Annotated in this window: 808 protein-coding genes, 7 tRNA genes, 6 rRNA genes, 2 other RNA genes, 7 pseudogenes, 11 riboswitches and 5 other annotated features (2 of these 846 only partly in view); of the genes and pseudogenes, 146 read left to right on the top strand and 684 right to left on the bottom strand. The window is 31.2% G+C overall.

What is annotated here, in order from left to right; all coding sequences use genetic code 11:
* From CLJU_RS05720 to CLJU_RS05670, 11 genes are all read right to left on the bottom strand, one after another.
* A protein-coding gene (locus CLJU_RS05720; protein ID WP_013237831.1) for an ATP phosphoribosyltransferase regulatory subunit crosses the window boundary here: on the bottom strand, window positions 1-451 show its 5' end (the start). The gene continues 728 nt to the left of window position 1, outside the view; the window shows 451 of its 1,179 coding nt (coding positions 1-451); the start codon lies at window positions 449-451; its stop codon lies off the left edge, out of view.
* A 182-nt stretch (window positions 452-633) separates the two neighbouring features.
* The gene (locus tag CLJU_RS05715) at window positions 634-1,509 is read right to left on the bottom strand and encodes a DegV family protein (RefSeq protein WP_029702440.1); all 876 of its coding nucleotides are present in this window, start codon (window positions 1,507-1,509) and stop codon (window positions 634-636) included.
* 192 nt (window positions 1,510-1,701) lie between these two features.
* The gene (locus CLJU_RS05710) at window positions 1,702-3,864 is read right to left on the bottom strand and encodes a DctP family TRAP transporter solute-binding subunit (protein ID WP_013237829.1); all 2,163 of its coding nucleotides are present in this window, start codon (window positions 3,862-3,864) and stop codon (window positions 1,702-1,704) included.
* Window positions 3,865-4,022: 158 nt separating this feature from the next.
* Window positions 4,023-4,688 carry a bifunctional 4-hydroxy-2-oxoglutarate aldolase/2-dehydro-3-deoxy-phosphogluconate aldolase gene (locus tag CLJU_RS05705; RefSeq protein WP_041705054.1) on the bottom strand — a complete coding sequence of 222 codons (666 nt, stop codon included), beginning with the start codon at window positions 4,686-4,688 and terminating at the stop codon, window positions 4,023-4,025.
* Window positions 4,689-4,711: 23 nt separating this feature from the next.
* Window positions 4,712-5,635 carry a phosphoglycerate dehydrogenase gene (locus CLJU_RS05700; RefSeq protein WP_013237827.1) on the bottom strand — a complete coding sequence of 308 codons (924 nt, stop codon included), beginning with the start codon at window positions 5,633-5,635 and terminating at the stop codon, window positions 4,712-4,714.
* A gap of 31 nt (window positions 5,636-5,666) precedes the next feature.
* Entirely contained in the window at window positions 5,667-7,187 is a 1,521-nt protein-coding gene (locus tag CLJU_RS05695; protein WP_013237826.1) for a gluconokinase, read from the bottom strand.
* Window positions 7,188-7,349: 162 nt separating this feature from the next.
* Window positions 7,350-8,675, bottom strand: coding sequence for a gluconate:H+ symporter (locus CLJU_RS05690; protein ID WP_013237825.1), 1,326 nt, complete (start codon window positions 8,673-8,675; stop codon window positions 7,350-7,352).
* Between the two features lie 479 nt (window positions 8,676-9,154).
* Window positions 9,155-10,051 (bottom strand): phosphogluconate dehydrogenase (NAD(+)-dependent, decarboxylating), encoded by an 897-nt coding sequence (gene gnd / locus CLJU_RS05685; protein ID WP_013237824.1) that lies wholly within the window; start codon window positions 10,049-10,051, stop codon window positions 9,155-9,157.
* Between the two features lie 59 nt (window positions 10,052-10,110).
* Complete coding sequence (locus CLJU_RS05680; RefSeq protein WP_013237823.1) at window positions 10,111-11,142, bottom strand: 2-hydroxyacid dehydrogenase; 1,032 nt, start codon at window positions 11,140-11,142, stop codon at window positions 10,111-10,113.
* 36 nt (window positions 11,143-11,178) lie between these two features.
* A complete protein-coding gene (locus CLJU_RS05675; RefSeq protein WP_013237822.1) occupies window positions 11,179-12,717 on the bottom strand; it encodes an FGGY-family carbohydrate kinase in 1,539 nt (512 codons plus the stop codon).
* A gap of 58 nt (window positions 12,718-12,775) precedes the next feature.
* A complete protein-coding gene (locus CLJU_RS05670; protein ID WP_013237821.1) occupies window positions 12,776-13,870 on the bottom strand; it encodes a zinc-dependent dehydrogenase in 1,095 nt (364 codons plus the stop codon).
* Between the two features lie 313 nt (window positions 13,871-14,183).
* Between CLJU_RS05670 and CLJU_RS05665 the strand changes: the two genes are divergently transcribed.
* Window positions 14,184-15,041, top strand: a complete 858-nt coding sequence (locus CLJU_RS05665; protein WP_013237820.1) for a MurR/RpiR family transcriptional regulator — start codon at window positions 14,184-14,186, stop codon at window positions 15,039-15,041.
* Window positions 15,042-15,144: 103 nt separating this feature from the next.
* On the opposite strand, the gene CLJU_RS05660 is transcribed toward CLJU_RS05665, so the two are convergent.
* Window positions 15,145-18,915, bottom strand: a complete 3,771-nt coding sequence (locus CLJU_RS05660) for a phosphoribosylformylglycinamidine synthase (protein ID WP_013237819.1) — start codon at window positions 18,913-18,915, stop codon at window positions 15,145-15,147.
* Between the two features lie 172 nt (window positions 18,916-19,087).
* A complete protein-coding gene (locus CLJU_RS05655) occupies window positions 19,088-19,330 on the bottom strand; it encodes a hypothetical protein (protein ID WP_013237818.1) in 243 nt (80 codons plus the stop codon).
* Between the two features lie 145 nt (window positions 19,331-19,475).
* Between CLJU_RS05655 and CLJU_RS05650 the strand changes: the two genes are divergently transcribed.
* Window positions 19,476-19,877, top strand: coding sequence for a MerR family transcriptional regulator (locus CLJU_RS05650; protein WP_013237817.1), 402 nt, complete (start codon window positions 19,476-19,478; stop codon window positions 19,875-19,877).
* Between the two features lie 50 nt (window positions 19,878-19,927).
* Window positions 19,928-20,713 carry an amidohydrolase family protein gene (locus CLJU_RS05645; RefSeq protein WP_242825699.1) on the top strand — a complete coding sequence of 262 codons (786 nt, stop codon included), beginning with the start codon at window positions 19,928-19,930 and terminating at the stop codon, window positions 20,711-20,713.
* Window positions 20,714-20,922: 209 nt separating this feature from the next.
* On the opposite strand, the gene glyA is transcribed toward CLJU_RS05645, so the two are convergent.
* Window positions 20,923-22,167 carry a serine hydroxymethyltransferase gene (gene glyA / locus CLJU_RS05640; RefSeq protein WP_013237815.1) on the bottom strand — a complete coding sequence of 415 codons (1,245 nt, stop codon included), beginning with the start codon at window positions 22,165-22,167 and terminating at the stop codon, window positions 20,923-20,925.
* Window positions 22,168-22,504: 337 nt separating this feature from the next.
* On the opposite strand from glyA, the gene CLJU_RS05635 reads away from it, so the two are divergent.
* Entirely contained in the window at window positions 22,505-23,275 is a 771-nt protein-coding gene (locus tag CLJU_RS05635) for a threonine/serine exporter family protein (protein ID WP_013237814.1), read from the top strand.
* Entirely contained in the window at window positions 23,272-23,748 is a 477-nt protein-coding gene (locus CLJU_RS05630) for a threonine/serine exporter family protein (RefSeq protein WP_013237813.1), read from the top strand. The genes CLJU_RS05635 and CLJU_RS05630 overlap by 4 nt, the downstream gene beginning before the upstream one ends.
* Before the next feature lie 12 nt (window positions 23,749-23,760).
* Here CLJU_RS05630 and CLJU_RS05625 read toward each other — a convergent pair whose 3' ends face one another.
* Complete coding sequence (locus CLJU_RS05625; RefSeq protein WP_049781880.1) at window positions 23,761-24,060, bottom strand: metal-sensitive transcriptional regulator; 300 nt, start codon at window positions 24,058-24,060, stop codon at window positions 23,761-23,763.
* 18 nt (window positions 24,061-24,078) lie between these two features.
* Window positions 24,079-24,900, bottom strand: coding sequence for a Cof-type HAD-IIB family hydrolase (locus tag CLJU_RS05620; protein ID WP_013237811.1), 822 nt, complete (start codon window positions 24,898-24,900; stop codon window positions 24,079-24,081).
* Between the two features lie 320 nt (window positions 24,901-25,220).
* On the opposite strand from CLJU_RS05620, the gene CLJU_RS05615 reads away from it, so the two are divergent.
* The 4 genes from CLJU_RS05615 (at window position 25,221) to CLJU_RS05600 (ending at window position 27,570) form a co-directional block, all read left to right on the top strand.
* Window positions 25,221-25,700 (top strand): DUF4883 family protein, encoded by a 480-nt coding sequence (locus CLJU_RS05615; protein WP_013237810.1) that lies wholly within the window; start codon window positions 25,221-25,223, stop codon window positions 25,698-25,700.
* A 77-nt stretch (window positions 25,701-25,777) separates the two neighbouring features.
* Window positions 25,778-26,434, top strand: coding sequence for a DUF4397 domain-containing protein (locus CLJU_RS05610; protein WP_013237809.1), 657 nt, complete (start codon window positions 25,778-25,780; stop codon window positions 26,432-26,434).
* 205 nt (window positions 26,435-26,639) lie between these two features.
* Entirely contained in the window at window positions 26,640-27,023 is a 384-nt protein-coding gene (locus CLJU_RS05605) for a NusG domain II-containing protein (RefSeq protein ID WP_013237808.1), read from the top strand.
* 28 nt (window positions 27,024-27,051) lie between these two features.
* Complete coding sequence (locus CLJU_RS05600; RefSeq protein WP_013237807.1) at window positions 27,052-27,570, top strand: Gx transporter family protein; 519 nt, start codon at window positions 27,052-27,054, stop codon at window positions 27,568-27,570.
* 254 nt (window positions 27,571-27,824) lie between these two features.
* On the opposite strand, the gene rnfB is transcribed toward CLJU_RS05600, so the two are convergent.
* The 7 genes from rnfB to CLJU_RS05565 all read right to left on the bottom strand — a co-directional run bounded on the left by rnfB (window position 27,825) and on the right by CLJU_RS05565 (window position 33,501).
* Window positions 27,825-28,679 (bottom strand): RnfABCDGE type electron transport complex subunit B, encoded by an 855-nt coding sequence (gene rnfB, locus CLJU_RS05595; RefSeq protein WP_013237806.1) that lies wholly within the window; start codon window positions 28,677-28,679, stop codon window positions 27,825-27,827.
* Window positions 28,680-28,694: 15 nt separating this feature from the next.
* A complete protein-coding gene (locus tag CLJU_RS05590; protein WP_013237805.1) occupies window positions 28,695-29,276 on the bottom strand; it encodes an electron transport complex protein RnfA in 582 nt (193 codons plus the stop codon).
* Window positions 29,276-29,917, bottom strand: a complete 642-nt coding sequence (gene rsxE, locus CLJU_RS05585) for an electron transport complex subunit RsxE (protein WP_013237804.1) — start codon at window positions 29,915-29,917, stop codon at window positions 29,276-29,278. Before rsxE ends, CLJU_RS05590 begins: the two co-directional genes overlap by 1 nt.
* Before the next feature lie 2 nt (window positions 29,918-29,919).
* Complete coding sequence (locus CLJU_RS05580; protein WP_013237803.1) at window positions 29,920-30,477, bottom strand: RnfABCDGE type electron transport complex subunit G; 558 nt, start codon at window positions 30,475-30,477, stop codon at window positions 29,920-29,922.
* A 6-nt stretch (window positions 30,478-30,483) separates the two neighbouring features.
* The gene (locus CLJU_RS05575; protein WP_013237802.1) at window positions 30,484-31,479 is read right to left on the bottom strand and encodes an RnfABCDGE type electron transport complex subunit D; all 996 of its coding nucleotides are present in this window, start codon (window positions 31,477-31,479) and stop codon (window positions 30,484-30,486) included.
* A gap of 18 nt (window positions 31,480-31,497) precedes the next feature.
* The gene (rsxC, locus tag CLJU_RS05570) at window positions 31,498-32,871 is read right to left on the bottom strand and encodes an electron transport complex subunit RsxC (protein WP_013237801.1); all 1,374 of its coding nucleotides are present in this window, start codon (window positions 32,869-32,871) and stop codon (window positions 31,498-31,500) included.
* A 213-nt stretch (window positions 32,872-33,084) separates the two neighbouring features.
* Window positions 33,085-33,501: a SoxR reducing system RseC family protein gene (locus CLJU_RS05565; RefSeq protein ID WP_013237800.1), complete on the bottom strand. Its 417-nt coding sequence runs from the start codon at window positions 33,499-33,501 to the stop codon at window positions 33,085-33,087.
* A gap of 579 nt (window positions 33,502-34,080) precedes the next feature.
* Between CLJU_RS05565 and CLJU_RS05560 the strand changes: the two genes are divergently transcribed.
* Complete coding sequence (locus tag CLJU_RS05560; protein WP_023163064.1) at window positions 34,081-34,560, top strand: hypothetical protein; 480 nt, start codon at window positions 34,081-34,083, stop codon at window positions 34,558-34,560.
* A 581-nt stretch (window positions 34,561-35,141) separates the two neighbouring features.
* Here CLJU_RS05560 and CLJU_RS05555 read toward each other — a convergent pair.
* A complete protein-coding gene (locus CLJU_RS05555; protein ID WP_013237798.1) occupies window positions 35,142-36,245 on the bottom strand; it encodes a D-alanyl-D-alanine carboxypeptidase family protein in 1,104 nt (367 codons plus the stop codon).
* A 291-nt stretch (window positions 36,246-36,536) separates the two neighbouring features.
* Here CLJU_RS05555 and CLJU_RS05550 point away from each other — a divergent pair, with 291 nt between their 5' ends.
* Together CLJU_RS05550 and ytfJ are read left to right on the top strand one after the other, a co-directional pair.
* Entirely contained in the window at window positions 36,537-37,037 is a 501-nt protein-coding gene (locus CLJU_RS05550) for a DUF2953 domain-containing protein (protein WP_013237797.1), read from the top strand.
* A gap of 67 nt (window positions 37,038-37,104) precedes the next feature.
* Window positions 37,105-37,545, top strand: a complete 441-nt coding sequence (gene ytfJ, locus CLJU_RS05545; protein ID WP_013237796.1) for a GerW family sporulation protein — start codon at window positions 37,105-37,107, stop codon at window positions 37,543-37,545.
* A gap of 54 nt (window positions 37,546-37,599) precedes the next feature.
* On the opposite strand, the gene scpB is transcribed toward ytfJ, so the two are convergent.
* The 41 genes from scpB to CLJU_RS05340 all read right to left on the bottom strand — a co-directional run bounded on the left by scpB (window position 37,600) and on the right by CLJU_RS05340 (window position 70,889).
* A complete protein-coding gene (gene scpB / locus CLJU_RS05540) occupies window positions 37,600-38,175 on the bottom strand; it encodes an SMC-Scp complex subunit ScpB (RefSeq protein ID WP_013237795.1) in 576 nt (191 codons plus the stop codon).
* Entirely contained in the window at window positions 38,165-38,920 is a 756-nt protein-coding gene (locus CLJU_RS05535) for a segregation/condensation protein A (RefSeq protein ID WP_013237794.1), read from the bottom strand. The genes scpB and CLJU_RS05535 overlap by 11 nt, the downstream gene beginning before the upstream one ends.
* Complete coding sequence (locus tag CLJU_RS05530) at window positions 38,921-40,087, bottom strand: tRNA nucleotidyltransferase/poly(A) polymerase family protein (protein WP_013237793.1); 1,167 nt, start codon at window positions 40,085-40,087, stop codon at window positions 38,921-38,923. It lies immediately after the preceding gene.
* Window positions 40,088-40,245: 158 nt separating this feature from the next.
* Entirely contained in the window at window positions 40,246-41,457 is a 1,212-nt protein-coding gene (locus CLJU_RS05525) for a D-alanyl-D-alanine carboxypeptidase family protein (protein WP_029170125.1), read from the bottom strand.
* A gap of 134 nt (window positions 41,458-41,591) precedes the next feature.
* Window positions 41,592-42,470: a site-specific tyrosine recombinase gene (locus CLJU_RS05520; RefSeq protein ID WP_013237791.1), complete on the bottom strand. Its 879-nt coding sequence runs from the start codon at window positions 42,468-42,470 to the stop codon at window positions 41,592-41,594.
* A gap of 258 nt (window positions 42,471-42,728) precedes the next feature.
* On the bottom strand, window positions 42,729-43,379 hold the full coding sequence (gene spoIIM, locus CLJU_RS05510) for a stage II sporulation protein M (protein ID WP_013237790.1): 651 nt from the start codon (window positions 43,377-43,379) through the stop codon (window positions 42,729-42,731).
* A gap of 68 nt (window positions 43,380-43,447) precedes the next feature.
* Window positions 43,448-43,969: an NUDIX hydrolase gene (locus CLJU_RS05505; RefSeq protein WP_013237789.1), complete on the bottom strand. Its 522-nt coding sequence runs from the start codon at window positions 43,967-43,969 to the stop codon at window positions 43,448-43,450.
* 109 nt (window positions 43,970-44,078) lie between these two features.
* Window positions 44,079-44,249, bottom strand: coding sequence for a hypothetical protein (locus CLJU_RS22550; RefSeq protein WP_013237788.1), 171 nt, complete (start codon window positions 44,247-44,249; stop codon window positions 44,079-44,081).
* Between the two features lie 68 nt (window positions 44,250-44,317).
* The gene (spo0A, locus tag CLJU_RS05500; RefSeq protein ID WP_013237787.1) at window positions 44,318-45,133 is read right to left on the bottom strand and encodes a sporulation transcription factor Spo0A; all 816 of its coding nucleotides are present in this window, start codon (window positions 45,131-45,133) and stop codon (window positions 44,318-44,320) included.
* 217 nt (window positions 45,134-45,350) lie between these two features.
* A complete protein-coding gene (gene spoIVB / locus CLJU_RS05495) occupies window positions 45,351-46,457 on the bottom strand; it encodes a SpoIVB peptidase (RefSeq protein ID WP_013237786.1) in 1,107 nt (368 codons plus the stop codon).
* Between the two features lie 172 nt (window positions 46,458-46,629).
* Window positions 46,630-48,327, bottom strand: a complete 1,698-nt coding sequence (gene recN, locus CLJU_RS05490; protein ID WP_013237785.1) for a DNA repair protein RecN — start codon at window positions 48,325-48,327, stop codon at window positions 46,630-46,632.
* Window positions 48,328-48,338: 11 nt separating this feature from the next.
* Window positions 48,339-48,791, bottom strand: coding sequence for an arginine repressor (locus CLJU_RS05485; protein ID WP_013237784.1), 453 nt, complete (start codon window positions 48,789-48,791; stop codon window positions 48,339-48,341).
* Complete coding sequence (locus CLJU_RS05480; protein WP_013237783.1) at window positions 48,778-49,635, bottom strand: NAD(+)/NADH kinase; 858 nt, start codon at window positions 49,633-49,635, stop codon at window positions 48,778-48,780. Before CLJU_RS05480 ends, CLJU_RS05485 begins: the two co-directional genes overlap by 14 nt.
* On the bottom strand, window positions 49,632-50,456 hold the full coding sequence (locus tag CLJU_RS05475) for a TlyA family RNA methyltransferase (protein WP_013237782.1): 825 nt from the start codon (window positions 50,454-50,456) through the stop codon (window positions 49,632-49,634). The genes CLJU_RS05480 and CLJU_RS05475 overlap by 4 nt, the downstream gene beginning before the upstream one ends.
* 17 nt (window positions 50,457-50,473) lie before the next feature.
* The gene (gene dxs, locus CLJU_RS05470; RefSeq protein WP_013237781.1) at window positions 50,474-52,348 is read right to left on the bottom strand and encodes a 1-deoxy-D-xylulose-5-phosphate synthase; all 1,875 of its coding nucleotides are present in this window, start codon (window positions 52,346-52,348) and stop codon (window positions 50,474-50,476) included.
* 54 nt (window positions 52,349-52,402) lie between these two features.
* Window positions 52,403-53,284 (bottom strand): polyprenyl synthetase family protein, encoded by an 882-nt coding sequence (locus CLJU_RS05465; protein WP_013237780.1) that lies wholly within the window; start codon window positions 53,282-53,284, stop codon window positions 52,403-52,405.
* Window positions 53,285-53,329: 45 nt separating this feature from the next.
* On the bottom strand, window positions 53,330-53,554 hold the full coding sequence (locus tag CLJU_RS05460; protein WP_013237779.1) for an exodeoxyribonuclease VII small subunit: 225 nt from the start codon (window positions 53,552-53,554) through the stop codon (window positions 53,330-53,332).
* A 15-nt stretch (window positions 53,555-53,569) separates the two neighbouring features.
* Window positions 53,570-54,766: an exodeoxyribonuclease VII large subunit gene (gene xseA / locus CLJU_RS05455; RefSeq protein ID WP_013237778.1), complete on the bottom strand. Its 1,197-nt coding sequence runs from the start codon at window positions 54,764-54,766 to the stop codon at window positions 53,570-53,572.
* Between the two features lie 30 nt (window positions 54,767-54,796).
* Window positions 54,797-55,273, bottom strand: coding sequence for a transcription antitermination factor NusB (nusB, locus tag CLJU_RS05450; RefSeq protein WP_013237777.1), 477 nt, complete (start codon window positions 55,271-55,273; stop codon window positions 54,797-54,799).
* A 141-nt stretch (window positions 55,274-55,414) separates the two neighbouring features.
* The gene (locus CLJU_RS05445; RefSeq protein WP_013237776.1) at window positions 55,415-55,813 is read right to left on the bottom strand and encodes an Asp23/Gls24 family envelope stress response protein; all 399 of its coding nucleotides are present in this window, start codon (window positions 55,811-55,813) and stop codon (window positions 55,415-55,417) included.
* A 110-nt stretch (window positions 55,814-55,923) separates the two neighbouring features.
* A complete protein-coding gene (locus CLJU_RS05440; protein ID WP_013237775.1) occupies window positions 55,924-56,484 on the bottom strand; it encodes a SpoIIIAH-like family protein in 561 nt (186 codons plus the stop codon).
* 57 nt (window positions 56,485-56,541) lie between these two features.
* Complete coding sequence (gene spoIIIAG / locus CLJU_RS05435; RefSeq protein ID WP_013237774.1) at window positions 56,542-57,177, bottom strand: stage III sporulation protein AG; 636 nt, start codon at window positions 57,175-57,177, stop codon at window positions 56,542-56,544.
* Window positions 57,178-57,194: 17 nt separating this feature from the next.
* The gene (gene spoIIIAF, locus CLJU_RS05430; protein ID WP_013237773.1) at window positions 57,195-57,791 is read right to left on the bottom strand and encodes a stage III sporulation protein AF; all 597 of its coding nucleotides are present in this window, start codon (window positions 57,789-57,791) and stop codon (window positions 57,195-57,197) included.
* Between the two features lie 16 nt (window positions 57,792-57,807).
* Entirely contained in the window at window positions 57,808-59,040 is a 1,233-nt protein-coding gene (spoIIIAE, locus tag CLJU_RS05425; protein WP_013237772.1) for a stage III sporulation protein AE, read from the bottom strand.
* A gap of 8 nt (window positions 59,041-59,048) precedes the next feature.
* Window positions 59,049-59,432 carry a stage III sporulation protein AD gene (gene spoIIIAD / locus CLJU_RS05420; protein WP_013237771.1) on the bottom strand — a complete coding sequence of 128 codons (384 nt, stop codon included), beginning with the start codon at window positions 59,430-59,432 and terminating at the stop codon, window positions 59,049-59,051.
* Window positions 59,433-59,441: 9 nt separating this feature from the next.
* Window positions 59,442-59,639, bottom strand: coding sequence for a stage III sporulation protein AC (spoIIIAC, locus tag CLJU_RS05415; RefSeq protein WP_013237770.1), 198 nt, complete (start codon window positions 59,637-59,639; stop codon window positions 59,442-59,444).
* A gap of 57 nt (window positions 59,640-59,696) precedes the next feature.
* Window positions 59,697-60,215 (bottom strand): stage III sporulation protein SpoIIIAB, encoded by a 519-nt coding sequence (gene spoIIIAB, locus CLJU_RS05410; protein WP_013237769.1) that lies wholly within the window; start codon window positions 60,213-60,215, stop codon window positions 59,697-59,699.
* 1 nt (window position 60,216) lies between these two features.
* Complete coding sequence (spoIIIAA, locus tag CLJU_RS05405) at window positions 60,217-61,134, bottom strand: stage III sporulation protein AA (protein WP_029170127.1); 918 nt, start codon at window positions 61,132-61,134, stop codon at window positions 60,217-60,219.
* A gap of 127 nt (window positions 61,135-61,261) precedes the next feature.
* Window positions 61,262-61,663, bottom strand: a complete 402-nt coding sequence (locus tag CLJU_RS05400) for a CD1247 N-terminal domain-containing protein (protein ID WP_013237767.1) — start codon at window positions 61,661-61,663, stop codon at window positions 61,262-61,264.
* Between the two features lie 39 nt (window positions 61,664-61,702).
* On the bottom strand, window positions 61,703-62,260 hold the full coding sequence (efp, locus tag CLJU_RS05395; RefSeq protein WP_029170128.1) for an elongation factor P: 558 nt from the start codon (window positions 62,258-62,260) through the stop codon (window positions 61,703-61,705).
* Window positions 62,261-62,588: 328 nt separating this feature from the next.
* Complete coding sequence (locus CLJU_RS05390) at window positions 62,589-63,665, bottom strand: M24 family metallopeptidase (RefSeq protein WP_013237765.1); 1,077 nt, start codon at window positions 63,663-63,665, stop codon at window positions 62,589-62,591.
* A gap of 307 nt (window positions 63,666-63,972) precedes the next feature.
* Window positions 63,973-64,392, bottom strand: coding sequence for a hypothetical protein (locus tag CLJU_RS05385; protein WP_013237764.1), 420 nt, complete (start codon window positions 64,390-64,392; stop codon window positions 63,973-63,975).
* 110 nt (window positions 64,393-64,502) lie between these two features.
* The gene (locus CLJU_RS05380) at window positions 64,503-64,946 is read right to left on the bottom strand and encodes a hypothetical protein (protein WP_013237763.1); all 444 of its coding nucleotides are present in this window, start codon (window positions 64,944-64,946) and stop codon (window positions 64,503-64,505) included.
* A 67-nt stretch (window positions 64,947-65,013) separates the two neighbouring features.
* Window positions 65,014-65,748 carry a hypothetical protein gene (locus tag CLJU_RS05375; RefSeq protein WP_013237762.1) on the bottom strand — a complete coding sequence of 245 codons (735 nt, stop codon included), beginning with the start codon at window positions 65,746-65,748 and terminating at the stop codon, window positions 65,014-65,016.
* On the bottom strand, window positions 65,745-66,098 hold the full coding sequence (locus CLJU_RS05370; RefSeq protein WP_144289753.1) for a hypothetical protein: 354 nt from the start codon (window positions 66,096-66,098) through the stop codon (window positions 65,745-65,747). The genes CLJU_RS05375 and CLJU_RS05370 overlap by 4 nt, the downstream gene beginning before the upstream one ends.
* A gap of 56 nt (window positions 66,099-66,154) precedes the next feature.
* Window positions 66,155-66,652, bottom strand: a complete 498-nt coding sequence (locus CLJU_RS05365) for a ComGF family competence protein (RefSeq protein WP_023163057.1) — start codon at window positions 66,650-66,652, stop codon at window positions 66,155-66,157.
* Entirely contained in the window at window positions 66,621-67,157 is a 537-nt protein-coding gene (locus CLJU_RS05360; protein ID WP_023163056.1) for a type II secretion system protein, read from the bottom strand. Before CLJU_RS05360 ends, CLJU_RS05365 begins: the two co-directional genes overlap by 32 nt.
* A complete protein-coding gene (locus CLJU_RS05355; protein ID WP_013237758.1) occupies window positions 67,109-67,561 on the bottom strand; it encodes a type II secretion system protein in 453 nt (150 codons plus the stop codon). The genes CLJU_RS05360 and CLJU_RS05355 overlap by 49 nt, the downstream gene beginning before the upstream one ends.
* Before the next feature lie 63 nt (window positions 67,562-67,624).
* Complete coding sequence (locus CLJU_RS05350; RefSeq protein ID WP_023163055.1) at window positions 67,625-68,017, bottom strand: type II secretion system protein; 393 nt, start codon at window positions 68,015-68,017, stop codon at window positions 67,625-67,627.
* 27 nt (window positions 68,018-68,044) lie between these two features.
* Entirely contained in the window at window positions 68,045-69,067 is a 1,023-nt protein-coding gene (locus CLJU_RS05345) for a type II secretion system F family protein (protein WP_013237756.1), read from the bottom strand.
* A gap of 307 nt (window positions 69,068-69,374) precedes the next feature.
* On the bottom strand, window positions 69,375-70,889 hold the full coding sequence (locus CLJU_RS05340; protein WP_013237755.1) for a GspE/PulE family protein: 1,515 nt from the start codon (window positions 70,887-70,889) through the stop codon (window positions 69,375-69,377).
* A 238-nt stretch (window positions 70,890-71,127) separates the two neighbouring features.
* On the opposite strand from CLJU_RS05340, the gene CLJU_RS05335 reads away from it, so the two are divergent.
* Window positions 71,128-71,367 carry an ImmA/IrrE family metallo-endopeptidase gene (locus CLJU_RS05335; protein ID WP_013237754.1) on the top strand — a complete coding sequence of 80 codons (240 nt, stop codon included), beginning with the start codon at window positions 71,128-71,130 and terminating at the stop codon, window positions 71,365-71,367.
* A 32-nt stretch (window positions 71,368-71,399) separates the two neighbouring features.
* The gene (locus CLJU_RS22545) at window positions 71,400-71,558 is read left to right on the top strand and encodes a glycine zipper domain-containing protein (protein WP_013237753.1); all 159 of its coding nucleotides are present in this window, start codon (window positions 71,400-71,402) and stop codon (window positions 71,556-71,558) included.
* A 149-nt stretch (window positions 71,559-71,707) separates the two neighbouring features.
* On the opposite strand, the gene CLJU_RS05330 is transcribed toward CLJU_RS22545, so the two are convergent.
* Together CLJU_RS05330 and CLJU_RS21560 are read right to left on the bottom strand one after the other, a co-directional pair.
* Entirely contained in the window at window positions 71,708-73,030 is a 1,323-nt protein-coding gene (locus tag CLJU_RS05330) for a sensor histidine kinase (protein ID WP_013237752.1), read from the bottom strand.
* Between the two features lie 114 nt (window positions 73,031-73,144).
* Window positions 73,145-73,288, bottom strand: a complete 144-nt coding sequence (locus tag CLJU_RS21560; RefSeq protein ID WP_023163052.1) for a cyclic lactone autoinducer peptide — start codon at window positions 73,286-73,288, stop codon at window positions 73,145-73,147.
* A gap of 628 nt (window positions 73,289-73,916) precedes the next feature.
* On the opposite strand from CLJU_RS21560, the gene CLJU_RS05325 reads away from it, so the two are divergent.
* On the top strand, window positions 73,917-74,363 hold the full coding sequence (locus tag CLJU_RS05325) for a hypothetical protein (RefSeq protein WP_013237751.1): 447 nt from the start codon (window positions 73,917-73,919) through the stop codon (window positions 74,361-74,363).
* A 38-nt stretch (window positions 74,364-74,401) separates the two neighbouring features.
* On the opposite strand, the gene CLJU_RS05320 is transcribed toward CLJU_RS05325, so the two are convergent.
* Window positions 74,402-74,812 carry a GNAT family N-acetyltransferase gene (locus CLJU_RS05320; RefSeq protein ID WP_013237750.1) on the bottom strand — a complete coding sequence of 137 codons (411 nt, stop codon included), beginning with the start codon at window positions 74,810-74,812 and terminating at the stop codon, window positions 74,402-74,404.
* Between the two features lie 328 nt (window positions 74,813-75,140).
* Window positions 75,141-75,905, bottom strand: coding sequence for a class I SAM-dependent methyltransferase (locus tag CLJU_RS05315; protein WP_013237749.1), 765 nt, complete (start codon window positions 75,903-75,905; stop codon window positions 75,141-75,143).
* A gap of 110 nt (window positions 75,906-76,015) precedes the next feature.
* On the opposite strand from CLJU_RS05315, the gene CLJU_RS05310 reads away from it, so the two are divergent.
* Window positions 76,016-76,666 (top strand): Crp/Fnr family transcriptional regulator, encoded by a 651-nt coding sequence (locus CLJU_RS05310; RefSeq protein WP_013237748.1) that lies wholly within the window; start codon window positions 76,016-76,018, stop codon window positions 76,664-76,666.
* Window positions 76,667-76,989: 323 nt separating this feature from the next.
* Here the strand turns inward: CLJU_RS05310 and CLJU_RS05305 are convergent, their stop codons facing one another.
* A complete protein-coding gene (locus tag CLJU_RS05305) occupies window positions 76,990-77,508 on the bottom strand; it encodes a methyltransferase family protein (RefSeq protein ID WP_013237747.1) in 519 nt (172 codons plus the stop codon).
* Window positions 77,509-78,170: 662 nt separating this feature from the next.
* On the opposite strand from CLJU_RS05305, the gene CLJU_RS05300 reads away from it, so the two are divergent.
* Both CLJU_RS05300 and CLJU_RS05295 read left to right on the top strand, forming a co-directional pair.
* Window positions 78,171-78,800 (top strand): VanZ family protein, encoded by a 630-nt coding sequence (locus CLJU_RS05300; RefSeq protein ID WP_013237745.1) that lies wholly within the window; start codon window positions 78,171-78,173, stop codon window positions 78,798-78,800.
* A gap of 469 nt (window positions 78,801-79,269) precedes the next feature.
* Entirely contained in the window at window positions 79,270-79,869 is a 600-nt protein-coding gene (locus CLJU_RS05295) for a nitroreductase family protein (RefSeq protein ID WP_013237743.1), read from the top strand.
* Between the two features lie 279 nt (window positions 79,870-80,148).
* Here CLJU_RS05295 and CLJU_RS05290 read toward each other — a convergent pair whose 3' ends face one another.
* Window positions 80,149-81,228: a hypothetical protein gene (locus CLJU_RS05290; RefSeq protein WP_013237742.1), complete on the bottom strand. Its 1,080-nt coding sequence runs from the start codon at window positions 81,226-81,228 to the stop codon at window positions 80,149-80,151.
* Entirely contained in the window at window positions 81,228-82,049 is an 822-nt protein-coding gene (gene dapF / locus CLJU_RS05285; RefSeq protein ID WP_013237741.1) for a diaminopimelate epimerase, read from the bottom strand. The genes CLJU_RS05290 and dapF overlap by 1 nt, the downstream gene beginning before the upstream one ends.
* Window positions 82,050-82,203: 154 nt before the next feature.
* Here dapF and CLJU_RS05280 point away from each other — a divergent pair, with 154 nt between their 5' ends.
* The 3 genes from CLJU_RS05280 to uraA all read left to right on the top strand — a co-directional run bounded on the left by CLJU_RS05280 (window position 82,204) and on the right by uraA (window position 86,130).
* Complete coding sequence (locus CLJU_RS05280) at window positions 82,204-83,940, top strand: Rqc2 family fibronectin-binding protein (protein WP_013237740.1); 1,737 nt, start codon at window positions 82,204-82,206, stop codon at window positions 83,938-83,940.
* Between the two features lie 314 nt (window positions 83,941-84,254).
* A complete protein-coding gene (gene pyrR, locus CLJU_RS05275; RefSeq protein WP_013237739.1) occupies window positions 84,255-84,788 on the top strand; it encodes a bifunctional pyr operon transcriptional regulator/uracil phosphoribosyltransferase PyrR in 534 nt (177 codons plus the stop codon).
* Window positions 84,789-84,831: 43 nt separating this feature from the next.
* Window positions 84,832-86,130: a uracil permease gene (gene uraA / locus CLJU_RS05270; RefSeq protein WP_013237738.1), complete on the top strand. Its 1,299-nt coding sequence runs from the start codon at window positions 84,832-84,834 to the stop codon at window positions 86,128-86,130.
* A 57-nt stretch (window positions 86,131-86,187) separates the two neighbouring features.
* On the opposite strand, the gene CLJU_RS05265 is transcribed toward uraA, so the two are convergent.
* From CLJU_RS05265 to mraZ, 20 genes and pseudogenes are all read right to left on the bottom strand, one after another.
* Window positions 86,188-87,096 (bottom strand): RluA family pseudouridine synthase, encoded by a 909-nt coding sequence (locus CLJU_RS05265; protein WP_013237737.1) that lies wholly within the window; start codon window positions 87,094-87,096, stop codon window positions 86,188-86,190.
* Entirely contained in the window at window positions 87,086-87,541 is a 456-nt protein-coding gene (gene lspA, locus CLJU_RS05260; RefSeq protein WP_013237736.1) for a signal peptidase II, read from the bottom strand. Before lspA ends, CLJU_RS05265 begins: the two co-directional genes overlap by 11 nt.
* Before the next feature lie 31 nt (window positions 87,542-87,572).
* Entirely contained in the window at window positions 87,573-88,265 is a 693-nt protein-coding gene (locus tag CLJU_RS05255) for a 5'-methylthioadenosine/adenosylhomocysteine nucleosidase (protein WP_013237735.1), read from the bottom strand.
* A gap of 125 nt (window positions 88,266-88,390) precedes the next feature.
* Window positions 88,391-89,074 (bottom strand): DivIVA domain-containing protein, encoded by a 684-nt coding sequence (locus CLJU_RS05250; RefSeq protein WP_013237734.1) that lies wholly within the window; start codon window positions 89,072-89,074, stop codon window positions 88,391-88,393.
* 17 nt (window positions 89,075-89,091) lie between these two features.
* Complete coding sequence (locus CLJU_RS05245) at window positions 89,092-89,865, bottom strand: YlmH family RNA-binding protein (RefSeq protein ID WP_013237733.1); 774 nt, start codon at window positions 89,863-89,865, stop codon at window positions 89,092-89,094.
* Window positions 89,866-89,901: 36 nt separating this feature from the next.
* Window positions 89,902-90,168 carry a YggT family protein gene (locus CLJU_RS05240; RefSeq protein WP_013237732.1) on the bottom strand — a complete coding sequence of 89 codons (267 nt, stop codon included), beginning with the start codon at window positions 90,166-90,168 and terminating at the stop codon, window positions 89,902-89,904.
* A 32-nt stretch (window positions 90,169-90,200) separates the two neighbouring features.
* Entirely contained in the window at window positions 90,201-90,665 is a 465-nt protein-coding gene (locus tag CLJU_RS05235) for a cell division protein SepF (RefSeq protein ID WP_013237731.1), read from the bottom strand.
* A gap of 12 nt (window positions 90,666-90,677) precedes the next feature.
* Window positions 90,678-91,346 carry a YggS family pyridoxal phosphate-dependent enzyme gene (locus CLJU_RS05230; protein ID WP_041705052.1) on the bottom strand — a complete coding sequence of 223 codons (669 nt, stop codon included), beginning with the start codon at window positions 91,344-91,346 and terminating at the stop codon, window positions 90,678-90,680.
* 123 nt (window positions 91,347-91,469) lie between these two features.
* A complete protein-coding gene (locus CLJU_RS05225) occupies window positions 91,470-92,195 on the bottom strand; it encodes a DUF881 domain-containing protein (protein WP_013237729.1) in 726 nt (241 codons plus the stop codon).
* A 10-nt stretch (window positions 92,196-92,205) separates the two neighbouring features.
* Complete coding sequence (locus CLJU_RS05220) at window positions 92,206-92,547, bottom strand: small basic family protein (protein WP_013237728.1); 342 nt, start codon at window positions 92,545-92,547, stop codon at window positions 92,206-92,208.
* Between the two features lie 17 nt (window positions 92,548-92,564).
* Window positions 92,565-93,278, bottom strand: coding sequence for a DUF881 domain-containing protein (locus tag CLJU_RS05215; RefSeq protein WP_013237727.1), 714 nt, complete (start codon window positions 93,276-93,278; stop codon window positions 92,565-92,567).
* A gap of 14 nt (window positions 93,279-93,292) precedes the next feature.
* The gene (locus CLJU_RS05210; protein WP_013237726.1) at window positions 93,293-94,063 is read right to left on the bottom strand and encodes a cell division protein FtsQ/DivIB; all 771 of its coding nucleotides are present in this window, start codon (window positions 94,061-94,063) and stop codon (window positions 93,293-93,295) included.
* 407 nt (window positions 94,064-94,470) lie between these two features.
* Entirely contained in the window at window positions 94,471-95,583 is a 1,113-nt protein-coding gene (spoVE, locus tag CLJU_RS05205; RefSeq protein ID WP_029170093.1) for a stage V sporulation protein E, read from the bottom strand.
* 92 nt (window positions 95,584-95,675) lie between these two features.
* Window positions 95,676-96,629, bottom strand: coding sequence for a phospho-N-acetylmuramoyl-pentapeptide-transferase (gene mraY / locus CLJU_RS05200; protein ID WP_029170094.1), 954 nt, complete (start codon window positions 96,627-96,629; stop codon window positions 95,676-95,678).
* Window positions 96,630-96,663: 34 nt separating this feature from the next.
* Window positions 96,664-98,058: a UDP-N-acetylmuramoyl-tripeptide--D-alanyl-D-alanine ligase gene (locus CLJU_RS05195; RefSeq protein ID WP_013237723.1), complete on the bottom strand. Its 1,395-nt coding sequence runs from the start codon at window positions 98,056-98,058 to the stop codon at window positions 96,664-96,666.
* Between the two features lie 352 nt (window positions 98,059-98,410).
* Window positions 98,411-99,859 carry a UDP-N-acetylmuramoyl-L-alanyl-D-glutamate--2,6-diaminopimelate ligase gene (locus tag CLJU_RS05190; protein WP_013237722.1) on the bottom strand — a complete coding sequence of 483 codons (1,449 nt, stop codon included), beginning with the start codon at window positions 99,857-99,859 and terminating at the stop codon, window positions 98,411-98,413.
* Window positions 99,860-100,073: 214 nt separating this feature from the next.
* Window positions 100,074-101,849 (bottom strand): annotated as a pseudogene (locus tag CLJU_RS05185) (stage V sporulation protein D); the annotation flags it as partial.
* 6 nt (window positions 101,850-101,855) lie between these two features.
* On the bottom strand, window positions 101,856-102,326 hold the full coding sequence (locus CLJU_RS05180) for a hypothetical protein (RefSeq protein ID WP_013237720.1): 471 nt from the start codon (window positions 102,324-102,326) through the stop codon (window positions 101,856-101,858).
* A gap of 36 nt (window positions 102,327-102,362) precedes the next feature.
* Window positions 102,363-103,292 (bottom strand): 16S rRNA (cytosine(1402)-N(4))-methyltransferase RsmH, encoded by a 930-nt coding sequence (gene rsmH / locus CLJU_RS05175; protein ID WP_013237719.1) that lies wholly within the window; start codon window positions 103,290-103,292, stop codon window positions 102,363-102,365.
* 80 nt (window positions 103,293-103,372) lie between these two features.
* Window positions 103,373-103,801: a division/cell wall cluster transcriptional repressor MraZ gene (gene mraZ / locus CLJU_RS05170; RefSeq protein ID WP_013237718.1), complete on the bottom strand. Its 429-nt coding sequence runs from the start codon at window positions 103,799-103,801 to the stop codon at window positions 103,373-103,375.
* Window positions 103,802-104,081: 280 nt separating this feature from the next.
* Between mraZ and ychF the strand changes: the two genes are divergently transcribed.
* Window positions 104,082-105,179 (top strand): redox-regulated ATPase YchF, encoded by a 1,098-nt coding sequence (gene ychF / locus CLJU_RS05165; protein WP_013237717.1) that lies wholly within the window; start codon window positions 104,082-104,084, stop codon window positions 105,177-105,179.
* Window positions 105,180-105,339: 160 nt separating this feature from the next.
* Here ychF and CLJU_RS05160 read toward each other — a convergent pair whose 3' ends face one another.
* Complete coding sequence (locus tag CLJU_RS05160) at window positions 105,340-105,948, bottom strand: TetR/AcrR family transcriptional regulator (protein ID WP_013237716.1); 609 nt, start codon at window positions 105,946-105,948, stop codon at window positions 105,340-105,342.
* 686 nt (window positions 105,949-106,634) lie between these two features.
* Window positions 106,635-108,956: an AAA family ATPase gene (locus CLJU_RS05150; protein WP_013237715.1), complete on the bottom strand. Its 2,322-nt coding sequence runs from the start codon at window positions 108,954-108,956 to the stop codon at window positions 106,635-106,637.
* Between the two features lie 225 nt (window positions 108,957-109,181).
* Between CLJU_RS05150 and CLJU_RS05145 the strand changes: the two genes are divergently transcribed.
* Entirely contained in the window at window positions 109,182-109,586 is a 405-nt protein-coding gene (locus tag CLJU_RS05145) for a hypothetical protein (RefSeq protein WP_013237714.1), read from the top strand.
* 37 nt (window positions 109,587-109,623) lie between these two features.
* On the opposite strand, the gene CLJU_RS05140 is transcribed toward CLJU_RS05145, so the two are convergent.
* Window positions 109,624-112,164, bottom strand: coding sequence for a calcium-translocating P-type ATPase, PMCA-type (locus CLJU_RS05140; protein ID WP_013237713.1), 2,541 nt, complete (start codon window positions 112,162-112,164; stop codon window positions 109,624-109,626).
* A 330-nt stretch (window positions 112,165-112,494) separates the two neighbouring features.
* Here CLJU_RS05140 and CLJU_RS05135 point away from each other — a divergent pair, with 330 nt between their 5' ends.
* Complete coding sequence (locus CLJU_RS05135) at window positions 112,495-114,126, top strand: putative manganese-dependent inorganic diphosphatase (RefSeq protein WP_013237712.1); 1,632 nt, start codon at window positions 112,495-112,497, stop codon at window positions 114,124-114,126.
* Between the two features lie 65 nt (window positions 114,127-114,191).
* Here CLJU_RS05135 and CLJU_RS22540 read toward each other — a convergent pair whose 3' ends face one another.
* The 35 genes from CLJU_RS22540 to CLJU_RS04960 form a co-directional block, all read right to left on the bottom strand.
* Window positions 114,192-114,590 (bottom strand): hypothetical protein, encoded by a 399-nt coding sequence (locus tag CLJU_RS22540; RefSeq protein WP_013237711.1) that lies wholly within the window; start codon window positions 114,588-114,590, stop codon window positions 114,192-114,194.
* A 442-nt stretch (window positions 114,591-115,032) separates the two neighbouring features.
* Window positions 115,033-115,821 (bottom strand): flagellar basal-body rod protein FlgG, encoded by a 789-nt coding sequence (locus tag CLJU_RS05125; protein WP_013237710.1) that lies wholly within the window; start codon window positions 115,819-115,821, stop codon window positions 115,033-115,035.
* Window positions 115,822-115,845: 24 nt separating this feature from the next.
* The gene (locus CLJU_RS05120; RefSeq protein WP_013237709.1) at window positions 115,846-116,613 is read right to left on the bottom strand and encodes a flagellar basal-body rod protein FlgG; all 768 of its coding nucleotides are present in this window, start codon (window positions 116,611-116,613) and stop codon (window positions 115,846-115,848) included.
* Window positions 116,614-116,806: 193 nt separating this feature from the next.
* Entirely contained in the window at window positions 116,807-117,289 is a 483-nt protein-coding gene (locus CLJU_RS05115) for a hypothetical protein (RefSeq protein ID WP_013237707.1), read from the bottom strand.
* A gap of 27 nt (window positions 117,290-117,316) precedes the next feature.
* Window positions 117,317-118,042: a FliA/WhiG family RNA polymerase sigma factor gene (locus tag CLJU_RS05110; RefSeq protein ID WP_013237706.1), complete on the bottom strand. Its 726-nt coding sequence runs from the start codon at window positions 118,040-118,042 to the stop codon at window positions 117,317-117,319.
* 3 nt (window positions 118,043-118,045) lie between these two features.
* Window positions 118,046-118,717 carry a flagellar brake protein gene (locus CLJU_RS05105; protein WP_013237705.1) on the bottom strand — a complete coding sequence of 224 codons (672 nt, stop codon included), beginning with the start codon at window positions 118,715-118,717 and terminating at the stop codon, window positions 118,046-118,048.
* Window positions 118,718-118,731: 14 nt separating this feature from the next.
* Window positions 118,732-119,610: a MinD/ParA family protein gene (locus tag CLJU_RS05100; RefSeq protein ID WP_013237704.1), complete on the bottom strand. Its 879-nt coding sequence runs from the start codon at window positions 119,608-119,610 to the stop codon at window positions 118,732-118,734.
* Window positions 119,604-120,797, bottom strand: a complete 1,194-nt coding sequence (gene flhF / locus CLJU_RS05095; protein WP_013237703.1) for a flagellar biosynthesis GTPase FlhF — start codon at window positions 120,795-120,797, stop codon at window positions 119,604-119,606. Before flhF ends, CLJU_RS05100 begins: the two co-directional genes overlap by 7 nt.
* Window positions 120,797-122,812 (bottom strand): flagellar biosynthesis protein FlhA, encoded by a 2,016-nt coding sequence (flhA, locus tag CLJU_RS05090; RefSeq protein ID WP_406541100.1) that lies wholly within the window; start codon window positions 122,810-122,812, stop codon window positions 120,797-120,799. The genes flhF and flhA overlap by 1 nt, the downstream gene beginning before the upstream one ends.
* Window positions 122,813-122,867: 55 nt before the next feature.
* Window positions 122,868-124,688, bottom strand: coding sequence for a fused FliR family export protein/FlhB family type III secretion system protein (locus tag CLJU_RS05085; RefSeq protein ID WP_013237701.1), 1,821 nt, complete (start codon window positions 124,686-124,688; stop codon window positions 122,868-122,870).
* A 34-nt stretch (window positions 124,689-124,722) separates the two neighbouring features.
* Entirely contained in the window at window positions 124,723-124,992 is a 270-nt protein-coding gene (gene fliQ, locus CLJU_RS05080; protein WP_013237700.1) for a flagellar biosynthesis protein FliQ, read from the bottom strand.
* 10 nt (window positions 124,993-125,002) lie between these two features.
* Window positions 125,003-125,800 carry a flagellar type III secretion system pore protein FliP gene (gene fliP, locus CLJU_RS05075; RefSeq protein ID WP_041705048.1) on the bottom strand — a complete coding sequence of 266 codons (798 nt, stop codon included), beginning with the start codon at window positions 125,798-125,800 and terminating at the stop codon, window positions 125,003-125,005.
* Window positions 125,800-126,204 (bottom strand): flagellar biosynthetic protein FliO, encoded by a 405-nt coding sequence (locus tag CLJU_RS05070; protein ID WP_013237698.1) that lies wholly within the window; start codon window positions 126,202-126,204, stop codon window positions 125,800-125,802. The genes fliP and CLJU_RS05070 overlap by 1 nt, the downstream gene beginning before the upstream one ends.
* A 36-nt stretch (window positions 126,205-126,240) precedes the next feature.
* Window positions 126,241-126,780, bottom strand: a complete 540-nt coding sequence (locus CLJU_RS05065) for a flagellar basal body-associated FliL family protein (RefSeq protein ID WP_013237697.1) — start codon at window positions 126,778-126,780, stop codon at window positions 126,241-126,243.
* A gap of 58 nt (window positions 126,781-126,838) precedes the next feature.
* Window positions 126,839-127,033 (bottom strand): flagellar FlbD family protein, encoded by a 195-nt coding sequence (locus CLJU_RS05060; RefSeq protein ID WP_013237696.1) that lies wholly within the window; start codon window positions 127,031-127,033, stop codon window positions 126,839-126,841.
* A gap of 282 nt (window positions 127,034-127,315) precedes the next feature.
* Window positions 127,316-128,287 (bottom strand): flagellar hook-basal body protein, encoded by a 972-nt coding sequence (locus CLJU_RS05055; protein ID WP_013237695.1) that lies wholly within the window; start codon window positions 128,285-128,287, stop codon window positions 127,316-127,318.
* 89 nt (window positions 128,288-128,376) lie between these two features.
* Entirely contained in the window at window positions 128,377-128,781 is a 405-nt protein-coding gene (locus tag CLJU_RS05050) for a TIGR02530 family flagellar biosynthesis protein (protein WP_013237694.1), read from the bottom strand.
* Between the two features lie 18 nt (window positions 128,782-128,799).
* Complete coding sequence (locus CLJU_RS05045) at window positions 128,800-129,519, bottom strand: flagellar hook assembly protein FlgD (protein ID WP_013237693.1); 720 nt, start codon at window positions 129,517-129,519, stop codon at window positions 128,800-128,802.
* 29 nt (window positions 129,520-129,548) lie between these two features.
* Window positions 129,549-131,090 carry a flagellar hook-length control protein FliK gene (locus CLJU_RS05040; RefSeq protein ID WP_013237692.1) on the bottom strand — a complete coding sequence of 514 codons (1,542 nt, stop codon included), beginning with the start codon at window positions 131,088-131,090 and terminating at the stop codon, window positions 129,549-129,551.
* A 28-nt stretch (window positions 131,091-131,118) separates the two neighbouring features.
* A complete protein-coding gene (fliJ, locus tag CLJU_RS05035) occupies window positions 131,119-131,556 on the bottom strand; it encodes a flagellar export protein FliJ (RefSeq protein ID WP_013237691.1) in 438 nt (145 codons plus the stop codon).
* Between the two features lie 56 nt (window positions 131,557-131,612).
* On the bottom strand, window positions 131,613-132,920 hold the full coding sequence (fliI, locus tag CLJU_RS05030; RefSeq protein ID WP_013237690.1) for a flagellar protein export ATPase FliI: 1,308 nt from the start codon (window positions 132,918-132,920) through the stop codon (window positions 131,613-131,615).
* Between the two features lie 26 nt (window positions 132,921-132,946).
* On the bottom strand, window positions 132,947-133,720 hold the full coding sequence (locus CLJU_RS05025; protein WP_013237689.1) for a FliH/SctL family protein: 774 nt from the start codon (window positions 133,718-133,720) through the stop codon (window positions 132,947-132,949).
* Window positions 133,704-134,720 carry a flagellar motor switch protein FliG gene (fliG, locus tag CLJU_RS05020; protein WP_013237688.1) on the bottom strand — a complete coding sequence of 339 codons (1,017 nt, stop codon included), beginning with the start codon at window positions 134,718-134,720 and terminating at the stop codon, window positions 133,704-133,706. Before fliG ends, CLJU_RS05025 begins: the two co-directional genes overlap by 17 nt.
* A 4-nt stretch (window positions 134,721-134,724) precedes the next feature.
* A complete protein-coding gene (fliF, locus tag CLJU_RS05015; protein WP_013237687.1) occupies window positions 134,725-136,323 on the bottom strand; it encodes a flagellar basal-body MS-ring/collar protein FliF in 1,599 nt (532 codons plus the stop codon).
* A gap of 17 nt (window positions 136,324-136,340) precedes the next feature.
* Entirely contained in the window at window positions 136,341-136,679 is a 339-nt protein-coding gene (fliE, locus tag CLJU_RS05010) for a flagellar hook-basal body complex protein FliE (protein ID WP_013237686.1), read from the bottom strand.
* Between the two features lie 11 nt (window positions 136,680-136,690).
* Window positions 136,691-137,122 carry a flagellar basal body rod protein FlgC gene (gene flgC / locus CLJU_RS05005; RefSeq protein WP_013237685.1) on the bottom strand — a complete coding sequence of 144 codons (432 nt, stop codon included), beginning with the start codon at window positions 137,120-137,122 and terminating at the stop codon, window positions 136,691-136,693.
* Between the two features lie 11 nt (window positions 137,123-137,133).
* Complete coding sequence (flgB, locus tag CLJU_RS05000; protein ID WP_013237684.1) at window positions 137,134-137,535, bottom strand: flagellar basal body rod protein FlgB; 402 nt, start codon at window positions 137,533-137,535, stop codon at window positions 137,134-137,136.
* Window positions 137,536-137,858: 323 nt separating this feature from the next.
* A complete protein-coding gene (locus CLJU_RS04995) occupies window positions 137,859-138,707 on the bottom strand; it encodes a flagellin (RefSeq protein WP_013237683.1) in 849 nt (282 codons plus the stop codon).
* Window positions 138,708-138,903: 196 nt separating this feature from the next.
* Window positions 138,904-139,242, bottom strand: coding sequence for a hypothetical protein (locus CLJU_RS04990; protein WP_013237682.1), 339 nt, complete (start codon window positions 139,240-139,242; stop codon window positions 138,904-138,906).
* 145 nt (window positions 139,243-139,387) lie between these two features.
* The gene (locus CLJU_RS04985) at window positions 139,388-141,397 is read right to left on the bottom strand and encodes a methyl-accepting chemotaxis protein (protein ID WP_013237681.1); all 2,010 of its coding nucleotides are present in this window, start codon (window positions 141,395-141,397) and stop codon (window positions 139,388-139,390) included.
* Window positions 141,398-141,674: 277 nt separating this feature from the next.
* Window positions 141,675-142,007: a single-stranded DNA-binding protein gene (locus tag CLJU_RS04980; RefSeq protein WP_013237680.1), complete on the bottom strand. Its 333-nt coding sequence runs from the start codon at window positions 142,005-142,007 to the stop codon at window positions 141,675-141,677.
* A gap of 213 nt (window positions 142,008-142,220) precedes the next feature.
* Entirely contained in the window at window positions 142,221-142,652 is a 432-nt protein-coding gene (dut, locus tag CLJU_RS04975; protein ID WP_013237679.1) for a dUTP diphosphatase, read from the bottom strand.
* 117 nt (window positions 142,653-142,769) lie between these two features.
* Window positions 142,770-143,144 (bottom strand): carbonic anhydrase, encoded by a 375-nt coding sequence (locus CLJU_RS04970; protein WP_013237678.1) that lies wholly within the window; start codon window positions 143,142-143,144, stop codon window positions 142,770-142,772.
* Between the two features lie 126 nt (window positions 143,145-143,270).
* Entirely contained in the window at window positions 143,271-143,633 is a 363-nt protein-coding gene (locus tag CLJU_RS04965; RefSeq protein ID WP_013237677.1) for a YopX family protein, read from the bottom strand.
* 72 nt (window positions 143,634-143,705) lie between these two features.
* On the bottom strand, window positions 143,706-144,269 hold the full coding sequence (locus tag CLJU_RS04960; RefSeq protein ID WP_013237676.1) for a DUF3867 domain-containing protein: 564 nt from the start codon (window positions 144,267-144,269) through the stop codon (window positions 143,706-143,708).
* Window positions 144,270-144,534: 265 nt separating this feature from the next.
* Between CLJU_RS04960 and CLJU_RS04955 the strand changes: the two genes are divergently transcribed.
* Complete coding sequence (locus tag CLJU_RS04955; RefSeq protein WP_013237675.1) at window positions 144,535-144,999, top strand: DUF441 domain-containing protein; 465 nt, start codon at window positions 144,535-144,537, stop codon at window positions 144,997-144,999.
* Between the two features lie 68 nt (window positions 145,000-145,067).
* Here CLJU_RS04955 and CLJU_RS04950 read toward each other — a convergent pair whose 3' ends face one another.
* From CLJU_RS04950 to CLJU_RS21245, 24 genes and pseudogenes are all read right to left on the bottom strand, one after another.
* The gene (locus tag CLJU_RS04950; RefSeq protein WP_023163007.1) at window positions 145,068-146,366 is read right to left on the bottom strand and encodes a homoserine dehydrogenase; all 1,299 of its coding nucleotides are present in this window, start codon (window positions 146,364-146,366) and stop codon (window positions 145,068-145,070) included.
* 157 nt (window positions 146,367-146,523) lie between these two features.
* Window positions 146,524-147,276, bottom strand: coding sequence for an Ig-like domain-containing domain (locus CLJU_RS04945; protein WP_013237673.1), 753 nt, complete (start codon window positions 147,274-147,276; stop codon window positions 146,524-146,526).
* Between the two features lie 135 nt (window positions 147,277-147,411).
* Window positions 147,412-152,205, bottom strand: coding sequence for a DUF5050 domain-containing protein (locus tag CLJU_RS04940; protein ID WP_013237672.1), 4,794 nt, complete (start codon window positions 152,203-152,205; stop codon window positions 147,412-147,414).
* A 208-nt stretch (window positions 152,206-152,413) separates the two neighbouring features.
* Window positions 152,414-154,699 carry a cell wall-binding repeat-containing protein gene (locus tag CLJU_RS04935; RefSeq protein WP_013237671.1) on the bottom strand — a complete coding sequence of 762 codons (2,286 nt, stop codon included), beginning with the start codon at window positions 154,697-154,699 and terminating at the stop codon, window positions 152,414-152,416.
* Between the two features lie 199 nt (window positions 154,700-154,898).
* Window positions 154,899-155,630: a FlxA-like family protein gene (locus CLJU_RS21265; RefSeq protein WP_013237670.1), complete on the bottom strand. Its 732-nt coding sequence runs from the start codon at window positions 155,628-155,630 to the stop codon at window positions 154,899-154,901.
* Window positions 155,631-155,829: 199 nt separating this feature from the next.
* Window positions 155,830-156,081: a hypothetical protein gene (locus tag CLJU_RS04925; protein ID WP_013237669.1), complete on the bottom strand. Its 252-nt coding sequence runs from the start codon at window positions 156,079-156,081 to the stop codon at window positions 155,830-155,832.
* Between the two features lie 24 nt (window positions 156,082-156,105).
* Window positions 156,106-156,285, bottom strand: a complete 180-nt coding sequence (locus CLJU_RS04920; RefSeq protein WP_013237668.1) for a YjfB family protein — start codon at window positions 156,283-156,285, stop codon at window positions 156,106-156,108.
* Window positions 156,286-156,450: 165 nt separating this feature from the next.
* The gene (locus CLJU_RS04915) at window positions 156,451-157,920 is read right to left on the bottom strand and encodes a zinc ribbon domain-containing protein (RefSeq protein ID WP_013237667.1); all 1,470 of its coding nucleotides are present in this window, start codon (window positions 157,918-157,920) and stop codon (window positions 156,451-156,453) included.
* A gap of 246 nt (window positions 157,921-158,166) precedes the next feature.
* Entirely contained in the window at window positions 158,167-159,060 is an 894-nt protein-coding gene (locus CLJU_RS04910; RefSeq protein WP_013237666.1) for a hypothetical protein, read from the bottom strand.
* Window positions 159,061-159,284: 224 nt separating this feature from the next.
* Window positions 159,285-160,292: a dTDP-glucose 4,6-dehydratase gene (locus tag CLJU_RS04905; protein WP_029170100.1), complete on the bottom strand. Its 1,008-nt coding sequence runs from the start codon at window positions 160,290-160,292 to the stop codon at window positions 159,285-159,287.
* A 105-nt stretch (window positions 160,293-160,397) separates the two neighbouring features.
* Complete coding sequence (locus tag CLJU_RS22860; protein ID WP_023163000.1) at window positions 160,398-160,754, bottom strand: ATP-grasp domain-containing protein; 357 nt, start codon at window positions 160,752-160,754, stop codon at window positions 160,398-160,400.
* A gap of 56 nt (window positions 160,755-160,810) precedes the next feature.
* Window positions 160,811-161,083 (bottom strand): ATP-grasp domain-containing protein, encoded by a 273-nt coding sequence (locus CLJU_RS22855; protein WP_023162999.1) that lies wholly within the window; start codon window positions 161,081-161,083, stop codon window positions 160,811-160,813.
* Between the two features lie 44 nt (window positions 161,084-161,127).
* Window positions 161,128-161,532 carry a type VII toxin-antitoxin system HepT family RNase toxin gene (hepT, locus tag CLJU_RS04895; RefSeq protein WP_013237662.1) on the bottom strand — a complete coding sequence of 135 codons (405 nt, stop codon included), beginning with the start codon at window positions 161,530-161,532 and terminating at the stop codon, window positions 161,128-161,130.
* Complete coding sequence (mntA, locus tag CLJU_RS04890; RefSeq protein WP_013237661.1) at window positions 161,525-161,932, bottom strand: type VII toxin-antitoxin system MntA family adenylyltransferase antitoxin; 408 nt, start codon at window positions 161,930-161,932, stop codon at window positions 161,525-161,527. Before mntA ends, hepT begins: the two co-directional genes overlap by 8 nt.
* A gap of 128 nt (window positions 161,933-162,060) precedes the next feature.
* On the bottom strand, window positions 162,061-163,653 hold the full coding sequence (locus CLJU_RS04885) for a P-loop NTPase family protein (protein WP_013237660.1): 1,593 nt from the start codon (window positions 163,651-163,653) through the stop codon (window positions 162,061-162,063).
* Window positions 163,654-163,885: 232 nt separating this feature from the next.
* Window positions 163,886-164,935 carry a glycosyltransferase gene (locus CLJU_RS04880; protein ID WP_013237659.1) on the bottom strand — a complete coding sequence of 350 codons (1,050 nt, stop codon included), beginning with the start codon at window positions 164,933-164,935 and terminating at the stop codon, window positions 163,886-163,888.
* Between the two features lie 106 nt (window positions 164,936-165,041).
* Window positions 165,042-165,278: pseudogene (locus tag CLJU_RS04875) on the bottom strand (AAA family ATPase); the annotation flags it as partial.
* A 182-nt stretch (window positions 165,279-165,460) separates the two neighbouring features.
* Window positions 165,461-165,847, bottom strand: a complete 387-nt coding sequence (locus CLJU_RS04870; protein WP_013237657.1) for a nucleotidyltransferase substrate binding protein — start codon at window positions 165,845-165,847, stop codon at window positions 165,461-165,463.
* Complete coding sequence (locus CLJU_RS04865; protein ID WP_013237656.1) at window positions 165,831-166,133, bottom strand: nucleotidyltransferase family protein; 303 nt, start codon at window positions 166,131-166,133, stop codon at window positions 165,831-165,833. Before CLJU_RS04865 ends, CLJU_RS04870 begins: the two co-directional genes overlap by 17 nt.
* A 99-nt stretch (window positions 166,134-166,232) precedes the next feature.
* Window positions 166,233-167,616, bottom strand: a pseudogene (locus tag CLJU_RS04860) (AAA-like domain-containing protein).
* Between the two features lie 292 nt (window positions 167,617-167,908).
* Window positions 167,909-168,343: an ATP-binding protein gene (locus CLJU_RS04855; protein WP_250613044.1), complete on the bottom strand. Its 435-nt coding sequence runs from the start codon at window positions 168,341-168,343 to the stop codon at window positions 167,909-167,911.
* 17 nt (window positions 168,344-168,360) lie between these two features.
* The gene (locus tag CLJU_RS23125; protein WP_013237652.1) at window positions 168,361-168,531 is read right to left on the bottom strand and encodes a hypothetical protein; all 171 of its coding nucleotides are present in this window, start codon (window positions 168,529-168,531) and stop codon (window positions 168,361-168,363) included.
* Between the two features lie 115 nt (window positions 168,532-168,646).
* Complete coding sequence (locus CLJU_RS21250) at window positions 168,647-169,486, bottom strand: Mu transposase domain-containing protein (protein WP_023162993.1); 840 nt, start codon at window positions 169,484-169,486, stop codon at window positions 168,647-168,649.
* Window positions 169,411-169,752, bottom strand: a complete 342-nt coding sequence (locus CLJU_RS21245; RefSeq protein ID WP_013237650.1) for a hypothetical protein — start codon at window positions 169,750-169,752, stop codon at window positions 169,411-169,413. Before CLJU_RS21245 ends, CLJU_RS21250 begins: the two co-directional genes overlap by 76 nt.
* Window positions 169,753-169,930: 178 nt before the next feature.
* Between CLJU_RS21245 and tnpA (CLJU_RS04845) the strand changes: the two genes are divergently transcribed.
* From tnpA (CLJU_RS04845) to tnpC (CLJU_RS04815), 9 genes and pseudogenes are all read left to right on the top strand, one after another.
* Window positions 169,931-170,311, top strand: coding sequence for an IS66 family insertion sequence element accessory protein TnpA (gene tnpA / locus CLJU_RS04845; protein WP_013237649.1), 381 nt, complete (start codon window positions 169,931-169,933; stop codon window positions 170,309-170,311).
* On the top strand, window positions 170,301-170,558 hold the full coding sequence (tnpB, locus tag CLJU_RS04840; RefSeq protein ID WP_013237648.1) for an IS66 family insertion sequence element accessory protein TnpB: 258 nt from the start codon (window positions 170,301-170,303) through the stop codon (window positions 170,556-170,558). The genes tnpA (CLJU_RS04845) and tnpB (CLJU_RS04840) overlap by 11 nt, the downstream gene beginning before the upstream one ends.
* A gap of 185 nt (window positions 170,559-170,743) precedes the next feature.
* Window positions 170,744-171,490: pseudogene (locus CLJU_RS04835) on the top strand (transposase); the annotation flags it as partial.
* Window positions 171,491-171,627: 137 nt separating this feature from the next.
* Entirely contained in the window at window positions 171,628-171,990 is a 363-nt protein-coding gene (locus CLJU_RS21240; protein WP_013237646.1) for a site-specific integrase, read from the top strand.
* Window positions 171,951-172,529 (top strand): tyrosine-type recombinase/integrase, encoded by a 579-nt coding sequence (locus tag CLJU_RS21550; RefSeq protein ID WP_081442036.1) that lies wholly within the window; start codon window positions 171,951-171,953, stop codon window positions 172,527-172,529. Before CLJU_RS21240 ends, CLJU_RS21550 begins: the two co-directional genes overlap by 40 nt.
* Entirely contained in the window at window positions 172,516-173,274 is a 759-nt protein-coding gene (locus CLJU_RS04825; RefSeq protein ID WP_013237644.1) for a tyrosine-type recombinase/integrase, read from the top strand. The genes CLJU_RS21550 and CLJU_RS04825 overlap by 14 nt, the downstream gene beginning before the upstream one ends.
* Window positions 173,267-173,482 (top strand): site-specific integrase, encoded by a 216-nt coding sequence (locus CLJU_RS22765; protein WP_013237643.1) that lies wholly within the window; start codon window positions 173,267-173,269, stop codon window positions 173,480-173,482. The genes CLJU_RS04825 and CLJU_RS22765 overlap by 8 nt, the downstream gene beginning before the upstream one ends.
* Before the next feature lie 2 nt (window positions 173,483-173,484).
* A complete protein-coding gene (locus tag CLJU_RS04820) occupies window positions 173,485-174,495 on the top strand; it encodes a tyrosine-type recombinase/integrase (RefSeq protein WP_013237642.1) in 1,011 nt (336 codons plus the stop codon).
* An 86-nt stretch (window positions 174,496-174,581) separates the two neighbouring features.
* A pseudogene (tnpC, locus tag CLJU_RS04815) lies at window positions 174,582-175,403 on the top strand (IS66 family transposase); the annotation flags it as partial.
* 470 nt (window positions 175,404-175,873) lie between these two features.
* On the opposite strand, the gene CLJU_RS21225 reads toward tnpC (CLJU_RS04815), so the two are convergent.
* From CLJU_RS21225 to CLJU_RS04620, 39 genes are all read right to left on the bottom strand, one after another.
* Complete coding sequence (locus CLJU_RS21225) at window positions 175,874-178,054, bottom strand: glycosyltransferase (RefSeq protein ID WP_013237640.1); 2,181 nt, start codon at window positions 178,052-178,054, stop codon at window positions 175,874-175,876.
* On the bottom strand, window positions 178,051-179,403 hold the full coding sequence (locus tag CLJU_RS04805; RefSeq protein WP_013237639.1) for a glycosyltransferase: 1,353 nt from the start codon (window positions 179,401-179,403) through the stop codon (window positions 178,051-178,053). The genes CLJU_RS21225 and CLJU_RS04805 overlap by 4 nt, the downstream gene beginning before the upstream one ends.
* 184 nt (window positions 179,404-179,587) lie before the next feature.
* Window positions 179,588-181,663 (bottom strand): tetratricopeptide repeat-containing glycosyltransferase family 2 protein, encoded by a 2,076-nt coding sequence (locus CLJU_RS04800; RefSeq protein ID WP_013237638.1) that lies wholly within the window; start codon window positions 181,661-181,663, stop codon window positions 179,588-179,590.
* Window positions 181,664-181,679: 16 nt separating this feature from the next.
* On the bottom strand, window positions 181,680-183,758 hold the full coding sequence (locus tag CLJU_RS04795) for a glycosyltransferase (protein WP_013237637.1): 2,079 nt from the start codon (window positions 183,756-183,758) through the stop codon (window positions 181,680-181,682).
* Window positions 183,759-183,878: 120 nt separating this feature from the next.
* Window positions 183,879-185,522 (bottom strand): flagellin N-terminal helical domain-containing protein, encoded by a 1,644-nt coding sequence (locus CLJU_RS23120; protein WP_013237636.1) that lies wholly within the window; start codon window positions 185,520-185,522, stop codon window positions 183,879-183,881.
* A gap of 249 nt (window positions 185,523-185,771) precedes the next feature.
* On the bottom strand, window positions 185,772-186,128 hold the full coding sequence (locus CLJU_RS04785) for a four helix bundle protein (RefSeq protein WP_013237635.1): 357 nt from the start codon (window positions 186,126-186,128) through the stop codon (window positions 185,772-185,774).
* Window positions 186,129-186,483: 355 nt separating this feature from the next.
* Window positions 186,484-186,660, bottom strand: coding sequence for a carbon storage regulator (locus CLJU_RS04780; RefSeq protein ID WP_013237634.1), 177 nt, complete (start codon window positions 186,658-186,660; stop codon window positions 186,484-186,486).
* Window positions 186,661-187,225: 565 nt separating this feature from the next.
* Window positions 187,226-188,311, bottom strand: coding sequence for a hypothetical protein (locus tag CLJU_RS04775; protein ID WP_013237633.1), 1,086 nt, complete (start codon window positions 188,309-188,311; stop codon window positions 187,226-187,228).
* An 83-nt stretch (window positions 188,312-188,394) separates the two neighbouring features.
* Complete coding sequence (gene fliB, locus CLJU_RS04770; protein WP_013237632.1) at window positions 188,395-189,642, bottom strand: flagellin lysine-N-methylase; 1,248 nt, start codon at window positions 189,640-189,642, stop codon at window positions 188,395-188,397.
* Window positions 189,643-189,755: 113 nt separating this feature from the next.
* Entirely contained in the window at window positions 189,756-190,898 is a 1,143-nt protein-coding gene (locus tag CLJU_RS04765; protein ID WP_013237631.1) for a DUF2920 family protein, read from the bottom strand.
* Between the two features lie 17 nt (window positions 190,899-190,915).
* Window positions 190,916-192,487, bottom strand: coding sequence for a methyltransferase domain-containing protein (locus CLJU_RS22840; RefSeq protein ID WP_013237630.1), 1,572 nt, complete (start codon window positions 192,485-192,487; stop codon window positions 190,916-190,918).
* Between the two features lie 16 nt (window positions 192,488-192,503).
* Entirely contained in the window at window positions 192,504-194,390 is a 1,887-nt protein-coding gene (locus CLJU_RS04755; RefSeq protein ID WP_013237629.1) for a tetratricopeptide repeat-containing glycosyltransferase family 2 protein, read from the bottom strand.
* 158 nt (window positions 194,391-194,548) lie between these two features.
* A complete protein-coding gene (locus CLJU_RS23115; protein WP_013237628.1) occupies window positions 194,549-196,261 on the bottom strand; it encodes a flagellin N-terminal helical domain-containing protein in 1,713 nt (570 codons plus the stop codon).
* 280 nt (window positions 196,262-196,541) lie between these two features.
* Window positions 196,542-196,880 (bottom strand): hypothetical protein, encoded by a 339-nt coding sequence (locus CLJU_RS04745; RefSeq protein ID WP_023162980.1) that lies wholly within the window; start codon window positions 196,878-196,880, stop codon window positions 196,542-196,544.
* A gap of 27 nt (window positions 196,881-196,907) precedes the next feature.
* Window positions 196,908-198,752 (bottom strand): flagellar filament capping protein FliD, encoded by a 1,845-nt coding sequence (gene fliD / locus CLJU_RS04740; RefSeq protein ID WP_013237626.1) that lies wholly within the window; start codon window positions 198,750-198,752, stop codon window positions 196,908-196,910.
* Window positions 198,742-198,963, bottom strand: coding sequence for a flagellin N-terminal helical domain-containing protein (locus CLJU_RS04735; protein WP_013237625.1), 222 nt, complete (start codon window positions 198,961-198,963; stop codon window positions 198,742-198,744). Before CLJU_RS04735 ends, fliD (CLJU_RS04740) begins: the two co-directional genes overlap by 11 nt.
* 646 nt (window positions 198,964-199,609) lie before the next feature.
* The gene (locus tag CLJU_RS04730; RefSeq protein WP_013237624.1) at window positions 199,610-199,954 is read right to left on the bottom strand and encodes a flagellar protein FliT; all 345 of its coding nucleotides are present in this window, start codon (window positions 199,952-199,954) and stop codon (window positions 199,610-199,612) included.
* Between the two features lie 56 nt (window positions 199,955-200,010).
* The gene (fliD, locus tag CLJU_RS04725; RefSeq protein ID WP_013237623.1) at window positions 200,011-202,368 is read right to left on the bottom strand and encodes a flagellar filament capping protein FliD; all 2,358 of its coding nucleotides are present in this window, start codon (window positions 202,366-202,368) and stop codon (window positions 200,011-200,013) included.
* 309 nt (window positions 202,369-202,677) lie between these two features.
* Window positions 202,678-203,064: a flagellar export chaperone FliS gene (fliS, locus tag CLJU_RS04720; protein WP_013237622.1), complete on the bottom strand. Its 387-nt coding sequence runs from the start codon at window positions 203,062-203,064 to the stop codon at window positions 202,678-202,680.
* 78 nt (window positions 203,065-203,142) lie between these two features.
* The gene (locus CLJU_RS04715; RefSeq protein ID WP_013237621.1) at window positions 203,143-203,445 is read right to left on the bottom strand and encodes a hypothetical protein; all 303 of its coding nucleotides are present in this window, start codon (window positions 203,443-203,445) and stop codon (window positions 203,143-203,145) included.
* A 30-nt stretch (window positions 203,446-203,475) separates the two neighbouring features.
* Complete coding sequence (locus CLJU_RS04710; RefSeq protein ID WP_013237620.1) at window positions 203,476-203,835, bottom strand: flagellar protein FlaG; 360 nt, start codon at window positions 203,833-203,835, stop codon at window positions 203,476-203,478.
* Between the two features lie 33 nt (window positions 203,836-203,868).
* Window positions 203,869-204,084: a carbon storage regulator CsrA gene (gene csrA / locus CLJU_RS04705; RefSeq protein ID WP_013237619.1), complete on the bottom strand. Its 216-nt coding sequence runs from the start codon at window positions 204,082-204,084 to the stop codon at window positions 203,869-203,871.
* Window positions 204,085-204,516, bottom strand: coding sequence for a flagellar assembly protein FliW (fliW, locus tag CLJU_RS04700; protein ID WP_013237618.1), 432 nt, complete (start codon window positions 204,514-204,516; stop codon window positions 204,085-204,087).
* 50 nt (window positions 204,517-204,566) lie between these two features.
* Window positions 204,567-205,973 carry a flagellar hook-associated protein FlgL gene (gene flgL, locus CLJU_RS04695; protein ID WP_013237617.1) on the bottom strand — a complete coding sequence of 469 codons (1,407 nt, stop codon included), beginning with the start codon at window positions 205,971-205,973 and terminating at the stop codon, window positions 204,567-204,569.
* An 80-nt stretch (window positions 205,974-206,053) separates the two neighbouring features.
* On the bottom strand, window positions 206,054-207,970 hold the full coding sequence (flgK, locus tag CLJU_RS04690) for a flagellar hook-associated protein FlgK (protein ID WP_013237616.1): 1,917 nt from the start codon (window positions 207,968-207,970) through the stop codon (window positions 206,054-206,056).
* Between the two features lie 24 nt (window positions 207,971-207,994).
* Entirely contained in the window at window positions 207,995-208,402 is a 408-nt protein-coding gene (flgN, locus tag CLJU_RS04685) for a flagellar export chaperone FlgN (protein ID WP_013237615.1), read from the bottom strand.
* Window positions 208,403-208,429: 27 nt separating this feature from the next.
* A complete protein-coding gene (flgM, locus tag CLJU_RS04680) occupies window positions 208,430-208,702 on the bottom strand; it encodes a flagellar biosynthesis anti-sigma factor FlgM (protein ID WP_013237614.1) in 273 nt (90 codons plus the stop codon).
* A 245-nt stretch (window positions 208,703-208,947) separates the two neighbouring features.
* Window positions 208,948-210,153, bottom strand: a complete 1,206-nt coding sequence (fliY, locus tag CLJU_RS04675) for a flagellar motor switch phosphatase FliY (RefSeq protein WP_013237613.1) — start codon at window positions 210,151-210,153, stop codon at window positions 208,948-208,950.
* Window positions 210,146-211,141 (bottom strand): flagellar motor switch protein FliM, encoded by a 996-nt coding sequence (gene fliM / locus CLJU_RS04670; RefSeq protein WP_013237612.1) that lies wholly within the window; start codon window positions 211,139-211,141, stop codon window positions 210,146-210,148. Before fliM ends, fliY begins: the two co-directional genes overlap by 8 nt.
* 27 nt (window positions 211,142-211,168) lie before the next feature.
* Window positions 211,169-211,570, bottom strand: coding sequence for a chemotaxis protein CheW (locus CLJU_RS04665; RefSeq protein WP_013237611.1), 402 nt, complete (start codon window positions 211,568-211,570; stop codon window positions 211,169-211,171).
* A gap of 259 nt (window positions 211,571-211,829) precedes the next feature.
* Window positions 211,830-212,192: a response regulator gene (locus CLJU_RS04660; protein WP_013237610.1), complete on the bottom strand. Its 363-nt coding sequence runs from the start codon at window positions 212,190-212,192 to the stop codon at window positions 211,830-211,832.
* Window positions 212,193-212,225: 33 nt separating this feature from the next.
* Window positions 212,226-212,825, bottom strand: a complete 600-nt coding sequence (locus CLJU_RS04655; protein ID WP_013237609.1) for a chemotaxis protein CheC — start codon at window positions 212,823-212,825, stop codon at window positions 212,226-212,228.
* Between the two features lie 11 nt (window positions 212,826-212,836).
* Complete coding sequence (locus CLJU_RS04650; protein WP_013237608.1) at window positions 212,837-214,909, bottom strand: chemotaxis protein CheA; 2,073 nt, start codon at window positions 214,907-214,909, stop codon at window positions 212,837-212,839.
* Window positions 214,910-214,921: 12 nt separating this feature from the next.
* Window positions 214,922-215,689, bottom strand: a complete 768-nt coding sequence (locus CLJU_RS04645; protein ID WP_013237607.1) for a CheR family methyltransferase — start codon at window positions 215,687-215,689, stop codon at window positions 214,922-214,924.
* 4 nt (window positions 215,690-215,693) lie between these two features.
* Window positions 215,694-216,797 (bottom strand): protein-glutamate methylesterase/protein-glutamine glutaminase, encoded by a 1,104-nt coding sequence (locus CLJU_RS04640; RefSeq protein WP_013237606.1) that lies wholly within the window; start codon window positions 216,795-216,797, stop codon window positions 215,694-215,696.
* Between the two features lie 22 nt (window positions 216,798-216,819).
* Window positions 216,820-217,308, bottom strand: a complete 489-nt coding sequence (locus CLJU_RS04635; protein ID WP_013237605.1) for a chemotaxis protein CheD — start codon at window positions 217,306-217,308, stop codon at window positions 216,820-216,822.
* Between the two features lie 24 nt (window positions 217,309-217,332).
* Window positions 217,333-217,779, bottom strand: coding sequence for a chemotaxis protein CheW (locus CLJU_RS04630; RefSeq protein ID WP_013237604.1), 447 nt, complete (start codon window positions 217,777-217,779; stop codon window positions 217,333-217,335).
* A 124-nt stretch (window positions 217,780-217,903) separates the two neighbouring features.
* On the bottom strand, window positions 217,904-219,856 hold the full coding sequence (locus tag CLJU_RS04625) for a DUF342 domain-containing protein (protein ID WP_013237603.1): 1,953 nt from the start codon (window positions 219,854-219,856) through the stop codon (window positions 217,904-217,906).
* A gap of 238 nt (window positions 219,857-220,094) precedes the next feature.
* Complete coding sequence (locus tag CLJU_RS04620; protein WP_013237602.1) at window positions 220,095-220,922, bottom strand: aminotransferase class IV; 828 nt, start codon at window positions 220,920-220,922, stop codon at window positions 220,095-220,097.
* Window positions 220,923-221,171: 249 nt separating this feature from the next.
* Here CLJU_RS04620 and CLJU_RS04615 point away from each other — a divergent pair, with 249 nt between their 5' ends.
* Window positions 221,172-221,816, top strand: a complete 645-nt coding sequence (locus tag CLJU_RS04615) for an HAD-IB family hydrolase (RefSeq protein WP_013237601.1) — start codon at window positions 221,172-221,174, stop codon at window positions 221,814-221,816.
* Window positions 221,817-221,873: 57 nt separating this feature from the next.
* Here CLJU_RS04615 and CLJU_RS04610 read toward each other — a convergent pair whose 3' ends face one another.
* The 3 genes from CLJU_RS04610 to CLJU_RS04600 form a co-directional block, all read right to left on the bottom strand.
* Window positions 221,874-222,221, bottom strand: a complete 348-nt coding sequence (locus CLJU_RS04610; RefSeq protein ID WP_013237600.1) for a DUF1292 domain-containing protein — start codon at window positions 222,219-222,221, stop codon at window positions 221,874-221,876.
* Between the two features lie 369 nt (window positions 222,222-222,590).
* A complete protein-coding gene (gene nifJ, locus CLJU_RS04605) occupies window positions 222,591-226,103 on the bottom strand; it encodes a pyruvate:ferredoxin (flavodoxin) oxidoreductase (protein WP_013237599.1) in 3,513 nt (1,170 codons plus the stop codon).
* A gap of 608 nt (window positions 226,104-226,711) precedes the next feature.
* Window positions 226,712-227,776 (bottom strand): undecaprenyldiphospho-muramoylpentapeptide beta-N-acetylglucosaminyltransferase, encoded by a 1,065-nt coding sequence (locus CLJU_RS04600; RefSeq protein WP_013237598.1) that lies wholly within the window; start codon window positions 227,774-227,776, stop codon window positions 226,712-226,714.
* 257 nt (window positions 227,777-228,033) lie between these two features.
* Between CLJU_RS04600 and CLJU_RS04595 the strand changes: the two genes are divergently transcribed.
* A complete protein-coding gene (locus tag CLJU_RS04595) occupies window positions 228,034-228,837 on the top strand; it encodes a TrmB family transcriptional regulator (RefSeq protein ID WP_013237597.1) in 804 nt (267 codons plus the stop codon).
* Window positions 228,838-228,948: 111 nt separating this feature from the next.
* On the opposite strand, the gene CLJU_RS04590 is transcribed toward CLJU_RS04595, so the two are convergent.
* From CLJU_RS04590 to CLJU_RS04495, 20 genes are all read right to left on the bottom strand, one after another.
* Window positions 228,949-230,958, bottom strand: a complete 2,010-nt coding sequence (locus CLJU_RS04590) for a methyl-accepting chemotaxis protein (protein WP_013237596.1) — start codon at window positions 230,956-230,958, stop codon at window positions 228,949-228,951.
* A gap of 254 nt (window positions 230,959-231,212) precedes the next feature.
* Window positions 231,213-232,178 carry a carbamate kinase gene (gene arcC, locus CLJU_RS04585; protein ID WP_013237595.1) on the bottom strand — a complete coding sequence of 322 codons (966 nt, stop codon included), beginning with the start codon at window positions 232,176-232,178 and terminating at the stop codon, window positions 231,213-231,215.
* A gap of 50 nt (window positions 232,179-232,228) precedes the next feature.
* On the bottom strand, window positions 232,229-233,692 hold the full coding sequence (arcD, locus tag CLJU_RS04580) for an arginine-ornithine antiporter (protein ID WP_013237594.1): 1,464 nt from the start codon (window positions 233,690-233,692) through the stop codon (window positions 232,229-232,231).
* 72 nt (window positions 233,693-233,764) lie between these two features.
* Complete coding sequence (gene argF, locus CLJU_RS04575; RefSeq protein ID WP_013237593.1) at window positions 233,765-234,766, bottom strand: ornithine carbamoyltransferase; 1,002 nt, start codon at window positions 234,764-234,766, stop codon at window positions 233,765-233,767.
* 88 nt (window positions 234,767-234,854) lie between these two features.
* Window positions 234,855-236,135, bottom strand: a complete 1,281-nt coding sequence (gene arcA, locus CLJU_RS04570; protein WP_013237592.1) for an arginine deiminase — start codon at window positions 236,133-236,135, stop codon at window positions 234,855-234,857.
* A gap of 374 nt (window positions 236,136-236,509) precedes the next feature.
* The gene (locus CLJU_RS04565; protein WP_041705311.1) at window positions 236,510-237,883 is read right to left on the bottom strand and encodes an APC family permease; all 1,374 of its coding nucleotides are present in this window, start codon (window positions 237,881-237,883) and stop codon (window positions 236,510-236,512) included.
* Window positions 237,884-238,197: 314 nt separating this feature from the next.
* Window positions 238,198-238,653: an arginine repressor gene (locus tag CLJU_RS04560; protein ID WP_013237590.1), complete on the bottom strand. Its 456-nt coding sequence runs from the start codon at window positions 238,651-238,653 to the stop codon at window positions 238,198-238,200.
* Window positions 238,654-238,708: 55 nt separating this feature from the next.
* Window positions 238,709-240,484 (bottom strand): single-stranded-DNA-specific exonuclease RecJ, encoded by a 1,776-nt coding sequence (gene recJ, locus CLJU_RS04555; RefSeq protein WP_013237589.1) that lies wholly within the window; start codon window positions 240,482-240,484, stop codon window positions 238,709-238,711.
* Between the two features lie 48 nt (window positions 240,485-240,532).
* Window positions 240,533-241,765, bottom strand: coding sequence for a M16 family metallopeptidase (locus tag CLJU_RS04550; protein ID WP_013237588.1), 1,233 nt, complete (start codon window positions 241,763-241,765; stop codon window positions 240,533-240,535).
* A 49-nt stretch (window positions 241,766-241,814) separates the two neighbouring features.
* A complete protein-coding gene (locus CLJU_RS04545; RefSeq protein WP_013237587.1) occupies window positions 241,815-242,369 on the bottom strand; it encodes a DJ-1 family glyoxalase III in 555 nt (184 codons plus the stop codon).
* Window positions 242,370-242,557: 188 nt separating this feature from the next.
* Complete coding sequence (gene lplA, locus CLJU_RS04540; protein WP_013237586.1) at window positions 242,558-243,547, bottom strand: lipoate--protein ligase; 990 nt, start codon at window positions 243,545-243,547, stop codon at window positions 242,558-242,560.
* A gap of 554 nt (window positions 243,548-244,101) precedes the next feature.
* Entirely contained in the window at window positions 244,102-246,966 is a 2,865-nt protein-coding gene (locus CLJU_RS04535; protein ID WP_013237585.1) for a DNA topoisomerase IV subunit A, read from the bottom strand.
* 78 nt (window positions 246,967-247,044) lie between these two features.
* On the bottom strand, window positions 247,045-248,994 hold the full coding sequence (locus CLJU_RS04530) for a DNA gyrase/topoisomerase IV subunit B (protein WP_013237584.1): 1,950 nt from the start codon (window positions 248,992-248,994) through the stop codon (window positions 247,045-247,047).
* Window positions 248,995-249,159: 165 nt separating this feature from the next.
* Entirely contained in the window at window positions 249,160-250,533 is a 1,374-nt protein-coding gene (locus CLJU_RS04525; RefSeq protein WP_023162965.1) for a sensor histidine kinase, read from the bottom strand.
* Window positions 250,524-251,183, bottom strand: a complete 660-nt coding sequence (locus CLJU_RS04520; protein ID WP_013237582.1) for a response regulator transcription factor — start codon at window positions 251,181-251,183, stop codon at window positions 250,524-250,526. Before CLJU_RS04520 ends, CLJU_RS04525 begins: the two co-directional genes overlap by 10 nt.
* A gap of 234 nt (window positions 251,184-251,417) precedes the next feature.
* Window positions 251,418-252,191 (bottom strand): lantibiotic immunity ABC transporter MutG family permease subunit, encoded by a 774-nt coding sequence (locus CLJU_RS04515; RefSeq protein WP_013237581.1) that lies wholly within the window; start codon window positions 252,189-252,191, stop codon window positions 251,418-251,420.
* Between the two features lies 1 nt (window position 252,192).
* Entirely contained in the window at window positions 252,193-252,957 is a 765-nt protein-coding gene (locus tag CLJU_RS04510) for a lantibiotic immunity ABC transporter MutE/EpiE family permease subunit (RefSeq protein ID WP_013237580.1), read from the bottom strand.
* 5 nt (window positions 252,958-252,962) lie between these two features.
* On the bottom strand, window positions 252,963-253,670 hold the full coding sequence (locus tag CLJU_RS04505) for a lantibiotic protection ABC transporter ATP-binding protein (RefSeq protein WP_013237579.1): 708 nt from the start codon (window positions 253,668-253,670) through the stop codon (window positions 252,963-252,965).
* Between the two features lie 120 nt (window positions 253,671-253,790).
* Window positions 253,791-254,738 carry a magnesium/cobalt transporter CorA gene (gene corA / locus CLJU_RS04500; RefSeq protein WP_013237578.1) on the bottom strand — a complete coding sequence of 316 codons (948 nt, stop codon included), beginning with the start codon at window positions 254,736-254,738 and terminating at the stop codon, window positions 253,791-253,793.
* A gap of 31 nt (window positions 254,739-254,769) precedes the next feature.
* Complete coding sequence (locus CLJU_RS04495) at window positions 254,770-255,918, bottom strand: DEAD/DEAH box helicase (RefSeq protein WP_013237577.1); 1,149 nt, start codon at window positions 255,916-255,918, stop codon at window positions 254,770-254,772.
* Window positions 255,919-256,329: 411 nt separating this feature from the next.
* On the opposite strand from CLJU_RS04495, the gene cooS reads away from it, so the two are divergent.
* Genes cooS through CLJU_RS04480 form a run of 3 tightly spaced genes read left to right on the top strand, consistent with a single transcriptional unit; the run spans window position 256,330 to window position 259,943 of the window.
* Entirely contained in the window at window positions 256,330-258,210 is a 1,881-nt protein-coding gene (gene cooS, locus CLJU_RS04490; RefSeq protein ID WP_013237576.1) for an anaerobic carbon-monoxide dehydrogenase catalytic subunit, read from the top strand.
* A gap of 18 nt (window positions 258,211-258,228) precedes the next feature.
* The gene (locus CLJU_RS04485; protein WP_013237575.1) at window positions 258,229-258,684 is read left to right on the top strand and encodes a 4Fe-4S dicluster domain-containing protein; all 456 of its coding nucleotides are present in this window, start codon (window positions 258,229-258,231) and stop codon (window positions 258,682-258,684) included.
* Entirely contained in the window at window positions 258,681-259,943 is a 1,263-nt protein-coding gene (locus tag CLJU_RS04480; RefSeq protein WP_013237574.1) for an NAD(P)/FAD-dependent oxidoreductase, read from the top strand. Before CLJU_RS04485 ends, CLJU_RS04480 begins: the two co-directional genes overlap by 4 nt.
* Window positions 259,944-260,724: 781 nt before the next feature.
* On the opposite strand, the gene leuB is transcribed toward CLJU_RS04480, so the two are convergent.
* From leuB to CLJU_RS04455, 5 genes are all read right to left on the bottom strand, one after another.
* Window positions 260,725-261,789 (bottom strand): 3-isopropylmalate dehydrogenase, encoded by a 1,065-nt coding sequence (gene leuB, locus CLJU_RS04475; RefSeq protein WP_013237573.1) that lies wholly within the window; start codon window positions 261,787-261,789, stop codon window positions 260,725-260,727.
* Window positions 261,786-262,280 (bottom strand): 3-isopropylmalate dehydratase small subunit, encoded by a 495-nt coding sequence (gene leuD, locus CLJU_RS04470; protein WP_013237572.1) that lies wholly within the window; start codon window positions 262,278-262,280, stop codon window positions 261,786-261,788. The genes leuB and leuD overlap by 4 nt, the downstream gene beginning before the upstream one ends.
* A complete protein-coding gene (gene leuC, locus CLJU_RS04465; RefSeq protein ID WP_479723105.1) occupies window positions 262,280-263,551 on the bottom strand; it encodes a 3-isopropylmalate dehydratase large subunit in 1,272 nt (423 codons plus the stop codon). Before leuC ends, leuD begins: the two co-directional genes overlap by 1 nt.
* Before the next feature lie 28 nt (window positions 263,552-263,579).
* Window positions 263,580-265,115: a 2-isopropylmalate synthase gene (locus CLJU_RS04460; RefSeq protein WP_087943148.1), complete on the bottom strand. Its 1,536-nt coding sequence runs from the start codon at window positions 265,113-265,115 to the stop codon at window positions 263,580-263,582.
* Between the two features lie 103 nt (window positions 265,116-265,218).
* Window positions 265,219-265,416: a binding site (T-box leader), on the bottom strand.
* A gap of 50 nt (window positions 265,417-265,466) precedes the next feature.
* Window positions 265,467-265,660: a binding site (T-box leader), on the bottom strand.
* Window positions 265,661-265,868: 208 nt separating this feature from the next.
* Complete coding sequence (locus tag CLJU_RS04455; RefSeq protein WP_013237569.1) at window positions 265,869-266,804, bottom strand: 4Fe-4S dicluster-binding protein; 936 nt, start codon at window positions 266,802-266,804, stop codon at window positions 265,869-265,871.
* 437 nt (window positions 266,805-267,241) lie between these two features.
* On the opposite strand from CLJU_RS04455, the gene CLJU_RS21220 reads away from it, so the two are divergent.
* Window positions 267,242-269,356 carry a methyl-accepting chemotaxis protein gene (locus tag CLJU_RS21220; RefSeq protein ID WP_013237568.1) on the top strand — a complete coding sequence of 705 codons (2,115 nt, stop codon included), beginning with the start codon at window positions 267,242-267,244 and terminating at the stop codon, window positions 269,354-269,356.
* 41 nt (window positions 269,357-269,397) lie between these two features.
* Here CLJU_RS21220 and cutA read toward each other — a convergent pair whose 3' ends face one another.
* From cutA to CLJU_RS04395, 11 genes are all read right to left on the bottom strand, one after another.
* Window positions 269,398-269,733 carry a divalent cation tolerance protein CutA gene (cutA, locus tag CLJU_RS04445; RefSeq protein ID WP_013237567.1) on the bottom strand — a complete coding sequence of 112 codons (336 nt, stop codon included), beginning with the start codon at window positions 269,731-269,733 and terminating at the stop codon, window positions 269,398-269,400.
* 258 nt (window positions 269,734-269,991) lie between these two features.
* Window positions 269,992-270,861, bottom strand: coding sequence for a DUF1002 domain-containing protein (locus CLJU_RS04440; RefSeq protein WP_013237566.1), 870 nt, complete (start codon window positions 270,859-270,861; stop codon window positions 269,992-269,994).
* Between the two features lie 402 nt (window positions 270,862-271,263).
* Window positions 271,264-271,788: an FmdE family protein gene (locus tag CLJU_RS04435; RefSeq protein WP_013237565.1), complete on the bottom strand. Its 525-nt coding sequence runs from the start codon at window positions 271,786-271,788 to the stop codon at window positions 271,264-271,266.
* Between the two features lie 364 nt (window positions 271,789-272,152).
* Window positions 272,153-273,580 (bottom strand): transglutaminase domain-containing protein, encoded by a 1,428-nt coding sequence (locus CLJU_RS04430; RefSeq protein WP_013237564.1) that lies wholly within the window; start codon window positions 273,578-273,580, stop codon window positions 272,153-272,155.
* Between the two features lie 21 nt (window positions 273,581-273,601).
* Complete coding sequence (locus CLJU_RS04425; RefSeq protein ID WP_013237563.1) at window positions 273,602-274,045, bottom strand: GNAT family N-acetyltransferase; 444 nt, start codon at window positions 274,043-274,045, stop codon at window positions 273,602-273,604.
* A gap of 44 nt (window positions 274,046-274,089) precedes the next feature.
* Window positions 274,090-275,280, bottom strand: coding sequence for a cation:proton antiporter (locus tag CLJU_RS04420; protein ID WP_013237562.1), 1,191 nt, complete (start codon window positions 275,278-275,280; stop codon window positions 274,090-274,092).
* A gap of 46 nt (window positions 275,281-275,326) precedes the next feature.
* Window positions 275,327-275,385: a sequence feature (sodium ion sensor (DUF1646 type); this cis-regulatory element may regulate processes involved in with the transportation of sodium ions), on the bottom strand.
* Window positions 275,386-275,463: 78 nt separating this feature from the next.
* Window positions 275,464-277,167, bottom strand: coding sequence for a methyl-accepting chemotaxis protein (locus CLJU_RS21215; RefSeq protein ID WP_049781879.1), 1,704 nt, complete (start codon window positions 277,165-277,167; stop codon window positions 275,464-275,466).
* Window positions 277,168-277,190: 23 nt separating this feature from the next.
* A complete protein-coding gene (locus CLJU_RS04410; protein ID WP_041705044.1) occupies window positions 277,191-278,201 on the bottom strand; it encodes a galactose ABC transporter substrate-binding protein in 1,011 nt (336 codons plus the stop codon).
* Between the two features lie 69 nt (window positions 278,202-278,270).
* Window positions 278,271-278,354, bottom strand: a riboswitch (cyclic di-GMP riboswitch).
* Between the two features lie 351 nt (window positions 278,355-278,705).
* Window positions 278,706-280,850 (bottom strand): formate dehydrogenase subunit alpha, encoded by a 2,145-nt coding sequence (fdhF, locus tag CLJU_RS04405; protein ID WP_013237558.1) that lies wholly within the window; start codon window positions 280,848-280,850, stop codon window positions 278,706-278,708.
* Window positions 280,851-280,975: 125 nt separating this feature from the next.
* Window positions 280,976-282,817 (bottom strand): ABC transporter ATP-binding protein, encoded by a 1,842-nt coding sequence (locus CLJU_RS04400; RefSeq protein WP_013237557.1) that lies wholly within the window; start codon window positions 282,815-282,817, stop codon window positions 280,976-280,978.
* A 5-nt stretch (window positions 282,818-282,822) separates the two neighbouring features.
* Window positions 282,823-284,532: an ABC transporter ATP-binding protein gene (locus CLJU_RS04395; protein ID WP_242825710.1), complete on the bottom strand. Its 1,710-nt coding sequence runs from the start codon at window positions 284,530-284,532 to the stop codon at window positions 282,823-282,825.
* Window positions 284,533-284,735: 203 nt separating this feature from the next.
* Between CLJU_RS04395 and CLJU_RS04390 the strand changes: the two genes are divergently transcribed.
* Complete coding sequence (locus CLJU_RS04390; protein ID WP_013237555.1) at window positions 284,736-285,122, top strand: zinc finger containing protein; 387 nt, start codon at window positions 284,736-284,738, stop codon at window positions 285,120-285,122.
* A gap of 62 nt (window positions 285,123-285,184) precedes the next feature.
* A complete protein-coding gene (gene cls, locus CLJU_RS04385; RefSeq protein ID WP_041705042.1) occupies window positions 285,185-286,708 on the top strand; it encodes a cardiolipin synthase in 1,524 nt (507 codons plus the stop codon).
* A 61-nt stretch (window positions 286,709-286,769) separates the two neighbouring features.
* On the opposite strand, the gene CLJU_RS04380 is transcribed toward cls, so the two are convergent.
* The 3 genes from CLJU_RS04380 to CLJU_RS04370 form a co-directional block, all read right to left on the bottom strand.
* Window positions 286,770-288,131 carry a Na+/H+ antiporter NhaC family protein gene (locus tag CLJU_RS04380; RefSeq protein WP_013237553.1) on the bottom strand — a complete coding sequence of 454 codons (1,362 nt, stop codon included), beginning with the start codon at window positions 288,129-288,131 and terminating at the stop codon, window positions 286,770-286,772.
* 180 nt (window positions 288,132-288,311) lie between these two features.
* On the bottom strand, window positions 288,312-288,500 hold the full coding sequence (locus CLJU_RS04375) for a hypothetical protein (protein ID WP_013237552.1): 189 nt from the start codon (window positions 288,498-288,500) through the stop codon (window positions 288,312-288,314).
* Window positions 288,501-288,546: 46 nt separating this feature from the next.
* Window positions 288,547-289,728 carry an MFS transporter gene (locus tag CLJU_RS04370; RefSeq protein ID WP_013237551.1) on the bottom strand — a complete coding sequence of 394 codons (1,182 nt, stop codon included), beginning with the start codon at window positions 289,726-289,728 and terminating at the stop codon, window positions 288,547-288,549.
* 112 nt (window positions 289,729-289,840) lie between these two features.
* Between CLJU_RS04370 and CLJU_RS04365 the strand changes: the two genes are divergently transcribed.
* Both CLJU_RS04365 and CLJU_RS04360 read left to right on the top strand, forming a co-directional pair.
* Entirely contained in the window at window positions 289,841-291,166 is a 1,326-nt protein-coding gene (locus CLJU_RS04365) for an aminotransferase-like domain-containing protein (protein WP_013237550.1), read from the top strand.
* 176 nt (window positions 291,167-291,342) lie between these two features.
* On the top strand, window positions 291,343-293,160 hold the full coding sequence (locus CLJU_RS04360) for a serine hydrolase (RefSeq protein ID WP_013237549.1): 1,818 nt from the start codon (window positions 291,343-291,345) through the stop codon (window positions 293,158-293,160).
* Window positions 293,161-293,561: 401 nt separating this feature from the next.
* Here CLJU_RS04360 and CLJU_RS04355 read toward each other — a convergent pair whose 3' ends face one another.
* Window positions 293,562-294,242: a response regulator transcription factor gene (locus CLJU_RS04355; protein WP_013237548.1), complete on the bottom strand. Its 681-nt coding sequence runs from the start codon at window positions 294,240-294,242 to the stop codon at window positions 293,562-293,564.
* Window positions 294,243-294,474: 232 nt separating this feature from the next.
* Here CLJU_RS04355 and CLJU_RS04350 point away from each other — a divergent pair, with 232 nt between their 5' ends.
* Window positions 294,475-294,963, top strand: a complete 489-nt coding sequence (locus tag CLJU_RS04350; RefSeq protein ID WP_013237547.1) for a DUF6803 family protein — start codon at window positions 294,475-294,477, stop codon at window positions 294,961-294,963.
* 84 nt (window positions 294,964-295,047) lie between these two features.
* Here CLJU_RS04350 and CLJU_RS04345 read toward each other — a convergent pair whose 3' ends face one another.
* From CLJU_RS04345 to CLJU_RS04325, 5 genes are all read right to left on the bottom strand, one after another.
* A complete protein-coding gene (locus CLJU_RS04345; protein WP_013237546.1) occupies window positions 295,048-295,785 on the bottom strand; it encodes an ABC transporter ATP-binding protein in 738 nt (245 codons plus the stop codon).
* Entirely contained in the window at window positions 295,766-296,770 is a 1,005-nt protein-coding gene (locus CLJU_RS04340; protein WP_013237545.1) for an ABC transporter substrate-binding protein, read from the bottom strand. Before CLJU_RS04340 ends, CLJU_RS04345 begins: the two co-directional genes overlap by 20 nt.
* A gap of 11 nt (window positions 296,771-296,781) precedes the next feature.
* Window positions 296,782-297,534 carry an ABC transporter permease gene (locus CLJU_RS04335; RefSeq protein WP_013237544.1) on the bottom strand — a complete coding sequence of 251 codons (753 nt, stop codon included), beginning with the start codon at window positions 297,532-297,534 and terminating at the stop codon, window positions 296,782-296,784.
* A 17-nt stretch (window positions 297,535-297,551) separates the two neighbouring features.
* Complete coding sequence (locus CLJU_RS04330; RefSeq protein ID WP_013237543.1) at window positions 297,552-298,286, bottom strand: TatD family hydrolase; 735 nt, start codon at window positions 298,284-298,286, stop codon at window positions 297,552-297,554.
* Window positions 298,287-298,349: 63 nt separating this feature from the next.
* A riboswitch (TPP riboswitch) is annotated at window positions 298,350-298,451 on the bottom strand.
* 58 nt (window positions 298,452-298,509) lie between these two features.
* Window positions 298,510-300,360: an LTA synthase family protein gene (locus CLJU_RS04325; protein ID WP_013237542.1), complete on the bottom strand. Its 1,851-nt coding sequence runs from the start codon at window positions 300,358-300,360 to the stop codon at window positions 298,510-298,512.
* Window positions 300,361-300,539: 179 nt separating this feature from the next.
* On the opposite strand from CLJU_RS04325, the gene CLJU_RS04320 reads away from it, so the two are divergent.
* Both CLJU_RS04320 and rlmD read left to right on the top strand, forming a co-directional pair.
* Window positions 300,540-301,109 (top strand): hypothetical protein, encoded by a 570-nt coding sequence (locus CLJU_RS04320; protein ID WP_013237541.1) that lies wholly within the window; start codon window positions 300,540-300,542, stop codon window positions 301,107-301,109.
* Between the two features lie 3 nt (window positions 301,110-301,112).
* Entirely contained in the window at window positions 301,113-302,465 is a 1,353-nt protein-coding gene (gene rlmD, locus CLJU_RS04315; RefSeq protein WP_013237540.1) for a 23S rRNA (uracil(1939)-C(5))-methyltransferase RlmD, read from the top strand.
* 80 nt (window positions 302,466-302,545) lie between these two features.
* Here rlmD and CLJU_RS04310 read toward each other — a convergent pair whose 3' ends face one another.
* From CLJU_RS04310 to CLJU_RS04290, 5 genes are all read right to left on the bottom strand, one after another.
* Window positions 302,546-303,625, bottom strand: coding sequence for a branched-chain amino acid aminotransferase (locus CLJU_RS04310; protein WP_041705041.1), 1,080 nt, complete (start codon window positions 303,623-303,625; stop codon window positions 302,546-302,548).
* A gap of 17 nt (window positions 303,626-303,642) precedes the next feature.
* Complete coding sequence (locus CLJU_RS04305; protein ID WP_013237538.1) at window positions 303,643-305,055, bottom strand: APC family permease; 1,413 nt, start codon at window positions 305,053-305,055, stop codon at window positions 303,643-303,645.
* Between the two features lie 51 nt (window positions 305,056-305,106).
* Entirely contained in the window at window positions 305,107-306,033 is a 927-nt protein-coding gene (locus CLJU_RS04300; protein ID WP_013237537.1) for a ketopantoate reductase family protein, read from the bottom strand.
* A gap of 43 nt (window positions 306,034-306,076) precedes the next feature.
* Window positions 306,077-306,823 (bottom strand): cyclase family protein, encoded by a 747-nt coding sequence (locus tag CLJU_RS04295; protein ID WP_013237536.1) that lies wholly within the window; start codon window positions 306,821-306,823, stop codon window positions 306,077-306,079.
* Window positions 306,824-307,064: 241 nt separating this feature from the next.
* A complete protein-coding gene (locus tag CLJU_RS04290; RefSeq protein ID WP_013237535.1) occupies window positions 307,065-307,904 on the bottom strand; it encodes a MerR family transcriptional regulator in 840 nt (279 codons plus the stop codon).
* 187 nt (window positions 307,905-308,091) lie between these two features.
* Between CLJU_RS04290 and CLJU_RS04285 the strand changes: the two genes are divergently transcribed.
* The 5 genes from CLJU_RS04285 (at window position 308,092) to CLJU_RS04260 (ending at window position 315,525) form a co-directional block, all read left to right on the top strand.
* The gene (locus tag CLJU_RS04285; protein ID WP_013237534.1) at window positions 308,092-310,206 is read left to right on the top strand and encodes an FAD-dependent oxidoreductase; all 2,115 of its coding nucleotides are present in this window, start codon (window positions 308,092-308,094) and stop codon (window positions 310,204-310,206) included.
* Window positions 310,207-310,222: 16 nt separating this feature from the next.
* Window positions 310,223-310,912: an NADH-ubiquinone oxidoreductase-F iron-sulfur binding region domain-containing protein gene (locus CLJU_RS04280; protein ID WP_013237533.1), complete on the top strand. Its 690-nt coding sequence runs from the start codon at window positions 310,223-310,225 to the stop codon at window positions 310,910-310,912.
* Between the two features lie 51 nt (window positions 310,913-310,963).
* Window positions 310,964-312,424 carry an FAD-dependent oxidoreductase gene (locus tag CLJU_RS04275; RefSeq protein ID WP_013237532.1) on the top strand — a complete coding sequence of 487 codons (1,461 nt, stop codon included), beginning with the start codon at window positions 310,964-310,966 and terminating at the stop codon, window positions 312,422-312,424.
* Between the two features lie 228 nt (window positions 312,425-312,652).
* The gene (locus CLJU_RS21210; protein WP_013237531.1) at window positions 312,653-314,866 is read left to right on the top strand and encodes a cell wall-binding repeat-containing protein; all 2,214 of its coding nucleotides are present in this window, start codon (window positions 312,653-312,655) and stop codon (window positions 314,864-314,866) included.
* Window positions 314,867-314,889: 23 nt separating this feature from the next.
* On the top strand, window positions 314,890-315,525 hold the full coding sequence (locus CLJU_RS04260; protein ID WP_013237530.1) for a 5-methyltetrahydrofolate--homocysteine methyltransferase: 636 nt from the start codon (window positions 314,890-314,892) through the stop codon (window positions 315,523-315,525).
* A gap of 49 nt (window positions 315,526-315,574) precedes the next feature.
* On the opposite strand, the gene CLJU_RS04255 is transcribed toward CLJU_RS04260, so the two are convergent.
* Window positions 315,575-315,898, bottom strand: coding sequence for a hypothetical protein (locus tag CLJU_RS04255; protein WP_013237529.1), 324 nt, complete (start codon window positions 315,896-315,898; stop codon window positions 315,575-315,577).
* 181 nt (window positions 315,899-316,079) lie between these two features.
* Here CLJU_RS04255 and CLJU_RS04250 point away from each other — a divergent pair, with 181 nt between their 5' ends.
* Window positions 316,080-316,973: an MBL fold metallo-hydrolase gene (locus tag CLJU_RS04250; RefSeq protein ID WP_013237528.1), complete on the top strand. Its 894-nt coding sequence runs from the start codon at window positions 316,080-316,082 to the stop codon at window positions 316,971-316,973.
* A gap of 52 nt (window positions 316,974-317,025) precedes the next feature.
* Here CLJU_RS04250 and CLJU_RS04245 read toward each other — a convergent pair whose 3' ends face one another.
* From CLJU_RS04245 to purE, 9 genes are all read right to left on the bottom strand, one after another.
* The gene (locus CLJU_RS04245; protein WP_013237527.1) at window positions 317,026-318,078 is read right to left on the bottom strand and encodes a hypothetical protein; all 1,053 of its coding nucleotides are present in this window, start codon (window positions 318,076-318,078) and stop codon (window positions 317,026-317,028) included.
* Window positions 318,079-318,093: 15 nt separating this feature from the next.
* Window positions 318,094-319,110 carry a phosphodiester glycosidase family protein gene (locus tag CLJU_RS04240; RefSeq protein WP_013237526.1) on the bottom strand — a complete coding sequence of 339 codons (1,017 nt, stop codon included), beginning with the start codon at window positions 319,108-319,110 and terminating at the stop codon, window positions 318,094-318,096.
* Between the two features lie 156 nt (window positions 319,111-319,266).
* Window positions 319,267-320,508 (bottom strand): phosphoribosylamine--glycine ligase, encoded by a 1,242-nt coding sequence (gene purD, locus CLJU_RS04235; protein WP_013237525.1) that lies wholly within the window; start codon window positions 320,506-320,508, stop codon window positions 319,267-319,269.
* Window positions 320,509-320,593: 85 nt separating this feature from the next.
* Window positions 320,594-322,093: a bifunctional phosphoribosylaminoimidazolecarboxamide formyltransferase/IMP cyclohydrolase gene (purH, locus tag CLJU_RS04230; RefSeq protein ID WP_013237524.1), complete on the bottom strand. Its 1,500-nt coding sequence runs from the start codon at window positions 322,091-322,093 to the stop codon at window positions 320,594-320,596.
* Between the two features lie 20 nt (window positions 322,094-322,113).
* Entirely contained in the window at window positions 322,114-322,728 is a 615-nt protein-coding gene (gene purN, locus CLJU_RS04225; RefSeq protein WP_013237523.1) for a phosphoribosylglycinamide formyltransferase, read from the bottom strand.
* Window positions 322,716-323,711: a phosphoribosylformylglycinamidine cyclo-ligase gene (purM, locus tag CLJU_RS04220; protein WP_013237522.1), complete on the bottom strand. Its 996-nt coding sequence runs from the start codon at window positions 323,709-323,711 to the stop codon at window positions 322,716-322,718. Before purM ends, purN begins: the two co-directional genes overlap by 13 nt.
* Before the next feature lie 13 nt (window positions 323,712-323,724).
* Window positions 323,725-325,170: an amidophosphoribosyltransferase gene (gene purF / locus CLJU_RS04215; protein ID WP_013237521.1), complete on the bottom strand. Its 1,446-nt coding sequence runs from the start codon at window positions 325,168-325,170 to the stop codon at window positions 323,725-323,727.
* A 40-nt stretch (window positions 325,171-325,210) separates the two neighbouring features.
* Window positions 325,211-325,918 (bottom strand): phosphoribosylaminoimidazolesuccinocarboxamide synthase, encoded by a 708-nt coding sequence (gene purC, locus CLJU_RS04210; protein WP_013237520.1) that lies wholly within the window; start codon window positions 325,916-325,918, stop codon window positions 325,211-325,213.
* Window position 325,919: 1 nt separating this feature from the next.
* Window positions 325,920-326,399: a 5-(carboxyamino)imidazole ribonucleotide mutase gene (gene purE / locus CLJU_RS04205; RefSeq protein WP_013237519.1), complete on the bottom strand. Its 480-nt coding sequence runs from the start codon at window positions 326,397-326,399 to the stop codon at window positions 325,920-325,922.
* A 138-nt stretch (window positions 326,400-326,537) separates the two neighbouring features.
* Window positions 326,538-326,640, bottom strand: a riboswitch (purine riboswitch).
* 166 nt (window positions 326,641-326,806) lie between these two features.
* Here purE and CLJU_RS04200 point away from each other — a divergent pair.
* Window positions 326,807-327,439, top strand: a complete 633-nt coding sequence (locus CLJU_RS04200; RefSeq protein WP_013237518.1) for a GDSL-type esterase/lipase family protein — start codon at window positions 326,807-326,809, stop codon at window positions 327,437-327,439.
* A gap of 145 nt (window positions 327,440-327,584) precedes the next feature.
* On the top strand, window positions 327,585-327,776 hold the full coding sequence (locus CLJU_RS04195) for a hypothetical protein (protein WP_013237517.1): 192 nt from the start codon (window positions 327,585-327,587) through the stop codon (window positions 327,774-327,776).
* 100 nt (window positions 327,777-327,876) lie between these two features.
* Here CLJU_RS04195 and CLJU_RS04190 read toward each other — a convergent pair whose 3' ends face one another.
* The 8 genes from CLJU_RS04190 to CLJU_RS04150 form a co-directional block, all read right to left on the bottom strand.
* Entirely contained in the window at window positions 327,877-328,977 is a 1,101-nt protein-coding gene (locus CLJU_RS04190; RefSeq protein ID WP_023162920.1) for a GerAB/ArcD/ProY family transporter, read from the bottom strand.
* Between the two features lie 243 nt (window positions 328,978-329,220).
* Window positions 329,221-330,381: a Ger(x)C family spore germination protein gene (locus tag CLJU_RS04180; protein ID WP_013237515.1), complete on the bottom strand. Its 1,161-nt coding sequence runs from the start codon at window positions 330,379-330,381 to the stop codon at window positions 329,221-329,223.
* On the bottom strand, window positions 330,378-331,910 hold the full coding sequence (locus CLJU_RS04175; protein ID WP_013237514.1) for a spore germination protein: 1,533 nt from the start codon (window positions 331,908-331,910) through the stop codon (window positions 330,378-330,380). Before CLJU_RS04175 ends, CLJU_RS04180 begins: the two co-directional genes overlap by 4 nt.
* A 239-nt stretch (window positions 331,911-332,149) precedes the next feature.
* Window positions 332,150-333,586, bottom strand: coding sequence for an NCS2 family permease (locus tag CLJU_RS04170; RefSeq protein WP_013237513.1), 1,437 nt, complete (start codon window positions 333,584-333,586; stop codon window positions 332,150-332,152).
* A 78-nt stretch (window positions 333,587-333,664) separates the two neighbouring features.
* Window positions 333,665-333,765: riboswitch (purine riboswitch) on the bottom strand.
* Window positions 333,766-333,822: 57 nt separating this feature from the next.
* The gene (locus CLJU_RS04165; RefSeq protein ID WP_013237512.1) at window positions 333,823-334,032 is read right to left on the bottom strand and encodes a hypothetical protein; all 210 of its coding nucleotides are present in this window, start codon (window positions 334,030-334,032) and stop codon (window positions 333,823-333,825) included.
* Between the two features lie 278 nt (window positions 334,033-334,310).
* Entirely contained in the window at window positions 334,311-335,984 is a 1,674-nt protein-coding gene (locus CLJU_RS04160; protein WP_013237511.1) for a TaqI-like C-terminal specificity domain-containing protein, read from the bottom strand.
* Window positions 335,985-336,039: 55 nt separating this feature from the next.
* Window positions 336,040-337,428, bottom strand: a complete 1,389-nt coding sequence (locus CLJU_RS04155) for an MATE family efflux transporter (protein WP_013237510.1) — start codon at window positions 337,426-337,428, stop codon at window positions 336,040-336,042.
* A gap of 50 nt (window positions 337,429-337,478) precedes the next feature.
* Complete coding sequence (locus tag CLJU_RS04150; RefSeq protein ID WP_013237509.1) at window positions 337,479-337,919, bottom strand: MarR family winged helix-turn-helix transcriptional regulator; 441 nt, start codon at window positions 337,917-337,919, stop codon at window positions 337,479-337,481.
* Window positions 337,920-338,105: 186 nt separating this feature from the next.
* Here CLJU_RS04150 and CLJU_RS04145 point away from each other — a divergent pair, with 186 nt between their 5' ends.
* Window positions 338,106-339,344, top strand: a complete 1,239-nt coding sequence (locus tag CLJU_RS04145) for a S1C family serine protease (protein ID WP_013237508.1) — start codon at window positions 338,106-338,108, stop codon at window positions 339,342-339,344.
* A gap of 323 nt (window positions 339,345-339,667) precedes the next feature.
* Here CLJU_RS04145 and CLJU_RS04140 read toward each other — a convergent pair whose 3' ends face one another.
* On the bottom strand, window positions 339,668-340,126 hold the full coding sequence (locus CLJU_RS04140; protein WP_013237507.1) for a hypothetical protein: 459 nt from the start codon (window positions 340,124-340,126) through the stop codon (window positions 339,668-339,670).
* Between the two features lie 568 nt (window positions 340,127-340,694).
* The gene (gene lgt, locus CLJU_RS04135; protein WP_013237506.1) at window positions 340,695-341,465 is read right to left on the bottom strand and encodes a prolipoprotein diacylglyceryl transferase; all 771 of its coding nucleotides are present in this window, start codon (window positions 341,463-341,465) and stop codon (window positions 340,695-340,697) included.
* A 360-nt stretch (window positions 341,466-341,825) separates the two neighbouring features.
* Here lgt and CLJU_RS04130 point away from each other — a divergent pair, with 360 nt between their 5' ends.
* Window positions 341,826-342,599, top strand: coding sequence for a GDSL-type esterase/lipase family protein (locus CLJU_RS04130; protein WP_013237505.1), 774 nt, complete (start codon window positions 341,826-341,828; stop codon window positions 342,597-342,599).
* A 103-nt stretch (window positions 342,600-342,702) separates the two neighbouring features.
* Window positions 342,703-344,610, top strand: coding sequence for an ABC-F family ATP-binding cassette domain-containing protein (locus CLJU_RS04125; protein ID WP_013237504.1), 1,908 nt, complete (start codon window positions 342,703-342,705; stop codon window positions 344,608-344,610).
* 43 nt (window positions 344,611-344,653) lie between these two features.
* Here CLJU_RS04125 and budA read toward each other — a convergent pair whose 3' ends face one another.
* A complete protein-coding gene (gene budA, locus CLJU_RS04120) occupies window positions 344,654-345,373 on the bottom strand; it encodes an acetolactate decarboxylase (protein ID WP_013237503.1) in 720 nt (239 codons plus the stop codon).
* A gap of 160 nt (window positions 345,374-345,533) precedes the next feature.
* Window positions 345,534-345,893 carry a hypothetical protein gene (locus CLJU_RS04115; protein ID WP_013237502.1) on the bottom strand — a complete coding sequence of 120 codons (360 nt, stop codon included), beginning with the start codon at window positions 345,891-345,893 and terminating at the stop codon, window positions 345,534-345,536.
* A 241-nt stretch (window positions 345,894-346,134) separates the two neighbouring features.
* Between CLJU_RS04115 and CLJU_RS22825 the strand changes: the two genes are divergently transcribed.
* Window positions 346,135-346,341, top strand: a complete 207-nt coding sequence (locus CLJU_RS22825; RefSeq protein WP_013237501.1) for a GyrI-like domain-containing protein — start codon at window positions 346,135-346,137, stop codon at window positions 346,339-346,341.
* A 44-nt stretch (window positions 346,342-346,385) separates the two neighbouring features.
* Window positions 346,386-346,565 (top strand): hypothetical protein, encoded by a 180-nt coding sequence (locus CLJU_RS04105; protein ID WP_013237500.1) that lies wholly within the window; start codon window positions 346,386-346,388, stop codon window positions 346,563-346,565.
* A gap of 397 nt (window positions 346,566-346,962) precedes the next feature.
* On the opposite strand, the gene CLJU_RS04100 is transcribed toward CLJU_RS04105, so the two are convergent.
* From CLJU_RS04100 to CLJU_RS04090, 3 genes are all read right to left on the bottom strand, one after another.
* On the bottom strand, window positions 346,963-348,345 hold the full coding sequence (locus CLJU_RS04100; RefSeq protein ID WP_013237498.1) for an amino acid permease: 1,383 nt from the start codon (window positions 348,343-348,345) through the stop codon (window positions 346,963-346,965).
* 174 nt (window positions 348,346-348,519) lie between these two features.
* Window positions 348,520-348,717, bottom strand: a complete 198-nt coding sequence (locus CLJU_RS04095; protein WP_013237497.1) for a transcriptional regulator — start codon at window positions 348,715-348,717, stop codon at window positions 348,520-348,522.
* A 138-nt stretch (window positions 348,718-348,855) separates the two neighbouring features.
* Window positions 348,856-348,942: riboswitch (glycine riboswitch) on the bottom strand.
* Between the two features lie 261 nt (window positions 348,943-349,203).
* Window positions 349,204-349,458 carry a DUF1653 domain-containing protein gene (locus CLJU_RS04090; RefSeq protein WP_148222368.1) on the bottom strand — a complete coding sequence of 85 codons (255 nt, stop codon included), beginning with the start codon at window positions 349,456-349,458 and terminating at the stop codon, window positions 349,204-349,206.
* Between the two features lie 443 nt (window positions 349,459-349,901).
* Between CLJU_RS04090 and CLJU_RS04085 the strand changes: the two genes are divergently transcribed.
* The gene (locus tag CLJU_RS04085) at window positions 349,902-350,237 is read left to right on the top strand and encodes a hypothetical protein (protein WP_013237494.1); all 336 of its coding nucleotides are present in this window, start codon (window positions 349,902-349,904) and stop codon (window positions 350,235-350,237) included.
* A 54-nt stretch (window positions 350,238-350,291) separates the two neighbouring features.
* Here CLJU_RS04085 and CLJU_RS04080 read toward each other — a convergent pair whose 3' ends face one another.
* On the bottom strand, window positions 350,292-351,053 hold the full coding sequence (locus CLJU_RS04080; RefSeq protein WP_013237493.1) for a sulfite exporter TauE/SafE family protein: 762 nt from the start codon (window positions 351,051-351,053) through the stop codon (window positions 350,292-350,294).
* A 215-nt stretch (window positions 351,054-351,268) separates the two neighbouring features.
* Between CLJU_RS04080 and CLJU_RS04075 the strand changes: the two genes are divergently transcribed.
* Window positions 351,269-352,756, top strand: coding sequence for a pyridoxal-phosphate dependent enzyme (locus CLJU_RS04075; protein ID WP_013237492.1), 1,488 nt, complete (start codon window positions 351,269-351,271; stop codon window positions 352,754-352,756).
* 165 nt (window positions 352,757-352,921) lie between these two features.
* On the opposite strand, the gene rnpB is transcribed toward CLJU_RS04075, so the two are convergent.
* The 7 genes from rnpB to dnaG form a co-directional block, all read right to left on the bottom strand.
* Window positions 352,922-353,266, bottom strand: an RNA gene (gene rnpB, locus CLJU_RS21520) — RNase P RNA component class A.
* Between the two features lie 63 nt (window positions 353,267-353,329).
* Window positions 353,330-354,043 (bottom strand): zinc ribbon domain-containing protein, encoded by a 714-nt coding sequence (locus tag CLJU_RS04070; protein ID WP_013237491.1) that lies wholly within the window; start codon window positions 354,041-354,043, stop codon window positions 353,330-353,332.
* Between the two features lie 121 nt (window positions 354,044-354,164).
* A complete protein-coding gene (locus CLJU_RS04065; RefSeq protein ID WP_013237490.1) occupies window positions 354,165-354,980 on the bottom strand; it encodes a Nif3-like dinuclear metal center hexameric protein in 816 nt (271 codons plus the stop codon).
* Window positions 354,971-355,660 (bottom strand): tRNA (adenine(22)-N(1))-methyltransferase, encoded by a 690-nt coding sequence (locus tag CLJU_RS04060; protein ID WP_013237489.1) that lies wholly within the window; start codon window positions 355,658-355,660, stop codon window positions 354,971-354,973. Before CLJU_RS04060 ends, CLJU_RS04065 begins: the two co-directional genes overlap by 10 nt.
* Before the next feature lie 24 nt (window positions 355,661-355,684).
* Window positions 355,685-356,575 carry a PH domain-containing protein gene (locus tag CLJU_RS04055; protein ID WP_013237488.1) on the bottom strand — a complete coding sequence of 297 codons (891 nt, stop codon included), beginning with the start codon at window positions 356,573-356,575 and terminating at the stop codon, window positions 355,685-355,687.
* A gap of 111 nt (window positions 356,576-356,686) precedes the next feature.
* Entirely contained in the window at window positions 356,687-357,772 is a 1,086-nt protein-coding gene (gene rpoD / locus CLJU_RS04050; protein WP_029170021.1) for an RNA polymerase sigma factor RpoD, read from the bottom strand.
* Window positions 357,772-359,544 (bottom strand): DNA primase, encoded by a 1,773-nt coding sequence (gene dnaG / locus CLJU_RS04045; RefSeq protein WP_013237486.1) that lies wholly within the window; start codon window positions 359,542-359,544, stop codon window positions 357,772-357,774. The genes rpoD and dnaG overlap by 1 nt, the downstream gene beginning before the upstream one ends.
* A 402-nt stretch (window positions 359,545-359,946) precedes the next feature.
* Here dnaG and CLJU_RS04040 point away from each other — a divergent pair, with 402 nt between their 5' ends.
* From CLJU_RS04040 to CLJU_RS04035, 3 genes are all read left to right on the top strand, one after another.
* On the top strand, window positions 359,947-360,984 hold the full coding sequence (locus CLJU_RS04040) for a CotS family spore coat protein (protein WP_013237485.1): 1,038 nt from the start codon (window positions 359,947-359,949) through the stop codon (window positions 360,982-360,984).
* Window positions 360,985-361,369: 385 nt separating this feature from the next.
* Complete coding sequence (locus tag CLJU_RS23320) at window positions 361,370-361,483, top strand: hypothetical protein (protein ID WP_122059781.1); 114 nt, start codon at window positions 361,370-361,372, stop codon at window positions 361,481-361,483.
* The gene (locus CLJU_RS04035; RefSeq protein ID WP_013237484.1) at window positions 361,473-361,715 is read left to right on the top strand and encodes a hypothetical protein; all 243 of its coding nucleotides are present in this window, start codon (window positions 361,473-361,475) and stop codon (window positions 361,713-361,715) included. Before CLJU_RS23320 ends, CLJU_RS04035 begins: the two co-directional genes overlap by 11 nt.
* A 192-nt stretch (window positions 361,716-361,907) precedes the next feature.
* Here CLJU_RS04035 and CLJU_RS04030 read toward each other — a convergent pair whose 3' ends face one another.
* The 3 genes from CLJU_RS04030 to CLJU_RS04020 all read right to left on the bottom strand — a co-directional run bounded on the left by CLJU_RS04030 (window position 361,908) and on the right by CLJU_RS04020 (window position 364,375).
* Window positions 361,908-362,240, bottom strand: coding sequence for an NAD(P)/FAD-dependent oxidoreductase (locus CLJU_RS04030; protein WP_013237483.1), 333 nt, complete (start codon window positions 362,238-362,240; stop codon window positions 361,908-361,910).
* A gap of 257 nt (window positions 362,241-362,497) precedes the next feature.
* Complete coding sequence (locus CLJU_RS04025; RefSeq protein WP_013237482.1) at window positions 362,498-363,094, bottom strand: isochorismatase family protein; 597 nt, start codon at window positions 363,092-363,094, stop codon at window positions 362,498-362,500.
* A gap of 90 nt (window positions 363,095-363,184) precedes the next feature.
* Window positions 363,185-364,375, bottom strand: a complete 1,191-nt coding sequence (locus CLJU_RS04020; protein ID WP_013237481.1) for a multidrug efflux MFS transporter — start codon at window positions 364,373-364,375, stop codon at window positions 363,185-363,187.
* 309 nt (window positions 364,376-364,684) lie between these two features.
* Between CLJU_RS04020 and CLJU_RS04015 the strand changes: the two genes are divergently transcribed.
* Window positions 364,685-365,248: a TetR/AcrR family transcriptional regulator gene (locus CLJU_RS04015; RefSeq protein WP_013237480.1), complete on the top strand. Its 564-nt coding sequence runs from the start codon at window positions 364,685-364,687 to the stop codon at window positions 365,246-365,248.
* A gap of 137 nt (window positions 365,249-365,385) precedes the next feature.
* Here the strand turns inward: CLJU_RS04015 and ppdK are convergent, their stop codons facing one another.
* The 25 genes from ppdK to gpr all read right to left on the bottom strand — a co-directional run bounded on the left by ppdK (window position 365,386) and on the right by gpr (window position 392,446).
* A complete protein-coding gene (ppdK, locus tag CLJU_RS04010) occupies window positions 365,386-368,025 on the bottom strand; it encodes a pyruvate, phosphate dikinase (protein WP_013237479.1) in 2,640 nt (879 codons plus the stop codon).
* 67 nt (window positions 368,026-368,092) lie between these two features.
* Complete coding sequence (gene ccpN, locus CLJU_RS04005) at window positions 368,093-368,737, bottom strand: transcriptional regulator CcpN (RefSeq protein WP_013237478.1); 645 nt, start codon at window positions 368,735-368,737, stop codon at window positions 368,093-368,095.
* A gap of 208 nt (window positions 368,738-368,945) precedes the next feature.
* A complete protein-coding gene (locus CLJU_RS04000) occupies window positions 368,946-369,551 on the bottom strand; it encodes a DUF4342 domain-containing protein (RefSeq protein WP_013237477.1) in 606 nt (201 codons plus the stop codon).
* A 15-nt stretch (window positions 369,552-369,566) separates the two neighbouring features.
* Entirely contained in the window at window positions 369,567-370,340 is a 774-nt protein-coding gene (gene recO, locus CLJU_RS03995; RefSeq protein ID WP_013237476.1) for a DNA repair protein RecO, read from the bottom strand.
* A gap of 47 nt (window positions 370,341-370,387) precedes the next feature.
* Window positions 370,388-371,269, bottom strand: coding sequence for a GTPase Era (gene era, locus CLJU_RS03990; protein ID WP_013237475.1), 882 nt, complete (start codon window positions 371,267-371,269; stop codon window positions 370,388-370,390).
* A 197-nt stretch (window positions 371,270-371,466) separates the two neighbouring features.
* Entirely contained in the window at window positions 371,467-372,165 is a 699-nt protein-coding gene (locus CLJU_RS03985; protein ID WP_013237474.1) for a diacylglycerol kinase, read from the bottom strand.
* A gap of 41 nt (window positions 372,166-372,206) precedes the next feature.
* Window positions 372,207-372,701: an rRNA maturation RNase YbeY gene (gene ybeY / locus CLJU_RS03980; protein WP_013237473.1), complete on the bottom strand. Its 495-nt coding sequence runs from the start codon at window positions 372,699-372,701 to the stop codon at window positions 372,207-372,209.
* Window positions 372,702-372,737: 36 nt separating this feature from the next.
* Window positions 372,738-374,843: an HD family phosphohydrolase gene (locus tag CLJU_RS03975; protein ID WP_013237472.1), complete on the bottom strand. Its 2,106-nt coding sequence runs from the start codon at window positions 374,841-374,843 to the stop codon at window positions 372,738-372,740.
* Between the two features lie 67 nt (window positions 374,844-374,910).
* Entirely contained in the window at window positions 374,911-376,065 is a 1,155-nt protein-coding gene (gene yqfD / locus CLJU_RS03970; RefSeq protein ID WP_029170142.1) for a sporulation protein YqfD, read from the bottom strand.
* Window positions 376,049-376,333 (bottom strand): sporulation protein YqfC, encoded by a 285-nt coding sequence (gene yqfC / locus CLJU_RS03965; RefSeq protein ID WP_013237471.1) that lies wholly within the window; start codon window positions 376,331-376,333, stop codon window positions 376,049-376,051. The genes yqfD and yqfC overlap by 17 nt, the downstream gene beginning before the upstream one ends.
* A 231-nt stretch (window positions 376,334-376,564) precedes the next feature.
* On the bottom strand, window positions 376,565-377,008 hold the full coding sequence (locus CLJU_RS03960; RefSeq protein WP_013237470.1) for a GatB/YqeY domain-containing protein: 444 nt from the start codon (window positions 377,006-377,008) through the stop codon (window positions 376,565-376,567).
* A 29-nt stretch (window positions 377,009-377,037) separates the two neighbouring features.
* Window positions 377,038-377,214: a 30S ribosomal protein S21 gene (gene rpsU, locus CLJU_RS03955; RefSeq protein ID WP_007061146.1), complete on the bottom strand. Its 177-nt coding sequence runs from the start codon at window positions 377,212-377,214 to the stop codon at window positions 377,038-377,040.
* Window positions 377,215-377,354: 140 nt separating this feature from the next.
* Window positions 377,355-377,699: a histidine triad nucleotide-binding protein gene (locus tag CLJU_RS03950; RefSeq protein WP_013237469.1), complete on the bottom strand. Its 345-nt coding sequence runs from the start codon at window positions 377,697-377,699 to the stop codon at window positions 377,355-377,357.
* A gap of 59 nt (window positions 377,700-377,758) precedes the next feature.
* Window positions 377,759-379,063 (bottom strand): tRNA (N(6)-L-threonylcarbamoyladenosine(37)-C(2))-methylthiotransferase MtaB, encoded by a 1,305-nt coding sequence (mtaB, locus tag CLJU_RS03945; protein ID WP_041705292.1) that lies wholly within the window; start codon window positions 379,061-379,063, stop codon window positions 377,759-377,761.
* 87 nt (window positions 379,064-379,150) lie between these two features.
* On the bottom strand, window positions 379,151-379,906 hold the full coding sequence (locus CLJU_RS03940; protein WP_013237467.1) for a 16S rRNA (uracil(1498)-N(3))-methyltransferase: 756 nt from the start codon (window positions 379,904-379,906) through the stop codon (window positions 379,151-379,153).
* A 10-nt stretch (window positions 379,907-379,916) separates the two neighbouring features.
* Window positions 379,917-380,858, bottom strand: a complete 942-nt coding sequence (gene prmA, locus CLJU_RS03935; protein WP_013237466.1) for a 50S ribosomal protein L11 methyltransferase — start codon at window positions 380,856-380,858, stop codon at window positions 379,917-379,919.
* 555 nt (window positions 380,859-381,413) lie between these two features.
* Window positions 381,414-382,562 (bottom strand): molecular chaperone DnaJ, encoded by a 1,149-nt coding sequence (gene dnaJ, locus CLJU_RS03930; protein WP_013237465.1) that lies wholly within the window; start codon window positions 382,560-382,562, stop codon window positions 381,414-381,416.
* A gap of 281 nt (window positions 382,563-382,843) precedes the next feature.
* Complete coding sequence (gene dnaK, locus CLJU_RS03925) at window positions 382,844-384,721, bottom strand: molecular chaperone DnaK (protein WP_013237464.1); 1,878 nt, start codon at window positions 384,719-384,721, stop codon at window positions 382,844-382,846.
* A gap of 84 nt (window positions 384,722-384,805) precedes the next feature.
* A complete protein-coding gene (gene grpE, locus CLJU_RS03920; RefSeq protein ID WP_013237463.1) occupies window positions 384,806-385,465 on the bottom strand; it encodes a nucleotide exchange factor GrpE in 660 nt (219 codons plus the stop codon).
* A gap of 50 nt (window positions 385,466-385,515) precedes the next feature.
* Window positions 385,516-386,556 (bottom strand): heat-inducible transcriptional repressor HrcA, encoded by a 1,041-nt coding sequence (hrcA, locus tag CLJU_RS03915; RefSeq protein ID WP_013237462.1) that lies wholly within the window; start codon window positions 386,554-386,556, stop codon window positions 385,516-385,518.
* A gap of 189 nt (window positions 386,557-386,745) precedes the next feature.
* Complete coding sequence (gene hemW, locus CLJU_RS03910; RefSeq protein WP_013237461.1) at window positions 386,746-387,894, bottom strand: radical SAM family heme chaperone HemW; 1,149 nt, start codon at window positions 387,892-387,894, stop codon at window positions 386,746-386,748.
* Window positions 387,895-387,942: 48 nt separating this feature from the next.
* A complete protein-coding gene (gene lepA, locus CLJU_RS03905; RefSeq protein ID WP_013237460.1) occupies window positions 387,943-389,751 on the bottom strand; it encodes a translation elongation factor 4 in 1,809 nt (602 codons plus the stop codon).
* Between the two features lie 121 nt (window positions 389,752-389,872).
* Entirely contained in the window at window positions 389,873-390,196 is a 324-nt protein-coding gene (locus tag CLJU_RS03900; protein ID WP_013237459.1) for a hypothetical protein, read from the bottom strand.
* A 98-nt stretch (window positions 390,197-390,294) separates the two neighbouring features.
* Window positions 390,295-391,368 carry a stage II sporulation protein P gene (locus tag CLJU_RS03895; protein ID WP_023162896.1) on the bottom strand — a complete coding sequence of 358 codons (1,074 nt, stop codon included), beginning with the start codon at window positions 391,366-391,368 and terminating at the stop codon, window positions 390,295-390,297.
* Between the two features lie 103 nt (window positions 391,369-391,471).
* Complete coding sequence (gene gpr, locus CLJU_RS03890; protein WP_013237457.1) at window positions 391,472-392,446, bottom strand: GPR endopeptidase; 975 nt, start codon at window positions 392,444-392,446, stop codon at window positions 391,472-391,474.
* Between the two features lie 260 nt (window positions 392,447-392,706).
* Here gpr and rpsT point away from each other — a divergent pair, with 260 nt between their 5' ends.
* The gene (gene rpsT, locus CLJU_RS03885) at window positions 392,707-392,973 is read left to right on the top strand and encodes a 30S ribosomal protein S20 (protein WP_013237456.1); all 267 of its coding nucleotides are present in this window, start codon (window positions 392,707-392,709) and stop codon (window positions 392,971-392,973) included.
* Window positions 392,974-393,002: 29 nt separating this feature from the next.
* Here the strand turns inward: rpsT and holA are convergent, their stop codons facing one another.
* From holA to CLJU_RS03870, 3 genes are all read right to left on the bottom strand, one after another.
* Window positions 393,003-394,028: a DNA polymerase III subunit delta gene (gene holA / locus CLJU_RS03880; protein WP_023162895.1), complete on the bottom strand. Its 1,026-nt coding sequence runs from the start codon at window positions 394,026-394,028 to the stop codon at window positions 393,003-393,005.
* Window positions 394,029-394,045: 17 nt separating this feature from the next.
* The gene (locus CLJU_RS03875) at window positions 394,046-395,824 is read right to left on the bottom strand and encodes a ComEC/Rec2 family competence protein (protein ID WP_013237454.1); all 1,779 of its coding nucleotides are present in this window, start codon (window positions 395,822-395,824) and stop codon (window positions 394,046-394,048) included.
* A 91-nt stretch (window positions 395,825-395,915) separates the two neighbouring features.
* Window positions 395,916-398,504 (bottom strand): cation-translocating P-type ATPase, encoded by a 2,589-nt coding sequence (locus CLJU_RS03870; protein WP_013237453.1) that lies wholly within the window; start codon window positions 398,502-398,504, stop codon window positions 395,916-395,918.
* A 178-nt stretch (window positions 398,505-398,682) separates the two neighbouring features.
* Between CLJU_RS03870 and CLJU_RS03865 the strand changes: the two genes are divergently transcribed.
* Complete coding sequence (locus CLJU_RS03865; protein WP_013237452.1) at window positions 398,683-399,441, top strand: sulfite exporter TauE/SafE family protein; 759 nt, start codon at window positions 398,683-398,685, stop codon at window positions 399,439-399,441.
* 64 nt (window positions 399,442-399,505) lie between these two features.
* Here CLJU_RS03865 and CLJU_RS03860 read toward each other — a convergent pair whose 3' ends face one another.
* The 4 genes from CLJU_RS03860 to CLJU_RS03845 all read right to left on the bottom strand — a co-directional run bounded on the left by CLJU_RS03860 (window position 399,506) and on the right by CLJU_RS03845 (window position 403,341).
* Entirely contained in the window at window positions 399,506-400,612 is a 1,107-nt protein-coding gene (locus CLJU_RS03860) for a LolA family protein (protein WP_013237451.1), read from the bottom strand.
* A 26-nt stretch (window positions 400,613-400,638) separates the two neighbouring features.
* A complete protein-coding gene (locus CLJU_RS03855) occupies window positions 400,639-402,087 on the bottom strand; it encodes a HAMP domain-containing sensor histidine kinase (protein WP_013237450.1) in 1,449 nt (482 codons plus the stop codon).
* Between the two features lie 227 nt (window positions 402,088-402,314).
* A complete protein-coding gene (locus tag CLJU_RS03850) occupies window positions 402,315-402,614 on the bottom strand; it encodes a ribosomal protein L7/L12 (RefSeq protein ID WP_013237449.1) in 300 nt (99 codons plus the stop codon).
* 16 nt (window positions 402,615-402,630) lie between these two features.
* Window positions 402,631-403,341: a response regulator transcription factor gene (locus CLJU_RS03845; RefSeq protein WP_013237448.1), complete on the bottom strand. Its 711-nt coding sequence runs from the start codon at window positions 403,339-403,341 to the stop codon at window positions 402,631-402,633.
* Between the two features lie 257 nt (window positions 403,342-403,598).
* Here CLJU_RS03845 and CLJU_RS03840 point away from each other — a divergent pair, with 257 nt between their 5' ends.
* On the top strand, window positions 403,599-404,525 hold the full coding sequence (locus CLJU_RS03840; RefSeq protein WP_013237447.1) for a DUF475 domain-containing protein: 927 nt from the start codon (window positions 403,599-403,601) through the stop codon (window positions 404,523-404,525).
* Between the two features lie 445 nt (window positions 404,526-404,970).
* Here the strand turns inward: CLJU_RS03840 and CLJU_RS03835 are convergent, their stop codons facing one another.
* The 7 genes from CLJU_RS03835 to hcp form a co-directional block, all read right to left on the bottom strand.
* Window positions 404,971-405,882: a sensor histidine kinase gene (locus CLJU_RS03835; RefSeq protein WP_013237446.1), complete on the bottom strand. Its 912-nt coding sequence runs from the start codon at window positions 405,880-405,882 to the stop codon at window positions 404,971-404,973.
* 47 nt (window positions 405,883-405,929) lie between these two features.
* Window positions 405,930-408,548 (bottom strand): ABC transporter permease, encoded by a 2,619-nt coding sequence (locus CLJU_RS03830; RefSeq protein ID WP_013237445.1) that lies wholly within the window; start codon window positions 408,546-408,548, stop codon window positions 405,930-405,932.
* Between the two features lie 5 nt (window positions 408,549-408,553).
* Complete coding sequence (locus tag CLJU_RS03825; RefSeq protein ID WP_013237444.1) at window positions 408,554-409,237, bottom strand: ABC transporter ATP-binding protein; 684 nt, start codon at window positions 409,235-409,237, stop codon at window positions 408,554-408,556.
* An 82-nt stretch (window positions 409,238-409,319) separates the two neighbouring features.
* The gene (locus tag CLJU_RS03820) at window positions 409,320-410,054 is read right to left on the bottom strand and encodes an ABC transporter permease (protein WP_013237443.1); all 735 of its coding nucleotides are present in this window, start codon (window positions 410,052-410,054) and stop codon (window positions 409,320-409,322) included.
* Window positions 410,054-410,959 (bottom strand): ABC transporter ATP-binding protein, encoded by a 906-nt coding sequence (locus CLJU_RS03815; RefSeq protein ID WP_013237442.1) that lies wholly within the window; start codon window positions 410,957-410,959, stop codon window positions 410,054-410,056. The genes CLJU_RS03820 and CLJU_RS03815 overlap by 1 nt, the downstream gene beginning before the upstream one ends.
* Window positions 410,960-411,076: 117 nt before the next feature.
* On the bottom strand, window positions 411,077-411,754 hold the full coding sequence (locus CLJU_RS03810; RefSeq protein WP_013237441.1) for a response regulator transcription factor: 678 nt from the start codon (window positions 411,752-411,754) through the stop codon (window positions 411,077-411,079).
* Window positions 411,755-412,560: 806 nt separating this feature from the next.
* Window positions 412,561-414,126, bottom strand: coding sequence for a hydroxylamine reductase (gene hcp, locus CLJU_RS03805; protein ID WP_013237439.1), 1,566 nt, complete (start codon window positions 414,124-414,126; stop codon window positions 412,561-412,563).
* Between the two features lie 107 nt (window positions 414,127-414,233).
* On the opposite strand from hcp, the gene CLJU_RS03800 reads away from it, so the two are divergent.
* The gene (locus CLJU_RS03800) at window positions 414,234-414,926 is read left to right on the top strand and encodes a Crp/Fnr family transcriptional regulator (protein ID WP_013237438.1); all 693 of its coding nucleotides are present in this window, start codon (window positions 414,234-414,236) and stop codon (window positions 414,924-414,926) included.
* 73 nt (window positions 414,927-414,999) lie between these two features.
* Here CLJU_RS03800 and CLJU_RS03795 read toward each other — a convergent pair whose 3' ends face one another.
* The 12 genes from CLJU_RS03795 to CLJU_RS03740 form a co-directional block, all read right to left on the bottom strand.
* Window positions 415,000-416,247 carry a sensor histidine kinase gene (locus CLJU_RS03795; RefSeq protein ID WP_013237437.1) on the bottom strand — a complete coding sequence of 416 codons (1,248 nt, stop codon included), beginning with the start codon at window positions 416,245-416,247 and terminating at the stop codon, window positions 415,000-415,002.
* A gap of 3 nt (window positions 416,248-416,250) precedes the next feature.
* Window positions 416,251-416,949 carry a response regulator transcription factor gene (locus CLJU_RS03790; RefSeq protein WP_013237436.1) on the bottom strand — a complete coding sequence of 233 codons (699 nt, stop codon included), beginning with the start codon at window positions 416,947-416,949 and terminating at the stop codon, window positions 416,251-416,253.
* 393 nt (window positions 416,950-417,342) lie between these two features.
* Entirely contained in the window at window positions 417,343-419,889 is a 2,547-nt protein-coding gene (locus tag CLJU_RS03785; protein ID WP_013237435.1) for an ABC transporter permease, read from the bottom strand.
* 19 nt (window positions 419,890-419,908) lie between these two features.
* Window positions 419,909-420,589, bottom strand: coding sequence for an ABC transporter ATP-binding protein (locus tag CLJU_RS03780; protein ID WP_013237434.1), 681 nt, complete (start codon window positions 420,587-420,589; stop codon window positions 419,909-419,911).
* 246 nt (window positions 420,590-420,835) lie between these two features.
* A complete protein-coding gene (locus tag CLJU_RS03775; RefSeq protein WP_013237433.1) occupies window positions 420,836-421,540 on the bottom strand; it encodes a hypothetical protein in 705 nt (234 codons plus the stop codon).
* An 82-nt stretch (window positions 421,541-421,622) separates the two neighbouring features.
* Window positions 421,623-421,856, bottom strand: a complete 234-nt coding sequence (locus CLJU_RS22820) for a hypothetical protein (protein WP_013237432.1) — start codon at window positions 421,854-421,856, stop codon at window positions 421,623-421,625.
* On the bottom strand, window positions 421,840-422,055 hold the full coding sequence (locus CLJU_RS22815) for a hypothetical protein (RefSeq protein ID WP_013237431.1): 216 nt from the start codon (window positions 422,053-422,055) through the stop codon (window positions 421,840-421,842). Before CLJU_RS22815 ends, CLJU_RS22820 begins: the two co-directional genes overlap by 17 nt.
* A gap of 41 nt (window positions 422,056-422,096) precedes the next feature.
* Entirely contained in the window at window positions 422,097-422,297 is a 201-nt protein-coding gene (locus tag CLJU_RS22810; RefSeq protein ID WP_023162887.1) for an MCP four helix bundle domain-containing protein, read from the bottom strand.
* A 606-nt stretch (window positions 422,298-422,903) separates the two neighbouring features.
* Window positions 422,904-423,770: a YitT family protein gene (locus CLJU_RS03755; protein ID WP_013237430.1), complete on the bottom strand. Its 867-nt coding sequence runs from the start codon at window positions 423,768-423,770 to the stop codon at window positions 422,904-422,906.
* 196 nt (window positions 423,771-423,966) lie between these two features.
* Window positions 423,967-424,380 carry an OsmC family protein gene (locus CLJU_RS21205; RefSeq protein WP_013237429.1) on the bottom strand — a complete coding sequence of 138 codons (414 nt, stop codon included), beginning with the start codon at window positions 424,378-424,380 and terminating at the stop codon, window positions 423,967-423,969.
* Between the two features lie 106 nt (window positions 424,381-424,486).
* Window positions 424,487-427,528, bottom strand: coding sequence for an efflux RND transporter permease subunit (locus CLJU_RS03745; RefSeq protein ID WP_013237428.1), 3,042 nt, complete (start codon window positions 427,526-427,528; stop codon window positions 424,487-424,489).
* A gap of 19 nt (window positions 427,529-427,547) precedes the next feature.
* Complete coding sequence (locus CLJU_RS03740; protein ID WP_013237427.1) at window positions 427,548-428,828, bottom strand: efflux RND transporter periplasmic adaptor subunit; 1,281 nt, start codon at window positions 428,826-428,828, stop codon at window positions 427,548-427,550.
* 273 nt (window positions 428,829-429,101) lie between these two features.
* On the opposite strand from CLJU_RS03740, the gene CLJU_RS03735 reads away from it, so the two are divergent.
* Window positions 429,102-429,644 carry a TetR/AcrR family transcriptional regulator gene (locus tag CLJU_RS03735; protein WP_013237426.1) on the top strand — a complete coding sequence of 181 codons (543 nt, stop codon included), beginning with the start codon at window positions 429,102-429,104 and terminating at the stop codon, window positions 429,642-429,644.
* 137 nt (window positions 429,645-429,781) lie between these two features.
* On the opposite strand, the gene CLJU_RS03730 is transcribed toward CLJU_RS03735, so the two are convergent.
* From CLJU_RS03730 to CLJU_RS03720, 3 genes are read right to left on the bottom strand one after another with little or no spacing between them, the layout of a single operon-like run.
* Window positions 429,782-430,759 (bottom strand): uroporphyrinogen decarboxylase family protein, encoded by a 978-nt coding sequence (locus CLJU_RS03730; protein WP_013237425.1) that lies wholly within the window; start codon window positions 430,757-430,759, stop codon window positions 429,782-429,784.
* A gap of 34 nt (window positions 430,760-430,793) precedes the next feature.
* Window positions 430,794-431,426, bottom strand: coding sequence for a corrinoid protein (locus CLJU_RS03725; protein ID WP_013237421.1), 633 nt, complete (start codon window positions 431,424-431,426; stop codon window positions 430,794-430,796).
* 53 nt (window positions 431,427-431,479) lie between these two features.
* Window positions 431,480-432,283 (bottom strand): methyltetrahydrofolate cobalamin methyltransferase, encoded by an 804-nt coding sequence (locus tag CLJU_RS03720; RefSeq protein ID WP_013237420.1) that lies wholly within the window; start codon window positions 432,281-432,283, stop codon window positions 431,480-431,482.
* Window positions 432,284-432,987: 704 nt separating this feature from the next.
* Here CLJU_RS03720 and CLJU_RS03715 point away from each other — a divergent pair.
* Window positions 432,988-434,553 carry a PucR family transcriptional regulator gene (locus CLJU_RS03715; RefSeq protein WP_013237424.1) on the top strand — a complete coding sequence of 522 codons (1,566 nt, stop codon included), beginning with the start codon at window positions 432,988-432,990 and terminating at the stop codon, window positions 434,551-434,553.
* A gap of 334 nt (window positions 434,554-434,887) precedes the next feature.
* On the opposite strand, the gene CLJU_RS03710 is transcribed toward CLJU_RS03715, so the two are convergent.
* The 10 genes from CLJU_RS03710 to CLJU_RS03670 form a co-directional block, all read right to left on the bottom strand.
* Complete coding sequence (locus CLJU_RS03710) at window positions 434,888-436,711, bottom strand: ASKHA domain-containing protein (RefSeq protein WP_013237423.1); 1,824 nt, start codon at window positions 436,709-436,711, stop codon at window positions 434,888-434,890.
* A 367-nt stretch (window positions 436,712-437,078) separates the two neighbouring features.
* Window positions 437,079-438,056 (bottom strand): uroporphyrinogen decarboxylase family protein, encoded by a 978-nt coding sequence (locus CLJU_RS03705; RefSeq protein ID WP_013237422.1) that lies wholly within the window; start codon window positions 438,054-438,056, stop codon window positions 437,079-437,081.
* Between the two features lie 34 nt (window positions 438,057-438,090).
* Complete coding sequence (locus tag CLJU_RS03700) at window positions 438,091-438,723, bottom strand: corrinoid protein (RefSeq protein ID WP_013237421.1); 633 nt, start codon at window positions 438,721-438,723, stop codon at window positions 438,091-438,093.
* Window positions 438,724-438,776: 53 nt separating this feature from the next.
* On the bottom strand, window positions 438,777-439,580 hold the full coding sequence (locus CLJU_RS03695) for a methyltetrahydrofolate cobalamin methyltransferase (RefSeq protein ID WP_013237420.1): 804 nt from the start codon (window positions 439,578-439,580) through the stop codon (window positions 438,777-438,779).
* Between the two features lie 64 nt (window positions 439,581-439,644).
* Window positions 439,645-439,902 carry a hypothetical protein gene (locus tag CLJU_RS03690; RefSeq protein WP_029170134.1) on the bottom strand — a complete coding sequence of 86 codons (258 nt, stop codon included), beginning with the start codon at window positions 439,900-439,902 and terminating at the stop codon, window positions 439,645-439,647.
* A gap of 879 nt (window positions 439,903-440,781) precedes the next feature.
* A tRNA-Sec gene (locus tag CLJU_RS22145) sits at window positions 440,782-440,878 on the bottom strand.
* 64 nt (window positions 440,879-440,942) lie between these two features.
* Window positions 440,943-442,850, bottom strand: a complete 1,908-nt coding sequence (selB, locus tag CLJU_RS03685; protein WP_013237418.1) for a selenocysteine-specific translation elongation factor — start codon at window positions 442,848-442,850, stop codon at window positions 440,943-440,945.
* A 59-nt stretch (window positions 442,851-442,909) separates the two neighbouring features.
* Window positions 442,910-444,292, bottom strand: coding sequence for an L-seryl-tRNA(Sec) selenium transferase (gene selA / locus CLJU_RS03680; RefSeq protein WP_013237417.1), 1,383 nt, complete (start codon window positions 444,290-444,292; stop codon window positions 442,910-442,912).
* Window positions 444,293-444,318: 26 nt separating this feature from the next.
* Entirely contained in the window at window positions 444,319-445,353 is a 1,035-nt protein-coding gene (selD, locus tag CLJU_RS03675; protein ID WP_087943146.1) for a selenide, water dikinase SelD, read from the bottom strand.
* Window positions 445,354-445,427: 74 nt separating this feature from the next.
* Window positions 445,428-446,045 (bottom strand): helix-hairpin-helix domain-containing protein, encoded by a 618-nt coding sequence (locus tag CLJU_RS03670; RefSeq protein ID WP_013237415.1) that lies wholly within the window; start codon window positions 446,043-446,045, stop codon window positions 445,428-445,430.
* Between the two features lie 307 nt (window positions 446,046-446,352).
* On the opposite strand from CLJU_RS03670, the gene CLJU_RS03665 reads away from it, so the two are divergent.
* A complete protein-coding gene (locus CLJU_RS03665; protein ID WP_013237414.1) occupies window positions 446,353-447,579 on the top strand; it encodes a D-alanyl-D-alanine carboxypeptidase family protein in 1,227 nt (408 codons plus the stop codon).
* A 39-nt stretch (window positions 447,580-447,618) separates the two neighbouring features.
* On the opposite strand, the gene CLJU_RS03660 is transcribed toward CLJU_RS03665, so the two are convergent.
* The 53 genes from CLJU_RS03660 to CLJU_RS03400 all read right to left on the bottom strand — a co-directional run bounded on the left by CLJU_RS03660 (window position 447,619) and on the right by CLJU_RS03400 (window position 503,206).
* A complete protein-coding gene (locus tag CLJU_RS03660; protein ID WP_013237413.1) occupies window positions 447,619-448,518 on the bottom strand; it encodes an RluA family pseudouridine synthase in 900 nt (299 codons plus the stop codon).
* A 324-nt stretch (window positions 448,519-448,842) separates the two neighbouring features.
* On the bottom strand, window positions 448,843-449,223 hold the full coding sequence (locus CLJU_RS03655) for a RidA family protein (protein ID WP_013237412.1): 381 nt from the start codon (window positions 449,221-449,223) through the stop codon (window positions 448,843-448,845).
* Between the two features lie 77 nt (window positions 449,224-449,300).
* On the bottom strand, window positions 449,301-449,876 hold the full coding sequence (gene yqeK / locus CLJU_RS03650) for a bis(5'-nucleosyl)-tetraphosphatase (symmetrical) YqeK (RefSeq protein WP_013237411.1): 576 nt from the start codon (window positions 449,874-449,876) through the stop codon (window positions 449,301-449,303).
* A 29-nt stretch (window positions 449,877-449,905) separates the two neighbouring features.
* Window positions 449,906-450,517 (bottom strand): nicotinate-nucleotide adenylyltransferase, encoded by a 612-nt coding sequence (gene nadD, locus CLJU_RS03645; protein WP_013237410.1) that lies wholly within the window; start codon window positions 450,515-450,517, stop codon window positions 449,906-449,908.
* Between the two features lie 26 nt (window positions 450,518-450,543).
* Window positions 450,544-451,818, bottom strand: coding sequence for a GTPase ObgE (gene obgE, locus CLJU_RS03640; protein WP_013237409.1), 1,275 nt, complete (start codon window positions 451,816-451,818; stop codon window positions 450,544-450,546).
* A gap of 170 nt (window positions 451,819-451,988) precedes the next feature.
* On the bottom strand, window positions 451,989-452,291 hold the full coding sequence (gene rpmA, locus CLJU_RS03635) for a 50S ribosomal protein L27 (protein WP_013237408.1): 303 nt from the start codon (window positions 452,289-452,291) through the stop codon (window positions 451,989-451,991).
* Window positions 452,292-452,295: 4 nt separating this feature from the next.
* Window positions 452,296-452,622, bottom strand: coding sequence for a ribosomal-processing cysteine protease Prp (locus CLJU_RS03630; protein WP_013237407.1), 327 nt, complete (start codon window positions 452,620-452,622; stop codon window positions 452,296-452,298).
* Between the two features lie 2 nt (window positions 452,623-452,624).
* Complete coding sequence (gene rplU / locus CLJU_RS03625) at window positions 452,625-452,939, bottom strand: 50S ribosomal protein L21 (protein WP_013237406.1); 315 nt, start codon at window positions 452,937-452,939, stop codon at window positions 452,625-452,627.
* A gap of 132 nt (window positions 452,940-453,071) precedes the next feature.
* On the bottom strand, window positions 453,072-454,511 hold the full coding sequence (locus CLJU_RS03620; protein WP_013237405.1) for a ribonuclease E/G: 1,440 nt from the start codon (window positions 454,509-454,511) through the stop codon (window positions 453,072-453,074).
* A gap of 24 nt (window positions 454,512-454,535) precedes the next feature.
* Window positions 454,536-455,252 (bottom strand): TIGR03936 family radical SAM-associated protein, encoded by a 717-nt coding sequence (locus CLJU_RS03615; RefSeq protein WP_041705035.1) that lies wholly within the window; start codon window positions 455,250-455,252, stop codon window positions 454,536-454,538.
* On the bottom strand, window positions 455,221-457,074 hold the full coding sequence (locus CLJU_RS03610; RefSeq protein WP_013237403.1) for a TIGR03960 family B12-binding radical SAM protein: 1,854 nt from the start codon (window positions 457,072-457,074) through the stop codon (window positions 455,221-455,223). Before CLJU_RS03610 ends, CLJU_RS03615 begins: the two co-directional genes overlap by 32 nt.
* Window positions 457,075-457,197: 123 nt before the next feature.
* On the bottom strand, window positions 457,198-458,049 hold the full coding sequence (locus CLJU_RS03605) for a M50 family metallopeptidase (protein ID WP_013237402.1): 852 nt from the start codon (window positions 458,047-458,049) through the stop codon (window positions 457,198-457,200).
* A gap of 18 nt (window positions 458,050-458,067) precedes the next feature.
* Window positions 458,068-458,430, bottom strand: coding sequence for a hypothetical protein (locus CLJU_RS03600; protein WP_013237401.1), 363 nt, complete (start codon window positions 458,428-458,430; stop codon window positions 458,068-458,070).
* 435 nt (window positions 458,431-458,865) lie between these two features.
* Window positions 458,866-459,237 (bottom strand): methylglyoxal synthase, encoded by a 372-nt coding sequence (mgsA, locus tag CLJU_RS03595; RefSeq protein WP_013237400.1) that lies wholly within the window; start codon window positions 459,235-459,237, stop codon window positions 458,866-458,868.
* Between the two features lie 13 nt (window positions 459,238-459,250).
* The gene (gene rodA / locus CLJU_RS03590; protein WP_013237399.1) at window positions 459,251-460,372 is read right to left on the bottom strand and encodes a rod shape-determining protein RodA; all 1,122 of its coding nucleotides are present in this window, start codon (window positions 460,370-460,372) and stop codon (window positions 459,251-459,253) included.
* A 77-nt stretch (window positions 460,373-460,449) separates the two neighbouring features.
* Window positions 460,450-460,716 (bottom strand): cell division topological specificity factor MinE, encoded by a 267-nt coding sequence (minE, locus tag CLJU_RS03585; RefSeq protein ID WP_013237398.1) that lies wholly within the window; start codon window positions 460,714-460,716, stop codon window positions 460,450-460,452.
* A gap of 15 nt (window positions 460,717-460,731) precedes the next feature.
* Window positions 460,732-461,529: a septum site-determining protein MinD gene (gene minD, locus CLJU_RS03580; protein ID WP_013237397.1), complete on the bottom strand. Its 798-nt coding sequence runs from the start codon at window positions 461,527-461,529 to the stop codon at window positions 460,732-460,734.
* 234 nt (window positions 461,530-461,763) lie between these two features.
* A complete protein-coding gene (gene minC / locus CLJU_RS03575; protein WP_013237396.1) occupies window positions 461,764-462,396 on the bottom strand; it encodes a septum site-determining protein MinC in 633 nt (210 codons plus the stop codon).
* Between the two features lie 249 nt (window positions 462,397-462,645).
* Complete coding sequence (locus CLJU_RS03570; protein ID WP_013237395.1) at window positions 462,646-465,333, bottom strand: penicillin-binding transpeptidase domain-containing protein; 2,688 nt, start codon at window positions 465,331-465,333, stop codon at window positions 462,646-462,648.
* An 18-nt stretch (window positions 465,334-465,351) separates the two neighbouring features.
* On the bottom strand, window positions 465,352-465,843 hold the full coding sequence (gene mreD, locus CLJU_RS03565; RefSeq protein WP_013237394.1) for a rod shape-determining protein MreD: 492 nt from the start codon (window positions 465,841-465,843) through the stop codon (window positions 465,352-465,354).
* A gap of 12 nt (window positions 465,844-465,855) precedes the next feature.
* Window positions 465,856-466,719, bottom strand: a complete 864-nt coding sequence (gene mreC / locus CLJU_RS03560; protein WP_013237393.1) for a rod shape-determining protein MreC — start codon at window positions 466,717-466,719, stop codon at window positions 465,856-465,858.
* A 9-nt stretch (window positions 466,720-466,728) separates the two neighbouring features.
* Window positions 466,729-467,739: a rod shape-determining protein gene (locus tag CLJU_RS03555; RefSeq protein WP_013237392.1), complete on the bottom strand. Its 1,011-nt coding sequence runs from the start codon at window positions 467,737-467,739 to the stop codon at window positions 466,729-466,731.
* A gap of 14 nt (window positions 467,740-467,753) precedes the next feature.
* The gene (gene radC, locus CLJU_RS03550) at window positions 467,754-468,446 is read right to left on the bottom strand and encodes a RadC family protein (RefSeq protein ID WP_013237391.1); all 693 of its coding nucleotides are present in this window, start codon (window positions 468,444-468,446) and stop codon (window positions 467,754-467,756) included.
* 14 nt (window positions 468,447-468,460) lie between these two features.
* Entirely contained in the window at window positions 468,461-469,039 is a 579-nt protein-coding gene (locus tag CLJU_RS03545; RefSeq protein WP_013237390.1) for a Maf-like protein, read from the bottom strand.
* 11 nt (window positions 469,040-469,050) lie between these two features.
* A complete protein-coding gene (locus tag CLJU_RS03540; RefSeq protein WP_013237389.1) occupies window positions 469,051-469,311 on the bottom strand; it encodes a DUF4321 domain-containing protein in 261 nt (86 codons plus the stop codon).
* A gap of 179 nt (window positions 469,312-469,490) precedes the next feature.
* Window positions 469,491-470,213, bottom strand: a complete 723-nt coding sequence (locus CLJU_RS03535; protein ID WP_013237388.1) for a hypothetical protein — start codon at window positions 470,211-470,213, stop codon at window positions 469,491-469,493.
* A gap of 72 nt (window positions 470,214-470,285) precedes the next feature.
* Window positions 470,286-470,783, bottom strand: coding sequence for a GNAT family N-acetyltransferase (locus CLJU_RS03530; protein WP_013237387.1), 498 nt, complete (start codon window positions 470,781-470,783; stop codon window positions 470,286-470,288).
* 168 nt (window positions 470,784-470,951) lie between these two features.
* The gene (gene thrB / locus CLJU_RS03525) at window positions 470,952-471,851 is read right to left on the bottom strand and encodes a homoserine kinase (RefSeq protein WP_013237386.1); all 900 of its coding nucleotides are present in this window, start codon (window positions 471,849-471,851) and stop codon (window positions 470,952-470,954) included.
* Window positions 471,852-471,902: 51 nt separating this feature from the next.
* Window positions 471,903-473,147 carry a homoserine dehydrogenase gene (locus CLJU_RS03520; protein ID WP_013237385.1) on the bottom strand — a complete coding sequence of 415 codons (1,245 nt, stop codon included), beginning with the start codon at window positions 473,145-473,147 and terminating at the stop codon, window positions 471,903-471,905.
* A 101-nt stretch (window positions 473,148-473,248) separates the two neighbouring features.
* Window positions 473,249-473,535 (bottom strand) — a binding site (T-box leader).
* 25 nt (window positions 473,536-473,560) lie between these two features.
* Complete coding sequence (locus CLJU_RS03515; RefSeq protein ID WP_013237384.1) at window positions 473,561-473,998, bottom strand: ACT domain-containing protein; 438 nt, start codon at window positions 473,996-473,998, stop codon at window positions 473,561-473,563.
* Window positions 473,999-474,265: 267 nt separating this feature from the next.
* Window positions 474,266-474,463 carry a hypothetical protein gene (locus tag CLJU_RS03510; RefSeq protein WP_013237383.1) on the bottom strand — a complete coding sequence of 66 codons (198 nt, stop codon included), beginning with the start codon at window positions 474,461-474,463 and terminating at the stop codon, window positions 474,266-474,268.
* A 339-nt stretch (window positions 474,464-474,802) separates the two neighbouring features.
* Window positions 474,803-476,644, bottom strand: a complete 1,842-nt coding sequence (locus CLJU_RS03505; protein ID WP_013237382.1) for an APC family permease — start codon at window positions 476,642-476,644, stop codon at window positions 474,803-474,805.
* Window positions 476,645-477,020: 376 nt separating this feature from the next.
* A complete protein-coding gene (locus CLJU_RS03500) occupies window positions 477,021-478,061 on the bottom strand; it encodes a PocR ligand-binding domain-containing protein (RefSeq protein WP_013237381.1) in 1,041 nt (346 codons plus the stop codon).
* Window positions 478,062-478,396: 335 nt separating this feature from the next.
* Window positions 478,397-478,672 (bottom strand): EutN/CcmL family microcompartment protein, encoded by a 276-nt coding sequence (locus tag CLJU_RS03495; RefSeq protein ID WP_013237380.1) that lies wholly within the window; start codon window positions 478,670-478,672, stop codon window positions 478,397-478,399.
* Window positions 478,673-478,816: 144 nt separating this feature from the next.
* Entirely contained in the window at window positions 478,817-480,196 is a 1,380-nt protein-coding gene (locus tag CLJU_RS03490; RefSeq protein WP_242825709.1) for a sigma-54 interaction domain-containing protein, read from the bottom strand.
* A gap of 682 nt (window positions 480,197-480,878) precedes the next feature.
* Window positions 480,879-481,445 (bottom strand): 4Fe-4S dicluster domain-containing protein, encoded by a 567-nt coding sequence (locus tag CLJU_RS03485; RefSeq protein ID WP_013237378.1) that lies wholly within the window; start codon window positions 481,443-481,445, stop codon window positions 480,879-480,881.
* Between the two features lie 4 nt (window positions 481,446-481,449).
* Window positions 481,450-482,838 carry a [FeFe] hydrogenase, group A gene (locus tag CLJU_RS03480; RefSeq protein ID WP_013237377.1) on the bottom strand — a complete coding sequence of 463 codons (1,389 nt, stop codon included), beginning with the start codon at window positions 482,836-482,838 and terminating at the stop codon, window positions 481,450-481,452.
* Between the two features lie 42 nt (window positions 482,839-482,880).
* The gene (locus tag CLJU_RS03475; RefSeq protein ID WP_013237376.1) at window positions 482,881-483,435 is read right to left on the bottom strand and encodes a 4Fe-4S dicluster domain-containing protein; all 555 of its coding nucleotides are present in this window, start codon (window positions 483,433-483,435) and stop codon (window positions 482,881-482,883) included.
* 26 nt (window positions 483,436-483,461) lie between these two features.
* Complete coding sequence (locus CLJU_RS03470) at window positions 483,462-484,217, bottom strand: 2Fe-2S iron-sulfur cluster-binding protein (RefSeq protein WP_013237375.1); 756 nt, start codon at window positions 484,215-484,217, stop codon at window positions 483,462-483,464.
* 16 nt (window positions 484,218-484,233) lie between these two features.
* Window positions 484,234-486,033, bottom strand: a complete 1,800-nt coding sequence (locus CLJU_RS03465; protein WP_013237374.1) for an NADH-ubiquinone oxidoreductase-F iron-sulfur binding region domain-containing protein — start codon at window positions 486,031-486,033, stop codon at window positions 484,234-484,236.
* Entirely contained in the window at window positions 486,026-486,511 is a 486-nt protein-coding gene (gene nuoE / locus CLJU_RS03460; RefSeq protein WP_013237373.1) for an NADH-quinone oxidoreductase subunit NuoE, read from the bottom strand. Before nuoE ends, CLJU_RS03465 begins: the two co-directional genes overlap by 8 nt.
* A gap of 295 nt (window positions 486,512-486,806) precedes the next feature.
* Complete coding sequence (gene fdhD / locus CLJU_RS03455; RefSeq protein ID WP_041705033.1) at window positions 486,807-487,595, bottom strand: formate dehydrogenase accessory sulfurtransferase FdhD; 789 nt, start codon at window positions 487,593-487,595, stop codon at window positions 486,807-486,809.
* On the bottom strand, window positions 487,558-488,127 hold the full coding sequence (mobB, locus tag CLJU_RS03450; protein WP_013237371.1) for a molybdopterin-guanine dinucleotide biosynthesis protein B: 570 nt from the start codon (window positions 488,125-488,127) through the stop codon (window positions 487,558-487,560). The genes fdhD and mobB overlap by 38 nt, the downstream gene beginning before the upstream one ends.
* Window positions 488,105-489,304: a molybdopterin molybdotransferase MoeA gene (locus CLJU_RS03445; protein WP_013237370.1), complete on the bottom strand. Its 1,200-nt coding sequence runs from the start codon at window positions 489,302-489,304 to the stop codon at window positions 488,105-488,107. Before CLJU_RS03445 ends, mobB begins: the two co-directional genes overlap by 23 nt.
* An 84-nt stretch (window positions 489,305-489,388) precedes the next feature.
* Complete coding sequence (locus CLJU_RS03440) at window positions 489,389-491,518, bottom strand: formate dehydrogenase H subunit alpha, selenocysteine-containing (protein WP_013237369.1); 2,130 nt, start codon at window positions 491,516-491,518, stop codon at window positions 489,389-489,391.
* Between the two features lie 300 nt (window positions 491,519-491,818).
* Window positions 491,819-492,010: non-coding RNA, 6S RNA (gene ssrS / locus CLJU_RS21535), on the bottom strand.
* Between the two features lie 216 nt (window positions 492,011-492,226).
* Window positions 492,227-495,679 (bottom strand): helicase-exonuclease AddAB subunit AddB, encoded by a 3,453-nt coding sequence (gene addB / locus CLJU_RS03430; protein WP_013237368.1) that lies wholly within the window; start codon window positions 495,677-495,679, stop codon window positions 492,227-492,229.
* 21 nt (window positions 495,680-495,700) lie between these two features.
* Window positions 495,701-497,155 (bottom strand): hypothetical protein, encoded by a 1,455-nt coding sequence (locus CLJU_RS03425; protein ID WP_242825697.1) that lies wholly within the window; start codon window positions 497,153-497,155, stop codon window positions 495,701-495,703.
* Between the two features lie 13 nt (window positions 497,156-497,168).
* The gene (locus CLJU_RS03420) at window positions 497,169-498,563 is read right to left on the bottom strand and encodes a sensor histidine kinase (RefSeq protein ID WP_041705031.1); all 1,395 of its coding nucleotides are present in this window, start codon (window positions 498,561-498,563) and stop codon (window positions 497,169-497,171) included.
* Between the two features lies 1 nt (window position 498,564).
* Window positions 498,565-499,251: a response regulator transcription factor gene (locus CLJU_RS03415; RefSeq protein WP_013237365.1), complete on the bottom strand. Its 687-nt coding sequence runs from the start codon at window positions 499,249-499,251 to the stop codon at window positions 498,565-498,567.
* Window positions 499,252-499,821: 570 nt separating this feature from the next.
* A complete protein-coding gene (locus tag CLJU_RS03410; protein ID WP_013237364.1) occupies window positions 499,822-500,760 on the bottom strand; it encodes an SPFH domain-containing protein in 939 nt (312 codons plus the stop codon).
* Window positions 500,761-500,764: 4 nt separating this feature from the next.
* Entirely contained in the window at window positions 500,765-501,190 is a 426-nt protein-coding gene (locus tag CLJU_RS03405; RefSeq protein WP_013237363.1) for an NfeD family protein, read from the bottom strand.
* A 99-nt stretch (window positions 501,191-501,289) separates the two neighbouring features.
* Entirely contained in the window at window positions 501,290-503,206 is a 1,917-nt protein-coding gene (locus tag CLJU_RS03400; protein WP_193351969.1) for an NAD(+) synthase, read from the bottom strand.
* A gap of 170 nt (window positions 503,207-503,376) precedes the next feature.
* On the opposite strand from CLJU_RS03400, the gene CLJU_RS03395 reads away from it, so the two are divergent.
* Together CLJU_RS03395 and CLJU_RS03390 are read left to right on the top strand one after the other, a co-directional pair.
* Window positions 503,377-504,513, top strand: a complete 1,137-nt coding sequence (locus tag CLJU_RS03395; RefSeq protein WP_013237361.1) for an acyltransferase — start codon at window positions 503,377-503,379, stop codon at window positions 504,511-504,513.
* 431 nt (window positions 504,514-504,944) lie between these two features.
* A complete protein-coding gene (locus tag CLJU_RS03390; protein ID WP_013237360.1) occupies window positions 504,945-505,817 on the top strand; it encodes a CvfB family protein in 873 nt (290 codons plus the stop codon).
* Between the two features lie 357 nt (window positions 505,818-506,174).
* Here the strand turns inward: CLJU_RS03390 and CLJU_RS03385 are convergent, their stop codons facing one another.
* On the bottom strand, window positions 506,175-508,802 hold the full coding sequence (locus CLJU_RS03385) for a calcium-translocating P-type ATPase, PMCA-type (RefSeq protein ID WP_013237359.1): 2,628 nt from the start codon (window positions 508,800-508,802) through the stop codon (window positions 506,175-506,177).
* Window positions 508,803-509,060: 258 nt separating this feature from the next.
* On the opposite strand from CLJU_RS03385, the gene CLJU_RS03380 reads away from it, so the two are divergent.
* Entirely contained in the window at window positions 509,061-509,483 is a 423-nt protein-coding gene (locus CLJU_RS03380; protein WP_013237357.1) for a YaaR family protein, read from the top strand.
* An 8-nt stretch (window positions 509,484-509,491) separates the two neighbouring features.
* Here the strand turns inward: CLJU_RS03380 and CLJU_RS03375 are convergent, their stop codons facing one another.
* Window positions 509,492-510,763: a M14 family metallopeptidase gene (locus CLJU_RS03375; protein WP_013237356.1), complete on the bottom strand. Its 1,272-nt coding sequence runs from the start codon at window positions 510,761-510,763 to the stop codon at window positions 509,492-509,494.
* Window positions 510,764-510,837: 74 nt separating this feature from the next.
* Complete coding sequence (locus tag CLJU_RS03370; protein ID WP_013237355.1) at window positions 510,838-511,344, bottom strand: gamma carbonic anhydrase family protein; 507 nt, start codon at window positions 511,342-511,344, stop codon at window positions 510,838-510,840.
* A 310-nt stretch (window positions 511,345-511,654) separates the two neighbouring features.
* Here CLJU_RS03370 and CLJU_RS03365 point away from each other — a divergent pair, with 310 nt between their 5' ends.
* Together CLJU_RS03365 and CLJU_RS03360 are read left to right on the top strand one after the other, a co-directional pair.
* Window positions 511,655-514,696, top strand: a complete 3,042-nt coding sequence (locus CLJU_RS03365; protein ID WP_013237354.1) for a vitamin B12-dependent ribonucleotide reductase — start codon at window positions 511,655-511,657, stop codon at window positions 514,694-514,696.
* 89 nt (window positions 514,697-514,785) lie between these two features.
* Window positions 514,786-516,015: a glycosyltransferase family 4 protein gene (locus tag CLJU_RS03360; RefSeq protein ID WP_242825696.1), complete on the top strand. Its 1,230-nt coding sequence runs from the start codon at window positions 514,786-514,788 to the stop codon at window positions 516,013-516,015.
* 242 nt (window positions 516,016-516,257) lie between these two features.
* Here the strand turns inward: CLJU_RS03360 and CLJU_RS03355 are convergent, their stop codons facing one another.
* Window positions 516,258-516,650: a FadR/GntR family transcriptional regulator gene (locus CLJU_RS03355; RefSeq protein ID WP_013237352.1), complete on the bottom strand. Its 393-nt coding sequence runs from the start codon at window positions 516,648-516,650 to the stop codon at window positions 516,258-516,260.
* Between the two features lie 89 nt (window positions 516,651-516,739).
* Between CLJU_RS03355 and CLJU_RS03350 the strand changes: the two genes are divergently transcribed.
* Both CLJU_RS03350 and CLJU_RS03345 read left to right on the top strand, forming a co-directional pair.
* Window positions 516,740-517,303 (top strand): sigma-70 family RNA polymerase sigma factor, encoded by a 564-nt coding sequence (locus tag CLJU_RS03350; protein WP_013237351.1) that lies wholly within the window; start codon window positions 516,740-516,742, stop codon window positions 517,301-517,303.
* Window positions 517,300-518,733, top strand: coding sequence for a hypothetical protein (locus CLJU_RS03345; RefSeq protein WP_013237350.1), 1,434 nt, complete (start codon window positions 517,300-517,302; stop codon window positions 518,731-518,733). Before CLJU_RS03350 ends, CLJU_RS03345 begins: the two co-directional genes overlap by 4 nt.
* Before the next feature lie 85 nt (window positions 518,734-518,818).
* Here CLJU_RS03345 and CLJU_RS03340 read toward each other — a convergent pair whose 3' ends face one another.
* The 6 genes from CLJU_RS03340 to CLJU_RS03315 all read right to left on the bottom strand — a co-directional run bounded on the left by CLJU_RS03340 (window position 518,819) and on the right by CLJU_RS03315 (window position 525,856).
* Window positions 518,819-520,990, bottom strand: coding sequence for a M56 family metallopeptidase (locus CLJU_RS03340; RefSeq protein ID WP_013237349.1), 2,172 nt, complete (start codon window positions 520,988-520,990; stop codon window positions 518,819-518,821).
* 40 nt (window positions 520,991-521,030) lie between these two features.
* Window positions 521,031-521,411, bottom strand: a complete 381-nt coding sequence (locus CLJU_RS03335) for a BlaI/MecI/CopY family transcriptional regulator (RefSeq protein ID WP_013237348.1) — start codon at window positions 521,409-521,411, stop codon at window positions 521,031-521,033.
* Window positions 521,412-521,606: 195 nt separating this feature from the next.
* A complete protein-coding gene (locus tag CLJU_RS03330) occupies window positions 521,607-522,716 on the bottom strand; it encodes an XdhC family aldehyde oxidoreductase maturation factor (protein ID WP_013237347.1) in 1,110 nt (369 codons plus the stop codon).
* Between the two features lie 261 nt (window positions 522,717-522,977).
* Window positions 522,978-523,676 carry a GntR family transcriptional regulator gene (locus tag CLJU_RS03325; protein ID WP_013237346.1) on the bottom strand — a complete coding sequence of 233 codons (699 nt, stop codon included), beginning with the start codon at window positions 523,674-523,676 and terminating at the stop codon, window positions 522,978-522,980.
* Between the two features lie 697 nt (window positions 523,677-524,373).
* The gene (locus tag CLJU_RS03320) at window positions 524,374-524,736 is read right to left on the bottom strand and encodes a hypothetical protein (RefSeq protein ID WP_013237345.1); all 363 of its coding nucleotides are present in this window, start codon (window positions 524,734-524,736) and stop codon (window positions 524,374-524,376) included.
* A 151-nt stretch (window positions 524,737-524,887) separates the two neighbouring features.
* Window positions 524,888-525,856: an asparagine synthetase A gene (locus CLJU_RS03315; protein ID WP_013237344.1), complete on the bottom strand. Its 969-nt coding sequence runs from the start codon at window positions 525,854-525,856 to the stop codon at window positions 524,888-524,890.
* A gap of 294 nt (window positions 525,857-526,150) precedes the next feature.
* On the opposite strand from CLJU_RS03315, the gene CLJU_RS03310 reads away from it, so the two are divergent.
* Window positions 526,151-526,630 (top strand): Lrp/AsnC ligand binding domain-containing protein, encoded by a 480-nt coding sequence (locus tag CLJU_RS03310; RefSeq protein WP_013237343.1) that lies wholly within the window; start codon window positions 526,151-526,153, stop codon window positions 526,628-526,630.
* A 110-nt stretch (window positions 526,631-526,740) separates the two neighbouring features.
* On the top strand, window positions 526,741-526,959 hold the full coding sequence (locus CLJU_RS03305) for a DUF378 domain-containing protein (protein WP_013237342.1): 219 nt from the start codon (window positions 526,741-526,743) through the stop codon (window positions 526,957-526,959).
* A gap of 60 nt (window positions 526,960-527,019) precedes the next feature.
* On the opposite strand, the gene argH is transcribed toward CLJU_RS03305, so the two are convergent.
* The 7 genes from argH to CLJU_RS03270 all read right to left on the bottom strand — a co-directional run bounded on the left by argH (window position 527,020) and on the right by CLJU_RS03270 (window position 535,456).
* On the bottom strand, window positions 527,020-528,336 hold the full coding sequence (gene argH, locus CLJU_RS03300) for an argininosuccinate lyase (RefSeq protein ID WP_013237341.1): 1,317 nt from the start codon (window positions 528,334-528,336) through the stop codon (window positions 527,020-527,022).
* Window position 528,337: 1 nt separating this feature from the next.
* A complete protein-coding gene (locus CLJU_RS03295; protein ID WP_013237340.1) occupies window positions 528,338-529,543 on the bottom strand; it encodes an argininosuccinate synthase in 1,206 nt (401 codons plus the stop codon).
* 74 nt (window positions 529,544-529,617) lie between these two features.
* Complete coding sequence (locus CLJU_RS03290; RefSeq protein WP_013237339.1) at window positions 529,618-530,397, bottom strand: amino acid ABC transporter ATP-binding protein; 780 nt, start codon at window positions 530,395-530,397, stop codon at window positions 529,618-529,620.
* A 33-nt stretch (window positions 530,398-530,430) separates the two neighbouring features.
* Entirely contained in the window at window positions 530,431-531,081 is a 651-nt protein-coding gene (ehuC, locus tag CLJU_RS03285) for an ectoine/hydroxyectoine ABC transporter permease subunit EhuC (protein WP_023162835.1), read from the bottom strand.
* Window positions 531,082-531,110: 29 nt separating this feature from the next.
* Window positions 531,111-531,935, bottom strand: a complete 825-nt coding sequence (locus CLJU_RS03280) for an ABC transporter substrate-binding protein (RefSeq protein ID WP_013237337.1) — start codon at window positions 531,933-531,935, stop codon at window positions 531,111-531,113.
* Window positions 531,936-532,148: 213 nt separating this feature from the next.
* Window positions 532,149-532,835: a beta/alpha barrel domain-containing protein gene (locus CLJU_RS03275; RefSeq protein ID WP_013237336.1), complete on the bottom strand. Its 687-nt coding sequence runs from the start codon at window positions 532,833-532,835 to the stop codon at window positions 532,149-532,151.
* Between the two features lie 221 nt (window positions 532,836-533,056).
* Window positions 533,057-535,456: a homocysteine S-methyltransferase family protein gene (locus tag CLJU_RS03270; RefSeq protein ID WP_013237335.1), complete on the bottom strand. Its 2,400-nt coding sequence runs from the start codon at window positions 535,454-535,456 to the stop codon at window positions 533,057-533,059.
* A 265-nt stretch (window positions 535,457-535,721) separates the two neighbouring features.
* A riboswitch (SAM riboswitch) is annotated at window positions 535,722-535,829 on the bottom strand.
* Window positions 535,830-536,090: 261 nt separating this feature from the next.
* A riboswitch (SAM riboswitch) is annotated at window positions 536,091-536,199 on the top strand.
* 109 nt (window positions 536,200-536,308) lie between these two features.
* On the opposite strand from CLJU_RS03270, the gene CLJU_RS03265 reads away from it, so the two are divergent.
* Entirely contained in the window at window positions 536,309-537,592 is a 1,284-nt protein-coding gene (locus CLJU_RS03265) for an O-acetylhomoserine aminocarboxypropyltransferase/cysteine synthase family protein (RefSeq protein WP_013237334.1), read from the top strand.
* Between the two features lie 162 nt (window positions 537,593-537,754).
* On the opposite strand, the gene CLJU_RS03260 is transcribed toward CLJU_RS03265, so the two are convergent.
* The 3 genes from CLJU_RS03260 to CLJU_RS03250 form a co-directional block, all read right to left on the bottom strand.
* Complete coding sequence (locus tag CLJU_RS03260) at window positions 537,755-538,765, bottom strand: isocitrate/isopropylmalate dehydrogenase family protein (protein ID WP_013237333.1); 1,011 nt, start codon at window positions 538,763-538,765, stop codon at window positions 537,755-537,757.
* A gap of 17 nt (window positions 538,766-538,782) precedes the next feature.
* A complete protein-coding gene (locus CLJU_RS03255; RefSeq protein WP_013237332.1) occupies window positions 538,783-540,708 on the bottom strand; it encodes an aconitate hydratase in 1,926 nt (641 codons plus the stop codon).
* 80 nt (window positions 540,709-540,788) lie between these two features.
* On the bottom strand, window positions 540,789-542,150 hold the full coding sequence (locus CLJU_RS03250) for a beta/alpha barrel domain-containing protein (protein ID WP_013237331.1): 1,362 nt from the start codon (window positions 542,148-542,150) through the stop codon (window positions 540,789-540,791).
* A 398-nt stretch (window positions 542,151-542,548) separates the two neighbouring features.
* Here CLJU_RS03250 and CLJU_RS03245 point away from each other — a divergent pair, with 398 nt between their 5' ends.
* The 3 genes from CLJU_RS03245 to CLJU_RS03235 are packed head-to-tail and all read left to right on the top strand — an operon-like array spanning window position 542,549 to window position 545,098.
* A complete protein-coding gene (locus tag CLJU_RS03245) occupies window positions 542,549-543,274 on the top strand; it encodes a lysophospholipid acyltransferase family protein (protein WP_013237330.1) in 726 nt (241 codons plus the stop codon).
* Window positions 543,275-543,301: 27 nt separating this feature from the next.
* Complete coding sequence (locus tag CLJU_RS03240; protein WP_013237329.1) at window positions 543,302-544,162, top strand: ComEC/Rec2 family competence protein; 861 nt, start codon at window positions 543,302-543,304, stop codon at window positions 544,160-544,162.
* Between the two features lie 21 nt (window positions 544,163-544,183).
* The gene (locus CLJU_RS03235) at window positions 544,184-545,098 is read left to right on the top strand and encodes a DMT family transporter (RefSeq protein ID WP_013237328.1); all 915 of its coding nucleotides are present in this window, start codon (window positions 544,184-544,186) and stop codon (window positions 545,096-545,098) included.
* Window positions 545,099-545,451: 353 nt separating this feature from the next.
* Here CLJU_RS03235 and CLJU_RS03230 read toward each other — a convergent pair.
* The 6 genes from CLJU_RS03230 to CLJU_RS03205 form a co-directional block, all read right to left on the bottom strand.
* Window positions 545,452-545,526: transfer RNA gene (locus CLJU_RS03230), tRNA-Asn, on the bottom strand.
* A gap of 14 nt (window positions 545,527-545,540) precedes the next feature.
* A 5S ribosomal RNA gene (gene rrf / locus CLJU_RS03225) occupies window positions 545,541-545,657 on the bottom strand.
* 115 nt (window positions 545,658-545,772) lie between these two features.
* Window positions 545,773-548,662 (bottom strand): 23S ribosomal RNA (locus CLJU_RS03220).
* Between the two features lie 160 nt (window positions 548,663-548,822).
* Window positions 548,823-548,899, bottom strand: a tRNA-Ile gene (locus CLJU_RS03215).
* Between the two features lie 4 nt (window positions 548,900-548,903).
* Window positions 548,904-548,979, bottom strand: a tRNA-Ala gene (locus CLJU_RS03210).
* Window positions 548,980-549,102: 123 nt separating this feature from the next.
* A 16S ribosomal RNA gene (locus CLJU_RS03205) occupies window positions 549,103-550,612 on the bottom strand.
* The 16S, 23S and 5S rRNA genes sit together here with 3 tRNA genes alongside, the layout of an rRNA operon.
* A gap of 926 nt (window positions 550,613-551,538) precedes the next feature.
* Between CLJU_RS03205 and CLJU_RS03200 the strand changes: the two genes are divergently transcribed.
* The 6 genes from CLJU_RS03200 (at window position 551,539) to CLJU_RS03175 (ending at window position 556,932) form a co-directional block, all read left to right on the top strand.
* Window positions 551,539-552,228 (top strand): response regulator transcription factor, encoded by a 690-nt coding sequence (locus CLJU_RS03200; protein ID WP_013237327.1) that lies wholly within the window; start codon window positions 551,539-551,541, stop codon window positions 552,226-552,228.
* Between the two features lies 1 nt (window position 552,229).
* The gene (locus CLJU_RS03195; protein ID WP_013237326.1) at window positions 552,230-553,159 is read left to right on the top strand and encodes a sensor histidine kinase; all 930 of its coding nucleotides are present in this window, start codon (window positions 552,230-552,232) and stop codon (window positions 553,157-553,159) included.
* An 83-nt stretch (window positions 553,160-553,242) separates the two neighbouring features.
* Entirely contained in the window at window positions 553,243-554,148 is a 906-nt protein-coding gene (locus CLJU_RS03190; protein ID WP_013237325.1) for an ABC transporter ATP-binding protein, read from the top strand.
* Entirely contained in the window at window positions 554,149-554,898 is a 750-nt protein-coding gene (locus CLJU_RS03185) for an ABC transporter permease (RefSeq protein WP_013237324.1), read from the top strand.
* A 21-nt stretch (window positions 554,899-554,919) separates the two neighbouring features.
* On the top strand, window positions 554,920-555,669 hold the full coding sequence (locus tag CLJU_RS03180; protein ID WP_013237323.1) for an ABC transporter permease: 750 nt from the start codon (window positions 554,920-554,922) through the stop codon (window positions 555,667-555,669).
* 12 nt (window positions 555,670-555,681) lie between these two features.
* Window positions 555,682-556,932, top strand: a complete 1,251-nt coding sequence (locus CLJU_RS03175) for a S41 family peptidase (protein ID WP_013237322.1) — start codon at window positions 555,682-555,684, stop codon at window positions 556,930-556,932.
* Between the two features lie 77 nt (window positions 556,933-557,009).
* On the opposite strand, the gene CLJU_RS03170 is transcribed toward CLJU_RS03175, so the two are convergent.
* The 26 genes and pseudogenes from CLJU_RS03170 to pckA form a co-directional block, all read right to left on the bottom strand.
* Entirely contained in the window at window positions 557,010-560,579 is a 3,570-nt protein-coding gene (locus tag CLJU_RS03170; RefSeq protein ID WP_013237321.1) for a DUF4132 domain-containing protein, read from the bottom strand.
* A gap of 11 nt (window positions 560,580-560,590) precedes the next feature.
* A complete protein-coding gene (locus tag CLJU_RS03165; protein ID WP_013237320.1) occupies window positions 560,591-560,911 on the bottom strand; it encodes a hypothetical protein in 321 nt (106 codons plus the stop codon).
* 22 nt (window positions 560,912-560,933) lie between these two features.
* Window positions 560,934-562,610 carry an SWIM zinc finger family protein gene (locus CLJU_RS03160; RefSeq protein ID WP_041705028.1) on the bottom strand — a complete coding sequence of 559 codons (1,677 nt, stop codon included), beginning with the start codon at window positions 562,608-562,610 and terminating at the stop codon, window positions 560,934-560,936.
* Window positions 562,586-563,722: a VWA domain-containing protein gene (locus tag CLJU_RS03155; RefSeq protein ID WP_013237318.1), complete on the bottom strand. Its 1,137-nt coding sequence runs from the start codon at window positions 563,720-563,722 to the stop codon at window positions 562,586-562,588. The genes CLJU_RS03160 and CLJU_RS03155 overlap by 25 nt, the downstream gene beginning before the upstream one ends.
* 129 nt (window positions 563,723-563,851) lie before the next feature.
* Window positions 563,852-564,058, bottom strand: a complete 207-nt coding sequence (locus CLJU_RS03150; protein WP_013237317.1) for a hypothetical protein — start codon at window positions 564,056-564,058, stop codon at window positions 563,852-563,854.
* Window positions 564,059-564,122: 64 nt separating this feature from the next.
* Window positions 564,123-564,241 (bottom strand): annotated as a pseudogene (locus CLJU_RS23270) (YwqG family protein); the annotation flags it as partial.
* Window positions 564,242-564,287: 46 nt separating this feature from the next.
* Window positions 564,288-564,776, bottom strand: a complete 489-nt coding sequence (locus tag CLJU_RS03145) for a GNAT family N-acetyltransferase (RefSeq protein WP_013237316.1) — start codon at window positions 564,774-564,776, stop codon at window positions 564,288-564,290.
* A gap of 54 nt (window positions 564,777-564,830) precedes the next feature.
* On the bottom strand, window positions 564,831-567,242 hold the full coding sequence (locus CLJU_RS03140; RefSeq protein WP_041705027.1) for a DUF5682 family protein: 2,412 nt from the start codon (window positions 567,240-567,242) through the stop codon (window positions 564,831-564,833).
* Entirely contained in the window at window positions 567,203-568,318 is a 1,116-nt protein-coding gene (locus CLJU_RS03135) for an ATP-binding protein (RefSeq protein ID WP_013237314.1), read from the bottom strand. Before CLJU_RS03135 ends, CLJU_RS03140 begins: the two co-directional genes overlap by 40 nt.
* Before the next feature lie 146 nt (window positions 568,319-568,464).
* Window positions 568,465-569,292, bottom strand: a complete 828-nt coding sequence (gene folK / locus CLJU_RS03130; RefSeq protein WP_013237313.1) for a 2-amino-4-hydroxy-6-hydroxymethyldihydropteridine diphosphokinase — start codon at window positions 569,290-569,292, stop codon at window positions 568,465-568,467.
* Between the two features lie 26 nt (window positions 569,293-569,318).
* On the bottom strand, window positions 569,319-569,795 hold the full coding sequence (locus tag CLJU_RS03125) for an HD domain-containing protein (protein ID WP_013237312.1): 477 nt from the start codon (window positions 569,793-569,795) through the stop codon (window positions 569,319-569,321).
* A 15-nt stretch (window positions 569,796-569,810) separates the two neighbouring features.
* On the bottom strand, window positions 569,811-570,368 hold the full coding sequence (gene folE, locus CLJU_RS03120) for a GTP cyclohydrolase I FolE (RefSeq protein ID WP_013237311.1): 558 nt from the start codon (window positions 570,366-570,368) through the stop codon (window positions 569,811-569,813).
* Between the two features lie 133 nt (window positions 570,369-570,501).
* Window positions 570,502-571,320, bottom strand: coding sequence for a dihydropteroate synthase (gene folP / locus CLJU_RS03115; RefSeq protein WP_013237310.1), 819 nt, complete (start codon window positions 571,318-571,320; stop codon window positions 570,502-570,504).
* Between the two features lie 130 nt (window positions 571,321-571,450).
* Entirely contained in the window at window positions 571,451-572,365 is a 915-nt protein-coding gene (locus CLJU_RS03110) for a DMT family transporter (protein ID WP_013237309.1), read from the bottom strand.
* Window positions 572,366-572,465: 100 nt separating this feature from the next.
* Window positions 572,466-572,541: transfer RNA gene (locus tag CLJU_RS03105), tRNA-Phe, on the bottom strand.
* A 9-nt stretch (window positions 572,542-572,550) separates the two neighbouring features.
* Window positions 572,551-572,667 (bottom strand): 5S ribosomal RNA (rrf, locus tag CLJU_RS03100).
* 223 nt (window positions 572,668-572,890) lie between these two features.
* Complete coding sequence (locus CLJU_RS03095) at window positions 572,891-573,730, bottom strand: MetQ/NlpA family ABC transporter substrate-binding protein (protein ID WP_013237308.1); 840 nt, start codon at window positions 573,728-573,730, stop codon at window positions 572,891-572,893.
* A 22-nt stretch (window positions 573,731-573,752) separates the two neighbouring features.
* On the bottom strand, window positions 573,753-574,406 hold the full coding sequence (locus CLJU_RS03090; RefSeq protein WP_013237307.1) for a methionine ABC transporter permease: 654 nt from the start codon (window positions 574,404-574,406) through the stop codon (window positions 573,753-573,755).
* A gap of 1 nt (window position 574,407) precedes the next feature.
* The gene (locus CLJU_RS03085) at window positions 574,408-575,436 is read right to left on the bottom strand and encodes a methionine ABC transporter ATP-binding protein (RefSeq protein WP_013237306.1); all 1,029 of its coding nucleotides are present in this window, start codon (window positions 575,434-575,436) and stop codon (window positions 574,408-574,410) included.
* 25 nt (window positions 575,437-575,461) lie between these two features.
* Window positions 575,462-576,646: an amidohydrolase gene (locus CLJU_RS03080; RefSeq protein WP_013237305.1), complete on the bottom strand. Its 1,185-nt coding sequence runs from the start codon at window positions 576,644-576,646 to the stop codon at window positions 575,462-575,464.
* Window positions 576,647-576,715: 69 nt separating this feature from the next.
* Window positions 576,716-576,961: a binding site (T-box leader), on the bottom strand.
* A 111-nt stretch (window positions 576,962-577,072) separates the two neighbouring features.
* Window positions 577,073-579,962: ribosomal RNA gene (locus tag CLJU_RS03075) — 23S ribosomal RNA — on the bottom strand.
* Between the two features lie 160 nt (window positions 579,963-580,122).
* Window positions 580,123-580,199 (bottom strand) — tRNA-Ile (locus CLJU_RS03070).
* A 4-nt stretch (window positions 580,200-580,203) separates the two neighbouring features.
* Window positions 580,204-580,279, bottom strand: a tRNA-Ala gene (locus CLJU_RS03065).
* A 123-nt stretch (window positions 580,280-580,402) separates the two neighbouring features.
* Window positions 580,403-581,912 (bottom strand): 16S ribosomal RNA (locus CLJU_RS03060).
* Window positions 581,913-582,297: 385 nt separating this feature from the next.
* Window positions 582,298-583,131 carry an undecaprenyl-diphosphate phosphatase gene (locus tag CLJU_RS03055; protein WP_013237304.1) on the bottom strand — a complete coding sequence of 278 codons (834 nt, stop codon included), beginning with the start codon at window positions 583,129-583,131 and terminating at the stop codon, window positions 582,298-582,300.
* Window positions 583,132-583,346: 215 nt separating this feature from the next.
* A complete protein-coding gene (gene pckA / locus CLJU_RS03050) occupies window positions 583,347-584,915 on the bottom strand; it encodes a phosphoenolpyruvate carboxykinase (ATP) (protein WP_013237303.1) in 1,569 nt (522 codons plus the stop codon).
* 568 nt (window positions 584,916-585,483) lie between these two features.
* On the opposite strand from pckA, the pseudogene CLJU_RS03045 reads away from it, so the two are divergent.
* Window positions 585,484-586,841: pseudogene (locus CLJU_RS03045) on the top strand (MurT ligase domain-containing protein).
* Window positions 586,842-586,871: 30 nt separating this feature from the next.
* On the top strand, window positions 586,872-587,606 hold the full coding sequence (locus CLJU_RS03040; protein WP_013237301.1) for a type 1 glutamine amidotransferase: 735 nt from the start codon (window positions 586,872-586,874) through the stop codon (window positions 587,604-587,606).
* A gap of 276 nt (window positions 587,607-587,882) precedes the next feature.
* Here CLJU_RS03040 and CLJU_RS03035 read toward each other — a convergent pair whose 3' ends face one another.
* The 7 genes from CLJU_RS03035 to CLJU_RS03010 form a co-directional block, all read right to left on the bottom strand.
* Complete coding sequence (locus tag CLJU_RS03035; RefSeq protein WP_013237300.1) at window positions 587,883-588,689, bottom strand: polysaccharide deacetylase family protein; 807 nt, start codon at window positions 588,687-588,689, stop codon at window positions 587,883-587,885.
* A gap of 60 nt (window positions 588,690-588,749) precedes the next feature.
* A complete protein-coding gene (clpB, locus tag CLJU_RS03030; protein ID WP_013237299.1) occupies window positions 588,750-591,347 on the bottom strand; it encodes an ATP-dependent chaperone ClpB in 2,598 nt (865 codons plus the stop codon).
* A 250-nt stretch (window positions 591,348-591,597) separates the two neighbouring features.
* Window positions 591,598-592,860 carry a helix-turn-helix domain-containing protein gene (locus tag CLJU_RS03025; RefSeq protein ID WP_013237298.1) on the bottom strand — a complete coding sequence of 421 codons (1,263 nt, stop codon included), beginning with the start codon at window positions 592,858-592,860 and terminating at the stop codon, window positions 591,598-591,600.
* An 18-nt stretch (window positions 592,861-592,878) separates the two neighbouring features.
* On the bottom strand, window positions 592,879-594,183 hold the full coding sequence (locus CLJU_RS03020) for a helix-turn-helix transcriptional regulator (RefSeq protein WP_041705024.1): 1,305 nt from the start codon (window positions 594,181-594,183) through the stop codon (window positions 592,879-592,881).
* A gap of 369 nt (window positions 594,184-594,552) precedes the next feature.
* Window positions 594,553-594,717: a YtxH domain-containing protein gene (locus tag CLJU_RS21980; protein WP_013237296.1), complete on the bottom strand. Its 165-nt coding sequence runs from the start codon at window positions 594,715-594,717 to the stop codon at window positions 594,553-594,555.
* A gap of 116 nt (window positions 594,718-594,833) precedes the next feature.
* The gene (locus tag CLJU_RS03015; protein WP_013237295.1) at window positions 594,834-595,592 is read right to left on the bottom strand and encodes a ribonuclease H family protein; all 759 of its coding nucleotides are present in this window, start codon (window positions 595,590-595,592) and stop codon (window positions 594,834-594,836) included.
* Window positions 595,593-595,618: 26 nt separating this feature from the next.
* On the bottom strand, window positions 595,619-596,575 hold the full coding sequence (locus CLJU_RS03010; RefSeq protein ID WP_013237294.1) for a YkvA family protein: 957 nt from the start codon (window positions 596,573-596,575) through the stop codon (window positions 595,619-595,621).
* 281 nt (window positions 596,576-596,856) lie between these two features.
* On the opposite strand from CLJU_RS03010, the gene CLJU_RS03005 reads away from it, so the two are divergent.
* The gene (locus tag CLJU_RS03005) at window positions 596,857-598,602 is read left to right on the top strand and encodes an ATP-dependent metallopeptidase FtsH/Yme1/Tma family protein (protein ID WP_013237293.1); all 1,746 of its coding nucleotides are present in this window, start codon (window positions 596,857-596,859) and stop codon (window positions 598,600-598,602) included.
* 8 nt (window positions 598,603-598,610) lie between these two features.
* On the opposite strand, the gene CLJU_RS03000 is transcribed toward CLJU_RS03005, so the two are convergent.
* The gene (locus CLJU_RS03000; RefSeq protein WP_013237292.1) at window positions 598,611-599,624 is read right to left on the bottom strand and encodes a rhomboid family intramembrane serine protease; all 1,014 of its coding nucleotides are present in this window, start codon (window positions 599,622-599,624) and stop codon (window positions 598,611-598,613) included.
* Window positions 599,625-599,722: 98 nt separating this feature from the next.
* Window positions 599,723-600,781: an HD-GYP domain-containing protein gene (locus CLJU_RS02995; RefSeq protein WP_013237291.1), complete on the bottom strand. Its 1,059-nt coding sequence runs from the start codon at window positions 600,779-600,781 to the stop codon at window positions 599,723-599,725.
* Window positions 600,782-601,004: 223 nt separating this feature from the next.
* Between CLJU_RS02995 and CLJU_RS02990 the strand changes: the two genes are divergently transcribed.
* On the top strand, window positions 601,005-601,328 hold the full coding sequence (locus tag CLJU_RS02990; RefSeq protein ID WP_013237290.1) for a hypothetical protein: 324 nt from the start codon (window positions 601,005-601,007) through the stop codon (window positions 601,326-601,328).
* A gap of 6 nt (window positions 601,329-601,334) precedes the next feature.
* Here CLJU_RS02990 and CLJU_RS02985 read toward each other — a convergent pair whose 3' ends face one another.
* From CLJU_RS02985 to lepB, 10 genes are all read right to left on the bottom strand, one after another.
* Complete coding sequence (locus CLJU_RS02985; RefSeq protein ID WP_013237289.1) at window positions 601,335-601,766, bottom strand: Fur family transcriptional regulator; 432 nt, start codon at window positions 601,764-601,766, stop codon at window positions 601,335-601,337.
* A gap of 17 nt (window positions 601,767-601,783) precedes the next feature.
* On the bottom strand, window positions 601,784-602,338 hold the full coding sequence (locus CLJU_RS02980) for a manganese efflux pump MntP (protein ID WP_013237288.1): 555 nt from the start codon (window positions 602,336-602,338) through the stop codon (window positions 601,784-601,786).
* Window positions 602,339-602,418: 80 nt separating this feature from the next.
* Window positions 602,419-603,147, bottom strand: a complete 729-nt coding sequence (locus CLJU_RS02975; RefSeq protein WP_013237287.1) for a M48 family metallopeptidase — start codon at window positions 603,145-603,147, stop codon at window positions 602,419-602,421.
* A 13-nt stretch (window positions 603,148-603,160) separates the two neighbouring features.
* Entirely contained in the window at window positions 603,161-604,765 is a 1,605-nt protein-coding gene (locus CLJU_RS02970) for a S41 family peptidase (RefSeq protein WP_013237286.1), read from the bottom strand.
* A 649-nt stretch (window positions 604,766-605,414) separates the two neighbouring features.
* Window positions 605,415-607,118, bottom strand: coding sequence for a methyl-accepting chemotaxis protein (locus tag CLJU_RS02965; RefSeq protein ID WP_013237285.1), 1,704 nt, complete (start codon window positions 607,116-607,118; stop codon window positions 605,415-605,417).
* 451 nt (window positions 607,119-607,569) lie between these two features.
* On the bottom strand, window positions 607,570-609,585 hold the full coding sequence (locus tag CLJU_RS02960) for a penicillin-binding transpeptidase domain-containing protein (RefSeq protein ID WP_013237284.1): 2,016 nt from the start codon (window positions 609,583-609,585) through the stop codon (window positions 607,570-607,572).
* 12 nt (window positions 609,586-609,597) lie between these two features.
* A complete protein-coding gene (locus CLJU_RS02955; protein ID WP_013237283.1) occupies window positions 609,598-609,822 on the bottom strand; it encodes a YdbC family protein in 225 nt (74 codons plus the stop codon).
* 190 nt (window positions 609,823-610,012) lie between these two features.
* Window positions 610,013-611,269, bottom strand: a complete 1,257-nt coding sequence (locus tag CLJU_RS02950) for a glutamate-5-semialdehyde dehydrogenase (RefSeq protein WP_013237282.1) — start codon at window positions 611,267-611,269, stop codon at window positions 610,013-610,015.
* A gap of 16 nt (window positions 611,270-611,285) precedes the next feature.
* Entirely contained in the window at window positions 611,286-612,086 is an 801-nt protein-coding gene (gene proB / locus CLJU_RS02945) for a glutamate 5-kinase (protein ID WP_013237281.1), read from the bottom strand.
* 147 nt (window positions 612,087-612,233) lie between these two features.
* Entirely contained in the window at window positions 612,234-612,764 is a 531-nt protein-coding gene (lepB, locus tag CLJU_RS02940) for a signal peptidase I (protein ID WP_013237280.1), read from the bottom strand.
* A 155-nt stretch (window positions 612,765-612,919) separates the two neighbouring features.
* On the opposite strand from lepB, the gene CLJU_RS02935 reads away from it, so the two are divergent.
* Entirely contained in the window at window positions 612,920-614,074 is a 1,155-nt protein-coding gene (locus CLJU_RS02935) for a purple acid phosphatase family protein (protein ID WP_013237279.1), read from the top strand.
* 159 nt (window positions 614,075-614,233) lie between these two features.
* On the opposite strand, the gene CLJU_RS02930 is transcribed toward CLJU_RS02935, so the two are convergent.
* A complete protein-coding gene (locus tag CLJU_RS02930; RefSeq protein ID WP_013237278.1) occupies window positions 614,234-614,905 on the bottom strand; it encodes an HlyD family secretion protein in 672 nt (223 codons plus the stop codon).
* A 19-nt stretch (window positions 614,906-614,924) separates the two neighbouring features.
* Complete coding sequence (locus CLJU_RS02925) at window positions 614,925-615,719, bottom strand: efflux RND transporter periplasmic adaptor subunit (protein ID WP_013237277.1); 795 nt, start codon at window positions 615,717-615,719, stop codon at window positions 614,925-614,927.
* Between the two features lie 315 nt (window positions 615,720-616,034).
* Here CLJU_RS02925 and CLJU_RS02920 point away from each other — a divergent pair, with 315 nt between their 5' ends.
* Window positions 616,035-616,577, top strand: a complete 543-nt coding sequence (locus CLJU_RS02920) for a macro domain-containing protein (RefSeq protein WP_013237276.1) — start codon at window positions 616,035-616,037, stop codon at window positions 616,575-616,577.
* Here CLJU_RS02920 and CLJU_RS02915 read toward each other — a convergent pair.
* On the bottom strand, window positions 616,554-617,126 hold the full coding sequence (locus CLJU_RS02915) for a VanZ family protein (RefSeq protein ID WP_041705280.1): 573 nt from the start codon (window positions 617,124-617,126) through the stop codon (window positions 616,554-616,556). The genes CLJU_RS02920 and CLJU_RS02915 overlap by 24 nt on opposite strands.
* 144 nt (window positions 617,127-617,270) lie before the next feature.
* Between CLJU_RS02915 and CLJU_RS02910 the strand changes: the two genes are divergently transcribed.
* Both CLJU_RS02910 and CLJU_RS02905 read left to right on the top strand, forming a co-directional pair.
* Complete coding sequence (locus tag CLJU_RS02910; protein WP_013237274.1) at window positions 617,271-618,368, top strand: Ldh family oxidoreductase; 1,098 nt, start codon at window positions 617,271-617,273, stop codon at window positions 618,366-618,368.
* Between the two features lie 30 nt (window positions 618,369-618,398).
* The gene (locus CLJU_RS02905; protein WP_013237273.1) at window positions 618,399-619,781 is read left to right on the top strand and encodes an FAD-binding oxidoreductase; all 1,383 of its coding nucleotides are present in this window, start codon (window positions 618,399-618,401) and stop codon (window positions 619,779-619,781) included.
* A gap of 80 nt (window positions 619,782-619,861) precedes the next feature.
* Here the strand turns inward: CLJU_RS02905 and CLJU_RS21200 are convergent, their stop codons facing one another.
* The 6 genes from CLJU_RS21200 to CLJU_RS02875 all read right to left on the bottom strand — a co-directional run bounded on the left by CLJU_RS21200 (window position 619,862) and on the right by CLJU_RS02875 (window position 628,996).
* Window positions 619,862-623,197, bottom strand: coding sequence for a cell wall-binding repeat-containing protein (locus CLJU_RS21200; protein ID WP_013237272.1), 3,336 nt, complete (start codon window positions 623,195-623,197; stop codon window positions 619,862-619,864).
* Between the two features lie 81 nt (window positions 623,198-623,278).
* Window positions 623,279-623,470, bottom strand: a complete 192-nt coding sequence (locus CLJU_RS02895) for a DUF2442 domain-containing protein (protein ID WP_087943144.1) — start codon at window positions 623,468-623,470, stop codon at window positions 623,279-623,281.
* A 226-nt stretch (window positions 623,471-623,696) separates the two neighbouring features.
* Window positions 623,697-624,488, bottom strand: coding sequence for a potassium channel family protein (locus tag CLJU_RS02890; RefSeq protein WP_013237271.1), 792 nt, complete (start codon window positions 624,486-624,488; stop codon window positions 623,697-623,699).
* A gap of 270 nt (window positions 624,489-624,758) precedes the next feature.
* Entirely contained in the window at window positions 624,759-625,811 is a 1,053-nt protein-coding gene (locus tag CLJU_RS02885) for a glycoside hydrolase family 130 protein (protein WP_013237270.1), read from the bottom strand.
* 8 nt (window positions 625,812-625,819) lie between these two features.
* Window positions 625,820-626,770 carry an MTP-1 family protein gene (locus CLJU_RS02880; protein ID WP_013237269.1) on the bottom strand — a complete coding sequence of 317 codons (951 nt, stop codon included), beginning with the start codon at window positions 626,768-626,770 and terminating at the stop codon, window positions 625,820-625,822.
* A 705-nt stretch (window positions 626,771-627,475) separates the two neighbouring features.
* Complete coding sequence (locus CLJU_RS02875; RefSeq protein WP_013237268.1) at window positions 627,476-628,996, bottom strand: Ig-like domain-containing protein; 1,521 nt, start codon at window positions 628,994-628,996, stop codon at window positions 627,476-627,478.
* Between the two features lie 258 nt (window positions 628,997-629,254).
* Here CLJU_RS02875 and ytaF point away from each other — a divergent pair, with 258 nt between their 5' ends.
* Complete coding sequence (gene ytaF, locus CLJU_RS02870) at window positions 629,255-629,878, top strand: sporulation membrane protein YtaF (protein ID WP_013237267.1); 624 nt, start codon at window positions 629,255-629,257, stop codon at window positions 629,876-629,878.
* On the opposite strand, the gene CLJU_RS02865 is transcribed toward ytaF, so the two are convergent.
* The 42 genes from CLJU_RS02865 to CLJU_RS02660 all read right to left on the bottom strand — a co-directional run bounded on the left by CLJU_RS02865 (window position 629,867) and on the right by CLJU_RS02660 (window position 682,980).
* On the bottom strand, window positions 629,867-630,697 hold the full coding sequence (locus CLJU_RS02865) for a heme ABC transporter ATP-binding protein (protein ID WP_013237266.1): 831 nt from the start codon (window positions 630,695-630,697) through the stop codon (window positions 629,867-629,869). The two genes, ytaF and CLJU_RS02865, sit on opposite strands and share 12 nt — an antisense overlap.
* A complete protein-coding gene (locus tag CLJU_RS02860) occupies window positions 630,697-631,746 on the bottom strand; it encodes a FecCD family ABC transporter permease (protein WP_013237265.1) in 1,050 nt (349 codons plus the stop codon). The genes CLJU_RS02865 and CLJU_RS02860 overlap by 1 nt, the downstream gene beginning before the upstream one ends.
* A gap of 25 nt (window positions 631,747-631,771) precedes the next feature.
* Window positions 631,772-632,722: an ABC transporter substrate-binding protein gene (locus CLJU_RS02855; RefSeq protein ID WP_013237264.1), complete on the bottom strand. Its 951-nt coding sequence runs from the start codon at window positions 632,720-632,722 to the stop codon at window positions 631,772-631,774.
* Between the two features lie 104 nt (window positions 632,723-632,826).
* A riboswitch (cobalamin riboswitch) is annotated at window positions 632,827-633,005 on the bottom strand.
* Between the two features lie 93 nt (window positions 633,006-633,098).
* Window positions 633,099-633,881, bottom strand: a complete 783-nt coding sequence (locus CLJU_RS02850) for a YARHG domain-containing protein (protein WP_013237262.1) — start codon at window positions 633,879-633,881, stop codon at window positions 633,099-633,101.
* A gap of 13 nt (window positions 633,882-633,894) precedes the next feature.
* The gene (locus CLJU_RS02845) at window positions 633,895-634,950 is read right to left on the bottom strand and encodes a GAP1-N2 domain-containing protein (RefSeq protein ID WP_013237261.1); all 1,056 of its coding nucleotides are present in this window, start codon (window positions 634,948-634,950) and stop codon (window positions 633,895-633,897) included.
* Window positions 634,951-634,952: 2 nt separating this feature from the next.
* Entirely contained in the window at window positions 634,953-636,227 is a 1,275-nt protein-coding gene (locus CLJU_RS02840; protein ID WP_013237260.1) for a TRAFAC clade GTPase domain-containing protein, read from the bottom strand.
* 24 nt (window positions 636,228-636,251) lie between these two features.
* Complete coding sequence (locus tag CLJU_RS02835; protein ID WP_013237259.1) at window positions 636,252-636,626, bottom strand: hypothetical protein; 375 nt, start codon at window positions 636,624-636,626, stop codon at window positions 636,252-636,254.
* A 440-nt stretch (window positions 636,627-637,066) separates the two neighbouring features.
* Complete coding sequence (locus CLJU_RS02830) at window positions 637,067-637,417, bottom strand: hypothetical protein (RefSeq protein ID WP_013237258.1); 351 nt, start codon at window positions 637,415-637,417, stop codon at window positions 637,067-637,069.
* A gap of 305 nt (window positions 637,418-637,722) precedes the next feature.
* Window positions 637,723-638,235, bottom strand: a complete 513-nt coding sequence (locus tag CLJU_RS02825; RefSeq protein WP_013237257.1) for a hypothetical protein — start codon at window positions 638,233-638,235, stop codon at window positions 637,723-637,725.
* Between the two features lie 548 nt (window positions 638,236-638,783).
* Window positions 638,784-639,431 (bottom strand): hypothetical protein, encoded by a 648-nt coding sequence (locus CLJU_RS02820; RefSeq protein ID WP_013237256.1) that lies wholly within the window; start codon window positions 639,429-639,431, stop codon window positions 638,784-638,786.
* Window positions 639,432-639,458: 27 nt separating this feature from the next.
* Window positions 639,459-640,718: a vWA domain-containing protein gene (locus tag CLJU_RS02815; protein ID WP_013237255.1), complete on the bottom strand. Its 1,260-nt coding sequence runs from the start codon at window positions 640,716-640,718 to the stop codon at window positions 639,459-639,461.
* Window positions 640,719-641,264: 546 nt separating this feature from the next.
* A complete protein-coding gene (locus CLJU_RS02810) occupies window positions 641,265-643,610 on the bottom strand; it encodes a hypothetical protein (protein ID WP_013237254.1) in 2,346 nt (781 codons plus the stop codon).
* 32 nt (window positions 643,611-643,642) lie between these two features.
* Complete coding sequence (locus CLJU_RS02805) at window positions 643,643-647,050, bottom strand: tubulin-like doman-containing protein (RefSeq protein ID WP_013237253.1); 3,408 nt, start codon at window positions 647,048-647,050, stop codon at window positions 643,643-643,645.
* Between the two features lie 19 nt (window positions 647,051-647,069).
* The gene (locus CLJU_RS02800; RefSeq protein ID WP_013237252.1) at window positions 647,070-648,524 is read right to left on the bottom strand and encodes a vWA domain-containing protein; all 1,455 of its coding nucleotides are present in this window, start codon (window positions 648,522-648,524) and stop codon (window positions 647,070-647,072) included.
* A 21-nt stretch (window positions 648,525-648,545) separates the two neighbouring features.
* Window positions 648,546-651,152, bottom strand: a complete 2,607-nt coding sequence (locus CLJU_RS02795; protein WP_013237251.1) for a GAP1-N2 domain-containing protein — start codon at window positions 651,150-651,152, stop codon at window positions 648,546-648,548.
* A gap of 6 nt (window positions 651,153-651,158) precedes the next feature.
* A complete protein-coding gene (locus CLJU_RS02790; protein ID WP_013237250.1) occupies window positions 651,159-652,337 on the bottom strand; it encodes a zinc ribbon domain-containing protein in 1,179 nt (392 codons plus the stop codon).
* A gap of 17 nt (window positions 652,338-652,354) precedes the next feature.
* A complete protein-coding gene (locus CLJU_RS02785; protein WP_013237249.1) occupies window positions 652,355-653,398 on the bottom strand; it encodes a hypothetical protein in 1,044 nt (347 codons plus the stop codon).
* Window positions 653,399-653,487: 89 nt separating this feature from the next.
* A complete protein-coding gene (locus CLJU_RS02780) occupies window positions 653,488-654,162 on the bottom strand; it encodes an ABC transporter ATP-binding protein (RefSeq protein ID WP_013237248.1) in 675 nt (224 codons plus the stop codon).
* Entirely contained in the window at window positions 654,155-655,309 is a 1,155-nt protein-coding gene (locus CLJU_RS02775; protein ID WP_013237247.1) for an ABC transporter permease, read from the bottom strand. Before CLJU_RS02775 ends, CLJU_RS02780 begins: the two co-directional genes overlap by 8 nt.
* Window positions 655,310-655,400: 91 nt before the next feature.
* Window positions 655,401-656,327 carry an MBL fold metallo-hydrolase gene (locus tag CLJU_RS02770; RefSeq protein WP_013237246.1) on the bottom strand — a complete coding sequence of 309 codons (927 nt, stop codon included), beginning with the start codon at window positions 656,325-656,327 and terminating at the stop codon, window positions 655,401-655,403.
* A 304-nt stretch (window positions 656,328-656,631) separates the two neighbouring features.
* Entirely contained in the window at window positions 656,632-658,023 is a 1,392-nt protein-coding gene (locus CLJU_RS02765) for a cell wall-binding repeat-containing protein (protein ID WP_013237245.1), read from the bottom strand.
* An 81-nt stretch (window positions 658,024-658,104) separates the two neighbouring features.
* Complete coding sequence (locus tag CLJU_RS02760) at window positions 658,105-658,767, bottom strand: MgtC/SapB family protein (RefSeq protein ID WP_013237244.1); 663 nt, start codon at window positions 658,765-658,767, stop codon at window positions 658,105-658,107.
* Between the two features lie 777 nt (window positions 658,768-659,544).
* Window positions 659,545-660,294: a prepilin peptidase gene (locus CLJU_RS02755; protein WP_013237243.1), complete on the bottom strand. Its 750-nt coding sequence runs from the start codon at window positions 660,292-660,294 to the stop codon at window positions 659,545-659,547.
* A 38-nt stretch (window positions 660,295-660,332) separates the two neighbouring features.
* Window positions 660,333-661,646, bottom strand: a complete 1,314-nt coding sequence (locus CLJU_RS02750; protein WP_013237242.1) for a putative bifunctional diguanylate cyclase/phosphodiesterase — start codon at window positions 661,644-661,646, stop codon at window positions 660,333-660,335.
* A gap of 694 nt (window positions 661,647-662,340) precedes the next feature.
* Window positions 662,341-662,907 carry a dTDP-4-dehydrorhamnose 3,5-epimerase gene (gene rfbC, locus CLJU_RS02745; RefSeq protein WP_029170085.1) on the bottom strand — a complete coding sequence of 189 codons (567 nt, stop codon included), beginning with the start codon at window positions 662,905-662,907 and terminating at the stop codon, window positions 662,341-662,343.
* Window positions 662,908-663,094: 187 nt separating this feature from the next.
* On the bottom strand, window positions 663,095-663,979 hold the full coding sequence (gene rfbD / locus CLJU_RS02740; RefSeq protein WP_013237239.1) for a dTDP-4-dehydrorhamnose reductase: 885 nt from the start codon (window positions 663,977-663,979) through the stop codon (window positions 663,095-663,097).
* On the bottom strand, window positions 663,976-664,878 hold the full coding sequence (gene rfbA, locus CLJU_RS02735; RefSeq protein WP_013237238.1) for a glucose-1-phosphate thymidylyltransferase RfbA: 903 nt from the start codon (window positions 664,876-664,878) through the stop codon (window positions 663,976-663,978). The genes rfbD (CLJU_RS02740) and rfbA (CLJU_RS02735) overlap by 4 nt, the downstream gene beginning before the upstream one ends.
* 422 nt (window positions 664,879-665,300) lie before the next feature.
* Entirely contained in the window at window positions 665,301-666,356 is a 1,056-nt protein-coding gene (gene rfbB / locus CLJU_RS02730; protein WP_013237237.1) for a dTDP-glucose 4,6-dehydratase, read from the bottom strand.
* Window positions 666,357-666,409: 53 nt separating this feature from the next.
* On the bottom strand, window positions 666,410-667,777 hold the full coding sequence (locus CLJU_RS02725; RefSeq protein WP_013237236.1) for a mannose-1-phosphate guanylyltransferase/mannose-6-phosphate isomerase: 1,368 nt from the start codon (window positions 667,775-667,777) through the stop codon (window positions 666,410-666,412).
* Between the two features lie 52 nt (window positions 667,778-667,829).
* Window positions 667,830-669,260, bottom strand: coding sequence for an oligosaccharide flippase family protein (locus CLJU_RS02720; RefSeq protein WP_013237235.1), 1,431 nt, complete (start codon window positions 669,258-669,260; stop codon window positions 667,830-667,832).
* A 25-nt stretch (window positions 669,261-669,285) separates the two neighbouring features.
* Window positions 669,286-670,290 (bottom strand): UDP-2,4-diacetamido-2,4,6-trideoxy-beta-L-altropyranose hydrolase, encoded by a 1,005-nt coding sequence (gene pseG, locus CLJU_RS02715; protein WP_013237234.1) that lies wholly within the window; start codon window positions 670,288-670,290, stop codon window positions 669,286-669,288.
* Between the two features lie 9 nt (window positions 670,291-670,299).
* Window positions 670,300-671,352: a pseudaminic acid synthase gene (gene pseI, locus CLJU_RS02710; protein ID WP_013237233.1), complete on the bottom strand. Its 1,053-nt coding sequence runs from the start codon at window positions 671,350-671,352 to the stop codon at window positions 670,300-670,302.
* A gap of 7 nt (window positions 671,353-671,359) precedes the next feature.
* Window positions 671,360-672,544 carry a GNAT family N-acetyltransferase gene (locus tag CLJU_RS23265; RefSeq protein WP_013237232.1) on the bottom strand — a complete coding sequence of 395 codons (1,185 nt, stop codon included), beginning with the start codon at window positions 672,542-672,544 and terminating at the stop codon, window positions 671,360-671,362.
* Window positions 672,545-672,552: 8 nt separating this feature from the next.
* Entirely contained in the window at window positions 672,553-673,743 is a 1,191-nt protein-coding gene (pseC, locus tag CLJU_RS02700; protein ID WP_013237231.1) for a UDP-4-amino-4,6-dideoxy-N-acetyl-beta-L-altrosamine transaminase, read from the bottom strand.
* A 16-nt stretch (window positions 673,744-673,759) separates the two neighbouring features.
* A complete protein-coding gene (gene pseB / locus CLJU_RS02695; RefSeq protein ID WP_013237230.1) occupies window positions 673,760-674,818 on the bottom strand; it encodes a UDP-N-acetylglucosamine 4,6-dehydratase (inverting) in 1,059 nt (352 codons plus the stop codon).
* Complete coding sequence (locus CLJU_RS02690; protein WP_013237229.1) at window positions 674,819-676,273, bottom strand: capsular polysaccharide export protein, LipB/KpsS family; 1,455 nt, start codon at window positions 676,271-676,273, stop codon at window positions 674,819-674,821.
* 15 nt (window positions 676,274-676,288) lie between these two features.
* The gene (locus CLJU_RS02685) at window positions 676,289-678,085 is read right to left on the bottom strand and encodes an asparagine synthase-related protein (RefSeq protein WP_013237228.1); all 1,797 of its coding nucleotides are present in this window, start codon (window positions 678,083-678,085) and stop codon (window positions 676,289-676,291) included.
* 13 nt (window positions 678,086-678,098) lie between these two features.
* Complete coding sequence (locus CLJU_RS02680; RefSeq protein ID WP_013237227.1) at window positions 678,099-678,827, bottom strand: acyltransferase; 729 nt, start codon at window positions 678,825-678,827, stop codon at window positions 678,099-678,101.
* A complete protein-coding gene (locus CLJU_RS02675; RefSeq protein WP_023162742.1) occupies window positions 678,827-679,975 on the bottom strand; it encodes an O-antigen polymerase in 1,149 nt (382 codons plus the stop codon). Before CLJU_RS02675 ends, CLJU_RS02680 begins: the two co-directional genes overlap by 1 nt.
* On the bottom strand, window positions 679,959-681,074 hold the full coding sequence (locus CLJU_RS02670; RefSeq protein WP_013237225.1) for a glycosyltransferase family 4 protein: 1,116 nt from the start codon (window positions 681,072-681,074) through the stop codon (window positions 679,959-679,961). The genes CLJU_RS02675 and CLJU_RS02670 overlap by 17 nt, the downstream gene beginning before the upstream one ends.
* A 70-nt stretch (window positions 681,075-681,144) precedes the next feature.
* Window positions 681,145-682,299, bottom strand: coding sequence for a beta 1-4 rhamnosyltransferase Cps2T (cps2T, locus tag CLJU_RS02665; RefSeq protein ID WP_013237224.1), 1,155 nt, complete (start codon window positions 682,297-682,299; stop codon window positions 681,145-681,147).
* 45 nt (window positions 682,300-682,344) lie between these two features.
* On the bottom strand, window positions 682,345-682,980 hold the full coding sequence (locus CLJU_RS02660) for a sugar transferase (RefSeq protein ID WP_049781906.1): 636 nt from the start codon (window positions 682,978-682,980) through the stop codon (window positions 682,345-682,347).
* Window positions 682,981-683,453: 473 nt separating this feature from the next.
* Here CLJU_RS02660 and tnpA (CLJU_RS02655) point away from each other — a divergent pair, with 473 nt between their 5' ends.
* From tnpA (CLJU_RS02655) to tnpC (CLJU_RS02645), 3 genes are all read left to right on the top strand, one after another.
* Window positions 683,454-683,834, top strand: a complete 381-nt coding sequence (gene tnpA, locus CLJU_RS02655; RefSeq protein ID WP_013237222.1) for an IS66 family insertion sequence element accessory protein TnpA — start codon at window positions 683,454-683,456, stop codon at window positions 683,832-683,834.
* Window positions 683,824-684,180 (top strand): IS66 family insertion sequence element accessory protein TnpB, encoded by a 357-nt coding sequence (gene tnpB / locus CLJU_RS02650; RefSeq protein ID WP_013237221.1) that lies wholly within the window; start codon window positions 683,824-683,826, stop codon window positions 684,178-684,180. The genes tnpA (CLJU_RS02655) and tnpB (CLJU_RS02650) overlap by 11 nt, the downstream gene beginning before the upstream one ends.
* An 87-nt stretch (window positions 684,181-684,267) precedes the next feature.
* Window positions 684,268-685,809, top strand: coding sequence for an IS66 family transposase (gene tnpC, locus CLJU_RS02645; RefSeq protein WP_013237220.1), 1,542 nt, complete (start codon window positions 684,268-684,270; stop codon window positions 685,807-685,809).
* A gap of 43 nt (window positions 685,810-685,852) precedes the next feature.
* On the opposite strand, the gene CLJU_RS02640 is transcribed toward tnpC (CLJU_RS02645), so the two are convergent.
* Window positions 685,853-686,545 carry an ATP-binding protein gene (locus tag CLJU_RS02640; RefSeq protein WP_013237219.1) on the bottom strand — a complete coding sequence of 231 codons (693 nt, stop codon included), beginning with the start codon at window positions 686,543-686,545 and terminating at the stop codon, window positions 685,853-685,855.
* Window positions 686,546-686,735: 190 nt separating this feature from the next.
* Here CLJU_RS02640 and CLJU_RS02635 point away from each other — a divergent pair, with 190 nt between their 5' ends.
* A complete protein-coding gene (locus CLJU_RS02635; protein WP_013237218.1) occupies window positions 686,736-686,939 on the top strand; it encodes a hypothetical protein in 204 nt (67 codons plus the stop codon).
* 186 nt (window positions 686,940-687,125) lie between these two features.
* Here the strand turns inward: CLJU_RS02635 and rfbC (CLJU_RS02630) are convergent, their stop codons facing one another.
* The 26 genes from rfbC (CLJU_RS02630) to CLJU_RS02500 all read right to left on the bottom strand — a co-directional run bounded on the left by rfbC (CLJU_RS02630) (window position 687,126) and on the right by CLJU_RS02500 (window position 715,141).
* Window positions 687,126-687,674 carry a dTDP-4-dehydrorhamnose 3,5-epimerase gene (gene rfbC / locus CLJU_RS02630; RefSeq protein ID WP_041705260.1) on the bottom strand — a complete coding sequence of 183 codons (549 nt, stop codon included), beginning with the start codon at window positions 687,672-687,674 and terminating at the stop codon, window positions 687,126-687,128.
* A 185-nt stretch (window positions 687,675-687,859) separates the two neighbouring features.
* The gene (gene rfbD, locus CLJU_RS02625) at window positions 687,860-688,747 is read right to left on the bottom strand and encodes a dTDP-4-dehydrorhamnose reductase (protein WP_013237216.1); all 888 of its coding nucleotides are present in this window, start codon (window positions 688,745-688,747) and stop codon (window positions 687,860-687,862) included.
* A 20-nt stretch (window positions 688,748-688,767) separates the two neighbouring features.
* Window positions 688,768-689,646: a glucose-1-phosphate thymidylyltransferase RfbA gene (gene rfbA / locus CLJU_RS02620; RefSeq protein WP_013237215.1), complete on the bottom strand. Its 879-nt coding sequence runs from the start codon at window positions 689,644-689,646 to the stop codon at window positions 688,768-688,770.
* A 138-nt stretch (window positions 689,647-689,784) separates the two neighbouring features.
* Window positions 689,785-690,840, bottom strand: coding sequence for a dTDP-glucose 4,6-dehydratase (gene rfbB / locus CLJU_RS02615; RefSeq protein ID WP_013237214.1), 1,056 nt, complete (start codon window positions 690,838-690,840; stop codon window positions 689,785-689,787).
* A gap of 59 nt (window positions 690,841-690,899) precedes the next feature.
* Entirely contained in the window at window positions 690,900-692,279 is a 1,380-nt protein-coding gene (locus tag CLJU_RS02610; protein WP_013237213.1) for a mannose-1-phosphate guanylyltransferase/mannose-6-phosphate isomerase, read from the bottom strand.
* Between the two features lie 267 nt (window positions 692,280-692,546).
* Window positions 692,547-693,461, bottom strand: coding sequence for a glycosyltransferase family 2 protein (locus CLJU_RS02605; protein ID WP_013237212.1), 915 nt, complete (start codon window positions 693,459-693,461; stop codon window positions 692,547-692,549).
* Between the two features lie 9 nt (window positions 693,462-693,470).
* The gene (locus tag CLJU_RS02600) at window positions 693,471-694,577 is read right to left on the bottom strand and encodes a glycosyltransferase (protein ID WP_013237211.1); all 1,107 of its coding nucleotides are present in this window, start codon (window positions 694,575-694,577) and stop codon (window positions 693,471-693,473) included.
* The gene (locus CLJU_RS02595; protein ID WP_013237210.1) at window positions 694,574-695,998 is read right to left on the bottom strand and encodes a flippase; all 1,425 of its coding nucleotides are present in this window, start codon (window positions 695,996-695,998) and stop codon (window positions 694,574-694,576) included. Before CLJU_RS02595 ends, CLJU_RS02600 begins: the two co-directional genes overlap by 4 nt.
* The gene (locus tag CLJU_RS02590; RefSeq protein WP_041705017.1) at window positions 695,995-697,158 is read right to left on the bottom strand and encodes a glycosyltransferase; all 1,164 of its coding nucleotides are present in this window, start codon (window positions 697,156-697,158) and stop codon (window positions 695,995-695,997) included. The genes CLJU_RS02595 and CLJU_RS02590 overlap by 4 nt, the downstream gene beginning before the upstream one ends.
* Window positions 697,159-697,471: 313 nt before the next feature.
* Window positions 697,472-697,993, bottom strand: coding sequence for a glycosyltransferase family 2 protein (locus CLJU_RS02580; protein WP_013237208.1), 522 nt, complete (start codon window positions 697,991-697,993; stop codon window positions 697,472-697,474).
* A 31-nt stretch (window positions 697,994-698,024) separates the two neighbouring features.
* Window positions 698,025-698,915 carry a glycosyltransferase family 2 protein gene (locus CLJU_RS02575; RefSeq protein ID WP_013237207.1) on the bottom strand — a complete coding sequence of 297 codons (891 nt, stop codon included), beginning with the start codon at window positions 698,913-698,915 and terminating at the stop codon, window positions 698,025-698,027.
* Between the two features lie 110 nt (window positions 698,916-699,025).
* A complete protein-coding gene (locus tag CLJU_RS02570; protein WP_041705013.1) occupies window positions 699,026-700,351 on the bottom strand; it encodes an O-antigen ligase family protein in 1,326 nt (441 codons plus the stop codon).
* A 716-nt stretch (window positions 700,352-701,067) separates the two neighbouring features.
* Complete coding sequence (locus CLJU_RS02565; protein WP_013237205.1) at window positions 701,068-702,177, bottom strand: glycosyltransferase family 4 protein; 1,110 nt, start codon at window positions 702,175-702,177, stop codon at window positions 701,068-701,070.
* Window positions 702,178-703,296, bottom strand: coding sequence for a glycosyltransferase family 4 protein (locus CLJU_RS02560; RefSeq protein WP_013237204.1), 1,119 nt, complete (start codon window positions 703,294-703,296; stop codon window positions 702,178-702,180).
* Window positions 703,297-703,414: 118 nt separating this feature from the next.
* Window positions 703,415-704,083 (bottom strand): sugar transferase, encoded by a 669-nt coding sequence (locus CLJU_RS02555; protein WP_013237203.1) that lies wholly within the window; start codon window positions 704,081-704,083, stop codon window positions 703,415-703,417.
* Between the two features lie 808 nt (window positions 704,084-704,891).
* A complete protein-coding gene (locus tag CLJU_RS02550) occupies window positions 704,892-705,458 on the bottom strand; it encodes a sigma-70 family RNA polymerase sigma factor (protein WP_013237202.1) in 567 nt (188 codons plus the stop codon).
* A gap of 18 nt (window positions 705,459-705,476) precedes the next feature.
* Complete coding sequence (locus CLJU_RS02545) at window positions 705,477-706,100, bottom strand: sigma-70 RNA polymerase sigma factor region 4 domain-containing protein (protein ID WP_013237201.1); 624 nt, start codon at window positions 706,098-706,100, stop codon at window positions 705,477-705,479.
* Window positions 706,101-706,651: 551 nt separating this feature from the next.
* A complete protein-coding gene (locus tag CLJU_RS02540) occupies window positions 706,652-706,870 on the bottom strand; it encodes a DUF2922 domain-containing protein (RefSeq protein ID WP_013237200.1) in 219 nt (72 codons plus the stop codon).
* A gap of 38 nt (window positions 706,871-706,908) precedes the next feature.
* Window positions 706,909-707,136 carry a DUF1659 domain-containing protein gene (locus CLJU_RS02535; RefSeq protein WP_013237199.1) on the bottom strand — a complete coding sequence of 76 codons (228 nt, stop codon included), beginning with the start codon at window positions 707,134-707,136 and terminating at the stop codon, window positions 706,909-706,911.
* Between the two features lie 121 nt (window positions 707,137-707,257).
* On the bottom strand, window positions 707,258-707,977 hold the full coding sequence (locus tag CLJU_RS02530; RefSeq protein ID WP_013237198.1) for a CpsD/CapB family tyrosine-protein kinase: 720 nt from the start codon (window positions 707,975-707,977) through the stop codon (window positions 707,258-707,260).
* Between the two features lie 38 nt (window positions 707,978-708,015).
* Window positions 708,016-708,783 (bottom strand): tyrosine-protein phosphatase, encoded by a 768-nt coding sequence (locus CLJU_RS02525; protein WP_013237197.1) that lies wholly within the window; start codon window positions 708,781-708,783, stop codon window positions 708,016-708,018.
* Window positions 708,784-708,850: 67 nt separating this feature from the next.
* Complete coding sequence (locus tag CLJU_RS02520) at window positions 708,851-709,534, bottom strand: YveK family protein (RefSeq protein ID WP_013237196.1); 684 nt, start codon at window positions 709,532-709,534, stop codon at window positions 708,851-708,853.
* 30 nt (window positions 709,535-709,564) lie between these two features.
* On the bottom strand, window positions 709,565-710,611 hold the full coding sequence (locus CLJU_RS02515; protein ID WP_013237195.1) for a hypothetical protein: 1,047 nt from the start codon (window positions 710,609-710,611) through the stop codon (window positions 709,565-709,567).
* A gap of 143 nt (window positions 710,612-710,754) precedes the next feature.
* Complete coding sequence (locus CLJU_RS02510) at window positions 710,755-712,083, bottom strand: cell wall-binding repeat-containing protein (protein ID WP_013237194.1); 1,329 nt, start codon at window positions 712,081-712,083, stop codon at window positions 710,755-710,757.
* A gap of 183 nt (window positions 712,084-712,266) precedes the next feature.
* Complete coding sequence (locus tag CLJU_RS02505) at window positions 712,267-714,081, bottom strand: cell wall-binding repeat-containing protein (protein ID WP_013237193.1); 1,815 nt, start codon at window positions 714,079-714,081, stop codon at window positions 712,267-712,269.
* Between the two features lie 187 nt (window positions 714,082-714,268).
* Window positions 714,269-715,141: an SLAP domain-containing protein gene (locus CLJU_RS02500; RefSeq protein WP_013237192.1), complete on the bottom strand. Its 873-nt coding sequence runs from the start codon at window positions 715,139-715,141 to the stop codon at window positions 714,269-714,271.
* 236 nt (window positions 715,142-715,377) lie between these two features.
* On the opposite strand from CLJU_RS02500, the gene CLJU_RS02495 reads away from it, so the two are divergent.
* Window positions 715,378-717,135, top strand: a complete 1,758-nt coding sequence (locus CLJU_RS02495; protein WP_013237191.1) for a WG repeat-containing protein — start codon at window positions 715,378-715,380, stop codon at window positions 717,133-717,135.
* A gap of 316 nt (window positions 717,136-717,451) precedes the next feature.
* Here CLJU_RS02495 and CLJU_RS02490 read toward each other — a convergent pair whose 3' ends face one another.
* The 3 genes from CLJU_RS02490 to CLJU_RS02480 form a co-directional block, all read right to left on the bottom strand.
* Window positions 717,452-717,859, bottom strand: a complete 408-nt coding sequence (locus tag CLJU_RS02490; protein WP_013237190.1) for a hypothetical protein — start codon at window positions 717,857-717,859, stop codon at window positions 717,452-717,454.
* 156 nt (window positions 717,860-718,015) lie between these two features.
* Window positions 718,016-719,158, bottom strand: a complete 1,143-nt coding sequence (locus tag CLJU_RS02485; RefSeq protein WP_013237189.1) for a TolC family protein — start codon at window positions 719,156-719,158, stop codon at window positions 718,016-718,018.
* Window positions 719,159-719,191: 33 nt separating this feature from the next.
* On the bottom strand, window positions 719,192-720,328 hold the full coding sequence (locus CLJU_RS02480; RefSeq protein ID WP_013237188.1) for a TolC family protein: 1,137 nt from the start codon (window positions 720,326-720,328) through the stop codon (window positions 719,192-719,194).
* A gap of 461 nt (window positions 720,329-720,789) precedes the next feature.
* Between CLJU_RS02480 and CLJU_RS02475 the strand changes: the two genes are divergently transcribed.
* The 6 genes from CLJU_RS02475 (at window position 720,790) to CLJU_RS02450 (ending at window position 727,145) form a co-directional block, all read left to right on the top strand.
* Window positions 720,790-722,043 carry a hypothetical protein gene (locus tag CLJU_RS02475; RefSeq protein ID WP_013237187.1) on the top strand — a complete coding sequence of 418 codons (1,254 nt, stop codon included), beginning with the start codon at window positions 720,790-720,792 and terminating at the stop codon, window positions 722,041-722,043.
* Window positions 722,044-722,139: 96 nt separating this feature from the next.
* Window positions 722,140-722,865, top strand: coding sequence for an ABC transporter ATP-binding protein (locus CLJU_RS02470; RefSeq protein ID WP_013237186.1), 726 nt, complete (start codon window positions 722,140-722,142; stop codon window positions 722,863-722,865).
* Complete coding sequence (locus CLJU_RS22795) at window positions 722,852-723,604, top strand: ABC transporter permease (RefSeq protein WP_023162709.1); 753 nt, start codon at window positions 722,852-722,854, stop codon at window positions 723,602-723,604. Before CLJU_RS02470 ends, CLJU_RS22795 begins: the two co-directional genes overlap by 14 nt.
* Window positions 723,605-723,613: 9 nt before the next feature.
* Entirely contained in the window at window positions 723,614-724,744 is a 1,131-nt protein-coding gene (locus tag CLJU_RS22790; RefSeq protein ID WP_013237184.1) for a sensor histidine kinase, read from the top strand.
* Entirely contained in the window at window positions 724,722-725,414 is a 693-nt protein-coding gene (locus tag CLJU_RS02455; RefSeq protein ID WP_029170157.1) for a response regulator transcription factor, read from the top strand. Before CLJU_RS22790 ends, CLJU_RS02455 begins: the two co-directional genes overlap by 23 nt.
* A gap of 171 nt (window positions 725,415-725,585) precedes the next feature.
* A complete protein-coding gene (locus CLJU_RS02450) occupies window positions 725,586-727,145 on the top strand; it encodes a cell wall-binding repeat-containing protein (RefSeq protein WP_013237182.1) in 1,560 nt (519 codons plus the stop codon).
* Between the two features lie 52 nt (window positions 727,146-727,197).
* Here CLJU_RS02450 and CLJU_RS02445 read toward each other — a convergent pair whose 3' ends face one another.
* The 10 genes from CLJU_RS02445 to nifH form a co-directional block, all read right to left on the bottom strand.
* Window positions 727,198-730,530: a cell wall-binding repeat-containing protein gene (locus tag CLJU_RS02445; protein WP_013237181.1), complete on the bottom strand. Its 3,333-nt coding sequence runs from the start codon at window positions 730,528-730,530 to the stop codon at window positions 727,198-727,200.
* Window positions 730,531-730,706: 176 nt separating this feature from the next.
* The gene (locus CLJU_RS02440) at window positions 730,707-731,507 is read right to left on the bottom strand and encodes a beta/alpha barrel domain-containing protein (RefSeq protein ID WP_013237180.1); all 801 of its coding nucleotides are present in this window, start codon (window positions 731,505-731,507) and stop codon (window positions 730,707-730,709) included.
* 49 nt (window positions 731,508-731,556) lie between these two features.
* Window positions 731,557-732,594 carry a homocitrate synthase/isopropylmalate synthase family protein gene (locus tag CLJU_RS02435; RefSeq protein ID WP_013237179.1) on the bottom strand — a complete coding sequence of 346 codons (1,038 nt, stop codon included), beginning with the start codon at window positions 732,592-732,594 and terminating at the stop codon, window positions 731,557-731,559.
* A 187-nt stretch (window positions 732,595-732,781) separates the two neighbouring features.
* Window positions 732,782-735,463, bottom strand: a complete 2,682-nt coding sequence (gene nifB, locus CLJU_RS02430) for a nitrogenase cofactor biosynthesis protein NifB (protein ID WP_023162707.1) — start codon at window positions 735,461-735,463, stop codon at window positions 732,782-732,784.
* A gap of 22 nt (window positions 735,464-735,485) precedes the next feature.
* The gene (nifE, locus tag CLJU_RS02425; protein ID WP_029702505.1) at window positions 735,486-736,823 is read right to left on the bottom strand and encodes a nitrogenase iron-molybdenum cofactor biosynthesis protein NifE; all 1,338 of its coding nucleotides are present in this window, start codon (window positions 736,821-736,823) and stop codon (window positions 735,486-735,488) included.
* Between the two features lie 613 nt (window positions 736,824-737,436).
* Window positions 737,437-738,798: a nitrogenase molybdenum-iron protein subunit beta gene (gene nifK, locus CLJU_RS02420; protein WP_013237176.1), complete on the bottom strand. Its 1,362-nt coding sequence runs from the start codon at window positions 738,796-738,798 to the stop codon at window positions 737,437-737,439.
* Window positions 738,798-740,408, bottom strand: a complete 1,611-nt coding sequence (nifD, locus tag CLJU_RS02415; protein ID WP_013237175.1) for a nitrogenase molybdenum-iron protein alpha chain — start codon at window positions 740,406-740,408, stop codon at window positions 738,798-738,800. The genes nifK and nifD overlap by 1 nt, the downstream gene beginning before the upstream one ends.
* Window positions 740,409-740,431: 23 nt before the next feature.
* Window positions 740,432-740,824: a P-II family nitrogen regulator gene (locus tag CLJU_RS02410; protein ID WP_013237174.1), complete on the bottom strand. Its 393-nt coding sequence runs from the start codon at window positions 740,822-740,824 to the stop codon at window positions 740,432-740,434.
* A gap of 13 nt (window positions 740,825-740,837) precedes the next feature.
* Entirely contained in the window at window positions 740,838-741,164 is a 327-nt protein-coding gene (locus CLJU_RS02405) for a P-II family nitrogen regulator (RefSeq protein WP_013237173.1), read from the bottom strand.
* A gap of 147 nt (window positions 741,165-741,311) precedes the next feature.
* Window positions 741,312-742,130, bottom strand: coding sequence for a nitrogenase iron protein (gene nifH, locus CLJU_RS02400; protein WP_013237172.1), 819 nt, complete (start codon window positions 742,128-742,130; stop codon window positions 741,312-741,314).
* A gap of 371 nt (window positions 742,131-742,501) precedes the next feature.
* Here nifH and CLJU_RS02395 point away from each other — a divergent pair, with 371 nt between their 5' ends.
* Both CLJU_RS02395 and CLJU_RS02390 read left to right on the top strand, forming a co-directional pair.
* Window positions 742,502-743,461 (top strand): helix-turn-helix transcriptional regulator, encoded by a 960-nt coding sequence (locus CLJU_RS02395; RefSeq protein ID WP_013237171.1) that lies wholly within the window; start codon window positions 742,502-742,504, stop codon window positions 743,459-743,461.
* 205 nt (window positions 743,462-743,666) lie between these two features.
* Complete coding sequence (locus tag CLJU_RS02390) at window positions 743,667-746,729, top strand: insulinase family protein (protein WP_013237170.1); 3,063 nt, start codon at window positions 743,667-743,669, stop codon at window positions 746,727-746,729.
* A gap of 59 nt (window positions 746,730-746,788) precedes the next feature.
* Here the strand turns inward: CLJU_RS02390 and CLJU_RS02385 are convergent, their stop codons facing one another.
* Complete coding sequence (locus tag CLJU_RS02385; RefSeq protein WP_013237169.1) at window positions 746,789-747,481, bottom strand: metallophosphoesterase family protein; 693 nt, start codon at window positions 747,479-747,481, stop codon at window positions 746,789-746,791.
* Window positions 747,482-747,604: 123 nt separating this feature from the next.
* Between CLJU_RS02385 and safA the strand changes: the two genes are divergently transcribed.
* On the top strand, window positions 747,605-748,216 hold the full coding sequence (gene safA / locus CLJU_RS02380; RefSeq protein ID WP_013237168.1) for a SafA/ExsA family spore coat assembly protein: 612 nt from the start codon (window positions 747,605-747,607) through the stop codon (window positions 748,214-748,216).
* A 33-nt stretch (window positions 748,217-748,249) separates the two neighbouring features.
* Here the strand turns inward: safA and CLJU_RS02375 are convergent, their stop codons facing one another.
* The 3 genes from CLJU_RS02375 to CLJU_RS02365 all read right to left on the bottom strand — a co-directional run bounded on the left by CLJU_RS02375 (window position 748,250) and on the right by CLJU_RS02365 (window position 754,702).
* Window positions 748,250-748,675, bottom strand: coding sequence for a hypothetical protein (locus CLJU_RS02375; RefSeq protein ID WP_013237167.1), 426 nt, complete (start codon window positions 748,673-748,675; stop codon window positions 748,250-748,252).
* Between the two features lie 669 nt (window positions 748,676-749,344).
* On the bottom strand, window positions 749,345-752,932 hold the full coding sequence (locus CLJU_RS02370) for a cell wall-binding repeat-containing protein (protein ID WP_013237166.1): 3,588 nt from the start codon (window positions 752,930-752,932) through the stop codon (window positions 749,345-749,347).
* A gap of 714 nt (window positions 752,933-753,646) precedes the next feature.
* Window positions 753,647-754,702 carry a cell wall-binding repeat-containing protein gene (locus CLJU_RS02365; RefSeq protein WP_013237165.1) on the bottom strand — a complete coding sequence of 352 codons (1,056 nt, stop codon included), beginning with the start codon at window positions 754,700-754,702 and terminating at the stop codon, window positions 753,647-753,649.
* Between the two features lie 184 nt (window positions 754,703-754,886).
* Here CLJU_RS02365 and CLJU_RS02360 point away from each other — a divergent pair, with 184 nt between their 5' ends.
* Window positions 754,887-755,327 (top strand): cell wall hydrolase, encoded by a 441-nt coding sequence (locus tag CLJU_RS02360; protein WP_013237164.1) that lies wholly within the window; start codon window positions 754,887-754,889, stop codon window positions 755,325-755,327.
* 26 nt (window positions 755,328-755,353) lie between these two features.
* Entirely contained in the window at window positions 755,354-755,734 is a 381-nt protein-coding gene (locus CLJU_RS02355) for a hypothetical protein (RefSeq protein WP_013237163.1), read from the top strand.
* A 69-nt stretch (window positions 755,735-755,803) separates the two neighbouring features.
* Here CLJU_RS02355 and CLJU_RS02350 read toward each other — a convergent pair whose 3' ends face one another.
* From CLJU_RS02350 to CLJU_RS02300, 11 genes are all read right to left on the bottom strand, one after another.
* Window positions 755,804-756,073: a hypothetical protein gene (locus CLJU_RS02350; RefSeq protein ID WP_013237162.1), complete on the bottom strand. Its 270-nt coding sequence runs from the start codon at window positions 756,071-756,073 to the stop codon at window positions 755,804-755,806.
* Window positions 756,074-756,146: 73 nt separating this feature from the next.
* Window positions 756,147-757,019 (bottom strand): tRNA 2-thiocytidine(32) synthetase TtcA, encoded by an 873-nt coding sequence (locus CLJU_RS02345; RefSeq protein WP_013237161.1) that lies wholly within the window; start codon window positions 757,017-757,019, stop codon window positions 756,147-756,149.
* An 88-nt stretch (window positions 757,020-757,107) separates the two neighbouring features.
* On the bottom strand, window positions 757,108-758,046 hold the full coding sequence (locus CLJU_RS02340) for a sensor histidine kinase (protein WP_013237160.1): 939 nt from the start codon (window positions 758,044-758,046) through the stop codon (window positions 757,108-757,110).
* Between the two features lie 310 nt (window positions 758,047-758,356).
* Complete coding sequence (locus tag CLJU_RS02335) at window positions 758,357-760,069, bottom strand: methyl-accepting chemotaxis protein (protein WP_013237159.1); 1,713 nt, start codon at window positions 760,067-760,069, stop codon at window positions 758,357-758,359.
* A 227-nt stretch (window positions 760,070-760,296) separates the two neighbouring features.
* Window positions 760,297-761,706: an amino acid permease gene (locus CLJU_RS02330; protein WP_013237158.1), complete on the bottom strand. Its 1,410-nt coding sequence runs from the start codon at window positions 761,704-761,706 to the stop codon at window positions 760,297-760,299.
* Window positions 761,707-761,762: 56 nt separating this feature from the next.
* Window positions 761,763-763,166 carry an amino acid permease gene (locus CLJU_RS02325; protein ID WP_013237157.1) on the bottom strand — a complete coding sequence of 468 codons (1,404 nt, stop codon included), beginning with the start codon at window positions 763,164-763,166 and terminating at the stop codon, window positions 761,763-761,765.
* A 461-nt stretch (window positions 763,167-763,627) separates the two neighbouring features.
* The gene (locus CLJU_RS02320; RefSeq protein WP_013237156.1) at window positions 763,628-764,176 is read right to left on the bottom strand and encodes a protein kinase; all 549 of its coding nucleotides are present in this window, start codon (window positions 764,174-764,176) and stop codon (window positions 763,628-763,630) included.
* Window positions 764,177-764,289: 113 nt separating this feature from the next.
* Window positions 764,290-765,561, bottom strand: coding sequence for an MFS transporter (locus tag CLJU_RS02315; RefSeq protein ID WP_013237155.1), 1,272 nt, complete (start codon window positions 765,559-765,561; stop codon window positions 764,290-764,292).
* Window positions 765,562-765,611: 50 nt separating this feature from the next.
* Window positions 765,612-765,863 carry a hypothetical protein gene (locus CLJU_RS02310; RefSeq protein ID WP_013237154.1) on the bottom strand — a complete coding sequence of 84 codons (252 nt, stop codon included), beginning with the start codon at window positions 765,861-765,863 and terminating at the stop codon, window positions 765,612-765,614.
* A 12-nt stretch (window positions 765,864-765,875) separates the two neighbouring features.
* Window positions 765,876-766,265 (bottom strand): SHOCT-like domain-containing protein, encoded by a 390-nt coding sequence (locus tag CLJU_RS02305; RefSeq protein WP_013237153.1) that lies wholly within the window; start codon window positions 766,263-766,265, stop codon window positions 765,876-765,878.
* 25 nt (window positions 766,266-766,290) lie between these two features.
* Entirely contained in the window at window positions 766,291-766,653 is a 363-nt protein-coding gene (locus CLJU_RS02300) for a DUF2089 domain-containing protein (protein ID WP_013237152.1), read from the bottom strand.
* Window positions 766,654-766,973: 320 nt separating this feature from the next.
* Between CLJU_RS02300 and CLJU_RS02295 the strand changes: the two genes are divergently transcribed.
* On the top strand, window positions 766,974-767,423 hold the full coding sequence (locus tag CLJU_RS02295) for a MarR family winged helix-turn-helix transcriptional regulator (RefSeq protein ID WP_013237151.1): 450 nt from the start codon (window positions 766,974-766,976) through the stop codon (window positions 767,421-767,423).
* Between the two features lie 162 nt (window positions 767,424-767,585).
* Complete coding sequence (locus tag CLJU_RS02290) at window positions 767,586-769,043, top strand: MDR family MFS transporter (protein ID WP_013237150.1); 1,458 nt, start codon at window positions 767,586-767,588, stop codon at window positions 769,041-769,043.
* 19 nt (window positions 769,044-769,062) lie between these two features.
* Here CLJU_RS02290 and CLJU_RS02285 read toward each other — a convergent pair whose 3' ends face one another.
* Window positions 769,063-770,226, bottom strand: a complete 1,164-nt coding sequence (locus tag CLJU_RS02285; protein WP_013237149.1) for a DUF116 domain-containing protein — start codon at window positions 770,224-770,226, stop codon at window positions 769,063-769,065.
* A gap of 455 nt (window positions 770,227-770,681) precedes the next feature.
* A riboswitch (cyclic di-AMP (ydaO/yuaA leader) is annotated at window positions 770,682-770,817 on the top strand.
* Between the two features lie 7 nt (window positions 770,818-770,824).
* Between CLJU_RS02285 and CLJU_RS02280 the strand changes: the two genes are divergently transcribed.
* Window positions 770,825-771,586 carry a LysM peptidoglycan-binding domain-containing protein gene (locus CLJU_RS02280; RefSeq protein ID WP_013237148.1) on the top strand — a complete coding sequence of 254 codons (762 nt, stop codon included), beginning with the start codon at window positions 770,825-770,827 and terminating at the stop codon, window positions 771,584-771,586.
* Window positions 771,587-772,303: 717 nt separating this feature from the next.
* Here the strand turns inward: CLJU_RS02280 and CLJU_RS02275 are convergent.
* The 6 genes from CLJU_RS02275 to CLJU_RS02250 all read right to left on the bottom strand — a co-directional run bounded on the left by CLJU_RS02275 (window position 772,304) and on the right by CLJU_RS02250 (window position 778,727).
* Entirely contained in the window at window positions 772,304-773,488 is a 1,185-nt protein-coding gene (locus CLJU_RS02275) for a pyridoxal phosphate-dependent aminotransferase (protein ID WP_013237147.1), read from the bottom strand.
* Window positions 773,489-774,034: 546 nt separating this feature from the next.
* Entirely contained in the window at window positions 774,035-775,171 is a 1,137-nt protein-coding gene (locus tag CLJU_RS02270) for a DUF1648 domain-containing protein (protein WP_013237146.1), read from the bottom strand.
* 22 nt (window positions 775,172-775,193) lie between these two features.
* A complete protein-coding gene (locus tag CLJU_RS02265) occupies window positions 775,194-775,580 on the bottom strand; it encodes a GntR family transcriptional regulator (protein ID WP_013237145.1) in 387 nt (128 codons plus the stop codon).
* Window positions 775,581-775,755: 175 nt separating this feature from the next.
* Window positions 775,756-777,030, bottom strand: coding sequence for a nickel-dependent lactate racemase (larA, locus tag CLJU_RS02260; RefSeq protein WP_013237144.1), 1,275 nt, complete (start codon window positions 777,028-777,030; stop codon window positions 775,756-775,758).
* An 81-nt stretch (window positions 777,031-777,111) separates the two neighbouring features.
* Window positions 777,112-777,768, bottom strand: a complete 657-nt coding sequence (locus tag CLJU_RS02255) for a methionine ABC transporter permease (protein ID WP_013237143.1) — start codon at window positions 777,766-777,768, stop codon at window positions 777,112-777,114.
* Between the two features lie 2 nt (window positions 777,769-777,770).
* The gene (locus CLJU_RS02250) at window positions 777,771-778,727 is read right to left on the bottom strand and encodes a methionine ABC transporter ATP-binding protein (protein WP_013237142.1); all 957 of its coding nucleotides are present in this window, start codon (window positions 778,725-778,727) and stop codon (window positions 777,771-777,773) included.
* A gap of 78 nt (window positions 778,728-778,805) precedes the next feature.
* A riboswitch (SAM riboswitch) is annotated at window positions 778,806-778,906 on the bottom strand.
* 114 nt (window positions 778,907-779,020) lie between these two features.
* On the opposite strand from CLJU_RS02250, the gene CLJU_RS02245 reads away from it, so the two are divergent.
* The 4 genes from CLJU_RS02245 (at window position 779,021) to CLJU_RS02230 (ending at window position 782,435) form a co-directional block, all read left to right on the top strand.
* On the top strand, window positions 779,021-779,716 hold the full coding sequence (locus CLJU_RS02245; protein ID WP_013237141.1) for a response regulator transcription factor: 696 nt from the start codon (window positions 779,021-779,023) through the stop codon (window positions 779,714-779,716).
* Window positions 779,717-779,802: 86 nt separating this feature from the next.
* Window positions 779,803-780,726 (top strand): ATP-binding cassette domain-containing protein, encoded by a 924-nt coding sequence (locus CLJU_RS02240; RefSeq protein WP_013237140.1) that lies wholly within the window; start codon window positions 779,803-779,805, stop codon window positions 780,724-780,726.
* On the top strand, window positions 780,719-781,459 hold the full coding sequence (locus CLJU_RS02235; RefSeq protein ID WP_013237139.1) for an ABC transporter permease: 741 nt from the start codon (window positions 780,719-780,721) through the stop codon (window positions 781,457-781,459). Before CLJU_RS02240 ends, CLJU_RS02235 begins: the two co-directional genes overlap by 8 nt.
* Before the next feature lie 73 nt (window positions 781,460-781,532).
* The gene (locus CLJU_RS02230) at window positions 781,533-782,435 is read left to right on the top strand and encodes a sensor histidine kinase (protein ID WP_013237138.1); all 903 of its coding nucleotides are present in this window, start codon (window positions 781,533-781,535) and stop codon (window positions 782,433-782,435) included.
* Between the two features lie 30 nt (window positions 782,436-782,465).
* Here CLJU_RS02230 and CLJU_RS02225 read toward each other — a convergent pair whose 3' ends face one another.
* From CLJU_RS02225 to CLJU_RS02215, 3 genes are all read right to left on the bottom strand, one after another.
* Window positions 782,466-784,268 carry a tetratricopeptide repeat-containing glycosyltransferase family 2 protein gene (locus CLJU_RS02225; protein WP_013237137.1) on the bottom strand — a complete coding sequence of 601 codons (1,803 nt, stop codon included), beginning with the start codon at window positions 784,266-784,268 and terminating at the stop codon, window positions 782,466-782,468.
* 127 nt (window positions 784,269-784,395) lie between these two features.
* Window positions 784,396-785,292, bottom strand: coding sequence for a DUF6385 domain-containing protein (locus tag CLJU_RS02220; RefSeq protein WP_013237136.1), 897 nt, complete (start codon window positions 785,290-785,292; stop codon window positions 784,396-784,398).
* Window positions 785,293-785,443: 151 nt separating this feature from the next.
* Entirely contained in the window at window positions 785,444-786,283 is an 840-nt protein-coding gene (locus CLJU_RS02215; RefSeq protein ID WP_013237135.1) for a DNRLRE domain-containing protein, read from the bottom strand.
* A gap of 129 nt (window positions 786,284-786,412) precedes the next feature.
* On the opposite strand from CLJU_RS02215, the gene CLJU_RS02210 reads away from it, so the two are divergent.
* The 3 genes from CLJU_RS02210 (at window position 786,413) to CLJU_RS02200 (ending at window position 790,069) form a co-directional block, all read left to right on the top strand.
* A complete protein-coding gene (locus CLJU_RS02210) occupies window positions 786,413-788,062 on the top strand; it encodes a glycosyltransferase 87 family protein (RefSeq protein WP_013237134.1) in 1,650 nt (549 codons plus the stop codon).
* Window positions 788,052-788,921 carry a UTP--glucose-1-phosphate uridylyltransferase GalU gene (galU, locus tag CLJU_RS02205; protein ID WP_013237133.1) on the top strand — a complete coding sequence of 290 codons (870 nt, stop codon included), beginning with the start codon at window positions 788,052-788,054 and terminating at the stop codon, window positions 788,919-788,921. The genes CLJU_RS02210 and galU overlap by 11 nt, the downstream gene beginning before the upstream one ends.
* A gap of 344 nt (window positions 788,922-789,265) precedes the next feature.
* A complete protein-coding gene (locus tag CLJU_RS02200) occupies window positions 789,266-790,069 on the top strand; it encodes a lipid II flippase Amj family protein (protein ID WP_013237132.1) in 804 nt (267 codons plus the stop codon).
* A 292-nt stretch (window positions 790,070-790,361) separates the two neighbouring features.
* On the opposite strand, the gene hemL is transcribed toward CLJU_RS02200, so the two are convergent.
* From hemL to CLJU_RS02175, 5 genes are all read right to left on the bottom strand, one after another.
* On the bottom strand, window positions 790,362-791,636 hold the full coding sequence (hemL, locus tag CLJU_RS02195) for a glutamate-1-semialdehyde 2,1-aminomutase (RefSeq protein WP_013237131.1): 1,275 nt from the start codon (window positions 791,634-791,636) through the stop codon (window positions 790,362-790,364).
* Window positions 791,637-791,664: 28 nt separating this feature from the next.
* Window positions 791,665-792,861, bottom strand: a complete 1,197-nt coding sequence (gene hemA / locus CLJU_RS02190) for a glutamyl-tRNA reductase (protein WP_013237130.1) — start codon at window positions 792,859-792,861, stop codon at window positions 791,665-791,667.
* Between the two features lie 158 nt (window positions 792,862-793,019).
* Window positions 793,020-793,198: riboswitch (cobalamin riboswitch) on the bottom strand.
* 583 nt (window positions 793,199-793,781) lie between these two features.
* Window positions 793,782-795,989: a glycosyltransferase family 39 protein gene (locus CLJU_RS02185; RefSeq protein WP_013237129.1), complete on the bottom strand. Its 2,208-nt coding sequence runs from the start codon at window positions 795,987-795,989 to the stop codon at window positions 793,782-793,784.
* Between the two features lie 12 nt (window positions 795,990-796,001).
* Complete coding sequence (locus CLJU_RS02180) at window positions 796,002-796,421, bottom strand: GtrA family protein (RefSeq protein WP_013237128.1); 420 nt, start codon at window positions 796,419-796,421, stop codon at window positions 796,002-796,004.
* Between the two features lie 162 nt (window positions 796,422-796,583).
* A complete protein-coding gene (locus tag CLJU_RS02175) occupies window positions 796,584-797,534 on the bottom strand; it encodes a glycosyltransferase family 2 protein (RefSeq protein ID WP_013237127.1) in 951 nt (316 codons plus the stop codon).
* Window positions 797,535-797,802: 268 nt separating this feature from the next.
* Here CLJU_RS02175 and CLJU_RS02170 point away from each other — a divergent pair, with 268 nt between their 5' ends.
* A complete protein-coding gene (locus CLJU_RS02170) occupies window positions 797,803-798,480 on the top strand; it encodes a response regulator transcription factor (protein ID WP_013237126.1) in 678 nt (225 codons plus the stop codon).
* Between the two features lie 3 nt (window positions 798,481-798,483).
* Complete coding sequence (locus tag CLJU_RS02165; RefSeq protein WP_013237125.1) at window positions 798,484-799,698, top strand: sensor histidine kinase; 1,215 nt, start codon at window positions 798,484-798,486, stop codon at window positions 799,696-799,698.
* 643 nt (window positions 799,699-800,341) lie between these two features.
* On the opposite strand, the gene CLJU_RS02160 is transcribed toward CLJU_RS02165, so the two are convergent.
* The 3 genes from CLJU_RS02160 to CLJU_RS02150 all read right to left on the bottom strand — a co-directional run bounded on the left by CLJU_RS02160 (window position 800,342) and on the right by CLJU_RS02150 (window position 805,947).
* Entirely contained in the window at window positions 800,342-801,514 is a 1,173-nt protein-coding gene (locus tag CLJU_RS02160) for a M20 metallopeptidase family protein (protein WP_013237124.1), read from the bottom strand.
* A 132-nt stretch (window positions 801,515-801,646) separates the two neighbouring features.
* Window positions 801,647-804,853, bottom strand: a complete 3,207-nt coding sequence (gene carB / locus CLJU_RS02155) for a carbamoyl-phosphate synthase large subunit (RefSeq protein WP_013237123.1) — start codon at window positions 804,851-804,853, stop codon at window positions 801,647-801,649.
* A 44-nt stretch (window positions 804,854-804,897) separates the two neighbouring features.
* Window positions 804,898-805,947 (bottom strand): carbamoyl phosphate synthase small subunit, encoded by a 1,050-nt coding sequence (locus CLJU_RS02150; protein WP_013237122.1) that lies wholly within the window; start codon window positions 805,945-805,947, stop codon window positions 804,898-804,900.
* 457 nt (window positions 805,948-806,404) lie between these two features.
* Here CLJU_RS02150 and CLJU_RS02145 point away from each other — a divergent pair, with 457 nt between their 5' ends.
* From CLJU_RS02145 to CLJU_RS02115, 7 genes are all read left to right on the top strand, one after another.
* Window positions 806,405-807,373 carry an HlyD family secretion protein gene (locus tag CLJU_RS02145; protein ID WP_013237121.1) on the top strand — a complete coding sequence of 323 codons (969 nt, stop codon included), beginning with the start codon at window positions 806,405-806,407 and terminating at the stop codon, window positions 807,371-807,373.
* Between the two features lie 20 nt (window positions 807,374-807,393).
* Window positions 807,394-808,047 (top strand): HlyD family secretion protein, encoded by a 654-nt coding sequence (locus tag CLJU_RS02140; protein ID WP_013237120.1) that lies wholly within the window; start codon window positions 807,394-807,396, stop codon window positions 808,045-808,047.
* Window positions 808,048-808,059: 12 nt separating this feature from the next.
* A complete protein-coding gene (locus CLJU_RS02135; protein ID WP_013237119.1) occupies window positions 808,060-809,637 on the top strand; it encodes a DHA2 family efflux MFS transporter permease subunit in 1,578 nt (525 codons plus the stop codon).
* On the top strand, window positions 809,594-810,085 hold the full coding sequence (locus tag CLJU_RS02130) for a MarR family winged helix-turn-helix transcriptional regulator (RefSeq protein ID WP_013237118.1): 492 nt from the start codon (window positions 809,594-809,596) through the stop codon (window positions 810,083-810,085). Before CLJU_RS02135 ends, CLJU_RS02130 begins: the two co-directional genes overlap by 44 nt.
* A 217-nt stretch (window positions 810,086-810,302) precedes the next feature.
* Window positions 810,303-812,225: a PrkA family serine protein kinase gene (locus tag CLJU_RS02125; protein WP_013237117.1), complete on the top strand. Its 1,923-nt coding sequence runs from the start codon at window positions 810,303-810,305 to the stop codon at window positions 812,223-812,225.
* Window positions 812,226-812,229: 4 nt separating this feature from the next.
* Entirely contained in the window at window positions 812,230-813,426 is a 1,197-nt protein-coding gene (yhbH, locus tag CLJU_RS02120; RefSeq protein ID WP_013237116.1) for a sporulation protein YhbH, read from the top strand.
* Window positions 813,427-813,431: 5 nt separating this feature from the next.
* Window positions 813,432-814,703, top strand: coding sequence for a SpoVR family protein (locus CLJU_RS02115; protein ID WP_029170207.1), 1,272 nt, complete (start codon window positions 813,432-813,434; stop codon window positions 814,701-814,703).
* Window positions 814,704-815,368: 665 nt separating this feature from the next.
* Here CLJU_RS02115 and CLJU_RS02110 read toward each other — a convergent pair.
* The 3 genes from CLJU_RS02110 to dapA (CLJU_RS02100) form a co-directional block, all read right to left on the bottom strand.
* Window positions 815,369-815,614: a hypothetical protein gene (locus CLJU_RS02110; RefSeq protein WP_013237114.1), complete on the bottom strand. Its 246-nt coding sequence runs from the start codon at window positions 815,612-815,614 to the stop codon at window positions 815,369-815,371.
* A 268-nt stretch (window positions 815,615-815,882) separates the two neighbouring features.
* Entirely contained in the window at window positions 815,883-817,151 is a 1,269-nt protein-coding gene (locus CLJU_RS02105; RefSeq protein WP_013237113.1) for a dicarboxylate/amino acid:cation symporter, read from the bottom strand.
* A 33-nt stretch (window positions 817,152-817,184) separates the two neighbouring features.
* On the bottom strand, window positions 817,185-818,066 hold the full coding sequence (gene dapA, locus CLJU_RS02100; RefSeq protein ID WP_013237112.1) for a 4-hydroxy-tetrahydrodipicolinate synthase: 882 nt from the start codon (window positions 818,064-818,066) through the stop codon (window positions 817,185-817,187).
* A gap of 136 nt (window positions 818,067-818,202) precedes the next feature.
* On the opposite strand from dapA (CLJU_RS02100), the gene CLJU_RS02095 reads away from it, so the two are divergent.
* The 4 genes from CLJU_RS02095 to CLJU_RS21195 all read left to right on the top strand — a co-directional run bounded on the left by CLJU_RS02095 (window position 818,203) and on the right by CLJU_RS21195 (window position 823,196).
* Window positions 818,203-819,054 carry an AraC family transcriptional regulator gene (locus tag CLJU_RS02095; RefSeq protein WP_013237111.1) on the top strand — a complete coding sequence of 284 codons (852 nt, stop codon included), beginning with the start codon at window positions 818,203-818,205 and terminating at the stop codon, window positions 819,052-819,054.
* Between the two features lie 361 nt (window positions 819,055-819,415).
* On the top strand, window positions 819,416-820,789 hold the full coding sequence (locus CLJU_RS02090; RefSeq protein ID WP_013237110.1) for a hypothetical protein: 1,374 nt from the start codon (window positions 819,416-819,418) through the stop codon (window positions 820,787-820,789).
* A 96-nt stretch (window positions 820,790-820,885) separates the two neighbouring features.
* Window positions 820,886-822,265, top strand: a complete 1,380-nt coding sequence (locus tag CLJU_RS02085; RefSeq protein WP_013237109.1) for a COG1361 family protein — start codon at window positions 820,886-820,888, stop codon at window positions 822,263-822,265.
* Between the two features lie 223 nt (window positions 822,266-822,488).
* Window positions 822,489-823,196 carry a collagen-like domain-containing protein gene (locus tag CLJU_RS21195; RefSeq protein WP_013237108.1) on the top strand — a complete coding sequence of 236 codons (708 nt, stop codon included), beginning with the start codon at window positions 822,489-822,491 and terminating at the stop codon, window positions 823,194-823,196.
* 149 nt (window positions 823,197-823,345) lie between these two features.
* Here CLJU_RS21195 and CLJU_RS02075 read toward each other — a convergent pair whose 3' ends face one another.
* From CLJU_RS02075 to CLJU_RS02040, 8 genes are all read right to left on the bottom strand, one after another.
* A complete protein-coding gene (locus CLJU_RS02075; RefSeq protein WP_013237107.1) occupies window positions 823,346-823,996 on the bottom strand; it encodes an HAD-IA family hydrolase in 651 nt (216 codons plus the stop codon).
* 32 nt (window positions 823,997-824,028) lie between these two features.
* The gene (locus CLJU_RS02070; RefSeq protein WP_013237106.1) at window positions 824,029-825,300 is read right to left on the bottom strand and encodes a WS/DGAT domain-containing protein; all 1,272 of its coding nucleotides are present in this window, start codon (window positions 825,298-825,300) and stop codon (window positions 824,029-824,031) included.
* 109 nt (window positions 825,301-825,409) lie between these two features.
* Window positions 825,410-825,715 (bottom strand): LiaI-LiaF-like domain-containing protein, encoded by a 306-nt coding sequence (locus CLJU_RS02065; RefSeq protein ID WP_023162645.1) that lies wholly within the window; start codon window positions 825,713-825,715, stop codon window positions 825,410-825,412.
* Window positions 825,708-826,232 (bottom strand): hypothetical protein, encoded by a 525-nt coding sequence (locus CLJU_RS02060; RefSeq protein ID WP_013237104.1) that lies wholly within the window; start codon window positions 826,230-826,232, stop codon window positions 825,708-825,710. The genes CLJU_RS02065 and CLJU_RS02060 overlap by 8 nt, the downstream gene beginning before the upstream one ends.
* Window positions 826,213-826,662 carry a hypothetical protein gene (locus CLJU_RS02055; RefSeq protein WP_013237103.1) on the bottom strand — a complete coding sequence of 150 codons (450 nt, stop codon included), beginning with the start codon at window positions 826,660-826,662 and terminating at the stop codon, window positions 826,213-826,215. Before CLJU_RS02055 ends, CLJU_RS02060 begins: the two co-directional genes overlap by 20 nt.
* Complete coding sequence (locus CLJU_RS02050) at window positions 826,659-827,171, bottom strand: RNA polymerase sigma factor (protein ID WP_148222364.1); 513 nt, start codon at window positions 827,169-827,171, stop codon at window positions 826,659-826,661. The genes CLJU_RS02055 and CLJU_RS02050 overlap by 4 nt, the downstream gene beginning before the upstream one ends.
* Window positions 827,172-827,577: 406 nt before the next feature.
* On the bottom strand, window positions 827,578-828,726 hold the full coding sequence (locus tag CLJU_RS02045; RefSeq protein ID WP_013237101.1) for a methyl-accepting chemotaxis protein: 1,149 nt from the start codon (window positions 828,724-828,726) through the stop codon (window positions 827,578-827,580).
* A gap of 370 nt (window positions 828,727-829,096) precedes the next feature.
* On the bottom strand, window positions 829,097-830,524 hold the full coding sequence (locus CLJU_RS02040) for an amino acid permease (RefSeq protein WP_013237100.1): 1,428 nt from the start codon (window positions 830,522-830,524) through the stop codon (window positions 829,097-829,099).
* 259 nt (window positions 830,525-830,783) lie between these two features.
* Between CLJU_RS02040 and CLJU_RS02035 the strand changes: the two genes are divergently transcribed.
* Together CLJU_RS02035 and CLJU_RS02030 are read left to right on the top strand one after the other, a co-directional pair.
* Window positions 830,784-832,193 carry an aspartate ammonia-lyase gene (locus tag CLJU_RS02035; RefSeq protein ID WP_013237099.1) on the top strand — a complete coding sequence of 470 codons (1,410 nt, stop codon included), beginning with the start codon at window positions 830,784-830,786 and terminating at the stop codon, window positions 832,191-832,193.
* A 105-nt stretch (window positions 832,194-832,298) separates the two neighbouring features.
* Window positions 832,299-833,528: an NAD(P)-dependent malic enzyme gene (locus tag CLJU_RS02030; protein WP_013237098.1), complete on the top strand. Its 1,230-nt coding sequence runs from the start codon at window positions 832,299-832,301 to the stop codon at window positions 833,526-833,528.
* Window positions 833,529-833,579: 51 nt separating this feature from the next.
* Here CLJU_RS02030 and CLJU_RS02025 read toward each other — a convergent pair whose 3' ends face one another.
* From CLJU_RS02025 to CLJU_RS02015, 3 genes are all read right to left on the bottom strand, one after another.
* Window positions 833,580-834,008, bottom strand: a complete 429-nt coding sequence (locus tag CLJU_RS02025) for an Lrp/AsnC family transcriptional regulator (protein ID WP_013237097.1) — start codon at window positions 834,006-834,008, stop codon at window positions 833,580-833,582.
* 272 nt (window positions 834,009-834,280) lie between these two features.
* Window positions 834,281-835,282 carry a sodium:calcium antiporter gene (locus tag CLJU_RS02020; RefSeq protein ID WP_013237095.1) on the bottom strand — a complete coding sequence of 334 codons (1,002 nt, stop codon included), beginning with the start codon at window positions 835,280-835,282 and terminating at the stop codon, window positions 834,281-834,283.
* A gap of 201 nt (window positions 835,283-835,483) precedes the next feature.
* Window positions 835,484-836,701 (bottom strand): deoxyguanosinetriphosphate triphosphohydrolase family protein, encoded by a 1,218-nt coding sequence (locus CLJU_RS02015; protein WP_013237094.1) that lies wholly within the window; start codon window positions 836,699-836,701, stop codon window positions 835,484-835,486.
* 130 nt (window positions 836,702-836,831) lie between these two features.
* On the opposite strand from CLJU_RS02015, the gene CLJU_RS02010 reads away from it, so the two are divergent.
* Complete coding sequence (locus CLJU_RS02010; protein WP_041705253.1) at window positions 836,832-838,277, top strand: DEAD/DEAH box helicase; 1,446 nt, start codon at window positions 836,832-836,834, stop codon at window positions 838,275-838,277.
* Between the two features lie 272 nt (window positions 838,278-838,549).
* Here the strand turns inward: CLJU_RS02010 and CLJU_RS02005 are convergent, their stop codons facing one another.
* The 3 genes from CLJU_RS02005 to CLJU_RS01995 form a co-directional block, all read right to left on the bottom strand.
* The gene (locus CLJU_RS02005) at window positions 838,550-839,044 is read right to left on the bottom strand and encodes a methyltransferase domain-containing protein (RefSeq protein ID WP_013237092.1); all 495 of its coding nucleotides are present in this window, start codon (window positions 839,042-839,044) and stop codon (window positions 838,550-838,552) included.
* 402 nt (window positions 839,045-839,446) lie between these two features.
* On the bottom strand, window positions 839,447-842,503 hold the full coding sequence (locus tag CLJU_RS02000) for an efflux RND transporter permease subunit (protein ID WP_013237091.1): 3,057 nt from the start codon (window positions 842,501-842,503) through the stop codon (window positions 839,447-839,449).
* 14 nt (window positions 842,504-842,517) lie between these two features.
* Window positions 842,518-843,792, bottom strand: coding sequence for an efflux RND transporter periplasmic adaptor subunit (locus tag CLJU_RS01995; protein ID WP_013237090.1), 1,275 nt, complete (start codon window positions 843,790-843,792; stop codon window positions 842,518-842,520).
* Between the two features lie 189 nt (window positions 843,793-843,981).
* On the opposite strand from CLJU_RS01995, the gene CLJU_RS01990 reads away from it, so the two are divergent.
* Window positions 843,982-844,620 carry a TetR/AcrR family transcriptional regulator gene (locus tag CLJU_RS01990; RefSeq protein ID WP_013237089.1) on the top strand — a complete coding sequence of 213 codons (639 nt, stop codon included), beginning with the start codon at window positions 843,982-843,984 and terminating at the stop codon, window positions 844,618-844,620.
* A 38-nt stretch (window positions 844,621-844,658) separates the two neighbouring features.
* Here CLJU_RS01990 and CLJU_RS01985 read toward each other — a convergent pair whose 3' ends face one another.
* From CLJU_RS01985 to CLJU_RS01975, 3 genes are all read right to left on the bottom strand, one after another.
* On the bottom strand, window positions 844,659-845,789 hold the full coding sequence (locus tag CLJU_RS01985; protein ID WP_013237088.1) for a THUMP domain-containing class I SAM-dependent RNA methyltransferase: 1,131 nt from the start codon (window positions 845,787-845,789) through the stop codon (window positions 844,659-844,661).
* A 188-nt stretch (window positions 845,790-845,977) separates the two neighbouring features.
* Window positions 845,978-846,352, bottom strand: a complete 375-nt coding sequence (locus tag CLJU_RS01980) for a P-II family nitrogen regulator (RefSeq protein WP_013237087.1) — start codon at window positions 846,350-846,352, stop codon at window positions 845,978-845,980.
* Window positions 846,353-846,480: 128 nt separating this feature from the next.
* The gene (locus CLJU_RS01975) at window positions 846,481-847,710 is read right to left on the bottom strand and encodes an ammonium transporter (RefSeq protein WP_013237086.1); all 1,230 of its coding nucleotides are present in this window, start codon (window positions 847,708-847,710) and stop codon (window positions 846,481-846,483) included.
* Between the two features lie 336 nt (window positions 847,711-848,046).
* Here CLJU_RS01975 and CLJU_RS01970 point away from each other — a divergent pair, with 336 nt between their 5' ends.
* Window positions 848,047-848,361, top strand: a complete 315-nt coding sequence (locus CLJU_RS01970; protein WP_041705006.1) for a hypothetical protein — start codon at window positions 848,047-848,049, stop codon at window positions 848,359-848,361.
* Window positions 848,362-848,403: 42 nt separating this feature from the next.
* Here CLJU_RS01970 and CLJU_RS01965 read toward each other — a convergent pair whose 3' ends face one another.
* The 21 genes from CLJU_RS01965 to CLJU_RS01865 form a co-directional block, all read right to left on the bottom strand.
* On the bottom strand, window positions 848,404-848,895 hold the full coding sequence (locus CLJU_RS01965; protein WP_013237084.1) for a 6-carboxytetrahydropterin synthase: 492 nt from the start codon (window positions 848,893-848,895) through the stop codon (window positions 848,404-848,406).
* A 41-nt stretch (window positions 848,896-848,936) separates the two neighbouring features.
* On the bottom strand, window positions 848,937-850,160 hold the full coding sequence (locus CLJU_RS01960) for a GGDEF domain-containing protein (protein WP_013237083.1): 1,224 nt from the start codon (window positions 850,158-850,160) through the stop codon (window positions 848,937-848,939).
* 56 nt (window positions 850,161-850,216) lie between these two features.
* Window positions 850,217-851,587, bottom strand: coding sequence for a TIGR03111 family XrtG-associated glycosyltransferase (locus tag CLJU_RS01955; RefSeq protein ID WP_013237082.1), 1,371 nt, complete (start codon window positions 851,585-851,587; stop codon window positions 850,217-850,219).
* Window positions 851,568-852,164 carry an exosortase family protein XrtG gene (gene xrtG / locus CLJU_RS01950; protein WP_013237081.1) on the bottom strand — a complete coding sequence of 199 codons (597 nt, stop codon included), beginning with the start codon at window positions 852,162-852,164 and terminating at the stop codon, window positions 851,568-851,570. Before xrtG ends, CLJU_RS01955 begins: the two co-directional genes overlap by 20 nt.
* The gene (locus CLJU_RS01945) at window positions 852,161-852,784 is read right to left on the bottom strand and encodes a Firmicu-CTERM sorting domain-containing protein (protein ID WP_013237080.1); all 624 of its coding nucleotides are present in this window, start codon (window positions 852,782-852,784) and stop codon (window positions 852,161-852,163) included. Before CLJU_RS01945 ends, xrtG begins: the two co-directional genes overlap by 4 nt.
* A gap of 1 nt (window position 852,785) precedes the next feature.
* On the bottom strand, window positions 852,786-855,842 hold the full coding sequence (locus CLJU_RS01940; protein ID WP_013237079.1) for a 6-pyruvoyl-tetrahydropterin synthase-related protein: 3,057 nt from the start codon (window positions 855,840-855,842) through the stop codon (window positions 852,786-852,788).
* Window positions 855,843-855,865: 23 nt separating this feature from the next.
* Window positions 855,866-856,804: a glycosyltransferase family 2 protein gene (locus tag CLJU_RS01935; RefSeq protein ID WP_013237078.1), complete on the bottom strand. Its 939-nt coding sequence runs from the start codon at window positions 856,802-856,804 to the stop codon at window positions 855,866-855,868.
* A gap of 87 nt (window positions 856,805-856,891) precedes the next feature.
* Window positions 856,892-858,604: a methyl-accepting chemotaxis protein gene (locus CLJU_RS01930; RefSeq protein ID WP_013237077.1), complete on the bottom strand. Its 1,713-nt coding sequence runs from the start codon at window positions 858,602-858,604 to the stop codon at window positions 856,892-856,894.
* A 331-nt stretch (window positions 858,605-858,935) separates the two neighbouring features.
* Entirely contained in the window at window positions 858,936-859,874 is a 939-nt protein-coding gene (locus tag CLJU_RS01925) for a DMT family transporter (protein WP_013237076.1), read from the bottom strand.
* Between the two features lie 226 nt (window positions 859,875-860,100).
* On the bottom strand, window positions 860,101-860,430 hold the full coding sequence (locus CLJU_RS01920; RefSeq protein WP_013237075.1) for a DUF3870 domain-containing protein: 330 nt from the start codon (window positions 860,428-860,430) through the stop codon (window positions 860,101-860,103).
* Between the two features lie 106 nt (window positions 860,431-860,536).
* Window positions 860,537-862,249 carry a methyl-accepting chemotaxis protein gene (locus tag CLJU_RS01915; protein WP_013237074.1) on the bottom strand — a complete coding sequence of 571 codons (1,713 nt, stop codon included), beginning with the start codon at window positions 862,247-862,249 and terminating at the stop codon, window positions 860,537-860,539.
* 201 nt (window positions 862,250-862,450) lie between these two features.
* Window positions 862,451-862,849, bottom strand: a complete 399-nt coding sequence (locus CLJU_RS01910; protein ID WP_013237073.1) for a peptidase dimerization domain-containing protein — start codon at window positions 862,847-862,849, stop codon at window positions 862,451-862,453.
* A gap of 176 nt (window positions 862,850-863,025) precedes the next feature.
* On the bottom strand, window positions 863,026-863,229 hold the full coding sequence (locus CLJU_RS01905; RefSeq protein ID WP_013237072.1) for a hypothetical protein: 204 nt from the start codon (window positions 863,227-863,229) through the stop codon (window positions 863,026-863,028).
* Between the two features lie 265 nt (window positions 863,230-863,494).
* A complete protein-coding gene (locus tag CLJU_RS01900; RefSeq protein WP_013237071.1) occupies window positions 863,495-863,755 on the bottom strand; it encodes a YkuS family protein in 261 nt (86 codons plus the stop codon).
* Between the two features lie 135 nt (window positions 863,756-863,890).
* Window positions 863,891-864,304 carry an MFS transporter gene (locus CLJU_RS01895; protein ID WP_275507166.1) on the bottom strand — a complete coding sequence of 138 codons (414 nt, stop codon included), beginning with the start codon at window positions 864,302-864,304 and terminating at the stop codon, window positions 863,891-863,893.
* A gap of 425 nt (window positions 864,305-864,729) precedes the next feature.
* A complete protein-coding gene (locus CLJU_RS01890; protein WP_013237069.1) occupies window positions 864,730-866,043 on the bottom strand; it encodes an MFS transporter in 1,314 nt (437 codons plus the stop codon).
* A 35-nt stretch (window positions 866,044-866,078) separates the two neighbouring features.
* Window positions 866,079-867,029, bottom strand: a complete 951-nt coding sequence (locus CLJU_RS01885; RefSeq protein ID WP_013237068.1) for a phosphoglycerate dehydrogenase — start codon at window positions 867,027-867,029, stop codon at window positions 866,079-866,081.
* A gap of 97 nt (window positions 867,030-867,126) precedes the next feature.
* Window positions 867,127-868,128 (bottom strand): 4-hydroxythreonine-4-phosphate dehydrogenase PdxA, encoded by a 1,002-nt coding sequence (pdxA, locus tag CLJU_RS01880; RefSeq protein ID WP_013237067.1) that lies wholly within the window; start codon window positions 868,126-868,128, stop codon window positions 867,127-867,129.
* 23 nt (window positions 868,129-868,151) lie between these two features.
* Window positions 868,152-869,051 (bottom strand): 4-hydroxy-tetrahydrodipicolinate synthase, encoded by a 900-nt coding sequence (gene dapA / locus CLJU_RS01875; protein WP_013237066.1) that lies wholly within the window; start codon window positions 869,049-869,051, stop codon window positions 868,152-868,154.
* 49 nt (window positions 869,052-869,100) lie between these two features.
* Window positions 869,101-870,261: an iron-containing alcohol dehydrogenase gene (locus CLJU_RS01870; RefSeq protein WP_013237065.1), complete on the bottom strand. Its 1,161-nt coding sequence runs from the start codon at window positions 870,259-870,261 to the stop codon at window positions 869,101-869,103.
* A gap of 1 nt (window position 870,262) precedes the next feature.
* On the bottom strand, window positions 870,263-871,534 hold the full coding sequence (locus CLJU_RS01865; RefSeq protein ID WP_013237064.1) for a four-carbon acid sugar kinase family protein: 1,272 nt from the start codon (window positions 871,532-871,534) through the stop codon (window positions 870,263-870,265).
* A gap of 261 nt (window positions 871,535-871,795) precedes the next feature.
* Here CLJU_RS01865 and CLJU_RS01860 point away from each other — a divergent pair, with 261 nt between their 5' ends.
* On the top strand, window positions 871,796-873,583 hold the full coding sequence (locus CLJU_RS01860) for a sigma-54-dependent transcriptional regulator (protein ID WP_013237063.1): 1,788 nt from the start codon (window positions 871,796-871,798) through the stop codon (window positions 873,581-873,583).
* A gap of 231 nt (window positions 873,584-873,814) precedes the next feature.
* Here CLJU_RS01860 and CLJU_RS01855 read toward each other — a convergent pair whose 3' ends face one another.
* The 49 genes from CLJU_RS01855 to CLJU_RS01620 form a co-directional block, all read right to left on the bottom strand.
* The gene (locus CLJU_RS01855) at window positions 873,815-875,140 is read right to left on the bottom strand and encodes a hypothetical protein (RefSeq protein ID WP_013237062.1); all 1,326 of its coding nucleotides are present in this window, start codon (window positions 875,138-875,140) and stop codon (window positions 873,815-873,817) included.
* Window positions 875,141-875,425: 285 nt separating this feature from the next.
* Entirely contained in the window at window positions 875,426-877,423 is a 1,998-nt protein-coding gene (locus tag CLJU_RS01850; RefSeq protein WP_013237061.1) for an RCC1 domain-containing protein, read from the bottom strand.
* An 11-nt stretch (window positions 877,424-877,434) separates the two neighbouring features.
* A complete protein-coding gene (locus CLJU_RS01845) occupies window positions 877,435-878,388 on the bottom strand; it encodes a patatin-like phospholipase family protein (RefSeq protein WP_013237060.1) in 954 nt (317 codons plus the stop codon).
* A gap of 225 nt (window positions 878,389-878,613) precedes the next feature.
* Entirely contained in the window at window positions 878,614-880,215 is a 1,602-nt protein-coding gene (locus tag CLJU_RS01840) for a recombinase family protein (protein ID WP_013237059.1), read from the bottom strand.
* Between the two features lie 15 nt (window positions 880,216-880,230).
* Entirely contained in the window at window positions 880,231-881,862 is a 1,632-nt protein-coding gene (locus tag CLJU_RS01835) for a recombinase family protein (RefSeq protein WP_049781877.1), read from the bottom strand.
* A gap of 133 nt (window positions 881,863-881,995) precedes the next feature.
* Window positions 881,996-882,133, bottom strand: a complete 138-nt coding sequence (locus CLJU_RS22535) for an SHOCT domain-containing protein (RefSeq protein ID WP_167317020.1) — start codon at window positions 882,131-882,133, stop codon at window positions 881,996-881,998.
* 12 nt (window positions 882,134-882,145) lie between these two features.
* The gene (locus CLJU_RS21530; RefSeq protein WP_013237057.1) at window positions 882,146-882,406 is read right to left on the bottom strand and encodes a phage holin; all 261 of its coding nucleotides are present in this window, start codon (window positions 882,404-882,406) and stop codon (window positions 882,146-882,148) included.
* A gap of 15 nt (window positions 882,407-882,421) precedes the next feature.
* Window positions 882,422-883,111, bottom strand: a complete 690-nt coding sequence (locus CLJU_RS01825) for an N-acetylmuramoyl-L-alanine amidase (protein WP_013237056.1) — start codon at window positions 883,109-883,111, stop codon at window positions 882,422-882,424.
* 14 nt (window positions 883,112-883,125) lie between these two features.
* A complete protein-coding gene (locus CLJU_RS01820; protein ID WP_013237055.1) occupies window positions 883,126-883,554 on the bottom strand; it encodes a hypothetical protein in 429 nt (142 codons plus the stop codon).
* Window positions 883,555-883,618: 64 nt separating this feature from the next.
* Complete coding sequence (locus CLJU_RS01815) at window positions 883,619-884,971, bottom strand: hypothetical protein (protein ID WP_013237054.1); 1,353 nt, start codon at window positions 884,969-884,971, stop codon at window positions 883,619-883,621.
* 125 nt (window positions 884,972-885,096) lie between these two features.
* Entirely contained in the window at window positions 885,097-886,023 is a 927-nt protein-coding gene (locus CLJU_RS01810) for a DUF475 domain-containing protein (RefSeq protein WP_013237053.1), read from the bottom strand.
* A gap of 182 nt (window positions 886,024-886,205) precedes the next feature.
* Window positions 886,206-887,333, bottom strand: coding sequence for a hypothetical protein (locus tag CLJU_RS01805; protein ID WP_013237052.1), 1,128 nt, complete (start codon window positions 887,331-887,333; stop codon window positions 886,206-886,208).
* 1 nt (window position 887,334) lies between these two features.
* Window positions 887,335-889,188, bottom strand: coding sequence for a phage tail spike protein (locus tag CLJU_RS01800; protein ID WP_013237051.1), 1,854 nt, complete (start codon window positions 889,186-889,188; stop codon window positions 887,335-887,337).
* Between the two features lie 108 nt (window positions 889,189-889,296).
* Window positions 889,297-890,124 carry an RpnC/YadD family protein gene (locus CLJU_RS01795; protein ID WP_013237050.1) on the bottom strand — a complete coding sequence of 276 codons (828 nt, stop codon included), beginning with the start codon at window positions 890,122-890,124 and terminating at the stop codon, window positions 889,297-889,299.
* A 78-nt stretch (window positions 890,125-890,202) separates the two neighbouring features.
* On the bottom strand, window positions 890,203-890,910 hold the full coding sequence (locus tag CLJU_RS01790) for a distal tail protein Dit (RefSeq protein WP_013237049.1): 708 nt from the start codon (window positions 890,908-890,910) through the stop codon (window positions 890,203-890,205).
* A 1-nt stretch (window position 890,911) separates the two neighbouring features.
* A complete protein-coding gene (locus CLJU_RS01785) occupies window positions 890,912-893,677 on the bottom strand; it encodes a phage tail tape measure protein (RefSeq protein WP_013237048.1) in 2,766 nt (921 codons plus the stop codon).
* A 201-nt stretch (window positions 893,678-893,878) separates the two neighbouring features.
* Entirely contained in the window at window positions 893,879-894,163 is a 285-nt protein-coding gene (gene gpG / locus CLJU_RS01780) for a phage tail assembly chaperone G (RefSeq protein WP_013237047.1), read from the bottom strand.
* 46 nt (window positions 894,164-894,209) lie between these two features.
* On the bottom strand, window positions 894,210-895,040 hold the full coding sequence (locus CLJU_RS01775; RefSeq protein WP_013237046.1) for a major tail protein: 831 nt from the start codon (window positions 895,038-895,040) through the stop codon (window positions 894,210-894,212).
* Between the two features lie 17 nt (window positions 895,041-895,057).
* Complete coding sequence (locus CLJU_RS01770; RefSeq protein WP_013237045.1) at window positions 895,058-895,381, bottom strand: hypothetical protein; 324 nt, start codon at window positions 895,379-895,381, stop codon at window positions 895,058-895,060.
* Window positions 895,378-895,758, bottom strand: coding sequence for an HK97-gp10 family putative phage morphogenesis protein (locus CLJU_RS01765; protein ID WP_013237044.1), 381 nt, complete (start codon window positions 895,756-895,758; stop codon window positions 895,378-895,380). The genes CLJU_RS01770 and CLJU_RS01765 overlap by 4 nt, the downstream gene beginning before the upstream one ends.
* Entirely contained in the window at window positions 895,751-896,077 is a 327-nt protein-coding gene (locus CLJU_RS01760; protein ID WP_013237043.1) for a phage head closure protein, read from the bottom strand. Before CLJU_RS01760 ends, CLJU_RS01765 begins: the two co-directional genes overlap by 8 nt.
* Window positions 896,074-896,646 carry a head-tail connector protein gene (locus CLJU_RS01755; RefSeq protein WP_013237042.1) on the bottom strand — a complete coding sequence of 191 codons (573 nt, stop codon included), beginning with the start codon at window positions 896,644-896,646 and terminating at the stop codon, window positions 896,074-896,076. Before CLJU_RS01755 ends, CLJU_RS01760 begins: the two co-directional genes overlap by 4 nt.
* 67 nt (window positions 896,647-896,713) lie before the next feature.
* Window positions 896,714-897,166 (bottom strand): hypothetical protein, encoded by a 453-nt coding sequence (locus tag CLJU_RS01750; RefSeq protein WP_013237041.1) that lies wholly within the window; start codon window positions 897,164-897,166, stop codon window positions 896,714-896,716.
* Window positions 897,167-897,285: 119 nt separating this feature from the next.
* Entirely contained in the window at window positions 897,286-897,768 is a 483-nt protein-coding gene (locus CLJU_RS01745; protein WP_013237039.1) for a PDDEXK-like family protein, read from the bottom strand.
* A gap of 165 nt (window positions 897,769-897,933) precedes the next feature.
* Entirely contained in the window at window positions 897,934-899,217 is a 1,284-nt protein-coding gene (locus CLJU_RS01740; RefSeq protein WP_013237038.1) for a phage major capsid protein, read from the bottom strand.
* Entirely contained in the window at window positions 899,214-900,053 is an 840-nt protein-coding gene (locus CLJU_RS01735) for a head maturation protease, ClpP-related (RefSeq protein ID WP_013237037.1), read from the bottom strand. Before CLJU_RS01735 ends, CLJU_RS01740 begins: the two co-directional genes overlap by 4 nt.
* Window positions 900,046-901,326 carry a phage portal protein gene (locus CLJU_RS01730; protein WP_013237036.1) on the bottom strand — a complete coding sequence of 427 codons (1,281 nt, stop codon included), beginning with the start codon at window positions 901,324-901,326 and terminating at the stop codon, window positions 900,046-900,048. The genes CLJU_RS01735 and CLJU_RS01730 overlap by 8 nt, the downstream gene beginning before the upstream one ends.
* Window positions 901,327-901,337: 11 nt before the next feature.
* The gene (locus tag CLJU_RS01725; RefSeq protein WP_013237035.1) at window positions 901,338-902,888 is read right to left on the bottom strand and encodes a terminase large subunit; all 1,551 of its coding nucleotides are present in this window, start codon (window positions 902,886-902,888) and stop codon (window positions 901,338-901,340) included.
* A gap of 2 nt (window positions 902,889-902,890) precedes the next feature.
* Complete coding sequence (locus CLJU_RS01720; protein WP_013237034.1) at window positions 902,891-903,361, bottom strand: phage terminase small subunit P27 family; 471 nt, start codon at window positions 903,359-903,361, stop codon at window positions 902,891-902,893.
* 47 nt (window positions 903,362-903,408) lie between these two features.
* Complete coding sequence (locus CLJU_RS01715) at window positions 903,409-903,675, bottom strand: hypothetical protein (protein WP_013237033.1); 267 nt, start codon at window positions 903,673-903,675, stop codon at window positions 903,409-903,411.
* A gap of 158 nt (window positions 903,676-903,833) precedes the next feature.
* Window positions 903,834-904,550, bottom strand: a complete 717-nt coding sequence (locus tag CLJU_RS01710) for a hypothetical protein (protein WP_013237032.1) — start codon at window positions 904,548-904,550, stop codon at window positions 903,834-903,836.
* Window positions 904,551-904,789: 239 nt separating this feature from the next.
* Window positions 904,790-905,101, bottom strand: a complete 312-nt coding sequence (locus CLJU_RS01705) for a DUF6329 domain-containing protein (protein ID WP_013237031.1) — start codon at window positions 905,099-905,101, stop codon at window positions 904,790-904,792.
* A gap of 68 nt (window positions 905,102-905,169) precedes the next feature.
* Complete coding sequence (locus CLJU_RS01700) at window positions 905,170-906,414, bottom strand: site-specific DNA-methyltransferase (RefSeq protein ID WP_013237030.1); 1,245 nt, start codon at window positions 906,412-906,414, stop codon at window positions 905,170-905,172.
* A 276-nt stretch (window positions 906,415-906,690) separates the two neighbouring features.
* The gene (locus tag CLJU_RS01695; protein ID WP_013237029.1) at window positions 906,691-907,068 is read right to left on the bottom strand and encodes an HNH endonuclease; all 378 of its coding nucleotides are present in this window, start codon (window positions 907,066-907,068) and stop codon (window positions 906,691-906,693) included.
* 114 nt (window positions 907,069-907,182) lie between these two features.
* Window positions 907,183-907,611, bottom strand: a complete 429-nt coding sequence (locus CLJU_RS01690) for a hypothetical protein (protein ID WP_013237028.1) — start codon at window positions 907,609-907,611, stop codon at window positions 907,183-907,185.
* A gap of 1 nt (window position 907,612) precedes the next feature.
* Window positions 907,613-907,834 (bottom strand): hypothetical protein, encoded by a 222-nt coding sequence (locus CLJU_RS01685; protein ID WP_013237027.1) that lies wholly within the window; start codon window positions 907,832-907,834, stop codon window positions 907,613-907,615.
* Complete coding sequence (locus CLJU_RS01680) at window positions 907,827-909,188, bottom strand: DEAD/DEAH box helicase (RefSeq protein ID WP_013237026.1); 1,362 nt, start codon at window positions 909,186-909,188, stop codon at window positions 907,827-907,829. Before CLJU_RS01680 ends, CLJU_RS01685 begins: the two co-directional genes overlap by 8 nt.
* The gene (locus CLJU_RS01675; RefSeq protein ID WP_013237025.1) at window positions 909,169-909,450 is read right to left on the bottom strand and encodes a VRR-NUC domain-containing protein; all 282 of its coding nucleotides are present in this window, start codon (window positions 909,448-909,450) and stop codon (window positions 909,169-909,171) included. The genes CLJU_RS01680 and CLJU_RS01675 overlap by 20 nt, the downstream gene beginning before the upstream one ends.
* Before the next feature lie 220 nt (window positions 909,451-909,670).
* Entirely contained in the window at window positions 909,671-912,034 is a 2,364-nt protein-coding gene (locus CLJU_RS01670; RefSeq protein ID WP_013237024.1) for a virulence-associated E family protein, read from the bottom strand.
* On the bottom strand, window positions 912,031-912,465 hold the full coding sequence (locus tag CLJU_RS01665; RefSeq protein ID WP_013237023.1) for a DUF7768 domain-containing protein: 435 nt from the start codon (window positions 912,463-912,465) through the stop codon (window positions 912,031-912,033). Before CLJU_RS01665 ends, CLJU_RS01670 begins: the two co-directional genes overlap by 4 nt.
* 1 nt (window position 912,466) lies before the next feature.
* Window positions 912,467-913,240, bottom strand: a complete 774-nt coding sequence (locus CLJU_RS01660) for a phage repressor protein/antirepressor Ant (protein WP_013237022.1) — start codon at window positions 913,238-913,240, stop codon at window positions 912,467-912,469.
* A 115-nt stretch (window positions 913,241-913,355) separates the two neighbouring features.
* The gene (locus CLJU_RS01655) at window positions 913,356-915,305 is read right to left on the bottom strand and encodes a DNA polymerase (protein WP_013237021.1); all 1,950 of its coding nucleotides are present in this window, start codon (window positions 915,303-915,305) and stop codon (window positions 913,356-913,358) included.
* Between the two features lie 77 nt (window positions 915,306-915,382).
* Window positions 915,383-915,931, bottom strand: a complete 549-nt coding sequence (locus CLJU_RS01650; protein ID WP_013237020.1) for a DUF2815 family protein — start codon at window positions 915,929-915,931, stop codon at window positions 915,383-915,385.
* Window positions 915,909-917,072, bottom strand: coding sequence for a DUF2800 domain-containing protein (locus CLJU_RS01645; protein WP_013237019.1), 1,164 nt, complete (start codon window positions 917,070-917,072; stop codon window positions 915,909-915,911). Before CLJU_RS01645 ends, CLJU_RS01650 begins: the two co-directional genes overlap by 23 nt.
* Complete coding sequence (locus CLJU_RS01640; RefSeq protein WP_041705000.1) at window positions 917,065-917,406, bottom strand: hypothetical protein; 342 nt, start codon at window positions 917,404-917,406, stop codon at window positions 917,065-917,067. The genes CLJU_RS01645 and CLJU_RS01640 overlap by 8 nt, the downstream gene beginning before the upstream one ends.
* Window positions 917,399-917,605, bottom strand: a complete 207-nt coding sequence (locus CLJU_RS01635) for a hypothetical protein (protein WP_013237017.1) — start codon at window positions 917,603-917,605, stop codon at window positions 917,399-917,401. Before CLJU_RS01635 ends, CLJU_RS01640 begins: the two co-directional genes overlap by 8 nt.
* 115 nt (window positions 917,606-917,720) lie before the next feature.
* On the bottom strand, window positions 917,721-918,209 hold the full coding sequence (locus CLJU_RS01630; protein ID WP_013237016.1) for a sigma-70 family RNA polymerase sigma factor: 489 nt from the start codon (window positions 918,207-918,209) through the stop codon (window positions 917,721-917,723).
* 409 nt (window positions 918,210-918,618) lie between these two features.
* The gene (locus tag CLJU_RS01625) at window positions 918,619-922,575 is read right to left on the bottom strand and encodes a type I restriction endonuclease subunit R (protein ID WP_013237015.1); all 3,957 of its coding nucleotides are present in this window, start codon (window positions 922,573-922,575) and stop codon (window positions 918,619-918,621) included.
* A gap of 11 nt (window positions 922,576-922,586) precedes the next feature.
* A protein-coding gene (locus tag CLJU_RS01620) for a restriction endonuclease subunit S (RefSeq protein WP_013237014.1) crosses the window boundary here: on the bottom strand, window positions 922,587-922,746 show its final stretch. Its footprint extends 1,094 nt past the window's final position; the window shows 160 of its 1,254 coding nt (coding positions 1,095-1,254); its start codon lies off the right edge, out of view; it ends in the stop codon at window positions 922,587-922,589.

Genomic DNA, 922,746 nt, shown 5'->3' with positions numbered 1-922,746 from the left:
AAAGTGCCTTTATTCCTGTTACTATAACTTCAGCGTCTCCTCCGATACCTTCTATGCCTATTATTTCAATACCAGATTGAGTTATCTCACTATTTTTTCCATTTAAACTTTCGCTGACTCTATACACATTGGAAGTATAACAAAGTCTTAGAGGATGAACTACTTCCTTCAATTTTGTACCTGCGATTCTAGCAATAGGGGTAGTCATATCTGCCCTCAAAGCTAAAATTCTTCCCTGGTTATCAATCAATTTATATATTTTTTCCTGCGGTAAAGTTGCATTTTCCCCATTAAACACATCATAGAATTCTAATGTTGGTGACTTTACTTCCATAAATCCACTTTGTATATAGATTTTTTTTAATATATTTTCTATCTTCACTTTTTCCGCACATTCATTAAACAAAATATCCTTTGTTCCCTCAGGTATATATTTTTTCCAATTAGTCACAAGTATCACTTCCTTATTTTATTACAGTATCGCTTTAATTCGATGTAGTGATAAATTAAACGTTATTGATATAATAACAGTTAATTTATAAAATTTCAATATGTTTTGCAAAAAAAAATTACTGCTGAATTTAAATACAGTAGTAATTTCTTATATTTACCATATTCATTTAATCAATACAATCATCTTTTATTTCCCAAAAAACAAAGTGAAAGCATTCCGCTGCCGCAGTGAGTAGCCATACCCATACCCAACGTGTTTATGATAAATTTATTATTTGGAAATTCTCTCTCTATTATATTTTTTAAAAGCTTGGCGTCTTCTATACAATTTCCATGAGATATACCTATAACCTGATTTTTATCATCTAAGGCTCTTTCTCTAAATCTTTCTACCAGGTATTTTATAGCTTTTTTTCTTCCCCTAACATTGGTTACATTTTTAAGTTCTCCTTGATTTTCAATATATATAATAGGCTTTACATCCAAAAGAGTACCTATAACAGCTTTAGATGAAGATATTCTGCCACCTCTCTTTAAATGCTTTAAATCCTCTACCACAAACCAATAATTCATCTTTAGCCTATTATTGTTTACCCAATTTACAATCTCATCTTTACTTAAACCTTGCTGTGCCATTTTACAAGCATAGTATACTAAAATTCCAAGTCCAATAGAAGAACCTTTACTATCTATCAATGTTATATCTGCATCTTCAAATTCGCTTAAAATTGCATCCTTTGCTAGTTTTGAGCTGTTAAAAGTTCCACTTATTCCAGATGACATTCCTATGTATATGATAGGTCTTTTCTGTTTCAGCAATTCTCTAAATTTTTCAGTAAACCTGTATTCATTTATCTGTGATGTATATGGCATTTCTCCATTTTCAAGGCCCTTATAAAATTCCTCATAGCTTAAGGATTTACCAAAATCATCCTCATAATCTTTGCTTTTAAAGTGACACATCAACCCCAAAAATGGTATATTATTTTTTTCCATAAAACTTCCTGGCAAATCACAGGATGCATCCGTCATGATTATAGGTACTGTCACCAACATCTCCCCCAATATAATATGTTATTTACATTATAGTCCTTTTACATATGTTTCCATATAATATTATATCAAAAATACAGTATATTGACCACACTAACATATGTGAATTTGCCAGTTATAGAATTTCTTTAAAGTTAAAGGCTATATTTTAATATAGTGTTTAAGTATAATCTAAAAATTAATAGAAACTACTTTCTATATTCCTTCAGCTTTTTCAATCTCATCAAATAGCTCTTTTACTAATTCTTTACCGATTTCATTTTTGTATTTATCAACAACAGGTTTGACAGCATCCTTAATTTTAACCATTTCATCCCGACTTATAGAATCAACTTTCATTCCTCTGGATTTTAACTCCGATAAACATCTGTCAACTCTCTTTCTATTAGCCTCTGTAGTATAAAGTGCTCCTTCTTTGGCACATTCTATAATGATTTTTTTGTCGTTTTCCGGAACCGTATCCCACAATTTTTTTGAATACATAAGTACGAATGGTGAATATACATGATGGGTCAATGTCAAGTATTTTTGAACCTCGTCAAATCTATCACCGTAAATTGCCGTAACAGGATTCTCTTGTCCATCTATTTCCTTTTTACGCATTGCATTATATAATTTTGCATAAGGAAGTGGTACAGGTTCTGCACCTAAATACTTCCATGTATCAATATGCAAATCATTTTCCATTGTCCTGATTCTTAAACCTTTAATATCTTCTAACTTTGTTATGGGACGTACAGAATTGGTAGTATCCCTGAAACCATTTTCAGCAAATGCAAGTCCATAAAATCCATACTCCTCAAGCATATCTAATAACTTTCTTGCAAAAGTACCATTAAGTACTTTGTCTGCTATATGCTCATTTTTGAATATAAAAGGAAAATCAAATATCATAAATCTCTTGTCAAAGCAAGCCAATGTTGAAAACGACGGATATGTCATTTCAAGAGTACCTTTACCTAACATCTCTATCATATCCATACCTGTTCCAAGTTGTGCACTATGGTAAATCTTAAGTTTATACCGGCCATTGGTATGTTTTTCCAGTTCCTGTCCAAATCTCTCCATACCGGCATAACATATAGAATTGTTCGTCATTTCAAAGCCGACTCTGAGAGTTCTCACATTTGAAAACTTAAATTTGAAAAGTGCCTGCTCCAAATTGCCGGCCATATTTGAAAGTTTCTTTGCATTTCCAGCTATTGAAGCGACTGATTTAGAAATTTGTTCACTATTTTCAGATACAGTTTGCGTGGAAGCTGAAGATTCTTCCGCAATAGCAGCTACATTATGCACTGTAGACATCAAATCATTGGTAGCTTTTGATTGATTATTCGCATGAGTAACCACTTGCTGTAGTTTTTCCCTTGATTTTTCAATGCTGCTTATAATACTTTCAAAATTACACTTTGCTTTATTTATAGTATCTACACCCGAGACAGTACTTTTACTCATAATTTCAAATGCCTTAACTACTTGTGACGTATCTAAAAGCATGCCTTCTATTATTTTATTTATTCTTTTTGCTGCCTGCTGTGACTGATTGGATAATTGGCGAACTTCCTCAGCTACAACTGCAAATCCCTTGCCGTGTTCTCCCGCTCTTGCTGCCTCAATCGCAGCATTTAACGCCAACAAATTAGTTTGATCTGAAATGCTATTTATTAGATCAACAATTCCACTTACCTCAGTTGATTTACCTTTTAATTCATTACCAAGTTTTGTATTATTGTCGGTAACACTGGATATATCATTTATTACTGATACTGATTTTTCAATTAACATTTGTCCTTCTTTTGCCGATTGAAGAACATTTCGCGTACTTTCAAGTACTTTTTTCGACTCTTCTGCAGTATTCTCGGCCAGTTCAAAAACTTGACTATTCTTATTTGCAGCTTCAACTGCCATCCCACCAGTTTCTTGAGACCCTGCAGCAATTTCAGATATTGTGGCTGAAATTACTTTTATGCCGCGGTTTGTTTCATCAGATACTGATGCAAATTCCACACTTTTTTTAGACATTTCTTCTGCCTCATCGTTGATCAAACTCAACAGGTTACGTAAATTTTCAAGCATAATATTAATTGAATTTCCTATCATACCCAGCTCATCATTTGACCTGGACTCAATCGCAACCGTCAAATCTCCTCCTTTTATATTTGAAACTTGTTTACAGACATTCTTTAGAGATTTAGCAATACGATGTAATTTAATGAAACTGATAAAGTACAGAACCAAAACAAAAAATGCAATAATTATATTACACAAATTAAAATCAAAGATAATCATGCGAATCAACAATACAATTAGTAATATAACTGATATTGCTGAAAAAATTTTTAAGTAATTTTTTTGCATAAGACATCAACACCCCGAATCATTTATATATAATTATTAACTATTATTGTAAATTATATTTATTAAAAGTCGATTTATGTCTTAACATGTACTGTCAGCAACACCCCTAACATATTTACAAAATAAATATGTTAGGGGTGATAAATACCTATAATTTATTATAGGAAATTATTATTGTATTTACCTTCCTTTGCTTCTTTCACTGCCTGTACAAATTTCTTTGCAGTTTCAGTTACCAATTCATAGTCACCTGTTTTAGCGCCTTTTGTCAAATCTCCACCCGTTCCTACAGCTATAGCTCCTGATTTTATCCATTCCTTTACATTACCTAAATTCACTCCACCTGTAGGCATGAAATTACCCTGTGGAATAGGTCCTTTAAAAGCTTTAATTATTTGAGGTCCGAAAACACTTCCCGGAAAGATCTTTATTATTTCCGCTCCTGCTTCCAAACCTTCAACTGCCTCTTTTACAGTCATGGCACCAGGCATTACTAAAATACGATATCTATTGCATAACTTAATAACATCTGCATTAAAGCTTGGACTAACTATATATTTTGCTCCTGCAAGTATACAAGCCCTTGCAGTTTCTGCATCAAGTACGGTTCCAGCACCTATCACTACATCTTCATTTTTATAATGCTCAGCAAGTTCTTTTATTATGTCTATTGCACCCGGCACAGTCATTGTAATTTCAAGCATCTTGATGCCACCTTTTTTTACAGCATCAACTATTTTGAGTCCCTGTTCTTTCGAATCTGCTCTTATTACTGCTACAACTCCTTGCTGCGCCAGTTTCATTATTGTCCTAACCCTATTCATTGTCTAATTCCCCTTTATAATCTTTATTTTATATTTTCAATAATATTGTTTGCTGCCATAATTCCCATATTGTCAACTGCCTCAAAGGTTGATGCTGCACAATGTGAACCTACAACTATATTGTTCAAATCAAGTAGTTCTTTATTTTTAGGTGGCTCCTGTTCAAAAACATCTATACCTGCACCCCAAATTCTATTATTTTTCAATGCATCATATAGTGCATTTTCATCTATTAATCCACCTCTCGCAGTATTTACTATCACCGCATTTTCTTTCATCATGTTTAACTCTTTTTCTCCAATTATATATTTGGTTTCTTTAGTAAGTGGAAGATGAATACTAATAAAATCAGCTTCCTTTAATATTTTTTCAATAGTTACGTACTGTACATTATTTCTAGAAGCAAAATTCATATCTTTGTACACGTCATAAGCTAAAACTTTCATGTCAAAACCCTTAGCTCTCTTTGCGACTCCTTTACCTATATTTCCAAGTCCAATTAATCCAAGTGTTTTTCCATACATGCCAATACTTGTAACTTTACTCCAATCAAGTTTTCTGCAGCCTCTGTCTATCGTTACAATTTTTCTTGCAACTGAAATCATAAGTGCAAATGCATAATCAGCAACTGCATCTGAATTTGCTCCTTTTGTTATAGTTATAGTTATATTGTTGTTTTTTGCATAATTAAGATCAATATTATCAGTTCCAACACCATATTTTGATATTACTTTCAATTTTTTTGCATGTTTTAAAACTTCAGCATTTAATGGATCTACTCCTATAATAATCCCATCTACATCCGCAACTTCTTTAATCATTTCATCTTGAGTCAAAATTCTCCCATATGGATTTACAACAAGTTCAAATCCTCTTTGCTTAAGTAATTCAAAAGGCTTCTTACTATGCTTACCGAATGACCTTGGCGTAATTAATATCTTTCCCATATTTACTACCTCTTTTCCAATACTTACACAATTAAAATAATTGTTTTCCCAAAATAGCTGTATAGTAATTTAAAAATCTTTTATACATATCCTTGTAGACTTCAACATTTTTACTATTTGGTTTTATCACTTTAACAGGTTTCATCTTAGGTATGGGATCCTTCAAACTTTTTATGTCTCCCACAGCCACCATTCCGGTATACGCTGCTCCAAAAACAGAAGCTTCTGTTATTCCTGCAACTGCTATTTCTTTATTAAAAATATCTGCCTGAATTTGCAACCATATATCTGAATTTGCATATCCGCCATTTGCAATTATCTGCTGGACATTACCATCAATTTTTTCTATCATCCTGTATATTGAATACATATTATAAATAACGCCTTCCATAGATGCTCTTATAATATGTCTTTTATCATGCATAAACCTTAATCCAACTAATGACCCAGTTGCATCTGCATTCCAACCAGGTGCTCTCTCTCCTGTTATAAATGGTAAAAAGGTCAATCCATTGCTCCCAGGATCTATCTGTGAAGCATAGTAATCAAAAAGGTGATAAATATTATCATATTTAGCTTCAGAAGCTTCTTTTTCAAACTGCTGTCTAAATTGGTTTCTAAAATACTTGAGAACTATTCCTCCATTATTTATTGCTCCACCGGCTACCCATGTATCTTTAGTAAAACAGTAACACCACGTCCTCTGTTCTTCATCAAAAAGTGGTTTATTTACAGCAATCCTCAAAGCTCCACTGGTGCCAATTGTACATGACATTGATGTATCATCAAAGCCCCCGCATCCTATATTTGCCATTATTCCATCGCCTGATCCTATTACTAACGGCGTATCAATTTTTATTCCCATTTGCCGTGCATATTCACTTTTAATGCCTGGCACTACATAGGTGCATTCCTTGACTTCACCAAATCTATCTGAATCTATTTGCAATATATTTTTTAAAATATATTCATCCCACTGAAAATTATTTATATTCAGACAACCCATTGCTGAAGCATCCGTAACATCAATTACAAATTTACCACTCAGTTTAAAAATAATATATTCTTTGATAGTGACAAATTTATAAGTATTTTTAAAAACTTGCGGCATTTTATTTTTAACCCATAGTATATTGCTCAGAGGATACATTGGATGTTGTACCCTGCAGCCAGTTTTTCTGTACAATTTATTGCAATCATAATTTTTTTCTATAAATCTTGCTTCATCTATAGACCTTGTATCACCCCATGTAATAACGTTTGTAAGATTATTTCCATTTCTATCTACTGCAAGAAAGCTGTGCATCTGAGAACTCATACCAATAGATCTTATATCATTAAATGATAAATTGCATTTATCAATAGAATTCTTAACTACTTCTATAAGTGATTTAAATACAACATCAGGATCGAGTTCTAACATTCCTCGTTCAGTACAAATAGTCGGATATTCTTTATAATCAAAACCTATTTGATTACCTTTTATATCAAATACATTTGATCTTATCCCACTAGTTCCAATATCGATTCCCAAATAAACCCTTTCACTCAAGTTACTACACCTTCTTAATTTTATAAAATTCTATATCTTACTGAATTAAATATGATATTTTAAACCGATTCTAATTGATATAACCTATCTTTAAATTAAATAAGAATCATTGGAATAAACATAAGAATTATCTATTTCTAGAATTCTACGGATTGTCCTATTTTATCCGACAACCATATTTAATAGTAAAACACCTATCAAACCACAAACCGAAAGGATTGTTTCCGCTACTGACCACGTTTTCAAAGTCTCAGGAACCGTTAACCCAAAGTATTCCTTAACCATCCAGAATCCAGCATCATTCAAGTGTGAGCAAAACAAGCTTCCTGCTCCAGTTGCAAGAACCATAAGTTCAGGGCTTGCATGTGTTGCTGTTATAATCGGTAATACCATTCCTGCTGCAGTCATTCCAGCAACCGTAGCTGATCCTACTGCAAGCCTTATTACAACAGCTATGAGCCATGCCATAAGTATTGGTGAAATAGTACTTCCACTCATTAAAACCTTTATATAACCAGCTACACCACTATCTATTAGTATCTGTTTAAATGCTCCACCACCTGCTATTACAAACATTATTACAGCTATAGTCTTTACTGATTCCTCGGAAGTTTTCATAATATCAGTTATCTTCCTGCCCCTAGCTAAACCAAAAGTATATATTGCAATTAATACTGACAATAAAAGTGCAATTGTTGGTTCTCCAATAAAACCAGTAAATTTAGCAAAAACAGTATCTTTAAGTGAAGTAAGCTTTACAATAGCATTCAATGCCATGAAAATTACTGGAGTTAAAGCTGTAAATACACTTATTCCAAAACCAGGCATGTCCTCTTCTTTAAATATCTTTGCAGTAAACAAACCTTTTGGCAAATCGCTTACTTTTTTATCACATTTTATAAACTTCGTAAAAAGAGGACCGGCAATTATTACTGTTGGTATTGCCACAATAATACCATATATAAGAGTCTTACCCAGATCTGCCTTGTAAACACTAGCTATAGCTGTTGGTCCAGGATGCGGCGGTAAAAATCCATGAGTAACAGAAAGTGCTATTGCCATAGGAATTCCTACATAAAGAACAGGAAGATCAGCTTCTAATGCTACAGTAAATACCAATGGTATCAGCAAAACGAAACCAACTTCATAAAACATTGCAAGACCAACTATAAAACCAGTTAATACAACAGCAGCTTGTATTCTTTTCTTGCCAAACTTATTTATAAGTGTCATTGCTATTCTTTGTGCTCCACCACAATCAGTCATGAGTTTTCCAAGTATAGCACCAAATCCCAGTAATAATGCAAGACTACCTAATGTAGATCCAACTCCCTTCTCAATTGAAGTAGCTACCGTTGGTAAAGGCATTCCTTCCATTATACCAACAGCAATTGAAACAACTATCAATGAAATGATTGCATTTACTTTAAATTTCATCATAAGAATTAGCAATAATAATATTCCTAAGGCAACTATTAATAAAGGCATAATTCAACTCCCCTTTTGCATAATATTTTTCTTTTAAACCGTTTACACAATTTTTAAATATATAATGCTTGTCTATACAATGTTGTCTTTGATCCTTAATTCAATAACTTGATTTAAAACATAGATCATCCTCCTTAAAAAAATTTTTTTCATAATCACTTTAAATATACGTTTACATATAAAATACATGAAGAATGTTTCTTTTATAAACAGTATATCATTCATATATTTTTTTTCAATATAAAAAAACATTTTTGTAAAAAATTTTTTTCTTGTTTGCTAAATTTATATTTCTATGTAGCAAATTTAATAATATATTTTCAAATATACAAAAAACGATAAATACAATTAGAAATGCTCTTAGAAAGATTTAAAGCATAGTAGCTTTAAATACTCTACAATAAGATAAGCCCTAATAAATTAAGGGCTATTTTAAAAATCATATAGATAGCCCTTAATTTATAATAATTAAATTCAAACTATTCTTTTTCTACATCATGTCCACCAAATTCATTTCTCAGTGCAGCTATTACTTTACCTGTAAATGTATCATCTTCTTCTGAACGAAATCTTGTGAATAAGGACTCAGTTATAACCGGTGCAGAAACCTTGAGCTCCAATGCCTCCTGTACTGTCCACAGTCCCTCACCATTAGAATGAATTATTCCTTTTATTGAACTAAGTTTCGGATCATTTTTGAATGCATCTTCCATTAACTGCATAAGCCAACCGCGAATAACTGATCCATAATTCCATACTCGAGCTATCTCTTTAAAATCAAAGTTGAACTGACTTTTTTCAAGAACTTCAAATCCCTCTCCAATTGCTTCAAGCATTCCATATTCTATCCCATTATGAACCATTTTTACAAAATGTCCCGATCCATTTTCACCTGTATGCAAATAGCCATTTTCTACACTTATATCTTTGATTAACGGCTCAATATACTCAAAAACCTCATCTTGTGCACCTATCATTGTACATGCACCATACCTTGCGCCTTCAATACCTCCACTTGTTCCAACATCTACAAAATCTATTCCTTTTAACTTAATCTTTTCATATCTTCTCAAGGTATCTTTATAATGAGAGTTACCTCCATCAATTATTATGTCATGTTTATTAAGGAGAGGCAAAAGATCATCTATTAAAGTATCCACTGGTTTTCCTGCGGGTACCATAAGCCAAACAACTTTTCTTCCTTTAAGCTTGGAAACCAATTCTTCAACACTATATGCACCAGTTAATCCATCCTTTTCAGCTTCTTTGACATTTTGTTCATTACAATCATATGCAGTAACATCATGCCCATGCTCCTTCATATTTAATGCAAGATTATACCCCATCTTTCCAAGTCCAATCAATCCAACATCCATTAAGTTCCCTCCAAAATTCATTATCACTAAATTAATTCCATATCTATAAAAATTACTTCTTATTTAACCAACCAGCTTGATTCTTCATGGGTTTCTAAATATTTTTTAAATTCTCTTAATAACAAGTATGGAGTCTTGTTAAAAGTATCATTTGTTGCACCAGCAAGGTGTGGTGTAATTGTTACATTCTCCAATTTGTGTAATGGATGGTCTTTTTGTAATGGTTCAGTCCAAAATACATCAAGTGCTGCTCCACCAATCTTATGCTGCTGCAATGCATCAATTAATGCAGCCTCATCAATTAAACCTGCTCGGGCTGTATTAATTAAATATGCAGTAGATTTCATTAATGAAAGTTCCTTTTCACCAATAAGTCCTTTAGTTTCCTCGCTAAGTCTTGCATGAACACTAATTATATCTGATTGCTTGCATAACTCTTCCAATGAAACTGCTTTTACATTATATTTTTCTAATACATCTTCTTTTACAAAAGGATCGTAAACAACGATACTCACATCAAATCCCGATAATTTTTGGGCAACTAGTTTTCCAATATAACCAAATCCAACTAATCCTATTGTCTTATCGGCCATATCGCCCATAAAACTTGAATTAGCATATTTCTTCTTCCATTCTCCTTTAATAAGTGCTTCATGGCCTTTTGCTATATTACGAAGTTGTGCCAACATAAGAGCTATAGTAAAATCAGAAACAGCTTGTGCATTACGTCCCATAGTTCTCATTACCTTGATACCCTTTGCCTTTGCTGCTTTAACATCTACGTTTTCAACTCCGCCCCTGCAAACACCTATATAAGATGCATTACTTGCATTTATCAATTTTTCACTTATAGGTGTATGATGAGTAATAATTACATCTACATCCTTAACTGCTTCGTCTAATTCCTTAGGCGGTTTTCCTGCACTTGGTCCAAGTTTTTCTACTTGGCTTCTCAAATACCAGAACTCATCGTCGCTTGCTGGCTTCCAATCTACTTCCTTTACCTCTGTATCACTGCCAAAAATATCGTGTACAGCACCACTCAATGTTTTTGAAGATAACATAGGATCTCCTACAACTAAAAATTTCATTTTCTATTCCTCCCCTATTCCTTTATTTTTTACTGATTAAGCATCTTTCATTAAGCATTCTTTATTAAGTATTTCTGAAATACGATTTATTCTATAATTTGTTTCCTTTAAAGCAGGATAAATGTGCTTATAAATTTCATTCATAAGCATATGATATTTTTCATGGCATTCCGCATCTGGTTTATATACTGTCTCATTTTTACGGGTTTTCTGTATTGCATCAGATGGGCTACTATACACTCCACTACCTATACCAGCAATCATAGCTGCACCTAGTGTAACTTCTTCTGGTACATCTAGACAAATAATAGTTTTACCTAATATATCAGCTTTTAGCTGCATCCAGAAAGGTGAATTTACAGCACCTCCTACTACGTGCACACAACTTATTTCTTTATTAGTTACTTCTTGCAAATTTTCTATTATAACAGTAGATTCATAACAAAGTCCTTCCAAAATAGCTCTCACTACATCACCGCGTGTATGTGATGTGGTTAATCCAAGAAATGCGCCTTTAGAAAGTGGATCTGCCCCTGGTACATACTTTCCACGAAAATGTGGAAGCATCATAACTCCATGTGCACCTATAGGTGATTTTTCAGCTTCAGAAACCAACTCTGAAACGTTCTTTTTACCTATTTCATTACAGAACCAGTCTAAAATTACACCTGATGAAATAACTTGTCCTCCAATATAATATTTATCATTTACTACATAATTGACACATGTAAAATTTGTTTTAATATTCTTTATATCATTAGCAGGCTCATCGGTTACCATCAGGATTTGCTCACTTGTTCCAACTGCACTCAGTACTTCACCACTTTCGCATAAGCCAGAAGCAAATGCGCCACATACATAATCCATTCCTCCTGCATATACAGGAGTTCCTTCTTTAATCCCTGTCAGTAAAGATGATTTATTGCTTACTCTTCCTACTAATTCCCCAGATCTCTTTAAATTTGAACATATATCAACAGGAATGTTAGCATGATTAAGAATTTCCTTTGACCAACATTTATTTTTTAAATCCATTGCCATTGTACGACAAGCTATTGAATAATCTACTCCAGCTTTTCCTGTAAGTCGATATGCAATATAATCCTGCATAGACAACCAGTGTTTTACCTTATTAAATTTTTCAGGCATTTTATTTTTAATCCACTGTATTTTAGTTATTCCAGCCATAGGATTTGGAACAAAACCCGTAATAGAATATACTTTCTCATCCCCAAGTGTTTTTCTCCACCAATCAGCTATTTGTTTAGTTCGTGTATCAAACCAGGTTATTGAACGATGAATCCAGTTATCGTTTTCATCTAAAAGTACACCAGCAGCCCCCATACTAGCAATTGCAATCCCATCAATACTTTCACCTTTTAATTGGTTAGAAAGGTCCTTTAATATCGTTTGAACTGACTCCCATAATTGTCCAGGATCAAATTCAGTCCAATTATCTTCCAAATAATAAGTAACCGTTTTATGCTTTGCAATAGCTTTTATAGACCCATCTATATCATAAGCTACTGCCTTACAATTTGTCGTTCCAACATCTATTCCCACTAAACAAGGCATATGTTTTCCCCCCACGAAAATACATTAATCTTTAATCTTTTTTAACTTTTAACTTATACTACTTAACAATCTTTACACCTGGGAGTTTATTAAATTCATCATTTATTTCATCTATACAAGGCGCTACACTAACACGTAATGCTTCTCTATTCTTTACTAATTTCATACCATCAATTATTTTATCAAGTGTTACAACATGAGTTAATATATCCTTAGCAGAAACTTTTCCACTGCGTATCATTTCTAATGCAAGTGCATTATGACGCGGTGCCGAAGAAAATGTTCCAAAAACAGTAATCTGTCTATAATGCAAAAGATTGGAATCCAGATTAACTGTTGGCTGATCTTTAGGCAATCCTGCAAAGAAACAAACTTTACCCATTTTACTTGCCATATTAAGTCCCATTATTTCAGCTTCAGGTGAGCCGGCAGTAACAATTACTATATTAGCCCCAAGTCCATTCGTTAAATCCATAACAGCTTTCACTGCATCTTCTTTTCCTGAACATATATATTCATCAAAGCCAAATTTTTTTGTTGCTTGCAAACGGCCTTCACTACGATTTATTAAGAAAACTTTACCTGCTCCTTTTGCCCTGGCAACTTCTGCATGCATACATCCTATTGGGCCAGCACCTATTACAGCTACTGTATCTCCTAATCCAACGTTTATAACTTCCTGTGCATTTAAAACACATGCCAGTGGTTCTGCAAGAGATGCTTCCAAATATGTTACTTCATCTGGAATATAATTAATATTGCCTGCTTTGATTGCAGCTGCAGGTATAAGCATATATTCTTCAAAGCCTCCATTATAATGATGGGCAATAGTAGTACGATGATAACACATATTCTGCCATCCTGATAAACAATACGAACATGATCCACATCCTATAGCTGGTGCAACAATTACACGATCACCAACCTTATATTTTTCTATATCAGATGCAGTTTCAACAATTTCTCCTGCAATTTCATGTCCCAAAACAATAGGTGGTTTTATAGATTTATGTCCAAAATTAAAAGTTCTTAAATCTCCACCACAAATTGCACATGCTTTAACTTTAATTAATACTGTTCCCTTTTCAACCTTAGGTTTTGCTATTTCCTCAAGTTCTATTTTCCCAATTCCTTTATATATAGCTGCTTTCATATACGTTCATTCCCTTCTTTCTAGCCGACTTCTAGCTAGATCTTTATTTTATTATATAATTTAATAAATTGCGAAAATTATTTTCATATTTAGTATATCATACGCTATAAAATAATCAAGTATAAAAAATATTTTTTTCATATTGTATTAATGTTTGTTATTCAAAATATTGAGAAATCATGATTCACAGTATAAAATTCTATTACACTATTCCGCTAACGTTTTATAAACACTGCATTAATGTTTGTGTTATAATTACCTATGTGTTAAGAATTTTACATCTAAATTAAATAATAATTATAAGGAGGCAATTATGGATAATATAGAAGCTGGTGATTGTTTAGCAAGAATTAGAGCAATCTATAGTAATTTAAAAACTGCGGAAAAAAAAGCGGCTCACTATATTCTAGAAAATCCTGAAAGTATTATCCATTTTTCTATTACCGAGTTTGCTTATGTAAGTAAGGTAAGTGAAACAACAATCTTCAGGCTTTGCAACAAGTTGGGCTATACAGGCTATCAGGATCTTAAAATTAACCTAGCTAGTACAATAGTCAAGCCAGTTGAAAATATCTTTGAGGGTATTAAAGAAAATGACGATATGTATATAATAATGCAAAAGGTCATGAGTTCAAGTATACATAGTATTCAAAAAGCCATAAGCATGAATGAAAGTACGGAAATGGAAAAAGCGGTAAAGTTAATATTAAATGCAAAAAAGCTAATGTTTTTTGGAATGGGAGGTTCTTGGATAGTTGCTCTGGATGCATATCATGAGTTTATAAGAACAGGTATACCTTGTGTTTGCAATTCTGATTCTCATTGGCAAGTTATGTATGCTGCTATGGCTGAAAGAAATGATGTAATATTTGCCTTTTCTACTTCAGGAAGCAATAAAGACTTAATCGATTCTATAAAAGTAGGAAAGAAAAATGGTGCTAAAATCATTTCTATAACAAGCAACCAAAAATCTCCTCTTCAGAAGATTTCGGATATATTATTAACATCATATGGCAAAGAATCAATGGTAAGAAGTGAAGCTATGGAATCAAGAATTACATCATTAGTATTAATTAATAGTCTATTTGTGAGTGTTGCTTTAAAAAGACTGGATATAACCTTAAATAATCTTGACAAAATAAGAGCTGGCATAGCAGTAAAGAGATATTAAAACTATAATTAATTAACAAATTAGAAATGCCTACGGCTGATGTTAAAAGTACCGTAGGCTTCTTAATTATATTAAAATTAGTCTATATGTCCATAACTATACTTTATAATTTAAAGTAATTTACACCTGCTTCAAATAACTTTTGGTCTTTTACTCCCGGAACATTTTTTGTAACACTTTTTCCAATTCTTTCTGAATGTCCCATCTTTCCTAGTATTCTTCCATCAGGACTTGTTATACCTTCTACAGCAAAACATGATCCATTTGGATTAAACTTTATGTCATAACTTGGATTTCCTTGAAAATCTACATACTGTGTAGCTATTTGACCTTTATCTTTTAAATTTTTAATTACGGAATCACTTGCTATAAACCTTCCTTCTCCATGGGAAACAGGTATTGAATGTACATCCCCTACAGATACATTGCTAAACCATGGAGACAAATTTGAAACAATTCTAGTATTTACCATACAGGATACATGTCTTCCTATTTTATTATACGTAAGTGTAGGACATGACTCATCTATATCCCTTATTTCTCCAAAAGGTAACAGTCCCAATTTTATAAGTGCCTGAAAGCCATTGCATATTCCAAGTATAAGTCCGTCTCTCTTATTTAAAAGTTCCATTACAGCTTCTGCTATTTTAGGATTTCTAAAAAAAGTAGCAATAAACTTTCCTGATCCATCTGGTTCATCTCCTGCACTAAATCCACCTGGAAGCATTATAATCTGAGATGAATTTATTCCGCTCACTATTCGATCTACTGATTCTTCTATCTGATTTCCAGTTAAGTTTTTAATTACAACAGTATCAACTTCTGCTCCTGCATTTTTAAAAGCCTTTCCCAAATCATACTCACAATTAGTTCCAGGAAATACAGGTATAATAACTTTAGGTACAGAAGCTTTTACAACTGGAAAACTTTTATGGTTGCTTTCAAAACGCTCAAACTTTATCTTTTTATCTTCAACTTCAGTATGTGTAGGGAATACACTTTCCAAAGTTTTTCCCCAATATTCTATCATATCTAAAATATTCATTTTAATTCCGTTTACACTAATATTTTTTTCCTTTTGGGTAACACCAAGAATCTTATAAGAAAGACCTTTAAAGCTCTTTTCAAAGTCTACAGATGGATCCATTTCTACAACTATGGAACCATAATCTGGTGCAAAAATTTCTTCACCTTTCATAGGTTCTGTAAATTTCATTCCTATCCTATTTCCAAAACTCATTTTACTTACAGCCTCACATATTCCTCCTGTTTTAACAGTAGAAGCTGCTAATATTTCGCCTTTTCTTATCATAGAACTTACAACACTATACATTTTTTTAAGTTCTTCAAAATATGGTAACTCAAATTCATCTTTAGAGGCTTTCAAAAGTATTACATTATTTCTGTATCCTTTAAATTCAGGAGACTCAAGTTTATCTGCCTCCCCAAGTGCTGCAGCAAAAGATACTAAAGTAGGTGGTACATCCATATCTTTAAAACTTCCAGACATACTGTCTTTGCCACCTATCGCTGCTATTTCAAAACCTCGCTGAGCATGTAATGCTCCTAAAAGGGCAGAAAGTGGCTTTCCCCATCTAATAGGTTCTTTACCTAGTCTTTCAAAGTACTCCTGAAACGTTAGCTTTATACTGTTAACATCTCCACCCGAAACTGCAATTTTAGCTACAGATTCAACTACCGCATACAAAGCTCCATGGAATGGACTCCACTTAGCTATATCCGGATTATATCCAAAACTCATTAAAGTAGCAGTATTTGTTTTACCATCTAATACCGGCAATTTTGCGGCCATAGCTTCTATTGGTGTATCTTGATACTTTCCTCCAAAAGGCATAAATACAGTAGAAGCACCTATAGTACTATCAAATCTCTCTGCAAGTCCTTTTTGGCTACATACATTTAAATCTTTTAGTGTTTCAATCCACTTATTTAAAATCTCGCCGTCATTCATATTCTTGTACTTCTTGCTGCTCTCAAAATAACCACTTTCCTCCGGTGCCTTTACAACAACTTCTGTAGTTGCTCTAACCCCATTAGTATCTAAGAATTTTCTGCTTAAATCTAAAATAAGTTTTCCCTTCCAATACATTTTAAGTTTCTCGTCATCTGTAACTTCTGCTACTGTAGTAGCTTCAAGATTTTCTTCTGATGCATATTCTATAAATTTCTTTTCATCTTTCTTTGATACAACTACAGCCATACGTTCTTGAGACTCCGATATTGCAAGTTCTGTTCCATCCAATCCTTCATATTTTTTAGGAACTAAATCTAGATTTATTTTAAGTCCGCTTGTAAGTTCTCCTATAGCTACAGAAACTCCACCTGCACCAAAATCATTACATCTTTTTATCATCTTGCTTACTTTTGATTTTCTAAAAAGTCTTTGAATTTTTCTTTCTGTAACAGGGTTACCTTTTTGCACTTCAGCTCCTGAGGTAATAAGTGATGTTTCTGTATGCTTCTTAGAAGATCCAGTTGCTCCTCCACATCCGTCTCTTCCAGTTCTTCCTCCTAACAGTATTACCACATCAGAAGATTTTGGCTCTTCCCTTTTTACATTTTCAAACGGAGCTGCACCTATTACAGCACCTATTTCCATTCTCTTTGCCCTATACCCTTCATCATATATTTCAGAAACCATACCTGTTGCAAGACCTATTTGATTCCCATAAGAACTATATCCTGAAGCTGCTCCTAAAGTTATTTTTTTCTGAGGAAGCCTTCCTTTTATGGTATCTTCTATTTTAGTTCTAGGATCACCACTTCCGGTAACTCTCATAGCTTGATACACATAGGATCTTCCAGAAAGGGGATCTCGAATCGCTCCTCCAAGACAAGTTGCCGCTCCTCCAAAAGGTTCTATCTCTGTAGGATGATTATGAGTTTCATTTTTAAACATTACGAGCCATTTTTCAGTTTTTCCATTTATATCAGCGTCTACAACTACGCTGCAGGCATTTATTTCATCTGATTCGTCTAGATCATTTAATTTACCATCTTTTCTGAGCTTTTTCATTCCAATAATAGCCAGATCCATAAGACATTCAGTTTTTTTGTTTTCCCCATATATCTCATCTCTTAAATTTAAGTAATTTTCATAGGATTTCTTTATAGGTTTGGAAAACTTTCCGTCTTCTATGGATACTTTACTTAATTCAGTAGTAAAAGTTGTATGTCTGCAGTGATCTGACCAATATGTGTCTATAACTTTAATTTCAGTTATAGTAGGATTTCTCTTTTCTTCTTTGAAATAATTTTTGCAAAAAATTAAATCTTCCAAACTCATAGCAAGACCAAGTGAATTTAAAATTTTCTTTAAATCATCATCACTTTTTTCTATGAATCCATCCAAAACTTTTACAGAAGAAGGTGCATCTAATTTTTCACTTAAATGATCTATTTTTTCCAAAGAAGCTTCTCTGGAATCTACTGGATTTATACAATAATTTTTTATTTTCATAAATTGTTCTTTAGATATGTTTCCATAAAGTAAGTACACTTTTGAAGATTTAACCTGAGTTTTCTCACTCTGGGTTAATATTTGAATACATTGAGATGCAGAGTCAGCTCTTTGGTCATACTGACCTGGAAGATATTCTACGGCAAAAATTTTAGCATTCGTTTCAGCTTGTAATTCTTCTTCATATATTTCATCTACAGTTTTTTCTGAAAATATTATATACTTTGATCTTTCATATTCACTATCATCAATATTTTCTATATCATAACGATTTATTACTCTTATATTTTCTAAATCATGAATATTAAGGCTTTCTCTAATATCTTTCATAAGGCCTTGAGCTTCTATGTCAAATCCTTTTTTCTTCTCTACAAATAGTCTTTTAATACTCATTGTACTCTCTCCTCATTACTTATTTTTCGAACGTTTTTTGTATTTTTGTCATAATAGTTCGTACATATTATATCATATATATATACCATTGTGAATAATATAGTTATAAGTTATTATATTTTACATTAATCATATTAAAAAATAACTAGCTGCTATGCTAGTTTATTTATCTTTAATGAACCTTAATTGATAATACTTCCTTTACATTTTTACCTAAGTTATAATGTCTATTATAAAAGCATTTGTTTGGGGAAACTATGCCCTTAACTACATGTCCTGTAAAAGTAATGATTTCTGCCTGTTCTCCCATCTCACAGTCTCTTAAACATGCACCTCTTGAAAATACTTTAATTATTTGCCCATCATCATAATATTTTGTATTTTCCACTTCAATTAAACTTCCCCTTTTTATCATAATAATATCCTCCCCACTATACTTCCTTTAATATAAATTGTATGTACAAACATAATAAAATATTATTTTAATTTTAAACAATATGCTAGTTGAGTATTTAACAAACTATTATATAATTGAAATATCAGAAAGGTTGGTAATTATAGTGAAATATTATTCTATAAAAGATGTTTCAAATGCAACAGGTCTCACCTCTTATACCATAAGATATTATGAAAAGATAGGATTTTTACCATGGTTAAAAAGAGACAAAAACGGAGTTAGAATCTTTACAGAATCAGATATAAAGTATCTAGAGTGTTTAATATTTTTCAAAAAAATAGGAATGTCACTTGATGATATCAAAGAGATCATTAAAGAAGGCTGTATGATAAAAGATTTTAAAAATGGTTTAAATGTACATGATATAATTCAGAAAAGATTAAATATATTGGACACTCACATACAAAAGCTAAAAAGGGAAAGAGAAGAATTAGATAAACTAATCGAAGTTTCTATAGACAGGAGAAACATTTATAAAAAAATTTTAAAATCACCATTGACTTAGAGTCAACTCTAAGGTTTATCCTCTTTATATAAAATATATAGAAGGGATAGATGAAAATGATTATAGATAGTCACGAACATGTAATGCTACCTACTGAAAAACAAATTGAAATGATGGATGAGACAAAAGTTGATTTAACAATTTTATTTGCCACATCAATACACCCAGAAGGTGCTAAAACAGTAGGTGAAGTTAAAAATGGCATATTAGCTTTAAACAATATCTTAGTTGGTAATACAAATTCTTTAGAATCAAGGAAAATTATAAATAAGGAATTAGCTTTAGTTGTAAAAAACAATCCTAAAAGGTTCAAGGGATTTGGAAGTGTTCCAGTTGGTATTTCAGAAGATGAAACCAGCCACTTTATTGAAGATCAAATTATAAGAAACAACTTTATAGGTATTGGTGAATTTACTCTTGCTTCTGGATGTACAAACTTACTTAAAACTGTATTCAACTCAATGAACAATTTTAAGCCAATGCCTATATGGATTCACACCTTTAGTCCTTTAACTTTAAGTGACATAAAAAGTATATCAAATTTAGCTAAAGCAAATCCAAATATACCTGTAATACTTGGCCATATGGGAGGACTCAACTGGCTTGATACTATTGAAATTGCCAAGGAAATAAATAATATATATTTAGATACATCTGCAGTTTATGCAACTATTGCATTAAAATTAGCTGTGGAAGAACTTCCAAAAAGAGTTCTATTTAGTTCAGATGCTCCCTGGGGAAATCCACTATCATCAAGAACTATGATAGAGGCAGTAATTAAGGATAATCATAAAAAGCAATTAGTGCTAGGTGAAAATATATTAAGCCTTATGTAATATTTACTATATATAAAATTAACTACACAAATCAATTATTATACACTTTTCGACTTATTAAGACTGTAAAAAAGCAGTAATTTTTCAATAGTGTATGACAGAAGAATTAAGTAACTAAAAATATCATGTCAAAAATATCTTTTTTAAAGGTATTCTTGACATGACTATAATTAGTTATTACATTGTTCTAAAGATATGATAGCTTTTGTTTATAAATTCATATTATATAGTGGAAACTTATGACATAGTTCAACTACTTCTTCCTTAATTTTAGAAAGATCCCCATCTTTGTTCTCTACAGCACTGTTTATAAAATAAGCTATTTTCTTCATTTCCTCTTCTTTAAAGCCTCTTGTAGTTGCCGCTGGAGTTCCTATTCTAATTCCACTTGTAATATTTGCCCCCAATTTATCAAAAGGAACTGCATTTTTATTTACTGTTATGCCTACTTTCTCCAGGACTTCCTCAGTATCCTTTCCTGTTATTTTTTTATTGGTGAGATCTACTAAAAGAAGATGATTGTCGGTTCCACCGCTTACAAGTCTAAATCCATACTTTGTAAGCTCCTCTCCCAAAATTTTTGCATTTTTAACAACCTGGTCTATGTATTCCTTATATTCAGTTTTTAATGCTTCACCAAAACAAACTGCTTTAGCTGCTATAATATGCATTAAGGGTCCCCCTTGTATGCCAGGAAATATAGTTTTATCAAGGTCTTTACCATATTTTTCTTTACAAATTATAGCTCCTCCCCTAGGTCCTCTAAGTGTCTTATGTGTAGTCGTGGTGACAAAGTCTGCATAAGGTACTGGTGACATATGCTTTCCTGCTGCAACTAATCCTGCAATATGAGCCATATCTACCATCATATAAGCTCCAACTTCATCACATATATCTTTTATTGTCTTAAAATCTATCTCTCTTGAATAAGCACTTGCTCCAGAAACTATCATCTTAGGTCTATGTTTAAGTGCCAGTTCTCTTATCATATCATAGTCAATTCTCTCTGTTTCCTTGCTTAACCCATAAGAAACAAAATTATATAATTTTCCTGAAAAACTAACTTTACTTCCATGAGTTAAATGGCCGCCGTGGCTTAAATCCATTCCCATAACTGTATCTCCTGGTTTCAAAACTGACATATAAACTGCCATGTTAGCCTGTGACCCTGAGTGAGGCTGAACGTTAAAGTGTTCTCCTCCAAATAGTTCTTTCATCCTCTCCTTAGCTAAATTTTCAACTTTATCAACTACAAAGCATCCTCCATAATATCTTTTTCCAGGATACCCTTCAGCATATTTATTCGTAAGAAAAGAACCCATTGCTTCCATTACAGCTTTACTAGTAAAATTTTCTGATGCAATAAGTTCTATACCATTTTCCTGTCTTCCATACTCTTCTTTGATTATTTCATAAACAGCATTGTCACCATTTTTAAGGCTACTAAAATCCATTTTTTTCTCTCCTTTTTTAAAAAATTTTCAGTATTATTACCTATAATAAAGAATTATACTGTCTAGTGCTTAACTTTATTAATATATTACTTTATAAGCTGCTTTTACACAAGTATAGTTTTAAATAATTTGCAATTCGTAATTTTAGAACCCATTGTTAAAAAAACTTTAAAAAGTTTAAACTTCAAATATCAAAGTTCAAATAATAATGACTTTCTTCGTACCTCAGAAAATCTATAATTTTTTAATATTCCAGTGTTGCCATTATTGTTATAAGATGATAGAATTTTTATGCTGTATAAATGCATAGTTTATTTTTTGTATGAGGAGATTGAGCATGGATATAAATAGAATAATAAATTTGGCTGCTTATGCGGGAAAAATAATGCTAAAAAGTGGAGCTGAAATATATAGGGTAGAAGAAACTATAACCAGAATATGTAAAAGCTATAACATATGTGATGTAGATGCTTTTGTAACCTTGAATGTAATTATAGTTTCAGCATCAGATGAATATGATCAGACTATATCCATTGTAAAAAGAGTAAAACAAAGAACCTTAAACTTAGAAAAAATATCTCAAGTAAACAACGTTTCCAGACATATTAAAGATCAATGCTATACTCTAGATGCAATTGAGAACAAGTTGTCTAAAATAGATTCAGTAAAACCTTATCCTTTTAAAACAAATGTTCTATTTTCTGGAGTTGCTGTAAGTTTTCTTTGTCTAGCCTATGGAGGTAATATAGTAGACTTCATAATATCCTTTATTATAGGCTGCCTTATAAGCTTGATTTCTACAGGACTTAACTCTCTTCAGACAAATGAATTTTTCATAAACATAATATGTGGAGCTACTGCTACCTTAATAGCACTTATGTGTACTAAACTTCATGCAGCATCCCATACCAATACCATAATAATAAGTTCTATTATGCTATTAGTCCCTGGTCTTGCAATAACTAATGCTATAAGAGATACAATATCAGGAGATTTAATCTCGGGAATTTCAAGGGGATTAGAAGCCTTTTTAGTTGCAGTAGCAATTGCAGCAGGTACTGGTGTTATATTGCGATTGTGGATTATTTTAGGAGGATTTAAATTATGATAACAAGTATAATAATAAATTCTGTATATACTTTAATTGCCACCCTTGGTTTTAATATACTAGAGAATGTACGAGGTAAAAACTTAATATTTACTTCCCTAGGAGGTGGATTAACCTGGTTTGTATATTTAATTAGTTCCTCCCACATAAATTTTTCAAGTGCAGTTTGCTTTTTCATAGCTTCAGTATTTGCATCTACTTATTCTGAAATAATGGCTCGTATACTAAAAACACCTGTAACAACTTTCGTCATAGGAGCAATTATTCCTCTAGTACCTGGAGGAGGTATGTATAACACAATGCTTCAATCTATACAGGGCAATATAAATGCTTCCCTTTCAACTGGTCTTAAAACACTAGCTACTGCAGGAACTATAGCTGTAGGTGTATTTTTTGTATCCTCTGTCTTTAAAGCTTCTTCACTTTTTAAAAAGAGATTGTTTAAGAACAAAAAATTTAAATTGCATTGTTAAATATAGATACCTCTATTTTAAAAACATAGTGAGAGTTGATACTAAAGATTCTATTTTATCATTTTTACATCTCGTGTCCCCTTCTTCAAAAAGACAAGTTTTTGCATAGTTTTGTATCATCAACCCTCCCACTTTGTTTACTGCTGCTCTCACTGCTGCAATTTGTATTAAAACATCCTTACAACACATATCATTTTCAATCATTTTTTCAATACCCTTTATCTGTCCCTCTATCTTCTTCAATCTAGTTTGAATTTGTTTTTTTTGTTCCAAAAATATCACTCCCAATATAATCCAGCATAATAAACCCATACAATTATATTATAACTTTCAGATAAACTTTTTTATAATTTCCCCTATTGCTCCATTATTATTATCCTTTTCTGTCACATAATCTGCAGACTTTTTCAAAAATTCCCTTGCATTGGCCACAGCAATTCCAAGACCTGCTTCTTTTATCATACTTTCATCATTTTCATCATTTCCCACAGCTATACATTCATTTAGAGGTATGTGGTAATAGTCTGCCAAGAACTTCAATCCACTCCCCTTAGAAACGCCTTTACTGATTATTTCAATGTTATGTATATCTGATTTTGTAGTATCAATTTTAGATACCTTATTTATCTTTTCCCTCAACTCATTTAAATAATCTATATCCTTATCTATTACTACTATTTTATTTATACACGAACCATTATTTTGTATAAACTCTTTAGAATCTTTTATAATCTTTATCTCCAGTCTAAAATCTTTATCCATATTCTCATTAAATTTATAAAACTTTCTTGTAGCATGACTAACTCTTTCACTATATAGTATATTATCACTGTAAAAATGATAATATGTATCTTTTTTTTCTCTTAAAATGTCTATAACTTTTAAAATAGCTTCTTTGTCTAATAAATTGGATTTTATAATATTTTTATTTTCATCCAGTACTATAGACCCATTACAGCATATTACAGGCTGATTTTTAAATACTGTATCTATATAAAATCCTAATGTTACAGGAAGTCTGCCAGAGGATATAACCACCTTCACACCTGATCTCATCGCTTTATGTATCATTTCTTCATTATATTTCGATATAGATTTATCATCATTTAAAAGAGTACCATCCATATCCATTGCAATTATTTTATAATTCATTGGTATCCCATCTCTCCTTTTAACTATCAAAATTTTTTATCCGATCGCTACCATTGCTACCCCCCATCTTCTACGAAAGTGGGAGATAAGCACTGCTACACGCCTGGATAAGCTCTTCCCCTAAAGGATAACCTATTCTAAGTGCTAAAGACACTAAGAATACTGTTAATAAGGTTCAGCTGGAGAAAGTCATCCTTATAAGCAAACTTCATCTGAACCTAAGAATCACTTTATATAATTCTTTAATTTTTATCTTATATGGTATAAACTGCAAAACACAAACATAACTTTATCTAGAATACTTTTGTCAGGTGATATAAATGAAAAAATTTTTTATGTTTTTAAGTACACTTTTAATTATAATTATTGCATTTTCAGGATGCAGTTATAAATTAGGTAATTACATGTTTTCTACAAAAAAACCTAACAACTTTTATTATACCAATTTACTTGCTAAAAATCTTACCATGTCTTCCTCCTTAAAATGCATTATAGAAGAAAATAATTTTCACAACGAAACAGAACTAAAGAATGAAAATATTTCAGATATAAAAAACATGTTAAAGTATCTAAATAAGACCTGTTTTATAAATAAGCCAAAAGACCTTCCACAAAAAGCTGCCTACATAATTTATTTTACTTTTAATAAAGAAAAACTGGTGATAAACGTATATAACGAAAAATATCTATCAATATATCCCTGGGATGGAAATTATCCTGTAGATTATATAGATATGAGCAAAGTACCTGCTTCATTAAATTTATATTATTTGGGAAAATATATTTTCAATGAGTATTAAAGTACTTTATTATTGTATCACAGATACTAAAATACACATATATTATTAGTGTATCAATTTAATGAAAGGTGACTGTAATGTTTATTTGCCCTTATTACAGCTATGAAAGTTTTTACAGAATGCCTGAAATAGATCCTATTTCTTATATAAGGTTTCTAAATGCCAGTCCTAATTCTCCTGCAATAGATGTGTATTTAAACGATAGGCGTATCTTCAAAAATTTAACCTATAAATCTTTCTCTGACTATGTAAGTGTACCTTCAGGGGTATACAACATAAAAATTTTCCCATCAGGAAATAATTTAAATCCTATTTTGGATAAAAGGCTGCCTATATCTGCTGGGAAAATATTCACTATGTCTTCTATAGGCAATTATCCAAATATGGGTTTACTATCTATAGAAGATGTAAGACGTCCTAAGATACCAGGTAAGGCTTTTATAAGATTTGTTCATCTTTCCCCAGACGCACCTAGTGTAGATGTAAAATTGCCTAATGGAAATGTATTGTTTCCAAACGTATCTTATAAAGGAGTTACCAGATATCTTCCTGTAAGCCCTGGCAAATACACGTTAGAAGTATTTACCTCCGATTCTGGTAAAAAAGTTCTTTATATTCCAAATATCAGAATTATTCCAAATAGATTTTACAGCGTATATGCCGTAGGTAATGTATCACGTGATCCTAAGCTTCAAGTTCTAATTCCCCTGGATGGCAATAGCTATTTGCACTAAAAAAGGCTGTCTCCCTAGAGACGGTCTTTTTTTATCGGAATTAATATTCTAATTATTTAAATTGGTAGAAATACTCTAATAGTTTATCACACTAAAATTCAAGTTTTTATTACAGTAACATTGTAAATGACCTTTTGTTATAGTAAAATCATAGATAGGTCATCACTTAATTTTCTGTAATTATACAAAGCATGGGAGTGTTAATATGAAAAAAGGGGATAAAATTGCTGCAGTATTAATTTTAATACTAATAATTGCAAGTTGTGCTGGAGTATTTATATACCGTTCATATGTAAAGGGTTCACATAAAATAGCTGTAATAAAGCAAGATGGTAAAATTATAGATACAATAGACTTAACTAAAGTAAAAAACACAAAAGAACTTACAGTAAAATACAATAAATCTCACTATAATTTGATAGAAATAGAAAATGGTAAAATACGCATAAAAGACGCAGATTGCCCTGATAAAATTTGTGTAAAAACCGGATGGATATCCGAACCAGGTCAAAGTATTATATGTCTTCCCCATAAATTAATAATTAAACTAGAGGGAAATAATTCTAAATACGATGATATATCCAGTTAAAATTATATTAAAAATCAAGGTGTGATTAATGAATAAAACAAGGAAAATGGTTTTTTTAAGCTTTCTAACAAGTATGGCTTTAGTCATATACATAATAGAAACTCAAGTTCCGGTTTTATTTCCCGGAATAAAATTAGGACTTGCAAATACAATTTCCCTAGCTGCACTTATACTTATAGGATGGAAAGAAGCCTTACTAATTATGTTTTTAAGGACGCTTCTAGGATCTATGTTTGGTGGGACAATGTCTACCTTTATGTTCAGCATAGCCGGAGGAATTTTAAGTAACATTGTTATGATCCTTCTATACAAATATTTTAAAAATTCCTTAAGTCTATGGACTATAAGCATATGCGGGGCAATATTTCACAACATAGGCCAACTTTTAGTAGCTTCTATAGTAATTCAAGATTTTAGGATATACATATATCTACCGGTGCTTTTAATCTCTGCTATAATCACAGGATACTTTATAGGTTGGTGCGTGAAATTCCTAACTAATAACTTATATAAAATTCCTATGTTTAAAGAATTAAAAAATAAGTAACTCCACCATAGGTATAAAAAAATGTGCTGCAAAATCGCAGCACATTTTTTATCCGATTGCTACCATTGCTAACACCCCCTATCTTCTTCAAAATGGGGGATAAGCACTGCTACGCACCTGGATAAGTTCTTCTAAGGTTCATATGGAGGAAAGTGTATTCCTTATAAGCAAACTCCACCTGAACCTAAGAATCACTTGATATTACTCTAATTATATTATTAATATCAGCAAATTTAAGCTTTGCTCCACTGCCATTATGAATTTGCAGCAGCTTCATTCTTGCTCTGCTGTTGTAAGTCTGTACCACTTACAATAGCCTTAATAGCTCCTGTAGGACATTTAGCAAGACAGGTAGCTTCACTGCATGATGCACAAATACTTTGATCTACTACTGCCAAATTATTCTCTACTTTAATGGCATCATTTGGACAATTTTTAGCGCACAATCCGCATCCAAGACATCCTACACTGCACGCCTTACGTACAGCTCCACCTTTATTTTTAGAATTACAATTAACCATTACTTTAGAACCTACAGGTCTAAATCCAAGTACCTGTTTTGGACACGCACTTACACAGGTACCACAACCTGTACATATATCTGTATCAATTATTGGAAGTCCATTTGAGCCCATTGCCATAGCTCCAAAAGGACAGCTCTTTACACATGTTCCAAATCCCAGGCATCCATATTTGCAAGCTTTAGGTCCACCTTCAAGTAAATTTGCAGCTACACAATCATGTATACCTTCATATTCAAAATTTTTAACTGCCTTTGTACAGTCTCCACCGCATCTTACATGTGCAACTCTAGGTTCAATAGGTGGAGCAGATTTACCTGTTAACTTTGCTACCTGTTCTGCAACTGCTGCTTTTCCAGGTACACAAAGATTTGGAGGTACACTCTCGTCTAAAACAACAGCTTCTGCATAAGCTTTACATCCTGCAAATCCACACCCTCCACATTGGCCTTTTGGAAGTACATCTTCTACTAAGTCTACAAGTGGATTCACTTCCATTGCAAATCTTTTATTTACATAGGCTAAAACAAGTCCAAATATAAGACCTATAATAGTCATTACAACTAAAATCATAATCACGGTATTCATTTTATTAGCTCCTTTCTATATAGAAATCATACCTGAAAAACCAAGGAAAGCCAGAGCTAACATTCCTGCTAAAATAAAAGCTACTCCAAGACCTTCTAACGGTTTAGGTACATCTGCTAATCTCAATTTTTCTCTAAGGCTTGCCATCAAAATTATAGCCATAGCAAAGCCCAGCCCAGATCCTATCGCATTAACAACACTCTGTAAAAAATTAAAGTTAGAATCAGCATTTAGTATAGGTACAGCAAGTACGATACAGTTTGTAGCTATTAAAAGAAGGTATATTCCCCACATATTATATAGGGCTGGTGCCTGCTTTTTAATAATAGTCTCCAAAAGCTGCACAAAACTGGCAATAAGAAGTACAAAAACTACCGTTTTCAAGAAAGTTAAATTAAATGGTATAAGTACAAAATGATATACTACCCAGGCCAATATTGAACTCATCGTAATAACAGAAGTAACAGCCATACCCATACCTACAGATGCATTTAAATTTTTAGAAACTCCAAAGAATATACACAGTCCTAAAAACCTTGTCAGCACATAGTTATTTACAACTACTGCACTTATAAAAAGAGTAAGGTAAGATGCCATTATGCTTCACCTCCATTTGCTTTTTCTAATTTTTGCATTTTAATTTTCTCCATATGTTGATTATAAACTTTTACTATAGCAACTAAATATCCTATGAGTATGAATCCTCCAGGTGGAAGTATCATAATCAAAGCTGGATTATATGAAGCCCCAAATACATTAACACCGAATATAGCTCCAGATCCAAATAATTCACGTATCATTCCTATTATAGTAAGTGCTAAAGTAAATCCGCATCCCATTCCAAGTCCATCAAAGAAAGAAGGAACTACAGGATTTTTAGATGCAAACGTCTCTGCACGGGCAAGTATTATAGCAAATACAACTACCAATGCTAAATAAATTCCCAATTGTTTATATAATAGAGGCGCATAAGCCTGCATAACAAGTTCCACTACTGTAACAATAGTTGCTATACAAGTAATATATACAGGGACACGTACCTTAGGATTTACAACATTCTTAATTATAGAAACCACAGTATTATTACAAGTTATAACAAATAGCACACAAATCCCCATTGTAAATCCATTTACAGCTGTACTTGTAGTTGCCAGTGCTGGACACAAACTAAGCGCAAGCACGAATATGGGGTTTTCTGCAATCAATCCTTTTTTAAATATATTCCACAAATTCTTCATAATTACTTACCTCCCGTAAACGTAGTAACTTGCTCAACAGCTTCTTTAACTCCTTTAGTTACAGCTTTTGACGTAATTGTAGCTCCTGTCATGGCTTGAATGTTCTTAGTGTTAGACTTATCTTTTACAACCGTTAAGGCATCTGCCTTTTTATCCTTAAACTGTCCCCTAAAAGAATCCTTTGAAGCATTTGCTCCAAGTCCCGGAGTTTCATTATGAGATACAATACTGAAATCTATTACTTTTCCATCTGGAGTAACAGCTACCAATAGCTCTATAGCCCCACCGTAACCTTTACTCTCTGCAGGTACAACATATGCAATGGTCTTATTCCCTTTTTGAGCTGCGTACCAATCTTTTTTACCATTCACTTTATTAAACTTGTCAGCATCATTGACTAAAACTCTCATGGTATCATTTTGTATTTGAACCTGTTTTTGCGCTGCTACTGGTGATGTTATATAATAAACTGCAGCTATTATAATTCCAGATATAAAACATGTAATGGTTAAGTTCTTAGTAATTGCAAAAATACTATTTTGATCTTTATCTTTAGCCATTAAAGCTTACCTCCTTGTCCCAAATTTAACTGGCTGTGTAAACTTATCTATTAGAGGAGTAACTGCATTCATAAGTAATATTGAATAACATACGCCTTCTGGATAACCACCTTTTAATCTTATAAGCGATGTTAATGCACCTGCACCTAATGCAAAAATAATCTGTCCTTTAATAGTCATAGGAATTGTTACCATATCAGTAGCCATGAAGAAAGCACCTATTACAAGTCCACCTGCCATCATATGAAATACAGGATCTCCTGTAAAAATTCCCGTAGTTCCTCCAAAAGCCCAAGTAAGTATTCCTACAGTACCAATCATTACTACTGGAATCTGCCAGTTAATATATTTTTTATATATAAGATAAAGTCCACCTAAAACAAGTAATATTGTAGAAGTTTCTCCTATACTTCCATTTCTAGTACCTAAGAACATTGCCTTGTAAAGTGCACCCTGTCCTCCAAAGGTTTCAAGTAATTTTGAATAACCTTGAAGTTTTAAAATTCCAAGAGGAGTTGCTGTTGTTACAGCATCTACACCACTGGCACTTAATTTTGACCATGTTGTCATTGCTACAGGCCAGGAAACCATTAGCGCAGCCCTTCCAATATGAGCTGGATTAAATATGTTCTGACCAAGTCCTCCCATAGAATGTTTAGCTATTGCTATTGCTATAAAAGATCCTATAGCTACCATATAAGGTGGAATATCAGGAGGTAAACACATAGAAAGCAAAAGTCCTGTTAAAAAAGCACTTCCATCTGTAATAGTTATAGGTTTATTTCTAACTTTTTCTACAAAGTACTCCGTAACTACAGCAGCTATAATTCCTGTTATAATTACTTCTAAAGCATGAATGCCAAAATTAAATACACCAAAAACCGCAGCTGGAGTTAGTGCTAAACAGACACTCCACATTATCTTAGAAACAGATTCATCACAACGAACATGAGGTGATGACGAAATAGTAAAAATATTTTTCTTTATCTGTGCTTCCGCCATTTTATTATCACTCCTTTATTATTTTAAGACCTCTTCTTTTTCTTTCTTTTCTTTAGCCTTAGCTGCTTTAGCTTTTTCTCTTTCACCTGCAGCTCTATTTTCTGATTTTAAATATCTAATATACTGTACAATTTTTCGTTTAGCAGGACATGTATACACACAGCTACCGCATTCTACACAGTCCAAAAGATTATACTCTTCCTTAGCCTCTTGATATAAATCTTTTTGTCCAAGGATACTTAACATACTTGGATTTAAGTGCATAGGACAAGCTTTTAGACATCTGCCACATCTAATGCAAGAAGATTCTTTTCCATCATTTACATCATTTTTAGTTAAACCAAGTATTCCTGATGAACCCTTCATTATTGGAATATCCAAATTTGATTGGGCAAATCCCATCATAGGTCCACCTGAAATTATTTTAACTGGTTCCTCCTTAAATCCTCCACAAAAATCAATAGCATCTTTAAATGTAGTTCCAATTCTAACTAATATATTCTTAGGCTCTTTAATAGCACCTCCACTTATAGTTGTAACCCTCTGTATAAGTGGAATTCCTCTCTCCACTGCATCACTTATTGCTATGCATGTGCCTACATTTTGAACAACCGCACCTACATCTGCAGGCAATCCACCTGATGGAACTTCTCTACCTGTCAAAACATTTATAAGCATTTTTTCAGCACCCTGAGGATACTTTGTAGGAAGGCCTACTACTTGCACTTTTGTACCTTCAAAAGCCTTTTTCATAGCTTCTATAGCTTTTGGTTTATTATCTTCAATACCTACAAATGCCTTTTCCACATTGAGGATTTTCATAATTATTTGAACTCCAGCAACTACCTTGTCTGAATTTTCCAACATTGACCTATAATCTGCAGTTAAATAAGGTTCACACTCAGCACCATTCAAAATAAAAACATCTACTTTTTTATCTGGTGGTGGTGCAAGCTTAACATGAACAGGAAAAGTTGCGCCTCCCATTCCTACAATGCCTGCCTCTCTTATTATTCCAAGCATTTCTTTTACACTTAGCTCTTTCCAATTACGTGAAGTTGGTATTCCTTCTACCCACTCATCTTTTCCATCCTTTTCAATAACTATAGCTTGACATTTTCCAAAACCAGGATGTGGGTAATCTCCTATATCTACAACCTTTCCAGAAGTAGATGCATATATATTGGCTGAAACAAAAGCATCACTTTTCGCAATAAGTTGTCCCTTTTTTACCTCATCTCCTTTTTGTACTACAGGAGATGTAGGAGCACCTATATGCTGTCTAACGGGAATAAACACCTTATCTGGTATAGGTGCTATTTCTATAGGTTTATTAGCTGTGTACTTTTTGCTATCATCCGGGTGTACTCCACCTCGAAAACTTTTTAACACTCTTAAACACCTCTTTCAATAATTTTTACAGCATGTATATAAACGAAACTGCAAAATAAATATAAACATAATTTTTATAACAAATTACGGAGTTTTCCATAATTTGTTATAAAATTATATACTATAGCAAATAATATATAATGACAATTTATCTATTAAATGTAAGTTAGTTTTAAAAGTCTCTCCATTAATTAAAGTTTGTACACAAATTACTCAATACAATATCTTTGTGATTACTGGCTTTTTACTCTCATTTTTGCTTGTAGATCTATCAAATATTTTTATATATATCAATGATAAAATGAAAAATAATACTCCCCCACCTATTTGAAACTCTCTTAAAGAATGACCTAATTTTCCACCTATCCATGTTCCTATTAATGCACCTATAAGGATTCCAATAAGCGGTAGTATATATACAATAAAGGCTGCCCATAACATATTTGCATCCTTTATTTCAAAAACAACATGTTGACCAGGTTTTGCTCCAACCGGATTTTTTGCATCTACAACTATAGCATTATCACCAGGACAAGCACCACAACTTTTACAATCTCCGTGTCTACTAGCTCTTACTTTTGCAATACTTTCACTTGTTTCAATTACAATACCCTCCGATTCTCTTTTCATATAATACACCTCCTATTATTTGTTAGCGTTTTCACGAGGTTTAAACTTAAATTACTATACTTTATATTATACCACAAATTTATAATTTTTTCTTCTGTATTATATATTTTTTTTATCTGTATCGATATTGAACAGTATTACCTTCAATATTGATACTATGTGTTATAATAGTTTTTTAATTTTGTATACATGTTTTTCTACCTAAGTAAGTACATTAGAATATCTATCTTACTTTTAATTATACATGTGAAAAATTTAATTAAAATAATATAACAAAAATTATTGACACAAAAAATTAACAGTTTTTGTTACATTTATGCCTATTTTTTTACTTTATACTTAAAACAAAGTATTTTTTTTAATATAATATTGAATATATGTAATAATTATTCATAATTATTACATGCTAATTTTGTTGACTTAATGTATGCTAAAAGAATAACTATTGCGTTAACTATTGATTTCAAGCCGTTTTATGCAAATACCTTTTTCAAAATTGCATAAAAACTTATTTATTTACATATGAAAATATGATTTAATAGATATATTAGATTTCAAAATTAGGAGATGATAATAGATATGAACATTTCTGAAAAAACTTTTTTAAAAAATGTATGCAAATATTGCATTAATAAATATACTATTTCAAATAACGGTCCCTTAATAGCCTCCCTTATATACCAAATTTGTAAGCATGAAGATATGGATGTTCCTGCTATGCAAGGCATATTGCGTATTTACATAAATAAAAACTATAGTAGGAGTTTTGCCCATTGTTTTAATGTATACCGAGGTGTTATTGTCGATGCTTCACTATATCAATATGCACTTGTAAACAAGCCTATAGAAAATCTTTTTCCGGTTTATATAGTAGATGCTACCCCTCCTCATATAGAATATACTATATATAATGAAATTAAAAAAGATTCACAAGTTAAGTTTAGTGATAAGTTTCTAGAAAATACTTTAAAAAATATAAAAGGGAATAGTACTTATCCTATAAAAAGATTCACTTTACTAGAAGACTCCAAAAAAGAAGAACTTTTTTTCTGCCATTAACATATACTTCAATGAGGTTTTCAAACGAAAAATTAACTTATGCTTCGGATATTTTTACAACCTTCAGCTCGTTAAATATTTTGATAAGGCTAAGCAAAAAATTTTTAAAGAGCTTCATTATTGTAAAAATATGCTTGCATATAACTTGATTTTTAAGTTAGAAAAACTATATAAATTGTAAGGTAACTATCTATAGTGATTTTAATTGAAATTTTAACTTATATATAAAATATACTAACAAAATTGAAATCACACTTAAAAACTTTTTTTATAAGTCTTAGTGAAGCATTTTAGAAAATCTTAGAAGATTATATATGTTTCAGGTACGAGTTTATCCGATGACTATCTGCTCTAATATTCCCACTTATCCAAGTGGGAATAAACAGCAGATACGTCCCTAGATAACGATTTCTAAGCATCAGACGGAGCAAAACTCCACCCGATACCAAGAACTCTGTTTATATAAGCTTCTTTAGATTTTCTAAATACTGAACTTTTTTAGACTTATAAAAAGTTTTTAGTGTGATGATTTTTGTTAGTATAAGTAAACTTTCTACTTAGAAACTCTATAGAATTTCTAATTAAAATATCCATTTGATGAATTTTTTCACTTTTATGCTATTGGAAGCTCTAAGGGACGTACTATATATCTTTTTATCCCCTTCATATATACAAAGCATTCCTATTCTATCACCCTTGTTAACCGAATATTTTATTCTTTGAGGTTTTATAATTTTAACACTGCACTTGAATCCATTTTTTATAGGCACTATAACATCATCTTCACATTCTAACTTTAAATCCTTTTTGTTTACTCTTAACTCAAGAGCTTTATCTCCTTTAGAAAATAACTTGTTAAACTTAAAATTTTTATCAACATATTTATATATTTTTTCTGTTTCTTCCCATCTTCTAGGGCAATTTAAAACTACTATTATAACATCATTTCCTTGAACTTTTGTAGATGTAACTAAACATTTTCCTGCCTTACCCGTATAACCTGTCTTAACACCATTTGCATCTGGAATTTTCCAAAGAATTTTATTGATATTGTGATAGCTTCTTGTAAATCCATTTTGTGGTCCATCCACATCTTTCGAACTAACGATTTCATTAAATAGTGTGTTGTTTTTAGCTATAGATGTAAGTACTGCAAGGTCATACGCCGTGGTGTAATGTTCTTCTTTGTCGAGTCCATGAGGTGTCTTAAAATGAGTGTTTATTACACCTATTTCACTAGCATATTCATTCATAAGTTTCACAAATTCTTCTACACTTCCACTTACACCTTCTGAAATAGCTATAGCTGCATCATTTCCTGACCTCAACATAAGTCCATATAAAAGTTCCTTTAAAGTTATGCTTTCTCCTTTTTTATAGCCTACCACAGACCCCCTTATCCCTGCTGATCTAGATGATATTTGTACTTTTTCATCTAATTTTCCATATTTTATTGCAACTAGTACTGTCATTATTTTAGTCGTACTTGCCATCGGTACTAATTCAGAAGCATTTTTTTGATACATAATTACTTTTGATTTACTATCCATAGCTATAGCACAGCGTGCATTTATATTAGGTTCTCGAAAAGATGAATTTTTATCATCTGCAAACACAGTATAGCTGCAAATATTAAAAAGTATAAATGTTATTACTATATATGATAAACTCTTTTTAAATTTCATAATTTATATAGTTTATCTCCTTCCTCTCAATAGATTATTAAGTGAAAAGTGGATAATGGAGAGTAGATAGTGAATGAGGATTTTTTTCTCTACAGTACAAAAATCTTAAATTTAGAACTTAAGAAAATCATCCATAACTCTCAGCTCTCGCTTCTTAACTCTTAGCTATACTAAATACTTTTCCCTAAAACAAATATATTACTAGTAAAACTCATTCTAAATTAGTATATAATTCACTATTAAGGTAATAATTATTAATAATAAAACCTTTTAAATGGGGGGATTTAAATATTGATTAAATTACTTATTTTATTTATCTTAATATTATTTGTTTTGGTATTTATTCCTATACCTCTTAAAATAAAAATAAACTATATCAATAAAGCCTTCTCACTAAAAATTTATAATTTAAATGTTATAAACAAATTTAATTTAAAAGATAATAAACCCCCTCTTGAAAGAAAGAAAAAGTCCTCATTCCTCATAAATAATTTCAAAGTAAATTTGAAATCCCTTAAAAAATTAAAATTTAAACCCCATATAAAAATTAAGGTAAAACTCATTTATGGGTTAGATGATGCAGCCTATACTGCCATAACCTATGGGCTTATACCAACATTAAGCACTTTTATATTTGCTCTAATCAAAAATATTTTTGTAGTGAAGAAAAAAGAATTACACGTAAAACCTGTTTTTAACAGTTTTTATTTTAATTTAGAAATATCAAGTATAATTTACATTAGTTTAGCTAAAATTATTTATATGTATATAAAACTATTTAAGCACAGCTAAAAGTGTAAAAAAACTATAATCTATGCATATTTTTAAGTTAAGAATGAATAGTAAAGGAGGAATTTTTATGGATAACCATCCTATAGAAAATTTATTAAAAAGCACTATGGAAAATTTAAAAGATATGATAGATGTAAATACCATAGTAGGCGATGCTGTAGAATCAAAAGACGGTTCTCTTATAATACCAATTTCAAGGGTATCCTTTGGATTTGCATCTGGAGGAAGCGAATTCGACGTAAGCCATGAAGAATCACCTAATCCAGAATATCCTTTTGGTGGTGGGTCAGGAGCTGGAGTTACGGTAAAACCTGTGGCTTTTTTAGTCACAAAAGGTGACTCTATAAGACTTTTATCTTTAGATCAAAATAACACCTATGATAAGATAGTAGATTCAATTCCACAGGTAATGGATGTAATAAGAGGAATGATGAATTCTAAGTCTCCAAAATCCAAACATAACTCTGATAAAAAGAAAGAAGAAGAAAAAAAGGAAGAAGAAGAATAGTCATTCCTCTTCTTCACTTACATAATACACTATAATTTTTTGAATATACCTAAATTAATCAAGATGAAATTCCTCAATACTCGGAATTTCATTTATATTTTCAAGCCCAAAATATTTTAAGAACTCTTCCGTAGTACCATATAATATGGGTCTCCCAGGCACACTCAATCTTCCATTTTCTTTTATCAGTTTTCTTTCAACCAAAGTTGATATTGCCCTATCACTTTTTACTCCCCTTATTTCATCTATATCTATTCTAGTTATAGGCTGTTTATAAGCAATAATAGCTAAGGTTTCCAATGATGCTTGAGATAGGGATTGTCTTGAGTTATTCCCAAGTAATTCTTCAACGTAATAACTATTTTCCGTTTTAGTAACTAAACTGTACTTATCCTCATTGTTTAAAATTTTTATTCCTCTAGATTTCTGTCTGTACTTAACTGTCATATCCTTAAGTAAATCCTTTGTACGTTTACTACTGAGTTTTATTATTGAAGCAATTTGCTTAAGAGTAAGAGGTTCGCCAGATACAAACAATAATGATTCTATTATGGAAAAATATTCATCTTTTGTTAAATCCTTTTCTTGAGCAATTTCGCTGTTAGTACTTTTCTCATTATTATTTCTCATTTTCAATTATCCTTTCCACATAGATTTCATCAAAATTTTCATACTGCATTACGGATACTATTTTAAGTTTTATAAGTTCTAAAAGTGCAATAAAAGTTACGACCTTCTCTATTTTAAAAGAACATTTTTTTAAAACAACAGAAAACCTAATTTGAGGCTTAGTTTGAATAATTTCTCGTATATATAACATCTTATCCTGTAATTTAAACTTATCTAAGGATATTTCCCTGCCCATGACATTTCCGTTGTTAAGTTTATTTACATAGCTATCCATAAGATGACTGTAAACCCGATACAAATCTAACATAGTAATTCCCTTTAAAAATTGTTCAGGACTTGTACCCATATTCACTTGTTCAATTATCTCTGGTTTTTTTCCAAACATTTTTTCTAAGCCTATTTCTCTCTTTTTCAAAAATGCAGCTACTGCTTTAAATTTTTTATATTGAAGAAGCTTGTCTACTAATTCTTTTCTAGGATCTTTTTCATCCTCATTATCATCTTCATTTAACTGAGTTTTAGGTAAAAGCATTTTTGATTTTATTTCTATAAGTGATGCTGCTATAACTATAAACTCAGAGGCCACATCTAAGTCCATGTCTCTCATATTATTTACGTACTGAAGATATTGTTCCGTAATCTCATATATTTTTATATCATATATGTTCATTTTATTTTTTTTTATAAGGTGAAGAAGCAGATCAAAAGGACCCTCAAAATTTTCTATTTTTATATTTAAAGACATCTAAATAATCTCTCCTAAATTTTTTACTAAATATTTTTTTCCATACTTTATCATAGAATTTAATTCAATCTTTGTCATGTAATTTAAAACTTCTCCTATAGCTTTTCCATTTTGTATTCCAATAGAACTTATGAATTTTCCATTTAAAGACGATTTATAATGATACATATTATGAACATAATTATAAATCTTATACTTAAGTTTGTCATTCCATTTTAAAAGTATAAGCCCATAATCATTTATGCCCTTTAATATTTTATACAATTCATAATTATCCATAGCATTTAGAATTAGGCTGGCTATTTTTTGATAATTTTCTGTAAAATTTTTTATCGAAACTTTTAGCTTGCTATCCAAGACTGAATTTTCACCTAATATATGAGCGCACTTTTTGTCTTCAAGCGCATAAAATAATCTTAAAATTCTTTTATCTGTATTATTGTAGTTTTCGTTTCCTATTTCTAATTTTTCTCTGTTAACATTAAAAATCTTCAAATTACCACACATTAAAATATTTTTTATCCACATTTTTTCCTCACATAAGTGGTATATTTCTTTTACTATTCTATCATTGCTTATCAAATTAAACACGCCTTCATTCACACAATTAATTATTTCATCCTTATCTTTTAAATCAAAGCCATACCTTACTGCATACTTTACTGCTCTGAATATTCTAGTAGGATCTTCTCTATAACTATTTAAATGTATCTTTTGTAGGCTTTTATTTTTTATATCTTCCAATCCACCATAAATATCTATTAAACTTCCTGTTACTATATCATAAGCCAATGCATTAGCCGTAAAATCTCTTCTTCTCAAATCATTGTATATGTTAGACGGATCAATTATAGGAAGTTCACCATCTCTAGCATAGTATTCTTTTCTACACCTTATTAAGTCTATATTTACCTCATTTTGAAATAACAAAGAAGCTGTTTGGAATTTATCATAATACTGAAAGCATTTAATTCCATTCAATTTGCCTATAATAAAATTAGGATTTTTGTCTATACATATATCAATATCTTTTACTTTATTTCCAAGGAACGCATCTCTAACGGCCCCTCCTACTATATAAGCCTTTATACCATTACTTTTACATATAGCTTTTATTAAATTTATAATTTGTATTTGCTCTATAGTAAACGCCTTTAAAATATTCATGTCTTTCTTTCCTTTCCTGCGCTTTAGGCATCTTTGGCTTGTTATTTTCCTTCAAATGCCTTAAACAAATCAACAGGAAATTCAACGAGTTTTAAAAATCCAATAACCCAATCGAATTTCCTGTTTTCATTATACATTATATATTAAAAATATATAAACTATTGCCCTTTCTGTAAAATATTTTTTAAACTATCTTTAAAGTTCCCAAATATGCCTAACTTTTTTACATCCCTGTCGCTATATAAGTTAACTTTTCCTAAAGCCTCTCCATTTACATATACATCACAATACCCAACTTTTTCGCCTTTTTTGTATTGCTTTTTATTTTTATCTATTACACACTTATAAGTAATTTTACTTTCTTTTCCCTTTTCAACTACCACCTTTAAATCTTCTGAAGCTTTAGCAATAAAAAATCTATCTCCTGCTTTATTTAGAGGAATCTTTTCTACATCAGCTCCCTTTTTTAAAATATTCTTTCCAAAGTACTTGGAAAATCCATAATTCATCATCATAGATGCATCTTTATTCCTCACCTTATATGTAGGAGAGCCCATTATTACAGCCAACATTCTTGCACCATCTCTAGTTGCAGTTGCAGATATACAGTACTTAGCAGAACTGGTAAACCCAGTTTTTAATCCATCACACCCTTTAAAAAATCTTACTAATTTATTATGGTTTACTAACTCTATAGGACTTTTTCTGCCTTCTGATATTGTCTCCATATATGTTCCTGTATATTTCAGTATCCTTGTATGCTTAAGTAACTCTCTAGACATTAATGCTATATCATAGGCTGTAGTTAAATGTCCATCTTCACTAAGTCCTGTGCAATTTTTAAAACTTGTATCTTTCATTCCAAGTTCTGCTGCTCTTTTATTCATAAGCTGTACAAATTGATCTTCACTTCCTCCTAAATATTCTGCCATAGCAACTGCTGCATCGTTTCCTGAAGCTATTCCTATTCCCTTTATTAAATCTTCCACACTTCTAACTTCTCCAGTATCTAATAACATCGAACTTCCGCCCATCTTTTTTGCATTTTCACTTACGGTTACCTTATCTGACAATGATATTCTTCCTGAGTCCACTGCTTCCATAGTTAAAAGCATAGTCATTATTTTCGTAACTGAAGCAGGTTCTAATTTTTCATGAGAACTCTTCTCAAAAATTACTTTTCCACTTGCAGGTTCCATAAGCAATGCCGACCTAGCATTTATATTTAAACCTGATTCTGTACTATTCATCTCTTTTTTATTTGATTCACTTAAAGGTTCTGCATTAACAACTGGTAACCACAACACTGTAATAAAAAATAAAATTAATATATTGCTTACTATTTTAAAAGCTCCTTGCTTTTTCCTCATTTTATTTCTCTCCTCCTTTGAGATGTATTCTTTCCTTAAGTCAAGAAAATTATCACATAAAAATAAAGGATTTGATGTTAAAATTGACTTTAACATCAAATCCTTTATTTTTTTCATTAACTTTTAAATATTTTCTATGCCCTGGGATGAGACTTTTTATATACTTGTGCAATTTTATTTCTTTTTATTACTGAAGAGTATATCTGAGTAGCAGATAACTCCTTATGTCCCAAAAGTTCCTGTACAGATTTAATATCCGCTCCATTTTGAAGTAAATGCACTGCAAAAGAATGCCTCAACGTAAAAGCATTTATGTTTTTATCTATATTTGCCTCTTTTGCATAATATTTTACTATTTTCCAAAACCCCTGACGGCTCATTTGCACTCCCCTTAAATTGAGAAACAAAACATCTAAATTATATATATTTAATTTATGCCTTATATTCAAATAATTTTTCAAATACTTTACAGCCACAGAACCTATAGGCACTATTCGTTCCTCTTCTTTTAAGCTTCTACACCTTACATAAGAAAGCTTTAAATCTATATCATATATAGTTAAGCTTAAAAGCTCCATTACCTTCATTCCTGCAGCATACATAACCTCTAGCATAGCCTTATCTCTTATTCCTTTATTAGTATCTAAATTTGGTGCTTCTAAAAGCTTGTCTACTTCTTCTATAGTTAATATCTTAGGAACTTTATGTTCAACCTTTGGAATTTGATAATACAAAACGGGATTTTCATTTAAAACACCTTTCAGCATCAAATACTTATAAAAGTTTCTCAAGGATACTATATTTCTTACTATAGATGAGATAGCTCTCCCTTCTTTTTGAAGATATTGTACATATGCCATTATAGATACAACTTCTACATTTTCTAGATTCTCTTCCCTATCTTTTATAAAATTATAAAATCTGGTTATGTCCCTTACATAGGCATCCATTGTATTTTTACTCATGTGTTTCTTCTCTAAGGTTTCTTCATAACCTAATAAAAGTCCATCCAAAATTACCACCTACTCTTCGAGAGTTACAATTTTAAAATTTAAGAAATTCGTTAAAAATAATAGTGTAATTATATATTACTTTGATATTTTTACCAAATATACTATAGACAAATATACTATTGTCGTAAGAATGAGGTTTAACAACAAAGTTATATATAACAAAGTCTATACATCTAGGTAAAAATACGCCAAAAAATACAAGTATAAAAAAACATTTCAACGTTACTATAATAAATGCTGCTTTTTTTTCATTCAAAATCATACTATCATCATCCCAAAACTTGCTGCAATAAGTTTAATCATATTTGGGGTTAAATATGCTTCCATAAAAAAGCCTATAAACATGACAGTAGTTACCAGTAAAAAACAAACAGAGTAGGATGTAAACCTAACCAAAACATTGGATTTCCATTTAAGTCCAGATCTATCTTTAAATATCATAAGTGAAAATTCCATAGCAAGCACTGATGAAAATATTATACATGGTATATATATTATATTTTGTGGAAGTATACCTAAAAGTGAAATCCACATGCCCTTTATTCCCATTCCACTTATTATAAAACTCATAGCAAATCCAATGGTAAATCCCTTTATTATATCTATTATAAGTATTACTGGTATTCCTATCATTGTAAGACCCAAAAACCAAACAGCTAAAATTATTGGAATATTATTTTTTAACGTTTCTAAAAAAATAGATTTGTAATTTACACTTCCTGATCCTATTGTAGTCGTAAAATTTTTAAGGTAGCTCAAAAGATCACTTTTCTCAAATCCACCCATGTATCTAACGCTATATATACCTAGTACTACCCCTGTAAATACACATAATATACTTATAACATATAACCAAAAATTATTTTTAATGTGCCCATTTATTAAACTTGATAGTTTATTTTCCAACATAACTTTATCCCCCTTTTGTTCATCATCTTTTTATAATTTATGATTTACAAAAGAGTTATATGACTATGTTATACCATCATAAACGCACAAATGGTCTTTGCATCTATTATTTCTCCCTTTTTTATCATTTCCTTAATTTTATTCAATTTAACTTCCCGCACATTTATGAATTCATCTTCATCGCAAATATCATTTCTTCCCTTATATAAATCTTCAGCTTTGAAAATATATATATATTCATCACAAAAACCAGGGCTCGTAACTACCTTACCCAGATATTCAAATTTTTTAGCCTTATATCCTATCTCCTCTTCCAGTTCTCTTCTTCCGCAGCTTTCCATATCTTCATTTTGCTCAATTTTACCTGCTGGTATTTCAAGAAGCACATGTTCTATAGGTTTTCTAAACTGTTCCACCATAAACAACGTATTACTGTCTTTATATGCCAGTATTGCTACTCCACCACAGTGATTTACTATTTCCCTTTTAGATTCTCTACCATTAGGAAGTTTTACAGTATGGACATTAACATCAATAATTTTTCCTTTGTATATGTTTTCTTGCTTTATAGTTTTTTCAGTAAAATCCATATTTATGCACCTCTTTATCTATTTTGTAAAATTACTACTTAAAATTTCATAAAATTAATTATTTTAATTAATTTTATACTTTACCAATCTCATTGTCAATTAAATGAAGTTAAAGTTGTTTTTCTATATTTTTTGCTAATGTTTTATAATATCTTATAATTTGTCTTAGCTCCTCTTCCCTATCTGAATCGTTTGACATTTTTTCTCTAAGTTCATTTATTCTACTTTTAATTAAATTTTGTATATTCTTTATATCTTCTAATTCTAATTCTATTTTCATGGGTTATATGCTCCTTTTAAAAAACTTCCATTCTTTAAATTAAAATGAATGGAAGATATTTTAACTTTTTAGCTTACCTTATTTTTTAATCTTAATTTATCAGCAACCATGGCTATAAACTCTGAATTTGTGGGCTTACCCTTATCATTATGTATAGTATAACCAAAAATTTTATTTATAGTTTCCACCTGGCCTCTAGACCAAGCTACTTCTATAGCATGCCTTATAGCCCTTTCTACCCTGCTGGCAGTGGTATTATATTTTTTAGCTATAGATGGATATAGCTCTTTTGTAACTGCCGATAATAGTTCCATATCGTTTACTACCATGGTTATTGCCTCTCTCAAGTACATATATCCTTTTATATGTGCTGGAACACCTATTTCGTGTATTATATTAGTTATTTCCTGTTCCAAATTAGTAGGATCATCTCTTGAAAACTTTATTTCTTCATTATCCATAATGGATACTGTTTTCTTTACTTCATCTCCACTACTTATAACATTATTAAACATCTGCCTTATTCTTTTCGTAAACACTTCCATATTAAAAGGCTTTACTACATAATAATCTGCACCTAATGTTATAGCCCTTTGAGTTATTTTATCCTGTCCTACTGCAGACAAAACTATTACTCTTGGCATTGGACTCATATTCATATTATTTAATCGCTCTAAAACACCAAGTCCGTCAAGGTGAGGCATTATTATATCCAGTACTACTAAGTCTGGCTTTTTCTCTTCGATTAATTTAAGAGCCTCTATCCCATCCTTTGCAACTCCTGTAACTAATATATCCCTCTGATTTAAAAGATAATCGTTGAGAATACTGCAAAATTCAGCATTATCATCTGCGATAATTACACTTATTTTTGATTCCTCCATACTATTTACTCCCCCTCTTTTTAGCTAATTGCCATATCTTAACAAATAATAAATTCGACAAAGGAATTTTAATTCCTTCTTTTTATATAAATTACATGAAAATTTTATTACGAAAAAAATTAAAAGATAGCATATTAAATGCTATCTTTAGTATCATATACTATACTATTCTTATTTTACCATATTTTTTATAATTATTTAAAACATTTTGTACTCTTTATTTTGACATTATATTTGCATCTTTGAGCATCCAGTCTATATAAATTCCATATCCTACCTGAGGCTTATTTATAAGCACATGAGTGACAGCCCCAACTAATTTGTTATTTTGTATTATAGGACTTCCGCTCATTCCCTGAACTATTCCACCAGTTTTGGCTAAAAGTCTAGGATCCGTTACTTTTATAACCATGCTCTTAGGTCCAGGTGAATTTTGTGATAATAGTTTTTCTATTTGTATATCATAATATTCTGGCTTTTCCCCAGATATAGTTGTAAAAATCTTAGCAGGACCTTCCTTAATATCTTTTTTTAGGCATATTTTTATGCTTTTAGAACTCTTACATTTAAAATTTGTATTTACCTTTCCAAAAACTCCACATTCTGTATTCTTTGTTATATCTCCTAATTTCACATCTTCATTTACAAATATACCTTTTAATTCTCCAGGATTTCCCTCAAGACCTTTCTTAATTGATACAATAGAGGCACTTACTATTTCTCCTGAATTTATATTTAGTTTTGTTCCTGTATCTATATCAGTTATAGGATGCCCTAATGCTGCAAACATACCACTTTTTTCATCATAAAAAGTCAAAGTACCTATTCCTGCCGTAGAATCTCTTATCCAAAGCCCTATCTTATAATTATTACCTTCTAATGCACTTACAGGCTTTACTGTTTTTTCCATACTTTTTCCATTTCTCTCTACTAATATTTTTATGCTTTTTTCCTTTGCTTTATTTATTTCAGTTTGAGTTTGTTCGGCATTTTTTACATAAACATCATTTACCTTAATTATATTATCTCCTACTTGTATTCCTGCCAATGCAGCAGGACTTGTAACTTTTCCCCTTGAAGTTTCTATATCTGAAAGCGCTACTACCAATACTCCTTTAGTATTTAGTTTTACCCCAATAGGTTCTCCGCCTAAGTATACATTAACATTACTGGCTGCAGCTGTATTAAATGCTGATTTAGCGTGAGAAACTTGAACTAAATTGGATCTTTTTCCATCATCATACAATCCATAATAGGCAACTAACATCATAAACAGGATAGGAATGGACATCCAGCATAATCTGTGTTTAATTTTTTTACCCATGCTTTTACCTCCTGTGTTACACTGTTTTCTACATTTAAGTTGCCCTTTTAAATATCTTATTATGCTATCATATAGATGCATTTAAAGTTAATGTATTCTTCAAAAATATAAATTTTATTCAAAAAGTTAAAAGTCACCTCCTGACTTTTGGAGATAACTTCTTTAGTTTCTACTATTTAATTTTACACTTTTTAGAATCTGCCATTCTAACAAGTTCTTTCGCATGTTCTAAAGTAAGCTTTGTAACTTTTTCCCCTCCTATCATTCTAGCTATTTCACATTCTTTTTCTGTTTTTTTCATCTTTTTAACTTTCGTATAGGTTTTATTGTTGCTAATATTTTTTGAAACCCAATAATGGGTATCAGACATACATGCTATTTGAGGTAGGTGTGTAACACAAAAAACCTGATGTTTTTTAGATATAGTATACATTTTTTCCGCTACACTCTGTGCTATTCTTCCACTTATTCCTGTATCTATTTCATCAAATATAACAGATGGAATATGATCCTTATCTACAAATACAGTTTTTAATGCTAACATTATTCTTGAAAGCTCTCCTCCTGAAACTACATTTTCCAAAGGTTTTAGAGGTTCACCTAGATTAGTAGATATACAAAACTTTACCTTATCCATTCCTTTTGAAGTAAATTTATCTTCAAAATTAACTTCTATTTTAAAGATACTGTGTTCAAGTCCTATGAAATTCAACTCATTTTTTATATTTTTTTCTAAAACATGAGCTGTTTTACATCGCATTTCATGAAGTTTTTCACTTTTAATTTTAAGTAAATTTTCTAACTTTATTTTTTCCGAATTTAAATTTTTTATTACATCAGAGGCATTTTTCATTTCCTCATATTGAGTTTTTATCTTATCTCTATAATCTAATATGTCCTTTATAGTATTACCATATTTTTTTTTTAAACCATTTATCTGATATATTCTGCTATTTATATATTCCAATTCGTTTTTATCACAATAAACACTATCTTTCATACTTCTTATTTCATCTATATTACCTTCCATGGCATAATATATATTTTCAAGTGAAGTGCACATATCTCCTATTTTAGGCATAATATTCTTTATGGAATTCAACTGTTTTAAAACTATTCCGAAATTATCATATATGGAGTTTTTTCCCTCTTCCCCACTATAAAGGGCTATATAGCATTTGTTTATTACATTGTTTATTTTTTCAGCATTAGATAAAACATTAAATTTTTTATCCAGTTCTTTTTCTTCCGTTTCTTTTAAATCTGCTGAATTTATTTCATTTATCTGATACTTTAAAAAATCTATTAGCTTTTCTCTATCTTCACTTTTGCCCGAAAGTTCATATATTTTATCTTTTATATTATTTAAATGCTGATAATTTTTTTTATATTCTTTCATTGTCTCAGAAATAAAATTTTCACCATAATAGTCCAAGTAATCTATATGGTTTTGTTCTGAAAGTAAATTTTGATTATCATGTTGGCCATGTATATCAAGCAGTGTACTACTTATATCTCTTAAATCAGACAATAAAATAGATTTACCATTTATCTTTGCTACAGTTCTTCCTGATTGAAAAGATTCTCTGCTTATTATTACTAAATCTTCTTCTGATTTCATATCTTTTTCTTCTAAAATCTCAAAAGTTTTTGGGTTCTCTATAGTAAAAACTGCTTCTACAAAAGTCTTATTTTCTCCTGTCCTTATCAAATTCTTATTAAATTTCCCTCCAAGTACATAGTTTATTGCATCAATCAATATAGATTTACCTGCTCCAGTTTCACCAGAAAATACATTAAAACCTGATTCAAAGGATATAGTCAACTTTTCTATAAGTGCAAAATTTTTTATATTCAATTGAAGCAGCATAAAATAGCCTCCTACTGAGAAATCATTTTTTTCATTTTTTGAGTTATTATGTGAGCACTTTCTCCATCTCTAGTCATTACAAATATAGTGTTATCACCAGCTATACTTCCAGCTATTCCAACAAAATTTAAAGAATCTATGGCTTCAGCTGCCGCAGAAGCAGACCCTGAAATTGTTTTTACTATTATGAAATTTTCTATATTTTCCACACTTGTTACAGTCTGAGAAAATATATTTACAAGTTTATTGGATAAGAAATTTTTCGTATGTGAAATAGTTGCATATTTATATTTTCCACTATCAGATAATACTTTTATAAGTTTTAATTCTTTTATATCCCTTGAAACCGTGGCTTGTGTTACATTCATACCGCTTTTTTTTAGTCTATCCGCTAATTCTTCCTGAGTTTCAATATCATTTGAATTTATAATTTCAAGTATCTTAGCATGTCTAGTTACCTTCATATACTTCACCTTCTTTTGCCTTAAAATTAATTTTATCTTTTAATGTATCAAAATAATTATTATCATCAAATTTTATAAACTTTCTTTTATTTTTAGATCTTCTTACTTCTATAGTATTTGGTCCATTTACTTCAATCCATTCCTGGCCATCTATTGATAAAAATATATTTTTAAAATTTTTTCTAACTGCTATAGTTATACAACATCTATTGTCCAGTACAATGGTTCTAGATGTTAAAAACTGCGAATACATAGGAGTAAGACATAATATATCTAAAGATGGATATATTATAGGTCCCCCTGCAGAAAGATTATATCCTGTAGATCCTGTAGACGTAGATACAATAATACCATCACCACTAAATGTATTGTAAAAGTTCTCATTTATATAAACATCATATCTCTGTATCCTTGACTTAATACCCTTGTATAATACTACATCATTTAATCCATCATATGTCTTTGGTCCATTTCCATCATCATAGATGCATTGAATCATATTCCTCTCTTCAATTACATAATTTCCATTAAATAATTTTTTGAGTGCGTTCTCTATACTGTTTACCTCCACCTGTGCTAAGAATCCTAAATGCCCTATGTTTACTCCCAGTATAGGTGTATTTGAATCAAGTATATGTTTTGATGTATTTAATATAGTACCATCCCCTCCTAATACTATAATTACATCTAACTTAGCGCTTTCATCCTTATCTAATCCATCACAATTTTCATATACTTTTACTTTTACACTTTTATCTATGCTATGTATTGTTTTTTTTATGAAATTTAACATTTTTTTATCTGGATCTTTTGTTGTATTAACGTTAATTCCTATATTTTTCATAGTTCCTCCCCATTTAGTTCACAATGAGATGAGTTTACTATGTTTATTATATCTTCATCTATGAACGACTCCTTAAAATCACTTTTCTTAGTAAAATATACTAAATACTCTATATTTCCTTCCGGACCCTTTACAGGAGAATAACTCAATGAAATTATTTTTAAATTATTTTCTCTCAAAAAAGTTATAATTTCGTTTATCACATCTATGTGAGTAGATTTTTCCCTTACTACACCCTTTTTTCCTACCCTTTCTCTTCCAGCTTCAAACTGTGGCTTTATAAGTGCCATTATACTACCATTTTCTTTCAGTAAGTTACTAACTACAGGTACAACTTTTTTTAGAGATATAAAGGAAACATCTATACTTGCAAAATCTGCATATTCACCTATATCCTCAGGCGTTACATATCTTATATTTGTCCTTTCCATACAAACCACTCTATCATCTATCCTGAGTTTCCACGCAAATTGCCCATATCCCACATCTATTGAAAATACTTTTTTAGCTCCATTTTGAAGCATGCAATCTGTAAACCCACCTGTAGATGCACCTATATCCATGCATACTTTATCATTTAAGTTAATATTAAATTCTTTTACAGCTTTTTGTAATTTCAATCCTCCCCTACTTACAAAAGGAAGTTTTTCTCCTCTAAATTCTATATTGGAACTTTTTTTTATCTTCTGTCCACATTTATCTACTCTCTGTCCATCAATAAATACTTCTCCAGCCATAATACTGGCTTTAGCCCTTTCTCTAGATTGAAAAATGCCTTTTTCTACTAAAAGTACGTCCAATCTTTCTTTTGGTTCTGACATAATAAACTACCTCACTATTAAAATATATGACTTACCTCTGCTGCTTCAAGTACACTATTTACGATACCTTTAGGATCCAAACCATACAGCTTATACAAAATATCGGATTTTCCATGCTGTACAAACTTATCATCAAACCCTAAGTTTATTATTTTTACTTTTTTATTTAATTTATTTACATATTCTAATATATAGGATCCTAATCCTCCTCTTATTACATTGTCTTCAACAGTAACGATAGTTACACTTTCTTCAACTAACCTGTTTAACATTTCCTTGTCCAGCGGCTTAATAAAACATGCACTTATAATCCTTACATCTATACCCTTTTCTTTAAGTTTTTTTCCTGCTAACACTGCATTTTGTACCATTTTACCCTGAGCAATTATTGCTACACTGCCTTCATTTGAAATACAGTCCCACTTTCCAAGTTTAAAATTTTCTACGGGATTGAGACATACACTATCTCCTCCCCTTGGATACCTTATAGCTACAGGAAAACTCTGGCCTAATGCCCATTTTAACATATATGGAAGTTCATCTATACATTTAGGAGACATAAGCGTCATATGTGGCATTTCCGTTAAGTAAGATAAATCAAATATTCCCTGATGTGTTTCACCATCTTCTCCTACAATGCCGGCCCTATCTACAGCAAAAACTACTGGAAGTTTTTGCATACATACATCATGAATAAGTTGATCATAAGCTCTTTGAAGAAAAGTAGAGTAAACTGCAAATACAGGTTTTAAATTTGCCTGTGCCATTCCAGCTGCCAGGGTTACAGCATGCTGTTCTGCTATTCCCACATCAAAAAACCTTTCAGGAAACTTTTGAGAAAAACTTTTAAGACCTGTTCCATCCCTCATGGCTGCAGTTATAGCCACTATTCTATCGTCTTTTTCTGCTAGCTTTACCATTTCATTTCCAAAGGCCTTGGAATAAGTATTTGAAGATCCAGCATCCAGTTCACCATTGGCGCAATTAAAAGGCCCTATTCCATGGAATTTACCTGGATTTTTTTCTGCAAATTCATATCCTTTTCCTTTCTTAGTTATTATATGTATAATAACTGGACCTTGTATGTCTTTTGCAGAAGCGAGTACGTCTGTAAGTTCTTTTATATTATGACCATCTATTGGTCCTAAATATTTAATTCCCATATCTTCAAAAAACATTCCAGGAACTACCATTTGTTTTATTCCATTTTTTACCTTTTCAAGATATTTTGCCATTCCTTTTCCTATATTAGGTATCTTTTTTAATTTAGCTTCTACATCCGCTTTAAATTTATTATACTTAGGGTCCACTCTAAGTTTATTTAAATATTTAGATACTCCACCTACATTTTTTCCTATAGACATTTGATTATCATTTAATATTATTATAAGCTTAGTTTTTCTATAACCTACATCATTTAGGGCCTCTAGTGCCATACCTCCAGTAAGTGCTCCATCTCCTATAACTGCAACAACATTATATTTCTCATGCTTTAAATCTCTAGCCCTAGCCATTCCAAGTGCTGCAGATATTGAAGTACTACTATGCCCTGTTTCGAAAAAATCATATATACTTTCGCACCTTTTAGGAAATCCACTTAATCCTCCAAATTGCCTTAAAGTATCAAATTTATCCTTTCTTCCCGTGAGGATTTTATGCACATAAGCCTGATGTCCCACATCCCATATAAGTTTATCATAATTTAGATCAAATACACTAAATAAACTCAAAGTGAGCTCCACAACCCCTAAGTTAGACGCCAAATGACCTCCTGTCTTAGATACTTTGTCTATTAAAAATTTTCTAATTTCTCTAGCTAGCTTTTTTTTATCATTTAACGACATCTTCTTTACGTCATTTATATCTTTATAATTATCTAATAAATTACTCATCCTTATCTATCCCTTTAATAAAGTAGTTTTAAAATTTTTATCACAGCTTAAACTTCACTTTTCTCTATTTAATAAAAATGATGTTAAATCTTTTAGATAAGAAGTATCTACACTCATCCCATTCAGTACTCCTATACATTCACTTGTAATTGAATTGCACATTTCTTTGCATTTATTTATTCCATAAGTACTTATAAATGTAGTTTTGTTATTATTTAGATCACTTTTTATATTTTTACCTAAAAGAGCAGTATCTCCTGTTAAATCCAATATATCATCCTTTATTTGAAATGCCAATCCTAACTTTTCTCCATAATAGCTTAATTTATCTATTTCAGCTTTACTTGCTCCCGCATATACTGCTGCAGATATTATAGATCCTTTTATGAGCGCTCCCGTTTTTTTACTGTGCATGTAATAGAGCTGATCTATAGGTATCTTAGTGTTTTCACTTAAAATATCCACTGTCTGTCCGCCAACCATCCCATCAGCTCCTGCACTTTCAGAAATAATGCTACAAGCCCTTATAGCGTTATCCTTTTTCCCAATACAGTGTCTAAACATCAGACTCATTGCTTCATTTAAAAGTCCATCTCCCGCAAGTACAGCAATAGCTTCTCCAAATACCTTATGATTTGTAGGTTTGCCCCTTCTTAAATCATCATTGTCCATAGCAGGTAAATCATCATGAATTAAGGAATAAGTGTGTATCATTTCTATAGCTGCTGCTATATCCATAACCTCATTGCAATCTGTCTTATAAAGTTTATATGTCAAAAGAAATAGTAGAGGTCTTATTCTCTTTCCTCCTGCATCTAAGCTATACTGCATAGCTTCATATACTCTCTTATTATAAGATCCTTTTCCCTCCATATAGTCATAGAGGTATTTATTCAATTCCTCTCTTAATGTTTCAATTACACCTTTAATTTCCATAATACATTCTCCATTCTATGTAAATAGCCTTATTAATCCAGCATATTATTCTCGAGATTTAATATTAAAGTCTTCTTCTCCTTCTTCAGTAAGAATTTTTATTTTTCCTTCCGCGTCATTTAATATCTTATATAATTTATTGCACAATTTTACTCCTTCTTCATAACTCTTCATACTGTCTTGTAGCGATAATTCTCCATTATCCATAGAATTGACTATACTTTCTAATTTTTCCATTATATTTTCATAACTTTCCGTTTTTCTAGGCATACGAGCACCTCTTTTCTAATAATGAATTAGCTTAAATTTAGAAGTTCCATCTTTCATAATTACTTTAATCTTATCTTTTTTATTTAGTTCTTCAATGGAACTTATTCCATTATTCTCATCATCTTCTATTATAGAATATCCCCTATTTAAAATATTTAATGGGTTATGGGCAGAAAGCAGTGCATTTATCTTTGCTAATTTTTCTTTTTTCTCATTGATTTTAACATTTAATTTGAAATTTAAGAGTTCTTTGAGTTTATCCACATTACTATACTGATTTGCTATATATATAAGGGGACTGTTTAAATCTAATGTTTTTTTCAAAAAATTAAGTCTATTCTTTTCATCTTTTATTTTATCCTTAGCATAAGTGTAAAGTCTATTTTTATAGCTATTGAGTTTTTGTAAGGCTTCTTCCAAGTTAAAAACTGCAATCTCTGCTGCCGCAGAAGGTGTAGGTGCTCTTCTATCAGATACAAAATCCACTATAGTATAGTCAATCTCATGTCCAACTCCTGTTATTATGGGCTTCTTTGAGCTATAAATTGCCTCTGCTAACTTTTCATCATTAAAACACCAAAGTTCTTCTATGGAACCTCCTCCTCTTGCTATAATTATAAGTTCTACATCTTCTATAGAATTTAATACTTCAATTCCTTTTATCACATCACTGCTAGCATTTGCACCCTGAACTAGTGATGGATAAATTAAAAGTTCTACCTTTTTGTTTCTTCTTTTAGTTACATTTATTATATCCTTAAGCGCAGCTCCTGTAGAAGAAGTAATTACACCTATTTTCTTGGCATAAGTAGGTATTTTTCTTTTATGTGATTCATCAAACAATCCCTTTTGTTCTAACTTTACCTTCAATTTTTCAAAAGCTAAATACAATTCCCCCATACCATCTGGTTTCATTTCATTACAATAAAGCTGATATAACCCTTCCTTTTCATATAAGGACACCCTTCCTTTAACTATTACTTTCATACCATCCTCAGGTATAAAATTTAAATTTTGAGCATCTGATTTAAACATAATGCAGTTTATCTTACTAAACTTATCTTTTAGGGAAAAATATATATGTCCACTTGTATGTAATTTCAAATTAGATACTTCTCCTTTAATAGAACAGTTAGCAAGTATAAAGTCATTATCTAAAGTCTTCTTTATATAATTGTTAATATCAGACACAGTTAATGTTTTAATATACATATTATTTAACCCCTCATATTTAATTCATAATTACTGTTTACTTATGCTCTTATCTTTTATCATATTTCCAAGCACACCATTTATGAATGGCGCAGATTTCTCGGAAGAATATTTTTTAGCAAGTTCTATAGCTTCATTTATAGATACCTTTTCGGGAATATCCTGTTCATATAAAAATTCATATGTACAAATTCTTAATATTGCAGCATCAACTTTTGGAAGTCTGTTTAATGTCCAATTTCTAAGATATTTTTCAATTTCCTTATCCAAACTATCCTTATTCTCTTCTATTCCCTTTACAACCCTTTTTACATATTCCATATCAACATTTTTTAGTTTGTCAATATTTTCACTGTAAACTTCCTCGGCACCATCAGTTTCTTTGCTCTCAATTTTTTTTTCTAAATTATCTTCTAAGTTCGCCAAAACACTTCTAAAATCTTCTCTATTTATACTCATTTCAAATAATAATTTCATTATCAACTCTCTGGATTTTTTTCTATTCATGTTTTCCTCCTACTTGGATATATACTCTTCTAAAAATAATTATTGTCATTTCAGATATAATTATACTTAAACTAATACACTAGTTCAAGTATACAAACATATCTTTAAATAGAAACACCCTCTGAATCCAGAGGGTGCATACTATTGCTCTTCTTCTATATTATCATTGCTCTCTTCTGTTTTAGGAATCATAACATTTTGCACATGTATGTTTATAGCTGAAACATCTAAGCCTGTCATAGATTGAACTGCTCTCTTTACATTTTCCTGAACTTTAAGTGCTACATCAGGAATTCTTACTCCGTATTCTACTACTACATATAAATCTATTGCTGCACTATTTTCTCCTACACTCACTTTAACACCTTTAGATAAGTTTTTCTTTCCTGTAAGTATTTGAGTAATTCCACCTACAAGACTAGCACTCATCCCAACTATACCTTTTATTTCAGTAGTAGCAAGACCTGCAATTACACCTACAACCTCATCAGATATTTTTACAATACCCATATCAATTTCGTTATTCGTATTTTCCTCCATTGTTTCACCTCCTAGATTTTTACATCATCGAAAGACCCACATTACATACATTATATCAAATGGATATTTCTTTTACAATTAATTTATTTATGTAATTGCTCCACTTTGTTTTAACCTTGTTTTACCTCGATTTCAACTTCTTGAATATTTGAGATACTCATAACTACATCTTTTATCTGTCTTGTATCCTTGTCTTCCAATTTATTCTTGCCTTTAACTATTACCCTTGCCTTGTTGTCTTCTATAGAACATATAGCATCTTCATATCCCTTGCTTTTTAGAGTATTTTCTATTTTCAATTCATAATTCGTATTCATAGCTAATGCAGTATACTTTTTTTCCGCATCAGAACGATTTGGATCAGAAACATTTTTGTCATCTATAAGGCTTTTTAAAGTTTGAAGAGTTTCCGCATTTTTTTGATCCCTTGTAAGCCGTGTCTCCTCAAAGAATTGGGACTGCTCACTTTTAGATTGGGTACTTTTTGCTTGAGTACTCTTATCCTGTGAACTATTATTATCGCTGCTATTAAAAGATACTGCACTTTTACCGCTTCCATTATCCACACCATTTACATAATTTATAGGACTGTTTAACTTTGTAGCAACTACTCCCACACAAACAATTAAAGCTAAAAGAGTCACAATAATTACAGCTTGTTTTTTATTCATTTTAACTCCCCCCATTTATCTTCTAAAGAATTATATGCTAAAAAATATACTTATATACTATTTTTTCATAGGATATACATTTACCTTATCCTCTGATATTCCAAACAAATCCGTTATAGCTTTTGATATTCTGAGTTCGGTTATTTTGTTCTCAGCTCCTTCAGCTACAACACACACACCTGAAACTTTAGGATTGTATGTCTTAACTATAAGCGGCTGTGATTTGCTCCCATCATTTGTAACAACCACCGTACTTCCATTGTTTTTTTGGGTAGTATTTCTTGTACCACCCTCAGTATCCTTTTCTTCTGTATTATTTGTCGAATCAGTTATGTTCACTGCCGGTACACTCTCTTCCCCACTTTCAAAGTTTATCATTACTTCCACTTTGCCTACTCCATCCATTTTTTCTAAAGTATTTTTCAAATTCTCCTGCATTGATTTTTCATAATTCTCAGTCTTACTTTGTTCGGAAGAAGTAGAACTCTGCTGATTATTACTCTTACTACTGTCATCATTTAAATTTTTAGAAGTATTTACACTGCTTTCATTATTGTAGTTTTTAAAAAAACTTATTGTAACAATTATAAGTACTCCTACCAAAAATAATATAGTCAAATTAAAAATACTTTTTTTGTCATTAGATACCTTTTTATTATTAAAAAGTTCCTTTAACCACTTTTTTAAATTCATAATATTAACTCCTCCAACTAAGAATTTACATGTATTATATCTTTAGATACATTTAATTCCTGGCTTAAATAAGTTTTTAATTTTACATTTTTATCGTCATCTCCAGAATCCAAATTGCTGACAGAAGCACTTTTAGTATTTATATCAACCTTTTTTATTTTTTCCACACTTCCATCTCTAACTTGAACATTTACATTTTTTATACATACACTATTATTTTGTTCATCATAATTTGCATCTATTTTTACTTTATAATTTTCATCTGGATATTTTTCTTTAAGACTTTTTTCACACTTAGTTTCAAGATTCATTTTAAAAGTTTCAATAGTATCTTCCATGCTCTTTTTCTTGTAATCATTAAATTCATCTAATTGATTTTTACTGTTAAATCCCTTTTCAAAGCTCTCTATAGCCTTTTCAGTATACTGATTTATATCAAAATCTTTATTGAATATTTTCACTACTGGATTAATGAAAACTGTAATCAAAATGAGACCCAACACAAATTTGCAATACTTCTTCATGCTATTATCTGGTAATATCATTTCTATAGCTGTAATAAAAAATAGTGCAGTGCATATATTTATCAGCCACTCCTTTAAAGATTGAAGCATATTGTATTCCTCTCTTTCACATTGTAATTTTTCCTGCTGCAGCTATTATACATATCATTATGAAAAACATAACAGATACGCATATGAGGCACGCCATTATAAGTACAATGGAGCTTCCTGCAGAGTTTATACAGTTTACAAGTCTTCCATCGCTTATAGGTTCTATTAGAGCTGCAGTAAGCTTATATGCTACTACAATAATCAAAAGTTTTATTACTGGAAACAGCAGTATTGCTACAATAATTACAAGTCCCAAGCTGCTTAACGCATTTTTTAGTAAAATAGAATATCCTGCTACAGTAGATATGGCATCTGAGAGACTTTTCCCAACTATGGGCACAAAATTGTCCACTGCAAATTTAGCAGTTTTTGCTGTAACTTCATCAATAGTCTTAGAGGTTATCCCTCTTACAGTTATAATTCCTATAAATACAGTCATTATAATTCCCTGTGCCCAAAGTGCTACCTGATTTAGGAGCTTGGTAAGTTTATCTATTTTATATTCAGAAGATAAGTTATTTACAAACTGAAGTACAAAAGACATGGATATTATAGGAATTATTACATCCATAAACAAATTAGCACTTATAGTTATAGCACCTATTACAATAGGATCCATAATTGATGCTTCTACAAATCCTCCAACTGCAGCCACCAAAGTTATAAGTATAGGTATTAAAGCAACCATAAAATCAGTCATTTCTTTTATAGTAGATCTAGCAATATCCACACTTATGTAAAAACTTCTGGCCATTATTATTATTATTAGTGAGTAACATGCAAAATAGGCTATATTAGATAACTGTTCTCCATTAAAAGCTCTCTGCAAATTAGTAAGTAATGCACATATAAGTGAAATTACTATCAAAAGTACTAAAAGTTTTAATGAGGCTGCTACTTCCCTCACCCCATACATTGCAAGTGCACGTATAATTTTCTTTAAAGATGTATTTCCTGACCCAGTTTTTAGAAAACTTTTCACATAATCTCTTACATCTATGTCATTAAGAACTTCATTTTTTGTCTTCATATTAGATATATAATCATAAAATTTTTCTATCTGCTCTTTTTCAGATTCGCTTTGTTTATTTTGAATCTTATTATATTTGTCATTCTGTGAACTACCGTCATTACTATTTTCTATTTTAATTTGATTCTGCACATTTGTTTCTCCATTGCTGGTGTCAAAAGCTTGTACATTAAAGCCTATTAATAAAACCATAACTAAACCCAATATAATCTTTTTCATATTAACACCTACATAATCTTTAAAATTGACTGAAGGACAGCCATAAGTATAGGAATTGCAAGTACTAAAATTAATATTTTACCTGCAAATTCAACCTTTGCTCCTAAATTTCCTTGTCCAGCATCTTTACATATTTCACTGCAAAAAGAAGCTAAATATGCAATAGCAATTATTTTAAATACAGTGGTTAAATAAATGAAATCTATATTTGCCTTAGCAGCTAACTGCTGAATAAACTGAAGTACTGCTGTTATCTTTGCTATCATAAATAGGAATATAATTATTCCTGCAGCTATACTTATATAAACTGCTATGTCATCTCTTTTTCCTTTAAACAGAAGTACTAAAAACAGTGCTATAAAAGCAAACGCTACTACCTTAATTATCTCCATAACTTTCTCCTAAAGTTGGAACATAGTTCTGACTGTAGTAAATAATTTATTTACTAAATTAATTACCATCATGAGGACAATTAAAATTCCTGCTAAATTGGTCACCACTGCATAATCACCTTTCCCACTGGCTTCTAAAACTTTGTTTATGAGTATAACAATCATACCCACTCCTGCTATTTTAAAAATTAAGCTTATGTCCATCATTTAATTATCTCTCCCTTTCATTCCTTATAAGAAATTTAATTAATGTGTACCTGCAGTTTAGACTAAAATTATCACCACCACTGCACCTAAAGAAAATCCCAGACATCTGTACATTTTCAAATTTTTATTCATTGAAATTTCTGAAATTTCAATTTGTTTTTTTATATTTTCTAGGGCTAGAGAAAACATTCTTTTCTGTCCTTCTATATCTGATTCTCCAAGTGTTTTAGATAAATCTATTAGTGCATCTATGTCTTCATTTTTCAAATTTAGAACATCTTTTTTCTTTTCAAATATCACATTAAAAGCCTCATATACACTGTCAACAGAATTTTCCTTTAACATATGAGATATTTCTTCAAGCACATCTTTAATAGGATTTACACTTTTAGATGCTGTATTTAAAATAGCTTCTGGCAGTGGAGTATGTGTGTATATTATTTCATTTTGAAGTTGATTGATGCATCTTTGTAATTCCCTCAATTGCTTAACTCTGCCTTTTAAATTTTCTCCCCATATAAATCCAATTCCAGTAGAAGCACATATTGTAATAATGCATCCTAAAAACTTTAACATTTTATCCCCTCCATATTATTGAATTTTTCGGGAAGTCATATATATATTCTACTGTTCCTGCACCTTTTCTATTACTAAGTACTACAGCCCTATTAAATACCTTATTTTCAACTATTTCTTTAAAAACAGGCCTGTTATATAAATCCTCTATTCCATAACCGTGAATAGTTATAATTAGACTTATTCCTGAATTTAAAGCAGTCACAATACTATCCATATCCCTGTAAGTTCCTATTTCATCACAAACTATAACTTCTGGTGACATACTTCTTATGGCCATTATTATTCCCTGACTTTTAGGACATCCATCTAATATATCTGTTCTGACACCAACATTTAACTGGGGAACTCCATTAAAACAAGCTCCTATTTCACTTCTTTCGTCTATAACAGATACTTTCTTTCCCGTAAGTCCTATGTTTTTAACACCTTGGGAAATATTTCTTACAATATCTCTTACTAAAGTGGTTTTTCCACACTTAGGAGGTGAAATTATTATAGTGTTTATTATTTCATTTCCTTTTGAAATGAATTTCATAATTGAATCCGAACAATTAACTACTTCCCTACATATTCTGATATTTAAGGATGCGATATCTTTTATAGTCTTAACTTCATCTTTCTCCATAACACATCTTCCGCATATTCCCACTCTATGTCCACCTTTAATAGTTATATATCCTTGCTTAATTTCTTCTTCAAAAGCATATATGGAATAATTACTCATCCTTTTAATTATTGTTCTTATATCTTCCAACTTAGGAATATACTTGCATACAACTTCCCTTTCACCTAACTGAAGTATCAAAGACCTATCCACCCTTATCCTTATTTCTTGTAAATTAGGGGATTCTATTAAATCACCTAGGGCAACTTTTAAATTTTCAGGTATAATGTTTAAAATTTCTTTAGTATCTATCTCTCTCATCTCCTTTATTTCTTTATATTAATTCCTATTTTGATTATGTAAAAATTATTCCACATAAATAGAAATAAAATAAAAAAATCCTATTGAAGCTACAAACTTCAATAGGATTTAAAACTATTTATTTACTTTTTTTAAGTTCATCCTTAATAGGAATACTACTATGGCAATTTGGACACGTTAATTCTTCTCGTTGTTCTAATATATCCTTATCTACATATACGGTATCATTGCAATTTGGACACTGTATTTCAGTAAAGTTTTCTCCTTCATCCTTACACTTACAGATTTCATAATCATCATCATATAAGTTGTCTTGTAAATCCGCTAAATCTTCATCCATGGCATCCACATAATCTTCCATGTCTTTTTGAGCTCTGGACATATCATCAATTTCTTCTGCCATGCTTTTAAGTACATTAACAATTTCTATTAGCATTTTTCCTTCATTAGTACTTTTATCAATTTTTAGTCCATCTACTAGACCATTTAGATAGGATACTTTAGATATAATAGAATTCACAATACCACATCCTTAAAGTTATTTTACCATTAGTATTGGCTAAACTCTTTCCATATATTCTCCGGTTCTAGTGTCAATTCTTATAGTTTCTCCCTCATTTACAAATATAGGGACTTGAACAACAGCCCCTGTCTCAAGAGTAGCTGGTTTTAATACGTTAGTGGCAGTATTTCCCTTAACTCCTGGTTCAGTATGAGTTATCTGAAGTTCAACAAAATTTGGAGCTTCAACGGAAAATGCTTCACCTTTATAAAACTTAATTATAGCAAACATATTTTCCTTTAAAAACTTTATTGCATCCTCTACCTTTTCATATTCCAATGGAATTTGCTCAAATGTTTCCTGATCCATAAAATAATACAATTCTCCATCTGAATATAAATACTGCATTTCTTTTCTTTCTATAACTGCCTCCTGCAATTTTGCAGTTGGATTAAAAGTAGTATCAGTAACTGATCCTGTTATAACATTTCTAAGTTTTGTCCTTACAAATGCTGCCCCTTTTCCTGGTTTTACATGAAGGAAATCCAGTACTGTGTACACTTGTCCATCTTGTTCAAAAGTAGTTCCCTTTCTTAAATCTCCTGCTGATATCATTATATACATACCGTTATGTAAACTCTTCTCTTAATTAAATATGTCTAAGATTTTAAGCTTACTTTCCCATTCATAGTGCCCGATTTTGCTATAAGCTACTTTCGCTTGGTCACACACTCCAGGGACGTAAATTCGGATATAACTAACCCTATATTTCAACACTTTTAAAAGCAGTGTTGGATTAACGGTTTTAACCCCTTTCTTATTCTTATTCGACCTAGTTTTGATTTTTATCTAATTTTTCATAGAACTTTCTTTTATATATTTAATATTATACAACATAATATGTTATATAAATATGTTATCTAAATAAAGTAATACTAAGAACTTAATTTATGCATATTAAACTCTTAGGTGATTTGGATAAAGTTTCTCCTCCATTTTCAGTTACCATTACCAAATCCTCTATTCTTACTCCACCAAAATCAGGTATATATATACCTGGCTCATCACTTACTACCATTCCTGATTTTAATTTAGAATTATTTCTATATCCAATTACAGGAGCCTCATGAATTTCTCTTCCTACTCCATGACCCAAACTATGCCCAAAACACTGGCCATATCCTTTATTAGTTATATAATCTCTAGCAACTGCATCTACTTTTGATGCTGGCATTTCTGGTTTATATTCCTTTAAGGCAAGTTCTTCAGCTTCTAACACTATATTGTATATCTCTAGCATTTTCTGTGATGGTTCACCTATAACAACTGTTCTTGTCATATCAGAACAATATTCTTCATAAATGCAACCAAAATCCAAAGTTAAAAATTCTCCTTTTTTTATAACTTTTTCTGTAGCCTGACCATGTGGCAGACTTGATCTCTCTCCAGAAGCAACTATGGATGGAAAAGATAAATCCTTAGCTCCTAACTTTTTCATGTAAAACTCCAGTTCTAATCCGACTTCTCTCTCTGTCATACCAGATTTTATGAATTTCACCATGTGGTCAAAAGCTTTATCCGCAATTTTTGCAGCATTTTTTATTGAATTTATTTCTTCTTTATCTTTCACAATTCTTATTTTTTCCACCATTCCATTCATTGGTACAAGTTCACAATCTAAATTACTATGGTAAAGCTCATACTGGCTGTAAGAAACTATATTTTCCTCAAATCCAAGCCTATGTACTTTAAGTTTACCTATCAAATCTGATAAAAATTTTACAAAAGAACCGCTTTTACCATATTCTAAAACTTCATAATCCTTAACTTGCTGTTTAGCCTGTTCAGTAAACCTGGAATCAGTTATAAAAAATGCTTTGTCTAAAGTTATAAGTGAAAAACTTTCATCTCCCGTAAACCCACTTAAATAATTTCTATTAGGATCTCCAACTAACAGAACAGCCTCTAACTGTTGGCTATCCATAGCCTCTCTCAATTTTTCAATTCTTTTTTTAAACATTTAAATTACCCCCCTAAATTTTAGCAGGGCATAATATGTTTATAATTACTTTAATTTGTGGCAGATTACTCCCTGCTAAATTTGAAATCAAATTTAGCTAATAATTTAAATAATAAAATTGTTATTTTAATAAATAAAATTTAAAATAATATTATTCTATCATCATAGTGAACAATGTTATTTTATCAAAACTTGTGATTATTTGCAAATATTAATGTGTGCTTGCTTCAATACACAATATGAAACTTTCACTTAATATAAAAAAATTACAACGTAATTTTTTTAGTTAATAGTTAAGAATGAAGAATTAATAGTTTCGGATAAAATTTACATCTGCCTTCGTTTTTATACCTTGAATTTTATCCTGTTCAATTTTAATATTATCTATGTTACTAAAATATTTGATTTTTTTAACTTTTTCCAGAATACTTTTGATTTCAGCTTGATTTCCTATTACTTCAAACTGTACGGTTAGCTTCCCATCATTATTGCTTGCAACATTAATTACCTGCATACCTTCTATACACTTTAATTTTCTCAAAATATCAGTATAACTCACTTGTTCCTTATCTTTTATTTGGGTTTTTGAGTTTTTTTCTACAAATTGAAGCTTAACATTTTCACTATGTATGCTTTTGAGCACATTATAATTTTTTATTAAAAGTACAGTGCAACTGCACACTAAAAATATTATAATAATTCTATATATATTATTTACCATATTCATTATTAATATTCCACCTTCATTAAATTTATAATGTACAATTTTAATAGATTTTTCTCCGCTAACACTTTAAAAGACCTAAAGACTAAACCATTGGATAAAACAAATTCCTTTTATTTTAATTTTAGATTGACTTTCCACAGTTTCTTTCCTCCTTCATCATTTCCTATGAGCTTAAAATTTTTAATTATAAACTTATTTGATTTTTCTGCATCTCTAATTAGTGAAAAACATTCTTTTTCATTTCCCTCAAAATCTAAATCTAGACTTTTATTTTCTATATTTACATTTTTAAAGCTTCTTCCTAAATATATGTAATTATAAAAATCTAAATAATTTTCAAAAGTACTACTTTTATCATGTGATAACTTTTTTACAGAACTATGTTCTTTCAACCTAGTTTCTACATCATTTAATTGATTTCTATTTATCATAAGTATATCTAAAAATATTATGTTTACTATTAAAATAATCAAAATAAGTAACTTAAGACTTTTATTCTTTTTAGTTTTTCCTTTTTCTATACACCACTGTGGTAAAAAATATAAGTTTTTCATGTACCAAACTACCTCTTAATTTCATTATTTTAATTTCATAACACCCTATGACAACAACTCAGGTAAACTATCTTAAATCCCCTAAGTCTCTACATTTATAACTTGTAGAAAGACTTTCTATTATATCTTTGTAAATAAAATTCACAAAGATTATAGTGGCAAAGTTAAAATTGGGCATTAAAATATTTAATTTAAATCTAAATTGTTCTAAAATTTCTGAAAAATCATCTTTAAATATATCTTTATATACATTATTCAATATAATCTTATCTCTATAGCAAGCCATGAAATATATAATATCATTCATATTTAGAATGAATATATAATTTTCATCTTTTATCTTGCTTTTATACTTTGACCACATATAAAACTGAATTGGTACTATTTGTTTAATATCAGCACCGCTGTCACTACACATCTTTGCTATATCCATGCCATGCCAGTTCATACAAGAAACCATTACCTCTAAATTATATTTACTAGATTGAACTATTTCATAAGAAAACATTATATTATCTAAATTTTTAAATTTATTTTTCAATTCATCTCTTATGACTTTGTAGAGGAGTTTACTTTTCAATTTAGGTAATTTCATAACAGTTACATATATCTCTTCTCCATGTACTAATATAAACAATCTTTTATTTTTCAGATCAATTCTTATGTTCTCGATATTATTTACAGGAATAACATTCTCATCTATTTTATTTTTCTTAAATAAATTGAATATAGAATGTTTTTTCGCCATTCTTCTATATGTTATACTTTTATTATTAATTTCTAAAATAGCTTTTTCATTCACTTTTCTAAGCCACCTTTCTTAAAAGAATAATCTATGCAGCTATACAGTATATCTTTATTTTTAACTTCATACTCATAAGTTTCTTCTTTATAAAATTCACCATTAAAAATATACTCCACTTTAAAGCAATCTATATTCTTGTCATAGAAAATATAACATTCTTCAAAATATATTTTAAAATTGTCTAAAGAAGATATATACTGCTTTATTCCATTATCATCACAAGATGGATTTTTACTTATATACTCATTTAGCTCCGTAAAAAGGTATTCCCTGTATTTTTCAGTTACATCCACCTGAATAGACTTTTTATGGCTGTTTAAATTGTTTGATCTAATGTGCATTTCCATGCTGTAGCATCCAAGAGAAATTAAAATACACATACACCCTATAAAAAGCACATATATCAATATAAATCCTTTTTTAACTTTTCTTTTTCCATAGCAAAACATCTTCTATACAAATTACCTTTCTTTGTATTTATAGATATATAGAATACTTTTCCCTGCCTTTCCACATAAAAGTTCTCAACATTTTTTAACACATTATTTACAGTAGAAGAATCAGGACTACCATAAGAAATTATGATATTAGATTTTCTGTCCTTTTTTATATAATCATATTCTTTATCATCATATCTCCTTAAAATTATCATATTGTTTTTTATATCTATGTATTTTGCGGCTTTTATCTGATATTCAATTATTATAAAAGCTTCATTTACACAAAAGTTTTCCCTACTATAATTTATTTCTTCTCTGTGTAATTTCATATATTTCGATATAACAATTATTTGTGTGGTAGTTATTGCCGTTACCAAAGCTATGACCATAAGCATTTCTATAATTGTAAATCCTTTTTTTACATCTAATCTACTTTTTATAATTTCCTTTATAAAAATCACATTCCTCAACCTTTATATTTCCATACATTTTAGCATGGAGCTGCAAATTTACCCTTAGCACTTTTTCACCCGTTACCTTTAAAATTATGTAAGGTTCTTTTAAAGGTTTTTCATCTGAAAACAGAGTAGTTACATTTATGTTCTTGATATGTTGAAACTTTAAATTGCTGCAGTCTATATATGTTCTTTCTTTCATCCTTAAATTCAACAAACTATCATAGCTGCAATTATACATAATACTATTTTTCACATATTCCATAACTAAAGTACAATTATTCATCTCTTCGTTATATGTTTTTACTTTAAGTGCATCTACCTGAATAAACAGTGCAGTCATAAATAATACCGAGAAAACAGTTATGCTGCACAACACTTCAATTAATGTGAATCCTCTTTTGACCAGTATCTTTTGCCTATGAGGTAACATCTTTACCACAAAGTTTTTTAGTTTACAAATTAATACTTTATATCTACGTAAGCTGTCCCCACGCACATAGTAATGCAATGCATTTCTCCCTTCCTGTCTTTAAATTTTATACTGCAGGCATCCTCTGTAATTCCCATGTTATCTATTTTTATTCTGTTATCCTCCCTTACACGGTTTAATACAAATCCTTCTGGTAACTTTAATTTAAATATTTCACTCGATGCTACATTAAAAGTTATTTCATTGTTTTTTGTGTCAAAATAAATGTATCCTCCTTCTTCTTCCTTGTCTCTACAGTAGGTTTTAGATTTATTTATAAAATCTAAAATATTGTTATTAGTAAGATCAACATCTATCTTATTCTTAAGATTACCAAAAGTACCTAAGTTAACCAGGCTAAAGCTTAAAAGTATTGAAAATATGCTGAGTACTAAGAGAAGTTCTATAACAGTAAATCCCTTTTTTTTTATTTTATCAGCCATAAAATTATTCTCCTCATTCAACAATTTTTACAAGTACAATTAAATATTAAATTATGGATTTTCTCATTTTGGAAATACCTGCTTATCTCCATCTTTAACTTTATAGGAACTTTCCTGAGCATTTATTTCTAAAGTATAATCTTTATCATCACTTTTATAGCTTATAGTTATAAATTGATCACTGTCCCCAGCTGAAACTTGCGGGTTTTCTGCAGAAGTAAGCTTTGATAAACATTCCTGCACATCAGCTGTATCAAATTTTCCATCACTATTTCCATAGCTGGCCATAGCAGCTGTTTCTAGCTGTTTAGCCGTATTTATGGCTTTAGCAGTTTTTACCTTACTTTGATATCCAGAAAATTTAGGAACCAAAAATCCTAAAAGAACTAATATTATAGCAACTACAAGCATAAGTTCTATAAGGGTAAATCCTTTTTTCTTTTTATGTACCTTCATAATTTATAACCCAGCTTTCTTTTTAATTTATAGAGTAGAATCCATTATAGTAAAAATAGGCATAAGTGCAGATATAATAAATATTCCAACAAATAAGGAAAGAATGATTATTATCATTGGCTCTATAACTTTAGTTGATTTTTCGAAATACCTATCTAGTTCACTGCCAAACAGTTTTTCTAATTTAGCAAACATTAAATCAATCTGTCCCGTTTCCTCTCCTGTTTGAACAAGGGATATGAATAATTTATCATTTATTTTTGCCTTATTTAAGGCATCGCTCATACTTTCTCCTTGTTCTATATATTTTATTGAGTTTTCTAATCTTTCAGCCATAATTTCACTTCCAATTAAATTCCTAATTATTTTTAAAGCCTTCAATATGTTAACTCCTGATTCACTAAGTACAGTCATAGCTGAACATATTTTAAAAATAAACATTTTATTATACACCTTGTTAAAATAAGGTAATTTAAGCTTTATACTCTCTCTAATTTTTCTTCCCCTACCGCTTTTACTAAATTTATAGCTCAATAATAGAATTAAACTTATAATTACAGTCCCTTGCAAATAGTACAACTCTAAAAATTGACATATGTACATTACCACTCTGGTCAAAGTTGGTATCTCACCTCCATTTGACTGTATAATATCTGTAAATTGTGGTATTATTTTAATCATCAAAAACATTACAATGAATATAGAAGTTATAAAAGTTACTACTGGATATATAAGGGAAGCTTTTATGGTGGAAATTATATTGTTTTTCTTTTCATAATATTCAGATAATTTTATCAGTACTTCATCTAGTTTTCCACTAGTCTCGCCCACTCTTATCATTTCAATCATAAAATTAGGAAATATATTTTTAAACTTTGCCATACTACTATGTATACTTTGCCCTTTAATTACATCTTCTTTTATAGATTTTAATGCTAATCTTAAGGAACTTTTATTGCACTGAGTTTCCAAATTATCAAGTACTCTTGATATGTTTATTCCAGCCCCAAGCATAACACTTAATTGACTGCATAATACGCTTATATCCATTGGCCCTGGATTTTTTAAAAAAATTTTCTTATAACTTTGTAAAGAAATAGTTTGATATATAAAATATTCCTTTTTCCTTAAAGTATATTTTAACCTTGTAAATGCGGAATCTTCACATTTACCTTTAATTTTTTTACCTTTTGTATCAATTGCCCAGTATTTTATTATATTCCATCACCTAACCTTAATATCGCAATCAAATAAACAGAGTTCTTGATATCAGATGGAGTTTAACTCCATCTGATACTTAGAAATCGTTATCCAGGGACATAGCCGCTCTTTATTCCCACTTGAAAAAGTGGGAATATTAGTGCGGGTAGTCATCGGATAAGTTTAGCCTTAGTAGTTCTTCATAAGTTGTAATTCCTGATTTAATAAGCTCTATACATTTTTGTCTCAAAGAAATAGTATTTGATTTTTTTATACCATCCTTAAAATTAATTTTATCATTTTTTCTATACTGTCTTCTAATATCTTTCTTGCTAACTATCTGGTATACTACTGTTCTTCCTTTATATCCTGTATGACTGCATTTGGAACACCCTTTTCCTCTATACAAATAACAATTAGAAGATAAATTTAGTTCTTTAATCTCTTGAAGTGAAGGTACATATCTGCTTTTACAATGGGTACATATTTTTCTAACCAGTCTCTGGCATATTACACCTACCAAAGCGTCTTCTATAAAATATTCTGGCACTCCCATATCTTGAAGCCTTATGACAGATTCAAGAGGATTATTAGTATGCAGCGTACTTAAAACCAAGTGTCCCGTTACTGCTGCCCTTATTGCTATATGAGCTGTTTCTTCATCTCTTATTTCACCTACCATTATTACATCTGGATCTTGCCTTAGTATACTTCTCAATCCTTCTGCAAAATTAAACCCTATCTTGGTATTTACATTTACTTGATTTATACCTTCTAATGTATATTCCACAGGATCTTCTATACTCACTATATTTTTTTCACACCTATTTATATTATTTAATAGGGAATATAATGTGGTGGATTTCCCGGAACCGGTTGGCCCGACAGCTAGAAGAAGTCCGTGATCGCAACATAGCATTCTTTCTATTTTATCTTCACTTTCTTTTGAAAATCCAAGTGCAGTCATGTCTTTTATGTTTTCATCTCTATATAAAATTCTTAAAACTACTTTTTCGCCATATATAGTAGGAAGCGTAGATACCCTTAAATCATAGTTTAGATTTTGTTTAACATACTTTATCTTTCCATCTTGGGGTATCCTCTTTTCTGCTATATCAAGCTCTGCCATTATCTTTATTCTAGTACACAGAAGAGGATAGATAGACTTTGGTATTTTAATATACTCCCTCATAATTCCATCCACTCTCATTCTTATGGTAACACCATTTTCAAATGGTTCTATATGCAAATCACTGGCTCTTTCATCTATGGCCTTGTCAATTATGTAATTAGCTGCCTTTATAACTGGAGAACCTTGAAATTTATATTTATCTTTAAGTGGATTAGCAATTAATTCTGGAATACTCTCTTTTAACTTTATGTCTTTCAATGCATGATCTAAATTTTGTTTGCAGTAGTACTTATTTATTAGCTTAAATATAACTTCCCTACTAGTCCTAAAAAATTTAAGTTCTTTTCCCAATATAAATTTTAGTTCCTCAATTAAATTAAAACTTGGTACTTTATCTACGGCTATAAATAATTTATTTTCTTCCATCTTTAAAGCTATTAAACAATTATCCCTAGCTATTTCTTCAGGTATTTTTTTTATCACATCTATTTCTATAGAAATATCTTCTATATTTATATTCTTTAATTCTACAGGAAACACTTTACTTTCCCCTTTTCATTATTATTTACATATCTAAATTATAGCCACCTTTTTTATCTTTAAACAATGATGATAAAATATAATTAAGACAACTTTTGCACATATGAAATTTTAACTTAATATGAAAATATTGTGAAACAATTTAGTTGACATTGGTAGGAAAAAGGGAAAATACTAAGGGATTTTACATTAGTCTAATAATAAACTTTAACTTGAACGAGTTGAAAAAGTTATTGTATTGGCGCATGAATTAGGACATGCTTTACTCCTCTACCATAGATCCACTTGCTTTATAAGAGAATATACGTTATTCCCCAGGGGGAGAATTGAAAATGAAGCAAACAAGTTTGCAGCTGAACTTTTAATTGACGAAAAAAACATTGACAAATATTCTTTAGAAAATATGTGTAAAGGCCAAATTGCATCATATTTTGGAGTTAATAAGAAATTATTAGTTAAATATAAATTTAATAAATAAGGCAATTTATTTATTGAGAAAGGAATTTATTTATGGAACAGAATAAAAAGGCAAATAAAAAAAGCTATGATTATTTAGCTATTGGAATAAGTTTGGGTATTTCATTTGGAGTATCATTCAATAATCTTGCTTTAGGAATATCAATTGGCGCTGCTTTAGGAATAGCTTTGAGTAACAATAAAACAAAATAGTACATAAGTTTTAGGTACTAACCTACACCCTCGAATATATAAAAACAGAGCTATATTGGGTTACAGCTCTGTTTTTAGTTTTAGATTAGAAAATTGTGGGCCTACTTCAAAAACTTTTTACTTTAGAGCCTATAAATTCATTCTCTTATCTATCCTTCTATCTTAAATTTCACTAAAAATTTAGTAATTTCAGGACTGCTTTCCACGTATATTCTTCCATTGTTTTCTTCAACTAATTGTTTAATAATATACAATCCAAAACCGTGGCCACTCTTCTTAGTTGTTTTTGTGGAAAATCCTCTATCAAAAATCTTTTTTATCATGTCTTCTGGAATGACATCCCCATTATCAGCTACTTCAATACAAAAATCTTCATGCTCTCTAAAAGTGCTGACAGCTATCTCCTTATCATCAGTATATAACTTAGATTGAAACGCTTCAAATGCATTATCTACCAGGTTGCTTATTATACTTATCAATTCATCCTGTCTGACTTTTATCAAATCAAACGGTTCATCAATCATTACTTCAAAATTTATGTTATTTTTCACAGCATAGTTGTTTTTGATAGATAATAATCCATCTATGTAATCATTTCCTGTATCTAAATACTTAAAGGAAGACTGCATGGTATCTGAAATTTTCAACACATAATTATTTATTCTTTCAACAGTGTTAGGCTTGTTTAATAAACATAATCCCTGTATAACATTTATGTGGTTGGCAAAATCGTGCTTTTCCTGCCTTATTATACTAATTATTTCTTCCATATTTTTAATTTGGCTTTCTTGAACTTTATACTTAGTATTTATATTTACAAGTGTTTGTTTTTCCTTTAAGTTTTTAAATTTTAAAATTAGAAATATGAAATACACAGTAAAAATTAAAATATTATACATTTGTATATTTTTTATATCAAGTAGGCTAAAATTAACGCAAAATACTAAGATAGTAACCACTACTGATTCAATTATTAAACTAGCAAAAACAGCCCCTTCTTTTTCAAATAATTTAAGTTTAACAAAATAATAATTAAATTTAAAAATCATAGCTACAATAAAAATTTGTAATGCTTTAGAAATTAATGTAGCAGCCCATGCACCTATAGAATTTAAAAAAACTTGATTCAAATCCAGATCAAATATAAACATTTCAATGATTTGAACAAAAAATTCTGTACTAAAAATTATTGTAAAAAATAAAGAAACTATAACTATAGAATCAAAAATCTTTATTTTCATAATCCAAGCAATTAATAAAACATCGTACACTAGAAGGAACAATGTGTGGTCAACTAGTACCATATGTAATGTACACCAATAAGTTCCAAAAATATACAATACACAAAATAATCCTGTTCTAATTTTATTCTGTATTATAAATTTTTTCTTATCATACAGTGCTTCAAAAATACCTAAAAGAAGTAATGCTTCTATAGTATCCATAATTATTTCTCTTATAACAGCAACCACAATATTCCCCCTTTGATTCTAAAGTTTTTTATAAATACTATAGATAAAAACCAATAATTTTGTATTTTTCATTATTAAAATCTTTAACCTAAGTATTTGTAAAAGACTAAGTAATTATTTCAAAAGTTCATCAGGACATTTTGGCTGATGGTAACAACCTGCTGATGCTGGGACTATAACTAAAGCTTCTAGAAATAAAGACAAACAACCTACCACTTTCATACTTTTCTTTAAAACACTCTCTTTTAAATTTTTCATTTTTCATATACCTCCTATAATGTTTTAATTTATAAATTCTACAATAAATTAGATTTTCCTGCTATATATTACAAAAAAAATAGAAATAAGAAAATTAATTTTGTAAATATTTGGTATACGAATTCCATAATAAAATAAATCTCAGGACAAAATTTTTATACATGAAATTAAACATATATTGACAATAAGTTATGTGCATAAGATAGGCATGAACGTACATAGAGCAATCTGCTAATACTGTGGCAAATAAGTTGTATAATGGTCAGAATATCATAAAAGGAGCTATATTTAAGCTATAGCCCCTTTTCTTATTTTTCATTTCTATTTTAATAAATCATTAATATTCTTCATATTCATGTATTATGGGTACTCTTATATATTTATATTGTAGATATATGGTAATAAGTTGAAATTGCTAATTGTATCTCATAATATGGGTTTTTATTCAATATGTTCTATAAATTTACCTAATTTACATACGATATATAAATTGTAAAATAAAATTAAAACTTGGAATTGAAGTTTTGTGTGAAGGGGATTTATGTGGAGGCCCAAATGATTGTAGGATAGACAGCTATAATAAACTTTCCGACAAGATTACCATTAATGTAGAATAGGAGAATTATACATGAAAATCAATTCAAAAAATATCTATACTAAAAATTCTAATTATATTTCTAATACAAACACAACTAATAACATATCAACTTTTAAATCAAGCATGGATGAGGCTAAAAACAAATTATCTGGTTCAGATATACTAAGAAATGCCCCTGACAGTGTAGTTAAATCTTGGGACAATGTTGTAAATAGCCTTTCTAAAGAAGACAGACTTGATGCAGGAATAGCTATGTTTAAACTTAACGAACTTAATATGGCTAATCCTAATTTCAATTCAAAAAGCGCAAACTCTTTTAGCTATGGTAACTTTAATAACTTATTAAACTCGTTAGTAAATGACATGCAAAGACAATCTAATCTACTTTGCATAGATGAAAATACTAGAATTGCTAATAGTAAAGAGCTTTATATTTTGAATAAATTTAAACAGGAACTAGCTAAGTATAATTTATAAAGAAAAAGTTGTGAATATTCCGTCACAACGGTATTTAATTAAGGTCTATTAAACATAAATTTATAAAAACCTTCTTCTTTAAATCCACATTTCAAATATAATCTTTCAGCATATTTTGTCCAAAGAACTTTACTTGTATCTTTTATACTTGGATAGTTGTTTATAAATTCAATTAGTTTTTTTCCTAAGCCATTACCCCTATATTTTTCATCAATAATTACATCTAATATTAGACTGTAGACAGCATAATCACTTATAACTCTTGCAAATCCAATTTGTATATCATTGTGATAAATTGCAAAACAAAGTGAAGTTTCAATTGTTTTAGCAATGATTTCAGCAGGTCGATTTTTAGCCCAATGAGATTGCCTTAACAGGCTGCAAACCTCACCTAATTTAATCCGAGTAGCATCGTCTGTAAATATGTATTCACCTTCAATTATTTCCATTATAAAAACTCCTCTAAAGCGTGATTAAAATAGTTTTATTGCTCATTTTACCTTGTGATTGTAACTCAATAAATTACAACTGTGAATTTCTCTTTAATCCATTGTCTTTATATAAATAACAGGATTGACTACAAATTTACATCTAAAATATATTATATCATAGGGCTTGGACATGCAGTATATGTATAGAATGGATTTGTGGTAGATGAGTTATATAATGGTCAAGGATCATAAATGGAGCTATGTTGGTTATAGCTCCATTTATGATCTATATTTATTTCGTATAATAAGAACATTCCGAACTAAAAAATATAATTACCTATTATGTTCATTTGGTACGATTGTTTTTATTTTTAACTGCAATAATTTGAATACGCCTGTAATCCGCTACCCATTGGTTGTTTTTCCATATGCTATTTTTGCAAAGTTTTTCTGTTTCAAGTAATATTTGCTCCTTTTGTTCGTCTGAAAATTCTAGTAAATCACTTGTAAAGAATTGACAAATCCAGTTACGTAGTCCTTTTTCCTCATCAGCAAGTGGTGTTGGTCTATCATATTCAATGATATGTTTTACTTCAAAACCAGCTTGATCTAATAATAACTTATATTCTTCCTTTGAAGGAAAAAAGAATGGTGAACAATAAGAATATCCCTTTTGTTCTATTACCTTTTCAAAAGCAGTTTGTATTTGACTTATATTATTTTGTGCTCCAAATTCACAAATCAACGTCCCATTATCTTTTAAACAAGTATAAACAGAATGCAACAATTTTTCTTGATTTGATATCCAATGAAAAACCGCATTAGAAAAAACAGTATCAAACTCATTTTTAAAAGGCAAACTTGTTGCATCCTCCACTTGAAAGATTAAGTTAGGATAATTAGATTTTGCCTTACCAATCATATTTTTTGATAAATCTATTCCAATAACAGTTGCACCGTTTTTTGCCAGCTCATTTGTTAATACCCCTGTACCACATCCTAAATCCAAAATTTTTTGCTCTTTTCCCACATTCACAAAATTAATCATAGGCTTACCATATTCTGCTACAAAAGAATGTTTATTATCATATAGATTACTATTCCATTTCATTTTTTTGCTACCTCCATAAATTGTTTTATTATATTATCACATAAAACTTTTATGAATAATGTAAACTATGATACAATCAAAAAATAATTACTAAATGGAGGTGTTTTTTCTTGAATACATGGGATTTGTTTTTAGTCCATAAAATAGGTATTCCTACTAGATTGTTTGAAACTTTTAAGACAAAACCTGCACAGATGCTTAAAGATAATCAAATAATTTATCGTCAAGGAGAAATTGCTAAAAATTTTTATTACCTAAAAGAAGGAAGAGTTCAAGCTTTTGTAAATTCCACAGATGGCTTAGAAAAAATTTTAGCAATTTATAAAAAGGGAGAAATTTTTGGAGAAGCTTCTTTTTTTGATGGCTTTCCAAGAATGTCATCGGCAAAAACTTTTTCAGATTCAGAAATCATCAATATTAATAAATCTGACATTATGTTATATTTTCAAAAAGAGCCACTTCTTGCTTTGAATTTTATAGAGCTTCTATCGAAAAAGGTAAGAATGTTATCAAATGAAATTGACAATATTTCATTTTTACCAGCAGAGAAAAGAATTGCCCAATATCTACTAAATGTGAGTCTATCTACTAATTGTTCTATTGATCGTACCCATGAGGATATTGGAAAGGCTGTAGGTGTAAGTAGAGTTACGGTAAGCAGAACTTTAAACAAATTCTCTCAATATCAATGGATTAATACTAAATATAAAAAAATTCTCGTATTAAATAAAAATGCTCTTTTGAAGTTTTTAGAAACATAATCCATTAATTATAAAGAAAAATAGAGATTCTATAAATGGTCTCATATTATACGATTATGACGCATAAATTTACAACTGTGAATTTCTATTTAATCCATTGTCTTTATATAAATATCATCATGAAATACAAATTTACATCTAAAATACATTATATCATAGGGTTAGATATGCAGTATATGTATAAGAATAGAATTGTGGTAGATGAGTTATATAATGTTCAGGGATCATAAATGGAGCCATGTTGGTTATGGCCCCATTTTATATATTTTTTTATATAATAAAAAAATGTGAATTATGGGTGAAATAAAATTTTATTATACCTATCAAATATAACGTCTTACTCTATTCATATATTTTAAATATTCTTCTCCAAATTCCTTAATACACCATCTTTCTTCTGAAAGAATAATCCAATGCGCTGATATTTGAAAACATATTAATAGCACAAGCAATATCCTTGATTGAGTTAGAAATACACATCCTAAGAAAGAAAGAAAATATGCAATGTACATAGGATTTCGGGATACTCGATATAACCCATTTAAATTTATTCCACTCATTTTAGGATTAGCATAATTTATTATAGATACCACATATAAAATAATCCCCAAACTATAGATTATTAGACCTATATAAAACCACTCAGAGTCTTCCCTGATTTTAAGTAATAACAAATATAGTAAAATAAAGGTAGTTGAAATTTGATAAACCCAATATGCTACTTTTTCTCTTCCGATTACTGGAGCAAATAAACCCGCACGTTTAAGTGCTTCTTTGTTTACTATACTTAAAAGTCCATACCTAATAAGTATAATTGGTATTACTGTCAAAACTGCGTTCATTTTATCCCACCTTCTATATCCTTAATTTATAACTACTTTCTACCATTACATGTGGTCATCCGATAATACTTATATCAATTTAACCTTTTTATGTTTAATAATTGTGACGTAATAATTTACAACTGTGAACTAAATAATAAGTAAATTATATCATTATCTATACAATTACTCATTTTTTGTCTTAGTGTGGGTTTTGTCGGAAATGTTGGTGATATCCCATATACTATAGATATTATGAAAATATTTTTATTAACATTTAAATATCAACTAATAATATATGGTAAAAATCATCAAAATAATGAGATATGTAAAAGTAAATTAATATAATATATAGTCAATACTAATTTGAAAATTGCTTAAAAATTTTTCCCATAGTATGCTTGTAATATACTATATATTGTATTTTAAAATATTTCCTTTTTTAAAACAATTAGATATTGTTTACAACTTTCTTAGAGAATATCTAAATTTTATACGATTTTACAAATTATATTTTTAATATTGGTTATTATATAAAATATTAAAAATAAATAAGTCTATAGTAGTGATGTAACAATCCTACAAAGAATAATAAGAAAAATGCAAAAATAATAGCTAAATTGATATATCAACGACAATATCTCACATGCATGTTTGATGTGTATAAGGAAAGGCGAGCTATAATGAGTGATATACGTAATTGGGTTTTGATTGGATATGAAATGCTTTCTGTTTTAATTCCGTTTTTTATCACATATGTGATTCTACATGTAGTATTTAGAAAAGATAAAATGAGAAATAAAAAAAGATTTTTAATTTGGAATTTTATTTTTGCACTTTATATTTTTGGAGTTCTACATTTTACGGGTGCTGGAACATTATATAATATTAAAATGTATGGATTCAAAATAAACCCAAATGAGATTAATTTGATACCCTTTTCTGGAAATATAGATATAATAGAGTATGTTTTAAATATCATATTGTTTATTCCTCTTGGATTTTTAATTCCACTAATTTGGACAAGTTGGAACAAATGGAAGTCCATAATTATTGGAAGTTCTTTTTCTATATTAATAGAATTAAGTCAGCTTTTCAATACTCGATGTACAGATATTGATGATTTCATACTGAATACTTTGGGAGCAATAGTAGGTTATTGTTTATATAAGATGCTTAATAGAGTGAAAAAGAAAGATATAAAGACAAGTTATTTGGAAATAGAACCTTTTATATTTATTTGTGCTATGTTTTTAGGACGTTTCTTTATATTTAATGAATTTGGTTTGGCTAAAATTGTTTATAAATTTTAATCAATGTTAAAATGAACGTTTATATGTATAAAAATAGATCACATGCTGGAATTAACATCCTGATGTGGCCTTAGTTAGTAAACAATATAAGAAACTACGTATCAATTTTTATTTTCTTTTTCATCCTCTTTATTGCTTATATAACCTAAAATTATCATTAAAATGCCGCCTAAAGTTCCTATTACAAGTGGAGCTATATCTGAATCCATAAGAAGTAACCTCCTTTTTAGTTTCTTATACAATAAATTACAACTGTGAATTTCTCTTTAATCCATTGTCTTTATATAAATAACATCATGAACTACAAATTTACATCTAAAGTATATTATATCATAGAGATAGCTATACAGTATACATATATAGAGAAATCTGCTGATGTTGCAGCAGCTAATATTAAATAAGAATATACTGACTTCTATTTACAAATAATAAAAAAGAAAAATTTCATATAAGTTGGAGGAATGATTAAATGTCAAAAGATTTTTTAACTGCTGTTGCAGACAGACGTACATTCTATGGAATTGGCAAGGAAGCTGTAGTTTCAGATGATAGAATTAAAGAAATCATAGACCATACTGTTAAACATACCCCATCCGCATTTAACTCGCAAAGTGCAAGGGTAGTTTTATTATTAGGAAATCATCATGATAAATTATGGAACATTACAAAAGAAGCATTGAGAAAGGTTGTATCAGCCGATCAATTTAGTGATACTGAAAATAAAATAAATTCATTTAAAAGTGGATATGGTACAGTTTTATTCTTTGAAGATACTAGTGTAATAGAGTCTCTTCAGCAACAATTTGCTCGCTATAAAGATAACTTCCCAATTTGGTCTCAACAAGCAAGTGGAATGCACCAATTTGTTATTTGGACTGCATTAGAAGTCGAAGGATTTGGAGTATCACTACAACACTATAACGAACTTATTGAAGATGATGTAGAAAAAGAATGGAGTATACCAAGCAATTGGAAGTTAATTGCGCAAATGCCATTCGGAAAGCCAACGGCACAACCAGATGAAAAACAGTTTCAACCATTAGAAGACCGTGTTAAGGTATTTAAATAGACTGTACTTTAATAAGTTATAAACTCTTAATATTATTTCAATAAAAGCCCATACAGTCATTACATGAGCTTTTATTGAAATTAAATTTCAGTACTCCCATATTCCTCTTCTTATTATTTATGCAATGACACTGCACAATAATTTACAGCCTAGATAGTCCAAGAAAATGTCCACACCCCGACTCAAAAAAATCCACATTAACTATTAATTCTTCATTCTTAACTATTAATTAAAAAAGATACTATAAAAACTACTTTAACTGTAATTTTCATAGTACCCTTACATTTCATTATTTTTATAAATTTTATACTTGCCAGCATGCTCAGATATAACATTTATAGATTTTTCATCTGCATTATACATAAATACATCCAAATTATCCTGCTGACCTGAATTTCCTATACCTGTAAAATATACATTACCACTTTCATCTTCAGCTATTCCTGAAGAAATACCAAGAGTTTGTGGAAAGTCATAGGTAATCCTGTTTACTGTACCACTTTCCTCTTTAAACTCATAAAGTGCAGTGTTATTGTCCTTTTGATTTCCAATAAAAAATACACTTTTTCTGTTTTTATCTGATACTGAACTATATATTTCCGTAAATCCATCACTTAAAAGTGTAAACTGTTTACTTTCATTATTATAAAAATATAAATATAACTCATTGTAACTTCTCGATAAAAATAATATATCATTTCCTAAAGGAATAAAATATATACAGTACCCTTTAATGTCATTTAAATATATTTGTTCTCTGTCTGTATTAAAATCATATATATATACTCTATTAGAATTTGCTTTTCCTTCTATGCTTCCATAATAAATTATTCTATGATCGTCTAGCCACTCATATAAATCTCCAGAAACTAGAACCTTCGATTTAATATCTAAATACTTTTTATTTTTTATATCGTATACTTTCATTCCCTCAGCACTATATACCGAGCTGTTTTTAAAAGTCCTAAAGGCAATCTTATCTCCTGTAGAATCCATTTTAATATCTCGTGCATTATAAAAATCTTTAACTTCATCTACAGAATCCTTAGTAATTATATCTATTTTATTTTTATTAGAATCTTTTTCCTTATTTAAATAAATAAAAGTGGTTTTCTTTGTGTCATATAGCATTTCCTCTATATTATTTATATTGTTATTCGTTAAGTTTTGAGATAACTTATAATTATCCACATTAAATATCTTCGTATCAGTTTCTTTAGCTTCAACCGCTATAACATTAGAATAATGAATATTTGCTCCACTTTTACCTTTGTTTACATCTCTAGGTGTACAACTACTTAATATGAGAAATGTAAAAGACATGAAAACAAAAAAAATTATCATTCTAAAGTTTTTCATTAAATATCATATTCCCCTTTAAACGAAACCTCTGCAGGACCTGTCATAAAAACTTTATTGTCTTTCACTTCTATAAAAAGAATTCCTCCTGGAACGTGAGCTTTAACTTTTCCCTCTGTAAAGCCAAGCTTATTTGAAGCTACAGCACAGGCACAAGTTCCCGTACCACAGGCTAAAGTTGGACCTGCTCCTCTTTCCCAAGTTTTTATTTTAATTTCGTCCTTATTTAAAACTTCACAAAAGTTTACATTAGTTCCTTCGGGGAAAATAGAATATTTTTCAATAGCCTTTCCTTCTTTCACATCATACTTTTCAAGATCACCAAATATAACTGTATGAGGTACTCCCATAAACATTGAAGTAATACTATAAGTTTTTTCATTAATTTTTAATTCCTTTTTTACAACTTCATCACAGGAGTTTACCGGAATTTTCTTTGGATCAAAAGAAGGTGTTCCCATATCAATAGTGACTTCCTTCACTTTACCATTTTCTATATTCAAAAATGCTTCCTTTATACCATCCCCCGTTTCTATCTTTATAGGAGACTCTTTTACTAAATTTTCTTCCCATACATATTTTGCAAAACATCTTATTCCATTTCCACACATAGATGCATAAGAACCATCTGAGTTTATTATTATCATTTTGATCTGTGCAATTTCACTCTGGCGAACTATCAATATCCCATCTCCGCCTATTCCAAAATGTCTATTACAAAGCTTTAATCCAAGTTCTTTTTCTTTTCCTAAAAATCTATTATCTCTGTCATCTATTACTACGAAATCATTTCCAGTACCTTGCATTTTAATAAATTTCATATTAAATTTTTCACCCTTCCATAAAGATGCTGTATATTTCAAATTAAGTTTACTACTGTAATAATCTTTTATCAATAAAATTTTTACAACTTTATTTTAAAAATTCTAGATGATATAATTTATTAAATACATAACTTACGAGAGGATGAACAATATGGCTTTAGACGGTATTTTCATACACAGCGTTTTAAAAGAATTGAAAGAAAAAATACTAGGAGGAAAAGTTGAAAAAATAAATCAACCTGAAAAGGATGAAATAGTATTAAGCATTAAAAATGGGAGAAAAAATTATAAGCTTTTATTAAGTGCAAGTCCAGTATATCCTAAAATGCATATTACAGTTAAAAGCAAACAAAATCCGCTTCAGCCCCCTATGTTTTGCATGGTTTTGAGGAAGCACCTAAGCCCATCAAAATTAGTTGACATAAGGCAATTGGACACAGATAGAATTGTTTTTTTAGATTTCGAAAGCTCAGATGAATTGGGTTTTAACAGTATATATACATTAGTAATAGAAATAATGGGAAGACATAGTAATATAACTTTAGTTCGAAAAAGAGATAATTTGATCATGGATAGTATAAAACATATAACACCTGAAATAAACACCGTGAGATCCCTATTTCCCGGAATAAAATACGTATTTCCACCAACTTCAAATAAACTAAATCCCCTTTCCTTTACAAAAGAGGATTTTGTAAAGTTTTTAACAACTACCTCAACAAAAATTGATAAAAGTTTTTTTTCAAAAGTGTTTACTGGCATAAGTAGCTCCTTTTCGAAGGAATTATCCTACAAATTAAATAGTGAAAAAGATTTTTCAGAAAATAACAATTTAGACTTTCTATACGACTCTTGCAGGAAAATTTTTGATGAAGTGATAAATGATAATTTTTACTTTGCATCCTACATAGAAAATGAAAAAGTAAAAGATTTCTACTGTTATAAATTAACCTATTTAAATAAATGCAAAGAAAAATGCTATACTACACCTTCCCAATTAATAGAAGAATTTTACTATGAAAAGGACAAATGTGATAGGTTAAGCAACAAAAGCTCTGACCTTTCTAAACTTATAAATATAAACTTAGAAAGATGCACTAAGAAAATAAAAATTCTAATAGATAGCATTAAAGAGGCTAAAAATAAAGATACTTTTAGAATATATGGTGAACTCTTAACTTCACAGATCTACAATATAAAAAAGGGTGACAGCCATATAGGAATTCAAAATTACTATAGTGAAAAAATGGAGTATTTAGATATAAAACTTGATAAAAATAAAACTCCTTCCGAAAATATACAACGTTATTTTAAAAAATACAATAAATTAAAGAAAACAGAACAAGCTGCAAATGAACAATTAAAAATAGCAAAAGAGGAAATGGAGTATTTGACTTCTGTAATGACCAACATAAAGAATTGTGAAAACTACGATGATATTGAAGAAATAAAAAGAGAACTTATGGAAAGCGGGTATATAAAATTTAAAAAATCAAATACTAAAAAAAAGGGTAGAGATTCCAAGCCAATGAAATTTGTATCCAGTGATGGAATAGACATATATGTAGGTAAAAATAATCTTCAAAACGATTACCTTACTCTCAAATTTGGAGATAAAAGGGATATATGGCTTCATACTAAAGAGATTCCTGGATCTCACGTAATAATAAAAAATTTTGGCAAAGTTCCAGATAAAACTTTGGAAGAAGCTGCAAATCTTGCGGCATATTACAGTAAAGCTAAAAATTCCTCCAAAGTAGCCGTAGATTATACAGAAATTAAAAATGTCCATAAACCAAATGGGGCCAAACCGGGAATGGTAATATATTATACTAATCAAACCATTTATACAGAACCTACAAAACCGGATATAAAACAGCTTCAATAAAAACTTTCAAGTAGATTTTTGAATACTACTAGCTTTTTAAAAAATAATCTTTTGAGACAAAATAGACCATATTTATTCCGTAAAGCCAATGTAGTGCTAAAAAAACTTGCAATATTAAAAAAACTATCTTATAATAGGTTGTGAATTTAATATCTTTTAAAATGATCCAGTGAGGTCAATAAAGTATTTTTATATCCGTATGACTATTATGTCCTTCACTGCGTGAAGGACATTTTTTATAATGCTTATAGTGTAAATTAAATTGAAATAAGCACAATTATAATTGTAAATTAAAAAGAAGGGAGGGTCATATATTGAAATTAAAAGCACTTATTTTAGATGAAAAGGCTATGAATAGAACTTTAAAAAGAATATCCCACGAAATATTAGAAAAGAATAGAGGTACAGAGGATATAATACTTGTAGGCATAAAGAGAAGAGGATACCCCTTAGCAAAAAGAATAGCCGAAAACATTTATAACATTGAAGGAATAAAATTAAAAGTAGAAGATGTAGATATTGGCCTCTATAGAGATGATTTAAGCAGTCTTGCAGGACAACCTATACTAAAAGGATCTAATGTAATAGATGTGGAAAACAAAAAAGTTATATTAGTAGATGATGTTATCTATACAGGCAGAACTGCAAGAGCAGCAATTGATGCTATTATACATTCTGGAAGGCCAAAATTAATTCAGCTGGCCGTTTTAGTTGATAGAGGGCATAGGGAACTTCCTATAAGAGCCGACTATGTAGGTAAAAACATTCCTACCTCTAGAAATGAAATGATATCAGTTGAAATTGCAGAAATAGACAAAAATGACTCAGTAAAAATATATGAATTATAAACTTTTAAAATAGTCCTTGAGAGACTAGAAAAGGAGCACATAAATGAAAAATATTGTTGATGTAGAAGAAAAATTACCTATAGGAGTTACCATACCTCTTAGTTTTCAGCATTTATTTGCAATGGTAGGTTCAACTATACTTGTTCCAATTTTAACAGGAATGAGTCCATCCATAGCATTATTTTGCAGCGGTATTGGAACCCTTATTTATATCTTATGTACCAAGGCCAAGCTTCCAGCTTACTTAGGTTCTTCCTTTGCTTTTATAAGTCCAATCCTTATAGCATCTAAAAGCTATGGTCCAGCAGCTATGCTTTCTGGTGTAATAGCAGCAGGTTGTGTATATTTAATTGTAGCTGGCATAATAAAGCTTTGCGGTGTAAACTGGCTTAACAGAGCCCTTCCACCTGTAGTTGTTGGTTCCATAGTAATAGTAATAGGCCTAGGTCTTGCAGCTACAGCTATAAACTGGGCAGGATTCAACCCTACTTACACAACTGATCAGATGCAAAGTATACCAAGATGGGCATGGATGACAGTGTCTGCAATTACAGTTGCCGTAGCTGTTATTGGAACCATGTATTTTAAAGGATTTTTAGGAATAATACCTATACTAATAGCCATAATAGTTGGATATATATCTGCCTTAATTTTAGGTGTAGTACCAAAGCAAGCACTAGATACTATTGTAAGTACTAAACTCTTCAAATTACCTCCATTTATGTTTCCTAGATTCAACATAAATGCCGTCATGCTTATGGCTCCTATTTCTTTTGTAACCTTAGCAGAGCATATAGGTCACATTTACGTAACAAACAATGTAGTAGGAAGAGATTTTACCAAAAATCCAGGACTTCATAGATCTATATTAGGAGATGGATTAGCCACTATATTTGCAGGTTTTGCAGGTGGACCTCCAACTACAACTTATGGAGAAAATATAGGAGTTATGGCTATAACCAAAGTTTACAGTGTGTGGGTTATAGGCGGTGCTGGAGTAATAGCTATACTGCTTTCATTTATAGGCCCTGTAGCTGCTGTAATTGAAAATATGCCTATGCCTGTAATAGGTGGTGTAAGCATAGTGCTATTTGGAATAATAGCTTCCTCAGGTTTTAGAATATTTGTAGAGGATAAAATAGATTTTAGTAAAAATAGAAACTTAATATTGACGTCTGTCATAATAGTAATAGGAATTGGCGGCGCTTCCATAAACTTTTCTGTAGGTGGATCACCAGTTCAAATATCCGGTGTAGCTCTTGCAACTATTGTTGGAATAATACTTAATTTAATATTACCAGAAGAAAGTGCTTCTGAAAAATCAAATGAAGAAGCTGTTTAAAAATTGCTCTAAAAAGCAGTCTAAAATTATATAGACTGCTTTTTTAATTCATATTATCTAATTATCTAAAACCTTTATCACTTTTTTAAAATAATCTGGTATTTCTGTTTCAAATTCTATATACTTTCCTGTAGCTGGATGAATAAAGCCAAGCTTTTCAGCATGGAGGAGCTGACCGCCTAGTTTAAACCTCTGCTTTTTATATCCATATACTGGATCTCCTACAAGAGGGTGCCCTATATATGCCATATGTACCCTTATCTGATGTGTTCTTCCTGTTTCAAGTATACATTTTATCAAAGTATTATTTTTAAATCTTTTAATAACCTTATAATGGGTAATGGCCCTTTTTCCATTCACACAAACTGCCATCTTTATTTTATCTTTAGGATGTCTTGCAATAGGCTCATCTACAGTTCCCTCATCTAACTTTACGACTCCCTCTACTAAGGCTATGTATTCTCTAGTCATAGAATGATCCTTAAGCTGTTTCGCTAATTTATTATGAGAATTATCATTTTTAGCTACTACGAGTATTCCTGAAGTATCTTTGTCTATTCTATGTACTATACCCGGTCTTGTTACTCCATTTATACCAGATAAATCACGACAGTGATTTAAAAGAGCATTTACTAAAGTACCTTCATATACTCCTGGTGCAGGATGCACTATCATCCCTTGAGGCTTATTTACTACAATAACATCCTTATCTTCATATAATATATCAAGAGGTATATCTTCCGACTGTATATTTAAATTCACAGGGTCAGGTATAGTAATTTCTATATTATCCCCTGACTTAATCTTATAATTGGACTTTTTTGCTTTTCCATTTACTTCTACTAACTTATATTCTATTACATTTTGAATATATGATCTTGATTTATCTTGGAAGCATTTAGACAGAAATACATCAAGCCTCATATTTTCTTCTTCACTACAAACCAAAAATTTTTTACTTTCCATACTTTTCTTCCTTTAATAAATAGAATGCCAAAAGTGCAGTTCCTACTACCACCATCACATCTGCTATATTGAATACAGGAAAATAATAAATGTCTTTATAATGGACAGAAATAAAGTCAACTACATATTTATACACCATTCTATCCATCAAATTTCCCAAAGCTCCACTTATTATAAGTGAAAAACTTATTCTTATAAGCTTTTCACTAGGTTTATATTTTATAATATAAAATATCATTCCTCCAACTACAATTATTGTAATTATAGTTAAAAAGTAAAGCTTACCCTGTAAAATTCCAAAAGCAGCTCCCTTATTTTGCAAATACAGTAATGAAAACAAATCTTTTATTACTATTACCTGAGAAACTTTAGATAAAACTTCAATGGCCCATATTTTCGTAACCCTATCTATTAAAATTCCAAGTAATATTATAAATATTTCCACTATTTTCCTCCCAAAACGCAATGCATAAAAATTACAAGCTCATAATCATACTTTTAATTATTTGTGTAGAATTTTTTATGGCAATAGGTGCAAATTTTTTATAGTCCATGCTAGCACCATTGTTTGCATTATCTGATATAGATCTTATTATTACAAAAGGTATATTGTTCAAATAGGCTACCTGTGCAATACTTCCACCTTCCATTTCACAAGCCAGTGCTCCAAACTCCTTGTTCAAATATCTAACCTTTTCTGTACTTGAAATAAATTGATCTCCTGTAACTATTCTTCCTACAAAACTATTTATATTTCCTAATTTATTACAGGCATCCTTAGCTTTTTCTACAAGTCTTCTATTACATTTAAAATCATATGTATCCAACCTAGGTATCTGTCCTACTTTATCTCCAAAAGCAGACGTATCCATATCATGCTGTACCAAATTGTCTGCTATTACTATATCTCCTGGATATACATTTTCTCCTGCACCCCCTGCAATGCCTACATTTATTATATAATCTGCATTAAAATCATCTACAAGTATTTGGGCACATACTGCTGCATTTACCTTACCTATACCGCTCCTTACTACCACTATATCTTTATTATAAAGTTTTCCTAAATTAAATTTCATATTAGCTTTTTCTTCAACTTTCTCCAGTTCTAATTCAGATAAAAGTATTTCTACTTCTTCATCCATAGCTCCTATAATTCCAATAACCATGTTTGTATGTCCTCCTCATTTTTATTTCTATAATTACTAGCATATATTAAATCAACATTGATTGTCAAATATGCGCTGTAAACAGAGCATACTAAAAAACCACTCTACTTTTAGAGTGGCTTTTTCTATCCTTTAATAAAAAAGTTTTTAATTTCTTCGAGTTCATCCTTATCTTCAAAAATTTCCTTTTCTGTATGATTTGAATCTTCTTTATTATCTTCATCAAATTCTTTGCTGCGCTTTTCAGCTAAAGAAACATCTTCTTTTTCTGGCTCTACTACTTCTATTTCCTTTTCCTTAACAGTACTATCTTCTACTTCATTTTCATTTGATTCATACCCAATGTTATAATTCTTTACAAAGTCTTTTTCCATATCATCAAACATTTCCATTTGAGTTTTCATAAAGTTTCTAAACTTAGTTCTAAACTTAGAAAATTCCTGTTTTACATTTTCAAACTCATCTGTAATTTGAATAACATCACTATGGGCTTTATCTATTATCTTTTGTGCAGCATCATTTGCATTTTTTACTACAAATTGACTTTCTTTTTTAGCATTTTCTTTAGCCTGTTCAGAAGCATTTTGAGCTAATAAAAGCGTATCTTTTATAGTATTTTCCATTTTAGTATAATGACTTATCTTCTCATCCAAAGACTGCATTTTTTCCTTTAAAAGAGAATTTTCCTTATATATAGACTCATAATCTTCTGCTATTTTGTCTAAAAATTCATCTACTTCATCTATATTATAACCTCTAAGTCCTTTTTTAAATTCCTTATTTGTTATCTCTGCAGCAGTAATAAACATCACGAGCACCTCACAAATTAACTAAATTTTTTTATAAGAAGTTTGCATCGACCGCTTCCCGTCCAACCCGTTTCTCCCACAATTTTAAACTTTCCACAGCCTCTTACAGTTATTATACAATTATCTTCTATAGATTTATCTTTTCTTGTTTCTGGTAAATAATCCAGAAGGACTTTACCTCTCTTAATCATTTCTTGAGATTTATTTCTTGATACATTGCATAGAGAACTAACTAAACAATCAATTCTCAAGGAAGAAACATTTAAAACAGAAGTTTTAAAATTATATAGGGGAATTTCCGCAGAACTAATATCTAAAACATTTGCTTTGCAGCTGCTCTTTCCTACACTATTTAAATTCATCTCTATGTAATCACTTACATCTTCACAAACAGCTAAATAACATTGCTTATCTTCCTTTAGTATTAAATCTCCAAATTTCTCTCTTTTAAGTCCAAGAGCCATAAGAGCCCCTAGATAATCCTTGTGTTGTAATTTAACAAATTTAGACTTACATTTTATTTCCATTAATTTTATTGGATAATTCCTTATATCAAACTTTGAAAATGCTATAAGTTTTCTTTCTGCATCTTCAAATATGCCACAGCTACATATATTTAAGCCAATTTCTTTCTTTAGATTCTCTAAAGTATTCCATACATTGGGAGTATAAAATGTTGAGGTATATACTGTATTATTAGTTTTTTTTGCTAAACTTATTTTATCATATATAGGTAAGATTTCACTTTCATCACAAAAATGAAATCTCTTTATAAAACTCTTTTTATCCATAATTATCCCTTAATTTGCTATGCATTATTTCATATACTAGAGTATTGAAAATACAATTCCTCTTAATATATCTATTATAAAAAAGGCCACTATAGGTGAAAAATCTATCATTAACCCTGGCATAAGTTTTTCCTGAATTTTTCTTCCAGGTATCATAAGGGGTTCCGTAAATATATGTAAAAAATCCACAAATGCGTTACTTCTCCCCTGCATAACCCAAGATAGAATTACATCCAATATTATAGCACCTTCAAGAAATCTAAACAGTAATGATATTGCAACAGCTAAAGTACTACTTATCATTTTTGCCTCCAATTATTTATCAGTAAATATACTTACTTCCATCCAAATATTCCTTTTCCAGATAGTTCATTTTTCAAATCACTGTTTACTTCTACACTAGATGGTGAAAGTATGTATATTCCTTTTTCTATTTCTTCCAAATTTCCTCCTAATGCATAACTTGCACCGCCCATAAAATCCAGTAATCTTTGAGCTATTCTAATCTCAAGTCCTGTAGTATTTATAACTATTATTTTTCTATTTTTAAGTTCATCACATATATCAGCTGCTTCCTCATAAGTAGTTGGCTTAACTATCCTTACCTTAGCTGCTATTGTAGTATGTATGCTTACAACTTTATTTTGTCTTTTACTATTTACAATAGGGTCCACCTCTGCAAAATCATTTACGATTTTTTCATTTTCTCCTTTCTTTGTTTCTTCTTCCTCTATATCTTCCTCCAAGTCATCTTCCAATCCTAAAAATCCCATCATTTTGTTTATCATTTTACCTGCCATAAAAAATACCTCCTATTTATTATTGTAATTTCTCTTTCCAAATATACCTTCGCCAATTCTCACCAGTGTTGCCCCTTCTTTAATTGCTATTTTATAATCATGAGTCATTCCCATAGATAGTATATTCATACTTATATTATTAAACTCTCTTTTCTTCAAGCCATCAAAAATACTTTTTAGCTTTTGAAAATAGTTTTTACAACTTTCTTCATCCCCTTTAGGAATTACAGCCATAAGACCTTTTACTTTTACATTGGTACAATTCTCACAGGCTTTTAGTAAATCTTCTAATTCCTCTAGAGGTAAACCTGTCTTACTTTCTTCCAACCCTATATTTATTTGTATCAGTGTATTTGCAATTAACTTTTGATCTTTATAATGTTTTTCTAATTCATTAAGAAGTCTTATACTGTCCAAAGAATGGATAAGATAAACCTTACCAACTATATATTTTACCTTGTTTCTTTGAAGATGACCTATTAAATGCCACCTTATATCCTGTGGAAGGTTTGGTATTTTATTTGTGAGCTCCTGTACTTTGTTTTCTCCAAAATCTCTAATACCTGCATCATAAGCTTTTTGTATATCTTCAATAGGTTTAGTTTTTGAAACTGCCACTAAGGTTACATTTTTATCTTTTAACTCTTCTTCTATCCTACTCAAGTTTTGTTCAATTGACAATACTACCGTCTCCTTTATTGTTAAGCACAAACATATACAATTATTAGTATTCTTCATAGACATCAAAATTCCTGCAAAAATTAATTATTTTTTTAATCATTTTCAACAAATTTATAAAATAATCTACTGTATCTCTTTCATAAATTCTGTTTTATACTCTCCTTTATAGGCAGGTATTTTTATATTATCTGATTTTTGTACCTCTACCACAATCTTTCTAGTTATCATTATTTTTAAGTAGTTTTCATTTGACATCATATAAGTATAGAGTACTTCCTTATTTCCTATAGCATTAATTAAAAAAGGAGAAGCTATTTTTACTCCATTTACTCTTAAAAATGGACCGCTGCAATAAATTTCGGAAACCCCTACTATTCTGTGACCATTTATAGAAATTGCCTCTGACCCTGCATTTTTCAAATCATTGATAACCTGTATTATGTCTGTATTATGTACAAGCTTCATCTGATACTGAAAACTATCAAGTCCATCATTCATAGGTGCATCATTCAAATATATATTTATTCCTTGACCTTTTACAGCTACTTTCCCAAGCACCATATTGTTTTGATTTAATTCCTGATTTATTCCAGCTACAACTTGAGCCTCATTCTTCTCACTGCTTCTATATTTTTTTAACTTGTTATAGGTATCATTATATTGTTTTAACAATCCCGATATCTCACTGTGAAGCTGATTTTTATAATTATATGCATCTTGATACTGCTTTGCATTTAAAAACACTCTCTTATTAGTCTTACCTTTTGTAAAACTTATATTGGTGGATATTAATACACCTATTATTATAGAAGCTATAAAAACAAAAGTATTAGCTTCACTATTCTTCATTTATTTCACCTCATTGATGTGATTTAGCTTTTTCAATCAATACTCTTCTTATTATTGCAAAATTATTAAATATTCTTCCTCCAAAAACTATAACCACTGCCAAATATATAGGTACTCCAAGCTTATCCCCTAAATAAGCAAATGCTGCAGCAAGCACTGCATTTCCAAAAAATCCAGATATAAAAATATCTGTTTTAAAACTTTTAGACAAATTAGCTCTTATAGCTCCAAACACCGAGTCAAGACAAGCTAATATAGCCACAGACATATAAGGTGAAAATTTATCTGGAATATTCACATTCCAAACTACACCTATAATTATTCCCAATATAAGTCCAACAAATCCTATCATTTTTTACCACCCCTAATTTATTCCTTCACAGGCTCTGCATACTCAAATTTATATGGTTTGTTATATTTCTTTATAGTTATACTATCAGATTTTTCAAACTTAACGTCACATATCGTTTTTAAATCTGAAAATACTTCTGGGAAACTCATAGCACTGTATAACAAATTTTTATCACCTATAGCTTGTATAACTATTCTTTTTGATGGTGATATTTTTTCATCATTTATAAGTATATAATTTCCTGCCGTCCTTATACCTGTTTTTGAAACAATCCTTATGTCATTTATAGATATAGCTTCAGCGCCTGCAAATCTCAATTCGTTTACGAGATACACTAAATCTTTATCAGTTATGTGATTGTTAATGCTATTTCCAAATAGATTGCCATTAGGATTAAGATATATAGTGACACCTTGTCCCTTTACATCTACCTCTCCTGTAAGTATTCTAGAACTTTCTAATTCATCCAGAAGGTTTTTTGTAGAATCACTCTTGCTTGCTGCAGCATCTTCGTAGCCCTTTACTTTATTTTGAAGATCATTTACCTTCGTTTCTAGTGCAGCTTTTTCCTTTTTATACTGCTCTATTTCCACAGTAACATCAGAACTATTTTGATTATTTAAATTTAATGTATTATCCTGTTTCATAAGTACTCTAAATTGGTAGGTAAGCATGAATCCAAGTATACAGCACACCAAAGCAACACTAATTTGTGAAGCAACTTTACGCATTTTATTTTATCCTCCTAATTTTCAATGTGAAATACAGGATTTCCATCAAATCTTACATCTATGTATCCCCTAGCACTGCCCAATTTTTCATTTAACATTATATTTAAAGCCCTGTTTACCTTTTTCCCTAAATTATCTCCTTGTCCAAGTTCCACACACATATCTTTAAAGTAAACTTTAATGTCCACAGAATTACTTACATCCATATAAGTAATTTCAAAAGGTAACTTATTATTTTGAATTATACTTCCTAGGGTAGTTACAGCCTTAATTTTATTATCATCTTTATTTAAAATACATTCTCCCAATTTAACTTTACTACAATCAATTCCATTTAACTTAACTAACTTCATATTACTTATGTTGTCTCTCTTTTCAAGTAAAACTCCATTTTTATCTATAATGAAATATTTTTTGCTGCTTTCTATATAAAAGGTCGCTTCTCTTTCCTTTACATTAATATTAATGGTTCCGGGAAGCTTTCTGCCTATATCAACATCTTCTATATATGGATTTTTTAATATATTTTCTGATGCATCTCTTAGATTAATATAAAAGATATTATTTCCACCATATACTTTTGAATCCTCAATAATGCTATTACTTGAAATACTTTTATTTCCATACACTTTAATATATTTTATATTAAAATACGGCAATTTTAAGCAAAGTGTAAAAAATAATGCTATTAAAAATACCATAAGCATAAGAACTCGTTTTACTTTTACTTTTTTTCGTCTTTTCAAAATCAATTCATTATCTGTTTTCGTAATAATATGACTCATTTCCTATCCTTTCACTTATAATATAAACAGAGTTCTTGGCACTAGAGGAAAGTTTTGACTCTACCTGATGCTTATTAACAGGATTCTTAGTGCTTTAGCACTTAGAAGGCGTTATCCTTTAGGGTGAATCGTTATCCAGGGACGTAGCTGCTCTTTGCTCCCACTTAGAGAAGAAGTGGGAGCATTAGAGCAGGTAGTCATCGGATAAAATAACATAAGATACATATATATTAACACTTAATAACAGTAATTTCATTAAAATAACCCTTAAATTTATATTAAATATTTACATACTCTATTTCATTAAAATTGCCAAAGTTCAAAGTTCAAATATCAAATAAGGATAATTTTCTTTCTAAGTTCTTAAAAGTCCACAATAGCATTACAAAAAATTTGCAATGCTATTCTTAACCACTTTCTGTTTGCCTTGATATGTTCAAAAGTATTCCAACTGCTATCATATTGATTGTGAGGGCCGAACCTCCATAACTTATAAAAGGTAATGGTACTCCTGTTACAGGCATGGCACCAGTTACAACTGCAATATTTATTATTGCCTGAACTGCAATAACCGAAGTTATTCCAGTAGCTAAAATAGTTCCATAAGTATCCTTTGCCCTTATAGCAATAACAATTCCTCTCCACACAAAAACTATAAATAATATAACAATTACAGTACATCCTATAAGTCCTAATTCTTCTCCTATAATAGAAAATATAAAATCATTGTGAGGTTCTGGTATGTAATAACACTTTTGCCTTGATCTACCGAGTCCCATTCCCCATATTCCTCCTGATCCCATTGCTAAAAGAGATTGAATCAATTGATATCCCTTTCCTTTAGGATCAGACCAAGGATTTAGAAAGCTTGTAAATCTAGCCATCCTATAAGGTTCAAATATTATACCTGCTATTCCTCCAAGGACTACAAGTCCAACTACACCAAGTACATGGGTTATTTTAGCTCCCGATACATATAAAATTATGAGGGTAACTATCATTATTACAGCTGCTATACTTAAATTCTTTTCTGCAAATACAAGTCCTGCATAAAATGCAGAAACCAAAAGATATGGAAGCACACCATACAGCATGGTTTCTATCTTTCTTCCCCCTTTAAGCTCTATACTTTTTGCCATATATAAAACTACAATGTATTTTGCTATTTCAGAAGGTTGAAATCCAACAGAACCTAATGTTATCCATCTTTGTGCACCTTTTCTAGATTCAAAGGCAAAAACTGCAAGTAAAAATATTACAGATACTATCATAAGTAATTTAGTATACTTCTTTATTCTCTTATAATCAAATTTTACTGTAAAAAACATAAGGAATGTTCCAATTATTGCCCATAACCCCTGCCTTTTTAAATAAAACATGCTATCTCTTGTACTTTTATCAAAAAATGCTTTGTAAGAACTGGCACTATAGACCATGACAACTCCAATAGCTACCAATAACATTATAGTTGCGAAGAGCAAAAAGTCTATAGATCCCATTTTAGTATTTGGTTTACTAATTCTCATAAAAATCCTCCTAGATTATTACTATATGAGGCTGACAAAAGCATTTAAAAATTACTATATTTAAAGATAACCTTCTTCTTTTCATTTTACAAAGATAGAAATCCTAACAGACACAATATTACTGTAATTATACAAAATATAGAAACTACTTTAGTCTCATGCCAACCTGAAAGTTCAAAGTGGTGATGGATTGGAGCCATTTTAAATATCCTCTTTCCTGTAAGTTTAAAGGAAGCCACTTGAAGTATAACAGATGCTGCCTCTATTACGTATATTCCTCCAATTATTGGAACAAGCAGTGGGAGTTTTAATATCATTGCAACTGCCCCTACTGCACCTCCCAGTGCCAGAGATCCTGTATCTCCCATAAATATTTGAGCTGGAAAAGCATTGTATTTCAAAAATCCTAAAAGTGCTCCAGCAAGAACTGCACAGAAAATAGCCAAAGTAATATGCCCCATGGCAAAACTTACAAGAGCTAAAAAAGTCATTACTAAAAGTGTAACTGACGTTGCCAATCCATCAAGTCCATCTGTTAAATTCACTGCATTTGTCGTGGCTGCAAAATATATTATTATACATGGAATATAAAATACTCCTAAATTCCAACTTCTATGTGCAAAAGGAACTATTATAGATGTCCCTATATATGGATTATTGGCAGAATAGTAGGCAAATATTCCAGATACAATTAATAATAATATCATTTTTTGATAAGCTCTTAGTCCCAAATTTTGCTTTCTCAATATCTTTAAGATATCATCAATAGCACCTATTACTCCAAAAGCCACAAAAGCATAAAGGGCTATCATAGCCTCATCTGATGGTTTTTTTACTATAATTGCCATAGTTATAAAAGTTGCTAGTATAAATAGTACTCCTCCCATAGTTGGAGTACCTGCTTTTTTCAAATGACTCTTTGGGCCATCCTCTCTTATATTCTGGCCAAATTTAAATTTATGAAGAAGAGGGATCAAAATAGGTCCTTCTAAAATAGCTATAAAAAATGCAATTAGTACAGAATAAATTAATCTATACATGTCATATTGCCCTAAGCTAAAGGGCATTCACCTCCTAATTATTGCTGTTCTTCTTTAGTTCTTCTGCTATAGTTTCAAATTTCATTACTCTAGAAGCTTTTATAAGCACTGTGTCTCCCTCTACAATGCACTTCTTTAAAAGAAACTCCAAAGTTTCTGCATAGGTATCAAAACTAATACACTTTCCATTTTTATTTGTGACCTGGAATCCCCTTTTAAAATCTTCTGCATATTCTCCAAGAGCTATCAATATATCTATGCCATTTTCTCCTGCATACTTTCCTACTTCCTCATGCATCCTGCAGGATTCATCTCCCAATTCCCCCATGGTACCTAATACAGCTACTCTCCTTTTTGATTTAAAATTTTTCAAAACATCAATAGCTGCTTTCATTGACTCAGGATTGGCATTATAACTATCATTAATTACATTGAACTTTTTTCCTTTACATATCTCCATTCTCATTGCAGTAGTCTCTATATTTTTTAAGCCTTCTCTTATTTCTCCATAAGTCATATTTAAAATTCTCCCACAAGCAACTGCAAGTAGAGAATTCAATACATTGTACTTTCCAGGTACATTTACCTTAAACCTCTCTTCCATCTTAACATTGTTTTCACATATGTTAAAACTTATAAAATCTTCTTTTACCTCTATATCATAAGCCGATATATCTGAATTTTCTTCTAATCCAACTCTTCTTATGTTAAATCTATCTTCTTTTAAATTGCTTAACATATCATTATCTGAATTTATTACTAAAGTATTATCCTTTGAAAAAAAATCTGTTATTTCAAGTTTTGCTGCAAGTATGTTTTCTCTTGTTCCTAAATTTCCTATATGTGCCCTAAGTACATTGGTTATTACTGCAATATCTGGTCTAGCAGCTTTAGCCATACTATGTATTTCTCCTCTATTATTCATTCCCATTTCAAGCACTGCCACATCATAACTATTATTCAATCTAAATATCATATGTGGAAGTCCTATCTGATTGTTAAGATTGCCTTCTGTTTTAAACACTTTGAACTTAGCACTTAATACAGATGTTATTAAATCCTTTGTTGTTGTTTTACCTGCAGAACCTGTAATTCCTATTACTTTTACACTAAGTTTACTTTTATAGAATTCTGCTAAATCAAGCAGTGCCTGATTTCCATCCTTAACTTGAATTACACTAGTACACTCATTTATTTCACTTTTTTTAAAATATACTTCATCCACAATACATATAGAAGCACCTTTATCACTTGCAACTGCAGCATATTTATTTCCATTAAATCTTTCTCCTTTAAGGGCAATAAATATATCTTTTTCTTCAATTTTTCTAGTATCCGTACTTACATTTCTATATCCACTATATTTCCCAGAAATTATTACTTGTCCAGATACAGCATTTACTATTTCGTCAAAACTCATGTATTCCAAATTTTTATTCTCCCCTCTTTTAGGCAATTATCTTAAAGTTAAAAGTTCAAATATCAGAGTTCAAATAAATGATAACTTTTTAAAGTCTTAGAATATTTTAGCCTAATACTTTCTTATACTAGAAAGTACTCCATCATTATCTGATATTTGTTCTTTGCTATCTGTTATTTATTTTTCAAACTCTATAGGCTTTCTAATTGAAATTTGAACTTATACATAACATATAATAACAAAATTGAAGGCACTTTTAAAAACTTTAGACTTATTAAAGTTTTTAAGGTGATGCAATTTGTCATTATATGCTCTAGTATAAGTTAACTTTCAAACTAGAAACTCTATAATTGTGAATTGGTCACTGTGCATTGTCTAAAATTTCAGCTATTATCTCTCTTTCATCAAAATGTATGGTCTTATCTTTTAATATCTGATAATCTTCATGCCCCTTTCCTGCAACCACAATTACATCACCTTTTTGTGCCATATGTATAGCTTCCTTTATAGCTTCTTTCCTATTTTCAACTACCTTGTAATCATCTTTTTCAACACCATTTACTATTTCATCAATTATTGCCCTAGGCTCTTCTCCTCTTGGATTATCTGAAGTTATAACTGCAAAATCAGATAACTCTGTACCTATCTTACCCATTATAGGCCTTTTAGTATTATCCCTGTCTCCCCCACATCCAAAGACAGCTATAAGTCTTCCTGTAGTAAATTCTCTAGCAGTTTTTAATATGTTCTCCAACCCATCTGGAGTATGGGCATAGTCTACTATAACTTCATATCCAAGGTTATACCCTTTAGTAACTATTTCACATCTTCCAGGTACAGCATTCATAGATTCAAGTCCCTTTTTCACAACTTCTAAACTTATACCTTCGCAAAGACATGCCCCTATACTTCCAAGAGCATTCATCACATTATATTTACCTGGTATATTTAAATTTATATGCGCTGTCTGCCCCCTATATGTTATATTAAAATTAGCTCCTCTGGAATGTATATTTAAATCATTAGCTTTTAAATCAGCTTCCTTATTTATAGCATAGGTTATCTTGGTTCCTAATGCATCTTCATATACTTTATCTCCATATTTGTCGTCTATATTTATAACAGAATTAATAGTATTTTTAAATAATATTAATTTAGCCTTATAATAATTTTCAAAGGTCTTGTGAAAATCTAAGTGATCCCTCGTTAGATTTGTAAATATTGCCTCTGAAAATCTCACTCCGTATGCTCTATCTAAGTACAGTGAATGAGAAGATACTTCCATAACACAATACTGAACTCCTTCATCCACCATCTGTTTAAATAACTTCTGAAGTTCTAAAGATTCAGGAGTAGTCCTATGAGAAGGTATTTTCTTTTCTCCTATATAATTTGCTATAGTACCTACAAGTCCTACTTTATAACCTGCTGTTTCTAGTATGGATTTCATCATAAATGTAGATGTAGTTTTACCGTTAGTTCCCGTTATTCCTATTATTTTCATCTTTTTAGAAGGATTATCATAGTAATTTGATGAAATAATAGCAAGTGCTTTTCTTGTATCCTTTACCTTTATCACAGTACAATCGGGTACATTTTCTACTTCTTCGCTTATTACAATGGCTGCTGCACCATTTTTATAAGCCTTATCTATGTATTTATGTCCATCCGTAACATACCCCTTTATACATACAAAAACATCTCCAGATTTGACTTCTCTAGAATCATATTGAATTTCTCCTATATTTAAATCATCATTTCCCTTAACAACTTCATATGTAAGTCCGTTCATCACTTTCTTCAATTTCATGGTATACACTCCCTAAATTTAAAATTATCCGATATGTGCATAATCTACACATAGCATTGGCATGCAGACTTAACAAATAATAGTACTGCATGCCTTAAAGTAATTTCTATCAAATCTTTCACTATTTTATTATAATTTTCTAATCACTTCATGTAAAGAACAAGTTAATTATTTTTATCAATGAATCCATGAGATAAATATTTTAAGGTGATGTATCTCCTTTCACTGCAAGATAATTAAGTACATCTTCAAAAACCTGCTTTGCTGTAGGTACCGCAGTTTGACTTGCATAATAAGTGGATGGATCTGGTTCATCTATAGAAATTAACATTGTTATTTTAGGATCATTCGAAGGTGCCATACCTGCAAATGAAGAAACATATTTTCCTGTCTGATATCCTCCAACTCCAGCTTTCTGGGCTGTACCTGTTTTTCCTGCTATGTGATAACCTTCTATAAAAGTGCCTTTTCCACTGCCTTCCGTAACTACCCTTTCTAGGTATGATCTAAGCTTTGCAGTTTTACTACTATCCAAAAGTTTTTTACTATTACCAGCCAGGTCATATTTTTTATCTATAACTTCTTTGCTGCTATTTTCATCATAATGTTCTATTTCTTTCATAACATGAGGAGTAATTAAAGTTCCTCCATTTGCCACTGCATTAAAAGCTCTAAGATACTGAACTGCTGACAATGTATCTGTCTGTCCAAAAGCAATAGTTGCCAAATCCACATCGCTTATATTTTCCGTCTTTTTAACTATTCCTTTAGCTTCTCCTGGTAAATCTACTCCAGTTTTTTGACCAAATCCAAATTTGTGTATGTAATCATTTAATTTTTCTTTTCCTATTTTTTTACCAAGTTCTGCAAAACCTATATTACAGGAATTTTTAATTATGTCTGGAAAGCCTTGTACACCATGTCCAGCAGATACCCAGCAATGTATAACTCTATTGCCTATACTTATACTTCCATTACATGTAAATTTATCACTATCACTAACTGAATTTGTTTCAAGCGCAGTTTGTGCAGTTATAACTTTAAATATGGAACCTGGTTCAAAAGTATCGCTTACTGCTCTATTTCTCCATAAATTTTGAAGTTCTGAGTAAGATTTATTATCTACCCAAGGAGAATTTGGGTTGTAATCAGGTTTATTTGCCATAGCCAGTATTTCTCCATTTTTAGGATTCATAATTGTTATAGAAACTGCTTTTGCATTATAATCTTTTAGTGCCTGCTCTGCAGATTTTTCTGCAAAATGTTGTATCATTTCATCTATGGTAAGTACTATATCCTTTCCATCTACAGGTTTTGTAAATTCTGAAATAGTATATGGAAGTTCTTTACTCTTTCTATCTAATTCTGCAATTCTACGACCTGGAGTGCCTGATAAATCCTTATTATAATAAAGTTCCACTCCTGTAAGTCCAAATCCATCTGAATTAGTATGTCCAATTACCTGTGCTAAAAAATTGTTATTTGGATAATATCTCTTAGTATCTGCCGATACAAGTACTCCATTTAAATTCAAATTTCTAACTTTATCCGCTTCGGCCTTTTCCACTCTTCTTTTGAGATTAGCAGATGCAATAGGAAGGCCTCCTGGAAGAGTTTTTTTCATTATTTTTGACACTTCTTTCTTGTCCATAGAAAGAGCTTCTGCTAACTCTCCTGATATTTTATCTTCCGATATCTTCTTCTCCTCCATAGTGTCTCTTAACGTATTCATATCCAAATCAATTCTGTACACATTAGCACTTACTGCTAATTCATTTCCACTTCTATCTAAAATTCTTCCTCTTTTCGCATCAATTTTGACATCACTTGTCCATTGAGCTATTGCCATGGATTTAAGCTGTGGTGATCTGTATATCATTACATAACACATTCTCCCTACTAGTAAAAAGAAAACCATAAATAGAAAACTAAAAATAATTACCATTCTCTTTCTGATAATTACTCTATCTCTGTATTCCCTTTTAGCCAAAATTATTTACCTCCATATCAATTGCTTCAACTCATTTAATATCCCCCTGTGCATTTCTGATTCATCTGAATTTTCTTCTACTTTAATAACTTTCTTATCTAAATTTGTATATACTGCATTTCCTTTATCTGGTACTTTCATCTGTAATTTATTTATTGCATTATCCTCTATGTATCCCAAATTATTGTATTTTACAAGTTCTACCCTCAAGTTTTCATTTTGTTTGTTAATTTCGCTTATATCATTTTCTATAGAATTTAGCTCCGTCTGTGAATTGTATATTGCACAATATCTATAGACCAGAATAACACCTACAATAAAAACCACACATATGTTTCTAATTACTTTTAGTTTCTTTTTTACCTTTAACGCCCTATTTGGATCCTTAGTTTTAATCTTTTTTTCTTCTGTCTCTTTGTAAGGCTTGTACTCTGGCTGCAGGACAGTATTTCCATTTACCATACTCTCTTTGTTCATTAATATCACTTTATTCACCTCTTTTAAATTTTAGAACTAAATTTTCTCTGCTGTCCTAAGCTTAGAACTTTTACTTCTTGAATTTTTCTCTTTTTCCTCTTTTGTAGGTATTATAGGCTTTTTATTTATTATTTTTACAATAGGTTTTTTGCCGCACACACATAGGGGAAAATCCGGTGGACAAGTACATGGATTTTCTAATTTCTTAAATTTAGTTTTTATAATTCTATCTTCTAAAGAATGAAAAGTTATAATTGATATTCTTCCACCTGTATTCAGTCTTTTTACGCTATCTTCTACTGCTTTGTTCAATATTTTAAGTTCTCCGTTTACTTCTATACGTATAGCTTGAAAAGTTCTTTTTGCAGGATGACCCTCTTTTTGAAACCTTGCAGGTATTGCATTTCTTATTATATCTACAAGCTGTAATGTTGTTTGTATAGGAGCCTTTTCCCTTTCAGCTACTATAAATTTTGCTATTCTCTTTGAAAAGTTCTCCTCTCCATAATCTCTTATAACGTTATAAAGATTTTCCTCACTATAATTGTTAATCACCTCATAAGCAGATAACGAACTATCCCTATTCATTCTCATATCAAGGGGAGCGTCCTTCATATAGCTAAATCCCCTTTCTGATTCATCTAGTTGATAAGAAGAAACTCCAAGATCCATAAGTATACCATCAACTTTATCTATTTTAAGTTCTTCTAAAATTTCATCTATATAATAAAAGTTATTGTGAACATAAGTAATATTCTTAAATTCATTTAGTCTCTCTCTTGTTGCATTTATAGCAGACGTATCCTCATCTATTCCTATTAACCTTCCCTTGTCGGATAACCTCTTTAAGATTTCAAAGGAATGCCCTCCTCCTCCTAAAGTGCAGTCTACATATATTCCATCTTCTTTAATATTTAAACTATTTATAGTCTCGTTAAGTAGTACAGGTACATGTTTAAATTTCATATAATACGTCCTCCAATTTTGCTATGGCATCTGAAAAAAATAACAATTCAAAGATATGACGGATATTTTTTTGAAGATGCTTATATTCCAAGTTCATTCATTTGTTCCGCTATATTGTCAAAATTTATATTTAAATTATTGTATTCTATCCAATTTTCTTTACTCCATATCTCTATTCTGCTAGATACTCCTATGCTTACTATTTCCTTATTTATAGCTGCATATTCTAGGAGTGTCTGAGGTATTAAAATTCTCCCTTGCTTATCAGGTTCCATTTCATTTGCCCCGGAGAAAAAAAATCTTACAAAAACTCTGGCATTTTTATTAGTAAGTGGAAGTTTCTTTAACTTTTCTTCAAGTAAATGCCATTCGCAAAGTGGGAAAGCATAAAGACAACTATCTAAACCTTTAGTCAAAATAAATTTGTTTCCTAATTCTTCTCTAAATTTAGAAGGTATAATTATTCTATTTTTACTATCTAGTGAATGTTCATACTCACCTAAAAACATCATTACACCTCTTACTGCTATTACGCTCCACTTTTAACCACTTTAATCCACCAAATTACTTATTCTATATTAACATAAAATTTCCTCTTTTTTAATAGACTTTTAATATTTTTTTTAAGTCTATTAAATTTATTTTTTCATCAATTTTTTTCATCTCCTTCTACCGACCATCAGAATTAGTTTATATTCACTACATTTATTGAAATAATATGCTCTGTAGAGTATAATTTAGATGAATTTTACGCCAGTTAATTATATTTTAAGAAGGGAATGTACATAGATGAAACTTGGAATTGTGGGTTTGCCAAACGTTGGCAAAAGCACCCTATTTAATGCAATAACAAAGGCAGGTGCAGAATCTGCCAATTATCCATTCTGTACTATAGAACCAAATGTAGGAGTGGTTAGTGTACCAGATAAAAGATTAGATGTACTTGAAAAAATGTACAATTCAAAGAAAAAGGTATATACAGCTATTGAATTTTACGATATAGCAGGACTTGTAAAAGGTGCTAGCAAAGGAGAAGGCCTTGGAAATAAGTTTTTATCTCATATAAGAGAAGTAGAAGCTATAGTACATGTGGTTAGATGTTTTGAAGATGATAATATTGTCCATGTAGATGGCAGTGTGGATCCTATTCGTGATATTGAAACCATAAACTTAGAGCTTATATTTTCAGATTTAGAAGTAATGGACAGAAGAATTGAAAAAGTGTCGAAACTTGCGAAAAGTGGAGATAAAGAATCAAAAGTTGAATATGAAATTATGTTAAAAGTAAAAAAACATCTGGAGGAAGGTAATCCTGTAAGAACTCTAGATCTAAATGAAGATGAAGCCGAACTTGTTAAAAGCTTCTTTTTGCTTACAACTAAACCTGTACTCTATGTAGCCAATATTTCTGAAGATGACTTAACTTCTGGAAATTTGGAAAATGATTTTGTAAAGAAAGTACAAGAATATGCAAAAGTAGAAGGCTCAGAAGTAGTAATAATTTCTGCCAAAATAGAAGAAGAACTTTCTTCTCTAGAAGATGATGAAAGACTCGAGATGCTAAAGGAATATGGTTTAAATGAAGCTGGCCTGGATAAATTGATAAACAGCAGCTATAAGCTGCTTGGTCTTATGAGCTTTTTAACTGCTGGAGAAAAAGAAGTAAGAGCATGGACCATAAAGAAAGGCACTAAAGCTCCGGAAGCTGCAGGCAAAATACACACTGATATACAAAAGGGATTCATACGAGCTGAAATTGTATCCTACGACAAGCTTGTGGAATGCGGCTCCGAGACTTCTGCAAAAGAAAAGGGATGCTATAGATTGGAAGGAAAAGACTACATTATGCAGGATGGAGATGTAGTTAACTTTAGGTTCAATGTTTAGGCAATAAATAATTTCACAGTGCAAAACTTATAATGCATAGTTAATAATTTAGGAACAAAATGTTAAAACATTTTGTTCTTTTTTTATATATTACAATACAAATTTCTAGCAGAGAATAGGAACTTAATACAATTGTGAATTGTGCATCGTGAATCTTACATTATATACTGTTGCCTTGAAGTGACTTAATTAACACATCTATATATTTATGCCTTACATTTTTATCCTTATAATTTAAATTAGAAAATTTTCTTGTTTGGTTATCAGATATTACAGGAAAAATTAAACTAGCAATTCCCTGCAGTACCATCATAGATAATTTTTCTTCATCTTTAATTCCCGTAACTTCGGATAAAATATCTTTTATCTTAAAGACTCTTTCATCTTCAATAAATTTAATATAATCAAATTTCAAGTCATCCTTATATATAATAAGTTGATTGACAAAATTTCTAAATACATCTGGATACTCAACGCTAGCATCAGAGTAACTCCTAAGGAAATTCCTAAGTCTATCTATTGGTGTAATCTGCTTATTTTCGAGAATTTCAAAAGAACTCATAAATTTACTGGTAAGACATTTTAACGCCTCGTTAATTACACCTTCCTTTGAACCAAAATAATAATTAATTGACGCTACATTAACATCAGCTGCCGCTGCTATTTTTCTTATAGTAACATTTTGAAATCCTTCTTTTCCAATAATATAAAGAGTAGAATTCAATATTCGGTCCTTAGCATTTGGAATATCTTTTGAATTATATTTCATTTAATGCCCTCCTAAAATAACTATGTATTATCAAACATTGTTTAAAACATATATCTCTATAATACATAATTTTTAATTTAAGGAGGATAAAAATGAAAAAGCTAATATTAATATTATTAATATGTCCTTTATTACTTATTGGATGCTCTTCTCACAATGGCAGTTTAGATTCGTCTAACAAAAAAATTCTACTTCATCATCCCAAGACATATACCTCTTTGGTGGAAAAATTGCAGCAAATACCTCTTCTAATGTATCTGCTAAAATCAATGCAAAAATATCTCAAATCAAAGTAGCAGAAATATATTACCATAAGCTTTCAGAACAAATAACTCCTTTTAACAATACAGCTTTAAATCTTTTAAGCCAAATTCAGCAAAGGCTTTCACAGATTGGACTATCTACAGTAGATAAGCAGGTCCAAGCTAAAAGTACCCTTGTAAAACTAGTAAGTCGTCAGGCATACTCAGATGCTTTTGATTATACACTGATGCTGTGTACTTTATTTGTAATCATCGCTTTAATAGCAACTCTATTTATAAGAAATAGAAATCAACTTTCTTCTTCTAATGAGGAAATAAAATCATAAGCATAATTCTTGGCATCAGATGGAATTTTAACTTCATCTGATGCTTATTAACAAGCTTCTTAGTGCTTCAAGAAGTCGTTATCTTTTAGGAATTTTCCTATTGTTCTTTATTTTTATAATATTTTTTTAGCTCCTTCCTAGCTTCATGAATTACATTATCATAATTTTCTCCCATAAGAATTTCCACTGCATCTTTTAAATTAGACATAATATAAATATGAAAATTGCCATCTGTTATTTCCTTTTCCACTTCACTTTTTAATGCTAAGCTGCTTGCATTAGACTTTGGAATGAGTACACCCTTCCCTTTTGTAGTATCTAATACTTTACATATTTTAAAGAAGCCCTCTATTTTTTCATTTACTCCTCCTATAGGTTGTATTTCTCCAAACTGATTTATGGAACCTGTTACAGCTATATTTTGTTTTATACTTATTTTCGTAAGTGCAGATATAATACTAACTAACTCTGCTACGGAAGCACTATCTCCATCTACTCTTCCATATATTTGTTCAAAGCTTAAATAAAAATCCACAGGTACTCTATTATAACCACCGCTTAAATTTTTAACATGTCCCTTTAATATATTTATTGCCTTGTTATGAATTTTTCCACTTAAATCACTCTCTTTCTGGATATCTATAATATTTCCATTACCCTTGTAACACGAGCAAGTTATTCTTATGGGCTTTCCAAAATTAAAGTACCCTGTATCGATTATCGACAGGGCATTTACCTGTCCCACCGTTTTACCCTTTACGTCTATAAATATCTGACCTTCTGTGTAAGAATCCACTACCTGACCCTCTATAATTTCTTCTTTATAAGCCGTATTTGTGATATCTTCTTCATTTATAAAATCTCTATGATCCTCACAGACTCTTTTGTCTGAAATTATTAAAATTCTTTCTAGATCATAGTCATCCATAAATAATTTATCTCTATTTTCAGCTTTTCTGGATAAAAATTTTGCTAGCTCCTTTACAGCTCCCTCATCCGCAGGATGCAATTTATTGTTTTTACATATAGAAAGCACTTTATATAAGAAAGCTTTTTTTGCATCCCTATCCATCTGTAAAATAGATTTGGACTCAGCTCTTATTCTAAAAATCTTTTTAAAATCTTCATCATAAGTATAAAGTAAATCATAGGTATGGTAATCTCCTATAAGTATTATTTTTTCATTAAACTCTATAGGTTCTGGTTTTAATCCACTTAACGACAATAACTCTAAATATCCTCTATTATAATTCAAGTCAACTTTACCACTTATAATAGACTTTTTTAAATAGTAATATGCTCCTTTATTACTTAAAAGACTACTAACTCGAAGTACTAATATCCCACCATTTGCCTTTAAAAGTGATCCTGGCCTAATGAGGCTTGGATCAGTAACATAAGTCCCATTTTTATTTTCATATTCTATGCTTCCAAGTAAATTATTTATAGACGGGTCTTCTTCAAACACTATAGGTAATTTGTCGTTATCACTATTATCTACGAGTACATTCACAGAATACCTATATATTATATTCCGTATATTATCTACATCATCTTCATAGTTTATAGAATATATCTCTTTAATTTCACTTTCTATATTGTTACATATATTGCTTAAAAATTCTAAGGCCTTATTATCCTTACTAAATACGTTAAAATATTCTTCCTTTAACTTCTTTGTATCTTTTTTATAATGTTCATCTATAAGGATTTTAATCTTTTCCATTTCATAGGATTCCATATCTTTTAATTTATCTAATATCCTCTCTGCATGAATCTTAAGTGTATTTACTTTGTTCACCATTTGTTCCTTTTTTTCTAAATCTAAAGACTCATACTCTATCTCATTCATCATTTTCCCATTTTCTTTTAAAGGAACAAAACTAAAACCACTTTCCGTAATTTTTAATGAAAAGCCTTCATTTTTAGACATTTCTACAATTTTATTTATTAAATAACTTCGTTTTTTTTGAATGTTTTGCACCAATAATTTTTTTTGTTTGTCCTCGTATCCATTGTAAAATTCATAAGTAGAATTAGCATATATATTTTGTATTTTCTTTAGCATATTTTTTAGCTTTTTACCTTTTCCGGATCTTAAAAACAACACTTTAGGATTTTTAATATCTTTCATAACTATATAGCATATATCCTGAAGTTCTATTTTATCTTTCATAGTTTCATTTATAAATTTCTTAATATTTTTAAGTTTATCTTTTGAAAATTCATCTATAAGATAAACATTATATCCTTGTTTATCTATTGTTAATGCATCTCTCATATTTTCATATACTCTACTATACTCAGGCATATAATTAACATTTCTATTTAAATCATCTCTATCATCTTCGCTAAAATCAATATCATCCAACTTAAAATCATATATGATTTGGTCTTTAGGTAATTCCCTATAATTCATATTTCATTCTCCTTGTATACTTAGTCTAATATAATAGTATTCTTAAAAAGTTTATTTAGGAACGAAAATAAAAAAATAAGTATATCAACCTCATATAAAAAACATACTAAAAATTATAGGTATGTTTCAAAAATAAATATACTATGGTATAATATAATCAAATTTTGTCTGTTATTTCTAATAATCGTATAAACAAAATAAAGTAACAAAGGAGTTAGTATATACATGAGTTTTAAGGAGAAAATTGCTCAATATTACACAAAATCTTATTTAAAAAAGTATGGTGACAGGTTAACTCAGGTTCAAGGTACTGTTGTATCTGTCAAAATTAGTAAAAAAGCTATATTATGGATATTTAATAAATTAACAGTAACACTTTTAGTAAGACCTGATAGAAGCAGAAACATAGTAAAATGCTCTTATATTAAAAAAAGGTGGTTTAAGAAGCCTGATTTTATATCTATACATCAAGGCAATCTGGTTTTAGTTCAAGGACTCAAAGGAAAAAGAGGAAAAGAGAATAGAGAAAGCGTAGAACTTATAAATATACGAAATATGACCACAAAAAAGGACTTAATTCCTATAGAAGGGAAAATACCTAAAGTTCAAAAAGTTCAAAGATTTAAATAAAAAAAAAATAGAATTGCTTAAAAGCAATTCTATTTTTTTATTTAAAGTATAAGTAAAGACTGTTTAAAAATGCAATTATCCCAGAGAAAAACAAAACTATTGCCCACTGTGAAATTCTAAGTGCAGATGTATGAAAAACTCCACGTAAAAATGGCAAGTAAAGTATGCATAAAACCATAGTAATAGATGTAGCAACTGCTGCTAAAAGATAAACATTTGTAAATAAATTTATCTCAAACAGTGAATGATTTTCTGATCTACATTCAAACACATGTATAAGTTGTGACATTATTAGAGTACAAAGTGCTATAGTTCTGGATGTTTTAAGTCCAAAGCCTAGATATAATCCTATTACAAAAGCAAGCACTGTGCACACTCCAATAAGTGCTCCCCTCACAATAATTTTTTCACTTAATCCTCGTGCAAATATACTTTCATTTTTAGCTCTAGGCTTGCCCCTCATTATATCTCCTTGAGCTGGGTCAACTCCAAGAGCTATAGCAGGAAGACCATCAGTAGCTAAATTTACCATTAGTATTTGTATCGGCAAAAGTGGAGTATCTAAATAAAAAATAGAAGTAAGAAACATGGTTAGAACCTCTCCTAAATTGCAAGATAAAAGATACCTTATAAACTTTCTTATATTATCATATATGACTCTTCCTTCCTCTACAGCAGATACTATAGTAGCAAAATTATCGTCAAGTAGTATCATAGAAGAAGCCTCCTTTGTTACATCTGTACCTGCAATTCCCATGCAAATTCCTATATCCGCTTCTTTTACTGCAGGTGCATCATTTACTCCATCTCCAGTCATAGCTACAATATTACCTTTAGCTTTAAAGGCTTTTACTATTCTAAGTTTATGACCTGGATTAACTCTTGCAAATATGGATATATCTTGTATTTTAACTGCAAGCTGTCTATCACTCAGCTTGTCTAATTCTTCTCCAGTTATAACCTCTGATTCATGTTTACATATGTCCAGTTCTTTTCCGATAGCAAAAGCTGTATTCTTGTGATCTCCAGTTATCATAATTGGCCTTATACCTGCTAATTTACATTTTAATACTGCTTCTTTTGCTTCCTTTCTAGGTGGATCTATAATTCCCGCTACACCTATGAATATTAAATTCTCCTCCAAAGACTTACCTGGCACTACTTCTTTGTCTTTGTAGGCACCTGCTATACACCTTAAGGCATCAAAAGACATTTTTTCCACTGCTTTCAGAGCCTTATTTTTATCATTTGAAGTAAAAATTCGTACTTCACTTCCATCTAATATATATTTACACCTTCTTATAACTCTCTCCGGTGCTCCTTTCACATAACCTATCTTTCTTGAACCTTCTTTCATTATAACAGACATCATTTTTCTATCAGAATCAAAAGGTATATCATAAGTTCTCCTGGCCTTTCCTAAAAAGGTTTTTAAAGTTTTAATATCTTTGAAAAAAGCCTTTATAAGTGCTACTTCCGTAGGATCTCCAATAACCGCCCCTGAAATATCTGCTCTTTTCATATCAAAATCACAATCGTTACAATATGTAAAAGCTTTTTTCATAAAAATATTCTCTGGTAAAATATCCTTTCCTATCCTGTGTACCCTTCCATTAAAATAAAGAGCCTTTACAGTCATCCTATTTTCAGTAAGAGTTCCTGTCTTATCACTGCAAATGACTGAAGTACATCCAAGTGTTTCCACTGCAGGTAATTTTCTTATTAATGCATTTCTCTTTAACATTCTAGATACTCCAAGAGCCAGTGCTACTGTTACTATAGCTGCAAGACCTTCTGGAATAGCAGCTACAGCTAAACTAACTCCTACTAAAAACATCTCATATTTGTCTTGACCTCTCCATACTCCAGTCAATGTAACTATAATACATATAGCAATACACATGACTACAAGTACTTTTCCAAGTGAAGCAAGCTTTTCTTTAAGAGGAGACCTTTCCTTTTCAATGTCCTGAAGCATACCTGCTATTTTTCCCATTTCCGTCTTCATACCTGTCTCTACAACTTTTGCTCTTCCCTTACCTTTTACCACTATAGTCCCCATGTATAGTGAATTATTCTTGTCTCCACTATCTTTTTCCACTCCTACAGATTCACCAGTCAAAAGGGATTCGTCTACCATGAAATTTCCAATAGAAAGTAAAATGCAATCTGCTGGAACCTTATCCCCTGTTTCCAGAAGTATCACATCACCTATTACTAGTTCTCCTGAATTTATAACCTTCACTTTTCCATCCCTTATAACCTTTGAAGTAGGGGATGCCATTTCTTTCAATGCTTCTAAAGATTTTTCTGTCTTAAATTCCTGTACAAAACCTAGTATAGAATTCATAATTACAATAATTAGTATAGTTATTGCATCTGCCTTTTCTCCCATAAATCCGGATATAATTGTAGCTACTATAAGTATCCAGGTTATAAAATCATTAAACTGCGAAATAAATATTTTTATAGGAGACACCCTTTTTTTCTTTTTAAGTACATTGGCTCCATATTTTTTAAGCCTTCTCTCTGCCTCAACTTGAGTTAAACCACTTTCTAACTCCCTTTCATTAATCAATCTTATCCCTCCAAGGCATTTATTTTCTCTACGTTAATTAAATATATGCCCCCTTTATATTCTATTATGACAGTTAATTCATTGCTCACTATGTATTTGCATGTTAATTTTAATGATATTTGGATATAATCAATATAGAGTTTTTATTTGAATTTTAAATTTATACATAAAATATACTGACAAAATTTCATGACCTGTATAAGTTAATTTTGATTATAACCCTATATATAGATAATTAAGTGATTTTTTGCTATAATATTATGTGTATTGGTAACATTACTTTTGTAAATAGATATATTATTCATATATATACACTTAGGAGGAAAAATTATGAACGATGTTGTATATATTACAGGACATAAGAATCCAGATACAGATTCTATATGTTCTGCAATAGCTTATTCTGAATTTAAAAATAAAATAGGAGTTACAACAATTCCTATACGGTTAGGAGAACTAAATAAAGAAACTCAATTTGTACTTGATTACTTTAAAGTTACCCCACCAAAACTAATGGAAAATGTTAAACCTCAGATTTCTGATTTAGATATTGATAATGTAAATCCTATATCACCTGAAACCTCCATAAAAACAGCTTGGTCAATGATAAGTAAAAATAATGTTAAAACTCTCCCTGTAGTAGATGGAGATGATAAATTAATAGGTGTTGCATCTCAATCCAATATAACTTCCTGTTATATGGACATATGGGATTCTAACGTAATTCAAAAAAGCGGCACTACCCTTGAAAATATACTGGATACATTATCAGCCAAGTGTGCTTATGCTTCCAATGAAAACATCAAATTTACAGGAAAAGTTATAATTGCTGCAATGCAGCCAGAAAGTATCTGTGAATTCATAGAAGAAGGGGACATAGTTATATGTGGTGACAGGGTAGACGCACAGGATATTATACTTGATTCCAAAGCTTCACTTATGATAATAACAGGAAATCATACAGTAAATGATGATATACTGGAAAAAGCAAAAAAAGTTAATTGTTCCATTATAGTTACCCCTTATGACACTTTTACAACTGCTAGGCTAATACCTCAAAGTATTCCTATAGGATATGTGATGAAAAAAGATAACTTAGTTTGCTTCAAGACAAATGACTTAATAGAAGACGTACGAGAAGTTATGCTTCAAACCAGATACAGGAGTTATCCTGTAGTAAACTTAGAAAATAAAGTTATTGGAAGTATGTCTAGATATCATTTAATATCACAAAACAAAAAGAAAGTAATACTTGTAGATCACAATGAAAAATCCCAATCTGTTTTAGGATTGGAGGATGCAGAAATACTTGAAATATTAGACCATCACAAGGTAGGAGATATCCAAACTGGTTCACCTATATATTTTAGGAATGAGCCAGTAGGTTGTACAGCAACTATAGTTGCATCCAAATTTTTTGAAAATGGTATAAGACCATCTCAAAAAGTTGCGGGACTTTTATGTTCTGCTATAATTTCAGATACCCTTTTGTTTAAATCACCTACTTCCACAGATTTAGACAAAATGATACTTAGAAGATTAGCAGCTATAGCTGAAATAGATCCTGAAACCTTCTCTAATGATATGTTTAAAGCAGGTTCTTCTCTTGAAGGAGAAACTCCTGAAGAATTGTTAAATCAAGATTTCAAAGCATTTAATATTTCAGAAGTAAAAGTAGGTGTTGGACAGATCTCAACTATGGATACCGAAGGGTTTAAATCCATTAGAAAAGACATTATAAAGGTTATGGAATCAAAATGTAAAGAAGAAAATTATGGGCTTATAGTTCTTATGGTAACAGATATATTAAAAGGTGGATCTGAATTAATTGCCATAGGTGAAAAACAGGATGTAGTTTCTAAAGCCTTTAACATAACTTTAACTGATAATGGTGCTTATGTTCCTGGTATTCTATCAAGGAAAAAGCAGGTTATACCACCTCTTACTGCTGCCATGTCTTAATACAAATAAAAGGGCTACTGCAATAGCAATTTTTTAAAATTGCTTTGAGTAGTCCATTTTTCTTTTTAATCCTGAATATCCGATATATCTACAGTTCTAATTCTTGTACCACCATAACTGTCATCTACAGTCTCCTGTTCGTCTTCCGTATCTTTTTCTTCTGTTTCTTCTGTATCTTCTTCCTTTCGTTCTGTTTCTTCTTCCAAATCTTCATATTTTTCATCAAAAGGTACATATTCCGTTTTTTCTTCAGAATCATAATATGGATATGTTGGTGCTGGTGTCTGCATATAATTTGTAGGGTACATGCACCTCATATATGCATTCTTCCTAGCATTTAAAAACATAGGGCACATTCTATAAAAGTCAGGGGAGTACATATTTTGAGGATAGTCCATATCCCCATCATACATATAATCTTCTTCCATATATTCATCTTGGTCCATAAAAGGACATCTATACATAACACTGATCCTCCTGAAAATATTACATCTGTACATTATATGTATGTACCTTGCATATGTTTCATAAAATTATAGAGTTTCTCAGTTGAAAGTTGACTTATACAGATCATATAATAACAAATTTCAAACTAGAATATCTTGCACAGTGTTATTCTTGAAAATAAATGTATATAGAGTGATATTTTATGAGACTTTCTAACTAAAAAATCAACTTATACGCAGGCATATTTTTACAATAATGAAGCTCTTTTAAATATTTTGTATATAAGACTTAGTGAAAAATTTTTAAAAAATCTAGAACTTTTGAATTGTTTGAGGTACGAGTTTTCAAAAGTTCTCAGCATTTTTTAAAATTTTTTGCTTAGCCTTATCAAAATATTTAACGAGCTGAAGGTTGTAAAAAATATCCGGAGTATAAGTTGACTTTATGATTAGAAACTCTCTATCTCTTCATACTGTTTATGAGTCCCCACATTTCATCTGAAGTAGTAAGCCCTTTTGATGCAAGTTCAAAAGATCTCTGTGCCATTATCATATCTGTCATTTCTCTTCCCAAATCTACATTAGACTGCTCCAGAGAACCTTGGATAATATGTGCTTTGGTATTTATGTTCATTTGCACATTGTTTGCTGGCTGATATAAATTATCTCCTATAGATTTCATGGCATCCTGTCCTACTGCATTATATATGTTTATCTTTCCATAAAGTACACTTTGATTACCAACATTCATGTATATTTGTCCAGTTTTTTCATCTACTTTAAAATTATTATCTTTAAATACCGTCCCTGAATTGAACAAACTACTTCCCTCTGCTGTAAGGTTGACTTCAAGCTTATTTCCATTACTATCAACCAAATTGCCATTTCTGTCTACAGTAAAATTTCCTGCTCTCTCATAAGCTGCCGTTCCATTCCCTAGAGTTACTTTAAAATATCCATCTCCGTCTATAGCCATATCTGTCTTTAGCCCTGTTTGTTGAATTGGACCCTGAGCATTATCTCTAATCCATTCTGTAGCCTTTACCCCTGTACCATTTATCGTATTTGTTCCATTAGAATTAGTAGGATATCCCTTTCTGTTTAAAGTTTCATACACTAGATCATTAAATTCTACATTTTCTTTTTTATATCCTACAGTATCTGAATTTGCTAAATTATTGGATATACTATTTAACTTATCCTGCTGTGCATTCATAGCACTTACACTATTCCATATAGCTCTAAGCATACAAAATCATCCCTTTTATATTAATCATACTTTACCACCTTCATTTATTAGCTTCTCCAAAGTTTCATCTATTGATTGAACTGCTTTCTGATCAGTTTCGAAAGACCTCATAGTAGTCATCAACTGTGACATTGTATTTACTATATTTACATTAGATTTTTCAAGTGACTTCTGCCTTACAACAACATTTGTCTCTGCAGCATTTGTTCCTGTATATAGATTGTCTCCCACTTTTGTCAAAGTATTATAATCATTAAAATCCACAGTATAGAGCTTATAACTTGGGGTTCCATCTATATTTATATTTCCGTGGTCATCTGAGGTCATATTCCCGTTTCCCACATTCATTTCACCCAAAGCACCTGTCCTAGTATTTCTTGCCAAAACACTGTCTCCAGCATCATTTACCAGTACTCCATTTGTATTTACGTGAAAATGTCCATCTCTCGTATAATATTCTTTTCCATCCTGTCCCCTAACAGTAAAAAATCCTCTTCCATCAATAGCAAAATCAGTAGACACACCTGTAGAATCTATTGATCCTTGGGTAAAGCCTGTTTTAACTGAATCAATTCCACTTCCAAGACTTATAGATCCTATTATATTTCTAACACTTCTATTTCCTTCTGTTTTGTCATAATTTTGTAAAAGCATGTCATTAAAGCTTTTCACCCTAAGGTCATCCTGCTTAAATCCTACAGTATTTGCATTTGCCAGGTTATTTGTTATAACATCCTGTTTTGCCTCTTGAGTTATCATCCCAGATACTGCAGAGTAAAAACTTCTAATCATTTGCTTCCTCCTTTATCCATAACTTTCATTTCATCAGGATAATGCATTCCCATTGATCTTGCCTTATCCTCAATTTGACTTTTACTCATTTGATATTGGATCTTAACACCACTCATTATAAAAGTAGTTATTAAAATACCTATGCCTATACCTATAAGTATCTTTCTATCACTAAAAAAATCAAAAAATATTTTTATTTTGTATACAATTCTTTTATTAATAGAACTTCCCCCTTACCAATACCAGTTTTCTCAGAGATATCACTTACAGAAATATTATCTTTCAATAGTCCTCTTATTTCATCAATTTTAATATTATTTGCATCCTCTTCAACAGCCTCATCTAAATTTTCACTTTTTTCTGATTCCTCTTCATTATTGTCTTTGATTTCTTCTTCTACTAATTTTTCCTCTGAACCTTCAAATGCCTCTTCAGATAAAATAACTTCATGAAAATCCTGATTACCCTGTTTTTTTAAATCTTCAATTTCTTTTTGCAGTTCAAGTATAGTTTCTGCAAATTCCTTTCTTATTTTGCCAATTTCCAGTTCACAGTTTCCCATTTCATTTTGCTTTACATTTAATTTGTCTTGAAAAGATTTTTTCTCTTTACGTACTGCATTAAAATTCAATACTACTAAAAGTATTCCTGCTATAATCAATATGATTGGAACCATAAAATTTTCTCCTTCTTAAAAACATTTCTATACATACTTCAATTTAGTCATGTTTTTTCTTAAATGTAAAATTGCTCTGCTGTGAAGTTGACATACCCTAGACTCGGATACATTTAATATATGACCTATTTCCTTTAAAGTCAACTTTTCATAATAGTATAGAGTAATAACTAAATTATCTTTTTCATTTAAAAGATCTAATGCTTTGGCTAAATATTCTAGCATTTCTTTTTTCTCCAGACTTTTTTCTGGACTTGGACTTTTAGTATCTTCTACAGTTCCCATAAGTGGAATATCATCATCTTCAGAAAATATCAAATCTTCTAGAGATACTATAGATATATAGTTTATATAATTTTCAATTTCCATCATTTTTTTCAAGGGCATACCTAGTTCATTTGCTATTTCTTCACTTGATGGCTCTCTTCCTAGTTTAGTACGAAGGGAATCCATAGCTGCATTGTATTTATTAAGCTTGTCCATGGCGCCTTTAGAAATAGGGCTATTTCTCCTAAGTTCATCTATCATAGAACCTTTTATTCTTATTGACGCATAAGTAGAAAATTTCATTCCCCTGTCTTTATCAAACTTGTTTATTGCATCAATAAGCCCTAACATTCCATAACTAACTAAATCCTCATATTCAATGTATTTGGTCTTTCCTATTATAACCCTAGAAGCAATGTATTTTACTAGAGGAAGATATTTTTTTACCAATTCTTCTTTTATATCTAATTTATCCGCCAAAGCCATATTTTAATCCTCCTTTGCTCCTTTATTTATGTGCTGTCTCATAATTTGAAATAATACCCTTATTATTCTTTCTCTACTGTTCTTGTCCATATCTATAAAAGATAATCCACAGGTCAATTTACTTTCATCCTTGTTGTTACTAATTCTAACTAGTTTTCCTTTTAAAGTTAAACTGTCATTTTCCATTGGAATCGTCACTATAATAATATCTCCACGTTTTAATTTATCTTTCATTTTTACATCTACTACTATTTTCATTCCGCCGCCACTCATGTCTACAGAACACGCTTTAAACACTTCAACTTGATCATTTAAGTGATATAAGTCCTTTTCTAAAGGAAACATGGCACACAGCACATCTAAGATCAAAGGTACTCTTACAAAATTCCGCCTTTGGCAAATTTGAACTTTCTCAGGTTTCTTCAACATAATCATAAGTATTCTCTCTATTTTACGCCCTACAACCACAGTACTAAATTTGTATACATTTTTCCCATCATAATATATAACATGCACCTTTTCACCTTTTGAAAGAGGCATATACTTATGATTGTTTACGGGTATGCTTATACTTATACAATCCTCTGACACATCCTGAATATTACTTTTATATATTTCATTGTCCACGTCTATTTCAATTCTGCTATTAACTGTAAACTCAATATTGGAATTCATCTTATTCCTTCTCCTTATGAAAAAGTATTAAAAATCTTTTTAAACAAATCCTGTATACTACTTTTCCTGCTGTCTATTTCAGTTCCTGACAACTTGCTAGCTATTAAATTTATATCCTTAGAAGCTTGAGAGTTGGGGTAATTTATCAAAAATGGTACTTGATTTCTAACTGCCTGAACAAGTTTTTTGTCTTCTAATATGCAGCCGAGATATTTTATTTCCACATTTAAAAATTTATCTACTACACTCTTAAATTTATTAAAGGTTTTCTGCCCTTCTTCAACATTAGAAGCTTTGTTTATAATTACTTGTACAAAATCATTTAATTTAAAATAACTTACAGCTTTTGCTAAACTATATGCATCCGTAAGCGATGTAGGTTCTGGTGTAGTAATTATAATAAGTTCCTGACAACAGGCAATAAATCCTAGCACATCTCTATTTATTCCAGCACCTGTATCTAATATTATATAATCCAAATCTTCTAGCAAAGATACCTTTTTTATAAATTCTTTTTTCTGGGATTTTGTTATATCTGCAATTTTTGAAATTCCTCTTCCACCTGGAAGTAATTTTACTCCAAAAGGTCCTTGTATGATAACCTCTTCTATATTTTTATTCTTACATATGGCATCATATACACTATATTTAGGTAAGCATCCCATTAAAACATCGTCATTACCCATTCCCATATCTGCATCAAATATAAGTACATTTTTTTTCATCTTCTGTAGTGCTATAGATACATTTACTACAAAATTACTCTTTCCAACTCCCCCTTTTCCAGAAGTAACAGTTATTATCCTAGGCTTTTTACTGCTAGGTACTTTTTCTTTTCTTGCCTTTTTGTCCTCTTGAGCTAATTTTCTAAGCTCTTCAGCTTGGTCTAGCATATAATATCCTCCCCAAGTACAAGTTTAACTAATTCCTCTGTATTCATAACCTTTATATCTTCTGGAACATTTTGTCCTGTAGTAACAAAACTTATAGGTTTTTTTGCGGCTTGTAAAATATTTAATATAGATCCATAAGTAGATGTTTCATCTAATTTAGTTATTATCACATTATTATAATTAAGCTCCTTGTATCCCTCTACTATCACATCTATATCTCTATTTTTAGTAGTACAACTTATAACTAAATGTATATTGTCCGTATTTACCTTATCTATAAATGCCCTAAGTTCTGATATCTGCATCTTATTTTTACTGCTTCTTCCTGTAGTATCTATTAAAATCACATCACAGTCTGACATATTCTCTATAGCTTTTCCCATGTCCTTTATAGTAAATACTACTTGAAAAGGTATATTCATTATATCTGCATAAGTTTTAAGTTGTTCCACTGCACCTATTCTATAAGTATCTATAGTTATAAGTCCTACTTTTTTCTTTTCAATAAGAGAAAGCTTACCTGCAAGTTTAGCAATAGTAGTAGTTTTTCCGACACCAGTAGGTCCCACTAATACTACTATATTTTCAAGTACTTTATCTTCTACTTTTATCATACTTGTAACTACTTCTTTTAACTTTTCCTCTTCAGCTCTATCATCTTCTATTATATTTACTCTATTTAAAATTGTGTTAACTACTTTACTGTTGAAATCACTATTTTCAAGCTTTATCTGAAACGCACTTTTTCCTACATTACCGTAAGAACCCTTCATCATTTCATTTAACATGCCTTTCATCTGCTGCATTTCTTTTATAATAGAGTCATTATTTTTATCCACTATATTATTTTCATAATTACACTCCGATGTATTGTAATTTTCTTTAGCATCATTATCTATAATTTTATCACCTTTTACGTCATTACATAAGGTGTTATTTTTCATTTTATCATTTACAAGTTTTTTTATTGCTACAATACTATCCTGCATATCTGCTTCACGATTGCTTTCTTTTTTCTTATTGTCTACGGCTGCAGTTACCTCTAAAATTTTTCTGGAGAAAAAACCTAATATGCCAGGTTTTCTTATTTTTCTCTGGCTTATTATTACAGCTTCCTTTCCAAGTTCATACCTAATTCTCGTAATAGCTTCATTCATATTATTGACTTTGTATCTTTTAATGATCATTATATTGAAACCACTCCTTCGGTTTTTATCTCTACATCATTTGGTATTTCATTTAATGATAATACATTTACCGATGGAAATACCATTTCAATTAATCTCCTAAAAGGTGCCCTTATATTAGGTGAAACTAAAATTATAGGTTGATTTTCATAAAAATAAACTGATTCTAGTAAACTTTTAATTGAATTTAATATCTTACTCGTAGTATCCGGATCTACTGCCGGGAAAGAACCCTGCATTGACTTTTGAATATTGCTCCCTATCAAATCCTCTAATTGTTTAGATAAAGTAACTACTGTTATAACTCCATTTTCATCTATAAGTGAATTGCATATACTTCTTCCTAATGCAAATCTAACATACTCTGTAAGTACTTCTATATCTTTTGTATTTCTTGAATTGTCCGCAAGAGATTCCATAATAGTTACCATATCCTTTATAGAAACCCTTTCTCTTAAAAGATTTTGCAGCACCTTTTGAAGTTCTCCTATAGTAAGAAGGTCTGGTATGAGTTCCTCCACTACAGTAGGATATTTTTCCTTCACAGAATCCACAATAAGCTTAACTTCCTGTCTCCCAAGTAATTCATAAGAATGATTTTTAATTGACTCTGTAAGATGAGTTACCATAACCGTAGTAGGATCCACTACCGTAAGTCCTTTTATTTCTGCTTCTTCTCTTTGATCTTTATTTATCCATATAGCAGGTAGTCCAAAAGATGGTTCTGTAGTGCTTATTCCTTGAATATCACTGTTTGAATTAGTAGGATCCATACATAGAAGCATATTTGGCATAAGCTCTCCTTTTGCAATTACTGTACCTCTTATTTTTATTACATAACTATTAGTATTTAACTGCAAATTATCCCTAATTCTAATCGGTTGAACTACTATCCCCATTTCAATAGCACACTGCCTTCTTACAGAGGTTATCCTCTGAAGTAGATCTCCTCCTGAACTCTCATCTGCCAGTGGTATTAATCCATAACCTATTTCCACTTCCATAGGTTCCACAGATATTAAGTTCATTACATTTTCTGGCTCTTTATTTTCTATTTGAGTTATTTCCTGTTGTTTTATTTCCTGCTGCTGCATATTATGCTGAACTTCATCTTTGTAAAGCATATACGCAGCTATCATACAAGCTACTGATAAAATTAAGAACGCTATATGTGGAAGACCAGGCACTATAGCTAGAAACAGCAGCACTGCACCTGCAATAGCTATTACTTTAGGAAATCCCGTCAACTGCTTAATAGCAAGAGTACCAAAACCTTCAGCACTCCCTGAACGTGTGACAAGTATACCTGAAGCTGTGGATATAAGCAGCGCTGGGACCTGAGATACAAGTCCATCACCTATACTAAGCTTTGCATAAGTTTGGGCAGCTTCAGAAGCTCCAAGTCCTTTAATTACTATACCTATTACAATACCTGCTATTATATTTATTACTACAATTAAAAGCGATGCCACAGCATCTCCTTTTACAAATTTGGATGCACCATCCATAGCTCCATAAAAGCTTGCTTCTTCTTGAAGTTTTTCTCTCTTATCTTTAGCACCTTTTTCATCAATTAAACCAGAGTTTAAATCTGCATCTATACTCATTTGCTTTCCTGGCATTGCATCTAAAGTAAATCTTGCAGAAACTTCCGCAACTCTGCCAGAACCATTTGTTATTACAACAAACTGTATGATAATTATAATCAAAAATATTATTACTCCTACTATATAATTGTCTCCTACTACAAAGCTGCCAAAAGCATTTATAACTTCCCCTGCATATCCATCTCTAAGTATAAGTCTTGTAGAGGATATATTTAAAGCCAATCTAAAAATTGTAGTTATTAAAAGTAAAGTAGGAAATATAGAAAATTGTAATACTTCCGTAGTAAACAAGGTTAAAAGTATAATTATTATAGATAATGTTATATTAAATGAAATCAATACATCTAAAAGTCCTGCGGGCATTGGAATTATAATCATAAACACTACTGTAATAACTACTAATGCCATTATTATATCTAAGTTATCTTTTAGTCTAAACTTTTTTTTACTTCTTTCCAAAATATCACCTCATCTTGTAAACCAACGCAAGTATTTCCGCCACTGCCTGATACATCTCAGCTGGTATTTCCATATCAATTTCAACTTCTTTGTATATAAGCCTTGCAAGTGGCCTGTTTTCAATTATTGGCACATCATTGTCCTTTGCTATTTCTTTTATCTTAAGGGCTACAGCATCTAATCCCTTTGCCACAAGGACAGGTGCATTCTGCCCCTCTTCATATTTTAAAGCTACAGCAACATGAGTAGGATTTGTAACTACTACAGTAGCCTTTGGAACTTCCTGCATCATTCTTCGCATAGCTAATTCTCTCTGTTTTTGTCTTCTCTTGCCCTTTATTTGTGGATCTCCTTCATCTTGTTTAAATTCTTCTTTAATTTCCTGCTTTGACATCCTAAGGTCTTTATTATATTGATATCTTTGAAACATATAATCAAGAATTGCAATTATAAGCATAATTAAAGTTATTCTAAAAAATATACCCACAGCTAAGCTTCCTATAGCCTTTGCTACAGCCCTAGAGTCCAATTGACCTAAGTTCAATATATACATATAATTGTCTTTTATAAATTTGTACCCTACGTATCCTACTATAGACACTATAGCGGTATCCTTCAAAAGTTCCATGACAGACCTAGCAGAAAACATTCTTTTAAATCCACTTATAGGATTTAATTTTGAAAAGTCTGGTTTTAAAGTTTCAAAAGTTATAAGCCCTCTTGTTTGAACCATATTTGCCAATACTCCTATCGCAAGTATTGGAACCGCTATAGGTAGAAAAACTATAGCTATTCTCCATATGGTTATAAACATTATTTTATTTACACTACTGTAATTAAGCGATGTATTTATATAGTCATTTAAAAAAGCTACCATTGTGGAACCAAGAGATGTTCCAACATATCCTCCTAGAACTGCTATAACTAAAGTTGATGCAAGCAGTGTCATAGTAAGTCCTATTTCCTTACTTCTAGCTATCTGACCTTTTTTCCTAGAATCACTTTTCTTTTTAGGAGTAGCCTCTTCTGTCTTATCATCTTTTGCAAATATCAAAAGCAACGGCAATGCCTTATAAAAACCATCTATGGAATTAGGTATAGCTGTAAATAAGTGTTCTATTAATTTAAGAAAAATTGGAAGTGCAAAACAAAATGATGCAAACCCTATCAGTACTTTAACAGGCAATCCTAATATCATTATATTTAACTGTGGAACTGTCCTTGCTATAAGTGACATTGTTAAATCTGTAAATAGGAGTATTAAAACTATAGGTATTCCTATTTGAATTGCAATGCCAAAATACTCTATGAAGGCTTTAAAAATTATATTAATTGAAGCTTGATTTAAAAAGAAACTTCCAAGTTTTATTACACTAAAACTTTGAATTAAAGATTTTATAAGCATATGGTGTCCATCTACTATAAAGAAAATAACCAAACTAAACCAATAAAGTAAACGCTCAATTAAAGTCGTATTACTATTTGAAGTAGGATCAAACATACTAACCATAGCAAATCCCATTTGCATATCCATAAGATTTCCCGCTATTCTCACCATAGAAAAACATAAGCTAGTTAAAAATCCAAGGGTAAGGCCCGCTGCTACCTCATTCAAGCAATTCATTACAAAAAACATTGTATTATCTATACTGCTTATGGAAGCATAATCTATACCTGGCATCAATATATATGCCATAACTACTGTTAGTCCCACTTTAACTACATTTGGAATTCCACTTGGGAAAAATATTGGAACCAATATGAAAAAAGAAAAAATTCTTATTGATACTAAAATTAAGGCGGTAAAATATAATGTATTTATCAATTTATTCCTCTCCAATTATACTTTGCAGCAATGTTCATTGTGTTATATGGGCTATATACGTAAAAATTCTCTCAGTAAAAGCTACAACCTGCTGTAACATCCAGCTTCCTGTAATAAGTCCTATTACAGCCACTGCAATAAGCTTAGGGACAAAAGTAAGTGTTTGCTCCTGTATCTGAGTAGTTGCCTGAAATATACTTATTATAAGACCTACCACCACTGAAACTATAAGTATGGGAGCTCCTACTATAAGTCCCGTTTGTACTGCATCTTTTATAATACCAATTACCATGTTTTCACTCATTCAATTCACCTCATGAAAAACTTACAATTAAAGATTTTACAAGTAAATACCATCCATCTACCATTACAAATAAAAGTAGTTTAAATGCCAGAGATATCATAGTTGGTGGGAGCATGAACATTCCCATGGCCATAAGTACACTTGATACCACCATATCTATTACCATAAACGGTATATAAATTAAGAATCCTATTTCAAAGGCAGTTTTAAGCTCACTTATCATATAGGCCGGAACTACTACATAGAGTGGTGCATTTTGTCCATCTGCAGTAACCTTGTAATTTAATTTAGCTTGGTCTATGAATAACTGTAAATCCTTTTTATATGTCTGCTTAAGCATGAAACTCCTAATTGGTTTAGCCCCTTCATCTATTGCCTGCTGCTGGGTTATTTTATTTTGCATGTAGGGCTCAATGGCATTTGTATTCATTTTTGAATAAACAGGATACATAATAAAAACTGTCATGAATAGTGCAAGTCCAATCAAAATTGAATTTGGGGGGGACTGCTGTGTTCCCATAGCACTTCTTAAAAAACCAAATACCACTATAATTCTTACAAAACTCGTCATCATCATTACAAAAGATGGAAGCAATGTTATAACTGTCAGAAATATAAGCAATTTTATATTTTGTACATACTGCTGTGGAGTAGAAGTACCTGCATTATCCATAGATACATTTATATTTGGTATAGGCATCGTCTGTGATGCATCTGGAGCTGCATATACACTATGTGCTTTGAAAACAAGAATGACAAATATTAAAATTGAAATAGTTATAAAAATCTTTTTATCTCTTCTGTTCATCATTTATCTTCCTTTTTATCTATAAGTTTTTTTAAAGTTAACTTGCCACTTGCTCTTTTAACTAATTGCTCCATTCCTGATCTTGTATAAAAATCTTTTAAATTTTTATATTCTGGTATAGTACTTCTATTTTTGAACTCCGAAACTTCTTCTTCATTCAATTCATATATTATTTCAATTTTTCCTGATGCAGAAGATACAACATGCATTTTTTCTCCTATTTTTACTACAAGTAAACTATTTTCTTTTGACAGTTGCTCTCTTTCCATTATTCTTATAAATTTACCCTTTTGAACATTCTTAAGTTTTTCTCCACCATATTTTGCAGAAATATATATTAAAAAAATTACAAATAGAAGAGCTATTACTGTTCTAAAAATCATCCACATAAATTGTAAATCCATTTATATTCTCCTTTTTAGGATAAACTCATAAAAGTACTATTGAATTATAATGTCTGTGAAATATACATTGTTTAGCTGTCCCTTTTCCAGCATAGGATTTATTTTTTGAATTATTTCCAATTTTATATTGTTCATATTTTTAGCACTTATATCTGCTGCTTTCTTTGTTCTTAAGATTTCAATAACTGCATCAGTTACAATTGGTTTTTTGGCAGTCAATTCAGCTGTAAGTTTTTTATCATTAAATCCTAGGTAAACTGCAACCTTTAAATATCTGTTTCCACCTTCATCTGCCAAGTTTACTGTAACCTCGTCAAGTTGAAAAGTTTGGGAAGATACAACCTGATCTAACGAATTTGCAACTGTTCCAGCAGTTTGTCCATTGTTTACAACCTGCTGAGTATTAACCTGCTGAGTATTAACCTGTTGTACAGCATTTTTAGCAGTGTTTTTTTTGTCTTTTATGAAATTATTATATCCAAAAAAGGCCCCTCCTGCTACCACCGCCAATATTAATATACCTATAGCAATAATTTTGATTTTAGATGAACCTTTTTTTTCTGCTTTATTTTCCATAGTGTATCCCCCTTACTTAATAGTTAATAATTAATAGTTAATAATTATTAATTATTAATTAGTCAAAATTTCCTGTGTATATTTTTCTTTTATATTTTATAACTTTTTCTACTATTTCCTCATTAGATTCTTTTACTAAATATTTTTTACCATTAGTTAAAGTTATTAAGCTTTCAGGTATAGCTTCTAATTTTTCTATAGCATCTGCATTTATAATAAATTCTTTATTATCGAGTCCAGTTAATCTTATCATAAAAATCCTCCTAAATGTACTGTTATATATTATATTATAATTCCAATTTGAGCTGATATGTACAATTTTTTCATTTAACAAGGATTTAAAACGTCTGTATTATTCTAAAATGTAATTTTTTAGTGATAAGTGACATTTTTTCACTAACTTTGTCACTTATCACCTATTACTAAATACCAAAGAATAAATAACAGATAATGATAATTTTCTTTCTAATGTCACAAAATACTACACTAATCATTATTTGAACTTTGATATTTGAACTTTAAGCTTTAATTATGTCTATCTCTTCAAATTAACCAAATCCTCTAGTATAGTATCATCCGTAGTTATTATCTTTCCATTGGCTTGAAAAGCTCTGGTAGCTACTATCATATCTGTAAATTGTTGTGCTAAATCTACATTTGACATTTCAAGAGCTCCTTGATTAAGAGAACCATAATTTGTACCAGGGGTTCCATAAGCTGCATCACCTGAGTTTGGAGATGATTCATACAAATTTCCTCCATCCTTTACAAGGCCCCCTTCATTTTGAAAAGAAGCTAGTGCTATTCGTCCCACCTGATGTGAACCAAGCGCAGTTTTTACAGTTATAATTCCTGTTGATGGCCCCACAGACCAAGAAGTAACCTTTTCATTATCTGCAGTAGTCTGATCTTGAGGAGCAGTATCAACTGCACCATCCTTAGTATAATACTGAGCAATTTGAAGACATTTGGGGGGTACAATATTACTAGTATCTGTTCCAGAAGCAGTATCTGTAATTGCACCAGTTTTATCATCTACATTATATCCCATAACGTGGTAACCATCTTGGGTCAAAAGATTACCTGCTTCATCTAAAGTAAAAGCTCCATCTCTTGTATAATAATAACTTTTACTAGTAGTATCACTAGCATTGCCGCCATTAGCATTGCTGACATCTCCGTCAGGGCTAACTACAAAATAGCTTCCTCCCTTATTCGCCATAAAATCCAAACTTCTATTTGTAGTTTGACTACTTCCTGCAGTAAAATCCGTATTTATCCCTGCTACTTTAACTCCAAGGCCACTTTGTCTCGCATTTATTCCTCCAAGACCGCCATCTACTGGTGCACTTGGATCAGAAAGATTTTGACTCAGCATATCTTCAAAAATCATATTTTTAGATTTAAAACCCGTAGTAGATGAATTTGCTATGTTATCTGATGTTACATTTAACTTTTGCTGATTTACTCTAAGTCCGCTAATTGCTGTATATAATGATGGTAACATATTTTTTCCTCCAATTTTTTTATTAATGTATTGTTGTTCTGCTTCTTTCACTCCACAGAACATGGCTTCCATTTGGGTCCAGCCACTTTTTATACTATTACTAAACTATCTATGTTAGTAAATACATTGTCGCTATTTGAATTCTTATCCAGTGCTGTAATTACTGTTCTATTTTTTATAGATATAATAAATATTGAATTTTTATAAAGCAATGCAGATTCACTACATCCTTTATTTTCTGCCTTATTTATGGCAGAATTTATATTTTTCATATCATTTTCATTTAAGTTTATATTTCTACTTCTTAGCCTTTCTGCAGCATGATTTGATATAGTAAAACTTGTATCTTTATTAATCTCACTAGTTAAAGTATCCTTAAAGGATATTTTATCTTTAGAATCATTCAAATTATTTTTTATACTATTTTTCTCGTTACATACTGCTTTTAAATTTGCTGCAAAATACAACTTGCCATTAATAACCCTATAGCCCATAGATATTCACCTTCTTATCTATGAATTTTCTACATCTGAAACATCCTTAAAATCAAAATCCTTTGTACTTCCGTCTGAAAGTTTTACTTTTACTGTTATTCCACCAAATAGTCTTGATACTGATTGTACAACCCCACTGTAATTATTTCCACTGGAATCTTTATCATCCAAATTAACCTTTTTTCCTATAAGTGAAGTTGCATTTAACAACATATTACTACTAACAGTGAAATTAGTTGTATCTCCTAAATCAACAATCTTTTCTGCATCATCTATATTGAACTTTTCATATTTATCAACCATATTTCCATCTTTGTCTTTTTCCTGCCCCATAAGCACATTAAGCTCTATATCATCTCCATCTTTAATAACTCCAACTACCTGTCCACTTACATTATTTCCCTGCTCATCTGTATCACTAAAGGTCACATATTTATTCATAAGTGAGTTTGCAGTCCCCATCTTAGTTGAACTATTTAAGTTTGCCATCTGTTCTAGAGATGAAAATTGTGCCAACTGACTTATATACTGAGTTGAACTTTGAGAATCGCTGCTAGTTGGATCTTGATTTGCAAGTTCTGCAGATAGTATTTTTAAAAACATATTTTTATCTATATCATTATTCTTCTTAACTATTTTAGTTCCATTTGAAGTAGTATCTGAACTACTATTGGTATCAATGGGATAAGAATAACTTTTCTGATTAGTGCTATTATTACCTGCACCCGTAATATCCATTTCGTTTTCCTCCTTTACTAAATTTAGAACTATGCCAGCATATTTACGTTGCTGTCACTGTAATAGTCAATTTCCTCTTGAGCATCTTCCTCCTGTATGCTATTTACAGTTAAAGTTTTATTTCTTTTTTCATTATCTTGATTCTGACTTCCATTATCTCCATTTTTGAAGAAAGTTGTGTCTTCATGATATAAGTTCAATGAAAAGCTTTGGACTTTTATGTCATTATTCTGAAGCTTATTTGACAAATCCTGCATATTTGAATTTAAGAGATTATAGGCATCTTTGTTTGAAGCTGTGAGAACTGCTTTCATCTTTCCCTCTTCCATAACAAGATTTATAGTTATATCTCCCAATTCCTTAGGATTAATTTTAACAGTTAACTGTTTCACATCATTTAAATCCATATACTTGAGTGTTTTTATCATATCTGAATTAAAAGTAGCTTTATTTAAATTAAGACTTTGAGCATCAGTAGCATTTACAAGTATATTTCCTCCCTTGACGTTATTAAATTGCGTCATAAAGTTAACTGCTTTAGAAATTTTATTGTCCTTAGTATCTTCTCCATCACTGCTTAGTATTTTATTCAATATATCAGTGTTTTTACTGTTACCACCTGTAGAATTTTTATTACCATTTGAAGAATTTTGAAGAGAACTACCTGTTGTATCTAAATTCTCTATCATTTGTCTATTTTGGCTTATAATTTGAAATAAATTATTTGTTGATACATTCTTTCCCGAATTTAAATTGTCTGCTAGTTTTGGATTTAACTTTTGTAAAAGTTCAGTGTATATTTGAGATTTTAAATCACTTATATCATTTTCAGATGAATTTGACATAACATTAGATAACTTGGACATAATATTATCTGCTATTTTTTTAGAAAGCTTTTGAGTAAGTTGTCCACTTTTATCAAATTTATTTAGAATATCCACTAGGAAATCAAGTTTCTTATCTAATGCCTTATTTAAGACATCTTTAACGTTACCTGATACATCTTTATTTGAAGTATCACTAAGACTTTTGGATATTTCCTGATTTAAAATAGATTGTAGAGAATCTCCATTTGTTGAAACTTTTGAAATTTCACTGCTTAATTCTTTGGTTACCATATTTAGAAAGTCATTGGATTTACTTTGAATACCCTGATTATTTCCAAATAGCAGACTTAAAAGTGAAAGTACACTGTTCTTATCTATACTGCCATCTTTAATCTTCTGTTTAATATCTGCTATCTCCTCATCTGTAAATCCAGCTTTCTTTAAATAAGTTTCAATTTTAGAATCATCACTTTGTTCATTATCTACAGCATTTTTATTTTCGCTATTGGAATTTGATGATTGTACCTTTGTTGTATTTTTATCCACACTTACGTTATTATTTTTATCTATAGATTCATTAGATGGTTTATACGTAGTATCTCTAGTGTCCACCTTACTGTTATTATCATTACTACCGGATTTAACAAAAGAATCAAAAGTACTATTTTGACTTGAAGAACTTGATTGAACTTTTGGTGTTTGTACATTCATAGAAGACATTAAATTTAACATATTTACATTCATTTATTTCACCTCCTTTCAAAATAAAAAACTATGTATTTTGAACATTTCTAATAAATCCATAAAGGGCAAATTCATCATTTGCCTTCTGTTCTATTCTATTTTGCTCTTTTATAAAGGCAGTTTCTTGTTTTTCCTTTATAATATCAACTGTTTTTCTATCTATTTGCCTCTTTCGAAGTTCATTTCTCTTCATTTCAACCACTTTTTCTTTATCCTTTAGTTCAATTTTAGCCTTATCTATACTATAAACTAAAGCTTTTAAATACTTATGAGTTATTTTTTGTTCGATGACGCTTTTAAAGTTGGACATATTATTATACTTCTCATAGTTGGCTTTTAATAAATCTAGTTTTTCTTTTACATTCAAGCTTTCCCGTTTAGCCTGTTGAAATTCTCTTTTGCTTTCTTCTTCTTTGTCTATTCTTATATCGAGCAATTTCTGAAGTCTAAATCTATATTTACCCATATATCCTCCTCTGTTCAATTTATAATTCACAGTTCACAATACACAATTTAAAGCTACTATTGAAATATTTTTTTCAAATCTTCAACACTTTCTTCAAATGACGAATTTTCATTAACATCCTGCCTAAGATAGGCAATTATTTTATCATAACAAGCTACAGCCTTATCTATTTTTTCACTGCTTCCTTTTACATAAGCACCTATATTTATTAAGTCCTCGGAATTTTTATAAGTTGAAAGCATATCCCTTGCAAAAGAAGCATTTTTTTTATGATCACTTTCAGCTATTTCAGACATAAGCCTGCTTATACTTGCAAGTACATCTATAGCAGGATAATGATTTTTATTGGCCAAGGTACGTGATAAAACTATATGTCCATCAAGTATACCTCTTACTGCATCTGCAATAGGTTCATTTAAATCGTCTCCATCTACCAGTACAGTATAAAAAGCTGTAATAGATCCTATATCTGATGTTCCTGCTCTTTCCATAAGTCTCGGAAGTTTGGCAAATACGGAAGGTGTATATCCCTTAGTTGCCGGAGGCTCCCCAATAGCAAGTCCTATTTCTCTTTGGGCCATAGCAAATCTAGTTACGGAATCCATCATCAAAATTACTTTCTTACCCTTGTCCCTAAAATACTCTGCAATAGCTGTAGCTGTAAAAGCTCCTTTTAATCTAACCAAAGCCGGCTTATCTGAAGTAGCACACACTATGATTGATTTTTTCATTCCTTCTTCTCCCAGGTCCTTTTCTATAAAATCCTTAACTTCTCTGCCTCTTTCACCTATTAAAGCTATTACATTTACATCTGCTTCAGCATATTTTGCAATCATACCAAGAGTAGTACTCTTTCCAACACCGCTTCCTGCAAATATTCCTATTCTCTGTCCTTGACCGCAGGTTAGAAAACCATCTATTGCCCTTACTCCTGTAGCAATGACTTCAGTTATTCTCCTTCTCTTTAATGGATCTGGAGGCTCTGTATCAAGTGGATAAGGTACCCCACTTGATATATACGCACCATCTAGAGGATTACCTAATCCATCAAGTACTTTTCCAAAAAGCTCATCTGAGCATCTCACATTTAAAGGCATCCTTTCTGGTACTACTCTACAACCTGGTGAAATTCCAATAAGTTCCCCAAGAGGCATTAAAATTACATTGCTTTCATTAAATCCAACAACTTCACAGGAAATCTTACTATTTTCCTCATTATAAATATGACATACTTCTCCCACAAAGGCTCTAATACCCTCTACCTCTACAGTTAAGCCAATAACTTTTTTCACAATTCCTTCTTGATAATTATAAGTAGCTTCCTTTACTTTTCTATTAAGCCTATCAAAGTTTATAGTTATCATAAAATATCACCTCTAACTGCAGAAACTTAACTTTCATCCTGAATTATCTTCTTTATTTTCTCATAGGCAATATCTATACCTAGAACCATTTTTCCATTATCTCTTTCTATAACTACACTACCTTCCTCTAAAGATTCATCTGGTATTATAAAAATATCACCTTTAAAAGGCAGCTGTTCCTTCCATATTGTTACTTGCTTTTTGAATTCACTACAGTACTTTTCTTTACCTTTTATTATAAAAGTGCTGGTCTTTTTCATTTGATTCAAAGCATCAAATACTTGAGCATTTAAACTATCTGCATCCCTTACCTCACGTTTTAATATACTTTCTACAGAATTTAATATAAATTCTTTTATTTCCTCTTCCTTTTCCTCCAGATACCTTTCCTTTTCTTCTACAGCTTTATTTAAGACATCATTTGCATTCTTTTTTATCTGTTCTCCCTCTACTTTTGCTTTATCAAGGTTTTTCTTATAACCTTCCTCATAAGCAGTACTATAACCTTCCTCTTGACCTTTGGCATAGCCTTTTTCATAGGCTTCATCATAGGCTTTTTTGGAGATTTCAGACGCTCTTTCATAAGCCATAGAAAGAATTTTTTCTTTTTTTATACTAGCATCTTGTAAAATAGTTCTTCCTAAATTTTCGTAGCTTTTTAGAATAGAATCATCTTTAATATTTTTTTCATTGAATGCTCCTCTGGATGCTTCTTGCTTTTTAAATTCTGTGTGTATTTTCTGTGTTCCGCAATTGTTTATGCTGTCACCTTTTAATATAGATTTATACGATGATTGCATCTTCTCCTCCTCTTGCCAGAACTATCTCTCCTGATTCATCCAGTCTTCTTATTATGCCCACAATTTTTTGCTGAGCCTTTTCTACATCCATAAGTCTAACAGGTCCTAAGAATTCTATGTCTTCCTTTAATGCAGCAGAAGCTCTCTTTGATTGATTTCTAAATATTGCATCTGCAACTTCCTCAGAGCATCCTTTAAGAGCAAGAGAAAGTTCTTTTGTATCCACCTCTCTGAGTACTCGTTGTATAGATACATCATCAAGAGTAATGATATCTTCAAATACAAACATAGATCCTTTGATTTTTTCAGCCAATTCTGCATCTTCTTTTTCAAGACCCTCAGTAATATTTTTCTCTGTAGTTCTATCTACTTGATTTAATATGTCTACAATAGTTTGAACACCACCAATTACCTTCATATCTGACTTAACTATAGATGATAGCTTGTCATCCAATACTTTTTCTATTTCTTTTACAACCATTTGTGAAGTATTACTCATTGTGGCTATTCTAAATGCTACCTCAGCCTGTACATTTTCAGGAAGTGCTGAAAGAATTTGTCCAGCCTTGTCCGCTTGAAGATAACACAGTACAAGTGCAATAGTCTGCGGATGTTCATCTGATATTATATTTAAAAGTTGAGGAGCATCTGCTTTTCTTGCTATGGCAAAAGGCCTAAACTGCTGAGTTGCCTCTGTAACTTTATCCAATATTTCAATAGCTCTTTGACTTCCAAGTGCCTTTGATAAAAGATCTTTAGCGTACTCTATTCCACCTTCAAGCAAATAATCCTTAGCCTTATTCATCTCTATAAATTCCTGAAGTATTTCCTTTTTTTGATCAGATTTTACAGAGTTTATATTAGCTATTTCATAAGTTATTTTTTGTATTTCTGCTTCTGGCAATTTTTTGATTATTCCTGCAGCAGCTTCTGGTCCAAGAGTTATAAATAGTATGGCCGCTTTTTGCACTCCTGTTAATTTTTTTATGTCCTTAGCCATTTTATCACCTCTCATCCTCTGCTATCCATGCTTTGATTATGTCTGCAACTTGATCTGGCTTATCCTTAGCATATTTCTTTATTTCGTTCTCTACATGTGTATCTTCCGTTTCATGTTCAAATTCTACAGGCTTAAATTTAAGCTTATTCTGTTCTTTGGTTAAATCATCGTCTCCTATAACAGCGTCTATGCCCTGGGTATTACCAAGTTCTTCATCAAATAATTCTTCTTCATCTTCTGCATGTTTTCTTCTCCACAATATAAATCCAACGATAGCAGCTATTAATAACGCTCCTGCTATAGATGCACCTATAATGATCTTATTACGATTTGCCTGGGCTTCAGCCTTTTGCATAGCATCTAAATCCTTCTTTGCACTATCTTGAGCCGTAGTATCAAAAGGAATTGCTTCAACATTTATGGTATCTCCCCTTGTTTGATTATATCCTATAGCAGACACCGCAAGATTCCTTATAGAAGTTTTAGTGGCATCATCAACAGTCCCATCTAGTGCCACTGATGCTGTAAGCCTTTTTACACTACCTGGAGCTTTTATAGTTTTTTGTTCTACTTTAGATACATCATAATTTCTTGTAACCTCATTTTGAGTTGAATTACCACCATTCGCATTATTTACAGATGTGTTACTCATATTATTATCTACAGGGCTTGTACTTGCGTTATTTGTAGCACCTGTATTTGTATTATTTACTGTATGCTCACTTACTACCACATTTTTGGGATCATACGTAGTTGAATCCTGTTGTACTGCATCAAAATCTAAATCTGCATTTATCTGTACTTTTACCTTGTTTTTGCCATATATAGGCTCCAACATAGCAAGAAGTCTCTTTTCCATATCATCTTCATATTTTTGCTGCAATTCCTGCTGTTTGTCTGCAGGAATGGTGGAACTACTACTGTCACCACTCTTATTTTGATATAGATCCCTTGAAAGAAGGTTTAATTTATCATCTATAACTTCAACATTTTCTTTAGGTATATTTTTCACACTTCCAGATACTAATGCTACCAAAGCTTTTGTCTGATCTTGAGATAAAGTCTGTCCTGGTTTTAACTTTATAGTTACAGAAGCGCTCCCTGGTTGAGTATCTTTAACAAATTCAGTATTATCCGGAAGCACTAAATGAACTCTCGCATTTTCAATTTGTGGAAGTGATTTTATAGTTCTCTCAATTTCACCTTGAAGAGCCCTTTGATAATTTATATTCATCTGTTGATCTGTTTGCCCAAAATTGCTTTTATCTAAAAGTTCAAACCCTTGACTTCCATTTGTAAGCTGTACTTCTGAAAGGGTCTGCATTCTAATTTTGTCCACTTGATCTTTAGGCACCAATATAGAACTTCCCTGCACTTTTGCATCTACTTTATCACTTTGAAGCTGCTTATAAATTGTAGCTGAATCCGTAGCATCTAGGTTAGAAAATAATACCGCATATTTCGTTTTTCCTAAAGTTAATCCTCCAAATATCAAAGCTGCGACAATTCCTACAGCTATAACACTAAAAGCTATCTTTTTATTTCTGCTTAAATCTTTCCATTTGCCTATTAAATTTTTAAAAATCTGCGATATTTTACCCATTTAATCCGGTTCTCCTTCTATAACTGTGTTCTATTTATCTCCTGATATGCTTCAACAAATTTATTTCTAATTTGTACAGCAAGTTCTAATGACATCTTAGCCTGTTCAGCATCAAGCATAACATTGGCTACATCATTTCTATCTCCTGATACAAATTCATTGATACTATTGTTTGCCTGTATTTGCTGATTGTTGACTTCATCTAACTTGTTTTGTAATAAACTCGAAAAAGAAGATACAGCATCTTCATTATTTACTATATTATCCTTAGAAGCATTTGATACATTTTGACTTTGTGTGTTTCCACTTATTTTATCAAACACAGTAGTATCTGGAGTAAATTCATTTATTTTCATAATGTTCCCCCTTATTTACCTATTTCCAAAGCTTTTGAAAACATACTTTTTTCAGAATTAATAGCACTTAGGTTTGCTTCGTAAGCTCTAGTCGCTACCATCATATCAGCCATTTCATTCAATATATTCACATTTGGCATAGAAACATATCCTGAGGCATCAGCATCTGGATTGGTAGGGTCATACTCTCTCTTAAAAGGTGAAGTATCATCCTTTATTGCTACAACTTTTACCCCTTCAGGAACATCTCCATAATTTCCATTACTATCTAAAGCCTTACTTAAATTTTCTCCAAAAACTGCAACTTTTCTCCTATAAGGTTGTCCGTCTGCACCACGTGTTGTCTCTGCATTTGCCATATTGGAAGCTATTGTATCCATGCTAAGTCTTTCTGCCGAAAGTCCACTGGCACTTATTCTCATAGTATTAAATGCTTGAATCATAAATATCACTCCTAATTTCCATTTATAACAGATTTTTGCATACTTAACCTATTATTTTCAAGGGTTATAAGTGCATTATACATAAGTTCATTTGCAGCTTGATTCACAGTTTCTACTTCAATGTCCACATTGTTTCCATCTGATCTCATACTGGTTGAACTGTCGGTATTTGTAGTTATTGCTCCATAATCATTACCCATCTTTATGTGTTTTGCATCATCCGTTTTTAATTCCAAATTATCTACACTATTCTTAAGGTTTTCTTCAAATGTAACATATTTCCTCTTATATCCCGCAGTATTAATATTTGATATATTACTAGATATTGCCTGACTTCTAGCTTCAGCTGCATCTAACCCTCTTGCAAGTAAATAATTTACTGATTTATCATTTGACATATTATTTATATTCAACCCAAATCCCCCCCTTTTTTTTAAACATTAAACATATTATAATTTTTGTTAAACAATTTAATTTTAAATTGTACTTTACTTTTGATTAAAATTATTTTCTATATAGATAGATTAACACAATTATAAATTATATTCTATATTTTTGTAACATTTTTATAAGTTTATTATCTTTTAATAGAAATATATTGCATATTGTAAATAAACCCGTACTTATAAGGTATTTTATCATTCCTTATCCATTAGTGGATAATTTTAGGATCAAAACTACAAGAAAGATACCTTAAACCATAAAAGTAAGGTACCTTAACTTAATTTCAAATATATTACTTTCTAAAATTCTGTATTATCTGTAAAACATCCTGGGGCAATTTATTAGCTTGAGCTATCATTGCAGTAGAAGCCTGTATTACTATACTTTCTTTTGAATAATTCATAATTTCCTCTGCCATGTCTGAATCTCTTATACTGCTGTTCGCATCAGTCATTTTTTCATTTAACTCCTGCATATTATCATAACTACTAGTAAATCTATTTTCAAAAGCCCCATATTTACTTCTCAAAGACAATATTTTATCTAAAGTACTATCTATAGCATTTAAAGCACTATCATTACCTCCACTTAATATGTCTTTTCCTCCACCAGTCTTAATTTTATATAAGTCTGAAATAACACTATTTGCTCCATTACTCAAATCTATCTGAGGTATATTTACGTTATCTCCAGCATTAGTTCCTATAGTCATACTAATAGTTTGGTTTTGACCTAATAACTTAAATCCATTAAATTCTGTGTTTTGTGCCGTTTCGTTTATTCCATTCAGCATCTCATCTATTTCACCTTGTATTAGTTGTTTGTCACCTGGATTATTAGAACCATCTCCAGCTTGTACAGTAAGTTGTCTAATCCTCTGAACCATACTTGTGATTTCATTTAATCCACCTTCTGCACTTTGAAGCATACTTACACCATCCTGAACATTTCTAGTTACGGTCTCAAGGCTCTTAACTTGAATATTTATGTTCTCGCTTTGTACAAGTCCTGTTGGATTATCTGCAGCACTATTTATTTTACATCCACTGGATATTCTGTTTAAATCTCCACTTTGTCTATCTAATGCTTGATTTTGGATCATATTAATTATCAAAGCTGGCATATTGTAATTCAATCTCATAAAATTCACTCCTTTCTACATACGGTAAGCACTTATTCGATAATAAAATCATAAGGGTTAACCCTTATGATTTTATTATCGAAATCTCCTGTAGGATGCTTTATAGCAAAACACTTATTCAATGAATAAAATCATATGCCATGTACATGACATATGAACTAAAAATTAATAATACCTAAACTTTCTATTTACTAAATTATAGTATAGTTTTATTATAGGGCTCTATCTTAACATACATTTGAAATAATTCAAGTGCCTGCTCTTCAGTAATCTGGCCACTGTCTAAATTACGATATAGTATATACAGATTAGCATTTAAGTTAGGATCTACTCCTTTGCTTTCCTTCATCTTTTCCAATATTTGTTCTTTAAGAGGAATATTTTTTTGACTCAAATCTTGTTGTAATAAATCTAGGAGTTTACCTACTTCTTTCCGTGTAGCTTTCTCTCTAGTAGTAATTCTTATACTTTTTAACCCTGAAACCAATTTATCTATAGACTCTTTAGGTATAAATACCTTTTCGTGTTCACTCAAGTTAAATCCCCCTCTTTTATTCCGTACTTTTTATATCTATTAATTTATTTTTTAATTTGATTAAGTTATATATTATATATTATCAATGCAACAAGCATACTGTCAAATACTAATTATCTTAACTGAATTCGTAATTTATACACTTTTATTCTACTTTAAATTTATTTACAACATTTATTAAGTTCTTTGATGTAGAATTTAAGTTTTCAGCAGATGATGCAACTTCTTGTATAGATGCACTTACTTCCTCTGTAGATGCTGCTATTTCTTCCGTAGATGTAGTGGTGTTTTTTATTAAATTTCCAAACTGATTCATACTGTCCATAAATTCTTTCCTAGATTGTACTGTGCTATTTACTGAAGTAAAAGTTTTATCAACTAAAGGTTCAATCTCTTCAATTGAATTTACTATCATTTCAAAAGATTTTACCATATTTTCTGCCACTACATTCTGTTCATTTATAGATTCTTCAGCCTTTTTAGAATTTACAATAACCTCATTTGAATCACTATTTATATAATTAATTAAATCACTTATTTTTTTTGCTGAATCCTGAGACTCTTCAGCTAAATTTCTTATTTCCTCTGCTACTACTGAAAATCCCTTTCCAGCTTCGCCTGCCCTTGCAGATTCAATAGCTGCATTTAAAGCTAAAAGATCTGTTTGCTCCGCTATTTGTGCTATAACATCAGTTATTTCTCTTACTTTCATTATAGATTCATTAAGCTTATAAACTTTATCAGAAACTACTGTAAAAGAAGAATCTACAGCATCTATTGCCTTTTTCAATGAATTCACTTCATTTTTTCCTAAGTTTACTTTATTCACTGCACTACCCGTACTTACCTTTACAGAATTTAATTTATCATTTATGTTTTGCATGTGTTTGTTTACATTTTCTAACAAATTAAACATATTATCTATATACTTTTGCTGTCCTTCAGCACCTTTAGCTAAATCTTGAACTACTGCAGATACTTCTTGGGAAGAAGCTGATATCTCTTCAGAAATTGCATTTAAACCTTCAGCTTGTTGTTCAACATTTGAAGAATTTTTCTTAACATCTTCAACTAATTTCTTTATATTTATATTCATACTTTGTACGTAATTGCTTATTCTTCCAAACTCATCATTTCTATTTAAAAACTTTTCAGGAATACTGTAGGTAAAATCCCCTTCACCTACTTTACCAACTATTACTTTTAACTTTTTTAATATCTTATATGCTGAGTTACCAATTAAAATGGATACTACTATAGATATTATTATCCCTATAACAACTAAACAGAAAATAAATTTTCTTATACCACTTGTATCGCCTATAAATTCAGCATTTTTAGCTGTGCCTACAACTTTCCAGGAATTTTTCTCATTTGTAGTATAAGCGTATAGCTTCTCTATTCCATTATATGTATTCTTAAAATAACTAGATTTATTTGAGCTAATATAGTCCCAATTACTTTTTTTAAGTTCACTGTCTTTCCCTACCTGGTTAAAATCGGGATCTACTATTATTTTACCTTCTTTATTAGTAATATAAACATATCCTGTGTTTCCTACTTTTATAGAAGCTATATCTTTAGATAAATTTTTCAGAGAAACATCAATAGCAGCTACTCCTACTACATTACCATCTTTCTCCACAGTTTTTGCTACTGTAATCATAATCTGTGATGTATTTACATCTTTGTATGGATCTGTCCATACAACTTGTCCTTTTTTATTCATAGCATCTTTATACCACGTTCTTTGTCTAGCATCGTATTCTTTAGATGGCTGACGTATGTTTCCAGTCATATTTATTCTCATACCACTGAGATCAGCAAAATATACGCTGACCATATTTTCATTGCTGTCTTTAGTATTTTTAAGCAATTCTACTGCACTGTTTCTACTCCCATCATTATTAATATCCAAGTTTTTTAAAGTAGAACTATTAGCAATAACCTGAGTCTGACTTTCCATACCATTTAAAAATTTATTTATAGAACCATTTACATTTATGACAATTTGCTCAGAACTGTTTTGAAACTTTTCATACAATATCCCATAAGATTTTTCATAAATTGATATTCCAAGTATACATAATAATACTGCTGTTGTTGCAGAAATTATCAGTATTAACTTAGTTTTAATACTTTTAAAATTAAACATAAAATATTTTTCCCCCTTAAGTTAACGCAAAATTGCAAATATTAATTTCAGTCTTTACATTTTCCTATTTTTTTAAGTAACTATGACCAAATTTATACATTAAAAATTAAAATATGATTAAAAGTTCTAGAAACGCACCTTTTCACTATATTTTCCTATTATATCATACTCTAGAATAATATAAAAAACAATGAATAATATACCTTCAATAAGCAATTAAAAATTGGGGTAATCTTTTAATTTTACCCCAATCTATCCTATACCTGTATTTTTTTAATTATGCTAAAGCTTCCTTCTCACTGTCTAAAAACTGAACCTTATCTGCTTCTACAGTAGTAAAATATTTTCTTATATCATCTTTAGTATAGCTTTTAGTAATTATTTTACCATTTACGCCTATAAGTCTCCCTTTTTTTAAATAAGGAAGCAATTTACTTCCATAATTACTCCAGTAAGAAACAGGAATAAAATCCGCTTCTCTTTCTCCAGTTTTACTTGCAAAATCTCTACCTACTGCCAAAATGAATTTAACTACACTTCTATTATAATTTTCGAGCTGAACCAATTCTGCATCCTTAGTTAACCTTCCAATAAGAGTGACACTATTCACTAACTTTCGCCTCCTAGTTATTTTTCTATAATTATATCCAGGAGGAAAGCTTTTATTCAGCTAATTAAAGTGGTAATTTGTTTTATTAACACTTATGCTATAATATACATAATTTAAAATATAAAACTTAGCACTATTGGAGCAAAGCTTCAAATTTAAAATTTTTCGCAGCACAGTGAAGAAAAATTCTTCTTTACTCTTCACTATTAATTCTTACCTGCTTCCCGTAGAACCAAACCCTCCTTCACCTCTTTCAGTGTCACTTAGCTCTTCTACTTCTTGTACATATACTCTTTCCACAGGCTTCACTACCATTTGAGCAATTTTCATACTTTTTTCAACTAAAAAGGGTTCCTGCCCTAAATTTATCATAAGCACTTTTATCTCACCCCTGTATCCTTCATCCACAGTACCAGGTGTATTTAAAAGGGTTATGCCGTATTTTAATGCAAGACCACTCCTTGGTCTTACCTGAGCTTCTGTATTTGGTGGAAGCTGAATCTTAATCCCGGTAGATACTAACTTCCTTTCCATTGGCTCTATTAAGACTTCTTCTACTGAAAATAGATCAAGACCTGCATCTCCTTTATGTGCATAAAATGGAGTTACAGCATCCTCATTAACTTTTTTTATTAATAGCTTCATAAATTACAAACATCCTTTCACAATTAATCTACATGTTTTTAAATTATCTAAGCTATTATACCATATATTATTAATGAGGATCTTTCTTTGAAAATCTTAAATGTAAATGATAAATACCTAAAGTTTTTCCACTTCGAAATTCTCATTTATCCAAAGACCTATAACTTCAATATTTTTATATAATTTTTCTATTATACAAACAGACTTTTTTATCTGCTCTAGATGAGTTGTCTTATCTACTTTATTTGCTGCACAATCATAATGTCCTACTACAAATGCCATAGAAGCTCCATGAGAATTTATAGATATATCCATTTTATACTTTAATGAATTTATAAAATTTTCATCTTCCCCACAAATTACTTTGTCAATTCCTGGTTCTGATATTATATCTACATATTTTACACGAAAATTGTCCCTTATCCAATTTATTGCAGGAAGCTGAGTTCTTCCATCCATACAATTTAACAATACAGCAAAATCACTGTTCAAAGCAATCCACCCCTTATAGTAAAATTAAAATTTTACTATAAGTTTATAGCAGCTTGAAGTAAAAAGCAATATAACTAACTCAACTTTCTTAAATACAAATAGGATTAGATTACTTAATACATTATTTTATATACCAAATATATTTCCTGTAACTATTACATTCTCTTTCAACATTTGAATGTATAAATACTCATTTTCTACATAAAAACCATAGAGTTCAGTTGCATCAGTAATTTCTCCACATTCACCTATAAATTTCTCAAAAGAATACCTTCCAAATTTCACAGGCAACTTAATAGAACTTTTTTCATTATTTATGGATATTATATCTCCCTCAAAAATTTCTTTATCATTTTTATCTTTTAAACCTGTACACTCAAGAGATATAAACCTATCTTTTACTTTGTAACTTTCTTCTGGATAGGGATTTTCACTTATATAAAAACACTTTTTTTCTTTATCCCATATTTTAAACTTAAATTTTCTCATACTGAATCACCCCAAATCATACTAAAATATTCCCTATACTAATGAATATAGGGAATATCTTATATAACTAAATTAGTATTCAAATTCTTTAACATTTGAGCACAATGATATTTTAAGTTTTTTATCTTTTATTACTTTTTTATAGGAACACAAAAATTCATTTAACTCGGGATCTTGCAAGTCTATATCTTTTTCACTTTTTAAAGTAAGTTTTTCTTCACTTATAAGTATACTAAGGCTATTCAAGGAATTATTTATACTATAAGTGGTTACTAAGGCACTGCCTATACCTTGCTTATATTTCTCCTGAAATGATACTGTTTTTCTCAAAGATTCATAGTCAACATTTTTATTTACAGAAGGCATATCAATTCCCATGTCTTTCATCTGCTTTTCTACATCTTCCATATTAAAGCCGTATCTTTCCATAAGTTTTTTTTGAATGTTAAACAGCTTTTCTTGTGATATATTATTTTTTTCCATATATTCTTGAATGTCTTTATAAAAATCTCCCATTGATAATTTTCCCTGAGACATATCATAGGAAAGTCCATATACATAATCTTCAAATTTCTCTACATCTTTTTCCCTAGCTCTATTTTTAATTTCATCGAAGTTTACAATTCTATCATCCATAACAAGTTCTCCCCTTAAAAATACATTTTTAATATCTATTAACTAACCCTAATATAACTATTCTATCAAAACATATACTATTATACTATACAATTGAATAACTTTTTTCAATGGAAATTCATTAAAATTATTATAATTTTCTATGAATTATTCTCCTAAGTTGCATTTTATTAAATTATAAATAGTATATATTATTACTCTGATATTTTGTTATATTTACTATATTTTATATAAATTGTTTATTATATTTTAGGAGATGATTTAAATGGAATCAACTATAATTTTAGTCATAATTTTGGCAGCTGCCGTTCTTGGAAAAGCAAATTCCGTAGCTTTAGCTGCCTGTATACTTCTATTTCTAAAGCTTCTTAATATAGACAAATATGTATTTCCAACTTTACAGGAAAACGGGATATTTTGGGGAGTAGTAATACTAGTAGCTTCAATTTTAATTCCAATTGCAAACGGAAGTGTGAAATATATAAGTATTAGAAATGTATTTACCTCATGGCTTGGGATATTTGCCTTGCTCATATCCCTTTTTACAACTTATTTAAGTGGTCTTGGCATGCAGTATTTAACTGTACAAGGTCATACTGAAGTAATGCCAGCATTAATTTTGGGAGCAGTAATTGCTGCTGCTTTTTTAGGCGGTGTTCCCGTAGGTCCCATGATAACATCTGGAATGATTGCTTTGGGATTGAAGTTTTTTCACAAAATAGGACTTTAAAAATATATTAAGGCAGTTGCTGCATAAAAAACTTTTTCAAGTAACAACTGCCTCAAGTTAAATTAGAATTATTTAAAATCTTCAATTCTTATAATATTGTCTATTTGCATTACAGATTTCAAATTAATAATTTCTTCAATAGCAGAATTAATCTCTGCTTCTTCTATCTTATGAGTAATTAATACTATAGTTACTTTATCTTTTGACTCTTCCCTGCCTTTTTGCATTACTGAGCGAAGACTTACATTATGTTTTCCTAAAATTGTGGTTATTTCTCCAAGTACTCCTGACTGATCCATTACAGAAAGCCTAATATAAAATTTGCTTGCACAATCTTTTATATCTTTTATTTTTCTATGCCATAGATTATTTTTCACTACAGAATTGAAATTTTCTATATCCACATTGCTTCTCAATATAGCAATAATATCACTTACTACAGCACTACCTGTTGGTAAACTTCCCGCACCTCTTCCATAAAACATTAGATCTCCCACTGCATTACCCTTTATAAATATTGCATTAAAAGAATCATATACGTTAGCAAGCGGGTGTGATTCTGGAATCATGGTTGGATGTACTTTTAGTTCAAGCTTACCTTCATTTTCTTTTGCAATAGCAAGGAGCTTTATTACCATGTTAAATTTTTTAGCATATCTTATATCTATAGATTTAATTTTTGTAATACCCTCTCTATACACATTATCTACATTAATTTTTGTTCCAAAGGCTAGTGATGAAAGTATTGCTAATTTATATTGGGCATCAAATCCCTCAATATCCGACGTAGGGTCAGCTTCAGCATATCCCATATCCTGTGCCTGTTTTAAAGCCACATCAAAATCCAATTTTTCCAGCTGCATTTTAGTTAAAATATAGTTCGTAGTTCCGTTTACTATACCATATAGTTCTTCAATTTTATTGGCAGTTAAACTTTCATCTATTCCATTTATTATTGGAATTCCTCCAGCCACACTTGCCTCATAGTTGAACATTACTCCTTTGCTGTCCGCTTTTTCAAAAAGTTCGTCTCCACCAGTTGCAAGCAGCATTTTATTTGCAGTTACTATCTGCTTTTTTCTATCCATACATTTGAGCATATATTCTCTTGCAGGGTTTATACCACCCATAACTTCAACTACAATTTTAATAGAGTCATCTTCCAATATGTCATTAAAATCCGTAGTTACAATTTCATCTGGAACTTCCACATCTCTCTGTTTGTTTCTATCTCTTACAAGAATTTTTGCTACCTCTACTTCATATCCTGATCTTTTCATTATTTCCTTTTTATTAGAATTCAATATTGTCCAAACTCCTGCGCCAACATTTCCAAGACCCATTAATGCTATTCTAACCTTTTTCATCTCCATTCTCCTTCCTAATGTATACTTTTTCCTTTTTGATATATCATTCATTCCAAGTCTTATAAAGTATAATGAGAATATTTTAGCACATATAGTTCTTTTTTAAAATAGTGCCTGTCACCAACATTTCTGTTCCATGTCGGTGGCAGGCACTATTCTAATTTGCCAGAGTTATATTCATAATTATATTATTTTTTGTAGAACTTACATCTAGTGTAGATGTTCCAAGCAACTTACTATTATTATCATATAAGTATACTTGTAATGTATTTTTCGATACGAATGTAATAGTACTACTATTTATAGCAAAAAAATTATTATTTTCTTCTATCTTATACTTTGTAACATTTGGTAAATTTGTAGATACCGTTATTTTCCTCAATGGAACCGATGGAGATACCTCCACATTTGCTGAAGCAGTATAACTATTATTGTTACTACTGCTGCCACCACTATTATTACTGCTGCTGCCACCACTATTACTACTACTGTTGCCGCCAGTATTACTACTACTATTGGAAACTAAACTAAAATTTAGTACAACAGGTTGTGATAAATGCTTTCCTTTTTTAGATTTAATGTTTTTGTCTATAGTTAATTTATAATTATGTGATAACTTATATCCTCCAGAAGGTGGATTAATCTTTGCTGAATTTTCATCAGTACCTGCTGAAACACTTACACTAACAGTACTACCATTTGTAATATCTTGAAGCTTTATATTACTATTTAAAGAATTAATATCTACTGGTTCTCCAAATTTTACTGTCCATACTTTGTTTACGTCACTTATAGTTTTAGTTCCCATATCTTTAAAATCTGCTGCTGAAACACTTGAGGAACTATATGAAATACAACAAATCATTACAAATGATAAAATTAAGGCAGCCCTTTTAATAACTTTTTTCAATTTTTTTCCTCCTTTTAAGTATCGAATAAACTCAGAAACTCTATATAAACACTCATCTTGATGAAAAAAGCAGTCCTATTACTAGAACTGCTTTTTTCATTTTTTAACTAGTACTTAATATTTAAACTAATATTATTAATTTGCTCCTGTAACAGCTGTTATATCTGTAAATCCTAATTCAGTACTAATTGATCCGGTTCCAACTGATGTTCCTGTAAAGTCTATCTTAGCTGAAGCTCCTGTTGCTACCGTAGTAATAGTTAGCTTTCCTGTTCCATCATCACCCACTTTAATAACACCGCTTCCAATAGAGTTATCTATGTCTTTTTGTAATGCATTCTCTAACTGAAGTAATGTTATTGCAGTAGTACTACCATTTAATTGTAAAGTATTAGTTAATGCAATAACCTTAGTATTTATTTCTAAATTTTTTCCAGTTACTGCTGTTGAATAGTTATCATTTAATTTAGGTGCTACTGCTGCAGTCTTAATTGCTGGTGCTGCTGATAATTGAACTGGTATATTTGCTATATTACCAGGCATTGCAGTTCCTGTAGCTTTACTTCTTACATCTATAGAACCTGACTGCGTAACTGGAATAATACTACCTGAAGTAAAATCATTCCATGTTGTTCCTTTTGTGCTGCCAACATTTACCCTATATTCAAGTCCTGTAGAAAGACTAGTTAATTTAACTCCTCCTGTTACTTGAGTTGAAGTTACATTAGGTGCTGCTGCTTGAGTTACCGATATCTTTTCAACATTAGAAGCTTTAGTTTGACCACTCGCCTTAGTTCTAACTTGTACTCCATTAGTTGTATTTATTGTGTTGACATCTTCTGATTTGAAAGCTCCGTTATTGTCTACACTATTCCAATTTAATCCGCCATCTATACTATACTCATAACTTGGAGGATTAGAAATAGCTGTCCCATCTGAATTTTTTAATTCACCTATTAAATTATGATTTGCATCATAGCTAAATTCAAATTTTGCAGATGGTGCTGCAGGTGAAGGAGCCAAAGAAATAACCTGTGGTTCTGAAGCTGGTGTGCTTCCATTTGCTCTATACCTTACTTCCACATTAGTAGTAGTAGCCTTACTTAATAAATTCAAATCATTTGTTGAAGTAATTAACTGAATTCCTTGTGATGTAACAGGCGTCCATGATTGTCCATTATTTACGCTGTACTCTTCACTAGTATCTACTCCTGTAAATTGTGCAGTACCATCATTATTAAATGTAAATCCTATATTTGTTGGTGCTGCTGGTGCTGGTTGAGTTGGATTACTCTCTGCATCATCAATTTTAAAGCTAATAGTTTTTTCTGTCGTAGCACCATTTATGTTATTTGTTGTATCTAGTGTCAACACGTAATTTCCATTTACTGTTAATGATCCACCCTTATGACTTGTTGGATCTACTATATAATCAGTTTTATATCCGTCTCTCATTATTGTAGCTTTTGTAGTATTAGCTAGTGTATCTGTTATTGTAATTCCATTGATAACTGTATCATAAATTCCACCATCTGATACTCCTACAACTGACGGTGATGTAGCTTTATCTTGCGTATCAACCCTAAATACTTTTGTAGAAACATTTGTTGCTCCATTTTCTGTGCTTGTAGATGTAACTGTTAACTTATAATATCCATCCTGACTTATAACAGTTCTTTGAAAAGCTACCTTAGCTGCTAAATTCCAACTTGAATCGTCAGCAGGAGCAGTATCTAATCTCTGTATTACTGCTGTATCAATAGTTCCTGCTAAATCCGTCCAATTTGGTGTTGCCTGATAAAGAGTTGGTATATCAGCTGGCGTAACAGCACTTATACCCTTAGTATGATCAATAGGATCATTCCACTTCTCTGTTCCTGCTGTTTCAGCAAATCTTATATCTACCGTTGCAGGTACTGCTGAATTTACTGTAAATTTAACAGTAGTAACATTTGTTGCACTAGATGGATTCATACCTGATACAGTCTTTGTTCCTACAACCGTAAGTGCATAACTTCCATCACCATTACTATTTATTACACTCTCCAAATCACTGCCATCCTTTATAGATGTATAAGTTGTTCCTGTTGTATCAACAACTCCAGCATTCATAGAATATGTTTTTGAACCATGTCCTGAAATAGGATTTCCATCCTTAGTTAATACTGCACAATATTTTGTACTATTATCTACATCAATAATGCTATCATCATTCCAAGTTACAGTTGGGAATAATGATTCACCCGTAGATTTATCTTGCTTAGTAGTATATGTTCCTCCATCTGTTATTCCATTTATAACAGGTTTCTGGAATAATCCATAAGATACAGGTTTACTTTCAAGTACTGGACCACTACCCAATTCTTTAACTGATACCTGCAGTGATCTAGTCATAGAAATTGACGTAGATCCTGATTGACATGGATACCAAGTTGGATTTGAGTTAGTTTTTAAATCATCATAGGTAAATACCATTCCTGTATCAGTTCCACTTATTCTTCCAAGACTTAGATTAATGTCTACATAATTAGGTACTGTCGCTCTTTTTATTTCAATTGGTGATGAAGGAGCACTGTCTACATTACCTGCAGCAACTACTCTAAGCATTTGCTTTCCATCTTTATTACCATCTATCTTAGATATCATAGTAGGAACCTTTAGAACTCCATTACCATCTGCTTGTGCAGAAATATCATAACTTGTAGGAAGAACTGGTACTGTTCCATCTGCGTTTTCATCTTGTATATAAACCTTATACAACTTATTAGACTGTAACCCGGTTATATTTTGATTAGCCGCATCTACTGTAAATCCAGCTGGTGCCTCTGCCTGATACTGAACTCCTACTTTGTTACCTTCTTGTCTACCTGTTTTAGTTAAACTAATATATACACTTCCACCATCAGTAGAAAGATTTAAGCCTGTCATATTTACTTTTCCACTTGCATCTACAACAGCTGATTTTAATGGTTTTGTATCAGTGCTACTATTATAAACATTTACCACATCACCAGTAGTCAATCCAGTAATACTTATAGTGTCTTTACTTCCTACATTGTTTACAATTGTTACATTATTAGCATTAATAGTTCCAGAATCTAATGCTACATTCATGGTAACAGATGTTCCATATCCAAGTATTGTACCCTTAAATGTATATATACCTTTTGATGCCTTTGGTATAGTTTTATCCCATGAAACTACTAATGTCTGTTCACTTCCGTCACTCATTATGCAAGAAACAGTTTCTGGAAAATTAAATTTTGTTATATCGTCTGTAGTATATGTTTGCATAGGTTTAACACTTACTACCCTGCTATTTAATCTAGGTTTTGTTATTGAAACACCCCTTTGAGTGCCATCTCCATCTTTAGGTGCAACTGAGATTTTCCCTGATTTCATATAATATAGACTATCATTTATTATATTTATATAATCTGCTGAATCATTTACAACTCTATATCCATTTCCTGTGTTATCTAACTTATATATTTTATTGCCATCTACATAACTTATGTAATAAATATTATTATCATCGGTAGCACATATAATTGTAGGTTTGTCTGTTAATGCTTTATAGGAACTGGCTTTTGCAGATGTTTGTACATTTGTAGTTACACTCATAGGTACTGGAATTTGTCCTTGTGCATTTGTAGATCTATATAACACTCCATCATAGCCCGTATAGAAAACCAGATAATCATTACAAGCATTAATAAATTTTGTATTTATAGTACTTATCTTTGCTTTTCTACTATTTCTTAAATCATAGCTATATAACGTATTTGAATCTCCTGCATTAACATAGAACAAAAAGTTTCCTGTAACACTTAAATATTTGGCTTGGTCACTTAAAACCATTTTTTTACCTGTAGAATCCTGTACATATATTCTATCATTGTCACTATGATTTATATAATATATGGAATCTCCTACTACACTTACACAAGATGCCATATCATCAGAAATCTTCTGTCTTTGAGTTCCATCTATTTTAACCTTATATATCTTTCCACCATCGTTATAATTGCTATAGTATACCCAATCTCCTACTACATTAATATATTTTGCACTGTCATTACTAATGAGCATATCATCTGTACCTGTTGCACTTCTTTTATAAAGTTTACCACTATCTCCTGTGTTACTGTAGTAAATCCATTTTCCACTTTTATCAATTGTAACAAATCCATTATTAACTATATTATAAGCTTTATTTCCCTGAGTAGAACTATCTACATCTGTTGAGTTTCCAGTTAACGTCAAATTAACTGTTAAGTTCTTATCTCCTGATGAAGCCCCATTTGTAACTATATTCAAATATCCATTTGCTAATTCTGTAGCACCATCACTAGCATATAAATGTACCATATTACCAGCTCCATTAGAAAGTTGTCCCATATAAGTAGCTACATCTGTTAAAGGAGTCATTGGACTGCTTCCTACCTGGAAATAAGCTGCTCCACTTACACCTGATAATTGACTAAGCTGACAAGTAAATAAATTTAATCCTTCTGATAGTAGCTGTTTATAAGTAATATGAGCTATTACATACCCACCAGTAATCGTATTAGGATCTAAAAAATTATTATTTGCATCAGTAACAATTTTTTCCGTAGTTCCATTTCCAGGATAATATGTTAAAGTGTTACCAACTTTAGATACTATCTGACTATCATCTACAGTTGCTTCTGTAAATATATCCTTTGCTACACCTGTAGAATCTACATAGTATAATTTACCTAAATTGTTTGCTAGCTGATCATTTACCTTAGCAGTATTAGTACCACTAGCATCATTTGTAAAATAACTTATATCATAAACATTATTTCCTACTACTATGGAATTAGGTGGCAACTTAGCGTAAACACTAGTACCTATTCCAAGTACAATTGCTGCTGTCATTACCAATAGCCTAGTTTTCTTCATTATTTATTACCTCCATACATTATTGTGTTATAATTATTCACTCGTGAAATTCGCGGGTGCTAATTCACTTAATTTTATAACTTACTAAATATATACAACAAAACATTTATATTCTTATAATCGTAACAATTTGTAATTTTTTTACCTTTTTATATAAAATCTAGCAACAATTTTTACATCATAAGAAAATATATTATCAATCACTTAGCTAGTTTTCAATTTTTATTGTAACGGTCACAGGTGTACTATAATGCTCTATAGTTGCTGTTACATAGTATGTACTAGCATCACTTATATCAACAACTGGTGGATCCCAAAGAAGAACATGTACATTTTTTGCTTCTCTAATTCCATTTGGCCCATTTATAACTGCATTTATTCTAGTTGATAACTCACTCATATTAAATACACCATTTGGATAGTCACTTTTCTTAATATTTATAGATACAGCTGGAACGTTGCTAGTTTTTCCATCTACATTAAGAGTAATAATTTTAGGAATTATTCCTATAGTTGCTCTAACTTTTTTATTACCACTTATAGTTCCATTCAAAGTAAATTTAGCAACTCTACAATCATCTAAATATTGATTATCTAAAAAAGTAGAATCAATACTAACAGCATCTGTCCATGTAACTGGTACTTGTTTTCCAGTAGTAGGGTCTTTTACTGTAGTTGGATATTTTTCATCTTGCATTATAGGCTCCAATTCTCCTAAGTCCATTACATTTGGATCACTAGGGTTAGTAGGATAATTTGGATCATTAGGGTCTGTCCCACCTTCTCCTGTAACTATAAGCATAAGACCTACTTTTTTACTATATCCACTTACTGTTCCCTCATAAGTATACACTCCAGTAGAATATTTAATTTCATTTGCCCAAGTTACAGATAAACTTTGTGTTGAACCGTCAGTCATTATAGCTGATACTGTAGTTGGAAATACATAACTAGATTTAGTAGTTACAGTTGCCTTTATGTTATTTATAGTTTTTATAGTCTTACCTGTTCCATTATCAATTGTCGTTAAAGTAAGCTTAACCTTTTTACTGTATTTATCTACTGTTCCATAAAAGACGTAAACTCCTGGTTTATTCCCAGACTGTGTACCATAATCCCATAACACAGGTACATCAGTTGTTGTACCATCCGTCATCTGAGCCGAAACAGTAGTTGGAAGTCCAAAGCTTGTCCTACTAACTGCAGTTTGAGTTAAATCCTCAATTTTATATGGAAGAGGTTTTACTGTAAGAGTTGCATATACTGTAGTATCTGTTCCTTTTAATTTTCCTGTAAAAGTATAAGTACCTGGATTTGCAGTATTTACTTGACTTAAGTTCCAGTCTATAGCAACTTCCTTTTTGGTGCCATCTGTAGCTGTTATAACCATAGTCGCCCTTGGAGTATATTTCTCACCCTGCCATATAGTATCATTTATAGCATCAGTGCCGCTTACTCCCAAAGTCATATTTTCAACTGAAGTTTCTGAATCATAACTTACAGAACCTGTTCCTCCTAATATTTTTAAACTATTTACTATGTGGGTTTTAAGAAAATTTGATGTAGCCTCATCCATTGGACTATCCACAAATAGTACTGGAGATGATGTTTTTGGAGCTAAAGCTGACGCACTCAATGAATCTGGAAAGTTCTTAGCAGAAGCTATATATAAAGTACCAGTATTTACTTCATTTTGAAAGGCTTGTATTATACTTACATTTCTAGCATACACATTGCCTCCTGACCCTATTCTTTTAACATTAGATAACCCACTTATAACATTGTCACTTATAGTATTTGCATCACCTACTACATATATTTGAGCCATTTTAGATGTATTACCTAAATATTTTTTAACAGAAGCAGGCATATTTTCTCCATCTGTTAATATTATAGGCATTCCTTTTAAAGCAGCTATTGATGCTATTGTCATTCCATCTCTAAAATCATTTCCATTTACTAATGCAATCTCACTGGTCTTACCAATCTTTGCTGCAACCTGAAGAGCAGTTTCATACCTGTCTTTGCCACCAACTCTAACAACCTTCATTCCTTTAGCCACTAGTGAATCTTCTATACTTTGTGATACTACACCTTTTCCACCCACTATAAATACATTTTTTACATTTAATCTTATAAGTTCTGAAGATGTATAAGGATTTAACACTTCTGTGTTTGTTAAAAGTATAGGGGCATTATACTTTTTAGCAAGAGGTGCAGCTGAAAGAGCATCATGGTAATCATCTCCATTTACTAATACAGCATAATCAGTATTAGTACTCCATCCAGCATCACATACTTTGGCAGATGTCTCATATCTATCCATACCACCATACCTATCTACTGTTGGTGACGCATATACTTTTGTATTACCTAAAATACCTATAATTGCTGCAGAGGCAACTAATAAAACTAATCTCTTACTTCTTAGCGTACCCTTAAATTTAAAGCTATTCATATTAATATATAGGCAACTCCTTTCTTTAGTTTTCATGATGATCCCCATTACTTTTATTTTTTGGTGCCTATCACCTTAATGGTGTAATAAATGTCCCACTCGGTGCCAGGCACCTAATAAGAAATATTACCATTATTAACATTATACCTAATTTAATAGCAATTTTCACCATAAAATTAGCATATAATCACCCATAATTTCTGGAAAGGAGTTTGTCTATTAAAAAAATTTAAATTTATACAAATACATTTATCGACTTATCTTTATTCTCTTTACTGTCCTCACCAGTATTTTTATCATATTCCTTTAAATTTTTGTCTTTAAGCACACTTTGCTTATCATCAGTTTCTCTCTTTTCCTCAACAGTACTATCTACATCTTTTATTTTTTCTGTTTCATTTTTTACATCTCTATTCATCTGTCCATTTAATTTTCCTATTTTAGATTCCAAACTGACTGCGCTTGCCTTACTTTCAGCAGCTTTACCTCTATCAATTTCAGCCATTCTGGGATTATGAGTCATTTCATCCATGTCTGCATCTGAGTTAAACTCTTTGGCTTTACTTATCAAACCATTTTTTGCAGAATTAACAGTTTCAATTTGCTTATATATCTTTGATGCATCAAGTAATAAATTCTCACCAGAATATTGTCCACTATTTTGAGTATTTATCCTACTAGAATTAGTATTTGTGTTACTTTTACCATCAGAATGATCATTTTTGCTGCTAACGCTATCTACTTGCTTCTGTTGAATTTCAGCGTCAATTTGCTGTATTTCTTCCTGAATAGGTTTCATAAGCTGCTCCTTAGTTCTTGTATCTCCACTGCCATTTTTTATACTATCTAATTGTTTCTCAAGATCAGCTTTTTGGCGTTCGAGTGATTTTACTTCCTGTTCCGACGTATTGTCTTTATTCTGAGTTATTGTCTGTATACTCCTATTAGATGAAATTGCACTTATCATATATTTACTTCCCCTCTATATGTTATTTCATAATTATTTATAATTAGCTATTGCGTACTTGCCTCCATGTGACACATTTGCAGTAGTTATCCATTAATCCCATTATTTATTTTTCGTATAATTTATAAATTACTTTAATGCAAAGGTGCCTGTCACCATGTGAGAACATTAATATCCTCCATAGTGACAGGCACCTTTGCTAGTCCAATATTTTTTCATCTTCTGTTTTTCTACTTTCTCCATCTAAAGCCCTAACCTGCGCTGCCAAATCATTTATTTTATCATTTAAAACTTTTAAGTATTTTTCGCCAATATTATCATGTTTAGCTTGTTCTGCTATTTTTCTCATTCTAAGCAGCTTTTTCTCCATAATACCAAGCATTTGCTGCCTATACTTTACCCACTGAAGCTTTTCCTCCAATTCTTGCATTAATAGCTCTTTTTGATTCATTACTAATTTTTACACTCCTAGGGGTTATGCCCTTACATCCAAGTGACTGCCTAAATTAGGATTTACTGCAGAATTGCTTATCATTTCTGTCATATTAGCTGCATTTTCTTGTTCTGTATTCATAGCCATTTTGGTAACTGCTATACCTGCTGCCTGTTGTACGCTTGATTGGCTCATTGACACCGATAGTGCTGCTATATCCATATTTATCCCTCCAAATAATTTTTTATACTTATATTATCGTAAATTAAGGAAAAATATTTAGCAATATCTTCTTTTCAATGTCTCATACTTAAGTGGGGCAAAAATGATCCCTTATGGTGACAGGCACCTTAGTGGAGTCATTTATGTCCCATTAAGGTACAGGTACTAATTAGATTTTATATCTGAAAGCTGATATCCAGAAAATTCCTCATTATATCTGAATGTATAAGTATAATGAAAAGTCTTAGTGCTAGGAGTAGTACTATCACTTTGATATATATTATAAACCTCCTCTGTACTCACAGTTCCAGATCTCTTATCATCACTTAAGTTGTATGAGATTACATTAAAGGATTTGATATCTTCCTTTATTCCCTTTTCGTAAGTAGCCGCCACATAACTTTTCTGTGCATCATATAAAGAGCTTCCCGGATATAAATAGTCCTCAACATCTTCAAATTGACCAGTATTTACAGCTTGTGTAAAATAATAGGTATACCAATATATTAAATTACGCATTCTATACTGATCAATTTGCATACTAGTTTGAGATTGAGTAAAATCAAGTTTTATATAATCATCATCCTTTTTCAGAATATAGTCGCTGCTTCTCAGTTTTTGCCCATTTACAGCCGCAACACCATATACAGATGAATTAGCAGCCAGTGGTCCAAAATTACTAGCATCCTTTGCCTTAACCCCAGTATCCTTATTATTTAAAAATATTTCTGCATCTGGATAATCACTGTTTATATTGACATAAGAAACATCCTTAAACACTTCTACATTTTCGCTATCTTCGTTTGAATTCATAAAATCTATATCACGGGATTCATTTAAAGATTCATAACTGTTTTTGTAATCTGCATTAAGCTTATATTTCCCGGGAATAAAAGGGCCGAGCTGTTTAGAAAAATTCTTTGAATCACTTTTGGCTATTTGAGTACTATTTAAAGAAAATTGCACATCTTTTATTCCCGTTTTTACTGATATAAATGATGGTTTTATTCCTATCTTATAATCCTTGAAAAACAAATACTTCTTTCCTGCATAGACTATATCAAACTTGCCTTTAGAATTAGAATTTAAATTTCCGTTAGATCTAGCTACTTCATTATTTAATTGACTTACCACTTCATTTAAATAAGAAGGATTGTCCTTAAAATAATTAATTAAAGGTGCTACACTCTTTTCATCTATTTTTAATCTATTATCACTGCAATAAAGAATATCAACCAATTGTCCTTTGTTACTGGATGCAACCGCTTTTTGAAATTTTGAAACCACATTAGAAGGCTTGCTGGCTGCATTACCTATTAGAAAGGATACAAGTATTGTAATACATAAAATACCTATCGCTGTAATTACTGCCACTTTTTTATTCAATCCTAACTTTCTTCTAAATGTATAAAATATACTTTCATCTACTTCTTCATCATCATTAAAATCTTCTTTATTAAGATTTTCTTTAAACTGAAAATCATTATTTTGCTTATTTATAAGGTCGGTATTAAAAATTTGAGTATTCCCTACATCATCCTCTTGTCCCTTTTCTACTCCAGATTTATGTCCACATTTTGGGCAAAACATATCATTATCTTCTAATTTATTTCCACATTTAACACAAAATTTCACCTTAACGCCTCCTCATATACAAGTTTAAAAATGTTATAATTTTCGATTAATATTTTATTAAATTTATATTAACATATGTTAATAGTTTATTCTATATAAAAATGTTCCCATTAGGTGCCAGGCACCTAATGGGAACATTTCTATCCCTGTAATATTACAATCACCGAGCTCGTTAGCATGTTGCAGCTATTTTATTAGAATAGTATATTCTCTGATCTATATCTATGGGATTCTATGGCAAAACATTTAATTTAATAGTTGCAAAGCAGCATCTCTTGACAATCCAGATGACTGACATCTTAATGCATTATTTGAATCTTCTAATACATTTTTGAAATTTGCTATAGTCTGCTTTGCTGTGTCTTGATCAATATCTCCTAAACCACATTCTTCTAATATGATTTTAGAATTTCTTATAATCCGCCTTGCCGTATCTCCATCCATATCTCCTAAATCGCACAATTGTTTAACTGCCATATTTACTATCATATCCTGATACATAGCATCACCTGCAATACTTGACATTTGTTTTCTCATATTATCTGAATACTCATCTAAAGGCTTTATCAAATTTTTTTCTATTTTATTAGTATTCTTTAATATATTATCTATGCTTAAACTACCTTCAATACTGGTTCTTTTATTATCTGGATTGTATTTAATCATAGTATCATCCATACTTATCTTTAAAGGTTTTGTATCTATAATAATATTCGATCCATGACAAGTTTCTATACTAATTTCACTGCTTGAAGTTTTATTTTTGATTTCAAAACCTTCATTTATTATATTATCCATATTGTCTATTAAATCTTTTGCTTGTTTTTTTATATTCTCCTTATCTTCATCAGTATATTTATCGCTGTTGTATTTATCAGATAATTGTTTAAGCTTTTCGGACATATTTCTTAAAGAATCAACAGACTTATTTCTTTCTTGAATAAATGATACACCTTCATGTATGTGGTCTTCTGAAGTTTCCGCCTTCATTAATTGGGATCTAAGCTCATTTACCTCAAATGTATTAGATTCTTTAGAATACTTATTTGAAATACTTTTTTCTATCTGAGTTAACTTCTTATTTTTTTTACAGCATATATTAACTGATTTATTTTTAGACACAGCACTTGAAATCATCATAATTTATACCTTCCTTACCACTAAATGTTTTTGTACAGTAATAACTATCTCACATCACTACTTATGTTATCGTAATCTTAGGGAAATATTTAACAGGAATTTTAAGAACAAATTCAAAACTATATTTTGCCAATAAAAAACCAACCTCCAATCGTTAGATTTTAGGTCTAACTTTTGGGGGTCGGTTCAATCAGCTATTGGTGCTTTATATACCCAAAGAAATATTATTTTAACAGTTTAGTTCCCTCTATCCAACGTTCAGTTTCTCCAATTCCCTTCTCCAATGTATGTTCCGGCTCCCAATTTATAAGGTCTCTTGCCTTCTTATAATTGCACTTTAATTTCATAATTTCACTTTGAGGATAAATATGCTTTACATGTCTTACTTTAACTCTGTTTTTCGTAATAATTTGGGCTAATTCATTTATAGTAACATCTCTTCCAGTACCAGCATTAACTATCTGCCCATTAACTTTATCACAATACCCTGCCATTGCCAAAAATCGAGCACAATCCTTAACATATAGAAGATCTCTAGTCTGCTCTCCTGAACCATATATATTTATATCTCTACTGTGCAGTGAATTGTTTATAAATGCAGCAACTACGCCACCTTCTCCTCCAGTTTTCTGAAATGGTCCATAAGTATTAAAAGGCCTTACAACTACCGTTGGAAGTTTATATGCATTGTAATAGGAAAGTACCATATTTTCTGCTGCTATTTTGCTTCCGCCATAAGGTGACACAGGCTTTACTGGATGCTTTTCATCTATTCCTTCTTGCCCTGACACATCATAAACCATGCACGTACTAGTAAACACAACTTTACATGGATAAGTATCTTCATTAGGATCAAGTACCCAACCTTCTTCATCCATTTTTCCATTTCTACCAAACATTTGAATTCTAGCTCTCTCAAGTATATTAAAAGTACCTACTACGTCGTTATAAAAAGTAGTCCTTGGATTCTCAATGCTGTCTTGAACATTTATAGATGCCGCCAAATGATATACTATATCAAACTTTTCCTTAAATACTTCATCCAACTTATTTTCATCTCTTACATCTCCGCCTATGAATTTAAAACCAGAGTTATTTTTAAATTCCTGCAAATTCTCAATTCTTCCATTGGATAAATTATCAAAAGCTGTAACTTTATTCCCGTTCTCCAATAGTTTTTTTACCATCCAACGGCCAATAAAGCCAGCTCCTCCTGTGATTAATATGTTCATCATACTCTACCTCTTTCCTCATATAAGAATAATTAAGAGTTTCTGTGAACTCATTACTTCATATTATTTAATTTATTCTATAAAAGTACCTAATATCCTCTTGCATCATATAAATATGGCCTCGTCATACCTAATCATTGTTACTTCTTCAAACTTTCCAATAACAGGTTCTATTTCTTCTCCTCTTGCCATCATATTAAAGTATTTTCCATAATCAACTCCAGCTTTAAAAGTAAGGGGGACACCACCTCCCAAGCGTGGATTCACTTCTATATACTTTATCTTATCATCCTCTGTTACCTTGCATTGAATAGTATAAGGTCCTATTACTTTAATATTTTCCGTACTATCAACATCTTCAACCAAAGTTTTAATAAGCTTATAATTTTCCTTTATTATGGGGCCGTTCATTACAGTCCTACTCTTTGAAACTTCTCCTGATATTTCTTTTAAAAAATTCATATGTCTTTAATTTATTCTTACATATTTCTATTATTTTTTATTACTTAGTAAAAGAGTTATACCAACATAAGCAAATTTTTGTCTATTATCACATAAAGTATAAAATTCCGCTTCATGAAGCGGAATTTTATACTTTCCCTTTTACATATATCCAATAGAAAATCTATGTAATTAATATTATTAATTTTAGATATACTGTAAAATTTGTTTACAAAAGCTGTTGCTGGAGACATGTTATCTACATAATCTGTTCCTATTACAATGCAGCTATTTTTTAAATATTTTATGAGCTGAACTCTATCTCCTATATCTGTAATAAGTATTTTCATTATAAGCTCCCTTCGGTAAAATTCCACAAGTATATTTATTGATTTTACGAAATATCAAGCATATGCTTTGAAAACTTTTCTAAATCATGTATATGTTTCTCAATAATTTCTCTTACTATATCTAAATTTACAGTTTGATAATCATGAACAGCTATATTTATAAAACCAACCATAGATTTTAAATTATTCATAAGTTTTTCATCTACAATTTTATTTTCAAACAGTACTTCAAATGCATCTCTGCTGTTTTGTGGAATGCCAAGTTTTCTTTCAGAAACTATATGCATAGCTAAATCTATAGATGCCTCACAGGCTCTTTGAATATTCAAAATTATAGAATCTTGTTTAGTATAATTCTTTAAGTTTTCAGTATTATTATCATATTCTTCATTTATCCTTTTTATACATCTTTCAATAGCAGATATTTTATTCAATATCACATCATTCATATATTTTTCCTCTCTTTTTTATATTTTTTAGTACTATCTCTCTTTCTTCATTTAACGTAGCATAATCTTTAAATGCATACATTTCAAAATAAGCCCTTCTTTTATTATCACTGCAATATATTTTTTCGCCTTTAGCTATTACCTGAATTCTAAATACAGTAGATGCTTTTTTTAAGTTAATTAAATCAACATCCCTTTTTAATATATTTGCAAGTTTTTGTGCTAACATAAATATTTCATAGTCTGTAGTATTGCTATCACTAATAAAGGCAATATCAATATCACTGTCTTCTCTAAAAATTCCATTTACACTTGTACCAAATAAATATATTAAATATGGTTCTATATTTCCAGTAAGAAATTGAATTATCTTATTTACCTTATCTTTATCTATATTCAATTGACTCACACCTCACTTATATCTATTACCTATTTAAATTTTGCAATAATATTATCTATATAATCAAAATAACAGCTTTCAGACTACCTAATCTAGTTCATCTCTATAAATTAACATATACCTAATATTTAACAATAAACTTCAAATATGCTTTTTTTTCTGCTGTCTACCTCAATGTCAGTTTGATTTACTTTTCCTGCTTCAGCCTTAAGTTTTCTGAAGTCAAATATCAGAAGATATCCTGTATCCAAACTGTACTGCTTCAGATACTCCCCAAGCTGGACAAGTCCTTTTTCGTGGTACTCTTCACCATGCCATACTTTGAGCTCCACTATATACATCTTCTTATTGTAGGTTATAACTATATCAAAACGCTTTTCCTCTCCACCTTGAACTTCCTTAAAAGCAAATCCTATCCCATTTATTATAGGACTTATAAAAGCTAAAAAGAGAAGCCTGCCGTCTGCCTCCAAGAGGGCTTCTCTTTTCTCTGAATACTCGTGTTTCATAAATTTTTGAAATTTTATAAGTACCTTTTTTACATCAAGATTTCCATCCTCACTTATAAAATTTGACTTATAATTATATTTAGATATTTCAGCATATTCTTTATTTCTTATTACCTTAATCATCATGTGGTTATATATTAGCTGTTCATAAATTTTATTATTTACCTTGCAATTACCACCTTTTTCTTTTAGGATACCGTGTAATGTTCCTAAACTTACTATCTCATCACTTTTTACATATGTCATATCTTCTCCATCTAAAACTATTTTCCTTATAAAATCATATAGTTCATTGTTGTTTTCAATATTCTTAATCAGACTTTGAAAATTCGTATTATCATCATTTAAAAGTCTCTTAACAGCCATATCAATATATTCTTTTTCCCACTTAAGCTGACCTTCCTTCATTATTTTCTCATCTATTATCTTGCAAAGTTTACTTACAAGGAAGGGATATCCTGAAGTGTAGAAATAAAGTTTATCTGAAAAGTACTCTTTGTTAAGTTCTACACCTTTACTTTCCATATAATCATCCAGCATAGTCCCTATTTCTTTCTTTGAAAAGCTCATATCCACATCAAAATCCGAAGCTATATTCCAGGGACTGTTGTATTTATGATCTTCATCAGATCTTATTTTAAGCTTTAAGCTCTTGACGTCATGCACTCCTGCAAGTATTACACTGTGAAAGGTTTTGTCTTTTCCCACATTTCTGAGTAAATATTTATTTCTAAGCATTCCTAAGAAACTTAAAAACAATTGATTATTGCTGCTTTTATCTACCTCATCTATCATAAGTATTACTTTTTTATTACTCTTCATAACAAATTTAGTTATAGCTCTCGATAAATCCTTAAAGTTAATTACATTCCTTTTTTCCTCTTCTAAAAAGGCTGATAACGTTTCATGCTGGAAATATAAACTGTCAGCCATTATTTCTAAAAATGCCTTTACAAAGCTTTGTTCTTTCTCAAATATTAGATCTCCAACTCCCTCAAAGCTTATAGAAATAACAAAGTATTCTTCATTTTTATTCAAAGTCCTCTCAAGCATATATAAAGTTGTAGTTTTTCCATATTGTCTTGGTCTATTTATCACAAAATACTTTCCCTTTTCAATAAGCTTAAATACTTTATCCAATTTATTTGATATATCTACCATATAATGCATTTCAGGTATGCAGGTTCCCGTTACATTAAATTCCTTTTCCATAATTTAAAAACCACCTTTTTATAGATAGTGTTCATCTCCACAAAATTTCTTAATCTTCTACTTTTATTATAATCTATAACAATCATATTTTTCCATTATATACGGCATATTTTTATTATGGCCGCAAGAATATAATCTTATACAAACGTTTGTTCTTTTTAACAATTTAAGATACTAAAAAAGAACAGCCAATTAAAGCTATTCCTAATCTCTAAAATTTACATTTAGGGGGCTAAAGCACCTTAAGCCTGTTTCTTGCCTGCTCATAGTTACCACACATATTATAATATTCTATAGCTTTTTCTCTAAAACCAAGCACTTCATAAATAACCCCTATATTATAATACGAAATATATGTAGTTATTCCTTCCACCTTAGCATATGGAAACCTGGTACACTCTAAAAAGCTTTCTATTGCCTGTGTGAATTTAGCATTATTCATATATATTAGTCCCATAAGGAAATGAAAATCAGCAGACTTTGAGTAAATCTCAATACATTTTTCTAAAATAAGTGCCTCTGAATACCTATTGCTATTAATTAGAGAATATCCATAAGTCTCTACCAGATCCTCAACATACTCCAGTCTAAAATCTAAATTAAAAGATAAAGCCTTTTCAAAATATAATACAGAAGTTTTGTAATCCGTCAGCATATAATAGGACTTACCTAGTTGAAAATAAAGATAAGGATCTTCTGCGTTACTTTTCACTGCTATTTCCAATAAATCTATATTTCTTTTAAGTTTATCTGTTCTTTTTAATACTTCCTTTGTATAGCCTACATGCTCTGCAGTTATATCTAGCATATCTGTTTCATAAGTTTTACCATCTAAGGCTGTAATCTGTTCATGAATTATTCCTTCATAGTGAAAATAGTTTTTATTAAAAAGTCTATTTACCCTTTCTATATATTTCTTATTTCCACTCGAATCCTCCATTATATTAATTCTCTGAATCCTACCCACTTTATTTTTATTTGAAGAATTGTTTATAAATCTATCTATATTATATGTAGAGAACTGTGTTACAAACTCATCTGCATCTAAAATAAGTATCCAATCATTTAACGCTTTTGATATAGAAAAATTTCTAGCTTTGGAAAAATCACTGCACCACTTAAAATCATAAATTTTATCTGTAAACTCTAAAGCAATAGACTTTGTACTGTCTTTTGATCCAGTATCTACAATAACTATCTCATCCACAAAATTAGCTATTTTTGATAAACAATTTTTTAAATTTTCTTCTTCATTCTTAACTATCATACATAAAGTTAACATATTTTTACCCCTATAATTTATCACTTTAATCTGTTTTCAAAACCTTTATGCTTGGAACATCTAATGCTTGGCTCTTAAGTTATAAATTTAAGACGCTTAAGAAAACTTAGCAATAAACTTCCACTATCCTTTTCTTCCTATTTTCTATTTTAACATTGACTTCATTTGCTTTTTCTGTTTCTTCTTTAAGTTTTCTAAAATCAAATATTAAAAGGTATCCTTGACTTAATCCATACTGATCTAAATATTCTCTAAGCTGCATTAGTCCCTTTTTATGGTAATCTTCTCCACGCCATATTTTAAGCTTCAGTATATACATTTTTTTATTATAATCTATACCAATCATATTTTTCCATTATTAAAGCTATATTTTTATTATGATCATATAAAATTAATTTTATGCAAACATTTGTTCTTTTTATAATTATTTAGATATACTAAAAAGAGCAGCCAATTCAATGACTGTTCTAGAAATATTATTACATTATTTTACAGGTATCTGTTACTCAATTTTCATTTTGTCTGCTACTCTTTTAAGAATTTCTCCAAATCATTAAATTCATTAATATACACTTTTTTGATTCTTTCAACTATATTTTTAGCAGTTGTTTCATCATACATATGAGATGTTCTATTTCTATCTAACATCATCTCAATCCATAAGTCTCCATTAGATATTATTTTATGCTTAAAAGCCACTCTTATAGTGCTTCTTGGTGCTAAAGCTTCATCCAATATTCCTTGATCCTCTAGATAAAGCTTCATAACCTTCCAACTTTGCTCAAATGTAAATTCAAATCTCTGAATAATACCATCTACTATTATATCATCTGTAATATCTTTTTCTAAGGCTTCTCTTAATCTACTCAAGGCATTTATAAAATCATATATTCTTTCATCTAATCTCTTCATTATATATAACAACACCTTCTTTTAATATATTATCTATTAATTCTTTTTTGCTAAGCTCATTAATGGATAATATATCAAAGCTTAGGCATGTATTTAATTCATTTACATCCATATTTATTTTTGCTAAAATTAAATGAGTTACACCTTCTCCAAATATGCATAAATCTATATCGGAATTGTACCTATTATCTCCTCTAGCTCGTGACCCAAATAATAAAACTTTTTCAATTTCTGCATATTTGCTAAAAATTGTTTCTAACTCAATTTTCAATTTATCATCTATCACTTTTAATCACCCGTACTAAAAATATTCAATTTTTATCGATTATATTATATGATTATTATTTTAATCCTTCTTTACTTATATTATATCATAATCATATTATTAGCAATAAACTTCCACTATCCTTTTCTTCCTATTTCCTATCTTAACATTAACCTCATTTACTTTTCCCACTTCATCTTTTAGTTTTCTAAAGTCAAATATCAGAAGATATCCCTGATCTAGACTGTACTGCTCCAAGTATTCTCCGAGCTGGACAAGTCCTTTTTCGTGGTACTCTTCACCACGCCATATTTTAAGCTCCACTATATACATTTTCTTATTATAAGTTATAACTATATCAAACCGCTTTTCCTCTCCGCCCTGCACTTCCTTAAAGGCAAAACCTGTTCCATTTATTATTGGACTTATAAAAGCTAAAAACAGAAGCCTACCGTCTGCCTCCAAGAAGGCTTCTCTTTTTTCTGAATACTCATGCTTCATAAATTTCTGAAATTTTATAAGTACCTTTTTTACATCTAAATTACCATCTTCATTTATAAAATTCGACTTTTCGTTGTAAAAACCCACATCAGTTGAAGTCTCTATTAAAGAACTCATATAATCATATATAAGCTGCTCATATATTCTATTGTTTATTTTTAAGCTATTATTTTTCCCACTTAAGCTGATCTTCTACCATTATCTTTTCATCTATTATCTTACAGAGTTTGCTTACAAGGAAAGGGTATCCCGAAGTATAAAAACGGAGTCTATCTGAAAAATACTTTTTATCAAGTTCTACACCTTTATCTTTAACATAATCATCAAGCATTGTTCCTATTTCTTTTTTTGAAAAGCTCATATTCACATCAAAATCAGATGCAATATTCCAGGGGCTGTTGTATTTATACTCTTCATCAGGTCTTATCTTGAGTTTTAAACTTTTGACATCATGCACTCCAGCAAGTATCACGCTGTGAAATGTTCTGTCTTTTCCTGCATTCCTAAGTAAATATTTATTTCTAAGCATTCCCAAAAAGCTTAAAAACAGCTGGTTATTGCTGCTCTTATCCACTTCATCTATCATTAAAATTACATTTCTATTAACTTTTACAATAAATTTTGTTATTGCTCTTGATAAATCTTTAAAATTTGCTAAATTCTTTTTTTCTTCTTCTAAAAAAGATGCTAAATTTTCATGCTGTAAATATAAACTATCAGCCATTATTTCCAAAAATGCTTTTACAAAGCTTTGTTCCTCCTCAAATATCAAGTCTCCAACTCCCTCAAAGCTTATGGAAACAACTAAATAATCTTCATTTTTATTCAAAGACCTCTCAAGCATATACAAAGTTGTAGTCTTTCCATATTGTCTTGGTCTGTTTATTACAAAATATTCTTCATCTTCTATGAAATTCATTATCCTTTTTATTTTATCAGAAATGTCTACCATATAATGTTTCTCCGGTATGCAGGTTCCCGTTACATTAAATCTCTTTTTCATAATTTTAAAACCACCTTTTTATAGATAGTATATATCCACAAAATTTCTTCATGTTCTATTTTATTATAATCTATAACAATCATATTTTTCCATTATTAAAGCTGTATTTTTATTATGGTCATAAAAAATTAATTTTATACAAACATTTGTTCTTTTTATAATCATTTAGATATACTAAAAAGAGCAGCCAATTCAATGTATATGTCAAGTGAAATTTAGGTCATCTGCTCATTGAATTTTAGGTCACTAATTATAAGACGTTACACCTATGAATTTTCATAGGTGCTAAGTTTTAGCATTGACTAAGAGACTCACGAAGTCTATAGGAGTCACCTGTCATGTCTATGATATGTGCTTTGTTTGTAAGTCTGTCTACCATAGCACTTGTTATAACTGGATCACCAAATATTTCTTCCCATCGATCAAAGAATAAATTGGTGGTTATTATTATTGATTTTCTTGATGCCCTTAAAGAAAGATTTGTAAAAAGCGGCTCAGCACCTTCTTTATCAAAAGAAATATATCCAAGTTCATCTGCTATTACTAAGTCATACTTTTCAAATCTACGTTCAAAATAAGTTAATGTTTTCTGGCTGTTACATTCCTTAAGTTTAGTTATTAGTAATGGAATAGTGGTAAACAACACTTTGTATCCTTCCATACAAGCTTTTATACCTAGTCCTATACTTACATGTGTTTTACCTGTACCTGGATTACCTACTAAAATTACGTTTTGACCTTTTTCTATAAATGTAGAGTACTGGGTTCAGGAAGCTTTTTCTGCATACCTTCAGGCAAATATCTTACGTCAATATCATCAAGGTATTTTCTATATGGAAACTTTGCATTACTTATCCGGCACTCAACTCCACGTTTATCTTTTTCATCAATCTCAAGCAGCAGTAGTTTGTGCAAAAATTCTTCATAATCTCTGGATTCCTCAATAACTTCCTCAAAGTGGTCATGTATTCCTCTGAGTTTGAGTATATTGCAGAATTCTTTAATCTCTTATTGAATTTTATTTTCATCCCTACACCGTCCTTTCAAGTTGTAGATTAGCAAGGTTATTGTACAAAGAAAGGCTTGCCCTTGACTTTTTCGACAGGACATCTGTATAGTCTTTCTTAGTACTACATTTAGTTTGTGAAGCATAATCGCAAATAGCCATTACTTTATCTCTACTCATATCCAGTGGTGATATTTTTTCTAATTTTATTAAGGCATCGGCAACATCATCAACGCCTCTTTCATAGATAATCTCTAAAACTTCTAGAAATGTTTTTGCATCTTTGCTATAATATTTGTTGAATATGTTTTGTATTTTGGTGTTCTCTTGAAGCAGTGCTGTGCTTTTATGTAGGTCACCTGGTTTTTTATATAGAGTTTTAAGATAATGTTTAAGCTGAATATTCCAGCTGTGATTAAGATAATTTCTTTTATGAACTGCAACAATGATATTTTTATGATAAATAACAATTTTATCTGTATATACTTTAACTAGCAGCATTTTTCCAACCAGGAAATCAGGTACTGAATAATGATTTTGACTTATTATAATAGTTGAATATTTGTCTACTCTATATTCTAAGGCAATACAACTTTCAAATATAGGCAAGCGTGGGTTTAAATACATTTTTCCCTGATGAAATACCTCTAATGGAACTGTATCATTAGAAATAGGTTTACTATTTATCTGCATACAGCATTCTAATAGATGATTGTTAGCATCTGAAATAGAATCAAAACATTCCTTAATTTTAAATGCCTTTCTTCTTACAAATTCAACGCTTCTCTCTACATGTCCTTTCTCATTGCCAGTAGCAATGTTGCAAAATCGAAAATTGAATCCGTAATATATAGAGAGTTCCATAAGGGCTTTTGTTGGTTCTTTTTCATAGGTCCGACAAACTTTCTAACTACAACTTTCATATTGTCATAAACCATACTTCTAAAAGAACCCTGACAGCGTTCAAAAAAATCAGCATGTGACTGTTGAAATGCTGGAGTATCCTGTGATTTAAACAACATTGCAAACCGATAGTTGCTTTTAGCAGCAGTAAATACTGCCATTTGATATTTTTTAAATCCTTCTTCACCTATATTAAGTTTAACTTCTCCCCAGTCAAATTCACACACATCACCATAATCATATTCCTGGCGAATAAAGGCTTCCTTGTGTCTTTCACATATCTCTTTTACGTAAGCGTCAAATAAGAAGTTGGATAGAAAGTGTTTAAAAAATGTGAGATAATCTTCTAAAATAAGTTTTAAAGTTTTTCAAGTTAACTTGAAAAACTTTAATAGGAGATTTTAAATGGATGTACAAAAAACAACACAGGATTATAGAATGAATAAATGGATTAAGACTATACGTGAATGCATGGACAGTGGAGAAAATGTATCTTCTTGGTGCAGGAATAATGGAATTAAGACAAACAGTTATTACTACTGGCTAAGGAAAATACGTGCGGCTGCCTGTAAAGCACTGCCTTCAATAAACAATCAGGAACAAATAGTTCCAATGGATATGTCCAAAATATCTAATGTCATCTCTACAGATACAGCTTATGTTTCTTCAGAAACATCTCAAGCTGATGTTATTGTCCATTTAGGCTCTGCAGTACTTGAATTTCACAACAGTGCTTCAGAAAGTTTAATTCAAAATATTATAAAGGTGCTCAAAAATGTTGGGTGATATCTCAAAAGCAGCGAAGATATATATTGCAACTGGATATACAGATATGAGAAAATCCATTGATGGACTTGCCGCAATTGTACAGCAGAATTTTGAGTTGAATCCATTCCAAAATAGTTTATTTTTATTCTGTGGTCGGAAAAGAGACAGAATGAAGGCATTATATTGGGAGGGTGATGGCTTTGTACTTCTTTATAAAAGATTAGAAAATGGATGTTTTCAGTGGCCCAGGATGCACAGGCAGTAAAATGCATAACTCCCCGGGAATTTCGGTGGCTCATGGAAGGACTGTCATTGAATCAGCCGAAGGCTGTAAAAAAGGTAGATGTACAAAATGCCCTCTAGTGTCAGAGAAATCTGAAATCATGCGGTTTTATAGAAATTCATGGTATAATAATAGATATAAAAAATAGTAAAGGAACTGTCTCAATTATGTATACCAAAAATGAAATTCTAGAGCTTAAAAATCGCATAATACAACTGGAGAAGGAGAATAAAACTCTCCATGAGACAGTTGAATTTTTAACACACAAGTTATTTGGCAGGAGCAGTGAAAAAACATCTGTAATTGCAGGTCAGATAAACCTTTTTAATGAAGTAGAAACAGAAAGCAAGCCGTCTGCGCCAGAACCAACATTACAAGAAGTAGCAAACTACCGACGTAAGAAATTCAATGGACAACGGGCAGAACTTCTAAAAGATATTCCCCATGATACAGTAATTTGTGGTCTTGAAGAAGACGAACGTTTCTGTGAAAAATGTGGAACATCTCTAGTAAGCATTGGCAGAGAATTTATTCGCACAGAATTAGAATTTATTCCAGCAAAAGTTCGTGTTATTGACTATTACCGGGAATCTTACGAATGTAGGAAATGCAGAAAAGAAGGGTTACCTTATATAGAGAAATCACCAATGCCGTACCCTGTAGTACAGCATTCAATGGCTTCACCATCTACGGTTGCCCATATCATGTATGAGAAATTTGTAGATGCTCTTCCACTATACCGTCAGGAGAAAGAATGGGAGTCACTGGGGGTAAAGCTAAGCCGTGCAACAATGAGTAACTGGATTATGGTTGCAGCTAGAGATTGGCTGATACCACTTACAAAATTGATGCACCAGAAACTTATTGAAGAAAAATATTTGCATGCAGATGAGTTATGTGTAGCACAACATAACTCATCTTATGCAGAGTTAAATATTATGTAGAGTTAATAGTAATGAGTACTGGATATTCTAGAATTTTAGAAATTATTTAAACAATTAGCTCTACATAACATTTTTATGTCTATACTTCTAATAGGAGGTGCATAAAAATGCAAATTAAAAATTCCACTAAACTACTTCTAAAATATGATGTATATGCAAGACTTTTAAAAGATTATCTTTCTTTGGATGAGTTTAATAATTTATCGCCATTAACAATTTCATCCAGAAGGCTAACCATAGTATCATTTATGAATTATTTAGGTGATAATGGCGTAGCCAGTATATACAATTGTAATCAAAAAAATGTAACCAACTATCTTATCTCTATATGTAATTTAGCTTCTTCTACTATAAGCGGAAGAACATTTATTCTTAGGCATTTCTTCAATTACCTATATAATGCTAGTTATATTATGTATTCAGGCAACGAATTTTATCATTTTATTCACCTAATGAAATTAGACGGTTAATCAGTTCTGTTGACAGAACAACTCTGTATGGTAAAAGAGATTTTGCTGTCATACTTTTAGCAGGAGAACTAGGAATCCGTTCAGGTGACATTGTTCGGCTAAAATTATCTAATATACACTGGGAACATAATACAATAGAGTTTATACAGTATAAAACTAAAATATTCAATCAGTTGCCTTTATTGGAAAATATAAAGTATGCATTACTGGATTATCTTAAAAATAGTAGACCAGATACTAAATCAGATATTATTTTTATAGGTATAAGGAATGGCGGTCGTCAACTGACAAACACATGTATACACAGGATTGTTTCAAAATATTTTATAAAGTCTAATATTGATATTTCAAAGCGTAAACATGGCCCTCATGCCATGAGACATTCCCTTGCAAGTAACTTATTACACAACAATACCCCTATGCATATAATAAAAGAAGTATTAGGTCATTCCAATCTGAATACAACTAGAATGTATCTTAATATAAATATTGATGCACTTAGAACAGTTTCTCTGGAGGTGCCTTATGAAACAGAATGAAATATTCCACTTTCCTAAGATTTACTGTGATATTGCAATGGAGTATGTAAATTACAAACATTCGCTTGGATTCAAATATCCTTTAGGTGAGCAGGGAAAATTAAATTCCCTCTTGAAATACATATATAACTATTCCAAATCTGAACCCAAATATGAGATGTCACAGGAATTAGTTGAAAAATATGCTGTTAGAAATACAAGTGATAGTAAGCATCATCTTCATGCAAAACAGTCAACTATACGTCAATTTGCCATTTTTCTTAATCTAAAAGGTATTCCTGCATATATATATCCAAAAGAGCTAGTAAAAACTTCTGAAGATTTTGTCCCATACATCTTTACCATTGAAGAAATACAGAAGATTATATATGCTGCTGATTGCATTAAGCCAAACAAGAATAAATTTGTTAACACCCCTCTTATTTATCCTGCAGTCATACGAGTGTTATATGGATGTGGCTTACGAATAAGTGAAGCTCTTTCATTAAAATTCACAGATGTTGACTTAGAAAATGGAATTCTTGTCATCATGAATGGCAAAAATAATGTCTCGCGCTTAGTTCCAATGTCAAAATCACTTCAACAGTATCTAATTGCATATGAATTTAAAGTGAATCGGCGAGAAAATCCTTACTTTTTCCCAGCACTACACAATGAGATGTATTCTCCTTTGACATTTCGTAATCAGTTTTATAAATTCCAGAAACAGGCAAATATATCATGGAAAGTATCCCCGAGTGCATGACCTAAGACATACATTTAGTGTTCATGCATTAGAACAGATGGTTTCTCAGGGGAAAGATCCATATTGTGCATTACCAATATTAAGCACATACCTTGGACATAAAGGTATAGAATCTACTGAAAAATATCTTCGTCTAACAAAACAATATTTTAAAGATATTCTCCAGTACAGCGCAGAAGATGCAGAAAATATCTTCCCGGAGGTATGAGCATGCATAAAAAAGATTTTTCATATTATGTTACAAGATATTTTACAAACTATCTTGATAGAGAAGCAGGCTTTTCACCTAATACAATCAAATCATATAGAGATACTTTTATACTCTTCTTTCGATATATTGAACTCTTCAGAATTTGCAAAATTAACAAGTTAAATATGGATATTTTATCTGCTGATAATGTTAATGACTTTCTAAACTGGATTGAAAAAGAAAGACAATGTACTGTTAGCTCAAGGAATCAACGCCTTGCAGCTTTGAAATCATTCTGTATTTATGTCATTCGAGAAAATCCAGAAAAAAGTGACATATGCCAACAGGTTTTAGGCATACGAGCTAAAAAAGCAACTCAAAAATCTATAGGCTATCTTAATATAGAAGCTATTTCCTATCTTCTGAAGATGCCAGACAAAACTTCTGATAGAGGAATACGTGATTTAGCACTGCTTGCATTGCTTTATGAAACTGGATGTCGAGTTCAAGAAATCATTGATTTAAAAATTGGAGATATATCATTCCGTATTCCAAATACTGTTGCATTAACTGGTAAAGGGAATAAGATAAGAGTTGTTCCCATTAGCCAACAGGTATCTGAAATCATAAAAAATTATTTAAGTATTTCAACCCGACATAATTTTGAAGAAAATATATTTGTCAATAGATTGGGTAACCCACTTTCAAGATCAGGAGTTGCTTATATTCTTAATAAATATGGGGATATGGCACGAAAAAATAGATTAGACCTTTATCCATACAAACTACATCCTCATATACTTAGACATTCAAAAGCTATGCATCTGCTTGAAAATAATGTTAATCTAATATACATTCGTGACTTCTTGGGGCATTCCTCAGTAACAACAACAGAAATCTATGCTAGGTGTAATCCCGAACTGAAACGAAAATATATCGAGGAAGCCAGTAATTTTATAACAGAAACCGTCCAAGATTATTCAAAAACAGAAAAGAACGATTTACTGGAATGGCTCCGTAAAAACATCTAAATATTATGTAGAGTGGTTAAGCTTACCCATGCCTATATATCCAGCTCAACCATTTTCTACTCTACATAATATTTAACTCTGCATAAGATGAGACACCTGTACAGGTACTTATGGAACCTGGAAGGAAAAACGCATCTGAATCCTATATGTGGGTATATAGTACGTATGCAGGCAGCCAGACACCTATAAGGTTGTTTGATTACAAGCCTTCAAGAAGTGGAAATTGTCCACAAAAATTTTTAAAAGGTTTTAAAGGATACCTTCATACCGACTGTTATAGTGGGTACAATAAAGTACCTGAAGTAATAAGATGCCTGTGCTGGACACATCTTAGAAGGTATTTTGTTGAAGCACTTCCTAAAGACATAAAAAGTCCAGAAGCTACACTTCCGGCAATAGGAATTGACTTTTGCAATAAACTCTTTTCAGAAGAAAAACTACTTGTGAATCTTACACCTGAGGAGCGAAAAACGAAGCGTCTTGAAACGGAAAAACCGATTCTTGAGGCCTTTTGGAGCTGGGCTAATTCTATAAAACAGAGCTGTCTTCCAAAATCAAGGCTCGGTAAGGCAGTAGATTATGCAGTAAAGAATAAAGAAGGATTTATGAACTATCTAATGGATGGAAATTGTGCCATTTCAAACAACCTATCAGAAAATAGCATAAGACCATTTACGATAGGAAGAAAAAACTGGCTTTTCAGTGGAAGTCCAAGGGGAGCTGAAGCCAGTGCAGCAGTTTATAGTATAATTGAAACGGCTAAAGCTAACGGCCTTGAGCCCTATAGTTATCTCAAGTTTTTGTTTAAAAATTTACCAGGTGTTCAATTTGGAGCACATCCAGAATTCCTGGATGAATACCTGCCATGGGACCAATGGGTTCAATCTTCATGTAAAAAGAAAGCATAATAAATTACGACCATTTTAATAAATGGTCGTTTATTTTTTATGTTTATACACTGGGTAGTTTATCGCTTACTTTGTTCTCCCAGAAACGGATGAAACGGATAGTTTAAAACCATCCGTTTCTGTAAAGAACACCAATAGACGCTCAGGTTGCTCCTCAGCATTGCCTTATCCTGCTATTGGTAAGTATATTATCGACTAAAATTGGAGATGATATACAAATAATATTATCCATAAAGTATATTGCCTTGTAGTAACATTATTCTACAAACTTTTTGATTTAGAATTATTAGCCTAAAGAAAGAGAATACACAAAATTATTTTCACGGCCTTTCTGGAAGAACATCTACCATGGAATCCCCCCCGTGGGTTCAATCCTCCTGTAAAAAACAAGTAGCAAGTTATGACTATTCTAACAAATGACCATTTATTTTTACAGGTATATATAGCATATTTCACTGCCTACTCTAATACTAAAACTTGTACCCATTTAATCTTAACAATATCCACCTTTTGTTACTGGAAAATGATGATTCAAGTATGATAAAATTATAAATTTTGTTCAATTCATCTAAAAATGGATAATGATTCACATCATCTATTAAAATATACGCATCAGATTTTAGATAATTATAAAACAAAACATAACTTAAAGAGCGCCCATTACCATGCGGACCATCAACAATCATTGCATCAATGCTACCTTCTTTGCTAAACATTGATTTTTTTATATTATAAAAACAATTATGTACTCGGGTATTTTTATATTGGTTTTCTGGAATTTCAGTTGAATATTTACTCCAAATTCCAATTGAATTTTTAGGATATGAAAACATACAATTCCATATATTATCATCAATAGTGTATAGCTTACATACATTAATATTTATTTTACCATTATAGTTTACTTTTTTTCTTACTTCATTAGCCCAATATCCGTCATGTTCAAATGTATTAATATTTAAATTTAAATTTGATATATCCATAAATTTATTCCAGAATAAAGTTGATTGCCCACTGCCCAATTCAATTATGTTATATTCACTTTTTCGTTTGCTAAATAAATAACCACATAAATATCTTAATGAACTTTTAGATAAAGCCCAACCTCCAAAACCATTATCTAATGTTTCAACGCATTTAAAAGTTTTTTCAATCTGTGAGCAATATTCAGAATTGACTCTTAGCCAATATTGAGCTTTCAATTCTTCAGCATAATTTCCTTCACTATCAAATACATATTTATAATTTTTAATGTATAAACTTTCATCACACTTTAATTTCTCATAAATATTTTTTATGAGGCAATCTAAATCTTTATCTTTACCTTTATATTTTTGAATATATGACATTGCAACTTTATATTCACCGCAATTACTAAGTACATATCCTAAATTATAAAGAGTATCAATATTTTCTTCATTAATTTCATAAGCAACCATTAAAAGTTTTAATGCCAAATCTACCAATTTAGTTTCATAAAATTTCACAGCAATATAATCTAATAATTCTTCTTTTTTTACAGTTCTATTTACAATTATATTAATTAAATCATTAATATTTATTTCATTCTTATTTATTAAACTGATAATTTGCTGCGTATTATCTATGACATCTTCTTCCTTATCCATACTATTAATTATAGTAAATAATTTATTTGTGGTATAATTCGTTCTAATGTCATAAACTTTATCATAACTTTTAGGATTATTCTTGTTTTTAATATAATTCATAACAACATTTTTGTTTATAGCTGGTTTACTTTTATCTATTTCACCAGTATACTTTTCCATCACTTCTGTAATATACTTTGCTCTTTCTGTATACGTATGATGTTTTAGTGCCTCATTATATCCAGATTCCGCTATTTGATTTCTTTCTTTACTATTTCTTAAATAATATTCTATTGCTTTGTCTATTGCTTCTACATCACCTGTTTCTACTTCCACATAGTCTTTCCCAGAGATAAAAGGATTTTCAGTTGAAAGCTTTTCACTTATTAAAAATGCACCACAACCAAGTGCCTCAAATACTCTTGTTTCAGTATCAAGATTTTCAAATGTATGAAGATTAAGCACAATTTTAGCTCTATTAAAATATTTTGTCATTTCTTCACCAAATGCTTGTGTATATACTATATTAAATTTTTTTTCTAGTATCTGAATTATTTTTTCTCTTCTTTTTGAAGGTGTACCTACAAAAAGAACATCAATATCTTTCAATGTACTAGGCATTTTATATTGCATCATTTCATCAAATCCATTTACCAAAACTGATGTGTTACTTCTACTAAGCCATTTATAATCTTCTACGGCAAAGTTTAAACACCTATTAGTATGAACAAATATGTGTTCAAACTTTCCTGATGTTAAAAGCCTATCCTCATCCCTACACGATACAATTGGTTCTGATGCCCAAAAAAACTTAGGTCTATTTACAGCTTTTAAAAGTTCTATAGGAAACCAATCTCCTCTTTGAAGTAATAATACATCAAAATCACCAACTTGCAATAACTTTTCTCCCAACTGATCTCTGTATTTTCTATAATCAAGTGTAATGGTTTTATGTCCATTTTTTATAAATCCTCTGTTTACAAAATACTCAGCTCCCCATCCTGCATTTTGTTCTATAACACTTATATACAATATTTTCATTTCAATTCACCTTCATTTAATCTATCAAGTACTTTTGTAATATAAAAATTTTCTTTGTCAAGTGAATATTTGTCCTGAATAAACTTTCTATATTCTCTAGAATCATATTTTTCTTCTGTTATCATTTTTACTGCTTCATCAACAGAATTAAATATATACTTTTTATCATAGTGGTCTTTTATGCCTTCACAATTATGTAAAATAGGCTTTATACCGCTTACCATACTTTCTGCAGCTGCAAAACATAATCCTTCATCAATACTTGATATAACCATATAATCTATTTTTTTAAACCACTCAATCTTTTGCTTTTCATTCTGCCATCCTTCAAAAACTACACTTTTATCAAGTTTATATTCCTTTATAAAATACTGAAAATATGCTAATGTTCTCGCATCTTGAAATTGGCCTGCTATATACAACTTATATCTTGAATCAATATCGTGCAATTTTTTAAATATATCAAGAGTTAATGGTATATTTTTTTTGAAATTTATATATCCTAAATATCCTAAGTTGTAACCTTTCTTTTTTATATTTAATGGATACTTGTCCACATTAATTCCACAAAATACTGTATGGATTCTTAAGTTTCCCTTATCTATATTTCTTGTATTTTCTTCAAATATTCTTCTAATATGCGGAGCCACAATAATCAAATCATTAACATTCTTCCAATTTGGTTCCCTAATAAAATCAGAATACACTTCATATCCATGAATTCTGCATATTATTTTTTTATTCTTCGCTAATTTAAGTTTACTTCCATATCCAACAAGTTCATCACACCACTCAAACCAACAAATATCAGCCCACTTCATACCTTCATCAATCTGTCTATAATTTGTAACTCTTATATGTTTTGTTTTATATTCTTCAGATAACTCATTTATTATATCCCATATAAACTTGTCATCACCCTTATCAAAAAAAACTATCTTTTTTTTATCAACTATTGCACTAATATTGTGTTCACTTTTTATCTTTCTAATAATTTTATCAATATCACTTACCATATTTTTGTTACTGCAATTATCTAAAGCTTTTTTATAGTACCAGAGTGCTTCTTCAAAATTTTGATTCTGTTTATAAACATATCCAAAATTATAATTTAAATCAAAATTATTTTCATCTATATCTAACCCTTCTCTAAGTACTTCTTCTGCTTCATCAAACTTGTTTTCCATTATAAGAATAACTGCATCCATTGAATATGCTTCAGCATCATCACTATCTATATCCTTATATTGATCTATAAGTTGCCTGGCATCCTTTAAATCACCACTATCTATAAGCTTTTGTATATTACCTTTTAATTGTTTTTTTAATAAATCTATATCATTTTTCATTTGATCTTCCACCTTACATGATCTCATATAATATGTAGTAATTATATTTAATAATAAAAATAACGACTAATGAGCCTACTTTCTTCTTTTCTTCTGCCTCCTGCAAAATATACTAGATTTATTAGTCATCCTGACTTTATCTGTGAATTTTTTACTAATTATTAGTAATTAATCCTTGAAAACTTTACATTTTATAAATTGTACTGGGATTTTTAAGTTTTCTTAATGCCATTTCAGATTTAAGAAATACTATTTCCATATCATTTTTAACTATTTCTTCATATTCTTGAATAATTTTATCAGCTTCATCAAGTTTGTTATTTTCAATTAGCGTTTTTATTGTATTTTTAACTTGAACTTTATATTTCTCAAATTCACTATTCGATTGATTTATTTTGCTTTTAACATCCTGCAAAAGTATTTCTATTCCTTTTTTCATATATGGATAAGCTTCAAGAGCCTTTTCTAAATATCTTAAATACATTTTTGTATTTGACTGGTTCTTGTTAGCAATAATCATATAAACTAAAAATTTTTCTTCACTATTTTTAAAAATATCAATATAATCATCTGATATCAAATCATTGCTATAAACATACTTAATCCATTTAACACCGATGTCTACATAGTAGTTAAACATTTTTTCGTATTTGAAGCTGCTTATTTTATCAATTAGCAAAATATATCTGCATAATATCTTGTTAATTCTTAAATCACCATGGCTAGTACTATCTTTAAAATGCACTATATATCCAGCTGCTGCATCACTAAAATCATCGTATTTTTTTGAAATATAACTCAAATATCTATCTATGTTTTTATCCCATACATTAAACAGTAAATGTGATATTGAACTTAAATATTTTATTTTACAGTAAATGATATCTCCAAAATAATCCTCCAAATTGTTAAAATCATTTTCAAAAGACAACTCATCAACAACATTTTTAAAACTACTGTCTTTCATATTATATTTGTATCTAAATAAATACAGCCTTGAATAATCATTATCATAATTGGAAAAAAGCCTACATATATCATTATTACAATACTTTTCTAAAGTATTAAAAAAATCTTTTTCTCTTAGCTTGTCTCCAATAAATTTATCTTCATAAAAGGTTTTAATATACTTGATTTTTTGTGATTTTATTGCTCCATCTATTACTAGCTCTAAAACATTTTTTATATACTTATATTTTTTTAACTTAGGTGCGAAATCAAAAATATCATCAAATTTTCCAAGTCTATAACATATTTTTACTATGTCCTGCAATGCTTCATCTTTTTGACCTAAAGTATACATTCCTAAGCTCACATCAAAATTTATACTCATATTATTATAATTATCACATAAATACATATATCTTTTATAATTTTCTAAAGCTTCCTCGTATTCTGATGTAAGTCCCTGGGCTTTTGCCAGATAAAATACCAAATCAACATATTCATTATCTATTTCTAAACCTTCCTTGCAAGCTTTCTTTGCTTCTTGATCATATTCCAGATAAAGGCAGCACAATGCTACCTGATAATAAACATATTTATATTTCTTTTTATCTTTACATTGAGTTAATAGATTATATGCCTTTTTTACAATTTCATAAGCCTTAAGATAATCCTTATGGCTTGAATAAGTTACAGATAACTGAAATATATAATAGATATCATCTGGTTTGTCTTCAAGTGCCTTTTTAAGCAAGCTGCTTGTCCTTATAAATTTTTTGTCTAAAACATCCTTATTTTCTTCTATGTAGCCATAATGTACTATTGTTGTTTTTAAATCAATGGTAGGTTCTTTGAACACAGGATTGTTGTGAACAATGCCCTCATAGTAAAAATATCCATCATTTCTAAAAAGCCTTGGTGATTTAAGCATTGCATACCCACAATCATCATGCAAATTTTGCATATTCTTTACATCCATAAAACCTGTATTAAACATTTTAAATTGTGGTGACTTCAAAAGTTCAATCATATTTTTGCAATCTGTCATTTCTTCATCTGCATCTATTATTAAAATCCATTTTCCCTTTGCATAACTTATGGATTTATTTCTCATACCTGAAAAGTCATTTTCCCATTTATGAAAATAAATTTTATTTGTATATTCACCTGCAATTTTTACAGTATTATCAGTTGAGCCTGTATCCACAATTATTAATTCTGAATCTATACTTTCTAAAATAGGTCTTATACTATTTAAACATCTTCTTATATTCTTTTCTTCATCTTTTACCATCATACATATTGATATCTGCATTTCATATCCCCCACTTTTATGAATACATAGCTCTTTTTATATTTTCAATTTCCGAATCACCATACACTATTTTTTCATACTCACTTATGAGTTTATTTGCATCATTTATTTTATTTTCATTTACAAGTGCCCTTATAGTTTTTTTAACCTGTTTTTTATATTTCTCCATTTCACTAATATTTTCACTTTTCTTAAATTCATCAAGTAAAAATTTAATTCCATTATTCATATATGGATAGACATCTAAGGCTTTCTTTAAATAATACAAATATTTTTGATCACTTGAAGTTTTCACTAAGTTCGCTTTTCTCATATACAAAAAGAAAGCTTCTTCTTCATTTCTTAAACAATATACATTATTGCTTTCCAACAATTCAACATTGTAAACACACTGTATGTAATTTATACCATAATCAACATACTGATTAAAAGCTTCTCTAAAATACGTATTACTGCTATCTATAGTAGCTACTAAATACTTTGTTGCTGTTTTCTTTAAATTGATAATACTCAAATCCTCTTCAAGGTTAAAATATAGGAACTCATAAAGCACCTTTTTCAAATTCTCATACTTACCATCCAAATATTTAAAAAACTCAATATTTTTTCGCTCACTTATATTTTTAATTAAATTTATACTTTCATTTAAATTTACAAAATTATGTATAGAATATTTCATATAATAATACAAAATGTCACCATAAAAATAATATAATTCATTTAGATTAAGTTCCAGTACATTATCCATAGTTTCTGCGTCATAATATAAACTTTCATCATCATTTTGTATAGCTAATCTAATATTTAAAAGCAACATATACGAGTCTTCTTCATTTAAAATATCTTTTATTTTATTTATATTTACTTCATGCTTATTTATATATTTTTCCAAATATAAAATAAAAGTATCCCTAATGTCATATATGTTTACTACATTGTCATAAAAATTCTTTAAACCATCATAATCATTCATATCTAGATATAAGCTTATATTTTCTTCGATACATTCAAAATTAGTAAGTATACGAACATCTTGAATTTTATTAAAGTATTCTATTGCCTTTTCAAATTTTCCAACACGTTTATATAATATAAATAAATCAAAGTACACATACTCCTTTTTACCATAACAGTATACTTGAGTATTAGCGTTATCCATACCCTGGGTTGTATTTAAAAATTCTAGATACTTTCCATAAGCTTTTATAGACTCATTATTCTTTTTCATCAAAAATTGACTTTTCCCTAATAAATAATAAATATCTATATGTTTAATTCCAACCTTTATAGCCTCACTACATGCATATTCAGCCTTTTTTAAGTCTCTAATAATAATGCAACTTAATGCTAATTGCGTATATACATATATGTATTTTTGAATACATTTTCCTGGCACTCTTATTTTCATAAGTTGAAAAGCTTTAAGGGCACAATCAACAGCTTTCTGATTATCACCATGCATACCATAACTTACAGAAAGCTGATACCAATAGTAAATGTTTTGGGGATTCTTTTTTAATTCATCTTTTAAAATAGTTGCTGTCCTTTTATACTTTTTTTCCATGAGTTTCTTATCATTACTTAAGTATCCATAATGCTTACACTTTGTAGAAAGTGTCTTTATAGGCTTTTTATATAAAGGTTGATTATGAACTGCATTAACAAATTTAAAGTCTTTATCTTTTTTAAATAATCTTAAAGCTGCAAAAATGCTATAATCAGTTTCATCTTCCAAATCACATAAATTTTTTATATATATTGATGCTGAATTATACTTTTTATATTCCTGAAACTTAAAAAAATTAACTAAATCATTACAATCCTCAAGTATCTCATCACCATCTACATAAAAAAACCAATCTCCTTTACAGTAACTTAGAACAACATTTCTTATTTCAGAAAAATTGTTATTCCATTCATGAAAATATACCTTATCTGTATACCTCTTTGCAATTTCAACAATATTATCTGTTGAACCTGTATCTACAATTATTAATTCCGAATCTATATTACGAAAAATTCGAATTAATGCCTTTAAACATTTATCCAAATACTTTTCTTCATCTTTTACCATCATACCTATACTTAGAAGCATATTTAATTTCCTCCTAAACAAAAATTAATACTGCATAAAATCATTTGACTGTTGATTCTATGCACTGTCAATTTTTAAAAAGAGCCAGAGTAATACCCTGACTCTTTAATTCACTTATAATTATTTTAATAACTGAAGAACTTGTTGTGGCTGTTGATTAGCTTGTGCAAGCATAGCCTGAGCAGCTTGTGACAAAATGTTGTTCTTTGAGTACTCAGACATTTCTGATGCCATATCAACATCTGTTATTCTAGCTTGAGCTGATGTCAAGTTTTCTGCTGAAGTTGATAAGTTGTTTTCAGTATGTTCTAGTCTATTTTGTACTGCTCCTAATTTACCTCTTTCAGCAGCAACTGTAGATAATGCTTTATCAATAGTTGTAAGTGCTGCTGAAGCGTCATCCTTATTCATAACATTTAATGCAGCTTCCTGCTTGATATCTGTAGTTCCATTTGTAACAGTATTTGTCATTGTAAATCCTGTCTGTCCTGCATTTCCTGTAATTCCAAGAGCTGCTGCTCTCATATCATTTATGTTTAATGACATGGATTGTCCTTCATTAGCTCCTATCTGGAATGTTGTATTAAATCCACTTCCTGCAGCTCCAGGTCCTACAACTTGTTGTATAGCAATTCCAGTTGTTTTAAGATTAGTGTCCATTCCCAATGTAGTGCTTAATGTAGTACCTGCTCCAACTTCTGCAAGAGTTATATCATTTCCTGTATTTGATATAAACTGAAGTTTATTTCCGCTTGAAACTGCAGCAGTAACATTATTTCCAAGTCCTGCATTTTGCAAAGCTGCATTTAAATCTCTTGCCAAATCTTGAAGAGCAGCTTGTTGTATATTCTTATCTGTGCTACTAGTATTATAAACTTTATTAGACATTGTTGAAGGTAAATTTACAGTAACAGCTGCATCCTGCCCCACTTTAACCGTAAATGAAGACCCTGCTGCTATTGAAATATCAGCACCTGTAAGAGCATTCGCACCTTCAACTCCAGATTTTGCTATTGTAGCTGCAGTACCTGTACCTGTTACACCACTGAATGCAGTAGCACCACTAAGTGTACTTGTAGTTCCTGTTGCTTTATCAGTAAATGTAATTGAATTAGCTGTAGCCTTAATATCTACATAATCTGATAATTTCTTTCCATTAGCATTAGTAACATTGCCTAAAGTTGCTCCATCTGTTGCATTACCTGCTACTTTAACATTTGAAAAATTAAATGTTTGTCCATCAATAGTTAATGTAGATGCATTTGTAAGTGTACCGGCAGTAAGTTTTCCAATTGTAGCTGTTGCACTTGTAGCCTGAGTAATTTTATTTCCATCAACTGAGCCTGTTCCACCATCTAATAACTTCTGTGTATTGAATTCAGTAGTGTTACCTATTCTGTTGATTTCTGATGTTAACTGATCCATTTCATCCTGTATATTGGATCTATCTTGATCAGTGTTAGTTCCATTTGCTGCCTGGTTAGCAAGCGTTCTCATTCTTTGAAGAATTGAAGTAGTTTCATTTAATGCACCTTCAGCAGTTTGAGTCATTGATACACCATCTTGTGCATTTGCATTAGCCTGATTAAGGCCACCAACCTGTGCCTTCATTTTTTCAGATATAGCTAATCCTGCTGCATCATCTGCTGCACTGTTTATCCTAAGACCTGAAGAAAGTTTTTGCATTGATTTGCTTGCAGCATTAGTATTGCTGTTCATGTGTCTAATAGCATTATTTGCTTGTAAATTGTGATTAATTATCATAATATTTCCCTCCCTGATTTTCGAGTAGTACACTTCCTTGTGTACTAAATTTTTTATTTATAGTTAAACCCCTCATCAAATGACAATTCACAATTGATATTTAACAATTATTGATTATCAATTCATTTGAGGATTACTAACAAAATAAAGTTCAAAGTTCAGATATCAAATATCAAATTAAGTTGATTTTAGGTATTAACCGAAAATCTTCATTTTTTGCTATTTGTTCTTTGCACTCTGTTATTTGCTTTATATTCTTTCCTTTGTAGTTCTAACTGTAGCACATAAAATTTTACTAATTTCTTTACAATCTTCAATAATAGAATTAAACATTTTTCCATCAATATATCCAGTTTCTTTTAGAAGTTCAAGCCAGTATTCTGTCTCCGAAGCTTCTTTTAATGCAATATACATTTTTGATAGGAAATCTCTTTTACTCTGTGCTACTATTCCTTCCTTTACATTAGCTCCTATACTTGTACCTGACCGGAGTATTTGCTTTGAAATAACATATTCCTTTCTATAATCAATAAGGTACTTATATAGCTTTACTATTCTCACTGAAAATTTAAAAGTCTTTTCGTAAAGTATATTTTTCTTTAACATTTCAACCTCCTAAATGCTTTAATATATCTAGATTCTAAACACATTAATCAACATTTAATCAGCTAAAATCTTAATTTATCTGTTATTTGTTCCTTAAACTTTTTTATTTATTAAAAAAGGAGCCAATCATGCCCGCCCTATCAGCATCCTGCTGAATTACGAGAACAATTGACTCCTCCTGAGTTTTTTATTAAATTGTTTATACTGTAACTTTTTAAAGTTCAAATATTAAATATCAAATATCAAATTAGGTTGATTTTCGGTATTAACAGAAAATCTTCATTTTTTGTTATTTGTTCTTTGAACTTTATTATTTGTCTTAAATCTTGTTATTTGTTCTTTGACCTTTGCTATTTTATTTAGCTTGTCTCAATTTCTGCTGTTCTTCCCAAACTTCACCTCTAGTGATTTCTACATCTCTAGGAGCATCTATAGCAAGCCTTAAATCACCTGCTTCACTTTTAATAACTTTTACCTTAATATTATCGCCAATTACAATGTACTCTCCGGGCTTCCTGCCTAATACTAACATTTTACTTCCCTCCTTGGTCAAATCTCTACAATGAAAATGCGACTAATACACCTATCAATTCTGCCTCCTGCAGAGTATAAATAGGTCTATTAGTCGTCCTGACTTTCACATTAATTTATTCGATAAAACTTTAAAGAACTTTATATCCAATTTCAATATTTTTTTCTTTGGATTCCTTATCCTTCTACTTAATTATTCGTTTTAAGTTAAATGGACTTTATATAAAAAATAAAAATATATTTATAAAAAATATTTTTTACTAAATCTATTTCTTGCAGGCTTATATTCACCATACATATTATAATACTCTACAGCCTTTTCTCTAAAACCAAGTATTTCATAAACAGATTTCTAGGCATCAGATGGAGTTTTAACTCCACTTGATGCCTAGAAATCGTTATCCAGGAACATAGCTACTCGCAACGTAAACTTAGAGAAAAGCAGATATCCCAAATCTTTGATTTGGTGACAGTCGCTTTCATAAAGTGCGTGTAAGTACTAGAGCAGGTAGTCATCGGATAAATAACTTCTATTTTAACTATCATACATAAAGTTAATATGCTTCTTACCTCTGAGGCTGCTTTATTAATCTTTTCAACTCAGCAGTAATACTGCTCATACACTTATTCCTATACTTATATATTTTTAAATTATACATTATCTTTTTAATCTGAGTAATATTTTCTGAATCAGTAACCCTTATTTTGATTTCTTCATCTTCATTTAAAATATCAACGTACTTATACATTGCAATATCCATAATTGCTGATAGTTCTGGGCTAAGCTGTGTTTTTACTTCAATTTGATTAAATTTCTCTACTGCTTTATTAATATTTATGTTTCTATCTCCAATTAAAAAACTATATAAATTATTTAAACAACTTATACCTTCCTTAATTAGATTACTTTTAATATTAATTTCTTTTAATATGTTTTTCATATTAATTTTAATATTCAATTGATTTAAAGCTTCTGAATCATCTATTAATTTTTTAATTATACTTATTAAATCAGTACTATTTAAAATATCTTCAGATAACTTAATTCGTTCCTGTCTATTTTTTTCAATGTCTATTTTTAATTTATTAAGAGAATTAACTAATTGTTCAAATTCATATGTATAAAGTTCACTATAATTTGAAAATGCTGAAGCTATAAAATTTACTCTATTATAATTTCCAAAATAATGTCTTAATATTTTATCTAAATCCTCTTCCTTTTTAAATAGACCAATAGAAACTTTATCACTGCTTAATATATTTTCTAAATTACCATAAAGTGCAGCAATTTTTATGATTTGAAAATCACTTTCAAGTACAAGGATGTTATTATTTGGATATTTCTTATGTAACGCATCAATGTGATAACCAATACCAAATCCAAAAACAATTATAACATCATTTACATATTTTAACTTAATTTCATCCACAAACTCATCTATATCCGATCCATCTTCTTTGCAAATAGCTTTCCACATGTTTTGATTATAAATAAATGGTATTACATAATTATCAGATATTTTTTTCACTTTATGAGTAAGAGGATTTAAGTCCATATTCTTTATTTTAATATTTTGATATTTACTTAATAATTTAGCATTATTTGTAAATTTTTCTTCTTCACTTTTTAAATATTTTGATTCAAAATCCATACTACACCTCTATTTTTAAAAATACGCTAATAAATCATTCTATGATCAATTATACTGCTGCTTCCAATCCACAGTTACCATGCTCATTTTAACAAATATATTAATCCCTCTAAATTAAGTAAACCTTTATTTTTTAATTTTTTTAATGCTTCTACCATATAAACTTTAGAATGATCAACACTAATTGTGAATACAGATATTAAGTCTATAACAAGTTCAGGAGTAATTCCCTTCCTGTATGCTCCAATACCTGTTAAAAGCATTTTAAGTATACAATATTTTAATTCAAAGTTGTAAAACTCTTCAAACACGTTATTTGAAATTGTTTCTCCAAATGGTATTACATTTTTAAAAGCATTATTTACCATGTAATTTTCTAATATATATCCATATTCATTTAAAAACGGTTTTAAATATTCATCATACGAATTTATATAATTTTTTTCAATTACTTCAAAAAGAACATCCTTTGAATATGAAATTCCTGTTAAAAACTCGCTAACATACATCATATATTGTTTTTGACGTACAAAAGTAAAATTATATTGAATAATTTCATTTAAATCAGCTAACTGTACCTGAGATGGTACGCCTATTGAATTAATTGCATCATCTATTTCTCCATTATTAATTTTAGATACAGTATTTTGTAAAAGTTCCGGTATAGCATCAATACTTAAACTTTTTATTAGTTTTTCAAGATCATATACAAATATGGATAAAATTGTTAATCTCTTATCTAAGGAATAATTTTTTAACTGTAGTACATCTATAATAAAATTTCTTATTTCATAAAAGTATTTTAGTGCACCATTGAACTTCAGATTTTTATTAGTATGAACAATGCAATTGAAATCCCACCCATACTCATAAGTATCAATAAAATCAAACTGCATAGCGTCTTTATTCAATAACATTTTTCTTGCAGCTTCAGGGCAAGCTGTTGTAAGTGCACATTGAAGTACACCATCTACATTTATAAACTCTCTTGGATAAATACTGCAAGTTCTACACAAATACCTAGGGCCGATTTCTGATTGAATAGTGCACAGCATGTTTTCAGACAAAAATGAGCATTTCCCTTTTTCATCCAAATTAATTTTACCATAAAATAGATTCTCAAATTGTTTCTCTACATTTTGTCTATTTCTTTTAACATATCTTTGAAACTTATCTTTCCATTCCCGGTTTACTATTTTTTTATATTTTAAAAAATGCTCTTTATCAACGTCCGTTTTCCATCCTTGAGCACAACAATTTCTTTCACATTGTGAACCAATACATTTAAATTCCATTACATAATGTGGAATTAGCGCCTTATAAATAGTCATCCTATTCACCTCTAATCATAAATTGAACATTTACATATTTTAATTCAATTTCATCTACAAACTCATTTATATCCGATCCATCTTCTTTGCAAATAGCTTTTCACATATTTTGATTATATTGAATTAATAATTAATCTTGGAAAAATATCTTTATAACTTATTTTATATTCATTTTTCATTGTGCTATAAATATACTCATTCTTAAGATCTAAATATTCTGAAATTTTAAATGTACTATTGTATTCATTCATAATCTTATCAAATAAACTAATAAAGTTTACTCCTATGTCATGATGATCATTTTGAAATATGGAGCTATCAGATTTACTTGCACCAATTTCAATAATTTCATTCAACTTACAATTATCTATTGAACCGCAAAACTTTCTTTTTTCACTGATAGGCGTTAGATCATCATTAGTTCCATGAAAAGATATAATTTTACATTTATTATTGAATTGATTATATAAAACATCAAGTTTTAAAATATCTAAATCATAGAACAACTTAGATATAATATAGTTAATATCAAATTGTATTTTTATACTTTTCTCAATACATCTGTCATTAGTTCTAAATATAGAATTATTATACTTTATAAACCAAGGCTGTCTTTTTTTTATATACTTTGGATATGTATATGCTGCTGTGTCAATTATAAGAGAAAACAACTCTGGTGCAAAAGCATTACATAAATAGGATAAATAGGAGCCATGAGAATTACCATAAATTAATATTTTCTTAGTATTAAATTTAAGATCATTATCATAAATAATAGATATAACTGAAAGAACTGCTGTAATATTATCAATAGCCTGCATTAATCCCATATCACAGCAATATTCAGGCTTTTCATGAATTTTTAGTCTTCCGCTTAACGTTAGACTTTCCTTAGGAGATTTCATTAATTCATCCATTAAATTATTAATTAGTGAACTATTATAATTAACAAATTCATTATTAACGCTAATTTCCAATATATTTTTTTCAATAAAAAATGGCATGTTCTGCATAAATTCATATCCAAAATAATCACAAGACAAAACCACTAAATTATATTTATCTGAAAAATCACGTCTCATTTTTCTATATATGTTTGAATTAGAATTTGCACCAAATCCAGGGATTAATAATAAAATCCCCGTATTATTATTTATACCGCTATCTGGTTCTGAAAAATAAACTTTTAATTTTCTATCAACACTTTTATAAATACTGGATTGAGCGTTCACATAAAAATCATAATCTTTTGCCATGATACTTACCTCTTATTCTATACAAATACAAATTCAATATTATCAGGTGTCTGTAATTCCCTTTTAGGTTCTCTAATTGGTTTTACTGCACTTAGTTCTACTGTCATTTCTATAACTACATTTCTAAAAGTGTTAACTTCATACATTATTTCATCTAATGTTTTACCTTCATATCTTTTTTTACTTACGACAAGATATATTTTTTCTACTTTCCAGTCTCCCTTGTATCCATAATCTTCTCTCCAATAATAGGGCTGCGAAAAATACCCATAAGAATGTAAAAAATACTGCCTTACATGGGTAGGATTTTCAAAGGCATCATCACTAGAACCATATGGACACTTAAATAAAGCCCTTGCTCCTGGTTTTGCAATTCTATGAAGCTCTTCCATCATAGGTAATGGTTTTGAAATATGTTCTATTACATGACTGCCAAAAAATTCATCTATAGTATTATCCTCAAAAGGAAGCGGCACCTCATCGCATGTATCAAGATTTGCTACCACATCTACTCCTTGTAACTCCATGTAATCCAAATGAATCCAGCCGGGCATAGGATTTTTACCACAGCCAAGTTCTAATTTATTTGCACTATTTTTATCTAGTTTATAGATAAATGGTTTTTTCTTTTTTCGTTTCCCACCATTATTATAAACTCTATTTTCATCTGTATCTAACCTGCTGTCTTTAAACAATTTTTTAGGTTTAATGTTAACCAATTCATCATAAAAGAATGTTTTATTTTTATCAAATATACTTTCTATTTTATTATCAATAACTTCTGATTCAAGAAAACTCTTTAATTTTTCTACCTTTTTCAACATTTCTCCAGCATTAAATTCATCTGCACCAAATGCCATATTTTCTAATTCAAAATAACTAAGGAAATCCTCAAACTCTTCATCTAGCTTAAATGTAATAAATGTTTTCTTAAATGAAGTACATAATATATTGGCCTCCATAGATAAATTTATAAAAAACAAAGACTCATTAATTAGTTCAACAAATTTTTCACTGCTTTCTATATTCCCAACATATTTAATGTTATCATTTTGAAATTGATATGCAAATTCTTCACATAGCTTATTGTTTATCAATATATCCTCATTGTTACTAAGTGAAAATACGTTTATTTTATATCCATTATTAATCAATATTTGAAGTGATATTTGAAGCTGTTCATACATCCACTCTAACTTATCTTTAGAAATATCATATTTTAAGTTTTGAATATTTACAGAAATTATTTTATCTGCAGCTTCAACAATGGGAAGATAATATAATTTTCTTATACCTAAAAGCATGTTATTAAAATTATTTTTTGTATCATTTAAGACTATTATTTTAGTCTCCTCTGTTTCTATACTTTTTATATTAAAGGTAGTTTTAAATCTATCTATATCTTCATTTTTAATAATAATTGCATCATAATCATTTAAATTTTCCAAATCATTTATTGATATACATTCTAGTACTGCGTTAAGTTTTGTATCCTGTAAATATTTATTTATTAAATCATCATATAAATTATTGAATACTGCACTTCTATTATCTATACTTATATTTGCTATTTTTAGATAGTTCGCCATGTCTTTTACTTCCTCTCTAAAAATTATTAAGTAATTCTTTTGCTTCTATTTTTAATTTTTGATCAGTTACTTTTTTCTCCAGCCAGATTAAATATTGTTTTACTTCTTTAGGTTTATATTCTTTTTCTACAGCCTTTTGCATATATTCCATGCTCTTCTTATAATTCTTCATTTTAAAATAACATACTCCAGCACATTTACATGCCATACCATAATACATACCTGCATCTTTCAGCGAATCATTATAGTTATTTACAGCTTCAATATACTGTTTGCATTCAAACAATATATTTCCTATACTAGAAGATATATTTTCCTCAAAATTACTTTTTAATTCAATAAATTTTTTTAATTCAATAGAATTTCCTTTAACTAATACTATTTCTTTCAGCAATCTTAAATAATCACCTTTATCTTCTTTAATAAATTTTACATTTTTATTTCCTAAGTACCCTTCAATGATTCTTTTAAGAGATGGCTTTACATAATTTTTTATTTCTTCTACTAATTTAACATCTTTACTCAAAAGTGCAGACAGCACTGAAAACTGACTCCAGGTATAACTCCACTCATCAAAATAGCACTTAGAAAAATATTTATATGCTTCTTCGTAATTTTCGTTTGAGTATAAGGCAAACATTATTTTATTATCTTCTTTTTTAAATTTATTTAACCTTATGTTTTCGTAATAATAAAGTACTTTCCCTAATTTAACTTTTGCTGTTTGGTTAACCAAAAATTCAATGTCTTTCTCATTATTAATATCATAAATACTGTTAATAAATAAAATTATATCAGAATAATTTTCATTTCTTATTAATCCTAACAAACACTGAAATGCCCCATCAAAATATTTATTTTGCTCTAAGGACTTAACCTGATACTCAAGTGCATTGATGTTATCATTTTCAAGTTCATAAAGCCTTCCCATATTATAATAGGCATTATATATATTGGCCTCAAAATTATTATGTTCTATATCATTGTACTTTTCATTAAGTTCAAATGCTTTTTTATAAAGTTCAAGTGATTTATCATAACTTCCATAAACATGTTCTAAAGATGCCCAAAGCCTATAGAACTCAGGATAACTAGTTTTTTTTGCTATGGCTTCATCAATTACTTTTCTTACAGACTCATAAGGTGAATTTAACATCATCATTGAAGCTATGGTTATATAATATGGTTTTGTATTATATCCCCCATTTTCTTCACCACTATCAATATACATTTTCATATATTTTATTGCCAGTTCATAATTTTCAAGTGAAAAATAGCAGTCACCAAAATAGAAATAAGTTTCAGCTGTAGCTTTTCCTTCATCTACATCTTTTTGTAATAAAAATAAATTTCTTTCATATTTGCTTTTAAGGATTTCAGAAGAATAACCTGTATGATAAATAGTTATATCTTTTTTATCTGCAGTAAAGCAATCTATCTTTTTTCCATTATCATATACATTTTCATGAATCCTGCCCAGGTATCCCATAGATTCCTTATTTCTAAATATTCGCACCATATAATCTGTAACTTTAATATTTTTTACAGTGTCAATATTTATTCGAGGACAATATATTCCAACTATGTTTTTACTATTATCAATACTTTTAATAATCTTAAGTATATTTTTACTAGTATCTCCATAAAAATACTCATCTGCATCCAAAAATATTATCCAGTCACCTTTTGCTCTAGAAAGAGCTAAATTCCTCGGCTGAGAAAAGTCATCATTCCAAACATAATTATATATTTCAGCACCATATTCTTTTGCTATGCTAATTGTATTATCTATTGAGCCAGTATCTACGACAATTATTTGATCTACGACTTCTTTAAAGCTTTCAATACACTTTTTAATATTTTTTTCTTCATTCTTTGTTATTAAACATGCCGTGATTTTCATAATTTCAACCCCTCTTGAAGTTTTGATATTAATTTTTTACAGAATTAAATACTTTAACTTTCTAAAAAATTAATATTTTGTATTAAATAAGGGTGGAATACAAACTCCACCCTTATTAATAGTAATTAATTCACTTGTAACTAAATTAGGTTAACTGTTTATCTCAATAACTGAAGAACCTGCTGCGGCTGTTGGTTAGCTTGAGCAAGCATAGCCTGAGCAGCTTGAGATAAAATATTGTTCTTTGAGAATGCTGACATTTCTTTTGCCATATCAACATCTCTAATTCTTGACTCTGCTGATGTTAAGTTTTCTGAAGATGTACCAAGGTTTGCTATAGTGTGCTCTAATCTATTTTGGTAAGCACCAAGTTGTGATCTCTGAGCTGAAACTGCAGCTGTAGCATTATCTAATACTTTAAGGGCAGCTGTAGCAGTATCAGTTGTTGATACATCAAGGGATGCTTCTCTTAATGTAGCACTAGTTCCATCCGTAACAACATTTGTTGATGTAAATTTAGCACCTGCAACTCCTGCAACGGATGCACCAGCTGTACCAGCAATTCCAAGAGCATTTGATCTCATATCTGCTATAGATATTTCAAATGTCTGTCCCATATTTGCTCCTACTTGCATTGTAGTCTTGAAATTTTGCTGAATACTTCCATCTTGTACTTTTATTTGATTTCCTGCAACTCCTGGATCTGCAGCTGAAATAGTAACTTTTCCAGCACCACCACCTGTAGCAAGTGTAACACCTGAAAGCTTTGGTCCAGCCTGTGCAATTATTGCTTTAGAAATATCATCTGCCGTTGAAAGTCCTGCTAAATCAACACCAATTGCAGAACCAGTATAAGCACCTTTAGTACCATCATAGAATTCAACTTGTTGATTGTCAATTGTCATACCAGTTCCAATATAAGCTGAATAAGTACCACCTATAGTAATAGTAGCAGCCGCAGCTGTTCCTGTACTAGTTGTTCCTGTGTTTCCTGCAGCTGTTCCAGCAAGAGTCGTACCAGATTTTGCTGATGCTCCTATAATACCAGCTGCACCATCAAATGTTCCACCTGAAACTGCTGTAATAGTAACATTAGCACCATTACCTGTTACTGTATAGTTTCCTTTTAAAGCTGAATTATTATCAATCATATCTTGAAGTGCTGTTCTTATTCCAGTTGCTGCACCATTTACTGTTGCAGTTGATTCAAGATTAACAGTAGCTGCTGTTCCTGTTACATTATATACAGCCTGAGCTGCTTGTCCACCAGCATTTGATGCTGCAAAAGTAACTGTAAGTGCTTGTCCGTTAAGTGTAACAGTATAAGTATCTGCTGCTGTTGCTGTTGCTGTTATGGTATTAGTTTGAGTTGCTGCAGTCTTTGAAGGATCTACACCGCCAGTAAAATTACCAACTCCAGTAGTTAAGCCTGAACCAGCAACCTTAACAGAACCATCACCTTTCAAAAGTGACTGAGTATTGAATTCTGTAGTATTACCAATTCTGTTAATTTCTGATGTCAATTGATTCATTTCTGTCTGTATAGATTGTCTATCAACAGTAACGTTTGTACCATTTGCTGACTGGTTAGCAAGTTGTCTCATTCTTTGAAGAATTGAAGTTGTCTCATTTAAAGCACCTTCAGCTGTTTGAACCATTGATATAGCATCTTGTGAGTTAGAAGCTGCTTGATCAAGACCATTTATCTGGCCTCTCATTTTTTCAGATATTGCTAGTCCCGCTGCATCATCTGCTGCACTGTTGATTCTAAGACCTGATGAAAGTTTTTGCATTGATTTGCTTGCATTGTTTGAATTGATGTTCATGTTCCTTATGGCATTATTTGCTTGTAAGTTGTGATTAATTATCATAATAAATTCCTCCTTGAATTTTAACGGGCATCCTTGCCCTTTGTTTATTTATAGTTAAACCCGAAGGTTTACTAACTAATTAAAGTTCAAAGTTTAAATATCAAAGTTCAAATTAGGTTAATTTTCAGCTAATGCTGAAAATCTTCATTTTTTGTTATTTGTTCTTTGTACTTTGTTTTTTACTTTGCGCTTTGTTATTTATTTTATCGTTGTTATTTCTATTTACTTTACTACTTTTTTCGACTTTTTAATTGATTTTTTATTTATTTCTATAATTTAATTATATTTTCTTGCTAAATATATTTGTACCTATATGCTTATAGTAACCTTTCGTCGAAGCCTTCCTTTTAGATATATCATCAATTTTTTCTCTTAAGTCCTTTTTCTTTTCAAACATCATTTTTGATAATTTATTCTGAAAAGCAATTATTTCAAATTGTTTGACTGGACTGCCATACTGCTCTATTGTACAATGCATCTTTTCTAAATCATTTAATAATTTCTGTCTCTTATCAATTATACCTTCCAAAGCATCATAATCATCCTTCTGAAGTTTATCAATAAGCTCGCAAGTGACATCCCTCAAATTCTCCATAGCTTTTTTTAAATCCACTTCCATCATTTATTCTCCATTTTAATTTTTATATTAGTTTCCAAGCATAGAAGATAACTGTAACTGCTGAGAATTTAACCTATCCATAGCAGTTTCAAGCTTGGAGAATTGCTGATAATATTTTTCCTGATCTGTACTCATTTTACTTTTAATATCTTTTATCTTAAGCTGCTGTTCATATAATTGGTCTGGAAGTGTATTTTTTCCTCCAGTTCCTGTAAGAGTAAAATCGTACTGCTTATTTGCATAAGATGTCAGTACTGCACTATTAAATGTAGTGTTTACATAACCAACATTTTTTTGAAGTATCTTTGAAATTCTAGTAAAAATTCCATCTTCTTTATACTGTGTAAGGCTGCTGCCATATTCTGCAGTATTTGAAATAGCAGATATATTGGTAAACATTTTGGATATTTGATCACCTTTAGTTGCTATAGCCGTTTTTAATTGTTCTGGATCAACTATATCAATATGAGAAGGTGTAGTATAATCTTTAGATGTATCTATACCAAAATTATTACTGCCATAACGACCTAACGAAAGACCAACATTATTTACTGCCGTAGTAAATGCCGTAGACAAATCATTGAGCATAGTTTCAAGATTATCATCATTCCAAAGAATGCCAGCTTTAGCTTTAGTTTCCCAAGCTGTAATCTGCGAAGTAGTCATTTGAGCTTTTTGTGCATCTGTCAAAGGTTTATAGTCCTTGTTTGGCTTTTCAGTGAGTTTTTTTTGGATATCATCTACTATATCATTATATTTATCAATAAATGATTTAATTTTATCATATACCTTGCCCGTATCTGAACCAATATTTACTGATGCATTGCCCTCACTTGACAGCACATAGCTCACTCCATCTATAGTAAAATTATTAGTAGACTGTGCATTACCATTTGTACCATTTAAAGTAACAGGACTACCGCCTGGAACAGTAATAGTTACATCTGCATTTTGAGAATTTTGAATTACAACTTTTGCAGCATCTGTAACCTTATAGTTACTTGCACTTTCACTGGTAATTTCCCAATCTCCTTCAGTTACAGTAGTTGTCGTAGTTACACCATCTTTTGTAACAGTATTAGTAGTTGTTCCTGTTCCCTTATTTGAAACAACATCAGTGGAAAATCCAATTATACTAGAAAGTGAAGCTGTAGTTCCACTTTTTATCGTTAAAGTTGAAGATTTACCTGTACCAGATGAAGATAAAGCAAATTGTCCTGTAAGTTCGCTAAATTTCGCTTTCACACTACCTCCACTTTGATTATTTATTGCATTAACTAAATCTCCTACTGAAGCGTTTCCATCTGTATTATCTAAGGTAATATTTACATCGCTAGCACCTGTATTTACTGTTAAAGTAATAACTTTCTTTAAACTAGTCGCTTCTGTTCCCTCTGCAGTTGTACCTGTTATGTCAGTTAATTTTGTAGTAAGTTTTGTCCCCGCCGCTAACGTATTAGTTACTCCTGCACCTTTAGCTAATTGAGTAACTGATATTGAGTATTTTCCTGTCTGTGCTCCAACCATCGGATTAAAGGTTGCCACCGATGTATCTACTGTAGATGCTCCATTAGCATCACTTACAGTAAATGGTGCAAAATTTGATTGTGACAAAATATTTTTATCTGAAGTTCCTGAATCAAAAAAACTACTTTGCAAATCTTTTATATTTTTAATGATATCTTGATATGCCTCTTGCTTCCACTGGGTAGTCTGCTGATCCTGCTGTGCTTTATCAAGTTTTGTCTGTTCTCCTGCCATCATCTTTTTTACCACTGCATCTACATCAAGACCTGAAGATAAACCTGTTAATCTAATCATATTACCGCCGCCGGCACCAGTTGAACCTATCGGCATACTACTATCTGACATGCTTATCTCCTCCTTCTAATGCACCTTCATCCGTCTGTACCATGGAGATACCATCTTGAGCATTAAATGAGGTCTGATTTAATCTATTGATTTGTCCTCTCATTTTTTCTGATATTGCAAGACCTGTTACATATGATTTGCTAGCATTATTTGAGTTGATGTTCATGTTTCTTATAGCATTATTTGCCATAAGGTTGTGATTGATTATCATAAAAATTCCTCCTTGAATTTTAAATGGTCATCCTTGCCCACATTTTTATTTTGTTAGTAAACCCTAAGGTTTTATTAAACAAGATAAAGAACAAAGTTTAAATATGAAAGTTCAAATTAGGTGGATTTTCGGCTAATACCGAAAATCTTCATTTTTTGTTCTTTGAACCTTGTTATTTAATTTACACTTTGTTATTTGTTTTATGATTCTTATTTACTATATCGTGATTATCTTTTTTTACTTTATAAATTTTGATTACTTTTACTTTTTTATATAAATTTATTGATTATTATTTTAATATGTCGAAAGAAAGTAGATTTACTTTAACATGACTTGTGTAGAAAAATTTAAGACATAAAAAAACCCCTCCCTATTTGTTTTATTATTGTAAGTAATGAAACAAACAAAATAAAAAAGGATTGGCTGCTTTTTCTTAATTATTTCACTTATTGATTTCTAAAAGCCTTTTATTAACCGTCCAGATTATATTATATAACTAATTCCTCCTTGAATTTTAATGGGCATCCTGCCCGCATTTTTATTAATTAATAGTTAAAAATTAAGAATTAATAGTTATGGAAGATTTTATTCTGCTTCACTTCAGAAAATTTCCCTTAATTCTTACATATTAGCTATCTTATGGTAGTTAAATTTTCTTGCTAAAAATAGTGGCAAAGCCTTTTCCCATACCTCCATAGGCTGTACTAGCTCTTTTATTCTTAATTATACTTCCCAACTTCTTTTTAATTACAAGCATTTTCTGTTTCATAAGTGATTCTAATTCTTTCTCAAGTTCACTAATATGAAGTTCATCATATAATTCTTTAGCACAATCTTTATTCTCTTTCATAGAAGTTATTTTATTTAAAATTTCTTGCCTCATTTTCATTTCACTATCCAAAGAATCAAAATTGCCCTGCTTTACCGTATTTATAATATTAACAGTACAGTCCCTATACTCCTTCCATATTTTCTCTATAGATTCTTCCATATTAAAAATCCTCCTAGACTTTACTTTTAACAAAAGCCTATTTTTTTACTTTCATATTAGCCGCTAGTATACATGGAAAGGGCAGATTGTTGTGAATTCAACTGCTGCATAACAACTTCAAGCCTTGTAAATTGATCGTAATACTTTTTTTCGTCATTAGTCATCTGATCAGTCAAATCCTTAATTTGCTGTTGTTTCTGGTATATCTGATCAGGAAGGGTACTTCCTATACCTCCATATAAACTGAAATCATCTTGATAATTAGCAAACTTCGTTAATGTGGCATTATTTAGTGACGTACCAAGCGTACCTACATTATCTTCAAATATACCCTTTACTCTTGAGAATATACCTGACTGATTAAATTCTGCATCTTTATCCGAAAGCATTTTCGTAGAAGAAGTTGGTAAATCTGATATACCCGTTGCTGACATAGATATATCACTTGATGTAGTAAATTTTATATGCTTTGTTCCTGAAGCATCTACTGAAGTAGATACAGATGCCATACCCTTTAAAGATGTTGCATTTATTTTATTATTAATATATGTTTCTAAGTCATTTAAAGAATCACTCGTGAATCCACTCATATCTATTGCGACATTTCCACTGCTTGATTGTAGATTTATAGTTTTACCTGCCCCTTTCCAGGCTGATAAATCATTACCAGCTATATTATATCTATTGTTTAAAGCTGAATTATAAGTACCTGCAAACAATTTTAAAACTTGATCACCGTGATTAGCTATAGCATCTCTTAATTTTGAACTATCAGCAATAACAAGTTTATTTGGCTGCTCAGGATCATTAGACAAATCTATTCCTATAGCATTAGTTCCATATTGACCAAATGCAACAGATGCAGCACTATTTCCATTTCCGTCCTGAACTACATTAGAAAATGCTGATCTCAAACTATACATAAGGTTTGTCAAATCTTCATCGTTTCTTAAAATTCCCTGCTTTGCCTTGGCTTCATAGTTTTTTATATCATCACTATTCATCGCGCTCTTTTTTGCATCTGTAAGCGGTGGATAATCATTATCACTTTTCTCAGTCAATTTAGTTTGAATTTCATCCATTACCTTGTTATATTTATCAATAAAATTTGAAATTTTATCATATATCTTTGTAGTATCAGAAGTTACGGATATACTTACTGGATCTGTAGTTTTTCCAATTACATTATAATTAATTCCATTTACAGTAAAACTATTGGAGGACTCAGTCATAGTAGTTGAATGACCATCGATTCCTGTAACTGTAACCTCAGCATCACTTCCCTGATATGATTTTCCTAATGCATCTGCCGGCATACCAAGTGCACCCAATAAACCTGGTGTGGTTTCACTTGACGTATCTCCAGCCTGGCCATGAGTTGATAAATAATCCTCTATTTTCAAGCTAGATATGCTTCCAGTAGCTGTAGTTTGAAGTGTGAAATTTCCCGTGGTATCATCAAACTTACCTGTTACAGCTCCACCAGTAGCACTGCTAATAGCTGTAATCAAATCTCCCACAGTTGCTGAACCATTTTTTCCACTGCTGCTGTTATCTACTTGAACAGATACTTCTTTTCCATTGTAATTTAAATTTAATGCAATTTTCCCATCTAATCCACTACCCAGATCAGTTAACTTTGTACTTGTTGAAGCTGATACTAACTGCTTATTGACTAAACCATCCATATCAGTTATGTTAGTTGGATGACCATTAGCAGTGTCATTTACTATTCCAATATTTGAATCATTATCTAATGGTGTAAATTTTATATATTTATTAGATCCATCCTCTACATAAGAAGTTGACATTTTGCCCGTTAAACTTGGATCCGCAGCTATTTTTTGATTAATATATGAAACTAAACTAGCTCCTGTTGTTCCTGTAAATCCAGATAAATCTAAAGTAACAGGATTAGCCACCCCTTCTATACCAAATGATATAGATTTTCCTGATCCTCCCCAGCTTGAAATATCTGTTATTTTAACCTGACTGTTTAAAGAAGATGAACCACCAATAACTGCATTCTTTGCCACATCAGCTACAGATATTTTATATGTTCCGGCTGCAGCACCAGTCTGTGCCGTAGCACTTACAAGTCCTGCAGCATCACTTACTGCATTCATATTACTGTAGTTATCTTGATTTAAAAGATAATCTGCCGAATCACTCACATCAAAAAAAGATTTTTGTAGATCCTGTATATCACTTATTATAGTCTTATAAGCGTCCTGCCTCCACTGAATCAGCTGCTGGGACTGCTTAACTTTATCTAGTTTTGCCTGATCACCTTTAAGCATCTTTTTTACTATGGAATCTACATCGAGACCCGTATTTAATCCGGTAATTCTAAGCATACTTCCACCGCCAGCACCAGTTGCACCTGTAGGCATACTACTTACACTATCTGACATATTTATCTCCCCCTTTATCTCGTTAACTAATAATTAACTCAACTTTCGCACATAAGAAATTAACTTAATATAAAAAAATTACGAAGTAATATTTTTAAAGAACAAAGTGCAAAGTTCAAATATCAAATAAGGATAATTTTCTTCCTAACGTCAGAAAATATTAAAATTATAGATTTCCTGAGGTACGAGGGAAATCATCTTTATCTGTTCTTTGTTATTTGAACTTTGTTATTTTCAAAAGCTTTGTTTCGCAAAGTTTTTAAACTGCGAAAGTTGAATAATTGACAGTTGATAATTATTTTTCGTCTATTATTTATTACCTTTAGAAATCTTATAAGCCTCTTCCCAAGTATTTCTGACATCCTCTATTAGTGGAATCACCTCATCTATTACTTTTACATCTTTTTTCATATTTGCATCAATAAGTCTTCTTACTATAAAATCATATAAGCTCATAAGAGATTGTCCCCATTTTCCTGCCTTGGAAACATCCAAAGATATTATAAGTTCATTAAATATATTTTCAGCCTTAATTATGTTTTCATGAGCTTTTTTTATATCTTTGTCAACTATCGCTTGTCTTCCTATCTTGGAAAACTTAACTGCACCATCTACCAGCATCAAAAGGAGCTGTTCCTTTGAGGCATAATTTACGCTATTAGTTTTATAGGTTTTATAAGCGTTACCTGCATACATACAATAAACCTCCCTTATTGAATTAATAATTGTGCTACCTCAACTATTAATTCTTAATTCTTAATTCTTAATTATTAATTACTTCTTAACATCTAAAATGTTTCCTCTTTCATCATTTGTTGAAATGTTTTCCTTATCTTCTTTAAAAGCTTTTACTTGAACTTCTTCCACTTTACTTGCTTCTACAAAAATACGTTTTTTACTTTTGCCCTGTTTGTATTTTGTAAGTTCTGCCTTAAAATCTCCCTGACTATTTTTTTTCTGACCTTTATAGTCTTTATTTATAAAAATTCCTGACTTATTATGAACTTTTCCTGCACTTGTAGTTTCCTTTACTCTGCGGCGAACTTCCGGGTCTATTTTATTTAACCTAAATTCCATAAAAATCCCCCCTATAATAATATCATTGTTTTAAACTTTTTTGTCCAAAAAAACTCCCGCCAATTCACAAAGTTTATCTACCATTTCTATTATCTTTTTAGGTGGTATTTCTTTTATAACCTTATTAGTTTTATCATCTATTATTTGTACCGTAATATCATTAAATTTGCCACATACTTCATATTTTAAGTGGGTAGCTTTGTCCTCAAGCAGTTTGTTTAATTTATCTACAGCTTTTTTCACATCTTTTTCAGTCAACTTTTTTTCACTTGAACTTTTATCAGTAGTTTTATCAATTACATCTGTACTTTGCTGAGTCTCTAAAACGTTATTAGATGTATTAAAATCTAAAGATAGCTGTCTTCCTTGACCTATATCTTTAACTTCCATGCAAAACACCTCTTTACATTTTATTTATCAAATTTATTTTTTCAATTTTTTTAAAATACTTATATCTGAAACTATCGCATTTTTATTTTCTTCTACTACTTCCTTATAAAGTTCTTTTCTAAGTATTGTTACATTTCTAGGGGCAGATATAGAAAGCTTGACACTTCCATCATCTATTTTTACAACAGTAATTTCTATATCTTCTCCTATACGAAGGGACTCTCCCTTTTTCCTGCTTATAACTAACAATTAAAACTCCCCCTTAAAAAGTGGGTATTTTATTGGATAATCAACTCTATCCAATATTAATTGTTCCCCAATATTTTCATTCTTATTTATCACTATGGGAGCTTTCAAATTAACTGTTATATTTTCTAGTTTAGAATTCAAATGAACTGTATTTACCACAATAATGTCATTTTGACTCTTTACATTAAGTTCAGATGCTTTGTCATCATTTAAGTCAAATTCATAATTTTTCACTACATTAAAAGGTGAAACCACCACAATTCCAATATTTAAATCTTCAATAGAATGAAGTATATAAAATAAATTATTTTCCTCTGCCGGAACCAATATAAATTTTTTCAAATGTTCAAAACCAGGAATTCCTTTTTCGAATATTATTATATCTTCTTCTTCATAACTTAGTACTCCATGATATTTTGTATTCAGTTCCATCCTTATCTCCCTCTACGTTCAATTAGTAGTGTATAGTTAATAATTAACTCTTACTTAATATAATCCAAAAGCGTAGGTTGTATTACTTTACCACCAGTTTGTAAACACGCCTGATAAACTGTAATAGATGTATAATATTCTATGGTCTTCTGGGTAATATCTATATCTTCTGTTTTTGAAAGTACCTCTTTTAAGTCTGTTATTGAAGATCCATTTTGAGTACTTAAGTCACTCATTCTCTGTTCTTTTGCACCAATCTTTGAGCGAATCGCAAGTACATTCTTTGAGGCTGCATCTATATCTGTAAGATCCTGCCCTATTAGCTCCTTTTTTGCTGCATCTTCATCAGTTTTCCATACATAATAATGGGGTGTTCCATCTGAATTTGGTATATTTATTGCACCTGGATCACCGGCTGCTGCATCATTTAAAACTTGCCCTGCTAAATGATGTTGTATCCTATTTACAAGTGCATTTATGCTATCCCCTGAAGTTGTATTATAATTGTTTCCATACTGCATCATATCTGATGCTGTTGCATTATAGGATAGTACTACTCCCTGAGAAATTTCTATGTTTTTATCTGCTCCTATGTTTTCCATAGTCATGTTAGAAAGTTGTTTTCCCTTTGCAGACGATAAGTCAGATACATCTGAATCTTTCAATGTTATAGTATCACTGCTATTTATAGCCACAATTTTTATATTGCCATCATCTGTCTTTACTACGTTAATTTTATCCCTAACTCCAGGGTCAGCTGCAGTAGGTGGATTAGCTGGAGTTGGCGTAACATTATTACCTTGTATTTTGTTATTTAAATCTTTAACCACATCATCTATTCCTGAATAGGAAGAGTTTAAGTTTACTTTATAATCCTTTCCATCAACAGTAAAAGTTATACTTTTGCCCTCCCAATTACCTTTATCAAATCCACTAGACTCTACACTTGGAAGAAACTGTACAGCATTTCCATCCTTATCAGCATACTGTAATGAAACAATTCCATTAGCATCAGTAGTTGTAGTTATTGGTTTTGAAAGTCCTGCAGTTCCCCCAAATATATATTCTCCTTGAAAGTTTGTGTTTAATAATGTGGCAACCTGCTGTACTTCCTGACTTACTGCGTCATTAATTTTATCTTTTTCATCTTGTGTATAAACTCCACCTGCTTGCTCTAAATTGTTTCTTATATTACTAAGTACAGTTCCTATTTGCCCTAAAGTGGTATCTGTTGTTTCCATCCATGTATTTGCAGTTTTTATATTTGAACCATACTGAGTGGTATAATTAACAGAACTTTGAAGCTGCATAGCTCTTTCAACATTTATTGGATCATCAGAAGGCTTCGAAAAATTCTTCGTAGAAGATACCTGCTGCTGAACTTTACTTAAATTTTCAAGATTTCTCTGCATATCTGCTAAAAAATTGTCCGATAATGTTTTATTTGTTATTCTCAAAACTCAATCACATCCTTTATTTCAAAGTTCAAATATCAAAGAAAAAATATAATTATTATTTGATATTTGCTCTTTTTTATCTATTTTTTAAGTTGATTTATAACTACGTCCAAAAGTTCATCTACTGTAGATATCATCTTTGCATTTGCCTGATAACAGTGCTGAAATTGAATGAGATTTGTCATTTCTTCATCAATCGATACTCCAGAATTCGCCTCTCTAGATTGAGTATAGCTTTGAAGCTGAACAGATTGAGTGTCCAGCGTTTGTTTAGCTTCCTGTTCATGATTACCTACTTTATTTACCAGGTCATTAAAATAATTATCTAAAGTAGACCCTCCATCCACTTTTCCTACAGAATATACATTGTTTATTGTGCTATCTGACTTAAATATATTCTTTAATAAATCACTTCTACTACTATCACTTGTTATTCCTCCAATATTCATAAGACTATTGGCAAGCTGTGCTACAGCTACTGCTCTATTGCCATCAGTGCTAGTGCTCAATGAATTTCCTTTTGAATCATATTTGGTATCTACTTTTATTTTAGATGGATCATTCATTATTGCCACATTCACTGTTATATTGGCTGCTGTTATATTATTTTCATCTACTGCTGAATATTTAGATGAATCTTTTTGATCTGCATTTACAAAGAAATTATTTATCCCACCTTCTGCAGAACCATCCGTAACATTATCTGCTACCCAAGTACTACTCTGGCTTATTATTGCATTTACAGAAAGTGCCAATCCTTTTGCAAAATTATTGAGTTCATCTTGATAATCATCTATATTCTTTTGTACTGATGTATAACCTTTGAGTTCACCTGTTGGAGGCCTAAAAATAGCAAGTTCACTAAAGCTTATGGGATCTACAGAAGTGCCATCTAATTTTTCTCCATCAACAACTGTTGCTGCTTTACCTGATGGATCCTGTCCTCCTGTAACCTTATAGGCAACCCCATCTGCATCTGCCCAAAGTACTCTGTTTTCATCCAACTCTTTTTCCTGATCTGATGTCATACCTACATATATGCTTACTTTATTGGCATCCGTGAGGGTATCTCCTTTTTTATAATAATCTACTTTATATACAGTATTTCCATTACTATCTTTTGTAACATTACCATTAGAATCAGCTACAGCTGTTATATTGGTTATATAGGAAAATGACGCTACATTTGTATCATCTGGATTATCAGATTGAACTATATTAAGTGGTTTCCCATCTAGTAATGGTGCAGATCCATTATCCCCTTCGACGGAAGCACTATTTGAGGTAGTTACATCAATTCCATCACTGTCTTTATCAGTAATATTTATTCCAAATTCGCTGCTTAACTGATCCAAAAGTAAATCTCTGCTATCTAAAAGATCATTTGGATTTTGCCCTGTCGCTTTTGTATCCTTTATCTGTTGGTTCAAATTAGATATCTTGCCTAATATATTGTTTACATTTACTACCACATTTTTTATTTCTGTATTAGTATTAGTTTTAATATTTGAAACTTGTGAATAAGTATGGTTTAATTCATTAGTAAGTTGATAGGCCTGCTCTTTTACCGTACTTACATTTTGAGAAGATGTAGACAGTGACTGCCAGGAACTAAAAAATTTCTGTATAAGTGAAGATATTCCTGTACCTGATGACTCAACATCTGTTCCCAGTACTTTTTCTACCTGACTTAAGTATTTATCACGGGCTTTATATTGTCCATTAGCTCCTTTTTCTACTCTTATTTGATAGTCCAAAAAACTGTCTCTTATTCTCTCAATAGAGTCTACAGTTACTCCCGTACCAAGCTGTCCTGCACCAGCTGCACCATCCACACTTGGCAAAGTATAGGGTGTTGTGGTTTCCATATCTGCCCTCTGCCTTGAATATCCATCTGTATTAGCATTTGCTATATTGTGAGATGTTACATTTATAGCGGTTTGTTGTGCAAAAAGCCCACTTTTTGCCGTATTAAATATTGAAAATAACCCAGGCATTTAATTCAACTCCTTACTTTCTATTTACCTGCTTCTTCCAAAAGCATTATAGGTTTTTGATTGCTTATTTGGGTTCAACGCCCTCAGCATTTGATTTGCAAAGCCAAGCCATTGTTTTACAAGGGCTTCATTTGTATCTTTCTGAAATTTCATCTTTCCAAGCAAGTTAACTATATCTAAATATACTTTTTCTAATTTTTTATCTTCTGATTCTTTTATAATCTCTCTCATAGGTCTGTCACCAGTTATTTTTCTTCTTTCAACTTCGAGCCTTGCTACGTTTCTACTTCTTTCTTCTATGACCTTAACTATTTTATCTAGTAAAAACACCTGTCTTTCCACAAGATATTTATTTTGTTCAATTAAAGCTTCATAAAGTGATTTAAGCATTTCATATTCTTCTAACATAATCTCAGACAGCTGCAGTTCCAATTACATCACCTCCCGGGTATATGCAAATTATACCTTACCCTTTATATTATCTATAATTTTTTGCGCCACGAGCTTAGAATCTACTTTATAAGTTCCATTTGCTACAGCCTTTTTTATGCTTTCTACTCTCTCTTTAGAATTTACAAATTTATCATCTAAGGAATAAGGGCTGAGACTTTTTCCTATAGATGATATGTGAATGGAATCCTTGCTGTTTGATTCACTCTTTAAACTTTTCTCTACTTTGCTCCTATTATAAAAGCTCACCAGCTTACTGGAATTGATCCCATTTATTTTCATAAAAATACACCCCTAACCATAACTACTTCAAATATCATTTTTCTTTACTAGTAACATTATCGAGTACATATATTTAATATTTATACTTTGAATTGAATATAAATTGCTTATTTTAAATAAAAAGTCCCTATATGTTTCCACTTTAATACACAAATAAATTTCATTATATTATAAATTAAAATAAGATGTGTATAGCTTTCACCATACACATCTTATTTCTAAATTTATTTATACTTATAGTAATATTATCTTCCTAAAGATCTAATTTTTTCCTCATTGCTCACAATTCCCGTTATTCTAACTCCAAAGTTTTCATCTATTACTACCACTTCTCCATAAGCTACTTTCTTACCATTTACCAGTATCTCCACAGGTTCCTCTGCCAATTTATCTAATTCTATAAGAGAACCCGTCCCTAAATTCAATATATCTTTAATGTTCTTTTTTGTTCTTCCAAGTACCACTGATATTTCAAGAGGTACATCCAATATAAGATCTATATTTTTAGGGACAACTTCTGTATCCTGCGATCCACTAAGTGGCTGAAAAGATGCCCGGCTGACTTCTACAGGTTGCTTGTTTACATTTGTTTCTATAGGTTTCTCGTACACCGGTGTCCTTTGCTCCATTTGAGACTGTGCTGGTGCTGGCTGAGACTGCTGTATAGGTGGTTGAGACTCAGGTTGAGGCTCAAGTTCAGGTTCAGTACTAGTACTATCATTTTCAGGTGCACTAGGAGCTGACTCCGCTGGTGCAGTTTCTTCCTGACCCATCATTATAGAAACTACTTTTTTAGCTGTAGCTATAGGTAATACCTGCATTATACTACTATCTACTAGTTCCCCTATTTTAAGGGAAAATGATACTTTTACAACCGCCTCATCTTCACTTATTCCTTCAGTAAGAGGTTTTGTAATATCATTCCATACTTTAGACACAGGAGGGGATATATTTACCTCCCTCATTAGCATAGTAGCCATAGATGTAGCAGCCGACCCTATCATCTGGTTCATAGCCTCAGATACTGCACTTATTTCTATCTCGCCTAATTCTTTAATATCTGGATCTATTTTACCGTCTCCGCCCATCATAAGACTTGCAATTACAGCCGCATCTGTAATCTTCATTACCAGTAAGTTTTCTCCTATTATACCTTCTGTATATTTAACTTCCAAAGCAACATTTGGAACTTCAAATTCATTTTTCAACTCTTTAAGAGTAGTTACAACTACCACTGGTGTAGTTATATTTACCTGCTGGTTTATTATTGTAGAAAGTGCTGTAGAGGCAGATCCCATAGATATATTTCCTATTTCTCCAAGTAAATCTTTCTCTATATCTGGCAACTGTGGGTCATCTTGAGAATTTGTTTCTGATGGTGGATCCGGCGTACTTTCTCCTCCATTTAAAAGTGCATCTATCTCTTCCTGTGAAAGAAATCCATTACTCATAATTTTCCACATCCTTATCTAAAATATCTAATATCTCAACGCCCATGTTCTTATCTATTACACCAGGCTTTCCATAATAATACACCTTATCTTCCACCATTAGTTTCACAGGGCTTGTAGTTTTTTCCTTTAGGGTCAATACGTCTCCCACATTAAGGTTCAAAAATTCTTGTACCGTAACATCTACAGTTCCAAGTATGGCAGTGAGTTCTACATCAACTATATCTAACCTATTTCTAAGCTTCTCTCTGGACTCATTCAATATATCTTCATCACTGTCCTGAAACCAGTATTGAACTACTAATTTATCAAGTACCTTTTCTATACTCAAATAAGGAATGCATATGTTTATAAAAGTACTGCTGTTTCCCATCTCCACTGAAAAAGTTATAAGTGCAACAGGATCATTAGGTGCAAGTGTCTGGTTTAGTGCAGGATTTGTCTCAAGCCCCTCCACTTCTGTTTCTATAGGCATTACATCTTCCCAGGCCAATTTCAAATTTGATATAAGCCCTGCATTTACAACCTTTATAATATTTTTATCTATATCAGTAAATTCCTTAACTTTGTATTTTCCTTTACCATTTCCCCCCAAGAGCAAATCTATAATTTGAAATACAAATTGAGGATTTACTTCAAACAAAACAGATCCGCTTAACGGCGGCATTTTAAATATAGTTAAAACAGTAGGATTAGGTACAGAATGAATAAACTCCTCATAAGTTATTTGCTGAACAGATTCCACTTTTACTTTTACATTAGTTCTAACCTGCGCAGTTAAATAATTTGAAATTATTCTAGCATAATTGTCATGAATAAGTTCAAGAGTCCTTATATGATCTTTAGAAAACTTCTGGGGACTTCTAAAATCGTAAGGCTTTACTTTCTGCTTTTCCTCTTCTTTGGGTACTTCATCTGGAGTAAGTTCTCCAGCAGATAAGGCAGCTAAAAGGTCATCTATTTCATTCTGTGATAATACATCTGCCATTCTCTTCCCTCATTTCTTAAGAAAATTCTAATTTGAAAGAAGTTTGTCTATATCAATTAAAGTAACTATACTATCTTTAAAATTTATTATTCCCTCTATATAGACTTTTTTTCCTTCATCATTTATCTTTTCAATAGCATTTTCTTCTACATCTAAAACTTCATCTACTTGATCTACTGTTATTCCCACTAATTCGTCTTCCATTTCCAGTATAAGTATACTGTTTTCACTTATCTCAGCTTTTGGAATATCCATCAAGAGATTTATATCTAGGAGAGATATTACATTTCCCCTTAAATTTATAAGTCCCTTTATGTAAGCTGGCGCCTGTGGGACTTTTGTTATTTCCATAGAATTATTTATACTTTGAACTTTAGCTGTTTCTACAGCAAATTGTTCGTTATTTAATCTAAATATAACAACTTGCATATTTACACCTCCATATACATAGGTACACAAACTATGTAACAAGTATCCTTGTATAAAATTTCAAATCTTAATTTTCTGCTTACCAGATTAAATCAGAAATTAAATATATGGAGTATACTATCCTAGCTATTTAAAGTTTGCAATAAATTTAACTCTACTTGATAGTTTTCGTAATAAACCTTGTTACCTTTATACCAGCCATAAAATTTTAATTTCTGATTATCTGTTTAACAATTTACAAATAATTATATTCTTATTATTAAGAAGCTACTACTTTATTTATTGCTTCTAAAACTCTATCCGGTTGAAAAGGCTTTACTATAAAATCTCTAGCTCCAGCTTTTATAGCATCCATAACCATAGTCTGCTGACCCATTGCAGAGCACATTATAATTTTTGCACCTGCATCAAATCCTTTTATTGCCTTAACAGCCTCAATACCATCCATATCCGGCATCGTTATATCCATTGTAACTACATCTGGTTTTTCCTTTTTATATAACTCCACAGCTTTTAATCCGTTGTTTGCTTCCCCCACTACCTCAAATCCGTTCTTTTCTAATATATCCTTTATCATCATTCTCATAAAAGCAGCGTCATCTACAATTAATATTTTAGCCATTTTCTTCCCTCCAAATTATTTACTACTAAATATTTATCCTATTCCTAAAGCACTTAAAATTTTTTCCATTGAACCAGGCACCGGAATATAGTAAAAGTGCCCACTTAACTCTGAATTATTTTGCATAAAAAGTGTTTCTATGTCAAGAACATACTCATCATATTGTCCTGATTCTATAAATGTAGTTGAAAGTATTGCCCCAAGCATATCGCAAGTAGCTGCTGGAACTGATGGTATTACATGCAGTCCAGTAAATTTTGCTATAGAATTCATATAGGAACTAGATATTATATTGCCTATTTCGCATATAACAGAGTTTCCCATATCACTTAATTCCTCTTCCCTCTGACCGGTTAACATAGAAATTAGATCCATAGCAGTATTCTTTTCAAATATAAACAGTATATTTCCAGGTATATCGCCTAAGATTCTAACTATTACGCCTATAACTACCTCACCTTCACCAATGTTCGTAAAGATGTCGTCAAAAGGCACTATATTTATAGCAGGTACTGTCATATCAACTTTTCTATTTATAAGCTGAGATAATGCTGTGGCTGCATTCCCTGTACCTATATTCCCAACTTCTCTTAATGCGTCAAGTTGAATAGGAGTAAGGTTTTTATAGTCCATTATTTTCCTCCTTATACCAGGGCAGCAACATCCAATATCAAAGTTACAAGTCCATTTCCCAATATGGTTGCTCCCATATATTCTTTCAAATTTTTCAGTGTCTTTCCAAGAGGTTTTATAACAATTTCCCTCTGTCCAAGTAAGGAATCTACCATAAGTCCTACAGTTTTTTCTCCTACCTTAACTATTACTATATAATTTTTGTTGCTAGCTGATTTTTCAACACCAAGTTTTTCATAAAGTCTTATAAGAGGTATTACATTTCCATTATATATTATAACTTCTTTATTATTAGTCATCTTCACTAAATCATCTTTATAATCTATAACTCTGTCTACATAGCTTAAAGATATAGCCATGGTTTCATCCCCTACACCTACAAGAAGTACTTGAATTATCTGAAGTGTAAGTGGAAGCCTTATTATAAAAGATGATCCTTTGTCTTTTTCACTTACAAGTTCTACTGTTCCACCAAGAGAGGATATTTTGGTCTTTACTACATCCATTCCAACTCCTCTTCCTGATATATCTGTTACCTCGGTATTACTGCTTATTCCCTGCATAAATATGAGATTCTTTATGTCAGCTTCTGTCATTCCTTCAGTATTTATACCTGCATTTTCTGCTTTTTCTCTTATCTTCTCTACAGGTATTCCACTTCCATCATCTTCAACTTTAATTACAGCTTTAGTTCCTTCCTGATAAGCAATAAGTTTTATTTTTCCTACAGGATCTTTTCCCTTTGCAATTCTTTCTTCTTTAGATTCTACACCATGATCTGCTGCATTTCTAAGCAAGTGAATTAGAGGCTCTCCAATTTCATCTATTACTGTTCTGTCAAGTTCTGTATCTGCTCCTTCAATTATAAGCTCCATCTCTTTATCCAGTTCTACGGATAAATCCCTTATCATCCTAGGAAATCTGTTAAATACAGTATCAAGAGGCAGCATTCTTATCTTCATTACTAAATCTTGTAAATCTGAAGTTGTCCTTGCCACCTGTTCTAAAACTTCATTTAATTCATTTAACTTATAACTGCTGCTAATTTGCTCCATTCTTGTCCTATTTATAACCAATTCAGACACCATATTCATAAATTTATCTAATCTTTCCAGATCAACTCTTACAGACTGGTGCATTTTTTTATGAGGTTCCTTTTTAGGAGGATTTTTACTTTTCTTTTGAGCTACTGCTGCTGGCTTTGGCTTTACTACTTCCTGGGCAGCTTTCTTTTCAGCTTTAACTTTTATCTCTTCTTCTTTTTTAGCTGAATCTGATTCCATTTTCTTTGCTTTTTCTGCCTGGATGTCCACGTCTTCCACAGTAACTTCTTCCACCTCAGATATGTTCATCAAAAGTTTATGGACATCTTCTGAAGTACTTTTAGTTAATAAAACAAGGCATATTTCAAATTCAAAATTTTCATTTTCTATATCCTCTGTACCAGGAATAGACTTTATTATTTCTCCTACTGCTTCCAAATCCTTAAATATTAAAAATGCCCTTGCAGATTTCAAAAGAGTATTTTCGCTAAGTTTAATTTTTATTTCATAAGCGTTAAATTCCTTGTCCTCAGCTTGTTTAACTACATTTATATCATATTCATTCAATTCTACCATAGAATCTTTGCCTTTAGATTCCACTGCAGCATTTTGTTCCTGGACATTATCTTCTTTTTCAGGTTTATTAGCTTCACTTTCATCTTTTTGACCAGATATCTTTTCCAATTCTTCAATGATATCCTGAATAGGAGTTTCTTCATCTACTCCATCCTCTATATTTTTTATCATCTGCTCAAGAGTATCCAGGCATTTAAATAAGACTGTAACTACATCTTGGTTTACTTTTAATTGTCCATCCCTAAATTCAGATAGTACATCTTCCATTTTGTGAGTAAGTTCAGCCACTTCATTAAATCCCATAGTAGCTGCCATTCCTTTTATTGTATGTGCTACTCTAAAAATTTCATTTACCTTATCTATGTTGTCTGGTTCTTGCTCAAGCTGAAGTAATGATTCATTAAGTGTTTGCAAGTTGTCCATTGATTCCTCTAGAAACATAGACATATACTGCGACGTATCCATTTTATTCCCTCCTTATAGCTTTCTATATATAAAGGTAGAAGCCTTCTCAAAGCCATAATCTCTATAATTGTATATGCTTTCAGTGGCCCCGACAAATAGTAGTCCTCCTTTTTTAAGTGACTTGCTAAACTTTTCATATATTTTATCTTTTACATCTTGATTAAAATATATTACCACATTTCTGCATATTATTAAATCAAAGTTACTTTCATAATTTTGAAGTATTAAATCATGCTTTTTAAATGTGATTAAATTTTTTATTATAGGACTTATAATATATTTATCGTCCTTTATAGTAAAATACTTATCTAAATATTCTTTTTTTACATTTTTTACTTCTGATAAAACATATTCTCCCCTTTTAGCCCTTTCAATTATAGTGTTATCTATATCTGTTGCAATTATGGTGTGTCTAACTCCATGAGACAATTCATCCAAATACATAGCTACTGAATAAGGTTCAGCCCCAATTGAACAAGCTGCACTCCATATTTTCAAAGGACTATTTCTAGGAAGTAGTTCTTCCTTTAATCTAACTTTTAACTCTTCAAATATCTCCGGATTTCTAAAAAATTCAGATACATTTATAGTTATAAAGTCTAAAAACTTCTGTCTTTGCTCTCCGTCCCTTTTTAAGAGTTCTATGTATTCATCTATACTTTTAACTCCTACTCTGGACATCAAGCTATTTATTCTCCTATGTAATTGGTTTGGTTTATATGCAGCTAAATTTATATTGAATTCTCTTAAAACCCACTGCTTAAAATAAGCCATATCCATAAGTCTACCTCCCACCAAACTTTATTATTTTTACTATTTCATTTGCTATTTTGTCTATTGGTAAAACTAAGTCCACTTTTCCTGTGGCATAAGCTGCTTTAGGCATACCATAAATAGTACAAGTTGATTCATCTTCAGAAAGTGTAATTCCTCCATTTTCCTTTATCTCTACAGTTCCTTGTGCTCCATCTCTTCCCATACCCGTCAAAACTACACTTATAATATTTTCTCCATATACTTTTGATGCAGATATAAATAGCTTATCCACTGCAGGCCTTACTCCCCAAATGGCAGGTTCTTTGTTCAAATGTATTCTCTTATCTCTCCATACTTCCATATGAAATCCACCAGGTGCTACATAAACAGTATTCTTTTCAACATTCATACCATCCTCTGCTTCTAATACTTTTATTTTTGAATTAGAATCCAATCTGTCTGCAAAAGCCTTAGTAAATCCTGCAGGCATATGCTGTACTACAAATACCGGCACTCCCATGTTCTGGGGAAATTGTGTTATAACTGAATAAAGTGCTTTAGGTCCGCCCGTAGATGCTCCTATCACCACTGCATTTATATCTTTTTTCATTTTTCTATCTACATTTGAACTTGTGACATTTAATGTGGAAGCTTTTTCATTTTTTGATATAGACAGTTGTATATTTTCTTGTGCTTTATTTGGTTTAACTGTATTTGCCAGGTAGGCTCCTTTTATCTTCTCTACAAGCTCAGTTTTAACTTTATTTATATCCAAAGATATTGTACCTGAAGGCTTAGGTAAAAAATCAAAAGCACCCATATCAAGACATTCCATTGTACGCTGTTTTCCTTCCTTGGAGACACTGCTTAAAACTATTACAGGTATATTAATATTCCTTTTTTTCAATTCGCCTAGTGCTGTTATTCCATCCATCTTTGGCATTTCTACATCTAAAGTTATTACATCAGGCATACTATTTTCAGTAAAATTTAACGATAGTTTCTCTAAAAGATCTTCCCCATTTCTAGCAGTTCCTACAACCCTTATAGATTCATCTTCACCTATCATGTCCGAAATAATTTTTCTCATTAATGCAGAATCATCTACTACTAAAACCTTAATTTTTTCCAAGCATTATCACTCCATTAAATTTTTAAATTTCCCTTATCCCAATTCCTACTGTCTTTATCTTGACACCTCCATCATTGGTATCAAATATCATAGTTCTACCTTTGTTGCCTCCTAGATCTTCTGCTAATATTGAAATAGAATTTTCTTTTAATATATTCTTTACAGCTTCTCCATTCCTACTTCCTATATTCATAACTACACTTTTATCTGAGAAGTTAAACATAGAAGCCCCACCTGCTATTTTAGCCTTTAAATTTCTTCTATTTACACCTAAGGCTTCTAACTTTTCTATCAAAATAGGAATAGCTAAATCTGCAAATTTCATTGGATTTTTTGTATTTGTAAATTGAGTGCTGTCCGGCAGCATTATATGTGCCAACCCACCTATACACTTTTCCTTATCATATAGAGCTATACCTACACAGGAACCCAAACCAATGGTTATAATTCTATCAGGAGAACTTGCAGTATTCATATCTGCTATTCCCACTCTTATCTCTTTTATATCCATAAATATACACCTTTCAATTTTTAATTATATGAGTTCCTTTTCTTCTTCAGTAAGTATTTTATCAAGATTTAAGAATATTATTATATTATCTTTTATTTTAATGAGGCCTTTTATATATCTTTTTGATATTTGGGACACTATATCAGGTGCAACTTCTATATCTGCAGTATTTACATCAGTAACTTCAGATACAACATCTACTATTATTCCTATTTTATTTCCACTTTGTTTCGTAACTATTATCTTAGCCTCTTTACTTTCTTCCGCTGAAGCAAAACCAAATCTCTTACTCAAGGATATTATAGGAAGTATATTTCCTTCATAATTTATGACTCCCTCTACAAAGTTAGGAGAATCCGGCAGCTTCGTAGTCTCTTCATAACCCAAAATTCTCTCTACTTCCATAATATCTGTAGCATAGTACTCACCATTTATACTAAATATCAATACTTTTATTTCCTTGCCATCCATTTAAAATCCTCCTTAAATAATATTGTTAGCCATCCTTATAAATCCTTATTTAAATCAATTATTACATAATTATAGCATATATCTACTTAAAATAGCATAAATCATGCATTTTGCAACAGGATTTTTATAGAACAAATTTGTCAACTACTATATCCCCTTCCTTCAAATACACATGTACATCTTTACTTGGAGAATCTAGAACAATTTCCTTGTTTTCAACTTTAAATACCGTATTATGATAAGCCACATCTGCCCATATATTTCCACCCTTACTTTCTACTTGAAGCTTTGTAGAAACTCCTGCTACACTCCCTACAATCTTACATTTTATTTCATTTTCAGCTTTTAGTATTCCCCCTCTTGCCACACTCTTTTCTTGCAAAAATTCAATGGAACCATTGGCATCAATTTGTGATATATATTCTCCTCTTCCTTTTATTATTATATCACCAGAACTCTGTATATTGGAGTCCTGACAGTAAGATAAAACCACTTTCACAGGAAGTGCCCTTGTGTCTTTTAGTTCCTCTATTTTATCTTCAATAATTTTCATTAGTTCATTTAACTCGGAATAACTTTTAATACTTATAGGTCCCATTCCTATAAGCTTGGTTTTGATAAATCTTACAATTTTATCCTCTTGATAATCATCACTTTCAACATTCAAGTCCGCAATTACATTTATGCCCAGCTTAATAAGTTTCTTGAATTTACTTTCCAATAATATTTTTATTATTTCTCCATCCTTTTTACTTTTGCCAAGCAGATTATAGTCTTTTATTTCTTTTACGGCCCCCACTAACTGTTCCATATTCTTATTAAATTTGCTCAGGTGTTCCATAGCCTTAATCTTCTTTACACTGTCACCGCCACCACATATTTGAGAGCTAACAACAGTTTGTCCTATACTTATATCACCTTTTGCATTTAAACTAGCCCTTTCTACTTCTTTTTCCACAATAAGGTCGTTGCCACATTCTACTTTCATGCCTTCTTTTACATTTCCATGTATAATTATATCACCTATAAAATTTATATTCCCAGTGCTTATATCCACATCTCCATTAATTTCGTGTACCTGATGAACATAATAAGTGTTGCTTTTTATGGAGGGTTTACCATCTATTGATGCTTCAACGGTGTTTTCATCTTTAAGTACACATCCATCTCCAACCTTTATTTTAATTTGTTTTATTGGTTTACATTTTAAAACCTTTCCAGTAACATCAAATCCATCTTTGCCTAAAGTGCCATTATGTTTTATTGCAATTATATCTCCTTTTTTTACAACATTTATGGTACCTATACTTTTAAAGTCTATATTTCCAATCGTATCTTCTTTTAAAACTACGGAGGTTTCAAACTTATTCTCTAGAAAATCATCCTCACCGTTTACAGCTTCTTTTCCACAAGCTACTACAAGTTTTTTATCACCGTTTACAACTTCTTTCAAATTTTCTTCCATTATACCATAAATCACTTTATTATTAGATAATTCGTTCTTAATTTCATTTACTGTATACATAGGAGGCTTTATTGATTGAATTATTTCTCCTTCAAAATTCACTTTATGACTCTCATCTTTGTCTTTCAGTTTGTAAACGTTTTTAGATATATATTTAACTTCAGCATATGCTTTCATTCTATCATCAGATAGATATATATTCATTTGTCTTTTTGGTTCATCTTCTTCAAAAACTATTTCTATTTTATTTTTACTAAATACTTCACATTTATCCTTAACTTCAGCTCCATCTACAAAAATAGATATATTATGTCCCCTATGTATTACCGCAGGTTTCCCATCTTCAATAGGATCCTTTACAATTATTTTGCCATTTTCTAATTTTATGGTTCCATCTTTTTCATTTGTTTTTACAATTTCCTTCTCTGTAACAGAATTTACATTACTCTGATCTTCTTCCCCAAAAGACACTTCTATTATTACTTTTTTTCTAAAAAGTAATTTGCTTTTCTTAACAATCTTATATTGTAATTTGTCTTTTGGCATATTTAGTTTACAGCTGGCAGATTCTAAGCATTCCTCTAGTGAAGTACCATGAAACAATTCTTTCATAATTATCTCCCCCTAATTAATGAATCTTGCTTAGTGGGAATTTGTTTTTCCCACTAAGTTTAGATGAATTATCCAGAGACGTAGCTACTGTTATCTCCCACCTTGGTAGAAAAGCAGATATCCCAAATCTTTGATTTGGTGATAGTCGCTTTCGCTGTGTGCGTGGGAGTGTTACAGTAGAAAGCCATCGGATAAAAACTTCAATATCATATATAATCTATCTTAAGCCTTCTATGTTCTAATCTGTATCAAAATTTTTTATGTCATCCCTTACTTCTTTATCGTATGCTTTTATAATTTTAAGCAGTACTTTATTGTTTGAAGAATCAAATTTAACGTTTTCCACTTTTTTTATAGGCAGTACTTTTGGTGATGTACCAGATATAAATAGTGCATCAAACTTCTCTACATCCTTATAGCTTACCTCTTTCTCTGACACTTCAAGCCCTATTTTACTGCAGATATCCATTACAACCTTTCTCGTAGTTCCAGGAAGCACATTTTTTAATGGTGCAGTTACAACAGTATTTCCCTTTATCATAAATATATTGGACTTACTCCCCTCTGTAATGTTTCCATTACTATCCACAAGTATAGCTTCAAACACATTCTTTTCTTTTATCGTACTATCTACCTTAGTTCTAAACTCATAATTTATTACTTTTGCATTTGGATTTTCTCTTTCTCCATGATAAAAGATGGTGTCTACTCCCACTTTATACTCTTCTAGAGATGGATAATTATAAGGCAAAAAATAAGACAAAAATGTATTCTTTTCATAGAAATTAAAAATAATCTTTATATTACCTACTGAAATTTCATTTGCCTTTATAAGTTTTAATATACTATTTTTAATATCTTTTTCATTAAGCCATAATCTCAAATTAGTTATTTTTGCTGAGTTTTTCATACGTCTTAAATGTAACTTTAAAAAAAGAGGTTTTCCATCTATAATACGTATTACCTCATATATAGACTTTCCATGTTTAAATTCAGCCTCTTTAAATTGTTCTTTGTTTTTTAATTCATTATTATATAGAAAAAATTTTTCAATACACTCACTCATGTAAATCAAATCTCCCTTTCATATATTTTCTTATTATTTAACTAAATGTTGCCATTTAGTCTCTATTATATTCTACATTATTCATGGAAAGTTTTCCACATTAACTATTAATTCTTCATTCTTAACTATTAATTAAAAATATTGTTTCGCAATTTTTCTATTATAATTCTAAACAAAGTCATTTACATTACATAAAGTTTTTAATAGAAGCAAAGTATGATATTATAATTAAATAAGGAAGTGATTCATTTGGAAAAACTCGCTATATTTGACGTAGATTTTACTTTAACAAATAGTGAAACCTTAATGGAATTTTACATATTCATGGTAAAAAAACGTCCTAGACTCATATTATACGCACCTTTTAGCATTATGTCTGCCCTTTTATTTGTACTGAAGGTTTTTAGTGCTAAAAAGGCTAAAGAAAATTTTATTTCATTTATAAATGGAATACGTGAAAAGGATATGGAACTTCTCACAAAAGAATTTTACGAAAAAAGACTAAGTAAAATATTTTACAAAGATGCTCTATATACCTTAAAAAAATTTAAAAATAGTGGCTATAAAATATATCTGATATCTGCTTCTGCAGAATTTTATTTAAAAGAATTATATAAAATAGAGGAAGTTGATAAAATAATAGGTACACGATTTGAAATTGTAAATGGAAAGCATACTAGAAAAATTCTCGGACAAAACTGCAAAGGAGAAGAAAAGGTAACAAGGCTTATGGAATCTTTAAAAAAAGACAACATAGAAGTTGACTTCAAAAATTCTTATATGTTCTCAGATTCACTATCTGATTTGCCTCTCTTTAAATTGGTAGGCAATCCTTATCTTATAAATTACACAAGAAAAGATAACCAGGGGATTGAAGTTTTAAGGTGGAAGTGAACTTTAAACTTTTTAATTGGCAACGTATAGTTAGAAAGACTATACGTCGCCAATTAATTATTCTTCTTCCATTAATTTTTCATAGTACTTTGAAACTTCATCAAATTCGTTATCCTCTGGAATAACAAGCTCTCCTTCATTTTCCACTTTAAATAAATAAGTAGAGCCATTCTCAGGATTCTCAACTACAGCATATTTTCCTTCTTTATATTCAAAACCATCAACTATTTCACAGGAAACTATCTCTCCATTTTCATCCTCTAAATCTACTATTAAAGGATCTGAATCTTCACAGCCGCATCCACAGCCGCAATCATGTTCATGTTCGTGTGTTTCTGTGCAGCCACAATTTTCTTCTTGGCTAGTACAGCCACAGTTGCATTCATTTAAATTTTCTTTATCCATAAAGTAAACCTGGCATTTATTATTTGGTGATATCTTACAAATATATTTACCAGGAATCTTCACCTCCTTTTAACTGTTATGTTCTAATTTTAACCTTAATTGCTCTATAATAAAAGTATTTTTTTAATATTTTTAAATGGACAAACTAATTTTTTAAATAACAAAGTACAAAGTTTAAATAACAAATAAGGGCAATTTTCTTCCTAACGTCATAAAATATTAAAATTATAGATTTCCTGAGGTAAGATGGAAATCATCTTTATTTATTATTTGAACTTTGTTATTTTCAAAAGCTTTGCCAATTAACTATTAATTAAAAAAGTACCAGACAGCTTACGCCATCTGATACTTTTTATTAAATTTACTTGATTACTGTTCATTATCAAGCTTTTTATATCCTGCAATTCTTTGAAGAGCATCTTTCTTAGTCTTTTCAAATAATGCATCTGCCTGATCTGGGAATTGTTTAGCAAGTGAAGAGTATCTTACTTCTCCCATTAAGAATTCCTTGAAATCTGTAGTTGGTTCTTTTGAATCCAAGCTAAATGATTTCTTTCCTTCTTCTTTTAATTCTGGATTGTATCTGTAAAGTGCCCAATATCCACAATCAACAGCTCTCTTAGCTTCTCTCTGGCTCTTACCCATTCCAACTCTTAAGCCATGATTGATACATGGAGCATAAGCTATTATAAGTGATGGTCCATGATAAGCTTCTGCTTCATGAATTGCCTTTAATGCCTGATTCTTATCAGCACCCATTGAAATCTGAGCTACATAAACATATCCATAACTCATAGCCATCATTCCAAGATCTTTCTTCTTAGTCTTCTTACCACTTGCAGCAAATTTAGCTACAGCAGCTGTTGGAGTTGATTTTGAAGATTGTCCACCTGTATTTGAATATACTTCTGTATCAAGTACAAGAATATTTACATCTTCATTTGAAGCTAAAACATGATCTACTCCACCATATCCAATATCATAGCCCCAACCGTCTCCACCAATTATCCAGTGGGATCTCTTTACTAGGAAGTCTCTGTTTTCATAAATATCATTTAATAAATCATTGCTTCCCTTTTCTTTTTCAAGTAAAGCTGTTATTTTATCAGCTCTTTCTCTTGTTCCTTCACCTTCAGCAAAGTTTTTAATCCAGTCTTCAAAAGCAGCTTTAAGTTCTGCACTTAAACTACCCTTTAAAGCTTCTTCAATTTTATCCTGAAGTCTTTCTCTTGTCTGTTTAACTCCAAGGAACATACCTAATCCATATTCAGCATTGTCTTCAAATAATGAGTTAGCCCAAGATGGACCATGTCCTCTATAGTTAGTTGTGTATGGAGTTGCTGGTGCTGATGCTCCCCAAATTGATGAACATCCTGTAGCATTTGCTATCATCATTCTATCACCAAACAATTGAGTTACAAGTTTAACATAAGGAGTTTCTCCGCATCCTGCACAAGCTCCTGAGAACTCAAGTAATGGTTGTTCGAACTGACTTGCTTTTACACTGTATTTGTCCTTCATTGGGTTATCCTTATGAGCTACAGCATTAACAGCATAATCCCAAGCTTCTGTCTTTGACAGCTGAGTATCTACTGGCTTCATAACAAGAGCTTTTTCTTTTGCTGGACATACATCTTCACAGTTTCCACATCCTGAACAATCAAGTGGTGAAATAGCCATTGTAAATTTAAGTCCTTTTGCTCCATTTGCATCTTTAGCTTCAAATCCTTGAGGTGCTTTAGCTAATTCTTCTTCAGTTGTAAGAACTGGTCTTATAGCTGCATGTGGACATACAAATGAACATTGGTTACATTGTATACATTTGTCTACTTGCCATTCTGGAACATTTATAGCTATTCCTCTCTTTTCATAAGCTGCAGTTCCTGCTGGGAATGTACCATCTTCCATTCCTACAAATGCACTTACTGGAAGTTTGTCTCCTTCTTGTCTATTCATAGGATTAACTATTTTTTCTATAAATTTAGGAAGTTCCTTTGTAGCTGCTGCTTCATCTTCTGTATCTTTCCATGAAGCTGGAACATCTATTTTAACTACTGCATTTACGCCCTTGTCTATAGCAGCGTTATTCATATCTACAACTTTTTGTCCCTTCTTACCATAAGAAGTTACAACTGCTTCTTTTAAGTACTTAACAGCATCATCTATTGGAATGATATTTGCAATCTTAAAGAATGCTGATTGACATATCATATTTATTCTTCCACCAAGTCCAATTTCTTGAGCTATTTTAACAGCATTTAATGTATAGAATTTTATATCATTGTTTGCTATATATTTCTTCATAGAAGCTGGTAACTCTTTTTCCAATTCTTCTTGAGTCCAAACTGTATTTAATAAGAAGTTACCGCCTTTTTTAAGTCCTGCAAGTACATCATACTTATGAACATAAGATTGGTTATGAACTGCAACAAAATCAGCCTTATCTATAAGATATGGTGATTTTATTGGTGATTTACCAAATCTTAAATGAGAAACTGTTATACCACCGGATTTCTTTGAATCATATGCAAAGTATCCTTGAGCATACATATCTGTATGGTCTCCAATGATCTTTATAGCACTCTTGTTTGCTCCAACAGTACCATCTGATCCTAGTCCCCAGAACTTACAAGCTGTAGTTCCTTCTGGTGTTGTATTTATATCTTCTCCTACAGGTAATGAAGTATTTGTAACATCATCAACTATACTTAATGTAAATCTATCCTTAGGTTTATCTGATTTTAAGTTTTCAAATACTGGTAGAATATGTGATGGTAATACATCTTTTGAACCAAGTCCATATCTTCCACCAACTATAACTGGTTGTACTTCTTGTCCATAGAAAGCATTCTTAACATCTAAATAAAGAGGTTCTCCAATTGATCCTGGTTCTTTTGTTCTATCAAGGACTGCAATTTTCTTAACAGTCTTTGGTATGTATTTCATAAAGTGTTTTATTGAGAATGGTCTATATAAATGAACTGTAAGTAATCCAACTTTTTCACCTTTTGTGGTTAAGTAATCAATTACTTCTTCTACAGTTTCACAGACAGAACCCATAGCTATTATAATTCTCTCTGCATCTTTTGCTCCATAGTAATTGAATAGATGATATTCTCTTCCTGTAAGTTTAGTCATTTCTTGCATATATCCTTCAACTATCTCTGGAAGTGCTTCGTAATACGTATTTGAAACTTCTCTTTCCTGGAAGTATATATCAGGATTTTGAGCTGTACCACGAGTTACTGGATGATCTGGATTTAAAGCTCTTCTTCTAAAATCATTCAAAGCTTTCTGATCAACTAATTTTGCTAATTCTTCATACTCTAATAATTCGATTTTTTGAATTTCATGAGAAGTTCTGAATCCATCAAAGAAGTTTACAAATGGAACTCTTCCTTTTATTGCTGATAAATGGGCTACTGCTGAAAGATCCATAACCTGTTGTACTGAACTTTCTGCAAATAAAGCAAATCCAGTTTGTCTTGTTGCCATAACATCTTGGTGATCACCAAATATGTTAAGTGAATTTGCAGCTACTGCTCTAGCTGATACATGGAATACTCCTGGTAATAATTCACCAGCAATCTTATACATGTTAGGTATCATAAGTAATAAGCCTTGAGATGCAGTATATGTACTAGTCAATGCTCCTGCTTGTAGTGAACCATGTACGGCTCCTGATGCTCCAGCCTCTGATTGCATCTCCATAACTTTTACTTGTTGTCCAAAAATATTTTTCTTTCCCTTAGCTACCCATTCATCTACATGTTCTGCCATTGGTGATGATGGAGTTATTGGATAAATAGCTGCTACATCAGTAAATGCATAGGAAATATAAGCAGCAGCAGTATTTCCATCCATAGTTTTCATTTTACGCATAAAAATTCCTCTCCTTTTCAAGTATATAATTAAATCTTTTTATTAAACTAGCAATAGTATAAAATAACTTACATCGTACTATTAGATTTAATACAAAATATAATTTTAAACAACTGTACTTATTTTTTATTTATAATTAATACAGTTTAATCCCGTCACTAGTACAGTAAATAGTACAGCATTTCTTTTACAATTAAAGATTTGTATTAAACATCTAAAAAAGCACATTGAAAAGTACTTAACTATCTTTAATTAAATTAAGTATCTTATGTATTCTACTATTTTAATATACATCAAAATTCTAAACATGTAAAATACATTTTGAAAAAATTAAAAATTAATTTAAAATTTTATATTACAGGTGTGTATTTTTTCTAATACAGCTTCATTTTAATTTATAATAATATATAAAAAAGAATACAAGTAATGCTTTTCACCTTTGTTTATAACTCTACATTATTATCAACTATTTTTCAAGTAATTTATGGTATTTTTTAAATTTTTATGGTTGTTTTGCACTAAATAGCTGTTTAATTGTCAACATTTTTTATATAACAACTTTTTAAGACAGTTTTTTAAAGTTATACTATAAATTTTTAACATTAACCTTATATACTGTATTTCTCTATTAAATTTATGATTTTACCTACTGCATCCTGCACAGGACTTGCCTCCATATTGTTTATATATTCATTTCTAGAGCTATAGAGTTTAAAAACCCTATCTAAAAGTACCTGAGAAGTAAGTTCCTCTTCCTGGAGGACCATACTATATCCACTTTTTTCAAAAGAGGCTGCATTTAAAATTTGATCTCCTCTACTAGATTTTTTAGATAGTGGAATTAACAAGTTTGGCTTTTTTAAAGCAAGTAATTCAAATATTACATTTGCACCAGCTCTAGATATAACTATATCCGCTGCATTCATTATATGCGGCAATTCTTCATTTATGTACTCAAATTGTACATATCCCTTTCTCTCCTTAAGGGACCTATCTAAATTTCCTTTTCCACATATGTGAACTATATTATAATTTTTTAAAAGTTCATTTAGTGAATTCCTAACCGTATTATTTATAAACGTAGAACCTAGACTTCCACCTATTATGAGAAGTACTGGTTTCTCATTATCAAATCCACACATTCTCCTGCCTATTATCCTACTTCCATCTAGAAGTTCTCTTCTTATAGGAGTTCCTGTTAAAACTGAGTTATTACCCTTTATGTTTTTTAAAGACTCTGGAAATGTAGCACAAATCTTAGTGCAGTAAGGTGCAGACAATCTATTTGCAAGTCCGGGAGTTATATCTGATTCATGAGCAATGACAGGTACTTTATTTATATGTGCAGCAATTACTACAGGAACTGAAACAAATCCACCTTTTGAAAACACTATGTTAGGTTTTTCCTTTCTTATTATAAGTATAGCTTGAAGTATTCCCTTTAAAACTTTAAATGGATCAGTAAAATTCTTTATATCGAAATACCTTCGGAGTTTACCACTGGATATTATATGATATTCTATTTTTTGATCTTCTATTATTTTTCTTTCAATTCCGTTTTCGGTTCCTATATACTGTATGTTATATCCTAGTTCTTTTAATCTTGGAACTAAGGCAAGATTAGGTGTAACATGTCCAGCAGAGCCTCCACCTGTAAGTATTATTTTTTTCAAGTTCTATTTCCTCCTCGTACAATTTTTCCAACTCCTAGATTTATTATAGTAATTATTTATACTTTGTACAACAATAGAAGCAATATACATATTTATTACTTAAAACTTATAAATATGTATATTAAAATTTTAGTTCAACATTGTACAAGCTACTATTTTAACATAGTTCTATTTAATTACCATTAAAAAAATAGAGTGACAACTTTAACAGTAATGTGTATAATAATAAATGAAAATCTTGCATGGAGGTCAAACTAATGGAATTAGAAAAAGAACTTATCGCTAAATTAGTAAAAATAGGATTTAACAAATATGAAGCTATGATATATTTAACTTTATTGAAAAATCAAGAAATTACAGCTTATGAAGCTAGCAAGCGGTCAGGCGTTCCTCAATCAAAGGTATACGATACAGTAAAGTCGCTTTTAAATAAAAATGTAATTATTAAAAATGGCTATAACCCTTGTAAATACATAGCGTTGTCTTTAAAAGAATTCTTAGATATATATAAAAAAGATACTAAATCTACAATAAGTTATCTAGAAGATAATTTAAATAGTATAAATGATTTAGAATCCATAAATTACCTGTGGCACTTCAATGATACAGAACAAATAAAAGATAAAATTACATCTATGATAAGAAACGCAAATGAATCAATATATCTGGATATTTGGAGTAAAGATTACAATAATTTATATGATGAATTATTAGATGCTAAAAAAAGAAATATTAAAATAGTTTCCGTACTATATGGTAAAGTTGATGAAATAGGAAAAGTATTTTATCATGAAATGGATGGCATGAAAGAAGATGCTGCATTAAATGGAAGATGGCTTAGCTTAGTAATAGATCATAAAGAATGTTTGTTTTCAATATTTCAAACCGACAACACAAGCTACTGTATATGGACCCAAAATAAGCCTTTCATGCTTGTAACTGAATGTTTTATAACTCATGATATATTTATTTCAGAAATATATTCCAAGCACAAAAAAGAACTTGACGAAGAATTTGGTCCTAATCTAAAAAGTATAAGGGATAATCTGGAAATAGGCTAACATTATCTTATTTCCAATTATCACCTTAATTATACCATGTGAATGCACTTCAACTGTTACATAACATTGCTTTGACAATTTCTTTGTTCAATTTCATTTTGTTCAATTTCATCACGTTTTAAATAGCTGGATTGTTTCTAATAATTTTTTACTCATATTGTTAATTTTTCTTATATTGTTAGATATCTTCTCCATACTAGCAAACTGCTCCTGCATTGAAGCACTTACTTCTTCAGACGCTGCTGATTGCTGCTCACTTATACTAGATACATTCTCCATATTTTCAATTACTTCCATTTTACTTTTTCTCATATTATCAGTTTCATCATTTAGCAAATTGATTTGACGTATTAAATTATTAGAACAACTTATTACATCCTCAAAATTATTAATTGTACTTTTTAGCTTTACATTTGTACTTTCTGATATAGCGGTAGTATTATCCATTTGAACTTTTACCAAATTAATTATATCATCAATTTCATTTATAACACTTTTTATTTTTTTTGATGAATCTGAAGAATCATTAGACAATTTTCTTATTTCATCAGCCACTACTCCAAAACCTTTACCTGCATCTCCTACTTTTACAGCTTCAATAGAAGCATTCAATGACAAAAGGTTAGTTTCTTTAGATATGGACTCTATAACTTGATTAATATCTTCCAGATATTTAAATTTTTCTGTTAAATCCTTTACTTTTTCACTCATAACCCTAATGGAATTATTATTTTCCTCAAATTTTGCTTTAAGTTCTCTAGCAGCAGTTAATCCAAGTTCATTTTTATCTTTGCTTTTATTTGTTGCATTAACCATACTTCTCACATTACTATCTATATTATTTATGCTTTTTCCTAGAGAATTAACTTTTTCTAAGGTAATTGTCATATTTTTAGCTTGTTCTACACTTCCATTTGATATTTCCTCCATAGAATCTGTAACAATTTTACTTGTCTCTGTAACTTCACATATGCTTTTATCTGACTCATCGTTTTCAGTCTGTAAATTGTAAATCATTTGTTTTACATTTTTTATAAATTTTTGCTGTTTAGTAATCATGGTATTAAAACTGCCAACAAGATCACCTATTTCATCTTTAGCTTTAATATCTAGCGTTTCTCTGTAATCTCCGTCAGCTAATAATTTAGTTTGCTCCTTAAATCTAAATATTGCTTTTAAAATTCTATTAATAATATATATTGAAATTAAAGAACTTATAATGATAGAAATAATAAACGAAATAATAAATCCTAAGATAAGTTTTGATAAAGGCTTTATTATTTCTATTTCAGGAATAGATAACACAAGAAGCCATCCTGTAGAACTTATTTTATCATAGACAAAATACTTGTTTTGTGAATCATAATCCTTTCCTTTAATTAATCCTTTACTTTCATTTTTAGATTTATTGGCTATACTTGTATAAGTATAATTTTTTACACTACCCATATTTACATTCTTATTTGAAGATGGCAAAAAATTTTTATTCTTATGAATAATAAAATCATTATCTGCATCAACTAGAAATACATAGTCATTTTCACCAATTTTATATTTTTGTGTAATATTCATAAGGTAGTCCAAATATAAATCCTCACCTATAACGCCTACAATTTTCCCATTAATTTTGATAGGCATCAAAATAGAAATAATACTTTTTTTGGTAGCTTCATCTATATATGGTTTTGTATACACTAGCTTATTTTCATTCACAGCTTGGCTATACCATTTTTGTTTTGTCACATCATAACCTTGTGGTGGTATCCAATTATCACTTCCAAAATATCTTTTATCACTAAGGCCAACGTAATAAGCAATAACATATTTTTGCGATTGTTGTTTCATATGTAAATAATCTTTCATATTGGTTGCATCAAAATTATTATAAAACTGTATATCTTCAGCCATTTGTTCTATAGCTTTTCCTTGACCTTCAATCCAATTATTTATATTATTAGAAACATTGCTACATGATATAGAAGCCTTTTGATTAAATTGGTCGTATAATATCTTTTCGCATATATTAAAGCTTATGACAGAACTTAGTAGTAAACAAATAAAGTACACTATAATAATTATAGCAGTTCCCTTAAATTTTAAAGAATTTAACTTAATTTTCAAAATTCATATCCCCTCTATAAACAATAGGAACATTTCTTTTGGTATACTAAAATTGTATAATTATAGCCCCAATGTAGAAATGTTCCCAAAAATTGTATCCTAGTAGTTCAATTTTAAATTTGATTTTGAAATTCCTAAAAGTACACATATATTTAGAAAAATGAACTCATAGGAATGTGAAAAATATAAAAGATGTGTTTAAATTTCATTTAAATAAGCCTTTTATCCAAAAGATTTTTTATACGTTGTTATGCCTATATGCTAGCACATAATACTCTATCTGTTGATTTTATTGTTGTTCCACTTTTTCCATTTAACGCATCTTTTGTTTTATCAAGTGATGCTATTATAGCTTTTCTTCCTTCTTTAGAAGAAACAAACTTCATGGTAGCTTTAACTTTAGGCAGCATACTTCCAGGAGCAAATTGGCTTTCTTCTATATATTTTTTTCCTTCTTCTATTGTCATCGTATCTAAATCAATTTGATTTGGTTTGCCAAAATTAATTGCAATTTTGTCTACTGCTGTTAAAATCATAAGTACATCTGCATCCAAATCTTCTGCAAGTTTTTCTGCAGCAAAATCTTTATCTATAACTGCTGCTACTCCTTCTAGTTCATCATTTCTATTTTTAACTACAGGTACTCCACCGCCACCAACGGTAATTAATACTTGTCCATCGTTAAATAACTTTTTAATAGTACTAATCTCTACTATTTCCTTAGGTTGTGGCGATGCTACAACTCTTCTATAGCCTCTTCCTGCATCTTCCTTCATCTTATATCCTTTTTCACTAACAATTTTTTCAGCTTCTTCTTTAGTATAGAAAGGTCCAATTGGTTTTGTTGGATTTTTAAATCCTTCGTCATCTTTATCCACAACAACTTGAGTAACTACAGAAGTAACTGGTTTACTTATACCTCTCTTTACCAATTCACATCTTAGTGCCTGTTGAATATGATATCCTATCATTCCCTGACTCATGGCTCCACATACATCAAAAGGCATAGCTGGTGTTACTTTACTAGCATATTCATTTTGTATAACTATTCTCCCAACTTGTGGCCCATTACCATGGACAATTACAATCTGATGTCCTTCTTCAATCATATCTGCTAAATAAACTGCTGTCTTTTTTATTACATCCAATTGTGCTTCAGCTGTAGCTGGTGCTCCTTCTTTTTGCAGTGCATTTCCGCCTAAAGCTACTACTATTTTCATTATTACTCCTCCTAAATCAAAATATATTTAACAATACGTCTCTTTATTTATCAACTTATTGACAATTTACCTGTTGCTAGCATAACTACTGCAACTATTCCTGCTACTAAGAAAATTAGTGCTATCACTTTCTCATATGATAAGAAAATATAATTTTTCTTCTTATTACTATTGTTCTCTTTGCTGGCAATTGTAAATGCAACTATGCCAATAGCAAAAAGTATAGTTTCTAACAAAACGTATTTTAACCCTGCTGCATATACTAACCATGCTGTGTATATAGTTGCAACTGATGCAATTATAATATTTTTAGTTCTTCCATTTTCTTCTTTACTCATTAATTCAAATTTTAGCCCAAACAGTGCACTAAGAAAATAAGGAATTAATATAGCTCCACTTGCTATTGAATATAGTATTTGATAGGTACTACTAGAAAACAGTGTTAGTATAAGTGAAATTTCTACTAATATATTAGTAATCCATAAAGAATTTACTGCTGATCCATTTTTATTTTCTTTAGCAAATACTTTCGGGAACATACCATCTTTTGCAGCTATATACGGAATTTCTGCTGCCAAAAGAGTCCAACCTAAAGTTGCTCCTAACAAAGAAATTACCAATCCTAAATTTATTACGATTGCTCCCCACTTTCCAACAACACTTTCAAGTACATATGCCATTGATGGAGTGTCTAAACCAGAAAGGCGAGCCCTATTCATTATTCCTAAAGATAATAGTGTTATTAAAATATATATGACTAATGTTCCAACCAAGCCTATTACTGTAGCTTTTCCTACATCACTTCTTCTTTTAGCTCTACCTGAAACAACTACAGCTCCTTCAATTCCTATAAAAACCCATAATGTTACTAACATGGTACTTTTAACTTGAGCTACAACTCCCCCTAGGCTAGGAGTAGAACCACCCCAAAAATCTAAGGTAAATATATTAACTTTAAACATTATGATAGCTATAATTACAAATAGGAATATTGGCACTAACTTTGCAATTGTAGTGATAACATTTACTATAGCAGCTTGTTTTACTCCTTTTAATATCAAACCTTGAATAAGCCACAACATAATAGATGCGCAAACAACAGATGCTAAATTATTTCCTTTTCCGAATACAGGAAAAAAGTATCCAACAGCTCCAAACATCATTACCAAATAAGATACATTACCAATTAATGCACTTAACCAATATCCCCAAGCTGAATTAAATCCCATGTAATCTCCAAAACCAGCTTTAGCATAACTATATATACCACCATTTAAATCTGGTCTTTTCATTGAAAGATTTTGATATACAAAAGCTAATGCTATCATACCAATTCCAGTAATTAACCATCCTATAATAATTGCACCTGCACTAGCTCCTTTTGCCATATCACCTGGCAGCGAAAATGCTCCTCCACCAATCATTGAGCCGATAACTAATGCTATAAGTGAAAATAACCCCAATTTATTATTTTCTGACAATTCATTATCTTCTACTAGTTTATTATCTTCCACAAATAAAACCTCCTAATTGTTTTATGAACTATATTGTTATTTTTATAACAATATAGTTCATAAACTATTTTATTAATCTCCTAAAGTAGCAACCATGACAGCTTTTATTGTGTGCATTCTATTTTCTGCTTCATCAAATACTACAGAATATTTACTTTCAAATACTTCATCTGTAACTTCCATTTCATTTAAACCAAATTTATCATGTATTTGTTTTCCAACTTTAGTTTTTAAATCATGAAATGCAGGAAGGCAATGTTCAAATATAACTTTTTCATTTCCTGTCATCTTTATCATATCCATATTAATCTGATAAGGTTTCAATAGTTTTATTCTCTGTTCCCAAACTTCATCAGGTTCACCCATTGATACCCAAACATCAGTATAAAGGACATCTGCACCTTTTACACCTTTAGCAACATCATCAGTTATTGTTATTTTAGCTCCGCTCTTTGCAGCTTCTTCTTTGCATTTATTTACTAATTCTTCTTTTGGGAATAATTCTTTTGGTGTTACTATTCTAAAATCCATTCCCATTTTAGAAGCACCAATCATAAGTGCATTTGCAACGTTATTTCTTCCATCACCAGAATAAACAAATGTCATCTTATTATATGGCTTATTTAAATGTTCACTAGCTGTTAAAAAGTCAGCTAAAACTTGTGTTGGATGATCTGCGTCTGTCAATCCATTCCAAACTGGAACTCCTGAATATTTTGCTAAATCTTCAACAGTTTCTTGTGCATATCCTCTGTATTCTATACCATCAAACATCTTTCCTAAAACTCTTGCAGTATCTGCAGCGGACTCTTTCTTTCCCATTTGACTTCCTGTTGGTCCAAGATAAGTAACATGAGCTCCTTGATCCTGTGCAGCAACCTGAAATGAACATCTTGTTCTTGTAGAATCTTTTTCAAATAAAAGAACTACATTTTTTCCCTTTAACTTTTGTTCTTCATTTCCTAGGTATTTAGCTCTCTTTAAATCTCTAGCAAGATCAAGCATAAAGTTTATTTCTTTCTGTGAAAAGTCCATTAATGTTAAAAAGCTTCTATTTCTTAAATTAAATCCCATGTCAATTTCTCCTTATTCGGTAATTGTTTTAAATTTTATTTTCTAATTTGTTATAACTTATCTTGTTATACTATATTAACTATTGAAATTATAAATTTTCTCTCCAAAGTGGCATACTCATACATCTTGGGCCGCCTCTTCCTCTTGACAACTCTGATGATGGCATAATATTAAGTTTTACTCCATACTCTTCGAGCAGCTTATTTGTAACATGATTTCTAGAATAAACTACTACTTCACCTGGGGCAATAGCTAATGTATTGGAACCATCATTCCACTGTTCTCTTGCAGCATGTATTTTGTCACCACCGCCACATCTTATTAATGTAATCTTTCTTCCAAGATACTTTTCCAATACTTCTTCTAATTCAATATTTTGTTTTACTACTTTTAATCCACTTGAACTATCTTTATCTTTTGTTATTTCATAAACAACCAAAGGTCCTTCGATCTCAGGATGAACAGTAAACTTATCATAATCAACCATAGTAAACACAGTATCTAAATGCATAAATGCTCTTGATACAGGAATCTGGAATGCCAAAATTGTCTTAAAGCTATTTCCTTTACAGAACAATTTTCTGCAAACTTTTTCTATTGAAGCAGAATCAGTTCTCTGAGAAATTCCAATAGCCAAAGTTTCTTTATTTAATATTAATTCGTCTCCACCTTCAATAGATGTATTTTCGTCTCTATCAAACCAAAGTGGTATATTACAATCCTTAAATCTAGGATGACATCTAAATATATATTTAGCAAATATAGTTTCTCTATTTCTAGTTTCTGTTCTCATATGATTCAATGTAATACCATTTCCTATAGTTGCAAATGGGTCTCTTGTAAAATATAGATTTGGCATTGGATCACATATAAATGGATATGAATCATTTACTTGATCATATAAGGAAAACCTCTTATAATCTTTAAGCTCTTCTTTTCTAACTCCTGCCATCATTTTATCAATCATATCTTTATTAGATAATCTTAAAAAATACTCTGTAAGCGCCTCTTTCAATGCAGGGCTTTCTACTTTAGCTTCATCAATAAATTCACTAATAAAATTAAGTTTAGTATCTGTATCATATAGAGATTCTGCTGCCAAATTCTCCAAGTAAAGAACTTCAACACCTTTATTTCTTAATATATCAGCAAATGCATCATGTTCCTGCTGGGCTATTTTCAAGTAAGGAATATCATCAAATAATAACCTATTTAATAATTCTGGAGTAAGATTTTCTATCTCTTGGCCTGGTCTATGCAATAAGACTGTTTTTAATTTTCCTATTTCTGAAGTAACATTTAAAGCTGTTTTTGAAGTACCATTTTCAGAAGTAACTTCTGAATCTCTTCTTAAAACTTTAGTTTCCATCTTAATTTTTCCTCCCATCTAATATTTCGATAACTCAACATTACTTAATTTCAAAGTATGTATATTAAAGTCTCATTTAATAATGCTATAGTACTAATCGCATTAGTAACCATCTAGGTGGTTACTACGGTTATTATTGTATGTTAATAAGATAACGTTGTCAATCCTTATTTTTCTATTTTTTTTGATTTTTTGACATACTTATACATGTATTTGAATGTTTATTATTCATAAAAATGACATTTATTATTCCTACTGGATTTTCATATGCATATTTTTTATAAATATTCAAAAAATTTTTTATAAAAAAATAAAATTTAGGAAGATAATTTTAAGATATCCTCCTAAATTTTATTTTAGAAATTATATATACTTTAATAATTTAGAGTACTATGCTTAATTCCATATAAAAAATAAATTGCTAAACCAACTATTGTCCAAATTAGAAACCTCATCCATGTTAAAGGTTGTAAGCCAGCCATTAAATACAAACAAAAAGCTACTGTTAAAATTGGTGTAAATGGAACTCCTGGACACCTAAACTTTCTCTCAGCGTTTGGCATTGTTTTTCTCAAAATTATTACACCTATAGATACCATAACAAATGCAGATAATGTCCCTATATTACATAAATCCATAAGTATATTGAATGGCAAAAAACCTGAAAGTATTCCCGTTATAATACCTGTAAGTATTGTACATATACCTGGTATCCCATTTCTACTTGTTATCTTAGAAAATGCACTAGGAATTAATCCATCTCTTGACATAGTCATAAATATTCTAATTTGACCGTATAATGTTACAAGTAATGTTGAAACCATACCTACCACAGCTCCTACACTAACTAATACAGATCCCCAATTAATTCCTATTTGTGCTAATGAAAAAGGGAGCGCATTGTTTACATCTATTTTCATAAATGGAACTATTCCAGTCAATACTAAGGAAATAGCCAAATATAATACAACAATTACTGTCATACAAATCATAAGTCCAATTGGAACATCTCTTTTAGGATTAATACTTTCCTCTGCAGAAGTTGAAACTGTATCAAAACCTATATAAGCAAAGAATATAACAGAAGAAGCTGTCATTATTCCTTTTAATCCAAATGGCGCAAATGGATGATAATTTTTTACATTTATATGTGGTACACCTAATGCTATAAAAATAACGATTACAGCAATTTTAATAATTACAGTAATATTATTTATTTTACTACTCTCTGAAACACCTTTATACAACACATATGTTATAAATATAATAAGAAGTACAGCTGGCAAATCAATTATGCCACCTGACAGAAGAGATTTGGTAATACTATCAGGCAAATATATATTGTATAATTTTAAAATTCCTACAAATACTGATGACCATCCTGACGCTACTATAGCTGCAGATACTAGGTACTCAAGTATTAAATTCCACCCTACAATCCATGCTATTATTTCTCCAAAGGCAACGTAACAATAAGAATATGTACTTCCTGAAACCGGAAACATAGTAGCAAGTTCTGCATAAGTAAGTGCACATAAAGTACTAGTTATTGCTGCGATTAAGTAGGAAATTACAACTGCTGGTCCTGCCATATGCGCCCCTTGTCCAGTTACGACAAATATTCCAGTTCCAATTACTGCTCCAAGTCCAAGCGCTGCTATATCAATAGCATTTAATTTTCTTTTTAATCCATTGGCTTCTACAGAATTTTCAAGATTATTTACATTTCTTTTTCGAAATAAGCCCATAAAATATCCATAACTTTTACTGGAATTTCTAAAATCGTTTTCACTTCTTTTTTTAATAAAGTTCACAGAATACTCCTCCTAATTATTGATAATATTAAAATATTCATATTATGGCTACCTACTGTAACACTCTTACTATATTTGAACATTACCAATATACAACTATTCTGTAAAATATAATAACCACTACAGTAGTTATTATATTTTACAGAATAATTATACCTTACAGAGCATTTTTTAGCAAATATTTTAAAAATTACTATGATAAAAGTCAAAAAAAGTCTTATTTTATGAATTGAGCTTTCTAAGAAATATTATTGATTAGAAATCATGTTTTTAATTTTTTTAGCCAAACTCAAGGCTGCTTTTTCATCTGTTGTTATTACAAATAATGTATTATTGCCAGCTACAGTGCCAATAACCCCGCTGAAAGCTAAAGAGTCTGCAGCTTCTGCTGCTGCCTTGGCTGAACCAGATAAAGTTTTTATTACAACAAAATTTTTCATAGTTTGTACATCAATAATTGTTTGTGAAAATATAGCTACTATTTTATCAGGAAATAGTTTTCCTGTATGCCTTACAACAGAATATTTCGATTTCCCATTTTGGCCCACTACTTTTGTAATTTTTAATTTCTTTATATCTCTTGACACAGTGGCTTGAGTTACTTCTATTCCCGCACTCTTAAGCTCTTCTACTAGCTCCTCCTGTGTTTCTATATCCTTTGAATTAATAATTTCAAGTATTTTTGTATGTCTCTCAGTTTTCATATATAATCTCTCCATTTATCAATTTTAAAAATATAAATCAAGCTTTATTTTTACTTCATGCTAATCTAAAATCTTTCAATATAAGCTGTATATTCCTATTCCCTTTATACTCATTAACAGAAGGCAAATATATAAAATCCATTTTTAGATTTTTAAAATCATTATTTAAAATTTTATAGGCTGCCCCACTTCCATAAGCTTTAAATATCAATTGTCTAAACTTTTCGCCTCCATCAAAAGACAGTGCATCAATTTTGTTTAAGCTATTTTTCAGCCTGCAGAATAGTTTTAAAGTATTTTTGTCCTTACCTATAAAATAAACCCTAAATACATCCACATTTTTTTCTCCAAATACAGGTGTAGAATTTCCTTTGCCAAAAGGCTCTAATCTCTTTATATCTTCTATCATTTTAAAAGATATGCTATTTAAGGGAACCTGTTTATCTATTCTAATCTTGGGTATTATATCCTCATCTGTAAGTTTGCAATTTCTATTTAATCTATCTCTAAGCTTATCTATATTTTCTTCTTCTATAGACAACCCTGCTGCCAAAGGATGACCTCCAAATTGGAACATTAACTCCTTGCATTTTACAAGTTCTTCAAACATATTATAGCCTTCAATAGATCTACCTGAGCCTTTAGAAAAGTCTTTTCCATTAGTTATTACAATAGAGGGTACATTATATCTTTCTTTAAGCCTTCCTGCAACTATTCCTGCTATACTTTCATGTACTCCTTTTTCATATACCACAAGTACTTTGTCCTTTTTCAAATCTGACTTTTCAACTTTATCTATTATTTTATTTAAACTGTTAATCGTCATATCCTGCCTATGAATATTTAATTCATGAAGTTTTTTCGCAAGTTCATGTGCCCTGTCCGGATCTTTGCAAAGTAAAAGTTCCAGTGCTAAAGCTGCACTTTGAAGTCTTCCCGTAGCATTTATACAAGGTCCTATTACAAATCCTATATGATAAGAATTCAATGTTTTATCTTCTAATGAGGTCTCTTTTATAAGTTCCCTTATTCCTAAATTTTCTGTGTTATTTAACATTTCAAGTCCTTTTTTAGCTATAACTCTATTTTCACCTATGAGATCCACCACATCACATATAGTTCCAATAGCTGCATACTCGATAAATTTAAGTGCCTCTTCCTTTTTTATATTAAATTTATCATAAAGCACCTGAATAAATTTAAAGGCAACCCCTGCTCCACAAAGTTTTTTAAAAGGATATTTGCAGTCTTCCTGTTTTGGGTCAATAACAGCATCTGCTTCAGGAATTAAGAATTTTCTTTTCCCATCTTCATCATCTGAAAAAGGTATATCATGATGGTCAGTTATGACTACCTGCATATTTAATTCCATAGCCCTTTTAATTTGCTCTAGTGCCGAAATTCCATTGTCACAAGTTATTATAAGCTGAATTCCATCTTCTTTGAGTTTTTCTATACTATGAATATTTATTCCATAGCCTTCTGTAATTCTGTCTGGAATATGATATTTTACCATAGCACCACACCTTAAAAGTCCACAGTATAATATATAGGTGCTCATTACTCCATCTACATCATAGTCTCCATATACTGCTATATTTTTTTTCTCTTTTATAGCACTATATATTATATCCACACCACTTTCCATATCTTTCATGAGCAGCGGATTCTGGAGATCTCTCATAGAGGGATTTATAAAACTTTTTATCTCTCCCTGTGTTTCTATTTCCCTATTTACAAGAATTGAAGCTACAACTTCACTTATTCCTGCCATTTTGGCAATAGCTTTTACATCTTTTTTACACCTTTTTAACATCCACCTTGCCTGCAATAACAACACCCCCTTTTTTAGTAATCAATTCACAATTTGTGAATTAATTTAGTTTCCAGTTAAAATCTGTATAGAGGGTTTAACCATAACCTTGTTTGCAACTTCAATTATATCTTCTTCCCGAACATCATCTAAATTATATATATTTGAATAACCATCATACCTGCACCCTCTTTGCATAAGTTCAGAAGTAACAACTTCTTTACAAAATTCAATGGATCTTTCAAATTTTATTTCTCTTTTTAAATTTATACTTTTACTTAAAGCCTTTATTTTAGTCCCAGTAAAGTACCCTTTTAAACATTTCAATCTGTCTATTGTGTCTGAAGTTATAGAAATCGCTCTTTTTACACTTTCAAAAGAAGTGCCCATATTTATAGAAAGAAGTTTTATTCCCCTTTCATTTTTTATGCTGCTTCTAACCTCATAGGCCAGTGCGTTTTCTGTCCTTATCTTATTAAAAAGAATACTATCTGTGCCCTGTCCAAAAGCAGCATTAAGAAGAAGCAGCGCTTTGAATTCCTTATGATTTAATTTTTGTATATCAAATATATATTGAATTTTAGCTCCAGTTATACCTGGTACAATTTCTTCAAACACTCCATTTCTCACTGCTTCGCACAAACTTTTTTCATGCACATATTTTTTTAAATCACTTTTCCATAATCCAAAATACGTGCTTATTATGTCCCTTATAAAGCTAATATTTAAAGGCGAACATACACAAATGGTACAATTTTCAGGAAAATAAAAATCATCATAAAAACTTTTTATTTCATCCAAAGTAATTGATTCTATGCTGCTTCTATTGCCTACTATAAGTTCTCTTATCCTCCTTTTTTTAAAGGAATTTCTAAAAAGAGTACTCTCACAATGCCTATACATATCGTCTTCCCATTCTTTAACTTCCTGAAGTATTACATTTATCTCTTCCCTAAAACCTTTAGTTGAAAAAAGAGGATTCAAGAGCAGGTCGCTGTAAAGTTCAACTGCTCTTTCCAAATCCTCTGAGAGACATGTACCATAATAAATTGTGTAGGGATAATTTGTCATAGCATTTTCAAATCCAAATATACCTTCAAGTTCAGAATTTATCTGATTTTCACTTCTATTTTTACTTCCCTTAGATATAAGGTGTTCTACTGCATGAGCTGTACCTAAATGAAATTTTTTTTCTTCTTCCAGTGCCCCTGCATTAAAACCTATACAGAGGGAAGTTACTTTTCCTTCTCTATATTCATATAACAATTTCAACCCATTATCCAGTATATATTCTTGCAAGTTTTGCCTCCATATGTATTTCATATTTTCTATTTACATTATAATACTGTCAAACTAAATTAAAAAGCATATCTTTCTTTAATTTTTCCACAGTCCTCTTATCTGCCAAATTTTCTAAAACTTTAAAAGCAAAATGCATGGCAGTAGCAGGACCTCTACTTGTTATAATATTTCCATCTTGAACCACTACATCCTCACTATAGCTTACAGGTGCTATATCATTTTCATATCCTGGATAGGAAGTTACCTTTTTATTCTCAATAATACCTGCCTTTTTTAATACTATAGGTCCTGCACAAATAGCACCTACTATCTTGTTAGAATTATTGAAGTCTTTTACAACTTGTATAACCTCAGGGTTATCCCTCAAATTAGCTGCTCCAGGCATTCCACCAGGTATTATTAAAGCATCATATTTATCAGTATTTGTTTTTTCTAATAAGCTGTTAGCTTTTACATGTATCTCATGGGTACCCATTACATCATCTTCAGAATTTATAGAACAAGTTATACAGTGTACCCCTCCTCTTCTCAAAACATCTACACAAGTTAAAGCCTCTACTTCTTCAAAACCTCTTGCAAGTAAAACTATAGCCTTTTTCATAACACAACCACCTCAAATAAATTATAACACAGTATTAAATTTATAATTATACATATAAACAGAGTTCTTGACATCAGATGGAGTTTTGACTCCACATGATGCTTAGAAATCGTTATCCAGGGATGTAGCTGCTCTTTACTCACACTTGGAGAAGTGAGAGTATTAGAGCAGGTAGTCATCGGATAAAATCATAAAAATAATTTCATAAAGTCATCATTAGTTAGTTTTAAAATATATTTTGACACATCATTTTTTTCTATAATATTTTTTATATCTTCAATATTAAACTTTTTATCAATAAATAGATCTTCCATTTCCTTTATAGGATTTTCCTCAAAGAAGTCGCCCTCTACTTTAAATTCTTTCATTATTCCATCAATTACATTTACCTTTACACATATACTTCCTGCATCAAATCTCATTTCTTTATTATAATTAAACTTAGGAGATTTTCCAAAATTCCATTCCCAGGTGCCATATTTATTGTTAACAAGTTCATTTATATTTTTCGTATCTTCTTCACTTAAAACATAAGTTTTAGGATTTTCTTTTCTGCTTTCAAAAAAGCATTGAATTAACATATCTTTAAATTTTATAAGAGATAATCCTTTATCAATATGTTCACTTATATTTGTAACTCTGCTTTTTACCGATTTGATTCCCTTAGATTCAAATTTTTCTTTTTTTACTTTTAATGCCTTTGACAATATAGTTAAATCACTTGAAAATAAAATAGTTCCATGATGCAATAACTTTTCCTTATGAAAATACTGTGAATTACCAGAAAACTTTTTTCCATCTATTAAAATGTCATTTCTGCCGCTGAAAGTTGCTTTAACTCCCAGCTTATTTAGACAGGATACTACTGGCAGTGAAAAGAAAGAGAAATCGTTTTTATGCAGTTTGGATTTATTTTTTATTATAGTAAAATTCAAGTTGCCAAGATCATGGTATACTGCACCTCCACCAGACAATCTTCTCACAACTTTAATATTGTTTTTATCTACATATTCCAGATCTAATTCTTCATAAGTATTTTGATTTTTGCCAACTACTATAACTGGTTCATTCTGCCACAATATTAATATATCTTCCCCTAAATCTTTATATTTCACAAAATATTCCTCAAGGGCAAGGTTAAAATATGGATTATTTGAGTTATTAACAACGTTTATCATTATTTTTTCTCCTTTTCGCATATGTAATACATAATGATTTCTAGATTGAAAATTAATTTATTCTCCGAATATTTTTACAACCTTTAGCCAGTCAAATATTTTGATAAATCTAAGTAAAAAATTCTAAGTTTTTTACAAATTTTTTACTAAGGCTTATATGCAAAATATTTAAATGTGCTTCATTATTGTAAAAATATTTCTAAGCATAAATTTACTATTAAATAGAATACCTATTTAATAGTTTTTTACTATAACTCAATTATACTATATATAGTTTATTATTAAAAAGTTGAGTATTTAATATCTTTATCTTATTTATTTTAAAACTCACAGAAAAGAGCCATACTTTAAAAGAACCAGTTATGTTAGTTCTTTTAAAGTATGACTCTCTTTAAATAACAAATTTCAAAGTTCAAATATCAAATTAGGATAATTTTCTTCCTAACGTAAGAAAATATTAAAATTATAGATTTCCTAAGGTACGAGGGAAATCACCTTTATCTGTTCCTTGTTATTTGAACATTATTATTTTCATATGCGTGAAAATTAAGTATTTAATAAACTTTTTTAACCTTATCATCCATAACTATGAGCATAATGCTTTTTCCCCTTCCTGCTCTATTCTGAAGAACTACATCTTTTACATTTATCTGCTCTTTGTTTCCTTTTTCAGAAATTAGATTTAGCTTATAATCTTTACTATCATTACCATCTATAAGAAAACAATATGCTACCTTATCATCTTCCTTTAAACTTATAGCTGTAACACCTGCAGCTAATTTTCCCATAGTATTTACGGTATTTGCTTTAAACTTTATTCCCATCCCTCTTTCAGTTATTAAAAATATTTCTATTTCTTCCTTGTCACTGTATTCTACATTTACAAGAGAATCTTTTTTATCCTTAAATTTATAAGCAGTAGAACATCCAGCAATCTGCTTAAATTCCATTAATGCGGTCTTTTTTACCATACCATATTGGGTAAAAAAGTATACATATCCACAATCAAAGTCTTCCACAGAAATTATCTTTAATATGTTACCTACGTCTATATTCTTCATAAGTACCTTAATATCTATGCCACTATTATCTACGTTCTGAAGCATAAAAGCAGGTATAGAAAGAACTTCTCCATCTAATGTAAATATCAATATGTAACTTGAAGAATTGGTAAACACACTTTTAGAAGATTTTCCTGAATTTAAAACTTTAATTATTCCAGACTTATTTATGTTTATGTAAAACTCTTTATATTCTGGTTCTGTTGAAAAATCCATCTTTACCGCAAAATCTTCCCCTTGTAATGTAACAAGTGGTGTAGTAACTATATTTCTATCTTCTAAATTAATTTCTGGACTTCTTACTGTAAACTCAAGTCCGGACTTAGTTTCTACTTTTATAAATTCTACATTTGCACTTCTATCAACAAGTTCTACCCCTATAAGTTTTTCCCCATTTTTTAATTTCAATGCCATAAGTTTTGTATAATTTGTGACGAATGACTCAATTCCTGTTCTCTTTATTCCACCAATGCTAGTAAAAAACACAAAATCCTTTTGCAAATTAAAATCTTTTATACTATATACTGCAGTTATATGATTTTTTTCTAAATCAATTCCCTTTATTAAATTATCCAGCTTTTCTCCTTTTTCCTTCCACTTAAACTCAGGGATATCCATTCCTCTAATCCTATACATATCACCGGAATCTGTAAAGAACATAAGGGTATCTTTTGTGCTGGAATTTATGAAATACTCGTTAAAATCTCCTTCTCTATATTCTATGTCTTCAACTTTTCCACTAGAGCGATTATAACTTTTTAAAGAGGTCCTCTTTATATATCCCTCTTTTGACATAGTAATAACTATATCTTCATCTATTATAATTTCATCTACATCTATTTTTGCCTTCTCATCTTCTTCAACAATAGCAGTTCTTCTATCGTCTCCATATTTTTCTCCAACTTCAATAAGTTCTTTTTTTATAACTTTCAGAATTTCCTTCTCACTTTCCAATATTTTAGTAAGTTTTTTTATAACTTTCAAAAGTTTTTCATGTTCTTTTTCAAAAGAATCTATTTCAAGTCCAGTGAGCCTGTACAGCATAAGCTCCAGTATAGCCTCCGCCTGGGGGTATGTAAAATCAAACTGTTCCATAAGGTTTGAAGCCGCATCTTTTTTCGATTTAGAACTTCTAATAGTCTTTATAATTTCATCCATTATTCCCAGAGCTTTTATAAATCCCTCTACAATATGAAATCTCTTTTTTGCTTCTTCCAATTCCCTTTTAGTTCTCTTTGTTATGATTTCTTTTTGGTATTCCACATAATATTTCAATATGAGTTTTAATCCCATAGTTATTGGCTTTCCATCTCCTAATGCTACCATGTTAAAAGATATATTGCATTGAAGGTCCGTTTTCTTCAGTAAATATTTTAAAATCTTCTGAGCCAATTTCATATCTGTAGATTTTTTAAATTCTATTACTGCTCTTATACCACTTCTATCAGATTCATCTCTTATATCCGATATAGGCTCTAGTGCCCTTGCATACCTTTTGTCTGCAGTCATTTCAGAAATTACCTGAAGTAATTTTGCCTTACTCCTTCTATAAGGAAACTCTGTAATAACTATTCCAAGTCTTCCGCTGTCCAATTTCTCTATGGAAGTCTTGGCCCTTAATGTAACTTTTCCTTCTCCTGTTTCATAGGCTGAAATCATAGATTTTTTACCTATAATTATTCCTCCTGTAGGCAAATCCGGTCCTTTTATGTAATTCATAAGTTCCTCTACAGTTATATCTCTATTATCAATATATGCTACAGTAGCATCTATTACTTCTCTCAAATTATGTGGGGGTATGTTAGTGGCAAGACCTACAGCTATTCCAAAAGCTCCATTTACAAGTAAGTTGGGATATCTTGCAGGAAGAACTTCCGGTTCCTTTTCAGATCCAGAATAATTGTCCACCATATTTACTACACCTTTTTCTATATCTCTTATCATTTCCATAGCAATAGGTGTAAGTCTTGCTTCTGTATAACGCATGGCAGCTGCACTATCTCCATCCTGACTTCCCCAATTTCCATGACCATCTATAATTGGCATCCTAGTTGTAAAATCTTGGGCTAGTATTACCATGGCGTCATATACGGAAGTATCTCCATGAGGATGATATTTTCCAAGGATGTCTCCTACTATCCTTGCAGACTTGTAATATGGTTTGTCTGGAAAAGCCTTTAACATATATGAACCATATATTATCCTTCTATGTACAGGTTTTAACCCATCTCTGACATCAGGAAGTGCCCTGTCCTTTGCCACTTCTACTGCATAAGGAAGATAATTGTCCGGCATAGCTTCTTCTATAGGAATTTTTATTATATTGTTATCTTTTGGAATTACTGTGTTCTTAACCAAATCCATTTCCTCCGATTCTTTCACTTTAAGCTATAAGGTTATATAATTAAATTTCATTAACTGCGAATTGTGCATTATCTAAAATTGTGCATATTTATACATATATTTTTTTCTAGGTGCAACTACATCTCCCATTAAAAGTGATACCATCTTTTCAGCTTTAGCAGCATCATCTATAGTTATTTGCTGCAGTGTTCTCGTTTCAGGATTTAAAGTAGTTTCCCAGAGCTGGTCTGGATTCATTTCACCAAGTCCTTTGTATCTCTGTACAAGCACACCTTTTCCTATTTTCTTTTTTGCATCTGGCAGTGTCTCATCACTATAGGCATACTTAATTACCTCTTTGCCTTTATTCTGCTTATATACTTTATAAAGGGGCGGCAGTGCTATATAAAGGTGACCATTTGAAATGAGCTGTCTCATATATCTATATATATAAGTCATCCAAAGGGACCTTATATGATATCCATCTACATCTGCATCACTTAAAATTATAATTTTATCATATCTTAAATCACTTTCATTATAATTTTCAAGTATTCCAGTACCTATAGCAGTATTAAATATCTTGAGTTCTTCACTTCCAAGGACGTTTTCGAGCTTCTGTTTTTCCGTATTCATAATTTTACCCTTAGAAGGCATTATAGTCTGAAATCTTCTATCTCTAGCCTGTTTTGCAGAGCCTCCCGCAGAATCACCTTCAACTACTATAAATTCACATTTTGAAGAATCCTTTAATGTGCATACGGCAACTTTTCCTGCAAGAGGGGCCGCACCTTTACCTATCTTTTTCTTTTCCGCATCATTTATCTTTTTTATCTTCTCTCTTCTTGCCGCAGCATGGAGAGCATTATTTATTATAGCAGATGCTATATCTTTATTATCTTCTATCCATTCTGAAAGCTTTGTATAGGCAAGATCATTCATCATAGTATAGGCTTCTGTATTTCCAAGCTTTGTTTTGGTTTGACCTTCAAATATAGGATTAGTTATTTTTATCTTAACTATAGCTGTCATCCCTTCTCTTAAGTCGTCTCCTTCAAATTCCTTATCTTTTTCCTTAAGTAAATTTAATTTTTTAGCCCATTCTTTAAAAGCCCTGGTCATACCTGTTTTAAATCCACTTTCATGGGTTCCCGATTCTGTTGTAGGAATATTATTTACATAACTTGCTATATGATAGGTAGTAGAATCTGTAAATTGCATACACACCTCTCCATACATACTTAAATCATTTATCTTTCTTTCTCCTTCAAATAATATTGGATCCTTATGAATAGGTGTTTTACTCTCATTTAAATAATCTATAAAATCCAGAAGTCCCCTCTCTGAATGGTACTCCCTTTCTACTCTTTCTTCTCCTGTATTATCAATTAATTTTAAAGTTATACCTTTATTTTGGAAAGCTAATTCTTTTAACCTTTCATCTATTACATCAATTTTAAAATCGGTTGTAGAAAATACTTTGTTATCAGGCATAAAGGTTACTTTTGTACCAGTATCATCTGTATTTCCTATTACTTTAATAGCCGTTACTGGTGTTCCTGGCATATTCTTCTTTAGTGACTTATCATAAGCATATTCAAATCTTTGTTTATATACATGACCCTTTTGTCTGACCTCTACTTCCATCCAGGTAGAGAGCGCATTCACTACTGCTGCCCCTACACCATGAAGACCTCCTGAAGTCTTGTACACTGAATTATTGAACTTCCCTCCTGTATGAAGTTCGGTAAACACCATTTCCACTCCATTTTTTTTCTTTACAGGATGAATTCCAGTAGGTATTCCTCTTCCATTATCCTGTACAGATACGCTGCCATCCTTGTTTAAGGTAACATATGCCCTATCTCCAAATCCATTGGAAATTTCATCTATAGCATTGTCCAAAAGCTCCCATATACAATGATGGAGACCTTTACTGCCAGTTGAGCCTATGTACATTCCCGGTCTAACACGTACTGGTTCAAGTTTCTCCAATGAAGTTAAGGAGTTTACATCATAGACATTTCTTTCTTTGCCCTCCATAAAATTTCCCCTTTCAAATATTTATATTCATAATTAATAATTCTATATTTCCATCATATTTACGAAAAAAAACCTTCTCGAAAAAGAAGGTAGTTAACTTCAAAATTATTATATAAGTAATATTTAAATTATGCAAATTTATTTTCAAAAAATGTCATATAAATTTTATTGTACTGGAATTTGAAGAGTAACTTGCCCTCCTCCTGTAATAGGTGAATTATCAATATGGATCTCTCCTTTATGCTGTTTTAAGATAGAACAGGCAATAAATAATCCCATACCATAGTGTGTTTTAGACGTTCTGCTGTTATCACCCATATAGAATTGTCCTGCAGCAAATTTAATGTCTCTATTTGAAAAGCCTTTACCACTATCAGTAATAGTAAAACATATGTTATCCTGAAAACCTGCGGCTTTAAAAAAAATTCTACCATTATCTGGTGAGTAATCCACACCATTAGAAATGACATTCATAATTGCTCTGTATAGTAAATTTTGATCAATTATAATTTCTTGCGGCAAACACTCTTCCTCAAATTCAACTTGTAACTTTTTTGTGCATGCAAGTGCATTTAATTGATTATGAATATTTTCTACAAACTTTTCTGTGTTCACTTTACTTAGCTGTATGCAAAAGCCTTCTTCTGCTTTAGATAATTCAATAAGTGTTTTTATATATTTCTCAATTTGATTAGAATTTTTATGAATAAATGCTGTATATTCCTTCTGTTCCTCATTTAAAGGTGAATCTATTAATAATTCTGCATTGCCCTTAATAACTGCAAGGGGTGTTTTTATATCATGGGCAAGAGCTGAAATCTGCTTTCTTTTATCCTGTTCAATATGCCACTGCTCTTTTAGGGATTTTTTTAATTCCTCTTTCATATCTGACAGTGACAATAAAACACTGTCAAATTCTTTTATCCTTGAATGAGTTATCTCAAAATCCAAATCCTGTTGTTTAATTTTTTCTGATACTTCAAGTAAGGGATTTAACTGTTTTTTTAGCTTTCGTGCATAAATTGTTGAAATTATAAAAATAATGGTAACAAATAAAAAAATATACATTAAAACAAACATTCCTTGAGGATTAGGTAAATTACTATTTAAAAAGTCAGAACTGTATCTCATTATAATATAATACTGAAGTATGCATAAACCATTTTTTCTTTGTATGATATAATACTGTTTCGTCGCCCAATGGTTATTATATCCCTCTCCCTTCGCATATCTTTTTGCTTCATCTAAATCTTTAGAATTTAAATCTGTTTTAACTACTCTATAACTTTTGTCAAAAACAACAAATTTACATCCTTTAGGGATCATATTTTCTGTTATAGTCTGTGCTGATTGAAGTTTAGATTTTACATTTAAAGCTAGATTTTCACTATAATTTGCAGGTAAAAATACGTTAGCCTTTATAAGCAAAAAAACAAATTCAAAATACAATGCTGAAACAATGATAAATGTAATAGCTAAAGTTACTAAATATCTAAAAAAAATTCTTCTCATTGTAATTGGTTTTTTATTTATTCCCATCTATAGCCAATCCCCCAAACCGTTTTAATTGGAGATAAATCAAAAATAGCAAGCTTTGCCCTTATATTTTTTATATGCTCTGCAATCCCTGAGCTGTCACTTTCCCTTTCATATCCGTATACAGCTTCGTAAATTTGCTCTTTTGTAAACACCTGTCCCTTGCTGCGTACAAGAAATTCACAAATAGCATATTCACTTTTTGTCATAGGTACCTTTTTATCTTCTATAATAATTTCCTTGCTTGCCAAATTGAATTTCATACCAGAGATAGAAATCATATTGTGCTTTTCTCTTTTTTCTCTCCTCAGGTGGGCATTTACTCTAGCACGAAGTTCTCCTGTACTAAAAGGTTTTTTTATATAATCATCACCACCTATTCCAAGTCCAAACATTACGTCATTTTCCATAGTTTTAGCAGTTAAAAACAAAATTGGACAGTCCACTATGTCACGAATTTTCTCACATAACTCAAAACCATCTATATCCGGCATCATAACATCCAATAAAATAAGATCATATTTTGCGTATTCATTAAGCAGAATTTTTTTTGGATTATTGATAATTGTAACAACATGTCCATCTTTCGCAAGAACATTTTTTACAAGTACTAAAATGTCCTCTTCATCATCTATTACAAGAATCTTGGCCATAGCTATCCCCCCTCGAATTAGTTAAGAACTCAACTTTCTAATATACAAATTTTTTTAAATAACAAAGTAAAAATAGCAAAGAACAGATAAAGATGATTTCCCTCGTACCTCAGGAAACCTATAATTTTAATATTTTCTGACGTCAGGAAGAAAATTATCCTTATCTGATATTTGAACTTTGTACTTTGTTATTTAAAATATTGCATTGCAATATTTTTAATCTGTATAAAAATATTATTCTTCAGACTTACGTCCTTCCCAAAACTCAAACCATAAAAGTTGCAGCATCAATATTCCCAAAGTATATGCACCTGTAATGCACGATGCTTTTTGAATATTATGTAAAAGATAAGGAATTTCTTTATGCATAGCTGAAGACATAAAATTCAAAGTAGCAAAATCACAAAACCTTACACCCCATGCCCAGGGAAGATACATCCAGCATCTATCTCCCAGTCCTGTAATCATTAGCGCAGCAATAAGCATTCCTGCAATTCCTAGAAAAATAGATGCTCCCCTGCCAAACTTTAAACTGGCAAAAAAGCTTAATATATAAATAAATATATTACTAAAAATAAGCCATCCAAACACCTGAAAATATAATAAATAAGGAACGTTGGATACATATAAAAACAATTTTAGTCCAAAAAGTACTATACCAAGAGCTAAAAATAAAGAAAATATTCCCATAAAAATCAAGGTAAGCAGCTTACTTAAACATGAAATACTTCTTGATTTTGTGCTGCCGAGCAGCACTTGAAATTGACCTGCTTGTTCTTCCTGTGAAACAACCATGCTGCAAATTATTCCAATTAGAAGTGGAAACACAATGCCAAGTAATTCAAAATAAAGTACGTGCTTTTCAATAGTCTCTACCTTGTTAAATAAATTGTAACAGACAAGAAAAAATAATGCACCTATTATCGGAATTATAATATGAATCCAAAATATTTGAGTATGTTTTAGCTTTTGAAAGTCAGCCCATAAAGCTCTAAATAATGACAACATTTTATACCACCTCCTGATTTTTAAACCAACTTGATGTAACAGTAAGTAGTACAACAAATAGTAAAATAGATAACACAATTCCTACTGGAATAACATCTGGTCTAAGCATTATTGTATCTTTTCCTACTGGCAACTGCCCATTTGGAAGTATACCGAGTATAGGACACATAAGACGACTCGTCCAACTATACGGACACAGCCACCAGATGGATTTCACAGCCATCGCTCCATTAAGGCCTATACCTACTGCAACATTTAAAATAACCGGTACAAAAAACCCAAATTTCTTAGCTAAAAATAGACAAAGTGGAATTTGCCATAGTGACGTTATTGCAATAACAATAGCTGCTGTAATTGCATTTATACCTGGAATAGTAACTATAGAATTTAAAGCAAAACTTGAAATAACTTTTGGCAAGACATATTTTCCTACTATACCAACTCCTAACGCCAAAAGAATGCAAGAAAATAAAACATAAACAGCTATAAGAATAACCTTTGAAATCCAAACTTTTTTTAAATCAATAGGCATAGAGAAAACCGCTCTATATTTAATTTTTTTTTCTTCTTTTTGATTTACAAGTGCACAGAAAAGTGAAACACCTCCCGGCAGCATAAGCATGTACCACCAATTAAATGTATTTAATTGATAATAAACTCCTGTCATAAAACCAAAAAAAAGTGTGACAATTGGGAAAATCAAAACAAGTTTTTTAGTCATCGTCCTTTTTAACTTTAAGTTCTCTGCCTTCAAATATGAACTCATTTTAATTACCTCATTTCCCTTTTAGATTTTTTAACTACTTCCATGAAGAGTGATTCTAGATCCTCACCCGGATTAATTTTTGCTTCATATCCTAAAATTCCATTACTAATAATTCCAATGTGATCTGCAATAAGCTCTACCTCAGACAATATGTGGCTAGATAAAATAACTGTTATACCCTGCTCTGGAAAAGAACGAATAAGATTTCTCAAATCTTGAATACCAATAGGATCTAGTCCGTTAGTAGGTTCATCTAAAATTAAAAGTTTAGGATGATTAAGTAGTGCAATAGCAATTCCAAGTCTCTGCTTCATACCCATGGAAAATTGACCTGCACGCTTTTTCCCTGTGTCTGTTAAATCAACCGTTTGGAGTACTTCATCAATACGTGATTTCTTAAGTCCAAGTAGTGTAGTTCTGACCTTTAGATTTTCCCTTGCAGTTAAATTCTCATATAGTGGAGGAGCTTCAATTAGTGCCCCAATATCCTTTAAATCTTTTCTGCTCCAGGGATGTCCTTCAAAAATAATTTCACCTGAAGTTTTCTTAAGTATCCCTGTAATCATTTTTAATGTAGTAGATTTTCCGGCACCATTAGGACCAAGCAATCCATAAACAGAATTTTCTTTTATTGCAAACGAAATATTATTTGCCGCTAGCTGTCCCTTAAAATTTTTACATAAATTTTTTGTTTGTAAAATGTATTTTTCCATCTTTATAAATCCTCCCTTATCAATTCACGTTAATTGTAAATACTAATTTTAAGGATTTTATAAGGATTTAAAAAAATGATCTCAGTGACTTTTCATCACTAAGATCATTTTTTGCAAACTTTAATAACCTTTTTTCTTAAAGAATATTATCTCACATATTGTAATAAGTGCCATTACAAATAAAACTATAAAATAAGCATACCTGCAATGTAATTCAGGCATGTATTCAAAATTCATTCCATACACCCCTGTTATTATTGTAAGAGGCATCATAATTGTAGTAATAATGGTTAAAAGTTTCATTACCTTGTTCATGGAATTTGAAAGCTGTGATGAATACAATTCCAAACAAGATGTTATCATTTCTTGCTCTGATTCTATTAAATCATATATTCTTAAAATATGGTCATATATATCTGAATAGTATATTCTATTAGTTTCAGAGATTATATCATCATGTCTCAATAATGTACTTAACAATTCTCTAATTGGAGATACTGTATGCCTTAATTTCATAATGTTTTTTTTCAATTTCATTATTTCAGCTGCTGTTTGTTGAACAGGTCTCATCATTGCTTTTTCCTCTAAAATATCTATATGATTTTCCAGCTTATCCGTCAATATAAAATACTGATCCACAATTTCATCTAAAATATTATATAGTATGAAATCAGTACCTTTAATGCATGCATTTGATTTTTTCTTTAATTCAGTAAATATTTTTTTAATTATTTTATTTTCATTATAATGAATCGTTATTATAAAGTCTTTATTTATAAATATATGTATATTTTTATAAGGGAAAAATCCTTTTACTAAATCTCCACTTGATGTAATGGTTATAAAATGATATTCATTATAATCATGAATTTTAGATCTTTTAATTTTTTGCGTGCAGTTTTGAATTGTAATAGGATGAAAATGAAAATGTTTTTTTAATATTGAAAACTCATGTTCTTGCGGCATATTTATATCAATCCAATAAGGTTCTTTAGTATTTTCAGCTTCAAATATAGCTTTTTCTAAACTTTCAAATTCTTTTAATGTATTTTTAATTAATGTAACCAATATTACAATCCCCCTGTGTATAAAAAATTTTTTATCTATGTTCTATTATTTTTCCTTTGTATATATCTTTTAAATCTATTTTTATATTAAATGACTTTTCATACTGTTTTAATAATTTCTGCTCTTTATTTGTGATTATGCATATAGACGTACCTTCTTTGCCAGCTCTTGCTGTTCTCCCTGATCTATGTAAATAATTGTCGGGATCTTCTGGTATATCATAACTGAAAACATAATCTACATCATCTATATCAAGTCCTCTTGCTGCTATATCTGAAGCTACTAGTAAATTAATTTTACCTAATTTAAAACTTTCCAAAGCTCTTTTACGCACTTTCTTGTCTTCAGCTCCATATATAGCTTGTGCTCTTAATTTATGATATTTTAATTTTTCTGTAAGTATTTCTATTTCATCTGGCTTATTTACAAATACAATAGCCCTCTTTGGATTTAATATATGCACAAGTTTCCTTAGAATTAATATTTTATCTCTTCTTTCACACATAAAACACATATGTTTTATATTTTCATTCATAGAAGTTTTTTGTTCTGCCTTTATAAATTTGTAATCTTTCATTAAGTCCCTTGCTATATCTAAAGTTCTATCATCTATTGTAGCTGAAAAAAACATTAATTGTCTTTCTTTTAATGTAGTTTTTATTATAGCTTTAACATCATTTATGTTGTTCTTATCTAGAAGTTTATCTGCTTCATCTACTACAATGATTTTGACATTATGGGATTTTAGTTTTTTCATTTTAATAAGTTGAAGTATTCTTCCTGTGGAACCCACCACTATATGCGGCTTTTCATTTTTTAAAATTTCCACCTGTCTTTTTATATTTACATTTCCTATTATAGCTGCAGACCTAACTGGAATATCTGAATTGCAAGCTAAGTTTTTTATTACATTATGTATCTGGATCGCAAGTTCATGTGTGGGCGCAAGTATATATGCCTGAACATCTTTACTTTCAAAATCAATTTTTTGAAATATAGGAACAATATAAGCTAACGTTTTTCCACTACCCGTTTCTGATTCTCCTACTACATCTTTACCTAAAAGAGCTTCTGGAATGGCCTTATACTGTATTTCTGCAGCATATTCAATTCCTTCCTTTTTTAGTCCTTCTGTTATTTCCTCATTTATACCTAATTCATTAAACAAAACTTTTGTCATATGTTTTTACTCCTTAATTTTTAATACTTCTACTCTTCTATTATATCAATATACAATAATTTTCAATCAAATAAGAATTATTTTATATTTTGTATTGACAAGAAAACCGAAAAGGTTTATATTATTGTTATCGGATAACAATTATTTTCTAGTTAGTTATACTTGTAAATAAGTAATATTAATCAATATTATCAAATTATTATAATTTTGAGTCTTATTAACAGTATTTTTAGTGCCTTTAACACTTAGAATACGGTATCCTTTAAGAAAAGAACTTATCCAGGAGCCTATCACCTGTTAACTCTCAGAATGAGGGTATTATAGATGGTAAGCATCTGATAAATTTAGTTTTAATCAGTAATTTTAATAATTTAATAGTATACTTAAATAGTATAGTTTGGAGGTTTTATTATGTCAAATAACAAAATTTGTAAGTCAGCAGATAAGGTACTTGAAAAGTTTATAGGTTCTCTAGATGGTGTAGAAACTTCTCATCATAGGGTAGAAAGCCAAAGTGTTAAATGTGGTTTTGGTCAGCTAGGAGTCTGCTGTAGACTCTGTGCAAACGGTCCCTGTAGGATAACACCTAAAGCTCCAAGAGGAGTATGTGGTGCTAGTGCTGATACCATGGTTGCAAGAAACTTTCTTAGAGCTGTAGCTGCCGGCAGTGGATGTTATATTCATATAGTCGAAAATACAGCTAGAAACGTAAAATCCGTAGGTGAAACCGGCGGCGAGATAAAAGGAATGAATGCTCTCAATACACTGGCAGAAAAATTAGGTATAACAGAATCTGACCCACATAAAAAGGCTGTACTAGTAGCTGATGCCGTATTAAAGGACTTATACAAACCAAAATTCGAAAAAATGGAAGTTATAAACAAATTAGCTTATGCACCTAGACTAGAAAATTGGAACAAATTAAATATAATGCCTGGCGGTGCAAAATCAGAAGTTTTTGATGGCGTAGTAAAAACTTCTACAAATCTAAACAGTGACCCTGTAGATATGCTTTTAAATTGTTTAAAACTTGGAATATCCACTGGAATTTATGGACTTACCCTTACAAATTTATTAAATGACATAGTTTTAGGTGAACCTGCTATAAGACCTGCAAAAGTTGGTTTTAAAGTTGTAGATACGGATTATATAAATTTAATGATAACAGGCCACCAACACTCCATGATTGCCCATCTTCAAGAAGAACTTGTAAAACCTGAAGCTGTAAAAAAAGCTCAAGCAGTTGGTGCTAAAGGATTCAAACTAGTTGGATGTACCTGTGTAGGACAGGATTTACAGTTAAGAGGTAAATACTATACTGATGTTTTCTCCGGTCATGCAGGAAATAACTTTACAAGTGAAGCCTTAATAGCAACTGGAGGTATAGATGCAATAGTATCTGAATTCAACTGTACTCTTCCTGGCATCGAGCCAATAGCTGATAAGTTCATGGTTAAAATGATATGCCTAGATGACGTTTCTAAAAAATCAAATGCAGAATATGTAGAATACTCTTTTAAAGATAGAGAAAAAATAAGCAATCATGTTATAGATACAGCTATTGAAAGTTATAAGGAAAGAAGATCTAAAGTTACAATGAATATTCCTAAAAACCATGGCTTTGATGACGTCATAACAGGTGTAAGTGAAGGTTCCTTAAAATCCTTCTTAGGCGGCAGCTGGAAGCCCCTAGTAGACTTAATTGCTGCTGGAAAAATTAAAGGTGTTGCTGGAATAGTAGGTTGTTCAAACTTAACTGCCAAAGGTCATGATGTATTTACAGTAGAACTTACAAAAGAACTTATAAAGAGAAATATAATTGTGCTTTCTGCAGGTTGTTCAAGTGGTGGACTTGAAAATGTAGGACTTATGTCTCCAGGAGCTGCTGAACTTGCAGGAGATAGCTTAAAAGAAGTATGTAAGAGCCTAGGAATACCACCTGTACTAAATTTTGGTCCATGTCTTGCTATTGGAAGATTGGAAATTGTAGCAAAAGAACTAGCAGAATACCTAAAAATAGATATTCCACAGCTTCCACTTGTACTTTCTGCACCTCAATGGCTTGAAGAACAAGCATTGGCAGATGGAAGTTTTGGTCTTGCCCTTGGATTACCACTTCACCTTGCTATATCTCCTTTCATTGGCGGAAGCAAAGTGGTAACAAAAGTTTTATGTGAAGATATGGAAAATCTAACAGGCGGCAAGCTTATAATAGAAGACGATGTAATAAAAGCTGCAGATAAATTAGAAGAAACCATACTTGCAAGAAGAAAAAGTTTAGGTCTTAATTAAAATTTAGAGGGTGATCTCATGAAAAGAATAATGATAAATAAGGATTTATGTACCGGATGCTTAAATTGTACTTTAGCTTGTATGGCAGAACACAATGAAAATGGGAAATCTTTTTATGATCTGGATCTTAGCAATAAATTTCTTGAAAGTAGAAATCATATATCTAAAGATGATAGTGGAAACAAACTTCCTATATTTTGCCGTCACTGTGATGAACCTGAGTGTGTAATGACATGTATGAGCGGTGCCATGACTAAAGATCCTGAAAGTGGTATAGTATCCTATGATGAGCATAAATGTGCCAGCTGCTTTATGTGCGTCATGTCCTGTCCTTACGGAGTATTGAAACCAGATACTCAGACCAAAAGTAAAGTAGTTAAATGTGACCTGTGTGGTGACAGAGATACACCTAGATGCGTTGAAAATTGTCCAACAGGAGCAATTTATATTGAAAAGGAGGCAAATCTCCTATGAGTGGTTTAACGATAAAAATATTTTTTCATACAAAATATGTGATAATAGGAGCCAGTGCTGCTGGAATAAATGCTGCTAAAACTTTAAGAAAGTTAGATAAATCCTCTAAAATAACCATTATTTCAAAGGATGATGCAGTTTATTCAAGATGTATACTCCACAAAGTACTTGAGGGAAGTAGAAATTTAGAGACCATAAATTTTGTAGACCCTGATTTCTTTGAAAAAAATAATATAGAATGGATAAAAGATGCAGATGTAAGCAATATTGATATTGACAAGAAAAAAGTCTTACTTCAAGACAACAGCAGCTTCAAATTTGACAAACTCCTTATAGCTTCTGGTGCTTCCTCCTTTATTCCCCCAGTTAAAAATTTAAGAGAAGCTAAAGGAGTATACTCCCTCAGAAATTTTGAAGATGTAACTGCTATACAAGACAAACTTAAAAGCACAAAACGAGTAGTAATACTTGGTGCAGGTCTTGTAGGAATTGATGCTCTTTTAGGGCTTATGGTAAAAAATATAAAGATTTCAGTTGTAGAAATGGGAGATAGAATTCTCCCACTTCAACTGGATAAAGCCGCATCCTCTATATATGAAAAGTTGTTAAAAGAAAAAGGTATAGATGTATTTACTTCAGTTAAATTGGAAGAGGTAGTTTTAAATAAAGATGGCTTTGTAAGTAAAGCCGTACTATCAAATTCAACTGCTATAGATTGCGATATGATAATAGTTGCTGCTGGTGTTAGACCAAATGTAAACTTTATAAAAGACAGCAGGATAAAAGTTGAAAAAGGCATTGTCATAGACAAACATTGTAAAACCACTGTAGATAATATATATGCTGCCGGAGATGTTACTTTTACTGCTCCTATATGGCCTATAGCTGTAAAACAGGGAATGACTGCTGCTTACAACATGGTAGGTATAAATAAAGAGTTAAATGACACTTTTGGCATGAAGAACTCAATGAATTTATTTAACCTTCCATGCGTATCCCTTGGTAATGTAAATATAGCAGATGAAAGTTATGCTGTGGATACATTAGAAGGAGATGGAGTTTATCAAAAAATAGTTCACAAAGATGGAGTAATCTATGGTGCACTTCTAGTTGGAGATATATCTTACTGCGGCGTACTAGGATATCTAATAAAAAATAAAGTAAATATAAGCAATATCCATAAAAATATTTTTGACATAGATTATTCTGATTTTTACAATGTTGAAGAAGATGGACAATATAGCTATCAATTGAGGTAAATTACTCTATAGAATTTCTAAGCAAAAAATAAAACTTATACTCCGAATATTTTTACAACCACAAACACGGTTAAATATTTTGATAAGTCTAAGAAGAAAATTTATAAAAACTAAGGCCTTTTGAAAACTCGTACCTCAAGCAATTCAAAAGGTCTAAGTTTTTTTACAAATTTTCTACTAAGACTTATACACAAAATATTTAAATGTGTTTATTTATTGTAAAATATTTCTGCGTATAAGTTTTATTTTTAAGTTAGAAACGCTATAGGTTTTAGCTCAACTATTGAAAATATATTAATAACTACTCAAGCTGGAGCCCTGTTAACAAACCCCATATACTTGAGAAAAATACTTCTCATGAAAGGATAATCATAGTAGGATGTACTTCAATTTTAAATAATTGTCATACTGTTAATGATATTTATTCTTCCCAATATACAATTATATTGGGAAAAATTAAATCACACATAGAATATTTAATATACATTTATTTTAATAACTGGAACATAATTTATAAATTCTATAGTAATTCTAATAAAATTTTAACTTATACATAAAATATACTAACAAAATAGAAATCACACTTAAAAACTTTTTTTATAAGTCTTAGTGAGGTATTTTAGAAAATCTTAGAAGCTTATATATGTCTGAGGTACGAGTTTATATAAGCTTCTTTAGATTTTCAAAATACCGAACTTTAGACTTATAAAAAGTTTTTAGTGTGATGATTTTTGTTAGTATATGGCTGGTATAAGTAAACTTTCTACTTAGAAACTCTACATTATAAATTGTTAACTATTAAGTCTCCCATTTCTTCTGTGCCAACTAATTTTGATCCTTCAAGTGCAATGTCACCTGTTCTATAACCTTCCTCAAGCACTTTTGATATGGCATTTTTTATATCCACATAGGCCTGTTCCATATTAAAACTATACTTAAGCATCATAGCAACACTCATGATTGTTCCAATTGGATTTGCCTTATTTTGTCCTGCAATATCTGGTGCAGAACCATGTACAGGTTCGTATAATCCAAAGGAATCTCCCCTTACACTTGCAGAAGGCAGCATTCCAAGAGAACCCGTAAGCATTGAAGCTTCATCACTTAAAATATCTCCAAACATATTTTCAGTTAAAATTACATCAAATTGTTTAGGATCTCTTATAAGCTGCATGGAAGCATTGTCCACGTACATATAATTTATTTCTACATCCTCATATTCCTTTGCTATGTTTCCAACTACTTCTCTCCACAGCTTGGAACTCTCAAGTACATTGGCCTTGTCTACTAGAGTAAGTTTATTGTTTCTCTTTCTTGCAATTTCAAAAGCCTTTCTGGTAATTCTATCTATTTCAAAGCTGGTATAACTTATAGTATCCCAAGCTTTTTTTCCACCTTCAATATCTATTCTGTTTTTCTCTCCAAAATACGCCCCACCTATTAATTCTCTTACTATCATAATATCTAGGCCGCCTCCAAGTACTTCTGGCTTCAAATTTGAAGCTGATATAAGCTCTGGAAATAGTATGGCAGGTCTCAAATTTGCAAATACCCCAAGGGCCTTTCTTATACCTAAAAGACCAGCTTCTGGTCTAAGTTTACTAGGCAAACTATCCCATTTAGGTCCACCTACTGCACCTAAAAGTACAGCATCACTTTTTTTGCAAACTTCAACAGTCTTATCCGGAAGAGGAACTCCTGTTGCATCTACTGCAGCTCCACCTAAAAGTACTTCCTCATATTCAAAATCAAATTTATATTTTACAGAAGCTGCCTTTAATACTTTTTTTGCCTGTTCAATTATCTCTTTTCCAATTCCGTCTCCTGGTATTATAGCTATCTTCACTTGTTTTCCACCTCTTCTTTTATATAGTTTATAAGTCCCTCTGATTTTATAATCTTCTGCATAAATTCAGGAAAAGGAACAGCTTTATAAGTTTTATTTTTTGTTATATTGGTTATTACTCCAGAAACTGTATCTACAGATACTTCATCTTTTTCATCTATGTCTCTTGCAGCTTCTTCACATTCCATTATAGGAAGTCCTATATTTATGGAATTTCTAAAGAATATTCTAGCAAATGTTTCAGCAATAATACAGCTTATTCCAGAAGCTTTAATAGCTATAGGTGCATGTTCTCTAGAAGAACCACATCCAAAATTTTTACCAGCTATCATTATATCCCCTTTACTTATTTTCTTGGAAAAATCTTTATCTATATCCTCCATGCAATGAGAAGCAAGCTCCTTATGGTCACTGGTGTTTAGATATCTAGCTGGAATTATAACATCTGTATCTACATTATCTCCATACTTAATTGCCTTTCCTTTTATCATTACTTTACTACCTCCTCTGGTGATGAAATTTTACCTGTTACTGCTGAAGCTGCTGCTATTTCTGGGCTTGCCAGGTATACTTCACTCTTTATATGTCCCATTCTACCTACAAAGTTTCTATTAGTAGTGGAAACTGCCCTCTCTCCTTCTGCCAGTATTCCCATATGTCCACCAAGACAAGGTCCACAGGTAGGAGTACTTACCACTGCCCCTGCTTCTATGAATATTTCAATAAGTCCTTCTTTCATTGCCTGAAGATATATAGCTTGAGTAGCAGGGAAAATAATAGCTCTTACATTTTCATTAACTTTTCTTCCTTTTAAAATACTTGCTGCTGCCCTTAAATCTCCTATTCTACCATTCGTACAGGAACCTATAACAACCTGATCTATTTTTATGTCTCCTACCTCATCAATTGTCTTTGTATTTTCAGGTATATGTGGAAATGCCACTGTAGGACGAATTTTTGATAGATCTATTTCTATAACTTGACTGTACTCAGCATCACTATCTGCTTCATATACAGTATAATTTTTCTTTGAATGTTCTTTTACATAATTTATAGTATTTTCATCTACAGGGAAAATTCCGTTTTTGGCCCCTGCTTCAATAGCCATATTACATATAGTAAAACGATCATCCATAGTAAGTGAACTTACTCCTTCACCTGTAAATTCCATAGATTTATAAAGTGCTCCATCTACTCCTATCATGCCAATAATATGAAGTATTACGTCTTTTCCACTTACCCATTTAGTAAGCTTTCCTTTAAGAACAAATTTTATAGCTTCTGGAACCTTAAACCAAGCTTCCCCTGTAGCCATACCTGCTGCCATATCTGTACTACCAATTCCTGTAGAAAATGCACCTAAAGCTCCATAGGTACAAGTATGAGAATCTGCACCTATTACTACATCTCCACAAACTGCAAGGCCTTTTTCTGGAATTAAAGCATGCTCTATTCCCATTCTTCCAACTTCAAAATAATTTTTGATTTCCATTTTCTTTACAAATTCTCTAACATATTTACACTGCTCTGCAGATTTTATATCCTTATTTGGTGTAAAGTGATCAGGGACAATTGCTATTTTATTTTTGTCAAAAACATTGTTAAGACCAATTTTATTAAATTCATTTATAGCTACTGGTGTAGTTATATCATTTCCAAGTACTAAATCCAATTTAACTTTTATTAATTGTCCTGCCTTTACTTCATCCATTTTCGCATGGTAAGCTAGTATTTTTTGCGTCATGGTCATACCCATGTTTATCAACTCCTATCAAAATTTATATTATATATTAGCATTCTTCAACTTTTTTTAGAGAATTTTCATAATGAATTTTGTTCATAGCATTTATAAATGCTTTGCCACTTGCTTCCACTATATCTGTACTTACTCCTTTAGCAGAAAAAATTTTGCCTTCTTTTTCAATCTTTATAGTAGCCTCTCCTAGTGCATCTTTACCATATCCTACAGATTTTATAAAATAGTCATTTAATGTAACATCTATTCCTATAGCTTTTTCAATAGCCTTAAAAGTAGCATCTACAGGACCATCACCACAGGAAGCTTCTTTTATATTTTTACCGTCATATTCTATTTCCACAGTAGAAGTTGATGTTACTGTATTTCCTGTAGAAACCTGATAGTATTTTAAGTTAAATACTTCAGGAACCTGGAAAATTTCATTTTTTACAAGACTTTCTATGTCTTCATCTGAAACATGTTTCTTCTTATCAGCTAAATCTTTGAATTCTTTGAATATTTCATCTATTTTTTCTTTACCTAAATTCTTATATCCCAGTTCTTCAAGACGTTCTACAAAAGCATGCCTTCCTGAATGTTTTCCTAGTACTATAAGGCTTTTCTTAAGTCCTACAGATTCAGGTGTCATAATTTCATAGGTTTCTCTACAATTTAAAACACCATGCTGATGTATACCTGATTCATGGGCAAAGGCATTTGCACCTACTACAGCTTTATTATTTTGAACCTGCATCCCAGTTATATGACTTACAAGATTACTAGTTCTTGTTATTTCTTCTGTTACAATACCTGTTTCGCAATTAAAACAATCAGATCTGGTTTTAATTGCCATTACTATTTCTTCAAGTGCTGCATTTCCTGCTCTCTCCCCTAAGCCGTTTACTGCACATTCAACTTGCTGTGCTCCATTTTCAACAGCTGCCAGGGAGTTTGCCACGGCAAGACCTAGATCATTGTGACAATGAACACTTATTGTGGCTTTGTCTATATTTGGCACATTATCTTTAATTCCTTTTATAAGTGCTCCATATTCACTTGGAGTAGTATAACCCACTGTATCCGGTATATTTACCACATCTGCCCCTGCATCTATAACAGCTTCTACTACTTTATATAAAAACTCAGGTCTAGTCCTTGTAGCATCTTCTGGAGAAAATTCTATGCTGGGACACAAACTTTTAGCATAGGTTACCATTTCCACTGCTTGCTTTAAAACTTCATCAGGTTCCATTTTAAGTTTATATTTCATATGCAAATCTGATGTAGCAATGAAAACATGAATTCTAGGCTTTTTAGAATATTTAAGAGCTTCCCAAGCCTCACATATATCATCTTTTACAGCTCTTGCAAGACCAACTATAACAGGTCCTTCTATATTTTGTGCAATAGCCTTAACTGCTTCAAAATCTCCTTCCGAAGCTCTTGGAAACCCAGCTTCTATAACATCTACTGATAATTTTTGAAGTTGTTTTGCAATAGTGAGTTTATCATTTATATTTAAACTGACATTTGGTGTCTGTTCTCCATCCCTAAGTGTAGTATCAAATATATTTATCTTACTCATGATTAAAACCTCCTAAAATTTTTATATAACACAAGTTTTTTGCTGGCCAGTAAAAAAACTTCTATTTCAATTTTTTTATATTGAGGGGTATAAAAAAACAGGCCTCTCTTGGGGCGAGAAGTCTGTTCGCGGTACCACCCAAATTATTACTCAATTCAATAACGGCATTTTGCCGATACAGCTTACTATAATTTCAGCCTATAACTCAAGGATGAGTTCAATGTACAATATCTATGGGTTTTCACCTTTCCCCACTCTCTTTAAAATATAAATTACATTTACTATTTCCTATCACAGTTTTCTTATTTTCAATTTTTTTATATACCGCAAATGATAATATAAAAAACAGGCTTCTCTTGGAGCGAGAAGTCTGTCGCGGTACCATCCAAATTTTTACTCAATTTAATAACGGCTTTCGCCGGCTCAGCTTACTATAATTCAGCCTACAACTCCAGGGCGAGTTCAAAATATACTATATGTGGATTTACACCCTGCACCACTCTCTTAAAATATAATACAAATCTACTAATCCCTATCTAAGTTTTTACAATTAACTATTTATTATGTTAATGAGTATAATATAAATAGAATCTCATGTCAATAGCCTATTTACAATTATTTATTTTAATTCCTCATAGCTTGTAAATAATAGAATATAAATAAAGGGACTAATCAAATTATTTAAATGTGATTAATCTCTGGTTTATCCAGTCAACTAGCTTATTGAAAATACAAATTATAAAATATAAAAACTCTCTAGATTTTTTTAATTTTAATTGCTTTAACATGGCATTGTGAACTGCAAATAGTACAACCCAGGCATTTTTCTTCAACATATCTTATTTTTTTATCCTCTTTAACAAACGCTCCAAAATTGCATATTTTTACACACCTTCCGCAATTAACACATTTACTTTCCTCCCATATGATGTCATATCTTCTTTTAGGCCAAATGCCCGTCGTTCCTATAACCTTTGAAGCCCTTATAGGATAGCAGCAGCAACCACAACAGTTACATATAGCTTGATCCGTTTCAGATGTGTGCATTAATCCATTTTTATCAGCTCTTACTACAATTGCTTTTGCTTCGTCCTTTGTAAGAAGTTTTCCATGTCCTCTATCCCATTGGGTGTTAATTCCAGTTTCAAACAGTAGGCAAACATCCTTATCTTTTTCACACCTTTGAGATACAGCATTACAATTACATGGTACTGAATATATCTGTTTATCCAAAGAGTCTATTAAATCTAATGTCTCTTGCAGAGTAAAAAAATAAGCATTTTCAATTACATCTTTTTTTCCATCAATTACTTCTTTTACTCTAGGCTCTGCTGTCTCTGCATAAGTAGTTACATACCAATCATCTATTTCATCCCTTATTTTCCGGGGTACAGATAACCATATATCTGTCTCATACTGACAAAAGTAAGCAATTCTATCATAAAATTCAGATGTTTTATAGTAAATACCATCACTGACTTCTACTTTATTAAGAACAGCTCTTTTATACATTTTTCTAACTAATTCCTCACCATTTACATTAAATTTTTTTTCTATTAAAGTAGACAGATCCTTAATAGAATATATATCATCTTCAATAATTTCAATAATTTTTCTTTCCTCAGGAGTTACTAATAGATGTGCCATACTTTTAGCAACTTCTGGTACTTTAAAGCAGGTTAAAAAATTCAATATATCATCTCCTTTCATAGTAACTTACTCAACTTTCGCACATAAAAATTAAGGCGAAAGCCTTCAGAATAAGCACATAATTCTTTTTGGTATAATATAATTGCAAAAAACACTACACCAAAGAAAGTAATGTTTCTTATGAATACTATTTATCAAATAATACTACTGATAAACAATTTAATTTTACTATAAATAGATTTCTTAATAACAACGAGATAATAAGAATTCTTTATTAACTTTAAATGTATTATACAACCGTTTGATTTCACTGTCTATACTTGATATATGTAAATTATCTACAAAATTTTACACAAAATTTAATATTTACACTAATTTTTTCACTCATACATAACGAATAAATATAGGTAAAAGAAAAATACAGAAGTATAGGATAATTATGTTATTAATTATCCTATAAAATTTGAAAGGAGTCACAGATGTTTAAAAAATTAAATCTAGCAACTAAATTAAGTATTACACTTGGCATAGTAGTGCTTTTAGGAATTGCTATTATTGAAGGAGTTACACTAAAAAAAGTTCAACAAAGTTCTTATAACCAAGCCAGTGAACAAGCAAAGCAGGTGTCAAATGCTTTCGCAAAAGATATACAAGGAGACTTTAAAGTATCACAGACCACTGTGGAAGGAATAAGGAATACTGTTCTATATTGTAAAAAATCAGGAAGTTTAAGCAGAGAACAAGTAATTGAACTTTTAAAAACTACACTAGAAAAAAATAGCGATATACTAGGATTATACACAGCTTGGGAACCTAATACATTTGACGGTAAAGATAGTTCCTATATAAATAAGGATGGTCATGATGCTACTGGTAGATTCGTTCCCTATCTCGTACGAGAAAATGGAAGCATAAAACTAGAACCTTGCACAGGTTATAATGATGAAAGTAGTGGAAGTTATTATTTTCTTCCAAAGGAAACTAAAAAAACTTGTTTAATAGAACCATATACATATAAAATAAATGGCAAAGACACTTTAATCACTTCGCTAACAATGCCTATACTTGATGATAGTGGAAACTTTTTAGGAGTGGTAGGAGCAGATATTAAACTCCAAAATCTACAACAAACTGTCAACAAAGCAAAACCTATGGGTGGTTATGCATCAATAATTACAAATACAGGTAAAATTGTTGCAAATGGTAACAATCAAGAATTAGTGAATAAAAATATAGTTGATTTGGATAAAAGCGAAAAAGACATTTTGGATAAAATCTCTAATGGTGAAAGCTTTCAAACGCACAAAAAAGCTATAGCTACAGGAACTTTATCACTAAAAGCATACTCTCCAATAACTTTAAATGGAGTAGCTAACAAATGGACCTTTGCCTCAATGATTTCAGACAAACAAATGTATGTTGAATATACCCAACTTTTCAGGATAATAATGCTTATGACTATAATTATTACCTTAGCAGTAATTGCATTAATGTTTATTCTTATTAAAAGAAATATTTATCCTGTAACTGTGGCATGTAATCACCTGGAAGTACTTTCAAATGCCGATTTTACTGAAAAAATACCAGAAGAATTTTTACATAAGGAAGATGAAATAGGTATACTTGCAAAATCCATTGATAAAATGCAAGGTTCCATTGGAGAGCTTGTTCTAGGGGTCAAAGAAGAGTCCTCAAATGTAGAGGGTGCAGTTATAGATACTGTAAAACATATGGAAGAATTAAATTCAAATATAGAAGATGTTGCTTCAACTACTGAAGAGTTATCAGCAACTATGGAAGAAACAGCAGCATCTACAGAAGAAATGAATGCTACATCAAATGAAATAGAAAAATCAGTGGAAGTTATAGCCCACAAGGCTAAAGAAGGTGCGGTATCAGCTAAAGAAATTGATGATACTGCTAAAAAATTGAAGGCAAACTTTTTAGAATCAGAGAAAAAAAGACTTGAAATTTATGAAGAAACAAGTGAAAAACTTAAAAGTGCCTTAGAACAATCAAAATCTGTTGATGAAATTACTGTTCTTTCAAACACTATAATGGAAATAACCGAACAAACTAGTCTTCTAGCTCTTAATGCAGCAATAGAAGCAGCAAGAGCTGGAGAAGCCGGTAAAGGTTTTTCAGTAGTTGCAGATGAAATAGCAAAACTTGCAGATGATTCTTCTAATGCAGTTTCAAAAATTAAACAAATAACAGAAAAAGTAATAGCTTCAGTAAACAATCTTGCACAAAGTGCAAATGGTATGATGGATTATATGACAAATAACGTTAAACTAGATTACCAAACTATGCTTGACGCAGCAGATAAGTACAGTTTAGATGCAAATTCAATTAAAAACATGGTTTCAGAATTTGATGATGCATCAAACCAAATACTTGATTCAATTAGAAACTTATCGGAAATAATAAATGGTGTAACAACTGCTGCAAATGAAGGTGCAAACGGAACTACTACCATTGCTGAAAAAACTAACACAATAGTAGAAAAATCAGAGAAAGCTAAGCATCTTTCAGAATATGCTAAAGAAAGAAATGAAAATCTTAAAGGATTAGTTTCAAAATTAAAAATATGATATATATTAAAAAGCATGAAGTTACTGGAACTTCATGCTTTTCAATATTTCACAAAATTTGAAAGGGGTATTACATTTATAACCGGTTCTTCATAAGGATGAACCTTTCTTATAGTGCTTATAGCTTTTTCCACTATGTCACTCTTACAGCAAAACTCTACTTTACATTCCTCTTCTTCACTTACTTCACCTTTTTCTCCTTTAAATGGATTTGCTCCTGAAAGTGGTCTCCAATACCCTGTAACTTTAGAAACTGACATACAGTTGTCATAATTTCCACCTATAGTTAATGCTCCTATATCATTCAAACTCTCCCGAAGTTTTGTCACATATTCCTCAGGTATAAAAGTTTCCATCTTATAATTTTTATATTCCAAAATTATTCCCCCAATTATGTTTAGGCATTTTCAAAGAAATAACTAGTCAGTATACTAGCCTATTTTTTATCATACTGCGTCGGTAAAACCCTTAGATAGGATTCACTATCTGCGGAGCCTGCCTCCTTGTCTGATAAAAAATATTCGTCGCATCTTTGACTTGTTATTTTCTTTCAAATACCTTAAGTTAGAAGTTTAAAGTGGATAATTGAAAGTAAATGGTAGCTTTCAATTATCCACTCTCAATTCTAAACTATACTAAAATAGATTAGAAAAAAAGTTTTTAACTGCATTAATAATTTTAGCAAAAAATCCTTGAGTCTGTTCGCTAGATAAAGTACCCTTTAACTGATCTGCAACACTACCTAACTGACTTTTTATATCTCCAAAATTCAAATTTAAACCATTTATTTTATTCATAACATTAGTTATTTTATCAATATCTCCGGTACTCAAATTTAAATTATAGTTATTAGTTACATTTTCAACTATCTTTCTTACCCCGGCTTCAGTTTTAGGCTTATCTTTAACTACTTGTGTTTTTATATCATTCATTACACCAGCAGCTTTGTCTTTCCCTATCTTGTCACCTAACTCTCCTGTAGTAACCAATTCGTCATTGGCAGCTTTCTTTTTATTTTCATCAATTTTGCCGCCGTTTGCACTATTTTCAAACCCCTTTAAAATTCCAGTAAGAGCTGCTGTTCCAGATACATTAAAAGGAGCTGATGCCTTAACATTTGCATTTTTTATTCCTGCGGTAATCAGTGCATTTTTTATCATGCTGCTGCTTACCCAATATATGTTATTTGTAGATACATTTAATCCACCACTAGACGTTGGTTCTACATAAGCACAGGATATAGATTTTGTACCTATTTTATCACTGCTTGCAACATCTCCTAAATATTTTTTCTCTTCATCTATATTGACATCTATTACATTAGCATCCTGTCTAGTAACTCCAAAATACTTAAGCATTTCTTGTTTTTGGCTATCTGTTAGATCTCCTCCTAAGGTTACAACTTTATAGGCATCTGCATAAACTCTATTTCCTGAAATAGGTAAAACTACAGTTATAGCCATAAGCACTATCAATAACTTACTAAAAATTGTTTTAAATTTCATGTGTTTAAACTCCTTTTTTTAGTTTTATAAATACCCAACTTTCGCACATATAAAACTTTTTTAATTAATAGTTAAGAATGAAAAATTAATAGTTAATGTGGATTTTTTTCCATTACACTACAAAAAATCTTTGATTAAGCTTTTCACCACTCATTTCGCTAAAGCGAAACATTGCTGATTTATATAAATTTAAAGATTTTTTGCGACAGCTAAAAATCATCCTTCACTATTAATTTTTCATTATTAATTCTTAACTTGTGAAGCTTTGCTTCATAATTTTTTTAAACTGCGAAAGTTGAGATAAATATTAATACATATTATAAATATAATATACTATATTTATGAATAAAAGAAGTATAAAATTATAACCAAATATAAAATTTTAATATATTATTAAGATATTTATTCTTTCCTTGAATACTCTTTAAAACAATCTAAACATACCTTTTTTCCATTCATTATTCTAATTCTATGTTCAGCTGTATCTTCTCCACAATTTTCACATACTATGTTATTAAATGACCTAGCCTTTTCCGGCACAGAAAATCCTGGTTTTTTATAATAAAATAATTTTTCACAAGGGCAGTTTAGCAAATAATCAATATCTTTTTGTCTGTCTCCACTTCTCGGCCAATTTTTTAATACCACTCTCAGGGCATCACCATTTTTTCTATTAAAAAAACTAAATGCCATTTTACCGCGGTCTCTATAAATTAAGTTTCCCTTTCCCATTGTGCACCCTGTTATCACCTGAACTGCATCTACTCCACAGGCATCGTTTTCAGTTATGCACACTATTTCCTCATCTTTTGAAAAGGAAATATCCATTTTTTCTTTAGCTGCCTCACTAGCCTTATAGCCTATTGCAAGTCCAGGACATAAATGTCCGTGAAATTCAACACATTTTTCCCATAACTTTTTATCCATTTTGTTCCCTCCTGACTAAATCCTTTATATAAATTATACGTCATTTATCCGATGGCTACCAGTCGTAATACCACATCTTCTTATAAAGTGGGGGATATTAGAACTCTTGAGCTTCAGCGATTTAGAGTTCTTATGCTGTGCATAACGGCTGCTACGCCCCTGGATAACGATTTCTCCTAAAGGATAACGCCTTCTAAGTGCTGAAGCACTAAGAATCCTGTTAATAAGTTTCAGATGGAGAAAAAAGCTCCACCTGAAGCCAAGAACTCTGTTTATATAAAACTTTACAATAATATAATTCATTTGAAGTATATGTAACAATTAAAGAAAGTAAGGGAGTCAGAGACCACCTTACTTTCTTTAATTAAGATTTTACTATTGTGAAAACTTCTGCACCTGATATTTCATCTGAATAGTAGGTTAAATTATAGTCTCCATAAATACTATATTTTGTAACTATTTGCTTTAAAGTTTTTGGAATATTGTAATTTGTAGAATTATAATTTAATATTTTAATACTAAAAGATTTCCTCTGACTAGTTATATAATTTTTTAATGCATTGTAAAAGTCATTATAATTATCTACAACATTTATATCATTACCATATCTATCTTTCTCCGTCACATTTAGCTTGTCAAAACTATAGTCAGTACTGTTACATGCAGGGTAATCTGATTTATCCCACTCATGATTTTTGGCAATTTGAGAATCAGTTATATTGAAGTAAGAATGTGAAAGGAGCTTGGATCCATCATTTGTAACAGGATCGTCCCAGGTAGAATCAAGTTCATAATATTCACCCTGTATTTTTACTATATTCCAAGCATGGCTTATCCATCCATCTCCATCATTTCCCTGTCCTATTACCATTTTACATTCTATACCAGCAGCTGTAAGAAGCCTGTCCATAGCATCTGCATAACCCTGACAAACCGCTGTTTTATTCACTAAAACTCCATAAGCAGTATAAGAATCATCAGGCATATCCGCTGTACCTGCCCTTTGATCATATTCTGTATTATTTACCACATAATCGTGAAGTGCCAATTCTTTTTCATAGTCTTTCATTTGAGGTGTTGTGACACTGTTTACTACTTCATCGACTTTTTGCTGTATTGCATTTTCCTTAGCTATTAAATTTTGCTTAGTATCATCATACTTAAAATTTATAGTCATTTTAGTAGAACTGGAACTTTCAACATTACTTCCTGCACTTGAATACCAATCTCTTAAATTTGGATTGTCCTGCAAAATCTTATCTATGACACCTAAATTATAAGTACTTCTATCATAGTTTGTTATGTTTAAAACTAAAGTATCCTTATAATTAGAAAGTGCATCCTTTACAGCATTGTAATACTGAGTATAATTTTGTATTGAAATTTCACCATTGGAGCTATTTTGACCATCTACTGTAAAATTATATTTTACTCCTTCATTTAATTGCTTGCCATCAGTAGATTTTAAGTTATTATCTATTACCAAAACGTATTTTTCGCCAGAAGTGTAGGGATTTTCAGGTGAAACCTGCACAACATCTGATTTTGAACTCACTACATTAACTGCTACTGATTGATTATTGTCCTGCTCATATACTTTAATAGAGTTTTTTGCTGAATTTATATCAATATTCTTATTAAAACTTATTGTCCATGTCTTGTTATTGGCTACATTAGAGGTGGCATCGTTATTCCAAATTTTATAATTTTCTGCAGCATAGCAATTTTTACCCACAAATAGCAATCCACACACCACAGCTACCTCAATAAACTTACCTATTTTCTTAAACACAATACCATCTCCCAACAACAATTATTTTTTAATTTCATACATTAGATAATGCGTTTCTTTCATTCCTTTGGACTTATAAGTATCTTTAGCTCTTTCATTTTTCTTTTCCACATATAATCTCAAACTGCACACATTATTGCTACGTTCAGCAAGATATTTCACATGATCAAATAATTGTGTAAATATTCCTTGTCCTCTATAATCTTTGTTTACATATACACTCTGTATCCACCAATAATCTCCGCCTCTCCAATCACTCCATTCTTTAGTTATCATCATCTGTCCCACTACCATGTCGTCCTTTTCATATACAAAATAAATTCCATTTTCATTGTCTTCTAATGCAGTTCTTACACCTTTTTTCAATATTTCTTTATTTAATTTCAGATTTTCTGTTTCCTTAGCTAAATTATAATTGTATTTTACTATAGTGTCCAGATCTTTTATATTTCCTCTTCTTATCATTACAACACCTCCTAATATCATAATCAATTCACAATTTGTGAATTTTAAATATCTAGCTCAGATAAAGAATTCTTTTTATGAGAAAAAGCCACTTTCAGAAGCACAGGAGTTATAATTGTAGTAAGTATTACAACCATTAAAGTTGGAAGAAATATTTCCTCCGATATAATATTTTTTTGTAATCCTATATTTGCAGTAATTATAGCAACTTCACCTCTCGAGATCATACCTACTCCAATTTGTAAAGACTCACTTTTACTCATTTTAAGAGCTCTAGCCCCACCACCACATCCAATTATTTTTCCAATAACTGCAATAACAAACATAACTAAGGTAATAATGAGTACTTCTAGATTGAGACCTTTTAAATTTGCTTCAATGCCCACACTCGCAAAAAATATAAGTGATAAAAATCCAGAAGAAATTGCTTTGATATTTCTTTCTAAATACTTTTTATGCTCAATAGAAGAAAGTACAAGTCCACATATATATGCCCCTGTGATAGCCGCTATTCCAAGATACTCTGCAATACATGCTATTAAAAGTGCAAATGCCAGTGAAAAAGTAAGCATCTCTTTACCTGGCTTTACATCCCTGGTAAATTTATTTATATACTTAGGTAAACACACTATGCCCAATATAGAAAATCCACAAAATAAAATTATTTTTACAAAAACAAAAACAAGTGACATCATCCCGGAAGCTGAAGCTCCAGAACCAGAGCTTTGGGCTACTGCAAGTACTATAGATATGAGCATAAGTCCTAAAACATCATCTATTACAGCAGCTCCCAAAATATTTATACCAGCCCTTGTATTTAACTTACCAAGTTCCTTAAGAGTTTCCACACTAATGCTTACACTGGTGGCAGTTAAAATAACTCCAACAAATACATTTTCTAGGAAATTATTAAAAAACATATATGCACTTAAAGTTCCCAAAATAAGAGGTAAAATAATACCACACATAGCAATAATAAAAGAAGATAACCCTGATTTTTTAAATTCTTCAATATTAGTCTCAAGACCTGCAAGAAACATGAGCATAATTACTCCTAAATTTGAGAGAAGTTTTATATTATCATCATACTGAACAACATTTAAAATAACAGGACCAAGTACTACACCTGCAATGAGTGCACCCAAAACCTCTGGCATCTTCAACTTTCTACTAATAATTCCACCTATCTTTGTACATATAAGAATTAATACTATATCTAATAAAGTTTTTTCCATTATAATCTCCTTATTTTAGCTAAAAAAGTGGAAAGCTCCCCTAAAGGACTTTCCACCCCAAAAGTCATATTATCATCTTGAAAACAAATAAATATTTGTCCAACCGAAATATACACTATTTTTAATTTTAATATAGACATAATATCACAATTATGTCAATTATTCAACATATAAATTGTTTTATTAAATTTTAAATTTATTTACAGCTCGTTTAAGCTGTTCAGATAAATTTGCTAAATTCTGACTAGAAGAAGTTATTTCCTCCATAAATGCATATAATTCTTCGGTTTCTCCAGATACTGTTTGACTTTGAGATGCAGTGTCCTTTGATATCCTATCAATTGTCTCTACATTTAAAACAATTTGTTCACTACCTTCTGCAAGCTGCTGTAAAGTTTCCGAAGTACTCTGAATTTGCAAAGAAACATCATTTACAAGCTTTAATATTTCATTAAATGAATTCCCCGCATTGTTCACTACTTTCGTCCCATCATTTACATTGTCCATACTACTCTTCATAGAAACAGTAGCTCCTTGAATATTTTCTTTAACTTGCTGAATAAGTTTTGCAATTTTATCTGCAGATTCACCTGATTCCTCTGCAAGTTCACGTACTTCTTCTGCTACAACTGAAAATCCTTTTCCCTGCTCTCCAGCACGTGCAGCCTCGATAGATGCGTTTAAAGCCAATAAGTTAGTTTGATCTGCAATATCTGAAATAGTATTTACAATTTCTCCAATAGCCATAGAATCACGATTAAGCTTTTCCACTGAATCTTTTACTATTTCCGTTGAATTTTTAATAGATTCCATCTGGCTAACAGCCTGTAATATAACATCACTGCCTTTTTTAGCTGCTGAAGATGCATTACTTGCAGCATTTGCTACTTCCTGAGAATTAGCAGCCACTTCCTCAGAACTTGCGGAAATTTGCTCAACTACTGCAGATGCTTCTCCTGAAGATTTAGATTGATTTTCAGCTCCTTCAGCCACCTTGATAATGGCATCATTCACATGTCCTACAGTATCGTTTAACTGATGGGCGTTATTATAAAGTTCTTCTGAAGCTTCTGTTACCTCATTAGAAACATTTAGAACCAGTCTTACAATATTTTTTAAATTTTGTGCCATTATATTAATTGAAGTAGCCAGTTCTCCTATTTCATCCTTTTCCTCTATTTTTATAGGTTCAACTATCAAATTTCCATCAGCTATTTGTCCCAGGGAATCTACACACTTATCAAGCCTTAATACAATTTTATTAGAAATTTTCATTGCTGCAAAAATACTGGCTGCAATACTTATTAAGAATATAATACCCATAATCCATTTTGCTCTAGAGCCTGCATTTTTAGTCTGTGTCCATGCATTATTTGTAATTTCATTTATCATATTACTAAGTTTAGTATACACATATTTATAATCATCCATATATACTTTTCCATCTTGAAGTCTATCTCGTGCTATTTGAATTTTTCCCAACTTAACTAAGTTTATTTGATCTCTAAAATAATTATCTATTACCTGAATATTTGGTATAACTTCATTTTTTATAGTAATGGCTAAATTACCATCTACATAATAATAATTTTTTATATTTTTTATATCCTTTTGAATATTTTCTTCACTTGAATCGTAGGACTCTAGAAATCTGTTATCTCCATCGCTTGCAATATAACCTCTGACTCCTGACTCTTCATTTATCAGTTCACTGCTAATTTGGGACATAATATTGCCTATTGGAATAACATCTTTTGAAACTCTATCTGTAGATTTTTCAATGCAATTAAAATTAAAAAAAGCACCTATTGTAGCTAAAAACATCATTATCAAAATAATACTAAATCCTACAAAAATTTTAGTTTTAACTTTTACATTTTTTATCACAATACTCTCCCCCATTAATAATCCTATTTTGCATCCTGCACATTTTCTTTTGTAATCATTTTGTAATCAATCCAGATGTATTTTCCATCTGTAACCTTATACTTAAAATTACTTTCATCAGGAATTTTCCCCTTGGAAAGTATATATGATAAATCAAAAGCAGCATCTCCCTGTTTTGCAGCATCATTTAAAACAGTCCCGAAAAGGGTGCCATCTTCAACAGCTTTAACTGCCGGTGCCGTAGCATCTACACCTACTACAGGTACATATTTTCCTCCATTAAAATATCCAGCTGCTTTTAGGGCATCAACAGCTCCAAGGGCCATGTCATCATTGTTTGCTATTACACAGTCAAAATTGGGGCCATATGACGAGATAAACGAGGTCATTTTTTCCTGAGCCTTTGTACGATCCCACATAGCAGTATCTTCTGCCACCTTTTGTACCTTAAAACCTGAATCTTTAAGAGCTTTTATAGAATATTGTGTTCTCTTTTCAGCATCTTGATTTCTCGTTTCCCCTTTTAGCATAATATATCTAATAGTGCCATCTTGAGTAGGATGGCCTTTAAAATAATTTACAAGCATCTGCCCCTGTATTGTTCCAGATTGCTCTGCTTTAGCACCTACATAGTAAACTTTATTCCATTTTTCCATATCTTCTTTTTTAGGCTGGCGATTTACAAATACTGTAGGTATATTTGCTTTTTTACATTTTTCAATAATCTGCCCTGCAGCATTAACATCCACTGGATTTATATCAAGTACATTGACTTTTCTATTTATAAAGAGATTTATCTTGTCATTTTCAACTGTTTGAATATTATCTCCATTCCAAATATCAACTCTAGCTTTTCCACTAGATACCTTATAAATCTCATTCTTAAGTTCAGTTATCCATGTATTATTAAATTCATAGGCAACAAAACCAATTACAGGTTCATTTTTATTTGAAGATAAAGAATTTGAACAGCCTGTCCCCAAAATAATAGTTAACAGACCAGTAACAGCAATTGATTTCATACATTTCTTCACAATCAAAGCCCCCTAAAAATATCTAAATTTTCCCTTATATACAACCTGCCAATAATCGATTATAATTAATCGACTATTGGCAGGTTGCACCACTAACTCCAAATCCTCCAGGTGCCCAATTATAGAGAATTTTTCATTGTTTTCAACTTTTAAAAATATACTAAATTATTATCTAATTTTACTGCTAAAATTGAAAATAATCAATAAAATAGAGCCAAAAGTTAAAATTTTATAATTTTGGCTCTATTTTTATCCAATCGCACCATTGCTAACACCCCCATCGCACACAACGAAAGCGACTATCGCCAAATCAAAGATTTGGAATATCTGCTTTTCTACCAAAATGGGGGATAAGTACTGCTACGCGCCTGGATAATTTCTCCCCCTAAAGGATAACGTATTCTAAGTGCTAAAGACACTAAGAATACTGTTAATAAGGTTCAGCTGGATAAAGTCGTCCTTACAAGTAAACTCCACCTGAACCTAAGAATCACTTGATAAAAGTTAATTTGCAGTTACAATACCCAACTTTTCACGCAAAGCTTTATAAGTATCATCAATATACTTTTCAGCTTTATCTTGATCTTCTATTGTCTCAACCTTAACTGCACAGTATTTATATTCTGGAGTTTTTGATATAGGATCCAGATTATCCACTGTAAGTTCATTACAGGCACCAATCCACCATTGGTAAGTCATATAAGTAGCTCCTTTTAAAACTCTATCTGTAACATTTGCCCTTGTTACTACAGAACCTCTTTTTGAAGATACTCTAACTAAATCTCCTGTTTTAATTCCAAGTTCTTCCGCATCTTCTATACTCATCTGTATTTTTCCAGGTTCGTCTTCTAGCTGCTGTAAAGCACGACAATTTCCCGTCATTGTCCTTACAGAGTAATGTCCTATTTCTCTGACTGTACACAAGCTAAGTGGATATTTCTCATCCGGTGATTCTTCTGTAGGTCTCCATTCAGAAGCAAATAAAATACCCTTTTTGCTCGGAGTACTAAACTCATTGTTTTCATACAAAACAGGAGTTCCTGGATGATCTTCTGTAGGACATGGCCAAAGTACGCCATCTAAAGTTTCCATTTTCTCATAAGTTGCACCTGCAAATTTAGGTGAAAGGCTTCTCATTTCATCCCATATTTCCTTTGTATTATTATAGTGCATTTTGTATCCCATAGCTGAAGATAACTCGCAAATTATCTGCCAATCAGGTTTTGCTTCACCAATTGGTTCAACTGCCTTGTTAAACTTTTGCAATCCTCTATCTGCAGCACTATATACCCCTTCATGTTCTCCCCAGGCAGTTGCTGGCAAAATTACATCTGCATGTAATGTAGTTTTATTCATAAATATGTCCTGAACTACTACAAATTCAAGCTCATCCAAAGCCTCCCTTACTTCATTTGAATTTGGATCGCTTTGAACACAATCTTCACCCATAATATAATATGCCTTTAATTTATGTTCCTCCAATACTGCTTTAGGTACTTCAGTCAAATGATATCCAATCTTATCTGGAAGATTTTTTACGCCCCAAGCTTTTTCAAATTTTTCTCTCACATTTTTATCCGTAACACTTTGATATCCTGGAAAATTATTTGGAAGTGCTCCCATATCACAAGCTCCCTGTACGTTGTTTTGTCCTCTTACAGGGCCTATTCCAACACTTGGCCTTCCATAATTTCCTGTTAGTAGTGCCAATCCAGCTAATCCTTTTACCACATCTACAGCTTGACCAAATTGGCATACCCCCATACCATAAAGTATCATTGGGTTTTTAGCTGAAGCATACATCTCCATAGCTTTTTTAATCTTTTCTGCTGGTACATTTACTATTTTTTCTACATATTCAGGTGTATATTTCTTTATAACTTTAATATATTCATTGAATCCTTCTGTATATTTTTCTACATAATCTTTATTGTATAAACCTTCATTAATAAGAACATTGGCAAAACCGTTTACAAGTGCCATATTAGTACCACCCTTTATCGGAAGCCATAAATCTGAAATTCTTACACTTTCTGTTACCCTAGGGTCCACTACTACTATTTTTGCACCTTTTTGTCTTGCCTTAACTATTCTTCTTGCTACCATAGGATGAGATTCTGCAGGATTATACCCAAAAATAAATACCAAGTCTGCATTATCAATTTCAGGAATGCTATTAGACATTGCACCATTTCCCAACACTTTAGCAAGTCCAGCTACAGAAGGTCCATGACAAACTCTAGCACAGTTGTCCACATTATTTGTTCCAATAACAGCCCTCATAAATTTTTGCATAATATAGTTAGCTTCATTTCCAGGACCTCTAGAACAACCAGTACCCATTATAGAATCAGCGCCATACTTGTCTCTTATTTCTCCCAATCTTTTTGCAGTAAAACTGATAGCTTCATCCCAAGTAACTTCTTCGAACTTGCCATTTTTTCGTATCTTAGGCTTCCTTATACGTGGAGTTAAAAGCTTAGGATCATTTAAATAATCCCATCCATAATAACCTTTAAGACAAAGCTCTCCCTCATTTGTTCTGCCCATAGCAGGCTCAGCTCTCTTAATTTTCCCATCTTCAACCACTAAATACAGTCTGCAACCAGCACCACAGTAAGGACATACAGTTAATACTTTATTCTCCATAATAACTACCCCATTATTTTTTATATTTTTTGAATCTTTCTATATTTAATATATCACTAAAAAAGTGTGCAATTCAAAGACTATAAGAAATACTTATTCGTTGTTATTAGTAGTATTAAAATTTTTTATAGTGGCTCTTTTCTGTAAAATTGGTTATTATACATATTGTAGTACATACTCTTCTTTTTAATTAAATCTTTATGACTTCCTTTCTCTACTATTTCTCCCTTATCTACTACCATTATAATGTCTGAATTTTTAATAGTACTTAATCTATGAGCAATAATAAAACTAGTTCTCCCCTTCATAAGTTTATTCATAGCATCCTCTATTTTAAGTTCTGTTAGTGTATCCACATTACTAGTAGCTTCATCTAGAACAAGTATTGCGGGATTTGAAAGTATTGCTCTTGATATAGCTATAAGCTGTCTTTCGCCTTGACTTAAATTGTTTCCTCCCTCATGAATTAAAGTATTATATTTTTGTGGAAGTTTCTCAATAAATGTCTCTGCATTAGCAAACCTAACTGCCTGCTTAATTTCAGTAAAATCTGCATCTAACTTACCATATCTTATATTTTCAAGTATTGTTCCCGCAAAAAGATACGTATCCTGAAGAACTATACCAAAACATTTTCTAAGACTATCTCTCTTATAATTTCTTATATCCTCTCCATCAATTAAAATTTTACCAGCTGATACATCATAAAATCTGGTGACCAAATTTACAATAGTTGTTTTACCAGCTCCTGTAGGTCCAACAAGGGCAACTTTTGTACCAGGACTTATATCAAAACTTATGTTTTTTAATATTTTAACATCTTTTCTATAGCAAAAGCTTACGTTTTCAAAGCTAACCCGTCCTTTTACATGCTCAAATACCTTTGCATCAGAAATGTCTTCCAACTCCTCTTTTTCATCTAGCACTTCAAATACTCTTTCTGCACCTGCTGCTGCTGATTGGAGTGTATTAAATATACTAGCTATATCATTTAATGGTCTTGCAAATTGCCTTGAGTAACTTAAAAAACTAGCTATAATTCCCACTGTTATAATATTCTTTAAAGCTAACACTCCCCCTACACCTGCTACAGCTGCAAAACCTATATTGTTTATTACATTCATTATTGGCATTAAAAACCCTGACCAAATTTGAGCTTTTAACCCTACTTCACATAGGGAAGAATTTATTTTATTAAACTCCTCTATACACTTTTCACCATGATTAAAAGCTTTTACTACTTGAATCCCAGATATTGTTTCTTCTATATGTCCATTAAGTTTTCCAAGTTCTATCTGTTGATCTTTAAACAGCGGATTTGTTTTTTTTGCTATACTCTTAGTTAATAAAAAAACCATAGGCACTGTAATTAAAGTCACAAAAGTAAGAAACGGACTTAATATAAGCATCATTACAAAAGATCCTAAAACTGTTATTACTCCTGACATAAGCTGAACCGTAGATTGTGATATAGTACTACTTACATTTTCTACATCGTTTGTAAGTCTGCTCATAATTTCTCCGTGAGTATTCATATCAAAAAAAGATAGTGGAAGCTTTTGAAGTTTGCCAAATAAATTTTTTCTAAGACCCATTATTATCCGCTGGGCTACCCCTGACATAATCCATCCCTGAAAAAAAGTTAAAATAGCATCCACTACATAAGTTAATAAAAGCAACATAATCATTATCCAAAGCATATTAAAGTTTACTTTTCCATAGGATTCTGACATGGCATCAATAGCTCTTCCTATAAGATAAGGTCCTATAAGTCCTACTACAGAATCTATTATTACAGATATGAGTATTATAACTAGTAATTTTCTCTCACTTCCAAAATATTTCCACAGTCTTAGAATCGTTTTTCTTAAATTTTTTGGTTTTTCTACAGGTCCAAGTCTTCTTCCCCTTCCTCTCTTTCTAGCACCTAAAGGAACTGTTATATTATTTCTATCATATTTTCCCATATCCTCTATATATTCTCCTTTCCAAACTGAGATATTAATATGTCTTCATAAGTCTTACAGGTTTTCACAAGTTCATCATGTTTTCCAATACCTATTAATTTTCCACCATCAATTACAAGTATTTTATCTGCCCACATTATAGAAGATATTTTCTGTGAAATTATGATACACGTTAAATTTTCTAAACCTTTTCTTAAATTTTCTCTTATCTTAGCTTCTGTAACTGCATCTAATGCACTTGTACAGTCATCAAATATAAGTACTTCGGGACTTTTAATAAGTGCACGTGCTATGGAAATCCTCTGTTTTTGCCCACCTGAAAAATTAATTCCTTCTTGTCCAATTTTAGTATCATACTTTTCAGGGAACCTATCTATAAATTCATTAACTTCTGCAATTTCACAGACTTTTTTTACTTCTTCTAGAGAAGCATTTTTTTTGCCCCATCTTATATTCTCAAAAACAGTTCCAGTAAACAATGTTGTTTTTTGAGGCACTAAAGCTATTTTATCCATCAAAGCTTTTTCATCTATATTATGTACATTCACTCCATCAATTTTTATCGTTCCAGAAGTTACATTATAAAATCTAGGTATTAAATGCACCAAACTGCTTTTACCTGAACCCGTAGGGCCAACAATACCTATTGTTTCTCCTGGCATACAGGTAAAACTAATATTATTTATAACTTGATGTCCATCTGAATAGGAAAAGCATACATTTTCAAAATCTATTCTACCTTTTTCAGTAAAATTTGTAGAGACTTCATTAAGCTCTACGTCATTCTCCTCATCCAATACCTCAAAAATTCTAACTGCTGAAGCTTTAGATCTAGCAAATACATTAAATACAGCAGATATCATCATAATAGAAAAAAGTATTTGCGTCATATAATTAGTAAAAGCAATTATTTTCCCTACCTGAATATCTCCTGCCTCTACATACTTTCCACCAATCCACAAAACACATACTATTCCTATATTGATAACCAAATTTCTTCCTGGAGAAAATAAAGACATGATACGCATTGCAGTTGTAGTTAATTTTCCTAAATTTTTATTTGCAATTTCAAATTTTTCACTTTCATAATTAAATCTGTTAAATGCCTTTACCACCCTTACTCCAGACAAATATTCTCTCATAACAGAATTTATTTTATCAAGTGATACTTGAACCTTCATAAAATAGGGATAGCCTATTTTCATATTTAAGAATATAAGTAAAACTATAATTGGTATTATAATAAACAATATCACTGCTAAATGTAAATTCAGCTTGGACGCCATAATAATACTTCCAATACAAACAATAGGAGCCTTTACAAATATCCTCATAAGTCCATTGACAAAATTTTGAACTTGAGTTACATCATTGGTAAGACGTGTTATAAGTGAACTGCTTTTAAATTTATCAATACTATTAAGTGAAAAACTCTGAATTTTTTTAAATAAATCTGCCCTTAAATCCCTACTAAATTTTTGAGATACACTTCCAGATAAAATATTACGTCCTGATGCACCTAAAGCACCTAATCCTGTAACTGTCAGCATTATAAATCCGTGTTTAACTATGTAATCCATATTCTTATTTGCTACACCTATATCTACTATTTTTGACATTATAGTAGGCTGTATCAAATCACACATTGCTTCCACAGCAAGACAAAATATAGCAAGGCAAAAACCTTTCCAGTATTTATGTATATATTTTTTCATATATTTCAATGGACACACTCCCCAAATTTTATCTTATTCATTGATAATATTACTTTTTAATTGCAATTTCAATTATGAACATAAGATTAATTAAGCTTCTTGTCTAATGCAAAAGTACTAATTATACTGTATAATTATCTAGAAGTTAAATAGAATATTATGTAAACCTATGAATATCAATCTAATTTAAAGAGGCGATTACTTTGAGAAATTTTTTAAATAAACTTTCTTATTATTTTAGAGAAAGTTATGGTATTGATAAACTTTCTACCCACCTTTATATTGGCGGAATTGTTCTATCTTTATTTAGACGTACAGCTACACTAGGGTTTGTATTTTTCATATACAGTACCTGGAGGTGCCTTTCAAGGAATAAATACAGGAGATACAAGGAACTTGAGGCTTATGAAAATTTCATCTCACCTCTAGCTAAAAGGTTTAGTGGGTTTACCTATTCTATGAACAATCATAAACAGTATAAAATATTTAAGTGTCCAAATTGCTCCCAAAAATTAAGAGTTCCTAGACACAAAGGAAAGATAACCATAACATGTAAAAATTGTGGTACTTCTTTTAAAAGGAAATCTTAATCTTTTTCATTAACATAGTTTATGATAAAATAGAATAAAAACTTGAAAAGTAGGTGCTGCTATTGGGTGAAAGAAGAATATTTGTGGCAGTTTTTAAATTTGTAATTTTAATATTTTGGACAATGTTTCAATTTGTAGCTATTGCACTAGTTTTCAATTCATTTAATATATCCTTAATATATTACTTTGTCTTTTTTGAAATCATAAGTGTCATTTTCGTAATTCATTTAAACTATAAGGATAAAAATACTTCTTATAAAATAAGCTGGATAGTTTTAATTCTTCTCATTCCAGTAGTGGGAGCACTTATTTATATTTTTTCCATGATTGGAATAAAACGTAACTTTAATAAGATAAACAAAATAGAATTGGATAAAGACGTATTTCCAAAAGAAGACCAAGATATGCTTTCTTCTTTTAAAAATGAAAATAAAATGAGATACAATGAAACAAGACTTATAAAAAATATTAGTGACTATGGATGCTATATAAATACAAAAGTTGATTACTTCTCGTCAGGGGAAGACATGTATAAAAAACTTTTAGAAGAATTGAAAAATGCTAAGAAATTTATTTTTTTAGAGTACTTCATAATCTCAAAAAGTAAAATGTGGGATGAAATTTTTGAGATTTTAAAAGAAAAAGCCAATAATGGTGTAGAAGTAAGAGTACTAGTAGACTATGTTGGTTCTCTTGTTGTTTTACCAAAAAATTTCAAAAGGTCTCTTAAAGTCAATAATATAAAATTAAAAATATTTAATCCATTTAAAATAATTTTAAATTTTATGCTAAATTACAGAGATCACAGAAAGATAACTGTAATTGATGGAACTGTTGCTTTTACTGGTGGAATTAATATAGGTGATGAGTATATAAATGAATATAAAAAATATGGTTACTGGAAAGACATGGCTGTATGCTTAAAAGGAGAAGCAGTTTATAGTTTTACAATTATGTTCTTAAGAATGTGGCAATCAATATCAAAAAAGAAAGAGGACTTTTCAAAATATAAGACTTCATTCAAACTAGAAAAAAGTCAGGGTATTGTAATGCCTTATAACAGTGGACCCATAAAACCTGACGGCGCAGCAGAATACGTGTATTTAAACATTATAAACAGTGCTAAAAATTACATTTATATTACTACCCCCTACTTGGTAATAGGCTATGAAATGACACTGGCACTTTGCCTCGCAGCAAAAAGGGGAGTAGATGTGAGAATAATAACCCCTTTTATTCCAGATAAAAAAATCGTACAGATTCTCACTAGATCTCATTATGACAACTTATTAGATTCAGGAGTAAAAATATACGAATATACACCGGGATTTATCCATGGAAAAACTTTTGTATCTGATGGGGAATGTGCAGTAGTTGGAACTATAAACTTAGATTACAGAAGTTTATATCTACATTTTGAATGTGCAACCTACCTGTACAATGTCCCCATAATAGATAATATTTACAAAGATTTTTTAAGAACTATAAGAGTATCAAAAAAGATAAACAAAGATGTATGGGAAAAAAGAAGTCTTTCAAAAAAAATTGTAGAATCAATTTTGAGAATGTTTGCTCCATTAGTATAAACAGAGTTCTTGGCATCAGATATAATTTTAACCCCACTTGATGCCAAGAACTCTGTTTATGTTATCCTGCTTTTTTGACTTTGCAGATACATGTTACAAGTATAGTAACAATTGGCAAAATGTAACACAACAATGCATAGGGTGCATACTTAATGGTAGAAATACCTGTGACCGCTAAAATTAATAAGGAATTTACATTCCATGGAACTAATGGAGCAATAACAGTTCCAGTATCAGATATTGTTCTAGCTAATATCCTATTTTCCACACCTAATTCCTCGTACTTGTGTCTCAAAAGTTGTCCAGGTAATATTATGCCAACAGTTTGATCACAAGCTATTGTGGACATTCCGCTTATAGCACAAGTCTTTATAACCAATTCTTCCTTTGATTTTATAGTTGAAATTACTTTATCCACTATAGGTTTTATAAGTCCTGTTCCTTGAAAAATACTATTTAACGAAATAGCTCCTCCCATTATAAGTAAAACCTCAACCATAGAAGTTATTCCACCACCAGTTAATACCTTATTCAAATACTCATATTTTGTATTTCCCACATAACCCGTAGTTATTTCCATGACAACACCCCAAATGCTAGTCTTTTGTACTGTCATAGATAAAATCACACTGGCCACTAATCCAAGTGAAAGTGAGTTAACTATTTTTACACCTAAAAAAGACACTATAAAAATTACTGCAGGTATTAGTAAAAAAAGTGGTGAAATTACAAAACTCTTTTTAATGGCGGTAGTATATCTATTTATATTTGAAGAATTAGAACCCAAACTATACCTTTGTCCAATGTAAAAATATACAGAACCAGCTATCAAATATGCAGGAAATAATATCTTAACCATAGATGACAACATATTTTTATAGGATGTTTTTACAGTGGTTAATGTAAGATTTACAAGTCCTGAAATTGGAGACATTTTATCTGCTAAAAATGCACCTGAAACAATTACTCCTAAAATAATATAATCTGGAATTCCAAAAGCCTTTGCCAACCCTAAGCTTGCAATTCCAATAGTACTTATAGTTGCAAAAGCAGACCCTATAAACACTGCTACAGCAGACGTAAGTATAAAAATCGTAAATAAAATATTCATGTGCTGCATATATTTGAATCCATAGTACATTATTGTAGGTATAACTCCAGATGAAAACCATACAGGGATTAAAGCCCCTATCAATAAAATTAAAGTAAGCAATTGTCTGCAGTCGAGAAGGCTATTCTTTACCATAACTAATAGCTCCGTAATACTAAACCCATTTTTTACAAAAACACAGGTTGAAAAAATTATACTTATAGTAAATGCGTAAAATAATGATGCCTTAAAAACTATAGAGCTGAGTATGGCCATAAATGTAAAAATTAAAACGATGTACCTATGCCTTTCCTGGATGTTCTTATTGCACATAATACGCCTCCAAAACAATTAATAATTATCTTAACTTGCAAAGTTTTTAAACTGCGAAAGTTGAGCAAATATTTAAAAAACTCCCACATTTTATATTATATTATCTTTGTTAAAAAAGTCTAGTAATTTTTATAAAAAATAGAAGGTCATAATAACCTTCTATGAGATAATTCTATATAGTTATCTTTCAAATTTATTAAGCAGTCTTTCTAGTTCCCGTGCTTGCAGGGCAGATTCTTCTGCAAATTTTTTAAACACCTGATTTATTTCTTTATTCTCTATCTTACCAGAATACTCCTGGTAATCTCTAACGCTCTCCTGCTCATCAAGAAGTTTTTGCTTTATCATATCTTCAACTGTTAATTTCATCCTTATCTCTCCTTTCTACCAATAGTTTTTGTTACATAAAAAGGTTTTATTCATTATTAATCTGTTTATATGTTACAAAAATAAAGATTGAAATAAAAATAAAAAATATTATCCATAATAGCTGATAGCTTATTTTTGCAATGACAAACCCACTAAAAGCACTACCCAATCCACCACCACAAAATAAACCAAATCCAATTAATCCTGAAGGTAATCCTTTAGAATCAGATGCCACATCAAAAGCCATAGTAGCCAATGTAGATTGAACAAAAATATATCCAATACCCAAACTGATAGTGGCAACCAAACCCATTTCCCAGCAGTGAAAATTTATTAAAAATAAAGTCGTCATTAATGCAAATATTTCACCTAATATGATCACATTTTTATATCCTATTTTTACATTTAACTTTCCCATGATAGAACCTGCACCAAGACAAGCAAATCCATAAAACATTACAATTATTCCACATTCCATATAATTTAACTTTAAGGCATAGTGAAAATAGGCACCCAAATAACTATACAAACCCAAAAATAAAAATCCAGCTATAAATGCCATAGGAAAAATTATTTTCCCACTTGGTGTTAAAGTAACACATTTAACTTCAGTAAAAAACTTCTTATTTACATGAACAATATTACCTTTAGGTATGGTAAACAAAAGAAATACCGTGCATATTGCAGCTGCCACAAAAAAAATAAATAATACACGCCAGCTGACGTATCTGGCTAATGTTCCACCTAATCCAGCGCTAAAACCTTGTCCTAAAAAAACAATTCCCATAAATTTTCCAACATATTTTGATCGCTTTGAAACTGGAACAGTATCTCCAATCAAAGCCAAAGATACAGCTATAATACCTGCAGCAAAAAATCCTGTTACTGTCCTCCATACACTCAGCACAAATAAAGATCTAGCAAATGCACACCCACAAGTTCCTAAAGCAAATCCACATATAATCAATTTAAGTATTCTAACCTTACTGTAACAATCACTAAAATATCCATAAACAGGCTGCATTATTCCATAAGGTATCATATATAATGTCAATATAATACCAGTCCTGGGGATTGATGTATTAAATTCTGAAGCTATGGCCGGAAGTATCGGCGATACAAACCAATTATCAGCAGCAGAAATAAACCCTCCAATTCCTAAAATTACAATTAATATATCATATTTTAAGCTTACTTGTTCTTCATTTTTACAAATTAAATGCTTCATATTTTATATCTCCTTATATAGTATAATTAAAGTATATGAAATATATATTTTCTATACAATGCAAAAAATACTAATGTGGCCTAGTACAGATTCATAGGAAGTAGGTAGTTTTATGAAGTATGACGTTATTTACACATATATAAAAGAACAAATATTTAAAGGATATATTAAACCGGGTAAAAAATTGCCTTCTATAAGAAACATATGTAAAAAATTTGAGTGCAGCAAAATAACCGCTGCCAAAGCATATGACTTATTGATAAAAGATCACATAATATACTCTGTACCTAAAAGTGGATACTACCTTATTGAAAATAATCTAAATATGAATAATAATTTTGATAATAAAAGTATAGATTTTTCAACATCTGCTCCAGATGAACGTATTTTGCCTTATAAAGAATTTCAGGATTGTTTAAATCAAGCATTGAATTTATATAAAAAAAATCTTATCTCTCCTCCTAGTACGCAGGGAGTTGAAAACTTAATTTGTACCATACAAAAGCAGCTTCAAAATTATCAAATTTTTACTGACAAGCAGTATATATTTATAACAGCAGGCTCTCAACAAGCTATAAATATACTCACTATGATGGATTTCCCAAATGGTAAAAAAAATGTGCTTATTGAAGAACCAACCTATTACGGAGTTATAGAATCTTTAAAACTTAATAATGTAAATATTATAGGTATAAATAGGACTTCAAAAGGAATAAATCTTTATGAACTTGAAAATATATTTAAACACAAAGATATAAAATTTTTTTATATTATCCCGCGTTTTCACAATCCTACAGGATTTTCATATTCAAATAGTGAAAAAAAACAAATATTAAAACTTTGCCACAAATATAATGTATATATAGTTGAAGATGACTATTTAGCTGACTTGGATATTGAAAAAAGGTCTGACCCAATATATGCTTTAGATTCTTACTCAAAAGTTATATATGTAAAAACCTATTCTAAAGTATTATTGCCTGGATTGAGAATTTCTGCAATTGTACTTCCAAAAGAGATACTAAAAACTTTTGGGAAATATAAAAAATGGAATGATTTAAGCACATCTGTACTTTCACAGGGAGCCTTAGAAATTTATATAAAAAGTGGTATGTTCAACATACATGCAAAAAAGCTTAGGGAGGTATATTCTAAAAGAATGGCCTGTCTTAATAAATGTGTAAAAACTTGTTACAACTCTAATATAATTTGGCACGTTCCACCTTCAGGTTTTTTTGCCAGTTTTGAGGTGGTTAACAGTACACATATAGACTATATAATTAATGAGTTAAAGTCAAAAAACATTCTTCTCATTGATCCAAATATATTTTATTTAAATACTAATATACAAAAAAAATTAGTAAGACTGAGTGTTAGTAGAACTAATACCATTGAAATTGAAAAAGGTATAAGCAAAATTTGCTCTATAATTAGATAAATTTACGTTACCTTAATTAAATCTTAAATTTCATAAATTATTGTTGAGTTTTCCATTTTTTGTGATATCATTGTATTCATAAAACTTAATATGTTAAAACTATTTTTACTATATTGCAACTAGATTAGAGAAATAATTAATTTTACTAGATAAACTATAGAGGGGATGATTATTCAATGATAAAAAAAGTATTTTCTTGTATTTTAATATCAACTTTTCTCGTGTTTTCAAATGCAGCCATTTTAAGCGTAAGTGCAAGTCCTGTAATAGCTACTAAATCAGCTTCAGATGTAATTACTGTAAGTATGGATGGAATCAATATTTCTTCAAAAGATGGACAGCCTTATCAAGATTCAAATTCAATAGTTATGGTACCTCTTAACACAGTAATGCAACAGCTTGGCAATAATTCAAATATCCAAATAAAAGATAGTTCTGCTACACTCACTACTTCTGATTACACTATAAAACTTGAAAACAATAATAAAAAAGTAATTATAAATAATGAGGTTTTTAGTTTATCCACAGCACCTATTATTAAAGGAACTACTGTTTTTGTGCCACTGGAGTTTTTCAGCCAATTCCTTGGTAAGACAATAGATTGGGATAGCAGCACAAAAACAGCCAAAATACTTACTCCTGTAAAAAATACAGAAGAATATTTTCAAAGTGTAGTAAATTCCAGCAGATATTTAAATACTTCACAAAAATTAGACAACTATTTAAGCTTACTCCAAAGTGCAGATAACTTCCACGGAAGTGTACTTGTAGCTCAAGATGGAAATATACTTATTGATAAAGGTTATGGTAAAGCAGATGCAGAACAAAACATCAAAAATGCACCACAAACTGAATTTCCAATTGGCTCCATGACAAAGCAATTTACAGCAATGGCAATAATGCAGCTAGTTGAAAAGGGATTAATCAATGAAAATGATCTCCTATCCAAGTACGTACCTGACTTTCCGAAAGGTGACACTATAACAATAAAAAATCTTCTTACCCATGCTTCAGGAATTCAAAATTGTACTAATTTTCCTGAGTTTTGGTCTATGAAACTTGACTCTTTTAAAGATATAAACAATGTAATCAATCTATTTAAAAATAAACCTTTAGAGTTCACTCCAGGAACCGATTTTGACTATACCAACTCCGGATACATTTTACTTGGATATATAGTTACAAAGGCGAGTGGAATGAGTTACATTGACTACCTTCAAAAAAATATATTTGATCCTCTTAATATGAAAAGTACAGGACTAGGTTATAATGGTGCTGATAAAATGTATACATCTACAGGCTACAGTGGTTATTTAGACCAGTATCCTGTAAGTGACGAAATAACTTTAAATGGTGCTTATGGTGCAGGAGCTCTATACTCAACTACAGAAGATTTATACAAATGGGACAGGGCGTTATATACTGAAAAATTAGTAAAACAATCCACTCTAAAAAATATATTTACAAATCATGTGCAGATGAGTAAAAATGGTCCTTATTACGGCTACGGATGGATGTTAACTGATGGCAAATATGGAAGAGAGATATATCATGGTGGAAATGTTCTAGGTTTTACAGGAAATATAGCAAGATATCCAGATAAAGATTTAACCATAATCGTGCTTACAAATGTAGGATATTATAATGTAAATTCTCTCAATGATACTTTAGCAAATATCTGTATGGGTGGAAGTTATGAGCTTCCAAGTGCAAAACAAGTAGTAAAAGTGGACAGTAAAACTCTAGATAAATATGCCGGAAGCTATACTATTCCAGGAGGGCTAAATATATCTATAACAAGTAATGGAGGCCATCTTTATTATGAACAGGGTGGCAGTAAAGCAAAATATGAACTCTTTCCAGAATCACAAAATAAATTTTTTCTCAGAGTATCCAATGTAGAAATTAAATTTAATGTAAATGTTAAAGACCAGACTACGGGATTAGATTTATATCAATTAGGTGAAGATGTCCAAATAGATAAATCCAAATAAATATAGAGTTTCTAAGTGGAAAGTTTACTTATAACAGCCATATACTAACAAATTTCATTACACTAAAAACTTTTAATAAGTCTAAAGCTTGGTATTTTGAAAACCTAAAGGTACTTAGATAAACTCGTACCTCAAACACATCTAAGTACCTAAGGTTTTCTAAAATACCAAGCTAAGACTTATTTATAAAAGTTTTTAAATGTAATTTCAATTTTGTTAGTATATTTTATGTATAAGGTAAATTTCCAATTAGAATCACTATGTAGGCTTTTTCTAACTAAAGCATTACATAAATTGTAAAGTCGCAGCTTAAAATCCCTGTAATTTATTAGACAATACTACAGTTACAATAGTGCAGAGTACTAAAACTAAGCTTAGCCTTTTTCTTATACTTTGCATTTCTATTCACCACCAAATTTGTAACCTAATTTTATTACAGTTATAATATACTTTGGAAATCGCGTATCCCTTTCTATTTTTTTTCTAATATTTTTTATATGCACATCTATAGTTCTATCCGAACCTTCAAAATCAATACCAAATACCTGCTCAATCAACTGATCACGGCTTAAAACCCTGCCTCTATTTTTAGCAAGAACGTATAAAATATTGAACTCATTAGGTGTCATAGCTATTTCTTCTCCCTTTAGCTTCACACATCTTTTATCATGGTTTATTACTAACAATCCATCTCTAGAAATAATTTCAGGTTCTTCAGCAGAAGATAGCCTTCTAAATAGTGCATTTACTCTAGCTGTGAGTTCCCTTGGACTGCATGGTTTAGTTAAGTATTCATCTGCTCCTATATTTAAGCCTTGTAATTTATCTGATAAAGTTACCTTAGCTGTCAGCATAAATATATGTACATTAGATATTCTTCTAATTGTGCTGCATACCTCCTCGCCATCAATATCTGGAAGCATTAGATCAAGTATTACTAATTTAAATTCAATTTTATTGAATAGTCTTATTCCTTCAAGACCAGTGGTCGCACAATAAACCTTATATCCTTCTCTTTCAAGATAAGCTTTTATAACATCTGATACTTTTATTTCATCCTCAATAACTAAAATAGAATCCATAACATACCTCCAATATTATTGAAACAGAGTTTTAAACATGTTCTAATACTTATACACTTATATTTGTTAGATTTTGTTGTTACTATATGTCTTATTCTAAGACATCAAAAAATTATGTTGAACTTATAAAGATAATTTAAATATCTACATAATATCTACATATTTTCTTGATATATTGTACAGGAAGATGTGATTATAATTTATCAATAATACTTTTAGGAGGTACTTAATTATGGATATGACTCATTACATGTCACTACTTGCATCCAATCAACCTTGGAACTTAATAATTTTTATGGCTATACCTGTAATATGTGCTGAAACTCTCACCATTACAGAATTCTTTATAATTTTCAATAGAATAGAAAATGGTGGCATTAAAACTTTAAATAAAATCGTTGGTATTTTCGATGGGTTTTACTTTACCGGTATATTTATCTACCTATTATTTAATGCCGTAATACCTTTAACTAATACTGGAGGATGGCATACATGGGTTGATGTGGTAGCAGTTGGTTTTTATTTAAGCGGCGTCGTATTTCTTTTACCTATAGCATTGATGGAACTTAATATAATATTTAAGAATAAAACTCCAGAATCAAAAATGAAGATTCATTTTATTCTTGTAGGGGGATTTCTTGTAGTAGCCCATGTGGCAATGATTTTTGGCATGGTAAATCCTGAAATTATAGGCAGTATGCCAACCATGCACAATATGTAGCTTATAGTTTAAAGAACACAATTCAACTTTTTAATTAAAAATAGACTTATACTCTGTATAAGTCTATTTTTACTATTATTCTTTTTAAAGCAATTTTAGAATATCTGCTTTCATTTCTAAAAGTTTTTTAGAAAATATTCTGTTTTTCTTGTTCTCATTTTCAAAATCTACGTTAATTTCTTTTTTAATCATTCCAGGTTTAGAGGATAACACATATATCCTATCGGAGAGCAAAATGGCTTCTTCTATATCATGAGTTACAAAGAGTATGCTTCTTTTCAGTTCCTGTTTCATATCAAGAATCCATCTTTGCATTTTACCTCTAGTTATAGAATCCAATGCACCAAATGGTTCATCAAGCAACATTATTTCCTCAGAAGATAGAAAAGTCCTTAAAAAACTTGCCCTCTGTCTCATGCCTCCTGAAAGTTCATAGGGATATTTCTTTTCATAGCCTTTAAGACCAACTATTTCAATATACTTAACTGCCCTTTCTCTCGATTCTCTTTTATTACTACCTCTTATATCAAGTGGAAGCACTACATTTTCCATTACAGTTTTCCAGGGCAAAAGTAAATCCTTCTGCTGCATATACCCTAGATCCCCTTTTACTGAAACCTCTCCACTATCTTCTTTAATAATACCAGTTATTATATTAAACAAAGTACTCTTTCCGCATCCACTTGGCCCTAAAATAGAAACGAATTCCCCCTTTTTTAAGTTAATGGATATATCTTTTAGTATAAGATTTTTCTCAAAACTTCTACTCACATTTTTAACTTTTATAATGGAATTATCCTGTTTATTTTGGTAAAAATTCATTTGTGAAAGCATCGCTTGTTTTTAGCTCCTTTTTAATTAACCCTTTGCTTTGCAAAAATTTAGCATATCTACTCCATACATCAGATTTCATTACACCCCATCTAGGTGCGTCTGCTATGTACTGCTTTGCCATATACTTCTGACTTTCTACAGCCAATTTCTTATCTATTTCTGGCGCATGCTTGACAAGTATTTTTGCACTTTCATCAGGATTTTTTATAGCATATTCATATCCCTTTGCTGTAGCTTTTAAAAATTTTCTAACTTTATCTGGATTTTGACTAATATTTTTATTACTAGTTATTAAAATAGGAGTGTAGTAATCAAGTGCAGGATCTAAATCTTTGACAGGTATAAAATTTAAGTCCACACCTTTTAATTTTGCTTCAACTCCAGTCCATCCCTGGTAGATCCATGCAAAATCAACATTTTTCTTCGTAGATGCAAAGAAATCATCAGTTCCCATATTTACAATCTTAAGTTTACTAAAATCTGCTCCATTTTTCTCCATAACAGCTTTGATTACAGCTTCTTCTGAAGGTGAACCCCATCCTCCGTAAACTTTTCCTTCAAAGTCCTTTACACTTTTTATATTTTTGCTTTTAGGTGACGCAAAACCTGAAGTGTTGTGCTGTATTATTGTAGCAATAGACTTTATAGGAAGTGGATCCTTGTTTGTAACTGCATAGGTTACATCTTCCTGATAGCTTACACCAAAATCTCCTTTGCCTGCAGCTACAAGATTTGTCACATTGCCTTGTGAAGGTTGAACTATCTTCACATCCAGTCCTTCCTCCTTATAATATCCTTTATCTAGTGCTACATATAATCCTGTATGATCTGTGTTCGGAGTCCAGTCAAGTATTACTGTAGTTTTATCTAAAGAAGCAGCTTGCTGTTTCTTTTCATCCGTTCCACATCCCCCAAATAACAAACTTATAATAAATATAGTTACCGACAAAAATATAATTTTATTTTTTTTCATATTCGTCTCCTCTATTTCCAATGTATTATTTTTTTACCTATGAAATCTATAATATAAATTATTATAATGCTTACAATAACAATGACTAAAATTGAAGCAAAAACCTTGTCCAATTGATAGGCATTTTTTGCCCTTACCATGTATACCCCAATGCCATTATCTCCTCCAAGCCACTCACCTATAATTGCAGACATTATCATATAAGTTGCTGCTATTTTTAAGCCTGAAAAAAAATTCACCATGGCATAAGGAAGTTTTAGATGATAAAATGTCTGTAACTTTGAGGCCTTCATAGTGCTAAATAAGTTTATATAATCTCTGTCTACTTTCTCAAAGCCATCTACGAGACTTACAACTATCGGAAAAAAGCATACCATTACCACTACTATTATTTTAGGAAGTACCCCAAACCCAAACCATATTATAAACAAAGGTGCAATTGCTATAGTTGGAATAGTTTGAGATATTAGTAAAATAGGATATATTGACTTTCTCACAATTTCAAAACTATCCATTATTATAGCTAATATAAAGGAAAATATTATAGATATAAAAAAACCTATAAAAGACTCGTACAATGTGGTTCCCGTATTTTCCATTATATTTTGAAAATCTGATACAAGAGTTTTTAAAATATCCAGCGGAGAAGGAATAATATACTGAGGAACATGGGCTAAGTTTATTGTTAACTGCCATATAATCACAACTATTATTATTGTAGCTATAGGATATATTTTACTTTGAATGTTTTTTGTTTTTTCCATATATAAGCACCTTCAGTCTATAATTTTAATTTATTAAAATTGTCATAAATTTTTTCTCTAACTTCTTCAAACTGGAGATTCTTTATTAAAGAAATTTTTCTTACAATATTTATAACTTCAGATGGATATCCATATTTTTTATTTATCCATTCAAGTGAATTAGGGCCATCAGTTTCTGTTAAAATTCTGCCTAGAGGAAGAATTTTTACTATCTCATCTGTAAGTTTAGAATATCCTATATCAACACTTATTGTAAAATAGCACCCATACTCCAAAAGCTTTTTCAATATATTCAAATCTCCACTATACCAATGAATTATAGGTGTTCTTAAATCATATTTTCTTATGTAATCCAATACCTCCTTTTCTGCTCCTTTAGTATGAATATTTGTTATTTTGTCATATTTCTTAGCTTTACCTAAAAAGTATTCAAATACTAGATTCATATAAGGATATTTTTCTTTCTCCAAAACCCAATAGTAGTCAAGTCCTATTTCTCCAATAATTTTACATTCCTTTACATAATCATCGAACTTATCTAAATCCTTGTAGTTTTTATGCGCCTCCCAGGGATGTATTCCAAAACATGGAGTTATATTTTTATTATATTCACTTAATTTTTTTGTAAATATATAACTCTCTAAATCCATAGAACATCCCAAAGTTTTGATATTACTGTGATTTATACTATCAATTGCATTACTTAAATTGTCTTTATAAAAATCCATATGATTATGCGCATCTACAAACATTTTATTCTCTCCCTATACTTTAACAAAAATAAAAAGCACTATTATAAAAACAGTGCTTTGAATCCAATATTAAAGTAGCTTTCCTACGTCGGCGTTACCCGAATCAGGTTCAAAGGGTTAAAGTTTTCACTTTTCTCAGCACAAATGGCACCCCTGGCACTATAAATAATTTTAGATTAATTACATTTTTATACTAACACTTATCCAAATAAATGTAAATATATTATTTGTTCTTGTCCAAATTTAGTTTTTTAATTAAATTATGTCTCAAAATATAATCTGAATAACCAAGCTGATTCAATATGTAATCTTCTTCTTTTTCAAGTTTATCACTTTTAGAAATTTTATTTCCCGTATTTACATCATAATAAATATCATCTTGTGAAGAATAATAACAATCTTTATCTATAAAAGAACCATTTCTAAATGTAACTCTTTCGCTCTCAGGATTAAAGAGGTCTTTACCAAGCATGTCTTCTTCCTTAAGTTTAAATAAATTGCATACCGTAGGATATATGTCCATCTGACCCCCATAAACATGGTTTACTCCTTTCACAGATTCATCAGGGAAATGAATAAACATAGGAACCTTTTGAAGCTTTTCCCACTCTAAATCAGATTTGGAACCCGTCTTCAAAAAGTTAAAAAGCTGATCTTGTTTATCTTTAGGTATTGCATAATGATCTCCATATAGTACAACTATTGAATTTTTTAAAGTACCATTTTTGTCTAGTTCATCTAAGAACATTCCAAGCTGTTCATCTGTATAATGTATTGCCTTCATGTAATTTCCAATAAGACTTCCTTTATAATCTCCTACATCAAAGTCCCCATATTTATTTACATCATCATAAGGGAAATGACTTGTTAGAGTTATTAAAAAAGCATAGTATGGGCTTTTCATATTTTTTAACTTCTCCACAGATTGAGTTAAAAAAGATTTATCACTTAAACCAAGTCCTATAGACTCATTTTGCTTATAACTTTTTTCGCCATAAAAATTATCAAAACCAAATTTTCTATACATTACATTTCTATTCCAAAAGCTTTCCCTGAATCCGTGTAAAGCTGCAGTGTAATAACCTTTATTCTTAAAATTTTTCGGCATTGCATTGTATTCATTGCCAGAGTAAAGCAAATAAGCTGCACCTGCTGATGCAGGATAAAGTGAATTGTTTGTCATAAATTCCGCATCAGAAGTTCCTCCAGCTGCCACCTGATAGTAAAAATTATCAAAATATTCCGAACGCGATATCCATCTATTTAAATTCGGGGTTATCTCCTTTCCATTTACAGAAGAATTTATAACAAATCCTTGAAGTGCTTCTACCTGTATCATTATCAAGTTTTTACCTTGTCCGATTCCATTTAAATTTTCATGACTGGACTTGCTTTTATCTATAAAATACTCTATAGCCTGAAACTTGTCCTTAGACACGGGAGTTAGTCTATTTATATTAGCAAAAACACAATTATAAATATCCAGGCAGTGATAATTTACTGTACCCAATTTTTTTGCTATATACACTTTATTATACATAGTTGTAAGAAGTCTTGGTTGTTCTTTTGATAAAGCATAAAAGCTTTTGAAATCAATAAAAATACCTACTAAAATAAATACTAAAAACATTGATACTCTAACTTTTGTAGAAAGCTTCCTATTTTGGCTTGTCAAATACCTATTTATAAAAGGAATTATAAATACAATATCAAAAAGATATAAAAAATCTTTAAAGTCCAGTAAATTAGCCACGCTAGATTTTACTGCATTTAATTGAAATCCGCTTATCAAGACAGATACAGATATGATATCTTTAAAATATTTATAATAGATTAGGTCACTAACTATGAATATACTTATAATGCAATTACATATATACAAAAATCTAGCACGACCTCTGGTTTTAAAAATGCAGGCAATGGATACCAATACAAATACTGAAGCTAATGCTGGAATAAATGAGCTTTTAAATGAACTCATATGTTTTCCATATACTAATATTTTAAACATTACTACAGTTACAAAAAAAATTACATCTATAAAATTTGTAAAAAAAGACTTAATTTTATCCATATTACTTTCCCCCTATGGACATTTGTAATCCTAAAATTAATGAAACTAATATGTATAATTATAAAACAATATGTTAACAAAATGAAAGTATTTTTTCGTACCTATTTACATAAATGCCATAGTGTAGCATAATATATTTATTACGAAGAAGTTAAAAGAATTAGGAGGTTGTATATTTAATGGGAGAAAAAGAAGATAACATAGAAGATAATATAGAAGAACTCTCAGTAAATGAAGAAGACAAAAAACAATTTTTGGAAGAACTTAAAAATAAAAATTTAGAAGAAGAGAAAAAACTTGAAGAGCTTAAAAATAAAAAATTAGAAGAACAAAAAAAGCTTGAGGAAGAAAAAGCAAGATTTGAAGAAGAGCAGAAAAAGAAGGAATTAGAAGAACAAAATAAACAAGTAAAGCATATTGAAGAACAACACACTAATGAAGAAGCCTCAGCCACAACTGAACCTAGTGAGGATAAGTCAAGTAAGAAAAAGGGAACTTTGATGCAGAATTTCAAAATTTCTTTCATAGACACAGCTGTATCAGCTGTAGTTTCAATAGCAGCTCTATATTTATTTGACTTGCTATTAAGACTTATATTTGGATACTATGTGTCGGATATGAAGGGAGTATTTATTATACTATTTGTAGTAATACTAATTCTATATCCTATTATAATGAGAAGTTCCAAATTAAATAAAACATTAGGTGAAAAGTTCGCCAAAACAACATCCATAGAAAGGAAAGATTAAAAGTTGAAAAAAGGCAGCGAATATGAATTTTTCATAGAAGAACTACAATTTCCAGCTATAGGAATAGCAAAAAAAGATGATATGGACGTACTTATAAAAAATACTGTTCCAGGTCAAAAGGTAAAAGCTAGAATTACAAAGAAAACAAAACACTATTTAGAAGCAAAAGTTACAGAAATACTTGAAAATGTAAATTATGCAGTAGATCCGTTTTGTCCTCATTTTAATTTATGCGGTGGATGTACCTCTCAGTTTATACCTTATGACAAGCAATTAGAACTAAAAGAAAAACAAGTCCTAGATCTATTTGAAAAGGCATCCATTTGTGACTTTGAATTTCTAGGCATAGAAAAAAGTCCTGAAAAAACCGGATATAGGAATAAGATGGAATTTTCCTTTGGTGATGAGCAAAGGGGAGGACAACTCACCCTTGGAATGCATATAAAAGGAAGATCTTTTGGCGTTGTAAATGTAGATAATTGCAACCTAGTAGATGCAGATTTTACACTTATTTTAGATAAAGTTGTGACTTATTTCAGGGAAAAAAATTTACCATATTATAAAATAAAAAACCACGAGGGGTATCTAAGAAATTTAGTATTGAGAAAAGGCAGAAATACTGGAGAAATACTTATAAATATTGTGACAACTTCTCAAATACAATTTGATTTAGATGGGTTTAATAAATTATTGCAAGTTCTCAACTATAAGGGCACTTTAGTTGGGATACTTCATACTGTAAACGACAATCTATCAGACATGGTAAAAGCAGATAACGTAGAAATACTATATGGTAGAGATTATATTATGGAAGAAATTTTAGGATTGAAGTTTAAAATATCTCCTGAATCTTTCTTTCAGACTAATTCAAGAGGTACGGAAAAACTATATGCTATGATTAAAGATTTTCTTGGAGATGCTTCCTCAAAAACAGTTTTTGACTTGTACTGCGGTACGGGAACTATAGGTCAAGTTTTATCTTCCAGTGTAAATAAAGTAATAGGAGTAGAACTTATAGAAAAGGCTGTTGCTTCTGCCAATGAAAATGCTAAGTTAAATAATATAAAAAACTGTAGGTTCATAGCTGGAGATGTAAAGGATGTTTTAAATACTTTAGAGGATAAACCAGACATAATAATACTTGATCCACCAAGGCCGGGAGTTCATCCTAAAGCATTAAAATATGTAATTGATTTTAATGCACCTGAAATAATTTACGTATCCTGTAATCCTAAAACTTTAGTTCAAGATTTAAATGTATTAATTGATGCAGGTTACAATGTAGATAAAGTAAAACTTATGGATATGTTTCCTCACACTCCCCACGTCGAAACCGTGGTTAAACTAAGCAAGTAAAACCTAAAGTGCACCTTAAATATTAGTTATCTTTCTCTAACATTTAAGGTGCACTTCATTCATAATTCTTTTCACTAAAACTATATTGTATCCACTGTTTCTACCCAACCAAAAATATCTTCATCTTCACCGTATTGGATGTTTACAAGTTTATTATAAAGTTCTTCTGTTATTTTTCCTACCTTGTTATCACCAGCATAAACAGTTTCTCCTTTATAACATAAACCACCAACAGGAGCTATAACTGCTGCCGTACCTGTTCCAAACATTTCAGTAATTTCTTTATCTTTAATTCCTTTCACAACTTCATCTATTGATATATTTCTTTCTTCAACCTCATATCCTAAATGAGCTGCCAATTTTATTACAGAATCTCTAGTTATACCAGGAAGTATTGAACCTGTAAGCTTTGGTGTTACAAGCTTATTGCCATAAACGAAGAAAATATTCATAGAACCTGCTTCCTCTATGTATTTATTTTCTTTAGCGTCTAACCAAAGTACCTGAGAAAATCCCTCCTTCTCTGCCTTTAAACCTGCTAGAAGGCTTGCAGCATAATTTCCTCCTGTTTTTGCATCTCCAACTCCACCTACAACTGCACGAACAAGCTTGCCCTCTACATATAAGCTAACAGTATTGAAACCACTGCTAAAATATGTTCCGACAGCAGTTATAAAAATGCAAAAATTATATTCTGGTGAAGGATGAACGCCTAAAGCCACTCCTGTTCCCATGAGCGTAGGCCTTATATAAAGGGATGTGCCCTTTTCCTTTGGAAGCCACCTTTTATCTATTTTAACAAGTTCCTTTACAGCTTCTACAAAAACATCCTCTGGAACTGGTGTCATGCACAGTCTTTCAGCAGACTTATACATTCTTTTAGCATTATCAAATGGTCTAAATAAAAGCACTCTTCCATCTTCTGAATAATATGCCTTCATTCCTTCAAAAACTTCTTGAGAATACTGTATTACCACTGATGCAGGATCAAAGGACATTTTCTCATATTTTTTAAGTTCCCCCTTTTCCCATCCCTTTTCCTTAGTCCATTTCATAGTAAACATATAATCCGTATAAATCTTACCAAATCCCAAGCTATCATAATCTTTATACATTAGCTTTAATTCATCATCTGGAATTTTCTTTGTCAAAAAATCCATTATACTCACTCCTATCACTATATCGCATTTTCTTCATTTTCTTCATATAAATCTTCATGTAATAACTCTTCATGTGAAACTTCATGGCTTTTTCTATAAATTTGACTAAACACAAATCCTATAATTGTCCATCCCAGTACTATATAAGGGAAGAGATTTGCTGGATAGCTTGGTACAGGATAAATATTAGAATAGAAAGCAAAAGCAAGTCCAAGTAATCCTACTGTAGGAAGTATCAAATTATGAATTTTCCATATATTTTTAGCTTTAAAATATATTATAGCCCCAAGACATGTTAGTAAATAAGATATCAATAAAGCTAATGCACCAATTGTCCCTAAATATCCAAAAGTAGTTATTCCATCATTTTTAAACATTAAACAAATTATAACTACTGCTGCTGCTAACATTACATTAAGTGCTATATAAGGCGTACTGTGCTTATGATGTACTTTTGTAAATACATTTGGGACATTGCCATCTCTACTCATTGTAAAAAGAATTCTTGCACCTGCTGTTAATGCGCCTAATGCTGATGAAAAAGCCGATAAGCTTGCTCCAAATGTTAATACTATAGCAAATGATTTTCCTATATACTTTTGGGATAAATCTACAGTAGTTGAAGAAGACTTTGTAAGAGCCTCTAATCCGCCTTTAGTAATTCCAAATCCTATAACCTGAGCATAGCTTACAAAAATAAAGAACAATCCAGTTACTATAACCGTACTTGCAAGAGCAAAAGGTATTACTTTTTTAGGATCTTTACTTTCCTCTCCTAAACTTGATGCTCCTTCAAAACCACCAAAACATAAAAGTGCAACAACTCCAGCACTACCTATACTTCCAATACTATTTCCATTAAGTTTAAAAGGTGCCAAACTTAAACCTGTAGTCATGGCAGTTTTTGCAATTATTACAACAGAAAGCACAAGTATCATTAATATTGTTATACCTTCAAATGCTAACATTACCCTTGTACTTATTGCTACTTCGTTAATTGAAATGTACCACATAGTAATGCCACATATTATTGCAACTGGTATCCATGGAAGCTTAACTCCGCTAACTTGATTTATAAATTCTGTAAAAAGTCCAGAAAAGGCACAACAGCATCCAGTAAAGAACATAAAATATGCCAAAAATAGTATCCATCCCGAAGCTGTTCCCGCTTTCTTACCCAGGGATTTTTGAACAAAAGTATAAACAGAACCTGCAGTTGAAATATACTGATTAAACTTTACAAAAGCTATAGCTACACATCCTATCACAAGTGTGCTTACAAAAAACACCAATCCAGTTGAATATGCAGCAATACCAGCCATTAAAGTTACATTCATAGACATAGCAAAGGTTGGCGCTATAATAGCAACAGATAGTGCTATTACCTCAAGATAATTCAATTGGTTTTTCTTTAATTCATTCTTAGCCAATGCAATTCCCCCCTTAAATTTAATATCTTAATTACTTAACACTGGATTTCATTAGTACAAGGATTCTGTAACCTTAATAATATCGGTAAGTGTACTATTTATAGGTGTTAAAACATTGTACTTCTTGCCAAGCTCTACTACTGTCCCACCAAAAATCTCAATCTCTGTTTTTCTTTTAGCCATTATATCCTGGCACATTGAAGTTTTTCCCTCAGGTGACAGTTTATTTAAAACCTTCACCCAATCTTCTATATCTTCTTCTGTGAGATTAACTCCTGCCTTTTGAGATACTAAAATAACTTCTTCCATAGCATTTCTCATTATATTTATGGCAGCTTGTTCTCTTTGAAATACACCATAATTTGCCTTTAAAACAGCTGATGTTTGGTTAATGCCTACATTAACCATGAATTTCCACCACAATGATCTAATCATATCCTTTGGAATCTTGTTTTCAATTTTAGCCTTATTGAAAAATTCTTTAAGGGTTTTGACCTTGTCCGTTAATATATCATTACTTTCCTCACCAAAATCTATATATCCAATATTTTTAAATTTTACATTTTGATGCCCTTCCCTTACTGCATCTATTCCTGCTGATATTGAATAAAGCATTTTATCCTTTCCATAAACTTCTCCAAGTATTTCTTCACTGGTAATCCCATTTAACAGAGATATTATAATGGTATTATCACCTACATGATTTTTAATCTGAGTAACTGCTTCTTTTAATTGATTATACTTTACTGCAACTATTATTAAATCTGCAGCCTCACATTTTTCATCTGGTTCTGCAACATCATAAAAGTATTTCTCTCCATTTATTACAAAGCCATCTTTTCTATACCTCTCAGCTCTTTTTCCTTCAGCAATTATCTTTACGTTAATATCTTGTATATTTTTAAAAATTTGGCTTGAATAAGCACATCCCATTGCACCCATTCCAATTATAGATACATTTTTTATTTCTCTAATCATTACAATAGGAACCCCTTTTACTTATTTATTTGAAAATGCCTTATTACTCATTAACTATTGCAAAAGCACGTACTGGAAATCCTGGAGCATTTTTAGCTTTTGGAACCACACAGAAAATTATTGATCCTACTGGCGGAACCTTATCCAAATTCGTCATTACTTCGATTTGATATTTATCTTGATTTAATATATAATTTTCACCTTTAAAACCATATTCAGCTTGTCTTATTGGAGCATCTGTATCAAATGGTTCATGTCCACTTGCTGCTATCTTTCGTGTTTCATATAAAAACTCCAATGTTTCATATGCCCATCCTGGATAATGAAGATTTCCTTCACTGTCTGCATTTGAACACTTTTCTTGATCTGGCCAATTTTTACCCCAATCCGTTCTCATTGCCACAAAAGAACCTTCTGGAATAATACCGTACTCAGCTTCAAATGCAAGCAAATCTTCAAGCGTAAGTTCATAATCAGGATTTTCTTTAAACTTTTCTGAACAATCAATAACTACAAGAGGAAGAACCATTTCTTTAAGTTCTATATCCTCAATAAGTCTTTTACCTGCTGCAAAGTGTCCTGGGGCATCCATATGTGTTCCATACTGTCCTGGGAAAGTATATTGATTGACAAATATACCATCCTTCTCAATTGTAAAAAGAGTTTCAATTTTTTCAGCCTTAAAGCCAGACCACTTTGGTGTATCTGAACCAAAGGCATGTGTTAAATCAACCCATTTGCATTTTTTTAAATCAATTAATGTTTTCCACAAATCTACATTTATTGTCATTTTTCATCTCTCCTCTGCATTTTTATTCATATTTTGTAAAATATTCGCGAATCGTAAATCTTTATTATAATATATATCCATTTATCAAAATAGTCAATACTTTTTTGATAAATCATTATAATTAGCCTATATAAATTTTGTTATTATTAAAAAACGCATAGTTACATTGATAATCAGTCAATGTAACTATGCGTTATAAATTAATATATATCACTATATTTTATATGATTTTTTAGGAATACTAAAATGATACTGAATTGATTCCAAGTTCCAGCACTTGTATTTCCATTTCATACTCATATTTAGTTTTTGCCCTTAGGTCAAAACGCTCAAAAATCTGTATAGCCGTATCAGATAAATTAATTACATTATTACTTGCAAATTTAATAAGTTCATATATAACCTGACAGGAAAGTTTCTCAGAATATCTAAATTTACAACATAAATAGCGACCTTCAGGTAAAATGAGATATTCTATATTTTTAAGACGTTTATCTGTAAAGTATCCAATCTGTGATACTAGTAAATCATGTGTCCCAGGTTTATAATCTTTTTTCTTGTAGATATAGCACATTGTATTTCCTTCGGCTGAAATAGCACTTTCAAATAAGTCTTCATTTCTTCTACAATATAAATCGATATCATAAATTGAAACATTGACATTTTTAACTGCAACATGACGTGACATAAGATATTGCTCATATATTTTCAAATCCATAGCACTGTTATCTCTATTTTTAAGGTTATTAATTGCCTCTGTAATAACTTCACTTGAATATTGCAGTTCTTGAATTTTTTTCTCAACAGATACTTTATGCTTGGATAAACACTCTAGAAGGATTTCATAATCATCAGAAGAATTCAACATAAATTTAATCTCTTCTAACGATACTTTTAAACCTTTATTCATATAGCGAATCAAATCAATATAAAAAAACTGATCATAAGCATAGTAACGATAATGTGTATTTTCATCAATACGAAAAGGTTTTAATATACCCATTGAATCATAAAGACGTAATGCTTTAATAGGTATACTCATTAGCTTAGATACTTCACCCGTAGTATATAAATCTCTCAATTCAGATACCTCCCCTGAAAGCAAATTCATCTAATCTTTATTATATAATGCTTTATTTCCTTAATCAAACCATTTGAAAAATATATAAAAAGCTATTGACTCTTCCCCTGGGGCAGACTATATAGTTTAATCGTTAAAACAATAACTTAACAACTTGGTGAAATACTATAAAAATGGAGTGAAAATAATGAATACAGTATCAATTACAATTGATGGTTATACGTTACAAGTAGATTCAGAAAAAAGCATTCTAAGTGCATCACTAGAAGCAGACATATACATTCCTCATTTATGTCATCATCCAGATCTACCTGACATTGGTGCATGTAGATTGTGTGTTGTTGAAATTGAGGGATGTGATGAAATAAAAACAGCCTGTACTACTAAGGTAGAGGACGGAATGATAATACATACAAAAACAGAAAAATTAAATGCAATGAGAAGATTATCCATGGAATTAATGTTAGCCAATCATGTTGACGACTGCACTACTTGTCCTAAATATCTAAAATGTGAATTACAATCATTAATTCAATATTTAGGAGTAAGTACTTCTCGTCTAAGAAGAACACTAAACAGTGTACCTGTAAACACATCTAATCCGCTTATTGTAAGAGATCTAAATAGATGTATATCCTGTGGACGATGCGTAAGAATGTGTAAAGAGGTTCGAGGAGTAAACGTTCTTAACTATGAAATAACAGAAGATGATAGAATCATGGTTGATATTCGGAAGCACAATTCTTTAAAAGAAGAAAACTGCCGTTTCTGTGGAGCTTGCGTAGAAGTATGTCCTACAGGTGCACTTCAGGACAAAGAAGGAGTATTTAAGGAAAATTTAAACCGTGAATTAAATCTTATCCCATGTAAAGCAGAATGCCCAGCAAATATTGATGTTCCAAAATATATTCGATACATTAGAGAAGGAAAATATCAAGATGCCATTGCAGTTATTCGTGAAAAAGCACCTTTTCCACATTCATTAGGGTATGTGTGTATGGCATTTTGCGAAAGTGCCTGTAGAAGAAAAGAAATCAATAAAGCTTTATCCATTAGAGAATTAAAGAGATTTGCAGCAGAGCATGATGAAGGTCTATGGCGTGATAAAGTTACCTTTAAACCTAAAACTAATAAAAAGATTGCAGTTGTAGGTAGTGGACCAGCAGGTTTAACAGCAGCATATTATTTAGCAAAATGCGGACATGAAGTTACAGTATTTGAAAAATCACCAGTAGCTGGAGGAATGATGTCAACTGGCATTCCAGAATATCGTCTTCCAAGAAAAGCTGTTCAGGATGAAATTGCAGAAATAGAGCGTGCAGGAGTTATTATATTGACTAATACAGAAATAACTTCACTTGAGAATTTAAAAACTAAAGGTTTTGATAAGATTTTATTGGCAATAGGAACAGGAAAAGGTGTTAGATTACCAATTCCAGGAGCTAACTACAAAAATGTATATGAAAATATAGAATTTTTACAAAGCGTTTCCCTTAAAAGGCCATTAACTGTAGGTGAAAAAGTAGTAGTTTTAGGTGGTGGAAATGTCGCATTTGACTGTGCAAGAGTAGCAAAAAGATTAGGAGCAAAGGATATTACAATGGCTTGTTTAGAGAATAGAGAATCTATGACTGCAAGCGATGACGAAATACAACAAGGATCAGAAGAAGGAATTAAAATTCTTAATTCAAGAACCTTTGTTTCCATAGAAGGCAGCTGCAATATTGCTGCAGGAGTAAAGTGCCAAGAAGTAGCATCCTTTAGTTTTGATGAAAATAAAAGATTGAAACTTGAAATAGCACCAGATTCAGAACATATAATACCAGCAGATACAGTTATTTTTGCTACAGGGCAAAGAGCAGAAATACCAGAAAAGTGGAATATACCTACTGGACGTGGAAATTCAATTATTACTGAAGATGGAATGAAGATAAGTGATAGTGATATGTATGCAGTTGGTGATGCAGTATATGGAACAAATTCTGTAATTAGGGCAATTGCAGCCGGACGTAAAGTTGCATCTGCTATAGATATTGAACTAGGTGGAGATGGAGTAATTGAAGATAAATTAACAGAAGATATTGTTCCAAATTCATATATAGGTAAAGATGAAAATTTCTTATCCATCGAAAGAGCAAAAAATGAATGTGAAGATGTCCAAAGTCGTATTAAAAATTTCAAGGAAGTAAATCATTGTTTAAATGAAACTTCAGCTTGCAAGGAATCAAATAGATGTTTACAGTGTGATTTACGTACACAAATTAGAAAGCCAAAATTATGGGCTCAGTATAAAGTTAAATAGAAGGGAGTGGAAAAGTATGGCATTAGTGCAAAGAAAGTTATGGAAACAGGCATCTTTAGAAGAAATTAAGGATTTTATAATTGAAGAATATAAAAAACAGTCAGAAAATCCATGTCCTGTTGATAAAATGAGAGTGTTTACTGATAGTACAAGACGTACAAGCTGTGGAGAATGTGTAATTTGTAGAGAAGGAATATTACAGCTTAATGTAATAACAGAAGCAATTTCTCAAGGTAAGGGACGTGATGGAGACATTGAAATTCTAACTGAAATATCAGATGATTTAATCTTAGGATCATGCTGTGACTATGGTAAAGAGGTTGGAAAAATTACTAAAAGAATAATTGAAGAAAGCAAAGAAGAATTTGAAAAACATATAAAGAGAAAAAGATGTGATGCTTTAGTATGTAAGAAATTTTTCAGTTATTATGTTGCACCAGAAAAATGCAGCGGCTGTAATAAGTGTGTGGAGGAGTGTCCTCAAAAAGCAGTTGCTGGAAGTAAAGATTTAATTCATATAATCGACTCATCTATTTGTGACAGATGTGGAAAATGTACAGCAGTATGTAAAGCAGCAGCAATTCAAAAAGCAGGTGCAATAATACCTAAGCTTCCATTAGAGCCAGTAGCTGTCGGAAGTTTTAAAATAGAGCCACAAAATGGTGGAGGATTAATGGCTGGCAGAAGAAGACGCAGAAGAAGCTAATAATGCAAATTTCATATATTAATAAATAATATTATTAAGGAGGAAAAAATAATGAGAGAATTTGAAACAGATGTAGTTGTTGTTGGTGGAGGAGCATCAGGGCTAGCTGCAGCAGTTACTGCTGCAGAAAATGGTGCAAAAGTAATGGTGCTTGAAAAAGCTAATACTACAGGTGGATGTGCTAATATGGCAATGGGGCCTCTAGGTGTTGAAACAAGAATGCAAAGAGAAAGACTTATAGATATCTCTGTAGATAGAGCTTTTAATAAGTTCATGGAATATTCTCACTGGAGATCAGATGCAAGATTGATAAGAAGATATTTGGAGCAGTCAGCAGGAACTATTGAATGGTTAGAAAATATGGGAGTAGAATTCGCATTACCTTCAAAGTATTTTCCAGCTTCAGAAGCAACCTGGCATATTGTTAAACCTAAAACAGGGAAACCGGGACTTCGTGCAGCTGCTACTATGATTAAAATTATGACAGAAAGAGCAGAAGAATTAGGCGTTAAAATATTATTAGAAACACCTGTAAAAAGTATTATTAAAGATCAAGGAGAAGTAATTGGCGTAACAGCTAGTGATAAAGATGGTGAATTAGAAGTATATGCTGGAGCAGTTATCATCGGTACAGGTGGATTTGGTGATAATCCAGACTTTATTAAGAAGTATGTTGGACTTGAATGGGGAAAAGATTTGTTCTCATATAGAATTCCTGGATTAACTGGAGATGGAATCCAGATGGCTTGGGATGCTGGTGCTTCAAAAGATTTTATGACTATGGAAATGGTATTTTTTGCTCCTAACACTGGTGGATATGCTCCTATAGAGTTACCTTTCCGTCAACCTAATCTCTTAGTTAACCTGGACGGTGAAAGATTTATAAATGAAGAAGTTATAGAAAATCCTGTATTTACCGCAAATGCTATTGAAAAACAAAAAAAGAAAATTGCATATTCTATAATAGATGAAGAACTAATCAAGCATTATGAAGAAAAGGGCTTAGATCTTATAAATGTGGTTACTTCTAGTATGGATATGAGTTATTTTAGACAAGAAGAAGAAGAAGCTAAGAAAAATGGAAGTGATGTATTATTTATTGCTGATTCTATAGAAGAGTTAGCTGAAAAAACTGGCATTGATGCAGAAAACTTAAAAAATACCATTGATACTTATAATTCTTATTGTGATTCAAAAGATGAGTTATTCCATAAAAATCCTAAATACTTATTACCAATTAAAGGCTCTAAATATTACGCATTAAAACTTGGTTTAAGTGCATATGGAAGTGCTGGCGGTATAAAAATAAACTATAATACTGAAGTTCTTAATGATGATTTAAATGTTATAAAGGGACTTTATGCTGCTGGAACTGATGCTAATTCACTATATAATCCTGATTATGCTTTTGTACTACCTGGAAATTCCCTAGGTTTTGCTTTGAACAGCGGAAGAATAGCAGGGTCTAGCGCTGTTGAATATATTAAAGCAAATCTTATGGAAGAACAATAAATTTCATATAAAATATGCATATTTAACCTGTAATCCAAACTTATGAGCGAATAATATCCACCTATTGCCTGTTAAGGCTTAGTATGATGTTATTCGCGTTTTTTGCTACTTATTAAAATTAACGGCACTAAGGTTGTTATTGTTGATAATATAATAATATAATGATATCATTTATATGGACTTCAGTTCTGTTTTCTAGTAAAGATCTAACTAAATCGGAGGAAATTTATGTTATCTAAAAAAGTTATAACTACTTTAATAATTTCTACAGCATTAATATTTTCAAAAACTACTGTAATCAATGCTCAGTCTCAAAGTCCAACTATAACAAGATTATCTGGCCCGAACAGATACTCAACTAATATGAAAATAGCTGACTATGGCTGGAGCGGTCATTCTGATTATGCAATTATTGTTTCAGGTGAAAACTTTCCAGATGCAATTTGTGCTGCACCTTTAAGTGCCAAGTACAATGCACCTTTATTAATGACAGATGGAAACACTTTAAGTCCTGAAATACAAAATAAATTGACAAGCCTAGGCGTTAAAAATATATTTTTAATTGGTGGGACAGGCGCTGTTTCAAGTGAAATAGAAAATGAATTAACCCAAAAAAATTTAAATGTAAAAAGATTGGGTGGAGCTACAAGAATTGAAACTTCCATTGAAATTGCAAAAGAAGTTGGAGGTAATCAGCTATTTGTTGTTTCATCAGAAAGTTTTGCAGATGCATTATCCATTTCATCCTATGCTTCAAGTAAAGCTGAACCTATTGTTTTAACTCCTAAAAGTGATATTCCTGATGTACTTAAAGACTATTTAAGTACTTTAAAACCTTCAAAAACCTATGTGATTGGTGGACAAGGTGTTATTCCTGACGATACCGCTTCTTACTTTGGTGATTATGAAAGACTAAGTGGTCAAAGCAGATATGATACAAATGCAAATGTAATTAAAGAATTTTATGATCTTTCAAAAGTACAAAAAATATACGTAGCAGCAGGAATAAACTATCCAGATGGACTATCTATTTCTCCTCTAGCTGCCAAAAATAATTCACCTGTAATACTCGTAAATGACGATATGTCTTCCGACCAGATTAGAATGGTTAGAAACAATAAAGCTACACTAAAAGAGTGTGTGGTTGTAGGTGGAGAAGATGTTACTCCAGACTATCTAATAAATAGATTTTTTGTGGATTCAAAAGACATCACACCTGATGACTTTATTAACTCCTATAATAGTCAGGCTTCTTCTGATGAATTAGCTGCTTTTAAGGGCATAGCTTTAGGTATTTCATTATATCCTAACAATTATAATTTAAAGACAGCCTTTGACAGTGATGCATACCATTTGCTAGATACTGCAGTAAGCATTCATAATCAAGGGAATTATGACTCAGCTTTAAACATTTATAATTATTTACTTCAATTGCCAGTACCTGAAAATATTAAAATTAATGCTACTGTATACAAAAATGTTGCAGCATCAAAAAATCCTATAATAAGTAAATATATCTATAAGGAAAGTTCTAAAGATATAGTTCAAAATGCCGTAGAAATGTACAGCAAACTTAATTTTAATTTTGATAATCCAATTACGTATAAAGCTATGTCGGATTATTTAGATTTCTTTACAAGTGATCATTTTAATAAATCTGATATATTAAGTTTTGATGACAATGGAATTCCAATAGTAACCTATAGGGAATTTGGTGCTCAATACAATTATGTGACAATATGCCAATATGCACTTTATCTTCATACAAAATATTTACATGGAGATACATCTGTATTAAGTCAATTTATAAAATGTACCGATTTTCTCCTCGATCACATGGATAGTGATGGAAGTTTTAGATATAAATTTCCTTATTACTCCTATGAATCTCTTGGAACTAATTGGACTTCAAGTATGGCTCAAGGTGAAGCATTAAATGTTTTTTCTCGTGCTTACGAAATAACTCACGATCATAAATATATTGATGCCGGTAACAAAGCTTTTAACTATTTGATAACACCAATAAGTCAAGGTGGCGTTATGGACACTCTTGGAAGCCTGGACCCTAGATTTAAAAGTGATATATTCTTTCAAGAGTATGTGAATACAACACCTACTTATACATTAAATGGATACATGTTTACATTACTAGGTATATATGACTGGAATCAACTTTCAAAAACAGTATCTGACATAAGTGGTGATCAAACAAGTTATTATTTCAATGAAGGCATTAAAACCTTGAAAGTAGTATTACCTTACTATGACATAGGTGGTTTCACCAGTTATGATTTAAGCCATCTAATGACATCTAGGGATGCTAATCCTGCTTTAGATTATCACAAGGTTCATATAGATTTACTAGAAGCAATTTACTCTATAACAGGTGATAATTACTTTATGGATATTAGAAATCAATGGGTTAACTACATTAAACATTAATTAGTACTTTGGGGGTAATAAGAATGGATGTAATACTGGACTTTGATTTTAAATTAAACAAAGATCAAGTAATACAAACTTTAAAGTCCTATGGCAGTATAATAAAAAATGAAGAAATGGAAGGTTTATATGAGAAACTTCTTCCTATTTTATATGAAAATATAGAACCAACAGGGATATTTGAAATACAAAAAAGAGAGGATAACTTTGACTTTGAAGCTGTAAAAAGTTATGAATACATTGTGTATTGTATTATAACTATGGGTGATAGTTGTACGAGTAAAATAAATGAATTCTTTTCCTATGGAAATATGAAGGAGGGCATGATGCTTGATGCTATGGCTTCATCTTACTTGTTTGAACTCAGTTCCCAACTCTTTAACCACATATATGCTAAAGTTAAAGAGCTGCATTTAGGATTGAGTTGTAGAATATCTCCTGGAGATGGAGAGATTCCTCTTAAATGTCAAAAGTATATACTAGATAAACTAGATGCGGAGAATTTTTTAAATTTGACTGTAAATGAAGACTATATGCTTTCTTCCATGCGCTCTATGGCATATATATATGGAGCTGATAAAAATATAAAATTAAGTAAAAAAGACCATGACTGTTCCAGATGCCCAAATAGAAATTTGTGCAGTATGAGAAAAAGCTAATATTAAAAGGTTCGTATACAACTTGTACGAACCTTTTAATATTAGCTTTTTATTTTTTTTTATTATCGTATTTGCTTTTCCTCTTTCTGTTATATATAAAATCCCAAGTAATAGCTACAAGTAAAACTGCTGGCAGCATTACTTGTAACTTACTTCCAAATGTAGGATTTATAAAAGTAACTGCTTGAAATATTAATATTACTCCCCCAAGTATCATTAAGAAATTTGCCTTAAAGTTAACATATTTTTGATCTACACCTTCTGTATCCAATTTAAATTTTGTTCTCACAGCTTTGCTATATTTCATTCCAATTCCTTGTATAACGCCCATAAATCCCATAAACATAAGTAGCCCTGATACAGCTGAATCCATTTGAAATACCTCCATTTAAAATTATCTTAACGTAAAAATACTTATTAAAGATTATATCATTATAAATCATAAATTTCAAAATTTCATTTCATATTGAGAACTATATTTGTTTTAAAGATAAAATATGTTATCATCTATATATGCAAAATAATAATTCAAATATTTCAAGGAAGTGTTTTTAATGACTTTAAATAAGATAAAAGGAAATACCTATTACATAGATGCGCCCACTAACTGCGGAGTATTCATATTTAAAAATAAAAACTGCCTAATTGTAGATACAGGCATAAACAACACTGAAGCAAAAAAAATAGAGAATTTACTTATAGAAAATAGCCTGCATCCCAAGTACATAATAAATACACACAGCCACTTAGATCACTGTGGTGGAAACTTATACTTTAAGAAAAACTATCCAGGCTGTCTAGTATATACATCTAAATTAGAAAAATTATTTATGGAAAATACAGAGATCTTCCCATCTATTCTTTCCTCATCCTATCCTTCAAGAGCATTTGATAGGAGTAATAAACCTCTAGAGGTAGATTTCATTTTAGAATATGGCATAAATAAATTGAATGACGAGAAATTTAACATTGTTGCACTTCCTGGACATTCAATAGAGCAAATAGGAATAGTAACTCCTGAAAAGGTATGTTTCCTTGGAGATTCCATATTCAGCAGCGAGATACTGGATAAATACTCCTTCCCATACTTATATAATATAGAAGATAGTATCCTGTCATTGAATAAAATTAAGGACATAGATGCAGATTACTTTGTAATAAGCCACTCCAAAAAGGTACTGGATAAAAGCGAAATAAATTCTTTAGTGGATAAAAACATCAAAAATATAGATAAATATAAAAATCAAATTCTAGATCTTTTAGATCAACCGCTCACTAGAGAAAACATATTAGAAGACATAACCATTTTAAACAATTTATCTTTAAACTTTCATGAGTATCATTTGAATTTTGGAGGAATATCTGCATTCATATCCTATTTATACAATGAAAAGCTCATAGACTATTCTATAGAAGACGGTAACTTATATTATTTCAAGTCCAACTAAAGTATATTAAAAAAAATAACTAGCATAGTGGCTAGTCATTTTTTTTAAGTGCCTAAAATAGACTATTTGTTAGCTTTTTTCCATCCTGACTTATTACTCCATATTTATATACAGATACAAAATTTCCTGAATACTTGGTAACTTTGCCTGTAGTAATATCTTTTACCTGACTATCTTTTGAATCATTAATATATATATTACCACTTCTTGTAACGTATATATTATTTTTATTTACAGAACTTGGAAGTGTGTATTCCTTCCAGCTGCTTTTATTCGTTTTAAGACTTGCCACAAATATTTTATTAACTTTATTGTCTTCTCCATTTCCTATATAAATATTGTCGTTGTTATCTGTGTTTAATAAATAATGCATAGCATTTTCACCAGTAGCTATTATTCCACCCCTGCTAGTTCTTATTCTATTGGAAGTCCTATCTTCATATATAAGTTCATCACCATTTGTGCCATTTATAGCAGCCATATTTCCAAGCTGGCATCTTACAAAATTGACTAAATTCATCCTGATCATTACATCAATTCTATATATTCTACTGCTGCCTTCTTCATTAGTAGCACTACTGACATAGATTACATTGCTAGCTCCAGAAAAAGCTATATGTTTTACATCATAAGAATTATCTGGAAGTAATATTGAAAGTTCCTGCTTCTTCTCCTCATTCTTCAATGGATAAGTTGAATCACGTTTGGCATCATAAGTCTCAAATTTTAAATTTCTTGATTCTGATCCTCCACTTGTTTTTTCTGCTACAAGTATGTTATCTGTATCCAAGTTCCAGGTATAATAGGATAAATCATTTTGTAGATCCACTTCTTTTTTGCTATTTTTTAATGTATCAATTACCTGTAAAGATTGGCCATCATAATACGATATGTAATTTCCGCTATAGGATACCTTCACCATCTTTGCATCTTCAGGTATTTTTACACTAATTTTGTTGGCTGTCTGTTTTGAAGTAGTATCTACTTTTTTTATATTGAAATTAGAGTCACCACCAAAATAAAATTTATCTACTAATAAAAGACCTGCTAATTCCATAACTATAGGAATCATTGTCCATACAATTATTCTCTTAAGTTTTTTCATCTACCACACTCTCCTCTAAGGTTTTACATATATAGCTGTAGCTACAGTTCTCTCACCGTTCCAATCACAAGGATTATTTATTACTTCTCCATTAAAGTACATTGTAGTGGATGAACCTCCATCTAAATTGCTTGCATTAATTACACCTTGCTGCAAAAGTATATTTTGTACTTCTTTTAATGAAGCTCCCATTTTCAATCCTTTTCTACCATCTATAGCCAGCATGACTATTGTTCCATCTGCCTTCTGCCCTATAGCTGTTCTAGGATTTAAGCCTTCATTTTCTACTGATACAGTCTTTCCATTTATTATAAGTGAGTTTCTAAAAGAAATTGCCTCCGTTACACCATCAGCAAGAAGTTCCTTAAGTGTGTGGTCTCCAACTATAAGTCTTCCAGTTGGAGTAAAAGCTGTAACATTTATTTTTTCATTAGGTTTTACATCACTGTATATTACTTTACCGCCAGATATTACAATTCCCTCTGGATAGCCTCCTGTTCCTACCCACATTTTTCCACTACTTGTTTTATCTGTGAATCCTCCTCCATTTATGGCTGCAACCGCTCCATTTCGCTGTGCTATTTCACTTGTTCTTTCTCCAACTTCTCTTAATTTATTAGTATATCCTATACGTATTCTCTTAGGATCTTTTATTTCTAAAATATAGCCATCAAATCTTGTGCTAGGTATATCATACCTTTTTATATCCTTATCACCTACATAATTTATATTTACATCATTTAGATTTTCAGCTTCCTGGCTAGTAGTTTGGCCACTCTTACCTTCTTGAAGTATTTTATTTATTTCATCCTTTGACAAAAAAAGGGTAGCTATGTATTGATGAGTAAAAGTAGCCATAGCTGTGCTTACTATCTGGTTTTTTACATTTTTAAATGGGCCATAAAATACCAACAAGGGACTAGTAACTACAACTACTATAAGCTCATAAATTATGAACAAAAAGAACAATCTAGGAGAAAACTTTTTCTTTCTTTTTATATTTTTCCTTCGTCTATTTCTCGAATCATTCATTTAAATTAACCTCCATACAGTATAGAACTATTTTACTATTATTTTTAAATTATTTCCACTGAAAAATCTTTTACATTCTGTTAATTTAAAAAACTGACCTGCCTTATGAAAATTAAGGCAAATCAGTTTTTCTAAATTTTACACTAAAATTATAATTTACTTTCCTATATCTGTTCTAAAATACATACCCGGAAAACTTATTTTTTTCAAATTACAGTAAGCAGCTTCCACAGCAGAATTTAAATCATTTCCAACTCCATAAGTTACTAAAACCCTTCCACCAGATGTCTTAAACTGTTCATTTTCTTTTTTAACCCCTGCAGCAAAAACATTACTGGACTTTTCTATACCTTCTATTTTAAAACCAGTATCATACTTTAAAGGATACCCTTTAGACGCAGCTACAACACAGCAGGAGGCTCCCTTTTTCCATTCCAAATTAAATTTATCAAGTTTTCTATATATAGCACTTTCTATAAGTTCCACAAAATCACTTTTCATAAGTGGAAGTACAGCTTGAGTTTCAGGATCACCCATTCTAACATTATACTCTAACAAATAAACTCCCTTTTTTGTTATCATAATGCCGAAGAAGATTATTCCCACATAATCTAGGTCTTCCTTCTGTATTCCTCTTAAAGTAGGTGCCATTATATTTTTCTCAAAGTCTTTTAAAACTTCCTCACTGCAGTATGGATTTGGAGCTATAGCTCCCATTCCACCTGTATTTGGTCCTAGACCCCCATCATATATTTGCTTATGATCCTTTGAAGATATAAAGGGAAGAATAGTATTTCCATCTGTTATTGTAAGTATTGAGGCCTCTACTCCCTCTAGAAATTCTTCAATAACTACATTTTTTCCTGCCCCTTTAAATACGTCCTTTACCATAAAATCATTTAATGCAGTACTTGCTTCCTCATAATTCTGACATATGGAAACACCTTTTCCTGCCGCTAATCCGTCAGCCTTTATAACTACAGGATATCTACAATTTTCTATGTATTTTAAAGCACTATCTTTATCATCAAAAGTGCAATACTCAGCAGTTTTAATTCCATACTTTTTCATGAAATCCTTGGAATAGATTTTGCTTCCCTCAAGCTCGGCAGCTTTTAAACTTGGTCCAAATATTTTAAGTCCCTTACTTTTAAACTTATCCACTATGCCTTCTGTAAGGGGTCCTTCAGGGCCTACTACAGTTAAATCTATATTTTCTTTGGATGCAAAATCTATAAGTCCATTTATGTCTGTTATGTCTAGATTACTGCATTTATCTACTATATCCGTTCCTCCATTTCCTGGAGCGCAAAATATTTTATCCACCTTGGGACTTTGAGATATCTTCCAACAAATAGCATGTTCTCTTCCGCCGGAACCTATTACAAGTACCTTCATTATATAAAATCCCCCTTTTCATATTAGACACCTTCAAATAAATAACTAGTCAGTATACTGACTTATTTTTCAAATGCCTTAAAAACTAATGTTTAAAATGTCTTACCCCTGTAAACACCATAGAAATTCCATTTTTATTACATTCATCTATAGAATCCTTATCTTTTATGGAACCTCCTGGTTGTATTATAGATTTTATTCCATGTTTTGCTGCTTCACATACTACATCACTAAATGGGAAAAATGCATCTGAGGCAAGTACTACCCCATCTCCTGCCCTATCAAGTGCCTGGCATGCAGGCCATATTCTATTTACCTGTCCTCCACCAATTCCTTTAGCCATAAAATCTTTAACTACTACAATAGCATTTGATTTTACGTATTTACAAACCTTCATTCCAAATATCAAATTATCCATTTCTTCTTTTGAAGGTTTCTTTTCTGTAACTACTTTAGTCTCATCTACCAGCTTATCATCAAAAGATTGTACAAGTATCCCACCATCTAATTTTGATATTTCAACACCATTAGTAGGTTTTACATCACACTTAATTATTCTTAGATTTTTCTTTGCCTTTAATATTTCAACTGCATCCTTATCAAAATCCGGTGCAATAACTATTTCAACAAAAATTTTAGCTATTTCCTCTGCAGTCTTTGCATCTAATTTTCTATTTACAGCTATAATGCCTCCAAAAATAGAAGTAGAATCACACTCATAAGCTTTTACATAAGCCTCATGTAAGTCTTTACCAAGGGCTACACCACAAGGAGTATTGTGCTTAACTGCAACACAACATACTTCCTCAAATTCATTTACTGCCTTCCAGGCCATATCCATATCTCTCATATTATTATATGAAAGTGTCTTACCACTTAACTGTTCAAAATCCTTCATAGGAGCTTTTCCTACAGTTTCTGTGTAATAAGCTGCACTTTGATGTGGATTTTCTCCATATCTCAAGCTTTCAGATTTTTTATAAGACAAGCTTAAGTATTCTGGATATTCATCTTCAAGTAGGAAGTTACTTATAGCTCCATCATAGGCAGACATTAAATTAAATACCTTACCTGCAAGTTTTCTCCTAAATTCATATTTTACGTCTCCAGAAGTTTCTATTTCGTTAATTATTTGTGAATAGTCATTTACATCTGTAACAACTATTACATCTTGAAAATTTTTAGCTGCAGCTCTTATCATAGTTGGACCGCCAATATCAATAAACTCTATTTTTTCATCAAAAGTTATATTATCACATACCTTGTCGAAAAAAGGATATAAATTTACGACTACCATATCTATTGGTTTTATGTTCTTACTTTTTATAGTATCCATATGTTCTTTATTATCTCTTTTGGCAAGTATACCACCATGTATAACTGGATGAAGTGTCTTTACTCTGCCATCTAGTATCTCATCAAATCCAGTAACTTTAGATACTTCTGTAACCTTTATATTATTTTCTACAAGGTATCTATAAGTTCCACCTGTAGATATTATTTCAACTCCCCTATTTATCAAAAATTTTGCTAAATCCAATAATCCATTTTTGTTATAAACACTTATTAATGCACGATCTATCATAATTTGCACCTCCAATTATTTTAATTACAAACTTTTACTATTCTGTTCTCCACCACTATTTTGTTTTCAGAAATAAGTTTGATAACTTCAGGAAGGGCTTTATGCTCTTCTTCTAATATTCTCTTTTGAAGCATTTCTGGAGTATCTTCAAAATATACAGGAACTGTCTTTTGAATTATTATAGGACCACTGTCTGTACCCTCATCTACAAAGTGTACAGTGCAGCCTGATACTTTGACTCCATACTCAATTGCCTTTTCATGAACCTTTATGCCATACATACCATCTCCGCAAAAAGACGGTATTAAAGAAGGGTGTATATTTACTATTTTATTTCTAAATTCTGAAATCAGCTCTCCTTTAAGTATGGAAAGCCATCCTGCGCATACTATTAAGTCAACTTTGTCTTTAAGCATCTTTAATATTTCCTGAGAAATATTAGACTTATGTATTTTCTTATCTAATACATAGGATTTTATATTATGCTTTTCAGCTCTTTCTAAAGCATAAATTCCAGGTCTGTCACCTATGACAGCTTCTATACTGCAGCTTTTTATATATCCGCTCTCAACTGCATCTATTATAGACTGAAGGTCAGTACCTCCTCCAGAAACCAAAACTGCTATTTTAAACATACTGCTTTTTCCCCTTTTTTTACACTTCCTATTATATATGCCTTTTCACCCATTTTATTTAATTCTTCCACTACGTTTTTAGCATCTTTATTATCTACACATAGTACAAATCCTATTCCCATGTTATAGGTATTGTACATCTGCTTTTCTTCTACACCTAGTTCCATTAAATGCTTAAATATAGGTGGCACTTCAAAACTCTTCTTATCTATAACTGCAGTAAAATCATCTTTAAACATTCTAGGTATGTTTTCAAAGAATCCCCCTCCAGTTATATGAGCCATAGCTTTAATTTTAAATTTATCCAAAAGTTTAAGTACAGGTTTTACATATATCTTTGTAGGTGTTAAAAGTACTTTTCCTATAGGCGTACCCAAAAAGTCCTCATCAAAATCTTTTACAATTTTCCTTACTAATGAATATCCATTACTGTGAACTCCACTAGATGCTATTCCTACAAGGACATCTCCTTCTTCTACTGTACTCCCATTTATTATATTATCTCTTTCCACAACTCCTACGGTGAATCCTGCCATGTCATAGTCTCCCTTGGAATAAAAGCCAGGCATTTCAGCAGTTTCTCCACCAATTAGGGCACAACCTGCCTGAATACATCCATCTGATACGCCTTTAACCAAATCTGCTGCAACTTCTGCTTCTAAATTAGAGCAAGCTAGGTAGTCTAAAAAAAACAGGGGTTTTGCACCATGACATAAAACATCATTTACACACATAGCCACGCAATCTATTCCCACTGTATCATACATTTTCATTTGAAATGCTATTTTTAACTTTGTTCCTACTCCATCTGTTCCAGATACAAGTACTGGATTTTTATATTTACCAAGTTCAAACATACCTGCAAAACTTCCAAGTCCATTTAAAACTCCTGGTATAAAAGTCTTAGATGAATATTCTTTCATAAGTTTTACTGACTTATATCCTTCTTCAATATTTACACCGGAATCTTTATATGTTACCACAGCAAACCACCTCTTACTCTAAATAATTTTTATCTTTTTCTATAGGTACAGATATTGGGTATATTCCATTAAAGCACCCTAAACAATATCCTTTTGACTCAGTACATTGAAGGGATTTCAAAATTCCATCTATACTTATATAGCCTAAACTATCTGCTCCTATTTTATCCCTTATTTCCTCTATTTTTGCATTAGAACCTATAAGTTGAGACCTATAAGGGGTGTCAATGCCAAAATAGCAAGGATACTTAACTACAGGAGATGAAACTCTAAAGTGCACTTCAGTAGCTCCAGCTTTTCTAAGTATTTCTACAAGTTTTCCACTGGTAGTTCCTCTAACTATGGAATCATCAACAATTACCACTCTTTTTCCCTCTACATTTACCTTTAGAGGGTTTAACTTTACAGCTACTGCTTTAGACCTAAGTTCTTGGGATGGAGCAATAAATGTTCTTCCTACATATTTATTTTTTATAAATCCTATAGCATAAGGTATTCCCGATTCTTCTGAATATCCAAGAGCTGCTGGTATTCCCGAATCAGGGACACCTATAACCACATCTGCTTCTACTGGGTTTTCTCTATAAAGTATTCTTCCTGCTTTAACTCTTGATGTATATACATTTATATCATCTATAGTACTATCTGGTCTTGCAAAATATATATATTCAAAAGAGCAGGTTTCACATTTTGTCTTTTCTGCAAAATTTATAGATTTAATTCCATCATCGTTTATAATTACAATTTCTCCAGGCTTTACATCTCTTATAAAATTTGCTCCTATAGAATCCAGGGCACAGCTTTCAGAACAGAGTATATAATCTCCGTTTAATTCGCCTATACAAAGTGGTCTTATTCCATTGGGATCTCTTACACCTATAAGCTCATTTTCCGTTAAAATAGTAATGGCATAAGAACCTTTCACTGCCTGAACTGTATCTACTACAGCTTTACCTATATCTCTCTTAGCCTCTCTTGCAATAAGACTTAAAATAACTTCTGAATCTACAGATGTCTGAAAGATATATCCTGCGTCTTCTAAAAGTCCTCTTATGACATCTGCATTGACCAAAGTACCATTGTGTGCTATAGCAATAGATCCAAGTTTATACTTCACCATAAGCGGCTGGGCATTGTTTAAAGTACTAGAGCCTGCTGTAGAATACCTTACATGACCTATAGCACTTTTCCCTTTAAGTCCTTCTAATATATCCTTATTAAATACATCTGCTACAAGTCCCATCCCTTTATGATACTTAAATTCACTTCCATCAGAAACTACAATACCTGCACTTTCCTGCCCCCTATGCTGGAGAGCATATAGTCCATAATAAGTTAAAGATGCTACATCTATATTGTTCTTAGAAAATATTCCAAATACACCGCATTCGTCCTTGAATTTATCTTCCTCCAAATCAATACAGGAGCAAGTATTAAATTTATCATTTAAAGTGCACATTAAAAATTCTCTCCTTTTAACCATAAAATTAAGGCAGCTGCTAATTTTTACTTATTCTCTTCAATATTTCTACATAGGCTTCTTTTACATTTCCCATATCTCTTCTAAATCTATCTTTATCTAATTTTTCATTAGTTTTTGCATCCCATAGTCTACATGTATCTGGTGATATCTCATCAGCTAAAAGTATTTTTTCATTGAATTTTCCAAATTCCAATTTAAAATCTATTAATTTTATTCCCTGTCTTAAGAAAAATTCTTTTAAAATATTGTTTATAGATTCTGTCATCTTATATATAGTTTTAAGCTCATCAAAAGTAGCAGCTCCAATTCCAACTGCATGATAATCATTTATAAGAGGATCTCCAAGTTCATCATTTTTATAGCTTAATTCATATACTGTAGTTTTAAGTGCGCTGCCTTCCTCTAGTCCCAATCTCTTTGCCATACTCCCTGCTGCTACATTTCTAACAATTACTTCTAGAGGAACTATTTCTACCTTTTTACAAAGTTGTTCTCTATCATTTAATTTTTGCTCAAAGTGAGTTTCTATACCATGTTTTTCAAGCAGCTCAAAGAGCATTGAAGTAATTGTATTATTTAATACTCCTTTATCTGATATTTGTCCCTTTTTCTCTCCATTAAAAGCTGTAGCATCATCTTTATAATAAATTATTACCTTGTCTTTGTCTTCTGTCTCATATACCTTTTTTGCTTTTCCTTCATATATCATTTTTCCTTTTTCCATATTATAATTCCACTCCTTTTCCATTTTCATTTATAAACTTTTCTTTCATATTTTTTCTATATTCAATTAATTTCTTTTTAATTTCAGAATATTTAAGTGCTAAAATCTCTACTGCCAGCATGCCTGCATTGTAACTGTTATTTATTCCAACTGTAGCTACAGGTATAGATTTTGGCATCTGTACTATTGAAAAGAGAGAATCAAGTCCAGAAATAGCTGCATTAAGTGGAACTCCTATAACTGGAATAATTGTATTAGCTGCAATAACTCCTGGAAGGTGTGCTGCAAGACCAGCACCTGAAATAATACATTCACAGCCTTCTTCTTCTAATTTTTTTACAGTTTCCAAAAGCTTTTCCGGAACCCTGTGAGCTGATAAAATATATGCCTCATATTGAATATCAAATTCTTTTAAGGCTTTGGCAGCTCCTTTCATCTTGTCAATGTCGGAACTACTTCCAAATATAATTGCTACTTTCATATTCGTCCTCCTTAAACAACAAATGTTAGATCATATCACCAAAAGTATAATAAAAAGGTTTCAATAAATCTACAATTGAGAATCTATGTGAAACCTTAAGCTAGTCACCTTAACTAAAACTTGATATAAAAACATCTAGCTTTAAATAAAGTTATCCATAGCTGTGAGAATTTTACGGTTCCCTGTAGATACTCCTAAACCTCATTATTAGGATTATATGGATATTCTATTCATTTATTTATGATATACTTATATTATCATATCAAATTATATAATTCAATACGTTCAATCTAATTTAACGCATAATATTCGTATATTTTGAGATTGTAAAAAATTATATAGTTGTAATGTTCATACCATATCGAACATTATTTTACGTTTTAAAACTGAAAGGAGATTATTTACCTATGAAAATGGTATGTATAGGAGACAGCTTAACTGCTGGATATGGTGTTTCTAATAGTGAATGTTTTGTATCCATTCTAAGAGAAAAACTTCAAATAGATATTTTAAACAAAGGAGTATGTGGAGATACGGCTTCGGGATTGCTGTCACGTTCTTATAAAGATGTAATTCAAAATAATCCTAGTCATGTACTCATTATGGTTGGATGTAACGACTTTATGACTGGAAGATCTCTAAAACTAGTAACAGATAATTTAAAAGAGATCATAAAAGAATCCTTATCTGCAAAAATAATTACAATAATAGGCATAGAACCTCTCGTATACAAAAAATTAGCTAAGGAAAAATGGGATAGTACTTTAGATTATGAGAAAGTAAGTGAGCTAGAAAGTGAATACAGAAATTGGATAATAGATTTTTGCACTAAAAATAGTCTTTTTTATGCAGACTTTTATAGCTGCTTTCAGGAAAAATTAGAAACAAACACCAAGGACGATTTGTTTATAGATGGAATTCATCCTACAGCACTAGGCCATAAATTAATAGCAGAATGTATACAAAAAACACTTACTCTGATAGAAGCACAAAATGTATATAAAAAAATACTTACTTTCAAAGAAGTACATAAAAAATAATATTTTGCAGGCTACTCTTTATTGAATTTTTTGTATATAGTGCTATACTAAAGATAGAAATTCAGCATATATATTACACTTAAAAAGTTATATATCATATAATATATTAAACGTTAGCACTATATTATAAGGGGGATTTGTTAAAATGAATACTACCTACTGTTTTTCTAAAATACCAGAAGACTTACAAAAGCAAATTGAAAATTTAATAGAAAAATCCGGAATGCCTGCAAAAGAATTCATAAATGCATTAGCTGAACACTATGATGTAAAATACTCCAATATATCACCTGCAGCAATTGATTATTCAAATTACTGGAATAGTTTTGTAGACTAAAAATGTATAGCTGTTATACTAAATGTGTAACAGCTTTCTTACAAAAATACAATTCTTAAGTTTAAAAAGTATGAAAGTATGGTATTAGTTAATGCATTTTCTAAAATACCTTTGGTTTCGATTTATTTGATTTTAATTTTATCTGTGAAATAATCAATGTTACTATCGGTAAGATTACTTGAAACGGAACAGCATAGTAAATGTATATATTATTAGCCCAGTAAAGCATTTCTATAGTATTATTATATAGTATTTGTGATAAATTTATCATAAGAAGTCCTATGGGACCAACCATTATTCCGTAATTATTTATATTGAAAATTTTAGCAGTTCCAGTTGATGCTGCATACAAGCACACACTTACCTTAATAAATCCCATGAGTACAAATATTAATGCAACAATAATTTCAAATCTTTCAATAAAATCACCTATTTTTATCGTTCTTGTGGATGTAAATTGGGGAAAATATAAATCTGTAGTTGTTTGAGAACCTAAAACAACTACATTATTAATAGAAGACAATAAAAGAAATATACCACTTATTAACAATGCTTTAAGAAATACTTTAAATATTTTCTTTTTATTTCTAAGTGAATGAAAAACTGTGGTAAAGATAATTGATTGAGTAAATGGAAAAGAAAAAGAAGAAAATGCTCCTAGCAAAACCTGCTTTGTATTATTATATAATATAGGTTTTAAATTTATAAAGTGGGAATTAGTATAAAGAAGAGCTATGATAATTATTGTAATTACCATAATCAATGGTAAAAAAAACATAGCTAAACGACCTAAAACTTCAATGCCAGATTTTACAGTCCAAATACACAATAGACCGAGAAAAATAGCAAAAATAGATTGAGGCGTTTCAGGCAATGAAACTACATTTACAAATTCAGAAAAAACTCTTATTACTAAAGCACCCAAGTGGAATACATACCAGATAAATAATACTGAAATTACTTTACCAATTTTTTTACCAAATACATACTGAAAAATATCATACAGATCTTTTTCAGGAAAATTATTAAGTAGCTTTGAATAAACAACAATCATTGGCAGTGACATAATTATTCCAAGTGCTATGGATATCCAAGCATCTTGTTTCGCATTTTTAGCAACTTCTAGCACAATAGAAGTACCAATTAAGAACATAGACATTATACATATGCCTTGAGAATTAGATATTATTTGTCTATCCACATATTTCTCTCCTTTCAATCAACCTTGTAACTTAAATATGAATTCAATGATTTTTTTTATAGGTACTGCCGGACTGGGTACATTAATATGAAAGACAAACAATACATCAAGTACAAAAGAAAATAGTATAAAAGTTGTATAAACAATAAACACTTTCCAGTTTCTATTGTTAGTTACTGGAATAAGATCATATATAATAAAAAGTGTTATTATAAACAAATATAAAACAAATAGCATTATAAGTTACATTCCTCTTTGAATAGTTTTTGAATTAAGTCCGCTGTTTCTAAGCTGAATTTCAATATTTATGTTTACATTCATGTTTTTAAAAGTATCGTCCCATTTATCTTTAACATCATTCCAAACTGAAGGTATGTCGGATTTTATATGTTTGCCAAATCCAAAAATATCTGTTTCATAGTTATTTTGAACCTTGTTAACTGTATTTCCTATCGATACTTTTAGTGATTCTTCAGCTGCTTGTTTAAGCCTTTGACGACCACTTTCTTGAATAAAATCTTTACTTCCCTCGATTTCTGCTATTGATGCATCTACCCTAATATTCATATTGATACTAAGCTTTCCATTCTTATGTATGGGTTTTATTTTTGTTTTACTTCCAAATATTTCTAAAGTTATATTGGTTATCTGATTCCCGTCTAAAATTTTTTGAGCCAATAGCCCTTTATCAATCTGATTAGCTGCAAAAAGAAAATATTTTGATTCATCTGTATTTAAAGATCCAACAAGCTTATCACCTTTAAACACAGCTGTACCAATTAATTCTACAGTCCGCTTACCATTAATTGTTTGTATATCATAAAGAGGTAAAACTGGTGATATATCATTTCCTTCAATATTATTTATAATCTCATAAACCCTAGCTATAGGTGCATTTGCAAGTGTTCTCTGATGTTCTATCATTTTAGCAATATCAAAAGATTTTAAATTTGAGGTTATAGTTTTGCTCTGCAGTATTTCCTTTGCAAGGTTTTTATTTGAAATTAATACATACATTTCTTCTCTCATTTCAGCATCTCTGTAAGGTAGATCAAGTGCTGGAATAATGCCTTCTTCTGCTATATCTTTGCTTATAATAAAAATTTTTGCATGCCCCCAATGTAATTTATTACCAGTAGTATTTATCATATTTCTCATTGCATCAAATATAGTATTTCCTTTTGATTCAATTATGTTTGATACTGCTTTAGCTTCTTTCCCGGACATTTGAAAATTCAGTATTTCTGCATTTACCACATATTTATTGTTTTTTTTATCTTTATCCAGTGAAAGTCCTGTTACAAGTGAATATTTTTCAATATCTACATAATTCCAACATCCACATAATGTTACTGAAGATAATAACACTAATAAAATAGAAAGTATCCTTCTTTTGATTTTCAACTTTTCTTACCTCCAGATGACCTTCTTACTAAGTTGCTAGCAGCAATGAACTTTGGACGGTATTTCATATAAAACCAAGGTGCTCTTATTGCTGTATCTTTTAAATCTTCAGGGTTTAATGTCATAAGACTGAGCATATAAGGTACTCCAAAGGAACGCATTTTAAATAAATGAATCAGTATACCTATTATTCCAAATACAAAACCATATAGTCCTAATATAGAAGAAAGCATTAATAATATTATTCTTAATAAAATAGAGCCACCTTTAATTTTGGGAATTGCAAGTCCTGTTATTCCTGTAAGTGCTATGATAATTATCATTGGTGCACTTACAAATCTCGCATCAACTGATGCCTGGCCTAATACTAATGCACCAACTATGCTAAAAGCTTGCCCAATTTGATTTGGCATTCGCACACCAGTTTCTCTGAGAATTTCAAATGCAATCAACAGCAACAAAGCTTCTAACGTAATGGGAAATGGGATGCCTTGCCTTGCTGCAGTTATACTTATAACTAATGGTGTTGGTATTGCTTCAATGTGAAAGGTGGTTAATGCTATAAAAATTGAAGGCAAACTTATAGTTATTATAAAACTCAGTATTCTTAGTAATCGGCTTATTGAAGAAAAATAAAAATTAATATAGTAATCATCATTAGACTGAAAAAGTTCAATAAAAATATGCGGAACAGTTAATGCAATCGGGGTACCCTCTACTATGATTGCAATACGGCCCTCCAATAATTTTGCTGCAACAATATCAGGTCTTTCAGTGCTGCCTATTGTCTTAAATGGTGAAAAAGGTTCATCATTGATAAGCTCTTGTATGTAGCTAGAAGCTATAATACCATCAATGTCAATGCTTTCTAATCTTTTATTTAACTCATTAAGTATTTTGTTATTAACTATACCGTTTATATAACATAGGCATATTTTTGTTTGCGTTTGTGTACCTAATACTCTGACCTTAAACTTTAATTCGGGAATTAACAGTTTTCTTCTTATCATAGAAAGATTCACCATAAGAGATTCTGTAAATCCTTCTCTCGGTCCCCGCAGGATTTTTTCTCCTTCCGGTTCTTCAATAGCTCTAGGTTTCCATCCAACGGTACTTATAATTAAAGCTTCTGATGTGCCTTCTAAAAAAAGAACGGTATTACCATTTAAGATTGATTCAATAATTTCATTTACATCCTTAGTTTTATTTACATTATTTGAAAAAATTATGTGATTTAAAATATTTTCAACGTTACTATTTTTTTCGTTTAAGTATGTATTTTCAATTATTGGCTTTATAATATTAGCGTTTATTGTTTCACTATCTATCATTTCCTGAAAAAAGATTATACAGCATTTAACATTGTTGTTTTTCTGGTTTTCAAAATATCTTACAATAAGTGTATCATTATCATTAAAAATATCTTTAATTAAACTTATATTTAGCTGAATGGAATTACTAATTATGCAGTTTTTTGTATAGTTTTGGTGTGAAATTTTATTATTGGCTTTTCCATTTTTATTACGCATATTTATAATAGACCACCTTAATATATAACTTTATAATATTATTTATCAAACTTGTATACAATATACATATTTACATATTGATTTTTTATAAATAAATCAAAAGAAAAAATAGCAAAATTACATTAGAAAAAACAAAAAACATTTAGATATTTCTAAGTTACTTCAAAAACAAAAATAAGAGCTATTTATAGCAATTTTTCAAATTGCTATAAATAGCTCTTATTTTTGTTTATTTATAATTATGAAAGCATAGCAAATCTAAATATGAATAAAGCTGCAAGTACATATACTATTGGATGAACTTCCTTATATTTTCCTGTAACTATTTTAACTATTGGATAAAATATTATTGCTGCTGCTATACCATTTGCTATACTATAACTAAAAGGCATAAATGCTATAGCAAAGAAAGCTGGAAGTCCTTCTGTAAAATCACTAAAGTCTATTTTAGTAACTACTCCAATCATAAGTGCCCCTACAATTATAAGTGCTGGAGCTGTAGCTTGGGTAGGAACTATTCCAACTAGTCCACTAAAGAATAATGAAAGTATAAATAGTATTCCAACAACACATGATGTAAGTCCTGTCCTACCTCCTGCAGATACACCTGAAGTAGATTCTACATATGTATTAACAGTACTTGTTCCTAGCATTGAACCAATAGTAGTTGCAAGGGAATCTGCAAAAAGAGCCTTGTGCATATTTTTAACTCTTCCATTTTCATCAACCATACCAGCTTTTTCAGCTGTTCCAACAAGTGTTCCTATAGTATCAAACAAATCTACTAAAGTAAATGTTATGACTACCATAATTATGCTAGTTAAACCTCCAACTACACCTGCTTTTCCTATTCCCAAAAGTCCCTTAAAATCAAAAGCAAAGAACGTAGGTGCAAGTGATGGTGGTGCACTTACAACTTTTATTCCCGTAAGATGTGTCACTCCTAAAGGTATACCAACTATAGTAGTTAATATTATTCCTATTAAAATTGATCCTTTAACATTTCTTGCCATAAGTATAACTGTAATTAAAATACCTATAATTGCTAGTAAAACGGGTGCACTAGTAAGTTTTCCAAAAGCAACCAGTGTAGAAGGATCTGATATTACAATTCCTGCATTTTTTAGACCTATAAGAGCTATAAAAAGTCCGATACCTCCTGATATAGCAAGTTTTAAATTAAATGGAAGAGCATCTACAATTTTTTCCCTTATGGAAGTTACTGTTATTATAATAAAAATTATTCCTGAAACTAAAACTGCTGCCAATGCTTGATGCCATGTATAATGCATACCTAAACAAACGCTGTAAGTAAAAAATGCATTAAGTCCCATTCCTGGTGCCTGTGCAAAAGGTAGATTTGCATAAAGTGCCATTATGAAAGTTCCAACAGCCGCTGCTATACAAGTTGCCGTAAATATAGATCCTACAATAGGATCATTTATTGCAGATAACCCGGCTTTAACCGCTGCATCTCCCATAAGTCCATGCACATTCATTCCTGCCTGCATAAGTATAGTTGGATTTACAAAGATTATATAGGCCATAGTAATAAAAGTAGTAACACCTGCTAAAATCTCTGTCTTTACAGTAGTATTGTTTTCCGGCAATTTAAAAAATGATTCTAAAAAAGATAAATTGCCACCGTCATTTTTGTTCGCTTTTTCAACATTCATGTAATTCCCTCCAAAATTAAAAAATTTCTAACATGAATTATGGGATAATCCAAGTTAGAAAATAGTTAAAAAAATACCATTTTCACGGAATCCACTCATAGTCAAGGATTTTTGGTACCTTGGTAGATACTCTTGAACCATATTATCAAGATTATACGAATGTTCTGCTAAAAAAATTATTTAATGTACGTTTTTATATTATCATCTTGTTCATAATAAGTCAACATTTTTATAAACTATCTCTTACTAAAATGTAAAAATCCAAGTATAACAACAAATATTAAAAAAGGCAGCGAAAATACTATTTTAAAAGCAAATCCTATAATGGCCATTATAAAAGCTAGAAATATAACTATGCCTACAAGTGGAAGCACTATAATCCCTAACAAAGAAAATACAATATACACAGCAAAAATCGCAAATAAAATGCCAAATAATGTAATCACAAATTGTCCCCCTATCACTATTTTATTTAGATACTTATCAAATCTAAAATTCATTAAAGCTTAAAATTTTTCATATTCTTTATCATCCTTAATAAATATATTAGGGAGAATATAACTAAAAATCAAGTACTTTTTTGTATAAATTTATTGTATATAGAATGTGAAACAGCACATATAAAATTTTTAAAGAACAAAGTATAAAATTAAAATATCAAATTTTGAACTTTGTTATTTTAAAAAGATTTGCTTCGCATTATTTTTAAACTGCGAAAGTTGAGTTAATTATTTTCAATATCATTTAATATAATTCTTCTATAATTATGATCAATATTATATAATTCAAATATCTCATCATCTAATATTTTCTTCAACATATTTTTTTGATCATTATCATTTATAATTTTGCAAACTAATTTTTCTATGTCTTCTTTAGCTTGTCTGCTGCAATGTCTTATTGGTATTTCATCCAAATTGCATTTTTTAATTTGTGGAATAGAATTAGAGTTGGTAATTAAAAAATTTAAATAATACCATTGAATTAACTCTGAATTCAATATTGCCAAAATATACTGAGGTGAAAATTCCTCATTTGTACTTATTATTCCATATAGAGATTGTTCTATTATACGTCCCTTATCATCTAAAGCTGCTATTAAATTTTTTCCAGTTTTCCTTATTACTAATTTATTTTTAAAAGTAAGTTTTTCTATATTTTTAGTTCCGCCTATTATGTTTTCAGGCACAAAATCATAATAGTAATTGTTTAAAACTCGAAACTTTTTTATATTTTCCCCTTTTAATACTTCAACCTGATGTTGATTTTTTTTAACAGGAGTTATTTTTTTACTATAACCTATAAATCCTGTAAAAGTCTTGGAAATGCTTTTTAATTTGCTGCTATTTTTCTCTATACAATCCTTTATGCTTAAGTTTTGATTATAACAACAATATGTAAACTTAAATTTTGAATTTTTCAGATATTCATGCTGATACATTTCATATGTCCTCTTCTTATAAATATCTATTTCTATTTTATTTACTTTTCTATGTTTATTTTCTGCTATCATAATCATAGAATCTGTGTTTATTTCCGGAAAATCTATCTCAAACACAAGATTTAATATATTATAATTTTCAAGTAAACTCTTTCTAAGTTCACTGTATTGAAGATTTCGTGACAGCCTATCAGGAACTACAAATCCAAATCTTCCTCCCGGCTTTAATATTTCCATAGACCTTTTTATAAAATACTCATACAAATTAGGTAAATATGTATTTCCATTATAATTTTCACTATAATACTTTAACAATCCATCCTCTATATTCATCTTATTCTTTCGACTTAAAGATACCCAAGGAGGATTCCCCAGTACATAATCATATTTTGTGTTCCAAAACTTAACAACAGATTGAATATTAGATTCCTTATATTTTTCTACATTATCAATTTGATTCCACTTTATAAGGCTGTTGCAGCATATGATATTGTCCTCCATATTAATGTTTATACCACTGACTTTACTTAAATTAATTTTTGTAAGCTCTACAGCGATGCTGTCTATATCTGCACCATATATACATTTCTTTAATATATGAAAGCTTAAATTTTCCTGCTGCCAATAGTGAAATCCGTCTATACTCTTTAATCCATCTTCAGTTTCAATGGTATAAGTTTTATCGTTAAAAGTATTTCTAATGGTCTCTAAATTTTGACTGAACTTTTCCATTAAAATTTCGTATACTCTTACTAGAAAATATCCACTTCCACAAGAAGGATCTAATACTTTTATAAAAGGATTTTTCTTAAGATCTAAATTTGACATAATATTCTTCACTATATAGTCAACTATGTAATGAGGAGTATAAAAACTCCCCTTCCGTTTTCTTTCTTCCTTTTCCATTGATCTTTCATACATTTCTCCAAGTATAGATAAATCACGCCACTTATGCATACCATACCTCTTTTTCTAAATTCACAGTTCACAATGCCCGATTATTGTGCATTAATTACTTTGTCAATTCTGCAGATATTTCTGGTGAAGACAAATTTTCTTTTTCATTTGAATTTAACTTCTTAATTTCAAAATATAAAAACAAAGCCGTCAATATGGAAGCTACAGCATCGGATACAGGAGCTGCCATCCACACTCCATTTAGCTTAAATATTCTTGGGAGTATAAGAAGCATAGGAATAAGAACTATTACCTGTCTTAAAAGTGCTAAAAACATAGATATTTTAGCTTTTCCTATAGCTTGAAAAAAGTTAGAGCTTACTATTTGAAATCCTATTATAGGAAACATAATCATAAATATTTTTATTCCATTTACAGTTATATTAGTCAAGTTCATATCAGACTTATTAAACATATTTACTAAAACTGTAGGGAAAACTTGAACTGCAATTCCTCCTGCGGCAGATATAAAAGTTGCTGCTGCAATTGCAAGTAGTAATGCTTTCTTTACACGTCTATGCAGTTTAGCTCCATAATTAAACCCAATTACTGGCTGTGACCCTTGATTTATTCCAAATATAGGCATGAGTATCATAGTAGATATACCATTTATTATACCCATAGCACCTATAGCTAAATCTCCTCCATATATTGCTAAACTTTTATTCAATATAACATTTACCAAACTTGCAGCAACCTGCATTGCAAATGGAGACATTCCTATAGAGAAAATGCTTGCAACTATATCTTTGTTTAAACGAAGATACTTCTTTTTTATTCTAAGCATACTATTTCCCTTTAAGAAATAATAAAGTACCCATATCATGTTTATGCCCTGAGAAATTGAAGTAGCTATAGCCGCTCCTTTTATTCCAAAATGAAGTATATATATAAATAGGAAGTCCAATATTATATTACATATACCTCCTATAAGCATTGTATTCATTGCTGTCTTAGGATCGCCTTCCGAACGTATTACATTATTTAATCCAAAACCTACAGTCTGAAATGTAGAAACAGAAATTAAAATAGTTATAAACTGCCTAGCATAACCTATAGTGTTATCACTAGCTCCAAACCCCCTCAACATAGGGTCCACAAAAATAAGTCCCAAAATTGTAATTACTATAGAAACTATAATCAAAAGTACAAATGCATTTCCTAATATGTGCTCTGCTTCATCTTTATTGTTTTCTCCCAGCCTTATGGATATTCTTGCTGCAGCACCTATTCCTACAAGCATACCAAAAGCCATTATAAGTATAGATATAGGGAAAGTCAAACTTACACCTGATATAGCCATAGCTCCAACAACTCTTCCTATAAATATCCTGTCTATTACAATATAAAGTGAGTTAACTAGCATGCCAATTATAGCTGGTATAGAAAATTCCAATAGTAATTTACCAACTTTTTCATCTCTTAATTTTACTGATCTTTCCAAATTAATTCCTCCTATAGAAATAGTTAATAGCCTAAATATTTTAGGCTGTTCTACAATAAATTCTTATTCAATTTTTTCAGCCAACAAAGCATAAGCTGCTTTTCTTCTTTTGAAAACCCACTGCTTAAGGTTGCCTCTATTTCATCGTTTGCTGACATACATTTAAGCCTTATGTTTTTTCCTTCTTCTGTAAGATAAATTCTATTTATTCTGGCATCTTTAGTGTCCTCTCTTCTATCTATCCATCCCTTTGATACTAAAGTATTTACAAGCCCTGTAATGGAAGCTGGTCTTAATTGAAGTTCTTCGGCTATTTCCTTCTGAGTTAACCCATCTTCTATCCATAAGTGTACAAGTACTCCTACTTGTGATGTAGTCAAACCATATTTAGCAAGTTTACTATTATGTAAATTTGTCATATTTCTATAAATTACCCTAAGCCAATATGTTATAAATTTATCACAGGGTTCACATTTTGCTTTGCTTTCCATTTAGTTAGCCTCCTAATTAATTGCACAACCTATGTTATAATAATAAATAAGTATTGTCAATACTATTTAGTAAAATTTAAAGCAAAATTGTCACAACTCATTAACACTTCTGTCATACAACTGTAACAAAGCAACTCTATTATATATACATGAAATAAATAATAAAATTTTTTAGGAGGTACTTACATGGGTAATTTCAACAATGAATATGATACTTCAAAAATAAGTTTAAAAACTAAATTCAAAGATAAACTTAAAAGAAGTAAAAAATTTATGTCTTATATAGCTGTAGGATTAATATGCAGTATAATAGGTGGAAGTATTTCAATTGCAGGTGCCTTATATTTCATACCAACATTAGGTATGTTTAAGAGCACCCCATTATATCAAAATCTAGCTTTACAAAATACAGGAAATGAAAAATCTTCTACTATAGATGCTTCCCCTGTATCAACTGCAAAAGGCGGCCTTACCGTATCTGAAATAGCAAAGAAAGTAGGTCCTGCTGTAGTTGGAGTATCTATAAAAACTGCTTCACAGTCATCCGATATATTTGGTTTTTCTGGTAACAGTCAATCTGATGAAAGTCAATCAAACGGCAACAGTAGCGACAACCAAGATGATGGCATGGGGTCAGGTATAATAATAAATGAAGATGGATATATACTTACAAATTATCATGTTATAGAATCCGCTGAAAAAGTAAGTGTAATATTTAACAATAAAAAGGAAGCAACTGCAAAAGTAGTAAATTATGATGCAGGCCTAGATCTAGCCATAATTAAAGTAACTACCAATGAAAAGATGCCAGCTGTAGCAGAATTAGGTGATTCTAAAAATCTTCAGGTAGGTGATTCTGTAGTAGCTATAGGAAATCCTCTTGGTAAAGAATTATTAGGTACTGTAACTACTGGTGTTATAAGTGCAACAAGTAGGGATATTAAAGTTGGCGATAACACTCAAACCTATCTTCAAACAGATGCTGCCATAAACCCAGGAAACAGCGGCGGTGCACTTGTAAATTCTGCAGGTCAAGTAATAGGTATAAATTCTGCTAAAATAGGTGGAAGTGGAGTAGAAGGAATTGGATTTGCAATACCAATAGACACTGTAAAACCTAAACTAAGCGGTCTTTTGAAACCTATTTTAAAGCTAGGTATTGCAGGTAGAGATATAAATTCACAGCTTTCTCAAGCATATAATGTACCTGAAGGTGTATATGTAGCAGAAGTTCAAGAATTTAGTGCCGCAGAAAGATGTGGACTTAAGGTTGGAGATGTTATTCAAAAATTTGACGGTAAATCTGTAAAGTCTATAAGTGAAATAAATGATATAAAAGCTACTCACAAATCTGGAGACACAGTGGAAGTTGTCGTAAACAGAAATGGAAGTAAAAAGACTCTGAATTTAACATTGACACAATAAAACCTGTAAATAAAAATAGATATTCTAAACAAAAATAAGATTATGCTCCGAATGTTTTTTTGGAATGGGTATAGATTTGTGTAAAAACCAAATCTATACCCATTCCCTGTTGATTTTCAGCATATTACATAGCTGATGGTATTTACCCATTTATTGGTGTTATAAAAAGAATATATAAAATAATAACTATAAAACAATACATAGCCACATGTTGGATATTAATTCCATCATGTGGCCAGTTTTTACTTGTATGTCGGCTGTACCTGTTAATTGTGCTCTTTTTTATGTCTGATAGTCTTTTTCTACAATGAAAACCAATTAATTTATAATCCGCACTGTATAAGTTTTTGTTTATATGCATCACAAAAATCTGAAAAATTAGATGGGAATACACCTGGTTTTTCCATATTTACTTTCTTCTCAAACTCTTTTACTTCATCAACAAAAGAAGAACTTCCTAATGAAAAAGAAGATATGTCAATCCCTTGTCTCTTCATCATATCAAGAACCATACAATAAAAACTACTCATATTAGAACCTTTACTATCAACGCTACCAAAATCAGAACAAGTTTCAAAAAATGCATCTTTTACTTTTTTTGCATTAATAATTTTTTGATCTTTTTGAGTTATTTCAATTGAATCAGAAGATTTACTAGAATTATTTACTTTTAAAGATATGTTCTGCTCTGTATTTGATCGAACAGATTTAAGTTTATCATAATTAGCTTTATTATTTATATCATAATTCAAGTAATTCTCAGTATTACAGACATCTAACATAATAAAAAACCTCCCAATAATAAAAAAGCATAATATTACTTTCATCGTACAAAACATATGAAACTTTACATAAAAGTTATATATTGGATAAATTATAAAGTAAACCATATAATGCAAGTAAAAGGAAGTTAAAAATGTACCTACACATAATCTTATTTTTTAGTTAGACTACATCTTTATAATACAGTAAATATTTAACATCTAAAATAGAATTTATGAATAAAAGTTGACTTATACTTGAGAAATATGATGACAAAATTGAAAACTCTATATAAATCATATTTTAGGCTTGAAACATTTGTTAACTATATTATAAATGCTTTCTAACTTAAAAATAAGATTATACGCAGATATATTTTTTACAATAATGAAGCACATTTAAATATTTTGTACATAAGTCTTAGTGAAAAATTTATATAAAAATTTAGAACTTTTGAATTGTCTGAGGTACGAGTTTTCAAAAGTTCTTATATTTTTTAAATTTTTTACTTAGACTTATCAAAATATTTAACGAGCTGAATGGTGTAAAGAATATTCGGAGTATAATCTTATTTTTTGTTTAGAATATCTATAATGAGTTTATATTTTTCTTGCGCTTTAAATATATGAAAAATGCTATGCTAAATACAACTCCTGCAAGACTAACTAACTGTGCTACTCTTATACTTCCAAGCATTAAACTGTCAGTTCTAAGTCCTTCTATAAAAAACCTCCCTAATGAATACAATCCTATGTATGCTGCTATTACAGAACCTCTATTATGTTTTCTTCTCAAAATATATACAAGAATTATACACACAGTTAAATTCCACAGAGATTCATACAAAAATGTAGGGTGATAATAAGTTCCATCTATAAACATTCCCTTTTGTATAAACAACGGAAATTTACTTATAAATTGATAACTTACAGATCCACCATGAGCCTCTCCGTTAAAAAAGTTTCCCCACCTTCCTATTGCCTGAGCAAGTATTATAGAAGGTGCTACACAATCAGCTAATTTTATAAAATCTATTTTTTTATGTCTGGTATATATATACGCAGCTGTAAGCCCAAATATAAGTCCTCCGTGAATAGCAAGGCCTCCCTGCCTTATATTGAACACATCTATTATATTATCCTTATAATCTTGAAATTGAAAAATAACATAGTAGGCTCTAGCTCCTATTATAGCAAAGGGAAAAGATATTAAAAAAGTATCTACTATATTATCAAAATTGTAGTTTTTGTTTTTACAATTTAATTTAGCTAAAAAAAGTGCTGCCATAACTCCTGAAGCTATCATTATACCATACCATCTTATTTGAAAGCCACTAATTGAAAATGCTACTGGATTCATAAAACATTACAACCTTTCTAAAATATAATTTTGTTATTATAATCTTATATCCAATTGTACCAATGTTTTTAATTAAATACAATTTACTCATAAAAAATAAGCACTGCCAGTTATCAGTGCCTATTTGAATAATAGAGGGGACTATTATTTTACTATTATTAAACTTTACCTAAATACATTTATTATTTTATATAATTGATGTGACAACAATATGTCACATATATTAAATAATTGTTTAGTTTCTTAATATTGTATTAACTTTTAACTTAATTTTACCTTTACCTAGGATTTATCCTACATACTTTTTATCATAATAAGTAAAGATAGATATATATATTTTAAAATTTAAGGAGAATGTCTATGCAAACTAAAAATTTACAAAAGCTGCTACTAATAATAAGTACCATAACAATATTTTCAATTATATTGTATTCAAATAATTGTTTAAAATCATCCTTAAATTCTCCACCACCTCAAACCACAAGTTTTTCAAGTAATACTGTTATTTCTGAAGATACAGATATACTGAAAAATATAAATTTGGATCCTAAAATTTATTCTGAGTATTACATTGAAAAGGTTACGACTTATGTAAATTCATACAGGGAACAAGGTAAAATAGTATTTTTAGGAGACAGTCTTACAGACATTGGACAATGGAATGAACTTCTAGATAATCCTGATATATTAAACCGCGGCATTAGTTCTGATACTACTTCTGGGGCTTTAAACAGATTAAGTGAAATCACAAAATTAAAACCTCGAAAAATTTTTATTATGCTTGGAATAAATGACATCGACAAAGGATTATCTATAGAAGAGATTATTAAAAATTATTCCAGAATAATTCAAAATATAAAAACTGATTCTCCAAGCACTTCGATATATGTAGAAAGTGTTCTTCCTATAAATAAAGATATATATAAAACCAAAACAAAAGATAATCAAATAATAAATTTGAATGCATCCTTAAATAATCTTTGTAAAAACTCAAATATACAATATATAAATCTGTATCCCCTCTTTACTCTGCCAAACCAAAATAAACTTTATAAAGAATACACTATAGGTGGACTGCACGTAAACGGAAAAGGCTATAAAGTATGGAGAGACGCTATAAAATCTTATTTGTAATAAAAAATTCCAATAAATTTATATAAATTAAATCTATTGGAATTTTTTATATTTGGGTCTAGCTCCAATACATGATATGATAAAATAAAGGATGTGTGAAAAAATGAACTTATTAACTGCAGAAAATATAAGTAAAAGTTACAGTGAAAAAATATTATTTAAAAATATATGTCTAGGTATAAATGAAGGAGATAAAATAGGTGTTATAGGTGTAAATGGTACAGGAAAATCCACACTTTTAAAGGTAATTGCAGGATGTGAAACATCAGATGGAGGTAAAATTACTAAGTCAAAAGAAGCCACTATAGGATACCTTCCACAAAATTCTGATTTTACAAATAGCAATCTAACAGTACTTGAACAGATTTTTAGGGGTACTTCTCCTGTTATGAGCCTTTTACGAGAATATGAAAAAACTCTTAAGCTTATTGAAAAAAATCCAGAAGACAAGAGTCTTCAAGCTAAAATTGGAACCTTGAACTCCAAAATGGATGCACAAAATGTGTGGGAAATTGAAAGTCAGGCTAAAACTATTTTAACCAAACTTGGAATAAATGATTTTAATGAAAAAATATCTGTGCTCTCTGGAGGTCAGAAAAAAAGAGTAGCCCTTGCATCTGCTCTTATAACCACTTCAAATATTTTAATACTTGATGAGCCTACAAACCACCTTGACGATGAAACCATAGAGTGGTTAGAAGAGTTCTTAATAAAACGAAGTGGTGCCCTGCTTATGGTAACCCATGACAGATTTTTTTTGGACAAAATAACTAATAGAATGTTTGAACTTGATAGGGGAAAACTCTATAGTTATATGGGAAACTATAGTAATTTTCTTGAAGAAAAGGCTGAAAGACTTGAAACTGAAAATGCCAATGAAAGAAAAAGGCAAAATCTTATAAGGAAAGAACTTTCTTGGATAAGAAGGGGTGCAAAAGCAAGAAGTACAAAACAAAAAGCCCGAATAGAAAGATTTGAACAATTAACTACAGAAGGTACATCTTCCAACAAATCAAAACTTAATATTAGTCTTCAAAGTACAAGAATCGGTAAAAAAGTCATAAACCTGGATAACATAAGCAAAAGTTTTGGTGAAAAGACATTAATTAAAAATTTCACTTATAACATACTAAATAATGACAGAATAGGTATTATTGGACCTAATGGAAGTGGTAAATCCACTCTTATGAATATTTTAGTTCAAAAAATTCTGCCGGACAGCGGCACTATAGATATAGGTGAAACAGTAAAGATAGGATACTATTCTCAGGGAATTTCTGATATGGATATGAACGAAAGGGTAATTGAATACATACGTGGGACATCAGAATATGCGTCAACTTCATCGGGTGAAAAAATAAGTGCTTCTGCTGTACTTGAAAATTTTTTATTTGAACCTTCAGTTCAATGGACTCCCCTTGGAAAACTTTCAGGAGGAGAACGAAGAAGATTATATCTTCTAAAAATATTGATGAATTACCCTAATGTACTTTTGCTGGACGAACCAACAAATGATCTGGATATAGAAACACTTACAATCCTAGAAGATTATATTAACGATTTTGAAGGAGCTGTTATAGCTGTATCTCATGACAGGTACTTCCTTGACAAAACAGTTGATAAAATATTTTCTTTTGAAGGAAACGGTAAAATCACTCAATATACAGGAAACTATTCCTATTTTCACAAAACTGCAAAAATATCAGAGGAAAAAATAAGCTCTAAGAAAAATACAGCTAAAAACAACTATAAGTTGCAAAAAGAAAAGCCTCTAAAATTTACCTATGCAGAACAAATGGAGTTTGACAAAATAGATGAGGTAATTGAACATCTAGAAAAATCTATATCTGAAAAGAAAATAGAAATGGAAGCTGCTTCATCTGATTATGCACTTCTTGAAGATCTCTTATCCGAAAAGAATTCACTGGAAAAAGAGCTAGACGAAAAGATGGACAGGTGGACTTACTTAAATGAACTCAATGAAAAAATTGAGCAAGATAAAAAGCACTAGACATTGTTATTAGCACTGTCTAGTGTTTTTTTCTATCAATACTTTATTTTTCAACACTTGTTATCTCATCGTTTCTATCTTGTACTTCCATATTATAAAAACTTTCATTTTTAGGAAGTTCCATCCTAAAGCAAGAACAGTTCTGTACATAAACCTTCGCATTTTCAATGGAAAATTCACTTATATGTCCACCAAATTTCTTATCTTTATTTATGAAATGAAAATGATATCCAGGGACATTAAGGCCTTCAACATAATCAGGACACCTAAATCCAACCACATATCCATCAACACCGTTATATTCAAACATAGGCTGATCTTTAACAACTTCAGCCATAGGCTTATAAGGCATATTCTGTTTTACAACAGTACGTGTTTTTACATAATTAAATTTACCTTCCATATAGAAAGCATAAAATATATTTTTGCTTTCTATAAAGCTGTCCAATTCTTTTCTTATATCTTCATAAGAAGTACGATTTTGAATATTATAAGTATTATAATTTTCCAGTTCAGTGACTACAGCAAAAGGAACGGATACGTTTTTGGAACATACGTATACGCTGCCATCAGGTTTAGTCCTATAAAAAGTTCCATTTAAAAGAGTTAGTTCACCATCTAGACCTTTAAAAGTACCTATACCAAAGTTTCCTTTTTTAAGAAGTTTAGATAATGAAACACAGCCATCATACAGCCCCGAAACAAGTGCATTTATTGTAGACATTTGATATATATGGTTTGGGACTTTCACCTCATCATCCATATTACATTCACCTCTATGTCATTATAACATAGCAAATTTCTACTTTCTACTATTAGAATCTGTCACAATAATTAAACATATGTATTTAAAACATTTAGAGGTGTTTCAGTGACAATTTCAATTTTGCCAACATAATTAAAAATAATTACAATATATGATTCTACTTTTTCCCACTGCTATTATATAATTGCTTATTTTTAAGCAAATGAAATATCAATAGTCCAGCAAATATCAAGTTAATGATTGACCAAATTTGCAAATCTGAAAAATGCCCAACATTAGCAATCCCTACAACAAAAGCTAACAAATAAAATACTATAGCTGTTATAGTCATACCTTTACTATATTTTGATATTATTGCTATTATTCCAGCAATAAGCATACATACAGATAAAAATAATCCAGCAGATCCACTAGCTTCTTTGTTATTACTTAATGCATTTCCTACTCCTGCAGCACAGGATTGAAGTGCTACGAGTACAAATAGTACAATACTTATAATTCCTATTACTTTTTTCATTATAAATCCTCCTCGTATTATGTAACTTTAGCTATGAGAAAAAATAATTTCATTTTTATAATATTTTTAGTTTTACCTTAAATGCTTTAATATATGTAGCTTTGCTTTCTTTATATATATTTTTGTAATTGACTTTCTTGGTAAGCCAATAACTATTTATCACAGCGCTGAATACAATCCTTCTGGCAATGATACAGAACTTGCCATTCCGATAAAGGAGATTGTAAAGGGAACAAGATACTTGCCTGGAGTCCTTTGTGCGAAGTCTGTTTTAAGGGGCTCATATTCAGAATTAACATCTGTATATGCTAAGTTGAGGGAATGGGTAGAAAATGAAGGATATAAACTTACAAACCCACCATATGAAGTATATGTAACTGACCCCCACCAAGTCACCATTCCTAAAGATCTTGTTACTGAAGTATATTTTCCTGTGAAGAAAAAGTAGTATCAAGCAAAACAAAAACATCTTATTTATACGAGGAGGTACTTATGATAGAAAGAAACTACTGGCCAACTACAAAATGGCAAGCCGCAGATTCTAAAACCTTGAGAATGGACTCTGAAAAACTTTCAAAACTTGAGCCTATGGTAAAATCCGAGTACAGCAATATAACTGGTATTGTTGTTGTGAGAAACGGATATATTGCTTATGAAATCATTTGGTTTTGAGGATTTATTCGGGGAAAACATGAGAAGATGGGTCAAAGATCCAAATGGTAACTCCACAGGAGGATGGGGACTTAAGTTAACTCCTCGTGATAGATTGAGACTTATTAAGGAATGTATTATACTAGCCGTACTAGACTAAACTTATTACCACAATTTTTGAGTCACTTTTTCTAACTGCAAAAATTGTGGAAGAAACCATTCAACCTGAGCGAACTGCTTTTTCATTAGAATTACAAGATATTATGCGTTATCACTTTAAACCTACTAATTTCCATTCAAATAAAAAATATGATATCTATAGATGATGAACTAAAGCAAGACACCCGCCCCATGGGCGGTCTTGACTTTAGTGGTTAAGTAATTTTCATATAAAGGGTAATATTCAATAAGTATTAGCCTATGCTAAATTTCTTTTGCCATCTTCTTCAGTTTTCTTTTTTGATTTAAATACCTTGTAAATCACCCCAAGCATTATAAACCATACAGGTGTTACAAATAAGGCTACACGAGTTTCATTATTAAGTGCTAATGTAACTATAACAAAAGCAAAGAATGCTAGAATTATATAGTTCATGATTGGATAAAGTGGCATTTTAAATTTGTTATTGGCAGCAAGTTCAGGTTTAGTTTTACGGTATTTCATGTGACAGATAACTATAATTGCCCAGATGTATATATAGCAAAATGTTGATATACTTGTAATTAGTACAAATACTTCACCTGGCATGATATAGTTTAAAATAACTGCAATTAAGATAACGGCTGCAGAAAATATTGCAGCATTGCAAGGTATATGATTAGAAGTTAACTTTTTCATTGACCCAGGTGCATTATTTTCTTTGGCAAGAGAGTAAACCATACGGCTTGTACTGAAAATACCGCTATTACAAGCAGATGCTGCTGATGTTAGCACAACAAAGTTTACAATGCTTGCTGCTGCTGCAATTCCAACTGAAGCAAATACCTGTACAAATGGACTTTTAGCTGGATTGATTGAGTTCCATGGATATATTCCCATAATAACAGCAAGTGCTCCTACATAGAAAATAATAATTCTAATTGGAATGTTATTAATAGCCCTTGGAATAACATGCTCTGGATTTTCAGTTTCACCAGCTGTTAAACCAACTAATTCGATTCCAGTGAAAGCAAATACAACCATTTGAAATGAAAGTATAAAGCCATTTGCCCCATTTGGTAGCCAACCTCCATGTCTCCAAAGGTTTGAAAAGCTAGATGCACCAGCATTTGTAGAAAATCCTTTAATAATCATAAATGTACCAACTATAATAAGTGCCAAAATTGCAACAACTTTAATTAATGCAAACCAGAATTCCATTTCACCAAATAATTTTACCGCAGTAAGGTTCATAATTAGTAAAATTACAAGAACTATAAGGCTTGGTACCCATCGAGGTACATTGGGAATCCAGTACTGTACATAAAGTCCAGTGGCAGCTACATCGGCCATAGCAAGTGAAATCCAACAGAACCAGTATGTCCATCCAGTAATAAATGCTGCTCCTTCTCCTAGATAATCGTACACAAACTCTACAAAAGAATGGTAGTTTAAATTAGAAAGCAATAATTCGCCAAGGGCACGCATTACAAAAAATAAAATAATTCCTGTTATAGCATATGCAAATAGAATAGATGGACCAGCCAAGTGAATGGACCTGCCTGAACCAAGAAATAATCCAGTACCAATTGCACCTCCAATTGCAAGTAATTGGACATGACGATTTTTTAGTCCTCTCGATAAATTTTGATTTTCTGACATATATATTCCGCCTTTCTAAACGTTACTTTTTTTACCTATGTTGCTGCATTCGTATTTCTAGAGTTATTATCTTGATATTAAGATATAATTTTCCATATGAATGATGTACAAATACACTATTAGTATGAGTGCTGTTAAAAAATATAACTATAAATTGAAGCAACTTTTAATTCTTCATAATACTGCAAAGCTAATAGCATCACCTTTTTCATTATCTTCATATTCATTTTTCTCAAAAATAGACAATTTGAATAATTTAAGTAACCCTAGACGTACAGTAAGATAGGTTCTAGTTCCATTTAGCAGGACTAAAAGTAAACCCTTCCATACTATAGAATTGGTTTTAGTAAATAGTTTTGTTAATTGATCCATTTTATCCCTCCATCTTAGTCAAAAGCATGTACTAGAAATGCCTTTTCCTATATAAATATTTTGTGGTTGGAGATACAAATGGGAATAGATAAGATCTAAATGAAGTAATTAATTATATATTACTTTTGTAAGATGTGTTACCTTTTCCCTGTCCTTTTACCTGAGAGTTTCGCCATGCGACTTTCTCCTTCGGTGCTCAATAAGAGTCTCTCCAAGGATTCATCCAATAGCGGTCATCTCTATAATTAAATAGGTACCTGAAAGATTTACTTCTTCGGTGAATGGCAAAAGCCATAACTCTCCCACTATCTTCATCTGAATTATTAATTTTATTATATACTAATACATATTTGATAAAATTGCAACAATTTCTTCACTTTTAACTAAAATAAAAATTATATTTCATCATAATTTCTAAAAACATTTATACTAAAGTGACCATATTAAGTCAAAACTAAATAAAACAAAAAAATGAAAACGACTTTTCTATTTTATTAATTCAAATCTCCACTTTTGACTTATTTCCGGATACTTTTCATGATCTACTTCACTAACAAACATGTCTATTGGTCTTGCAAATACACCGCAGTTACCGTAAAGAGCTTTATATATAACTAATTCTTCTTCTGTCTCAGTATGTGTTGCAAAATCTAATATTAAGTAACTTTTATTTTTGAAATGTCTAACCATCTTTCCTGTATGATTTCGTAATTCTATTTTTCTTTTTTCTAATTCGTCCATATCTTTTCACACTCCTAATATATATTCTGCTTTTATTATCTAAAGTAAATTCTGTTTCTACTTGAATTTTATTAAAGTCAATTTTATCTAATACTACTATGTCAATAAAATTGCGTTTCTTTTTAAAATAACTCTTTATTGAACTTTTCATTACTAATTCATATGCTTGATACATAAAACTTTTTAGAGATTTTTCTCTCATCCCATGTGAAGCAGTTGGATCTAACAACTATGCTGCCAATTAGGGGAATACTTTTTCAATTTTTTAGTACTCACTTCTTTTTTCACTTCTGTGTTATATTTATAAAGGAATTTTGTATAATTTATAGAATAAATACCTAGATGCAGTACTAATAATAGATCCTAATAATTCTGAGGCTAAAAATTTAAAAGATGTATTTGCAAAAGCAGTTCAAGATCAGCAGGAAAAATCAAAATATAAGTTGGAAGCAGTAAATGCAAAAAAACAGCAGAAGCAAGATGATGACGATATCACTCATAAAAGTGCATCATACATACAAGAACACGGAGGAGTCAACTATAGTCAAGCATTAAAAATCGTTGAAAGTAAATATCCTAATTCTTCTTTTGAGCCTGCACAAAACGTTGTTGGTACTGATACTTTAAAAAGGTTTCTCTCTGATGATATATTAAATGCAAGTTATGTTTTATATGGACACGATAATAGTGATGGAACTGATTTTCAAAATCTTATATTAGTGAGTAAAGAAACTGGACGCATATTTGAATTAGGACCGGATGGTAAAATATACAAGTAAAAATCAAGTCCACTTTATACCAATAGTCCTAAAACAAAATAAACGTTCCTGTAATTATAACTGCTTCGATAATATCTCAACTAATATTTTAATAAAAAAAATCGTAAGTACAATTATAATTACAGGACGTACTATTTTTGATCCGCTTTTTGTAAAATAACCAGAACCAATGTAATTTCCAGCAATACTAAATAAGCCTGCGACTAAACCCAAAACTAAAAATACTTTTGCATTTATAATGAATGTTACTAAACTAGCTACATTTGATGATAAATTTATAGCTTTTGTAATTCCTGCAGAAGTATTCATACTCAAATTTGCAATGCTCGTCAATAATAACAATAAAAATGTTCCTGTTCCTGGGCCATAAAACCCATCATAGATTCCCAAAAAAAATGCAATTAACATACATGTTATGTATGTTTTATAATTCATTGATGTTTCCTGTTTATTATCTTCAAGATTATGCTTATGTAAGACATAAAATGCTGTTATAGGCAAAATGAACAACATTAAAATTTTAAAATAAAAGTCTTCTATTTTTAAGGAAATAAGAGCCCCAAGCGGTGACCCGATCAAAGCACAAACTGCGCTGCAAATTCCTAGTTTCAACTTTATATATCCATTTTTAGCATAACGACATGTAGCTATAATTGTCCCCATACAAGAACTCATTTTATTTGTACCAATAGCAAAATGAACCGGAATCCCTGAAATCATATATGCTGGAAGCGATATAAGTCCTCCTCCCCCTGCAATTGCATCTACAAAACCTGCAATAAAAACCAGCGGACATACTATAATATATGTAATCATTTCTAACCTCCCCATAAATTTATACAAATTGATATTACCAACTTTTTAATATATAATCAAATTTATATATTTTATTCATCATATAAATTCAATTTATACTAGATTGCTATGGTTATTTTTGACATGTATTAAAAAATATTATATACTAAAGAATAGAATATGTTGACTAACTAGTTAGTCTAATTTTAATTTGTATAAATTAGGAGGTAAAAAGGATGCATAAATTGATCGATTTAACAATCAATGAAGAACAATTGAAAAAGACAGCAGCCAGTGCTAAAGAGAAAAACATCATTATTCCAACACTAGCACAAATGAAAGACTCCAGCAAGGTACCTGCAAAAATTAAAGCTAGATTAAAAGAAACAGGATTATGGGACATAGATCCCATTAATTTATTTAGAATTTCCTGGTATAATGAGCCTGTAGCAAAAGGTGGTTTGTACAACAAATTACCAAACTATATTGAGATTCCTCCTGAAATTTCAGGTGTTAAAGCTAGAATTTTTGCTATGGCAGGAAAGTTCTTTCCAACAGGAGCTCATAAAGTTGGGGCAAGCTTTGCTTGTCTAGTTCCACGTCTAGTAACTGGTCAATTTGATCCTACTTACCATCAGGCAGTATGGCCTTCAACAGGTAACTTCTGCCGTGGAGGAGCTTATAACTCAGCTTTATTAGGCTGCAGTTCAATTGCTATCTTGCCGGAAAATATGAGTAAAGAACGTTTTGATTGGCTCAAAAAAGTAGCTGGAGAAGTTATCGCTACCCCTGGTTCTGAAAGTAACGTAAAAGAAATCTATGATAAAACATGGGAACTAAGAAGAACAAGAGATAATGTTGTTATATTTAATCAGTTTGGTGAACTCGGTAATCATTTATGGCATTATGAAGTTACTGGCAGTGCTATGGAATCAGTTATTAAAGCTGAAGCTGGTGAGAAAGGAAAACTTGCTGGCGTATGTTTAACATCAGGATCAGCTGGAACTTTAGGAAGTGCAGACTATTTAAAGGATCAATATCCAAATGCTAAATTTGCAGTTGGTGAGGCATTACAATGTCCAACCCTGCTTAACAATGGTTTTGGCGAACATAGAATTGAAGGTATTGGTGACAAACATGTCCCATGGATTCATAATATAAGAAATACAGACATGGTTATTGCAATAGATGATAATGATAGTTTAGCTATGTTCCGTCTATTTAATGAACCTGCTGGACAAGAATATCTAAGGTCTGCAGGAGTTAAAGAAGATGTAATTAAAAAACTTTCATGGGTTGGTATATCAGGTGCAGCAAATATACTTTCATGTATCAAATTCGCAAAATATTACGAATTAAATGAAAATGATATGGTAATAACAGTGCTTACTGATTCAGCAGAAATGTATCAATCAAGATTACAAGAAATGACTGCCCAAAGAGGAAGAGATTATGAAGTTGTTGACGGTGCTATAGATCATAATAGAAATGTTTTAGGTGTTAGAACTGATAGTATGGAAGAATTAACATATCAAAGTAAAAAGCGTATTCATAATCTTAAATACTATACATGGATTGAACAACAACAATATGATTTAGAAGAATTAAACGCACAATGGTATGATTATGATAATTACTGGGGTAAGCTTCACCAAATGGGACCAGAACTTGATAAATACATTGAGGCCTTTAATGAGAGAACCGGTTTAACAAAGAATCTATAATGCTTAGTAATAAAAGTTGTATGTTAAGGGGTATATTGTATATATATCCCTTTTCTTGTTTTCTAAATTAATCATTCATAATAATCCTAAAGACATTTCCACTACCACAAATACATATCTCCATGTAAGTAAAAAAGCACCAGGCCAAAACCTAGTGTTTTCTAGTGGGTAAGCAAATCTATAAGCCGAGTTCTGTATTAGACAATCATCTATCTAGGCCCATTGTTACCAGTGGGCTCAAGCGATACTACCCGAAAGCAAAGCGGGCCGCTTTTATATGCTTTCCTATTCGATCTTGCTTCAGATGGGGTTTACATAGCCGCAAAGTCACCAATGCGCTGGTGAGCTCTTACCTCGCCTTTCCAACCTTACCGAAATAAATTTCGGCGGTATATTTCTGTTGCACTTTCCTTCAGGTCACCCTGACTGGGTGTTACCCAGCACCCTGCCCTATGAAGCCCGGACTTTCCTCTCCTGTATTTCTACAGCAGCGATTGTCTGACTTACTTACGAATTACATAATATCATAACTAATAAAATATTACAACAAAAATTTTAATTTTTTAATGTAAGTTATTCAATTGAATGGTTATAATGTACTATTCTACCGCAATTATCACAATAAACTATATGCTTATTCTTTTTAATATCATCTACAGTAACAGCAGATACCTTCATTTTACACCCAGAACAAACTCCTTTTGAAATTACGGCAGCTCCTGTTCCTTTAACAGAACATAGTTCATTAAACTCATCCAAAAGTTCTTTAGGAATACGTTGTTCAAATTTCTTAATATTACCTTCTGCTTTAACTATATTTTCTTTAGCTCTAACTCTGTTCTCACTGCTACTTTCCTTACAATTATAAAACTTTTCTTTTAAATCCATCAACTTTTTTCTACTTTTAGACCTTTCTTTTGATGTATTCTCTTCTTCATACATAAGATTTAAGCTATCTTCTTCCAATTTCTTTATATCATTTTCTTTCAATTTAATAGACTTCTCCAGCGTTTCCATAAACTTTAAATCATACTTCATGTCTCCATATAACTTATTCTCATCTATCTTTATATCCCCTTTTAGCTTACTTATTTTTTCTTCTAGTTCTTTCATATCCTCTTCTATCTTTTTAAATTTATTATCTATATTTTTGTAATTTAGCTTTTCTGCCTCAAATTCTTTTTTCATCTCTTTCAATAAGCTAACATTTGAATCTTCTTTTATATCTTTCTTATTTTTCTTTATAATCCCCATATTTTTCTGAATTTCAATAAGTAAATTTATCATATCTTCCTCCCATTAATTTAAATAAATTTTTTAAATATAATTCTAGAGTAAATAACACCATACTGTGAAATACTTTCCATATTTATTTTAAAAAAAGTAGAAATGAATTCAATTTTCATTTCTACTTATATTTATACGGACTTTTATTTACTTTTGATAAAATTACAGTATTCTCAAATCCTCTTACTTTTATTTCATGTCTTAAAAAATTAGCTATAATTTCCATAGCAGGCCATTCTGTTCCGAAATGTCCTGCATCAATTACAGCTATACCTTGTTCTTGAAAATCACTTACATAATGATAAGTAGTATCACCTGTAATAACACAATCTGCACCTAATGCTTTAGCTGCATCAAAATAATCCTGGCCACTTCCGTTTATAAGGGCCACTTTATTTATAATTTTAAGTTCATTTCCTGAATATCTAACTGAAGAGATATTCAAACATTTCTTTACCTCATTACAAAACCTAGCTAAAGTCATAGGTTCGGTAAGACTTGCAATTCTTCCTATGCCACAATCATTTTCACCATAATTCTTAATTCTAGAAGGTTCAATAACATCATGATTGGTAAGTCCAAGCTTTTCCATAATAATATCATTTATTCCCCCTTTTACAGAATCAAGATTAGTATGACTGGAATATACATTTATATTATTTCTTATTAACTCTATTATTTTTTTTCCTATTAGAGTATCAGTAGTTATGGTATATGGTCTTTTAAAAAGTAGTGGGTGATGGGTAAATATAAGATTACAATTATTCCTTAAAGCTTCTTCTATTACTTCTAGTGTACAATCTAAAGCCACAAGTATAGATCCTACTTCACATTTCATATCTCCTACCATAAGTCCTACATTATCATAGCTTTCTTTAAGTATGGAAGGTGCTCTTTTTTCCAATATATCATGTATATCCTGTACTCTTAAATACATTCTATCAACTCCTGCAGCTTCTTTATTTTATTACATAAATCTTCTTTTCTACTTCTGGCTAGCTCCGTATTGTCTTTTATATTTAAAATTATTTTATTATAAGATTCAATCTTACTTCTTACAAATTTTAAAAGAAGCTTATGCTTTTTGTCTATCAAAGCCTTTCCCACTTCATAGAATATACTATCTACTTCTTGTCTTTCATTATCATATCTTATTTTTATTATCTCATAAAATCTGTTTTCGTCAATACATAATTCTTCATCTATTATTTTAAAACCACTTTTGTATATATATTCTCTAAGAACTTCAGAATTTCTCATAGGTTGAAGTATTAAAGCATCTGCCTTTTTAAATATTTCCATACCATCAATAATTATGTCTCTTATAAGATTGCCTCCCATACCTGCAATTATCACATACTGAGCTTCTCCAGGCTTTATAGAGGCAAGTCCACTACCGAGTCTTACGTCTATTTTATTTTCCAATCCATGAAGTTTTATATTAAATCTGGCTTTTTCTACAGGTCCTTTATTTATATCTGAAGCTATAGCCCTTTTACACACCTTACTTTCTACTAAATAAATAGGGACATATCCGTGATCTGTACCTATATCTGCTACACATTCACAATTGTCTACCATACTTGATACAATTTTAAGCCTTAAACTAATTTCCATATAATTCTCCATTCCAAAATAATATTATTTAAATGTGCAAAGTATTCTTATCTGCATAATTAAAAAAAATGCTGCCACTACCAATGCAGTATATATAAACTTATAAAAAACTTTTTTATCATATTTAGAAAAAATATATGCAGCATAGTACATGCAAAACAGCAGTCCCATATTCAAAAGCCCATATGTCATTTGTTTAAATGCAAACTGCTTCCCTGTTCCAAATTCTACAGCTATAAAATTTGGATTAAAACTTAAAGGCATTCTATCTGGCAAGTTTCCATAAAGATACATGATTATAGGGTTTAACGTAAGCATTAGGACTATAATTGCTGCAATTATAAATGGTACAAGAAATTTGGGTTCTTTTCTTAGTTCAACACCCTTATTTAATTTATTTTGCCACTGTAAATTTTCTATATGTCTTTCTTGTATTTTTAATTCAAATTCTTGAAAGTTTTCCGGTGATATTCCATAAGTTATATCATCTGTCTTTAAGTATATAACATTTTTAGTTGAAGTAACAAACATATATGTTCTACCTACTTTATGAATAAACGACCTTCCTATGGCAAATTTACTTTTTCCATATCCTGATAGCTTTACCCCTTTAATGTACCCTTTAGATTTTTGATACATTCTTATATCTTTAAAAGGAATTTTTTCATTCTTAAACTTAAACATACTGGTTATATATAAATTTTCTTCGTCCATAGAGTATTTTAGAGTTCCACAAATTATTATATAATAAATTTGATAAGCATTTACGGCTATAAACGCTAGTTTAAAAAGATTAAATATTTCGTAGGAATTTATAAAATTTATAAGAACTATCATAAATACATTATATATAACTGTTATACCTACTATAGTCCATACTCCTAATCCCTTTGCAGATTTATAAGTAGTTTTCATATTTGCTCACCTTCTTTACTAAACATTATATCATAAAGTTATATTCTGCTCCTATTTGAAAGTTTACAAATTAGTTTTCCAGACAAGTAAAAGCACCTTGGAAAGGGTGCCTTAATCTAAATAATCTTTTAATTTTTTACTTCTACTTGGATGCCTCAGCTTTCTAAGCGCCTTGGCCTCTATCTGCCTTATTCTCTCTCTAGTTACATTAAACTCTTTTCCAACTTCTTCTAGAGTTCTAGCTCTTCCGTCATCTAGACCAAACCTAAGTCTTAAAACTTTTTCTTCCCTTGGAGTTAAAGTATCTAATACATTTATAAGTTGCTCCTTAAGCATAGTAAAAGCTGCTGCCTCTGCAGGTGCTGGTGCCTCATCATCTGGTATAAAATCTCCAAGGTGACTGTCTTCCTCTTCTCCAATAGGGGTTTCAAGAGATACAGGCTCCTGTGCTATTTTCATAATCTCCCTTACTTTATCTACAGGCATCTCCATTATTTGTGCTACTTCTTCTGGATGAGGTTCTCTTCCAAGTTCTTGAAGTAACTGTCTTGAAACTCTTACAAGTTTATTTATGGTTTCTACCATGTGAACAGGTATTCTTATTGTTCTTGCCTGATCTGCTATTGCCCTTGTAATTGCCTGCCTTATCCACCATGTAGCATAGGTACTAAATTTATATCCCTTTCTGTAATCAAACTTTTCTACTGCTTTTATAAGTCCAAGGTTACCTTCTTGAATTAAATCTAAGAAAAGCATTCCTCTACCCACATATCTTTTAGCTATGCTAACCACTAATCTTAAATTAGCTTCTGCTAACTTTTTCTTGGCAATTTGGTCTCCCTCTTCTATTCTTTTTGCAAGAGATATTTCTTCTTCTGGTAAAAGCAGCGGTACTTTTCCTATTTCTTTTAAATACATTCTTACAGGATCATCTATTGCAATTCCATCAGGAACCGATAAATCTAAGTTTTTCTCATTTGATTCTGTTTCATGTTCATCACCAGTTACTTCTATTCCCATGGATTCAAGAGCTTCATATATTTTTTCTATTTGCTCAGGACTTAAGTCCACTTCTTCTAATTCGTCCATTATTTCTTTATAAGTTAAGGTGCCATTTTTTTTACCTTTTTCTATGATTTTTTTAACTAACTGTAGCTTTGCACTCTTACTTTTCATTTTATTGCCTCCTTTTGCCATTACTGCATTTCACCAATCCTTTTTTGTATTTTAATTAATTCTTGTGCCAGTTTTAGAGATTCATTCAAATTTCCCTGAGCTTCACATTCTTTTATTCTATTTATAATGTGCTTCTTGGACTTTTCCAATCTATGTCTTTCTATTTTATCTATATAATTATCTATCATATCTTTGTAATTGATGCTGTCATATTTAATTTTAGTTTCCATAATGTTAACCCATTCTTTAGAGGTATCTACGTCATGACAATTTAACTCTACAAACTTTTTTCTTTTTTCTATATCATATTTCATATTTTCCACTATATACCTATATATTTTTTTATGACTTTCTAATATAATATTATCAACTTCTATTTTATCTAGCGCATACTTAAACGCTTCTTCATTTTCTGAAATAAGTTTTAAAAGAGCCCTCTCAGCCTTTAAATATGCTGGCTCTAAATATAATTTTTGTCCAAAACCAGCATCTATATTCACCTTTTCATTTTTTTTTACATTTTTTTGAATATTATCATTCAACATATCATATAGTACTTGATCCCTTATTCCAGTTTCTTCAGATATACTTTTTACATATATTTCTCTTTCTATAGGATCTAATTGAGACAATATTTTTAGTGCTTTTTCTACATATTTTATAGTATCTTCAGAATCGTTGAAATTCATGTTACTTTTTATATTTTGAATTCTATACTCTATAAGTGGTAGAGCTTTATCTACAAGTTCTAAAAAAGCATCTTTTCCATTATTCCTAATAAATTCATCAGGATCTTTTCCTTGGGGTACTACTAAAACCCTTACTTCTAATCCTACACTTTTTAGTATATCTAAACCTCTAACTGTAGCTATTTGACCTGCTGCATCTGCATCATAAGATATTATAACTTTATCAACATACCTAGCCATAAGTTTTGCCTGATTTATAGTAAGAGCTGTACCTAGAGAAGCCACTGCATTGGTTATACCATATTGATGAAGAGATATACAATCCATGTATCCTTCCACAATTATAAACATTCTAGAAGTATTATTTTTTATGGCAAAATTTAATCCATAGAGATTAATACCCTTTTTAAATAGATGAGTTTCTGGAGAATTTAAATACTTTGGTTTAGAATCATCTAATACTCTTCCTCCAAATCCTATTACTTTTCCTCTAAAATCAAATACGGGAAAAATTATTCTGTTTCTAAATCTGTCATAGTAATTTCCCTTTTTACTTTTAATTATAAGTCCATCTGATAGCATATCCAGTTCAGTAAATCCTTTTTTCTTTAAGAAAATCAGCATATCATTCCAACTGTCAACAGAATATCCAATACCAAATTTGTTCATGGTTTTTTCTGTTATTCCTCTATTTAACATGTAGGATTTAGCTATTTTATTTTTATTTAAACAATTATAAAAATATCTGGCAGCTTCTATGTTTAGTTTATAAAGTTTTTCATAAGTATTCTTTCTATTGCCGTTTCTATTACCATTTTCATCCAGATCTATATTTGCTCGATCAGCTAAAATCTTCAATGCTTCGGGAAAAGTTAACTTTTTCAGTTTCATAACAAACGTTATTACATTTCCTGCCTCACCACAACCAAAGCATTTATATATTTGCTTATCAACAGATACACTAAAAGATGGGGTCTTTTCTTGATGAAAAGGACATAATCCTAAATAATTTCTACCTGCCCTTTTTAACTTTACACTTTCAGATATGATATCTACTATATCACTTGCATCCTTTATTTTCTGAATGACATCTTCCGATATCACTAACGAATCCCCACCTATCTTAAATTATTATGTTCAAGAATAAATATATTCGACATAAATTACTATATTCCTTCTTTAAAAATAAATATCTTTTTTCTCAAATAAGGAATATACTATATATATTCTTTACAAAAATTAAATATCCTTCAATAAAAAAAATTTTTAATTTTAAAACTGCATAATTTTACTTATAAATATATAATATATAATATAATTCTGTAACTTTACTGTAAATGCTATATATTTATTCCTATTTTACCCACATACTAGTAAAAATTATTCTTCTCTATATGAGAAATTTGTTACATTTTATTTTCTGAAACTTCTTTTTTTAAGAATAATGTATATTATAAAAGACACCTTAATATTATTATAGAGGAACAACTTTTGAGGAGTTTTTATATGGATTTGTTATCTGAAAGAACTATAAAAAAATATGTACTTCCCTATTACAATATGGATGATGCATCTATAGATAGAATCAAATTTAAAAACACAGATAAGCAGAGGGCAGTATATAAAATAAGTCATCTAAATAAAAATTACTGTTTAAAGAAAGTATATTTTGATGAAGCAAATTTACTTTTTGTATATTCTGCCATGGAATGGCTTTTTAGAAATAACGTTAGAGTTCCTAGAATATTACCTACAATTTATGGAGGTCGATATGTAAAATATAATGAAATGCTTTTTATGCTTACTCCCTGGATAACGGGTACTAAATGCAATTATAACATTAAAAGTCATCTTTTAGTGTCCATCTCTAATTTAGCTAAAATGCATAAAGTAAGCAAAAACTTCACTCCCATTAAAGGTAGTATTGAAAGGATTAATTTTGAAAAAACATATATATCCTTTGAAAAACATTTTAAGCAACTGTTAAACTGCTCAAATTTAGCAGTTAAATATAAAGATAAATTCTCACAATTGTTTCTACAATATTTTGAAATCAACCTTATATTGGCACAAATGTCCTCTAGAATATCTTCTTCTATAAACTATGATAATTTAAACACCTGCCTATGCCATCTAGATTACGTAAATAAAAATATAATATTTGATGATAACAATAAAATTTGGATAATAGATTTTGATAAATGCAGCATAGACTATTGTGCCCATGATATCTCCTATTTCTTAAGAAGATTTCTAAAGCGAAATTCTACTAACTGGCAGCTAGATATAACATTAGAATGTTTAAATTTATACGAAAAAACTTTTTCGTTAACATTAGATGATTATAAATATATAATATCTTATTTAGCTTTTCCTCAAAAATTTTGGAAAATATCTAGAGATTATTATAAAAACATATCAAAATGTAATCATAATTCTTTTTACTACTTACTAAAAAAATGTTCTAATAATATTAATCAGCTTAAATTTATTATAAGTTTAGGAAAATACGTAGAAAAAAAGTTTCATACTATTATTATTTAATAGTATGAATTTTTATATTCAGCTTATCAAGAACATTTAAAATAAAAATCAACTAGCTTTAATAATTAACTTCTTACTAAAAACTTAAACATAAAAAAATGATATTGCTTTTATAGCTTTATCTATCTTTAAAGGACTTAACTCTCCATGAATAATCATATCCTTGCCAAGCTGTACAGTTTCCTTTACTTCATCTATTATGCTAAAACATTTGCAACAGCCTAATTAACTATCACATAACACTCCTTATTACAATTTTTTAGTTATGTTAATTATACGTTAAGTATGTTTAAGAAATGTAAACTTTCGACAATAAGCTTTAGAATTATACTATAATTAGGTATGTGAAGTGCAGAAATTATAATTAATATACATTTTTATATTAATGAATGCAAGATCTATTATTTATTTGATTGTACGTGGAATTTGTTGTCTAAGTCCTAGTATTCCAGGAATAAGTGAAAATATATCTGTAAGGAGAGTATATTATGGTAATTAGTTGTGAAGAAATGTTTTTTCAAAAAATTAAAATCTTTGACAGGACTATGATTGAAGCTACAAAAGCTAATAAGGAGATGTTTGAATTTGAAGACGAACAGTATGATATTTATTCAAACGGCATATTTGTACAAACTCTGATTAATGACAGAATACTATATCGCATTTTTATTGATGAATATAGGAATGATATTTCTGTACACTATGATTTGTTAAAATGTTTGGAGCATTAATAATTTTAATCAACTTATTATATAAAAAATATATAGTGCTTGTAATTAAAAGTTACCTTATACTTAGAAATATAAGCTTGCTTTCCATTTATCCGATGACTACCTGCTTTAACTTCCACTTCTCCAAGTGGAAGTTAAAGCAGGTACGTCCCTGGATAACGATTTATAGCCCCTATATTTGCTAATTATTCACTACAAATTTGATACAACCTCATAAGCATCCCAAATAGCATACATTATGTTTGAAACCTTCCTGGCATCGCCTAAAAGCCGTATATCAGGGATTTCATATTTAAGAGAATTATAAAGTTCTTTATTAGAATTATATCCTACAGCAAGAACTATTGAATCTGCCTCAATCTCCCGCTTACCACTGCCCTCTGTATTTACAAGAACACCTTTATCCGTAGTTTTTACAGCCTTTGATGAAGTTAGAACATCAATATGGTTGTATGGGATAAGAGCTAAAAGCATTCCCATGTTAGCAAAATAGCTTGGACCATTTAAAGCCAGTAAACTATCCATAGCTTCAACAATAGTAACTTTTTTGCCAATTTTTTTAGATAAAGAGCTGTTTCACAACCATACGCCCTAGACATCCTTCATGGCATAAAGGCATGATCGTATCAACGCAGTTTTACTCAGATGCAATTTATTTACCTAATCAGGATCTGCAAGAAGAGGTCTTCCAAGTCCTATCATATCACAAGCACCTTCATCAACATCTTTTCCTTTTTAGGCACAACAATATCTGAATAATCTTTAATATTTTGGTTTCTATTTTATTTTAATAATGAAACTATTTCTTTTGTAGTTCTAATTTTACCAATCCTAGGGAAGATATATCTACAAACATACTCATGTTCTTCCTTTGTTACTGCTGTCATTGCATCTTCTGCAAAAATTTGATTATAACCGTGTTGATATGCTTCTCTTGCTGTAGTGTCTACACCAATGTTAGTAGAAATTCCACCTAATATAATAGTATCAATTCCTCTACGTCTTAATTGTAAATCTAGATCAGTTCCATAAAAAGCCCCCCATTGTCTCTTTGTAACAATATGGGCATCCTTGGTATCTGCTATTTCAGGTACTAGGTTATCCCATCCTTCTGGATATTTCATTCCAGTAACTTTTAAATCTGTTTTTGGTCTAACCATATCTTTACCATCTATAGTAGAAACTCTTACAAGAACTATAAAAGCTCCTTTCTCACTAAACGCATTGACTAGCTTGCTTGCATTTTGAATAACTTCTTCACTTGTATAAGGCGAAGGAGAAACTTCTCTAGCTGTAATTCCATTTTGTAAGTCTATAAGTACAAGAGCACTTTTTCCTACATTAATAAATTCATTTTCATTTAATTTCAGGTTTTCCATGTTCATATCTCCTTTTTAATTTTATTTTTATAGAATTAATTATTTAATACTTTTCATAAAAATTAGTCATCCAACAATCTAATAATATTACTAATTTAAACTGAGTTTTTTATAAACTCTAAAGTAGACCCAAATTGCGTTTATAAATAACAATGCACTTGTTATAAAAAATACATACTGCATTCCTAAAATTCCTGCAATCTGCCCCCCTAAGACCGAACCTCCAAATACTCCTAAATATCCTGCCGACATGTTGAAACCAAATACTCTGCCAGTAAGAGAAGAAGGTGTTATCTTTTTTAATATAATATTGACAGATGGGTTAAGTCCTGCAGATGCTAGTCCTAATAAAAATCGAAGTCCCATTAGCTGCCAAGTATTTTGTACAAAAGCTTGTGGTATAAAAATGATCACTGCACATATAAGGCATGTTAACATTACTTTATGGGCTCCTATCTTATCTGAAAGCTTTCCAAGTCTTGGAGCAGCAATTATATTGGCAAAACCTGAAGCTGAAAATGTAAGTCCAGCTAAAAGTGCAATATGTGAACTATTATTGGATAGTTGCTTAACGTACACTGTTACAATTGGCTCTACAGAATATAATGCTACAGCTAATATAAAGAAGGTTACAAACATCGTAACAGTTAAGCTTTTTTGTGGAACAGTACTCCATACCTCTTTAATAGTAAGCACTTTTTTATCTTCTCTAATAAATGATTCTTTTACAAATAGAAGCGTTGTGATAAAGGAAATTAAAAGTAAAGCTCCTGTTATGAAAAATACACTTTGTAAACCTAATATCTCATCTATAAAACCACCAATAGTTGGACCAAGCAAAGCCCCTGCAATACTAGCTGTTGAAAGTGTACCTAATGCATATCCTGCATGTTCTTTATCTGTCTGAGTTGCAATCAATGCAGTACAAGCTGTACTATAGCCAGTAATTACACCTTGAAGTAACCTTAAACTTATGAGTATATACACGTTTGGTGCAAACCCCATGCATCCTATTGTTATTCCCATACCAAGGCTTGCTCTAAGTATCATTGGCTTTCGCCCATATTTATCAGCTGCACTTCCCCAAATTGGCGAAAAAATAGCTGAAATTATAAATGTGATACCAAAGGCAATTCCTGAAATTTTTGTAATTGTTGCTGTGTCTTGAACTCCAAGATGTTGTATATAGAGTGGTAATACTGGGGCAATCTGACTCATTCCTATAGCAGCCACAAATATTCCAAACCAACATACTATTAAGTTTTTTCTCCATATTTCCATAAATGTACTCCTTTCTTTTATATAACTTAATTAATAATAAGATTTCTAAATAATAACCAACCCCATAGACAGTGCTATCAATACATATAAATACGTAATAAAATATTAATAAATAGCAAGGCAATAGTAAAGTATATATTATTTATTCTTGCTAGTTGCATTATTGCTATCTTCAACTTGATTACAAACTATATTTTATAGTTTGTAAATTATTAAGTATAGTTTATTAACTATTAAATATAACTTGATAAATATATTTTGTAATGTTAAACTACTGTTATAACATAAGATTATAGGAGTGAGAAGTGAATGCAAAAAAGAAATTTAACTAAAGAAAAAATTATTCAGGTTTCTTTTTCTTTGGCGGATGAAATTGGTCTTAATCAACTTACCTTCCAAAAAATCGCTGAAAAATTGAATATAAAATATCCTTCTTTGTATAATCATTTTAATAATATGGATAGCCTTAAAATAGAAATGACAATATATCTTTTAAATGAATTGAATCAAAAATTAATGCAGAACTTAATTGGTAAGAGTGGTGATGAGGCCATAAAAGAATATGCCAAGATTTATAAAGAGTTTGCTTTTGAAAATACGACCGCTTATAGACTTTTTATGAGTATTCCAAGTACGGAGAACCCAGAGCTATTTAATTTGGCAAAAGGGACTAATCGTATCATTCGTCAAATTTTAGAGTTTTACATTAAGGATGAAGTCCGTTTGGTTCATAAGAGCCGAACTTTAAGAAGTCTTTTGCATGGTTTTGTCTCGTTATATTCCTTTGGATATTTTCATAATAATAAAGTAACTTTAGATGAGAGCTTTGAATCTATGATAGATGACTTTATTTCATCACTTTCAAAAAAATAAAAAATAGAGTATTTTACTTAAAATCATTAATGAAATTAAGTCACAATACTCTATCCTTTTCATAGCATCACGATCCTTATTCAACCGCCCACTATATCAATCAAGCTTTCAAATTAAAATCATATTATTAATTTTATTTATTTGATTGGTCTTGGATTCTTTATCTGAGCCTGAGCTGCAGCAAGTCTTGCCACAGGTACCCTAAATGGTGAACAAGATACATAGTCAAGTCCTACATTGTGGAAAAACTCTACAGAAGATGGATCTCCTCCATGTTCTCCACATATTCCAAGATGAATGTCAGGTCTAGTCTTTTTACCTAATTTTACAGCAGTCTCTACAAGTTTTCCTACTCCAACTTGATCTAACCTTTGGAATGGATCAAACTCATATACTTTTTTATCATAATAATCATTCAAAAATTTACCTGCATCATCTCTTGAAAATCCAAAAGTCATTTGAGTTAAATCATTAGTTCCAAATGAGAAGAACTCAGCTTCTTTAGCTATTTCATCAGCTGTAATAGCTGCTCTTGGAATTTCTATCATAGTTCCTACTTCATATTTTAAATTGATTCCCTCTTTTTGTATTATTTCATCTGCTACCCTCACAACTACGTCTTTAACATATTTTAATTCTTTTATTTCTCCTACAAGAGGTATCATAATTTCTGGAACTATATCATACCCTTTTCTCTTTTTAACATCTATAGCTGCTTCTATAATAGCCCTTGTTTGCATTTCAGCTATTTCTGGATATGAAACAGTAAGCCTGCATCCTCTATGCCCCATCATAGGATTAAATTCATGTAGAGAATCTATAGTATCTTTTAGTTCTTGAAAACTTACTCCCATTTCCTTGGCTAAAGACTCTATATCCTCAGTTTCAGTAGGTAAGAATTCATGAAGTGGTGGATCCAAAAATCTAATTGTGACAGGTTTTCCTTCCATTGCCTCATATATTCCAATAAAATCTTTCTTTTGTCTTGGTAGTAATTTATCTAAAGCTTTTCTCCTCTGCTCTTCCGTTTTTGAAACTATCATTTCCCTCATTTCTGGTATTCTATCTTCATCAAAGAACATATGCTCTGTTCTACAAAGTCCTATTCCTTCGGCACCAAAGCTAATAGCCTGGTTTGCATCTCTTGGTGTATCTGCATTTGTTCTAACTCCCAATTTTCTTATATTGTCAGCCCATCCCATGAAGATTCCAAAATCTCCTGATATTTCTGGTGCTACAGTCTTTATAGGCTCTCCATATACATTTCCAGTACTTCCATCTAAAGATATGTAATCTCCTTCTTTGTAAACCTTATCTAATCTTTTGAAAAGCTTTTCCTTTTCACTTACGATAAGATCACCACATCCAGCTACACAGCATGTTCCCATACCTCTTGCTACAACAGCTGCATGAGATGTCATGCCTCCTCTAACTGTAAGTATTCCTTCAGAAGCTGCCATTCCTTCTATATCTTCTGGAGAAGTCTCTAGCCTTACAAGTATTACCTTTTCACCTTGATCATGATGTTTCTTAGCATCATCTGCTGTAAAATATATCTTACCACAAGCTGCTCCTGGTGATGCAGGAAGTCCATTTGCTATTACAACTGCCCGTTTCAATTCATCACTGTCAAAGTTTGGATGCAATAGTGTATCGAGCTGTTTAGGCTCAACTTTAAGTATGGCCTCTTCTTTAGTGATGAGACCTTCATCTACCATATTTACTGCTATTCTAAGTGCAGCTTGAGCTGTTCTCTTACCGTTTCTTGTCTGAAGGAAATACAATTTTCCCTGTTCTATAGTGAACTCCATATCCTGCATATCTTTATAATGATTTTCAAGCTTATTTGCTATACTCATAAATTGAGAATAACATTCTGGAAGGTCTTCTTTTAGCTTTGTTATAGGTTGAGGTGTTCTTATTCCTGCAACTACATCCTCTCCTTGAGCATTTATGAGATATTCACCAAATATGGACTTTTCTCCTGTAGATGGATTTCTAGTAAATGCAACTCCAGTTCCTGAAGTTTCTCCCATATTTCCAAATACCATTGATTGAACATTTACTGCAGTTCCCCAATCACCTGATATGTCGTTTAACCTTCTATAAATTATTGCTCTAGGATTTTCCCAAGATCTGAATACTGCAGTAACTGACTGAATTAATTGTTCTTTAGGATCTTGAGGAAAGTCTTCCTTTACTTCTTTTTTATAAATGTCCTTAAATCTCTGGATTATATTCTTTAAATCGGACTCATCTAAATCTGTATCGTATTTTACCCCTTTAGCATTTTTTACATCATCCAATACATCTTCAAATTCTCTCTTTTCAATTCCCATAACTACATCTGAAAACATTTGAATAAATCTTCTATAAGAATCATACGCAAATCTTTCATTTCCTGTCAACTTTTTAAGTCCTATTACAGTATCATCATTTAATCCTAAATTTAATATAGTATCCATCATTCCTGGCATAGAAACTCTGGCTCCTGATCTTACTGAAACTAACAATGGATTTTCTATGCTTCCAAATTTTTTTCCTGTTGTCTCTTCCACATTTTTAAGTGCATCATAAATTTGATCTATAACTTGCTGCGATATAGATTTACCATCTTCATAATATTTGGTACATGCCTCTGTGGATATAGTAAATCCACCGGGAACGGGTATGCCAAGATTGGTCATTTCTGCAAGATTAGCTCCCTTGCCTCCAAGTAAATTTCTCATGCCAGCATTTCCTTCATTGAAAAGATAAACGTACTTCTTACCATTCATACAAACATCTCCCTTATAAAGTTTTTAACATTTTTGTATATTAACAGGATTTACCTGAATAATCGGTTTATTTACTTTCTCCTATCTTTACAAAAAGTCTTGTTATGTTGGTTTTAGATACTTTTCCTATAATTTTAAACGTCTCGTTTTTGGATTTATCATAAGACTTTTCTACTACTGGAAGACTATCTACTTCATGCTCCATTATTTTTTGAGCTGCTAAATATGCAGGATCATCCTTCTGCACACATACTATATTAGGCATTCTTGTCATTATTACACCTACAGGTATTTTATGCATATCTGTACTGCCCATAGCTATTTTTATAAAATCTTTTCTAGAAACAGCTCCTATCAAAACACCATTGTTTTCTATAAATAAAGTCCCTACATCATTTAGGAACAAGTATAGTATCGCATCATACACAGTAGTATTTTCATCTACCATTACTGGTTTTGACATTATATCTTTTACTTTTATTTCCATTATATAATCATATAATAAACTGTAAGAAGGTTTTTGAGAATATATATATCCAACCTTTGGTTTTGCCTCTAATATGCCTGTCATTGTAAGTATGGCTAAATCAGGTCTTAAAGCTGCCCTTGTAACATTCAATTTAGACGCAAGCTGTTCACTTGTTATTGGTGCATGTTCTTTTACTAATTCTATTATTTTTTCTTGCCTTGGTGATAATTTTATGATGTCCACCCTCTCTCTTCATAGTAAATTAAGTTAATTGTAAAAATATTTACTAAGAGGAATTTACAGTTCATAACTGTATTCTTAAAGCTATTATACCACATATATACAAATTAATAATATACTCTTCTTTGTTTTATTCAAAATTGTCAATATATTTTAAATTGTATATGAGTTGAACCCAAAATATCTTTTTAATACAACTTAATAATAAAATTTATTGCTTATCACTACTTTTTTCCTCATTTTCTCCATATCCTTTTTCATCCTCATCAATGTCATCAAATTTTACAGTATACTTGTATGTGTTTTTATCTTCATCTTCGTTTTTATTAGTAAATTTATCTTTTACAGAAGATGCTGCATTAAAAACTTTATCTTTTACATCATCTACAGTGCTCTTTACTCCACTTTTTATTATTTTATCTACTACTTCTACACTTCCATCATCTTTTATTATCTCTATGCTCAGTTTTGTAAACACAGCAGTCAATATGCCTATAGCTATAAGTGGAGGCCATACAAGTGCTGTTAATGTAGCTGCAATACCTGCATTTACTGGAATATCAAGTACTGTTCTATCCTCTCTTCTTATTTTTATCCTAGTTACATTTCCCTTTCTAACCAAGTCCTTTAACCAATCAAGAAATTCGTCTTTTGTAGTATACATACTATCCTTAGTTGATTTTTCAGTTTCTTCTATATATATAAGTGCATCAACCACATTTCCTTCACAATTTTCTAAAGCTTCCTTTGCTTCGGCGTAAGTTACCCCAGTTCTCTCTCTTATAATATCAATTTTTTCTAATGTTATTTCACTCATAATTTTCTCTCCTTTTCAATTTTTATTTTTTTCAAAACTTTGAAGGCAATTTAAAACATCTAAACTTTTAGGTTTTCTAAAATAGTTTTGAGAAATAATTAATGTTAAAATTTTATATAGTTCTTTTTTTACATCTTCTGATAATATAACCTTATATACATTTTCTAAAGGAATTTTAGACAAATATTTGAGCGCACTTGACGTAGCATATTTTATAGGTATACCATTTACTTTTTCACATTCACTGCAAACTCCACCTAAATACTGAAGATTTAAATAATCAAAAGAGGTAATTTTTTTTCTACATAGAGCACAATGATCAAAATTAAGACCATATCCTGTAATCTGTAAAATTTTTAGTTCAAATGCTCTGGCTAAAGTTTCTACATCAACTCCATGACTTCTTATAAGATAAAAACAAGTAACCAGATATCTAAATAATTCACTGCTAGTTTCACCGTCATTCATTGCTATATCGGTAAGTTCACAAAAATAAGAAGCATAAGTTAAATCATTTAAATCATTTAATAAATCCTGAAATGAATCTATTAAACTACTTTCATTTATTACATACAAGTTCTTACCTTTATACACTACATAATCTCCATAACAAAACTGAAGTGTAGTAGAAAATAGAGAGTTTTTACTACTTTTTGATCCTCTAGCTATAGTTGCTATCTTGCCTAATTTTTCAGTAAAAAGCCATACCAATTTATCTGACTCTTTTATATCTTGAGTTTTAATTATGACAGCTCTAGTTTTGAATATGTTCAGAAAATCATCCCCCACTACAGTTCTAATTATATTATGTCCTTATTTTAAAATAAATTCCCATACTATTTATATCCTAATTCTTTTAACAATCTATCACTATCTCTCCATTCTTTCTTAACTTTAACCCATACCTTTAAATAGACCCTAGTATCTAAAAATTTTTCAATATCTTTCCTTGCATAAGTTGAAATTTTCTTCAACATGGCACCATTTTTACCTATAATTATACCCTTATGGGAATCTTTTTCACAGAGTAATGTAGCTTCTATATTGTAAATTCCCTTTGAGTCTTTTTTCATTGAGTCTATTTCTACTGCTATTCCATGTGGGACTTCTTTGGAAAGAAGCCTGAGTGCCTTTTCCCTAATTATCTCAGACACTATAAATTTCTCCTGTTTATCCGTAATCATATCATCCGGATAATATTTAGGTCCTTCAGGCATATACTTTACCATAAGATCTATTAATTCTTCCACATTCTTTTTCTTTAATGCAGATATAGGTATTACCTCCACAAAATTAAATATAGCTGAATAATTTTTTAAAGTTTCTGCTACTCTCTGTTCTGGATTTTCATCTATTTTATTTAAAACTAAAAACACAGGTACATTACATTTTTTAAGTTCTTCTAAAATATACAAATCCCCTTTGCCTGGCTCTAATTCAGGAGTAGTTAAAAAAAGCACCAAATCTACATCTTTGATGGAATCCTCAGCAGCTTTAACCATATAGTCCCCCAGTTTATGTTTGGGTTTATGTATACCTGGTGTGTCTACAAAAACCAACTGAAAATCATCCTCTGTTAGAATAGTCTGTATACTGTTTCTAGTAGTCTGCGGCCTACAAGATACAATAGACAACTTTTCCCCCATTATATTATTCAAAAGTGTTGATTTTCCCACATTAGGTCTTCCTATTATTGTAATAAATCCTGATTTAAACATAAATTTTCTCCTTATTTTCTAAATCTTTTTTGTAAAAGTTTCTACTAAAGTTTTTTCCATATTTTTATCATACAAATTTTCATATATCTTAAATAGTATACTTTCCATATTTCTGATGAAAATTCTAAAATTACTTGTCTACATAATTCATATTATTCCCCTAAAAAACATATAAATATAATATTTAAATTCTCCTTTTATCCAAATACTCTAAAAAGAAATACAGTTATTAAAACACCAAATGCTCCTCCACAAACTACTTCTATAACTGAATGAGTATCTGAATCCACCCTGCTTTGCGCCACTATAAATGCCAAAAGGTAACTCAATATTACCACTGCTAATTGTTCTGATATCAATGCTATAGTAGTAGCTATAGAAAAAGCTATGGCACTATGACCACTTGGCATTCCTCCTTTTAATGGAGTTCCTTCACCAAAAATCGCCTTTATAATTATTGTAGTTATAAATACAATTGCAAGTATTATAAATATTACATAAGGATTTGTACTTTTTACCTTCCTCATGACTATAAAATTAATATACTTTAGTTTATCCCAAAATATTATATATCCTACCACAACAGCATTTACAGCAGCAACTAGCACTCCACCAGCAGCCACATTTTTAGCAATTTTAGCAAGTGGATGATAGTAGTTTATAGTAGCATCTATAGCAGATTCTACAGCAGTATTAAAAAGTTCCGCAATAATAACAATACTTATCGTTATTATTACGGCTAATATCTCCATTTTACTTAAATCATAAATAAAGCATATAACTAATACTAAAAGAGCTGCTATCATATGTATTTTCATATTTCTCTGAGTTCTTACAGAATATATTATACCTTCAATAGCATAGTTAAAACTATCCAATAGCTTTTTAACCTTCATCTCTATTCCCCATTTTATGTAATTTTAACTTATATACATTATTATAGTTTGAATCCGCTTAAAATTTCCTCTTCCCTCTGCCTCATGATTTTTTTATCACTTTCTTCCATATGATCATATCCTAAAAGGTGAAGTACTGAATGTACTGTTAAATAACAAGCTTCCCTTAAAAATGAATGCCCAAATTCCTGAGCCTGTTCCTCTGCTCTTTCAAGAGAAAGTGCTATATCACCTAATACTAAATTTCCATCATCCATATCGCTTTCTTCAAATTCATGATTTACATATACCTGTTTAAATACGCTGCCTTCTGGATACTCTAACATTGGAAAAGATAATACATCAGTTACCTTATCTATGTTTCTATTCTCCCTATTTATATTTTTTATCTCTTCATTATCTATAAAAATAACACTTATTTCACATGGAATATTTACATTCTCTTCTTTTAGAGCACATTGTATTACACCTTTTATATTTTCTTCTAACTCCTGTGTTACTTCTAGTTTATTTTGTCTATTATCTATAAAAATCATTTACGTTCCTCCAATTTAGTATATAAAAGTTCTACTTTAAGTAGGACTTTTTAATTGATTAATAGATTTTTTAGAGAATTTATCCTCCGGATATTCTATTCTATGGTGATATATTCCCTGTAAAGCTTTTATAAATGCAATTTTTATTTTACCTATATCTTTTAAAGTAAGCTCACAATTATTAAGCTGACCTTCATCTAATCTGTCTTTAATTATGTTATTTACCATTTTCTCAATTTTATCCTCAGTTGGGTCATTTATTGATCTTACAGCAGCTTCTACACCATCTGCTAACATTATTATACCCGATTCCTTTGTCTCAGGTATTGGCCCTGGGTATCTAAAATCATCCTCTTTCACATCCTCTGGTTTTTCACTTGAATTTTTCATAGTAACATAAAAATATTTTACGAGAGATGTGCCATGATGCTGCTGTATAGCATCTATTATTATTTTAGGAAGCTTATACTCCCTAGCCATTTCAATTCCATCTTTAACATGGGATATTATTATTAAAGCACTTAAGCTAGGAGTTAGCTTGCTATGAGGATTATCTTTTCCCAGCTGGTTTTCTTTGAAAAAATAAGGTCTTCTTATTTTACCTATATCATGATAATAAGCCGCTACCCTAGCCAAAAGTGGATTCCCACCTACTTCTTCTGCTGCTACTTCTGCTAAATTTCCAACTAATAGACTATGATGATAACTTCCCGGTGCCTCCATAAGCAATCTCTTTAGAAGTGGATTATTAGGATTAGATAATTCTAAAAGTTTTATAGTTGTAACTATATTAAATACTCCTTCAAAAAGAGGCAAAAAACCTATAACTAAAATTCCAGAAATTATAGTTGAAATTCCAATATATACTGCCTTTTCAACTACATCTGCCATATTATCACTGATTAAAAACCCCATTGAAAAAGTAAGTATAACATTTATAACTGTCATATATAAACATGAAAATAATATATCCATTCTCTGCTGCATCTTTTTAAGGATAATAGATCCTACTACAGCATTTACCACAGCTAGCACTGTTATATCCAGGCTAAATTGTACAGCCACACTTATTAAAACACAATTAATAGTACTTATTACTAGTGAAACTTTTTTTCCAACAAGAAGTGATACTATCATAGGTACAAATGTAAGTGGTATTAAGAAAGTAGAAATTATGCCAATGGTCCTAGCCATAAATATAGCTAATAAGCTCAATATATTAACCATTATAAGCATTTTTAAGTCATTATATATCTTAGGACAATATATAGAAAAATATGTCCATTCCAATACCAATACTAAAAGAATCAGTATACCTAATGAAATATAAATATGCCATTGAAAATGTGAACTATTATTTAGAAGTCCTAAGTCTCTTAACACTTCTATTTGGTATTTTGTTACAGGTTCGCCTTCTTTTACTATAATTTGATCCTTTTTTATTATAACTGGTGAAACTTTTTTTACAACTTCTCTTCTGAGTTCTTCTGTCTTATCTTTATCATAAAAGAAATTTGGAGAAATTTGAGAATATCCTATTTTAGTAGCTATGTCCTTTAAATTTTTTGACAAACTATTAGAAGTACTCACTTTCAGCAATATAATTTCCTGGGCCCTTTTTATATCTTCTCTATTATCCCTTTGTGTGTTATCGCTTATATTATTGCTATCATACATATCTGAGAGAGATTTTTGCAAAAAATCCTGAAGTTGTTTTAATTCATCTTTATTCAACTTTATTATATCCTGATAATCATCATCTGCTAATCCTATATTATCTTCACTTTTTAATTTTTGTATTTTATCCTTTTCTTCCAATTGTGAACTATTTACCTGATCTATTTTAGAAAAAAAACTATTTAACTTACTGATAACTCCCGTTTTCACTTCAGGTTTTTTATTGTATTGAATTGGTACAGAATCCTCTGCCTGTCGAATGCGCGTTTCTGTGGATAATTCATCCTTAACTTCCCTTGGTGCTTTTATATCGACTTTGGCAATATCTCCTTCCTTCAAGTTATATTTTTTTGTCGTTAGTCCAGTTACAAGTAGCGAATAAATAAATATAAAACTTATCATAAAAACAATTATTTTATTAACTTTTTCTTGTAAAAAAACCTTTTTTAATGATAGTTTTTTCAATTAAGCTCACCCTTTATTCTTCATTTTATACGTATCTCTTTATATAATCTTTAGTTATATTTTGCCCTTAATTTGTAATTGTATCTGGAATGGCTATGTTTTCTTCTGCTGTAACTTGTACTTTAACCTTACAAGGATCTTGACCCTCATAAGTAATTACCTTATTTACAATTTTTATAGATTTATCCAAATTGCAAGATATATTATTGTAAAGTTTTTGCCCAGTGTCTTGTACTATTTTTTGAAGATTTCCTTTTACTGTAACTTGTTTAACTTCAAAATAAGTCTCTTTTCCAAAGATGAATTTACTTTCCTCTATTTTATCATATTTATTAAATTTATTATTATCTTTTTTCAGATACTGTTTCTTTCCCCTGAAATTAATATAATAGTTTTCTATTTTCTTACCTGTCCTCTCATTTTTTATATTATTTACTTTTACAGTTTCAGATGCCTCATAGGTAGTCGTGCATATAATATATCCTGCAGCATGAACACTATAAGTTGATCCTTCCAATCCTTGTTCACCTTTTACAAGTAGCTGTCCCTTTTTTACATCATCCCCCACTTTTACAACAACAGTTCCTTTAGTGGTATATGCTCTTACAACTTTTCCATCTCTTTTGGCTATTAAATTACAAGGAGTGTTTTCTTCCACTATATTAGGAGGTGATTTTCTCTGAACTACACTTACATTTAATTCAGAACCCTGTATTCTCACCTTTGCCCACATTATATTGTCATTATCCTTTACTAAATCTTTTTCTATTTTATATACATTTATTTTATCTTTGTTAATACCTGGCTTTATGCCATAAGATTTAAGCTGCTGTCTTATTATATAAGGCGGCAATCCTTCTTCAGAATTTATTTTTACACTCCATATAAAAGTAGATAAATAATATATTGTTCCTATAAATAAAATTATTCCGAATACTAAAGTTATTTTTCTCTTAAGCTTAATTATAAAAAATATAGGACCTCTTCTATTTATTATCTTTATTCTAGTTCCAGTTCTTCTTGCTATATCCTCTATCTTATCATAATCTCTTAAATTTATCTCCATAGTCATAGTTGTAATACTTTTCTTTTTAATATTTTTTATGTAGATATTATTTTTCCACATAACGTTAATAAATTTTTCAGGTATAAGGGATTGTATTTCCAATAAAATTATTCCGCTTCTATAGTTTTTAAAACTAAATTTACTTGTTTCCTTCATAGACTATAGATGTAAATCTTCCTCCTATAGTTATAGTGCTTCCTCCCATAAAAAGCACTTCAAATCTACTTCCATATATGGATATCAATCCTATACCTGAATTAACTTTTATTTGACTTTCATCAAACGCTATAATACCTCTATGATTTTCAATTATTATTTCATTATCCCCTGTAATTTTGATTTGGGGCATATTTAAAATTATATCTCCGGGCAATTCCAGTTTATCTGCAATATTCCGTTTTGCATTGTATATCTTGTCTCCCATAGTATCACCTCTAAGAATTTATATATATTCACTTAAATATATTAGCTTACTCCTAATAATTTATGAGATATGTATATAATAAATTACATAAAGTTCCTAAATTTATCTGATGGCTACCTACTGTAACACTCCCACTAAGTAAGCTTTATTGATTAGGCATCTGTAATTACAATCTTTAAAGCGTACCGGAAGTAAAAAAAGGTTGAGATACAATCTCAACCTTTTACTCATTTAATTTAAATGTTCTTTTACTATTTGACTTACAAGTTTGCCATCTGCTCTGCCTCTAGTTTTAGGCATAACAATTGCCATAACCTTTTTCATATCTTTAATACTTTCTGCACCCACTTCATTAACTGCATTCCGAATAATTTCGGAAATTTCCTCTTTACTTAACTGCTGAGGAAGGTATTCCAACAAGATATCTATTTCAGATTTTGCTTTTTCAACTAGATCCTGCCTTTTCCCTTTTTCAAATTCAAGTATAGATTCACGCCTCTCTTTGACTTCTTTTGCTATTATATCTATAATTTTCTCATCGTCAAGTTTTTTTCCATCAGTTTTTTCTACCAACAAGACAGCCGCTTTAGCCATACTTATAGTGTTTGCTTTAAATTTGTCTCCAGATTTTAAAGCATTCTTCCAGTCTTCTTGCAATCTTTCTTTAAGAGACATTACCAGTTAATACCCTCTTTCAAAGAATTCTATTTAAATTTTCTCTTTCTTGCAGCTTCTGATTTTTTCTTTCTCTTTACACTTGGCTTTTCATAGTGTTCTCTTTTTCTAACTTCTGAAAGAACACCAGCTCTAGCACATTTTCTCTTAAATCTTCTCAATGCACTTTCTATAGTTTCATTTTCTCCAACTTTTATTTCTGACATATTATCTCCCTCCCTCCGCTAGCTCAATTCAATTTAAAAAATCAAATACAGTTAACATGGGTCAAATAGCACATAGCCATTATACAATAAACCTTTCGATACTGTCAACAATTTCATAACTCTTAAATTGTTCTATAATTTTAGCCCGGAGGCCATGCAAACGATCTACCACCTAGTAAATGAAAATGAACATGATGTACTGTCTGTCCTGCCTCTTCTCCACAGTTAGTTACAATTCTATATCCTTTTTCATCTATACCAAGTTTAGCTGCAATCTGTTTTGCAACTAAATATATATGAGCAATTATTTTAGAATCATCTTCGGTAAGATCATTTATACTGCCTATATGTTTTTTAGGTATTATAAGTACATGCACCGGTGCAGCTGGTTCTATATCTTTAAAACTTAGTACCATATCATCTTCATATATTTTCTCAGATGGAATTTCACCCTTTATTATTTTGCAAAAAATACATTCTTCCATAAATTTCACCTCCCTTAACAGTATAATATTCAATAATTAATAATAAAATCCTGCTAAAGTCAAATAAATTTTTTCAACTTTCCTTCTATATATCCATCTTTTGTACCTTCAAGTTGCGTACACAAGATTTTTCCTTCCAAATTTAAAGCTTTTTCGCACTTTGTTATTACCTTTATATAATTTGGAGTATAGCCTTCGAAATATGTTCCATCATTGTCAATTTCTTGTTCATAGAGTACATCCATATTATATCCTAAAAATTTATTCATAAACTTCTTTTCTAATTTTTTATCTAACTCCAATACTTTGCTGCTTCTTTCATCCTTAGTTTTACCATCTACCTGTCCGGGCATATCTGCAGCTTTAGTCCCACTTCTCCTGCTGTATTTAAATACATGCATCTTGGAAAGAGCTATTCTATTTAAAAAATCATAAGTTTTATTAAATTCTTCTTCTGTTTCTCCAGGGAACCCAACTATGATATCTGTAGTTATAGATGCATTTTCTATGGCATTTCTTATCTCATATACTATTTTTTCATATTCTGAAGTGGTATATCTCCTGTTCATTCTCTTTAAGGTTTCATCGCATCCACTTTGAAGTGAAAGATGAAAATGAGGACATAACTTTTCTAACTTTGACATTTTCTCTATAACACCTTCTGTAAAAAATTGAGGGTCTATAGATCCAATTCTAACTCTATCGATGCCTTTTACTTTATCTATTTCCTGTAATATTCTCAAAAGATTCCAGTCTCCGTCTATATCTGTACCATAAGATGCAATATGTATACCTGAAAGTATAATCTCTTTAAAATTATTACGAGATAATTTCTCTACTTCCTCAATTATTTTGTCTGGAGATTTACTGCACACAGCGCCCCTAGCAAAAGGTATTGCACAATAAGAACAAAATCTATTACATCCATCTTGAATTTTTAAAAAAGCTCTCGTTCTCTTTTGGTATTCGTCTATCTTCAAGTCTTCAAATGTTTTATTTTTCAATACTTCATTTACTTTGACTATTTTTTTCCCTTCATAAGAGACCCTACTTACCCAATATACTACGTCTCCTTTATTTCTAGTTCCTAGGACTACATCTACCCCTTCTATTTCTGATACCTTGTCTGATGCAATTTGGGAATAACACCCTACTACAGCAATTACAGCATTACTATTTTTTTTCCTAGCCCTATGTATCATCTGTCTAGATTTTTTATCTCCCATATTGGTTACAGTACAAGTATTCACCACATACACATCTGCATAATCTTCAAAGTCTACAATATCATATCCCTCTTGTATAAATTTTTCAGCCATAGCTTCAGTTTCATACTGATTTACCCTACATCCTAAAGTAGACATACCTACCTTTTTATTTCTTCCATAAGCATTAAAGAATTCTTTGTTATCAAGGGTTAAATCAAATTTTTTTTCATTAATTGAATTCACCTAGTAAAGACCTCCTAAATCTCCTAATTCATACATGATAAGCGATATGCATACAAAACCTGCCGTTTCAGTTCTAAGTATTCTTGGGCCTAATGTAGCTATATGAGAGTTTATATTTTTAAGTTCATCTATTTCTTGTTCTTCAAATCCACCTTCAGGTCCTATCACAATAGCTATTTTCTCTAGATTACTTTTATCTTTTATAGAATTTACTATTTTTTTTATACCTGTATTACTTTCATTTTCATAGGGAACTACTATAACATCCATATATTCCCCTTCACTCAAAAGTTCTTTGAAACTAATTGGAACATTAACCTTAGGAATTATGCTTCTCTTACACTGCTTACAAGCTTCCTTAGCAATTTTATTCCATCTATCTACCTTTTTAAATTCTCCTGAATCATTTTTTACAACAACCCTACTTGTAACAACAGGTGTAATTTCATAAACTCCAAGTTCAACAGCCTTCTGTACTATCAAATCCATTTTACCAGACTTAGGTAACCCTTGAAAAAGATAAATTTTAATCTTGCTTTCATTATATAGCGTAAGTTCTTCTATAATGTTTACCACAACTTCATCTTTATCTATTTTCTCTATAGCACCTAAAAATTCTTTTCCATTACAGTTATTTATGTTTATCTTGTCTCCACATTTAAGTCTAAGTACTTTTCGTATATGTTTTACATCTTCGCCCCTAATATAGGCTGTATTAAAATTTATGTCTTCCTGAGGCACAAAAAATTTATTCATAACATACCACCTATTTCACTGATGCTACTATGCACACCCATTCTCCATCTTCATTTATTTCTTCTATTTTAAATCCTGTTTTATTTAATTTATCAACTACTTCTTCTTTTCTTTCTAATATTATACCGGAGCATATAAAAACTCCTCCTGGAAGCATAAAATCCTTAACTCCATCAGCTAAAAAAATTATAACATCTGCAATTATATTGGCAACTACAATATTCGCCTTGCCTTTAACTACATCCATAAGATCTCCGTGAAGTATATTCACATTTTTAATATGATTATATCCAACATTTGTTGACGCAGATTTTACAGCTACAGGATCCAAATCCACTCCTGTAACTTCTTTTGCTCCAAGTTTTGAAGAAGTTATTGCTAGTATACCTGAACCAGTTCCTATGTCAAATACAGTATATTCAGGTTTAATATATTTTTCTAATGCCTTTATGCACATTTTTGTAGTTTCATGAGTACCAGTACCAAAAGCCATACCTGGATCAAGTTCTACTATTATATCATCTTTTTCTGCTTCATAATTCTCCCATATTGGTTTTACTACTATATGTTTTCCAACTTTATAAGGCTTATAATATTCTTTCCACTTATTCTCCCAGTCTTCTTCATTTACTTTAGATACCGTAATTAAACCTTTTCCTTTATCTATACCAAAACTTTCTAAGTTATTTATACTATCTTTTATGTATTTCAAATATCCATTTAAGTTCTTATCCTGCTTATAATATCCTTTTACTACTGCCGTTCCATCTTTTATTTTAAGCAAGCTCTCATCAAAATAATCCCAATCTTCTGGATGCTTTTTCTTAAATTCTACATCCTGAGAATCTTCTATAGATACACCTTTAACTTCAGTATTGTAAAGTATTCCTGAAACTGCCTCTACTGCCTCGCTGCTAGTAGTAATTGAGACTTCTATCCATTCTTTGTCCATAGGTTTCCTCCTATACAAAATTTTATGCTATAGATTTTCTAGATTGAAAGTTGACTTATACCAAATTATGTAATGACAAATTTCATCACATAAAGAACTTTAATAAATTTAAACTTCAATTGGAAATTCTATATATAAATAATTAACTCTACAATTAAACTTATCCAAACTGCCAGTTCGATTTAAATGCTAAAGTTATAAATCCAGCTAAGATTTATAATTAACAATTTTGAGTAATTATAGACTTAACTTTAGACTTTACGATCTATAGGTTTTCTACCCTAAAAATCAACTTATACGCAGGCATATTTTTACAATAATGAAGCTCTTTTAAATATTTTGTATATAAGGCTTAGGGAAAAATTTTTGAAAAACTTAGAATTTTTGAATTGTTTGAGGCACGAGTTTTCAAAAATTCTAAATATTTTTCAAAAATTTTTTCTTAGCCTTATCAAAATATTTAACGAGCTGAAGGTTGTAAAAAATATCCGAAGTATAAGTTTATTTTTTGCTTAGAAACTCTATAATTCCATGTACTTAGTGATTTTATTTATATTAGTGGTGATGTTTAAGTTTATCAAAGATAGATTTTTTTCCACTTTCTCCTGCAGGTACTTCTCCACTTGCCTCCATAAGCATTATAATGGCTTCTCTCTGCTTTTCATTTAAATCCTTAGGTACATCAACAATTACATTTACATATTGGTCACCTCTACCATGACCATTAACCCTAGGGACACCCTTGCCTTTAAGTCTAAACACAGTTCCTGATTGAGTTCCTGATGGTACATCATACTTTACATCCCCATCTATAGTTGCAACTTTTAAACTAGTTCCAAGGGAAGCTTTACCAAAGCTTATATGTGTATCTGTATATATATCAAATCCCTTTCTCTTAAACTTAGAATGAGGTGAAACCCTTATATTTACATAAAGATCTCCTGACTGTCCACCGTTCTTGCCACTTTCTCCTTGTCCCCTTAATGGAATTATATTTCCATTATCTACTCCTGCTGGAACCTTCACTTTTATCTTTCTATGTTTTCTTACTGCACCTTTTCCTCTGCATTCTGGACAAGGATCTTTTATTATAGTTCCTCTTCCACCACATTTATCACAAGTGCTCATACTTACAAAGCTTCCAAGAGGCGTATTCCTCTGAGTTCTCATCTGTCCTGTTCCACCGCATTTATCACAAGTATGGGGATGTGTTCCTTTTTTAGCTCCTGTTCCACCACAAGCCTCACATTTTTCATTTCTAGCTATATTTATTTCCTTTTCCACTCCAAAAACAGCTTCTTCAAAAGTTAAATTTAGAGTATATTCAAGATCTGCTCCTTTTTGTGGTGCATTTCTTCTTCTGCTGCTAGAGCCAAATCCGCCTCCACCACCAAAGAAAGAATCGAATATATCTCCAAAGCCTCCCATGTCTGAAAAATCAAAACCTCCAAAGCCTCCAAAGCCTGCATCACCGCCGCCATTGAAGTCAGTTGTTCCAAACTGATCATATTGTGCCTTTTTCTGAGGATCTGAGAGTACTTGATAGGCTTCATTTATTTCCTTAAATTTTTCTTCAGCTTTTTTATCATTGGGGTTCCTATCTGGGTGGTATTTCAATGCTAATTTTCTAAATGCTTTTTTTATATCTCCATCACTTGCACCTTTTTCAAGTCCAAGTACTTCATAATAGTCCTTCTGTGCCATTTTTTACTTTTCACCACCTAAAATATTTTCATTAAACTAAAATTTAAGTTCTAATTTCTGTAACTCCTTCTCCCTTCGGTCGAATGAGTAAGTGATTAACACCAAATCGAAGATTTGGGTTCTAATTTTTGTAACTCCTTTTCCCTTCGGTCAAATGAGTAAGTGATTCACGCCAAATCGGAGATTTGGGTTCTCTACTTAAATTAAGGGAAGAGTATAAAAACTCATCCCTTAACTATTACCATTATACACACTTATTATATAATCGTGAAGAGGAAATATTATTTATCATCATCTACTTTGTAATCCGCATCAACTACATTATCATCTTTTTTTTCTGATGCACCTTGAGAACCTGCTCCTGCCCCTGGATTTTGTCCTGCTCCCATATTTGGATCTGCTCCTGGATTTTGTCCTGCTTGAGCATTCTGACTATATATTTTAGATGTAATTCCATAGAAAGTTTGAGTTAAATCTTCAGTAGCTTTCTTTATTGCCTCTAAATCTTCTCCATCTTTTATCTTCTTTAAAGCTTCAATTTTTTCCTCTACAGTTTTCTTATCTTCAGCTGATACTTTATCTCCTAAGTCCTTTAATGTCTTTTCTGTCTGATATACAGATTGATCTGCATTATTTTTTATGTCTATGGATTCTTTTCTCTTTTTATCCTGTTCTTCAAACTTTTTAGCTTCATCTACTGCCTTGTTTATTTCATCATCGCTTAAATTAGTTGAAGCTGTAATTGTTATATTAGCTTCTTTTCCTGTTCCTTTATCTTTAGCAGATACATTTACTATACCGTTGGCATCTATGTCAAATGTAACTTCAATTTGAGGAATTCCCCTTGGAGCTGGAGCTATTCCTGAAAGCGTAAATCTTCCAAGAGTTTTATTATCAGCAGCCATCTTTCTTTCACCTTGAACTACATGAATTTCAACTGAAGTCTGGCCATCTGCTGCAGTTGAAAATACCTGACTCTTCTTAGTTGGTACTGTAGTATTTCTATCAATAAGTGGAGTGGCAACTCCTCCTAAAGTTTCAATTCCAAGTGTAAGAGGTGTAACATCAAGGAGTAATACGTCTTTTACATCTCCAGTTAAAACTCCGGCCTGAATTGCAGCCCCTACAGCTACACATTCATCAGGGTTAACTCCCTTTGATGGATCTTTACCAGTAAAATTCTTAACTGCTTCCTGAACAGCTGGTATTCTTGTAGAACCACCAACTAATATGATCTTATTTATATCATTTATTGTAAGTCCTGCATCATTTAATGCTTTTCTCATAGGTTCAATTGTTCTTTCAACTAGATCTTGAGTCAACTCATTAAATTTTGCTCTTGTCAAATTCATATCTATATGTTTTGGACCAGTTGCATCTGCTGTAATAAATGGTAAGTTTATATTTGTTTGAGTAGATGCCGAAAGTTCAATTTTTGCTTTTTCAGCTGCTTCCTTTAATCTTTGAAGTGCCATTTTGTCATTTCTTAAATCTATACCATTCTTAGCTTTGAAATCTTCTGCTATATAGTCCATAACTTTCTGGTCAAAGTCATCTCCACCTAGATGAGTATCACCATTTGTAGCTTTAACTTCAAATACTCCATCTCCAAGTTCTAGTATGGATACATCAAAAGTACCTCCACCTAAGTCATATACAAATATCTTTTGACTTGTATCAGTTTTATCAAGTCCATAAGCAAGTGATGCAGCTGTTGGTTCATTTATTATTCTACGTACATTTAATCCTGCAATCTTACCTGCATCTTTAGTTGCCTGTCTCTGACTATCGTTAAAATATGCTGGTACTGTTATAACTGCTTCAGTTACAGTTTCTCCTAAATAAGCTTCAGCATCTGCTTTTATTTTTTGGAGTATCATCGCAGATATCTCCTGTGGTGTATAATCTTTTCCATCTATATTTACTTTATGGTCTGTTCCCATTTGCCTTTTTATTGACATTATTGTCTTATCAGGATTTGTTATTGCCTGTCTTTTGGCAACTTGACCTACCAATCTTTCTCCATTTGCCTGGAATGATACTACTGATGGAGTTGTTCTTGCTCCTTCTGAATTTGCTATAACTGCAGGATCTCCACCTTCCATAACTGCAACACATGAATTAGTTGTTCCTAAATCAATACCTATTATTTTTGACATATTAACTTACCTCCTAAATTTAACTGCGTTAAAATTATCTTACATATATTTAATTCAAACAAATTTAATTTGTATGTTTTAAACTTAATTTGCTACTTTAACCATGCTGTATCTGATTATTTTGTCTTCTCTTTTGTATCCTTTTTGCAACACTTCTACTATAGAATTTTTATCATATTTATCATCTTCTATATGCATAACTGCATTATGTAGATTTGGATCAAATTCTCCTTCGCAAGGAATTTCCTCTACATTTAATTTTGAAAGGGCATTATTAAATTGTTTCATTGTCATCTCTATACCTTTTTTCAAATCTTCTGCATTTCCTTCTACATTTACTGCCCTTTCCAGGTTATCTAACACTGGTAAAACTTCTTTTAATATATCCTTACAAGCATCGGAATAAATATTGTCCTTCTCTTTAACAGTTCTTTTTCTAAAGTTATCATACTCTGCCATAACCCTTGCAAGTCTATCTTTAATAGAATCCAATTCATTTATGGCCTTTTTATTTTCATCTTTTAATTTTGAATTTTCTTTTTTTAATTCTCCTAGCAAACTTATCTCTTTATCTTCTTTATCTTCTTTATCTTCTTTATCTTCTGTTTCTTCTACTTCTTCTTCTGAATTATCCTCTGTGCTTTCATTTACACTTTCATTATCTTTATCTTTTTTTTCATTTTCTGAATCATTTTCACATTCTTCATTAAGGTCTTTTTCATTATCACCTTTATCCTTTAACATTTAGATACTTCCTCCAATCTAACATTTATACCTATTTTACAAAATTCATTCTATTTTTCATCAGAATAGGCATTACTTAAAATATAATTCATTTCCTTTACTACATTTGCAAGTATTGATATGACTTTAGAATAAGGTATCCTTGTAGGTCCTATGACTCCAATTTCACCTATAGGTCTTTCATTCAAACTATAAACAGCAGATACAACGCTGCAATCTTCTGCACCTTCTGTATAATTTTCTTTACCAATTTTTACTGAAATATTTGAATTACTGTTCAGTAAGCTGCTAACTTTATCTTTATTATCCATCATAGATAAAAATTCTCTTGCCTTTTCTATATCCTTATATTCCGGATAATTAAAAATATTTGTAGCCCCTTGAGTATATATATTTGAATTATCTACACTATTTAAGCTATCATACAATGCAGAAATTATATTATTGAATATATCTTCATATCCTTGGAAATCATTTTTTAAATTATTTATAACTTCTAAATTTATTTGTTCAGCACTTAAATTCTTTAATCTGACGTTTAGCATATTACTTAATTTAACAAGAATATCATCTGAAATAGTTTTTCCTACCTTTATCAAATTGTTCTTTATAATACCACTATCAATTATAAGTACTAATAATATATTGGTGCTTGATTCAATGTTTATTAACTGTATATGCTTTATATAACCTCTTTTAACTGAAGGTGCTCTAACTATAGAAGTAAGTTTGGTAAGCTCCGATAAAAGACAAACAGCCTGCTTTAATATTTTATCAACCTCAAATAAAGCTGCATCTATAATCTGTGATTTTATTATATACATTTCTTCTTGGCTCAAATTTGGTATATGCATCAATTTGTCAACATACAACCTGTATCCATTATTGGAAGGTATCCTTCCTGAAGAACTGTGAAGTTGTTCTAAATAACCCATTTCCTCCAGATCCGCCATTTCATTTCTTATAGTAGCTGAACTTACACCTAAATTGTATTTTTTAGCTATGGTTCTGGATCCAACAGGCTCCGCAGTGTTTATATAATCATTTACTATTGCCTGAAGTATTTTTATTTTTCTTTCATCCATTTCCATAATATCACCTCTTTATTAGCACTCATTGTTGTTGAGTGCTAATTGCTATGATTAAAAAATATCACTCATAATTTTTTTTGTCAATACTATATAACTATATTATTAAGGTAAATAATATGTTTTTTATAATTTAAAATAGAATTAATTAAGGTTTCTCACATTTACTTAAGATATCTAACTCACTTAAAATTATGTCAATATAAAATCACACATTACACTGTTAGATACTTCTATTCCTCTTTTGCTTAAGTACAGCTTATGTCCCTCTTTTATTAAAATACCCATCTTTATGTACTTTTCAATTACATCCCCATATACAGAATAAATATCCTTGTTAAATCTTCTATAGAAATCTTCTGTAGAAATTCCATCTATTTTTCTAAGACCCATAAACACAAATTCCTCCATACTGTCACAGATAGAATTTTTATGTTTATCTAATCTTAAAAACTGGTTCAAATTTCCCTGTAAAATATATTCTTCTATATTTTTGGTATTTCTATACCTGTACCCATCTACATAAGAATGGGCACCTGCCCCACAACCTATATACTCCTCCATATCCCAATAAATTAAATTATGCTTGCATTTTCTATCTTTTTTTGAAAAATTGGATATTTCATATTGTTCATATCCCATTTTAGACAAAAAATCAAGTGTGAAATAATACATCTGTCTTTCTTCTTCTTCTCCAGGCAAATTCAAGCTTTTTGACTGATGTGCATTGTAAAATGGAGTACCTTTTTCCACTATAAGACTATAACAAGATATATGTTCTGGATTCAACTTAACTACATTTTGCAGTGATTCTTTCCAATCTTTTATTGTCTGACCTGGAAGTCCAAACATAAGATCTATGTTTATATTTGAAAATCCAAATTTTCTTGCCATATCATATGTCTTTAAAAAATCTTCTAAAGTATGAATTCTACCTATACATTTAAGTATAGAATTCTGCCAAGCCTGAAGACCTATACTGAGTCTATTTACTCCCATCTTCCTTAAAACTTTGAATTTGTCTTCTGTAAATGTACCCGGATTTCCTTCTACTGTAAATTCTAAATTATCTTCTGTATTTATTTTCTTTAATACCTCATATATGTTATTCCAGGATTCTAATGATAAATAGGTGGGAGTCCCCCCACCTATAAATATAGTTCTTATTTTTCTATCTCCTACAGATTCTATATCTCTAGCTAGTGCTTTTGTATAACTTACCATAAGTTTTTCTTTTCCACTATAAGATGGGAAATCACAATAAAGGCACTTTTTTTTACAGAAGGGTATGTGTATATATAGAGCCACAGCCTTTTTAACATCTATATTTTTACCTTGCATAAAACCACTTCCAAACTCCTACTCTCTTAACAAATTTCCTGTTATATACTAATCCTCAGTTTTAAGTATGGCCATGAATGCTTCCTGAGGGATTTCTACGGAGCCAACCTGCCTCATTCTCTTCTTTCCTTCTTTTTGTTTTTCAAGGAGTTTTTTCTTTCTTGATATATCTCCTCCATAACATTTTGCAAGTACATCTTTTCTCATAGCCTTAACTGTTTCCCTTGCTATAATTTTTCCACCTATCGCTGCCTGTATTGGTATTTCAAAAAGCTGCCTTGGAATTATTTCCTTTAATCTTTCTGCTATACCTCTTCCTCTTTCATAAGCTCTCTCTTCTGGAACTATCATGGACAGTGCATCTACCACTTCTCCATTTAAAAGTATGTCAAGCTTTACTAATTCAGCAGCCTTATATCCTTTTAACTCATAGTCAAGTGAAGCATAACCTCTTGTTCTAGATTTTAATACATCAAAGAAGTCATATATTATTTCATTTAGTGGAATTTCATAATTTAAAGAAACTCTTGTAGTTTCTATATACTGCATATCTTTAAAGGTTCCCCTTCGATTTTGAGAAAGTTCCATGACTGCTCCTACATATTCAGAAGGCGTTATTATTGATGCCTTTACTATAGGTTCCTCCATGTACTTTATTTCTGAAACTTCCGGCATATTTGTTGGATTTGTAAGTTCTATTACAGTACCATCTGTTTTTCCAATCTTATATATAACAGAAGGGGCTGTAGTTATTATGTCAAGGTTAAATTCTCTTTCTACCCTCTCCTGTATAACATCCATATGCAAAAGTCCTAAAAATCCACATCTGAATCCAAACCCCAATGCTATAGAAGTTTCTGGTTCAAAGCACAAAGCTGCATCATTTACCTGAAGTTTTTCCAGTGCATCTTTAAGTTCACCATACTTTGCTCCATCTACAGGATATATACCACTGTATACCATTGAAACGACAGGTCTGTATCCCTTCAAGGGTTCTTTGGCTTCTCTAGAAGCTTCGGTTACAGTATCCCCTACACGTGCATCTCTTACATTTTTAATGGATGCGGTAAAGTATCCTACATCTCCTGCTTTAAGTTCGTCTCTTGGCATAAAATTAGGAACAAAAATTCCTGTTTCCGTAACCTCATACACTTTTCCTGTAACCATAAGTTTTATCTTCATCCCAGGCTTTATTACACCTTCCATTACTCTTATATGACAAACTACTCCTCTATAGCTATCGTAATTTGAATCAAATATAAGAGCTTTTAAAGGTGCATTTTCATCTCCCTCAGGAGCTGGCATTTTGCTTACTATTGCCTCTAAAACCTGTTCTATATTTAATCCAGTTTTTGCAGAAACTGTTGGTGCATCAGATGCTTCTATTCCTATAACATCTTCTATCTCATTTTTTACCTCTTCAGGCCTTGCACTTGGCAAATCTATTTTATTTATTACAGGAACAATCTCTAAATCATGATCCAGTGCCAAATAACAATTTGCAAGGGTTTGTGCTTGTATGCCCTGAGTTGCATCCACAACTAAAATAGCACCTTCACAGGCTGCCAAGCTTCTTGAAACCTCATAGTTAAAATCCACATGTCCTGGCGTATCTATAAGATTTAGTATATATTCTTCTCCTGAAGGTCTTTTATATATAAGTCTAACAGCCTGAGACTTTATAGTTATTCCTCTTTCTTTTTCCAACTCCATATTATCAAGTACCTGGGAGTCCATTTCCCTCTCAGTAAGAGTTCCTGTCTTTTCAATTAATCTATCTGCAAGTGTAGATTTACCATGGTCTATATGAGCAACTATAGAAAAATTTCTTATATGTTTTTGTCTTTCGCTCTGCATACTCTTTTCCTCCAATACCTATGAAAAGTTAAAAGATTTTCATTATTTGATTAATCTCTAGCTTTTCTGTACGAATAACTACAGTAAATTATATCATAACAAATATGCAGTGAAAAGTACATTATTTAGGGAGTTTACTTTCTAGATTTTTAAATGTCTCCGAAGTCTTATTTATAATATAAGAAGTACTTGAATGTACTTTTTCTCCCACTATATTTATAACTTGTTTAGATCCGTTTTCAAAATTATAAACTATTTTATTATTTAAACATAATGAATACTCCCCTACATCAACTGTAAAATCAAAGGGAGAAACAGTATAATTTATTTTAAAATTAGATTTATCTTTTATATATTTAGGAAGTCCTGCTGTTATAGTTACAAATCCAAAAAGTACTATCATAATGCAAAATATTATCACAGCCCTAATACCTTTTTTACTCAAAAAAAATCACCCCACATAGAAACTAGATTTAAAAGCATAAAGTTTCTATTATAAGGATGAACATTTCTACTAATTTTATACAAAAGTTTTTAAATTTATCACTTATTATTAAGTACCTCTGCTATTATCCTAGCAACATACTTACCTGTGGCTTTGGATTCATCCGAAGTGTTTATATCTGCTCCAATTTCCATTAGTATTGCATTGTTGCTCTTATCCTGATTAAAGTACCTTGTTCCATAATTATAGTAACAAACTCCCTTGCAAAGTCCTGGAAATAGCTTATTTGAAGTATCTATTATAGAATTTGCCATAGCCATGTTTTTATCAAAGTGAGGATTTTTTCTGGCCATAACCAACATAAATTTAGATATATTTTCTCCATTCATCCTGGCTGTAACTGATTTTTTATCATCTACAGAATCTCTGTGTAAATCTATTATAAGTTTAAAATCACCATACTTTTTTAAATACTTGTCAAGTGTTACAGCAGATCTGGAATAACTTTGAGTATAAGCTTCTGCATCATGCACTGTTTTATCATTTATTGCAGATATCCCATAGTTATTTTGAAGTTCATTTACTATTACATCTCCTACTGCACACACATTTTGGGTAGTATCAAAGCTATTTGCATCTCCTGGTTTATAGCTTTCCGTAGTATGGGTATGATATATTAGCACCTCAGGTTTACTCACATCTAAAGTTTTTTTAAGTTTTGGGTTATACACAGTTACATCCTTATTTTCCAAATTCAAATCATTTTGAGTATTTGATTTAGATGTACTTCCATTTTTTTTAATCTGTTTGTCATCTAACTTAAACTCATTAAAACTTATATCTTGATTTTTTGAATAGCCTAGTCCTAAAAAAGCCACCTCTCTTCCTAAAAGAGATTTAGGATTATTTATGTCTAACCCTACAGTCTTCAAAATAGTGTTTCCTATAGAAAAACAATTTTCTGCCATATCATCTTCAGAAAAAGAAGTAGTCTTTACTGTTGGCATGGCATAGTTTAAGACTTCAACATAAAACATATTTCTCTTTACATTGCTGCTGTACGAATTGGCCTTTGCTATGCAGGGCAAAATGATAACTAGTATTACCGTTAACATTAAGATACACATTTCTAATTTAGGATCACCTTTAAAATTAAATCTTCTGTAATTCAATATTTGACTGCTTTAAAATTTCTTAAAGCAATTCCCCCCTCTCATGTAAATTTAATACTGTTAATTTATATGAAAAGGAAATTAAAATTATCACAAGTGCAAATTAATTTAAATAAGTATTTATGTCCTCTAAATCAAGAGCAGGCTGGAGTGCTATATTTATACCACCAGCAATTATTTTCGAAATTGAATCCATTACTAAATCCACATCTTTAGGAGTCACTATAATATTTTCCCCATAAGGTTCCATTATTTCTTGTATAACCCCTTGTTTTTCATCTTTATCCACAGATTTCAGCATTTTGTAAAATTCACTTCCACCTTTACTTTTATTTATAAGATCATCCAAAAGCAAGTCAATGGTATCATTGGCCATAGTAGCCGCATCTACTACCGTAGGAACTCCTATAGCTATTACAGGCACTCCTAATGTCTTCTGGCTCAATTCCATTCTTCTGTTCCCTATCCCGGAACCTGGGGATATCCCTGTATTACCTATTTGTATTGTTGAATTTACCCTATCCATCTTTCTGGATGCCAGTGCATCTATACATACTATTAAATCTGGTTTTACCTTTTCACAAACTCCCCTTATAATTTCTCCTGTTTCAATTCCCGTAATTCCTAGTACTCCAGGAGATATGACACATACTGGCCTTATACCTTCATCTATTTTATCAGGCACAAGCTGCTTTAAATGCCTTGTTACCATTAATTTAGAAATAACCTTAGGCCCTAGTGAATCTGGCGTTATATTCCAATTTCCTAATCCTACAACTAATACCGTGGCGCTATCTTCTATTTTTATTACTCCTGATAATACTTTTCCAACTACTTTACTTACCTTATCTCTGATTTCACCATCGTAGTGGGTAAACTTAGGCATATCTATAGTTATATAAGATCCCTTTGGCTTTCCCATAACTTTTTCTCCTACGTCATCTACTATGTTAACATATGTTATTTTGATGTCATCTTCAATTTTTTCCTCTGTCTCTACCCCTGGAACTTCTTCTCCTCTTTCTTTTCTACATACTTCTCTTGCCTCTACTGCTAGATCAGTTCTCACACTAAACATATTATCCGCTCCTAATTCAACTTTTATTTTTATAGGACATTAAAATAATTCATAAGTTTATTATTAGCTGTTTTCATACTCAATATACCAACACATAACTTCAATTAACAATTGACAGTTCACAATGCACAATTAATGAAGATTTTTTACTTGAAGTAGTTGAAATTTAATGCTATAATATCATTTGTTAAATAGAATGACCCACTAGCAAGTTTCCCCAACGCTGTTGAGGTCTATAAAACTAATAAGGGGGTGAAAGCATGGCAAATATAAAATCAGCAAAGAAAAGAATAAAAGTTATCGAAACAAAAACACTTAGAAATAAAATTATAAAGTCTTCATTAAAGACTACTATAAAAAAATTCTTAGCTTCTGTTGAAACTAAAAACGTAGAAGAAGCTAAAGTTAATTTTACAGCAGCTGTAAAAGCTTTGGATATGGCTGAATCAAAAGGTATAATCCACAAAAATAAAGCATCAAGAAATAAATCTAAGTTAGCTTTTAAGTTAAATAAATTAACTGCATAATAAATAAACCGGTTTTAACCGGTTATTTATTATGCAGTTGTATTTATTATCAAAAGTTCCATTTCAGTTTTCTCATCTATAGATAAACTCTTTATTCTCTTTTCTGTATTCAAACACAATGCCACTGCTTTTTTTAGTTGATTTATTGTAAACTTTTTACTCTGTTTTACCATAATGCTGTAACCATATTCTGATTTTATGTTTAATTCTTTCATAATTTCTTCTTTGGTTATTCTCTCTTCCAAGCACATTTTTATTTTAAAAAGAAGGTTGAACTGTCTCTCTACCATAGATAAAATATAGCTTATTTTATACCCTTTATACATGAGTTCATTTAACATGTAAAGTGCATCTTTTATCTTTTTATCAGATATTGCATTTACCAAATCAAATATATCCTCATCACCACTTCTTAAAAACATCTTTTTCATGTCTTCTCTTTCTATATTTCTTCCATAAGTGTAACAACACAATTTTTCTACTTCATTTTCTATTATACTCAAATTATTTTCGCTCATAAGGCTGCAGAATATCCTCAAATCTAATTTTTTTATATCTTTTCCACGCTCATAAAAAAATTCTTGAACTTTATTTTCCAACTGTTTTCCCTTTACTTTATCAGCTTTTACAACACAAATGTCCTTGTCAACACTATATATTTTTCTTCCTGGTTTATCCCTTTTACTTTTAAATACATAGTAAAATATTAAAATGCAGTACTTAGGTAGGTTTTTCAAGTAACTGTGTATGGTCTTAAATTCAGTGGATAATTTATTTTTATCTTCACCAAAAAAAGAAGCTCTATATACAAGTACAACTTTTTTTTCACTCATAAAAGGCAATGTCTCACAGGCATTTATTACGGGATCAAAACTTTCAAGGGAACTTCCATCAAATTTCATATAATTTAAATCCATAAAATTAGGATTTATAACTTTTTTAATTAAAGCTTTTATATTTTCTTTTATAAGTAGTTCATCTATACCACAAAACAAGTAACAATTCCTCAAATCTCCCTTTTCTAAATTTTTTTCAAAGGTAAATATGTCTATCAATTTTACTCACTTCCATTTTAATCGCATATTGTAGGTATTCTAAAAATCATATTAAATATTATAACATAAGAAGTACTACCTTCTAGTGGATTCTCATACTTTTTAGTTGAATTTTTATTTTGGGATTTAATTCTAGGAATGAATATGCAATTATTTCTACTAAAAACTTCGATATCATTTCTATTTCCATCATCAAATAGAATTTGAAACTCCTTATTTTTTACATGAAGTTTGGAATTCATATCATTATCTATATTTAAATAGGCATTACTATTTATTATATAGGTAAAGTTTTTTACCGGATTGGTTATTACCTTTCCTATATACTGATCATCTTTTATATTTGTTATCCAACTGGAATGAAAGTCATCATAGCTGCATATCATAACTTTATTTATTCCCTGTTTTATAATTGCAGCCTTTCCATTGTCATTATTTATAAAAGTTATATTCATAAATGGTGCATAAACTCCTAAAAATACTAAAATAAAACATACTATTGGAACATATTTTAATTTTCTATATCCTTTTTTATACATTAAAAAACTTACAAATACTGCAATAAAGGCAAGTCCGTCTATATACTTTAAATATATAATTTCAGGACATAGTTTTAAAACAACCATATTGGCACCATCTATGGCAGTAAAAATAACCTCCATAGCTTTACACAATAATTTAAATAAAGGTTCTACAAAGCATATACAAAGCACAGCATTTCCTAAAACAACTATAATTGAAAAAAGGGGAAGCAAAAATAAATTGCCAATCATAAATCCCCAACTGAAATTTTGAATTGTAAAAGCAATATAGGGTAGAGTAAATATTTGAGAACTAAAAGTTAAACTCATACTGGAGGCCAATTTTTGTGGAAGCATAAAAAGTTTTCTATAAATTTTCCCATTGTACAGAAGTATTCCAAGAGTTGCTAAAAATGAAAGGTCAAATCCTAAATCCACTACATAATATGGTTTTACAGCTATTAAAATCAGAGCTGACAAGCTGAGAGAGGATATGCTATCATATTCTTTAAAAAATTTTTTTGATAATTTGAATAAGAATATCATTATAAATGATCTCATAGTTGCAGCTGCCATACCCGTAAAAAATACATAAAGTGCTGATACAATCACAGCTATTTTAAGTCCTACTATACTCTCCAATACCTGGTATATTATAGCCATATGAAAACCTGATACACTTACTGCATGAATTACTCCAAGCTTTTGAAACTTCTGCATTTCATCTTGACTAATGTATGAAGTTTCACCATAGCATAATGCCATAACAAGAGCTGATCTTTCTTCGCCTATGACTTCTTTAAACCTTTCATATATATTTCTTTTAAATTCATATATGGAGTATATAAAATCTTTTTTTCCAGTCTCATATTTTTTTATATAGTAAGTACCTATTATACCTTTTTGTGCATTTAATTCCCTTTTAAAATTACCATATACCTTTATACTCTCTCCTTCTTTTAGCTTATCCAATTTATTTTTTAGCATAATTTTTCTTCCTCTATAGTCTCCTATAAAATAGTAGTTTTTCTTTTCCACTACCCTAATTTGAGAAGGATCTTGAGGCCGTATATTAAAATACATATTGAAACTTACCACTCCAAAAATAAAAAAAATAGCATTTAGAATACAAAATTTAATTTTCAAGGTATAAAACATTATTATAAAAAAAGAAGCTGCTATTACTGCAGCTATAAAAACATTATCTAAAAATACTAAAGCGGACAAAGACCCTAACGCCAAGGAGATAGAATAAAACACCAGTGGTCTTTTCATATCTTCCTTAACCTATTGTAGTAATAATCATAATATAATAAAGTCAAAAAATCCACCTCCTGTTACTTTATATTATCCAAAAAATAACAGGTTAAACATATTCATTTTTACTAAATTTATAGACCATACAAAATATAAGCCAAACGGCAGTGCCAATTAAAAAAATCTTCCAGTAATTTATGTCAAATAAAATTTTAAAATTTCCTAAAACTAATATACCAATAAACTGAACAATAACATTTATAATTACAATCGCATTTGAATATATGTTATTAAAAAATTTTTCATTTGAAAAGCTGTATACAAACAACACAGCACAGGTATTTAGTAACGAAATAGAAGTAAATAACGGAAATTCATTTTTTTGTATACTAGCAAAGTAGAAAACTCCAAATGCTAAAACTCCCATTAAAAATCCTCCAAAAACAATAAAGCTCATGTTTTCTTTAATTATATCTTTATCAATAGTATACGTATCATAGTCTCCTTCTTCTTCCTTGTACTGACACATAAGAGCTAGAGATGATAAAAATACAAGTACGCTGTTGAACCAGAGTGATTCCACAATCATATTATTTGAAATATTAAGATCGAACAACAAACTTATCATCAAAAACGCGAAAAAACCGGTACTACAACTTATAATATATAAAATCATTTTTTTTATCATATGCATAATTTTTCTTGAATCTTCTATGGTATCTATAATACTCATGAAATCCATGTTTTCTGTAAATATATCACATAATTTTTTCACTATGTTGCTTTTAGTATTAGTTATTCCAACATTAGACATTTTAAGTGCAGGCAAATCCGTTAGCTTCCACCCAGTTATAGCAGTTATATATCCATAGCTTTTTAAAGTCTTAACTATCTTTACTTTATGCTTAGAATTTATCATAGAAAAAATACTAACCTTTCCTCCTATACGTTCAAATTCTTTTTCTGTCATGTTATCTATTTCCACACCAGAAATTATTTGTGAAAGCCTTGATACAAAATTTAGCTTTTTTCCTACAGATAAAGCTGTAAGTTTATTATCTTCTGTAATTATAATAGGCTTAATGGAAAGTGAAAGGGCCTTCTTTATAGAATTTACTGCATTTTCCTTGAGCATATTATCAAAACCAATTAACCCTACAAAAACTAAATTACTCTCAATATTTTCTTTAGGACTCGGTTCATAGTTAAAATTTCTGTAGGCAAATGCTACAACATAAAGGCAATCATTAGCCATACTAATATCCGCATCTTTTATAGCCTTTATATCTTCTTCTGTTATCTCAACTTCTACACCATTTTTCATCATATGAGTACATCTATCTATAATAGAATCCGCTGCTCCCTTTACATGAGCTCTATATTTGTCATCCATTCTATTTACAGTTGTCATTATACGTCTTTCACTATCAAATAAAATTTGAAATATTCTCTTATGTCTTTTGTCTAAATCTTTTTTATCCATTCCATTTTGTTGACAAAATTTTATAAGAGCCTGCTCTACTAAATGTTCTCTAGAATTTTCTATATTACCATTTATAGATTTAACATCATTACATAAAAGACCTATATGCATCATCCTATACAAGCTTTCATGTATGCCATCCTCTAAAGATTCCTCACTAATATCAATAAATCCAGTACTTCCATAAGCTTTTACAATATCCATTTTATTTTTAGAAAAAGCCCCAACTTTATCTGTACAGACAGTAGATATCTCTGAAAGCTTTTCCACACTAGATAAATCTTTAAAATTTATGTTCTTTTTTTCTAGGTTTTTAAATAAAATAATTCCCATAAGTAAAATTATTACTGAAAACGTCTGAGGCAAGGAGAGTAAATATACATTTGCCACTCTCTTTAAGCTATAATATATTTCGTGATGAAATATGTAATTGGATACTCCTCCAGCAATTAAAAGACCAAAAATTAAAATTTCACTAAATATATTAAAAATCTTATTGAGTCTAAAACCAAAAGATTTCCTGTCCGCTTCTTCTTTCAGTAAAAGTTTTACCATGTTAGCTACTTGAGTATCCATTCCCACAGCTATAACTATCCCTGTACCATCTCCTGAAACAACAGAAGATGATTTAAATAATACATTTTTCATATCTGAAAGTGTCAGTTCATTATCATCTATTTTAGATTCATATTTTTCGGATATAAAGCTTTCTCCCGTAACGGAGCATTCATCTATTTTTAAATCATTGCTTTCTATAATTCTCATATCAGCTGGTACTAATTGCCCCTGTTCAACTATAACTATATCTCCTACTACCAATTCTTCAAAAGGTATCCTCATAGTTCTTCCATCTCTTATTACCCTAGCTGTTCCAAAATTTAATTTTCTCAGCTCTTTAAAATTTCTTTCTTCCTTATATTGTTCTAGTGCTACAGCAAAAATATTTAAAAATACTATAAGCAGCGACAAAAATGTCTGTATAAACATACCTAAGTAGGAAAATATGGCAGCAAATAAAATTAAAGATATAACCCATATCTCCTTAAACTGCACCATAGTAAGATGAAACAAACCTTTACTATTCGGCATAACAATGTGATTTTTCCCATACTTTTCCCTAAGAGGGGTAATTTGATCTTCATCAAGTCCATAGTATGTATTGCTATTTAATTCCTTTACTATTTCACTCCAGGAGCGTTTGTACCACTCAATCATATATTAACACCTTCCATTTCCAGGTCTAAAGCTATTAGCAATTTATACTTAATACAATTATCATCTTTTTAATAATCGTTTAGTTCTATTACATACTTTAATATTACGTCTAAAATATGGTATAATGCAAACATTATGTTAAGTTTTTTTCATATTTACTTTGAAAGAAGGAATGATGTTGGCAGTACAGATAATACTTGTAATGTTCATAGTTGGAATTGCACTTGGATTTGTAGGGGCAGGTGGATCTGGATTTATAATATCCATTTTGACTGTAATTTTTGGTTTTACCATTCATGTATCCCTTGGAACTGCTTTAGCTGCAATGATCTTTTCATCCATATCTGGAGCTTTTAGTCACTATAGAGAAGGCGATGCTGTACTAAAAGTGGGACTTGCCGTAGGAATTTTCGGAGCTATTGGATCTTGGACTAGCTCTAATTTCTCTGCAATTATACCTGCCAGTGAACTAAAATGGATGACTTCAGGGATGTTATATTTATCAGCCTTAATTTTATGGATTCGTATGTTTATTATAGAAAAAAGACATTCTTCTCAGGATAAAAATTCTTTACCTAATGGCATGAGTTTTTGGATACGTGCCTGTGGAATAGGACTTGTTACAGGTACCATTTCAGGTTTATTTGGCATAGGATCTGCTTGTTTTATTCAAATCGGATTGATGTTTATTCTAGGTATGTCAGTACGTCAATCTGTAGGGACTACTATGATGGTAATTATACCAATTGCTTTAGCTGGAGGAGCAGGATATTATCACTTAGGATATTTAGATATACATCTTCTTATTGAAGTAGTTGTAGGTACAATAACAGGTTCCTATATAGGTGCTAAATTTACAAAACGAGTACCTATACCAATATTAAAAGTTGCAATGCTTTTAGTTCCTATTACAGCCGCCACATTACTTATAATTTAAATTTTTTATAAGTAATCAAAATAGAGACAAGTGATATAATTTATCCCTTGTCTCTGTTTGCTTTTTATTTGGAATGCTCCAAGCTCTCTACTATTTTCTTTGCCTGCTCCATGTTCATAGAAGGGTCTTGTATGAGCATATCATAATTAAAGCCATCTTCACTCCATGATATGCTTTTTACATTATCCTCCATAGAAGTTCCCTTTTTACCTCTTATAGTAATATCTTTTTCCCCATCAAGTTTTAAATCGTCTTTACTAGAGGGTATTTTGTTATCATCAAAAATGATAGTTGTAAGAACTAAGGCTTCTGCTCCATTTTTTTCATAGGTCTGATTTATCTCTTTGTGCTTAACTGCCTTCGCATCCAAGTAGGTAATACTTTTCAATTTATATCCGGACTTTTCATTTAAAGTTAATATAGGTTTTCCTGCTATTTTTTCTGCTTGCTTCATATCAATTTTATTTTGATTAACTTTTTCATCAATCTGTTCTATCTTAACATCAGAAGGTAGCTTTTGGGTAAATAAGCTATTATCAAACTTAGGTGAAAAATCAAGCTTTGTATACTCCATACTTGATTTGGTATTAGCATTTTCCGACGTATTTTTTACTAAGAACCAATTGTCCTTATCTATCCAAAAATTCACTTCTCCTATTAAACTCTTTTCCTGTTTTGGTTTAGCAAATATGTGGTAAGTTTTAAATCCATTTACAGTTTCCTCACCTTTATAAATCAAAGTATGAGTTTTTGATATTGCGTTAAGTTCCTTCATAAGTTGAGATTTATAATCAACACTGTTTTCAGTTAAATCGCCATCTGCTTTCATAGTCATTGCTTTTTTTTCTTTTTCCATGTATATGAGCATTTTGCCTCCATCACTTGTAGATATCACTTTACCTGATTCGTTGTCAACTTCTACACGCCTTCTTATTTTATTGTTTGAATTATCTGTCCATTCCTTTATAGTACCATTCATAACTGCCTTACCATTTTCATAGTTCTCCATCTTTGCCTCTCCGTAATAGGATTTAGGCTTTTCATAGGCAGTCATAGCCTTACTTATAACATCTCCTGGTATTATAGTATCCTTTTTTAGTCCATCACATCCACTAAATATACCTGCTGTTAATATCCCCATAGTCAGTATTGCTATAATTTTCCTTTTCATAATAAATTTCTCCCTTCAATATCTGTTTAATTTTTAATCATAGGTATAGCACATATAAAAACAGTACTGCTTTCTTCTGAAAATACTTTTACTTCACCACCATGTTTTTGTATTACAAGTCGTACAATACTTAATCCAAGTCCTACACCTTTCCACATATTTTTACTTCTAGAATCATCACTTTGATAAAATGGCATAAACACTTTTTCCTTTTCCTTATCTTTAATTCCACTTCCTTCATTTTTGATTAAAATCAAAAGCCTTTTTTCTTTCCAGCTTCTTATCTCATTTTGGAAATTAATTTCAAGCCAATTAGGAAGTTCCTCATCAGGTGAAAATGCTCCCATGTATATGGCTCCTCCTTCTTTTGTATACCTAAACGCATTTGCCATTAAATTATCTATTACCCTTGTCATTTGTCTCACATCTACATTGTACTTGCCATTTACTTCTATATTTGAAGTAAGTTTTATTTCCTTTTTTTCGCAGGACTTGTCATATCCTGAGAAAAGCATTTCAAATAATTCTGATCCTTCAAGTTCTACAAACTTCATTTTATAATCTGTTGTAAGGAGGTTGTACATCATTAGATCATCTATCATGTTTTTCATATAATCACTTTTGTGAAGTATAATAGAAACTTTATTTTTTAAATCTTTCATATCCAGGCCTTCTTCACATTCCATTGACTCCGCATAAGCTCTTATTGCAGTAAGTGGCGTTTTTAAATCATGAGATATTGCAGATATCATGTACTCCTTAGATTTTTGCTGAAGTTCTATAGTTTTTCTTTTTTCTTCAATATCATTTTTCATATTGTTAAAGTGGTTTATGAGCTCTCCTATTTCATCACTACATTTGTAATTTAAATTATCCTCATCTCCAACAGCAAACTTATTCATACCTTCTATTAAGAGCTTGATAGGCTTATTAAACTTTTTATTTAAAAGAATTACTACTAATGCGAATACAACTAAAACCATAAATATAAAACATAAAATGACTAAAACAGTTCTATAATTTACAGCTTCAATAAAGTCATCTCTTGTCATAACTATTTTATAAAGTCCAACTAATTTACTATCTTTAAATACAGGCATTTTCAAAGTATTGGCTTTAGTTCCTGTTTGTATTTTATATAGATCAGAATAAAGTTCACTCTTGTCAATATATCCTAACATGTTATCATCTGATGAATATATCTGCTGACCCATTGCATTATATACTTCTATTGCAACAGAACTTTTATCTTCATCCATTACAAATTTTTTATTCATTAAAGAGCTTCCATCGTATATATTTGGATCATCAAGTACTTTCTCATATGCCTTAAATTTGCCCATGGTAGATATATAATTCATAACCTGTGTATTTCTGTTGTAACCATTTATAATTACAAACAAGATTAAAGCTAAAATTATAGGGGTCAACATAACTGCTAAATGAGATAATATAAGCCACTTTTTTAATTTCATATCTTTCTCCTAACCTGTACAATATCATTATACAAATACTTTTTATTTCTTTATAAAACTTAATAATTTCTTTATAATTAAGAAAAAAGCCATATCACCCTGCAAAAATACACATTATGATACAACTTTCTTATATTTTGTTAAAAACTAGTTAGTAAATTAATGTATCCATTTCATCTATTTTAAAAACAGCTCCTACACATTCTGGAAATCACATGTTAATTATATTATTCATGCCTATCTTGATCCTTATTTAGTTCTTCTTTCAAACTATCGATATATTTCTTGGCTTCAACTAAACCGCACCCTGTAGACTCTCTATATAATTTAATTGCTTTAATTCTTTCATTCTCTAAAATAAGCTTTTTTAATTCATCCTTTAATGTATCAAATGCTCCTATCTTTCTAGCAATCCTATTCAAAGTTGCATTCATTCTCATATTATCACTTCGTATTTGGCTTATATCAGCCACTATCCATATTAAAAATCCTACTGCCGCAAGTATTAGAACAATTTTATAATCCATAATTTCACCCCCCTATTTAACCAATACTCTTTTCTCCTATAAACTTATAACCTACCCCCCATACAGTTTTTATAAAAGTAGGATTTTTACTACTGTCCCCTATTTTTTCTCTAAGTTCTTTTATATGTACAGTTACAGTATTGTTTCCTTCAACATCCATACTCTCCCATATGTGATGATATAACTCTTCTTTTGAAAATACCTTATTGGGATTTTGTGCCATAAGACTTAAAAGTTCAAATTCTTTTATAGTCATTTGAATTTCTTTTTCATTCACAGTAACCTTTTTTTCTTCAGGTATTATAATAAGTCCATTTTTAAATTTTAATATTCCATTTACGGCAGATTCTCTATCTACCTTTTTATACCTTCTTAAATGTGCTTCAATTCTTGCAGAAACTTCAATCAAACTAAAAGGTTTTGTTATATAATCATCTGCTCCAAGCTTTAATCCTTTCACTTTATCCATTTCTGTTTGCTTTGCACTTATTATCACTACAGGTATATCTTCATTTATCCATCTTATATTTTTACAAAGAGTAAAACCATCCATTTCGGGAAGCATTATATCTATCATTACAAGTGCAAATTCATATGTTTTAAAATCTTCTAACCCCTCTTTGCCACTTGATGCCCAATTAACTTCATACCCTTCCTTTTCAAGGTGTTCCTTTAATATGTTTGCAATTGCCTCATCATCTTCAACTATCATCAGTCTTTCGCCCATTAATAAAACCTCCATATCTATTCTTTAGAATTATAACATGAATCTTCCTTATTTACATTATTAAGTGATTCAAATATTTGATACAGATAAAGAAGTAATAAAGGCTAAAAACTTTATAGTTCAAAGCAATATATCACATTCATATATCAAAATAAAAGACTTAAAAAAATAGAGAGCCAATGTATGATATTTTGTGAGTTATGTTATAATAAGTGTTATCAAAAACCTGAATTTTTTATTTGAAAGGATCAATTTTTATGGGAATTATATCAATTATTTTGATCATAATAGGCTTATGTTTATTTGAGGTAGTTTCAAGTATAGATAATGCTGTAATAAACGCTGAAGTTTTATCAACCATGTCTGAAAAGGCAAAAAAATGGTTCTTATTATATGGAATATTATTTGCAGTATTTATAGTAAGAGGATTATTACCTTGGGCTATTGTATGGGCTACAAATCAATCTCTTGGTCCTATTGGAGCATTAACTGCAACTTTTTCAAATGATCCACATATAATAGAATCAATAGAATATTCAACACCTATACTTATGCTTGGAGGCGGGGTGTTTCTTGTATTCTTGTTTCTCCATTGGTTATTTATTGAAGATAAGCATTTAGGACTTGCAACTGAAGAATTCTTTCTAAAAAATGGTACTTGGTTTTATGCTGTTGTTTCAGTTATTTTAGTTGGTATTGTAGCAGCAGCTTTAAAATACAATCCAGTACTTGCTTTATCGGCTGTAATTGGATCATCTGCCTTTTTTATAACCGATGGATTTAAAAAAAATGCTGAAGAAAACGAAAAAAAGTTAATTGACAATACTAGCGAAATGTCAGATATAAGTAAAATATTATACTTGGAGATAATAGATACTACATTTTCAATTGATGGAGTTTTAGGAGCATTTGCATTTACAATGTCAATCCCATTAATTATATTGGGTAATGGGATTGGTGCTATTGTTGTTAGAAAGATTACAATGGGAAGTATAGAGAAAATTAAAAAATATATTTATCTCAAAAATGGTGCTATGTACTCGGTGCTATGTCTCGGCATTGTTATGGTTCTTGAAGGGTTTCATGTTGAAGTACCTGAATACATTTCACCTTTACTTACGATTTTAATAATAATGTTTTTCTTCTTTAAATCAAAGATCTATGCTGAAAAAAATCTGTCATAAAAATTAAAATAAATGTTAATATGTACTTAGTTTAAGTCCGTAAATATTTTTATTTCTACTTTGCCCCTGGTTACACGGATGCTCCAATTACCCCTATAAGCTTAAAAAATCTATTAAATAAATAAAAAATTTTTAGTTTGCTACTCTCCAGATTTTGTCTCTTACAAAGATGTCATTGCAGTTAACTGACGACAGATAGCAGCTATGAGACGTCAATAGATTTTATAAAAAATTATAATACGTTTAAAATATATAGATGCCTTAACTTGTAAATATAATTTCAAGGGGCTGTGGCACTAAGCAATTTACATACGATATGTTGACTTGTGAATTAGAAATCAATACAACATATTGTAGTATTTACTTTAGTGCGACAGCCCCTTTTGCTCATAATGTGTACACAAAATTATTTTCGTAGCCAAACTACATCACTTTTATATATTTATTAAATTTTAGGTAATAAAATAGATATTGAGAATTTGCCATCATCATAAGAAGCTTCTATTGTTCCATTTAACCATCCAGTAATTTCTCTGGCTATCGTAAGCCCTAATCCTGTAGTTTTTTTATTTCTAGATTTATCTTTTGTATAAGAACGTTCAAAAATATAATCTAAATCATCCCTGGTCATAGGTTCACTAAGATTAGAAAAAGTAAATATATAACTACTGTCTGCTTCATGGATTTTAAAGCAATATCCTCCATTACCATGTACAATTGCATTAAATAAAATATTTGAAAATATCCTTTTTACTGCCTGTTCATCTCCCTGTATTATACATGGTTTTTCTGGCAAATGAACAGTTGGTTCTTGTCCCTTTTTATAAAAATCATCATAGTACATGGCAAGTGTATCTACCAAAACTTTTTTTGCATCTATAGGCACATGTTCATAAGTAATATCACCTGATTCAATACGTACATACTCAAATAATTGTTCTAGTAGTATCTTAACCATATTCTGCCGTTCTAGTATTATTGCTAAATACTCTTGGTATTCTTCCTCTGTAACATTTGTCTGGAGCATTTGAACATATCCACTAGCAGTTGTTAATGGTGTACGTAAATCATGAGAAATATTAGTTATACTCTGTCTAAAATTTCTGTTTAATCTTTTAATTTTTATACGAGACATTCTTATATCTCCTATTAAATTATTGAGTTGATTAACCAACTCCCCAATATCTCTTTGCTTTACTACTACCGTCAAAAGTTCATTGGTATCTTTTATATTCATAATTTCCTTTAATTGTTTTGTAATATGTTTAATATTCATGCGATAATATAAATGATAAAAAATAAGCATGACAAGCATGAAAAGGGACAAAAAAGTTGTAACTATCCAAATGTTTTTCATATTAACTCCTTTATATTAACTACCTTGTGCCTATACAAAAGCTAAAATTATACTACTTCATCTTTCATTGCCTCTATAATATTATTTTGTTTAATTGATTTAGAAGAAATCCAATATGACATAAATATAGACATAAATATTATCATAACATAAACCAAAATTGCCGTACCTGGAAAAACAACTATAAATTCATTCCACGTTATTGATGTTAATCTCAACATATAAAAACAAATGATAAATACAACTGGAATGCCAATAATAATTGGTTTCAATGCAAAAAATAGACCTTCTAATGTCAACATTTTATTTAATCCTTTAGGTGTTACTCCAACTGATCGCAGCATAGAAAATTCTTTCTTATGCAGTCTAATATTATTTGAAACAGTTGAAAATGTATTGAAAATGCCAATTATTCCAATCATTAAAGCAACAGCAAAAACGCTAATTGAAATAGCTTTCTGAACAAGCTCTCCATGATGCTTTTCGTCTACTAAGCTCCATATTGTAAAATCCTGCGATCCTAAGTAGGAATTACAAATTTGTGTTAGCTTTTTCTTTACATTTGGACTTGCCTTATCTCCCACTAATAAATCAATTGACATTATATTAGCTTCAAGCTCACGACTTAATGAAAAATTACCAACTATCTGTTTATAATTTTTCATAGGAATAATTAAAGCTAAACTGTATCTATTAGTTTTTATGTCACTTGGAGAAACTCCTGTAACATCACCTACTTTAATCTTGAATTTATTATTTGTTTGCATGTTATCTTCTACTTTTTCATATAAAAGCATTTTACTTCCAGCTTTTGTATTTAACAAAGGTAATAGTTTCACCTCATTAGAATTATCTGGTTTATAATGTGTGCTATTTAATAGTATACCTGTTGCTATATCTTTTTTATAATATTTTCCCGAATTAGTACCAATTTTTCCACAATACTTCTTAAAGGCTTCATCATTCAATCCTACTAAATTCACTATAATTCTATATCTGCCATTTTGTTTTAATACGTTGTACTTTTTGTAGTCAACTCCAGCAAATCCACCAGCTTTAGCAAAAATTTTTGACTCCTGATTTGATGCTAAATAAGTTGATGTACGTACTTGCCTTCTAATTACACTGTCTTTAACTTCAGGTAGAGATATAATTTTATTAATCATTTTTTCATTTGGCTCATCAATAGTATTTAAATTAAGGGTAATGTCATGGCTAACTATTTTCTCGTTCTTAGAATTCGCCAATTTATATATTGAAATAATATTAATATAGGCTGCTATTAAAATAAAACATATTGAAATAGATAAGGTAGCTGTACGTAAACTCTTCTTATTGGCTGAAGCTTGAGAACTTGCTAGTTCACCTTCTATACCAAATATTTTTTTAATCATTGAATGATTTTTTATTTTTGCCATTTTGATATTCTGACGTATTCCAGAAACAGCTGACACTTTTGCCACTTTTCTTGCTGGAATATATGCAGAGGTTAAAACAGTAATTAATGAGATGATTACTGAAAAAGCAATTACTATGAATGAGAAAGAAACATGTATGTTACTATAACCTTTTTCAACACTAAGAATTCTATTGACTTTAGAAAATACACCATAACTAAAAACATATCCTGCAATTAAACCAATTGGTAATTGAATAAGCCATAGCAAAAATCCTTCATAAAGAACAGAATATTTAATTTGTTTTGGAGTTGCTCCTAAGCTTTTTAGAATACTCAATTCCTTAATTCTGCTATTAGCAGATAGTGAAAATGCATTATAAATAATAAGAATAAACGTGCCCATGACTAGTAAAAATAAAATTATTACTATAGCCATAATTAGAACAAATTGGGTATTTGCGTCACTGTTATTACTAATTCCATATAAATTTAGCAATTGGTTATTATACATAACATTATATTTTCCATATTTATCTTTAGTTACTCCAGAATATTGCGCGATTTGTGGCAATGTTTTATATATTTTATACGGATTATTAAAGAGCATATAAACAGTTAGTTTGTCATTTTGTTTGATATCTGAAATGTTTAAATATCCCATTGCAATATACCCTGGATAAGCTGAACTTCCTGAAATGTCTAATTCACCAACTATTGTATAAGTCTTAGTTCCATTTACCTTAAATGTTTCACCTAACCTTTTATAAGCTTGAGTTTTAAGTACTTTATTGTTTAACATTCTATTTCCTATTGGAAGCGTTAGCTTATCACCAATTTTGTATGCAGGATTATCTGTAAAAAATAATTTTGATACCACTATTTCCCCACTTTTTTTAGGAAGCCTGCCGTGTATAAGCTCATTTTTCAAATTCATATCGTGCCAAAAATTTTCATCTGCATCTCTCATTAAAAAATATGGAAGTTTTGTATCAGAAAGCTTAGCAGTAACCCAAGTTCCTTTAACCATTGTAGTTTTAACAGCTGGATCTTTTTGAACTTTTTTAAGTTTATCTCCAGATATATCCTCTCTTAATTCTCCTTGCCAATAACCTCCATTTTTAATTGTTGATGTTACCTTTGCTCCCCACATAGAGTAAATAAATATACAAAGCGAACATAGCAAAGCCGATGCAATTGTTATAGCCACTAATATAGAGATTGTATGCCTCTTATTCTTTTTTATTTGGTTATAGGTGTATTCATTCATTATTTTCACTGCCCTATCACCTCATCTGAAACTATTTTTCCATCAACAATTTTAATACTTCTATCAGCTAAGGTGGCAATTTCTTCGTCATGTGTAATCATAACAATTGTCTGCTTGTACTCCTTGTTTGAACGTTTTAAAAGATCAATAGTTGTTTTGGTGTTTTTTCTATCAAGATTACCAGTTGGCTCATCTGCCAAAATAATAGACGGCTTACACATTAGTGCTCGTCCTATAGCAACTCTTTGCTGCTGACCACCAGAAAGCTGATTTGGAAAATGATTAAGTCTTTCCGTCAAACCAAGCATTTCCACAATATTATTAAATTCTTCTTTCTTTGGTTTCACATTATCTAATAACATAGGTAAAAGCATATTTTTCTCCACAGTAAGAGTAGGAATTAAATTATAAGATTGATATATTAATCCTATTTTTCGTCGGCGAAATAAAGCAGACTCTGTTTCGTTCATAGCCGAAATATCTGTTTCATCTATATATATTTTCCCTTTTGTAGGATGATCTACACACCCTAGCATATGGAGAAGTGTAGATTTTCCCGATCCACTTGGTCCAATAATTGAAACAAATTGGCCTTTTTCTACTCTCAAATTCAAGTTATCTAATGCAGTAACCTTTGTATCACCATTTCCATAAATTTTCGAAAGATTTTCTGTTTTTAATATATCCAAAATATTCTCTCCTCTCTTCTTTACCATACATTTTCAAAGAATTTATGATTTATCTAAACATATTTTTGTTCCTTCTTGTCAATCAATCTACATCTCTCTTTGAGAATAATAAACTAGATCCAAAAACTGTAATTATTCCAATTAACAAAAATACAATTGAATAATTCACAACATCCTCTGGTTTTGAATTAAAACTAACTATGGTATTACGCATATTTGTAAGAGAGTATTTTTTAAAAACATCGTTCTTTGTTAGCAAAGTAAGCAGATTTACTATGAAGCTGCTGCTTGCCACTAGCAAAATAGAAACTATAATTGTAACACCTTCATTTTTTAATAAATAAGCCAAAAAAGTACCAATTCCTGATGTACCCCAAAACATGCAAATCATTCCAATATTCATTCGAATAAATGCAGCCGCATCAACTTGTCCTAGTTGAAATAGCATTATAGTTGATAATAAATTTAAAATGCCAAAACCTAATAAAACTATTGTAATAACAGAAGACATAGCTATATACTGTCCAAGAACTAATTTCCATCTGGCTATTCCATGGCAAGTCATTTGTCGTATATTGCCATTGGCATATTCAGCAGTAATCATACAAGCCACAAATATGAGAACGATATAGAAAATAAAATCTACACTATAAGATTCTTGATAACTAGAAATTCCTGTTCCTAACATCTGGGATTTTGTCGCAGTAGACACTGAAACAAAGGCAATAACATTCATTCCTAACAATATAATTGAAACAGCATAAAAAATCCTGCTTCTAAATATTTTATAAAATTCACTAAAAATTACATTCATCATTACTTATCGCCCTCCATCAACTTTACAAAATATCCTTCTATATCATTGCCTTCTAAGCAAATCCTTGATACTAAAATACCATTCTCAACCAATTCTTTATTAATTTGTTCTGGTATATCCAAGCAATCATAAATGCAAATTTTTCCTTCATCAAATACTTTAAAATTTGAGATGTTGATGTTATTTTTTAAAATGTAAGCTGCTTTTTCAGAATTATTCACTACAATGGTAAGACACTTTTTGCAGCGTTCTTCCAATTCTACTGCTTGAAATTCATCAATAAGTACTCCTTTATGTATGACTCCATATTTTGTCGCAAGCTTAGCAAGCTCCCCTAAAATATGAGAGGAAATTAAAATAGTAATTTCATTTTCTATATTTAGTTTTAATAGTAATTCTCTAACTTCTTTGATACCAGAGGGATCTAATCCATTAATAGGCTCATCTAGGATAAGAAAATCAGGATTACCTAATAAGGAAATTGCAATGGATAAACGCTGTTTCATGCCAAGAGAAAAAGCTTTAGTTTTCTTTTTACCTGTATTTTGTAAACCAACCAAACCTAGGACCTCATCCACATTACTATAGTCTGTAATACCAAGCAGTTTATCATAATAAATCAAGTTTTGCTTTGCTGTCATGTCAGGATAAAGTGCTGGCTGTTCAATAACACATCCCATTCTTTTTCTGGCCTTTTCTAAATTGCTACTTTCAAACAGTTGAATATCCCCCTGTTCCTGATAAATGAGTCCACAGGCAATTTTCATAATTGTTGTTTTGCCTGCACCATTTTTCCCTATCAAACCGTAAATATCGCCCTTTTTAATATTAAGATTAACCTTATTTACAGCTATTTGTTTTCCGTATTTTTTAGTTAAATCATTAGTTTGTAATACTAAACTCATATATTTTTACCTCCTTCTTTCTAAAATAAAGTATTATCTAATGCTATATTTAAATAATAAATAAAAGGTATTAAAATAGAATTTAGAATTTATCAAGAAAGTATCAAGTTTTATCAATTAATTATCTTGCATTTTATATCCTATTCCCCAAACTGTTTTTATATATTCTTCTCCATGTTTCAATTTATTACGCAAATTACTAACATGTACTGTTACCACTCTTTCATCCATAATATATTCTTCAGACCAAACACTCTCAAATATATTCTGCTTGGTAAATACTTTCCTGGGGCTACTAATTAATAATTCTAATATACTATATTCTTTTGCAGTAAGTTCAATAGGCTCATCATTAATAGTTACAATATGATTTTCACTATCTAAAATCAGATCTTTAAATCGGAATATGTTGGTTTTATCTATGGTCATACCCTTATTCATTCTTCTTAATACTGCACCTATCCGTACAATTAATTCTTCATTGTTAAACGGCTTTGTTATATAATCATCTGCCCCATCTCGAATCAATTCAAGTTTAGTGTTTAAATCATCTTTTGCCGATACACATATAATAGGAATTTGGAACTGTTCGTTAATCTTCACTAAAATTTCTTCCCCACTTAATCCTGGCAGCATTAAGTCCAATAAAATTAAATCAAAAGACTCTTTTTCTAATAATAAAAGCGCCTCTGTACCAGAAAACGCAGCTACTACTTCATATTCATTTTTTTTCAATAAAGTTTGTACCATTTTATTGATTTTAGGATCATCCTCTACAATTAATATTTTATTCATCCTTCTCTACCCTTCTATAAATAATCTCAATCGATTATACTTTTTAATCTATTTTATATTAATGTAAATAACCTACATAATATTATATCAAAGAATTTTTAAACCCAATAACATAACTTTCAATTTATTAGATATATTTATTAAAATTGTTTAATTAAGTTATGTGTATAAAATTATTTTGAGAATATAAAAAGGATAATGTATATGGACTGCGTCCTTTTACTTTTTATGAAAATATATTTAAAATTTATTTAAAGACATAGATATAATTTACGGTAAATTTAATCCATAATATTCATTTTTATGTGAATAAATGTGGATTTAAAATTTTAGAATATTTAAATAAAAACCATCCTGAAACACATACAAAAGAGGATGAGAGTTCACCAGGAGGAGAAAACTTTTTTAGGTTTGAAAAGGTAATGAAAGGATAAACTTAATTCATTAGTTTATGCTAGGAATTTCCTAGTATAAGTTAGCTTTTACATTGAAAGCCCTATATATGTAAGTTTTCTAACTTAAAAATCTATATATAGCGATTCTAGTTGAAATTTTAAATTATACATAAAATAATACTAATAAAATTGAAATCACACTTAAAAACTTTTTTTATAAGTCTTAGTGAGGTATTTTAGAAAATCTTAGAAGCTTATATATGTCTGAGGTACGAGTTTATATAAATTTCTTTAGATTTTCAAAATACCGAGCTTTAGACTTATAGAAAGTTTTTAGTGTGATGATTTTTATTAGTATATGGCTTGTATAAGTAAACTTTCTACTTAGAAACTCTCTATAGATATTCTATCTTATTTCAATATAGCTTTTAAATCGTCCTCTACTGTTGTAGTAGGCTTTATGCTAAATTTATCAACTAAAACGTTCAACACATTTGATGAGAAAAATGCCGGAATAGAAGGTCCTACATAAATATTTTTGATTCCAAGGGACAATAAGGTAAGCAATATACATACAGCTTTTTGTTCATACCATGACAGTACTAGTGTAAGAGGTAAATCATTTACTCCACATTTAAATACATTTGCAAGTGCTAAAGCAATCTGTATAGCAGAATAAGCATCATTACACTGACCAACATCAATAATACGTGGAATACCTTGAATATCTCCTAAATCCAAATCATTAAAACGATATTTTCCACAGGCAAGAGTTAATATAAGACTATCTTTTGGCGCTTTTTTCACAAATTCAGTATAATAGTTTCTTCCAGGTTTTGCTCCGTCACAGCCTCCTACCAGGAATATGTGCTTGATTCCTCCATTTTTAATTACCTCTACTATTTTATCTGCCACACCAAGCACTGCATCATGGGCAAATCCAGTTGTAAGTACACTTCCACCATTTATACCTGTAAAATTTTTGTCCTCAGTATATCCACCAAGTTCAAGTGCTTTATTTATAATTTCACTAAAATCTTTTTTTCCATTTTCATCTGCCGTAATATGTTTAAGTCCAGGGAATGCTACAACATCTGTAGTAAATATTCTATCTGAATAATTTTCCTTTGGAGGTACAAGACAATTAGTTGTAAACAATATAGGTGCAGGAATATTGTCAAATTCCTTTCTCTGATTCTGCCATGCAGTACCAAAGTTACCCTTTAAGTGTTTATATTTTTTAAGCTCAGGATATCCATGTGCAGGCAGCATTTCTCCATGGGTATATATATTTATTCCTTTTCCCTCTGTCTGTTCAAGGAGCATCTTTAAATCATATAAATCATGACCTGTAATAACTATAAATGGACCTTTTTCAACATTTGTAGTTACTTTTACAGGAGTTGGTTGTCCATACGCAGATGTATTAGCTTCATCTAATAATGCCATACACTTTAAGTTGACACCGCCAAATTCCATTAGAATGTTCAACCACTCTTCTACTGAATGAGTTCCTCCAACTGCTCTCATACCTTTATAGAACCAATCCATAACTTCTTCATCTTTTTTACCAAGTTTATAGGCATGATATGCATATGCTGCCATACCACGAATTCCAAAAAGAAGTGTAGAGCGAAGTGATATAATATCAGCATCTCCATCCCAAAGTACATCAAAATGGAATTTGCTGTCAGATTTAAATTTTTCACTTTGTACTTCTACTGCATTTATAATTTCATCAATCCTTGATCCATCAAAATTTACATTGGTAATAGTTGAAAACAAACCTTCCATCATAACTTCATCTGCAGCCTTATCTCTATTTTTTCCTTCAGAAGCATAGGCAAGTTCTATGAGTTTGCATGTAAGTTTATCCTGTTTATTTGCAACATCAGGCTGCTTTCCACATGCCCCTACTTTTGTACACCCACTTCCACAAGCAGTTTGCTCACATTGAAAACAAAACATATTATCCATATTTACACCCCATAACCTTATTATTTTTTAATTGCTTTTATGAGATGAGTATAATATAATAATGGTAATAAATCGGTATCCTCTGTTACCAAATTAAAGGTGATTAAATGTTTAAAAAATATGTGGATATATTATCAAAAATTAGCTTATTTCAGGATATTACCAAAGAAGATATTACTATCATGTTAAATTGCATTAAACCTAAAATCAGTCAATTCAAGAAAAATGATTTGATTGCTATAAGTGGAGATGAATTTAAAAGCGTTGGAATTGTAATATCCGGGAAAGCTGTTGTAGTAAAGGAAAATGCTGCAGGAAACAGAATGTTTATGACAAATTTAAATCCAGGAGATATGTTTGGTGAAATGGCCGTTTTTTCAGGAAAATCTGTACTTCCAGCTACCGTTGAAGCTCAAGATAAGTGTACAGTTTTATTTTTACCTGGTGAAAAAATTATAGGTGAATGTAAAAACATGTGCTCATGGCACCGCCCTCTCATTCGCAATATGTTTAAAATTATATCTAATAGGGCGCTAGTGCTAAACAAACATGTAGAGTATTTAAATATCAAAAACTTAAGAGGTAAAATAAGTACCTTTTTAATAGAACAATATAAAAAATCAGGAAAAAGTACTTTCAAACTTCCCTTAAAACGAAATGAATTAGCTGAATTTTTAAATGTTTCAAGACCTTCCCTTTCACGGGAAATGTGTCATATGAGAGATGAAGGGCTTATTGATTTTAACAGATCATCTTTTCATATTAAGGATATTGAAGGATTAAAAAATATGTCAGAGTAAAGCTGAAGTGCTAAGAATCCTGTTAATAAGCATCAGGTGGAGTCAAAACTCCATCTGATGCCAAGAACTCTGTTTAATTTGTATTTAAAAAAGTAACAGTAAAAACAGTTCCCTTACCTATCTTACTTTTTACATCAATCATACCACCGTTTCCATCAATTATGGATTTTGAAAGGGCAAGGCCAATTCCAATGGATTCAGTGCTTTTATTCATCTTTCCTTTATAAAATCTTTCAAAAACATGTTTAAGTTCTTCTTTCGGTATTCCTTCTCCATTGTCTTTAACTATGATTCTGGTGCAAACCTGACTTACTTCAGTAAACACATTAACTTCCCCACCAGACTTCGTGTGTTCAATTGCATTCTTAATTACATTTACAATTGCTTCACTTATCCAATTATGATCATACTTTAACATAATTTTATCCCTGCCAGGATAAAACTTGAGTTTAACATTCTTACTTTCTGCTTTTATATCTAAAAATTTTAAAGATTCCATTACAGTTTTATTTATATCTAAACTTATCATTTTAAACTTTATTGCACCTGCATCTAATTTTGCAAGTTGTAGTAAACTTTTTACAAGCCATTCAATTCTATTTAGTTGATTTTTACTATTTTCTAAAAATTCGATTCTCTTATTACCATCTATCTTTCTATTCAAAAGTATATCATTATATATTATAAGGGATGAAATTGGAGTTTTTATTTGATGTGATATATCCGACAGAGTGTTAACTAAAAAATCTTTTTCATGCTGTATTTGTGAAAAATTATTTTTTAAAATCACCCTCATGTTATCAAAAGCATAGGCAAGCTTTGCAAAAGTACCTTCCGCATTCTCATAAATTCTTATGTCAAAATTATAATCCAACATATTTTTTGCTGCTAATATAAGTCTTTCAAGTTTTTTATATATTCTTATATATAAAATAGCATTTGTTAAAAACACTATTGCAAAAAAACAAACCATAGAAGTAAATAAAAACTTACTTAAATTTCTATAATTATTTTCCAATTGAGGCATCAAACCTATATTCAATTCTGTACTATACCCATAATCTTTCAATATTCTTCTTCCACTTTTTATATCTTCCCCACTGCTATTTTTCGTTATAACAGTTACCACTTGATTTTTCAATTCAGGATGAGTCTTTACTATTTTACCAACAACAGCTGCATTATTATCTACATAACTATCCTTTATTTTTTCATAACTCTTATCAATAGTATAAGAACTTATGAGTATTGACAATAAAGCTAAAATCAATATAATACAGGAACTTTTCCTAAGTTCCGGATTTTCATAATACTCCCTCATGTTTTACTCCTTTTCAACTTCCAAATCCCACTCATATCCAAACCCTCTTTTTGTTTTTATATACTTAGGATTTGAAGAGTCATCCTCTATTTTTTCTCTTATCCTCTTTATGTATACGGAAAGCGTATTTGTATCGAAGTAATCTCCACTTCCATCACTAAGCTTGTCTAGTATTTCTTCTCTATTCATAGCTCTTTTGGGATTAGTCATAAAAAGTAATAACAATTTATATTCCTGCATAGAAAGAGACATATCACATCCATTTCTATAGGCTTCTAATTTGGTTGTATTTAAAACAATTTTTTCGGATTTTAATATATCACTCTTATCCGAATTGTTTTTTTCCGTTCTTCTTAAAATTGCCTTAATTCTAGATATAAATTCTTTTACCCTAAATGGTTTTGTTATATAATCATCCGCACCTATATCAAGTCCTAAAACAACGTTTACTTCTTCGTCACAAGCAGTTAGAAATATTACTGGAACCTGACTTCTTTTACGTATATATTTACATACATCATATCCACTTCCATCTGGTAACATCACATCTAATATAACAATGTCAAAAGTTTCACTGTCAAAAGTTTTTTTAGCTTCACTAACACAGGAACACCTTTTCACTTCATACCCCTCATCTTGAAGAGTAAAATCAATTCCAAGTGCCAGTGCCTCATCATCTTCTAGAAGTAATATTTTATTCAAATTAGCACCTCCACAATATATCTTTAAAATATATTCTATACACTAACTAAGGTTTTTGTCTAGTTATATACACAAGTTGATAAGCACCAGATGAAATATTTTTTTATCTGATGCTTATCAATAATTATCCGTGTAAATTATAAATTTGCAGCCAATGGCACTGTATATTTAATTAGAGAAGCAATTTGTTATCTTTACTTTTTATTTGACTTTCTATCTTTTACAACCATAATAATTATAGCAGCGCAAATAAGTCCAGCAACAAACATAAAACCAAACCTCATATAACCACCTTCTACAAGATTAATTTATGGGATTCTCAGTGAAATCTAGCAGCATATGGCATATATCAAACCAATTTTTAATCTAGAAACCCTATATAATATATTACACTTAATCTTCTTGTCTTATGACATCTATTATATTTTCCCTTTTAATTCTAGCTAAAGGTTTTATTACAGATATTAACCCTATAAATATTGCAGCTAATCCGCTCACAAGTATGAAATTCCATGGAATATTCCACTTAAAATCAATAATTTTTCTCATAGGTGATGATACTGCATAAGATAACAGACTGCCTACAATACCACCATAAAATGCACCATATAATCCATATAAAACTCCTTCTTTTAATATCATCTGTCTTATATTTTTATAAGTCATGCCAATAGCACTTAAAGATGCTATTTCTTTTTTTCTTAAAATCAGGTTAGTAGTTATAGTATTTATTATATTAACTGCACCTATTAGAGAAATTACAACTATAAATCCGTACATAAGTATCATAAGCTGCATCGTATTTCCCCTGGCAACTTCAGATTGTTTGGATATATCAACAGCCTTTACTCCTTCTTTATCACATATTGGTTCAATAAAACTATTAAACTTATCCTCATCTTTTTTATCCTTTAAACGTATTTCAGATATTTTTACAGGCATCTTATTTAAATCTCTACCAGTAATATTCTTCATCACATCTTTTGTCATTATAATATGAAAAAGTTTGAGATTATCTGAATAAAATTGATATGGTGCATCATCTACTACTGCTGCTACTTTTACTTTTATCATATTGTCTTTATTAAACTCTTCATTTTCCTTTTTGCTCTTACCAATATAATCTTCTCCCTGTACTGGTCTATACATCATATTCTTATCAATATAAATAGTATCTCCAACTTTTAAATTAGCAATTGAACCATTATAGTATCTTTCATTTACAGTTAACATATTATTCCTTACTATGACAACACCATTTTCTTCAGCCATATTTGAAGTATCTACCTTACCAGATTTAATATAGCCTTTAATGCTTCTAATCTTGTCCTCATCATAAATATCAAACAATGTTTTTATAGAACTCATCTTTTTATTTTCAAAGGTCACATCACTATAAGTCTTAGGTGCATTTTTGACTAAGTAATCATTTCTATTTTCATTTGGAATCAACGTACTGGAAGAATAAGTTCCATAGGATACATATTGTTTATCTACAAGTTTACTTTGCCTTACTTTGTTTATAATATTTTCTTTAAGGGAGCTTGCTCCATTTTTATCAACTACACCAATTAATTCAAAATTCATTTTTACATCTTCAGACTGTGAACCTGTAAAAATTGTCATCATATTTATAAAAGATGAAAAGAATATAAAAAGTGCCATACTTATTACCATTGAAAAAACAGTAACTCTGAATTTTTTCTTATTTCTCTTTATATTTTTAAATGCCATTAAACTTTCAATGTTTAAAAATCTTTTTAAAATATTTCCCCTCTTTTTACTTATCTTTTCCTTTGATATAGATGTCCTGCTGCTTATAGCAACTAAAGGTGATACCTTTGATGCAGCTCTTGCTGGAATAAATGCAGATAAATATATTGAAATCACTCCAACTAATGCACTTATAACAAGCACATAGTAAGGAATTACTATTTTTAAATTGTTAAAGGCTGTATCTGACATTATACTAAATACCTTGCTCACTACAAACATTGCAAATATTCCAGACAAAAGCCCAAGTGGAATGCCTATCGCACTTATTATGGATGCTTCCCTCAAAACTATTTTTCTAATCTGTGCTGGTGTCGCTCCAACAGCCCTCAAAAGTCCAAATTGCTTCATTCTCTCAATTACACTTATCTGAAAAGAATTATATATGACAGCTATAGTTGCTATTACAATTATAGCTATTATTACACCTGCTATACCATACAATTGTTTATTTAAATCGTTACTGCCTTCACCTGAATAGTCCAATAAATCTTTATTTAAAATACAGTTGCCTTTAAATTTATTACTTAATTCTGATACGGTATTTGATATTCCTGCATTTTTGTATATGCTCACATATACTGCAGACTTTTCTATATTAAATATAGTAGAGTAAGTCATGCCTAAAGCTATACCGTTGTATTGAGTTTCAGCCTGATTTTGAATAATTCCTGTAATTTTAAATTTTTTTTCTTCTCCTTTATCTGTCTCAAATTTTATAGTATCTCCTATTTTAAGATCACCCTTCATATAACTAAATGCCCAGTTTTCAATTGCTATTTCTCCTTCTTTTTCAGGAAGTCTTCCCTTTACTGCATTATAGCTTTTAGGTAAAAATTCTAAAGCAGATTTATTGTATTTATTAATTTCAATCTTTTTTCCATCTTTTAAATTACTTTCAAACCACTTTTCTTGAATACCTACTTTTTCAATTTTAGGATTAGCTTTTAACTGGCTGTAATCATCTGCAGTAATTTTTTGAATCTTAACATGATAACTTCCATTTTGATTTATAGCACTTTCAACAAAAGAATTTTGCAGACTTTCAATAAATAATCCCACTGCCGTAATCAATGCCACAGAAAGTATTACTCCTAAAATAGTGAGCATTGTCCTCTTTTTGTTGTGTTTTAAATATTTATTTGTTATTTCCTTATAACTATTCATCTTATATCACCTCCCTACTTTAGATTGATTTATCCGATTTTATTTCCCCATCAAATATAGTAATAACCCTATCTGCTTGCTCTGCTACATTTATATCATGAGTTATGATAATTAGAGTTTGATTATATTTTTTTGATGATAACTTTAAAAGTTCTATTACTTCTTTACTATTTTTGCTGTCTAAATTTCCAGTTGGTTCATCTGCAAGTATAAGTGCAGGTTTATTTATAAGAGCCCTCCCAATTGATACCCTCTGCTGCTGACCTCCTGATAGCTCGGATGGAAGGTGAGTTACCCTTTCTTTTAATCCAAGCATACTTATTACTTCATCTAAGTAACCTTTATCTGCTTTCTCCCTATCCAAAAGTGATGGAAGAGATATGTTTTCTTCTACATTTAAAACTGGTATGAGATTAAAAAATTGAAATACAAACCCAATATTTCTTCTCCTAAATATAGCTAATTTTTCTTCATTTAACTTATATATATCTTCATTTTCTATATACACTTTTCCTGATGTTGGCCTGTCAAGTCCTCCCAGCATATGTAGAAGTGTACTTTTTCCAGAACCAGATGCCCCTATTATTGCTACAAATTCACCTCTATTAATAGTAAATGATACATTCTTTAGAGCTTCAACTTTATTTTCTCCCTTGCCATAAGTCTTCGATAAGCTTTCAACTTTTAATATTTCATCCATATTGTTATCCCCCTCTATATCCTAATTTACTTTAAGTGACTAAACAAAAAATTTTTTATTATATTTTCTTAATCTATTATATTTTTTTAAGTAAGCTACAACAATAACTAGATGCTTACAATTAAAACGTGAATCTTACATTTCTGTAAGTATACAATTTTGCAATTTAAACTCATATTATAAAATCTAGATTATTTTTCACATCAAAACAAAACCCCAACTTAAAATTAAGTTGGGGTTTCTATATTATTTTTGAGGTGCAAAATCAACTTGATTTAATGACATTATTGTAATTATATCTCCATCATCTAAATTTACAGTTACTTGTTTCACTCCAGAATTTCCTAAAATTTCATTTACTTTAGGCATCTCATTCTTACTGTAAACTATAAAATTTCCTTCTCCAACTACTGGTGTCACTACATATCTTCCACTACCAATATCTTCTCCTACACTCCACCTTCCACTATAAAGTGACGTTGCCTTATGTTCTGTAATAAATGGAGCTGTAACAGGTTCAAAATGTGTTTTGTTTATACCTTCTAATTGTATTTGTTCATCTTTTACGAGCTTGACCCTTGCTTTAGAAATACCCATATCTCCTACATTTCCTAAAATCTCATTTACAGTTAAATCTGGTTGCTGCGTATTTTGAATTATAAAATTGCCTTGTCCATCTGCTGGAGTGACATCATATAATCCTTCTTCTATATCTTTCCCTACTGTAAATGTACCGGCTCCCAAATCTGTTACTTTTCCCTGAACCTGCCTCTGCTTAATCTCTTGCTTAGCAGCCGATTTATCTGTATCTTTATTAGTTGAAGCCTTCATATTCGAATTACTACTTGTACTATTAGTTGATGTCTTAGATTGATTTTCACATCCTAATACCAAAGCAATACTGCCAACTATAATAAGTACAAGTGTTATAGTTATTACTTTATGTTTCATAAAATAATTTCCTCCCTAACTTATATGGCTTTAAATATATTGTAATAAAATAGTAACATCTTACTCTAAAAAGATACTAATTCTATAACTTAAATTTACTTATTTCTTCTTTTAATTTTCCCATGCTCTCACTTGACATTGCTATTTGTTCAACTATACTGTTAGTTTTAGAATTAACATCATCTATCTTTTTAGCAACATTTGTTGTACCTTCAGCTCCCTGTGATGAAGCTTCAGCTAGCTGATCTATAGTTCTTACCATATCATTTACTGATGTTGAAAGGTGCTTTGAAGTACTACTAAAATTTCTTTGCAATATCCTCTATAGCTTTTCCAGGCTCCTCTGATGTAGCAGCCATTTTCTCTGAAGAAGCTGCTGTCTTCTGCATTCCCGCTGCAATTTCTTCCGTTGTTGCAGATACATCTTGTATATTATTTGACAATTCATTAACATTATTATTTATATCCTCATTTATCAAAATAACTTTTTCAATTGCTTCATTAACTCCCTTCATTATTTCTTTTATATTGAATATAAATTTATTTAAGCTTACAGCTAATTCACCAATTTCATCTTTGTTTTCATAGCATCATCCTTCTTCAATTCTCTACTTAACTGTATAACTTGTTTATGCATATCAATATACTTATTCCACTCACTCTTAACATCCTGAATTAAATTTTTGTCTTGAGTATTATAGAGATACTTTTCACATGATTTAATTTCACTTTTTATCTGAGTAATTTTGCTTTGCATTTCTTATTCCTTTTCATTCATTGTATTAGAATCCGTAGCAATTATATGTTCATACTCTAAAACCCTAAAATCAGAAGTCATATCGCTAATATTTTGTGAATGCTGCATTGAAGGCATCCATGTTTCATCTATAAATATTATTTCCTTCTAAGTTTAAATTGTTTACATATTTTAAATTAATTTACATCAATTTAGTTATACCCCCCATTAACTAAATTACATTTGAGTTATATATCGTGCCCAAATTTAATTCCTTTACATAATAAAAGTAATTGACAAAGCTTACTCTTTTAATCCAAAAAAGTCCATTACAGTTTTACAAATACTAAAAAAGGACTTCTATAACATAACTATTATAAAAATCCCTTCTCTTATTTTTATCCGATGACTACCTGATCTAATACTCCCACGCGCACAGCGAAAGCGACTATCACCAAATCAAAGATTTGGAATATCTGCTTTTTTCCAAGTGGGAGTAAAGATCAGCTATGTCCCTGGATAACGATTTTTCCTAAAGGATAACGCCTTCTAAGTGCTGAATCACTAAGAATCCTGTTAATAAGCATCAGGTGGAGTCAAAACTCCATCTGATGCCAAGAACTCTGTTTATATAGCTCTTTTAAATCCTTTTCCCATTATTTCAGAAGCATCAGATATACTTATAAAAGCTTTTTTATCACAAGAAGTAACAATCTTTTTTAATTCAGGTAACTGAGATAAAGGAATTATACAAAAGAGTATCTTTTTTTGTTTTTCCGTATAGGCACCTTCTCCATAGAGCATTGTTACTCCACGGTTAAGGTCTTCAAGTATATGTTTAGTAACATCTCTTTCTTTATCAGTAATAATGATTACCGATTTAGATTTATATAACCCTTGTACTACTTTATCGAGTACAGCAGATGTTAAATACATAGCTATTAACGTATAAAGAGCATTAGGTATTCCAAATATAAAAGCACTAATAGAAACTATAATAAGATTTATATAAAAAGATATTTTTCCTATATCAAAATTAGAATGCTTTTTTCTAATGAGCATAGCTATTATATCCAAACCACCTGTAGACCCATGATATGAAAAAACAATGCCAAATCCTATTCCATTTAAAACTCCACCATAAATACAATAAAGTAAATTATCATTAATATGTAATATATTTGATATAGGTTGTGTAAGAATTAATCCTATTGAAAATGTTAACATGCCTATCAATGAATAGATAGTAAATCGTTTATTTAATTTTATTATGCTTAAAATAAATAAAGGAATATTTAATATAAGTACAACATATCCTGCTTGTATTTTAAATAAATACTGTATTATTAAAGCTATTCCAGTAACACCACCGCTTAATAAATGAGCATGAGTTAAAAACATGTTGACACTAATACATCCCAAAAAACTTCCCAAAATAATAAGCACTACATTTATAATGTCATCTTTTTTTATAAATTTCATAATAAATTTCATATTTTTATAACGACCCCCTTCCTAATTAGTATATTTATTATAATAGTTTTTTCTCACAGGTTCAATATTACAGATTTTTTACTCATACTAATACACACTTATATATTTTTTAAAAGTATAAGTGTGTACCCAAAATAATTCTATTCTCAAAATAATATATAAAGATTAATATAACCTATTATTTACTAATAAAATATCACTTTTTTCTTTTTATTTGTCCTTCGACAATGTTAGGCTGGGATAAGATGGCTGCAATACTACAATTTTTATCAACAAAATCGTTCATCTTTTTAATTTCTTTGTCATCTGCATCTGTTTTAACTAAGATATCTACTTTGATATTTAAACCTATTCCATTTTTAATTTCATCAAAATCACCAGTGATTTGAGCCTCACATTCTTCTAAAGTAATTCTCCTTTTCTGAGCATAACTACTTATCACCATTAATTTGCATCCAGCTAAAGCCACTAATAGCATTTGACCTGGTATGGCACCTTCATCCTTTCCGCCATTCTCAATTGAATGGTCCATAATGTATTCATGATTTCCTACTTTAGCACATACTTTAAATGTTCCATCCAATTTTGCATTACATTTAAGTGTTAACATTACAAACTCACTCCCTCAATAATTTATCATTCTAAGTTACTCTTTATTTGCATTTTAATGTGTTTGTATATAATATGTAACTTTCTATTGTAATGTAAATAAATCTTTATAATTTTTTTACTCTACCTTCAAGTTTATTATTTACTAAAGAATAAATTACTGGAACGACAATAAATGTTAAGAAAGTAGCTGTTAAAAGACCAAACATCATAGCAACCGACATAGGACCAAACAGTGCACTTCTTGAAAATGCTAGTGGTATAAGTGCTGTAATAGTTGCTACAGAACTCAATATTATAGGTCTGAATCTTTGACTTACAGCATACATACAAGCATCCTCCACAGAAAGCCCATCTTCTCTTCCATTATTTATATATTCAATAAGAAGTATGGCATTTCTTATAACAACTCCAATTAAACTTATTACACCCATAAAAGCCGTAAGTGACAGGTCCATCCCAAATGCGTGAAGTCCTATTGACACTCCTATAAGAGACAGCGGCAGTGCACACATTATTACAAGAGGTTGTACAAATGATTTAAACTGAACAAATAAAAGTATATATACTATTGCTAAAATAAGTACACCTGCTATGCCAAGGCTTGTAAAGTACTTACTTATTTGAGCCTTTTCTCCATCATATATAACTTTTACTGGGTCTAAATTCATTCCATCTATTTTTTGCTTTAATGCATTTTCTATATCAACTGAATTATATCCACTTTTAACATCACTATAAACAGTTATAGTTCTGTCTTCTTTATAATGTTTTATCTCATCCAACTCTGAGTTAAGCTTAATAGATGCTACCTCATATAAAGGCACCTTGTTCTTGGTAATACTTGATTCAATATATAAATTTTTAAGGTCTCCTACAGATGAAATATTTGTTTTAACCATGATATCATATTCACTACCATTTTTCCTATAAACAGAAGCTGTATAACCTTTAAGTGCAATATTTATCTGCTGCAGAATATCCGATTTCAATAACCCAAGTTGTGATGCTCTATCTTCATCTATATTTATTTCATATTGATAACTTTTTTTAGCTGCATCATCTCTTATATTCATAGTTCCAGGTATATTTTTTAATTGCTGCTGTATTTTTTCGGAAGCATTCTCAATCTGATCTAAATCATCTCCAGTAATTCTCAAGCGCACTGGTGCCCCTATAGGTACTGCTTCTTCAAGTTGTTTTACTGTAGCTGTACCTCCTGAAATTTTACTATCCAGTTCTTCTTGAATATGTTCAACCAATTCCTGTCTTGTCTTAAACTTTTTAGTCTTATCCAAATCTACTTTTACCATAATTTGAGCTACATCATTAGAAGGATTAACTGTAGGCAGTGTTACATAAAATGGAGGCATGCCACCACCTATAGCTGAAGTATAAGCTGTAACCTCTTTTTGCTGTTTTAATACGCCTTCTATATTTTTTACAAGCTTGCTAGTACTTTTTATATCGTCAAATTTCTCATTTGCAACATCTATGTATACTTCATTCTTATCTACATATGGAAAAAGCTGCATTCCCAATGTATTAATTAAAATTAATGCTACTGCAAAAACAGCTAGTGCTGCCCCAATGATAGTCTTCTTGTGCTTAAGTCCATATTTTAAAAGATTCTCAAACATCCTACGAATTGGATTTTCCCGTTTGCTCTCCTTGCTCTTTCTAAAAAACAAGGAAGACATAGCTGGTGTTACAAACAATGCCGATAAATAAGAGCAAATTACACATATTATAACAACCTGCGGCAGGCTTTTTAAAAACTCACCTACTTCTCCTGATATTGATAATAGAGGTAAAAAAGCTCCCACAATAATTAGAGTAGATGTAAATACTGGAACAAACAGCTTCTTTATGCCATTAAATGCTGCTTCATCCCTTGTCATGCCTTCATCTATTCCAACCTGTATGACATCTCCTATTACTATGGCATCATCAACAAGTATTCCAAGGGCTATAATAAGTGCCGTAGTTGACATCTGCTCAACTTTAATTCCAAGTGCATACATAATGATAAATGTCATACATATTGATATAGGTATAACTGCAGATACTACCATTGAATTTCTAAAGCCCATACCTATAAGAACAGTTACAATTACAAGTATTATTCCATCTCTTAGATTTTTCATAAAGAAAGAGACAGAATCGCTTACATCTTTAGGCTGAAAAGTAATCTCATCTATAGTTAAATCCTTTGGCATCTGCTTTTTTATCGTATCTAATTTTTTTGTTATATCTTTTCCTATTGGAACTATATTTTTATTTTTTTGAAAATATCCCGCAAGTAATACTGCATTTTGACCATTGTCAGTAAATTTATAATTTGAGTCATCATCATAATCCATATATACTTTAGCTATATCCTTGATCCTTACGGTTTCACCAGTACTGCTTGAAACTCCTACAACAGTATTTTCTATATCATGCAGTGAACTAAACATACCGGGTGTATTTACTTTTATTTTACCTGTAACTAAATTTAAAGACCCAGATGGTATGTCTATATTTTGTGCACTTAGTACAGAACATACATCTGCTACAGATACTTGATACTTATTTATTTTATTCCAATCTATCTGCACCTTTACTTGTCTAGCTTGCTTACCTTTTACATCTATTCTTGAAATACCACTAGTATCACGAAGCTGCTTCTTTATATCATCAGCATAACTTCCTAATTGTTGATAAGAATAATTATTGCCTGATATACTTATTATGATACCAGCCGTTTCTGCAAGATTAGTATTAATTTCACTATCATTACATCCATTTGGAAGATCAGACTTTAAATCCTTTACCTTGTCTCTTAAATCTCTCCAGGCTTTATCTTGATCAGCATCATTGTTTAAATATATAATAACTATTGATGCATTGCTTTCTGAATAAGATTCTACATAATCACATCCATCAACTTCTTCAACTTTCTGTTCAACTTTTTTTGTAACTAACTTTTCTATATCACTAGATGAGGCACCTGGATAAACCGTAGTAATCATAGCTGCTGGAGATGCAACATCCGGGGTTTCCTGTTTTGAAATACCACTATAACAGTAAAAGCCACCAATTATAACTATAGCCACCAGGAATAATACAATCTTTTTATTTTTTATAGCTGACTTAATTAATCCCATATTATATTCTCCTCTTCTTTTATTTAACCGTAACTTTATATCCTGATTTTAGGCTTTTCATGCCTTCAACTACGAGCTCATCTCCATTTTTTAAACCATCCACTGAAACTTTATCTTCATCAGTATCACCTAAAGTTACATTTTTCTTAACAGCATGTCCATTTTCAATCACATAAACATAATCTTCACCATCATTTAAGACAGAACTAATTGGTATAGATATTGCATTTTTATCCCCCATATCTATATAAACTGCTGCTGTTTCTCCTATATAATATTTATTATTATCTATTGGTTTCGAGAGTTTAATTTCTGCACTATATGTTCCAGACTTACTATCAGCCATTTGAACTATATTTATGACTTGCCCTTCTGCACTGTCATCCCCTATCTTGACCTTTGCATTTGTACCAACTTTTACTTTCTTTACATCATCATCTGAAAGTCCAACTGTAATGACTTCATTTTCACTTCTAAACAAAACTACTAGGTCTCCTGCCTGCTGCATTTCTCCTTCTTTACCCAGTACATCTACCACATATCCATTTTCGTCTGCTGCCATAGAGGCATCTTGAATTAAACTTTCCTTTGAATCGTAATTTGCTTTTGCTTCATTTAATTGCGCTAACAGTGACTTTTTATCTTCATCTCTGGAACCATTTTGTATTTGTTCAAGACTCTGCTCTGCACTATTTAATGCATTTTGAGAATTGTCTAATTGTAACTTGACATCATCCAATTCTTGTTTCGAAATTGCCCCTGCATCACTTAGTTTACAGTACTTATCATACAAATCTTTATAATAATTATTACTGTCTTGTGCATTTTTAACTGCTATCTGTGCTTTACTTACATCTTCCTGCTGTGCACCGTTTACCGCCTTATTATACTGTGCAGAAGCAGCATCAACTTGAGATTTAGCAGCTTGTGCTGCAAAATTAAGATCACTTTTATCAAGATCCACCAGCTTATCACCTTTTTTTACATGCTGGCCTTTAGATACATATATTTTTAAAATTTTAGCTGAACTTTTAAAAGATAACTTTCTAACTTCACTACCTCCAGTTAGCCCCTGATATTGCAGTGACATAGGATAACTACCACTCTTAATTTCTAAAGTTTTTACTGGATAACTCCTCGTATACGTTTTTTCCTCATCAGATTTTCCGCTAATTATAAAATATGTGCTTAATGCTGCTATAGTCACAACAACCAAGCAAATGCAAACTATTTTCTTTTTTTTACTTAATTTTTTTATCGCTGAACGAACATACTTAAATTTATATATAAATTTCCTCATGTTATACCTCCTTTAGCTTAAACATTGTTCACAATTCAAAATTTCGGTAGATTTTTAGATTTTTTTCGACAATAGAAAATCATACTTAATTGTGAATTGACTACTGGCACAAACAATATCAACAATAAGACGCTTGTACTTTTATAAGCATGCGTTTATTATAAAATGTGTGTTGTATAACTTCAATCATTAATCTATTGCGATTTTGTTGGTTATTCAACATATAATAGACATGTGTTGAATAATTATTAAAATTTTTTGTGGAGGATTTTTATGGAGGAAAAGAAACTTGATAGACGTGTGAGAAAAACTAAAAAGGCTCTACTTCAAGCCTTGACAAAACTTATGTCTAAAAAGAAAGTTAATAGTATTACAGTAAAGGAACTTACGGACTTAGCAGATGTTAATAGATCAACTTTTTACCTTTATTATAAAGACATATTTGATATGGTAGATATGATAGAAACTGAATTGGTTAATGATTTTAGTGAAACTTATGACAAATTTTCAAAGGAAGCTACCACCTACGAAGACTTACTGTCTTTTTTTATATATCTATTCGAGTTTGTAAAAGCTAATGCTGAAATGTTTAAAATATTTTTAGGATATGATGGGAACTACGCTTTTATAGAAAAGTTTAAAGATGCTATAAAGCACTGCCAGATTCCTCTAGACGATACATCCTCGGAAGCAGAAGCTCACTATGTTATGCCTTTCGCTATATCAGGCTGTATTGGAGTAATACAACAGTGGTTGAAAGATGACATGATTGTTTCTTCTGAAGATATGGCTGCCATTCTTGTTAAAATGCTTTAAATTAGAGAATAGAAAATAGTAATATAAGATAATTAACTTCTTTTTTGCATAAAAAGCATTTTGGATTAATTTATTTTTAACATTGATCCAAAATGTTTTTTATTTACAACAAAAATGTTTTATTTCAGTTATGTAGCTTAAAACATTTTTTTACTCATTTCATCTATTGCCTTACTTACTGTCTCATATACATTTGGAAAATACCCCTTAGGTAAACCCGCAGTCAGGCATGGAATAAAGTATTTCTTTCCATTAGCTTTGCAAGCTTCTTCTACATGTTTGATACAATTTTCAAGTGTCCAATCTGGAAAATCAATCAAACCACTGTGGAGTCCTCCCATAAAGGATATTTTTCCACCATATTGCTTGATCAATTCAGGGATGTTATTAGTGTTCATAACGCCTTGCCATATATCTATGCCCATTTCGATCATATATGGAACCAAGTTAGCAGCATAAGAATCGCTGTGGTGAACAATCAATTCAACACCATTGGCTTTATAGTAACCATAGATTTTTTTATAAGCCGGAAGAAAGAACTCTTCAAACATCTTAGGAGCCACAAAAGAGTTTTTTTGGCTTCCCCAGTCATCATGATGGAAAATGCAATCTGGATGAAGTTTTTCAACTATCACTTTTGCAACATCCAGCTCATACTGCGTAAGGGCGTCAATTAACTCATGCATAGCTTCAGGCTCTTCATATAAACCCATTAACGCATCTTCCATGCCCATAAGATGATGTGTCATTTCAAAGACACCTGGAGCATAGAAAGGTGCCACAAATTCCTCATTACGGTCAACAGAATTAGCATGAGCAATAGCTGGAGCCCAAGCTTCATCAGAAGTTGGAATTGTAGGAATTTTAACATATTTCTTCCATTCAGTAACATCTTTTAAAACTCTGTGTTCGTCATCATGAACAGGGAACGCACCAAGTTGACCTTCTGGCCACTGCCATGTTATCCCCCAATTATCTTTCCAAGTACAACCGTAGTTAGATCTACTTCCCAAAGGCATTTCCATGATCATATTCAAAAATTCATATTGATTAACAAAACGATCTGGATTTCCACCTTTAATAGTTTCTAGTAAATTCTGTCTTTTAGTTAACATACAACAATACCTCCTTATATTATTTATAATATATTTATGCCGTTGCCAATTCTTTAGCCTTAACTGCAGCACTACCTGCATCAGGTGTATATGCATCTGCTCCTATTGAATCCGCAAATTCAGCTGTTACAGGAGCACCTCCAACCATTATCTTGAATCCTTTTAATCCACTTTCTCTTAAAGTCTCAACTGTTTTCTTCAAAGCTGCCATTGTCGTAGTAAGAAGTGCTGAGCATGCTACTATTTTTACATTTTCATTTGCCTTAACTGCTTCAACAAATTTATCAGCAGGTACATCTACTCCAAGGTCTACTATTTTAAATCCAGTGCTTTCCATCATCATTGAAACTAGATTTTTACCAATATCATGTAAATCACCTGCAACTGTTCCAATAACACATGTGCCTAAAGAAGTTGAAGCCCCACTTGCAAGATGAGGTTTAAGCACTTCTACACCTCTTGACATTGCTTTTGCTGCTATTAACATTTCAGGTACGAATATTTCTCCTGTGGAGAATTTATCGCCTACAACACCCATTGAGTCAATCATAGCTTGAAGTATATCTTCTGCTTTGCTTCCCTCATCTAGTGCTTCCTGCACCAATCCTTTAATAAGTTTAGTTTTACCTGCCTCTAAATTAACTTTTACTTCTTCAATTTTAGACATTATTTTTTCCTCCTTATTGTTTATATAATTATTTATCCTTATTATTTATGTAATTATTTCTTTTTACCAAATATTCCTTCTCTGTATGCTCTAATATATTCCATGCAGTACTCGTCTTCACCTAATAGTGCTTCTGTTGCAAACAACATCCCTATTAAATCCTGATTTAATGGATCAAGAATAAAACTGTCCATTCCTGCATTCATAGCCAATACTGCAAATGCCTGATTGACAATTTTCCTGGCTGGAATATTAAAGGAGATATTACTAACAGCTCCAACAACATGAATCGTAGGATACAATTCTTTGATTTTCTTCATAACTTCGGTTACCATGTTAATTCCTTCTTCTGATGTACACAGCATTTCAATCAAGGGATCAATATGCATCCTGGACGGATCAATGTTGTATTCTTTTACTTTTGCCATTAACTCTGCAAATACATCCAAACGGTCTTTAGCAGTTTTGGGAATTCCTTTGTCGCTGTTCAAGAGAGCAACACACTCCCATTTTGTATCAGCGATTGCAGGAAATGCCACATCAATCTTGTCCCCTTCCATTGACACGGAATTGAAAAGGCCTGGCTTCTTACAGTATTTCATGGCTTCTACGCATGTGTGGGGGTTAGGACTATCCACTGCGATAGGCACATCGGTTGCATCCTGTACGATGTCTATAAGCCATTTCATTGTTTCCAGTTCAATGTCGTCATCCACTGAAGCACAAACATCAATAAAATCTGCACCTGCTTCTGTTTGCTTTATTGCAAGATTTCTTATGAATTCTGAATCCTTTGCTGCAATGGCTTTACCTGTGGAAGGAATCGCTCCATTAATTTTTTCACCAATTATTATCATAATATACACCCCTTTAAACATTTACTTTAAGTTACAATTATATCAATTAATACTACAACACTTTAAACTTCTTTGATTTCATATCTGTAACTGCATATGTACAAAAAAATGATGCAATTGCTGTATCCTGAATATTTTACGGCACTACTTCTAATCCCAATACGACGCCCATAACAATCAAACGGCATACCAACATATAGTAATCGTTGACAATTGCAATAGCATTGACTAAATTATCATTTTTAATACCTAATATAAATTACTTACAATAGATATCACAACCATGTCACCCATTATGTACATAGTTGATAAAAATAAAGCAGCGAGAGTCATAAAATCAGATTGGGTGATTTTACAATATTTTTGGATATGATATGTTTATCATCCTACACCGAAAAAAGTCCCATTAAACATTTACATTAGGGAAACATAACCTCTTCAGCTTCACATCATTTAATTGACCCTAATCATGATATGTATGTGTTGTGTTAATTGAAAAGATATGCCATAATTTCTCATTCTCCTGACTGAATTTATACATTTTTTATTATCGTATAAGTAACAGAAGAACCAACAGAAATCGTTGTAATCTACCAACTATTTGATATAATTATATTATAACAAATACAAATTTGTAATTCTATTTACAGAATATACATTTTTTTAAATATAATTTATACAAAATGTATGAATTAGAGGTGCTTATGAAATTAAATGCATATATTATCAAAGACTACGTATCATTTCCTATAATCACAAGTTTTTTGAATTCCAATCCTATTGATTGCAGACTGGAACGTGTGACGGTTTACCGTCAGGATAAAACGCGGCAATCTTCCGATTTGGCTTTGATTAAATTAGATGAGTTAATCGCACTTCGAAATTCTGAGCAGGATGGAGCATATATTTGTTTCGGATATGATAAAAGTATAGAATTTAACAAAAACATGGATATTATTTTTGTAACCCCAGAACTTAATCCACTAGAAATAATGGAAAAGCTGCAGGATACGTTTAACCTGTTTTCAAATTGGGAGAAAAAGCTTTTAGAGTTGTTAACCAATAATGCTCCACTGAAAGAGCTTGGTGAATCTGCACTTCCGTTTATAAACAACCCAATTGGAATATATACGCCGGGGCTTCGAAACATTTTTTTCTGTGAGAGAAAAAAAGCGAGAAACCTGATGCTGTATTCAGAGGAAGACACCAATAAATATTTAAGTCCCGAAGAAATTGATGAACTAAAGTTTAATCCGGAATTTATCAGTACAATAGGAGCTACGGATCCGACATTATTTTCTGCAGAAATGTGGGGATATCGAATTCTATTTTACAACATTCGCATTTGCGATATTTACGTAGCGCGCATCGTAGTCAGTGAAACAGAGCGTCCATTCAAGGTGAGCGACTCACCGTTACTGAAATTTTTAAGTAGCATATTAGAAGTTTCTATGGTCAAGCAAGATTTCCCAATGAACGATCATCCTAAGGGCTTTGAAACAATCATCAACCAGATTTTAGATAAACAAAATGTGGATGAATCAAAACTGCAGAAAATTTTACAGTATAAGAACTGGAATATAACAGATTGCTATTTCTGCATTGCAGTCGAAGTCAGTAGATATGACCAGGTGATTCATACGGTTTCAACTATTGGCTCCATACTTGAGGCAAATATTCCAGGAAGTGTAGCTTTAGAGCAGAAAGACTATATTTTGGCGATTGTAAATTTAAATGTAGCGGCTAAGACAAGAGATGAACTGCTATCCGTATTGGTTTATATTTTAAGAGATGGACTTTTGAAAGCTGGTATAAGCGAAGAATTCCACAACTTTAAAAATCTCGACGAATACTATCTTCAAGCATGTGATGCAATCCGTATTGGAAGCATTTATGATGAAACAATTTGGTGCTACCGTTATGAACAATACGCTCTAAAGCGATTAATTCTCCGGGCGGCTGCTGAATCAAAGATAGAAGCTCTCTGCCCCCAGGGCTTGCTCAGGTTAATGGACTATGATAAAAAGCACAGGCGAGAATATACCAAAACCTTGAAAATATATTTGCAAAATAACCTGAGTGTTGCAAAAACTATCCGGCATCTTTATATGCAGAGGGCAACATTTTTATATCAATTGAAGCGGATTCTTGAAATATCAAAATTGGATTTAGATGATCCTAAAGTCAAGCTTCATTTGCTAATCGTATTTGAAATAATGGAAGAAAGAAAATTAATTTTGAATACCAAAGAACATCCTTTTAAAATCTAATATAATTCCTTTTATATAGAAAGCTGTTGTAGGAACAAGATCAAAGAATAGCACTCCGGTTTAACATAAGCGTAAACACCCATAATAAAATAGATGTTTCTCATATAGATTTTTTTAATAATATTTCTGTTAACAAATATGAATTTAATGATTTAACTATGAATTTAGTATACAAATTTAATTTTGATAAATCCTTATTTCTATAAAACAGCATAACAATTTATTATATAAAAAAGAGACCTTTATAAATATAACTATTTATAGAAATCTCTTTTTTGGATTTCTAAGTCTCTCATATATTAAATCTTTGACTTGTTATTTTCTTTCAAATGCCTTAATACAGTATCATAGAATCTATAAAATACTCCTGAAAATCTTCTCTTTTTGATAACTCTATATATGTCGTTTTATTAATAATATCTGCTGCATTCTCTCTTATTTGTTTTGATAGCAAATATGTTTTAGCTCCACTCCCTGCACAATTGCCCACAGATTTAATCTTGCCCTTGAGTTCTTTGGGTATCATGCCTATATTAACAGAGCTTTCTATATCCATATAGTTACCAAATCCACCGCCAATGTACACTTTTTCTATTTCATTAAAGTTTATGTTCTTTTCTTTTAAAAGTATTTTGATACCAGCACATACAGCAGCCTTTGCTAATTGAACTTCTCGTACATCCTTTTGTGTAAAGGTAATACTTTCATCATGTATACTATTTTGTGCTAGAATAAACTGTCTCATATTATCTATCTCAACAATCCTATTCTGATAATCCTTGTTTTCCACTTCATCCTTTCCAACCATTCTACCTGCTTCATCTAATATTCCAAACTTCACAAACTGTGCCACAGCATCCAACACTCCTGAACCACATATTCCACAGGGTTTTTCATTTCCTATTGTTTCATATATTTTATCCCTTGATAAATCAACCTTGCTTATAGCTCCTTTTACGGCACCAATTCCATGCTTAATATTTGTACCTTCAAAAGCTGGTCCAGCAGCCGTAGAGCAAGTTACTACTTCGCTTTTATTGCCCAGCGCAATTTCTCCATTAGTTCCAAGGTCTAATAATAATGAGTATTTTTCTGAATTTAACATACCACAGGATAATATACCAGCAGTTATATCACTTCCTACAAAAGCTGATATACCAGGAAGTAAGCTTACCATGCCTTTAGTCTTAATTCCAATCTCCTTAGCTTCAATCTCCAGTGCCTTTGTAACCACTGGAATATATGGCGACCTAGTTATATTTTCACATGGAAGTCCAAGCAGTAGGTGAATCATAATAGTGTTTCCAACAATAACTATATCATATATGTTATCTTCACTTATGTTATTTTTTTTACATAACAGTTCTATCATATCATTAAGCTGACTTACAATATTATCCTTCAATATACCTAATCCCTTTGGATTCTCAATAGTAAAATTTATTCTTGAAACCACATCAGCCCCATAACTCCTCTGGTTATTAACTCTTGAATCTATATCTATTACTTTCCCATCATTTAAATTTAATAAATAAATTACTATAGTAGTTGTACCTATATCTACAGCCAATCCATAGTTTTGTTGCAAACAGTTGTCCTTTTCTAAATGTAAAAGACGATTCTTATAAAGTGATGCGGTAACATTAAAATTAGCTTCTCTTAATAAATCACTTATTTGGGGTAAATATTGTAAACCAATAAGTAAATCATCACTTTCACAAGCATCACTTAACCTTCTATAATCATCCCGTTGATCATTAATGGATGGTTCCTCAATTACTAAATATTTTTTCTTCACTACAGTATCTAGCGTATATTGCTGTTCTGTCCCATTTATTAATACTTTCATATCTTTATTCTTTTCTAAAAGTACTATTTCTACATCTTCATTAATAGTAAAATTGCAGGATAACCTAAATCCACTTTCTAACTCTTCTTTAGTTAATTGTTTTATATCAAGTGGAGTAGCTTCCTTTAATCCTTTTATTACTTTAACTTTACATTTTCCACAAATTCCTTTTCCATTGCAGGGACTATCTATAAATATTCCCTTATCCATTAATACATTAAATAAATTTTCCCCTGATTTAACCTTTATGATATCTTTACCCTTTTCTGAATTAATAATAAGTTCAATTTTCTTATTCAAAATATTCATGTAATTCCTCCTATGAAGTATTTTTCTTTAAATATAATTATATTCTACTTGAATATACATAATTTAAGTTTTAGAATATAGGAGTTCCCTATATATTAGACAATAAAGTGAGACTCGTGCTTGAATATGAAAAAATACATATCACAAAGTGTCCTCAACCTGCTGTGAGCCAGCACTTAAAGGTGATGAACTGACTTATGGAATGCACGGAACATATGGATCGGTTGAAATGTCATTAATAGAAAATAGTAATATAAGATAATTAACTTCTTTTTTGCATAAAAAGCATTTTGGATTAATTTATTTTTAACATTGATCCAAAATGTTTTTTATTTACAACAAAAATGTTTTATCTCAGTTATGTAGCTTAAAACATTTTTTTACTCATTTCATCTATTGCCTTAGTTACTGTCTCATATACATTTGGGAAATACCCCTGAGGTAAACCCGCAGTCAGGCATGGAATAAAGTATTTCTTTCCATTAGCTTTGCAAGCTTCTTCTACATGTTTGATACAATTTTCAAGTGTCCAATCTGGAAAATCAATCAAACCACTGTGGAGTCCTCCCATAAAGGATATTTTTCCACCATATTGCTTGATCAATTCAGGGATGTTATTAGTGTTCATAACGCCTTGCCATATATCGATTCCCATTTCGATCATATATGGAACCAAGTTAGCAGCATAAGAATCGCTGTGGTGAACAATCAATTCAACACCATTGGCTTTATAGTAACCATAGATTTTTTTATAAGCCGGAAGAAAGAACTCTTCAAACATTTTAGGAGCCACAAAAGAGTTTTTTTGACTTCCCCAGTCATCATGATGGAAAATGCAATCTGGATGAAGTTTTTCAACTATCACTTTTGCAACATCCAGCTCATACTGCGTAAGGGCGTCAATTAACTCATGCATAGCTTCAGGCTCTTCATATAAACTCATTAATGCATCTTCCATGCCCATAAGATGATGTGTCATTTCAAAGACACCTGGAGCATAGAAAGGTGCCACAAATTCCTCATTACGGTCAACAGAATTAGCATGAGCAATAGCTGGAGCCCAAGCTTCATCAGAAGTTGGAATTGTAGGAATTTTAACATATTTCTTCCATTCAGTAACATCTTTTAAAACTCTGTGTTCGTCATCATGAACAGGGAACGCACCAAGTTGACCTTCTGGCCACTGCCATGTTATCCCCCAATTATCTTTCCAAGTACAACCGTAGTTAGATCTACTTCCCAAAGGCATTTCCATGATCATATTCAAAAATTCGTATTGATTAACAAAACGATCTGGATTTCCACCTTTAATAGTTTCTAGTAAATTCTGTCTTTTAGTTAACATACAACAATACCTCCTTATATTATTTATAATATATTTATGCCGTTGCCAATTCTTTAGCCTTAACTGCAGCACTACCTGCATCAGGTGTATATGCATCTGCTCCTATTGAATCCGCAAATTCAGCTGTTACAGGAGCACCACCAACCATTATCTTGAATCCTTTTAATCCACTTTCTCTTAAAGTCTCAACTGTTTTCTTCAAAGCTGCCATTGTCGTAGTAAGAAGTGCTGAGCATGCTACTATTTTTACATTTTCATTTGCCTTAACTGCTTCAACAAATTTATCAGCAGGTACATCTACTCCAAGGTCTACTATTTTAAATCCAGTGCTTTCCATCATCATTGAAACTAGATTTTTACCAATATCATGTAAATCACCTGCAACTGTTCCAATAACACATGTGCCTAAAGAAGTTGAAGCCCCACTTGCAAGATGAGGTTTAAGCACTTCTACACCTCTTGACATTGCTTTTGCTGCTATTAACATTTCAGGTACGAATATTTCTCCTGTGGAGAATTTATCGCCTACAACACCCATTGAGTCAATCATAGCTTGAAGTATATCTTCTGCTTTGCTTCCCTCATCTAGTGCTTCCTGCACCAATCCTTTAATAAGTTTAGTTTTACCTGCCTCTAAATTAACTTTTACTTCTTCAATTTTAGACATTATTTTTTCCTCCTTATTGTTTATATAATTATTTATCCTTATTATTTATGTAATTATTTCTTTTTACCAAATATTCCTTCTCTGTATGCTCTAATATATTCCATGCAGTACTCGTCTTCACCTAATAGTGCTTCTGTTGCAAACAACATCCCTATTAAATCCTGATTTAATGGATCAAGAATAAAACTGTCCATTCCTGCATTCATAGCCAATACTGCAAATGCCTGATTGACAATTTTCCTGGCTGGAATATTAAAGGAGATATTACTAACAGCTCCAACAACATGAATCGTAGGATACAATTCTTTGATTTTCTTCATAACTTCGGTTACCATGTTAATTCCTTCTTCTGATGTACACAGCATTTCAATCAAGGGATCAATATGCATCCTGGACGGATCAATGTTGTATTCTTTTACTTTTGCCATTAACTCTGCAAATACATCCAAACGGTCTTTAGCAGTTTTGGGAATTCCTTTGTCGCTGTTCAAGAGAGCAACACACTCCCATTTTGTATCAGCGATTGCAGGAAATGCCACATCAATCTTGTCCCCTTCCATTGACACGGAATTGAAAAGGCCTGGCTTCTTACAGTATTTCATGGCTTCTACGCATGTGTGGGGGTTAGGACTATCCACTGCGATAGGCACATCGGTTGCATCCTGTACGATGTCTATAAGCCATTTCATTGTTTCCAGTTCAATGTCGTCATCCACTGAAGCACAAACATCAATAAAATCTGCACCTGCTTCTGTTTGCTTTATTGCAAGATTTCTTATGAATTCTGAATCCTTTGCTGCAATGGCTTTACCTGTGGAAGGAATCGCTCCATTAATTTTTTCACCAATTATTATCATAATATACACCCCTTCTTTAAACATTTACTTAAGTTACAATTGTGTCAATTAATACTACAACACTTTAAACTTCTTTGATTTGTACCTTATACTTTTCATCAAAACTTTTTTCACTTTTAATAAATCCAATTACGGCAAATACACCAGCCACAAGACAAATCACACCTAATATTGGCCATACGGACAAAGAGGAAGTAAATTCCATAATTGATTTCATACCTGTAACTGCATATACACAAAAAAATAACGCAATTTCGTTTACTACGCCCATTATACCAATTGCTGTATCCTGAATATTTTCCAGTACTACTTCTAATCCCAATACGACGCCCATAACAATCAAACGGCATACCAACATATAGTAATCGTTGACAATTGCACTGTCAAAAACAGAAGTAAACGTCAACAAGACAAAGCTGATAATTATTAATGTCTTTTTGTTTATTGTGTCTACTAAAGTAGCACCAATAAAGCAAAAATAACACCTATCATGGATGATCCGCTAATAATAGCATTGGCTAAATTATCATTTTTAATACCTAGTATAAATTACTTACAATAGGTATCACGACCATATCACCCATTGTACACATAGTTGATAAAAATAACACAGCGGGATTCAGGAAAATGAGATTAGGTGCTTTTACAATATTTTTGTATATAATATGTTCATCATCCTACACCCCAAAAATCCTATTAAACATTTACATTAAGAAAATACAGGTCCTCAGCTGTTCACAACATTTAATTGGCCCTAATCAGGATATGTATCTGCTGCCTTAATTGAAAAGATATGTCATAATCTCTAATTCTCCTGACTAAATTTATACATTTTTTATTATCGTATAAGTAACAAAAGAACCAGCAGAAATCGTCGTAATTTATCAACTATTTGATATAATTATATTATAGCAAATGGAAATTTGTAATTCTATTTGCAGAATGTACATTTTTTTAATAATAATTTATACAAAATGTACACATTAGAGTTGCTCATGAAATTAAATTTATATTAAATTCATATATTGTAAAATATTACGCATTTTTCCTTCCAACCATTGATATAACTAATCTCCTCTCTTTTTAGGCAAAGCAAAAAAAGGATTTCTATAACATAACTATTATAGAAATCCCTTTAAATATATAATCTATTTTATGTAATCCATCTGAATCCTTGATATCTAAAGCTTGTAATATCAACTGGCGGGAATATGTGAGAATCGAACTCACCCATCGTGGTATTAGCACGACAACACAGTTTTGAAGACTGGCAGGCACACCAGCACCTATCTACTCCCATTTGAAATCGCCAAGTACTATTATAAGTAAACCAAAACCTAATGTCAACGAATTCATATGTGGTTAATAAAGGATTCTTTTATCTTCCATTCTCTTGGTAAACTTTATAGCATCAAAATGTTCCATAAGTGCTAAAGCATACTTTCTGCTGGTTTGCAGTTCATCTCTAAATTCAGCAATTGATATGCTTCCATGCTCCTTTATAAAATTTATTACAATATCTTTAGCTTTTTCATAGTACTCAGAAAGAAGCCAGAAATTCTCAGAAACTTTAACTATATCTTCTCTATCAACTAAAGATTCAAATACCATTTTAAATGATTTTTTATCCTTGCACATACTCTCTAAATCTGAATACTTTGGTGGAATAAACTTTTGCTTTTTAAACTCACTCAGTATATTTTTTCTAATATCATTCTGCATATCATTGTATTTAGGTTGAAAATCTATTAGGGATACAAAATTTTTGTAAGTGTTTATAACATTTTCATTTTCCAAAAACTCCATTATACAATCATATATTTTTTGCTTAATTTTTTTTCCAAATACTTTATTTTTAATTTCCTCTTTAGATATTCCTATTTTTAAAGGATTATCTTCATGAAACTTTTCTAGTATATTCTCTAATACATTAATTTTTTCATTCAAAAAATCTTTATGAAGATATACAGTTTTTTCTCCTCCATTTAATAATATTATTATTCCACTATCTACTAGCTTTTTTAACTGATTCTTTATGCTGACTTCGTTTTTGCCCAAAGCTTTTAATATATCCTCTTCTTTAGGATAATTTTCGCTTAAATTTTTAATGACACCTTCTAGTATATTTTGTGTATTCCCTTTTTCTTTTATTCTTAACTCTTCTATATATTCCTCATTAAATCTTTTAGCTTTCTTAGCAGAAGGTTCTATTATAATTCCCCCACCTATTGTACTCATAGGAGAATAGCTTCTTATTACAAATCTATCTTTTCTCTGGGAAGTAAGCTGCTTTTCCAATCTAAATTGAACGTAAGAATCTTCTCCTGGATTTACTTCCTTCTTATCAAGTATTACTACCCTACATATGATTTCACTGGTACCATGGTAAATCCTTACCCTTTGTCTATTTTTCAAAGGTTTTGGTGCACTCTTTAAATAATGTAATTTGCAGTCTATCATGAGAGATGGTTCCATTAAATTTTCTAGCGATATTACATCTCCCCTATCTATATTACTGGTTTTTACATTAGCTAAATTTATTCCACATCTTTCACCTGCTTCAGCTCTTTTTACCTGCTTATCATTTATTTGTATACCTCTCACTTTAGATAATACTTTGGAAGGATATATTTGTACTTGTTCACCTTCTCTAATACTTCCACTAATTACGGTACCCGTTACAACTGTGCCAAATCCACTTATAGAAAAAACTCTGTCTACTGGAAGTCTAAAATGCCCTCTTACATCTTTACAGGAAACATCTTCTGTAAGTCTATCTATTTCTTTCGCCAGAGAATCTAAACCAATTTTAGTTTTAGAAGAAACTTTGCATATGGGAGCATTCTCTAAAAAAGTTCCTTTAAACTCTTTCTTTATATCCTCTAATACCATATCCAGCCACTCTTCATCTACTAGATCTATTTTAGTAACGACAATAATACCTTTATTTACATTTAAAAGTTGAAGTATTTCAAAGTGCTCTCTGGTCTGCGGCATAACTCCCTCATCTGCTGCAATCACCATGAGTACTAAATCTATACCACTAACCCCAGCTAACATATTTTTTATAAATTTTTCATGGCCAGGCACATCTATAATTCCAGCTTTTTTCCCTGATGGCAAATTAAAGAAAGTAAATCCAAGGTTTATGGATATTCCTCTTTCTTTCTCTTCTTTTAAAGTATCAGTTTCCCTTCCTGTCAAGGCTCTTATAAGTGCAGTTTTGCCATGGTCTATATGCCCCGCTGTTCCTATTACAACATGCTTCATGCAAAATTACCTCCAAACTGAAATGTATCAAGTTAGGCATTTGAAAGAAATACCTTAAGCTAAAACTCTGTAAAAGCATCTACCAAAACATCAAAATCCCTATCTAGCATAGTTCTTAAATCCATTATAACTTGATTATGCGCTAACCGTACAATTATAGGTACTCTTCTCTTTCTAAACTTTTTATCAACCTGCTCTGGTGATACACTGCTGCTTTCTGCTTTAATTACATAGGTAGGTATTTTTTGTCCCGGCATGGATCCCCCTCCTACCATGGAATAATCTCCTTCTACAGTAAATTTAAAATTCAAATTCTTATTTTCAAGCTTTTCCTTCAAAATAAGAGCCCTGCGTTTTTGCTCGTCTTCACTTGCAAGTATCATATGCAGTGTTGGTATATTTTTTATTGCTTCACTTTCATCTAGATAATATTTTAATGTGCCTTCAAGAGCTGCAAGAGTCATTTTATCTATTCTAAGAGCCCTTGTAAGCTGATTTTCTTTCATCTTGTCTATATATTTTTTCTTTCCTACAATTATGCCCGCCTGAGGCCCTCCCAGCATTTTATCTCCACTAAAAGTAACTACGTCAACACCTTTATCTATACTTTCCTGTACTGTAGGCTCATACTCAAATCCATATTTAGAAAAGTCTACAAGTGTTCCGCTTCCTATATCCTCTACTACTGGTATCCTGCTTTTTACTGACAGTTTCACCAGTTCTTCTAAAGACACCTCTTCTGAAAAACCAATTATTTTGAAATTAGATGTGTGAACTTTTAAAAATGCTCCCGTATTTTCACTAAGGGCATTCTCATAATCTTTGAGATGGGTTTTATTAGTTGTTCCTACTTCCACAAGGTTAACTCCACTGAATTCCATAACTTCAGGTATTCTAAAAGAGCCCCCTATTTCCACCAGTTGCCCCCTGGACACTATGGCTTCCTTTCCACTGCAAAGAGTATTTAAAACCAAGACTACTGCAGCTGCATTGTTATTTACAACTAAAGAAGCCTCTGCTCCTGTAATCCTTTTAATCAGCTCTTCTACGTGGCTATACCTAGATCCTCTTGTGCCCTTTTCCAGATCGTATTCCAAATTACTATAATTATGAGCTGCGTCAATTACATTCTTTAAAGCACCATCACTTAAAATGGATCTCCCTAGATTAGTATGTATGATAACTCCCGTAGCATTTATTACATTTTTCAAGTTGGGCTGTTTTTTTTGTTCAATTATTATTCTAAAGCTTTTCAATATACCTTCTTTTGTAAAGTCTTCAATTTTACCCTTTAAAATAAGATTTCTATAATTGTCTACAGCTTCTCTTAAAGATTCCATTACAATTTCTTTCATTGTAGTGCCAGCCTCTAATTTTACAATTTCTTCATTCAAGAGTTCATCCATCTTAGGAAGTTTTCTTAATAATTGTTTTTTATCCACAACTTGATTTTCACCCCTTTAAACCATTATTCTACTTCTATATATTTCTTCACCTGAATAGGTATGACTTCACCTATTACAGAAGATTTTACTTCAAGCCTTGAAAGTTCCTCCATAATTTTAATACCTTCTGACCTGCTGCAAGTTATAAGAAGCCCACCAGATGTCTGTGGATCAAATAAAATATCTTCCATCCACTCAGGTACATTTTCTATTGAATATTTACCTTTCAAATAGTCTTTATTTCTATATGCACCTGCCGGTACCAACCCCATTTCGGCATATTCTCTTGCCTCTTGTATATAAGGTATTCTACTTGCATAAAGCTTTAATGTAACACCAGAGGCAGAAGCCATTTCATATGCGTGTCCCATAATTCCAAAACCAGTTACATCTGTACATGCACTTACAGAGTATTTACTTACTATTTCTCCTGCATACTTATTTAAAGTAGACATAACTCTAACTGCCTTATCATACGCTTCTTTAGATGCCATTTCTCCTTTTATGGCAGTATTAATTATTCCTATACCTAACGGCTTAGTAAGTATAATTACATCCCCTACTTCAGATCCACAATTTTTAAGTATGTTATTAGGATGTACGAGTCCCATAACTGACAACCCATATTTAGGCTCATTGTCCTCTACAGTGTGGCCTCCCACTACTACTGCACCTGCTTCAATAACTTTATCAGCACCACCTTTTAGTATTTCTCCTAGCACCTCTTCAGGAAGACAGGAAGGAAAACAAACTATATTAAGTGCTACTTTAGGCTTTCCTCCCATGGCATATATATCACTTAGAGAATTTGCTGCAGCTATTTGACCAAAAGTATAAGGATCATCCACTATTGGTGTAAAAAAATCAAGTGTTTGTATTACTGCTGTATCATCATCTAATTTATAAACCGCAGCATCATCCGAAGTTTCTATACCAACCATTAAATTTTCGTTTTCCATTCGAGGTAACTTACCCAGTATTTTAGAAAGGGCCTCCGGTCCTATTTTAGCTGCTCACCCAGAAGTTCGAGTAAGTTCTGTTAGTCTTTTATACTTCAAAATAACACCTCCAATAGAAATTCATTCTCTACAATATTGTACACCATTTTATAACAAACTTCATCTGTCTACATTTACCTTACATCTATCTTATCCTTTATCTTTTCAATGGTTTTATCACCTATTCTTCCCACTTTTTTTAAATCCTCAATAGAAGAAAAATTACCATTTTTTTCTCTATAGTCTATTATCTTTTGGGCAGTAACATCTCCAACTCCAGATATTGTTTTTAATTCCTCTTTGGAAGCCTTGTTTATATTTACCCTTCCGTCTTGTTCTACTCCTCCACTACTGCCTCCTTTTCCTCCGGATTCAACCTTATTTGATCCATTATCTCCTTTTTTGTCTACATATATATAATCTTCATCCTTTAACTTCTTAGCTAAATTTAGTTTACTTGTATCCGCTGCAGCTGTAAATCCACCTGCTTCCTTTACGATATCCTGTATTCTACTATCATTTTTCAATTTATAAACTCCAGGATTTTTAACTTCTCCATTTACATATACAGTTATGCCCTTATCTGATTTACTTTTAGAAGCTTCTCCAGTATTATCCTGATCTTTAAATACTTCTTCACTCTTCACTGCAGTATTACTGGATGGCCTTGAATTCACATATCCTATAATTAAGAATAAGGCAAATATAATCAAAATAACAATTGAACCTATAATTTTTTTCTTATCTCTCATTACTATTCTCCTTTTAGGCATTTTCAAAGAAATAACTAGTCAGTATACTAGGATATTTTTTATCATACTGCGTCGGTAGAACCCTTAGATAGGATTCACTATCTGCGGAACCTGCCTCCTTGTCTGATAAAAAATATCCGTCGCATCTTTGACTTGTTATTTTCTTTCAAATGCCTTATATAATTGTAATTTGCAATGAAATATATTTATGTTTATAATTTAAATTATTGACAATTTAAAAAAATTATGTCGCATATATATTATTTTTTTGATATAATATTTAGGAATTGTCCTAAAGGAGGAAAAAATGAAAAGAATAGTCACATTTGCACTACTGTTTTTGCTTATTTGTTCTAATAATCCCTATGGAGTAGTTCATGCTAAAGAAATGCCTCCTCCTGTTTCAGCTGATGGCGCTGTAATCTTGGATGCAGCTACTGGCCAGCTTTTGTATTCTAAAAACCCAGACACTGCGTATCCACCAGCATCCACTACCAAAATAATGACTGCACTTTTAACACTTGAAAATACAAATTTAAATGATAAAGTTATAATCGGTAAAAATCCACCAAATGTAGATGGAACTAGAGTTGGACTCTGTGAAGGCGAGCAATTAACTGTAAAGGATTTGTTATATGGTTTACTGCTAGCTTCAGACAACGATTGTGCAGAAGCACTAGCAGAGCATATAGGTGGTACTATGGATAAGTTTGTAGTTAAGATGAATAAACGGGCTAAGGAACTTGGCGCCAAAAATACCAATTTTGTAAATCCTACTGGATTATTTGATGAAAGCCATAAAACCTCAGCAAGGGATTTAGCTCTAATGATGAGAGCATTATCTAAGCATCCTGAATATTCTAAGATAGCTACTACTATATCTTACACTATCCCAGCTACCAACAAATCCCCACAGCCAAGAGAAGTATGGAATGAAAATAAATTGATACAAAAACAATCCACCTATTATTACAGTGGATGCCTAGGAGGTAAAACAGGATATACTGTACAATCATTTCACTCCTACGTATCTACAGCTACAAGAAATGGACAACAGCTTATAGTTGCACTAATTCATGATAAAAATAAAACTTTTTTTCCTGACGCAGTATCCCTATTTAATTTTGGATTTAACAATTTTACCTTTACTAAATTGTACCAAAAAGGAGCTTTAGTCACAACTTATAATAAAGATGGACTTTCTATTCCACTAATTGCTGCTTATGATTTTTACTATATTAAGCCTAAGGATGATACAAATGTACCCCAGGTAACCCTAAAGGATAAAAACTTAATGTTTAGATTCTTTAAAAAGGGAGATATAGTTGACGAAGCTTCTATATCCTTTGAAGGAAAAGAAATAGGGAAATTAAAGCTTGCAAGCAGTATAGCTCATGGTGAAAAACAAGTATTAAATTCTAATAATATGCAAAAAATTATCATGAAAAATAAGTATTTACTCGCTGTACCAATTATCATTATAATTTTAGCTGTTGTATTTGTGTTGAAAAAACGTGTATTCTCTAACAAATAATCATATTAAAATAAGCTGAAACTTAAAATACATAGGGTTTCAGCTTATTTTTTCTATTAATTTTAGAATATCTTCTGGAATAGCAGTTTCTAGCTCCAATATCTTATTTCCCCTAGGGTGTGGAAACTTAAGCCTATAAGCATGAAGTGCCTGCCTATTTATATACATACTGTCATCCTCTTTTCCATACAATGTATCTCCATAAAGAGGATGACCTAAATAACTTAAATGTACTCTTATTTGGTGGGTTCTTCCCGTTTCTAACGTAAGCTTTAATAACTGATCATTCTTAAAATCCTTTATTACCTTATAGTGAGTAATACTTTTCTGTCCTCTTTCATCTATAATTCTTCTTATATCTTCTCCTTCTTGCCTATATATTGGTAAATCTATAGTTCCTTCATTTTCTTTCATCTTGCCATGGATAACAGCAATGTAACTTTTTTCAAATTCTTCACTCTTCATATCTCTTGCCAGAGCCATATGAGCAAATTGATTTTTTCCAACTATTATAAGACCTGAAGTATCCATATCCAATCTGCTTACTAATCTGACTATACAGTCTTCTCCTTTTTCCTTAAAATAATACATAAGTCCGTTAGCCAAAGTACCTGAGGGATAACTTCTTGTAGGATGCACCACTATACCTGGTCTTTTATTTACAACTATCAGATCATCATCTTCGTATGCTACTTCTATATCCATCTTCTCAGGCTCTACATTTTGAGATTCCTCTTTTACAAGGTTTAAAGATATACTTTCCCCTGACTTTACTATATGGTTTAATTTTACCCTTTTATTGTTTATCTCTATCCTTCCACTCAAGGCCGCCCCTTTTATAAGTCTGCCTGAAAGTCTCTGAACTCTTTGCAGATAATATCTCAATTTCAAGCCTTCATCTTTTTCGTCTACTGTAAATACTATCTTATTTTCCGTCATACAACTCTTCCTTTCTGCATGAAACTGCTAAATATAATTAATAGTTATGGATGATTTTCTTAAGTGTTAGGAGTTTCTAACTTAAAATAAACTTATACGTAAAAATATTCTACAATAAGCAAGTACATTTAAATATTTTCCATATAAGTCTTAGTGGAAAATTCACAAAAAACTTAGGGCTTTTGAATTGTCTGAGGTACGACCTTTCAAAAGCCCTTATGTTTTTGTAAATTTTCTGCTTAGACTTATCAAAACATTTAATCGTACTTGTAATTGTAAAAATATTCGGAGTATAAATTTATTTTTCGTTTAAGAACTCTACAATTAATCAACTAATGCTATTACTTCTACTTCAACCAATGCATCTTTTGGAAGCTTTACTTCTACACAAGATCTTGCAGGCATATCCTTTTTAAAATATTTTGCATATACTTCATTTACAGCTGCAAAATCTGACATACTTTTTACATATACAGTAGTCTTAATAACTTTATCAAAACTTGTTCCTGCTTCTTCTAGTAAAGCTTTTATGTTTTCAAGTGACCTCTCTGTTGCCTTTTTAATGTCACTTGAGACTAATTCTCCTGTAGATGGATCCAGTGGAATTTGGCCTGATGTAAATAAAAAGTTTCCAACCTTAACAGCCTGAGAATAAGGTCCTACAGCCCCTGGCGCTTTTTTTGTGCTTATTATTTCTTTTTCCATTATAAAAAACCTCCTAAAATAAGCTTAAAATTTATAATATACTAATTATAGCGTATTTACTTGTATACAATTAAAATTTATCTATGAGCTTTTTTAAAAACCAAATAATTTCTGCCGCTAATTGTATTTACATGCAAGAGTTGTCCCCTATCAATTACAACTTTTATAGTATTATTAAAGGCATCTAAAAGCGCAGTATCTAAATTTGTAAACGCCTCTTCTCTAAGTATTTCTACTCCTGGGAAATTTCTTAAAGGCTCTATGTAATCTGCAATATACACTATCTTTTCTAAAAGATTCATATCTTTTTTACCTGTGGTATGGCAAGCTACTGCACTCAATATTTCCTCATCATAAATCCCCATAACATTTTTTGCTATAACTGCAGCAATGTTTCCATGGAGAAGTTGAGGATTTAATGCACTTACTTCATCTATAGGAATCTGATTCTCATGTGCCATAGACAAAATTTCATCATTTGACATGTGCTTAGCACAATCATGAACAAGCCCTGCTGTACTTGCCTTTTTAACATCCACATGATAAAATTCAGCTAACTTTATTGCCGTATCCTGTACACTCAAACTATGCTCATATCTGTTTTTCTTCAGCTTCTCATTTAAATATTCTTTGATCTGTTCTTCACTCCACATCCCTTATCACTCCAAAAAATTATTTAATTTTATTTATAAAGATTATGTTGTTTAATAATGTCATAAACACTCTCGGGAAGAAGATAACTCACATTTCTGCCCATTTTAATATTTTTTCGTATATCTGTAGAAGAAATATCAAATAGAGGAGCATCTAAATATATAATTTTAGTAGAATACTTTTTTTCTATTTTTTCTTTCTGTTCTTTTATGTTTTGTGCAGTAAAATCCGGAAACCCTGGCCTATTAAATACTATAAATTGACACAACTTAAATATATCCTCTACCCTGTTCCAATTTTCAATGTCCATTAGACAGTCTACTCCTGTTAGGAAATACCATTTGGTTTTCCTTTCGACTTTATTAAAATGTTTTAAGGTATTATACGTATAGCTTAAATTAGGCTTATTTATTTCATATTTACTTACAGAGAATTTACTTTCCGTACCTACAGCTGCCTTTACCATCTCGTATCTCAAAAAAGCACTTGTTACATCTTTGTTCGCTTTATGGGGAGGATTACCTGTCGGTATAAATACAATATTATTTACTCCCAATCTATATAAAGTTTCATAAGCTATATGTATATGTCCATTGTGTATTGGATCAAATGTTCCCCCAAAAATAGCTTTTTTAACCATCTATTTTCTCTCCATTTATTTTTTTATTACATTACATAATCAAATTCAAAATCATTCAGCTTAACTACATCCCCATCTTTAATTCCCATATCCATTAATTCCTGCATAACTCCTTTGTTTTTAAGTACCTTATAAAAATATCGTAATTCGTCAGGATCATTTACATTGACGCTTCCAAGTAACCTATCAACAAAACTTCCTTCCACTATAAAAGTATTTTCTTCTTTTCTTATGTTATAAGTAAATTTCTTTTCTTCAGGTACAAATTTATCTTCTTCATTTATTTCAATATTTTCTACAGGTATAGTACTTAGTATCCTAGCAGCTTCCTTCATAAGTTCTTTAACACCCTGTCCTGTAGCTGCAGATATTTTAAATACCTTGTCATATCCTAATTGACCAACTTTTTTTCTGAAGTTTTCAAATAATTCATTATCATATAACATATCTGATTTGTTTGCAGCAATTATCTGAGGTTTATCCCAGAGTTTTACATCATACTTTTTCAATTCATTATTTATTTTGGTAAAGTCATCGAAAGCATCTCTTCCTTCAATTCCTGATATATCTACTACGTGTATTAAAAGTCTTGTCCTTTGGATATGTCTTAAAAATTCAATTCCAAGGCCTACTCCTTCTGCTGCACCTTCTATTATACCTGGTATATCTGCTATTACAAAGCTTTTTATTCCTGAAATATTAGTTACTCCCAGATTAGGAGATAATGTTGTAAAATGGTAATTTGCAATTTTAGGTGTAGCCTTAGTCACTATAGACAAAAGAGTTGATTTGCCTACATTGGGAAATCCTAAAAGTCCTACATCTGCCAGTAACTTAAGTTCCAAGGATATATATCTTTCTTCTCCTGGCATTCCTGGCTCAGCAAAATCTGGTGCCTGCCTTACAGGAGTTGTGAACCTCACATTTCCTCTTCCACCTCTTCCACCTTTTGCAACTATGCATTTGTCTTCAGGATGAGCAAGATCTGCCATTATTTTATTCGTTTTCACATCCTTTACAACTGTTCCCATAGGTACCTTTATGTAAAGATCCTTTCCATTTCTTCCAAAACACTTAGATCCTGCTCCATTTTCACCTTTTTCTGCACGATACTTTTTCCTATATGCAAAATCCAAAAGTGTAGTGCTTTCTGTATCTACTACAAGTATAACATCTCCGCCTTTTCCGCCATCTCCACCATCTGGTCCTCCAAAGGCTACATACTTTTCCCTTCTAAAAGAAATGGATCCATCTCCACCATCTCCAGAGGTTACAAATATTTTAGCTGTATCTACAAACATGCCGCTCACTTCCTTTCAAAAGTTAATTATATTAAATTAAAAAATCACTTTATTCTAAATTCTATTATTCCCACAGATAAGTAAGTAATTCACTCTAACCACAGTATACAACTTTTTTCTTAAAATAAGGAATTTTAAAAAAGCACCCTCATTAGGGTGCCTTAATAATACTATTCAGCTGCTAATTCTTCTAACTTTAAAGGATATACGCTGGCCTTCTTTTTAGTCTTTCCTACTCTTTCGTATCTAACTACACCATCTATCTTTGCAAATAAAGTATCGTCAGATCCTCTTCCAACGTTAGTTCCAGGATGAATTTTTGTTCCTCGCTGTCTAACTAATATGTTTCCAGCTAAAACAAACTGTCCATCAGCAGATTTAGTACCTAATCTTTTAGATTCACTATCTCTACCATTCCTTGAACTACCTACTCCTTTTTTATGGGCAAATAGTTGAAGATTCATAATTAACATAAAATTACACCTCCTCTACCTTTACATTTATATATTCACTAAAATTAAATTCAATACTTTTCAAACCGAGTAACATAGTTTCCACAAGTACCTGACATTTTAAAATGTCATCCTGTTTCATATCTTTTAAAGAAAAGCTTAAAAATCCATCCTTTATAGAGTACTTTAATTCAAGCTTTAACACTTCTGTTATTCCTATTACAGTAGTTTGAGATATGGCAGAAACAGCGCTACACACCATGTCATACCCTTGGTTTACTGATTCCGCATGGCCTTTAAGTACAACTGAAACCAAATTACAAGATTCTCTTTTAAAAAACGCTTCAATCATAATTACGCATCAATTTTTTCAATTTGTAATTTAGTGTAAGGCTGTCTATGTCCCTGCTTCTTTCTGTAATCCTTTTTAGCCTTATACTTGAAGACTATAACTTTTTTAGCTTTTCCCTGTGCCAATACCTTAGCACTTACTTTAGCTCCTTCAACTACAGGTTTTCCAATAACTACACCTGCGTCATCTTTACCTACTACTAAAACTTTGTCAAGTTCAACTGTTGAATCAACTTCAGCATCTAATTTTTCAACATATATAACGTCTCCTTCTGAAACCTTATACTGTTTTCCACCAGTAGCTACAACTGCATACATTTAAAACACCTCCTCAATCCAGTCTCGCCTAAAAGGTATATAGAAAATCCATTCTTCTATAATTTATAAAACCTTTTTTGAGCGGTCTACAAATGCCATTTTAACACATATGTTATTGTTTGTAAAGTTTTTTCAATTTACTTTAAACTCTTTCAGATGTTCTATCTGGCTCATAAACTCAAGGGGTTCTATCTTATAAGATACTTTCTTTTCATAAGTAATATATATTCTCTTGTCCCCAGCACCTATGCCTTTTATAAACCTATCCATATTATTTTTAACATCTTTTTCATAAGATACATCTATCTGTATGTGAAAATCTTTTACATCCCTGTCACAACTTATATTTGAAATTTCATTTCTTATGAGAACCATCATATAAGATAGTTTTATTTTTTTTCCCGTTCCATCACAGTACCTGCAATCTTCCTCTATATAATCATATATTGGTTTACCCTGTCTTTTTCTAGCTATCTGCACTAGATTCAACTCCGTAAAAGGGTATATAACAACCTTACTTTTGCTATTTAAGAAACCAGCTTTAAGTTTGTCCATAACCTTTTTCTTATCTGCCTCATCTTCCATATCTATAAAATCTATTAATATTATTCCACTTAAATTTTTAAGCACTATTTGCCTTGCAATTTCTTCCGCCGCTTGCAGATTAGTTATAAATACTGTTTTATCCATTTTATTATTTCTTATGTTTTTACCCGAATTAACATCTATTACAAACATAGCTTCTGTTTTATTTATAACTATATATCCACCACAATTTAATTCTATTCTATTATTTCGTAAATTTAATATTTGATTTTCCATATTATAATGAGACAGAAGAGTTTTTTCACCCGTATACAGTTCTAGGTGTACATTTACATTGCATACACCTTTTAGAAAATCCTCTATATATTTATAATCCACATCATTGTTTACATATATCTTTAAATTACTATCCCACAATCTATCTCTAAGTACTTCACCCAGCGCACCCCCACTATCAAACATGAGTTCAGGCTTTAGGGCATACTGAGCTTTATTTTTTATCTTGTTATATATATCATTCAATTTATGGATTTCTTTATTTATAAATTCTGCTGGAACATTCTGGGCATCGGTTCTTATCATTACCCCAATACCTGATGGTATTTTTATTTTCTCCAATATAAGCTTCTTAAACGATTCATCCTGTATTTTTTGTGAAAACCTCATGCCTTTGCTAAAATTACTTAAAACGCAATATTTACCTGGTAAGCTTATAATCTTAATAACTTTGGCTCCTTTTCTTCCATAATCTTCCTTTGTTACCTGTACCAAAATTTTTTCACCTTTTTTTAAGTTAAGATTTCTAAACTTGCTGTCCATATACATATAGGCATTTCTCCTGCAGTTTATATCTATAAAAGCACATTTTATAGCTGGTACTACATTTTTAACTACACCTATGTACACTTCTCCCGGGTAAGCATTGCCTCTTTCTTCCTGAATATGGCATTCTTTTAGAATATCATTTTCCTTTATAGCAATTCTCAAAAAACCTTCCGCACTTCTTTCAACAAATATTTCTTCCAAACCATAATTCACCTCTCCTTCAGGTTAATATAAGTCTGATACATACTCATGTAATGGGAGTAACTTATTCTGTCTTCTCCCATACACTTCTTCTCTCATTATATCAATAAAACACTCTTTGTCAGCATTTTCAGTATTGTTTTGTATAAAACTTGATAAAAGTTCTGGAGATAAATTTTCTACACTTCCACAGCTTATAACAGTTTCTAGTCTAAGTCTATTTTCAGAGACTTCATAGTTCAATTCCTTTACTAATTTTTTTATATCTATTTCTTTCTCTCCTTTTTTGGTCTTTTTTATCGTATTCCAAGTTGGAGATTTCATTAAACTTTCCATACTTTCTTTAAGTTTACTTATGTCTTTATATTTTATGTTGATTATGTACTTAGCTGCATTTATTTCTGCCATGGATTTAAATACTTTTTTATTTTCTACATTTTTTACTTTATCCACCCTTAATACTCCTATTCCACTAGGTGCATTTTTATTTAATTTTTCTTTAATATGATCTTCTGAAATTTCTTTTTCAAAATATAAATCCATATATTCTCCACAGGAATAAACTCCTACAGCTAGAGGCTGTGCTATAGACATATTTATGTGTGGATTAAATCCATTAGAATATTCTACAGGAAGCTCTGATCTCTTTATCATCCTCTGTATGGTCCTCAATAAATCAAGATGCCCTATGAATCTTATATTATGTTTTTTACTGAACTTTATTAAGTACTGAGCTCTCAAAACATTCACCTCCTAAATTAATATTAACTCCGCAATTTTTACATCCCAATCTACAATCCGGAGTTACTTCAGCCCTTTTAGCTTTTTCATTTTCCTCTATTAAGAATTTCTTATTTACTCCTATATCTATGAAATCCCAGGGAAGTATTTCTTCATAATTTCTATTTCTATAAGCATAAAAATCGCCATCCACATTACATTCTTTAAAGGCTTCTTCCCATAAATCAAAATTGAAATACTCTGACCAGCTATCGAACTTAGCTCCCTTTTCATAAGCTTTAATAAGTACTTCACAGAGCCTTCTATCTCCCCTTGCAAATACAGCTTCCAAATAGCTTAAAGGACTCTCATGCCAATTATATACTATATGCCTACTGTTTATGGAAGATCTCAATTCTCTAATTTCTTCTTTAACATCTTCCATTTTTATTTGAGCAGTCCACTGAAATGGTGTAAAAGGTTTTGGCACAAATATTGAAGTACTAACTGTTACTTTTAATCCCTTTTTTCTTTTATCCTTAGGTACTTTGAAATATTCATCCACTACTTTTTGGGATAAATGTGCAATTTCCTTTATATCTTCCATAGTTTCATAGGGAAGCCCTATCATAAAATACAACTTTATGGTAGACCATCCAGATTCAAAAGCACTGCTTACAGAATCCATCAAATTTTTCTCTGTAACACCCTTATTTATTACATCTCTCATCCTCTGACTTCCTGCCTCTGGTGCAAAAGTAAGTCCAGTTTTCCTAACTTTTTGTATTTCATTTATAAGTCCTACAGAAAAAGAATCTATTCTAAGTGAAGGCAAGGATAACCCTACTTTGTCTTTTTCATGTCCATTTATAAAATTAACAACTAAATTTTTTAAATCTGAATAATCACATATACTCAAAGAAGTAAGAGATACCTCTGAATATCCTGTACTTTTTATAAGCTTATCTGCTGTTTCCAAAAGTTTAGATGTTTTTTTCTCCCTTACAGGCCTGTATATCATACCTGCCTGACAAAACCTGCATCCTCTAGTACATCCCCTAAAAGTCTCAAGAGTTATCCTGTCATGTACTATATCTGTATAAGGCACTATAATTTTATCTGGATATTCCACATCATTAAAATTTTTGATTATCCTTTTAGTAATCCTAGGTGGCACATCATCATAAAGCGGTTTAAATTCTCTTATGGTTCCATCTTCATTATAGTTTACATCGTAAAGAGAAGGCACATATATACCCTCTATATGGCACACCGCCCTCAAAAATTCTTTTTTTCTTCCTTTATACTCTTTGTAAAGGTCCATAATCTCGTTCATCTGTTCCTCTGATTCACCTAAAGCAAACATATCTGCTATATCAAAGAGAGGTTCAGGGTTATAGGCACAAGGCCCTCCACACATAATTATAGGATCTTCTTCTCCTCTATCAGAAGCCCTAATAGAAAGTCCAGCTAAATTTAACATATTTAAAATATTGGTATAACTCATTTCATATTGAAGAGTAAACCCTATAAAATCAAAATTCTTTATAGGATCTTTGCTTTCAAGTCCATAAAGTGATATATTATTTTTTCTCATAAGTTCTTCCATATCAGGCCAGGGTGCAAATACTCTTTCACAATAAGTATCTTTTCTTTCATTTAGTATATAGTAAAGTATTTTCATACCAAGGTATGACATTCCAACTTCATATACATCCGGAAAGCAAAATGCATATCTAATATCTACTTCATCCTTATTTTTTACATAGGAATTCATCTCCCCTCCAATATATCGGGCAGGTTTTTCCACTTTAAATAATATATCATCAGAAATTCTATTCATTAAAAATCCTCCTCTTAGGTATCATCCCTATATTTTAGCATAACCAAAAATAATTTAAAATATATAAACCTAAGACAAAGACAAAATCTATACAATCTTGTTCTTTCCTTAGGTTAAAAAGTATTATTTATCATTTAATATTTCAATAAATTTTTCTAGAGTTATATTTCCATATAACTTCAACCCTTCTATAATTTCTTCTTCGTATATTGTATCTATTAAATTCATCTCATCATCTAAGACCATAAATGTATTATACTTATTCTTATCAAATAGCCCCATAGCTGTAAGCAAATTCTGTTTATAGTATATTGATAAAGCCCTGTTTTCAATATAACCTCTCTTTATAAATTTGTACCTTTTTCTAATTATATCACCCATAATTATATATGATATCCTTTCATTTTCCTTTAAAGAAGTAGTAACTATAAATATCCCTATTATTCCTATACTAAAATTGCTATATCCATTTAAAAATAAGAGAATGTACATAAACATAAGTGATATTCCAATAAGTATACTTGTCATTATCATAATTCTATTTGCTTTTCTATAAGTCATTTTTAAGTTTAAGATGCTTCTCAATATTCTTCCTCCATCCAAAGGAAAAGCCGGTATTAAATTAAATAATCCTATAGCTAAATTTATAGAGAAGAACATATAGAAAATGCTTGAGCAAAAATTCTTATATGCAAAATAAAAAACTGCGCTAAAAATTAAATTAGCTGCAGGACCAGAAATTGAAATCATTAGATCTTCTCTTGGAAATGCTTCATCTATATCTTTAAGCTTTATAACTGCCCCTATTGCTATAAATTCTATGTCAAACCCAGAAAATTTATAATACCTAGCAACTAAATAATGAACCATTTCATGAAAGAAAACTATAATAAAAGTATAAATAAGTTTCCCTTTATACCCTATAAAAATCAGAAATATCACATATGGTATAAAATATTTACTTATTTTAATCACAGAAATACCTCTTAAAATTTATTCTTCTTCATTTACTCTAATACGATTCATTACATTTTCAGCCCCGTTTTTAATATCATTTATATTTATATTTTTGAGTTGAGTTTCTATTTTGCTATAATCATAATTTTCATTCACAACTTCCTTAGAATAACTATATACACTTTTAGTCTGTGGAGTTTGTACAATTTTACAAACTATAACGAATGCAAACAACACTAACACTCCTATTAGATCCCTTATAATTCTCTTGACCAAATAATTATCTTTTTGAAAAAAGAAACTTCCACTATTTCTCATTCTATCATGGTACGGTGAGTAATTGGCTCTTCCTTTTAACGAATTATAATAATTTTGGTATTCCGAATCATAATTTCCCAATATAGATTCCCCCATTTAAAATGATACACATAATTATATATATTTAAGGGACGACCTATTTATTACTTAAGCATATTTTTAATAATTAAAAGTTAATAGTTATGGAACTTAAATTAATTCACCGTTCACAATGCCCAATTAGTAAAAATATGCCTACGTATAAGTTTTCTAACTTAAAAATCAACTTATACGTAGGCATATTTTTACAATAATGAATCTCTTTTAAATATTTTGTATATAAGACTTAGGTAAAAATTTTTAAAAAATCTAGAACTTTTGAATTGTTTGAGGTACGAGTTTTCAAAAGTTCTCAGTATTTTTTCAAAATTTTTTGCTTCGCCTTATCAAAATATTTAACGAGCTGAATGTTGTAAAGAATATCCGGAGTATAAGTTGATTTTTCGTTTAGAAACTCTATAGAATATAGCTTGTCTATTAATTATGTGACTTTAGTGCTTTTACAAAAACTTCTGCAGAACCTAAATTAGTAGCTAGAGGAACACAGTGAACATCACAGATTCTAAGTAATGCAGCAATATCTGGTTCATGTGGCTGTGAAGTTAAAGGATCTCTTAAAAAAATAACTATATCCATTTCTCCCTGTGCCACTTTACTTCCTATTTCCTGATCCCCGCCTAAAGGTCCTGAAAGAAATCTATTAACTTTTAGACCTGTCATCTCATTTATAAGTTTTCCTGTAGTTCCTGTAGCAAAAATCTCATGGCCTTCAAAAACATCTTTATATCTTTTTACAAAATCTACTATATCGTCTTTCTTCTTATCATGTGCTATAAAAGCAATTCTCATACAAAATTCCCCCCTAAAAGTTAATTTTTTTTCTTCTCATACCTATGTTTAAAATTAAAGCTATTTCTATAAATGCTGCAAGCAGCGAACTTCCACCTGCACTCATAAAAGGCAATGTTATACCTGTTATAGGAAGTAATCCTATAGTCATACCTACATTTTGAAAAATTGAAAATAGCATCATTGAAGCTATTCCTACACATACTATAGATCCAAAAATATCTTTAGCTTCCCTGGATATTTTTATGGATCTATAAAGTATAATAACATAAAACAGTATCAAAGCTAAAGCCCCAACAAGTCCCCATTCTTCTCCAACTACAGAAAATATAAAATCTGTATGGGCCTCTGGTACATACCCTCCTGATATCTGAGTTCCCTTCAAGAATCCTTTTCCCCAAATTCCACCTGAACCAATTCCTATTTGTGATTGGGTAACCTGAAGGGCATAAGACATTTGATATTTTTCAGGATTAAACAAAGATATAATTCTCATTTTTTGATACTCTTCTATAAGAGGCGTATTTAAAGCTATAACTATTAAAACAGTTAATGCCAAAAGCCCTCCTATTAATACTCTTAAATCCAATTTTGCAATAAAAACTATCCCAAGAACTGCAAAGAAACATACCATTGTCATTCCCATATCAGGCTGTTTTACAATTAGAGCCATAGGAATAAGTGGATAAATCATAAGCTTTATAAAATTTTTTACATTGTTTATGTTTCCTTCCATATCCTCTAGTTTTTTTGCAATCATTAATATAATACCTATTTTTGCAAATTCAGAAGGCTGCATTCTAATAGGACCAAGCTTAATCCACGATGAAGCTCCATTAACTGTAGCCTGAAATGCCGGTATACAATTTATTATAAGTAGAAACACACCAAACCAGTATATTATGCCGACATAACCTTTTATCACAGAATAATCTACTAGAAGTATAAAATAAGTTAGTACAAGCCCTACAGCCATATACATAAGCTGGGATTTAAGATAATAAGTCCCATCACTCATATGGGAAGCACTATAAATATTTAAACTTCCAAAGATACATATAATTATAACAGTAATTAGTAGAGGAAAATCAAATTCCCTTAAAAGCTTCCTGTTTATAACAAATTTTTCAAGCATTTTATACATCCCTCCAATGCAACTATAATGATTATAACACAGGAACATAAAAAAGCTATGCATAATTTATACATAGCCTATTTATTATACTTAACCTTTTTTATAGGTATACTGGCCACAAGTGCTGCTGAATTTCCCGTTAATTCCTCTGAATTTGTCATTTTTACATCTATTTCAGAACGATCTATCTCCATATATTTTGAAAGTACTTTAAGTATGTCATCCTTTATATTGTCTAATACCTCTTTTGACATATCACATCTATCGTGTATTAGTATTAATCTCAATCTTTCTTTAGCTACATCTTTGGAAGATTGCCTAGAGAACATCTTAAACAAATCCATTCCCTTACTCCCCCTTTATTTAATACCAAATAGTTTCTTTATTGAAGAAAATAATCCTTCATGGCTAGTATTCAAATCCATAAGAGGCACTTTTTCCCCTGTTATTCTTTTAGCTATATTTCTAAATGCTTGTCCTGATAATGAGCTGCTAGTGAGTACTATAGGTTCACCTTTATTTGTAGAAATAGTTATATTTCTGTCATCCGGCACTACTCCTATAAGTTCTATAGCCAAACTGTCTAATATGTCATTTACATCCAGCATATCTCCATTTTTAGTCATTTCATAATTTATTCTGTTTACTATAAGTTGATGTTTTTCAATTCCTTTAGCATCTAACTTTCCAATGACTCTGTCAGAATCCCTAACTGAAGTAACTTCAGGATTTACTACAACTAATGCCCTATCTGCCCCTACTATTGCATTTTCAAATCCATGCTCAATTCCTGCAGGACAATCTATAATTACGTAGTCATATTCACTTTTTAATTCTTCAATTAAATTTAGCATATCTTGGGTACTTATGTCATCTTTATCTCTTGTTTGTGCTGTAGGCAGAAGATACAAGTTTGGTAGTCTTTTATCCTTTATAAGAGCCTGCTTTAATCTGCACTTGTCTTCTACTACATCAAGTATAGTAAATACAATTCTATTTTCAAGTCCCATAAGAACATCTAAATTTCTAAGTCCTGTATCTCCATCTACTACTACTACACTTTTATTCAAAGCAGCTAATGCAGTACCTATGTTTGCCGTAGTAGTAGTTTTCCCAACTCCACCTTTGCCTGATGTTACTACAATTGCTTCTCCCATCTATACTACCTCCATCAAATAAATTTATTAGACAAATCTCTCTTAATATATGAACGTATACAATTAACGATAATCATCTAAGCAATAAAACCATCTATAGAATATTATACTAGACATAGCAAGAATAATCCAGAATATTATTCAGTACAATTTATACCAATTATATAGCTTTAAAGTTACTAACAAAGAACTTCAGCATAAAATAAAGCTGAAGTTCTTACTAACTATGAGATATCAAATAAACTTATTAGGCAAATAGGGTTCTACTATTATTATATTTTCCCTAATCTTAGCTACTTCTGGATACTGTGGTTTAATATTGTCCTCTGGTGATCTGGTAACTATGTCTGCAATTTGAAGCATTTCCGGCTGCAAACAAATTGAAGCAACTATAGCTTTTGCATTCCCCCCAAATCCAGCATGAGCATATCCATGAAGTGCTCCAAAAACTATTATATTACCCCCTGCATATATTTCGGAACCTGCGTTTACATCTCCAATTACAACTATATTTCCCGAATAATTTACTATTTGGCCACTTCTAACCGTCCTATGCAAAAATTTAGTTCTTCCTTCGTAAATTCCTGAAAATACTTTGCTTGGTTTTTCACTGCTGTCCTCAAATATGCAATCCTTTATGAGAAATTTTTCAAACAATATATTTTTAAGTTTATTAAATTGCTTTTCATTTAAGCTCTTTAATTCCGTTGTTATTTTCAGAGTACATCCCTTATAAAACATTTTTCCAGTTGAAAGCCTTTTAATTAAACTTTCAAGCATTTCGTCAAAATCTTTAAAACCATTATTATTTATAATTATATTTATTCCATCTCTATTACCCTTAATTACTATATTATTATTCCTCATAATTAGCCTCCATAAGTCACCTCATATACTATTTCAACACACTTTACATAAATCCTTCCTAATTTCTAACTTTATTTTTTAATATAATATTTGTTCTGGAAATTCTTATTTAAGCTAAATTCTAATTAAAATTATTATCATATAAAGAGCTGTCACATTAAGAAATTTACATACAATATATTGTTCTAAATATTAATGATAAACACAGTATATTGTAGTATTTATTCTTAGTGCAACAGCCCCTTTATTTTAATTACTGTTTTGTTGAGTAGATGTACTAGTAGGTGCACTAGTAGTTATGCGGCCTGTTTCAGTAAAATATGCAGAAAGAATATCTCTTGCTACATAAGCTGCACCACTTGCTCCCTGACCACCATCAAATATGACTGCATATACAGCTATTTCTGGTTTATCAAGAGGCGCAAATGCAACATATTCAGAGTAGTCGGTTCTTCCTATTTGATCCTGATTTCCTAAACTTGCAGTACCTGTCTTTCCTCCTGTACTTATTGGAAATCCACCAAATACTTGTGACCCTGTACCACCTTTCTCATTAACTGCACCCATTCCTGCTTTAATAGCAGCTATAGTTTCAGGACTAATTCCAGTTTTCTGTATGACTTCCGGTTTAACCTGCTCAATAATTCCTCCGTTAGAATTTAAATATTTATCTACCAAATGTACTTTATATCTAGTTCCTCCATTCACAAGAGTGGCAATATAATTTGCCATCTGAACAGGAGTAAACTGGTTAAGTCCCTGTCCTATAGCAGCATTTTCTATATTAGCCGGTACCTTTAACTGAGCATTTGCATCTGAAACAGTTATACTGTATATGACATCAATCAAATCATCCATCTTTTCATCACTTATATCTTTCTTGTTATTAGGATCTTCCTTTACAAGTTCAGAAAATAATTCTTTGTATTTTGCTTTATCAAAAGCACTCTTTCCATCTTTTACAGAATTCTTTATCAAAGTTTTGATATCATTTTTAATTTGCTTTACCTTACTTGAATCACTGCTATTATCATATAGGTTAAGTGAAACTAGCTTATGTCCCTTATCATCCTGGCCATCTCTAAGATAAGCCATAGTTTGCCACAAATAAGTACTGGCATAGGTATTTTTATTTGATACTGTATTGTATACCTGACCAAACTTTTCTGGAATCTCTATCCCAGTTGATGCTTTTACATCACTATTTACAGGAACGCCAAGTCCAAACTTCCATGCATACTTAGCTAATCCATCATCTCCTAAAGCCTGTCTTATTAGTTTACCTACAGTCATAAAATAAGGGTTACTGGATTTCTGTATGGCGGCAGCTAAATCCACTACTCCATTTCTACCATCCAATATAAACTTTACAATCTTGCCACCCTGATCAAACTGTCCTTCATCATCTACACAAAATCCTGGATTTATTGCTCCACTTTCAAGGCCTGCAACTGCAGTCATTGGCTTGAATGTAGAACCCGGAGGTATTAAAGACTGAGTAGCATAATTATAAAACGGCTTTGGATATATGTCATAAACATCCTGTCTTATAGTAGTATTATTTTTTATACTTGTATCAAGTGGAAATAATGTATTTAGTACCTGATCCTCTGTCTCTCCTGGAAAGTTTGAAGTTATATTTCTCTTTTCTATATATTCCTTCCCAAAAGCTCCTAAATCTGGATTGAAATATTGTTGATATAAATCTTGAGATATCATACCAGGTTGTGCGAACATATTTGGATCGTATCCAGGCCTGCTTGCCATTGCAATTATTGCTCCCGTATTCACATCAATTGCTACTGCTGCCCCTCTAGTTGCATTGGTAGTGTCAGATCTATTCTGCCCATAAGGATTAGCTCTGAGTTTTGCCATAGTAGTATCCAGTGAATCTTCTGCTGCTTTTTGAACCTTGGAATCCACTGTGAGCTGAACTGTTTCACCTGGGGAAGGGTCTTTTGTTCCTAATTCTTGAACTATTTTGCCATTCTTATCTAGTTTTACTATTTTCCCTCCCTTTGATCCTTTCAATCTATCTTCAAGTGCGCCTTCTATACCTGCCTGACCTACATAATCACTACTTACATCGTAACCTTTTTCCTTGTATTTATCATAATCAGAAGATATTTTAGATATATATCCTATAAAACTAGATCCTAGTTCATTATTAGGATAATATCTTATAGGCTGGGTATCCACGTCTATCCCCGAGAGTTCATTTGACATTTGTAAAAATTTAAAGGCAGTATCCTTCTTTATATTGCTTGCAACTGTTACAGGTTTATACCCAGAATAACTCTGCATTTTTAAAGTATCCTTAATAATCATATATCTTCTCTGATCTTCCAAAGAATATGCACTACTTATTTTGTACTTGGCAATAAGTTTTTTGAAAGTATCCTCTGGAGTTATTTTCAGTAATTCTTTATTTACTAAACTCTTCAAATCATCTTCAGATATATTTTTATTTTTGCTTTTAATTTTCTTTTCTATTTCGTCATTTAATCCTCTATCCCTTTTAAACTTAATTTCAAGATTCTTTCTAGTTTCTTCATCATCACTTCTAAATTCAAACCTATAAGGATTTATCTTAAGTTCAAAGTCATCCTTCTGACTTTCCCCACTTTCATCTAATATCTTAAATACTTTACTCATAGTAGGAAAAAAAGTCTTATCATTTTCATCCGTTTGATTGTATATGAGCACATAACTTTGGTTACTAGTAGCTAAAATATTACCATCCTTGTCCAAAATTTTTCCTCTTGGTGCTGGCTCTTGTATTTCTGTCAAAGATTTATTATTGGACTGCTCTTTATATTCCTGCCCCTTTACTACTTGGAGAAAGAGAAGTCTTCCTGCAATAGTTGCAAAAATAGCTACCATAATAACTGATAGTACAGTATATCTTGTAATATTAGAATGCTTCTTCTCTTTCAAAAAATATCATCTCCACCTTTAAAATTTCCATTTAGCTTCCATATAATCTTTACTGCAAAGATTATATATTGGTTTATACATAAATATACACAAAACCATATCGTAAATTCCTGTGAAAAATACATTTTTTACATTCACATACACTCCACATGAATATAGGATACCCATTATTAACAAACCCTTAAACAAAACAAGTAAAAAACAAGAAATAACAGGAATAAGTCTTCTTTTTCTAAATATACTATTTCCTATAATACCTGCAATTACACATACTATCATATTTGTGAACGAGTTTATTCCAAAACCATATGAAAAGTATATATCCTGTAGTAATCCTGCAAACACTCCAAGCCACATACCTTCCCACGTTCCATTTACAATGGAATAGCAAATTATAAATATTATAAGTAACCCTGGATAAAAACTCTTCACCGCAAAAAAAGGCATCAGTGAATTATCCAAAATAAATAGCAGAACTGATAATAGAACTAATACTAATAATTTTTTCATTTTACATCCACCCTAGTATTTTATATCCGTTTTGTCTTGAGGCACTACAATAAGTAGCTCCTGAAGCTTATCAAAATTCACATAAGGTTTTATCAAAGCATTTTTCATTACTTTTCCCTTATCATCCTCTACACTTATTACAGTTCCAATTCTTATTCCTCTAGGATATGAATTATTAATCCCTGATGTTACGATAACATCTCCTTTTTTTATAGTAGAGTCTTGTGGAAGATAATATAATTTTGCTAAAAATTGATTATTACTATCACTGTATCCTTTTACCATACCACTATTTGTCACATCATTTGTATCTGTGGAAGTACCCTCAATAGTCCCACCTACTGCTAAATTTTGATTAGCCAGAGACTGTACTATGGACCAATTGTTTTCCACATGGACAACCTGCCCTACCAATCCATCAGCAGTAACCGCAACCATCTGCTTTTTTATACCGTCCTTACTGCCTCTATTTATTGCAAATTCATTTAAAATTCCATCACTACTTCTACCTATTACGTCACAGCCTATATTATCATATTCCGATTTTTGGCTTTTAAAATTCAGTTCTTTTCTCAGCTGGGAATTATCATTTTTAAGTGAATTATATTCTACTAATTTATTTTTTAGTGAACTATTTTCCTTCTTCAATTCCTCATTTTCACTTTTTACCCTAGAAAAGTTTATTATAAAACTCAGAGAATTTTTTATACTATTATTGACCTTGTATAATCCTCCTTGAAAAGAATTAAAAGTAACACCTATGCCATTTCTTACAATTGAGTTGCTATTACCCTTGATACTAAAAGAGATCAAAGCTAAAAAAATAATCGAAAGTACTATTATAGCTAATACAAGTTTATTTCTCAAAAATCTCATAATACATCACTATTTTCTACTAGCTACTATTTTATCAATAGTATCAAGAGCTTTTCCAGCACCTAGTGCAACACAATCAAGAGGTGCTTCAGCTATATGAACAGGCATATGTGTTTCTTGATTTATCAACTGATCCAATCCTCTAAGCATAGCTCCACCACCTGCAAGCATAATTCCTTTGTCCATTATATCTGATGCAAGTTCTGGTGGTGTCTTTTCAAGGGTAGTTTTTATAGCATCAATTATTGCTGCTACAGGTTCCTTAAGAGCTTCTCTTATTTCACCTTCTGTTATATTTATAACCTTAGGTAGCCCTGATATTAAGTCTCTTCCTCTTATCTCCATGGAATTTTCTTCACCTATATCAAAAGCTGAACCTAATTCAATTTTTACATTTTCCGCAGTTCTTTCACCTATCATTAAATTGTATTCCTTCTTTATGTAGCCTATTATAGCCTGATCCAACTCATCACCAGCAATTCTTAAAGATTTGCTTGTAACAATTCCTCCAAGTGATATTATAGCTACTTCTGTAGTACCTCCACCTATATCTACAATCATACTTCCTGTTGGTTCATTTACTGGAAGTCCTGCACCAATAGCAGCTGCCATAGGTTCCTCCATTAAAAGCACGTCCCTTGCTCCTGCATGCTTTGTTGCCTCTTCTATTGCCCTTTTTTCAACTTCAGTAACTCCAGATGGAAAGCATACAAATATCCTAGGACTAGTAAATGCTGACTTAGGACTTACTTTTTCTATAAATTTTCTAAGCATAGTATGAGTAACATCAAAATCAGCAATAACGCCATCTTTTAGCGGTCTTATAGCCACAATATTACCAGGAGTTCTTCCTATCATATCTTTTGCTTCATTACCTATTGCCATTACCTTCTTTACATCATTATTTATAGCAACTACAGAAGGCTCTCTAAGTACTATTCCCTTTCCTTTAACATATATGAGTGTATTAGCTGTTCCTAAATCAATTCCCATATCTCTTGACATTCCAAAAAATCCCATTTATATTACTCCTTTCAATATCCACAAATTCCTTTTTGTTTTAAACTAACATATATTTCGTTTCCTATTATAAGATGATCTAATAGCTGTATGCCTAAAAGTTCACCGCATTCTTTTAATCTATGTGTTATATTTATATCCTCATTACTAGGTGATGGATCTCCCGAAGGATGGTTATGGCACACAATTATAGATGCACTATTTTTCTTTATAGCATAGTAAAATACTTCCCTTGGATGTACCAGTGCAGAATTTAAACTTCCTATAAATACATCTCTAATGCCTATAACTATATTTTTTGTATTCAACATAATAACTTTAAAATATTCCTGCTTCAATCCCTTCATTTCTTCCATGACAAGCATTGCTGCATCTCCTGGATTGCATATCTTATAATCATCACCATCCCTATAGGATTTGAATCTCTTTGCCAATTCCACCACAGCAAATATTTTAGCAGATTTTGCCTTTCCAATGCCCCTAATATTCATAAGATCTTCTAAATTAGAATTAAAAATTCCATTTAGTCCTCCATTGTCTTTTATAATCCTGCTGCTTAAAGATATTATATTTTCTTTTTTTGTACCTGAACCAAGTATTATTGCCAAAAGTTCTGAATTAGAAAGAACTTCTGGTCCATATCTGAATAACCTCTCCCTAGGTCTTTCATTTTGTGGTAAATCCATAATTTTTACTAATTCATTCATTTAAAAACTCCTTATTATAGATTTAACCCCATCTCACTTAACATATTATACAACTTATTTAAAGGTAATCCTACTACATTATAATAACATCCATGGATTTCTCTTACAAAAACTCCTCCATGACCTTGAATGCCATAGGCACCTGCTTTATCCTTATATTCTCCTGTTTTTAAATACTCCCTTATGCGTTTATCGTCTATTTTAGAAAATATTACACGAGTACACACAAAGTCCTTAATTATTTTATTTGAGGATTTATCTATAATTGCTATGCCTGAATATACCTTATGCTCATTTCCGCTTAAGGATTTCAGCATATGAAAACCTTCCTCTATACTACGTGGTTTTCCAAGTACCTTTTCTTTAAAAAATACTATTGTATCACATCCTATTATTATAGAACTACTGTCTTTCAACTTTGAGCACACATTTTTAGCTTTACCTTCAGCTAGCTCCATAACATAAGAACCACAATTTCCATTAAATTCAACAGAATTTTCATCAAAATCACTTACCATAACTTCAAAATTTCCTGTTAATCTCTTTAAAAGTTCCTTTCGCCTACTGGAAGCCGAAGCCAATACAATCTCCATGTCATCACTTCCTAATATCTTCTATATAGTATTATAGCCACAATTATACCAATTATAGTCATAATGTTTATACTAAACTTTGCTCCTAAAGTCAATACTACAACCTTAAGATTTAATATAACTGGTTCAGTCATCCCTACAGAATAAGAATTTTTAAAAAAGTTTAGAAAACTAAAATTATTTCCAATAGCATCTCCTATAAGACTTCCACATATAGCTCCTAAAATTATAAGAAACCATAAAAAGCTCTTACCTTTTTCAGCCCCTCTCACAAAAATCCCCCTACCTTAACATTATATCTTATATAGTTTATCATTTAATAAAAGCATAAACAAGTAGATATATTATTGTTCAAAAAAATTTTTTAATTAAACATAAAAATGACAAGTATTGGTGTAAATGTCCCCGTACTTGCCCTTATATTATGACCGATTATCTTAACAAGATAAAATTAATTAGATTTTACTTTTTTTAATATATTAAATATATACATATAATTTTCTTCAGCTTTATCCTTCGTTATTTCTTTAGGAAGCTTGTTTACATATTCTGTTAAATCTTTTAAAACTAATTTATTATTGCCATTTTCCGTTTTTTCACTTTTTAAAGAAGAACACCATTTTTTTAATTCATCTGTTTGTATAGATTTTACATCTTGTTCTGAAAGCTTATTTAGTATCTCTAGATTTGCATTTATTATTTCTGCTATTTCAACATTACACAGATCATCCCTCTTTATTGTAAATGCCATTTTTGAATTGTCTATTTTTTGGTCTGTAAGAGATTTCATCATTTTTTCTCCAACATCCTCTTGAAACACACCTAAAAATACCCTTGTCTTATCTGAATCCTGTATACAAAATGGAAATCCATATTTAGCTAACAAACTCTTTTCCTCTGCTGCGTTATTTTTATCTTTATAAACTCCACCTTGTACAGCTATAAATTCAGTAGATTTACCATCTACAGCTGAACTACTCTTATCAGAAGTATTTTGAACCTTATTTTGAGATACAGTACTGGCCGTATTGTCATTTAAATTTCCTGATGTTCTAAATACCACTTTAAATATAAAAGTTCCTAGTATAAATGCAGCTGCAAGTATTATACACGTAAAAAACACAAAAGACTTAGTACTTTTCTCTCTTTTTAAATCATATCGTGTGTACTTCATTTTTTCACCCCTAATTTTATACTATTTTTATATATTAATATTATGGGATAAAAAAATTATTACTGATAATTATTAAATTTTTTTCATAATTATCATGTCCATGTGCTTTCCATCTATGTCATAGAAATTCTTTACTATTCTAATAGCTTTATACCCAGCACTTTTCCAGATATTCATGTTTTCAATTTCATTTTTAATTGTTCTAGCAAAAAATTCAGTCACATCATATTCTCTAGAAAAATACTCTATTATTTCTTTTATTAAAATGCCCCCTAAACTTGTATTTTTATATACTTCAGATAGATAAAAATACCATATCCAAAGTTCATTTTCATTTTTAAACTCAATTCTCCCCTTTAATATTCCTATTAAAATACTGCCCTTTTCTATTTTTAAAAAGAACTCACACTGACTTATATAGCTCTCCAAAAATCTCTCTCTTAGATCTTCTAAATTTGTTTCTCCCTCTAGGAAATCCTTCCTATTCATCAATTTTTGTATGGACACTAAATCTTTTTCTTGCACATTAGAGATTTTTATATCTTTATATTCTATTTTAACATCCAGCATTGCTTCACCTCTTTTGTACATTTAATTTGATTTAACTCTATTAAAGGATTATACTTTTAAAATTCTACACAAATTTAAAAATTCCTTTATTTATTAAATCAATTGACATAAAAACAACACTGAATTCTTAAATCACTAATTCCAATTAACTACATTACCATTAGTAGACTAATTTAAAACTCTAGCTCCCTGTAAATCTGGATCAAGTAAAATAACCTTCCAAGTATCTTCTAGTTCACTTAAGAAATTTTTCATGGAACTTACAAATTTCTCTGCATTTTTATCCACTACTGCCATAAGTGTAGATCCTGAACCACTTATAAATTCTCCTATAGATCCTAAGTCTTTGGATTTTTTAAAAACATCATCAAAATTTCTTATTAAACTTTTTCTATAAGGTTGATGGATTTTATCTTCAAAACATATTCTAAGTTTGTCAAATTCATTGTTATAAAGAGCACTTATAAGCATAGCAGACCTAGAAGTGTTAAATATACAGTCCTCTTTTAAATAAGATTTAGGTAGAACTTCCCTAGAAAGAGCTGTGTTAACCTTAAAAGATGGTATCATAGCAACAAATTTTAACTTATCTGGTACATTTACCTTTGAATGTTTTATATCCTCGCCCACTTTTATAGATATTACCATTCCTCCAAGTGCTGCAGGTACAACATTATCAGGATGTCCCTCTATTTTCGTAGCCAAATCAATTACATCTTCCATATCCATTTTATTTTCCATAATTGCATTTGCAGCTGTTATACCACCTACTATACATGCAGAACTACTTCCAAGCCCTCTTGACATAGGTATATCACATTTAAGCACATTTATTTTAAATCCATTATAAGAATATCCTTGTTCATTCATAGCACTCACTATGCTTTGGTATATAAGATTTTCCCTAAAATCCTCTTCTAACTTTAATCCACCATTATATATTTCAGTTTTTCCAGTTATTTCTTCAACTTCAATTTCATTGTATAATTTGAGTGCCATACCTAAAGTATCAAATCCCGGTCCCATATTTGCTGTAGTCGCCGGCACCCTAACTTTGACTTTAGTCATATCTAATATCCCTCCAATTTTGTAAAAACCTTTGCTAAAATTCTATTCTCATTATTTGTCTAAAACCAATAACTTCTTCACAGACTGCACATTTTTTTCACTTTTTACTTTTTCAATATATTCATCTATTAAATCTTCGTTATCTGCATTTACAAAAGCTACAACTTCTTCCTTATTTCCAGAAACACTATTAGACAAAATATAACAGCTTTTAAAACTTGAAGATATACTTTCTATAATTTCTACTCTATTTTGTGTTTTAATTCTTAAAAGCCATTTACTTTTTAAATTCCAGCTCTTATTTATACTAGCCTTTTCACTACTAAAAGTAATAGTTTTTTCTCTTTTATTTTCAACTATATCTGCTATATCTGCAAAAACTGCACTAGCTGTAGGAAACATACCTGCTCCTTTTCCTGAAAACATCACGTCTCCTACTGCATCTCCTTCTACTAAAATAGCATTGTATTCATTCTCAATTTTCCCGAGCATAGAATCTTGTTTTACCATAACTGGCATAACAGTTGCATATATATCATCTTCAGATACCTTACTGATTCCAAGAAGTTTTATACTGCACTTTTGCATTTTGGCATATCTGAAATCATCGCTATCAATTTGTGTAATTCCTTCTATATTTATATTCTTCCAATCCACTCTTCTGTTATATGCAATAGTAGATAAAATTGAAAGCTTTCTAGCTGCATCATATCCTTTAACATCTGATTCTGGATTTGCTTCTGCAAAACCCATTTCCTGAGCAAGTTTTAAAGCTTCTTCATAACTCATACCATTATGACTCATTTTTGACAATATAAAATTTGTAGTACCATTTAATATAGATTTGATACTCTTTATTTCATTTCCCACAAGACATTCATTCATTGATTTCAATATAGGTATTCCCCCTCCAACACTTGCCTCAAAATGAATGGTAACTCCATTTTTTTTAGCTAACTGCAAAAGCTCATATCCTCTTTCTGCCATCAAATCCTTGTTAGCTGTAACTACATGTTTTTTCATATTTAAAGCTCTTTTTATATATTCATAAGATGGATTTAGCCCCCCCATAGCTTCCACTATGATGTCCACCTTTTCATTGAATATATCCTCTATATTTTCTGTTAAAAGCCCCCTATTTTTATTGTTTAAGTGTTTATCTACATTTCTAACCAAAATTTTTGATATTACCAATTCCTCATCTAGTTCATCTTTAAATTTATATCTATTTCTAGATATAAGTTCAGCTACTCCACTTCCTACTACTCCATATCCAAGCATTGCTATATTTGCCATTTTACTTCCCCCTAATTATTTAATCTTATCAAGTAATTCTAAAACTCAGATAAATTTATTTAAGTATTAAGTTACATTCTAATGTTAAAAAAACCCTTCCCTACTGGGACGAGTTTTATCGCGTTTCCACCCAATTAACAGTGTCAATTTTTAGTTATCACTAAAATAACTAAGCCCCATTACAGCCTAGGATATTCATCCATTACTTAAAAGCCATTACTGTCTCTCAATATCCATAACGCAGATCTGCGGAAATACCTACTATTAAATTTCAGTATACAACTCAAAGGTGGTTTTCAATAAATATTAACTTAGGGAATATTACAGCCTATGAATCCCCCTCTCTAAAAGCAATACATTATTTACTTTTCCTTTTCATTGTTTTTGCACATAATTAAAACAAACTTCATCATCTATTCCACTGCTACCAAACTTACACTTATAACGCTGTCTAACTTACCTATCTCTTCAACAAGTTCATTAATTTCTACTTCCAATTTAGAAGCATCAAAAGTTATAGATACAGCAGCCGCATTATTTATGGGTATATCCTGATTTAAAGTCAATATGTTGCCCCTTCTTTGCGCTATTTTATCAAGTATATTTGATAGTGACCCAGTCTTATGAGCTAATATAAGTCCAATAGTTACCTTGTGACTTGTTATACCTTCAGATAATGTAAACACTGAATCTTTGTACTTATAATAACTGCTTCTACTTATGCCTACTTTCTTTACACCTTCTGATATGTCTTTTACACAACCAGTTCTCAAAAGTTCTTTTACCTTTACAACTTTGTCAAACACATCAGGAAGTATTTTAGTATCAATTATAAGAAATCTATTATTCATAAAACCCCGCCTTGTCCGTCATTCAAACACACATGTATGTTGTTGAAGTATATGAATTATAATATCATAATAAAAATAAATATTCAACAGTTTTTATGAAAATTTTTATCTCAAAATGCAAGTAATCCTTTACACGTAAATTATATTTTTTAGTTAATAGCTAATGCGGATTTTTTTCGTTACACTACAAAAAATCTTTAATTAAATTTTTGAATACTCGTTTTCCTAAAGCAAAACATTACTAATGGCTAAATTATCAAAGAAGGCCTAAAATCCAAGTATGTTCCACCTTTTAACATGTGACACTATTGAAACCTTACTTAAAGCAGGAGATTTAATTATTTCATCATTGGAGAATCCTCTAATAGCTTGAAGTGCTATTTTTGTATATGATGACTTAGTTTTATTTTGTAGTTCAATTAAATCTTCTAACTTATACCCATGTAATGTATTAACCTGTAACATTGGTCTATCCATATTTATATGAGTGATTCTAATTGAAATTTTAACTTATACATAAAATATACTAACAAAATAGAAATCACACTTAAAAACTTTTTTATTAAATATAAGTAATCATTTACACGCAAACATCACAAAATCAAATATAAAGTTTTAACTAAAAAATAAACTTGTGCGTAGAAATATTTTACAATAAGCAAGTACATTTAAATATTTTGCATATAAGTCTTAGCTTTTTGTAAATTTTCTGCTTAGACTTATCAAAATATTTAACGTACTTGTGGTTGTAAAAATATTCGGAACACAAGTTTATTTTTCGTTTAGAAACTCTATATATTTTCTTTAATCTTCAAATATTATATATGGTACTGTAACTATAGCTATATTTCTTCTTCTCAAAAGCATGGTTTTAATAAATAAAGCCGTTTGATTATGAAGTATATTTCCCCACCATTTTGTAACTACAAATTGGGGAAGAACTACAGTAACTGTATCCTTAGATCCTGCTGAGTACTCTTCGGATTCTATAAATTTAACAAGAGGACCCACAATACTTCTGTAAGGTGATTTTTTTACTATTATTGGTATGTCCACATCATATTCGTGCCATTTTTTCAAAAGCTTATTTGTAGCCTCATCATCTACAGAAACATGAAAAACTATTATATTTTTAGAAATTGTTCTTGCATAATTTAAAGCTTTCAAAAAAGATTTATTCAAAGTGTCAATAGGAACTATTACGTATCTCTTTTGTTCTGCAAAATTTATTTCTTTAGGTTTTTCATCAATAGATAGTCTTAACTGTTCTGCTACTTTAGTATAATGTTTTTTTATAATCGCCATGAAATATACTATAGTTGGTATAAGTATAAAAACTATCCAAGCTCCACTTGTAAATTTTGTTATTCCAAGTAAAACAGCTGTAAATAAAGTTACAGAAGCACCTACACCATTTATAAAAGCTCTGTGAACCCACCCTTGTTTCCTTATTTTAACCCATCTTACAAGCATCCCAAACTGTGATAATGTAAAAGATATAAAAACTCCCACAGCATAAAGAGGCATTAAATAGTGAGTTTCGCCATTAAATAATACAACTAATAAACAAGATATAATTCCTAAAGTTATAATTCCATTAGAATATCCAAGTCTTTTTCCCCTTTTGGCAAACTGTCTTGGTGCAAAACCATCCTTAGCTATATATGCTAAAAGCATTGGAAGTCCTGCGAAGGCTGTATTACTTGCCATAATAAGTATAATTGCAGTAGTTGCCTGAATTATATAAAACATAACATTGTTCCCAAATACCTGAGCTGCTATCTGAGCTACTACGGTTACATTAGAATTAGGAACTGAATGATATAATGTTGCCAGGTAAGATAAACCTAAAAATACTATAAATACAGTAAAAGAAAGAAGTCCTAATACTTTCTTAGCATTTTTTTGACACGGCTCTTTGAAGTTAGGTATTCCATTACTTACTGCTTCAATACCCGTTAAGGCTGTACATCCTGAAGAAAAAGCCCTTAAAAATAAAAAGAGAGTTATATCTCCTGTAACCTGAGGTACTTTATAAGCAGCTACTGGAGTATATCCAAAAATTTTAACCTTACATATTCCCCATGCAATCATAACTAGTATAGATATAATAAACAAATATGTAGGTACACCAAACATTTTAGAAGATTCTCTAAGTCCTCTAAGATTTCCTATAGTCATAAATAGTATTAGCAATAAAGTTATTTGAACTTTATATGGAAAAAGTGATGGAATTGCAGATGTTACTGCTGCTGTTCCTGCACAAGCACTGACTGCAACGGTAAGTATATATCCTATAGTAAGTGATGCGCCTGCTACAAGTCCTGGTGTTGTACCTAGGTTATCTTTGGCTACAATGTATGATCCACCACCGCCTGGATAAGCATCTATAGTTTGTCTATAAGACATAGTAACTAAAAACATTAAAAGTACAATACACAATGTAGCATAAAACATATATTTATATGACATTATTCCAATTACAGGTATTAATACCCAAAGTATTTCCTCTCCTGCATAAGCCACTGAAGAAATAGCATCACTAGATAATATAGGTAGTCCCCAAAATACATTTAATTTTTCACTTTTTAATTCTTCAGTTTTTAAACTTTTTCCTATTAAAAGTTTTTCTAATTTAGATCCCATTTTTTTGCTCCTCTAAAAGTAAATTTTCTTTTAAGTTTAGTATGGAATGATTATATATTATAATTAACTTTTATCATAACCTTCTTTTGAATATTTAAAGCTTATTTTAAATTAAATTAGTCAATCTAAAGCTTAAAAGTAGGTTATTTATCTATATTATTCATTAATTCTTCAATTTAATACGATTTTAGCATACTACTAATTATTGACTATTAAAACTATTGATTATTTTTCACATATAATGTATTTATAATTCTAATTAAGCAAGTAAAAACTATATTTATATGTGTTATATAAATATAGTTTTTATAAGTATCCTATAATTGAACAATATTATTGCCCTTTAAGACCAATATATCAAATTTCTAATATGTACTTATTTTAAATCATGTGCCAGTTCTTTCATCTCAGTAGTCATAGATAATACTTCCTGTAACCCAGAATTAATTTGCTGGATAGATGCTGCTTCATTTTCAGTAGTTTTTGATGTATAATCAGAAGTTTCCAAGGTTTTTGAAACAGAAGTCTGAATATTTGAAGTAAGTTCTATAACTTTAGCAGCAGTTTCCTTTGAACTATCCGAAAGTTTTCTTATTTCGTCTGATACTACACCGAATCCTTTTCCAAATTCTCCCGCCCTAGCAGCTTCAATAGCCGCATTTAATCCAAGCATTTTTGTCTGATCTGCAATACTTTTTATAGAACCTATAATTTCATATATTTTAGACGACAGCTCCTTTATACTTTGAATTTCTTTATTTAAAGATTGTTGATTTTCTGAAACCGTAACAGCAGAAGATGCTAGTCCTTCCATAGCTTGAGATATTTGCTGTAAACTTTCGTTTATGTTTTTACCCATATGTTCTAACTTGTATTGATTATACCCAAGTTTAGATAAAGTATTTGCCATCATATATAATACCTTTGCTATAGCTTCTACTCTATCTTTTTCTACAACTTTTACTTTTTTAAGTGCCTCTATGTATTCATTTGGATCTACTCCTATTTCTAGGGCTTTTTTTCTAAATTTATCTTCATCAGGTGGTGCCGTCAAAACTTGTCCTCCAATAACGCTGCCAATAATCTTACCTTGTAATACTATTGGAGCTGCATAATCTGTAAGTCCAGCATGACAAGTATAAACAGCAGGTTTACCTGTTCTATAAGATTCTTCTCCACCTTTTTTATCACATTCCTGGCACCTTTCATTGCCAATTTTACATCCTCTTGTAAGCTTCATGCAGAAATCGGTAAAACAACTTCCTTCAGTTACAGGTGAACCTGTATCATCTATAGAAACACTTGCTGTTCCAGTACCTTTAGAAAAATTATCTTGAAGTTCTTGTAAAAACTTCAAGTCAATTATATCTTCCATTTTTATTTCATTAAAATCTTTTTTTTGAGTTTTATTATCCATATCGACATATATCCCCCCTAATTAATGCAATAATAACTTATTATATATTTATCGTAATTATAATCCATTTACTTTATACAATATAACTCAACTTTCGCACATATAAAACTTTGCGAAGCAAAGCTTCGCAAGTTAAGAATTAATAATGAAAAATTAATAGTCAAGGATGATTTTTAGCTCTCGCAAAAAATCTTTAAATTTATATGAACCAGCCATGTTTCGCTTTAGCGAAACGAGCTATCAAAAATTTAATCAAAGATTTTTTGTAGTGTAACGGAAAAAAATCCACATTAACTATTAATTTTTAACTCTTAATTTTTAATTATATTTATCAATTAACGTTCATCCCATTCAATAGAATCTACAATACCTACGATAGAAGCATCTATTGGTATATCATTTTGAGAATCACTAGAATTTCTTGATCCACTTCCTGTAACCACAATTACAGTGTCATTAGCACCTGCACCTACAGTATCTACAGCAACAAAATGATCACCTATTAAATTTTCTTTTTCATCTATTTTTTTTACTATTAATAGTTTGTTTCCTATAAGCTTTTCACTTTTTTGGGTAGAAACAACCTTTCCAACAACTTTGCCTAAAAACATACATACCCTCCTTTATTTAAGTTTTTCTAATCACTAGTATTATACAATTAAAATATTTGGCAATATTTTTCTACTTTTAATTATTTACATGTTATTTTTCGTTTTTTATTAGTATCACAACTATATTGCAATTTTAGACTTAAATCAATTTTCAGATTTATCATTATATAAATTCAAATCTATGTCATACTTAGTTATCTTTCTGTATATAGTTGCCTTGCCTATTCGTAGTAATTCAGACGCCTTCATGGCATTTCCTTTACAATATTCAAGTGCATTTCGTATACATCGTTCTTCTACTACTTCTAAAGGTAAAATTTCTTTTGATAAATCATTACTTATTTGTATTTCAGCTTTTCCACTCCTACCAATCAAGTACTTTGAGGTTATCATGGTATCCTCGCAAAGATAATAAGATCTTTCCACTACATTTCTAAGTTCTCTTGTATTTCCTTCAAAATTATACTTCTTCAACTTTTCTATGTAGGAAGGGTCTATATACTTGGGATCACATGGATTCTTAATATTAAGCTGACTCACAAAATACTGGGCTAAAAGTTCTATATCTTCCTTTCTGTCTCTTAGAGGAATAAGATGAATATTCATGACATTAAGTCTATAATAAAGATCTCCTCTAAAATTTTTGTTTTCAACCTCATCTTTAAGTACCCTATTGGTTGCCGCAATTACTCTTACGTCAATAGATTTTTCATAATTTCCTCCAACCCTAACTATTTTAAGGTTATCTAATACCCTTAAAAGTTTTGACTGAATATCAAGTGGGAGTTCTCCTATTTCATCTAAAAATATTGTACCTCCATCTGCTAATTCAAATTTTCCTGGATTTCCTCCTTTTGATGCACCAGTAAAGGCACCTTTTTCGTATCCAAAAAGTTCACTTTCTACTAATTCTCTAGGTATTGCAGCACAGTTTACAGCTACAAAAGGCCCCTTACTTCTACTGCTGTAATTATGAATAGATTGGGCAAATACTTCTTTTCCTGTGCCGCTTTCACCTTCTATGAGTATATTACAATTTGTTTTAGCTGCTCTTTTAGCTAACTTTATGACAGTTTTCTCCCTTTCGTTTTTTGTAATGACATCATCAAAAGTAAATGAAGCCTTATAACCCACTAAATTATTTACCATCTTATGTAGGTTTTTAGTATCTCTAATAGCTAGTACTAATCCTATTATTCGTCCTCTTAATTTTACAGGCACCAAATTTACAACACATCTTATCCTTTTTCCATCTATATAAAAACTACAATCTTGCGACCATTTGTTTTCTCCAGTAAGTACCACAGTTTTTAATATTTCATCCTTTAATATTTCATTTAAATAAGTTAAATATAAAGTTTCTTCTTTCACTCCCAGTATTTTAACAGTTGTTATATTAACTTTTTTTATTAAAAGGTTTTCGTCTGTAATTATGAGACCATCGTAACAGCAATCAAAAATAGCTTTAAGTATAAAAGATGATATATCATATTCCAATATACTGTCCATATCAATCCTGCACATACTACCTACATCATCTAGGAAACTCATATCTTCCATTCTTTAACCTCCTTCTATATGTAAATCTTCTATTTAGTTTTAGTATATCACATTTTGAGAACAATCATGAAAAATCATTGTATCATTATGATAAATATTTATATAATATCATAATGATATTGACTTTTTGTGTCATTATGATATTATATAAATATAAAGTGTCTTGTTTCAACAGGACAACAATTGGCACAAGAGTTGCTTAAATATAAATGTGAATATATGTTTGAAAAAACATTTTAATAGCCCTAAACCTAAAATCTAAGTAAAAATACTCCAGCATAGTTAGACCCCTATGCTGGAGTATTTTTTACTTATCCAAATTTCTTCTTTAATCTTTGTACTTTGGTATTTAAAAAATTGAGTTAAGTTATATACAACAAAAAACTAAGAGCTTTCACCATATGGCTATGATGAAAGCTCCTAAATATTATCTATAGTTTTATCCGATTGCTACCATTGCTAACCCCTCATCTTCTTCAAAGCAGGGGATAATCACTGCTACGCACCTGGATAAGTTCTTCCCCTAAAGGATAACGTATTCTAAGTGCTAAAGGCACTAAGAATACTGTTAATAAGGTTCAGATGGAGAAAAGGTATTCCTTATAAGCAATCTCCACCTGAACCTAAGAATCACTTGATATACTTTTTAGCTTACTTCACGTTCGTCGTCATCTTTTTTTTCAACTATATTATTATTGTCATCATAAGTAACTAGTTTGAGAGATTTTGTAGGACAAACTTCTATACAAGCAGGCCCTCCATCCCTATCCTGGCAGAGATCACACTTATTTGCTACCACTCTTCCTTTTCCATTCACAGTAGGATTACCTTCCTCACTCATCTTAAGTCCCTTTTGGTCTACAACTTCTCCATCCCTATATTGAGAAGCTAATTCAATAGCTCCAAAAGGACAAGCTAACATGCAGATTTTACATCCAACACATACATCTTTATTTACACTAACATAACCATTTTCATTTGAAATAGCGTTAACTGGACAAGCTTTACCACAAGGTGCATCTTCGCATTGTCTGCATTGAACAGGAGCACTTACTTTAGCAGTTTTTATCACATTTAAGCGAGGATTAAAATTAATCTTGGATACATTTGTGTTAAAAAAGTCCCCTCCTGAATGTGCAATACCACAAGCTGCTTCACAAGTCCTACATCCTATGCATTTATTAGGATCTGCTACTACGAGGCAATTCTTCATTTTATTAACTCTCCTTTTTTCTTGAGATATATTTAGTGTGCAATAATTCATGAGACTTAGCTCCTAATGGTTTGTCTAAGAACTCATCATATATTTTCTTTATTTCTGGATTTTCATGTGATTTTCTATAAGTAAGATTAGCGTCATGATTATATAGTCCCTTTTTCCTATTATTATAAGCTTCCTCTTTATCTGAATCAAGTATAACTTTAGGTTGTCCTCCACCACTTATACATCCTTGAGGACAGGTCATAACCTCTATAAAGTGCAAATCACATTTGCCTGCCTTTACTGATTCCATAACGTCTTTTACATTTTTTAAGCCGGAAACTACTCCTACTTTTAGTCTAATATCCCCTAAATCTACTTCAGCAGTTCTAAAACCTTCTCCACCTCTTACCATAGTAAGATCTATACTTGGAATAGTTTTTTTAGTATAAAGTTCATATCCAGTTCTAAGTGCTGCTTCCATAACTCCACCTGTAGCACCAAATATAGTTCCTGCACCGGTATACATACCAAGAGGAGTATCAAACTGTTCTTCTTCAATAGTATTAAAATCTATATCAGCATCTTTGAACAGTTGTGCTAATTCCCTTGTAGTTATAACTGCATCTACATCCCTGTGTCCACTGTCATGCATTTCTTCTCTTTCACTTTCAAATTCCTTGCATGTACATGGCATAACAGATACATTATAAATTTTAGCCGGATTAACCTTATTTATCTCTGCTCCATAAGTTTTAAATATAGCTCCAGCCATCTGATTTGGAGACTTACAACTTGAAAGATGAGGTAAAAGTTCTGGATATGTTTGTTCTGCATATTTTACCCATGCTGGACAACAAGAAGTAAACATTGGCAAAACTCCGCCTTCAGCTACTCTTTTTAGTAACTCACTACCTTCTTCCATTATAGTAAGATCTGCACCAAAGTTTGTATCATATACTTTGTCAAATCCTAATTTTCTGAGTGCAGCTGCCATTTTTCCTTCACTTAAAGTTCCAAGAGGCATTCCAAAATCCTCTCCTATAGCAACTCTTACAGCAGGTGCACATTGCACAATTTTAAATACATCTTTGTTTTGTAAAATTTCTTTAACACTCTTTGCCTGACCTTTATTATATGCTGCAAATAATGGTTCATCTACTTCCTTTAACAATCCTCTATCAAATAACCTTTTGCTAACTGGAGTAGGAACATCGTCGTATACAGATTGATAGCCTTTACAAACTTGAATGCATTGTCCGCACATAACACACTTTTCAGTATTTATCTTCTGAGGTTTACCCTGTTCACCTTCTATAGCATCTACAGGGCAGACATCCGCACATCGTCTGCAGCCTGTACATAATTCTTCATCTATATTTATCATAGAAGTACTAGTTGGCATATTTAACATTCCTTTCTTTTCCGGATTTTTATAACTTATAAATTAGAGATTTGCGTTTATATTTAACAGTTCCATAGCAGCTTTCACACTACGATCTTTTTTATCTTCTCTAGGATCTACTAACCTCAAGGCCTCTTTTGGACATTCTTTGACGCAAGCAGGTTCTCCTCCCTCTTCCTTACATAAATCACATTTATAAGCTGCTGCTCTTACTTTAACCTGAATTCCTCCTGTAACTACTTTACCTTGAGTTCTAGGCAGTAAACTTACAGCACCTACCGGACATACTATTGTACAGGTCTGGCATCCTATACATGCACTTTCATTTATAATGATACTTCCATCTTTTTCAACTATAGCATTAACTGGGCAGGCATTTAGACATGGTGCATCCTCACAATGTCTGCATTGTACTGGCATTACATTTCCTTTATTTTTAACAAAGAATAACCTTGGAGTAACTTTATTATTCATAGTTCCAATGGTTTTTCCTTGAGTATCTTCTCTATGTTTTGCAGCACAGGCAATCTCACAAGATCTACAGCCTATGCACTTGTCAGGATCGGCTATTACAAAAGAATTAAACTCTGGTTTCATTTAAATTACCACCCCTCTTTTAATTTTCACACGTTCTCAAAAATATTTTTGACATCTTTGGCTGTAATTTTCTTCTTGCAGCTGCTGCACATAAGTTTTTCTGGCTGCTCTTTTCCAAGCCTATTGTAAGCATATTTTACATGTTCTTCTGTAGCAAAATATTCTCCGCACAAATCACACTTAACCATCTTGAATTTTTTGCCCCATATTTCTCTTTCTCCATCTTTATCCACAACTTTTATTGCATTAGTTGGACAAACATTTGCACAGGAAGCACATCCTATACATTCCGGTGAAGATTCGTGATATGGAGTTGCTACTTCTTTATACATACCCCTATTAACTGTTGAAATTGCTCCAGTACCTAATTCCTTGCAAGCTTTTGCACAAAGTCCGCACAAAACACAATTTTGTTCTGGATCCAATTTGAACCTCTTTACTCTCTTTTCCTCTACTCCAAAGGCTTTAGCTAATTCATTTACCTCTTTATTTTCAGGGCATCTTACTTTTAAAAGCATAACTATGTTTTTTCTCATTCTCTTTATTTCATCGTCATTAGTTATAACTTCTACTTCCTTACTTACAGGGAATATACAGGAAGTTACTATCTTTGCACGTCCCCTATCTACTACTTTAACTATACATAGTCTACAGCTAGCAAGCCCAGGCAATGCATCGCTGTGACATAATGTAGGTATATATATGTTATTTCTTCTTGCTATTTGTAATATGAATTCTCCTTTTTCAGCTTCACAAGCTTTTCCATCTATTGTAATTTTCATATCTACATTCACCTCCCTATAGAACCTTAACAGCATCAAACTTACAGATGTTCATGCAGTTACCGCATCTCAAGCACTTATCAGCATCTATTGTATGTGGTTTCTTAATTTCCCCTGTTATACAATCAGCTGGACAATTCTTTTTACACATATCGCATCCCTTACATTTATCCTCGTCTATACCAAATGTAGTAAGTTTCTTACAAACTCCTGCTCTACATCTCTTATTCTTTATATGCTCTTCAAACTCATCTCTAAAATATCTTATAGAAGCAATTACTGGATTTGGAGCACTCTTACCAAGACTGCACAGAGATGCCTTGCTTGTCATGGAACATATTTCAAGAAGCTCTTCTATGTCTCCTTCTTTTCCATCACCATTGCATATGTCAGTGAGTATTTCAAGCATCCTCTTTACGCCTTCTCTACAAGGTACACACTTTCCACAAGATTCTTCAGCCAAGAAGCTCAAGTAATATCTAGTTACATCTACCATACAGGTTCTATCATCCATTACGATCATTCCGCCTGAACCCATCATGGAATCTGCTTTAACCAAAGTATCATAATCTACTGGCAAATCTAAATATTCAGCTGGTAAACATCCACCTGAAGGTCCACCTATTTGAACTGCCTTAAACTTTCTATCATTTAATACTCCACCGCCAATATCATATATTATTTCTCTAAGAGTAGTTCCCATAGGTACTTCTACAAGTCCAGTATTCTTAACTTTTCCAACTAATGAGAATACCTTTGTTCCCTTACTCTTCTCCATAGTTCCTATAGCATGATACCAATCTCCGCCTTTTTCAATTATTATAGGTACATTGGCCCAAGTTTCTACATTATTTAAAACTGTAGGTTGTCCCCACAATCCTTTTTCTGTAGTGTGTATATATTTAGCTCTAGGTTCACCTACCATACCTTCTATAGACGACATAAGTGCAGTAGATTCACCACATACAAAAGCTCCTCCACCTCTTACTATCTGTATATCGAAGGAAAAATCAGTTCCTAATATATTATTACCTAATAAATTTTCATCTTTTGCTTTATTAATAGCTTTCTGCATATTTTCTACAGCAAGTCCATATTCATCTCTTATATAAGCAAATCCATTTGTACCTCCTACTGCATAAGCACATAATGTCATACCTTCTATAACACTGTTAGGATCTCCCTCCATTATACTTCTATCCATAAATGCTCCAGGATCTCCTTCATCACCATTACATACTACATATATAGGTGATGTATCAATATCTGCAGCAGTTTTCCATTTACGTCCTGTTGGGAATCCTGCTCCACCTCTTCCTCTAAGACCTGATTTTGTTATTTCTTCAAGCACATCTTCAGGTTTCATGCTGCTTATTGCTTTTTTAAGAGCTTTGTATCCGCCTCTTTCAACATAATCTTCCAAACTTATTGGATCTATTTCACCAACATTTCTGAGAGCAATTTTGTATTGTCTTTTACAAAATTCACTTTCTTTATGATTTCTTAATCTCTGTTTTGTAGCAGTCTCAAAATATAATAATTTTTCAATTATTTCCCCATTCATCAATGTCTTTTTTACTACGTCTTCTACATCTTCTACTTTAACTTTAAAATATGCAATGTCATCTGGATATATTTTCAGTACAGGACCTTTCTCACACAATCCATCGCAACCTGTTGCTTTTAATTTAACATTTACTTCTGCATTTGCCCCTAATTTAGCTATTTGTGCCTTCATTTCTTCATATACTTCCATACTGCCTTTAGCTAAACAACCTGTCCCACAACATATATTGACAGTTTTTTTATCACTCATCACTCTCACTCCTATACTCACTAAGAATTTCTTCAACCAGTTTAGGTGTTAAATTTCCATAATATTTGTCATTTATCATCATGACAGGAGCTATTGCACAGCATCCTATACAGTTAACTGTATTTATTGAAAATTTGAGATCCTCTGTAGTTTCACCTGGTTTAATTCCTATTGCCTTTTCAAGTTCATCCATTACAACCATAGAACCAGCAACATGGCAAGCGGTTCCATCACATACAGTTATTATGTTTTCCCCTTTTGGAGTAAGGCTCAATGCCTTATAAAAAGTAGCCATACCATACAGTCTACTTACAGGCGTGTCCAAATACTTAGCTAAATTCTCCAGTGCTTCTCTTGGTATATATTTGTACTTTCTCTGTATATCCTGTAGTATAGCAAGAGTAAATCTCTGCTCTTTAGGATATTTTTCAATTACATCTTGTCCAGACAGGTCTTCATTTTGCTGTTTAGTTAACATTAAATACTTCACCCTCCCATTTGAATATTATAATTGATTTCCCCCTTAAAATATTAGAAGGAATAAGATATTAGCTCTAAACCAAAGATTTGAGCCTCTATACTTAAGAAATAATTTTAAAACATATAACACATTTAATTTAAAATTATTTTAATTACCTTATTTAAAAATTAAAATATAAACTTAGTCCTATTTAATTAGGGACTAATTATTAACATTAAATATTATATTATTTTTATATAACTATATGATTAATTTTTTAAGATTATATTCAAAAATATGTTAACAGAAATTACTATATTATTCTCTGTGGATTTGTATATACATTCATTCTTTCTCCCCTTACAAATCCAATTAATGTAACATTTAAAGCTTTTGCAAATTCTATAGAAAGACTTGTAGGTGCAGATTTAGATATTATTATAGGTACCCCTAGCCTAGCAATTTTATATACCATTTCAAAAGATACTCTGCTGCTCACAAATATTATTTTATCCTTTAAATAAATATTTTTTATAAATGCCTCACCTATAAGCTTGTCTACAGCATTGTGTCTAGCCACATCCTCACAAATAGATATTACTTTATCTTCATCACAAAGAGCTGCACAATGTGTTCCTCCAGTGAGTTTAAACGTCTTGGAATATCCAAGATTGTCCATCATTAGATCATAGATTTTATCGACATGAATGTAAACATTATCATTGTTGATTATACTAATTTCCATGGAATCAATAATATACGAAAAGAACTTACTTTTCTCATTTTCATTAAATGTTATAGGAAGCACTTGCTTTGAATACAACTCTTTATTAAATTGGCTATTTTTCAAAGTTACCCTGGACGCTCCACTTTTTTCATCTATCTCTAGAGATTTTATTTCATCTAGAGATTTTATAACACCTCTAAAGGTCAAGAAACCTATTGTTAATTCCTTAAGCTTTTCAGGCGTACATAAGAGTACTGTCAAATGTTCACCATTTACAAATACATTTAAAGGATATTCACAAATAGTTGATTCCTCTACTGTCTTTTTACATTCTTTGTCATATTTGACTACATGAAGTTCCATGGTTTTCTCCATTTTTGTTACCTCCTATAAAGTCGTTCTCAATAAAATCAGCTATTTTTTTTGTATCATTTATATCAAATACAGGAATATCAGTTATTAAGTTTTCATTGGTTACAATAGCTACAAAATTTTGAAAATTATATTTAGAATTTTTGTAAAGTAAACATTTGCTTGTATTTTTCCTGTATACTTCTATTTTAGGAAATTCGTTACCCTTGAAGCCTTCCACTATTACAATATCTACATCTTGAAAAAGCAACAGTAGTTCTTCTATACTTTTGGGTCCACTTACTTTTTTTATCATAGCCACTGTATTATCCGATGCAATAACAACATTGTCCGCACCTGCCTCTGTAAATCTAAAGCTGTCTTTTCCTGGGTAATCTATCTGTAACTTATGAGCATCATTCTTTATTGCACCAACCTTATATCCTCTGCTTTTTAGAATTCTTATTATTCCTTCTATCAAGGTAGTCTTACCCGAATTTGAACTAGATGAAATAATAGAAATTACTGACCTCTTATTTGAATATAAATTTTCCATTTAAAATATCTCCAGCTTTTGCTATACTAGTTCCCTTTTCCATGATGACGACTCCATTTGACTTAGTAAGCGTAAAAAGCCCATTGGAATCTTGTCTTCCTACATCATAGGCATAATAACGGTTATCTTCCTTTTTTATGTTTACATACATATAGCAGTCTCTTTCTTTTCCTGATTTAAAATCATCTTTTAAAGTTACAGGAAATTCTTCAGGAAACGCATCATCTCTTCCAATCATTTTTTTAATAGATGGTGCTACAAAACTTTCAAATGAATTTATTACCGAAAGCGGATTTCCTGGAAGTCCAAAGAACAATTTATCTTTAAAAGTTGCAAAAACAACTGGTTTTCCTGGTTTAATAGCTACCGAAGTAAACTTTATATCTGTTCCTATTTTCTGAAGAACATCTTCTATAAAATCGTAATCACCTACAGATGCTCCTCCAGTAGTTATGATTATATCTCCCTCTTCAAATGCAGTTTTTATAGCATTAAAAATCTTATCCTTATCATCTCTTATTATCCCATATGATTTAACTTCTGCATTTAAATTTTTAATAAGGGCAATTAATGTATATTCATTACAATTCCTTATTTTACCTTGCATTAAGTTTTGATCTATATTTATAAGTTCATCCCCAGTATTTATTATTATAATTTTAGGGGCTTTATAACATTTTATTTTAGTATAACCTAGTGATGCCAATAACCCTATTTCTGCAGGTCTCAAAATCTTTCCTTTTCTTAAAGCAACATCACCAATTTTTATCTCCTCACCAGTTTTAAATATGTTGGTTCCAGGAGATACATTTTCTAATACATGAAGTTCTTTTCCTTCTACTTTTACTTTTTCTATTTGAATAACTGCATCTGCACCTTTTGGTACTGGAGCTCCTGTCATTATTTTTATGGCTTCACCATTTTTCAATACTATATCAGAAAAATCTCCCGCCTTTATGCTTCCCTTAATTCGAAATTTTGACATTTTTTCCTTAGTATCTTCACTTTTTAAAGCATACCCATCCATACAGGATTTGTCAAATGGGGGAAGATTATCTTTTGAGCTTATATCCTCTGCCAATACCCTGTTAAGAGAATTTATCAACGATATATCTTCACCTTTAAGCAGTTTTGTGTTATTCATTACTATATTGAATGCTTCATGTACGTCTATCACAGTCTATCAACTCCTATTGATTTAAAGCTTTTGGCTAAAAGACCTCTTAATCAAGGTCTTTTTAGCCATCTTTATATTAAAATATTAAACATTCATCTTTTTCTTTAAAAGATCATATTGATCTTTTATAAACTTTTCAGCTTCTTTCTGATCTTTTATAGCTTCTATTTTTACTGCACAATACTTTAATTCAGGAGTTTTTGATACTGGATCTAGATTATTAGATGTAAGTTCATTACATGCGCCTACCCACCATTGATAGGTCATATAGACTGCTCCTTTATTTGCCCTTTCAGTAATAAGTGCACGGGCAACCACAGAACCTCTTCGTGAACTTATTCTCATAAGCTCACCATCTATTATTCCCTTAGCCTTTGCATCCATTGGATTAACTTGTACATATCCTGGTTCATCGGCTAACTGCTGAAGTGCCCTACAGTTTCCTGTCATTGTTCTTACAGAATAATGTCCTACTTCTCTAACTGTAGAAAGAACAAGTGGATAATCTTTATCTGTCTGCTCTACAGGAGGTCTCCATTCTGCTGCAAATAAGTTTGCTTTTCCAGTAGGTGTATTAAATTTATTACCTTTGTAGAGATAAGAAGTTCCAGGATGATTTTCAGATGGACAAGGCCATTGGATTCCTCCTAATTCTTCGAGTCTCTTATAAGTTGCTCCTTTGAAATTTGGACATAAATTTATAAGTTCATTCCATATTTCCTCAGTATTGTTATAATGCATATTATAACCCATAGCACAGGCAATTTTTGAAATTATTTCCCAATCTGGTTTAACATCTCCCTTAGGTTCTACAGCTTTTCTAAATCTCTGGAATCCTCTATCTGCAGAACTAAAGACTCCTTCATGTTCTCCCCAAGACGTGGAAGGTAAAATTACATCTGCATGGAGTGCAGTTTTATTCATAAATATATCCTGAACTATTACAAGTTCCATTTTATCCAGTGTCTCTCTCATTTCATTAGAATCAGGATCACTTTGAACTGGATCTTCACCCATTATATAATATGCCTTTATTTTATCCTCTTTAAGCGTTAATTCAGGAACTTGTGTCAGGTGATAACCAACTTTGTTTGGAAGTTTAACACCCCAAGCTTTTTCAAATTTTTCCCTAATTGCATCGTCAGTTACACTTTGATAACCTGGGTATACATTAGGAAGTGCTCCCATATCACAAGCACCTTGAACATTGTTCTGGCCTCTTACAGGTCCTATACCTACATTAGGTCTTCCAAAATTACCAGTTAATAATGCTATAGAAGCTAGTCCCTTAACTACATCTACAGCTTGAGCAAATTGACATACTCCCATACCATATAATATCATGGCATTTTTAGCACCTGAGTACATTTTCATAGCTTCTACTATATCCTCTGAAGGTATGCCAGTAACTTTTTCTGCATATTCAGGAGTATAATTTTCAACTATAGATCTATATTCTTCAAAACCAACAGTATGATCTTCTACATATTGTTTGTTATAAAACTGTTTATTTATAAGTATGTTGGCAAAAGTATTTACAAGAACCATATTTGTTCCATTTTTTATAGGGAGCCATAAATCTGCTATCCTACCAGACTCTGTTATACGTGGATCTACAACTATTACCTTTGCACCCTTTTGTTTTGCCCTAACTATTCTCTTAGCAACTATTGGATGCGAAGCTGCTCCATTATATCCAAAAATAAGTAGTAAATCTGTATCATCTATTTCATGTATACCATTTGACATAGCACCATTTCCTAAAACGTAAGCCAGACCGGCTACAGAAGGAGCATGTCAAACTCTGGCACAGTGATCTACGTTATTGGTTCCAATAACCGCCCTCATAAACTTTTGCATTATGTAGTTTGCTTCGTTTCCAGAACCCCTAGCACATCCTGTTCCCATTATGGAATCAGGTCCATATTTCTCTTTTATTTGTGACAATCTTGAAGCCGTAAAACTAATAGCTTCATCCCAGCTTACCTCTTCTAGCTCTCCGTTTTTTCTTATCATCGGATGTTTAATTCTAGATGTCAATATTTTAGGATCGTTTAAAAAATCCCAACCAAAGTGTCCTTTTAAACACAGTGATCCTTCATTTGTCCTACCATTAGCAGGCTCTGCTTTAATTATTTTGCCATTCTTTACATGCAAGTATAAATTACAACCAGCGCCACAGTAAGGACAAACAGTTAAAACTTTTTTATCCATTGTTTTACCCCCCAATAACTTTATATATTAAATTTACCTATAAATTACTTTTACCGATTACAATTTCATTTTAAAATATTCAGAATTTAAAGTCAAGGTTACTAAGGTTACTTTTGTTTAATTTTTTTTAATACTTTATTGAGACTTTATTGCAATTTAAAATAATAGTTCCATTTTTTAATCACTTTTTAAATATAGTTTTAAAATATATTAAAATGAAATACAGATGCATTATGCTGGACATAAAAAGAGAGATCTCTCAACCTCTCTTTAGAAATCATAATCTTAAAGATTACTTTTATTTTATCCAAAATACCGTTTAACTTTACTTTGACACCTATCCCAAAATAGGTGGATGTCCTCACAGATGTCTCCATCCTCCTAAACTTTCAATTACAATTATAAGTAGGCTTCATGTACCCATCTAAATATTGAACTTCCGTTTACATAACGTAGGTTCAAAACTAAAGCTTACGTATACCTCAGATCTTTTATAAATATTTAAAATGCTTTGATAACGTTTTTACAAATTTATTATATAATAAGTCATTTGGCCTGTCAATTATACTTTATATATTTTTTTACAATATCTATTGAAACTGTAAAATATGCACATATCTGTACTACTATCATATACATATCTGTACCATTATTCTAGTAAATAGTTCCACACAATCCTTCAAATTTTGCAACTATTCCATCGAAATTTTACTTTCCAACTTTTCCTTCAATATCCTTCCAAACTTCTTCATCCTTTTTATCTTTAATTATCTTATATTCATTTCCTTTTATAGATGTATCAAATTGGCAAATAGCAGAATAAATACAATAACTACATCCTGTCTTGCTTTTATTTTTATATGGAGCTGCCTCTATATCCCCTTCTAGTATCTTTTCACTTAGGTCTACTATTATGCTTCTTACATATTTCCTTAGTAATTCAAATTGCTCCCTAGTTGCTAGAGACGATTGAGTCTTTGAAAGGTTGCCATCTTTCTTTATGGAAGCACATATAATATCTGAAGTTCTTTCCATTTCACTATCCATTTGCCTTATTATCTCAGGATCATTTAAAAGCAATCCATTCATCCTAAGACTCTTAAGTATCTTCTTCTCTATCTCAGAGTCACTTATATTTCCTTCTGTTTTTATTATGGGATCATCCAATTTAAAATATAATATTCCTCCCGGTATACCTTCTTTATTAAATTTTTCATCCAGTTCCGCAAGTATGGCATCCAAATATATTAAAAGCTGCATTTGAAAACCATAATATATGTCTGACAGCTTAAATTCCTTTGTACCAGATTTGTAGTCTATTATTCTAAGATATACAACTGAATCCTGCTCTAATAAATCTATTCTATCCACTCTACCTATGAGACTAACTTCTTCTCCCGAGTGAAGTTTTATTGAAATAGGAGGTATATCTCCGGAGTCTCCAAAAGAAAGTTCATAAGCCCTTGGTACAAACTTACCTCTTTTCATATGTTCTGCTATAAGCCATACTGACCTTGTAAGTATTTTTTTTAAATTATCTGTAATATGTTTATACTTCTTTGAACTGTTCAATATGGATCCTGGCATACCACTTAAAGTACTATCTACTACAACTTTTACATTTTCCTCACACCAATTCCTATCTATATCATTCCAGGTTAACTTTTTTTCTTTTAACTGTATGGAAAACTTTTTAAGTATATCATGCATAAAGCTTCCTAAATCCGGAGAACTTAAATTATACATTTTTCTATCTTCAACTTTAAGTCCATACTGTACAAAATATGCAAAAGGGCACTCTGAAAATTTCTCTAATCTTGAAACACTTATATTCAAATGGCTTCCATAAAGTCTTCTAACTTTACTTTTATCTAAAATTTCAATGTAATTGTTATAGGAAAATCCTTTTAAAACAGTTTCAACTTTCTTACTCCAACTAGGATCATTTTTATACCATCTATATACGTTAATCCAAAGTGGATCTACAGAATTGTTATCTTCTATGCTTCTTCTTATATTTGAAATCAATTCATTAAATGTATCTTTAGGTCCATTTACAGCTTCTATTCCTGCTTTATCTCCCAAAATACCTTTTAAATTACTCTCTTCTTGAACCTTAGGAAATAATTTTTTTATAATAGATATGACAATAGATTGTCTCTTACTTTTTCCTTCTTCATCACTCATTGAATAGCTTAATGTTAAATATTTATCTGCTTTAGTAAGTATTCCATATACTAAAAGTTGTTCTTCAAAAGCCCTGCTTCTAGTATCTTTTGCAAGTTCCATTCCTCTTTTCCTCAATTCATCCCTGTCTTCATCCGTAAATACTCCATCTGCAGATATAGATGCTGGAAATATTCCATCGTTAACTCCAACAATATAAAGTATTCTTACATCGTGACTTCTTAACCTGGTTACACTACTAACTAAAACTTGGTCTAAGGATGCAGGTATTACTCCTATTTCATATTGGGAAAAGCCATTTGCAAGTACTTCACTAAATAGCTCCATTCCAATGGATTCATCTCCTATAACAACTGCTATTTGATCTAATATGTCTACCACTATATTCCATATTTGGCTATACTCATTTGCTTTATCTAATTTAGAAGTATTTCTAAATTCCTTTATAAGTGTCTCCACTTTTTTTGGCACCTCTAAATTAAGCAAAAAATTATATAGTCCTTCACACATCTGTTGTCCTGTCTTCTTACCTTTTATATCCTTTGAAAGCTTCAAAATAGGTTCTCTAACTTTATCCCTTATACAGTTTATCTTTTTTAAATATTCTGTCTCTTCTTCAGATATTTCTTCATCAAAATTTCCATAGTTTATTCTATAATTCCACGGCTTTGGATTGGTCCATTTTTTTCCTATTATTCCATTGGCAAGCACATAATTTTCTAACATATCTATCTCATCAAATTCTAAATTCAAAAGTCCCGTTTTTAAATATCTAAATACAGCTTCATAGGACCAATTTTTTGAAAGTATTTCTATAGCTGAAATTATTAAAATTATAATAGGACTATCATCAATTTCCCTTTTCTTATCTATAAAATAAGGTATATTATATTGATTGAACACAGCTTTTATAATATTTTCATATCCATCTAAATCTCCTGTCACAACTGAAATATCTCTAAATCTAAAACCTTCATCCCTACACATTTTTAATATGTCCCGAGCACTATTTTCCACTTCAGTATATTTATTTAAGGCTTTAAATATCCTTATGCTCGAATTTGATCTTTTATAAGTTTTGTAAGGATAAGAAAATATATACCGTTCTAGGTGTCCAAGCTCTGCATTACCTTTAAATCTACTGTAAGAATTAGATTTTAATGATATTGGTTTGTCATAGGATATATTATTATTTTTAGCTATTTCTAAAAGTTTTTTTTCAGTGATTTTTGTAGGTAAAAATAAGTCCATACTTTCAAGAGAAGAATTTTCACTTAGAATATCTGTACATAAGGTTATATTTGTCCTGTATGATTTATATATAACTTTTTCCAGAACTTTATATTCCTGGGGCGTAAAACTATAAAATTCATCAATCCATACTTCCGCATTGTTAAAAAAATTAGATTTATCAAGTTTTTCATATAGCAGGGATAGTATATCCTCAGAATCTATATAATTTTTATGAAGCCTCTCCTGAAACTCCGAGTAAATTATTATTATATCTTCTAACTTGTTTTTCAGATTTATATTTTCTATTCTATCTAGGCTATCTTGTAAGAGTTTAATTGATGTGTTATACTTTTTTAATTCAGTTATCATATCTGAAATCATATTTACAAAGCCTTGTTTTTTAGTAGATTTCCCAAATACTTTTAATTTCTTTTTATTCCTCTCTATTATTTCATAAAGAAGTATAGCTTTTCCTGAATCATTTACATGCTTTCTTGTACCACCACCTACTTCACCAAACACTCTTTCTGCAGCTCTCTTAAAACTCAGTACCTGAGCTTTTAACATCCCCTTTTGTCCCACTGATTTTAATAAATTTTTCTCTGCTTGAAAAGAAAATTGTTCAGGTACCAAAAGTATGAGATTTCTATTTTCATTTTCTTCTATTCTCTTTTTTATGCTCTGAAGGCAATAATAACTTTTACCACTTCCTGCCCTTCCATATATAAACCTTATGCTCATAATAATCACACACCTGTAATATTAATTTTTCTTCATATTCTTAATTAATTTATTCCATTCATCTACATAACTTCCTAATGACCACTGAGACATAACTGCTGTTTCTCCATTTTTTAAGTCAAACTCCTTGTCTAGTTTACCTATTTTTTTATTATTTAAAGAATAGATTTTTAACTCAGTTTCAGTTAAAACAACTATAAAGTCCCTATTTGGAGAAGTATATGCATCTACTGCATCTGGTATATCTTTTTTTATTACATCAAATGATGGATATAAATCATCATAATCAGTTAAAATTGTGGGAGCTGCATACATCACATCAAAATCACCATAAGGGATTCTTCCTCTTAGCATCCATCTTCCGCTTCTCCTATCTACAGACCAATTAGTTTGCAACTTATTTTCATCTATTTTATTTTTACTTAAGTTTACCTTTTTTAAATATAAATCTGCACTATATTTTAATCTACTCCCTGCATCATCCCCAAAAGCTTTAGAAAAATCCATCTTATTTCCATCGAAATTATCTAGAGGAAGTACACTAAAATCTCCTCTTTCAAATCTTTGGTCACCATCATCATCATTATAAACTTTCTTGTCATCCATAGAAATATATTCTTCACCTACAAATAATATTTCGCTGCTAATCCCAGAAATGCTGCGATATTTAATTCTTGAAGTTTTATTGTTTCCAAGGGTTTCGCCCCAAACAATATCCTTTTTCACACCTTTTTCCCATACTTTTTTTACTCCAACCTTCCAAAATCCACTTTTCCTTGGGACTACTAAATCTTTTATATTAACAATAGGCATAATCTTCCCATATGAGGAACTTATCCACAAAGTTCTATAATTATACCCTAGTCCCGTCTCATCAATACACTTAAGTCCTAAAAGCAATCCGGATTTAGAATTCGTCTCTTTTTGACTCTTTGGAATTATAAGCTTAGAATTATTTTTATCTATATTTTTAAATTCAGAATTGTTTATTTGTGTGCCATCCTTAACGAAAAAAAATATTATTCCATCTGTAAACTTTAACATTACGTTTTTATTTATCTCAATAAATTCATCAAAAAAATTATCTTCAGAAGACACAGTAACTACTTTTATGTATTTTTCATTTATCCCTATGGAAGAAGGATCAATTTTAAAATTATTTTGAAAATAATCTTTACTATCTAAAATTTTTACTTTAAAACTAGGATTTTTGCATATCAAATTATCAAAGTATACTCCCTTATCACTGAATTCAGCCTTTTCACCTAGCATACTTTTAGCCTTGTCCTCAGAAATAGAAGAGTCACCTGTAAATACATATCTATCTAAAATCCATGTTCCTGCTATAGGTAAATTTATGTTCTTTACGGGAACAATGTTGGGATTAAGAGAAGAATTTATATTTTTATACACTACAAATACTATACATACAACTAAAATACCAATAAGTGCAGTAAGCTTTTTCAAAAATATCACCTTTTCTAAAATTCTAGTTGTCTTCTACCGGAATGGTCAAAGTTATTTCCGTTCCCTTAACCAGTTCACTTGTTATCTCAATTTTTCCTCCATGAAGTGAAACTATTTCTTTGCATATTGATAGTCCTATTCCATTGCTGCACTTGTCACTTTTGCCTTTAAAAAACTTCTCAGTGACTTTTGGAAGTTCATCTTCAGGTATCCCGATTCCAGTATCATCTACTATCATAATTAAGTTTTCATCTTTCACGAAAGCCTTTAAAGTTACCTTTCCCCCTTCTTGTGTAAATTTAAAAGCATTGTCCAGCAAATTGTTAAGCACCTGTTTAATTCTATTTTCATCCAGTAAAACCAAAGGCATGTTATCCTGAACTTTTACAGAAAAGTTTATATTTTGTCGCCATGCCCTTAGAGAAAATTGTTTTTTTATATATTCTATAGTATTTTTTATATCTACATAATCTTTTTTCAATGTAATTTTACCAGATATAAATTTAGAAAAATCTAAAAGTTCTTCTACCATTTTAGTTAGCCTATCACTTTCATTTTCTATTATCTCAAGTCCAGTTTGCAATTCTTCCTTATCACTGAAATCTCCAGTTCTCATAGTAGACGCCCATCCCTTTATAGATGTAAGTGGGGTTCTGAGTTCATGGGATACGGAGGCTACAAATTCATTTTTTAACTTCTCATTTTTTAATATTTCATCTGCCATAAAATTTAGTGCATCAAATAGTTCCCCTATCTCATCGTCTCTCTTTTTTTCAATTCTCTCATTAAATCTTCCACTAGCCATTTTTCTTGCCATAGCTGTGACCTCTCTTAAGGGTCTTGTTATACTATTTGAAATGAACACACTTATAATTCCTGCCATTATTATTACTGCAATTCCTATAAATATGAGCATAAAAGATATTTTTTTTATTATCATGTCCACTTCTGAAAGAGAAGTAACAAATCTAAGTACTCCTTCAACTTTTCTATTAGATTTTAAAGCTTTAGATACATACAACACTTTTTCACTAGTTTTTTTATCTGTTTTTATAGAAATGCCTAATTCTCCATTTAAAGCATCTTTTATGTCTTCCCCCTTCACTTTACCAGGTATAAAGTTTCCTATAGAATCCATAAGCATTCTTCCTGAAACATCTATTACTTGAACTTCTGCAGAAGTATTTTTCCAAAATATATCTGCATTGTCACTTATATTTTTTTTTAAACTGGAAGAAGCCAGATAGCTATTATAAAAATCTACGGAAACTTTTATCTGATTAGAAACCATATTCTCCATATTTTTATAATAGTATCTGCTAATGGAGAATATTAAAAAAGATTCAATTATCACTACAGTAAAAATTATTATAAATAGATAGCTTCCTATCATTCTTTCCTTTATTCCATTTAACATATTATTCTTTTCTCCACCTATACCCTACTCCCCAAACAGTCTCAATATACTTTGGTTTTGAAGAATTTTCTTCTATCTTCTCTCTAAGCCTTCTAATATTTACGTCAACTATTTTTGCATCTCCAGGATAGCTATACCCCCAGACAAGATTTAGGAGTTCATTCCTATTTAAAGCTTTTCCTTGATTTTCTATAAATATTTTCATCAACATATATTCTTTTGGGGTAAGTTCTAATTCCTGTTCACTTCTATAGACTTTCATGGCTCCTTCATCTATTTTAAATTCACCCGATACAAGCACTTCATTTTTACTATCACTTTGTAATCCTATTCTCCTCAAAAGTGCATTTACTCTAGCTATTAACTCTTGGGGGTTAAAAGGTTTTATTACATAGTCATCTGCTCCAAATCCAAAACCCATTATCTTGTCCGTATCCTGGCTTCTGGCTGTAAGCATTATTATACCCATCTTAGGAAATTCTCTTCTAAGTATTTCACAAGTCTTGAATCCATCCATTCCAGGAAGCATTACATCTAATATCGTAACTATTGGATTTTCAACTCTTGCCTTTTCTAAAGCTCTTTCTCCCGTACTTGCTTCTATCACTATAAACTTGTTTCTTTTAAAATTTATTTTTAAAAACCCTCTTATAGAAGCTTCATCTTCCACTATTAAAACCTTTTTCACACAAACTTCCCCCATATTTCAATTATCAATTTCAATTTAAAAGTATATAATCTCTCAAGCTGCAATTTTTTAACCTTTAACTAAAGTTACTAACTGCTTTTGAATTCAACTACCTATATAGATAGTCAACTCTACAATTAAACTTATCCAAATTGTCAGTTTGATTTAAATTCTAAAGTTATAAATACAACTGAAGTTTATAATAAGCACTTTTAAGTAATTATAGATTAAACTTTATAATCTATAGGGTCTCCAATTGAAATTTAAACTTATACATAGCATATAATGACAAGTTTCAATTAGAAATCCTATAAGGATTCTCATCTTAAATTTAAACCTATTCGCAGAGATATTCTTACAATAATGAAGCTCTTTCAAATATTTTGCAAATAAGTCTTAGAAAAAATTCGTAAAAACTTAGGGCTTTTGAATTGTTTGAGGTATGAGTTTTCAAAAGTTCTTAGCTTTTCTAGAATTTTTTACTTAGGCTTATCAAAATATTTTACGAGCTGAAGGTTGTAAAAATATCCGAAGAATAGGTCAAATTTTAAGCTGTAACACCTATAAGGATTACTTCTTTTGAAGCATATCTGCTATAGCAGCCATATTGCCAAGAGAAGAAATGGACTCATTTGGCAATATCAATTTATTTGCTGGATTTTTAGCCATTTCCTTCAATGCTTCTACCTGTTTAAGTGCTATTACCTTTTCATCTGTACCTGAATCAATTATAGATCTATTAACAAGGTGAATTGCCTTGGACTGCGCTTCTGCTACAGATTCTATTGCCTTTGCTTTACCTTCTGCTTCCAACATTTGAGACTGTCTTAATCCTTCAGCTCTTCTTATATTTGCTTCCTTTTCAGCTTCAGCTTGCAGTATCTTGGCTTGCTTTTCACCTTCAGCTCTTGCTATATCACTCTGTTTCTGACCTTCTGCCTGAAGTATAACAGCCCTTTTATCACGCTCTGCCTTCATCTGTTTTTCCATAGCTTGCTGAATCTCAGCCGGTGGAATAATGTTTTTAATTTCTACAGACAATATTTTTATGCCGTATGCGTCTGTTATCTCATCCACTACTTTTAAAAGCTCTGCATTTATTTTATCCCTTCCCGACAGTACTTCATCTAAGGTCATATCTCCTACAATATTTCTCATATTGGTTATAGTTGAAAAAACTATACCTGCTTTGTAATCTTCTATATTATACACAGCATCCTTAGCACTTAATATCTTGTAAAAAATAACATTATCAATAGATATCTTTACATTGTCTTTAGTTATAACACTTTGAGGTTCAATATCTAGTATCTGCTGTTTATTTGAAATTTTTCTTCTTGCAAAATCAGCAAAAGGAATTAGAAAATGCCATCCTGGTTCCAATACCCTATGAAATTGTCCAAATCTCTCTATAATAGTTACATAACCAGTGTTTACTACCTTCATAGAAGAAACTATAACTGCAATAATAGCTACAAGTACAATCAAAATGAAAATTTTACTTATCATATATTTACATCTCCTTTTTTATAATAACTTTATTTCCTTCCATACCAATTATCTTTACGGTATCTCCATCCTTAATAGTATATCCTTCATTCTTTATATTCCAGTATACTCCATCAATTCTTATTCCATTATTCTTTTCCATTTCCTTATCTATAGTGACCTTTTTTCCCACATAAGTTTTTTCCCTAAGCAAAGTAGGTTTTATAGATTTTTTAATATTCTTTTTAACTATAGGATAACAAACAGCTGTAAGCACTATACTAACTGCTAAAAATACTACAAGTTGAACTATAAAGGAATATTTTAATATTCCTGCTACAATGGCAGCAATCGCTCCTATAGTAAACCATACAAATAGGAAAGCACTAGTTACCATGTCTACAAATAGGGCTACTAAACCAATTACAGTCCATAAAATAATATTAAACATGCAAATTCCAACCCCCTATCAAAATTTTTCTATCTTTATATTATAAATAGTATACTACATCTATTCATCAATAAAACTGATTTTATATAAATTTTATTTTTACATCCATAAATTAAAGCTAGCATCTGAAGGCATTCTCCAATCTCCTCTAGGAGATAAACTTACAGTACCTACCTTAGGTCCATCTGGAATTGCAGATCTCTTGAATTGTTGAGTGAAAAATCTTTTTGTAAATACTTTCAGCCATTTACAAATAACATCATTAGTATAATCATTTTTAAAAGCTTGTTTTGCCAAAAACAATATCTTCTCAGGCGAATAACTATGCCTAACAAAATAATACAAGAAAAAGTCATGAAGCTCATATGGACCCACTATGTCTTCTGTCTTCTGAGCTATCTTTCCATTTTTGTCTTTAGGCAAAAGTTCTGGGCTTACTGGAGTATCAAGTATATCTATTAAAATATCCGATATATTTTTTGATACCTCTTTATCTGCTACATATCTTACTAAATATCTTACCAAGGTTTTAGGTATGGAACAATTTACACTATACATAGACATATGATCGCCGTTGTAAGTGCACCATCCAAGTGCAAGCTCAGAAAGATCACCTGTCCCAATTACAAGTCCACCTTCCTTATTTGCTATGTCCATTATAATCTGCGTTCTCTCCCTTGCCTGGACATTTTCATAAGTTACATCATGTATTTCTCTGTCGTGGGATATATCTTTAAAATGTTGAAGGCATGCATCTACTATGTTTATTTCTCTAAGTTCCGTTCCTAAACTTTTACACAAATCCACCGCATTATTATAAGTTCTATCTGTAGTACCAAATCCCGGCATAGTAACAGTTATTATATTGTCTCTCGATATCTTTAACATATCAAAAGTTTTCACTGTAACAAGCAAGGCCAATGTAGAATCAAGTCCACCTGATATACCTATAACCGCTCTTTTTAAATTAGTATGACTTACTCTTTTAGCAAGAGCAGAAGTTTGTATATTAAATATTTCCCTACATCTAATTTCCCTTTCATCTTTACCTGAGGGTACAAAAGGATGTTTGTCAACAGTTCTATCAAATTTTCCATAATTCATAGTTTCAAATTGAAATTTAACTTCTATAGGTTTCTCCAAAAATAACTTTACGCTGTCCCTAAAACTTACATTTCTTAAACGCTGTGCAGCTAATCGTCCTAAATCTACAATTGTAGTAATAATTTGATTTTCTCTTTTAAATCTTTCCCCAGATTCTAGAATTGCTCCATTTTCAGAAATACACATATCACCACTAAACACTAAATCTGTAGAAGATTCAAACACTCCACAAGATGAATATATATAAGAACACATGCATCTAGCACTTTGAGATGATATTAAACTCCTTCTATACGTGGATTTACTTACGACTTCATTAGATGCAGAGAGGTTTCCTATAATGTTTGCACCCATAAGACATAAATAACTGCTTGGAGGTACTACTGTCCATAGATCTTCACATATTTCAATTCCAAATTTAAAATTACCACAGGTAAATATCAAGTTTGTTCCAAATGGAATATCTTCTTGAAAATAAAAGTTAACCTTTTCATCTGTAACCTTTAGCCCCTCTGTAAACCACCTTTTTTCGTAAAACTCCTCATAATTTGGAATATAACTTTTGGGAACAATACCTAGGATACTACCCTGGAATATTATGTATGCACAATTATAAAGACAACAATTATATGTAAGAGGTGCCCCTACAGCTATTAGTATGTCTATATCTTTTGAATAATCACACAACTTTTTTAAAGCTTCTACGGATTTCTCCAAAAGCAGCTGCTGTTCAAAAAGGTCTGCACAGGTATACGAGGTTATACAAAGCTCCGGAAAAACTACAAGCTTTGATTTTTCCTCTAGAGCTCTATCTATACAAAGCTTTATATTATTTAAGTTAAATTCTATATCTGCTACATTTGTTAAAGGACATGCTGCAGATACTCTTACAAAATCCATTGATGACATTATATTTTCCTCCCTAATAATCTTTTAACTTTTATTATATACTTTATATTATAAGTGATATAAAGCAAATTTAAAGCTATTTATGAGTTTAATCTTAAATCATAAGAAATTGCCTTTTCATTTAGATAAGTGTAAACTGTACAAGGATATTTTTTACTTAGGAGGAGGAAAATATGACTAAAGATAGATTAGCAGAATTAGACATAATGAGAGGAATCGCTTTTATTTTAGTAGTAATACAGCACACTTTTGGCGGTTATTCTTTTATAAAAGATATTTCTCTAGAAAATAGACTTATTTCAAAACTTATTTATTCAATAGGTAAAACTGCTGTACCTATGTTTGTAGCATTAACTGCCATATGCCTCATTTATGTATATTATGATCGTATGGATGTATTAAATTTCTATATCAAAAAATTAAAATTTCTAATTTTACCTTATATTTTTTGTTCCCTTATAAATGATTTAATTTTAAATCACAGCACTTATGGTTTTACAAACTTTATAGGACAAATAGTTACTGGTAGTTCTGCCTACCATTTATGGTATATGGGCATGATAATCAGATTATATTTATATATACCCTTAATCTTTCTATTTATAAAGAAATTAAATGGTACAAGCACTTTTATAAAAAAATTGTTTTTTATATTTTCTTTTGTGCTATACTACTTAATACTAAAAGACAACAATCATGTTACTTCTGCAATTGGAAAATTATTATTTGGAACACCATCTAAATTGCAGCAAAGTTTTATAAATATAACACCTTTACTATGGATTTTTTATTTTGTAGTGGGATCATATATGATTTTTAATTATACAAATTTAAAAGCTATGATAAAAAAATACAAATATGCACTTATTGGCGGATACACTATACTTTTATCATATTTTTATTATGATGATGTAAAAGATTTTATAGGTAATCCACTTCCATTTATTAAATTTGACCATGCTTTATATATAGTATATGTAACTACAGCAATACTTTTCTTCTATATGCTATCTCTCTATATAGACACCGTCAGCAAAAAAATTAGTATTTTACTATCATTTATAGGAAAGTATTCTTTTCCAGCATATATGCTCCATATTATTGTTATTCAAAAATGGTCAGAAAAGATACCTTCAACTCACTATCTATATAGTCCATTAATAAAACTTTTAGTAACTATAATAATAACTCCTATTATTTGTTGTATGATAAGTTACATTCCTGGAAGTAGATACCTGATAGGTATTAGATCAAAATTTAAAAACAAATCTATAATAGTACAGAAGTTAAAAATAAATGTTAACAGGTAGATTGTTTTTGTTTAAATGAATTTATTTATTCTTTTTATGTACTAACATTTTAATCAATGAATCTTACTTAGTGGGAGTTTTTTTCTCCCACTAAGTTTAGATGAATTATCTAGGGGCATAACTACTGTTATCTCCCACTTTGATAGAAGTGGGAGTGTTACAGTAGGTAGCCATCAGATAAATTCAAATTCAAATTCAATAATATTAATAAAAAAGAAGACTTTGGGAAAAATATTCTAGAGAAAATCCAATATTCTATTTGAAAAAAGCCAGCTTCAGTTGGATATAAATATATTTTGGTAAGCTTCTTTAGATAGCCATTATATAAAACCTACTTTAAATACTAACTTAACTAGCAGTAACTATAATATTATTATATAATATGTTTGAAGTAGAAGTATTTTAAACATTACAGGGGAGTGAAAATATAGTTGATACTAATAGGGAAATTTAATAAACTAAAAATAACCAGGGAAGCAAGTTTCGGATACTACTTAGATGCAGGAACAGGTAGAACTAAAGACGATATACTTCTTCCTAAAAATGATATTACTGAGGATACCCTTTCCATTGGCGATGAAGTCAATGCATTCATATATAAGGACTCAAAAGACAGAATAATATCCACTTTAAAAAAACCTAAGGCAGAAATAGGTGAACTTGCATATTTAAAAGTTGTAGCTAATACTAGTTTCGGGAGTTTCGTAGATATAGGCTTGGAAAGAGATGTACTTGTACCTTTAGCAGAACAAAAATATAAGCTTACTCCAGAAAAATACTATTTATTTTATCTATATGTAGATAAAACCAATAGAATTGCAGCTACTACGGACATAGACAGATATCTGCTTACCTTAGATGTTGAGAGCAATGAAAAAGATGAAAAATACACACTTGGCAGTGAAGTAAAAGGGACTATTTATGGATTTCAAACCAATAACAGTGCTATGGTAGCCGTAGATAATCTTTATCGAGGGGTTATATTGAATAATGAATATTTTACAGATATTTATCCTGGGGATGAACTCAATTTAAGAATAAAAAAAATATACGAGGATGGCAAATTAGGACTCACTCCTAGAAGCGTACCTAAAAATGAAAGATTATCCTTAGAGGAGTCTATATTAGATTATTTAGAAAATCATAATGGTTTCATGCCATATAATGATAAAAGTTCTCCAGAAGATATAAGAAATACCTTTCATGAAAGTAAAAATTATTTTAAAAATGCTTTAGGTGGACTCATGAAAAGACACCTTATCCTACAAGATGAAAACGGAACAAGACTTAAAAACACCAAATAATATAGGGGTTTGCAGCTTGAAAGTTAACTTATGCAGGCCATGTAATGACAAATTTCAACACCATAAAAACTTTTGACAAGTCTAAAGCTCGGTATTTTGAAAATCTAAAGAAGCTTATATAAACTCGTACCTCAGACATATATAAACTTCTAAGGTTTTCTAAAATACCTCGCTAAGACTTACGGAAAAGTTTTTAACGGTGTTTTCAATTTTGTCATTACATTTTATGCATAAGTTTAAATTTCAATTGAAAACCCTATATTCTAACTTAAAAATCAACTTATGTGCAGGAATATTTTTACAATAATGAAGCTCTTTTAAATATTTTGTATATAAGTCATAGAAACTTTAAATTTTCTATGCAATATTCCTCACTGATTTTCTATAAGCAAGCTTTATAATTTCGTTCACTAAAAGAGGTACCAAAGAAAGTGCTAATACAAATATCCAATCATTTATTGTAAGTTTAAACACTTTAAATACTGAAGACAAGAAGGGTACTGTAATAACTATACTTTGCATTATTATACCGACAACTATTGCACCTATTAAATACTTATTACTGAAAATTCCAACCTCAAACATAGATTTTTCATGATGTCTAATACTTAAAGTATAAAATAGCTGTGATACACTTAACACTACAAAAGCCATAGTCTGCGCATGTATAAGTGAATTAGCATACAGCTTAGTTCCTATATAAAAGGCAGCTAAAGTAAGTACTCCTATTAAAATACCGTTCACTACTAAAAATACTCCGCTCTTACCTGAAAATAATCCTTTACGTGGATCTCTAGGTTTTTCTTTCATTATATCAGGATCATCAGGATCTACTCCAAGAGCTAAAGCTGGAAGACTATCCGTTATAAGATTTACCCAAAGGAGATGAATTGGCCTTAAAATTGTAGGCCACCCCAAAACTATTGCCATAAATAGTGCTATTATTTCTCCTATATTGCATGAAAGAAGAAATACTATAGATTTTCTTATATTATTATATATATTTCTTCCTTGTTTTACAGCTTCCACTATAGTTGAAAAGTTATCATCTGTAAGCACCATATCTGCAGCTCCTTTTGCCACATCTGTTCCCGTAATTCCCATTGCTACGCCTATATCTGCAGTTTTTAATGAAGGCGCATCATTTACACCATCTCCTGTCATAGATACTATATTCCCTTTTTTCTTCAATGCCTTTACTATATTTACTTTATGCTCTGGAGATACCCTAGCAAATACTTTTAAATTATCGATTCTATCATGTATATCTTTTTCTGATAATTTATCAAATTCAGCTCCTAATATAGCCTGAGACTCGTGATCTGCTATACCAAGTTCTTTTGCTATAGCAAAAGCCGTATTTTTATGGTCCCCGGTTATCATAACTACCCCTATGCCAGATTTTTTACACTCATCTATAGATTTTTTTACATTTTCTCTAGGAGGATCTATCATTCCCACAAGACCCACAAAGGTCAATCCACTTTCCATTGAATCAATTTGAATTTTAGGTGAATCTATAACTTTAAAAGCAACTGACAAAACCCTAAGTGCTTCATTTGACATAGAATTTGCTGCATTAAGTACATTTGACTTTAATTCTTCTGTAAAAGGGACAGCCTCTCCCTTCAGATATATATTTTCACAAATTTTAATTAAATTATCTACTGCACCTTTCGTAATTATACGATACTTATTCCCATATTTATTTAAAGTAGTCATAAGTTTTCTGTCTGAATCAAAAGGTATTTCATTTACCCTACTGTGTTCCTTGTTTTCATCAGATTTAAATACATTGAATTTAACACCCATTTCTAAAAGTGCAATTTCAGTAGGATCTCCAGTCTTAGAACTTTCTGAATAAGTAGCATCATTACAAAGTACCATATTTTCTACAAGTTCTTTATGTATATTATTTTTTAAATCAACAGCCGAAATGTTATTTAAAATATTGTCTGCATAAAACTTTGTAACAGTCATCTTATTCTGTGTCAAAGTCCCTGTCTTATCTGAACATATTATATTTACAGAACCGAGTGTTTCTATAGCTGGGAGTTTTCTAATTATTGCATTTTTACCTATCATCCTCTGTACTCCTACTGCAAGCACTATAGTAACCATAGCTGGCAAACCTTCAGGAATAGCAGCTACAGCTAAACTTATAGCCGTTAAAAACATCTCAAATAAATCTCTCTTTTGAATCAATGATGTTATAAACATAAGTACACATATAATAATAACTACAAAGCCAAGCATTTTGCCAAGCTGACCTAACTTTCTCTGCAGTGGAGTTAAATTTTTTTCATCATTATCTAACATTTTGGCTATTTTACCTATTTCAGTATTCATGCCAGTTGCTACAGCCACACCTATACCTCTTCCATAAGTGGCTAGGGTGGACATAAATGCCATATTTTTTTGATCTCCAAGAGCTATATCCTGATCTTCTAAAATATCTTCTACATACTTATCAGAAGGCACAGATTCTCCTGTTAATGCAGATTCCTCTATTTTCAAATTTCCGGTTTCAACAAGTCTTAAATCACAAGGAACGTACTTACCCGCATCTAATATGATTATATCTCCTACTACTATATTTTCAGAAGAAATTTCTATAACTTCTCCATTTCTTTTAACCAATGCTTTGGGTACTGAAAGTTTTTTTAGAGAATCCAATGCTTTTTCAGCTTTTGATTCTTGAATTAAACCTATCACTGCATTTAATACAACTACAACCATTATTATGATTGCATCACTTATTTCACCAAGTGCAGCTGAAACCACTGCCGCTGCAACCAATATATATATAAGTACATCATTTACTTGTTCAAGTAAAAGCTTTAAAATTGATTTCTTCTTTTTTTCAATTAGCTTATTTTCTCCATATTTTTTTATTCTAACTGAAGCTTCCTCAGATGTTAACCCATTTATCACATCTGTAGCAAATTCTTTTGTTATTTCTTCAATACTTTTTTTGTACCACATAAAATCCCCTGCCTTTCATTCTATTTTTTGAATTCACCGCAATCTTATACACATTAAATAATTATTGTTGTCACAAAATGATACTCTGCAGGATAATATATGTTTATATATTATCAAAATCAAAAAATATGTATTTTAATTTAATTTTAAATACAATTAACTATATTTTTTACAAAATATTATATATAATAGATATATAACTCGACTTTCGCAAGTTACGAATTAATAATGAAAAATTAATAGTAATGGAGGATTATTATGGAAATTTCTAGAATTGGTGTAACTTCTAAACCTTCTTCAAGTAATAAAAATATATCTGTTAAAAAAGACTTTTCCCAGAGTTTTAATTCACAAATGGAGAAAAAGTCAGAGCAGGAACTTAAAAATATGTTTGATAGTATAAAAAAGAAAGGAAACAGACTTGCCATAACAAAGTGCTATTCAGATGTAAGATCTTATAAAAAAATGATAAAAGAATACCTTGAATCCGTCTTAAGTTACATGTATAGCGTAAAAAAGGATATAAGCTTCTGGCAAACTCAATATTTCATAACTGTAGATACTATAGATAGTAAATTAGAGGATCTAACTAATATGCTCATGAGTGAACAAAAAGATAACTTAAACGTAGCAGCTACTATAGACGATATAAGCGGTCTTTTAGTAGATATATATAAATAAGGGCTTATTTATATAACTGAGGCTAACAAAAGAATTTCTTCATTATCATTATATATTTTGGGAAATTGGGTTATTGGAAGTGGATTAGTACCTTTTCCAACTTCTATAGTAAATCCAGGTCTGCCATGGCTTTTTATGAACCAATCCTTATATCCTGAATAAGATGTTATTCCTGAAGTCTGTTCTAATCTATATCCACTTACCCTGGCAAACAATTCTCCTATCCTCCTTGATTCTGGAGGTGTAAGTGCATTGTACTGCCAGTAAATAACCTCACCCTGACTGTGATATGCCAAAACTAACCTAAAATTATGACTATTTGTAAATGCTACCATAGACCTAGTTTCAGGTTCTGATTCAGGATAAGGCCCTGAATACCTGGTAGGTCCTGGACCATATACACCATAACTGGGCTCTGCAGCTTTTGAAAACTCCCACCCTGCATTATAGTTATGATTAATATCTACTCCTCTATTGTTAGCTTGCCAATCCTTAGAAAAATCAGTTTTTCCTTTATTCCACCTTATAAGTTCATTATAAAACGGATTACTTCTCTGTAATCCATTTAAAACTAAATCCACGCCATCTGGATTTACCATTGGAACTATATATATACTACTTCTCCTCCATATATCAGCAGGGCTATAACCTCTTATATTTCTGCCCTCTGCGTAAGCTTTTGCAAAGTTTTCTATAAACTTCATTAAAAGTGGGGTGGTAATCCATTCCAAACTATGATGAGATCCATTATAAGATACCTCATTAGGACCCACTCCAAGTCTCACATAGTAAATCTTCCTTCCAAGCACACTTTGTCCTGCATTTCCTATAATTATAAAAGGATATCTAGCTTCTAGTCCCACTAAATCTTGTTCCAATATATCATAAGTGTAATTTATATTTGTATCAACTACGTCTATATCATAAGGCACCTTAAGTATTGTTCCCGGGATCAACCCTAATGCATGTACTTGTGGATTAGCTACTGTTATTTTGTAAACTTGAGTTTTATATTCTTGGGCTATATTATACAATGTGTCCCCTGGCTTTACAATATAAGTATTATAACCAAGTATAAAATCTCGTAAAACCCTATACGTATTAGAACCTATTATGCCATCAGGAGCTAATCCATTATTTTTTTGAAAATTTTTAACTGCTTGCTCTGTTTCTCTGCCATATATCCCATCTATGGTATTTAAATTGTATCCTATTTTCCTCAGCACAGCCTGTATTTTCATGACCTGAGTGCCTCTGGAGCCCAGTTTAAATATTGGCATATGAATTCCCCTAAATATTATTACTATATTATTTTTATGCAAACTTTATAAATATGTGATTAATGTATTGTTTTCTAATATTCACTATAATTTTTAGCCCTTTCAATATAGTCTTCTGCTGACCGTCTAAGAGACTTCTTTTCTTCCAAAGTAAGTCTCCTAATTACCTTTGCAGGTGAACCCATACATAACACCCCTGAAGGTATTTTTTTATTTTTAGTTACCAAACTTCCTGCTCCTATGATGCTCTCGGAACCAATTTCCGCATTATCTAAAATTATAGATCCCATACCAATTAAAGAATTATCTCCAATTTTGGCTCCATGTATCACTGCATTATGACCAACAGTAACATATTCTCCTATCTCTGCTGGGCTTTTTTCACCAGTATGAACAGTGCAGTTATCCTGTATGTTACTTCCTTTTCCTACATATATATTACTTACGTCACCTCTAAGTACAGCCCCAAACCATACGTTTGCATCTTCACAAAGTTTAACTTTTCCTATAACTTCTGCATTATCTACTACAAAACAGCTTTTATCTATATCTGGTATGTAATGTTCAAATTTTCTTATCATATAATTTACTCTCCTTAAGAATTTAATATTTGAAAACCTATATTTAAATTATAAATCATTATAGTTGCAAAATAAAAACATATGAAGAAAAAAAACTATATTATTTTAAAAATATGCTAAAATATAATACATATCATGAATTGAGTTTTTCTAAAATATATCATATAATATAATGACACTATATATGGTATTTATGTAATCTTATTTACACTATATATAGTATCTTTATTTAATTATGCTTATGGAAACTAACAATTTCATATAACACTTTAATTAAAAAACCCTTAAATATTATTAGGAGGTAGGCCAATTGGACTGCGTAAAAGACTTGTTTAAAAGATACTTTACAAAATCTCTTAAACAAAACAATAATAAAACAGTATATGATTTATTTAAATGGAAAAAAGTTGACGTGTTCTTAAAAGATCATAAAACAGGAAAAGTATTAGTTGATATGAAGAATCTAGAATTTCCTGAAAATTACTCTCAAAATGCTTGCGATATAATAGCTTCTAAATATTTTAGAAAAGCTGGAGTTCCCGGAGAAAATGGTTATGAAAATAGTATGAAATCTGTAACTCACAGGATGGTAAATTTCTGGTGTGAATCACTAAAAGATGAAGGACTTATAAAAACAGAAGATGAGTCTTCTATTTTTTATGATGAATGTGCATATGCTCTCTTAAATCAGATGTGTGCTCCTAATTCTCCTCAATGGTTTAATACAGGTCTTAAATTATCTTATGACATATGTGGTGCTAAACAGGGAAATTACTACTTCGATGAAAACCTCAATAAAGTAGTAGAGTCTAAAGATAATTATACAAGGACTCAGGCTTCTGCTTGCTTTATACTTTCTATTGAAGATAAACTTCTAGGATCACATTCCATATCAAATCAATTTGTCACAGAGACAAAATTATTTAAGGGAGGTTCTGGAACTGGCACTAATTTTTCTACTATAAGAGCAAAAGGTGAAAAATTATCTGGTGGAGGATCTTCTTCCGGACTTATGAGTTTTTTAAAAGCATTGGATAAAAATGCAGGAGCTATTAAATCTGGTGGTACTACAAGAAGGGCTGCAAAAATGGTATGCCTTGATGTAGACCATCCCGAAATAATGGACTTTATAAACTGGAAATCCAAAGAAGAAGACAAAGTAAGAGCTCTTGGTAAAATGGGATATGATACAGATATCGATGGTGAAGCTTACGAAACTGTATCTGGTCAAAACAGCAATAATTCAGTAAGATTTTCCGATGAATTTATGAATAAGGTAAGCAAATTAGAACAAAACCCAGATGATACCATTGAGCTTATTGGTCGAACTGACCCAAAGCTTAATAGGATAGAAAAAATAAAAAACATATGGGATGCCTTTAATAATTCTGCCTGGAAATGTGCTGATCCTGCACCTCAGTTCAGTACTACATTTAATGCCTGGCACACCTGTCCTGCAGGTGAAGATGGCAAACTAAATGCTCCTTATAACAGGATAAATTCTACAAACCCCTGCGGAGAATATGCTTTTTTGGATGATACTTCCTGTAACCTTGCTTCTATAAATATATACAAGTTCTATAATATAACCAATAACACTTTTGACATAGAAGGATATTTGCACATAATAGATCTTGTTCAGCTTATTCTTGAATCTTCAATACACTGGGGACAATTTCCTACAGAAGATATAGCTAGAAAAACTTATCTTTTTAGAACCACAGGACTTGGTATATCAAATATAGCTTCGTTATTTATGGTTATGGGGTATCCTTACGATTCAGATGAGGCTAGAACTTTAGCTGCATCACTTGTTGGAATACTTACAGGTGAGTCTTATTACGTATCTTCTCTTATGGCAAAAGAAATAGGTCCATTTAAAAAGTTTGAAATAAATAAGCCCTATATGATGAGAGTTTTAAGAAATCATGCCAGAGCAGCCTCTGTAGATATAGAGTCTCTCCAAGCAATTCTAGGGAATAACTTTTCAAATGAATTTGAAGATCTAAATTATGTTCCGTTAAAAGTAAAACACAGCGTTTTAAAAAAGGAAGGACTTTCTTACATAGGAAAGACTTTAAAAGATTGCTGGATAAATGCACTTAAAAGTGGTATCAAATTTGGATACAGAAATGCCCAAGTTTCAGTTATAGCACCTACAGGAACCATATCCTTCGCCATGGACTGTGGAGCTACTTCAATAGAACCATTTTTCAGTCACATTGTTTATAAGAAGTTATCTGGAGGAGGATTTATGACTATTATAAATCCTGTAATAACCATTGCCCTTAAAAACCTAGGCTATACCTCTGAACAAATAGAAGACATACTGTCCTATGTACTTGAAAAGGAAAATGTATCTGAAAATGACTATACTTATGAAAAAATACTGGATGGCAAAATAGAAGGTGCACCTCACTTAAAAGATGAACACCTAAGCATATTTGATACTTCAAATAAATGCGGCAGCGGCGAAAGATATATTGATCCTATGGGACATGTAAAGATGGTAGCTTCTTTGACCCCTCTTATATCGGGTTCCGTATCTAAAACTGTAAACTTGCCTAAAACTGCTTCAGTACAAGATTTTAAAGATGTTGTTCTTACCTCTTGGAAACTAGGAGTTAAAGGCATTACCCTTTATAGGGATTCTTCTAAAGCTGCTCAGCCTTTAAATACCACTTTGTCAGATTCCAATGATATAAATATCGAAGATTTTACCTATAACCAACTTTTATCAAAGGTAAAGGAACTACAAAAAGGAATAAAGTATTCAAAGCGAGATAAAATTATTGGAATTCGTAAAGGAACTACGCACCCTGCTCAAATAGATGACGTTAAAATATACACTACAGTAAACAGAAATTCTAATGATGAAATATCTGAAATATATATAACTACAGATAGAGAGGGTACTATAATAATGGGGCTTCTAAATTCCCTGTCTAAAGCAATATCCGTTATGCTGCAATACCATGTTCCACCTCAGGATATATCACGAATGCTCAGGGGACAAAAATATGAGCCTTATGGATTTGTTCAGAAGCATCCCTACATAAAATATGTATCCTCAATTTCAGACCTTATAAGTAAAGTAATTGATATAGAACTGGGGGATTTTTCAAGGTGTCAAGTTAAACCTGAAAATTACGATAAAGACAGCTTAGTTTTAGGCAATTCTTCACCTGAATTAAACACCATAAAAACTAATGGAAATGAGACAAAAATAAAAAAAATAGATGGTGAAAAAGTTTATGGTACAGTATGTCCTACTTGTTCAAGCACTAGAATGGTGAGAAATGGCACCTGCATGGTATGTCTTGACTGCGGTTCTACTACAGGATGCAGTTGATTGGGTAAAGTAGTTGGTTCACAGTTTAAAAAAATTACAAAACAATTTAATTGGAAGTTGAGTTAATAAATATAAATTTAATTAGGTGGGTGTTAAATTTGAAAAAAATACTACATGTAATAGCTCAAAGGCCTGAAAAAACAGGCAGTGGTACATATCTTCAAGCTTTAATAGAGCAGGGAGATAAAAAAGGTTATTCTCAAGCTGTAATAGCAGGTATCCCTGCAGATGAATTTAACATACACTTTAAAGAAAATGTTAAGTTTTATCCTGTAGTTTTCCAAACAGAAAAGCTTCCTTTTCCCGTAGTAGGTATGACAGATATAATGCCTTATAAAAGTACTATGTATAGAAAATTAGATAATGATATGCTAATCAAATGGAAAAATGCCTTTTCTGAAGTTCTTACAAAATCAGTAGCAGAATTTAGACCTGATATAATAATAACTCACCATTTGTGGATACTTTCCGCAATGGTGAAAGAAATGTTTCCACTTATAAAAACAATAGCAATATGTCATGGTACAGACTTAAGGCAAATGGATTTAGCTCCTAATTTTAATAATTATGTATCCAAATATTGCAGAAAAATAGACAATATAGCTGCTCTGCATGAAGATCAAAAAAATGAGATAATAAAAAAATATCAAATAGACAAAAATAAAATTACTGTGGTTGGAGTTGGTTTTAATCCAAACATTTTCTATACTAATGATACTGAAAAAAACATGGATAAGATAAAACTTATTTATGCCGGGAAATTAAATTTTGCAAAAGGAATTCCATCCCTTATAAAATCTTATAATAAACTAGATATAGATAGAAATTCTATAGAACTCATTTTAGCAGGCTCTGGCACAGGCAGCCAATTTAAAGCCATTGAAAAAATGGCTGAAGAAAGCAGATTAAGAATAATATTAAAAGGTTCGATTTCTCAAAAAGAATTATCAAAGCTCTTTAGAGAAAGTCATCTTTTTGTATTTCCATCCTTTTTTGAAGGGCTCCCTTTAGTATTAACTGAAGCCCTTGCATCTGGCATGTTAATAGTAACTACAAACTTGCCTGGTGTCAAAGATTTTTTTGGAGATTACATTAACAAAAAAGGTTTAATAGAATATGTTAAAATGCCTTCTCTGAAAAGTTTAGATGAACCTTTTGAAGAAGACTTACCTAACTTTGAAAAGGAATTTTCCAAGGCTATAGAAAATCAATTAGAAAAAATTAAAAATAAATACTATAAAAAAGACCCAAAAGTAAAAGAAGTCATAGACAATATGTCTTGGAAAGGTGTTTTTAATAAAATAGAAAATTTGTTTTAATTCATAATTTACTTCAACATTGCTCATTGTATACAACTTATTTTTTATACAATGGGTTTATTTTTTATATTGCTCATCAAATAAAAATAAGCTCTAGATACTTAGAGACAAGTATTTAAAGCTTATTTTAGATAACAATTTTAAAATATATTTTCGTCAGTCTATGCTATGATTGAAAGATTAAACACTTAATCATTAGAAGAAAAAAGCATAAAAATTTTAACTAAATTTTAGAATCTCTCTTATTCCTTCCAATACCTGTCGTACAGGCTATTCATGTGTTTAGGCATTTTTTTCATTGCCTCTTCACCATCACAACTTTCAATGGATTTAACAATCTCCATATGTTCACTTACATTGATATCCCTGTATTCCAGTCTAGTAACAGTTCTGTCACGAAGGAAAATCCACATTTTATGCTCTTTCATCACATTGTTTATATCATTGGTAAATTTGATAAACAAATCATTATGAGAAGCTTTTGATATCTCAACGTGTAATTTTTTATCTGTTTCCGGATTGTATATGCCCTCATTTGCTTCTTCTTCAAACTTATTTTCAATCTTACGTATGTTCTCAATCTCCTGATCCGTAGCCCTTTCAGCTGCAAATTTAGCAATTATAGGAATTTTCATTTTAGCTAAAATACCAAAATAAATTTTGTGAAATACTAACTATATTATCCGTATTAATTAGTGATAAGATAATACGAAAGGAGTTAAAAATGAAAATTAACGATAAAAACTTTTTATTAGAACTTAAAAGAAAAAATCCTGCAGCCTTAGAATATATAATTAATATTTACTGTAATTTAGTTTTTAAAGTTGTACTAAATGTACTTGGAAACGATAATTATGAAAATGCAAAAGAATGTATTAATGATGTATATCTTTTAATATGGAATAAAAGTCACTTATATAATCCTGAAAAATCTTCATTTAAGAATTGGCTTTTAGCTGTAAGTAAATATAAGGCTATAGATTATAAAAGAAGCTTAGTTAAACAGGACAACCTTCAGATAGAAGAACAAATGTTAATCTCTAATACTGATATTGAAAATGAATATATATTGAGGGAAAAGAAAGAAGAATTAATAAAGCTTTTGCAATATGAACATAAGCTGGACAGAGAACTGTTTATACGAAAATACCTTTTGGATCAAGATATGGAAACCTTGTGTAAAAATTTTAATTTATCAAAAGGGGCTATCTACAATAGATTATGGCGCACTAAAAACTCGATTATAAGAAAATTACATATTTCAGGTGAAGTGGAGGTATCAAAATGAATTTAAATTTAAATGAAGATGATGTTTTAAAACTTTTAAATGATGTTAATATAAATGAAAATGAATTTAGCAGTGATGACCTCAATGAATTTGAAAAGAAAAAAATCTGTAAAGATATTATTAGTAAAGTAAAACCTAAGAAACCTAAAGGTAAAAAAAATTTTATTGCAGCAGCAATCATCTTTCTGATAACTATTCCTATAATCATATCCCAAAAGAATGTTTTAGCTAATATGATAGAAAAACTCACTGTCATATCTGGTATTGGAGAAGTAAAAGTTTCTTCAGATAGGCCCAAAATTCTTAAAAACAGTATTAAACAAGGTAATATAACTTTAGCTAATATGTATATAGACAATAATAAAATTATAGTTACTTTAACTATTGAACCTGAAGAGCTTAAACGATCTTATTACACTATTACAGACAATCATGGTAATTCCTATGAACTTCATAGCAGCGACAATCTTGCTCTGATGCCAGATAATCAAATAGGTTCATACCGGGCAGAATACAATGGTAAAGTAAAAAAAGCTAATAGCTATACTTTAAGTATTGTAGATAATGATAAAAAATTTACTAAAGCAACTTTTAAACTAAAAAATTCTAATTTTAAAGAAGCTGCTGAATCAAAAATTTTATATACTGCAACTAATGGAATAACTACACTAAATGTGACTTCATTAAAAAGACAGGGGAATATTTTAAAAGTAGATTATTATTTTACAGATACCTTACCAGATTTTAAATCGAAAAGAATAGATACACTTAATTATGGAACATTCCAAGAAGGCAAAGAGTGGGGTTGCAAAGAACCAATTAGTACAAAATTAATAAATAATAATTCTATACAAAATTCCCATATTATAATTTCTGATGAATATAATAATGCAGTATATGGGCATAACAATATTAATTATTTAGATCAAGGAAATGAATCTTTATTTGATTTAAGCAAACTCACTGGCAAAAAATTAAAGTTAACTGTTCCAAATGTAATTTATCATACTGATAGTATTAATTTCAAAGCTATTAATAATGATCTTAATAATTTTAACAATGAAACTTCTGATTTTAATTTAGAATTAGATATTCCCAAATCAGGCAAAAGCATTTTAAACAAAATAGTTAACTATAAGGGATTTAAATTCAAAATTATTAGTATAAACCGCTTATCAAATGACAGTATAGAGTTAATTTACAATTATATAAATGACAGCAATTCAAGATTACAAACTTCAAATATTTTATTTGAAAGTGTTACTGATGGAGATGGTGAATGTAACCCTAGCCAAAATAATGGTAATATTAAGGTCTTTTATAAACTACAAAATGGAATAGGAGACAATTTAAAATTAAATCACCTTCAATATACTTTTTCTTCGGTTGGTCCTTTTGAAATAGACCTTAATCCATCAACAATTAAATAACTTTTTAGTTTATCACTAACTAAAAAAAGAGGCATGTCAAAAATATTCTTTTTTGAAGATATTCTTGGCATGCTCATAATTAAATCTAATCTATTGGTTTTGAATCAACAAATCCTTTAACTATTTCATCCTGGTTTGCTATATTTGCCATTATTGAAACTTCGCAATAAAATCCATTTTCTTTCCAAACATAAATATCTTCCTTTAATTGTTTATTTGCTACTGATTTTTCATAAGTCTCATATTTAAGAACTTCTTTACCATCAATTTTTATCGTATTAGCTTTTTTACTCATATCATCATATGCTTTTGAACTTTTCCCCTGTGTAAATACCAACAATCCATTTTTTAAATTATAAAATGTACCCAATTCATAGCCAATTTTTTTATTTTTTATATCAGAGTCTCCTGAAATTCCCACCAATGAACCTTTTATAGTTATATTCTTATTAATACTTAATGGAAATTTAGGATTAAATCCTAATAACTCCTTAGCTTTTTTCAAATCCTCTTTATCATATATTGGTAAAGTTGCAACTTCAGTAGAAACATCTTTCGGTATGGAATAACTTACATTTTTAACATCTTGATCATATTTTATAGAAGTTGCAATTTTTCCTACATCATCTATAGGAATACCTATAGTTGAGCTTTTATTTTCTTTACGTTGAGTTTCTATGCTGTATCCTATACTATACCACACGCCTTCATTTTGCCATATAAAACATTTATCTATTATTTTATAATTATAACCCATAGGCAATGTCCTTTTTATTGTAATATTATATCCATTTATTCCTTCCAAATTCATTGCTTCTTTATTAACTTCAACTTTTCCTTTGCTTTGATCTTCTGCAATCTGTTTTAAACATTGTTCCATGTCAACTTTGGAAGCTTGAAAATTAAAAACACCATCCTTTTTTGAAAAAGACACTTCTAAAGAATTGTCTGTATCAGAAACTTTTATAACATGAATACTTGCTAATACGTATTTTGTTGGAATATAATCGGGTACTTTAACTTTAAAACCTGTAACTTCTTCTGCCCTTTTTAAGTTATCATAATATTTAATTGGTGCATCAATAAGGAATTTACTATTTTGATTTTTTACTGATGAGTTATTGCTGCTAACCACTGCAGCAGTTTTATATGCTTTCATACTTTTAGCATTTACAGCAGTTGTAAGTATAGCCCCTGAAGCTAATACACAGCATATTACTGCAGCTGCTGACATTTTATAGGAACCTTTCTTAAAATTTTTTATCATTTCTATTCTCCTTTTAATTTGATTTTTCGTTTCAAAAAAAACTGCTAATCGTGGGACTTTATTGCTTGACACTAATTTTGAAAAATTAATTAACGTCATTCCATAGTCTTCAGCCTTCTCTTCCCCAATAATTTCAAGCACATAAGTATCACAAGCACATTCCCTTTGAAGTTTCATTCTCTTCATACAAAACCACACAATAGGATTAAACCAATGCAGTATAACGGCAAGAACAGCAAGAAAATTATAGACCAAATCCATTCTTTTATAGTGAATTAATTCGTGTAAAAATATATAGTATAATTGTTTTAAATTATTTTTAGTACATACACACTTAGGAATATAAACTTTAGGTTTTATTATTCCTAATGTGCATGGACTTTTAAAATTATCACAAATATAAACAGGTATATCCCTAGTTATATTTACTTTGTTTTTACATTCATTCAGTAATTTTATACTTTCCAAATCTCTTACTTCTTCTAAATTTAGAATTTTCCTTTTGAATTGCAGTCTAACTGCTGATAAAAATGCAGCTATACTAAAAACTCCTACTATCCATATAAAAGAAGCTATACCTAAAATACGGGAAGTTATATATTCTTTTATTATATTTTCTCTACTATAAACTATTTTTGATGGAGATTGGTTTACCTTGGATATTTGATTCTTAGAAGTATAACTATATTGGATTTTTCCTTCTCTTAAAAAATCAGATGCAGCGTAAGTCATACTTTTTATTGTACTTTTATTTTCAATATTTGAACTATTTTGATGATTTTCATGTAACAAATTAAGTAAGCTTAAATTACTTTGAAACTCCACTGGTATTATTAATCTTATAACAACTATGATCCATAAAGCATGTTGAAGTCTTACTGAAATGTGTTTATCAAATAACTTTAAAATTAAAATTATTAATAATCCTGCAATGCTTGCTGTTATGGAATCACGAAAAAAACATAAAAAGCTTCTAATTAAAATATCCATATTTAGTATCCCCCTATTTTTAGTCTCAAAGACTTAAACCCTACTTTCCTTGTTTTTTATTTTTAAGAATCTGTTCTAACTCTTGAATCTCTTTTTCTGATAGAGATTCTTCCTCTAAAAACTTGGTAAATAGCATACTTACAGCCCCATCGTATACCTTTTCAAGAAAAGATTGATTTTCAGCCCTTACACATTCATCTTCAGATATTAATGGATAATAATTATATATTCTGCCTACTTTTTTAAATCCTATTGCTTCTTTTTTTGAAAGCCTTGTTATAAATGTTTTTACTGTTTGTGCCGACCAATTCATTTTAATTGTTAAAGAATTAATTATTTTTTCAGATGTTAAGGAATTTTGTTTCCAGAGAAGCTTCATTACTTCCCACTCAGCTGCTGAGATCTTTGGCATTTCCTTCATACTTACTCCTCCATTTTCAGTTTACAAGTGTAGATCTACAATTTCAGTCTACATTTGTAAACCGAAATTGTCAAGGCAAAACCTGTATTATTTACATACTTTTGTTTTACAATTCTTTTTATAACAAAAAACTTCCAGTATACTTAGTACACTAGAAGTTTTATTTTTTGTTTGAATCACTATAATATTCTATTTTTAATCTGGATCATTTATATTACAGTATATATCAGAAGTATTACCACTTTTCTTAGAATTTGTCTTTTCACCTTCTGATCTTACTTTAATCAGTTCTCCTACAATACTTACTGCAATTTCTTCTGGTGTTTCTGCTCCTATACTTGTACCTATTGGTGAGTAAACACTTCTAATTTCTTCTTTTGCATATCCCTGATTAAGTAATTGAGTAAAAATCTTATCTCTCTTACTCTTACTTCCTATCATGCCAATATATTTGGCATTACTGCGAAGTACCTGCTCTAGAACAACTCTATCATAAAGATGTCCCCTAGTCACAATCACTAAATAACTATCTTCATCAATATGTAAATTTGGTAATTTGTTAAATGAATCAATGACCATAAGTTCTGTAGGTTCTGAAAATCTGCTGCGATTAGCATACTCTTCACGATCATCTAATACTACTGTTCTAAAACCAACTGTTTCACTTAAAGGTGCAATTCTTTGAGATACATGCCCTGCCCCAAAAATATAAACTGTTCCTTCAGGACGTAAAGGTTCTACCAAAAAACGCTGATTATCTATTACTTCAGCATGTATTGATATTTTTGCTGGTCCAGCTATCAGTTTCTCTAATATATTTGGATCACAATCAACTTTACCAATAAGAGTTTTATCTGGTTTTACTATGCATTGTTGGCATCTCAAATTAGAAGTACCAGAGACATTATCTAGTACTGTAATAAACCATGCCTTTTCCCTCTTTTCCTGAATTTTTACTACTGTTTCATAAATTATTCGATTATTTTCATCCTGAGCATCTATAAAATCTATTAAAATCTCACCTTTACCGCCACAAATCATATCCATAGAAGCTACATCATTGTGAGTTAAATCAAAAGACTGCATTACAGTTTGTTTTAAAGACAGTGACTTTTTAGCAAGACCTATAGCATCAGCTTCTAAACGTCCTCCACCTATGGTTCCAATAATTGAACCGTCATTTCTAACTACCATCTTAGCACCAGCAGTACGTGGTGCCGAACCAGTTTTATCAAATATAGTCGCTATTACAAAACTTTCTTCTTTCTGTAAAAGTTTTACCACTTCTTTGTATATCTTTTCCATTTACATACCTCCATATTCCTTAAATATAAGATAAATTAGCGTTTTGAAACGTTTACTCTTAAATTTTATAACAAAATTTGTAATTATTCAACTTAAATCATTTTAGACTCTATAGCTCTGAAGTTAGTTTACCTTCCATATTTTTATAACTTTCAACGTAAAAATCGCCCATACGAGAAAAAACAATCTATATGTTACTTATAGATTGTTTTTTTAATATTTATTTCATTTTAAAAACTTTTTAGTAATTAAAACCTACTTTTATTGACTAACCCCGTGTAATTTAATATAATCTCCTCTAAAGTAAGTTATTCCAAACCCAATTGGCTTGTCTTTAACATCATTTAATTTTTGTTCTACAACAAATAGCGCAACCTCATCATACATTTTTAAAAGTTCTTTAATCTCTTCTCCAGGCATTTTAGCATACATTACAATTTCCTTATTTAAACTATAAAGAGAAGCCCTATTGGACATCATTTCTGGGAAAGTAGCATTTTCGATTTCATTTTCTATAATTGGAACTCCCTTTTGGTATACTAGATATTTTAAATCATAAGCCATAGGATCCCCTTGTGTATAAAACAATCTTCTAATTCTTATTATCTTTCTATTTTTACTTATACGAAGATTAGTTGCAAGTTTATCATCAGGCAAAACAACATCTACAGATAGAAGTTTTATGCGATCCACATCATTTATCAAATTGTTTCTCTCACTATAAAAAATAGTATATTTGTTGTAATTAGGCTTTTGTACAAAATATCCTTTTCCTGGTATAGAATATATGTATCCGTCATTGGATAAAATAGTAAGTCCCTTTCTAACCGTCATCCTGCTTGTACTATATTCACTGCATAAAGCTGTTTCAGAAGGCAAATCATCCCCTGTTTTAAGTTCGCCACTAATAATTTTATCACGTATATCATCAGCTATTTTACAATATATAGAGTTTTTCATTATTTACTACTCCTTATTAAATTTCATCTAATCCATATAAAACAATTTTAACATAATTATAATATTAGAATTATAAAACGTCATTGTCAATATTATAGACTTTCAAAAATTAAGTCATTAATAAACAGAGTCCTGAGCATACATAAAATTTAATTTCAAGTACACTTAAGACTCTATGATCCAGATGCATATTTGCCTCTTCTTCCCAAGTGATAGCTCAAGTAATCACTTTATTATCTAGAGATGGGGGTCTCAGAAATGGAAGTTTAAAACTAAATAATAATCTGGTAAATATAAGCTGTAATTTATTTACTAAAAAAATTACAGATATAAACTATATATTTTTTAATAAGGCAATAACCTGTATATACATGTTAGCATATGTATACCTCATGTTTTCATTATATATCAGTTATTTGTGTTTTGTCAACGTTTTTATTACAATTCCTACTACTTCCGATAATATATTTAAGTAAAATGTACGTTCCTTAATTCATATGTACTGTTTCATAATTAGTGTCGAAAAATAGCATTTATAAATAAAAAATATTGATTTATGTAAAAATATATGATATCATGAATATGTATTAAAAGGTTAATAAATATCCCCTATTTATCCACATGCTCCCCCATGTGGATTTTTTTTATACAAATTAAAAGTCTACCTATAAGTAGACTTTTAATTTGTATAAAAAACTTACTTTTTGTTTTTATTATGTTTTGCTCTATTTGGCTTAGCTTTAGGCTTTATCTTTATGTTCTTTTCTTTTTGTGAACCCTTTACATCATATATGGCACCGCTTCTTAAATCCACAAACCATAAAAATAAAACTAAAAATACAGCAGAAGATATGTATTGCCATACACTCCCATTTAAGTTATATCTAAAATAGGCCGCTATTATTGTAGGCAAGAAAAAAGCTGCTATAGACAATAAAAGAATTATCCATCTGTTTGGATGAAACTTGTATAAAATACGTATTTTTAATTGATTATATACAAATAAAAATATTATCGCAATAAATGCTACCTGTAATAGTACTTGTAACCATAAAGGCATTTGTTCTCCCCCCTTAGTTTGTCTATATATATTATTATATACTTTCTAACTTATATCAATACCTTTTCTATTTATTTGTCTGAAAACCTGTATGACAGTAAAATTTCTAAGCAAATAACTAAGAAGGCTGTCCATTTTAGACAGCCTTCTTTTAGAATATATATTTTTCTTTTCCTGGTTTTCTACTAAATACAGTCACATCATCAATTTCTTTTTGTTGACATACAAATCTAGTCATTCTTTCAACTCCAAAACCAGCTCCTGCTGTTTTAGGGAGTTCTCCTCTTTTTGCAAGCTCAATGTAGTTTCTAAGTAAACTTTCATCCATTTTAGCTTCTCTCATTCTTGTAATTATTCTATCATATTTATATTCTCTTTCTCCGCCACTTAATCCTTCTACATAACCCATAGGCCATATTAAATCATAGTTTCTATAAGTACCTCTGTTATCCAAATCTTCAGCATCATAGAATTCCCTCTTATGGTTTATTAACCAGAATGGTTGTGTTGCTTTTTGTGAGGCTATAGCTTCAAAATCATCTCCATATTTTGCTTTTAACTCTTGAGTTGTATGTCTCTCAAAAGGACCTGTTATATTTAAGTGAGATGTTCCTATTCCTAATTTTTCAAACTTGTCTTTACATTCTTCTTTTATATAGTCAAATACATATTTTACGAGACCTTCCATAAATTCAAATACTGTATTCATTGTACCATCTTTAAATTCAAAATCAACTTGAGTAAACTCAAATAAATGCCTCTTATCTCCTCTTTCTGGTAACTCTAATCTTACATTTGGAGATACAATATAAATTTTCTGTAAGTTTGGACTTGAAAGAGCTATTTGTTTATGAAATATCATGGACTTTGTTAAGTTAAATTCTTGTCCTTGATAAGTAATTGCACACTCTTCTACGCTATGGCAAAGTGGATCTGTTATAGGTGCCAGCATGTTAGGTAAAAGTCTAACTACTCCATTTTTATACATATAATCATCTACTGCCCTCAATATAGCTTGTTGTATACCAAGTATAGTAGGCAATTTTTCTCTTCTAATTTTTTCCATAGTTTCATCTAAAAGTTTTAATTCCTTTTCATCTTTCAATACATATGTTTTCATATATGTGGCCTCCCTAAACAATTTATATAAATTCTCAATGAATATCTTTTCTCTAGTTTCATTACCAATATAATAATACTTTTTTACGTATTTTGCAATATCATTAATTAATATTATGTTTTTTTGTAAATTTATCATTTTAATATACCTAAAATTAAAAATTCATAAATTATTAATTAATGATAAGGTTTACAATTATTAATTTATCAAAATTTCTGTTATAATGTTATTGTACACATACTAATTTAAAGTTTTCAGAAAAAATACGGATAACTTTAAAAGGAGGAATATAAATTGAGCTTAAAAATTAATGGTTTAGATGACTTAGACCTTCAAATTCTTGAAATTCTTTTGAAGGATTCAAGGACTCCTTTTCTAGAAATAGCTAGACAATGCCACGTAAGCGGTGGAACCATACATGTTAGAGTTAAAAAAATGGAGGACATGGACATAATAAAAGGTACTAAGCTTATAATCGACAATTCAAAAATTGGATTTGACGTATGTGGCTTTATAGGCATTTATTTAGATAAAGCTAAGTCTTTTAATAATTCACTAGATGAATTAAAACAAATAAAAGAAATCGTGGAAATCCATTATACAACAGGAGATTATTCTATATTTGTAAAGGTTCTATGTAAAAATATTACTGATTTACAAAATCTACTTATGAATAAAATTCAATCCGTAGATGGAGTTCAAAGAACTGATACAATAATATCTTTATTTCAACCTGTAGATAGAAGCATTGATATCGATGTTTTAGATGAATAACTTGTTATTTACCTTCTTTTTTCATTTTCATTTTCTTTTTATTTAAACTCATAAATTTTATAAAATATGCAAATAATACTTTTGTATAAAAATAAAAAGGAGATGTAATTATGAGAACATTAGATATAATTGCACTAACATTGGTTGTAATAGGTGCGTTAAATTGGGGACTAATTGGCTTTTTTAGATTTGATCTCGTAGCATCACTATTTGGAACAATGTCAACAGCTACTAGAGTAATATACGCACTTGTAGGACTAGGAGGGTTGTATGCACTTTCGTTTTTCGGAAATGAAAGAAGCACTGGGGATACAAAAGAAGTCAAATAATTATAAGCGTAAGTGGAAAACAATTATAAAAGTCTTCTACTTACGCCTTAATTTTACATACTATCTGAGATTTTTCTTAATTCCTCTATTTAATGTATTTTCATAATTTATAAATTCATATACATCATCTGAAAAAAGAGAGCTAAACTTTTTCAATTCGTCTACAGAAACATCTTCTATAGCCTTATCTCTTTCTTCACAATACAATACAATTTCACCAATTACTTTATGGGCATCTCTAAAAGCCATTCCTTTATTAACCAAGTAATCAGCCGCTTCTGTAGCATTTAAAAATCCTCTTTTAACAGCTTTAAATGTATTGTCTTTTTTGATTTTTAATGTGGAGAGCATACCACTCATAACTTTAAGACAGCTTAATACAGTATCTAAGGAGTTAAAAAACTGTTCTTTATCTTCCTGCATATCCTTATTGTAGGCAAGAGGAATGCCTTTCATTGTGGTAAGCAGTGACATGAGCGAACCGTATACTCTCCCTGTTTTGCCCCTTATGAGTTCTGCAGCATCGGGATTCTTTTTCTGGGGCATTATGCTGCTTCCTGTAGAAAATTCATCATCTATTTGTACAAAATCAAATTCTTTACTGCTCCATAATATAAGTTCTTCACTTAAACGGCTTAAGTGCATCATTATTATAGAAAAATTCGATAATAGCTCAAGGACATAATCCCTATCACTTACACCGTCTAAAAAGTTATCTACAGGCTTTTTAAAACCTAATTCTTTTGCAGTAAAACTTCTATCTATATTATAAGTTGTTCCAGCAAGAGCGCAGCATCCAAGTGGATTTTCATCCATAATTTCAACTGCATTTGATATTCTTGCCTTATCTCTTTTTAACATATTGTAATACGCCATTATGTGATGCTTAAAAGTTACAACTTGTGCCCTTTGAAGGTGTGTATACCCAGGCATCATTATATTGTTATTTTCTCCAAGATTTTTAATTACATCTTGAAGTTTCTCTATGTTCTTTATAACTTCTAATGCACTTTTTTTACAGTATAATCTAAAATCTACTGCTACTTGGTCATTTCTACTTCTAGCAGTATGAAGTTTCTTTCCTACCTGTCCTACTCTCTCTATTAAATTTACCTCTACAAAAGTGTGTATATCCTCATAATCTCCTTCTATTTTAAGTTTTCCATCTTCAATGTCACTTAAAATAGATTGCAGTCCTTTTAATATGGATTCTCCTTCTTCTTTAGATAGTATATTGCATTTGGAAAGCATTTTTACATGGGCCATACTTCCCTCTATATCTTCACTATAAAGAAGCTTATCAAAGCTAAGAGAACTATTAAAATCCTCCATAAGCTTGCTTTCAGATTTTTTAAATCTTCCTCCCCAGAGTTTCATATTAATTTTCCTTTTCCTTTTTTACTGCAGCTCTTATTTTAGAAGGTAAGCTGAAGATTTTAATAAATCCATCTGCATCTTTATGGTCATATAAATCACTTGCACCAAAAGAAGATATACTTTCATTAAATAGAGGATGTATAGCATCTATACTTGCTGGCATTATATTTCCTTTATATAACTTTAATTTTACTGTTCCTGTTACATTTTCCTGAGTAGACTCAACAAAAGCATCCAGTGCCTCTCTAAGGCTTCCAAACCAAAGTCCATCATATACGAGTTCACCATATCTTTGAGATACTAATTGTTTATAGTGAAAAGTATCCTTGTCTATAGTTAATCTTTCAAGAGCAGTATGTGCAGCATATAATATTGCTCCACCAGGAGTTTCATATACACCTCTGGATTTCATGCCAACCAGTCTGTTCTCCACCATATCAACTATTCCAATTCCATTTTCTCCACCTATTTTGTTTAGCTGTTCCATCATATCTAAAGGGCTTAATTCTTTTCCATTTAATCTTTTAGGTTCTCCTTTTTCAAAATAAAGCTCTATATATGTGTCTTCATCTTTCGCTTTTTCCGGTGTAGTAGTCATAAAGTACATACTTGTTTTATGCTCATTTCTTGGATCTTCCAAATCCCCACCTTCATGACTTACATGCCAGATGTTTTTATCATTTGAATATATTTTTTCCTTAGTTACAGGAACATCTACTCCCTTTGAATTTGCGTAATCTATAGCATCTTCTCTGGACTTTATGTCCCATATTCTCCAAGGTGCTATTATCTTTATTGTAGGATCAAAACTTGCTACCCCGACCTCAAAACGTACCTGATCGTTTCCCTTTCCTGTACATCCGTGAGCTATATATTTTGCTCCTTCTGCATGAGCTATTTCAACTAATCTCTTGGCCATAAGTGGTCTTGCAAGAGATGTACCTAAAAAATACGCGTCCTCATACAATATATTGGCCTTTACTGCCTTAAATAAATAATCTTTCACAAATTCTTCCTTTAAATCCTCAATATATACTTTAGAGGCCCCTGTTTTAATGGCTTTCTTTTCTACTTCTTCCATGTCATCATCTTGTCCTACATTTATACAAGCTGCAATAACCTCTAAGTCGTAATTTTCCTTTAACCAAGGAATAATAATTGATGTATCTAATCCTCCTGAATATGCTAACACAACTTTATCTTTCATGAATTCGCCCTCCATATATATTTAAATTTTAATAAATAGCTTAGACAAATAAAAGTATTTAAAATACTGACTTTTTATTTTAAAACTTTATTTAAAAATTCCTTAGTTCTATCTTCTTTTGGATGTGAAAATACTTCCTCTGGAGTCCCCTGCTCAACTATCTTTCCTCCATCCATAAATATAACCCTATCAGCTACTTCTCTGGCAAACCCCATTTCGTGAGTTACTACTACCATTGTCATACCTTCCTTAGCCAGATCCTTCATTACATTCAAAACTTCCCCCACAAGTTCAGGGTCTAAGGCTGATGTTGGTTCATCAAACAACATTATATCCGGATTCATTGCAAGAGCCCTTGCAATAGCAACCCTCTGCTGCTGTCCACCTGAGAGTTTAGATGGATAATATTCCATCTTATCTGCAAGTCCCACCTTACTTAAAAGTTGCTTAGCTCTTTGTAAAACCTCTGACTTTTTTTCTTTTTTTACAACTAGTGGAGCTTCCATAACATTTTGAACAGCTGTCATATGTGGAAATAAATTAAAATTTTGAAAAACCATTCCCATCTTTGTAGTTATTTTTCGAAGCATTTTTTTGTCCTTAGGGTTTAGCTTATCCCCTTCTATAACTATAGTTCCACTATCTAATTCCTCCAGATGGTTTAGACATCTTAAAAGTGTACTTTTTCCTGATCCCGAGGCCCCTATAACTACGAGGACCTCACCTCTCTTTACTTTCACATTTAAATCTTTAAAAACTAAAAGATTATTAAAACTCTTAGTTAAATTAGACGCTTCTATCATATATTCATTTTTATCTAAATTTTCGCCATTATTTAAAATAGCATTTTCCATAAATCAAACCTCCACTTAAAATTACTCTAATTTCTAACTGTAAATAGCCAATCTTCTTTCGAATATTCCAAATACAGTTGTAAATACAGTTGTCATTATAAGATACAATATTGCTGCAGTTAAAAATACAGATATTGGATCAAAGCTGCTTGCATATATCTGCTGAGCTGACCTCATAAGTTCAACCATAGCTATAGTAGATACCAATGAAGTATCCTTCAATATAGATATAAATTCATTTCCTACTGGTGGTATTATTATCTTCCAGGTTTGTGGTAAAATAATTTTCCTCATAGTCTCTACATAACTAAATCCAAGAGCTTTTGCTGCTTCAAATTGTCCTTTGTTTATAGACTGTATTCCACCTCTTATTATCTCAGCCATATATGCACCACAGTTTAAACCAAGTCCTAATATAGCTGCGGTAAAAGGAGTAAGTTCTATTCCAATAAAAGGTAATCCATAGTAGAAGAAAAATAGCTGCAGCAGTAAAGGAGTTCCTCTAAATATCCATGTATAGAAACTTGATACTAATTTTAATACGATATTTTTAGACAATTTCAGGAGTGCCAAAAATACTCCAAGCATAGTTCCTAATATCAAGGTGATTACTGTAAGTTCAATTGTCATTACGCTACCCTTTAATAAAATAGGTAATATATTTTTAATAAACTCTATATTCACTTACTTTACCCACTTTCTTTTTGCATATACTATTTATATATATCTTCTCCAAACCATTTAGTAGAGATTTTAGACATTGTTCCATCCTTTTTTAACTCATCTAATGCTTTTTGTACTGCTGTCTCAAGTTCCTTGTCTCCCTTTTTAAATCCTACTCCCATAGGTTCATTAGTAAGTTTTTCATTAAGTACTGTATATTTTCCTTTCTTGTCAGGACTAGATATATAATATTTTCCAACTGGTTCATCTACTATAACCGCATCAATTCTTCCTATTAATAAATCCTGAAGTTCTTCTGTAGTCTTATCATATTTTTTAACTTCTTTTATACCTTGTAACGTTTGAACAACTTTTTCACTAGTTGTACCAAGTCCTACTCCTACTTTCTTTCCAGCTAAATCTTTTGAAGTCTTAATTGCTTCATTTCCGCTTTTAGTAACTATAATTTGTGCATTTTGTATATAAGGCTGTGAAAAATCTATTTGCTTTTTTCTCTTTTCATCAATACTAAGTCCTGATATTATAACATCAAATTTTCCAGAGTTAAGTGCTAAAATTATTCCATTAAATTCAGTACCTACAAATTGAGTCTTTACTCCCAGCTTTTTGCCTATAGCGTTTGCCATATCTATATCAAAACCTTTAAGTACGTTTTGGTTATCTCTAAATTCCATTGGTGGAAAAGAATCTTCAAGTCCTACCTTTAGAACTCCTGCTTTTTTTACCCTCTCTAAAGCATTCTGTCCTTTTTGTTCATCTCCGCTATTACTGTTACTGCTCCCACATCCTGCAAATAAAGCAGCTGCAAAAACAATTGTCAACATTACAATTATTGTCTTTTTTAACTTCTTCATTTTTTTTCCCCTTTTCTATAATTATTATTTTTAACTCCTTAGGTTAAATATATAAATAATTATACATTTAATATTATAATTATTCAATACCTTTTTTGTTTTTTCTATACTATTTTTATTCTGTACTTATACATATTTCTCTGTTTATTCAAAAATAAAAGAGGCTGCTTCAATAGCAACTTCTTACATTGCTTTGAACAGAGCCCCTGTTTATTACATATTCCTGTACTTTTCCATAGTCCCCTTAAACAATTCTGCCGTAGAAGGAGGACTATATGAAATAGCGTTTGCACCTGCTTCTATCGTTTCCTCTATACTTTCCTTAGTCCTTCCCCCTGTAGCTATAATCGGAATATCCTTATATTTTTCTCTTATTTTTCTCACAAGAGAAGCACTATTCTTACCCGCAGATACATTTAATATGGAAGTTCCCGATTCCATTCTCTTTTGAATATCATCTCTTTCAGATACTACTGTAACTATAATAGGAATGTCAATAGCCTCTCTAACAGCTCTTACAATTTCATTAGATGTAGGACTATTTAACACTACCCCCATAGCTCCAGTAAATTCAGCATTTAATGCTAAGTTTACAACCCTTTTTCCTGTGGTAAGTCCACCCCCTACACCGCAAAATATGGGTACATCAGAAGCTGTAACTAATGACTCTGTTATAACTGATTGGGGTGTAAAAGGATAAACTGCTAAAATTGCATCTGCATCTATATTTTTTATAACTGCTATATCCGTAGTAAATGCAAAAGATTTTATTCTTTTTCCAAAAACTATTATGCCGCTGGCCTCCCTTATTACACCAGGGAAATTTATCATATGCCCTCTAAGTACTCCTCTTATCTCTGGTACATATTTAACATCTTTTTTATTAATCTTCTCACCCATTTTTATATCTCCCAAAATCTATTTTGATATTGTCTCTCTTACATATTATTGTATATTAAACACATTAAATATTCCATAAAAATTATTTTTATCCGATGACTACCTGCTCTAATACTTCCACTTCTCCAAGTGGGAGTAAAGAGCAGCTATGTCCCTGGATAACGATTTCTAAGCATTAGGTGGAGTCAAAACTCCATCTGATGCCAAGAACTCTGTTTATCCTAAACTGAAAATAATTCTTCTGCTATCTTTACAGTTTCTCTAGCATCCTTAGCATAATAATCTGCACCTATCATATCTGCATAATTTTGATTTAATACTGCTCCACCTACTACAACTTTACATTGAAGCCCCTTATCTCTTATAGCATCTATAGTCTTTTTCATATTACTTACGGTGGTTGTCATAAGTGCACTGAGTCCTACTAACTTTACGTTATTTTTTATTATAGCATCTACTACTTCACTAATATCTACATCTCTTCCCAAATCTATAACTTCAAATCCATAATTCTCCAAAAGCACTTTAACTATATTTTTTCCTATATCATGTATATCTCCTTTAACAGTAGCAAGTATTATTTTTCCCCTGGATATCTTATTTTCGCCACTTTTAAGCATATCTTTCTTTATTATTTCAAAAGCTTGTTTTACAGTTTCAGCTGATTGTATTAACTGTGGTAAAAATATATCCTTGTTCTCATATTGTACACCTACCTCATCTAACGCTGGAATTATATAAGAATTTACTATATCTACTGCCTTCTTACTTTTCAAAAGCTTACAAGTTAACTCTACTGCTTCCTCTTCCATTCCATCAATAATGGTCTGTTTTAGATTTTTATCATTTTCACCTGAATTAGGAATATCGCTTCCCCATTTTGCTTTTTCACCTTCAGATTTACCGCTATATTTTTTTACATATTCCTTTCCTTCTTTATCTATGTTTGTTAAAACCTCAAAAGCTGAAATAATATCTTTCACGCCTTTGTCTGCTGTATTTATTATTGGCAAGTCAAGTCCTGCCTGAAGAGCAAGTGCAAGAAAAGTTCTATTTAATATACATCTTCTAGGTAGTCCATAGGATATATTACTTACACCAAGAGTAGTCTTTACTCCAAATTGTTCCTTTAGAATCTTTATGGCCTTTATTGTCTCAAGCACTTCCTTTTGTTGAGCAGATGCAGTTAGCGTAAGACAATCAACTATTATATCCTTTCTCTTGATTCCATAGTTTTCGGCAGTTTTGATTATCTTTTCTGCAATCTTTACCCTACCCTCTGCAGTATCAGGTATTCCATTTTCGTCTATAGTTAAGGCTATAACACAGCCTCCATACTTCTTTACTATTGGAAATACTTCTTCCATGCACTTTTTTCTACCATTTACTGAATTTATTATAGGTTTACCGTTATAAACTCTAACTCCAGCCTCTAACACTTTAGGATTTGGACTGTCTATATCTATAGGTAATTGTACTACTTTTTGTATTGCTTTTACTGCTTCTTTCATAGTTTGAACTTCATTAATCTCAGGTAGTCCTACATTAAGCCCAAGTATATGTGCTCCTTCTTCTTTTTGCTTCACTGCTTCTTTCTGTATAAAATTTACCTTTCCTTCCTTAAGCTCTTTCTTATAAATATCTCTACCTGTAGGATTAATTCTCTCCCCTATAAATTTTATCCTATTACCTAGGAACACAGTATCCCTGGCTGAACACACTGTGGTATAATTTTTTTCTTTTATATCTAAAGGTACTATATTTTTCAAACTTTTTACCATAGTTTTTATAAATTCAGGACTTGTTCCACAACATCCTCCAAAAAACCTAACTCCTTTTTTTGCCATAATCACTACATTTTCTGCAAATTCATCTGAAGTTATATCATAAATCGTATTTTCGCCATCATACTTTGGGAGTCCTGCATTAGGCTGAACTATAACGGGTATAGAAGAATACTTTAAGATTTCATCTACAATATCTTGCAATTCTCCCGGTCCCAAGGAACAATTCACTCCAAGGGCATCCACCCCCAACGATTCAAGCACAAATACCATAGTTTTTGGATCTGTTCCCATTAGAGTTCTTCCATCCTGCTGGAAAGTCATTGTACAAAATATTGGAAGAGAACTATTTTCTTTTGCCGCAAGAATAGCTGCCTTTGCTTCGTACAAATCAGACATAGTTTCTATTAGAATTATATCTGCTCCCGCTTTTTCCCCTATAATTACTTGACTTTTAAATAATTCATATGCAGATTCAAAACTTAAACTTCCTGTAGGCTCCATAACTTGTCCTGTAGGTCCTATATCAAGTGCTACTAATTTATCCTTTGCCTCTTCCTTTGCAATTTTTACTCCAGCTGTAATTACATCTTTTATTGTATAATCAGAAGAACTATACTTAAGTTCATTAGCACCAAAAGTATTTGTTATTATGATATCTGATCCTGCGTTTAAATATTCCCTATGTACTTTTCTTATAATCTCTGAATTTGTTATATTTAATGTTTCTGGAAGTTCACCTACTTTAAGTCCTGCTCTTTGAAGCATGGTTCCCATAGCTCCATCAAAAAAAACAAATTTGTTACTAAACTTATTTAATAAATCTTTAAATAACATTTGCTGCACTCCTTTTTCAAATACAAGTTTCATGTTCAAATTATTTAATCCATTACTTCTTGTATAAAATTTTAAACTTTAAACAAATTTTATACAATACATCTAAATTATTTAATATTGTATAAATATACAATAATATTATTTAGAATTAATATTTATTTACTCAGCTTTCGCTCACTAACTATTAATTTTTCATTTTTAACTATTAACTAAAAAAGCTGCCCTTCAATCAGAAAAGCAGCTTTAAATTTGACAAAATCAACTTTCCTTATCTTTCAGAATTCGTTTTATTCTGCAGGAATTAGCACCGATGCACTTTAGTGCCGGTTGTTGGGTTTCACTGGGCCAGTCCCTCCACCTCTCGTGATAAAAGTGCTTTAATATTAATACTTTAACTATCAATTGTCAATACTATTTACATGACTATTTTACTATAATTCGTAATATCAATGAATCTTACTTAGTGGGAAAAGCAGATATCTCAAATCTTTGATTTGATGATAGTCGCTTTCACAGAGCGCGTGGGAGTATTACAGTAGGTAGCCATCAGATAAAATTTTCTAAATATTTTTTTATTTTTCTATTGACAAACCTTATCTATGTCTGGTATGATTTTCTCAATCGAATACGGAACTTCTTATCCAGAGTGGCAGAGGGACTGGCCCTATGATGCCCGGCAACCTGAATGATCATTTTCATTCAACGGTGCTAATTCCAGCAGGTGTTAACCTGAAAGATGAGAAGCATGAAGATAGAATCTTCTTGTAACTTATCTTACAAGAAGATTTTTTTATTCTGCCAGGTTATAGAAGTTTCGCTCAAAATATTAAAAGGTATTAGGAGGACGAAAAAATGAGTGAAGAAAGAAAATTAGGATTTGAAACATTACAAGTACATGCAGGCCAGGTGCCTGACCCAACTACAGGTGCAAGAGCAGTTCCAATTTACCAGACTACATCCTTTGTATTTAAAGATGCCGATGAAGCCGCAGACTTTTTCCAGCTTAAAAAACCAGGAAATGTTTATGCCAGAATAATGAACCCAACAGAAGACGTATTTGAACAAAGAGTAGCAGCCCTTGAAGGCGGCAGCGCAGGCCTTGCTACATCTTCCGGACTTGCAGCAATACTTTACGCTGTATTAAATGTAGCAAGTGCAGGAGACAATATAGTTGCAGCTAGCACACTTTATGGTGGAACTTATGAATTGTTTTCAGTAACCTTGAAAAAGTTAGGAATTGATGTAACTTTTGTAGATCCCGATGACCCTGAAAACATCAGAAAAGCTATTACAGATAAAACTAAAGCAGTTTATGCAGAAACAATAGGTAACCCTAGAATCAATGTTTTGGATATAGAAGCTGTAGCAAACATAGCCCATGAAAACAAAATTCCTCTTATTATAGATAATACTTTTGGAACTCCTTATCTAGTAAGACCTATAGAATATGGTGCAGACGTAGTTGTTCATTCTGCAACTAAATTTATAGGTGGTCACGGGACTACTTTAGGCGGAATTATAGTAGATGGTGGAAAATTTGACTGGGCAGCAAGCGGAAAATTTCCTGACTTTACAACACCTGATGAAAGCTATAATGGGCTTGTATATGCAGATCTTGGACCTACAGCTTTTGCTACAAAAGCCAGAGTACAACTTTTAAGAAACACAGGCGCAACACTAAGTCCACAAAGTGCTTTTTATTTCTTACTTGGACTTGAATCACTTTCTCTTAGAGTAGAGAGACATGTAGAAAATACACGAAAAGTAGTTGAATTTTTAAGTAAACATCCAAAAGTTGCATGGGTAAACTATCCTGAACTTGATGGAAGTCCATACAAAGAATTAGCTAAGAAATACCTTCCAAAAGGGGCAGGTTCAATATTTACCTTTGGAATAAAAGGTGGATCTGAAGCAGGAAAGAAATTTATAAACAGCGTTAAATTGTTCTCCTTACTTGCAAATGTAGCAGATGCAAAATCATTAGTAATTCACCCTGCAAGTACAACTCATGCAGAGTTAAATGAAGAACAACAAAAAGCTGCTGGAGTTACTCCAGACCTTATAAGGCTTTCAATAGGTGTGGAAAATATTGATGACATTATATACGATTTGGATCAGGCTCTTGCAAAAGCTTGATAAATTAATTTAATTTGACTCCCATAATTTTTATATTATTTTAACCCATAAATAATGGGCTGACTACTAATTAATTAGTATGTCAGCCCTATGTATGATTTTAAATAGTTGAAAGTTGACAATTATCCACTATCAACTTTCAACTAAAAAAATTAAGTATACTTAATTACAATTTTCAATTTTCTCTATAATAGCTTTAGTAAATACAGTAGTAGTAGCATTTCCTCCTAAATCCTCTGTTAAATATTTACCTTCTCTAAGTACAGATTCTATAGCTATCTCAATTTTATTTGCCGCTTCTGTTTCACCTAAATAGTTAAGCATCATAACTCCCGAAAGTATTATAGCCGTTGGATTTGCTTTATTCTGTCCTGCAATATCCGGAGCCGAACCATGGGCAGCTTCAAACACTGCTGCATCTTCTCCTATATTAGCCCCTGGTACTAATCCAAGCCCGCCTATAAGTCCTGATGCCATATCTGATAAAATATCTCCATATAAATTAGGCATAACAAGTACATCATAGTCCTCTGGATTGAGTACAAGTTTCATACTCATAGCATCTACTATTACACTTTCAAATTGAATACCTTTATATTTTTCCGCTACTTTTTCAGCTGTTTTTAAAAAAAGTCCATCTGAAAGTTTCATTATATTAGCCTTGTGAACTGCCGTAACTTTCTTTCTTCCATTTTTAATTGCATACTGAAAAGCTGCCTCTACTATTCTTTCACTTGCCTTTTTAGATATTATTTTAACGCTTTCTGCTATTTCATCATTTATCATATGCTCAATCCCTGCATACAAATCTTCTGTATTTTCTCTAAATATTACAAGATCCACATTATCATATCTACATTTTACTCCAGAATAAGTTTTTATAGGCCTTATGTTTGCATATAGATTTAATTTTTTTCTAAGAGTTACATTGACACTTTTAAATCCTTTTCCAACAGGGGTAGTAACTGGTGCTTTAAGTGCTACTTTATTTTTCTTTATACTTTCTATAATATTATCTGGTATTGGTGTACCATATTTATCCAAAATTGAAGCTCCAGCCTCAAGTATTTCCCAGTCAATATCTGCCCCACTCTTATTTATAACTTTTTTTACAGCTTCACAAATTTCTGGTCCTATACCATCACCTTTAATAAGAGTAACTTTATGCGTCATTTTTAATCCTCCAATAATCACTTGTTATTTTCTTTCATCATATTTAAAAGTCCACCAAACTTTATCATATCTCTCTGTCTGTCCGTAACATTAAATACCATTTTGTATTCTTCATTTCTATTCTTATTTTTCACAGTAACTACATCATTCTTAATTTGTTTTAAAGTATCTTCTATAACCAGTTCATCCATAACATCTATCTTGTCATAATCATCTTCATTTTCAAAAACTAAAGGTATTATTCCATTATTTATTAAATTTGCCCTATGAATTCTAGCAAAAGATTTAGCAAGAACTGCCTTTACTCCAAGATAAAGAGGAGCAAGTGCAGCATGTTCCCTACTGGAACCCTGACCATAGTTACTTCCAGCTACAATAATTCCTCCTCCATTTTCCTTTGCTTTTTTAGGAAAATCTTCATCACAAGGAGTCAAGCAGTATTCAGCTAAATGAGGTATGTTTGACCTATAAGGAAGCAATTTTGCATTTGACGGCATTATATGGTCCGTAGTTATATTATCTCCAACTTTTGTAAGTACTTTGCCACAAGTTATATTCTCACAAGACTTTGCCTTTGGAAAAGGCTTTATATTAGGGCCTCTAACTACCTTAATGTTATCTCCTGTTTCATCAGGAGGAGCAATCATATTATCTTCTACAAGAAATTCATCTGGCATCTCAATATAAATAGGTTCTCCCAGTTCTCTTGGATCTGCAATATAGCCTTTTATTGCAGATGCAGCTGCAATTTCAGGACTTACAAGATAAATTTTAGCTGATCTTGTTCCAGATCTTCCTTCAAAATTTCTATTAAACGTTCTAAGTGATACTGCATCTGTAGATGGTGACTGTCCCATACCTATACAAGGTCCACAGGCACTTTCAAGTATTCTAGCCCCTGACCCTACCATAGATGCAAGTCCTCCATTTTGAGCAATCATGTTTAAAACCTGCTTTGAACCCGGTGATATAGTAAGTGATACATTTTCATTAACTGTTTTTCCCTTTAATATATGTGCAACCTTCATCATATCTACAAAAGAAGAATTAGTACAACTTCCTATACATACCTGATTTACTTTAACATCTTTAAGCTGGGATACTGGTACAACTTTATCTGGACTATGCGGACAGGCTACCATAGGCTCAAGAGTAGATAAATTTATTTCCATTTCTTCATCATAAACTGCATCTGCATCCGGCTGAACATACGAAAAATCCTTTACCCTTCCCTGGGCTTTTAAGAAATCGCGTACTGTATCATCACTTGGGAATATGGAAGTAGTAGCTCCAAGTTCTGCTCCCATATTTGTTATTGTCGCTCTTTCGGGTACAGATAAAGTTTTCACTCCTTCTCCCACATACTCAAATATCTTCCCTACTCCACCTTTAACTGTGCATCTTCTAAGCATTTCTAAAATAATGTCTTTTGCTGTAACCCAGGGACTTAACTTACCCCTCAAGTTAACTTTTACTATCTTAGGCATATTTATATAATATTCTCCACCGCCCATAGCTACTGCTACATCTAATCCACCAGCACCAATGGCAAGCATTCCTATACCTCCGCCTGTAGGTGTATGACTGTCTGAACCCAAAAGGGTATCCCCAGGCACTCCAAATCTTTCAAGATTAACTTGATGGCATATTCCATTTCCAGGTCTTGAAAAATATATGCCATGTTTTTTTGCCACAGTCTGAATGTAAAGATGATCATCTGCATTTTCTGGACCTGATTGAAGTATATTGTGATCTATATAAGCTACAGATTTTTTAGTTTTCACTCTATTTATTCCAAGTGCTTCAAATTGAAGATAAGCCATAGTTCCAGTTGAATCCTGGGTAAGTGTTCTATCTATTTTTATAGCTATTTCCTCTCCTACTATCATTTTACCTTTAACCAAATGATTTTTTATAATTTTTTGTGATGCATTTAATCCCATTGTTATCCTCCATTATATAGTTGTAGATAAACTTTCAACTTATAATCAATTGAATTTATTATATAAATCTTGTATCTACTCTAGCTAGCTCTTTCTTCTTTTTTTTGTGAAATATCTGGCAGCATCTTATCAACTAATAATTCTAGTTCATCATTTCCTATTATGCTAGTTCTTCCTGCTTTATATTGTTCATCCACCCATTCTTTAATTTTAGCAATTCTAGTATCCCATTTATCAATTTTTTCTTCATCTTTTAATCTATAATAGGTATTAATCCAGGCTGCAATTCCAGCGTGACCGGAATATTGATTTACAGCTACTACAACTGGCCTTCCTAAAATTTTATCCGTATCAAATATATTATAGATTTCTTCATCTTTTAATATTCCATCTGCATGTATTCCAGCTCTAGTTACATTAAATTCTTTTCCCACAAAAGGGGTTCTAGGTGGAACTGCATATTCCATTTCTTTTTTAAAATACTCTGATAATTCCGTTATAACCTCAAGTTTCATATTTTTAGTATTTCCTTTTATCTGTCCATATTCAAATATCATAGCTTCTAGTGGGCAGTTTCCTGTTCTCTCTCCAATTCCTAAAAATGAAGTATTTACAGCTGATGCACCATATAGCCAAGCTGTTGTAGAATTATTTACTACTGCATAAAAATCATTGTGTCCATGCCATTCTATACATTCTGAAGGAACACCACAATTGTTCCTAAGACCATACATAATAGCCTGTACGCTTCTTGGTAATTCCACTCCACTATAAGATACTCCTAGTCCAAGGGTATCACAGGCTCTTATTTTTATAGGAATACCTGATTGTTTCGATAATTCCATTAACTTATTTACAAGTGGAACTACAAATCCATAAAAATCAGCCCTGGTTATATCTTCTAGATGACATCTTGGACGAATTCCATTATCCAAAGCTTCTTTAACTATACCTAAATACATATCCATAGTTTCTTTTCTAGTCTTTCTCAACTTTTTAAATATATGATAATCTGAACAAGACATAAGCATTCCCGTTTCTTTAATTCCCATTTGTTTTACCAACTTAAAATCTTCTTTATTAGCCCTTATCCATGAAGTAACCTCCGGGAATTCATATCCTCTTTCCATACATACTTGAGCAGCTTTCCTATCCTTCTCTGTGTATAAAAAAAATTCCGTCTGTTTTATTATTCCCGAATTATTATCCAAATTATGAAGATAATCAAAAATTCTAATTATCTGTTCTGTAGTATACGGAGGCATTGACTGCTGGCCATCTCTAAATGTAGTATCCGTAATATATATATTTTCAGGTAAGTCTTTAGGTATTTGTACTCCATTAAAATTTATTTTTGGAATTTCATCATAGGGAAATATATTTTTATAAAAATTGGGACTATCTACATTATTTAATTTATATTCATAGGAACTTTTTTTCATTTAATTCATCTCCTCGGATTAATATTGGACCTATCTTTTAAAATGGCTTTTTGAATTATTTTATACATTATATTTCATATATGAATTTTGCGTTTATTTTTTGTAATCTATATTTATGTACTGTTTTTGAATATTTATAAGCATATTCATGGCTTATTAGTACCATTTCTATAATAAATATGCTTATATTGTATCACTTTTATTATTGATAAGCAAATATTTATTTGTTATTTTTGACGCAATTTTATGTAACGTATTCATTATGGGTCTTTTATAATACATAATAGGATTTTTAAATCAAATATTGGCTCTATACTAATTTGAAGTACTGTATATGTTATAATAAATGTTGTATTATCATGAACTCATAATTAGAATTTTCAAGGAGGAATAATTTTATGTTAAAAACTTTTTTATTTTATGTAGTTTTTTTCTTGTACATGGTCTATTCATTAGTTAAAAAATTGAAGTTAGACAGAATTAGAAAAAGTGGTTCTGAAAAAGAAGCTGAAAATTATATATATATAGCTGTGAAAAAATGGTCTAATTTTATATTAAAGCTTATAAATGCATCTGTAAAAGTAACCGGTACAGAAAACATTCCACAGGTTCCCTGCCTTTTTGTTTCAAACCATCAAGGTTTTTTAGATATACCTATAATACTATCTTCTTTAGACAGGACTGTAGGATTTATAGCTAAAAAAGAACTAACGAAGTTCAAATTAGTTTCTTACTGGATGAAACAAATTAATTGTATTTTTATAAATAGAAATGATATAAGAGAATCAATAAAATCTATAAATAAAGGTAGTGAACTATTAAATAATGGACATAGTATGGTAATATTTCCTGAAGGCACCAGAAGTAAAGGCCCTAGAATAGGAGAATTTAAAAAGGGAAGTTTAAAACTGGCTTTAAAATCTAAAGTACCTATAGTTCCAATTGCTATAGATGGAAGTTATAAACTAAGAGAGGGAAATGCTCATTCTATGATAAAATCTGCAAATGTAAATATAACTATATGTAAGCCAATTTATACAGATTCTCTTTCGAGAGAAGAGAGAGAATCTTTAGCAGATAACATAAAATCAGAAATAAGTAAACATATTTATTTAGAAAATTAATATAGGATTCATAAAGGAGGACACTGAATGAAATTTATAAAAAAATACTTTAATATACTATCAATCGTATTTATTTTCATATTTCTAATGTCAGGATGTACAAATAATACTAATTCAAATACTAATTCCAACTACAGTGGACTTAAAGTTCATTATATAGATGTAGGACAAGGAGATAGTGAATTAATACAAGTAAATGGAAAAAACCTTTTGATAGATGCTGGCCCAAATGAAAGTAGAGACAAATTGATGTCTTATTTAAATAAACAAAATATTAAAAAACTTGACTATGTAATTGCAACCCATCCTGATGAAGATCACATAGGTGGCATGGGAAATGTAATAAAAAAATACACTGTTAATAAGTTTTATACTCCTAAAAAAATAGTTAATACAAAAACTTTTGAGTATATGATTCAACAATTAAAAAATAAAAATATGAAAATAGATGCTCCAACTCCTGGATTACAGTTAGACTTAGGTAAAAATACAACTGCAGAAATACTTGCACCTAATAGTAAGAGTTATCCAGATACAAATAATTATTCAGTAGTATTAAAACTAACTTATGGAAATACCAAATTTCTTTTTACAGGGGATGCAGAAAAAACAAGTGAAATGGAAATGATAGATAAAAATTATGATCTATCAGCTGATGTACTAAAAGTTGGTCATCATGGTAGTTCAAGCTCCACTTCACAACAATTTCTGGATAAAGTTAATCCTAAAATAGCAGTAATAAGTTGCGGAAAAAATAATAAATATGGACATCCACATAAAAAGACAATAAATAAACTTAAAAAGAAAAATATACAAATATATAGAACCGATATAAGTGGAACAATCATTCTCACTAGTAATGGCACTAAGATAAGTAAACAAGACTAACAATCACAGAAAGGAATTGCAATGGATACTCAAATTACATTAAAAAACAATTCAAGGATGAAAGGGATACTACTAGTAGTATCCGCTTCTATGCTTTGGGGTGTTTCAGGACCTGTAGCTCAATATCTTTTTCAAAAAAAAGATATTAGTCCAGAATGGCTTGTAGATATTCGTCTTTTACTGTCAGGATCACTCCTACTTATATTTCTATACTTAAAGAATGGTAAAAAAATCTTTAATATATGGAAATCTAAATACGGTAGGAGAAACATAATTTTCTTTAGTATCATAGGATTAATAGGCGTACAATATGGTTATTTTGCATCGATTAAATATGGGAATGCTGCTACAGCTACAATACTTCAATATCTGAGTCCAGTAATAATTGTATGTTATGTGTCCTTTAAATCTAAAGAACTTCCTACCTTAAGGGAAACATTATCAATCCTGCTGGCTTTATTAGGTACGTTCTTACTCATTACTAGAGGTAATATACATAGCCTAGCCATCTCCAACTTAGCTTTATTCTGGGGAGTTTTATCAGCATTTGCTGCTGCATTTTATGTAGTTCAACCTGTATATATTATTAAAAGATGGGGGTGTGATATTGTAATTGGTTGGGGAATGCTTTTAGGTGGAATATTCTTTAGCTTCGTTCATCCTTTTTGGAGAATACAAGGAGAATACTCTACTGATTCAATTTTAGCAATTACTTTTGTAGTTGTTTTTGGAACCCTTGTTTCCTTCTATTGGTATTTGGATAGTACAAGGTACATTAAAGCTTCAGAAACAAGTTTACTTTCTTGTTTAGAACCTATGTCTGCAACTACAGTGTCAATACTATGGCTTCACACTCCTTTTGGTATATTTGATATTATAGGAAGTATACTTATTTTAAGTACAGTTTTAATCTTATCTTACAATAAAAAGTCATAATAATAGGATACACTAATCAAGTAGGAGTTGAATAATTATTTTATTTAGCAGATTTCCCACACAGTTCAGTACATAGTGGTTCAAAAGAAATTAGTATACTAATAAATATACTTTAGATACAGAAACTAAATCTATTTCTTTAAGATACTTGTTAGTTAACGACTTAGATAATATAAGGCTATTGGATATTCTCCAATAGCCTTTCTTGTATGCATAGCCCACACATCTCCCGTATCAGACTTTCAGCAATAAGATTATACCCATGTCAAAAGCATAAATAAAGCAGATTAATTTTATTAATCTGCTTTCACATATATTCAAATTTATTAGTTTTTAATCTATAAAATAAAAAATGGCTCCGTGGAGAGGGCTCGAACCTCCAACCCTTCGGTTAACAGCCGAATGCTCAACCATTGAGCTACCACGGAACAATAATTTTTTCACCTGGCAGCGACCTATTCTCCCACAGGGCCTCCCCTGCAGTACCATCGGCACCCTGAAGCTTAACCTTCCTGTTCGGTATGGAAAGGGGTGTTACCTTCACGTCATTACCACCAGATCTTATTGACGAAAATTGCTATTTCTATCAATTTTCATATATATTAACTTTTAAGAGTTCAAATTACTCTGTCCTCTCAAAATTGCACAGTAAACTTTTTTTCTTTCGTTTTTATTTGGTCAAGCCCTCGACCTATTAGTATCAGTCAGCTTAACAGGTTGCCCTGCTTACACCTCTGACCTATCTCCTCGTGTTCTTCGAGGGGTCTTACTAGCTTACGCTATGGGAAATCTTATCTTGAGGTGGGCTTCACACTTAGATGCTTTCAGCGTTTATCCCTTCCCAACTTGGCTACCCAGCTATGCTCCTGGCGGAACAACTGGTTCACCAGCGGTCGGTCCATCCCGGTCCTCTCGTACTAAGGACAGCTCCTCTCAAATTTCCTGCGCCCGCGACGGATAGGGACCGAACTGTCTCACGACGTTCTGAACCCAGCTCGCGTGCCGCTTTAATGGGCGAACAGCCCAACCCTTGGGACCTACTTCAGCCCCAGGATGCGACGAGCCGACATCGAGGTGCCAAACCTCCCCGTCGATGTGAACTCTTGGGGGAGATCAGCCTGTTATCCCCGAGGTAGCTTTTATCCGTTGAGCGATGGCCCTCCCACGAGGTACCACCGGATCACTAAGCCCGACTTTCGTCCCTGCTCCACCTGTTTGTGTCGCAGTCAAGCTCCCTTCTGCCTTTGCACTCTTCGAAGAATTTCTAACCCTTCTGAGGGAACCTTTGTACGCCTCCGTTACTTTTTAGGAGGCGACCGCCCCAGTCAAACTGCCCGCCTAACATTGTCCCGTCTCCAGTTTCATGGAGCCCGGTTAGAATTCCAGTACTATCAGGGTGGTATCCCAACATCGACTCGGTAATGGCTGGCGCCACTACTTCCTAGTCTCCCACCTATCCTGTACAGACAATACCGAAATTCAGTGCTAAACTGCAGTAAAGCTCTACGGGGTCTTTCCGTCCAATCGCGGGTAGCAAGCATCTTCACTTGCACTTCAATTTCGCCGGATTTGTTGTCGAGACAGTGCTCAAATCATTACGCCATTCGTGCGGGTCGGAACTTACCCGACAAGGAATTTCGCTACCTTAGGACCGTTATAGTTACGGCCGCCGTTTACTGGGGCTTAAGTTCTGACCTTCGCTTACGCTAAGTCTTCCCCTTAACCTTCCAGCACCGGGCAGGCGTCAGCTCCTATACTTCAGCTTTCGCTTTAGCAGAAACCTGTGTTTTTGATAAACAGTTGCTTGAGCCTTTTCTCTGCGGCCACTTGCGTGGCTCCCCTTCTCCCTAAGTTACGGGGTTAATTTGCCTAGTTCCTTAACAACAATTCTTCCGATGGTCTTAGGATTCTCTCCTCACCTACCTGTGTCGGTTTGCGGTACGGGCACATAAAAACTTCATAGAGACTTTTCTCGGCAGCGTGAAATCAGGTACTTCCCCTTGCGGATTCCCCATAACACCTCATCATTGATATACCGGATTTTCCTGGTATACCTGACTCGATGCTTAGACATACATCCATTTGTATGCACACCTTATCCTCCTGCGTCATCCCTTTTGTCAAACGCTTTTATGCGGTATCGGAATTTCAACCGATTGTCCATCACCTACGCCTTTCGGCCTCGGCTTAGGTCCCGACTTACCCTGGGCGGACGAACCTTCCCCAGGAAACCTTAGGTTTTCGACCAATAAGATTCTCACTTATTTCTCGCTACTTATGCCAGCATTCTCTCTCCTGTACAATCCACCGTTCCTTCCGGTACGACTTCTACTCATACAGGATGCTCCTCTACCACTCTTTCGAGTCCACAGCTTCGGTGGTAAGTTTTAGCCCCGGACATTTTCGGCGCATGATCTCTTGACTAGTGAGCTATTACGCACTCTTTAAATGAGTGGCTGCTTCTGAGCCAACATCCTAGTTGTCTTAGAAATCACACATCCTTTCCCACTTAACTTACACTTTGGGACCTTAGCTGGTGGTCTGGGCTGTTTCCCTTTTGACCACGGATCTTATCATTCGCAGTCTGACTGCCGGAATTCAAGTATATGGCATTCGGAGTTTGATAAGGTTCAGTAACTGTTGTCAGCCCCTACCCCATTCAGTGCTCTACCTCCATTACTCATTTCCGACGCTAGCCCTAAAGCTATTTCGAGGAGAACCAGCTATCTCCGAGTTCGATTGGAATTTCTCCGCTATCCACAGCTCATCCCATGGTTTTTCAACACCAACGTGGTTCGGTCCTCCACGGAATTTTACTTCCGCTTCAACCTGGCCATGGATAGGTCACTCGGTTTCGGGTCTACAACATACAACTTTTCGCCCTTTTCAGACTCGGTTTCCCTCCGGCTCCGTACCTTAAGTACTTAACCTTGCTGCATATCGTAACTCGCTGGCTCGTTCTACAAAAAGCACGCCGTCGTACTTTACGTACTTCGACTGTTTGTGGACACACGGTTTCAGGTTCTATTTCACTCCCCTCCCGGGGTTCTTTTCACCTTTCCCTCACGGTACTCCTTCTCTATCGGTCACCAGGTAGTATTTAGCCTTGGGAGGTGGTCCTCCCTGTTTCCCACAAGGTTTCTCGTGTCTCGTGGTACTCTGGATTAGATCTGACTGCTCTTTGTTTTCATTTACAGGACTTTTACCTTCTACGGCGGAGCCTTCCAGCTCTCTTCAATTAACACTTCACAGTATTTATGACCTATCCGCAACCCCAGGAACAAGTTCCTGGTTTGGGCTCTTTCCCTTTCGCTCGCCGCTACTTAGGAAATCGATGTTTCTTTCTCTTCCTCCGGGTACTTAGATGTTTCAGTTCCCCGGGTTTGCCTCTACAAACCTATGTATTCAGTTTGCAGTACCTAGCGTTGTCTAGGTGGGTTTCCCCATTCGGATATCTCTGGTTCTCTGGCTATTTGCGCCTACCCAGAGCTTTTCGCAGCTTATCGCGTCCTTCTTAGGCTCCTGGTGCCAAGGCATCCTCCATGCGCCCTTTGTAGCTTGACCTTTATTATTGAAAATTACTTTTAGTAATTTTCTTTGTATCATCTACAAAGGTTATATTATAACCTTAGCTTTACTTTATTTCTTATTTACTGTGCAATTTTCAAAGGACAATTTTTCAATTTACATTATAAATTGAAAATGGTTTTCTAATGAAAACCTTTGGTGGGCTTAAATGGACTCGAACCATCGACCTCACGCTTATCAGGCGTGCGCTCTAACCAGCTGAGCTATAAGCCCTAAATGGTGGAGATAAAGAGATTCGAACTCTTGACCCTCTGCGTGCAAGGCAGATGCTCTCCCAGCTGAGCTATACCCCCAAAATATTTTTATTCTATTTTTGAAGAATCTATGATCCTTCAAAATTAAACAGAGTAGATTTTCTAACTTACTTAAACCATCAATTTATAAGATAGATTATACTCTATCTTTCGACTCCCTAGAAAGGAGGTGATCCAGCCGCAGGTTCTCCTACGGCTACCTTGTTACGACTTCACCCCAATTACTAACCCCACCTTCGGCCGCGTCCTCCTAAGTTAGACTACGGACTTCGGGTGTTGCCAGCTCTCATGGTGTGACGGGCGGTGTGTACAAGGCCCGGGAACGTATTCACCGCGACATTCTGATTCGCGATTACTAGCAACTCCAACTTCATGTAGGCGAGTTTCAGCCTGCAATCCGAACTGGGGGCAGTTTTTGAGGTTTGCTCCACCTTGCGGTCTTGCTTCTCTCTGTACTGCCCATTGTAGCACGTGTGTTGCCCTGGACATAAGGGGCATGATGATTTGACGTCATCCCCACCTTCCTCCGCGTTAACCGCGGCAGTCTTGCTAGAGTGCTCAACTAAATGTTAGCAACTAACAACAGGGGTTGCGCTCGTTGCAGGACTTAACCTAACATCTCACGACACGAGCTGACGACAACCATGCACCACCTGTATCCCTGCCCCGAAGGGCTTCTCTTATCTCTAAGATATTCAGGGTATGTCAAGTCCAGGTAAGGTTCTTCGCGTTGCTTCGAATTAAACCACATGCTCCGCTGCTTGTGCGGGCCCCCGTCAATTCCTTTGAGTTTTAATCTTGCGATCGTACTTCCCAGGCGGAGTACTTATTGTGTTTACTGCGGCACAGAAGGGGTCGATACCTCCTACACCTAGTACTCATCGTTTACGGCGTGGACTACCAGGGTATCTAATCCTGTTTGCTACCCACGCTTTCGTGCCTCAGCGTCAGTTACGGTCCAGAGAATCGCCTTCGCCACTGGTGTTCTTCCTAATCTCTACGCATTTCACCGCTACACTAGGAATTCCATTCTCCTCTCCCGCACTCTAGATATCCAGTTTGAAATGCAGTGCCCGGGTTAAGCCCGGGTATTTCACATCTCACTTAAATATCCGCCTACGCACTCTTTACGCCCAGTAATTCCGGACAACGCTCGCCACCTACGTATTACCGCGGCTGCTGGCACGTAGTTAGCCGTGGCTTCCTCCTTGGGTACCGTCATTATCGTCCCCAAAGACAGAGCTTTACAATCCGAAAACCTTCTTCACTCACGCGGCGTTGCTGCATCAGGCTTTCGCCCATTGTGCAATATTCCCCACTGCTGCCTCCCGTAGGAGTCTGGACCGTCTCTCAGTTCCAATGTGGCCGATCACCCTCTCAGGTCGGCTACGCATCGTCGCCTTGGTAGGCCGTTACCCTACCAACTAGCTAATGCGCCGCGGGTCCATCTCAAAGCGGATTACTCCTTTAAATCAGTCTCCATGTGAAAACTGATTATTATGCGGTATTAATCTCCCTTTCGGGAGGCTATCCCCCTCTTTGAGGTAGGTTACCCACGTGTTACTCACCCGTCCGCCGCTAATCCACTCCCGAAGGAGCTTCATCGCTCGACTTGCATGTGTTAAGCACGCCGCCAGCGTTCGTCCTGAGCCAGGATCAAACTCTTAATTTAAAAGTTTATATGGCTCTATAGAAAATTGATATTAACTTCGCCCAGCTTCGTCAAATACTTCACTCCGGTGCTCAATTACGTTAGTAAGTTCCGCTCCTCGTTCAGCATTTTCCTCGCTGTACTCGTTACTATCAATTTTAGTATATTACTTTCAGTTATCACTGATCATAATACACCAAATTACGAAATTACTTTTTTAGCTGCTCTCGCAGCTCAAAAGAATTGCTGGTTTATTCTAAATAAGTTGTACTTATATCTTCCTCTGTTTAATTTTCAAAGATCATTTTGCCGTCTCACTTCGACAGCTTTTATAGTTTATCACGTCTTTTTTATTTTGTCAACATCTTTTTTTCTACTAACAAAATATAAATTTACGCGGCTCTCAAGCAACATTTATCAACTGCTCAAGCAACGTATGTAATCTTATCATATTTCTTATAACACCACTGATGTCTTATATTCAAATACTACAAATTATATTGTAAATAATCAATATTTCCCTCTTATACTTAATATTTCGCACATAGATACACCCGGTAGAGATTATACTGATTTTAACCTAATTACAGTGTTTATCCGCTAACTATCCTCTCTAATACTCTCATGCACTCTGTAAAAGCAACTATCATCAGATCAAAGATACCGAGAAGCCTGTTAATAATCATTAGATAAACTTATTTTTGTTTTGAATCGCTACATCATTGAAAAACATATTCCTCTTTTTATATAATAATTGTAGGATTATCAATGAATATTACTTAGTGGGAAAAGCAGATATCCCAAATCTCTGATTTGGTGATAGTCGCTTTCGCTGTGTGCAAGCAGATATTCCAAATCTTTGATTTGGTATAGTCGCTTTCGATGTGTGCGTGGGAGTGTTACAGTAGCTAGCCATCAGACAAAATTAATGAAACGAGGGTATCCAAATGAATATATCTAAAATACTTGTTATAGAGGATGATGAAGAAATAAACAACTTAATCTATAATACTTTAAAAAATGAAAATTATAATATAGTACAAGCTTTTGACGGAAAAGATGCACTTGAGAAATACGACAATACTTTTCAATTGATTATTCTAGATTTAATGCTTCCTTATATAGATGGTATAGAAGTTTTGAGAAAAATACGAGAAAATAGTACTGTACCCGTTATTATTCTTTCCGCTAAAAATGAAGAAACCGATAGAGTTATAGGGCTCAGCATGGGTGCTGATGATTATATGATAAAACCATTTTCCACAAGAGAACTTGCAGCTAGAGTCAAAGCTCAGCTTAGAAGATATATATACTACAATAATGTTCATGATAAAAATCCAACTTTAACATATAAATCTTTAAAATTAGATACTTCGAATCATAAGTTCTTTAAAGAAGACAAAGAACTAAACTTGACTCCAAAGGAATTTGAGCTTCTAAAGTTTTTTCTTAAAAATCCTGATAGAGTTTTTACAAAAGCACAAATATTTAATGGAGTTTGGGAAAATGACTATTTGCACGATGATAATACTGTAATGGTACATATTAAGAGGCTTAGGAACAAAATTGAAGATAATCCAAACAACCCTAAATACATAGTTACTGTATGGGGAATAGGATATAAACTTGGTGAATAATATGAGTATATTAAATTGCGTTTTAATATTCATAATAATTTTTCTAATACTTATACTAATGAGCTTTTATAAAAAAGCAAATTATATTTCAATAGTCATTGATCAAATATTAAATGGAAATTTGAATCAAAGGATAAGAACACAAACTCATGTAAGAACTTTAAGTAAACTGATTATAAATATAAATAGGTTGATAAACAGGCTTCAAAAAGTACAGGACAAAAGTAATACAAGTGAAGAATCTCGTAAAAGGATGATATCAAATATATCACATGATTTAAGAACACCACTCACATCAATCCTTGGGTATATAGAACTACTGTTAAATGATACCACCTTAACACTAGCTGAAAAAGAACGTTATATGAAAATAGCTTACAGTAAGGGAATTTACCTCTACAATTTGATAGAAGAATTTTTTGAAATTTCAAAGATGGACTCAAATGACTTCAAACTTGATGTAAAAGAAATAAATATATGTGAAATTGTAAGACAAAACATATTACTTTTCTTTAGTGAATTTAAAAAGATAAATATTGAACCTGAATTAAAGTTTGAAAAAGATGATGTTTATGCTGTGGCAGATGAAAAATCACTAAACAGAATTTTAGCAAATCTCATAAATAATGCATTAAAGTACGGCTCACATGCCACTAAAATAGGTATTGATTTAAGCTGTGACAATGATAATGTTTTTATTTCCGTATGGGACAATGGACCTGGAATACCTAAAGAAGATTTGCCTTATGTATTTGATAGATTGTATACCGTAGAAAAATCCAGAAAGTTAAATTTAAAAAGCAGTGGATTGGGACTTACAATAGTAAAAAAGTTGGTTGAATCATTAGGTGGAAACATTTTTGTATCCAGCACTCCTTTTGAAAGAACAGAATTTAAATTTACGCTGAAGCAGAATTTAAGAAAATTGTAAGAACTTATTAAATAGCATGTAAGGATTATGTTGTATATTATAGACATAGTCCTTTTTTATTAAATGTTAATGGAGGTATCGTGATGGACGACATTCTTAAAACTTACAATTTAACAAAAGAATTTAAACACTTTTGTGCAGTTAAAAATTTGAATATACACATAAAAAAAGGTGATATATATGGATTTCTTGGACAAAATGGTGCTGGAAAAACTACAACCATAAGAATGATTATGGGACTTATAAAACCGACTTCTGGAGAAATCGAACTTTTTTCTGAGAAAACTTCAAATAGAAAAGTGCTGGAGAGAATAGGTTCAATGATAGAATATCCAGGATTTTATCCAAATCTTACAGCAGGTGAAAACTTGGAAATACACAGGCGGATGATGGGAGTCCAGGGCAAGAATTGCATAGATGAAACCTTAAAAGTAGTAGGTATAAGTGATGTTAAAAATAAAAAAGTAAAAGAATTTTCACTTGGTATGAAACAAAGGCTTGGAATTGCAAGGGCACTTTTACATCATCCTGAATTTTTAATATTGGACGAACCAACTAATGGGCTTGATCCTATAGGAATTAAAGAAATAAGAGAACTTATTATAGACTTATGTAAAAAACAAGGTATTACGTTTTTAATATCAAGTCATATATTAAGCGAAGTTCAACAGATGGCAAATAAGATAGGCATAATTCATAAAGGAGAGCTCCTAGAAGAAATATCCTATGACGAACTTCAAAGAAGAAACAGACATTATATAAATATCAAAGTGAATAATGATAAAAAAGCTTCTTTCATCCTTGAAGAAAAACTTGGAATAAAAGATTATGTCATATGGGGAAAAAATAATTTTAGGGTTTATGAAAAGCTTCAGGAAATTTCAAATATAAATAAAGCTTTAGTTTCAAATGATTTACTTGTAGATGAAATATGTTTAAAAGTGGACAGCCTGGAAGATTATTTTATAAAGCTTACAGGAGGCAATTAAATGTTTAATATAGTATACTCTGAATTTTTAAAGCTTAAAAAGTCATATCTAGTAATTATAACTTTAATTGCTGCTATTTTTGTTCCAATACTTGAATGTATACAAGCACTTTCAAACAACTATAGAGGTAGTTCAGAAACACTAAGAAATACTTTATTTATGAATTATAGGGTAAACATAGAAGTGATTTGTTTTCAGTTTTTATATATAGTTTTTTTCTCATTAATAGCAAGTTATGTTTTCTCAAGAGAATTTACAGATAAAACTGCAAATACTTTATTTATTTATCCATCTTCTAGAATAAAAATTTTCATTGGAAAATTAATTACAGTGTATATAATAATTGCATTTGCATATTTCATTCAATCTATATCCACATATTTGACACTTTATATATCATGGGGAAATTTACTTCCATCTTATCTTATTGTTAAAGATATAGAAGTCAACTTATATTCCATGCTATTTCAGTTTTTGCTAATACCGATTCCAATATTAATTGGGAACTTAACAAAGAACATTATCTTTCCTGTAATATATGGCATACTTGGAGCTGTATCTTCTGCATTTATGATGCTTATGGGCATATATATGCAGGTGGACCCACTCATGCTTCCCGCATTACCCATATACTACTTTTATAAAGGTGATCCAATTGATTATGTACTTGTAATTTCAAGTGCAGTTTTAACTTTTGGTGTATCTATATTTCTATGTTTATATCACTATATTAATGGAGATATAAACTAATTTTAATGGAGGAATTCTAAAATGTTAAATATGATATGCTCAGAATTTTTTAAATTGAAAAAGACTTGCATTGCACCTCTTGTTTTGATTGGCGGAACAATTATGACAATACTTATGTTTGCTGCAAGACATATAACTGAAGTTAACATGTCTTTTGAAAAATATGCTTACAATATAGAACAGACAAATTTTATAATGTTGTTTATAGTTTTATTTTCAATAATATCGGCATATGTATTTTCAAGGGAATTTACAGATAAGACAGCTAATGTATTATACGCTTATCCAGCAAGCAAATCAAAAATTTTCATGTCAAAATTGGTTGTAATATATATATTGATTTTTTTAACATATGTTATCGAAATCATATCAATACCATTAAGCTATTACTTTTTAAATGGAAATTTACCCGAGATAAATGTTATAACAAAGGATTTAAAAGCAAATATATTATCTATGTTATTTCAATTTTTATTAGTTCCAATTCCTGTATTAATTGCAAACTTGAGCAGGAATATTATAATGCCAATGACTTATGGTATATTAGGGTTTATTTTGTCATGTCTACTTAGAACTCAGTCTTTTTCATATTGTGCAAAATATATTCCGCTACTATCACCATGGCTTTCAGTAGATTATTTTTATTCAAATGCACATGTTGATTTGGATTATCGTGTTGATTTGAATTATATTATAATTTCAAGTGTTTTGTGTTTTATATTTTTTATAAGTATTTCTATATACGAATTTAACAAAAAGGATATAAATTAAAAGGAGTTAACGATGAATAAATTTGTAAAATTAGTTTTTGGTTTTATACTATTTTCTTTTGCTATAGCTGCTGCAGGATGTGAATCTGAGTATCTAGGTGGAGATAGAAATACAAAGTGGAAAAAAGACTTAAGTTATATGCAAAAAGCTCTTCCTAAAAAACATGTAAATTTATTTTTTAAAATAAATGAAGAAAAGTTTAATGATGAAATAAATACACTAAAAAATTCAGTAGATAATTTAAATGACGATGAAATAGCTGCTGGTATCTATAAAATAACTGCATCCATAGGAGATTCACATACATCTGCATATAAGGAAACCTTAAATGCATATCCAATGGAATTTTACTATTTTAAAGAAGGTGTATATGTTGTAAATACTACAAGTGAGTACAAAAAAGCTCTTTATGCCAAACTCATAAAGATAAATGGTAAAGACATAAAAAATATCCAAGAAGCGATTTTACCTTTAATAGTAAATGACAACGAAGGAATGGTTAAAAAGAGTGTGCCCAAGTATTTGTCAAATCCTGAAATTGTCCATGGCATAAAAGTTGTATCTGATACAAATAAAGCAGTCTTTACTTTTCAAGACAGTAATGGAAAAATTTTTAATTTAAATGTAAGTTCTATGGATAAACACAAAATTAGTGAAAAGTTTATCGTAAATGAAACATACAATAGTTCATATCCACTTTATATGCAAAAGAAAAATTTAAATTACTGGTATAAATATTTAAGTGATGAGAAGACAGTTTATTTTAAATATAATAAGTGCCAAAGTGACGAGGACTCAGGTAAATCCATAGAAGATTTTATAGCTCAAATGTTAAGCTTTATGAATACACATACTGTAGATAAATTTGTAATTGATATGAGAGATAATTCCGGTGGAAGTGATAAATATATAAAACCAATTATAGACTGGCTTAAAAATAAAAAGTTAAATAATAAAAATCACCTATTTGTGATAGTTGGAAGGAATACCTTTTCATCCGCAATAGTTGATACTAGCCTATTAAAAAAGGATACTAACGCAACTTTTGTAGGGGAAACTACTAGTGGTAAACCAAATCACTATGGTGCTGTAAAGGAATTTGAACTTCCAAATTCAAAGATGGAAATAAGTTATTCCACACAGTTTAATAAAAGTTCCAATAACAACAGCAGCACTTTTGCACCTGATAAGATAATTGAATTGTCTATAAAAGATTACATGAATAAAACTGATCCTGTTTTAAATTACATCTTAAAATTTTAAGGGAATGGGTATAGATTTAGTTTTTACACAAATCTATACCCATTTTCCCTTTCTATGTCCATTGTTTAACAACATTTTTAAAACTTAATTCCAGAACCATTTCTCCAATTTTCATTTACTGTACTGCTTGATGATAGTGCACTGCTAACTTGATATAGTATTTCACTAAAATATTTTTCTGGAACTTGGCTTAAGGAAAGTAAATGCTGTTCCTTTATCTCATCATATATGTAACTTCCTCTTTTTACTGTACCTGCATTATAAAATCTCAATATATAAATTGTCGTATCTTCATTTTCATAGCCAACAGACAATCCTTCAAACTTCAATTCAACTCCTATGCCCAAGCTGTTATCTTCCTTGTAAAATTCATAGTATCCTCCTGCATCCTGAATAGAACCTCTATACCAGCCATAGTTCATTATCTTACCTACAAGCGATAGACCATTTACGATTTTCCCTCCAAATCTATCTACATATTTCATTTTCTTTTCTTCTTCAGTCATAGTAAATACTTCTCTATCCAATTGTTTAATAGGCTGTACAATTTCATAGTCTTCAAGCTGTTCCTTCCAAAGATTTAAATCCTCTCTAGAAAGTTCAAGAGGATGCACAAGTCCTATGCTTGATTTTTCAGGTACTTCAAATTCATCTTCATCTTTAGTATTAAAAGTTCCATCTTCCATATATCTAAATGTATCTACTAATTTTGAATTTTCATAGATTCCCCATATAAGTCCTATTGAAAATTTATGCATAATAGGGTTTTCAACAAATAGTTTTATCCATGCTTCTTTTGTCCACTTTCTTTCATTTGAGAGTGCCAAATCCATTCTAGTAGTTTGAACTGAAATTGTATTTTTCAATTGCTTTTTAAATGCTCTAAATTCACTACGTGCTTCCTTTGCTTTTGATTCATCATCTTTTTTGCCTGGTGAAGGCAAGTTTTTAAGTTTCTTTTCATTTTGATCATATACTTCTACACTTAAATCCGCAGCAAGTCTTACAATAAACTTTCTACTTCCATAGTCAAATATTCTCTCTCCACTTGCATTAAATCCTAAGTTCGGAACAACTTTATCAGAAAGTTCTTCTCTATCTACTCCCATTTGCTCTGCAGCAAAATCAAGTGCTTCTGCTGCTGCTTTTTTAACCTGCTTGAACTTGAATTTTCTTGAGATACCATCAACTATTAAAAGTGCAGAAGAACCCCCATTTAAAGCTAGAGCCTTAACTGCCTGACTTGCTATGGCACCTCTTGAATTCTTTGCCCAATCATTGATACACTTTTGCAGCTTCATTACAATTTCTTCTCCGCCATAAATTGATGAAAATCCAGGCACCCATCTCTTTTTAGCTTCTGCACCTTTTTCAAACCACCTATCAAAAACTTCATTTGCAAATAATTTCAAGCTATCTCTATTTAACTTTTGAACAAGCCTGTCTCCATCGACACTCTTGCCTATAGTATTTGATGCTGAATAGCAAAGTAAAACGGCCTTTAAATAGTCCTCTTCACAGTAATTATTACTCTCTTCTAATTTAACTTTAGGTAATGAATCAAATTCAAGCCATGAAAGTGAATTCTTTTTATTGCCTTTAAGTAAATCTTTTATAAATTCCTCACCTTTTAATTTTTCTTTGTCCATGCCTTTTTGTTCAATTCCCAAAACCTCCATAAGTAAGGCTCTTATTTTCTGACTCTTTTCAGCCTCCAGAGTATAATTTAAACATTCTTTAATGAGCTTACTTCTTTCTTCTTCAATGCCTTCCTCATTTAACCATTTTGATAAAATTCTTATAGCAACTTCTCTTTCTCCCTGTTTCTTGGCCTTAAGCTTATCAAGCACACCTTCCATATATTTAAGATTGCTTGAACTATTTGTAAACAACTCTACTATCTTTTCCTTAACCTTTTTTGAGCCATCTCCAAACTTATCTAAAACTACTTTTATATTTTCTTCCTTTTTCACTTTAAATATATACTCTAAAAATACACATCTTCCATCTGCTGAAATATTATCTATATTTTTAACAACTTCATCTTTATCTTTTACCACAATATCTTTTAAAACAGTATGAAGTGCTGCTGCTTTCCTACCCATATAATCATAATCATTTATAATATTATCTATAAGTTTCATCTTTGCCAGGATAGGTACACTGTACTTTCTAAGTATATCAAATATTTTATGAAACTTTTCACTGCTGTACTCTGTTCCAGTGTTTCTCTTATAATCTGATGAAAGTTTTACAATATAATTCTTATAACCAACTGCTGCCATTACTGAAACTACTCTTTCATATAAATTAATACCTCCGCCTAAATTTTTGCATAAAATATTCAGTACTTCTATTAATTCATTATTCATTCTCCAATAACTTGTATTTTGTGGTTCTATTGAATATAGTGTGTTTTTCACATTTTCAAAGGAAACATCATCTCGTAAAAATGATTCTACTACACTTATATCCCCTTCATTTACTTTATCTTCCCTAAGAACTTTTGAAAACACATTTATACAATTTTCCTCAAGAGTTTTTATATAATTTGATTTTTCATCACCATCAAGCATAAATGACATTAAATAATTTTTACTGGCGCCTTCTGATAAGCTTATTGCTTCTTCAAAGGACTTCTTGTTCTCTTTTAATTTTTTCTTGAGTATTTCTGATGCCGTTTCATTACCTGCAAACTTTTCTGCATACCAGGCAACATGGTATTTTGAAGGTATTTCAAATAACATATCCATATTATTTACAGTGTCAGAATAACAACTTGTAACAGGTAAAATACTATATGCTGAATTTAAAGCATCTCTAAAATTTACTCTTACAAAAAACTGAAACATCTTCTTTAAAGTTGCAGATTTATCTGCATTTAATGCTGAAAATCCAACTAAAAATTTAAATAGGTAATCACTATATTTATATCCTTTAACTTCATCAATAATATTTTCAAGAAGTGCGTAGTCATTTTTTTCAATGAACATTTGAATTTTTTTTACCAAATCATCAGGCATTTTATTATCATAAAGGTTGTCTATAGAATTTGTAAAATCATCTTCTATGTCCTTTAAAAATTCATAATACTTGTCATTTTTTTCTATACCTTTATATTTACAATATATTGAACAGACTACCATCTTTTGATTTACATCCAAGTACTCACAAGCCTTTATTACATCCTCCGGACTTTCCCTGCACATATCATATATTGTTTTAAAATTTTTATTGTCTAATCTGCTATAGTCATATGCCAAACGGTTTACATAAACTATAAGAACTATATATTTTTCAACTCCAGCTTTTATAAGTTCATTAACCGTATATTCAGAAATCCAGTAACTAGATTTAAGTATTACATAGGTCACGCTTGCTTTTCCCATTTTAAACAAGATATTTATGTATTTTCTTATATATTCATTTGACTTGTATCTTCTTATAGAAGTATATGCTTTTGCAGCCTTACTCAATATATCCTTTGAAATCGAGTTAAAATCAACCTCAGGAAGCATATTTAAAAATTCATCTTCTTGAACTTCATCTTCTAAATAATCTTCTAGAGACCCCAATGCATCCTGTGATACATTTAGTTCCTCAAGTACATCCTCAATTTTATTAAGTAAATGTTCCTTTATATTCACACTATCCACTCCTAGCTGCTTATTTTTGTCTTCAAATTTAATATATTCAATCTCTTTTTACAAATTATACAGTACTCATTTAGTTCACAATATTCTTTAACACATTCACTATAGTTGAAATCAAATGAATGTCTTTTTGATTTCAACTTATCATGTATACTATTTAATTTTTGAGAACCATAACTCATTCCACAACTTTCTAAAACAAGTCCAAGCCTCAAAAATTCATCTATTACAAAATCACTAGGTGTATTAAATCCACTAAAAAATAATTCTTGAATGCTTTTTTGGACTTCATCTATTACATTAAGTATCTGTTTACATTCGTTCATATACTCACCACCAATTTACCATTTATAGTGTTAAATTTTCTACTTGTCCAGTATCATCATAATAAGTTATAGGATAAAATACGAGCTCCTCACCATCTATATAAATTCTTCCAAAAATATAATGTGATCTGTTATATTTTATAACTCTTTCAATTCTTCTTATCATATATTTTGTATCCAAGGAGAATTTAATAATAATTTTACTGCAGTTATTAAACTTATCATAAATTGGTACAGAAAATTCTTGAGTTACATCATTAAAATCCACTTCTCCAAATTTATCTATTTGTAAAAATATTAAATTATACTCTTGATCTTTTTCCCTCTTGTCTAAAAATATCCTGTCTAAAATTTCATTCCAGTTATCATAATCATACTTTTCAGTATTTAATTTAAAAATATTACTTTTACCTATTATTGTCCCATTTGATTCACTGCTTGAAGATATCCTATTTTGTGAATTAATTTTGCCGTGAATTAATTTGAAACTTATATTACTTAATTCACAAATACTACAATTTAAGTTCCATGGAGCAGGTTCATTAAAAGATTTCCTATAATTAACATCATCATAATATGTAGGTAATGCATTTGTATATGTATAAATTTGTCCATTTTTACTTTCTAAAAAATAATATGTAATTCCTTCATAACCAGAATTGCTTTTCCACTTTTCAGCTGCAAAACCATGAAATTCTACAGGTGGAATCTCGTAATATGAACTTTTAAATTCACCAACAAGCAAACTCAATTTATCTAAGTCTTTTACATTTTCAAGTGAAATTGCCCTTGTATAAAGAGATGTTATTTTATTTACTAGATTTTCTTTAACAAAGGAAGCATTTTTATTAAAATAGAGAGAAATTTCCTCTCTAATATCTCTTACACTTTTTTCAAAATTAGGGAGTTCATAATTATGACATATAACAGCTAAATTATTCAAACTATCCATGATAGTAACTGGCATTCTAGAAAGACCAGCTATAAGCATATCTTCAACTGCAAATTTTATCTTAAATGAAGCCTCTTTTAATTTTTGTTCATCAAAACCTTCTGATGTTTTTGCAAAAACTTTAAGCTCTTTTAAATTCAAATAGCCTTTTTTCAATTTGTATAAAATCAACGCTTCAGCTTTATGTACACATAATTCCTTGGATTTGCAAGTGCATGTTGAATTTTCAATGTTACCCAAGAACTTCACCAAAGTATTTTCGTCTATAAAATTGACTTCTATAATAGAACCTTCTTTTATTTCAAAATTCACTCCAAATTCTATTCTTTTAATTATGTCATTCAGATTTTTATCTCCTGTCTTTTTCTTTATTGTATCTATGGAAATTTCTTTTAAAGCTAAAAACTTTTCCTCTTCTTCAGATTGACTTCCACAACCCTGTATATCAAATAACTTTTCCTTATTTTTCATCAAATACAAATAACACATTATGACATGCTTACATATGCTCCTTGACGGACAACTGCATTTATAACCTTTTATATTTTCATTTATACTGCAGGTTATATCATCAAATTTAAATTCAATGCTATTATTCTTTACTTCATATTCTATATTTGAAACTTTGGACAAATCCTTATCTGCTCTCTTTGTAATACCTTTATTGCTGATTCCAGCAAGATAATCTGCATCCATGCTGTAAATAAATTTTCCAAGTTCTTTTAAGAAATTATCTTTGCTATCCAATCTGATAACCCCCCCGGTGTCATAGCTGCAACTTCTGCTCCAAGTGAAGCCATTTTTAAAGCAGCATTTTTATCATATGAAGGCGATGCCTCTACATCAAGAGCTGTTAAAATAATGAGCTTTGCTCCACTTTCAACAATGGACTTTGCCTTTGCATACATATTTCCATAACCATATCCCTCATATAAATCCGTAACTAGAACAACCATTGTCCTATGAGGATTTTCAATTAACTTTTCACAATAAGTCATAGCTTTAGTTATATTAGTTCCACCACCAAGCTGTACACTCATAAGTGTTGTAACAGGATCATCAATATATCCACTTAAATCAACTACTTCCGTATCAAATATAATGAGATTTGTTTTAAGCATAGGAAGTTTTGAAAATATACCAGCCATAATTGCACTATGAATCACAGAATCTAGCATAGACCCACTCTCATCTACTGCAATTATTATATTCCATGGGTTGAATTTTCTAACATTCTCATTAAAATATATCTTGTCCACTACGAGTCTCTTTTTATCACAATCATAGTTTTTTAAATTTTTCTTTATAGTCCTTTTAAAATCTATATTTTTAGAAGACTTTAAAGTTGTGGATTTATTTTTATTTACCCTACCCGTAATTGATCTTTTAACATCATTTTCAAGTTTCTTTGTTATATCCTCTGCTACCTTTTTTACAATGGACTTGGCAGTATCAAGTACATCACCTTTCATAAGGTGTTTCATCTGTAGTATATTTTTTAAAAGCTCTTTATTAGGTTCTAATTTTTCCAAAACTTCTTTATCCGTTAAAAGTTCTGTGAGATTATATTTTTCAATTGCATGCTTTTCAAGTACTTCAACAGTCTCCTTTGGAAAAAGTTCTCTTATTTTAGTTATCCATTTAGGTACAGTCAAATTTGATGGTGACGTGCTCCCACTGCTTTTACCTCTCTTAACTCCATCTTTTTCGCTGTATTCTCTTGAATATAAAAAATCCAGTAAGTCATCCATTTCCATATAGTTGATACCTGAATTGCTATCTTCAAATGGAATTTTACCATCTGCATATTTTCCAAGTATCAATCTCCATCTATTTAAGCTGACTAAACTTTCCTTCATAGGTTATCCCTCCTCTTCTGCCATTTTTTTAAATGCTCCACTGCATATTGTCCCAAAGTTACCTTAAACTTTATATCTTATTCAATAAGCAGTAATCCTTATTTGTAGAAGATAAGCCCTTAAAACTTTCTAAAATCTATATATTTCATATTTAGGATATCCAACTGCTGTTTTCAATTTATCTCTAAATAATTTTTTAATTAATTTTACTGAAGATGCATAGATAATTTTATTTTCTGTTCCATCCTCATATCTTTGTACAGTTAAGAAAAGCTCCTCATTTTTATCCTTTAAATAGGTACTGCAGCTATCACAAGCCTCATCTATCTGTATCAAAGAATATTCTTTGTTAGCTTTCCATTCATTTAAATTACTTTCCTCAAAGCTTGCCCTAACCCATTTCCCAAGGCTTGTTTTCTTGTTCTTTTAATTTTATTTTTACATATGGTTTTATAGTTTTTCTATTTTGTCTTTAAATTTTTCTAAACTCTCAGGTAATTCTATATTAAAATTTTTCATTATATTCCTCCATTATAATTTTCCTTAATAAACTTCACTTATATACTTAAAATTCTAAAATCATATCATACCACTTAGCACCACCATGAACTGATTTAGATACTCCTTTATTTTTGTAGCCAAACTTCATGTAATAATGAATAAGCCTTTCCTTACAAGTTAAAATAACTCCCTTTCGGCCTGATGATCTTGCTGTTTCTATCATATGCTTCATTAACTTTGCTGCAATTCCCTGATTACGATACTCTGGTATAACATCCAATCCAAAAATGGTTTGATAGTGTCCATTTGGAACATGAAGTGTAGAATCTTCAAAAAGTTCATCACATATAACAGTCTCATTTATAATGCATCCATTAATAAATCCAACTATTCTATCATTTACTTCTGCCACAAAAAAGCTTTCTGGAAATGTTTCTATACGCTGCTTAAAAGACTCTTTTGTAGCTGCTTCTGCTTTTGGAAAGCAAATGCTTTCCACTTCTGCTACCGAATTTAAATCATCTATAGATACCTGTCTAATTTTAATCTCCATATTAATCTTCCTTTCTTTATATGCATACTTAAGTCCAAAATAGAATAACTGCATTCATATTATGCCACTTTGCTCCATTTTCTCAGCTGCATATTTATCAATTTCCGATCCAAGCTTTAAAATTTCAGGTGAAATAACTTTAAGTCCATCAAAATGAACTTTACTCACCTTATAATTTTTTGCTACTTTTTCTCCTATTTCATCTACTTCTCTAGGTATAAAATAGCTAAATGCAAGCCTTAACTGTGGTATAATTCTTATAAAATCTTCATCTTCAACTTCATTTATAAACTTATCAATTGACTTTAAAATAGAACCTTCCACAAAAACTAAATCTCTTGCAGTTGAAAACAATCCATTTAAAAAAGACGGTGCTTTTAGTGCTTTTTCCTTAGTACCAAATATATATCCTTCCACAGACTTTGCTGCTTCTTCTGATTTAAGTTCATTTAATCCATATAGTATTCCAGATGCTGCTCCTTCAATTCCTGCATTTATAGAATCAAATCTTAGAAGCGAAAATAAAGCTTCTTTTAAAAGTGTGTCATCTAAATCTAATTCTCTTTTCACTACAATGTTAAATACTTCTTTCAGAGAATTAACTCCTTTTAAAGCTTCTTCTTCATTAATTGAAGCCATATCTGGAATCAATATGCATATTTTGCTGTACACGTAAAAAATTATATTTTTTACTTCATTCATAGAATTCATGAAATATAATTCTCTCATTGTGTAAATGTAATTTAAATAATAAAGGCAATTTATTAATGAATAGATGCTGCTATCTTCCGCAATAATATCTTTTAGTTCATTTATTGTAGAATTAAAAATTTCATCAAGCCCCATGTTAAATGATAAAACTAATAATCTTGAAATATTTTCTGCACTTCTACCACATTCATTCATATTCTTTTTTATAAGAGACGTAGATGCTTCTTTTAAGGTTCCTCCATAAACTGAATTTTCGATTAAAGCTGCATCAACTTGTGTGTTCCATTTATAGTACCAGGTTTCCCTTATTAAATTTACATCTCTCTTTAAAAAAATATTTGGTCCTTTTATTAGCCTAGAAAAATTAGTATTTAAAAATGCCATCCTATGCATTAAACAACTTATTTCTCTGTGTCTTTTTGATGAAAATATATCAAGTGAAATTTCCTGTTTTATAGTAGTATTTATCTTGAGCTTGTATTTAGCACAAGTGTCTTTAAAATCATGTACAAGAGGCGGCACATCTGCCTCCCTGCAAAGCTTGCCAATTTTATTTCCAGTTAAATCTTTATATAAAATTTTAAGTGGATCTTCTGTAGATATATTTAAGTCTCCTTTTATAAAAGATGAAGTTATACTGTCTATGAGTTCATACACTCCAGGCTGCCGCTTCCCCCTAAGATTTGAAAGTCCCTGGGCCATATCAAACGCACATATTTCATCAAAAGTAGAAAGACATCCATCATTTTTTCTAACCTTTTTACCATTTTGAATAATATTTGAAAGTACAGAATTCTTATATGCAGTTTCATAACTTTCATTTAATCTTTTCCACACACCTTCATAAAAATTGGGAAAGGGCATTCCACTTGAATATCCATTTAACTGATCAAGTGCTTCCATAGAGTATGGCATAACGTATACTCCTTTATCCTTTTCATCAATTTTCTTAATTCTAAATTCAACTTTTTTATTCAATAAATCTATTATTCCATATGTATGAAATCCACCGGTGATTACTAAAACTTTGTTATATACGCTGCATGCTTCTTGAATTTTAGATGCCATAAAAGTTTCCCTGGCAACACAGCCTTCACTTATAAGATCTTCTTTTGTGCTGCACATTCTTGAAAGATAACAATAAGAAAGCATATTTTTCACAAAATCTTCTTTACTTATATAAAGTCCCTGAATTTCAAATAGCTTTTCCCAAAACTCATTAAAACTTCTGCAGCCTTCTCTTTTGCACAATTCTTCTATAAATTTGTTTTCTTCAAGAAAATAATCATCATTGTAACTTAACTTATCTTCTTTTTTCAGAAGTCCCTTACCTTTCTCACTGTTTATAAGTATGTCAGCATAAGATAAATCAATAAACCTAGTTTCAACGTTTTTCTTTTTGCCTTCTCTAATTCCAATAAGTTCTGGTGAATAATCTAAAAAGGGATAATAACATCTATATTTTCCCCTTGTATCATCTATAAGTCCTTTTGAATCTGAATAAGAATAGTAAATAGCAAAAGGAGGATTACTATCTTCATGTGACAGTGAATCCTTTATGTTATTTCCATCTATAGGTCCTTCAATTAGTATAATTTCCGGTAAATATTCTTCAATTGTATTTCTTAAATGATACGAGCATGCTGGACTATGATGTCTTACAGGAAAAAATACAAGGTTTGACCTTAAATCAAAGGCGGCATTAAATAGTTTATTTATTTTATCCATTTCCTTGCTTCGTAATAACTTTTCCATAACTCCCCACCTTCTGCAGCTTTTGATTTAACTACAACATTAAAATAACTTTTAATCTTTTCAAGATCATCTCTACTTTCCTTTAAAGCAGCACCCATTATATTTTGGGCCATAGAATTGAGGTTAATCTTCGAATCTCCATAGTAATAAGCTGTTATCATTGTCTGGTAATAAACAGATACGGCTTCTGCTGTACTCATAACTGAAGAAGGCTTATCTATCCTTATACCATTTGAAGATATTCCTTCTCTCAGCTCATGGAAAGTTGAGGCCAAAAGTTCTACAACATCCTCATCCACTTCCATTTTTATGTTGTTTTGGTTTTTAAGTTTTTCAACTTCATTTACTATTATTTTTGCTTCCAGTGAAACATCTTTTATAGGAAATATGGTTTCAAAATTAAATCTTCTTTTTAAAGCACTACTCATTTCATTAACACCTTTATCACGTGTATTTGCAGTACCTATTACATTAAATCCAGGTTTTGCAAATAGTAATCCTTCACTTTCACCAAGTTCTGGTATATTAAGTACCTTATCACTTAATATACTTATTAAACTATCTTGAATTTCTGATGGACACCTTGTTATCTCTTCAAATCTCGTGATAATTCCCTTCTCCATTCCAACAAAAAGTGGTGCTTTAACTAAAGCTTCAGATGTTGGTCCTTTTGCTAAAAGCATTGCATAATTCCATGAATACTTAATCATATCTTCAGTAGTTCCAGCTGTACCTTGAACAGTGTTGGTGCTGCAGCCACATATCGCCGCAGATAATAACTCAGATAACATTGTTTTTGCAGTACCTGGTTCTCCAACAAGCATAAGTCCTCTATTTCCTGCAAGGGTTATAATACATCTTTCAACCAGAGAATCATTTCCAAAAAACTTTTTATTTATGTATATTTTTTTATTTCTATATGTTAAAGGTTCTAAACTTCCGAGTATAAATTTTCTCACAGCTTTTGGTGACAGTATCCAATTTTCTGGTTTTATTCCATCATCATTTTTCTTTAAAGCTGCAATTTCTTCTTTATACAAAACCTCTACTGGAGGTTTTAATATCTTTTCTGTCATGAAACCACTCCCATTCTTTGCTAAATTTACATTATGGTTATATATCGTATATTTATTACTGTGACTTAAAACTGCACAACAAAATATAGTATAAAAAAATAATTTTGCATATAAACTATATGCAAAATTATTTTTAACTTAAAACTTTATAATTCTTGTGTTTTTTCTAATTCATGAGTCAAATTTATGATTCTATCATTTAAAACAGGGTGAATAACATAAGGTGCAATATCTGACAATGGCTTTAAAACAAATAATCTCTCATGCATTCTTGGATGGGGAAGTATAATCTTTTCTTCTGATGTAACTAAATTATCATATAATATTACATCCAAGTCTATAGTTCTAGGTCCCCATTTTATTATTCTCTCCCTTTTTAATTTTTTCTCTACCTCTAACAAAAAATCCATTAAATCTTCGGGCTCCATTAAGGTTTTAACCTCTAGAGCACCATTTAAAAAATTATCCTGATCTAAATATCCCACAGGTTTAGTTTCATATAATTTAGATACTTTTGTTACATTATTATAATGTGAAGAATCTATTATATCTACGGCATCTTTTATATTTTTTTCTTTATCACCTAAATTAGAACCAATTGAAATATAAGCTGTATGCCAGCGCCTATTTATTTCTACCGCTACCCACTTTAATGGCTTTCCTATAGGCGCCCAGGGCTTTTTTATTTTAACTGTCACTTTTTCTACTGCTATATATTTTTTCAATATAAAATTAGCTAGTGACTCTGCAGACTTTTCAATAAGATCATATTTTTCCCTTTTAAATTCTTCCTCTACTTCACAGCATAATTTAGCGTAATTAATAGTTTTACTCAGGTCATCACTTTTTCCTGCTTCACTTAAATTTAAAAATATTTGTAGTGATATAAGAAACCTCTGCCCCATATCTTTTTCAGCTTGATTTACGCCATGATAGGCATATACTTCTAAATCCTCTACATATATGATATCCATACAAAACATCCCCTAACTAAAACCAATTAATATTCAATACTATAGTTTTTCTTTTCATCTGGCCAATTACACTCTGAAACAGCTTTACACATAAAACAATTTCTACATGCTTTGTCACTATCATAAAATATACTTTGAAGTAAACTATCAGAATCTTTTTTTCTGTGATTACTTATCAAATCAAATATTTCTTTTTCTTCTTCATTGTCAAAGCCGCACTCATCCAAAATATCTTTTCCTAACTTAATACTAGCTAATTCATGAGGTATACCCTCTTCATATTGCTGCCATCTTCCTATATCATGCAGCAGAGCAGCTGCATATATAATTTCTTTTTTTACATGAATATTTTCTTCCAACACTTTTATATAAGTAATTCTAGCCACATCCAGTAAATGTTGAATATTGTGTTTACAATACTTTCTACTTTCTTCAAGCTTATTAATTTTAGATAAATAGGTACAAAACTTACGGTTTTTTAAAATAGCATTAACTTTTTCCAAATTCAGCACCACGCTCTATTCCATATTTATCATTCTATAAACTTCATCCCTAAGTCTAGGTTCACTTTTAAAAAGTCCCCTAGCAACTGCTGTAACAGTCTTACTTCCAGGTTTTTTTATTCCCCTCATAGTCATACACATATGCTCCGCTTCAACTACAACCATAACTCCCTTAACTTTTACATATTTCATCATTGCATCAGCAATTTGAGCAGACATTCTCTCTTGAAGTTGAAGTCTTTTTGCAAAAACTTCAACAGTTCTAGCCAGTTTACTTAATCCTACAACTTTGCCATCAGGTATATACGCTATATGTGCTTTTCCGTAAAATGGCAGAAGATGGTGCTCACACATGGAGTAAAATGTTATATCTTTTTCAAGTACAATATCATCACTATCTACAGTAAATACTTTTCTCAAATGCTTTTCAGGACTTTCATCCAATCCTTCAAATATCTCTTTATACATTCTAGCAATTCTATCAGGCGTCTCAACCAATCCTTCTCTTTCAGGATCTTCTCCTATAGCTTCAAGCATCATTTTTACTGCTTCTCTAATCTTTTTTTCATCCATGATAAATGTATATTGAGTTTAAAAAAGCTTACCCAATATTTCTCCTTCCCCTGAAACATACTTAGTTAATTAAATATCAAGATTATATCATTTAAGCTGGCATTGCACAAGTGATTTAATTCACTTAGCAGAGCTACCTTCTTATTATTGCATCTGCCATTACTGCAGCTCTTTTGTTTTCCTTTACATCATGAACCCTTACAAAATCACACTTTTTCATTATTCCTATTACTGTAGTAGCTACAGTTCCTTCTATTCTTTCATTTACCGGGAGATCTAATGCCTTTCCTACCATTGATTTTCTAGAAGTTCCTAAGAGTACTGGATATCCTAGTTCTGAAAGCCTTTCTAACTGATTCATAACAGCTAAATTTTGTTCATAATCTTTAGCAAAACCTATGCCTGGATCTGTTATTATATTTTTGGGGTCAACTCCAGCTTTTAACGCTATATCTATGCTTTCCTGTAAATCATTTAATACGTCATTCATCAAATTTGTATAATTTCTATTATCTCTGTTGTGCATCAAACAGCAAGGAACTCTATAATGTGCAGCTACTTCTGCCATATAAGGGTCTCTTTTAAATCCCCAAACATCATTTATTAAGGATGCTCCTGCTTTTATAGATTCTTCTGCAACTTTTCCCTTATATGTATCTATAGAAATAGGAATGTCTACACACCTACTTAATTTGCCTATTATTGGAATAACTCTTTCTAGTTCTTCCTGCTCAGATACAGGATCATAGCTTGGTCTTGTAGATTCTCCACCTACATCTATTATATCTGCCCCTTCTTCCTCCATCTGTTTAGCATGTTTTATAGCCAGCTCTATATTGTTAAATTTTCCGCCATCAGAGAAAGAATCTGGTGTAACATTAAGTATACCCATAATGTAAGTCCTTTTTCCTATTTGAAAATCTTTTTTGCCTATTGTAATTACTTTATCCATGATATCCCCTCTTATCATTAAATTCAAAACTTTTATTGAAATCGTCTCCAACATTATAACATATTTTACTAAAAACATACATAATAGATGACTATTTAATTGACTTTAAATATGACACTTTCCTTATGTATTACCTCTTTTTACAAGCTTCAACTTTTGCATGGCAAATTTCCCTAGGTTTCACCTGACATATAATCATACCTGCAAGCATAAGGCCACATCCAAACATTGCCCTTAAACTTAAATATTCATTCAAAACTAAAAAACCTCCAATAGCTGCAAAAACTGATTCCATACTCATTATAATAGCTGCATGTGTTGGTTCAGCATTTTTTTGTGCGACAATTTGCAATGTATATGCAATTCCCACTGAAAATATACCACCATATAGAATAGGTATTGCAGCCTGTAAAACTCCACTTATTGTTATACTTTCAAATAAAATAGCTGTTATTAAACTTAAAACCGAACAAGTTATAAATTGAAAAAATGCCAGTTTGAGTGTATCAAACTTTTTAGAAAAAATATCTATTAAAATTATTTGAACCGCAAAGAAAAAGGCACTTCCAAGTTCAAGTAAATCACTGTGTGATATAAAAAAACTACTTGTAACGCATAAAAAGTATAATCCTACCACAGCAATTAAAGCTCCAATCCATGAATTCAGCCCTATATGTCGTTTTAAGAACATACCCATAATTGGAACAAATACAATGTACAATCCAGTTATAAAAGCAGCTTTTCCTGCTGTAGTTCCTATAAGGCCTACTTGTTGGAAAGAAGAAGCTAAAAACACTATTAATCCTGTAAAAAGTCCAGATAAAAATACGCTTTTAAAACTTTTATTTTTTTCTTTATTTTTATCCTTTTCTTTATAAAATATTATAAGTGGAAGTAAAGAAAAAGCACCTAGTCCAAATCTTACTCCATTAAAAGTAAACGCACCTACATAATTCATACCCACTCTTTGTGCTACAAATGCAAATCCCCATATAGCAGAGGTTATTAAAAGCAACATGCTAGATTTTAAAACACCTTTATTCATATTTCACATCCCCTTAAAAAAAATCGTCACATCAATAAGTTTTCTTTTATACGAAAAAAAAGCCTCACATATAACTTGAAGCTTTTTTAATATAAACTTTTGGTGGCCAGACCAGGAATCGAACCAGGGACACGAGGATTTTCAGTCCTCTGCTCTACCGACTGAGCTATCTGGCCAAAAAAATTACCTGGCAGCGACCTATTCTCCCACAGGGCCTCCCCTGCAGTACCATTGGCACTGTGAAGCTTAACCTTCCTGTTCGGTATGGAAAGGGGTGTTACCTTCACGTCATTACCACCAGATTTACTATCAAAAATTGCTATTTCTACTAATTTCCTTATATATTGTTTTTTTCTTCGCTACAATTTAGTATTATACTGTATTTTTAGCTAGCTGTCAATACTTAATAGCAAACTTTTAAAAAGTTCAAAGAACAAATATCAAAGTTTAAATAAGAAATTCCTCATCATCTGTTATTTTTTATTTGCTATTTGTTCTTTGATAACCTACATATTAAATATTAACTTACTTAAGATCATCAGGAAGAACCCAATATCCTTTAGAATTATGTGTCTTTATGTAATTCTTAAAATCTTGTGATTTATAAGCTTTTATTATATCCTGTGCCCATTTAGCATTTTTATTTTTTCCATCCACTGCAACAGTTATATAAAGATCATCTGAAAGTGTTTCTGAAATAAGTGCTTTCGATGCATCTATTTTTGCCATATATTCAATAGCCCCTGGAAGTACGGCATAATCTGCTTCATTCATAGAACGTGGTATTTGTGAAGAATCCATTTCAATTATTTTTATGTTATTTTTATTCTCAACTATATCTTTTTGAGTTGCAAGTGTCTTTACTACACCTGATTTTATCTTAATCCATCCTGCTTTTTCAAGTAATGCATAAGCTCTAGCTGCATTTGATGGGTCTTTAGGAATAAATACTTTATCCCCCTGCTTAACTTCACTCATTGATTTATGCTTGTTCGAAAAAATTCCTGCCCTCACTGTTGGTATTTTTATTATAGAAACAAGATTTGCCTTTTTCTCCTTATTATACGCTTTAACATAAGCATTATGTTGTGCAACGTTAAAATCAACACTTCCTTCTGTCAGGGCAACCTCAGATGAAAGAAGTTCCGAGAAATTTACCAAATTAACCTTATAACCTTCTTTTTCAAGAATAGGTTTTACGCCTGCGTTAAAAAGATCGTTGTAAGGTCCAGGAGAAACTCCCAGCTTTATCTCTTTCTTTTCGCTTGAATCACTGCTATTTTTTGATCCACATGCTGACAATCCTATTGCCGATGTAATTATAAGCAGTGATGCTATAGTAGTTTTTAAAAATTTTCTTATCATTATGTTCTCCCCCTTAAAATTTTTAATTTCTTCTTACTTTTCTAGCTATTACATTACCTATTGTCTGTATAAATTGTACAAATATTATAAGTAAAATTACCGTAATAACCATTACTTCTGTATCAAATCTTTCATATCCATAGGATATAGCTACATCTCCTATTCCTCCACCGCCTACAGTTCCTGCCATTGCAGTAGCCCCTATAAGACCTATCGTAGCAGTAGTAAGTGAAAGCACAAGTGATCCCATTGCTTCAGGAAGAAGGAAATGCCATATTATCTGAAAAGACGTAGCACCCATTGCCTCTGCAGCTTCTATAGTTCCACTATCTACTTCCAAAATAGAATTTTCCACAAGTCTTGCAATATAAGGAGTAATAAAAATAGTAAGAGGAACTAGTGCAGCACTCGTACCTATAGATGAACCTACTATAAGTTTAGTAAAAGGTACTATTGCAACCATCAAAATTATAAATGGCAAAGAACGAAATATATTTACAATAGGATTTAAAACATTATAAATATATTTATTTTCCAGTATTCCATTAGGCCTTGTTACTACCATTAATACTCCCAAAAGAGTTCCTACTACAGATCCTATTAAAAGTGGTATGAAAATCATGTACAGTGTTTGTAATATTGCAGTATAAATCTGCGATATAGTTATAGTCTGCATTTTATGCCACCTCCTCTACTAAAATATTTTTACTTTCAATATATTTAACAATTTCTTCAGCTAAAGTAGAATCACATTCGAGTTCTATTACCATATTTACCATAGGTGTGTCCTGAAGTTCTGTAACACTTGCATTAAGCACGTTTATTTCAGCATTAAATTTTTTCGTTGCCATAGATATCATAGGTGTAAGTGTTGAATTTCCCATAAATTTAAGCCTAAAGAATTTTCTATTTTGACTATTCTGTCTGTTGTTTTTAATAAGATTTAATATGCTTATTGGAATATCGTCATTAGTTACACTATGTACAAAATCTTTTGTAACTTTTTCTTTTGGATTTCCAAAAACATCTATTACTCTTCCCTTCTCTACTATCTTTCCTTTCTCCATTACAGCAACTTTGTTACAAATTTTCTGTATTACATTCATTTGATGGGTTATTAGCAAAATAGTAATATCATATTCTTTATTTACTCTTTTTAAAAGTTCGAGTATTGATTCCGTAGTTTGTGGATCTAAAGCAGATGTAGCTTCATCACATAATAGTATTTGTGGATTTGTAGCAAGTGCCCTGGCGATCCCAATTCTCTGCTTTTGTCCGCCTGATAGTTCATCTGGATAATTTTTTGCTCTATTATCCAGGCCTACAAATTTGAGAAGATCATTTACCCTATTTGATATTTCATTTTTAGGAACATGATCAAGAATTAAAGGAAGAGCTACATTTGCAAAAACAGTTTTTGAATTTAAAAGATTAAAATGTTGAAAAACCATTCCTATTTTTCTTCTAGTACTTATAAGCTGCTTTTTATTGAGTTTACTAATATCTTGCCCATTAACAAGTACACTTCCAGATGTAGGTTTTTCAAGAAAATTAACCATTCTTAAAAGCGTACTTTTTCCTGCTCCACTAAAACCTATAACTCCATATATATCTCCTTTATCTACTTTTATGTTAATTCCTTTCAAAGCCTCAATTTTCATACCATCCCTATTAAAGGTTTTATACACATTTTTTAAGTCAATCATCTCACGGATTCCTCCTATAAAGTATTTAATCCCTTTTGCTATTTAATACTATTAAAGCTTGTTCTGCAAGATTTTTAAAATATTTTGTACTTTTTTCAAGAGCTAATTCATCTATTTTAAATTTGGGACTATGAAGAGATTCTCCTTTTCCAACTCCTATATTCACAAAAGTACCTGAAAGAGTTTTTTGATAATAAGCAAAATCTTCTCCTCCCATTTTAGGAGATATAATTTTAACCTGATAACCATCTTTTTTAGCAACACTAATTGCCACTTCTGTCCAATCTTTATCATTGTTAGTTGCTGGTGGTCCTTCATACCAGTTGAAATTAGCTTTTGCCCCGTAAGCCTCAGCGATATTTTCCGAAATCATCTTTATTTTCTCAGGTATGAGCTCCCTGTCTTTCTCATTAAGTGTTCTTACAGTACCTTCAAAATATGCTTTTTCAGGTATTACATTCCAAGTATGTCCACTTTCCATATGAGTTACACTTACTATTGCAGGATTTAAAGGATGCATATTTCTACTTACAATGGTCTGAAGTGCTGTTATTATATTAGAAGCAGCAACTATTGGATCTGTTCCAAGCTCAGGGTGTGCTGCATGTGTACCCTTTCCTGTAACTTCAACTTCAAATCTATCAACAGCAGCAGTCACAGGACCTACATTTATGCCAAGCGTTCCAACATCCCAATCAGAATTGCAATGTAATCCAAATATGGCTTGTACACCATCCAGTGCACTAGTTTTTATAACTTCTTCAGCACCATGACTAGATTCTTCTGCAGGTTGAAATAAAATTCTAACATTTCCTTTAAGCTTTTTTTGATCTCTTTTTAGCAAGTAAGCCGCACCAAGTATAGTTGTCATATGAAAGTCATGACCACAAGCATGCATTTTACCTTTATTTTTGGATTTGTATGTAAGGTTTGTTTCTTCCGTAATTGGCAAAGCATCTATATCCGTTCTTATTGCAATGGTAGGTCCACCTTTCTTTCCTTTGATTTCAGCTACGAGACCTGTCTTCATTGGTAGATCCAATATATCTATATCACCTTCTCTTAGAAGTTTTGCTAATTCTTTAGTTGTATCATATTCCTCGTAAGATAACTCTGGTCTCTGATGGAAATATTCAAAAATATCTTTCATCTTTTTATTAAATTCAGTATCTTCTGAATTTTCCAAAAATTTTACATTTTGTTGTGTCATGTAGAGGCTCCTTTCTATCTTTTAAATAGACTTCTATCTTGTAATAAAAAAACGGATTCAACACCCCACTAAAGGGACGAAAAATCCGTGATTACCACCCAAATTCATATAAGCCTCACGACTTATACCTCATAAAGTACTTCAACAAACAATTGCTGATAATACCCTGTCACTATAACGTATGATAACGTAAAAACCTACATATCGGCCTTTAAGCTCCAAGTGCACGTTCAGAAAATCTTTCATATCCTCTCTCACCATACAGGACTCTCTTTAATGATTTAATTAACTTACTTCTCTCTTCATAGCCATCATTTAACTGACGAAAATTGTTACTATCAATTTTCATATATATTAACTTTTAAGAGTTCAAATTACTCTGTCCTCTCAAAATTGCACAGTAAACTTTTTTTCTTTCGTTTTTATTTGGTCAAGCCCTCGACCTATTAGTATCAGTCAGCTTAACAGGTTGCCCTGCTTACACCTCTGACCTATCTCCTCGTGTTCTTCGAGGGGTCTTACTAGCTTACGCTATGGGAAATCTTATCTTGAGGTGGGCTTCACACTTAGATGCTTTCAGCGTTTATCCCTTCCCAACTTGGCTACCCAGCTATGCTCCTGGCGGAACAACTGGTTCACCAGCGGTCGGTCCATCCCGGTCCTCTCGTACTAAGGACAGCTCCTCTCAAATTTCCTGCGCCCGCGACGGATAGGGACCGAACTGTCTCACGACGTTCTGAACCCAGCTCGCGTGCCGCTTTAATGGGCGAACAGCCCAACCCTTGGGACCTACTTCAGCCCCAGGATGCGACGAGCCGACATCGAGGTGCCAAACCTCCCCGTCGATGTGAACTCTTGGGGGAGATCAGCCTGTTATCCCCGAGGTAGCTTTTATCCGTTGAGCGATGGCCCTCCCACGAGGTACCACCGGATCACTAAGCCCGACTTTCGTCCCTGCTCCACCTGTTTGTGTCGCAGTCAAGCTCCCTTCTGCCTTTGCACTCTTCGAAGAATTTCTAACCCTTCTGAGGGAACCTTTGTACGCCTCCGTTACTTTTTAGGAGGCGACCGCCCCAGTCAAACTGCCCGCCTAACATTGTCCCGTCTCCAGTTTCATGGAGCCCGGTTAGAATTCCAGTACTATCAGGGTGGTATCCCAACATCGACTCGGTAATGGCTGGCGCCACTACTTCCTAGTCTCCCACCTATCCTGTACAGACAATACCGAAATTCAGTGCTAAACTGCAGTAAAGCTCTACGGGGTCTTTCCGTCCAATCGCGGGTAGCAAGCATCTTCACTTGCACTTCAATTTCGCCGGATTTGTTGTCGAGACAGTGCTCAAATCATTACGCCATTCGTGCGGGTCGGAACTTACCCGACAAGGAATTTCGCTACCTTAGGACCGTTATAGTTACGGCCGCCGTTTACTGGGGCTTAAGTTCTGACCTTCGCTTACGCTAAGTCTTCCCCTTAACCTTCCAGCACCGGGCAGGCGTCAGCTCCTATACTTCAGCTTTCGCTTTAGCAGAAACCTGTGTTTTTGATAAACAGTTGCTTGAGCCTTTTCTCTGCGGCCACTTGCGTGGCTCCCCTTCTCCCTAAGTTACGGGGTTAATTTGCCTAGTTCCTTAACAACAATTCTTCCGATGGTCTTAGGATTCTCTCCTCACCTACCTGTGTCGGTTTGCGGTACGGGCACATAAAAACTTCATAGAGACTTTTCTCGGCAGCGTGAAATCAGGTACTTCCCCTTGCGGATTCCCCATAACACCTCATCATTGATATACCGGATTTTCCTGGTATACCTGACTCGATGCTTAGACATACATCCATTTGTATGCACACCTTATCCTCCTGCGTCATCCCTTTTGTCAAACGCTTTTATGCGGTATCGGAATTTCAACCGATTGTCCATCACCTACGCCTTTCGGCCTCGGCTTAGGTCCCGACTTACCCTGGGCGGACGAACCTTCCCCAGGAAACCTTAGGTTTTCGACCAATAAGATTCTCACTTATTTCTCGCTACTTATGCCAGCATTCTCTCTCCTGTACAATCCACCGTTCCTTCCGGTACGACTTCTACTCATACAGGATGCTCCTCTACCACTCTTTCGAGTCCACAGCTTCGGTGGTAAGTTTTAGCCCCGGACATTTTCGGCGCATGATCTCTTGACTAGTGAGCTATTACGCACTCTTTAAATGAGTGGCTGCTTCTGAGCCAACATCCTAGTTGTCTTAGAAATCACACATCCTTTCCCACTTAACTTACACTTTGGGACCTTAGCTGGTGGTCTGGGCTGTTTCCCTTTTGACCACGGATCTTATCATTCGCAGTCTGACTGCCGGAATTCAAGTATATGGCATTCGGAGTTTGATAAGGTTCAGTAACTGTTGTCAGCCCCTACCCCATTCAGTGCTCTACCTCCATTACTCATTTCCGACGCTAGCCCTAAAGCTATTTCGAGGAGAACCAGCTATCTCCGAGTTCGATTGGAATTTCTCCGCTATCCACAGCTCATCCCATGGTTTTTCAACACCAACGTGGTTCGGTCCTCCACGGAATTTTACTTCCGCTTCAACCTGGCCATGGATAGGTCACTCGGTTTCGGGTCTACAACATACAACTTTTCGCCCTTTTCAGACTCGGTTTCCCTCCGGCTCCGTACCTTAAGTACTTAACCTTGCTGCATATCGTAACTCGCTGGCTCGTTCTACAAAAAGCACGCCGTCGTACTTTACGTACTTCGACTGTTTGTGGACACACGGTTTCAGGTTCTATTTCACTCCCCTCCCGGGGTTCTTTTCACCTTTCCCTCACGGTACTCCTTCTCTATCGGTCACCAGGTAGTATTTAGCCTTGGGAGGTGGTCCTCCCTGTTTCCCACAAGGTTTCTCGTGTCTCGTGGTACTCTGGATTAGATCTGACTGCTCTTTGTTTTCATTTACAGGACTTTTACCTTCTACGGCGGAGCCTTCCAGCTCTCTTCAATTAACACTTCACAGTATTTATGACCTATCCGCAACCCCAGGAACAAGTTCCTGGTTTGGGCTCTTTCCCTTTCGCTCGCCGCTACTTAGGAAATCGATGTTTCTTTCTCTTCCTCCGGGTACTTAGATGTTTCAGTTCCCCGGGTTTGCCTCTACAAACCTATGTATTCAGTTTGCAGTACCTAGCGTTGTCTAGGTGGGTTTCCCCATTCGGATATCTCTGGTTCTCTGGCTATTTGCGCCTACCCAGAGCTTTTCGCAGCTTATCGCGTCCTTCTTAGGCTCCTGGTGCCAAGGCATCCTCCATGCGCCCTTTGTAGCTTGACCTTTATTATTGAAAATTACTTTTAGTAATTTTCTTTGTATCATCTACAAAGGTTATATTATAACCTTAGCTTTACTTTATTTCTTATTTACTGTGCAATTTTCAAAGGACAATTTTTCAATTTACATTATAAATTGAAAATGGTTTTCTAATGAAAACCTTTGGTGGGCTTAAATGGACTCGAACCATCGACCTCACGCTTATCAGGCGTGCGCTCTAACCAGCTGAGCTATAAGCCCTAAATGGTGGAGATAAAGAGATTCGAACTCTTGACCCTCTGCGTGCAAGGCAGATGCTCTCCCAGCTGAGCTATACCCCCAAAATATTTTTATTCTATTTTTGAAGAATCTATGATCCTTCAAAATTAAACAGAGTAGATTTTCTAACTTACTTAAACCATCAATTTATAAGATAGATTATACTCTATCTTTCGACTCCCTAGAAAGGAGGTGATCCAGCCGCAGGTTCTCCTACGGCTACCTTGTTACGACTTCACCCCAATTACTAACCCCACCTTCGGCCGCGTCCTCCTAAGTTAGACTACGGACTTCGGGTGTTGCCAGCTCTCATGGTGTGACGGGCGGTGTGTACAAGGCCCGGGAACGTATTCACCGCGACATTCTGATTCGCGATTACTAGCAACTCCAACTTCATGTAGGCGAGTTTCAGCCTGCAATCCGAACTGGGGGCAGTTTTTGAGGTTTGCTCCACCTTGCGGTCTTGCTTCTCTCTGTACTGCCCATTGTAGCACGTGTGTTGCCCTGGACATAAGGGGCATGATGATTTGACGTCATCCCCACCTTCCTCCGCGTTAACCGCGGCAGTCTTGCTAGAGTGCTCAACTAAATGTTAGCAACTAACAACAGGGGTTGCGCTCGTTGCAGGACTTAACCTAACATCTCACGACACGAGCTGACGACAACCATGCACCACCTGTATCCCTGCCCCGAAGGGCTTCTCTTATCTCTAAGATATTCAGGGTATGTCAAGTCCAGGTAAGGTTCTTCGCGTTGCTTCGAATTAAACCACATGCTCCGCTGCTTGTGCGGGCCCCCGTCAATTCCTTTGAGTTTTAATCTTGCGATCGTACTTCCCAGGCGGAGTACTTATTGTGTTTACTGCGGCACAGAAGGGGTCGATACCTCCTACACCTAGTACTCATCGTTTACGGCGTGGACTACCAGGGTATCTAATCCTGTTTGCTACCCACGCTTTCGTGCCTCAGCGTCAGTTACGGTCCAGAGAATCGCCTTCGCCACTGGTGTTCTTCCTAATCTCTACGCATTTCACCGCTACACTAGGAATTCCATTCTCCTCTCCCGCACTCTAGATATCCAGTTTGAAATGCAGTGCCCGGGTTAAGCCCGGGTATTTCACATCTCACTTAAATATCCGCCTACGCACTCTTTACGCCCAGTAATTCCGGACAACGCTCGCCACCTACGTATTACCGCGGCTGCTGGCACGTAGTTAGCCGTGGCTTCCTCCTTGGGTACCGTCATTATCGTCCCCAAAGACAGAGCTTTACAATCCGAAAACCTTCTTCACTCACGCGGCGTTGCTGCATCAGGCTTTCGCCCATTGTGCAATATTCCCCACTGCTGCCTCCCGTAGGAGTCTGGACCGTCTCTCAGTTCCAATGTGGCCGATCACCCTCTCAGGTCGGCTACGCATCGTCGCCTTGGTAGGCCGTTACCCTACCAACTAGCTAATGCGCCGCGGGTCCATCTCAAAGCGGATTACTCCTTTAAATCAGTCTCCATGTGAAAACTGATTATTATGCGGTATTAATCTCCCTTTCGGGAGGCTATCCCCCTCTTTGAGGTAGGTTACCCACGTGTTACTCACCCGTCCGCCGCTAATCCACTCCCGAAGGAGCTTCATCGCTCGACTTGCATGTGTTAAGCACGCCGCCAGCGTTCGTCCTGAGCCAGGATCAAACTCTTAATTTAAAAGTTTGTATTGACTCTTCTTATTACGAAATTACTTTTTTAGCTGCTCTCGCAGCTCAAAAGAATTGCTGGTTTATTCTAAATAAGTTGTACTTATATCTTCCTCTGTTTAATTTTCAAGGATCATTTTGACGCCTCATCTCGACGACTTTTTTAGTTTATCATGTATTTCTAACTCTGTCAATACTATTTTAAAATATAAATTCATAATTTAAAAAATATATTCTAACTATAATTAGTATCTGACAATTAGCAATAATGGACAATCAATAAAGATTTTTCTGATAACACAGAAAAATCTTTATTGATTGTCCATTATAAATTATAAATAGTGACTCATTTATATGTATGGATTGAGTCAAGCCTTACATCTTCTTACATAGCATTAAATATTTATAACTTTAGCAAAATACAATATAAGTATTATTGCTCCTATAAATATTCTATATACAGCAAAAACTCTCATTGGTTTTCTCTTTAAAAAATTTATAAACTTTTCTACTACAACTAACGCTACTATAAATGAAACTATAAATCCAACTGCCAGAGCAATAATTTGAGAAATATTCATAGATACATTTACTTTTATAAGTGACCATCCTGATGCTGCTATCATAGTAGGTATAGCAAGGAAAAAGGAAAACTCTGCTGCAGCTACATTTGTAAGTCCGCTTACCCATCCACCCATTATTGTGGACGCAGATCTAGACATTCCTGGCCAAAGTGAAAGGCATTGAAAACATCCTATCTTAAATGCTTGTACGAGGTTTACATTTTCAATTGTATTTGTACTATTTCCTTTCCTGTATTTGTTCTCCATATATATCATAAGGAAACCACCAAATACTAGTGCACAGGCAACAGTAACTGGATTAAATAATTTACTCTTAATTAAATCATTAAAACGCAATCCTAAAACAGCAGCAGGTATAAAAGCAACTAAAATAGTAAGCCAAAGTTTAAATCCCCATTTGCCCGGTTTAAGATTTTTAAGCGAATTAAAAATCTTATCCCAATAAAGTACTACTATAGCAAGTATGGCACCTAGCTGAATTACTACTTCAAACATATCTATATAAGCACCATTATATGTTGGTGCTTTGAAGTTTATCAGATTTCCTACTATTATCATATGACCTGTTGAAGATATTGGCAAGAACTCTGTTATTCCCTCGACTACTCCAATAGCAGCAGCTTTAATAATAAATAATAATTCCATTAACTTCACTCCCTATTAAATTTATAAACAAGTATTATTATACTATTACCGTAAGCTTTTTCACAGCATATATATTATTAATAATTTGTTACATAAGTAAAATTATCTTTTATTTCATATATGAATAAAGGATTTAGTGATGAAAATAAAATCAACTCATCACTAAATCCTATTTTTCCATATAAATTTCACTTAGATTATCTATAATAAATAGTTTAAGCTTCAGGTCCAGCTTTTGCTATATCTTCGGAAACATCTTTAAACTTCTCAAAGTTTTTACTAAACTTCAGCGCCAGCTTTCTCGCTGTCTCATCATATGCTTCTTTATCTTCCCATGTATTTCTAGGATTTAATATTTCATCAGGTACACCTGGACATCTTTTAGGCATCATTACTTTAAATACAGGATGTTCCACAAATTCAACATCCTTGAACTTCCCTCTCAAAGCTTCTCTAATCATAGCCCTTGTATAGGAAAGTTTTATTCTATCTCCATTTCCATATCCTCCAGATAGCCATCCAGTATTCACTAAATATACCTGAGTGTTATACTTGTCTATTCTTTCGCCTAACAATTTTGCATAGACAGCAGGATTCATTAACATAAACGGTTCACCAAAGCAAGAGGAAAAAGTAGCTTGAGGTTCAATTATTCCTCTTTCAGTTCCAGCTATCTTGCTAGTATATCCAGACATAAAGTGATACATTGCTGCTTCTTTAGAAAGCCTTGATATAGGTGGCATTACACCAAAAGCATCTGCGGTTAAAAATATTATAGTCTCTGGATTTCCTCCTACACCACTTTCTTCTATATTATCTATATAATTTATAGGATATGCTGCCCTTGTATTTTCAGTATATCTAGCATCATTATAATCAGGTACTCTATTCCCATCTGCCACTACATTTTCAACTACAGTTCCAAATTTTATGGCATTGTATATCTGACTTTCCTTTTCCTTATCAAGTCTTATAGTTTTAGCATAACATCCACCCTCAAAATTAAATACACCTTCATTAGACCATCCATGTTCGTCATCACCAATCAGTCTTCTTTCACCATCTGCTGATAAAGTAGTTTTTCCTGTTCCTGACAATCCAAAAAATAAGCAAGTTTTATTATCTTGTCCTATATTAGCAGAACAGTGCATAGGCATGACTCCTTTTTGTGGAAGCAAGAAGTTCATTACTGAAAATACTGATTTTTTTATTTCTCCCGAGTAACTGGTTCCCCCTATTAATATAATTTTTTTATCGAAATTTACTAAAATAAAGGCATCTGAATTTAAACCGTCTTCTTTGCCCTTAGCCTTAAATCCAGGTGCCGATATAATATTAAATTCAGGAGTAAAACACTTTAAATCCTCCTCCGTTGGTCTTCTAAACAATTGATTTGCAAACAACGCCTGGGATGCCCTTTCGCATATTACTCTTATAGGAAGGGTATATTTTTTTAAAGCTCCAACAAATCCATCAAACACAAAAATGTCTTTATCACTTATATAATTTAAAATCTTATCATACATTTTATTAAAAATATCTTCTTCTATAGAAAGATTTACATTTCCCCAGTTTATTTTGTTCCTAATGCTTTCTTGATTAACTATAAATCTATCTTTAGGAGATCTTCCTGTGTACTTTCCAGTATTAATCATAAGAGCTCCCTTATTTGATAAAAATCCTTCTCCTCTTTTAATTGAAAATTCCGTTAATTCTGATGGTGATAAATTTTTATACATATTTCTATATTTATTAATATTTAAATATGATAAGTCAATATTCATGATGTTTCCCCCTAAATTAGTTTATATTTATATATTACACCATTTATAGAAAAATGCAATAAAAAAATTATTTTAAATTTAATTATAAAGTATTTTATATATTTATACCTGTAATACTACACTATATACTTTGTGTATTTTATATGTACTACATTAATTCTATGTATTTTTGAATATGAGCTATACTTTTTATTTATAAGTTAGGTCTATAATGAATTTTATCTTATTTAAACTTGCAAAACTACTTGATAAATTACTTCCATATTATAACTTATTTAACTATGCCCTTATATTATAATTTTAACAGTCTTATATATATACATTTATAAATCATACATTACTGTGGATGTTTATTTCCAAATTCTATTATTCAGCTTAAGAAATACAGTAAATTTACAACTTTTTAATGTAAAAATTATAATATTGTATTATAATATTAAGAGTTATTTACTTGCTCGTGTATTTGTTGTGTACTATAATAGACTTCAATCTTAAATTTAGGGCCTATAGACTTATGACAAACAATATGTAAAGTAAATAAACAAATGCTTTACTTAAGTTGAAGGTGGTGTTAAAAATTAACATAAAATCTTTTTTTAGTATTATTATTTCCAAGATCGTAATAAAATTATCAAATTTTTATTTAAAGGAGGAAGTAATTTTCCTGGAAAAGTTGCTTTAAAATTAGATAAGAATATTCTTAAAACCATATGTAAGGATTATAAAATTATACTTATAACAGGTACAAATGGTAAAACTACAACTACAAGTATGGTCTACAACATGCTAAAGGATGGGAAAAAACGTGTAATTACAAACAATACAGGTGCAAATATGCTGACAGGTATAGTTTCATGTTTTATAGAAAATTATTCGTTTAAAAAATGTAGTGAGACAAACTATGCAGTTATAGAATGTGATGAAGCAAATGTTCCTTTATTTACAGATTATATAACTCCAGAAATTATAACTGTAACAAACTTATTTAGAGATCAACTTGACAGATATGGAGAAGTTTACACTACATTAAACAAAATTCTAAAAGGTATCAAAAAAGTACCTCTTTCAAATTTAATACTTAACGGAGACGAATCTCTTCTTGGAGATCTAAATTTACCAAACAGAACTATTTATTATGGATTTAATTGTTCTCCAACAAATATAAAAAAAGTAGATACTAATGCAGACGCTAAGTTCTGCAAAAAATGCAAAAATCCTTACAAATATAATTTTCTTACATATAATCATTTGGGCGATTACTACTGTGAAAAATGTGGTTATAAAAGACCTGAATTGGATTATACTTTAGATGAAATAAAAGAGCAGACTCCAGATGGATCATTAGTAATAATTAATGAAAAGGAATATTATATAAATCAACCGGGTACATATAATATGTATAATGCCCTATGTGCTTATTCTATAGCAATGGTTTGTGGAATATCTACTTCCTGTATATATGATTCTCTAAAAAAACAAAAGAGCAGTTTTGGAAGACAGGAAGTCATAAATATAGAAGGTAAAGAAGTTAAAATAATCTTAGTAAAAAATCCTGCTGGTTATGATCAAGCTATAAATACTTTAAGCCTTGACAACAGGACCTTTAACCTAGCTGTACTTCTAAATGACAATTATGCAGATGGAAGAGATGTATCTTGGATATGGGACGTGAATTTTGAAAAGCTGTCTTCACTGGATATAGATAAAATAATGATTTCAGGTATAAGACTTTATGACATGGCCGTAAGATTAAAAGTAGCAGGATTACCCCAAGACAACTTTATAATTTGTAAGCACTATGAAAATCTAATTGATGAAGTAAAAAGTTGTAAGTCAAATACAGTATATGTATTAGCCACTTATACTGCTATGATAACTTTCAGGAAATTTCTCAATTTCAAGGGATATATCAAAAAGCTGTGGTAAAATATTAGAGAAATAGGGAGTGTATCTAAAATGGAATTAAACATATGTCACTTATATCCTGATTTATTAAATGTATATGGAGATTTAGGAAATATACTCATATTAAAATATAGGGCACAGCAGCGGGGTATAGATATAAATGTATTTAACATATCTCTTGGAGATCCCTTTGACAGCTCTAAATATGACATAACTCTTTTTGGTGGTGGCCAGGACTATGAGCAGTCTATAGTATCAGAGGACCTTGTCAAAAATAAAAGAGAAGGTATCGTAAGTTACATTGAAGATGGTAAAGTATTTTTATCAATTTGTGGAGGCTATCAACTTCTTGGAAAGTACTATTCTACACCTGATGGCCAAAAACTGCCAGGTCTTGATGTACTTAATATATATACAGAGGGCGGCAGCAATAGATTTATAGGAAATACAGTTATATATAACGAAAAATATAAAGAAACTTATGTGGGCTTTGAAAATCATTCTGGAAGAACTTATATAGGAGATTTAGAACCTCTTGGAAAAGTAATCGTAGGTTATGGTAATAATGGAGAAGATGGATACGAAGGCTGCATCTACAAAAATTGTTTTTGCACTTATTTCCACGGTTCTCTCCTTTCTAAAAATCCTGAATTAGCAGATAGATTTATATCTACAGCTATTTCTAAAAAATATGGTGATACAAAACTTGACCCTCTAGATGATACCTTAGAATTAAATGCTAAAAAGTTTATAATAGAAAGAGAAACCAAAACTAAATCTAATTAATCTACATCTTTATGTAGAATTTCTAGCTTGAAAGTTTACTTATACCAGCCATATACTAACAAATTTCATCACACTAAAAACTTTTAATAAGTCTAAAGTTCGGCATTTTGAAAATCTAAAGAAGCTTATATAAACTCGTACCTCAGACATATATAAGCTTCTAAGATTTTCTAAAATACCTCACTAAGACTTATCAAAATATTTAACGAACTGAAGGTTGTAAAAATATCCGGAGTATAATTTGATTTTTCGTTTAGAAACTCTCTATAATTTTAGTCATCTATTAATGATTCCTTTATCTGTCATTCTAAACTCCTCTTCTAAAGTTATACCATCAAAAGTTCTAAAAGCAAAGCCTTCTTTTTTTAAATAACTTATAATATCTGGCAGTGCTTCTACTGTAGAAGTTTTATAGTAAGAATCATGCATTAAAACTACTGCAATTTTTTTATTCTTGCATCCATCTATTACATTTTGTTTTATAATATCTTTGGACACAAAACGTTTATCTGCATCCCCTGAAACCACGTTCCAATCTACATACTTCATTCCGTTTCCCTTTAAAGTCTTCTTTATAATATTTAAATTGCTTACACTTGCTACTAAGTTATCTGACCCACCTGGAAGCCTCACAAATACTATAGAATCTTTTCCCGTTATATTCTTTATTATATTTTTACAAACTCGAAAATCCTCTAAGTATGCATCCAAACTGCTGTACATCTCTTTATAATTATGAGAATATGTATGTACTCCTATACTCATACCGCTGTCACTTAGCTGCTTTAATATAGAAGGATTTTCTTTTGCCTTTTCACCTACTATAAAAAAAGTAGCTTTTACTCCATTTTGTTGTAATATATTTAATATCTTTGTAGTGTTATTTACAGAAGGACCATCATCAAAAGTTAAGAATACTTCTTTAGAATACGTTGGTGCATTATCTTTAGCTAAAACAATATTTTTTCTCTCTTCCGCAAAATTATATTTTACACAATCCCATTTACATATTAAGCTTATACAAGCAATTACAAATAAATAGATAAAAATACCATATATGATTGAATAGACAGGTTTTTTCATAAAAAACACCCTCTTTTTTAACGTTCTATCATATATGGTAACCTTTATTTTAATAAATAATTATAGTTTTTCTATTTTAAACTTATCATTTTCATAATCTACTCTTACCTTGCAGCCTGTATATATATCTCCATTAATTATCTTCTTTGCAATAGATGTTTCCAGAATGTTTTCTATATATCTTTTTAAAGGCCTTGCTCCATAAACAGGATCATAACCTTCTTCTGCCATAACTTCTTTTGCTTTTGGGGTTATTTGTATGGATATATTTTTCTCCTTAAGCCTATTTTCTATATCCTTTAGGAATATATCTATTATGAATTTAATTTCTTCTGTGTTTAGGGGCTTAAACATTATTATATCATCTAGTCTATTTAAAAATTCAGGTTTAAACTTAAATTTCATGTCACTCATTACTTTGTCTCTTACATCTTTATCTATTCCATTACTGCTTTTGTTCTGTAATAAATAACTGCTTCCTATGTTAGAAGTCATAATTATAATAGAATTTTTAAAATCAACTACCTTACCCTGATTGTCAGTAAGCCTTCCATCATCTAATATTTGAAGGAATATATTAAACACATCTTCATGAGCCTTTTCTATTTCATCAAATAATATTACACTATATGGTTTTCTTCTCACTGCCTCCGTAAGCTGACCTCCTTCGTCATATCCTACATATCCTGGAGGAGCTCCTATAAGTCTCGAAACAGAATACTTTTCCATATACTCTGACATATCTATTCTTATTATATTTTCTTCACTATCAAACAGAGTCCTTGCTAAAGTTTTTGCAAGTTCAGTTTTACCTACACCTGTAGGTCCTAAAAATATAAAAGAACCTATTGGCCTTTTAGGATCTTTCATACCCGCTCTTGCTCTAAGTACCGCATTTGAAACTGCTGTAACTGCTTCCTTCTGACCTATAACTCTCTTTGCAAGTTCATCTTCTAATTTTACTAATTTCTGTCTTTCCCCTTCTACTAATTTTGAAACAGGTATTCCAGTCCATTTAGATACTATCTGAGAAATTTCTTGTTCTGTAACTTCTTCTTTTAACATTGCAGCTTCATTGTTTTCTTTAATAGATTGCTCTTTTTCATCTATAGTACTTTCCAGTTTTGGAATAACACCATATTTTAATTCTGCAATTTTATTTAAATCATATTCTCTCTCTGCTTTTTCAATTTGTCCTCTTGCCTCATCCAGCTGTTTCTTTAAATTTCTAACCTCAGTTATATTTGCCTTTTCCTTTTCATACTTAGCAGTCATCTCATTATCTCTATCTTTAAGATTGCTAAGTTCCTTTTCTACTGCTTTAAGTCTTTCCATTGAAGCAGTGTCTTTTTCTTTGGAAAGCGCCTCTTTTTCAATCTCAAGCTGAAATATTTTTCTTTTAACATTATCCATTTCAGTTGGCATGCTGTCAATTTCAGTTCTTATCATAGCACAAGCTTCATCAATTAAATCTATAGCCTTATCTGGAAGGTATCTATCTGTTATATATCTATCTGACAGCTTTGCGGCAGCCACAATAGCAGAATCATGAATTCTTATACCGTGATATATTTCAAACTTTTCCTTAAGCCCCCTAAGTATAGAGATAGAATCCTCTACAGTAGGTTCATCTATAACCACCGGTTGAAATCTTCTCTCTAAAGCCTTATCTTTTTCTATATATTTTCTATATTCATCAAAAGTAGTTGCCCCTATGCAGTGCAATTCACCTCTTGCTAGCATTGGTTTTATTAAATTTCCAGCATCCATAGAACCTTCTGTTTTTCCAGCTCCAACTATGGTGTGAATTTCATCTATAAAAAGCACTATTTTTCCTTCGCTTTTCTGTACTTCTTTTAATACGGCCTTTAATCTTTCTTCAAATTCTCCTCTAAATTTGGCACCAGCAATTAATGCTCCCATATCTAGTGAAAATATTATCTTATTTTTTAAGCCTTCTGGTATATCTCCTCTTACAATTCTCTCTGCCAAACCTTCAATTATAGCAGTTTTTCCTACCCCTGGATCACCTATTAGTACAGGATTGTTTTTAGTTCTTCTTGAAAGTATTCTAACAACTCTTCTTATTTCTTCATCTCTACCTATAACCGGATCAAGTTTATGTTTTTTTGCCTCTTCCACGAGATTTCTCCCATACTTTGCAAGTGCTTCATAAGTTCCCTCTGGATCCTGAGTTTCAACTCTTTGATTTCCCCTTACTTGAGACAAGGCTTCTAAAAATGCATCTTTTGTAATATCAAATTTCTTAAGTATACCGTCTACGTCAGAAGAGTGAACTTCCATGATACCAAGCATTACGTGCTCTACACTTATATATGAATCTTTGAATTTTTGAGCTATCTTTTCTGCTTGCAAAAAAACATCTTCAAATCTTCTAGTTGCATAGACGGAGGAACTTTGTGCTCCTTCTCCCAGCACTTTAGGCATCTTGTCTAATACATCTTTAGTTTCCTTTACCAGAGATTTTAAATTTACAGACATCTTTCCAAATATATTTGGAATAAGTCCATCTTGCTCAAACACTAAAGCTGAAAACATATGAATCACATCTACCTGTTGATGATTATATCTCACTGCTGTAAGTTGTGCTTCATTCATTGCATTTTGAACTTTTATTGTAAGTTTATCTATGTTCATAATAAAAATACGTCACGCAAAACTTAAAACAAGTTTTAACGCAGCTCCTCCTTTCTAAACCTCTTTAGATTAATTTAATTTATATGATAACTACCCACTCTAATACTGACACTTAGCGAAGTGTGAGTATTAGAGCGGCTATGCCCCTGGATAATGAGTTCTAAGCATCAGGTAGTTAAAACTCCACCTGATGCCTAGAACTCTGTTTATTAAACAAGAAAATATAATTTTTTCAGTTTTATAAGTAAACCTATAAAAAATTATATTTTTGTTTTAAATCAATGGCAATATTAAAATATTTAAGAGCCTCCTGAACCTTTTTCATATCATAATACATACATCCTATTTCCATATATCTTTCATACATGCAGATATTTGTTTGAAATTTCGATAGAGCATCCAGTGAAAGATTCATATACATTTCCCCTTCAGCTAACTGACCTTTTTTTATAAATATCAACGCTTTATAATAGTATGCTCTTTCTATAAGAACTATATCATTTAACTTTATAGAACAATCTAAAGCTATATTACATATACTTTCAACTATATCCCAAATTTGATTTTTTATCAAAATACCTACTATTTTGATTACAAAATTAGCAAATTCCTCTGCATGCTCTTTAGGATGTATTTTCAATGCTTCATTTATATAAAATACTGCCTTCTCACTCATATTTAAAGTAAACATAACTTCAGCATATTCAACCATAGATGTGGATTTATCTTTTAAATTATCTTTATAAAATTCATTTGCCTTTTTTTCATATACTTTGAATTTTTCAGTATCATTTTTTAAAGAAAGTATTGCTAAAATATGATAAACTTTTGCTTTTTTTATGTCTCCATCTATCATGTTTATAAATTTTGTAATCGTATCAGACAATTCATAAGCCTTTTCATAATCATTAAGAGCAATAAAACAAATTATTTTATTATATGTAATTTTTCCTAGTAATTCATTACTACCAGTTTCTGCTGCAATGTCTAACACATTATCATAATAATTTATAGCCTGTGAAAATTCTTTTGTTTTAAAAAAATATTTGCCAACATCCATATAATACAGGATTGCTTTTTCTTTAGAAAAATTTTTTTGTAAATATTCATAATACTTTACAATTATATTATACAACTTTTCTAATTCACTTTTTTCTAGATAATAGTTAAATAAGAGATGTATTATCCTAAAACATATATTATCATAGTTATACCGTTCAGCAAATTTAAAATTATATACTAAATTTTTTTCATAATTTTTTTTATCTTGTTTTTTCTCAATATCATCTATATTTTTTATTATTTGATTTTTTATATCTAATTTCAGATACTCAAAACTAATTTCAAGTTTGTCTGATAAAAATTCTAAAATCCAATCTTCTGGTTTTATTTTATCATTTTCAATGCAGCTCATTTTAGAAATTGATATCTTACTATTACACAGTTCCTTCAAAGTATATCCCTTATATATGCGTGCTCTTTTAACTTTTTCTCCAGTAGAAAGTATCTCCATAATTATCACCTATTTTATTTAATACTCTTTTAATATTCCAATTCTTTTAAAAATTTCAACACCTTCACTTAAATACTTAGCTGCTTCCTTATCCATCTTGCTATCTTCATAGAATTTTCCAAGTTTTATTGATATATCTGCAGCTTCTTTAGTATAATTCATTTTTATCGCAAAATTCAATGCATCAATTAATGTATTTTCTGCTTCTTTTTTATTACACTCAATCATATTTATTCTAAATTTCATCATGTAATAATATACTAATGATTTATTATTTTTTTCGTCTATCTTGTCCCTTATTTCTTCTAGAACTTTCTTTGAATTTATAATATCCTTTAATTTTATATAATTTTCACATATATTTATAAGTGTGTCCACAATTTTGCCATCTTTACATTTCATTCGCAGCTCTTTTGCTTTATTTAAATGTATAAATGATTCTTCAATATTATTAAACTCTCCAAAAAGTTTACCTAGATTATTTTCAATTCTTGCAGTATTTATTACATCTTCTAATTTTCTGTATACATTTAATGTTTTTTTAGAATACTTTATTGCATTATTTATATCTCCCTTTTTATTATACTCTTCTGCAAGTAAAAATAAGCTTTTAGCATATTCTTCCTTATTATCTATCTGCCTAAACTTCTCATTTGCCAGATAAGAATAGTTTATCGCTTCCTCCATATTTTCTAATTTAAAATTTATACAAGCTGTATAATAATATATTTGTCCAAGCAAGAAATCATTTCCTATATTATTTTCCTTATATACATTCTCCGCCTGCTGCAAATAACTGCTGGAAGCATGATATGATTTCATGCTTATTGTAATCTTCCCCAAACTTATAAAAGTTTTTATAATTTCTTCATATTTATTATTTTTTATAAAAACAACATTAGCAGACAATAAAAGCTGTTGAGCAATAGGATATTCTTTTCTCGCTGTATAGATTGTCCCCTTTAAATATAAATTCTTTGCTTTTTCATATTGTAAGGAATACTTTTCTGAATAATATATAGCCTCTTCTATATACTTTTCCGATTGACTCAAATTTCCACTTATTATATAAGATTCGGCTATATTTTCAAAATAAGTACATATTTTTTGTGCTTGAGTTTCTTCTGACTCCATTAAATACTCAATGGAAGTATTCAATTCACCTGCTAAGTATTCCAACAAATCCATACTAGGATTTGACTTTCCTGATTCCACCAAACTTATTTGTCCAGGTGTAATTCTATCCCCTGCCAAATCTTTTAAAGTCATATTGAGTTCTTTTCTTCTTCTCTTTATTTTTTCTCCTAAAGAAAGTATTTCCATCATTCACTCTTCCTTTATTAATCACAATTTTTGTTTCATGCCTACTTGTTCCAATATGTTACATTTTTTTCAATATATAAAAAATAAAAGCTACACCTTGGGATAACAATATCTAAATATTACATATAATTAAAGTTATATGTAATGTGAAGATTTTTGTTTAGGATAATTTTTAAACCATATTAAAATATTATCCTATATTAGTATCATTATAACATATTTTTAATTATAATATGAAAACTTTAAAAAATAAAAGCATATTGCCACAAACCTAAACAATATAGTCTAAATTAATAAAAAAACAATGTAAAATGCACATCTTTATTATTAAAAGCGTACATTTTACATTGTACTTATTAGGATTCTATACTATCTCATCCAATTCATAACTCCACCGTACATATTTCCTGCAGTATTTCTTAAGTATCTAGAAGTTTTTCTTATCATTCTCTTTTTAGATCTATCTAATTCTGGTACTACCATCATTCCTACTGCTGCACCAATTACTGCACCTGCTACAAACTTTCCACGCATTTTATTACACTCCTCTCTTTAAAAAATGCTTTTTCTTTTACAGAACTATGATTTTTTATGTTCTTTAGATAGATTATGCAAATTTATTTTTTTTAAACAGCTTAATTTTTACATTTTCATATATCAATAACCTTTATATTTTTTTCACCTTTAGGTGCAATTTTTAATATCTCATTCTTTACCTCATCATTAGCTGTCTTTATCTCATTATTCATTAACCATTTTTGAACACTTTTTTTTGATTCTATTTGTAACTTTTCCTTGCACTTTTCATCTGCCAATTCATTAAACAAATCCCCAGTATGACTATCTACTTTAACAAATATAACCTCAATGTTTTTCATAAGCTCGCTCATTTCTTCGTAATATTTTATAGATGAGGCTTCTTTTCTCTCCCATAGCCCAAGGGCGTGCTTGCAGGTTCCTTCATAGTCGTGGAACAAAACGACTTTTTTCTCTCCCTTAGACAAAGCATATTGTACTCCTCTAACAGCTGCTTTTAATTCTCCAGATATTTGCCTTATATTCTTACCTTCTTCACAAGAATGTGAATCGCTTTCTATATAATAAACTACATTACCTTTAACTGCCACCAATGCATAAGAATACATCTCCGTTGAAATGTTATAACTTCCATCCACATATACATGTAAACAATCTTTAGGATAGTTGCCCTCAGACTTTTTTAAAATCTTATCCTCTCCTTTTAAATATTCCAAAGCTGAATTTGTATCCTTAAAACTCTTATATGTAGCACCTTTAACACCTTTTACACGTTTTAGACATTCTCCCCAGGTGTTTACTATAATATTTTGAACCTTTTCATTTTTTTCAAAATCATATCCTTCTTTTATAGCATATACTTTTTTAACCATATCAATTTACGTGTTATATCAATCCCTTATGTAACACTTCTCCCCTCTTTTTCTTTTCTTTCAGATGATTTGAATACATTGCTTAGCTGATTTAAAACCTTAGAAACATTTGCACTTCCAATTATTTTTGTAATATATTGTACTGCTTCTCTTGTAACCAGAATTATATTTTCCTTACCATGCCAATTTTCAATTATGATTTCTTCTGGTATTTCATCTATTATAGTATTAAGTGCAAAAAACGCCAGAGCAACATCATCTATTTTCCCAACAAAAGGTATAAAATCAGGTATTATATCTATAGGACTTGCAAGGTAAGCTATTACGCCTGACAGCATAATCTTAACCTTTATTTTAACCCTTTTGTCCTTAAATAATCTTATAAATAACATTATAATATCCGGTACAAGCATCCCATACTCTACGATTTTTTCATATTTTTGCGGCACCTTACTTACAACTTTTTTTCTAAACTTATGATACTTATCTAGAATAAGTATACTTCTTTTCTTTTTCTCTATGTTTGGAAATTTCTTTTTTTCCTCATATCTTATATCTTCTGCTTCTACCTCTAGTGCTCTAGGAAGTATTTCTACTTTTTTTAATTTAAGATTAAAGTAAGGTATCAGCTTTACTGCCAGATTTAAATCCACTCTTACTGTATCTCTGTCCACCTCTACCCCATAAGGAGAAAAGTTATCTAATAATTTCTTAAGGACAATATTTTTTACATTCTTAAATACCCTAAACTTATACACATGTACATCAAATATTTTTAAATTTATTATATTGTTATTTATATTTCCTATTCCCATCTTAACTTGAAAATTAACAGATATTTTGCTCTTATATGTCCCTTCTATTGTTATTATTTCATTTATACTTATCTTTTCTATATTAAGTCCTTCTATATTCACATACTCATGAACTATACCAAGTATGTCTTGTTCTGTCAAAATTGCTTTTCCAAAGGACACTTTCATATATAAATCTCCTCCCTAAATTTACAAACTTCTTATTATAAAGTATACAGTAAATTAAATTTTCTGCAATAAACAATTCTAAAATTCCCATACTAGTTCCATAAATTACTTTAGCAAAATTTATGATTTTAATTAGACTAATTTATAAAAATATTATAATATCATTATATGATTTTATAAAGTTTCGTTTGTTTTTACAAAATTCGACTATAGAACTTATAATTTTAAGTTAATTCATATAAATCACTGTAAATAATCTATCTCAAGAAAGGAGAACTTAAATGAAAAAGATAAAAAATAAGTTTATAATAATTCCTATTTTAACCTCTATTTTATCTCTTTGCATGTTACTATTTATGAATTATAGTAACAGCTCTGTACCCTATAAGTCATATATTTCGTTTCAAAAAGATGTATCAAAGAAAATAGTTTCAACAGTGTATATGACAGATTCCTCCCAAATAAGAGTAAAATTAAAAAACGGAAGCATATATGATACGGATAATCCTAGAACCCCTAATGCTAAAGAAGTACTTTTAAACGATGGAATAAGTGTATCTGAGCAATATACTGTAAATAACAGGCAAGCTTATCCTACTGCTATACTTATAATTTCCATTATGACAGCTGTTTTTATGGCACTTAAGTTTTCTAACAAATCTTCTAAAAAAATAGTATCTCTCGATTCCTTAGATGCTTCTGCCATAGAAGATTCTAATTGTAATTTTAAAAGTGTAGCGGGAAATGAGGAAGCTAAAGAGAGTGTCCAGGATATAGTTGATTTCTTAAAGAACCCTAAAAAATATGCGTCTTATGGTGCAAGAATGCCAAAAGGGATTTTATTATTCGGTGAGCCAGGAACCGGAAAAACTCTCCTTGCAAGAGCCATTGCAGGTGAAGCAGAAGTCCCATTTTATGCTGTTTCAGGCTCTGATTTTGTACAAGTATATGTAGGTGTAGGTGCCAGCCGTATAAGACAGCTATTTAAAAAAGCTAAAAGCAATAAATCTGGAAAAGCGGTTATCTTTATAGATGAAATAGACGCTATAGGTAAAAAAAGAGATGGCTCAGGAAGTACCGGAGGCTCTGATGAAAGAGATCAAACTTTAAATGCTCTGCTTACAGAAATGTCTGGATTTAATGAAAAAGAGGGAATTGTAATAATAGCTGCCACCAATAGGTTAGATATGCTAGATCCTGCCCTTTTAAGACCTGGAAGATTTGATAGACATATAGAAGTAACTCTTCCTGACGTTTCTTCAAGGGAAAAAATTATATCTCTCCACTTAAAAAACAAACCTGTAGACAATATAGATGTACATGAGTGGGCTCAAAAAACTTCTTACTTTTCAGGTGCAAAAATTGAGAGCTTAATAAATGAAGCTGCAATACTCGCCTGTAAAGAAGATAGTACTTATATAGAAAACAAGCACATTGATAAAGCTTTTTCCATAGTACTAACAGGGTATGAGAAAAAAGATAGGGATTATATAAAAGATATAGATAAAAGAATAACTGCTTACCATGAAGTAGGCCATGCTCTAGTATCCTCAAAAGTACTTCCAAATGAAAAGATTTCTAAAATAACAATCATTCCAAGTACTAAGGGAGCTGGAGGTTATACATTAAGTATACCTGAGGACAAGCTCTATCAAAATAAAGATTACCTACGTAAAAGAATAATGGTACTTTTAGGTGGAAGAGCTGCTGAAGAAGTTATCTTTGGAGCAGATTACGTAACCACAGGTGCCTATAATGATCTTCAGCATAGTACAAACATAGCCTTTAAAATGGTAACTCAGTATGGAATGGGAAACACTTTAGGTCTTTTAAATATGAGGGAGCTATCAGATTTAAATATAAATCAAAACGAGATTATCAAAGAGTGTAAGTGTCTTACAGATTCAATATATAATGATGTAAAAAATATTCTTATTGAAAATAGGCACTGTCTTAAAGCCACAGTTCAGTTACTTATGGAAAAGGAGACCTTATTTTCAAATGATTTAAAAAACTTATTTAACTAGCAATTTATTTATTGGGCAATGTTTTTACATTGCCCAATAAAATATGTTATGACTACTCCTCCTACAAGCCCTCCTAAGTGTCCAAAATTATCTACATTTGCTATAGAAAATCCTATTATAAGGTTTACCACAATTATAGATATTACATTCATTAAAAATTCCTTACCAATTTTATGTTTCATTTTTATAGCAAATACCAATGCCGCACCTAAAAGTCCAAATATTGCTCCTGACGCTCCTACTGAAATAGATGACGAAAACATAAAACTAAATACCGAGGAAACTAAACCTGATATAAGGTACATCACTATGTATTTAACTTTACCATACACTTTCTCAACAAAAGAACCCATTATATAAAGTGAATACATATTTACTCCTAAATGAACTATTCCAGCATGTAAAAACATACAAGTAAAAAGTCTATAATACTCACCTGAAGCTATAAGTGAGTTAACCTTAGCTCCCATAAATACAAGTACATTTATATTACTGTCAAATATATTTCCAGAAAGGTATGCAGTTACCGTATATACAGCAACATTTAAAGCTATTATGATCCACGTTACAATTAGGTCTTTCATTTTATATATATTTTTTGACTGCTTATTTGCTAAAGTACTTTGTTTTACATAAATCATACAATTATATATTTCTTTAGCTAATTGCTCTAAATCAGGAGTATACAAAGTTATTTGATTAAAATAAGGATTTAAAAAAATTAATCCACATTGTGGATTATTATTTTCATCCACTGTGACATGTACTTCCCTATCTAACACTATTTGTACAAGTCTTACACTTTTACTGTCAAACAGTTTCTTTAAACGTAACTTTATATCTTCAGCATTTATATTTCTATAACTTTCCACCCTAGAAAAGAAAACTACCTGCATAATAGAATTTTGCTCTCTGCATAACGCCCATTTACTGCATGTTCCATTTATACCTTCTAGCTCTATAATATTAAAATTATAGTTTTTGCATAACTTGTCTATTAAATTATCAATATATGAACTCATATTTTTCTCCTCAAAAAAACGAATACACAGTATATTATCATAAATATTTTGATATCTATAACACACTGTGTAACTTATTTTTCTCAACTTAATTCCATTTATACTATTTCTTCTACGATTATACTTAGATTTTTAAGTAAATCGACTTCATAACCTGATATGTTATCTCCAGTTTCAGGATCTTGTAATACCCTTATCACCGGTCTATCCGGAAATCCTCTGTTTTGCCTTACAACATACCCCTTAACTCCATTTGATAACTTAACGCAGCATCCAAGTGGATAAACAGCAAATGTATTTTTGAAATAGGATACTATTTCCTGGTCAAAACTACTTCCACTTCCTGAAAGTATAAGTTCATAAGCATCATTAGGGCGAAACTTTTTTCTATAACATCTATCGTTACTAACAGCATCATATACATCACATATGCAAACCATCTTTGCAAAATTTGTTATCTGTTTGTTTGTAAGTCCATAAGGATACCCTCTACCATCAACCCTCTCATGATGCTGTTCAACTATTTTAATTATAGGACTGTATGTACCAACCGTTTTTTTTAAGATTTTTGAACCGTATACAGGATGTTTTTTTATTTCAGCAAATTCTTCATCCGTCAACTTACCTTTTTTATTCAATATCTCTATAGGCACCTTTGTCTTTCCTACATCATGTAGGATAGCTCCCACACCAAGTTCCTTTATATCAAATTCATTGTATCCTGCGGAAATTCCTAAAAAAGAAGCCATAACACAAGTATCTATTGAGTGTACAAAAGTATAGTTATCATACGTCTGTATGTCATAAAGGCTTTTATTAACATCTCCAACATCAACTATGTAATTAATCATTTCTTCTACTGTTTTTAAAGAATGTCTTAATCCTTTTTCATCATAATTATTTAGATTTACCATTACTTTTGACATACTTTTCATAGTGGACTGTTTAAGTTGCGACAATTTTTCATCTTCGACATATACATCTTCTAATCTTTCATCTTCGACGTATACATAAAATACACCTAATTTTTTTAATTTATCTATATAGTTACTATTCAACTTTACTCCTGCTCGTAATAAAACTTGTCCTTCACAGGTTAATATACTCTTTCCAAGCACATCTTCTTCCATAACCCTATCTATAAATTCCAGTCTCATAATTTCACCCCAATAAAGTTTTACATTGTAATGTTTGTTAATAAAATAATACCATACAACCGTAAAAATTTAAATAATTTAAAATTAAAAATGCCTTAGCCTTCAAATAAATCATAACTCTACAAAATATTTTTCTAGATAAATAAAAATATGTATTTACTTATTTTGTAAATTTGTATATTATAATAATGAAAGCATTATTTCCATTATATGGAGGAGAATTATGAAAAAATTTATTATTATATTTATAAGTATTTTACTCACTGTTACAATAGTGGAAAAAGTATATGTGTCCTATAAGTGCAGAGATATCAACTACGCAGTTAAAAACTATTTTACTACTGGCATCTTTAATAAATATAAGCTGTGCAACATGGGTGATATAAATATGTATTTTTCCAATGGAACAGTTGCATTTATTAAAGTTTCTGGTATGTCTACTAAAATGCCTCATGAAAAACTAGAATATACCGTATTTATACAAAAAAACGCACGAGGAGTGTGGAAAATAAAAAAAGTATATCCTGCACAGATAACTTTAAAATAAAACTCTTTAGTTTTTACTACTTTTTCTCTTTCTACAATCTGCACATATTCCATTTAATTTAAAATCCAGTTCTTCATCCTCAAATACAAAGCCTGTTTTGCTTTTTATAATTTCCTCTATTTGCTGCATAGGACAGTCTATTTCTACTTCCTTATGACATATTTTACACTCCAATATATGTTTATGCTTTTTTCTCATTATAGCGTAACTATATTTATTTTCACCCAAATCAAATTTTCTAACAATTTTCTTATTTTCAAACAATTCTAAGGATCTATAAATAGTGGATAAATCTACATTTATGTTTCTTTCTCTACACTTTTCAAATAAATTATCAACAGTTATAGCATTCTCACTCTTAGATAATATATCTAAAATATTTAATCTTGCTTTTGTAACTTTTATTCTACGTTTTCTCAAGTACTTTTCTACATCCATAAATTCACCCCAAATTTTCACTTAAAAAACATCATTTTAATACCAAATATAATAAGTATTACTCCCCCTATATAATCTGCATATTTACTTACAATATGTATTTTCTGGAGGTACTTCGAAATAAAAAAAGCAAATAAACACATAATGAAGGTAATTAATCCTATAAACACAGTGCTAATAAGTAGATCTATCCTATTTGCTATATTATTTAAAGTTGTAAATCCTATTACCATTGCATCAATACTTACTGAAACTCCAAGCACTAGAATCATTCCTGGTTTAATGAGTATGCATTCTCCTTTACTCCCCAAACCTTCTTTAACCATAAAGATGCCTACTATAGATACTAATGCTCCTCCAATTACCTGGGGAACAGATGCAATATATGTATTAAATAAAAAGCCTGCATAAGCACCGCATATAGCAAAAAAAAACTGAAAAAATCCACATGAAAAAGAAAGTTGAAACTTATTTCTTTTCTCCACTGCGCCATTCAATCCCACACACAGTGAGACACCAAAGGCATCTAAAGAAAGTGCCACTGCAATCAAAAGTAAAAAATAAAATTTCATATTATTTTCCTTTCACAATTAAAATTACTTACTTAATTTTACTTTATTATTTTTCTAATGTCTATAAGTTTACTTACTATTCATATGTATTTTTCTGGAAAATTAAGCATATATCCATTACATTTAAGCCATTTCCTTCTGTTTTTGTATTGTGGAATTATAGATTCTACTAATCTCCAGTAATCTCTAGAATGATCCATATATACCAGGTGGCAAAGTTCATGCACAACTACATAATCTATAACTTCCATAGGTGCCATTAATATTTTGTAATTGAAACTAATATTACCGTTAGAGGAACAGCTTCCCCATCTAGTCTTCTGACACCTAATTGTTATTTTTTTTGGATAAACATTTAGATTTTTGTGATAAATATCCACTCGTTCTCTAAAAATCACCTTAGCCCTTTGTTTATAAAATTCGCATATGCTCTTTTTAATATTTTCTTCATTTTTTAATAAAACAGCTTTGCCATAAACTATAATTTTATCTTCTGCAATTTCTACATAACATTTTTTTATGTCTGCCTGCTGCATTTCTATTTTTAAAAAATTCCCTATCCATAAAAGCTTTTTTCCATCTAACAGCCCCATAGACTTCATGTTATAAATTCTATTCTTTGTAACTTCCACGTTTTCCTGTATCCATTCCATTTTATTCTCAACTATTTTCTCTATGGATGGATAACTAACATTAAGAGGTGCTATTACATATACTTCACCTTTTCCATTAATTTTAATAGTTATGTTTTTTATATCCTTCTTTATTACCTTATATTCAAATGAAGAAAGTCTATGAGTTGTTTCCATTTTTCACCTTTCACTAATTTTTAACAGTAACTGGCTTTATAGTGTCGTTAACCTTTATATAGTAAGTCTTACCTTTTTCTAACTTTTCTTGTGGCACAATAACCACCTTGTTGTCTTCTACGCTGCCTATTTTAAAAGCAACCCTTTTACCAGTAGTACCATTTATAATTTCCATATTTATTTTATTCTTCATATCAGAACTTATTTTTTTGTTAAAAATTACAGTAAATGCTTTATCCTGCGGCACCTGCTGCATTGTATCTAAAACCTTATCTTCTGGATAAAAAAACTTATATACATTGCTAAAGTATTCTTCTGGAACTTTTGCCCATCCATCTTTAGTGCCTATACAAATTTGTGATCTATCTATATTATTCACTATATACTTAAAAGCAGACCAATATTCCTCATTTTTAGCAATACTTAAATCTATATAAAATTTTTCATTATTTATTGTAACCTTTAAAAATCCTCTTTCATCTGTTCCATCTTTACACTGTCCCGACAATAATTGCGCTACTGCCAAAGAATTCTCATTACCTGTATCAAAATCAGGTTTTATTCCTACTTTTTGTATTATATTCCCTGCAGGGGAATAAAACTTTTCTACAGTTAATTTCAATGCTCCTCCATCTGAAAGATCAAACATCTGCTGTGCCACACCTTTTCCATAAGTAGTATTTCCTATAAAAAAGGCTTTTTTATAATCCTTCACTGCTGCAGACAATATTTCAGAAGCACTGGCAGTATATTTATCTACCAAAAATATAGTAGGCTTGTCTATTATATTTTGTTCTTCTCCTGCCAGGTAACCTGTTTTTTTACCATTTTTATCTTCAACTATAAGTGCTAAATTTTGTCCTATAAAATTTCCTGCTACATTTAGGGCAGAATCCATATATCCTCCACCATTATCTCTCAGGTCTATTATGTACCTTGCAGGTTTATTTGCTTGAAGCTCTTTTAACTTTTCATTAAACTTTTGTGATGTGTCTTCTCCAAAAGATGCTATATGAATATATGCAGTATTACTATCCAACATTTTTCCATCTACTATTGGAATACTTACCTCTCCCCTTTTTACAGAAAAGCTTAATACCTTGTCCTGCCTTTGAATTACAAGATTAACATTTGTATTTTCGTCTCCTTTAATATATGAAGAAGCTTGATCAAGTGTTATATTGGCAAGCGAATGGGAATTAGCCGAAATTATAATATCCCCTTCCTTAAGTCCTACATTTTCTGCTGGAGAATTCGCAACTACAGAATCTACTTTTATTCCTGAAGGAACCTGAGACATATATATGCCTATTCCGTAAATTTTATTATTTATAGAATTTAAAAAATTTGTTTCTTCCTCTTTAGAAAAATACTCAGTATATGGATCATTAAGTTTTTTCAATGCTTCATCTATACTAGATGCATTTAATACCCCGTCTGGTATATTGCCTACATAATAGGTTTTAATATCGTTTTTCACTTGATTCAGTACTTGTGACGAGTCTGCTGCCGATGCTGTAAATGAAAAGCCAAGTAAAAAAAACATAGTCCAAAATACTACAAATAATTTTTTTGCATATAATCTCATATCTAATTTTCTCATTGAGTTACTTTTCATATAGTAATCCTCCCAAAATTATTATAGGTTGTAATTGAAATTTGAACTTATTCGCAGATACATTTTTACAATAATGAAGTACATTTAAATATTTCATACATAAGTCTTAGTAAAAATATCCGGAGAATAATTCAACTTTCAATCTAGAAACTCTATAATTAATGAACTAATTATATCATTATTGAACATTTACTTCCATTGAAATTTATCTTTTTTGCTTACTATAGCTTAGGAGGATATAGTTACGGCAAACTTAATTATTGATATTTAATTACATATAATTCCACACTATGTAGTAATATATTATCTTACAACAATTCATAATATTGAAATATCAATTTATTTATTATATAATTAAATTGCATAATAAATGATATTAAATTTATTATTATAATTACATAATAAAAGGAGCTATAACATGAAAGAACAACTCTCTCCAATAGAATTACATAAAAGGCATATAAAAACCGCTACTACAATTTTTTTTATAGCATTAATATTAGCAGTATCTATAATAACCTATATCATTTCATCAACTTAAAATAAAATGGCAGAATCTTAAAGTTCCGCCATTTTTTATTTTGCCTATACAATAACTATTTAATTTTTTTACATTAAGTCAAAATTTTATATGTGCAAAGTTGGCATATTAATTATTTATCCTAAATTTAGTTATATTGCCCTTAAGATTTTCTGTCATACTTTCAAGGTTTTCTGCAACTTCGTATACTTTATTTGCAGACTTACTCATTTCAGCACTGGAAGCAGCTATTTCCTCAGTAGATGCAGCCATCTCTTCTGCAGTAGCTGAGGTTTCTTCTACACTACTCACTATTTTATCTTTGCTTTTTTCAAGGTTGTCTACAGATACATTCACTTTTTGAATTTTAGGTATTATATTATTAACTGCATAAGTTATATTAGTAAAAGCTTCTATAGATTCATTTATAGACTTAGTTTGATTTACAATTTCATTGTCCATCTCTGAAGTTTCCTTTACTATGGCTCCTATTTTATTAGAAAGCAATTTAATTAAGCTATCTATACTTGTAGAAGACTCCTTAGTTTGTGAAGCTAATTTTCTTACTTCCTCTGCCACAACTGCAAAACCTTTTCCAGCTTCTCCAGCCCTAGCTGCTTCTATAGCTGCATTTAAAGCTAGCAGGTTAGTTTGATCTGAAACACTGTTTATAATATTAGTTATGTCATTTATTTTCAGCACATTACTGCTAAACTCCGTTATATCTCCCTTAAACATTTTAAAAGAATCATTTACCTTTGCGATAGACCTTTCTATATTAGGCAGTTTTTCACTATTTTCTTTTGCCATACTGTCTATCTCATTAGAGCTCCTATCTATTTCATTTATATCCTCTACTATCTTAGACAATTCATTGCTAAAGGAATCTATAACCCCATTTACAGCAACTAATTCTTGTGCCTGATTTGTATTTGCTCCTGCCACCTGATTTATAGTCTGGGATACATCACTTGAAGATCCAGATAATTCTTTAGAAATCAGAACCAAGCTATTTGATTCATCAACTATAGTTTTAAAATCATTTCTAATAGTATACAACAAATTATTCACAGATTTTCTCATACCTTCTATACCTTTGGCTAAAACTCCTCCTTCATCTTTATAATTCAAGTATTCTCTAGGAACTTCTTTAGTAAAATCTCCTTTTGATAAAGTATTCATATACTCTGCAGAATAAAGTAATACTTTAGTTATCTTAGATACAAAAATATTTGCTGCTATAACAGACAATATAGCTATTAGTAACACAATAATACCTATGCTTTTAAAAACTTGAAATATCTGATTATTTATTACACTTTTACTAATACCTATAAAAAACATTCCCAGTACATTTCCTTCATTATCCCTGATTGGTTTATATATTACCTCATAGGGTACATTCAATATTTTTGTTTCTCCCCTAAAGTCTTCTCCAGATTTCAACACTTTATTTGAAACCTCAGATAAAGCTTTTGTATTTACGGCTCTATTTCCTTTGTTCATTACCGTCGTAGAAATCCTTGTATCTTTTAAGAATATAGTAACTTCTTCACCTGTCTCCGCTTTTATAGAATCTACAAATTTAGTATCTCCACTTATGAGTTTACTCCCCTTGTATAATTTGCCACCCTTTTCTTTCCATGCTCCACTATATTTTTCATCTAATAACTTTAAAGCCATACCAGAATTTGATTTCAATTGATTGGAATAGCTTTCATCTGTTATATTACTCAAATTATGATGTACTAATATAAGAACTGAAGCACTTAAAATCAAAATGATACATACTATTAAAAGATTTATTTTACCCCTAACTTTTAGATTTTTCATTTACACTCCCCCTGAAAATATAATATAACTTTATCTGATGGCTACCTACTGTAACACTCCCACTTTTATCAAAGTGGGAGCTAACCATAGCTACGCCCTAGATAATTCATCTAAACTTAGTGGGAGAAGCAAAACTCTAAAGAGAAAGCGACTGTCATCAAATCAAAGATTGGGGATATCTACTTTTTCCACTAAGTAAGATTCATTGATGAAAACGTTTATATAATTTATTTAAAAAAAGTCAGAGCACTGCTTCCGACTTTTTGTCCTGTTTTTAATTTCTTTAATCTTAAATAAATTAAAAATTTATTCATTTCCTTTATATACTATTATATCAAAAATTTAAATTATATTCTACATTGCAATTAAACTTATCAGTGAATATTATTTAGTAGCTTTCACAAAATTCATAGAAATGTTATAGTAGGTAATCATCAAACAAGATATAGCCCTATCTTACTTGCTCAAAAACACTTTTGACTATAGGGACCACATAATGGCTTCCTCCCTTTTCTTTAGCATTTTCCACCATGGCTATTACTAAAAGCTTTGGATTATCTACATTAACTGCAGCAAACCATCCAACTTCCGTTCCACTAGTATCCTCCTGTGAAGCCTTTATCTCTGCAGTACCTGTCTTTCCTGCCAAAGCCATTCCAGGTATATATGCTTCATGTCCTGTCCCTTTAGGGTTTGAAACTACCTGTTCTAGGTCATTTAAAATAATATTTGCATCTTCTTTAGGATATACATCTTTTTTCCATATCTGTGCCTTGGCATTATCTTTATATATAAGGTATGGTTTTATAATATTCCCTTCATTCACAAAAGAATCATACATTGCCATTAAGTGAACTGGGTTTAATAGAATTTCTCCCTGGCCATATCCGCTGTCTGCCAGCTGCACCTCTGTTTTTATATTTCCTTTTGAAGCTAATTGTGATCTAGAGAGTCCATACTCAAAAGGCATTCCCTCACCTAGCCCCCAATTTTTAAGTTCTGTCTCCATAGTGTCTTTTCCAATATCCAGTGCAGTTTTTGCAAAATATATATTATCTGAATAAACAAGAGCATTCAAAAGATTGCTAGGCTCGCCATAATCCTCTACTCGTGTAACATAATACTTTCCCCAACTACTGTCTTTTTGCCATTTAAGTCCAGAAATATTTTTAGACACTTGTGGATTTAATTTACCATCCTTTAAACCTATTGCTGCTGTAATAGGCTTGAAAACAGATCCGGGAACTACATTGCTCTGAAATCTATTGTATAAAGGTCTTCTCTTATCTTCATTTAAAGTTTTCCAAGTATCACTTGACATACCCATTACAAAATCATTAGGATCAAAAGAAGGAGTACTTACAAGGGCTAGAACCTCCCCCGTTTTAGGATTCATGCTAACACCCATGCCAGCATCTTGCTGCAATTCATTATATAGTAAACTTTGAATTTTAGAATCTATAGTAAGTTTTATATCTTTTCCATTATGTACTTTTCTCTTTATGAGAGTCTTTTTTTTCTTATTATTTTTATCTACAATATAAATTTCATATCCGTTTTGAGCTCTTAAAGTACTTTCATATATTTGTTCTAATCCTGATTTACCTATTATATCATCAGGTCCATAATTTTTATTTGTTTTTAATTCTTCTGCAGTAACTTTATGTACATACCCTGTTAAATGCGCAGCTGCATTTTTTAACGGATACACTCTTTCCTTTATATACTGCACTTTTACTCCAGAAATTCTTTGAAGTACAGCTAGATTACTGTCGTCTTCCTGTATTATCTTTATAGGTACAAACATATCCTTTTTTACATAAGATGCAGAGAGTTTCTTATTTATATCTTCTTTTGAAATGTTTAATAGGGCAGCTATATTTTCCTTAGATTTTTCACCATTTTGTTCTAAAGTTTCAGGTACAATCCCAATTTGTGCTGCCCTACCATCCTCTGCTATAGGATTGCCATTTCTATCATAAATCGTACCCCTTTTTCCCTGTACAGTATCTATTCTTATTTTATCCCCTTCTTTTAAATCCGGAAATATATTAGAAGGACTCCACACTACTTTCCAATCTGTTTTGTCATTATCCTTTTCTTTTTTTAAACTTATACTGTTTGAAAAATCTAATTTACCTGCTGCAGTATCCATACTTACCTTTATTGGAACTTTTGCAGCTCCATCTTCATATTTTATGTCACTGCTGCTGTCAATCTTTACATTTATATTCTTTGCTTCTATTCCACTGTAAATATTATTGTAACGACTCACAAAATCTTTTTTAGCAATCCTAGATTTACTATCTTTATCCATCTTACTGTACATTAAATCATAGTTGCATTTTGTCCATGCATCTATGTAACTATTTAAACTACTTTTTACCATATTACTTTTGCTGCTGCACGCAGTGACTGTAAATATAGATAATGCTATGAAAATACACCATAAAAATTTACATTTCATAAAATCATACCTCTAAGACAAATCCATATTATTTAATATGTTTTTTAACTCCCTCAGTTCATCTACAGTTAGGGTAACTCCCTTTCCCATTTTATCATGTTCTTGTGACCAATCTCTTATATCATATTTAGCAGTTCTATCATTCCAGCTAACTAAATTTAATTCTTTCTTCCATCCTTTAGGGGATTCTGATAATACTCCTTTATTTTCTTTTATTTCATATTTTATACCTGCCATTTTATACACCTCTTAAAATCAAAAATTTATTTTCTATATTATACCATAATTACAGAATACCATCTATTTAAGAATTTCAATAAAAAATTAAACTTCTGAGTGTCAAATCCTCAGAAGTTTAATTTAAATTCAATCAATGAATCTTACTTAGTGGGAATTTGTTTCTCCAACTAAGTTCAGATAGAAATCCCTATTTTCGTATCTGTCCTTCTCCATAGACTACATACTTTGAAGTAGTAAGTTCGTTTAATCCCATAGGCCCTCTCGCATGAAGCTTCTGGGTACTTATACCTATTTCGGCACCAAATCCAAACTGCTCACCATCAGTAAATCTAGTAGAAGCATTTACATAAACTGCCGCAGCATCAACTTCATTTAAAAATCTTTGAGATGCGTTATAATCATTTGTTATTATAGCTTCAGAATGTTTTGTTCCATATTTATAAATATGATCCATTGCTTCATCCAGCGAATTCACTACTTTTACAGCCAATATCAAATCTAGAAATTCTGTATCATAGTCCTCTTCCGTTGCCAATTTTGCATAGGGAATCAATTTTTTCGTTTCACTACATCCTCTTATTTCAACTCCCAAACTTTTTAAGGTTTCTCCCAAATGAGGCAGGAAATTTTCAGCAGCGTTTTTGTGTACAAGCAATGTCTCCATAGCATTGCAAACTGCTGGTCTTTGAGTTTTTGCATTTACCACTATATTTTCTGCCATGCTTAAATCTGCACTTTCATCCACATAAACGTGACAATTTCCTATACCAGTTTGGATTACAGGCACTGTAGAATTCTTTACTATGGAATTGATAAGTCCCCTGCCCCCTCTTGGTATTAGTACATCTACATATTCGTTAAGTTTCATCAAAGTTTCCACTGCTTCTCTTTCAGTTATATCTATAAATTCAATAGCCCCTTCTGGAAGTCCGGCACTAACAGCAGCTTTATTTATTGTATTGTATATAGCTACATTGGAGTTTATTGCCTCCTTCCCTCCTCTTAAAATAACTGAATTTCCACTTTTAAGGCAAAGTGCAGCAGCATCCACAGTTACATTTGGCCTAGCTTCATATATTATTCCTATTGTTCCAAGAGGTACTCTCACTTTTCCAATACGCAGTCCATTAGGCCTTTTCCACATTTTAGACACTTCACCAATAGGATCTGGAAGTGATGCAACTTTAATAAGTCCACCTGCCATAGAATCTATTCTCTTTTGGTTTAGTTCAAGTCTGTCGATAAAAGCTTTACCTTTACCTGATTTTTTAGCATTATCCAGATCTAACTTATTAGCTTGTAAAATAAGTTCTTTGTTGTTTTGAAGTGCCTCTGCCATATCATCTAAAGCTTTATTTTTTAAATTCGGACCCATATTAGATAATATTCTTGCAGCCCTACTTGCAGTTTTAGCTTTTTCTACAACATAACTACCTACATCCATCTCTATAAGCCTCCTTTTATTTTTCTGCTTCAAATAAAGTTCCAATTTCTTTATTTGAAACTATATCTTCTATAACAGAATCTTGGGATCCATTTGCTATTATCATAGATATCCCCGATGATACTGCTATTTTTGCCGCCTTAATTTTAGTATACATACCACCTGTTCCAACATTGCTGTGAGATCCCTTACTGCAATCTTCAATTTCCTTAGTTATTTTAGGAACACAGCTTATTAATTTGGCATCTTTATCTGATTGAGGATCAGAACTATAAAGTCCATCAATATCTGAGAGCAGTATGAGAAGATCTGCATGAATGGTCTTTGCAATCAAAGCTGAAAGAGTATCGTTATCACCAAATTTTATTTCCTCTACCGCAACTGCATCATTTTCATTAACTATGGGTATTACTCCACGTTTTAAAAGTGCTGTGAAGGTATTTTGGGCATGAGTATAATTGTCCACAATATCCAGATCATTTTTTGTAAGTAAAATTTGAGCAACTATTTTACCATGTTCTGAAAACATCTTTTCATATATATTCAAAAGTATTCCCTGGCCAATAGCCGCAGCAGCTTGCTTTTCACATATGTCTTTTGGCTTTGTTTTAAGTCCCAATTTCAAAAATCCAACACCAATAGCTCCAGAAGTTACTAAAACTACACTTTTACCTTGATTTTGCAAATAACAAATTTGCCTTACTATTTCCTCTATTCTATACAAATCCAAAGATCCATCTTCGGTTATAAGAGTAGAAGTGCCTACCTTAACTACAACTTTTTTAGCATCCTTTAAATATTTTTCTCTAATGTTCATTTTTTACTCCCCACAAATAATTTAACTTTACATACTCAACCTTCACAAGTTAAGAATTAAAAATGTTGCTTAGCAAATTTTCTTAAACTGCAAAAATTAAGTTATATATTTACCTATTTACACTTAAATTTATGCATATTACCAGTTTTAAAATGCCCTGATATTATTAAAAGGGTATACTCTCAAGATAACATGTCCTCTTATGTCTTTCAAATTTATTGGTCCAAGTATTCTGCTGTCAGTACTATTTCCCCTATTGTCTCCAAGTACAAAAACATATCCTTTAGGGATTACATATTGTGTAATAAGAGAATTAGGTTCAGTAATTGTTCCCTTAGGAAGATAATCTTCTGAAAGAAGTTGTCCATTTAAATATACCTTTCCATCTTTTATTTCAACCTTATCTCCAGCTATTCCTATAACTCTTTTTATGTAATCATCATTATTTTCGTCTTTAGAATAAAAAGTAACAATTTCTCCTCTACTTATATGACCGGTTTCAGTACTTACTTTTTCTAAAAATACAGAATCCTTATCATGAAATGTAGGCTGCATAGAAGGTCCTATCACAGTTGTTCTTGCAAAAACATAGGTCCTAAATGTCAATGCAAACACAACTGCTAATATAATATAAAATACATATCCGCCTATATTCTTTAAAACTCCCTTATGTTCCATTTATCATACTCTCCTTCAATATTACAAAAATTATAATTAACATTTATTATAGCATAATATAAATTAACATACAGTTAACTTTATATAATATCCATTTAATTTGGAAAATATATAATAAGATTGTCAAATGGAAAATTAAGTTAGTGGGGGATATTATGAAGAAAAAATACTTATCCATGATAATAGCTGCACTTATTGCTGCCACATCAACAATAGCTCCAATATACTCAGTTCATGCAGCTTACGATAATACAACTATTAATACTAATTTAAATTCTACTGTAAAACCTGATCACATTACTTTAACCTGGACTAAAGACCCTAAAACTACACAAACAATCACCTGGAGAACTAGTACAAATGTAACTAAAGGATTAGTTCAATATAAAAACTTGACTACTGGAGAAACAAAAACTTTTAATGCTACTAAACAAGATTTTTCTACATCAAGCACTGATATAAATACTGGATGTATGAATTTATTTTCAGTTACCTTAGAAAATCTTACTCCAGGAACTAAGTATAGTTATATGGTAGGAGATGGCCAAAATTGGAGTACTGAAAATAAATTTAAAACAGAAGCAAGCAAAGAAGACGATGTTAAATTTATTGTTTTTGGGGATTCTCAAAGTGGAAATGCTGATGTTCCAAATTATGCTCCTTGGAATAAGACTGTTCAAAATGCCTATTCTAAAAATAAAGATGCAGATTTCATGATAAATGTTGGTGATTTAGTTGAAAAGGGCCAAGATTATAGGCATTGGAACAACTGGTTTAATGCTGCTAAAGGAGTTATTGACAATTTACCTGAAATGCCAGTTCAAGGCAATCACGAAACCTACAATGCAGTTGGCTGGGATTCAACTAAACCTAAATATTTTACAAATCAATTTAAAGTTCCGATGAACGGTCCTGATGGTTTCAAAGGGCAAGTATATTCTTACGATTACGGAAATGTTCATTTCGTTATGTTAGATAGCCAGGAAGATGAAGAATCTTCAAATAATGATGAATTAGCAGCCATAGGTGCTGATCCAAGGTTAGTTATATATGGAACACCAATTGCATTTGGAAGTAATCAAGCTGAAATCATAAAAGGTAAAGCTTATGTAAATCCAAATTATATAACTATGTACTTAGGTGGAAGCTATGATTCAGCTTCAATGAAATTGACTATAGATAAGCAAACCTATAGTTTCAATGCCAAAGATCTTTCTCCTAGTAAAAATGTGAGTTTAGATGCTTTATCTAAAGCAGGTTTTAATTGCAGCTATAATACCCAATTTAACATGATTATGATAGATAAGTAGTTAAACTTTTAGATTTTCTGTGACATCAGAAAATCATCCTTAATTGTGAATTGTGCATTATATAATTTCTAAATAGAATTTCTAACTAAAAAATAAACTTATGCGTAGAAATATTCGGAGCATAAGTTTATTTTTCGTTTAAAATTCTCAGAAACTTTTTTATTTTACACGAATCTTGACACTTGCATTAGTTCCTAAAACCAATCCCTTAGTCTTATTGAACTGAATTTTAACTGGCACTTTTTGATTTACTTTTTTAAACTCACCATTTTTATCTTTAGAAGATTGATTTAAACCATTTTGTGATACTAATCCAATGGATTTTACTTTTCCATTAAACTTTTTACCATTAAATTCATCCAACTTAACAGTAACAGCTTGACCAACTTTCACATTTTGAATTTCTTTTTCATCTATATTTGCAGTTACATAAACATTATCTTCATCTGCTACAGTAGCTATAGTTTGACCAGCTAATTTAAATTCTCCCTGAGTACTCTGCTTTTTCACAATTATACCACTTATAGGAGCTCTCACTAAAGATGAATCTATACTTGAATCCGGGGTATTTGTAACTTCCTGTCTGGCCAATATCTCATCTTTATTAACTTCATCGCCCTCATTTATATCAAACTCTAGTAATTTACCTTGAATTTGAGTATTTACATTAACTACATCTGCACCCACTACTGCATCATTTGTTGAAATATAATAAGTGTTTTCATACCAGAAATAAGATATTATACCGCACAATATTACTGCAATTCCTACTAATATTCCAATAGCTGCTATTTTATATTTCTTGATTATACTAACTATTTTATTAACCACGCTGTATCCCCCCTTTTCACTACTCTAATCCTATTTCCGCAAACATACCTGGTTTCAAAGATGGATTTTTACCATTTATACTAACCTGTACTAAAATATCTGAACTTTGCGGCTCTACCTTAGAATTTATGACAGTTACTTTTCCTTGAAAATCCTGATCTGGAAGGTCAGGTACTCTAATAATTACATTTTGACCAACGTTAATCTTATTTAAAATGTAAGATGGTGCATATGCATTTACATATAATTTATCAGAATTAACTATTGAGATAAGCGGTTTACCTGGATAAGCCATATCTCCAACATTTACATTTTTAGCACTAACTGTTCCTGCAATAGGCGATGTAATAGTAGCATTATTAAGCGAATTTTGAGCAGATTTTAATGCAGCCTGTGCCTGATTTACCTGACTTTGATAAGTACTTATATTGGACGATGTAGAACTACCTGTTAAGCTTGTACTATTATACGTACTACTTTGTGCACTAGTTAAATTTGAATTTGCAGCATTTAATGCATTTTGTGCTTGATCAACTTGATTCTGAAGATCTTGGGTATCCAATTTTATAACAACTTGTCCATCTGTTACTTTTGTCCCTATGTCTACAGATACTTCTGAAACCCTTGCTGAAATGTTTGAAGTTATTTGAGTATCTTCATTTGTTGCAATCTTTCCTCCCATTATAAATGAACCTTTATCATTCTGCTCATTAGAATTTGTAATCGTCTTGGTAGGAGCTGAATTTTTATTATAACTACAGCCACCTAAAAACACTCCCATAACTACTAAACAAACTAAAATAATTTTTTTCATTTCCATCCTCCTCTTATGTAGGCACTGTAAAATAACTTTTTAACATTTTTATTATAAGCTTAATGTTGTTTAAAATAAAGGACTTTAGTCTAAAACTTTAAAATAAATTTAGTAAGCATTTCCTCCAATATCCAGAAAATCTTCAACTTTATTTATATGAGGGTTTCTAAGTAAAAAATCAACTTATACTTCGAATGTTTTTACAACCTTCAGCTCGTTAAATTGCTAATTGTAGAGTAAGGTATATAATTGTATCAACAGAACTATACAATTTCATAATACTATTCAAAAAAATTTCTGAAAGGGGATTCGTATATGATTAAAATAGGTAATAACACAATTGAAATCAAAAAAGGATATATAACACAAGAGCACAGTGATGCCATTGTAAATCCTGCAAACAGCAAACTACAACATGGAGGCGGCGCAGCTCTAGCCATAGTCTCTGCCGGTGGATTTGAAATACAAAATGATAGCAATAAGCTTATATCAATAATTGGAAATGTTCCTGTTGGAAAAGCAGTTATAACATATGGACATAAGTTACCTGCTAAATTTGTTATACACACTGTAGGCCCTGTAATGGGTGAAGGCAATGAAAACGAGAAGCTAAAAAAAGCTGTAACAAGTGTGCTCAATCTGGCAGAGTGCTATAATTTACATTCTATATCCATGCCCGCCATAAGTTCCGGTATATTCGGCTTTCCAAAAGATAAATGTGCTGAAATACTTCTTGAAACTACCATAAAGTTTTTCACAAATAAAGACACGAGTTTAAATAAAGTTGTAATGTGCAATTTCGACGAAAAAACCTATAACATTTTCCTTGAAAAATCAAAAAAATACCTGCTTAAATGAAATTAGGCTTCCTTTTTGTCTTGATTTTATTTTATGAACCAAGTAATAAATTGTGTAAAAAATAAAAATTCCAATCAAGCTTCCCAAAAAATCTATGAGTACATCACTTACAAGAGAACTTCTACCAGGCACAAACGCTTGGTGAAATTCATCCATAACAGCATAAAAAAGACATACAAACATTATGTATATTAAAGCTTTTGCCCCTTTTACATTAAATTCAAATAACACTCCACTGACTAAAATAGCAAGTATAAAATACTCAAATGCATGGGCATTTTTCCTTATAATTAAATTCAGCTTCTCTTCTCTATTATCTGTAGGATTCACATATGCACTTTTAGCTTGATCTTTTTGAGTTTTAATTTGAACATTGCTATTTACATCCTTACTTACAATTTTGTTTTCCTTAATTTGTCTGTACTCTTTTCTTAAATTGTCTAATATGTTATAACTTCTTTGGTTAGAGATATCACCATTATTTGATGAGTTATAAAATATAAATCCCATCCAAAGAATACATAAAATAATCAAAATTATCTTTTTAATACTTGTCACCTTCTTTGTTTTAATGCAATTATTATACCTCAAATTTAGGTAACAAGCACCTTCTATTTTATATTTAAATGAGGTATAATTTGCTATAGTAACACTATTATGTATTAAAGTAAATTTGCTAAATGGAGGAATAATATGTCATACACCAAAGTTAAATATGAAGATATAAAAAAGCTGTGTAATTTGGTTTTTGAGAAATTTGGATTCAACCGGGAAGATAGTGAAACCATAACTAGCGTTTTGCTTTTATCAGATCTATATGGAATTGAATCCCATGGTATTCAAAGGCTGGTCAAGTACTACAGTGAAATAAAAAGTGGTCTTATAAATATCAATTCTAAAATAAAAATAGTAAAGGAAACACCTGTATCTGCAACAATAGATGGCATGGGCGGTATGGGACAGCTAATTGGTAAAAAAGCTATGAATCTCGCAATTAAAAAAGCTAAAACTTCAGGAATGGGTATGGTAGTAGTTAGAAATTCAAATCACTATGGTATTGCAGGCTACTATGCCAAAATGGCTGAGGAGGAAGGACTTCTTGGAATTTCAATGACCAACTCTCCAGCTGTAATGGTACCAACCTTTGGAAAAGATGCTATGCTTGGCACAAATCCTATTGCCATATCTTTTCCAGCTAAACCCTACCCATTTTTAATGGATATGGCTACTAGCGTAGTTACTAGGGGAAAAATTGAAGTTTATAACAAAAGGCATGAACCTCTTCCCCTTGGTCTAGCTTTAAATAGTGATGGTGAAGATACTACAGATCCCTTAGATGTACTTCTTAATGTACGAAAAAATTCTGGAGGAGGACTGCTTCCTCTTGGAGGATCAAAAGAATCAACTGGAGGACATAAAGGTTATGGATTTGCACTTGCAGTTGAAATGTTTACAGCAATTTTATCTGGAGGATTTACTGCAAATAAAGTTAGCTTAGATAGGGAAAATGGATCTGGAACATGTCATTATTTCTTTGCAGTGGATTATGGTATATTTGGGGATAAACAATCCATTGAAGAGAACTTTTCCAGCTACCTAAATGAACTTAGAAATTCAAAGAAAGCAAAAGGCGCCACAAGAATATATACTCATGGTGAGAAAGAAGTAGAATCCTATAAGGATAAAATGAAAAATGGAATTCCAGTAAACGACACTACTCTTAAAGAAATATACGACATATGTGACTACTTTAGCATAAAAGCTAGTGACTATGTAACTAAAGTAGTATAATTGTAAATTATTAAAAAGGGGGCAATATTTTTGAATTCACAAATAGTTGAAAATCTAAGAAAAATTACCGGAGCAGACTGGGTTACGGATGATCTATCTCAGATGCAAAGTTACTTGCAGGATGAAACAGAAGCTTTAATTCGCGTTGAATCCTCAAAAGATTGTGTAGTAGTTAAACCCAGTTCACCAGAAGAAATATCCAAAATACTAACATATGCAAATGAAATCATGATACCTGTAATTGCTAGGGGCGGTGGTACAGGTGTATGTGGTGCAGCAGTTCCCATAAAACCAAGTATAATCTTATCTCTGGAAAGATTAAATAAGATCGTGGAATTTGATAAAAAGAATCTAATGATTACAGTGGAGTCTGGCGTAACTTTAGCAAATTTACTTGAAGAATTAAATAAACAGGATAAGTTATTCTTCCCAATACATCCCGGCGATGAAGGGGCACAAATTGGAGGAATGGTAGCTGTAAATGCAGGAGGTACAAAGGCTGTAAAACATGGAATTATGCGAAATCATGTTAAAGCTTTAGAAGTAGTTCTTCCTACAGGAGAAATAGCCACTTTAGGTGGAAAATTAATAAAAAACAACATGGGTTATGATTTGCTTCAGATGATGATTGGGAGCGAAGGGACTCTTGGTGTGATTACAAAAGTAACTTTAAAATTGTATGCAAAAAATAAATACACAGGTACACTCATAGTTTCCTTTGATTCAAGAAGGGATGCCTGCGACTGCGTTCCTAAAATACTTCAAGAAGGAATTACACCTTTAGCTATTGAATACATGGACAGACCTATTTCAGAAAAAGCTGCAGAGCACCTTGGTACTAAATGGCCTGCAACCAAAGGCTCTGTGGATTTAATGCTCATGCTGGACGCTAAAACTGAAGATGAACTTTATGATACTAGTGAACAAATCGTAGGAATATGTGAGGAACATAATGCAGTAGACAGCATTATAGCTGAAACTTCAAAGGATCAGAAGGAAATCTTAGCCATAAGGAGCAATGCCTACACTCCTTTTAAAGACCATGTAGCTGATGGACTTGACATGGCAGTTCCACCATCCGCAGTACCTGATTTCTTTGACGATATATCTGCTTTATCTGAAAAATACCATACTGAAATCCCAGCAGTTGGCCATATAGGCGATGGGAATATTCATAATTTCATACTAAGTGACAATGGTAAATTGCCTTCTTACTATGAAGAATTTAAACAGGAAATGTACAAAATTGCATTGAAATATGGTGGAACAATAACTGCAGAACATGGAACTGGAAAAACCAGAAAAGAATATATGCCTCTTCAATTTACCAAAAGAGAAATTCAAATTATGGAAGGCATTAAGAAAGCATTTGATCCTAATGGAATTTTAAATCCAGGTACTATAGTAGATTAAGAATTATGGAATAAATCTATATACATTTCCAAATAAACCAAGAAATTCTCCATGCAACATATGGAGAATTTCTCTTTTCTTTATTTACTTATAAGTTTGGAAACTTCATCTTCAATTTCACTGCTTACAGCACCTATTCCTCCTAAAATAGAGGCACCTTTCAGTTTCATGCCCTGTAAAAATGATTTTTCATCATCTGTTAAACTGTTATTTACAAGTATTATAGGTTCGCCCATATTTGCTGCATAACTGCTTCCTGAAAGTGCATCTGCAAAGTCATTTCCCGATGCTATACATACCTTGTTTCCCTGGGAGTTAAAATACTGTGCTGCTTTAAGGGATGTATCAAATCTATTCTGCCCGCCTATTCGTACAATATCTTTGCTGTCTATTTTAGCTAGCTTTGAAATATCATCCTGAACTTTTTCACTTACAGCTCCTTCCATTCCCATTATAAATACCTTAGTAGGTTTTATTGTTGAGATTTCATTCTTTATAGCATCCGGTATTTCATCTTTCTTTACCATAAGTACAGGATACTGCTTAATTGCTGCTGCACTGCTTATAGAAAGTGCATCTGCATAATTTTCACCTGATGCTATGATTACCGGAGTTCCTTCTTTTACTCCAGCTTCATCTACTATTTTTGCTGCTGTTTCATATCTGTCACTGCCCTTTAGCCTGTTTATATTTTTAAAACCTGCATTAACTATCTTTTCTTCCATGCCATCCTCTACAGAAGAACTTCCCCCGAGAATATATACAGTTCCATCTTGATTCATATTTGACTTCATGTACTGAAGTACTTTATCTTCATCGTCTTCATTATTTCTGACAAGGACTACTGGACCCTTGAATTTATAAGAAAGTATACTTCCTGAAAGTGCATCTGGATAGTTGTCTCCTGATGCTATTATAACTTTTGATACTTTATCCTTGTAGGCTGCCTTTGCAATTGCAAGAGAAGTATCTATTCTGCTCTGTCCCCACAGCCTTTCTATGTCTTCCTTTGCAGGGGATGGTGTTCCACCGCCACTGCCTCCAGAGCCGCCGCTTGAGCTGGATGAAGCTGCATTCATTCTAAAGCTATATTTTACAATTGTCTTATCTACAGATATGGTAGTACTTGTATATTTGTCATATCCACTTTTGTCTGCTTCTATATAGTAATCTGTATCAGGATACACCATAAATCCATAGGCACCATTTGAATCACTTGTCTGTGGATTGCTGTTATCTGCAGGCTTAAATCCAGCTATAACTGGAAGTTTTACTGCAGTACCAGTAGTTTTTCCAGAAGCCTTGTTTCTTGCAGTGTCAGCATAATACAAAGTTACATTTGCACCTGAAATAACTTTTCCCGTAGAAACATCTGTTATAATTCCATAAGGATCAATAAGACTGCTTGCAAGACTTACATCTCCATTTTGAGAAACCTTAACATCAATGGTTCCAATTATTATTTTCTGGCCATTGCCCATGTCAAAGGTTACATCAATTTTTGAATCCGTGCTGTCTTTCAAATTTGTTATTTTAATGGTTCCATCTTGAGAAATTGAAACCCCTGCATTTCCTTCAGAAGAAAAGCCAATCTTTGATAAATCACTTATCGGACTTTCTGTTCCATCAGGTTCCTTTACAAGTAAAATATCCTGTGCTTTCACAGAAAGCATCCTGGTTTTATCAGCTTCAGTAGTTATTTCAGTATCTATCGTCTTAACTGCTTTCCCTGTTTCATCTACTACAGTACCTGTCCCCTTTGTTTCTACCGGAGTCGTATCTTCCACTGTTATGGACAGCGTCTGTGAATTTCCTGCACTGAAGTTAAAGGTTAATACTGTTGTTCCTGCTGTTTGTTTTGCAAGATAAGCTTTGCTTATGGTTACTGTATCCCCGCTTACTGTATAGTCTGTCCCTGAAGTAAGCTTTGATATTCCATTATATATACTGCTCAATGTATTTCCTTTTAGTGTCATGGTTACTGGAATGTCCTTGTAATTTGATGAACTAGTATATTTGTCAAAACTTGCAACTGTTGGATTTATGTTTGAAAAGGTTAAATCAAAATTACTGTCTGTACTGCCTGGTGTCATTTTTAAAATTGCTATATATTGTCCTGGGCTGATATTGTTATTTGCTCCCACAGTGACTAAAACTGTTATCCCATTTTCCAGATCTGCATCAGTTATACTTGAGATTTCAGGAAATGTTACATCAATGCTTTTACTTTCTACACTTATGACTGCCTCACTAGCTTTTGTATCATTTACTGCTTTTACTATATTGTCTTTTACTGTATTGGGAAGTTTAAACTCGTATCCACTTGACCCATATGAGTTTATAACTAAATTATTAACATTTACATTTTCGCTTCCATTTCCCCCTAAAAACTTCACCATAGCCATACCTATACCATTTACATCAACAACCTGAACCGTTCCATTTCCTGCTCCATCCTCAGCATAAATTGAATATTCTCCATTTGCATTCACAGAAAAACTATTTCCATTAATAGTTTGCACTGCAGCTCCTGCAGTTTTAAAATAGCTTATATCCTTCATTCCCGGGGCATAAAGCTTTTTTGCTACACCGCTAGTTGCATCTGAGAAATTAGCTGTTACTATAGCCTGATTAGTCCATGCTTGCGGCGTAACACTTACATTTTTAATACTCGGGGGAGTTTTGTCCAATATTATGGATATTGTTGTAGCTATTATTAGATCTCCTGCACTAACAGTAGAGATAGATCCATATATATTTATATATTTGATTCCATCACCTATGGGTAAAGTACATGGAGTACTCCAGTCTGATGCACTGTAATTTTCTTGCTGACCCCATGTTTGTCCGCCATCAGTAGAAAGACTAACAGGTCCACATTTAACATTTTCTATTCCATCGATATTATATCCATATATGCTATCTCCTTTAAAATTAACTGTTACATTTTCACTATTGGTATACATATCTCCCCCATTTATCTTTGTATAGTCAATAATTTCTGTACCAGTACTATCTATTGTCTGGGAAACACCGCCAGATTCCTTTCCTGACGAATCTTTAAATTTAATATATACACGTCTTAGATTACTACTATGATCCCAGTTATTATCACTTATCCAATTGCCATCAGCTAACTTCCAATTATCAACTTCCATATAGTTATGTCCTGATACTAATGTATAATTTATCCACTTTCCATCATTGCTATTTCCCCTATTCTGAATGCCTGTTTCATTGTTAAAAAAATCTCCACTGTTTGAAATCATTACTTGTTGAGGTTGTGTTAAAATACCATCACTATTAAATCGTAAAGTTACACTTACATCAGCTGCATAAACTAGTGATGAACTTCTTATCCACATTATAACTAAAATACATAGCATACCAAAAATCAAATTCTTTATTTTATTCATTTTTCCTCCCCTTTATTGAGTTTGTTTAGAAATTTTCCGATGGAGAAACTGTAGCAAAAATCATTATAGGCTGCGTGATAATTAATATACAGGCTGGCATAAAATTATTTTGTCCTCCACTTTTATATTTTTAAAGCGTTCAATATCTTTTAGACTTGAGTAAAGCATTGTTTTTATTATCCTCTGCATATTAAACAGAATTTTATTGCCGTGTTCCAATTCTATGAGAAGTGTGTAATCATTATTTAGAATCACATTTACTATACTGATCACCTGATGTTCCTCCTTTCATTTCATTTTTAATCCAAATATTTTACAAAACTATGAAGAAATTCTCCATACAACTCCGATTGTAGCAGGTAATTTTTTTTTGCATATACTCCTTTTGGCGTATTTTTTATATAGATTTTATCAATTTTATGTATAATATCTACATTAATTGCATATGCAAAAGGTTATACATATTGCATTAATCATGTATAACCTTCTTTATATTATGCTATTTATTTTTCAAGCCTATCAATGTTTTGCAGATGTTGTTTATATCTTCATTAGACAAACTATCAAAGTCATCTAACTCTTCCTTAATGGTATCCAAAACCTTGTATTTAAAATTTTTACGTACCTTTTTAGCCTTCCTATCTATAAAGTATGCAGAAATGGTACTTGTAAGCGTTCCTATAAATCCTATACCCGTAAGCATTAAAATGGATGCTATTATCCTTCCTGCTGTGGTTGAGGGAGAAATATCACCGTATCCCACTGTAGTTGTAGTTACAAAACTCAGCCAAATTGAATCTCCAAGTGTCCTGCCTTCTGCAAAATGCATCCCCACTCCTCCCATAAGTATAGTGACTATGGTAAGTTGAAGTATATAATTAAATTTATTAGTTTTTATAAATTCATTTAAACATTTTTGAAACTTAAAGAAGAATGCCAGAGCCCGTAAAGATCTTAAAAAATTTATTAATTTTAAAGTTTTAAATAATTTTGTACTTTCAACTATCCTTAAACTTTGAAATATCATATTAAATGGTATTATGGCAATTAAGTCTATAATATTTTTCTTTATGAAAGTCTTTTTATTGTCTGAAATTATAAGTCGTGTAAAATAGTCGACTACAAAAATCATCCATATTATATTATCTATTTTGTGAACTGTATCCAGGTCTCTAGCTGTAAGATTCCCTGCATCTTCAAATATAAGTATAATTATAATGCTTAAAGACAGTATTCCTATAAAAACATTGTAAATTAATTTTAAGCTTTTTTTAGAAATTTTATGGATCATAACTTTCCCCCAGATAAGTTTCTCCGATGACTACCTGCTCTAATACTCCCACGCACTCTGTGAAAGCGACTATCACCAAATCAAAGATTTGGGATATCTGCTTTTCTCCAAGTGGGAGTAAAAGAACAGCTGCGTCCCTGGATAACGATTTTCCCTAAAGGATAACGTCTTCTAAGTGCTGAAGCACTAAGAATACTGTTAATAAGCATCAGGTGGAGTCAAAACTCCATCTGATGCCAAGAACTCTGTTTATCTTCTGTAAAAATATTTTTAATCCAGTGTATTCAAAATATCCTTTATTTTTACTATCGCAAGTCCAATAGAATTATCACATATTCCATAATATATATATAATTCATCTTTCCGCAAAACAGATCCACAAGGGAAAATAACATCTGAAAAGAACCCCGATTTTTCATAATTTTCTTCAGGTCTAAGAATGGGCTCTTTACTTCGTCCAATAACTTTTTCCGGGCAATTTGTATCAAGTAAAAGTGCTCCCATAGAATAATGTTCCATATCATCTACCCCATGGTATAATTCAAGCCATCCTTCATCTGTTTTTATAGGAGGTATACCTGCCCCTACTTTAGAAGAGTCCCAGGAGCTTTCTCTAGTACATGCCAATATTTTATGATTCCCCCAGTTGATCAAGTTATCCGATTCAGATATCCATATTACAGGATTGCCGGTACTCTTTGATACCGGCCTATTTAGTGCAAAATACTTTTCACCTATTTTTTCTGGAAAAATCACTGCGTCTTTATTCTCAGTATTAAAAATATTACCTAATTTTTTATAACTTTTAAAATCATTAGTTACAGCTAACTCCACTACAATACCATACTTGGATACTGCGCTATAAGTCATATAATAATTATCGTCTATTTTAGTTATTCTTGGATCTTCAACTCCAAAACTTTCATATTTATTTTCCGGGAAAATAAAAGGAACCTCGTCTATTTTAAAGTTTACACCATCGCAGCTTCTTGCAATTCTTATATGTGACATAGAAGTAAGATAGTCAAAATCAACATTGCTGCCTACCTTTTTTATAACTCTTGAATCACTAAAATCATAGTTTTCATCTTTTTTATTTATTGTCACAAATTTAAGCTTATTATTTTCATCTAAAAGGGGGACTCTCATATAATCTTCCGTTTCCTGCTCAACTCTTTCAGCTATTCTCAAAGCTAAAACCACTTCTCCATTATACTCTGCTGCCCCTGGATTAAACACCCCTATAACCTGAAAGTCTTTACTAGAGGGAGTTATATCACTGCATGTTATAATTGGATTACCTTTATATCTTCTTATATCCATTTTTCCTCCTATAAATTATCGAAGTATAATTCTGGATTTTTATTCATATAATCATAAAATGGATTATCTATTTCGAGTGTTTGTGCTTCAATGTCACTTATTCCTGCATACAAAATGGCTTTCTTACCCTTAAATGTGAGCCCTCCACTAAAGACTACATCATAAAGCGTTTCATTTTTACTAGGTCCCGGCAAGAAATCATTTCTGCTTGCAATTATCTGTACGTCTTTATATGCCATAGAATTTATATCAAGTACAAAAGTCATGGAATAATAGTGCTTCATTCCCTTCTCGTCTACTTTTGCTATATGCCCTAAAAGTCCTATATTATTTTGATCAATAGGATATATGCTGTTGATTCCTCCCCATTCATCATCATTAAAAAAATCATTTAAAATAGGAGCATCTTCAATAACTCCCATGCTCAAATCATTTAATCTTTTAATCTTTGCAAATCCTATCTTTCCTCTTCCACCTTTAGCTCCTTGAGGACGGGTTAATACACCTATGGTACCATCTTTTAGCTCAGTTATGCGTAAATCCTTCATTCCCTCAGGTCCTACAAAAAAAAGCTTAAGATGAAAAATGTCCTTACCTTTATATATCATAGTTCTCCATATAAGATTATTAGGATCATTTATATCATTAAACACTTCAACTCCGCCTACTACCATTTCATTACCTATCTTTGTGAAAAATGGGTCTTCCAAATTCATAATAGGTGATTCTATTATATGACACCATGCATCTTCATATTTTTCAAAAAAAAGAACCATGGAATCGTTACTTCTCTTTGATTCAACTCTACCAGCTATTACTGTTCTACCATTGCTTAAAAAAGGAGCTGTTATATTATAAACATCCTTGTTAAATATTCCTATAAATTTAACTCTCTTGGCTATTTTTTTTGCTTTTTTATTATCATACTCCTTCAATAATTTATCACAAGTAACAAGCATATTTTCACCTTCTTAGTTTTAGTTAACCTAATTATATTATAATTCTTATTTTTTCAATTTTCTATATTTTTACCAAAATAAAACCAGAAAGCATAATTTCACTTTCTGGCTTTATTGGGTTTCTAATCGAAAAATCAACTTATACTCCGGATATTTTTTACAACCTTCAGTTCGTTAAATATTTTGATAAGGCTGAGCAAAAAATTTTAAAAAATACTGAGAACTTTTGAAAACTCGTACCTCAAACAATTCAAAAGTTCTAGATTTTCTAAAAATTTTTTACTAAGACTTATACATAAAATATACTAACAAAATTGAAATTACACTTAAAAACTTTTTTCATAAGTCTTAGCGAGGTATTTTAGAAGATCTTAGAAACTTATATATGTCTGAGGTACGAGTTTATCCGATGACTACCTGCTCTAATACTCCCACGCACTCTGTGAAAGCGACTATCACCAAATCAAAGATTTGGGATATCTGCTTTTCTCCAAGTGGGAGTATTAGAGCAGCTACGTCCCTGGATAACGATTTCTAAGCGTCAGATGGAGTCAAAACTCCATCTGACGCTTAGAACTCTGTTTATATAAGCTTCTTTAGATTTTCAAAATACCAAGCTTTAGATTTATAAAAAGTTTTTAGTGTGATGAATTTTGTTAGTATATGGCTGGTATAAGTAAACTTTCTACTTAGAAACTCTATAAGTTAATTATTAAACTTGCTTCCCATATCATTTATATATTGGACAAAGGTTTGTCCTATATCATCCAAAGACCAAAGACCTGTAGCTTTATAGCCATATTTACTATATGCAGTATAATCTTCATAATTTATACTGTAAGTTTGTATTATAGGATATATTGGCTTGTCCAATCCATATGCTTTATAATCTGCAGCCATTTGATCCAAACATCTATTTACGGACCACTGCATTTCTCCCCAATAACATTGAGGTGCTGAAAAGTCACAGTATTTGTTAAAAACTGAATAAGCTATATCCTGGTGATAACTGGCTATTGGAAAAGATGTATACCCAATTATTGCATTAGGGCACTGGCTTCTTATAAGCTCACATATCTCCTCTGTCTGCTCAGCTTTATTTTCTACAGCATCTTCTGCATCAAATACATAGTAATCACTGTTATTTAATGCTTCTATAATTAAATTACCCTCACCTTGAACATCATCAAAATGATTGTAACCCCATGTTCCTACTTTAAATCCTGCCTCTTTGAAATATCCAACATACTTTAAAAAATCATCTCTAAAATTGGTGCCTCCACCTGAAGGACTGGAACCTTCGTTGTATTTAATACACACATTGTTTATCCCCATAGATTTTAATTTTGCTATTAAATTATCTATGCCTCCATAAGCATCCACTTGATTTTGAAGTTCCCATATCCACATGGAAGTAGAAGCTATACTATCCACATCTTTAGTGGAAGGGTTTATAGTTAAGGACAAATCAACTTCCTTACTATATCCTTTTACCTGTCCTTGATAAACATACTTTCCTGGTGAAGCTAAAGTATTTACTTTCTCATTCCATTCAACTCCTACCTGCACTTTTCCTCCATCAGACATAACTGCTGTTACCTCATCAGGCAGCTTATAACTATCACCTTGGTTTATTGACACACTGATATCATCTATATTCTCTATTTTTGCCCCAGTTTTAAAATTCATGGTAAGAGCAGTTTTTAAAACTTTATTATATCTACCCATTAGGTTATTATCAATTTTCAATATATAATAACTTTCAGGATCATAAGCTGAAACTGTAGATACAGTCATATAGCTATCGTAATTACTTAAAGATATATTTATCGGCACTTCTGCATTAGTTTTTTTGTTTATAATTTTTACATTTTCTTTAGCTGAAGACAAATCTATAGGTTGGTTAAAGTGAATTATCCAGCTTTTATCCACAGGAACGTTGTCCACATTATCTGCATTTGCTGGCAAGAGATTACCACTGCTTTCACTTACTGAAGAACTAGAATTACTTTCCGATATGTATTTAGATTCCTCTTGTGATGCTAAAATTTTGGATGTGTCTTGTAATGTTTGGGACTTTGAATTGTCTTGAGTTGATACTACTTGAGTCTGGGGTTTGGTTGTATTAGTAGAAACATCACTCGCTAATACAATATTACACGGATTTAGCTGATACATTACAACAATTGATGCAAACATTAAAAGATTCTTTAAATTTTTAATCAATTTTTTCTCTCCCTTCATATAAGCTAAAAAATATTTTCTATTTTTTGCAAATTTCTATTGACTTTTAATATACCAGTATATTACCATATTATCTCCCCAAAATCAACAATAGGTGGGCGATGTACATTATTCCATCTGTTCCATATTATCTTTACAAATACATAATTAGATACATCTTCAAAGCAAAAGTAAATAGTGGTAGCATTGTATCTTATTATGAATATACTATAGAAGTAACCATACTATAGGAGGAACATAATGCACTTATTGCCTTCATTTTTATTTGCCTTATCCGCAAATATAGACAGTTTCACTGTAGGAATATCCTATGGTATTAAAAAAATGAAAATTAGTCCATTAAGTACTATTCTAATAGCTTTAATTGCTACTGCAGGAACATTTCTATCTATGGTTCTAGGTAAATTTCTAATTAAGTTTATGTCTGAAAATATAGCCAATATCATTGGAAGCGGTTTTTTGATATTAATGGGCATATGGTTTATAATTGACGCTGTTATAAAAAATCACTGTAATGAAAATAAAAAACTGTGTAATGCTGAAAATAATCTTTTACCCTATAAAAATCTTTTGGACAATCCAGAAATAGCCGACGCTGATAATTCAGGCTATATAGATGTTAAAGAATCTATATTTCTAGCCTTCGCTCTCACAATAAATAATGTTGGAGTAGGTATAGGCGCAAGTATAACTGGTATCAATATATTACTTGCCACTATATTTACCTTCATTCTCAGTACAACAGGCCTAGTTGCAGGATGTGTTATAGGCAGCAGCTGTTTGTCTAAATTTTTCGGTAAATATGCTCCTTTTGTATCTGGCATTAGTATTATAATTTTAGGTATCTATGAACTAATCATCTAAATTTCCGTTTTTCATATTGGGGCAGTCCCTTTCCTGTCCTATAGGTATTATATATGGCTTGCCGGTAACTGGATTTTTTATTATGCATACATTTATTTTATACACCTTTTTTATGTTTTTTTCTGTGAGTACTTCCCGAGGAGTTCCCTGCATTACAACTCTTCCACTATTTACAAGTATCACATGGTCACTGTACTGTGCTGCAAAATTTAAATCGTGAAGTACCATTATAACTGTTATCTTTTTGCTAAGTGATTTAACATTATCCAAAATTTCAATCTGATGGTATATGTCAAGATTAGATATGGGTTCATCCAGTAGTATTATATCCGTATCTTGGGTAAGTGCCCGTGCTATAAGAACTCTTTGTTTTTCACCACCGCTTAACTGATTTATAAATTTGTCACGGAATCTCCAGGTATTAGTAACCTCCATAGCCTGTTTAGCAATATTATAATCACTTTCTGATTCACTTTGAAGTTTCGAAAAATAAGGCGCCCTTCCCATCAAAACTATATCCTGTACGGAAAAATCCATATCCAAGTTGCTATTTTGGGGAACTACCGCAAGTTTTCTTGCCAGTGCCTTACTTTTTAAATCCAGTATATCCTTATCTTTTATAAAAACTGTGCTCTTATAAGGCTTCAAGGTTTTAGCAATATTTTTTAGTAAAGTAGTTTTACCAGAACCATTAGGCCCTATAATCGAATAAAATTTATTTTTTTTAAAATCTATGTTTATATCATGAAGTATATTAACTTCATCAAAACTGTAATTTAAATTTTTAACTTCAATTGCACACAAATTTGAATTATTCATTATATCACTCTCTTTTTAGATTTTATTAAAAGATAAATAAAGTATGGAGATCCAAATAAAGCAGTTACAGCACCCACAGGTATTTCAGAAGGAGCAGCTACAGTTCTTGCCACTGTATCGCAAATAATCATAAACACAGCTCCAATTATCAATGAGAAAGGCAATAGCACCCTATGGTCAGGTCCAAATACCATACGTACTGCATGGGGAATTATTAGTCCTACAAACCCTATTACACCACTTATAGACACACAAGCTGCAACAATTATCGAGGAAACAGCAAGTACTATTTTTTTTACATTTTCAACTTCTATGCCTAAACTTTTAGCAGTATCATCCCCTGTAAGCATTATATTTAGATCTCTTGAAAATAAAAGTATTATAATTACACCCAAGAATATGAAAGGCATCAGCATCAATATTTGATTATAGGTTGCTGCAGAAACACTTCCCATTGTCCAAAAAACAATTTTTTCAACCTGCTGCCTGTTGAATACCATTATTATAGATATTATTGAAGATAGAAGAAAGCTCACAGAAACACCTGCCAGAAGCAGTGTAGTTGGTGGTATCTTGTTTTTTACCCTGGCTATGTTATAAACCAAAACAGTAGTTGCAATAGATCCTACAAAAGCCATCATAGTAATAGCTGTAGATCCTAAAAGCAAAGTATCCAGCTGCAACATAAATCCAATTGCAGCTCCAAGAGCAGCTCCTGAAGATACTCCAAGTACGTAAGGATCTGCCATTGGATTTTTAAATATTGCCTGAAAGGATGCACCTACTACTGATAATCCCATTCCAACTAATGCTGAAGTTATTATCCTTGGTAAACGTATCTGTAATATTATGAGCATGTGATTTTGTGACATACTTGCTGTAGAAACTAAACCTCCCACAATAGGTATTTTACTTAGTATCACATATAGTGTTTCCTTGAAGGATATATCTGCAGAACCCAGCATAGCTGATATTACTGCCGAAAAAAATAATATTACTATGCAAATGCAAAAAAACAACTTAAAATGTTTTTTTCGGGAAAATTTCATAAGCATATTCCTCTCTTATATATACTTAAAATGCTTCAGGATGAATTATCTTTGCCAGAGCTTCTAACCCATCTGCAAGTCTAGGTCCCTGTCTGCTTATAATATCTTCATCAATTTCGAAAAGTTTATTTTTCTTTACAGCATCCAAATCTTTATAACCCTTTGTAGACTTAATGCCATTTTTGCTATTAAATTTATTGGAACATATAAGTATATCAGGATTTTTTTCAACAAGTTTTTCGAGACTGTAATTCCAACCTGTAACATCAGAAGCAGCATTTTTGCCTCCTGCCATTTCAATCATCTTGCCTACAAAAGTGTCTTTTCCCGCAGTAAAATCGCCGCTTGTACCATAGCTTACTACATAATATACTGTAGGGGTGCTCTTTCCTCTTACCTTTTCCTGTACAACTTTAACTTTTTCTTTCATATTTGAAACTATACTATATGCCTTTTTATTAGCATTCACTATTTTTCCTATATTTTCTATATTATTATAAGTATTTTCAAAGCTTTCATTTTTTGAAATAGTTAAAACCTTTATATTAAGCTGCTGCAGCTTTTTTAAAATGTCCGGTTTAGTTAAATTAGACGCTATTACAACATCAGGTTTAAGTTCAACAATTTTTTCAACACTTGGGTCAGTTATAGTACCCACAGCTGGTATTTTAGAAGCTTGTGTAGGATACGTGCAAAAATCAGTTCTACCTACCAAAATATTTTGTTTGTTTAATGCATAAATTGTTTCTGTAACATTAGGTGATAAGGATACCACCTTTTTAGGCTCACTTTGAATTGTAATTTCCGTATTAGTTGAATCTTTTAATTTTAAAGGATAAGCGGTATTTTTAGTAGATTCACTTTTGCTGCTGCTGTCTGTAGTAGAATTGCTTGTATTAGATGCTCCACATCCCGCCAAAAATACCGTAATCGTAATCATAATTAGTAAAACAAATTTTTTGCTACTCTTAAACATCAATACTTCCCCCATTCATATAATAATGTAAATAAAAAAACCATTATCATACAGACAATAGTTTTCAAGTAAATTAAAATTTACTTCAAAGCCTATCCGCGTAAGCTATCCGTAAATTTTAGGCAGGTCTCCTGGCTCTGATTCATTGTATATTTATACCTTCCCTGTTTCCAAGTGGCAATTCCATAAATATACTCCTCATTACAGTGGCGGGACCGCATAAGCTCTTCACTTATTTCCCTTTTAAACTTAAAAATCAAGTACCTAAAATTCAATATTAAATTATAGAATAAGTATATCATTTCTCCTATTTTATATCAAATTCTACTTTTTATACCCTATGCATTTTCAAAGAAATAGCAGCCAATGTGCTAGCCTATTTTTTATAATAATCTGCATCATATCCAGGTGATACATATTTTCCACGGCCTTCTGCTATCAATATCACCTTTACATTATGTCTCTCAAGCGCGGAAAGTTCCTTGCCATCATTAGTATAATTGGGATTAGGCTTATACCAGGACTTACTTGCAAAATAACTCTTATATGGTTCTGTAGGAAATGTGTAGCCATGCCTTGCAAATATTTCATTTCTAGCAAGTGCCAGCTGCTTTTTACTCATACCTTTCAGGTCATTACTAGTAAGTGCCCTTGTATTGCTGTAAGGTATCACGTATTCTCCTGAATTATTATCTGAATCATTTTCATCATTGTTATTCAAATCAGAAGAAACGTTTTGCTTGGATTCCACATTTGAAACATTTTTGCCGGGACCTTTATTTATAAGTGAGGATATCATCTTAAAGGCAACAACAAATACAATTATAGTTAAAATAGTTATACCTATCATTTTGAAATTAAATGGCCGCTTATCTTTAAGTTGAGTGTCATCTATCTCTCTGGTAAATTCATCTTTATCTTTTCTATCTGTCTTTTTTGTTTCATGAGATGAACTAAAATCAAAAGTATCGCTGTTCTTTAAGCTATCCTCATGCTTTTTATCTTCTTTTTTATAGTCATTATTTTCTTTTCCATAATACTTTGTATCATCATTTTTATCCTCTTCTCTTTCACGTTCCTTTTCCTGTTTTGCACCGCAGTATACACAAAACTTATCATTTTCATCCAGCTCTGTACCACATTCTCTACATTTAGGCATCTACTTGTCACCTCTAATCTTTATTTAAAAATAACTTCTTTAAAAAATACACTAGATTATGTTTATGTTCAACTTGTTCATTTTCCTCCATACACATAGTACTTTCTTTAACTTCTTCATTTTTAGAAGATGGGCATAAAATATTATCATACATATCAATGGTAAATTTTTCTCTAGAGCAAACATTATCTGCCTGAATAAAGAATTCATTTAAAGCCTGCTCATTTTCTATATTATTCATAACAAAGTCTATAAAAATATGATGTCTTTCATCAATTCCTTCAAGATAGAAATTATTATCTGCTATATCAAAAACATATCCTGCTTTTACATCTTGAGTAAGCCTTTTTATGCTTCCTTCAAGTAGAAATTCAATATTTATAGACTCCTTTATTTCAGGCTGCTTCACATAAGTTGTGAAACCAACCTTTCTCCTTACTGCAAAAGGAAGTGCCCTATACAGGTATTTTAGTATTCCTTTTATAACTTTATCCATATTTTCATTATAAGGAACCACAATATATATCTTTTTATTAAAAGCAGCTGCATCAAAACAAGCTTTTACCATATTTATAAACGTATTTTTATCTATAGAAGCAGCTAAAAACAAATCTTCTATAGAGTTAAACACATCACAGACTCTATCAACTTTCACTTCTCTCAAACTTTCTATAGAATTTCCCTTTTCCATATCATAATTTTCTACAAATCCTGAGGCATATATTATTTTTTCAGGATTTTCTATGTATAACTTTCTTTCATTCTCAGATATTACATAGCAGTGAGTAAAATACCTGTTTCTTTTTAAGGTATAGTCCTCCCCTGCAAAAACTGATTGCCCTATTATAATTTTTCCATCTCCAGTATTTGCATAAAAAAGTGCCTTTGGATATTTACTTAAATCTTTTTCTCCGGCTAAAAATGCAGGAGCAGTATAAGAGCATAAACTGTGAATAGTGTCTTTTATGAATTCATCCTCAAGTCCACTGCTTTTTGCAATAGTATCATAACCTGGAGTACTGCTAAATATTCCTCTTTTTTCCCTAGTATAATACTGCTGCTCTATCATATCTATTCCCTGCCCCCATCCAAATAATTCATTTTATAAAGCAGCCACAAAAAAGGCTCATCCACTCTAATAGGATTTATACTGCTGCTTCTATCTATTTCAAGATGATTGGAATTAGAACCCAAAGAAGATACTGCAAAATAACCTGCAGTTTTAAAGCAAGCATCCACGGCACCTTTAAATGGGGCATCAGCTTTCAATAAAAACTTTCTAACTTCACCATCAATATTTTCAAATTCATTTAAATTAAAAAATCCCTCATGATTGTAATTTTTAAATATATTACTGTTCTCTCCTATATATTCTTCATCCTTTAAATTCTTAAGCATATCACTTTTAGTAACTACTACTGCCGTAGGTATGTGCGTTTTTTCTTTAGATTCCTTGGATATAAAATTTTCAAACAAATACACTATTATATCCTTCGGTTCCTGATACTTTTCCGTAAAGTCACCTTTTTCCCTATTCACAATACTTAACTTTTTCCTCAAAGTCCTCATTTGAAGTGGATCCACAAGAAATATTATTCCATCTGAATTTTTTATATGTTCTGCATGATTTTCCATATAGGCCTTATCTGTCATACCCTCACCTGGTATATCGTAAAAAATAAGAGTCAAAGGTGGAATTTTATCTTCTTTAAATTTTAAATTTTCTATTAAAGGTTCTACATGCTGTTTGGGAGTAGGATCGAGCATTAAATTTTTTTCAAAAATTCTCTCTTGATTTTCTCTTATCTCATCATTGTAACCAGAGTTTCCTGCAATAAGAGATGCCCCTATTCTTTCACAAGTATACTTTTCAAGCACATAAAGAAGAGTTGTCATATATACAGACTTTCCTACTTGAGAAGCTCCTATAACAGATATAATTTTAGAAGGTCCTCTTCCTGAAGTTATAGGCAAATCATTATGACAGTAAGGACATAATCTTTCATCTGTACTTGCATCGTATTTGTCTTTAATTTCAACTAGTACTTTGTCCACTCTCGTCTTATTTCTTTCAGGAAGTGCTTGAGCCTTAACAACGGGATTCATTGGCCCTAATGTTCCTTTTCCTATCTTTTTATAGTATCTATTAAGAAGCTCATCCTCTACCTTTTCATATTCAGGATCTCCCTTTTCCGAGTGAGAAGCCCTGAATACCACATGATCTGATTTAAATTTTTTAAAGCAAAAAGGACATGTTATCATAAAAGGTCCTCTTTCATAAGTTGCCTTCTCATAAGTATTTCTAGGTTCACTATTACCACTCCTGAAAAATTTAAAGATTCCCATACTCTCACTCCTCCATTCTATTAATTAATCAAAAAAATCTTTATGAGAAATATCTATATTATTACTGGCACTTACGTTTATGGCAAAATTACCACTTGCATTTGCCCCGATAATTCTAATAGAATATTTTCCATCATTAGGCGTAGTAAAATTTATATTACCTTTGTTAGATGTAAACTGCATTAAAGACCACTTTCCATCAAATTTTTTGAAATCAAAACTTTCACTATTTTTATCACTTTTGTGAGTCCCATCATAGTCAATGCTCTTATCTTCATTTATGCTTGATAAATATCTATTTGAGTCAATATTATGGAAATAATTATTATATAATGCCATTCCTCCTCCAATTATTATAACTATTAAGGCAAAAATATTTAATTTTTTCTTCTTTCTCATTTTACTAATCCTCCACTTTAAAGTGTTTGCCACTTTTTATCCACTTTAATTTTACAACTATTTTATACTATTTAATTAAAGCACACTAATTTAGACATATAATTTTACGAGTGTGAATTAAATTCTCTAAAACATAAATTCAGTTATAAACTTTACGATCTATATGTGATTTTAAGTAAAATTTGAACTTATACGCAGCGATATTTTACAATAATGAAGCACATTTAAATATTTTTTGCTTAGACTTATCAAAATATTTGACGAGCTGAAGGTTGTAAAGATATCCAAAGAATAAGTCAAATTTTACTTACAACCTACAAAGCTTTTAAAAATAACAAAGAACATATATAGAATTTATAATAATGTCTGGAACCTAATCCTCCTATTTATTCACCAGTAAAAAAAATAAATTTTAATTCATATCTTACTTTGTATTGAATTTAAAACCTTCTAATTAAGACACCTTTCATATTTGCTGAATCATTATGAATATGATAAATCTTTTCTTTTTCTTCCTCAGTACATCCAATTAATATTTTAATTTCTGAATCCTTTTTTATTAAATCTATAGTACACATTATCGCATCTATTTTTTGTTCCTTGTCTGTTCCTTTCCAAATATCAATTCCACTACCATCCATTGATGAAGTACCTCTTAGATAACCATAATCTATTTCATAAAGGAAATCTGGATATTTGGGATGAACTGTTCCCTTGGGTCTATCAATAACAACCTCCGATTCTTGCACAAGACTATCTAATACATTCCAAAATTCTATGTTATATTCCATAAACCATTTTCCCCCAAATTCAAATAATCTTCAGTTCACGATATTTTACCATTGTTCAATAATAAAAGAATATTACACATTTATATTATTTAATAAATGTTTATTGGACTATTGGGTATATTTCCTTATAAACATACTATTCCCCCTACACGATTACCAATTTTAGTTCATCATAATTTACTTTTAAGTCACATAATAAGAATATTATGAACTAAGTCAAAGTATCTTTTAATCAATTAATTATCCCCTTTGTGTACTAAAATTTTTTATGAATGTTGTAAGTTAAAAATTAATATTAATGTGACTTAGCATTGTTTTCTATATTGATTTTTGCTTAAATAAGTCCACTTGTTTTTAATACCTTTCTCATACTTAGGAATTGCTAAATAAAATTTTTCAGGAATAATTTCATCCTTATAAATCCTATATCTTACATAAGAACCTTGCTTAAAGTCATAAACTTTCTTAACTCCTATTGCTTCAAATTTATGTCTATATTTCTTACCATCTATACTAAAGACAACTGAATATTTGCTTTTAAATAGTGTATATTTAACTACAGGTGCAGTATAAGAAGGTAGGTATTTTATTTTACATTCCATAGCCCTAATTTTCTTTTTTAAGACAATGCAGATAACTATGAATAGTATCGCTATAACTATTCCAATTAATGAAACCCTGAAATACATAGTTTTGTTATAATGAAAAAGAGAGTCTGTACCTCTCCTACCTTTTAGCAAGCCCATGAACGGCATCCCAAATCCAATACAAACTATGATAGTAAAAAAACTGAGTAAATTATTTATTGTCTTGTACATTTACCATGCCCCCATTACTGACAGTTATAATTCCTTCAAAATTGTCTCAGAGTATTAACATTTCCTCTTGCATCGTTCGTAATATTTTACAAATGTGAACTCTCTCATAAATCGCTAATAAAAATGTCTTAGAGTACTTGAGAATTGAAAGTGGAAAATTTTATTTTTTTCCCCTTTCTAACAAAGATTACTCATTTTAAATTCAAATATTGCTAATTATCAAATAGTTTCGGGTATAAGTACAATAGACATCCATCTACTATTCCAAGTATAATATAATTAATTAGATTACTTTTTAGTTTGATAACCTCAAATCCTATAAAAAATGTTAAGAAAATAATTAAGAAATTTATTAATGCAAATAATTTATTCTTTTTCATGTTTTAGCACCTATCATCCATTATTAATAATATCTTACAAATGTGAGTTCTCTTATAAAGCTCTTAGATTTTCTAGAATTTTTTACTTAGACTTATCAAAATATTTAACGGGCTGAAGGTTGTAAAATATCCAGAGAATAAGTAAAATTTTACTTACAACCTACAAAGCTATATCTGTTTTAATCTATAACTACCACCGTATTTATCAATGTCCTTTATAAATACTTTCACATATTCATCTTTTTTTACTGTTATTTCTGGCATCTCATTTATGCCAACATGAATGTCACAGATAAAGTCAAAACTTATACCATCCTTATTGTTCACAGGATAAGAATCTCTCTTTTTTACATAACACAGTACATCCTTGTGGAGAGGAATTTCTGACTTTATTGTTATCTGCAATTTTTTATCCTTGGAAAATAACCCTTTTAGAGATTTTACTTCTTTTATGTCATAGTATATGTCAGGTTTTCCCGTACTCACTACAATTTGGTTCTTACCATTATTCTGCTTTACAAGCAGTATATCATCATCACTTTCAACAGCTGGAAAAACATAGTACCTATACTGATTTATTTCTTTAATGCTCTCACAATACCCATTGAATTCCTTATACTCTTCCATAGTATATAATTTTGCACTTTTCAACTCTGCATCATTCAAGGAAAGATCATCTAAGTTGTCAGTTTTCATTACATACACTATATCTGTATTTTTAGGCCACTTCCATCTTATATAAAGCCTGTCTTTCTCAACTTCGCAGCTAATTTCACATATTTCACTAGAGCCATCTTCAAATTCAATTATCTTCATTAACCTACCACCCAATTCTAAATATAATTACCTAAAAGTATTACCTTTAGTTTTGTCAAAACTAGTCCTCTGATTTCCTCTCAAATAACTGCTTTTAGAATAATCCTTTATATCAACTATAACTGGAATTAGCGTAAATATAAGTGCAATCATAATAACTAAAAGTGCCCTATAAAGAGAACCATGATCTGGAGAATTTAAAAATCCTACTTCCATGATAAGTCCTCCTAAAAATCCAGCTGCAATTCCACCTATTAAAAATCTCTTAAGTAAATTCTTATTATCAAATACAAAACTTATAGACATTGTTATAAGTCCAGATATAATTGTAATTAAAAGTACTCTAAGTATCATATATAAAGTAGAAGATTCAGTTAATCCATCTCTTCTGTCTACTAATAACCTCTGCTGAGTTGCATAATATATCTTACTAAAGGTTCCCTTTAAATCACTGGCATTTTTTACATTATAATATTCTCCATGAGTATCTTTTGCAATTTTCTTTAAGGTAGTAAAGTTATTTTCATTAGACATACCTATTGTGTAAATAGAAATATTTGAGTCTTTAAAAGGTTTAAGAGTCTCATCAAATTTTTTATTTAATCCAAAATTGTCTTCACCATCTGAAAGCAAAATTACCGCAGCCTTTCTTCCAGGTCTTTTAGTTGAATTTATTTCATTATAAGCACTGTCAATGGCTTCTCCCATGTTAGTATTCCCAGCTGGAATTTCATATTGTTTCAACTCTTCCTCAGCATTTTTCTTAAGAGACTCTGAAACCTCTGTCATAGGTATTATTCTCTTTGAAGTATCGTCAAACTTATATATTGAAACCCTATTTTGTGTGTTCATATTATCCATAAGATTTAAAACCGAAGAAAATCTTTCATTTTGAGGGTCAGTATTTGCCATACTTCCTGACGTATCTATTACAAAAACTATATCGTTCACCTTTTGAAACTTCAATCCGCTGCTTTCATATATAAATTGAAAAAGCATGCCAAATACAAAAATTGCAATAAAAGTACAGGGAATCAAAAATTTAAAAGAAGTCTTTAAATAATTGTTTTTCCACCCAACTCCATTCAGCCTTGGATTTATCATCTCTCCTACAAGACAAAAAGTACCTATGCAAAGTGCTATGATTCCAAAGTAAAACCCCATAAGCAAACTTCCACTCATCTTGTACTTATAAGCATTTATAAAAATTTCCCCTGCAATAAATCCTATGATGCCTCCTATTAAACTCATAACGGTCATAGTTAAATTTATTCTTTTTTCTACCAACTGGATACCTCCTACTTGCTATATAAATATTCTAAGTAAAATTAGATTTATATATAAAAATCTTTTACTCTTAATGGATAAAAATACAGTTAAAAGTTAAGAATTAATAGTTATGGATGATTTTCTTCCGTTAACACTTCAGAAAATCTAAAATATAATGCCATTAAAGCTTCGCTTCAATGAGCTTTAAGTTTAAGATTTTTCATAATATAGTGTAAAAAATTCTCATTAACTCACCACTTTGAACTATCAACTCATAAGTTGAAACTTCTCCAGAAATACTACTGTATAGAACTTTTACCTTAAATTTGAACTTATATATAACATATAATGATAAAATTGAAATCACATTTAAAAAATTTTTTATAAGTCTTAGTGAGATATTTTAGAAAATCTTAGAAGCTTAGATATTGTTTGAGGTACGAGTTTAGCTAAGATTCTTAGATTTTCAAAATATCGAACTTTAGACTTATTAAAAGTTTTTATAGTGATGAAATTTATCATTATATGATCTATAAGTCAAATTTTAAGTTAAAATCCTCTATTCTAGTTTATTTCTGGCAGCAATTTCTCATCTACTCCATGGATCAAATATCCATTTTCCATACAATAATTATAAAATTCCATTGAATTTCTTACATAAATAATATCCTTTGCTCCAAAACCACCCATTAAATTCAATTTTTCAATACCACTGCTCTTTATTTCATCTATGTATCCTATTTTATAATTTCTGGTTTTTCTGTCAAAATCAAAAGCATACTTTATAAAGTCACTGCTGTAATCTCCAAAAAAGTATTTTTCCATGTAGGGCTTTACATCATAATTCATTATATAAATTTTTAAAGCTGAATTTTTATCCAACATGTCGTAGAGTTTTCGATATAGTTCTTCTTTTGAAAGCACCTTAGTTTCCAAATTAGGAACATTCACATTGGCCCTTTCATTAAATTCTTCTTCAAAAGATTTTTTAAACTGATCCTCACTTAAAATATATTTAGTGCAAAAATATATTATCTTCCCCAGAAATTTTTCATCCGATTCCTTTAAATTCTCTACTGTATTTCCCAGGTATTTATCTTCTAAATAAAAAGCTTTTCCAAAATTTTTCTCAAGTTTATCCAATATATCATTTACTACATTTTTATAATAAGCCCTTACATTTTGAGCTGTATATTTATCCTGTTTTTCTATAACTTTATTTTCACAACTTTTTATTGTCTGTCCTATATCCTTTACCCTATTTATGTAACTTGAAATTTCACTGTGAACTTTTAAAAGTATATCCTCGTAAATATCAAGAATTTTCTTTGATATATTTAATTTCAGTATTTCTAGTTTTCTACCGTATATATCTAAAAATATTTTCTCCTGAGCTTCCTTTACCTGGGCACCTTTTGAAAAAAAACTTTTAATACCAAAGCTAGGAGCAAATCTTGTCTCATATATATCCTTAATTTCATCATTTAACTTACTTACAAATTTCAAAATAGAATCTCTTCTATTTCTTATATAATTTACAGTTTCTCCTTCCTCCGAGGTCCAGTTAAAGGCACAATATAAATTAAGCTTATTGTCCTCAAGTATATTTTTTCTAATCAAAGTCCTCATATTATTTTCTAAATCACAGTTTTTCACCGATTCCTCAGAAGGCTTTTGAAAGTTTTCAAAGAAAAACTTTTCGCATCTATCGTCATATAACTTTTCTTCTATCTCCCTTAAGTTAAAACTTGATATTTTTTTCTCTACCTGTTTTAAATTATCTGTCATAATCCCCTGCATGTCTTCTATTGTTACTCCCTCAGGAAGTATTTCTTCAACTTGCAGTTCAATACTTGCCTCATCAATTTTTAAAATTTCATTTATAAATTCCTGCTGCTTTTTAGAAAGTGTATTCATTTCCTTTAACATTCTTTCATAAAATGCTCCAAGCACAGAAATAGCAATGGCACTATTAGGTCTTTTCACCTGTGAAAGTCCTGCTGAAATATACCTATTCATAGAATTATCATAACTTATGTTTGATTTAAATATATTGTTGTCGTAGTACTGATTTTCCGTATCCGAATAGGCATTGGATGATGCCTCCCTATTTTTTATAAGATTTATATAGGAAATTATTTCATAGTTGTTATCCATGGAACCTTTAGGAATTATGCCCTTCTCATTTTTTTCTTCCAGAACATAGGTAAGATAAAATAAAGGTCCTTCCCAGGTAACATTAAGCTGTGTCTCATCCCCATAAACAGCTATGTCTTCTTTAAACCTAAAGCTATCTTTTTGAAAATATTCCACTTCCCTAAAAAATCCTACTGTAACTGCCCCTTCATAGACCTCATCTCCTAAATTTTGACTTTTAATCAAAACATAGAGATCTGCAGAGCTGAGCTTAAATACCTCCAGCATCCTCTTTTTTAAAAGTACAGTTACTTCTGTAAGTATTACATTCAATGGATCTTTAGATGTAGTAATTACAGAAATATTTATGCTGTCAAAGGAGTTAAACATGTCCCCCTCTGACAACAATTTATCTCTAGCTTCTGTAATTTTTCGATTTAAATTTTTAAGATCTTCCTTATCACTATAAAATCTATCTCTTATATCTTTTCTCAACGTCTTTTTATTTTTAAAATCTTCATGGAGCTGGATGTTAAAAGAATTATCCGTGTCTTTAACAGATTTTGTGGAAACATTTATAAAAACTGCACCTCTGCCATTATCCCATTTTTTATCTATACTATTTCTAATATACTCATAGGCATCTTCAGTACTATCTCCTATAAAGAGGAAAAGTATGGGGTTATTCACATTTCTTTTAGTGTCACCGTCGTATATTGTTTTTTCCACCTTTAAATCATACTTTTCCACAAAATTTTTTAAAACTTCTTCCATGAAAATTCCTCCCAATTACAGATCCATATTATCTAAGCCAGCAATTTTTGTACTTCTTGAAGTCTTGAAAGTATGTCAGTATAAAAAGCATACAATTTATCACCCTCTACCATCTGATACTTTCTAGTGTCCAGTTCACCAACAGATGATTTCACTTCTTCTATAATAGAACTTACTTTCAATTTTAGAATTTCAACTCCATCTCCTGTGGAAAGTTGTTCTAACTTTCTATCTGAAGTTTTATCTACAATAGTCTTTTCTCCCTTATCTAAAGTCTCATATTTATCAAATATAGCCTTATACTGATATTCCTTTTGCTTTAATACATTTATAAAAGGTTCTATATCTACTTTGCTGTCTTCACTTCCATTATAGACATAAAGCAAACCCTTCTTTATTATAGTTTCCGTATAAAGTGCCCTTAAAAAACTATCTACATTAGCTTCAGCTTTGCTCAAATCTGATATTATATTTTCAAGCTCCTTTTTCTTATCTATTATTTTTTCATACTTTTCCACCTCTTTTTTTACAAGCTCTGTAAGTTCTGGAGTTCTTATCAGATCAATTTTAGCCTTTTCGCTGCTGCTGCTTTCATAAATATAATATTTCTGGCTGTCACTATCTTGCACAGGGGTCAGCTTATCCTGAATAAGTTTGTTCATATCCCCTATGGCCCTTTTTACCTCTCCTATATTTATTTTGTCACCTTTCATATCCATATTATAATTTTTCATAAAATCATCTATATCAAATTCTTCAGTAATAATACACTTGTATCTTTCATTGCTTCCCTTTTGGGTATCTACTATACATCCAAGTTCTAAGGCTCTGTCAAAGAGATTCCTTACTTTTTCATTATATTCTTTCACTCTATCATTTACATAAGTTGTACCCCAAGCTTCTTCTGGAATAGGTGATGGAAGGTATACCCAATTTTTCTCTCCGTTTTGATATAAATGCCTTCCTATTCCATCCCGTTCAAACATAGTCTTTTCATAAATCTCTTCGTAATGTTTTATAGGAGCATAAGAATACAATGGAACTCCATTTTTAGTATTAAGCCAGAATATCCTATTTGTAACCATACTCTCCTTAATGTTAATGGCATTGCCTTTATTGGAATTTTTCTTATATTCCTTAATTCCTTCAAGAATTTTCTTTGCATTTCTAGGCACTGAAACCATACTCCACGCTGGGAAATTCAATGCCTCCGTATTACTTAAATGGAAAATAGGCACTGCATCCCTATCAAGCTTTGGTGCAATTTCATCTTTAACTATATTTATTATGGATTTATCTTCTCCGTATTCTAAAGCAAGGAAATCTTCCATGGACTTTGTTATTACATCTCCGTATTCTTCTGAGACAAAACTTGAAATTGAGCCAACTACATCAATATGCATTTCGTCAATCCATTTCTCAGATTCCTCTAAAAGTCTCTCAGAAAATCTCCTTACAATATCATCTGCTTCTTCTTTATTCACAACTTTTTCAATATAATCCACTAAATCCGGCACTTTTACTACTGTCCAGGAATAAGTTCTTCCAAGAGCTCCTTCTATTTCCTCTCCCTTTACAAGTACGTCTCCATCTTCTTTAAATATCCTGTTCAATTCATTTAATATTTCAGTATATACCCTATAAATACTGTTATTCAGTTTGCTAAGCTCTTCAATTACACTGCTGTAAAAATCAGCCATCCTCATTATTCTCTGTTCTTCAGATTTTAATAAATACTCTTCACTTTTAGCCTCTATGTAATCATTTTTTTTGCCTTCTTTAGTAAACAATAGGGCTTTTCTAGCTTCTACAAACTTATCCTCAGCTAGTTCTTCTGCAGACTTTATTTCCGTAGAAATATTCATAAGTCTTTCATTTAAAGAAGTTACCTGTGCCTCTAGAGTTCTTACAACACAAAATCCATCTGAAAACAACACCCTGGATGCATAAAAAGGTCCTTTTTTAGGGTCTTTAAAAATTTGATTCACCATATCCTTAACCAGTTTTAAAATTTCGCCCGGATACTGTGTTTTTACTTTATCATATTCATTTGTGCAGTCCCTCAAGTACTCCTTCATCTCTTCATCTATATTCACGGACTGCTTTTTTATTACATTGTCATAATTAAACTTTTCCCTGTTTTTATAACCTGTTAGTGGCTTTCTATTTTGAAGATGCTCTTCAAATCTGTCTATTACAGCATCCTCATCTAATCTTGCCTTTCTTATAAACTGATCTATTTCCTGTTCTTTAGGCATGTTCTCAAACATATACTGTATTTTTTCAAAAAGTTTATATGCCATATAAGTAGTAATTTCTTCAAGAGGAAGTACTGCAGAGGAGGCACCTATCATTACATATTTGTAATTTGCCATATATGGTTTTGCCATATTATCCGTGTTCTGCTTCAAGTTGCTTATATAATCCTGTATTGCAAATACTCCTCCAGATTCTCTAACCTCATTTGACATGAAGTTTACAATATTTTCTGCAGTTACATTCATGCAGTAGTCATAGGCATTGCTCATAGGTCTGCCGTCTACATTTGTAGCAGAAATAAGATGGCACAGATTAAAAGGAGGCATAGGTGAATCCACTGTAATCCTGTTTCTGTATTTTTGAGTAAACCTCTCATGCCTATCACCAATACCCATAAGATAATCCAACTCTTTAAGTGCTGCAAATCCATTTTTTATAATATAGGATTGTGCAGATTGGTTGTCAGAAGTCTTAGATAAGTTAACATCTGGCATAAATAAATAGCTCATAATATTTACCTTGTCATCGCCTTTTGCTCCGTAAATATTATTCATTATTCCCCTTACTATATAGGCAATATCTATGAAGGTTCCACTTCCAGTTCCTCCTGAAAGTCCAGAAAGTACAAACACATGTAAAATTTCCTCTGTGTCTTCCTGAAGAAGTCTTATTTTCTTTTCTAAGCAATCCACAATCTCATTAATTTTTGTAAAAAGCAGCAGTCTGCCAACCTGTCTAACTCCACCTGCACCATCAGTACCACTTTCAGAAGACAACTCTGGTGCCAGCCACTCTTTTATACAATCATCTAGTATCTTACGATCGTTTAATATGGACCTAACTTCTGCATTTGAAAGCATGACAAGTTCACTTTGAGGATCAAGTCCTACCCCACCATTCATGGGATATCTTTTATTTTTTTCTCCCTGATTTGTTTCAAAACCTAAGAACTCAACTTTCTTGGGTTTATCTTTTCTTGTATTTGAAATACTGTCCTGTTCTAGCACAAATCTTTTATTTATTTGATATTTTAATCTCAGCATAGCATCTATACCTGTTCCTCCAAGTCCTATTACAAGAACTGGATTAGGTATGGTTTCTATACGTATCTTATCACTTATTATTCCTCCACCTTTGCTAACTTCAAGGTCTTCCAGGTGTTCCCTAACTCTAGTATTCATATTCTACCTCCCTTTGACACTATTTTGAGTGAAATTCTAATGTTATACTCTTTGTTACTTTATTTAAAAACACTGTTACTTTATCCCTGTTATAAAGGAGTAGCTTAGAACCCTCCTCAAGCTTTCTACCAGACTTTTGCAGTACACAGCCTGACTTATTTACAAGTTCTATGCTGTCATCTTCTTTAAATATGAATTTTATATTTTCTGTTTCTGCATACTCTTCTTTTAATCCTAAGACTTCAAAAAGTGTAAAACTTCCGCTGTAATTATCCAAATTTCTAAATTGAGGTGAAAGAACCTCACTAGTACTTTCATCCTTAATGTGAATTTCTAGTCTTCCAAATCCCTGTACACGTCTTTTCTTCATCAGTACAAAGGCTGCAAGACCTATAATAATTAGTGCTGCAGCCGCAGCTGCTCCTATGACCTTTGGACTTTTAAATACAGACTTATCGCCTTGAATGTTTTTATCTACAGAACTTTGGTTTCCCTGATTTTTATAGTTAAATACATAACTTATCTTTATATTACTTCCGCTTACACCTTTCACCTTTAGATTCCACTGACCGCTCGCAGGTTTTACAATCTTAAGTACTGAATACTTCTTTGATTTTGTAAAAACCACATCACTTGAAGGTATCTGTATTTCCTTACCTGAAGGGTTTATAAGCTTTAATTCTAAAGGGTTGTCTGTAACCATAGATATATTGGCTTCCAAAACATTTGACCCTGGTACATTTATTTTAAAATCCTGAAAGGTTCCATCAGCCACAATATTTCCCTGATCCTGAACTTTTACATTTGCACTGTCTCCATATATATCCTTTAGTATATCTGTAAGGTCTGATGCCTTATTGGTTATGTAGTTTTTTCCCTTTGTTTCACTGGCTATTTGAGTTAACTGTGCTTTATCTACAGTTCCATCATAGTTGAGTCCTATAGTATACACAGGATAACCTTTGCTTTTGCATGTGCTTATTGCACTATTTAAATCCTTTAAAGATTCACTGGCACTCCTTTGAGAATCATTTTTGCCATCGGACAGCAGTATTATAAGTGGTCTATTATTGCTGTCATGTCCACTATCTAATACCTTTGCACCTTCCAAAAGACCTCTTCCAATATCGGTTTTCTGCCCAAGAGGTATATTAGAAGCCATTTCCTCTATTCTCTCTTTATCCGATTCAGAATTTATTGCATCCAGGTTATGTTCTTTTATTATAGTATCTGAATAAGCCACAAGTCCTGCCTTGTTTCCCTGTACCTGTCCCATATCCAAAAACATCTTTATAGCTTCTGTCCTTATCTCCTCTGGATCACTTTGTTTCATAGACCCACTTGAATCAAGCACAAAAACTACATCTACATTTGGAGATGATGTACTGGCATATACCTTTTGTGAAGGTATAAAACCCAATTGGAGAACATACACAAAAACTGCAATGAGAACCATCTTAGCTCTAGTTTTCACAGTAAATAACACCTCTCTAAATCATTTTTTAAAAAGATCAAGTATACCCTTTTTCTTGCCCTTTTCCTCTGCTTCTTTTTCAATTTCAAGCCACTTTTCTCTAATGTAAACTTGATTTTTTAATTTACTCGTCTTATCAACAATATAGGCAGTATACTCTTTTAACTTTTTTTGAGAAATTTTTATAAGTATTTCTATTACTCTATTATATATAATATTTTCCCTTTCTTCACTTAAATTTTTCTTATTTTTATATAAGGTTATGAAAAAATCTAAAAATATTTTATACCTATCATTGTATCGAGAACCCATTAAGTTTTTATATTTTTTTGTAAAAAGTATATCCTCTATACCATTAACATATACATCGTAAAAGGTATCTTCATATTTGGAACAAAAAAAAGTCTTTTTTACCTTTATATGGCCTGCAGAGCCAGAAGACTGCACTAATATATTAGGTAAAAGCCAGCTTAAGTATTCTCTATACTTTTCCTCACTCATATGTGAAAAGTTATATTTAACCTTCTTAAGAAGTTTTTCATTGTAGTCCATATCTGGATTTTCAATTCTCTTACCAATATACAAAAGTTCTGATATATTACAGATAGTTGTAATATTATACTTTCTTTTTAATTTTAAAATTGTTTCAATAAGTCCATTTTCTTCTACTGCATTATCTATACTTAATTTTTCTTCTACATCCGTTATAAACTTCTCCATTACTTTTTTATCCACAATGTGCATATTTAAGTTATCAATTATATAATTCAATATTCCCTTGTAACTTTCAAGGGCTGCGTCATCTCCATGATAAAATTCCAAATACAATTTAAAAGCATCTGAAAATTTTTCACTTCTGTACTCTTCAAAAGAGTTGAATATTTCACTGCAGTAATTTGTAAAAAAGTCCTGATTTTCAATATTTTTCTTTAACTGAAAAACATATAGAGAAAATAAAAAATTATAGGAGTTTGGAAGGTTGTACATATTTGAATAGACTTTTTTCTTCCAATTACCATCCCTGTTTCCCTCATCTACAACAAATTTCGCAAGCAAATCCAAAATAGTTTCGTTTCTACCTAAATAATAGTTTATGCAGTAAATTCTAATAATAATTTTTGAGATACACTCACAATCATTTTTAAAATAATTGAGCACATATAAAGTGTTGTCTTCAGATGCTATTAAAAATTTTATACAGTTATTTAAAAGCAAAGTAACATTTTTATCTTTAAAAGTGTACCCGGAGTAAATTATATCTGATATTGTAGAAATTGAATAATAAACTGGATTTTCTTTAATATCCTTTTGAATACTTTTTATTCTATCTGGACTCAGCGAAGCTTCTAAAAATTGACCCATATTATCCATTTCATCCTGTGCCATTCTTTTACGCAAATTCAACATTTCATAAATATCCGTATCTTTGCTATAAACTGCAATATAATCAAGAGAGTCAAAGAAAAATTTATAAGCCTTTACTATATAATTATCATCACCTATGTCTCTAGACACTTTAAGTAAAAATGTAGTTATCATATAGCAAAGCTGGACATCCACCTGTGTACTTATCTTTTCAAGTCTTGCATCAATCTGATGAAAGAGTTCCTCATAGGCCTCTTCCGATTTATATTTAATTGCAAAGCTGAGGGCTTTTTTCACATCTTCTATACTGCATTTTTCAAGTCCCTTTTTTACTATATTATAAAGGGTTACACAATTATCCACTTCTTCATCCAGTTTATTGTACTCAAACTGATCTAAAAATTTTAGAAAAGGCAGGAACACTTCTTTTGAAACAGTGTATCCTACTTCAGCCCGCTTTGAAAAACTGCTTTTGCTCCTTGGACAATCTTCTGAAAAATTCATAGCACTGTACTCATACATCTTTCGATTGTCTGCAAAATTAAATTTGCTACCATTTTTACTTATACCGCAGAGTATATAGTCTGTATTATCTGGGTTATAGCTGTAAGTAGTAAAACTAAATTGCAGTGCCAGCTTTTTAGGTAGTGACATACAAACTGACCCAATCCAAAAAGGAATGTTTTCTTTTACATCTGCAAGTATAATTCTTTTTTTGGAACTATTATACGTCACAACACGTTCTAAAAGACTTGTAAATTTCTTACCCCTATCTCCTCCACTGCCTTTTAAAAAATTACTTATTTCATCAAAATCAACTACATTTCCTAGTGGAATCTCCGTAATTTCAGGAAGATAATCTATTTCAACAGCATTTTTTTCTTCTTCACTCAAACAATCTCTAAAAACAGGCGATTCATAAAGCTCTATAGGATAAAACTCCCAAGCATTATTCGATATAAGTACATGGCAAAAGTAATTTCCATATCTCTCTGAATAATCTTTTCCCACATATTTAATTTGTGAAATACAGTACTTTCCACTTTCAAGTCTAAAATAAGAAAAAGATATAGGAAACAACCTGTCTATCTCTTCTTTGGTAGGTTGTGTTGGAAGATTAGAAGGCGGTATGTATATGCAGTGGCTTTCTATTTCCATTCTCTCTTTGTCTGTAATACCTTTTGACATGGAATAAGTTTGAAATCCCATTCCAGAGGACAAGCCCTTTTTACAGGACGTATAAAAAAGCTGCTGAACTGCCATTATCTATCACTTCCTCTTTTCTCCCTTAATAAATTTGTATTTATAGAGAAGCCACAAAAAAGGATCTTCTACCCTATGTGGTCTAAGCTTAGCTATCCTGTTACTTTCAGGATTACATCCAAGAGCTGTCAATCCAAAATAAGCGTACTCTTTAAAATTTGAACTAAGCTGATTTGCAAAATTTTCTCCACCCCAGTTCCTGACTAAAGATTCCATTGTTCCATTTACATCCTCAAAATCTGCCAAATCAAAATATCCCTTACTTACATGGCTGCTTGGATAATTTATGCAGCTTGATGGATCAATCAGTGATTCCACTGCATCAATTTTTGAAAAAGCCACAGCCACAGGTATGTCTATAAGCTTATCCATTCCTATATCATTTGCTTTTCTAATAAGGTTTGCCGTTCTAGAAAGCAAGTCTTCTATTTCTGTATTTTGCTGCGGCAATTTAATATTTTTAGGCAGCTTTCTCCTGACTTCCTCCAGCTGAAGAGGGTCAAGCAAAAATATTATACCTGAAGAATTATATATGTACTTATTTACAGTTTTCATAGTATTTTCAGAATCTAAATCCTCACCTGCAGTATCAAAAAAAGCAATAGTAACTGCATTGCTTATCTTCTTACTTTTTAAAAAGCTTCCAAATATTCCGTTATCCTTAAAAACAAGATTATATATAAGAGGCTGCTTTACAGAAGCATCAGTTTTAGCAGAATGAGTTACTCCTATAATTTCATTTCTCTTAAAAATAGGATTATAAAAATCATTTCTATATCTATTCATAGTAGCATCATCAACTGCTGAAAGACTATAATTGAAGGCTGAAGCTATCTCGTTCATTATCTTTTGAATCAAAACTGCAATATAATGGCTTTTTCCTGCCTCCTTTGCACCAATTACTGCAAATATTAAATTATCATATTCTCCAATTGAATATGGGAGTTCCTGATTACAGGTTGGACATACTTTTATATTGGTTTTCTGTCCACACTCATTGCAAAACACATAATCCGGCATTTCATTTTTGTCCTCAACGTTCTTTGGCTTTATGGGCGTTAGGTTTCTTGCATTTTCACATAAATCAGGATCATTTCTGCATATAAAATTCACTTCATTTAAAGCATGTTTAGAAAAACAATAGGGACATATATAATCATCTTTTTTTCTAAAGTTAAGTTTCACAGTTAATCCTCCCCTCTTTACTTAAAGTACAGTTTTTCCTTAGCTGGCGAAACTATCCTGTATAACTTGCTGTTAGAGTCATCTACAAAAAATAATTTCACATACATATTTTTTCTTATATTTTCAATAGGCAAATCAAAGTCCATGATTTCATCATTTTTTAAGGTTTCATAATCTATATTAAACAAAATTTCTCCATCAGATTTTTGGACAGGCATATTTCCTATCTTACTGATTAAAACAAGCTGTGGCAATTCTATTTCTCCCTTTGAAAAAGATTTAGAAGATGCTGAAGATAAGCTTATCCTAGCAGATTTTAATTTACCCAAGAGACTTCTTTTTAAGTCTATTTCATAAAATATTTCCTGGGGTACTTTATTTACTACAAGCCTTCTCTGACCTTCAGAATATAACGTCTTGTTTTCATATTCCACCACAGTATAAATACAGAAATAATAATTTCCTTCTTCTATTTTACTTATGGTGTAATCTCCTGTTTCAAAATCTTCCTCTCTCTCTATAATTGCATGAGAAGCACTGGAATCTGAAGGTGACTCTGGAAATCTATCCATCCTGCAGCATAAAAGTACTTTGTCTATACCTTCTGGCCATCCCCATTCCAGAGACAGTTGCCCATATTTTATTTCTGCTCTTACAAAGGGTACATCCGGAATGTTTCCATCATCAAAAATAGGTTTAATTTTATTATCCTCTGATTTCTCAGGTAATTCATCTATATGTAATTGTAAATCATCATTTACATTTTCAATTTTATCTTCATCCAGCTCTTCTGGAGAATCTTCAACCTTTACTTCACTGCAGCTTTCAGAATCTATATTCTCTGTGGAGTTTTTATCGTTTTGATCTGAAGACGAATTTTCTATATAGGAATTATCTCCAGTAATTTCTGATATTTTTTTTCGTATATCATCTTCCGATAACTCAGTAAATTTATTTAGGAAGTTATTTATTTCACTCTGAGAAATATTATCTTTAACTGAAAATATTATGTCAATTTCCTCAGCTAATTCTTCCATTTCTCTCTCCTTTTTTTCGTCCATTTTACTCATACTCCCTTCAATATTAGTATATACCATTGTATTAGGAGTTCAAAATTAAAATTTTGTAAATATAAAAGAACAAGTGAAGGTTAATCCCGCACTTGTCCATCTTTTATCTGTATTATCCTATCAGTTTTATTAGCTATATTTACATCGTGAGTTACAATAATAAAGGTAGTACTAAACTTATCATTTATTTGTCGAAAGAGTTTATAAATACTCTCTGCATTTGTAGAATCAAGATTTCCAGTGGGCTCGTCCGCAAGAACTATGCTGGGATCGTTCATAAGTGCCCTAGCTATAGCAATTCTTTGCTGCTGTCCCCCTGATAAGTCATATACCTTCTTTTTCTTGCACTCAGAAAGTCCAACTAGTTCCAAAAGTTCTTCTGCCTTTCTCTTAGCACTTCTACCGCAAAAAAAATGCTTTATTCTGTAAGGCATAAGTACATTTTGTATTGCATTAAACTCGGGTAGAAGATAATGAAACTGAAAAACAAATCCTATGCTTTTATTTCTCACTGCAGCTCTTGAATTTCTCCCTATACTTTTTATACTTTTACCCTGTATGTACACTTCTCCTGTTGTTGGCTTATCCAACATCCCCATTATATTTAAAAGAGTGGTCTTTCCACTTCCCGATGCCCCTATAATGGAATTAAAAGATCCTTTTTCTACGGATATATTTACTTCCGATAAAACCTTATTTTTAACTCTTCTTCCATATATCTTATTCACGTTTTCAAGTTGAATGATATTATCCATTTTTTATTACCTCCACAGGATTAAGTCTAAATGACTTAAATGCTGGAAAGAGTGCCGCAAAAGTTGACGCAGCTACATCAATAATAGATGATGCTAAAATAAATTTATGGTTCACAACTATATTAACTAGAGGCAATCCTTCGGAATTAACTATATATCTATTAAACCCTTTTATGTACAACCATGTAAAAAGCAATCCCAAAGCCGTTCCCAATACTCCAAGTATAAAAGCTTGTACAAAAAATATAAAAGCTGCACTTCCATCTTTTATACCCATGGCCTTTAATATACCTATCTGTTTATATTTTTGAACTACACTTATACCAAGTATACTTATGATACTGAGGACTGCTGCAAGAAGTACAAAAAACTGAATTATTATTGTACAAATTTTTTCTCCAACCATCCCACTGGCTAAAAATTTATTCTGATCTTTCCAATTCTGCACATTAAGACTATTATCAGAAATTATTTTAGTTACTTTCTTTCCTTCCAAGTCCGCATTATATATATCCTTAACTGCAATTTCTATAGAAGTAGCCTTATTGCCAAAATCAATTAAATTTTGAACATCACCTAAATCCGTAATAACCCAGGCTCCATTTACTTTAGCAGCTCCAAGATCAAAGAAGCCAACTATGTTTAAAGTCAACTTTTTCCCGCCCATGGTAAACAAATCTATATTATCTCCAAGTTTTAAGTCAAGCTTCTTCTTCAAGTCCTTTCCTATAATAACTTGTCCACTATTTTCATACATTTTTCCTTCATATATACTGCCTTTTATGTTATAAAGTGAATTTACATCTTCAGGCATAAATCCTCTAATCTGAACAGGTTGGTTAGTATCCTTTAATTTAATAAATACCTGGGAATCAACTACAGGTGCCGTAGCTTTCACATTTTTATCTTCTTTTACAATCTTATTTTTTATATCACTCCAATTTTCTATGCTGCCGTTATTAGAATAAACCGTAACCTGAGCTGAATTTCCTGCAATTTTATTTAAAATAGTATTTTCAAGTCCACTGCTTAAAAGCCCTATAAATATTTGCACAGAAACTCCTACTGCAATTCCCAGTATTATGACAAAGGTTTGCAATTTACTGTGTTTTAAAAACTGAAGAGCTACTTTTGATGATATAAACAATAACTATCTCCTCCTTAGAACATATTATTCATAAATTTTATATTATTACTAATTTTTATTAAAGACAAGATAATTATTGCTTTCTATATAATTAATAAACGTTAGTACAAATAGGTGCCTTTTTTAAATATTTATAAAGTCCATTCTCCATACTTAAATCCAGCATACCTTTTTCATTAAGATATCTCACATAGGATACTAAAATTGTTTCTGTTAATCCATATTTTACCCTGTTATCCAGACTAATGTTAAAATTTTTAGTTACTGATCTAAAAATTTCTTCCATTGTCATGCTTCCATTTTTATCTATTACATCATATATGCTATTTGCCGTATCTTTATAAAATTTTATATTATCCTTTATGAGCTTTGTAATATCATCATATATGTCTTTATGTGCCACAATATATTTACTACAATTTAAGTCATAAAGTTTCTCTTTGCTTTTCAAATCATCCGTCAGAGAATAGGAATAAGGCATTTTAGCTTGCTCCATTAATTCATATCCAACAAGGGCATCCCCTAAATATGCCACATCATCAGGAGTAATGACACATATATGGGCAGCACTATGTCCTGGTGTATGAATAATTTTAAATTTGACACCACAAACATATATACTTTCTTGATCAGGTGTAATCATAATATCTGTTTTACAAACCATCTGTCCAAAATGTTTTGCAATTTCAGCCATGTTATAATTATTATGATAAAATTTCAAGTTAATAATTGAACTGCAAGTAACAGCTTCACATTCCGGCATAGCAATAATACAATTATACTTTTCTTTCAAATATTCAGCATTACCTATATGATCCATATGAGCATGAGTGCATATTATAGCAGTTACTTTTAAATTATTCGTTTTTAAAACTTCAGCTATACCTTCCCTTTCTCCTCCTCTTGGCCATCCAGAATCCATCATAATTATTTCTCTATAATTGATCTTATAAAAAGGTATGCATGCCATTTTAGTATCAATACAAAATGTATTTCCCTTTATATTTTTTATTTCCATATGCTATTTTAGCAGCAAAATTACTTAACATGAAACTGCTAAATGTTCGCTTCCCTTCTTTATGATATTTTTCATTCAAAATTATATAAAGAACCTTCCTAACATATAAAACCAATTTCATACATTAAGAAGGTTCTATTTGCAAATTAATAATTACACATAGCCCTATTCTTCTTTTATCCGATGACTACCTGCTCTAATACTCCAACTTTTCCAAGTTGGAGTAAAAAGCAGCTACGTCCCTGGATAACGATTTCTAAGTATCAGGTGGAGTCAAAACTCCATCTGATGCCAAGAACTCTGTTTATGGTCTAAACTGCTGATCCATTTTCATTACTTTACCATCTTTAATGAATAAATTAAATACAGGCCTATCTTCATATTTACCATTGACCATATCAGTGAAATTAGGTTGATTATAGGATATATTTCCATCACTATCAAAATGAATTAGTTTTATACTCACATCACTATCTACCTCTAATTTTACCTTATCGCTTATGGTCATGTCAAAGCCATCATCTAATATAAACCACTGTCCATTATCTTCTTCAACTACACTGCTATCTCCCGTTCTTTTTACATAATCTAAAGCTTCATTTATATCTGTAACATATTTTAAATAATTACCTTCTATATAATACTTTCCATCTTCACCTACATACTCATTAGTTACTTCAAACAGCTTCTTTTCTATTCCTTTTAACTCATTCTCCGCATCTTCGCTTACAGCACCACTTCCCCCAAGTATAATTTCATCTGTATACTTTGTGGTATCTATATACTCTTTTTGAGTTGAAATATTCTTTCCATCAGTAAGTAAAATAGGCGCTTGAAGTTTTGCTGCTAAAGCACTTCCAGATAAAGCATCCGGGAAATTTTCTCCATTTGCAATAACTACAGTACTGCTGTCCAAATTAAAATATTTACATATGTTTAATGAGGTTTCATATCTATTCTTTCCCCATATTCTTATAATATTTCCATCCTCTATAGTTGTGTCCAATTTCTTTATTTCAGAAATAATATTATCACTTAATGCACCTTGTCCTCCTATTATGTAAACAGAAGAAGGGCTTATTTCGCTTATCTTTTCCTTTACTTCATCCGGCAGTGTATCTGTATTACTTAAAATTATTGGATAACCTTTCATACCTGCTATGCTTGATATACTCAGTGCATCAGGAAAATTACTGCCATTAACTATAACTAGAGGCGTTCCCTTACCTACATTCATATTTTCTACTATTACTTTATTAGTGTCAAATCTATTTTTTCCGCCAAGCCTTTTAATATTGTTAAACCCTAAAGATTTAATATAATTTATATATTCATCACTTACAGAAGCATATCCACCTAGAACGTATACAGTTCCACTTGCATCCAAATGATCTTTTATATAATTAATAGAATCCTGACTGTCACTTAAAGACTTGTCTACCAAAAGAATAGGGGCATTTAATTGTTTTGAAAGCACACTACCAGCTAAGGCGTCGGGGAAATTGTTTCCACTGGTTACAATAACATTTTGTACTTTCCCGCTGCTAAAGTTGTTACAAATATTTATTGAGGTTTGGTATCTACTTGATCCGTAAATTCTGCTCACATTATGGCTGGAAGCAGCAGATACAGTTCCAGGGAAAGCGAGTCCTAAAATTATTGCTTGCCCTAAAGCCAGTTTAAATATTTTTTTCATATGTTTTCCTCCAATATTATATTATAGTTTGCTAATGCTCAACTTCCTCACATATAAAATTTTGACTTAATATAAAAAAATTTATTCTATGTTTACGTCCCTTACGTAAGGAATTTTCAGAAGATTTACCATCATATCCTTTATTTCATTTTGATTTCTGGTATAAACTTTAAAGGTAATCCTCACTTCTAAATCCTTATTACTTTTATTATGATGCCTATTAACCTGAATATTAGATATTTTCATTTTTGAATTTTTTAATATATCCAGTGCAGAATTAATACCTTCTTCTGATAAATTTGCCCTTCCTATAGAATATACCTCGTTTTTTTGAAGTTTGTTGAATATTTCAAGTCCTATAACTATAAGCACTGTAGCTCCCACACCAGGTATATACATGCCTGCACCAATTGCTATACCAATACCTGCTGTAGCCCACAATCCAGCTGCAGTAGTCAGTCCTCTTACAAACTGGTGCTCCACAATAATAGTTCCTGCTCCCAAGAAACCAACACCACTTACAACCTGAGCAGCTACCCTACTTGGATCTAGTGAAACCGAATTCATACCAACTAAATCCCAAAATCCATATTTAGACACAAGCATAATAAGGGCACTTCCAACTGCTACGACAAAATGAGTTCTAAGTCCTGCTTGCTTAGAGTGGCTTCTTCTTTCAAATCCTATTAAAGCCCCAAGTACTCCCGAGAGTACTAGCCTGAGTAACATTTCCCATTCTCCCATAGTATCCCTCCGCTTTTAACATTATAGATTTAATTATAATATATATGGCAAATAAAATACATATTTTTATAAAAACTTTTATAGCATTTGTAAACAAAAAATCAACTTATTCTCCGTATATTTCTTACAAACTTCAGCTCATTAAATATTTTGATAAGTCTAAGTAAAAAATTCTAAAAAAGCTAAGAACTTTTGAAAACTCGTACCTCAAACAATTCAAAAGTTCTAAGTTTTTACGAATTTTTTTCTAAGACTTATATACAAAATATTTAAAAGAGCTTCATTATTGTAAAAATATGCCTGCGTATAAGTTGATTTTTAAGTTAGAAACCCTATATATAGATAGTTAACTCTACAATTAAACTTATCCAAATTGTCAGTTTGATTTAAATGCTAAAGGTATAAATTCAACCAAGATTTATACCTTTAGCAATTTTAAGTGATTATAGATTTAGTTTTAAACTTTACAATCTATAGGATTTTCAATTGAAACTTAAGCTTATGCATAAAATGTAATGACAAAATTGAAAACACCTTCAAAAACTTTTCCATAAGTCTTAGTGAGGTATTTTAGAAAATCTTAGGGGCTTAGATACTGTTTGAGGCACGAGTTTAGCTAAGCTTCTTAGATTTTCAAAATACCGAGCTCTAGACTTGTCAAAAGTTTTTATGGTGTTGAAATTTGTCATTACATGGCCTGTATAAGTTAACTTTCTATATTGAAACTCTAATCAGTCTTCTACTTGCCTAGAATTTATTGTATAATACGTATACTTGTTATAAATACCAACTTAAAATATTTTGTCCACAAAATACTGTAATAACAGATGCTGCTGTAATAAATGGACCAAAAGGTATATAATCTTTTTTTGATTTCTTTCCCGACAAAATAAGTATTACTCCTATAATTGCCCCTATAATAAAAGATAAAAATAGCATTACAAAAGTGAACTTAAGTCCAAGAAACAAGCCGCATATAAGACAAATTTCCGCATCTCCCCATCCCATACCACCTTTTGTTATGAGAATAATAAGTACTAAAAGTCCACCGCCTGCTATACCTCCGTAAATATAAGTCCTTATAGGCAGTCCATTATAATAATATATTCCTAAAAATACAAATGCTGAAATCAAACCTACTATTGTAGTCTTAAAATAAATGTCTGTTGTATCAAAATCTATTATTCCTATGACAATCAAAATACTTATAAATACAACATACTTCACAATATCTATACTAATTCCAAACTTAATATAAAGCATAAGATACAATAAACCCGTAATAAATTCCACAATAGGATATTTTTTAGATATCTTTTCTCCACAATTTCTACACTTTCCCCTTAAAATAACATAACTCACTATAGGAATTAAATCATACCATTTAATTCTATTGCCGCAATTTGTACAATGGGAAGATGGATACACAATAGATTCCTGCATTGGTATTCTATATATGCATACATTTAAAAAACTTCCTATTATAGTTCCAAAAATAAAAATAATAATACCATAATAAATATACATATAAACTCCATTTTTTAGGGTAAAATTAAACCTTATTTTTAAAGGGAGGCTATTACCCTGCTTGTTTCAAACTTTGCTGTTTTCATAAAACTTGTAAGTTCATTTGGATTAAGTGGTTTTCCAAAGAGGAATCCCTGCACATTTCTGCAATTAGCTCTCTCTAAGTATCTCAACTGTTCCACTGTTTCCATTCCTTCTGCCACTACCTCCAAATTTAAGTCATTTGCAAGTTTAATAAGATTTTTTACAATAATAAATTTTTTTTCACATCTATCTATGCCATTAATAAAAGATCTATCTATTTTTATACCATCTATAGGTACGGTATATAGATAATTTAAAAAAGAATATTGAGTTCCAAAATCATCTACAAATATTTTTATTCCTATATCTTTTATATTTCTCAAGGCAGATGTGATTTTTTCAGTAGAATTAATAGCCGTCCTCTCAGTTATTTCAAAATTAATATATTCAGGCTTAACCTGCGTTATTTCCAATATATTTTTAATAAAAGTAATAAAAAAATCATCTTCAAATTGTCTTATAGATAAATTGACAGACATAATTAAATCAGAGTATCCAAGTTTATGAAGCCTTTTTGCCTCAAGACACGCCATATAAAAGACAATTCTGCCTACTTTCTTTATTTCGCCGCTTCTCTCTATTCCATCAATAAAATATGACGGTGTTAGTATCCCAAACTCTGGATGATTCCACCTAATAAGAGCTTCAACTCCATACACCTTACCGCTGTCAACGTTTACCTGTGGTTGATAATACAATATGAACTCATGATTAATGAAAGCATCCTGTATATCAGTTCCAATTTTTTCTTCCATAGCATTATTTTCATACATATTAGCATTAAAAAACTCATATGTACTACCACATTTCTTATTTACACAATTTAAAGCTATACTTGCATATTTAAATACATCATGTAATTCAACATTGTCATAGGGATACAGGGCTACACCAAGTTTTATCTCTATCCTAATTTTTTTACCAGCCAATAGAAATATATCATTATTTATACTTATTATTCTTTTAATAATCTTCACAGCATTATCTCTGCACTTTATATTAGGTATTATAAGCAGCAAAACATCTCCACCAAATTTATAAATATATGCCTTTTGATTGATACAGTATCTTACTTTATTTATAACATTATGTAATAAGACATTCCCATATTTATACTCTAATATATAATTGCATAACCCCAAATTAGTCATATTGAGAAAACATATTGCAAAACTATCTTTTTCCTTTACATACTTATGCATAAATTCATCAAAATTGTGGATAGAATAATTGAAATCATACGCATAACAATCTTTTTTTATTGGCATGTCTCACCACTCCTATATTTTGATAAATATTATAGAATATAACAAATTATATATGAAGATTAAATATTTTAATAATTCATTATATCATAATTTCAACTTAAATTCAAATTAATAGGATAATTGTATAAAATTAACTCACAGCTTTAAAGTGATTATTTAAATATATTTTCAACTTTTCTAAATAAAATTAAAACCACCAATTAGCTATCATATAACTAACTGGTGGTTAAGCAAATCCTAACTCTTTTGAGTACTTTGATCTTACCTGAATATTCATCACCCTTTTTCAATTACCATTACAATGTATTAATACACTATAAAAATTTAATTTATTATTTTTCTTCAAACACACTTTTTAAAAACTTCAATTAACTTTCTAACAAAATACTTACCTTTAAAACTACACTTCTTTATTACATAACACTTTAATTTAAACTTACCAAATTTCATACATTCTTGTTGAACATTCTTACAAATTAAATATTCACAAGTATTTTTCAGATATTCCTTATAACTTACTCCAGTGAATATTTAATCATATTTACTTTCGTTCTAAATAAGTGTATTAATATCTGATTTTTTAAACTTTCTACTCCTTTAAAACAATTTCCTTAGTACTCTCTTTGAGTTAGGATTGCTAGAAGAAGTTATATCTTTCTTCTTGACTTTATTATATAGTAAACGTTTATATAAGTCAACACTTTTTTATATTATTTTTGCACTCCTTTAGTGTAGGCCATAACTTATCTCTTTCAGAAAAAATAATATTGTCAATTCCCTCAAGAGGCCATTTTATATTTATATCAGGATCATTCCATATAATACCACCTTCATCTTCAGGATGATAAAACTCCGTACATTTATAACAAAATTCTGCCTCGTCTGAAATAACTAGAAATCCATGGGCAAATCCCTTTGGAATATAAAATTGTTTCCTGTTTTCTTCAGATAGTGTAACCCCTATCCATTTTCCATAGGTACTGGATCCATCTCTTAAATCCACGGCAACATCAAATACCTTACCTTTTACCACTCTCACCAGTTTTCCTTGAGAATAGTTTTTTTGAAAGTGAAGTCCTCTTAAGACTCCTTTTTTTGATTTGGACTGATTATCCTGGACAAATACCATATCAAGTCCCACTGCCTTAAAATCACTATAATTATAAGTTTCCATGAAGTACCCACGGTTATCTCCAAAAATACCTGTTTCTATTATGTATACTCCCTCTATTTCTGTTTTTACGAAATTAAACTTACCCATTTTAATCATGTCCCTTCCTATTCAATTCACAATGCACAATTGAAAGTTCAAATATAAATTAAAGCTTAAAGTTCAAATAACAAATATCAAATTAGGAAAATTTTCTTCCTGTGTCAGAAAATAATTATATTGATTTTGCCTATGGCAAAATTTCATTATTTGTTATTTGATATTTCATCTTTGTTATTTATTTTTTGTTCAGTTTTTTAATAAAGGATTTAAGTGCATCTTTCCAGTGCCTCATGTTATCACCAATAGTACATCGGAGCATCATATTATCAAGAGAAGAAAATTCCGGTCTTTTAGCTGCCCTGTTGAGTTTTTCCGAAGTCATAGGAGATACAGTGCAGTCTATGCCCGCATATTCCACAATCTTGCAAGCAAAATCATACCAGCTGCATTCGCCCTTACCACTGCAGTGGTATATACCATATTCACAAGTAAGAGCAAGCTTTAAAAGATGGTAGGCCAGATCCTCTGCATTAGTAGGATTACCTCTCTGATCATTTACCACATCTAAATGCCCTTTTTCCTTTGCAACTTTCAATATAGTGTATACAAAATTTTTACCGTATAAACCATATAGCCAGGACGTCCTTACTATAAAATACCTGCTGCAATTTTCTCTAATATACTGTTCTCCTAAAAGTTTAGTCTTTCCGTAAACACTAATAGGATCAGGCAAGTCACATTCCCTAAAAGGTATAGCACCTCTGCCGTTAAAAACATAATCAGTAGAAATATGTACAAGTTTTGTTTTTGTATTTTGCGAAGCTAATGCTAAATTTCTAGCTCCTAGGGAATTTACCTTAAAAGCATTTTCAAAATCAATTTCGCACTTATCCACATTTGTGTAGGCAGCACAATTTACAATTATATCTGGTGTATAATCAGCCATAAAGTCTCTGACATCATTTAATTTGGTTATGTCCAATTCTTCCCTACTGGTGAATTTTACTTCAGCATCAGAGTAAATTTTATCAAGTGCTCTTATTTTAGATTTTCCCATAACCAAAATTTCTCGGAGCTGCCCAGCAAGCTGTCCTTTTCCTCCTGTAATCAATATCTTCAATTGTATTCACTCCTAAAATATGAATGATGATTTTTATCAAGTAAGCCTAAAATATATTTCCCATAAGCAACTTTTTTAAGAGGCTCTGCCAACTTTATCAGTTGATTGTCATCTATATATCCTTCTCTATAAGCAATTTCCTCTATACAAGCTATATAAAGTCCCTGCCTTGTCTGAACAGCCTCTACAAAATTAGCGGCATTTAAAAGTCCCTGGGGGGTTCCAGTATCAAGCCAGGCCATTCCTCTTCCAAAGAGCTCTACTTTAAGTTTGCCTCTTTTTAAATACTCATTATTTATATCTGTAATTTCAAGTTCTCCCCTTGAAGAAGGTTTTATATTCTTTGCTATGTCCACCACATCATTTGTGTAAAAGTAAAGTCCCGGTACTGCATAATGTGATTTTGGCTTTGAAGGTTTTTCCTCTATGGAAATAACATTAAAATTCTCATCAAACTCCACTACGCCAAAATTCTCAGGGTTGCTTACATGATATCCAAAAATGGTTGAACAGTTATGCCTGTCTGAAGCGGCCCTTAACCTTTCCGTAAAACCATATCCATGAAATATATTATCTCCTAAAACAAGAACTACATCGTCATTTCCAATAAATTTTTCTCCAACTATAAAAGCCTCAGCAAGTCCCTTTGGCTCATATTGAACTTCGTACTGAAAGTGAAGTCCAAGCTGACTTCCATCACCAAAAAGTTCTTTAAAAGCACCTGTATCCCTTGGTGTGGATATAATAAGAATATTGCGTATCCCAGCTAGCATAAGTACAGAAATTGGATAATAAATCATAGGTTTATCATATATTGGAACAATCTGCTTAGATATTGCCTTAGTCATTGGGTAAAGCCTGGTTCCAGAACCACCAGCCAGTATTACGCCCTTTCTCAAAGTTAACACCTCCTTTTTTTAGTTGAGAATTAATAGTTAAGAGTTCTACTTTCGCAGTTTAAAAACTTTGCGAAGCAATATTTTTAAGAGGACAGAGGACAATTGACAGAGGACAATGAAGGAATATTTTTCTCCGCTACACTACGAAAAATCTTTAATTTAAAAGAAACTTACGTTTTTTTGTTCCTAAGAAGTACTTTCTGAGCAAGCAATTATCTGAAAATCACAGATTTTAGAGCCTGCTTAAGCGATGTTTTGCTAATGAAAAACATCGCTTAAAAATAAATTAGTTTTCTGACGTAAGGAGGAAAGCTCACCTTCATTGTCCTCTGTCCTCTGTCCTCTGTCAATTGTCAATTGTCCTATAAAAAGTGCTTCGCAATTTTCTTATATTAAATCAAAATTCTATTATTTGTTCTTTGTTATTTGTTTTTGTACATTCTGTCATAGTACTTCTTATAATCCCCAGAAGTCACATTATTCATCCAATCTTTATTATCTAAGTACCACTTTATAGTTTTTATTATGCCATCCTCAAATTCTGTTTCAGGATACCATCCAAGTTCGTCTTTGATCTTTGTAGGATCAATGCCATATCTCCTATCATGTCCTTTTCGGTCTTCGACATATTTTATAAGATTTTCATCTACATAAGGATCTACATTGTCGTGTATATATGAAATTATTGTTTTAACTATATAGATGTTTGTTCTCTCATTATGCCCACCTATGTTATAAGCCTCTCCTAGTTTCCCATTATTGATAACCATGTCTATAGCTTTACAGTGATCTTCTACATAAAGCCAATCTCTTATGTTAAGTCCATCACCGTATACTGGAATATCTCTTTTATTTGCACAATTGTTTATGACAAGTGGAATAAGTTTTTCAGGAAATTGATAGGGACCATAATTGTTTGAACAGCGGGTTATATTTACAGGCATTTTATAAGTATCAAAATATGCCTTTACCATCAAATCAGCAGACGCTTTACTTGAAGAATAAGGGCTGTGAGAATCCAGTGGAGTTTTTTCCGTAAAATATCCTTCTTTCCCAAGTGACCCATAAACCTCATCTGTGGAAACTTGAAGATATTTTTTGCCCTGTTTAAATTCACCTTCTAAAGTCCATGCATTTTTTGCAGTATCTAAAAGTGCCACAGTGCCCAGAACATTTGTCTTTACAAATACTTCAGGATCTCTTATGCTCCTGTCTACATGAGATTCTGCTGCAAAGTTTATCACATAGTCTATATCATATTTTTCAAATAGCTGTTGAAGTTTTTCTCTGTCACATATGTCTCCCTGGACGAAGATGTAGTTAGGATTTTTAGATATAAACTTTAAGTTTTCAAGGTTACCTGCATAGGTTAGTTTGTCGTAGTTTATTATTTTTATATTTAAGTATTTTTTTAACATGTAATGAATAAAGTTAGAGCCAATAAAGCCTGCTCCTCCTGTTACCAGATATGTTTTCATATAGGTATCCCTCACTTTTTTAAAGAACAAAGTACAAAGTTCAAATATCAAATTTAGTCATCATCAAATCTTACAATATCATCTTCTTCTAAATAATCACCCATCTGAACTTCAATAATTTCAAGAGGTATCTTCCCTGGATTCTCAAGTCTGTGTTTTTGTCCAGGTTTTATAAAAATACTTTCTCCTGCAGATACCAACTTTTCTATATCATCTATTGTAACTTTTGCCATACCCTTAACAACTATCCAATGCTCACTTCTATAATAATGCATCTGATAACTTAACTTTTTACCCTGACTTAATTTAATCCTTTTAATTTTAAATGAATTTTTCTCTTCTTCTAGAACTTTATAGTTCCCCCAGGGTCTGTAATCTTGAACATGATATTCTACCCTACTATCATTTCTTTCTTTTAAAGTTTCTACAATTTTCTTTACCTTTTGTGACTTGTCTTTTTTACAAATAAGCAAGGCATCTCTATTATCAACTACAATTAAATCATTAATGCCTACAGCTGCAACTAACTTGCCTTTTCCCGAATATATGTAATTATCCTTTGAATCAATAATTATACTATCAGCATGAGATATGTTACTATTTTCATCTTTATCAAAAACTTCATAAAAAGAATCAAAACTTCCAAGATCATTCCAACCTATATCTACGGGTTTAACCGCAATATTTTTACTTTTTTCCATAATGCCATAGTCCATTGAAATTTTTTCATCTATTTTGCTAAAAGCTTCCTTTATGGTATTACTACTTTTAAAAGCATTATATATATTCTCAGCATAAAGCTTTACTTCATTTATAAATATCTCAGTATTAAACATAAATATTCCTGCATTCCAATAATATCCCCCATTAACATATGTAACAGCTGTCTCATAATCGGGTTTTTCTTTAAACTCTTTTATTTCATATCCATTTAGTTTTTTATTTCCCGGCGCAATGTACCCATATCCGGTATTCGGACTATTCGGTTTAATTCCAAAAGTTATAATTGAATCTTTAGTTAACGCTTCTGAACTTTTAATAATATTTGCAAATTCCTGACCTTTTATAATCATATGATCAGAAGGAAAAACAACTACTGTATCATTACCCTTTTTAGCTATTTCATGAACACCTGCGTAAATTGCAGGGAGAGTATTTTTAACTTCAGGTTCAACAATTATATTATATTCATTATATTTATAATCTAATTCTTCAACTTCACCCATTACTAAAAATTTATACTTTTCATTCGTTACTACATATATATCATCTAAGCCTGCCAATAATAAGCTTCTCTTAAAGGTTTCCTGAAATAAGGATGGTTTACTACCTTGCAATTTAATAAATTGTTTTGGATATCTGCTGCGGCTCAGCGGCCATAGTCTTGTTCCACTTCCACCTGCCAGGATTATTACTTTCATTACATCAACCCTCCCTTTAATTCAGCTGCTTAATCTAATACATTTGTTACTACTATAACTTTCCCATATCAATTATCATATTTCTTAAATTACTATAATATAAAATAAACGTTATAATACTAAGAATCACAATATATAATATAAAATTTATATTTATAAAGCCAAGAGCTATACATATAACTGTAAATGATGTAAATTTTAGATATACCTTTAGGGTATTCCTTATGAAGCTTATTTTTAAGTTTAATATCCTCAGATATATCAAATGCTGCATTATGGAATACAATATATTGGTCATCAAGGTTGCTAAGGAAACTCCAATTATCCCCATGCCTGATTTAATGAAAATATAATTAAGAATGACTGCTGCTGCAGTTGCTAAACATTGCAGATACACTGAATATATCTGTTTTTTATTTGATACGGTAAAAACATTGGCAAAATAGGATATTTCGCTGAAAACTCCACCAAAAACTAATATTCGATATATATCAATACTTACAGAATATTTAGGTAAAATCATATTGGTAAAAGGTTTTATTAATATTATACCTGCTAAACATAAAACTACTCCTAAGACTTCTACATACCTAGTATACTGTTCTATTCTTTTTAAAATTTGCCTTCTGTCATTATTTCCATTAATGTACAAGTTCTTTATGACTTTAGGATAATATAAAAACAAAACCGAAGATATGAATACCATAGTCCCATTCACAAGCTGATTTGAAAATGTGTAGTATCCTAAATCCCTGTATCCTAAAAAATTAATTGTCATCAACCTATCAACTGTTGTTAGAATATAAAATCCCAAATTATATATAAGTAATGGAACCCCAACTATTATTAAATCTTTTAAAACTTTTTTATCTATACTCAGTTTAATCCTTTCACTATTTTTATAACCATAGATAAAAACTATAATATCCGCTATGAACATAGCTATTAATACAGAATATATTTTAAAATATTTTATAGATATGATTATTAACACAAATGATAATACATTATTGATAAGCTCTATAAAATTTATCTTTCTAACCTTATTAACCAATCTATAATAATTAATATAGAAACTTCTATACTGCTCCAAAATTCCTATAATAAAAACCAACAAAATATAATTGCCTAAATTATCTTTATATATGAATTTAGCAATTATACCAGCTGCTATTAATAATATTGACAATATGAATAATGCCGTAAAAGATGTACTAATAACTTTACCCGCTTTATCTTTCTCATCAGTTGATTCATATATAACATATTCTCTATTCATGGAATACAATATTCCCAGATTAGAATAGGATAGATAGCTTAAAACAAGCAGCAGATTGCCAAGTACACCTAATAATTCAGGTCCAAGTGCCCCAGCATTAATTATTCCTTTTAAAAATGCAATAATTAATGCTATATATTTAATAGAAGAATACTTTAATAAGATATTTATTCTACCATTACTAAAAATTTTCTTAAGTTTCATTACTATATATACCGCCTTAACTATTTTATCCGATTGCTACCATAATATTTTTACAAAGCTTTTCAGCTCCATTTTTATCAATAACTATACTCTGGTTATAATTCATCTGTTCTCTCCTATTTAAGTCACTGCACAATTCTTCTACTGTATTTACTAACTTTTCCTTATTTAATTTATCTATAGGACCTAAATTGATTATTAATTTTTCTTGTTCCATTTTTTTAGCTATTTCCTTTTGGTTTTCTGCAATTATCAATCCTAATGCAGGCACTCCGCAGGCTGCCAATTCATACAGCGTGCTCCCACAAGCTGATATAGCTATATCACACCTATCCATTAAAGCTTTCATATTTGTGTTAAAATGTAATTTAATGTTACTGTTCATTTTCTCATAGTTACTAAGCTCATCTATATATTTGAAAGATGGTCCAACTACAACATGAAAATTGTATCTTAATTCTTTTATAAGTTGTAAAATTTTTGCTGTATAATTATTAAAATCTGCCCCCCCTAGAGTTATTAAAATATCTTTTACAACTTCATTTACCTTCTTAATTTTTGATTTTCTAAATTCATCTCTCAATAAAGCAAAACCAGGTCCTAAAAATAATATTGTCCTTTTGTCAGTATTATAATTTAAATCTTCTGCATTTATATTTTGATTTATTATAAAATCCACATCAAAATGATATAAATTCATATCATCAAAATATCCGGTCTTTTTAAATAACTCTTTTGTTTTAGTAAAATAATGTTCATCTACATCATAACTGTCTGTTATCAGACAATCACACTGAATCCTTTCTAATTCCCCTAATACATTATTTTCATCTATAGTAATTACTTTAAAGCCTTCATTTTTAACTTTTTCTATGCCATAACTATACCTGCCACTTAAGGGTTTATCTATTCTGCATAAATAAAAAACATCATTAGTTTTCGCCAGTTCCTTAGCTAAAACCAATGTTCTCATAATATGCCCCATGCCTATTTGAGAGCCACCATCCGCTCTTATTGCAATTGTAGCCATATAATCACCCTATTTAACATATTTCCAATGCAGTGGAGTACCTTTTAGTAAATTTTCACCAGCAGTTCTTCCTAAAATATTATCTATGTATTTAGGAGGTAATCCAAATCCCGGTCTTATTGATCTAACATTTTCCTCTGTAAAAATTTCCCCTGCTTTAATATCTTTTACTGCAAATAAAGATCTGGTGAATGCTCTGTTTTTCATCTGCTTTTCTGTTAGTTCATAGCTAACTTTTCCAATAGCTTTCTCAGTATTTCGAATTGATTGAACCATACTTTTTAATTCATGTGGTTCTAAAGAAAATGCAGCATCCGGTCCTCCATCTGCCCTTGAGAGTGTTATGTGTTTTTCAATAACTTTTGCTCCAAGTGTTACAGCTGATATAGGAACTTCTATTCCTAATGTATGGTCGGAAAGGCCTGCTATTACGTCAAAAGTTTCTCTCATATTAGGAATAGTTTTTAAATTAACTTCTTCAAATGGAGCAGGATAGGCACTAGTACATTTAAGAAGAATTATCTGATCATTGCCAACTTTTTTACATGCATCTATAGCTAATTGAATATCTGAGATTTCTGCTATACCTGCTGCTATTATCATAGGTTTTCCCTTGGAAGCCATATATGTAATCAATGGTATATCAGTGATTTCAAAAGAAGCTACTTTATATGCCGGTACATCCATATCTTCCAAAAAATCTACTGCTGTTTTATCAAATGGTGAAGAAAAGCAAGCAAGACCATTTTCTTCGGCTATTTTCTTTAATTCAGGCTGCCATTTCCAGGGCATATATGCCTCTTCGTACAGGTCATGGAGAGTTTTTCCATCCCATAAAGTACCCTGTTTTATTTGAAAATATTTATTATAACAATCTATAGTTATAGTGTCTGCAGTATATGTCTGCAATTTGACAGCATCTGCTCCTGCATCTTTTGCAGCATGTATAAGCTTTACTGCATTATCAAAACTGCCATTATGATTAGCTGAGATTTCTCCTATAATAAATGTTTTACTAGTTTCATTAATTTCAAAATTTTTAATTTTTATATTTTTGTTCATTAAAATCTCACCTACTTAAATTTTTCTCAAACTTCATATTATAATCATCATTTTCTACCAAATTATAATGTAACTTTTCAAATATTTTTACAGAGTATATGTTTTCTTTTTTAACATAAGCTGTCAGTATAATATTCTTGTTTTCTTTCATAAGCTTATCCTGAAGCTTTTCCAAAATCTTATATCCATAACCTTTTCCACGAAATTGCTTTGATATGCTATAACTTACTACATTTTCATTTCCCTTTTTCTCAACTCTAACTATTCCTATGTTTTTATTGGAATCGGCCAATAAATAGATAAAACAATCCGGATCCTTCAATTTCTTAAAATACCAATTTACATGCTCCTCATATGGTATTTCACTATTATTAAAAGAATTTTTTCTTACCTCATCCTCATTTACCCATTCATATATTAAATCACAATGGCCTTCACCAGCAGGTATCAAAAATAAGCTGTCATCAATTTTTTTCTGTTCTATATACTTATTGATTTCTTTTACTTCAGGGTTTTTCTCTAAAAATTTTACTATTTCATTCATACCAAAATAATCTCTATCTTCAAACTGTTCATATATTATTGATATTAACTTAAAATCCTCTTCTGTATCTAGTGTCCATCTTAAATCTGAATAATCTATTTTATTTTTATATTGAAAAATATTGAAAATATTATCGTTATCCCAAATATAGGGTGTTACATGTTCCCTGTCTCTTTGAGATGTTGATTCATTAAAAGCTTTCTCCAATGCGCAAAAACTAAATACCTCCGTATCTAATCCTCTTGGATAAGTCCTGTCTATAGTATTGCTTAAATAATCGTATTTTTCTCTATTTTCCATATAGCACTGAATTATACTTTCAGTAACTTCACTATCTATGAGCGGGCAGTCAGATGTAACCCTAACAACCACATCCGCACTATTTTCTTTAGCAGCATAATAATATCTAGATAGTACATCATCCTCCGAACCCCTAAAACATTTTATCTTTAATTTTTCACATTCTTTTACAATAACATTATCCTTTTCTAATGTGGTTGTAGCTATTACTATTTCATCTACATTTTTTATTCTTCTTAATCTATCTACATCGTGCTCCAGAACAGTTTTACCACAAATCTCTTTTAATACTTTCCCTGGAAACCTTGTAGAACTAATCCTTGCCTGTACAATACAAACTACCTTCATTTCAGTCACTACCTCTTATAATAGTTTATTACTTTTTTAACTCCATCTATAACATCTGATACATCTTCATCTGTCATCTTAGGAAATAGCGGTATAGTTATCATTCTTTCATATAATTCTTCTGCATTTTTGCACAGGCCCTTTTGATAGCCTAGCTTTTGGTAATAAGGATGTAAGTATACGGGAAGGTAATGTACATTCACTCCTATATTTTCAGCCTGCAAGGCTTCAAAAATTTCTTTTCTTGTACAAGTTAATTTTTCCAAGTTCAACTTAATTACATATAGATGCCACCCTGAGTTAGAAAATTCAGCTTCACAAGGAGTAGTAATTTCAGCTACATCTTTAAAAGCTTCATTATATGTTTTAGCTATGTCTCTTCTTCTGCTTATGAATTTATCTATTTTATTCATCTGACTTGCACCTAAAGCACATTGAATATCCGTAATTCTATAGTTATAACCTAAGTCTATCTGTTCATAGTACCATGGACCTTCATTATGAGTTATCAAATCTTTATCTCTGGTTATTCCATGACTTCTAAAAAGAATCATTTTTTTATACAATTCATCATCATCCGTAACTACCATACCACCTTCGCCGCTGGTTACAGGTTTTACCGGATGAAAACTGAATTCTGTCATTTGTGCCTTTGTACCTACTTTTTTACCTTTATATTCACTTCCTAAGGCATGCGCAGAATCTTCTATTATTATGAGATTATTTTTACCTGCTATTCTTCTTATTTCATCTATATCAACAGATTGTCCTGTAAAATCTACTGGAATTATTGCTTTAGTTTTACTTGTTACTTTCTTTTCAATTTCTTTTGGATCTATGTTATATGTCTTAGGATCTATATCTGCAAATACAGGTGTACCTCCACAATATAGAACACAATTAGCTGAAGCTGCAAAAGTTATAGGTGATACTATTACTTCATCACCTTCTTTTATTCCTGCTGCAAAACAAGCCATATGCAGTGCTGCAGTACCACTAGCAACTGCCACCGCATGCTTTGCCCCTACATAGTCTGAAACTTTTTTTTCAAACTCTCTCACAGAAGGACCAGTGGTTAGAAAATCACCTTTTAGAACTTTTACTACTGATTCTATATCTTCTTCATCTATATCCTGCCTTCCATAAGATAAATATGTTTTCCTTATTGGTCTTCCACCATTGATTGCCAATTCATTCATTAATTATCTTCCCTTTCTATTTAGTGGGCATTACTTCATCATAATGTATATCATTAACTTTATATGCATCAAATATACCTAATCTATACATTTCCTGTCTTAGCTCATTTACTGTAAGCCACTGCGTGTTATTCCCAGAATTATATTCAAATCCTTCTTCTATTAGCTTTCCACCAGATGTAAAGTGTTTATCAAAACTCCACCAATCAAAATGAGGATAGATAATATAATGTTTTTCATATTCATAAGTAGTTCTTGAATCATCTCTTGTTATCATAATTTCATGCAGCTTTTCGCCTTCTCTAATTCCTATTTCTTTTATAACAACATCATCAAGCATTGCTTTAGCTAAGTCAGTTATAGTGAAAGAAGGTATCTTAGATATATAAGTTTCTCCACCTTTTGATTCATCTAATGCCTTAAATACTAATTCAACACCCTCCTCTAAGGTTATCCAGAATCTCGTCATTCTGCAATCAGTTATAGGTAATTCTTTTATCCCTTTTTCAATTAAAGACTGAAAGAAAGGGATAACTGAACCTCTGCTTCCTGCTACATTACCATATCTAACTACAGAAAATACAGTCTCATTTCCTCCTGAATAAGCATTGGCAGAAATAAATAACTTATCTGAAACAAGTTTCGTACCTCCATATAAATTAATGGGATTAACAGCCTTATCTGTTGAAAGTGCAACTACCTTCTGAACCCCTCTGTCTAAAGCTGCATCTATTATATTTTGTGCTCCATCAATATTAGTTTTTATTGCTTCGAAAGGATTGTATTCACAAGCCGGAACTTGCTTCATTGCTGCAGCATGTATAACATAGTCTACACCATTAAATGCTCTATAAAGCCTATCTCTATCTCTAATATCACCTATAAAAAACCTAATCTTATTTATTTTATCAGGGCACCTTAGCATAAAATCCTTTTTCATTAAATCTTGCTTAAATTCGTCTCTTGAGTAAATAATTATTTTCTTAGGATTATATCTTTTTAAAATCATCTCAGTAAACTTTTTTCCAAAAGAACCAGTTCCTCCAGTAATTAAAATGGATTTATCATTAAGCATTTATTGTCCTCCTATTATTTCATCTTTTATGCTGTTAACTATATTTTTAATGTTTTCATCTTTAAAAAAGTTTTTATCAAGCAAGTGGCTATTTAAATTCCCTTTTCTTAAGCTTCTTATACAAGCTAATATAAAACAATTTCTATTATTTATTCTCTCACCCTCGCATCTATCCCAATCTCTTAATGCAGTTATTATATTATCTCTAAATTCCTCAAAATTATTACATTTAAAACTGTAATCGTATTCATTATAAAACACATTTCCAAATACAAACACCGGCTTATCTTTCACTATAGCCTCATATCCTGTTGTATTGGTCAAGGTTACTACTCCCATAGATTTTTCTATTAACGCATTCATACTGAATTCAGGATGAACTAACTTTATATTAGGTACTTTTTTTAGCTCCTTGTAAAATGACAATTTCCTATTTGCAAACATTGCAGGATGTTCTTTGACGTAAATATAAGTTCCACCAGGTATGGACTTGGCTAGATTTTCTATAAATGCAAGCTGATTTAAATAGTATGGTGCAAAAGTCATTGTGGAGGATTCAGGTTGATAATGCAGTGGTGTTAAATAATATCTTTTATTTAAGTTCACATTATCGTAGTATCTCTTAAGCAATAGTGACTTTATTGGAAACACAACTTTCTTAAGTTTTTTGTTTATTTTTTCAGATATTTTGGGAGATTGATCTGCTGAATATTTTAAATCTATGTGATAGGACTTCATATATTTTTTTAATCTAATTACAAAACTTTGCATATATAACTTTCTAAACAAATTTTTGAACTTAGTTTGTTTGCTAAATTTCATGTAATCAGGTGCAGCTTGTTTTTTAAATTTCTCCAAATATTTATTAAGATATTCTCTTTCCTCTTGTGAAAAGCCATTCTTTTTATAATTAATATAAAGCTCTTTCAATCCATGACGTCTGCCCAATACATCTGAAAATTCCATCTTGTTACTGATTCTGCCATGCCAAAAAAACAGGTACTTTATTTTAAAATGCTTACTAAGATAGTAAAATATCAAATCACTTGAACTAGACAGCTCACCTATAATAACATCGTATTGTGTTTTTTCAAGCAGCATTAAAGAAAACTTAACAAGCATATATATAATTTGTTTTCTATGATTTTCACTGTAATTTATCACAAGCCTATCTGCATATAAAATCTTATTTACTGGTAAATTATAATTTAATTCAAATTTATACAGTTCATCATCTATATTTACACTTTCCCCTATGGATGTCTTACAAAATTCCGTAAAGTCATATATGTTTCTAAATACCTTTTCTTTCTTATTTAATTCATAAACATCTAAATAGTTGCGGTAACTAAACACACAACTGTCAGCAAAGCTGTTCTCATTATCAGACAATATTTCTTTAGAAATAGTGTATTCTCTTTTGGGTGCCTGCTTAGTTAAATATAAAATTTTCAATTTACTCACATCCATCTATTCTATATAACTTTTCAAAACATCTAAAACAAATACATTATATATTTTTATCAAATAGCTATAATCCATATCACCATAAATCCTATTTTCACTACAAAATTGATTTATTAATTTATCTAGTCCTAAATTGATGATTGTCGAATTATTTAATAGTGTGCTATCATTTAACCTACCTTTTACTATCTTTCCAAATTGATCGTTAAAATATAAATGAATTGTACTGGAAACTGCTTTTTTTCTTCCTGCTAAATTAATAGGTACATTTTCATCTTTTAACATTCTCATCAGTAAATATTTATTATTTATTGTAAATCCATTTCCGAACCCTGATTTGCCAATATATCTCTTGTTGGAATATTTAAATGGTATGGAAGCACTGACTTCTGCCAACTTAATATCATAAAAGGGAAATTGGCATGTATTATAGTAGTGATTGCATAGACTATCCATATATTTAATGTCATCTGTGTACTGCTGACCCCATCTTAACCATGTAATTTCATTAAATAACTCTTGATAGCTTAACTTTTCATATTCTATATTCTCTTTTATCTCTTGTTTTAACATGCTGTTTACATTATTGTTATCTATTGAACAATGTAAAAAATATTTAATCAAATATTTCTCCATATGTTCAGCATCCTTACATCTCTCCAGAGCTCTTGTAATTTTTTTATTGAACTTTAAAGCTGCAAGCTTTTTACCTAAAAAAGGAAGTACTTTAGAACTAATTTTATTTCTAAATATCATATCATCTAAAATATTAACGTATGGAGTGTGCAGCCTTGTGTCCTGACCTGTAAATATATTGTATCCATTTAGCTTTAATGATTTGAAAATACTTCCTATATACATCACACCCCAGTAAGGAAAATTCAGGTTTATTATATCTTCCAATATTTTTTCATTAATATCAGATGGATCTATTAACACTTCCCTATGCTTTAATCCAAAATAATCTGCCACTTTTTTCGCATATGGAGCTTCACTATTTTTTTGGTTTTTCACTGATACATTAAATGATTCCAGCGAACTGGTTGTGCAATTTTTTAAGGCATAACACATAACATTAGAATCTATACCACCTGACAACATTATTCCATTAATTGAACCTACTCGTTTTTGATGAGATTTTATTATTTTATTTTTTAAAGTTGATATTGATTCTTCCAAACTCATATTATTGTTAATTTCATACTTGAAACTATACACTTTTTCTTTTTTTAAAGAATTGTTATTTAAGTTAAATTCATAAATATATACTCTGCCTATTTCATAAACACCTTCGTATAACGTATATGGCTCCATTAAACAGTCCATCACATACAGCTGTTCAATTGCAAAATTACTAATTTCAACCTTTTTAATAGCTTTTGCAATACTATGAACATGCATTGACATAACCAATGTGCCATCTTTATAAAAATAATACATAGGTACAACACCATTTGGTGTTCTGAAACTATATATTTTATCTTCTACTTTATCTATAATAATAATTGCATAGTCAACTTTATATAATAAATAATTAAATAACTCTTTGCAGACACTAATATCTATAAAGCTTAAATTTTCAAATAATTTTCTTATATCATACTTGCTCTTGGAAAAAAACAGGATTTCATATCTATCCTTATGTTTAAAATATTCAACTGTTTTAGTGAAATATATATTGTACCTATCTTTTTTTATATTACTAAAATTATATTGCTCTCCAATAAATTTGCCATTTAACTCTACATTACTATCATAAGAATTTAGAAAAAATAAATTATCCTGTAATCCTATATCCAAGTTATCTCCTCCATTAATCAACTATTTTTCTATATACCTTCTTATTATTAATAGTGCCTATTTCTTTGTAACCAATTTTGTCATTATTCAATTTTGATATTGGTTTTGCCGGAATGCCACCTATTAAATATCCTTCACAATTAATTGATTTAGTTAATATACTGCCCATTCCTACAACATTGTTACTATTTACTTTTAAGCCAAAGTTAAATTTTACACCTGCCCCAATATATATATTGTTCAGTAACTTAATTTCACCTTGAACTCTATTATTTTCCAGATCAAATCCATGTGTCCAAAATTCAGTGCCATTACCTGCAATTGTGCACTTATCACCAATATAAATATCATCTGTTAAGTCAAAATAATGCTTATTAACAATAGTAGTAAAACTTCCAATAACAATATTGCCCCCAAATCCAAGTCCTACATTATTATTGTGTAAGAATTTATTATCTCTTACAATTACTGTATTACTTCCAACAATTACATTCTTACAACTTTTGAAAAAATTATACTTCAATATTGTAGAGTTTTCTTTGATTACTATTCTGCTGCAATTCTTAATTAAATTGAAGTTTCCTATAACACTTCCTCTTCCTAATTCAAAATAAACAGCATCAATATAAGAAAATCCAATTTTGCAGCTTTTATCTATTTTATAATGCAATAATTTATTGTATAAATATATTTTTAGCCTACTTATTGGAACAAGCATTAATAAGAAATTTTTTATTTTCATCATGACACCTCTGATCTTTCTTTAGCACTATTACTTAATATTACTCCATAAATAATCCAATTAATTGGATTGGTAAAATATCCTCCTCCTATTTGATATAAAAATATGAATATTAATAGTGCATATTTAAAAGTATCCTTATTAATATGTTTCCACATATAAACAAAAAGGCAGCCCAGATAAAATAAAAGTAATAATCCTCCTTCTGCTATTGCATACATAAAGGAGTTCGCTATCTTACTTACTAATCCATATGAAAGCAACATATATTCATAATAATCCGTGTTTAGATTTCCAAAGCCAATTCCTAAAAATGGATTAGACTCTAAACATGCTTTCATTCCATTAAATCCTTTAAATACCCTATAGTTAAAAGAAGAATCCGATCCGCTCATAATAGCTTGAAGCCTTAATACTATAGAACTCTGAAAATAGTTAACGAAAATAAAAATTATTGGAATCATACATAGGATTACATATATATATATAATTTTTCTTCCAACTGTAGATTTTTTTAAATTATCACGACCCAATATAAATATAACTGTAAATAAAACTAGTACAATTCCACCTAAACCACCTGAATATGCCATAATTACTAAAAGGATAACTAAATATAATAAATTCTCATAGTTTATAAAAAGCTTCTCGCAATTATTATTGTAAAATAAGATAAATAAGGCTAAAACTGCAGCATGAAATGATAATTCACTAGGCTCTATATATAAAAGTTTTAATCTGGTTGTAAGGAATTTATTAGTTAAATCATTAAATATCCAAAAAACATCTGTTTTCACAAATAAGCTGATAACAAATAGTAACATCAATAGTAACACAGCATATTTATATAGTTTAGTAACATCAATTCTGCTAAAATTATTTTTTACTGTATTTAATAAATATAAACATAAGAACATCTTACCTACAGATGCTATTCCTTTTTCAACATTCAAATCATGCAGCATAAGAATTTGGAGTATATATATAATGATTATGGGCAGTAAAAATATAAATGTAGTTGATATATTACGATATCTAAAAAAAAGGATATCTTTTAATATCAATAACGAAGCCATTATATAAAAGAGGTCAAAATTACCCCCGAAAAATTGATGTGTAACAAATAAAATACTAAGTAACCATTCCATGGTATGCCTCCAATGTTATTTGGGCAGTTTTTTTCCAAGAAAAATCCAGTGATCTTTTTAATCCCAGTTCACTTAATTTATTGATCATATCCTTATTATTTATTGTAGTAACAATTTTTTCTTCCATATCTTCCACATTCCATGGATTAAATAAAACTGCTGCATTTCCTGTTACTTCAGGTATAGAAGTAATATTTGAAGTAACAACAGGGGTTCCACATGACATTGCTTCTAAAGGCGGCAGTCCAAAGCCTTCGAATACAGACGGATATACAAATAATTTAGCTGCATTATAAAGTAATGCTAAATCTTCTTCTGACACATAATCCGTAAAAATTATATCATCCTTATATTTTGATTCATTGACAAACTTGAAAATATCGTTAAATAACCAGGCTTTTTTACCAACAACAACAAGTTTTTCATCAATCATTTTTTTATTTCTCAAGTTGATATAAGCAGTAAATAATCTGCTTAAATTTTTTCTTGGCTGAAGATTTCCTACAGTTAAAAGAAATTCTCCATTAATGTTGAATTTTTTCCTGACTTGTGATAATAATTCATAATTCTTTATAACCTTATATTTTTCACTGGCAGCTAAATACGTAACAACAATTTTATCAGGATCAATTCCATATTTATTGCTAATATCCTGCTTTGAAAAATTGGAAACAGTTAAAATTTTATCAGCCTGTTTTGCCAAAGCAGGTATCAAAATCTTATTCATCAATAAATTTTTTTTAGTAAAATACTGTGGATAATGTTCAAAAGAAATATCATGTATAGTGCCTATAATCTTGCACTTTTTCCTTATTGCCGGAAAATACTGTAAGTGAAGTACATCAAGTTTATCCTTTTGCACATAATCCGGTAAATACTTCATATATCTCTTAACTGCATTAGAAGTCTTAAAACTTTTTATTTTAATATTATTTTCATTGTCAATATTAATAAGTGATGATTTTTTTAAATCATTGAAATATAAATAAATTTCTTCATCTGTAATTAATTTAGTTATTTGCTCTATCAAATTTCTATAATATGTTTCATTACCTCCGGATTTATCACCTATAACATGTGCATCAATTCCTATTTTCATAAATTCCCCCTAATAAGACATTTTCAAAGAAATAACTAGTCAATATGCTAGCCTACTTTCTTTCAAATGCCTAAATACCAAATAATTCTTCATAGTCGTTTACAATCTTATTCCATGAGTAACTACTAATTATTCTATTTTTAGCATTTTCAGATAATTTATTAATATTACTTATATCCAATTTATCTATTTCTTTAATTAAGGTTGACAAGTCACCCCTACTTTTCTTAAAGTAAATAGCTCCATCCCTGCCAACTTCCCTATTAAAATTAACATCTACAAGTAAATTTAACTGAGTACTTGCTAAAGCTTCTAATAAGGAAGGATTTGTTCCCCCTACTTCATGGCCGTGTATATAAGCATAGGCATTTTCTCTGATTTTTTTAATTAACTCCTGATCATAAACTGTACCAACAAACTTTATACGTTTATCTTTATCAAAGTGGGTTTTTAATAATAACTCATCATAAAACTTATTTTTTTCAACATTAGTTATAATAACTAAATCTTTATCAGTTTTTGATGCCATAATTTCTCTAATCATAACTTCATAATTATTTTCAGGAACAAATCTTCCAACAATCAAATAGTATTGTTTAGATTTAATACCATTTTTATAAAACCAATTTAATAGCTTTGGATCACCATCTGGTAAAGTTGATTTTTTGATATCTGCACCATAAGCTATAAATGTAGTATTAGGATTATACTCTTTATACTCTTCCTTTACATATTCTTCAATTCCAAGTGAATCACATACTAAAAAATCTGCATGCCTTACCATTAGTCTTTCAGAATATTTCCAGTATGCTTTTACTGCTTTGTTCCACTTGCTCCTTTTCCATTCATGTCCATCAGGATTAACATATACTTTAATGCCCTGCTTCTCTAATTTTTTTTTATAAAAAGCTAAAAAGGGACCTATTCTACAAGCTAGTATATAAATAATAGAATCTTTTAAATTATTTTTCTTTATATATTTTTCAGCCATTTTTAATGCCTTTATATCATATAGAACGGCCCTAGCACTTCCTATATTCTTTACTTTAACATTGAAGCATCGTGCATTATTATATTCAAACTCTTTTTCATCTTCTGCCAAACATGCTACATGATACTTAATATCAATATTTTTTTTATGAAAAGTAAGTTTATCAACAAATGTCTCAAAACCACCATATCTTGCAGGTATGCCTTTTGAACCTATAATAAAAATATTTTTCATTTTTTTGTATCCACCTTAGCAAATTTTATCTAATATTTTTAGTTCTTAACTTGCATTTTTATCTCCAAAAAATACACCTAAAGTTTTAAATATTAACTTTATATCTAAAAGCGTGCTCCTGTCCTTTATGTATTTCAAATCTAGTTTCATCCATTCATCAAAATCAATGCTGCTTCTGCCCATAACTTGCCAGTAACATGTAAGACCTGGCTTTGCTAAAAGTTTAATTTTCTGCTGAGAAGTAAATTTTGCAACTTCTTTCGGAAGATTAGGTCTCGGACCTACCAGTGACATTTCACCTTTTATCACATTAAACAACTGTGGAAGCTCATCAATACTGGTTTTTCTTATAAACCTTCCCACTCTTGTAATCCTTGGATCTTGTTTTATTTTAAATATAGGTCCTGTCATTTCATTCTTATGTTGAAGGTTGTCCAAAAGTTGTTCTGCATCATGGGTCATAGACCTTAGCTTGTACATTTTGAAAATTTTACCGTTTTTTCCCACCCTAGCCTGTGAAAATATAATAGGGCCTTTAGAATCAAGCTTAATTGTAACTGCCACTACAAACATAATAGGAAAAAAGGCAATAATTCCAATAAAAGACAAAATTATATCCATAATTCTCTTAAGAAAATGATAGCCAGCACTTTTTTCATATTTCTCCATACTTTTCACCATTATTTTAATAGATTCGATTTGCAGCCCATTCAATGGAAAATCCCCACCTTTTTTTACTAATTAGGTCTACATAACCCCCTCATATCTAATAATAATGTGATATTTGAGTATAAACAAGTTTAAAATATAAGCAGTTTTGTCAAGTTTAATGAAAAAATACTAAACTATGATTTTTTGTCAAATTGGGGTAGATATATACTGCAATTTGTCTAGAAAAGTATGAAATCTTAGGCAAAAAATAACCACCAATTAGCAGTAATTCTAAACAAAAAATCAACTTATATAAGCCATATACTAACAAATTTCATCACCTTAAAAACTTTAATAAGTCTAAAGCTCGGTATTTCCAAAATCTAAGGTAAGCGTCAAATAAGAAGTTGGATAGAAAGTGTTTAAAAAATGTGAGATAATCTTCTAAAATAAGTTTTAAAGTTTTTAAAGTTAACTTGAAAAACTTTAATAGGAGATTTTAAATGGATGTACAAAAAACAACACAGGATTATAGAATGAATAAATGGATTAAGACTATACGTGAATGCATGGACAGTGGAGAAAATGTATCTTCTTGGTGCAGGAATAATGGAATTAAGACAAACAGTTATTACTACTGGTTAAGGAAAATACGTGCGGCTGCCTGTAAAGCACTGCCTTCAATAAACCATCAGGAACAAATAGTTCCAATGGATATGTCCAAAATATCTAATGCCATCTCTACAGATACAGATTATGTTTCTTCAGAAACATCTCAAGCTGATGTTATTGTCCATTTAGGCTCTGCAGTACTTGAAATTCACAACAGTGCCTCGGAGAGTTTAATTCAGAATGTTATAAAGGTGCTCAAAAATGTTGGGTGATATTTCAAAAGCAGAGAAGGTATATATTGCAACTGGATATACAGATATGAGAAAATCCATTGATGGACTTGCTGCAATTGTACAGCAGAATTTTGAGCTGAATCCATTCCAAAATAGCTTATTTTTGTTCTGTGGTCGGAAAAGAGACAGAATGAAGGCATTATATTGGGAGGGTGATGGCTTTGTACTTCTTTATAAAAGATTAGAAAATGGACGTTTTCAGTGGCCCCAGGATGCACAGGCAGTAAAATGCATAACTCCCCGGGAATTTCGGTGGCTCCTGGAAGGACTGTCATTGAATCAGCCGAAGGCTGTAAAAAAGGTAGATGTACAAAATGCCCTCTAGTGTCAGAGAAATCTGAAATCATGCGGTTTTATAGAAATTCATGGTATAATAATAGATATAAAAAATAGTAAAGGAACTGTCTCAATTATGTATACCAAAAATGAAATTTTAGAGCTTAAAAATCGCATAATACAACTGGAGAAGGAGAATAAAACTCTCCATGAGACAGTTGAATTTTTAACACACAAGTTATTTGGCAGGAGCAGTGAAAAAACATCTGTAATTGCAGGTCAGATAAACCTTTTTAATGAAGTAGAAACAGAAAGCAAGCCGTCTGCGCCAGAACCAACATTACAAGAAGTAGCAAACTACCGACGTAAGAAATTCAATGGACAACGGGCAGAACTTCTAAAAGATATTCCCCATGATACAGTAATTTGTGGTCTTGAAGAAGACGAACGTTTCTGTGAAAAATGTGGAACATCTCTAGTAAGCATTGGCAGCGAATTTATTCGCACAGAATTAGAATTTATTCCAGCAAAAGTTCGTGTTATTGACTATTACCGGGAATCTTACGAATGTAGGAAATGCAGAAAAGAAGGATTGCCTTATATAGAGAAATCACCAATGCCGTACCCTGTAGTACAGCATTCAATGGCTTCACCATCTACGGTTGCCCATATCATGTATGAGAAATTTGTAGATGCCCTTCCACTATACCGTCAGGAGAAAGAATGGGAGTCACTGGGGGTAAAGCTAAGCCGTGCAACAATGAGTAACTGGATTATGGTTGCAGCTAGAGATTGGCTGATACCACTTACAAAATTGATGCACCAGAAACTTATTGAAGAAAAATATGTGCATGCAGATGAGACACCTGTACAGGTACTTATGGAACCTGGAAGGAAAAACGCATCTGAATCCTATATGTGGGTATACAGTACGTATGCAGGTAGTCAGACACCTATAAGGTTGTTTGATTACAAGCCTTCAAGAAGTGGAAATTGTCCACAAAAATTTTTAAAAGGTTTTAAAGGATACCTTCATACCGACTGTTATAGTGGGTACAATAAAGTACCTGAAGTAATAAGATGCCTGTGCTGGACACATCTTAGAAGGTATTTTGTTGAAGCACTTCCGAAAGACATAAAAAGTCCAGAAGCTACACTTCCGGCAATAGGAATTGACTTTTGCAATAAACTCTTTTCAGAAGAAAAACTACTTGTGAATCTTACACCTGAGGAGCGAAAAACGAAGCGTCTTGAAACGGAAAAACCGATTCTTGAGGCCTTTTGGAGCTGGGCTAATTCTATAAAACAGAGCTGTCTTCCAAAATCAAGGCTCGGTAAGGCAGTAGATTATGCAGTAAAGAATAAAGAAGGATTTATGAACTATCTGATGGATGGAAATTGTGCTATTTCAAACAACCTATCAGAAAATAGCATAAGACCATTTACGATAGGAAGAAAAAACTGGCTTTTCAGTGGAAGTCCAAGGGGAGCTGAAGCCAGTGCAGCAGTTTATAGTATAATTGAAACTGCTAAAGCTAACGGCCTTGAGCCCTATAGTTATCTCAAGTTTTTGTTTAAAAATTTACCAGGTGTTCAATTTGAAGCACATCCAGAATTCCTGGATGAATACCTGCCATGGGACCAATGGGTTCAATCTTCATGCAAAAAGAAAGCATAATAAATTACGACCATTTTAATGAATGGTCGTTTATTTTTTATGCTTATACACCGGGTAGTTTATCGCTTACTATATTTAGTGCTTGACGTCTGGTAATGCTCCCCTGATTTCTCATCACATCTAATATTGCTTGAAACTGAGGATTATAAGAATTGGAAGCTCCGGCCCCTTTCTCAATATTATCTTTATTAGATGTATAATTTAAATTGGGAAGCATAACTTGAAATGCACCATCTGCTGCTCTAATTGTAGGCTGAATATTGCTCTCTTTATAGCTTGATACTATTTTAGCAATACCTGTACCATATGCCTCGATGAGTTTTAAGCGGTAAAATAAATTTGCAAGTTTTTCATTTCTAGGTTGTGACACACCAAGCATGATGGATTCAATTGATAATCCAGGAACAAGTCCTCCAAGAGATATAAATTCCATACGATCATCATAAATATTAATAAGCGTACTTCCACTAAATGAGTACTCTCTATGTACAATACTATTTAACAAGGCCTCACGGATAGCTCCTGGTGGATAATCTCTTTTATCAATTCTATCTAATCCTACAAAAGTTGCCTTTGTTTTATTCAATAAATCAATATATTCATAGGAATCAGAGAGCTGCTTTAACAATGAACCATAATATTCTCTACGGTCTTTAAAAACACTTTTATCCGAACCTTCAAAGTAAGCAATTTTTATAGAATGTACACATTGATCAGAGAATTTCATTAGCTGCATATTGAAATATCAAATCCTGGTTAAAAGAACGAACCTTTTCATAATTATCTCCATCTTAATTATCAGATAGTTAACTATCTCAAATATTTGTCGCTACTCGATATGCGACTAATAAAAGGTCGAGTTCAAATGTTTTTTAAGCTCTGTCCTATAGGATGGAGCTTTTATTTTATAGGGGGACATAGTAAAAATGAAGCCAGGAAACTTTTACTTTTTAAGAAACGATTATTTTGCTGACTTTCCAGATGATAAACTAATGGGGAATAAAGAAATGGTACAAGGTGTTTCACATGATCGCCATTGTTTTTATGCTTTTTATGATGATTCTACTTCTTTATATTGGTTAATTCCATTCTCTTCACGAGTGTCAAAATTTAAATCAATAAAGGAATAAAATTAATTTTCCCTAATGTACTACAAATAGAAAAAGAACTAATTAAAGAAATAAATGGGTAAAAATAACTTTGGGCATTTATCTTCAGTTGTTATCAATTCTAGTTGTTTAGGCAATTAGTTATTTAAAAAAGTAGCTATACCAATTGCGTGGGTGGGCTACTTTTTTATTTTATCCGATGACTACCTACTTATACTCTTTAAGTGTAGGCCACAACTTATCCTTTTCAGAGAAAATAATATTATCAATTCCTTCAAGAGGCCATTTTATGTTTATGTCAGTATCATTCCATATAATGCCCCCCTCATCTTCAGGATGATAAAACTCAGTGCATTTATAGCAAAATTCCGCTTCATCTGAAAGTACCAAAAAACCGTGGGCAAATCCCTTTGGAATGTAAAACTGTTTCTTATTTTCCTCAGACAGTGTAACTCCTACCCACTTTCCATAGGTACTAGATCCATCTCGTAAATCTACAGCAACATCAAATACCTTTCCTTTTACCACTCTCACCAATTTTCCCTGAGAATAATTCTTTTGGAAATGAAGTCCTCTTAAAACCCCTTTTTTTGATTTGGACTGATTATCTTGGACAAAGACCATATCAAGACCTGATGCCTTAAATTCATTATAATTATATGTTTCCATAAAATAGCCGCGGTTATCTCCAAAAATTCCTGTTTCTATTACATATACTCCCTTTATTTCTGTTTTTACGAAATTAAATTTACCTATTTTAATCATGTCCCTTCATATTTCAATTCACAATGCAAAATTTATAGTTATCAATATAAATTAAAGTTTAAAGTTCAAATAACAAATATCAAATGTGCAAAATCTTCTTTCTGTGTCAGAAAATAATTATATTCATTTCGCCTATTGCAAAATCTCATTATTTGTTCTTTGATATTTGATTTTTGTTATTCATTCTTATACAATTTTTGTATAAATGATTTAAGTGCATCTTTCCAGTGCCTCATGTTATCACCAATAGTACATCGGAGCATCATATTATCAAGTGAAGAAAATTCCGGTCTTTTAGCTGCTCTATTGAGATTCTCCGAAGTCATAGGAGATACAGTGCAGTCTATACCAGCATAGTCCACAATTTTACAGGCAAAATCATACCAGCTGCACTCCCCATTACCAGTGCAGTGATATACACCATATTCATCAGTAAGAGCAAGCTTTAAAATGTGGTAGGCTAAATCTTCAGCATTAGTAGGATTACCTCTCTGGTCATTTACCACATCTAAATGTCCTCTTTCTTTTGCAGCTTTTAATATAGTGTATACAAAATTTTTCCCATATAAGCCATATAGCCAGGACGTCCTTACTATAAAATACCTGCTGCAATTTTCTTTAATATACTGCTCCCCCAAAAGTTTAGTCTTTCCGTAAACACTAACAGGATCAGGTAGATCGTATTCCCTAAAAGGAACAGTACCTCTGCCGTTAAAAACATAATCAGTAGAAATATGTATAAGTCTTATTTTTGTATTCTGTGAAGCTAATGCTAAATTTCTAGCTCCTAAAGAATTCACCTTAAGGGCACTTTCAAAATCAGTTTCGCACTTATCCACATTGGTATAGGCAGCACAATTTATAATTATGCTCGGTGCATAATCAGTTACAAAATTTCTGACATCAGCTAATTTAGTTATATCCAATTCTCTCTTGTTGGGAAATCGCACTTCAGCATCAGAATAAACTTTATCAAGTGCTCCTATTTCAGATTTTCCACTAACCAAAATTTTTCGAAGCTGCCCAGCAAGCTGACCTTTTCCTCCTGTAATCAATACTTTCAATTGTATTCACTCCTAAAATATCAATAATGTTTTCTATCAAGTAAACTTAAAATATATTTTCCGTAAGCAACTTTTTTAAGAGGCTCTGCCAGCTTTATCAGCTGCTTATCATCTATGTATCCTTGTCTATATGCAATTTCCTCTATGCAAGCTATGTAAAGTCCCTGTCTTGTCTGAACAGCTTCCACAAAATTAGCAGCATTTAAAAGTCCCTGGGGAGTTCCAGTATCAAGCCAGGCCATTCCTCTTCCAAAGAGTTCTACTTTAAGTTTACCTCTTTTTAAATACTCATTATTTACATCTGTAATTTCAAGTTCTCCCCTTGGAGAAGGCTCTATATTCTTTGCTATATCCACCACATCATTATTGTAGAAATAGAGTCCCGGCACTGCATAATCGGATTTTGGCTTTGAAGGTTTTTCCTCTATGGAAATAACATTAAAATCTTTATCAAATTCCACTACACCAAAATCTTTAGGATTGCTTACATGATATCCAAAAATAGTTGAACAATCCTGCCTGTCTGAAGCAGCCTTCAATCTTTCAGTAAAGCCATATCCATGAAATACATTATCCCCTAAAACAAGAACTACATCGTCATTTCCAATAAATTTTTCTCCAACTATAAATGCTTCCGCAAGTCCTTTTGGCTCATACTGCACTTCATACTGAAAGTGAAGTCCAAGCTGACTTCCATCACCAAAAAGTTCTTTAAATGTACCCATATCCCTTGGTGTTGATATAATAAGTATATCACGTATTCCTGCTAGCATAAGCACAGAAAGTGGATAATAAATCATAGGTTTATCATATATTGGAACAATCTGTTTTGATATTGCCTTAGTCATAGGATAAAGCCTGGTTCCAGATCCTCCCGCCAGTATTATACCTTTTCTCATAATTAACAATTCACCTCAATTTAAAGTTCAGATAACAAATATCAAATTAGGAAAATTTTCTTCCTGCGTCAGAAAATCATTATATTTATTTTTCCTATGGCAAAATTTCACTATTTGTTCTTTGATATTTGATCTTTGTTATTTGTTTTTATACATTTTCTCATAGTATTTCTTATAATCTCCAGAGGTTACATTATCCATCCAATCTTTATTATCCAAATACCACTTTATAGTTTTCACTATACCATCTTCAAATTTAGTTTCAGGATACCAACCAAGTTCATCCTTAATCTTTGTAGGATCAATGCCATATCTCCTGTCATGTCCTTTTCTATCTTCTACATACTTTATAAGATTTTCACCTACAGAAGAATCTACATTGTCATGTATATATGAAATTATTGTTTTAACTATATGAATGTTTGTTCTCTCATTATGTCCGCCTATGTTATAAACTTCACCGCACTGGCCACTATTTATAACCATGTCTATAGCTTTGCAGTGATCTTCTACATAAAGCCAATCTCTTATGTTAAGTCCATCACCGTACACGGGAATATCTCTTTTATTTAAGCAGTTATTTATAACAAGGGGAATGAGTTTTTCTGGGAATTGATAGGCACCATAGTTATTGGAGCACCTGGTTATATTTACAGGCATTTTATAGGTGTCGAAATATGCCTTTACCATCAAATCAGCAGAAGCTTTGCTTGAAGAATAAGGGCTGTGAGAATCAAGAGGGGTTTTTTCCGTAAAATATCCTTCTTTCCCAAGGGAACCATAGACTTCATCTGTAGAAACCTGAAGATATTTTTTACCTTCTTTAAAACCATCTTCTACAGTCCACGCATTTTTAGCAGTATCTAAAAGTGCCACAGTACCTAGAACATTTGTTTTTACAAATACTTCAGGATCTCTTATGCTCCTGTCTACATGAGATTCTGCTGCAAAATTTATTACATAATCTATATCATATTTTTGAAATAGCTGTTGAAGTTTTTCCCTGTCACATATGTCTCCTTGAATGAAGATATAGTTAGAGTTTTTAGATATAGATTTTAAGTTTTCAAGATTACCTGCATAGGTTAGCTTGTCATAGTTTATTATTTTTATATCTGAATACTTTTTAAGCATATAGTGAATAAAGTTGGAGCCAATAAAGCCTGCTCCTCCCGTTACTAAATATGTTTTCATATTGGCATACCTCTCTTTTTCCGTATAAGTTATATAATTAATTCATCATATAATCAAACTTATTTTCTTCCATAATCATCTTCAAATCTTACAATATCATCTTCCTCTAGATAGTTGCCCATCTGAACTTCAATAATCTCAAGAGGTACCTTCCCTGGATTCTCAAGTCTGTGCTTTTGACCAGGTTTTATGAAAATACTTTCTCCTGCAGGTACCAGCCTTTCTACATCATCTATTGTCATTTTGGCCATTCCTTTAACAACTATCCAATGCTCACTTCTATGATAATGCATCTGATAGCTTAACTTTTTACCCTGACTCACTTTGATTCTCTTGATTTTAAAGGAATTTTTCTCTTCCTCTAGAACTTTATAACTACCCCAAGGCCTATAATCTTGAACATGATATTCTACTCTACTATCATTTCTCTCTTTTAAGGTTTGTACAATTTTCTTTACCTTTTGTGACTGGTCTTTTTTGCAAATGAGCAAAGCATCCCTATTATCTACTACAATTAAATCATTGACACCTACTGCTGTTACTAGCTTGCCTTTTTCTGAATATATGTAATTGTCCTTTGAATCAATGAGTACATTATCACCATCGGATATGTTATTATTTTCATCTTTATCAAAGACTTCATAAAAGGAATCAAAGCTGCCAAGATCATTCCAACCTATATCCACAGGTGCAACAGCAACATTTTTACTTTTTTCCATAATACCATAGTCTATTGAAATTTTTTCATCTATTTTACTAAAAGCTTCTTTTACATTATTGCTGCTGTCAAAAGCATTGTATATGTTTGGAGCATAATGCTTTACTTCGTTTATAAAAATCTCAGTGTTAAACATAAATATTCCTGCATTCCAATAATACCCTTCATCCACATAGGTTGCAGCAATTTCAGCTTCCGGTTTTTCTTTAAATTCTTTTACTTCATAGCCATTTAATTTTTGATTTCCCGGTGCAATGTATCCATAGCCAGTGTTTGGATTATCAGGTTTAATGCCAAAGGTTATAATTGAATCAATGGTTAACGGTTCTGAATTTTTAATAATATTTGCAAATTCCTGACCTTTTGTAATCATATGGTCAGAAGGAAAAACAACTACTGTATCACTACTCTTTTTAGCTATTTCATAAACACCTGCATAAATTGCAGGCAGAGTATTTTTAGCTTCAGGTTCAACAATGATGTTAGTTTTACTATATTCATAACCTAGTTCTTCAACAGAACCCATTACTAAAAATTTATACTTTTCGTTTGTTACTATATATATATCATTCAATTGTGCTAATAATAAACTTCTCTTAAAGGTTTCCTGAAACAAGGATGGCTTATCACCTTGCAATTTAATAAATTGTTTTGGATATCTATCACGACTAAGGGGCCACAGCCTTGTCCCACTTCCACCTGCTAGAATTATTATTTTCATTTGTTTCACCCTCTAATCTTTTATAATGGGATTATTATACACATGTAGTGATTAAAAATCTGACTCATTCTAATGCAATTTCTACAACACTAGCTCTAAATTATTTAGCTATCCTTTAACTGTTATATTACATTTTTATCTCCCTTATATAACTTATTGCATTTAGTTGATATGTATTTATCAAATATAATGTAATTTAAGAGCAGTATTCACGTGATCAATAGATTTTTGAATAAAATTGAAGCTACTAAAACTTATAATTTTATTCTACCTCATTATTTTTCCTATATGAACAAAACTGTATCTTTCATCAACCCTATTTAATAAACCATCTATATAATATTTTAAAATATTTAAGCTTTGCTTTTTTAATACAATTTTATATATTGTTTGTAAAAATAAATATACATAAAAGCAAATTAACTGAATTAAATTAGCATTTCTTTTTTCAAAAACAACTCTATTTCTATGCATAAAATATTCACTTAAACCTGATACTTTATTAATTGATGCTGATCCTTTATGATTAACCTTTGCATTACAATAACATACAATATCATAGCCCATTTTTTTTGCTTTTAGGCACCATTCAGTCTCTTCAAAAAATAGAAAATAATTCTCAGGAATTAATCCTATTTCATCTAATATTTCTTTTCTAACTAAAATACATGCCCCACCTATATAATCGCATTTTATTACTTTTTGATTTACCACATCTTCCATCTTACCAGAATTTAAAGATGGTACACTCCCCTTATAAAGATTAACTATAGCACCTGTAGATTGAATAACTCTTTTATTACTATATTCACAAATCATTGGTCCAACCATAGCTGTATTATGATTGCTATACAAATATTTAACAAGTTCTTCTAAAAAGCACTTCTCAACTATAACATCATTATTTAAAATACATATATAATCAGAATTATTTTTTACTGCATACCTTATACCAACATTATTACCACCAGCATAACCTAGATTTTTTCCAGTTTGTATAATTATACATTGATTAAACTTTTCTTTTAATATCTTCTCTGATTCATCAGTGGAATTATTATCAACTATTACAATCTTATAATTTTTATAATTTATTTTTTTTAAACTGTTAACACACTCAATGGTATCTTTATATCCATTATAATTTAATATGATTATATAAACTAACGGTTCAATCTCCATTTTTTCACCCTATCTTCTAAGTAATATATCTATTTGCTTACATATAGTTGGCCAATAAAATTTTTCATAAGCATAATTTTGAACCTTATCACAATTTTCTTTAATTTTATTTTCATAAGTACACATTTTAGAAAAGCATTGTGTCAATTCAAATGCATTATCTATAGAAAATATATCTCCATACTTTTTATTATTTGTTATATCAAATGATGCTTCAAAATCAGAAGAAATAATATAGCAACCATTTTTAATTGCTTCTAAAAATACTAATGGAAAACCCTCATACCTTGATGTTAAGCAAAATATTTTTGATTTTCTATATTCACTTTCTAACACTTTTTTGTCATAAATAGGTCCTGTAAATATTACTTTTTCTTTTAAGTCAAGATTGTTCTCATAAAATTTATTTATATAATTTTTAAATTCAGCTTCTATAGGTCCAATAATCTTTAATTTCCATCCCCCTATTTTACTAGCAGCCATTTTGAAGCCTTCTAATAAAACTTCTGTTGCCTTTTGATTAGTACCTATTCTTCCAACTGTGCAAATAATATTTTCTTTTTCATTATAACTAACTTTATTTCTTATGCCATTATCATAAAACCCATTAGGAATATACTCAATATTAATTCCCCAGTTATTATTTACATATTCATATAAAACTTTTGTTTCTATACTTACTAATTTACATTTTTTTATCAACCATCTTTTTATAAATCCCTTTAAACCTTTTTTATTAAAATCAAATTTCTTTATTCTATAATCTGCATCAAGCTTTAAGTAAACTCTTCCCTTGGGATTTAAAAGTTTATAAATTAATATCCAATAAAAATTTCTATTAGATGTTATATGAAACATGTGTAATATATCTATTTTTTTCGCATTTTTTATTAGATATATCAGCACATCTTTGGTTGGACTACCTGTTATCTTTTTTATAAAATCAATTTTTAATCCTTTTACTTCATTATCCAAATAATCATAGCTTTCACTATTTTTATAGCAAACTATTTTAGAATTATACCCATAATACCTGTACAAAATATACCCTATCATCCCTACATCTTTCGTTAAATGAAAGTTTTCTGTTTCTGGAAAAATTGTTACAAAATTCATTTTTTGCCTCCTATTAAGCCTTTGATTTCCTGTATTGTAACAACTTTAAGTTTTAATATAGAAATACAATACACAATTCCAGCAGTAATAATAAGTACAAATATGTTAGTAGCAGCAATTTTCGTAACATAAATTATAATTGCCATAAATATTGCCGATATAATTATATGAAATATATATTTATTGTCATATTTGATATGTAAGGTTTTTCTACTTAATCTATACATAAGTACAATATTAATAACCTCGCTTATAAGTGTGTTTATGGCAGCACCATTAATACCATATTTAGGTATAAAAATTAAATTAGATATTACATTAAACATTGAGGAGATTAATACTATTTTCATATATTTTTTTTGAAGTCCCCACGCTGTTAACTCATATCCATATATCTCTCTTATATAAAAAATAGACACATAAGCAATTAAAATAGTGAAAACTTTAGATGCTCCTATATATTTATTCCCATATAATATTCTAATAGTTTCTTGATTAAGTGTAAACGCAACTACTAATATTGGTATTGCAATTATATACATTAATTTTCTTACTTTATTTATAACAATACTAATGTCATCAAATTTTTTATTGTTATAATATTCTATGAATACTGGATATAAAGGTACAAAAATAAAACTAACAAATAATGTTAAAACATTTACCAATTTATAAACAGAATTATATAATCCAACTTCATAGTTATTTCTCATAAATCCCAACATTAAAGTATCAATATTACAATTTATTGTTGCAAATATACCTGAAAAGAAAAAAGGCCAGGCAGCACTTATTAGATCTTTATACTGCTCAAAATCAACCACAAAATTTATCTTATGTTTTCCCTTTTTCTTATAAATATTTATTAAATAAATATTCGATATTATAGATGATATTGCTGATGCAATTGGAACAATATATATTTTAGTATACATATTTAAGTATAAAGGAATAAATACAAGTATAAAAGATAAAAAACTACTAATCATTATAGAATATGATATGTATTTCATCTCTTGTAAAGCGTTAAAAACCCAATCTAAACAGAATGAATTTATTAATATTGAAATACCCGTAATAACTATCATTTTTTTTGTATTAATATCTTTATTTATGCAAATTGTTACTATTAATAAAACAATAAAAGCTATTATTGATAGAATTGTTCTAAGACTTAATATGATATCAACATCTTTTTTCATATTTTCTTTATCTTTTGCTATTTTTACTATTCCTAATGACTGCAGCCCCATACTTGCAATCATTGAAAAATAAGTTATAAATGCATTTGAAAAATTTATAATTCCAAAATAGCTTGGTCCAAATTTTCTTGCTAAATAAACTGTTAACAAGACTCCGATTATTCTACTAAAAACATTTCCGAATAGCATAAAGTTGAAATTTTTTACAATTTTATTCATTTATTTTTCATACCTTCATTTATAAATTTTTCTATTTGATTCGTTCTACATTTCCAACTATTTTGTTTTGCAAATCTTTTTCTTTTATCCATTACTGATTTTTCTTCTTGCTGATGTAATATTTTATTTAAACAATTTTCAAATTCTTTTTGAGTTTCATACGTATAAATTAAATCACCAAATTTTTCAGTTTCATCGTATCTTAAAGCTATAACAGGTTTCCCCATAGCCAAATATTCATATATCTTTACTGGATTTACCGATTTAACTAAATCAGTTTTCTTAAAGGGCATAATGCAAACATCTAGATCATTTAATATATTGGGAATACTATAATATGGCTGTGAACCAGTAAATATAATATTTTCTATATCAGAATATTTCTCTAAATTAGTTCCTTTTTCCACTGGTCCTATTATATAAAAATCTATATTACTATTTTTTAAAGCAACATTTTTAATTAAATCTAAATCCATCCATATACTTATAGTTCCTATATATCCAACTTTTTTTTTATTATTTTGTTTAAATATATCAACATCATCAACCTTGTTAATTTTATTAATATCGAAAGTTTCAATATCTACACCATTGTTTACAACATGAATTTTTGATATTAAATGTGGATTACATTTAATAATTTCATTATACAAATCTTGACTAGTAGTAATTACATATTTACTACTCTCTACTATCTTCTTTTCATTATTAATTAACTTATTCTTATTGAAATTAGGCCAACATTTGTAATTATCCATACAATCATATATAAATAGTTTACTATTAAAAAAATTTTTAGGTATTATATCATATTGCTTAGGATGGGTTATTATTATAACATCATAATTATTTTCTTTATCTAACCTCTTTAAAATATTTGACATAATTTTATCATTAATATTTTTTATATATTTACAACTATTTTCTTTAGGAATAAGTCTCTTTCTTATTATATTCATATTTGGATTTACATTAAAGTTACTTTTATTTATATTATAATCATTTTTAGAATGTGCTATATTTACATTAGTATTATTTCTCCAGCTTCTTATTGAAACATATGTAATCTTATTATTTCTACTTAAAAATTCAGAAATATGTTGAGGTCTTTGCTTTATCCAAAACCAATCTATTAACGATATATATAATATATTTTTCAATTTAAATCCTCCCATTAATACTTCCGTACATATTTTTGTATATTTGGAAAAATATCCGTTTCTTTCAGGCAAATAACATTATCCTCATAATAATTATATTTCAATCCATCTTCAAAATTTTTTACTATTATATATTTACGGTCTTTTTCATTACTCCTTAAATCATTTATTTTCATTTTTTCTAAATTCATATAATGTAAATGATAAATTCTAATCTCAGAACATTGTAATAACTTAAAGTTTTCAATAACATTCATATACAATTTTGTTATAATATTTTTTATTTTACTTTGGCTAGCACCCAAATGTATTTTTAGCCTTTTTTTTGTAAATAGCAATGTAACCCATTTTTATCTACCGTATTAAATTTTACCAAATCATTTCTTTTAATGATTCTTAACTGTGCTTGATTTGACCATACCATATCATTAATATTATTAACCCTAACAGTTTTATTACTTCTCCAAAAATGATATGTATATGTAATTATCCCATCTACATCTATTAGAGATACAACTTTTTTAATATTAATATCAATTCTTTCATCCGCATCAATAAATAATATATAATCACCTGTACTAATACCTAACATTAAATTTCGTCTATCTTTTTCTCTCCATCCTTGCCTATATTGTGAAGATATAGGCTGATTCCATTTAACTAATACAATCTGAGGATAAATTTTTTCATACATCAACAATTTTTCATAAGTTCCATCAGTACTTCCACCATCCAAAAATATTATTTCATCAATTTTTGCATCAATCAAATTTTTAATTAATCCATCTATATATCCTTTTTCATTTAATACTAATGTATTTGAAGAAATTTTCATATTATCATAACCCCCCTTCTTATAAATTATTTCAAAATTTATTTTTTTGAAATGCTTTAATAATAGCATTTGCTTTATCATCTTGTCCTCTTACTTTGTATTGAATATACCTTATACACCGGGTAACATAAAATAAAATATTTGTAAGTGCAAAGCTTAATTTATTTACTCTATTCTTATACTTTTTCATAAACAAAAGTCTATTTCTAGTACTCCATTTAATAGAAAAGGCAGATTCTTCACCACCTGAAGAAAATCCAACCTTATGATAAATAATAGCTTTAGGGTTGTACCATATCTTATAACCAGCATCTTTTACCTTTACACAAAAATCTACATCTTCAAGATACATAAAATAATCTTCAGATAAAAACCCTGTCTTATCAAAAACTTCTCTTTTTATAAGCATACAGCAACCTGTCATAAAATCTATTTCTTTTTCTTGATCATACTGACCTTTATCAATTTGCTTTGCACCATAATGAATTCCTATAAATTTGAACCAATTTATATATCCTCCGCCATACCAAATAATATTCTTTTGAGGATAGTACATTATTTTGCATCCAACTAACCCTATACTTTTATTTACATTAAATGAATTAATCATATTAGTTAAAAAACTTGTTTCTACTAAAGTATCATTATTTAGCAATAATACATAATCTGCTTTATTATCAAGCGCATATTTAATTCCTAAATTATTTCCATATGCAAATCCTAAGTTTTTGTTCGATTCTATAATTTTACAATCATTTAATTCTTCTTTCAAAATTTTAACTGAATCGTCAGACGATGCATTATCAACTATTACTATTTTGTAATTGGAATAATTTAACTTTATTAAGCTATTTACACATTCTATTGTATCTTTGTATCCATTATAGTTAACCAAAATTATATATATTAGAGGTTGGATCATCTTCATCATCCTTTTATAAAACTATATTTTCATAATAAAGATTAATTTTTAACATATAAAAATGTTCATACATTTCCAAGACTATCTCAAAATTTATTTTTAAATTGCATTCATGTTGACTTATCTAATTTTTTAATATGTACTGAAATGTGTTGGCTTACGCAATCTTTTTTATCATACATATTTTCAATATATAACAACATTGCTAAAACGCCCCAAAAATAATATTGATTCGAATAGTCATATGCTATATTGCTTACTAAAAATCCAATTATAGAATATACACATGGAACAACACTTTGAATACTACTTTTTAACTTAATACCGTCCATTAATAGCTTTTTGATTATATTAAAAAATAGCAATGTACCTAATATACCAGTTTCGCAAATTAAACTTAAATACATACTATGAGTCATTCCATATTCTTCTACGAAATCGCTAAAATTTCCTAATCCAATTCCAATTATTGGACTTGTTTTAAAGCCTTGTATTGCTAATTTTGCAAAATTTTCATGTCCACTTGTTGAAATATTTGTTGAATCAAAAGTTTGATTCATTCTATTTAATAAAACATCTAACTTTATAACACCTGAATTTTGCATAACAACAATAAGTGTTAAACAAAGCAATATACCAATTGATATTTCTTTTATATGTTTTTTTATATTAAACAGACTATATACCATTAACATAAATATAAAACCTATCCAACCACTTCTTGAAAAAGTAAATCCTAATGCTATTACCGAAAATAATAGATATAGTAAAAAAACATATTTTTTTTCATTTATTATTTTATATAAAATAAACATACATATTATAGTTAAAAAGCCGCATAACATTGAAGGATCTCCAAAAAAGCTATTCATCCTAGGAAATACATTTCCATTTATCTCAACCACCCATGTTCCATAATAAAAATTAGGATTATTAAATTTACTTAGTAATGAATATGTATCTATACCTAAGTAATAACCTATTATCTGAAAGTATCCATAAGCCAATATAATTATGCCAGATAGTAGATAATAATTAATTAATTTTTCAATTTTTATTTTATTATAATTTAATAGACAAAATGAAAACAATAAACCATAAAGTGTTAAATTTTGTATGATTCTCGAAAAACTTTTTAATGGATTTACCGCCATTACACTTGAAATTATATTTATAATTATCATACTAATTAAATTTATAAATATGAATTTAATATTTTTACTTTTAATTTTATATACTTTTAACGCTTTAAATATTATTTTTAAATATAATAAAATAATTAAAATAATTGTAGGCTTTAGTGTAAAAAAACCTAAATACCATGAAGTTTTTTCAAATGGAAAACTTAATATAAGTGATCCAATTGCAAATTCATCACTTATAAAAAAAGCTATTAAAAAGGCTATAATTAAAATTAAACAAATAAGAATAATCAACACTTTACCTCACTTTATACTCTATTTATGTATATTACATTACTAATTATTTTTTAAGTGAATATTACGCTCCATTAGAACCGTAGGTTCATATTATTGAAACTATTGGTTCACAATAAAGAAACCACCTATTCACTTATAAGCACCGCCCTGTTTTCGGCAATTATAAACTGCATAATTTGGCGACCTAGTATATACCAAATATACATAACTAAATTATTGAAAATAAAATTCATATACTATTAGTATGCAATATTCTTTGAGCCTTAATTACCTAAATCATATTATCCAAAATATGTCAATGATATGATAGTACCTGGAAGACTTGCCATTGATCGATTTTAGATAATATGACACAATCTTGTAAGACTCAAAGAAATGCAGGATTGTCGCGGTAAAATTTGTTAAATGGATATTTTATACATTAATGTATTTTGACGAAAACAACTACGAGTTTCTTCAATAATTCTTGTCAAAAAAGGTGGTTTTTAAGCCTGAATTGATGGTTTTACAAGGCGAATTTATATAAATTTATTAATAGCATTTGAATACAAAAACTAAATATTAATAATATTTGTATATTAAAATAGTTTCATTAACACATATTTCTTACTAATTACAACTAATTTAAAAATAATTTTTTTAAATCAAATAAAAAACAATCTCATTTAGATTTGTCTTAATATTCTCTTAAATGTCATTTTCGATTATTTACTTCATAAATGATAATAAACTTTTATTGTATCTTGACCAGATTTTTTCCAAGAAAAACATTCTAATCTTTTATTAGAATTTGCTCTCAAAAAATCACATAGTTTTCCATTACTAATAACTTTAAAAATCTTATTACCCAATTCATTTAAATTATCAGGATTAACTTTAATGGCAGCATCACCTACAACTTCAGGAATGGATGTTCTGTTTGAAACTACACATGGTATGCCATAACTCATTGCCTCAAGTGGCGGCAATCCAAACCCTTCATAAAATGACGGATATACAAATAAGCTGGCATTTTTATATAAAAACTTTAACTCATCATCGTTTATGCTGCCAGTAAATATAATCCTATCATTCAATCCTAAATTGCTAACCACTTTATAAACATTTTCATATAACCAACCATTTTTTCCTGCTATAACTAATTTGTAATCACAAATTTTATCCTTTATTAAACCAAATGCCTTTATAAGTCCATCTATATTTTTTCGTGGTGATATAGTACTAACTGTCAAAATATACTTGCCATTTTTTAAATCTAAAATTTTTTGATTAATATTACTAACATCAATAGGTTCTTTAGAAAAATTATTAAATCCATTATAAACAACACTTATCTTATCATTAACCATAGGATAATACTTTAATATTTCATTCTTAGCAAATTCAGTTATAGCTATTATCTTATGTGCTTTCTTTATAGATAAATCTGTAATAAAATTCTTCCACAAGGTTGTTTTCCATGTAAATGCGTCTTTAAGACTTTTAAAAGCTAAATCGTGTACTGTTATAATTACCTTATTCTTTGCAAAAATTGGAGCCATAGTGTCAGGATAATGTATAATTGCATCAGGATATTTTTTATAAATTAATTTCGGCAATTTAAATTGTTCATAAAAATTTCTCTGTTTAGCATTTTTTATACCTTCAACAATTATTAAGTCTTCTATGTCCGCAAAACTAAATAAACCTTTATCTTCTTCTCTTATGACAATTTTAAAGTCAATCTTATGTTGTTTATATATAGCTTTTGATACTTCATAGCAATACCTTCCTATTCCTCCACTTAAAGATGTTTGTAGAGCATTAAATACTACTTGACTCATCTATAATACCTTCCACTTCTTAGTACCTAAAAATTCATCATATTTTTCATCAACAAAATTTCTTATTTTTCCTTTAAATATTTCCTCATCAAACTCTTCTGCATGTTTTCTTATAAGTTCCTTATCAAAACTCAAGCTTTCAAATACCTTTACTGCATTTTTCAAAGCTTCAACAGTTTGCTCTTCAAAAAAAACTCCAGTTTTTTCACTCACTACAGTTTCAAGTGCCCCACCCTTTCCAAAAGCTATAACAGGTCTTCCACTTGCCTGAGCTTCTAGTGGAGTTATTCCAAAATCCTCTTCTCCTGGAAATACAAAAGCTCTGCATTTGGAATAATATTCTTTTATGACCTCATCAGGCTGTCTACCCAAAAACTTTATATTATCTTTAGCTTTTAACTCTAATTTTTGCCGTTCAGCACCATCACCTATGATAACTAATGGTAAACCTAATTCATTAAAAGCCTCTACAGCCAAATCAATTCTTTTATACTCTACAAGTCTTGATACAATTAAAAAATAATCCTGATCTTCATTGCTTATATTAAACAAGCTACACCTTACAGGTGGATGGATAACCACACTTTCACGTCTATAATGTTCCCATATTCTTCTAGCCACATTTTCAGAGTTAGCTATAAAATAATCCACTCTATTAGATGAAACATTATCCCAAACTCTCATATAATCCATAAAATACTTTAAAAGATTCTTCTTAAGTTTCTTCATATTGGAATTATTAGCATATTCATAATAAAATTCCCATCCATACCTCATTGGTGAATGACAATAACACACATGCATAGCATTTGGATTTGTTATAACCCCCTTAGCACAGGATGAACTGCTGCTTAGCACTATATCATATTCATTTAAGTCAAAACTTTCAAATGCTGCAGGCATAAATGGAAAATATTTTTGGTGATTTTTCTTTGCTCCCTTTTTATTTTGCAAAAAAGATGTTCGTACATCTATATTCTTCAATTCATCATCTAAATTATCTGGATTATATATAGTTGTATATATTGGAGCATTTTTATAAATTTGTTTAAAGTTTATAACTACTCTCTCTGCTCCACCCATATTAGTAAGCCAATCATGTACTAATGCTACTTTCATTAAAAATACCTCATTTAATCCTATTCTTCTTTATTTTTCATATAAATCGTACACATCATATAAAATACCTACTATTTTGTCTTTTGCTTTGTATTATAGAATTACACATACTTTATATCTATGCAGCTCCGTCATCTCCAAAAAATACCCAAAAAGTCTTAAATATTAGCTTTAAATCAAGCAATGTATTTCTATCTTCTATGTACTTAATATCAAGCTTCATCCAATGTTCAAAATCAATATTACTTCTGCCCATTACCTGCCAGTAGCACGTAAGTCCAGGCTTTACAAGAAGCTTAGCCTTTTGACATTCAGTAAACTTTGCTACCTCATGTGGAAGGTTAGGTCTTGGACCAACAAGTGACATATCCCCTTTAATTACATTAAACAATTGAGGAAGCTCATCAATGCTGGTTCTTCTTATAAACTTACCAACCCTTGTAATTCTAGGATCTTCTTTTATCTTAAACATAGGTCCAGTCATTTCATTTTTACTTCGAAGGTTGTCCAAAAGTTCTTCTGCATCATCTACCATAGAGCGAAATTTATACATTTTAAATAGTTTTCCGTTTTTTCCAACTCTCATTTGAGAAAATATAACAGATCCCTTGGAATCCAGTTTAATCGCAGCAGTCACTATGAGCATAATAGGAGAAAATACAATAATACCTATAAAAGACAAAATTAAATCTATACATCTTTTAATAAAGTAATAAGTATCACTTTTTTCATACTTTTCCATATTCTCTACTGTTACTTCTATAGGTCTGCTTTGCATCTCTGTCATATAATCCCCCCTACTTATACAATAAGCAAACTTGCATAACATTTTTCAAACAAAATCTTTATATCTATATGACACTTTCTTCAAATCTGGAACTAATTTTATATATTATATTAACGTCATCAATTTTAATCATTACAAAAAATAAACCCAACATCAAGCGCCTTATGAGAAATTCACTTCAGCTAAACTTCTCATAAAGTCTTTCATCTGATCTGAAGTCTATTAATTCTACATTAGTATCTTCGTTTATATCTTATTCAACTTTATGTAAAAAATCATATATGTTAACCAAGTTATCCACATTTTTCACCAATTAGATTAATATACCGTCCCCTTTTTTAATTATAGTACTCTACTTAAGCATAGACAACCTTTAAATATAACTCATTTATAAAATTTAATAAAAAAATTTATCTTTAATCTTAACTTTACTGGAATTAAAAATGGACAATTTTTAATTCATTATTTTTTAAAAATCTTGTTACATTATCCTCTCTTTTTAAACATAATTTTCATTTCAAAGTAAAAAAATAGCGTCTAGATTTGCCAGACGCTTCAACTTTTCTTTTAGACTTTCTAATTGAAATTTGAGCTTATCCACAAAATATACTAACAAAATTGAAAGCACATTTAAAAACTTTTTGCATAAGTCTTAGTGAGGTATTTTAGAAAACCTTAGAATCTTATATATGTCTGAGGTACGAGTTTATATAAGCTTCTTTAGATTTTCAAAATACCCAACTTTAGACTTATAAAAAGTTTTTAGTGTGATGAATTTTGTTAGTATATGGCTGGTATAAGTCAACTTTCAAACTAGAAAGCTCTTTAAACTCTCCAGGGCTTTTCTCTTTCTATATACCGCAGTCCTATAAGAGATCCCCTCTTTTTCAGCATACTCATTTAAACTTCTATTTTGAATATAGTACCAATCTATTAAATTTCTTTTATCCTCGGAAAGCTTGTCTATAGATTTATTCAGCTGAATTATAAGCTTTCTTTTTATCAAATCCTCTTCAATATTTTCATCTGAAGCTATCATATTTATGAACTCGCACCCTTCCTCATTTTTGCTGTAGAGGCTGCAGCAGCTTACCTTCTTTATATTGGTTCTTATCATATTATAGAAGTTCTTTTTAACAGAACTTTTCACATAGGCAGCAAATGGATATTTGGAATTTATATCATACATTCCAATTGCCTTTATCACAGAATACCGCCCTTCCTGAATCAAGTCCTCCATATCATATCCTTTTATGTAGGTGCATTTTGCCATATTAATTACCATACCATTGAATTTGATGCATATACTCTCTACTGCATTTTTGTCTCCACTTTGGGCTCTTTCAAGTAAAATTTCAAGCTGTAGATTTTCCATACTCTTATCCTCCTATTTTTAAATTTCATCAAGTCCGATTTTTAAGTAATAGTTTTTTCTAAGCTTGTTCAACTTTTTCCTGAGCCTATACACTCTCTGCTTAAGTGCATCATAATTGCAATTGCTTTTTCTAGAATATTCCTTCAAATTGTCATAGTGAATAATTAGGTGCATAGTTTTTCTTTCTTTTTCACTTAGCTTTCCATTAAAATATTCAAACATTTCCTCTAAAATAATTCTATTCAATATCTCATCTTCCATAGTCATACTTCCTTTATGCCTAATACGCATATAGTCCATTGCATTTTCTTGGTTGAGATCGTTTTCTAAATTTAGAGTAATATTTTTTACTTTAGAAGTACTATTTATAGCATTTACTATTACACTGCTTATTATCTTTATGTTGTAGCTTGTAAATTCACTCCAGGTACTTCCCCTGAATTTTTTACAGGATACAATCATTTTGTGAAGACATTTATTTTTCACATCTTCCTCATAAATACTTCCACAGTGTTTAAACATCTTTTTATAATAAAGTGCTTTTATAATTTTTATAAAGTGTGTTTCTAGTCTAGCTATCCAGTAAGATTCTCCATTTTTAACTCCCTTTATAAGCTCCTTCAGGTGGATGTCATTTTCCATAGCCATTCCCCCAATACAGTATCTTTAAAGTAATCTTTACAATGTAACCTCTATACCATTTATAATTGAAATGTGTACTATGTAAATTAAGCTAAATTTGAAAATATATACCTTTTACTATATAAGACCACATTTTATTCATAAAAGTAACACTTTTTATCGAACTTTTTGTAATAAAACTAAAAAAATACAATTAGAGACTTTGAGAGCACCAAATTTTAGACTTTCTAACTTAAAAATCAACTTATATGTAGGAATATTTTTACAATGATGAAGTTCTTTCAAATATTTTGCTTAGCCTTATCAAAATATTTAACGAGCTGAAGTTTGTAAAAAATATCCAAAATATAAGTTGATTTTTTACTTATCAATGAATCTTACTTAGTGGGACTTTGTTTCTCCCAATAAGTTTAGATGAGTTATCTAGGGGCGTAGCTACTGTTATCTCCCATTTTGATAGAAGTGGGAGTGTTACAGTAGATAGCCATCAGATAAACCTAGCGGATTTAGACAATACTAGTCTAAATCCGCTGCTTTTTACTTACTTATGCCTATTTTACTTGAAGTTCTGTAGTTGAACTATCTAAAATATGTGCTGCATCTATGGATTTCAAATCTCCACTTTTTGAAGTAAATACGTTTTTTGCAATAATTGCAGTCATAGCATTTTTTACTTCCAGATCTGTGATACCCTCTTTTACATTTTCAACTTTTATGGAAGTTTTTTTGCCTTGCTCATTAAAAAAACTCATAACTAATGATTTACTCATATCTTTCCCACCCTTCTTTTCAATTTACAATTTTAAGTTTAAGCAGTTACTGTTATGGCATTCTGATCTTGTTTTACAAGTTCATTTAATGTTTTTCCAAGAAGCTTTTCTATTTCCTTTGCAACATCGTAGATATCCTGATCTGCAGCAGTTGTCTTGATGTTTGAAAACCTCTGTTGTTTAATTACCTCTTTCCCTTTGGCATCTAAACCATCCTTATACTTTAGTATTAATGAAGTTTGTAATGTTGTTGACTTTACAGCCATGTTTATCAACCCCTTTCAGGTAATATATATGCACCTTTTAAAAAAGAGGCAAAATTTTTTCAAAAAAATAAAAGAGGTCAGAATATCTAATTTCGAATTCCAACCACTTTTTAAAAATATGTTACTTTTTTCTTTTTTCTTTCTTTTTAATTTTAGTTCCATCACTGCCATAATAATAATGGTAGTAATAGCCATAGTAACCCTTTTCCTTTATCTCCAACTTATTTAAAACTACTCCTACTATATTGGCATTTACCTTTACAAGTAGTTCCTTAGCCTTTACTGCTGCTTCCTTTTCTACCTGGGAAGATGCTATTACAAGCAGACATCCATCTGCATAACGGGACAAAAGCTGGGCATCTGTTACTGCAACTACAGGAGGCGTATCTATTATTATGTATTCATATTTCTCCTTTAAGTCCTGCAAAAAATTTTCCATCTTCTTTGATGCCAAAAGCTCTGATGGATTTGGCGGTCTAGTACCGGAGGTTAACAAATTAAGATTTTCTATACCTGTTTCTTTTACAGCCTCTTCAAATTTAACTTTACCAACCAAAACATCCGATAATCCAACTTCATTTGTAGTCAAAAATATCTTATGAAGCCTTGGCTTTCTCTGATCACAATCTATTAGGATTGTCTTTGATCCGGACTCTGCCATAACCACTGCCAAATTTGAGCAGGTAGTTGACTTTCCTTCTCCAGGACCGGAACTTGTGAGCATTATAGTCTGTATCTTCTTGTCAAAAGAAGAAAACTGAATATTGGTTCTAAGTGTCCTATAAGCTTCAGCAATAGGATCTTTAGGATTTTTTACAGTAATTATATCTGGTTTTTCCATTGTCTTCACTCCATTTATCTCTCAGATGATACTTTTATCTATTTTCTTAAAAAACTAAAAATACCCTTTCTGTCTTTTATTCTTTCCCCTGGCAGCTGTATTATTTCATTTTTCAGCATTTTTTTGCAATTATCTAGTACTTGTACTTCTATATCCTTGTTAAATTGTAAAGCTTCTTCTAAAGCTTTACTGATACCCGGACACCTTCCTCCTGTGGAATGGGCATCTGAAGCTATAAAGCTGCATACTCCGCTTTCTATAAGAAGTTCTGCAGTTTTTTTTACTTTTTTCCCAAAGATACCTAAAACACTTCCCGTATTTATTTGAAGTAAACATTTTTCATTCATAAATTCATTTATTTTAGAAGGTGTGTCTATAATGTACTTATACCTTTCAGGATGAGCCAAAATTGGATGCACACCTCTTATTTCAAGTTCATATATAATATCCAGGGCATCTTTGGGTACATTCATCATTGGAAGTTCTACTAGCATATAATTAGTTCCTTCAATACATCCTATTTTACCTGACTTAAAATTTTCAACAGTATGTCTGTCCAAAAACACTTCCTGGGCTGAAACAATATTTACACATATATTTTCCTGCTTAGCTTCATTCCTCACCTTATCTACCAATTCAATCACATCTTCATAGCTGTTTTCATAATATTCTTTATAAAAATGGGGGGTTGCCACTATAGTTTCCACTCCATCTTCTTCTGTGAGCCTCAGCATCTTTATAGTATCTTCCATGGATTTTGATCCATCATCTATACCTGGAAGTATATGACTGTGTATATCTATCATGCTATACCTCTTTTCAACTCTCAACTCTCAATTCTCAACTAACTATTAACTACTAATTCTTAGCTATTTACATGTTGCCTTTTGGTATTATTCCTATTACAGGTATTCCCAAAATTTTGTTTACATCTTCTTCTGTCTTTATAGTATTGTCCATGTACTCCAACATAAATGAAAAACCAACAGATGCCATAAGTCCAACAAAGAACGCAATTGCCATATTAAGCACTTTTTTAGGCTTTACTGGTTTATTCGGAAACTGAGGTGTATCCATAACCTGTATGTCTCCGCCTGTTGGAAATACTCTTTTGGATTCAGTTATAAAAGAATTTGATACTGCATTTACCATGTTTACAGCCTGAGCTGGATCTTTGCTCTGTCCTTTTATTTCTAAAATTTGTGTACCTTGCTGTGGTGTAACTGTAATAATCTTTTGAAGTTGGCCTGCACTTACAGAGCCATTCATCTTATTAGAAGCACCCTCCATAACAGCATTTGATCCTGCAATTTGTGCATAAGTTTTTACCAAGTTTTGGTACATCATAACATCATTATATTGAGTATTAGACTTTTGGCTGTTTTGAGGTTTTCCAACTATTATAGTAGTACCTGCTTCATAGGTTGGTTTTATTACAAAAAAGCTTAAAATACCAGCCAGCAAAGTACACGCTAATGTTACTATAACTATAAGTTTAAGTCTCTTTTTCAATATATAATAAAAGTCTCTAAGATCTAGTGTTGTTTCTTCTTCCATTAAAACAATCCTCCTTGAATTTTACACAAACTAATTTCCCATTATTATACCTAACGTACCTGCATCAGATGAATTGACATTAGAAAGTACGGCAGATCTTAGTCCTGCCTTTTCTTCAGCAGACAATTTATCATAGGCAGCCCTAACACTTCCCTCTGCTGAAGATGGATTATATGAAGAATCTTTCATATTATTTACGATAGATATCAACTGTGATATAACTGCTTGTTGGCCTCCCGTACTTACAGCGCCTGAAGCAGCATTAAGACCACTTGATAACCTATTTAATGCCTGTTGTCTTTCCTGTGATACGGGAGTTTTGCTGCTACTTGACTGAGTATTGCTGACAGATGGAGTACCATTATCATTTGATTTTGCACCTGTGCTCTCACCATTAGTTTTCGTAGAAGGGTCTAATTTCTTTATATTAGAAAAATCTTTTATAAAATTTTGTAACGAACTACTTATTTTTCCTTTAAGCATATCTTCAATATTAAGCTGTTTCTTTTCAAGGGTGACTAAAAGTTTCTGGTCTTTTACACTTATATTCTTAATGCTTATTGGAAGTCCACTAGTACTAACAGTTATAGAATCTCCTTCAAGAGCCATTCCATTTTTCAACTTAGGTTGTAATTTCTTTAATACATAGGACTTTGGTAAAGTAATCTTACCTAATTTAAAATATTCAGGGTTATATATTATCTTTCCCTTTTGAAAAGAAACATCGCCTTGAGATGACAACAACAGATTAAAATTTTTATAGGTAATAGGTATCAAAAATACCATCTTATCATCTTCAAAATCTGCTTCCACCGACTTTACTACAAGGTCACTAGTTTTATATTGCTTAAAATAAAGGGATATAACGCCATTTACCTCATCTTTTGAAAGTTCTACAGTTCCACCGCTCTCCTGAGCTTTTAATACTTTTGTCAAAAGATCCGCCGAAAACTTGTATTTAGGCGAACTGTAAGATGAATTCCAAAAAACAAGTTTAGCAAAGACTGCTACTGCCACAACCAATAAGGCAATTATAATTAAAATCACCGGTTTTTTTCTACTTTTCAATTTACCCATACTATTTTCTCCTAAAATTTAAAAATGATTTAATAAGTTATCCTTAAATACATCACCTATTATAACATATTTAAAGATAACTTATTTACAAAAAAATTTTATTTAATTGATGTAAATTAAAACTTTATAATCCAAATTTGTTTCTAATATAATCCAAACTTATTAGCAAGCGTCATGCCTTCTGAAATACTAACTCCGGCATTTACCACAGCAGTTTGAAGGCTGCTCTTTTCATCATGCGTAAGGTTATTATAAAGCTGTTTTACATTCTGAGCGTCTGTATTATAGTTATAACTTGAATCTGCCTCGTATTTATCTAAAGCAGTTATAATATCTGAAATTACGGTTTTTTGATTAGTATCTAGTTTAGAAGTATCCATAGCTTTAAGTTTACTTAATACTGAACTCAAGTTGGCATCGTCAGAAGAAGATGATCCTCCTCCAGATGTTGAAGGATTTTGTGTGCTGGTTCCAGACACAACCTGATCCATGGTATTTATCAAACTATCAGGGACTGCCCCAGTTCCACCTATAACTGTAACACTTGCAGTTTTAGGCACATTTGATTTTATAAAATCTTCCATTCCAGAATAAAGTGTATTGTAAGTCAAAATTATAGGTGAAGATTTTTTCGCTGCAGCTGCAGATCCAGAAAGAGCATCTGCAAATTCATTTCCAGTAGGACCGTCTCCTTCTACTACATATAAATTGCTAAAATCAATACTGCCTTTAAAATAAGACAATACCTTTACATTGGTATCAAATCTATTTTGACCACTTATTCTAGCAGCTGTAGGAAGTCCTGAAATAGCACTGTCGCTTATAACTCCTTGTCCACCTATTACATAGGAGTTCTTTATAGAATCTTTATTCTGATTTATATAATTCTGCACAGCATCAGACAGTGAATCCTTTCCTGTCAAAAGTATAGGCATACCTTGATTTGAAGCTATAGGGGCAATGGAGAGGGCATCTGCAAATCCATATCCCGAAGTTACAACTACTTTAGTAACATTTCCCAGAAAATTTGCCACAACTACAGAAGTTTCAAATCTATTTTGTCCTCCTAAACGCTGTACATTAAGTTTCATGGACTTCAACTCATTTTCTATATCACTTGAAATAGAAGCTTCTCCACCTATTTCTATTACATGAGTTGCCTTAAGCCTTGTTATTTCACTTTTCACACCTTCATTTAACTCTTTGCTTCCAGTCAAGAGTATAGGTGCATTATATTTTTTTGCAACAGGTGCTGCACAGAGAGCATCTGCATAGCCTTCACCGCTGGCAAGTATTACGTAGTCAGAGGATGTCCAATTATTTTTAGATACAGCAGTAGAAGTTGCATATCTATCCTGTCCCCATAATCTACTAGATGCTGCAAAAACATTTTGACCTGCAGCAAACACTGTAGAGGACGCAAGAAAAACGCCAAGTATTAGTTTTGAAATTATTTTATTTCTTCGTAACATAAGTATCCCCCTTATTCAATTCTCAATTTAATAGTAAATCTTAAAATTTATTTTGTCTACCAATATTGTTTTGCATGTTGTGGTAATTTTAAGAATTTATATAAACAGTAGTCATCGGATTAATATTTATACTTATTAATAAAACTCAGGTTTTAGGCCTGAGTTTTATTGAAATTTTCAATTTTAGTTAATATTAGATACATTTATTATAAAGTGTCCATCATTATTAGCAAGATTAATAGTATATGTCCCACCAACTTTACTGCTTGGGAAAACTATATTCACTAAATTATCTGCATTAGTTTCATGTGATAATTGATAATCAAACATTTTCGTACTATCATCATATATATTACCTATAGTATATCCGTGATATTTAACAATTGTATCTGTAGAAGAATCATTCTTAAAATAGTTACTTATTTTCGTAGTTAAATCATCTTTAAATGCTTCATATTCACTAGCAGAGTTATATTTAGGTAAATCTGTAGTTATCTTATTCACTATATAATCCTTATCTAAATGTCCCGAACCATCATTAAGTATATATTTTGATCCTAGACTTGATAAAAATGTTTTTAAGTCTTTATTGCTATTTCCTATAGTTAAGCTTCCTAATAATTGTTTATTATATACCAAATCTAATTTAGCATTAACTTTATCCACATTATCCTTTATAGCCTGGATATCACTATCAGTAAGTTTTCCGTCAACTAGATATTTATTTTGTGCATCTACAAATATGTCTTCAACACTTCTATCACTTTTCTTTAATTGTACATTTATAGACTTATCATTAGTAGTATCATCAATTTGTTTTATTGTAAAATATTCATTGTAATACTTACCTGTAGGTGTATTTAAACTTTGTACGAAGTTTTTATAATCGTTATTATCAACTATAAGATTATTTAACAAACTACCACTAAGAGGTACACTATTACTGCCTGATCCACCGCTGCTTCCACCCCCTGGTGTTGACGAATTTCCAATATCACCTTTAATATCACTAGCAACTGAATCAGGTATACTAGCTGTTCCGCCTAATACCGTAAGAGTACTATTTGTAAGTCCCTTCTCCTTAAGGAAACTTGCTGTAGCAGAGCTTATTGTTTTTCCTGTTATTACAAGAGGATTCCTGTTCTTAGCAGCAAGTGCTCCACCTGTAAGTGCATCTGCAAATTCGTTACCTAAAGGTCCATCTCCAAGTGCTGCATATATATTGCTGAAATTAAAGCTTGAAGCAAATTCTTGCAAAACAGCTACATTTGTATCATATCTAGTTTGTCCACCTAATCTTTTTGCTGATGGAAGTGAGTTTAAAATAGAATCACTTATAGATGCTGTACCACCTATTACGTAGGTTTGAGTTATTTGTGAATGTGCCTTAAGATAGTTTGATATTGTATCTGGTAAGCTACCTGCTCTACTTAAAAGTATAGGCATTCCATTTATAGCTGCAGCAGGACCTGCTGAAAGAGCATCTGCATAGCCTTCGCCGCTGGCAATAACTGCTTTTGCAGGTGTTCCAAGCTTTTCTGCTATTTTTACAGAAGTTTCATATCTGTCTTGTCCACCTATTCTTTCTACATCAGTTACCTGTGCTTTTATGCTATTTAAAACACTGTCAGGTACTACTCCTGTTCCTCCAATTACAATTACATGTTTTACGTTTAATTTTTTAAGTTCATTTAATTGATTTTGCTCTAAACTGTTACTGCTGTTACCTGTAGTTAAAAGTATAGGTGCATTGTTGGCTTTTGCAAGAGGTGTAGCACAAAGTGCATCTGCATAACCTTCTCCATTTGCCACTATAGCATAATCTGATGAAGTCCAACCTGAATCAGCCACTTTTGCAGCTGTTTCATATCTGTTAGCCCCACCTACTCTGTTCACACCAGAATCTGCAGCCTTTACACCTGTGGAAACTGCCGTAGTCGTAACAAGTAAAGATGCTATACTGCAGGCTGACAGAACTTTTTTGCTCTTTTTTTGCATAAGTAATCCCTCCAATTATTATATATTGTTCATAAATTATTTAACACAGCACTAAATAATTCACTGCCTTACAACTTATTACATATACATTATACTACAAATTCATTTTTTTCCAAATACCATGTAAAAATTATGCACATATATTATATTCGTACAATTTACAATTTTCTATAGGAAATTGTAAAAATTATTTTCTTTTTACATTAACTTTACCGTTTATCTTAACCAACTTATATGCCACAGACCATCCATCTAGAGGCTGATCTTGTTCTGGATGTACATCTGTAGGAAATGCAAAATTACATATCTTTGCCCTATAAGGACTTACTGTAAAATCTTTCAATTCAAAACTTTCAGATTTAACAGCCCTCTTTTTAGCATCCAATACAGTCATAGGCATTTTATTTATAGTAATAGGCTGATTTGATCCATTTCTCATAACTGCAGTTACTAAAATATTACCATTTGTTTGAATTCCAATACTAAAAGTTGATATACTAAATTGTCCTTCTTCCATTTCAGGAAGTTCAGCTAAAAACTTATTAAAAACAAGTTTGTCCTCATCACTTATTCCTTCAGGAAGACCTTCATATATAGGTCTTACAGTAGATGTAACATTAAATTCTCCATTTAAGGCAACTTCCCAGTCATCCTGAGGTATCTTGTCTACTTTAACATTTTTTTTGTCAAAATAAAGTTTTATAGGTCTTGCAGAATGAGGTGGCAGTTCTCCAAGACAAGATAAATTAAATTGCTGTGCTGCTAAAATATCCCCTTTAGAGTTCTTAATTACAAAAGGTATCATCTTTAAATTCAATTTATCTGAAAGACCATTTCTTACATATATTTTAACTTCAAGCTTGTCTCCTTCATCATAGGCATATATACCTGATACATTAAGTTGTCCTTCTTTTATAGGCGGCAATTCTTTTATTTCATCTTCAAAAATTTCTTTCTGCACATCTGAAACTACATTTTCTTCTTCATCTAAAAGTGAAAGAACTGTTGAAACATATTCTTCACCGTCTTGTGCGCTATTTTTCTGTGCTTTTTTAACCATATTATACCTCCAAATTAATATATTAAATTATATATTAAATAGTTTTTATTCATTTTAATAATACCTTAATTAAATATATCATTACCATTTTCAGTTGTCAATTTTAAGCCTCCAGTAAAATCACGGTAAATTTTCCATAGGTAAACTGTAACTGGATAAATTTTATTGGTCTTAATTCTAATAACATAATATAAATGATATAATAAGCTAAAAATATATTTAAGGAGGAAAGAACTTTGAAAAAAATCTCTAAAAAGTATTTAAGCTTAATGTTTACTTTTATGCTTTCAACCAGTGCTGGATTTATCTTTAACTCACCAAAAGTGTTAGCATCAAACAACTTAAATCATTCAATTACAGATTTAAATATATCCTGTACAAATGTATATGCCTTTGAAGGAAACCTTGCAAAATTTCAAAATAACAATTTTTATGGATTGATTGGTAAAGACGGTATTGTAAAAACACCAGCTGAATTTACCTCCATATCTACTTTTAAAAATGGATATGCAAAAGTCGCCAAGGGTTCTAAATTTGGATTTGTCAATGGAAATGGATCCGTTGTAGTAGAACCACAATTTGAAGAAGTTTCAGACTTCTTCACAAATGGACTAGCTGCTGTAAAACAAAATTCCAAATGGGGTTTAATAAATAATTCCAGTAAAATTGTAACTGAGCCACAGTTTGATGCCGTTTATGGATTCTTTAACGGACTTATGAGAGTTAGGAAAGGCGGTAGTTATGGATTTTTAAAAAGTGATGGCAATTTACTTTCTGGATGTAACTATAATAATGCCTATGATTTTAGCGATGGATACGCTGCTGTGGAAGAAGGAAATACCTGGGGACTTATAGACAAATCTGGTAATTTTAAATCCTTTGATTTTGATGAAATAAAATCTCCTATTCTTGGGCTTGTTCCTATAAAAAAGGATAAACACTGGGGTCTTTCAGATATGAGTGGAAAAATGGTTTTAGAACCTAAATACACTGACATATCATATTTGAACAGTAACTTAATAAAAATATCAAGTGGAGACAAACGTGGTGCCATAGATAAAAAAGGGAACTTGATTCTAGATTTAAATTATGACAGCATAATACCTGCAGATGATGGAATGTGCCAAATAGTTGAAAACGGCCAATATGGTCTTATTGACCCTACAGGTAAAATAATTGTTCAACCTCAATTTAGCTGGATAGACACTTTTCAGGAAGGAAAAGCTATTGTATGTTCCCAGGATCAGTATGGTTTCATAGATACTAAAGGAGAACTAACTCGCGAAACTCAATTTGACAAAGTATATGCTTTTAAAGAAGGTATGGCAATGGTGAAAAAAGACGGAAAATATGGATTTATAAATTCAAAAGGTGACGTGGTAATAAGTCCTATATTTGATAATGCTTCAGATTTTAATGAAGGATATGCTGTGGTAAAGAAAAATACTGGTTCTTCTTCTGTTGAAAATTCTGATGACTCAGAACTTAAAGAAAAATATATAAAATGGGGTTATGTTGACAGACTTGGCTCTACCTTTATCTCTTATGATTTTGATAGTGCCTCCAGTTTTAATGACGGCTGTTCCCTTGCTGTAAAAGATGGGAAATGTAATATGATAAAAGTTCCTGGTATAAAATCCATACCAAGCACTGCTATAAGTGATCCTTTTAAAACCTGGAAAATAAAATTTTCTAAAGCCATAGATGGAAGACACACTCTTTCAAACAAAGATGATACAGTTTTAAATGACATAGACATGACCATGACAGACAATATCAAAGTTACTAACAGTAACGGAGAATATGCCAACGTTTCTTTTACTTTTGAAAGTCCTGATACTATAGTGATAAATCCACCTTCTAATGGCTATACTCCTGGAGAAACATATACCATTACAGTCTTAAGTAACGGCAAATACAACATACAGGATATGTCAGGTAATAAATTAAAACCTGATGTTACAGAAATGAGCTTTCAAGTATTAGATAACTAATATGGAATTTTTTTGAGTTGAGAATTGAAAATTGAGAGTTGAAAGTGAAGGTTGATTTTTTTCCGTTATACTACAAAAAATAAAAATTTTGCGAAGCAAAGCTTTTGAAAATAACAAAGTTCAAATAACAAAGAACAGATAAAGATGATTTCCATCGTACCTCAGAAAATCTATAATTTTAATATTTTCTGACGTTAGGAAGAAAATTATCCTTATTTGATATTTGAACTTTGTTCTTTGTTCTTTAAAAAAATTGTTTCGCAATTTTTTTATATTAAGTTAAAAACCTTATATTGCCTTATTATAATATACTTCATTACTTTACGGTCAAATTAACTATATTTTTATTATCTCTTACAGCCATTACATTTACCTGCATATTCTTATATTTTTTCTTCAAATCCTGGGCATATTTTTGTGCAAGATCTTTAGCTTCCTGGTCACTAACTCCACTTTTAATTATCATTGTAGCTATAGCTCTGTTATTTTGTACATATACTTGGCCATTAAATATAGCTTTTTCCTTTTTAAGCTGAGCTGTTTTATCAGTGTCTGTTGTTATCTTGGCTGCTTCTTTTTGTTTTGCCACTTCTTTCTGCTTTTCTGCCGTACTTTTTGCAGCATCATTTTGAGAAGATTGTTTTCCAAAGGAACATCCCGATAGAGATACAAACAGTGTTAATATCAAGGCAAGTATTCCTAATTTTTTAAAATTGTGTTTCACATTATCACTCTCCATATAATTATTTCAAATCTCATTTTATCATATATTATTCTATTTTATAGTATTTCTATTTTTTTTAATAAAAATTTAATTTTCTTCAAAAATTAAACTATGCTAAATACTATCTAGCATAGTCTTTAAATATTGGCTGTTAAATTATTGTGTTAAATTATATTCAAACTGCTCTACTGCTACCATATAATTGTTTATGGCATTTTTTAAATTAATTTTTTCACTCTTAAGTGCAAGAGCTGCAGAATCCGCTTGAAGCTGTATGGCGACCCCCTGCTGAACTTTTGCTTCAGTACTATCATAAGTTGACTGAGCACTTGCCACTTTTGCTTGTTCAGTTTCTACAGTATCTTCTAAAGCTTTTAATTCATAATAGCCATTCCATAAATTAGTTTTAATAGTCAATATAGTATTGTTTCGGCTATTTTCAAGATCTTCAATACTAAGTCCCGTACTTACCTCACCCGATTCATCATTAAAAGAGTAACGTTTATATATATCTTCCTTTACCCTGAGTATATCAAGATTATTATTTATCTTTCCAATATTATAATTATTATCTACTGCTTTATTAATCTTATCTTCTATATTACTGTCATCATATTTTACAAAAGATTTTTCCGCTGGAACCAGAGTCAAATCCCCATCAAGATCCATATTTATTGTCTGTTTAATAGATAATAAATTTTGTTGAAGCTGTGCTTTGGGTTGGTTTAAAGAAGCCTGAAGCTGACTTTCCTGAACTAGTAAAGACTGCAAGTCATTATTTGTAAGTTGTCCATTTGCTATTTTTACCTTAGTCTGGGCAATTTGCTCCTCAACATTTTTTATCTGGTCATTTATTGTATTTATCTGATCTTCATTGGTAAGAGCATTTAAATATTCCTGCTCTGTAGAAAATTTAAGATTTTGCAGTGAATCATCCTTATCATGTTCTGCATCCTTTATGTTCTGCTCATCTGCCTTTGGAATTACATCTGTAGTAAGTTTTATATTCACATATTGTCCAGCTGGATAATTGGCCTCACTTGTCCCACTTTCGTGTATAAGAGCTGCATTCATATTGTCCCTGTCAAATTGTCTCTGATATAAAAGTATCTTTTGCTCTTTAGTTTGAATAGATACACTATTTTTTTCTATATCATTAAGTACCTGATCCAAACTTAAAGTTGCATTACCAGTGATACTATTTACAGGTGTTATAGTACTATTATTTGCTGCAAAACATGTACTACTTACGCTTAAGGCTAATGTTAATCCAATTGCTATACTTAATTTACCTTTCATACTTTTTCCTCCCTTCAATATGAAAACTTCTAATTAATTAGATAGATTTGAAGTATCACTTCCTGCTCCACAAGCTAATTCTAACTTAGTCTGTGCCATCCATATGCTTCTCTCTGCAGATTTCAAATCATTTTGGGCACTCTTCAAATTAGCAGCCTGTGTGTCAAAGTCTATTCTACTTATCACACCTACATTATATTTTATTTGGGCGGTATTATAATTTGTCTGTGCTAAGTTTAAAGCATCCTTTTTTGATCCAAGTATTCTTGTCTTAACTTGAAGATCATTATATAAGCTATTCACCTCTGAAGTTATATTCAATTTTTGAATTTCCAAGCTATCTGAAGCATTGTCTACATTAGCCTGGGCAAGTCTGTTTGGTACACTTTGCTTATCAGAGAACACCCCATTTACAACATCATATTTAAATTTTTGCAGTTCTATATTTTTTTGTCCGATCAAAATTTCTGCTCTATTTTTAAGGGCATCGTTTAAATACTCATTGTAACTTCTTATATAAGGTGATTCCGTAAGCTTATCTTTAAGAAGTACATCATATTGTGTATATATATCAATTCCTGCAATTTTATTTAAACTCTGAATATCTGAATTATACTGTCTCTGGCATTTTCTAAGTTGATTTTTTTCTGCCGTATAATCTGCTTCAGCCTTTTTCTCATCTGAAGGAGATATAGTGCCAAGGCTCAATTTAAGCTGTGCACTGTTATATTGTTCCTGGGCATTTTTAAAATTTTGATTTTCCAAATCTACTGTATCCCTGTCATTCATAATGGTCGTATATTGATTATAAGCAGATAACTTAACTTGATTTTCAGCTACACTTTTTATTTGTGTATATTCATATTCAGAAAATTTGTCCTGCTGTTGATTGCTGCTGATATTCTCCATCAACTGTAATCGAGTATATTGATCTAACGTTGCTCCACCCTGATCCAATTGATCAGAATAAGAGGCTGCATTTTTTGTATCACTATTATAAGAATTTTGGGCTTGTTTTATGGAAATATCTGCACTTTTAACATCATAGGAATTTTGAATTGCAGTATTAATAAAGCTATCTATATCTAATGTATTTCCATCTGCAAAAACTGCAGTGCTTGTACAAAGTGTCATTACTGCTGTTAAAGCTAATATTTTAATTTTATTCATTTTTTCCTCCTTCCATATATTAAATTATCTTCTTCCAAAATATAATATTTCAATGATAACTAATTCTATCACAATTATATTTATATTTCCATGGTAAAGTTAACCTAAGATTTTGTTTAAAATTGCATAAATTTATCCGATGACTACTCGCTCTAATACTCTCACGCACTCTGTGAAAGCGACTATCACCAAATCAAAGATTTGGGATATCTGCTTGCACACAGCGAAAGCGACTATCACCAAATCAAAGATTTGGGATATCTGCTTTTCTCCAAGTGGGGGTAAAGAGCGACTACGTCCCTGGATAACGATTTCTAAGCATCAGGTGGAGTAAAACTCCATCTGATGCCAAGAACTCTGTTTATACTTTGTTTATATTTGGTTTATATAAATTAGATACACTCCATTTATAATTAAATTATGAAAGTCTTTCATAAATAACCATAAAGGAGCAATAGAAAATGAAAATGAATAAAAAAGCAGCAATGCTTATAAGTTTTACTATTGGAACACTTATGTTTGCAACTACAGCATTTGCTGAAGTCAATTCAAAAAGTGGATATGATGAACTTAAAGATTCTCTCAAACACACTGCGGAAAACTGCACAAATAAATTTTCAAGCTTTACTGTAGATAGTTCATTTGTAATGAGAGATAATGGTGCAGTTATATATTCTAAAAACATATTGAATAAATACGACGCATCTAAAAAATCTATAGAAAATACAAGTGAGGTAAATAATGGAACAACTAAATCAGAAGAACTATATTATAAAGATAAAAATGTTACTATAGCTCATAATACTTCAGATAGCAATATCTATCATGTAACTAACATAACTGATAAAGACAAAACCAATTCATTTCTTTCAAATCCATTTAAGGAAAGTCAAGCATCTGATATTGAAAAAATAGTAGATACTGCTATTGGAAATTTAAAGGACTCCATTTCAGTAGCTAGGAAAACTGATGGTACAAGAGAACTGTCTACTTCCTTAAGTGAAAATCAAATACCCTCACTTATAAATGCAGTAACATCTTTTAAATTAAAGCAGGATATAAATAATCAAATTCAGCAAACTTCACGCTTAAACACATCAACTACAAAGCTTCCCCAGATTTCAAAGGATGTATTTGTTAAAGATGTTCAATTAAAAGTAATTACAGATAAAGATGATTCAATACAAAGTGTACTTGCCTCTGGAGCAATTTCTGGAAAAGACAATAGTGGAAACAGCCACCTTTTGGTTTTTGAATTATCTCTAAAAATTAAAGATGTTAACTCTACAATAGTAAATAAGCCAGATCTTTCTGGTAAAAAGGTACAGGAAAGTACTGAAAAAGACTATACTAAATTATCTAATCCAACTGCATACCTTGGTAAGTACAAAAATGATATTACAATAGAAAAAGATTCTAAATTTGAAAAAATAGGTGAAAGATTTATAGAAATTCAAGAAATAGATAGTAACCATGTAAAAGGAAAATACTATGAAGAATATTTAGAAGGATATAAAGATTACTCTTCCAATGCAAAAAGCTTTAATTTCGAGGGCAAGTTCCAAAAAAATAATACTTCAGCATCTTTTAATACTTCATCTTCCGGTAATGTTATTAAGGGAAATATATATTTTTCTCCTGATTCTGCCAATATAAACTTTAATGTAAGTAATGAAGAGATTTCAAACCCTACATTGAATAAAGTCTTTAACTGATTAAGTAAAATTTGATCATATCAATGAATATGCTGACGGACTTCATCTTTAAAATTTTGTCAGCATATTTTCTGAGTATACAAGGAGGAACGTAAATTGGAAACAGTTATTGAAATAAATAATTTAACCAAGCTATATAAAAATGATAGAGGTATAAGAAATATAAATTTAAAAATAAATAAAGGTGACATTTTTGGATTTCTAGGACCTAACGGAGCTGGTAAATCAACTACTATGAAAATTATGACTGGACTTATAAAACCGGACAGTGGAGATGTAAAAATTTTTGATCATAGTATTGTAGATGATTTTCAAAAAGCAATGCAAAGTGTGTCCTGCATCATAGAAACTGCCAATTCCTATGAATATTTAACTGCATTTGAAAATCTAAGACAAGCTTCCAGGTATTATGAAGATGTGGACAATTCAAGAATTGATGAAGTTTTAGATTTACTTGGTCTTTCAAAATATAAAAATGAAAAAACTAAAAAATTCTCTCTTGGAATGAAGCAAAGACTTGGAATTGCCGCTGCAATTTTGGCAAAGCCTAAAATAATTATTTTAGATGAACCATTAAACGGTCTTGACATAGAAGGAATGATTGATATAAGAAATATTATAAAAGACATGGCTCAAAGTTATCAAACTACATTTTTTATATCAAGCCATCTCATACATGATATTGAAATGACCTGCAGTAAAATAGGTTTATTATATAATGGCACCTTAGTTGATGTTGATACTACTAAAAATATTTTAAAAAATTATGTTTCACTTGAAAACTACTTTGTTAGCGAGGTAAATAGAAATGATGGAATTTAAAGCTGCTCTAATCAATGAAATTGAAAGATTGTATAAAAAGAAAAAGATACTAGTTTCTGCTGTAATGTCGTTTATAGTTATTGTCCTAGGTCAAATAGTAATTATTGCAATGAGAAATGGCTTTGGACTTATGGGAGTTTCAAACATGGAATTTCCTATACTAGTGCTGTCCATTATAGCAAATATTATTCTTCCATTGTTCACTGTTTTAATTACAATAGATAGCTTCTCGGGAGAATTTTCACATAACACAATAAAGCTTTCTCTCACAAAGCCAATCACGAGGTTGAAGTTATTTACTGCAAAACTAACCGCCATAATTGTATTTATATTATCAAATCTCATTTTTGTAATGATTTTTTCAATAACAGCAGGTTTCATCTTTAATTCAAATACAATAAGTTTGTTAAGTTTCTCTAGAATAGTTCTTTCTTATTTAATAACATTATTTCCTATGATTGTTTTTTCATTAATTATCGTATTTTTAGTAAATATTTTTAAGAATGGTATAAGTGTATTCTTTTTATCCATTCTAATTTTTATCATATTTAAATTCTTAAGTATCATTTTTTATAAGTACTCAGGATTATTTTTTACAAGTATGTTTGACTGGTACAAATTATGGATTATGAACAAGCTTCCTCTTTACAAAATATTTTGTGAATTCATGATGATGTTAAGCTATGATATACTATTCTTTACAGGAAGTTATTACTTATTTGATAAAAAAGATTTTTAAGGTGAGAAAATGGATATTAAAAAACGTCTTATAATTTACAACAGTGTAACACTTATAACACCATTTATTGCTACAACTTTAACTGCATTTATATTTATAGTTGTGTGTTCAAAATTTTTAAATACAAACATAGGATATGATAGTAATTTATTTAAAATATTTATTATAACCATAACAAGCACTTTTATATTTTCTTTTATAATAGCAAATATTATTATTTCTTATTTATTTTCAAAGAGAATACTTACTCCTATAGCACGTTTAAAAAAGGCAACTTCAGAAATCAGTCATGGAGATTTAAGCTTTGAAATTGTTGAAGATGGTGATAGTGAAATAAAAGATTTGTGTTCTGATTTTGAAAAAATGAGAATACAATTGAAAAATTCTATACATATGAAGATGAAATATGATGATAACAGAAAAATGTTAGTTTCAAGCATATCACATGACTTAAAAACTCCAATTACATCCATAAAAGGATATGTTGAGGGAATCTTAGATGGAGTGGCAAATACTCCTGAAAAACTTCAACACTATTTAAGAACAATATACTCTAAATCACAGCAAATTGACAAGATGATTGACGACCTGCTTTTATACTCAAAGCTTGATTTAAATCAAATACCCTTTAACTTTGAAAAGACTGATATAATTAGCTACTTTACAGACTGCACTCAAGAATGTTCTTTTGAACTAAATAAATCAAATATAACTATTTCTCTTAAAAATAACTTAAATAAATCCAAATATGTGATGATTGACCGTGAAAGATTTATGAGAGTTGTACTTAATATTATCAATAATTCTAAAAAATATATGGGTGATACTAAAAATGGAAGCATCCTAATTGACCTTAGGGAAAATAATGCAAGTATAATAATTGAAATAAAGGATACCGGCTGTGGAATAGACAAGAATCATATAAATAAGATATTTGACAGATTTTATCGAACAGATTCTGCAAGAACAGAAACTAAAGGCAGTGGTCTTGGTCTTGCAATCGCCAAACAGATTGTTGAAGGCCATAAAGGTAAAATATGGGCTGTAAGTGAAGAAGGGAGCGGTACAAGCATAACTATATCATTACCTAAATTACATGAAAGGCAGATAATTTATGATGAAAAAGATTTTAATAATTGAAGATGATTTAAGCATTGCTGAACTCATAAGAGACTATTTGGAACTTGAAAACTTTGAAGTTGTAATATGTACTGATGGAATAGAAGGTTTAAATAATTTTAAAGAAAACAAATTTGATCTGTTAATTTTAGATATAATGCTTCCTCAAATAGATGGTTTTAGTATTTTACATAGTATACAGGAAGAAAAAGACATCCCTGTACTGCTAGTTTCTGCAAAAAAAGAAGAAATTGATAAAATAAAAGGATTAACCCTCGGTGCTGACGATTATATAACTAAACCCTTTAGCCCAAGTGAACTAGTTGCAAGAGTCAAATCCCACATTAAAAATTATGAAAAAATAAAAGGTAAATTTGTTAAGCCTCCAAAAAATAATATTATTATACGAGGTTTGGAAATAAATCAAGATTGTAGACAAGTTTTTGTAAATGGTAGAGAAGTAAATTTAGCTCAAAAAGAATTTGAAATACTATCATTCTTGGCTCAAAACCCCAATAGAGTTTTTAGTAAAGAAGATTTATTTGAAAAAATTTGGGGATTAGATGCAATAGGTGATACTTCCACTGTTACTGTACATATAGGACGAATAAGAGAAAAAATAGAATCCTCACCTTCAAATCCCCAATATATTGAAACTGTATGGGGCGCTGGATACAGACTTCGAGTATAATTGGGGACTTGCTTATACATCTATTAAATTAATAGTTAAGCTATGACATTAAATGAATATTTCCTCCTCAATTCCCTCCATTACAAATCTAGTCAAATTTTTCTTATAGGTTTTTTTGTAACTTTATGTTAGAATTAATGTATATATACTTTAAAGGGAGATGGAAGGATAGTGAAGAAAATACTAGGAATAGCTGCAGCAGCGGCTATAGTATTAGGTATGTCAAATAGTACCTATGCTAAAACTACGTATAATGTAACACGACTTGCAGGGAACAACAGATATGAAACTTCGGAAAACATTGCAAATAATTTTGAAAGTGGAACAGTTCAAAGTGTAATAATAGCTAATGGAAATAATTTTCCCGATGCTCTAGGTGGAAGTGTATTGTCAAAAATATACAATGCACCAATACTTTTATTAAACGATGACTTTAAAAATTCTTCAAATGCAGTAGATTATATACAAAACCATTTAAGTAAGAGCGGAAATATCTACATATTAGGAGGTACTTCTTCAGTAAGTGATGATTTTGTAAGCTACATAAAAGGACTTGGCTATGGAAATGTAACACGATTTGGTGGCAGCAACAGGTTTGAGACCAACAAATCTATTATTAATTCTATGAATGTTCAAAAAGGTACTCCTATGGTAATTACAAATGGTTGGGGATTTGCAGATGCCCTCAGCGTATCAAGTGTAGCTGCATGTTACAAATATCCTATATTTATGATAGATAATGGAAAGCTTTCTGAAAGTAATAAAGATGTTATTTCCAGCATACAGCCATCCAAAATATTTGTAATAGGTGGACAAAGTTCTGTAAGTGATGATGTAGTAAATGAAATAAAAAGTCTTCAGCCAGCCTTAACGGATAGTAACATAGTAAGAATAGGCGGACAAACTAGATACGATACTTCGCTCAGCATATGCAAGTACTTTAATTCGAATTCAAATTTTGCAGTGCTGGCAAATGGTGCAAACTTTCCGGATGCACTATCTGGAAGTGCTCTAGCTTCCAAATTAAGTGCACCTATAATGTTGACTGACGGAAAAGATATATCCAGTCAAAAAAATTATATAGATGAGAAAGGATATAAGGATATATATCTTTTAGGAGGACTTAACTCTATAGATTTATCTGTAGAATATTTGATGGAGCCTACTTCATCAATACCACAAGCTGAAATAGACTATATAACTGCTCTAAAAGGCTATTGTGATTCTTATGAAGATAAGACAGGCACTGTTTCAACGCAGATGGAGGATATATACAACAAGACAACTGATATAAGAGTAGCTATTACCTCTGCATCAACAGCACAGGAACTGTCATCAGACATAGAACAATTAATTACTTTGTTCAACCAGGGTAATTCTTGTTTATCCTCTTACAAAAGTGATCTTACAACACTCAAAAGTGAAGCTTCAAATCTTTCAGTACCTAGTGGATTAGACACTTACAGTACACAATACTTAGATAGTATAAATACACAAATTAATTATGTAGATACAACTATGAAATATACAACTAGCTGCCTTAATATATTCACTGAAATGAAAGATGCACTTGACAATATGGATATGGACAAATTAGAAAAATCCACTGCAGAACTTCAAGATATCGGCACCGACGGAAATAGTATTTCCAATATTGAAAATGGAAATAAAGGAATAGACGATTTGGATACAAGACTTGGAAATGCTTTAACAAGTTATCAGCAAAAGTAATTTAAGAAAAGATAATAAGCCCCCTGATATTAAATATTAGGGGGCTTATATTTTATTCTCCTACCGTTACAATTTTACCTGAAATATCACTATCAGATGGAGAATAAATTGTATATCCTGAAGTATTGTGATTTTCACTTCTTACATTTATCTTAGAACTATCACTATTAGCTCTTACTAAAATGCGATCACCTTTATTTAAGGTACCATTATTAAATCTGTAAACAAGAGTTCTATTATCTACCCAAACTGATGTAGGCGTTAATTGCTGTCCTGTTTCTTCATCTGTAAACAAGAAGTCATCATTATAAGAAGTAACAATATCATCATCTATTTCTTGATTAAATACCACATTTATAACATTCATACCAGAATTAGGACTGGCAGACCACATATCCTGATTAGTTATAGGGGGAATATACACTGCAGTAGAACCAGACTTTATGTTACGTCCTGCTGCATCTACAGAACTTGTATTTTCTATGCTTACATTAGTCATACTACCTGCATTTTTTATGGCATTTATTTTCTGATTATTTTTAATTCCAGATTTAAATATAAGTGTTACATCATTTCCACTTGTAGACCCAGTATCCGGTGCATAACCTGCTACTCGAAAATCATTAAAGGATAATACATCTAATGGTTTTGAAAGGGATACCTTGACATATATATCATTACTTATGAAAGTCATCTGGGCAGTACCTGCTACAAGTCCTGGTCCATCATTATTATCATCTATAGTTATATCTCCCATATATGATCCAAGATCCAGTGGATTTCCATCTACATCCTTAAGATTTTTTACTCCCATTTGAATTACACTGGAGCCGCTACTTCCTGAGCCTATAGTATAGTCAGAATTAAATTCTATCGTTACACTTTTGCCATCAATACTTGGAGTAACTGTAGCACTGGATGGTAAGCTTCTTGTATATCCCTGACCGTCTTTATACATATAATTAGATGAATTTTCTAAAGAAGATTGATCCATAGCCTTGCTAAAGAATAGTGCAACAGCATGAGGATTATCTACCCTTCTCAATATCTCAGTTACATTTGTACCTTCATTGTCCATTCCAGATAATGTAGTAGTATAATTATCCATTATATTGGGATTTGCTTCTGTATCAATTATATTTTTTACAGTCAAAGTATATTTTGAACCTTTAAGATCATTTTCTTTAAATTTTATGTCAAAAGTCCTTTTACTGTTTCCATCTATAGTTATAGCATTTATTTGATCAATTTCATAACTAATATTCGCTCCTGTGGAGTCAAGTACAGTATAATTTCCCTTATTTTGAGCATAACTTGTAGAAACATCTTTGTTAAACTTAATTCTCATTGTTTTTTCATCAAAAATACTAGCTGTAGATATTGTAGGTTTAGTGGTATCTCCTCCAACATAAAGGTTCATATTAGATTCATTTATGTAGTTTCCAAAAGTATCTGTAACGTTTCCCTTTACAGTAACTGTATTTTCTCCCTGCTTAAGTTTATCTCCAAGTTTTGTAATCTTTACTATAGTGTCACCAGAACCCGTATCAAAAGTTACATAAGAATCATCCACATCTACTGTAGTTCCATTTAGTTTGTAATTGCTTGGTTCAAGAGCTGTCTGTTGATCCATAGGTCTATTGTACTTTATATAAATAGTATCTACATTGTTACTTGTAACACTTTGAACTTGTGGGTTTCCAGATACAGAATTTACAGTAAAATCTTTTGAAGTACTGCTTATTGGTAAATTGGCTGCATCACTAAATTTGCTTCCAGCTTCTCCATTTGGCACAGTAAAGGTATTTTTGCCTACTGGAAGTGGAGAATTGAAATATAAGTCTACACCATCAGCCCACACCCCATCTAAGGATTTATTCCTAAATTTAGTAACAGAATCAGAAGTATTTATTCCAAAAGCAGTTATACTCTGCCTATTTATTTTGAAAGAAGACAAATTACTGCTGTCCATTCTAATTGGTTCTGAAAATTTCACCCTTAACTTGTTTCCACCTATAGCTGTTATAGAATCAAGGGTTGGAGTCTCTATAGATGAAAAGGTGATTTGTTTGTCATATTTAGGTATAGTACTTCCTAAATTCTTTGTATTTATAGCACTTTTAACAGTAAAAGTCACACTCTTGTTTAAAGTAAAGGGATGAGAAAATGTAATAAAAACCGTTCTATTGTCCTCCTGAAGTGTTGCTGTAGATTGATTTTGCACAGTTGATCCAAGATCTCCACCATCTATTTGATAGTTTGCAGCCCTCTCTGCAGAGTTTTTATCCACATCCGTGTTGAATACAATCTTTATCTGATTAAGTCCATTTGTAGATACAGATCCAACTGTTGCACTTTCAACTCCGCTTCCTGATGCTGCTGCATTTATATCAGAGATAGTTTTGTCAGAAACTATTCCATTTTCCTCTATAAGATTTAAATCCGTAGTTTTTCCTGCTTTATTTTTAATATAATTCATTGCATTTGCAGTGCCACTGTCATCCTGACCATCAATAAGTACAAGAGGTGCATCACTTATTCCAGCTATAGAAGCTGCAATTAGTGCATCTGCATATTTATCACCGGAAGCATTTGCAATATAAAGTTTATCTGCCTTCAGTTCACTGTCAAATTGGTTTAATATATTTAAGTTAGTGGCAAATCTATCTGATCCTCCAGATATCCTGTTTACAGCACCCACACTTTTATATGTATCGTCATTTATTAAAGCTTGTGTACCTACAACAGTAACTTTAGAATTGTTACTCTTTATAAAATTCTCTATAGAACTCATAGCCTGAGTACTATTAACTCCAAGTAAAAGTATCTCACCTTTAGCAGCTGCTACAGGTGCAGCAGATAGAGCATCTGCAAATCCTTCTCCACCTACCATCATTATATTATCTGTACTTACCCCTAGCTTTACAAGCTCTTTAGCTACTGCAAGGTTAGTTTCATATCTATTTTTCCCACTTAACTCAATTAAATTATAACCTTGACTCTTTAGATCATCTCTTGTTTTCTGGCATATTGATGCCGTTCCACCTATTATATATATATTCTTTGGTTTTAACTTATCCAGTGCAGATTTTGCATTAGAATTAAGAGATCCTGCCTCAGTTAAAAGCACAGGCGCATTCAACTGTTTCGCAAGTACTGCAGAACTTATAGCATCTGCATATCCTTCACCTGAGGCTAGTATTACATTGTCAGTACTTGTCCAATTTTGTTCAGCAACTGCAGCTGCTGTTTCATAACAATCTGCTCCAGATAATTTTGTAACTTCCCCTGCTGCCGCTTTAGCAGAAGTAACAGGAAGTGCTGGTGAAAGCAGCAACGATAGTACAGCCGTGGTGCTTATTGCCTTTATAGCATTTCTTTTCATATACTTATTACCTCCTACCTTATTTAGCAATATATGAATATTGTACCATACATTTTTGCTTTAATGATAGGATTTATTTATTTTACTGCAATTACATTATCTGGTTGCAGGCACCGAAAGGGAGCAAAAGTATCTCACTATGGTGACAGGCACCGAATGGGGACATAAATGTTCCACTACAGTGACAGGCACCTAAGTATTTGTTCTGTTTCTAATAAATCATTGATATTTAGGGGACATATTTTTTCGCCTTCAAACATATCTAGAGTTCTGGCAAATTTGATAAAGTCACAGTTACCTGCCCTTTCTCCTACGCCTGAAATTGTACAGTTTGCAAACTTAGCTCCTGCTTCTACAGCTGCAAGAGAATTTGCTAATGCCATTCCGAAATCATTATGAGCATGAATTTCTATTTCTATAGGTACTTCCTGAAGTAACTTTTTTATGCTATAAAAAACTTTCCTTGGATAAGATATACCTACAGTATCAGAATATCTTATTCTTTTGATACCAATTTCAGAAACAGCTGTGCAAAATTCAATTAAAAAATTTATATCAGACCTTGTGGCATCCTCCATACCTACGGTTACTTCATACCCTTTTTCTAAAGCATAGGTTGTACATTTTTTTATACGCTCTAAAACCCAAGCTTTATCTTTTCCAAGTTTAGATTTAATCTGTAAATCAGATGTAGGAATAGATATATGAACTATATCTACACCACAGTCTATGGAAGCATCTATATCTTTAATATTTGCCCTGTTCCATGATGATATTTTACTTTTCAAATTCAACGCTGCAACTTTTTCAATACTTGCTTTTTCTTCTCCACCCATAGCTGCCGAACCCACTTCTATCTGATAAATACCCATATCATTTAAAATTTTGGCAATTTTAACTTTTTCATTTATTCCAAGGGCTATGCCTGCTTTCTGTTCACCATCCCTTAAAGTAGTGTCTACAACATTAACATCCATATGAAGCACCTCCTTTTTTAGTTAAGAATTAATAATTAATAGTGAATAGTTACTGAATATTTTTAAAATTATTAAACATTGCAATCAGTTCCTTATCAAAAATATTTCTTTTAAGTTTAATGCTATTTTTTCTTATTTCTTTCAAAAATTCTCCAATATCTACATCCTGATAGTTTATATTAAGTTCCTTCAGTTTTATCATCACTGCTTTTTTCCCGGAATGTTTCCCTATATACATGATTCTCTTCTTTCCAATATCATAGGGACTATAAGGTTCATAATTATCTGGATTTTTCTCTATACCATCGACATGAATACCGGATTCATATTTAAAAATATCTTCTCCTATTACAGCTTTCATAGGATGCACTTTTTCACAAGTAAGTTTTGTATACACTTCTGCTAGCTGTTCCATAAATTCTAAGTCTCCACATACTTTGCCATTTTTTATAATCTTTAATCCTAAAATAACTTCTTCTAAAGATGCAAATCCATAAACCTGTCCATTAAAAGCTGCAGTTACAGCATCGGCACCATCAACACAGGATTCAATGCTTACGGAAGTTGCCATATAAAATTTATCATCTGCACAAAAATCCACATATACTGAAAACCTATTTTTTATATTTTCTATAAGTCTGTTCCACCCAGCTATGTTATACTTTACAATGCCTTTTATTCTAATGCATATTATATTAAGTTTACTAAAAATTTTACAGTTATCTTCTACATTAAACTGCTCTAAAACTTTAATATCTACTTCTAATATTATCTTTTTATTTCTTAGCTTATTTAAAAATTCCTTTGGTAATGTTTCAGCTTTTTTGTAATCTATAATTAAATGTTCAAATTCGTACACATCTAATAGATCTCCCACCCTGTATATGTAATCTACATTTTCAGGAAGGTCTTTTATTTTTTGAAGTACTTCACCATTAATTTCTACAAAATCTACACCTATATTTTTAATAAGTGCTATAAATTGACCCACTAAATCCTGGTCAACTATCTCAGTCCTTTTTACAACTTCAGGTAAAGTTCTATCTACAATAAATTTTTTTCTTTTCCTAATATAATGGACATACATACACCACCTTTCAATGCACAGTTAAAGTTCAAAGTTCAAATATCAGAGTTCAAATAATGATGACTTCCTTCGTACCTCAGGAAATCTATAATTTTAATATTTTCTGACGCTAGGAAGAAAAATTATCATTATCTGTTATTTACTCTTTGATATTTGCTCTTTGACAAATTGTATATTACGAATTGCTTCAATAGACTTGAATTTTATCGTCTTCCAATAATTTTACAGCTTTTACTATACCTTTGTTTATAGAATCATACATTTCAATAACTTTAATTCCTCTTTTTTCTAACTTTTCTGTGGGATCAACACCTGCCCTAAGTGCAAGAACCGCATTACAGTCACCTATGGCTTTCATGGTTTTTTCCATTTTATCCTCATGTTCATCACATTCGTACACTCCTGTGCAGTATTTATCCACATTCCTCTTTTCTAAAAACTTTGTAGTTCCATCATTATAAGTATAAATATAAAATTCATTAGCGTGTCCAAAATGCTGATCTATATTAATACCTGATTTAGAGGATACTGCAAACTTATATTTTTTACTTTTAGCTGCATTTTTAAGGAGCTTCTCTTCTTCTACTTTTTTATCATCAGAACATTTGCCCAAACAGCCTCCGCAGCCTACATTTCTAAAATCTATAGAATGATCTTCTGAAAGTGTTCCTATGGCATCTGCCCTGCACTGTCTACAGTGGTACATTTGTTTCATACTCACTTCACATTTTTTTCTCATTTCATTTAATTCTATATTGGAAACAAGAGGCAGATCTTCAAATACACTTCCCGAAACTGGTATCATCTGCATTATATTTGTCATATATGCTCCACATTCCTTAACTTTCTTAACTACTTCTTTTATGTGATTATCATTTATACCCTTGAGCATAACTATATTCACCTTGCATATTATACCTTTGGAGCACAGATACCTTAGTCCTGTAAGTTGGTTGTCTAAAAGTATTTTTGCTCCTTCTTCTCCAATATATTTGTGTCCTAAATAATTTACCTCTTTATATATTCTCAATCCTATTTTGCTGTCTACTGTGTTTATTGTAACTGTGACATGTGATACACCAAGCTGTACCAGTTCATTTGCATAGAATGGGAGCATAAGTCCATTAGTAGATAAGCAAAAAGTTGTTTCAGGAGAATACTCTCTTATAAGCTTCAGCGACTCTCTAACCTGATCAAAATTTGCAAGGGCATCTCCAGGACCTGCTATACCTACTACAGTCAAATTTTTCATTTTACTCTTAACAATTTTGAACTTTTCAAGAGCTTCTTTTGGACTCAAAACCTCACTTGTTACTCCCGGCCTGCTTTCATTTGCACAATCATATTTTCTACTGCAGTAATTACAACTTACATTACATTTTGGAGCTATTGGTATATGCATTCTAGCAAATTCATGCGCATTATCCCCAAAACAGGGATGTGTACAGATTTTATCAGCAGGAGATTGTATACTTTCTTTTTCTGCCATTTTTGCAAAAGGCGCATAAAAGTCATTATAAGCTTTTTCCCTGTAAGTATTTTGAGTATGAGAAAGCATAACATTTGCCACAGAATCTATTAAAAATGCAGACCCACTATATGATGTTATTACCTGCCTCTGTCCTCCAACTCTATCATGGATAGGAAACCCTATTCTTATTATTTCAAGCTTCAATTTTTGTGCCATTCTTCTACCATCTGAATTTCCTATAATCAAATTTATTTTAAGCTTTTCAGCATAATCTTCCATAGTTTTAAAATCAGTATCATCTAAAACGATACATTCCTCTTTTTGAACCTTTAATTCTTCCTTTAACTTTTCTCTAAGCATTTCATTTTTAGATCCCATACCTATCATTTTTATTAATATTCCATTTTCTTCGCAAAGCCTTGACACTGCATATACAAGTTCCGGCTCTCCGTATAAAAGTACCCTTGCCTCACCTGTATACTTATGGTTGTCAACCATGGCATCAAGATATCTTCCCCTTTGAACTACGTATTTATGGGGTATTAAAATACCAGTTATTTTAGATATGAGTTCAATAAATTTATTTGTATTTCTAAAACCTATTGGTATGGGACATTTGTAAAGAGGCACTTTGAATTTATCTTTTAAATATGTGCCAGGAGATTTATCATCCGAAATAGTCATGCCCATTTCAATAGTGCCTACTGCTCCAGACATTTTTCTAATATCTTCTATTTTAGTTCCTCCAGCTGGAATTCTCTTATATTTTTCATTATGAGCAGAATCAAGGGTATTAGATACATCCGGTAAAATCGTATATTCTACTTTAAAATCATCTAATATTTGTTTTATATTTCTCACATCACCCGGATTTAAGTTGGCACATATTATATTTAATTTTCCTGTACTCTCAGATTTTTCACATGCTTGTTCAACAATACTTCTTAAAACTTGAAAGTAACCTTCTGCCTGGGTAGCACCATATCCCGGTGTAGATGCTGTTATTATCTTTATATTTTTAATTTTCTCATTATCCTTTTCTTCATTATAGAATTCTTCTACTATCCTCTTTGTATCCTCTCCTATGGTCTCTGCAAGACAGGTTGTCATTACACCAATAGTAGTAGGTTCATACATTTTAATCATATTTCTAAGGCCTTTTTTCAAATTTTCACTTCCACCATATACAGTTCCCTGTTCCGTAAGAGCAGATGATGCTATATCCACAGGCTCATTATAGTGGGTGGCCATATGTCTTCTGATATAAGTGCTGCAGCCTTGAGAACCATGTAAAATTACCATATTATTTTCTATTCCCTTAAAGGCCATTACTCCTCCCATAGGCATGCACATTTTACATGGATTTATATCTACATTTACCAATTTTTTATTGCTCATCTCCATCATCCCTCCATAAAATTTATATATATTGCCAAACAGGACTATTTACAGTCAAATCTATTTCCTTAGCAAAATTTATAGCTCCCTGAAATCCTCCAAGTATGTGTTTTCTCTCATGATTGTGGTCACAAAAAGCAACTCCAAGTTTATATGCAAGGGGTCTTTCTTTAACTCCTCCTACAAGGACATCTGCTCCCTTTTCAACCATGAATCTTTCAAGTTCATAAGGATTTGCATCATCAAGTATTACAGTACCCTCATTTGTAATTTGCCTTATTATTTCATAATCTTCTGGTTTTCCAGTTTGAGTTCCAACCATTACAGTTTCAATTCCAAGGTCCCTAAATTGTTTTATAAGTGATATGGCCTTATAGCCACCTCCTACATATATTGCAGCCTTTTTGCCTTTAAGCCTTCCCCTATAATATTCAAGTTCAGGTTGTATCTTTTCTTCTTCTTCTTTTATAAGCTTTTCTGCCTTTTTTACAGTTTCTTCATTTCCTACAAGATGTGCCACCTGCAAAAGTGAATTTTCAGTATCCTCAAGACCTACAAAACTTGTCTTTATAAACGGAATATCATATAGTTCTTCCATTTTTTTAGCTAAGTATCCCATAGAACCGGCACACTGAACTATGTTAAGTTTTGCCCCAGGTGCTTTCACTATTTCATCAACTTTTCCATCACCTGTAAGTTTTGAAACAATGTTAATTCCTATCCTCTTCAAGTAGTTTTCTACTACCCATACTTCTCCTGCCAGATTAAAGTCACCAAGATAATTGATTCCATTTAGCCTTTTTTCACTTTTTTTATTTCCTATGAGTTTCAATATGGCATTACAGGCAGCTCTATAACCAGTAGACTTATTCCCCGAAAATCCAGGAGACTTCACAGGTATTACTCTTATTTTGTATTTTTCTTCGGCCATCTTGCAGACTGCATCTACATCATCTCCGATAACTCCTACAATACAGGTTGCATATATGAATATAACCTTTGGGTGAAATTTATTTACTATTTCATCTACAGCTGCTCTCAATTTTTTTTCGCCACCAAATATAACATCAGTTTCACTTAAATCCGTAGAAAAACTATTTCTAAATAATTCGGAACCACTTGATAAACTTCCACGAAGATCCCACGTATAAGCAGCGCAGCCTATTGGCCCATGTATTAAATGAAAAGCATCTGTTATAGGATTTAAAACTACCCTTGCTCCACAATACACACATGCTCTCTGACTGACAGCTCCAGAAACACTATTTTCCTCACATCTGATTTTTGTATCTTTGTCCTTGGAGTTATAACAGACAAATTCTTTTCTATCTTCTAGGATTTCTGACTTTCTAGCTTCCAATTTTAAAAATCTATCTCTATTTTTTTCGTGAAGGTCATGATAAAAATCTTCTTTTATTTTTTCCATAAACAACCCACCCCTTTTTAATTAATAGTTGAGAATTAATAGTTAAAAGTTATGGATGATTTTCTTCCGCTAAAGCTTCAGAAAATCTAAAATGTACTCAGTATTGTAGCTTCGCTTCAATAGGCTTTAGTTTTATTTATTTAAAAGTTCAAAGTTTAAATAATAGTTATTTTATTCGTACCTCAGAAAAATTATCATTATTTGTTATTTAACCAATTTCCACTATAGAAATCTAAATAAGATTTGAACTTATACTTGAGAATATGATGACAAAATTCACTTTGATTCTTGTTACACGATTCTTAGATTAAAATTTAATTTATACTATAGAGATATTTTTACAATAATGAAGTGCATTTAAATATTTTGTATATAAGTCTCAGTGAAAAATTTTGAAAAGCTTAGAATTTTTGAATTGTTTGAGGTACGAGTTTTCAAAAATTCTTAGTCTTTTCTTAAATTTTTCTCCTAGACTTATCAAAATATTTAACAGTACTGAAGGTTGTAAAAATATCCTATGGTCAATTTAATATTTAACTTAGAAGCTTTATCTTACTGTTTCAAAATCTTCTTCCGCACATTCTCTCTCTTCTTTATCAAGCATGGCGTTTAACATTGACTCAACTAATTTTATTGCACCGTAATATCCAACTTTTGGAGTATATTGATGTCCATATCTGTCCATTACAGGGAATCCAAATCTAACAAACGGGATATCTTCTGCCCTAGCAATAAACTTACCATACGTATTTGAAATGAGAAGATCTACTCCTTCATTTTTTATAAGCTGGTGCATTTCAAAGAAATCACTGTTGGCTTTCGCAATTCCTTCTAAACCTGCTTCATCCATCATAGCTTTAATTTCCTTCTCAAATAATGATCCTGGAGTACCAGTTATGACATATTTAGGAATCATGCCCAAGGTTATGACAAATTGGGTAAGGGAAATGACCACATCTGGATCTCCAACTATAGCTACTTTTTTACCATTAAAGTACTGGGCACTATCAATCATCATGTCAAGAAGCTGTCCTCTTTCCTCCTCAAGTTCTGCTGATACTTCCTTACCTGTCAACCTAACTAAATTCATAAGTAAATCGTCCATGGCATCTATTCCAATAGGTGCCCTCAAGGTTTTATATGGAACCTTACACTTATTTTCAAGAGATTTTGCCGCAAGTTCTGAAGCATAATTTCCAAAGGCTACAGTAAAATCTGAATTTCCAGCATCAACTATGTCTTCAATTTTTGTTCCACCTTTAGGGTACATCTTATAATCCCCTGTATTTGGAGTATCAAATACTCCATTTGTATCAGGAAAAATTATATATGGAATATCCATAAGTTTAAAAATTCTCTTCATTTCTTTCATATCTGCAGGGCCTACAAATCCCGGTATTATATTAAATTTTCCATTTTTCTCTCCGTTACTTTTAGAAAGATATTGAACCATACCATTTACCATATTGGAAAATCCAGTAACATGGGAGCCAACATAACTGGGTGTATTGGCATGAATGACAAGTTTACCTTCAGGTATCTCCATCTCTCTTATATAAGTAGGTAAATCATCTCCTATAGTTTCTGACAAACATGTCGTATGAATAGCTATAATATCTGGATTATACATGGCAAATATATTTTTAACAGCTTTTTTTACATTAGCTCCTCCACCAAACACGCTAGCTCCTTCAGTAAATGAGCTTGTAGAAGCCATAGCAGGTTCTTTGAAATGTCTTGAAAGTACAGTTCTGTGATAAGAACAACATCCTTGTGAACCATGGCTGTGTGGAAGGCAATTATGAATTCCGAGAGCCGCATACATAGCACCAACAGGTTGACAGGTTTTAGCCGGATTTATTCGCAGCTGCTTTCTTTCTACTAATTCTTTTGGTGTTGCATCTAACATTACTGTTCACCTCCTACAACTTTTCCTTCCAATAAGGATTCTTTTTTCCAAGGTGGAGTTAAATACTTCCATGCCGGAGTATATATACCTCCTGCAAGTTCCCTTGCAAATATTATTGCTCCCTTAAATCCTGCATAAGGACCTGTATAATCATAAGAATGAAGCTGTCTTGACAAAACTCCCATTTTTTCAATAGCATATTTCTCTTTTATTCCTGTGAGGAACATATCAGGGTGAAGTTCCTTTATCAATTTTTCCATTTCATGTGCGTTCATGTCATCTATTATTACCGTATTTTCATCCATTTCTTTTTCCATTCCACCATAGTAAGCAAGAGGTACACCTTCTGACTTGAGGGCTTCTACCCTCTCTTTAGGTAAAGCCACATGATATTTTTCCTTGTCAGGATGTACAGTCAATTGGGGAATATTTTTGCTATCAGCATCAATCTTTATTGTAGGAATGACCTCCCTGCCTTCATAATCATCACGGTGGGCAAATTCATATCCTGCAAGAATGGTTTTTACCCCAAAATCTTTCAAAAGCACCTGATAAGTATGTGACCTTGATCCACCAACAAATAAACAAGCAAGTCTACCTTCAAGTTTTTCCCTATAATACTGCATATCTACTTGAATATCTGCAAGTTCTTCTTCAATGACTTCTTCAGTTTTTTTATACAAATATGGATCATCAAAAACTTTAGCTAAATCTCTTAAAGTATCAACAGTACCCTGTATACCTATAAAGTTACACTTAATCCACGGTATACCATACTTGGTCTCCATCATCTCTGCTATATAGTTTATGGATCTATGACACTGCACTAAGTTTACATCGGCGGTGTGGGCATTTTGAATACGTTCGTAACTCCCATCACCAGTAAGAGTTGCCACTACGTTATATCCTATTTTGTTTAAAATTCTTTCAATTTCCCAAGCATCTCCACCAATATTGTATTCACCTAATATATTTATGGAATATTTTTTATGCTCACCTTTTCCAGTACCAATGATCTCACTCATAACAGTATTGTTTGCTATATGATGTCCTGCAGATTGGGTTACTCCCTTATATCCTTCACAGCTAAAGGCAAGCACATTGATTCCATAAAGTTTTTTAGCTTCCTGTGCCACTGCATTTATATCATCACCTATAAGTCCAACAGGACATGTAGCATATATACCTATAGCTTTAGGATGAAAAATTTCAACTGCTTCTTTTATTGCCTGTCTAAGCTTTCCAACCCCACCAAAAACTATATCTTTTTCTTCCATATCTGTACCAAAAACATATTCCATGAAATTTTGGCTGCCTTTTTCACTTTTAGCTTTGTTTCTTCTTCCACCCCAGCTATAAAAAGAGCACCCTACAGGTCCGTGGGTTATATGAATCATATCTTTAATAGGACCCATGACAACACCCTTGCAGCCTGCATAACAGCATCCTCTAGATGTAATTACTCCAGGCACTGTCCTTATATTCGCTTCAATAACAGGTTTTGGATCTTCCTTTGTTTTTATAACTATATGTTTTTTTCGATTTTTATAGGTTTTAGCTGGATATGGCTCCAAAACTTCATCTACTATTTTATTTAGTTCTTTTCTCATAAAATCACATCCTTCCATAAAGATTAAACAGCTTCATCTCCAGTTTCTTCTGTCCTTATTCTCACAACATCAGTTACATCTATTACAAATATTTTTCCATCTCCAGGATTTCCTGTCCTATTTGCCTCTATTAAAGCATCAACAACCTTTTTTACTTCTTTATCTTTAGCCAGTACAATAATTAACCTCTTTGAAATTAATCTGTGCACTTCAGATATCTGCTCTGCAACTTTTTTATCTGAAAAATCCACCATATCGCTTCCAGATATATAATCTTGAATTATAGAAAAATCCACCTTTTTCTTACCACGCCCAACAACTTTTTTGCATGTAATAGATGGAAATCCAGCTGCAGCAAGGGCATCTTTTGTCTTGCCCACCATATCCATTCTAATAATAGCCATAACTTCTTTCACCTTACATGCCTCCTTATAATTCATTTGTACCCGAACTTATTGTATATACTTCCTCCACAGGAGTTACAAATATTTTTCCGTCTCCAAAAGCTCCTTTATTACCGGTTTTTGCACTTCTAGTAATGATTTTTATAATATCATCCTTATATTCATCTTTTACTACTATGAGCAGCATTTGTTTTGGTATTTCATCGTAAAATATTTCGCCTACTTTCACGCCTCTTTGTTTACCTCTGCCTACTACATCAAATTTGGTAACTGCCGGAAACCCAGCATCGCATAATTCTGATAGAACTTCTGGTGCTTTTTCAGGTCTAATAATAGCTTTTATCAATAACATATTGAATACCCTCCCCTTTTGTGTTACACTATAAAAAGTTAGAATTTGACCGATTCTGACTTATTTTTTGGGTATATCTCTTGGCGTTTCCATTCACAAACTAAGAGGTATACTCTAGTGTTTTTTGTTTTATTTTTAATATTCATTTTAATCCATCAACCCATGTTCCATAAGTATAGCTTCTAAATCGTCTTGTGCCATTGGCTTTGGTATTACAAACATGTCGTTTCCATCTATAGCTTTTGCAAGTGCCCTATATTCATCTGCTTGTTCAACTTCAGGACTAAACTCTATAACAGTCTGCTTATTTATTTCTGCTTTTTGAACATCATGACTTCTTGGTACAAAATAGATAAGTTGAGTTCCAAGTTTTTTTGCAAAAGCTTCAAGTAATTCCCTCTCATTTTCAACTTTTCTACTGTTGCATATAATGCCTCCTAATCTAACTCCACCACTGTTTGCAAATTTACTTATACCTTTTGATATGTTATTTGCCGCATACATGGCCATCATCTCACCACTAGCTACTATATATATTTCCTGTGCCTTGCCTTCACGTATTGGCATTGCAAAACCACCGCAGACAACATCACCTAGTACATCATAAAAAACATAATCCAAATCATCATCATAAGCGCCGAGTTGTTCAAGCATGTTAATTGAAGTTATAATACCTCTTCCAGCACATCCAACTCCAGGTTCAGGCCCACCTGATTCAACACATTTTATTCCACCATATCCTTTTTTTAATATTTCATCTAAGTCTACATCTTCTCCTTCTTCTCTCAAAGTATCAAGAACTGTCTTTTGTGCAAGTCCTCCTAGAAGTAATCTGGTTGAATCTGCTTTAGGGTCACATCCTACTACCATTATTTTTTTACCCATTTCTGCTAATCCTGCAGTTAAGTTTTGTGTAGTAGTAGATTTTCCAATACCACCTTTTCCATAAATAGCTACCTGTCTCATTTTACACTCACTCCTCACTTATAATTTTTTTATGACAATTATTGTTTAATAATTTATAAAAAATATATCATACCTTTTTAGAAAAATCAACATTTAAATTACTAATTTATTAAAAAATATACGTTGTAACCGATAACATTTTAAAATATAAGCATAAAAATTATGATTTTAATAATTACCCACTGATTGTTGTCAATAACTTATCATTTATGCTATATTTGTTTATACTATGTTATATAACTCTTCCCAATTAATTTTACTTCTTTAATATGTAGTTATATTATATAATGTTTGTATAAGGTGACAGGCACCGAATGGGGGCAAAAATATCCCACTATGGTGACAGGCACCATTGAAAGGAAGGATAATTTATGTTAGAAAATACGACCTTAACTCCACAGGAAGTTGCCGATATGCTAAAAATAGCTAAAAATACAGTATATGAATTGATTAAAAGAGGAGAATTAAACGGCTATAAAGTTGGCAAAAAAATTAGAGTTGATTTAAATGATGTAGAAAATTATAAAAATAAGACAAAACACACTACACAAAATGAATCCAGTGATGTTAAAGAAAATGATCTATCTTCTCCTGATATTTTTTATCCTACAAGAGATAATACAAATGGAGGCTTTATAATATGCGGACAGGATGTACTTCTCGATATTTTATCCAGGTACATAGAAATTCGCTGCCCCGGTACTAGAACTTTCCGCTCCTACGTAGGAAGTTACAGTGGACTTTTATCACTTTATATGGGAAAAATACAGGTAGCCACCGCTCATCTTTGGGATGGTGATTCCGATCAATATAATATACCCTTTGTAAGAAGATTAATTCCCGGAATTCCAACTGTAATAATTCATCTTGCTTGCAGAATGCAAGGCTTTTATGTAGCCAAAGGTAATCCTAAAAAATTTAAAGGTTTTGAGGATTTAAAGAGACCTGATATTACTATGATAAATAGGGAAAAAGGCTGTGGTACAAGAATCCTCTTAGATGAGCATCTTAGATTATTAAACATAAGTGGTAGTGATATAAAAGGTTATGCAAAAGAACATTTTTCTCACCTAGAAATAGCTAGTACTGTGGCTAGGGGTGATGCTGATGTAGGACTCGGAAATGAAAAAACAGCCCTTCAAGTTAATAATGTGGATTTTATACCTATTCAAAAAGAAAGATATGAATTGGTAATGAAGAAGGAAGACATAAATAAAGCTCCCTTTAACTCAATACTTGAAATACTCCGTTCAAATCAATTTAAATCAGAACTCCTAGGAATAGGCGGATATGATCTTACTGAAATGGGAAATATAATAGCAGAACTTTAAGGTTTACCGGCTGCAAATTATGCTTGTTCCCCTTAATTTTAAAATGGCACTGCTTCATTTATTATAATTGTGAACAAATTATAAATAATTTATAAAATTAATAAATTTTCTTTAAAAGAATATATAATAGCATTAACACTATAGGAAATAATTGGTGAATCGTCTATAGTATAGACATAAAATATAATACGGGGGGACATGTATAATGAAAATATCTTTGAAAAAAGCAACAACTGTTATTGTAGCATTTTTCATGCTGTTTTCTTCTTGTAATGTGGCATTTTCTAATGAAACTGCCTATGCAGCAGATACAAATGTTACAAGCTGTAACGAGATTGGAAAGACCTATTATGGATTCCAACTTACTTCAGTGAAGGATATGCCAAAAGTTAATTCTACTGTTATGCAGTTTACTCATGTAAAAACAGGTGCAAAACTAATGTATCTTAAAAACGATGATACCCAGAGAGTTTTTGATATCAGTTTTCGCACCCCTACTTCAGACAACAGTGGTGTAAATCATATTATTGAACACTCAGTTCTTGATGGCTCCAAAAATTATCCTGTAAAATCTCCATTTCAGCAAATGCTTAAGAGCTCCTTGGGTTCTTTCATCAATGCCATGACAGGTGCTGATTATACTACATTTCCTGCAGCAAGTACGAATGAGCAGGATCTTAAAAACCTTATGGGAGTATATTTGGATGCAGTATTTCTCCCAAATGTTACTACTGATCCTAATATATTTAAGCAGGAAGGTTGGAGGTATGATCTACCATCTAAGGACTCAGCTCTTTCAATTAACGGTGTTGTGTATAATGAAATGAAGGGTGACTATTCAAATCCTCAGTGGCTTTTACGTAATGCAGTAAATCAATCACTGTTTCCTGATACTTCTTATAAGTGGGATTCAGGTGGAAATCCAGAGAATATTCCTTCTCTTACAAGAGATCAGTTAATTTCAACTTACAAGAAAAACTATACACCATCAAACAGCTACATATATTTATATGGTAAATTAGATATAGGACAATATCTTCAATATATTGATCAAAATTACTTAAGCAAATTTGACAAAGTTAATGTAGATACTTCCGTTAAGGCCGAAAAATCATTGTCTAATATTCCTGATAAAATAGCTTCTTATCCTGTTCCTAAAGATGGAGACACAAAAAAGAAAACTTATCTCTCTTTAAATTTTGTTACAGGCGATATAGGCGATAAGGAAACAAATACAGCATTAACATTTTTGAATTATTTACTTATGGGAACAGACAATGCTCCTCTTAAAAAAGCACTTACAGAAAAGGGTATTGCAGAAAATGTAAGTTCTTCATTTAGTATGAATGGTATTCAGCCAGTATTTTCAATTAATGCAACTAATTCTGATGAATCTTCAAAAGAAGTTTTTGAAAAAACTATTTTTGATACTCTAAAGAATATTTCAAAAAATGGATTTGATAAAGATTTTCTTAAATCTGCCCTTGAGTCCTATGACATAAGCGATCGATCTGAAAAACTTACAACACCTATGCTTGGTGGAAACGGTCTTGTATTATCCCAGACTGCATTGTCCACATGGGTATATGATAAAGATCCTACCATGTACTTTGATACAAGTGACATAATGGAAAAGATAAAGAAATCGGATTCCAATAAATATTTTACAAGTTTAATTGACAAGTACCTGATTTCAAACAACTATCACTCAATGGTTGTATTAAAGCCTGAAGCCGGTCTTGAAAGTAAGACTACTGAAGCTACGGCTAAAAAACTTGCAGATTATAAAAATCAAATAGGAGAAACAGGTGTTAATTCACTTTTAAAAAATACCCAGGATTTTAATGCATGGCAAAAAAGTGGGGATTCAAAAGAAGCACTGGAAACTTTACCAAAGCTTTCACTTAAGGATATCAAACCCGAATTACCAAATTTAAGCTATAAGGTTGAAAGTCAATCAGGTATGAAAGTTCTTACCCATAATGCAGATTTAAATGGGCTTTCAAACATAAGCCTTTACTTTGATACGTCAAAGGTTCCACAAGATAAATTACATTATTTGAGCCTACTTTCATCTTTGCTTGGAAATGTAGATACTAAGGAACATAGTTATGATCAGCTTTCAAATGAAATGCTGCAGTATGTAGGAAGCACTATTTCTTTTACACCTTCAGCAGTATCAAGCAACAAGGATCCAAATAATTATAGTCCTAAACTAACTGTATCTCTATTAGCACCTGACGAGAATATTTCAAAATCTCTTGATTTAACTGAAGAAATTATAAATGACAGCCAGTTTACCAATAAGCAGAGAATAAAACAAATTATTGAGCAAAATAAGTCAGCCCTACAGGCAACTTTGACTTCAGGATCAGGTGCAGCTGCAATTATGCGAATGAGTTCCTATATGAGTGAAAGTGGAAGATACAGTGAAGAGCTTACAGGACTTTCCTATTATAAGTTCTTGCAAGACTTGGACAGCAACTTTGATTCAAAATGGGATGAGATCTCTAAAAACCTAAATGATATACGCAAACTTGCATTTAACAGAGATGATCTTATAGCAACTTATAGTGGAAATGAAAATACTTCTGAAACATTTAAAAATGAGTTAAGTAGTATAAGTCCTAAAATTAATTCTCAGGTACTTCCACAGCAAAAATATACTTTTGCACAGCCTGATAAAAATACAGCTTTTTCTTCTACTGCAAAAGTACAAACAATAATACAGGTTGGAGATTTTAAAAAAGCTGGCTATACCTATAGTGGAAAGATGATGGTACTGCAAAACGTATTAGACAACGGATATCTTTGGAATAAGGTAAGAACAACCGGCGGCGCCTATGGAGTCCAATCTGCATTATCACCTAATGGTGAAGTTATACTTGCATCAATGAGAGATCCAAACCTTAAAGAGACATTAGACGCCTTTCAAGGTACGGTAAACTACCTTAAAAACTTTCAGGCAACAGACAGCGAAATGACAAATTACATCATAGGAGCTATTAAAAGTTTTGTAAATTTAAAATCCAGTGGACCTCTCGAGGAAAGTTCTCTTTGTGATTCAATGTATCTTACAAATTCTTCTGTAAATGATCTTTTGAACTATGAGAAAGAGGCACTTTCAACTACACCAGATGATATAAGAAATTATGGAAATATGCTGGATCAAGTTCTAAAACAAAATATATACTTTGCAGAAGGTTCCGCAGATAAGATTGAACAAAACAAACAATTATTTAATGAGATTATAGATATGCAGAAATAAACTAAGGTGCCTGGCATCGAATGGGGTTGTAAATGTCCCACTCGGTGCCTGGCACCAATTTATTCTATTCCAGTTTTTATATTTTTTATGCAGGCTCTGTGTATGCCTTCTTTCTCCATGGCCTTCACTGTTTTTTCATAGTCATAAGTAAATTCTACAATAGAACTTTTTACATCCTCGCCCGGTTCCATTATGAGATAAGTTCCATTAGGTCTGCCTATCTTAGGTTTTCCAATACTTCCATCATTTAAGAGAATTTTATCACCATACTTCTTTCTATAAGGAATATGGGTGTGAGCACATATTAGAACATCTTCTTCTAGCACATCCATTGCTTCTTCTGCTTCTTTTGAATTTTCCTTTAAATATTCGTTTATGGATCTATTGCTTCCATGTACAAAATGAAATTTTTTACTTCCAAAATTAAGTACTATTTCTCCAGGAAGTGAGTTTAAATAATCCCTGTTTTCCTCTGATAGTTCTTCTGCCGCCCAAGGCATACAAAATTTATTGACTTCATTGTCTCTTATGTAATTAAATTTTTTCTCAAGCACTGCTGCATCGTAGTTGCCAAGTATATTTAATATGTGCTTTTCTCTTACAAGCTGAATTACTTCATTAGGATAAGGTCCATATCCTACCAAGTCTCCAAGACATATGATAGTGTCAATGCTTTTTTTTTCTATATCACAAAGTGCTGCTTTAAGTGCTTCCAGATTTCCGTGTATATCGGAAATAATTGCTATCTTCATAGTTCATCATTCCTTTCTCTTTGGTGCCTGGCACCGAATGGGGTTGTAAATGTCCCGCTCGGTGCCAGGCACCTAGTGGGATAAATTTTTATATCTATCACAAAATATACTGAGGTGATTTCATTGAAAAAAAGTTTTTTATCAAGTTTGATATTATGTTTTGTATTGTCTACAGGCGCAGTTCACGCACAATCGTCAACTTATACCGTAGTATCTGGAGATACCATGTGGAAAATTGCAGTAAAAAACCAAGTGGGAATAAGTGAGCTCATATCTGCCAATCCGCAGATTGCAAATCCTGCCATGATAATACCAGGACAAAAGATATCTATTCCAAATATAGATGTGAAAACAATGGAAAATCAAGTTATAAGCCTGGTAAATCAAGCAAGAGTAAATGCAGGATTACAACCATTTACAACAAATTGGGAACTATCAAGAGTGGCCAGATACAAATCTCAAGATATGGCTAACAAAGGATATTTTGACCACACATCTCCTACCTACGGTTCACCTTTTACCATGATGCAAAATTTCGGCATAAAATTTACTGCTGCTGGCGAAAATATTGCCATGGGACAAAGAACTGCACAGGAGGTAATGAATTCCTGGATGAACTCTCCAGGACATAGATCCAATATTTTAAACCCAAGTTTTAATCAAATAGGAGTTGGTCTCGCTAAAAATTCTAATGGAACATGTTATTGGACCCAGCAATTTATAAAGTCCTATTAAGCAATAGATGCCTGTCACCGCATTGGAATATTTTTATCCCGCTTGGCGGCAGGCACTTATTCCTAAATCACTTATTAAATTATAAAGAGCATCAGATTTATGTTTATTTAATCCAAATTGTTTCGATAAAGTATCTACTATATCTTGTTTTCTAGCTGGATCAAGTAAATCTTTAGGATCTATATGCAAGTACTTCAATATAGCAGCCATTAAATGTTTTCCAATTCCAAAGAAACCTGCCAATCTTTCAACAGCAACGTCAACTCTTTTGTCTAAGTCTTCCTTTAAACTTTCATTCAATTCTTCAACAGAACAAATATTAGATGAACAAGTATTGCACTTAATAGCTCTGTTAAAAATATTAGCAAAAGATTCTCCATTTGATTTTGACACAGCATTCGATACCCTATTTCTGTTAACTTCATTATTTAAAGATAAAATATTAATGTAATTTTTCATATATCAAAGCCTTCTTTTTTCAAAATAAACATCAAATAATATATGTTTAATATATATTATATCATATATGTTATCAGAAATTGTTATACTATTCCATATAGTCGTTTAAATTTATGCATCCATATCTAAACTATCACCTGTCACCCTAGTGGGATTTATACTTCACCAAAATTTCTGTCACCTTATTGCACTTTCCACGTACATTCTATATAATTCTCTCTTTCCGCTCTGAATGAAATAAGAAAGTATTCTATCCGAATTAATTAGTTTTTCTTTTCTTTTACCTAATATATTTCATCTTGTCTTTTTCCCATATTATCTAATTTTTCCAAAACAAATTGAAACATTTGCTTTGTTTCATTATCCAAGTTTCTCACCGACAATAAGGATACTGTTTTTATATTATGACATCTATAATTTTATATTTCAACCTCTAAAATATAATATAAGATCTTTATCAGATATTTGCTACAAAAAAGAGAATACCCTCAAGGGATACTCTCCATATTGATTTGACTATTTAATTTTTCAGCCAGAGTAGGACCCAGCAATTTTTATGACTTAAAGACATTTTAAGATATGTCAGTACAATTTTATCCGTTCATTTATTTAGTAAAGAGAACAAGTAATACCTGTCCTCTTTACCTTATTTACATATATTAAGTAAGATTAGTTAGTACCAACTCCATCGAAATTAATTGTTCTAATATTTATATCATCACTTGATGGTTTATAAGTAGCATAATTATCATCTTGATCTTGTATTGTTCTAACTGTAACTGTATCCTTAGCATTTACTGTAAATACGCTACCAGTTTTGAAGTACTTTTGATACATATCTTTAGAAACATTGTCAGCACTAGTATCAAAAGTAAATCTAATAGTATTGCCACTAACATATACTGCCTTAGCCTTCAAAGGTTGGCCATCAACATTTGATGTGAATGTAAAACCATCCTTACTTATTCCACTCTGAGGATCAATTGGGGTATCAAACGTAACATCAATAAATCCATCACCAGCAGTACCAACACCAGTAAGATTATCATTAGTATCACCAACAACACCTGTTCTCCAATCCTTAGCTATAGTCTTTGGTGCAGCATTATAATCATAAGCAACAACAGCAGTACCACCTGCAACAGTCATTGAAGCTATTGATTGACCAGCCACATCTATTGTATTAGTAGAAACTGTAGTAATTTTTGCACCTAATCCTGCATATTTAACAGCATTAATTTTAGTTGTATCACGTCCTGCATAACCATATCCAGTATCAGTAGCAGCAACTATAGGATCATTTTTAGTAAATCTTAATACTACATTATCTCCACTAAGTGATCCTGTGCTTGGCTCTACACCATTTACTCTGAAGTCCGTATAATCTAACTTATCTATAGTATCAGTATAAGTACTGCCATCTACATTAGTACCTATATATTTAAATTTAACTGTTAAATCATTTCCATCATAATCGAATGAAACTGATTTAGAATCAATAGTAGGAAGGTTAGTATTTACTGCCAATGTACCTGATTGATAAGATACACTTAAAGCATTACCATTAACATCTTTAACCCCAACTACTGCTAATTCCTTAATTTTATTCTCATTACTAGCAGGATCACTAAGGTTAGTTGTATAACTACTTGGGAATTTTATAGTAGCACTCTTATTATTAGAGCCTGCTGAAATAGTAGTTCCACTTGGTAATGCTATAAAATCAGCATCTGAGGAATTATCCTTAAATTTATAGTTAGAAACATCATCTATTGAACTTGAATCCATTTCTTTATTAAAATATACAACAACTTTTCTTTGTGGGTCTTCTCCAGCAGCTGCTTTGTATGCTCCTGTGACAGTTGGTGCTACATCACCATATCCATCAAACGTAGTAGTGTAATCAGGCATAGTATTTGGTGTTGATGCTATATCTCTAATATTTTTAATTGTTATACTATACTTAGAATCACTTAACTTATTTGCCATATGAATGTCAAATACACTTGCTGAAGTATCACTAGATGACCCACCTGGTACAGTAATTGTTCCATCACTATTTCCTATTTGGCTAGATATATCAGTACCACTGTTATCTTTTATTTTGTAATTAGATGTATTTTTACCTGACTGAATGTTTATATCCTTATTGTATTTAACACGAATCGTCTTATCATCTAATGTAGCTACTGATGATACAGCAGGCTTAACAGTATCTTGAGTTAAAGTAACATCTTTTCTTGTATCATCAGGAATATAATTTCCATATGCATCTTTTACATTATTATCAATATATACTGTATTTGAACCTGTTTTAAGTGTAACATTGCTTATTTTAACTTGAGTATCATCTTTCTTAAGCTCTACAGAATTAGCTGGCGGATTATTATTATCGCCATTTATTCCATAATTAGATACATCAGTAGCTGTTTTAGCATCCATTGGTCTATCAAAATTAATATATATTTTTCCACTATCTTCTGCAGTTATGCTTGTAATTTGTGGTGCAGTGGTTAAAGTATCAACATTGAAATTCTGTGTAGAATCTTTAAATGGAAATCCAGCAACATCGGATAATTTCCCTGTAACACCATTACTAGCTTGGTCACCATCTGATACCTCTAGTGTATTATTTCCTGTTGGAAGTGATGATGTAAAATAAAACTCAATCTTATTTGCCCAAACTTCTCCAGCATTTATTCCTGTAACATAGTCATCAATTTTGCTTATACTTGTATCTAATCCAAAACTAGTTATATTTTTACCATTTATTTTAAACTTACTTGCTATTTGACTTACGCTCGTACTTGAAAAATTAACTGGTTCTGAAAACTCAACTGTTAATTTATTATTTCCTCTAGCTTGTACTGAGGATATTGTAGGAGCTGTAGTATCATTAAAGCTTACTTTTTGAGTGCACTCAGGAATAGTGGTAGACTTATCACTAGACAATATTCCTTTTTTTACCGTTAAATCTAAGTTATCCCCTTGTTTCTTTGATTTTGCAAGAGTAATTAAAACTGTCTTGTTATCATCCTGGAGTGTTGCTTTTGCACTATTTGCATCCGCAGTACCACCACCATCTTTTGTTCCTTTATTATTTAACTGTACATTATCAATTTTATAGTTAGATACTTCCTCAGCTGTATCTGAATCAACTTCCTGATTGAATACAACTTTAACTTGATTTAAATCAACATCACTTACAGAAGAAACTTCTGGATCGACAGGACCAACTGGAGTTCCAGTAATTTCGCTGATTATTGAATCAGGAACAACGCTTGTTCCACCTATTACATCTATTTCCTTTGCATTTTCACTCTTAATATAAGCTACAGCATTATTAGTTGCATCTGTACCATCTTTGTCAACTAATACTAATGGTGCAGTATATTTTCCAGCTACTGCGGAAGCAACTAATGCATCTGCATAAAGATTATCTGGATCTGCTGCGCTTGCGTTTGCTATATATAATTTGTCAGCCTTTAAATCACTGCTGAATGCCTTTAATACAGCTAAGTTAGTGTCAAATCTGCTTGATCCACCATTTACTCTAGTTGCTGTTGATCCAAAAGCATTCTTTATTGCATCGCTTATAACATTTGAAGTTCCAACAATTGTAGCTGTTGACTTATTGTCTTTTACAAAATCAATTGCTCCTTGAGATGAAGCTTGATCATTATTTGCTAATAATAAGATTTGTCCCTTTGCTGCTGCTACTGGTGCTACAGAAAGTGCATCTGCAAATCCTTGTCCACCAACTACCATAACGTTGCTAGGGCTAACTCCTAATGTAACTAATTCTTTAGCTACTGCTATGTTAGTTTCATATCTGTTTTGTCCGCCTAACTCTGTTAAAGTATAGTTAGCTTTAAGACCATCTCTTATGCTCTGTGAAATTGAAGCAGTTCCTCCAATAACATATACATTCTTTGGCTTTAATGTGTTTAATGCACTTTGTGCATCTGAGTTAAGTGTATTTCCTGTAGTTAAAAGTATAGGTGCGTTTAATTTTTTAGCTAATGCGGAAGCACTTACTGCATCTGCATATCCTTCACCTGATACTAATACAACACTGTCTGAAGTTGTCCAGTTTGTTGTAGCAACCTTTGCAGCTGTTGCATATCTGTCTCCACCACTTACCCTTGTTGGCTGTACTTGTGATGCTGCTTTAACAGGACCTGCTGATAAAGCTGTAGTTAACACTAAGGACATAAGTGTAGCACTTGCAAGTGCCTTTGTACTTTTCTTACTCATATTGTAATACCCTCCTCGATTAAGTGAATTTTAATTAAAATTCTTTATATATATATATATATTTTAAATATATACTTTCTTAAAATGTATTTCCATGCGGTTAAGTGCTATTTAAGTAATTTTTACAATTATGTATGCATTCTTTTACAATCCCATTCCTTTACACTTATACTGCTTGGTCAACATTTATGAAACAGACCTTATTATACCACATATAAACTACACATTCTACTAATTTTGTGCAATCTTACGCGATTTTTCATAAAATTTTAATACTTATATAACAATAGTAACAAATTCATCCTCTATTATATCATAATAAATCCATAATTTCTACGGTTTACACCTTATGATAAAGGATTTATGAATTACTATTAATAAGATATGATTCAATTATACAACATCATTTCTAGTTTTTCCATACTTTATGTCGTAGTAATTTACGGCTATATGGGAAATATATTCCTATTATATGTTTGGAAATTAATAATCTCGTTTAATTATACTTCTAGCACTTATATATTATTCTACACAATCTATAAAAATCCTTTTTTTCAATTTATAATTCACAATTCACAGTTCACAACTTTTTTGAGTGAAGGTTTCTAAAAAAGGTTCAGGGTTCAAATACAAATAAACATAGTCATTTACTATACAAATGACCATGTTTATAAATAAATGCCTATATAAAAAAAAGAGCCCAAAGGCTCTTTTTTACTCAATTCCTATGATTTGCAAATCATCAGTGCTTTGAAGAGTATTTTGTATGTCCTGGGAAACAACATCTGTTCCACCAACTATTACTACATTTGAATTATCCTTAGCATTTGCAAATATATAACTATTAGCATCTATTACCTGTGACTGTCCTGCTCCTAAACCTGTTAAAATAACTGGTGAACCAGTTTTTGCTGCTGCAGCGGATGCTACAAGGGCATCTGCAAATTGATCTTCTGCCGCTCCACCTGCTGCTACATATATAGTACTGAAATCCAAACCACCATTATTTTTAAAGTAATTTAGAACAGCTAAGTTTGTAGCAAATCTATTGGCACAATCTGCATCGCTTGTAACTTTAGTTCCACCTACGGAAGTTACTACATCTTGTGGTAAAACCCCACTACCACCTACTGCTTGTATAGTTAATCCTTTGGAAGTTATTACATCTTTAACTATAGGTGCTACTTGAGTTTTAGATGCAAACAATACAGGATATCCCTTTTGAGCTGCAATTGAAGCTACTGAAAGTGAATCTGCATATCCATCCTGTCCATTTACCAGTATTGCATTTTTCTGATTGCTCATACTAAGAACTTTTTTTGCAACTTCCGCATTAGTTCCCATTCTAGTATTGTCTGTAACACCAGCTATACGTTCTACATCATATTTATTTTTTAAAGTATTCTCTACATCTGTAGATACAACTCCTGTACCTCCAACTATATATACCTTTGTTGCTCCCAAACTGCTTATAGTTGAATCAACTTCAGATTCCAAAGTATCTCCATGAGTTAAAAGTATTGGGGCATTAAGCTGCTTTGCAAGCGGCGTAGCACTTACTGCATCTGCATATCCGTATCCATTTACCAATATTACATTTTGAGATTTACTAAACAAATCTAAAGCTACTTTATTGGCAGTACCTATTCTTCCTCCGGTCCCACCATCTGTTCTCTTTACTGTAGCAGCTTGTACATTTGCAGTGCCTAAAGTGACTGATAGTACAAGGGCAGTCAATATAGGGCTTAAAAACCTTCTCTTTTTCAACATTAGTTTACCTCTCCTTCAATTAATTATTAACATATATAAATTAATTATATAACAATAGCAGCTTTTTTTATAGACAATATAAAACTTTTTGGCAGATATATTACTATTCCTAAATACTGGTTGTAACTTTTTAGTGCCTTTTTAAATACACTAATATTGTAAGCAAAATATACGAGGTGAAATCATGGCATTTTCATATAGAGAGCTGCTGGCTAGGATTATAAAATGTGAAGCAGGTGGTGAAGGGGAAAATGGTATGAAAGCAGTGGCAACTACCATTATGAATAGAGTTAGAGTTCCCTATGGGGAATATCAGAGAATTGGTCAAGGCGACCTTAGAAAAGTACTTTATCAAAAAGGACAATTTGACTGTATGCGTACTGAACTAGGGGGCGCTCCCAATCCTCAAAATATCTGGTCAACAGTGCCTGAAGAAATACACTATGACATAGCAGACTGGGCACTTGCAGGCAACAGATTATTTACTGCAGGCTACTCTCTCTGGTACTTCAATCCCTTTGCCCCATGCCCGTGGACTTTCCCTTACACTGGCACAGGAAGTTTTCAAGTAAAAGTAGGAAATCACTGCTTTTACAATCCAACAGAACTATATGCTAAAACTTGATTATTAATAAATATGGAGGTATTTTAATGATTTCAAATTATCCCAATTACTTTAGAACTATGCCCATGACTCCTGAACCCGAACCAGAAATGCCTGAATTTGACTCCAGTGATGAAATTCGACAAACACCAATGCCATCTCCTCCACCAACGCCATCCCCTAGTCCTTTTGAAATGGCTCCAGGTTCTCCAGTACAGCAGGACACTAATTACACTCAAGGTTACTTAAGAACCCAAATAGGTAAAAGAGTAAGAGTAACTTTCCTTTTGGGTACAGGAACACTCCAGGATCGTGCAGGAACATTGGACAGTGTGGGAATTAGCTATATAATAATAAGAAATGAAGAGACAAATACAAGAGAGCTAGCAGACATATATTCTGTAAAATTTGTGACTATTTTTGACTAGAATTTCTTCAATTCACAGTTCACAATTTTTTAGTGTAAAAAATAAAGAGTTCCTTTTCATAGGATCTCTTTATTTTTCATCATCAATTTCTTCTATTTCAAATTTATCAAATTCAAATTCATCTATAAAATTATCTGAATTAAAAGATGTCTTACTTCTCCTATTATATTCTTCCAAGTTAGCAGGAAGCCAGTAAGGCTTTTCAATGTCAAATTTCCTGCATAATTCCAGAATACAACTTTTTAAATTTTCCTGATAATTTTCTCCGCCCTCTAATGCAACTACTTCATCTTTTACTATTTTATTGTGCTTAACTAACTTTCCCCATATTTTCAGCATTTTACACACCCTTCAATAACTGACAATTGACAGTTGATAGCTCACAATTTTTTTAATTTTCGTCTTTCAATTATTAACTATTTCTTTCATAAGATTCTATAAATGAATGTTTTTCTCCATCTTTTTCCCAGCCTAATATAGAATCTATATTTACATTTTCAGTGGCATGGAAAATTAATTTATCTATATCCTTATTAAAATCCTTTTTCAACTTCTTTATCATATCCTTAATTTCATAACGCTTATTTCCTATTCTTTTTGCTGCAACCATACAGGCACAATTGAGAGGCCATATACCACTTGATTGTATAAAGCGTTCAATATAAGATTCTTCTACATAATAAAGAGGTCTTATAAGTTCTATTCCTTCATAATTTTGAGATCTTAGCTTTGGCATCATGGTTTTAAAACTTCCCGAATAAAATATATTTAAAAGAGTTGTTTCTATAACATCATTAAAGTGGTGCCCAAGTGCAAGCTTATTGCAGCCAAGTTCTTTTGCTTTAGAATACAGTGCACCTCTACGCATTTTTGCACACATATAACAAGGATAATCTTTTGCGATATTATCTACTACATTAAATATACCGGATTCAAAAATGTGCACTGGAATATTTAAATACTCACAATTACTAATTAAAAGCTTTTTTATATCTTCATGATACCCTGGGTCCATAGCAATAAATTCTAAATTAAAATTTACTTTCCAATGCTTTTGAAGTTCTTGGAACAATTTAGCCATTGTCAAGCTATCTTTTCCACCAGACACTGCTACTGCAACTTTATCTCCTTCTTCTACTAGCTTAAACTCACTTATTGCCCTTACAAATTTAGACCATATATGCTTTCTATATCTTTTTGTAATACTATGTTCTATCTCTTTTAAGGGCTTTCTTTCATTAAAAGGAACTAATATATCACATCCAGTTCCTGCAATTTCATCCATACTATCACCGCCTTTTTACCACAACAATTATAACATTTATAATTTGTAAAATAAACATTTCTATAGCATGGAATCAAAAGCTGCCTTATTAAATTTTAGGACATATATCTGAAAACTCTATGCTGAGCTGTTCATCCATATTTTCACTAGAAATTATATTATTGAATTTTTCTTCTATGACTTTAACAGGAAGTTTTACAGTAAATGTGCTTCCCTTTCCTACAGTACTTTTTACGCTAACTTTGCCTCCGTGCATTTCAGTAAAACATTTTACAAGATAAAGTCCTATACCGTTTCCAACTTTACCATTTATAGGTGACTTATCACACTGCTTGAATTTCTCAAATACAAATTTAAACTTGTCCTCAGGTATTCCTATACCTGTATCTTTGACACTTATATATACATTATCGTCTTTGTCTTCAACCCCTATGCATATAGTACCTTTTTCAGGTGTAAATTTAATTGCATTTGAAAGTAAATTTAGAATAATTCTCTCTATTTTATTGTAATCTAAAGCCATTGTCTTCTCTTCTACATTGGTATCAAAAATCAAATTTATGCCTTTTCCTTTAGCATAAGGAATTAAAGATAAAGTAATATCTTCAACAAAACTTACAATATTTCTATTGTGCAACTCCAATTTAGCGAATCCTGAATCCAATTTACTTAAATCCTGTAAGTTATTTATAAGCCGCATAAGTCTATAACAATTTTGCTCGATTATTTTAACATACTGACCCTGTTTCTCTAAAATTCCTCCATTTTTATATTCCGTACACAATGACATTACCTGTGCTGCAGAAAAAATAACATTTAAAGGTGTCTTAAGTTCATGAAATAACCCATATATAAACTGCAAAATTTTTTTATTGAGTTCCTGGCATTCATTTAATTTCTCACTATTTTTTTTCGCATCATTTTTGAGTTCCTTTATTTCTCTTTCCAAACTTAGAGTATAGTTCATCATAATTAAATTTTTTAGCTGGTTTTCATTAATTTCATTGTCTTCATTAAAATTCTTCATAAATTTCCACCCGTTTCCATATAATTAATAATTACATTTTATTACACTAACTTTGTTAAATGTATATATAAATTATATTAACAATTATTGTACTATATGAACGTTTATGAGAGACTATTCTTAATTATAGTAGAAAAAATACCATTTATGCTAATTATATCACCTATAAAATCAAAATGAAACAGTCCAAGTGGAAAATTTATGTAACTTTCTTACAAAAGATAATAATATTTTTCTACATACCAAATTAGCTCACAATTAAAGAAGTCAGTTCCATCTTCTTCGAAGTAGAACTGACTTCCTTTTGCATTTAAATTTTAAATTTCTGAACTAATTCGTTTAGGCTCTGAGCTATTTCTGCTTGATTTTGTGCTGTAATAGCTATCTGACTTACAGCTTTTACATTTTCCTCAATACTCTGCTGTATTGAATTTGAACTTTCTGAAGATTTTTGTGCACTAGATGCTACGCTTTGTGTTGTTTCATTTACCTGACCTATAATAGCAGTAAGTTGTTCTGACATAGCAGCTATTTCTTCCGACATCTTACTTACAAATTCAGAATCATCATAATATCGTTTTCCCATGTCCCCAAATGATTTAAATTCTGGATTTACTTTTTCATTGATAAATGCCAATACCTGCTGGCCACTTGCAGAAAGATTTTTAAATGCATCCTGTACCTTTACAATGGTCTCTTGAATTCCTGCAACTGATTCCGCAGATTGTTCTGCAAGTTCTCTTACTTCTTCTGCCACTACTGCAAAACCTTTTCCATGCTCACCTGCGCTGGCTGCCTCGATTGCTGCATTAAGTGCAAGTAAATTGGTTTGATCCGCTATCCCTGCAATAGTTTCTGCCATTTCCTTTATTTCTTCTACTACTTTCCCATCTTCAATAGCTTTTACCATATTCTCCTTTTTTTGTTCATATAATTCCTGCGTTTTTTCTATAGCTGCTTTTCCCTTACTTTGTACAACAACAGCATTTTTTTTAGATTCATTAGCTTTACCGCTTCCTTCTACAGCTTTTGCAGACAATTCATTTACACTTGAATCCACTTCTTCTACAGATGCAGTTATCTCCTCAAACGCTGCGCTTGTTTCCTGTATATTTCCTACTACAACTTTTACTGAACTATCCATATCTTCAGACTTTGCTGAAAGTTCTTCTGCCGTTGCAGATAATTCTTCACTAGAACTGCTCATTTCGTCAGAGCTTGCCATAATCGTTCTAATTAAGTCAGTTATATTCTTTTGTCCTTTGTTAAGTTCTAAAGCAGCTTCTCCCAATTCATCTTTTCTGTCTATTTCTATAGGTGAAGAAAAATCAAATTCAGCAAATTCATTTGCAAATTTTTTAATTTTTAAAATTGGAGCATTAATATCTTTTGCAACAATAAATCCAAGTAAAACAGAACAAACTATACTTACAATTATTCCAATAACCATCATGCTAAAGGAAGATTTATACTGGGTTACACTGTCTTTATAATCTTCTTGAGCCATTTTCATGCTTAAATTTATTTGATTATCAAGAACTTTAAATGCCTTTTCCCTATAACCTTCTGATTTAACAAATTGTTGTTTTGCACCTTCATAATTTCCCGCCTGAATTAAGCTAATAAAACTTTCTCGAGAAGTTCTCCAGCTCTGTAAATATTGTTCAAATTCTGCAAACCGCTGCTTTTGCTCGGCATTTGTAATAATAGTTTTATAATCTGATATAATCTGATTATTCTGAATTTTTGAGCTGCTAATTTCACTTGTTACATTCTTTAAGTTGTTCCTGTTTACAGGATCAGCAAGAGTAAGCATATCTGCTCTAATTAACACCACATTTGTCTTTAATTGTTGAAGATAATTTGTCCCCTTTAAATCTACATTATATATATTGTTCAAATTTCCATTTATTTTCCCCATCTTGATAATAGAGATCATTCCAACTATTCCTGTAAATACTGATACGATGATAAATGATGTCAGCAATTTTTTCAAAATTCTTATGTTTGAAAACCATTTCATGCAATAACCCTCCTATTTATAAATGTGAATTGTGATATTATTTATCTAATTATATCATAGTATATCGAAATCTCTACACTAAGTTTTTATTAAAATAAAGGGTCTATATTTACTTTGTTGCCTCTATTTCATATTAATTGTACACTTTTTAATTTTAACCATTTAACTTAAAAATAAAAGAGCCTACGGCTGCTGTAAAAAGTACCGTAGGTTATTTTATTTGTTAATTACTTACTTTTCAATTGGCGAAGCACTTGTTCTTCCTCTTTTTGAACAACGCTGTGGAATCTTCCATAAGCAAAGTAAACCACTATACCTATAACAAGCCATACGCAAAATCCTATCCAGGTTATTGCACGCATAGATACCAAAAGAGCCAAACAACACAATATAGTTACTATAGGTGTAAAGGGTACTCCCGGACATTTAAATCTTCTTTCAATTTCTGGCATAGCCTTTCTAAGATATATAACTCCAGCAGACACAACCATAAAGCTCAATAATGTACCTATACTTACAAATTCCATAATAATATCAAGAGGTAAAAAGCCTGCTATAGCAGCAGCTATACTACCTGCTATTATTGTAGCAATGTATGGAGTTTTATGGGTTTTGTGTATCTTGCAAAAAGCCTTAGGAATTAACCCATCTCTAGACATAACCATAAACACCCTAACTTGTCCATATAAAACAGCAATCATGGTGGAAATCATTCCAAGAATAGCCCCAACTCCTACAAGGGCTGATCCCCAGTTTATTCCGATTCTTTGGAGTGCAGCAGGCAGGGCATTTTCTGAAATTATCTCTTTATAAGGTACAATTCCCGTAAGCACTGCTGCTACTGAAACATAAAGAAAACAAACAACCATAAGACATAGTATAATTCCCCTTGATACACCTTTTTTAGGATCTTCTGCTTCTTCTGCAGATGTAGCAATTGCATCAAATCCTAAAAAAGAGAAAAATACTGTACTTGCTCCTGTAAAAACACCCTTCCAGTTATAAGGCATGAAAGGTTTATAATTAGCTATATGTATATGTGATAATCCTAAAACAATAAAAAGAAGTATTATAAATATTTTCACACCGACAATAATATCATTTACTTTTGCACTTTCACTCATTCCATAACATAGTAGTCCTGTTAAAATTAATATTATAAGAACAGCCGGCAGATCTATTATCCCACCTTTAGATGGAGATGCACTAATTGCCTGAGGAAGTGTAATTCCCACAGATTGCAAAATGCCTCTAAAGGTTCCAGACCATCCAGATGCAACTGCACTAGCTGCAACTGAATATTCAGCAGTTAAACACCATCCAATAATCATTGCCACAAATTCTCCAAATGCTATATAAGCATAAGAATAGGTACTTCCTGCTACTGGAAACATAGTTACAAGTTCACAATAGCACAGGCCGCATAGGCAAGCCACTATACCAGCTAAAATAAATGAAAGTATAATTGCAGGTCCAGCTGCATGAGCTCCTTCACCAGTTGCTACAAAAATTCCAACTCCAACAACAGCTCCAATTCCGAGTGCTGCTATATCCCTTGCTTTAAGATTTCTCTTTAAATCTGTTTTTTTTACACTATCCATCAATTGATCAATGGGTTTCTTTTTAAAAATATTCATAAGTTTCCTCATCCTTGTGCATTTAAAATGCAATATAAATAGGTATTAAAATTTAATTATGCGCTATGGGAACTTTCGTCCAAATTTTCATTTTGAACAACACTATGGGTTCTTCCATAAATAAAGTAAAACACTATACCTATAGCAAGCCATACACAAAATCCTATCCAGGTTATTGCACGCATTGATGCCAAAAGTACGATGCAGCACAATACAGTTATTACTGGTGTAAAAGGCACTCCCGGGCATTTAAACTTTCTTTCTATATCAGGCATTGCCTTTCTCAAATAAATAACACCTATAGATACAACTGCAAAACTCAGTAATGTACCTATACTCAAAAACTCTACAATAATATCAAGAGGTAAGAGCCCAGCTATTATGGCAGCTATAACACCTGTTAGTATAGTAGAAATATATGGAGTTTTATGTACGCTGTGGATTTTTGAAAATGCTTTAGGAAGTAATCCATCTCTAGACATAACCATAAATATTCTAATCTGACCATAAAGCATAGCTATCATAGTGGAAATCATTCCAAGAATAGCTCCAACACCTACAAGTGCTGATCCCCAGTTAATGCCAACCCTTGCAAGTGCAGCAGGCACAGCATTTTCTGAAACTATTTCCTTAAACGGAACCATTCCAGTAAGTACAACTGCAACGGAAATATACAGTATACTAACTACTATAAGACACATTATAATTCCACGTGATACATCTTTTTTAGGGTTTCTAGCTTCCTCTGCTGCAGTTGAAATAGAATCAAATCCTATATATGAGAAGAAGACTGTACTTGCCCCTGTAAAAACCCCTTTCCATCCAAAAGGCATAAAAGGTGTATAATTAGATGGCTTTATATGAGATACTCCAAGAAAAATAAATAAGAGTATTACAAATACTTTCACACCAACGATAATATTATTAACTTTTGCACTTTCCTGCATTCCATAGTACAAAAGACAAGCTAATACTAATATTATAAAAACAGCTGGCAAATCTATTATTCCGCCCTTGGCTGGAGATGCACTAATAGCATGAGGCAGTGTAACCCCTACATTTTGCAAAATACCTCTAAAGGTTCCAGACCATCCAGACGCAACTGCACTAACTGCAACTAAATATTCAGCAGTTAAACACCATCCAATAATCATTGCCACAAATTCTCCAAATGCTATATAAGCATAAGAATAGGTACTTCCTGCTACTGGAAACATGGTAGCAAGTTCACAATAACATAAGCCACAAAGACAAGCTACTATTCCACATAAGAAAAATGAAAGTATGATTCCTGGACCAGCTGCATGAGCTCCCTCACCAGTTGCTACAAAAATTCCAACTCCAACAACAGCCCCAATTCCTAAAGCCGCTATATCTGTTGCTTTAAGATTCTTCTTCAAACCTGTCTTTTTTACACTATCTCTAAGTTGTTCAAGCGACTTTTTCTTAAAAATGTTCATAAAATGCCCCCTTTATTAATGTTTAAAGTATCAATGAATCTTACTTAGTGGGAGGTTGTTTCTCCCACTAAGTTTAGATGAATTATCTAGGGGCGTATCTACTGTTAGCTCCTACTTTGATAGAAGTTTGAGCGTTACAGTAGATAGCCGTCAGATAAATTTCATTTATTTTTATGAAATGCATAAAAATATACCATATTGCAAAAGGGCATGCAGTTGGTGTAATTACTCAAACCTACATGCCCTTATATAATTTATACATTATTCATTATACCTTATAAAATGCCTAATTTCAATATAAAATGTATATTATTACAATAAAGTATTCATTTTTAAAACAATGTATTTTAAATAAATACATTGTTTTATTCATATTTATTTAAAATACATTATAAAAAATCATTTTAAATATAAAAGATTGCAGTTAATCAATTTTAACTGCAATCTCTCTCATTTTCTACTTATCTTTTAATATATTCTATCCATTTCAAACCTTTTCTTTCTTCTTCTAATATTTGTACAAACTTATCTAGAAGTCCCATGTTTTTAAGTTTTCTAAAAAAGGACTTAGGATAAGGTATATATTCTTCATAACTTTTTCTCGGGTCTATCAACATGAGCGTACCATCTTCTTGAACAAATAGGTGTGGAAATCTAACTTCCAATTTCGTAAATCCTAGTTTTTTCATATGATCAACTAAATCTACTACCTTTAGTACAAAGGATCTTTTCAATCCATATTTTTTTATATAATCATACACATTCATTCCACCTACATATTCTCTTATCATATAATGATCTCCCAATTCATAAGCCTTGGGAAAATGGGGACTTCCTTCTACAGATTTTAATATATCAAATTCAGCTTTGCAGCTAGTTGAACTTTTAAATATTTTAAGGACTTTTCCATCTGGCATAAGATAAACCATGCCGCTATGGCCTTTTCCCAAATATTTACAATCTTTTAATTCAACATCATGGAATTTAGAATGAGAATATTCTTTTTTCAAAATAACACCTCCTTTGTTTTTATGTAGCATAAAAACAAAGGGCTTCAACTACGAATTAAAAGCTTGTATACTATATAGTATTAAAAATTTTCAATTCTGCTACATCATTTCTATCATGCTTTCTCAAGATTTTTGGGTATCCCAGGTTCATAAGCTTCTGGATCTGCCTTTATCATAAAAACTGCAGTTACAAGAGAAAATATTAGTACTATGGTAAGGAGTATATAATAGTAAGGAAATTTATCTAGAACAAATCCATATATAATTGCCCCTAAAGGAATAGCTCCCTGACAAAATACACCTAGTATTGCAAAAAACCTTGAACGCATTTCATTTGGAACCATCTTTTGTAAATTTACATTCATAGGAGTATTGATTCCTGAATTAGATAAACCTATTAAAAATGTTACAATGCCCAAAATTGCAAATAACTTTAAACCGTGTCCTCCAAAATATCTTACTGAAGCTGGATACAAGGAAAATGCAAATATGAAAAATACACCTGCTTCAAATATAAGTGCCCTCTTTATAATTGTCTTTGTACTAAATTTATTTAAGTAAGTTCCAAGGGCTATATTTCCTAAAAGTATACCTAAAGTAAAGAACGAAATTAAATACCCATACTGCTGTGAACCAAATCCTATACATTTTTTCAATACAAAAGGGAGTACTATATCTGCAAAAGGAGCTACAAGTAAATTAGCTACCATAAAAAATATAGTTAACTGCATTAAAGCTCTACTTTTCCTTATAAAGCCTATTACTTCTCCATTTTCTGTAAAGAAAGATTTTACAGTTATTTTTCCCTTTTCTATATCTATATTTTTATAAATTATGAGCATAGAGCATACTGCTGATATTATAAAAGACAGACCATTTATGCAAAATACTGTCTTCATACCAACAAGCCCATATATTATACCTCCAAGAGCAGGTCCTATAATCATAGAAATTGCATCACTTCCTCCTCTTAAGGAAGTTGCTTTCATAAGTTCATCTTCACAAACAAGCTCTGGAAGAATTGCCGTAGATGAAGCTAAGAAGATTCCATCCATAATTGAAATGAAAGCCTGTAGTAAAAACAGCATATAAATACTTAAATTTTTCTCAGCAACCAAAAGTGCTAAAGCTAATACTAAAATTCCTCTTCCAAAGTCCGCTAGTACCATAATATTTTTTCTATTTTTTCTATCTCCTAAAATACCTGCAAAAGGTAAAGTTATAACATTAGGAATAAAATTAACTGCTGAAAATATACCCATCATAATTCCAGAATGAGTTATATCCAATATATACAGAGGTATTGCTACTTGTTGTATTCCCGTTCCAATATAAGATATAAACCTTCCCAACATATAAAATAGTAAATTTCTATTATTTTTCATTTCTATCGCCTACTTAATTAATATAATATTTAAAATATTGTGAATTTTATCTATACAATTATGGTAACATGGCTTCCGTCCCTGGATTTTACTTCAACAAGTTTTAATCCTCTATATTCTTTCAAAATATCCATACACTTTGAAAGTTTCTTAAAATCAATCATATTTACATATCTTTTATCCTTATCAGGAATATACTTTTGTATAAAGGAAGATCCTGCAATAGAAAGTCCAAACTTTAGAAAAGCTATAGGACAAGGTATTACAAATCTAATTTTACCTGACTTGATGTGAACTCTCATAAATTTTCTCCTTTACTCTATGCTAACTTCCACTATGTCACCATTTGCACTTTTTACGTCTACTATCTTTCCTGAAAGTCCATTGTCTATTGCTTCTGCAATAACATTCAAGTCCAAATTTTCCATACATTTTGCATTTTCTGGTATAGGAATTTTTCCTATAGTTTTAAGCATTGTCTTTACAAATTTAACAGGTAAATTCACATTTACATTATCTCCGTCATGAGAAATAACCTTTATTTTAAGCATTTTATTTATAATGTCAGCATCATTTGGAATATTGCTGGAGACATCCAGAGAAGTATTCTTATCATTTAGTGCCTCAATAAGCTCCTGAGCTTTGTCAGAGGTAATTTTTCCTTCTTCCACCATTTTCAAAATCTTTGATATTTCCTCATTCATTTTTTATTTCTCCTTTTCAATATATTTATTCATTTAACATTTTAATAGCCTGATCTGCAGTTATTTCACCTTTATCAAGCATATCTACTACTTTCTTTTTATCCACAGTGTTGGTTTTTGCCACATTATATCCAAGTGCTGTTATAACCTCATCTAGCTTTGCCCTCACAGTAGGGTAGGATATTCCTAGTTCTTTTTCTACATCCTTTATGTTCCCTCTGTTTTTCAAGAAAACTTCTATAAATTTCAGTTGGCTGTCTGTAAGATATTCAAACTTTGACATTTCAAAATCATTTTCAATTACAGTATTACATTTAGGGCATTTTATCTTTGAAATTAAAAGTTTAGAAGAACAAACAGGACATTTGCTAATAATTTTATATGTCAAATTACCACTCTCCTTTTCCATGTTTATAATATACCACTGTAAATTAAATAAATCAATATTAATATTAAATATTTTAATATTAATTTATTTGTATATTAATATTATTAAGTTTTATATTTGTAAAATTGAATAATGTGCTTTCTAACTTAAAAATCAGATTATATGCAGATATATTCTTACATTTAATAACATTTTAGCCTTTTAGAAATACTCAAAGTTAAAATTTGCTTGACATTTTTAATAGTCTAGCATATTATTAGTATGCTAACTATATGTAAATTAATTATATCTACATCATATATTTTAGGAGGCAAAAAGCTATGAGTTCTCTTGATAAGTCCATTGGTATGTATATAAACTCTATTAATAGAAAAATTTTAAGATTTTTATCTTTAAATCTTAAGAAATATAATATAACCACAGAACAGTGGTCAGTATTATTGTCTTTAACAGAAGAAGACGGTGTCAACCAAAAACAGCTAGCTAAAAAGGTTGACAAAGATCAGGCAACTTTAGTTCGAATACTAGATATTCTTGAAAGAAAAAAACTAGTAATACGCAAAAAAAGTACTGAAGACAGGCGCTCATTTTTAATTTACGTTACACCTGAAGGTAAAAAATTAAAACAGGAAGTATATCCATTCATTGAACACTTATTTACAAACATTACAAATGAAATTTCAAAAGATCAATTAGATTTGTTTATAGATACTTTAAATAAATTTGAAAAAAACATATCTATAGAAGAGAAGAAAATTAGCAAAAAATAATAAGCTATTTACCTTTTATAAAAACATGGTTAACCCTCCTCTATTATGATTTTTATTTTGTATTGTAACAATGTATTTTTCATAGTGGAGGATTTTTATATATTCTAATATCTGCACAGCTGTGCAAATGACTAATTTAATTATTAACTAGGAGGAAATTTTATGGAAGAACGTTTGGAAGAGTCAAATTATCAACAAAGGAATTATAATGTAGTACCAATAACTATTGCGCTAATCATGGCAGGGTTTTTGTGTATGTTAAATGAAACTTTACTAAATATGGCATTAAAAAATTTAATGGTCCAATTTAGTATATCTGCAAATACCGTACAATGGCTGAGTACAGGATACATGCTCATTATGGGAATAGCAATTCCTGTTTCTGCATTACTTATTCAAAGTTTTACAACAAGACAGCTATTTCTAACCTCTGTAACCATATTTTTGGTTGGAACAGTTATAAGTGGTTTCTCTACAGCTTTTTCAATTTTACTAGTAGGCCGACTAATTCAGGCTATTGGAACTGGTATTTTAATACCAAATATAGTAAACACTTTATTGATTATAAACCCTATAGAAAAACGTGGAAAAGCCCTTGGTATATTTAATCTTGTAATGTTTTGTGCACCAGCTATTGGACCAACTCTTTCTGGTTTAATTATTCAATCTCTCAACTGGAGATGGTTGTTCTTTATAATATTACCCTTTTCAGTTATATCTTTAGCTTTAGGTTACAAATTTATCGAAAATGTAACAGAACTTACAAAACCACCTATAGATTTTTTATCAATTGTACTGTCTACTATAGGATTCGGTGGATTTATATACGGTGTTAGTAACATTGGAAGCTCTTATACATATTTAATAGCAGCTCCTATTATTATTTCTTGTATAGCATTAGCCATATTTGTACTGCGTCAATTACATATGAGCCAACCTATGCTGGACATGCATCCTTTTAAAGAATCTATGTTTAGCCTTGGCTGTATACTTATGATAATTATGCACATGATTAACTTTGCTACTATGCTTATTTTACCAATGTTTCTTGAAGGTGCCCTAGGTTTATCCGCATTTACTGCTGGTCTTTTAATGTTACCTGGTGGATTTATCAACGGAATTATATCACCAATTTCAGGTCATTTATATGACAAATTTGGCCCTAAAGCATTAATTATACCTGGATATGCAATATCAACTATTACATTCTTTTTACTTTCACGTTTTGTATCTATGAGTATAACTATTCCTGTTATTATTGTGCTCCATTGTTTATCTCTAGTAGCTGTTGGACTTATAAATACTCCTGTACAAACTAATAGTTTAAATCAATTATCTCCAAAATACTATCCTCATGGAACTGCCATAATGAACACCTTACAGCAAATAGCAGGAGCATTCGGAACTTCTTTATTTGTTGCTATAATGAGTGCATCCCAAAAAAAATACTTATTTGCTGCAGGCAATCCATCTAATGCAAAGAGTCAAGCTTTAAGTTTAGTATTCGGAGTAAAGCACGCTTTTACAATTGAAACTTTCGTTCTTGTTATTGCCCTAATTTTATCTTTATTTATAGCAAATAATGCTATTAATAAAAAATCTAAAAGTATCAAAGCCTAATAGCTTTATATAAGGAACATCACATGTTTTCATCAACTTGCAAAATTTCAAACAACTTTTTGCAGTTGATATCTGTCTGTATTCCATTGTTATCCCAATGATTTTTGCATCCGCAATAATCAAGGATAACACATTGTGGGACAAGGTTTAGGCTTCTAGCCTTCAGCCCACCTTCTATTAGATTGAGTACACAAGCTACTCCTACAACGCCCACATCTCCATATCTAATATTTTTTGCATTTGAAAAGGCATCAGTTTCGTGGGGAACAATTAATACCTGAAAGTTATGGGATTTGCCAAGCTTCGTAAGCTCATTTACCCTGCAGCTTTTAGAACAATTTCTACACAAGAAACCATCTTTGACCCTTTTTCTCTTGCATACCCCCTCCGGTTTCAAGCAAATGCAAGCAGGAAGGAGTACTTTTCTTTCCTTTGTTTTAACAAATAACTTTCTAAATGCCTTACTTAATATCTCTGCTCCCACCATATTTAGATGGTACTCAACTTCCTTTCTACCACAGAAAACATTATCCTCTCTTATTCCGTATAACCTATAGTTGGTGTTTAAAAATTTTTGTACATTTGGAGTATATACTCCAAGTACCTCCATAGATCTTTTTTCAAACCACAGTGATATTTTAAAGGCACACTTGCTTACTTTTATAATATATTCTTCACTGCTATTTTTTAAAAATAGCAGCCATGTGTTCATTCTCTTACATTCATATTTGAATTCCCCTGAAGCAGTTAACCAAAGTAGTAATTTTTCAAAGTCACTTTCATCATAAGATACAGAAGAAGGCTCCACTTCTTTCTTTAAAAGATATTTACAAGCAAGCCTTCCCCTTAAATTGTCCACACTTTTTCTTAAAAATTTCGATTTTGTCCTCAAATTAAATAGAAGTTTTAAAAGATTCAAGGACAGTCTATCTGCATTTAAAGCTTTTGCTATATAGGTTTTCCACAAAACTCCAATGATTAAGAATTCAAGTTCATACTCTTCCCTACTTCTAAGTTCTTCTATGCTATTATTCTTAATAAAATTTATAAAATTTTCTATTATATTATTTGCTTCGATTTCAATTTTTTCGATAACTTCATTTGAAAAATTGGATATACACCTGTAGTATTCGTTTGAATTTTTAGATTCATCTCTAAGAAAATAGGTTATACAATTTTCCATAATATTCTCCTATTTAATCACATTTGAATTTTACTTATACAACTATATTATCACTTTTAATAACGAGAAGTCATGTTATGAATTTTTAACTTATTATCAAAATTTTGTAGATCAAAGCTTTTGAAGATAACAAAGTCCAAATAACAAAGAACAGATAAAGATGGTTTCCTTCGTACCTCAGGAAATCTACAATCTTAATATTTTCTGACATTAGGAAGAAATTTACCCTTATTTGATATTTGAACTTTAAACTTTGTTCTTTAAAAAAATTGCTTCCCAAGTTTTTTAACTGTGAAAGTTGAGTTAGGTTTCAAAGCAGTTGACAATTGGCAGTGAAAAATTACTATTGCAGCAATTTCTTCTATAGAAGTATTAAATTTATGTTTAAGTTTTTTTATGTCAATAGTCCCATCTATTTAATATGGATATACTCTGGAAATACTGTTAGAATAGCAAACATAGACAAGCCTAAATCTCAGGAATGAGATGCGGGGGATAATTATTTTTTGGGGTGAATCTTTTTACTAAAAAGTAGGGGTATCCCAATCCCGAACCCGTCAACTAACCTCGCAGGCAAAATTAAGGGGGATCTATATTTATGAATTTTAAAAAAATCAGGACAATGTTATTTGCCGCATTTCTATGCACATTATCTTTTACTCAAGTACATGCAGCTAGTTACACTGTAAAACCTGGTGACTCTCTATTTAAAATAGGAGTATTATTTAAAACAACTGCAACTACAATTATTAATGATAATGGCTTAAGTGGAAATAGCATATATCCAGGTCAAGCTCTATATGTTAATTCAAAGACCTATACTGTACAAGCCTCTGACACACTTTACTTGATAGCAAAAAAATTTGGCATATCTGTTGACACTTTAATTGCTGCCAATAGTAATGTAAGCAGTTATATCTACCCTGGACAAGTGCTAAATATTCCTGCAGGTTATGTTTTTAATGGGACAACCTCTTCAAAATATATAATTTCCTGTACTGACAGCGAAGTAGATTTGCTTGGAAGACTTGTAACTGCTGAAGCAGAAAGTGAACCTTACACAGCTAAAGTAGCTGTAGCTGCTTCAGTTATAAATAGAGTTCAAAGTCCTCAGTTTCCATCTACATTAAAAGGTGTAATATACCAAGTATCCAATGGATATTATCAATTTACTCCAGTATTAAATGGATGGATAAACAAACCTGCTTCTGATAGTTCTAGAAAGGCTGCTTTAGAAGCATTATATGGTTCTGATCCAACAAAAGGTGCTATTTATTATTTTGATGATTCCACTACAAATACTTGGCTCTGGTCAAAACCAATTGCTTTAAGAGTTGGGAAACTGGTATTCACATATTAGAATTTCTAGATTGAAATTCCACTTATACCAGTTCATATGCTGACAAATTTCATCATACTAAAAACTTTTTATAGGTCTAAAGTTCGGTATTTTGAAAATCTAAAGAAGCTTATATAAACTCGTACCTCAGACATATATAAGCTTCTAAGATTTTCTAAAATACCTCACTAAGACTTATAAAAAAAGTTTTTAAGTGTGCTTCAATTTTGTCAGCATTATTTTCTGGTATAAGTTCAAATTTCAAACTAGGATATCTCAATATAAATGGTAGAATTTAAAACCCAATTAGCAATTTAGAAGGGCTACGTTCTAGAGTTAACGATTTATGGATCGTAAAGTTTAAAGCTAAACTATAATTACTCAAAATTACTAATTATAAATCTTAGTTGAATTTATAACTTTATCATTTAAATGAAACTGGCAATTTGGATAAACTTAATTATAGAGTTATCCATCTATATATGGATTTATAACTTAAAAATCAACTTATACGTAGGCATATTTTTACAATAACGAAGCTCTTTTAAATATTTTGCATATAAGTCTTAGAAAAAAATTCATAAAAACTTAGAACTTTTGAATTGTCTGAGGTACGAGTTTTCAAAAGTTCTTAGCTTTTTTAGAATTTTTTTCTTAGACTTATCAAAATATTTAACGAGCTGAAGTTTGTAAAAAATATCCAGAGTATAAGTTGATTTTTTAGTTAGATACTCTATTCTAGAGGTATTTCTTTGCAAGCTTATCAAAACTGTCTAAAGATTTTTCTATTTTATCGTAAGAAATGCAATAGGAAAGTCTAAAGTGACCAGGGCATTTAAAGGATGAACCTGGAACTATTAGCAGGTTAAATTTCTTTGCTTCCTTTGCAAATTCAACGTCATCAGCAATTAATGACTTAGGAAATAAATAAAAAGCACCTTCAGGTTTAACACAAGAAAATCCTATTTTAACAAGATGATTGTATAGTAAGTCTCTGTTCTTCTTATATATATTCATATCTACGCTTGAATCCAAACATTTTGCAATTACCCTTTGAAATAAAGATGGTGCATTTACAAAACCTAAAATTCTATTTGCCACATTAAGGGCAGGCATTACATCTTTAAAATCATCCATATCACTACTGCAAACTACATATCCTATTCTCTCACCCGGGAGCGAAAGGGATTTGCTATAAGAATAGCCTACAATAGAATTTCTATAATAATTCAATATGTATGGAACCTTTACTCCATCATATGCTATTTCCCTGTAGGGTTCATCTGAAATTAAGTATATACTAGTACCAAGTTGTTCCTGTTTCTTGTCTAAAAGCTGTGATAAATCTTTAATAAGCTTTTCTGAATAAATTATTCCTGTAGGATTGTTTGGTGAATTTATGATTATTGCCTTTGTTTTAGCATTTATAGATTGCTCCAATGCATTTAAATCTGGCTCAAAAGTTTCTGTATCTGAAGGTACTATTACAAGCTTTCCACCAAAGTTATCTACATAATTCTCATATTCCCCAAAGAAAGGTGAAAATGTAATAACTTCATCTCTTGGATTTAAAAGGGTTTTGAAAATTATATTAAGTCCTCCTGCTGCACCACAAGTCATTACCAAGTTATTTTCAGTAAGCTTCAAATTGTATTTTTTATTTATGTTTTCTGCAATTTTAGCCCTTACATCCTCATAACCCGAATTGCTCATGTAACCATGAACCATATTGGGAGATTCCTCGGATATGATTTCATTTACTGCCTTTTTTATAGCCTCTGGCGGTTCTACATTTGGATTTCCCAAACTAAAGTCAAATACATTTTCTTCCCCATAAATTGAAGCTAGTCTCTTTCCTTCTTCAAACATAGCCCTTATTATAGAACTTTTAGATACGTGTTCTTTCATTTTATTGGATATCATAAAAATTGCCCCCTTTTTTCAATTCTTAATTATAGATTCTCAAAATTCAAAGTTAACTTATACATAAAGTTAAGAGCTGAAAGTAAAGGTCAATTTTCCAAAGTGTTAATAGAAGAAAATCATTCATAGCCCTCAACTTTCAATTTTTAACTATATTTTATCATTATATAAAATATTTTAGCACATCAACTTGCAAATGTGAAACTTTAAGCGATTTATAGTTTTAAGGTGAATTTATTCCAAAGTATATAATGATAATTTTCAATTAGAATATCCATGAATTTTCTAACTTAAAAAACAACTTATGCGTAGTCATATTTTTATAATAATCAAGCTCATTTAAATGTTTTGTCTATAAGCCTTGGAAAAAATTTTTAAAAAATCTAGAACTTTTGAATTGTCTGAGGTACGAGTTTTCAAAAGTTCTCAGTATTTTTTTAAGTTTTTTACTTAGGCTTATCAAAATATTTAATCGAGCTTGTGGTTGTAAAAATATCCGAAGTATAAGTTGTTTTTTACTTAGAATTCCTATAGATATTCTAATTATTATTTTCCACTAAATACAGCAAAAATTATAGTTACAATTATAATCACAATACTTCCTATATATATTGCCATTCCAAGTGGTCTGCCTGCATTTATGGTCCAGCCTATGCCAAATCTTTTTTCCACAAATAAGGATGGATCATTCTTGTTATAATATATACTATTTCCTAGTACCCAGCACTTATCATCATCTTTATCGCCAAAACCGGACTTTCCTTTTTCTTCATCATCACTTTTAAATTTTATATTGCTTCCACCCTGTCCAATCTTTAAGGATAAGGCTATACTTCCTAAAATTGTAATTAATACAAAAGCCAATATTATGATGATTGAAAAAGTATTACTCACATTAAATACTCTAAACATCTGAACAGTAGCAACAGTTAGTAAAAGATTGGTCACTACAGCAAAGACAACCATATATATGGACCAGCTTCTTCTAAATATACTATTTTTCTTTACGGATGCTTCTGGATCTATAGAACTAATCTGCTGTTTTGACCATCCAATTCCCTTATAGACTATAAAAAATATAAAAGTACTAAAAATCTGAGCAATTGGCATCTCCCAAATTAGAAACCTGGATTTAAATTGATATCCCGTTACATTACCGGAAAAATCCCAGTGTGTAGGGACTTTATAAGGTAAAGAGTTATAATTCATATATCCTAAAATTATATTTACTATAATGATAGCTGCAGGTATCAAGAAAAACCAAGCTGACACAAGCATATTGCTCTTGCTTCTAGAAAAACTAGTGTCTACAGTTACAACCTGTTTCTTACCTTGAAGCCACAACTTTTGTGACTTAAGATTTTTCATAGCTCTGTTTGATATAAGATATATTAAAAAGCTTATAAATACAAAGGCAAAAGTAGTAAACAAAATCATACCTACGTTTAAAAAACTATAATTTAGCACACTAAATAAAATAATAAAGGGAATTCCTATAATTAAATTATTCTTTACAAATTGTGCTTTTATATGCTTAATTTCATCTGAATCGATCTTATCTTCAGGGATTCTCACTCCAAATACAATTTCTTTTCTTGTAAATTTAGGAGTCAACATATTGATTACGAGTATTATCACAAAAATAAAAAATAAATATATACACATAAACAAATTATCTTTCATTTAATTTCACCCACCTTAGTAGTTATTTATCTTTTTTAATATACTGCTTAAATATATCAGAACACAGACTCAGAATATCTTCCATCTTTTTTCCCCTTAAATGAGCTTCGCATATCAAGTAAGTAAATTCTTCCTTAAGTTTTTTGTCAAACTCCTCCGTACTTTCAGGGAATGTTCCACTTACTACAGCTCCTGTTCTCCTATCTACATTCAAGTAACCATCTGACTTTAACGCATTATATGCTTTGTTTACTGTATGAAGATTTATTCCAATATCTTCTGCCAGTTGTCTTACAGAAGGAAGGCTCTCTCCTAATTTCAGATTACCAGAGGCTATTCCTTCTATTATTTGCCTCCTAAGCTGTTCATATATAGGCATTTCCGATTCAAAATCTATTTGAACTAACATAGCGTCCCTCCTTTTCTATTTGTTATATATAATATATAACAAATAGAAAACATGTGCAATAGTTTTTTTACATCTTTTTGCGGAAAATTAAGACTTAAAAGTTAATGAAATGCAAAAAAATAAAAGCTATTGTATAATGTATTTTTGTTCATTACACAATAACCTTTTTAAGTTTTTAGTCTACAATTACTCCTAGTCCGTCTGGTATAACCACAACCTTAGCATCTTTCCCCATAATACCATATGCCCTTTCTAGAGCTTCTTTAAAAGTATCTGCCTGCTGCATATGCATATTCTTTATTATTTTAGGGTCGCACATATCTGTTACAACAATTACTGTATGTTTTGAAAGTATACTCGCGAGCATCTGAGATGCCCACTGATCAGGCACAGTTCTATTTCTAGGAACTTTTGAGACTTTTTTCAAGAATTCTTCTGGAGTATTCAAATTAGCTAAATTGTTATAAAAGGTTTCGCCGCCATGGCCCTGGCTGCAAGCAGACACCATTATTATTACGCCGCCATCTCTGCAGTTGGCTTCAGCTGCTGCCATACCCTTAACAGATTGATATATATTTTGATCAAGCGGATACCCTCCGTTGGTAGAAATAGAAATGTCACCTACTAATTTACTCACTTTTGATAAATTATGTACAAATTCACAGCCCTTTACATGGGCATCATTCACATCTCCTGCAAAAGCATTTATTATCCTTTTATCTTCATCTAGTGCTACATTTATTATGAAAGCCAATTCTGCCTTTTTAGCTGCATATAGCATGTCCTTATGAACAGGATTGCCCTTTAAATTTCCAACTCTTGCAGAAGGATGTGCTACAAATTCCGCACAGTGATTTGCCAGGATGGTCTTGGCAGAGGCTATTCCAGGCAGCACACTCTTTCTACCTCCTGAAAAGCCAGCAAAACAATGTGATTCTATAAACCCCTCTGCAATTAAAAGATCTGCTTTAACTGCAAGTTTATTTACTATAAGTTCACCACCAGATGGCAATGTACCGATTTTTACCAGATTATCTTCATTCTGTGCATCATGTACTACTATCTTTTCATTTTTTACTATATCTTCTCCATATTTATCTATGAGTTCCTGCCTAGTAGTAGCCCTATGAAGGCCTGTGGCAATTAGTATAGTAATATTAGCATCAGAATTTATACTCCTTATTCTTCTCAAAAGTGCAGGCATAATAATTTTGCTAGGAACAGGTCTTGTATGATCGCTGCTTATTATAACTATACTTTTTTTATTCTCAGCCAATTGTTCAAGTTTAGGTGAGTTTATAGGATTGTCAAGAGCTTTTTCTACTATTTCCAATTGTCCTAGCTCTGCTTTATATTCGCTTGCTTTTGATTCAAGTATGCCAAGTAAGTTGTTGTCATTTATTTCAGCTTCTATTATTTTTTTATGGTATGGTAATTCTATTTTAGCCATTCTAATTTCCTCCGAGAAATGTATTTTTAAAGTGACTCTACAATAATTACTTTACCAAACAAATACGATCTCAACAAATAATTATTTGTTAAGCTTTTTATATATAAGATTTCCTATAGTTTGAAGTACCTGGACAAAAATTATGAGTATTATTACAGTGTATACCATTATGTCAGTCTGAAATCTATAATATCCATATTTTACTGCCACATCTCCAAGTCCACCTCCGCCTACTGTACCTGCCATAGCTGAACATCCAACTACACTTATTACAGTAAGAGTTATGCCAAGTACTATAGAAGGAAGTGCCTCTTTAATCATAACTTTAAATATTATCTGCATATTACTTGCACCAAACGATTTTGCAGCTTCTATTATTCCCGGATCTATCTCTTTAAGTGAAGATTCAATCACTCTCGATGCAAAAGGTGCTGCTGCTATTGTAATAGGAACTATTGCTGCTGTTGTACCTATGGTTTTTCCAACAATAAGCTTTGTAAAAGGAAAAATTGCTATCATAAGTATTATAAAAGGAAATGACCTCAATAAATTTACTATTGCATCCAGTATCTTGTATACTACTTTATTAGGCTTTAATCCACCAGGTTCAGTTACAACTAGTAAAATAGCAGGTATAAATCCTATAATTACTGCAAGTATTGTAGAAACTATAACCATATAAAATGTTTGTCCAATAGCAGGAAGTAGTATTTCCTGAAATGTTTCACTAAATCCCATGTTTACTCTACCTCCCAGTTAACATTTTTTGAAGAAAGATAATTACATATACTTTCTTTGTCTTTATCATTTACATTTATAACCAGACTTCCTAAAACATCACTGCGGAATCTTTCAAGTTTTCCCCATACTATAGAAAACTTTATATTCAAATCTATAGCCATAGAAGTTATCAAATTGTCCTGGCTTATTTCCTTAGGAAAGAATATTCTTATGTTTATACCTTCATCTGGAAGTAAACTATCATTTCCAAGCAGCTTCTTTAGATTTTTCCCTGGTTTTAAAAATATTTCCTCTACATTTCCAGAAGTTTTTATTTCGCCTTCATCTATAATGGCAATTTTACTACATATTTCTTTTATAACTTCCATTTGATGGGTTACAACTACTATGGTTATTTTAAATTCATTGTTTATTTTTCTCAAAAGCTCAAGTATTGACTTGGTAGTATTTGGGTCAAGTGCAGATGTGGCTTCATCACAAAGTAGTATACTTGGATTTAGCGCCAAAGCTCTTGCAATAGCTACTCTTTGTTTTTGTCCACCGCTTAATTCGGAGGGCATGCTCTTTGCTTTATCACTAAGGCCTACTAAATTTAACAATTCTTTTACCCTAGTTTTTATTTTACTTTTTTCTAATCCCCAGACTTCAAGTGGAAGTGAGATATTATCATATACATTTTTTCTGTTTAATAAATTAAAATTTTGAAATATCATTCCCAAGTTTTTTCTAAAAGTCCTTATTTCTTTACCTTTTAAATCTTTCACTTCTTTGCCCATTACCTTTATGCTTCCTGCGTCATAGCTTTCAAGACCATTCAAGCACCTTAAAAGTGTAGATTTTCCAGCACCACTGTGACCAACTATTCCAAATATTTCACCTTCTTGTATATGAAGATTTATACTTTTAAGCACACTTTTATTGTTAAAACTCTTGCCTACATTATTAATATCTATCAATATATTTAACCTCCCATATCAATTTTAAGAAAAAATAAAAGCCCGAGAAAAATCTCAGACTTAGTTAACTCAAAATTTCTCTCATCTTTCAGCTCTCGCTGCAGGATTTAGCACCATTATACACTGTACTGGTTGCTGGATTTCATAGGGCCCGTTCCCTCAATCACTCTTGATAAGTTCAAGATTTATATTCAATTATGCTTTTAATTATAGACGTGACGATTTATTATGTCAATACATCCTATCTAAAAATGTTATAATTGTCTTAACTCAAAAACTCTGGAGGAATACCTATGAACAAAAATATAAATATTTTAATAGTAGAAGATGATACAGATATAAATAAGTTATTGTGCAAGATACTAGAAAAAAATAATTACAATGTCCGCGGGGCTTTTTCAGGTACTGAAGCTGAAATGTGCATTGAAAAATATGACTTTCAGCTAGTTTTACTTGACTTGATGCTTCCTGGCATTACAGGCGAAAAACTTATAGAAAAAATACGAAAGGTTAAAACTATGCCTGTCATTGTAATATCTGCAAAAACAGCTCAAGAAACAAAAATTGAAGTTTTAAAGCTAGGTGCAGATGATTTCATATCGAAACCTTTCGATGTAGAAGAAGTATTGGCAAGAGTTTGTGCACAACTCAGAAGGTACATGATATTTTCAAACTCAAATGAAAAACAAAACATATTGACCTATAAAAATATGACCTTAGATCGAGAAAATCACAAAGTCTTTATACGTTCTCAGGAAGTACTATTAACTATAAGGGAATTTTGTATACTAGAACTTCTAATGTCTTACCCCAAAAAAGTATTTACAAAGGCTAATTTATTTGAACATGTGTGGAAAGATAAATTTATAAGCGATGATAACACCATAAATGTGCATATGAGCAACCTTCGCTCTAAAATAGCTAAAATTGATTCGAACACAGAATACATACATACCGTTTGGGGAATAGGGTTTAAGATGAAAGATTAAACTTAATCATTTCTTAAGTTTTTCTTTAGTGTATCTTGCTGATTTTGTTCTAATATAAAATCAACAAGAAAACGGAGGTTGATATCATGAATGATTTAGTGCTTCATACAAAAAATCTTACTAAAAAATACAAAAATCACAAGGCACTTGATAATGTAAATATTAAAATAAGTAAAGGTGACATATACGGTCTTGTAGGCAAAAATGGCGCTGGCAAGACAACCCTTATGAGAATAATAACAGGTCTTTCTTTGCAAGATAACGGTGAAATAGAATTATTTTCAAAAACTAGCAAAGACGAATTAAACAAAGAACGAATGAGAACAGGATGCATAATAGAAACACCCAGTTTCTTTCCTTATCTCTCAGGCAAAAAAAATCTTGAATACTATAGAATTCAAAAAGGAATTCCTGAAAAAGACTGTGTAGATAAAGTGCTTAATACAGTAGGCCTTTTAGATACAGGTAATAAAAAATTCAAACATTATTCTCTTGGCATGAAGCAACGTCTTGGCCTGGCTCTAGCTTTAATTGCAAGTCCAGATTTCTTAATTTTAGATGAGCCTATAAATGGTCTTGATCCTGTTGGTATAGTGATGTTCAGAGATATATTAAAAAAATTGAATAGAGAAAAAAATACAACTATATTGATTTCGAGCCACATTTTAGGAGAGCTTTCTCAGCTTGCTACTACTTATGGCTTTATAGATAATGGTAACCTCATAGAACAAATTTCTGCAAAGGATTTAGAGGAAAAATGCAGGGAATATTTATCCGTAAAAGTAGACGATGCAGCTCATGCTTCTCTTATACTTGAAAAGAATTTAAACTGTACTTCCTATCAAGTGCTTCCTGAGAACGAAATTAAGGTTTTTAAATACCTAGATAAGCCTGAAATGATAAGTGAAGCTTTTATAAAAAATGGTATTAAAGTATATTCCATAAGTAAGACATCTGCAAATCTAGAAAATTACTTCATGGATTTAATTGGAGGTGACATCAATGCTTAATTATATAAAAGCTGAACTTTACAAAGGTTTAAATAGACTTTCTTATAAAGTTACTCTATTAGTCCTAGTTTTACTATCAGTGAGCACAAATGCACTATTTACAGGTCCTAAAGTCACAGTTTTTGAATCCCTGGATATGGCTATGAGCTGCCTTCCTGCAGTAGTTTTTCTAGTTATGATGTATATTGATGTCACAGAAGAATTAAAGGATAAAACCTTAAGAAATGTAATGGTTTCAGGCTTATCAAGAGAAAAACTATATATTTCAAAAGTAATTATTCCTATAATTTTATCTTTTATAACCTGCTTATTAGTATTAATTTTTTTTGTAGGAAGCACCTTTTTATTTCTTAAACCTGGTAATTTAAGTCCTGCATTTTTAATAAACTTATCATTAAGGATTTTATGCGCCATACCACTTTATATAGCTGCAATTAGTTTTGGTGTATTCCTCAGCTTTATTTTAAAAAATCAATATGCATATGCCTATACTTATGCAGCTATATTTGCTTTAATGGGCAGTTTTATAAAATTGCTTTGTGCACTTGTATCCAATAAATTTTATGGAATTTACAACATTTTAATTACTACTAACATAAGTGCACTAACTCCAATAAAAAATCCAAACTTAACTTTGCTGCAAATGCTCCCTTCTGCAGGACTGGGATTTGCATATACTATTATTTTTACTATAATAGGTATTATAATATTTAGAAAGATGGAAATAAAGTAATTCTTAGACTCAGGTGGAATTTACTTAAGAGTATGGGAGCCATGGGATAAAATAAGTTGAAAGGGTGATATATATGTACTTGTTTATTATAATTTTATTAGGAATTTTAGCAGGTATAAGTATCACCCTGCTTTTTCTTACAAAAAGTGAAATCAAACATATAACTGGCAGCCTGAAGAAAATAAACGACATAGATACAAACCAAAAAGTGACATTATCCTTTCAAAACCGCAGTTTTCAAAATTTAGCCCTAGAAATAAACAAAAATATAGATAAAAAGCAGCAGACAGAAGTAAAATACAAACATATGGACATGGAACTCAGGCAGGCTATAGCAAATATTTCCCATGACCTGCGTACTCCCCTTACCTCCATTATAGGATATATTCAACTTATAAAAAGTGACGATCTATCAAAGGATGAAAAAAATGAATATATGGACATCATACTAAACCGTGCAAAATCTTTAAAAATGCTTATATCAGGTTTTTTTGACCTATCAAGACTTGAAGCTAATGAATATGCTTTTGAATTAGAGTCTATCTCACTTTCAAATATACTTTGTGAACTAATAGCATCTTTTTACAACGATTTTACAAATAAAGAAATTGAACCTCTAATTGAAATTGATGAAAATGCACCTGAAATTATAGGAGATGAAAATGCAGTAAGACGTATATTCTCAAATCTCATTCAAAATGCTTTAAAACACGGTGATAAGTTTATTTCCGTATCTTTAAAAAAAGATGGAAGTTACATTGTAACTACATTTGCAAATAATGCTAATAATTTAAATTCAGATGATATAGATCACCTATTTGAAAGATTTTTTACAGGAGACAGGACGAGAACGGGCAAAAACACTGGATTGGGCCTTGCTATAACAAAAGCTTTGGTTGAACAAATGGGACACAGCATTACTGCTAATTTTAAAGACAACAAACTAAGTATCATTATAAAGTGGAAAATTTCTTAATTTGAATTTGATGTAAGGGGATTCGCCCCCTTACAAGCATTTTTTCATCATTTCAAGAGCTTCTACATCAGTCTTATCATATATTTTTATAGATCGTACAAGCTCTTTATAAGCTAATTTAAAATATCCATTTTTATAATAAAGTTTTCCCAGATATAATAAAACGTCCTGATCCTCAATTAAGTTTAAGAGTTGAAGACCTTTTTCAAATTCATCAAAACAATTTATTTTTAACACAATGGCAAGCAGACTAAATATAAGCCCGCAGAAATCCTTTGAATCCTCAATATCTTCTGAGAGATCTGTACACTCCCTTCCTTCCAATAAATCCTTAAACTTCATATATATCATATACTTTTTATTGTCAGGTATATCCTTAGGCTCATCTGTCAATACATCTTTAGTGGATATAGTGTCATCAAAGGTATTGCAAAGCATAGTATAATAAAAAGCTTTATCTATAAATTCCTCTGAGCTTATCTTTTTTAAAAAACCATAAGCGTCCTTAAATTTTTTCTGATAAAACAAGCAAACTCCCTTATAGTAATATATTTTAGACCTGTCAATTTCATCTTTACATATTTTATCAGCTCTATCTGCATATTCATAGGCAATATCAAATTTATTTTGGCCATAAAATACATCTGATAAAACTAAATATATATTTGGATCTGAACTTTTATCAACATAACCGTCGAACTTAGATTTCATTTCATTTATAGAAGCTTTTTTAGCCGCCATTATTTCACAAAATTTATAAATACCTTTAATATATCCTGGTTTCATCTTTAATAGCTTGTCACAATAATAAAGGGATGAGTCATTGTCTCCTAGATATAAATATATGCTGCACAAAACCATATAGCTTCTATAAGAACCCACTCCAACCAATTCATTTATCTGAATAGGAGGTTCCCCCATCTTAATACATTTTTTTAGTGAACTTATGGCCTTAAGATACTTTTTTTCAGTAATAAAAGTATTGCCTCTTATAAATTCTAAGTCTGTAAAATTAGGATAATATTTTAACCCTCGATCAACAAACTTATATTCTTCTGCAAAATTTTCAAGTATTTGATTACAGGAAACAATCCTCAATATGAGTTTAGAACTAAAGCCTTCCGTTGGATTAAACTGTTCATAGCTTTTCATATAATATTCTAATGCCTTTTTATAATCTTCTTTAGCATAGTACTCATTCCCCATATTAAATAGCATAAATCCATTGTGAGGATCCTTATCCAGCTCCTTTTGAATTATGGCCATATTTCTCTGCCTTTTATCTTTTGATTCTACAATTTCATTTAAATATCCATAGTGATAAAATCTTATATTTTCAATCTTTATATCATCCTTACTAATAATGTGCTCTGGTGGAGGTATAAGCTGTTCATGTATGTCACCTAGAAACTTGTACCCTTTTCTATTTCTCACAAGTCTTACATTCAAATTCAAAGTAATATCACCACTGCTTACATTATCTCCTGAATAGCTTAGAGTTTGCATAAAATATACATTAGTTTTGTTATTTTTATCGTTAGTTAATTTAAGAAGCTTATTTGTATCCTCTTTTTCAAATTCGTCGTCTGCATCCATTATAAGAATCCAATCTTTCTCAGCCTTCTCTAATGCACAATTTCTTGCATTAGAAAAACTGTTATCCCATTTATAATAAAAAATCTTTGCACCATATTTCTTAGCAATTTCTATAGTAGAATCAGTAGATCCCGTATCCACAATTATAATTTCATCTACAAAGTGTTTTACACTTGCCAGACATCTTCCAAGGACATCTTCTTCATTTTTAACTATCATACACAAACTTATGGGCACATCTACAAACCTCCTTTTTAGATTCCTATTAAAACATTTGAAAGAAAGTAACAAGCCAAACATATTAACTGGTTATTTCTTTGAAAATGGCTAACATGGTGCTGCCTAAAAGACAGCACCAATATAATTAAATTTTTCCATTAAAATAAGCCTCAAAATCAGCGGTATTAGTTCCCGTATCATAGTAAAGCCTTGTATAATTCATATAATACTTGGTAGTTAAAACCGTAGCACTATTTGCAGAAAGACTTATCGGATTAATATCATTTACAAAATAAGATGCTGTACTAGTTGGGGAAACTTGCAGCGCTACTGTAATTGCATTTGTAGTATCATTATTTTTAATATAATAAGAGTACATTGATTGCTGAGAAGTATCCTGCTGCAGCACTGATCCTATACCGGTACCTGTGGTTATAGCAGTGCTGGTTGCAGTAAATCCAACTCCAGTGGTTACTGAACTAACAGTACCTGCTACTGTTACTGTTCCTACTGTTACAGCTACTGTATTTCCTACACTTACGGTTCCTTCAACTGTTACTGTATTCCCTACAGTTACACTTCCTGCTACTGTTACTGTTCCTACTGTTACAGCTACTGTATTTCCTACGCTTACGGTTCCTTCAACTGTTACTGTGTTCCCTACAGTTACGCTTCCTGCTACTGTTACTGTTCCTACTGTTACAGCTACTGTATTTCCTACGCTTACGGTTCCTTCAACTGTTACCGTATTCCCTACAGTTACACTTCCTGCTACTGTTACTGTTCCTACTGTTACAGCTACTGTATTTCCTACGCTTACGGTTCCTTCAACTGTTACTGTATTCCCTACAGTTACGCTTCCTGCTACTGTTACTGTTCCTACTGTTACGGCTACTGTATTTCCTACTGTTACCGTTCCTGCTACTGCTAAATTACCACCTGATATAGTTAAAGCCTCAGCTTGATTTGTACCACTATTATAAGCATACATTTGGGTTTTTAAATCATTAGCTGTGCCATTAAATACTAAATTATTAGGCATGAATTCCCATCTCCTCTTTATGGTTTAATTCATTTGAATAGGCCTTATTTTTCAGGCCTACTAATATGTTATTCTTTCATCTATTAATTGTGATATATTTTACATTTTCTACAATTTTAATCTAGTAAGATGGATATATACCCCAAACTTTCTATTGATAAACCTGACATATAAAGCTAAGTTTTACATATGCAAATCCAGAACAATTGAACTTCACCCTATAATATTTTCCATAGTATTTAGCTATTAAAACTTGTGACTTATTGGCATTAACGACCACTCCTGTATCTTCAATCCAGTGTTTTGAATCTACACTTACTTCTACCACTGCCTTAATTTGCACACCGCTAGTATTTTCAATAAAAAACGTACCATTTATAATACGTTCTACATTTACTGTAGGCGAAAGTGCTGTATTAAAAATTTTTAACTCCCAATGCTTTTCTACAACATCTACAATCTTCTGGTCATGGTTTATTTTTGAAGAACAAATCACTAATTTAGGTGCACCTTCATAATTAGGGTCCAAACTTGAGGAAAAGCTAGCAAGTGCTCTATGTTTTTCTCCAGATTTTAAAACTAATCCATTGTTCTTTATAGAATTATCATGCCACTGATCAAATATATGAGTTATATCTACATGAATAATTCCATGAGAGTTTTTATTTAACTCAAACTTTACCTGTTTTTCATAATACTCAGGCTGATTTTCAAATGACGTATTTAGATCAAATTCCTCTTTAAGTGGATGTATATAAAAATTTGTTTTAGAATGTGGTATATTAATTTTATTTAAGTATATTTTTAGCTCTGCAGAATCTACAACTATATTTTTAGATATATCATCTATATTAAAATACATATAACTTCTGTAAGTATTTTTTCTTGTAAACCCAGCCTTTAAATCATTATGTTCTATGTTACTTTGAGAATTTGAATTTGTTATTGTAATACATTTTTTACATACAATTTGTGTTTTTTCACAAGGCATGCAATTCCCCCCTCATAACTAGAATATGTATAAAACTTAAAAAAAAGGCTTACAAAGTTTATCTTTTTTTAAGCCTTTTTTAAGTTTCATGACCGAAAATATAATTAACTTCTAAGAGAGGAGAGTGAAATGATGACAATATTTCTAAAAAAGAATCTATTTAAGATAGGTCTTATTTTTCTAATATTACTATCCGCATTTTTTTGTATTTACAGTATAAAAAATTACAAAGCAAATACTATTATATCTAAAAACAACATACAACAATTTAACAATAATAAAAGCAATAAAAATATTCCTGTTCCAAAAGATAATGCTAAATTTTCAAATGGAACCAGGTATAATCAAAAAAATAACATTCAAAATCAGCCAGGTAATAGTATGCATTTTGGCAAAGAAAACAGTAAGAGATCTAGAAATGGTACACATCAAATACCCGGTGGAGATATGAGAGGAGACTTTTCATCTACCAAAAGCAAATATGCACCTTTTTTAACCTTATATTTAATAGCCTTTTTAATTTTGTGTGCTGGAACTTTCTACTTTATAACTCATAGGGATTTAAAAATAAATAGAAATAATATAAAAATATTGATTTTTTCATTATTGTGTATAGGACTATTTTTAAGGATTTCACTGTCTACAGTTATGGAAGGCTATGGCGGAGACATAAATTTATTTAAAGATTGGGCATCAACTGCAGCAAATAGTTTCTCTCAATTTTATACAAATGCAAAATCTGGCGACTATCCACCTTTATATATGTATGTACTATTTTTAATTGGTAAAATTGCAAGTGCAAGTTCAATTAATCCATATTACACACTACTTTTGAAACTTCCATCAATAGTAACTGATGTGATTACAGCTTATTTTATATACAGATTAGCTAAAAAGTATTTATCACTAGAATTTAGCGTTTTCCTTAGTGCATTTTACATTTTTAACCCGGTTACTTTTATAGACTCTGCACTTTGGGGACAAGTAGATTCTTTCTTTACACTAATTATAGTACTGTCACTGTTTTTGTTATCAGAAGGGAAGACAGTCTTATCATCTATAGCATTTACCTGTGCAGTGCTTATGAAACCTCAGGGAATTATATTTTTGCCAGTTCTTCTATTTGAACTAGTACGAGAAAGGAATTTAGAAACATGTGTAAAATCAATAATTTCGGCCCTTATCACAGCTTTAGTTATAATACTACCTTTTTCTTACAATCAAAATGCCCTGTGGATATTTAAATTATATTCAAAAACTATATCAGAGTACCCTTATGCTTCTGTAAATGGATTTAACTTTTTTAATTTAATTGGAGCGAATTATAAAAAGAATTCAGAAGTGTTTTTCATATTTAACTATCAGATTTGGGGAATGATTGCAATAATTGCAATTACTTTATCTTGCTGGTACTTATATGCAAAGAACAAAAACAGAGCATTTGTCTTTGCTTCAGCATTTGTTCAAATTTCAGGTGTTTTCACATTTTCCACAGGAATGCATGAAAGATATTTATTTCCTGCTGCCGCATTATCAATTATAAGCTTTATATACCTAAAAGATAAAAGACTATTAACCTTAGCAGTTGGTTACACTATAACAATTTACACCAATATTTATTATATTTTGTTTGGTGGTTCAAGAGGAATGAATTCAGATTCTCACAGTTTAATAACTGATGGTGTTTCGATGCTAAACATAATTTTGTTTATATATCTTATGAAAATATTAATAGATTTAATGTTAAAAATGAAAGGACGTGTAACTTATGAAAATTAAAAAAGCAATAATTCCTGCTGCAGGACTAGGTACAAGATTTCTTCCTGCTACAAAAGCTCAACCTAAAGAAATGCTGCCTATAGTAGATAAGCCGACAATTCAATATATAGTAGAAGAAGCTGTATCTTCTGGAATTGAAGAAATATTAATAATAACGGGCAAAAATAAGAGATCTATTGAAGATCATTTTGACAAATCCGTAGAGCTTGAAGATCAACTTAAAAAAAATAATAAAACCACTTTATTAAAGTTAGTTCAAAACATATCCAACATGGTAGATATATATTATACGAGACAAAAAGAACCTAAAGGATTAGGTCATGCTATAAGTCTTGCTAAAAATTTTGTAGAAGATGAACCTTTTGCAGTTATGTTAGGCGATGACATAGTTGACAGCAAAATACCCTGTCTCAAGCAGCTTATAGATTGTTACGATAACTACAATACTTCTATTTTAGGTGTCCAGCCTGTAAAGGAAGAAGCTGTATCAAAATACGGTATTATAAGTGGCATTGAAGTTGAAAAGGGAACTTTTAAAGTCAAAGATATGGTAGAAAAGCCAACAGTCCAAGAAGCTCCTTCAAATATCGCAATTCTAGGGAGATATATTATAACTCCAAAAATATTTGAAATACTTGAAAAAAACAAATCAGATAAAAAAGGAGAAATACAGCTAACAGATGCCCTAAAAGAACTTGTAAAAACTGAAGCAATATATGGATATTATTTTGAAGGCCAAAGATATAATGCAGGAGATAAATTTGCTTTCCTTCAAGCAAATATACACTATGCGCTAAAAAATAATGTCTTAAAAGGTGAGCTTTTGGAATATTTATCTACAATTAAAACTGCACTTTAGGAAAGTTCTAAGTAGAAGTTTCAAGTCATATAAAAACATGCTGACAAATTTCATCACACTAAAAACTTTTTATAAGTCTAAAGCTCAGCATTTTGAAAATCTAAAGAAACTTATATAAACTCGTACCTCAGACATATATAAGTTTTTAAGATTTTCTAAAATGTCTCACTAAGACTTATAAAAAAAATTTTTAAGTGTGATTTCAATTTTGTCAGCATGTTTCCTTGTATGATCTAAAATCTTCATCTTATAAGTTCCTATCAAAATTAAAATTGTGATATAATTTGAATATACAAATTTATGAAATAAATATAAACTAATGAAGCCATAAGGTGGTAAGAAAAATGACAATACAGGTATATTTAGTTTTTATGCTAACTTTTATTATTTATGTTATAGGAACATTAGCATATTCTACTAGAATTGTGGGAATAAGAACTGGTAGAATTGCAGTATCTTTTGCTGTATTTAATGTTTTTTTACTTATACAAAGAACAGCTAATACTATTCAAGCTCCATTATTAGCAAAAACTATTGAAAATGGAATAAATACAGGTCATTCTAGTAACTTACTGTATATTTTTAGATGGATAGTTTTTTCTATTACTTTAGCCACAATAGCCGGTGCAATTTTAATGCCAACTTTTATAAAAGTGTTTAACAAATTGGTTATATCATTTAGTGTTTACAGGTCTTTACCTAGATTGATGATTCATGCATTTTCAAAATCAGGAATTGAGCAGTTTAAAAATAGTATTTCAATTCCTAAAAGAGAAAATTTATCTGAATTAAAGAACTTTAGAAAAACTCCTAAAAAGGTAATTTTACTAAATATTATTGCATTTTCTATATCAAGTATAAGTATTTTATCATCATTATATGCTGGATGCTTAAGTCCTAGTTTAAGAACTACTTGCAGCACTTTAGCATCTGTAATCAACAGTATTTCAACAATATTCATGTTTATATTTATTGATCCATATTTATCTATGATGACAGATGATGTGATAAGAGGAGAACGTACAGAATTGGAATTTAACCGCTGCATAATTTTTATTGTTGGTGGATTGATTATTGGAAGTATATTAGCACAATTAATATTAGTGCCTGCTTCACATCTAATAGTCCTTATAGCAAAGTTAATTTAGTTCATGTGAAAGTTTGTTTTAATTTCCAAACTATAAAGTTTAGTTTCTCACTTAAAAATAAACTTATGTGTAGAAATATTTTACAATAAGCAAACACATTTAAATATTTTGCATATAAGTCTTAGTAAAAAATTCCAGAAAAACTTAGACCTTTTGAATTGTCTGAGGTACGAGTTTTCAAAAGATCTTAGGTTTTCAAAATTTTTTGGTTAGACTTATCAAAATATTTAAGGAGCTGAAGGTTGTAGAAAATATCCATAGTATAAGTTGATTTTTTGCTTAGAAACCCTATCTAGGCTTCAAATGTGCTGAATGCCTCTAAGAATTTATCAATATCTTCTTCAGTATGCTTTACATTTAAAAATATAGCTTCAAATTGAGAAGGTGCAATATAAATGCCTTTGCTCAACATATGCTGAAAATACTTTGCAAAAAGAGCAGTATCACATTTTTTAGCATCTTCATAATTTCTAACTTCTGAATCTTTAGTAAAGAATATAGCAAACATTGCTCCGCACCTATTTACTACAACATTTATGCCCTTCTTTTTTGCTATGTCCTTTATACCCTGTTCCAATTTTGCACCTAATTTTTCAAGATGTTCATAGTAATCAGGATTGTCGTGCAGCTTCTTTAAAGTTGCAATTCCTGCAGCCATTACAAGGGGATTTCCGGACATTGTTCCTGCCTGATAGACAGGTCCCATTGGTGAAAGTTTTTCCATTATTTCTTTTCTTCCACCATAAGCACCACAAGGAAGACCTCCACCTATAATTTTTGCAAAAGTAGTTATATCCGGTTTTATTCCATAAATGCTCTGGGCTCCTTTATAGGCTACCCTAAATCCACTCATTACTTCATCAAAAATAAGCAAGCTTCCATTTTTATCACAAATACTTCGAAGCCCTTTTAAGAAATTGGCATCCCCAGGAATTACGCCCATATTTCCTGCTACTGGTTCTACTATAATCGCTGCAATGTCTTTACCATGCTTCTCAAAAATTTTCTCCACATTAGAAAGATCATTATATTTAGCTATTAAAGTATTTTTCACACTGTCCTCAGGAACCCCAGCGCTTCCTGGAATTCCTTCTGTCATGACTCCAGAACCTGCTTCTACTAAAAAATCATCAAAATGACCATGATAGCAACCTGCAAATTTTATTATTTTATTTCTTCCAGTACACCCTCTAGCAAGCTTTACCGCACTCATAGTTGCTTCTGTTCCTGAATTTACCATTCTAAGCATTTCTACATTATCTAAAGTGGTACATACATATTTTGCAAGCTCCAATTCAAGCTCTGTAGTAGCACCAAAAGATATAGCATTTTCACTTGTATCCTTTATAGCCTTTACCACATCATCATCACAGTGTCCTAAAATCATAGGCCCCCATGAGCATACAAAATCTATGTATTTATTACCATCCTCATCATAAATATAAGCTCCTTTTCCCCTTTTTATAACAGGTGGATTCAAAGGCACATCTTTAAATGCTCTAACAGGACTATTTACTCCTCCTGGCATGTATAATTTGGATTCATTAAATATATCATCATTTCTCATTAAGTTTTACATCTCCATTTCTTCATCATTAACAGAATATTTTATTTATAAGCTTTAAATATTCATCTTCTTTTCCTTGAAGTTTTGCTTCTTTTAACACATCTATAGCCCTGTTTATATACACTTTGGCTGTACTCTGTATCATAGTTTGTACGAGTACTTCATTATCTTTGGTATACCTCTTATTTTTAAAAGTCTCTATCCTCTTTTCACATATTTCACTTCCAAAACTTTTCATCTTCTGTATTTCCGGTGAAAGTTCATCTAAAGACTGCCATTTTATAAATTCATCTATATATTCTTGGATAATATACCTGTACTTTTCCATTTTTTCTTTTCGCATAATCTTATTATTTTCATCAATACTGCTTATATTATCTATATCATATACTTTTACATCTGGAAGAGTTAATACACCTGCATCTATATCTTTAGGTACTGCAAGATCAAATATGAGAAATTTCTTTTTAGGAAGTTCTTCTTTATAAATTATAGTATGAGGTGCAGAAGTACAACTTATAATACAATCCACATTGCTATAATAAGCTTTTCTTTCTTTAAAAGTTATGAACTTAATCCAGTTACAATTTTCATATAAATCTTTAACTTTGTTCAAATCACGTACTACGATATATACTATCTCGGTATTCAAGCCAGCTAAATATTTGAGAACAAGCCTTCCTATTTCACCAAACCCAATTACCATATACCTTTTTACTTTGCTCTTTTCTGCTTCTTTAACAGCTATTGATGGTACAGATACAGGTATTTTATACATTTCACAGTCATTCTTAAACTTCTTACCACAAGTTATTGCATTCTGAAATAGCCTCTGAATCTGTCCTTTTATAGTCTTAGCTTTTAATGCCATATTATATGCAGTCTTAATTTGTCCTAAAATTTGATCTTCTCCCAAAATTTTAGAATGGAAACCACAACTTACTTCCATTAAATGCTTAATAGCATCTTCACTTTTTGCATAAAAGGTATATGTAATAAGTTCCCTGCTCCAACCTAAAGCATCAAATACAGCATTTATTAGTTCTTCACCTTGTATATTAGAATCCACATATATTTCTGTTCTGTTACAAGTACTCAAAATTAAAACGTTTGCTGTAATTTTATAAACATTTTTTAATTTATCTTCTAATTTTGACGATACAATAGAGAACTTCTGCCTTATTTCAATATCACATTCACTTTTTACCCCTATAAGTTGTATCATTTTATCAACTCCAATATTACAACTATATTATTATAATTAAAATATAACTTCACTATATACCTAAAAAACCCTTTAACTAAGTGTTAAAAGGTCTTCACACATAAAACATAAGTAATAAATACTTTATTTATTACAATGCCCCCTATCACTTGTAGAGTTAATGGCCTACTATATAGGCAGGTCTTCTGACTTAAGCTTCATCATTTAAGTATGCCTTCCCTATTTACAAGTGGCTTGTCTTACTTAAATTCACCTAATACAGCTACAAGATAGTTCAGGATTTCCACCTGATTCCCTTTTAATTAAATGTAATTAAACCTATACTATTATTTGTTAAATTTTATTTTACAACATTAATTTTCACCTTAATTATAACATTATCATAAAAAGAATCAACTATAGAGTTTCTAGATTGAAAGTTGACATATACCGGTTCATATGCTGACAAATTTCATCATACTAAAAACTTTTTATAGGTCTAAAGTTCGGTATTTTGAAAATCTAAAGAAGCTTATATAAACTCGTACCTCAGACATATATAAGCTTCTAAGATTTTCTAAAATACCTCACTAAGACTTATAAAAAAAGTTTTTAAGTGCGATTTCAATTTTGTCAGCATTATTTTCAAGTATAAGTTGAAATTTCAAGCTAGAATACCTCAATGTGGATTTATAACTTAAAAATCAGCTTATACGCAAGCATATTTTTACAATAATGAGGCTCTTTTAAATATTTTGCATATAAGTCTTAGAAAAAAATTCGTAAAAACTTAGAACTTTTGAATTGTCTGAGGTACGAGTTTTCAAAAGTTCTTAGCTTTTTTAGAATTTTTTACTTAGACTTATCAAAATATTTAACGAGCTGAAGGTTGTAAAAAATATCCAGAGCATACGTTGATTTTTTGTTTAGAAACTCTACCTCTATTTTACAGTGCCTTTTAAATCATACAGTGTTTCATTGTTCATGCCGCCCATTGGCTGAAAACGTAAGTTGCTGTTTCTTTTTGAGTTACTATCCATTTTACTATTATCAGTATTATTAGTAGAACTTTGACCTTTTTGAGCTTGAGAATTAGTAGTGTCTTTCCATTCAGCAGTTGAAACAGCTTTTCCATTTCTCTGAATCCAATTCATTATATCCTGAGAATCTCTTCCTCCCATACCTCCTGTAAGTACATATCTTACCTCACCTTTTTTAACCATTTGTTTAAATTCGCTTAAGGACAGTATCTTGTCAGATCCTGAGAAACCTCCAAGAGCCATTACGCTTTTGCCGCTTTCAATTATAATATCTTCAGCAGAAGCAGAACCTGAAACTACAAGAGCATATTTTTCATTTGAAGTATGACTTTCAAGGAATTTTATAAGCTTTGAATTCCTACTACTATTTTGTCCGCCCATCATCATGAAATTCCCTGATTCACCGCTTGACAGGAGCTCTAATCCTGCAGCAGGCAAAGAACTTAAGCTGTGAGTTATAGCAGCAGCAGAACCGACAGCAGGTGTTACCAAAATTCCTACAAGGGCAAGTGTTGTAAATATCTCGGCAAAGCTTCCATTATTGCCCTGATCCAAATTTCCTCTCTTGACTATTCTATATATTATAAGCAGTGCGGCAGATGCAAAACACAATATTATAGCTGCTATAATTATAGATTTTATAGTAGTGGATATAGTAGTAATAAAATAGGATAACATTAAAAGATGTACCAATCCTTCTACAATAAATGCTGCAGGCATTATCCATGATTTTATGCCGCCTTCCTTATATAGCTTCCACATGGAAGTAAGTCCTATTCCACATAAGGCTGCAATTGGAGGGGCCAGCATACTTAAATAATATGGATGGAACAATCCCTTTGTGTAGCTGAAATATATGAATTCAGGTACCAACCATAATGTCCATAATGTTAACCCCAATTTTTTCTTATTATCAAATGGGAACTTAAGTTTTTCTACTATTACAGATGCAGCAAGTCCAAATATAGCTAGAGGTAAAAACCAAACTATCTGGTCTGACAAAACATTTTTAGAAAATAATCTAGTAATACCTGCCGTTGTCTGTCCTCCAAAGCTTCCTGAAAGTCCATTTGGTCCACCAGGTCCGCCACCACCAGGTCCTCCACCTTGATTTTTGAAATTACCTTGTGTATTCTGACCTCCTGGGCCTCCTTGTGGACTTTGAACAGAATTTTTTGAATTTTGTGGAGGTGTCATTGCACTAGGAGCATTATTGTTTCCACTTTGTAAATTTGCCTGATTTTTGCTAAAATTACTTCTAAATTCTTTAAATTGAAAATTTCCTACCTTTCCTGATGGTGCTCCACCTATACCACCATTAGTACTGCTGAGCCTTTCCAATCCATTATGTCCAAATATAAGTTCAGTAACGGTGTTATTTGTACTACTCCCTACAAAAGGTCTGTTTTGCGATGGAACCAAGTCCACTGCTACTGCCCACGATAAAGATATTACTCCAAGAATAAGTGTACTTATAATCAAATGTTTTATCCTCTGTTTTACAGGTACAGCTGAAGAAATCAAATAAGTTATATATAGAGCAGGAGCTATCATATATGCCTGAAGCATTTTTATATTAAACCCTAATCCTACAAGAACCAAACTTATTATTAAATATTTAAGCTTGCCTTTTTCAGCAGCTTTGGATAAAAATAAGCAGGCAAAAAGTAATGTCACAATTAATAGATTGTCTATAGTATTATTCCTGCTGGTTGCTACAAAAACTGGCGTTATTGAAAGACATAGAGCTGATATAAGTCCTGCTATCTCTCCAAAAGATCTCTTTACTATATAATATAAGATTCCAACTGAAATTACTCCGGCAAGAGCCTCGGGAAATAATATACTCCATCCACTAAATCCAAATATTTTTGCTGATATAGTCTGTATCCAAAAACCTAAAGGTGGCTTATCAATGGATACAAATCCCGCGGGATCAAATGATACGAAAAAGAAATTTTTAAAATTCATGAGCATACTCTTTACACCTGCAGCATAATATGAATTTCCATATCCTTCTATAGTTAAATTTGCAAAATTTAATATTGCAGATATGACCAGAATTATACATAGTGCAAATCTTTCTTTTGTAAATTTTAATTTTTTCATAAGTTTTCCTCCTTAATTGAATACCCATATTTTATATAATAAAAAATTTATTACCTGAGCTATGAGTGTTACAATTATTTTTGATAAATACACGTTTAGATTAAAATCATTTATTAAAAATTTCATAAACACAAGTGTTGAAATAAGTGAAATAAGATTTACTATTGCAAATTGTGATACCTCTCGAATCACCTTTTTTCCAGAACTTTTATATTCAAAAGTCCACTTTTTATTGAATATGAAGCTATTTATAACTCCAAAACTATAGCCTATAACCTGGCTTATAGTATAATGGAGTCCAAATACACTTTGACAAAGGGTGAATACAGCAAAATCTATTATTGTATTTATGACACCAGTGGCAGAAAAACGACTTAGTAGTTTTAGTTTACCATTGAAAATAAAATCCATAGTTTTAATTAATTGATCCATACTTATCTACTCCTTTCTATTAGGCATTTTCAAAGAAATAACCAGTCAGTATGCTAGCCTATTTTTTATCATACTGCGTCGGCAGAACCCTTAGATAGGATTCACTATCTGCGAAACCTACCTCCCTGTCTGATAAAAAATATCCGTCGCATCTTTGACTTGTTATTTTCTTTCAAATGCCTTATTTACTATATTTTCAATAACATAATTAGGTCTTCCTTTACTTTCGTCGAAAATTCTTCCAATGTACTGGCCTATTATACCCATGCAACTTAATATTATCCCAAACATTATCAAATCAATTGATATTATGAGTCCAAAATTTACTATGCTGGTTTTTTGTAATATACATTTTGTAAACTCAACTATGATTGAAACAATTCCAATAAAAAGTGATAGTCCTCCTAAATATCCAGCAAGCATAAGCGGCTTATAAGAAAATGATGTTATACCATCAAAAGCCAGTTTCATCATTTTTTTAAGCGGATACTTGCTATCCCCCGCAAATCTTTCATGCCTTACAAATTCTACAAAGGTTTGTTTGTACCCAACCCAACTTACAAGTCCCCTCACATATCTATTTTTTTCCGGTAGTGAATTCAATGCATTGCACACTTTTCTATCTATAAGTCTAAAATCTCCGGTGTCTACAGGAATATCAATGCTAGTCATACTCTTTAATAATCTATAAAATGACCTTGCTGTAAATCTCTTAAAAAACGATTCTCCTTCCCTCTTAGCTCTTTTTCCATAGACGACATCATAGCCTTCCTTCCACTTATTAATCATATCTAAAATAACCTCTGGAGGGTCTTGAAGATCTGCATCTATTACAACTACAGCCTGCCCTATGGAGTTTTCCATTCCTGCAGTTATAGCACATTGATGACCAAAATTTCTCGAAAAATTAATAAGTCTTATATTTTCATCCTCACTACATATCTTTTCCGTCTTTTCCCTAGTCTTATCGCTACTTCCGTCATTTATAAATATAATTTCATAATTCTCTAAAGTAGAGTCCATAACTTTTTTAAGTCTTCTATAGCTTTCATCTATTACTAGCTCCTCATTATACAGTGGTACTACTATAGAATACATTACATTTTCATTCATGTTATTCACCTCAATTTAATGTTAGGCATTTTTAAAGAAATAACCAGTCAGTATTATAAAAAATATCCGTCGCATTTTTGACTTGTTATTTTCTTTCAAATACCTTAGAAACTTTATCGATCTAGCTTAATTATTATTTTGAGGTTTCAACCTTAAAACAAACTTAAAATTATAACAATAAATGGAGAAAAGTTTGTTAATTATATTTTATAGTTAAAATCATATAGCTTTATAGTATAATATTTAGAGATAAGGAGGGAATTTTATTATGAGATTACTTTTAGTTGAAGACGAAGTTATGCTTTCAGATGCTCTAGTTTATATTTTAAAGAAAAATAATTACGCTGTAGATGCAGCTTATGATGGAATTACTGGACAGGAAATGGCTGAATCCGAAATATATGATTTGATAATACTTGACAGAATGCTTCCAGAAAAAAACGGACTTGATATTTTAAAATTTATAAGAAAAAAAGGTATTGAAACCCCAGTGCTTATGCTTACTGCTATGGACTCAATTGAAAATAGAGTAGAAGGACTTGACAATGGAGCAGATGACTATCTTGTAAAGCCATTCTCTAAGGAGGAACTGCTAGCTAGAATAAGAGCTCTCAGCAGAAGGCATACAGATTTTATCCAACATGGAAGCATTAAGCTGTCCTCTCTAACTTTCAATCCACTGAGGGGAGAAATTGAATGCAATGGTAACAAAACTAAACTAACTACAAAAGAATCCCAGCTTCTAGAGCTTTTAGCCCGCAATAAAAATCAAGTACTAACTAAAGATCAAATTCTAGATAGAGTATGGGGCCTTGATTCTGACATAGAAATGAATAACAACATTGAAGTGTACTTTTCATACTTGAGGAAAAAATTAAGAGAATTAAAATGTAATGTAGTCATTGAAACTATAAGAGGTATAGGCTACTGCTTGAAAGAGGTTTAAATTATGTTTCGTAAATTAAAAATACAACTTATTCTAATCAATTTAATACTTACAAGCTTGGTATTAATAACCATATTTTCAGGCATATATATACTTATGAACACAAGTTTTGAACATTCTGCCTATATGCGTATGAGTAAAACAGCTGAAATGGAAAATATTCCACCTTCCGGGCCTCATGACAAAAACATGACTGCTTCTGAAAGCTTTTTTATAAAAATAAATTTTAAAAATCAAATTGAGGAAATATCCCCTAATTCCCCATTGTCTGAAAAAGACTATAAAGAACTATTAGAAAAAATATTAAAGAAAGACAAACTAAACGGCACTTCAACATATGGAAATTATATTTTGAGATATATTAAAGTTCCTAAAAGCTATGGACTTATTGTGGTTTTTCAAGATAAAGCCTTCGACGATGAAGTACTGCGTCGATTGATTACTATATCTGTAACAATTTACATAATAAGTCTCGTTTTTGTATTTATAATAAGCTTATTCCTTGCCAACATATCTCTAAAACCTATTATAAATGCCTGGAAAAAACAAAAAGCTTTTACTGCAGATGCATCCCATGAACTTCGAACTCCCCTTGCAGTTATAACCACTAATTTAGATATAGTACTAGACAATAAAGATGAAACCGTAGAAAGCCAGGATAAATGGCTTAAAAATATTAAGATTGAAACTACACGAATGACTAAACTCATAGAAGATCTTCTATTTCTTGCTAGATCAGATTCTCATAAAAACGGATTTGATACTTCTTCCTTTGATATAAGCAGTGCTGTAACTAAATCTGTAGTTCCTCTTGAACCAGTTGCCACAAAACATAAAATAGCCATTTTATCAGATATTCATCCGGATATAATTTTTTTAGGGAATGAGGGAAGGATCAACCAACTTATAACTATCTTAGTTGACAATGCAATAAAACATACCCCTGAAGGTGGCTCCATCAAAGTAACTTTAGGAAAAATAAAAAATAAAATTGAAATAACAGTGTCTGACACAGGGGAGGGTATAGCTCCAGAGCATCTAAATAAAATCTTTGAGAGATTTTACAAAGTTGATAAATCTAGATCAAATAGACAGGGTAATTTTGGACTTGGACTTTCCATTGCAAAGTGCATAGTGGAAGAACATAATGGAACTATAGATGTATCAAGTACTGTAGGTAAAGGATCTACTTTTAAAGTTATATTTCCGGTGAGTTAAAATATAGAGTTTCTAAGTAGAAAGTTTACTTAGAACAGCCATATACTAACAAATTTCATTACACTAAAAACTTTTAATAAGTCTAAAGCTTGGTATTTTGAAAACCTAAAGGTACTTAGATAAACTCGTACCTCAAACACATCTAAGTACCTAAGATTTTCTAAAATACCAAGCTAAGACTTATTTTTATAAAAGTTTTTAAATGTAATTTCAATTTTGTTAGTATATTTATGTATAAGTTAAAATTTCAATTATAATATCTCATATAATATTATTCATAAAAATGAACGTACATGTAGAAAAACTCTATGGAGTTTATATATGAAAAGTTCATTTATACCAATTCATATGCTGACAAATTTAACTTAGAAAACCTATCCAGATTCTATAACTTAAAAATCAACTTATACGCAGGCATATTTTTACAATAATGAAGCTCTTTTAAATATTTTGTATATAAGTCTTAGAAAAAAATTCTTAAAAAATCTAGGACTTTTGAATTGTTTGAGGTACGAGTTTTCAAAATTCCTCAGTATTTTTTTGAATTTTTTTCTTAGCCTTATCAAAATACTTAACGAGCTGAAGGTTGTAAAAAATATCCGAAGTATAAGTTGATTTTTCATTTATAAATTCTATAGGTTTTCTAACTTGAAAGTAATTTCAATGCAGCATTGCTCATGACTTCTACCCCGTATGCCATGGCTCTCTCATCTATGTCATACTTAGGATGATGCTGAGGGTATATAATACCTTTTTCAGGATTACCTACACCTACAAAGATGAAGCACCCTGGAATCTTTTGCAAATAGTACGAAAAATCCTCACTACTCATAAAAGGCTCTATAGCATGAGCTTTATGTCCAACCATCTCTTTACCAGCTTCTAAAACAATACTAGTAACCTTAGGGTCATTTGACAGCACATAAGTGCACCTATCTCTCTCGATTTCACATTTCGCACCTGCCATATCACACACATCTTCTACTATCTTTTTTATATGGCCAAATACTTTTTCTCGCACATTTTCATCAAGAGACCTTATTGTTCCCTTTAGTTCAGCTCTTCCTGCTATGGAATTGTAAACACGCCCTGAGTTAAATACTCCAACGGATACAACAGCTTGCTTCATTGGGTCTACATCTCTTCCAACAATTGTATTCAATGCCACCACTATTTGGGATGCCGTTAATATAGAATCTATAGTCTGATGTGGCATAGAGGCATGCCCTGCTTTTCCTTCAATAACTATTGTAAATTCATCACTTGCTGCCATCATAGGACCAGCAGATATTCCTACTGTTCCAAATTTAACAGGCTGCCATAGATGTGCTCCTATAATTGCATCTACATCTTTTAGTCCATCATCAGCTATAATTGCCGCTGCTCCTGACCCATCAGCTACTTCTTCTTCACTAGGTTGAAATATAAATCTTACAGTTCCCTGTATCTTATGACGAAGATTACTAAGCACTTTTATGACTCCCAAAAGCATAGCAATATGTCCATCATGACCGCAAGCATGACATGCACCCTTATTTTGAGATTGATAAGGCTTTCCACATTCATCTTCTATAGCAAGTGCATCCATATCTGCTCGAATTGCTATAATTTTACCTGGTTTTTCACCTTTTAATTCAGCAATAACTCCTGTACCAGCAGCTTTTCTAATTTCTAAGTCTAAGCCCTCCAGTACTTCAATGATTTTCTTTTGAGTAGCAAATTCTTTTTTACTTAACTCTGGATATTTATGAAAATATCTTCTTAGCTCAACTATTTCTGGGTAATATTTTTCTGTAAGTTCCTTTATATCACTCATAATTTCAAACCTTTCATTATTGTATTTTTACTTATCTGATGGCTGCCTACTGTAACACTCCCACGCACTCTGTGAAAGTGACTATCACCAAATCAAAGATTTGGGATATCTGCTTTTCCAACTAAGTAAGATTCATTGATACTCTGAAAATACATCTAATTCATCACTATCTACATCTTCTGATTTGACATAGGTCATAGCTCTGAATGTATCTAAAGAAGTTATTACTTGAATGTTTCTCTCTACGGCTGTTCTTCTTATGTGAAATCCATCTCTTCTAGAATCGTTCCCTTTAGTTGGTGTATTTATAACTAAATCCACCTCTTCATTTTTTATGACATCTATTATATTAGGATTTTCTTCGTTCATCTTTCTAACTTCTTTAACATCAATTCCGTTATCTCTTAAAAGTTTTGCCGTATTTCGAGTAGCCATAAATTTTATTCCCATTTTGTAAATTTCTTTAGCTATAGGTAAAAATTCTTGTTTGTCGTGATCTCCTATAGTAGCAAGCATTACTCCATTTTTCATATTAGAAAACATTCCTGCAGCTAAAAATCCTTTATAAAGTGCTCCCGTAAGAGTATTTGAAACACCCAGCACTTCTCCAGTTGACCTCATTTCAGGTCCAAGTGATACTTCAACATTTGGAAGCTTCTGTGTAGAAAATACAGGCACCTTAACTGCTACTATATTTGGTTCTTTTGAAATTCCAACTCCGTACCCAATATCCTTTAGCTTTTCACCCAGAGTTACCCTAGTTGCAATATCAACTATAGGTACACCGCTCACCTTGCTTATATATGGAACTGTCCTTGAAGCTCTTGGATTTACTTCTATTACATACAGATTTCCTTTATACTCTATAAACTGAATGTTAATCATACCTTTTATTCCGATTCCAGTTGCAAGCTTTTCGGTATAATCCAATATTTTTTTCTTCATTTCATCACTTATATTCTGACTAGGATACATAGTTATACTATCACCAGAGTGTATACCAGCCCTTTCAAGATGCTCCATAATTCCAGGTATAAGCACATCTTCTCCATCACAAATTGCATCTACTTCTATTTCTCTTCCCATCAAATACTTATCTATTAATATAGGATTTTTCCTATCTTTCTTAAAAGCCATGGATAAGTAGTAAGTAAGTTCTTTCTCATCGTAAGTTATTTCCATTCCTTGACCACCAAGTACATAAGACGGCCTTACAAGTACAGGAAATTCTAATCTTCTTGCTTCTTCCAATCCTTCTTCTACAGACCAGACACCTTTTCCCTTAGGTCTACTTATATTTAGTCTTTCCAAAAGGTCATCAAATTTTTCTCTGTCTTCTGCCTCATCTATTTGGTCTGCTGTTGTACCTAGGGTAACTATATTCTTTTCCTTTAAAAATTCTGCTAACTTTATGGCAGTTTCTCCACCAAATTGAAGTATTACACCATAAGGTTTTTCCTTATCTATTATACTTAGTACATCTTCTTCAGTTATAGGTTCAAAATACAATTTATCTGAAATATCAAAATCTGTACTTACAGTTTCAGGATTGTTATTTACTATAATAGTTTCTATATTTAACTTTCTAAGGGTCTTTATACAGTGAACAGAAGCATAGTCAAATTCTATTCCCTGACCTATTCTTATAGGTCCTGAGCCTATTACAATAACCTTCTTTTTATCTGAAACCTGAACTTCATCATATTGTTCATAAGTAGAATAATAATAAGGTGATAGGGCTTCAAATTCTCCCCCACAGGTATCTACCATTTTATAAGCCGGAGTTATGCTCCATATATTTCTAAGCTTATATACTTCTTCCGGAGATACTCGGAGCATATCTGCTATGCCTTTATCTGAAAATCCTTTCCTTTTAAGCAAAGTTAGCCACTCTTTATCCATATTGGAAATGTCACTTAACTTTAATTTTTCTTCTTCATCTATTATCCATTGGAATTTCTTTATAAAGAATATGTCTATTCCTGTAATCTCAGCTAGTTTTTCAATTCTATATTTTCTCCTAATCATTTCTGCCATCGCAAATATTCTTTCATCATCAGGATATGCTATTCTTTCTTTAAGTTCTTTCATGGTGAAATCTTTAAATTTTTTATATTCTAAAGAATAGGCCCCTATTTCAAGAGATCTAATACCTTTTAAAAATGCTGCTTGAAAGTTACTGCCTATTGCCATTATTTCACCTGTAGCCATCATTTTTGTGCCAAGTTCCCTATCCGCATTGTGGAATTTATCAAATGGCCATTTAGGAATTTTTACTACTACATAGTCAAGAGATGGCTCGAAACAAGCATAAGTCTTTTTAGTAACTGCATTTTTTATTTCATCCAGTCCATATCCAAGAGCTATTTTAGCTGCAACCTTTGCAATAGGATATCCAGTAGCCTTTGATGCCAAAGCTGAAGAACGGCTTACTCTTGGATTTATTTCTATAACTGCATATTCAAAAGATTTTGGATTAAGTGCCAGCTGGACATTGCATCCGCCTTCTATTCCAACTGCGTTTATTATATCAAGGGATGCAGTTCTAAGCATTTGATATTCCTTATCAGATAAGGTCTGACTAGGGGCTACTACTATACTGTCTCCTGTGTGAATTCCAACAGGATCTATATTTTCCATGTTACATACAGTTATACAGTTTCCAAAGCTGTCTCTCATAACTTCATATTCGATTTCCTTCCAGCCTTTTATACTTCTTTCAAGAAGTACCTGCCCTATGGAACTAAGTTCTAGTCCCGATTCCAGTATAGTCTCCAGCTGTTCTTCATTTTCAGCTATTCCGCCGCCTGTTCCACCTAAGGTATATGCGGGTCTTACTATAACAGGATAACCTATTCTGTTTGCAAATTTTTTACCGCTTTCCATATCTGTTATTATTTCACTTTCCACAACAGGCTGATTTATTTTATTCATAGTATCTCTAAAAAGTTCTCTATCTTCACCTTTTTTTATAGCTTCTATAGAGGTACCTATTATATTCACATTATATTTTTCAAGTATTTTCTTTTCATATAGTTCCACTGTCAAATTTAATGCAGTCTGTCCACCCATGCCTGCTAAAAGGCTGTCAGGTCTTTCTTTTTTTATAACTTTTTCTACAAATTCAACTGTAAGAGGTTCTATATAAACTTTATCAGCAACCTCCCTATCTGTCATTATAGTTGCTGGATTACTGTTTATAAGTACAACTTCTAACCCTTCTTCCCTAAGAGATTCACAAGCCTGAGTCCCAGAATAATCAAACTCTGCTGCCTGACCTATAATTATAGGGCCAGATCCTATTACCAATACTTTTCTAATATTTTTATTTAAAGGCATAAAAACCTATCTCCCTTCTATTCAATGTACAATTCTCAACTATTTTAAAGTGCGTATTTCATAAACTCATCAAATATATAATTATTGTCTTCCGGTCCCGGACATGCTTCCGGATGAAATTGTATTGAGAATATAGGAAGACTTTTATGTTTCATTCCTTCTATAGTTCCATCGTTTAAACTTACATGAGTTATTTCCATATCTTCAGGCAGTCTATTGACATAATAGCCGTGATTTTGAGAAGTTATATGCACTTTACCACTTACAAGATCTTTTACAGGATGGTTGCACCCTCTGTGACCAAATTTGAGTTTAGCTGTGCTTCCCCCTAGGGCTAATGCCAAAAGCTGATGTCCAAGACATATTCCTATAATAGGTTTTTTGCCTATAAGCTTTTTTATATTTTCAATTTCACAGGTAAGATCATCTGGATCCCCCGGACCATTTGATAAAAATATCAAATCTGGATCAATTTGAAGTACCTCTTCTGCTTTAGTATTCGAAGGAAATACAGTTACTTTACATCCTCTATCTACAAATGCTTTTACCATAGTTTTTTTAATTCCGAAATCCATAATAGCAACATTTCTTTTGCCTTCACCTATAGCATATTTTCCCTTTGTACTTACCTCAGATACTGCATTTTTATTGGAAAAAGATTTAATTTTATCTTTTACAGCTGCAAAGTCCAAGTTCTCTATAGTTATAATTCCCTTCATAGTACCACTTGTTCTAAGCATTTTTGTAAGTGCTCTAGTATCAATCCCTGAAAGTCCCAAAATTTTATTTGTTCTAAGATAATCAGAGAGTTCTAATTCAGACCTAAAATTGCTGGAATAACTACATACTTCTCTTACAATGAACCCTTTTACTTTTGGACTGGATGATTCCATATCTTCTAAGTTAATTCCATAATTTCCTATAAGGGGATAAGTCATAGTTACTATCTGTCCATAATAAGAAGGATCTGTGAGTATCTCCTGGTACCCTGTCATCCCAGTATTAAATACTACTTCACCTATAGTATCTTTTAGATACCCAAAAGCTTCCCCTTCAAAGATACTTCCATTTTCCAATATAAGTTTTGCTTTCATAATATACCTCCTGCATTTTTACAAGTAAAAATACACTTATCCATCTTAAAAAACAAAAAAGCAACAGAAAAATAATTTTAAAAAATAATTTTTCTATTGCCAAAGTTTCTATATTCAAATACAAAACTATTCATTTTTTTTAGGATATAAAAAAGCTTACCCATAACATACCTCTTTCTGGCCTCACAGGACCAATTTAAAGTGTATTTTTCACTTAAATTCTAAACTTTATTTTAATTAAAATATACACTTATGTCAAGTATCAAAAAATGTATTTTTTAAATTAAACATCCTATTTGTTTAAGTATGGCAAAATCAATTATCAGATAAAACTTAAATTATTACTTGGAATAATATTCTTGAAAATGAAAACAAACGGGTATATAATAAGAACTGTTAATACACGAACAGTTTTTATACAAATAATGCTTGAATAAACCATTAAAGGAGGTTGTATATGAAAAAAGCTATTTTATTTAGCCTGGCTACAGTAATATTTTTGACAGGCTGCGGTTCTACAAATACTACAAGTAAAAATATTAAAAACATCAATCAAAATACCAATGATCAATTTTTAATGGGAGGAAAAATTTCAACAAATGAACAGGCAAATATAACTTCAAAAATTTCAGCAAAAGTTTCTGAAATATCCGTTGACTTGGGTTCAAAAACAAATGAAGGCGACGTACTTATTAAACTAGATACAAAAGATCTTCAAGGACAAGTTGATCAAGCCCAAGCAGCTTTAAATACAGCAAATGCAAATTTAACTAATGCCCAAAACATCACTCGTCCTGAACAAATCGCTGAAGCTCAGTCTTCTGTAAGCAGTGCTTCTCAAAGTTACGAAACAGTAAAAAAGAACTACGACCGTGTACAGGCTTTAGTAAATGCAGGAGCAGCAACTCAGCAGGAATTGGATTCGGCCAATCAGCAGCTTGCTACAGCAGATTCACAATATAAAACTGCCCAAGAACAACTCGCTATGCTAGAAAATGGTCCCACAAAATCATCTATAGATGTTTACAAAGCACAGGTAGATCAAGCTCAAGCAGCTTTAAAAACTGCACAGACAGCTCTAAGCAATGCTATTATTACAGCACCTATTTCTGGAGTAGTAAACACAAGAAATGTCAATGTAGGAGATACAGTATCCCCTGGTGCAACACTTCTTTCTATAATAAATTCCAGCAACCTCTATGTAAATGCCTATGCACCTTTAGATATTGTAAGTCAAATTAAAGAAGGACAAGAAGTAGCTGTAAAAGTATCTGAAATACCAGATAAACAATTTAAGGGTAGAATAGCCGTTATAAATTCTAATTTAAATTCTGAAAGCAGAGACATTTTAGTTAAAGTAAGCCTAACAGATAAAGATTCACAGCTAAAACCCGGTATGTTTGCTGAAATTGGACTTGAAAAATAGAGAAAGAAGGTATTTCAAATATGAAACAGAAACGAAAAATATTGATTGTAGGAATATTAGTAGTAATTGCAGCCGCACTCAGTAGTATAGGATTTTATTATTGGTATGAAAATACCTACTATGTTTCAACAGACGATGCAAGAGTAGATGCAGACCTAGTCAACGTAACTCCACAAATCAGTGGTAAATTGCTAGAACTCAATGTGGATGAAGGAGATATTGTTATTAAAAATCAAATATTAGCTCGTCAAGAAATGTCAGACCTATCTGATTCAAAGGTAGATCAATCTTTAATAAGATCACCTATAAATGGCATAATTATTAAAAAGCAGGGAACCATCGGTGAAATTTGGTCTCCTGGTCAAACCCTAGCTACTTTAATAGATCCAAATAAACTTTATATAACTGCTGACATAGAAGAAACAAAGCTTGGAAAAATAAGAGTTGGACAGCCAGTTAGCATTACTATAGATGAGTATGGGTCTCAAAAATTTACCGGTAAAGTAAAATCTGTAGGAGAAGCAGCCCAATCTGCACTATCTATTATACCAACTACTACTAGTGGTACATTTACAAAAGTAGTTCAGAGAATACCTATAAAAATTTCTCTAGACAAATTTAACAACAAAATACTTCCAGGTACCAATGCCGTTGTTAAAATTCGCATAAAGTAATGGGGTGATATAATGGAAGAAAACAACAATGAATCTATATACAGCTGGCTAGCATTAATTGTTGTAGTAATAGGAACTTTTATGTCCATACTTGACAGTAGTATAGTTAATATCGCTATTCCAAAGATGATGGCAGTCTTTGGAGTATCAATGGATGATTCAAAATGGATACTGACATCATATACCCTAGCTCTTGGTGCAATTATACCTCTTACGGGGTATCTTCAGGAAGTTTTCGGTTCTAAAAAAATATATATGTTTGCGCTTGCAATGTTCACTTTGGGCTCCATGCTGTGTGGATTTGCCTGGAACAATACATCTATGATAGTATTTCGTATTATACAAGCTTTAGGCGGCGGCATGATAATGCCTGTAGGTATGTCCATAATATATGAAATATTTCCTAGAGATAAAATAGGCCTAGCCCTTGGAATTTGGGGAATAGCTTCCATGGCAGCGCCTTCCATAGGACCTACTTTAGGTGGATATATTATTCAAAATATGAACTGGAGACTTATTTTCAACATTAATGTTCCCATAGGCATACTAGGTGTAATTTTAGCTGGAATTCTACTAAAAGACTCCCAAAAAATTACATTTAAGTCTTTTGATGTAATAGGATTTTTATCCTCTACAATTGGAGTAGTAAGCATTTTATATGTACTTGGAGAATGGACTTCAATTGACTGGAGCAAAGTACAATACCCACTGCTTTTGACTTTAGGATGCCTAAGTCTTATACTATTCGTAGTAAATGAACTTACCCACCCACAGCCACTTTTAGACCTCACTGTATTTAAATTATTTGATTTTAGTGTATGTCAAATAATAATCTGCGTTTTGACCATGGCACTTATGGGTGGGGTATACGTGCTGCCCTTATTCCTCCAAAACATAAGAGGATATACAGCAATGGAAACAGGTTTAATCATGCTGCCTGCTGCACTTGTAGTTGGAATACTAATGCCTGTTAGCGGTAACTTGTTTGATAAAATTGGTGCCAAGCCCTTAGTTATACCCGGACTTATAATACTAGCCTTAAGTTCCTATCATCTTTCAGTTTTAATAAACATGAATTCCAGTAGAGAAATGATAACCTTAATTCTATGTATAAGGTCAATTGGGCTAGGATTTACCATGATGCCAATTAATACTGCAGGAATGAATGTAGTACCACAAAACTTAATTGGGAAAGCATCTGCTCTTTCTAGTACTATAAGACAAATAGCAAGTTCCCTCAGCGTAACAATAATGTCCGCCATAATACAAAGCAAAACTAACTATAATTATTTAAAATTATCTGAGCAAATAAATGTCTACAATAAACCCGCTAATGATACAATAAATATTCTTACGAAATCATATATGCAAGAAGGCCTGCCCCAAGGCACAGCTAAAGCCTCTGCATTATCTACGTTAAGTAAATTGTTTCAAGGACAGGCTACTATAGATGCTATGGCTTATGCAGTTGCTATTACTTCTGTTATAGTAATTGTCACTATAGTCTTAACTTTAATGATGAAAAGTAAAAAAACAGTGAAAGGAGATGATCACAATACCAACACAAAAGAACTTGCCGCCACGAAATGATGAATTAATATTAGAGCAATCGGATAAAATAATTAATCTTTTTAAAAGTATCCATAAAATTATTGGTCATAAATTTAGAGAGATTGCAGGACAATACGGATTTACGGTACCTCAACTGGCAGTTATAGTTCATCTATATAAAAAACCTGGTATGACATTAAATGAGTTGAGCAATCATTTGTTGCTTGCAAAGAGTACAGTATCCGGTATAATAGATCGTTTGGTAAATCAAGGCATTGTAACCCGAGAAATACCTGAAAACAACAGGAGAATTGTAAAACTATCTATATCAGAAAAATTTAAAAAAAGCAATGATATAGTAAACATAAGACAAGTCTTTATTTCCAACTGTATATCCGATACTATAAGAAATATGGATAACGAGACAGTAGATCAATTTATTCATGCCTTAGAACATTACAAATCACTATTAGAAGATCTTAAATAATAGGGAAAATGCTTCCGCAAAATTTGCTGCTGAAGTATTTTCCCTTTACCTTTCTTTTGATCCTTATAAATTTATCCGTGGCTTCCATCCTCTTAAGCAAACTCCACCTGAATCTAAGAATCACTTGATTGAAATCACAAGTGCTATCAATTATTATACATAATAAATACCTATGCTGCGTAGTATTTAATAGATATAATAAAAAGGAGAGGAGAATATGAACTTTAAAGATATAATTGAAAAAGACAGGGAAATAAGGAAAAAACATGAGTTTAAAGGAACTTTTCTAGAGTACTTAGAAATTGTAAAAAAGAACCCTAAAATCGTAAAATTATCTCATAGAAGAATGTATGATATTATAATGAATAAAGGTTATGAAGTCTTAAAACCTGAAGAAAATCCAAGAATAAAAAAATTATACGGTAATGAACCAATTAGAAGGTATAACTTTTTTAAAGATGACTTTTTTGGAATTGACAAAGTCATAATGAAATTAGTGAATTATTTCCACTCTGCAGCAATGATGGGAGAAGAATCAAGACAGGTGCTTTACCTAGTAGGTCCTGTAGGAGCTGGTAAATCATCTCTAGTAGAATCAATTAAAAAAGCTCTTGAAACCTCAGAGCCTATTTATGCTCTTGAAGGATGCCCTATGAGAGAAGAGCCTCTGCACCTTATACCAAAACATTTAAAAGGAAGCTTTGAAAAAGCACTCGGTGTAGAAATTGAAGGCGATTTATGCCCTGTTTGTAAATATAGGCTAAAGCATGATTACGGCGGCGAATATGAAAAATTTCCTGTAACTACTACCGACTTTTCCATACGATCAAGAAAGGGCATTGGAGTAGTACCACCAGTTGATCCTAATAACCAAGATACATCTGTACTCACAGGTTCTATTGATATATCAAAGATGGATATGTATCCTGAAGATGATCCTAGAATATTCTCACTAAATGGTGCTTTCAACGTAGGTAATAGAGGGCTTGTAGAATTTATTGAAGTTTTTAAAAACGATGTTGAATATCTTCACACAATAATTACAGCTACCCAAGAAAAATCAGTTCCATCTCCAGGTAAGGGTTCAATGATTTATTTTGATGGAATCATTCTAGCACATTCTAATGAATCTGAATGGAACAAATTTAAATCTGATCATACTAACGAAGCAATACTAGATAGAATAGTAAAAATTGAAGTTCCTTACTGCATGGAATTAAATGAAGAAATTAAAATATACAAAAAAATACTTGGCAAGAGTCAATTTAATGCACATATAGCACCTCATACCATAGAAATAGCAGCAATGTTCGCAATTCTATCCAGACTTTCACCTTCCAACAAGGTAGATCCTATGACAAAATTAAAAATTTATAATGGAGAAGATATAGTTGAAAAAGGCACAACTAAAAAAATTGACTTTTCAGAATTAAAAGAGGAAGCAGGTTCTAGAGAAGGAATGACAGGCATTTCCACCAGGTTTATAGTAAAAGCCTTAGATAGTGCACTTTCAAACTCAGAGTACAACTGTATAAATCCTCTCAGCGTAATGGAAAGCTTAACAAAAGCAGTTAAAGATTTAGACACAGCTGAAGATGATAAACAAAGATATTTAACTTTTATAAAAGATACCATTAGAAAAGAATATAACAAAGTATTGGAAAAAGAAATAACCAGAGCTTTTATTCACAGTTTTAAAGAACAGGCAGAAAGCCTTTTTGACAATTACCTAGATCATGCAGAAGCTTATGTAAATAAAAATAAAATTAAGGATCAATCTACTGGAGAAGAATTAGAACCAGATGAGACTTTCATGAGATCTATAGAAGAACATATTGGCATCTCCGAAAATTCTGCAAAAGGATTTAGAACCGATGTAACTTCATATATGTTCTACGTTATAAGAAATGGAGGAAAAATCAGCTATACTTCCTATGAACCTCTTAAAGAAGCTATTGAGAAAAAACTCACTGCATCTGTAAAAGAACTATCCAGAGTTATAACTAAATCAAAAGTAAGGGGCAAGGAACAAAATGAAAAATATAATTCCATGGTTGAAGAAATGAAAGCAGATGGATATTGTGACCACTGCTGTGACGTTATTTTAAAATATGCTGCCAACAACCTATGGAAGGATTGATATTATGGCTATTTTTAGAGAATTTGATCCAAGGGATCACCATGATAGATCCTTAGAAGATAGAAGGCGCCACAAACAATTAGTAGAGAAATCCATAAAGGATAATCTTGCAGATATAATATCAGAAGAAAGCATTATAGGTCAGAGTAAAGATAAGAAAATTAAAATTCCCATAAAAGGCATTAAAGAATACCACTTTATATATGGAGACAATAGTCCCCAAGTTGGAAGTGGAAATGGATCTCAAAAAAGAGGAGATAAAATTGGAAGATCCCTAGAGAAAAATGGAGGCAAAGGCGGTGCAGGCAACGAAGAAGGGGAAGATATGTACGAAACTGAAATTACCCTAGAAGAACTTATGAATTACCTTCTTGAAGATATGGAGCTACCTTTGATGGACAAAAAAAAATTTTCAGAATTATTATCTAAAAAATCCTTAAAAAAATCAGGATATCAAAGAAATGGAATAAATCCAAGGCTTGCTAAGAAAAGAACTGTTATAGAAAAACTAAAAAGACAGCAAAACTCTAAAAGAGCTATTAGAGAAGCTTCCAAAGACCCACTATTTCAAAATGAAACTATTTCTAAAGATATAGACTCAAGATTTCCTTTTAGACAGGAAGATTTAAGATATTTCAGGATAAAGGAGAAAAAAAAGCGTGAATTAAATGCTGCTGTCATATGTGTAATGGATACATCAGGTTCCATGGATAGCACTAGAAAATTCTTAGCTAGATCCTTTTTCTTTATTTTGTATCAATTTGTAAAAGCTAAATACAATAATGTTGAAATTAAATTTATTTCTCACTCCACTAAAGCAAAAGTAGTTACTGAAAATGAATTTTTCCACAAGGTAGAATCTGGTGGGACCTATATATCCAGCGGATTGAATAAAGCTCTTGAGGTAATTGAAGAAAATTATAATCCTGCTTACTGGAACGTATATACATTTTATGTAAGTGACGGTGACAATTGGGATGAAGACAACGAGCGTGCTTTAAAAGCTGCCAAAGATTTATGTGAAGTCTGTAATCTTTTTAGCTATGCCGAAATCATACCCAGTTATTTTGGAAGTAATATAAAAAATATTTTCCGTCGAGGAATAGATAAAAATAACTTTTCCACTGTAACTATTAATGAGAAGCAAGACTTATGGATATCTCTTAAAAAAATACTGAAAAAAGAACTGGAAGGAAGGTGATTTTTCTGGAATATACAGGTACAGATTTAGAAAAATGGTGTGACATTATAGAAGATACATCTAAAAAATCAGGACTTGACTTTTATCCTCAAGAATTTGAAATTGTAAGTTATACAGACATGATAGGATACGAAGCCTATCTGGGAATGCCTGCTAGATACCCTCACTGGAGTTTTGGCAAATCCTATGACAGGACAAAATCACTTTACAAATATAACCTTACAGGACTTCCTTATGAAATGGTAATAAACTCAAATCCCTGTCTTGCTTATTTGATGAAGGACAATACACTACTACTGCAAATTCTAACAATGGCTCATGTATACGGACACAATGATTTCTTTAAAAATAACAGGTTGTTTAAAGAGGGTACTAAAGCATCCTATACTCTTGAAATGTTTAAAAATGATGCAGATATGATAAGAGAATATATAAATGACCCAAGCATCGGGTATGAAGGAGTAGAAAAAATTTTAAATGCCGCTCATTCCATAAGATTTCAAACAAACAGAACCATAGGTGCAAAAAAAACAGAGGAGGAATCAAAAGAAGATTTAATAGATTTTATTATAAATCACAGTCAACTAGAAGAATGGCAAAAAAATGTTTTATATGTAGTAAAAAAAGAAACTGCATATTTTATACCTCAGGTTGAAACAAAGATTATGAATGAAGGTTGGGCAAGTTACTGGCATTATAAGACCTTAAATAGACTCGACCTTTCGCCTTCACTTCACATTGAATTCATTAAAAGACACAATGATATAATTACACCTATTATGGGAGGAATTAACCCCTATTATATTGGCTTTAAAATATTTGAAGACTTAGATAAAAGATACGGAGAAAATAAGATATTTGAAGTAAGAGCACTGGAAAGAGATGCATCTTTTATTCGAAGATACTTAACAAAAGAGCTGTGTTATGAACTAAATTTATTTGAATATGCAAAACAGCGCAGTGACTATGTAATAAAAGAAATTCCTGATGAAAAGGGCTGGATTGAAATTAGAAATACCCTATGCAATAATTGTGGCATGGGTTCCATTCCCAATATCGTTGTTGATGATATTTTAAAAAAGGACAATACCCTCGTATTAAAACATATTTACGATGGGAGAGAATTAAATTCAAATTATATGGAAGCTACTTTAAAATGCATTTATGAATTGTGGGGATATCCCGTGAAATTAAACACTAAAATAAGCAAAGAAGATATAGAAGTATGCTGCAGCGAGCCTACTACTATTACTTATAAAACTTTAAGATGTGATTAATATAAAGTCTCTAGATTGAAAATTAACTTATACAGAGCATGTAATGACAAATTTTAACACCCTAAAAACTTTTGGCAAGTCTAAAGTTTGGTATTTTGAAAATCTAAGAACCTTAGCTAAACTCGTACCTCAAACAATATCTAAGCTCCTAAGATTTTCTAAAATACCTCACTAAGACTTATGGAAAAGTTTTTAAAGGTGCTTTCAATTTTGTTATTACATTTTTTTGTATAAGTTAAAATTCAAATTAAAATCACTATATAGATTTTCTAGGTTTAAAGCCCTCTAGATAGTTAATCCTAGAATTAAACTTGTCCAAATTGTCAGTTTAATTTAAATGTTAAAATTATAAATTCAACCAAGATTTATAATTAGCAATTTTCAACACTTATAGATTTATTTTTAAACTCTACAATCTGCATAGGTATTCTAACTTAAAAATCAACTTATACGCAGGCATACTTTTAAGTTAAGAATTGATAATTAAGAATTAATAGTGAAGGTCAATTTGAGGCTTTGCGTAAGTGATACCCTATTTTAGATTTTCTGAAGTGCCAACGGAAGAAAATCATCCATAACTATTAATTCTTAACTCTTAATTTTTAATTACTAAAAATATTCGCAGTATAAGTGATTTTTCGTTTGGAAATTCTATGATGTTTCAATTAAAGTTCTTCCATTATTTGTCTTGCTATATAATCCCCATCTATCTCATCATCCACTTGAATATTTATAACTTGGCTTTTGCCGGAAGCCTCCCCTGTCATATATAATATTTCTCCTGAATTATCATCTATTTTTTTAACCACTACGGCTTTATCTCCTTTTAATACCTTCAGCTTTTTACCACCTTCTACTGGCAGCCAAAAACTCTGAGTAAATTGAATTTCATGTCCAATTTTATACTTCATAAAATACCCCCTTTATCTAATTAAGAGTTAATAGTTAAGAATTAATAATTAGAGTTTAAAGTCCAAATATCAAAGTTCAAATACTGATAGCTTTCTTCGTACCTCAGGGAATCTATAATTTTAAGATTTTTCGCAGCATAGTGAAGAAAATTATCCTTATTTGATATTTGCACTTTGTTCTTTGTTATTTAAAAAATTGTTTCGCATTATTTTTGTATTAAGTCAAAATTTTATATGTGCAAAAGTTAAGTTATACAATCTTATAGTCTTACTTATCTTCCATTATGCCATACTTTTTTTCAAATGTTAACTTTCCCTCTACAAGTCTGGATATTACCATACTAGCTACTGTATTTCCTGTAGAATTAAGCACAGTAGCCGGTGCATCTATTATTACACTTATAACTGCAATTATAGGAAGCAGCTCCGTTGGAAGTCCGTATACACTTAATATAAGCATCTCACCAATCATACCTCCGCTAGGTATAGCTGCCATTACAGCTCCAACTAAAAAGGATACAAAAATTATGGAAAGTATGGCTGAAGGACTGGTCATACTTCTTCCAAATAGTCCAAACAAGAAAGTGATTTTCATAACACCACCAATTACAGAACCATCTTTATGAATATTTGCCCCTAATGGGATTACCGTTTCAACTATATCCTCTGGTACTCCCATTTTTTTTGTACATTCTAAATTAACAGGAATACTTGCTGCACTTGAGCAAGTTGCTAGTGCTGTTATTGTTGGAGCTACAGCGTTTTTCCAGAATGTTTTAATTCCAATCTTGCCACTAGCTAAAAATGCATAGAAAGTAAAGAACCCGAAATAATAAATAACTGATATAACTATATATAGAATAAATACTCTTAAATATCCCTGAAGTATTTGTGGTCCAAGAGATCCTATTACTGCAGCAAAATAACATCCAAGACCTATTGGAGCATAGTACATTATTATTTTAACCATTTTCATCATTACATTAGATGCTGCCTCTAAAAATTTTGCAACAGGTTCAGCCTTTTCCCCAAGGGCTGAAGTCGAAATACCAAAAAGTACTGAAAATACAATGAGCTGCAGCATATTACTTTTAGAAAACAGAGAAACAAAATCTGAAACAGTAAGAGTATTTACAATCTGCTGTAAAAGCCCTACTTGCTTCACTTTATCAGCAGCACCTCCTCCAGCTGTTACAATCTTTTTAAGGGCTGAATAATCTATACCTCTTGCAGGATTTACTATTAAAGCACCTATAAAACCAATTACAGACGCTGCAAGCGCAGTGCATATAAATACTACAAAGGTACTTGCCATAATTTTACCTAATCTTTTCATACCTTTCATGTTTGCTATAGCAGAAGTAACGCTAAAGAATACCAAAGGTATTATAACCATAAACATTAAATTTAAAAATAAATCCCCAAAGGGCTTTAATACTAGTGCCTTAGATCCTAACAATACGCCTATAATTGCACCTAAAATTATTGAGCCTAATAATATAATGGAAAATTTGTAGTTTTTAAAAAAGCTTTTCATTTCCTATCACTCCTTTCTACAAACTGTTAATTTCTATCCTAAAAGTCCGTAATTTTTTAATTCATTTTCTAATATTTTTAAGTTTTCATCTGTCATAGTAGTAAGTGGAAGTCTTAAGTTTCCAACATTTTTGCCTAAAATGTTCATAGCAGTTTTTACTGGAATAGGATTCGTCTCTATAAACATTGCCTTTATAAGTGAATATAAATCCAACTGTAACTTAAGTGCAGCCTTTATATCACCTTTAAAGAATAATTCACACATTTTTTCCATATCACAGGGTACTATATTCGCCATTACAGATATTACCCCACATCCCCCTAAAGACAATATTGGAATTACCTGGTCATCGTTTCCAGAATATATGTCAATTCTCTCACCACAAAGTGCTTTCATTTCAGCAATTTGACTTATATTACCACTGGCTTCCTTTATTCCGCTTATGTTTTTAAATTCGCATAATTTTTTCAAAGTTTTTGGAAGTATATTCAATCCTGTTCTTCCTGGAACATTGTAAACTATTATAGGAGTTTTTACTCTATCGTTTATTACTTTAAAATGTTCTATAATTCCTTTTTGTGTAGTTTTATTGTAATAAGGAGTAATTACGAGAAGACCATCTACACCTATGCTTTCAGCCCATACGCTCATATCTACAGCCTGCGCAGTACAATTACTACCTGTACCAGCTATTACTGGTATTCTTCCACTTACCGTATCTACAGTAAACTTTATAGTATCTTTCTTTTCCTTTTCCGTCATTGTAGTAGCTTCACCTGAAGTTCCACAAATAACTATAGCTTTCGTACCTGATTTTATATGCCATTCTAAAAGTTCCTTTAATTTGTCAAAGTTTACAGTGCCATCTTTAAATGGAGTTACAATTGCAACTGCAGAACCAGTAAATAAACTCATAAAAACACCTCATTTTTTGATTTAATCTTTATATTTATTATATACTGATTTTTTACTTGTTTTATTGCGAAAAGTGCTTGAAATATTGCGAAAAATGCTTTAGCATATAAATATAATATAGTTGAGGTATGGTTGAATGATTAAAAATACAACTCAAAAAGTAAAGAGAGGTCATTTGAAAAGTGACTTTGAAATATTTCACTTAAAAGATAAAAGAGATATTAAATTCCAATTTCACTATCATAATTTTAATAAAATAGTAATATTTATATCAGGCAATGTAACCTATCTAATAGAAGGTAAATCTTACAAATTAAAGCCCTGGGATATACTTCTTGTAAACAGCAATGATATACACAAAGCTATAATAGACTCAAACGAAACCTATGAACGTATAATTATGTGGTTAAATTCAGACTTTTTAGTAAGATATAATCATAACTGTAATTTATTAAGCTGCTTTGAACTGGCATCAAAACAAAGATTTAATTTATTGAGACTCGAAAGTACATGGCTTGCAGATGTAAAAAAAATACTTTTTCAGATTGAAGATACCTTTAAAAACAAAGAATTAGGTTACAGCGTGCTGAGAGTATCCTATTTTTTACAGTTTATAGTCTATATAAATAGATTGTTTTTAAAACAAAAAAATATTTCAGAGTCCAATGACATAAAATATGATAAGAGCATGGATAATATTCTAGATTATATAAATAAAAACTTAAGCAAAAACCTTTCTGTAGATGCTCTATCCTCTAAATTTTATGTAAGTAAGTACTATTTAATGCACAAATTTAAAGAACAAACCGGGTATACCCTTCACAATTATATACTTCAAAAAAGATTGATTATGGCTAATTTATTAATAACCAACGGTGAAAATGCATCAGATGCATGTGCAAAATCTGGTTTTGGAGATTACTCCAACTTTGTGCGAGCCTTTAAAAAGATGTTTGGACTTTCTCCTAAAAAATACTACAAGAGCTAACTTCTGTAGAGTTTCTAGTTTGAAAGTTAACTTATACAAAGCATGTAATAACAAATTTCGTCACAATAAAAACTTTTGACAAATCTAAAACCTTAGGCTTTTTTGTCGTACTCTTTTTTATATCATTTATCCTGTCTAATATATGCTTTCCAATGTACACCAATAATTTTCCAGTTACTACTAAGTAGTTGCTTAATTAAATATCTTTTCATAATTTCCATCTACTTTCCAAGCGTCTTCTTTTTTATATAAAAAACTATATTTATTATCAAATTTTGAATTTTTGTATCACTAAAACATTTTGTAAATATATTAATTATTAAGACTTAAAAATTATATATTTTAAAGGAGGAAATTTCTTATGGCAGATTCTTCTCAACCTTACAATAAAATACCTTATAAAAACATATACTCCTGCAAATATTCAAATGGTATTTCAATAATACAGCCAGAATATCAGGTACTTCCAGATGGAAGTACTGTAAACAATCCAGCTTATGTGTCGTCACTTGCATCATCCTTTTGGACATACAAATTCATAATTGACTGTGATATGCAAATGGATGGAAGTATAAAAAGTATTGGTATTCCTATTTGCCACTTAATTAAGTCAGAAAATATTAAAGTTTATGAACGACTAGACTGTAACACTGTATTCAATCCTGTTCCATTTACCCTTATAAAAAATGATCCTTCTTTCTACTATGCTCCTAAAGGATTTAAATGGTTAAAAATAGAAAATTTAAAAAGATATTATAGAGGAGTTTGTGTAGAATACATTTTAGAAATTTTCGGGAATTATGTCTCTAGTCGTCAGTCCTTAAAAATAAAAACAACTTATAATATAATTAAATTTACTGAAGATAGTATACTTGTACCAACTTGTAATTCTAAAGGAAATCTTACTGTAAAAAAGAGCTGCTTCACTTCTATTATCAATAACAAAGCTATTTTAAAATACAAGGTCAATATTTTAAATACAGGAAACACTGCTCTCAATAACGTTATTTATAACGATAAAATATATATTCCAACTTCATTTATCCTAGGTAAAATACACATTAATACATCTAATCTTTCTATTGATAGAAATATACCCGGTCAAATTCTAATCAACGGACGTTTTGACATAATAAAACCTGGTCAAATGTTAACAGTTATCTATTCAATTCCAGTAGAAAATATAACTAAACCAAAAAAATACAAAATAGGCAGCAATGTTGTAGTTTCTGCTATGTATACATCAGCTCACAGCGTCTGCTCTTCGAATATTGATGTGGTAAAACTTAGCTCAGAAAATCACTGTAGTATAATAAATCAAAATAAAGTCTCTTTTATACTTACAATATGGAATACGCGTTATTCACCTGACACAGAAGTAACCATAATAAATTACTTATTCATTCCATCTGGGATTACTTTACAATTTAATAATTTTGGGATGTATACTGCTACATTTGGCAATAAATATGATATTGTGCCTATTAACACCAATATAACTGGTCCACAAAATATTATACTCACCTGCAGAAATCTCAAAATACTACAAGATGGATGCACCTACAAAGCAATTACATTTAAAGTAATATCCAGTACAATAGCAGGCAAGATAACTATCACAAATACTTTAAAAAGTATTACTCTAGCAAATCCTAATTCACAGGTACTTATTGATATAAAAAATCTGTCATCAACATCTAACATAGATATACTTCCTAGTGTCAAATGCCAGTAAATGTACAAATTCTTATCTTTGTAACGCCTTTTTAATTTTTTAATATATTAAATTAGAGTTATAATTTTAATTAGAATAAAAGAGGAGTGATATTATATGGCAGACCAAGTACAGCCATGTAGCTGCACATCCTATACAAATATATGCTGCTGTGGAGCACAAAATGGTATTTCAGTTGTACAACCACAATGCCAGACTCTTTCTGATGGAAGGGTAGTCAACAATCCAGCTTATGATCCTCTGCTTACAAAATCTTTCTGGACTTATAAGTTTATTACTGACTGCAATAAAGATACCCGATCTATAAGTAATTTTGTTATTCCTATTTGTCAATCTATATCATCCCAAAGTGTAGAAGTTTTTGAAAAAATAGATGGGTGTGGACAATTTCAATCTATCAATTTTACACTATCTTTAACTGATCCTAATTTTGGTAATGCACCTTCAGGCTTTCAATGGCTAAAAATAGAAGTTAGCGAAAGATACCAAAAAGGCGTAAGTGTAGAATATAGAATTGAATTAGTAGGCAATTTTCCTACTGACACACAGCCAATAAAAATAAAAGCTGCTAACAATATATTAACTTTTGATTGCGATTGCCTTCTTCTTCCTAAATGTAATGATCAGGGAGTACTTTCAGTAATAAAAACATGTAATCATACAATTACCAATAATCAAGTAACCTTAAACTACACAGTTAATGTTACAAATACAGGAAATGCTGCTCTTAATAACGTACAGTATCTTGATACGGTTTTTATTTCATCCGCACTGGTACTAGGTACAATTACAGTCAATCCATCTACCCTTTCAATAAATACAACTGTTCTTGGAGAAGTTATTATAAGTGGAAATCTTGGTACCATTAGCCCGGGAGATACAATACCTGTAACTTATACAATTCCAATTACTAGTATAACTGTGCCTAGAACCTATACTGTAAACAATACAGTTAGAGCATCCGCAACAGGCACAGAAAGTACAGATACTTGTTCAACGGAATTTAGTGCTGTTGAACTAGGTGTTGTAAAATGCTGCAATATTAATGAAAATAGCGCTTCGTTTACAGTAACAATTTCCTCTATAGACCTATCGCCTAATACTACTGTCAATGTAATTGACAATTTTTTCATACCATCTGGTATAACATTACAGTTTAATGATTTTGGTGGATTCACTGCCAAATTTACTTCAAGTGAGGAATCAGTTCCTCTTAGCACTAATATAGTTGGCCCTATAAATATTACACTTAGCGATAATAACCTCCAAATACCTGCAGGAGGATCAATAAATAGAACAGTACGTTTTACAGTTATATCAAGTTCACTGTTCGGTACTGCAACTATCGAAAATACTGTAAACAGCATAGTCCTGTCAGAGCCAAATTCTCAGGTATTCCTTGGTGCAGGACACCTACCTGTTAAATCTGATATAGATATTACACTTAACCTAACCTGCAGACAACCATGTTCTTAAATTTAATCATATAATATAACAAAATTTTAATTATGCCAGTATTTTTTAAAGTACTGGCATATATAATTTTAAGCCTTGATTATGTTGCAATATTAATAAATCAACATACTATGTATTAAGGATGAAGTCCTTAAATTAAGTAAGCCTTATTTCTATTGATTTTTAATTTGACACAACTTTAGATATGTTATCTAAATCATTATAAAAAGGAGGAAATAAATATATGGCAAAGCATAGAAGATCGGATCACTCAAAAAGCAGCCGTGAATTTGTTGATAAAAATGAAAGTGAAAATATTGAGACACAGGAAATGGAACTTGATGAGACAAGTAAACACAATATGGATGGTTCTGAATGTCATGATGAATCAAAAAATGATTGTTATCATAAATGTATAACAATTTGCGGTAAGAAAGGTCCAAAAGGTGATCCCGGTTGTCCTGGTCCTAAAGGCGATAAAGGCGATCCCGGCTGCACTGGATCTAAAGGCGATAAGGGCGATCCTGGCTGTCCTGGCCCTAAAGGCGATAAAGGTGATAAGGGCGATCCTGGGTCTAAAGGCGATAAGGGCGATCCTGGCTGTCCTGGTCCTAAAGGCGATAAAGGTGATAAGGGCGATCCTGGGTCTAAAGGCGATAAGGGCGATCCTGGTTGTCCTGGGCCTAAAGGTGACAAAGGAAATCCTGGCTGTCCTGGCCCTAAAGGCGATAAAGGTGATAAGGGCTGTCCTGGAGATAGAGGTCCAAAAGGAGACCCTGGTTGTCCTGGTCCTAGAGGACATGATGGAGACCCTGGCTGTCCCGGCCCTAGAGGTCCAAAAGGAGATCCGTGTTGCCCTGGATTAGATGAAATAGAGATAAAGAAGCTAAAGGAGATTCTGGCTATTCTGGACATAAAAAAGATAAAGCAGCTCCAGGATAAAATAGAGTGAAGGATCTTACGTATAATATAAATTTCTAACTTAAAAATCAACTTATACGTAGAAACATTTTACAATAAACAAGCACATTTAAATATTTTGTATATAAGTCTTAGTGGAAAACATTCGGAGTATAAGTTGATTTTTTGCTTATAATCTCTTTATTGCTGTGTAACTTTATTCAATATATCCATTACACTGTCTGCAATATAGGTTGGATTTTCATTTTTTAATTCTTCTAGAGATCCATATCCATAGGTTACTCCTATAGAATCCATATTGTTTTGTCTTGCCCCTATCATGTCATATTTTCTGTCTCCTATCATTACAGCTTCATCAGAATTAATCCTATACTTTTCTAATACATGCTTTATTACTTCTCCTTTTGTACATCTTGTCCCATTCATATTGCTGCCAACAATGGCATCAAAGTAGGGGGTCAGATTAAAGTTATTTAATATTATATTTGAAAATTTAGTAGGCTTTGATGTGGCTATAATTAATTTTAACTTCAGCTCTTTCAATTGTTTTAGTAAATCTTCAATATGATCATATACCTTGTTTTCCATTATTCCTTTTTTCTCAAAATATTCTCTGTAATACTGCACTGCCTCGAGAGACTTATTTTCATCAAAACCAAAATATTCACTAAATGAGTATTTTAATGGTGGTCCTATAAACTTTTCAAGCAAATCAAGACTTTCCACTATAATACCAAATTTCTTCAATGCATACTGTACTGATTTAGTTATTCCTTCCTTAGACTCTGTAATTGTTCCATCCAAATCAAATAATATATATTTATATTTCATTTTATATTCCCCCAAATTCTATATAAATTAAATTATATCAGTTTAGGGAGTTCATCATCAAGGGTTTGCAAAAAACTCTGGATCTTCTGTCTATCTTTCTGTGTACCGCAAAAGTTTACACTAAAGGTAAATTCATCATCAAAGGTAGTAAGTGCAACTTGAAAATAAGGATTATATTTAATAGATCCATTCATATAAGCATCTTTAACTCCAGCTCCATAAAATGAAAGTTTCTCTTTATCTATAATTCCAATATTGGTCATAGCTATAGGAGGGTTATGAAATAACTTGCATACAAGTGATTTTGCAAATTTATAAGGTAATAGAGAAAATATAATTTCAAGCATCATTGGACCATTAAGACATGAAAAACTTTTCTTTTCATGTTCCATGGACTTTTTTACCTTTAAAAGAGTTTCTTTATAATTTTCACCTATATCTTTTCCTATATCACATACCATATTTGATGTTAAGTTACATATTCCCTGTGCCTTCTTTTCTGGAATATACCTCCTAAGATCCACAGGACAAGGAAGAGCTATATGGCTGCAATGTAATTCCTTTTGAAGAGCCCTTATATATGATGCAATAACAATGTCATTTATAGTTGTTTTACTTTCCTTAGCATATTTTTTTATAAACCTAACTCTATCTTTGGTAATCTTATGAATAACAACAAAAGGATTATTATTATCTCCTTCCAATGGGAAATAGATGCCCCCATTGTATTTGGATACCTGTGATGAAGAAAAAAATATTTTAACCTTATCCAAATCACTAAAGTTATCCAGTACCTGTTTTGCACTTCTAGAACTCATCTGAAAATTAGGGGTATAACCCGGATTATCTTTTAGGTTGGAATATATAGAGCTTAGCATATAAAGATAATCCTTAAAGCCTGCAGCATCACAGAGCATATGATTAATTATTATGCAAAGACAATCACGGGTACTACTTCTTATAATATTTATTCTAAGTTGTGGTCCTTTAAATGTATCTGTTTTTAGTACAATACATTTTTCTATCTCCTCATGAACCTTTTCCGTTTCAATTATTCTTACAATATCATCTGTTGTAAATTTACAACTTTGCCAATAAGGTGAGGACTTCTTTTCTACAAATTTGCATATTACTAATGGAAATTCCCAAGTTGACATATACACTGCTTTTTTTAAACAATTTTCATCAATATGGCTATCCAATTCAATTACACAATGAAGTTGATGATCATTGAATTTTTCAAACATAAATTGCATTATGTCCCAAGTTTCAGCTTTATACCTTTTAACATCAGTCATTAACATATCACTCACTCCTATTAAAATATACGCAAAAATTTCAGGTTTAATGTTAAACATCAAACCTGTTTCTGTCAATTACCATTTAAAATTAATTTAATAGGATTTTCCTTATTTAAAAAATGATTTTACATTGGGGGAAATGAAGAATTATAAACTGGGCACCTGCCATACCCATTGAAAAAACAGATAATAATATTACTAAAATAATGGCACCTGCATCATATTTCATCTTTTCTTCATTATTTATTATATAGCCTGCAATAATTTCAATACCTAAAAGTACTAGAATAATAGGCCACAATGACACTATTAGATAATAATTTATATTGGGAAGCATTCTATTTAACAAAAACATTGTTCCAAACATAACGAGCACTATACCTGCCGTAAGGGTGCCAACTCTACGACCTTTAAACATCTTCATCCATCTCCCTCTTTTTACCTTTAATTAGTTTTATACCTGCAGCAATTATTGCAATACCTATAATTATTCTAGGTGCAGTTCTTGTTACATCAGACAGCATCTCATACACCTCATTTGGAATATGACCCCATAAAGTATTCATTACGTTATCCCATATTAAATACAACCCAAGGAATAAACATACTATACCTACAAATAATCTCTGCTTTGTAAATACTTTTTGATCAACTTTCAATAGCTTATCAAGTGAAAACAAATAATTATCTTCTAAATTTAAAAATTCTTCATCTGAAGAATACCGTTTGTTTACACAATCAAAAAAGGAATAAAACCAAATAAGAGGTAAAACAAACAAGAGAGGACCTATGTTAAGCCAACCAGCTATAAATATTACAAAAAAGAAAGCTGACATAAAAGATATTCCCATTTTCATAAATCCCATATACATATGCCCTGCGCCAGGTAAAAGTGAAAAAATAAATGTTGAAATCTTACCTTTTTTCATTCTCATTATTAAAACCCTCCATGTTAATTATCTTCTGAGAAAAATTACTCATATTCGTATTTATTGAATTTACAATACTTAAATTTGGCGGTGCAATACCTACTACTTTTTTTGTATTTACTATAAAATTTAATGTGTTTGAAAAAACAATCATGAGTGCCATACAAGCTGCAATTGAAACTCTAAGCGAGTAAAAAATAAATTCACTGCTCTTTCTCTTTTTTATTTTATTCTCTACCTCATCACAAAATCCAGAAGGAGCTTTTACAAGTTCAGTATCATCAAAACCATCAGCAATGTAGGCACTACACTTTTCACATTCAGAAACATGATCTAAAATCATAATGCTTTCCTCACTTTTTAAGGAACCGTCCTTAAGGCACTTTATGGATTTTTTAGTTAAATGTCCATTTTCATCAAACAGTATTTCACTCACATAAACTCCTCCTTCCATAAAACTTTTAATAATTTTTTTGATCTATACAAACGTGTCTGCAGAGTTTTTAGTTTTTGACCCGTAGATTCAGCCATATGAGAAAGTTTAATATCTTTACAAAAATAATTTATGGCTACAGTCCTGTAAGGCTCCTTTAATTTATTACACAAGTCATGTATTTTCTGTGAAGTATCATTTTCTATCACAGTATCTTCAATGCAGCTTTTCTTGTCTTCCAAACATTCATATTCTTGATCAGTTAAACTATTTATTTTTCGTGCAGGACTTTTCATATAGTCTTTACACTTGTTTACAGCAATTTTAGTGAGCCAGGCTTTAAAATTTTCTCCTTGAAATTTCTCATAATCTTTATAAGCAGCCAGAAAAGTTTGTTGTGCCAAATCCTCCGCATCAAAATAATTTTTTGTAAAAGATAAACATATAGTAATGATTAAGCGTTCATATTGTTTTATATAATTTGCAAATTCGTCTCTTTGAATAATCATCACCGCCCTTTTTATCCTTACACTTACTATAACGATTCAGAAACAAAAAACACTTCATTAAATTTAAAAATTTTTTAAATGTGCTTTCAATTTTGTCAGCATATCTGTATTTATAAGTTCAAATTTTATTTAGAATAATCATATGAGGATAAATCTCTAACTTAAAAATCAACTTATACGCAGGCATATTTTTACAACAATGAAGCTCTTTCAAATATTTTGTATATAAGTCTTAGGAAAAAATTCTTAAAAAACCTAGAACTTTTGAATTGTTTGAGGTACGAGTTTTCAAAAGTTCTCAATATTTTTTTAAATTTTTTCCTTAGCCTTATCAAAATATTTAAGGAGCTGAAGGTTGTAAAAAATATTCAGAGTATAAGTTGATTTTTCGTTTAGAGACTCTATAGGATTAAAGTTTAAGTGCAATTTCACTTAATTTTTCTGACATGGTAGTTATCTCTTCTATACTTGCAGTAATTTCTTCAGTCGCAGCAGCCTGTTCCTGACTTGAAGCTAGAGATCCCTTACTTTTCTTGCTAGATCCATCTACCTTTTCTTTAATGCTATCCGTTAATTTCTTAATCTTAGGCACGGTACTCTTAGCTTGTTCAGAAAGTTTTCTTATTTGATTTGCCACTACACCAAAGCCACTACCAGCTTGTCCTGCTCTAGCAGCTTCAATAGCAGCATTTAGTCCCAACATCTTTGTTTCATTTGCAATATCCTCTATAAAAGAAGATATCTTATTTATTTCTTCTGATAATTCTGTTATCTGACTTATATCATTATTAAGTTCCTGTTCATTGCTATGTATTTGTGATGCTGATGCTGCCAATTCTTCAATAGCAGAAGATATCCCTGTTATACTTTCCGTAAGGTTGCCTGACATATTACGTAACTCTGCTTCAGTCTCCTTTGGCATAGCTATAACAAAACTACCAACAATCTCATTTGAATCTTCATCAATTAGTGGATAACCTAACATCATAACAGGAGTACCATACTTTACAGCATCTATTTTTTCAACTTTGGATTTTCCTGTACTTATCACTTTTTTACTGATAAAATCTGATTCAAATTCATCTCCTATTTTTATAGAATTAATATTAAATTGTTTTGAAGATTGTATACTTACAAACTTTTCAAGATCAGTTAAGCATAAAAAAACACCTTCCGAAAACATTTCAGCTAACATCGGTGCAAAATTTTCAAAAGCTTTTGCTACAGGATGTAATCTTGGAAAAGCCATAGAAAAAACACCAACAGCCTTATCATGCTCGTCCACTATAGGAATTGAAGTTATTGAAAGTCTCATTCCATAAGCGGAACGAGGAACTTTCTGAGACAATACTCTTTTTTCACGAATTGCAGTAAGAGATGTACTATTACTATCAAATTTTTTACCAACATGAAATACATCCAAACTAAATGAATCTGAAGACTGCACCCATTTCATGGTATCACCTTCTATAATTCCGTATACAACTCCACCAGATACTAAATTTGCTTGAACTTTAGCAAATTCTTTTACACTGTCTATTTGATTTACCTTGATCATATCCTCACTATTCCCTTCCATTCTATATTAAACATTTTAATTAAACTGTGGTACTATAAAATATAATTTACATTATTAGTACATAATAAATATTTTGTCATATTATTGTGAAATTAAATAAATTTTTTTATTATTAATAGCAAATTTTATCCATAAATTTACACAAAATTACACCATAAGTAAATAAATGTTATCCTTTATGGTACTTTTATGTAAATATTTTAATAAAAACTGGATTTAAGACTATATTATGTTATAATAAATTAAACAAAATATTTATTATGTCTTATTTTTAATTTAAAAATATTCATGGGGAACCAAGATTATAAAAAATAGAATAAAACTTTTATTTGAAATTACTCACATATAATTACTCTCCTTTTTTATCTTTCTTATGATTAGTAATTTCCTCAGAAAACTCTGTAAGTAAATCAACTATTTGCTTTTTTACACTTAACTTATTATTCTCATTTATAGCTTTCCTAGTTCTTTTATAGACTTCTACACCTAAATATATAAATAAGTATACAGCTATAATTATAATTCCAGCTACAAGACCTGAAGTTTGCCCTGAAATAAAAGGCATACTTGCAATGATAACGACAAGACTTATTAAAGTAATCAATGAACCATAGGGATACGCTTTTTTCTTTAACTCCTGTAAGTTTCTTTTGCGAAAACGAATATGGGAAGCTACAATAATCGCATAGGTAAAAAGTAGAGCAAAACCTCCTGAACTTACTAAGAATAAATAAACCTTTGGAAATAAGAGCCCTATTATGAGTCCCAAAAGCATAGAAAACCCCGAAAGCATCATTCCTCTATAAGGCACATCCTTTTTATCCCTCAATAATGCAGGTGCATGCCCTCTATCTGCAAGAGACCGAATCATCCTTCCAAGTCCAAACATAGCTGCTAACATTGTAGAAAGTATAGCAGTAATCATTATTATGTTCATAACATTACCTGCCCAACCCATTCCCCAATTGTTAAGGGCTGCTACCATAGGACTTACATTTTCACTAATGGCAGCCGTAGGAATTAGAAATATAATTACAGCCGCAGAAACTATATAAAGACCAACAAGGCTTAACACAGTATATCTAATAGCTTTTGGAATTACCTTTTTAGGATCTTTAGTTTCTGAAGCAGCTAAACCAATTATCTCAAAACCAGCATAGGCAAACATAATTATAAGCATACTTCCTGCAATGCTTTTTATTCCCCCAGCAAAAAAAGGTTCTCTCCCCAATTGACCTAATTTAACTTGTGAAACTCCACCTATTAACCCTGTAACTAGAAGTATGCCAATAATAACAAAACATAGTATGGCAGCTATCTTAAAAGAAGCAAGGGCACTCTCAAGCTTGCTCAATTTACTTGCGCCCAACAAGTTGAGTAGCGTAATACAAATAATAACAATGCTTCCAATTAAGGATATAGATACCTTAGGAAACCATCTGCGAATTAAAATTGATACTGCTGCTGCTTCACTGGACATAGCTAGAACCATTCCAGTCCAATAAACCCATCCCACCATAAATTCAGTTCCACGTCCAAAAGCTTTACCTGCATAGGTAGCAAAAGATCCCGGAGCTGGGTCAGATACAGTCATCTCAGAAAGTGCAGAAAGAATAAAATATACTAAAATTCCGCCTAGTATGTAAGCAATAATAATAGAAGGACCTGATGCATGAATAGCCACAGCAGAACCTAGGAAAAATGAACCACCAATTACAGTTCCTAAAGCCATCATTGTAAGCTGAACTGCTGAAAGTCCTTTATGATCACTTTTCATTAATATACCACCTCAAGCCTATATAATCTTAAAGATAGTATTTGTTAAATTTTAAAAAACATTCAGTTGTATTACCACCTTAATTTTTTAAGTTAACCCTATATTTTTCTAATTTTTATAAACTAAATATAGTGATTTATTTTCATTATTACGGAGTTTTCTTAATTTTATTTACTGTTTTAAATTAAGGGATTATTATTAAGTTAAAAGAAAAAGTATTTACAATTTATAAATTTAAAAATAAAGGTGGGGAATATTTATGGATTTTAGAATTGAAAGTGATTCCATCGGTTCAAAGGAAGTACCTACAGAGGCTTATTATGGAGTTCAGACATTGAGAGCAGCTGAAAATTTTAATATAACTGGATATAAATTAAATACAGAGCTTGTAAAAAGCCTTGTTCAAATAAAAAAGGCAGCAGCTATAGCTAATTATAAAGCAGGTCTTTTAAATGAAAACATTGAAAAAGCAATAATTGAGGCTAGTGATAAAATACTCGGTGGTGATTTGCAAGATCAATTCATACTAGACCCTATTCAAGGTGGAGCTGGTACCTCTGCAAACATGAATGCAAATGAAGTAATTGCAAATGAAGCTATTCAAATTTTAGGTGGAAAAAAAGGAGACTACTCAATTGTACATCCTAATGACCATGTTAATATGGGACAATCTACAAATGATGTCTTCCCAACTGCAGGAAAAATAACTGCTTTAAAACTTCTTTTAAAAGCTATAGAACAACTAAAGAAATTAGATATGAATTTAGATATGAAAGCAAAAGAATTCAATAATATTATAAAAATGGGAAGAACTCAGCTTCAAGATGCAGTTCCCATTAGATTAGGACAAGAATTTAAAGCTTATAGTTCCGTTATAAAACGAGATATCTCAAGACTTGAAGCCGCAAAAAAAGAATTAGAAGTATTAAATTTAGGTGGTACTGCAATAGGTACTGGAATAAATGCAGATAATAAATATATGAATACAGTAGTACCTATACTCAGTGATATTATTGGTATACAATTAGAACAAGCTGATGATTTGATAGATGCCACACAAAATTTAGATGGTTTTGTGTCAGTATCTGGTGCTATAAAAACCTGTGCCGTTAACTTATCCAAAATGGCAAATGATTTAAGGCTTATGTCATCAGGTCCAAGAACTGGTTTAGAAGAAATAAATCTTCCACCAAAACAAAACGGATCTTCCATAATGCCGGGAAAAGTTAATCCTGTAATTCCAGAAGTAATGACTCAAGTGGCCTTTAATATTATAGGAAATGATGTTACAATAACAATGGCTGCTGAAGCTGGTCAACTGGAATTAAATGCCTTTGAGCCAGTTATATTCTTCAACTTATTTGAATCCATAGAAACCCTTACTAACGGTGTAAAAACTTTTACAGAAAATTGTATTTCAGGTATAACAGCAAATACAAATAGATGTAAGAAGTTAGTGGATAATAGTGTTGGTATAGTTACTGCCATTACCCCTTATGTTGGATACGAAAAGGCTGCCTCAATTGCAAAAAGTGCTATAAAAACAGGAAAGCCAGTAAAAGAAATCATACTTCAAAATGGTATTTTAAAAGAATCTGAATTAGATCGTATACTAGATCCTATAAGTATGACTGAACCTAGGGAATTAAAAAAATATGAATTTGCTTAATATAGGTTTAGAAAACCTATAACGTAATATAATTTCCAGCAACCTGTTCTTCATTAGTTATTTTGGTTGCTGGAAATATTTTTTATCATACAAGGAGGTTTACATATGAACAATTTAAAGGAAGAAGCATTAAAGTTTCATAAAGAACATGAAGGTAAAATAGCACTTAAAAGTAAAGTATCTGTTAAAACTAGAGAGGACCTAGGCTTAGCATATACTCCAGGTGTTGCTGAACCATGTCTTGAAATCAACAGGGACTATAATACCTTATACGATTATACTTCTAAGGGAAATTATGTAGCAGTAGTAACTAACGGCAGTGCAGTTTTGGGACTTGGAAATATAGGTGCTGCAGCTGGCTTACCTGTAATGGAAGGTAAATCTATTCTATTTAAGACTTTTGCAGGAGTAGACGCTTTTCCTATTTGTGTTGACAGCAAAGATCCTGACAAGATTGTAGAAACAGTAAAATTAATAGAATCCACATTTGGAGGAATAAACCTAGAAGATATAAAAGCACCTGAGTGCTTTGAAATAGAAGATAAATTAAAAAAGGTCTGCAATATACCAGTTTTTCATGACGACCAGCACGGAACAGCAGTAGTAACTTTAGCTGCTATGATAAATGCACTTAAAATAGTAAACAAAAAATTTGAAGACTTAAAAGTAATAATAAATGGTGCAGGAGCTGCAGGTACAGCAATTGCAAAACTGCTTGTAAGTAGAGGAGTTAAAAACATTATTGTATGCGATAGAAAAGGTGCTATATCAAAAGATAGAGAAAATTTAAGTGCTGCAAAAAAAGACTTAGCAGAAGTTACAAATCCTAGTATGATAAAAGGTGCACTTAAAGATGTACTAAAAGAAGCTGATGTATTCATAGGTGTATCTGCTCCTGGAGTAATTACTCCTGAAATGATAAAAACAATGGCTAAAGATCCCCTCATTTTTGCTATGGCCAATCCTAAGCCTGAAATCTACCCTGATGAAGCAAAAGCTGCAGGTGCCAAAGTAGTTGGTACAGGAAGATCGGACTTTCCAAATCAAATAAATAATGTTCTTGCATTCCCTGGAATATTTAGAGGAGCACTTGATGTAAGAGCATCAAAAATAAATGAAGAAATGAAAATAGCTGCTGCATGTGCTATAGCAGACATAATAACTGAAAAAGAACTTAATGAAGATTATGTTATACCAGATGCTTTCGACTCAAGGATAGCACCAAAGGTAGCTTACTATGTAGCAAAAGCTGCCATAGAAAGTGGAGTTGCAAGAAGAACTGACATCACTCCTGAAATGGTAGAAGAACATACTAAAAAGCTTGTACAATCATAATAAACACAAAAATTTAAAGTCTGGTTTTCTTCCAGACTTTAAAAATATTATCTATACAATTCCTTTATGTTCAATAATAGTAGAAAGAATAATAAGAGTTTGTGTATTACCATACTGCTGAATTTTACCTACTAATGTTTCTAACTCGGACGTCTCTTTGACTATTACTTTAACAGTCATGGAAAAACCTCCTGTAACATGATAACACTTCACTATACACTTACTTTTTCTTACAAAATCAATAAATTCTTTTCGTTTACCTGCTTTTAATGTAATATTTATAAGAGCTTCTATATTCATTCCCATCTTCTGGGGATTAATAACAGCCCTATATCCCATAATAACATCTGCTTCTTCAAGCTTTCTTATGCGTTCTGCGACCGCAGGAGGAGTTAGACAAACTATTTCTGACAATTTTTTTATTGAAATCCTACCATTTTTCTGCAGGCACTTTACAATTTGACGATCAATCATGTCCATTTTCTATTCCTCCATAATGTAAAAAATGAGACGAAAACAATTTTGTTCTGAATATCTCTTATAGGTAAATTTAGTAAAATGCAAACATTTATATGTAAATTTATTCCATTAGAATACTACCACTTATCCAAGTGTAGTACATTTTTATTATAGTTTAAATATACTATATGTCAATAAATTATCCTCAATAACTTTTAAAATAAACTTTTTCATCCTCCCAATTAATTTTTTTAATTTAATATTTAATTTACCAACTAAAAAAACAAAATAATCTATATACAACTTTTTATAAATAATATTCCAACTATGAAAACAACATATAGTAAGGCATTAAGAGATAATCTCCAAGCTGATAAATGGCTTTTTCTTAAAGTTATCCATAAAAATAAGATTGCTATAAAAGTTATAAAAGCTGAAAGCGCCAGACTTTTATCAAACATCCATGGTGTAAAAATAATTCCAAGTGCACTTGGCACAGTAGCTTGAATCATCATAGATCCACTGATGTTTGCAAGTGCTAAATTTTCCTTTCCCTGTCTTACCCATATAACTGCATTTAGTGTCTCCGGGAGTTCTGTTGCCACAGGACTGAGTATCAATGCTATTATATGCGGTGGTACTCCAAGGAAGCTGCTTAGTGAGCCTAAATTGTGTACGAATATCTGAGAACCTGCAAAAATAAATACTAGAGATACTATGGTTTGACCTAAAATCATAATTTTTGTAGGATGCGTATTTTTAGGACTAATCTTTAAAGGTTCAAGTTTTTCTTCAGTTTCTTCCGCACCTGCCTTTAATTCCCCATAAGAATAAAGTACATAAACAGCCAGGAATAAGAATCCCAACCAGTGCTTTATAGAAAAAGCTACAAATCCCAATGCTACTTTAAATACAAAAATACACATAAACCAAATTTGGTCTCTTCCCAACTTTCTTGCGTTAATTTTAATATGCTTTCCTATTTTCCTCTTACTACTAAACATAATTATGCTTACCCCAACTACTGCATAAGCAATGGTACTCAGTACAAGAGGACCTCCCAAAGCTGAACCAACTCCGATATCCTTTTGGCTTGAGTTTGCTCCAAATACTACTGCAATTAAGGTCACAATACTTTCAGGTAAAGCAGTACCAAAGGCTGCAAGTACAGTTCCTACTGCATTTTTGGATATATTAAAAGCCTTGCCCACCCATTCAATACTATTAACAAAAAATTCGCAGCTAAAATAAATTAAAAGAGCTGACAAAAGCATAGTAATACCAGATAAAATCATTTTAAACGCCTCCTCTTAAAGTAAAAAATAAAAAAAGACTTCTGGTGTATTAAACTAAATACACCAAAAGTCTCGTTACACATAATTGTGGATAATGCCAGGTTTTTAAAAAGCCAATATGTTGACATTATCTTTCAAACTACTCCCTCTTGACTATATATCAATTTATTATATTTTACTCACATAACTTTATATTGTCAATTAAAATCTCAACATTTCATTAAAAACTCTTATGGCAAAATTGTCCGTCATACCGGATGTATAATCTATGATAGCCTGGATATAATCACGATAATTCTTTAAATCATAAATTTTTTCATTATCTCTCCATTTTCCTTTAAATTGAATACAATATTTTTTTAACCATCCAGAAAACCCCTCATGCAGCGAAGGATATATTCTTTTAAAGTCTTTAATTTTGTCTAAAGTTTTTTCACCATCATAATAACGCATTAAAGTATTTAATATGGTGTCTAAAACTAATTTTACATAATTTTTAAAATTATTAAGCCTTTCATGATTATAAATATTTTCATAATTAAATTTATTCACAAGATTAATAAAAGTCAAATATTTGCTTGACAATACAATACCATTATCCGGACTGCTATTTTGACATAGGTCTACAATAAAATTATGCATGAGCACCGTATTATTTATTTCTCTTATACTGTGTATACCAACAGTATCTTTTGTTATATTATATAGTTCTTTTAATTGACTTCTCTTTAATATTCCAAGTTTAAAAGCATCTTCTATATCCCGCCCCAGATAAGATATTTTATCTGCTATTTTGACGACACAACCTTCCCAGGTATAAGAAGATATTTGTAATGTTTTTTGTATGTCGTTTAAATCTACAACCTGATCTCTTGGAAAAATTGCCTCTGCTCTTACCTCTCCACAGTGACATACAATTCCATCTCTTACAGCATAGGTTAAATCAAGATTGCTTTGCTTTCCCGCAGGGTTTGGTAAAGTTTCTATTTTATCTACAAACCTTAAACTATTTTTTTCGTGCCAGAATTCATTGCCTAATTGTGCTTTAGAAAAGTCTCCTAATATTTTTTCACCTTCATGTCCAAAAGGGGTATGTCCTAAATCATGTCCAATAGCAACGGCTGTAGTAAGCTGTGTATTTAACCCCAAATAGTTGGCAATAGTATAGCTCACAGCAGAGACATGGTTTACATGTTCGATTCTTGTACATATATGGTCATTATCTGTTGCAAAAAATACTTGAGTTTTATGTTTTAGTCTCCTGTATGAAGTAGAATGCAATATTCTATTATAATCTCTTGAAAATTCGCTTCGGAGCTCATGGTTTCTTTCATACAACTTGTTTTCTCTAGAAATGCTTTGTTTCCATTTTTCGTTATTCTCTGTAGTAGCAACATCTAAAAATTTTTTTCTCTCCATTTTTCGACCTTCCTTTTTGCAACTTGTATCGCGTAAATATTATAACATAACTATAATTTCCTATACATTATAAGGACATAATAGTATGATAAGTATTGTTAATATAAAAGTATACGAGGTAAAAAAAATTATGGATAAACTAGAATTTAAAGATTTCGCATTAAGCGAAGATATATTAAAGTCAATAGAAAAATTGGGATATAAAAATCCGTCTCAGGTTCAAGAAAAAGTAATACCACTTATTTTTAAAAACAAGGATATTATAGTAAAGTCACAAACCGGCAGCGGAAAAACAGCAGCTTTCGCCATACCAATCTGTGAAAAAATAGAACTTGAAGAAAAAAATCCCCAGGTATTAGTACTTGCTCCTACAAGAGAACTTGCACTGCAAATAAAAGAAGATTTTTACGATATAGGAAGATTTAAGAGAATAAATTGTACTGCAATCTTTGGAAAAGAGCCTATAACAACTCAGATAAAAGAACTTAAACAAAGAACTCACGTAATAGTTGGAACACCAGGAAGAACACTAGATCATATAGAAAAAGATACTCTTTCCCTGAAGAAAATACAATATTTGATCATAGATGAAGCAGATGAAATGCTAAATATGGGATTTATAGACCAAGTTAAGGCTGTTCTAGATAAGCTGCCTAAAAATAGAGTAACTCTCCTTTTTTCTGCAACCATTCCCCAGGAAATACTTAAATTATGTGCTGCATATATGAATAATCCTATTAATGTAGAAATAGACGCCGAAGATCCCGTAATAAATAGAATCAATCAAATATATTATCAGATAGAGGCATATAAAAAATTCGATTTGTTAAATAAGCTAGTATATACTCAAAGGCCAGAAAGTTCTATGATATTTTGCAGAACAAAGAAGAATGTAGAAGACCTTGTGCTTCAAATGAAAGGTAAAGGTTATTCCTGCAGTGGTCTTCACGGAGGAATGCTTCAATCCGAAAGAATTGATGTTATGAAAAGATTTAAACGAGGAGAATTTATTTTCCTTGTATGCACGGATGTTGCAGCCCGTGGGATAGATGTAGAAAATATAACTCATATCATAAACTATGATATTCCTATGGAAAAAGAAAGTTATGTTCATAGAATAGGAAGAACCGGTCGTGCCGGGAAAAGTGGAACTGCCATAACTTTTGTTACACCTAAAGAATATAGATTTCTAGAAGAAATAGAAAAATTCTTCAATCTTACTATTGAAAAAGGTACAATTCCATCAAAAGAAGAAGTAGAAAAAGGTAAGGATATATACAAGGAAAAATTAAAAGCTGCTCCTAAGATAAAAAAAGATAAATCCACTAAACTAAATAAAGACATCACAAAAATATATATAAGTGCAGGTAAAAAGAAAAAAATAAGACCAGGAGATATTGCTGGAACTATATCAAGTATCGATGGTATTAATCCTGAGGACGTTGGCATAATAGAAATTCAAGATAACTTTTCTTACGTTGATATACTATCTGGGAAAGGCCATATAGTTCTCGATGGGCTTAAACACAAAACCATCAAGGGGAAATCTGTAAGAGTAGAAATAGCTCAAAAATAGTGCTAAACCTATAAGTATTCTAAGCAAAAAATCAACTTATTCTTCGAATATTTTACAACCACAAGTACAATTAAATATTTTGATAAGTTTAAATGTACTTGTTTATTGTAAAATATATCTACGTATAAGTTGATTTTTAAGTTAGAGAACTTGTATAGAGTTTCCAATTGAAATTTTAACTTATACATAAAATATACTAACAAAATGGAAATCACACTTAAAAACTTTTTTTATAAGTTAACTTTCAATCTAGAACCCCTATAGGCGTAAAGCTAAACTAGATTAAATTCAACATTTACACGATCTTGTAAATCTTTATTAGGCTTTCTTATAGGCTTTATTGCTATTAATTCAACAACCATTTCCTTTACAATATTTCTAAATTTATTTACTTCCTCTAAAATCTTATAAGGCTCAACACCCTCATATTTATTTTTATCAACTGTTAAAATAAGTCTTTTTACTTTCCAATCTCCTCTATAACCATAGTCAGCTCTCCAATAAAACGGTTGTCCAAAATACCCAAAAGAGTTTAAAAAATACTGCCTAACATGAGTAGGATCTTCAAAAGCTTCATCACTGGATCCATAAGGGCACCTAAAAGTAGCTTTAGCATTTGGTTTTGCTATTCTATGAAGTTCCTGCATCATAGGCAGTGCATTTTTTATATGCTCAATTAAGTGGCTTGCATAAAACTCTTCAAAATAGTCATCCTCAAATGGAAGCTTAACATTAGTACATTCATCTAAATTTGCAACTACATCCACACCTGGAAGCTTTATAAGATCTAAGTTTATCCATCCTTCAAGTATAGTTCTTCCACATCCAAGATGAAGTTTCCTATACCCCCTATCTTTATAGCAATTTTCTTCTTCACTATTATATTTCGTTATAAACCACTCCTAAACATTTACTAGAGAATATTCCTTCATGCTTTTAATATATATTATTTACAGCTACATAAAAATGTGAAAAGTATCCAACGAATTCATACTTTCTTTACTATAATTATATTAAACTTTTTATATTAATATACCTTACCCTTTTCCTGTTATGGAATTTCTAAGCAAAAAATCAACTTATACTCCCAATATTTGTACAACCACAAGTACAATTAAATATTTCTAGGTATAAGTTGATTTTTAAGTTAAAACTCTATATTGCATTTCTTAATCAGTAATAACTTCTTTACTCTTAATCTTTTTCTCTAGTTTCGTATTTACCATAGAATAAACTACAGGTACTACCACAAAAGTAAGGAATGTAGCTGTCAAAAGTCCACACATCATGGCAACAGACATAGGTCCAAAAAGTGCACTACCTGAAAAAGCCAGTGGTATAAGTGCTGTAATAGTTGCCGTAGAACTCAATATTATAGGCCTAAATCTTTGGCTTACAGCAAACATACAAGCATCATCTACAGAAAGCCCATCTTCTCTACCATTGTTTATATACTCAATGAGAAGTATGGCATTTCTTATAACAACTCCAATTAAGCTTATTATGCCCATAAAAGCTGTAAGTGACAGATTCATTCCAAAAGCATGAAGCCCTATTGAAACTCCTATAAGGGACAGCGGCAGAGAACACATTATTACAAGCGGTTGTACAAATGATTTAAACTGGATAAACAAAAGTACATATATTATTACTAAAATGAGCACACCTGCTACACCAAGGCTTGTAAAGTACTTACTTATCTGAGCCTTTTCACCATCATATATAACTTTTACTGGATCTATACTCATTCCATCTATTTTTTGCTGCAATTCTTTTTCTATATTAACTGAATTATATCCACTTTTAACATCACTGTAAATAGTTACAGTTCTGTCTTCTTTATAATGGGTTATCTTATCTATTTCCGAATTAAGTTTAACAGATGCAACCTCATATAAAGGTATTTTATTCTTGGTAACACTTGATTCAATATATAAATTTTTCAAGTCTCCTACAGATGAAATATTTGTTTTGACCATAATATCATATTCATTACCATTTTTTCTATAAGTAGAAGCCTTATATCCTTTAAGTGCAATATTAATCTGCTGCAGGACATCTGATTTTAATAAGCCAAGTTGTGATGCTCTATTTTCATCTATATCTACCTCATATTCATAAGTCTTTTTAGCAGCATCATCTCTTACATTCATAGTTCCAGGTATATTTTTTAACTGCTGCTGTATCTTTTCAGAAGCCTGCTGAATCTGATCTAAGTCATCTCCAGTAAGTCTCAAACGTATCGGTGCACCTATAGGCATTGCTTCCTCAAGTTGCTTTACTGTAGCCGTACCTCCTGAAATATTGTTATCTATTTGATTTTGTACATATTCTACTAACTCCTGCCTAGTTTTAAATCTATTTGTCTTCTTTAAATCTACTTTCACCATAATTTGGGCTGTATCATCAGCAGGTGCAACTGTAGGAAGTGTTACATAAAACTTAGGCATACCACCACCTATAGCCGAAGTATAAGCTGTAACTTCTTTTTGCCGTTTTAATATACCTTCTATTTGGTTCACCAACTTGCTGGTACTTTTTATATCCGCAACTTTTTCATTTGACACATCTATATATATCATATTTTTATCTACATAAGGGAAGAGCTGCATTCCGAGAGTTTTAATTAAAATCAATGCCACTGCAAAAACAGCTAATGCTGCCCCAATAATAGTTTTCTTGTGCTTAAGTCCATATTTTAAAAGATTCTCAAACATCATACGGATTGGATTTTGCCGTTTGCTCTCCTTACTCTTTCTAAAAAACAAAGAAGACATAGCTGGTGTTACAAACAACGCACATAAATAAGAACAAATTACACATATTATAACAACCTGTGGCAAACTCTTTAAAAATTTGCCGACTACTCCAGATATGGAAAGCAGCGGTAAGAAGGCTCCTACAATAATTAATGTAGAGGTAAATACTGGAACAAATAATTTCTTTATTCCATTAAATGCCGCTTCATTTCTCGGCAATCCATCATCTATTCCAACCTGTATGACATCTCCTATTACTATGGCATCATCAACAAGTATTCCAAGTGCTATAATAAGTGCTGTAGTTGACATCTGTTCAACTTTTATTCCAAGAGCATACATAATAGCAAAAGTCATGCATATTGATATAGGTATAACTGCAGATACTACCATTGCATTTCTAAATCCCATGCCTATAAGAACAGTTATGATTACAAGTATTATTCCATCTCTGAGATTTTTCATAAAAAATGAGACAGAATCACTTACATCTTTAGGTTGAAAAGTAACTTCATCTATTTTGAGATCACTTGGAGTTCCTTTTTTTATTGTGTCTAATTTTTTCTTTATGTCATTTCCTATTGGAATTATATTTTTATTTTTTTGAAAATACACCGCAAGCAATACTGCATTTTGAGCATTGTCAGTAAATTTATAGGTTGAATCATCATCATAGTCCATATATACTTTTGCTATATCTTTAATTCTTACCATTTCACCTGTACTACTTGAGACTCCTACAACAGTATTTTCTATATCATGCAGTGAACTAAACATACCTGGTGTATTTACTTTTATCTTACCCGTAACCAAATTTAAGGAACCTGATGGTATGTCTACATTCTGTGCTTTTAATACAGAACATACATCTGCTACAGATATTTGATATTTATTTATTTTATTCCAATCTATATCTACTTTTACTTGTCTATCCTGCTTACCCTTTACATCTATCCTAGAAACACCTTCAGTATCACGAAGTTCCTTCTTTATATCATCAGCATAATCTCCTAACTGTTGATAAGAATAATTATTACCTGATATACTTATTATGCTGCCAGCTGTTTCTGTAAGATTAGTATTAATTTCACTATCATTACATCCACTTGGAAGGTCAGATTTTAAATCTTTTATCTTATCTCTTAAATCTCTCCAAGATTTATCTTCATCAGCATCATTGTTTAAATAGAGTATAACTATTGACGCATTGCTTTCTGAATAAGATTGTACATAGTCACATCCATCAACTTCCTCGGCTTTCTGTTCAACCTTTTTAGTAACCAACTTTTCTATATCGCTAGGTGAAGCACCTGGATAAACTGTAGTAATCATAGCTGCTGGAGATGCAACATCTGGGGTTTCCTGTTTTGAGATTCCACTATAACAGTAAAAGCCACTAACTATAATTATAGCCACTAGAAATAATACAATTTTTTTATTTTTTATAGCTGCTTTAATTAATCCCATATTATATTCTCCTTCTATTTAACTGTAACTTTATATCCTGATTTTAAGTTCTTCATTCCTTGAACTACAAGTTCATCTCCATCTTTTAACCCATCTACTGAAACTTTATCCTCATCAGTATCGCCTAAAGTTATATTTTTCTTAACAGCATGTCCATTTTCAACTACATAAACATAATCTTCGCCATCATTTAAGACTGAACTAATTGGAACGGATATAGAATTCGTTTGACCCATGTCTATGTAAACTGTTGAAGTTTCACCTACATAATATTTGCTAGCATCTATAGCAGTAGACAACTTGATTTCAGCACTATATGTTCCAGATTTACTATCTGCCATTTGGACTATATTTACAATTTCTCCTTGTGCTTTATCATCTCCAATATTTACTTGTGCCTTTGTCCCAACTTTTACTTTCTTTACATCATCATCCGACAGACCTACTGTAATAACCTGATTTTCACTTCTAAACAATATTACAGGATTACCTGCCTGCTGCATTTCTCCTTCTTTACCTAATACATCAACAACATAACCATCCATATCTGCAGTCATAGTAGCATCATTAAGTAAACTTTCTTTTGAATCATAATCTGCTTTTGCCTCATTTAGTTGGTCCAGAGTTGCTTGTTTGTCTTCTGGTCTAGACCCATTTTGAAGCTGCTGCAAACTTTGCTCGGCACTATCTAATGCATTCTGAGTACTGTCTACCTGAAGCTTTGTATCATTTAACTGCTGATTTGAAATAGCTCCAGCTTGATTTAATTTAAGATATTTATTATATAAATCTTTATAATAATTATTGTTATCCTGTGCATTTTGCACAGCTATTTGAGCTTTATTTATATCTTCCTGCTGTGCTCCATTTACTGCTTTACTATATTGTGCCGAAGCCGTATCCATTTGAGATTTAGCAGCTTGTGCTGCAAAATTTAAATCAGTTTTATCAAGGTCTGCTAATTTTTCACCTTTTTTTACATGTTGGCCCTTCGATACATATATTTTTGAAATTTTAGCTGAACTCTTAAAAGATAATTTTCTAACTTCACTGCCTCCTGTTAATCCTTCATATTGGAGTGTCATAGGAAAACTTCCGCTTTTAATTTCCACAGTTTTTACCGGATAACTTTTAGCAATAGGCTCTTTTTCTTTATTCTTTGAAAAAGCTGTAAAATACGTTGTTAATGCAATAATAACCACAACAACTAAACAAATAATAGGTACTTTTTTTCTTACAACAACATTAGGTACCTTTTCTCTTATAACATTAAGAACTTTATTTGACATAATACACCTCCTAATACAAGAATGATAAGTCGCGACCATGTGGTCAATCAATAAATTATACCACCTACGTACTTTTATTGTCAATACTAGAAAACTTGATCATAAATGTTATAATTACTATTGAGAGATTCCATGATTATAAACCTATTGCTTAAATTGTATTAATTATAAAATTAGGAGTGATAAACTTTGCCTAATAAAACTTTTTTTAATTTGCCCAAAGAAAGACAGAAGGAAATTATAGAAATATCTATTAAGGAATTTTCAAATCACGATTTTGATTCATCTTCTTTAAATAGAATTATAACTAATTTAAAAATTGCTAAGGGAAGCTTCTATAGATATTTTAGTAATAAAACAGACCTATATATCTTTCTTATTAACTATACCTTAAACAAGCAATTAGCTTATATAACCAACTTTAAACCAGAAGAAGAGCATTTAGATGCTATAACGTTGTCAAAAAAACTTGTAATACATGTATTGGAATTTGATTTTATGTATTACAACTATGCTAGCTTTCTTTTTCATGCCTGTAAAAGTGAACAATTTAAAAGCTATTTACCAACAAATCGAAAAGAATTTATAGCTATAATAGATATATTTCAAGATAAAAAATTGATACGTAGGGATTTAGATAAAAATATTATGATATTTTATATATTTAGAAATATGGTACTTCTCAGAGATTTCATTGTGGAGAGACTCAATATACCAGAAGTGGAATTTTCCAAAGGATATGCCACATATAAAAAACATGAAAAATCTATAAATGAAATCACAGAGACATACTGCGATTTGCTACTAAATGGGATAAAGCAAAAATGACTTATATAGTAAAATATGTAAGTCATTTTATAGATCACTCAATTATATTTTGGCTTCTCTCCAAAATATTGATAATAATAACATTTTAATTTGCCATTATATAATTTTCTATTCTTATCTGATTTTTTTCCAAAATGTTTTTCAAATCCTTCATGAGCCGTTATTATAAAATAAGACCAATTTTCAAGCTTTGAAAATACGCTGCCCATATCCTCATAAAGTTTCTCCACTTCCTTGACATCTCCAAGTCTTTCGCCATAAGGTGGGTTACTTATTATAAAACCATATTTCTTTTTTGAACTAAAACTTTGAACAGGAATTTTTTGAAATTCAATTTGGTCTGCCACTCCTGCTTTTTTAGCATTATCTTTTGCGGTTTTAATTACCCAGCCATCTATATCCGAAGCTAAAATTTTAAACTCTTTATTATTTATGGAATTTCTAGCATGCTTTCTCAAATCATCCCATAAATCATGAGGAATTATACCCCACTTTTCTGACACAAAGCTCCTATTTAAACCTGGTGCTATATTTTTTCCTATCATAGCAGCTTCAATGACAATAGTTCCAGAACCGCACATAGGATCTACGAGTACTCTAGAGGGCTCCCATTTGCTTAGGAGAACTAAAGCTGCTGCTAAAGTTTCCTTCATAGGTGCTCCACCTGAGTTCTTCCTATATCCCCTCTTATGAAGTCCTTCACCGGATGTGTCTACCGTTAAAGTTACTATATCCTTTAATATTGCTACTTCTATTTTATATTCTACTCCATCTTCACTAAATTTCTCTCTGTTATACTTTTTTTTCATAGATTCAATAACAGCTTTTTTAACTATTGACTGGCAATCCGGCACGCTATGTAGTTTGGATTTTATAGATTTTCCAGTTACATGCATAAACGCATTTTCAGGCATTATGCTTCCCCAATCTACAGCAAGTGTTCCTTGAAAAAGTTCTTCGAAACTTTCAGCTTTAAATTCTGACATTTTTATAAGTACCCTGTCTGCAGTTCTAAGCCACAAGTTACAGGTAACTATATCCATCTCATCTCCAGGAAAAGTAACTTTACCATTTTCCAATTTTAAGTCATCATATCCTAAGTTTTTAAGCTCTTTAGCCACTACGGACTCAAGTCCAAAAGTTGATGTGGCAATTAAAGTATAGTCCATATTATCCTCCTAAAGTTATATGTATAAATCTAGCTTTCCTTTACAAGTTCTATAATTATTATATCAAATGTAGTTTTAATTTATATAGAAATTATAAAATATAAATGTTAATATAAATAAGACCAACAATTAGCAAGTATTATTAATTGTTGGTCAAAGTATTATTAATTCAGAATTTCTGTTTATATTTACCTTTTATCATCTTTGTTATATTGAAGGGCGGCTTTGCCTTCGTCACCAGTACTTATTCGTATAACATTTTCTACATTATATACAAATATTTTTCCATCGCCCATTTCTCCAGTGTGAAGAACTTTTTTAGCAGTTTCAACAACTTTCTCTACAGGTACCTCACAAACTATTATCTCTACTTTAACTTTAGGCAATAAATTAATATCCATAGTTAACCCACGATAATATTCTTTATGGCCTTTTTGCATTCCACACCCTAAAACATTTGTAACGGTCATACCTGAAATGCCTATATCTCCTAATGCTTTTTTCAGCTCTTCAAATCTTCCGCCAGAAGTAATAATATCAACCTTAGTAAGTTTGTCTCCCATTATTTTACCTCCTTTAAACATATATTTGCTTTCATAATACAGCTTATGATATTTTATGAAAATTAACTCTCTAATTCAATTCTCATTTTAAACTAGAGTTTCCTTTCTTACAATAAAATAGTCAATTGTTAAATATTCATTCCTCCATAAGCTTCTTCACCGTGTTCTGTAACATCAAGTCCAATTTGTTCATCTTTATCAGTTACTCTTATACCACTTACAGCTTTAATTACTTTAATTATTATAAATGTAACTATTGCAGAATATACAACACTTGCCACAACTGCTGTAAGTTGAATTAAAACCAATTTAGGATTTCCATGTATAAGTCCACTCGCACCGGCAGAGTTTATTGCTTTCCATGCAAATATTCCTGTAGCAATTCCTCCCCAGATTCCTCCTACACCATGACATCCAAAAGCATCAAGTGCATCATCATATCCAAACTTAGATTTTACAAAAGTAACAGTAGTATAACAAATAGCTCCTCCTATTAATCCAATAAGTATTGAAGCTAAAGGACTTACAAAACCTGCAGCTGGAGTTATAGCTACAAGACCTGCAACTATTCCACTAGCGACTCCAAGAGAAGTAACTTTCTTCCTATAGAGAAGTTCACAAATACTCCAACTTATTGCTGAAGCTGCTGCGGAAGTATTTGTAGTTATAAAAGCATTTACTGCTACATCATTTATAGCAAGTGCACTTCCAGCATTAAATCCATACCAACCAAACCAAAGTATGGCAGCTCCTAAGCATGTCATCGGCAGGTTACTAGGTTTGCCTACATTCTTCCTTTTCCCAAGCATAAGTGCTGCTACAAGTCCGGAAATACCTGAACTAATATGAACTACATTACCACCTGCAAAATCCAAAGCTCCGAGATTTTTAAGCCATCCACCTGTTCCCCATACCCAGTGAGCAATAGGATCATAAACTAAAGTTGTCCAAAGTAAAACAAATGCTACCCAAGGCATAAATTTCATTCTTTCTGCAATAGATCCTGATATAAGTGCTGGAGTTATTATAGCAAACATAAGCTGAAACAACATATATACTTGCTGTGGAATAGTAGCTGCGTAATCTGCATTTGGTGCAAATCCAACTCCTTTTAAACCTGCAAAATTAAAACCACCTATGATTCCCCCAATGTCTGTACCAAAACACAATGTGTATCCTATAAGTATCCATTGAATAGATATAACTGCTAAAGCTGAAAAACTATGAAGAGTGCTGTTTAAAGTGTTCTTTCCTCTAACCATTCCTGCATAAAATAAGGCCAGTGCTGGAGTCATTATCATTACTAGTGCCGCGCTTATAAGTACGAAAACTGTATCTGCTCCATTTACTCCGTTCATAAAAATACCTCCTTTTAAAAATGTGTATAAATTTTTGAAAAACTTATATATATAATACTAATTTTTAGACAAATTATCAATAGTAATATTAAAATTTTAATAATTTATTATGAATAGTATATTTTTATTAACAATTGCAGAATTTAGTTCATTAATATTCATATAAGAATTTATTCTTATATATTTCAGTATTGTATATAAGATTAAGAAATATACTACACATTATTAATGAATACTATAAGTTAAAATTTAACAAAAATAGTAGATAAACTTTCTTACGATGAAATAGGTAAGCTTTCAAGATGGTTTAACAAATTTATAAATAATCAAATGTCTATGATAAAGAGAGTTGGTATTTCTTCCAAAACATCAAAAGACTCTGTTGAAGTAGTTTCCAATTTAACTACGGACAATATATTTCAAATAACTAATAAAGAAATCGAAGATGTAGACAACATGGTTGTAAATATAAATCAAGCTGCAGATGAAATAAATAGAAGAACCGTTAAAGGTACTAACAGCAGTGAAAAATCCCTAAATCTACTTGAAGAAATACTGAGCAAAACAACAAGGTTAAAAGAAATAAGTGATACTTTAGAATATTCATCTGACAACCTTCAAGAAATGGTAGGTGCATTTAAGATAAGTTAAGAAAAATAGATTCATGAATATTTTACTTTCATGAATCTATTTTTATGATTTATTTTTATCAATAACTAATTTTGTGATCCGATCAATCTCCTGATTTACAATGGAAATGCCATTATTCGAATTATATTTTTCTTTGCCTTTAATATATGAAATATTATTGTAATTAATTTCATCAGAAACATCAATAATATATGATCGTGTTGGAGTTTCACTTATCTCTATAGATAATAGAAGCCATTTATTTTCCATTAGTAAGCTTTCAAAACATTCTTTAAAATATGCACATATGTTTTCAAGTGTTGGATTCAACGTATTAAATGGAGTAATGTTATTAATATATTTATCTTGAAACTTTTGTAGATATTTTTCAATATTCTTTTCTATATCATTAAAAATAATAAAGTTATCTTCTAACTTAACTGTATCTAGGGTAATCTCCCAGGTATGTGGGTGTTCTTCACCCAAAATACCCTTTAGATATATGGAATGTGATGCATTGAGGTAAAATTTAAATCTATATTGGTTATATTTCAAAAGTTTATTCCTCCATTTCCACATAATAGTTATACTTCAAATTACAGTTGTCTAATATTTTTTTCTGCAGACTTTAAAATTCTAAATAAATTTTGCGTTTCAGATGTTTTTACTGAAATTCCAAAGGATATGCTGCATATAGCACCAATAAAACTATTTTTTATTTTTTCTCCTATTTCATCTACTTTTCTGAAAGCAGCTTCTCTATCTGTGTTAATCATAATCAATACAAATTTATTATCACTTATTCTTGAAACAATATCAGATTCATTACAACTTTCTAAAAGTATTTCTGCTAATTCTACTAATACCTCATCACCCTTTCCACGACCTAAAACATTATTTATATTTTTTATACCTTCTATATTCACTCTAATTGCTGCAATAGGCAAAAATAACTCCTCATTCATTTTAGGAAGGATGGTATAAAAAAATTTTCTATTATAAACTCCCGTAAGTGGATCACATATAGTAGCTTTACGTGCAGATTTCTCCAGCTGACTTATTGTAGAAACAAAGTTTTGTACTTGAATATTCTTATTTTTAAGTTGGTTTTTAAGATTTTTTACCTTTTTAAACATAAAATACAAGTATAGTGAAAAAGCCACTGAAAGTATTATAATTGCCATAGTAGCTATTCCAGCAAGAATATATAATCTTACAATGTGTTGATTAAATAAAGTCTCTCTAAATAGATAATCTTCTGAAGTTGACATTCCTATAACATATTTTTCGTTTAATACTTTAAAAAAGCACCAGGAAACCATTTCTTTTCCCTTTTTACTGTCCTTTACAATTTCACCTTTACCACTTATCCCAGAGTTCATGAGACTTTTTACTTCATCCAAGTTACTGCCGCCATTATATTCCCATAAATTAAAACTATCTTTTAATCCTTTACCCTTATACTGTTCAGTGGTTAAATAATTTCTTTCAAATAAAATATTCTTGCTATTATAAAAAAACACATATTTATTTTGAGAATTTATCTCCTTTTTAATAATCTCGCTTATAACCTTTTCTTCTGCTGAATGTAATGTAAATCCCTTATTTTGTACATAATCATTTAAACTTTCCTGTAGCCTGTCTGATAATTGATTAGTAATTGAATATTGCTCTCTTGAAAAAGCATCTATTATATTCTTTTTATGATTGCCTATTTCATAAAATACGTCGAGCCACAATGCTGAAATAAAGGCTGCAGTTATTATAAAGATTAAAAGTATTTTTATTAAATAATTTTCTGATGCTCTTTTCTTCATCATCAATGCAATTTCCTCTCTTGAAATTATGATTCTAGCTTTATTTCTCCAATACAATATTATGGATTATTGACTATCCTTCTTACTTGGTCTATTATTTTAAATACTCTTTTAAAATCCGACTTACTTATATTGCAAAAGGCTCTATACTCCTCTTTTAAATTCAGTGTTCTCCACTTACTCTCAAGCTTTATGCTATTGATAATTCCTGCAAACCTTATCCAAAATATCATAAAGTTAAATAGAGGCATTAAAACAATCAAATAAACTTTTGCAGAATAATATTTTCTTATATCCTTATACTCTGCAAGATATACCCTTACATTTAGATAAAATAAGAATGCAGATAGAACATATAATAAATATATTACAAATACAGATCCTAAGACAAGATAAAGTGGGTAATCCATAAATAGAAGAAATATAAGGGCAAAATACCATATCATCCTAGGAAACGCAAACGTATGATCATACATCAATATCCTTATCATAAAATTGCTAAAAAATCCTCCAGCTGAATAGAGTTTGTCCTTTAAAAACATATGTGAAACTTCCATTTCACCCCGCTGCCAACGCTGGCGCTGAGTATATAGTTTATTAAAATTATCGATAGGCTCAACAAAAAAAAGTGCATTTTCACACAAATATACTTTTTTCTTTAGCAAATGCCTAACTTGAAAAGTTATCTGGGTATCTTCACATACAGTTTCACTATTATAGAGCTGAGTTTTTAAAATTGTGGATTTTCTAAACGCTGAAAAGGCACCAGATAAAGTATATATACTGTTGAGCTCCGATTCAAAATTTCTTCCTGCTAAAAATGCTTGAGCATATTCAAAAAATTCACACCTTCTTACTAATTTTAAAAACGGAGTTTTAGTGTTTTCTATATATTTGGCATCGGTTAAAATTGCACCGGTCATACAGTGGATATGCGTATTTTGTTCAAAACGTACAACCATATTCCTTATTGCGTTAGTTTCAAGTATGCCATCACTGTCAATATGAATTATATATTTCCCTCCGCTATTAAAAAGTGCCATATTAAGTGCTTTTGATTTACCCTGTTTCGCATTTAAGTACCTCATGGACAGCCCTTCAAATTCTTTCTGACTTTTTGTGAAAATTTCGAAGCTATTATCACTACTCATATTATTTACAAGCATCACATCTATAAGTTCAGTAGGATAATTAGATTCATATATGGATTTAATACAAGATTCCAGGGTTTGTGCAGAATTGTATACAGGAACAATAACTGTTATTTCCGGAAGTTTTCCCGAAAAACATTCCTTTTTTAGGGACATTTTCTTTCTAATTAAAATAAAAAATCCTACAATGGAAGGCACAATTTCCATTATAAATGGTATTATAATCCATGCCATCCAAAAAATCATTTCCTTAAAGGTTTTACTTAATATCATCTCCATATAAAACATTACCTACCTTTTGCCTTTTAATTTGAGACCTGGTAAATACGTAAAAGTACAAAATTATTGACAAGGCATAAAAAACTATTCTTCCAAATATAGTATGAGCAAAATAAAAAATATTGTTACCATAATAATATACAAGTACACAAATAATAAAAATTCTAATTATATTTGCCAGGAATATCCACACTACTCCTATTATATTGTACATTATTTTTTCCAGTGTATTATATAAAGGAAAGAACCATAAAAGTGCAGTAAAAGCAAGTATCTCTATTACTCCTGAACACTCATAGTCTATATACATGGATATAGCTGATCCTCCACTTTGTATAAGTATAAGTGAATACTGGTAAAATGCCTGATAACATCCTGTGACATCTCCCATAATACCTGAGGCTGCTGCAACTGAACGACTTAACACATTTACTAAATAAGGCTGTAAAATCACCATCATGAAAAAAAACAAACCAACAGATCCCGCCACAAATTTAAAGAAATACAATTTAGCTCTTGTAAAAACCGTTATTAAATATATCCATACAATTAGTAAAAAGCATATTAATATCTTCATTCTATTTTTCTCTTTCTACGATAGATAAAAAATCCAGAAGCAACGATCAAGATACCTATAGAAACTCCCATGTAAGGATAAGTACTACCTACTTGAAATGCTACACCCTGATTGCCTAAATTAGGAAACCCAAGATTTAAAGTAATCATTTGATCTTTGCTGTCCTTTTGAAAAATAGTTAAAGGTATTCTAAATTCACCCTGATCACTTGTTTTTCCGTCGCTGTTGCTTCCACGTACTACGTATCCGTCTGTAGAAAACGGCCTGTAATCCATGCTATAATTATAAATAGATATACGCCCTTTGGACGGTCTATCAACCTGTATAGTCAAGTTTCCTTGAATGCCATTATTATCAGAATATGTTATTGTATAGTTATTTAACTGTTGGCCTCCTACAGTTGCCATTTTTATATATAAATATAAATCTTTATCGTCTGAATACCACTTCACAGTGTGAACTGCTCCCTGCCAATAATATAATTTTTGGCTTGGCTTATCAATCCAGTCATCAAAATATCCATCTAGTGTCACTCCACTGTCAGCAGCATATACTTTTAAAGGATATAAAAACATTACAGATATAAGGAGTACAGATATAATTGTAATTATCTTTTTCATTTTAGACCACCCTTTTATATATATAAATAATAAAAAATGCAAACCCCATTAGTCCTATTACAGATACAGCTATTCCTTGAAATAAATAGGGATAAGTAACTCTAATTTTAGTTTCGCCTTTATTTACATTCAAAAGATTTTGTTTTGAATAGATTTCGCCACTATTACTTTTATAGGCATCTAAAAATGCAACTGTTGTATTGACATTGTTTTTAGGAGAATTTATAGTAATTGAATTTTGTCCATATTTTAAATCTATAGGTATAAGAGTCCGCTTAGGCAGTATGGAAGATTTAGTTCTCATTATTGTATCCATTATAGTCAGTACTTTGCTGTCGTCATTTTCCATTCCGTGGAACATTAAATTAAAGCCTAAAAAAGTTATATTTTTATTTTTTCCTTTTCCACTTCCGAGAAAAGGAACTTTTTTGCCGTTGACCCAAGAGAATCCTGTAACCTGAGGAACATTATCTAAATAAACTGTATTCCATATTTTATATTCATCTTTAAAATTTACACTTTCATACTTTTTATTGTTAAAAAACATGTCCGGTATCTTTGTACTAAACGTAATGGGCTGGGCTGTAACCCCAAGAAAAACCATACGATTTGTAATTGTATCTGACGGAATTCTATTCATATCTATAATAACCTTTATCCCCATACTACTTAACTTAGAAACCATATTTTCCGCTTTAGATCTACTATTATAACGGAAATCTGAAAGATAAATCACTTTATATTTACTAAGTTCATCTAACGTATAATCTTCAATATTCCAGGAAGATCCTATTTCAAAAGAAGGATATTGAAGAGGTATATCCGATGCAGAACGCCCTATGCACAAACCGGAATATTTTGTTACCACACCAAAGTTTTCCGAAGTTTTTCTATGAAATACATAACCCTCGCTTGTCTCTTTGTATAATGTATATTGAGAAAGCTTTGCCGCACTATTTATAATGCTAAAATCTCTCTTATTCTTTTTCATAGGTGCTTTGGCTACAACAGCAGTATCACATCCCATTTCAAGGGATCTGTCAAACATATAATTGTAATAGCCCTTTTCAAGTGCAGTATTTAAAAGCACAATATTTTGAGCCGTTGCTGCCCCCTGCCATGCCCAACCATAGGAATATGAAGTTTTCTTGTCTTCACTGCAAATATAAAAAGATGGATATGCCCCAAATGTACTGTTGTCGAGCAGTGCAATTCTCTGTTTTGTAATATTTTTAGCTGAACTCAAAATATTGTCTACTTCAGCGGATTTAATTTGTGGGTATAATGAAAGATTAAATGATAAAGAACTGTCAGCAGCTATTAAAACCACCATTATAATCATAAAATATTTTTTACATTTTGTCCAATTCAATAAACTAATAATAAATAATGCATAGGCTATAGGAGTAAATCTAACCATCCACAATAGCTGGCTAAAGGGCATCTTTTCAAGCATAGGTACAAAAGCTGTAGTTGTTCCCAGAAATATCACTATAGAGGTAATAAATCCTGGTACACTTTTTTTGTTTGAAACAAATATTCCCAAAATCGATATAATCAAAATTGACAATCCATAATAAAAATATTCTCTATCTACTATACCAAATAATCTTAAAAATGGATTCAATGAAATAGTAAATGGAGTAGCTAAAAGCTCCATCATCTGAGAAGAAGTAGCTCCACTATCCATAGAAACCAGTCCGCCCTTTAAAGCAGGATAAATCCAAATTCCACAAATTGCAAAAGATAAAAGCATTGTTAATATAACATGAAAGCTTCTTTCAATTTTCTTGTTCATTATAGAATAAAGAGATAAAAATATAAATGAAGCAATTCCTATCATAGCCCCTATCATTAAATGGCACATTATTATGGCACACATAAACAGTGCAATAGGTATAATAGAAGATCTATCATCATCTTTTACAAATTTCCATACAAAATAGAACAAGTAAGGTATAAGTGCTGCAATAATAACCCTAGGTATGTTTCCAGCAACAAAAAGCACTCTTATATTTTCTGGAAGAAAAAACCATAGAATTCCAAAAACTAAGGAAAGTAATATCCTTCTCTGGTGTATACCCCACATCAGCCACCCTAAACCTCCTATAAAAAATGAATATCCAATAAAAATTACATACCCATTAATGGGATTTCCACCGGAAATAAATTCACATGCAGCAAGTACATAATAGGAAAGCGGTCCCCAATACCTAAAGGGTTGTACGCCATTGTACCAAAACTGAGTAAAGAGTGGATATATATTGCCTTCTTTTATACTTTTGTATAGCAAATCTCCTTTAAATATATGTCCATAAGTATCTGCACCCCAGGGGTATCCTCCTGTTTTTGCTATGCAAAGTAAAAGTACTATTGTTCCAATTAGCAAAACAGATATTGCTCCTGCTGTCTCTAAGAAAACATGATTACTTTTTCTCATTTTGTCATTATGCCTTATAGCGTTAGGAGTTTTTTTACTTTCTTCTATTTTTATAGTATTCTTCTTTTCTATAACTTTCTCCTTTTTATCATCCTCTTGTATCCATGTTCCTTCAACAATAGTATTACTTGAACTTTTTAAATCATCTGTTAATTGTTTAGCTGTAGTATTTAAAATATTATTAATAATTATTCTTGTCATTCTTTTTTTATAGTTTTTAAACTCTTCCTCGTAACCTGGTTCTTTTATATCATTTTCATCATAATTTACAACATAAACCCTTGCAGGAGTTTCACTAATTTCTAACCTTACAAGTATCATATTATTATTCTTCAATATTTCTTTAAGCCGAACGTATAAGAAATCTCCTACATTTTCAATTGTGGGTTCTATCTTATCAAAAGGTTCAATCAAGTTTAATTCTTTTTCATCATAAATATTCAAAAATTCTTGTACTATTTTTTCAACATCATCATATAAGGCAAAATCATCGTTGATAATTTTTATGAAAAGTGAAATTTCAAACGTATGCGAATGTAAATTTCCACGTCTATTATTGATTAAAACACTATGAGAAATATTTATCTTAAATTTATACTTATATCCTTGAAACTTCACTAAAAATCACCACCTAATGATTCCTATTTATTTTTATAATAGAATTCTTTTCCTTGTTTTTTGGCAATCAAATACCTAGGTCTTCTCTTTACTTCGTCATATATTTTAGATATATATATGCCAATAATTCCTAAACTTATCATTATGCAACTTCCAATTCCCAGTATCAGAATTATGACTGTAGTAAATCCTGTAAAAGCCTTACCATTAAATTTCATATACAAAGTTTGTACAAATAAAATGCAATCAACAAGCATCATTATAATGCCTAACCAAGCAACTATATACAGTGGTAGTGATGTATAAGAAGTAACAGAGTATATTCCAAGCTTTACTAGATTACCAAGTGACCATTTAGACTTACCACTAGTTCTAGCTTGGACCTCAAAGGGAATTTGAATTCTATTATATCCCACCCAGGCTGACATACCTCGAAAGAAAGTAATTGATTCATGCATTGATTTCCATGCCTCTATTACTTTTCTATCCAATAATTTAAAATCAGATGCACTGTTTAAGTTTATTCCTGACACTTTATTGAACAAATCATAAAATGCTGACGCAGCAAATTTCCTAAATAAAGGTTCCTTTCCTCTCTCCAATTTAATTCCTTCTACCACATCATAACCTTGTTCCTTCCAAAGACGTACCATCTCAGGTATTAATTCTGGGGGATGCTGCAAGTCACAATCAAGTATGACACAAGCATCTCCCGATACATGCTCTAACGCTGCACATAAAGCAGCCTCTTTTCCAAAATTACGGCTTAACTCAATAATGGATATGTTATTATAATCCCTGCACAATCTATTCATCTCTTTAGAAGAGTTATCCGTAGATCCATCATTGACTAATACAAATTGATGTTCTATATTATTCTCTAATAAAATTGACATTACTTTAACTACATTAGAATATACTTGCTGTTCTTCATTATATATTGGTATAATTATGGAAACCATAATCTCAACCCCTTATATCAATTTGTAGTTATAATATTAAGTATAAATAATTTTATGCACAAACTTCTTACTTTAATATTCGAATTTTTATATTTTAAATTGACTTACTATATCTGTAAGTTTTTCTGCAAGTTCTGCCTGGCTTTGAGAAGAACCAGATATATCTGAAATAGCCTTAGTAACCTCATTTACACTACTGGAAATTTCCTCAGATCCAGCCGCAGACTCCTGGGCAGTAGCTGCTGCACTTTGGATACCACCATTTACCTCAGATACTATATCACTCATCTGTTTTGAAGCTACAGCAATTTCCTCTGACATCTGATTCATAAATTCTGCATCCTTTTCATACTGCAGCCCTGTATCCATTAGAATTTGATAATTGGGTTTAACACTATTTGATATATAATTCAAAATTTCTTTGCCGCTGTCAGACAAATTATTAAAAGCATCTTCCACCGCAAGTACCATTCTATTTATATTTTCAACTGCTTCTGAAGATTCTTCTGCCAATTTTCTAACTTCATCTGCAACTACCGCAAATCCTTTACCATGCTCACCTGCACTTGCAGCTTCAATAGCTGCATTTAAGGCTAGAAGATTTGTCTGCTCTGCTATATCACCAATAGAAGCTGCCATAATTTTAACTTCTGAAACCACTTTGCCCTTTTCAATAGCCTTTATAATATCATCTCTTCTTTTATTATATATATCATTACCTTCTTCTATACTTTGAGCTGCCTTTTCCTTTATGTCTACAGCACGTTTTTTTATTTCTGTTGAAGACTTTGTAGCTTCATTTGCCTTTTGGGTAAGCTTATGTGTATTTTGCTCCATTTTTTCACAAGAGGCACTTATTTCTTCTGTAATCCTACTTAAATCTTCAGATCCACCTGCTATTTGTGAAGTAGACTCATTTACAGACGTCATCATAGAGGAGATTTCCTCCGTAGTAGCAGATAATTCTTCACTAGAAGCACTTATATTTTCAGTACTTTGCGTTATCTCAAGTACCAAATTTCTAATATTTTTATTGGCCTTACCCAATTCTCCAGCTATAGTTCCCATTTCATCTTTACTCAATGCCTGAATAGATTTACTTAAATCACCCTGACTTATAGCATCTGTAAATTTTAAAATACTATTTGCTTCTTTTGAAATTGATGAAGCAATCCTATTTCCTAAAAAGAAAGCTACAACTATTCCAATTAGAGTAATTATCATTATCATATACAATGACTCATTATATATAGACATATTGCTGTTATTCTTATCATTGGCTTTTTGAACTTCAGTTTGAGTCAACTGCTCAATAGTAGAAGTTAATTTATTTCTATAAGTAGCTGCTTCCTTATTTACATTCATGGCATCATCATATTTTCCTTGACCCATAAGTTCTATAATTTTATTACATATGTTTCTCCAGTCAATCAATTGACTTTCCAACTTAGATACTAAATTTTTTTCCTGCAAAGTCAAATCAGAGTTTTTATAATTATTTAATATACTGTTATCTTTATTTTGATAAGGAGCTATATTTTTTATAGTATCCTGAACCTTATCTTTATCTCTGCTTTCAACAAGATCTATTGTCTCTAAGCGCTGATGCATTATATCAGCATCAAACTTGTCAAGATTTTTAACATTTTCTAAATCCACACTGTACATCTCATTTGCACCCTTATTTATATTATGCATGTTCACCAAGCCTATTATTCCTACAATTACAACGAATAAAGTTACCATAAAAAAGCCTATAACCTGCTTTTGTTTAATTTTTAAATCATTAAACCATCTCATATTATTTTCCCCCCGTAAGATATCAAATAACTTGTCCTAAACAACATAAAACTTAAATATATTACTAAATTTCCACCTCAATAAATAATAAAAATCATTACTATATTATTTACAAATATGGAAATTATTAAATTGTAAAAATAAAACCTCACACCTATAGATTATAGATGTAAGGTCGGTTGTATCATTAACTCCGTATATGTCTGATACCCAAATTACGGCATATATATCATAGTTTCCTTTACATTATCAATAATATTAACACAAATACATACCTTATTCAACAAAATTCTTATCCTGTAAAGTTAAATTATAACTGTACAATCCCTATTTAACTTTCCACTTCTTCAACTCTAGTCCCACCCTTAGCTGTAAAGGAAAAATAAGATCCAATTAGTATGAAGCATATTCCTATGACAGTATTCATAGGTATTTTTTCGCTTAAAGCAATTAATGCAAAAATAGGTGCAAGTGCTGGTTTAATAAAGAAAACTATAGATGCTGTGGTTGCTGAAGTCTCGTCCATAGCCATAAAATAAAACATATATCCTAATCCTGTTACTACAATTCCTAAAAATATTACCGGAATTATATTAGCAGCACTTATTCCATAAATAATTGGTATATGAGACATAAAACTTAAACCACCCTTAGGATTTATTATGCTGCTAACTACTGGAAGATTTGATAATAATATAATCACAAGCATAATAATATCTCCAACTAAAAAACTAACACAGTTTAAAGTAATACTTCCATACTTTTCAGATCTTAGCTTTCCAACTACACTATAAAGTGAAAAAGTAACCGCTGCTAAAATAGATAATACTATACCTTTTACATCACTAACTGTACCAAAAGGATTTAGTATGCACACTATACCAACCAGACTAAGTATAATTGATATAATAGTACCTCTATTTAAATCTTCTTTTAAGAACAAATATGCAAACATTACCGTAAATACAGGGTTTGTACTAAAAATTATGGCAACCGTAGATGCCTTTGTAAATGTAATTGCCAATTGAAACAGGGACATGCTGAGTACAACACATAAAAATCCTGTACCTAGAAAATAATATAAATCATCCTTTTTAAACTTCATTTTTTTATTTCTCATAGCTTTAATAGTTGGTGGAAATAAAATTAATCCTCCTATTAAAAATCTAAGAAAATTTAATTGCAACGGATTTAAACCCACAGCTAATTTGCCTACGATTTCCATCGTACTAAAAATTACAGCAGCTAAAATAATAAATACGTAACCCACAATTACAAACATCCTTTCCCAAAATATTATTTAAATATATTAATTGAAACCTCTTTTAATTTTACTTATACCTCCTTTTATTCAACTTGCATATTTTCAATTAAAAAACAACATCAAAAAACAGCATTAATATACTTTAGAATATATCAATGCCGTGTTCCTGTCACTTTTATGCAAAGGGATAACTTTACACCATAACAAAATGGCAATTTCATTAAACTTATATTTACTTGTCTTCATTACCGCTTTTGGTAATAAGTATATATCTTTCATAACAGTTTGTCAACGATGCTATTATAGCTTTTTTAGCGATTCCGAAATAATTATCAGCAATATCTTTTACCATATCATCTATATCTTTTATGTTTCTACCAGCCAGCAATTTTTTTATATATTCTCTTGCTGTATTCGTTACAAGTGTACACTCTATTTCATATATTTTCCCTGTAACTCTATCTAAAACAGCTGTCATTGCAATCTCAGTATAAACCTCAGTTGCAGTTATTCCACCTGGAAGTTTTGCATAACCACTAACAAATATCTTATTTCTTTTCAACTCACTTATCTCCTAAACTTTAATCTTGATGAACCCTTATGGCAAAATTTCTAAACAGCATCATTATATCATATTTATCATAAAAAATCCTTAGATATGACCTCTTCTAAATCTTAAATTTTTGTACCATTTCACTGAGTTTTTGTGAAAATTCAGCCTGACTTTGTGCACTTAAAGCCACCTGATCTATTGCCTTAGTTGTTTCACTAACACCAATTTTTATATTTTGTGCATTTTCACTCGATTTCTGTGAAGTTGAAGCCACATTTTGAATTGCATCGCTTACTTGAGCAACTGTAGCAGTAAGTTCTTCCGACATAGATGCTATTTCTTCTGACATCTTACTTACAAAATTTGAATCCTCACTATAGTAATCTATTATACCTCTAAGCTGTTCAATTTTTCCGTATATCTCTTCATTTATAAACCTTAACAAATCACTACCATTTTCAGATAATTTTTTAGATGCATCCTGAACCTTTAAAATAGTATCCTGTATACTTGCTACAGCATTTTGGGATTCCTCTGCAAGTTTTCCTACCTCCTGTGCAACTACCTCAAAACCTTTTCCCTGCTCTCCTGCCCTAGCTGCCTCTATAGACGCATTTAGCGCAAGCAAATTTGTCTGTTCTGCAATACCTGAAATAGTTTCTGCCATAACCCTTATATTTTTAACAACCTTTCCATCTTCAATTGCCTGCAGCATATTGTTTCTCTTTTCCGTATACAAATTTTGTACCTGATCCATAATCTCTTTTCCATCTTTCTTGCCTTTGGTGGACTTTTCTTTTGCATTGTTTGCATTATTGCTTCCCTCTATTGCTTTGCCAGATAACTCATTGATGCTTGAATCTATTTCTTGTATAGATGCAGATATTTGTTGTGATGATGCACTTGCATCTTCAATTTGAGCTGTTATATTTGTTACTGCATTGTCTATTTCTTGAACTTTGGATGACAATTCTTCTGATGTAGAAGAAAGTTCTTCACTAGATGCACTCATATCCTGTGAATTATCCATTATTACCTTTATAAGTTCTTTGATATTCTTCTGGGCTTTTATAAGTGCTTCACTGGTTTTACCAAATTCATCTTTTCTAGTAACTTGATACTCATGGGTTAAATCAAATTTTGATAAATTTTCTGCAAAATCTAATGTTTCCATTAGTGGATTATTTATATCCCTTGATATAAATAATCCAAGACCTATTGCAATTAATGCCCCTATTATCATTAATATTATCATAGATCTATTTGAAGTTATATATACTAAGTGGTTCTCTACATTAGATGCCTTGGCACTATCGTTATTTATACTTATAAGTTTTTCAAGGTTGCTAAACATTTCCGTCTTATATCCTATTAATTGTTCATACTGTGTTACTACTTTATCATTATTTGCCGTATTCACAGATTCGACAACGTTTTCTCTTAAAGTTCTATATTGACTAAGTTGACTTTTAAATGTAGACCATATTTGCTTTTCTTCGTCATTCATGGATAACTTTTCATAACTAGAGATATACTTATCACTTTCAGCCTTATTTTGTTGAATATCTTTTTCTAAGTCATCCTTTTTAAAATTATCCTTTACATATACCAACTGTAATATATCAGACTCAGCCTGTGTCAAATTTTGCTTCATATCTGTAAGCATATACACACTTTGTAGTCTATTATTATACATTTCTTCAGAATTGGCATTTACAACTCCTAACGATTTTATACCTATAATTCCAACAATAACAATTAATATAGATATAATAAGGAAACATAAAATTAATTTTATCCTTACTCTCATATTTTTAAAAAAAGTCATATATTATCTCCCCTTTCATTCCCCTATATACTATATATTACAACAATGCCTAATAAAATCCAAATTATCCGGTGTTGCACAATATAAGAAGCACCTACCTAAGTAAATGCTTCTCAACTATATAAATCTTATTCACTATTGTCATTTTTCACATAACGCATAAACTACTGAAATGTTTTTACATACTGTTTCAAAATATTTTTATATTTTGAAACAGTATGTAAAAACATATTCATCATTTCCATGACAGTTTACCCCACTTGATCCAAACTCTACTGCCAGAATGTTATCTTTTGAATAAAAACGTGTATCTGCAGAGCCATGTTGTCCAAATAAAATGCAATCTCTATCTAAAAATTGTGAAGCTACATTTTTAAGCTTTTTAACATAAGGAGAATTTATATCAGTTTTTACTGGATCCCCTGTATCTGAAATAATTATTTTACAATCTACTTTATTCTTAATTTGTAAAACAATATCATCTATATTTTGTTCAGGCAAAGTTCTTATATCAAGAGACATTTTACAATAATCAGGTACTTTATTATATACTTCCCCTCCATGAATCATTGCTAAATTAATTGAAGGTCCTTTGTACAACTTTGAATTTTCTTTGGCAAAAGGAAGATTTTTAATTGTATTATAGTGTTTAGATATACAGCAGAAAAAAGCTTAGCTATATTTTTACAAACTAAAATTTAACTAAGCCTTTAATATTCTATTTTTCTCTATGTACAACCCTATCATCTTCTTTAACACTATATAAAACTTGACGTCTATAGTAATGGATATAACTCCTTTTCTTCTCTATCTATTCTATCTGATAAGGCCTTAAAAATTTGTATTGTATCTTGTTTAAACCCTTCAATATTATTTGTAATTTTATTAGATGTATTATATTTTGATTTATAATTTTCATATGCTTCAGTAACTTTCTTCATTTCTTCACTATGCTGCCTTTTTAAACTTACTATATCCATATTCTTTCCTCCTTAGAATTGATTTACTATTAGTTTATCACTGAAAAACTATAAGTTCAGTATCATTTGTTACAACTTTCTTATTAAAGACAATGGATAGCTTTTATTTAAGTCATTGAGAGATTGCAAGCAGTGTTAGTAATTGATCCATTAACTACCATTATGCTACACATCCACACATAAAATATAGGACCAAGGCATTTACTCCTTAATCCTATTATAATTTCTCATACTCTACGTTCTACGAACAGAAATGCTGATATTATTATCTAGTAGTTTTCTGCTGAATCATATTCTTTACTTCTTCTTGTGTTAAACCGTCAGCATTAATAACAGGAACTTTTGTAGAAGTATCACTAAAACCCATCATATCTGTATTATATCCTGCTGTAACAATTGCATCTAAATTTTTGCACTTTGAAACATTATTCTCAAGATCTTCTCCTAAAATTTGCACTGAATATCCTTGAGCATTTAGATAATCTGCCATTCTAGACAATCCTTTTTCCACACCAATGTTTTTCATATGTTATCACCTCGTATTTATTTTTCCACTCATAGGTGTGGATATACATACTTATCACGTTTATTTTAATAAAAGTTGTTTGTTTCATAATGGTGTATTATAATTTAAATTTACCTACACTTTCATTAAGTTCCTTTACAACTTTATTTTATCAGTAGATGTATGTTTGTCTATAGTTTCTAATTTTCTAACAAAAATACATCCTACTATACTAACTATAATAATAAATACTGCTGGAAAATGACTATTTATTCCCCACAATATACCTGTTAAAGTTCCACCCACAAATGAGCCAATAAATTGTACTGTATTATAGATACCAGTAACAGTTCCTCTAATTTCCTTTGTAGAAAGTTTTGTTACACTTCCCGGGAGTATTGCACTAAAATTCATATATCCTGCCATGAAAAAAGTAGTTCCCAAAAGTATAATATAAAAATTGTTAAAAAAAAGGCTTCCTCCTCCAACTAATATACCTGCAAATGAAAAAAACGCTATCATAGATAACTTTCCTCTGTCTGCCAATTTTGAAGAAACAATCATGATGATAATACCTATTAAAGTTGCTGGTATATATTCCTTATAATTCCAAATTTCTATATAGGAATTTTATCTTATCTTACAGCTATAATATTTGATGACATAGGCAAAATCTTGACCTCAATATTCCTCCAACAATAACAAAAGCCTCAGAACATAAGTCTGAAGCCTTAATTTTTGTATAATAAAAGCCCTAAGAGTTCTTCTCTCAAGGCTATTTACATCTTTCTAGAGTTTACATTATAGCACGATTTCTACGATATATTCAACGGACAACCTACCATCTTTTTATTGTAAGAATACAAATCCACGGTACAAAAGCACCGTGGAATAAATCCGTTGGAATATTAGTTTACAATATCTTTTTTCAACTTTGTTACGCTAATTAACGTAACAGCTTATTTATTTAAAGTATACTATAAATCAATTATTATTTATTGTACTTCAATACGTTCAACCTTTCCTAATAAGAATAAATAATTAAAAATGGCAATTACAATTAGAACAGCTGAGAACAATAGTGCTGGAACAAATGATCCTGTTGCTCCTACAATAAATCCAGTAATAATTGGTCCTACAACTCCACCCATATTAGAAACTGTATTTTGCATTCCAGCAACTACTGATGTCATATTTTTAGGTGCAACATCTCCAGGTAGTGCCCATACTTGAGAAGCTGCTACAGTGTTACCCGACTTAGCAATACAAAGTAATGCAACTGCTAAAGCTGGTGATTTAGTAAACGCTGCTACTCCAATACAAGATGCCATTAATAAGCCTACAATTAAAAATACCTTTCTCGTTGCAGTAAGTGATAATAACTTTTTAGAGTATACCTTATCAGATAGCCAACCTGCTATTATTTCAGCAACCATAGCACATAATAAAGGAAGTGACGCCGCAAATCCCATTTTAAGTAAACTCATTCCTCTTTCTTTGACCAAATAAGTAGGTAGCCATGTAATAAAGAAATATGAATTATAATTTATCATAAAAAATCCTATGCACATAGCCCAAATATTTTTATATTTCAGTAATTGATACCATTTTATCGAACTCTTTGAATCAACATTTTCAGCTTTAACGTTTTCATTGTTATCCTGGTTTATGTAATCTAACTCAAGCTTATTTACTCCTTTATGTTCCGCAGGAGTTTCCTTAAAAAATAACAACCATATAATAGTCCATATAACGCCTAACAAACCTATAAAAGCAAAGGTTAATTTCCAGTCAAATGTTACAATAAGCCATGCAATTAATGGCATTGCAATTGCTCCTCCAAATTTGGAGCCACTATCAAACAATCCAGAAACAGTAGCTCTTTCCTTTTTAGGAAACCATTTTGAAGTTATTCCTGCATTACTTGGATACGCACCAGCTTCTCCAGCTCCTAAAGCTACACGAAATCCTAGCAATGATTTAAATCCTACTGCTAAACCCGTTACAGCAGTCATTATAGACCACCAGCCAACAGCAAATCCAAGGGTCTTTTTTTGACCAATTCTGTCTGCAACCCAACCTGCTGGAATTTGTAATAATGCATATGACCAGAAAAATGCAGACATGAGAATACCCATTTCTCCAGATGATAAGCTAAATTCTTTAGATATATGAGTAGCTCCTGTAGAAAGTACTGTACGATCAATATAGTTAATTGCAATTGCAGCCCACATCATAGCAGCAACAATCCAGCGAATATTTGTCTTTCTACCCATGCTGTTTTTCAATGTACTTTTTCTATTTTCCACAACTATACCCCCAATTTAACCTATTTATAAAGAACTTAAAGTTTGTTCACAATAAATTTAGGTTTTTCTTTATTGACTAATACGCTTACAATATTTTCTACACAAGTCATTCCAAGTGCATCAGTAGCCCCAGCTGTATAGCCCGCAATATGAGGTGATGCAATAAAATTAGGTAACTCAAATAATGGGTGTGATTTTAAGGGTTCCTCTGTAAATACATCTAAAGCTGCCCCTGAAATTACTCCTTCTTTCAATGCTTTATAAAGGTCCTCTTCTACAACAATCCCCCCCCTTGATGCATTAACTAAATATGAACTTTTTTTCATCATCTTCAATTTTTTATAGTCAATTAAATTCTTCGTGCTATCTAAAAGTGGAATATGAATTGAAACAAAATCACTTTGTTTTAATAATTTATCTATCGTTACAAATGTAATTCCATTTTCAGCTGCAAACTTTTCATCTGGATAAGGATCATATGCAAATACATTCATACTGAATCCCTTTGCTCTAAAAGCAACTTCTTTACCTATGTTTCCAAGTCCAACAATTCCTAAAGTTTTTCCATGGACATCAGTTCCAAAAGTCCTTGGCCATTCGCCTTTCTTTGTCAAATCATTAGCTTGAGGGATTTGTCTTGCTGAAGCAAGTATTAATCCAAACGCAAAATCTGCAACAGCATGTTTATTAGCATTCGGAACATTTGTTACATATACATTTCTCTTTTTTGTTGCTTCTAAATCAATATTGTCAACCCCAACACCATGTTTACATACAATTTTCAAATTTGGCGCATTTTTTAATACGTTTTCATTAATTTGAGTAAAAGCCACTATTAATGCATCAACATCGTGTATCTTTTCTATAAATTCGTCTTCTGCAATATCTGCTGGCAGATAACTGACTTCTATACCGTTTTTACTTAAATACTCTATAGGTTCTTTTGAATATTTTGCAAATGAAGGTGATGTAGATATTACTTTCATTTATTACACGTCCTCTCTCATTTCTTACCAAATCAGTATGAACAAATTTACATACTAATTTGATAAATTCAATTATTTTATAATGATAGTATAATTATTAATTTTTAGGTACTAATTCAACTGCTGATTTAATTGCAGCTAACATGCTCTTTTCATCAGCAATATTTTTTCCAGCTATGTCAAAGGCAGTTCCGTGGTCAACAGACGTACGTATAACTCCTCCATTTAACCCAACTGTTACATTTATTCCATCAGACATTCCAAGAACTTTTATAGGAATATGTCCTTGATCATGATAGCAGGCAACTACAATATCAAAGTCACCATTTACAGCACGGAAAAATACTGTATCAGGTGGATAAGGTCCACTTACTTCTATACCTTCTTCTTGAGCTCTTTTTATTCCTGGAATCAATTTTTCTTCTTCCTCACCATTTCCGAAAAGTCCATTTTCACCAGCATGTGGATTTATACCAGAAACTGCAATCTTCGGATTCTTGTATCCAGCTCTAGTTAATACATCATTAGCTAATTTAATAACCCTATAAGTTCTTTCAGGATTTATCATTTCAACTGCTTTTACAAGACCAACATGTGTTGTAAGATGAATTACCTTCAGTTTTGGTGATGATAACATCATTGAATAATCTTTTGTATTAGTTAATTCTGCTAAAATTTCTGTATGTCCAGCAAATTTATGTCCACCTTTTTGCATTGCTTCCTTGTTTAAAGGTGCGGTACAAATAGCTTGTATTTTATTTTCTTTTGCAAGTTCAACAGCTTTTTTTACAAATTGAAATGCTGCATCTCCGGCAACCGGTGACATTTTTCCAATAGTTAAATCTTCGGGAATTATATCAATATTAAAGCAGTCAATTTTACCATATGAAAACTCTGCATCTTTTATATCATTTATTAAATTTAAGCTTACATCAGAATTAGTAATTTCTATTGCTTTTTTTAAAAACTTTGGATCTCCTATTACAACTGGTGCACAAATATCATATACATTTCTATGACTTAATGCCTTTACTATAATTTCAGGACCAATTCCTGATGCATCACCCATTGTAATACCAATTACAAGTTTTTTAAGCATCTCTTTTCCTCCTTACTCTAAAATTATCTCATTCCTTTATCTGCATTTTCCTTTAACACTTTCTTTAAAGCTTCAATGCCTTCTTCTGGTAATTGATTAAAAGGTGCACGACATTTACCAACATTGTATCCTAATAATGACACTGCTGTTTTAACAACTGTATTTGGATTTCCATATTTAAAGCAGCCACGGAAACTAGCTATGCTATCTTGGTATTCTTTAGCTTTTTCCCAATTACCTTCCATATAAGAATTGTAAATTGATGCCATAGTATGAGGATATACATTTGCACAACCTGCAATACCTCCAACACCACCTGCTTTTAAAGCCCAAAGAATTAATTGGTCATTTCCAGATAAGACACTGAAATTATTTTTTTCAGTTGCAGAAATATATCCAAGAATGTTTGTAAAGTTACCTGAAGAATCTTTTGCACCAATAATGTTAGGAATTTGACTTAACTTTCCAACTGTTGCTGGAGCTAAAGCATTACCAGTACGCGCTGGAATATTATATAATATGATTGGCATATCTACTGCTTCGGCTACAGTTTTATAATGATCATATAATTCATTTTGGCTGGCTACTGCAAAGCTAGGTGTAATTATACTTAATGCATCGGCTCCTAAATCCATTGCCATTTTTGATTGCTCAATTGTTTCTTTAGTTGAAACACATCCTGTACCTGCATATACTGGAACACGTCCATTAGTTTCTTCAATTACAGTTTTAAGAACTAACTTTTTTTCTTCTTTATTTAAAATATAACCTTCTCCATTAGTACCAAAACAGAATATAGCATGTACACCGTTTTCAATTTGGCGATTTACTTGTTCTCTAAGTGCAGCAGCATTTATAGATTCATCCTCATTCATTGGTGTAATCATTGCTGATATAATTCCTTTAATTTCAACTTGTTTCATTTTTAAACATCCTTTCTATAAAAACTTAATTTTGTATAAAAACTTTAATTTAAAGAATTTGTTTATATAATTCACAGGCATCTTCTTTGGTAACTTTACGCATATTATTATCTAGTAAACGTGTAACCTGCATTCCTGCATCAACTAAAATATCCAAATCAGATGCTGGTACGTCAAAAGTAGATAGACTCGTTGGAATATCCAAATGCTTTACAATTTTTTCAAACTGTTTAATCATAAATTCACTTTTTTCTTCCACAGTAGTGCAAGTTTTTTCTCCATGAACACATCTGTCATATGCTTCAGCAAATTTTGCGCGACACACTGGTTCATTAAATCTCATTACAGGTACCAAAAGAATCGCATTAGATACGCCATGAGCAATATGATATTTACCACCAAGTGGATAACTTAAAGCATGTACAGCTGTTGTTCCTGAAGCTGTTATTGCAACTCCTGCGTAAAAGCTTGCAATTTGCATTTTATTTTTAGCACTCATTGCTTCAGCATCATCACAGGCCTTAACAATATTATTAAGAATCATATCCAAAGCTTCTAGAGCAAAAATATCACTGAAAGGATTTGCCTTGTTTCCAGTAAAGCACTCAATAGCATGAGCTAATGCATCTACACCAGTAGCAGCTGCAATTTTTCTAGGTAACTTTTTAATCATAATTGCATCTAAAATAACATAATCTGCAATCATTTCTTCATTTACTATACCTATCTTTAATTCTTTCTCAGGAACTGCCACGATTGCATTAGGTGTAGCTTCAGCTCCAGTTCCAGCTGTTGTAGGTATCATCAAAGTCTTTATACACTTTTTAGCTAATTTAGGTTCATCTAATAATTCATGAACTCCATAATCATCTGTTGCAAGTATACTAGCAAGCTTTGCAGTATCCATAACACTGCCTCCGCCTACTGCCATAATAAAATCAGCTTTACTTGCCTTAAATTCATCTACAAGCTTTTGTGCTTGACTATATGTAGGTTCAGGTGGTAGATCATCAAGTATACTTACTTCAACTCCTGTTGCATTCACAAAGTTCATAGGATAATCTAATAAACCTGCACTTTCAATTCCTTTGTCTGTAAAAACAGCTAACTTATTTACTTTATTTTCTAAAATAATTGTTTTTATATTTTCTAATGAATTTTCACCACTATATACAACATGTGGCATTTTTAGATTATATTTTTCTAACATTTTATAACTTCCTTCCCTCATTTAATCTTAAAAGCATTTTTGATAAATCGCTAAATATAGTTTCTTTACCAAATCCACCAGATTTTGAAATTACATTTAGCATCTTTCCATTATAATTAAGCTGTGACAGCACAACTCCACAATCCATTTCACATACAGGAAATATACCTTTAATACCAGCCTCACGTGCAAATCCAATGAGTGAATCTCCCCCCATAATGAAAATGGTACTATCACATCCCTTGTCAATTAACCGCTTCAAAATCTTGCCCATGCTAGATATAATATGTGTACGCATCTGTTCAGTTGAAATTCCTTTTTTCTGTGCATAAGCAGTTGTGCTCTCAGTGCCTTCCATATCGTTTGTATCAAGAATGACCATATGATTATTTTCACTAGAATCATACAAATTCTGAATAAATTCATCTGCATCACAGTTTTCTGCCCAATCAGTGTTCAGCTTTTGCTCTGGAGTAAGTCTAAAATATGGTATTCCCTTACACTTTGCATCATTGCATTGAGCAACTGAAACTGGATTAACACTGCCGCATGCTACAAACATATTGGGTTTTATTTCAGGTATTCGCGGTCTCTCGCTTCCAAGCTGAAGAATCTGTGATAATATAGACGCTAATCCTGCACAACCAGCTATTAGATGCATTTCATCCTTTTTATTAAGCTTTTCAGCAATATTTTTGATATCCTGATCACAACTCGAATCATACACTATGATTCCTTCTGTTGATTCACATGATTCTGAAATATCTGCGCTCATAATATGAACTGGAAGCTCAGACTGAGAATTAATAATTTCTTTTATATCTGAGTAACAAACCGGCTCAAAGGGGTCCTGACCAAAAATGCTTTGAGCAACTGGAATTCCATTTATATAATGTACACCATTTACAGTAGTGCGACCCATTTTCGGAAATGCAGGAATAAAATGAATGTGTTTTGATTTACTTGCCAGCATTGCCGCCGTAAGTTCTGCACCAATATTTCCACGCAAAGCAGAATCAGTTTTTTTATAAATATATGAAATTCCGATTTCAGTTGCTTGTCTTACAATTGAAAATACTTTTTGATACGCTTCTGCCTTATCAAGATGGCGAGTCTCTGCATCAATTACTAATACTTCCACATTTGACTCTATTTTAGTGTAATTGATTTGAGAATCAACTATCACATATGTTACAGCACCACTAAGTGTGAACTGCACACCTGTATCTAGTGCTCCTGTAAAATCATCTGCTATTATCAATAGTTTAACCATGTAATGTAAGGCCTCCTCCAATTAATGTAATGATTTCTATTAATAAAAATAAAATATTTAATAAAGATTTCATGGACATTATGCCGTGTTCTTTATGCCCTTATAATATCAGAACTTATAATTCCATTAAATGAAAACGTCCACATTTTTCGTTTAATTTTGAAACAATATTAAAGCTTATTGTATTTATTGATGAAATATTATAATATTGTTACATAAGTATTTCATATTTGAACATATGATTATAAGGAGAGATATAAAATGTCATCTAAAATAAGAATTTTAGCCATTGCACCATATTCCAGTATGGAGCCTTTACTAATTAAGGTCTCAAAAGATTATCCCAATATAGATCTGACAATTACGGTGGGAGATTTAAAAAAAGGAGTAGAAATCGCTCAAAATAATTTTCACGGAAACTACGATGTTATTATATCACGAGGCGGTACTGCTAAATTACTTCAACAGTCAGTTTCACTGCCTGTAATTGAAATTAACACATCTGTTTATGATATTTTACGTACTTTAAAATTATCAGATGCTGATACAAAAAAAGTCGCAGTAGTTGGTTTCCCAAATATTACAAAGGACCTTTTATCTTTAATGGAATTATTACCATATGAAATTGACATATTTACAATAAATTCTGCAGATGAAGATATTTCAATTCTACAAAATTTAAAAGATACTGGTTACCATGCTATTCTTTGCGATATGATTACCTATACAACTGCTAGAAAATTTGGTATGAATGCATTTTTAATTACATCGGGAATTGAAAGTATTCGTGATGCATTTGATACTTCTGTTTTTTACTGTAATAACTATACTAATATGAGATCTGAAAATCACTTTTTAAGACAACTTATCCATGGAAGAGATGCCAAAACAGTAGTTTTTACAAATGATGGGAAATTGTTTTATTCTACACTTTTAGATGATGATACAGATATTTTAGATACACTTCATAAAAAAATAGATGAAGTTCTTCCAACTGGAAAACGTCATTTCTTACATCGTCAAAATAACCTGCTTTATTCTATTCAAGGACAGAGAATTCTCTCTGACGAATTTGAATATATAGCTTTCTATTTTTCTGTTAGTAAGCCTCCACTATCTGGCAACAAATGCGGTATCAATTACAGTAGCAGTAAAGAAGTAGAAAAAGATTATTTCAATAGTGCTTATAGTATAGTTGGTTCAATTGATAAACTTAACAGCACCATTGACCAAGTAAATCAAAATTTTTACCCTGTTATGATTTCTGGTGAAGAAGGTACAGGAAAAAAGCAAATTGCTAAGGCTATCTATTTAAACAGTCCTGCAGTTAAGCAGCCATTTATAGAAATTGATTGTACTCTATTAAGTGATAAAATATGGGATTACATTTTAAATAATCATAATTCACCTTTATGTGATTCTGGTAACACTATTTTTATAAAAAATGTAAATGGTTTAAGTCAGCAGCAGCAAAAGGAGCTTTTAATTGCCATGACAGATATGGAAATTTGTAAAAGAAATAGAGTTTTACTTTCATGTATAAGTTCTTCTAGCGGAACACTTGATTCAAATATGATGGCATTTATAAATCACCTGCACTGTTTTATCATCACTTTACCAGCATTAAGAGATGATCCAGCGCGCATAGATTCAATTTTAAAACTATATCTTAACAAACTAAATATATCTACTGGAAAACAAATTTTAGGAATCACGCCAGATGCAATACAGATGCTTTGCGGATTTTCTTGGCCTTATAACTATACGCAATTTACTCGGGTTATTCAAAATCTCACTATAATAACTAAAGGTCAATATATTTCTTCTGATGAGGTAAAAGAAGTCTTAAGTAAAGAGAAAACTATTTTTTCAACTTCTTTCAATTCTAAATATTCTGCAAAGCTATTAGACCTATCTCGTCCTCTTAGTGAAATTGACAAAAATATTGCACTAAAGGTAATTGAGGTGTGTAACGGCAATCAAACCAAGGCTGCTGAAAGTCTCAAAATCAGTCGAACTACATTGTGGCGTTTAATTAAATCTAAATAGATGATCTGCAAACTATCTATTTTTGTGAAAGGGCATATTAGAATCTGTTATTTCTAATATAAAATAATTTGCCACCCAGAAAACAAACGCGGTGGCAAACAGCCAAATTTTCATATTTAATTACGCAAATCTATTGATTTACCTTGATTAGCTTAACTACACACTCCACGTGCATGAAACTGTTATATAAGGTAAAAAGACAATATACATATTACTTTTTATTAGAAATGATTATTTTAACTCTTCATATTTAATAATACCAAATTTTTTGGGATCCTCAATAACCTCTTTTATTTTTTTCATCAATCTATACAACAATCTAACTTCGACATTTCCTTCTTCTGTATCATAATATGTTTTATCACTAATATCGATTTTTCTCATTAATTTGATATGTCTCTCAATGTTATTATTAAGCATACTATACTCATCAAGTATATAATTTTTATTGTTTTTCAAAATAGCTTTACAGTTATTTATCAAACTTCCAACATCGTTAATAGTTACATTTTCCTTACAATCGCCAATACATACAGTATAAAAGCACTCTAATAACTTTTCATTATATTCATTCTTTCCATCATCTGGGACAAAAAAGCAGTAATTATAATCAAGTTCTTTGCCTTTTAGCTCTTCATCTAATTGTATTATTTTTTTGGTAGTTTGATAAATTAATCCAGCATACCCTTCTTTCTGCAGATTGTCAGTAAACATTTGTGGTAAAATATATTCCTCAATCACTTGATTTTTTGTATCAACTGGAAATGTAAGTATCTGAAATAGTATGCTATCACCAATAATAGTGTCTGCCTTGTTTTTTGAAAAAACGAACTGAGAATTGTCATATTCTATTTTTGATCCTCCGTTCATTAATGGATAAATAGAATTATTTAAGTTATTAGCAATTGAATTCGTTATATTGTACATAGCCCTATTATAAAACCAACTGTATTTAGGTACATATAATGCAAAATTTATATTATTAAATTCATTTCCCAATTCTTGAATATCAGTAGGTATAGATCTTGATAGATAGAGCATTGGCTTGCCGGCAATGCTAAATCGTTGACTTCTAGCTAATTTTCTTTTATTGAATGATATATGATAATATTCATGTATATTCTTTATATCATAATCTCCAATAGGTCTTCCTCTAAATAATGGTACTTGAGAAAACTGAACTGAATTACTATCTGAATAGTTTGTACAATAATTATTAATATAGTCATTTAATCTTTTATATGCATCACTTATGTTTCCTTTAGTATATGCTTTATAAGTATCAATTAAGCCATCAAATAATTTTTCAAATAAACTAATTTTTCCTTTATAATCACTAAGTAAGTCATTACAAAATTTTACATATTCAGTCTCATTTTTGTATTTTCTAGAATAATAACAGTTACAATCTTTTATCGAATGTAACTTTATAAATTCATCAATATAATACTCCTTATACTTAATCAATTTTTCTATAAAACTTGATTCTTTAAGACATTTTTCTTTAAGTAATTTTTGATGTTCATTATCAAAGAAGCAACAAACACATGGCATCATCCGCATCCCCATTCATTAAAAATTATATCGCAAATAAACTTTCCTTACACTATTTAAACATACAATCTAAATTTATAAAAATAAATTTCATATTGCCTTTATTTATCTTTTTTCTCACTCCAACATCTGTGTGAAAAGCTCTCCATCATATACAGTTTTCATTCATACTTATTCTCATTTCCTACAATCATATGTTTTTATACTAATTTCTCACTTTTAAATTATCTTCAAAATTCACATATTCTTATTAATCTACCTATAGATTTTTATACTATAATTTTAATACTAGATGCAAAACTTAGACGGAACACAGCAGTTTATATATTCGTTGTTTCCCCACATATGAACTTTTCCACTTACATCCAATGCCATCATAATTTCGCTGCCAGCTGCAATTTTAACTATATTTTTGACATCTTTAGGTACGATTAAAACTTGTTTTAATATATCCACATTATCAGAACCCCAAACATGAACATTTCCCCTTTTATCTAATACAATAGCATGATACTCACCCATAGAAATGGCAATAATATCTTTTAAATCTTTAGGAATATTATAAATTTGCCTATTATTACTAAAGACAAATACATTTCCTCTTTTATCTAATGCAATTATACTTCCTCTATCTACGGCTATATCCTTAATATCTCTCCAGTGAGATACATCAAATTTCACCTTTCCTCCTTTATAAAATTTCCAATTATATACTCTTCCATTCTCACATAATACATAAAAATCCGAGCCATCACTAAGAACTTTTACTGCTTTTCCTAAATTATATGGTACCAAGCTTTTACCACCATCACAACTACTATAACAATAAACTTGTCCACTTTTATCCAAAGCTATTAAATTAAATGGTCCCTGCCCTGTTGATACTTGAACAATATCCATTAATTTTAAATATTTTTCATGCCACTTTGTGATTCCTAATCTATTCGGCCAAAAAATTATTTTATTATCTATTGTCACACCACAGCAACAATCATTAGAAGAAACACATTTACCAATTGCTACATCAATCCATTTTTCATTATTATTTCTCGGCATATTACCAATCAAATCATAATCACTCATATTTGTATTACCCCAAATAAACAACTCATCATTTTCATCAATTATAGCTCCAAATTTATCACCAGCATACAATTTTATTTCATTTAGATTTGTTTTATTACTACTATCAATATTCTCAAATTTTTTGTTATTTATAATTTTATTTTTAACATTTATTGCTTGAAAATTGTCACAACTGCATTTAAAGATTTTTATATTAAACAATAACTCTATTATAAAATCAAATAAATTTACTTGAGAATTTATATTTATAAATTCAGTTTCTTCAATGTAATTTTCTGTTATTGAGTACCTCAATTTTTTATCATTCACACATATTCCATTAACCTTTAACTGTGATTTTACTGTATTTACTATATACCTTTCACTAGACTCTAGCAATTTTTCCTTTACTAATCCACTTATAATTGGCATCTGATCGGTATCAATATTTACTAAATCTGTTATATCTTCATCTACTAACTTGCTAAACAAATTTTTATTTTCTGATACATATTCTATAAATTCTTTATACGATATTTTTTCTTTAGTTGACAAACCTATTTCACTTAATGCTGATTTTATCAATACTAAATCTGATGTAGTCCACTTTCCTTTTGTTATACTATAAAAATCATTTGCTATACAAACTATCTTTTCAATTTTATTAAGTTCACTATATTCAACTCCATCAAGCATTAAATATTCTATTGTATTTAACCATTTAAGTAAGTTAACATTTTTCTCTAATATTTCAACTCTGGTTTCAAGTTGAATAATATTACTTCTGGTTTGTTTAAAAAAGGTTACTAATGTTTCATAAATTTCATTAATTTCACCTTCAACTTCTATAGTTAAAGAATTTAACTTATTATTAACAGTAGTAATAAGCTCAAAATTCATTAGATTTTGTTCTGCTAACTTCTGTAAAATTTGTTGTGAGCAATACTGTGCTGTTGATAAATTTCTGTCTATTTCCGATTGAAGCTTTTGATTTTCTCCTGTTAATTCACCCCAAAATCTTTTTAATACACCTTGCTCCGATAACTCATTAGCACGTGAATCACTCGCAGTTAATGCTGTTACACTGTCAAAAACTAACCTATTTATTTCAAAAGCATTATTTTTATGATTTTTTATTATTTCATCTATCTGCTTATCTATTTCTTGCTTTTTCCCTTTTGTTAAATATTCATTTTCTTGTAAAGTTACAGACAATTCCATGTAAAATCCCCCTAATGATTCTTCAGTAACTTATTTAATTCATCTTTAATTTTTTCTCTTTTATCAAATAAATTTACCATTTCATATGTAAAATTTACTTCATCTTTCTTAAATTTCTGTAATTGTATTCCAATTTTAGATTGTACAATTCCCATCTCATACATTGGTTTTAAAATTTTAATCGTATCATTATATCCTTGTCCAATTCTTCTTTCCGCGCTTTCCTTTGAAAAATCTAAAGTTCCAGTTAATAAATCACCTTGAGAATTACTTGGAACTATTTCAATTATATTAGCATCCTTAAATGACCCACTATTATATAAAGAATTTCTTGCTAGATGGACAACTATAAAATTTCTTATACCTCTATCATATAAAGGTTTAATTGGAACATTATCCTTTACTCCTCCATCTATATAATATTGCCCATCTATTTCTTCATTATCAAATATAATAGGCAATGCTGAAGATGCTAGTAATATTTTTTTTATTGTTTTATCATCTTTACCATTAATTTTAAGATAATCAATTTTCAACGTATTTATATTATATGCTGCTGCAAAAATATCTAAATAACAATTACTTATATAACCTAAATTTATGTTATCATCAATTATCTTAACCAAACCTTCTCTTGAAAATATTCCATTTCCATAAAACTCTCTAAAAATAATAGTTAAAGCCGCCATTTCCCCTTTAATTAATCCTATTTCTAAGAGTTTCAAGATTATTTTTTTCATATCCAACTTAAGTATTTTATCTTTAGATATATTTTTCCAGACGGTTTCAGCAACATTATAGTTTCCCTGTGCAAACAATATTCCATTCAAGATACCAACAGATGTACCAGAAATAGCTGTAATATTTTTATCTATACCATATTCTCTTAGAGCTTTCCAGACACCTATATGGTAAGCACCTTTTCCCCCTCCACCAGTTAAAACTAATCCAATTCCTTTATACATTTTATCTCCTAATGTCATACATTTATTTTCCATCTTTTAATTTCTATATCCTTTTATAACAAATTAGTTATGCTTTAAATAATATCTCTTTATCTATTTATGTGTTATGTGAATTTTACATATAAAAAATAGATGAATTAGTTTTTTATACCAACTCATCTCTAATTATATATCAAAGTATTTTAAATCTCCACCAAATGCAGTATTACTTTTATATTATTAATATTACAATATTTCTTTTACAACAACACCACTTTTATAGATAAATTCAACCTCCACCAAACTTATTACTTTCACCTTATCAACAATCTGCATGAAAAGCTCTCTATCAAAATCCTTAATAATATCTTGTCTGTCTCTTAAAATTCTTTCAATTTCTTTTACTTCCTGAATACCCTCTTTCTTTATCAACTCTGTATTATCAAACCCTGCCTTCTTTTCTTTCAACTGTTTTATTTCTTCTTCAAGCCTCTCATATTCCTCATCATAAATCTGGTTATCCAAGCTGCTTCTTACATTTAGTCTTACCAGATTCATCATCTGCTCCTTCAATTCTTCCAGACTTTCATTTATTATTTTAAGTTCACTTCTATCTTCTTTACTTTCTGATACCCTACTTATATTTTCCATCATAGTTTTAATAAAAGCTTCCTTATTTTCAATGATTTTATTTATAGATCTTACAAATGCAGCTTTTAGTTTTTCTTCAGATACAGCTTTCATGCTGCAAGCTTTTAAACCATTATCAATATGATTGGCACAAAGCCACACATATTTTTTATATTTTTCACCTGGTCCCCATCTCTTTCTCCTGAATTTACTGCCGCAATTACCGCATACTATCCTTCCCGAAAAGGCATATTTATTGGTATATCTACTTTTAGTTTTTTCTGAATATCCTATAAGTGATGCCCTTCTTTTTATTTCTTCCTGAACCATTCGAAACATTTCTTTTGATATTATTGCCGGATGGCTGTCTTCAACGTAATACTGCTGGACTTCACCTTTATTCTTCACCCTTTTATGAGTTAGAAAATCTGTAGTTATAGTTTTCTGAAGCAGTGCATCTCCAGAATACTTCTCATTTCTTAATATCTTCTGAATCGTTGAATCATGCCACTTTCTTCCTCCTGCACCTGTCAGAATATTATCTCTTTCAAGGTCTTTTCCTATAGCTCTTATACCTTTTCCCTCAAGATATTCTTTATATATACGCCTGACTATTTTAGCCTGTTCCTCATCTATAATAAGCTCGCCATTTTCATCTTTATCATATCCTAAAAATCTTTTATGGTTAACTCTTACTTTTCCCTGCTGAAATCTTCTAACTATACCCCATCTGCTGTTTTCCGAAATGTTCCTTGATTCGTCCTGTGCAAGGGAAGATAAAATGGTAAGCAAAACTTCTCCTTTTGAATCCAGTGTATCAATATTTTCTTTTTCAAAATACACCCCTATTCCTTTATCCCTTAAAAGCCTTACATATTTAAGACAATCTAGTGTATTACGTGCAAACCTTGAAATTGATTTTGTAATGATCATATCAAACTTACCTGCAAGTGCCTCATCAATCATTCTTTTAAATTCTGTCCTATGTTTTGTATTTGTACCAGTTATACCTTCATCAGCAAAAATTCCTGCAAACTCATATTCCGGCTTGCCTCTAATATAGCTTTCATAGTAAGTTACCTGAGCTTCATAACTTGTGAGCTGCTCATCAGTATCCGTACTTACTCTACAGTAAGCACATACTCTTTTCTTCTTTTTATCTTTAATACCATTTATCACCTGTACCTGTTTTGCAGGTATCACCGAAACCTTTGGCATAAAAATTTTCCCCCTTTACTGCAATCCTTTAATGCCTTTCTTTTTTATAAATTCTTCTTCAACCACCATTCCATTCTTAAAGTGAAATTCGAGATGGGTGGGTGTTATAGCTACAATTTTTTCTATTAGATTCTCAAATATATCATCATCGAACTCTGTAATAATGCCATCTCTATCTTCTATAAACTTTTTAATCCTTTTATTTCTTTCTAAAAGCTTTTTATATTTTTCATCATTATAACTTAATGAATTTCTTCTATTTTTAAATTCCTGAAGTGTATCTTTTAAGTTTCTATACCTTTTATCAAATGTACTTTCTTCTAGTTCACCTTTTATCTGCTTTCTTACAAGTTCTTTAATTTTTCCGCTAATGTTCTCAATCTCTCTATCTACTCTTAATATATCTTCACATTTTTCATTTCGCTTTAAAACTTTTTCTATATTATCAGCAAACCTTTTAAAGAAATCTTCTTTAGCTTCATAAATTCTATTAAATACTCTGACAAATACAGCTTTTAAAGTAATATCATCAACTGCTTTCATACAGCAGGAACTTTTTCCTTCATTAATATATGTCCTGCACTGCCATACTATCTGCTTTGACTTTGCTTTGCTATTCCAGGTTCTTCTACTAAAAAATGCTCCACAATTTCCACATATTATTTTTCCGCTAAAAGCGTATCTATTCTGATACTTATCTCTGTTTTCTGGTAAATTTCCATATTTTAAAGCTTTTATTTTTCTTATATTCTGAACTTTTAAAAAATCTTCTTTTGATATTATTGCTTCATGGTGTTCCTTAACCTCATATTTTGGGGCTTCACCTTTATTTTTCTTTCTCTTTCCAGTTAAATAATCAACGGTTATAGTCTTTTGAAGTACTGCATCCCCACAATATTTTTCATTTTGTAAAATATATTTTATTGCACTTTCATTCCACACTCTGTTTCCTGTTACAGTTTTGATATTATCTTTTTCAAGTCCAGATTTTATTTCTTTTAAACTTCTGCCATTTAAATATTCCCTGTAAATTCTTTTTACTATTTTGCCTTCCTCACTATTTACAGTAAGCTGCTTTTCATTATTTAAGTCATACCCTAGAAACCTCTTAGTTGTAATATAAAACTTCCCCTCTCTAAATCTTTTCTGAATACCCCATTTTACATTTTCTGAAATATTTCTCGATTCATCCTGTGCAATAGAACTCAAAATACTTAAAACAAGTTCACTATCTGCACCTAATGTATTTATATTTTCTCTTTCAAAATACACACCTACACCAATATTTTTAAGGTGTCTTACTACATCAATACAATCTGCTGAATTTCTTGCAAACCTTGATATGCTCTTTGTCATTATTAAATCAACTTTTCCTAATTCACAAGCTCTAATCATTCTATTAAATTCTGTCCTTTTAAGCATTCCTGTACCTGAAATTCCTTCGTCTGCAAAAACTCCAGCATACTCCCATCCTGATTTATTCTTTATATGCCTTTCATAATAAGAAATTTGTGTTTCTAAGGATTCTGACTGCTTTAAACTTCCGGTGCTTACCCTGCAGTAGGCACATACTCTTGTCTTTCTCAAAAATTGTCCACTATCAGGAAATGATAAATTTCTCGCTGCAATTGAAATTATCTTTTTCAATATAAAGCCTTCTTTCATCAGTGCTATATGTTAGCTCTACTCCTGCCTCAAAGCAAGTAATTTAAATTGTGCAAACATATAATAAAAGTGAAAAAATTAAGAGCTTGAACTGTTATAGTCCAAGCCCTGTTTTTTATTTGTTAAATGATTTTTTATTTTCTATATCTATATTTATAAACTCATCTTCTGTTATAAGTTTTTCTTTTAAAAGTTCTTTTAGTATTGATTTACTGACTAGATATTCTACTGAATTATTTTCAACAGTGAACATTCATACCACCTCTTAAAGACTTTCTTTATTAGTAGGATCATTAAATATGCCAAAGGCAGTAAGTACTGCAAATATAAGTGTTGTCAATTCTTTATAACTTTCTTCTGTAAGTCCTATAGTTGCTAAAAGTCCATAAGTTTTCAAAATAAAAAGCAGTAGGGCTGCTACAGCTACCCATGCTGCTTTACTTTTAAATCTATTTTGTTTTTGACCGCTGTCGTTTACAGCTTTAGTATTTTTATTATCAGTCTGTGTCTGATTGTTATTTTCCATTCTAATTCTCCCCTTCTATTCAATATAATCTGCACATACAAAACCACCATGGTCACCAAAGTATATAGACCACCAGTTTCCTACTTTTATATCAAGTCTTACCCTTTGTCCCCTTTCAAGCTGTCCTATTACTTTATAATTAGTTCCTGCACCACTTCTTACATTAAGTACACTTGCTGTTACAGTTCCATAGGTTAAATTACTGTTATTTTTTACTTGACTAGATGCGCTGGAAGAAAGTCTACTTTTGAAGTTCCACCATCTTTCCCAGTTATTATGACTCATGCTTTCAGGACATATCTTTCTGCTGGCATCATAATGCCTTACAACTCTATCAATAGATATGCTGTATTTTTGCATAAGGAATTTTACTAAATCTACTGCATTACTTACAGCCTTTTCATAGTTGCAATCACAATTTACACAAATTTCAACTCCAATAGAATTATGATTTGTTATACCATACCTTCCTCTACCATCTCCACAGTGCCAGGAAGCATTATAGTCCTGGACCAGCTGGACTATTTCCTTATCATCTACAAAATAATGGGCTGAAGACTGCCTGTCTCCTCCATTAAAATATCTATAGTGTGCTTCTGCATCTGCGCCTCTATCAGTATTTGCAGTATCATGAACAACAATATATTTAATGTTATTCCCGGATGAAAAGTTAAATTTAATAAGTTTCTTTATTATTGGCAACATAAGCTTTTACCTCCCTATTTTAAAATTTTTGATATTATAAATATTGCTATCTGGGTAATTACAACTAACATTATTGTTTTTGTAGTGTCATCCCATTTCTTGGCCGGTTTATCCTCTACTACTTTTATCCTGGCAGACAGCTCTTTCATATCAATTTTTAGAGTTTCTATAAGTGCACTGCCTGGAGGATGTCTTTCAAAATCATCTATTTTATCTGCTATTACTTTTACGCTATCTTTTATTTCATTTAAAATATTAAATATCATAGATACCCTTTCCTCATTTTTGTCCCCCTGCCTTTCTAAGGCTCCCACCCTATCCTGAAGTTTTAAAGTAATATCATAAACCTTTTTCTCCGATTCCTTTAAATCTTTTTCTAAACCCTCAATCTTATTTTTTAGATTTTCAATTTGCACACAATCTTTACAGTTCTTATCCTCCAATTTTTCACCTTCTTTCCTTCAAAAAATAAAAAAAGACATCCTATATTAAAGATATCTAATACTCCTAGTGAGCTGGCATATCCAGTGGATATACATAATCACAGGTAAAATCATATTGAATTTTCATAGTATTTGTTGGTGTTTTGGTTATTGCTTCAGGCAGAAGAGTATGTGCCGAAGCTGGAACAATATACTGCTGTTTTAATTCTCCATAACTTCTATCACTGTACGTGAACATAGTAGAAGTATCTTCATCCCAAACAATACTTTCATAATCTGTAGAGCTAAAATCTGATGTACCATAAACTGCTGCATCATTATTTAATTGCAGACAAGTTCCATAATTTATTATTGTCCACAATTTATTGCCTGGTATTTTAGTTAAAGTAATACCTCCGGAACTCCCTGCATATATCTGAGTTTTATCAGCAAAAGTACCGTCTTTATTATACTTTGCAATGCAACTCTTATAATTGGAATTTGAACCGGATGAATCAGTACACCCATTATAAGTTATATAGACATAAGCATCATTTACTGCTATATCATAATAATGTACCCCAGAAACAAGATCTCCCGGAATAGCGGCACTCTTTGGATAGGATTCTACTACAGCAAAATTTTTATCCAGCTTTTTAAAAGATCCATCACTTATAAGTATCCAGAAGTTTGTACCATCATAGTCTACAGCTCTTGCTGATGCTGGCAGTATTATATCACTTTTTTTAACACAAGTAACCTTGTCATATACATATAAAGTTGTTGAATTGATTTTCAATACATAAAGATTAGTTTCATCCGTACATAAATTATAATCAGGTAAATAGTTTCCGCTGCCTCCCGTTTCCAATGTTTTTTTAGTATACATTGAATTTATTCTAGGACTTTGTGCACTGCTATCAATTCCATTACCACCTGTCCAATATATACTTTTAAAAGTTCCATTGGCAGCATTGGTTGGAAAGTCTATTACATAATGCCTCGTGCTAGTAGACCTTGTTGTTTCAGAACTATTTACGCTGCCCCTTAAATTATCACTGCCGCTATAAGGGTACAGGCTGTCTGCATATCCTATAATACTTCCCCAGGTCCAGTAATCATAAGGATCTTCTGCTATATCTCCTGTAGTTAAAACCATTATTCTAAATGGATAAGTTACATATACATCATTTAGTACTTTTTCCTGCATATTGTCCAGCATAGGGTAATAAAATCCATCAAGATAAGCCATATTCCCAAATACAGCAGATATCCTATTTTCACTTTTAGCTTCGTAGGTCTGTTTTCCTGTAAGTGAATCATAAAGCTTAACTGTGGCAATACCTGTGAATGGCATTATCAGCTTTTTCTTTAATACTTCTATTTTTGTTCCTTTTATTAAGTCTTTACTATAAGCCAAGCTTTGTTTATAGGACATAAAGTTCCCCCTTTCTATTTATTCTTTAATGCAAAAAGCCTATACCATTATAGGTACAGACTTTAGTTATATAATAAAAAATTTGTGTATTCAAACTAATGAGATATTAACATATATTTTAATTTTTACGACAGATTTTTTTCAGCATAAATCTTTGATTTAAAGAAAAAGAATATTATTATTAAAATCGTAAGCAAAGGTGAAATGTATTCAGGTACTTCAACATGAAACCCTTCAAGAACCATAACAATGCCTAAACATAGTATCGAGTACATAGCACCATTTTTAAGATAAATATATTTTTTAATTTTCTCTATACTTCCCATTGTAATCTTTCTAACAACAATAGCCCCTAAACCATTTCCCAATATAATTAATGGAATTGACATTGTAAATGCAAATGCCCCTAAAACTCCATCAATTGAAAATGTAGTATCTATTATCTCCAAGTACAATATTTTACTTATATCTGACATTTCGCTAGTATTATTAAGCAACTTTTTCTCATTTTCTTCTGCATTTTTTTTAAATCCATCAGTTATAAAAAATGCAGATGATCCGATTACAGCTGACAAAGCAAGTACTGGATTGTATTTTAAAGCTACTGCTACAATACCAACTAAAATAACTGAAACAACAGCATAAAACCAAGTACCATTTTTTAAGAAGAATTCTTCAGTTGCAAGTCCTAAATGCTTATCTTCAATAAATAACCAATGAAGAAACAAGAATACAAGAAATACTCCGCCTCCAAGCATAAGTATAGGCGTTGAATATTCTATAGATTCTATTATATGTGGATCATTTGAGAAAGTTGCAGTTAATGCTCCAATAGGACCAAGGGAACGATTTGTAGCCCATACAATAACCCAAGGCAATAATCCTCTTACTATAAATACCGCAAATAATATTCCATATAATAAGAACCATTTTTTTGCCTTTTCAGACATGGTTGATAAAACTTCAGCGTTTATTACAGCATTGTCTATACTTGAAACTACCTCAAATAAACATAGTCCTATTATGATCAAAATAATTGATATAATTCCCATAAAAATTAATCCTTTCAAATAAAAAATTTAGTTTTTAAATAAGTAATCATATTATTATTATTTACTTTCTTTTTTTATATATTTACCTTTTAAGCTTTAATAATATAAATTTGCGATTGTGTCTTAACTAATTTTAGTATATCATGGAATTTAAGTAAATTAAATCATTGGAGTTTTATAACCTAATTTGTATTATAGTTAACCCTTATCTGCTTTAATTTTAAAACATCTGTACTCGCTGCAACTTCCATATACCAAGCAAATTTCATCTTTTTATTTGAAACTCCAAGTGTTGCCCATTGTGCTTCAGTAATTCCTTGAAACACTGAAGCAGACATCCCTTTACTTTTCACATCCTGCATATTTGTTATATCTACTAATGTCCATGAACTTCCATTCCACGCTTTCCATGAAATTCCGCTATCTATACTTACTATAAAAACTATAATTCCGCTGCCTGTGTTATCTACAGTCACTACTGAATTCATAATATCTTTTATATATGCCTCGCTAAATAAAATATCATCCTTCATATTAACTATTACAGGTTTAGGCTTAATTACCTGAGTTATTCTTGGTGTAGGCAATTCAGCTGAAGGTGACCATATTTTTAAGATTGGTGAAGCAGCTATTATTCCTGTTCTTTCTTTGTGATATATATCATCACCATAAATCTTAAACTTATCTGATGTCAGTGGCAATTCTGAAACTTTAACATAATTTGAAGATGTAGTATCCCAATGTTTAATATCAGTCCCATCTACTATAAGATATTTTATATCAGTCTGAATATAGGAACCTTCTTGGACAGTGTAGGATTTTCCTTGATCCTGCTGCGGAATAAAAGCATAGGATTTATTACCTTCAAGAGTTAAAGCAGTAGTCCCTAGTGCAGGATTTTCAAAAGAATTTGTGCCTGTATTAGGTATCTTTTCAATAACAAGTACCATAGCATTATCATTAAATAATATAAGCTCCCATACCAAATTAAGAGTTCCCCAGGTGCTGTAACTTTGATGACCTTCCCACCTTATTCTAAACGTAGGTTTATCATTTACTGTTTCTTTAGCATAATAAATATTATCCGCTCCTGCATCCCTTCTATTTATTTTAAGCTGTTCACTTGAGCCAGTAAATCCAATCCACGAATTACCACTGCTATTGATTGTAGTTCTACAGTTTATACCATTATAAAAAAAATCAAATCCTATGTCCGGGAACTCAACTGTAGTATCATCATTATGAGTACTTATTGAAGTCATGCCACTATTTCCTTTTGGAGAAATTATGTTTGTACTATATACTCCCACATCATTTCACCTCCAGTTTTTCAATACTTGCAAACCTACTGCTGTCTAACAGTTGAAAACTATACATCTTTCCTGCATCTATACTTTCATCAACTGCTGTACCTTCATAAACTGTTTTAAAATAAAGTCCATCATCTAAAATTAAAACATTATCATCTATTGAATATTTATATTTATATTGTGGAGTAAGATATAAGATTTCGCCTAGCTTTTTAATTGAAATTTCATGATTTGTACTCATCTGCTTACCACTGCTAATTGCTGCTGTATCTGCTGTTTTGTGAACACCTAAGACTGAAGTCAAAGGATTCTGCAATTCTGTTTTTACATAATTACTCTTCACTTTACTCAAATATAACCCATTTATATTTACAAGTTTCTGTTTCTCAAAACATTCTGCGTGTGGATGCTCTGCACTTAAACCTCCTTGAAGATTTCTTCCATCAATCATACATTGAAGATTAAACATAGGTATATTTACTGTACCTGTATCTACTTTTAGAAACACTGCTACATAATGTGCTCCTTGCTGAACTTGTGGAATTCCAAGCGGTATACCTATAACGTTATCCCCTTGCTGTAATTTCTGTTTTGGAGTAAATGGAATATCTTTGTTATCTAATTGAATTTCTATTGTTATTGTGCATGAACTGGTGGCTGTGCAGTACATAGTAAAATTCATAGATAAGTTTGTATCTGCAACTGCTGTTATTCCTAAATATACTGGCTCAATTGATGCCGTTCCTACAGTTAAAGCTGCTGGATTCGCATAATAAAGCATTGAGCTAAAAGATTCAGATACTTTATTCCCAAGTTCATCTAATGTGGTCTTAATATTTGCTGTATCTAGCTGATTTAATATACTGTCTTTTGGCTGTCCAAGTTCAATTTTAATATTTACACAATTTAAAATATCCTTCGTTATCTTAATTACAGGTACTTTTACATCAATATTAAAATCTTTATGCCTTACTATAATCGAATCTCCTATATTAACGGTTTGAAGATGCTTATATTTCTCATATTCTTTCGTTTTGCTGAGTTCTATAAAATCCACATCAATATTTACCCTGCTTAAACCTATTACACTTGCAGCTTCTTTTGCAAGTGCTCTTAGAGTAACTTCATCTTCAGCATCTTTAAATTCAACTTTCTTTATAATAGGAAAAGGTGGATATGCATCACTATTCCAGTTGGGGACACTAATATATTTTTCAGTAAGTTTTATACAATTTTTTCCTACAGGATAAAGCTTGGTTACGACACTTGTGGTATCTATATTAAATTTTAGACCAGCTATATTTTTGCCCTGTGCAATCAATACTCCTGCATCTTTTCCTATGGATTTCAATATTTTAATATCAAAGTTATCTCTTTTTAGTTCGCCGCAGCCCCATATATTTATTATTGAAAATATGGCTTCTACAGGATTCTTTTCTTCAACCTCAATTGTATTTGCAGTTATAATATCACTGTCTGCTGTATATATAGTTATCAAATCTCCTACTAAAGATTTCTCCAAAGCTGTTTTTACACTGCAGTTTTCAGCTTTCATACTTTCTATAAAATAATAGGAAAGGTCATAGAAGATATGCTTTGCCCATACCTTAATTACATTTTTGCCATCACTGCTTTTCTCTACTTTATATATTCTAAAAAGCTGACCATCTGCCTTGATAATATTCCACTCCACTATATACTTTGATTTCTTAGAATTAGCAGAATACTCTAGCTCTAAAGAATAATCGCCATTTAGTTCTTCAGTAATATAACAGCTTATGGCTTCACTTAAAATTCCAAGACCATTATTATCAAAGTTTCCTTTAGTAGTTTTCTTATCGTAGATGCATATCATTCTATTACCTCCCTTCTATCTAATTTGGGGTAATAAAAAAACTAGCTTACTATAATCATAATAAGCTAATTTAATGTAAAAAATTTTTTTATTGTATTTATAATTATTCTATTTTAGTACTTTTCTTATCAACTCAATTTCATCAATGTCTAAGTCTGTTAATTCCTTTATTGTTTCATTATCCATGCCCTTTTTTATTGCTCTCTTGACTATCTCTATAGTTTTTTCTTTTTTTCCTTCATCTTTTCCTTTTTCCATACCCTCATTTATTAAGCTTTTACCGAGTTCAGTCATTCTCAGTTCCTCCTTTACTCTCTCTAAATCTTTTCCGCTTAAAAATTTACTTGCAAAAGCATATAGTATTGATTCCACGTCATACTTATAGTCATTGTTTATATCTTTTACTACGTTTATAGCATTAATTATCTTGTCTACTGTACCTATCTTTCCACCCATAATAGGAGTGAATGTTAAAGATATTATATCCTGTTTCGTAATATCATTACCCGATTTTATTTTTTCTACAATATCATTATAGATTTTATCTCCATCTTTATCAGCCATAGATATAGAATTCACTTTGTATTCATTTATTCCTATTTTTAAAGTATTCGCTGGATTTTTTATGTTGCCTGAATAAACAACATATGTAACTGCATCTTTTCCAGTCTGATGACTTAATAATGCTTCATAGGCTCTAAACCTTCTTAAATCTGCTTTTCCTTTATTAGTCGTCTGGAACTCAAAATGTATAAAAGTGTCATCTTCCATTAGGAAAGTGTAGTCCATAAACATATTTTTAGTTTCTAAAACTACTAATTCTGTTGGTCCTAATTCCTTAACTTTCTTGTTTATACCGAAGAATTTTAATCCTTCCTCTGCAAAAATATCCATTGCTCTTTTCATAATCAAATCTTCATAGTTTGTAGGCTTCATTAGTTCACCTTCCTAGCTTTTTATTATACCTCTATTTTAATTCATTAGTATCAATACTTCAATTAAAAGTAAATTTTTTTATAACCACTGCCAGTTTGGTAAAAGCTCTACTTTAGTAACATTTCCACTCCATTCTATAATATTTTCACCGGGCTTCATTTTTAAGAATTCACCTGACATAATTCCATTTAAATTGTTTCCCACATCATCATAGCAGTCTTGTATAACTGAATTTACTATAACTTTTTCAGCTATACCTTTAAGACTTATCTGCTGTCCATTTATTTTAAATACTATATCACCCGAGCCATAAATACTTATTACAGGATCACTTTCAATAGTCCCTGGATTAGTTACTTTTGCACCTGAAGCATTTATAGTCTCTATATTATTCTCTACTGCATACTTAAATGGTCTGCAGTTAAATATTATAGGAAACTCGCTAAAATATTTATAAACCTGTTTAAAATCAATAGAATTTACTACCTGAGCAATATATTTTTTATCTGGCTGAAAACTGAATGTCAAATCACTTTCACCTGCTTCAAAAAGCCAAACTGCTATATCATCAATTTTATCTGCAAGATTTTCTCCATCCTTTACTGAACACTCAACCGTTAGTGTTATATCATCATAGGTCTTTTCATCAAACCTTAAATTAGAATTTCTTCCGGGAATATTTATTATATTTACTCTGCGTTTAGGAGAAGGAATATTAGGTCTTTGAGATATTAAAATGCCATAATCATCATAACTGTTCCTGCCAGCAAAGTTAAAACTAAGCACATTAAACTCCTCCCTTTCCCATAGAAATTTTCTGTCTATAAAATTCTAATTCATATGCAAGCTGTTCTATATCTTTTTCAGTGTAGTTATTAAAATTCTCTATATGCAAAATAATTCCGTTTCTATTATTTAGATTTTCATTTTCCTTTAAATTATTATATGGCACTGCTATTTCTCCTATATTAGAGTTCACTTTCATATCTAAGGACAATCCATTTACAGCTTCAGCAACAATGTGTTTACTCTTATTTATTCCTTCAGCTAAACCAGCCATAAAATCTGGCATCCATTTTTCATAGTCGGTAAGTGGTCCTTCATCCGGAACTGAAAAGTGAAGATAACTTCTTATTTTAGCTGCTAATGCACTTACTGCATCTTCAACTCTGCCTACAGCAGATCTTATACCATTTACAATTCCATTTACAAAGTCTGCTCCATAGCTCCATGCCCTGCCCGGCAAACTTGCCAGATAATTTAATGCATTATTAATACCACTTTCTATGGAATTTCTTACACTTCCTATAGTACTATTTACTCCATCCCTCATTCTTGTAAACATACTTGATCCATAACTATAAAGCTTGCCCGGAAGTTCTGAAAACCAAGTTAAAATAGAATTCCATATATTAAGCACTGTCTCTTTTATGTTATTGCAAAGGTTTATTACAGTTTCTTTAAGTTTAGTCCAAGCACTTATAGCTGTATTTTTTATGGTTTCCCATATATTCGTTAGCGCTGTTTTTATATTATTCCATATATTCTCTATATCTGATTTTAGCTTTGTAAAATTTCCTGTAACTACATCAAGGATTATAAGTACGGCACCTAGAACAACATTCTTTATAATATCCCAGGTATTTTTAAATATGGTCTTATAAAAATTTAAAGCCGGCTCTAGAAAGCTCTTTATACTATTAAGGCCACTGCTTATAGTACTTTTTAAGTTTTCCCAGGCAGTTAGTGTTGCAGTTTTTACATTTTCCCAGGTATTAGTGATAGATGTTTTGATTCCTTGAAAAACAGTTGTAAGTTTAAGCCATAAATCATTTGCCCCCTGCTTAATGGTATCCCAGTGCTTATAAATTTCATATCCGGCAAGTACAGCTATTCCTATACCAATTACCCATGGATTAAAAATTGTACCTAAAATTTTTGACATTCCTCCGAGATTAGCAATAGCAGTTGATACTGTGCCAAATGCTTTTGATATGTTACCTATTGCAGCTATTAAATTACCTATGCTAACTAATGCCGGTCCAATTACTATTGCTATTCCAGCCATAACTAACGCAAATTGCTGTTCTGCCGGACTTAACTCAGAAAACTTATTAGCCAATTCTGTTATGCCATCAGCTATTACCTTAATATGTGGTGCCAGGCTTTGTTCTATCTTTATTCCTGCAGTTTCAAGAGATCCTTTCATCTGCTCTATTGAGCCTTTAAGATTATTCTGCATGGTACCGGCCATTTTCTTTGCAGCTCCATCACTTGCTTTAAAACTATTGGTAAGATCATCTAACTGTTTAGGACCGGCCTGTATCAAAGTAAGCATACCTGACATAGTTTCCTGCCCAAATATAGTTGCTATGGCATTTTGTTTTTCTTCATCTGAAAGCCCTTTCATACTATTTTGTAAATTAGCTACTATTTGTGACAATGAAAACATCTTACCTTGATTATCAAAGGCATGAAAACCAAGCTGTTCCATTAATACAGCTGCTTCTTTTGATGGACTTGCAAGTCTGGTTAATGCTCCTCTTAAAGTAGTTCCTGCTGTTTCACCTTTAATACCTGCATTACTCATTATACCTATAGCTGCACTTACTTCTTCTATGTTTAATCCAAGTGCATGAGCTGGAGGTGCTGCATATTTTAATGCCGAACCCATATCCGATATTCCGGCATTGGTGGCACTAGCTGCCTGTGCTAGTACATCTGCTACATGTCCTGACTGACCTGCTTCAAGTCCAAAACCTCTAAGGGCAGAAGCCGCAACATCAGAGGCTTCTGATATTTCTACACCTCCTGCCGCAGCTAAATCAAGCATCCCCGGCATAGCTTCCATAATTTCATTTGTATTAAAACCTGCTGAAGCCAAATTTTCCATACCTTCTGCTGCCTGACCCGCTGAAAATGCAGTGTCTGCACCAAGCTTCAATGCAAGGTCATTTAATTTTTTAAAATCACTTCCGGTAGCACCGCTTATAGCACTAACCCTGCTCATTTGTGCTTCAAAATCCATTCCTGTTTTTACAGCAGCGGTACCTATTCCAATCAAAGGTGTGGTTATTCCTAACGTTAGCTTTTGACCTACACCGGATATTGACTGACCTATTGGCTTTATCTTATTTCCAAGGGTATCAAAACTTTTTCCAAGAGTACCCCATTTGCTGATTTGCAGTTCTATTTCTTTATTTGCCTTAGAAAGTTCATTCTCCATCTGTGAGAGAGCTTGTTTAGCCTTATTTAATTTTATCTCAAGGTCTTGTGTTGCTTTAGTGTCTTTCCCTTTAGTCTCGGCACTTTTAGTATAAGCTTGTTCTAAAGTTCCAACCTTTTGTTTTTGGAGTTCTAATTGTTTAGTTAGACTTTCTGACTTTAATTTAAGTCCTTCAAGTCCTTTGGCATTTTCTCCAAGAGCTGCAGTATTAGCTTTAAACTCACTGTCAAGAACTCTAAGATTTCTATTTATACTGCTTATACCATTTTGAAAGCCTGAACTATCTAAACCTATTTTTACCGCTAAACTTCCAAGTTCCTCTGCCACTCTCTCACCTTCTTTACAATATATTTAAAACGGCATCTAAGTTCTGCTTGTATTTCTTATTTGCCCTGTAAATTAAGATATCAAAGTAAAAAAATATATCCATTTCATCAACATCGTTTAGTGTCCATCCCTGCTCTAAAAGCTTAGAATAAATCCCCTTTATAAAATCAAGCGGAGACAGCTTTTCATCACTACCTCCGCTTACTTGTTTGGGAATTCCTTTAACTTGTTTCCTAGATTTCCTACTATACCATTTATACTATTATTGAGAGTTTCTATAAGTTTATCTGCATCCAGTCCATCATAAAAATTATCTCTGGTAAATTTATTACCATATAGCTCCACTATAAAATCCACAAGTCCATCTAAATCTTTTGTCTTCATGTTGCTAAAATCTATATTTTCATTAATTTCAATAGCCTTTCTAAGCATCCTTGTTTTAACTTTAGGCATTACATAAGTTTTATTGTTCAATACTATCTCCATACTTGTTTCCTCCTAGGAATTAAAATGACTCTTCTAAATTTTTAAATTAACCTGCAGTATATGCTAAAGTTGAACTTAATACTAATCCCGCTGATCTGCCAGCTTCTGCATCTGCCTTTACCCTTACCTGTACTTTTCCTGCATCATAAGCACTATTCCCAACATTTTGTGGATTTTCTGTTACTGCTAACCATGTTACTCCTCCATCTGTGCTGTACTCATAATCTGATGCATTATCATATCCGCTAACATTAGTCCATCCAAAAGTATTAGCTGTATCATCCTGTACTGGATTCGTTGGTGCGGCTGGTATAATCACTGGTTTATACACACTGCCAAACCATGCGGCTCCACCTGTAAATCCACTATCTTCATCAGCTGTATATTTCCACTTACCATCCGTTCTTGTAACAAATGTACCTTTAATTTTAGGTGTCTGAAATTTTGTTTTGTCCTCCTGCGATGAATGTTCTTCTTCCGGTTCACTAAATTTGCCTTTAAGAAGCCATACATATCTATACTTGGCATTAGCTTTTTTAATTTTAAAGCCTACAGCAACATATGGTGCTGAATCCTGAACATCAGAACACATAACTTTAGTTGCTGAATCAATCGTATGTCCAAGAAGTGCCGCCTGTACTTCAAGTGGTAGATCCTGTGTCTCAATTTCTACATCTATCTCACCTAATGATGTAGCTGTTTCTACAGCTTTGTTATCAGCATACAGCGTATCTGAATTGCTCTTTGGACTTATTTTTACATTTATTGCTGGTGAAATCAAAGCCGGCGTACCATAAATTGAAGCAATTTCATCTGTTAAAATTGCATAGACTAAATTTTCTACTCCTATAGGAGCACTGTTTACTATTTCTGACATAGACCATTACCTCCTTTTTAATCAGATAAATACGAAAATCTGAGTACTTTGTGATATATTTTAGTATCATCCTCAAATAAATCAGCCGCAGAAGTTCTCATAAACCCTGCGGCCTTCATATTATTTTTTACTTTTTCTACAAGCTCTGTATAATCATCTTTACTCCATACATCTATCTGAATATAATATCCTATAGCTTTTTCTTCATTATCAGCATACTGCTCACCCTGTTCTAAATAATTAAAAAAGGTTATATAGGTATTTTCTTTTCCTTTATATTTTTGAAATGAAACAGGTACATTGAGAGGTTTTAAAGCTTCTACTACTAATTTGTTTATCACTTTAATCCTCCCTTTAGAGTTTCAGCTATAATTCCTTTTATATCATCTATATTTTTTTCATAAGCAGGTTGCAGGAAAGGATGTGCTGCTCTCTTACTGGTTCCAAACTCAATAAATTTTCCATAAAATATTTCTGAATTGTCTCCCTTATCTACACCTACAAGAATGTATTTTATTCCCTCTTTCTTTTTTACATTGGTTATCTTAAGACCTTTTTTAAGTTTTCCGGTTCTTACAGGGACATTTGTCTTCGCATCTTCAAGTACAGGCTCTGCTGCATTTTTTAATGCTTTATTTTCAAGCCTTCCTACATTTGAACCTATTTGCTGAAGTTTGTTTAATATTTCATCAACACCTGTAAGTTCTATATTAGCCACTATTCTCAACCTCCAAAGCCTTTATTTCTATATATTTGTTTCTATATTTAATATTATCTATGAAAGTTATATTGTACTGTTTATCTTGAAATAATATCCTCATATCATCTGTTATGCCCTGTAAATATCTTATAGTGAACTTAACAGTTTTCTCTGCCTGCACAGCTGCGGCTGCAAAATATTCTCTTCCTATCAAATTTGATACCGCTGCCCAAACAGTTGAGTAATCCTCCCATACCTCAACTTCAAATCCATTTTCATTTGTAGTTGCTGTAAGTTTTTGAAAGATTATTTTGTTTTTCAATTCCTCCGTTCTCATACTGGTATCACTCTATTCATACTTAATAATGAGTTTCTTGCTTCTTCAATTTTTGTTCTTTCATCCGGTTTATAATCATCATAAAGAAGTCTCATGTGAAGAACCATTGCCCATTTAACTGTTTCAGGTACATTTTCTGGTTTGTCCCCAAAGCCAGCTGTAAATCTCACCCTTACAGCATTAGCAGTTTGTAATGCTATTGTTGGCCATAATTTACAGTATCCAAGAACTATTCTATTAACAAAACTATCTGTATCAACAATATAATTACTTGAATCAAATATATATTCCCGTCCACCTGAATCATAGTATTTTACACTTTCTACACTTTGAACTGGTGAACAGTTTTTAAATGAAATATAATTATCATTTGGAAAAGAATCTAATACCATTTCTAAAGTCTGGGTAATGTATTTTCTGTTTTGAAAATCCTCACAAAATTCTCTAGCCTGCCTGATCATGCTGAGTAAAATAATATCATCATCACTTCCAGTTACTCTTAAATGCTGTTTTGCTTCCTCCAAAGTTATAGGTTCAACTGCTGGTGGTGTTATAATTTTTAAAGCCATAAAATCACCCCAAAAACAAAAGAGCCTAGATGGCTCTCAAAATCTAATTACCTAATATCTAATTTTTTTAATCCTCAGCATATTTGTTTTCCAATATAAATTCGCCACTTGCAAAGTTTGTAGCCTGTGAACTTGCTCCTATTCTTACATTTAAACAGCAAAATTCATTATTCACATCAAGTTTAGCTGGATCAACATGGAATATCACCTGCTTATTCTTTGCAGTATTTGCTACAGTATAGCTTACTCCATCTGCTTGCCTTACTAATGTATCACTTGCTGAAACATCTTCATTTGCAAGTATAGGAACATCATTTGCTAAAGGCTTTGCAGCAGTTCCTTCTATATCTTGTGCCTGGTATAAAGATATTTGAGTTGTATGCCCAACAGTTTGAGCTAAATTTACAACAACTGTTGCTGTAACAGCATCCTTTAAAATTACATAATTACTTGTTATTGAAGCATTTGTTGTTCTTGGTTCAAATGCCTGTACTAATTTATATTTTTCAATTATTGCCATGATAAATTTCCTCCTTAAATAGTAAAGACAGCACTAAGGCTGCCTTTTTGAAATTTATGGATATAAATAGAATAACAAAAATAATAACATTGACTATTAAAGCATTTACTATTATTTTGTTAGAATCTATTTCCAATTACCTCATCCTTCCAACACGAATAGTCTACATACTGACTATTTATTAAATCTAGCTTATTTTTACTACTAAAGCGAATGCTATACCCATCTTTTATTTTATTTAATACCCTGCCTTCTAAAATATCTTTAACCTTAATAATAAATGCTTCTAATGTCTTATCATCTTCTGTAATTAAAACAAAAGCTATTACTGGTTCTAAATTAAACTGATTTGAGAAAAACTCAATTTTTTTAATATGGTCATCACTAAATGAATACATTCTGCTTTCATTAGAACCTTTTTTAAAATTACGAGTTTTTACTGAAATTGCATACCTATTTCCATCTTTCTCTGATATTAAATCTGCTCCAACATGGTCTACATAAGCAACTTCATAACCCTTCTTAATTAGCACATAATTTACTAACCCTTCTCCAAAATCCCCCATTTGTTTTGGTGCTCTTGAATTTTGTGTTAATGGCATTTTAATTTCCCCCACTTCCATTATTTAAAAGCTTCATTTTGTATAACTTATATGTGTTCTAACGTCCTTTTAATATGAAGCCATAATAATATTTATAAATATTATACCAGAAACTACTATTAGTTTGGACTTTCAAGTTATTTGTAACATAATAAGCCTGAATTCCTATCTATCTCCCAAAGTAACAAACGGACTCAAAGCATTAGCCCCTTTATAAGGCGTAATAGGTTTATTTCTATACGGAGCACCATTAAACTTATAGATAAATCTAAATACCTGTTCATCATACAAAAATCTTACATGTATTGATACATCTGCTGTTGGTGCTTTTTTATCTATTCCTATATACTGCGTAGGATCTGCAAGGATAATATCTCCTTTTTTACCAAGCACAGAACACTGCTCTATAGGAATTATTGGTCTATTTAAAAGAGTGCTGTACTGTGAACTTGAAGCTCCTCCAGAAGGTAAAAATACAGGTGCTCCTCCTGTTCCTATATTAAGTGCCATTGTATAAAGCTGTGGTTCTATTTCTTGATTAATATACCACACGGCATTTGCTCTAAGCCTTGCAGGCACTGAGCTCCACATTTTAAGTATATTTTCATACTTTATAGTTCCTACAGCTTGATCTTTTTCTTTTGCTACAGTTACAAGTGCATCTGAATTTAATACTCCAAGCGGCATTCCAACTCCACTTCCATTAATAATTGCATCATCAATCTTAAAACTCATTTCATCAGCATAAGCTTGTTTTACTATTGCCTCAAGAGCTGTTGCATCCTGAAGTAAATCATCTGTAACATAACAAAGTGCCAGTAATTTCTGAAGTGCCATATCAATTTCTCTAAACTTAGGCTTTGACTTTGTAACAGTTTCTGCTTCAGCTATCCAGTAAGCTTGAACACCGCCCCATCTGCTTCCATTAGCTCTGCTAGTTTCATCAATTCCAAGAGTTCTTAGTCTATTTGTATTTGCACCAATTGGAATCATCCTTATTCTGTTTGCAACCTGACTTTCGGACATCATAACATCAAACATATCCTGTATAAAATCATTTTCCAGCATAAATCCACCTTCTGAACTTACACTTTCATTCAAACCCGATGCTGAATTTTGATATATGAGTCTATTGTCCATTATTCCAACAGGTGAAGATGCCTTTGCTACGGCTTGAAGAAATTCTCCCATGCCACCTTTCCATTTCTTTTCATTAGTGTCTTTAGGTTTAGCATATATAGGTTCATTGATTGGTGTCTTATTAAGCTTTTCTCTTTCTTTTAGCTTGTCTTCTGCTTCTATTGTTTTTTCAAGATTTTTAATTTCTACCTCTAAACTATCATATAACTTCTGCTCTTCTTCAGTCATTGCTCTTGCTGAATCAATTGCACCCTGTACTATGGCTGCCTGTGAATCAAGTTTTTGTTTTAATATTTCTTTTAAACTCATATATTAAATCTCCTCTCATGAATTTCATTTAACTTTTTATATAAATCTATAGGGATCTGCTTTTCATCCTTAGCTGTTGGAATTTTATTATCATTTATGTCTTTTTCTTTAACTTCTTCTATATGAACATGATTTTCTTTCGGTTTATTAGCTTGGTTTTCATGCAACATCGGTTCTTTAAACTGAATTTTGTTTACTTGAAGATTTTTATATTTAGTAATATCAACCTTTAATCCATTAATAGCAAATATTCTATTATTCAACGAAGCTGCTACTTGTTTTTCTTCTTCAATTTCATCTGCAAAGCCAAATTCCACTGCCTCTTCTGCTGTCATCCATGTTTCTGCATCCAGCAGTTCAACTATACTTTCTTTCTCCATTCCTGTTTTATCTTCATATACTGAGATCATACTTTCTCTTACTTTATCTAAGTCATCAGCTAATTTTCTAAAATCTTTTGCATTACCCATAGCATAAGACCACGGATTATGCACCATAAGCATTGCGTTTTTAGGCATTTTAACACTATCTCCTGCCATAGCAATTATTGAAGCTATACTTGCTGCAAGTCCATCCACATAAACATTAACTGTTGCACTATGCCTTTTTAGCATTGAATATATTGCTTGACCAGCAAATACATCACCGCCGCCACTATTTATATAAACATTTAAGGTTTTAATATCTCCAAGTGAATCTAATTCTTCCTTAAAATTTTTAGGTGTAATTTCGTCTCCCCACCAAGTAGAATCACTTATATCTCCATATAAAAGAAGCTCTCCTTCATCACTATTTTCTTTTGCATTAAATGTCCAGAACTTCTTACCTTTACTCATGTTTCTCACCACCTTTTGAAATCATTTCATATATTTGCGCTGCCAATTCCTTATTTTTATTTTCTATATCATCAGTACCAGCTTCACTCATATTTAAAGGCTGTAAATATATATCTCCATTTTCAATTGGGTCCATATTTTCAAGTCTTCTTATATCATTTACACTAAGCCATCCCCACTGTCTGCCCTGTGCATAAGCTGAAGCTCTAGTCTGGGCATCTCCTCTTAAGAGTGCATCTACCTTAAATTCAAAATATCTGTTTTTTCTTTTAGATTCTGTAGAAAGCAGCTGCAAATTTAAATTTTCTTCCCATCTTTTAAACCAAGGGAGCATAGTATAAACAATGAATTCAAGACTTTGATGTTCTATGTTATTGTTGGTTGATCTTGTTAAATCTTGTACCAGATGAAGTGGTATTCTAAATATTCTACATACGTCTTCTATCCTAAATCTCTTAGATTCTAAAAACTGTGCATCAGTAAGTTTCATAGTAACTTCTTTAAACTGACCTCCGCCTTCAAGAATCATTGGAACTCCTGCATTGGAAAGTCCCGTATAATTTTTCTTTATGTCCTTTTTTAATCTCTTAAAAGCTTCGTCCCCTAGTTCATTTGGATACTGAAATATTCCACTTGTTGATGCCCTATTAAGATAAAAATTTCTTTCAAACTTGTCTTGGGATAATCCAATATCAATAGTTAATGCCGCATAAGTTAGAGGTGTTACTCCTATATAACCATCTAAAGTTAAGCCTGGAATATGTAGTATTTCATCTCTTGTTTTTGGTTCAGTTTTACCATCAATAAAGTAAAGAAGCCTTCCTGTATTTTTATCTATATCAATCCTTACTCTATTCCATAAAATAGGTCTAAGTTCTAATAAATCACCATGAAGATTAAACACCTTTTGAGCTATAAAGTTTCCACCTAAGTTCATATTACTCATTCCTGTTTCCTTAAACTGCCCTGGTGTCATTTCTGGATTTGGTGTATAATGCATCAACTGATATTCCGGAGCATCTGTAACTTGAACTCTATTACCTTTACTGTCTTTCTCATATAGAAATATAGGACAACTGGCAAGAGTTTCTGAAAGTACCCTGTTACAGGCAAAAACTGCTGTAAAACTCATAGCCGTATTAGCATCTATCATTTTATTATCTGCTGTAGGAACATCTTCGCCAGCTAAAAAATCCTGAGAATATTTCTGCAGGACTTCAAACAATGCATTCTGTGGAGTTAAAAAAAGCTTACATCTATCTATAAATTTCAAAACATCACTTCCTAATCAAGTAAACTTCTCATTCCTCTTTTTTCATAAACTGACTCTTTAGATTCATGTCTTATTGCCCTATCAAGAGCCATTATTAAAGCAACAGCTCCATCTATTTTTTCAGTGGACTTTTCTTTATCCGGCTTTATGTTTCCAGCTGGATCTGTTCTTACAAATATGTTATCCATCATCCAGCTTAAAACTGGATGTCCCCCATGAGCTATTTTCTGTTCTAAAGTTATTTTCATAAGCTCTTTTGTTGGTGGACTCATATCCTTATACCCCTGACCAAAAGGAACTACAGTAAAACCTAAACCGTCTAAGTTTTGAACCATCTGCACAGCTCCCCAGCGGTCAAAGGCTATTTCTTTTATATTAAATTGTGTTCCAAGTTTATCTATAAAATTTTCAATAAAGGCATAGTGAATAACATTTCCTTCTGTAGTTTCAAGAAAGCCCTGCTTCTTCCATACATCATAGGGAACATGATCTCTTTTTACTCTAAGTTTCAAATTATCTTCTGGTATCCAGAAGAAAGGTAAAACATAATATTTATCATCCTCAGTTATTGGCGGAAACACTAAAACAAAGGCGGTAATATCATTAGTACTTGAAAGATCCAAGCCGCCATAACATTCCCTACCTTTAAGTTTTTCAATATTAACTTCAAAAGAACACTCATTCCAAACATCCATAGGCATCCATCTTACAGATTGTTTAACCCATTGATTAAGTCTAAGCTGCCTAAATATATTCTCTTCAGCTGGATTTTCCTTTGCACTATTAAAAGCATCCCTAACTTTTTCAATAGGTATGGTATGTTCTAGTGAAGGATTAGCTTTATACCAATTTTCTTCTAAACTCCAATCATCCTCATCTTTAATTCCATATATCACAGGATAAAAGGTTTTATCAATTTTCTTACCTCTTAAAATATCCTCTGCCTTTTGATGTACCTCATAGCATATAGAATTTCTATCTGTTCCAGCAGTTGTAATTAAAAAGAACAGCGGCTGCATTCTTGCATCACCACTGCCTTTTGTCATAACATCATATAATTCTCTATTTGGCTGCGCATGTAACTCATCAAAAATTACTCCATGAACATTAAGTCCATGTTTACTAAAAGCCTCCGAAGATAGAACTTGATAAAAGCTCCCAAGAGGCATATATACTAATCTCTTTTGAGATATTACAGGCTTTATTCTTTTTTTAAGCGCCGGACATTGGTCAACCATATCTACTGCTACGTCAAAAACTATAGATGCCTGCTGCCTGTCTGCGGCACAACCATAAACTTCAGCTCCCCATTCATTATCTGCACAGGTAAGGTAAAGAGCTATAGCTGCGGCAATTTCACTTTTTCCATTTTTCTTTGGGATCTCTACATAGGCTGTATTGTATTTTCTATAGCCATTATCCTTAACTGTTCCAAATATATCTTTAATAATTTTATCCTGCCAGGGTAATAAATCAAAAGAAACTCCATGCCACACACCCTTTGTATGCTTTAAATTATTTATAAACTTTACTACTTTTTCAGCTTTCTTTTCATCAAACATTCTTACACCATCCTTAGAATATCTTCCATAGGATCATCATTTTTACCTGTTTCTGTACCTACTCTAATCCTAGTACGAGATGATGGTGTTAATCCAAATTCAGAGCAAAAGTCTTTCATAATTTTAAGATAGGTTTGAGCAATAGAAACCTGCGGCACTTGTTGAATATATCCTGATGGTGTTTTAAAAATAGTACCATGTTTTGTTAAAAATTCTTCTGCTTCCTTCCACCTTGCATAAGCTTGGCAGTATCCAGCAAAAGCAGCTGCATCTACTTTTGTAAGTACCCCTATTTTCTCTAATGTCTTTGTCATCCTTCTCCATTCTTTTTTAGCTTCTGGTTCAAGCCATGACGGACATTTTGGAGCTTTCTTTTCGGGTTTTGGTTCATTTATATTTAACGGCCTTTTTCCTGGATTTCCTTCAAGAACTTTTAGAGCTGTTGGTTTTGGTTTTCTTCCTCTTGTCGCCATGGTTTCACCTCCATTTCTCCATGTAACACAAAAAGAGCCTTAAGGCTCTAATCTAAATTTAATTCAGTTATAAATTCATAAATTTTATTTACTTGATATAACCATTTCTCAGTAATTTCTTGATTACTGAAGGAAGTTTCTATTTTAAACTTTTTCCTTTCTACATCATACTCAATATTAAAATTATCATTTTGTAGTATCATAACTTTCTTTTCTAAGTAAACATTTATGATTTTTTCAATTTCCTCTATGTTCATTATATTTTTAACACCCAAATTTTTTAATTCAGTAACCAAAATTTTTATCTTTTTCATTTCTAAAATTTCTCCTTTACTATATCATGTGTTTTTTTTGTTATACTATATATCACTCTAAAGCACAGATATAGCAAGTAATTTCTTGATTATAAGCAGCAATTTATATATAGTTAAATAAGATATGGGCTACATTTTATGCAATCCACCTTTTATTTTTATTCATTTATTTTGCCTCTAAAAGCACTGTTGCCCCCAAGGTTCTTAAGTAATTCTTTTCTTGCCTGTTTGTACCTTTCTCCTATAAATCCAAGCCTTAAAAGCCAGGTTCTAAAGGTATATTTTTCATTATCCGTTTGCCTTTCCTTCGGAGAAGAATGTTTAAACTTCTTTGAACTTTCATTAAGTGCCTCAACAAATTGTACAGCAATTTCAGCATTCTCAAAATCTTTTATAAATTTAAATTCTAAGGTTTCCTTTTCAAAATTGAAATTAATGCCCGGACATTTTTCTTCTCCAATATCTAAAACTGCTGTTTTAAAATCTTCAATGCTTGAAATCCTTATGTTATTTATACCTTCTACAAATTCTTTTGTAACAATGTCTGTTTCAATACCCAGTGCCTTTTTTATAAGAGTCTGCTTACTGCTTATCATATTTATTAGATTTCTTAAGGTGATCCCTGTATGCCCAGCAATTGAGAATATAATTTCTGAATGCTCAGTCTCTGCTTTTACACTTTCTTCTTGAAAATCATTTAACAATTCTTCAAGTTCCACTTCTATGCCTTCTGAATTTTTAATCTCACCTTCTTTATCAACAGTTATAATTCCTTGTGGTGATTTAATTTGGTAAGCAAAACTTGGCACTCCCATATATTCTGGTTTCACTCCAAAATGTTCACCTAATATTTTTACAGTTTCTTTTCTATCCAAATCAATTACCTCCTGTGCTTTTTTGTTATTACATATATCACTCTAAAGCACAGATATATCAAGTTATTTATGAAGGTTTATTTTCTTTGAATAAAGGCTAATATAAGTACCAAGGCGGTGATATCAATGAAAAAATCAAGTTTCATAAGAATAGATACCCTTATAACTATTTCAGCAATTATAATTTTTACATTAGCAGCAGTTAAATTTATACACTAAAAAAAGCCCCTGCAGGCTTTTTATTTTTCTATGGCTGTATATCTTGGGTATGTATATCCTTCTGAATCTACCAGGATGCTTTTATTTGTTTTTATATTTTTTACTCTTATGCATCTCAACTCACCTTTTTCGTTGCAGCCACCATCTTCTTCTGATATCCATGTCTGATCCTTCCAAAGCTCTTTTGCAAACTGCTTAAATTCAGCATCACTTAATTCAATTTCTTTTATAACTTCATAAGCTGTTCCTCTCATTCCATCCTTTTTAGCTTCTTTTGTAAATTCCTCAAGTTCCTTTAAATTTAAAACCTTTCTCCCAAACAATGCTCTCATTTTCTTTCCCTCCGTGTGCTTTTTTGTTATACTATATATTGCTCTAAAGCACAGTAATAGCAAGGGTTTTATTCAACTTTAAGTACATTTTTATAATCTATCTTTTTGCCATCTCTAATTAGAAAAACTCCCTCATCTCCAGCAGCTTCTATATATCTTTTAACAATAACATCACAATATTTTTCATCAAGCTCTATTGCATAACATATCCTGTCTGTTTGTTCACAGGCAATTAAAGTAGAACCACTCCCTGCAAAAGGCTCGAATACTATACAGTTTGTCATGCTGCTATTCTTAATTGGATATGCTATTAATGGTACTGGCTTCATTGTTGGATGATCCGGACTTTTGCTCGGTCTATCAAAATTCCACACAGTAGTCTGTTTTCTATCTGAATACCATCTATGCTTCCCCGTTGGTTTCCATCCATAAAGTACAGGCTCATGCTGGAATTGATAATCACTTCTTCCTAAAACCAATGACTGCTTTACCCAAACACATACACTTGAAAGATGAAAGCCAGCTTCTTTAAAAGCCTTTCTAAAGTTCAATCCTTCTGTATCTGCATGGAAAATATACGCTCCTGCACCATCATCCAATACTGAATAGATATTTTTAAAAGCAGACAATAAAAATTCATGAAAACTCTTATCATCCATGCTGTCATTTTTAATAACTCTCTCATTTTCTTTTCCTGCTGAATAATTAACGTTGTAAGGTGGATCGGTAACGCATAGATTAGCTTTCTTTCCATTCATAAGCTTTTCAACATCAGAAGTTTTAGTGCTGTCACCACATATTAACCTGTGTTTTCCTAATATCCACAGATCACCTGCTCTTGTTATAGGTTCTTCTATTTCTTCAAGAGCTTTATCTGCATCAAAGTTATCATCACTAACATCTTTATCATGAACTTTAGAAAATAAATCTTCTATCTCTGCGGCATCAAATCCTGTAAGAGAGATATCAAACATAGATTTATCAAGTTCATCTAAAATATCAGCTAACTTTGGCATATCCCATTCTCCACTTACTTTATTAAGAGCTACATTCAATGCCTTTTCCTCATCTGAACTTATATCAACGACTACGCATTCAATTTCCTTCGCACCTTCCTGCTTTAAAACTTTAAATCTTTGATGTCCTCCCACAATATTTCCTGTTTTCTTATTCCAAATTACAGGTTCTACATATCCAAAGGTTTCAATTGATCTTTTAAGCTTTTCATATTCAGGATCTCCCGGCTTTAAATCTTTTCTTGGATTATATTTAGCTGGATTAAGTTTTTCAACAGATACCTTTTGAATCTCCAAATTATCACCTTCCTTAAGAGCAAATAAAAAACACCCTAAAAAGTATATTTTTTATTTAACTTCTTAAGGTGCAAAACTTTCTGTAATTCCTTTAAAATTCAGCATTCTTCATATTTGATTTCTAGCCTATACCCCCCTATGGAATTTTGCGATTTTTCACACGAAGGGGGCCACCCGGCCTTTTCAGCACAACCCCAGAGGAAATTATACCCCCTACCTCTTCAAAAAATTATCAACAAATTGTCCACAGGTTATAAACGGGTTTCTGTTGATAACTTAATAAGAATAAACTTCATTCTTGTTTCCAAACCTACCATCTTCCTTTGCAGTCTTAACATCATGATGATGCTTACATAAAGATTGCCAGTTGCTCTCATCCCAGAAAAGTTTCTCATTACCTTTGTGGGGTATAACATGATCAACTACTTCTGCGGCAGTAACTATTCCTTCTCTTTTACATTCTTCACAAAGAGGGTGTTCTTTTAAAAATTGTTTTCTAAGCTTTCTCCATCTGCTGTTGTAAAGTTTCTTAAAAGGTCTGCTTGTCTTGTTGTACTTACTTTCTATTTCTTTTTGATGTTTGTTGCAGTACCTTTCGCTTGTAAGTTCAGGACATCCTGGATAACTACAAGGTTTAGCTGGTTTTCTTGGCAATTGGTTCACCTCATTTTTATCAAAATAAAAAGTCACCACAGTTTGTCTGTGATGACTTTTTGCATTTTCTTTTTACTTTTCTATTATAACTATATCATTTTTCTAGGGTGTCTTTCAGTGTCTTTTAGTGTCCTCTTTTAAATTTATCTCACAATTTTCTAATGCCTTTCCATGAAGTTTATGAATATAACGTAAGTCATACCCCATCTCTACTGCTATCTGTTCCCAGGTCTTAAAGCAAAGATATCTAAGTTCTAGCAATGTTTGGTATTCAGGGTTACTAATCTTTTTTATAATAAATACGAATTTCCTTTTTAAATCAACTAATGTGTCTATATCCGCATTTATTTCATTTTCTAAATCCACCATTTTGGCTATTGTGTCCTCCATAGAATGCACATTACGAGTTCCGCTAGGAGGTGTATCACTTAATGTGGATGTAGCTTTTGTAGCTAATGCCCTCAATGAAACTATCTGCTCAAGTTTACTGTTTATTCTTTGGTCAATTCTATATGCCTGTGATAAATATTGTTTCGCTGTCATCTTACTTGTCCCCCTCTAGCCAAGGCATTTTGCCATTGTAATAAGTATCAGCAATACTTTTTTGAATTGCCTTATCTAGGGAAGCAATACGAGCATTTGCTCTATTAATGCTTTCCTCTTGCTCCTCTTCAGTTTTGAAGAATGAACAACTATTATTAGTACACTGTATATAGTTAAGGATTTTACACCTATTGTTTTTATTTGCAAAGCAATTTTTATTCATAAGTTTTGCCCTCCTTTAACTTAGCCTTTACTGCAGCTATTAAATCTGATTGTACTTTTTCTTTTCGTCTTAAAGCTCTCATTATGTCCTCATCAATAGTCCCTTTAGTAATAATATGGTGGATAACAACTGTTTCATTTTGTCCTTGTCTCCACAATCTTGCATTGGTTTGCTGATAGAGTTCTAAACTCCAAGTAAGCCCAAACCATATAAGAGTTGAACCTCCTGCTTGAAGGTTTAGTCCATGTCCTGCTGATGCAGGGTGAATTACTGCTACTTCTATTTCACCATTATTCCAATTCTTAATATCTTTTGAAGTTTTTATTTCACGAACCTTAAACCTCTTTTTAATTCTTTCTAAATCATGATTGAACCAATAAGCCACAAGCACTGGCTTTCCATTTGCTGATTCAATTAAATCTTCTAGTGCATCAAGTTTTTTATCATGTATCGTAAACACTCGCTTGTCCTCACCATACACAGCACCATTTGCCATCTGACAAAGTTTATTTGATAACGCTGCAGCATTTACTGCATCTATTTCTTCACCTTTGAGGGATAAAACCAAATCTTGTTTCATGCCATCATAAGCTTTACGTTCTTTTTCTGAAAGAGTTACAATAACCTCATTTATAACACATTCTGGCATTTTCAAATAATCTGTGCTTTTCATAGAAATGGTAATATCCGATATAAGGCGATAAATTGCATCTTCTGCACCAGCTTTTGGTTTATAACTAAATACCATCTGCTGATTTCTTTTATCCGGATCAAAGAAGTTATTACGATAATGAGTAATAAACCTTCCTAGTCTTTTGCCCATATCAAGAAGCCTAAACTCTGCCCATAAATCCATCAAACCGTTACTGCTTGGAGTTCCTGTAAGTCCCACAATACGTTTTACTTTAGGTCTTACTTTTAATAGGCTTTTAAATCTCTTAGCACTATAAGATTTAAAGGATGACAACTCATCAATTACCACCATATCATAGTCAAATGGAATGCCACTCTCATTTATCAGCCAATCCACATTTTCACGATTGATAAGATAAATATTTACCTTTTGCATAAGTGCTGATTTTCTTTGTGCTTCACTCCCTACAGCTACTGAATAAGTAAGTCCTTTAAGATGATCCCATTTTTTTATTTCTAAAGGCCATGTATCTCTAGCAACTCTAAGTGGTGCAATAACTAAAACTTTTGAAATTTCAAAGCTGTCAAGGCAAAGATCAAACATTGCCGTTAATGTAATTACACTTTTTCCAAGACCCATATCCAGTAATACCGCTGATATTGGATTTGCTAAAATGAATTTAGTTACAAAGTTTTGATAGTCATGAGGATTGTATTTCATTTAAAATTCCCCCAATCTTACTTGCATCATCTATGCAATAAACCAAAAAGCCTAACTGCTCCAACTGCATTTTTCTATTTACTTGCAGTGGTCTCATTTTCTTACCTTTTGCCTTTAATTCAACAAAGGCGAACTTACCATGTGGTAAAAACACTAGTCGATCTGGCACCCCATCAAATCCAGGAGATACAAACTTAGGACAAATGCCACCCATCTTTTTAACTGCTGTTACAAGTTTATTTTCAATATATTTTTCAAGCATAAATGCCTCCCAATTTTTAAATTAGAACAAGAAAACAAATTTGAACTAATTTCCTATACACGCGCATACATACACCTGCACACACTCACTCTTTCTTTTTTATTATTTTTTTGTTTATATAGACTTTAACTTGTTCCACCTATTCCAAATAACTTATTTTCTTTAATTCACTAGCTTTTTTAAGTGAACCAATTTAGAAACAGAGTTTAGTACAACCATACTAACGTTCCTTTACTCTGGAATAAGCACGTTGCTTTCCATAGATAGGGAAATTGCTTGTTCCGTTTTTGTTTCCACAGTACTTGCTCCAATCACTGATTTTTCTCATAATGGCTCCAATAGTATAAGAATCTGCTGTTTTCATAGAAGATGCATCTTTGCCAAAACACTCACACCAAATTTCCATGTTGCAGACAAGGTTTCGTTTTATAGTACCTACACGGGTGCCACCACCAAATTCGCTGCCTCCAAGGAAATTTCTACGTTCATATAAAGACATTGTGCCCCAATCCTCTGGCAAAAGAATATCAAGATAAGTACGCACCAAGCCTTCACGCTCGTCAGTTTCCATGGCATCAGCTTGTTCACCACTGGCAAGAATAGCATCATCGCCTTCTAGGTAGAGTTTTTCACCTTGTTTATACAGAAAAATAGCCTCTGCCAAAATCTGCTGCACTTCTTCAGTAGTAATTTGCCATGATTTTTTAGTAGAATTGCCACTGATACGAACTGGCCAAAATCTTCGGTTGCCTGAAATATCTCGTAAAAATCCATTCTCTGCATTAGTAGAACCAACAATAATGCACTGTCTTGGGTGGTTTTCTACATTTACTCCATAGCTTGCCCTATATTTATCATCTACTCTTGAAATAAAAGATTTAACAATTTCAACATCTGTCTTACGCATTCCAGCAAGTTCACCAAGCTCAAGCATCCAATATCCCTGCAACTTTTCTGGGCCTGCCTTATCTTTCATATCTGTAATGGTTAAGCTATCTGAAAACCATTCTCCAGCCAATTTTGCAAAAAATGTAGATTTACCTATACCTTGTGGCCCATTTAATATAAGTACACTATCAAATTTTGTTCCCGGTTGATATATGCGTGCAACTGCCGCCACCATTGTTTTTCTAATCACTGCTTTTGTATATGTGCTGTCGGCTGCACCAAAATAATCTATCAGAAGATTTTCTACACGTGCCACACCATCCCATTTAGGCAAATTATCAAGATACTCCTTGATAGGATGATAAGCTCTTTCCGCAGCAACTGCCAACACAGCATCTTTTGTTTTAGTAGGAGCATAAATTCCATATTTACTACTTAGATACACCTTTAAAGATGAGTTATCTGAATCATTCCAACCGTACTTAATTTGCTTCCAAGGTAAACCACCTTTGGCATCTATACCATCACGATGGCAGTTAAAAGCAAGTGACTTTAACCCGTCATCATTACGCAAAATCAGCACAATATTATCAAGAGTGCCCTTTACTTTACCTTGCTTATCAAGTTCTAGAGCAGTCTGCCAATCATCCTCTGAAAATTCCTCTTCCGCCTGTGCTTGTCTTTCTTTTGCAAATTCTGCTTTTACTTCAGTATCCTTAGTTGCAAAATCACACATTGCCATATAAGACGGTAGTTTACTTGCAACTGTATTTACAGCCGACTTATCATCGAGAGAACCAAATTTATGGATACGTACAAGGTCAAATGCATTTAGAAGCAAACCACTTGCCGGATCTGTAGCATGATGGCTATACGCAAATTTATTATCATAAATAATTACACCTGCACAGCTATCAGCAGGAATATAATCATAGCGGCCTTCAATTGTAGATAGTGCATAAACATCATTTAAGAATTTTTCAATTACATCACGAATTGAATAAGTACGGCAGAACGTTCCTATAACACCTTCCTTTAAAAGAGGATCTGCTTGTTCTTTTAAACTTCTTTTAATAATTTCAGATTGACGTGAAGATACTGGCCAAGTAGTGGTATCTTGCCAATTATCATATTTGGCAAGATATAAATCTGGATCAAGTAATGCTCCATCATTTTCTTTATATACAAATACACCATTTGAAGATGTGGAAGGCCAGTACATAAGACGTTCTGCCTCATAGGTTGTATCATCAAAAAGGTCAATGCCTATTTCTTTTGCCACCATACGAGCAACAGCTGCATACTCTTCTTCACTAATTTCACGAGCAAGAGGAATGATTAAACGAAGTCTTGGATTTTCAGATGTATGTTTATGGGTTGAATACATACAGCATTTAAAATCAAAAAGCATTATAATTTGATCCCATATATCTGCTGTTGCATAATCCATATCTAATGTTAAAATAGAACGGCAAAGTACATGATTTTTCTTACGTCTCCCCTCTTTTAAATGCCCTCCAACAAAACCACCTACATCTTTAATATCATCTTGTTGTCCTCTTTTTAGTTTGCGGTATTCTTCTATGGTTTCTGTTGTTTTTTGCGTGGTCTTTACACGGGAGCAAAAATTCTTCCATGAAATATCTGTGTTTTTCCACTTTTTATCCATACGGCTATTACCAACTGCAATTTTCATAAACTTCCTACCTCCTGCAACTTCTCATTGAAATATCTAATTAACTGTCTGCGTTTCTTTGCCTTTTCTATTTCCTGTGCCATTCCATTTGATATGGTATTTCCAAATACCCATAGTTCATTACATTTGCCAAGTAAAACCATATTCATGAACATAGCTAATTCCCTCTCCTGTGGAATGTCGTCATTCATAAACTGAGGAAAAAGCAAATGTGGAGCAAGTGGGATACAATTCATCTCCAATGCAAACCTACAGAAAGTACGTGCCTTTTTTACATTAATTTCAATATTTCCTAAATACGGAGAGCAAATATATACAAGGGGCTTAAAAACAGAGTTTTTTTCTGTCTTTAAACCTTTGATAACATTTGTAATTGCAACATAAGGAGTTGGGTCATAATAGCCTTCGGAATTAAATTTATTAACCCCCATACTATTTACCCTCCATTAAGTATTTGTTAATAAAGTACTGCTGACCTTTTCCTGTAACCTTTGTTGTTTTTGAAATTGTTACATGCCCATCAGAGTGTGTAATTGCTGTTTCTTTAACTTTAAATAAACCTAATTCCATAGCCATTTGCGTTGGAGCATTATAATCTGTTCCTTTACGTTTTATAAGGTATCCTTCTTGACGTAAGCGTTCAAACAAACGGTTTTGTCCAATATCAAGGCCATTACCTTTAAGAATTTTAGCAAGTTCCCCTATAAGCATTGTTCCATCTGATACCGATACTGCATCAGCAAAGACAACCTTAGGCTTATCCTCTGTTGCTTGTACTTTTAGGCACTCTTTTTCTTCTCTTTCAGCCTTAAGTGCAGTCAATAGCTTTATCCATGAATCTGGATCATTCATAATTTCTTCCATCTTTTGTGTCGTAATATATGCCCCATGCTTACGAATCGTAGGAAGAACTTCATCAAAAACCCATCCTTCGAAACGGTCTGCAGCAGGTAATTTGCTGTGAGTTATAAGACGATATAGATTTCCTTCATCTATAAACTTAGCTTGCTGAGTTCTACCAATATTGTCGATGACTGAACGAAACGTTACCCCATCTTCACGGCAGTGATCTTTAATTGCTTTTTGTGGATTTGTGTAACCTAGTGATGATGCAATATCAGTCCCACAAAATATTATCTTCCCATTTTCTTCAATGGTTCTAACTGTACCAAACTCTGGATTTTTAAAAATTTGTATTTCGCTCATACGAATACCTCCATTAAATTTATTGAGGAAATATTCCTCTGCCTATAAGCGAAAAACTAAACATAATCGAACCCCTAAATATTAAAAATTTTTTATTCTTCTTATTCCTTGTTCCCTATTCCTTTTTATAAAATTCACATTCATAGCCATCAGCATTAAGAATCAGTCCTTTTGCCCATGCTGGTGTTTCACTCATAATCCTACATATTTCTTCTACAGAAGATACTTTATTTGGTGCTTCTATTACCACCTCATCATGAACGTGCATTACAATTTGAAATTCATGGGTAGCTAATTTAAGCATTGCTTCTGCTAAAATATCACGGCTAATTGCCTGAACAATATTCTCTACAAACTTAGGACCATAGCTTTCTATTCGTTCCCATTTTTTCGTACCACCAACGCCTTCATAGGTAACAGACTCGCCACCAAATCTGTTCTCTCCAATAAGAGGTTTCACATATGCAAGCCTTCTTCCACTTGGCAGCTTAATAAAGAGAATTCCGCTTTGATAAAAAATTCCGATACCATATATCTCAATTGGTTGTTTTGTTTTTACTACAGTTTTTACTGCACGGTCTATCCTCCACCAAAGAGAAGTTATATTAGGATTAGAATTTCTCCACGCATCTACGATAGGTTTTAACTCATCTTCAACAAGTCCCATTTGAATTGCTCCCATCGCTTTAAGTGCCCCTACTGAGCCGCCATAGCCTAAGGCTAATTCTGCTATTTTACCTTTCTGCCTTAAATGCCCGTTAATACCGTTTTTCTTAACAGGAACATTAAACATCTGTGATGCTGAAGCACAATAGATATCTCCACCACCTGCAAATACATCAATTCTCCATCTCTCACCAGCAAGCCATGCAATAACACGAGCCTCAATTGCTGAAAAATCTGCTACAATAAACCTACTCCCATACCTTGGTATAAAAGCTGTTCTAATTAGTTCTGATAGCACACTTGGAATGCTGTCATAAAGTAAATCTAAAGCTGTAAAGTTTCCAGATTTCACTAAAGAACGAGCCTGCTTTAAATCCGGAAGATGGTTTTGCGGCAGGTTCTGCACCTGGATGAGCCTACCTGAATAGCGCCCTGTTCTATTTGCACCATAAAACTGAATTAAACCTCTGGCTCTGCTGTCACTACAAACCACATTTTCCATTGATGTATATTTCTTTACGCTGCTTTTTGCAAGCTGCTGTCTAATTGAAAGCGCCTCATGTATTTCTCCATCTGAATCTTGAAGTAACTCCGAAACTACTGCCTTGGAAAGAGAATCTGTTTTCATACCTTGCTTAAGAAGCCAATCCTTTAATTGTGCAGGAGAATTAGGGTTTTCAAGACCTGTTAACTCCTTTGCTTTTTTAATATTTTCTGCTTTGAATTTTTCATCGCAGGAAATTGCCTGTCTTACAAAATCCATATCAAGATTAATACCACCGTCATTGATTATCTGGTCTAAGTGGTAATTCTGCCATTCGGTTTTGGATACAGGAAATTTAGATAATTTATTTTGTATCGCCATTTCTGTTTCCACATCACGCTTGTTATAGAAGGTGAACATTTTCCATTTTTCTATGTCATGGTGTGGTAGATTCCGAGTACGTCCACCATTTGATTTAGTTGGAGAACATGGAATACAAAAATATTTAATTAGATTTTTACCTTGTGATAATTTTTGTTTTTTAAAACCCAATACCGCTCCAACACCCTCAAGAGATAATGGAAGTCCTAAAGTTGCCGCCCAAATCATAGTGCACTGCCATGACTTAGGAGAAAGATAAGTACCTGCTTTCATACCAAGCCACTTTGATAAGCAGATTCTTTCAAATTGTGCGTTGAATGCCCATTTAATAACAGAATCATCAGTAAGAGCATTTATAATTTCAATTGGAATTTTCTCACCTCTAGCAAGGTCAATCACCTTCACCTCTCCTCCATCTACTGAATATCCAAACAGAAGAATATCAAAATCCTCGCTCTCGGCATAGCGATAAACACCGGACTTCTGAAGATTAACACTGGAAAAGGTCTCAATGTCTATTGAAATAAATTTCATACAAATACCATCCTTTCAAAAGCAAACAAGGTGGCAGAAGAATGTCCTCCACCACCTCGTCTTTATATTTACTTTTCTTATGCTAAAAAATCATCATCTTCCACAGTTGTAAAATCATCAGCTGCATTTGTTCTTCCACCTAAAGGCTCACCATCTTTAATCTTTTGGATGTTGCCAAGTCCACAAGCAACACCCTTATTTCCATTACTGTTAAAAGCATAGAAATTTAAAGACACTCTTGCGTAGCATCCGCTATATACTTCATTACGATCAAGTATAGGCTTTACTGCCTTATCTACAATTTGAGGTGCTGTTATGCTATTGGCATTTACAAAATAATGTCCTTTGTATGCCTCATCATCACGCTCAGCATCACCATCTCTTAAAGGCAGTTTAATAGCTGCTTTATTTGGTTTTTTACCACCAAACTTTGAAATTCCTTCTTCAATTGCTGCATCTATTGCTGCATTAATAGCGTTTATAGTTTCCTTATCTGACTTTGGGATAAGTACTGATACACTGTATTTTTCAGCACTTCCATTAATTGATACCGGCTCCCAACCATGGAAATAGCTCAAACGAGTGTTTACCCCTGTAATAACCTTAGTTTTGTTTTGATTTATCATAATCTTCATCCTCCATAATTTCATTAAATTCGTTATTTGCATTTGATGTATCCATAGCCGTTCTTTTATCTGTAATTGGAACCAGTGTCGGCTTTCCCGGTGGTTTATAGATAAGGCAACCTAAGATTTTCTCAAATTGTTTCTTACCCATAAGTTTCTGCATTTCAGTAATGGTGATAAGTCTCTGATGGTAGATATCTTTATAACCATTTGTCTTAGCTGCATCTGCCACAGCATCTTCATCTTTATACTTGCGATTAGATCGACCTTCTACTACTTTAAATCCACTCCACTGTTTACCATGGTTGATGGCGGCATCTGTGGCATATGCCATAATTTCATTTGCCCACTTAGTTAGGTCAGGTATCTTATGAATAATTTCTTCTATCTCCATATCCGTTAAAAGTGGTGGAAGCATAAATTCGGCCCTTGCAAGTTCTAATTTTGCCTCCGCTCTTGCACGACATTTTACTGATGCTTTACAAAAAGTACACCATTCTCCTGGTAGGTATTCTCCCTCACCATTTATAGCCATCTGAGCTTTTGGCTTTAATTCATTTTCTGCCCAATCCTTTAATTCTTCCACTGAAATTGTCCATGTACTAATATTTTCCCTGCGTGGTTGAAATATGGTCATGGATACTTCCTTGATATCATAAAGACTATCAAAAATTTCTAAAGCACCTAGTGCATACAGTTTCATCTGTGGATTGTCTACTGCATCTACCAAAACTCCCATGCCATATTTAAAGTCAATAATATGGAGTTCCTCATCAGCAATAATAATGCAATCTCCTGTTCCAAAGCCCTGTGGCACATAACAAGAGAAATCTAGCCGTTGTTCTATAAGTACCAATGGATCTTTACAATTTTGTTTTGCTATTTCCAACTGCTCAATTACAAAATCTACATAGGCATCGCTGTGTTCTTCCATTTCATCAGTATCATAACTTGATACTGGTCTTTTGCTCCTCATCCTAAGTGCTTTACGAAGTTTATGCTCACAAAGAGCATGGGCGGCAGTACCTTCAGCAGCTGCTGTGCTTTCTTTATCTTCAAATTCAAGTTCCAGTCTTGCCGATGGCAGGCAGTTGAGCCACCTATGTGATCCTGATGCAGAAAGTATCGCATGACTACCCATCTATAAGTCCCTCCGCATCTTTCAAAATATCAGCATAATGCTTAGGATCAACCTCACTTAGCTTTGCCGCACCGTATTTCTGAATAATTTCACGCACCTTGGCAGTCATGCCGGCTTGACTCTTTTCTGCAAGAACAGCCCTTACATCCTCAAGCTTAATTTTCTTATTAACTGACTTTGCTGTTTTCTTTGGCTCTGACCCTTTAACTGAAGTAGGCTTCTTATCTGCATCTTTAGGTTCACTTTCTACCATTGCATCACAAACAGCCTGTATGCTATCTGCCAAGGATCGCATATCTGAAACCACATCAAGTAGTAACTTTATTTTACTCACGGATTTCACCTCCTTTAAGTTCACGGATTTCCACAGTTTCAACCGAATCCCCAGGTGTAAGCACAAGTACATTCACTTTTTCACCGAAAAGAAAATTCAATAATCTTTTGCGGATTTGCTTTGTACCACTGTCAATAACAGGAGTTGAATTCCCACTTGGATGTGAAATATTGATACATACTTTATGTTTTAAACTCATAGCTTTTGCTCCTTTCTGAGGGGTTTTATTTACCCCTCTGTCCATATGCAAAAAACTTTAGGGAATCGAACCCCCTTTTTTGAAACTTTATTTAGGGGGATTCGTGCCCCTATTTTTAGATTTTTTTGCGAAGTTTCTCATAAATCTTTTTTAGCCGATTTCTAATAGCTGCTTCTGTAACACCTTCTTCATCAGCAATACTTACATTAGTGCGTTTTTCAAAGAATACTTTTTTTATAAGCTCTTTCTGCTGTGGCTTTAAAGTTCCAATTGCAGCTCTTAGCCTGCCTATCTTTTCTTTATGCTCTGTTTCCTCAATGGATTGAATAATACTTTCCAGTGGATCAGAAGCAGTATCAACTAAATATGGATTGCGATCAGCTGCAACATCTTCGTTTTCATTACAATAAGCATCCATGTATACTGGAACATGGTATCTTTCGCGTTTATCAGCATTAAATTCTGCATCATCCCAGCTATGTAAAGTGACAATGATAGTAGTTGTAGCTTCATCCTCATTAGGTTTAATTTTTATTGCCTGTCCATCAGCTGAATAATAAATGTAATTGGTTCTGTTCTTTTTGCTGGTTTTAAAGTTTCTCATAAAGTTTCCTGCCTTTCTGCCTGGTTCTTGCAGAAGGACAAGAGAAACAAATAGAGTCGGTGCCTTTTGAAGTACACCGACCCATCGCCTGAAAAATAGCATAAGGAAATAAGGGTACTTCTATTGCACCCATCACGCTGTAGCTGTGATGGACCAATATTTGTATCCCATGCCCTTATAGCTAATCAGGCCTGTGATATTGATTTTTACTATAAATTCATTTTATACTTTCTAGCTTTTTTGCCCGTTGAATAAAGTTCAACATCCAAAAAGCCTTAATAACGCACATATTTAATTCTGCATTTAAAAATTCTCCAAATTAGTGAGAGATTTCGTTGAACAAAGTTCAACAAAAAATTTTTTTGAGCAAAAAAATAGACCAGACGTTAATCTGGTCTAAATCTAAACATTATTTAATTTTCTTTGGTCTATGAAGCAAATACTCATAATTCTGTTCTTTCAACTCCTCATAGACATCCTCATAATCGGTTGCCCATTTCAGATGTAGAACGGAATCATATATTCCATTTTCTTCACCTTTTTTTCCAGGTAAATCGAAGTTCAAAGATAACTCAGCGAGTTGTAGCATCTTATTACTAACACGGAAAGGAATCTGTATACCCAAACAAGCTGAAATAACATTAATTTTTGTAAGGTTGTTTCCTTTTTCCATGTTACTAATAGTTCTATTATCTAAGCCTGTAGTATCCCTCAACAATCTAACAGAATAGTTGCAAATATTTTTGCTCATCAGCTTAGTGAGTGCATCACCAAAGTCAAGCCCATTTATAGCTACCAACATTTCATGTGATATTTCGTTCACAAGTCCATATTGTGTAAGTAAATCTTCATTTATTTCATCATAGTAATTGAAAGATTTGCTCGCCATAGCTGCGGGTAATGTTATATAATGCAATTTTCCGGTTTCATTATCAATTATAAATTGAAGGAAACATTCTTCTTCATGTTCCTTTGCATAATTTGTAAGGAACATTCTTCCATTCTGATTACGCTGAATATATTTATTATCGTAGATGCATAGCTTGTTTTCTACATAAGCGAAACAATCTGTTTCTAACATACAAGCTAATGCCTTACTTTCCGAATACCAATTATTCAGTGTTGCACTTTTTACAGAAGATACGATAGATTTTCCTTTCATTTTTTCTTCTGTCAAAACAACCCCAACACTAGCATTATATTCGCTTTCATTTTTCTCTCTTATAACTTCACTATATTCAACATTAGAATAAGGATCCTCGCCACCACTCAAAAGAAAATTTCTCAAATATTGCTCTATGTACATAGCGAGCCTTGATTCTTGGTAGTTGTCCTGTTCTACCAAAATAAAGAATGTCCTTGCTTTTTGGTTATCTACCGTAGCTTTTAATTCATCAAATTTCCCATGAGCCTCTATTGTTTCTTTTGTGACTTTTCTTTGTAGCATTTCACGAAGAAGTTTTTCATAGCAACCAAGTCTATTTACAACTCTCTTAATTCTGTCATTCTCTGCTTTTTTCATCATTTGTGAGATATAATTTCTAAACGATTTACCAGGTATAACATGAATATTTCCTGCTTGAATATCACGGATAAAAATAATTGCATATTTCTGTTCTTCTTGTGATAACATAGAGAATGACTTATGAAGTTCTTTTAATGTCTTATCCAAAGATTCTGCATCATATTCACTTTCTATCAACTTAAGAAACTTTTCAAATCGAGAGTTCATATAGTCTGCATCAATTTTTTCTGTATCATATTCCGTAATATGTGTGTCGATTTCGTATGGAACATCTCCACTGCGTCCACCACCACCGCCTTTAGCTAATTCCATATATCTAGCAAGAAGAATGAGGTATGTCATTTCATCTAAGTGCATTACGATACTTGTACCGTTTTCATCGGAATATGTTTTTTGACTCCAAATAAATCCTTGTATTGTTGCTGCTTCTAAATGTGTAGAAAACTGTTTAAATTGCTTTGCAAATTTAGCTTTTACCGAAGACTCATCTGGTAATCTTTCAAAATTGCTAATGCTTGCATTTTTAAATAAAATCTGTATTTCATCAAATAAAGAATTCATTTGTCGCAGATTGTTTGGCAATTTATCTACAAACAAGCCTGTCGGGATATCTCCTGAATATGCCTTTACTGCAGCTTCTATGTTTTTCTCCATAGTATTAGGATGTCTATAATACTTAATGATGCCAAATGGTTTATCCGCAACATTGAACAAACGATTAGTTCTTGAAAATGCCTGAATTAAATTCTCATACTCCATTACCTTATCTAAATATAATGTGTTAACCCATTTAGAATCGAATCCCGTAAGCATCTGATTCACAACAATAAGTATATCAATTTGTTCATCTGGGGTAATACGCTCGTAAGGTTTTTTGTGAGCCAATCTTAAGCTAACATCTTTTCTGAATTTATCATATGACTTAATAGTAAAAGACTGTGAAAATTTGGCCTTATAGTCTTCAAGTATTTCAACAATTCCATCCTCTTTTTCTAAAGAGCCACCACCTTCATTATCAATGCTTGGGTCAAACATTGCTGTAATAGACAAATTAGGCATTTCTGCTTTCATTAGTCGATAGTAGACAACGGCCTCTGGAATATTGCTTGTAGCAAATATCGCATGGAACTTTCTTCCTCGACTATAAATAGTCCATTTTTTCTTAATATCCGCTATTACGCCATTGCGGTATTCAGCTGTTTGATATTGCTCATTTGGTATGAAATCTTCAATACCTGCAACCCATTTTCCATCAACTTGTTCTCCATACATTTTTACCTGTGATGAATCCATGTACTTATAGAACATTTTCTCCTTTTTAGGGTCACCCATAACTTCTTCCACTGTAGCAGCCTTAGCTTTATGTAGAGCTACCGCTTGTCTAAGGTCAGAGTCATCATAGATTTTGACCATGTAAGGGTCAAAACCTAAAACATTTTTATCTCTGATACCATCTGCCAAGGTGTAACGATGTATTTCATCTCCAAAAATTGTTGGTGTTGTGCTATCCTTCTTAATATTTACATCTTGGATAGGTGTACCCGTAAACCCAAAAATTATTGAATGCTTAAATGTATTCTTAATATTGGTTAACATTTCACCAAAAGTGGAACGATGACATTCATCAATAATAATTGCAATTCGCTTAGATTGGATTATCTTTAAATCAGCTTCGTTTAGTTCCTGCGCCTCTTCAGAAATATTGCTTAACTTTTGAATTGAAGTTACAATTAGAGTATTATCTAAATCATCACTCTTAAGCTTTGAAATCAGTATATTAGTATTCTCAGTAGCTTGCACCGATTCGCTTTCATTTGCAAAGGACCTATATTCCTTTAATGATTGTATCCCTAATTCCTTTCTATCTACCAAAAAGATGACTTTATCGGCATCGTGTGAACTTGCAATAAGCTGTGCAGATTTAAAACTAGTCATCGTTTTTCCTGATCCGGTTGTATGCCATACGTGACCGCCTAATTGGTTGTTATCCTTCCAATTCTTTTTTGCCACCTTATCAGCTATACCAATTGCTGCATAGTACTGATAACTTCTCATTACTTTCAGCACGCCTTCATCAGTATCAGCAATGGTATAAAACCCAATAATCATATGGGCCATAGGAATATTTAACAGCTTGGAAATCACTTCATCCCATTTGTTGATTGGCTGATTATTAAAATTAGCCCAATGGAAATAAAATGCTTTATTGAACTTTACTCCTTCTCCAGGATTTGCAAAATACACAGTCTCTTCTGGCTGCATAGCAACAAAAACTTGTATTAATGAGAATAATCCTCTAAAAACACCTTCATGAGAATACTTCTCTATCTGATTATATGCTTCGCTTACCGGTATCCCACTTTTCTTTAATTCAATATGAATAACCGGCATACCATTTATCAAAAGCATCAAATCTCCACGCCTATTATTTAGGATTGGAGATTTGGTAGGGAAATGAGGCTGTTGCACTATTTGATATCGACTTTCGCCATATGCGATTTCTTGTCGGTCATATATTTTTAAACTAACCTCTTTACCAAAATGCTCTTTATCATCTGGGTTGTCTCGTTTAATAGACACACTTTTTCCGTTTATAAAGCCATTTAATTTGATAGGGGATTGCAGCAGTTTAATCTGCTCCATAATCTGCTGCATTTCTCCATCTGTCAATGGACATTCATTCAAACGGTCTCGTTGACGGTTATTGTTAAACAAAATGTTAGCCCAATTTTTTATCAAATCTTTTTCTGAAGGGTGTCGAATTACTTCTGACTCCCAACCACATTCTATCAAGGCTTTTATGACAGCCTCTTCAAAATCTGTTTCTTTATCAAAATACAATCTCAGCCCCCCTAAACAAACATTTTTTCCGTACAAGAAAACCTTATATTTCTTAATTTTTCGAGTTTACGCTGATGAAGAGTGATCAGGTTGTCGAGACCAGTGAAGTATTCAGCAATATATTTTTGTTCTTGAATATCATTTGGAATCAAAATCTCAATTTCACTCAAT

It is taken from the genome of Clostridium ljungdahlii DSM 13528, assembly GCF_000143685.1.
GTDB classification, from domain to species: domain Bacteria; phylum Bacillota; class Clostridia; order Clostridiales; family Clostridiaceae; genus Clostridium_B; species Clostridium_B ljungdahlii.
The sequence above is the reverse complement of the archived record's forward strand: the minus strand, read 5'-3'. Positions and strand labels throughout refer to the sequence as shown.

Excerpts from the sequence above, each read along its gene's own strand:
- CLJU_RS05605 (WP_013237808.1), top strand. The coding sequence starts at position 26,640 with ATGAAAAAAGGGGATAAAATTGCTGCAGTATTAATTTTAATACTAATA.
- CLJU_RS22860 (WP_023163000.1), bottom strand. The coding sequence starts at position 160,754 with ATGAATTTTTTAAAAGAAATATCAGGAGAAGTTTCAAAGAGTAGGACT.
- CLJU_RS03665 (WP_013237414.1), top strand. The coding sequence starts at position 446,353 with ATGAAAAGAATAGTCACATTTGCACTACTGTTTTTGCTTATTTGTTCT.
- CLJU_RS02295 (WP_013237151.1), top strand. The coding sequence starts at position 766,974 with ATGAGTTCTCTTGATAAGTCCATTGGTATGTATATAAACTCTATTAAT.
- CLJU_RS04095 (WP_013237497.1), bottom strand. The coding sequence starts at position 348,717 with ATGGATCAATTAACAAAACTATTTACTAAAACCAATTCTATAGTATGG.
- CLJU_RS03380 (WP_013237357.1), top strand. The coding sequence starts at position 509,061 with ATGGAAATTTCTAGAATTGGTGTAACTTCTAAACCTTCTTCAAGTAAT.
- CLJU_RS02855 (WP_013237264.1), bottom strand. The coding sequence starts at position 632,722 with ATGTTTAAGAGTAGCAAAAAATTTGTTTTACTAATTATGATTACGATT.
- dnaJ (WP_013237465.1), bottom strand. The coding sequence starts at position 382,562 with ATGGCACAGAAGGACTATTATGAAGTACTTGGACTTGAAAAAGGTGCA.
- CLJU_RS02925 (WP_013237277.1), bottom strand. The coding sequence starts at position 615,719 with ATGAAAAAAATTATTTTAGTTTGTTTAGTAGTTATGGGAGTGTTTTTA.
- CLJU_RS05325 (WP_013237751.1), top strand. The coding sequence starts at position 73,917 with ATGAAAATCAATTCAAAAAATATCTATACTAAAAATTCTAATTATATT.
- CLJU_RS03265 (WP_013237334.1), top strand. The coding sequence starts at position 536,309 with ATGAGTGAAGAAAGAAAATTAGGATTTGAAACATTACAAGTACATGCA.
- CLJU_RS01795 (WP_013237050.1), bottom strand. The coding sequence starts at position 890,124 with ATGAAGCCTACAAACTATGAAGATTTGATTATGAAAAGAGCAATGGAT.
- CLJU_RS01680 (WP_013237026.1), bottom strand. The coding sequence starts at position 909,188 with ATGAAATACAATCCTCATGACTATCAAAACTTTGTAACTAAATTCATT.
- CLJU_RS03260 (WP_013237333.1), bottom strand. The coding sequence starts at position 538,765 with ATGACGCATAAAGTTACTCTTATTAAAGGTGATGGTATAGGACCAGAA.
- galU (WP_013237133.1), top strand. The coding sequence starts at position 788,052 with ATGAAAATTAAAAAAGCAATAATTCCTGCTGCAGGACTAGGTACAAGA.
- CLJU_RS04020 (WP_013237481.1), bottom strand. The coding sequence starts at position 364,375 with ATGGAAATATGGAGAAAAAACTTAATAGTATGTTGGTTTGGAATATTT.
- CLJU_RS02600 (WP_013237211.1), bottom strand. The coding sequence starts at position 694,577 with ATGAATTTTGTAACAATTTTTCCAGAAACAGAAAACTTTCATTTAACG.
- CLJU_RS04775 (WP_013237633.1), bottom strand. The coding sequence starts at position 188,311 with ATGGATTTTGAATCAAAATATTTAAAAAGTGAAGAAGAAAAATTTACA.
- CLJU_RS05485 (WP_013237784.1), bottom strand. The coding sequence starts at position 48,791 with ATGAAGGTAACTAGACATGCTAAGATACTTGAAATTATAAATTCAAAT.
- obgE (WP_013237409.1), bottom strand. The coding sequence starts at position 451,818 with ATGTTTGTAGATACAGCTAAAATATTTGTAACCTCTGGAGATGGTGGA.
- flgM (WP_013237614.1), bottom strand. The coding sequence starts at position 208,702 with ATGAAAATAAATGGGATCAATTCCAGTAAGCTGGTGAGCTTTTATAAT.
- CLJU_RS03875 (WP_013237454.1), bottom strand. The coding sequence starts at position 395,824 with ATGAAAAGACCACTGGTGTTTTATTCTATCTCCTTGGCGTTAGGGTCT.
- CLJU_RS01815 (WP_013237054.1), bottom strand. The coding sequence starts at position 884,971 with ATGTCCTATAAACAAAGCTTGGCTTATAGTAAAGACTTAATAAAAGGA.
- CLJU_RS02160 (WP_013237124.1), bottom strand. The coding sequence starts at position 801,514 with ATGAGTGATATAAAGGAACTTACAGAAAAATATTACCCAGAAATAGTT.
- CLJU_RS05240 (WP_013237732.1), bottom strand. The coding sequence starts at position 90,168 with ATGATAAGTAGTACTTTAGCTGTTGCAATATCATTACTGTTTAGATTT.
- CLJU_RS04745 (WP_023162980.1), bottom strand. The coding sequence starts at position 196,880 with ATGGAAGTGGATTTAAAAAAAGCTATGGAGAATTTGAGGGATGTCACT.
- CLJU_RS04545 (WP_013237587.1), bottom strand. The coding sequence starts at position 242,369 with ATGAAAAAGGCTATAGTTTTACTTGCAAGAGGTTTTGAAGAAGTAGAG.
- addB (WP_013237368.1), bottom strand. The coding sequence starts at position 495,679 with ATGAGCATAAGGTTTATATATGGAAGGGCAGGAAGTGGTAAAAGTTAT.
- CLJU_RS03515 (WP_013237384.1), bottom strand. The coding sequence starts at position 473,998 with ATGAATAATAGATTTCTTATAATTGATACTAAAATACTTCCTGATGTG.
- CLJU_RS04360 (WP_013237549.1), top strand. The coding sequence starts at position 291,343 with ATGATAAAAAAAGTATTTTCTTGTATTTTAATATCAACTTTTCTCGTG.
- CLJU_RS03985 (WP_013237474.1), bottom strand. The coding sequence starts at position 372,165 with ATGAAGGTTAAAAAGCTATTGGATAGTTTTAACTATGCTATTGAAGGT.
- CLJU_RS04030 (WP_013237483.1), bottom strand. The coding sequence starts at position 362,240 with ATGGATAGTTTACTGGCTTTAAATGGTCCAAGCTATTTTGCTAACATG.
- CLJU_RS22795 (WP_023162709.1), top strand. The coding sequence starts at position 722,852 with ATGATGGAATTTAAAGCTGCTCTAATCAATGAAATTGAAAGATTGTAT.
- CLJU_RS04080 (WP_013237493.1), bottom strand. The coding sequence starts at position 351,053 with ATGATTACATATATTATAGTATGTCCGCTGGTTTTTATTGCAGGTTTT.
- CLJU_RS03000 (WP_013237292.1), bottom strand. The coding sequence starts at position 599,624 with ATGAGTTCATATATTGATAATTTAATAGACAAGTTATGCAAAAACTAT.
- CLJU_RS05105 (WP_013237705.1), bottom strand. The coding sequence starts at position 118,717 with ATGAATTCCAATATTGAGTTTACAGTTAATAGCAGAATTGAAATAGAC.
- CLJU_RS02255 (WP_013237143.1), bottom strand. The coding sequence starts at position 777,768 with ATGGGATTTAGTGAAACATTTCAGGAAATACTACTTCCTGCTATTGGA.
- CLJU_RS02150 (WP_013237122.1), bottom strand. The coding sequence starts at position 805,947 with ATGAAAGCAAAACTTATATTGGAAAATGGAAGTATCTTTGAAGGGGAA.
- CLJU_RS04485 (WP_013237575.1), top strand. The coding sequence starts at position 258,229 with ATGAAAAGAATAATGATAAATAAGGATTTATGTACCGGATGCTTAAAT.
- grpE (WP_013237463.1), bottom strand. The coding sequence starts at position 385,465 with ATGTTAAAGGATAAAGGTGATAATGAAAAAGACCTTAATGAAGAATGT.
- CLJU_RS03200 (WP_013237327.1), top strand. The coding sequence starts at position 551,539 with ATGAATATATCTAAAATACTTGTTATAGAGGATGATGAAGAAATAAAC.
- budA (WP_013237503.1), bottom strand. The coding sequence starts at position 345,373 with ATGGATGATGAGGTGAAAGTCCCAAACCATATATATCAAATGTCTACA.
- thrB (WP_013237386.1), bottom strand. The coding sequence starts at position 471,851 with ATGACTAAAGTCAAAGTTAGGGTGCCGGCGACTACAGCAAATATGGGA.
- CLJU_RS04480 (WP_013237574.1), top strand. The coding sequence starts at position 258,681 with ATGAGTGGTTTAACGATAAAAATATTTTTTCATACAAAATATGTGATA.
- hemL (WP_013237131.1), bottom strand. The coding sequence starts at position 791,636 with ATGAGAAATGATGATATATTTAATGAATCCAAATTATACATGCCAGGA.
- CLJU_RS02105 (WP_013237113.1), bottom strand. The coding sequence starts at position 817,151 with ATGAAAAGCTTTTTTAAAAACTACAAATTTTCCATTATATTATTAGGC.
- CLJU_RS01750 (WP_013237041.1), bottom strand. The coding sequence starts at position 897,166 with ATGGCAATAATTGAAAAATATAAATTAGTACAGGCATTTGAACCAAGA.
- CLJU_RS01930 (WP_013237077.1), bottom strand. The coding sequence starts at position 858,604 with ATGAGATGGTTTAATGATTTAAAAATTAAACAAAAGCAGGTTATAGGC.
- fliQ (WP_013237700.1), bottom strand. The coding sequence starts at position 124,992 with ATGAGTGAAAACATGGTAATTGGTATTATAAAAGATGCAGTACAAACG.
- CLJU_RS02245 (WP_013237141.1), top strand. The coding sequence starts at position 779,021 with ATGAACAAAAATATAAATATTTTAATAGTAGAAGATGATACAGATATA.
- CLJU_RS02500 (WP_013237192.1), bottom strand. The coding sequence starts at position 715,141 with ATGGTTAAAAAAGCACAGAAAAATAGCGCACAAGACGGTGAAGAATAT.
- CLJU_RS04195 (WP_013237517.1), top strand. The coding sequence starts at position 327,585 with ATGAATACTACCTACTGTTTTTCTAAAATACCAGAAGACTTACAAAAG.
- CLJU_RS03630 (WP_013237407.1), bottom strand. The coding sequence starts at position 452,622 with ATGATTGAAGCGTTTTTTAAAAGAGAATCTTGTAATTTGGTTTCAGTT.
- hepT (WP_013237662.1), bottom strand. The coding sequence starts at position 161,532 with ATGAATGATGTGATATTGAATAAAATATCTGCTATTGAAAGATGTATA.
- CLJU_RS02515 (WP_013237195.1), bottom strand. The coding sequence starts at position 710,611 with ATGGGTAAATTGAAAAGTAGAAAAAAACCGGTGATTTTAATTATAATT.
- nifK (WP_013237176.1), bottom strand. The coding sequence starts at position 738,798 with ATGTTAGATGCAACACCAAAAGAATTAGTAGAAAGAAAGCAGCTGCGA.
- CLJU_RS01690 (WP_013237028.1), bottom strand. The coding sequence starts at position 907,611 with ATGACAGCGAAACAATATTTATCACAGGCATATAGAATTGACCAAAGA.
- spoIIM (WP_013237790.1), bottom strand. The coding sequence starts at position 43,379 with ATGTTGGAAAATAAACTATCAAGTTTAATAAATGGGCACATTAAAAAT.
- CLJU_RS04350 (WP_013237547.1), top strand. The coding sequence starts at position 294,475 with ATGGATATGACTCATTACATGTCACTACTTGCATCCAATCAACCTTGG.
- CLJU_RS05265 (WP_013237737.1), bottom strand. The coding sequence starts at position 87,096 with ATGGAAAGTAAAAAATTTTTGGTTTGTAGTGAAGAAGAAAATATGAGG.
- CLJU_RS05590 (WP_013237805.1), bottom strand. The coding sequence starts at position 29,276 with ATGGCATCTTACCTTACTCTTTTTATAAGTGCAGTAGTTGTAAATAAC.
- CLJU_RS02280 (WP_013237148.1), top strand. The coding sequence starts at position 770,825 with ATGAATTTTAAAAAAATCAGGACAATGTTATTTGCCGCATTTCTATGC.
- CLJU_RS02370 (WP_013237166.1), bottom strand. The coding sequence starts at position 752,932 with ATGAGTAAGAAAAGTACAAAGGCACTTGCAAGTGCTACACTTATGTCC.
- lepA (WP_013237460.1), bottom strand. The coding sequence starts at position 389,751 with ATGCAGAGCGAAAGACAAAAACATATAAGAAATTTTTCTATAGTTGCT.
- CLJU_RS04175 (WP_013237514.1), bottom strand. The coding sequence starts at position 331,910 with ATGCGTAATAAAAATGGAAAAGCCAATAATAAAATTTCACACCAAAAC.
- CLJU_RS04310 (WP_041705041.1), bottom strand. The coding sequence starts at position 303,625 with ATGGATTTTTTGACAAAGAAAATTCCAGATGATGAATTAAAGCTAATG.
- CLJU_RS05370 (WP_144289753.1), bottom strand. The coding sequence starts at position 66,098 with ATGGAAATGCACATTAGATCAAACAATTTAAACAGCCATAAAAAGTCT.
- CLJU_RS03195 (WP_013237326.1), top strand. The coding sequence starts at position 552,230 with ATGAGTATATTAAATTGCGTTTTAATATTCATAATAATTTTTCTAATA.
- CLJU_RS03660 (WP_013237413.1), bottom strand. The coding sequence starts at position 448,518 with ATGACGGAAAATAAGATAGTATTTACAGTAGACGAAAAAGATGAAGGC.
- tnpB (WP_013237221.1), top strand. The coding sequence starts at position 683,824 with ATGTTGGGTGATATTTCAAAAGCAGAGAAGGTATATATTGCAACTGGA.
- CLJU_RS04515 (WP_013237581.1), bottom strand. The coding sequence starts at position 252,191 with ATGTTGTCATTATTTAGAGCTTTATGGGCTGACTTTCAAAAGCTAAAA.
- leuD (WP_013237572.1), bottom strand. The coding sequence starts at position 262,280 with ATGATAAAAGGAAAGGCAATTAAGTATGGAGATAATGTAGATACAGAT.
- lplA (WP_013237586.1), bottom strand. The coding sequence starts at position 243,547 with ATGATAAACGTTGTTAATAACTCAAATAATCCATATTTTAACCTTGCC.
- CLJU_RS03010 (WP_013237294.1), bottom strand. The coding sequence starts at position 596,575 with ATGAAAGTGTCCTTTGGAAAAGCAATTTTGACAGAACAAGACATACTT.
- spoIVB (WP_013237786.1), bottom strand. The coding sequence starts at position 46,457 with ATGGGTAAAAAAATTAAACACAGATTATGCTGGATGTCCATTCCTATC.
- CLJU_RS04105 (WP_013237500.1), top strand. The coding sequence starts at position 346,386 with ATGATAGAAAGAAACTACTGGCCAACTACAAAATGGCAAGCCGCAGAT.
- pseC (WP_013237231.1), bottom strand. The coding sequence starts at position 673,743 with ATGAATGAATTGGCAATCAATGGTGGAAGACCAATAAGGAAAACATAT.
- CLJU_RS02750 (WP_013237242.1), bottom strand. The coding sequence starts at position 661,646 with ATGCCAATAAAAAAAGATTGTTATGCGTATGATTTCAATTATTCTATC.
- CLJU_RS04660 (WP_013237610.1), bottom strand. The coding sequence starts at position 212,192 with ATGGCTAAAATATTAATTGTAGATGACGCTGCTTTTATGAGAATGATG.
- CLJU_RS02315 (WP_013237155.1), bottom strand. The coding sequence starts at position 765,561 with ATGAAAAATAATAGAAATTTACTATTTTATATGTTGGGAAGGTTTATA.
- CLJU_RS02290 (WP_013237150.1), top strand. The coding sequence starts at position 767,586 with ATGGAAGAACGTTTGGAAGAGTCAAATTATCAACAAAGGAATTATAAT.
- CLJU_RS04000 (WP_013237477.1), bottom strand. The coding sequence starts at position 369,551 with ATGAGTGAAATAACATTAGAAAAAATTGATATTATAAGAGAGAGAACT.
- CLJU_RS04780 (WP_013237634.1), bottom strand. The coding sequence starts at position 186,660 with ATGTTAGTATTAGGCAGGAAGCCCGGAGAGTACATTGTAATTGGCGAT.
- CLJU_RS02560 (WP_013237204.1), bottom strand. The coding sequence starts at position 703,296 with ATGAAAGTAGCATTAGTACATGATTGGCTTACTAATATGGGTGGAGCA.
- CLJU_RS03020 (WP_041705024.1), bottom strand. The coding sequence starts at position 594,183 with ATGGAAATACTTTCTTTAGGAGAAAAAATAAAGAGAAGAAGAAAAGAA.
- CLJU_RS21210 (WP_013237531.1), top strand. The coding sequence starts at position 312,653 with ATGTTATCTAAAAAAGTTATAACTACTTTAATAATTTCTACAGCATTA.
- CLJU_RS05135 (WP_013237712.1), top strand. The coding sequence starts at position 112,495 with ATGAACGATGTTGTATATATTACAGGACATAAGAATCCAGATACAGAT.
- CLJU_RS21220 (WP_013237568.1), top strand. The coding sequence starts at position 267,242 with ATGTTTAAAAAATTAAATCTAGCAACTAAATTAAGTATTACACTTGGC.
- rfbC (WP_029170085.1), bottom strand. The coding sequence starts at position 662,907 with ATGGGTAAGTTTAATTTCGTAAAAACAGAAATAGAGGGAGTATACATA.
- spoIIIAD (WP_013237771.1), bottom strand. The coding sequence starts at position 59,432 with ATGGAGATAATTAAGGTAGTAGCGTTTGCTTTTATAGCACTGTTTTTA.
- CLJU_RS01935 (WP_013237078.1), bottom strand. The coding sequence starts at position 856,804 with ATGGTTTCCATAATTATACCAATATATAATGAAGAACAGCAAGTATAT.
- CLJU_RS22810 (WP_023162887.1), bottom strand. The coding sequence starts at position 422,297 with ATGCAAAGCAAAATTACTCAGATAAAAAGTGAAATTAAATCATGTGAA.
- CLJU_RS05530 (WP_013237793.1), bottom strand. The coding sequence starts at position 40,087 with ATGAATATTTTAAAGGCGTTTACTATAGAGCAAATACAAATTATAAAT.
- CLJU_RS01860 (WP_013237063.1), top strand. The coding sequence starts at position 871,796 with ATGTCATCTAAAATAAGAATTTTAGCCATTGCACCATATTCCAGTATG.
- CLJU_RS04025 (WP_013237482.1), bottom strand. The coding sequence starts at position 363,094 with ATGGAAAACCTGAAATTAAATGAAAATGAATTTATTAATGTAGGAAAA.
- CLJU_RS05665 (WP_013237820.1), top strand. The coding sequence starts at position 14,184 with ATGGATAATATAGAAGCTGGTGATTGTTTAGCAAGAATTAGAGCAATC.
- uraA (WP_013237738.1), top strand. The coding sequence starts at position 84,832 with ATGAAAAATATTGTTGATGTAGAAGAAAAATTACCTATAGGAGTTACC.
- CLJU_RS02235 (WP_013237139.1), top strand. The coding sequence starts at position 780,719 with ATGCTTAATTATATAAAAGCTGAACTTTACAAAGGTTTAAATAGACTT.
- CLJU_RS03670 (WP_013237415.1), bottom strand. The coding sequence starts at position 446,045 with ATGAGAGATAAGAAAAAAATTATAGGTTCAATTGTTATTTTGATTATA.
- CLJU_RS02350 (WP_013237162.1), bottom strand. The coding sequence starts at position 756,073 with ATGCTGAAAATATGGGGAAAGTTAGTTAAGCACAATAAAATAGTAAAA.
- CLJU_RS03840 (WP_013237447.1), top strand. The coding sequence starts at position 403,599 with ATGGGAATTATATCAATTATTTTGATCATAATAGGCTTATGTTTATTT.
- CLJU_RS03165 (WP_013237320.1), bottom strand. The coding sequence starts at position 560,911 with ATGAACGAATGTAAACAGATACTTAATGTAATAGATGAAGTCCAAAAA.
- CLJU_RS01705 (WP_013237031.1), bottom strand. The coding sequence starts at position 905,101 with ATGAGAGCATTGTTTGGGAGAAAGGTTTTAAATTTAAAGGAACTTGAG.
- CLJU_RS05710 (WP_013237829.1), bottom strand. The coding sequence starts at position 3,864 with ATGCAAAAAAATTACTTAAAAATTTTTTCAGCAATATCAGTTATATTA.
- hrcA (WP_013237462.1), bottom strand. The coding sequence starts at position 386,556 with ATGGAAATGGATGAAAGAAAAATAAAAATACTTCAGGCAATAGTAAAT.
- CLJU_RS22790 (WP_013237184.1), top strand. The coding sequence starts at position 723,614 with ATGGATATTAAAAAACGTCTTATAATTTACAACAGTGTAACACTTATA.
- fliE (WP_013237686.1), bottom strand. The coding sequence starts at position 136,679 with ATGAAAATAAATGAATTTACTCCAGATACTACTGTGTTTGATAAAATA.
- CLJU_RS02020 (WP_013237095.1), bottom strand. The coding sequence starts at position 835,282 with ATGATTTTATCTGGTATTACTATGCTTTTGTCAGCTCTTTTAATTTAT.
- minE (WP_013237398.1), bottom strand. The coding sequence starts at position 460,716 with ATGGATTTGTTTAAGATGTTCTCTAGGCAATCTTCCAAAGATGTAGCT.
- CLJU_RS23115 (WP_013237628.1), bottom strand. The coding sequence starts at position 196,261 with ATGATAATTAATCACAACTTACAAGCAAATAATGCCATAAGGAACATG.
- CLJU_RS02435 (WP_013237179.1), bottom strand. The coding sequence starts at position 732,594 with ATGTATGTCCATTATATTAGGAAAAGAAAAAAATTTATTGTAGATAGA.
- CLJU_RS02610 (WP_013237213.1), bottom strand. The coding sequence starts at position 692,279 with ATGAAAATAATAATTCTAGCAGGTGGAAGTGGGACAAGGCTGTGGCCC.
- efp (WP_029170128.1), bottom strand. The coding sequence starts at position 62,260 with ATGATATCAGCAGGAGATTTAAGAAAGGGAACTACTTTTGAACAAGAT.
- CLJU_RS04525 (WP_023162965.1), bottom strand. The coding sequence starts at position 250,533 with ATGGGAATAAATAAAAAACCAATTACAATGAGAAGAATTTTTTTTAGA.
- clpB (WP_013237299.1), bottom strand. The coding sequence starts at position 591,347 with ATGAACATAGATAAACTTACAATAAAAGTTCAAAATGCAATGAATGAA.
- CLJU_RS03700 (WP_013237421.1), bottom strand. The coding sequence starts at position 438,723 with ATGTCTAAAATTGAAGAAGTAAAAGTTAATTTAGAGGCAGGTAAAACT.
- CLJU_RS04240 (WP_013237526.1), bottom strand. The coding sequence starts at position 319,110 with ATGAATGATTCGAGAAATAGACGAAGGAAAAATATAAAAAGAAAGAAA.
- CLJU_RS22550 (WP_013237788.1), bottom strand. The coding sequence starts at position 44,249 with ATGAAAATAGAATTAGAATTAGAAGATATAAAGAATATACAAAATTTA.
- CLJU_RS05575 (WP_013237802.1), bottom strand. The coding sequence starts at position 31,479 with ATGGCGGAAGCACAGATAAAGAAAAATATTTTTACTATTTCGTCATCA.
- CLJU_RS05160 (WP_013237716.1), bottom strand. The coding sequence starts at position 105,948 with ATGAAATATAATTCAAAAGATATTCCAAATGCTAAGGACCGAATATTG.
- CLJU_RS05300 (WP_013237745.1), top strand. The coding sequence starts at position 78,171 with ATGAGTGATATACGTAATTGGGTTTTGATTGGATATGAAATGCTTTCT.
- CLJU_RS22840 (WP_013237630.1), bottom strand. The coding sequence starts at position 192,487 with ATGGCGAACTATCTAAAAATAGCAAATATAAGTATAGATAATAGAAGT.
- CLJU_RS02780 (WP_013237248.1), bottom strand. The coding sequence starts at position 654,162 with ATGGATAATATCATTCAACTTGAAAACGTGAATAAGATATATGGAAGA.
- CLJU_RS02175 (WP_013237127.1), bottom strand. The coding sequence starts at position 797,534 with ATGAATGAAAATGTAATGTATTCTATAGTAGTACCACTGTATAATGAG.
- CLJU_RS03610 (WP_013237403.1), bottom strand. The coding sequence starts at position 457,074 with ATGAATAGAATTTCTGATGATATATTATTTAAAGTGGAAAAACCTGCC.
- CLJU_RS02060 (WP_013237104.1), bottom strand. The coding sequence starts at position 826,232 with ATGAGAATGAAAAAAGGTAAGATTTCAACATTTATTTTTTCACTTTTA.
- hemW (WP_013237461.1), bottom strand. The coding sequence starts at position 387,894 with ATGCAAGGTAAAAATATAGATGTTAAAAAGGCTGTGGCTCTATATATA.
- CLJU_RS03110 (WP_013237309.1), bottom strand. The coding sequence starts at position 572,365 with ATGAATAAAGGTGTTTTAAAATCTAGCATGTTGCTTTTAATAACCTCT.
- CLJU_RS21225 (WP_013237640.1), bottom strand. The coding sequence starts at position 178,054 with ATGAAAATATTGTATATAAGTGTTATAGAACAAAATGCAGGATGGGGA.
- mobB (WP_013237371.1), bottom strand. The coding sequence starts at position 488,127 with ATGGAAAATTTATATTCAAATAAGAGGTCAGTAATTTCTATTATTTCA.
- CLJU_RS05460 (WP_013237779.1), bottom strand. The coding sequence starts at position 53,554 with ATGCCTAGAAAAACGGAAAGTTATGAAAATATAATGGAAAAATTAGAA.
- CLJU_RS02325 (WP_013237157.1), bottom strand. The coding sequence starts at position 763,166 with ATGAACATTTTTAAGAAAAAGTCGCTTGAACAACTTAGAGATAGTGTA.
- CLJU_RS03720 (WP_013237420.1), bottom strand. The coding sequence starts at position 432,283 with ATGATAATAATTGGTGAAAAAATTAATGGAGCGATTCCTTCCACAGGT.
- cooS (WP_013237576.1), top strand. The coding sequence starts at position 256,330 with ATGTCAAATAACAAAATTTGTAAGTCAGCAGATAAGGTACTTGAAAAG.
- rpsU (WP_007061146.1), bottom strand. The coding sequence starts at position 377,214 with ATGTCAGAAATAAAAGTTGGAGAAAATGAAACTATAGAAAGTGCATTG.
- CLJU_RS02210 (WP_013237134.1), top strand. The coding sequence starts at position 786,413 with ATGATGACAATATTTCTAAAAAAGAATCTATTTAAGATAGGTCTTATT.
- folP (WP_013237310.1), bottom strand. The coding sequence starts at position 571,320 with ATGGATAAAGTAATTACAATAGGCAAAAAAGATTTTCAAATAGGAAAA.
- CLJU_RS04765 (WP_013237631.1), bottom strand. The coding sequence starts at position 190,898 with ATGGCAAAAGATTATGATTTTTATGTGAACGCTCAATCCAGTATTTAT.
- tnpA (WP_013237222.1), top strand. The coding sequence starts at position 683,454 with ATGGATGTACAAAAAACAACACAGGATTATAGAATGAATAAATGGATT.
- CLJU_RS01840 (WP_013237059.1), bottom strand. The coding sequence starts at position 880,215 with ATGCCAAAGGTTTCGGTGATACCTGCAAAACAGGTACAGGTGATAAAT.
- CLJU_RS05125 (WP_013237710.1), bottom strand. The coding sequence starts at position 115,821 with ATGCTTAGAGCTATATGGAATAGTGTAAGTGCTATGAATGCACAGCAG.
- folK (WP_013237313.1), bottom strand. The coding sequence starts at position 569,292 with ATGGATATCATATATGTAGAGGATTTAGAAGTATATGCCTATCATGGC.
- CLJU_RS02660 (WP_049781906.1), bottom strand. The coding sequence starts at position 682,980 with ATGGTGAAAAGTATGGAGAAATATGAAAAAAGTGCTGGCTATCATTTT.
- spoIIIAB (WP_013237769.1), bottom strand. The coding sequence starts at position 60,215 with ATGTTAAAGTTTTTAGGATGCATTATTACAATATGTGCTTCTACTGGA.
- CLJU_RS02535 (WP_013237199.1), bottom strand. The coding sequence starts at position 707,136 with ATGGCTGTAAAGTCAACAACATTACAAACTTCATTAATACTAAAGTAT.
- CLJU_RS04925 (WP_013237669.1), bottom strand. The coding sequence starts at position 156,081 with ATGAATCAAAAAGAGCTATTAATGCAAGAATTGGAGGAAAAGCTTCAG.
- CLJU_RS02310 (WP_013237154.1), bottom strand. The coding sequence starts at position 765,863 with ATGAGAGTTCACATCAAGTCAGGTAAAATTAGATTTGTAATACCTTGT.
- recN (WP_013237785.1), bottom strand. The coding sequence starts at position 48,327 with ATGCTGCTTCAATTGAATATAAAAAATTTTGCACTTATAGAAAAGTTG.
- CLJU_RS04995 (WP_013237683.1), bottom strand. The coding sequence starts at position 138,707 with ATGAGATTGAATTACAATATGCCAGCTTTGATAATTAATATGATCCAA.
- CLJU_RS05220 (WP_013237728.1), bottom strand. The coding sequence starts at position 92,547 with ATGATAGGATTTGTTGGACTTATATTGGGAATAATTATAGGTGTAGTT.
- CLJU_RS02270 (WP_013237146.1), bottom strand. The coding sequence starts at position 775,171 with ATGAAAGATAATTTGTTTATGTGTATATATTTATTTTTTATTTTTGTG.
- CLJU_RS02165 (WP_013237125.1), top strand. The coding sequence starts at position 798,484 with ATGTTTCGTAAATTAAAAATACAACTTATTCTAATCAATTTAATACTT.
- CLJU_RS05505 (WP_013237789.1), bottom strand. The coding sequence starts at position 43,969 with ATGGATTTTACTGAAAAAACTATAAAGCAAGAAAACATATACAAAGGA.
- CLJU_RS22815 (WP_013237431.1), bottom strand. The coding sequence starts at position 422,055 with ATGAAGGGAGTTAATGAAGCAATTGAAAAAGTTATTTTGATAAATGAG.
- CLJU_RS02840 (WP_013237260.1), bottom strand. The coding sequence starts at position 636,227 with ATGGGAATCTTTAAATTTTTCAGGAGTGGTAATAGTGAACCTAGAAAT.
- CLJU_RS02935 (WP_013237279.1), top strand. The coding sequence starts at position 612,920 with ATGAAGAAAAAATACTTATCCATGATAATAGCTGCACTTATTGCTGCC.
- CLJU_RS03290 (WP_013237339.1), bottom strand. The coding sequence starts at position 530,397 with ATGGAAAATGCTATTTTAAATAATGGCGAAAATTTAGATAAAAATGAA.
- CLJU_RS02145 (WP_013237121.1), top strand. The coding sequence starts at position 806,405 with ATGAAAAAAGCTATTTTATTTAGCCTGGCTACAGTAATATTTTTGACA.
- CLJU_RS04870 (WP_013237657.1), bottom strand. The coding sequence starts at position 165,847 with ATGAAGAGATTAGATGAAAGAATATATGATTTTATAAATGCCTTGAGT.
- purC (WP_013237520.1), bottom strand. The coding sequence starts at position 325,918 with ATGGAAAAAGGAAAAATGATATATGAAGGAAAAGCAAAAAAGGTATAT.
- CLJU_RS02865 (WP_013237266.1), bottom strand. The coding sequence starts at position 630,697 with ATGAATAATTCAAATTTGTGTGCAATTGAAGTTAAAAATTTAAATTAC.
- CLJU_RS03325 (WP_013237346.1), bottom strand. The coding sequence starts at position 523,676 with ATGAAAAACTCTATATATTGTAAAATAGCTGATGATATACGTGATAAA.
- CLJU_RS05355 (WP_013237758.1), bottom strand. The coding sequence starts at position 67,561 with ATGGCTGATAAAATAAAAAAAAAGGGATTTACTGTTATAGAACTTCTC.
- gnd (WP_013237824.1), bottom strand. The coding sequence starts at position 10,051 with ATGGATGTTGGATTGATTGGACTTGGAAAGATGGGGTATAATCTTGCA.
- CLJU_RS02390 (WP_013237170.1), top strand. The coding sequence starts at position 743,667 with ATGAAAATATCTTTGAAAAAAGCAACAACTGTTATTGTAGCATTTTTC.
- CLJU_RS05610 (WP_013237809.1), top strand. The coding sequence starts at position 25,778 with ATGTTTATTTGCCCTTATTACAGCTATGAAAGTTTTTACAGAATGCCT.
- CLJU_RS02360 (WP_013237164.1), top strand. The coding sequence starts at position 754,887 with ATGGCATTTTCATATAGAGAGCTGCTGGCTAGGATTATAAAATGTGAA.
- spo0A (WP_013237787.1), bottom strand. The coding sequence starts at position 45,133 with ATGGAGGAATCAAAAATAAGTGTAATTATCGCAGATGATAATGCTGAA.
- CLJU_RS03280 (WP_013237337.1), bottom strand. The coding sequence starts at position 531,935 with ATGAAGAAGTTAAAAAAGACAATAATTGTAATGTTGACAATTGTTTTT.
- CLJU_RS04140 (WP_013237507.1), bottom strand. The coding sequence starts at position 340,126 with ATGTTAGATGTCTGTAATACTGAGAATTACTTGAATTATGATATAAAT.
- argF (WP_013237593.1), bottom strand. The coding sequence starts at position 234,766 with ATGGGATTTAATTTAAGAAATAGAAGCTTTTTAACATTAATGGACTTT.
- CLJU_RS05630 (WP_013237813.1), top strand. The coding sequence starts at position 23,272 with ATGATAACAAGTATAATAATAAATTCTGTATATACTTTAATTGCCACC.
- CLJU_RS02965 (WP_013237285.1), bottom strand. The coding sequence starts at position 607,118 with ATGAAAAATCTAAAAGTTAGGGGTAAAATAAATCTTTTAATAGTATGT.
- CLJU_RS01650 (WP_013237020.1), bottom strand. The coding sequence starts at position 915,931 with ATGATAAATCAAAACAAAACTAAGGTTATTACAGGGGTAAACACTCGT.
- CLJU_RS03810 (WP_013237441.1), bottom strand. The coding sequence starts at position 411,754 with ATGAATAAAATATTAATTGTAGAGGATGATCCTAAAATCAATAAAATG.
- CLJU_RS02505 (WP_013237193.1), bottom strand. The coding sequence starts at position 714,081 with ATGCAAAAAAAGAGCAAAAAAGTTCTGTCAGCCTGCAGTATAGCATCT.
- CLJU_RS05215 (WP_013237727.1), bottom strand. The coding sequence starts at position 93,278 with ATGCGTAAAGTTGCTTCACAAATTAGTGTTGCTTTGGTGTGCTGTATA.
- CLJU_RS03475 (WP_013237376.1), bottom strand. The coding sequence starts at position 483,435 with ATGAAACCAGAGTTTAATTCTTTTGTAATAGCCGATCCTGACAAGTGC.
- CLJU_RS21205 (WP_013237429.1), bottom strand. The coding sequence starts at position 424,380 with ATGTTAACACTTAAATGTAATGCAAAATTGGATGGAACATTTAAAGTA.
- fliS (WP_013237622.1), bottom strand. The coding sequence starts at position 203,064 with ATGTATGCAGGTAACGCTTATAAAACCTATAAAACTAATAGCGTAAAT.
- CLJU_RS02180 (WP_013237128.1), bottom strand. The coding sequence starts at position 796,421 with ATGGATCAATTAATTAAAACTATGGATTTTATTTTCAATGGTAAACTA.
- dapF (WP_013237741.1), bottom strand. The coding sequence starts at position 82,049 with ATGAAATTTATTAAAATGCAAGGTACTGGAAATGATTTCGTAGTAATA.
- CLJU_RS01665 (WP_013237023.1), bottom strand. The coding sequence starts at position 912,465 with ATGGGGGTTAATAAATTTAATTCCGAAGGCTATTATGACCCAACTCCT.
- CLJU_RS23120 (WP_013237636.1), bottom strand. The coding sequence starts at position 185,522 with ATGATAATTAATCACAATTTACAAGCAAATAATGCTATTAGACACATG.
- rfbA (WP_013237215.1), bottom strand. The coding sequence starts at position 689,646 with ATGAGAAAAGGTATAATACTGGCGGGAGGATCTGGAACCAGGCTTTAT.
- CLJU_RS04065 (WP_013237490.1), bottom strand. The coding sequence starts at position 354,980 with ATGTATTTAAGAGTACAGGATATACATGATATATTGGAAAAAAGAGCA.
- CLJU_RS02405 (WP_013237173.1), bottom strand. The coding sequence starts at position 741,164 with ATGTTATTGATAAAAGCTATTATTAGACCTGAAAAAGCACCAGAAGTT.
- CLJU_RS04145 (WP_013237508.1), top strand. The coding sequence starts at position 338,106 with ATGGGTAATTTCAACAATGAATATGATACTTCAAAAATAAGTTTAAAA.
- CLJU_RS21265 (WP_013237670.1), bottom strand. The coding sequence starts at position 155,630 with ATGATAAGTGCAATTTCATCTAATAGGAGTATACAGACAATAACTCAG.
- CLJU_RS05580 (WP_013237803.1), bottom strand. The coding sequence starts at position 30,477 with ATGGCTAAAGATAAAGATCAAAATAGTATTTTTGCAATTACTAAGAAC.
- CLJU_RS05690 (WP_013237825.1), bottom strand. The coding sequence starts at position 8,675 with ATGCCTTTATTAATAGTTGCCTTAGGAATATTATTATTGCTAATTCTT.
- CLJU_RS21200 (WP_013237272.1), bottom strand. The coding sequence starts at position 623,197 with ATGAATAAAATAAAGAATTTGATTTTTGGTATGCTATGTATTTTAGTT.
- CLJU_RS04200 (WP_013237518.1), top strand. The coding sequence starts at position 326,807 with ATGAAAATGGTATGTATAGGAGACAGCTTAACTGCTGGATATGGTGTT.
- CLJU_RS22855 (WP_023162999.1), bottom strand. The coding sequence starts at position 161,083 with ATGAAAATACTTATTACAGATATAGGAGATAGAGTTCAGCTCATAAAA.
- CLJU_RS02595 (WP_013237210.1), bottom strand. The coding sequence starts at position 695,998 with ATGAATAAAATTGTAAAAAATTTCAACTTTATGCTATTCGGAAATGTT.
- cps2T (WP_013237224.1), bottom strand. The coding sequence starts at position 682,299 with ATGAAAAATATTTTTATTATAGGTTCAAAAGGCATACCTGCAAGATAT.
- CLJU_RS03530 (WP_013237387.1), bottom strand. The coding sequence starts at position 470,783 with ATGCTGGATGTTAAAATAGAATATAAAGATATAAAAATCTCTAATGTG.
- dnaK (WP_013237464.1), bottom strand. The coding sequence starts at position 384,721 with ATGTCAAAAATAATAGGTATTGATTTAGGAACAACTAATTCATGTGTT.
- ppdK (WP_013237479.1), bottom strand. The coding sequence starts at position 368,025 with ATGAATGGTAAGAAGTACGTTTATCTTTTCAATGAAGGAAATGCTGGC.
- CLJU_RS23320 (WP_122059781.1), top strand. The coding sequence starts at position 361,370 with ATGAATGCAAGATCTATTATTTATTTGATTGTACGTGGAATTTGTTGT.
- CLJU_RS05565 (WP_013237800.1), bottom strand. The coding sequence starts at position 33,501 with ATGAAAAGAGAATCGGAGGGTATTGTAATTGAAACAAGTGAAAGTATT.
- CLJU_RS04300 (WP_013237537.1), bottom strand. The coding sequence starts at position 306,033 with ATGATTAGAGAAATAAAAAATGTATCTATAATTGGAATGGGTGCAATG.
- CLJU_RS04075 (WP_013237492.1), top strand. The coding sequence starts at position 351,269 with ATGCATAAATTGATCGATTTAACAATCAATGAAGAACAATTGAAAAAG.
- CLJU_RS04825 (WP_013237644.1), top strand. The coding sequence starts at position 172,516 with ATGAAACAGAATGAAATATTCCACTTTCCTAAGATTTACTGTGATATT.
- CLJU_RS02820 (WP_013237256.1), bottom strand. The coding sequence starts at position 639,431 with ATGAAGATAATTGAATTTGAAGATGGCTCTAGTGAAATATGTGAAATT.
- CLJU_RS01720 (WP_013237034.1), bottom strand. The coding sequence starts at position 903,361 with ATGGCGACAAGAGGAAGAAAACCAAAACCAACAGCTCTAAAAGTTCTT.
- CLJU_RS04345 (WP_013237546.1), bottom strand. The coding sequence starts at position 295,785 with ATGAATTTTTACCAAAATAAACAGGATAATTCCATTATAAAAGTTAAA.
- CLJU_RS04150 (WP_013237509.1), bottom strand. The coding sequence starts at position 337,919 with ATGGAAAGCAAAGCAAAATGTGAACCCTGTGATAAATTTATAACATAT.
- CLJU_RS02240 (WP_013237140.1), top strand. The coding sequence starts at position 779,803 with ATGAATGATTTAGTGCTTCATACAAAAAATCTTACTAAAAAATACAAA.
- rodA (WP_013237399.1), bottom strand. The coding sequence starts at position 460,372 with ATGCTTGAAAAATTTGTTATAAACAGGAAGCTTTTAAGGGAATTTGAT.
- CLJU_RS04295 (WP_013237536.1), bottom strand. The coding sequence starts at position 306,823 with ATGACAATAAATGTAGATTTGTGGAAAACATTAATTGATTTAAAAAAA.
- CLJU_RS03035 (WP_013237300.1), bottom strand. The coding sequence starts at position 588,689 with ATGAAAAAACCTGTCTATTCAATCATATATGGTATTTTTATCTATTTA.
- argH (WP_013237341.1), bottom strand. The coding sequence starts at position 528,336 with ATGAAACTCTGGGGAGGAAGATTTAAAAAATCTGAAAGCAAGCTTATG.
- CLJU_RS03730 (WP_013237425.1), bottom strand. The coding sequence starts at position 430,759 with ATGTTAACTAAAAGACAGAATTTACTAGAAACTATTAAAGGTGGAAAT.
- CLJU_RS04040 (WP_013237485.1), top strand. The coding sequence starts at position 359,947 with ATGGATTTGTTATCTGAAAGAACTATAAAAAAATATGTACTTCCCTAT.
- CLJU_RS05280 (WP_013237740.1), top strand. The coding sequence starts at position 82,204 with ATGGCTTTAGACGGTATTTTCATACACAGCGTTTTAAAAGAATTGAAA.
- CLJU_RS02065 (WP_023162645.1), bottom strand. The coding sequence starts at position 825,715 with ATGTTTAAAGGTCGTAGAGTTGGCACCCTTACGGCAGGTATAGTGCTC.
- CLJU_RS03845 (WP_013237448.1), bottom strand. The coding sequence starts at position 403,341 with ATGGGCGAAAGACTGATGATAGTTGAAGATGATGAGGCAATTGCAAAC.
- CLJU_RS03495 (WP_013237380.1), bottom strand. The coding sequence starts at position 478,672 with ATGTTTTTAGGCAAAGTTGTTGGAAAGGTTGTTTCTACCCAAAAAAGT.
- CLJU_RS02885 (WP_013237270.1), bottom strand. The coding sequence starts at position 625,811 with ATGGATATAAGAAGATATAAAGGTAATCCAATTATAACATGCAGTGAT.
- CLJU_RS02755 (WP_013237243.1), bottom strand. The coding sequence starts at position 660,294 with ATGTATATTTATTATGGTATTATTATTTTTATTTTTGGAACTATAATA.
- CLJU_RS01675 (WP_013237025.1), bottom strand. The coding sequence starts at position 909,450 with ATGCTTGAAAAATATATTGAAAATAAACTTGTAACAGCAGTTAAAAAG.
- flhF (WP_013237703.1), bottom strand. The coding sequence starts at position 120,797 with ATGATCATTAAAAGATACAAAGTCAATAATATGAATGAAGCTATTACG.
- CLJU_RS04715 (WP_013237621.1), bottom strand. The coding sequence starts at position 203,445 with ATGGAATTTAGGTTAAATAAAATAGACCCGGAAGTTCGCCGCAGAGTA.
- yqfC (WP_013237471.1), bottom strand. The coding sequence starts at position 376,333 with ATGGGAGACAAGATATACAATGCAAAACGGAATATTGCAGATAAACTG.
- CLJU_RS04285 (WP_013237534.1), top strand. The coding sequence starts at position 308,092 with ATGAATACAGTATCAATTACAATTGATGGTTATACGTTACAAGTAGAT.
- CLJU_RS04320 (WP_013237541.1), top strand. The coding sequence starts at position 300,540 with ATGGGAGAAAAAGAAGATAACATAGAAGATAATATAGAAGAACTCTCA.
- CLJU_RS02095 (WP_013237111.1), top strand. The coding sequence starts at position 818,203 with ATGATTAAAAATACAACTCAAAAAGTAAAGAGAGGTCATTTGAAAAGT.
- CLJU_RS04115 (WP_013237502.1), bottom strand. The coding sequence starts at position 345,893 with ATGAAAAAAGTAATAGGAATTATAAGTATTGTACTATTTGTACTCGTA.
- CLJU_RS02725 (WP_013237236.1), bottom strand. The coding sequence starts at position 667,777 with ATGAAAGTAATAATCCTGGCAGGTGGAAGTGGAACAAGACTATGGCCG.
- CLJU_RS02125 (WP_013237117.1), top strand. The coding sequence starts at position 810,303 with ATGAACTTTAAAGATATAATTGAAAAAGACAGGGAAATAAGGAAAAAA.
- CLJU_RS02960 (WP_013237284.1), bottom strand. The coding sequence starts at position 609,585 with ATGAAATGTAAATTTTTATGGTGTATTTTCATAGCATTATCTATATTT.
- CLJU_RS04505 (WP_013237579.1), bottom strand. The coding sequence starts at position 253,670 with ATGGAAAAATACATTTTACAAACAAAAAATTTATGTAAAAATTTTAAG.
- selB (WP_013237418.1), bottom strand. The coding sequence starts at position 442,850 with ATGAAGCATGTTGTAATAGGAACAGCGGGGCATATAGACCATGGCAAA.
- CLJU_RS03095 (WP_013237308.1), bottom strand. The coding sequence starts at position 573,730 with ATGATAAGAAAATTTTTAAAAACTACTATAGCATCACTGCTTATAATT.
- dut (WP_013237679.1), bottom strand. The coding sequence starts at position 142,652 with ATGAAGCTATTAATAAAAAAAGTTAATGAGGATGCTGTAACTCCATTT.
- CLJU_RS02860 (WP_013237265.1), bottom strand. The coding sequence starts at position 631,746 with ATGAAATTTTCCCGAAAAAAACATTTTAAGTTGTTTTTTTGCATTTGC.
- CLJU_RS02720 (WP_013237235.1), bottom strand. The coding sequence starts at position 669,260 with ATGAAACTTAAGAAAATTTTTAGTAATGGTAGAATAAATATCTTATTA.
- CLJU_RS02975 (WP_013237287.1), bottom strand. The coding sequence starts at position 603,147 with ATGGAAACAACTCATAGACTTTCTTCATTTGAATATAAGGTAATAAAG.
- CLJU_RS04985 (WP_013237681.1), bottom strand. The coding sequence starts at position 141,397 with ATGTTTAATTTTAAAAGTATTAAAACTAAGTTAATACTGATAATTTCT.
- fliM (WP_013237612.1), bottom strand. The coding sequence starts at position 211,141 with ATGGCAGATGTATTATCACAGAATGAAATAGATGACCTTTTAGCTGCC.
- ytaF (WP_013237267.1), top strand. The coding sequence starts at position 629,255 with ATGCACTTATTGCCTTCATTTTTATTTGCCTTATCCGCAAATATAGAC.
- CLJU_RS03795 (WP_013237437.1), bottom strand. The coding sequence starts at position 416,247 with ATGAGGGAGTATTATGAAAATCCGGAACTTAGGAAAAGTTCCTGTATT.
- CLJU_RS04595 (WP_013237597.1), top strand. The coding sequence starts at position 228,034 with ATGGAATTAGAAAAAGAACTTATCGCTAAATTAGTAAAAATAGGATTT.
- dapA (WP_013237112.1), bottom strand. The coding sequence starts at position 818,066 with ATGAGTTTATTTACTGGTTCTGCAGTTGCAATTGTAACTCCATTTAAA.
- CLJU_RS05255 (WP_013237735.1), bottom strand. The coding sequence starts at position 88,265 with ATGGTTATTGGAATTATAGGAGCTATGGATGAAGAAGTAGAAATACTT.
- tnpA (WP_013237649.1), top strand. The coding sequence starts at position 169,931 with ATGGATGTACAAAAAACAACACAGGATTATAGAATGAATAAATGGATT.
- CLJU_RS22535 (WP_167317020.1), bottom strand. The coding sequence starts at position 882,133 with ATGTTCACTGTTGAAAATAATTCAGTAGAATATCTAGTCAGTAAATCA.
- CLJU_RS03420 (WP_041705031.1), bottom strand. The coding sequence starts at position 498,563 with ATGTTAAATGGAATAAAGGAAAGAATGATAGGAAGCTATCTATTTATA.
- CLJU_RS01735 (WP_013237037.1), bottom strand. The coding sequence starts at position 900,053 with ATGAGTAAAGGTAAGAAGTTCTGGACATTTAATGCAAAAGAAAATAGT.
- CLJU_RS05625 (WP_049781880.1), bottom strand. The coding sequence starts at position 24,060 with ATGGGTTTATTATGCTGGATTATATTGGGAGTGATATTTTTGGAACAA.
- CLJU_RS04735 (WP_013237625.1), bottom strand. The coding sequence starts at position 198,963 with ATGATAATCAATCACAACCTTATGGCAAATAATGCTATAAGAAACATG.
- CLJU_RS02140 (WP_013237120.1), top strand. The coding sequence starts at position 807,394 with ATGAAACAGAAACGAAAAATATTGATTGTAGGAATATTAGTAGTAATT.
- CLJU_RS04255 (WP_013237529.1), bottom strand. The coding sequence starts at position 315,898 with ATGGATTCAGCTGTATCAGGGCTACTTATGTTTATGGGATTTATGGGC.
- CLJU_RS04920 (WP_013237668.1), bottom strand. The coding sequence starts at position 156,285 with ATGGATATAGCAGCACTATCGGTGTCAATGAGCCAATCAAGCGTACAA.
- CLJU_RS05225 (WP_013237729.1), bottom strand. The coding sequence starts at position 92,195 with ATGAAGAATAGTGAAGCTAATACTTTTGTTTTTATAGCTTCTATAATA.
- CLJU_RS04730 (WP_013237624.1), bottom strand. The coding sequence starts at position 199,954 with ATGGAAGAATCTATAGAGAAAATATGGAAGGAGTATAGGGACTGTACT.
- CLJU_RS02335 (WP_013237159.1), bottom strand. The coding sequence starts at position 760,069 with ATGAAATGGTTTTCAAACATAAGAATTTTGAAAAAATTGCTGACATCA.
- CLJU_RS02545 (WP_013237201.1), bottom strand. The coding sequence starts at position 706,100 with ATGGAAAATGACATCCACCTGAAGGAGCTTATAAAGGGAGTTAAAAAT.
- CLJU_RS02850 (WP_013237262.1), bottom strand. The coding sequence starts at position 633,881 with ATGCCTAAATGTAGAGAATGTGGTACAGAGCTGGATGAAAATGATAAG.
- rsmH (WP_013237719.1), bottom strand. The coding sequence starts at position 103,292 with ATGAAATTTAAACATGTACCTGTACTACTTAACGAGACTATAAATAGT.
- CLJU_RS02040 (WP_013237100.1), bottom strand. The coding sequence starts at position 830,524 with ATGAAAAGTGATCATAAAGGACTTTCAGCAGTTCAGCTTACAATGATG.
- minC (WP_013237396.1), bottom strand. The coding sequence starts at position 462,396 with ATGAGGAATAATAATATAGTAATTAAGGGTAATAGAGATGGAATAAAT.
- CLJU_RS03745 (WP_013237428.1), bottom strand. The coding sequence starts at position 427,528 with ATGGGATTAATTAAGTCAGCTATAAAAAATAAAAAGATTGTATTATTC.
- CLJU_RS03485 (WP_013237378.1), bottom strand. The coding sequence starts at position 481,445 with ATGAAGAATTGCCTCGTAGTAGCAGATCCTAATAAATGCATAGGATGT.
- CLJU_RS04960 (WP_013237676.1), bottom strand. The coding sequence starts at position 144,269 with ATGGATGATAGAATTGTAAACTTCGATGAAATTAAAAATAGAGCTAGG.
- CLJU_RS02565 (WP_013237205.1), bottom strand. The coding sequence starts at position 702,177 with ATGAGTCAAGTAGTATTTAATGCTCTACAAACATCTTTAAGTGGAGGA.
- CLJU_RS04130 (WP_013237505.1), top strand. The coding sequence starts at position 341,826 with ATGCAAACTAAAAATTTACAAAAGCTGCTACTAATAATAAGTACCATA.
- scpB (WP_013237795.1), bottom strand. The coding sequence starts at position 38,175 with ATGAGAAATAATAATGAGAAAAGTACTAACAGCGAAATTGCTCAAGAA.
- CLJU_RS03695 (WP_013237420.1), bottom strand. The coding sequence starts at position 439,580 with ATGATAATAATTGGTGAAAAAATTAATGGAGCGATTCCTTCCACAGGT.
- CLJU_RS03080 (WP_013237305.1), bottom strand. The coding sequence starts at position 576,646 with ATGACACAACAAAATGTAAAATTTTTGGAAAATTCAGAAGATACTGAA.
- CLJU_RS02285 (WP_013237149.1), bottom strand. The coding sequence starts at position 770,226 with ATGGAAAATTGTATAACCTATTTTCTTAGAGATGAATCTAAAAATTCA.
- gpr (WP_013237457.1), bottom strand. The coding sequence starts at position 392,446 with ATGTTTAGTGTGAGAACTGATCTAGCAGTAGAGGCAAGAGAAGTATGT.
- CLJU_RS02525 (WP_013237197.1), bottom strand. The coding sequence starts at position 708,783 with ATGATAGATATACACAGTCATATACTTCCAGGTATAGATGATGGATCA.
- CLJU_RS03140 (WP_041705027.1), bottom strand. The coding sequence starts at position 567,242 with ATGGAAAAGTTATTACGAAGCAAGGAAATGGATAAAATAAATAAACTA.
- rpsT (WP_013237456.1), top strand. The coding sequence starts at position 392,707 with ATGGCAAATATAAAATCAGCAAAGAAAAGAATAAAAGTTATCGAAACA.
- CLJU_RS02530 (WP_013237198.1), bottom strand. The coding sequence starts at position 707,977 with ATGGAAAAACCAGATATAATTACTGTAAAAAATCCTAAAGATCCTATT.
- CLJU_RS04785 (WP_013237635.1), bottom strand. The coding sequence starts at position 186,128 with ATGTTAAAGAAAAATATACTTTACGAAAAGACTTTTAAATTTTCAGTG.
- CLJU_RS03715 (WP_013237424.1), top strand. The coding sequence starts at position 432,988 with ATGAAATTAAATGCATATATTATCAAAGACTACGTATCATTTCCTATA.
- carB (WP_013237123.1), bottom strand. The coding sequence starts at position 804,853 with ATGCCTTTAAATAAAAATATTAGAAAAGTATTGGTAATAGGATCTGGC.
- mreC (WP_013237393.1), bottom strand. The coding sequence starts at position 466,719 with ATGAGATTTTTGAGAAATAAACTTGTATTAGCTATAATAGTACTTTCG.
- CLJU_RS03535 (WP_013237388.1), bottom strand. The coding sequence starts at position 470,213 with ATGAAGTACACACGATATGATTTAAAAAGAGAGAAAAGTACTAAGTCT.
- CLJU_RS03835 (WP_013237446.1), bottom strand. The coding sequence starts at position 405,882 with ATGAAAAACATTTGGATAGTTACAACTTTTTTGTCCCTTTTCATGCTT.
- CLJU_RS03940 (WP_013237467.1), bottom strand. The coding sequence starts at position 379,906 with ATGAATAAATTTTTTGTGCCTCAGGAAGACATAAATTTTAATACAGCC.
- CLJU_RS02475 (WP_013237187.1), top strand. The coding sequence starts at position 720,790 with ATGAAAATGAATAAAAAAGCAGCAATGCTTATAAGTTTTACTATTGGA.
- CLJU_RS02765 (WP_013237245.1), bottom strand. The coding sequence starts at position 658,023 with ATGAAAAAAATATTTAAACTGGCTTTAGGGCAAGCAATAATTTTAGGA.
- rplU (WP_013237406.1), bottom strand. The coding sequence starts at position 452,939 with ATGTATGCAGTTGTAGCTACTGGTGGAAAACAGTATAAGGTTTCAGAA.
- CLJU_RS05060 (WP_013237696.1), bottom strand. The coding sequence starts at position 127,033 with ATGATAAGATTAACTGGACTCGATAATAAAGAATTTATTATAAATGCA.
- CLJU_RS03295 (WP_013237340.1), bottom strand. The coding sequence starts at position 529,543 with ATGAAAGATAAAGTTGTGTTAGCATATTCAGGAGGATTAGATACATCA.
- CLJU_RS05525 (WP_029170125.1), bottom strand. The coding sequence starts at position 41,457 with ATGAGGAAAAAGCAAGGAGCTTTTAAAATAGTAAGCAATATATTAATT.
- CLJU_RS04955 (WP_013237675.1), top strand. The coding sequence starts at position 144,535 with ATGGAATCAACTATAATTTTAGTCATAATTTTGGCAGCTGCCGTTCTT.
- CLJU_RS04375 (WP_013237552.1), bottom strand. The coding sequence starts at position 288,500 with ATGAAATTAACAGTTGAAGATATGATAAAGCAAAAACTTCTTGATGAG.
- CLJU_RS01980 (WP_013237087.1), bottom strand. The coding sequence starts at position 846,352 with ATGGGAGACAAACTTACTAAGGTTGATATTATTACTTCTGGCGGAAGA.
- CLJU_RS22545 (WP_013237753.1), top strand. The coding sequence starts at position 71,400 with ATGGAACAGAATAAAAAGGCAAATAAAAAAAGCTATGATTATTTAGCT.
- CLJU_RS04440 (WP_013237566.1), bottom strand. The coding sequence starts at position 270,861 with ATGAAATTTAAAACAATTTTTAGTAAGTTATTGATAGTGCTTATGGCT.
- CLJU_RS01800 (WP_013237051.1), bottom strand. The coding sequence starts at position 889,188 with ATGATATGCATCTACGATAAGAAAACTACTAAAGGAAACTTTGATAAT.
- CLJU_RS02540 (WP_013237200.1), bottom strand. The coding sequence starts at position 706,870 with ATGAGTAAATCATTAGTTATGAGTTTTTTTAATGAGCAAGGCAAAAAA.
- purE (WP_013237519.1), bottom strand. The coding sequence starts at position 326,399 with ATGAAAGTAGCAATTATATTTGGAAGTAGTTCCGACATTGACAAGATG.
- CLJU_RS03135 (WP_013237314.1), bottom strand. The coding sequence starts at position 568,318 with ATGACAGAAAAGATATTAAAACCTCCAGTAGAGGTTTTGTATAAAGAA.
- CLJU_RS02010 (WP_041705253.1), top strand. The coding sequence starts at position 836,832 with ATGGATAAACTAGAATTTAAAGATTTCGCATTAAGCGAAGATATATTA.
- CLJU_RS03090 (WP_013237307.1), bottom strand. The coding sequence starts at position 574,406 with ATGCAGACTATAACTATATCGCAGATTTATACTGCAATATTACAAACA.
- CLJU_RS02675 (WP_023162742.1), bottom strand. The coding sequence starts at position 679,975 with ATGGAATGGTTACTTAGTATTTTATTTGTTACACATCAATTTTTCGGG.
- CLJU_RS05700 (WP_013237827.1), bottom strand. The coding sequence starts at position 5,635 with ATGGGAAAGATATTAATTACGCCAAGGTCATTCGGTAAGCATAGTAAG.
- CLJU_RS04630 (WP_013237604.1), bottom strand. The coding sequence starts at position 217,779 with ATGGATGGCAAGGAAATAAAAGTATTGATATTTAGTATAAATGGTGAG.
- CLJU_RS02995 (WP_013237291.1), bottom strand. The coding sequence starts at position 600,781 with ATGAGACTGGAATTTATAGATAGGGTTATGGAAGAAGATGTGCTTGGA.
- lgt (WP_013237506.1), bottom strand. The coding sequence starts at position 341,465 with ATGAATCCAGTAGCATTTTCAATTAGTGGCTTTCAAATAAGATGGTAT.
- CLJU_RS04260 (WP_013237530.1), top strand. The coding sequence starts at position 314,890 with ATGGATGTAATACTGGACTTTGATTTTAAATTAAACAAAGATCAAGTA.
- CLJU_RS02200 (WP_013237132.1), top strand. The coding sequence starts at position 789,266 with ATGACAATACAGGTATATTTAGTTTTTATGCTAACTTTTATTATTTAT.
- CLJU_RS03855 (WP_013237450.1), bottom strand. The coding sequence starts at position 402,087 with ATGAAATTAAAAAAGTGGCTTATATTATCTCATTTAGCAGTTATGTTG.
- CLJU_RS01725 (WP_013237035.1), bottom strand. The coding sequence starts at position 902,888 with ATGTTTGATGAAAAGAAAGCTGAAAAAGTAGTAAAGTTTATAAATAAT.
- CLJU_RS02265 (WP_013237145.1), bottom strand. The coding sequence starts at position 775,580 with ATGTTAGTTCAAATAGATTTTGAATCGGAAATGCCTATATATGAACAG.
- CLJU_RS03775 (WP_013237433.1), bottom strand. The coding sequence starts at position 421,540 with ATGAAACATAAAGTAATAACTATAACACTTGTACTTATTATAGTTGGC.
- CLJU_RS02880 (WP_013237269.1), bottom strand. The coding sequence starts at position 626,770 with ATGCTTGTTACTTGTGATAAATTATTGAAGGAGTATGATAATAAAAAA.
- fliJ (WP_013237691.1), bottom strand. The coding sequence starts at position 131,556 with ATGGGTAAATATAGATTTAGACTTCAGAAATTGCTCGATATAAGAATA.
- CLJU_RS05295 (WP_013237743.1), top strand. The coding sequence starts at position 79,270 with ATGTCAAAAGATTTTTTAACTGCTGTTGCAGACAGACGTACATTCTAT.
- CLJU_RS03240 (WP_013237329.1), top strand. The coding sequence starts at position 543,302 with ATGAAATTTATAAAAAAATACTTTAATATACTATCAATCGTATTTATT.
- yqeK (WP_013237411.1), bottom strand. The coding sequence starts at position 449,876 with ATGTGGAGTGAAGAACAGATCAAAGAATATTTAAATGAGAAGCTGAAG.
- CLJU_RS04015 (WP_013237480.1), top strand. The coding sequence starts at position 364,685 with ATGCAAAAAAGAAATTTAACTAAAGAAAAAATTATTCAGGTTTCTTTT.
- CLJU_RS04645 (WP_013237607.1), bottom strand. The coding sequence starts at position 215,689 with ATGGATATGGCTTATTTTAAGCAGTGGGTTTTAAGAGAATTCAATATA.
- CLJU_RS02440 (WP_013237180.1), bottom strand. The coding sequence starts at position 731,507 with ATGGATGTTAATGTTGTAGACACTACTTTAAGGGATGGTGAACAGAAA.
- CLJU_RS02000 (WP_013237091.1), bottom strand. The coding sequence starts at position 842,503 with ATGGGATTAATTAAAGCAGCTATAAAAAATAAAAAAATTGTATTATTT.
- CLJU_RS05025 (WP_013237689.1), bottom strand. The coding sequence starts at position 133,720 with ATGCAATCATCGTATAAATCTATATTAAAAGGTGACAGCATAAACAAT.
- CLJU_RS04395 (WP_242825710.1), bottom strand. The coding sequence starts at position 284,532 with ATGAAAAAATATATACATAAATACTGGAAAGGTTTTTGCCTTGCTATA.
- xrtG (WP_013237081.1), bottom strand. The coding sequence starts at position 852,164 with ATGAAGATATTAATATGCTTTTTACTAATTGTATGGATATATTTAATA.
- CLJU_RS02340 (WP_013237160.1), bottom strand. The coding sequence starts at position 758,046 with ATGAAGAATTTTAATGAAGACAATGAAATTAATGAAAACCAGCTAAAA.
- CLJU_RS05560 (WP_023163064.1), top strand. The coding sequence starts at position 34,081 with ATGAACATTTCTGAAAAAACTTTTTTAAAAAATGTATGCAAATATTGC.
- CLJU_RS02985 (WP_013237289.1), bottom strand. The coding sequence starts at position 601,766 with ATGGATGTAGAAAAGTACTTGAGAAAACGTAGAATAAAAGTTACAAAA.
- CLJU_RS04170 (WP_013237513.1), bottom strand. The coding sequence starts at position 333,586 with ATGAATGTTGAAAAAGCGAACAAAAATGACGGTGGCAATTTATCTTTT.
- CLJU_RS03465 (WP_013237374.1), bottom strand. The coding sequence starts at position 486,033 with ATGAGTGATAAAAAAACTGTCAATATATGTTGTGGGACAGGTTGTTTA.
- CLJU_RS01985 (WP_013237088.1), bottom strand. The coding sequence starts at position 845,789 with ATGGACTATACTTTAATTGCCACATCAACTTTTGGACTTGAGTCCGTA.
- fdhF (WP_013237558.1), bottom strand. The coding sequence starts at position 280,850 with ATGGAGAATAAAGTATTAACTGTATGTCCTTACTGTGGTGCTGGTTGC.
- CLJU_RS02950 (WP_013237282.1), bottom strand. The coding sequence starts at position 611,269 with ATGGATGTAGGTAGTTATGTTGTAGAAAAAGCTAAAACTGCAAGTAGG.
- CLJU_RS02135 (WP_013237119.1), top strand. The coding sequence starts at position 808,060 with ATGGAAGAAAACAACAATGAATCTATATACAGCTGGCTAGCATTAATT.
- purH (WP_013237524.1), bottom strand. The coding sequence starts at position 322,093 with ATGATAGATCGTGCATTAATAAGTGTTTATAACAAAAATGGATTATTG.
- CLJU_RS01975 (WP_013237086.1), bottom strand. The coding sequence starts at position 847,710 with ATGAACGGAGTAAATGGAGCAGATACAGTTTTCGTACTTATAAGCGCG.
- fliD (WP_013237626.1), bottom strand. The coding sequence starts at position 198,752 with ATGTCAGATAGTAGTATGCCGATAGGTTCAACTGGTGCCGGCGGCGGT.
- CLJU_RS01915 (WP_013237074.1), bottom strand. The coding sequence starts at position 862,249 with ATGACTTTTTTTAAAAATATGAGAGTAAGGATAAAATTAATTTTATGT.
- CLJU_RS03395 (WP_013237361.1), top strand. The coding sequence starts at position 503,377 with ATGACTAAAGATAGATTAGCAGAATTAGACATAATGAGAGGAATCGCT.
- CLJU_RS04495 (WP_013237577.1), bottom strand. The coding sequence starts at position 255,918 with ATGACAAAAGTTTTGTTTAATGAATTAGGTATAAATGAGGAAATAACA.
- CLJU_RS02305 (WP_013237153.1), bottom strand. The coding sequence starts at position 766,265 with ATGAATGAGGAAATATCAAAGATTTTGAAAATGGTGGAAGAAGGAAAA.
- CLJU_RS02365 (WP_013237165.1), bottom strand. The coding sequence starts at position 754,702 with ATGTTGAAAAAGAGAAGGTTTTTAAGCCCTATATTGACTGCCCTTGTA.
- CLJU_RS05480 (WP_013237783.1), bottom strand. The coding sequence starts at position 49,635 with ATGAAAAATATAGGAATTAACGTTAATACAACAAAAGATCCAGATAAA.
- rfbB (WP_013237214.1), bottom strand. The coding sequence starts at position 690,840 with ATGAAAACATATTTAGTAACGGGAGGAGCAGGCTTTATTGGCTCCAAC.
- fliF (WP_013237687.1), bottom strand. The coding sequence starts at position 136,323 with ATGGGTAAAATATCGCAGATTTTTAAAAATTTAATAGGCAAATGGAAA.
- CLJU_RS03950 (WP_013237469.1), bottom strand. The coding sequence starts at position 377,699 with ATGGAAGAATGTATTTTTTGCAAAATAATAAAGGGTGAAATTCCATCT.
- CLJU_RS05715 (WP_029702440.1), bottom strand. The coding sequence starts at position 1,509 with ATGTTGGTGACAGTACCTATAATCATGACGGATGCATCCTGTGATTTG.
- CLJU_RS03190 (WP_013237325.1), top strand. The coding sequence starts at position 553,243 with ATGGACGACATTCTTAAAACTTACAATTTAACAAAAGAATTTAAACAC.
- fliI (WP_013237690.1), bottom strand. The coding sequence starts at position 132,920 with ATGATAACTATAAACTTTGATAGGCTTAATAGAAAAGTAAAGGAAGCT.
- CLJU_RS01745 (WP_013237039.1), bottom strand. The coding sequence starts at position 897,768 with ATGCCATTAACACAAAATTCAAGAGCACCAAAACAAATGGGGGATTTT.
- CLJU_RS05345 (WP_013237756.1), bottom strand. The coding sequence starts at position 69,067 with ATGGATATAAGCGTATTATGCAGTCAATTAAGTGTTATGCTTGGGGCT.
- fliG (WP_013237688.1), bottom strand. The coding sequence starts at position 134,720 with ATGGCTAAGGACATAAAAAAATTAACAGGAGTGCAAAAAGCGGCCATA.
- CLJU_RS04940 (WP_013237672.1), bottom strand. The coding sequence starts at position 152,205 with ATGAAGAAAACTAGGCTATTGGTAATGACAGCAGCAATTGTACTTGGA.
- nifB (WP_023162707.1), bottom strand. The coding sequence starts at position 735,463 with ATGAGCAATAAAAAATTGGTAAATGTAGATATAAATCCATGTAAAATG.
- glyA (WP_013237815.1), bottom strand. The coding sequence starts at position 22,167 with ATGGATTTTAGTAGCCTTAAAAATGGTGACAATGCTGTTTATGAAATA.
- CLJU_RS05070 (WP_013237698.1), bottom strand. The coding sequence starts at position 126,204 with ATGGATTTACAATTTATGTGGATGATTTTTAGAACAGTAATAGCTCTT.
- CLJU_RS03505 (WP_013237382.1), bottom strand. The coding sequence starts at position 476,644 with ATGGGATCTAAATTAGAAAAACTTTTAATAGGAAAAAGTTTAAAAACT.
- CLJU_RS04365 (WP_013237550.1), top strand. The coding sequence starts at position 289,841 with ATGAAGTATGACGTTATTTACACATATATAAAAGAACAAATATTTAAA.
- CLJU_RS02920 (WP_013237276.1), top strand. The coding sequence starts at position 616,035 with ATGATTAAAATAGGTAATAACACAATTGAAATCAAAAAAGGATATATA.
- tnpB (WP_013237648.1), top strand. The coding sequence starts at position 170,301 with ATGTTGGGTGATATCTCAAAAGCAGCGAAGATATATATTGCAACTGGA.
- CLJU_RS21240 (WP_013237646.1), top strand. The coding sequence starts at position 171,628 with ATGCAAATTAAAAATTCCACTAAACTACTTCTAAAATATGATGTATAT.
- CLJU_RS02785 (WP_013237249.1), bottom strand. The coding sequence starts at position 653,398 with ATGGACGAAAAAAAGGAGAGAGAAATGGAAGAATTAGCTGAGGAAATT.
- CLJU_RS05555 (WP_013237798.1), bottom strand. The coding sequence starts at position 36,245 with ATGAAATTTAAAAAGAGTTTATCATATATAGTAATAACATTTATACTT.
- CLJU_RS04435 (WP_013237565.1), bottom strand. The coding sequence starts at position 271,788 with ATGGATAAAAAGTTATGGGAAAAATGTGTTGAATTTCACGGACATTTA.
- CLJU_RS02070 (WP_013237106.1), bottom strand. The coding sequence starts at position 825,300 with ATGTTAATGACTGATGTTAAAAGGTATAAAGCTGAAACTTGGGACATA.
- CLJU_RS04820 (WP_013237642.1), top strand. The coding sequence starts at position 173,485 with ATGCATAAAAAAGATTTTTCATATTATGTTACAAGATATTTTACAAAC.
- CLJU_RS02680 (WP_013237227.1), bottom strand. The coding sequence starts at position 678,827 with ATGAAAATAAAAAATTTCTTATTAATGCTTGTTCCAATAAGTAGGCTA.
- CLJU_RS02955 (WP_013237283.1), bottom strand. The coding sequence starts at position 609,822 with ATGGCAGGTATAAAATATGAAATAAAAGAAAATAAAGGAGTATTATCA.
- CLJU_RS05445 (WP_013237776.1), bottom strand. The coding sequence starts at position 55,813 with ATGGAGGAAAATACGAATAACGAAATTGATATGGGTATTGTAAAAATA.
- purD (WP_013237525.1), bottom strand. The coding sequence starts at position 320,508 with ATGAAGGTACTTGTAATAGGTTCCGGCGGAAGAGAACATGCTATTTGT.
- CLJU_RS04125 (WP_013237504.1), top strand. The coding sequence starts at position 342,703 with ATGAACTTATTAACTGCAGAAAATATAAGTAAAAGTTACAGTGAAAAA.
- CLJU_RS05305 (WP_013237747.1), bottom strand. The coding sequence starts at position 77,508 with ATGAACGCAGTTTTGACAGTAATACCAATTATACTTATTAGGTATGGA.
- rpoD (WP_029170021.1), bottom strand. The coding sequence starts at position 357,772 with ATGGCAAAAGGAGGCAATAAAATGAAAAGTAAGAGTGCAAAGCTACAG.
- CLJU_RS03275 (WP_013237336.1), bottom strand. The coding sequence starts at position 532,835 with ATGGGTGAGAAGATTAATAAAAAAGATGTTAAATATGTACCAGAGATA.
- spoIIIAE (WP_013237772.1), bottom strand. The coding sequence starts at position 59,040 with ATGAAAAAGATTATATTGGGTTTAGTTATGGTTTTATTAATAGGCTTT.
- CLJU_RS04100 (WP_013237498.1), bottom strand. The coding sequence starts at position 348,345 with ATGTCAGAAAATCAAAATTTATCGAGAGGACTAAAAAATCGTCATGTC.
- era (WP_013237475.1), bottom strand. The coding sequence starts at position 371,269 with ATGTTTAAATCAGGATTTATTACAATAATAGGAAGACCTAATGTGGGA.
- CLJU_RS02445 (WP_013237181.1), bottom strand. The coding sequence starts at position 730,530 with ATGAAAAGAAATGCTATAAAGGCAATAAGCACCACGGCTGTACTATCG.
- fliD (WP_013237623.1), bottom strand. The coding sequence starts at position 202,368 with ATGTCAGATAGTGTAAGTAGTATGCCTACAGGTGCAACTGGTGCTGGC.
- rsxE (WP_013237804.1), bottom strand. The coding sequence starts at position 29,917 with ATGAAGAATTTGTGGAATATATTTAAAAAAGGATTGATTGCAGAAAAC.
- mraZ (WP_013237718.1), bottom strand. The coding sequence starts at position 103,801 with ATGTTTTTAGGTGAGTATGAACATTCACTAGATAGTAAAAATAGAATA.
- CLJU_RS05150 (WP_013237715.1), bottom strand. The coding sequence starts at position 108,956 with ATGAATTATAGGGAATTACCTAAAGACCAAATCATATATGATTTTAAG.
- CLJU_RS04625 (WP_013237603.1), bottom strand. The coding sequence starts at position 219,856 with ATGAAAGAATTGTTTCATGGTACTTCACTAGAGGAATGCTTAGAATCT.
- CLJU_RS05100 (WP_013237704.1), bottom strand. The coding sequence starts at position 119,610 with ATGCTAGACCAAGCTGAAGAGCTTAGAAAATTAGCTCAAGAGGACAAA.
- CLJU_RS05385 (WP_013237764.1), bottom strand. The coding sequence starts at position 64,392 with ATGAATATGGTAAATAATATATATAGAATTATTATAATATTTTTAGTG.
- CLJU_RS05320 (WP_013237750.1), bottom strand. The coding sequence starts at position 74,812 with ATGGAAATAATTGAAGGTGAATACATATTTACAGACGATGCTACTCGG.
- CLJU_RS05655 (WP_013237818.1), bottom strand. The coding sequence starts at position 19,330 with ATGATAAAAAGGGGAAGTTTAATTGAAGTGGAAAATACAAAATATTAT.
- CLJU_RS02455 (WP_029170157.1), top strand. The coding sequence starts at position 724,722 with ATGAAAAAGATTTTAATAATTGAAGATGATTTAAGCATTGCTGAACTC.
- CLJU_RS03725 (WP_013237421.1), bottom strand. The coding sequence starts at position 431,426 with ATGTCTAAAATTGAAGAAGTAAAAGTTAATTTAGAGGCAGGTAAAACT.
- CLJU_RS04370 (WP_013237551.1), bottom strand. The coding sequence starts at position 289,728 with ATGAAGCATTTAATTTGTAAAAATGAAGAACAAGTAAGCTTAAAATAT.
- CLJU_RS05660 (WP_013237819.1), bottom strand. The coding sequence starts at position 18,915 with ATGAGTATTAAAAGACTATTTGTAGAGAAGAAAAAAGGATTTGACATA.
- arcC (WP_013237595.1), bottom strand. The coding sequence starts at position 232,178 with ATGAAAATAGTAGTAGCTTTAGGCGGAAATGCACTGCAAAAAGAAGGA.
- fliB (WP_013237632.1), bottom strand. The coding sequence starts at position 189,642 with ATGACTATTTATAAGGCGCTAATTCCACATTATGTAATGGAATTTAAA.
- prmA (WP_013237466.1), bottom strand. The coding sequence starts at position 380,858 with ATGGACAAAGAATGGATAGAAGTCTCAATTACTACTAGCAGCGAGGCA.
- pdxA (WP_013237067.1), bottom strand. The coding sequence starts at position 868,128 with ATGCTTAAAAAACTTGTAATTGGTATTACAATGGGTGATGCATCAGGA.
- ychF (WP_013237717.1), top strand. The coding sequence starts at position 104,082 with ATGAAACTTGGAATTGTGGGTTTGCCAAACGTTGGCAAAAGCACCCTA.
- CLJU_RS02130 (WP_013237118.1), top strand. The coding sequence starts at position 809,594 with ATGATCACAATACCAACACAAAAGAACTTGCCGCCACGAAATGATGAA.
- CLJU_RS04755 (WP_013237629.1), bottom strand. The coding sequence starts at position 194,390 with ATGAAAATCACGGCATGTTTAATAACAAAGAATGAAGAAAAAAATATT.
- CLJU_RS03305 (WP_013237342.1), top strand. The coding sequence starts at position 526,741 with ATGAGAACATTAGATATAATTGCACTAACATTGGTTGTAATAGGTGCG.
- CLJU_RS04620 (WP_013237602.1), bottom strand. The coding sequence starts at position 220,922 with ATGAGTGAGTGTATTGAAAAATTTTTTCTATATAATAATGAATTAAAA.
- CLJU_RS05615 (WP_013237810.1), top strand. The coding sequence starts at position 25,221 with ATGAAAAAATTTTTTATGTTTTTAAGTACACTTTTAATTATAATTATT.
- CLJU_RS02640 (WP_013237219.1), bottom strand. The coding sequence starts at position 686,545 with ATGCAGCTAATGAAATTCTCTGATCAATGTGTACATTCTATAAAAATT.
- CLJU_RS01715 (WP_013237033.1), bottom strand. The coding sequence starts at position 903,675 with ATGAAAAAGATAAAAATTTTGGTTACTGAATTAAAAAATTTGGGTGTT.
- CLJU_RS02510 (WP_013237194.1), bottom strand. The coding sequence starts at position 712,083 with ATGTTACGAAGAAATAAAATAATTTCAAAACTAATACTTGGCGTTTTT.
- CLJU_RS02090 (WP_013237110.1), top strand. The coding sequence starts at position 819,416 with ATGGCAGATTCTTCTCAACCTTACAATAAAATACCTTATAAAAACATA.
- CLJU_RS02375 (WP_013237167.1), bottom strand. The coding sequence starts at position 748,675 with ATGAAAAATTACATTAATATTTTATCTTTAAATAATGAAGTTAACAGA.
- ybeY (WP_013237473.1), bottom strand. The coding sequence starts at position 372,701 with ATGATTTTTATAGATAATAGACAAAATAAACTAGAAGTAACACAGGAG.
- CLJU_RS05635 (WP_013237814.1), top strand. The coding sequence starts at position 22,505 with ATGGATATAAATAGAATAATAAATTTGGCTGCTTATGCGGGAAAAATA.
- CLJU_RS21530 (WP_013237057.1), bottom strand. The coding sequence starts at position 882,406 with ATGGAAAATAACAATCAGACACAGACTGATAATAAAAATACTAAAGCT.
- CLJU_RS03370 (WP_013237355.1), bottom strand. The coding sequence starts at position 511,344 with ATGATAAGAAAATTTGAACATTACATACCAGATATAGATAAAAGCTGT.
- larA (WP_013237144.1), bottom strand. The coding sequence starts at position 777,030 with ATGGCTAAAATAGAATTACCATACCATAAAAAAATAATAGAAGCTGAA.
- CLJU_RS03470 (WP_013237375.1), bottom strand. The coding sequence starts at position 484,217 with ATGAAAATTACAATAGATGGAAAAGCTTGTGAAGCTGAAAAAGGAGAA.
- CLJU_RS02835 (WP_013237259.1), bottom strand. The coding sequence starts at position 636,626 with ATGAGAAAGAAGAAAAAATTAAATATTTTTGCCTTAATAGTTATAATA.
- CLJU_RS02810 (WP_013237254.1), bottom strand. The coding sequence starts at position 643,610 with ATGGAAGAAGTTTTAAAAAATTTTGTGGAAAAGTATGATTTAAAGGTG.
- spoIIIAC (WP_013237770.1), bottom strand. The coding sequence starts at position 59,639 with ATGATGGACATAAGCTTAATTTTTAAAATAGCAGGAGTGGGTATGATT.
- CLJU_RS03830 (WP_013237445.1), bottom strand. The coding sequence starts at position 408,548 with ATGAATGAATACACCTATAACCAAATAAAAAAGAATAAGAGGCATACA.
- fdhD (WP_041705033.1), bottom strand. The coding sequence starts at position 487,595 with ATGGAGAAAACCATGGAACTTCATGTAGTCAAATATGACAAAGAATGT.
- CLJU_RS03085 (WP_013237306.1), bottom strand. The coding sequence starts at position 575,436 with ATGATTGACTTAAAAAATGTGTATAAAACCTTTAATAGGGATGGTATG.
- CLJU_RS02485 (WP_013237189.1), bottom strand. The coding sequence starts at position 719,158 with ATGAAAGGTAAATTAAGTATAGCAATTGGATTAACATTAGCCTTAAGC.
- CLJU_RS02845 (WP_013237261.1), bottom strand. The coding sequence starts at position 634,950 with ATGATAGAGCAGCAGTATTATACTAGGGAAAAAAGAGGAATATTTAGC.
- CLJU_RS05675 (WP_013237822.1), bottom strand. The coding sequence starts at position 12,717 with ATGCCTTGTTTAGTGGGAATAGATGTTGGAACGACAAATTGTAAGGCA.
- CLJU_RS01960 (WP_013237083.1), bottom strand. The coding sequence starts at position 850,160 with ATGATGAAGAAAAGAGCATCAGAAAATTATTTAATAAAAATACTTTTA.
- CLJU_RS02395 (WP_013237171.1), top strand. The coding sequence starts at position 742,502 with ATGTTAGAAAATACGACCTTAACTCCACAGGAAGTTGCCGATATGCTA.
- CLJU_RS03705 (WP_013237422.1), bottom strand. The coding sequence starts at position 438,056 with ATGTTAACTAAAAGACAGAATTTACTAGAAACTATTAAAGGTGGAAAT.
- CLJU_RS04795 (WP_013237637.1), bottom strand. The coding sequence starts at position 183,758 with ATGCTTCTAAGTATAGGTATGATGGTAAAAGATGAAGAAAAGTATTTG.
- flhA (WP_406541100.1), bottom strand. The coding sequence starts at position 122,812 with ATGGCATTAGTAGTTATTACAGTAGTGTTTATGATTATAATTCCAATG.
- CLJU_RS02355 (WP_013237163.1), top strand. The coding sequence starts at position 755,354 with ATGATTTCAAATTATCCCAATTACTTTAGAACTATGCCCATGACTCCT.
- CLJU_RS23265 (WP_013237232.1), bottom strand. The coding sequence starts at position 672,544 with ATGAAGGTAGTTTGTATTGTACAGGCAAGGATTAGTTCTACAAGGTTT.
- CLJU_RS05115 (WP_013237707.1), bottom strand. The coding sequence starts at position 117,289 with ATGGTTCCAATCATATTGATTATAGCAGGAATACTTTTAGTAGTATTG.
- rpmA (WP_013237408.1), bottom strand. The coding sequence starts at position 452,291 with ATGTTAATTATGAATCTTCAACTATTTGCCCATAAAAAAGGAGTAGGT.
- spoIIIAG (WP_013237774.1), bottom strand. The coding sequence starts at position 57,177 with ATGAATTTAAAAAAGTGGTTAAAGGAACTTTTTAATAATAAAAAGGTA.
- CLJU_RS02580 (WP_013237208.1), bottom strand. The coding sequence starts at position 697,993 with ATGAAAATTTCTTCAAATACATTAGTATTAAATGAAAAAGGATATATA.
- CLJU_RS02520 (WP_013237196.1), bottom strand. The coding sequence starts at position 709,534 with ATGGAAGAAGAAACAACACTAGATCTTAGAGACTTTTATTATATATTG.
- CLJU_RS02035 (WP_013237099.1), top strand. The coding sequence starts at position 830,784 with ATGGATTTTAGAATTGAAAGTGATTCCATCGGTTCAAAGGAAGTACCT.
- CLJU_RS02025 (WP_013237097.1), bottom strand. The coding sequence starts at position 834,008 with ATGGACATGATTGATCGTCAAATTGTAAAGTGCCTGCAGAAAAATGGT.
- minD (WP_013237397.1), bottom strand. The coding sequence starts at position 461,529 with ATGGGAGAAGCAATTGTAGTAACATCAGGCAAAGGTGGAGTTGGGAAA.
- CLJU_RS02635 (WP_013237218.1), top strand. The coding sequence starts at position 686,736 with ATGAAGCCAGGAAACTTTTACTTTTTAAGAAACGATTATTTTGCTGAC.
- arcA (WP_013237592.1), bottom strand. The coding sequence starts at position 236,135 with ATGGAAACTAAAGTTTTAAGAAGAGATTCAGAAGTTACTTCTGAAAAT.
- fliW (WP_013237618.1), bottom strand. The coding sequence starts at position 204,516 with ATGGAACTGAATACAAAATATCATGGAGTACTAAGTTATGAAGAAGAA.
- CLJU_RS01865 (WP_013237064.1), bottom strand. The coding sequence starts at position 871,534 with ATGGTTAAACTATTGATAATAGCAGATGATTTTACAGGAGCACTAGAT.
- CLJU_RS05440 (WP_013237775.1), bottom strand. The coding sequence starts at position 56,484 with ATGAATAAAAAACAAGCTGTAATTATTGTGACTCTTTTAGCTTTAATT.
- nadD (WP_013237410.1), bottom strand. The coding sequence starts at position 450,517 with ATGGTTAAAAAAGCTATTTTTGGGGGAACATTTGATCCAATACACAAT.
- CLJU_RS04520 (WP_013237582.1), bottom strand. The coding sequence starts at position 251,183 with ATGGCCAAGATTCTTGTAATAGATGATGAAGAGGACATTTTAGTACTT.
- CLJU_RS01670 (WP_013237024.1), bottom strand. The coding sequence starts at position 912,034 with ATGAAAATTGCAGTTGGTAATAGCCGTATGGATAAAAAGTGGAAAAAC.
- CLJU_RS01655 (WP_013237021.1), bottom strand. The coding sequence starts at position 915,305 with ATGAAATTTATTTCAATAGACATTGAGACCTTTTCCAGTGTTAATCTT.
- purN (WP_013237523.1), bottom strand. The coding sequence starts at position 322,728 with ATGTTTAAAATAGCAGTTTTGGTTTCTGGAGGAGGTACTGACCTTCAG.
- CLJU_RS03340 (WP_013237349.1), bottom strand. The coding sequence starts at position 520,990 with ATGGATATTTTAATTAGAAGCTTTTTATGTTTTTTTCGTGATTCCATA.
- CLJU_RS03235 (WP_013237328.1), top strand. The coding sequence starts at position 544,184 with ATGGATACTCAAATTACATTAAAAAACAATTCAAGGATGAAAGGGATA.
- CLJU_RS03405 (WP_013237363.1), bottom strand. The coding sequence starts at position 501,190 with ATGTTTAATATTATTTTATGGACTGTAATTGGTTTAGTAGCCCTATTT.
- tnpC (WP_013237220.1), top strand. The coding sequence starts at position 684,268 with ATGTATACCAAAAATGAAATTTTAGAGCTTAAAAATCGCATAATACAA.
- CLJU_RS02575 (WP_013237207.1), bottom strand. The coding sequence starts at position 698,915 with ATGATCCAACCTCTAATATATATAATTTTGGTTAACTATAATGGATAC.
- CLJU_RS05350 (WP_023163055.1), bottom strand. The coding sequence starts at position 68,017 with ATGAAGGTACATAAAAAGAAAAAAGGATTTACCCTTATAGAACTTATG.
- CLJU_RS22540 (WP_013237711.1), bottom strand. The coding sequence starts at position 114,590 with ATGTATAGATGTCCTTTTATGGACCAAGATGAATATATGGAAGAAGAT.
- CLJU_RS21980 (WP_013237296.1), bottom strand. The coding sequence starts at position 594,717 with ATGCGTGGAAAGTTTGTAGCAGGTGCAGTAATTGGTGCAGCAGTAGGA.
- CLJU_RS05680 (WP_013237823.1), bottom strand. The coding sequence starts at position 11,142 with ATGAAATTTTTAGTTGTAGGAGATCCTATGTTATCTTCAAAAACATTG.
- CLJU_RS03320 (WP_013237345.1), bottom strand. The coding sequence starts at position 524,736 with ATGCCTTTATGGTTACAAGTACTATTACAGGTAGCATTTATTGCGATA.
- CLJU_RS03315 (WP_013237344.1), bottom strand. The coding sequence starts at position 525,856 with ATGAAAACATATGTATTGAAAGATGAAAAGGAATTAAAACTTTTAGAT.
- CLJU_RS03330 (WP_013237347.1), bottom strand. The coding sequence starts at position 522,716 with ATGGAAAAGATATACAAAGAAGTGGTAAAACTTTTACAGAAAGAAGAA.
- CLJU_RS05535 (WP_013237794.1), bottom strand. The coding sequence starts at position 38,920 with ATGTCTTTAAATATAAAAATAGAAAATTTTGAGGGTCCTTTTGATCTG.
- ytfJ (WP_013237796.1), top strand. The coding sequence starts at position 37,105 with ATGGATAACCATCCTATAGAAAATTTATTAAAAAGCACTATGGAAAAT.
- gpG (WP_013237047.1), bottom strand. The coding sequence starts at position 894,163 with ATGGAGATAGTATTGAACAATAAAACTTATGTAATGCCTAAAGTTAAA.
- CLJU_RS01905 (WP_013237072.1), bottom strand. The coding sequence starts at position 863,229 with ATGGATATAGTAAGTTTAAAAAGGCAGCATAGTGAAGAAATGAAGAAA.
- CLJU_RS03185 (WP_013237324.1), top strand. The coding sequence starts at position 554,149 with ATGTTTAATATAGTATACTCTGAATTTTTAAAGCTTAAAAAGTCATAT.
- mtaB (WP_041705292.1), bottom strand. The coding sequence starts at position 379,063 with ATGTCTACTTTAGGATGTAGGGTAAATCAGTATGAAACTGAAGCTATG.
- CLJU_RS01630 (WP_013237016.1), bottom strand. The coding sequence starts at position 918,209 with ATGAGAAACTTTAAAACCAGCAAAAAGAACAGAACCAATTACATTTAT.
- CLJU_RS02030 (WP_013237098.1), top strand. The coding sequence starts at position 832,299 with ATGAACAATTTAAAGGAAGAAGCATTAAAGTTTCATAAAGAACATGAA.
- purF (WP_013237521.1), bottom strand. The coding sequence starts at position 325,170 with ATGTGCACTTTAAATGATAAATTTAATACTTGCTCCTGTATTGATTTG.
- CLJU_RS01945 (WP_013237080.1), bottom strand. The coding sequence starts at position 852,784 with ATGAAAAAGATAATTACAATTATATCTGTACTCCTTATATCTGTAATG.
- CLJU_RS04935 (WP_013237671.1), bottom strand. The coding sequence starts at position 154,699 with ATGAAAACTAAAGAAAGGAGTTGCCTATATATTAATATGAATAGCTTT.
- CLJU_RS04055 (WP_013237488.1), bottom strand. The coding sequence starts at position 356,575 with ATGAAAACTACTTATAAATCTGCAAAGGGATTAGGAGTATGGACTATA.
- CLJU_RS03500 (WP_013237381.1), bottom strand. The coding sequence starts at position 478,061 with ATGGATAATAAAACTCAAAAAAAAGATTTTAATGAAATAAAAATGGAA.
- CLJU_RS04280 (WP_013237533.1), top strand. The coding sequence starts at position 310,223 with ATGGCATTAGTGCAAAGAAAGTTATGGAAACAGGCATCTTTAGAAGAA.
- CLJU_RS03510 (WP_013237383.1), bottom strand. The coding sequence starts at position 474,463 with ATGTTACAGGTTAATACATTACATGGGTATAAGTTAGAAGATTTAATT.
- nifD (WP_013237175.1), bottom strand. The coding sequence starts at position 740,408 with ATGAGAAAAGAACTAAATAAAATAGTAGATGAAGTTTTGGAGCCATAT.
- CLJU_RS04880 (WP_013237659.1), bottom strand. The coding sequence starts at position 164,935 with ATGTTAACTTTATGTATGATAGTTAAGAATGAAGAAGAAAATTTAAAA.
- CLJU_RS04610 (WP_013237600.1), bottom strand. The coding sequence starts at position 222,221 with ATGGATAAAGAAAATTTAAATGAATGCAACTGTGGCTGTACTAGCCAA.
- CLJU_RS01740 (WP_013237038.1), bottom strand. The coding sequence starts at position 899,217 with ATGAGTTTAAAAGAAATATTAAAACAAAAACTTGATTCACAGGCAGCC.
- CLJU_RS04655 (WP_013237609.1), bottom strand. The coding sequence starts at position 212,825 with ATGGACTATAAAAACCTTACTCCTATTCAACTTGACGCATTAAGAGAA.
- CLJU_RS05705 (WP_041705054.1), bottom strand. The coding sequence starts at position 4,688 with ATGAATAGGGTTAGGACAATAATGAAACTGGCGCAGCAAGGAGTTGTA.
- CLJU_RS04665 (WP_013237611.1), bottom strand. The coding sequence starts at position 211,570 with ATGCAAGTTGTTATATTTAGATTAAATAACGAACAATTTGCTGTAGAA.
- CLJU_RS02275 (WP_013237147.1), bottom strand. The coding sequence starts at position 773,488 with ATGATATCCAATAAAATGAAAGAACACGTATCTAAAAGTTCTATAATA.
- CLJU_RS04420 (WP_013237562.1), bottom strand. The coding sequence starts at position 275,280 with ATGGAAAAAACTTTATTAGATATAGTATTAATTCTTATATGTACAAAG.
- CLJU_RS02605 (WP_013237212.1), bottom strand. The coding sequence starts at position 693,461 with ATGGAGATTGAACCGTTAGTTTATATAATCATATTAAATTATAATGGA.
- CLJU_RS02670 (WP_013237225.1), bottom strand. The coding sequence starts at position 681,074 with ATGAAAATAGGAATTGATGCACATGTTATAGGTGATAAATCCGGAGGT.
- lepB (WP_013237280.1), bottom strand. The coding sequence starts at position 612,764 with ATGGAACATAAGGGAGTTTTAAAGAATATAGGCGGATATGTATTTTAT.
- folE (WP_013237311.1), bottom strand. The coding sequence starts at position 570,368 with ATGGATGAAAAAAAGATTAGAGAAGCAGTAAAAATGATGCTTGAAGCT.
- CLJU_RS02345 (WP_013237161.1), bottom strand. The coding sequence starts at position 757,019 with ATGGATGAAATTGCAGGAACTGGATGTGATATATTAGTTCCTTTTAAT.
- CLJU_RS04090 (WP_148222368.1), bottom strand. The coding sequence starts at position 349,458 with ATGGACGAATTAGAAAAAAGAAAAATAGAATTACGAAATCATACAGGA.
- CLJU_RS03785 (WP_013237435.1), bottom strand. The coding sequence starts at position 419,889 with ATGAATAGTTATAAGGAAATAACAAATAAATATTTAAAACACAACAAA.
- CLJU_RS05620 (WP_013237811.1), bottom strand. The coding sequence starts at position 24,900 with ATGAATTATAAAATAATTGCAATGGATATGGATGGTACTCTTTTAAAT.
- CLJU_RS04340 (WP_013237545.1), bottom strand. The coding sequence starts at position 296,770 with ATGAAAAAAAATAAAATTATATTTTTGTCGGTAACTATATTTATTATA.
- CLJU_RS02480 (WP_013237188.1), bottom strand. The coding sequence starts at position 720,328 with ATGAATAAAATTAAAATATTAGCTTTAACAGCAGTAATGACACTTTGT.
- CLJU_RS05645 (WP_242825699.1), top strand. The coding sequence starts at position 19,928 with ATGAAAATGATTATAGATAGTCACGAACATGTAATGCTACCTACTGAA.
- CLJU_RS03345 (WP_013237350.1), top strand. The coding sequence starts at position 517,300 with ATGAATTTAAATTTAAATGAAGATGATGTTTTAAAACTTTTAAATGAT.
- CLJU_RS03480 (WP_013237377.1), bottom strand. The coding sequence starts at position 482,838 with ATGCCAACTAGTACTTCTATGATAAATATAGATGAAGAATTATGTACA.
- CLJU_RS04800 (WP_013237638.1), bottom strand. The coding sequence starts at position 181,663 with ATGCAGATATCAATATGTATGATGGTAAAAGATGAAGAAAAGAATATA.
- CLJU_RS02220 (WP_013237136.1), bottom strand. The coding sequence starts at position 785,292 with ATGCCTAATAATTTAGTATTTAATGGCACAGCTAATGATTTAAAAACC.
- CLJU_RS21195 (WP_013237108.1), top strand. The coding sequence starts at position 822,489 with ATGGCAAAGCATAGAAGATCGGATCACTCAAAAAGCAGCCGTGAATTT.
- CLJU_RS01760 (WP_013237043.1), bottom strand. The coding sequence starts at position 896,077 with ATGAGAACGGAGGAATTGAAAAACAAAATAATCTTTCAAAAACTTACA.
- CLJU_RS01755 (WP_013237042.1), bottom strand. The coding sequence starts at position 896,646 with ATGGCTTTAAAAATTATAACACCACCAGCAGTTGAACCTATAACTTTG.
- hcp (WP_013237439.1), bottom strand. The coding sequence starts at position 414,126 with ATGGATAATATGTTTTGTTTTCAATGTGAGCAAACTGCTTGTGGAAGT.
- CLJU_RS02980 (WP_013237288.1), bottom strand. The coding sequence starts at position 602,338 with ATGAAATTTTATTTTTTACTTTTGATTGCAGTGGCACTTTCTTTAGAT.
- CLJU_RS05045 (WP_013237693.1), bottom strand. The coding sequence starts at position 129,519 with ATGGATATTACGGGTGCAGGTAATAATAGCACTAATCAGAAAAGTTAT.
- CLJU_RS03780 (WP_013237434.1), bottom strand. The coding sequence starts at position 420,589 with ATGGATGAAATATTAAAAGTTGAAAGCTTATCGAAGACTTATGGCAAG.
- CLJU_RS05380 (WP_013237763.1), bottom strand. The coding sequence starts at position 64,946 with ATGAAAAACTTATATTTTTTACCACAGTGGTGTATAGAAAAAGGAAAA.
- CLJU_RS03270 (WP_013237335.1), bottom strand. The coding sequence starts at position 535,456 with ATGTTATTTAAAGATTTATTAAATAAGTTTAGTAACAAATTTGTTTTT.
- CLJU_RS04885 (WP_013237660.1), bottom strand. The coding sequence starts at position 163,653 with ATGGAAAAGGAATTTAATGTAACGGGAACCTGCATACCTGAAATGCAT.
- CLJU_RS02230 (WP_013237138.1), top strand. The coding sequence starts at position 781,533 with ATGTACTTGTTTATTATAATTTTATTAGGAATTTTAGCAGGTATAAGT.
- flgC (WP_013237685.1), bottom strand. The coding sequence starts at position 137,122 with ATGATTCAAGCATTTAATACTATGAGAATAAGTGCCAGTGGACTTTCG.
- CLJU_RS05235 (WP_013237731.1), bottom strand. The coding sequence starts at position 90,665 with ATGGCAGGTAAAATGATAAACAAAATGATGGGATTTTTAGGATTGGAA.
- CLJU_RS04160 (WP_013237511.1), bottom strand. The coding sequence starts at position 335,984 with ATGCATAAGTGGCGTGATTTATCTATACTTGGAGAAATGTATGAAAGA.
- CLJU_RS03155 (WP_013237318.1), bottom strand. The coding sequence starts at position 563,722 with ATGAAGGAAAGTTTAGTCAGCTTAAATAGATGGAGATTGATACTTGGA.
- CLJU_RS05465 (WP_013237780.1), bottom strand. The coding sequence starts at position 53,284 with ATGGAAATTAAAGGTGTAATTGAAACATTAAGAGAGGAATTGAATAAA.
- CLJU_RS04565 (WP_041705311.1), bottom strand. The coding sequence starts at position 237,883 with ATGGGCTTATTTCGAAAAAGAAATGTAAATAATCTTGAAAATTCTGTA.
- CLJU_RS02170 (WP_013237126.1), top strand. The coding sequence starts at position 797,803 with ATGAGATTACTTTTAGTTGAAGACGAAGTTATGCTTTCAGATGCTCTA.
- CLJU_RS03175 (WP_013237322.1), top strand. The coding sequence starts at position 555,682 with ATGAATAAATTTGTAAAATTAGTTTTTGGTTTTATACTATTTTCTTTT.
- CLJU_RS05475 (WP_013237782.1), bottom strand. The coding sequence starts at position 50,456 with ATGTCAGAACCAAAAGAAAGATTGGACGTACTTTTAGTAGAAAAAGGC.
- CLJU_RS02330 (WP_013237158.1), bottom strand. The coding sequence starts at position 761,706 with ATGAATATTTTTAAAAAGAAACCCATTGATCAATTGATGGATAGTGTA.
- nusB (WP_013237777.1), bottom strand. The coding sequence starts at position 55,273 with ATGAATAGAAAAAAATCCAGAGAGTTGATAATGAAATTATTATTTGAA.
- rfbB (WP_013237237.1), bottom strand. The coding sequence starts at position 666,356 with ATGAAAACATATCTGGTAACAGGAGGAGCAGGCTTTATTGGCTCTAAC.
- CLJU_RS03755 (WP_013237430.1), bottom strand. The coding sequence starts at position 423,770 with ATGAAATTTATTATGAAATTTATAAAAAAAGATGACATTATAAATGTA.
- hemA (WP_013237130.1), bottom strand. The coding sequence starts at position 792,861 with ATGATACAACTTATAGGGGTAAAAAGTGAATGTGATATTGAAATAAGG.
- CLJU_RS03255 (WP_013237332.1), bottom strand. The coding sequence starts at position 540,708 with ATGGGATTAAATGCATCACAAAAAATTATAAAAAATCATTTGGTTAAA.
- CLJU_RS01995 (WP_013237090.1), bottom strand. The coding sequence starts at position 843,792 with ATGTCAAATAAAGTTCTTAATGTTATAAGAGAAAAGGTACCTAATGTT.
- CLJU_RS04325 (WP_013237542.1), bottom strand. The coding sequence starts at position 300,360 with ATGGATAAAATTAAGTCTTTTTTTACAAATTTTATAGATGTAATTTTT.
- CLJU_RS03820 (WP_013237443.1), bottom strand. The coding sequence starts at position 410,054 with ATGATGAATGTAATTTTTAGTGAATTTTATAAAATATTTAGAAGCAGG.
- CLJU_RS04650 (WP_013237608.1), bottom strand. The coding sequence starts at position 214,909 with ATGGATACGTCGCAGTATATGTCTATGTTTCTAGAGGAATCAATGGAC.
- pseI (WP_013237233.1), bottom strand. The coding sequence starts at position 671,352 with ATGAACAAAAATATAAAAATTAAAAATTTTGAAATTAATGAAACTAGT.
- CLJU_RS03245 (WP_013237330.1), top strand. The coding sequence starts at position 542,549 with ATGTTAAAAACTTTTTTATTTTATGTAGTTTTTTTCTTGTACATGGTC.
- CLJU_RS05390 (WP_013237765.1), bottom strand. The coding sequence starts at position 63,665 with ATGTTTAAAAAAAGAATTGAAAAATTGAGAGAGGCTATGGATAGCCAA.
- CLJU_RS03850 (WP_013237449.1), bottom strand. The coding sequence starts at position 402,614 with ATGGATTATAAAATTGTTCTAATACTTGCGGCAGTAGGATTTTTAATA.
- CLJU_RS03815 (WP_013237442.1), bottom strand. The coding sequence starts at position 410,959 with ATGAGTTTAGTATTACAAACTAATGATTTAACTAAAAAATACGGAAAA.
- CLJU_RS01845 (WP_013237060.1), bottom strand. The coding sequence starts at position 878,388 with ATGTATAAAGGAATTGGATTAGTTTTAACTGGTGGAGGGGGAAAAGGT.
- pseG (WP_013237234.1), bottom strand. The coding sequence starts at position 670,290 with ATGGCTACAATTGCAATAAGAGCGGATGGTGGCTCTCAAATAGGCATG.
- CLJU_RS01645 (WP_013237019.1), bottom strand. The coding sequence starts at position 917,072 with ATGGGTAGTCATGCGATACTTTCTGCATCAGGATCACATAGGTGGCTC.
- CLJU_RS03710 (WP_013237423.1), bottom strand. The coding sequence starts at position 436,711 with ATGAATATTTTGAATAAGAAAATTGAACTTATTATTAATTCAGAAAAG.
- dxs (WP_013237781.1), bottom strand. The coding sequence starts at position 52,348 with ATGAGTAATTTATTAGATAATTATAAAGATATAAATGACGTAAAGAAG.
- CLJU_RS03490 (WP_242825709.1), bottom strand. The coding sequence starts at position 480,196 with ATGTGCAGGATTGATATGGACAGTATATTGGAATATGATATATCATCT.
- CLJU_RS05050 (WP_013237694.1), bottom strand. The coding sequence starts at position 128,781 with ATGGGCTATAGGGTTATTAATGGCAAGTTGTATTTTGCAGCAAATTTA.
- CLJU_RS05180 (WP_013237720.1), bottom strand. The coding sequence starts at position 102,326 with ATGAACAAAGAGAGTATGGTAAATGGAAATACTGTCCTGCAGCCAGAG.
- radC (WP_013237391.1), bottom strand. The coding sequence starts at position 468,446 with ATGAATGAATTAGTAAAAATTATGGATTTACCACAAAATGAAAGACCT.
- CLJU_RS01685 (WP_013237027.1), bottom strand. The coding sequence starts at position 907,834 with ATGAATAAAAATTGCTTTGCAAATAAAAACAATAGGTGTAAAATCCTT.
- CLJU_RS05290 (WP_013237742.1), bottom strand. The coding sequence starts at position 81,228 with ATGAAAAACTTTAGAATGATAATTTTTTTTGTTTTCATGTCTTTTACA.
- CLJU_RS05120 (WP_013237709.1), bottom strand. The coding sequence starts at position 116,613 with ATGATTAGAAGTTTTTACTCTGCAGTATCTGGGATGATAACTCAAGAG.
- CLJU_RS01635 (WP_013237017.1), bottom strand. The coding sequence starts at position 917,605 with ATGAGTTTAAAACATAAAGTATGTATCAATATTTCACATCCAAGTGGG.
- CLJU_RS04560 (WP_013237590.1), bottom strand. The coding sequence starts at position 238,653 with ATGAAAACTGAGAGACATACAAAAATACTTGAAATTATTAATTCAAAG.
- CLJU_RS04035 (WP_013237484.1), top strand. The coding sequence starts at position 361,473 with ATGGTAATTAGTTGTGAAGAAATGTTTTTTCAAAAAATTAAAATCTTT.
- CLJU_RS02085 (WP_013237109.1), top strand. The coding sequence starts at position 820,886 with ATGGCAGACCAAGTACAGCCATGTAGCTGCACATCCTATACAAATATA.
- CLJU_RS02550 (WP_013237202.1), bottom strand. The coding sequence starts at position 705,458 with ATGGAAAATCTACAGCTTGAAATTTTACTTGAAAGAGCCCAAAGTGGA.
- CLJU_RS03655 (WP_013237412.1), bottom strand. The coding sequence starts at position 449,223 with ATGGAAAAAGAAATAATAAGCACAAAAAAAGCGCCAGGGGCTGTAGGA.
- CLJU_RS04250 (WP_013237528.1), top strand. The coding sequence starts at position 316,080 with ATGACTTTAAATAAGATAAAAGGAAATACCTATTACATAGATGCGCCC.
- CLJU_RS01870 (WP_013237065.1), bottom strand. The coding sequence starts at position 870,261 with ATGTTAGAAAAATATAATCTAAAAATGCCACATGTTGTATATAGTGGT.
- mraY (WP_029170094.1), bottom strand. The coding sequence starts at position 96,629 with ATGTATAGATTAATTTATTCTGTACTAATTGCATTTTTTATAGCTATT.
- CLJU_RS03355 (WP_013237352.1), bottom strand. The coding sequence starts at position 516,650 with ATGAAAATTCCTATAATTGCTAAATTTGCAGCTGAAAGGGCTACGGAT.
- CLJU_RS01900 (WP_013237071.1), bottom strand. The coding sequence starts at position 863,755 with ATGAAAAACATTGGTGTGGAAAAAGGATTGTCTAGAATGGCAGATTAT.
- CLJU_RS05055 (WP_013237695.1), bottom strand. The coding sequence starts at position 128,287 with ATGTTACCATCATTATATACAGCAATTAGCGGACTTAGAGTAAATCAG.
- CLJU_RS01825 (WP_013237056.1), bottom strand. The coding sequence starts at position 883,111 with ATGTTGCCAATAATAAAGAAACTTATTAAATTTAACTTTTCATCCGGG.
- CLJU_RS02970 (WP_013237286.1), bottom strand. The coding sequence starts at position 604,765 with ATGAAAAGTAACTCAATGAGAAAATTAGATATGAGATTATATGCAAAA.
- CLJU_RS04400 (WP_013237557.1), bottom strand. The coding sequence starts at position 282,817 with ATGGGAAAATATGATAGAAATAATATAACAGTTCCTTTAGGTGCTAGA.
- CLJU_RS01955 (WP_013237082.1), bottom strand. The coding sequence starts at position 851,587 with ATGGAGATGATATTAAGTAAAACCTTTAAGGAAATGATTTTTTGGATG.
- CLJU_RS05670 (WP_013237821.1), bottom strand. The coding sequence starts at position 13,870 with ATGAAAGCAGCTATATATAAAGGAATTGGGAAAATAGAACTTGAGGAA.
- CLJU_RS04965 (WP_013237677.1), bottom strand. The coding sequence starts at position 143,633 with ATGAGAAAATTTAAGTTTAAAATATGGGATAAAGAAAAAAAGTGTTTT.
- fliP (WP_041705048.1), bottom strand. The coding sequence starts at position 125,800 with ATGAACAGAAGAGATAAAAAGATTTTTATAACTATTTCAATTTTAATA.
- CLJU_RS04805 (WP_013237639.1), bottom strand. The coding sequence starts at position 179,403 with ATGAAAAATGATATAGATTTATTAAAAAAACAATTAAAAGGTAATATA.
- CLJU_RS02990 (WP_013237290.1), top strand. The coding sequence starts at position 601,005 with ATGAAAAAATTTATTATTATATTTATAAGTATTTTACTCACTGTTACA.
- pckA (WP_013237303.1), bottom strand. The coding sequence starts at position 584,915 with ATGAATATTGACTTATCATATTTAAATATTAATAAATATAGAAATATG.
- CLJU_RS05210 (WP_013237726.1), bottom strand. The coding sequence starts at position 94,063 with ATGAGTCATATTATTACGAAAACAGATAATGAATTGATTTTGAAAAGA.
- CLJU_RS03055 (WP_013237304.1), bottom strand. The coding sequence starts at position 583,131 with ATGGAATTATTATTTATTATTAAAGCTGCTGCTATTGGAGTAGTCGAG.
- CLJU_RS03800 (WP_013237438.1), top strand. The coding sequence starts at position 414,234 with ATGTTTAAAAAATATGTGGATATATTATCAAAAATTAGCTTATTTCAG.
- CLJU_RS03860 (WP_013237451.1), bottom strand. The coding sequence starts at position 400,612 with ATGAAAAGGAAAATTATAGCAATACTGACTATGGGGATATTAACAGCA.
- nifJ (WP_013237599.1), bottom strand. The coding sequence starts at position 226,103 with ATGCGTAAAATGAAAACTATGGATGGAAATACTGCTGCTGCTTATATT.
- flgK (WP_013237616.1), bottom strand. The coding sequence starts at position 207,970 with ATGCCTGGGTTATTTTCAATATTTAATACGGCAAAAAGTGGGCTTTTT.
- CLJU_RS03545 (WP_013237390.1), bottom strand. The coding sequence starts at position 469,039 with ATGGAGATTGTATTGGCTTCGGCTTCCAGTAGGCGAAAGGAACTTTTA.
- CLJU_RS04070 (WP_013237491.1), bottom strand. The coding sequence starts at position 354,043 with ATGATAAATTTACTTATTGAAATTCAGAAAAATATGGGGATTATAAAG.
- CLJU_RS02825 (WP_013237257.1), bottom strand. The coding sequence starts at position 638,235 with ATGTACAAGACAATAAATAATTTACTCAGTTTTTTTACTATCATAGTT.
- CLJU_RS03335 (WP_013237348.1), bottom strand. The coding sequence starts at position 521,411 with ATGAAGGAAATGCCAAAGATCTCAGCAGCTGAGTGGGAAGTAATGAAG.
- CLJU_RS01850 (WP_013237061.1), bottom strand. The coding sequence starts at position 877,423 with ATGGAATTGTCTGTAACTTTACAAGAAAATGAATATTTAACAAAAGGG.
- CLJU_RS01660 (WP_013237022.1), bottom strand. The coding sequence starts at position 913,240 with ATGAGCGAAATACAAATTTTTAAAAATCCAGAGTTTGGTACAGTTAGA.
- CLJU_RS03520 (WP_013237385.1), bottom strand. The coding sequence starts at position 473,147 with ATGGCAAATATAGCAATGCTTGGATATGGAGTAGTAGGAAGTGGAGTA.
- CLJU_RS05145 (WP_013237714.1), top strand. The coding sequence starts at position 109,182 with ATGAGTTTTAAGGAGAAAATTGCTCAATATTACACAAAATCTTATTTA.
- CLJU_RS02830 (WP_013237258.1), bottom strand. The coding sequence starts at position 637,417 with ATGGAATATAACATAGAATTTTGGAATGTATTAGATAGTCTTGTGCAA.
- yhbH (WP_013237116.1), top strand. The coding sequence starts at position 812,230 with ATGGCTATTTTTAGAGAATTTGATCCAAGGGATCACCATGATAGATCC.
- CLJU_RS02215 (WP_013237135.1), bottom strand. The coding sequence starts at position 786,283 with ATGCCTTGTGAAAAAACACAAATTGTATGTAAAAAATGTATTACAATA.
- CLJU_RS02805 (WP_013237253.1), bottom strand. The coding sequence starts at position 647,050 with ATGAATACTAGAGTTAGGGAACACCTGGAAGACCTTGAAGTTAGCAAA.
- CLJU_RS01775 (WP_013237046.1), bottom strand. The coding sequence starts at position 895,040 with ATGTCAGAAATAGTAAACAGTGCTCCTATAGGAGTAGAAAATTTAGTC.
- CLJU_RS05040 (WP_013237692.1), bottom strand. The coding sequence starts at position 131,090 with ATGAATGTAAATATGTTAAATTTAATGTCTTCTATGAATGTACAAACA.
- CLJU_RS04425 (WP_013237563.1), bottom strand. The coding sequence starts at position 274,045 with ATGATAAGAAGAGGAAATATAAAAGATCTGGACACTATAGTAAAATAC.
- CLJU_RS03250 (WP_013237331.1), bottom strand. The coding sequence starts at position 542,150 with ATGAAAAAAAGTTCCTATGAATATAAATTAAATAATGTAGATAGTCCC.
- CLJU_RS04380 (WP_013237553.1), bottom strand. The coding sequence starts at position 288,131 with ATGTGCAATAAGAACATCCAGGAAAGGCATAGGTACATCGTTTTAATT.
- CLJU_RS04245 (WP_013237527.1), bottom strand. The coding sequence starts at position 318,078 with ATGAAAAAACTTAAGAGAATAATTGTATGGACAATGATTCCTATAGTT.
- CLJU_RS04330 (WP_013237543.1), bottom strand. The coding sequence starts at position 298,286 with ATGTTTGTAGATGCGCATAATCATATGGATTTTTATAAAGACAATTTA.
- pseB (WP_013237230.1), bottom strand. The coding sequence starts at position 674,818 with ATGCTTAATGATAAATCCATTTTAATTACTGGAGGAACTGGTTCTTTT.
- CLJU_RS03740 (WP_013237427.1), bottom strand. The coding sequence starts at position 428,828 with ATGAGGAAATTTATATATAAATTTAAGTATGTTCGTTCAGCGATAAAA.
- CLJU_RS04530 (WP_013237584.1), bottom strand. The coding sequence starts at position 248,994 with ATGGAGGGCAAAGAAAGAAATGTCTATGATGTAAACTCCTTAACTTCA.
- CLJU_RS03735 (WP_013237426.1), top strand. The coding sequence starts at position 429,102 with ATGGAGGAAAAGAAACTTGATAGACGTGTGAGAAAAACTAAAAAGGCT.
- CLJU_RS01885 (WP_013237068.1), bottom strand. The coding sequence starts at position 867,029 with ATGAAAGTAATATCTACATCACCTTCATTTGCAAAATATTCAAAAGAA.
- rnfB (WP_013237806.1), bottom strand. The coding sequence starts at position 28,679 with ATGAATACCGTGATTATGATTTTAGTTGTAATGACTATTATAGGTCTT.
- CLJU_RS05250 (WP_013237734.1), bottom strand. The coding sequence starts at position 89,074 with ATGTTTATTACTGCTGCAGAGATAACAAATAAGGAATTTAAAAAAGGA.
- CLJU_RS02045 (WP_013237101.1), bottom strand. The coding sequence starts at position 828,726 with ATGATCAAGGTAAATCAAATAGACAGTGTAAAAGAATTTGCTAAAGTT.
- CLJU_RS03385 (WP_013237359.1), bottom strand. The coding sequence starts at position 508,802 with ATGTGGTACAAAAAAAGTATTGAAGAAATAACAAAAGAATTTGCTACA.
- CLJU_RS05065 (WP_013237697.1), bottom strand. The coding sequence starts at position 126,780 with ATGGAAAATAAAGCAGAAAAAAAAGGTTCATCTAAAATCAAAATTATT.
- proB (WP_013237281.1), bottom strand. The coding sequence starts at position 612,086 with ATGAACATTAGAGAAAAATATTTAAAGGATGCTAAAAAAGTTGTAGTT.
- CLJU_RS03145 (WP_013237316.1), bottom strand. The coding sequence starts at position 564,776 with ATGGAGATTAAAATTAGACAGGTATCTATAGATGATTTAAATTCGGTA.
- mgsA (WP_013237400.1), bottom strand. The coding sequence starts at position 459,237 with ATGAGAATTGCTTTTATAGCACATGATAAGAAGAAAGACGATATAGTA.
- CLJU_RS05245 (WP_013237733.1), bottom strand. The coding sequence starts at position 89,865 with ATGGATAAAAAGAGTTTTATAAAGAGATTTCATTTTTGTGATGAAAGT.
- CLJU_RS03410 (WP_013237364.1), bottom strand. The coding sequence starts at position 500,760 with ATGATAAGTAAAATTTTCATTTTGATTGTACTTGTAGCTATTATTGCA.
- CLJU_RS02185 (WP_013237129.1), bottom strand. The coding sequence starts at position 795,989 with ATGAAAAAATTAAAATTTACAAAAGAAAGATTTGCACTATGTATAATT.
- nifH (WP_013237172.1), bottom strand. The coding sequence starts at position 742,130 with ATGAGACAGGTAGCTATTTATGGAAAAGGTGGTATTGGAAAATCTACT.
- CLJU_RS21250 (WP_023162993.1), bottom strand. The coding sequence starts at position 169,486 with ATGGAACTCTCTATATATTACGGATTCAATTTTCGATTTTGCAACATT.
- CLJU_RS04335 (WP_013237544.1), bottom strand. The coding sequence starts at position 297,534 with ATGGAAAAAACAAAAAACATTCAAAGTAAAATATATCCTATAGCTACA.
- yqfD (WP_029170142.1), bottom strand. The coding sequence starts at position 376,065 with ATGAAGGAAACAAGTAAATTTAGTTTTAAAAACTATAGAAGCGGAATA.
- CLJU_RS02075 (WP_013237107.1), bottom strand. The coding sequence starts at position 823,996 with ATGAAATATAAATATATATTATTTGATTTGGATGGAACAATTACAGAG.
- CLJU_RS03025 (WP_013237298.1), bottom strand. The coding sequence starts at position 592,860 with ATGGAGATACTTTCTACTGGAGAAAAAGTTAAAAGAGCACGCATATAT.
- CLJU_RS03180 (WP_013237323.1), top strand. The coding sequence starts at position 554,920 with ATGTTAAATATGATATGCTCAGAATTTTTTAAATTGAAAAAGACTTGC.
- CLJU_RS03870 (WP_013237453.1), bottom strand. The coding sequence starts at position 398,504 with ATGATTGAGTGGTACAAACGCTCCTGGAGTGAAATAGTAAAGGAATTA.
- CLJU_RS21560 (WP_023163052.1), bottom strand. The coding sequence starts at position 73,288 with ATGAAAAATTTAAAAGAGAGTGTTTTAAAGAAAAGTATGAAAGTGGTA.
- CLJU_RS02555 (WP_013237203.1), bottom strand. The coding sequence starts at position 704,083 with ATGACAGAGATGCAAAGCAGACCTATAGAAGTAACAGTAGAGAATATG.
- CLJU_RS04910 (WP_013237666.1), bottom strand. The coding sequence starts at position 159,060 with ATGATGATTTCAAGTGCTGTGTCTAAAAATAAATCAGTTAATATATGC.
- CLJU_RS02770 (WP_013237246.1), bottom strand. The coding sequence starts at position 656,327 with ATGGAAATAAAAAATATAAAGGGAAATACATTTTGTATTGATACTAAA.
- CLJU_RS02910 (WP_013237274.1), top strand. The coding sequence starts at position 617,271 with ATGTCATACACCAAAGTTAAATATGAAGATATAAAAAAGCTGTGTAAT.
- CLJU_RS05315 (WP_013237749.1), bottom strand. The coding sequence starts at position 75,905 with ATGAAATGGAATAGTAATCTATATGATAATAAACATTCTTTTGTAGCA.
- spoIIIAF (WP_013237773.1), bottom strand. The coding sequence starts at position 57,791 with ATGCTTCAATCTTTAAAGGAGTGGCTGATAAATATATGCACTGCACTA.
- CLJU_RS01855 (WP_013237062.1), bottom strand. The coding sequence starts at position 875,140 with ATGATGCCATGTGTTTGTTGCTTCTTTGATAATGAACATCAAAAATTA.
- nuoE (WP_013237373.1), bottom strand. The coding sequence starts at position 486,511 with ATGTTAACTAAACAGCAAAATGAAGACCTGTCTGGACAAGATGTAATT.
- CLJU_RS03040 (WP_013237301.1), top strand. The coding sequence starts at position 586,872 with ATGGAATTAAACATATGTCACTTATATCCTGATTTATTAAATGTATAT.
- CLJU_RS04950 (WP_023163007.1), bottom strand. The coding sequence starts at position 146,366 with ATGAAAAAGGTTAGAATAGCATTAATGGGTCTTGGAAATGTTGGCGCA.
- mreD (WP_013237394.1), bottom strand. The coding sequence starts at position 465,843 with ATGAAAAAATTATTAGTATTAGTTCTATTATCAGTTCTGCTATTTATT.
- CLJU_RS01970 (WP_041705006.1), top strand. The coding sequence starts at position 848,047 with ATGATAAAGAGAGTTGGTATTTCTTCCAAAACATCAAAAGACTCTGTT.
- dapA (WP_013237066.1), bottom strand. The coding sequence starts at position 869,051 with ATGAAACAAGTTGAAATTAAAGGAATTATATCAGCAATGATTACACCA.
- CLJU_RS04510 (WP_013237580.1), bottom strand. The coding sequence starts at position 252,957 with ATGAGTTCATATTTGAAGGCAGAGAACTTAAAGTTAAAAAGGACGATG.
- CLJU_RS04905 (WP_029170100.1), bottom strand. The coding sequence starts at position 160,292 with ATGAACATATTAATCACAGGAGGAGCTGGCTTTATTGGCCGTTGGATG.
- CLJU_RS02110 (WP_013237114.1), bottom strand. The coding sequence starts at position 815,614 with ATGAAGTATAAAATTGGACATGAAATTCAATTTACTCAGAGTTTTTGG.
- CLJU_RS05110 (WP_013237706.1), bottom strand. The coding sequence starts at position 118,042 with ATGGCTTTGGCGGATAAATTAGATATAAAAGAAGAATTGGTAAAAAAA.
- CLJU_RS03015 (WP_013237295.1), bottom strand. The coding sequence starts at position 595,592 with ATGGTTAAAAAAGTATATGCTATAAAAGAAGGATATGATTTTGAAAAA.
- CLJU_RS05190 (WP_013237722.1), bottom strand. The coding sequence starts at position 99,859 with ATGAAATTGAAGAAAGTGATGAACGGACTTACATATGAAGTTGTTAAG.
- CLJU_RS03960 (WP_013237470.1), bottom strand. The coding sequence starts at position 377,008 with ATGTCTCTTAAAGAAAGATTGCAAGAAGACTGGAAGAATGCTTTAAAA.
- CLJU_RS03555 (WP_013237392.1), bottom strand. The coding sequence starts at position 467,739 with ATGGGATTTTTTGGAATGTCAAGAGATATGGGAATTGATTTAGGAACA.
- CLJU_RS03005 (WP_013237293.1), top strand. The coding sequence starts at position 596,857 with ATGAAAAAGATAAAAAATAAGTTTATAATAATTCCTATTTTAACCTCT.
- CLJU_RS03350 (WP_013237351.1), top strand. The coding sequence starts at position 516,740 with ATGAAAATTAACGATAAAAACTTTTTATTAGAACTTAAAAGAAAAAAT.
- CLJU_RS04710 (WP_013237620.1), bottom strand. The coding sequence starts at position 203,835 with ATGGAAGTTAAAGATATAGGTCAAGGAAGACAGCTATCTTTAGATTTT.
- CLJU_RS02890 (WP_013237271.1), bottom strand. The coding sequence starts at position 624,488 with ATGATCCATAAAATTTCTAAAAAAAGCTTAAAATTAATTTACAATGTT.
- CLJU_RS03375 (WP_013237356.1), bottom strand. The coding sequence starts at position 510,763 with ATGCCAATATTTAAACTGGGCTCCAGAGGCACTCAGGTCATGAAAATA.
- CLJU_RS04635 (WP_013237605.1), bottom strand. The coding sequence starts at position 217,308 with ATGGATATAAAAGAGATAAGAGTGGGAATAGCAGATATGAATACTGCA.
- CLJU_RS02385 (WP_013237169.1), bottom strand. The coding sequence starts at position 747,481 with ATGAAGATAGCAATTATTTCCGATATACACGGAAATCTGGAAGCACTT.
- CLJU_RS04355 (WP_013237548.1), bottom strand. The coding sequence starts at position 294,242 with ATGGATTCTATTTTAGTTATTGAGGATGAAATAAAAGTATCAGATGTT.
- CLJU_RS02015 (WP_013237094.1), bottom strand. The coding sequence starts at position 836,701 with ATGGAGAGAAAAAAATTTTTAGATGTTGCTACTACAGAGAATAACGAA.
- CLJU_RS02795 (WP_013237251.1), bottom strand. The coding sequence starts at position 651,152 with ATGGCAGTTCAGCAGCTTTTTTATACGTCCTGTAAAAAGGGCTTGTCC.
- fliY (WP_013237613.1), bottom strand. The coding sequence starts at position 210,153 with ATGAGTAATGGATTTCTTTCACAGGAAGAGATAGATGCACTTTTAAAT.
- CLJU_RS01810 (WP_013237053.1), bottom strand. The coding sequence starts at position 886,023 with ATGGGAATTATATCAATTATTTTGATCATAATAGGACTATGTTTATTT.
- CLJU_RS02760 (WP_013237244.1), bottom strand. The coding sequence starts at position 658,767 with ATGGGAGAATGGGAAATGTTACTCAGGCTAGTACTCTCGGGAGTACTT.
- xseA (WP_013237778.1), bottom strand. The coding sequence starts at position 54,766 with ATGTATATTAAAACATTAACTGTGTCTGATATTAACAATTATATAAAG.
- CLJU_RS04275 (WP_013237532.1), top strand. The coding sequence starts at position 310,964 with ATGAGAGAATTTGAAACAGATGTAGTTGTTGTTGGTGGAGGAGCATCA.
- CLJU_RS05600 (WP_013237807.1), top strand. The coding sequence starts at position 27,052 with ATGAATAAAACAAGGAAAATGGTTTTTTTAAGCTTTCTAACAAGTATG.
- CLJU_RS04060 (WP_013237489.1), bottom strand. The coding sequence starts at position 355,660 with ATGGAAATTAGTTTAAGGCTTAAAATTGTATCAAGTATGGTAGACAAT.